At 75.1% G+C, this 908,232-nt stretch carries 884 protein-coding genes, 11 tRNA genes, 2 other RNA genes, 7 pseudogenes and 1 riboswitch (2 of these 905 running past the window's edge); of the genes and pseudogenes, 333 read left to right on the top strand and 571 right to left on the bottom strand.

Annotation, left to right across the window (positions count from 1 at the left end):
- The 4 genes from dnaE to lspA all read right to left on the bottom strand — a co-directional run.
- Positions 1–2,851 carry the 5' portion of a DNA polymerase III subunit alpha gene (dnaE, locus tag RTG05_RS08855; protein WP_315912456.1) on the bottom strand. It extends 722 nt beyond the left edge of the window, so 2,851 of the gene's 3,573 nt are visible here — the first part of the coding sequence; its start codon is at positions 2,849–2,851; the stop codon falls past the left edge of the window.
- 217 nt (positions 2,852–3,068) lie between these two features.
- Positions 3,069–3,857 (bottom strand): CPBP family intramembrane glutamic endopeptidase, encoded by a 789-nt coding sequence (locus RTG05_RS08850; protein ID WP_166528330.1) that lies wholly within the window; start codon positions 3,855–3,857, stop codon positions 3,069–3,071.
- Positions 3,858–3,861: 4 nt separating this feature from the next.
- The gene (locus tag RTG05_RS08845; protein WP_166528329.1) at positions 3,862–4,809 is read right to left on the bottom strand and encodes an RluA family pseudouridine synthase; all 948 of its coding nucleotides are present in this window, start codon (positions 4,807–4,809) and stop codon (positions 3,862–3,864) included.
- 100 nt (positions 4,810–4,909) lie between these two features.
- The gene (gene lspA / locus RTG05_RS08840) at positions 4,910–5,494 is read right to left on the bottom strand and encodes a signal peptidase II (RefSeq protein ID WP_396349642.1); all 585 of its coding nucleotides are present in this window, start codon (positions 5,492–5,494) and stop codon (positions 4,910–4,912) included.
- Positions 5,495–5,682: 188 nt separating this feature from the next.
- Here lspA and mqo point away from each other — a divergent pair, with 188 nt between their 5' ends.
- On the top strand, positions 5,683–7,176 hold the full coding sequence (gene mqo / locus RTG05_RS08835) for a malate dehydrogenase (quinone) (protein WP_166528327.1): 1,494 nt from the start codon (positions 5,683–5,685) through the stop codon (positions 7,174–7,176).
- Between the two features lie 144 nt (positions 7,177–7,320).
- Here mqo and RTG05_RS08830 read toward each other — a convergent pair whose 3' ends face one another.
- On the bottom strand, positions 7,321–8,832 hold the full coding sequence (locus RTG05_RS08830) for a potassium/proton antiporter (RefSeq protein WP_166528326.1): 1,512 nt from the start codon (positions 8,830–8,832) through the stop codon (positions 7,321–7,323).
- A 143-nt stretch (positions 8,833–8,975) separates the two neighbouring features.
- Here RTG05_RS08830 and ileS point away from each other — a divergent pair, with 143 nt between their 5' ends.
- Positions 8,976–12,128: an isoleucine--tRNA ligase gene (ileS, locus tag RTG05_RS08825; RefSeq protein WP_166528325.1), complete on the top strand. Its 3,153-nt coding sequence runs from the start codon at positions 8,976–8,978 to the stop codon at positions 12,126–12,128.
- Positions 12,129–12,144: 16 nt separating this feature from the next.
- On the opposite strand, the gene RTG05_RS08820 is transcribed toward ileS, so the two are convergent.
- The 19 genes and pseudogenes from RTG05_RS08820 to mraZ form a co-directional block, all read right to left on the bottom strand.
- Positions 12,145–12,969: a hypothetical protein gene (locus RTG05_RS08820; RefSeq protein ID WP_166528324.1), complete on the bottom strand. Its 825-nt coding sequence runs from the start codon at positions 12,967–12,969 to the stop codon at positions 12,145–12,147.
- 62 nt (positions 12,970–13,031) lie between these two features.
- Positions 13,032–13,721, bottom strand: coding sequence for a DivIVA-like cell division protein Wag31 (locus tag RTG05_RS08815; protein WP_315912455.1), 690 nt, complete (start codon positions 13,719–13,721; stop codon positions 13,032–13,034).
- 101 nt (positions 13,722–13,822) lie between these two features.
- Positions 13,823–14,119: a YggT family protein gene (locus RTG05_RS08810; RefSeq protein ID WP_166528323.1), complete on the bottom strand. Its 297-nt coding sequence runs from the start codon at positions 14,117–14,119 to the stop codon at positions 13,823–13,825.
- 48 nt (positions 14,120–14,167) lie between these two features.
- Positions 14,168–14,619: pseudogene (locus tag RTG05_RS22355) on the bottom strand (cell division protein SepF).
- Positions 14,620–15,008: 389 nt separating this feature from the next.
- A complete protein-coding gene (locus RTG05_RS08800) occupies positions 15,009–15,749 on the bottom strand; it encodes a YggS family pyridoxal phosphate-dependent enzyme (protein ID WP_166528322.1) in 741 nt (246 codons plus the stop codon).
- A 10-nt stretch (positions 15,750–15,759) separates the two neighbouring features.
- A complete protein-coding gene (pgeF, locus tag RTG05_RS08795) occupies positions 15,760–16,503 on the bottom strand; it encodes a peptidoglycan editing factor PgeF (RefSeq protein ID WP_208104871.1) in 744 nt (247 codons plus the stop codon).
- Positions 16,504–16,583: 80 nt separating this feature from the next.
- Entirely contained in the window at positions 16,584–17,858 is a 1,275-nt protein-coding gene (gene ftsZ / locus RTG05_RS08790) for a cell division protein FtsZ (RefSeq protein WP_166528321.1), read from the bottom strand.
- Between the two features lie 355 nt (positions 17,859–18,213).
- The gene (locus tag RTG05_RS08785) at positions 18,214–18,798 is read right to left on the bottom strand and encodes a peroxidase-related enzyme (protein WP_166528320.1); all 585 of its coding nucleotides are present in this window, start codon (positions 18,796–18,798) and stop codon (positions 18,214–18,216) included.
- Positions 18,799–18,884: 86 nt separating this feature from the next.
- Positions 18,885–19,679, bottom strand: a complete 795-nt coding sequence (locus tag RTG05_RS08780; RefSeq protein WP_315912453.1) for a cell division protein FtsQ/DivIB — start codon at positions 19,677–19,679, stop codon at positions 18,885–18,887.
- Complete coding sequence (gene murC, locus RTG05_RS08775) at positions 19,676–21,151, bottom strand: UDP-N-acetylmuramate--L-alanine ligase (protein WP_166528319.1); 1,476 nt, start codon at positions 21,149–21,151, stop codon at positions 19,676–19,678. Before murC ends, RTG05_RS08780 begins: the two co-directional genes overlap by 4 nt.
- Entirely contained in the window at positions 21,148–22,260 is a 1,113-nt protein-coding gene (murG, locus tag RTG05_RS08770; RefSeq protein WP_315912452.1) for an undecaprenyldiphospho-muramoylpentapeptide beta-N-acetylglucosaminyltransferase, read from the bottom strand. The genes murC and murG overlap by 4 nt, the downstream gene beginning before the upstream one ends.
- A gap of 162 nt (positions 22,261–22,422) precedes the next feature.
- A complete protein-coding gene (gene ftsW / locus RTG05_RS08765; RefSeq protein WP_315912451.1) occupies positions 22,423–23,964 on the bottom strand; it encodes a putative lipid II flippase FtsW in 1,542 nt (513 codons plus the stop codon).
- A 65-nt stretch (positions 23,965–24,029) separates the two neighbouring features.
- Entirely contained in the window at positions 24,030–25,109 is a 1,080-nt protein-coding gene (gene mraY / locus RTG05_RS08760; RefSeq protein WP_166528317.1) for a phospho-N-acetylmuramoyl-pentapeptide-transferase, read from the bottom strand.
- Complete coding sequence (gene murF, locus RTG05_RS08755; RefSeq protein WP_315912571.1) at positions 25,106–26,482, bottom strand: UDP-N-acetylmuramoyl-tripeptide--D-alanyl-D-alanine ligase; 1,377 nt, start codon at positions 26,480–26,482, stop codon at positions 25,106–25,108. Before murF ends, mraY begins: the two co-directional genes overlap by 4 nt.
- A 5-nt stretch (positions 26,483–26,487) precedes the next feature.
- On the bottom strand, positions 26,488–28,059 hold the full coding sequence (locus tag RTG05_RS08750) for a UDP-N-acetylmuramoyl-L-alanyl-D-glutamate--2,6-diaminopimelate ligase (RefSeq protein ID WP_208104870.1): 1,572 nt from the start codon (positions 28,057–28,059) through the stop codon (positions 26,488–26,490).
- 226 nt (positions 28,060–28,285) lie between these two features.
- A complete protein-coding gene (locus tag RTG05_RS08745; RefSeq protein ID WP_315912450.1) occupies positions 28,286–30,100 on the bottom strand; it encodes a peptidoglycan D,D-transpeptidase FtsI family protein in 1,815 nt (604 codons plus the stop codon).
- Between the two features lie 2 nt (positions 30,101–30,102).
- Positions 30,103–30,732 carry a cell division protein FtsL gene (locus RTG05_RS08740; RefSeq protein WP_315912449.1) on the bottom strand — a complete coding sequence of 210 codons (630 nt, stop codon included), beginning with the start codon at positions 30,730–30,732 and terminating at the stop codon, positions 30,103–30,105.
- A gap of 86 nt (positions 30,733–30,818) precedes the next feature.
- Positions 30,819–31,808: a 16S rRNA (cytosine(1402)-N(4))-methyltransferase RsmH gene (rsmH, locus tag RTG05_RS08735; RefSeq protein WP_166528315.1), complete on the bottom strand. Its 990-nt coding sequence runs from the start codon at positions 31,806–31,808 to the stop codon at positions 30,819–30,821.
- 518 nt (positions 31,809–32,326) lie between these two features.
- Entirely contained in the window at positions 32,327–32,761 is a 435-nt protein-coding gene (mraZ, locus tag RTG05_RS08730) for a division/cell wall cluster transcriptional repressor MraZ (protein ID WP_166528314.1), read from the bottom strand.
- Positions 32,762–33,247: 486 nt separating this feature from the next.
- Here mraZ and RTG05_RS08725 point away from each other — a divergent pair, with 486 nt between their 5' ends.
- From RTG05_RS08725 to RTG05_RS08715, 3 genes are read left to right on the top strand one after another with little or no spacing between them, the layout of a single operon-like run.
- Positions 33,248–34,252 carry an AAA family ATPase gene (locus tag RTG05_RS08725; protein ID WP_315912448.1) on the top strand — a complete coding sequence of 335 codons (1,005 nt, stop codon included), beginning with the start codon at positions 33,248–33,250 and terminating at the stop codon, positions 34,250–34,252.
- A gap of 1 nt (position 34,253) precedes the next feature.
- Positions 34,254–35,600, top strand: a complete 1,347-nt coding sequence (locus RTG05_RS08720) for a DUF58 domain-containing protein (protein ID WP_315912447.1) — start codon at positions 34,254–34,256, stop codon at positions 35,598–35,600.
- Positions 35,597–37,954, top strand: a complete 2,358-nt coding sequence (locus RTG05_RS08715; protein WP_166528313.1) for a transglutaminase TgpA family protein — start codon at positions 35,597–35,599, stop codon at positions 37,952–37,954. Before RTG05_RS08720 ends, RTG05_RS08715 begins: the two co-directional genes overlap by 4 nt.
- A gap of 65 nt (positions 37,955–38,019) precedes the next feature.
- Here the strand turns inward: RTG05_RS08715 and RTG05_RS08710 are convergent, their stop codons facing one another.
- The 3 genes from RTG05_RS08710 to dinB form a co-directional block, all read right to left on the bottom strand.
- Positions 38,020–38,358, bottom strand: a complete 339-nt coding sequence (locus RTG05_RS08710; protein WP_166528312.1) for a DUF2750 domain-containing protein — start codon at positions 38,356–38,358, stop codon at positions 38,020–38,022.
- Between the two features lie 84 nt (positions 38,359–38,442).
- The gene (locus RTG05_RS08705; RefSeq protein ID WP_166528311.1) at positions 38,443–38,853 is read right to left on the bottom strand and encodes an SCO2097 family morphological protein; all 411 of its coding nucleotides are present in this window, start codon (positions 38,851–38,853) and stop codon (positions 38,443–38,445) included.
- 232 nt (positions 38,854–39,085) lie between these two features.
- Positions 39,086–40,330 (bottom strand): DNA polymerase IV, encoded by a 1,245-nt coding sequence (gene dinB, locus RTG05_RS08700; RefSeq protein ID WP_166528310.1) that lies wholly within the window; start codon positions 40,328–40,330, stop codon positions 39,086–39,088.
- A 215-nt stretch (positions 40,331–40,545) separates the two neighbouring features.
- Here dinB and RTG05_RS08695 point away from each other — a divergent pair, with 215 nt between their 5' ends.
- The 3 genes from RTG05_RS08695 (at position 40,546) to RTG05_RS08685 (ending at position 43,101) form a co-directional block, all read left to right on the top strand.
- Positions 40,546–40,815, top strand: coding sequence for a BatC protein (locus tag RTG05_RS08695; RefSeq protein ID WP_166528309.1), 270 nt, complete (start codon positions 40,546–40,548; stop codon positions 40,813–40,815).
- A gap of 248 nt (positions 40,816–41,063) precedes the next feature.
- Positions 41,064–42,140, top strand: coding sequence for a cupin domain-containing protein (locus RTG05_RS08690; protein WP_315912445.1), 1,077 nt, complete (start codon positions 41,064–41,066; stop codon positions 42,138–42,140).
- Positions 42,141–42,159: 19 nt separating this feature from the next.
- Positions 42,160–43,101, top strand: a complete 942-nt coding sequence (locus RTG05_RS08685) for a ferredoxin family protein (RefSeq protein ID WP_315912444.1) — start codon at positions 42,160–42,162, stop codon at positions 43,099–43,101.
- A gap of 10 nt (positions 43,102–43,111) precedes the next feature.
- On the opposite strand, the gene RTG05_RS08680 is transcribed toward RTG05_RS08685, so the two are convergent.
- The 8 genes from RTG05_RS08680 to RTG05_RS08645 all read right to left on the bottom strand — a co-directional run bounded on the left by RTG05_RS08680 (position 43,112) and on the right by RTG05_RS08645 (position 53,233).
- Positions 43,112–44,299, bottom strand: a complete 1,188-nt coding sequence (locus tag RTG05_RS08680; protein WP_166528307.1) for an alkaline phosphatase family protein — start codon at positions 44,297–44,299, stop codon at positions 43,112–43,114.
- Positions 44,296–45,051 (bottom strand): methyltransferase domain-containing protein, encoded by a 756-nt coding sequence (locus RTG05_RS08675; protein ID WP_315912443.1) that lies wholly within the window; start codon positions 45,049–45,051, stop codon positions 44,296–44,298. The genes RTG05_RS08680 and RTG05_RS08675 overlap by 4 nt, the downstream gene beginning before the upstream one ends.
- Before the next feature lie 79 nt (positions 45,052–45,130).
- The gene (locus RTG05_RS08670) at positions 45,131–45,601 is read right to left on the bottom strand and encodes a VOC family protein (protein ID WP_166528306.1); all 471 of its coding nucleotides are present in this window, start codon (positions 45,599–45,601) and stop codon (positions 45,131–45,133) included.
- Between the two features lie 222 nt (positions 45,602–45,823).
- Positions 45,824–49,558, bottom strand: coding sequence for a DNA polymerase III subunit alpha (locus tag RTG05_RS08665; protein WP_166528305.1), 3,735 nt, complete (start codon positions 49,556–49,558; stop codon positions 45,824–45,826).
- Positions 49,555–50,037, bottom strand: a complete 483-nt coding sequence (locus tag RTG05_RS08660) for an SAV_6107 family HEPN domain-containing protein (RefSeq protein WP_166528304.1) — start codon at positions 50,035–50,037, stop codon at positions 49,555–49,557. The genes RTG05_RS08665 and RTG05_RS08660 overlap by 4 nt, the downstream gene beginning before the upstream one ends.
- Positions 50,037–50,348 carry a DUF6504 family protein gene (locus tag RTG05_RS08655; protein ID WP_166528303.1) on the bottom strand — a complete coding sequence of 104 codons (312 nt, stop codon included), beginning with the start codon at positions 50,346–50,348 and terminating at the stop codon, positions 50,037–50,039. Before RTG05_RS08655 ends, RTG05_RS08660 begins: the two co-directional genes overlap by 1 nt.
- A 638-nt stretch (positions 50,349–50,986) precedes the next feature.
- Positions 50,987–52,189, bottom strand: a complete 1,203-nt coding sequence (locus RTG05_RS08650) for an epoxide hydrolase family protein (protein WP_166528302.1) — start codon at positions 52,187–52,189, stop codon at positions 50,987–50,989.
- Between the two features lie 144 nt (positions 52,190–52,333).
- A complete protein-coding gene (locus RTG05_RS08645) occupies positions 52,334–53,233 on the bottom strand; it encodes a LysR family transcriptional regulator (protein WP_166528301.1) in 900 nt (299 codons plus the stop codon).
- Positions 53,234–53,355: 122 nt separating this feature from the next.
- Here RTG05_RS08645 and RTG05_RS08640 point away from each other — a divergent pair, with 122 nt between their 5' ends.
- The 6 genes from RTG05_RS08640 to RTG05_RS08615 are packed head-to-tail and all read left to right on the top strand — an operon-like array spanning position 53,356 to position 58,687.
- Positions 53,356–53,886, top strand: coding sequence for a YbaK/EbsC family protein (locus RTG05_RS08640; protein ID WP_166528300.1), 531 nt, complete (start codon positions 53,356–53,358; stop codon positions 53,884–53,886).
- The gene (locus tag RTG05_RS08635; RefSeq protein WP_208104869.1) at positions 53,883–54,464 is read left to right on the top strand and encodes a GNAT family N-acetyltransferase; all 582 of its coding nucleotides are present in this window, start codon (positions 53,883–53,885) and stop codon (positions 54,462–54,464) included. Before RTG05_RS08640 ends, RTG05_RS08635 begins: the two co-directional genes overlap by 4 nt.
- The gene (locus tag RTG05_RS08630) at positions 54,461–56,110 is read left to right on the top strand and encodes a phytoene desaturase family protein (RefSeq protein ID WP_166528299.1); all 1,650 of its coding nucleotides are present in this window, start codon (positions 54,461–54,463) and stop codon (positions 56,108–56,110) included. The genes RTG05_RS08635 and RTG05_RS08630 overlap by 4 nt, the downstream gene beginning before the upstream one ends.
- The gene (locus RTG05_RS08625; RefSeq protein WP_166528298.1) at positions 56,107–56,904 is read left to right on the top strand and encodes a carotenoid biosynthesis protein; all 798 of its coding nucleotides are present in this window, start codon (positions 56,107–56,109) and stop codon (positions 56,902–56,904) included. The genes RTG05_RS08630 and RTG05_RS08625 overlap by 4 nt, the downstream gene beginning before the upstream one ends.
- Positions 56,901–58,040, top strand: a complete 1,140-nt coding sequence (locus tag RTG05_RS08620) for a glycosyltransferase family 2 protein (RefSeq protein ID WP_208104868.1) — start codon at positions 56,901–56,903, stop codon at positions 58,038–58,040. Before RTG05_RS08625 ends, RTG05_RS08620 begins: the two co-directional genes overlap by 4 nt.
- Complete coding sequence (locus RTG05_RS08615; protein ID WP_315912442.1) at positions 58,037–58,687, top strand: flavin reductase family protein; 651 nt, start codon at positions 58,037–58,039, stop codon at positions 58,685–58,687. The genes RTG05_RS08620 and RTG05_RS08615 overlap by 4 nt, the downstream gene beginning before the upstream one ends.
- Positions 58,688–58,782: 95 nt before the next feature.
- Here the strand turns inward: RTG05_RS08615 and RTG05_RS08610 are convergent, their stop codons facing one another.
- A complete protein-coding gene (locus RTG05_RS08610; protein WP_166528297.1) occupies positions 58,783–59,757 on the bottom strand; it encodes a carbohydrate kinase family protein in 975 nt (324 codons plus the stop codon).
- A 92-nt stretch (positions 59,758–59,849) separates the two neighbouring features.
- Positions 59,850–60,515 carry a CDP-alcohol phosphatidyltransferase family protein gene (locus RTG05_RS08605; protein ID WP_315912441.1) on the bottom strand — a complete coding sequence of 222 codons (666 nt, stop codon included), beginning with the start codon at positions 60,513–60,515 and terminating at the stop codon, positions 59,850–59,852.
- Positions 60,516–60,563: 48 nt separating this feature from the next.
- Here RTG05_RS08605 and RTG05_RS08600 point away from each other — a divergent pair, with 48 nt between their 5' ends.
- Positions 60,564–61,373 carry a lipase family alpha/beta hydrolase gene (locus RTG05_RS08600; protein ID WP_166528296.1) on the top strand — a complete coding sequence of 270 codons (810 nt, stop codon included), beginning with the start codon at positions 60,564–60,566 and terminating at the stop codon, positions 61,371–61,373.
- 64 nt (positions 61,374–61,437) lie between these two features.
- Here the strand turns inward: RTG05_RS08600 and RTG05_RS08595 are convergent, their stop codons facing one another.
- From RTG05_RS08595 to RTG05_RS08580, 4 genes are all read right to left on the bottom strand, one after another.
- Positions 61,438–62,250: an ABC transporter permease gene (locus tag RTG05_RS08595; protein ID WP_166528295.1), complete on the bottom strand. Its 813-nt coding sequence runs from the start codon at positions 62,248–62,250 to the stop codon at positions 61,438–61,440.
- Positions 62,247–63,167 (bottom strand): ABC transporter ATP-binding protein, encoded by a 921-nt coding sequence (locus tag RTG05_RS08590; protein WP_166528294.1) that lies wholly within the window; start codon positions 63,165–63,167, stop codon positions 62,247–62,249. Before RTG05_RS08590 ends, RTG05_RS08595 begins: the two co-directional genes overlap by 4 nt.
- Positions 63,164–64,264: a sigma-E factor regulatory protein RseB domain-containing protein gene (locus RTG05_RS08585; RefSeq protein ID WP_166528293.1), complete on the bottom strand. Its 1,101-nt coding sequence runs from the start codon at positions 64,262–64,264 to the stop codon at positions 63,164–63,166. Before RTG05_RS08585 ends, RTG05_RS08590 begins: the two co-directional genes overlap by 4 nt.
- A gap of 95 nt (positions 64,265–64,359) precedes the next feature.
- A complete protein-coding gene (locus RTG05_RS08580; protein WP_166528292.1) occupies positions 64,360–65,304 on the bottom strand; it encodes a DUF808 domain-containing protein in 945 nt (314 codons plus the stop codon).
- A 294-nt stretch (positions 65,305–65,598) separates the two neighbouring features.
- On the opposite strand from RTG05_RS08580, the gene RTG05_RS08575 reads away from it, so the two are divergent.
- Complete coding sequence (locus RTG05_RS08575; protein WP_166528291.1) at positions 65,599–66,225, top strand: hypothetical protein; 627 nt, start codon at positions 65,599–65,601, stop codon at positions 66,223–66,225.
- 7 nt (positions 66,226–66,232) lie between these two features.
- On the opposite strand, the gene metF is transcribed toward RTG05_RS08575, so the two are convergent.
- Positions 66,233–67,135, bottom strand: a complete 903-nt coding sequence (metF, locus tag RTG05_RS08570) for a methylenetetrahydrofolate reductase [NAD(P)H] (RefSeq protein ID WP_166528290.1) — start codon at positions 67,133–67,135, stop codon at positions 66,233–66,235.
- A gap of 170 nt (positions 67,136–67,305) precedes the next feature.
- Between metF and RTG05_RS08565 the strand changes: the two genes are divergently transcribed.
- Genes RTG05_RS08565 through RTG05_RS08555 form a run of 3 tightly spaced genes read left to right on the top strand, consistent with a single transcriptional unit; the run spans position 67,306 to position 70,885 of the window.
- Entirely contained in the window at positions 67,306–68,445 is a 1,140-nt protein-coding gene (locus RTG05_RS08565; protein ID WP_208104867.1) for a polyprenyl synthetase family protein, read from the top strand.
- The gene (gene crtI, locus RTG05_RS08560) at positions 68,445–69,941 is read left to right on the top strand and encodes a phytoene desaturase family protein (RefSeq protein WP_208104866.1); all 1,497 of its coding nucleotides are present in this window, start codon (positions 68,445–68,447) and stop codon (positions 69,939–69,941) included. The genes RTG05_RS08565 and crtI overlap by 1 nt, the downstream gene beginning before the upstream one ends.
- The gene (locus RTG05_RS08555) at positions 69,938–70,885 is read left to right on the top strand and encodes a phytoene/squalene synthase family protein (RefSeq protein ID WP_208104865.1); all 948 of its coding nucleotides are present in this window, start codon (positions 69,938–69,940) and stop codon (positions 70,883–70,885) included. The genes crtI and RTG05_RS08555 overlap by 4 nt, the downstream gene beginning before the upstream one ends.
- Here RTG05_RS08555 and RTG05_RS08550 read toward each other — a convergent pair.
- On the bottom strand, positions 70,854–71,273 hold the full coding sequence (locus RTG05_RS08550; protein ID WP_396349641.1) for an Rv2175c family DNA-binding protein: 420 nt from the start codon (positions 71,271–71,273) through the stop codon (positions 70,854–70,856). The genes RTG05_RS08555 and RTG05_RS08550 overlap by 32 nt on opposite strands.
- 56 nt (positions 71,274–71,329) lie before the next feature.
- On the opposite strand from RTG05_RS08550, the gene RTG05_RS08545 reads away from it, so the two are divergent.
- The gene (locus RTG05_RS08545; RefSeq protein ID WP_166528287.1) at positions 71,330–72,820 is read left to right on the top strand and encodes a glycine hydroxymethyltransferase; all 1,491 of its coding nucleotides are present in this window, start codon (positions 71,330–71,332) and stop codon (positions 72,818–72,820) included.
- Between the two features lie 249 nt (positions 72,821–73,069).
- A complete protein-coding gene (gene pknB, locus RTG05_RS08540) occupies positions 73,070–75,052 on the top strand; it encodes a Stk1 family PASTA domain-containing Ser/Thr kinase (RefSeq protein ID WP_315912440.1) in 1,983 nt (660 codons plus the stop codon).
- 41 nt (positions 75,053–75,093) lie between these two features.
- Here the strand turns inward: pknB and RTG05_RS08535 are convergent, their stop codons facing one another.
- From RTG05_RS08535 to RTG05_RS08525, 3 genes are all read right to left on the bottom strand, one after another.
- The gene (locus tag RTG05_RS08535) at positions 75,094–76,104 is read right to left on the bottom strand and encodes a threonine aldolase family protein (RefSeq protein WP_166528286.1); all 1,011 of its coding nucleotides are present in this window, start codon (positions 76,102–76,104) and stop codon (positions 75,094–75,096) included.
- Between the two features lie 75 nt (positions 76,105–76,179).
- Positions 76,180–77,517 (bottom strand): class II 3-deoxy-7-phosphoheptulonate synthase, encoded by a 1,338-nt coding sequence (locus RTG05_RS08530; protein ID WP_166528285.1) that lies wholly within the window; start codon positions 77,515–77,517, stop codon positions 76,180–76,182.
- A gap of 96 nt (positions 77,518–77,613) precedes the next feature.
- Positions 77,614–78,636: an ATP-dependent 6-phosphofructokinase gene (locus RTG05_RS08525; RefSeq protein ID WP_166528284.1), complete on the bottom strand. Its 1,023-nt coding sequence runs from the start codon at positions 78,634–78,636 to the stop codon at positions 77,614–77,616.
- A 277-nt stretch (positions 78,637–78,913) separates the two neighbouring features.
- On the opposite strand from RTG05_RS08525, the gene RTG05_RS08520 reads away from it, so the two are divergent.
- Positions 78,914–81,022, top strand: coding sequence for a methyl-accepting chemotaxis protein (locus tag RTG05_RS08520; protein WP_166528283.1), 2,109 nt, complete (start codon positions 78,914–78,916; stop codon positions 81,020–81,022).
- Between the two features lie 17 nt (positions 81,023–81,039).
- Here the strand turns inward: RTG05_RS08520 and RTG05_RS08515 are convergent, their stop codons facing one another.
- Together RTG05_RS08515 and RTG05_RS08510 are read right to left on the bottom strand one after the other, a co-directional pair.
- A complete protein-coding gene (locus RTG05_RS08515; RefSeq protein WP_166528282.1) occupies positions 81,040–81,528 on the bottom strand; it encodes a polyadenylate-specific 3'-exoribonuclease AS in 489 nt (162 codons plus the stop codon).
- Between the two features lie 126 nt (positions 81,529–81,654).
- Positions 81,655–82,419, bottom strand: a complete 765-nt coding sequence (locus tag RTG05_RS08510; RefSeq protein ID WP_315912439.1) for a lysophospholipid acyltransferase family protein — start codon at positions 82,417–82,419, stop codon at positions 81,655–81,657.
- A 166-nt stretch (positions 82,420–82,585) separates the two neighbouring features.
- Between RTG05_RS08510 and RTG05_RS08505 the strand changes: the two genes are divergently transcribed.
- Positions 82,586–83,260 (top strand): hypothetical protein, encoded by a 675-nt coding sequence (locus RTG05_RS08505; RefSeq protein ID WP_315912438.1) that lies wholly within the window; start codon positions 82,586–82,588, stop codon positions 83,258–83,260.
- 72 nt (positions 83,261–83,332) lie between these two features.
- On the opposite strand, the gene RTG05_RS08500 is transcribed toward RTG05_RS08505, so the two are convergent.
- The 4 genes from RTG05_RS08500 to RTG05_RS08485 are packed head-to-tail and all read right to left on the bottom strand — an operon-like array spanning position 83,333 to position 86,236.
- Positions 83,333–84,337, bottom strand: coding sequence for an ROK family glucokinase (locus RTG05_RS08500; RefSeq protein WP_315912437.1), 1,005 nt, complete (start codon positions 84,335–84,337; stop codon positions 83,333–83,335).
- Positions 84,338–84,643: a hypothetical protein gene (locus RTG05_RS08495; protein WP_166528281.1), complete on the bottom strand. Its 306-nt coding sequence runs from the start codon at positions 84,641–84,643 to the stop codon at positions 84,338–84,340.
- Positions 84,640–85,794 carry an ArsA family ATPase gene (locus RTG05_RS08490; protein WP_166528280.1) on the bottom strand — a complete coding sequence of 385 codons (1,155 nt, stop codon included), beginning with the start codon at positions 85,792–85,794 and terminating at the stop codon, positions 84,640–84,642. Before RTG05_RS08490 ends, RTG05_RS08495 begins: the two co-directional genes overlap by 4 nt.
- Positions 85,795–85,801: 7 nt before the next feature.
- Complete coding sequence (locus tag RTG05_RS08485) at positions 85,802–86,236, bottom strand: SRPBCC family protein (protein WP_166528279.1); 435 nt, start codon at positions 86,234–86,236, stop codon at positions 85,802–85,804.
- A 158-nt stretch (positions 86,237–86,394) separates the two neighbouring features.
- On the opposite strand from RTG05_RS08485, the gene RTG05_RS08480 reads away from it, so the two are divergent.
- Positions 86,395–88,206 (top strand): AMP-dependent synthetase/ligase, encoded by a 1,812-nt coding sequence (locus RTG05_RS08480; RefSeq protein ID WP_166528278.1) that lies wholly within the window; start codon positions 86,395–86,397, stop codon positions 88,204–88,206.
- Between the two features lie 9 nt (positions 88,207–88,215).
- Here the strand turns inward: RTG05_RS08480 and RTG05_RS08475 are convergent, their stop codons facing one another.
- From RTG05_RS08475 to RTG05_RS08460, 4 genes are all read right to left on the bottom strand, one after another.
- A complete protein-coding gene (locus tag RTG05_RS08475; protein WP_166528277.1) occupies positions 88,216–89,337 on the bottom strand; it encodes a glycosyltransferase family 4 protein in 1,122 nt (373 codons plus the stop codon).
- The gene (locus RTG05_RS08470) at positions 89,334–90,602 is read right to left on the bottom strand and encodes a M48 family metallopeptidase (protein ID WP_166528276.1); all 1,269 of its coding nucleotides are present in this window, start codon (positions 90,600–90,602) and stop codon (positions 89,334–89,336) included. Before RTG05_RS08470 ends, RTG05_RS08475 begins: the two co-directional genes overlap by 4 nt.
- Before the next feature lie 48 nt (positions 90,603–90,650).
- Complete coding sequence (locus tag RTG05_RS08465; RefSeq protein ID WP_166528275.1) at positions 90,651–90,995, bottom strand: hypothetical protein; 345 nt, start codon at positions 90,993–90,995, stop codon at positions 90,651–90,653.
- Positions 90,996–91,091: 96 nt separating this feature from the next.
- A complete protein-coding gene (locus RTG05_RS08460) occupies positions 91,092–92,789 on the bottom strand; it encodes a D-alanyl-D-alanine carboxypeptidase family protein (protein ID WP_166528274.1) in 1,698 nt (565 codons plus the stop codon).
- Between the two features lie 165 nt (positions 92,790–92,954).
- On the opposite strand from RTG05_RS08460, the gene RTG05_RS08455 reads away from it, so the two are divergent.
- Entirely contained in the window at positions 92,955–94,835 is a 1,881-nt protein-coding gene (locus RTG05_RS08455) for a DEDD exonuclease domain-containing protein (RefSeq protein ID WP_315912436.1), read from the top strand.
- The gene (locus tag RTG05_RS08450) at positions 94,832–95,110 is read left to right on the top strand and encodes an Lrp/AsnC family transcriptional regulator (RefSeq protein ID WP_166528273.1); all 279 of its coding nucleotides are present in this window, start codon (positions 94,832–94,834) and stop codon (positions 95,108–95,110) included. The genes RTG05_RS08455 and RTG05_RS08450 overlap by 4 nt, the downstream gene beginning before the upstream one ends.
- Before the next feature lie 10 nt (positions 95,111–95,120).
- Here RTG05_RS08450 and trpD read toward each other — a convergent pair whose 3' ends face one another.
- Complete coding sequence (trpD, locus tag RTG05_RS08445) at positions 95,121–96,164, bottom strand: anthranilate phosphoribosyltransferase (RefSeq protein ID WP_166528272.1); 1,044 nt, start codon at positions 96,162–96,164, stop codon at positions 95,121–95,123.
- Positions 96,161–96,577, bottom strand: coding sequence for a hypothetical protein (locus tag RTG05_RS08440; protein WP_166528271.1), 417 nt, complete (start codon positions 96,575–96,577; stop codon positions 96,161–96,163). Before RTG05_RS08440 ends, trpD begins: the two co-directional genes overlap by 4 nt.
- A 123-nt stretch (positions 96,578–96,700) precedes the next feature.
- On the opposite strand from RTG05_RS08440, the gene RTG05_RS08435 reads away from it, so the two are divergent.
- From RTG05_RS08435 to RTG05_RS08420, 4 genes are read left to right on the top strand one after another with little or no spacing between them, the layout of a single operon-like run.
- Positions 96,701–97,324, top strand: coding sequence for an aa3-type cytochrome oxidase subunit III (locus RTG05_RS08435; protein ID WP_315912570.1), 624 nt, complete (start codon positions 96,701–96,703; stop codon positions 97,322–97,324).
- Between the two features lie 7 nt (positions 97,325–97,331).
- A complete protein-coding gene (locus RTG05_RS08430) occupies positions 97,332–98,219 on the top strand; it encodes a cytochrome bc1 complex diheme cytochrome c subunit (protein WP_208104864.1) in 888 nt (295 codons plus the stop codon).
- A complete protein-coding gene (locus RTG05_RS08425) occupies positions 98,216–99,328 on the top strand; it encodes a cytochrome bc1 complex Rieske iron-sulfur subunit (protein WP_208104863.1) in 1,113 nt (370 codons plus the stop codon). Before RTG05_RS08430 ends, RTG05_RS08425 begins: the two co-directional genes overlap by 4 nt.
- Positions 99,328–100,989, top strand: coding sequence for a cytochrome bc1 complex cytochrome b subunit (locus tag RTG05_RS08420; RefSeq protein ID WP_208104862.1), 1,662 nt, complete (start codon positions 99,328–99,330; stop codon positions 100,987–100,989). The genes RTG05_RS08425 and RTG05_RS08420 overlap by 1 nt, the downstream gene beginning before the upstream one ends.
- Before the next feature lie 670 nt (positions 100,990–101,659).
- On the opposite strand, the gene RTG05_RS08415 is transcribed toward RTG05_RS08420, so the two are convergent.
- Positions 101,660–102,061: a cytochrome c oxidase subunit 4 gene (locus RTG05_RS08415; RefSeq protein ID WP_166528269.1), complete on the bottom strand. Its 402-nt coding sequence runs from the start codon at positions 102,059–102,061 to the stop codon at positions 101,660–101,662.
- Between the two features lie 45 nt (positions 102,062–102,106).
- Positions 102,107–102,949: an aa3-type cytochrome oxidase subunit II gene (coxB, locus tag RTG05_RS08410; RefSeq protein ID WP_315912435.1), complete on the bottom strand. Its 843-nt coding sequence runs from the start codon at positions 102,947–102,949 to the stop codon at positions 102,107–102,109.
- Between the two features lie 315 nt (positions 102,950–103,264).
- Here coxB and RTG05_RS08405 point away from each other — a divergent pair, with 315 nt between their 5' ends.
- The 3 genes from RTG05_RS08405 to asnB are packed head-to-tail and all read left to right on the top strand — an operon-like array spanning position 103,265 to position 105,975.
- Complete coding sequence (locus RTG05_RS08405) at positions 103,265–103,627, top strand: metalloprotease (RefSeq protein ID WP_166528267.1); 363 nt, start codon at positions 103,265–103,267, stop codon at positions 103,625–103,627.
- Positions 103,620–103,988, top strand: coding sequence for a DUF3817 domain-containing protein (locus RTG05_RS08400; protein ID WP_166528266.1), 369 nt, complete (start codon positions 103,620–103,622; stop codon positions 103,986–103,988). The genes RTG05_RS08405 and RTG05_RS08400 overlap by 8 nt, the downstream gene beginning before the upstream one ends.
- Before the next feature lie 55 nt (positions 103,989–104,043).
- Positions 104,044–105,975: an asparagine synthase (glutamine-hydrolyzing) gene (gene asnB / locus RTG05_RS08395; protein ID WP_166528265.1), complete on the top strand. Its 1,932-nt coding sequence runs from the start codon at positions 104,044–104,046 to the stop codon at positions 105,973–105,975.
- A 76-nt stretch (positions 105,976–106,051) separates the two neighbouring features.
- Here the strand turns inward: asnB and RTG05_RS08390 are convergent, their stop codons facing one another.
- Positions 106,052–106,399, bottom strand: a complete 348-nt coding sequence (locus RTG05_RS08390; RefSeq protein WP_166528264.1) for a HesB/IscA family protein — start codon at positions 106,397–106,399, stop codon at positions 106,052–106,054.
- Between the two features lie 146 nt (positions 106,400–106,545).
- On the opposite strand from RTG05_RS08390, the gene RTG05_RS08385 reads away from it, so the two are divergent.
- The gene (locus tag RTG05_RS08385) at positions 106,546–107,151 is read left to right on the top strand and encodes a DUF3043 domain-containing protein (RefSeq protein WP_166528263.1); all 606 of its coding nucleotides are present in this window, start codon (positions 106,546–106,548) and stop codon (positions 107,149–107,151) included.
- A 78-nt stretch (positions 107,152–107,229) separates the two neighbouring features.
- Entirely contained in the window at positions 107,230–108,213 is a 984-nt protein-coding gene (locus RTG05_RS08380; protein WP_166528262.1) for an aldo/keto reductase family protein, read from the top strand.
- A gap of 162 nt (positions 108,214–108,375) precedes the next feature.
- Here RTG05_RS08380 and RTG05_RS08375 read toward each other — a convergent pair whose 3' ends face one another.
- Positions 108,376–108,588, bottom strand: a complete 213-nt coding sequence (locus RTG05_RS08375; RefSeq protein ID WP_166528261.1) for a hypothetical protein — start codon at positions 108,586–108,588, stop codon at positions 108,376–108,378.
- Between the two features lie 123 nt (positions 108,589–108,711).
- Here RTG05_RS08375 and RTG05_RS08370 point away from each other — a divergent pair, with 123 nt between their 5' ends.
- From RTG05_RS08370 to RTG05_RS08355, 4 genes are read left to right on the top strand one after another with little or no spacing between them, the layout of a single operon-like run.
- Positions 108,712–109,167 (top strand): phage holin family protein, encoded by a 456-nt coding sequence (locus RTG05_RS08370; RefSeq protein WP_315912434.1) that lies wholly within the window; start codon positions 108,712–108,714, stop codon positions 109,165–109,167.
- On the top strand, positions 109,164–109,631 hold the full coding sequence (locus tag RTG05_RS08365; protein ID WP_166528260.1) for a DUF3618 domain-containing protein: 468 nt from the start codon (positions 109,164–109,166) through the stop codon (positions 109,629–109,631). Before RTG05_RS08370 ends, RTG05_RS08365 begins: the two co-directional genes overlap by 4 nt.
- Positions 109,628–109,903: a DUF4235 domain-containing protein gene (locus RTG05_RS08360; RefSeq protein WP_166528259.1), complete on the top strand. Its 276-nt coding sequence runs from the start codon at positions 109,628–109,630 to the stop codon at positions 109,901–109,903. Before RTG05_RS08365 ends, RTG05_RS08360 begins: the two co-directional genes overlap by 4 nt.
- A 1-nt stretch (position 109,904) precedes the next feature.
- Positions 109,905–111,044 (top strand): YihY/virulence factor BrkB family protein, encoded by a 1,140-nt coding sequence (locus RTG05_RS08355; protein ID WP_166528258.1) that lies wholly within the window; start codon positions 109,905–109,907, stop codon positions 111,042–111,044.
- Positions 111,045–111,122: 78 nt separating this feature from the next.
- Here RTG05_RS08355 and gcvT read toward each other — a convergent pair whose 3' ends face one another.
- Entirely contained in the window at positions 111,123–112,253 is a 1,131-nt protein-coding gene (gcvT, locus tag RTG05_RS08350) for a glycine cleavage system aminomethyltransferase GcvT (protein ID WP_315912433.1), read from the bottom strand.
- Between the two features lie 87 nt (positions 112,254–112,340).
- Here gcvT and RTG05_RS08345 point away from each other — a divergent pair, with 87 nt between their 5' ends.
- Positions 112,341–113,849 (top strand): leucyl aminopeptidase, encoded by a 1,509-nt coding sequence (locus RTG05_RS08345; protein WP_166528257.1) that lies wholly within the window; start codon positions 112,341–112,343, stop codon positions 113,847–113,849.
- A gap of 19 nt (positions 113,850–113,868) precedes the next feature.
- Here the strand turns inward: RTG05_RS08345 and RTG05_RS08340 are convergent, their stop codons facing one another.
- Entirely contained in the window at positions 113,869–114,213 is a 345-nt protein-coding gene (locus tag RTG05_RS08340; RefSeq protein ID WP_166528256.1) for an oxidoreductase, read from the bottom strand.
- 153 nt (positions 114,214–114,366) lie between these two features.
- On the opposite strand from RTG05_RS08340, the gene lpdA reads away from it, so the two are divergent.
- From lpdA to RTG05_RS08325, 3 genes are all read left to right on the top strand, one after another.
- Complete coding sequence (gene lpdA / locus RTG05_RS08335) at positions 114,367–115,746, top strand: dihydrolipoyl dehydrogenase (protein ID WP_166528255.1); 1,380 nt, start codon at positions 114,367–114,369, stop codon at positions 115,744–115,746.
- Positions 115,747–115,787: 41 nt separating this feature from the next.
- Positions 115,788–117,743, top strand: a complete 1,956-nt coding sequence (gene sucB, locus RTG05_RS08330) for a 2-oxoglutarate dehydrogenase, E2 component, dihydrolipoamide succinyltransferase (protein ID WP_166528254.1) — start codon at positions 115,788–115,790, stop codon at positions 117,741–117,743.
- An 88-nt stretch (positions 117,744–117,831) separates the two neighbouring features.
- Entirely contained in the window at positions 117,832–118,740 is a 909-nt protein-coding gene (locus RTG05_RS08325) for a TIGR01777 family oxidoreductase (protein WP_166528253.1), read from the top strand.
- Between the two features lie 7 nt (positions 118,741–118,747).
- Here the strand turns inward: RTG05_RS08325 and RTG05_RS08320 are convergent, their stop codons facing one another.
- Positions 118,748–120,385, bottom strand: a complete 1,638-nt coding sequence (locus RTG05_RS08320; protein ID WP_166528252.1) for a serine/threonine-protein kinase — start codon at positions 120,383–120,385, stop codon at positions 118,748–118,750.
- A 118-nt stretch (positions 120,386–120,503) separates the two neighbouring features.
- Here RTG05_RS08320 and RTG05_RS08315 point away from each other — a divergent pair, with 118 nt between their 5' ends.
- From RTG05_RS08315 to lipB, 3 genes are read left to right on the top strand one after another with little or no spacing between them, the layout of a single operon-like run.
- Positions 120,504–121,751: an NAD(P)/FAD-dependent oxidoreductase gene (locus tag RTG05_RS08315; protein ID WP_166528251.1), complete on the top strand. Its 1,248-nt coding sequence runs from the start codon at positions 120,504–120,506 to the stop codon at positions 121,749–121,751.
- Positions 121,751–122,485: a Type 1 glutamine amidotransferase-like domain-containing protein gene (locus RTG05_RS08310; protein WP_166528250.1), complete on the top strand. Its 735-nt coding sequence runs from the start codon at positions 121,751–121,753 to the stop codon at positions 122,483–122,485. The genes RTG05_RS08315 and RTG05_RS08310 overlap by 1 nt, the downstream gene beginning before the upstream one ends.
- Positions 122,486–122,507: 22 nt before the next feature.
- Positions 122,508–123,155, top strand: coding sequence for a lipoyl(octanoyl) transferase LipB (gene lipB / locus RTG05_RS08305; RefSeq protein WP_166528249.1), 648 nt, complete (start codon positions 122,508–122,510; stop codon positions 123,153–123,155).
- 45 nt (positions 123,156–123,200) lie between these two features.
- On the opposite strand, the gene leuS is transcribed toward lipB, so the two are convergent.
- Complete coding sequence (gene leuS / locus RTG05_RS08300; RefSeq protein WP_166528248.1) at positions 123,201–126,104, bottom strand: leucine--tRNA ligase; 2,904 nt, start codon at positions 126,102–126,104, stop codon at positions 123,201–123,203.
- Between the two features lie 241 nt (positions 126,105–126,345).
- Here leuS and RTG05_RS08295 point away from each other — a divergent pair, with 241 nt between their 5' ends.
- From RTG05_RS08295 to RTG05_RS08280, 4 genes are all read left to right on the top strand, one after another.
- Positions 126,346–128,616, top strand: a complete 2,271-nt coding sequence (locus RTG05_RS08295; RefSeq protein WP_166528247.1) for a putative bifunctional diguanylate cyclase/phosphodiesterase — start codon at positions 126,346–126,348, stop codon at positions 128,614–128,616.
- A gap of 125 nt (positions 128,617–128,741) precedes the next feature.
- Positions 128,742–129,899: a hypothetical protein gene (locus tag RTG05_RS08290; protein ID WP_166528246.1), complete on the top strand. Its 1,158-nt coding sequence runs from the start codon at positions 128,742–128,744 to the stop codon at positions 129,897–129,899.
- Between the two features lie 78 nt (positions 129,900–129,977).
- Positions 129,978–130,943 carry a lipoyl synthase gene (lipA, locus tag RTG05_RS08285; RefSeq protein WP_166528245.1) on the top strand — a complete coding sequence of 322 codons (966 nt, stop codon included), beginning with the start codon at positions 129,978–129,980 and terminating at the stop codon, positions 130,941–130,943.
- Between the two features lie 54 nt (positions 130,944–130,997).
- Positions 130,998–131,840: a DUF4191 domain-containing protein gene (locus RTG05_RS08280; RefSeq protein ID WP_166528244.1), complete on the top strand. Its 843-nt coding sequence runs from the start codon at positions 130,998–131,000 to the stop codon at positions 131,838–131,840.
- A 64-nt stretch (positions 131,841–131,904) separates the two neighbouring features.
- On the opposite strand, the gene RTG05_RS08275 is transcribed toward RTG05_RS08280, so the two are convergent.
- A complete protein-coding gene (locus tag RTG05_RS08275; RefSeq protein WP_166528243.1) occupies positions 131,905–132,324 on the bottom strand; it encodes an RDD family protein in 420 nt (139 codons plus the stop codon).
- Between the two features lie 164 nt (positions 132,325–132,488).
- Between RTG05_RS08275 and glnA (RTG05_RS08270) the strand changes: the two genes are divergently transcribed.
- From glnA (RTG05_RS08270) to RTG05_RS08260, 3 genes are all read left to right on the top strand, one after another.
- Complete coding sequence (gene glnA, locus RTG05_RS08270) at positions 132,489–133,922, top strand: type I glutamate--ammonia ligase (protein WP_166528242.1); 1,434 nt, start codon at positions 132,489–132,491, stop codon at positions 133,920–133,922.
- A 263-nt stretch (positions 133,923–134,185) separates the two neighbouring features.
- A complete protein-coding gene (locus RTG05_RS08265) occupies positions 134,186–135,724 on the top strand; it encodes an NAD(P)/FAD-dependent oxidoreductase (RefSeq protein WP_166528241.1) in 1,539 nt (512 codons plus the stop codon).
- Positions 135,721–137,241, top strand: coding sequence for a phospholipid carrier-dependent glycosyltransferase (locus tag RTG05_RS08260; protein ID WP_166528240.1), 1,521 nt, complete (start codon positions 135,721–135,723; stop codon positions 137,239–137,241). The genes RTG05_RS08265 and RTG05_RS08260 overlap by 4 nt, the downstream gene beginning before the upstream one ends.
- Positions 137,242–137,296: 55 nt before the next feature.
- Here RTG05_RS08260 and RTG05_RS08255 read toward each other — a convergent pair whose 3' ends face one another.
- The 8 genes from RTG05_RS08255 to RTG05_RS08220 all read right to left on the bottom strand — a co-directional run bounded on the left by RTG05_RS08255 (position 137,297) and on the right by RTG05_RS08220 (position 145,864).
- A complete protein-coding gene (locus RTG05_RS08255; RefSeq protein ID WP_166528239.1) occupies positions 137,297–137,638 on the bottom strand; it encodes a hypothetical protein in 342 nt (113 codons plus the stop codon).
- A gap of 211 nt (positions 137,639–137,849) precedes the next feature.
- Entirely contained in the window at positions 137,850–138,053 is a 204-nt protein-coding gene (locus RTG05_RS08250) for a YbdD/YjiX family protein (protein WP_166528238.1), read from the bottom strand.
- On the bottom strand, positions 138,050–140,287 hold the full coding sequence (locus RTG05_RS08245; RefSeq protein WP_315912432.1) for a carbon starvation CstA family protein: 2,238 nt from the start codon (positions 140,285–140,287) through the stop codon (positions 138,050–138,052). The genes RTG05_RS08250 and RTG05_RS08245 overlap by 4 nt, the downstream gene beginning before the upstream one ends.
- Before the next feature lie 156 nt (positions 140,288–140,443).
- Positions 140,444–141,412 carry a hypothetical protein gene (locus RTG05_RS08240; RefSeq protein WP_166528237.1) on the bottom strand — a complete coding sequence of 323 codons (969 nt, stop codon included), beginning with the start codon at positions 141,410–141,412 and terminating at the stop codon, positions 140,444–140,446.
- Positions 141,413–141,533: 121 nt separating this feature from the next.
- Positions 141,534–143,864, bottom strand: coding sequence for a xanthine dehydrogenase subunit D (pucD, locus tag RTG05_RS08235; protein WP_208104861.1), 2,331 nt, complete (start codon positions 143,862–143,864; stop codon positions 141,534–141,536).
- Positions 143,861–144,331, bottom strand: a complete 471-nt coding sequence (locus tag RTG05_RS08230) for a (2Fe-2S)-binding protein (RefSeq protein WP_166528236.1) — start codon at positions 144,329–144,331, stop codon at positions 143,861–143,863. Before RTG05_RS08230 ends, pucD begins: the two co-directional genes overlap by 4 nt.
- Positions 144,331–145,194, bottom strand: a complete 864-nt coding sequence (locus RTG05_RS08225; protein WP_166528235.1) for an FAD binding domain-containing protein — start codon at positions 145,192–145,194, stop codon at positions 144,331–144,333. The genes RTG05_RS08230 and RTG05_RS08225 overlap by 1 nt, the downstream gene beginning before the upstream one ends.
- A 79-nt stretch (positions 145,195–145,273) precedes the next feature.
- Entirely contained in the window at positions 145,274–145,864 is a 591-nt protein-coding gene (locus RTG05_RS08220) for a hypothetical protein (protein WP_166528234.1), read from the bottom strand.
- A gap of 188 nt (positions 145,865–146,052) precedes the next feature.
- Here RTG05_RS08220 and RTG05_RS08215 point away from each other — a divergent pair, with 188 nt between their 5' ends.
- Positions 146,053–147,063 (top strand): iron-containing redox enzyme family protein, encoded by a 1,011-nt coding sequence (locus RTG05_RS08215; RefSeq protein ID WP_166528233.1) that lies wholly within the window; start codon positions 146,053–146,055, stop codon positions 147,061–147,063.
- A 124-nt stretch (positions 147,064–147,187) separates the two neighbouring features.
- Here RTG05_RS08215 and RTG05_RS08210 read toward each other — a convergent pair whose 3' ends face one another.
- The 4 genes from RTG05_RS08210 to glnA (RTG05_RS08195) all read right to left on the bottom strand — a co-directional run bounded on the left by RTG05_RS08210 (position 147,188) and on the right by glnA (RTG05_RS08195) (position 152,857).
- Positions 147,188–147,499, bottom strand: a complete 312-nt coding sequence (locus tag RTG05_RS08210) for a CDGSH iron-sulfur domain-containing protein (protein WP_166528232.1) — start codon at positions 147,497–147,499, stop codon at positions 147,188–147,190.
- 44 nt (positions 147,500–147,543) lie between these two features.
- Positions 147,544–150,651, bottom strand: coding sequence for a bifunctional [glutamine synthetase] adenylyltransferase/[glutamine synthetase]-adenylyl-L-tyrosine phosphorylase (locus RTG05_RS08205; RefSeq protein WP_166528231.1), 3,108 nt, complete (start codon positions 150,649–150,651; stop codon positions 147,544–147,546).
- Positions 150,648–151,388, bottom strand: a complete 741-nt coding sequence (locus tag RTG05_RS08200; RefSeq protein WP_166528230.1) for a type 1 glutamine amidotransferase — start codon at positions 151,386–151,388, stop codon at positions 150,648–150,650. The genes RTG05_RS08205 and RTG05_RS08200 overlap by 4 nt, the downstream gene beginning before the upstream one ends.
- A gap of 128 nt (positions 151,389–151,516) precedes the next feature.
- On the bottom strand, positions 151,517–152,857 hold the full coding sequence (gene glnA / locus RTG05_RS08195) for a type I glutamate--ammonia ligase (RefSeq protein WP_166528229.1): 1,341 nt from the start codon (positions 152,855–152,857) through the stop codon (positions 151,517–151,519).
- A 137-nt stretch (positions 152,858–152,994) separates the two neighbouring features.
- Between glnA (RTG05_RS08195) and RTG05_RS08190 the strand changes: the two genes are divergently transcribed.
- The 3 genes from RTG05_RS08190 (at position 152,995) to RTG05_RS08180 (ending at position 156,398) form a co-directional block, all read left to right on the top strand.
- Complete coding sequence (locus RTG05_RS08190) at positions 152,995–154,824, top strand: NAD+ synthase (protein ID WP_208104860.1); 1,830 nt, start codon at positions 152,995–152,997, stop codon at positions 154,822–154,824.
- A 31-nt stretch (positions 154,825–154,855) separates the two neighbouring features.
- Positions 154,856–155,686, top strand: coding sequence for a 3-methyl-2-oxobutanoate hydroxymethyltransferase (gene panB / locus RTG05_RS08185; RefSeq protein ID WP_166528228.1), 831 nt, complete (start codon positions 154,856–154,858; stop codon positions 155,684–155,686).
- Positions 155,687–155,771: 85 nt separating this feature from the next.
- Positions 155,772–156,398 carry a hypothetical protein gene (locus RTG05_RS08180; protein WP_166528227.1) on the top strand — a complete coding sequence of 209 codons (627 nt, stop codon included), beginning with the start codon at positions 155,772–155,774 and terminating at the stop codon, positions 156,396–156,398.
- Positions 156,399–156,410: 12 nt separating this feature from the next.
- Here RTG05_RS08180 and npdG read toward each other — a convergent pair whose 3' ends face one another.
- The 3 genes from npdG to RTG05_RS08165 all read right to left on the bottom strand — a co-directional run bounded on the left by npdG (position 156,411) and on the right by RTG05_RS08165 (position 157,907).
- Positions 156,411–157,106: an NADPH-dependent F420 reductase gene (gene npdG / locus RTG05_RS08175; RefSeq protein ID WP_166528226.1), complete on the bottom strand. Its 696-nt coding sequence runs from the start codon at positions 157,104–157,106 to the stop codon at positions 156,411–156,413.
- Between the two features lie 109 nt (positions 157,107–157,215).
- Positions 157,216–157,398 carry a hypothetical protein gene (locus RTG05_RS08170; RefSeq protein ID WP_166529590.1) on the bottom strand — a complete coding sequence of 61 codons (183 nt, stop codon included), beginning with the start codon at positions 157,396–157,398 and terminating at the stop codon, positions 157,216–157,218.
- Positions 157,399–157,436: 38 nt separating this feature from the next.
- Entirely contained in the window at positions 157,437–157,907 is a 471-nt protein-coding gene (locus RTG05_RS08165) for a cupin domain-containing protein (protein WP_166528225.1), read from the bottom strand.
- A gap of 107 nt (positions 157,908–158,014) precedes the next feature.
- On the opposite strand from RTG05_RS08165, the gene RTG05_RS08160 reads away from it, so the two are divergent.
- Both RTG05_RS08160 and RTG05_RS08155 read left to right on the top strand, forming a co-directional pair.
- Entirely contained in the window at positions 158,015–159,154 is a 1,140-nt protein-coding gene (locus RTG05_RS08160; protein ID WP_315912431.1) for a GGDEF domain-containing protein, read from the top strand.
- A 101-nt stretch (positions 159,155–159,255) separates the two neighbouring features.
- On the top strand, positions 159,256–160,566 hold the full coding sequence (locus tag RTG05_RS08155) for a M24 family metallopeptidase (protein ID WP_166528223.1): 1,311 nt from the start codon (positions 159,256–159,258) through the stop codon (positions 160,564–160,566).
- 229 nt (positions 160,567–160,795) lie between these two features.
- On the opposite strand, the gene RTG05_RS08150 is transcribed toward RTG05_RS08155, so the two are convergent.
- The 6 genes from RTG05_RS08150 to RTG05_RS08125 are packed head-to-tail and all read right to left on the bottom strand — an operon-like array spanning position 160,796 to position 164,136.
- Positions 160,796–161,215, bottom strand: a complete 420-nt coding sequence (locus tag RTG05_RS08150; protein ID WP_166528222.1) for a ChaB family protein — start codon at positions 161,213–161,215, stop codon at positions 160,796–160,798.
- Positions 161,216–161,234: 19 nt separating this feature from the next.
- Positions 161,235–162,107: an alpha/beta fold hydrolase gene (locus RTG05_RS08145; RefSeq protein WP_166528221.1), complete on the bottom strand. Its 873-nt coding sequence runs from the start codon at positions 162,105–162,107 to the stop codon at positions 161,235–161,237.
- A 1-nt stretch (position 162,108) separates the two neighbouring features.
- A complete protein-coding gene (locus RTG05_RS08140) occupies positions 162,109–162,462 on the bottom strand; it encodes an acyl-CoA thioesterase (protein ID WP_315912569.1) in 354 nt (117 codons plus the stop codon).
- A gap of 26 nt (positions 162,463–162,488) precedes the next feature.
- Positions 162,489–162,725, bottom strand: coding sequence for a hypothetical protein (locus tag RTG05_RS08135; protein ID WP_166528220.1), 237 nt, complete (start codon positions 162,723–162,725; stop codon positions 162,489–162,491).
- A gap of 15 nt (positions 162,726–162,740) precedes the next feature.
- Complete coding sequence (locus tag RTG05_RS08130; protein WP_166528219.1) at positions 162,741–162,998, bottom strand: DUF2795 domain-containing protein; 258 nt, start codon at positions 162,996–162,998, stop codon at positions 162,741–162,743.
- A 4-nt stretch (positions 162,999–163,002) separates the two neighbouring features.
- Positions 163,003–164,136 (bottom strand): baeRF2 domain-containing protein, encoded by a 1,134-nt coding sequence (locus RTG05_RS08125; protein WP_166528218.1) that lies wholly within the window; start codon positions 164,134–164,136, stop codon positions 163,003–163,005.
- A 140-nt stretch (positions 164,137–164,276) separates the two neighbouring features.
- Between RTG05_RS08125 and RTG05_RS08120 the strand changes: the two genes are divergently transcribed.
- Complete coding sequence (locus tag RTG05_RS08120; protein WP_166528217.1) at positions 164,277–164,612, top strand: DUF8129 domain-containing protein; 336 nt, start codon at positions 164,277–164,279, stop codon at positions 164,610–164,612.
- Positions 164,613–164,691: 79 nt separating this feature from the next.
- Here RTG05_RS08120 and RTG05_RS08115 read toward each other — a convergent pair whose 3' ends face one another.
- The 11 genes from RTG05_RS08115 to RTG05_RS08065 form a co-directional block, all read right to left on the bottom strand.
- Entirely contained in the window at positions 164,692–165,612 is a 921-nt protein-coding gene (locus RTG05_RS08115) for a type II secretion system F family protein (RefSeq protein WP_315912430.1), read from the bottom strand.
- Positions 165,612–166,544 (bottom strand): type II secretion system F family protein, encoded by a 933-nt coding sequence (locus RTG05_RS08110; protein ID WP_166528216.1) that lies wholly within the window; start codon positions 166,542–166,544, stop codon positions 165,612–165,614. Before RTG05_RS08110 ends, RTG05_RS08115 begins: the two co-directional genes overlap by 1 nt.
- Positions 166,544–167,956 carry a TadA family conjugal transfer-associated ATPase gene (locus tag RTG05_RS08105; protein WP_166528215.1) on the bottom strand — a complete coding sequence of 471 codons (1,413 nt, stop codon included), beginning with the start codon at positions 167,954–167,956 and terminating at the stop codon, positions 166,544–166,546. Before RTG05_RS08105 ends, RTG05_RS08110 begins: the two co-directional genes overlap by 1 nt.
- A 28-nt stretch (positions 167,957–167,984) precedes the next feature.
- On the bottom strand, positions 167,985–169,175 hold the full coding sequence (locus RTG05_RS08100) for a CpaE/TadZ family protein (protein ID WP_166528214.1): 1,191 nt from the start codon (positions 169,173–169,175) through the stop codon (positions 167,985–167,987).
- Entirely contained in the window at positions 169,172–169,912 is a 741-nt protein-coding gene (locus RTG05_RS08095) for a Flp pilus assembly protein CpaB (protein ID WP_166528213.1), read from the bottom strand. The genes RTG05_RS08100 and RTG05_RS08095 overlap by 4 nt, the downstream gene beginning before the upstream one ends.
- 9 nt (positions 169,913–169,921) lie before the next feature.
- Positions 169,922–170,875, bottom strand: a complete 954-nt coding sequence (locus RTG05_RS08090) for a pilus assembly protein TadG-related protein (RefSeq protein ID WP_396349629.1) — start codon at positions 170,873–170,875, stop codon at positions 169,922–169,924.
- Positions 170,863–171,252 (bottom strand): TadE/TadG family type IV pilus assembly protein, encoded by a 390-nt coding sequence (locus RTG05_RS08085; protein WP_166528212.1) that lies wholly within the window; start codon positions 171,250–171,252, stop codon positions 170,863–170,865. The genes RTG05_RS08090 and RTG05_RS08085 overlap by 13 nt, the downstream gene beginning before the upstream one ends.
- A gap of 96 nt (positions 171,253–171,348) precedes the next feature.
- A complete protein-coding gene (locus tag RTG05_RS08080) occupies positions 171,349–171,564 on the bottom strand; it encodes a Flp family type IVb pilin (protein ID WP_166528211.1) in 216 nt (71 codons plus the stop codon).
- A gap of 179 nt (positions 171,565–171,743) precedes the next feature.
- A complete protein-coding gene (locus tag RTG05_RS08075) occupies positions 171,744–172,415 on the bottom strand; it encodes a prepilin peptidase (protein ID WP_166528210.1) in 672 nt (223 codons plus the stop codon).
- An 85-nt stretch (positions 172,416–172,500) separates the two neighbouring features.
- The gene (locus RTG05_RS08070; RefSeq protein ID WP_315912428.1) at positions 172,501–173,739 is read right to left on the bottom strand and encodes an MFS transporter; all 1,239 of its coding nucleotides are present in this window, start codon (positions 173,737–173,739) and stop codon (positions 172,501–172,503) included.
- The gene (locus RTG05_RS08065) at positions 173,736–174,434 is read right to left on the bottom strand and encodes a FadR/GntR family transcriptional regulator (protein ID WP_166528209.1); all 699 of its coding nucleotides are present in this window, start codon (positions 174,432–174,434) and stop codon (positions 173,736–173,738) included. The genes RTG05_RS08070 and RTG05_RS08065 overlap by 4 nt, the downstream gene beginning before the upstream one ends.
- A 167-nt stretch (positions 174,435–174,601) precedes the next feature.
- Between RTG05_RS08065 and RTG05_RS08060 the strand changes: the two genes are divergently transcribed.
- Positions 174,602–175,528, top strand: a complete 927-nt coding sequence (locus tag RTG05_RS08060; protein WP_208104859.1) for a DMT family transporter — start codon at positions 174,602–174,604, stop codon at positions 175,526–175,528.
- Positions 175,529–175,615: 87 nt separating this feature from the next.
- Here RTG05_RS08060 and RTG05_RS08055 read toward each other — a convergent pair whose 3' ends face one another.
- The 6 genes from RTG05_RS08055 to RTG05_RS08030 form a co-directional block, all read right to left on the bottom strand.
- Positions 175,616–176,890: a multidrug effflux MFS transporter gene (locus RTG05_RS08055; RefSeq protein ID WP_166528208.1), complete on the bottom strand. Its 1,275-nt coding sequence runs from the start codon at positions 176,888–176,890 to the stop codon at positions 175,616–175,618.
- Between the two features lie 111 nt (positions 176,891–177,001).
- Positions 177,002–177,967 (bottom strand): NAD(P)/FAD-dependent oxidoreductase, encoded by a 966-nt coding sequence (locus RTG05_RS08050; RefSeq protein WP_166528207.1) that lies wholly within the window; start codon positions 177,965–177,967, stop codon positions 177,002–177,004.
- Positions 177,968–178,045: 78 nt separating this feature from the next.
- Positions 178,046–178,222 (bottom strand): hypothetical protein, encoded by a 177-nt coding sequence (locus RTG05_RS08045; protein WP_166528206.1) that lies wholly within the window; start codon positions 178,220–178,222, stop codon positions 178,046–178,048.
- 7 nt (positions 178,223–178,229) lie between these two features.
- Positions 178,230–179,696 carry a protein adenylyltransferase SelO gene (locus RTG05_RS08040; protein WP_166528205.1) on the bottom strand — a complete coding sequence of 489 codons (1,467 nt, stop codon included), beginning with the start codon at positions 179,694–179,696 and terminating at the stop codon, positions 178,230–178,232.
- 94 nt (positions 179,697–179,790) lie between these two features.
- Positions 179,791–180,834, bottom strand: coding sequence for a DUF3592 domain-containing protein (locus RTG05_RS08035; protein WP_166528204.1), 1,044 nt, complete (start codon positions 180,832–180,834; stop codon positions 179,791–179,793).
- A gap of 195 nt (positions 180,835–181,029) precedes the next feature.
- Positions 181,030–181,236: a hypothetical protein gene (locus RTG05_RS08030; protein WP_315912427.1), complete on the bottom strand. Its 207-nt coding sequence runs from the start codon at positions 181,234–181,236 to the stop codon at positions 181,030–181,032.
- Between the two features lie 82 nt (positions 181,237–181,318).
- Here RTG05_RS08030 and RTG05_RS08025 point away from each other — a divergent pair, with 82 nt between their 5' ends.
- Positions 181,319–182,566 carry a PP2C family protein-serine/threonine phosphatase gene (locus RTG05_RS08025; RefSeq protein WP_315912426.1) on the top strand — a complete coding sequence of 416 codons (1,248 nt, stop codon included), beginning with the start codon at positions 181,319–181,321 and terminating at the stop codon, positions 182,564–182,566.
- 86 nt (positions 182,567–182,652) lie between these two features.
- On the opposite strand, the gene RTG05_RS08020 is transcribed toward RTG05_RS08025, so the two are convergent.
- The 8 genes and pseudogenes from RTG05_RS08020 to RTG05_RS07985 form a co-directional block, all read right to left on the bottom strand.
- Complete coding sequence (locus RTG05_RS08020; RefSeq protein WP_166528202.1) at positions 182,653–183,045, bottom strand: hypothetical protein; 393 nt, start codon at positions 183,043–183,045, stop codon at positions 182,653–182,655.
- A gap of 17 nt (positions 183,046–183,062) precedes the next feature.
- Positions 183,063–183,827 carry a GAF domain-containing protein gene (locus RTG05_RS08015; protein WP_166528201.1) on the bottom strand — a complete coding sequence of 255 codons (765 nt, stop codon included), beginning with the start codon at positions 183,825–183,827 and terminating at the stop codon, positions 183,063–183,065.
- Entirely contained in the window at positions 183,824–184,336 is a 513-nt protein-coding gene (locus RTG05_RS08010) for an STAS domain-containing protein (RefSeq protein WP_166528200.1), read from the bottom strand. The genes RTG05_RS08015 and RTG05_RS08010 overlap by 4 nt, the downstream gene beginning before the upstream one ends.
- A gap of 414 nt (positions 184,337–184,750) precedes the next feature.
- Positions 184,751–185,566, bottom strand: a complete 816-nt coding sequence (locus RTG05_RS08005) for a GAF and ANTAR domain-containing protein (protein ID WP_166528199.1) — start codon at positions 185,564–185,566, stop codon at positions 184,751–184,753.
- 82 nt (positions 185,567–185,648) lie between these two features.
- Positions 185,649–186,075, bottom strand: an RNA gene (gene rnpB / locus RTG05_RS08000) — RNase P RNA component class A.
- A gap of 18 nt (positions 186,076–186,093) precedes the next feature.
- On the bottom strand, positions 186,094–186,984 hold the full coding sequence (locus RTG05_RS07995; protein ID WP_208104857.1) for an ornithine cyclodeaminase family protein: 891 nt from the start codon (positions 186,982–186,984) through the stop codon (positions 186,094–186,096).
- A gap of 22 nt (positions 186,985–187,006) precedes the next feature.
- Positions 187,007–187,201, bottom strand: a complete 195-nt coding sequence (locus RTG05_RS07990; RefSeq protein ID WP_315912599.1) for a hypothetical protein — start codon at positions 187,199–187,201, stop codon at positions 187,007–187,009.
- A gap of 145 nt (positions 187,202–187,346) precedes the next feature.
- A pseudogene (locus RTG05_RS07985) lies at positions 187,347–187,712 on the bottom strand (PIG-L deacetylase family protein); the annotation flags it as partial.
- Between the two features lie 126 nt (positions 187,713–187,838).
- Here RTG05_RS07985 and RTG05_RS07980 point away from each other — a divergent pair.
- Both RTG05_RS07980 and RTG05_RS07975 read left to right on the top strand, forming a co-directional pair.
- Positions 187,839–188,258 carry a thioesterase, FlK family gene (locus RTG05_RS07980; RefSeq protein WP_166528197.1) on the top strand — a complete coding sequence of 140 codons (420 nt, stop codon included), beginning with the start codon at positions 187,839–187,841 and terminating at the stop codon, positions 188,256–188,258.
- A 42-nt stretch (positions 188,259–188,300) separates the two neighbouring features.
- On the top strand, positions 188,301–188,780 hold the full coding sequence (locus tag RTG05_RS07975) for a nucleoside deaminase (RefSeq protein ID WP_166528196.1): 480 nt from the start codon (positions 188,301–188,303) through the stop codon (positions 188,778–188,780).
- A 132-nt stretch (positions 188,781–188,912) separates the two neighbouring features.
- Here the strand turns inward: RTG05_RS07975 and RTG05_RS07970 are convergent, their stop codons facing one another.
- A complete protein-coding gene (locus tag RTG05_RS07970; RefSeq protein ID WP_166528195.1) occupies positions 188,913–189,617 on the bottom strand; it encodes an alpha/beta hydrolase in 705 nt (234 codons plus the stop codon).
- Positions 189,614–189,973, bottom strand: coding sequence for a DoxX family protein (locus tag RTG05_RS07965; protein WP_208104856.1), 360 nt, complete (start codon positions 189,971–189,973; stop codon positions 189,614–189,616). The genes RTG05_RS07970 and RTG05_RS07965 overlap by 4 nt, the downstream gene beginning before the upstream one ends.
- 24 nt (positions 189,974–189,997) lie before the next feature.
- Here RTG05_RS07965 and RTG05_RS07960 point away from each other — a divergent pair, with 24 nt between their 5' ends.
- The 3 genes from RTG05_RS07960 to RTG05_RS07950 are packed head-to-tail and all read left to right on the top strand — an operon-like array spanning position 189,998 to position 191,690.
- Entirely contained in the window at positions 189,998–190,753 is a 756-nt protein-coding gene (locus RTG05_RS07960) for a sulfite exporter TauE/SafE family protein (protein WP_166528194.1), read from the top strand.
- A 46-nt stretch (positions 190,754–190,799) separates the two neighbouring features.
- Positions 190,800–191,471, top strand: a complete 672-nt coding sequence (locus tag RTG05_RS07955; protein WP_166528193.1) for a transporter permease — start codon at positions 190,800–190,802, stop codon at positions 191,469–191,471.
- Between the two features lie 9 nt (positions 191,472–191,480).
- Positions 191,481–191,690: a hypothetical protein gene (locus RTG05_RS07950; RefSeq protein ID WP_166528192.1), complete on the top strand. Its 210-nt coding sequence runs from the start codon at positions 191,481–191,483 to the stop codon at positions 191,688–191,690.
- Positions 191,691–191,693: 3 nt separating this feature from the next.
- Here the strand turns inward: RTG05_RS07950 and nadA are convergent, their stop codons facing one another.
- From nadA to RTG05_RS07925, 5 genes are all read right to left on the bottom strand, one after another.
- Positions 191,694–192,725 carry a quinolinate synthase NadA gene (gene nadA / locus RTG05_RS07945; RefSeq protein WP_166528191.1) on the bottom strand — a complete coding sequence of 344 codons (1,032 nt, stop codon included), beginning with the start codon at positions 192,723–192,725 and terminating at the stop codon, positions 191,694–191,696.
- Positions 192,726–192,910: 185 nt separating this feature from the next.
- On the bottom strand, positions 192,911–194,005 hold the full coding sequence (locus RTG05_RS07940) for a bifunctional RNase H/acid phosphatase (RefSeq protein ID WP_315912425.1): 1,095 nt from the start codon (positions 194,003–194,005) through the stop codon (positions 192,911–192,913).
- A gap of 91 nt (positions 194,006–194,096) precedes the next feature.
- Positions 194,097–194,837: a zinc ribbon domain-containing protein gene (locus tag RTG05_RS07935; RefSeq protein WP_166528190.1), complete on the bottom strand. Its 741-nt coding sequence runs from the start codon at positions 194,835–194,837 to the stop codon at positions 194,097–194,099.
- Between the two features lie 102 nt (positions 194,838–194,939).
- Positions 194,940–195,776 carry a Nif3-like dinuclear metal center hexameric protein gene (locus RTG05_RS07930; protein ID WP_208104855.1) on the bottom strand — a complete coding sequence of 279 codons (837 nt, stop codon included), beginning with the start codon at positions 195,774–195,776 and terminating at the stop codon, positions 194,940–194,942.
- Positions 195,777–195,808: 32 nt separating this feature from the next.
- Positions 195,809–196,312 carry a GNAT family N-acetyltransferase gene (locus RTG05_RS07925; protein ID WP_166528189.1) on the bottom strand — a complete coding sequence of 168 codons (504 nt, stop codon included), beginning with the start codon at positions 196,310–196,312 and terminating at the stop codon, positions 195,809–195,811.
- Between the two features lie 43 nt (positions 196,313–196,355).
- Between RTG05_RS07925 and RTG05_RS07920 the strand changes: the two genes are divergently transcribed.
- The 4 genes from RTG05_RS07920 (at position 196,356) to RTG05_RS07905 (ending at position 201,870) form a co-directional block, all read left to right on the top strand.
- Complete coding sequence (locus RTG05_RS07920; protein WP_315912424.1) at positions 196,356–198,302, top strand: FUSC family protein; 1,947 nt, start codon at positions 196,356–196,358, stop codon at positions 198,300–198,302.
- 43 nt (positions 198,303–198,345) lie between these two features.
- A complete protein-coding gene (locus tag RTG05_RS07915; RefSeq protein WP_166528187.1) occupies positions 198,346–199,260 on the top strand; it encodes an alpha/beta fold hydrolase in 915 nt (304 codons plus the stop codon).
- Between the two features lie 82 nt (positions 199,261–199,342).
- Positions 199,343–200,743 carry a WS/DGAT/MGAT family O-acyltransferase gene (locus tag RTG05_RS07910; protein ID WP_315912423.1) on the top strand — a complete coding sequence of 467 codons (1,401 nt, stop codon included), beginning with the start codon at positions 199,343–199,345 and terminating at the stop codon, positions 200,741–200,743.
- 128 nt (positions 200,744–200,871) lie between these two features.
- Complete coding sequence (locus tag RTG05_RS07905) at positions 200,872–201,870, top strand: NAD-dependent epimerase/dehydratase family protein (protein ID WP_166528185.1); 999 nt, start codon at positions 200,872–200,874, stop codon at positions 201,868–201,870.
- A 12-nt stretch (positions 201,871–201,882) separates the two neighbouring features.
- Here the strand turns inward: RTG05_RS07905 and RTG05_RS07900 are convergent, their stop codons facing one another.
- Entirely contained in the window at positions 201,883–202,803 is a 921-nt protein-coding gene (locus RTG05_RS07900; RefSeq protein ID WP_166528184.1) for an alpha/beta fold hydrolase, read from the bottom strand.
- Positions 202,804–203,005: 202 nt separating this feature from the next.
- Between RTG05_RS07900 and RTG05_RS07895 the strand changes: the two genes are divergently transcribed.
- Positions 203,006–203,794: an esterase/lipase family protein gene (locus tag RTG05_RS07895; RefSeq protein ID WP_208104854.1), complete on the top strand. Its 789-nt coding sequence runs from the start codon at positions 203,006–203,008 to the stop codon at positions 203,792–203,794.
- 24 nt (positions 203,795–203,818) lie between these two features.
- Here RTG05_RS07895 and RTG05_RS07890 read toward each other — a convergent pair.
- From RTG05_RS07890 to RTG05_RS07880, 3 genes are all read right to left on the bottom strand, one after another.
- Positions 203,819–203,893: transfer RNA gene (locus tag RTG05_RS07890), tRNA-Val, on the bottom strand.
- A 132-nt stretch (positions 203,894–204,025) separates the two neighbouring features.
- Positions 204,026–204,487, bottom strand: coding sequence for a peroxiredoxin (locus tag RTG05_RS07885; protein ID WP_166528183.1), 462 nt, complete (start codon positions 204,485–204,487; stop codon positions 204,026–204,028).
- A gap of 85 nt (positions 204,488–204,572) precedes the next feature.
- The gene (locus RTG05_RS07880; RefSeq protein ID WP_166528182.1) at positions 204,573–204,998 is read right to left on the bottom strand and encodes a DUF3052 domain-containing protein; all 426 of its coding nucleotides are present in this window, start codon (positions 204,996–204,998) and stop codon (positions 204,573–204,575) included.
- A 359-nt stretch (positions 204,999–205,357) separates the two neighbouring features.
- Between RTG05_RS07880 and aceE the strand changes: the two genes are divergently transcribed.
- Positions 205,358–208,171: a pyruvate dehydrogenase (acetyl-transferring), homodimeric type gene (gene aceE, locus RTG05_RS07875; protein ID WP_166528181.1), complete on the top strand. Its 2,814-nt coding sequence runs from the start codon at positions 205,358–205,360 to the stop codon at positions 208,169–208,171.
- An 86-nt stretch (positions 208,172–208,257) separates the two neighbouring features.
- Positions 208,258–209,175, top strand: coding sequence for an FAD-dependent oxidoreductase (locus RTG05_RS07870; RefSeq protein ID WP_208104853.1), 918 nt, complete (start codon positions 208,258–208,260; stop codon positions 209,173–209,175).
- Here RTG05_RS07870 and RTG05_RS07865 read toward each other — a convergent pair whose 3' ends face one another.
- The 3 genes from RTG05_RS07865 to RTG05_RS07855 are packed head-to-tail and all read right to left on the bottom strand — an operon-like array spanning position 209,176 to position 211,659.
- Positions 209,176–210,381, bottom strand: coding sequence for a M20 metallopeptidase family protein (locus tag RTG05_RS07865; protein ID WP_166528179.1), 1,206 nt, complete (start codon positions 210,379–210,381; stop codon positions 209,176–209,178).
- A 40-nt stretch (positions 210,382–210,421) separates the two neighbouring features.
- Complete coding sequence (locus tag RTG05_RS07860) at positions 210,422–210,970, bottom strand: pirin family protein (protein WP_166528178.1); 549 nt, start codon at positions 210,968–210,970, stop codon at positions 210,422–210,424.
- Positions 210,967–211,659 (bottom strand): phosphatase PAP2 family protein, encoded by a 693-nt coding sequence (locus RTG05_RS07855; RefSeq protein ID WP_315912422.1) that lies wholly within the window; start codon positions 211,657–211,659, stop codon positions 210,967–210,969. Before RTG05_RS07855 ends, RTG05_RS07860 begins: the two co-directional genes overlap by 4 nt.
- 46 nt (positions 211,660–211,705) lie before the next feature.
- On the opposite strand from RTG05_RS07855, the gene RTG05_RS07850 reads away from it, so the two are divergent.
- From RTG05_RS07850 to RTG05_RS07825, 6 genes are all read left to right on the top strand, one after another.
- Positions 211,706–212,884, top strand: coding sequence for a PucR family transcriptional regulator (locus RTG05_RS07850; protein ID WP_166528177.1), 1,179 nt, complete (start codon positions 211,706–211,708; stop codon positions 212,882–212,884).
- Positions 212,885–213,088: 204 nt separating this feature from the next.
- Positions 213,089–214,291: an acyltransferase domain-containing protein gene (locus RTG05_RS07845; RefSeq protein ID WP_166528176.1), complete on the top strand. Its 1,203-nt coding sequence runs from the start codon at positions 213,089–213,091 to the stop codon at positions 214,289–214,291.
- A complete protein-coding gene (locus RTG05_RS07840; RefSeq protein ID WP_166528175.1) occupies positions 214,288–215,256 on the top strand; it encodes a beta-ketoacyl-ACP synthase III in 969 nt (322 codons plus the stop codon). Before RTG05_RS07845 ends, RTG05_RS07840 begins: the two co-directional genes overlap by 4 nt.
- 79 nt (positions 215,257–215,335) lie before the next feature.
- Positions 215,336–215,584 (top strand): acyl carrier protein, encoded by a 249-nt coding sequence (locus tag RTG05_RS07835; protein ID WP_166528174.1) that lies wholly within the window; start codon positions 215,336–215,338, stop codon positions 215,582–215,584.
- A 93-nt stretch (positions 215,585–215,677) separates the two neighbouring features.
- Positions 215,678–216,919, top strand: coding sequence for a beta-ketoacyl-[acyl-carrier-protein] synthase family protein (locus RTG05_RS07830; RefSeq protein ID WP_166528173.1), 1,242 nt, complete (start codon positions 215,678–215,680; stop codon positions 216,917–216,919).
- An 82-nt stretch (positions 216,920–217,001) separates the two neighbouring features.
- The gene (locus RTG05_RS07825) at positions 217,002–218,411 is read left to right on the top strand and encodes an acyl-CoA carboxylase subunit beta (protein ID WP_166528172.1); all 1,410 of its coding nucleotides are present in this window, start codon (positions 217,002–217,004) and stop codon (positions 218,409–218,411) included.
- A gap of 153 nt (positions 218,412–218,564) precedes the next feature.
- Here RTG05_RS07825 and RTG05_RS07820 read toward each other — a convergent pair whose 3' ends face one another.
- The 3 genes from RTG05_RS07820 to RTG05_RS07810 form a co-directional block, all read right to left on the bottom strand.
- Complete coding sequence (locus RTG05_RS07820; RefSeq protein WP_089305362.1) at positions 218,565–219,065, bottom strand: DUF3145 domain-containing protein; 501 nt, start codon at positions 219,063–219,065, stop codon at positions 218,565–218,567.
- Positions 219,066–219,443: 378 nt separating this feature from the next.
- Positions 219,444–220,553, bottom strand: a complete 1,110-nt coding sequence (locus tag RTG05_RS07815; protein WP_166528171.1) for a GGDEF domain-containing protein — start codon at positions 220,551–220,553, stop codon at positions 219,444–219,446.
- 105 nt (positions 220,554–220,658) lie between these two features.
- Positions 220,659–221,879: a M23 family metallopeptidase gene (locus RTG05_RS07810; RefSeq protein ID WP_166528170.1), complete on the bottom strand. Its 1,221-nt coding sequence runs from the start codon at positions 221,877–221,879 to the stop codon at positions 220,659–220,661.
- Between the two features lie 14 nt (positions 221,880–221,893).
- Positions 221,894–222,055, bottom strand: a riboswitch (cyclic di-AMP (ydaO/yuaA leader).
- 333 nt (positions 222,056–222,388) lie between these two features.
- Between RTG05_RS07810 and RTG05_RS07805 the strand changes: the two genes are divergently transcribed.
- Positions 222,389–222,462: transfer RNA gene (locus tag RTG05_RS07805), tRNA-Ile, on the top strand.
- 79 nt (positions 222,463–222,541) lie between these two features.
- Here RTG05_RS07805 and RTG05_RS07800 read toward each other — a convergent pair.
- The 3 genes and pseudogenes from RTG05_RS07800 to RTG05_RS07790 all read right to left on the bottom strand — a co-directional run bounded on the left by RTG05_RS07800 (position 222,542) and on the right by RTG05_RS07790 (position 223,470).
- Complete coding sequence (locus tag RTG05_RS07800) at positions 222,542–222,709, bottom strand: hypothetical protein (protein WP_166528169.1); 168 nt, start codon at positions 222,707–222,709, stop codon at positions 222,542–222,544.
- A gap of 110 nt (positions 222,710–222,819) precedes the next feature.
- A pseudogene (locus tag RTG05_RS22350) lies at positions 222,820–222,897 on the bottom strand (relaxase domain-containing protein); the annotation flags it as partial.
- A gap of 372 nt (positions 222,898–223,269) precedes the next feature.
- Entirely contained in the window at positions 223,270–223,470 is a 201-nt protein-coding gene (locus RTG05_RS07790; protein ID WP_166528168.1) for a hypothetical protein, read from the bottom strand.
- A 626-nt stretch (positions 223,471–224,096) separates the two neighbouring features.
- Here RTG05_RS07790 and RTG05_RS07785 point away from each other — a divergent pair.
- Positions 224,097–224,660 (top strand): hypothetical protein, encoded by a 564-nt coding sequence (locus tag RTG05_RS07785; protein ID WP_166528167.1) that lies wholly within the window; start codon positions 224,097–224,099, stop codon positions 224,658–224,660.
- A gap of 123 nt (positions 224,661–224,783) precedes the next feature.
- On the opposite strand, the pseudogene RTG05_RS07780 reads toward RTG05_RS07785, so the two are convergent.
- Positions 224,784–225,220: pseudogene (locus RTG05_RS07780) on the bottom strand (DinB family protein).
- A gap of 318 nt (positions 225,221–225,538) precedes the next feature.
- On the opposite strand from RTG05_RS07780, the gene RTG05_RS07775 reads away from it, so the two are divergent.
- The 4 genes from RTG05_RS07775 to katG all read left to right on the top strand — a co-directional run bounded on the left by RTG05_RS07775 (position 225,539) and on the right by katG (position 228,960).
- On the top strand, positions 225,539–225,769 hold the full coding sequence (locus tag RTG05_RS07775; protein ID WP_166528166.1) for a FitA-like ribbon-helix-helix domain-containing protein: 231 nt from the start codon (positions 225,539–225,541) through the stop codon (positions 225,767–225,769).
- A 19-nt stretch (positions 225,770–225,788) separates the two neighbouring features.
- Positions 225,789–226,184 (top strand): type II toxin-antitoxin system VapC family toxin, encoded by a 396-nt coding sequence (locus tag RTG05_RS07770; protein WP_166528165.1) that lies wholly within the window; start codon positions 225,789–225,791, stop codon positions 226,182–226,184.
- A gap of 89 nt (positions 226,185–226,273) precedes the next feature.
- Entirely contained in the window at positions 226,274–226,741 is a 468-nt protein-coding gene (locus tag RTG05_RS07765; protein WP_166528164.1) for a Fur family transcriptional regulator, read from the top strand.
- Complete coding sequence (gene katG, locus RTG05_RS07760; protein ID WP_166528163.1) at positions 226,738–228,960, top strand: catalase/peroxidase HPI; 2,223 nt, start codon at positions 226,738–226,740, stop codon at positions 228,958–228,960. The genes RTG05_RS07765 and katG overlap by 4 nt, the downstream gene beginning before the upstream one ends.
- On the opposite strand, the gene RTG05_RS07755 is transcribed toward katG, so the two are convergent.
- Together RTG05_RS07755 and RTG05_RS07750 are read right to left on the bottom strand one after the other, a co-directional pair.
- Positions 228,929–229,927 carry a bile acid:sodium symporter family protein gene (locus RTG05_RS07755; RefSeq protein WP_166528162.1) on the bottom strand — a complete coding sequence of 333 codons (999 nt, stop codon included), beginning with the start codon at positions 229,925–229,927 and terminating at the stop codon, positions 228,929–228,931. The two genes, katG and RTG05_RS07755, sit on opposite strands and share 32 nt — an antisense overlap.
- A gap of 73 nt (positions 229,928–230,000) precedes the next feature.
- Positions 230,001–230,621 carry a YdeI/OmpD-associated family protein gene (locus tag RTG05_RS07750; RefSeq protein WP_166528161.1) on the bottom strand — a complete coding sequence of 207 codons (621 nt, stop codon included), beginning with the start codon at positions 230,619–230,621 and terminating at the stop codon, positions 230,001–230,003.
- Positions 230,622–230,697: 76 nt separating this feature from the next.
- Between RTG05_RS07750 and RTG05_RS07745 the strand changes: the two genes are divergently transcribed.
- From RTG05_RS07745 to RTG05_RS07735, 3 genes are all read left to right on the top strand, one after another.
- Positions 230,698–231,198: a DUF2505 domain-containing protein gene (locus RTG05_RS07745; protein WP_166528160.1), complete on the top strand. Its 501-nt coding sequence runs from the start codon at positions 230,698–230,700 to the stop codon at positions 231,196–231,198.
- A 212-nt stretch (positions 231,199–231,410) separates the two neighbouring features.
- Complete coding sequence (locus tag RTG05_RS07740) at positions 231,411–232,649, top strand: serine/threonine-protein kinase (protein ID WP_166528159.1); 1,239 nt, start codon at positions 231,411–231,413, stop codon at positions 232,647–232,649.
- 15 nt (positions 232,650–232,664) lie between these two features.
- Complete coding sequence (locus RTG05_RS07735; RefSeq protein WP_315912420.1) at positions 232,665–232,787, top strand: hypothetical protein; 123 nt, start codon at positions 232,665–232,667, stop codon at positions 232,785–232,787.
- A 62-nt stretch (positions 232,788–232,849) separates the two neighbouring features.
- On the opposite strand, the gene RTG05_RS07730 is transcribed toward RTG05_RS07735, so the two are convergent.
- The gene (locus RTG05_RS07730; RefSeq protein WP_166528158.1) at positions 232,850–233,881 is read right to left on the bottom strand and encodes an NAD-binding protein; all 1,032 of its coding nucleotides are present in this window, start codon (positions 233,879–233,881) and stop codon (positions 232,850–232,852) included.
- 136 nt (positions 233,882–234,017) lie between these two features.
- Here RTG05_RS07730 and RTG05_RS07725 point away from each other — a divergent pair, with 136 nt between their 5' ends.
- Positions 234,018–235,205, top strand: coding sequence for an acyl-CoA dehydrogenase family protein (locus tag RTG05_RS07725; protein WP_166528157.1), 1,188 nt, complete (start codon positions 234,018–234,020; stop codon positions 235,203–235,205).
- Between the two features lie 24 nt (positions 235,206–235,229).
- Here the strand turns inward: RTG05_RS07725 and RTG05_RS07720 are convergent, their stop codons facing one another.
- A complete protein-coding gene (locus tag RTG05_RS07720) occupies positions 235,230–235,475 on the bottom strand; it encodes a hypothetical protein (RefSeq protein ID WP_315912419.1) in 246 nt (81 codons plus the stop codon).
- A 144-nt stretch (positions 235,476–235,619) separates the two neighbouring features.
- Here RTG05_RS07720 and RTG05_RS07715 point away from each other — a divergent pair, with 144 nt between their 5' ends.
- The 3 genes from RTG05_RS07715 to RTG05_RS07705 all read left to right on the top strand — a co-directional run bounded on the left by RTG05_RS07715 (position 235,620) and on the right by RTG05_RS07705 (position 238,071).
- On the top strand, positions 235,620–236,204 hold the full coding sequence (locus tag RTG05_RS07715; RefSeq protein WP_166528155.1) for a hemerythrin domain-containing protein: 585 nt from the start codon (positions 235,620–235,622) through the stop codon (positions 236,202–236,204).
- A 51-nt stretch (positions 236,205–236,255) separates the two neighbouring features.
- Positions 236,256–236,564, top strand: coding sequence for a hypothetical protein (locus RTG05_RS07710; RefSeq protein WP_208104850.1), 309 nt, complete (start codon positions 236,256–236,258; stop codon positions 236,562–236,564).
- 103 nt (positions 236,565–236,667) lie between these two features.
- On the top strand, positions 236,668–238,071 hold the full coding sequence (locus RTG05_RS07705) for an APC family permease (protein WP_166528154.1): 1,404 nt from the start codon (positions 236,668–236,670) through the stop codon (positions 238,069–238,071).
- 13 nt (positions 238,072–238,084) lie between these two features.
- Here RTG05_RS07705 and nhaA read toward each other — a convergent pair whose 3' ends face one another.
- From nhaA to RTG05_RS07690, 3 genes are all read right to left on the bottom strand, one after another.
- A complete protein-coding gene (gene nhaA / locus RTG05_RS07700) occupies positions 238,085–240,724 on the bottom strand; it encodes a Na+/H+ antiporter NhaA (protein ID WP_166528153.1) in 2,640 nt (879 codons plus the stop codon).
- Positions 240,721–242,268 (bottom strand): MFS transporter, encoded by a 1,548-nt coding sequence (locus RTG05_RS07695; RefSeq protein ID WP_166528152.1) that lies wholly within the window; start codon positions 242,266–242,268, stop codon positions 240,721–240,723. Before RTG05_RS07695 ends, nhaA begins: the two co-directional genes overlap by 4 nt.
- Positions 242,269–242,601: 333 nt before the next feature.
- Positions 242,602–243,330: a glutamine amidotransferase gene (locus RTG05_RS07690; RefSeq protein ID WP_166528151.1), complete on the bottom strand. Its 729-nt coding sequence runs from the start codon at positions 243,328–243,330 to the stop codon at positions 242,602–242,604.
- 153 nt (positions 243,331–243,483) lie between these two features.
- Between RTG05_RS07690 and RTG05_RS07685 the strand changes: the two genes are divergently transcribed.
- The 4 genes from RTG05_RS07685 to RTG05_RS07670 all read left to right on the top strand — a co-directional run bounded on the left by RTG05_RS07685 (position 243,484) and on the right by RTG05_RS07670 (position 250,605).
- Positions 243,484–245,106 carry a glycoside hydrolase family 13 protein gene (locus RTG05_RS07685; protein ID WP_166528150.1) on the top strand — a complete coding sequence of 541 codons (1,623 nt, stop codon included), beginning with the start codon at positions 243,484–243,486 and terminating at the stop codon, positions 245,104–245,106.
- Between the two features lie 238 nt (positions 245,107–245,344).
- Positions 245,345–246,550 (top strand): lycopene cyclase family protein, encoded by a 1,206-nt coding sequence (locus RTG05_RS07680; RefSeq protein WP_166528149.1) that lies wholly within the window; start codon positions 245,345–245,347, stop codon positions 246,548–246,550.
- Between the two features lie 54 nt (positions 246,551–246,604).
- Positions 246,605–249,445: an FAD-binding and (Fe-S)-binding domain-containing protein gene (locus tag RTG05_RS07675; RefSeq protein WP_166528148.1), complete on the top strand. Its 2,841-nt coding sequence runs from the start codon at positions 246,605–246,607 to the stop codon at positions 249,443–249,445.
- Positions 249,445–250,605, top strand: a complete 1,161-nt coding sequence (locus tag RTG05_RS07670; protein ID WP_166528147.1) for a MalY/PatB family protein — start codon at positions 249,445–249,447, stop codon at positions 250,603–250,605. Before RTG05_RS07675 ends, RTG05_RS07670 begins: the two co-directional genes overlap by 1 nt.
- A gap of 21 nt (positions 250,606–250,626) precedes the next feature.
- Here RTG05_RS07670 and RTG05_RS07665 read toward each other — a convergent pair whose 3' ends face one another.
- From RTG05_RS07665 to RTG05_RS07645, 5 genes are all read right to left on the bottom strand, one after another.
- On the bottom strand, positions 250,627–251,127 hold the full coding sequence (locus RTG05_RS07665) for an inorganic diphosphatase (RefSeq protein ID WP_166528146.1): 501 nt from the start codon (positions 251,125–251,127) through the stop codon (positions 250,627–250,629).
- A 157-nt stretch (positions 251,128–251,284) separates the two neighbouring features.
- Positions 251,285–253,432 (bottom strand): putative bifunctional diguanylate cyclase/phosphodiesterase, encoded by a 2,148-nt coding sequence (locus tag RTG05_RS07660; RefSeq protein WP_166528145.1) that lies wholly within the window; start codon positions 253,430–253,432, stop codon positions 251,285–251,287.
- A 79-nt stretch (positions 253,433–253,511) separates the two neighbouring features.
- Complete coding sequence (locus tag RTG05_RS07655; protein WP_208104849.1) at positions 253,512–254,096, bottom strand: hypothetical protein; 585 nt, start codon at positions 254,094–254,096, stop codon at positions 253,512–253,514.
- A gap of 13 nt (positions 254,097–254,109) precedes the next feature.
- Positions 254,110–255,258, bottom strand: a complete 1,149-nt coding sequence (locus RTG05_RS07650; RefSeq protein ID WP_166528144.1) for a zinc-dependent alcohol dehydrogenase — start codon at positions 255,256–255,258, stop codon at positions 254,110–254,112.
- 77 nt (positions 255,259–255,335) lie between these two features.
- Complete coding sequence (locus RTG05_RS07645) at positions 255,336–256,544, bottom strand: MFS transporter (protein WP_315912418.1); 1,209 nt, start codon at positions 256,542–256,544, stop codon at positions 255,336–255,338.
- Between the two features lie 107 nt (positions 256,545–256,651).
- Between RTG05_RS07645 and RTG05_RS07640 the strand changes: the two genes are divergently transcribed.
- Positions 256,652–257,107, top strand: a complete 456-nt coding sequence (locus RTG05_RS07640) for an Lrp/AsnC family transcriptional regulator (protein ID WP_166528143.1) — start codon at positions 256,652–256,654, stop codon at positions 257,105–257,107.
- Here RTG05_RS07640 and RTG05_RS07635 read toward each other — a convergent pair.
- Entirely contained in the window at positions 257,062–257,928 is an 867-nt protein-coding gene (locus RTG05_RS07635) for a sulfurtransferase (protein WP_166528142.1), read from the bottom strand. The genes RTG05_RS07640 and RTG05_RS07635 overlap by 46 nt on opposite strands.
- A 75-nt stretch (positions 257,929–258,003) precedes the next feature.
- Between RTG05_RS07635 and RTG05_RS07630 the strand changes: the two genes are divergently transcribed.
- On the top strand, positions 258,004–258,435 hold the full coding sequence (locus RTG05_RS07630) for a DUF5313 family protein (protein WP_166528141.1): 432 nt from the start codon (positions 258,004–258,006) through the stop codon (positions 258,433–258,435).
- A gap of 15 nt (positions 258,436–258,450) precedes the next feature.
- Here the strand turns inward: RTG05_RS07630 and RTG05_RS07625 are convergent, their stop codons facing one another.
- Entirely contained in the window at positions 258,451–258,981 is a 531-nt protein-coding gene (locus tag RTG05_RS07625) for an ATP-binding protein (RefSeq protein WP_166528140.1), read from the bottom strand.
- 254 nt (positions 258,982–259,235) lie between these two features.
- Between RTG05_RS07625 and RTG05_RS07620 the strand changes: the two genes are divergently transcribed.
- Positions 259,236–259,526 (top strand): DUF1540 domain-containing protein, encoded by a 291-nt coding sequence (locus RTG05_RS07620; protein WP_166528139.1) that lies wholly within the window; start codon positions 259,236–259,238, stop codon positions 259,524–259,526.
- Here RTG05_RS07620 and RTG05_RS07615 read toward each other — a convergent pair.
- A complete protein-coding gene (locus tag RTG05_RS07615) occupies positions 259,511–259,951 on the bottom strand; it encodes a hypothetical protein (RefSeq protein WP_166528138.1) in 441 nt (146 codons plus the stop codon). The two genes, RTG05_RS07620 and RTG05_RS07615, sit on opposite strands and share 16 nt — an antisense overlap.
- 127 nt (positions 259,952–260,078) lie before the next feature.
- On the bottom strand, positions 260,079–260,657 hold the full coding sequence (locus RTG05_RS07610) for a hypothetical protein (RefSeq protein ID WP_166528137.1): 579 nt from the start codon (positions 260,655–260,657) through the stop codon (positions 260,079–260,081).
- Between the two features lie 246 nt (positions 260,658–260,903).
- Here RTG05_RS07610 and RTG05_RS07605 point away from each other — a divergent pair, with 246 nt between their 5' ends.
- Entirely contained in the window at positions 260,904–262,475 is a 1,572-nt protein-coding gene (locus tag RTG05_RS07605) for an alkaline phosphatase D family protein (protein WP_208104848.1), read from the top strand.
- A 3-nt stretch (positions 262,476–262,478) separates the two neighbouring features.
- Here the strand turns inward: RTG05_RS07605 and RTG05_RS07600 are convergent, their stop codons facing one another.
- Positions 262,479–262,766, bottom strand: coding sequence for a hypothetical protein (locus RTG05_RS07600; protein ID WP_166528136.1), 288 nt, complete (start codon positions 262,764–262,766; stop codon positions 262,479–262,481).
- A gap of 292 nt (positions 262,767–263,058) precedes the next feature.
- On the opposite strand from RTG05_RS07600, the gene RTG05_RS07595 reads away from it, so the two are divergent.
- Positions 263,059–264,378: a reverse transcriptase family protein gene (locus RTG05_RS07595; RefSeq protein WP_208104847.1), complete on the top strand. Its 1,320-nt coding sequence runs from the start codon at positions 263,059–263,061 to the stop codon at positions 264,376–264,378.
- A 10-nt stretch (positions 264,379–264,388) separates the two neighbouring features.
- Here the strand turns inward: RTG05_RS07595 and RTG05_RS07590 are convergent, their stop codons facing one another.
- Both RTG05_RS07590 and RTG05_RS07585 read right to left on the bottom strand, forming a co-directional pair.
- Positions 264,389–264,874 carry a GNAT family N-acetyltransferase gene (locus RTG05_RS07590; RefSeq protein WP_166528135.1) on the bottom strand — a complete coding sequence of 162 codons (486 nt, stop codon included), beginning with the start codon at positions 264,872–264,874 and terminating at the stop codon, positions 264,389–264,391.
- A gap of 94 nt (positions 264,875–264,968) precedes the next feature.
- On the bottom strand, positions 264,969–266,675 hold the full coding sequence (locus RTG05_RS07585; protein WP_166528134.1) for a bifunctional metallophosphatase/5'-nucleotidase: 1,707 nt from the start codon (positions 266,673–266,675) through the stop codon (positions 264,969–264,971).
- Positions 266,676–266,782: 107 nt separating this feature from the next.
- On the opposite strand from RTG05_RS07585, the gene RTG05_RS07580 reads away from it, so the two are divergent.
- The 5 genes from RTG05_RS07580 to RTG05_RS07560 all read left to right on the top strand — a co-directional run bounded on the left by RTG05_RS07580 (position 266,783) and on the right by RTG05_RS07560 (position 270,826).
- Positions 266,783–267,091 carry an STAS domain-containing protein gene (locus RTG05_RS07580; RefSeq protein WP_166528133.1) on the top strand — a complete coding sequence of 103 codons (309 nt, stop codon included), beginning with the start codon at positions 266,783–266,785 and terminating at the stop codon, positions 267,089–267,091.
- A gap of 25 nt (positions 267,092–267,116) precedes the next feature.
- Positions 267,117–267,686 (top strand): hypothetical protein, encoded by a 570-nt coding sequence (locus RTG05_RS07575; RefSeq protein WP_166528132.1) that lies wholly within the window; start codon positions 267,117–267,119, stop codon positions 267,684–267,686.
- 116 nt (positions 267,687–267,802) lie between these two features.
- On the top strand, positions 267,803–268,576 hold the full coding sequence (locus RTG05_RS07570; RefSeq protein ID WP_166528131.1) for a (Fe-S)-binding protein: 774 nt from the start codon (positions 267,803–267,805) through the stop codon (positions 268,574–268,576).
- Positions 268,573–270,111 carry a LutB/LldF family L-lactate oxidation iron-sulfur protein gene (locus tag RTG05_RS07565; RefSeq protein WP_315912414.1) on the top strand — a complete coding sequence of 513 codons (1,539 nt, stop codon included), beginning with the start codon at positions 268,573–268,575 and terminating at the stop codon, positions 270,109–270,111. Before RTG05_RS07570 ends, RTG05_RS07565 begins: the two co-directional genes overlap by 4 nt.
- 88 nt (positions 270,112–270,199) lie before the next feature.
- Positions 270,200–270,826: a LutC/YkgG family protein gene (locus RTG05_RS07560; protein WP_166528130.1), complete on the top strand. Its 627-nt coding sequence runs from the start codon at positions 270,200–270,202 to the stop codon at positions 270,824–270,826.
- A gap of 77 nt (positions 270,827–270,903) precedes the next feature.
- Here the strand turns inward: RTG05_RS07560 and RTG05_RS07555 are convergent, their stop codons facing one another.
- The 3 genes from RTG05_RS07555 to RTG05_RS07545 all read right to left on the bottom strand — a co-directional run bounded on the left by RTG05_RS07555 (position 270,904) and on the right by RTG05_RS07545 (position 277,678).
- A complete protein-coding gene (locus RTG05_RS07555) occupies positions 270,904–272,907 on the bottom strand; it encodes a serine/threonine-protein kinase (RefSeq protein WP_315912412.1) in 2,004 nt (667 codons plus the stop codon).
- 226 nt (positions 272,908–273,133) lie between these two features.
- Positions 273,134–276,508 (bottom strand): pyruvate carboxylase, encoded by a 3,375-nt coding sequence (locus RTG05_RS07550; RefSeq protein ID WP_166528129.1) that lies wholly within the window; start codon positions 276,506–276,508, stop codon positions 273,134–273,136.
- A 105-nt stretch (positions 276,509–276,613) separates the two neighbouring features.
- The gene (locus tag RTG05_RS07545; RefSeq protein WP_166528128.1) at positions 276,614–277,678 is read right to left on the bottom strand and encodes a tartrate dehydrogenase; all 1,065 of its coding nucleotides are present in this window, start codon (positions 277,676–277,678) and stop codon (positions 276,614–276,616) included.
- A gap of 108 nt (positions 277,679–277,786) precedes the next feature.
- Here RTG05_RS07545 and RTG05_RS07540 point away from each other — a divergent pair, with 108 nt between their 5' ends.
- The gene (locus RTG05_RS07540; RefSeq protein ID WP_166528127.1) at positions 277,787–278,371 is read left to right on the top strand and encodes a TetR/AcrR family transcriptional regulator; all 585 of its coding nucleotides are present in this window, start codon (positions 277,787–277,789) and stop codon (positions 278,369–278,371) included.
- A gap of 2 nt (positions 278,372–278,373) precedes the next feature.
- Positions 278,374–280,548, top strand: coding sequence for an MMPL family transporter (locus RTG05_RS07535; protein ID WP_166528126.1), 2,175 nt, complete (start codon positions 278,374–278,376; stop codon positions 280,546–280,548).
- Positions 280,549–280,635: 87 nt separating this feature from the next.
- Here RTG05_RS07535 and RTG05_RS07530 read toward each other — a convergent pair whose 3' ends face one another.
- Positions 280,636–282,138, bottom strand: a complete 1,503-nt coding sequence (locus tag RTG05_RS07530) for an APC family permease (RefSeq protein ID WP_166528125.1) — start codon at positions 282,136–282,138, stop codon at positions 280,636–280,638.
- 147 nt (positions 282,139–282,285) lie between these two features.
- On the bottom strand, positions 282,286–283,227 hold the full coding sequence (locus RTG05_RS07525; protein WP_166528124.1) for an NAD(P)-dependent oxidoreductase: 942 nt from the start codon (positions 283,225–283,227) through the stop codon (positions 282,286–282,288).
- 102 nt (positions 283,228–283,329) lie between these two features.
- On the opposite strand from RTG05_RS07525, the gene RTG05_RS07520 reads away from it, so the two are divergent.
- Positions 283,330–284,514, top strand: a complete 1,185-nt coding sequence (locus RTG05_RS07520) for an acyl-CoA dehydrogenase family protein (RefSeq protein WP_166528123.1) — start codon at positions 283,330–283,332, stop codon at positions 284,512–284,514.
- Between the two features lie 15 nt (positions 284,515–284,529).
- On the opposite strand, the gene RTG05_RS07515 is transcribed toward RTG05_RS07520, so the two are convergent.
- The 5 genes from RTG05_RS07515 to RTG05_RS07495 are packed head-to-tail and all read right to left on the bottom strand — an operon-like array spanning position 284,530 to position 288,682.
- Complete coding sequence (locus tag RTG05_RS07515; protein WP_166528122.1) at positions 284,530–284,916, bottom strand: VOC family protein; 387 nt, start codon at positions 284,914–284,916, stop codon at positions 284,530–284,532.
- Positions 284,917–284,945: 29 nt separating this feature from the next.
- A complete protein-coding gene (locus RTG05_RS07510; RefSeq protein WP_208104846.1) occupies positions 284,946–285,812 on the bottom strand; it encodes an HTD2 family dehydratase in 867 nt (288 codons plus the stop codon).
- Positions 285,809–286,834 (bottom strand): NAD(P)-dependent alcohol dehydrogenase, encoded by a 1,026-nt coding sequence (locus RTG05_RS07505; protein WP_166528121.1) that lies wholly within the window; start codon positions 286,832–286,834, stop codon positions 285,809–285,811. The genes RTG05_RS07510 and RTG05_RS07505 overlap by 4 nt, the downstream gene beginning before the upstream one ends.
- Complete coding sequence (locus tag RTG05_RS07500; protein WP_166528120.1) at positions 286,831–287,613, bottom strand: metal-sulfur cluster assembly factor; 783 nt, start codon at positions 287,611–287,613, stop codon at positions 286,831–286,833. Before RTG05_RS07500 ends, RTG05_RS07505 begins: the two co-directional genes overlap by 4 nt.
- Before the next feature lie 25 nt (positions 287,614–287,638).
- Positions 287,639–288,682, bottom strand: coding sequence for an amidohydrolase family protein (locus RTG05_RS07495; RefSeq protein ID WP_166528119.1), 1,044 nt, complete (start codon positions 288,680–288,682; stop codon positions 287,639–287,641).
- 219 nt (positions 288,683–288,901) lie between these two features.
- Between RTG05_RS07495 and RTG05_RS07490 the strand changes: the two genes are divergently transcribed.
- Positions 288,902–290,389 (top strand): AAA-type ATPase lid domain-containing protein, encoded by a 1,488-nt coding sequence (locus RTG05_RS07490; RefSeq protein ID WP_315912411.1) that lies wholly within the window; start codon positions 288,902–288,904, stop codon positions 290,387–290,389.
- Positions 290,390–290,501: 112 nt separating this feature from the next.
- Positions 290,502–292,892: an ATP-binding cassette domain-containing protein gene (locus tag RTG05_RS07485; RefSeq protein ID WP_166528118.1), complete on the top strand. Its 2,391-nt coding sequence runs from the start codon at positions 290,502–290,504 to the stop codon at positions 292,890–292,892.
- 52 nt (positions 292,893–292,944) lie between these two features.
- Here RTG05_RS07485 and RTG05_RS07480 read toward each other — a convergent pair whose 3' ends face one another.
- The 28 genes from RTG05_RS07480 to RTG05_RS07350 form a co-directional block, all read right to left on the bottom strand.
- Entirely contained in the window at positions 292,945–293,193 is a 249-nt protein-coding gene (locus RTG05_RS07480; RefSeq protein ID WP_166528117.1) for a hypothetical protein, read from the bottom strand.
- A gap of 191 nt (positions 293,194–293,384) precedes the next feature.
- Entirely contained in the window at positions 293,385–294,623 is a 1,239-nt protein-coding gene (locus tag RTG05_RS07475) for an MFS transporter (protein WP_166528116.1), read from the bottom strand.
- Positions 294,620–295,231 (bottom strand): nitrile hydratase subunit alpha, encoded by a 612-nt coding sequence (locus RTG05_RS07470; protein ID WP_166528115.1) that lies wholly within the window; start codon positions 295,229–295,231, stop codon positions 294,620–294,622. The genes RTG05_RS07475 and RTG05_RS07470 overlap by 4 nt, the downstream gene beginning before the upstream one ends.
- On the bottom strand, positions 295,228–295,515 hold the full coding sequence (locus RTG05_RS22345; protein ID WP_396349627.1) for an SH3-like domain-containing protein: 288 nt from the start codon (positions 295,513–295,515) through the stop codon (positions 295,228–295,230). Before RTG05_RS22345 ends, RTG05_RS07470 begins: the two co-directional genes overlap by 4 nt.
- Complete coding sequence (locus RTG05_RS22340) at positions 295,512–295,826, bottom strand: SH3-like domain-containing protein (RefSeq protein ID WP_166528113.1); 315 nt, start codon at positions 295,824–295,826, stop codon at positions 295,512–295,514. The genes RTG05_RS22345 and RTG05_RS22340 overlap by 4 nt, the downstream gene beginning before the upstream one ends.
- 24 nt (positions 295,827–295,850) lie before the next feature.
- Positions 295,851–296,048, bottom strand: a complete 198-nt coding sequence (locus tag RTG05_RS07460; protein ID WP_166528112.1) for a ferredoxin — start codon at positions 296,046–296,048, stop codon at positions 295,851–295,853.
- Between the two features lie 16 nt (positions 296,049–296,064).
- Positions 296,065–296,622 (bottom strand): aromatic-ring-hydroxylating dioxygenase subunit beta, encoded by a 558-nt coding sequence (locus RTG05_RS07455; protein ID WP_208104845.1) that lies wholly within the window; start codon positions 296,620–296,622, stop codon positions 296,065–296,067.
- A complete protein-coding gene (locus RTG05_RS07450) occupies positions 296,619–297,905 on the bottom strand; it encodes an aromatic ring-hydroxylating dioxygenase subunit alpha (RefSeq protein WP_166528111.1) in 1,287 nt (428 codons plus the stop codon). Before RTG05_RS07450 ends, RTG05_RS07455 begins: the two co-directional genes overlap by 4 nt.
- 24 nt (positions 297,906–297,929) lie before the next feature.
- The gene (locus RTG05_RS07445; protein WP_166528110.1) at positions 297,930–298,622 is read right to left on the bottom strand and encodes an isochorismatase family protein; all 693 of its coding nucleotides are present in this window, start codon (positions 298,620–298,622) and stop codon (positions 297,930–297,932) included.
- Complete coding sequence (locus RTG05_RS07440) at positions 298,622–299,458, bottom strand: ABC transporter permease (protein ID WP_166528109.1); 837 nt, start codon at positions 299,456–299,458, stop codon at positions 298,622–298,624. Before RTG05_RS07440 ends, RTG05_RS07445 begins: the two co-directional genes overlap by 1 nt.
- Positions 299,451–300,230 carry an ABC transporter permease gene (locus tag RTG05_RS07435; RefSeq protein ID WP_166528108.1) on the bottom strand — a complete coding sequence of 260 codons (780 nt, stop codon included), beginning with the start codon at positions 300,228–300,230 and terminating at the stop codon, positions 299,451–299,453. The genes RTG05_RS07440 and RTG05_RS07435 overlap by 8 nt, the downstream gene beginning before the upstream one ends.
- Before the next feature lie 14 nt (positions 300,231–300,244).
- On the bottom strand, positions 300,245–301,120 hold the full coding sequence (locus RTG05_RS07430; RefSeq protein ID WP_166528107.1) for an ABC transporter ATP-binding protein: 876 nt from the start codon (positions 301,118–301,120) through the stop codon (positions 300,245–300,247).
- A gap of 20 nt (positions 301,121–301,140) precedes the next feature.
- Complete coding sequence (locus tag RTG05_RS07425; protein ID WP_315912568.1) at positions 301,141–302,040, bottom strand: ABC transporter substrate-binding protein; 900 nt, start codon at positions 302,038–302,040, stop codon at positions 301,141–301,143.
- Positions 302,041–302,386: 346 nt separating this feature from the next.
- Positions 302,387–302,773, bottom strand: coding sequence for a metal-sulfur cluster assembly factor (locus RTG05_RS07420; protein ID WP_166528105.1), 387 nt, complete (start codon positions 302,771–302,773; stop codon positions 302,387–302,389).
- Entirely contained in the window at positions 302,770–303,843 is a 1,074-nt protein-coding gene (locus tag RTG05_RS07415) for an amidohydrolase family protein (RefSeq protein ID WP_166528104.1), read from the bottom strand. Before RTG05_RS07415 ends, RTG05_RS07420 begins: the two co-directional genes overlap by 4 nt.
- Complete coding sequence (locus RTG05_RS07410; RefSeq protein ID WP_166528103.1) at positions 303,840–304,670, bottom strand: ABC transporter ATP-binding protein; 831 nt, start codon at positions 304,668–304,670, stop codon at positions 303,840–303,842. Before RTG05_RS07410 ends, RTG05_RS07415 begins: the two co-directional genes overlap by 4 nt.
- Positions 304,667–305,668 (bottom strand): ABC transporter substrate-binding protein, encoded by a 1,002-nt coding sequence (locus tag RTG05_RS07405; RefSeq protein WP_166528102.1) that lies wholly within the window; start codon positions 305,666–305,668, stop codon positions 304,667–304,669. The genes RTG05_RS07410 and RTG05_RS07405 overlap by 4 nt, the downstream gene beginning before the upstream one ends.
- A gap of 56 nt (positions 305,669–305,724) precedes the next feature.
- Positions 305,725–306,660, bottom strand: a complete 936-nt coding sequence (locus RTG05_RS07400) for an ABC transporter permease (RefSeq protein ID WP_166528101.1) — start codon at positions 306,658–306,660, stop codon at positions 305,725–305,727.
- A 119-nt stretch (positions 306,661–306,779) separates the two neighbouring features.
- Positions 306,780–308,309, bottom strand: coding sequence for an aldehyde dehydrogenase family protein (locus RTG05_RS07395; RefSeq protein WP_166528100.1), 1,530 nt, complete (start codon positions 308,307–308,309; stop codon positions 306,780–306,782).
- Positions 308,306–310,033 carry a thiamine pyrophosphate-binding protein gene (locus RTG05_RS07390; protein WP_166528099.1) on the bottom strand — a complete coding sequence of 576 codons (1,728 nt, stop codon included), beginning with the start codon at positions 310,031–310,033 and terminating at the stop codon, positions 308,306–308,308. The genes RTG05_RS07395 and RTG05_RS07390 overlap by 4 nt, the downstream gene beginning before the upstream one ends.
- Positions 310,030–310,923 (bottom strand): VOC family protein, encoded by an 894-nt coding sequence (locus tag RTG05_RS07385; RefSeq protein ID WP_166528098.1) that lies wholly within the window; start codon positions 310,921–310,923, stop codon positions 310,030–310,032. The genes RTG05_RS07390 and RTG05_RS07385 overlap by 4 nt, the downstream gene beginning before the upstream one ends.
- Positions 310,920–312,401 (bottom strand): NAD-dependent succinate-semialdehyde dehydrogenase, encoded by a 1,482-nt coding sequence (locus RTG05_RS07380; protein WP_166528097.1) that lies wholly within the window; start codon positions 312,399–312,401, stop codon positions 310,920–310,922. The genes RTG05_RS07385 and RTG05_RS07380 overlap by 4 nt, the downstream gene beginning before the upstream one ends.
- A complete protein-coding gene (locus tag RTG05_RS07375; RefSeq protein WP_166528096.1) occupies positions 312,398–313,405 on the bottom strand; it encodes an ornithine cyclodeaminase family protein in 1,008 nt (335 codons plus the stop codon). The genes RTG05_RS07380 and RTG05_RS07375 overlap by 4 nt, the downstream gene beginning before the upstream one ends.
- Positions 313,402–314,418: a dihydrodipicolinate synthase family protein gene (locus RTG05_RS07370; protein ID WP_166528095.1), complete on the bottom strand. Its 1,017-nt coding sequence runs from the start codon at positions 314,416–314,418 to the stop codon at positions 313,402–313,404. The genes RTG05_RS07375 and RTG05_RS07370 overlap by 4 nt, the downstream gene beginning before the upstream one ends.
- 23 nt (positions 314,419–314,441) lie before the next feature.
- Positions 314,442–315,095: a DUF4286 family protein gene (locus RTG05_RS07365; RefSeq protein ID WP_166528094.1), complete on the bottom strand. Its 654-nt coding sequence runs from the start codon at positions 315,093–315,095 to the stop codon at positions 314,442–314,444.
- Between the two features lie 44 nt (positions 315,096–315,139).
- Entirely contained in the window at positions 315,140–316,327 is a 1,188-nt protein-coding gene (locus tag RTG05_RS07360; protein WP_166528093.1) for an amidohydrolase family protein, read from the bottom strand.
- Complete coding sequence (locus RTG05_RS07355; RefSeq protein ID WP_166528092.1) at positions 316,324–316,896, bottom strand: amino acid synthesis family protein; 573 nt, start codon at positions 316,894–316,896, stop codon at positions 316,324–316,326. The genes RTG05_RS07360 and RTG05_RS07355 overlap by 4 nt, the downstream gene beginning before the upstream one ends.
- Before the next feature lie 78 nt (positions 316,897–316,974).
- Positions 316,975–317,706, bottom strand: coding sequence for an SDR family NAD(P)-dependent oxidoreductase (locus RTG05_RS07350; RefSeq protein ID WP_166528091.1), 732 nt, complete (start codon positions 317,704–317,706; stop codon positions 316,975–316,977).
- 149 nt (positions 317,707–317,855) lie between these two features.
- Between RTG05_RS07350 and RTG05_RS07345 the strand changes: the two genes are divergently transcribed.
- Complete coding sequence (locus tag RTG05_RS07345) at positions 317,856–318,560, top strand: GntR family transcriptional regulator (protein WP_166528090.1); 705 nt, start codon at positions 317,856–317,858, stop codon at positions 318,558–318,560.
- On the opposite strand, the gene RTG05_RS07340 is transcribed toward RTG05_RS07345, so the two are convergent.
- The 9 genes from RTG05_RS07340 to benA form a co-directional block, all read right to left on the bottom strand.
- Positions 318,561–319,748 carry an NAD(P)/FAD-dependent oxidoreductase gene (locus tag RTG05_RS07340; protein WP_166528089.1) on the bottom strand — a complete coding sequence of 396 codons (1,188 nt, stop codon included), beginning with the start codon at positions 319,746–319,748 and terminating at the stop codon, positions 318,561–318,563.
- A gap of 219 nt (positions 319,749–319,967) precedes the next feature.
- Positions 319,968–321,065, bottom strand: a complete 1,098-nt coding sequence (locus RTG05_RS07335) for a maleylacetate reductase (RefSeq protein WP_208104844.1) — start codon at positions 321,063–321,065, stop codon at positions 319,968–319,970.
- Positions 321,062–322,000 (bottom strand): intradiol ring-cleavage dioxygenase, encoded by a 939-nt coding sequence (locus RTG05_RS07330; RefSeq protein WP_166528088.1) that lies wholly within the window; start codon positions 321,998–322,000, stop codon positions 321,062–321,064. The genes RTG05_RS07335 and RTG05_RS07330 overlap by 4 nt, the downstream gene beginning before the upstream one ends.
- Entirely contained in the window at positions 321,997–323,772 is a 1,776-nt protein-coding gene (locus tag RTG05_RS07325; RefSeq protein ID WP_166528087.1) for an FAD-dependent oxidoreductase, read from the bottom strand. The genes RTG05_RS07330 and RTG05_RS07325 overlap by 4 nt, the downstream gene beginning before the upstream one ends.
- Before the next feature lie 113 nt (positions 323,773–323,885).
- Positions 323,886–324,764, bottom strand: a complete 879-nt coding sequence (locus RTG05_RS07320) for a helix-turn-helix domain-containing protein (protein WP_208104843.1) — start codon at positions 324,762–324,764, stop codon at positions 323,886–323,888.
- Between the two features lie 248 nt (positions 324,765–325,012).
- Positions 325,013–327,745 (bottom strand): helix-turn-helix transcriptional regulator, encoded by a 2,733-nt coding sequence (locus RTG05_RS07315; protein WP_315912410.1) that lies wholly within the window; start codon positions 327,743–327,745, stop codon positions 325,013–325,015.
- 52 nt (positions 327,746–327,797) lie between these two features.
- Entirely contained in the window at positions 327,798–330,557 is a 2,760-nt protein-coding gene (gene benC, locus RTG05_RS07310) for a benzoate 1,2-dioxygenase electron transfer component BenC (protein ID WP_166528086.1), read from the bottom strand.
- Between the two features lie 75 nt (positions 330,558–330,632).
- Entirely contained in the window at positions 330,633–331,181 is a 549-nt protein-coding gene (benB, locus tag RTG05_RS07305; RefSeq protein ID WP_166528085.1) for a benzoate 1,2-dioxygenase small subunit, read from the bottom strand.
- Between the two features lie 5 nt (positions 331,182–331,186).
- On the bottom strand, positions 331,187–332,563 hold the full coding sequence (benA, locus tag RTG05_RS07300; RefSeq protein WP_166528084.1) for a benzoate 1,2-dioxygenase large subunit: 1,377 nt from the start codon (positions 332,561–332,563) through the stop codon (positions 331,187–331,189).
- A 252-nt stretch (positions 332,564–332,815) separates the two neighbouring features.
- Between benA and RTG05_RS07295 the strand changes: the two genes are divergently transcribed.
- From RTG05_RS07295 to RTG05_RS07275, 5 genes are all read left to right on the top strand, one after another.
- The gene (locus tag RTG05_RS07295) at positions 332,816–333,760 is read left to right on the top strand and encodes a LysR substrate-binding domain-containing protein (protein WP_166528083.1); all 945 of its coding nucleotides are present in this window, start codon (positions 332,816–332,818) and stop codon (positions 333,758–333,760) included.
- Positions 333,757–334,860, top strand: coding sequence for a mandelate racemase/muconate lactonizing enzyme family protein (locus RTG05_RS07290; RefSeq protein ID WP_166528082.1), 1,104 nt, complete (start codon positions 333,757–333,759; stop codon positions 334,858–334,860). The genes RTG05_RS07295 and RTG05_RS07290 overlap by 4 nt, the downstream gene beginning before the upstream one ends.
- Positions 334,861–334,911: 51 nt before the next feature.
- Positions 334,912–335,757: a catechol 1,2-dioxygenase gene (gene catA, locus RTG05_RS07285; protein ID WP_166528081.1), complete on the top strand. Its 846-nt coding sequence runs from the start codon at positions 334,912–334,914 to the stop codon at positions 335,755–335,757.
- Positions 335,754–336,134 (top strand): muconolactone Delta-isomerase, encoded by a 381-nt coding sequence (gene catC / locus RTG05_RS07280; protein ID WP_208104842.1) that lies wholly within the window; start codon positions 335,754–335,756, stop codon positions 336,132–336,134. The genes catA and catC overlap by 4 nt, the downstream gene beginning before the upstream one ends.
- A gap of 173 nt (positions 336,135–336,307) precedes the next feature.
- Complete coding sequence (locus RTG05_RS07275) at positions 336,308–337,690, top strand: MFS transporter (RefSeq protein WP_166528080.1); 1,383 nt, start codon at positions 336,308–336,310, stop codon at positions 337,688–337,690.
- A 180-nt stretch (positions 337,691–337,870) separates the two neighbouring features.
- Here RTG05_RS07275 and RTG05_RS07270 read toward each other — a convergent pair whose 3' ends face one another.
- The 6 genes from RTG05_RS07270 to RTG05_RS07245 all read right to left on the bottom strand — a co-directional run bounded on the left by RTG05_RS07270 (position 337,871) and on the right by RTG05_RS07245 (position 344,679).
- A complete protein-coding gene (locus RTG05_RS07270; RefSeq protein ID WP_166528079.1) occupies positions 337,871–338,278 on the bottom strand; it encodes an acyl-CoA thioesterase in 408 nt (135 codons plus the stop codon).
- A 34-nt stretch (positions 338,279–338,312) separates the two neighbouring features.
- Entirely contained in the window at positions 338,313–340,694 is a 2,382-nt protein-coding gene (locus RTG05_RS07265; protein WP_166528078.1) for a bifunctional salicylyl-CoA 5-hydroxylase/oxidoreductase, read from the bottom strand.
- Between the two features lie 10 nt (positions 340,695–340,704).
- Positions 340,705–342,363 carry an AMP-binding protein gene (locus RTG05_RS07260; RefSeq protein WP_166528077.1) on the bottom strand — a complete coding sequence of 553 codons (1,659 nt, stop codon included), beginning with the start codon at positions 342,361–342,363 and terminating at the stop codon, positions 340,705–340,707.
- A gap of 64 nt (positions 342,364–342,427) precedes the next feature.
- Positions 342,428–343,357, bottom strand: a complete 930-nt coding sequence (locus RTG05_RS07255) for an acyl-CoA thioesterase (protein ID WP_166528076.1) — start codon at positions 343,355–343,357, stop codon at positions 342,428–342,430.
- Positions 343,354–343,848 (bottom strand): cupin domain-containing protein, encoded by a 495-nt coding sequence (locus tag RTG05_RS07250; protein WP_166528075.1) that lies wholly within the window; start codon positions 343,846–343,848, stop codon positions 343,354–343,356. Before RTG05_RS07250 ends, RTG05_RS07255 begins: the two co-directional genes overlap by 4 nt.
- A gap of 9 nt (positions 343,849–343,857) precedes the next feature.
- A complete protein-coding gene (locus tag RTG05_RS07245) occupies positions 343,858–344,679 on the bottom strand; it encodes a fumarylacetoacetate hydrolase family protein (protein ID WP_166528074.1) in 822 nt (273 codons plus the stop codon).
- A 362-nt stretch (positions 344,680–345,041) separates the two neighbouring features.
- Here RTG05_RS07245 and RTG05_RS07240 point away from each other — a divergent pair, with 362 nt between their 5' ends.
- Positions 345,042–346,409: an MFS transporter gene (locus RTG05_RS07240; RefSeq protein WP_166528073.1), complete on the top strand. Its 1,368-nt coding sequence runs from the start codon at positions 345,042–345,044 to the stop codon at positions 346,407–346,409.
- 129 nt (positions 346,410–346,538) lie between these two features.
- Here RTG05_RS07240 and RTG05_RS07235 read toward each other — a convergent pair whose 3' ends face one another.
- A complete protein-coding gene (locus tag RTG05_RS07235; protein WP_166528072.1) occupies positions 346,539–348,194 on the bottom strand; it encodes an indolepyruvate oxidoreductase subunit beta family protein in 1,656 nt (551 codons plus the stop codon).
- On the bottom strand, positions 348,191–350,419 hold the full coding sequence (locus RTG05_RS07230) for a thiamine pyrophosphate-dependent enzyme (protein WP_166528071.1): 2,229 nt from the start codon (positions 350,417–350,419) through the stop codon (positions 348,191–348,193). The genes RTG05_RS07235 and RTG05_RS07230 overlap by 4 nt, the downstream gene beginning before the upstream one ends.
- 288 nt (positions 350,420–350,707) lie before the next feature.
- On the opposite strand from RTG05_RS07230, the gene RTG05_RS07225 reads away from it, so the two are divergent.
- The 3 genes from RTG05_RS07225 (at position 350,708) to RTG05_RS07215 (ending at position 353,240) form a co-directional block, all read left to right on the top strand.
- Entirely contained in the window at positions 350,708–351,556 is an 849-nt protein-coding gene (locus RTG05_RS07225; RefSeq protein WP_166528070.1) for a PaaX family transcriptional regulator, read from the top strand.
- Positions 351,557–351,658: 102 nt separating this feature from the next.
- Positions 351,659–352,075 (top strand): RidA family protein, encoded by a 417-nt coding sequence (locus tag RTG05_RS07220; protein WP_166528069.1) that lies wholly within the window; start codon positions 351,659–351,661, stop codon positions 352,073–352,075.
- A gap of 313 nt (positions 352,076–352,388) precedes the next feature.
- Entirely contained in the window at positions 352,389–353,240 is an 852-nt protein-coding gene (locus RTG05_RS07215) for an alpha/beta hydrolase (RefSeq protein ID WP_166528068.1), read from the top strand.
- 149 nt (positions 353,241–353,389) lie between these two features.
- Here the strand turns inward: RTG05_RS07215 and RTG05_RS07210 are convergent, their stop codons facing one another.
- The 6 genes from RTG05_RS07210 to RTG05_RS07185 form a co-directional block, all read right to left on the bottom strand.
- The gene (locus RTG05_RS07210; protein ID WP_166528067.1) at positions 353,390–354,898 is read right to left on the bottom strand and encodes a flavin-containing monooxygenase; all 1,509 of its coding nucleotides are present in this window, start codon (positions 354,896–354,898) and stop codon (positions 353,390–353,392) included.
- 28 nt (positions 354,899–354,926) lie between these two features.
- Positions 354,927–355,712 carry an SDR family oxidoreductase gene (locus tag RTG05_RS07205; RefSeq protein WP_208104841.1) on the bottom strand — a complete coding sequence of 262 codons (786 nt, stop codon included), beginning with the start codon at positions 355,710–355,712 and terminating at the stop codon, positions 354,927–354,929.
- A 182-nt stretch (positions 355,713–355,894) separates the two neighbouring features.
- On the bottom strand, positions 355,895–356,995 hold the full coding sequence (locus RTG05_RS07200; protein WP_166528065.1) for an LLM class flavin-dependent oxidoreductase: 1,101 nt from the start codon (positions 356,993–356,995) through the stop codon (positions 355,895–355,897).
- 151 nt (positions 356,996–357,146) lie between these two features.
- Positions 357,147–358,778 (bottom strand): phytoene desaturase family protein, encoded by a 1,632-nt coding sequence (locus RTG05_RS07195; protein WP_208104840.1) that lies wholly within the window; start codon positions 358,776–358,778, stop codon positions 357,147–357,149.
- A 1-nt stretch (position 358,779) separates the two neighbouring features.
- Positions 358,780–359,547, bottom strand: coding sequence for a cyclase family protein (locus RTG05_RS07190; protein WP_315912409.1), 768 nt, complete (start codon positions 359,545–359,547; stop codon positions 358,780–358,782).
- 127 nt (positions 359,548–359,674) lie between these two features.
- Entirely contained in the window at positions 359,675–360,661 is a 987-nt protein-coding gene (locus RTG05_RS07185; RefSeq protein WP_166528063.1) for an AraC family transcriptional regulator, read from the bottom strand.
- 374 nt (positions 360,662–361,035) lie between these two features.
- Between RTG05_RS07185 and RTG05_RS07180 the strand changes: the two genes are divergently transcribed.
- On the top strand, positions 361,036–361,227 hold the full coding sequence (locus RTG05_RS07180) for a hypothetical protein (RefSeq protein ID WP_166528062.1): 192 nt from the start codon (positions 361,036–361,038) through the stop codon (positions 361,225–361,227).
- A 201-nt stretch (positions 361,228–361,428) separates the two neighbouring features.
- The gene (locus tag RTG05_RS07175; protein ID WP_166528061.1) at positions 361,429–361,713 is read left to right on the top strand and encodes a hypothetical protein; all 285 of its coding nucleotides are present in this window, start codon (positions 361,429–361,431) and stop codon (positions 361,711–361,713) included.
- 574 nt (positions 361,714–362,287) lie between these two features.
- Here RTG05_RS07175 and RTG05_RS07170 read toward each other — a convergent pair.
- The gene (locus tag RTG05_RS07170; RefSeq protein WP_166528060.1) at positions 362,288–363,091 is read right to left on the bottom strand and encodes an SDR family NAD(P)-dependent oxidoreductase; all 804 of its coding nucleotides are present in this window, start codon (positions 363,089–363,091) and stop codon (positions 362,288–362,290) included.
- Positions 363,088–364,503: a DHA2 family efflux MFS transporter permease subunit gene (locus RTG05_RS07165; protein WP_166528059.1), complete on the bottom strand. Its 1,416-nt coding sequence runs from the start codon at positions 364,501–364,503 to the stop codon at positions 363,088–363,090. Before RTG05_RS07165 ends, RTG05_RS07170 begins: the two co-directional genes overlap by 4 nt.
- Before the next feature lie 170 nt (positions 364,504–364,673).
- Here RTG05_RS07165 and RTG05_RS07160 point away from each other — a divergent pair, with 170 nt between their 5' ends.
- Together RTG05_RS07160 and RTG05_RS22335 are read left to right on the top strand one after the other, a co-directional pair.
- Positions 364,674–365,153: a winged helix-turn-helix transcriptional regulator gene (locus tag RTG05_RS07160; protein WP_166528058.1), complete on the top strand. Its 480-nt coding sequence runs from the start codon at positions 364,674–364,676 to the stop codon at positions 365,151–365,153.
- An 88-nt stretch (positions 365,154–365,241) separates the two neighbouring features.
- On the top strand, positions 365,242–365,811 hold the full coding sequence (locus RTG05_RS22335) for a monooxygenase family protein (protein WP_396349626.1): 570 nt from the start codon (positions 365,242–365,244) through the stop codon (positions 365,809–365,811).
- A gap of 122 nt (positions 365,812–365,933) precedes the next feature.
- Here RTG05_RS22335 and RTG05_RS07155 read toward each other — a convergent pair whose 3' ends face one another.
- Positions 365,934–366,611, bottom strand: coding sequence for a TetR/AcrR family transcriptional regulator (locus tag RTG05_RS07155; protein ID WP_166528057.1), 678 nt, complete (start codon positions 366,609–366,611; stop codon positions 365,934–365,936).
- 75 nt (positions 366,612–366,686) lie between these two features.
- Here RTG05_RS07155 and RTG05_RS07150 point away from each other — a divergent pair, with 75 nt between their 5' ends.
- A complete protein-coding gene (locus RTG05_RS07150; RefSeq protein WP_166528056.1) occupies positions 366,687–367,253 on the top strand; it encodes an MFS transporter in 567 nt (188 codons plus the stop codon).
- 247 nt (positions 367,254–367,500) lie between these two features.
- Here the strand turns inward: RTG05_RS07150 and RTG05_RS07145 are convergent, their stop codons facing one another.
- Both RTG05_RS07145 and RTG05_RS07140 read right to left on the bottom strand, forming a co-directional pair.
- Positions 367,501–368,283 carry a hypothetical protein gene (locus RTG05_RS07145; protein ID WP_166528055.1) on the bottom strand — a complete coding sequence of 261 codons (783 nt, stop codon included), beginning with the start codon at positions 368,281–368,283 and terminating at the stop codon, positions 367,501–367,503.
- A gap of 1,154 nt (positions 368,284–369,437) precedes the next feature.
- A tRNA-Asn gene (locus RTG05_RS07140) sits at positions 369,438–369,510 on the bottom strand.
- 139 nt (positions 369,511–369,649) lie between these two features.
- Between RTG05_RS07140 and RTG05_RS07135 the strand changes: the two genes are divergently transcribed.
- Positions 369,650–369,961: a hypothetical protein gene (locus tag RTG05_RS07135; RefSeq protein WP_315912408.1), complete on the top strand. Its 312-nt coding sequence runs from the start codon at positions 369,650–369,652 to the stop codon at positions 369,959–369,961.
- Positions 369,962–370,054: 93 nt separating this feature from the next.
- Here RTG05_RS07135 and RTG05_RS07130 read toward each other — a convergent pair whose 3' ends face one another.
- From RTG05_RS07130 to dusB, 6 genes are all read right to left on the bottom strand, one after another.
- Positions 370,055–370,636, bottom strand: coding sequence for a hypothetical protein (locus RTG05_RS07130; RefSeq protein ID WP_315912407.1), 582 nt, complete (start codon positions 370,634–370,636; stop codon positions 370,055–370,057).
- A 52-nt stretch (positions 370,637–370,688) separates the two neighbouring features.
- Positions 370,689–372,569, bottom strand: coding sequence for a DNA primase (dnaG, locus tag RTG05_RS07125; protein ID WP_315912406.1), 1,881 nt, complete (start codon positions 372,567–372,569; stop codon positions 370,689–370,691).
- Complete coding sequence (locus RTG05_RS07120) at positions 372,569–373,102, bottom strand: hypothetical protein (RefSeq protein WP_315912405.1); 534 nt, start codon at positions 373,100–373,102, stop codon at positions 372,569–372,571. The genes dnaG and RTG05_RS07120 overlap by 1 nt, the downstream gene beginning before the upstream one ends.
- A 10-nt stretch (positions 373,103–373,112) precedes the next feature.
- Positions 373,113–373,742 carry a YdcF family protein gene (locus RTG05_RS07115; protein ID WP_208104838.1) on the bottom strand — a complete coding sequence of 210 codons (630 nt, stop codon included), beginning with the start codon at positions 373,740–373,742 and terminating at the stop codon, positions 373,113–373,115.
- A gap of 69 nt (positions 373,743–373,811) precedes the next feature.
- On the bottom strand, positions 373,812–374,258 hold the full coding sequence (locus tag RTG05_RS07110; RefSeq protein ID WP_166529567.1) for a hypothetical protein: 447 nt from the start codon (positions 374,256–374,258) through the stop codon (positions 373,812–373,814).
- Between the two features lie 5 nt (positions 374,259–374,263).
- Positions 374,264–375,421 carry a tRNA dihydrouridine synthase DusB gene (gene dusB, locus RTG05_RS07105; RefSeq protein WP_166528053.1) on the bottom strand — a complete coding sequence of 386 codons (1,158 nt, stop codon included), beginning with the start codon at positions 375,419–375,421 and terminating at the stop codon, positions 374,264–374,266.
- Positions 375,422–375,504: 83 nt separating this feature from the next.
- Here dusB and RTG05_RS07100 point away from each other — a divergent pair, with 83 nt between their 5' ends.
- Complete coding sequence (locus RTG05_RS07100) at positions 375,505–376,350, top strand: DUF1028 domain-containing protein (RefSeq protein WP_166528052.1); 846 nt, start codon at positions 375,505–375,507, stop codon at positions 376,348–376,350.
- A gap of 61 nt (positions 376,351–376,411) precedes the next feature.
- On the opposite strand, the gene RTG05_RS07095 is transcribed toward RTG05_RS07100, so the two are convergent.
- The 11 genes from RTG05_RS07095 to RTG05_RS07040 all read right to left on the bottom strand — a co-directional run bounded on the left by RTG05_RS07095 (position 376,412) and on the right by RTG05_RS07040 (position 386,939).
- Positions 376,412–377,815 carry a glycine--tRNA ligase gene (locus tag RTG05_RS07095; protein ID WP_166528051.1) on the bottom strand — a complete coding sequence of 468 codons (1,404 nt, stop codon included), beginning with the start codon at positions 377,813–377,815 and terminating at the stop codon, positions 376,412–376,414.
- A gap of 76 nt (positions 377,816–377,891) precedes the next feature.
- Positions 377,892–378,533, bottom strand: a complete 642-nt coding sequence (locus RTG05_RS07090; RefSeq protein ID WP_315912404.1) for a hypothetical protein — start codon at positions 378,531–378,533, stop codon at positions 377,892–377,894.
- A 122-nt stretch (positions 378,534–378,655) separates the two neighbouring features.
- Positions 378,656–378,931 (bottom strand): antibiotic biosynthesis monooxygenase family protein, encoded by a 276-nt coding sequence (locus RTG05_RS07085; protein ID WP_166528049.1) that lies wholly within the window; start codon positions 378,929–378,931, stop codon positions 378,656–378,658.
- A complete protein-coding gene (locus tag RTG05_RS07080; RefSeq protein WP_166528048.1) occupies positions 378,931–379,695 on the bottom strand; it encodes an isoprenyl transferase in 765 nt (254 codons plus the stop codon). The genes RTG05_RS07085 and RTG05_RS07080 overlap by 1 nt, the downstream gene beginning before the upstream one ends.
- A complete protein-coding gene (gene recO, locus RTG05_RS07075) occupies positions 379,685–380,479 on the bottom strand; it encodes a DNA repair protein RecO (RefSeq protein WP_166528047.1) in 795 nt (264 codons plus the stop codon). Before recO ends, RTG05_RS07080 begins: the two co-directional genes overlap by 11 nt.
- On the bottom strand, positions 380,479–381,396 hold the full coding sequence (gene era, locus RTG05_RS07070; RefSeq protein WP_166528046.1) for a GTPase Era: 918 nt from the start codon (positions 381,394–381,396) through the stop codon (positions 380,479–380,481). The genes recO and era overlap by 1 nt, the downstream gene beginning before the upstream one ends.
- A 134-nt stretch (positions 381,397–381,530) precedes the next feature.
- Positions 381,531–381,863: a cytidine deaminase-like protein gene (locus RTG05_RS07065; RefSeq protein WP_166528045.1), complete on the bottom strand. Its 333-nt coding sequence runs from the start codon at positions 381,861–381,863 to the stop codon at positions 381,531–381,533.
- A gap of 6 nt (positions 381,864–381,869) precedes the next feature.
- On the bottom strand, positions 381,870–383,321 hold the full coding sequence (locus RTG05_RS07060) for a hemolysin family protein (protein WP_166528044.1): 1,452 nt from the start codon (positions 383,319–383,321) through the stop codon (positions 381,870–381,872).
- Positions 383,318–383,821: an rRNA maturation RNase YbeY gene (gene ybeY / locus RTG05_RS07055; RefSeq protein WP_166528043.1), complete on the bottom strand. Its 504-nt coding sequence runs from the start codon at positions 383,819–383,821 to the stop codon at positions 383,318–383,320. Before ybeY ends, RTG05_RS07060 begins: the two co-directional genes overlap by 4 nt.
- A gap of 5 nt (positions 383,822–383,826) precedes the next feature.
- Complete coding sequence (locus tag RTG05_RS22330; RefSeq protein WP_396349640.1) at positions 383,827–385,875, bottom strand: PhoH family protein; 2,049 nt, start codon at positions 385,873–385,875, stop codon at positions 383,827–383,829.
- A 245-nt stretch (positions 385,876–386,120) separates the two neighbouring features.
- A complete protein-coding gene (locus RTG05_RS07040; RefSeq protein ID WP_166528042.1) occupies positions 386,121–386,939 on the bottom strand; it encodes an enoyl-CoA hydratase/isomerase family protein in 819 nt (272 codons plus the stop codon).
- A 277-nt stretch (positions 386,940–387,216) separates the two neighbouring features.
- Between RTG05_RS07040 and RTG05_RS07035 the strand changes: the two genes are divergently transcribed.
- Positions 387,217–387,426 carry a hypothetical protein gene (locus tag RTG05_RS07035; protein ID WP_166528041.1) on the top strand — a complete coding sequence of 70 codons (210 nt, stop codon included), beginning with the start codon at positions 387,217–387,219 and terminating at the stop codon, positions 387,424–387,426.
- A gap of 110 nt (positions 387,427–387,536) precedes the next feature.
- Here the strand turns inward: RTG05_RS07035 and RTG05_RS07030 are convergent, their stop codons facing one another.
- The 5 genes from RTG05_RS07030 to RTG05_RS07010 all read right to left on the bottom strand — a co-directional run bounded on the left by RTG05_RS07030 (position 387,537) and on the right by RTG05_RS07010 (position 392,702).
- Complete coding sequence (locus RTG05_RS07030) at positions 387,537–387,896, bottom strand: histidine triad nucleotide-binding protein (protein WP_315912403.1); 360 nt, start codon at positions 387,894–387,896, stop codon at positions 387,537–387,539.
- Between the two features lie 119 nt (positions 387,897–388,015).
- Positions 388,016–388,735: an ABC transporter ATP-binding protein gene (locus RTG05_RS07025; RefSeq protein WP_396349639.1), complete on the bottom strand. Its 720-nt coding sequence runs from the start codon at positions 388,733–388,735 to the stop codon at positions 388,016–388,018.
- An 8-nt stretch (positions 388,736–388,743) separates the two neighbouring features.
- Positions 388,744–390,573, bottom strand: coding sequence for a branched-chain amino acid ABC transporter ATP-binding protein/permease (locus tag RTG05_RS07020; protein ID WP_166528039.1), 1,830 nt, complete (start codon positions 390,571–390,573; stop codon positions 388,744–388,746).
- Complete coding sequence (locus RTG05_RS07015; RefSeq protein ID WP_166528038.1) at positions 390,573–391,448, bottom strand: branched-chain amino acid ABC transporter permease; 876 nt, start codon at positions 391,446–391,448, stop codon at positions 390,573–390,575. The genes RTG05_RS07020 and RTG05_RS07015 overlap by 1 nt, the downstream gene beginning before the upstream one ends.
- A gap of 75 nt (positions 391,449–391,523) precedes the next feature.
- Positions 391,524–392,702, bottom strand: a complete 1,179-nt coding sequence (locus RTG05_RS07010) for an ABC transporter substrate-binding protein (protein ID WP_166528037.1) — start codon at positions 392,700–392,702, stop codon at positions 391,524–391,526.
- 304 nt (positions 392,703–393,006) lie between these two features.
- Between RTG05_RS07010 and RTG05_RS07005 the strand changes: the two genes are divergently transcribed.
- Genes RTG05_RS07005 through RTG05_RS06995 form a run of 3 tightly spaced genes read left to right on the top strand, consistent with a single transcriptional unit; the run spans position 393,007 to position 396,328 of the window.
- Positions 393,007–393,978, top strand: coding sequence for a putative selenate ABC transporter substrate-binding protein (locus tag RTG05_RS07005; protein ID WP_166528036.1), 972 nt, complete (start codon positions 393,007–393,009; stop codon positions 393,976–393,978).
- A gap of 5 nt (positions 393,979–393,983) precedes the next feature.
- Positions 393,984–394,703, top strand: coding sequence for a phosphonate ABC transporter ATP-binding protein (locus RTG05_RS07000; protein WP_315912402.1), 720 nt, complete (start codon positions 393,984–393,986; stop codon positions 394,701–394,703).
- Positions 394,700–396,328 carry a PhnE/PtxC family ABC transporter permease gene (locus tag RTG05_RS06995; protein ID WP_315912401.1) on the top strand — a complete coding sequence of 543 codons (1,629 nt, stop codon included), beginning with the start codon at positions 394,700–394,702 and terminating at the stop codon, positions 396,326–396,328. The genes RTG05_RS07000 and RTG05_RS06995 overlap by 4 nt, the downstream gene beginning before the upstream one ends.
- Positions 396,329–396,446: 118 nt before the next feature.
- Here the strand turns inward: RTG05_RS06995 and RTG05_RS06990 are convergent, their stop codons facing one another.
- The 3 genes from RTG05_RS06990 to hrcA are packed head-to-tail and all read right to left on the bottom strand — an operon-like array spanning position 396,447 to position 399,398.
- On the bottom strand, positions 396,447–397,214 hold the full coding sequence (locus tag RTG05_RS06990) for a 16S rRNA (uracil(1498)-N(3))-methyltransferase (RefSeq protein WP_166528035.1): 768 nt from the start codon (positions 397,212–397,214) through the stop codon (positions 396,447–396,449).
- A 13-nt stretch (positions 397,215–397,227) separates the two neighbouring features.
- A complete protein-coding gene (gene dnaJ, locus RTG05_RS06985) occupies positions 397,228–398,358 on the bottom strand; it encodes a molecular chaperone DnaJ (protein ID WP_166528034.1) in 1,131 nt (376 codons plus the stop codon).
- A 17-nt stretch (positions 398,359–398,375) separates the two neighbouring features.
- A complete protein-coding gene (gene hrcA, locus RTG05_RS06980) occupies positions 398,376–399,398 on the bottom strand; it encodes a heat-inducible transcriptional repressor HrcA (protein ID WP_166528033.1) in 1,023 nt (340 codons plus the stop codon).
- 252 nt (positions 399,399–399,650) lie between these two features.
- Here hrcA and RTG05_RS06975 point away from each other — a divergent pair, with 252 nt between their 5' ends.
- Complete coding sequence (locus RTG05_RS06975) at positions 399,651–399,968, top strand: type II toxin-antitoxin system VapB family antitoxin (protein WP_166529562.1); 318 nt, start codon at positions 399,651–399,653, stop codon at positions 399,966–399,968.
- A 59-nt stretch (positions 399,969–400,027) separates the two neighbouring features.
- Here RTG05_RS06975 and RTG05_RS06970 read toward each other — a convergent pair whose 3' ends face one another.
- From RTG05_RS06970 to hemW, 6 genes are all read right to left on the bottom strand, one after another.
- Entirely contained in the window at positions 400,028–400,633 is a 606-nt protein-coding gene (locus tag RTG05_RS06970) for a response regulator transcription factor (RefSeq protein WP_166528032.1), read from the bottom strand.
- Positions 400,630–401,730, bottom strand: coding sequence for a sensor histidine kinase (locus RTG05_RS06965; RefSeq protein WP_166528031.1), 1,101 nt, complete (start codon positions 401,728–401,730; stop codon positions 400,630–400,632). The genes RTG05_RS06970 and RTG05_RS06965 overlap by 4 nt, the downstream gene beginning before the upstream one ends.
- Positions 401,731–401,886: 156 nt before the next feature.
- On the bottom strand, positions 401,887–402,888 hold the full coding sequence (locus RTG05_RS06960) for a beta-carotene 15,15'-dioxygenase, Brp/Blh family (RefSeq protein WP_315912400.1): 1,002 nt from the start codon (positions 402,886–402,888) through the stop codon (positions 401,887–401,889).
- 15 nt (positions 402,889–402,903) lie between these two features.
- Positions 402,904–403,776, bottom strand: a complete 873-nt coding sequence (locus RTG05_RS06955) for a bacteriorhodopsin-like (protein WP_166528029.1) — start codon at positions 403,774–403,776, stop codon at positions 402,904–402,906.
- A 102-nt stretch (positions 403,777–403,878) separates the two neighbouring features.
- The gene (locus RTG05_RS06950; RefSeq protein WP_315912399.1) at positions 403,879–404,814 is read right to left on the bottom strand and encodes a MerR family transcriptional regulator; all 936 of its coding nucleotides are present in this window, start codon (positions 404,812–404,814) and stop codon (positions 403,879–403,881) included.
- A 69-nt stretch (positions 404,815–404,883) separates the two neighbouring features.
- Positions 404,884–406,104, bottom strand: a complete 1,221-nt coding sequence (hemW, locus tag RTG05_RS06945) for a radical SAM family heme chaperone HemW (RefSeq protein ID WP_166528026.1) — start codon at positions 406,102–406,104, stop codon at positions 404,884–404,886.
- Positions 406,105–406,219: 115 nt separating this feature from the next.
- Between hemW and RTG05_RS06940 the strand changes: the two genes are divergently transcribed.
- Both RTG05_RS06940 and RTG05_RS06935 read left to right on the top strand, forming a co-directional pair.
- Positions 406,220–406,990 carry an enoyl-CoA hydratase-related protein gene (locus RTG05_RS06940; protein WP_166528025.1) on the top strand — a complete coding sequence of 257 codons (771 nt, stop codon included), beginning with the start codon at positions 406,220–406,222 and terminating at the stop codon, positions 406,988–406,990.
- 275 nt (positions 406,991–407,265) lie between these two features.
- Positions 407,266–411,126, top strand: coding sequence for an alpha/beta hydrolase domain-containing protein (locus RTG05_RS06935; RefSeq protein ID WP_166528024.1), 3,861 nt, complete (start codon positions 407,266–407,268; stop codon positions 411,124–411,126).
- A gap of 24 nt (positions 411,127–411,150) precedes the next feature.
- Here RTG05_RS06935 and selB read toward each other — a convergent pair whose 3' ends face one another.
- The 3 genes from selB to RTG05_RS06920 all read right to left on the bottom strand — a co-directional run bounded on the left by selB (position 411,151) and on the right by RTG05_RS06920 (position 414,508).
- Complete coding sequence (selB, locus tag RTG05_RS06930; protein ID WP_166528023.1) at positions 411,151–412,896, bottom strand: selenocysteine-specific translation elongation factor; 1,746 nt, start codon at positions 412,894–412,896, stop codon at positions 411,151–411,153.
- 20 nt (positions 412,897–412,916) lie between these two features.
- Complete coding sequence (gene selA, locus RTG05_RS06925) at positions 412,917–414,227, bottom strand: L-seryl-tRNA(Sec) selenium transferase (RefSeq protein WP_166528022.1); 1,311 nt, start codon at positions 414,225–414,227, stop codon at positions 412,917–412,919.
- A 185-nt stretch (positions 414,228–414,412) separates the two neighbouring features.
- Positions 414,413–414,508, bottom strand: a tRNA-OTHER gene (locus RTG05_RS06920).
- 23 nt (positions 414,509–414,531) lie between these two features.
- Here RTG05_RS06920 and selD point away from each other — a divergent pair.
- The 10 genes from selD (at position 414,532) to RTG05_RS06870 (ending at position 424,014) form a co-directional block, all read left to right on the top strand.
- Positions 414,532–415,539 carry a selenide, water dikinase SelD gene (gene selD / locus RTG05_RS06915; protein ID WP_166528021.1) on the top strand — a complete coding sequence of 336 codons (1,008 nt, stop codon included), beginning with the start codon at positions 414,532–414,534 and terminating at the stop codon, positions 415,537–415,539.
- 323 nt (positions 415,540–415,862) lie between these two features.
- A complete protein-coding gene (locus tag RTG05_RS06910; protein WP_315912398.1) occupies positions 415,863–416,855 on the top strand; it encodes a carbohydrate ABC transporter permease in 993 nt (330 codons plus the stop codon).
- A complete protein-coding gene (locus RTG05_RS06905) occupies positions 416,852–417,700 on the top strand; it encodes a carbohydrate ABC transporter permease (RefSeq protein ID WP_166528020.1) in 849 nt (282 codons plus the stop codon). The genes RTG05_RS06910 and RTG05_RS06905 overlap by 4 nt, the downstream gene beginning before the upstream one ends.
- Before the next feature lie 69 nt (positions 417,701–417,769).
- Positions 417,770–419,077: an ABC transporter substrate-binding protein gene (locus RTG05_RS06900; protein ID WP_166528019.1), complete on the top strand. Its 1,308-nt coding sequence runs from the start codon at positions 417,770–417,772 to the stop codon at positions 419,075–419,077.
- Positions 419,078–419,108: 31 nt separating this feature from the next.
- On the top strand, positions 419,109–420,224 hold the full coding sequence (locus tag RTG05_RS06895) for an ABC transporter ATP-binding protein (protein WP_166528018.1): 1,116 nt from the start codon (positions 419,109–419,111) through the stop codon (positions 420,222–420,224).
- 66 nt (positions 420,225–420,290) lie between these two features.
- The gene (locus tag RTG05_RS06890; RefSeq protein ID WP_166528017.1) at positions 420,291–421,256 is read left to right on the top strand and encodes a zinc-binding dehydrogenase; all 966 of its coding nucleotides are present in this window, start codon (positions 420,291–420,293) and stop codon (positions 421,254–421,256) included.
- A gap of 57 nt (positions 421,257–421,313) precedes the next feature.
- Entirely contained in the window at positions 421,314–422,270 is a 957-nt protein-coding gene (locus RTG05_RS06885; protein WP_166528016.1) for an alpha/beta hydrolase, read from the top strand.
- A gap of 53 nt (positions 422,271–422,323) precedes the next feature.
- Complete coding sequence (locus tag RTG05_RS06880) at positions 422,324–423,178, top strand: DNA-3-methyladenine glycosylase family protein (protein WP_166528015.1); 855 nt, start codon at positions 422,324–422,326, stop codon at positions 423,176–423,178.
- Positions 423,179–423,231: 53 nt separating this feature from the next.
- The gene (locus RTG05_RS06875) at positions 423,232–423,465 is read left to right on the top strand and encodes an RNA polymerase subunit sigma-70 (RefSeq protein WP_166528014.1); all 234 of its coding nucleotides are present in this window, start codon (positions 423,232–423,234) and stop codon (positions 423,463–423,465) included.
- Between the two features lie 3 nt (positions 423,466–423,468).
- Positions 423,469–424,014 (top strand): Clp protease N-terminal domain-containing protein, encoded by a 546-nt coding sequence (locus RTG05_RS06870; protein WP_166528013.1) that lies wholly within the window; start codon positions 423,469–423,471, stop codon positions 424,012–424,014.
- 68 nt (positions 424,015–424,082) lie between these two features.
- Here the strand turns inward: RTG05_RS06870 and RTG05_RS06865 are convergent, their stop codons facing one another.
- Together RTG05_RS06865 and lepA are read right to left on the bottom strand one after the other, a co-directional pair.
- Positions 424,083–424,733: an MOSC domain-containing protein gene (locus RTG05_RS06865; protein WP_166528012.1), complete on the bottom strand. Its 651-nt coding sequence runs from the start codon at positions 424,731–424,733 to the stop codon at positions 424,083–424,085.
- Positions 424,730–426,574 carry a translation elongation factor 4 gene (lepA, locus tag RTG05_RS06860; RefSeq protein WP_166528011.1) on the bottom strand — a complete coding sequence of 615 codons (1,845 nt, stop codon included), beginning with the start codon at positions 426,572–426,574 and terminating at the stop codon, positions 424,730–424,732. Before lepA ends, RTG05_RS06865 begins: the two co-directional genes overlap by 4 nt.
- Positions 426,575–426,764: 190 nt before the next feature.
- Here lepA and rpsT point away from each other — a divergent pair, with 190 nt between their 5' ends.
- Positions 426,765–427,031, top strand: a complete 267-nt coding sequence (gene rpsT / locus RTG05_RS06855; protein ID WP_166528010.1) for a 30S ribosomal protein S20 — start codon at positions 426,765–426,767, stop codon at positions 427,029–427,031.
- 98 nt (positions 427,032–427,129) lie between these two features.
- Here the strand turns inward: rpsT and holA are convergent, their stop codons facing one another.
- The 14 genes and pseudogenes from holA to RTG05_RS06785 form a co-directional block, all read right to left on the bottom strand.
- Positions 427,130–428,134, bottom strand: coding sequence for a DNA polymerase III subunit delta (holA, locus tag RTG05_RS06850; RefSeq protein WP_315912397.1), 1,005 nt, complete (start codon positions 428,132–428,134; stop codon positions 427,130–427,132).
- Positions 428,135–428,492: 358 nt separating this feature from the next.
- Positions 428,493–429,854: pseudogene (locus RTG05_RS06845) on the bottom strand (ComEC/Rec2 family competence protein); the annotation flags it as partial.
- 695 nt (positions 429,855–430,549) lie between these two features.
- Entirely contained in the window at positions 430,550–431,386 is an 837-nt protein-coding gene (locus RTG05_RS06840; RefSeq protein ID WP_166528009.1) for a ComEA family DNA-binding protein, read from the bottom strand.
- A 137-nt stretch (positions 431,387–431,523) separates the two neighbouring features.
- A complete protein-coding gene (locus tag RTG05_RS06835) occupies positions 431,524–432,414 on the bottom strand; it encodes a DegV family protein (protein WP_166528008.1) in 891 nt (296 codons plus the stop codon).
- Positions 432,415–432,461: 47 nt separating this feature from the next.
- Positions 432,462–433,184: a histidine phosphatase family protein gene (locus RTG05_RS06830; protein WP_166528007.1), complete on the bottom strand. Its 723-nt coding sequence runs from the start codon at positions 433,182–433,184 to the stop codon at positions 432,462–432,464.
- Entirely contained in the window at positions 433,181–433,669 is a 489-nt protein-coding gene (gene rsfS, locus RTG05_RS06825) for a ribosome silencing factor (protein WP_166528006.1), read from the bottom strand. The genes RTG05_RS06830 and rsfS overlap by 4 nt, the downstream gene beginning before the upstream one ends.
- Complete coding sequence (nadD, locus tag RTG05_RS06820; RefSeq protein ID WP_315912396.1) at positions 433,666–434,427, bottom strand: nicotinate-nucleotide adenylyltransferase; 762 nt, start codon at positions 434,425–434,427, stop codon at positions 433,666–433,668. The genes rsfS and nadD overlap by 4 nt, the downstream gene beginning before the upstream one ends.
- A 200-nt stretch (positions 434,428–434,627) precedes the next feature.
- Positions 434,628–436,058, bottom strand: coding sequence for a vWA domain-containing protein (locus tag RTG05_RS06815; protein ID WP_208104836.1), 1,431 nt, complete (start codon positions 436,056–436,058; stop codon positions 434,628–434,630).
- Positions 436,058–436,936 carry an AAA family ATPase gene (locus tag RTG05_RS06810; protein WP_166528005.1) on the bottom strand — a complete coding sequence of 293 codons (879 nt, stop codon included), beginning with the start codon at positions 436,934–436,936 and terminating at the stop codon, positions 436,058–436,060. The genes RTG05_RS06815 and RTG05_RS06810 overlap by 1 nt, the downstream gene beginning before the upstream one ends.
- Positions 436,937–436,976: 40 nt before the next feature.
- A complete protein-coding gene (locus tag RTG05_RS06805; RefSeq protein ID WP_208104835.1) occupies positions 436,977–438,230 on the bottom strand; it encodes a glutamate-5-semialdehyde dehydrogenase in 1,254 nt (417 codons plus the stop codon).
- Complete coding sequence (locus tag RTG05_RS06800) at positions 438,203–439,417, bottom strand: FAD-dependent oxidoreductase (RefSeq protein ID WP_166528004.1); 1,215 nt, start codon at positions 439,415–439,417, stop codon at positions 438,203–438,205. The genes RTG05_RS06805 and RTG05_RS06800 overlap by 28 nt, the downstream gene beginning before the upstream one ends.
- Positions 439,414–440,427: a WD40 repeat domain-containing protein gene (locus RTG05_RS06795; RefSeq protein WP_166528003.1), complete on the bottom strand. Its 1,014-nt coding sequence runs from the start codon at positions 440,425–440,427 to the stop codon at positions 439,414–439,416. Before RTG05_RS06795 ends, RTG05_RS06800 begins: the two co-directional genes overlap by 4 nt.
- The gene (locus RTG05_RS06790; RefSeq protein WP_166528002.1) at positions 440,424–441,422 is read right to left on the bottom strand and encodes a CobW family GTP-binding protein; all 999 of its coding nucleotides are present in this window, start codon (positions 441,420–441,422) and stop codon (positions 440,424–440,426) included. Before RTG05_RS06790 ends, RTG05_RS06795 begins: the two co-directional genes overlap by 4 nt.
- Positions 441,419–441,706 carry a nitrate reductase gene (locus RTG05_RS06785; protein ID WP_166528001.1) on the bottom strand — a complete coding sequence of 96 codons (288 nt, stop codon included), beginning with the start codon at positions 441,704–441,706 and terminating at the stop codon, positions 441,419–441,421. Before RTG05_RS06785 ends, RTG05_RS06790 begins: the two co-directional genes overlap by 4 nt.
- 124 nt (positions 441,707–441,830) lie before the next feature.
- Here RTG05_RS06785 and RTG05_RS06780 point away from each other — a divergent pair, with 124 nt between their 5' ends.
- From RTG05_RS06780 to RTG05_RS06765, 4 genes are read left to right on the top strand one after another with little or no spacing between them, the layout of a single operon-like run.
- A complete protein-coding gene (locus RTG05_RS06780) occupies positions 441,831–442,850 on the top strand; it encodes a metal ABC transporter substrate-binding protein (RefSeq protein ID WP_315912395.1) in 1,020 nt (339 codons plus the stop codon).
- The gene (locus tag RTG05_RS06775; RefSeq protein WP_166527999.1) at positions 442,847–443,665 is read left to right on the top strand and encodes a metal ABC transporter ATP-binding protein; all 819 of its coding nucleotides are present in this window, start codon (positions 442,847–442,849) and stop codon (positions 443,663–443,665) included. Before RTG05_RS06780 ends, RTG05_RS06775 begins: the two co-directional genes overlap by 4 nt.
- Position 443,666: 1 nt before the next feature.
- Positions 443,667–444,707 carry a metal ABC transporter permease gene (locus RTG05_RS06770; protein WP_166527998.1) on the top strand — a complete coding sequence of 347 codons (1,041 nt, stop codon included), beginning with the start codon at positions 443,667–443,669 and terminating at the stop codon, positions 444,705–444,707.
- A complete protein-coding gene (locus RTG05_RS06765) occupies positions 444,704–445,120 on the top strand; it encodes a Fur family transcriptional regulator (RefSeq protein ID WP_166527997.1) in 417 nt (138 codons plus the stop codon). Before RTG05_RS06770 ends, RTG05_RS06765 begins: the two co-directional genes overlap by 4 nt.
- A gap of 30 nt (positions 445,121–445,150) precedes the next feature.
- On the opposite strand, the gene RTG05_RS06760 is transcribed toward RTG05_RS06765, so the two are convergent.
- The 4 genes from RTG05_RS06760 to mrf are packed head-to-tail and all read right to left on the bottom strand — an operon-like array spanning position 445,151 to position 447,263.
- Complete coding sequence (locus RTG05_RS06760; RefSeq protein ID WP_166527996.1) at positions 445,151–445,561, bottom strand: hypothetical protein; 411 nt, start codon at positions 445,559–445,561, stop codon at positions 445,151–445,153.
- Positions 445,558–445,719 (bottom strand): 50S ribosomal protein L32, encoded by a 162-nt coding sequence (gene rpmF, locus RTG05_RS06755; RefSeq protein WP_166527995.1) that lies wholly within the window; start codon positions 445,717–445,719, stop codon positions 445,558–445,560. The genes RTG05_RS06760 and rpmF overlap by 4 nt, the downstream gene beginning before the upstream one ends.
- Before the next feature lie 3 nt (positions 445,720–445,722).
- The gene (locus tag RTG05_RS06750; protein WP_166527994.1) at positions 445,723–445,974 is read right to left on the bottom strand and encodes a type B 50S ribosomal protein L31; all 252 of its coding nucleotides are present in this window, start codon (positions 445,972–445,974) and stop codon (positions 445,723–445,725) included.
- Positions 445,974–447,263 (bottom strand): ribosome hibernation factor-recruiting GTPase MRF, encoded by a 1,290-nt coding sequence (gene mrf / locus RTG05_RS06745; RefSeq protein ID WP_166527993.1) that lies wholly within the window; start codon positions 447,261–447,263, stop codon positions 445,974–445,976. Before mrf ends, RTG05_RS06750 begins: the two co-directional genes overlap by 1 nt.
- 86 nt (positions 447,264–447,349) lie before the next feature.
- Here mrf and rpmB point away from each other — a divergent pair, with 86 nt between their 5' ends.
- Genes rpmB through rpsN form a run of 3 tightly spaced genes read left to right on the top strand, consistent with a single transcriptional unit; the run spans position 447,350 to position 448,087 of the window.
- Positions 447,350–447,616 carry a 50S ribosomal protein L28 gene (gene rpmB / locus RTG05_RS06740; protein ID WP_166527992.1) on the top strand — a complete coding sequence of 89 codons (267 nt, stop codon included), beginning with the start codon at positions 447,350–447,352 and terminating at the stop codon, positions 447,614–447,616.
- On the top strand, positions 447,616–447,783 hold the full coding sequence (gene rpmG / locus RTG05_RS06735) for a 50S ribosomal protein L33 (RefSeq protein WP_166527991.1): 168 nt from the start codon (positions 447,616–447,618) through the stop codon (positions 447,781–447,783). Before rpmB ends, rpmG begins: the two co-directional genes overlap by 1 nt.
- Position 447,784: 1 nt before the next feature.
- Positions 447,785–448,087, top strand: a complete 303-nt coding sequence (rpsN, locus tag RTG05_RS06730) for a 30S ribosomal protein S14 (RefSeq protein WP_166527990.1) — start codon at positions 447,785–447,787, stop codon at positions 448,085–448,087.
- Positions 448,088–448,099: 12 nt separating this feature from the next.
- On the opposite strand, the gene RTG05_RS06725 is transcribed toward rpsN, so the two are convergent.
- Positions 448,100–449,314, bottom strand: a complete 1,215-nt coding sequence (locus RTG05_RS06725; protein ID WP_166527989.1) for an HNH endonuclease signature motif containing protein — start codon at positions 449,312–449,314, stop codon at positions 448,100–448,102.
- Between the two features lie 198 nt (positions 449,315–449,512).
- Between RTG05_RS06725 and RTG05_RS06720 the strand changes: the two genes are divergently transcribed.
- On the top strand, positions 449,513–449,761 hold the full coding sequence (locus RTG05_RS06720; protein WP_166527988.1) for a type II toxin-antitoxin system Phd/YefM family antitoxin: 249 nt from the start codon (positions 449,513–449,515) through the stop codon (positions 449,759–449,761).
- Complete coding sequence (locus RTG05_RS06715) at positions 449,758–450,138, top strand: type II toxin-antitoxin system VapC family toxin (protein ID WP_166527987.1); 381 nt, start codon at positions 449,758–449,760, stop codon at positions 450,136–450,138. Before RTG05_RS06720 ends, RTG05_RS06715 begins: the two co-directional genes overlap by 4 nt.
- Before the next feature lie 20 nt (positions 450,139–450,158).
- Here RTG05_RS06715 and RTG05_RS06710 read toward each other — a convergent pair whose 3' ends face one another.
- From RTG05_RS06710 to RTG05_RS06685, 6 genes are read right to left on the bottom strand one after another with little or no spacing between them, the layout of a single operon-like run.
- Positions 450,159–451,946 carry an ABC transporter permease subunit gene (locus tag RTG05_RS06710; RefSeq protein ID WP_208104834.1) on the bottom strand — a complete coding sequence of 596 codons (1,788 nt, stop codon included), beginning with the start codon at positions 451,944–451,946 and terminating at the stop codon, positions 450,159–450,161.
- Between the two features lie 31 nt (positions 451,947–451,977).
- Positions 451,978–453,510: an ABC transporter substrate-binding protein gene (locus RTG05_RS06705; protein WP_166527986.1), complete on the bottom strand. Its 1,533-nt coding sequence runs from the start codon at positions 453,508–453,510 to the stop codon at positions 451,978–451,980.
- A 31-nt stretch (positions 453,511–453,541) separates the two neighbouring features.
- Entirely contained in the window at positions 453,542–454,879 is a 1,338-nt protein-coding gene (locus RTG05_RS06700) for an MFS transporter (protein ID WP_208104833.1), read from the bottom strand.
- A complete protein-coding gene (locus RTG05_RS06695) occupies positions 454,876–455,670 on the bottom strand; it encodes an ABC transporter ATP-binding protein (protein ID WP_208104832.1) in 795 nt (264 codons plus the stop codon). Before RTG05_RS06695 ends, RTG05_RS06700 begins: the two co-directional genes overlap by 4 nt.
- Positions 455,667–456,464 (bottom strand): ABC transporter ATP-binding protein, encoded by a 798-nt coding sequence (locus tag RTG05_RS06690; RefSeq protein ID WP_208104831.1) that lies wholly within the window; start codon positions 456,462–456,464, stop codon positions 455,667–455,669. The genes RTG05_RS06695 and RTG05_RS06690 overlap by 4 nt, the downstream gene beginning before the upstream one ends.
- Before the next feature lie 34 nt (positions 456,465–456,498).
- Positions 456,499–458,472, bottom strand: a complete 1,974-nt coding sequence (locus RTG05_RS06685; RefSeq protein ID WP_315912394.1) for a heavy metal translocating P-type ATPase — start codon at positions 458,470–458,472, stop codon at positions 456,499–456,501.
- A gap of 63 nt (positions 458,473–458,535) precedes the next feature.
- Here RTG05_RS06685 and RTG05_RS06680 point away from each other — a divergent pair, with 63 nt between their 5' ends.
- A complete protein-coding gene (locus RTG05_RS06680; RefSeq protein WP_315912393.1) occupies positions 458,536–458,901 on the top strand; it encodes an ArsR/SmtB family transcription factor in 366 nt (121 codons plus the stop codon).
- Between the two features lie 3 nt (positions 458,902–458,904).
- On the opposite strand, the gene RTG05_RS06675 is transcribed toward RTG05_RS06680, so the two are convergent.
- The 15 genes from RTG05_RS06675 to RTG05_RS06605 all read right to left on the bottom strand — a co-directional run bounded on the left by RTG05_RS06675 (position 458,905) and on the right by RTG05_RS06605 (position 475,830).
- Positions 458,905–459,795 carry a metal ABC transporter permease gene (locus RTG05_RS06675; protein ID WP_166527985.1) on the bottom strand — a complete coding sequence of 297 codons (891 nt, stop codon included), beginning with the start codon at positions 459,793–459,795 and terminating at the stop codon, positions 458,905–458,907.
- A 91-nt stretch (positions 459,796–459,886) separates the two neighbouring features.
- Positions 459,887–460,696 (bottom strand): class I SAM-dependent methyltransferase, encoded by an 810-nt coding sequence (locus RTG05_RS06670; RefSeq protein WP_166527984.1) that lies wholly within the window; start codon positions 460,694–460,696, stop codon positions 459,887–459,889.
- Positions 460,693–462,927 carry a heavy metal translocating P-type ATPase gene (locus RTG05_RS06665; RefSeq protein ID WP_166527983.1) on the bottom strand — a complete coding sequence of 745 codons (2,235 nt, stop codon included), beginning with the start codon at positions 462,925–462,927 and terminating at the stop codon, positions 460,693–460,695. The genes RTG05_RS06670 and RTG05_RS06665 overlap by 4 nt, the downstream gene beginning before the upstream one ends.
- The gene (locus tag RTG05_RS06660) at positions 462,927–463,250 is read right to left on the bottom strand and encodes a DUF1490 family protein (RefSeq protein WP_208104829.1); all 324 of its coding nucleotides are present in this window, start codon (positions 463,248–463,250) and stop codon (positions 462,927–462,929) included. Before RTG05_RS06660 ends, RTG05_RS06665 begins: the two co-directional genes overlap by 1 nt.
- 169 nt (positions 463,251–463,419) lie before the next feature.
- The gene (gene def / locus RTG05_RS06655) at positions 463,420–463,902 is read right to left on the bottom strand and encodes a peptide deformylase (protein ID WP_166527982.1); all 483 of its coding nucleotides are present in this window, start codon (positions 463,900–463,902) and stop codon (positions 463,420–463,422) included.
- Positions 463,899–465,038 carry a glutamate 5-kinase gene (proB, locus tag RTG05_RS06650; protein WP_208104828.1) on the bottom strand — a complete coding sequence of 380 codons (1,140 nt, stop codon included), beginning with the start codon at positions 465,036–465,038 and terminating at the stop codon, positions 463,899–463,901. Before proB ends, def begins: the two co-directional genes overlap by 4 nt.
- A complete protein-coding gene (gene obgE / locus RTG05_RS06645; protein ID WP_166527981.1) occupies positions 465,035–466,510 on the bottom strand; it encodes a GTPase ObgE in 1,476 nt (491 codons plus the stop codon). The genes proB and obgE overlap by 4 nt, the downstream gene beginning before the upstream one ends.
- Positions 466,511–466,648: 138 nt before the next feature.
- On the bottom strand, positions 466,649–466,906 hold the full coding sequence (gene rpmA / locus RTG05_RS06640) for a 50S ribosomal protein L27 (RefSeq protein WP_166527980.1): 258 nt from the start codon (positions 466,904–466,906) through the stop codon (positions 466,649–466,651).
- A gap of 7 nt (positions 466,907–466,913) precedes the next feature.
- Positions 466,914–467,225, bottom strand: coding sequence for a 50S ribosomal protein L21 (gene rplU, locus RTG05_RS06635; RefSeq protein ID WP_166527979.1), 312 nt, complete (start codon positions 467,223–467,225; stop codon positions 466,914–466,916).
- A 267-nt stretch (positions 467,226–467,492) separates the two neighbouring features.
- Positions 467,493–470,564, bottom strand: coding sequence for an Rne/Rng family ribonuclease (locus RTG05_RS06630; protein WP_166527978.1), 3,072 nt, complete (start codon positions 470,562–470,564; stop codon positions 467,493–467,495).
- Between the two features lie 249 nt (positions 470,565–470,813).
- A complete protein-coding gene (locus RTG05_RS06625) occupies positions 470,814–471,578 on the bottom strand; it encodes a TIGR03936 family radical SAM-associated protein (protein ID WP_166527977.1) in 765 nt (254 codons plus the stop codon).
- Complete coding sequence (locus RTG05_RS06620) at positions 471,578–473,503, bottom strand: TIGR03960 family B12-binding radical SAM protein (RefSeq protein WP_166527976.1); 1,926 nt, start codon at positions 473,501–473,503, stop codon at positions 471,578–471,580. The genes RTG05_RS06625 and RTG05_RS06620 overlap by 1 nt, the downstream gene beginning before the upstream one ends.
- Positions 473,504–473,580: 77 nt before the next feature.
- Positions 473,581–474,000: a nucleoside-diphosphate kinase gene (gene ndk / locus RTG05_RS06615; protein ID WP_166527975.1), complete on the bottom strand. Its 420-nt coding sequence runs from the start codon at positions 473,998–474,000 to the stop codon at positions 473,581–473,583.
- 11 nt (positions 474,001–474,011) lie between these two features.
- Positions 474,012–474,401, bottom strand: coding sequence for a DUF4233 domain-containing protein (locus RTG05_RS06610; protein WP_166527974.1), 390 nt, complete (start codon positions 474,399–474,401; stop codon positions 474,012–474,014).
- Between the two features lie 73 nt (positions 474,402–474,474).
- Entirely contained in the window at positions 474,475–475,830 is a 1,356-nt protein-coding gene (locus RTG05_RS06605; protein WP_166527973.1) for a bifunctional folylpolyglutamate synthase/dihydrofolate synthase, read from the bottom strand.
- 42 nt (positions 475,831–475,872) lie between these two features.
- Here RTG05_RS06605 and valS point away from each other — a divergent pair, with 42 nt between their 5' ends.
- A complete protein-coding gene (valS, locus tag RTG05_RS06600) occupies positions 475,873–478,479 on the top strand; it encodes a valine--tRNA ligase (RefSeq protein ID WP_166527972.1) in 2,607 nt (868 codons plus the stop codon).
- Positions 478,480–478,485: 6 nt separating this feature from the next.
- On the opposite strand, the gene RTG05_RS06595 is transcribed toward valS, so the two are convergent.
- Positions 478,486–479,409 carry an oxygenase MpaB family protein gene (locus tag RTG05_RS06595; protein ID WP_166527971.1) on the bottom strand — a complete coding sequence of 308 codons (924 nt, stop codon included), beginning with the start codon at positions 479,407–479,409 and terminating at the stop codon, positions 478,486–478,488.
- Positions 479,410–479,569: 160 nt separating this feature from the next.
- On the opposite strand from RTG05_RS06595, the gene RTG05_RS06590 reads away from it, so the two are divergent.
- Complete coding sequence (locus RTG05_RS06590) at positions 479,570–480,490, top strand: PDDEXK-like endonuclease domain-containing protein (RefSeq protein ID WP_166527970.1); 921 nt, start codon at positions 479,570–479,572, stop codon at positions 480,488–480,490.
- 62 nt (positions 480,491–480,552) lie between these two features.
- Here the strand turns inward: RTG05_RS06590 and clpX are convergent, their stop codons facing one another.
- The 7 genes from clpX to RTG05_RS06555 form a co-directional block, all read right to left on the bottom strand.
- Entirely contained in the window at positions 480,553–481,824 is a 1,272-nt protein-coding gene (clpX, locus tag RTG05_RS06585; protein ID WP_166527969.1) for an ATP-dependent Clp protease ATP-binding subunit ClpX, read from the bottom strand.
- A 275-nt stretch (positions 481,825–482,099) separates the two neighbouring features.
- Positions 482,100–482,726 carry an ATP-dependent Clp protease proteolytic subunit gene (locus RTG05_RS06580; protein ID WP_166527968.1) on the bottom strand — a complete coding sequence of 209 codons (627 nt, stop codon included), beginning with the start codon at positions 482,724–482,726 and terminating at the stop codon, positions 482,100–482,102.
- A gap of 16 nt (positions 482,727–482,742) precedes the next feature.
- The gene (locus RTG05_RS06575; RefSeq protein WP_166529550.1) at positions 482,743–483,342 is read right to left on the bottom strand and encodes an ATP-dependent Clp protease proteolytic subunit; all 600 of its coding nucleotides are present in this window, start codon (positions 483,340–483,342) and stop codon (positions 482,743–482,745) included.
- Positions 483,343–483,646: 304 nt separating this feature from the next.
- Positions 483,647–485,230, bottom strand: coding sequence for a trigger factor (gene tig, locus RTG05_RS06570; RefSeq protein ID WP_315912392.1), 1,584 nt, complete (start codon positions 485,228–485,230; stop codon positions 483,647–483,649).
- An 82-nt stretch (positions 485,231–485,312) separates the two neighbouring features.
- Positions 485,313–485,389 (bottom strand) — tRNA-Pro (locus RTG05_RS06565).
- Between the two features lie 56 nt (positions 485,390–485,445).
- Positions 485,446–486,147: a TIGR03943 family putative permease subunit gene (locus tag RTG05_RS06560; RefSeq protein ID WP_166527967.1), complete on the bottom strand. Its 702-nt coding sequence runs from the start codon at positions 486,145–486,147 to the stop codon at positions 485,446–485,448.
- Positions 486,148–486,157: 10 nt separating this feature from the next.
- The gene (locus tag RTG05_RS06555) at positions 486,158–487,186 is read right to left on the bottom strand and encodes a permease (protein WP_166527966.1); all 1,029 of its coding nucleotides are present in this window, start codon (positions 487,184–487,186) and stop codon (positions 486,158–486,160) included.
- A 291-nt stretch (positions 487,187–487,477) separates the two neighbouring features.
- On the opposite strand from RTG05_RS06555, the gene RTG05_RS06550 reads away from it, so the two are divergent.
- A tRNA-Gly gene (locus tag RTG05_RS06550) sits at positions 487,478–487,548 on the top strand.
- Between the two features lie 399 nt (positions 487,549–487,947).
- On the opposite strand, the gene RTG05_RS06545 is transcribed toward RTG05_RS06550, so the two are convergent.
- Positions 487,948–488,235 carry a hypothetical protein gene (locus RTG05_RS06545; protein ID WP_315912391.1) on the bottom strand — a complete coding sequence of 96 codons (288 nt, stop codon included), beginning with the start codon at positions 488,233–488,235 and terminating at the stop codon, positions 487,948–487,950.
- A gap of 512 nt (positions 488,236–488,747) precedes the next feature.
- Here RTG05_RS06545 and RTG05_RS06540 point away from each other — a divergent pair.
- Entirely contained in the window at positions 488,748–489,638 is an 891-nt protein-coding gene (locus RTG05_RS06540; protein WP_166527965.1) for a hypothetical protein, read from the top strand.
- A 109-nt stretch (positions 489,639–489,747) separates the two neighbouring features.
- Here the strand turns inward: RTG05_RS06540 and RTG05_RS06535 are convergent, their stop codons facing one another.
- The 3 genes from RTG05_RS06535 to RTG05_RS06525 all read right to left on the bottom strand — a co-directional run bounded on the left by RTG05_RS06535 (position 489,748) and on the right by RTG05_RS06525 (position 494,924).
- The gene (locus RTG05_RS06535; protein ID WP_166527964.1) at positions 489,748–491,715 is read right to left on the bottom strand and encodes a tetratricopeptide repeat protein; all 1,968 of its coding nucleotides are present in this window, start codon (positions 491,713–491,715) and stop codon (positions 489,748–489,750) included.
- A 1,012-nt stretch (positions 491,716–492,727) separates the two neighbouring features.
- Positions 492,728–493,363, bottom strand: a complete 636-nt coding sequence (locus RTG05_RS06530; protein WP_166527963.1) for a hypothetical protein — start codon at positions 493,361–493,363, stop codon at positions 492,728–492,730.
- 721 nt (positions 493,364–494,084) lie between these two features.
- Positions 494,085–494,924 carry a bifunctional allantoicase/(S)-ureidoglycine aminohydrolase gene (locus RTG05_RS06525; RefSeq protein WP_166527962.1) on the bottom strand — a complete coding sequence of 280 codons (840 nt, stop codon included), beginning with the start codon at positions 494,922–494,924 and terminating at the stop codon, positions 494,085–494,087.
- 119 nt (positions 494,925–495,043) lie between these two features.
- On the opposite strand from RTG05_RS06525, the gene allB reads away from it, so the two are divergent.
- Positions 495,044–496,516 carry an allantoinase AllB gene (allB, locus tag RTG05_RS06520; protein WP_166527961.1) on the top strand — a complete coding sequence of 491 codons (1,473 nt, stop codon included), beginning with the start codon at positions 495,044–495,046 and terminating at the stop codon, positions 496,514–496,516.
- A 16-nt stretch (positions 496,517–496,532) separates the two neighbouring features.
- On the opposite strand, the gene RTG05_RS06515 is transcribed toward allB, so the two are convergent.
- Positions 496,533–497,780 carry a DUF6986 family protein gene (locus tag RTG05_RS06515; RefSeq protein ID WP_166527960.1) on the bottom strand — a complete coding sequence of 416 codons (1,248 nt, stop codon included), beginning with the start codon at positions 497,778–497,780 and terminating at the stop codon, positions 496,533–496,535.
- 133 nt (positions 497,781–497,913) lie between these two features.
- Here RTG05_RS06515 and pucL point away from each other — a divergent pair, with 133 nt between their 5' ends.
- Both pucL and RTG05_RS06505 read left to right on the top strand, forming a co-directional pair.
- A complete protein-coding gene (gene pucL / locus RTG05_RS06510; RefSeq protein WP_166527959.1) occupies positions 497,914–498,810 on the top strand; it encodes a factor-independent urate hydroxylase in 897 nt (298 codons plus the stop codon).
- A gap of 172 nt (positions 498,811–498,982) precedes the next feature.
- A complete protein-coding gene (locus RTG05_RS06505) occupies positions 498,983–500,179 on the top strand; it encodes a cyclase family protein (protein WP_166527958.1) in 1,197 nt (398 codons plus the stop codon).
- Between the two features lie 32 nt (positions 500,180–500,211).
- Here RTG05_RS06505 and larC read toward each other — a convergent pair whose 3' ends face one another.
- A complete protein-coding gene (gene larC, locus RTG05_RS06500) occupies positions 500,212–501,417 on the bottom strand; it encodes a nickel pincer cofactor biosynthesis protein LarC (protein WP_315912390.1) in 1,206 nt (401 codons plus the stop codon).
- The gene (gene larB, locus RTG05_RS06495; protein WP_166527957.1) at positions 501,414–502,103 is read right to left on the bottom strand and encodes a nickel pincer cofactor biosynthesis protein LarB; all 690 of its coding nucleotides are present in this window, start codon (positions 502,101–502,103) and stop codon (positions 501,414–501,416) included. Before larB ends, larC begins: the two co-directional genes overlap by 4 nt.
- Before the next feature lie 85 nt (positions 502,104–502,188).
- Here larB and larA point away from each other — a divergent pair, with 85 nt between their 5' ends.
- Both larA and larE read left to right on the top strand, forming a co-directional pair.
- Positions 502,189–503,481 carry a nickel-dependent lactate racemase gene (gene larA / locus RTG05_RS06490; RefSeq protein ID WP_208104827.1) on the top strand — a complete coding sequence of 431 codons (1,293 nt, stop codon included), beginning with the start codon at positions 502,189–502,191 and terminating at the stop codon, positions 503,479–503,481.
- A gap of 10 nt (positions 503,482–503,491) precedes the next feature.
- On the top strand, positions 503,492–504,343 hold the full coding sequence (gene larE / locus RTG05_RS06485; protein ID WP_166527955.1) for an ATP-dependent sacrificial sulfur transferase LarE: 852 nt from the start codon (positions 503,492–503,494) through the stop codon (positions 504,341–504,343).
- A 105-nt stretch (positions 504,344–504,448) separates the two neighbouring features.
- Here larE and RTG05_RS06480 read toward each other — a convergent pair whose 3' ends face one another.
- Together RTG05_RS06480 and RTG05_RS06475 are read right to left on the bottom strand one after the other, a co-directional pair.
- Entirely contained in the window at positions 504,449–505,423 is a 975-nt protein-coding gene (locus RTG05_RS06480; protein ID WP_166527954.1) for a sigma-70 family RNA polymerase sigma factor, read from the bottom strand.
- 80 nt (positions 505,424–505,503) lie between these two features.
- Positions 505,504–507,165 (bottom strand): hypothetical protein, encoded by a 1,662-nt coding sequence (locus RTG05_RS06475; RefSeq protein WP_166527953.1) that lies wholly within the window; start codon positions 507,163–507,165, stop codon positions 505,504–505,506.
- Between the two features lie 183 nt (positions 507,166–507,348).
- On the opposite strand from RTG05_RS06475, the gene RTG05_RS06470 reads away from it, so the two are divergent.
- Positions 507,349–508,590 carry a GNAT family N-acetyltransferase gene (locus RTG05_RS06470; RefSeq protein WP_166527952.1) on the top strand — a complete coding sequence of 414 codons (1,242 nt, stop codon included), beginning with the start codon at positions 507,349–507,351 and terminating at the stop codon, positions 508,588–508,590.
- A 63-nt stretch (positions 508,591–508,653) separates the two neighbouring features.
- Here RTG05_RS06470 and RTG05_RS06465 read toward each other — a convergent pair whose 3' ends face one another.
- The 3 genes from RTG05_RS06465 to RTG05_RS06455 all read right to left on the bottom strand — a co-directional run bounded on the left by RTG05_RS06465 (position 508,654) and on the right by RTG05_RS06455 (position 511,585).
- Positions 508,654–509,247, bottom strand: coding sequence for a hypothetical protein (locus tag RTG05_RS06465; protein ID WP_166527951.1), 594 nt, complete (start codon positions 509,245–509,247; stop codon positions 508,654–508,656).
- A 14-nt stretch (positions 509,248–509,261) separates the two neighbouring features.
- The gene (locus RTG05_RS06460; RefSeq protein ID WP_166527950.1) at positions 509,262–510,941 is read right to left on the bottom strand and encodes a PHP domain-containing protein; all 1,680 of its coding nucleotides are present in this window, start codon (positions 510,939–510,941) and stop codon (positions 509,262–509,264) included.
- Between the two features lie 152 nt (positions 510,942–511,093).
- Positions 511,094–511,585, bottom strand: a complete 492-nt coding sequence (locus tag RTG05_RS06455) for a ribose-5-phosphate isomerase (protein WP_166527949.1) — start codon at positions 511,583–511,585, stop codon at positions 511,094–511,096.
- 26 nt (positions 511,586–511,611) lie between these two features.
- Here RTG05_RS06455 and RTG05_RS06450 point away from each other — a divergent pair, with 26 nt between their 5' ends.
- Both RTG05_RS06450 and RTG05_RS06445 read left to right on the top strand, forming a co-directional pair.
- A complete protein-coding gene (locus RTG05_RS06450) occupies positions 511,612–512,292 on the top strand; it encodes a DUF429 domain-containing protein (RefSeq protein WP_166527948.1) in 681 nt (226 codons plus the stop codon).
- Entirely contained in the window at positions 512,289–513,083 is a 795-nt protein-coding gene (locus RTG05_RS06445) for an MBL fold metallo-hydrolase (RefSeq protein ID WP_315912389.1), read from the top strand. Before RTG05_RS06450 ends, RTG05_RS06445 begins: the two co-directional genes overlap by 4 nt.
- Positions 513,084–513,148: 65 nt before the next feature.
- Here RTG05_RS06445 and RTG05_RS06440 read toward each other — a convergent pair whose 3' ends face one another.
- Positions 513,149–513,904 carry an SDR family oxidoreductase gene (locus RTG05_RS06440; protein ID WP_166527947.1) on the bottom strand — a complete coding sequence of 252 codons (756 nt, stop codon included), beginning with the start codon at positions 513,902–513,904 and terminating at the stop codon, positions 513,149–513,151.
- Between the two features lie 56 nt (positions 513,905–513,960).
- Positions 513,961–514,629 (bottom strand): mycothiol-dependent nitroreductase Rv2466c family protein, encoded by a 669-nt coding sequence (locus RTG05_RS06435; protein WP_208104826.1) that lies wholly within the window; start codon positions 514,627–514,629, stop codon positions 513,961–513,963.
- A gap of 113 nt (positions 514,630–514,742) precedes the next feature.
- Between RTG05_RS06435 and pepN the strand changes: the two genes are divergently transcribed.
- On the top strand, positions 514,743–517,295 hold the full coding sequence (pepN, locus tag RTG05_RS06430) for an aminopeptidase N (protein WP_166527946.1): 2,553 nt from the start codon (positions 514,743–514,745) through the stop codon (positions 517,293–517,295).
- A 159-nt stretch (positions 517,296–517,454) separates the two neighbouring features.
- On the opposite strand, the gene RTG05_RS06425 is transcribed toward pepN, so the two are convergent.
- The 3 genes from RTG05_RS06425 to RTG05_RS06415 form a co-directional block, all read right to left on the bottom strand.
- Entirely contained in the window at positions 517,455–517,874 is a 420-nt protein-coding gene (locus tag RTG05_RS06425; protein WP_166527945.1) for a DUF5130 family protein, read from the bottom strand.
- Between the two features lie 97 nt (positions 517,875–517,971).
- Positions 517,972–518,349, bottom strand: coding sequence for an aa3-type cytochrome oxidase subunit CtaJ (locus tag RTG05_RS06420; RefSeq protein ID WP_166527944.1), 378 nt, complete (start codon positions 518,347–518,349; stop codon positions 517,972–517,974).
- 23 nt (positions 518,350–518,372) lie between these two features.
- On the bottom strand, positions 518,373–519,797 hold the full coding sequence (locus RTG05_RS06415) for an amidase (RefSeq protein ID WP_315912388.1): 1,425 nt from the start codon (positions 519,795–519,797) through the stop codon (positions 518,373–518,375).
- Positions 519,798–519,892: 95 nt separating this feature from the next.
- Here RTG05_RS06415 and RTG05_RS06410 point away from each other — a divergent pair, with 95 nt between their 5' ends.
- Complete coding sequence (locus tag RTG05_RS06410; RefSeq protein WP_166527942.1) at positions 519,893–521,149, top strand: kynureninase; 1,257 nt, start codon at positions 519,893–519,895, stop codon at positions 521,147–521,149.
- Positions 521,150–521,231: 82 nt separating this feature from the next.
- Here RTG05_RS06410 and RTG05_RS06405 read toward each other — a convergent pair whose 3' ends face one another.
- The 3 genes from RTG05_RS06405 to RTG05_RS06395 all read right to left on the bottom strand — a co-directional run bounded on the left by RTG05_RS06405 (position 521,232) and on the right by RTG05_RS06395 (position 523,757).
- On the bottom strand, positions 521,232–521,909 hold the full coding sequence (locus RTG05_RS06405; RefSeq protein ID WP_166527941.1) for a class F sortase: 678 nt from the start codon (positions 521,907–521,909) through the stop codon (positions 521,232–521,234).
- Positions 521,897–523,027 (bottom strand): hypothetical protein, encoded by a 1,131-nt coding sequence (locus RTG05_RS06400; protein ID WP_166527940.1) that lies wholly within the window; start codon positions 523,025–523,027, stop codon positions 521,897–521,899. The genes RTG05_RS06405 and RTG05_RS06400 overlap by 13 nt, the downstream gene beginning before the upstream one ends.
- A 193-nt stretch (positions 523,028–523,220) precedes the next feature.
- Positions 523,221–523,757 (bottom strand): HNH endonuclease, encoded by a 537-nt coding sequence (locus RTG05_RS06395; RefSeq protein ID WP_315912387.1) that lies wholly within the window; start codon positions 523,755–523,757, stop codon positions 523,221–523,223.
- Between the two features lie 209 nt (positions 523,758–523,966).
- Between RTG05_RS06395 and RTG05_RS06390 the strand changes: the two genes are divergently transcribed.
- The 4 genes from RTG05_RS06390 to RTG05_RS06375 all read left to right on the top strand — a co-directional run bounded on the left by RTG05_RS06390 (position 523,967) and on the right by RTG05_RS06375 (position 529,662).
- Positions 523,967–526,051, top strand: coding sequence for a prolyl oligopeptidase family serine peptidase (locus RTG05_RS06390; protein ID WP_166527939.1), 2,085 nt, complete (start codon positions 523,967–523,969; stop codon positions 526,049–526,051).
- A 142-nt stretch (positions 526,052–526,193) separates the two neighbouring features.
- Positions 526,194–527,516: an MFS transporter gene (locus RTG05_RS06385; protein ID WP_315912567.1), complete on the top strand. Its 1,323-nt coding sequence runs from the start codon at positions 526,194–526,196 to the stop codon at positions 527,514–527,516.
- Complete coding sequence (locus tag RTG05_RS06380) at positions 527,513–527,938, top strand: globin (RefSeq protein WP_166527938.1); 426 nt, start codon at positions 527,513–527,515, stop codon at positions 527,936–527,938. Before RTG05_RS06385 ends, RTG05_RS06380 begins: the two co-directional genes overlap by 4 nt.
- Positions 527,939–528,129: 191 nt before the next feature.
- Entirely contained in the window at positions 528,130–529,662 is a 1,533-nt protein-coding gene (locus tag RTG05_RS06375; protein ID WP_315912386.1) for an ATP-binding cassette domain-containing protein, read from the top strand.
- A gap of 108 nt (positions 529,663–529,770) precedes the next feature.
- Here the strand turns inward: RTG05_RS06375 and RTG05_RS06370 are convergent, their stop codons facing one another.
- A complete protein-coding gene (locus tag RTG05_RS06370) occupies positions 529,771–530,139 on the bottom strand; it encodes a hypothetical protein (RefSeq protein WP_166527937.1) in 369 nt (122 codons plus the stop codon).
- A 557-nt stretch (positions 530,140–530,696) separates the two neighbouring features.
- Between RTG05_RS06370 and RTG05_RS06365 the strand changes: the two genes are divergently transcribed.
- The 4 genes from RTG05_RS06365 to RTG05_RS06350 are packed head-to-tail and all read left to right on the top strand — an operon-like array spanning position 530,697 to position 533,168.
- The gene (locus RTG05_RS06365) at positions 530,697–531,260 is read left to right on the top strand and encodes a biotin transporter BioY (RefSeq protein WP_166527936.1); all 564 of its coding nucleotides are present in this window, start codon (positions 530,697–530,699) and stop codon (positions 531,258–531,260) included.
- Positions 531,257–531,991: an energy-coupling factor ABC transporter ATP-binding protein gene (locus RTG05_RS06360; protein WP_166527935.1), complete on the top strand. Its 735-nt coding sequence runs from the start codon at positions 531,257–531,259 to the stop codon at positions 531,989–531,991. The genes RTG05_RS06365 and RTG05_RS06360 overlap by 4 nt, the downstream gene beginning before the upstream one ends.
- A complete protein-coding gene (locus RTG05_RS06355; RefSeq protein WP_166527934.1) occupies positions 531,988–532,629 on the top strand; it encodes an energy-coupling factor transporter transmembrane component T family protein in 642 nt (213 codons plus the stop codon). Before RTG05_RS06360 ends, RTG05_RS06355 begins: the two co-directional genes overlap by 4 nt.
- On the top strand, positions 532,629–533,168 hold the full coding sequence (locus tag RTG05_RS06350; protein ID WP_166527933.1) for an MOSC domain-containing protein: 540 nt from the start codon (positions 532,629–532,631) through the stop codon (positions 533,166–533,168). The genes RTG05_RS06355 and RTG05_RS06350 overlap by 1 nt, the downstream gene beginning before the upstream one ends.
- Before the next feature lie 4 nt (positions 533,169–533,172).
- Here RTG05_RS06350 and RTG05_RS06345 read toward each other — a convergent pair whose 3' ends face one another.
- From RTG05_RS06345 to RTG05_RS06325, 5 genes are all read right to left on the bottom strand, one after another.
- Complete coding sequence (locus tag RTG05_RS06345) at positions 533,173–534,324, bottom strand: thiolase family protein (protein WP_315912385.1); 1,152 nt, start codon at positions 534,322–534,324, stop codon at positions 533,173–533,175.
- Positions 534,321–535,346 carry an AMP-binding protein gene (locus RTG05_RS06340; RefSeq protein ID WP_166527932.1) on the bottom strand — a complete coding sequence of 342 codons (1,026 nt, stop codon included), beginning with the start codon at positions 535,344–535,346 and terminating at the stop codon, positions 534,321–534,323. Before RTG05_RS06340 ends, RTG05_RS06345 begins: the two co-directional genes overlap by 4 nt.
- A 184-nt stretch (positions 535,347–535,530) precedes the next feature.
- Complete coding sequence (locus RTG05_RS06335) at positions 535,531–535,947, bottom strand: acyl-CoA thioesterase (protein ID WP_208104824.1); 417 nt, start codon at positions 535,945–535,947, stop codon at positions 535,531–535,533.
- A 186-nt stretch (positions 535,948–536,133) separates the two neighbouring features.
- Positions 536,134–537,804: an energy-dependent translational throttle protein EttA gene (ettA, locus tag RTG05_RS06330; protein ID WP_166527931.1), complete on the bottom strand. Its 1,671-nt coding sequence runs from the start codon at positions 537,802–537,804 to the stop codon at positions 536,134–536,136.
- A gap of 102 nt (positions 537,805–537,906) precedes the next feature.
- Positions 537,907–538,449, bottom strand: a complete 543-nt coding sequence (locus RTG05_RS06325) for a single-stranded DNA-binding protein (RefSeq protein ID WP_166527930.1) — start codon at positions 538,447–538,449, stop codon at positions 537,907–537,909.
- Between the two features lie 241 nt (positions 538,450–538,690).
- Between RTG05_RS06325 and RTG05_RS06320 the strand changes: the two genes are divergently transcribed.
- A tRNA-Arg gene (locus tag RTG05_RS06320) sits at positions 538,691–538,763 on the top strand.
- A gap of 20 nt (positions 538,764–538,783) precedes the next feature.
- Here RTG05_RS06320 and RTG05_RS06315 read toward each other — a convergent pair.
- A complete protein-coding gene (locus tag RTG05_RS06315) occupies positions 538,784–539,449 on the bottom strand; it encodes a hypothetical protein (RefSeq protein WP_166527929.1) in 666 nt (221 codons plus the stop codon).
- A 322-nt stretch (positions 539,450–539,771) separates the two neighbouring features.
- Here RTG05_RS06315 and RTG05_RS06310 point away from each other — a divergent pair, with 322 nt between their 5' ends.
- The gene (locus RTG05_RS06310) at positions 539,772–541,703 is read left to right on the top strand and encodes a putative bifunctional diguanylate cyclase/phosphodiesterase (RefSeq protein ID WP_315912384.1); all 1,932 of its coding nucleotides are present in this window, start codon (positions 539,772–539,774) and stop codon (positions 541,701–541,703) included.
- A 3-nt stretch (positions 541,704–541,706) separates the two neighbouring features.
- Here RTG05_RS06310 and RTG05_RS06305 read toward each other — a convergent pair whose 3' ends face one another.
- A complete protein-coding gene (locus tag RTG05_RS06305) occupies positions 541,707–542,501 on the bottom strand; it encodes an SGNH/GDSL hydrolase family protein (protein ID WP_166527928.1) in 795 nt (264 codons plus the stop codon).
- 58 nt (positions 542,502–542,559) lie between these two features.
- On the opposite strand from RTG05_RS06305, the gene RTG05_RS06300 reads away from it, so the two are divergent.
- On the top strand, positions 542,560–543,087 hold the full coding sequence (locus RTG05_RS06300; protein WP_166527927.1) for an NUDIX domain-containing protein: 528 nt from the start codon (positions 542,560–542,562) through the stop codon (positions 543,085–543,087).
- Here the strand turns inward: RTG05_RS06300 and RTG05_RS06295 are convergent.
- Positions 543,057–544,490, bottom strand: coding sequence for a dihydrolipoyl dehydrogenase family protein (locus RTG05_RS06295; protein WP_166527926.1), 1,434 nt, complete (start codon positions 544,488–544,490; stop codon positions 543,057–543,059). The two genes, RTG05_RS06300 and RTG05_RS06295, sit on opposite strands and share 31 nt — an antisense overlap.
- A gap of 133 nt (positions 544,491–544,623) precedes the next feature.
- Here RTG05_RS06295 and RTG05_RS06290 point away from each other — a divergent pair, with 133 nt between their 5' ends.
- The 6 genes from RTG05_RS06290 (at position 544,624) to RTG05_RS06265 (ending at position 551,482) form a co-directional block, all read left to right on the top strand.
- On the top strand, positions 544,624–545,136 hold the full coding sequence (locus RTG05_RS06290) for a flavin reductase family protein (RefSeq protein ID WP_166527925.1): 513 nt from the start codon (positions 544,624–544,626) through the stop codon (positions 545,134–545,136).
- A gap of 67 nt (positions 545,137–545,203) precedes the next feature.
- Positions 545,204–545,812: a sigma-70 family RNA polymerase sigma factor gene (locus tag RTG05_RS06285; RefSeq protein WP_315912383.1), complete on the top strand. Its 609-nt coding sequence runs from the start codon at positions 545,204–545,206 to the stop codon at positions 545,810–545,812.
- Positions 545,796–546,860 carry a hypothetical protein gene (locus tag RTG05_RS06280; RefSeq protein WP_166527924.1) on the top strand — a complete coding sequence of 355 codons (1,065 nt, stop codon included), beginning with the start codon at positions 545,796–545,798 and terminating at the stop codon, positions 546,858–546,860. Before RTG05_RS06285 ends, RTG05_RS06280 begins: the two co-directional genes overlap by 17 nt.
- On the top strand, positions 546,857–547,822 hold the full coding sequence (locus tag RTG05_RS06275) for an ABC transporter ATP-binding protein (RefSeq protein WP_166527923.1): 966 nt from the start codon (positions 546,857–546,859) through the stop codon (positions 547,820–547,822). Before RTG05_RS06280 ends, RTG05_RS06275 begins: the two co-directional genes overlap by 4 nt.
- Complete coding sequence (locus RTG05_RS06270; protein ID WP_166527922.1) at positions 547,819–548,676, top strand: ABC transporter permease subunit; 858 nt, start codon at positions 547,819–547,821, stop codon at positions 548,674–548,676. Before RTG05_RS06275 ends, RTG05_RS06270 begins: the two co-directional genes overlap by 4 nt.
- Positions 548,677–548,878: 202 nt before the next feature.
- Entirely contained in the window at positions 548,879–551,482 is a 2,604-nt protein-coding gene (locus tag RTG05_RS06265) for a bifunctional FO biosynthesis protein CofGH (protein ID WP_166527921.1), read from the top strand.
- Here RTG05_RS06265 and RTG05_RS06260 read toward each other — a convergent pair.
- The gene (locus tag RTG05_RS06260; protein WP_315912382.1) at positions 551,469–552,281 is read right to left on the bottom strand and encodes an alpha/beta hydrolase; all 813 of its coding nucleotides are present in this window, start codon (positions 552,279–552,281) and stop codon (positions 551,469–551,471) included. The two genes, RTG05_RS06265 and RTG05_RS06260, sit on opposite strands and share 14 nt — an antisense overlap.
- A 79-nt stretch (positions 552,282–552,360) precedes the next feature.
- Here RTG05_RS06260 and RTG05_RS06255 point away from each other — a divergent pair, with 79 nt between their 5' ends.
- Genes RTG05_RS06255 through RTG05_RS06245 form a run of 3 tightly spaced genes read left to right on the top strand, consistent with a single transcriptional unit; the run spans position 552,361 to position 554,939 of the window.
- Entirely contained in the window at positions 552,361–552,756 is a 396-nt protein-coding gene (locus tag RTG05_RS06255; protein WP_166527919.1) for a VOC family protein, read from the top strand.
- A 17-nt stretch (positions 552,757–552,773) separates the two neighbouring features.
- Positions 552,774–553,787 (top strand): NADPH:quinone reductase, encoded by a 1,014-nt coding sequence (locus RTG05_RS06250; RefSeq protein ID WP_166527918.1) that lies wholly within the window; start codon positions 552,774–552,776, stop codon positions 553,785–553,787.
- Between the two features lie 12 nt (positions 553,788–553,799).
- On the top strand, positions 553,800–554,939 hold the full coding sequence (locus RTG05_RS06245) for a glycerate kinase (protein WP_166527917.1): 1,140 nt from the start codon (positions 553,800–553,802) through the stop codon (positions 554,937–554,939).
- A gap of 16 nt (positions 554,940–554,955) precedes the next feature.
- Here the strand turns inward: RTG05_RS06245 and RTG05_RS06240 are convergent, their stop codons facing one another.
- The 10 genes from RTG05_RS06240 to RTG05_RS06195 all read right to left on the bottom strand — a co-directional run bounded on the left by RTG05_RS06240 (position 554,956) and on the right by RTG05_RS06195 (position 566,800).
- Positions 554,956–556,668: a hypothetical protein gene (locus RTG05_RS06240; protein WP_208104823.1), complete on the bottom strand. Its 1,713-nt coding sequence runs from the start codon at positions 556,666–556,668 to the stop codon at positions 554,956–554,958.
- Complete coding sequence (locus tag RTG05_RS06235) at positions 556,665–557,972, bottom strand: tetratricopeptide repeat protein (RefSeq protein WP_315912381.1); 1,308 nt, start codon at positions 557,970–557,972, stop codon at positions 556,665–556,667. The genes RTG05_RS06240 and RTG05_RS06235 overlap by 4 nt, the downstream gene beginning before the upstream one ends.
- Positions 557,973–557,974: 2 nt before the next feature.
- Positions 557,975–558,817 (bottom strand): class F sortase, encoded by an 843-nt coding sequence (locus RTG05_RS06230; protein WP_208104822.1) that lies wholly within the window; start codon positions 558,815–558,817, stop codon positions 557,975–557,977.
- A 126-nt stretch (positions 558,818–558,943) separates the two neighbouring features.
- Entirely contained in the window at positions 558,944–560,689 is a 1,746-nt protein-coding gene (locus tag RTG05_RS06225) for a DUF4331 domain-containing protein (protein ID WP_166527915.1), read from the bottom strand.
- A 563-nt stretch (positions 560,690–561,252) separates the two neighbouring features.
- The gene (locus RTG05_RS06220; protein ID WP_166527914.1) at positions 561,253–561,645 is read right to left on the bottom strand and encodes a type II toxin-antitoxin system VapC family toxin; all 393 of its coding nucleotides are present in this window, start codon (positions 561,643–561,645) and stop codon (positions 561,253–561,255) included.
- Positions 561,642–561,923 (bottom strand): type II toxin-antitoxin system Phd/YefM family antitoxin, encoded by a 282-nt coding sequence (locus RTG05_RS06215; protein ID WP_166527913.1) that lies wholly within the window; start codon positions 561,921–561,923, stop codon positions 561,642–561,644. The genes RTG05_RS06220 and RTG05_RS06215 overlap by 4 nt, the downstream gene beginning before the upstream one ends.
- 200 nt (positions 561,924–562,123) lie before the next feature.
- Entirely contained in the window at positions 562,124–562,870 is a 747-nt protein-coding gene (locus tag RTG05_RS06210) for a DeoR/GlpR family DNA-binding transcription regulator (RefSeq protein ID WP_315912566.1), read from the bottom strand.
- A gap of 53 nt (positions 562,871–562,923) precedes the next feature.
- Positions 562,924–563,961: a 4-hydroxythreonine-4-phosphate dehydrogenase PdxA gene (pdxA, locus tag RTG05_RS06205; RefSeq protein WP_166527912.1), complete on the bottom strand. Its 1,038-nt coding sequence runs from the start codon at positions 563,959–563,961 to the stop codon at positions 562,924–562,926.
- A 33-nt stretch (positions 563,962–563,994) separates the two neighbouring features.
- A complete protein-coding gene (locus tag RTG05_RS06200) occupies positions 563,995–565,311 on the bottom strand; it encodes a four-carbon acid sugar kinase family protein (RefSeq protein ID WP_315912380.1) in 1,317 nt (438 codons plus the stop codon).
- Positions 565,312–565,330: 19 nt separating this feature from the next.
- Entirely contained in the window at positions 565,331–566,800 is a 1,470-nt protein-coding gene (locus RTG05_RS06195) for a GntP family permease (RefSeq protein ID WP_208104820.1), read from the bottom strand.
- A 62-nt stretch (positions 566,801–566,862) separates the two neighbouring features.
- Here RTG05_RS06195 and RTG05_RS22325 point away from each other — a divergent pair, with 62 nt between their 5' ends.
- Together RTG05_RS22325 and RTG05_RS06185 are read left to right on the top strand one after the other, a co-directional pair.
- On the top strand, positions 566,863–567,126 hold the full coding sequence (locus tag RTG05_RS22325) for a FitA-like ribbon-helix-helix domain-containing protein (RefSeq protein WP_396349625.1): 264 nt from the start codon (positions 566,863–566,865) through the stop codon (positions 567,124–567,126).
- Positions 567,123–567,521, top strand: coding sequence for a type II toxin-antitoxin system VapC family toxin (locus tag RTG05_RS06185; protein ID WP_166527910.1), 399 nt, complete (start codon positions 567,123–567,125; stop codon positions 567,519–567,521). The genes RTG05_RS22325 and RTG05_RS06185 overlap by 4 nt, the downstream gene beginning before the upstream one ends.
- Positions 567,522–567,532: 11 nt before the next feature.
- Here RTG05_RS06185 and RTG05_RS06180 read toward each other — a convergent pair whose 3' ends face one another.
- Genes RTG05_RS06180 through RTG05_RS06170 form a run of 3 tightly spaced genes read right to left on the bottom strand, consistent with a single transcriptional unit; the run spans position 567,533 to position 570,859 of the window.
- On the bottom strand, positions 567,533–568,687 hold the full coding sequence (locus RTG05_RS06180; RefSeq protein WP_166527909.1) for an acyl-CoA dehydrogenase family protein: 1,155 nt from the start codon (positions 568,685–568,687) through the stop codon (positions 567,533–567,535).
- Positions 568,688–568,689: 2 nt separating this feature from the next.
- Entirely contained in the window at positions 568,690–570,672 is a 1,983-nt protein-coding gene (locus RTG05_RS06175) for an acetyl/propionyl/methylcrotonyl-CoA carboxylase subunit alpha (protein ID WP_166527908.1), read from the bottom strand.
- 34 nt (positions 570,673–570,706) lie between these two features.
- A complete protein-coding gene (locus RTG05_RS06170; protein WP_166525606.1) occupies positions 570,707–570,859 on the bottom strand; it encodes a hypothetical protein in 153 nt (50 codons plus the stop codon).
- Positions 570,860–570,954: 95 nt separating this feature from the next.
- On the opposite strand from RTG05_RS06170, the gene RTG05_RS06165 reads away from it, so the two are divergent.
- The gene (locus RTG05_RS06165) at positions 570,955–571,479 is read left to right on the top strand and encodes a ferritin (RefSeq protein ID WP_166527907.1); all 525 of its coding nucleotides are present in this window, start codon (positions 570,955–570,957) and stop codon (positions 571,477–571,479) included.
- 37 nt (positions 571,480–571,516) lie between these two features.
- Here the strand turns inward: RTG05_RS06165 and RTG05_RS06160 are convergent, their stop codons facing one another.
- A complete protein-coding gene (locus RTG05_RS06160) occupies positions 571,517–573,121 on the bottom strand; it encodes a carboxyl transferase domain-containing protein (protein WP_166527906.1) in 1,605 nt (534 codons plus the stop codon).
- 56 nt (positions 573,122–573,177) lie between these two features.
- Here RTG05_RS06160 and RTG05_RS06155 point away from each other — a divergent pair, with 56 nt between their 5' ends.
- Positions 573,178–573,771, top strand: a complete 594-nt coding sequence (locus RTG05_RS06155) for an SACE_7040 family transcriptional regulator (protein ID WP_166527905.1) — start codon at positions 573,178–573,180, stop codon at positions 573,769–573,771.
- Between the two features lie 79 nt (positions 573,772–573,850).
- Here the strand turns inward: RTG05_RS06155 and RTG05_RS06150 are convergent, their stop codons facing one another.
- Both RTG05_RS06150 and RTG05_RS06145 read right to left on the bottom strand, forming a co-directional pair.
- The gene (locus RTG05_RS06150) at positions 573,851–575,506 is read right to left on the bottom strand and encodes a hypothetical protein (protein WP_166527904.1); all 1,656 of its coding nucleotides are present in this window, start codon (positions 575,504–575,506) and stop codon (positions 573,851–573,853) included.
- A 45-nt stretch (positions 575,507–575,551) separates the two neighbouring features.
- Positions 575,552–576,772 (bottom strand): hypothetical protein, encoded by a 1,221-nt coding sequence (locus RTG05_RS06145; protein ID WP_315912378.1) that lies wholly within the window; start codon positions 576,770–576,772, stop codon positions 575,552–575,554.
- A 141-nt stretch (positions 576,773–576,913) separates the two neighbouring features.
- Between RTG05_RS06145 and orn the strand changes: the two genes are divergently transcribed.
- From orn to RTG05_RS06130, 3 genes are all read left to right on the top strand, one after another.
- Positions 576,914–577,582, top strand: coding sequence for an oligoribonuclease (orn, locus tag RTG05_RS06140; protein WP_315912377.1), 669 nt, complete (start codon positions 576,914–576,916; stop codon positions 577,580–577,582).
- Positions 577,583–577,639: 57 nt separating this feature from the next.
- Positions 577,640–577,715 (top strand) — tRNA-His (locus RTG05_RS06135).
- Positions 577,716–577,823: 108 nt separating this feature from the next.
- Positions 577,824–579,443, top strand: a complete 1,620-nt coding sequence (locus RTG05_RS06130) for a peptide chain release factor 3 (protein WP_166527902.1) — start codon at positions 577,824–577,826, stop codon at positions 579,441–579,443.
- A 146-nt stretch (positions 579,444–579,589) separates the two neighbouring features.
- Here the strand turns inward: RTG05_RS06130 and RTG05_RS06125 are convergent, their stop codons facing one another.
- Positions 579,590–580,921 (bottom strand): methyl-accepting chemotaxis protein, encoded by a 1,332-nt coding sequence (locus tag RTG05_RS06125; RefSeq protein ID WP_166527901.1) that lies wholly within the window; start codon positions 580,919–580,921, stop codon positions 579,590–579,592.
- Between the two features lie 171 nt (positions 580,922–581,092).
- On the opposite strand from RTG05_RS06125, the gene RTG05_RS06120 reads away from it, so the two are divergent.
- Complete coding sequence (locus RTG05_RS06120) at positions 581,093–581,338, top strand: hypothetical protein (RefSeq protein WP_166527900.1); 246 nt, start codon at positions 581,093–581,095, stop codon at positions 581,336–581,338.
- Between the two features lie 36 nt (positions 581,339–581,374).
- On the opposite strand, the gene RTG05_RS06115 is transcribed toward RTG05_RS06120, so the two are convergent.
- From RTG05_RS06115 to RTG05_RS06100, 4 genes are all read right to left on the bottom strand, one after another.
- The gene (locus RTG05_RS06115; RefSeq protein ID WP_166527899.1) at positions 581,375–581,659 is read right to left on the bottom strand and encodes a MoaD/ThiS family protein; all 285 of its coding nucleotides are present in this window, start codon (positions 581,657–581,659) and stop codon (positions 581,375–581,377) included.
- A 2-nt stretch (positions 581,660–581,661) separates the two neighbouring features.
- Positions 581,662–582,741 (bottom strand): WD40/YVTN/BNR-like repeat-containing protein, encoded by a 1,080-nt coding sequence (locus RTG05_RS06110; RefSeq protein WP_166527898.1) that lies wholly within the window; start codon positions 582,739–582,741, stop codon positions 581,662–581,664.
- 72 nt (positions 582,742–582,813) lie between these two features.
- Positions 582,814–583,218 (bottom strand): hypothetical protein, encoded by a 405-nt coding sequence (locus tag RTG05_RS06105; protein ID WP_208104819.1) that lies wholly within the window; start codon positions 583,216–583,218, stop codon positions 582,814–582,816.
- Positions 583,219–583,282: 64 nt separating this feature from the next.
- Positions 583,283–584,473, bottom strand: coding sequence for a L,D-transpeptidase (locus tag RTG05_RS06100; RefSeq protein ID WP_315912376.1), 1,191 nt, complete (start codon positions 584,471–584,473; stop codon positions 583,283–583,285).
- A 176-nt stretch (positions 584,474–584,649) separates the two neighbouring features.
- Here RTG05_RS06100 and RTG05_RS06095 point away from each other — a divergent pair.
- Both RTG05_RS06095 and RTG05_RS06090 read left to right on the top strand, forming a co-directional pair.
- A tRNA-Lys gene (locus tag RTG05_RS06095) sits at positions 584,650–584,722 on the top strand.
- 282 nt (positions 584,723–585,004) lie between these two features.
- Positions 585,005–585,953, top strand: a pseudogene (locus RTG05_RS06090) (IS3 family transposase); the annotation flags it as partial.
- Here RTG05_RS06090 and RTG05_RS06085 read toward each other — a convergent pair.
- Positions 585,932–586,306, bottom strand: a complete 375-nt coding sequence (locus tag RTG05_RS06085) for an MEDS domain-containing protein (RefSeq protein WP_315912375.1) — start codon at positions 586,304–586,306, stop codon at positions 585,932–585,934. The pseudogene RTG05_RS06090 and the gene RTG05_RS06085 overlap by 22 nt on opposite strands.
- An 89-nt stretch (positions 586,307–586,395) precedes the next feature.
- On the opposite strand from RTG05_RS06085, the gene RTG05_RS06080 reads away from it, so the two are divergent.
- Complete coding sequence (locus RTG05_RS06080; protein WP_166527894.1) at positions 586,396–588,885, top strand: PP2C family protein-serine/threonine phosphatase; 2,490 nt, start codon at positions 586,396–586,398, stop codon at positions 588,883–588,885.
- 155 nt (positions 588,886–589,040) lie between these two features.
- Here the strand turns inward: RTG05_RS06080 and RTG05_RS22320 are convergent, their stop codons facing one another.
- Positions 589,041–589,256 carry an STAS domain-containing protein gene (locus RTG05_RS22320; protein ID WP_396349638.1) on the bottom strand — a complete coding sequence of 72 codons (216 nt, stop codon included), beginning with the start codon at positions 589,254–589,256 and terminating at the stop codon, positions 589,041–589,043.
- A 223-nt stretch (positions 589,257–589,479) separates the two neighbouring features.
- Between RTG05_RS22320 and RTG05_RS06070 the strand changes: the two genes are divergently transcribed.
- The 3 genes from RTG05_RS06070 (at position 589,480) to RTG05_RS06060 (ending at position 592,168) form a co-directional block, all read left to right on the top strand.
- The gene (locus RTG05_RS06070; RefSeq protein ID WP_166527892.1) at positions 589,480–590,193 is read left to right on the top strand and encodes a response regulator; all 714 of its coding nucleotides are present in this window, start codon (positions 589,480–589,482) and stop codon (positions 590,191–590,193) included.
- Between the two features lie 86 nt (positions 590,194–590,279).
- Positions 590,280–591,563, top strand: coding sequence for a sensor histidine kinase (locus RTG05_RS06065; protein ID WP_315912374.1), 1,284 nt, complete (start codon positions 590,280–590,282; stop codon positions 591,561–591,563).
- A complete protein-coding gene (locus tag RTG05_RS06060) occupies positions 591,560–592,168 on the top strand; it encodes a GerMN domain-containing protein (protein WP_315912373.1) in 609 nt (202 codons plus the stop codon). The genes RTG05_RS06065 and RTG05_RS06060 overlap by 4 nt, the downstream gene beginning before the upstream one ends.
- A gap of 78 nt (positions 592,169–592,246) precedes the next feature.
- Here RTG05_RS06060 and RTG05_RS06055 read toward each other — a convergent pair whose 3' ends face one another.
- The 6 genes from RTG05_RS06055 to RTG05_RS06030 all read right to left on the bottom strand — a co-directional run bounded on the left by RTG05_RS06055 (position 592,247) and on the right by RTG05_RS06030 (position 597,402).
- Positions 592,247–593,272 carry a hemolysin family protein gene (locus tag RTG05_RS06055; protein ID WP_166527889.1) on the bottom strand — a complete coding sequence of 342 codons (1,026 nt, stop codon included), beginning with the start codon at positions 593,270–593,272 and terminating at the stop codon, positions 592,247–592,249.
- Positions 593,269–594,657 (bottom strand): hemolysin family protein, encoded by a 1,389-nt coding sequence (locus tag RTG05_RS06050; protein WP_166527888.1) that lies wholly within the window; start codon positions 594,655–594,657, stop codon positions 593,269–593,271. Before RTG05_RS06050 ends, RTG05_RS06055 begins: the two co-directional genes overlap by 4 nt.
- A gap of 234 nt (positions 594,658–594,891) precedes the next feature.
- The gene (locus tag RTG05_RS06045; protein WP_166527887.1) at positions 594,892–595,152 is read right to left on the bottom strand and encodes a hypothetical protein; all 261 of its coding nucleotides are present in this window, start codon (positions 595,150–595,152) and stop codon (positions 594,892–594,894) included.
- A 256-nt stretch (positions 595,153–595,408) separates the two neighbouring features.
- The gene (locus tag RTG05_RS06040; protein ID WP_166527886.1) at positions 595,409–595,585 is read right to left on the bottom strand and encodes a hypothetical protein; all 177 of its coding nucleotides are present in this window, start codon (positions 595,583–595,585) and stop codon (positions 595,409–595,411) included.
- Positions 595,586–595,737: 152 nt separating this feature from the next.
- Positions 595,738–596,670, bottom strand: a complete 933-nt coding sequence (locus tag RTG05_RS06035) for an anti-sigma factor RsbA family regulatory protein (protein ID WP_166527885.1) — start codon at positions 596,668–596,670, stop codon at positions 595,738–595,740.
- A 336-nt stretch (positions 596,671–597,006) separates the two neighbouring features.
- Complete coding sequence (locus tag RTG05_RS06030; protein ID WP_166527884.1) at positions 597,007–597,402, bottom strand: VOC family protein; 396 nt, start codon at positions 597,400–597,402, stop codon at positions 597,007–597,009.
- A gap of 106 nt (positions 597,403–597,508) precedes the next feature.
- Here RTG05_RS06030 and RTG05_RS06025 point away from each other — a divergent pair, with 106 nt between their 5' ends.
- Both RTG05_RS06025 and RTG05_RS06020 read left to right on the top strand, forming a co-directional pair.
- A complete protein-coding gene (locus tag RTG05_RS06025) occupies positions 597,509–598,009 on the top strand; it encodes a GNAT family N-acetyltransferase (protein ID WP_166527883.1) in 501 nt (166 codons plus the stop codon).
- Between the two features lie 7 nt (positions 598,010–598,016).
- Entirely contained in the window at positions 598,017–598,385 is a 369-nt protein-coding gene (locus tag RTG05_RS06020) for a VOC family protein (protein WP_166527882.1), read from the top strand.
- A gap of 18 nt (positions 598,386–598,403) precedes the next feature.
- On the opposite strand, the gene RTG05_RS06015 is transcribed toward RTG05_RS06020, so the two are convergent.
- The gene (locus RTG05_RS06015) at positions 598,404–599,018 is read right to left on the bottom strand and encodes a TetR/AcrR family transcriptional regulator (protein WP_166527881.1); all 615 of its coding nucleotides are present in this window, start codon (positions 599,016–599,018) and stop codon (positions 598,404–598,406) included.
- Positions 599,019–599,077: 59 nt separating this feature from the next.
- Between RTG05_RS06015 and RTG05_RS06010 the strand changes: the two genes are divergently transcribed.
- Complete coding sequence (locus RTG05_RS06010) at positions 599,078–600,268, top strand: FAD-dependent oxidoreductase (protein WP_208104818.1); 1,191 nt, start codon at positions 599,078–599,080, stop codon at positions 600,266–600,268.
- A 24-nt stretch (positions 600,269–600,292) separates the two neighbouring features.
- Here the strand turns inward: RTG05_RS06010 and RTG05_RS06005 are convergent, their stop codons facing one another.
- Entirely contained in the window at positions 600,293–600,793 is a 501-nt protein-coding gene (locus RTG05_RS06005; RefSeq protein ID WP_166527879.1) for a DUF3995 domain-containing protein, read from the bottom strand.
- Positions 600,794–600,876: 83 nt separating this feature from the next.
- Positions 600,877–601,554: a nucleoside/nucleotide kinase family protein gene (locus tag RTG05_RS06000; protein WP_208104817.1), complete on the bottom strand. Its 678-nt coding sequence runs from the start codon at positions 601,552–601,554 to the stop codon at positions 600,877–600,879.
- 127 nt (positions 601,555–601,681) lie between these two features.
- Here RTG05_RS06000 and RTG05_RS05995 point away from each other — a divergent pair, with 127 nt between their 5' ends.
- From RTG05_RS05995 to RTG05_RS05980, 4 genes are all read left to right on the top strand, one after another.
- On the top strand, positions 601,682–602,308 hold the full coding sequence (locus RTG05_RS05995; protein ID WP_166527878.1) for a P-loop NTPase family protein: 627 nt from the start codon (positions 601,682–601,684) through the stop codon (positions 602,306–602,308).
- Between the two features lie 174 nt (positions 602,309–602,482).
- A complete protein-coding gene (locus RTG05_RS05990; protein WP_315912372.1) occupies positions 602,483–604,057 on the top strand; it encodes an alkaline phosphatase D family protein in 1,575 nt (524 codons plus the stop codon).
- Between the two features lie 73 nt (positions 604,058–604,130).
- On the top strand, positions 604,131–605,078 hold the full coding sequence (locus tag RTG05_RS05985; protein WP_315912371.1) for an aldo/keto reductase: 948 nt from the start codon (positions 604,131–604,133) through the stop codon (positions 605,076–605,078).
- Positions 605,079–605,286: 208 nt separating this feature from the next.
- The gene (locus RTG05_RS05980) at positions 605,287–605,685 is read left to right on the top strand and encodes a DUF805 domain-containing protein (protein ID WP_166527877.1); all 399 of its coding nucleotides are present in this window, start codon (positions 605,287–605,289) and stop codon (positions 605,683–605,685) included.
- A 123-nt stretch (positions 605,686–605,808) separates the two neighbouring features.
- On the opposite strand, the gene RTG05_RS05975 is transcribed toward RTG05_RS05980, so the two are convergent.
- From RTG05_RS05975 to RTG05_RS05960, 4 genes are all read right to left on the bottom strand, one after another.
- Positions 605,809–606,549 carry a hypothetical protein gene (locus RTG05_RS05975; RefSeq protein ID WP_166527876.1) on the bottom strand — a complete coding sequence of 247 codons (741 nt, stop codon included), beginning with the start codon at positions 606,547–606,549 and terminating at the stop codon, positions 605,809–605,811.
- Complete coding sequence (locus RTG05_RS05970; RefSeq protein ID WP_166527875.1) at positions 606,546–606,692, bottom strand: hypothetical protein; 147 nt, start codon at positions 606,690–606,692, stop codon at positions 606,546–606,548. Before RTG05_RS05970 ends, RTG05_RS05975 begins: the two co-directional genes overlap by 4 nt.
- Positions 606,693–606,767: 75 nt before the next feature.
- Positions 606,768–608,609 (bottom strand): potassium channel family protein, encoded by a 1,842-nt coding sequence (locus RTG05_RS05965; RefSeq protein ID WP_208104815.1) that lies wholly within the window; start codon positions 608,607–608,609, stop codon positions 606,768–606,770.
- Between the two features lie 13 nt (positions 608,610–608,622).
- A complete protein-coding gene (locus RTG05_RS05960; protein ID WP_089305122.1) occupies positions 608,623–609,009 on the bottom strand; it encodes a DUF6394 family protein in 387 nt (128 codons plus the stop codon).
- 242 nt (positions 609,010–609,251) lie between these two features.
- Here RTG05_RS05960 and RTG05_RS05955 point away from each other — a divergent pair, with 242 nt between their 5' ends.
- On the top strand, positions 609,252–609,818 hold the full coding sequence (locus RTG05_RS05955) for a hypothetical protein (RefSeq protein ID WP_166527874.1): 567 nt from the start codon (positions 609,252–609,254) through the stop codon (positions 609,816–609,818).
- Positions 609,819–610,015: 197 nt separating this feature from the next.
- Here the strand turns inward: RTG05_RS05955 and RTG05_RS05950 are convergent, their stop codons facing one another.
- A complete protein-coding gene (locus RTG05_RS05950) occupies positions 610,016–610,636 on the bottom strand; it encodes a hypothetical protein (protein ID WP_166527873.1) in 621 nt (206 codons plus the stop codon).
- Between the two features lie 233 nt (positions 610,637–610,869).
- Between RTG05_RS05950 and RTG05_RS05945 the strand changes: the two genes are divergently transcribed.
- The 3 genes from RTG05_RS05945 (at position 610,870) to RTG05_RS05935 (ending at position 613,044) form a co-directional block, all read left to right on the top strand.
- Positions 610,870–611,775, top strand: a complete 906-nt coding sequence (locus RTG05_RS05945) for an ABC transporter ATP-binding protein (protein WP_166527872.1) — start codon at positions 610,870–610,872, stop codon at positions 611,773–611,775.
- A complete protein-coding gene (locus RTG05_RS05940; RefSeq protein ID WP_166527871.1) occupies positions 611,772–612,584 on the top strand; it encodes an ABC-2 transporter permease in 813 nt (270 codons plus the stop codon). Before RTG05_RS05945 ends, RTG05_RS05940 begins: the two co-directional genes overlap by 4 nt.
- A 112-nt stretch (positions 612,585–612,696) precedes the next feature.
- A complete protein-coding gene (locus tag RTG05_RS05935) occupies positions 612,697–613,044 on the top strand; it encodes a hypothetical protein (protein ID WP_315912370.1) in 348 nt (115 codons plus the stop codon).
- On the opposite strand, the gene RTG05_RS05930 is transcribed toward RTG05_RS05935, so the two are convergent.
- A complete protein-coding gene (locus RTG05_RS05930; RefSeq protein ID WP_315912369.1) occupies positions 613,045–614,199 on the bottom strand; it encodes an MFS transporter in 1,155 nt (384 codons plus the stop codon).
- 208 nt (positions 614,200–614,407) lie between these two features.
- Here RTG05_RS05930 and RTG05_RS05925 point away from each other — a divergent pair, with 208 nt between their 5' ends.
- On the top strand, positions 614,408–615,274 hold the full coding sequence (locus RTG05_RS05925; protein WP_166527870.1) for a DUF4397 domain-containing protein: 867 nt from the start codon (positions 614,408–614,410) through the stop codon (positions 615,272–615,274).
- Between the two features lie 141 nt (positions 615,275–615,415).
- On the top strand, positions 615,416–616,000 hold the full coding sequence (locus tag RTG05_RS05920; RefSeq protein WP_208104814.1) for a hypothetical protein: 585 nt from the start codon (positions 615,416–615,418) through the stop codon (positions 615,998–616,000).
- A gap of 72 nt (positions 616,001–616,072) precedes the next feature.
- Here the strand turns inward: RTG05_RS05920 and rocD are convergent, their stop codons facing one another.
- Both rocD and ddaH read right to left on the bottom strand, forming a co-directional pair.
- Positions 616,073–617,350, bottom strand: coding sequence for an ornithine--oxo-acid transaminase (gene rocD / locus RTG05_RS05915; RefSeq protein ID WP_315912368.1), 1,278 nt, complete (start codon positions 617,348–617,350; stop codon positions 616,073–616,075).
- A complete protein-coding gene (gene ddaH / locus RTG05_RS05910; protein ID WP_315912367.1) occupies positions 617,323–618,168 on the bottom strand; it encodes a dimethylargininase in 846 nt (281 codons plus the stop codon). The genes rocD and ddaH overlap by 28 nt, the downstream gene beginning before the upstream one ends.
- Before the next feature lie 169 nt (positions 618,169–618,337).
- Between ddaH and RTG05_RS05905 the strand changes: the two genes are divergently transcribed.
- Positions 618,338–618,775 carry an Lrp/AsnC family transcriptional regulator gene (locus tag RTG05_RS05905; RefSeq protein WP_315912366.1) on the top strand — a complete coding sequence of 146 codons (438 nt, stop codon included), beginning with the start codon at positions 618,338–618,340 and terminating at the stop codon, positions 618,773–618,775.
- A gap of 72 nt (positions 618,776–618,847) precedes the next feature.
- On the opposite strand, the gene pruA is transcribed toward RTG05_RS05905, so the two are convergent.
- Entirely contained in the window at positions 618,848–620,473 is a 1,626-nt protein-coding gene (gene pruA, locus RTG05_RS05900) for an L-glutamate gamma-semialdehyde dehydrogenase (RefSeq protein ID WP_166527868.1), read from the bottom strand.
- 77 nt (positions 620,474–620,550) lie between these two features.
- On the bottom strand, positions 620,551–621,483 hold the full coding sequence (locus tag RTG05_RS05895) for a proline dehydrogenase family protein (protein ID WP_315912365.1): 933 nt from the start codon (positions 621,481–621,483) through the stop codon (positions 620,551–620,553).
- A 228-nt stretch (positions 621,484–621,711) separates the two neighbouring features.
- Here RTG05_RS05895 and RTG05_RS05890 point away from each other — a divergent pair, with 228 nt between their 5' ends.
- Positions 621,712–622,371 (top strand): biliverdin-producing heme oxygenase, encoded by a 660-nt coding sequence (locus RTG05_RS05890; RefSeq protein ID WP_315912364.1) that lies wholly within the window; start codon positions 621,712–621,714, stop codon positions 622,369–622,371.
- Entirely contained in the window at positions 622,368–624,686 is a 2,319-nt protein-coding gene (locus RTG05_RS05885) for a SpoIIE family protein phosphatase (protein ID WP_166527866.1), read from the top strand. Before RTG05_RS05890 ends, RTG05_RS05885 begins: the two co-directional genes overlap by 4 nt.
- Before the next feature lie 30 nt (positions 624,687–624,716).
- Here RTG05_RS05885 and RTG05_RS05880 read toward each other — a convergent pair whose 3' ends face one another.
- A complete protein-coding gene (locus RTG05_RS05880) occupies positions 624,717–625,913 on the bottom strand; it encodes a CehA/McbA family metallohydrolase (RefSeq protein ID WP_166527865.1) in 1,197 nt (398 codons plus the stop codon).
- An 81-nt stretch (positions 625,914–625,994) separates the two neighbouring features.
- A complete protein-coding gene (locus RTG05_RS05875) occupies positions 625,995–626,402 on the bottom strand; it encodes a four-helix bundle copper-binding protein (RefSeq protein WP_166527864.1) in 408 nt (135 codons plus the stop codon).
- A gap of 121 nt (positions 626,403–626,523) precedes the next feature.
- On the opposite strand from RTG05_RS05875, the gene RTG05_RS05870 reads away from it, so the two are divergent.
- On the top strand, positions 626,524–626,916 hold the full coding sequence (locus RTG05_RS05870; protein ID WP_166527863.1) for an ArsR/SmtB family transcription factor: 393 nt from the start codon (positions 626,524–626,526) through the stop codon (positions 626,914–626,916).
- Here the strand turns inward: RTG05_RS05870 and RTG05_RS05865 are convergent.
- The 4 genes from RTG05_RS05865 to idi all read right to left on the bottom strand — a co-directional run bounded on the left by RTG05_RS05865 (position 626,890) and on the right by idi (position 629,588).
- On the bottom strand, positions 626,890–627,255 hold the full coding sequence (locus RTG05_RS05865; protein ID WP_166527862.1) for a hypothetical protein: 366 nt from the start codon (positions 627,253–627,255) through the stop codon (positions 626,890–626,892). The two genes, RTG05_RS05870 and RTG05_RS05865, sit on opposite strands and share 27 nt — an antisense overlap.
- A gap of 13 nt (positions 627,256–627,268) precedes the next feature.
- A complete protein-coding gene (locus RTG05_RS05860; RefSeq protein WP_166527861.1) occupies positions 627,269–628,045 on the bottom strand; it encodes an SDR family NAD(P)-dependent oxidoreductase in 777 nt (258 codons plus the stop codon).
- 74 nt (positions 628,046–628,119) lie between these two features.
- Positions 628,120–628,938 (bottom strand): polysaccharide deacetylase family protein, encoded by an 819-nt coding sequence (locus RTG05_RS05855; protein ID WP_166527860.1) that lies wholly within the window; start codon positions 628,936–628,938, stop codon positions 628,120–628,122.
- A gap of 104 nt (positions 628,939–629,042) precedes the next feature.
- Entirely contained in the window at positions 629,043–629,588 is a 546-nt protein-coding gene (gene idi / locus RTG05_RS05850; RefSeq protein WP_208104813.1) for an isopentenyl-diphosphate Delta-isomerase, read from the bottom strand.
- Positions 629,589–629,688: 100 nt separating this feature from the next.
- Here idi and RTG05_RS05845 point away from each other — a divergent pair, with 100 nt between their 5' ends.
- A complete protein-coding gene (locus RTG05_RS05845; RefSeq protein WP_166527859.1) occupies positions 629,689–630,522 on the top strand; it encodes an alpha/beta fold hydrolase in 834 nt (277 codons plus the stop codon).
- A 10-nt stretch (positions 630,523–630,532) separates the two neighbouring features.
- Here the strand turns inward: RTG05_RS05845 and RTG05_RS05840 are convergent, their stop codons facing one another.
- On the bottom strand, positions 630,533–631,030 hold the full coding sequence (locus RTG05_RS05840) for a MarR family winged helix-turn-helix transcriptional regulator (protein WP_166527858.1): 498 nt from the start codon (positions 631,028–631,030) through the stop codon (positions 630,533–630,535).
- 67 nt (positions 631,031–631,097) lie between these two features.
- Here RTG05_RS05840 and RTG05_RS05835 point away from each other — a divergent pair, with 67 nt between their 5' ends.
- Both RTG05_RS05835 and RTG05_RS05830 read left to right on the top strand, forming a co-directional pair.
- Positions 631,098–632,645: an MFS transporter gene (locus RTG05_RS05835; RefSeq protein ID WP_166527857.1), complete on the top strand. Its 1,548-nt coding sequence runs from the start codon at positions 631,098–631,100 to the stop codon at positions 632,643–632,645.
- Entirely contained in the window at positions 632,642–633,490 is an 849-nt protein-coding gene (locus RTG05_RS05830) for an alpha/beta fold hydrolase (protein WP_166527856.1), read from the top strand. Before RTG05_RS05835 ends, RTG05_RS05830 begins: the two co-directional genes overlap by 4 nt.
- 2 nt (positions 633,491–633,492) lie before the next feature.
- On the opposite strand, the gene RTG05_RS05825 is transcribed toward RTG05_RS05830, so the two are convergent.
- Together RTG05_RS05825 and paaK are read right to left on the bottom strand one after the other, a co-directional pair.
- Entirely contained in the window at positions 633,493–634,089 is a 597-nt protein-coding gene (locus RTG05_RS05825) for a TetR/AcrR family transcriptional regulator (protein WP_166527855.1), read from the bottom strand.
- Entirely contained in the window at positions 634,086–635,417 is a 1,332-nt protein-coding gene (gene paaK, locus RTG05_RS05820) for a phenylacetate--CoA ligase PaaK (RefSeq protein WP_166527854.1), read from the bottom strand. The genes RTG05_RS05825 and paaK overlap by 4 nt, the downstream gene beginning before the upstream one ends.
- A gap of 100 nt (positions 635,418–635,517) precedes the next feature.
- Here paaK and paaA point away from each other — a divergent pair, with 100 nt between their 5' ends.
- From paaA to RTG05_RS05790, 6 genes are all read left to right on the top strand, one after another.
- Positions 635,518–636,471, top strand: coding sequence for a 1,2-phenylacetyl-CoA epoxidase subunit PaaA (gene paaA, locus RTG05_RS05815; protein WP_166527853.1), 954 nt, complete (start codon positions 635,518–635,520; stop codon positions 636,469–636,471).
- An 80-nt stretch (positions 636,472–636,551) separates the two neighbouring features.
- Positions 636,552–636,836 carry a 1,2-phenylacetyl-CoA epoxidase subunit PaaB gene (gene paaB, locus RTG05_RS05810; RefSeq protein ID WP_208105017.1) on the top strand — a complete coding sequence of 95 codons (285 nt, stop codon included), beginning with the start codon at positions 636,552–636,554 and terminating at the stop codon, positions 636,834–636,836.
- 84 nt (positions 636,837–636,920) lie between these two features.
- Positions 636,921–637,832, top strand: coding sequence for a 1,2-phenylacetyl-CoA epoxidase subunit PaaC (gene paaC / locus RTG05_RS05805; RefSeq protein WP_166527851.1), 912 nt, complete (start codon positions 636,921–636,923; stop codon positions 637,830–637,832).
- On the top strand, positions 637,829–638,356 hold the full coding sequence (gene paaD / locus RTG05_RS05800; RefSeq protein WP_315912363.1) for a 1,2-phenylacetyl-CoA epoxidase subunit PaaD: 528 nt from the start codon (positions 637,829–637,831) through the stop codon (positions 638,354–638,356). The genes paaC and paaD overlap by 4 nt, the downstream gene beginning before the upstream one ends.
- The gene (gene paaE, locus RTG05_RS05795; RefSeq protein ID WP_166527850.1) at positions 638,357–639,433 is read left to right on the top strand and encodes a 1,2-phenylacetyl-CoA epoxidase subunit PaaE; all 1,077 of its coding nucleotides are present in this window, start codon (positions 638,357–638,359) and stop codon (positions 639,431–639,433) included.
- 75 nt (positions 639,434–639,508) lie between these two features.
- Positions 639,509–639,676, top strand: coding sequence for a hypothetical protein (locus tag RTG05_RS05790; protein ID WP_166527849.1), 168 nt, complete (start codon positions 639,509–639,511; stop codon positions 639,674–639,676).
- Positions 639,677–639,721: 45 nt separating this feature from the next.
- On the opposite strand, the gene RTG05_RS05785 is transcribed toward RTG05_RS05790, so the two are convergent.
- On the bottom strand, positions 639,722–640,918 hold the full coding sequence (locus RTG05_RS05785) for a methyl acetate hydrolase AcmB (protein ID WP_166527848.1): 1,197 nt from the start codon (positions 640,916–640,918) through the stop codon (positions 639,722–639,724).
- A gap of 147 nt (positions 640,919–641,065) precedes the next feature.
- On the opposite strand from RTG05_RS05785, the gene RTG05_RS05780 reads away from it, so the two are divergent.
- The 4 genes from RTG05_RS05780 (at position 641,066) to RTG05_RS05765 (ending at position 645,502) form a co-directional block, all read left to right on the top strand.
- The gene (locus RTG05_RS05780) at positions 641,066–642,403 is read left to right on the top strand and encodes an MFS transporter (protein ID WP_166527847.1); all 1,338 of its coding nucleotides are present in this window, start codon (positions 641,066–641,068) and stop codon (positions 642,401–642,403) included.
- A gap of 104 nt (positions 642,404–642,507) precedes the next feature.
- Entirely contained in the window at positions 642,508–643,080 is a 573-nt protein-coding gene (locus RTG05_RS05775) for a winged helix-turn-helix domain-containing protein (protein WP_208104812.1), read from the top strand.
- A complete protein-coding gene (locus tag RTG05_RS05770) occupies positions 643,077–644,396 on the top strand; it encodes an MFS transporter (protein ID WP_315912362.1) in 1,320 nt (439 codons plus the stop codon). The genes RTG05_RS05775 and RTG05_RS05770 overlap by 4 nt, the downstream gene beginning before the upstream one ends.
- Positions 644,384–645,502: an NAD-dependent epimerase/dehydratase family protein gene (locus tag RTG05_RS05765; RefSeq protein WP_315912361.1), complete on the top strand. Its 1,119-nt coding sequence runs from the start codon at positions 644,384–644,386 to the stop codon at positions 645,500–645,502. Before RTG05_RS05770 ends, RTG05_RS05765 begins: the two co-directional genes overlap by 13 nt.
- Before the next feature lie 115 nt (positions 645,503–645,617).
- Here RTG05_RS05765 and RTG05_RS05760 read toward each other — a convergent pair whose 3' ends face one another.
- Both RTG05_RS05760 and RTG05_RS05755 read right to left on the bottom strand, forming a co-directional pair.
- Complete coding sequence (locus tag RTG05_RS05760; RefSeq protein ID WP_166527845.1) at positions 645,618–646,262, bottom strand: PaaI family thioesterase; 645 nt, start codon at positions 646,260–646,262, stop codon at positions 645,618–645,620.
- 106 nt (positions 646,263–646,368) lie between these two features.
- On the bottom strand, positions 646,369–647,523 hold the full coding sequence (locus RTG05_RS05755; RefSeq protein ID WP_166527844.1) for an acyl-CoA dehydrogenase family protein: 1,155 nt from the start codon (positions 647,521–647,523) through the stop codon (positions 646,369–646,371).
- A 174-nt stretch (positions 647,524–647,697) separates the two neighbouring features.
- Here RTG05_RS05755 and RTG05_RS05750 point away from each other — a divergent pair, with 174 nt between their 5' ends.
- Positions 647,698–648,147 carry an STAS domain-containing protein gene (locus RTG05_RS05750; RefSeq protein WP_166527843.1) on the top strand — a complete coding sequence of 150 codons (450 nt, stop codon included), beginning with the start codon at positions 647,698–647,700 and terminating at the stop codon, positions 648,145–648,147.
- Between the two features lie 81 nt (positions 648,148–648,228).
- On the opposite strand, the gene RTG05_RS05745 is transcribed toward RTG05_RS05750, so the two are convergent.
- Positions 648,229–649,083, bottom strand: a complete 855-nt coding sequence (locus RTG05_RS05745; RefSeq protein ID WP_166527842.1) for an aldo/keto reductase — start codon at positions 649,081–649,083, stop codon at positions 648,229–648,231.
- A 116-nt stretch (positions 649,084–649,199) separates the two neighbouring features.
- Here RTG05_RS05745 and RTG05_RS05740 point away from each other — a divergent pair, with 116 nt between their 5' ends.
- Positions 649,200–649,781, top strand: coding sequence for a histidine phosphatase family protein (locus RTG05_RS05740; RefSeq protein ID WP_166527841.1), 582 nt, complete (start codon positions 649,200–649,202; stop codon positions 649,779–649,781).
- Here RTG05_RS05740 and RTG05_RS05735 read toward each other — a convergent pair.
- On the bottom strand, positions 649,759–650,841 hold the full coding sequence (locus RTG05_RS05735; RefSeq protein WP_166527840.1) for an EAL domain-containing protein: 1,083 nt from the start codon (positions 650,839–650,841) through the stop codon (positions 649,759–649,761). The genes RTG05_RS05740 and RTG05_RS05735 overlap by 23 nt on opposite strands.
- A gap of 138 nt (positions 650,842–650,979) precedes the next feature.
- Here RTG05_RS05735 and RTG05_RS05730 point away from each other — a divergent pair, with 138 nt between their 5' ends.
- A complete protein-coding gene (locus RTG05_RS05730) occupies positions 650,980–651,606 on the top strand; it encodes a TetR/AcrR family transcriptional regulator (protein WP_166527839.1) in 627 nt (208 codons plus the stop codon).
- Between the two features lies 1 nt (position 651,607).
- Here RTG05_RS05730 and RTG05_RS05725 read toward each other — a convergent pair whose 3' ends face one another.
- Both RTG05_RS05725 and RTG05_RS05720 read right to left on the bottom strand, forming a co-directional pair.
- Positions 651,608–652,105, bottom strand: a complete 498-nt coding sequence (locus RTG05_RS05725) for a DUF427 domain-containing protein (protein WP_166527838.1) — start codon at positions 652,103–652,105, stop codon at positions 651,608–651,610.
- A 14-nt stretch (positions 652,106–652,119) separates the two neighbouring features.
- Positions 652,120–652,350, bottom strand: a complete 231-nt coding sequence (locus tag RTG05_RS05720) for a DUF3618 domain-containing protein (protein ID WP_166527837.1) — start codon at positions 652,348–652,350, stop codon at positions 652,120–652,122.
- A gap of 89 nt (positions 652,351–652,439) precedes the next feature.
- On the opposite strand from RTG05_RS05720, the gene RTG05_RS05715 reads away from it, so the two are divergent.
- Positions 652,440–652,520, top strand: a tRNA-Leu gene (locus tag RTG05_RS05715).
- Between the two features lies 1 nt (position 652,521).
- On the opposite strand, the gene RTG05_RS05710 is transcribed toward RTG05_RS05715, so the two are convergent.
- Positions 652,522–653,442 carry a DUF6910 family protein gene (locus tag RTG05_RS05710; RefSeq protein WP_166527836.1) on the bottom strand — a complete coding sequence of 307 codons (921 nt, stop codon included), beginning with the start codon at positions 653,440–653,442 and terminating at the stop codon, positions 652,522–652,524.
- Between the two features lie 222 nt (positions 653,443–653,664).
- On the opposite strand from RTG05_RS05710, the gene RTG05_RS05705 reads away from it, so the two are divergent.
- The gene (locus RTG05_RS05705; protein ID WP_166527835.1) at positions 653,665–654,492 is read left to right on the top strand and encodes a hypothetical protein; all 828 of its coding nucleotides are present in this window, start codon (positions 653,665–653,667) and stop codon (positions 654,490–654,492) included.
- Between the two features lie 48 nt (positions 654,493–654,540).
- Here RTG05_RS05705 and RTG05_RS05700 read toward each other — a convergent pair whose 3' ends face one another.
- The 3 genes from RTG05_RS05700 to rph all read right to left on the bottom strand — a co-directional run bounded on the left by RTG05_RS05700 (position 654,541) and on the right by rph (position 658,005).
- Positions 654,541–656,544, bottom strand: a complete 2,004-nt coding sequence (locus tag RTG05_RS05700) for a putative bifunctional diguanylate cyclase/phosphodiesterase (RefSeq protein WP_166527834.1) — start codon at positions 656,542–656,544, stop codon at positions 654,541–654,543.
- A gap of 112 nt (positions 656,545–656,656) precedes the next feature.
- Positions 656,657–657,268 (bottom strand): RdgB/HAM1 family non-canonical purine NTP pyrophosphatase, encoded by a 612-nt coding sequence (gene rdgB, locus RTG05_RS05695; protein ID WP_166527833.1) that lies wholly within the window; start codon positions 657,266–657,268, stop codon positions 656,657–656,659.
- Positions 657,265–658,005 carry a ribonuclease PH gene (gene rph, locus RTG05_RS05690; RefSeq protein ID WP_166527832.1) on the bottom strand — a complete coding sequence of 247 codons (741 nt, stop codon included), beginning with the start codon at positions 658,003–658,005 and terminating at the stop codon, positions 657,265–657,267. Before rph ends, rdgB begins: the two co-directional genes overlap by 4 nt.
- Positions 658,006–658,346: 341 nt before the next feature.
- Here rph and RTG05_RS05685 point away from each other — a divergent pair, with 341 nt between their 5' ends.
- Together RTG05_RS05685 and bcp are read left to right on the top strand one after the other, a co-directional pair.
- Entirely contained in the window at positions 658,347–658,751 is a 405-nt protein-coding gene (locus RTG05_RS05685; protein WP_166527831.1) for a YjbQ family protein, read from the top strand.
- 51 nt (positions 658,752–658,802) lie between these two features.
- Entirely contained in the window at positions 658,803–659,303 is a 501-nt protein-coding gene (gene bcp, locus RTG05_RS05680; protein WP_166527830.1) for a thioredoxin-dependent thiol peroxidase, read from the top strand.
- A gap of 67 nt (positions 659,304–659,370) precedes the next feature.
- Here the strand turns inward: bcp and RTG05_RS05675 are convergent, their stop codons facing one another.
- The 6 genes from RTG05_RS05675 to RTG05_RS05650 all read right to left on the bottom strand — a co-directional run bounded on the left by RTG05_RS05675 (position 659,371) and on the right by RTG05_RS05650 (position 663,862).
- Entirely contained in the window at positions 659,371–659,853 is a 483-nt protein-coding gene (locus RTG05_RS05675) for a DUF4262 domain-containing protein (protein ID WP_166527829.1), read from the bottom strand.
- Positions 659,854–659,935: 82 nt separating this feature from the next.
- Positions 659,936–660,892 carry a non-homologous end-joining DNA ligase LigD gene (locus RTG05_RS05670; RefSeq protein ID WP_166527828.1) on the bottom strand — a complete coding sequence of 319 codons (957 nt, stop codon included), beginning with the start codon at positions 660,890–660,892 and terminating at the stop codon, positions 659,936–659,938.
- A 115-nt stretch (positions 660,893–661,007) separates the two neighbouring features.
- Positions 661,008–661,748, bottom strand: a complete 741-nt coding sequence (locus RTG05_RS05665; RefSeq protein ID WP_166527827.1) for an MBL fold metallo-hydrolase — start codon at positions 661,746–661,748, stop codon at positions 661,008–661,010.
- A gap of 196 nt (positions 661,749–661,944) precedes the next feature.
- Positions 661,945–662,895 (bottom strand): PLP-dependent cysteine synthase family protein, encoded by a 951-nt coding sequence (locus RTG05_RS05660; protein WP_166527826.1) that lies wholly within the window; start codon positions 662,893–662,895, stop codon positions 661,945–661,947.
- Between the two features lie 40 nt (positions 662,896–662,935).
- Positions 662,936–663,211, bottom strand: coding sequence for a MoaD/ThiS family protein (locus RTG05_RS05655; RefSeq protein WP_166527825.1), 276 nt, complete (start codon positions 663,209–663,211; stop codon positions 662,936–662,938).
- A gap of 177 nt (positions 663,212–663,388) precedes the next feature.
- On the bottom strand, positions 663,389–663,862 hold the full coding sequence (locus RTG05_RS05650) for a M67 family metallopeptidase (protein WP_166527824.1): 474 nt from the start codon (positions 663,860–663,862) through the stop codon (positions 663,389–663,391).
- A 94-nt stretch (positions 663,863–663,956) separates the two neighbouring features.
- Here RTG05_RS05650 and RTG05_RS05645 point away from each other — a divergent pair, with 94 nt between their 5' ends.
- On the top strand, positions 663,957–664,313 hold the full coding sequence (locus RTG05_RS05645; protein WP_166527823.1) for a hypothetical protein: 357 nt from the start codon (positions 663,957–663,959) through the stop codon (positions 664,311–664,313).
- Here RTG05_RS05645 and RTG05_RS05640 read toward each other — a convergent pair.
- A complete protein-coding gene (locus RTG05_RS05640; RefSeq protein ID WP_166527822.1) occupies positions 664,252–664,749 on the bottom strand; it encodes a DUF2017 family protein in 498 nt (165 codons plus the stop codon). The genes RTG05_RS05645 and RTG05_RS05640 overlap by 62 nt on opposite strands.
- 10 nt (positions 664,750–664,759) lie before the next feature.
- Positions 664,760–665,056, bottom strand: a complete 297-nt coding sequence (gene clpS, locus RTG05_RS05635) for an ATP-dependent Clp protease adapter ClpS (RefSeq protein ID WP_166527821.1) — start codon at positions 665,054–665,056, stop codon at positions 664,760–664,762.
- Between the two features lie 52 nt (positions 665,057–665,108).
- Between clpS and RTG05_RS05630 the strand changes: the two genes are divergently transcribed.
- Genes RTG05_RS05630 through RTG05_RS05620 form a run of 3 tightly spaced genes read left to right on the top strand, consistent with a single transcriptional unit; the run spans position 665,109 to position 667,670 of the window.
- Entirely contained in the window at positions 665,109–666,392 is a 1,284-nt protein-coding gene (locus RTG05_RS05630; RefSeq protein WP_166527820.1) for a nicotinate phosphoribosyltransferase, read from the top strand.
- A gap of 10 nt (positions 666,393–666,402) precedes the next feature.
- Positions 666,403–666,987, top strand: coding sequence for an isochorismatase family protein (locus tag RTG05_RS05625; RefSeq protein ID WP_166527819.1), 585 nt, complete (start codon positions 666,403–666,405; stop codon positions 666,985–666,987).
- Positions 666,984–667,670: an AraC family transcriptional regulator gene (locus tag RTG05_RS05620; RefSeq protein WP_166527818.1), complete on the top strand. Its 687-nt coding sequence runs from the start codon at positions 666,984–666,986 to the stop codon at positions 667,668–667,670. The genes RTG05_RS05625 and RTG05_RS05620 overlap by 4 nt, the downstream gene beginning before the upstream one ends.
- On the opposite strand, the gene RTG05_RS05615 is transcribed toward RTG05_RS05620, so the two are convergent.
- From RTG05_RS05615 to RTG05_RS05575, 9 genes are all read right to left on the bottom strand, one after another.
- Positions 667,659–668,054 carry a VOC family protein gene (locus RTG05_RS05615; RefSeq protein WP_166527817.1) on the bottom strand — a complete coding sequence of 132 codons (396 nt, stop codon included), beginning with the start codon at positions 668,052–668,054 and terminating at the stop codon, positions 667,659–667,661. The two genes, RTG05_RS05620 and RTG05_RS05615, sit on opposite strands and share 12 nt — an antisense overlap.
- A 233-nt stretch (positions 668,055–668,287) precedes the next feature.
- Complete coding sequence (serB, locus tag RTG05_RS05610) at positions 668,288–669,586, bottom strand: phosphoserine phosphatase SerB (protein WP_315912360.1); 1,299 nt, start codon at positions 669,584–669,586, stop codon at positions 668,288–668,290.
- Between the two features lie 185 nt (positions 669,587–669,771).
- On the bottom strand, positions 669,772–671,523 hold the full coding sequence (ctaD, locus tag RTG05_RS05605) for an aa3-type cytochrome oxidase subunit I (protein ID WP_166527815.1): 1,752 nt from the start codon (positions 671,521–671,523) through the stop codon (positions 669,772–669,774).
- An 87-nt stretch (positions 671,524–671,610) separates the two neighbouring features.
- Positions 671,611–672,483, bottom strand: coding sequence for a putative RNA methyltransferase (locus RTG05_RS05600; RefSeq protein ID WP_396349637.1), 873 nt, complete (start codon positions 672,481–672,483; stop codon positions 671,611–671,613).
- A gap of 29 nt (positions 672,484–672,512) precedes the next feature.
- Positions 672,513–673,736, bottom strand: a complete 1,224-nt coding sequence (locus RTG05_RS05595; RefSeq protein ID WP_315912358.1) for an MFS transporter — start codon at positions 673,734–673,736, stop codon at positions 672,513–672,515.
- Complete coding sequence (locus RTG05_RS05590; RefSeq protein ID WP_166527814.1) at positions 673,733–674,236, bottom strand: metallophosphoesterase family protein; 504 nt, start codon at positions 674,234–674,236, stop codon at positions 673,733–673,735. The genes RTG05_RS05595 and RTG05_RS05590 overlap by 4 nt, the downstream gene beginning before the upstream one ends.
- 84 nt (positions 674,237–674,320) lie before the next feature.
- Positions 674,321–675,250, bottom strand: a complete 930-nt coding sequence (locus tag RTG05_RS05585; protein ID WP_315912357.1) for a cytochrome c oxidase assembly protein — start codon at positions 675,248–675,250, stop codon at positions 674,321–674,323.
- Between the two features lie 135 nt (positions 675,251–675,385).
- Positions 675,386–676,309, bottom strand: a complete 924-nt coding sequence (locus RTG05_RS05580) for a cation diffusion facilitator family transporter (RefSeq protein ID WP_166527812.1) — start codon at positions 676,307–676,309, stop codon at positions 675,386–675,388.
- Positions 676,310–676,413: 104 nt separating this feature from the next.
- Positions 676,414–677,274: a M23 family metallopeptidase gene (locus RTG05_RS05575; protein WP_166527811.1), complete on the bottom strand. Its 861-nt coding sequence runs from the start codon at positions 677,272–677,274 to the stop codon at positions 676,414–676,416.
- A gap of 291 nt (positions 677,275–677,565) precedes the next feature.
- Here RTG05_RS05575 and RTG05_RS05570 point away from each other — a divergent pair, with 291 nt between their 5' ends.
- Together RTG05_RS05570 and RTG05_RS05565 are read left to right on the top strand one after the other, a co-directional pair.
- On the top strand, positions 677,566–678,747 hold the full coding sequence (locus RTG05_RS05570; protein WP_166527810.1) for an alcohol dehydrogenase catalytic domain-containing protein: 1,182 nt from the start codon (positions 677,566–677,568) through the stop codon (positions 678,745–678,747).
- 137 nt (positions 678,748–678,884) lie between these two features.
- Positions 678,885–680,087, top strand: coding sequence for an MFS transporter (locus RTG05_RS05565; protein ID WP_166527809.1), 1,203 nt, complete (start codon positions 678,885–678,887; stop codon positions 680,085–680,087).
- A 133-nt stretch (positions 680,088–680,220) separates the two neighbouring features.
- Here the strand turns inward: RTG05_RS05565 and RTG05_RS05560 are convergent, their stop codons facing one another.
- The 4 genes from RTG05_RS05560 to RTG05_RS05545 form a co-directional block, all read right to left on the bottom strand.
- Complete coding sequence (locus RTG05_RS05560; RefSeq protein WP_166527808.1) at positions 680,221–680,415, bottom strand: three-helix bundle dimerization domain-containing protein; 195 nt, start codon at positions 680,413–680,415, stop codon at positions 680,221–680,223.
- Positions 680,416–680,555: 140 nt separating this feature from the next.
- The gene (locus RTG05_RS05555) at positions 680,556–680,981 is read right to left on the bottom strand and encodes a DUF1801 domain-containing protein (RefSeq protein WP_166527807.1); all 426 of its coding nucleotides are present in this window, start codon (positions 680,979–680,981) and stop codon (positions 680,556–680,558) included.
- A 10-nt stretch (positions 680,982–680,991) separates the two neighbouring features.
- Complete coding sequence (locus RTG05_RS05550; RefSeq protein ID WP_315912356.1) at positions 680,992–681,117, bottom strand: hypothetical protein; 126 nt, start codon at positions 681,115–681,117, stop codon at positions 680,992–680,994.
- A 10-nt stretch (positions 681,118–681,127) separates the two neighbouring features.
- Positions 681,128–681,727, bottom strand: coding sequence for a class I SAM-dependent methyltransferase (locus tag RTG05_RS05545; protein ID WP_166527806.1), 600 nt, complete (start codon positions 681,725–681,727; stop codon positions 681,128–681,130).
- A gap of 55 nt (positions 681,728–681,782) precedes the next feature.
- Here RTG05_RS05545 and RTG05_RS05540 point away from each other — a divergent pair, with 55 nt between their 5' ends.
- Entirely contained in the window at positions 681,783–682,859 is a 1,077-nt protein-coding gene (locus RTG05_RS05540; RefSeq protein ID WP_166527805.1) for a winged helix DNA-binding domain-containing protein, read from the top strand.
- Between the two features lie 9 nt (positions 682,860–682,868).
- On the opposite strand, the gene RTG05_RS05535 is transcribed toward RTG05_RS05540, so the two are convergent.
- From RTG05_RS05535 to RTG05_RS05525, 3 genes are read right to left on the bottom strand one after another with little or no spacing between them, the layout of a single operon-like run.
- Positions 682,869–683,330: a nitroreductase family deazaflavin-dependent oxidoreductase gene (locus RTG05_RS05535; protein ID WP_166527804.1), complete on the bottom strand. Its 462-nt coding sequence runs from the start codon at positions 683,328–683,330 to the stop codon at positions 682,869–682,871.
- Positions 683,331–683,348: 18 nt separating this feature from the next.
- Positions 683,349–684,593, bottom strand: coding sequence for a glutathionylspermidine synthase family protein (locus RTG05_RS05530; protein WP_315912355.1), 1,245 nt, complete (start codon positions 684,591–684,593; stop codon positions 683,349–683,351).
- 22 nt (positions 684,594–684,615) lie between these two features.
- Positions 684,616–685,023 carry a hypothetical protein gene (locus RTG05_RS05525; protein ID WP_166527803.1) on the bottom strand — a complete coding sequence of 136 codons (408 nt, stop codon included), beginning with the start codon at positions 685,021–685,023 and terminating at the stop codon, positions 684,616–684,618.
- Positions 685,024–685,166: 143 nt separating this feature from the next.
- On the opposite strand from RTG05_RS05525, the gene RTG05_RS05520 reads away from it, so the two are divergent.
- The 12 genes from RTG05_RS05520 to RTG05_RS05465 all read left to right on the top strand — a co-directional run bounded on the left by RTG05_RS05520 (position 685,167) and on the right by RTG05_RS05465 (position 694,254).
- Complete coding sequence (locus tag RTG05_RS05520; protein WP_166527802.1) at positions 685,167–686,024, top strand: formate/nitrite transporter family protein; 858 nt, start codon at positions 685,167–685,169, stop codon at positions 686,022–686,024.
- A gap of 144 nt (positions 686,025–686,168) precedes the next feature.
- Positions 686,169–687,029: a hypothetical protein gene (locus tag RTG05_RS05515; protein ID WP_166527801.1), complete on the top strand. Its 861-nt coding sequence runs from the start codon at positions 686,169–686,171 to the stop codon at positions 687,027–687,029.
- A 2-nt stretch (positions 687,030–687,031) separates the two neighbouring features.
- Positions 687,032–687,562 (top strand): phage holin family protein, encoded by a 531-nt coding sequence (locus tag RTG05_RS05510; protein WP_166527800.1) that lies wholly within the window; start codon positions 687,032–687,034, stop codon positions 687,560–687,562.
- Between the two features lie 40 nt (positions 687,563–687,602).
- Positions 687,603–688,304: a DUF3618 domain-containing protein gene (locus tag RTG05_RS05505; protein ID WP_166527799.1), complete on the top strand. Its 702-nt coding sequence runs from the start codon at positions 687,603–687,605 to the stop codon at positions 688,302–688,304.
- A gap of 182 nt (positions 688,305–688,486) precedes the next feature.
- Entirely contained in the window at positions 688,487–688,876 is a 390-nt protein-coding gene (locus RTG05_RS05500; RefSeq protein WP_166527798.1) for a response regulator transcription factor, read from the top strand.
- Positions 688,873–690,099 (top strand): sensor histidine kinase, encoded by a 1,227-nt coding sequence (locus RTG05_RS05495; protein WP_166527797.1) that lies wholly within the window; start codon positions 688,873–688,875, stop codon positions 690,097–690,099. The genes RTG05_RS05500 and RTG05_RS05495 overlap by 4 nt, the downstream gene beginning before the upstream one ends.
- A 210-nt stretch (positions 690,100–690,309) precedes the next feature.
- Positions 690,310–690,909 (top strand): TasA family protein, encoded by a 600-nt coding sequence (locus RTG05_RS05490; RefSeq protein ID WP_166527796.1) that lies wholly within the window; start codon positions 690,310–690,312, stop codon positions 690,907–690,909.
- A gap of 56 nt (positions 690,910–690,965) precedes the next feature.
- Complete coding sequence (locus RTG05_RS05485; RefSeq protein ID WP_208104809.1) at positions 690,966–691,565, top strand: signal peptidase I; 600 nt, start codon at positions 690,966–690,968, stop codon at positions 691,563–691,565.
- Positions 691,562–692,224: a response regulator gene (locus RTG05_RS05480; protein ID WP_166527795.1), complete on the top strand. Its 663-nt coding sequence runs from the start codon at positions 691,562–691,564 to the stop codon at positions 692,222–692,224. Before RTG05_RS05485 ends, RTG05_RS05480 begins: the two co-directional genes overlap by 4 nt.
- A gap of 129 nt (positions 692,225–692,353) precedes the next feature.
- The gene (locus RTG05_RS05475; protein ID WP_166527794.1) at positions 692,354–692,956 is read left to right on the top strand and encodes a TasA family protein; all 603 of its coding nucleotides are present in this window, start codon (positions 692,354–692,356) and stop codon (positions 692,954–692,956) included.
- A gap of 30 nt (positions 692,957–692,986) precedes the next feature.
- Complete coding sequence (locus RTG05_RS05470) at positions 692,987–693,595, top strand: hypothetical protein (RefSeq protein ID WP_166527793.1); 609 nt, start codon at positions 692,987–692,989, stop codon at positions 693,593–693,595.
- Between the two features lie 56 nt (positions 693,596–693,651).
- Positions 693,652–694,254: a hypothetical protein gene (locus tag RTG05_RS05465; protein WP_166527792.1), complete on the top strand. Its 603-nt coding sequence runs from the start codon at positions 693,652–693,654 to the stop codon at positions 694,252–694,254.
- A 15-nt stretch (positions 694,255–694,269) separates the two neighbouring features.
- Here RTG05_RS05465 and RTG05_RS05460 read toward each other — a convergent pair whose 3' ends face one another.
- On the bottom strand, positions 694,270–694,968 hold the full coding sequence (locus RTG05_RS05460; protein WP_166527791.1) for a response regulator: 699 nt from the start codon (positions 694,966–694,968) through the stop codon (positions 694,270–694,272).
- A gap of 273 nt (positions 694,969–695,241) precedes the next feature.
- Between RTG05_RS05460 and RTG05_RS05455 the strand changes: the two genes are divergently transcribed.
- The 4 genes from RTG05_RS05455 to RTG05_RS05440 all read left to right on the top strand — a co-directional run bounded on the left by RTG05_RS05455 (position 695,242) and on the right by RTG05_RS05440 (position 697,385).
- Positions 695,242–695,535 (top strand): flagellar FlbD family protein, encoded by a 294-nt coding sequence (locus tag RTG05_RS05455; RefSeq protein WP_166527790.1) that lies wholly within the window; start codon positions 695,242–695,244, stop codon positions 695,533–695,535.
- Between the two features lie 45 nt (positions 695,536–695,580).
- Positions 695,581–695,916, top strand: coding sequence for a hypothetical protein (locus RTG05_RS05450; protein ID WP_166527789.1), 336 nt, complete (start codon positions 695,581–695,583; stop codon positions 695,914–695,916).
- 217 nt (positions 695,917–696,133) lie between these two features.
- Positions 696,134–696,337, top strand: coding sequence for a hypothetical protein (locus RTG05_RS05445; protein WP_166527788.1), 204 nt, complete (start codon positions 696,134–696,136; stop codon positions 696,335–696,337).
- A gap of 55 nt (positions 696,338–696,392) precedes the next feature.
- The gene (locus tag RTG05_RS05440) at positions 696,393–697,385 is read left to right on the top strand and encodes a phosphotransferase family protein (RefSeq protein WP_166527787.1); all 993 of its coding nucleotides are present in this window, start codon (positions 696,393–696,395) and stop codon (positions 697,383–697,385) included.
- Between the two features lie 865 nt (positions 697,386–698,250).
- Here RTG05_RS05440 and RTG05_RS05435 read toward each other — a convergent pair.
- The 12 genes from RTG05_RS05435 to RTG05_RS05390 form a co-directional block, all read right to left on the bottom strand.
- On the bottom strand, positions 698,251–698,805 hold the full coding sequence (locus tag RTG05_RS05435; RefSeq protein WP_166527786.1) for a non-canonical purine NTP pyrophosphatase: 555 nt from the start codon (positions 698,803–698,805) through the stop codon (positions 698,251–698,253).
- Between the two features lie 16 nt (positions 698,806–698,821).
- A complete protein-coding gene (locus RTG05_RS05430) occupies positions 698,822–699,469 on the bottom strand; it encodes an endonuclease V (RefSeq protein ID WP_396349636.1) in 648 nt (215 codons plus the stop codon).
- A gap of 59 nt (positions 699,470–699,528) precedes the next feature.
- Positions 699,529–700,740, bottom strand: coding sequence for a RelA/SpoT-related domain-containing protein (locus RTG05_RS05425; RefSeq protein ID WP_166527784.1), 1,212 nt, complete (start codon positions 700,738–700,740; stop codon positions 699,529–699,531).
- 85 nt (positions 700,741–700,825) lie between these two features.
- Positions 700,826–701,491 (bottom strand): cytidylate kinase family protein, encoded by a 666-nt coding sequence (locus RTG05_RS05420; RefSeq protein WP_166527783.1) that lies wholly within the window; start codon positions 701,489–701,491, stop codon positions 700,826–700,828.
- Between the two features lie 364 nt (positions 701,492–701,855).
- A complete protein-coding gene (locus RTG05_RS05415; RefSeq protein ID WP_166527782.1) occupies positions 701,856–702,197 on the bottom strand; it encodes a hypothetical protein in 342 nt (113 codons plus the stop codon).
- Between the two features lie 74 nt (positions 702,198–702,271).
- Positions 702,272–702,667, bottom strand: a complete 396-nt coding sequence (locus RTG05_RS22315) for an 8-oxoguanine DNA glycosylase OGG fold protein (protein WP_396349624.1) — start codon at positions 702,665–702,667, stop codon at positions 702,272–702,274.
- Positions 702,668–702,990: 323 nt separating this feature from the next.
- Positions 702,991–703,266 carry an SRPBCC family protein gene (locus RTG05_RS22310; RefSeq protein WP_396349635.1) on the bottom strand — a complete coding sequence of 92 codons (276 nt, stop codon included), beginning with the start codon at positions 703,264–703,266 and terminating at the stop codon, positions 702,991–702,993.
- Positions 703,267–703,810: 544 nt separating this feature from the next.
- The gene (locus RTG05_RS05410) at positions 703,811–704,329 is read right to left on the bottom strand and encodes a hypothetical protein (RefSeq protein WP_166527781.1); all 519 of its coding nucleotides are present in this window, start codon (positions 704,327–704,329) and stop codon (positions 703,811–703,813) included.
- Positions 704,330–704,527: 198 nt separating this feature from the next.
- The gene (locus RTG05_RS05405; protein ID WP_166527780.1) at positions 704,528–705,049 is read right to left on the bottom strand and encodes a hypothetical protein; all 522 of its coding nucleotides are present in this window, start codon (positions 705,047–705,049) and stop codon (positions 704,528–704,530) included.
- A 42-nt stretch (positions 705,050–705,091) separates the two neighbouring features.
- Positions 705,092–706,672, bottom strand: coding sequence for an LbetaH domain-containing protein (locus tag RTG05_RS05400; RefSeq protein WP_166527779.1), 1,581 nt, complete (start codon positions 706,670–706,672; stop codon positions 705,092–705,094).
- An 844-nt stretch (positions 706,673–707,516) separates the two neighbouring features.
- Complete coding sequence (locus RTG05_RS05395) at positions 707,517–708,536, bottom strand: ComEC/Rec2 family competence protein (protein ID WP_166527778.1); 1,020 nt, start codon at positions 708,534–708,536, stop codon at positions 707,517–707,519.
- A 718-nt stretch (positions 708,537–709,254) separates the two neighbouring features.
- Positions 709,255–711,366, bottom strand: coding sequence for a sensor histidine kinase (locus RTG05_RS05390; RefSeq protein ID WP_166527777.1), 2,112 nt, complete (start codon positions 711,364–711,366; stop codon positions 709,255–709,257).
- Positions 711,367–711,507: 141 nt separating this feature from the next.
- Between RTG05_RS05390 and RTG05_RS05385 the strand changes: the two genes are divergently transcribed.
- Positions 711,508–712,836 (top strand): N-6 DNA methylase, encoded by a 1,329-nt coding sequence (locus tag RTG05_RS05385; protein WP_166527776.1) that lies wholly within the window; start codon positions 711,508–711,510, stop codon positions 712,834–712,836.
- Between the two features lie 393 nt (positions 712,837–713,229).
- Here RTG05_RS05385 and RTG05_RS05380 read toward each other — a convergent pair whose 3' ends face one another.
- Both RTG05_RS05380 and RTG05_RS05375 read right to left on the bottom strand, forming a co-directional pair.
- Positions 713,230–713,550 (bottom strand): hypothetical protein, encoded by a 321-nt coding sequence (locus RTG05_RS05380; RefSeq protein WP_166527775.1) that lies wholly within the window; start codon positions 713,548–713,550, stop codon positions 713,230–713,232.
- A 326-nt stretch (positions 713,551–713,876) separates the two neighbouring features.
- Positions 713,877–714,104 carry a transposase gene (locus RTG05_RS05375; RefSeq protein WP_166527774.1) on the bottom strand — a complete coding sequence of 76 codons (228 nt, stop codon included), beginning with the start codon at positions 714,102–714,104 and terminating at the stop codon, positions 713,877–713,879.
- 383 nt (positions 714,105–714,487) lie between these two features.
- On the opposite strand from RTG05_RS05375, the gene RTG05_RS05370 reads away from it, so the two are divergent.
- The 4 genes from RTG05_RS05370 (at position 714,488) to RTG05_RS05355 (ending at position 718,039) form a co-directional block, all read left to right on the top strand.
- A complete protein-coding gene (locus RTG05_RS05370; protein ID WP_166526591.1) occupies positions 714,488–715,663 on the top strand; it encodes a tyrosine-type recombinase/integrase in 1,176 nt (391 codons plus the stop codon).
- Entirely contained in the window at positions 715,660–716,001 is a 342-nt protein-coding gene (locus RTG05_RS05365; protein WP_166526592.1) for a helix-turn-helix domain-containing protein, read from the top strand. Before RTG05_RS05370 ends, RTG05_RS05365 begins: the two co-directional genes overlap by 4 nt.
- Positions 715,998–717,446: a hypothetical protein gene (locus RTG05_RS05360; RefSeq protein ID WP_166526593.1), complete on the top strand. Its 1,449-nt coding sequence runs from the start codon at positions 715,998–716,000 to the stop codon at positions 717,444–717,446. The genes RTG05_RS05365 and RTG05_RS05360 overlap by 4 nt, the downstream gene beginning before the upstream one ends.
- Before the next feature lie 104 nt (positions 717,447–717,550).
- Positions 717,551–718,039 carry a hypothetical protein gene (locus RTG05_RS05355; RefSeq protein WP_315912354.1) on the top strand — a complete coding sequence of 163 codons (489 nt, stop codon included), beginning with the start codon at positions 717,551–717,553 and terminating at the stop codon, positions 718,037–718,039.
- Positions 718,040–718,583: 544 nt separating this feature from the next.
- Here the strand turns inward: RTG05_RS05355 and RTG05_RS05350 are convergent.
- Positions 718,584–718,793 carry a DUF433 domain-containing protein gene (locus RTG05_RS05350; protein ID WP_208104807.1) on the bottom strand — a complete coding sequence of 70 codons (210 nt, stop codon included), beginning with the start codon at positions 718,791–718,793 and terminating at the stop codon, positions 718,584–718,586.
- Positions 718,794–719,136: 343 nt separating this feature from the next.
- Between RTG05_RS05350 and RTG05_RS05345 the strand changes: the two genes are divergently transcribed.
- Both RTG05_RS05345 and xerC read left to right on the top strand, forming a co-directional pair.
- Entirely contained in the window at positions 719,137–719,421 is a 285-nt protein-coding gene (locus RTG05_RS05345; protein WP_166527773.1) for a helix-turn-helix domain-containing protein, read from the top strand.
- A gap of 73 nt (positions 719,422–719,494) precedes the next feature.
- A pseudogene (xerC, locus tag RTG05_RS22305) lies at positions 719,495–720,520 on the top strand (tyrosine recombinase XerC); the annotation flags it as partial.
- A gap of 200 nt (positions 720,521–720,720) precedes the next feature.
- Here xerC and RTG05_RS05335 read toward each other — a convergent pair.
- Positions 720,721–720,793: transfer RNA gene (locus RTG05_RS05335), tRNA-Ala, on the bottom strand.
- Positions 720,794–720,865: 72 nt separating this feature from the next.
- Entirely contained in the window at positions 720,866–721,621 is a 756-nt protein-coding gene (locus tag RTG05_RS05330; RefSeq protein WP_166527772.1) for a M23 family metallopeptidase, read from the bottom strand.
- A 402-nt stretch (positions 721,622–722,023) separates the two neighbouring features.
- Here RTG05_RS05330 and RTG05_RS05325 point away from each other — a divergent pair, with 402 nt between their 5' ends.
- Positions 722,024–723,157 carry a CDP-glycerol glycerophosphotransferase family protein gene (locus tag RTG05_RS05325; protein WP_166527771.1) on the top strand — a complete coding sequence of 378 codons (1,134 nt, stop codon included), beginning with the start codon at positions 722,024–722,026 and terminating at the stop codon, positions 723,155–723,157.
- On the top strand, positions 723,147–723,959 hold the full coding sequence (locus tag RTG05_RS05320; protein ID WP_166527770.1) for a phosphocholine cytidylyltransferase family protein: 813 nt from the start codon (positions 723,147–723,149) through the stop codon (positions 723,957–723,959). The genes RTG05_RS05325 and RTG05_RS05320 overlap by 11 nt, the downstream gene beginning before the upstream one ends.
- 55 nt (positions 723,960–724,014) lie before the next feature.
- Here the strand turns inward: RTG05_RS05320 and RTG05_RS05315 are convergent, their stop codons facing one another.
- The 5 genes from RTG05_RS05315 to RTG05_RS05295 are packed head-to-tail and all read right to left on the bottom strand — an operon-like array spanning position 724,015 to position 728,966.
- Entirely contained in the window at positions 724,015–725,070 is a 1,056-nt protein-coding gene (locus RTG05_RS05315; RefSeq protein WP_166527769.1) for a hypothetical protein, read from the bottom strand.
- Positions 725,067–725,717, bottom strand: a complete 651-nt coding sequence (locus tag RTG05_RS05310; RefSeq protein ID WP_166527768.1) for an SCO family protein — start codon at positions 725,715–725,717, stop codon at positions 725,067–725,069. The genes RTG05_RS05315 and RTG05_RS05310 overlap by 4 nt, the downstream gene beginning before the upstream one ends.
- Entirely contained in the window at positions 725,714–726,478 is a 765-nt protein-coding gene (locus RTG05_RS05305; RefSeq protein WP_166527767.1) for a YcnI family protein, read from the bottom strand. The genes RTG05_RS05310 and RTG05_RS05305 overlap by 4 nt, the downstream gene beginning before the upstream one ends.
- A 32-nt stretch (positions 726,479–726,510) precedes the next feature.
- Positions 726,511–728,304, bottom strand: a complete 1,794-nt coding sequence (locus RTG05_RS05300) for a copper resistance CopC/CopD family protein (RefSeq protein ID WP_166527766.1) — start codon at positions 728,302–728,304, stop codon at positions 726,511–726,513.
- Complete coding sequence (locus RTG05_RS05295; RefSeq protein WP_315912352.1) at positions 728,301–728,966, bottom strand: zf-HC2 domain-containing protein; 666 nt, start codon at positions 728,964–728,966, stop codon at positions 728,301–728,303. The genes RTG05_RS05300 and RTG05_RS05295 overlap by 4 nt, the downstream gene beginning before the upstream one ends.
- A gap of 56 nt (positions 728,967–729,022) precedes the next feature.
- Between RTG05_RS05295 and RTG05_RS05290 the strand changes: the two genes are divergently transcribed.
- Complete coding sequence (locus RTG05_RS05290) at positions 729,023–729,580, top strand: sigma-70 family RNA polymerase sigma factor (RefSeq protein ID WP_396349623.1); 558 nt, start codon at positions 729,023–729,025, stop codon at positions 729,578–729,580.
- Between the two features lie 231 nt (positions 729,581–729,811).
- Complete coding sequence (locus tag RTG05_RS05285) at positions 729,812–730,777, top strand: sulfite exporter TauE/SafE family protein (protein ID WP_166527764.1); 966 nt, start codon at positions 729,812–729,814, stop codon at positions 730,775–730,777.
- Positions 730,778–730,912: 135 nt separating this feature from the next.
- Here RTG05_RS05285 and RTG05_RS05280 read toward each other — a convergent pair whose 3' ends face one another.
- The 6 genes from RTG05_RS05280 to RTG05_RS05255 all read right to left on the bottom strand — a co-directional run bounded on the left by RTG05_RS05280 (position 730,913) and on the right by RTG05_RS05255 (position 737,030).
- On the bottom strand, positions 730,913–731,905 hold the full coding sequence (locus RTG05_RS05280) for an NAD-dependent epimerase/dehydratase family protein (RefSeq protein WP_166527763.1): 993 nt from the start codon (positions 731,903–731,905) through the stop codon (positions 730,913–730,915).
- A gap of 67 nt (positions 731,906–731,972) precedes the next feature.
- Positions 731,973–732,470 (bottom strand): DUF5994 family protein, encoded by a 498-nt coding sequence (locus RTG05_RS05275; protein WP_166527762.1) that lies wholly within the window; start codon positions 732,468–732,470, stop codon positions 731,973–731,975.
- Positions 732,471–732,631: 161 nt separating this feature from the next.
- The gene (locus RTG05_RS05270; RefSeq protein WP_315912351.1) at positions 732,632–733,870 is read right to left on the bottom strand and encodes an aldose epimerase family protein; all 1,239 of its coding nucleotides are present in this window, start codon (positions 733,868–733,870) and stop codon (positions 732,632–732,634) included.
- Positions 733,871–734,037: 167 nt separating this feature from the next.
- On the bottom strand, positions 734,038–735,927 hold the full coding sequence (typA, locus tag RTG05_RS05265) for a translational GTPase TypA (RefSeq protein ID WP_166527761.1): 1,890 nt from the start codon (positions 735,925–735,927) through the stop codon (positions 734,038–734,040).
- Positions 735,928–736,105: 178 nt separating this feature from the next.
- Positions 736,106–736,639, bottom strand: coding sequence for a hypothetical protein (locus RTG05_RS05260; protein ID WP_166527760.1), 534 nt, complete (start codon positions 736,637–736,639; stop codon positions 736,106–736,108).
- Between the two features lie 58 nt (positions 736,640–736,697).
- On the bottom strand, positions 736,698–737,030 hold the full coding sequence (locus RTG05_RS05255; protein WP_166527759.1) for a hypothetical protein: 333 nt from the start codon (positions 737,028–737,030) through the stop codon (positions 736,698–736,700).
- A 232-nt stretch (positions 737,031–737,262) separates the two neighbouring features.
- Here RTG05_RS05255 and RTG05_RS05250 point away from each other — a divergent pair, with 232 nt between their 5' ends.
- Positions 737,263–737,766 carry a MarR family winged helix-turn-helix transcriptional regulator gene (locus RTG05_RS05250; RefSeq protein ID WP_166527758.1) on the top strand — a complete coding sequence of 168 codons (504 nt, stop codon included), beginning with the start codon at positions 737,263–737,265 and terminating at the stop codon, positions 737,764–737,766.
- A 60-nt stretch (positions 737,767–737,826) separates the two neighbouring features.
- Here the strand turns inward: RTG05_RS05250 and RTG05_RS05245 are convergent, their stop codons facing one another.
- Both RTG05_RS05245 and RTG05_RS05240 read right to left on the bottom strand, forming a co-directional pair.
- Entirely contained in the window at positions 737,827–738,540 is a 714-nt protein-coding gene (locus RTG05_RS05245; protein ID WP_315912350.1) for a DsbA family oxidoreductase, read from the bottom strand.
- 64 nt (positions 738,541–738,604) lie between these two features.
- Positions 738,605–739,753 (bottom strand): glycerophosphodiester phosphodiesterase, encoded by a 1,149-nt coding sequence (locus tag RTG05_RS05240; RefSeq protein ID WP_208104806.1) that lies wholly within the window; start codon positions 739,751–739,753, stop codon positions 738,605–738,607.
- 236 nt (positions 739,754–739,989) lie between these two features.
- Here RTG05_RS05240 and RTG05_RS05235 point away from each other — a divergent pair, with 236 nt between their 5' ends.
- Complete coding sequence (locus tag RTG05_RS05235) at positions 739,990–741,063, top strand: potassium channel family protein (protein ID WP_166527755.1); 1,074 nt, start codon at positions 739,990–739,992, stop codon at positions 741,061–741,063.
- Here the strand turns inward: RTG05_RS05235 and RTG05_RS05230 are convergent.
- From RTG05_RS05230 to prfB, 16 genes are all read right to left on the bottom strand, one after another.
- The gene (locus RTG05_RS05230; RefSeq protein ID WP_166527754.1) at positions 741,060–741,224 is read right to left on the bottom strand and encodes a hypothetical protein; all 165 of its coding nucleotides are present in this window, start codon (positions 741,222–741,224) and stop codon (positions 741,060–741,062) included. The genes RTG05_RS05235 and RTG05_RS05230 overlap by 4 nt on opposite strands.
- Positions 741,225–741,343: 119 nt before the next feature.
- A complete protein-coding gene (locus tag RTG05_RS05225; protein WP_166527753.1) occupies positions 741,344–742,270 on the bottom strand; it encodes an NAD(P)-dependent alcohol dehydrogenase in 927 nt (308 codons plus the stop codon).
- 184 nt (positions 742,271–742,454) lie between these two features.
- Positions 742,455–742,829, bottom strand: a transfer-messenger RNA (tmRNA) gene (ssrA, locus tag RTG05_RS05220).
- Between the two features lie 143 nt (positions 742,830–742,972).
- Positions 742,973–744,112: a magnesium and cobalt transport protein CorA gene (locus RTG05_RS05215; RefSeq protein ID WP_315912349.1), complete on the bottom strand. Its 1,140-nt coding sequence runs from the start codon at positions 744,110–744,112 to the stop codon at positions 742,973–742,975.
- A 383-nt stretch (positions 744,113–744,495) separates the two neighbouring features.
- Complete coding sequence (locus tag RTG05_RS05210; protein WP_208104805.1) at positions 744,496–745,032, bottom strand: carboxymuconolactone decarboxylase family protein; 537 nt, start codon at positions 745,030–745,032, stop codon at positions 744,496–744,498.
- A complete protein-coding gene (locus RTG05_RS05205) occupies positions 745,029–745,898 on the bottom strand; it encodes an SCO6745 family protein (RefSeq protein ID WP_208104804.1) in 870 nt (289 codons plus the stop codon). Before RTG05_RS05205 ends, RTG05_RS05210 begins: the two co-directional genes overlap by 4 nt.
- A 10-nt stretch (positions 745,899–745,908) precedes the next feature.
- A complete protein-coding gene (locus tag RTG05_RS05200) occupies positions 745,909–746,316 on the bottom strand; it encodes a protein-tyrosine phosphatase family protein (protein WP_166527751.1) in 408 nt (135 codons plus the stop codon).
- Complete coding sequence (locus RTG05_RS05195) at positions 746,313–747,296, bottom strand: GNAT family N-acetyltransferase (RefSeq protein WP_166527750.1); 984 nt, start codon at positions 747,294–747,296, stop codon at positions 746,313–746,315. The genes RTG05_RS05200 and RTG05_RS05195 overlap by 4 nt, the downstream gene beginning before the upstream one ends.
- 95 nt (positions 747,297–747,391) lie before the next feature.
- Complete coding sequence (locus RTG05_RS05190) at positions 747,392–748,810, bottom strand: NAD(P)/FAD-dependent oxidoreductase (RefSeq protein ID WP_315912348.1); 1,419 nt, start codon at positions 748,808–748,810, stop codon at positions 747,392–747,394.
- A 97-nt stretch (positions 748,811–748,907) separates the two neighbouring features.
- On the bottom strand, positions 748,908–749,324 hold the full coding sequence (locus RTG05_RS05185; RefSeq protein ID WP_208104803.1) for a VOC family protein: 417 nt from the start codon (positions 749,322–749,324) through the stop codon (positions 748,908–748,910).
- Entirely contained in the window at positions 749,321–750,223 is a 903-nt protein-coding gene (locus RTG05_RS05180; protein WP_166527747.1) for an amidohydrolase family protein, read from the bottom strand. Before RTG05_RS05180 ends, RTG05_RS05185 begins: the two co-directional genes overlap by 4 nt.
- Positions 750,220–751,134: an NADP-dependent oxidoreductase gene (locus tag RTG05_RS05175; protein WP_315912347.1), complete on the bottom strand. Its 915-nt coding sequence runs from the start codon at positions 751,132–751,134 to the stop codon at positions 750,220–750,222. The genes RTG05_RS05180 and RTG05_RS05175 overlap by 4 nt, the downstream gene beginning before the upstream one ends.
- 8 nt (positions 751,135–751,142) lie before the next feature.
- On the bottom strand, positions 751,143–751,619 hold the full coding sequence (gene smpB, locus RTG05_RS05170; RefSeq protein WP_166527745.1) for an SsrA-binding protein SmpB: 477 nt from the start codon (positions 751,617–751,619) through the stop codon (positions 751,143–751,145).
- A 137-nt stretch (positions 751,620–751,756) separates the two neighbouring features.
- On the bottom strand, positions 751,757–752,641 hold the full coding sequence (gene ftsX, locus RTG05_RS05165) for a permease-like cell division protein FtsX (protein WP_166527744.1): 885 nt from the start codon (positions 752,639–752,641) through the stop codon (positions 751,757–751,759).
- A 44-nt stretch (positions 752,642–752,685) separates the two neighbouring features.
- Positions 752,686–753,375, bottom strand: a complete 690-nt coding sequence (ftsE, locus tag RTG05_RS05160) for a cell division ATP-binding protein FtsE (protein WP_166527743.1) — start codon at positions 753,373–753,375, stop codon at positions 752,686–752,688.
- A 179-nt stretch (positions 753,376–753,554) separates the two neighbouring features.
- Entirely contained in the window at positions 753,555–754,655 is a 1,101-nt protein-coding gene (gene prfB, locus RTG05_RS05155; protein ID WP_166527742.1) for a peptide chain release factor 2, read from the bottom strand.
- 45 nt (positions 754,656–754,700) lie between these two features.
- Between prfB and RTG05_RS05150 the strand changes: the two genes are divergently transcribed.
- Positions 754,701–754,988 (top strand): DUF6343 family protein, encoded by a 288-nt coding sequence (locus tag RTG05_RS05150; RefSeq protein WP_166527741.1) that lies wholly within the window; start codon positions 754,701–754,703, stop codon positions 754,986–754,988.
- Between the two features lie 8 nt (positions 754,989–754,996).
- On the opposite strand, the gene RTG05_RS05145 is transcribed toward RTG05_RS05150, so the two are convergent.
- Together RTG05_RS05145 and cutA are read right to left on the bottom strand one after the other, a co-directional pair.
- On the bottom strand, positions 754,997–756,754 hold the full coding sequence (locus RTG05_RS05145) for a putative bifunctional diguanylate cyclase/phosphodiesterase (RefSeq protein WP_315912346.1): 1,758 nt from the start codon (positions 756,752–756,754) through the stop codon (positions 754,997–754,999).
- Positions 756,755–756,819: 65 nt separating this feature from the next.
- Positions 756,820–757,164, bottom strand: a complete 345-nt coding sequence (cutA, locus tag RTG05_RS05140) for a divalent-cation tolerance protein CutA (protein ID WP_166527739.1) — start codon at positions 757,162–757,164, stop codon at positions 756,820–756,822.
- A gap of 51 nt (positions 757,165–757,215) precedes the next feature.
- Here cutA and RTG05_RS05135 point away from each other — a divergent pair, with 51 nt between their 5' ends.
- A complete protein-coding gene (locus RTG05_RS05135; RefSeq protein WP_166527738.1) occupies positions 757,216–757,452 on the top strand; it encodes a hypothetical protein in 237 nt (78 codons plus the stop codon).
- Between the two features lie 28 nt (positions 757,453–757,480).
- The gene (locus RTG05_RS05130; RefSeq protein ID WP_166527737.1) at positions 757,481–758,479 is read left to right on the top strand and encodes a patatin-like phospholipase family protein; all 999 of its coding nucleotides are present in this window, start codon (positions 757,481–757,483) and stop codon (positions 758,477–758,479) included.
- 31 nt (positions 758,480–758,510) lie between these two features.
- Here RTG05_RS05130 and RTG05_RS05125 read toward each other — a convergent pair whose 3' ends face one another.
- The 10 genes from RTG05_RS05125 to RTG05_RS05080 all read right to left on the bottom strand — a co-directional run bounded on the left by RTG05_RS05125 (position 758,511) and on the right by RTG05_RS05080 (position 770,472).
- Complete coding sequence (locus tag RTG05_RS05125; protein WP_166527736.1) at positions 758,511–759,548, bottom strand: glycoside hydrolase family 6 protein; 1,038 nt, start codon at positions 759,546–759,548, stop codon at positions 758,511–758,513.
- Positions 759,545–761,470, bottom strand: coding sequence for a radical copper oxidase GlxA (locus RTG05_RS05120; RefSeq protein ID WP_166527735.1), 1,926 nt, complete (start codon positions 761,468–761,470; stop codon positions 759,545–759,547). Before RTG05_RS05120 ends, RTG05_RS05125 begins: the two co-directional genes overlap by 4 nt.
- On the bottom strand, positions 761,467–763,332 hold the full coding sequence (locus RTG05_RS05115; protein ID WP_208104802.1) for a glycosyltransferase family 2 protein: 1,866 nt from the start codon (positions 763,330–763,332) through the stop codon (positions 761,467–761,469). Before RTG05_RS05115 ends, RTG05_RS05120 begins: the two co-directional genes overlap by 4 nt.
- 718 nt (positions 763,333–764,050) lie before the next feature.
- Positions 764,051–764,518: a hypothetical protein gene (locus tag RTG05_RS05110; RefSeq protein WP_166527734.1), complete on the bottom strand. Its 468-nt coding sequence runs from the start codon at positions 764,516–764,518 to the stop codon at positions 764,051–764,053.
- Positions 764,515–764,928, bottom strand: a complete 414-nt coding sequence (locus tag RTG05_RS05105; RefSeq protein ID WP_315912564.1) for a TadE/TadG family type IV pilus assembly protein — start codon at positions 764,926–764,928, stop codon at positions 764,515–764,517. The genes RTG05_RS05110 and RTG05_RS05105 overlap by 4 nt, the downstream gene beginning before the upstream one ends.
- A 98-nt stretch (positions 764,929–765,026) precedes the next feature.
- Positions 765,027–765,233, bottom strand: a complete 207-nt coding sequence (locus RTG05_RS05100) for a hypothetical protein (RefSeq protein ID WP_166527732.1) — start codon at positions 765,231–765,233, stop codon at positions 765,027–765,029.
- 29 nt (positions 765,234–765,262) lie between these two features.
- Positions 765,263–766,204 (bottom strand): type II secretion system F family protein, encoded by a 942-nt coding sequence (locus tag RTG05_RS05095; protein WP_315912342.1) that lies wholly within the window; start codon positions 766,202–766,204, stop codon positions 765,263–765,265.
- A complete protein-coding gene (locus RTG05_RS05090; protein ID WP_166527731.1) occupies positions 766,201–767,058 on the bottom strand; it encodes a type II secretion system F family protein in 858 nt (285 codons plus the stop codon). The genes RTG05_RS05095 and RTG05_RS05090 overlap by 4 nt, the downstream gene beginning before the upstream one ends.
- Positions 767,055–768,302 (bottom strand): TadA family conjugal transfer-associated ATPase, encoded by a 1,248-nt coding sequence (locus tag RTG05_RS05085; protein WP_166527730.1) that lies wholly within the window; start codon positions 768,300–768,302, stop codon positions 767,055–767,057. The genes RTG05_RS05090 and RTG05_RS05085 overlap by 4 nt, the downstream gene beginning before the upstream one ends.
- Before the next feature lie 982 nt (positions 768,303–769,284).
- Positions 769,285–770,472 carry a flagellin N-terminal helical domain-containing protein gene (locus tag RTG05_RS05080; RefSeq protein ID WP_166527729.1) on the bottom strand — a complete coding sequence of 396 codons (1,188 nt, stop codon included), beginning with the start codon at positions 770,470–770,472 and terminating at the stop codon, positions 769,285–769,287.
- A 259-nt stretch (positions 770,473–770,731) separates the two neighbouring features.
- On the opposite strand from RTG05_RS05080, the gene RTG05_RS05075 reads away from it, so the two are divergent.
- The gene (locus tag RTG05_RS05075; RefSeq protein WP_315912341.1) at positions 770,732–772,768 is read left to right on the top strand and encodes a transglycosylase domain-containing protein; all 2,037 of its coding nucleotides are present in this window, start codon (positions 770,732–770,734) and stop codon (positions 772,766–772,768) included.
- Between the two features lie 18 nt (positions 772,769–772,786).
- Here RTG05_RS05075 and RTG05_RS05070 read toward each other — a convergent pair whose 3' ends face one another.
- The 5 genes from RTG05_RS05070 to RTG05_RS05050 all read right to left on the bottom strand — a co-directional run bounded on the left by RTG05_RS05070 (position 772,787) and on the right by RTG05_RS05050 (position 778,194).
- Entirely contained in the window at positions 772,787–773,290 is a 504-nt protein-coding gene (locus tag RTG05_RS05070; RefSeq protein ID WP_166527727.1) for an OsmC family protein, read from the bottom strand.
- A gap of 79 nt (positions 773,291–773,369) precedes the next feature.
- The gene (locus tag RTG05_RS05065; RefSeq protein WP_166527726.1) at positions 773,370–775,220 is read right to left on the bottom strand and encodes an alkaline phosphatase D family protein; all 1,851 of its coding nucleotides are present in this window, start codon (positions 775,218–775,220) and stop codon (positions 773,370–773,372) included.
- Positions 775,221–775,311: 91 nt separating this feature from the next.
- Positions 775,312–776,856 (bottom strand): acetolactate synthase large subunit, encoded by a 1,545-nt coding sequence (locus RTG05_RS05060; protein WP_166527725.1) that lies wholly within the window; start codon positions 776,854–776,856, stop codon positions 775,312–775,314.
- Positions 776,853–777,173 carry an EthD family reductase gene (locus tag RTG05_RS05055; RefSeq protein WP_208104801.1) on the bottom strand — a complete coding sequence of 107 codons (321 nt, stop codon included), beginning with the start codon at positions 777,171–777,173 and terminating at the stop codon, positions 776,853–776,855. The genes RTG05_RS05060 and RTG05_RS05055 overlap by 4 nt, the downstream gene beginning before the upstream one ends.
- Positions 777,174–777,255: 82 nt before the next feature.
- Complete coding sequence (locus RTG05_RS05050; RefSeq protein ID WP_166527724.1) at positions 777,256–778,194, bottom strand: NADP-dependent oxidoreductase; 939 nt, start codon at positions 778,192–778,194, stop codon at positions 777,256–777,258.
- 113 nt (positions 778,195–778,307) lie between these two features.
- On the opposite strand from RTG05_RS05050, the gene RTG05_RS05045 reads away from it, so the two are divergent.
- Positions 778,308–779,018 (top strand): DUF4230 domain-containing protein, encoded by a 711-nt coding sequence (locus tag RTG05_RS05045; RefSeq protein WP_166527723.1) that lies wholly within the window; start codon positions 778,308–778,310, stop codon positions 779,016–779,018.
- Positions 779,019–779,088: 70 nt separating this feature from the next.
- Here RTG05_RS05045 and RTG05_RS05040 read toward each other — a convergent pair whose 3' ends face one another.
- From RTG05_RS05040 to RTG05_RS04970, 15 genes are all read right to left on the bottom strand, one after another.
- Positions 779,089–780,288, bottom strand: coding sequence for an acyl-CoA dehydrogenase family protein (locus RTG05_RS05040; RefSeq protein ID WP_166527722.1), 1,200 nt, complete (start codon positions 780,286–780,288; stop codon positions 779,089–779,091).
- Positions 780,289–780,530: 242 nt separating this feature from the next.
- The gene (locus RTG05_RS05035; RefSeq protein WP_166527721.1) at positions 780,531–781,763 is read right to left on the bottom strand and encodes a CoA transferase; all 1,233 of its coding nucleotides are present in this window, start codon (positions 781,761–781,763) and stop codon (positions 780,531–780,533) included.
- Positions 781,764–781,791: 28 nt separating this feature from the next.
- Positions 781,792–782,568 (bottom strand): enoyl-CoA hydratase/isomerase family protein, encoded by a 777-nt coding sequence (locus tag RTG05_RS05030; protein ID WP_166527720.1) that lies wholly within the window; start codon positions 782,566–782,568, stop codon positions 781,792–781,794.
- Positions 782,565–783,752 (bottom strand): acyl-CoA dehydrogenase family protein, encoded by a 1,188-nt coding sequence (locus RTG05_RS05025; RefSeq protein WP_166527719.1) that lies wholly within the window; start codon positions 783,750–783,752, stop codon positions 782,565–782,567. Before RTG05_RS05025 ends, RTG05_RS05030 begins: the two co-directional genes overlap by 4 nt.
- The gene (locus RTG05_RS05020) at positions 783,749–783,997 is read right to left on the bottom strand and encodes a hypothetical protein (protein WP_166527718.1); all 249 of its coding nucleotides are present in this window, start codon (positions 783,995–783,997) and stop codon (positions 783,749–783,751) included. Before RTG05_RS05020 ends, RTG05_RS05025 begins: the two co-directional genes overlap by 4 nt.
- Positions 783,994–784,449, bottom strand: a complete 456-nt coding sequence (locus RTG05_RS05015) for a MaoC/PaaZ C-terminal domain-containing protein (RefSeq protein ID WP_166527717.1) — start codon at positions 784,447–784,449, stop codon at positions 783,994–783,996. Before RTG05_RS05015 ends, RTG05_RS05020 begins: the two co-directional genes overlap by 4 nt.
- A 15-nt stretch (positions 784,450–784,464) precedes the next feature.
- Positions 784,465–785,613 (bottom strand): acetyl-CoA acetyltransferase, encoded by a 1,149-nt coding sequence (locus tag RTG05_RS05010; RefSeq protein ID WP_166527716.1) that lies wholly within the window; start codon positions 785,611–785,613, stop codon positions 784,465–784,467.
- Positions 785,606–785,995 (bottom strand): Zn-ribbon domain-containing OB-fold protein, encoded by a 390-nt coding sequence (locus tag RTG05_RS05005; protein ID WP_166527715.1) that lies wholly within the window; start codon positions 785,993–785,995, stop codon positions 785,606–785,608. The genes RTG05_RS05010 and RTG05_RS05005 overlap by 8 nt, the downstream gene beginning before the upstream one ends.
- On the bottom strand, positions 785,988–787,025 hold the full coding sequence (locus RTG05_RS05000) for an alcohol dehydrogenase catalytic domain-containing protein (protein ID WP_166527714.1): 1,038 nt from the start codon (positions 787,023–787,025) through the stop codon (positions 785,988–785,990). The genes RTG05_RS05005 and RTG05_RS05000 overlap by 8 nt, the downstream gene beginning before the upstream one ends.
- A gap of 5 nt (positions 787,026–787,030) precedes the next feature.
- On the bottom strand, positions 787,031–788,677 hold the full coding sequence (locus RTG05_RS04995; RefSeq protein ID WP_166527713.1) for an AMP-binding protein: 1,647 nt from the start codon (positions 788,675–788,677) through the stop codon (positions 787,031–787,033).
- Positions 788,674–789,357 carry an ABC transporter ATP-binding protein gene (locus RTG05_RS04990; protein ID WP_166527712.1) on the bottom strand — a complete coding sequence of 228 codons (684 nt, stop codon included), beginning with the start codon at positions 789,355–789,357 and terminating at the stop codon, positions 788,674–788,676. Before RTG05_RS04990 ends, RTG05_RS04995 begins: the two co-directional genes overlap by 4 nt.
- A gap of 64 nt (positions 789,358–789,421) precedes the next feature.
- Positions 789,422–790,177 carry an ABC transporter ATP-binding protein gene (locus RTG05_RS04985; protein ID WP_166527711.1) on the bottom strand — a complete coding sequence of 252 codons (756 nt, stop codon included), beginning with the start codon at positions 790,175–790,177 and terminating at the stop codon, positions 789,422–789,424.
- Entirely contained in the window at positions 790,167–791,099 is a 933-nt protein-coding gene (locus tag RTG05_RS04980) for a branched-chain amino acid ABC transporter permease (protein WP_166527710.1), read from the bottom strand. The genes RTG05_RS04985 and RTG05_RS04980 overlap by 11 nt, the downstream gene beginning before the upstream one ends.
- Entirely contained in the window at positions 791,096–791,983 is an 888-nt protein-coding gene (locus tag RTG05_RS04975) for a branched-chain amino acid ABC transporter permease (RefSeq protein WP_166527709.1), read from the bottom strand. The genes RTG05_RS04980 and RTG05_RS04975 overlap by 4 nt, the downstream gene beginning before the upstream one ends.
- A gap of 48 nt (positions 791,984–792,031) precedes the next feature.
- Positions 792,032–793,207: an ABC transporter substrate-binding protein gene (locus RTG05_RS04970; protein ID WP_166527708.1), complete on the bottom strand. Its 1,176-nt coding sequence runs from the start codon at positions 793,205–793,207 to the stop codon at positions 792,032–792,034.
- Between the two features lie 310 nt (positions 793,208–793,517).
- Here RTG05_RS04970 and RTG05_RS04965 point away from each other — a divergent pair, with 310 nt between their 5' ends.
- The 4 genes from RTG05_RS04965 (at position 793,518) to RTG05_RS04950 (ending at position 796,696) form a co-directional block, all read left to right on the top strand.
- Positions 793,518–794,336 carry a hotdog family protein gene (locus tag RTG05_RS04965; protein ID WP_166527707.1) on the top strand — a complete coding sequence of 273 codons (819 nt, stop codon included), beginning with the start codon at positions 793,518–793,520 and terminating at the stop codon, positions 794,334–794,336.
- Positions 794,333–795,175 (top strand): alpha/beta fold hydrolase, encoded by an 843-nt coding sequence (locus tag RTG05_RS04960; RefSeq protein ID WP_166527706.1) that lies wholly within the window; start codon positions 794,333–794,335, stop codon positions 795,173–795,175. Before RTG05_RS04965 ends, RTG05_RS04960 begins: the two co-directional genes overlap by 4 nt.
- Positions 795,176–795,255: 80 nt before the next feature.
- The gene (locus RTG05_RS04955) at positions 795,256–795,867 is read left to right on the top strand and encodes a TetR/AcrR family transcriptional regulator (protein WP_166527705.1); all 612 of its coding nucleotides are present in this window, start codon (positions 795,256–795,258) and stop codon (positions 795,865–795,867) included.
- A gap of 592 nt (positions 795,868–796,459) precedes the next feature.
- Entirely contained in the window at positions 796,460–796,696 is a 237-nt protein-coding gene (locus RTG05_RS04950) for a DUF4190 domain-containing protein (protein WP_315912339.1), read from the top strand.
- Between the two features lie 13 nt (positions 796,697–796,709).
- On the opposite strand, the gene RTG05_RS04945 is transcribed toward RTG05_RS04950, so the two are convergent.
- From RTG05_RS04945 to RTG05_RS04920, 6 genes are all read right to left on the bottom strand, one after another.
- The gene (locus RTG05_RS04945) at positions 796,710–797,369 is read right to left on the bottom strand and encodes a response regulator (protein WP_166527703.1); all 660 of its coding nucleotides are present in this window, start codon (positions 797,367–797,369) and stop codon (positions 796,710–796,712) included.
- Positions 797,366–798,505, bottom strand: a complete 1,140-nt coding sequence (locus RTG05_RS04940; protein ID WP_208104800.1) for a sensor histidine kinase — start codon at positions 798,503–798,505, stop codon at positions 797,366–797,368. Before RTG05_RS04940 ends, RTG05_RS04945 begins: the two co-directional genes overlap by 4 nt.
- 46 nt (positions 798,506–798,551) lie before the next feature.
- Positions 798,552–799,253 carry a hypothetical protein gene (locus tag RTG05_RS04935; RefSeq protein ID WP_166527702.1) on the bottom strand — a complete coding sequence of 234 codons (702 nt, stop codon included), beginning with the start codon at positions 799,251–799,253 and terminating at the stop codon, positions 798,552–798,554.
- A 141-nt stretch (positions 799,254–799,394) separates the two neighbouring features.
- Positions 799,395–800,348, bottom strand: coding sequence for an HpcH/HpaI aldolase/citrate lyase family protein (locus RTG05_RS04930; protein ID WP_166527701.1), 954 nt, complete (start codon positions 800,346–800,348; stop codon positions 799,395–799,397).
- Positions 800,349–800,456: 108 nt separating this feature from the next.
- Entirely contained in the window at positions 800,457–801,404 is a 948-nt protein-coding gene (locus tag RTG05_RS04925) for a DMT family transporter (protein WP_315912338.1), read from the bottom strand.
- The gene (locus RTG05_RS04920; RefSeq protein WP_166527700.1) at positions 801,401–802,264 is read right to left on the bottom strand and encodes a PhzF family phenazine biosynthesis protein; all 864 of its coding nucleotides are present in this window, start codon (positions 802,262–802,264) and stop codon (positions 801,401–801,403) included. The genes RTG05_RS04925 and RTG05_RS04920 overlap by 4 nt, the downstream gene beginning before the upstream one ends.
- A 24-nt stretch (positions 802,265–802,288) precedes the next feature.
- Here RTG05_RS04920 and RTG05_RS04915 point away from each other — a divergent pair, with 24 nt between their 5' ends.
- Together RTG05_RS04915 and RTG05_RS04910 are read left to right on the top strand one after the other, a co-directional pair.
- Entirely contained in the window at positions 802,289–803,527 is a 1,239-nt protein-coding gene (locus RTG05_RS04915) for a magnesium transporter MgtE N-terminal domain-containing protein (protein ID WP_166527699.1), read from the top strand.
- Positions 803,520–804,050, top strand: a complete 531-nt coding sequence (locus tag RTG05_RS04910; RefSeq protein ID WP_166527698.1) for a DUF1003 domain-containing protein — start codon at positions 803,520–803,522, stop codon at positions 804,048–804,050. Before RTG05_RS04915 ends, RTG05_RS04910 begins: the two co-directional genes overlap by 8 nt.
- On the opposite strand, the gene RTG05_RS04905 is transcribed toward RTG05_RS04910, so the two are convergent.
- Positions 804,047–804,517: a DUF4188 domain-containing protein gene (locus RTG05_RS04905; protein WP_166527697.1), complete on the bottom strand. Its 471-nt coding sequence runs from the start codon at positions 804,515–804,517 to the stop codon at positions 804,047–804,049. The genes RTG05_RS04910 and RTG05_RS04905 overlap by 4 nt on opposite strands.
- Positions 804,518–804,560: 43 nt before the next feature.
- On the opposite strand from RTG05_RS04905, the gene RTG05_RS04900 reads away from it, so the two are divergent.
- Positions 804,561–805,205 carry a MerR family transcriptional regulator gene (locus tag RTG05_RS04900; RefSeq protein WP_208104799.1) on the top strand — a complete coding sequence of 215 codons (645 nt, stop codon included), beginning with the start codon at positions 804,561–804,563 and terminating at the stop codon, positions 805,203–805,205.
- 148 nt (positions 805,206–805,353) lie between these two features.
- On the opposite strand, the gene RTG05_RS04895 is transcribed toward RTG05_RS04900, so the two are convergent.
- Positions 805,354–805,671 (bottom strand): AzlD domain-containing protein, encoded by a 318-nt coding sequence (locus RTG05_RS04895; protein WP_166527696.1) that lies wholly within the window; start codon positions 805,669–805,671, stop codon positions 805,354–805,356.
- The gene (locus RTG05_RS04890) at positions 805,668–806,357 is read right to left on the bottom strand and encodes an AzlC family ABC transporter permease (RefSeq protein ID WP_315912337.1); all 690 of its coding nucleotides are present in this window, start codon (positions 806,355–806,357) and stop codon (positions 805,668–805,670) included. The genes RTG05_RS04895 and RTG05_RS04890 overlap by 4 nt, the downstream gene beginning before the upstream one ends.
- Before the next feature lie 98 nt (positions 806,358–806,455).
- On the opposite strand from RTG05_RS04890, the gene RTG05_RS04885 reads away from it, so the two are divergent.
- Together RTG05_RS04885 and RTG05_RS04880 are read left to right on the top strand one after the other, a co-directional pair.
- The gene (locus RTG05_RS04885) at positions 806,456–807,598 is read left to right on the top strand and encodes a GGDEF domain-containing protein (RefSeq protein ID WP_166527695.1); all 1,143 of its coding nucleotides are present in this window, start codon (positions 806,456–806,458) and stop codon (positions 807,596–807,598) included.
- Positions 807,599–807,727: 129 nt separating this feature from the next.
- Complete coding sequence (locus RTG05_RS04880; protein WP_208104798.1) at positions 807,728–808,879, top strand: Mrp/NBP35 family ATP-binding protein; 1,152 nt, start codon at positions 807,728–807,730, stop codon at positions 808,877–808,879.
- A gap of 213 nt (positions 808,880–809,092) precedes the next feature.
- Here RTG05_RS04880 and RTG05_RS04875 read toward each other — a convergent pair whose 3' ends face one another.
- The 6 genes from RTG05_RS04875 to glgC all read right to left on the bottom strand — a co-directional run bounded on the left by RTG05_RS04875 (position 809,093) and on the right by glgC (position 814,282).
- Positions 809,093–809,458 (bottom strand): twin-arginine translocase TatA/TatE family subunit, encoded by a 366-nt coding sequence (locus RTG05_RS04875; RefSeq protein ID WP_166527694.1) that lies wholly within the window; start codon positions 809,456–809,458, stop codon positions 809,093–809,095.
- Between the two features lie 94 nt (positions 809,459–809,552).
- Positions 809,553–810,860, bottom strand: a complete 1,308-nt coding sequence (locus RTG05_RS04870) for a S1C family serine protease (RefSeq protein ID WP_315912336.1) — start codon at positions 810,858–810,860, stop codon at positions 809,553–809,555.
- A gap of 319 nt (positions 810,861–811,179) precedes the next feature.
- Complete coding sequence (locus RTG05_RS04865) at positions 811,180–811,758, bottom strand: anti-sigma factor family protein (RefSeq protein ID WP_166527693.1); 579 nt, start codon at positions 811,756–811,758, stop codon at positions 811,180–811,182.
- On the bottom strand, positions 811,755–812,345 hold the full coding sequence (sigE, locus tag RTG05_RS04860) for an RNA polymerase sigma factor SigE (protein ID WP_166527692.1): 591 nt from the start codon (positions 812,343–812,345) through the stop codon (positions 811,755–811,757). The genes RTG05_RS04865 and sigE overlap by 4 nt, the downstream gene beginning before the upstream one ends.
- Before the next feature lie 153 nt (positions 812,346–812,498).
- Positions 812,499–813,065 (bottom strand): 2'-5' RNA ligase family protein, encoded by a 567-nt coding sequence (locus tag RTG05_RS04855; RefSeq protein WP_166527691.1) that lies wholly within the window; start codon positions 813,063–813,065, stop codon positions 812,499–812,501.
- Positions 813,062–814,282, bottom strand: a complete 1,221-nt coding sequence (glgC, locus tag RTG05_RS04850; protein ID WP_166527690.1) for a glucose-1-phosphate adenylyltransferase — start codon at positions 814,280–814,282, stop codon at positions 813,062–813,064. The genes RTG05_RS04855 and glgC overlap by 4 nt, the downstream gene beginning before the upstream one ends.
- A 172-nt stretch (positions 814,283–814,454) precedes the next feature.
- Here glgC and glgA point away from each other — a divergent pair, with 172 nt between their 5' ends.
- From glgA to RTG05_RS04825, 5 genes are all read left to right on the top strand, one after another.
- Entirely contained in the window at positions 814,455–815,627 is a 1,173-nt protein-coding gene (glgA, locus tag RTG05_RS04845; protein WP_166527689.1) for a glycogen synthase, read from the top strand.
- 148 nt (positions 815,628–815,775) lie between these two features.
- Positions 815,776–816,531, top strand: a complete 756-nt coding sequence (locus RTG05_RS04840) for an ANTAR domain-containing protein (protein ID WP_166527688.1) — start codon at positions 815,776–815,778, stop codon at positions 816,529–816,531.
- A gap of 58 nt (positions 816,532–816,589) precedes the next feature.
- On the top strand, positions 816,590–817,702 hold the full coding sequence (locus RTG05_RS04835) for a spore photoproduct lyase family protein (RefSeq protein WP_315912335.1): 1,113 nt from the start codon (positions 816,590–816,592) through the stop codon (positions 817,700–817,702).
- Positions 817,703–817,796: 94 nt separating this feature from the next.
- Positions 817,797–819,515, top strand: coding sequence for a SpoIIE family protein phosphatase (locus tag RTG05_RS04830; protein ID WP_315912334.1), 1,719 nt, complete (start codon positions 817,797–817,799; stop codon positions 819,513–819,515).
- Positions 819,516–819,591: 76 nt separating this feature from the next.
- The gene (locus RTG05_RS04825; protein WP_166527687.1) at positions 819,592–821,097 is read left to right on the top strand and encodes a phytoene desaturase family protein; all 1,506 of its coding nucleotides are present in this window, start codon (positions 819,592–819,594) and stop codon (positions 821,095–821,097) included.
- Positions 821,098–821,168: 71 nt separating this feature from the next.
- Here RTG05_RS04825 and RTG05_RS04820 read toward each other — a convergent pair whose 3' ends face one another.
- From RTG05_RS04820 to RTG05_RS04800, 5 genes are all read right to left on the bottom strand, one after another.
- A complete protein-coding gene (locus RTG05_RS04820; protein WP_315912333.1) occupies positions 821,169–822,599 on the bottom strand; it encodes a hypothetical protein in 1,431 nt (476 codons plus the stop codon).
- Complete coding sequence (locus RTG05_RS04815) at positions 822,596–824,110, bottom strand: leucyl aminopeptidase family protein (RefSeq protein WP_166527686.1); 1,515 nt, start codon at positions 824,108–824,110, stop codon at positions 822,596–822,598. The genes RTG05_RS04820 and RTG05_RS04815 overlap by 4 nt, the downstream gene beginning before the upstream one ends.
- Before the next feature lie 89 nt (positions 824,111–824,199).
- Positions 824,200–824,367 carry a DUF3117 domain-containing protein gene (locus tag RTG05_RS04810; RefSeq protein WP_012947303.1) on the bottom strand — a complete coding sequence of 56 codons (168 nt, stop codon included), beginning with the start codon at positions 824,365–824,367 and terminating at the stop codon, positions 824,200–824,202.
- A 125-nt stretch (positions 824,368–824,492) separates the two neighbouring features.
- A complete protein-coding gene (locus tag RTG05_RS04805) occupies positions 824,493–825,047 on the bottom strand; it encodes a DNA-3-methyladenine glycosylase I (RefSeq protein WP_166527685.1) in 555 nt (184 codons plus the stop codon).
- Between the two features lie 31 nt (positions 825,048–825,078).
- Positions 825,079–825,978, bottom strand: coding sequence for a DMT family transporter (locus RTG05_RS04800; RefSeq protein ID WP_166527684.1), 900 nt, complete (start codon positions 825,976–825,978; stop codon positions 825,079–825,081).
- A gap of 67 nt (positions 825,979–826,045) precedes the next feature.
- On the opposite strand from RTG05_RS04800, the gene RTG05_RS04795 reads away from it, so the two are divergent.
- From RTG05_RS04795 to RTG05_RS04785, 3 genes are read left to right on the top strand one after another with little or no spacing between them, the layout of a single operon-like run.
- Positions 826,046–826,501 carry a DUF2243 domain-containing protein gene (locus RTG05_RS04795; protein ID WP_315912329.1) on the top strand — a complete coding sequence of 152 codons (456 nt, stop codon included), beginning with the start codon at positions 826,046–826,048 and terminating at the stop codon, positions 826,499–826,501.
- Entirely contained in the window at positions 826,498–827,235 is a 738-nt protein-coding gene (locus tag RTG05_RS04790; RefSeq protein WP_166527683.1) for a cytochrome c oxidase assembly protein, read from the top strand. Before RTG05_RS04795 ends, RTG05_RS04790 begins: the two co-directional genes overlap by 4 nt.
- Positions 827,236–827,239: 4 nt before the next feature.
- Positions 827,240–827,572: a TfoX/Sxy family protein gene (locus tag RTG05_RS04785; protein ID WP_166527682.1), complete on the top strand. Its 333-nt coding sequence runs from the start codon at positions 827,240–827,242 to the stop codon at positions 827,570–827,572.
- Positions 827,573–827,578: 6 nt separating this feature from the next.
- On the opposite strand, the gene RTG05_RS04780 is transcribed toward RTG05_RS04785, so the two are convergent.
- From RTG05_RS04780 to dapE, 5 genes are all read right to left on the bottom strand, one after another.
- Positions 827,579–828,136: a Uma2 family endonuclease gene (locus tag RTG05_RS04780; RefSeq protein ID WP_166527681.1), complete on the bottom strand. Its 558-nt coding sequence runs from the start codon at positions 828,134–828,136 to the stop codon at positions 827,579–827,581.
- A 20-nt stretch (positions 828,137–828,156) separates the two neighbouring features.
- Positions 828,157–828,615, bottom strand: a complete 459-nt coding sequence (locus RTG05_RS04775; protein ID WP_166527680.1) for an SRPBCC family protein — start codon at positions 828,613–828,615, stop codon at positions 828,157–828,159.
- Complete coding sequence (locus RTG05_RS04770) at positions 828,608–828,982, bottom strand: DivIVA domain-containing protein (RefSeq protein ID WP_166527679.1); 375 nt, start codon at positions 828,980–828,982, stop codon at positions 828,608–828,610. Before RTG05_RS04770 ends, RTG05_RS04775 begins: the two co-directional genes overlap by 8 nt.
- An 84-nt stretch (positions 828,983–829,066) precedes the next feature.
- Positions 829,067–829,906, bottom strand: a complete 840-nt coding sequence (locus RTG05_RS04765) for an LOG family protein (RefSeq protein WP_166527678.1) — start codon at positions 829,904–829,906, stop codon at positions 829,067–829,069.
- Positions 829,903–831,015, bottom strand: coding sequence for a succinyl-diaminopimelate desuccinylase (gene dapE, locus RTG05_RS04760; RefSeq protein WP_166527677.1), 1,113 nt, complete (start codon positions 831,013–831,015; stop codon positions 829,903–829,905). Before dapE ends, RTG05_RS04765 begins: the two co-directional genes overlap by 4 nt.
- 221 nt (positions 831,016–831,236) lie before the next feature.
- Between dapE and dapD the strand changes: the two genes are divergently transcribed.
- The gene (gene dapD, locus RTG05_RS04755; protein WP_315912328.1) at positions 831,237–832,211 is read left to right on the top strand and encodes a 2,3,4,5-tetrahydropyridine-2,6-dicarboxylate N-succinyltransferase; all 975 of its coding nucleotides are present in this window, start codon (positions 831,237–831,239) and stop codon (positions 832,209–832,211) included.
- A 72-nt stretch (positions 832,212–832,283) separates the two neighbouring features.
- Here dapD and RTG05_RS04750 read toward each other — a convergent pair whose 3' ends face one another.
- On the bottom strand, positions 832,284–833,369 hold the full coding sequence (locus RTG05_RS04750) for an alpha/beta fold hydrolase (RefSeq protein WP_166527676.1): 1,086 nt from the start codon (positions 833,367–833,369) through the stop codon (positions 832,284–832,286).
- A 93-nt stretch (positions 833,370–833,462) separates the two neighbouring features.
- On the opposite strand from RTG05_RS04750, the gene RTG05_RS04745 reads away from it, so the two are divergent.
- Positions 833,463–834,401 carry a hypothetical protein gene (locus RTG05_RS04745; protein WP_315912327.1) on the top strand — a complete coding sequence of 313 codons (939 nt, stop codon included), beginning with the start codon at positions 833,463–833,465 and terminating at the stop codon, positions 834,399–834,401.
- A gap of 60 nt (positions 834,402–834,461) precedes the next feature.
- On the opposite strand, the gene RTG05_RS04740 is transcribed toward RTG05_RS04745, so the two are convergent.
- From RTG05_RS04740 to fdxA, 4 genes are all read right to left on the bottom strand, one after another.
- Complete coding sequence (locus tag RTG05_RS04740) at positions 834,462–835,799, bottom strand: MFS transporter (protein WP_166527675.1); 1,338 nt, start codon at positions 835,797–835,799, stop codon at positions 834,462–834,464.
- Between the two features lie 92 nt (positions 835,800–835,891).
- Entirely contained in the window at positions 835,892–836,782 is an 891-nt protein-coding gene (locus RTG05_RS04735; RefSeq protein WP_166527674.1) for an aminoglycoside phosphotransferase family protein, read from the bottom strand.
- Positions 836,779–837,864, bottom strand: coding sequence for a succinyldiaminopimelate transaminase (gene dapC / locus RTG05_RS04730; RefSeq protein WP_396349634.1), 1,086 nt, complete (start codon positions 837,862–837,864; stop codon positions 836,779–836,781). The genes RTG05_RS04735 and dapC overlap by 4 nt, the downstream gene beginning before the upstream one ends.
- Positions 837,865–837,896: 32 nt before the next feature.
- Positions 837,897–838,223, bottom strand: coding sequence for a ferredoxin (gene fdxA, locus RTG05_RS04725; RefSeq protein WP_089404596.1), 327 nt, complete (start codon positions 838,221–838,223; stop codon positions 837,897–837,899).
- Between the two features lie 159 nt (positions 838,224–838,382).
- On the opposite strand from fdxA, the gene RTG05_RS04720 reads away from it, so the two are divergent.
- On the top strand, positions 838,383–839,138 hold the full coding sequence (locus tag RTG05_RS04720) for a GNAT family N-acetyltransferase (RefSeq protein ID WP_315912326.1): 756 nt from the start codon (positions 838,383–838,385) through the stop codon (positions 839,136–839,138).
- Here the strand turns inward: RTG05_RS04720 and RTG05_RS04715 are convergent.
- From RTG05_RS04715 to RTG05_RS04665, 11 genes are all read right to left on the bottom strand, one after another.
- Positions 839,095–839,508: a hypothetical protein gene (locus tag RTG05_RS04715; protein ID WP_166527673.1), complete on the bottom strand. Its 414-nt coding sequence runs from the start codon at positions 839,506–839,508 to the stop codon at positions 839,095–839,097. The two genes, RTG05_RS04720 and RTG05_RS04715, sit on opposite strands and share 44 nt — an antisense overlap.
- The gene (gene mshB / locus RTG05_RS04710; RefSeq protein WP_208104796.1) at positions 839,505–840,389 is read right to left on the bottom strand and encodes an N-acetyl-1-D-myo-inositol-2-amino-2-deoxy-alpha-D-glucopyranoside deacetylase; all 885 of its coding nucleotides are present in this window, start codon (positions 840,387–840,389) and stop codon (positions 839,505–839,507) included. The genes RTG05_RS04715 and mshB overlap by 4 nt, the downstream gene beginning before the upstream one ends.
- Positions 840,390–840,473: 84 nt before the next feature.
- Positions 840,474–842,165 carry an ABC transporter family substrate-binding protein gene (locus RTG05_RS04705; RefSeq protein WP_166527671.1) on the bottom strand — a complete coding sequence of 564 codons (1,692 nt, stop codon included), beginning with the start codon at positions 842,163–842,165 and terminating at the stop codon, positions 840,474–840,476.
- 142 nt (positions 842,166–842,307) lie between these two features.
- On the bottom strand, positions 842,308–844,356 hold the full coding sequence (locus tag RTG05_RS04700; protein WP_315912325.1) for a dipeptide ABC transporter ATP-binding protein: 2,049 nt from the start codon (positions 844,354–844,356) through the stop codon (positions 842,308–842,310).
- Between the two features lie 56 nt (positions 844,357–844,412).
- Complete coding sequence (locus RTG05_RS04695; protein ID WP_166527669.1) at positions 844,413–845,375, bottom strand: ABC transporter permease; 963 nt, start codon at positions 845,373–845,375, stop codon at positions 844,413–844,415.
- Between the two features lie 11 nt (positions 845,376–845,386).
- Complete coding sequence (locus RTG05_RS04690; protein ID WP_166527668.1) at positions 845,387–846,370, bottom strand: ABC transporter permease; 984 nt, start codon at positions 846,368–846,370, stop codon at positions 845,387–845,389.
- A gap of 300 nt (positions 846,371–846,670) precedes the next feature.
- A complete protein-coding gene (locus RTG05_RS04685; RefSeq protein ID WP_208104795.1) occupies positions 846,671–847,732 on the bottom strand; it encodes an ABC transporter ATP-binding protein in 1,062 nt (353 codons plus the stop codon).
- Positions 847,725–848,768 (bottom strand): ABC transporter ATP-binding protein, encoded by a 1,044-nt coding sequence (locus RTG05_RS04680; protein ID WP_166527667.1) that lies wholly within the window; start codon positions 848,766–848,768, stop codon positions 847,725–847,727. Before RTG05_RS04680 ends, RTG05_RS04685 begins: the two co-directional genes overlap by 8 nt.
- Positions 848,765–849,715 (bottom strand): ABC transporter permease, encoded by a 951-nt coding sequence (locus RTG05_RS04675; protein WP_166527666.1) that lies wholly within the window; start codon positions 849,713–849,715, stop codon positions 848,765–848,767. The genes RTG05_RS04680 and RTG05_RS04675 overlap by 4 nt, the downstream gene beginning before the upstream one ends.
- The gene (locus RTG05_RS04670; protein ID WP_166527665.1) at positions 849,708–850,631 is read right to left on the bottom strand and encodes an ABC transporter permease; all 924 of its coding nucleotides are present in this window, start codon (positions 850,629–850,631) and stop codon (positions 849,708–849,710) included. The genes RTG05_RS04675 and RTG05_RS04670 overlap by 8 nt, the downstream gene beginning before the upstream one ends.
- Positions 850,632–850,755: 124 nt before the next feature.
- Positions 850,756–852,366, bottom strand: coding sequence for a peptide ABC transporter substrate-binding protein (locus tag RTG05_RS04665; RefSeq protein ID WP_166527664.1), 1,611 nt, complete (start codon positions 852,364–852,366; stop codon positions 850,756–850,758).
- 390 nt (positions 852,367–852,756) lie between these two features.
- On the opposite strand from RTG05_RS04665, the gene RTG05_RS04660 reads away from it, so the two are divergent.
- Entirely contained in the window at positions 852,757–852,927 is a 171-nt protein-coding gene (locus tag RTG05_RS04660) for a CsbD family protein (protein ID WP_166527663.1), read from the top strand.
- Positions 852,928–853,037: 110 nt separating this feature from the next.
- On the opposite strand, the gene RTG05_RS04655 is transcribed toward RTG05_RS04660, so the two are convergent.
- Together RTG05_RS04655 and RTG05_RS04650 are read right to left on the bottom strand one after the other, a co-directional pair.
- On the bottom strand, positions 853,038–853,550 hold the full coding sequence (locus RTG05_RS04655; protein WP_166527662.1) for a P-loop nucleotide/nucleoside kinase family protein: 513 nt from the start codon (positions 853,548–853,550) through the stop codon (positions 853,038–853,040).
- 78 nt (positions 853,551–853,628) lie between these two features.
- Positions 853,629–854,390: an NUDIX domain-containing protein gene (locus RTG05_RS04650; RefSeq protein ID WP_208104793.1), complete on the bottom strand. Its 762-nt coding sequence runs from the start codon at positions 854,388–854,390 to the stop codon at positions 853,629–853,631.
- Between the two features lie 26 nt (positions 854,391–854,416).
- On the opposite strand from RTG05_RS04650, the gene RTG05_RS04645 reads away from it, so the two are divergent.
- From RTG05_RS04645 to RTG05_RS04630, 5 genes are all read left to right on the top strand, one after another.
- The gene (locus RTG05_RS04645) at positions 854,417–854,902 is read left to right on the top strand and encodes an RrF2 family transcriptional regulator (protein ID WP_396349622.1); all 486 of its coding nucleotides are present in this window, start codon (positions 854,417–854,419) and stop codon (positions 854,900–854,902) included.
- Between the two features lie 58 nt (positions 854,903–854,960).
- Positions 854,961–855,068, top strand: coding sequence for a putative leader peptide (locus RTG05_RS22300; protein ID WP_396349621.1), 108 nt, complete (start codon positions 854,961–854,963; stop codon positions 855,066–855,068).
- A gap of 95 nt (positions 855,069–855,163) precedes the next feature.
- Complete coding sequence (locus RTG05_RS04640) at positions 855,164–856,870, top strand: nitrite/sulfite reductase (RefSeq protein WP_166527661.1); 1,707 nt, start codon at positions 855,164–855,166, stop codon at positions 856,868–856,870.
- Positions 856,871–857,044: 174 nt separating this feature from the next.
- Positions 857,045–857,755, top strand: coding sequence for a phosphoadenylyl-sulfate reductase (locus RTG05_RS04635; protein ID WP_166527660.1), 711 nt, complete (start codon positions 857,045–857,047; stop codon positions 857,753–857,755).
- Positions 857,756–857,771: 16 nt separating this feature from the next.
- Positions 857,772–858,080 (top strand): 4a-hydroxytetrahydrobiopterin dehydratase, encoded by a 309-nt coding sequence (locus RTG05_RS04630; RefSeq protein ID WP_166527659.1) that lies wholly within the window; start codon positions 857,772–857,774, stop codon positions 858,078–858,080.
- A gap of 81 nt (positions 858,081–858,161) precedes the next feature.
- Here the strand turns inward: RTG05_RS04630 and RTG05_RS04625 are convergent, their stop codons facing one another.
- From RTG05_RS04625 to RTG05_RS04610, 4 genes are all read right to left on the bottom strand, one after another.
- On the bottom strand, positions 858,162–859,400 hold the full coding sequence (locus tag RTG05_RS04625) for a heparan-alpha-glucosaminide N-acetyltransferase domain-containing protein (protein ID WP_166527658.1): 1,239 nt from the start codon (positions 859,398–859,400) through the stop codon (positions 858,162–858,164).
- 125 nt (positions 859,401–859,525) lie between these two features.
- Positions 859,526–861,826 carry a PhoX family protein gene (locus RTG05_RS04620; RefSeq protein WP_315912324.1) on the bottom strand — a complete coding sequence of 767 codons (2,301 nt, stop codon included), beginning with the start codon at positions 861,824–861,826 and terminating at the stop codon, positions 859,526–859,528.
- Between the two features lie 112 nt (positions 861,827–861,938).
- Positions 861,939–862,334 (bottom strand): DUF3037 domain-containing protein, encoded by a 396-nt coding sequence (locus RTG05_RS04615; protein ID WP_166527656.1) that lies wholly within the window; start codon positions 862,332–862,334, stop codon positions 861,939–861,941.
- Positions 862,335–862,362: 28 nt separating this feature from the next.
- Positions 862,363–863,217 carry a HipA family kinase gene (locus RTG05_RS04610; RefSeq protein ID WP_166527655.1) on the bottom strand — a complete coding sequence of 285 codons (855 nt, stop codon included), beginning with the start codon at positions 863,215–863,217 and terminating at the stop codon, positions 862,363–862,365.
- A gap of 35 nt (positions 863,218–863,252) precedes the next feature.
- Here RTG05_RS04610 and RTG05_RS04605 point away from each other — a divergent pair, with 35 nt between their 5' ends.
- Both RTG05_RS04605 and RTG05_RS04600 read left to right on the top strand, forming a co-directional pair.
- Complete coding sequence (locus tag RTG05_RS04605) at positions 863,253–863,801, top strand: DUF1990 domain-containing protein (protein ID WP_166527654.1); 549 nt, start codon at positions 863,253–863,255, stop codon at positions 863,799–863,801.
- A 29-nt stretch (positions 863,802–863,830) separates the two neighbouring features.
- Positions 863,831–864,970, top strand: a complete 1,140-nt coding sequence (locus RTG05_RS04600) for a serine hydrolase domain-containing protein (RefSeq protein ID WP_166527653.1) — start codon at positions 863,831–863,833, stop codon at positions 864,968–864,970.
- Between the two features lie 27 nt (positions 864,971–864,997).
- On the opposite strand, the gene RTG05_RS04595 is transcribed toward RTG05_RS04600, so the two are convergent.
- Positions 864,998–865,816 (bottom strand): formate/nitrite transporter family protein, encoded by an 819-nt coding sequence (locus RTG05_RS04595; protein ID WP_166527652.1) that lies wholly within the window; start codon positions 865,814–865,816, stop codon positions 864,998–865,000.
- Positions 865,817–865,936: 120 nt separating this feature from the next.
- Between RTG05_RS04595 and RTG05_RS04590 the strand changes: the two genes are divergently transcribed.
- Positions 865,937–866,659, top strand: coding sequence for a monooxygenase (locus tag RTG05_RS04590; protein WP_166527651.1), 723 nt, complete (start codon positions 865,937–865,939; stop codon positions 866,657–866,659).
- A gap of 31 nt (positions 866,660–866,690) precedes the next feature.
- On the opposite strand, the gene RTG05_RS04585 is transcribed toward RTG05_RS04590, so the two are convergent.
- Positions 866,691–867,374, bottom strand: coding sequence for an FAD-binding oxidoreductase (locus RTG05_RS04585; protein ID WP_166527650.1), 684 nt, complete (start codon positions 867,372–867,374; stop codon positions 866,691–866,693).
- A gap of 54 nt (positions 867,375–867,428) precedes the next feature.
- Entirely contained in the window at positions 867,429–868,037 is a 609-nt protein-coding gene (locus tag RTG05_RS04580; protein WP_166527649.1) for a sulfite oxidase-like oxidoreductase, read from the bottom strand.
- Positions 868,038–868,183: 146 nt separating this feature from the next.
- Between RTG05_RS04580 and RTG05_RS04575 the strand changes: the two genes are divergently transcribed.
- The 3 genes from RTG05_RS04575 to RTG05_RS04565 all read left to right on the top strand — a co-directional run bounded on the left by RTG05_RS04575 (position 868,184) and on the right by RTG05_RS04565 (position 871,680).
- A complete protein-coding gene (locus RTG05_RS04575; RefSeq protein ID WP_315912323.1) occupies positions 868,184–868,888 on the top strand; it encodes a succinate dehydrogenase cytochrome b subunit in 705 nt (234 codons plus the stop codon).
- Between the two features lie 15 nt (positions 868,889–868,903).
- Positions 868,904–870,850 carry a fumarate reductase/succinate dehydrogenase flavoprotein subunit gene (locus tag RTG05_RS04570; RefSeq protein WP_166527648.1) on the top strand — a complete coding sequence of 649 codons (1,947 nt, stop codon included), beginning with the start codon at positions 868,904–868,906 and terminating at the stop codon, positions 870,848–870,850.
- A 74-nt stretch (positions 870,851–870,924) separates the two neighbouring features.
- On the top strand, positions 870,925–871,680 hold the full coding sequence (locus RTG05_RS04565) for a succinate dehydrogenase/fumarate reductase iron-sulfur subunit (protein ID WP_166529501.1): 756 nt from the start codon (positions 870,925–870,927) through the stop codon (positions 871,678–871,680).
- Between the two features lie 71 nt (positions 871,681–871,751).
- Here RTG05_RS04565 and RTG05_RS04560 read toward each other — a convergent pair whose 3' ends face one another.
- From RTG05_RS04560 to RTG05_RS04535, 6 genes are all read right to left on the bottom strand, one after another.
- Entirely contained in the window at positions 871,752–872,207 is a 456-nt protein-coding gene (locus RTG05_RS04560; protein WP_166527647.1) for a hypothetical protein, read from the bottom strand.
- Positions 872,208–872,312: 105 nt separating this feature from the next.
- Positions 872,313–872,930 carry an LURP-one-related family protein gene (locus tag RTG05_RS04555; RefSeq protein ID WP_208104790.1) on the bottom strand — a complete coding sequence of 206 codons (618 nt, stop codon included), beginning with the start codon at positions 872,928–872,930 and terminating at the stop codon, positions 872,313–872,315.
- A 143-nt stretch (positions 872,931–873,073) separates the two neighbouring features.
- Positions 873,074–873,352 carry a PspC domain-containing protein gene (locus RTG05_RS04550; RefSeq protein WP_166527646.1) on the bottom strand — a complete coding sequence of 93 codons (279 nt, stop codon included), beginning with the start codon at positions 873,350–873,352 and terminating at the stop codon, positions 873,074–873,076.
- An 81-nt stretch (positions 873,353–873,433) separates the two neighbouring features.
- Positions 873,434–874,465 carry an aldo/keto reductase gene (locus RTG05_RS04545; RefSeq protein ID WP_166527645.1) on the bottom strand — a complete coding sequence of 344 codons (1,032 nt, stop codon included), beginning with the start codon at positions 874,463–874,465 and terminating at the stop codon, positions 873,434–873,436.
- Between the two features lie 85 nt (positions 874,466–874,550).
- Positions 874,551–875,054: a patatin-like phospholipase family protein gene (locus RTG05_RS04540; protein WP_396349633.1), complete on the bottom strand. Its 504-nt coding sequence runs from the start codon at positions 875,052–875,054 to the stop codon at positions 874,551–874,553.
- A 12-nt stretch (positions 875,055–875,066) separates the two neighbouring features.
- Positions 875,067–875,522: a patatin-like phospholipase family protein gene (locus RTG05_RS04535; RefSeq protein ID WP_315912321.1), complete on the bottom strand. Its 456-nt coding sequence runs from the start codon at positions 875,520–875,522 to the stop codon at positions 875,067–875,069.
- A gap of 85 nt (positions 875,523–875,607) precedes the next feature.
- Between RTG05_RS04535 and RTG05_RS04530 the strand changes: the two genes are divergently transcribed.
- Positions 875,608–876,114 (top strand): SixA phosphatase family protein, encoded by a 507-nt coding sequence (locus tag RTG05_RS04530; protein WP_208104789.1) that lies wholly within the window; start codon positions 875,608–875,610, stop codon positions 876,112–876,114.
- A 40-nt stretch (positions 876,115–876,154) separates the two neighbouring features.
- On the opposite strand, the gene RTG05_RS04525 is transcribed toward RTG05_RS04530, so the two are convergent.
- The gene (locus RTG05_RS04525; RefSeq protein WP_166527644.1) at positions 876,155–876,988 is read right to left on the bottom strand and encodes an SRPBCC family protein; all 834 of its coding nucleotides are present in this window, start codon (positions 876,986–876,988) and stop codon (positions 876,155–876,157) included.
- A 153-nt stretch (positions 876,989–877,141) separates the two neighbouring features.
- Here RTG05_RS04525 and RTG05_RS04520 point away from each other — a divergent pair, with 153 nt between their 5' ends.
- On the top strand, positions 877,142–877,444 hold the full coding sequence (locus tag RTG05_RS04520; RefSeq protein ID WP_166527643.1) for a hypothetical protein: 303 nt from the start codon (positions 877,142–877,144) through the stop codon (positions 877,442–877,444).
- Positions 877,445–877,460: 16 nt separating this feature from the next.
- Here the strand turns inward: RTG05_RS04520 and RTG05_RS04515 are convergent, their stop codons facing one another.
- The 3 genes from RTG05_RS04515 to RTG05_RS04505 all read right to left on the bottom strand — a co-directional run bounded on the left by RTG05_RS04515 (position 877,461) and on the right by RTG05_RS04505 (position 880,957).
- Positions 877,461–879,359: an acyl CoA:acetate/3-ketoacid CoA transferase gene (locus RTG05_RS04515; protein ID WP_166527642.1), complete on the bottom strand. Its 1,899-nt coding sequence runs from the start codon at positions 879,357–879,359 to the stop codon at positions 877,461–877,463.
- Positions 879,360–879,372: 13 nt separating this feature from the next.
- Positions 879,373–880,737, bottom strand: a complete 1,365-nt coding sequence (locus RTG05_RS04510; RefSeq protein ID WP_166527641.1) for an MFS transporter — start codon at positions 880,735–880,737, stop codon at positions 879,373–879,375.
- Between the two features lie 64 nt (positions 880,738–880,801).
- Complete coding sequence (locus RTG05_RS04505) at positions 880,802–880,957, bottom strand: hypothetical protein (protein WP_166527640.1); 156 nt, start codon at positions 880,955–880,957, stop codon at positions 880,802–880,804.
- Between the two features lie 14 nt (positions 880,958–880,971).
- Between RTG05_RS04505 and RTG05_RS04500 the strand changes: the two genes are divergently transcribed.
- Complete coding sequence (locus RTG05_RS04500) at positions 880,972–882,387, top strand: hypothetical protein (protein WP_166527639.1); 1,416 nt, start codon at positions 880,972–880,974, stop codon at positions 882,385–882,387.
- A gap of 37 nt (positions 882,388–882,424) precedes the next feature.
- Here RTG05_RS04500 and RTG05_RS04495 read toward each other — a convergent pair whose 3' ends face one another.
- The 4 genes from RTG05_RS04495 to RTG05_RS04480 all read right to left on the bottom strand — a co-directional run bounded on the left by RTG05_RS04495 (position 882,425) and on the right by RTG05_RS04480 (position 888,410).
- Positions 882,425–883,942 (bottom strand): flavin-containing monooxygenase, encoded by a 1,518-nt coding sequence (locus tag RTG05_RS04495; RefSeq protein WP_166527638.1) that lies wholly within the window; start codon positions 883,940–883,942, stop codon positions 882,425–882,427.
- A gap of 108 nt (positions 883,943–884,050) precedes the next feature.
- Positions 884,051–884,884 (bottom strand): alpha/beta fold hydrolase, encoded by an 834-nt coding sequence (locus tag RTG05_RS04490; protein ID WP_166527637.1) that lies wholly within the window; start codon positions 884,882–884,884, stop codon positions 884,051–884,053.
- Positions 884,885–885,060: 176 nt separating this feature from the next.
- Positions 885,061–887,514, bottom strand: coding sequence for a phosphoenolpyruvate synthase (ppsA, locus tag RTG05_RS04485; RefSeq protein ID WP_166527636.1), 2,454 nt, complete (start codon positions 887,512–887,514; stop codon positions 885,061–885,063).
- Positions 887,511–888,410, bottom strand: coding sequence for a pyruvate, water dikinase regulatory protein (locus tag RTG05_RS04480; protein WP_166527635.1), 900 nt, complete (start codon positions 888,408–888,410; stop codon positions 887,511–887,513). The genes ppsA and RTG05_RS04480 overlap by 4 nt, the downstream gene beginning before the upstream one ends.
- Positions 888,411–888,769: 359 nt before the next feature.
- Here RTG05_RS04480 and RTG05_RS04475 point away from each other — a divergent pair, with 359 nt between their 5' ends.
- Positions 888,770–889,096, top strand: a complete 327-nt coding sequence (locus RTG05_RS04475; protein WP_208104788.1) for a GNAT family N-acetyltransferase — start codon at positions 888,770–888,772, stop codon at positions 889,094–889,096.
- A gap of 39 nt (positions 889,097–889,135) precedes the next feature.
- Here the strand turns inward: RTG05_RS04475 and RTG05_RS04470 are convergent, their stop codons facing one another.
- Positions 889,136–889,864, bottom strand: a complete 729-nt coding sequence (locus RTG05_RS04470; RefSeq protein ID WP_166527634.1) for a phosphotransferase — start codon at positions 889,862–889,864, stop codon at positions 889,136–889,138.
- Between the two features lie 222 nt (positions 889,865–890,086).
- Here RTG05_RS04470 and RTG05_RS04465 point away from each other — a divergent pair, with 222 nt between their 5' ends.
- Together RTG05_RS04465 and RTG05_RS04460 are read left to right on the top strand one after the other, a co-directional pair.
- Positions 890,087–890,533 carry a GNAT family N-acetyltransferase gene (locus RTG05_RS04465; RefSeq protein ID WP_166527633.1) on the top strand — a complete coding sequence of 149 codons (447 nt, stop codon included), beginning with the start codon at positions 890,087–890,089 and terminating at the stop codon, positions 890,531–890,533.
- A 211-nt stretch (positions 890,534–890,744) separates the two neighbouring features.
- Positions 890,745–891,230: an SRPBCC family protein gene (locus RTG05_RS04460; protein ID WP_166527632.1), complete on the top strand. Its 486-nt coding sequence runs from the start codon at positions 890,745–890,747 to the stop codon at positions 891,228–891,230.
- A gap of 27 nt (positions 891,231–891,257) precedes the next feature.
- Here the strand turns inward: RTG05_RS04460 and RTG05_RS04455 are convergent, their stop codons facing one another.
- Both RTG05_RS04455 and RTG05_RS04450 read right to left on the bottom strand, forming a co-directional pair.
- Complete coding sequence (locus RTG05_RS04455) at positions 891,258–891,959, bottom strand: class I SAM-dependent methyltransferase (RefSeq protein WP_208104787.1); 702 nt, start codon at positions 891,957–891,959, stop codon at positions 891,258–891,260.
- Positions 891,960–892,105: 146 nt separating this feature from the next.
- Positions 892,106–892,363, bottom strand: a complete 258-nt coding sequence (locus RTG05_RS04450; protein ID WP_166527630.1) for a hypothetical protein — start codon at positions 892,361–892,363, stop codon at positions 892,106–892,108.
- Positions 892,364–892,703: 340 nt separating this feature from the next.
- On the opposite strand from RTG05_RS04450, the gene RTG05_RS04445 reads away from it, so the two are divergent.
- From RTG05_RS04445 to RTG05_RS04420, 6 genes are all read left to right on the top strand, one after another.
- A complete protein-coding gene (locus RTG05_RS04445; RefSeq protein ID WP_166527629.1) occupies positions 892,704–893,201 on the top strand; it encodes an MmcQ/YjbR family DNA-binding protein in 498 nt (165 codons plus the stop codon).
- 2 nt (positions 893,202–893,203) lie between these two features.
- The gene (locus tag RTG05_RS04440) at positions 893,204–893,368 is read left to right on the top strand and encodes a hypothetical protein (protein ID WP_166527628.1); all 165 of its coding nucleotides are present in this window, start codon (positions 893,204–893,206) and stop codon (positions 893,366–893,368) included.
- A gap of 212 nt (positions 893,369–893,580) precedes the next feature.
- Positions 893,581–893,841 carry a hypothetical protein gene (locus RTG05_RS04435; protein WP_166527627.1) on the top strand — a complete coding sequence of 87 codons (261 nt, stop codon included), beginning with the start codon at positions 893,581–893,583 and terminating at the stop codon, positions 893,839–893,841.
- Positions 893,838–894,263 carry a type II toxin-antitoxin system VapC family toxin gene (locus tag RTG05_RS04430; RefSeq protein ID WP_166527626.1) on the top strand — a complete coding sequence of 142 codons (426 nt, stop codon included), beginning with the start codon at positions 893,838–893,840 and terminating at the stop codon, positions 894,261–894,263. The genes RTG05_RS04435 and RTG05_RS04430 overlap by 4 nt, the downstream gene beginning before the upstream one ends.
- Before the next feature lie 461 nt (positions 894,264–894,724).
- Positions 894,725–895,504, top strand: coding sequence for a hypothetical protein (locus RTG05_RS04425; RefSeq protein ID WP_166527625.1), 780 nt, complete (start codon positions 894,725–894,727; stop codon positions 895,502–895,504).
- Positions 895,505–895,522: 18 nt separating this feature from the next.
- Entirely contained in the window at positions 895,523–896,140 is a 618-nt protein-coding gene (locus RTG05_RS04420; RefSeq protein ID WP_315912562.1) for a ribonuclease D, read from the top strand.
- 28 nt (positions 896,141–896,168) lie between these two features.
- On the opposite strand, the gene RTG05_RS04415 is transcribed toward RTG05_RS04420, so the two are convergent.
- On the bottom strand, positions 896,169–896,849 hold the full coding sequence (locus RTG05_RS04415) for a TIGR02391 family protein (protein ID WP_166527623.1): 681 nt from the start codon (positions 896,847–896,849) through the stop codon (positions 896,169–896,171).
- A 172-nt stretch (positions 896,850–897,021) separates the two neighbouring features.
- Positions 897,022–898,095: a redox-regulated ATPase YchF gene (gene ychF / locus RTG05_RS04410; RefSeq protein WP_166527622.1), complete on the bottom strand. Its 1,074-nt coding sequence runs from the start codon at positions 898,093–898,095 to the stop codon at positions 897,022–897,024.
- Between the two features lie 136 nt (positions 898,096–898,231).
- Here ychF and RTG05_RS04405 point away from each other — a divergent pair, with 136 nt between their 5' ends.
- Positions 898,232–899,758, top strand: a complete 1,527-nt coding sequence (locus RTG05_RS04405; RefSeq protein WP_208104786.1) for a flavin-containing monooxygenase — start codon at positions 898,232–898,234, stop codon at positions 899,756–899,758.
- A 99-nt stretch (positions 899,759–899,857) separates the two neighbouring features.
- Here the strand turns inward: RTG05_RS04405 and RTG05_RS04400 are convergent, their stop codons facing one another.
- From RTG05_RS04400 to RTG05_RS04385, 4 genes are read right to left on the bottom strand one after another with little or no spacing between them, the layout of a single operon-like run.
- Complete coding sequence (locus RTG05_RS04400) at positions 899,858–900,493, bottom strand: response regulator (protein WP_166527620.1); 636 nt, start codon at positions 900,491–900,493, stop codon at positions 899,858–899,860.
- The gene (locus tag RTG05_RS04395; protein ID WP_166527619.1) at positions 900,490–901,731 is read right to left on the bottom strand and encodes a sensor histidine kinase; all 1,242 of its coding nucleotides are present in this window, start codon (positions 901,729–901,731) and stop codon (positions 900,490–900,492) included. Before RTG05_RS04395 ends, RTG05_RS04400 begins: the two co-directional genes overlap by 4 nt.
- On the bottom strand, positions 901,728–902,549 hold the full coding sequence (locus RTG05_RS04390) for an ABC transporter permease (protein WP_166527618.1): 822 nt from the start codon (positions 902,547–902,549) through the stop codon (positions 901,728–901,730). The genes RTG05_RS04395 and RTG05_RS04390 overlap by 4 nt, the downstream gene beginning before the upstream one ends.
- On the bottom strand, positions 902,546–903,448 hold the full coding sequence (locus RTG05_RS04385) for an ABC transporter ATP-binding protein (RefSeq protein ID WP_166527617.1): 903 nt from the start codon (positions 903,446–903,448) through the stop codon (positions 902,546–902,548). The genes RTG05_RS04390 and RTG05_RS04385 overlap by 4 nt, the downstream gene beginning before the upstream one ends.
- Positions 903,449–903,671: 223 nt before the next feature.
- On the opposite strand from RTG05_RS04385, the gene RTG05_RS04380 reads away from it, so the two are divergent.
- The 5 genes from RTG05_RS04380 to RTG05_RS04360 form a co-directional block, all read left to right on the top strand.
- Positions 903,672–904,865: an inositol-3-phosphate synthase gene (locus RTG05_RS04380; RefSeq protein WP_166527616.1), complete on the top strand. Its 1,194-nt coding sequence runs from the start codon at positions 903,672–903,674 to the stop codon at positions 904,863–904,865.
- Positions 904,862–905,761: a hypothetical protein gene (locus RTG05_RS04375; protein WP_315912319.1), complete on the top strand. Its 900-nt coding sequence runs from the start codon at positions 904,862–904,864 to the stop codon at positions 905,759–905,761. The genes RTG05_RS04380 and RTG05_RS04375 overlap by 4 nt, the downstream gene beginning before the upstream one ends.
- Positions 905,758–906,783, top strand: coding sequence for a class I SAM-dependent methyltransferase (locus RTG05_RS04370; protein WP_166527615.1), 1,026 nt, complete (start codon positions 905,758–905,760; stop codon positions 906,781–906,783). The genes RTG05_RS04375 and RTG05_RS04370 overlap by 4 nt, the downstream gene beginning before the upstream one ends.
- A gap of 91 nt (positions 906,784–906,874) precedes the next feature.
- The gene (locus RTG05_RS04365) at positions 906,875–907,861 is read left to right on the top strand and encodes a Gfo/Idh/MocA family protein (protein WP_166527614.1); all 987 of its coding nucleotides are present in this window, start codon (positions 906,875–906,877) and stop codon (positions 907,859–907,861) included.
- Positions 907,858–908,232 carry the 5' end (the start) of an MBL fold metallo-hydrolase gene (locus tag RTG05_RS04360; RefSeq protein ID WP_315912318.1) on the top strand. 585 nt of this gene lie beyond the right edge of the window, so the window shows 375 of its 960 coding nt (coding positions 1–375); it begins with the start codon at positions 907,858–907,860; the stop codon falls past the right edge of the window. Before RTG05_RS04365 ends, RTG05_RS04360 begins: the two co-directional genes overlap by 4 nt.

The following is a 908,232-nucleotide window of genomic DNA, read 5'->3' as shown; positions in this document are numbered from 1 at the left end:
ACTGGCCCTCGGCCTCCTTGCGCTTGAGCGCCATCGCGGAGTCGACGGCCTGCGCGTGGACGGCGACGATGCCCTGCCGGGAGTGGCCGAGGGAGTCGAACGCGCCGGCCTTGGCGAGGGACTCGACGACCTTCTTGTTGCAGGCCACCGTGTCGATCTTGCGCATGAAGTCGGCGAAGTCCTTGAAGGCGCCCTTCTCCTCGCGGGCCCGGCGGATCGAGTCGACGACGTTGTGCCCCACGTTGCGCACCGAGGCCAGCCCGAAGCGGATGTCGGTGCCGACGGCGGTGAAGTCCCAGGAGGACTCGTTGACGTCCGGCGGGAGCACCTTGATGCCCATCCGCCGGCACTCGGCCAGGTAGACCGGCCGGCGGTCCTTGTCGTCGCCGACGCTGGTGAGCAGCCCGGCCATGTACTCGGCCGGGTGGTTGGCCTTGAGGTAGGCCGTCCAGTAGGAGATCAGCCCGTAGGCCGCCGAGTGGGCCTTGTTGAAGGCGTAGTCGGCGAAGGGGACGAGGATGTCCCACAGCGTCTTGACCGCCGCGGCGGAGAAGCCGTTGGCCTTCATGCCGGCCTCGAAGCCGACGTACTCCGCGTCCAGGACGGACTTCTTCTTCTTGCCCATCGCCCGGCGCAGCAGGTCGGCCTTGCCGAGGGAGTACCCGGCGACCTTCTGCGCGATCGCCATGACCTGCTCCTGGTAGACGATCAGGCCGTAGGTCGTGCCGAGGATCTCCTCCAGCGGCTCGGCCAGCTCCGGGTGGATCGGCGTGATCTCCTGCTGGCCGTTCTTGCGCAGCGCGTAGTTGGTGTGCGAGTTCGCACCCATCGGGCCGGGCCGGTAGAGGGCACCGACGGCGGAGATGTCCTCGAAGTTGTCCGGCCGCATCAGCCGCAGCAGCGAGCGCATCGGGCCGCCGTCGAACTGGAAGACCCCGAGGGTGTCCCCGCGGGACAGCAGCGCGTAGGTGGCCGGGTCGGTGAGGTCCCTGCTGATCTCCTCGAGGTCGATCGGCTCCTTGCCGTTGGCCACGATGTTGCGCAGCGCGTCGTCGATGACGGTGAGGTTGCGCAGGCCCAGGAAGTCCATCTTGAGCAGGCCGAGCGTCTCGCAGGTCGGGTAGTCGAACTGCGTGATGACCGCGCCGTCGGCCTCGCGCCGCATGATCGGGATGGAGTCGATCAGCGGGTGGCGGCCGATGATGACGCCGGCGGCGTGCACGCCCCACTGGCGCTTGAGGCCCTCGAGCTTGCGGGCCTGGTCGACGACCTCGGCCGCGCCCGGGTCGGACTCGTAGCGGGCGCGGAACTCCGCGGCCTCCCGGTAGCGCGGGTGGGCCGGGTCGAAGATCCCCGACAGCGGGATGCCCTTGCCCATCACGTCCGGCGGCATGAGCTTGGTCAGCTCGTCGCCCACCGAGAACGGCCGGTCAAGCACCCGGGCGGCGTCCTTGACGGCGGCCTTGGCCTTGATGGTGCCGTAGGTGACGATCTGGCTGACCCGCTCCTCGCCGTACTTGCGCGAGACGTACTGGATGACCTCGCCGCGGCGACGGTCGTCGAAGTCGATGTCGACGTCGGGCATGGAGACGCGCTCGGGGTTGAGGAACCGCTCGAAGATCAGCCCGTGCGCCAGCGGGTCGAGGTCGGTGATGCCCATGGCGTAGGCGGCCAGCGAGCCGGCCGCCGAGCCGCGCCCCGGGCCGACGCGGATGCCGTTGTCCTTGGCCCAGTTGATGAAGTCGGCGACCACGAGGAAGTACCCCGGGAAACCCATCTGGGTGATGATCCCGACCTCGTAGTCGGCCTGCCGGCGCACGTGGTCGGGGATCCCGCCCGGCCAGCGCTTGTGCAGGCCGCGCTCGACCTCCTTGACGAACCAGGAGGTCTCGTCCTCCCCCGGCGGCAGCGGGAACCGGGGCATCAGGTCCGCACCCTCGGTGAACTCCACCTCGCACTGCTCGGCGACCAGCAGCGTGTTGTCGCACGCCTCGGGCACCTCGCGGAACAGCTCGCGCATCTCCGCGGCGGACTTCAGGTAGTAGCCGTCGCCGTTGAACCGGAAGCGGTTGGTCTCGTTGAGCCGCGACCCGGTCTGGATGCACAGCAGCGCGTCGTGCGCCTGGGCGTCGTCGCGGTGGGTGTAGTGCAGGTCGTTGGTGCCCAGCAGCGGGATGCCGAGGTCGGCCGCGATCTCCAGCAGCGCCGGGCGCGTCTTCCGCTCGATGGCCAGCCCGTGGTCCATCACCTCGGCGTAGAAGTTCTCCCGGCCGAAGATGTCCTGGAAGTCCGCCGCGGCCTGCCGCGCCCGGTCGACCCTGCCGGCCCGCAGCCACATGTTCACCTCGCCTGACGGGCAGCCGGTGGTGGCGATCAGGCCGGTGCCGTACCGCTCCAGCAGGTCCCGGTCGAACCGCGGCTTGCGGTACTGCCCCTCCAGGCTGGCCATCGAGGAGATGCGGAAGAGGTTGTGCATCCCCTCCGTCGTCCGGGCCAGCAGCGTCATGTGCGTGTAGGCCGCCTTGCCCCGGGAGGAGCCGCCCTCGCCGTCCTCGTCGATGAGGTTGTCACCGAAGTCGAACGGTGCCCGGTCGAAGCGGGAGCCGGGCGTGTAGTAGCCCTCCATGCCGATGATCGGCTTCACGCCGGCGTTCTTCGCCTGCTTGTAGAAGTCGTAGGCGCCGAAGACGTTGCCGTGGTCGGTCATCGCCAGCGCGGGCATGCCCTGCTCGGCGGCGGCCCGGGTGACCTCCGGCAGCTTGGCCGCGCCGTCGAGCATGGAGTACTCGGTGTGCACGTGCAGGTGCACGAAGGAGTCGGAAGCGCCGGGTCGGGGGCCGGGGGTGCTCACGGGCGGGTCCTCACGGGCGGAGTGCTCCTCACGGGTCGTGCGTGCCCGGCCGTCAGGGGTCCGGCGGGCGACCGGCGGGGAAGACCGGCGGTGCTGTGGTCCGGGTGCGGGCCGGGGGCTGGCTGCGATCCTCGCACCACGGAGGTCTACCCCGGGGGACCGACAGGTCGGTGTCCGTCACAGTCCGACCCGGGACCCGCGCGCCGTCCCGCACCGCTCACGCGGGCCCCGGGACGGCGTCGGGCAGGGCCGCGGCGGGCACCAGCAGGAACCGCAGGTCGACCAGCGCGTGCAGCAGGACCGGCAGCAGCAGCGACCCGGTGCCCAGGTACAGCGCGGCCATGACGCCGCCCAGGACGCCGGTCGTCACCACGCCGGCGACCCCCTGGTAGGCGTGCGCCAGCCCGAAGGCCACCGCGCCGACGACCACCAGCACCGGCGTGGACGGCCCACCGCCGACCGCGGCGACGACGGCGAGCAGGAACCCCCGGTACAGCCACTCCTCGCACACGCCGGCGGTCACGCCGACGACGGTGAACAGCCGCCGCTCCGCGGGCGTGCGCGGCAGCAGCGCGAGGGTGGCGTGCACGGCCGGCTCGGCGTGCCGGCCCTCGCCGGACCGGCGCACCTCCTCGGCCGCCCGGGCCAGGACCCCCGAGCGCAGCGCCCGGGTGGACAGGACGACGAAGCCGAGCACCAGCACGGTGGCCGCCGTGGCCAGCGGGCCGGGGAACGACTGCGGCCAGCGCAGCCCGACCGCCCCGGCGTCCACCCCCGGGGCGGCCAGCCACACCACCAGGGCGACGGTGGCCAGGCCCCACTCCAGCACCAGCAGCCGCCCGTAGAAGGACCGGCGGGCGCGGGCGTCGGTGCGCAGCCGCTCCTCGAAGCGGCGGTGCAGCACGTGGCCGACCAGCGGCTCGCCGACCACCAGGTAGCCGGCGACGACCACCGCCGCCAGCGCGGCCGGGCCGAGGTCGGCGAGCGAGCCGGGCAGCCCGGTCACCGCGTCAGCTCTCGGCGCGCAGGACGTCGAGCGCGCCGGCCAGGTCGGCCGGGAAGGGGCTGGTGAACGCCACCCAGCGCCCGTCGGCGGGGTGCGGGAAGCCCAGCCGCGCGGCGTGCAGCCACTGCCGCGCGAGGCCCAGCCGGGCGGCCAGGGTCGGGTCGGCGCCGTAGGTGGTGTCGCCGACGCAGGGGTGGCGCGCTGCCGCGAAGTGCACCCGGATCTGGTGGGTGCGACCGGTCTCCAGCCGGATGTCGACCAGGCTGGCGGCCGGGAAGGCCTCCACCACCTCGTAGTGGGTCACCGACGGGCGCCCGCCCTGGACGACGGCGAACCGCCAGTCGTGCTTCGGGTGCCGGTCGATCGGGGCGTCGATGGTGCCGCGGGAGGGGTCGGGGTGGCCCTGCACGAGGGCGGTGTAGCCCTTCTCCACCGTGCGCTGCTTGAACGCCGCCTTGAGCGCGGTGTAGGCCCGCTCGCTCTTGGCCACGACCATCAGCCCGGTCGTCCCGGCGTCCAGCCGGTGGACGACGCCCTGCCGCTCGGCCGCACCGGAGGTGGCGATGCGGTAGCCGGCCGCGGCCAACCCCCCGATCACGGTGGGGCCCTGCCACCCGGGGCTGGGGTGCGCGGCGACGCCGACCGGCTTGTCGACCAGCACGAGGTCCTCGTCGTCGTGCACGACGGTCAGCCCGGCGACCGGCTCGGGGGCCGCCGGCTCGCCCGGCGGCGGGGGCAGCTCCACCTCCAGCCAGGACCCACCGCTGACCCGGTCGCCCTTGCCGCGCACCCGGCCGTCGAGGACCACCCGGCCCTCGTCGGCGAGGTCGGCCGCCGCCCCGCGGGACAGGCCGAACAGCCGGGACAGCGCCTGGTCCACCCGCTGGCCCTCCAGCCCGTCGGGCACCGGGAGGGCCCGGAGCTGGCCGGCGGGGTGCGTCACGTCCTCCATTGTGCCGTCGCGGGAGCAGGCACAACGCCGCCGGTTGGATGGCCGCCCTGCAGGGTCCCGCCGCGAGCTCGCGAGCGGTGGGGGGCAGGGGGGTCCTTCGTCAGCCGCGCGCGGTGGCGTCGTCCCCGGCGTCGCGGCCGGTGCTGCGCGTGCCGTCGAACTCCACGCCGCGCAGCGCGAGGACCACGCCGAGGACGCCGCCGCAGACGATCGCTGCGTCAGCGACGTTGAACACCGGGTACACCTCGCCGTCCGGGGCGAACACCGAGACGAAGTCGACGACGCCGCCGCGCAGGAAGCCCGGCTCGCGGAAGACGCGGTCGACGAGGTTCCCGAGCGCACCGCCGAGCACCAGGCCGAGCGCGACGGCCCAGCCGGTGGAGAACAGCCGGCGGGCGGCGCGCACGATGACCACCGAGACGGCGACCGCGATGAGCGTGAACACGATCGTGAATCCCTCGGCGAAGGAGAACGCCGCGCCGGTGTTGCGGGTGTGGGTCAGGTACAGCGCCCCGCCGAGCAGCCGGATGTCCTCCCCCCGCTCGACGGTGGCGACGACCAGCAGCTTCGTGCCGAGGTCGACGGCGAGCACCACCAGCGCCAGCAGGAGGAGCAGCCGGGTGCGGGCACGGCGTCCCGCGGTCCCGGCGACGGTGCCGTCCGGGGTCTCGCTGGGATCGGACAGGGGGGCTCCTCGGTCGAGTGGTCGGCGGGCCGGGGCGCCCGGAGACCGCCGTCCCGACCTTAGCCGCGGTGCCGGTGTGATCCTTCTCATGACCCTGTGCGACGCACCTCACCACCCGTGGTGACGTGTTCGTGCCCGACCAGGCCGACGTTGGTAGCCAGCAACGTCTCCGCCCGGAAGGTGCCCGCGTGTCCCCCGAACCCGCCCCAGCCACCGACCCCGACGTGGTCCTGGTCGGTGGTGGCGTCATGAGCGCCACGCTGGCGTCACTGCTCGGCGTCGTCGCACCCGACTGGAGCGTCACCGTCTTCGAGTCCGGGGCCGCGGTCGCCGGCGAGAGCTCCGACGCCTGGAACAACGCCGGCACCGGCCACGCGGCCCTCTGCGAGCTCAACTACACGCCGGCCGTCCCGGACGGCACCGTCGACGTCAGCAAGGCCGTGACGATCAACGAGCAGTTCGCCGTGTCGCGGCAGTTCTGGTCGCACCTGGTGCGCTCGGGGCTGACCGGCTCCCCCAAGGACTTCATCACCCCGGTCCCGCACGTCGGCTTCGTCACCGGTGAGGACGGCCGGCGCTACATGCGCGCCCGCCACGCGGCGATGACCGCGCGGCCGGTGTTCGAGGGCCTGGAGTACACCGACGACGCCGACGTCCTCGCCGGCTGGGTGCCGCTGGTGATGGCCGGCCGCCCGGCCGACCAGGTGGTCGCCGCCACCCGGGCGGCCGCCGGCACCGACGTCGACTTCGGGTCGCTCACCCGGCTGCTCTTCGGTGCCGCCGAGGACCGCGGGGTGCACGTGCACGTGCACCAGCGGGTCACCGACGTCCGACGCCGGGACGACGGCCGCTGGTCGGTGACCGTGCGCGACACCCGTAGCGGCGAGCAGCGCACGGTGCGCACCCGGTTCCTGTTCGTCGGTGCCGGCGGGGGGGCGCTGCCGCTGCTGCAGAGGGCCGCCATCCCCGAGATCCGCGGCTTCGGCGGCTTCCCGGTCAGCGGGCTGTTCCTGCGCACCCGCTCCCCCGAGCTGGTGTCGGCCCACCAGGCCAAGGTCTACGGCCAGGCCGCCGTCGGCGCGCCGCCCATGTCGGTGCCGCACCTGGACCTGCGGCTCATCGACGGCGACCACTCGCTGCTGTTCGGCCCGTACGCCGGCTTCTCGCCGCGGTTCCTCAAGGCCGGGTCGGTGTTCGACCTGCCGCGCAGCGTCAAGGCGAACAACCTCGGCTCCATGCTGGGCGTGGCCCGCACCGAGCTGGCGCTGACCCGCTACCTGGTCGGTGAGGTGCTGCAGTCCCGCAGCGCCCGGCACCGGACCCTCACCGACTTCGTCCCGCGGGCCGAGCAGGCCGACTGGGACGTGGTCACCGCCGGCCAGCGGGTGCAGGTGATCAAGCGCGACCCGGCGACCGGGCGCGGCGTGCTGCAGTTCGGTACCGAGCTGGTCGTCGGCGGCGAGGGCACCATCGCCGGGCTGCTGGGCGCCTCCCCCGGGGCCTCGACCGCCGTGTCGGCGATGCTGACGGTGCTCGAGCGCTGCTTCCCCGACCGGGTCGCCGCCTGGCGCCCGCTGCTGCAGGAGGTCATCCCCTCCTACGGCCGCCGGCTGGACGAGGACCCGGTGCTGCTGGCCGAGGTCCGCGCCGAGACGATGCGGACCCTGGAGCTCACCGGGTGATCTGTCGGCCTACCGGCCGACACCGCGACCAGGTACCGTCCCCGGCCGCCGCGGAGCCGCTGCCCATGTCCCGGTCGGGAGGCCCTGCGGACCCCCGCGACCGGTCCACCCCAGTGGGTGCCGTTCCCGGCCGCGCACGTCCCTCTAATCCGCCTCGGTGGCGGTGCCGGTCTCACCGCGCCAGCTGGCCAGCCGGCCGGCCCGGCTGACCGCGCGCAGCCGGCGCTCGGCCTCCGCGCGGGACTCGCGGGCCGACACCAGCAGCGCCTGGTCGCCGCGCATGAGCCGGGTGGTCGGGCCGGGCACGAAGGAGCGCCCGTCCCGGACGATGAGCACCACCGCGGCGTCCTCGGGCAGCCGCAGCTCGGGCAGGTAGACGCCGTGCAGCCGGGACCCCTCCGGCACGGTCAGCTGCATCAGCTCGGCGTCGAGCTCCTCCAGCGGCGCGGACTCCACGTCGACGTCCCGCGGCGTGACCGGCGTGGCGATGCCCAGGCGCCGGGCCACCCAGGGCAGCGACCAGCCCTGCACCAGGGTGAAGACGACGACGAGCACGAAGACGGTGTCGAAGACGAACGTGGCCCCGGGCACCTGGGCGGTGAGCGGGAAGGTGGCCAGCACGATGGGGACCGCGCCCCGCAGCCCGGCCCAGGAGACGAAGGCCTGCTGGCGCCACGGCATCCGGAACCAGACCAGGCTCAGGGCCACCGACAGCGGCCGGGCCACCAGCGTCAGGGCCAGGCCGACGAGCAGCGCCGGGCCCAGCGCCTCGGGCAGCCGGCTCGGGGACACCAGCAGGCCGAGCAGGACGAACAGCCCGATCTGGGCCAGGGAGGCCATGCCCTCGGCGAACCCGATGCTGGCGGCGCGGTGCGGCAGGGCGGCGTTGCCGAGCACCAGCCCGCACAGGTAGACGGCGACGAAGCCGGAGGTGTGCAGCAGGTCGGCCAGCGCGAAGGCCAGCACGCACAGGGCCAGGGTGGCCAGCGGGTAGAAGCCGGACAGCGGCAGCGCGGAGCGGCGCAGCAGCCAGGCCCCGCCGAACCCGAGGCCCACGCCGATGACCGCGCCACCGGCCAGCTCGCCGACGATGAGCAGCTCGGTCACCCACCACGACGAGCTGTCCCCGCCGGTCAGCCGGTCGGCCAGGACGACGACCAGCAGGATCACCGGGGCGTCGTTGAGCCCGCTCTCCACCTCCAGCGCGGCGACCATGCGCCGCGGCAGGGGCAGCCGGCGCAGCGTGGCGAACACCGCCGCGGCGTCGGTGGAGCTGACCACCGCGCCCAGCAGGAGGGCGAAGGGCCAGTCCAGGCCGAGCAGCCACACCGCGACGGCCGCCGTCGTGCCGACGCTGACCGTCACGCCGACCGTGGACAGCGCCAGCCCGGGCCCCACCGCGCGGCGGACGTCGGCCCAGCGGGTGGTCAGGCCGCCCTCGGCGAGGATGACGACCAGCGCGGCGACGCCGAGGGTCTGGGTGAGCGCGAAGTCCTCGAACTGCACGCCCAGGCCGCTCTCCCCCAGCGCCACCCCGAGGGCGAGGTAGAGCAGCAGGCTGGGCAGGCCGAGCCGGTCGGCGATCCGCAGCGCGATCGCCGACACCAGGACGACGGCGGCGCCCACGGCGAGCGCGACGGTGACCGTCGCGTTCACCGCCCGCGCCCGTCCACCTGCGCAGTCTCCCGTACCCCGGCGCCCGTTCCCCGGACGGCGGGGCCGGGGCCGCGCCGCGGCCGGTCGGGCACCGCGGCGGACGGGTCCGGGAACTGCCCGGCGCCCTCGGGGATGATGGGGCGGTGAGCTCACCCGGCCCCTTCCGCGCGCTGCCCCCCCAGGTCGACCTGCCCGCGCTCGAGCAGGAGGTCCTGGGCCGCTGGGAGGCCGACAAGGTCTTCACCCGCTCGCTGGAGACCTCCGCGGGTCGCCCGCAGTGGGTGTTCTACGAGGGCCCGCCCACCGCCAACGGCCGCCCGGGCACCCACCACATCGAGGCGCGCGCGTTCAAGGACGTCTTCCCCCGCTTCAAGACGATGCAGGGCTGGCACGTGCCCCGCCGGGCCGGCTGGGACTGCCACGGCCTGCCGGTGGAGATCGCCGTCGAGCGCGAACTCGGCTTCGCCGGCAAGCCGGACATCGAGCGCTACGGCATCGCCGAGTTCAACGCCCGCTGCCGGGAGTCCGTGGAGCGGCACGTGGGCGACTTCTCCGAGCTGACCCGCCGGATGGGCTACTGGGTCGACACGTCCACCGCCTACTGGACGATGGACCCCGCCTACGTGGAGAGCGTGTGGTGGTCGCTGCAGCAGGTGCACGCCAAGGGCCTGCTGGTCGAGGACCACCGGGTGGCGCCGTACTGCCCGCGCTGCGGCACCGGCCTGTCCGACCACGAGGTCGCCCAGGGCTACGAGTCGATCACCGACCCGTCGGTGTACGTGCGGCTGCCGGTCACCGACGGCGAGTGGGCCGGGCGGGCCGACCTGCTGGTCTGGACGACGACGCCGTGGACGCTGCCGTCCAACACCGCGGTGGCCGTCAACCCCGAGGTGACCTACGTGGTGGCCCGGCGCGGCGCGGACACCCTGGTGGTCGCCGAGCCGCTGCTCGCGTCCGTCTTCGGCGACACCGGGGACGTCGAGGTGCTGGCCCGCACTCCCGGGCGGGACTGGGAGCGGGTGCACTACCGCCGTCCGTTCGACCTGGTCGACTTCCCCGACGGGCAGGACGCGCACTTCGTCGTCCTCGCCGACTACGTGACCACCGACGACGGCACCGGGCTGGTGCACCAGTCCCCCGCCTTCGGCGCCGACGACCTCGCGGTGTGCCGCGGCTACGGGCTGCCGGTGGTCAACCCGATCGACGCGACCGGGCACTTCCACGCCGACGTCCCGCTGGTGGGCGGGCACTTCTTCAAGGCCGCGGACGCCGCGCTGGTCGAGGACCTGCAGGCCCGCGGCGTGCTGTGGCGCGAGCAGCGGTACGAGCACAGCTACCCGCACTGCTGGCGGTGCCACACCCCGCTCATGTACTACGCGCAGCCGTCCTGGTACATCCGCACGTCGGCGGTGAAGGACCAGCTCCTCGCCGAGAACGCGAGGACGCGCTGGCACCCCGAGACCATCCAGTGGGGCCGCTACGGCGACTGGCTGCGCAACAACGTCGACTGGGCGCTGTCCCGCGACCGCTACTGGGGCACGCCGCTGCCGGTGTGGCGCAACGACGCCGACCCCTCGCGGGTGGTCGTCGTCGGGTCGCTGGCGGAGCTCTCGGAGCTGACCGGTGAGGACCTGTCCGGTCTGGACCCGCACCGGCCGTTCATCGACGAGGTCACCTTCACCGTGCCCGGCGAGGAGGGCACCTACCGGCGGGTGCCGCAGGTCATCGACGCCTGGTACGACTCCGGCGCGATGCCGTTCGCCCAGTGGGGGGCGCCGCACCGCAACCAGGCGGAGTTCCAGGCGTCCTACCCGGCGCAGTTCATCGCCGAGGCCATCGACCAGACCCGCGGCTGGTTCTACTCGCTGATGGCCGTCGGCACGGTGGTGTTCGGGCGCAGTTCCTACGAGGACGTGCTGTGCCTGGGCCACATCCTGGCCGAGGACGGCCGCAAGATGAGCAAGCACCTGGGCAACATCCTGGAGCCCATCCCGCTGATGGACCGGCACGGCGCCGACGCCGTCCGCTGGTTCATGCTGGCCGGCGGCTCGCCGTGGTCGGCCCGCCGGGTCGGGCACGAGACGCTGTCCGAGGTGGTCCGCAAGGTGCTGCTCACCTACTGGAACACCGCGAGCTTCTTCACCCTGTACGCGGAGACCAACCGCTGGGACCCGGCCCGGACGCCCGCCCCGGCCCGCACCGACCGGCCGCTGCTGGACCGCTGGGCCCTGGCCACCCTCGCCGAGGTCACCGAGGGCGTCACCGCGGCGATGGAGGACTTCGACACCGCCGGCGCCGGCCGGCTGCTCGCCGAGTTCGTCGACGACCTGTCCAACTGGTACGTGCGGCGCTCCCGGCGGCGGTTCTGGGACGGCGACCCCGCGGCGCTGGCCACGCTGCACGAGGTGCTCGACGCGCTGACCCGGCTGATGGCGCCGTTCACCCCGTTCGTCACCGAGGAGGTGTGGGCCCGCGCGGTGACGCCGGGTCTCGCGGACGCCCCGGACTCGGTGCACCTGGCGTCCTGGCCGGCCGTCGACGCGGCCGCCCGCGACCCCCGGCTGGTCGAGCAGGTGGCGCTGGTGCGCCGGCTGGTGGAGCTCGGCCGCTCGGCCCGCACCAGCGCCCGGGTACGCACCCGCCAGCCGCTGGCCCGCGCGGTCGTGGCCGCCCCGGGCTGGGCGGACCTGCCGCGCGACCTGGTGGCCGAGGTCGCCGACGAGCTCAACGTGGCCGGGCTGACCGACCTGTCCGCGGTCGGCGGCGACCTGGTCGACGTGGGCGTCAAGGTCGACTTCCGCGCCGTCGGCCGCCGGCTGGGCGGGCAGGTGCAGGCCGTGGCGAGGGCCGTCGCCGCCGCCGACGCGCCCGCCCTGGTGGCCGCCTACCGCGCCGGCACCGCGTCGGTCGAGGTCGACGGGGCGCCCGTGCCGTTGCAGGACGGCGACCTGGTGGTCACCGAGACCCCGCGGGAGGGCTGGACGGTGGCCAGTGGCGGCGGGCTCACCGTCGCGCTGGACCTGGAGCTGACCCCGGAGCTGGAGCGGGCCGGCCTGGTCCGCGAGGCGGTGCGGCTGGTGCAGGAGGCCCGCAAGAGCAGCGGGCTGGCCGTCAGCGACCGCATCGAGCTGTGGTGGACCGCGGGCGGGGCGATGGCCGAGGCGCTGGGCGAGCACGGCGGGCAGCTGGCCGAGGAGGTGCTCGCCGTCCGGCTGCACGCCGAGCAGCCGGGCGAGGGCGAGGGCGTCGAGGGCCCGGCCGGTTCCCGGTTCTGGCTGGCCCGCGCCGGCGGGTGAGGCCCCGCGGCGGCCGTCAGCCGCGCGCGGCGCGCCGGCGGGAGCGCTCCACGTCGGCGAGGTGGCGCACCGGGCGGCAGACCGCGCACGGCGTGAACCCGTCGGTGCGCGCCTCGACCATGGGCAGGGACACCGTCGCCCGGCCGTCCAGGGTGGCGCAGCCGGGCACGTGGTAGCGGGGGTGCTCGTCGACCACCAGCACCTCGTCGGCCAGGTCGACGACGAGCAGCAGGTCGGTGACCTCGACGTCCTCCTCGCCGGGCTCCCCGGTCAGCGGGTCGACGGAGGACCCGCGGGCCTCGTGCGCGCCGCGGCGGCGCGGGACCCCGGACGCGTCGTCCGGGTCGTCCTCGGGCAGGTCGTCGTCGACCAGGTCGTGGTCGGCCAGGTCGTCGTCCGGGTCGTCGTCGGCGGCGTGCGCGGGGTGCTGCTGACGAGCGGGCCCGGCGGGTCCGGGTGACCCGGCGGGCAGGAGGGTCTCGGGTGGACTGGCCTCGGGTGGGGCGGTCCCGGGTGGGCCGGCGGGCGGCGCCGGCTCGGCCCGCAGCGCCGTCGCGCCGGCCGGCCGGTACGGCGCCTCCTGCGCGGCCGGGGTGCCGGCGGGCTGCAGCGCGGTGTCCGCCGCCGGGAGCTCCGCCGTCCCGCCGGTCCCCGCGTCGGGCTCCGGACCCGCCGCCTGTCCCGGCCCGCGGGGGACGCGCACCCACCCGACGACCAGGACGGCGGCCGCGACCCCGCACACCGCCACGCAGGCCCAGTAGAGGCCCTCCGAGCCGGTGACGACGCCGCCGAGGAAGAGCGCCAGCCCCACCAGGACCAGCAGACCGGCGGCGAGGACCACCCGCGCACTGTAGCGGGGGCCACAGCGCCGCCCCCGTCGCCGCGGGGGGAGGTGGTCGTCGTCTAGGCGCTGGCGTGCTGCCGGTTGGTGGTGGCCGGCTCGGCGGAGCCGCGGCTGTCCAGGTCGCGCAGGTGGGACTCGAGGTAGGAGCGCAGCCGGGTCCGGTACTCCCGTTCGAATGTGCGCAGCTCCTCGATCTTGCGCTCCAGGCTGGTGCGCTTCTCCTCCAGCGGGCCCATGACCTCGGCCTGCCGGCGCTCGGCGTCCTGGCTGAGGGCGGCGGCCTTGGCGCGGGCCTCGCGCTCCATCGTCTCCGCGCGGGTGCGGGCGTCGCCCACCATCGAGTCGGCCCGCGCCTTCGCCTCGGCGACCAGCTGCTCGCTGCGGGCGCGGGCCTCGCTGACCACCTGGTCGGCCTGGGTCTTCGCCTCGTTGACGTACTTGTCGGCCGTCTCGGTGGCCAGGGCCAGCATCCGCGACGCGCGGATGCTGTCGTCCTCGCGCGCGGGGGCCGGCGGGGGCGGCGGGGCGGCGACGGGCGCCGGCGCGGGGGGCTCGGGTGCCTCGACGGCGCGGGGGGTGCGACCGGTCGCGTTGCCGGCGCGCAGCTCGTTGTTCTCCTCGATCAACCGCGCCAGCTCGGCCTCCACCACGTCGAGGAAGGCGTCCACCTCGTCCTCGTCGTAGCCGCGCTTGCCGATCGGTGGCTTCTTGAAGACGACGTTGTGCACGTCGGCAGGCGTGAGTGGCATCGACTTCACCTCAGGTCGGGCAACGGGTACAGGGACGACGTCGGACGAGCGGCTGGCGACTCCGGCCGGCCGCCGGTGTCCTCAGCCCCGAGGGGTGGAGGTCAGGCGGCCAGCGCGAGGCTGTTCACGATGCCACGCAGGACGTACACCGCGATCAATAACACCATGAACGCGAGGTCCAGCCGGATCGACCCCAGGTTGAGGGGTGGGATCACCTTCCGGATGGCCTTGAGGGGCGGGTCGGTCGTGGCGTAGACGACCTCCAGACCCGCCGCCACCAGCCCGGAGGGCCGCCAGCTGCGCGCCAGCACCATCACCCAGTCGACGACGAAGCGCGCGAAGAGCAGGACCAGGAACACGAGCAGGATCGACGAGAGGATGTTCCAGAAGAGAGCCACGGTCCTCGTTCGTCCCAGGGCACCCTGCGGTGCCGGTCGGTGCTGCCGTCAGGCCTCGGCAGTGTCTCGGAAGCCGCCCTCGCGGATCCGCGCCTTGTCCTCGGCCGTCACGTCGACGTCCCGCGGGCTGAGCAGGAACACCTTGTTCGTGACGCGCTCGATGCTACCGCGCAGGCCGAACGACAACCCCGCAGCGAAGTCCACGAGCCGCTTGGCGTCGGCGTCGTCCATCTCGGTGAGGTTCATGATCACCGGCTTGCCGTCGCGGAAGCTCTCCCCGATCTGGCGGGCCTCGTTGTACGTGCGCGGGTGCAGCGTGGTGATCCGGTAGGGCTGCGGGGCAGGGGTGGGCTCGGGGGCCGGGGCCGGCGCGGCCGGCTCGCGGGCGGCCAGTCCGGCGGTGCCCACCGGGCCGGAGACGGCGGTCGCGGGGCTGGGCACGGAGACGCCGGTGCCGGACAGCCCGCCCAGCCGGGTGGCGCCGGCGGGGGCGGGGGCAAGACCCAGGCCGCGGGCGGCCCCGGGGCGGCGGGGCAGCGCGAGCGGCTCGGGCTCCGGCGCCGGCGGGAGGTCGGTGTCGAGGTCGGCGAAGCGGGCCTCGACCCGGTAGTCGGAGTCCCGGTAGCCGTCGGCCCGGTAGTCCGGCTGGTCGTAGCGGTCGCCGCTGTCGTACCGGTCGGCCGCCTCGTAGCGCTCGGGGTAGCCGTCCTCGGGGGCGTACCGGGGGTAGCGGCGGTCCTCGTGCCGGAAGTGGTGCTCGGCCTCACCCGGGTGGGCGTCGTACCGGCCGTAGGTCCGGGCGTCGTCGTCCTCCACGAGCCCCAGGTAGATGCCCATCTTCCGCATGGCTCCGGCCATCAGCCCGCCCCTCTGTCGTCGCCGCGCGTACTCACCCGGGCTGCTGGGACCCGTGTGACTGGTGTGACTCGTCCTGCCCGCAGGGTAGAGGCCGCACCCCGAACAGCGCGGTACCGACACGCACCAGGGTGCTGCCCGCGACGAGCGCGTCCTCCAGGTCGGCGCTCATGCCGGCGGAGAGGTCGCGGGCACCGGGGTGGTCGGCGCGGACCCGCTCGGCCAGCGCCGCGAGCCGGGCGAAGGCGGGCCCGGGGGCGGCGCCGCGCGGTGCCACCGCCATGAGACCGCGCAGGGAGACGCCCTCGGTGTCGGCGACCGCGTCGGCCAGCGCCGGCACCTCCGCCGGGTCGGCGCCGCCCCGCGCGGCCGCCTCGCCCTGCGGCCCGCCCAGGTCCACCTGCAGGAACACCTCGACCGGGCGGCCGGCCTCCGCCCCGGCGCGGCCGAGCGCGCGAGCCAGGGACAGCCGGTCGACGGAGTGGACGACGGCTCCGAGGCGGGCCACCGCGGCGGCCTTGTTGCGCTGCAGCTGGCCGACGAAGTGCCAGCGCAGCGGCAGGTCGGTGAGCTCGGCGGCCTTGCCGGCCAGCTCCTGGGCGCGGTTCTCCCCGAAGTCGGCCTGGCCGAGCGCGGCGAGCTCCCGGACGGTGGCGGCGGGCCAGGTCTTGCTCACCGCGAGCAGCGTGACGCTCGCCGGGTCGCGCCCGGCGGCACGGGCGGCGGCGTCGACGCGGTCGCGGACGGCCCGCAGGCGGTCGGCCGGGGTGGTCACGGCGCCGTGGTCACGAGGAGCGGCCGTCGAGCCAGACGACGCCGGCCTGCCGCCCGGTCACGCCGTCGCGGCGGTGGGAGAACAGGCGGCGGTCCTCGACCGTGCACCGGGGGTCGTGCACGACCTGCCCGACGCCGGCGCCGCGCAGCAGCTCGGCCAGCCCGGCGCGCAGGTCCAGCCCCGGCGTCCCCTGCCGGGTGCGCACCGCGGCGGCCGGGGCCACCCGCGCCACGTCGGCCTGCATGGCCCGCGGCACCTCGTAGCAGGCGCCGCACACGGCCGGGCCGAGCAACGCGGTGACGTCGGCGGGGCGGCTGCCCAGCCGCGCCATCGCGGACAGCGTGGCCGGGACGACGCCGGCGCGCACGCCCTCCCTCCCGGCGTGCACCGCGGCCACCACGCCGGCGGCCGGGTCGGCCAGCAGCACCGGCACGCAGTCGGCGACCAGCACGCACAGCACCAGGCCGGGCGTCCGGGTGACCACGGCGTCGGTCGCGGCCAGCGGGCCCTCGGCCGGCCCGTCGACGACGACGACCCGGGTGCCGTGGACCTGGTCCATCCACACCAGCCGCTCGCCGGGGACGCCGAGCTCCCCGGCCAGCCGGTCGCGGTTGGCGGCGACCGCGGCGGGGTCGTCGCCGACGTGACCGCCGAGGTTGAACGAGTCGTAGGGCGGCGCGGACCGGCCGCCCCGCCGGTCGGTGACGACCCGGCGGGGCCGCACCGCCGGCGGGGCGGACGGAACAGGACTCATGGGACCGACGCTACCGGGGCGCGGCCCCGCTGCAGGGCCCCGTGCCGAGCCTGCGAGGCGCGGGGGGCAGCGGGGTCCTCTTACTGGCGGAGGAACTCGGGGATGTCGAGCTCCTCCTCGAAGTCCTCCTCCGACAGCGGACGCCGGCCGCCCGAGGCGGCGGTGGAGCCGGGGACGGGCGGCAGCGGCGGCACGGTGATGCCCCCGCCCGCGGCCGGCCGGCCGGGCAGCTGCGACGTCGACGGCGGCGCCTGCTGGGCCTGCGGGGACGGCGCCGGGGCGGCCGGGCGCTGTCCCACCGGCGCGGAGGGCAGCCCGCCTCCGGGCTGCGGGTGCCCCGGCAGGCGCGAGGGCATCGGCGCGGCAGCCGGGACCGAGGCGATCCCGGCGTCCTTGCGGCCGCTGGGCCGCCCGCTGTCGAAGCCGGCGGCGATGACGGTGACCCGGACCTCGTCACCGAGGGCGTCGTCGATGACCGCGCCGAAGATGATGTTGGCGTCGGCGTGCGCGGCGTCGGACACCAGCGAGGCGGCCTCGTTGATCTCGAACAGGCCGAGGTCGGAGCCGCCGGAGATGGACAGCAGCACGCCGTGGGCGCCCTCCATCGAGGCCTCCAGCAGCGGGGAGGCGATGGCCTGCTCGGCGGCCAGCAGCGCCCGGTTGTCCCCGCGCGCGCTGCCGATGCCCATGAGGGCCGAGCCGGCCCCGGACATGACCGACTTGACGTCGGCGAAGTCCAGGTTGATCAGACCCGGCGTGGTGATCAGGTCGGTGATGCCCTGGACGCCGGAGAGCAGCACCTGGTCGGCGGTGCGGAAGGCGTCCATGACGCTGACGTTGCGGTCACCGAGCTGGAGCAGCCGGTCGTTGGGGATGACGATGAGCGTGTCGCACTCGTTGCGCAGCTCCTCGATGCCCGACTCGGCCTGCACCGCGCGCCGCTTGCCCTCGAAGGAGAACGGGCGGGTGACCACGCCGATGGTCAGCGCGCCGAGCTTGCGGGCGATCGAGGCGACGACCGGTGCGCCGCCGGTGCCGGTGCCGCCGCCCTCGCCGGCGGTCACGAAGACCATGTCGGCGCCCTTGAGCACCTCCTCGATCTCCTCGCGGTGGTCCTCGGCGGCCTGCCGGCCGACGTCGGGCTGCGCGCCGGCGCCCAGCCCGCGGGTGAGCTCGCGGCCGACGTCGAGCTTGACGTCGGCGTCGCTCATCAGCAGCGCCTGCGCGTCGGTGTTGATGGCGATGAACTCGACGCCCTTGAGGCCGACCTCGATCATCCGGTTGACCGCGTTCACCCCGCCGCCGCCGATGCCGACGACCTTGATGACCGCGAGGTAGTTGTGCGGAGGTGTCATGTGGGGCTCCCGACCTCGACCCTCATCCTGAACTGGAGCTTTACGGTTATGTCAACTAGGTCGACGCGCACGAAGTTAGGTGCGCCTCGACAGGGCCTACAAGCACCGGCCGCGGACCGGCGTGTCGCCTTGCCCCCGTCCCACCGTTCCCGTGCGACACAGGGATCACACCCACACCACCGTCCGTGACGACCCGCGCGGTCGACGGCTCAGGTGCAGGTCGAGAGCCCGGACACGCCCGCGTCTGGGAACCCGGCGAAGTCGTCTGCGGCCCCGGGCGTGTCGTGGCGCCGCGCGTGTCGCCGGGGACCGCGCCGCACACGACGTGCGACCGGCCGGCGACCCGGTGCAGTGGCTACCGGCGCGGGACGCGGCCCATGAGGAAGAACTCCTCGTTCGGCGGGATCGCCGCCCAGTGCGCCAGCCGGTTGGACAGCGCGAACAGCGAGACGATCGCACCGACGTCCCACACGTCGTCCTCGGTCAGCCCGTGGCCGCGCAGCCGGTCGAGGTCGGCGGCGGTCACCGCCCCGGGGTCCACCGCCAGCCGGACGGCGACGTCGAGGACCGCGTGCAGCCGCTCCGACACCGGGGCCTTGCGCCAGTCGACCGCCACCTGGTCGGCCAGGTAGGGGTCGCGGGCGCGGATGCGGGCGATCGCGCCGTGGGCGACCACGCAGTACAGGCAGTCGTTGGCCGCGCTGGTGGCGACCACGACCAGCTCCCGGTCGGCGGTCGACAGCCCCGGGGTGTCCTTGTCCATCAGCGCGTCGTGTAGCGCGAAGAAGGCCGTCGCCTCGGCCGGGCGCCAGGCCAGCGCGGCGAAGACGTTGGGCAGGAAGCCGGCGCGCTCCTCGACCTCGGCGTAGCGCTCGCGCAGCTGCTCGGGCAGCTCCTCGCGCGGGGGGACGGGGAAGCGGCTGACCGGCCCGGTGCTCACCGGCCCACCCTCCCCCGGAGAGGCTGGAACGGCCACCCCCCGGTCCCGCGGCGAGCCTGCGAGGCGCGGGGGAAGGGGGTCCCGTCTCAGCGGAGGACGACCGCGGAGGGGGTGCTGACGTCGATCGTCCCCGCGGGCGCGAGCGCCCCGGCCCGCAGCTGGCCGAGCAGCGCGACCAGGGTCTCGGCCTTCTCCCCCGCCTCCTCCGCACTGCCCCACAGCACGGTGGTGCCGTCGGCGAGGGTGAGCCGGACGTCCTCGGGGCTGGGCGCGCGGGCGCCGGCGACGTCGGCGCGGACGTCCCCGGGCAGCGCGACCAGCGCCGCCAGCGCCGCCCGGGTGGCGCGGTCGTCCGGCCCGGGATCGGCGACGTCCAGCGGCACCGCACCGGCCGGCGGCCGGCCGGTGACCGCGTCGAAGAGCACGCCGTCGCGGTCGACCAGCGAGCGCCCGCCCGCCTCCTCGACCACCGCGACGGGCACCCGCTCGACGACGGTGACCACGACGCTGCGCGGCCAGCCGCGGGTCACCTCGACGTCGGCCACCTGGGGCAGCCGGGCCACCCGGGCCTCGGCCGCGGCGACGTCGACCCGCAGCAGCGGGGTCCCCGTCGCGACCCCGGCGACGTCGACGACCTCGGCGGAGGTGAGCGTCCCGGCGCCGTCGACCCGCACCGCGGCGACGGCGAGCACCGGACTGCCCCACAGCAGCCACCCGAGCAGGCCGAGCACCGCGACGGCGACGCCGGCGCGCACCAGCAGCCGGCGCCGCCGGTCGCCCGGACGGACGGGGCGGGGCGGGCGGCGCGGCGCGCGGACCTCGGCCCGGGAGGACCCCCCGCCCCGCGAGCGGTCGCTGGTGGTGGTCCCCGAGCGGCTCACCGCGGCGGTCCCCCGGGGTCGCCGCCCCCCGACGCGGGCCGCCCCGGGCCGGTGGGCAGCGCGTGCAGCGCCTCGAGCACCTCCGGGCCGACCATGGAGACGTTGCCGGCCCCCATGGTGATCACCAGGTCGCCGGGCCGCGCCCGCTCGGCCAGGAGGGGTGCCGCGGCCGACCAGGACGGCTCGAAGCGCACCCGCCCGGCCGGCAGCGGGACGGCGTCGGCGACCATCGCGCCGGTGACGCCGGGGACGGGGTCCTCCCGGGCGCCGTAGACGTCCATCACCACGACCTCGTCGGCCAGGGCCAGCGCGGCGCCGAACGCGGTGGCGAACTCCCGGGTGCGGCTGTACAGGTGCGGCTGGAAGGCCACGACCACCCGCCCCTGCCCGGCGACCGCCCGCGCGGCGCGCAGCTGCGCCTCGACCTCGGTCGGGTGGTGGGCGTAGTCGTCGTAGACCCGCACCCCGGCCACGGTGCCCTTGAGCTCGAAGCGCCGGTGCACGCCGCCGAAGCGGCCCAGGCCGGCGATCAGCCCCTCGGCGGGCAGGCCCAGCTCCAGCCCGGCCAGCAGGGCGGCGGCGCTGTTGCGGGCCATGTGCTCGCCGGGCACCCGGATGGTCACCCGGCCGAGCACCGCGCCGTCCAGCACGGCGGTCCACGCGGTGGTCTCCGCGCCGACCTCGACGTCGACCAGCCGCAGGTCGGCGTCCTGGTGCGTGCCGTAGGTGCGCACGCGGGCCGGGGTGGGCACGTCGCGCAGCCGGGCGGAGCCGGGGTCGTCGGCGCACAGGACGGCGAAGCCGGCCGGGTCCAGGGTCTGCAGGAACCGGTCGAAGGCGGCCTCCACCGCGGCCAGGTCGCCGTAGTTGTCCAGGTGGTCGGCCTCGACGTTGGTGACGATCGCGGCGTGCGGGTCCAGCAGCAGGAAGGACCGGTCGCTCTCGTCGGCCTCGGCGAGGAACACGTCGCCCTCGCCGGCGTGCGCGTTGCTGCCGGACTCGTTGAGGTCCCCGCCGATGGCGAAGGAGGGGTCCGCGCCGCAGGCCTGCACGGCGACGGTGAGCATCGAGGTGGTCGAGGTCTTCCCGTGCGTGCCGGCCACCGCGACGCTGCGCCGGCCGGCCATCACCGCGGCCAGCGCGACGGCGCGCGGCAGCACCCGCAGGGCCCGCGCGCGGGCGGCGGCCAGCTCGGGGTTGTCCTCCCGGATCGCGGTGGAGACCACGACGGTGTCGGCGTCCCCCAGGTGGGCCGGGTCGTGCCCGAGCTCCACCCGGGCGCCCAGCGCGCGCAGCGCCAGCAGCGTCGGGGTGTCGCGGCGGTCGCTGCCGGAGACGCGGACGCCGCGGGCCAGCAGGATGCGGGCGATGCCGCTCATCCCGGCCCCGCCGATGCCGACGAAGTGCACCGCGCCCAGCTCGGCCAGGCCCGGCACCGGCCCGTTCCACGCGGCGACCGCAGCGGCCGTCATCTCCCCGCCACCTCCAGCACGACGTCGGCCAGCCGCTCGTCGGCGTCCCGGGCACCGGCGGCCGCGGCGTGCCGGGCGTACCCGGCCAGCACGGCCGGGTCGGTGACCACCGGGACGACGTGCTCGGCGATCCAGGACGGCGTCAGCTCGGCGTCCTCGACCAGCATCCCTCCCCCGGCCTCGACCACGGGCAGCGCGTTGCGCCGCTGCTCGCCGTTGCCGATGGGCAGCGGCACGAACACCGCCGGCAGCCCGACCGCGGACAGCTCGGCCACGGTGACCGCGCCGGACCGGCACAGCGCGAGGTCCGCGGCGGCGTAGGCGAGGTCCATCCGCTCCAGGTAGTCGACGACCACGTACGGCGCCTGCCCCGGGGCCCGCGCCGGCACGGTGACGTCGGTGTTCTTCGGTCCGCGGGCGTGCAGCACCTGGACCCCGGCGGCGGTGAGGGCGTCGGCGGCCCCGGCGGCGGCCCGGTTGAGCGAGGCCGCCCCCTGTGAGCCGCCGAACACCAGCAGCGTCGGCCGGTCGGCGTCCAGGCCGAAGGCGGCGCGGGCCTCGGCGCGGCGGGCGGGGCGGTCCAGGGTGCTGATCGCCGTCCGCAGGGGCATGCCCACGTGCTCCGCGCCGTGCAGGGGGGTGCCCGGGGTGGTGACGGCCACCCGGGCGGCGAGCCGGGCGCCGACCCGGTTGGCCAGGCCGGGCAGCGCGTTCTGCTCGTGCACCACGACCGGCACCCCCTGGCGGCGGGCGGCCAGGTACGCCGGCAGCGCCACGTAGCCGCCGAAGCCGACGACGACGTCGGCGGCCAGCTCGCGCAGCAGCGCGCGGGTCTCGGCGACCGAGGCCCACACCCGACCGGGGACCCGCAGCAGGTCCGGCGTGGGTCGGCGCGGCAGCGGCACCGGCGGGATCAGCCGAAGCTCGTAGCCGCGGGCGGGCACCAGCCGGGTCTCCAGGCCGCGGGCGGTGCCCAGGCAGGTGACCCGCGGGGCGGGCTCGCGCCGCCGCAGCGCGTCGGCCAGGGCCAGCATCGGCTCGATGTGCCCCCCGGTGCCGCCGCCGGCGAGCACGACGCTGGGGCTGCCCGTGCTCCCCCGTCCGCTCACCGTGCTCCCCCGTTCGCTCCCGCGGGGCGCTCCGCTCCTCGCTCGCAGAGCTCGCTGCGATGCTCACGCCCCTGTCCGCTCACCGTGCTCCCCCGTTCGCTCCCGCGGGGCGCTCCACTCCTCGCTCGCAGAGCTCGCTGCGATGCTCACGCCCCTGTCCGCTCACCGTGGCCGCCGGGGCTGCTCGGGCGCGCTGGCGCGGGCCCGCGGCGGGGGCTGGCGCCGGGCCTCGGGCAGCCGGCCGCGGCCGTCCGCCGTCCGACGCTCGCGGGCGGGGAGGCGCTCCCGCGGCGCGCGCTCCCCCGGTGGGGCCGGGACGACGCGGGCGACGGTGCGCGCGCCCGGGCCGGCCGGGCGCGGGGCCGGCGGCTCGCCGTCCGGTGCGGGGTGCCCGGCCCGGCCCGGCCGCTCGGGGCGGCGGACGCGGCGCGGGTGCGCCGGGTCGACGGCCCGCTCAGGCACCGGCAGCACCCAGCGGGACAGCCGGCCGCGGTCGGCGCGGCGCAGGTGCTCGACGGCCTCGGGCTCCGACCGGGCGAAGCGGATCAGCAGGCCCACGATGAACAGGGTGAGCACCAGGGAGGTGCCGCCGGCGGAGACCAGCGGCAGCGTGAGGCCGGTGACCGGCAGCAGACCCACCACGTAGCCCATGTTCAGGGCCGCCTGGCCGACCAGCCACACGGTGATCGCCACGCAGGCCAGCTGCACGAAACGGTCGGACGAGCGGCGGGCGATCCGGAAGCCGGCCCAGGCCAGCACCGCGTAGAGGCCGACCACCACCAGGCAGCCGAGGAAGCCGAGCTCCTCGCCGATGATCGCGAAGATGTAGTCCGACTCCGCCTCGGGCAGCAGGTTCCACTTCATCGCGCTGTTGCCCAGGCCCACGCCCCACAGCCCGCCGGTGGCCAGCGCGTAGAAGCCGCGGACGGCCTGGAACCCGGCGTTGGTCGGGTCGGCGAACGGGTCGAGGAAGGACGTCACCCGCTCCCAGCGGTACGGGGCCGACCGCGCCATCAGGTAGAGGGCGGCACCGCCGGCGGCGACGAACCCGGCCCAGTACCGCAGCGGGAGGCCACCGGCCCACAGCAGGCCGGCCAGCACCAGCCCGAGGCTGACGATGCCGCCGAAGTCCGGCTCGCGGTAGAGCAGGAAGGACAGGCCGGCGAAGACCGGCAGCAGCGGGACCAGCAGCGTCCGGACCGTGAGGAACCGCTCGCGCGCCGCCAGGACGTGGGCACCCCACAGCGCGAACACCAGCTTGGCCAGCTCGGAGGGCTGGAAGGTGGTGAACCCCAGGTCGATCCAGGCCCGTGAGCCGTTGAGCTCCAGCCCGATGCCCGGCACGAGCACCAGGACCAGCAGCACCGCGGCCACGACCAGGCCGGGCAGCGCCCACCGGCGCAGGAAGCCCACCGGCAGCCGCACCGCCACCAGCGCCGCGCCCAGCCCGATGGCGGCGAACACCACCTGGTCCACGCCGGGCCGCCAGGCGGGCTGGTCGTCCAGCGCCGCCTCGATCGCCGAGGCGGAGAAGACCATGACCAGGCCGATCGCCAGCAGCATGCCGGCCGCCCCGACGACCAGCTGGCAGCTGGTCATCGGCCCGTCCAGCCAGGCCGGCAGGGCGAGCCGGCGCGCCGGCGGCTGCCGGGGCGGCACGGGCCGGCGCCGGCCGGGGGCGGGGGGCGCGCCGGAGGACTGCATCCAGCCATCGTCTCCGCCGGCGACGATCTCCCGGCGCACCGCCTGGGCGTGTCGCAGCAGCTGTCTCACAGCCCGGTGAAGGCGAGCCAGTCGGCGTAGAACAGGCCCAGCCCGAAGGCGACCGACATCCCGGTCACCAGCCAGAAGCGGACGATCACCGTGTTCTCCGTCCAGCCGGCCAGCTCGAAGTGGTGGTGCAGCGGCGCCATCCGGAACACCCGGCGGCGGGTGGCCCGGAAGAAGGCCACCTGGATGACGACCGACAGGGTGACCGCGACGAACAGCCCGCCGAGCACGACCAGCAGCAGCTCGGTGCGGGTGACCACCGCCATCCCGGCCAGCAGCCCGCCCAGGGCCAGCGACCCGGTGTCACCCATGAAGATCCGCGCCGGGCTGGTGTTCCACCACAGGAAGCCCAGGCACGCGCCCAGGCCGGCGGCGGCGACCAGGGTGATGTCCAGCGGGTCGCGGACGGTGTAGCAGCCGACGATCGGCTCGCTGGAGCAGTCGTGGGTGAACTGCCAGAACGAGATGATGGTGTAGGCCCCGCACACCATCGCCGAGCAGCCGGCGGCCAGCCCGTCCAGGCCGTCGGTCAGGTTGACGGCGTTGGAGAACCCGGCGATGAACAGGTAGGCCAGCACCACGAAGCCCACCGTCCCGAGGGCCAGCGGCTCGATGTCGCGGACGTAGGAGACGACCGTGGACGCCGGGGTGAGGCCGCCCTCGTCGGGGAAGTTGAGCGCCAGCACGGCGAAGGCCACACCGACCACCAGCTGGCCGACCAGCTTGGAGGTCTTGTTGAGCCCCAGGCTGCGCCGGAAGCGGATCTTGAGGTAGTCGTCGAGGAAGCCGACGGTGCCCAGGCCCACTATGAGGAACAGCACGAGCAGCCCGCTGGCCGACGGGCCGCGGCCGGGCTGGTCGAGCAGGAACAGGTGCGCGATGAGGTAGCCGCCGACCGTGGCCCCGACGATCACGGTGCCGCCCATGGTGGGCGTGCCCTTCTTGGACAGGTGGCTCTCCGGGCCGTCGTCCCGGATCTCCTGGCCGAAGCCCTTGCGGCGGAACAGGTGGACCGCGACCGGCGTGGCCAGGATGGAGATCACCAGGCCGAACGCGGCCGCGACGAGGATGGATCTCACGTGCCCGCCCCGGCCCCCAGCAGGTCGGCCGCGAGCACCTCGAGCCCGTAGGACCGGCTGGCCTTCACCAGCACGACGTCACCGGGCACCAGCACCTCCGTCAGCAGCTCCCGGGCAGCCGCCCGGTCGGGCACGCGCACCGCGCGCCCGTCCGGCGCGCCGGCGGCGAGCGCCCCGTCCGCTATCCCTACCGCATCGGCACCGACGGCCACGACCAGGTCCACCCCGGCGGCCACGGCGTCCCGGCCCAGCCGCTCGTGCTCCGCGGCGGCGTCGGGCCCGAGCTCGGCCATGGCGCCGAGGACCGCCACCCGGCGGCGGGCGGGCAGCCCGGCCAGGGCGGCCAGGGCGGCGCGCATCGACTCGGGGTTGGCGTTGTAGGCGTCGTTGACCACGGTGACGCCGTCCTCCCGGCGGGTCACCTCCATCCGCCAGCGGCTGCGCGGCTCCGCGGCCGACAGGGCGGCGGCGACGGCGTCCGGGGCCATCCCGGCGGCCAGCGCGGCCCCGGCGGCCGACAGCGCGTTGGCGACCTGGTGCTCCCCCACGACCCGCAGCCGGACGGCGGCGCGGGTGCCGCCGGTGACGAGGGTGAAGGCGGCCCGCCCGGTGTCGTCGAGGGCGACGTCCTCGGCGCGGACGTCGGCGCCGTCCGCCCGGCCGGTGGTCAGCACGCGGGCACGGGTGCGCGGCGCCATGCCGAGCACCCGCGGGTCGTCGGCGTTGAGGACGGCGGTGCCCCCCTCGGACAGCGCCTCCACCAGCTCGCCCTTGGCCACGGCGATCCCGTCGGCCGAGCCGAACTCGCCCAGGTGCGCCGACCCGACGTTGAGGACGACGCCGACGTCGGGCCGGGCCACCCGGCACAGCCGGGCGATGTGCCCGCGCCCGCGGGAGCCCATCTCCAGCACCAGGAAGCGGGTGCCGGCGTCGGCGTCCAGCACGGTCAGCGGCAGGCCGATCTCGTTGTTGTAGGAGCCCGGCGGGCTGACCGTGGCGCCCGCGGTGGCCAGCACCTGCCCGAGCAGGTCCTTGGTGCTGGTCTTGCCCGAGGAGCCGGTGATGCCCAGCGTGATCAGGCCGCCGGCGGCCAGCCGGGCGTGTACCGCGCCGGCCAGCCGGCCGAGGGCGTCGACCGGGTCGTCGACGACCACGCAGGGCAGCGCGCCGTCCGGGCGGGTGGTGAGGGCGGCGACCGCGCCGGCCGCCGCGGCGGCGGGCAGGAAGTCGGAGCCGTCGACCCGCTCGCCGGGCAGCGCGACGAACAGGTCGCCGGGGGCCACGGTGCGGGAGTCGGTGGTGACCCGGCCGGTGACGGTGCCACCGGGGACCGGCCCACCGCCCACGGCGCGGGCCACCTCGGCGAGGCTCATCTCGATCACGGCGGGGGCTCTCCTCCGGCCGGCGCGAGTCGCGCCAGGGCCTCGCGCAGCACGGCGCGGTCGTCGAACGGGTGCAGGGTGCCGGCCACCTCCTGACCGGTCTCGTGGCCCTTGCCGGCCACGAGCACGGCGTCGCCGGGCCGGGCGGCGGCGACCGCGGCCGCGATCGCCGCGCGGCGGTCGCCGATCTCGCGCACGTCGCCGCGCCGGTCGGCCGGGACGCCGGCGACCACCGCCGCGCGGATGGCGGCGGGGTCCTCCGAGCGGGGGTTGTCGTCGGTGACCACGAGCAGGTCGCTGCCACGTGCCGCCGCCTGCCCCATCGCCGCCCGCTTGCCGGGGTCGCGGTCACCGCCGCAGCCCAGCACGGTGAGCACCCGGCCCGGCGTGGCGGCCCGCAGCGCGGCCAGCGCGGTGGCGACCGCGTCGGGGGTGTGCGCGTAGTCGACGACGGCGACGAACGGCTGGCCGGCGTCCACCGGCTCCATCCGGCCGGGCACCACCGTCTCGGCGATGCCGGCCAGCGCCGCGTCCACCGGCACGCCCACGGCGGCCAGCAGCGCCACGGCCAGGACGGCGTTGGCCACGTTGAAGGCCCCGGGCAGCCGCACCCGGGCCGGCCAGCTGCGGCCGCCGGGGCCGTGCAGGGCGAACGCCGTCCCGCCTCCGGGGGCCGGGGCGAGGTCGGTGGCCCGCCAGTCGGCGGCGGCGCCCCGGCTGGAGACGGTGACCGCGCGGCGGCCGCCGAGCATCCCGGTCAGCCGACGCCCGTGGGGGTCGTCGACGTCGACGACCTCGACGGCGGCGCGGCCGTCGAACAGCCGGGCCTTGGCGAGGAAGTAGTCCTCCAGGTCGCGGTGGAAGTCCAGGTGGTCGCGGCCGAGGTTGGTGAAGCCGGCGGCGGCGAAGGGGATGCCGCCGACCCGGCCGAGCACCAGGGCGTGGCTGGACACCTCCATGACCACGGTCTGCACGCCCTCGTCGGCCATCCTGGCCAGCAGCGCGTGCAGGGCGGGGGCCTCCGGCGTCGTCCGGACGCTGGGCAGGGCGGTCACCGTCGGCGTCCCGTCGGAGGCCACGCCGCGGGTGCGGGTCTCCACGGTGCCCACCAGGCCGCTGGCCCGGCCGGCGGCGGCGAGGCCGGCCTCCACCAGGTAGCTGGTCGTCGTCTTGCCGTTGGTGCCGGTGATCCCCACGACCTGCAGCCGCCGGGCGGGCTCGCCGTAGACGCGGGCGGCCACCGGGCCGAGCAGCGCGCGGGGGTCGCCGGCGACGCACAGCGGCAGCCCGGTGGCGGCGGCGTCCGGGCGGCCGGCCGGGTCGGTGAGGACGGCGGAGGCACCCCGGGCGGCGGCGTCGGCGGCGTAGCGGGCGCCGTGGGTGCGCGCGCCGGGCAGGGCGGCGTACAGGTCGCCGGGACGGACCTCGGCCGAGGCCAGCGTCACGCCGGTGACGACGGTGGCGGGGTCGCCCTGGACGGGCGGGCCGAGCAGGTCGGCGAGGTCGGTGAGGGGCAGGGCGGTGCGCCGCGGGGACCGGACCGCCGCCTCCTCCCCGCTCTCGCTCACGGGACTCCAATCTACCGGCGGGCCCGGTCGCACCCGCCGCCCCCACGCACGCGCACGCCGCCCCGTCCCGATGACCGGCTCAGCCAGTCATGGCGGGTCCGGGCTCGCCGGCGGCGGTGAGCCCGGACCCGGTCGGCCCCCGTGCAGGGTCCCGCCGCGAGCGTGCGAGTGGCGGGGGGCACGGGGGTCCTTCTTGAGCCGAGCTGATCACCGGGGGCCGGCGCGCTCAGGGCTGCGGGCCGGTCAGCACCGGGACGGGCCGGGGCGTGCCGGACGGCACGATGCCGTCGGCGGTCAGCGCCTGGCGCATCACGTCGGCGAACACCGGGGCGGCGACCTGGCCGCCCTCGGCGTCGCTGGCGGGCCGCTCGAGGTCCACCGCCACGACGTACTGCGGGTCGTCGGCGGGGGCGAACCCGACGAAGGTGGTCACGTAGCCGCCGCCGGCGTAGCAGTTGCACTCCGGGTTGGCCCGCTGCGCGGTGCCGGTCTTCCCCGCCACCCGGAAGCCCTCGACCTGCGCCAGCGGGGCGGTGCCGCCGGGGCCGACGACGGCCTCCAGCATGGCCGCGACGTCGTCGGCGGTGGACTCGCCGACCACCCGGGTGCTCGCCGGCGCCGGCGGGGCCTGGCCGCCGACGGCGGCGACGACCCGGGGCTCCACGCGCACCCCGCCGTTGGCGATCGCCTGGTACATCGACGCCATCTGCAGGGTGGTTACCGACACGCCCTGCCCGATCGGGACGTTGGCCGCGCGGCTCGCGGTCCACTCGGCGGAGTCCTGGAGGATGCCGGCGCTCTCGCCGGGCAGCTCGATGCCGGTGGTGCGGCCCAGGCCGAAGGCGCGCAGGTACTCCTCGAGCCGCTGGTCGCCCACCTCGCGGGCCAGCATGATCGTCCCGACGTTGCTGGACTTGGCCAGCACGCCGGTGACCGTCCAGTCGATCGGCGGGTGGGGGTGCGCGTCGCGGACGACCACGTCCCCCGCCGCGATCGACCCCGGCACGCTCAGGACCCTGTCCGGGGTGGCCCGCCCCTCCTCGATCGCCGCGGCCAGGGTGACCGCCTTGAGCACCGAGCCGGGCTCGAAGACGCTGGACACGATCGGGTTGCCCAGCAGGTCCGGGTCGGTCCGGGAGTAGTCGCCGGGGTCGTAGCCCGGGCAGGAGCCCATGGCGGCGACCCGGCCGGTGGCGACCTCCAGGACGACGGCCGAGGCGCGGGTGGTGGCGCCGTCCTGGCAGGCCTCCTGCAGCCGCTGCTCGGTGACGAACTGCAGGTCGGAGTCCAGCGTCAGCTCGACGGTCTGCCCGTCGACGGCGGGGGTGGACTCGTCGATGCCCGACGGGATCGGGTGCCCGCCGCTGCCCACCTCGACCCGCCGCTCCCCCGGCGTGCCGGCGAGCTTCTCGTCCATCGTCTGCTCCACGCCGGCCAGCCCCGCACCCTCCCGGCCGACGAAGCCGACGACCTGCCCGGCGACGGAGCCGGCGGGGTAGAGCCGCACCGGGTCGTCCTCGGAGTACACGCCGTCCAGGCCCAGCTCCTCGATCGCGTCCACCGTCTCCGGCCGCACGCGGGAGGCCAGCACGACGTAGCGGCCGTCGGCCGACAGCAGGTCGGTGAGCTCGGAGACCGGGACGTCGAGCAGCGTGGTCAGCGCCAGGGCGGTGCGGGCGGGGTCGGCGACGAGGGTGGGGTCGGCGGTGACCCGGGAGGCCTCGACGGTGTAGGCCAGCGGGTCGCCGTCGCGGTCGACCACCGGGCCGCGCAGCGGGAGGACGTCGCGCACGCTGATGCGGTCCTGCGTCGCGGCAAGCGCGTACTCGCCGCTGTCGACGCCCTGCAGCAGCCACAGCCGGCCGGTGATGACCAGCAGCGGCACGACGACGAGCGCCAGGCCGACGCTGAACCGCCGGCTGCTCACCGGCAGGGCCCCGCGTAGCCGGCGGCTGCCCGGCGCGCGGCGGGAGGTGAACGCACCGGCCGCGCCCCGGCGCGGCGGGGTGCGGTCCAGCGGACGGCGGGGCGAGCCGGGCACGGTCACTCCCCGCCGCCGGCCGCGGCGGGGCCCCCGGCGAGGTCCCCGGCCACGGGCACCTCAGGGGCCACGGGGACGGCCGCGTCGCCGGGCAGCCGCGGTGTCTCCTCGGGCTCCGGCGCCTCCGCGGGCACGGCCTCCCCGCGCAGGGTGACGGTGCCGTCCTCCCCGACGACCAGGTAGGCGGCCGGGCCGGCGGGCACCATCCCGGCCTCGCGGGCCGCGGCGGCGAGCTCCGCCGGTGTGCCGCCGGCGATCACCTGCTGCTCGAGGCGCTGCACCTCCTGGGCGCGGTCGGCGTTGGCGGCGGCCAGCTGGGTGGCCTTGAGGGAGTTGACCGCGATGGCGGTGTTGAGGAACAGCAGGCCCAGCGTGGTGGCGAGCAGCAGGGTCACGACCAGCAGGACCAGCCGGGTGCGGGAGTCGGCCACGGCGCTGCGGACCCGGCCCGGGGGTGGGCCCGCCGCCGGGCGGGGCGCCGGGACGGCCGGCGGGGACGGTGCCGCCACCGGGCCGGTCCGCACCGCGCCGGTGCGCACCGGTGCGGTGTGCGCGCGCACCCGCCGGCCCGTCGCCGGGGCGGCCGGCCGCCGGGCGGGGGCCGGCCACCCACCGGCGGAGGCGGCTCGCACCGGGCCCGACACGGGCGCCGACACGGGTGCGGTGCCCCGGCCGGGACGGTCCCCGGGGGGTGGTCCGGCCGCGCGGGCGGCGGCGCTCACGCGGCCCGCCGGATCCGCTCGGCGGCCCGCAGCCGGGCCGAGGCGGCTCGCGGGTTGGCCGCGACCTCGGCCTCCGACGCCGCCTCGCCCCCGCGGGTGAGCAGCCGCAGCGTCGGGCCGAGGTCGGGCAGGGGCACCGGCAGCTCCGGCGGCGTGCGGTCCACCGCACCGGCCGCGAGGGTCTGCTTGACGATGCGGTCCTCGAGGGAGTGGAAGGTGATGACGGCCAGCCGCCCGCCGACCGCGAGGGCGTCCAGGGCCGCCGGAAGGGCGCGCTCGAGCACTCCCAGCTCGTCGTTCACCTCGATGCGCAGCGCCTGGAACGCGCGCTTGGCCGGGTGCCCGCCGGTGCGCCGGGTGGCGGCGGGGATCGACTCGCGCACCAGGTGGGCCAGCCGCTCGGTGTGCGTGAACGGCGCGCGCTCGCGCTCGCGCACGATGGCCGCCGCGATGCGGGTGGCGAAGCGCTCCTCGCCGTAGACGCGCAGCACGCGGGCCAGGTCGCCGGCGGCGTAGGTGTTCACCACGTCGGCGGCGGTGCGCGGCGCCGACGGGTCCATGCGCATGTCCAGCGGCCCGTCGCCGGCGTAGCTGAACCCGCGGTCGCGGCGGTCCAGCTGCAGCGAGGACACCCCCAGGTCGAACAGCACCGCCTGCACCTCGGGCAGGCCGAGCCGGTCGAGCACCTCGGGCAGCTCGTCGAAGACGGCCGGGACGACGGTCGCCCGGCCGGCCACGCCGGCGTCGGCCAGTCGGCGGGTGGCCTCGGCGCGGGCGTCGGGGTCGCGGTCCAGGCCGACCAGGCGCAGTCCGGGGTGGGCGCGCAGCAGGGCCAGCGCGTGCCCGGCCAGTCCGAGGGTGGCGTCTACGAGGACCGCACCGGCGGACGAGCAGGCCGGCCCGAGCAGCCCGGTGACCCGGTCGAGCAGGACCGGCACGTGCACCGGGTGCGCGGCCGGCCCGGCCTGCGCCGGCTCGGTGCTCATCGTCGGCGGCTCCTGAACGGGGTCGGGGCGCCCGGTGGCGCGGGACCCGTCCATGGTGGGGCCCCGCTGCGGTCGGCGGGCGGAGGGGCGGCGGCGTTTCGCCGGCGCGTGGGGGACGCCGCCGGGGCGCGCAGGGCGGAGCGAGGCGGGCAGGGGCAGGCGGTACGGGCGGGGCGGGGACGGGAGGGCAGGGCGGTGGGGCGGCGCGGTGGGGAGGCGCGGCGCGGCGACCGGCGAGGAGGGGTCGGGGCCGGTGGGTCGGGGTGGGCGGCCGGGAACGGGTCTCCCCGGCCCCGCGGGGCCCGCCTGGCGTCGGGGAAGTACGTCAGGTGGAACCCCGCGGGGAGGGGCGGGTCCGCGCCGGTGGGGGCCGGTGCGTCCCCGGTGGACGGTGCGTCTCTGTCTCCGGTGCGCCGGGTCCGAGCCGCGGGGAAGACGACTCGGGCCGGTCGGTCGAGCCGCGGGGAAGTCGGCTCGGTCAAGGCGGCCCGGAGGGTCGGGTGGACGGGACGTCGGGGTCAGGAGAGGGTCGGCATCCCCTCGCTCTCCATGTCGGCGTAGGCGGCCTCCTGCTCGGCCACGTAGGCGTCCCAGGTGCCGGCGTCCCAGATCTCGAAGCGGGTGTCGACCCCGACGACGACCACGTCACGGTCCAGACCGGCGTACTCGCGCAGGTTGGCGGGGATGGTGATGCGGCCGGTCTTGTCCGGCTCGACCTCGACCATCGACCCGAAGCTCATGCGGGCGCGCATGCGGGCGGCGGCGGTGTCCGAGGGTGCCATCGCGGCGGCGGCGGCACTCTGCTCGGCGACCCGGGCCATGGTCAGGCCGTACACGCAGCGGTCCTGGCCCTTCTTGATCACCATGCCGTCGGCCACCTGCTCGCGGAAGCGGACGGGGAGTGCGAGCCGGCCCTTCTCGTCGAGGCGCAACGGGTAGCTGCCGACGAACACCGGAACACCTCCCCCATCGGTCCTCCTCGCGCTCCCGGGGCGTCCCCCGGACGCGCCCTACCTCCCCACCGGGCCACACACTAACCCACTACGCCCCACCGAACACCACTCGACACCATGTCGTGACGGGCCCTCCCCACCCCCGCTCACGCAGGTCAGCGCGCCACCCGGGAGGCCTCCGGCGGGGGTGGGGAGCGGTGGGGTCCGGCCCCACGGCGACCCACCCAGCAGGGCCCCGGCCGGGCGCCGCGGAGGGGTCCCGGTGGGGTGGCGGTGGGGGTCCCGGCCACAGCGGTGGGTGGGCCGCCGGGTGGCCGGGGGCGACGACACGCCCGGCCGGTGTCCGGCCACGTACGGTTGGGGACCTGACCTGGACCGCCGGGTCGCCCCGGCAGCGGGCCGTGCCGCCCACCCGGGCGGGCGAGCACCGTCGTCGCGCACCGGCGGGTGGGCCCCGCCCGCTCGGGGGGACGGCGAGGAGGCTGCGTGACCGAGGTGACCCGCACCAGCGACGGTGCCGGGGACGGCGTGGCCGACGGTGTCACGGCCCTGGTCGACGTCGCGGCGGAGGGCGCGCGCATCGCGGCCAACATGGCGCGGGTGGTGCACGGCAAGCCCGACGTCGTCCACCTGGCACTGGTCGTGCTGCTCGCCGAGGGCCACCTGCTGGTCGAGGACGTGCCGGGGGTGGGCAAGACCACGCTGGCGAAGGCGCTGGCCGCGTCGGTGGACGCGAGCGTGCGGCGCATCCAGTTCACCCCGGACCTGCTGCCCAGCGACGTCACCGGGGTGTCGGTGTACGACCAGGAGACCCGGGAGTTCGAGTTCAAGCCCGGCGCGGTCTTCGCCAACATCGTCGTGGCCGACGAGATCAACCGGGCCTCGCCCAAGACCCAGTCCGCGCTGCTGGAGTGCATGGCCGAGCGGCAGGTCACCGTGGACGGCGTCAGCTACGAGCTGGCCCGCCCCTTCCTGGTGCTGGCCACCCAGAACCCGATCGAGATGGAGGGCACCTACCCTCTCCCGGAGGCCCAGCGCGACCGGTTCACCGCCCGGGTGTCGATGGGCTACCCCGACCGCGAGGCCGAGCTGGCCATGCTCGACGACCTGGTCACCACCGACCCGCTGGCCACCCTGACGCCGGCCACGGACGCCGCGGGGGTGCGCGCGCTGGTCGCCGCCGTCGGCCGGCTGCACGTCTCGGAGGCGGTGCGCCGCTACGTGGTGGCGCTGGTGGAGGCCACCCGGCGGTCGACAGACCTGCGGCTGGGGGCCTCCCCTCGGGCCGGGCTGCAGCTGCTGCGCACCGCGCGGGCGACCGCGGCGCTGGCCGGCCGGGACCACGTGCTGCCCGACGACGTGCAGACCGTCGCCGTGCCGGTCCTGGCCCACCGCCTGCTGCTCACCCCGGACGCCGCCGCCACCCGGCGCACCGCCGAGCAGGTGGTCGGCGACCTGCTGAGGACCGTCCCGGTCCCCCGCGGGCGCTGAGGTGGCCGGCCCGGTCGCCACCGCGCTGGCCAGCCTCACGCTGCGCGGCCGCTGCCTGGTCGCCGCCGGGCTCACCCTCCTGCTGCTCGGTGTGCTGCTGGGCGAGACGCCGCTGGTGCAGGTGGCGGTGTTCGTGCTGGCCCTGCCGCTGCTGTCGGCGCTGGCCGTGGCCCGGCACCGCTTCCGGGTCGCCGCGCGGCGCACCGTCACCCCCGCCCGGGTGCCGCGGGGGGGCGACGCGGAGGTGCTGCTGGAGCTCTCCAACGCCGGCCGCGGCACCGGCGGGCTGTGGCTGCTGGCCGAGACGGTGCCGCCGGAGCTCGGCCCGGCCCCGCAGTTCGTCGTGGACCGGTTGCCCGGCGGGCGGGCGGCGACGCTGCACTACCGGGTGCACGGCGGGCGCCGCGGCCGCCACCGTCTGGGGCCGCTGCGGCTGCGGCTGGTGGACCCCTTCGGCCTGGTGCTGCGCAGCGTCGTCGGCGCCGACACCGCGCCGCTGGTCGTGGTGCCCCGGGTGGTGCCGCTCGGTCCCGGCGGGCCCGGCGGCGGGCAGGGCGGCGGTGGGTCGGGCGCGCGCCGGTCGATCGCCGTCCACGGGGAGGACGATGTCAGCACCCGGCCGTACCGGCAGGGCGACGACCTGCGCAAGGTGCACTGGCGGGCGACGGCCCGCTCCGGGGAGCTGATGGTGCGGCTGGAGGAGCGGCCCTGGCGCGCGCAGGCCACCCTGCTGCTGGACACCCGCACCCGCGCCCACCTGCTCGCCCGCCCCACCCCCGCCGACCGGCGGGTCCCCGACGCGCTCCCGCCGGACAGCCTGGAGTGGCTGGTCGAGGCGGCGGCCAGCATCGGCACCGAGCTGATCGCGCGCGGCGCCACGGTGCGGGTGGTCACCGAGGCCGCCGAGCTGACCGGCGACCGGCCCGGCGCGGGACGGGGCCCCGAGGAGCTGCTGGACCTGCTCGCCACGGTGACGCCGTCCCGGCTGACCGGCCTGGGCCCCGGGCTGGGGGTGCTGACCCGGGCGGCCGGGGAGGGTCCCGTCGTGGCGCTGCTCGGGGCGGTCGGGCCCGACGACGCCGCGGAGCTGGTGCGGGTCCGCTCCGGCCCGGCCGCCGACCTCGCCGTCCTCGTCGACGTGGGCAGCTGGGCCGAGGCCGACGGCGCCCGCCGGCGGCGGCCGGTCGGGTCCGCCGCGCGCGCGGAGCTCACCCGCCAGCAGGAGGCGGCGGCGGACCTGCTGCGCGCGGCCGGCTGGCAGGTCACCGTCGCCGGCGCCGGGGAGTCCGTGGCCGACGCGTGGGCCCGGGTCGTGCGGCCCGCCGCCGTGCCGGGCGGCCGGTGGTGAGCGGGGACACCGCGCGCACGCTGCTGCGCGACGCCGGCACGACCGGGGCCGCCGCGGTCGCCACCGTCCTGGGCACCCTCGCGCTGGTGCCGGTGTTCACCGCCGGCGACTGGCTGCCCCCGGTGCTGGCCGCCGTGACCGCCGTGGCCGCCGCCGGCCTGCTGCTGCGGGTGGCCGGCGCAGCCCTCGCCGGGGACCGCCCGGTGCCCGGCTGGTGGACGGCACTGGTGCGTGCCGCCGTCCCCGTCGGTCAGCTGGCCGTGCTGGTCTGCGTGCTGACGACGCTGTTCGCCCCCGACCAGGCGTGGGGTGGCTGGCTGCCGACGGGCGCCAGCCTGGCCGACCTCGGCGCGGTGATGGCCGACGGGACCGTGGAGCTGCGCGAGCAGAGCACGCCGGCCCTCCCGCTGACCGGCCTGCTGACCCTCACCACGCTGATGGCCGGCCTGGTCGCCCTCGCCGTGGACCAGGTGGCCGTCGGTGCCCGCCGGCCGGCGTTGGCCGGGCTCGGCCTGCTGGTCCTCCTCTGCGTCCCGGTGAGCACGGTGACCGGCTCGGTCGGCGTGCTGCCGGTGGCCGCGCCGTCCGCCGGGCTGGCGCTGCTGCTGTTCGCCGACCAGCACCGGCAGCTGGGCCGCCGGCTGGCGGGGGGACGGCGCCCGCTGCTGGGGCCCGGGACGCTCACCGCCGTCCGGACCGGGGCGGCCGCCGTGCTGCTCGGGCTGGTCGTCGGCGCCGTCGTCCCCACGCTGAGCGAGGGCACCCGGTCCTTCGGCTTCGGCCGCGGCGGGGGTGGCGGCTCCACCGGCACCGCCCTGGACCCGGCGGCGGCCCTGCAGGGGCAGCTGACCCTGGACGAGCCGGTCGAGCTGCTGGAGCTCACCGCCTCGGTGCCCGACCCCGGGCACCTGCGCGTCGTGGCGCTGGAGGTCTACGACGCCGACGCGGGCTGGCGGATCGGCAACCTCGACGGGCAGGCGGCGGTCGCCGACGGGCCGGGGCTGGCCCTGCCCGGCCGGCAGGGCGGCCGGCCGGTCGACGCGCTGGTCACCGCGCTCGGCCACGAGGACCGGTTCCTGCCGCTGCTGTACGCGCCCCAGTCGGTGGACGTGGCCGCGCCGGACCAGTGGCGGTTCGACCCGGCCACGGGCACGGTGTTCGGCCGGGAGGTGTCGACGGCGGGGCAGAGCTGGTCGGTGGCGGCGGTGGAGCCGCGGCCCACGCCCGAGCAGCTGGCCGCGTCCGGCGAGCTGCCGCCGGAGCTGCCGCTGGTGCAGCGCTACACCGCCCTGCCGCCGCTCGACCCGACCGTCGAGGAACTGGTGGACACGCTGACCGCGGACGCGGGGACGCCGTACGAGCGGGTGCAGGCGGTGTACGGGCACTTCACCGACCCGGCCAACGACTACCAGTACTCCCTGTCGACCGCGCCGGGCACCGGCGGCGACGACCTCGCGGACTTCCTGCGGCTGCGGCAGGGCTACTGCGAGCAGTACGCCGGTGCGATGGCGGCCCTGGTCCGGGCGGCCGGCGTCCCGGCGCGGGTGGTGCTCGGCTACACCCCCGGCACGCCGCAGTCCGACGGCAGCCGGCTGGTCACCAGCGACGACGCGCACGCCTGGGTGGAGGTCTACTTCGACGACCTGGGCTGGGTCCCCTACGACCCGACCCCGATCGACACCGACCGCGCGGTGGAGCTGCCCTGGGCCCCCCGCGCCCCGGACCAGGAGGTCGACCCGCGCACCGACCCGCTGCCCGCGCCGCTGCCCGCGCCGGCACCCCGGGCCCCGCAGGAGCTGCCCGCGCCGCAGGAGCTGCCGACCGCGCAGGCCGCGCCGCAGCAGAGCGGCTCGTGGGTCCCGGCGCTGCGCACCGCGGGCCTGGCGCTGGCGGCCGTGGCCCTGGCCGCGGTCCCGGCCGGGTTGCGGGTGGTGCAGCGGCGCCGCCGGCTGGCCACCGGCAGCCCCGCGGCGCTGTGGGACGAACTGGCCGCCACCGCGCTCGACGTGGGCCGGACCGCCGACCCGGCGCGGACGCCGCGGCAGGTGGCCGGGCAGCTGGCCGACGCGGCTGCGGCCGGCGGCGGGGTGCACCGGCCGCACCGCCGACGCGCACCGGGAGGGGACGTGGGCGGGGCGGTCGCCCGGCTGGCCCGCGCCGAGGAGGCGGCCAGCTACGCCCGGCCCGGCAGCGTCCCCGCCGTCGGCCCGGAGCTGCGCGCGGACCTCACCACCGCCCGCCGCGGGCTGCTGGCCGCAGCCCCGCGGGCGCTCCGGCTGCGCGCGCTGCTGCTGCCGCCCTCCCTGCTCGGCGGGCTGCCGCGGCCACTCCGCCGCACACCCCTGCGCAGCTGAGGGAGGACCCCCGTGCCCCCACCGCTCGCGAGCTCGCGGCGGGGCCCCTGCACAGGGGTCCTCCCTCAGACGGGCCGGTCGAGCTGGAGGCGCAGCAGCCGCTCGGTGAGCTCGGCCAGCGGCACGGTGGCCGGGAACCGCCCGCCCCGGCTGTCCAGGCCCGCCTCCCCCACCCCGGCGGCCACCCACTCCGGGATCGCCTCGAGCAGCGCCTCGACGTCGAGGAACAGCGGCCGCTCGCCGGGCTCGGCGCCGTCGCGCGACTCCGCCTCGGCCTGGTCGGCGTCGGTCCACAGCGGGACGACGTCGCGCCCCTCGCCGTCGGTCCACGGGGCCACGCCGTCCTCGTCGCCCCAGGCCCACAGGCCGCCGGTGGCGGCGAGGGCCTCCTCCACGTCGGTCACGGCGTCTCCCGGGTCGGTCGGTGGGCGGACACGACGACGGCCGCCGTCCGGGGAGGGACGGCGGCCGTCGTGGGGTGCCGGGGGCTACTGGTCGTAGCGGCGGCGGAAGCGCTCCTCGAGCCGGCTCTTCAGCGGCTGGCGGCGGGCCTTGCTGCTGCCGCCGCGGCCACCGCGGCCGGCTGCCGAGCCGCCGGCGGGCACGCCGGGGCCGGCCTCGACCACACCGGTGCCGGAGCGGTAGTTCAGGACGGCGAGCGCCAGCCCGCCGAAGGCGACCAGGAAGCCCAGGACGCCCAGCGGCACGGACGGGATGACCGCACCGCCGATGAGCGCAGCCATCCCGACGACGAACAACAGGAAGCCGAGCTGCAGCTTGCGGCGCGCCTTGCTGCGGCGGTCACCGGTGCGGACAGACGAGGCGAACTTGGGATCGTCGTCGACGAGGGCGCGCTCGATCTGCTCCAGCAGTCGCTGCTCGTGCTCGGAGAGCGGCACGTCGACCTCCACGTGGGCCAAGACCAGTACCCGACGGCGTGTCCGCCGTCGGTGATACCGAGGATACGAGCCCTCCGCGGGGTGCGAAAGGCGAGCCGCGCACGGCTCGCCGTGATCACCCCAGCGGGTGGTCCCGTGTCTCGGCCAGGAGACGAACGGGGTGCTGCCGGAGTTCCCGCTCCCGGCGTGGGCCGACCGGCGTGGCGCGGCGTGCCACCGGCGACACGGGGCGTCACCGGGCGCCCCTCCCGTCGCGGTGCAGCCCGTCGCGGTGCAGCCCGTCGCGGTGCAGCCCGTCGCGGTGCAGCAGCGTCGCCGGGCGGACCGCGCCGGCACCGAAGCGGCGGGCGGCCCGGTCGGCGGCCAGCTCCGCCTCGCGGCGGCCGCGCTCGCGGGCGCCCAGCTGCAGCTGCCGCGGCGTCGACCCGGCCGGCACCAGGCGCTCGGCGCGCACCCCGACCAGCCGGATGCGCGCCCGTTCCAGGCCCAGGGCGTCGAAGAGCGCGCGGGCGGTGTCGTACAGCTCCTGCCCGACGTCGGTGGGGACGTCGAGGGTGCGGCTGCGGGTGATCGTGGCGAAGTCGGCGAACCGGACCTTGACGGTCACCGTGCGGGCCAGCCAGCCGCCCGAGCGCAGCCGGCCGGCCGTCCGCTCGGACAGCCGCAGCAGCTCCCGGTGGATCACGGCGGGGTCGTCGACGTCGGTGCCGAAGGTCTCCTCGTGCCCGGTGGACCGCTCCGGCTCGTCGGGCACCACCCGGCGCGGGTCGCGGCCCCAGGACAGCTCGTGCAGGTGTGCACCGGCCGCCGTCCCCACCGCCCGCTGCAGGGTGCGCACCGGCACGTGCGCCAGGTCGCCGACGGTGCGCAGGCCCAGCCGCAGCAGCACCTCCTCGGTCTTCGCGCCCACGCCCCACAGCGCCCCGACCGGCAGCGGGTGCAGGAACCCCATGACCTCGGCGGGGCGGACCACCCGCAGCCCGTCGGGCTTGGCGGCGGTGGAGGCCAGCTTGGCCAGCGACTTGGTGCCGGCCACCCCGACCGAGCAGGTGATGCCCTGCTCGTCGTGGACGCGGGCGCGCAGGTACTCCCCGATCTCCGCGGCGTCGCCCAGCCGCCGCCCGGCGCCGGCGACGTCGAGGAAGGCCTCGTCCAGGGACAGCGGCTCCACCAGCGGGGTGATCGAGCGGAACAGCGCCATGACCGAGCGGGACACCTCCGCGTAGAGCGCCATGTCCCCCGGCAGCACCGTCGCCGTCGGGCACAGCCGCAGCGCCCGTGACGTCGGCATCGCCGCGTGCACGCCGTACCGGCGGGCCTCGTAGGTGGCCGAGGTCACCACGCCGCGGTTGCCGGCCCCGCCGACGACGACCGGCGTCCCGGCCAGCTCCGGGCGGCGGCGCACCTCGACGCTGGCGAAGAACGCGTCCATGTCGACGTGCAGCACGGTGCAGCCCACGGCGCGCAGCGACGACACCGGCCCTCCTCCCCGAACACGTGTTCGACCCGACGGGAGGACGCTAGCGCCCTCGGCACCACCCCGGCACCCCGGCGCGGCGCCGTGACCGAGCCGTTGCCCACCGGCCGTCCCCGCTGGTCGAGGTGGGAGTGTGCGTGGAAGATGGATGAGGTACAGCAACGCCCGGCGGGCCGCCGGCCGGCGGCCCGGACCCCGCACCGAAGAGGAGACCCATGGCGCTCGACGACGACGACATGACCAGCACCGAGGGCCACGGCCCGGCCGACGGCGGCGCTGACGGCGGTGCCGACGGTGGCGCCGACGGCGGTGCCGACGGCGGCGCGGGTCACGGCCCGGCCGACGGCGGCGCGGTCGGCGGAGGGTCCGACGGCGGTGCCGACGGTGGTGCCGACGGCGGCGCGGGTCACGGCCCGGCCGACGGCGGCGCGGCCGGTGGCGGGTCCGACGGCGGTGCCGACGGCGGCGCGGACGGTTCCGCCTGACCGAGGACCACACCACCCAGGGCCGGCCGGGGGACTCCCGGCCGGCCCTGCGGCGGTGCACCGCACTGGAGCCGCGGGTCTTCGCCGAGGAGTACTGGGCCCGTCGGCCGCTGCTGACCCGCGCCCAGGACATCGGGAACGGGGCCCCCGGCGCCTCCTTCGCCGACCTGCTCGACCTCGCCGCGGTCGACGAGCTGCTGTCCCGCCGCGGGCTGCGGACGCCCTTCCTGCGGATCGCCAAGGACGGCGTGGTCGTCGACCCGAAGCGCTTCACCACCTCCGGGGGCGCCGGCGCGGAGGTCGCCGACCAGGTCTCCTCGGACTCGGTGGCCCGGCTGTTCGCCGAGGGCAGCACCGTCGTCCTGCAGGGCCTGCACCGGCTGTGGCCGCCGCTGATCGAGTTCGCCGACCAGCTGGCCGCGGACCTGGGCCACCCCACGCAGGTCAACGCCTACGTCACCCCGCCGTCCTCGCGCGGCTTCTCCCCGCACTACGACGTCCACGACGTGTTCGTGCTGCAGGTGGCCGGCGAGAAGCACTGGCGCATCCACTCCCCGGTGCTCGTCGACCCGCTGCGCACCCAGCCGTGGAGCGACCGGGCCGCCGCCGTGGCCGCCGCCGCCGAGCGCGAACCGGTCATCGACGCGGTGCTGCGACCCGGTGACGCCCTCTACCTGCCCCGCGGCTACCTGCACTCGGCCACCGCCCTGGGGGCCATCAGCGCCCACCTGACCGTCGGCATCCACTCGGTGACCCGCTGGTCGGCCGCGGAGTCCGCGCTGGACCTGGTGCGCGTGCTGGCCGCCGAGGACCCCGAGCTGCGCCGCTCCCTGCCGCTGGGCGTCGACCTCGCCGACCCCGCTGCCGTCGCCGACGACGTCGACACGGTGGTGGCCGCGCTGAAGGGCTGGCTGGACCGGGTCGACCCGACCGAGGTCGCCGACCGGCTGCGGGCCCGCACGTGGTCGCAGGTCCGCCCCGAGCCGGTCGCACCGCTGGCGCAGGCCAGCGCGGCAGCGGCGTTGTCGCCGGACACGGTGCTCCAGCTGCGCCGCCGGCTGCGCTGCCAGCTGCGCGAGCCCGCCGACGGCCGCGTCACGCTGCTCGCCGGGCGGCGCTCGCTGGAGCTGCCGGCCGAGACCCGGCCCGCGGTGGCCGCGCTGCTGGCCGCCGGCGAGCTCAAGGTCGCCGACCTGCCCGGCCTGGACGCCGCCGACCAGCTCACCCTGGCCCGGCGGCTGGTGACCGAGTCGATCGTCACGGTGCCCGGGGCGACCGCAGAGGACGATGGGGGGCGTGGACGCGCGCCCGGAACCGGATCGTGAGCCGGCCGGACCCCCGGGCGTGACGGCGCCGGCCGACTTCTGCCGGGTCCCCGCGGCCCCCGGGCTGCCCGAGGGCCGGCTCACCGAGGACCGGTGCTCGGTGCAGGCCCTCGTCCGCGGGGACGCCGGTGTCGCGACCGCCTCGCCGGCCCAGCGGTGGCTGCTGGTCGAGCAGCCCGGCCCGTGGGGCACCGACGCCCTCACCCAGTCCCGCTTCGACCCGGCGGTGGCGCCCCGGCTGGCACACCGCGCGCGGGCCGAGGGGGTGCGGGTGCTGCTGATCCGCCGTCCCGGCGACCGGCTGGCCGACTCGCAGCGGCGGTGGGCCTACGTCGACGGCCGGTCCGGCGTCGAGGGCGTGTGGTGGTCGGTGCGCGGCAGCGACGCCGACCTCGTCGACGCACCCTGGGACGGGTCGGTGGGCGAGCGCGCCGACGGGCCGGTCTACCTGGTCTGCGCGCACGGTGCGCACGACGCCTGCTGCGCGCTGCGCGGGCGGCCGCTGGCCCGGACCCTGCCGGCCGAGGACGTCTGGGAGTGCAGCCACCTGGGCGGGTGCCGCTTCGCCGGCAACGTGCTCGTGCTGCCGCACGGCTTCGCCTACGGCCAGCTGCCCGGCGACGGCGCCGAGCTGGTCGCCGCGCACGCCGCCGGCCGGGTGGCGCTGCCGTGGCTGCGCGGCCGCTCGGGGCTGGCCGCGCCGGTGCAGGCCGCCCAGCACACCGCCCGGGCGGAGCTCGCGCTGTACGGCGTCGACGACCTGCGACCCCGCGACGTGCGCCGGCTGACCCCGGCCGGGGTGGACGTCGAGCGGTGGGTGGTGACCCTGGCCGGCCCGGACGGCGACGTGGTCACCGAGGTGGAGAGCCGCCCGTCGGAGCAGGCGGCGCCGCTGACCTGCCGGGCGACGCACCCCGCGCACAGCCGCACCTGGCACGTGCGGCTGCTGTCCGGGCTCTAGCGTCCGGGCGTCAGCCGAGGGCCCGCCCGCGGGCGGCCAGCAGCGGGATGGCCAGCTCCACCGCGGTGAGCGAGCCGTGGTAGCCGACCAGCCTGCTCGGGCCCGGCTCGCGCTCGGTCGCGGTCATCGCCCAGGTGCCGCGGGCCAGCGCGACGACGTCCCCGATCCGCCCGGCCACGCCGTCGTCCACCGGGCCGAAGACGCCGCTGGCGATGGCCTCGTCCCGGCCGGCCACCCAGGCCCGCTCGCCGAGGACCTCCCGCCAGCGGGCCAGCAGGTCGGCCTGCGCGCCGGGCACCGCGTGCAGGTACCGCGCCCGCGGCTCGCCCGCCAGGACGCGCACGCCGTCGGTGAGCTCGGGGGTGGCGTCGAGGTCCAGCCGGGTCCCAGCGGGGACGTCGAGCATCCCGTGGTCGGCGGTGACCAGCAGCGCGGCGTCGTCCGGCAGGCCGTCGACGACCTGCTCCACCAGGCGGTCGACCAGCTGCAGCTGGGCGCGCCAGCCGGCCGAGTCCACGCCGCGGACGTGGCCGGTGAGGTCGAGCTCGGCGGTGTAGCCGTAGACCAGCGTGCGGGGTGCGGCGGCCAGCGACTGCAGCACCACGGCGGCCAGGTCGCCGGCACCGACCGTGCCGGAGTAGCGGGCGCCGCGGTAGGCGGCGCGGGACAGCCCGGAGCCGGCGAAGGCGTAGGGGGCGGCGACGGTGACCTCCACGCCGGCGTCGGCGGCCTGCGCGAAGACGCTGCGCCGCGGCTGCCAGACGTCGGGGTCGGGGTCGTCGCGCCACCGGACGTGGTCCAGCGTGCGGTCCTCCCCCGTGGCGCTCCGTTGACCGGGGACGATCGTGACGAAGCCGAGGACGCCGTGGCTGCCCGGCGGCAGGCCGGTGCCCAGGGTGGTGAGGCTGACCGGGGTGGTGCTGGGGCAGGGGGCGGACAGGTCGCCGGCCGGTGTGGCCAGCGCGGCGAGGGTCGGGGCCAGGGAGGCGTGCTCCCGCACCAGGCTCGCGCCCAGGCCGTCGACGAGCAGGACCGCGACCCGACGGGCGCCGCCGAGCGCGGCGGTGAGGCCCAGTGGGTCGGCCGGCAGGTCGTCGCGCACCACCGGCACGCCGAGGGCGGCGGCGGCGCCGGGCAGCACGTCGGCGAGGCTGGCACTGCCGTAGGCGGGGCGGGCGAGGTCGGCGGGGAGCCTCACGGGCGGGTCGCGAGCAGGTGCAGCCCGGCGGCGACGTCGCGGTAGGGCGAGGTGGCGGCCAGCGCGAGCTCCAGGCGGCGGACCGCCTCGGGATCGGCCGACGCGTCACCGGAGGCCGTGTCGAGCAGGTCGGCGACGACGGCGACCCCCCGCCAGGAGCCCGGCTGCAGCCCGGCGGCCTCGACGAGGGCGAGCAGGTCCGCCGGGGTGAACCGGCGCCGCGCCGGGCGGCTGGCGCGGCGGGGGGCGGGGTCGCGGTCCTCCAGCAGGGACAGCGCCTCGACCGGGTGCCCGGAGACGGCGCGGGCCAGCACCGCGCCGGCCCGGTTGGCGGTGGCCACGCTGGCGGTGCCGCCGGGGCGCAGGGCGCGGCCCAGCTCGCCGAGGGTGGCGGCGGGGTCGTCGACCACCTCGAGCACCGCGTGGCACAGGGCCAGGTCGTAGCCGCCGCCCCCGACCCCGGGCAGGACCTCGTGCAGCAGGTCGCCGTCGCCCTGCACGCCGTGCACCCGCGCCCCGACGCCGGCGGTGTCGGCCCGCCGCGTCAGCGTGGCGAGGGCGTCGGCGCTGGGGTCGACCACGGTGACGTCGTGCCCCAGGCGGGCCAGCCGGACGGCGGAGTTGCCGGTGCCGCCGCCGACGTCGAGGACCCGCAGCGGGTCTCCCCCGACGAGCGGGTCGAGGGCGGCCCAGACGGCGGCCGCGCGGACGGGCAGCTGGTCCGCGGCGGACGCGGCGGGGGCGGGCGGCACCCGTCGGAGCCTAGTGCCGCCCGGCGGGTACGGCCCCCGTGCAGGGACCCGCCGCGAGCTCGCGGGTGGCGGGGGTCCTTCACCCGTCGGCGGCCCGGCGGATCTCGGCGAGGTCGATGCGGCGCATCCGCATCATCGCCTCGCTGGCCCGGCGGGCGCGGTCGGGGTCGGGGTCGCCGAGCAGGGCGGGCAGGTCGGTGGGGACGACCTGCCAGGAGACGCCGAAGCGGTCCTTGAGCCAGCCGCACTGGCTCTCCTCACCGCCCTCGGTCAGCCGGGTCCAGTAGTGGTCGGCCTCCTCCTGGTCGCGGCAGGCGATCTGGAAGGACACCGCCTCGGTGAACCGGAACTCCGGGCCGCCGTTGAGCGCGACGTAGTCCTGGCCGTCGAGGGTGAAGGCCACGGTCATGACGCCACCCTCGGGCGCGGGCATGCCCGGCCCGTAGCGGGTCACCTCGCCGATGGAGGAGTTGGGGAAGATCGAGGTGTAGTGCTGCGCGGCCTGCTCGGCCTGGCCGTCGAACCACAGGCACGGGATCTGCGTGGGCACGGGGGGCTCCTTCCTCGGTGGTGTGCCGGGTAGACGTCGGCGGCACACCGAACTCATCGGTGGGCGGGCGCGCCGATCCGCTGCGGGCACCCGGACCGTGGGCGGACCGCTGTACCCAGGTCGCCCACACCCGGGCCGGTGACGGGCCACCGGGGTACAGCGACGGCTCCCTCCCGGGTCCCACGCCGAGCGGAGCGAGGAGTGGGGAGAGGGGGCCCTGCTTCAGTGGCCGGAGCTGCCCGGGCTGGAGTGCCACAGCTTGCGCGGGGCGCCGGCATCGCGCCTGGCCACGGTCATCGCGTCCTCCCCGGCGGGCTTGACGTCGGCGTAGGGCGACATCCGGAACCCGGTGGGGTGCACCAGCACCGGCCGGACGACGACCGGCCGCGGCCCGCGTGAGGCCGCCGCCCCGGCGATCGAGTCCTCGGTGTACTCCCCCGCCGCCGCCATCTGCTCGGCCACCGCGTCCAGCCCGCCGGTCTCCCACGCCTCGTGCAGCGCCGGCAGCTCCCAGGCCCCGGTGGCGCGGATGGAGACCCCGCGCGGGCCGGTGCGCCGCAGCACCCCGCGGACGACCAGCAGCCACGAGTGGAAGACGGTGGCGGCGTAGGGGCCCTGCGCGTCCTCGAAGAAGGTCGAGTCGGTGCAGCCGGTCCCGTCGTCCAGGGTCACGAACACCACCCGGCGGCCGGAGCGGATCGGCGGGGTCTGGGTGGCCACCTTGACCCCGGCGACCAGCACCTCGGCGCCGCTGCGGCTGCCGAGCAGCTCCCCCGCCGGCACCGCGCCGAGCGCGGCGAGGAACGGCCGGTAGAAGTCGACGACGTGCCGGCTGGCGTCCAGGCCGAGCACCTCCAGCTCGGCGCGCACCAGCTCGGCGTCGGTGAACTCCGGCAGCCCGCTGCCGGGGGCCCAGGCCGGTCCGGTCTCCTCCTCCGGCAGCTCCAGCCCGAGCAGGTCCAGGCTCAGCTGGCCGGTGGTGGCGACGCGGGCGTCGCTGCGACGCAGGCGGTCCAGCTCGCCGATCTGCAGCAGCAGGTCGCGGCGGGTGACCTGGTGGCGGCCGCGGGTGGGCCGGCCGGCCTCCCGGTCGCGGACGCCGAAGCCGTAGAGGGAGTCGAACCCGCCGGCCAGCACCAACCGCTCCACCACCGGCCGGGACACCGACGCGCGCTGCCAGAAGTCGGCGAGCGAGCGGTAGGGCTGCCCGGCCACGATCCGGTCGACCTCCTCGGCGGAGATGCCCTTCACGTCGGCCAGGGACAGCCGGATGCCGTGGCGGGAGGGGTCGGCCATGGCCGCCGGCATCCACCCCGGCCGGGTCCACGCCTCGCCGTCGTCCCCGGGGTCGACCCGTTCCACCCGGTAGGTGCCGGTCGAGGCGTTGACGTCCAGGCCCAGCACGCGCACGCCGAAGTTGCGGGCGTCGTCGAGGATCAGCCGCTTGGGGTACATGCCCGGGTCGTGGGTGAGCACCCCGGCGAGGAAGGCCGCCGGGTGGTGGGTCTTCAGCCACGCGGACTGGTAGGTGGGCAGGGCGAACGCGGCGGCGTGGGCCTTGCAGAAGCCGAAGGAGCCGAAGGCGACCAGCACCTGCCACACCTGCTCGACCACCTCGACCGGGTAGCGCGCCACCGCCAGGGGCATGAACCAGGCGCGCACCTCGGCGTGCAGCTCCCGGTCCCCCAGCGCGCGGCGCGCCTCGTCGGCCTGGGCCAGGTCGCAGCCGGTCATCTGCGCGACGATCTGCAGCACCTGCTCGTGGAAGACGACGACCCCGGCGGTCTGCTCCAGGTACGGGGCGAGGTCGGGGTGCGGGTAGACCGGGTCCCGCCAGCCGTTCCGCGCCAGCAGGAACGGGGTGACCATGTCGCTCTTCACCGGCCCGGGCCGGAACAGCGAGATGTCGATGACGACGTCCTCGAAGGACTCCGGGCCGAACTTGCCGACCAGCTCGCGCTGGCCAGGCGACTCGATCTGGAACATGCCGAGCGTCCGGGTGCTGCGGATCAGCTCGAAGGTCGTCGGGTCGTCGCGCGGGACGGCGTCGATGTCGACCTGCTCGTGGTCCACCCGCTGCACTTCGGAGAGCGCGTGCGCGATGGCCGACTGCATGCGGATGCCCAGCAGGTCCAGCTTGAGCAGCCCGAGCTCCTCGACGTCGTCCTTGTCGAACTGGCTCATCGGGTAGCCCAGGTAGCTGTTCTCCACCGGGGTGCGGTCCAGCAGCGTGGCGTCGGACAGCAGCACCCCGCACGGGTGCAGCGCGATGTGCCGGGGCAGCCCGTCGAGCCGGGCGACCAGGTCGAACAGCAGGTCCAGGTCGCCGGTGCCGCCGCCGCGCTTGGAGCCCAGCCGGCTGGCCCGCAGCTCGGGGAGGTCGCGGAGCGCGGCGTGCACCTGGCTGGCCCGGATGTGCGGGAAGGCCTTGGCGACCGCGTCCACCTCGGCCGGCGGCAGGCCGAGCGCGGCGCCGACGTCGCGGACGGCGTGCCGCACCCGGTAGGTGTCCATCATCGAGATGCAGCTGACCCGGTGCGCCCCGAAGCGGCCGATCACCGCGTCGTAGACCTCCATCCGGCGGGCGGACTCCACGTCGATGTCGACGTCGGGCAGCTGGTGGCGCAGCGGGGAGAGGAAGCGCTCCATCAGCAGGCCGTAGCGCATCGGGTCGACGTCGGAGATGCCCAGCAGGTAGGTGACCAGGCTGCCGGCCCCCGACCCCCGGGCCGCGGCCCGGACCCCGAGGCCCTTGATGAGGTCGACGACGTCGGCGACGGTGAGGAAGTAGGACGGGTAGCCGAGGGAGTCGATCACGGCCAGCTCGTCGTCCAGCCGGCGGGTCACCTCCGCCGTGCCGGCCATGCCGCGCCGGCCCAGCCCGGCCTCGCAGCGGGCGCGCAGCACCGCCGAGGGGCCCAGGCCCCGCTCGGCCGGGGTGGTCACCACGTCCAGCTCCGGATGGCGCACGGTGCCGATGCCCAGGTCGCCCCGGACGTCGACGGCGCACTGCTCGGCCAGCCGGGCGGTGCGCTCCAGCAGCCGCAGCGCCGCATCGCGGTCGGGGCCGGCGAGGTCCGCGGCGACCTCGGCCATCTCCTTGCCCGACTTCAGGTACCCCTCGGCGGTGCGCCGGTCGACGTGCCGGGTGTCCAGCGGCACCAGCCGGCGGGCGGCGTCCAGGACGTCGGCGGTGGGCGCGTCCAGGGCGTCGACGTGGCGGACGGCGTTGGTCAGCACGACTGGCACGCCCTCCGCCGCGGCGAAGCGCAGCAGCGCCTGCGCCCGGGAGCGGTCCCCCCGGCCGCGGTGGTGCACGACCTCGAGCACCAGCGACCCGGGCCCGAACACCGCGCGCCAGGCCGACAGCCGGGCGGCGGCCAGGTCGGCCCGGCCGGCGGCCAGCGCCCGGCCGACCGGGGAGTCCGGGCCCAGCAGGGCCACCAGCCCGGGAGCGTGCTCGGCGGCCAGCGCCAGCGAGCCCACCGGCTCCCCGCGGGTGCCGCGCAGGTGCGTCGCGCTGGTCAGCCGGCACAGCGACCGCCAGCCGGCGCCGTCCCGGGCGAGGAAGGTGACCCGCGGCCGCCGCGGGTCCACGGCCGCCCCGCCGCGGGCCGGCGACCGGCGTCCGGTACCGCCGGAGGCAGGCGGGTCCGGCCGGCGGGCTTGCGCCCGCTGCGCCGAGTGCGTGCCGCCGACGACCGGGGCCAGCGGCGGCGGGACGGCCGTGTCCACCGAGGACGTCACCGCCAGGTCCACCCCGAACAGCGGTCGCACGTCGGCCGCCCGGCAGGCGAGGGCGAACTTGACCGCGCCGTAGAGCCCGTCGCGGTCGGTGAGCGCCAGCGCCCGCATGCCGTGCTCGACCGCCCGCTGGACCAGGTCCGCGGGGTGGTTGGCCCCGTACCGCAGGGAGTAGCCGGAGGCGACGTGGAGGTGGACGAAGGGGTCGGTCACCGCCCGTTCCGGGCGGAGCCGCCGACCACCCGGGGACGGGCCCGCCGCGGCGACTCCGGCGGCGACGTGCTGCCCAGGGTGGCATCCACGACGGTGAGGAACGCCCGCACGTCGCGGACGAGGTCGTCGGCCTCGCGGTCGGTGACCGCCCGGGACAGCCCCGCCTCGGCCGCGGCCCGCTTGGCCGCCCCGGCGGCGAAGAAGGTGGCCCACTCCCCCAACTCGGGGGCGACCTGGCCGAGCAGCACCCAGGCGCTGCGCGGGCGGCGCCGGCCGGACTCCGGCCGGGTGCGGGCGGCCAGCACCGCCGCGGCGGCCCGCAGCGCGCCGAGGTGGGCGGTGGCGTAGCGCTGCCGGGCGTCGGCGCTCGCCGCCGCCTCGGCCAGCGCCCGGGAGGCCTGGTCGAGCAGCTGGCGGGCGGCCTGGGGCAGCGCCGGGGGCAGGGGCAGCTGGTCGGCCATGACGCGGACGGCTCCCATCAGTCGTGCACCCGCACGAGCGACCAGCGGTTGTCCGTCGACTCCCAGCTGAGGTCGTAGACGCCGGCGAAGCTCATCCGCGACCGGCCGGCCCGGACCGCCTCGACCCGCCACACCTCGCGGGTGGCGACCAGCTCGGCCGACGCGCCGGTGCCCGCGGCGCCGTGGCGCCACCACGGGGCGGTCTCCACCCAGGAGTCGAGCAGCTCACCCACGACGTAGCGCGACTGTCCGCGCCAGAACTGCGCCGGGCCCAGCGCGCCGCGCTCGACCCGGACCTCCTCGCCGACCCCGCTCAGCACCCGGCCCATGACTGACTCCCCACCGCTCCCCGCCGCCCCACCGGCCCCGGCCCGCCGCACCGGGTGGGGAAGGACCCGGGTGCGGCAGGAGGCCGGCGTTGCTCGAACACGTGTTCGAACGGTGTCGAGTAGACCCGACACCGCCGACATCGTCAAGCGGACCTACGACAGAACGGCACGCGGCCAGGGCCCAGGGGGACCGCTGCCACCTGCACGGACACGGGGCCGGACCACTCCGCGGACGCCGCCGGGGCACCTCCGGCCGAGCCGCGGCTGCACCTCCCGGCGCAGGACGAGGATCCGTCGGCTACAGGTCCAGGACCAGGACGAGCGCCTCGTCCACGCGTTCCATCTCCGCCAGCGTGAGGAGTCCGGCAGGCTCGCCGACACGACCGCGTACCGCCGACCACGCTGCGCATGGCCCCTGCCACGAGCCGGCAGCCGGCAGCCGGTACACCTCACCCCTCACGGAGCGCGGCCATCTCCTGCTGGATCGCCCGGACCTCGGCCAGGTCGAGTGGGTCCTCCCTGACCGCACGGGCCTCCGCCGCCGCGATCCGGCGCCGCTCGTCACGCCGCAGAGCCCCGAGCGCAGCCCGGATGACCTGGTCAGCACTCTGGCGACGGGAACCGACGGTTCCCGCAGCTCAGCGGCCCGCCCGGGTCTCCCCCGCCGGCCGCGCCCCCTCCCGCAGGCCGCGGAAGAAGGCGCGCACGTCCGCTGCGACCAGCTCGGGCACCTCCCACTCCAGGAAGTGCCCGCCGCGGGGCAGCTCGGTCCAGGAGGTCACCGCGTACGAGCGCTCGACCCACTCCCGCGGGGTGGGGAACATGTCGGCCCCGGACATCGCCATCCCGGTGGGCACCTCGACCCGGCCCCACGCGGCGCTCGTGCTGCGCGCGGTCTCGGCGTACAGCCGGATGGACGAGCCGATCGTGCCGGTCACCCAGTAGACGGTGAGGTTGGTCAGCAGGTCGTCCAGCGCGTACACCTGTTCCAGGTCGCCGTCGGTCCACCGGTGGAACTTCTCCAGCACCCAGGCGGCCATGCCCGCCGGGGAGTCGGTGAGCGCGTGCGCGAGGGTCTGCGGCTTGCTGGAGTGCTCCATCGCATAGGCCATCTCGGTGGCGTTCCACTCCTGGGCGCGGCGCACGAACTCCTGCTCGGCCTCCGACAGGTCCTCGGGCACCCAGCCCAGGTAGGGGTTGGTGCCCGACAGGTGCAGCCCGACGAGCCGGTCGGGGGAGGTCAGCGCGAGCTGTTGGGCCACCCCCGCCCCCAGGTCGCTGCCCCGGACGGCGAAGCGCGGGTACCCGAGCTGCTCCATCACCTGGACGACGACGTGGGCGATCGCGGCGACGTCCATCCCCGGGCGGCGCGGCCGGTCGGAGAAGCCGTAGCCGGGCAGCGACAGCGCGACGACGTCGAAGGCGTCCCCGGCCGCCTCGCCGTGCGCGGCCGGGTCGGCCAGCAGCGGCAGCACCGGCAGCATCTGCACGAAGGAGCTGGGCCAGCCGTGCAGCAGCACCAGCGGCAGCGGGGCGGGCGCGCCGTCGGTGCGCGCAGCCCGCCGGACGACGGCGTGCACCGCCAGCCCCTCGGCCGCCGGGACCCCGGTGAGGCCGTCGACCCGGACGTGCTCGTGCTCGTTGAGCCGGGCCTGCTGCGCGGGCCAGTCGTACTCCTCCAGCCAGTACCGGACGACGCCGCGCAGCCAGTGCGGGTCCACGCCGTAGGACCAGGGCTCGGCGCCCTCGAGGTCGTCGGGCCAGCGGGTGCCGCGGAGCCGGTCGGCGAGGTCGTCGAGCACGGCCCGGGGCACGTCGACGGTGAACGGGGTGACGCTCACGGGGGACCTCCTGTCGTCGGGGGGACGGACGGGCGGGCGGGTGCGCGGCGTCCCGACGTCCCGGTGCCGTCCGGCCGTCCGGCCGTCCAGGGCCACAGCGTCGGGGCGCGCGCCCACCGCCGTCCAACACCTCCTGGTTGTGGGTCAGCTCCCCGCGACCGACCGGGCCAGCTGCACGAAGGCGCCGACGTGCGGCCGCCGGTCGGTGCGGCGGTGCGCGACCGCGAAGGTCACCGGCTCGGCGTCGGGCACCGGCACGTAGGTGACGCCGTAGGCCGCGCCGGGGTGGCTGGTGGCCACGTGCTGCGGCACGGTGAGGAAGAGCCGGTCGACCGAGATGGCCCACAGCAGCTCCTCCAGGGAACCCGCCGGTTCCCCCACCCGCTCCGGTTCCTCCCCGCCGCGCTCGGCGCGCAGCGTGAACACCCCCTCCCACCCGGGGTCGATGCCCGCGCGGCGGGCGCGGGCGGGGAGGGTCAGCAGGTCCTGCACGGACAGCGCCGCCGCGTCGGCCCTCGGGTCGGCCGCCGACAGCGCCACCGCCCGCCCCTCCCGGAACAGGGGGACGACGGCCACCCTCGGGTCGGTGCACGGGCCGTGCAGCAGGACGGCGTCGACCTCACCGGAGAGCAGCACGCCGGGCAGGTCGCTGGGCTGCACGCGCCGGACGGCCACCCGCCAGCCGGGCCAGGCCGCGCGGAAGGCGGCGACCACCGGCGGGGTGCGCGCGCCCAGGCCGTCGAGCAGCACCCCGATCCGCAGCAGGCGCCCACCCGTGGGGTCCCCGGCCAGCCCGCGGGCCAGCCCGGTGAGCGCGTCGGCGTCCCGGAGCAGGGGGCGGGCGGCGGCCACCAGCCGGCTCCCGGCCGGGGTGAGCGAGCAGCCGCGGGCCCGCCGGACGACGAGCAGGACGCCGAGCCGGCGCTCCAGCGCGGCGACCGCCCGCGACAGCGCCTGCTGGGACACCCAGCAGCGGGCCGCGGCCCGGGTGAAGGAGCCCTCGTCGGCGAGCGCGACCAGGTACTCCAGCTCACGCAGCTGCACCGCACCTCCGCCCGCCGGTGTCCCGCCCGGCCGCCGAGGGTGCCCGCCCGGTCGCCGCGGGACCAGGGGGTCCCGCCCGGGCGGGGGCGGCCGAGTGCGGCGCGGAGTGGGAGGATGCCGTCGTGGACGCCCCGCAGCACCCCCGGGTCGCCGCCATCTCCGCGCTCCTGGCCGAGGCCGGCGCCGCGGGGCGGGTGCGCGAGCTCTCCGGCAGCGCCCGCACCGCCGCCGAGGCCGCGCAGGAGCTCGGCGTGCCGAGGGGGGCCATCGCCAACAGCCTGGTGTTCGACGTCGACGGCGCACCGCTGCTGGTGCTGACCAGCGGCGCGCACCGGGTCGACGTCGGCCGGGTCGCCGCGCTGCTCGGTGTCCGCGAGGTGCGCCGGGCGACGGCGGACTTCGTGCGCCGGCACACCGGCCAGCCGATCGGCGGGGTGGCCCCGGTCGGGCACCCCGCGCCGATCGGCACGCTGGTCGACGTCGAGCTGGCCCGCCACGACCGGGTGTGGGCCGCCGCCGGCCACCCGCACGCGGTGTTCCCGACCACCTACGACGAGCTGCTGCGGCTGACCGCCGGCACCGCTGCCGAGGTCGGGGACGGCCCCGAGCGGGACCAGGACGCGGTCCTGGACGAGGCGGTGGAGGCCCGATGACGGGGACGACGCCGGCGGCGCGGATCGCCGAGCTGCCCGCCGGGTGGCTGCGCGACCACATGCACGAGGCACTGGCCATCTACGGCGAGGCGATGGGCTACAGCCCCTCGGTGGTCGCCGGCCGCTACGGCTACGCCGTCCAGCACACCGAGCGCCCCGGCTTCCGCGCGGTCGGCGCCTTCACGCAGACCCGGGACGGCGAGGTCCTCGTCGGGTTCGGCTACGGCTACGTGATCGCCCCCGGCCAGTGGTGGCACGACCAGGTGCGCGCCGCGCTGGACCGGCGGACGGCCAAGCGCTGGCTGCCCGGCGCCTTCGAGGTCTGCGAGCTGCACGTGCACCCCGACCACCAGAGCCGGGGGCTGGGCCGCCGGCTGCTGCACGCCCTGGTGGCCGACCTGCCGCACCCGGCGGCGCTGCTGTCCACCCCGGACAACGACACCAAGGCCTTCCGGCTCTACCACGCCGACGGCTTCGTCGACCTGGCCCGCAACCACCGCTTCCCGGGCGACGCGCGCCCCTTCGCCATCCTCGGCGCCCGCCTGCCGCTGCCGACCCCGGCACCGTCCCCCCGGTGAGGGCGGCCGACGCCACCGCCGACGCCGTCGTCGTCGGCGCCGGGCACAACGGGCTGGTCGCCGCCTGCTACCTGGCCCGCGCGGGGCTGCGGGTGGAGGTCGTCGAGCGCGACGAGGTGCTCGGCGGCGCGGTCTCCACCGTGGAGCGCTGGCCCGGCGTCCGCGTCGACCGCGGGTCCAGCGCGCACGTCATCGTGCGGTCCAGCGGCATCGTCGAGGAGCTGGACCTCGCCGCCCACGGCCTGCGCTACGTCGACTGCGACCCGTGGGGCTTCGCGCCCGCCCCCTCCCCCGGCGACCCCGGCCCGGACGGGCGGCCGCTGGTCTTCTCCGTCGACCTGGACGCCACCTGCGCCTCCGTCGCGGCCGCCTGCGGGGAGGCCGACGCCGCCGCGTACCGCGAGTTCGTGGCGGTGTGGGGCCCGCGCAGCCGGGCGGTCGTCGACTCCTTCGGCCGGCGTCCCACGGTGGGCGGCCTGGCCCGCTCCTTCTGGCCCATCGGCGCCCCCTCCGACGGCCGGCCGCGGACCTCCGGCGGTGACATCGCCGTCGACTTCCTCGGCTCCGGGGACGCGCTGCTGGACCGCTGGTTCAGCAGCGAGCGGCTCAAGGCGGCGCTGGCCTGGTTCGGTGCGCAGTCCGGCCCGCCGATGTCCGAGCCCGGCACCGCGGCGATGGTCGCCTGGGTGACGCTGCTGCACGACACCCCGCCGGGGCACCCGGTGGGCGGCTCCGGCGGGCTCACCGAGGCGCTGGGCCGCCGGCTGGAGGCCGACGGCGGCCGGGTCACCCTCGGCGACGGCGCGGCGCGGCTGCTGGTGGACGGCGGCCGGGTGACCGGCGTGCAGACGGTGTCCGGACGGCGGGTCGAGGCCCCCGTGGTCGTCGCCGCCTGCCACGTGCTGGCCACCCGCGACCTGGCCGGGGAGCACGCGCCGCCGGCGCTGGCCGACGCCGCGCCCCCGGTGGGCAACGGCTTCGGCCTGGTGGTCCGCGCGCACACCGACGCCCCGCCGGCCTACCCCGGCGTGGACCCCGCGCTGGCCCTGGGTGGCCTGCAGCTGCTGTGCACCGACCGGGCGGTGCTGGCCGCCGCGCACGGCGACTGGCTGGGCGGGCGGCTGCCGCGCGAGCCAGTGCCGCTGGCGATGTGCTTCTCCGCGACCGACGACACCCTCGCCCCGCCCGGGCAGCACGTGGTGACCATCTGGGGGCAGTGGTACCCCTACGCGCTGGCCGACGGCGGGGACTGGGACGCGCTCGCCGAGCGCGAGGCGGCGCGGCTCATCGCCGCCGTCGACCGGTTCGCGCCCGGCTTCGCCGCCTCGGTGCTGCGCACCTACGTGCAGACCCCGCTGCTGCTGGAGCGGGAGCTGGCCCTGCTGCGGGGCAACGTGATGCACGTGGAGATGGGGCTGGCCAGCATGTTCGGCTTCCGGCCGACGCCGGCGCTGTCCGGCATGCGGGTGCCGGGCCTGGCCGGGCTGTACCTGGCCGGCGCCTCCACCCACCCCGGCGGCGGGGTGTCGGGCAACTCCGGGCGGACGGCGGCGCGCACCGTGCTCGGCGACCGGGGGCTGCCCGCCCGCGCCCGGGAGACGCTGTCCCACGGGCTGGCCCGCGGGCTGGCCCGGGTGCGCCGGTGAGCGGTCTGCTCGAGGCGCGGGCGGTCCGCCGCCCGGCCGGCGCGCCGTGGGTGCCGGCGGTGCTGCTCGTGCTCACCGCGATCGCCTACCCGCTGCTGGACCCCGGCCCGGCCCGCGACGCGGTCAGCTGGACCATCGTGCTGCTCGGCTCGGCGGTGTCCGTGGCGCACGCGACGGTCAGCCGGGGTGCGCGCACCGGGGCCGGCGTGCTGGGCGTCACCGCGGCCACCGCGGTCGTCTTCGAGTCCGTCGGGCTGGCCACCGGCTTCCCCTACGGGCAGTACACCTACAGCGACGACCTCGGGCCCACGCTGCTCGGCGTCCCGTTCCTCGTGCCGCTGGCCTGGCTGATGATGGCCTGGCCCAGCTGGCTGCTGGCCCGCCGGCTCACCGCCGGTGTGCGGCCCGCCCGGCAGCGGCCGGCGCGGGTCGCGGTCGCGGCGGGCGTGTTCGCCGGGTGGGACGTCGTCCTCGACCCGCAGATGGTGCAGGCCGGCTACTGGACGTGGGCGTACCCGCAGCCCTCGCTGCCGGGCATCGACACGGTGCCGCTGACCAACCTGGCCGGCTGGCTGCTGGCCGGTGCCGTGCTCATGACGCTGCTGGACCTGCTCGCCGTCGGCGCGGCCCCGCGCACCGGGGACGGCGCGCCGCTGCTGGTGCTGGGCTGGATGACCCTCGGTGGTGCGCTCGCCCACGCCGTCTGGCTGGGGCTGCCCGGGTCCGCGGCGTGGGGGGTGCTGCTCGCCGTCCCGGTGCTGGTCGCCCTGGCGGTGCAGGCCCGGAGGTCGTGACCGGGCGGCTGCTGCGGGGCCTGTCCGGGGCGGCCGTGGCCGGCGCGCTGCACGCGGCGGTGAACGCGGCGCTGCTGCGCCGTCCCCCGGCCGGGCCCGCGCCGGTGCGCCGCGCGGTCACCGTCGTGCTGCCGGTGCGCGACGAGGAGGCGCAGGTCGGCGGCTGCCTGGCCGCGGTGCTCGCCCAGCAGGGCGTGGCAGACCTGCGGGTCGTCGTGGTGGACGACGGCTCGACCGACGGCACCGCCGACGTGGTGCGCGCGGTCGCCGACCCGCGGGTGCGGCTGGTCCGTGCCGCCGAGCCGCCGCCCGGGTGGCTGGGCAAGCCGCACGCCTGCGCCACCGGCGCGGACGCGGGCGACCCGGGCGAGGACGGCGTGCTGGTGTTCCTCGACGCCGACGTCCGGCTGTTCCCGGACGCCGTCGCCGGCGCGGTCGCCGTGCTGGATACGCACGGCCTGGACCTGGTCTCCCCGTGGCCGCGGCCGGTCACCGCCACGCCGGCCGAGCGGCTGGTGCAGCCGCTGGGGCCGTGGCTGTGGGTCACCACGCTGCCGGTGCGGGTGGCCGAGCGGTCGGCCCGGCCGTCGCTGACCGCGGCCAACGGCCAGTTCCTCGTCGTCCGCCGGTCGGCCTACCTGCGGGCCGGCGGGCACGAGGGCGTGCGCGGCGAGGTGATCGAGGACGTCGCGCTGGCCCGGGCGGTGAAGCGGGCCGGCGGCCGGGCGGTGCCGGTGGACGGGTCGCGGCTGGCCGCCTGCCGGATGTACGACGGCTGGCCGGCGCTGCGGGCCGGCTACGCCAAGTCGCTGTGGGCCTCGGTCGGCGGGTCGCCGGTGGCCAGCCTCGCGGGAGCCGCCGGGCTGACCGCCGTGTGGGTGGTGCCCGCCGTGGCCGCGCTGCGCGGGTCGCGGGCCGGGCTGGTCGGCTACGCGGCGGGCGTGGCCGGGCGGGCGGTGTCGGCCGCGGCGACCGGCAGCCGGGTCTGGCCGGACTCGCTGGCCCACCCGCTGTCGGTGCTGCTGTTCGACGTCCTGCTGGCCGGGTCGGTGGCCGGGCGGCGACGCGGCACGCTGACCTGGCGCGGCCGCCCGGTCGGCGGGGTGCGGGCGGTCCGGGAGACGATGACCGGGTGACCAGCCCGAACGCGCGCGTGCACTTCGACCCGGCGGCCATGGACGGCGGCGCCTTCTACCGGGTGGTGAACTCCGTGGTGGTGCCGCGCCCGATCGCCTGGGTGGCCACCCGGTCGGCCGAGGGGCTGGTGAACCTGGCGCCGCACTCCTTCTACACGGTCGCCTGCGTGTCGCCGCCGGTCGTGCAGTTCACCTCGGTCGGGCGCAAGGACACGCTGGACAACGTGGAGGCGACCGGCGAGTTCACCGTGAGCCTCACCCCGGAGTCGCTGTTCGAGCAGGTCAACGCCACCGGCACCGACTTCCCGCACGGGGTCAGCGAGGCCGAGGAGGTCGGCGTCGTCCTGGAGCCGGCCGAGCGGGTCGGCGTCCCCCGGGTCGCGGAGTCGCCGGTGTCGATCGAGTGCACGCTGCACTCGACGGTGCGGCTGGGCGACAGCACGGTGGTGTTCGGCCGGGTCGAGCTGGTCAGCGTGTTCGAGTCCGCGGTCGAGGGCGGGCGGCCGCGCGTCGAGCAGCTGCGACCGCTGGCCCGCCTGGGCGGCAACGAGTGGACGACGCTGGGCGAGGTCCGCGAGATCAAGCGGATCCCCTACCGGACGTGGGCCGAGGACCCCTCCATCGGCGAGCAGCTCCGCGGCAGCTAGGCACCCCCGCTGACTGCGGCGCAGTCGGGCCCTGATCCGCCGTCCGGACCCCGAGTTCCCCGCAGTCGGCGACGGTTCCGGGGGGGACCGCAGTGTCACGGCAGGTGGGCGGCGACCTCGTCGGCGGCGTCGGCACCGAAGGCGTCGGCGAAGCGGGCGAGGAACGGCTCGCGCTGCAGCTCGTACTCCTGGGTGCCGATGACCTCGACGGCCTCGGTGGCCACCGCCGAGCCGAGCTGGGTGGCCCGCTCCAGGCCCAGGCCCCACACCCGCCCGGCGATGAACCCGGCGCGCAGGGCGTCGCCGCCGCCGGTGGGCTCGACCGGCTTGGTCTCCGGGACGGCGATCACCTCGATCGGCGCGACACCGGCCTGGCGGACCAGCACGCCGTCGGCCGCGCGGGTGGTGACCCAGGTGCCGACCCGGTCGAGCACCTCGGTGTCGCTCCAGCCGGTCTTCTGCAGCAGCAGCGCGGCCTCGTACTCGTTGGTGAACAGCAGCTCGGCGCCGTCGACCAGGTCGCGGATCATCTCGCCGTCGGCCCAGGCCAGCTGCTGGCTGGGGTCGGCGACGAAGGCGTAGCCGCGCGTCCGGCACTCACTCGTGTGCCGCACCATCGCGGTCGGGTCGTTGGGGCCGACGACCACGAGGTCCAGCCCGCCCACCCGCTCGGCGACCGGCGTCAGCTCGATGGACGCCGCCTCGCTCATGGCGCCCGAGTAGAAGGAGGCGATCTGGTTGTTCACCGCGTCGGTGGTGCACACGAACCGGGCGGTGTGCTTGAGCTGCGACCAGTGCACCGAGGCGGTGTCCACGCCGTGCCGGGTCAGCCAGGAGTCGTAGTCGCCGAAGTCCGACCCCACGGCGCCGACGAGCACCGGCGCGAGGCCGAGCAGGCCCAGGCCGTAGGCCATGTTGGCGCCGGCTCCCCCGCGGTGCTGGACCAGGTCGTCGACGAGGAAGGACAGCGACACGTTCTCCATCTGGCCCTCGACGAACTGCTCGGTGAACTTCCCCGGGAAGGTCATCAGGTGGTCGGTGGCGATGGAGCCGGTGACGGCGACGGGCACGGGGCGCTCCCTGGATGACGTGCGGGGGGACGCCCGGTGGACGTCGGACGACGGGGTGCCACCTTATGGTGGGACACCGGGCCAGGCACCGCTCAGTCGGCCAGGGCCCGGCGCAGCGACGTCCCGAGCTGGGCGACGCCGACCACCCCGAGCAGGCAGCCGACCGCCGTCCCGCTGGTGGCCACCGCGCCGGCGAGGTCCAGACCGGACACCACCCCCGCCCCGCCCAGGGTGAACCCGGTCATCGCCACCCGGGTGGGCCGCTCCCACACCGAGATCTGGCCGGTCTCGGACACGCCGGCCTGCCCGGCGCGGGCGCGCAGGTAGTCCGGCAGCCAGCACAGCGCGCCGAAGGCCGCGGCCAGCCAGCCAGGGGCGCCGGCGACCCACAGCGCGGCGGCGAACGCGGCCTCGCTGAGCCGGTCGACGGCGGAGTCGAGGACGAACCCCCGCCGCGAGGCGCGCCCGGTGGCGATGGCCAGCGCCCCGTCCAGGCCGTCGAGGACGGCGGACACCCCGACGAGCAGCCCCGCCGGGACCAGCCACAGGTCTCCGGCGGCGGCCGGGACGACGGCGGCCGCGGCGACCAGCAGGCCTGCGGCGGTGACCGCGACCGGCGGCAGCCTCCGGGTGGGGCGGGCGAGGGCGTAGACCATGGACAGCCAGCCGCGCACCAGCCGGCTGCCGGCCGGGTCGGTGCCGCCGTGCCAGGTCGACCAGGCGGCGAGGTACTCCTCGCGGCTCAGCACGGCGCCCACTCCACCAGCGCAGTCCACCAGTCCCGGCCGGGCGGGGACAGTGGTGGGGTGCTCGCCGGTCTCTCCCCCGCCCGCCGCCGCCTGGTCGCCGCCCTGCTGGCCCTCGTCGTCGTCGCCGTCCTGGCGGGTGGGACGGCATGGCTGCTGGACCGGCCGTCGGTGACCACCGGCGCCCCGGTGGCCCAGGAACGGCCCGGCCCGGTGCTGCTGGTGCCCGGGTACGGCGGGTCGACCGCGGCGCTGCGTCCGCTGGCCGACCGGCTGACCGCGCAGGGCCGCGACGCCGCGGTGGTCGAGGTCCCCGGCAACGGCACCGGCGACCTGGGTGCCGCGGCCGACGCGCTGGCGGCGGCGGCCGAGGCGGCGCTGCAGAGCAGCGGCGCCGGCAGCGTGGACGTCGTCGGCTACTCCGCCGGCGGGGTGGTCGCCCGGCTGTGGGCCGCGGACGGCGGGGCGGACGTCGCCCGGCGGATCGTCACCCTCGGCTCACCGCACCACGGCACCGCGCTGGCCGACCTCGCCGGGCAGCTGGCCCCCGAGCAGTGCGGCGACGCCTGCCGTCAGCTGGCTCCCGGCAGCCCGCTGCTGAGCGAGCTCAACGCCGGGGACGAGACGCCGGAGGGCCCGGCCTGGGTGTCCATCTGGACCGCGCAGGACCAGACGGTGACGCCACCGGAGTCCGCGCGGCTGGACGGGGCGCTGGAGCTGCCGGTGCAGTCGGTGTGCGCGCAGGCCCGGGTCGGCCACGGCGAGCTGCCGCGCGACCCGCTGGTGCAGGCGATGGTGCTCGAGCAGCTCGGCGCCGCCCCGCCATCCGCCCTGGGGCCGGACGACTGTGCCCGCCTCAGCGCCGGCTGAAAGAGGACCCCCCCCCCGCCCCCCACCACTCGCCGGCTCGCGGCGGGACCCTGCAGGGGGGCCGTCAACTGGTGACGTCCTTGGTGGTGAAGTTGGCCCACGCCGCGGCGAGCAGCACCCCGACGTAGACCCCCTGCAGCGCCAGGCCGCGGACGACGTCGCGCCACAGCACCGGGTCGCGGAACAGGTCGACGAAGGCCAGCCAGTATCGGGTGGGCAGGTAGGGCGCGATCGGCGAGGCGGCGTCCAGGGTGAACAGCAGCGAGGAGGTCACCAGCACCGCCAGCGCGCCGAGGGCGGCGGCCAGCGGGGAGTCGGTGAGGGTGGAGAAGAACAACCCGAAGGCCGCGACGCCGAGCATGGACACCGTCACGTAGCCGATGGCCATGGCGCTGCGACCGGCCAGCTCGGTCTGGGTCAGCGAGGTGCCCGACACCGACGTCGTCCCGCCGGTCGGCTGGGCCTCGAACAGCGTCGTCCCGACGAGGTAGCCCACGGCCGCCACGACCAGCACGGTGACCAGCACGAACGCCATGAGCGCCACCAGCTTGGCCAGCAGCAGCCGGGTGCGCCCCGCGGGGCGGGCCAGCAGGTAGCGCAGCGTGCCGGCCTGCGCCTCCCCGGCGACGGCGTCCCCGGCGACGACGGCGACCGCGATCGGCAGGAACAGCGGCAGCACGATGGCCAGCGCGGCCAGCGGGAACAGCGCCCCGTTGGTGAGCACGGCGGACAGGAACGGCGGCCCCTCCCCCGGCCGGGGCGCCAGGTCGGTCAGCTGCAGCAGGACGGCGACGAGCACCGGCAGCGCGTTCAGGACGGCGATCGTCACCCAGGTGCGCGGCCGGCGGAACAGCTTGCGCAGCTCGACGCCGATCACCGCGGCCCCTCGACCCGGTCCGCGCTGGTGCCGGCCGCGGCGAGCACCACCTCCTCCAGCGTCGGCCGCTGCAGCGCCAGCCCGGTGACCGGCACGCCGGCGGCGACCAGCCGGGCGTTGACCTCGGCCGGGTCCGCGCCGCGCACCACGACCCGCCCGCCGTCGGCGCCCAGCACCCGTCCGTCGAGCACCGCGCGCACCCGCGGGACCTCCGGGGTGTCCACCACGGTCGCGCCGGTGGGTGCGGTCAGCCGGGCCAGCTCGTCCTGCAGCACCAGCCGGCCGCGGTCGAGCACGCCGACCCGGGTGCACAGCTGCTCCACCTCGGCCAGCAGGTGGCTGGAGAGGAACACCGTCGTCCCGCCGCGGTTGAGCTCCAGCAGCAGCTCGCGGATCTCGGTGATGCCCTGCGGGTCCAGGCCGTTGGTGGGCTCGTCGAGGACCAGCAGCTCCGGACGGCGCAGCAGCGCCGCGGCCAGCCCGAGCCGCTGGCGCATGCCCAGGGAGTAGGCGCGCACGGGACGGCGGTCGATGCCACCCAGGCCGACCTGGTCGAGCACCTGGTCGATCCGTGCGCGGCGGGTGCGCCGGGAGCCGCCCGGGCCGGCGGCGTCGATGAGCGAGAGGTTGGTCCGCCCGGACAGGTGCCCGTGGTGCGCCGGCCCCTCGACCAGGGCGCCCACCCGGGGCAGCACCCGGCGTCCGGCGCGGGGCATCCGCTGGCCGAGCAGCTCCACCTCACCGGCGGTGGGCAGCACCAGGCCGAGCAGCATCCGCACGGTCGTGGTCTTGCCCGAGCCGTTGGCGCCGAGGAACCCGTAGACGTCACCGGCGCGGACGTCGAGGTCGATGCCGTCGACCGCGCGCAGCCGGCCGTAGCGCTTGACCAGCCCGCGGGTCCGGATGACCGGGGTCACGCGGGGGCCCCGGGGAGCCGGCGGGCGGCCTCGCCGAGCGCGTCCAGGGTGACCGTGCCGGTGAGCACGTAGGCCGGCCCGCCGGGGCGCTCGGCCAGCATCAGCCCGAGCGGCCCCGCGGCGACCCGCGTGCCGAGGGGGTCGACGACGGCCTCCGGGCTGGCGGTCAGCGCCTCGCGCAGCCCGGCGGCCAGCCGCTGCGGCACCGGGACGGCGGCCAGCAGGGTCACCCCGCGGCCGTAGACCCCGACCGCGCCGGGCACCCCGTGGAACGACCGCCGCGGCAGGCCGGCGAGCTCGGGCGGGAGGCGCACGTCCGGCGCCCGCTCGCCGGCCTCGGCGATCAGCCCCTCGGTGTCTGGCGCGGTGAGCACGGTGGCGTCCGGCGGCGGGGTGAAGGCGACGACGTCCGCCGGGGGGACGGCGAGGTCGAGGTCCAGGAAGCGGGTGTCCAGCGCGGGCAGGACGGCGTCCTCGCCGAAGACCTGCACCTGCAGCGGCAGGCCGCTGGCCGGGTCCACCCACACGTCGACCCGGGCCACGGACGAGGCCGGCTCGGCCGGGACCACCCGGAGGCCGAGCGCGTCACGGCCGGCCACCCGGCGGGCGCCGACGCGGGTGACCTCCTCGTCGGTGGCCTCCGACAGCAGCCGGCGGCCGAGCGCGGCGGGCAGCAGGTCCGGCGGGGCGGGCAGCGCCAGGGAGGCCGGCCGGCCGCGGGTGGCGGTGCCGGCCTCGAAGTCCCAGGTCCAGGTGCCGCCGGGGTCGCGGTGCACGCCGGTCTCCCCGGCGGCGGCGACCACGTCGACCCGGTGCTCGTCCGGGTCGCGCCACCACACCCGCATCAGCGTGCGGTCGCTGAACAGGTCGGCGGCGGCGGTGAGCCGGTCGGACACCGGCAGGGCCAGCCCGCCGGCCGACACCGCGTAGCCGGAGAAGCCGACGTCGGAGGCGGCCAGGACGGCGGCGCGCAGGTCGGCCGCCGGCACGTCGGCGTCGTCGGCGGGCAGCGCGGCGACGACCGAGGGCAGCGCCACGAGCACCGTCACGAGCAGGGCGACGGCCGCCCAGCGGGCGAGCGTCCCCCGTGCGGCCATGCGCCCCAACGTACGTGCGCGGGGTGAGCCGTGACGGCCCTCCCGCAGGGGGCCGCCGCGAGCCCGCGACCGGTGGGGGCAGGAGGGCCCTCGCCCTAGTGGGAGCCGGCGTGCGCCTTGCGCCGGTGGACGGTGAGGGTCACGACGGTGACGATCAGGGCGCCGACGGCGAGCCCGACGAGCGCGCTGGCCAGCGTGTCGACGACCCAGGCGAGCACCCCGCCGAGGGCGCCGGTGGCGTCGTGGACGACCTCCTCCACGGAGTGGAGGGCGTCGTACAGCAGGTGGAAGCCTAGCTCGTCGGTGCCCACCAGCAGGATGTGCCCGCCGACCCACAGCATGGCGGCCATGCCGACCACGGTGAGGGTGGCCAGCAGCTTCGGCATCGCCTTGACCAGCCCGCGGCCGAACCGGGCCACGCCCGCGCCGGGGCGCTGGGACAGCCGCAGCCCGACGTCGTCCATCTTCACGATGAGGCCCACGAAGCCGTAGACGAGCACGGTGATGGCGATCGCGACCACGGCGAGGATCGCCGCCCGGGACCAGAAGCCCTCGTCGACCACCTCGTTGAGCGAGATGACCATGATCTCTGCGGACAGGATGAAGTCGGTGCGCACCGCCCCGGACACGATGGTGTCCTCGTCCGGCGGCGCCTCGTCGGAGGCCGCGGCCTCGTGGTGGCCGCCGCCGACCTTCTCCCAGATCTTCTCCGCGCCCTCGTAGCAGAGGTAGGCCCCGCCGATCATGAGGATCGGGGTGAGCAACCAGGGCAGGAACTGGCTGAGCAGCAGGATCGCGGGCAGGATGATCAGCAGCTTGTTGCGCAGCGACCCCAGCGCGATCCGCCGCACGATCGGGATCTCCCGCTCGGCGGCCAGGCCCCGGACGTACTGCGGCGTGACGGCGGCGTCGTCGACGACGACGCCGGTGGCCTTCATGCTTGCCCGTCCGGCGGCGGCCCCGATGTCGTCGACCGAGGCCGCGGCGGCGCGCGCCAGCACCGCCACGTCGTCGAGCAGGGCTGCGAGTCCAGCGGCCACGGCACGTCCTCCCGAGTCGGTCCGCACGGGTGCGCGGCTCCGGTGATGATCCCTGGTCACGCGTCAGCACGCGCGCCGGCACCCTCGTCCGGACGGCAGTACCCCGTCGGCCGGCCCCCGCACCATGCCGTCGGGCGCCGCCGCGGTCGCGACGTCCGGAGGGTGTGCGCCGACGCTCCGGTCCGAGCCGGGGAACGGCGCGTCCGCGCCCATCGTCGCGGGGTCGGCGTCCCGGGACGGTGCCCGTCGCGACCGGTGCGCATGACCCCCGCCGGGTCGGGGAACCGGCCCGCCATGGCCCCTCCGATCAGCGACGCGGTCGTCGTCGACGTCCTCCGGCGGGTCGACCGGCTGACCGCACCGCTGGTCCGCCGGCTCGGCCGGCCGCCGGCGCTGCCGCAGGCCGAGCGGGACCGCTGGTGGGCCCACCGGGTGAGCAGCGTCGCCGCCGGGGCGAGCGCCGTGCCCCGCCTCGCCGGGAAGGTCGCCGACCTGCTGCCGCTGCAGAACACCGTCGGCTCCGCGGTGCAGGCGCTGGTCGTCGGCGGGGTGGCGCACGAGCACGGCGTGGACGACGAGGCCGAGCGGGTGTCGCTGCTGGCCCGGGTGCTGCTCGGCCGCGAGCTGCCCGCCGAGCGGGTGCGGCCGCTGCTGGCGCGGGCCCCGGGCGCCTACGCCGACGACGTCCTGGGCGGGCGGGAGGACCGCGGCGCCGTCCGGACGCTCTGGCGGGTGGCCCGGCTGCTCGGCCGCATCGACGACACCCTCGACGCCCGCCCCAAGGGGCGGCTGCACCACCGGGCGCTGGCCAACCTGCCGGTGGTCGGCGTGGTGGGCGGCTACGCCGCCGAGCGGGAGGGGCTGCGCCGGGCGGCGGCCGCGACGGCGGCCCTGCTGGCCGGCCGCGATCCCGCCCGGTGACCCCGGCTCAGTGCGGGGAGCCGACCGCCGCCAGGTTGGCGTGCACCTCCCGGGTGGCCGTCGAGCGGTTCATGGTGATGAAGTGGATGCCCGGGACACCCTCGGCGAGCAGCGTGCGGCACAGCTCGGTGGCCACCTCGACGCCGTAGGCGCGCACGGCCGCCCGCGCCTCCGGGGTGTCGCCGTCCAGCTCGGCGAACCGGTCGGCGAGCTCGGAGGGGAAGGCCTGGCCGGACAGCTGCACGATCCGGCTGATCTGCCCGGCGCTGGTGACCGGCATGACCCCCGCGACGATCGGCACCTCGCAGCCGGTGGCGGCCACCCGGTCGCGCAGCCGCAGGTAGTCCTCGGCGCGGAAGAACATCTGGGTGATGGCGAAGTCCGCGCCGGCCCGGCACTTGCGCACGAACATCTCCACGTCGCTGTCGAAGTCCGGCGAGCGCGGGTGCCGCTCGGGGAAGGCGGCCACGCCGACGCAGAAGTCGCCCATCGAGCGGATGAGCTCGACCAGCTCGGCGGCGTAGGACAGCCCCTCGGGGTGGGCCACCCAGTCGGCCTGCGGGTCGGCGCCGGGCGGGTCGCCGCGCAGCGCCAGCAGGTTGCGCACGCCCGCGGCGGCCAGCCGGCTGACCACGTGCCGCAGCTCGGCGACGCTGTGGTCGACGGCGGTCAGGTGGGCCAGCGGGGTCATCGTGGTCTCGGTGGCGATCCGCTCGGTGACCGACACGGTGCCCTCGCGGGTGGACCCGCCGGCGCCGTAGGTGACCGAGACGAAGGACGGCTGCAGCCGCTCCAGCTCGCGCAGCGCCGTCCACAGCTGGGTGGCGCCCTCGGGGCTCTTGGGCGGGAAGAACTCGAAGGACCACGTCGGCCGGCCCTCGGCGAGCAGCTCGCGCACGGTCGGGGTCATGGTCGCCGAGCTTACGGACCGCGGGCGCACCGGCGGCGGGACGCATCCGGACGGTGCCGATCCGCAGAATGGACGAGGTAGGGCTCCCCCGCCCGTCCCAGGAGGCTGATCCGATGGCACCGACGCGGGTACCGGCCGCACCCGGTCCGATCGCGCGCGATACTCGTCGGGTGATCGCCGGGGCGCAGCAGCGCGAGTCCACCGCCCTCCCCCCGGCCGGCCCGTCGGCCGCCGCGGAGCTCGACCGCGTCCGCGCCGCCGTCTCCGCCGCGCTGTCGGACTTCCTGGAGGTCCAGCGGGAGACCCTCGCGGCGATGGACGAGTCGCTGCTGCCGATCATCGACGAGGTCTGCGCGATCGCCGACGGCGGCAAGCGGCTGCGCCCGCTGTTCGCCTACTGGGGCTGGCGCGGCGTCCGTGACCAGTCCCCCCACCCCGGCCCCGGCGAGCGGGACGCCGCCGTGCTGCGGGCGGTCGCCGCACTGGAGTTCGTGCACGCCAGCGCCCTGGTGCACGACGACGTCATGGACGGCGCGCTGACCCGCCGGGGCCGCCCGGCCACCCACGTCGGCTTCGCCGCCCGGCACGGCGACGGCGCGCTGGCCGGGGACGGCGACGCGTTCGGCGTCGGCGCGGCCATCCTCGTCGGCGACCTCGCGCTGGTGTGGTCTGACGAGCTGCTGCGCTGCTCGGGCATCTCCCCCGCCGCGCTGTCCCGCGCCCGGGTGGTCTGGGACACCATGCGCACCGAGGTGACCGCGGGGCAGTACCTGGACCTGCTGCGCGCCGCCGGCGGCCTGCCCGGCGCCCCGGGCGCGCTGAAGGTGGCCCGCTACAAGAGCGCCGGCTACACCGTGCAGCGGCCGCTGCAGCTGGGCGCGGCCATCGCCGGCGCCGGCCAGCGCGCCGCGGAGGTCTACACCGCGATCGGGCTGCCGCTGGGCGAGGCGTTCCAGCTGCGCGACGACGTCCTCGGGGTGTTCGGCGACCCGTCGGTCACCGGGAAGTCCGCCGACGACGACCTGCGCGAGGGCAAGCAGACGCTGCTGGTCGCCCTGGCCGAGGAGGGCGCCGACGACGCGGGCCGGCGGCTGCTCGCCGGCACCCTGGGCAACCCGGCCGCCGGGGCGGTGCAGCTCGACGCGGTCCGGGCGCTGATGGAGGCCACCGGCGCCCGCGCGCGGGTCGAGCAGCGGATCGCCGAGCGCACCGCGCTCGCGCGCAGCGCCATCGCCGCGGCCCCGCTGGCCGAGGACGCCCGGGTCGCGCTGGACGCGCTGGCCGTCGCTGCCACCACCCGGACCGCCTGATGGTGCGCACCGTCCCCGGCCGCACCGACCGGGTCGTCGTCGTCGGCGCGGGCCTGGCCGGCCTGTCGGCCGCGCTGCGGCTGCGCGGCGCGGGCCGCGAGGTCACCGTCGTCGAGCGGGCCGCCGGACCCGGCGGGCGCGCCGGGCGGATCGAGGAGCGCGGCTACGCCCTCGACACCGGCCCGTCGGTGTTCACCGCCCCCGAGCTGGTCGCCGACACCCTCGCCGCGGTCGGCGAGAAGCTCGAGGACCGGCTGACGATGGTCCCGTTGGAGACCACCTACCGGGCGCAGTTCGCCGACGGCTCGCACCTGGACGTGCACGCCGACCCGGACGCCTTCGCCGCCGAGGTGGCCGCCCTGTGCGGGCCGGCCGAGGCCGCGGCGCTGCGCCGCTACCTGGCCGACCTGGCCGAGCTCTACCGGCTGCAGCTGTCCACCTTCATCGACCGCAACCTGGACACCCCGCTGGACCTGCTGGGCCCCGAGCTGGTCCAGCTGGCCCGCCGTGGCGGGTTCGGCCGGCTGTCCCGGCACGTGGAGCGGCACTTCACCGACGACCGGCTGCGCCGGCTGTTCAGCTTCCAGGCGCTCTACGCGGGGGTCTCCCCCTACCGGGCGATCGCCGCCTACGCCGTCATCGCCCAGCTGGACATCGGCGCCGGCGTCTGGCACCCGATGGGCGGGATCGGCGCCGTCCCCCGGGCCATGGCCGCCGCGGCGGCCGACGCCGGCGTCACGCTGCGCTACGACACCGGGGTCCGGGAGCTGGAGTGCGCCGGGCGGCGGGTCACCGGTGTGCTGCTGGAGGACGGCGAGCGGCTGCCCGCCGACGCCGTGGTCGTCACCGTCGACCGGCCGCAGGAGCTGGTGCCGGGCTTCCGCCGGCTGCGCCGCCCGGTGTACTCGCCGTCCTGCGTGTCGGTGCACGTCGGCGTGCGCGACCCGATGGCCGGCCAGGCGCACCACACGATCAGCTTCGGCGCCGCCTGGCGGCAGGTGTTCGACGAGCTGACCCGCGAGGGCCGGCCGATGACCGACCCCAGCCTGCTGGTCAGCATGCCGTCGCTCACCGACCGCAGCCTGGCCCCCGACGGCGGGCAGGTGCTCAGCATCGTGGCCCCCACCCCGAACCTCGACCCGCGCAGCGGCGGCAACCCCGACCTGGACTGGCCGACGCTGGGCCCGCGCTACCGCGACGAGGTGCTGGCCACCCTGGAGGCGCGCGGCTGGACCGGGCTGACCGGCGCGATCGAGGTCGAGCACATGGACACGCCGCTCACCTGGGCCCAGCAGGGCATGGCGGCCGGGACGCCGTTCGCGCTGGCGCACACCTTCGGCCAGACCGGCCCGTTCCGCACCCCCACGCTGCCCCGCCGCGGCCCGGAGAACGTCGTCCTGGCCGGCTCGTCGGTGCAGCCGGGGGTGGGTGTGCCGATGGTGGTCATCAGCGGCCGGCTGGCCGCGGAGCGGATCACCGGGGTGGCCGGCCGGTGACGACGCTGGAGCCCCCGCGCACACGGGCGGAGCAGCAGGCCGCACTCGACGCCGCCTACCGGTTCTGCGCGGCGGTCAACGCCGAGCACGGCAAGAGCTACCACCTGGCCACCCGGCTGCTCACCCCCGACCGGCGCCCGGCGGTGCACGCCCTGTACGCCGCCGCGCGCACCGCCGACGACCTGGTCGACCACCCCGGCGCCGACCCGGCCGGGGACCTCGCGGACTGGTCCCGGGCGCTGCTGGCCGAGCTCTCCGCGGGCTGGTCGGACGACCCGGTGCGCCTGGCCACCGTGCACACCTACCGCCGGTACCGCATCCCGGTGGAGCACCTGGTCGACTTCCTGGCCGCGATGACCAGCGACCTCAGCGTCACCGGCTACGCCGACATGGCCGCCCTCGACCGGTACATGTGGGGCTCGGCGTCGGTCATCGGGCTGCAGGTGCTGCCGGTGCTCGGCACCGCCCGCGGGGTGGCCCGCGAGGAGGCCGCGCCGCACGCGATCGCCCTCGGCGAGGCGTTCCAGCTGACCAACTTCCTGCGCGACGTCGCCGAGGACGCCGACCGCGGCCGGGTCTACCTGCCCGCCGACGTCATGGCCGCGCACGGCGTGACCCGCGAGCAGATCGAGGCCAAGCGGTACGACGCCCGATTCCGCGCGCTCATGCAGGAGATGGTGGCCATCGTGCGCCGCCGCTACGACGACGCCGCCCCCGGGACGCCGATGCTGGCGCCGGAGTCCCGGGACTGCGTGCGGGCGGCCACCGCGCTCTACGGCGGCATCCTCACCGAGATCGAGCGCGCCGACTTCCGCGTGCTGGACCGCCGGGTGACGGTGTCCCGGCCCCGCCGCCTCGGGGTCTTCGCCCGCCGGCTGGCCAGCGCGCAGGCGGTACGGCTGGGGACGAGGGTCAGAAGGCCAGCGCCTGCGCCCGGCGGGTGACCTCGGTGTGCCGGTCGCCGCGCAGCGCGTCGACCGGGGTGCCGGGCAGGGTGTCGTCCGCGCGGAACAGCCAGTCGAACACCTCCTCGTCGCTGTACCCGCCGTCCTTGAGGACGGTGATCAGGCCGGGCAGGTGCTTGAGGACGGCGCCGTCGAGGAGGAAGTCGGCCGGGATCCGGCTGTTGCCGCTGCCGGGGACGGCCATCAGCCGGTGCTCGCGCAGCAGCTGGCGGACCTTGTTCGCCGAGACCCCCAGGACGCCGGCGACCTCGGCAGGGGTGAGCGTCTCCATGGCGTCCGAGCCTAGGACGCCCGCGGCGCGGATACGATGACCCGGGGCCGTGACTGGCGCTGCACAGGTGGACCACCACCGGGGAGCGGCCCGCACCACCCCGCCGGGCGCCTGGGCACCCACCCGTCGTCCCCTCGCGCTGGAGCCCACCGATGACCGACACCCTCCCGACCGACACCACCGACGCCACCACCGACGCCACCGCCGCCTTCGACGCCCCCGCCGCGTCGGCCGCCTACCGCAGCGCGCTGCAGGTCATCGGGGCCGTCGAGCCCCGGGTGACCGCGGCGATCGGCGCGGAGCTCGCCGACCAGCGGGCCTCGTTGAAGCTGATCGCCAGCGAGAACTACGCCAGCCCCGCGGTGCTGCTCACCATGGGCAACTGGTTGTCGGACAAGTACGCCGAGGGCACCGTCGGGCACCGCTTCTACGCCGGCTGCCAGAACGTGGACGCGGTCGAGGCGCTGGCCGCCGAGCACGCCCGCGAGCTGTTCGGTGCCCCGCACGCCTACGTCCAGCCGCACTCGGGGATCGACGCCAACCTGGTCGCCTTCTGGGCGGTGCTGGCCACCCGGGTGGAGTCCCCGGCGCTGGAGAAGGCCGGGGTCCGGCACGTCAACGAGCTCACCGACGACGACTGGACGGCGCTGCGCCGCCAGCTCGGCGACCAGCGGATGCTCGGCATGTCCCTCGATGCCGGCGGGCACCTCACCCACGGCTTCCGGCCGAACATCAGCGGCAAGATGTTCGAGCAGTCCTCCTACGGCACCGACCCCGCGACCGGACTGCTGGACTACGACGCCGTCCGCGCGCGGGCCCGGGAGTTCCGCCCGCTGATCCTCATGGCCGGCTACTCCGCCTACCCGCGCCGGGTGGACTTCGCCCGCATGCGCGAGATCGCCGACGAGGTGGGCGCCACGCTGGTCGTCGACATGGCCCACTTCGCCGGCCTGGTCGCCGGCAAGGTGCTCACCGGCGACTTCGACCCGGTGCCGCACGCCCACGTGGTCACCACCACGACACACAAGTCGCTGCGCGGCCCGCGCGGCGGCATGGTGCTGGCCCAGCCGGAGTACGCCGACGCCGTCGACCGCGGCTGCCCGATGGTGCTCGGCGGCCCGCTGCCGCAGGTGATGGCCGCCAAGGCCGTCGCGTTCGCCGAGGCCCGCCGGCCTGCGTTCGCCGGGTACGCCCAGCGCGTCGTGGACAACGCCGTCTCCCTCGCCGAGGGGCTCACCCGGCGCGGCGCGGCGCTGGTCACCGGTGGCACCGACAACCACCTGGTGCTCGTCGACGTCTCCGGTTTCGGCCTCACCGGCCGCCAGGCGGAGTCCGCGCTGCTGGACGCCGGGATCGTCACCAACCGCAACGCCGTCCCGGCCGACCCGAACGGCGCCTGGTACACCTCCGGCGTCCGGCTGGGCACCCCCGCGCTGACCACCCGCGGGTTCGGCGCGGCGGAGTTCGACCGCACCGCGGAGCTGATCGTCGACGTGCTGTCCCACACGCAGCCGACCGCGACCCGCGACGGGTCGCCGTCCAAGGCGAGGTACGCCACCGCCGAGGGCCTGGCCGACCGCACGCTCGCCGCGGCCGCCGAGCTGCTGGACCGCCACCCCCTCTACCCGGGCCTGGAGCTGTAGGGCACGCCGGGGCGCCGGGCGGGCACCGGCCCGGCCGTCGTCCGGACGGTGTGCGCCGGGGCCCTGGTCGCAGCAGCGCAACGGTGCGCCGGCGCACTCCCTCCACGCGGCGGCGGGGTTCGGCGGCACGTGGTGGCGGTGCGGTCCGGTAGGACCGCGGTGTCGTTGTGACGGGTGAGCCCGTCACACCCGGCCGCCGCCCCGCGTGTACGGGCGGCGCGCGCGGGTGGCGCTCCTACACTCAGCGCCGTGGACACCGCCGTGACCGACCCCGTGGTCGGCCTCGTCCTCGAGGGGCGCTACCTGCTCGAGGAGCGGCTGGCCCGCGGCGGGATGTCCACCGTCTACGCCGCCACCGACCTGCGGCTGCACCGCACGGTGGCGGTCAAGGTCATGGCCGAGCACCTGATGCACGACCCCACCTTCGTCGACCGGTTCACCCGCGAGGCGCGGGCCGCCGCGATGCTCAGCCACCCCAACGTCGTCTCCGTCAGCGACCAGGGCAGCGACCAGGGCCTGGTCTTCCTCGTCATGGAGCTGGTCCGCGGCCGCACGCTGCGCGACCTGCTGCAGGCCCGCGGCCGGCTCACCGTCGGCGAGGCCTTCGCCGTCCTGGAGCCGGTGCTGTCCGGGCTGACCGCCGCGCACCGGGCCGGGATCGTGCACCGCGACATCAAGCCGGAGAACGTCCTCATCGGCGCCGACGGCGTGGTGAAGGTCGCCGACTTCGGGCTGGCCCGGGCCCTCACCGGCACCGGCCAGACCAGCCACACCGGCGGCGTGCTCATCGGCACGGTCGCCTACCTGTCCCCCGAGCAGCTGGAACGGGGCAAGGCCGACGCCCGCAGCGACGTCTACGCCGCCGGCATCGTGCTGTTCGAGATGCTCACCGGGCACCCGCCCTACGGGGGCGACACGCCGCTGGCGGTGGCCTACCAGCACGTCCACCACGACGTGCCCCAGCCCTCCAGCGAGGTCCCGGGCCTGCCCGCGGAGGTCGACGAGCTGGTCACCCGCACCACCCGTCGTGACCCCGCCGTCCGCCCGCTGGACGCCGGCGCCTTCCTCGCCGACCTCGCCGACGTCCGCGACGAGCTGCACGTCGAGCGGGTCCCGGTGCCCACCGGCCGCGGCGCCCCCGCGGCCACGTTGCGGCCGACCAACCGGCCCGGCCAGCCGCGACACGCCGGCGACACGCCCCGGCCGCGCACCGAGGTGCTCGGCTCGGGCGGGACCCGGCCCGGCCGCGGGTCGCGGGGCTCGACGCCGTCGGGCGCCACGTCCGCACCGGCCCCCCAGCCCGCCCGGCGGTCCACGGCCGCGCGGGCGGGGGTGCCCCGGCGCGTGCGGCGGCGGCGCGCCCGGCTGGCCGTCGCCGTCGTGCTGCTCACCGCGGTCACCATCGGGGCGGTGGGCTGGTGGCTGGGCTCCGGGCGCTGGACCACGGTGCCGCAGCTGGCCGGCCGGGAGCAGGCCGCGGCCATCGACCTGCTGCAGGAGGCCGGGCTGCGCCCGGACTGCTGCGAGGAGCGGTTCAGCGAGGACGTCGCCGAGGGCGTGGTCATCTCCGCCGACCCCAGCGGCGGCGAACTGGTCCGCGGCTCCGACGTCCGCCTGGTGGTCTCCAGCGGCCCGGAGCGGTTCGAGGCCGACCCGGCGTGGGTGGGCCAGCCCGTGGAGGCCGTCCGCACGGCCCTGCAGGGCCTGCCGGTGGTCCCCCGCGAGGTGCAGGACTACGACAACGACGTCCCGGTCGGGCACGTCACCGGCTTCGACCCCGCCCCCGGCACCGAGCTCAAGCGGGACCAGGTGCTCACCGTGTTCGTCAGCCGCGGGCACGCCCCGGTGACGGTGCCCGCCGTCGTCGGGCTCACCCCGGAGCAGGCGACGGCCAACCTGGCCGACCTGGAGTTCGTCGTGCAGCGCAGCGAGGGCCGCAGTGCCGACGTCGCCCCCGGCCAGGTCATGGCGGTCGCCCCCGCCGCCGGCCAGCAGGCGGCGTACCGGAGCGCGGTGACCATCCAGGTGTCGGCCGGACCGCCCCAGGTGCAGGTGCCCGAGGTCGTCGGGCGCACCCAGACCGAGGCGACCGCCCTGCTCCGCCAGGCCGGCCTGGAGGTGCAGGTCAGCGAGTTCTTCGGCGAGCGGGTGCTCCGGCAGAGCCCAGCGGCGGGTGAGACGGTGGACGTCGGCAGCCCGGTGACGATCCTGGTGTCCTTCGGGCAGGACTGAGACCCGCTGACCCGCTGACCCGCTGACCGGCGGGCCGCCGGTCAGCGGTCGAGCAGCTCCGCGAGGACGTCGGCGGCGCGGTCGATGCCGGCGCGGTCGACGCCGAGGTTGGTGACCAGCCGCAGCCGGTGGGCACTGGTCTGGCTGACCAGCACGCCCTGCGCCTTGGCCGCCTCGGCCACCACCGGCGCGGGGACGTCGTCCAGCCGCACCAGGTTGGTCTCCACGTCGGCCGGGTCCAACCCGAGCCGCTTGGCCAGCAGCTGGGCGTGCTCGTGGTCCTCGGCGAGCCGGTCCAGGTGGTGGTCCAGGGCGTACAGGCAGGCCGCGGCCAGCACCCCGGCCTGCCGCATGCCGCCGCCGAGCCGCTTGCGCCACAGCCGGGCGGCGGCGATCCGCTCGGCGGAGGCGACCAGCACCGAGCCGACCGGGGCCCCCAGCCCCTTGGACAGGCAGACCGAGGCGGTGTCGGCCAGCCGGCCGTAGGTGGCCAGGTCGACCCCGGAGGCGGCCGAGGCGTTCCAGATCCGCGCGCCGTCGAGGTGCACGTTCACCCCGGCCTGCCGCGACCAGTCCCACAGCTCCTGCAGCTGGTCCAGCGGCTGCACCAGCCCGCCGCCGCGGTTGTGCGTGTTCTCCACCGCCACGGCCGCGGTCGCGGTCAGGTGCCAGTTGCCGTGCGGGCGGACCTGGTCGACCAGCTGTGCGGTGTCCAGCCGGCCGCCGTCGGAGACGACCGTCCGGGTGGAGATGCCGAACAGGACCGCCGCCGCGCCCATCTCGTAGGTGACGATGTGCGCCTCGGAGTCGCAGAGCACCTCCTGGCCGGGCTCGCAGACCAGCCGCAGGCCGATCTGGTTGCCCATCGTCCCGGACGGGACGAACAGCCCCGCCTCGTGGCCGAACAGGTCCGCCACGCGCTCCTCGAGGGCGTTGACGGCCGGGTCCTCGCGGTAGACGTCGTCGCCGACCTCGGCGTCGGCCATCGCGCGGCGCATGCCCGGCGTCGGCTTCGTGACGGTGTCGGACCGGAGGTCGATCACGTCGTTCATGCCATCGAGCTTCCTGGCCCCGCTGCAGGGGCCCGCCGTGAGCGTGCGAACGGTGGGCGGCAGTGGGGTCCTTCCTCAGCCACGGAGCATCTCCGCCACCAGGAAGGCCAGTTCGAGGGACTGGCCGGTGTTCAGCCGCGGGTCGCAGGCGGTCTCGTACCGGCTGTTGAGGTCCTCGTCGCTGATCTCCATCGCGCCTCCCAGGCACTCGGTGACGTCCTCGCCGGTGAGCTCGACGTGGATGCCGCCGGGCCAGGTGCCCAGCGAGCGGTGCACGTCGAAGAAGCCGAGCACCTCGTCGACGACCCGGTCGAAGTGGCGGGTCTTGTAGCCGGTGGAGGACTCGTGGGTGTTGCCGTGCATCGGGTCGCACTGCCACACGACGGTGTGCCCGGAGGCGGTCACCTTCTCCACGATGGGCGGCAGGACGTCGCGGATGCGCCCGTTGCCCATCCGGCTGATCATCGTCAGCCGGCCGGGGACGCCGTCGGGGTCCAGGCGCTCGACGAGCTCCACCGCCTGCTCCGGCGTGGTGGACGGGCCGATCTTCACGCCGATCGGGTTGGCGATCCGCGACATGAACTCCACGTGCGCGCCGTCGAGCTGGCGGGTGCGCTCGCCGATCCACACGAAGTGCGCCGAGGCGGCGAAGGGCCGCCCGTCGTGCACGCGCAGCAGCGCCCGCTCGTAGTCCAGGACGAGGGCCTCGTGGCTGTTGTAGAGCTCGACGCCGTGCAGCGCGCCGTCGTCCACCCCGCAGGCGCGCATGAAGGCCAGCGCCCGGTCGATCTCCCGGGCGATGACCTCGTAGCGCACACCCGCCGGGGAGCTGGCCACGAAGTCCTTGTTCCAGTCGTGCACCGCGCGCAGGTCGGCCAGCCCGCCGCGCGCGTAGGCGCGGATCATGTTCATCGCGGCCGCGGAGTTGGCGTAGGCGCGCACCAGCCGGTGGGGGTCGGGGATGCGCTGCTCCAGCACCGGCTCCAGCGAGTTGACCATGTCGCCGCGGTAGGAGGGCAGGCCGAGGGCGTCGGTGTCCGACGAGCGGGGCTTGGCGTACTGCCCGGCGACACGGCCCACCTTGACCACCGGCACGCTGGCGCCGTAGGTGAGGACGACGGCCATCTGCAGCAACGTGCGGGTGGTGCTCTGCAGGTGCGCGTCGGTGTTGAGGTCGAAGGTCTCCGCGCAGTCACCGCCCTGCAGCAGGAACGCGCGGCCCTCGGCCACCTCGGCCAGCCGGCTGCGCAGCTCGTCGACCTCCGTGGGCGCCACGATCGGCGGGACCGAGGACAGGGTCGACAGCACCGAGTCGAGCGCGGCGCGGTCGGGCCACGCCGGCTGCTGGGCGGCGGGCAGCTCCCGCCAGCGGTCCAGGCCGGGGACCGCCTCGGCGGGGTCGGGAGGGCTCACGCCTCCACAGCCTACGGGGGGAGACCGCAGCGTCATGGAACGGCCTCCTGCAGGGACCCGCCGCGAGCGTGCGAGCGGTGGGGGGCAGGAGGTCCGTCAACCGAAGAAGACCTCCACCTCCGCGTAGCGCTCCACGGGCACCAGCTTCAGCCGTGCGGTGGCCTCGGCCAGCGGCACCCGGACGATGTCGGTGCCGCGCAGCGCCACCATCACGCCACTCTCGCCGGCGTGCACGGCGTCGAGCGCGGCCAGCCCGAAGCGGGTGGCCAGCACCCGGTCGAACGGCGACGGCGTGCCGCCGCGCTGGACGTGCCCGAGGACGACCGCGCGGGACTCCCGCCCGGTGCGCCCCTCGATGACCGAGGCCAGCGCGGTGCCGATGCCGCCGAGCCGGACGTGGCCGAACGCGTCGCGCTCCCCCGTCGCGGTCACCAGGTCGCCGTCGCGGGGGCGGGCGCCCTCGGAGACGACCACGATCGGGGAGTAGCCGGAGTCGAAGCGGTGCTGGCAGTGGGCGACGACGGCGTCGACGTCGAAGGGCTGCTCGGGGATCAGGACGACGGTGGCGCCGCCGGCCATGCCGGCGTGCAGCGCGATCCAGCCGGCGTGCCGGCCCATGACCTCGACGACCAGCGTGCGGTGGTGGCTGTCGCCGGTGGTGTGCAGCCGGTCGATGGCCTCGGTGGCCACGCCGAGGGCGGTGTCGAAGCCGAAGGTGTAGTCGGTGCCGTCGAGGTCGTTGTCGATGGTCTTGGGCACGCCGACGACCCGCACACCGGCCTCGGCGAGCTTCGCGGCGACGCCGAGGGTGTCCTCGCCGCCGACCGGGACCAGCGCGTCGATGCCCAGCCGCGCCAGGGTGGCCAGCGCCCGGTCCGCGCCGCCGTCGACGGCGTAGGGGTTGGTCCGCGACGTCCCCAGCACCGTGCCGCCGCGGGGCAGGATGCCACGGACGGCGGCCAGGTCCAGCGGCACCGCGTCGCCGTCGAGCACCCCGCGCCAGCCGTCCCGGAAGCCGACCACCTCGTCACCGGAGCGCACGCTGCCGCGGACGACCGCCCGGATGACCGCGTTGAGCCCCGGGCAGTCGCCGCCGCCGGTCAGGATGCCGATGCGCATGGGGTGCCGTCCTCCGGGAGGGGCCGGGCGCCGCCGGTCGGGGCGGGGGCGAAACGTCGCAGGTCAGACCCCCGATCCTAGGCCGCGGGTGATCGTCCCCACAGGGCCTCGCGGCCCCGGGCACCCCCTGCGGGTGACCGGGACGGGTGGGGTGCGCGGGACGGGTGTGCCGGCGAACCGTCCTGACGCCGTTCCGGTTCACCCCGGGTCCCGAAGTGCCGATGTGCGACCCGACGGCGCGACACCCGGCCGTCACGGCGAGGGGAGACCGACGGTCGTGCGCTGGGACATCAGGACCAAGGTGGTGGCGCTGGCGACGGCGTGCGTGGCGGCCACCGGGGTGAGCGTCGGCGTGGTCAGCGCCTGGCAGAGCAGCGGCTTCGCCGACGCGGCGCGCGCCGACGTCGAGGAGCTGGTCACCGAGGGCATGCGCCAGACCGCGTCCGGCGTGTACGACGTGGTGGCCACCCAGGGTGCGTCGACGGCGGCCAAGGTCGACTCCGACCTCGCCGTCGCCCAGCACGTGCTCGCCCAGGCCGGCGGCTTCCGGCTCGACGGCGGCGCGGTGTCGTGGCAGGCGAAGAACCAGCTCAGCGGCGAGGTGGCGCCGGTCGCGCTGCCGCGCGCCGCGGTCGGCGGGACCTGGCTCGGGCAGAACACCGACCCCGCCCAGCCGACGCCGGTCGTCGACCAGGTGCGCGCCCTGGTGGGCGGCACCGCGACGGTCTTCCAGCGCACCGGCCCGGCGGGCGACATGCTGCGGGTGGCCACCAACGTGGTGGGGACGACGGGCACGCGGGCGATCGGCACCTACATCCCGGCGACCAACCCCGACGGGCGGGCCAACCCGGTGCTGGCCGCGGTCCTGGCCGGGGAGACCTACCGCGGCAACGCCTTCGTCGTCGACTCCTGGTACGTGTCGGCCTACGCGCCGCTGTTCGACGGCGCCGGTCAGGTCATCGGCATGGTCTACGTGGGCCAGAAGCAGCAGAACCTGCCGGCGCTGCGCGACAGCCTTGAGCAGACGCGGGTCGGCGAGCAGGGCCGGGTCGAGGTCTTCGGGGGCACCGGCGACCTGCGCGGCACGGTCCTGGTCAGCCGGGACGGCGCCCGGGACGGGGAGTCGCTGATCGAGCAGACCGACGCCGAGGGCACCCGCTGGGTCGAGCAGGTCGTCGACACCGCCGTCGGGCTGGGCCCCGGGGAGCAGGCCACGGTCCGCTTCGTCGACGCCGACACCGGCGGGCACACCGTGCGGGTCTCCTACTACCAGCCGTGGAACTGGGTGATCGCCACCATCGCCCGCGACAGCGACTTCACCGGCCCGGTGGAGGACCTGGACACCGGGCGCTCGGAGATGCTCACCGGCGTCGTGGTGGCCGTGCTGCTCGTGGCCGCCGCCGGCGGCGGTCTGGCCTGGCTGGTCGGCCGCCGGCTCACCGCCCCGCTGGAGCGGCTGCGGGCCCGGATGGCCGAGATCGCCGACGGCGAGGGCGACCTGACCCAGCGGATGGACGAGGCCGGCCGCGACGAGGTCGGCGACCTGGCGCGGGCGTTCAACCGCTTCGTCGACAAGGTCTGCCGGACCGTCCGCGACGTCGGCGAGTGCGCGCGCACGCTGGCCTGCGCGGCCGGGACGGTGGCCACGGTGGCCGACGGCCTGGGCGACCGGGCCGCCCGCAGCCGCGACCAGGCGCGCGCCGCGCAGGTGTCCGCCGGCGACATCAGCGCGGGCGTCACCTCGGCGGCGGCCGGTGCCGAGCAGATGGGCGCCTCGATCGCGGAGATCGCGCGCAGCGCCAGCGAGGCCGCGCGGGTGGGCCGCAGCGCCGCCGACCTCGCCCGCCAGACCGAGGCCACGGTGGCCACCCTGGGCGCCAGCTCCGCCGAGATCGGCGCCGTCGTGAAGGTGATCGCCGCGGTGGCCGAGCAGACCAACCTGCTGGCGCTCAACGCGACCATCGAGGCCGCGCGGGCCGGGGAGGCGGGCAAGGGCTTCGCCGTCGTCGCCAACGAGGTCAAGGAGCTGGCCCAGGAGGCCTCGCGGGCCAGCGAGGACATCGCCCAGCGGGTGCAGGGCATCCAGGGCGACACGGCCGCGGCGGTGGTCTCCATCGGCCGGATCGCCGAGGTGGTGCGGGACGTGAACGACCACCAGACGACGATCGCCAGCGCGGTCGAGGAGCAGACGGCGGTCACCACCGAGCTCACCCGCAGCGTGGGGGCCGCGGCCGACGGGGCCACCGCGTTCACCGGCACCCTCACCGCGGTCAGCGAGGACGCCGAGCGCAGCGCCGAGGACGTGGACAGCGCCCGGACGGCGGCCCGCGAGCTGGACCGGCTGTCCGCCGAGCTGACCCGCCTGCTGGGGGCGTTCACCGTCTGACGGCGGACCCCCGTCGGTCACCCGTGGGCGGCGGCGTCCATGGCCTGCCAGCGGGCCAGGTTGTAGCGGGCGTCGACCAGCGCGTCGTGGGTGCCGCTGGGCCGGGGCGGCAGCGGCGGGCGGCCGACGTCGTCCCAGCGCTGGCGCAGCTCGCGGGTGAACCGCGGGATCGGCCGGGGCAGCGCGGGCATCGCCCCCCACAGCTGGCACAGCGCGACGTGGTCGTAGGCGGCGAACCAGGCCCACAGCTCGACCTCCTCACCCGGCCCGGTGAGGAAGGCGAGCAGGTCCTCGCGGATGCGCTGGCGGCTGCGCCACGCCCGGTCGGCCGGGGAGGGCAGCTGGTCGAGCACGTTGCGCCGCACCCAGGGGATGGCGCGGCTGCCGTCGAACTCGGTGCTGACGGCGTAGAACTCCCGGCCGGTCTCGTCCACGACGCCGATGGACACGAGGTCGATGGTGGTGCCGTCCTCGATGAACTCGGTGTCGTAGAAGAAGCGCCGCACGGCGACCACGGTAAGTGGCCCCCTCGCAGGGGCCCGCCGCGAGCGCCGGCGGCCCCGTCCGGAGGCTCGCCCCGAGCTCGCGAGGGGTGCGGGGGACGGGGTCCTTCCCGGGGGCGAGGGGGTCCTTCAGCCGGCCAGGGTCTCCGGGGCGCGGTCGGCGGCCTCGTCGGCCGGTGGCTGCAGCCGACTGACCACCTCCGAGGCGCTGGCCCCGGTGGCGTCCATGGAGGTCTTGACCCGGGCGCCGTACACGTCGACGTACTCCTGGTCGGACAGGGTCATGATCTCGTACATGATCTCGTCGGTGACCGAGCGCTCGACGAAGCGGTCGCCGGCCAGCCCCTCGTACCGGGAGAAGTCCAGTGGCTCGCCGATGCGGATGCGCACCGCCGGCAGGTTCCAGCCGACCACCGGCAGCCGGCGCGGCCGGTAGGTCATCGCCACCGGCACGACCGGCACGCCGGTCTCCAGCGTCATGCGGGCCACGCCGGTCTTGCCGCGGTAGAGCCGCCCGTCCGGGGACCGGGTGCCCTCGGGGTAGATGCCCAGGAGCCGGCCGGTGCGCAGCAGGCGCAGCCCGGTGCGGATCGCGTCCTCGGCGGCCGACGCGCTGGACCGGTCGATGGGCACCTGCCCCGCCCGGGTGAAGAAGGCACGCTGCAGCACGCCCTTGACCCCGGTCCCGGTGAAGTACTCGGCCTTGGCGAGGAAGGTGACCCGGCGGCGCAGCGCCAGCGGCATGAAGATCCAGTCCGCCGCGGACAGGTGGTTGCTCGCGAGGATCGCCGCGCCGGTGCGCGGCACGTGGTGCACGCCCTCCACGTGCGGCCGGAACACCAGCCGCACGAGGGGGCCGATCGCCACGAACTTGAGGAACCAGTAGAACAACACGCCTCCTCCGGGGGCTGCCAGACTAGGGAGCCCGGAGCCCGGAGGACAATGCGACCCACGGGGGCCCCGTCGCAGCCGGCTCCCACGGGCCCCGAGGAGGACACGTGTCCCTGCCCGACCCGACGACCGGCGGCGCGCCGTCCGTCCCGCACCGCCGGGGACGCGCGTGAGCGGCCGGGGCCGCCGGGACAACGGCCTGTCCGCCACCCTCTGGACGCCGCTGCGCGACGTCGACCCGCGGGTCGGCGAGCACCTGCTCGACGTCCTCCGCGAGGCCGGGGTGGCCGCCTACCTGGAGCCCTCGGCCGACGTGGAGCCCTACACCCGCAGCGTCTCGCTGCCCAGCCCGCCGTCGGACCGGCTGTTCGTCGACCGCGCCCGTGCCCGGGAGGCGCGGGCACTGGTCGACGAGCACGCCGACGACCACGCGCAGGAGCGGGCCCGCACCCGGCGGCCGGTGCACCGCGACGTCGACGAGGACGCCGAGTGGTCGCGCATCGTCGCGGCGTTCGAGGCCGAGCACGGGCGCACCACCGTCGAGGGGGAACCCGCCGTCCTCCCGCCGCCGGCGCCGGCCGAGCCGTCGGTGCTCGACCGGCCGGAGGAGCACTACGAGCCGCCGCCGGCCCCGCCGGTGCCCGCCCCGGCGCCGGCGTCCCTGTACGCGGTGCTGCTGATCGCCGCGGGCGCGGTCCTGGTGGCCGCGCCGCAGGTCCTGGGCCTGGCGGCCGACCTCGGCCTGGTGCTCGGCGTGGCCGGGGTGGCCGGCGGCGTCGGCGTGCTCCTGTCGCGGATGCGCGAGCGCACCACCGACGACGGCGACGACGGCGCGGTGGTCTGACGCGGGTCTCCGACGATCACGGACGTCGGGAGCCGACACCCCGAGGACAACCGGCGCGTCGCTCCCCGGACCTCATGATCGACCGGGAGCTCTCTCCTCGGCGACGGCGCGGCGGACCAGGTCGGCGGCACCGACCAGCCCGGCCTGGGCACCCAGCCGGGCGGCCACCACCCGCGGGCCGGGGCGGAAGCCGCGGCCGGGCAGGGCCCGCTCCAGCCGGTCGCGGGCCGGGCCGAGCAGCATCTCCCCCAGCACGCTGACCCCGCCGCCGATGACCACGACCTCCGGGTCCAGGACGGCGGCCAGGTCGGCGATCCCCTGCCCCAGCCAGGAACCGACCTCGGCCAGCAGCTCCAGGGCCAGCGGGTCGCCGTCGGAGGCGGCGGTGGCCACGTGCTCGCCGGTAAGCCGGTCGGGGTCGCCGTCCACCCGCTCCAGCAGCAGCGCGGCGGCGGCCGGTGAGCTGCGGGCCACCTCGCGCGCGGTCTGGCCGAGCGCGGTTCCGCTGGCGTACTGCTCCCAGCAGCCGCGGTTGCCGCACGCGCACAGCCGCCCGTCCGGCACGACCCGCATGTGGCCCCACTCCCCCGCGACCCCGTGCGAGCCGCGCTGCAGCCGGCCGTCCACGACGATCCCGCCGCCGATGCCGGTGCCCAGGGTGACCATCAGCGCGAGGTCGGCCCCCCGGGCGGCGCCGTAGCGGTACTCCGCCCAGGCGGCGGCGTCGGCGTCGTTGCCCACCCACATGGGGCGCTGCAGCCGGCCCTCGAGGTCCTTGCGCAGGGTGGAGTGCCGCCAGGCCAGGTGCGGGCTGAACAGCACCGTGTCACCCGTGCGGTCGAACCAGCCGGCGGCGCCCACCCCGACGCCGGCCAGCGGCCCGTCGTGACCGCGGGCCAGCAGGTCGACGACCGCGGCGATGGCGTCCTCGGTCTCGGTCACCGAGGAGCCGGGGGTCGCCCGGCGCGCGGTGGCCAGCACCGTCCCGTCCGGGGCGACGACGCCGCCGGCCACCTTCGTGCCGCCGATGTCGATGCCCAGCGCGGGCAGGTCGGCGGCGGGGTGGGCGCGCGCCACTCAGGCGATCTCGATGTGCTGGACGGGCGGCCTCGGCTCCTCCGCCGGGTGCTCCTCGGGGGCGGGCGGGGGCTCGGCGACGCTGCGCAGCGCGGCCGCCGCGGCGGTGAGGACGTCGGCCAGCGCGTCGGTCACCTCGGGTCGCTCACCGCGCACCACGGCCGCGACCTGGCACACCGGGCACCAGCGGCAGTCCGCGCCGTGGGCGGCACCGGTCTCCCCCTCCCGCAGGGCCTGCCCCACGGTCTGGCCCAGGCCGGTCACCAGCCGGCGGGCCTGCTCCACCCAGTCCGGTCCGTCGGTCACGAGCTGCTCCCCTCGGCGGCCAGCAGGTCGGCCGGCCACTGCTGCGGATCGGGTGTGAAGGTGACCTCCAGCCGCGCCCGCGGGGTGCCGGCGTCGGCGAGGGTGCCGCCGGTGACCACGCAGCGGCGCAGCAGGGAGTCCAGGCGCAGCGACCGGCGGGCGCCGGCCACGGTGACGACCAGGTCGTCCTGCCAGCGGGTCAGGTCCAGGCCCTCCCGCTCGGCGAAGGGCAGCGGCAGCACCAGCCGGCGCCGCCCCTCGCGGCGGTTCACCGAGGGCAGCAGGGCGACCGGCGCCGCGCCGTCCCCCGGCGGCAGGAGGCCGGCCAGCGCCTCGATGCCGGCCGGCTCCGCCGCGGTCTCCCGGACCCGGTGCAGGGGCGCCAGCTCGGCCAGGCCGGCCAGCGCGCGCTCCTGCTCGGCGGCGCGGCCCGCCCACCACTCCCCCGGCCCGCCGCCGGGCAGCACCCGGGCGAGGACGGCGGCCGGCTGCTGGCCGTGCAGCGCCAGGGCGGTCACCGCGCGCCGCAGCGCCGGGACGGCGGAGGCGCGCGCCTGGGCCACCAGCCGGACCTCGACGGCGGCTGGGTCGTCGAGCACGAGCCGGCCCAACGCGGCGTCCACCGCGGGCAGGGCGTCCAGGACGGTGTCGAGCGGGCCGCGCACCACCGTGCCGGAGCGCACCGCCGCGGTCCGGACCGCGGCCAGCACGCGCAGCCGGGTGGGCAGCGCCTGGTCCAGCCACCAGCGCAGGGCGGCGGGCAGGCCGACCAGCGCCACGCCGTCCTCCAGCGGGCCGGCGTCGACGACCACCGTGTCGGCCTCGTCGCCGGCCGCGGCGCGGGCCACCCGGGCGAGCAGCGCCAGCTGCCCGGCGCCGGGCACGGGCACCACCGAGCTCGGCGGGGGCGGCGTCAGACCCGGGACGGCGGCCAGCACGTCGTCGGCCGACGCCCACAGCGACTCGACCGCGCCCAGCGGCGTCACGGCGTCCACGACGAGCCCGGGCACGGCGTCCAGGCCGGCCGGTCCGCAGCCGGGACGCCGGAGCAGCAGGGTGCGGCCGCCGGCCGCGGCGGCGCGGAGGGCGGTGGCCGCGGCCAGGGTGGACGTGCCGGCCCCGCCGGGGCCGGTGAGCAGGAGCGTGCGCACCGGCCGCCTAGCTCTCCACGCGCTTCTTGAGCTCCTTGAGCGCCGTGTCGAGGATGACCTTCTCCGCCTTGCGCTTGACCATCCCGAGCATCGGGATGGTCAGGTCGATGGCGATCGCGTAGGTGACCTCGGTGCTGCCCGGCGCGGTCTCGGCGAGGGTGTAGGAGCCCTCCTGCCGCTTTTGCATCTGACCCCGCACCAGCTGCCAGGACACCCGCCGGTCGCCGTCCCACGTGTAGTCCAGGACGTAGTCGTCCTTCACCGCGCCGGCGTCCAGCACGAAGTGCACCCGGCGGGCCCGGCCGTCCGGCCCGGTCTCCAGCACCTCGACCCGCCGGGCCGCGGCGACCCACTCCGGATAGGAGGGGAAGTCCGCGATGACCGCCATGACGTCGGCCGGCGGGGCCGCGACCGCGATCGACTGGGTGGACTGGTCGGCCATGCGCAGCAGGCTAGCCGCTGGCCCCCACCCGGGCGGGTGGCGACGGCGGCGCACCCTCCTCCGGGGTGGGGACAGCGGCTAGATTCGCCCCGAGACGGCCCCGGCACCGGGTGCCGGGCGACGGCGCCCGGCCCCGCGCGGGCAGGAGAGGACGAGGCGTGCGCGAGTTCAGCGTCCCCGCGACCACCGAGGTGGGCCCCGACGAGGCCCTGACCGACATGCTGGTGGAGAACGTCACCCGGCACGGCGAGGAGACCGGGCTGCGCCGCCGGGTGGACGGCCGCTGGGTCGACGTGACCTGGCGGGAGTTCGGCGAGCAGGTCCGCGGCGTGGCCAAGGGCCTCATCGCCTCCGGTGTCGCCGCCGGCGACCGCGTCGCCCTGCAGGCCAGGACCCGCTACGAGTGGACCGTCCTCGACTTCGCCATCTGGACCGCCGGTGGCGTCGTCGTCCCGGTCTACGAGACCTCCAGCGCCGACCAGGTGGCCTGGATCCTGTCGGACTCCGGCGCCACCGTCGCCGTCGTGGAGCGCGACGAGCACGCCGCGGCGGTGGCCTCCGTCCGCGACCAGGCACCGGACCTCGCCGCCGTCTTCGTCATCGACGACGACGCCCTCGGCACGCTCACCGTCGCCGGGCAGGGCGTGCCGGACGACGAGCTGGCCGCCCGCCGCGCGACGCTGACCGCCGACAGCGCGGCCACGCTGATCTACACCAGCGGGACGACCGGGCGGCCCAAGGGCTGCGAGCTCACCCACCGCAACTTCCTGTTCGAGGTCGGCAACGGCATGGCCCTGCTCGGCCGGTTCATGAACCCGGACGGCTCGCTGCTGCTGTTCATCCCGCTGGCCCACGTGCTGGCGCGGGTCATGCAGGTCGGCGCCGTCAAGACGCGCACCGTCATCGGCCACACGCCGGACGTGCGGAACCTGGTGCAGGACCTCGGGGAGTTCCGCCCGACGTTCGTGCTCGCCGTGCCGCGGGTGTTCGAGAAGGTCTTCAACGGCGCCAAGGCCAAGGCCGAGGCCGACGGCAAGGGCCGCGTCTTCGACCGGGCAGCCCAGGTGGCGATCGACTGGTCCCGCGCCCAGGACACCGGCGGTGCGGGCCTGGCGCTGCGCGTGCAGCACGCGCTGTTCGACCGGCTGGTCTACGGCAAGCTGCGCGCCGCCCTCGGCGGCCGCTGCCTGGGCGCGATCGCCGGCGGCGCCCCGCTCGGCGAGCGGCTCGGCCACTTCTTCCGCGGCATCGGCGTCACCGTCTACGAGGGCTACGGCCTGACCGAGACCACCGCCGCCGCGTCGGTGAACCACGACGGCGCGCTGCGCGTCGGCACCGTGGGCCGGCCGCTGCCCGGCGTCTCCTTCGCCACCGCCGACGACGGGGAGATCCTCATCCGCGGCGGCATCGTCATGCGCGGCTACTGGCGCAACCCCGACGCCACCGCGGAGGCCATCGACGCCGACGGCTGGTTCCACAGCGGCGACCTGGGCGAGATCGACGCCGACGGCTTCGTGCGGATCACCGGGCGCAAGAAGGAGATCCTGGTGACGGCGGGCGGCAAGAACGTCGCCCCCGCCGTCCTCGAGGACCGGCTGCGCGCCCACCGCCTGGTCAGCCAGTGCATCGTGGTCGGCGACCAGCGGCCCTTCATCGCCGCCCTGGTCACCCTCGACGAGGAGGCCCTGCCGCTGTGGCTGACGAGCAAGGGCAAGGACGCCGGCCTCACCGCCGCCCAGCTGGCCGACGACCCCGACGTCCGCGCGGAGCTGGACGCCGCGGTCGCGGAGGCCAACCGGGCGGTGTCGCAGGCCGAGGCGATCAAGCGCTACCGGGTGCTGGGCGCGGACTTCACCGAGGGCAACGGGATGCTGACGCCGAGCCTGAAGCTCAAGCGCTCCGTGGTGCTCAAGGAGTTCGACGCCGAGGTCGAGGCGCTCTACCAGCGGGACCCGGCGGCCTCGCACTGAGGGAGACCGTCACGGGGTGAGCAGCCCCGCGAAGGTCGCCGCGATCGAGGTCCAGGACCACCGCTGCTCGACCCAGGCCCGGCCGGCCGCGCCCATCCGGCGGGCGCGCTGCGGGTCGTCGAGCAGGCCGGTGAGGACGGCGGCCAGCGCCTGCGGCGAGCGCGGGTCGGCGACGACGTGCCCGGTCACGCCCTCCCGGACGGTCTCCGGTGCCCCGCCGGAGGTGCCGGCCACCACCGGGCGCCCGCAGGCGGCCGCCTCCAGGTAGACCATGCCCAGGCCCTCGACGTCCAGGCCGGCCCGCCGGGTGCGGCAGGGCATGGCGAACACGTCACCGGCCGCGTAGTAGGCCGGCAGCCGGTCCGGCGCCACCGGGCCGGTGAGGACGACCGAGCCCGTCAGCCCCCGCTCGGCGACCGCCCGGCGCAGCCGCTCCTCCAGCGGGCCGCCGCCCACCAGCAGCAGCCGGGCGCCGGGGTGGCCGGCGAGCACCCGCGGCCACGCCGCCACCAGCACGTCCTGGCCCTTGCGCGGCACCAGCCGGGACACGCAGACGACGACCGGCGCCTCCCCCAGCCCGTACCGCGCGCGCACGCCGGTGCCGTCGGCGGCCGGGGTGAACCGGTCGACGTCGACCCCCGGGGACAGCTGCGCCATCCGGGTCAGCGCGCCCAGCGCCGGGGCCAGCCGCCCGCGCGTGTAGTCGCTGATGTAGGTCAGCACGTCCAGCCCGGAGGCGATCCGGCGCAGCACCTGCCGGGCCCCCGGCAGCGCCACCCAGCCGGTCTCGTGGCCGTGCGTGGCCCCGACCAGGCGGCGCACCCCGGCGTCGCGGAGCACCGGCGCGAGCAGCCCCAGGGGCGCGGCGGCGCCGAAGAAGGCGGTGTCGCAGCCGTGCCGGCGGGCCAGCCGGGCCGCCGCCCGCGCCACGCCGGGGGTGGGCAGCAGCACGCCGGTCGGGTGCCGCACCACCTCGTAGGGCAGCTCCGCGTCGTGGGCCTGCCAGCCCGGGGAGCGCGAGGCGAGCACGACCAGGGACTCCGGCGGGCGGCGGGCGAGCAGGGCGGCGACGAAGGTCTGGATGCCGCCCTGGCGCGGGGGGAAGTCGTTGGTGACGACCAGCGTCCTCACCCGGCGTCCTGCAGCCGCTGCCAGTCCTCCGCGAAGGCGATCCGCTGCGCCGCGGTCGGGTGCGACCCGAAGAACCAGTGCCAGGCGGTGGGCGGGTCCGGGTCGCTCAGGTTGCTGGTCGAGAGCTGCCGCTGCATCTCGACGAACGCGCGGGCGTCGCCGGTCAGCTCCAGGGCGCGCAGGTCCGCGCGCGCCTCCACCTGCCGCGACACCAGGTTCTGCACCGGGGTGCCGAGCAGCCCGCCCACCGACAGCAGGAGCAGCACCAGCGGGACGACCGCCGGGTCACCCGGCGAGGTCGCGCCGGCGCGGCGCAGCAGCGGTGTCCAGGACAGCAGCCACCCGGACAGCGCCACGGCCGCGGCCGCGCCCAGCGCCCCGATCAGCGTGCCGGTGAGCACGTCGCGGTGCACGACGTGGCCGAGCTCGTGCGCCACGATCGAGGCCACGCCGTCCTCGGGCAGCCGGTCGAGGGTGGTGTCGTAGACGACGACGCGGCGGGTGGAGCCGAAGCCGGAGACGTAGGCGTTCAGCGCGGTGGTCCGGCGGGAGGCGTCGGAGACCAGCACGTCCTGCACCGGGGTGCCGTTCTCCGCCGCGAGGTCCAGCAGCCGGGTGCGCAGCTCACCGGCGGGCAGCGGCTGGAAGCGGTTGAAGGCCGGCTCCACGACCACCGGGTAGAGGAAGGAGCCGACGACGACCAGGCCGGCCGCCACGCCGGCCGCCCACGCCCACCAGGTGCGCGGCGCCCGGCGGACCAGCCACAGGAAGCCCAGCAGCGCCAGTGCGGTGACCGCGGCGCCGATGGCGGTGGACACGGCGACGTCGCGCAGCCACAGCCCCCAGCCGCGGGTGGACAGCCCGTAGCGGTGGCGGACCACCTCGGCGTACGCCGAGACCGGCAGCGTGGCGAGCCGGCCGGCGACGACCACGGCGGCCGTGCCGAGCAGCACCTGGGCGGTCGGCCCGCCGCCCGCGGGCCGGGCCACGGCGCGCACCAGCCGGGCCCCGAGCGGGGTCAGGCCGAGGACGGCGGAGACGGCCAGGCCGAGCACCAGCGAGGTGAGGGAGGCCGGGCGCAGGGCGGCGGCGAAGGCCTCCGCCCGCGCGAGCGCCTCCGGCGGGAGGACCGTCGACGGGTCGGCCGGGGTGCGCCCGCCGGCCGGCTCGGCCAGCAGCGTCCAGGGCGGGACCACCGCGAGGACCACCACGAGCACGCCGCCGAGCACGACCGCGGCCAGCAGCGCGGCCCGGCGAGGACTCACCCGACCGATCCTAGGAGGACCCGCCCGCCCTCACCGCCCCCCGTGGGGTCAGCCGGTGCGCCGCCGGGCGCTGCCGCCGGCCCGCCGTCCGGGCGCCGGGCGTCGCGCCGGGACCGCGCGCGGCGGGGCCTGGTGGCGCAGCGGGGGCACCAGCCCGGCGTCGGCCAGCACCCGGACGGCGCGGCGCTCCACCTCGTCGAACTCCACGACCGTCCCGGGGCGCGGCACGACGACCACGTCCTCGGCGGTCAGCCCGTCGTCCCGCCGGCCGGCCAGCGGCACCACCACCGGGTCGGACCCCTGCCAGCCCGGCGGCGCCCCCAGCAGCACGGTGAGGACACAACCCCCACAGCCGGTGCCGCGGGCGGTGCAGGTGTCGCAGTCGATGAACACGGTGGTCACTCCTCTGCTGGCCGGGCCCCGTCGCGGGCCCCGTGGCCCCCGCTCGATCCGGACCCGACGCTAGGAGCGGGCACCGACACTTCCGGCTCACCCGCCGGCGTACTCCCAGTGCCAGGGCTCCTCGCGCCCACCGCCCTGGTCGGCCCAACCCGGGTGGACGAAGCCGAAGCGGCCGGCCTCGGCCACCATCCAGGCGTACTCCGGCGTCCCGAACCGCTCGATCCCGCCGCACAGGTCGACCGCCAGCCCCCAGCCGTGCTCGCTGGTGCCCGGCACGGCGGCCAGCTCCGGCTTCTCCCCGTACAGGCGCACCTGGGCGGCGTAGGTCCGGTAGGAGTCGGTGGTGCACAGCGGGCGCCCGAAGGCCACGGCGAAGGCGGCGGCCAGTTCCCGGTAGGCAGCCGCGGCGTCGCAGCGCAGCAGGTGCCCGGCGACCCCGAGCGAGCACATCGAGCCCGGCGGGATCAGGCCGTTGGGGAACCCGCCCCACGCGTTCCCCCCGGACGTCGACGGCGGGTGGCGGACGGCGCCGCACTCGACCGGCAGGACCCCGGCGGACGGTCCCGGTGCCGCGACGGCCGCGCGCTGCCCCAGGCTGGGCCGCCCCACCGCCAGCACCCGCTCGGCCGCGGGACGGCCGACGACCACGGCCCCGGCGCGGGCGTCGGCAGCCAGCACGGTGCTCCCGTCGACGGCGATGCCCACGTTGCCCAGCCCGGCCGCCCGCCCGCCGAGGAAGACCAGGTCACCCGGCAGCACGTCGGCGCGGTCGACCGGGGTGGTGACCGCGTAGAGCTCCGCCTGACCGCGCGGGAGGTCGACGCCGGCCGCGGCGTAGACGGCCTGCACCAGGCCGCCGCAGGACCACGCGGCCGGCCCCGTCGCCCCGGCCGCGTAGGGCTCGTCCAGGGCGGCGACGGCGGCGCTGACCGCGGTGACGGTCTCGGCGGGCAGGACGACGAGCGGCGAGCCGGGCAGCTGGGCCGCCCCGGCCTGCACGCCTCCGTCGGCCGCGGGCAGCGGCACCAGCCCCTCCGGCGCACCGGCCGCCGGGTCGCGCAGCGCCGCGGCGGGCGGCGGGTCGACGCCGGCCGCGGCCAGCCGGCCGAGCCGGTCCTGCCAGGCGGCGGCCGCCGCCCGGCCGGCAGCGCGCTGCTCCTCCCGCTGACGGCCGAGCTCGCGGTCGGCCGCCGCGACGGCGGCCTCCAGGTCGCGGGTCGCCGCGGCCGCGGCCGCCTCCAGCTCCGCGATCTGCCCGGTCAGCTCGGTGGCGCGGGCCCGCGCGGTCGCCTGCACCTCCTCGGCCTCCGACCGCCGGGCCGCCGCCTCCTGGCGCCGGCGCTCGGCGGCGCCCACCACGGCGGCGGCGTGCCGCTCCGCGGCGTCGAGCAGGCCGGCCGCGGCGACGACGTCGGCCGGCCCACCACCGCCCAGCAGCACGCTGAGGGCGGTGACCTCCCCCGCGTCCCGGTACACGGCCGACGCGTGCCGGGCCACCTCGGCGCGGGCCCGGGCCAGCTCGGCGTCGGCCGCGGCGATGTCGGCCTGCGCCTGCTCGGCGGCGCTGCGGGCGGCGTCGAGGGCCGCGCGCGCCTCGAGCACCCGCGCCTGGCGCCGCTGCAGGTCGGCCTGGACCGCGGCGGCGCGCCGCTGCAGCTCGTCGAGCTCGGGGCTGTCCAGCAGGCTGGCCGAGCCGGCCGGGAGGTCGCCGGGCGCCGCCAGCGCGGGAGCCGGCGCGAACACCAGGGCGGCCACCACCGCCGCGGCCAGGGTCCCCCGGCGCATCGACCACCCCCGCGACGTGTCCTGGACCGGGCTCGGACCACCCCGATGGTGACCGGCGCGGTGCCCGGGGGCCAGCCCTGCGCCCGGGTCCCTCCCCTCCCGGGTGAGACACCCACCCGGCGCGCCGTCCCGGGACTGTCGGCCGCCCGACCTACCGTCCGCCCCGTGCGCCCCTCCTCTCCCCGGCCGGTGCCGCTCTCCCCCGCCCGCCTGGCCGGGACGGCCGCGCGCGCCGCCGCCGTCGGGCTGCCCCGCTACCAGCAGGCCACCATCGACGAGCTCGGCACGCCGCTGGCGGGCGTGACCTTCGTCGTCGTCGACCTGGAGACCACCGGCGGGTCGCCGAAGGACTGCGCGATCACCGAGATCGGTGCGGTCAAGGTGCGCGGCGGGGAGGTCCTCGGTGAGTTCCAGACCCTGGTCGACCCGGGCTGCGAGATCCCGCCCTACATCAGCGTGCTCACCGGCATCACCTCGACGATGGTGGCCGCCGCCCCCCGCATCGACGCCGTCCTCCCGCAGTTCCTGGAGTTCGCCCACGGCGCGGTGCTGGTCGCCCACAACGCGCCCTTCGACCTCGGCTTCCTCCGGGCCGCCTGCGCCCAGACCGGCGTCCCGTGGCCGGCCGCGGCCTCCGTCGACACCGCCGTCCTCGCCCGCCGGCTGCTCAGCCGCGACGAGGTGCCCAACTGCAAGCTGGCCACCCTGGCGCCGTTCTTCCGCACCAGCACCGAGCCCTGCCACCGCGCGCTGGCCGACGCCCGCGCCACCGTCGACGTGCTGCACGGGCTCTTCGAGCGGCTGGGCCCGCTCGGCGTCACCAGCCTGGAGGAACTGACCGGGCTGACCCGCCAGGTCGACGCGCACCGGCTGCGCAAGCGCCACCTGGCCGACGACGTGCCGCACGGCCCGGGCGTCTACCTGTTCCGCGGTCCCCGCGACGAGCCGCTCTACGTCGGGACGTCGGGCGACCTGCGCACCCGGGTGCGCAGCTACTTCACCGCCGGCGAGCAGCGCAGCCGGATGACCGAGATGGTGGCCCTGGCCCGGCGGGTCGACGCCATCCCGTGCGCGCACGACCTGGAGGCCGCCGTCCGCGAGCTGCGGCTCATCGCCGAGCACAAGCCCCGCTACAACCGCCGCTCCCGCTTCCCCGAGCGGGCGCTGTGGGTGCGGCTCACCGAGGAGCCGTTCCCGCGGCTGTCCGTCGTCCGCCGGGTGCGCCCCGGCGCGGGGGTCTTCCTCGGGCCCTTCCCGCACCGGCGCGCCGCCGACGCCGCGGTGGCCGCCGTCCACGAGGCGCTGCCGCTGCGCCAGTGCACCGGCCGGCTGTCGGTGCGCGTGCTCGGCACCGCCTGCGCGCTGGCCGGCATGGGCCGCTGCGGCGCGCCCTGCACCGGCGCGCAGTCCGTCGAGGAGTACGGCACCGTCACCGCGGTGCTGCGGACGGCGGTGGCCGCCGACCCCCACCGGTTGCTCGCGCCGCTGCTGGCGCGGGTGGACCGGCTGGCCACCGACGAACGCTACGAGGACGCCGCCGTGCTGCGCGACCGCGTCGCCGTGCTGGTCCGCGCGGTGCGCCGGCGCCAGCGCCTGGAGTCCCTCGCCGCGGTCCCCGAGCTGGTCCTCGCCCGCCCGGACGGCGACGGTGGCTGGCAGCTGTCCGTCGTCCGCCGGGGTCGGCTGGTGGCCGCCGGGTGCGCGGCCCGCGGCAGCTCCGTGCGGGCCACCCTGGACGGGCTGCTCGCCACGGCCGAGACCACGACCGGCCCCGACGGCGAGCTGGCCGCCACGGTCGAGGAGACCGAGCTGGTGCTGCGCTGGATGGAGAGGCCCGGCACGCGGCTGGTGCAGGTCGACGGGACGCTGGCCTGTCCGGTCCCGGGCACCGGCGGGTACACCGACTTCCTCGACCGCGTCGAGGCCGGCCGGGCCGGGCTCGACCCGTTCGCCGACGGCCGCTCCCTGGGCACCCGCGCCCGCCCCGAGCGGGTGTCCCGCGGACCGGCCGGCGCCCCGGCCGCCCGGTTACGATCCCCGGCGTGATCACCGCCATCGTCATGATCGACGCCGCCACGGACGCGATCCCCGAGGTGGCCGAGGCCGTCGCCGACCTCGACGGGGTCAGCGAGGTCTACTCGACCGCCGGCGAGGTCGACCTCATCGCGGTCGTCCGCGTCCGCGAGTTCGAGCAGGTGGCCGAGGTGATCGCCGGGCGGATCAACAAGGTGCCCGGCGTGCTGGAGACCGAGACGCACATCGCCTTCCGCGCCTACTCCCGGCACGACCTGGAGGCGGCCTTCTCCATCGGCCTCGACTGAGGCCCTTTCCTCAGTCGCGCAGCGAGCGGCTGACCGAGACCCAGCGGCCCAGCAGCGCCGCGGCTCGGCCGTCGTCGACCGCCTCCGCGGCGCGCGCCATCCCGGCCGCCAGGGCGTCGTGCAGCCGCCCGGCCCGCTCGTCGTGGGCGACCAGCGCGGCCGCGGCGTTGAGCAGCACCGCGTCACGGACCGGGCCCCGCTCGCCACCGACGACCCGGCGGAACACGTCGGCGTTGACCGCCGGGTCGCCGCCGCGCAGCGCGTCGACCGCCGACGGCGCCAGCCCCAGGGCCGCGGGGTCCACCCGGTCGGGGACCACCTCGCCGCCGCGCACCACCCACACCGACGACGTGGTGGCGGTGGTCAGCTCGTCGAGGCCGTCGTCGCCCCGGAACACCAGCGCGCGCGTCCCGCGCCCGGCCAGCACCTCCGCCAGCACCGGGGCCATGCGGGCGTCGGCACAGCCGATCGCCGCCGCCTTCGGCCGCGCGGGGTTGGCCAGCGGGCCGAGGAAGTTGAAGACGGTGCCGATCCCCATCTCCCGCCGTGGGACGGCGGTGTGCCGGTACCCGGGGTGGAACAGCGGCGCGAAGAAGAACCCGATCCCGGCCTCCTGCACGCAGCGCGCCACCGCGGGCGCCGGCAGGTCGATGACCACCCCCAGCGCCTCGAGCACGTCCGCGGCCCCGGAGGACGACGACGCGGCCCGGTTGCCGTGCTTGGCCACCGGGACCCCCGCCGCGGCGGTGACCACCGCCGCCATCGTCGAGATGTTGACGGTGTGGGCGCCGTCACCACCGGTGCCGACGATGTCGACGCAGTCCAGCGGCAGGTCCACGGGGACGGCGCGTTCGAGCATCGTCTCGGCCAGCCCGGTGACCTCGGCCGGCGACTCGCCCTTGGCGCGCAGCGCGACGGCGAAGGCGGCGATCTGCGCGGGGCTGGCCTCGCCGGCCATCACCTCGCGCATCGCCCAGGACGTGTCCGCGGCCGCGAGGTCCTCCCGCGCCAGCAGGCGGGTCAGCAGGGCCGGCCAGGTCGGTCCGCCGCTCACCGGGTGACCGGGCGCCGTCCCACCCGGTCGCGCAGCACCCCGGCGACGACGGCGGGGGCGGTGAGCGGGTCGACCGGGAACGGCAGGGTGGCCTCGGCCTGCGACCAGTGCGCCAGCCAGCGGTCGGGCTGGCGGGCGATGAGGACGCACAGCGCCGGGCGGTCGGCGACCTCCATGGTGAGCTGGCGGGCCAGCGCCAGACCGCCGGTGGGCTGGGCCTCCCCGTCGAGCACGCACAGGTCCACGCCACCGCCGTCCACGGTCTGCACGACCTCGTCGGCCGTGGCGCACTCGATCCAGGTCAGGGGGCCGACGTCCGCGGCGGGGCGGCGGCCCACCGCGAGGCGCACGGCGGCCCGCACGTCGGACCGGGAGCTGTAGACCAGGACGGTGGCCGGGGTGGCGTCGCTCACGGCGGCGAGCGTAGTGGCAGGGCGTCGGTCGACCGGTCAGGACGCCGACCGGGTATCGGGGAGGTCACGGCCGCGCCCCGACATCCCACCCGCGGGCGGTGCCTCCGCGAAACCGGTGCCATGATGGGCCCCGTGACAACGGCTCCCCTGGCGGGCGGCACCTTCGACACCTCCCGGGTGCACTCGCTGACCCGACCGAACCTGGTGAGCGTCGGCACGATCATCTGGCTCTCCAGCGAGCTGATGTTCTTCGCCGGCCTCTTCGCCATGTACTTCACGGCCCGCGCGCGGGCCACCGAGGGGTGGCCGCCGGAGCCGACCGAGCTGAACCTGCCCTACGCGGCGTTCTTCACGATCATCCTGGTGGCCTCCTCGGTCACCTGCCAGCTCGGGGTGTTCGCGGCCGAGAACGGCAACGTGTACGGCCTGCGGCGCTGGTTCACGATCACCTTCGTGATGGGCCTGGTCTTCGTCCTCGCCCAGGCCAACGAGTACCGGGTGCTGGTCGTCGAGCACGGCACCAGCATCTCCAGCTCCACCTACGGATCGGTCTTCTACCTGACGACCGGCTTCCACGCGCTGCACGTCATCGGGGGCCTCGTCGCCTTCGTGTACCTGCTCATCCGGTCCACCATGGGCCGGTTCACGCCCGCGCAGGCGACCTCGGCCATCGTGGTCTCCTACTACTGGCACTTCGTCGACGTCGTGTGGGTCGGGCTCTTCGCCACGATCTACCTGATCCGCTAGGGAAACGGTGTCCACTCCGAACCCGCAGTCCGTCGCCCCCGCTGAGGAGGGCGTTCCCCGCGGCCTGCGCCGCTGGTCCCGCCGTCCCACCGACGGCTCCCCCGCTGCCGCGGCCCGCGCCCGGCGGCGGTCGCGGCACCGCCGCCGCGTCGCCAACGTGGCCGGCCTGATGGCCGGCCTCGTCCTCACCGGCGCGCTGTACTCGGCGCTGTCCCCGGCGCACGCGACCGAGGAGGCCATCCAGAGCGAGTCCTCGGCCGAGGCCGCCGGCCGCGAGCTGTACGAGCGCAGCTGCATCACCTGCCACGGCGAGAACCTCGAGGGCGTGCCGACCCGCGGGCCCTCGCTCATCGGCGTGGGCGAGGCCGCCGTCTACTTCCAGGTGCACACCGGCCGCATGCCGCTGGTCCGCCAGGAGGCCCAGGCCCCGGACAAGCCGGCGGTCTTCAACGACGAGGAGATCGACCAGCTGATGGCCTACATCCAGGCCAACGGCGGCGGTCCCACCCTCCCGTCGGGGGACCTCCGCGACGGTGACCTGGCCGAGGGCGGGGAGCTGTTCCGGCTCAACTGCGCGCAGTGCCACAACTTCGTCGGCGAGGGCGGCGCGCTGTCCTCCGGGAAGCGGGCGCCCAGCCTCGAGGACGCCAACGACCTCGAGATCTACAGCGCGATGCTGAGCGGGCCGGAGAACATGCCGATCTTCGGGGACAACCAGCTCACCCCCGAGGAGAAGCGCTCGATCATCAACTACATCCAGACCGTCAAGGAGCAGGCCGACCCGGGCGGTGCCGGCATCGGGCGCATCGGCCCGGTCGCCGAGGGCGTCGTGATCTGGGTCGTCGGCGTGGCCGCGCTGCTGTTCGGCATCTTCTGGATGGGGAGCAAGGCGTGAGCGCCCCGCACACCGCGCCCGGGTCGACCGGCGGCTCGGACACCCCCGGCCCGCTGCACGGCGGGCCGGACGAGGACTACACCCCCGAGCGCCTCGCCACGATGACGCGCGAGGAGCTGGACCTCCTCGGTGCCCGCTACGACGGCGTGCAGGTGCTGCACGTCGACCCGGCCCCGGAGCCGGGCTCCCGGCTGGAGAAGGCGGCCGTCCGGCAGGTGTCGATGACGTTCGCCCTCGCCGGCCTGTCGGCGTTCGCGGCCTTCGTCGTCTACGTCGGCTCCGGGTGGTTCCTCCCCGACTGGCAGTGGGACATCACCGAGGGCGGGTGGAGCGCGCTGTTCACCCCGCTCATCGGTGGGCTCGGTGGGCTGTCGCTCACCCTGGTCGGGGTCGGCATGGTGCTGTTCACCAAGAAGCTCCTCCCGCACGAGACCGCGGTGCAGGACAAGCACGACGGGTCGCACTTCGACCGGGTCACCACCGGCGCGTCCCTCCTGGGCGGCCTGAACACCTACGGCCTGGCCCGCCGCAAGCTGATCACCCGCTCGCTGGTCTTCATGGGCGGCGGGGTCGGGCTGATGCTGCTCATGCCGCTGGGCGGCCTGATCCGCAACCCGAACGTCGGCAACCCGCTGGGCACCACCAGCTGGGCCGAGGGGACGCGCCTGCTGCGCGACGACGGCAGCCCGATCCGTCCCGGTGACCAGCAGCCCGGGTCGCTGGAGACGGTCTTCCCGGCCGTCCCCGGCGGCAACCTGGAGGCCGACGCGGCCACCATGCTCATCCGGCTGCGCCCGGAGCAGGTCTCGGTCGAGCAGCCCCGCCAGGGCCAGGACGACTTCGGCTACGGCGACTACGTGGCCTACTCCAAGATCTGCACCCACGCCGGGTGCCCGGTGTCGCTGTACGAGCAGGAGACCAGCCGGATCCTGTGCCCGTGCCACCAGTCGCAGTTCGACGTGACCCAGGGCGCCAAGCCCGTCTTCGGCCCGGCCACCCGCCCGCTGCCCCAGCTGCCGATCACCGTCGACGACGAGGGCTTCTTCGTTGCGCGTAGTGACTACATTGAAGCTGTTGGCCCCACCTACTGGAACCGGGAGCGCATCTGATGGCCCGTACCGCCACAGCGCCGGGTGTCCCGACCACGCCCCTGGGCAAGGCGGCGCTGGAGGTCGACGACCGTCTGATCGTCGCCGGCCCGCTCCGTCGCACCCTGAACAAGGTCTTCCCCGACCACTGGTCGTTCTTGCTCGGTGAGATCGCGCTCTACTCGTTCGTGATCCTGCTGCTCTCCGGCACCTACCTGACCTTCTACTACGACGCGGCGTTGACCGAGGTCGTCTACGAGGGCACGTACGCGCCGATGCGCGGCCTGGAGATGACCGCCGCCTACGAGTCCTCGCTCAAGCTCTCCTTCGACGTCCGCGGTGGTCTGTTCATCCGGCAGCTGCACCACTGGGCCGCGCTGCTGTTCGTGGCCGCGATCGTGGTCCACCTGCTGCGCATCTTCTTCACCGGCGCCTTCCGCCGGCCGCGGGAGACCAACTGGCTGATCGGTGTCGCCCTGCTGGTGCTGTCCTTCGCCATGGGCTTCACCGGCTACTCGCTGCCCGACGACCTGCTGTCCGGCACCGGGCTGCGCATCGTCAGCGCGATCATCCTGTCCATCCCGGTCGTCGGGACCTGGGTGCACTGGGCGGTGTTCGACGGTGACTACGTCGGCGAGGAGATCCTCGGCCGGATGTACATCGTGCACGTGCTGATCGTCCCGGCGATCATCCTCGGCCTGATCGCGGTGCACCTGCTGATGCTGGTCAAGCAGAAGCACACCCAGTTCCCCGGCCCGGGGCGGACCGAGCACAACGTGGTCGGCAACCGGCTCTTCCCGGCGTTCGCGGTCAAGGCCGGCGGGCTGTTCTTCATCGTGTTCGGCGTCTGCGCCGCGCTCGGTGGTCTGGTGCAGATCAACCCGGTGTGGCTGTGGGGTCCGTACAACCCGGCGCAGGTGTCCGCCGCGTCGCAGCCGGACTGGTACGTGATGTTCCTCGACGGGTCCACCCGCCTCTTCCCGGCCTGGGACATCAACCTGCCCGGGGACTACACGATCCCGGCGCTGTTCTGGCCCACGGTCGTGCTGCCGGGCATCATCTTCACGCTCCTGGCGCTGTACCCGGTCATCGAGCGGGTGCTGACCCGCGACGAGGCGTCGCACCACCTGCTGCAGCGTCCGCGCGACGTGCCGGTGCGCACCTCGCTGGGCATGATGTCGCTGACCTTCTACGTGGTGCTCATGTTCTCCGGTGGCAACGACGTCATCGCCGAGAAGTTCGACATCAGCCTCAACGCGATGACCTGGGCCGGGCGGATCGGGTTGGTCATCCTCCCGCCGATCGTCTACCTGATCACCTACCGGATCTGCCTGGGTCTGCAGAAGCACGACCGGGAGGTCCTCGAGCACGGCCTGGAGACCGGTGTCATCCGGCGGCTGCCGCACGGTGAGTTCATCGAGGTGCACCAGCCCCTCGGCCCGGTCGACGAGCACGGCCACGGCCAGCTGGCCTACGGCGGGGCTCCGGTGCCCAAGCGGATGAACCAGGTGGGTGGCGCCCGCCGCGCCATCCGCGGGTTCTTCTCGCCGATCGAGGAGCCGGTGCAGGTGGAGCTCGAGCAGCGGCGCGACGAGCGCGGCCTGTCCGCGGCGGAGTCCCGTGAGCTCACCACCTCCGGTCGCCCCTCGGACGGTGGCCGGCCGCAGGAGCCGCGCGACTAGTCACCCGCAGCAACGCGAAGGGCCCCGACGGACACCCCGTCGGGGCCCTTCCGCGTCGTGGGGGGACGGGCGGTGGTGGCCCTCCCCCTGCGGAGCCACCACGACCTCCCGTGCAGCGCTCCCGCGGGGCCCCTGCAGACGGGGTCGTGCCCCGGAGCTCCCTGCTGGGCGCCGGGGACGGCGGGGCCGGCGTCCACCCCTCCCGGTCCGGCGTGGGCCCGCGGACGACGACGAGGCTCCCAGGAGCCGCAGGAGCCCCCGCGGGACGACGACGGACCGTGCACCCAGCCGTGCCGACGGCGCCGGCGGCCGGCGCACTCCTCGGAGCCGGCGACCCCGTGGCGGGCAGGACGGGACACCGGCGGCGACGCCGCTGCCCTCGGTGGCGGACTCACCCCACCTGCGCGGGGCAGGAACGGCACGGCACGGGCTGCACGGCGCGTGCCGGGCGCGGCGCCGGGTCCTCGGGGTCCCGGGTGGGCGGGTGGCACCCCAGTGACGGCTGAGGGCGGACGGGCGCCTCAGCGGCGTCGGTGTGCGCCCGGCACCTGGAGAAGGGCGCACCGCCGGCTCTAAACCGCCTGCGGGCGGCACAGGGCGTGGACGGGCCCCGCACACGACGAGGGCCCCTCCCCGCCGTGGCGGGGAGGGGCCCTGGAGTCGGAGGTGCTCAGCCCTGGGCGTTCTGCCCGACGTAGTACTCGAACAGCAGGCCGCCGACGGTGATGAAGATGGCCGCCATGGCGATCACGATGAGCCAGACGTAGAAGAAGGCCAGCGCGAGGCCCATCAGGCCGGCCGACAGGGCGATGCCCAGCGGCCAGTAGCTGCCGGGGCTGAAGAAGCCGAGCTCACCGGCGCCGTCGGCGATGTCGGCGTCCTTGCGGTCCTCCGGGCGGGGGTCGATGCGCCGGGAGACGAACCAGAAGAACCCGCCGACGAGGAACACCAGGCCACCGGAGAGGGCCAGGGCGGTCGTGCCGATCGGCTCCCGGGACCAGATGCCGTAGACGGCGGCCACGACGATGCAGAAGACGCCGAGGGCGTTGAAGATGAGCGCTTCGACCTTCACGGCCGTCCCTCCTGCGGGGTGTGCGGTGCCCGGGTGCCGGTCACGTCAGCCGTCCGCCCGCTGCGCGTCGTCGATGAGGTCGAACGGCGTGGTGCTGGTCGCCGCCCCCGGCTGGCCGATGCTCTCCAGGGCGTCGAAGTTGCTCAGCCCGGACTCACGGGCGGCCAGGTAGGCGTCGTAGTCGGCCGGGGAGACCGCTCGCACCTCGAAGTTCATGTAGGCGTGGTAGGTGCCGCACAGCTCGGCGCAGCGGCCGACGAAGGCGCCCTCCTCGCGGACGGTCACCTCGAAGACGTTGTCCCGGCCGTTCTCGTTGCCCGGGATGACGTCGAGCTTGAAGAGGAACTCCGGCACCCAGAAGGAGTGGATGACGTCGGCGGAGGCGACCTCGAAGCGGATGTCCTGGTCGGTGGGCAGGACGAGGATCGGGACCTCGTCGCTGGTGCCGACCGTGTTGACCGGCTCGCCGTCGTCCCCGGTGGTCTCCGGGTACACGAACTGCCAGTTCCACTTGAAGGCGTTGACCGCGATCGTCACGTCGGGGTCGGTGCTGCGCTCCTGGACCCGGTTCTGCACGACCACCGTGAAGAAGAACAGCCCGGCGATGATGAGGAACGGGATGATCGTGTACACGATCTCCAGGGGCAGGTTGTACGCCGTCTGCTTGGGCAGCTCGTCGCTGCGCTTCTTGTGCCGGACGACCGACCAGCCGATGAGGCCCCACACGGCGAAGCCCACGATCAGGGCCGCGATGACCGACCAGATCCACAGGGTGCGCATCTCGTAGGCCTCGTCGGTCACCCCGTCGGGCCAGCCCCAGCGCCAGAACTCGTTGTTCGGGGTGCAGCCGGTGAGGGCCAGCGCCCCCAGGAGACCGAGCGCGGACACCCGCGCGAGCCTGCTGCCTCGAGCCACTGCTCGCTGCCTCCTCGTCCTCGTCCGGAGCACCGGACGGTCTCGCCGGGAGCCCTCGGGCCCGTACCCGGCGAACGGCGCCTGTGCCGACCACAGTCTGCGGCGAGGGTATCCGACCCCGCACGGCGGCCGGCGACCGGAGACACGACGGCGACGGGGTGGCTCCGGGGCGCCCGGAGGAGGACGGCGCCCCGACCGCCCGGGGGCGCCGGGGCCGGTACCCGGGACCACGGTGGCCTGGCTCACGGACAGCCCGGGACGGGTCCCCCGGCGGTTAGAGTCGAGGCCGTGCTGTCCCGGCTGCTGACCCCCCGCTGGGTGCTCGCGCACCTGGTCGTGGCCGCCCTGTTCGTGGCCACCTTCTACCTCGGCCACTGGCAGCTGACCAAGGCCGAGGCCGGCGGCGGAGCGGTCAACTGGAGCTACGCGCTGCAGTGGCCGCTGTACGGCTTCATGGGCCTGTGGTTCTACGTGCGCATGTGCCGCGAGGAGGTCCACCGGGACCCCGACGAGGACGAGCCGGGCAGCGCCGTGGTGCTCTACCAGAAGCCGCGCATCGACACCTCCGGCGACCCCGAGCTGGCCGCCTACAACGCCTACCTCGCCGAGCTCAACGAGAAGGCGCTGCGGCAGCGGGCCGACCGTGGCTGAACCGGCGGCGGCGTCGCGGCTGCCCCGCGCGCTGGCCCGACGGGTGGGACGCGACGTCCCCGCCGCGCTGACCCGCTACCGGGTTATGGCCTGGGTCGTCGGCGTGCTGCTCGTCGCCCTGGTGCTCGTCGCCGTCCCGGTCAAGTACCTGGGCGGCGTCGCCCAGCCGGCCGAGGTGCTCGGCACCCTGCACGGCTGGCTGTACTTCGTCTTCTTCCTGACCGCGTGCGACCTCGCCCTGCGCGCCTCCTGGACGTTGCGCGGCACGGTTCTCACCCTGGTGGCCGGAACCGTCCCGATCCTGTCCTTCGTCGCCGAGCGCCACGCGACCCGCACGACCCGCGCCGGCCAGCGCGTCTGACCCTGCCGCGGCACCGACCGCCGGCACACGATCGACCTCCCGGAGACCCCTCGCCATGTGCGGCCTGCTCGCCTACCTGTCCACCGACGCCGACCGCGTCGACGACACCCGGGTCAAGGAGGTGCAGGAGGCCCTGCACTGCCTGCGGCACCGCGGTCCCGACGAGACCCAGGTCTGGAGCGACGCGCGGGTCGCCTTCGGCTTCAACCGGCTGTCGTTCATCGACATCGAGCACAGCCACCAGCCGATGCCCTACGCCGACGGCCGCTACCGGATCGTCTTCAACGGCGAGATCTACAACTACGTCGAGCTGCGCCAGGAGCTCGCGGCGCTGGGCGCCCGGTTCAGCACCGAGGGCGACACCGAGGCGATCGTCGCCGGCTACCACTACTGGGGCCAGGACGTCGTCCGGCGGCTGCGCGGCATGTTCGCCTTCGTCATCTGGGACACCCGCACCGGGACGGCGTTCGGCGCGCGCGACCCGTTCGGCATCAAGCCGCTGTTCACCGCCCGCCTGGCCGACGGCGCGCTGGTCGTGAGCTCAGAGAAGAAGGCCGTGCTGGAGCTGCTCGGCGGCACCGACAGCGCCGGCGGGGTGGACTCGGCGTCCCTGCAGCACTACCTGACGCTGCAGTACGTGCCCGAGCCCGCGACGCTGCACCGCGGCATCCGGCGGATCGAGAGCGGCACCAGCTTCACCGTGGTGGACGGCGAGCTGCACACCTCCCGCTACTTCCACCCCTCCTTCCCCGTCCGGCCGGTCGCGCCGGAGGAGCAGCAGGGCCTCTACGACCGGATCGCCCAGGTGCTCGACGACTCCGTGCGGGTGCACATGCGCGCCGACGTCACCGTCGGGTCGTTCCTGTCCGGCGGCATCGACTCCACCGCGATCGCGGCGCTGGCCAAGCGGTACAACCCCGACCTGATGACCTTCACGGTCGGCTTCGAGCGGCAGGGGTTCTCCGAGATCGACGTCGCCGCGGAGTCGGCGGCCGCCATCGGTGTCGAGCACGTCACCAAGGTCGTGACGCCCGAGGAGTTCGCCGCCGCCATCCCGCTGGTCGTCTGGTACCTCGACGACCCGGTCGCCGACCCCGCACTCGTGCCGCTGTACTTCGTCGCCCGCGAGGCGCGCAAGCACGTCAAGGTGGTGCTGTCCGGCGAGGGCGCCGACGAGCTGTTCGGCGGCTACAACATCTACCGGGAACCGCTGTCGCTGGCCGCCTTCGACCGGCTGCCCGGCGGCGTCCGCCGGGCGCTGGGCGCGCTGTCGGCGCGGCTGCCCGAGGGCATGCGCGGCAAGGACCTGCTGCGCCGCGGGTCCATCCCGCTGGAACAGCGCTACTACGGCAACGCCCGCATCTTCCGCGACTCCGAGCTCGGCTTCCTCGAGCGGCGCGACCCCGACCTGTCCCACGTCGCGGTCACCCGGGAGCTCTACGAGCGCACCCGCGCGGCCGGTTACGACGACGTGACCGCCATGCAGTACGTCGACCTGTTCACCTGGCTGCGCGGCGACATCCTGGTCAAGGCCGACAAGATGACCATGGCCAACTCCCTCGAGCTGCGGGTGCCGTTCCTGGACCCCGAGGTGTTCGCGGTGGCCGGCACGCTGCCGGTCGGCCAGCGCGTCACGAAGGAGACGACGAAGTACGCGCTGCGCCGGGCGCTGGAGCAGGTCGTGCCGCCGCACGTGCTCAACCGGCGCAAGCTCGGCTTCCCGGTGCCCACCCGGCACTGGCTGGCCGAGGACCTGCACGACTGGGCGCGGCAGGTGGTCGAGGACAGCCAGACCGACGAGTGGCTGGACCGCCGGCAGGTGCTGTGGATGCTCGACGAGCACCGGGACAACCAGCGGGCCGGCTCGCCGGTGGACCTGTCCCGCAAGCTGTGGACGCTGCTGGTCTTCATGGTCTGGCACGGCGTCTTCGTCGAGCAGCGCATCACCCCCGACGTCCCGGAGACGGTCTACCCCGTCCGGCTGTAGCCGGAGACGACGGAGGCCCGGCCCCCCGAGGGGGACCGGGCCTCCGACCAGGCCCCTCTGCGGAGGGGCCCTCCCGCTAGCTGAAGCTGTCGCCGCAGGCGCAGGAGCTGCCCGCGTTCGGGTTGTCGATCGTGAAGCCCTGCTTCTCGATCGAGTCCACGAAGTCGATCACCGCGCCCCCGAGGTACGGGCCGCTCATCCGGTCGACGATGACCTCGACGCCACCGAACTCGAAGGTCTGGTCGCCGTCGAGGAACCGCTCGTCGAAGAAGAGCTGGTAGCGCAGGCCTGAGCAACCGCCGGGCTGGACGGCGATGCGCAGGCGGAGGTCGTCGCGACCCTCCTGGTCCAGCAGCGCCTTGACCTTCGCGGCAGCCGGGTCACTGAGGATGACGCCGGTGGCCGTGGTGTCCTGCACCGTCATGTTGGAAGTCCTCCCACGTTCGAGGGTGCCTGCTGCGGCACGTCCTGCAGCAGGCCAACGCCGCCGGAGCGGAGCCTCTTCCCACTGTACGGCGTCGGTGCTCGCGCGGACCTGGAGCGAGCGGGGTCACCCGTAGAGTGGAGGCCGTGAAGCTCCGCCTGCCCGGGCGCCGGGACCGCACCGAGGCCGCGCCCGACCCCGCCGCAGACCTGACCCCGCAGCTCGTGAAGGCCGGGGGCAAGGGCCGGCCCACGCCCAAGCGCCACGAGGCCCAGGGCCGCCGTCCCGGCCCTCCCCCGCCGCCGCCGCGGACGCGCAAGGAGGCGTGGAAGCGGATGCGGGAGCAGCCGGCGGGCGCGCGGGGGGCCACCCGCGCCGGCGCCGCCCGCGGCGAGGAGGTCGCCCTGCCGGCCCGCGACCGCGGCCCGGTGCGCAAGCTGGTGCGCGACGTCGTCGACGCCCGCCGCAACGCCGGCAGCTTCTTCCTGCTCGTGGCCGCCCTGGTGCTGTTCGGCAACTTCCTGCCCGAGCCGGTGCGCTCCTACTCGGTGTCCCTCTGGCTGGTCTTCTTCGCCGTGATGATCGTCGACTCGTTCGTGCTCGGCCGGCGGATCAAGAGGGCGGTGCTGGAGCGCTTCCCCGGCCAGGACCACAAGATGCGCAGCCTGGTCTGGTACGGCGTCACCCGGGCCACGATGGTGCGCCGCTGGCGGTTCCCCAAGGCCACCGTCCCGCTCGGCGCCCGCGTCTGAGAGGCCCTCCTGCAGGGTCCCGCCGCGAGCCTGCGAGCGGTGGGGGGCAGGAGGGTCCTTCCACTAGCGTCGGACGGCGTGGAATCCCGACGACTGGGCCGTTCCGGCCTCTCCATCTCCGCCATCGCCTACGGCAACTGGCTCACCCACGGCGGCCAGGTCGAGGAGGACGCGGCCCAGGCCTGCGTCCGCGCCGCCCTCGACGCCGGCATCACCACCTTCGACACCGCCGACGTCTACGCCGGCACCCGGGCCGAGTCGGTGCTCGGCCGCGCGCTGGCCGGCCAGCGCCGCGAGGGCCTGGAGGTCTTCACCAAGGTCTACTGGCCCACCGGCCCCGGGCACAACGACCGCGGGCTGTCCCGCAAGCACGTCGTGGAGAGCTGCCACGCCTCGCTGCGGCGGCTGCAGACCGACTACGTCGACCTCTACCAGGCGCACCGCTACGACCCGACGGTGCCGCTGGAGGAGACGATGACCGCCTTCGCCGACCTCGTCCGGGCCGGCAAGGTGCTCTACATCGGCGTCTCGGAGTGGAACGCCGAGGAGATCGCCGCGGGCGCCGCCCTGGCCCGCGACCTCGGCGTCCAGCTGATCAGCAACCAGCCGCAGTACTCGATGCTCTGGCGGGTCATCGAGGCCGAGGTCGTGCCCACCTCGGAACGGGAGGGCGTGTCGCAGATCGTCTGGTCGCCGCTGGCACAGGGCGTGCTGACCGGCAAGTACGTGCCCGGTGAGCAGCCGCCGCCGGGGAGCCGGGCCAGCGACCCGGACGCCGGCCGGTTCATCCAGCGGTTCATGACCGACGACGTCCTGACGCGGGTCCAGCAGCTGCGGCCGGTCGCCGACGACCTGGGCCTGTCCATGGCCCAGCTGGCCATCGCCTGGGTGCTGCAGAACCGCAACGTCGCGGCGGCGATCATCGGGGCGACGCGGCCGGAGCAGGTGCACGACAACGTGGCGGCGGCCGGGGTCACCCTCGACGCCGACGTGCTCGCCCGCATCGACGACGTCCTCGGCGACGTGGTCGAGCGCGATCCCGCCAAGACCGCCCGCGGCTGACGAAGGACCTTCCTGCCCCCCAGGAAGGACCCCCTCGCCCCCCGTCACTCGCAGGCTCGCGGCGGGACCCTGCGAGGGGGCCGATCTCCGCTCGGCGCAGGGCCCTACGAGGGGGCCGTTCCCGTCCCTCGCCTGGCCTCGACCTCCGATGGAGGTCGAGGCTCAGGCGGGGGCGAGGCCCATCGGGCCGTAGACCCGCCGGTCCCCGTCGAACAGGGTCACCGTGGCGACCCCGCGCTCGAGCAGGCCGCGCCAGTTCTCCCCCAGCCAGGACTCCGCGTCACCCTGGTTGTCCGCCTGCGGGACCTCCACCCCGACCTCGGCGGGGTCCATCACCGCCCCCGTGGGGTCCTCCAGCCGCCAGTACCAGCTCATGGCCGCAGGCTATGTGCTCGGCGGCCGGGCGGGCGGCGACGCCCGGGTGCCGGCAGGGGGTTACCCGGGCGATCATCGGGGGCATGTGAGCACCTCGACACCGCTGCCCGGTTCGGAGGACCGATGACCGACCCCACGGTGGGCGCCAGCCGCGCGCCCACCCCGCCCCCCGCCCCCGCGGACGCCTCGACCGGCCAGCTCATCGGCCAGCTGACCGAGCAGGTCAGCCGGCTGGTGCGCGACGAGGCCCGGCTCGCGCAGGCGGAGGTCGCCCAGAAGGCCAAGCGGCTGGGCGTCGGCGCCGGGCTCTTCGGCGGTGCCGGGCTGTTCGGCGGTGCCGGGCTGTTCGCCTTCCTCGGCCTGGCCGTCCTGGTCGCCGCCGCCGTCCTCGCCCTGGCCCTGGTGCTGCCCGCCTGGCTCGCCGCCCTCGTCGTGGCCGTGGTGCTGTTCGCCGTCGCCGGCGTGCTGGCGCTGGTCGGCAAGAAGGACGTCGAGAAGGGCGCACCGCCGGTGCCCACCGAGGCCATCGCCAGCACCAAGGCCGACATCGCGACCGTGAAGGAGAGTGCACGCCGGTGAGCACACCAGTCAGCTCCGGCGCCGACGGGCGGGACCGGACGTCGGCCCGCGGCGCGACGCCGAACGACCCGGACGCCATCAAGGCCGACATCGAGGCCACCCGCGAGCAGCTCGGCCGCACGGTCGACGAGCTGTCGCAGCGCCTCGACGTCCCCGAGCGGGCCCGGGAGAGCGCCTTCCGCGCCCGGGACACCGCGGTCGAGACCTACCGGGAGAACCCGCCTGCGGTCATCGGCGCCGGGGCCGGCCTGGCCGCGCTGCTCGGCCTGCTGGTGTGGCGGCGCAGCACCCGGGACCGCCGCCGGGCCGCGCGCCGGGCGAAGCGGGAGGTCAGGGTGGCCGCCGCCCGTCAGGCCGCGGCGGAGAAGGCGGCCCGCAGGACCGCGCGGAAGGCCGCGAAGCGGGCGGCACGCCGGACGGCGGAGCGGACCCGCGCTCGGCGGGCCGCGAGGAGGACGCGGTGAGCAGCACCGGGGCCAAGCTCGTCTACCGGCCGATCGGCCTGCTCGGCGGCGTCCTCGCCGGTGTCGTGTCCGGAGCGGTGTTCAAGCAGGTGTGGAAGCGCCTGTCGGACGAGGACGACGCACCGGACGCCCTGCAGAGCGAGTACCGGATGCGCGAGGTCGTGCTCGCCGCGGCCCTGCAGGGGGCCATCTTCGCCGCGACCAAGGCCGCCATCGACCGGCTCGGCGCCCGCGGCTTCACCAAGCTGACCGGCAACTGGCCGGGCGACTGACGTGAGCAGCACCAGGCCCCGGGAGAGCGCGGTCGACCGGATCAGGGAGCGGGTCGAGGAGAAGGCGGCCCGGCGGGCGGCCGCGAAGGCCGCCGAGGCCCGCGCGCCGCACCCGCAGGCCGACCGGCCCCCGCCGGGAGCACCCGGTGAGGACCGGCTGCCCGGGATCACCGCGGACACGCCGACGGAGATCCCCTGGCGGGGCTGGAAGCAGATCCTCAAGCGGGCGTGGGCCGAGCACAACGCCGACAACATGCCGATCATCGCCGGCGGCGTGGCGTTCTGGGGCTTCCTGTCCATCTTCCCGGCGCTGATCGCGACCATCTCCCTCTACGGCCTGGTCGCCTCACCGGAGACGGTCACCCGCCAGATCGAGGACCTCTCCGCGCAGCTGCCCGAGGAGGCGGCGCAGCTCATCGGCGAGCAGCTGCGCAGCCTGGCCACCGGCAACGGGGGCGCGCTCAGCCTCAGCCTGGTCGTCTCGCTGGCCGGCGCGCTGTGGAGCGTCTCCGGCGGCATGGGCAACCTGATCACCGCGGTCAACCTGGCCTACGACGAGGTCGAGACCCGCAACTTCGTCAAGCTGCGGGCGACCTCCCTGGTGCTCACCCTCGGCGCCATCGTCTTCGTGCTGGTCACCTTCAGCCTGGTGGCCGTCGTCCCGGTGGTGCTGGACGCCCTGCCGCTGGGGCCGTTCGCCACCGTCCTCACCCAGGTGGCGCGGTGGGTGCTGCTGCTCGGGGTGTTCGCCGGGTCGCTCGCCGTCCTGTACCGGGTGGCACCGGACCGGGACGCCCCCAAGCTGCGCTGGGTCAGCCTCGGCGCGGTGGTGGTGACCGTCGTCTGGGCCCTGGTCAGCGTGGCGTTCAGCTTCTACGTCGACCGGTTCGGCTCGTACAACGAGACCTACGGGACGATCGCCGGCGTCATCGTGCTGATGCTGTGGCTGTACATCACCTGCTACCTGCTGCTGCTCGGCGCGGAGATCAACTCCGAGGCCGAGCACCAGACCGCGCAGGACACCACCGAGGGCCCGCCGGCGCCGATGGGCGAGCGGGACGCCGTCGTCGCCGACAGCCTGCCGGACAAGCCCGAGCCCTCGAAGGAGGACAAGGACCCCACCCACAAGAACGCGGGCTGAGAGTGAGCTGTTGGAACGGCCACCCTCCAGGGGCACGCGCCGAGCGCAGCGAGGCGTGGGGGGGAGGGTGGTCCTTCTTCAGCGCACGCGGGAGGGCACGAAGGGCGGCCGCACCACCTGCACCGGCTGCGGCCGCCCGCGCACGTCCACGGCCAGCTCGCTGTCCTCGCCCGCGCCGGACGCGGTGTCCAGCAGGGCCAGGGCGATGCCGGTGCGCAGGGACGGCGAGAAGGTGCCGCTGGTGACCTCACCGACGCGGGCCCCGCCGGCGTCGAGGACGGCCATCCCCGGCCGCGGGATCCCCCGGCCCGGTGCGCGCAGGCCCCAGAGGAGGCGCGCCGGCCCGGCCTCCTTCTCGGCCAGCAGGGCAGCCCGGCCCCAGAAGGCCGGCTTGCGCCAGCCCACCGCCCAGCCGGCGCGGGCCTGCACCGGGGTGATGTCGGGTGAGAGCTCGTGGCCGTGCAGCGGGTAGCCCATCTCGGTGCGCAGGGTGTCCCGGGCACCCAGCCCGCACAGCCGAAGCCCCTCGTCGCGGCCGTGCTCGACCAGCACGTCCCACAGCTCGCCGGCGTGCTCGGCGCCCACCAGCAGCTCGTAGCCGTGCTCGCCGGTGTAGCCGGTGCGGCACACGGTGACCTCGGCCGAGCCGCCGCCCAGGCCGGTCACGAAGGACATGTAGGGCAGCTCACCGGGCAGCCCGAGGAAGGCCAGCAGCGGCAGCGAGCGGGGGCCCTGCACGGCGAGGACGGCGACCTCGGTGTGCCGGTCGGTGACCGTCACCCCCGGGGGGGCGGCGTCGGCCAGCCGGGCCACGACCTCGGCGGCGTTGGCGGCGTTGGGCACCAGCAGGACGTCGTCGGGCCCGTGCAGGTAGACGATCAGGTCGTCGACCACGCCACCGGCCCGCGGGTCACCGTCGGGCAGGCAGCACATCGTGTACTGCGCCTGGCCCGGACCGATGCGGGAGAGGTCGTTGGACAGGCAGCTGTCGACGAACGCCGCGGCACCGGTCCCGCGGACCGTCGCGGTGCCCAGGTGGGAGACGTCGAACAGCCCGACCCCGGTGCGGACCGCCTCGTGCTCGGCCAGCACGCCACCCCCGGCGTACTCGATCGGCATCGACCAGCCGCCGAAGTCGGCCAGCTTGGCGCCGGCCGCCAGGTGCCGGTCGTGCAGGGGCGAGGTGCGGGTCGGCATCGGCGCGGTCACGGACGGCACGCTAACGCGGCGACGCCGCCGGGTCCCGCGGCCGACCTGCGAGGCGCGGGGGCAGGCCGGTCCTCCTACGATCGTCCGGTGCCGCCGACGATCTCCGCCACCGACCGCCCGCTCGAGAAGACCCGCGCCGACGCCGTCGTCGTCGGCATCGGCAAGGGCCCCGGCGGCCTGCTGCCGACACCGGGCGCGGAGGCGGTCGACCGCCTGCTGGGCGGTCGCCTGATGAGCGCCCTGGCCGACCTGGGCGCCCGGGGTGCGGAGGACGAGGTCACCCGCGTCGCCTCGCTGGGCCAGGGCCCCTTCCCGGTGGTCGCCGCCGTCGGCCTGGGCGCGCCCCGGCCCGAGGGCGGGTACACCGCCGAAGCGGTCCGGCGGGCGGCCGGTGCCGCCAGCCGGGCACTGGCCGGCCGCCGCTCGCTGGTCACCCTGCTGGCCGCCGTCGGCGGGACGCCGGACGACCAGCGCCTGCACGCCGTCGGGGAGGGCAGCCTCCTCGGCGCCTACGAGTTCACCGCCTACAAGTCCGACCTCGACGGCCGACCCACGCCGCCGCGCGAGTTCACCGTCGTCGTCCCCGACGCCGGCGCCGCCAAGGCCGCGCTGGAGCGCGCCCGGGCGGTCGCCGAGGCCGTCGCCCTGGTGCGCGACCTGGTGAACACCCCGCCCAACGACCTGTACCCCGCCGAGCTGGCCGCCCGCGGTGCGGCCGCCGGCAAGCAGGCCGGGCTGGCCGTGGAGGTGCTCGACGAGGCGGCGCTGGCCGCCGGCGGCTACGGCGGGGTGCTCGCCGTCGGTGGGGGCTCCGCGCGCGGTCCGCGCCTGCTGCGGCTGGCCTACAGCGGCAAGCGGCCGCGCACGCGGGTCGCCCTGGTCGGCAAGGGGATCACCTTCGACAGCGGCGGCCTATCGATCAAGCCGGCCGCGAACATGCACCACATGACCAGCGACATGGCCGGCGCCGCCGCCGTGATCGCCACCGCCTGCCTGGTCGCCCGGCTCGGCCTGCCGGTCGAGCTCACCGCGACGGTGCCGATCGCGGAGAACCTGCCCAGCGGGACCGCCTACCGCCCCGCCGACGTGGTGACCTTCCGCAACGGCAAGAAGGCCGAGATCACCAACACCGACGCCGAGGGCCGCGTCGTCCTGGCCGACGCCCTGGCCCGCGCGGCCGAGGACTCCCCCGACGTCATCCTGGAGACCTCCACCCTCACCGGCGCCCAGCTGGTGGCGCTGGGCTCGCGGACCGCGGGCGTGATGGGCAGCGACGAGATGCGCGACGCCGTCGTCGCCGCCTCGGCCCGCAGCGGCGAGGCCATGTGGGCCATGCCGATGCCGGCCGAACTGCGCCGGGGCATCGACTCTCCCGTAGCGGACTTCGTCAACGCCAACGCCGACCGGATGGGCGGCATGCTCGTCGGCGCGCACTTCCTGGCCGAGTTCGTGCCCGCGGGCCTGCCCTGGGCGCACATCGACATCGCCGGCCCCGCCTACAACACCGGTGCGCCGTGGGGCTACACGCCCAAGGGCGGCACCGGCGTCCCCGTGCGCACCCTGCTGGCCGCCATCGAGGACCTCGTCGCCCGGTGAGGTGCCGGGGCGGCCACCGTCAGGGGCGGTCCCGGCGCTGGCGCGCCGTCCAGTCGCGCATGCGCTGCGGGTAGCCGGTGACCTGGGCGTCGTACACCGGGATCCCGAGCTCACGGGACAGCCGCCGCGCGGTCTCCGGCCCGTCGATGCGGCGCCGGGTCCACTCGCCGTCCGCGGCCACCAGCACGATCGTGGTCTCGGTGACCGCCGTCCGGGGCTCGACGTACCCCTCCACACCGCGCCGGGTGGCGACGAACTGCTCCAGGTGGGCGACGTCACCCCGGCCGGCAGCACGATCCAGCGTGCTGCGGTCCGGCGTCCCACGGCTCGGCGTCCGCCGGCGCAGCCGGCCCCACAGGCCCATGCCCGCTCCCGTCCCTCCCGGGTCGCGCTCGGGTCGCGACGTCCGCGCTGCCAACGGTGCGTTCCGCCGCCGCGTTCCCGGGGTGGCAGGATGGGCGGGCATCATCCCCCGCGCGTGTGAACGGGCGGGACCCCGGCACCCGAGGAGAGACTCGTGAGCGCACCCACCTCGCCCGCCGACCTGGTCATCCTCGGCGGTGGTTCCGGTGGCTACGCCGCAGCCCTGCGCGCCGCCGAGCTGGGCCTGTCCGTCGTCCTGATCGAGAAGGACAAGGTCGGCGGCACCTGCCTGCACCGTGGCTGCATCCCCACCAAGGCGCTCCTGCACAGCGGCGAGATCGCCGACAGTGCCCGCGAGGGCGAGCAGTTCGGCGTCAAGACGTCGCTGGCCGGCATCGACATGGACGGCGTCAACGCCTACAAGGACGGCGTCGTCTCCCGGCTGTACAAGGGCCTGCAGGGGCTGATCAAGAGCCGCGGCATCCAGTACGTCGAGGGCGAGGGCCGGCTGGTCTCCCCCACCGCCGTCGAGGTGGCCGGGCAGCGCTACGAGGGCAAGCACGTGCTGCTGGCCACCGGCTCCTACGCGCGCACCCTGCCGGGCATCGACATCGACGGCACCAAGGTCCTCACCAGCGACCACGCGATGAGCCTGGACCACGTGCCCACCTCGGCGGTCATCCTCGGCGGCGGCGTGATCGGCTGCGAGTTCGCCAGCGCGTGGAAGTCCTTCGGCGTCGACGTGACGATCGTCGAGGCCCTCCCGCACCTGGTGCCGCTGGAGGACGAGTCCTCCTCCAAGCTGCTCGAGCGCGCCTTCCGCCGCCGGAAGATCAACTTCGAGCTGGGCAGCAAGGTCTCCGGCGTGCAGACCACCGAGAACGGCGTGACGGTCTCGCTGGAGAACGGCAAGGAGATCGAGGCCGAGCTCCTGCTCGTCGCCGTCGGCCGCGGCCCGGTCAGCCAGGGCCTGGGCTACGAGGAGGCCGGCGTGGCGATGGAGCGCGGCTACGTGCTCGTCGACCAGTACATGCGCACCAACGTGGAGACCATCTCCGCCGTGGGCGACCTCGTCCCCAGTCTGCAGCTGGCGCACGTCGGCTTCGGCGAGGGCATCCTCGTCGCCGAGCGCCTGGCCGGGCTGGAGCCGGCGCCCATCGACTACGCCGGCGTCCCCCGGGTCACCTACTCCGAGCCCGAGGTCGCCTCGGTCGGCCTCACCGAGGCCCAGGCCAAGGAGCGCTACGGCGACGTCAAGGTGCTCACTTACGACCTCGGCGGCAACGGCCGCAGCCAGATCCTCAAGACCCAGGGCGCGGTCAAGCTGGTCCAGGCACCGGAGGGCCCCGTGGTCGGCGTGCACATGGTCGGCAGCCGGGTCGGCGAGCTCATCGCCGAGGCCCAGCTGATCTACAACTGGGAGGCCGAGGCCGACGACGTGGCCAGCCTGATCCACGCGCACCCCACGCAGAGCGAGGCCCTGGGCGAGGCGCACCTGGCGCTGGCCGGCAAGCCCCTGCACGCGCACAGCTGACCCACCCCACCCTCCCCCGGAGCCAGAAGGAGCCCGCGTCGATGCCGACGTCCGTCACCATGCCCGCCCTGGGCGAGAGCGTCACCGAGGGCACGGTCACCCGCTGGCTCAAGCAGGAGGGCGAGCAGGTGGAGGTCGACGAGCCCCTCCTCGAGGTGTCGACCGACAAGGTCGACACCGAGATCCCGTCCCCGGCCGCCGGCGTGCTCACCAAGATCCTGGTCTCGGAGGACGAGACCGTGGACGTCGGCGCGGAGCTGGCGGTCATCGGCGGGGACGGCGACGGTGGCGCTCCGGCCGCCGCCCCGGACACCGCCGAGGCCCCGGCCCAGCCGGAGCAGGAGCAGGCCCCGGCGCAGGACACCCAGCCCGAGCCGGAGCCCGAGCCCGAGCCCGCCCCGGCGTCCTCGGGCGGGTCCGGCGCGGGCGGGTCCGGCGGCGGTGACTCCGGCGGCGGCGAGGGGACGACGGTGACCATGCCGGCGCTCGGGGAGAGCGTCACCGAGGGCACCGTGACCCGCTGGCTGAAGTCCGTCGGCGACGAGGTGACCGCGGACGAGCCGCTGCTGGAGGTGTCCACCGACAAGGTCGACACCGAGATCCCCGCGCCGGTGTCGGGCACCCTGCTGTCGATCTCGGTCGGCGAGGACGAGACCGTGGACGTCGGCGCGGAGCTGGCCGTGATCGGCTCGGGCTCGGCCGGTGGCAGCGCGCCGTCCCAGCCCGCTCCCGCCCAGCAGGAGACCCCCGCCCAGCAGGAGACCCCGGCCCCGCAGCAGCCGCAGTCCCAGCAGGAGCAGCGGGACCCGACGCCGCCCTCGCAGGCGACCGAGCCGACCCCGCAGGCCGACCCCACGCCGCAGCAGGCCAAGCCGGGGTCCGCGGCACCGGGAGCGGACTACGGCACCGGCGGGGTGCTGCCGAGCACCTCCCCGACCGACGCGCCCTCGCCGGCGCAGGCGGTGGCCCCGCAGGCCCCCGCGGCCCCGAAGACCCCGTCCCCGGCACCCACCGGGGACGGCGGCGGTCAGTACGTCACCCCGCTGGTGCGCCGGCTGGCCGCCGAGCGGGGTGTGGACCTCTCGTCGGTCACCGGGACCGGTGTCGGCGGGCGGATCCGCAAGCAGGACGTCATCGCCGCCGCCGAGCAGACCGCCGCCCCGGCCGAGACGTCGGCGGAGGCACCCGCCGAGGCCCCGGCGGAGGCCCCGGCCGCGGCCTCCGGCCGGCCGGCGCCGAGCCCGTCGCCGGCCGCGCAGCCGGACACCACGCTGCGCGGGCGCACCGAGAAGCTGTCCCGGCTGCGCGGTGTGATCGCCCGCCGGATGGTGGAGTCGCTGCAGGTCAGCGCCCAGCTGACCACGGTGGTGGAGGCCGACGTCACCGCCATCGCGCGGCTGCGCGACCGGGCCAAGCGGGACTTCGAGGCCCGCGAGGGCGTCAAGCTGTCCTTCCTGCCGTTCTTCGCCAAGGCGGCGGTGGAGGCGCTCAAGGCGCACCCGGCGGTCAACTCCTCGATCGACCTCGAGGCCGGCACGGTGACCTACCACGACGCGGAGAACCTCGGCGTCGCGGTGGACACCGAGCGCGGGCTGCTCGTGCCGGTGATCCGGGACGCCGGCGACCTCAGCATCGGCGGCCTGGCCCGCAAGACGGCCGACCTGGCCGACCGGACCCGCGCCAACAAGGTCACCCCCGACGAGCTCGGCGGCGGCACGTTCACGCTGACCAACACCGGCAGCCGCGGGGCGCTGTTCGACACGCCGATCATCAACCAGCCGCAGGTGGCGATCCTCGGCGTCGGCACGGTGGTCAAGCGTCCGGTCGTCGTCCAGGACCCCGACCTCGGCGAGGTGATCGCGGTGCGGTCGATGGTCTACCTGGCGCTGACCTACGACCACCGCATCGTCGACGGCGCCGACGCCGCCCGCTTCCTCACCACGGTGAAGCAGCGGCTGGAGGGCGGCCAGTTCCACGGCGAGCTCGGCCTCGGCTGACGAAGGACCCCCTGCCCCCCACCACTCGCACGCTCGCGGTGGGCCCCTGCAGGGGGCCACGTCGGCTCAGACCCCCGGAGGAGTTTCGTTGAAGGTCGCGGTCACCGGCTCCTCCGGGTTGATCGGGTCCCGGCTGGTCCCGGCACTTCGCGCCGACGGGCACGAGGTGCTGCGGCTGGTGCGCCGCACACCGCGCACGGCCGACGAGCACCGCTGGGACCCGCAGCACCGGCGGATCGACCCGGCGGTGCTGGCCGACGTGGACGCCGTGGTGAACCTGGCCGGCACGCCCATCCGCCCGCGGCCGTTCACCGCCGGGTACAAGGAGCAGCTGCGCGCCAGCCGGCTGGACAGCACCGCGACGGTGAGCGAGGCCCTGGCGGCCGCCGCACCCGCGGACCCGGCCCGCCCGAGGGTGCTGCTGTCGGCCTCGGCGGTCGGCTACTACGGCGACACCGGTGACCGACCGGTGCAGGAGGACGCGCCTGCCGGCAGCGACTTCCTGGCCCGGCTGTGCGCCGAGTGGGAGGCCGCGACCCGGCCGGCCGAGGACGCCGGCGTCCGGGTGGCCCACCTGCGCACCGGGCTGGTGGTCGGCCCCGACGCCATGCTCGTGCGCATCCTCGGACTCGTCTTCAAGGCCGGCCTGGGCGGCCGGATGGGGTCGGGACGGCAGTACTGGCCCTGGATCAGCCTGGACGACGAGGTGGGCGCGATCCGCTTCCTGCTGACCGCCGACGTCTCCGGGCCGGTCAACCTCACCGGCCCGGAGCCCGTCACCAACGCCGAGTTCGTCCGGCGGCTGGCCGCGGCGGTGCACCGGCCGGCCGTGCTGCCGGTGCCCGGGCCGGTGCTCGCCCTGGCCCTCGGCGAGTTCGGCCGGTCCAGCGTCCTGGCCGGCCAGCGCGCGCTGCCGGCGGTCCTGGAGCGGGCCGGCTACCGGTGGACCCACCGCGACCTGGACGAGGCCTTCCGGGCGGCCCTGCAGCCGGCCTGACCCGGGCTCAACCCACCCGCTCGGCCGACGCGATGCGCCACCCGGCGTCGGTGGCCACCAGCGTCATCCGGACCTCGGCCTCTCCCCGCCCGGCCACGAGCCGCACCGGCGGCCCGGCCGGGTCGGCCGCGGACACCACCGTGTGGTCCGGCCACCGGTCGACCACCCGGAGCACCACCTGCCCGCCACCGGGCGTCGCCTCCAGCACGGTGGCACCGACCACCTGCGGGGCGAAACCGCGCACCGCCTGCCCCGCGGCGGTCAGGGCGACCACGGAGTCCCGGTCGGCGGCCGCCAGGGGGCTGCCGGGCGCGTACACCTCCTCGAGCAGCGCCACCGACCCGCTGGACAGCGCCTCGGAGCGGCGCTGGTAGAGCCCGGTGAGCCGGCCGGCCCAGTCCTCCTCGAGCACGTCGGCGGGCGCCGTCGGCGCGGCGGACGCCGGCGCCGGGACGGTGACGGGGGGCGAGGGCCGCGCCGGGCCCGTCGTGACCGGTCCGGGTGCGGACGGGCCGGGCGGCGCCGACGACGTCGGTGCGCTGACGGCCCGATCGGCCAGCGCGGTCTGCGCGGCCCCGGGTGCCGCCCCGCTGCCCCAGGAGACGCCCAGCCACACCAGTCCGCCGAGCACCGCGACGCCGGCGACCGGCACACCGGCCCGCCGGAGCAGCCGCCCCGCGACGGCGGCGCCCGCCCGCAGACCACGGCGGGCCGGGGCCGGCTCCGGCACCGCCCGCCGGTGCCGGCCCGGGACCTGGTGGGTGAGCTCCGTGCGCGGGCCGCGGCCGGTGCGGGCCAGGTCCTCGTCGGGCACGCCGGCCCGGGGCAGCCGCACCGGCTCCGGCCGGCAGGCGTGCCGCAGGTCGAGCGCGAAGGCGGCCGCCGCGCCCCGGTCGTGCGGGTCGACCGAGAGCCCCCGCGCCACGACGGCCAGCAGCTCCGGCGGGGCGTCGGGCGCGAGCTCGGTGAGGTCGGGCAGCTCGCCGTCCGCGGCCACCCGCAGGGTGTCCGCCGGCGTCGCGGCGTTCCACGGCGCCACGCCGGTCAGCGCGTGGAAGGCCGCCGCGGCCACCCCGAAGACGTCGGAGGCCGGGGTGCAGGCACCGCCCCGGGCCACCGTCGGGTCGACGTAGGCCGGCGTGACCTCGCCGGCGGACTCCTCGCCCAGCACCCGCGCCACCCCGAGGTCGGTCAGCACCGGGCGGCCCTCGGCGGTGAACACGACGTTGCCCGGGGACAGGTCACCGTGCACCACCCCGCGGTCGTGGGCGTGGGCCAGCGCGGCGGCCACCGGGGCCAGGGCGGTCACCACCTCCCCCGGCCGCAGCCGGCCCCGGCGGGCGAGCAGCGCGGCCAGGCTGCCGCCGGTCAGCAGGTCGAGCACCAGGGCCACCCGCGGCTGCCCGCCGCGGCGCGGCTCGTGGACGACCTCGTGCAGCCGCACCAGGTGCGGGTGGTCCAGCTCCCCGAGCAGCGCGGCCTCGCGCGCCTGCCGTTCGGCGTCGCCGGCGGCCAGCAGCTTCACCGCCACCGCCGGGCCCCCCGAGCGGGGCACCGCCCGCCACACCTCGCCGGACCCGCCGCGGCCCAGCAGCTCCTCCAGCCGGTAGCCGGGGACGACGGGCGCGGGCGGGGACGTCGGCATGGCGGGCACCGTAGGCCGCCGGCCGGGCACCCCGCGGGCGCTGTCCACAGGCGCCGGCACCGTCCACGGATCCGGCCTGGCCGCGTGCGCCGGCGCCCGGCGGCATAGGTTCGCAGGCATGCCGCTGCCCGCCCGTGCCGAGGTCGTGGTCGTCGGGGCCGGGCTGGCCGGGCTGTCCGCGGCCTGGCGGCTGGCCGCCGCAGGCTGCGACGTGCACGTCCTCGACGCCGCCCGCCACGCCGGCGGACGGGTCGCCACCGAGGTCGTCGACGGGTTCGTGGTCGACCGCGGCTTCCAGGTCCTCAACGTGGGCTACCCCCGGGTCGCCGACCTCGACCTGGCCGCGCTCGACCTGGGCTGGTTCTGGGCCGGCGCGGTGGTGCGGGTCGACGGGCGCGCCCACCGGGTGGTCGACCCGCGCCACCGCCCGGCGCAGGTCCTGGACACGCTGCGCGCCCCGATCGGCTCCCCGGTCCGCAAGGCGGCCATCGCCGCGTTCTCCGCCCGGGCGGCGCTGACGCCGGTGCGGCGGCTGCTGCGGGCGCCGGAGACGACCGCGGAGCAGCGGCTGCGGTCGGTCGGGGTCGGCGACGCGGCGATCGACCGGTTCTTCCGGCCGTTCCTCGCCGGGGTGCTGCTGGAGGACCGGCTGGAGACCTCCAGCCGCTACCTGGACCTGCTCTGGCGCAGCTTCGCCCGCGGGCCGATCGGGCTGCCGGCCCGGGGCATGCAGCGCATCGGCGAGCAACTGGCCGACCGGGTGGGTGACAGGCGGGTGCACCTGGGGGTGCGGGTCGGCGCGGTGACCGGCACCGGGGTCACCTCCGACGCCGGCCCGGTGCGGGCCGACGCCGTCGTCGTCGCCACCGACCCGGACACCGCCGCCGCGCTGGTCCCGGCCGTGACCGGCTCCGCACCGCGGCAGGTGACCACCCACCTGCACGTGCTGCCGGCCTCACCGACCGGGGAGCCGCTCATCGTGCTGGGCACGCCCGGTGGGCGGCTGGTGAACAGCGTCGTGCTGACCGACGCCCAGCCCGCCTACAGCCCCGACGGGCGGGCGCTGGTCGCGAGCTCCAGCCTGGCCCCGACCCGGGAGGCCGACGTGCGCGGCGAGGTGGCCGCGCTGCACGGCGTCGCCCCCGGCGACCTGGAGCACCTCACCTCGGTGACCGTCCCCGGCGCCCAACCGGCCGCCCTGCCGCCGCTGCAGCACCGCCGGCCGGTGGACCTCGGCGGGGGTCTCTACGTCTGCGGTGACCACCGCGACACCCCGTCCATCCAAGGCGCCATGGCCAGTGGCCGGCGCACCGCCGCGGCGGTCCTGCGCGCCCTGCGGCCGACGACCGCGACCGGAGCCGCCTGATGCCCGCGACCGCCCCGACCATCCTGGCCACCAGCATCGGCTTCGACTCCCGCCGGCGCGGCCCCCACGACTGGGCCCCCGGTCCGGTGTTCGACCTGGCCGTCGAGCTCGCCGGTGCGCCCGAGCGCCCGCGGCTGTGCCACCTCGGCACCGCCACCGGCGACGACCCGGTGCGGCTGGCCGGCGTCTACGGCGCGTTCGCCGGCAGCCGGGTGCAGGTCACCCACCTGAGCCTGTTCCCGATGCCCACGGTGCCCGACGTGCGCGCCCACCTGCTGGCCCAGGACGTGGTCTGGGTCGGCGGGGGCAGCGTGGCCAACCTGCTGGCGGTCTGGCGGGTGCACGGCCTCGACGAGGTGTTCCGGGAGGTGTGGGAGGCCGGTGTCGTGCTCGGGGGCGTGTCCGCGGGGTCGCTGTGCTGGCACGTCGGCGGCACCACCGACTCCTACGGCCCGGAGCTGCGGCCCGTCACGAACGGGCTGGGGCTGATCCCGACGTCGAACGGCGTCCACCACGACTCCGAGGAGCAGCGCCGACCGCTCTACCACCGGCTGGTCGCCGACGGCACGCTGCCCGGCGGGCACGCCACCGACGACGGCGCGGGCCTGGTGTACCGCGGCACCGAGCTGGTGGAGGTCGTCGCCGACCGCCCGCACGCGGCCGCCCACCGCGTCGAGCGCGGACCGGACGGCACCGCGGTGGAGACCCGCATCGAACCCCGGCGCCTGCGCTGAAGAGGGGCATACGCTGGCCGTCGTGACTGAGCTGGAGGTCGTCCGGGCGGGCACGGTCCCCTACGAGGAGGCCTGGGAGCGCCAGCGGGCGCTGCACGCGGCCCGGGTCGCCGGGGAGGGTCCGGACACGCTGCTGCTGCTGGAGCACCCGTCGGTCTACACGGCCGGCAAGCGCACCGCGGCCCACGAGCGGCCGCAGGACGGCACGCCGGTCGTGGACGTCGACCGCGGCGGGAAGATCACCTGGCACGGGCCCGGCCAGCTGGTCGGCTACCCCATCGTGGCGCTGCCGGACCCGGTGGACGTCGTCGCCTACGTCCGCCGCCTGGAGGGCGCCCTGATCGAGGTCTGCGCCGGCTTCGGGGTCGAGGCCGGGCGGGTGGAGGGGCGCAGCGGCGTCTGGCTGCCCGCCGACGAACCGGGCCCGGACGGCCTCGGGAGGCCCGAGCGCAAGGTCGCCGCGATCGGCATCCGGGTGGCCCGCGGCGTGACCATGCACGGCTTCGCCCTCAACTGCGACCCCGACCTCGCGGCGTTCGGCGCGATCGTCCCGTGCGGCATCCCCGACGCCGGCGTGACGTCGCTGTCGGCCGAGCTCGGCCGCGACGTCCCGGTCGCCGAGGCGGTCGACCCGGTCGACAAGGCGGTCCGCGCCGCGCTCACCTGGTGATCCGGAGTCGCTGGGTGACGGTTCCCGTCACCCAGCGACTCCAGGTCAGCCGACCACGAAGTTGACCAGCCGGCCCGGGACGGCGACCACCCGGCGGACCGTCCTGCCGTCCAACTGCGCGGCCACCTTCTCGTCGGCCCGCGCGGCCGCCTCCAGGACGACCGCGTCCGCGTCCGCCGGGACGCTGACCTGCGCCCGCACCTTGCCGTTCACCTGGACGGCGACCTGCACGGTGTCCTCGACCAGCCAGCGCTCGTCGGCCACGGGGAACGGCGCCCAGGCCAGCGACTGCTCGTGACCCAGCCGCGACCACAGCTCCTCGGCGAGGTGCGGGGCCAGCGGCGCCACCATCAGCACCAGCGGCTCGGCCACCGACCGGGGCACCGGGGTGTCGGCACCGTACGTCTGGGTCAGGTGGTTGGTCAGCTCGGTGACCCGGGCGATCGCGATGTTGAACCGCAGCGTGTCGAAGCCGTCGCGGACGCCGGCGATGGTGCGGTGCAGCGCCCGCAGCGTCGCCTCACCGGGCTCCACGTCGTCGGTCGCCCGGACCACGCCGGTCCGCTCGTCGACGACGACCCGCCAGATGCGCTGCAGCAGCCGCTGCGAGCCGACGACGGCCTTGGTGTCCCACGGCCGCGACTGGTCCAGCGGGCCGGTGGACATCTCGTACACGCGGAAGGTGTCCGCGCCGTAGGCGCCGATCATCTCGTCCGGCGTGACCATGTTCTTCAGGCTCTTGCCGATCTTCCCGTACTCCCGGTCGACCGGCCGGCCCTGGTACAGGAAGCGCCCGTCGGACTCCACGACCTCGGCCGCGGGCACGTAGAAGCCGCGCTCGTCGGTGTAGGCGTAGGCGGAGATGTAGCCCTGGTTGACCAGCCGGCGGAACGGCTCCTCGCTGGAGACGTACCCCAGGTCGTGCAGCACCTTGTGCCAGAACCGGGCGTACAGCAGGTGCAGCACGGCGTGCTCGACGCCGCCGACGTACAGGTCCACGCCGCCGACGTCGCCGTCCCCGCGCGGGCCCAGCCAGTAGCGCTCCAGCTCCGGGTCGACCATGTGCTCGCCGTCGCCGGGGTCCAGGTAGCGCAGGTGGTACCAGCACGACCCCGCCCAGTTGGGCATGGTGTTGGTCTCCCGGCGGTAGGTCCGCGGGCCGTCGCCCAGGTCCAGCTCGACGGTCGTCCACTCGGTGGCGCGCGACAGCGGCGGCTCGGGTACCGAGTCGGCGTCGTCGTCGGCGAAGGTCTTCGGCGAGTAGTCGTCGACCTCGGGCAGCAGCACCGGCAGCAGCGCGTCCGGGACGGCGACCGGCAGGCCGGCGTCCTCGCCGTCGACGGCGTACACGATCGGGAACGGCTCACCCCAGTAGCGCTGCCGGCTGAACAGCCAGTCGCGCAGCTTGTAGGTGGTCGTGGCCTCGCCGGAGCCGCGCGCGACCAGCCAGTCGACGATCGCGGCCTTGGCGGCGTCGACGTCCAGGCCGTCCAGCGACAGCTCGTCGTTGGCGGAGTTGACCGCCGGGCCGGGCCCGGTCCAGGCCTTCCCGTCGAAGTCCGCGGGCGGTTGCACGGTGCGCACGATGGGCAGCCCGAAGACCTCGGCGAACTCCCAGTCGCGGGCGTCCTGCCCGGGCACGGCCATGATCGCGCCGGTGCCATAGCCGGTCAGCACGTAGTCGGCGATGAAGACGGGCAGCTCCTGGCCGTTCACCGGGTTGGTCGCGGTCACGCCCAGCCAGACGCCGGTCTTCTCCCGGCCGGCGTCCTGCCGGTCCAGCTCCGAGCGCCGGGAGGCCTGCCGCTGGTACTCCCGCACCGCCTCGGCGGGGGTGGCCGCGCCGGCGGTCCAGCGCGGGTCGGCGCCGTCCGGCCACGCCGGCGCGGTCAGCGCCTCGACCAGCGGGTGCTCCGGGGCCAGCACCACGTAGGTGGCCCCGAACAGCGTGTCCGGCCGGGTGGTGAACACCTCGATCGTCTCGGCACCAGCGGCGAACCTGATCCGCGCCCCGGTCGAGCGGCCGATCCAGTTGCGCTGCATTTGCTTCAGCGAGTCCGACCAGTCCAGCCGGTCCAGGTCGGTCAGCAGCCGCTCGGCGTAGGCGGTGATCCGCATCATCCACTGGGTCAGGGGGCGCCGGAACACCGGGAAGTTGCCGCGCTCGGAGCGCCCGTCGGGCGTGACCTCCTCGTTGGACAGCACCGTGCCCAGGCCCGGGCACCAGTTGACCGGCGCCTGGTGCAGGTAGGCCAGCCGGTGCGCGTCCACGACCCGGCGCCGCTCGACGTCGGGGAGCTGCGCCCACGGCCGGCCGGCGGGGTTCGTGCCGGGGTCCGGCTCCCGCGTCCCGGCGTCCAGCTCGGCGACCAGCTCGGCGATCGGCCGGGCGCAGCCGGCGCGCTGGTCGAACCAGGAGCCGAAGACCTGCAGGAAGATCCACTGCGTCCACCGGTAGTAGCCCGGGTCGATGGTGGCGAAGCTGCGGCGGTCGTCGTGGTCGACGCCCAGCCGGCGCAGCTGGGCGCGGATGGCGGCGATGTTCGCCTCGGTGGTGACCCGCGGGTGCTGCCCGGTCTGGACGGCGTACTGCTCGGCGGGCAGGCCGAAGGCGTCGTAGCCCATCGGGTGCAGCACGTTGTCGCCGTCCATCCGGCGGAACCGGCTGGTGACGTCCGTGCCCAGGTAGCCCAGGGGGTGCCCGACGTGCAGCCCGGCACCCGAGGGGTACGGGAACATGTCCATCACGAAGAACTTGGGCCGGTCGGCGACCCGCTCGAAGCCCTCGGCCAGCCGCCCGACGGGGTTGGGCGTGTGGAAGGTGCCCTCGGCGGCCCACCGGTCCTGCCAGGTGAGCTCGATCTGCTGCGCCAGGCCGGGCGTGTAGCGGTGCGGGGGCACGTCCCCCGCGACCTGCTCGACGTCCTGCTGGTCGACCGTCTGGCTCATCGTCGCGCTCCTGGGTCCTCGGGGTGCTCGTTCCGGCGGCGGACAGCAAAAGACCCCTCACGCAGGAGGGGTCACCGTGCTGACGAGAGGGGGCTCAGGTCAGCACGGCCGCGCGAGGAGGAGCCGCTGGGTCACGCCACCGAGCCTACCGCGCGCCGGGTGGCCGGCCCGATCTCACCCACCCGGGGCACCCGGGCGCCGTGGGTATACAGCCAGGGGGGACGACGGCCGAGGAGAGGGTGTGCCACCCACCCTGCCGGCCGCCCCGTCCCGCCGCGCGCTCGCGGTCCCGCTGGTGGCGCTGGCCCTCTTCACGACCGGCGTGGCCGGACGGCCCGACGGCGCGGCGTGGGGAGCCTGGTACGACCTGGTGCTCTACAACGCCGTGTACCTGGGGACGGCGATCGTCTGCCTCGGCGCGGCACGCCGGTCGCCGACCGAGCGAACGGCCTGGGTGGCGTTGTCCCTCGCCCTGGTGCTGGGCACCGCGGGCAACCTCGTCTACAGCCTCGTCGTGGCCGGCCTCGACCCGGAGCCCTTCCCCTCCGTGGCCGACGCGTTCTACCTCGCCTACTACCTGCCCCTGTACGTCGCCCTCCTCACGCTGATCCGGGTGCGGGTGCCGCGGTTCCACCCGAGCATGTGGCTCGACGGCGTCATCGGCGCCCTCGGGGGCGGCGCCGTCGCCCTCAGCGTCCTGCTCAGCCCGGCCCTGGAGGGGACTGAGGGCGACCCGGCCGCCGCGCTGACCAGCCTGGCCTACCCGATGGCCGACGTCCTGCTCCTGGCCGTGCTCGTCGCCCTCGGTTCCATCCTCGGACTGCGGCGGGACCTCACCATCTCCCTGCTCGCGGCCGGGGTCCTGGTCACCCTGGCCGGTGACATCGTCTTCCTCAACCTGGCCACCCACGGCGACTACGCGGAGGGCGGGCCGCTGGACCTGACCTGGCTGACCGGGGTGGTCCTCATGGCCGGGGCCGCGCACCTGGGCCGGCCCGTGCACCGTGAGCTGCCCGACAGCAGCCTCGCCACCCGCGTCGGCTGGCAGGTGATGGCCGTCCCACTGGTCTGCGTGCTGGCCAGCCTGCTCGTGCTCGCCGCCGGCTGGCGGACGACGTTCGCCCCGGTCGCCGCGTGGTGCGCCATCGGCTGCGTCCTCGCCGCGCTGGCCCGCACCGCCATCACCTTCCGCGAGGTCCGTGCCTTCCACGAGGTCCGCCACCAGGCCCGGACCGACGAGCTGACCGGCCTGCCCAACCGGCGGGCCCTGCTGGAGCAGGCCGGCCGGGAGCTCGCCGCCGCCACGGCCGGCCGACCGGCCGCCCTGCTGCTGCTGGACCTCGACGGCTTCAAGGAGGTCAACGACAGCCTCGGACACCACGCCGGTGACGGTCTGCTGCGCCAGGTCGGCCCCCGGTTGCGCGGCGCCCTGCGCACCTGCGACACGCTCGCCCGGCTGGGCGGTGACGAGTTCGCCGTCCTGCTGCCCGGCGCCGGCCTGGTCCAGTCGCAGGCGCTGGCCACGCGGCTGCGGGAGCTGCTGCAGCAGCCGTTCACCGTGGAGGGCACCCGTCTGCACGTGGGCGTCAGCATCGGCGTCGCCACCGCCCCCGTCCCCGCCGCGACGGTGCAGGAGCTGCTGCGCTGCGCCGACGTGGCCATGTACGCGGCCAAGTCCGGCCGGGAGGGGGTGCGGACCTACGTGCCCGAACCGCACGGTGGCTCCCGCGACCGGCTGCACACCATGGAGGAGCTGCGCACGGCGCTGGACGGCGGCGGCCAGCTCGCCGTCCACCTGCAGCCGCAGGTCGACCTCGGGGACGGCCGCGTCACCGGCGTCGAGGCACTGGTCCGTTGGCAGCACCCCACCCGCGGGCTGCTGTCCCCCGCCGCCCTGCTGCCCGCCGCGGAGCAGGCCGGGCTGCTGCGCCCGCTGGGGGACGCCGTCCTCGAGCTCGCGCTGGCCGCGACCGCCCGGTGGTGGCCGCAGCGCGCCGTGCCGGTCTCCGTCAACCTGTCGGTGGCCGACGTCACCGACCTCGACCTGCCCGCCCGGGTGACCCGGGCCCTGGACCGCCACGGGCTCCCGGCCGGCGCGCTGACCCTGGAGCTGGTCGAGGACACCCTCATGGCCGACCCGGAGCGCGGTCGGGTCGTGCTCGGTCAGCTGCGCCGGCTCGGGGTCCGGACGGCGATCGACGACTACGGCACCGGCTACAGCTCGCTGGCCTACCTGCGGCACCTGCCCGCCGACGAGCTCAAGCTCGACCGCAGCCTCACCCTCGACGTCGGCCGCGACCGGCGGGCGGCGGCGATCGTCCGGCACACCGTGGCACTCGCCCACGAGCTCGGTCTCACGCTCACCGCCGAGGGCGTCGAGGACGCCGACACCGCCGCCGTCCTCGCCGCGCTCGGCTGTGACACCGCGCAGGGCCACGCCATCGCCCGGCCGATGTCGGTCGACGCCTTCCTCACCTGGCTGCGCACGCCGTCCCGGTCCCTCCGGTCCTAGCCACCCAGCGGGCCTCACCGGCACCGTCCGGGCCGGCCGGCGCCCTCCCCACGAGTCGCCCGGGGTGTGCCGTCCGCGGTCAACGGGCAGGATGATCGCCGACACGATTACCGGAGGTGCATCCCGTGTTCCGCAAGAAGACATCCGGCCAGATCATCGGCGAGGAGCTCCAGGAGGGCCTCGCCCACATCGGGACGGCGGTGGCGGAGGCCCGGAGGGCGGCGGCGGAGCAGCTCGTACCGCGCGTGGAGGCCGCCCGTGAGGCGACCGGCCCGGCGCTGGACGCCGCGCGGGGCGCCGTCGTGCCCCGGGTGGCCGCTGCGGCGGCCGTGGCCGCGCCCGCCGTCGAGGCCGCCCGCGACGCGGTCGGCCCGCGGGTGGACGCCGCCCTGGAGGCCATCGCCCCGCGTGTCTCGGCCACCCGCGACGCACTCGGCCCCCGGGTCGACGCCGCCCGGGAGGCCGCCGCGCCGCACCTGGCCGCCGCGGTGACCGCCGCGCAGGCCGCGGCCGGCCGGGCCGCCGCCGACCTCGCCCCCCGCGTCGAGGCCGCGCGCGACGCCGCGCAGAAGGCGCTCACGGAGGACGTCGTCCGACGGCTCACCGCCGCCCAGGCCGCCACGCTGGCCTACGCCGCCCCGCGGGTGCTGGCCGCCCGCGAGGCGGTGACGCCGGTGCTGGAGACCACGCGCGACTCCCTCACCTCCGGGCTGAGCAGCGCCCGCGAGGAGCTGGACCTGCGCCGCCTGGAACTGACCGCCACCACCGCCGCGGCGCGCAAGCAGGCTGCGAAGAAGCGCCGCCAGGTGGAGAGGAAGGCGGCGAAGGCGGGTAGGAGGGTCACGCGGGAGGTCGGCACCAGGAGCCGGGCACGGCAGTGGCCGTGGCTGCTCGCCGTCCTCGGCACCGTCGCCGTCGTGGTGGTGGTGCTCCGTCGCCGCAGCGGTTCCGACGACCTGTGGACGACCGCACCCACCGGCGACGGGCCCGTGCCCAGCTACCGAGAGGACCCCGTGCCCAGTTCACCGAGCAACTCCGGCAAGACCGTGTCCAGCGCCCAGACGATGCCCGGGGACGCCACCCCCGCGGACAGCACCATCGGCGAGCAGCCCCAGCAGCTCGCCTACGGCGACGCGGAGAACGCCGGCGCCCCCGGCACCGCGACCACCGTGTCGCCGGACCCGGCCATGGACACCGCCACGGCCTCGCCGAACGACCAGCCGCAGACCGGCACCGGCGGCGTGGGCTCCGACGCGGACGACGAGCGCAACCCGACGTCCTGACACCGCAGCACCCCTGAGCAGCAGCGCCCGCCTCGACCGAGGCGGGCGCTGCCGTCTGCGGGGGTACCGTGGTCGATCATGAGCGAGACGGTGGCCCCGACCCCAACCGCCGCGGAGCCGCAGGGCCGCAAGCTGCTCCGCCTCGAGGTCCGCAACAGCCAGGTCCCGATCGAGCGCAAGCCCGAGTGGATCAAGACGCGGCTCAAGACCGGCCCGGAGTACACCGAGCTCAAGTCGCTGGTCCGCCGCGAGGGGCTGCACACGGTCTGCGAGGAGGCCGGCTGCCCCAACATCTACGAGTGCTGGGAGGACCGCGAGGCCACCTTCCTCATCGGCGGTGACCAGTGCACCCGCCGCTGCGACTTCTGCCAGATCGACACCGGCAAGCCCGCCGACCTCGACACCGACGAGCCCCGCCGGGTCGCCGAGAGCGTGGCCACCATGGGCCTGCGGTACGCCACCGTCACCGGCGTGGCCCGCGACGACCTGCCCGACGGCGGGGCCTGGCTGTACGCCGAGACGGTGCGCCAGATCCACGCCCAGCTGCCCGGCTGTGGCGTCGAGCTGCTCATCCCCGACTTCAACGCCGACCCCGGCCAGCTCGCCGAGGTGTTCTCCTCCCGGCCGGAGGTGCTGGCGCACAACGTCGAGACGGTGCCGCGCATCTTCAAGCGCATCCGCCCCGGCTTCCGCTTCGACCGGTCCCTGGCGGTGATCACCGCGGCCCGCCAGGCGGGGCTGGTCACCAAGTCCAACCTGATCCTGGGCATGGGCGAGGAGCCGCACGAGGTCCTGGAGACGATGCGCGCCCTGCACGACGCGGGCTGTGACCTGCTGACCATCACCCAGTACCTGCGGCCCTCGCCGCGGCACCACCCCGTCGTCCGCTGGGTCAAGCCCGAGGAGTTCGTCGGCTTCCAGCAGGCCGCCGAGGAGATCGGCTTCCCCGGCGTGCTCGCCGGGCCGCTGGTGCGCAGCTCCTACCGGGCCGGCCGGCTGTACCAGCAGGCCGTCGAGGCGCGCGGGCTCACCCACTCGGGCTGACGAGGCCCCGGCCGGTCCACCGGGGCCGGCCGGCGACGCCCGTATCCTGTGGTCATGGCACGCAGCAGGCCCTCCGACCCCCCCGCGCCCGCCGGTCCCGGCAAGGCCGGCACCGGGCCCGGCTCCCGCTTCCGCGGCCGGCGCGGGTCGACCGGGGCCACGGCCTCCGGCCGGGGTGCGGCGAAGGTCGGCAAGGACGGCGGGCCCAGGGTCGGCCGGCTGAAGCGGGTCGGCAACCAGGCACGCATGATCAAGCAGGCGTACTCGCTGACCCGCCGCAACGACCCCAAGCTGCCCTGGGTCATGCTCATCGCGTTCATCGCGGTCGCGGCGGTCGTCGAGCTGGTCGGCATCCTGCTGGACTCGCCGTTCCTCTTCCTGCCGCTGGCCGTCGTGCTGGGCCTGCTGGCCGCGTTGATCGTCTTCGGCCGCCGCGCGCAGGGGTCTGCCTACCGCCAGGTGGAGGGCCAGCCCGGCGCCGCCGCGTGGGTGCTCGAGGGCATGCGCGGTGACTGGAAGGTGTCCGCCGGCGTCGCGGGGACCACGCAGCTGGACGCCGTCCACCGGGTGACCGGCCGGCCGGGCATCATCCTGGTCGCCGAGGGTGTGCCCTCCCGCGTGCGCCCGCTGGTCGCGCAGGAGAAGAAGCGGCTCGCCCGGATCGCCGGCGACGCCCCCATCTACGACGTGCTCGTCGGCGACGAGGACGGGCAGGTCCCGCTGCGCAAGCTCAGCCCGCACGTCATGAAGCTGCCCCGCAACCTCTCCGGCGGAGAGCTCAACGCCCTGCGCAAGCGGCTCGCGGCCATGGGCGGCTCCCGCATGCCGGTGCCCGGCGGCCCGCTGCCCGGCGGGCGCCAGATGTCGGTGAGCCAGCGCCAGGTCCGCCGCCGCTAGCCCCGGCGGCCTCCCTGCAGGGCCCCGCCGCGAGCTGGCGAGTGGGGGGCAGGGCACTCCTCCCTCAGTCGCGGATGACAGCGGTGCCGGTGAACCGGTCGTGCAGCCCCCGCCCGTCGGCGTCCACCACCAGGGCCGGTACCAGCAGCACCAGCAGGGCGGTGCGGACGACGGCCCGCCAGGGGGCCAGCCGTCGGCCGACCCGGGGGTGCGCCAGCCGCAGCCCGACCAGCCGCATCCCCGGCGTCTGCCCGAAGGCGACCAGGGAGACCACGGTGATCAGCCCGAAGGACAGCAGGCTCCAGTTGCCCGGCAGCGCCGGGGCGGTGACCAGACCCGCGACCAGTGCGGCGGCGATGGCGTCGACGGCGAAGGCACCGACCCGGCTGCTGAAGGACGCCAGCGAGCCCGGCCCCTCGGCGGGCAGGCCCAGGGATGCACCCCGCCGGCGCCCCTGAGAGGCTGACTGCCCGTCCCCGACCACCACCTCAGCGTAAGACGCGCCCGCAGCAGCCCCGCCGGCCTGCGGCCCACCGAACCCCGACACGCCGGCCGTCGTTGTTACCGGCTCGAAACACCCGAGACACCGCGGAGCAACCGCCCCGCCGTACGTTCGCCACCGGCTGTCCGCCCCAACCCGGAGGATCGATGTTCACCAGTCCCGACGAGGTCGCCGCCTACATCCGCGACAACGACGTCGAGTTCGTCGACGTGCGCTTCTGCGACCTGCCCGGCGTCATGCAGCACTTCACGATCCCCGCGTCGACCTTCGGCGAGGACACGTTCTCGGAGGGCCTCGGCTTCGACGGCTCCTCCATCCGCGGCTTCCAGGCGATCAACGAGTCCGACATGCTGCTGCTGCCGGACGCCAACAGCGCGTTCGTGGACCCGTTCCGCCGGCACAGGACGCTGAACGTCAACTTCTTCATCCACGACCCGATCACCCGCGAGGCCTACAGCCGGGACCCGCGCAACGTGGCGAAGAAGGCCGAGGCCTACCTGGCCAGCAGCGGCATCGCCGACACCGCCTACTTCGGTCCGGAGGCGGAGTTCTACGTCTTCGACTCCATCCGGCACTCGACCGGCATCAACGAGGGCTACTACCACATCGACTCGGTCGAGGGCTCGTGGAACTCCGGCGCCCTGACCGGCGAGAACGGCGGCCCCAACCTGGGCTACAAGACCCGGCCCAAGGGCGGCTACTTCCCGGTCGAGCCCTACGACCACTACAGCGACCTGCGCTCGACCATGATGGCCAACCTCACCCGTGCCGGGCTGGAGTTGGAGCGTGGCCACCACGAGGTCGGCACCGGCGGCCAGGCCGAGATCAACTACAAGTTCGACACCCTGCTGCGGTCGGCCGACAGCATGATGCTGTTCAAGTACGTCGTGAAGAACACCGCCTGGGCCGAGGGCAAGACGGCGACCTTCATGCCCAAGCCGCTGTTCGGCGACAACGGCTCGGGCATGCACTGCCACCAGAGCCTGTGGAAGGACGGCGAGCCGCTGTTCCACGCCGAGACCGGCTACGCGGGCCTGTCCGACACCGCCCGCCACTACATCGGCGGCCTGCTGACCCACGCCCCGTCGCTGCTGGCCTTCACCAACCCGACGGTGAACAGCTACCACCGCCTGGTGCCCGGCTACGAGGCCCCGATCAACCTGGTCTACTCCGCGCGCAACCGCTCGGCCTGCTGCCGCATCCCGATCTCCGGGGACAGCCCCAAGGCCAAGCGCATCGAGTTCCGCGTGCCCGACCCGTCGGCCAACCCCTACCTCGCCTTCTCCGCGATGCTCATGGCCGGCCTCGACGGCATCAAGAACAAGATCGAGCCGCCGGCGCCGGTGGACAAGGACCTCTACGAGCTGCCGCCCGAGGAGGCCCTGGGCATCGAGAAGGTGCCGGCCTCCCTGGACGCCGTCCTCGACCGGCTCGAGGTCGACCACGAGTACCTCGTCGACGGCGGGGTGTTCACCCCCGACCTGATCGAGACGTGGATCGAGTACAAGCGCGAGCACGAGATCGACCCGATCCGGCTGCGCCCGCACCCGCACGAGTTCGCGATGTACTACGACATCTGACCAAGGACCCCCTGTCCCCCACCGCTGGCCGGCTCGCAGCGGGCCCCGGCAGGGGGCCACGGGTCACTGACCGGCACCGACCCCCGTCCTCTCCGTGAGGGCGGGGGTCGCCGTGCGTCAGGGGCGCACGACCGCCGTGGCCCGCGCCGGGTGCTCCACATACCGTGCAGGGCGACGTGTCATCCCCACGGGACGGGTCCCGACCGACCGGAACGGTCGGGAACCCGGTCGCCGTGGGCCGAGCAACGAGAAGGCGAGAGTCCATGACCCCCGACGGCAACCGCACCAGCGTGGCCGTGATCGGTGCCGGCCCCGCCGGGTTGACCGCTGCCTACGAGCTGGTCCGCCGCCAGGTACCGGTGACCGTCCTGGAGGGCGACGCGATGGTGGGCGGCATCAGCCGCACCGCCGAGCGGGAGGGCTGGCGCTTCGACATCGGCGGGCACCGCTTCTTCACCAAGGTCCCCGAGGTCGAGGCGCTGTGGCACGAGATCCTCCCCGACGAGGAGTTCCTGCTGCGGCCGCGGATGAGCCGCATCTTCTACGACGGCAAGCTGTTCGACTACCCGCTCAAGGCCGCCAACGCGCTGGGCAACCTCGGCCCGGTCGAGGCCGTGCGCTGCGTGGCGTCCTACCTGTGGGCGCGGGTCCGCCCGCCGAGGAACCAGGACACCCTCGAGGGCTGGATCGTCGCCCGGTTCGGCAAGCGGCTCTACGAGCACTTCTTCAAGACCTACAACGAGAAGCTCTGGGGCGTGCCGGTCGACCAGCTGCCGGCCGACTTCGCCGCGCAGCGGATCAAGAACCTGTCGCTGACCGGCGCGGTGCTCAACGCGCTCACGCCCAGGCGCAACCAGAAGGACATCACGTCCCTCATCGAGGAGTTCCAGTACCCCAAGTACGGGCCGGGGATGATGTGGGAGGCCGCCGCCCGCCAGGTGCGGGAGCGCGGCGGGACGGTCGTCCTGGAGGAGAAGGTGCGCACCGTGCACTGGGAGCCCGGGCGGGGGGTCACCGGCCTGACCACGGTGGTCACCGGCGGCTACGGGTCCGGCGCGGGCGCCCCGGAGGCGACCCGCACCGACGTCGGCACCGAGGAGCACTACGTCGCCGACCACGTCATCAGCTCCATGCCGTTCTCCTCCCTGGTGCACGCCCTGGACCCCAAGCCCCCGGTCGAGGTGCTGCAGGCGGCCGACGGGCTGAAGTACCGCGACTTCCTCACCGTCGCGCTGGTGCTCCCGGTCGAGGCCGGTTTCCCCGACAACTGGATCTACATCCACTCACCGGACGTCCAGGTCGGCCGGATCCAGAACTTCGGCTCCTGGTCGCCCTACCTGGTCAAGGACGGGCGCACCTGCCTGGGCATGGAGTTCTTCGTCAACGTCGGCGACGACACCTGGAACCGCTCCGACGAGGAGCTGATCGCCCAGGGTGCCCGGGAGCTGGAGCACCTCGGGCTGGCCCGTGCCAGCGACGTGGAGCGCGGCTTCGTCGTCCGGATGCCGAAGGCCTACCCGTTCTACGACGCCGGGTACAAGGACAACGTCGAGGTCATCCGGCGCTGGATCGAGACGCACACGCCGAACCTGCACCCGGTCGGGCGCAACGGCATGTTCCGCTACAACAACCAGGACCACTCGATGATGACGGCGATGCTGACCGTGCAGAACATCGCCGACGGCGCGCAGCACGACATCTGGGACGTCAACGTGGAAGAGGACTACCACGAGGAGGTCTCCTCGCAGCGACCGGACGCCACGGCGGACGACCACGGGAGTCCCCACCCGTCGGCCGCGTGACCCCGGTACCGGGCGCCCGCCGCCGGCCCGACCGGCGCGCGGAACCCGGGCCGGCGGCGACCGTGCCCGCGGGCGGCACCGGCGCCCGTGCCGGCCTGGGGACCGGCGCCCTGCGGCTGGCCCGCCGGCACGTCCTGTTGCTCGTGCTGGTGGTGCTCGCCACCGTCGCCCGCGTCTACGTCACGGCGGCGTACTCCACCGCGCTGTGGTTCCCCGACTCGGGCACCTACGTGGAACGGGCCACGTCGCTGGACCCTGCGGTCGACCGGCCCTTCGGGTACTCGGCGTTCCTCGCGGTGCTCGACCGGCTGGTGGTCTTCCGGTACGTGGCGGTGGCCCAGCACGTGCTGGGTCTGGCCATGGTCGTCCTCGTCTACACCCTGCTGCAGCGCCGGGGAGTGTCCCGCCGGGTGAGCCTGCTGGCCGTGGTGCCGCTGGCCTTCGACGCCTACCTGCTCAACATCGAGCACTTCATCTTGGCCGAGACGCTGTTCATGCTGCTGCTGACGCTGGCGGTGGTCGCGCTGCTGGTCGTGGAGCGCCCGGGTGCCCTGCTGGTGGGCACGGTGGGGCTGCTCATGGGCGCGCTGACGGTCACCCGCACGGTGGGGACCTTCCTGGTGGCCGTCGTGCTGGTCTACCTGGTCGTCCGGCTGCTCCTGCGCACCCTGCGCTGGACGGCGGTCGCCGCGTTCGCGGTGGGGGTCGCGGCGGTGCTGCTGCCGTACGCGTCGTGGTTCCACGCCCACCACGGCTCCTTCGCGCTCACCGACCACACCGGCCACTTCCTCTACGGCCGGGTCGCCACCTTCGTGCAGTGCGAGGAGCTGGACGTGCCGGAGCGGCTGCGGCCGCTGTGCCCGGCGGCGCCTCCGGAGGAGCGGCCCACCGGCGACAACTTCGTGTGGATGGCGCACAGCCCGGCCAACGCCGTGCAGGACGGCGTGCGGGTGTGGTCGGAGGACGACCTGGCGGAGTTCGCGACCATCGCCATCACCGGCCAGCCGGGGGACTACCTGTACCGGATCGTGTCCGAGACGGCGCACTACCTGCGGCCCGGCCGGGAGTCCGGGCCGCAGGACACCTGTCCGCTGTGGTGGGAGTTCCCGGTACCGACCCCGGAACCGCCGCAGACCTGCAGCTCCGTGCTCGCGCCCGGGCCCTTCGGTCACCGCCCGGCACTCGTCGCCGACCTGCGCGCCTACCAGCAGGTGGTCTACACGCCCGGGCCGGTGCTCGGGCTCTGCCTCGTCGCGGGCTTCGGCGCCCTGCTCCTGCGCCGGGGCAGCTGGCGGGACCGGCTGGACCCCGCGCTGCTAGCCGCGCTCGGGCTGACGGTGCTCGTGGGCCCGGCGATGACCGCGTCGTTCGACTACCGCTTCCTGCTCCCGACCCTGGCCGTCCTGCCCCCGGCCGCGGCCCTGGCGCTGCGCGGTGCGTCGCCGCCGTGGCAGCGGCGGAGCGCCGAGGACACCCCGGGGCCCCCTCCGCCCGGGCCGGCACCGGCCGCCGGCTGAGCCGCGCCGGTCCTCCCCGAGGCCGGTGCCGCGACGCGCCGGCCGGGGACCTCCCTCAGGCGGCGTCGCCGGCCAGGTCGGTGTCCTCCAGGCCGGCGATGACCTCGTTGGTCTGCAGGGTCACCAGCCAGGCGAACGCGTGGTCCTCGACCGGCCGCTCGGAGACCTGGGCGATGGCGTCGAGCTGGGCGGCGACCAGGCCGCGGGCGGCCTGGAAGACGTCGGCCGCGGTCACCGCCGTCGACAGCTCGGCCAGCCACAGCCGGCCGTCGCGCAGCACGCGCACCTCGGGCTGCTCGCCGACCCCCAGGTCGGCGGCCGCGCTGGCCAGCAGGGACATGCCGGTGCGCAGCTCGGTGAGCCGGCTGCGCCGGTCGGGCGACGAGGGCACGGACACGGGTGCCACCTCTCGGACGGGCCCACGGGCCACGGCAACGTGCCTCTCGACTCGGCAGGGCGACGCCGCGGGCGCACCCCGCGGCGCACGGGTGGGACGCCGCGGGCCTCCTGGGGCGAGCGGGTCACCGCCCACCCGGCGCCGGGTCCGCACAAGCCGGCCGCGGCCCCGGCCCCCTCGTGGGGGCCGGGGCCGCGGTCGGCTCGGACGGTCAGCAGCAGCGGCTGATCGGGTTGCGCTCCGCCTCGTCGGCGCGCCGCCGCTCGAACTCCCGCCGGCTCACCGGTTCGTGCCCGTGCTGCGTGCAGTGCCGCAGGTAGTCGTCCCAGCGGGCCTCGCCGCTGAACTCCCGCAGGTACCAGCGCACGCCGTGCCAGGCGCGGCGGGCGGCGGTCCCGACGGCCTGCGGGCTCATCGCGTCGGCCCCTCCTCGGTGAAGGTGCCCTGACCGCGGGCACCCGCGCCGACCAGCCGCTCCTGCTCGGCCATGGCCCGCTTCTCCTCCGGCGTGGCGAACAGCCCGGAGGGCTCCACGATGGTCGAGGGCACTGCCGGCTCCTCCGTCGTCGGCACCGGGCCGCGGGCCTGGATCGCGCGGGCGATGACGACGACCGCGTTGGCCACCACGACGAGGGTGAGCAGCGCGAAGCAGGACTGCAGCACCCCGTTGATCGTGGAGTTGGTGACGATCTGCTCCATCTGCTCCGGCGTCTTCGCCGGCGCCAGCAGCTCGCCGGCCTCCAGCGCGGTGGCGTAACGCTCCCGCTGGGCGAAGTAGCCGATCGCGGGGATGTCGGAGAACACCTTCTGGTAGCTCGCGGTCATCGTCGTGGTCAACGCCCAGGCCAGGGGCACGGCGGTGATCCAGGCGTACCTGAGCTTGCCGTGCTTGATCAGCAGCACCGTGCACATGGTCAGCGCGATCCCCGCCAGCAGCTGGTTGGAGATGCCGAACAGCGGGAAGAGCTGGTTGACCCCGCCCAGCGGGTCGGTGACGCCGATGTAGAGCATCCCGCCCCACAGGCCCACCACGACGGCGCTGGCGATGATGTTGCCCGGCCGCCACGAGAGGTCGCCGAACTTCGGCCACACGTTGCCGACCGTGTCCTGCAGCATGAATCGGCCCACGCGGGTACCGGCGTCGACGGCGGTGAGGATGAACAGCGCCTCGAACATGATCGCGAAGTGGTACCAGAACGCCTGCAGGCCCCCGCCGAAGGCGGTGCTGAAGATCTCCGAGATGCCGACGGCCAGCGTCGGGGCACCGCCGGTGCGTGAGATCAGGCTGGGCTCCTGGACAGCGGCCGAGGCAGCGGCGAGGTCGGCGGCCGTGGTGTCGAAGCCCAGGCCGCCGAGCCAGGCAGCGGCCGTCTCCGGCGTCCCGCCGGTGACGCCGGCCGGGGCGTTCATCGCGTAGTACAGGCCCTGGTCGATGACGACCGCCGAGATCAGCGCGCTGATCGCGACGAAGGACTCCATGAGCATGCCGCCGTAGCCGATCAGCCGGACCTGGCTCTCCTTGGCCACCATCTTCGGCGTCGTCCCCGAGGAGATGAGGGCGTGGAAGCCCGACAGCGCCCCGCAGGCGATGGTGATGAAGACGAACGGGAAGAGGTTGCCGGCGAAGACCGGGCCGGTGCCCTCGCGGGCGAAGTCGGTGATCGCGTCGGCCTGGATCACCGGGCGGGCGATCAGCAGGGCGATCGCCAGCAGCACGATGACGCCGATCTTCATGAAGGTCGACAGGTAGTCGCGCGGGGTCAGCAGCAGCCAGACCGGCAGCACCGAGGCGACGAAGCCGTAGACCACCAGCGCCAGCACCAGCCACTCGCGGGACAGCGTGAGGGCCTCGGCCAACGGGGAGTTGTCCACGTAGCCGCCGCCGACGATGGCCAGCAGCAGCAGGACGACGCCGATGCCGGTGGCCTCGAGCACCCGGCCGGGCCGGAGCACCCGCAGGTAGACACCCATGAACAGCGCGATCGGGATGGTGAGCGCGATGGAGAAGACGCCCCACGGCGACTCGGCCAGCGCGTTGACCACGATGAGCGCCAGGACGGCGAGGATCAGGATCATGATCGCGAAGACGGCGATCAGCGCGGCGATCCCGCCGACGATGCCGATCTCCTCGCGCACCATCTGACCCAGGCTCTTCCCGTTGCGCCGCATCGAGAAGAACATGACGACCATGTCCTGGACGGCACCGGCGAAGATGACGCCGACGACGATCCAGATGGTGCCCGGTAGGTAGCCCATCTGCGCGGCGAGGACGGGCCCGACCAGCGGCCCGGCGCCGGCGATGGCGGCGAAGTGGTGCCCGAAGAGCACCCGCCGGTCGGTGAGGTCGTAGTCGCGGCCGTTGCCCAGCCGCTCGGCCGGGGTGGCCCGCCGGTCGTCGACCTGCAGCGCGCGGTAGGCGATGAAGCGCGCGTAGAAGCGGTAGGCGATGGCGTAGGAGCACAGCGCGGCGAACAGCATCCACAGCGCGGAGACCGACTCCCCGCGGGACAGCGCGAGCACCGTCCAGGCGACGGCGCCGACCACGGCCACCGCCGTCCAGACCAGGACGCTCTTCAGCGGCGGGCGGCGCCGGCCGGTGCCCTCCGGGGGTCGCCCCCCGGCCTCGGGCCTGCTGACGGTGGTGGACACGGGCGCCCTCCCTACGTGCGGACAGCCCCAGCGCTGTCCGGCGGACGCAGGGAGCATGCCAAGCAGGCACCCCCGTGCACCAGGAGGGGCCCGGACCGGGACCCAGTCGTGACCGCCCCGTGACCGCGCGACGACGCTGCGGTGACGTGCCGGGGGTCAGCGGTACAGCGGGACGAGCACCGGGACGGCGGCCGCCCGGAACTCCGGGGTCACCCGGCCGTCCTGGCGCACCAGGTCCAGCAGCGCGGCGACCTCCTCCCCCTGCGGGTACACCGGCAGCTCGGTGATCGCCCGCAGCGACGCCAGCACCTCACCGGAGGCCGGCCCGACGGCCGCCGGGTCGGCCTCGGCCGCGGCGCGCAGGTCCTCCAGGGCGCGGTGCGGCGCCGGGTCGGTGAGCTGCTCCAGGGTGGGGACGGCGGCGTCGGCGAAGACCCGGCGGAGCTCCCCACGGTCCGCCGCGGCCCGGACCTCGGCCAGCAGCGCGGCGGCGCGGTCGGCCGTCCGGTCGGCCGGGACGTCGTGGTCCAGGGCCAGGAAGTCGTCGAGCAGGTCCGGCCCGGCCGGGCCGACGGCGGCCGGGTCCACGTCGACGGTCCAGACCAGGTCGATGAGGCGCTGCGGTCGCACGACGGCGGCCAGCACCTCCTGCACCCGCCGGCCGACGGGCTCGACGACCACGCCCTCCTCGACCGCTGCCGCCGCGGCGTCGTGGGCGACGACCGCGGCCGAGCGCTGGCCGCCACCGCTGAGCAGCTCCACCCGCCGGAGGCTGTCGAGCACCTCGCCCGCACCCGGCCCGACGGCGCCGGCGTCCTGCGCGACGAGCGCCTCCAAGCCGGCGATCGTCGCCCGCAGCTGCTCCTCCGGCGCCCGGGCGTGGGCCGGCAGCGGCGGGAGGCCGACGACCTCCGTCGGCCGGGCGGCGACCACGGGTGGTGCCTGCGGCGACGGCTCGGCGCCGTCCAGGACCAGCCAGCCGACCACGCCCAGCGTGACGGCGGCCAGCACCCCGAGCCCGGCCAGCCGCCACGTCCGGAAGCGCTCGTCGGACGGGACGGTCCGCCGGTGGGCCGGCCCGCCCGTGGGCCGGCCGGACCCCGAGGGGTGGTCGGAGAGGGACACGGGCTGCTCCTGGTCGAGCTCGGTCGCACGCGGGCCGGGTCGCAGACCAGCATGCCCCTCCCCGCGACACCCGGCACCGTCACGGGCCCGGCCCGCTGCCCGCGGCCGACGCCGGCGGTGCTCAGACGCCCGTGACGTGCTCCGGCCGGATGGGCACCCGGCGCAGCGGCCGGCCACAGGCGGCGCGGACCGCGGCGGCGACCGCCGGACCGGAGGAGATGGTGGGCGGCTCCCCCACCCCGCGGACGCCGTAGGGCGCGTGCGGGTCGGCGTACTCCAGCACCTCCACCCGCATCGGCGGCACGTCCAGGATCGTGGGCAGCAGGTAGTCGGTGAACGACGGGTTGCGCACGTGGCCGTCGGTCACCACCACCTCCTCCATCAGCGCCAGGCCCATCCCCTGCGCGGACCCGCCGTGGATCTGCCCGACGACGGCGTCGGGGTTGATCGCCTTCCCGACGTCCTGGGCGGTGTCCAGCGCGACCACCTTGACCAGGCCGAGTTCGGTGTCGACGTCGACCACCGCGCGGTGCGCGGAGAAGGCGAACTGCACGTGCGCGTCGCCCTGGCCGGTCTCCGGGTCGATGGCGTGGGTGGGCCGGTGCCGCCACTCCACCGTCTCCTCCACCGCGTCCTCGCCGAGGACGTCGGCCAGCCCGGCCAGCACCTCCCCGCCGGCGCCGACGACCTTCTCCCCGTCCAGCGCCAGCCCGGCGAGCGGGCGGTCCAGCGCGACCGCGGCGCGCTGCAGCACCGCCGTCCGCACCGCCTCGCAGGCGGCCTTGACAGCGCCGCCGGTGACGTAGGTCTGCCGGGACGCCGACGTGGACCCCGCCGAGCCGACCGTGGTGTCGGCCGGGACGACGACGACCTGCTGCACGCCGAGCTCGGTGCGGGCGATCTGCTGCTGCACGGTCACCAGACCCTGGCCGACCTCGGCGGCCGCGGTGTGCACCGTGGCCACCGCCTCCCCGCCGCTGACCTGCAGCCGCACCCGCGCGGTGGAGTGGTCGTCGAAGCCCTCGGAGAAGCCGACGTTCTTGTAGGTGACGGAGTACCCGACGCCGCGGCGCACGCCCTCGCCGTGGGTGGTGTTGCCGACCGCCCCGGGTAGGTCGAGCAGGTCCGGCTGCCCCGCAGGCGCGGGTGGCAGCGGCATCGCGGCCACCCGCTCGAGCAGCTCGGCGACCGGCGCGGCGGAGTCGATGACCTGGCCGGTGATGTTGCGGTCGCCCTCCTGCACGCCGTTGCGCCGGCGGATCTCCACCGGGTCGACCCCGACGGCGGCGGCCAGCTCGTCCATCAGCGCCTCGTGGGCGTAGGCGGCCTGCACGCAGCCGAAGCCACGCATCGCCCCGCACGGCGGGTTGTTGGTGAACACGCCGTGGACGTCGACGGCCACCGACGGGAAGCGGTAGGGGCCCAGGCCGAGGGTGCCGGCGTTGCCGACGACGGCGGCGGTCGAGGAGGCGTAGGCGCCGCCGTCGAGCAGGGTGTGCACCCTCCCGTAGACGAGGGTGCCGTCGGGCTCGGCGCCGAACTCGTAGGTCATCCACGCCGGGTGACGGTGCACGTGGCCGTAGAAGGACTCCTCCCGGCCGTAGCTCATCTTCACCGGCCGCCCGGTGCGCAGCGCCAGCAAGCAGGCGTGCACGTGCACGGAGAGGTCCTCGCGGCCGCCGAAGGCGCCGCCGACGCCGGCCAGGGTGAGCCGCACCTTCTCGGGCGGCATGCCCAGGGCCAGGCAGATCTGCCGCTGGTCGACGTGCAGCCACTGGGTGGCCACGTACAGGTCCACGCCGCCGTCCTCGGCCGGCACGGCCAGCCCGGACTCCGGTCCGAGGAAGGCCTGGTCCTGCATGCCGACCTCGAAGTCCAGGCTGACCACGACCGGCGCGGTGGGCGCCGGGTCGCCGCGGCGCAGCCGCAGGTGGCGGACCAGGTTGCCGCCGGGGTGCACCCGCGGCGCGTCGTCGTCCAGGGCGCTGCGGGGGTCGGTCAGCGCCGGCAGCACCTCGTAGTCGACGCGGATGCGCGCGGCCGCGCGGCGGGCGGTCTCCGGGTGGTCGGCGGCGACCAGCGCCACCGGCTCGCCCTCGTAGCGGACGAACTCCCCCGCCAGCACCGGCTGGTCGGCGTGCTCCAGGCCGAAGGCGTTCTCCCCGGGGACGTCGTCGGCGGTGAGGACGGCACTGACGCCGGGCACGGTGAGCGCCTCGGAGAGGTCGATGCGCCGGATGCGGGCCGACGGGTGCGGGCTGCGCAGCGTCACGCCCCACACCATGTCGTCGTGCCACAGGTCGCTGGAGTAGGCGAACTCGCCGGTGACCTTGAGGGTGCCGTCGGGGCGCTGCGCGTTCTCCCCGATCCGCCCGCCGGTGCGCGCCCCGGTCTGCGTCGTCGTCGGCTCGGTGGTGGTCGGCTCGGTGGTGGTCGGCTCGGTGGTGGTCACTGCGCCGCCTGCCGCCGGGCGGCCAGCCGGACCGCGTCGAGGACCTTCTCGTAGCCGGTGCAGCGGCACAGGTTGCCGGCCAGCGCCTCGCGGATCTCCGGGTCCGAGGGCTCGGGCACCCGGGCCAGCAGGTCGTGCGCGGCGACGACCAGCCCCGGGGTGCAGAAACCGCACTGGACGGCGCCGGCGTCGACGAAGGCCTCCTGCACCGGGTGCAGCGCCGTCCCGTCGGCCAGCCCCTCCACGGTGGTGACCTCCCGGCCGATGGCCTGCCCGGCGGCGACCAGGCAGGCGCACACCGGCTCGCCGTCGAGGTAGACGGTGCAGGAGCCGCACTCCCCCTGCTCGCAGGCGTTCTTGGCGCCGGGCAGGCCGAGGCGCTCGCGCAGCAGGAACAGCAGGCTCTCCCCCGGCCAGACGTCGTCGGCGGTGCGCTCGGTGCCGTTGACGGTGGTGGTGACGCGCATCAGGCGGCCCTCCTCAGGTCGTCCCAGGCCCAGGTGGCGGCGCGGCGGGCCAGCACCGCGAGCGAGTGCCGGCGGTAGGCCGCCGTCCCGCGGACGTCGTCGATCGGCGAGGCCGCGGCGGCGACCCGCTCGCCGAAGGCCCGCGCCAGCCCCTCGGGCAGGGCCGGCCGGCGGTCCCAGTCCAGTTCGCCGGCGAGGAACTCCTCGGCGTCCGGCGCCCGCCGCGGGGTGGGGGCGGCCGACCCGATGCCGGTGCCCACGGCCCGCCGGTCGGGGTGCAGCGCGAGGGCGAACGCGGACACCGAGATGACCATCGCGTTGCGGGTGCCGATCTTGCAGAACTGCTGCGGCCCCGCCGCGGTGGGCACGTGCACGGCGGCGATCAGCTCGTCGGGGGCCAGGGCGTTGCGCTTCACGCCGGTGAAGAAGTCGGCGACCGGGACCCGCCGGGTGCCGCGGGCGACCGACGCCACCTCGACCTCCGCGCGGGCGGCCAGCAGCGGGGGGTGCGCGTCCCCGGCCGGGGACGCCGAGCCGAGGTTGCCGCCGACGGTGCCGCGCACCCGGATCTGCGGCGAGCCGACGGTCCGGGCGGCCATCGCCAGGCCGGGCAGCCGGTCGCCGAGCTCGCCGATCACCCGCCCGTAGCTGACGCCGGCGCCCAGGCGCACCGTGCCGTCGGGGGCCACCGACCACCCGGCGAGCTCCGGGACGCGGGTGAGGTCCAGCAGCGCCCCGGGCCGGCGCCGGTCGAAGTTCAGCTCGACCATGACGTCGGTGCCGCCCGCGATGGGCAGCGCGTCGGGCCGCTCGGCCCGCGCCGCGAGCGCGTCGTCCCACGACGACGGCTGCAGGAAGTCCATGCCCGGTCCCCTCGTCCGCTCGGTCTGCCGAGCACTCTGCACGAGGGACGTGACGATCGGGCGACGGCGCGTCGCCCGCTCACACGGTGGTGGTGCGCAGCTCCCCCACCATCGCGTCGAGCACGGCGACCGCGCGGCGGTGGTCCCCACCGGGCAGCTCCACGGCGTCGGCGAGCAGGGTGCGGCCGCCCAGGTCCACGGCCCAGCTCGTGATGCGGGTGCCCGCGGGGTACAGGCCCACCGTGGTCACCTGCTCGGTGCGCACCGCCGGGCGGCCACCCACCTCCGTCGTGGTGCGGGCGACCTCGTCGGGGTACACCGGGGCCGCCTGGGCCAGGGGTCCGTCGACGACCCGCAGCGTGACGGGGGCGGTGCGCACGTCGGAGGCCTCGGGGACGACGACCTCCTCGCCGGGGCCGAACCAGCTGCACGCGGGCAGCACGCCGGCGGCGTTGGTCGCCCAGTCGGCCGGGAAGGACACCGTGTAGCCGGCGTCGGAGGTGCACCGGCCGGCGTCCGCCTCCGGGTCGGCAGCACCGGGGACGGTCACCGGGACGGCCGGCTGCACCCGGTCGGCGGCGCTCGCCGGTGAGGCGGACCCCGTGACCGGGGAGGCACAGGCGGTCAGCGCGAGCAGCGGGACGGCAGCGGCGAGGGTCAGGGCGCGCACGGGACGACGTCCTCCCGGTGGGGGTCGGCGGGCTCCGTCTGCCCTGCCCAGGACGGCGCCGTCCCGAACCCGCCGGCGCCCGTCGCAACCGGATCGTCACGTGGCGGCCGGTGGATCCCCCCACCCGTGGGTGCACACCACACCGCCGACGTGCATCGACGGCCGCGGTCCTGGGCATGGGGATCTCCATGCGCCTGCCTGAGCCCAGGGGTCCGCTGACCCGCGCCCTGTGCGACGACCTCGCCACCGGCACCCTGTCCCCCGCGACCGCCGAGCTCGCGGAGCGGACGGCGGCCGCCGCCACCGACCCGCTGCTCGACGAGGACCTCCAGCTGGCCCTCGCGGTCTGCTACGAGCTGCACTACCGCGGTTTCGACGGTGTCGACGAGACCTGGGAGTGGGACCCCGAGCTGCTGCGGGTGCGCGCGCACCTGGAGCGGGCGCACACCGCCGGGTTGCGCGCGCTGGTCGGCGAGCCGGAGGTGACCGGTGAGCCGGTCGACCAGCAGCTCGGCACCCTCATCGCGGCCGACGACGGCCCCTCGCTGTCGCGGTACATGGCCCGCAGCGGCTCGCTGGAGCAGTGGCGGGAGTTCCTGACCCTGCGCTCGGTGTACCACCTCAAGGAGGCCGACCCGCACACCTTCGCGCTGCCCCGGCTGTCCGGGCGCACCAAGGCGGCGATGGTGGAGATCCAGGCCGACGAGTACGGCGGCGGCTCGGCCGAGCGCATGCACAGCGAGCTGTTCGCCGGCATGATGCGCGACCTCGACCTGGACGCCGGCTACGGCGCGCTGTGGGACGATGCCCCCGCCGTGGCGTTCGCCTCGGTCAACACCATGTCGCTGTTCGGCCTGCACCGGCGGTGGCGGGGTGCGGCGCTCGGACACCTGGCCTGCGTGGAGATGACCTCCTCCGAGCCGTCCCGCCGCTACTCCTCGGGCCTGCGCCGGCTGGGCTACGGCGGGCCGACGACGGTGTTCTACGACGAGCACGTGGAGGCCGACGCCGTCCACGAGCAGATCGCCGCGGTGGACATGTGCGGCTCACTGGTCACCGGTGAGCCGCAGCTGGCCGCCGACGTGCTGTTCGGCGCCGCCTGCTCGCTGGCGATGGACGGCCTGGCCGCCCGGCACCTGCTCGGCGAGTGGGAGGCCGGCCGCTCGGGCCTGCGCGGGCGGGTGGCCCTCGCCGCCTGAGGCGAGGGCTCGCACCCCGTCCGGTGGACCGTTCGTGCACCCACCGCGAACGGGACGGTCGCGCGGCAGCGGTGTGTGCACGAGACGCGGGGCCGGCCCCATCTCCTCGGAGCCGGCCCAGAGCTCAGCGGGTGTCGTCCCCCGGGCCGGCGTCGGGGCGGATCTGTGCGGCCGGGCGGGGGCGGCTGGGGGCGCTGGGCGCGGACCACCCGGCCCGCTTGTGCGAGCCGTCGCAGAACGGCTTGATGCCGGACTTGCCGCACCGGCACAGCGCCACGGTCTCCCGGCCGGGGTCGATCTCCCCGCCGTCCTGGTCGACCAGCCGGAAGTCGCCGCGGACGATCAGCGGTCCGTCCCGGTAGGGGGTGATGGTGGCCCCGCCGGGCCGCAGCGGGGCGTCGTTCGGGACCTGGTCGTCGGGCGCGGGCTGGGACACCCCCTCCTCCTGCCCTGCCGGGGCGCCCGGCACACCCACCGCGCTCAGGACCCGGCCGGCGGCTGGCCGTAGAAGACCTCCTCGACCACGGCGCGCGCCTGGCGGGTGGCCCGCCGGTAGTCGTCGAGGAACTGCCCGGGCTCGGCGTCCGGGCCGTAGCCGCTGGCCCGCGCCACGCCGGCCAGCTCCACGCCCGGGCGGGGCAGCTGGTCACTGGGCCGCCCGCGCACCAGGAACACCGCGTTGCGGGCCCGGCTGGCCAGCTCCCACGCCCGCTGCAGGGTCTCGGCCTGCTCGGCGTCGACCAGCCCCGCCTCGCGCAGCGCGTGCAGGGCCGCGACGGTGGAGGTCACCTGCAGCGCGGGTGTCCCGGCGGCGTGCTGCAGCTGCAGCAGCTGCACGGTCCACTCGACGTCGGCCAGCCCCCCGCGGCCGAGCTTGGTGTGCGTCGTCGGGTCCGCGCCCCGGGGCAGCCGCTCGCGCTCGACCCGCGCCTTGATCCGGCGGATCTCGGCGACCTGCTCGGGCGTGAGCCCCGCGGCCGGGTGGCGGATCGGGTCGACCAGCTCGGTGAACGCCGTCCCCAGGGCCTCGTCGCCGGCCACCGGCACGGCGCGCAGCAGCGCCTGGCACTCCCACACCGACATCCAGCGCTCGTAGTACTCCCGGTAGGAGTCCAGGCTGCGCACCAGCGCGCCCTGGCGGCCCTCCGGTCGCAGGTCGGCGTCGATGGCGAAGGCCGGGTCCGGCGCCGGCTCGGCGAGCAGCCGGCGCAGCGTGTGCGCGACCGCGTTGGCCGCCGCCGTGGCCCGGCCCTCCTCCGCGCCCGGCCGCGGCCGGTGCACGAACAGCACGTCGGCGTCCGAGCCGTAGCCCATCTCCCCGCCACCCAGGCGGCCCATGCCGATGACGGCGACGTCGGTGGGCAGCTCCTGCGGCGTGGTGCCGGCCGCGGCGGCGTGCGCCCGCACGGCGACGTCCAGGCCGACCTGCAGCACGGCGACGGCGATGTCGGTGAGTGCCCGGCCGACCTGTGCGACGTCCAGCATGCCGAGCAGGTCCGCGGCTGCCACCCGCAGCAGCTCGGAGCGGCGCAGCCCGCGCAGCACCCGGATGCCGGCGGTGGGGTCCGCGGCCCGCCCGGCGGCCTGCCGCCAGGCCCGGGTCAGCGCCTCGGCGGTGCGCGGGCGCAGCTCGTCGTCGTCGGCGAGGATCCGCAGCGCCTCGGGCGTGCGGGTGAGCAGCGCGGTGAGGTACTGGCTGGAGCCCAGCAGCTGGGCCAGTCGCTCGGCGACCTGGCCCTCGTCGCGCAGCAGCCGCAGGTACCACTGGTTGCCGCCGAGGGCCTCGCTGACGGAGCGGTAGGCCAGCAGGCCGGCGTCGGGGTCCGCGCAGTCGGCGAGGGTCTGCAGCACCACCGGCAGCAGGTACTTCTGCATCGACGCCGAGCGGGACACCCCGCCGGTGAGCGCGGCCATGTGCCGCAGCGCGCCGTCGGGGTCGGCGAAGCCCAGCGCGCGCAGCCAGTCACCGGCGGCCTTGGAGCCCAGCTGCGCGGCCTCCGGCGGCACCTTGGCCACCGCCGACAGCAGCGGCCGGTAGAAGAGCTTCTCGTGCAGCCGGCGCACCTCGCGGGTGTGCAGCGACAGCTCGGCGTCCAGGACGGCGACGGCGTCCCCCCGGTGGTCGGGCTTGTAGCCCAGCGAGCGGGCCAGCCAGCGCAGCTGGGCGTCGTCGGTGGGCAGCAGGTGGGTGCGGCGCAGCCGGAGCAGCTGCAGCCGGTGCTCCACGGTGCGCAGGAAGCGGTAGGAGGCGATGAGGGTGTCGGCGTCGTCGCGGCCGACGTAGCCGCCGGCCCGCAGCGCCGCCAGCGCGGGCAGGGTGCCGCCCACCCGCAGCCGCCCGTCGACCCGCCCGTGCACCAGCTGCAGCAGCTGGACGGCGAACTCCACGTCGCGCAGCCCGCCGCGGCCGAGCTTCAGCTCGCGCTCGGCCTGGGCGGGCGGGATGTTCTCCAGCACCCGTCGGCGCATCGCCTGCACCTCGGCGACGAAACCGGGCCGCTCCCCGGCCTGCCAGACCAGCGGGAACAGCTCCTCGACGTAGGCCCGGCCGAGGTCGGGGTCCCCGGCCACCGGGCGCATCTTCAGCAGCGCCTGGAACTCCCAGGTGCTGGCCCACTGCGCGTAGTAGGCGGCGTGCCCGGACAGGGTGCGGACCAGCGCGCCGGCCTTGCCCTCCGGGCGCAGCGCCGCGTCGACCTCCCAGGCCGCCTCGCGGCACACCCGCATGAGCGCGGCGGCGACCCGGGTGGCGCTCCGGAGCGCCGGCGCCGCCTCGGCGTCCCCGGGGTCGACCGGCTCGGCGACGAAGACCACGTCGACGTCGCTGACGTAGTTGAGCTCCCGGCCGCCGCACTTGCCCAGCCCGATGACGGCCAGCCGGCAGGCGGGCGCGTCGGCGGGCTGCTCGGCGACCGCCACGGCCAGGCCCGCGGTGAGCACCGCGGCGGCGACGTCGGCGAGCTCGGCGGCGACGTCCTCGGCGGGCAGGCCCTCGGCGAGGTCCCGGCCGGCGAGGGACAGGACGGCCCGGCGGTAGGCCAGCCGCAGGCCGGCGACCCGCTGCGGGTCGGCGTCCGGTGCGGCCCGGCCCAGCCGCACGCCCCACGGGGGGTCGTCGGGGTCGGCGCCGACGGCGGTGAGCATCTGCCGCTGCAGCGCCTGCGGGGTGGGCCGCGCGGGGCCGCGGCCGTCGTCGTCGTCGAGCACGGCCCAGTCGCCGGGGTGGGCGGCCAGGTGGTCGGCCAGGCCGGAGCTGGCGCCCAGCACGGCGAGCAGCCGGGAGCGCAGCAGCGCCGAGCCGCGCAGCCTTGCGAGCAGGGCGGCCGCCGCGCCGCCGGTGGGGTCCTCGGCGTCCAGCGCCTCCACCAGCCGGCGCAGCGACCGGACGGCGAGGTCCGGGTCGCCGGTGCGCGCCACGGCCGCCACGACGGGCCCGGCCTCGGGGTCGGCCGGCTCGTTGCGCTCGAGGTCCCACAGCCCCATCGCGGGGTCGGACAGCAGGCGGGCGGCCCGCTCGCCGTCGCCGAAACCGAAGCGCACCAGCCGGACGACGGCCCGCCGGGGGACCTCCGGTGCGCCGGCCGTCACGGTGTGGCCGCCCCTGAGCGGTCGCGGCTGCGGACGAGGTCGGCGAAGCGGGCGGCGAACGGCGCCCACACCTCCTCGAGGTCGGGGTGCACGGCCGTGGACCGGGCGACGACCGTGGCCCGGTCCAGCCCGCTGGCGGCCACGCCGACGGTGTCGCGGGTGGCCCACTCCTCGACGACCTCGGGTGTCGTCTCGATGTGGAACTGCACGCCGTAGACGTGCCGGCCGACGCGGAAGGCCTGGTGCGGGTAGGCGGGGCTGCTGGCGAGCAGGGTGGCCCCGCGCGGCAGCTCGGCGATCTCGTCGTGGTGGAACTGGATGACGTCGGGGGTCATCGGCAGCGGGGCGAACAGCGGGTCGGCGTCCGCGGCGTCCCGCTTCGCGACCAGGGTCGCCCCGACCTCCGGCCCGTCCACGCCCGTGCGCACCCGGCCGCCGCCGACCTCGGCCAGCAGCTGGGCGCCCAGGCACACGGCCAGGGTCGGGACGTCGGCCGCCAGCGCCTGACCCAGCAGCCGGCGGACGCCGGTCAGCTCGGGGCTGGTCGCCTCGTCGTCCATCGCCGACTGCGGCCCGCCCAGGACCAGCAGCCCGTCGACGCCGTCCAGCGTCTCCGGGAGCGGGTCGCCGGTGCCCAGGTGCCGCTCGTCGAGCGTCAGCCCGGCGTCCACCAGCCAGCCGCCCAGCCGGGCGGGCGGGTCGGTCTCGGAGGGGACGACGACGAGCAGGCGGGCCACGGAGGTGAGCTTATGGAACGGCCCCCTCGCAGGGCGGCCCCGTCCCGAGGCTCGCCGCGAGCTCGCGAGTGGTGAGGAGGACGGGGTCCTTCCACGGAGCACGTCGTGGGGGGCGAGGGGGTCCTCCTTCAGAGGCCGGGGAGGTAGCGGGTGAGCTCCCACGGGGTGACGTTCTGCCGGTAGGCGTTCCACTCCGCCCACTTGTTGCGCAGGAAGAACTCGAACACGTGCTCGCCGAGGGTCTCGGCGACCAGCTCGCTGCCCTGCATCGCGGTGAGCGCCTCGCCGAGGGACACCGGCAGGTCCTCGTAGCCGGCGGCGCGCCGCTCGGTGTCGGTGAGCGACCAGACGTCGTCCTCGGCCTCGGGGGGCAGCTCGTAGCCCTTCTCGATGCCCCGCAGCCCGGCGGCCAGCAGGATGGCGAAGGTCAGGTAGGGGTTGCACGCGGAGTCCGGGGAGCGGACCTCCACCCGCGCGGACTGGCCCTTGTTGGGCTTGTAGGACGGCAGCCGCACCAGCGCCGAGCGGTTGGCCCGGCCCCAGGTCGCCGCCGTCGGCGCCTCGGTGCCGGCCAGCAGGCGCCGGTAGGAGTTCACCGTCTGGTTGGTGACGGCCGTGTACTCCTTGGCGTGGGTGAGCAGCCCGGCGATGAACTGCCTGCCGGTGGTCGACAGGCGCATCGGGTCGGCCGGGTCGGAGAAGGCGTTGCCGTCGCCCTCGAACAGCGACAGGTGGGTGTGCATCGCCGAGCCGGCCAGGTCGGTGAACGGCTTGGGCATGAACGTCGCGTGCACGCCCTGGGCCAGCGCCACCTCCCGGACGACGTGCCGCAGCGTCATGATGTTGTCGGCCATCGACAGCGCGTCGGCGTAGCGCAGGTCGATCTCCTGCTGGCCGGGCGCGACCTCGTGGTGGCTGAACTCCACCGAGATGCCCATCGCCTCCAGCGCGAAGACCGCCTCGCGGCGGAAGTCGTGGGCGACGTTGTGGGTGGACAGGTCGAAGTAGCCGCCGTTGTCGGCCGGCTCGGGCGCGCGGCCGTCGGTGGGCAGGTCCTTGAGCAGGAAGAACTCGACCTCGGGGTGGGTGTAGAAGGTGAAGCCCATCTCCGCGGCCTTGGACAGCGCCCGGCGCAGCACGTGCCGCGGGTCGGCCCAGGACGGCGACCCGTCGGGCAGCGTGAGGTCGCAGAACATGCGGGCGGTGTCGCTGGGCTGCCCCTTGGCCCCGGGCATCACCTGGAAGGTGCCCGGGTCGGGCTTGGCCAGCATGTCGGACTCGTAGACGCGGGCGAAGCCCTCGATCGCCGAGCCGTCGAAGCCGATGCCCTCGGCGAAGGCCGCCTCGATCTCCGCCGGCGCCACGGCCACGGCCTTGAGGTAGCCCGAGACGTCGGTGAACCACAGCCGCACGAAGCGGATGTCGCGTTCCTCCAGGGTGCGCAGGACGAACTCCTGCTGTCGGTCCATGCTCGCCATGATCGCGTCCAGTCGTTTCCGTGAGGTGACGTCGGGCCCAGCCTGCCCCCTCGGCGCCGAGGACACACCGGCCACCCGCGCCGCGCCCCCCCTGGCCCCTCGCCGGGGACGCGGACGAGGATGGACGCGTGACCGGACCCGTGCAGCTCCGAGTGGCCCTGGCCCAGGTCGACACCCGCGTGGGCGACATCGACGGCAACGTCGCCCTGGTGACCCGCTGGACCACCGACGCCGCGGGTGCCGGCGCGCACGTCGTCGTCTTCCCCGAGATGACGCTGACCGGCTACCCGGCCGAGGACCTCGTGTTGCGCGAGTCCTTCGCCCGCGCCAGCGAGACCGCGCTGGTCGACCTCGCCGCGGACCTGGACGCCCGCGGCCTGGGCGGCGTCGCCGTCGTCGTCGGCTACCTGGCGCACACCGAGGGCCCAGGCCCGGCGCCGGTGGAGTCGATGCCCGGGGACGACGACCGCCCGGCCGATGCCAACCCGCGCCGCGGCGCGCCGCGCAACGCCGCGGCCCTGCTGCACGGTGGCGAGGTCGTCGTCCGCTACGCCAAGCGGCACCTGCCCAACTACGGCGTCTTCGACGAGGCCCGCTACTTCGTGCCCGGCACCGAGCTGCCGATCGTCCGGCTGCACGGGGTGGACGTCGCCCTGACCGTCTGCGAGGACCTCTGGGTCGAGGGCGGGCCGTGCGGCGTGGCCGGGCAGGCCGGCGTGGACCTCGTCCTGTCCCCCAACGCCTCGCCCTACGAGCGGGCCAAGGACGACCTGCGGCTGCCGCTGGTGCGCCGCCGCGCGGCCGAGGCCCGGGCCACGGTCGTGTACTGCAACCAGGTCGGCGGCCAGGACGAGCTCGTGTTCGACGGCGACTCGATGGCCGTGTCCCCCGACGGCGAGCTGCTCGGCCGGGCGCCGCAGTTCGTCGAGCACCTGATGTGCGTGGACCTCGCGATCGACCCCTCGGCCGTCCCCGAGCGCCGGGCGGGGCGGATCGGGCCCATGACGGTCACTCGGCACGTGCTGTCCGAGGAGCCGGTGGCGGCCTTCGACCCGCGACCGGCGCCGGTGGCCGAGCCGCTGCCGGACGCCGAGGAGGTCTGGCGGGCCCTGGTCCTGGGGCTCAGGGACTTCATCGACAAGAACGGCATGCCCTCGGTGGTGCTGGGGCTGTCCGGCGGGATCGACTCCGCGGTGTGCGCGGCGCTGGCCGTCGACGCGCTGGGCGCCGACCGGGTGCACGGCGTGGGCCTGCCGTCGCGGTACTCCAGCGAGCACTCGCTGGCCGACGCCGCCGACCTGGCTGCGCGCACCGGGCTGCACTACTCGGTGGTGCCGATCGCGCCGATGGTGGACGCCTACCACGCGTCGGTGGAGCTGTCCGGGGTGGCGGCGGAGAACCTGCAGGCCCGGGTGCGCGGCACGCTGCTCATGGGCCTGTCCAACCAGCACGGCCACCTGCTGCTGACCACCGGCAACAAGAGCGAGATCGCGGTCGGCTACTCGACGCTGTACGGGGACTCCGCCGGCGGTTTCGCCCCCATCAAGGACGTCCCGAAGACGCTGGTGTGGGAGCTCGCCCGCTGGCGCAACGCGCACGCCCGCGAGCGCGGGGAGACCGAGCCGATCCCGCGGAACTCCATCGACAAGCCGCCGTCCGCGGAGCTCGCACCCGGCCAGGTGGACACCGACTCGCTGCCCTCCTACGAGGAGCTGGACGCGGTCGTCGCCGACTACGTCGACCGCGACCTCGGCATGGCGCAGCTGCTGGAGCTGGGCCACGACCCCGAGGTGGTCGCCCGGGTGCTGCGGCTGGTGGACGCCGCGGAGTTCAAGCGCCGCCAGTCCGCGCCCGGCACCAAGATCTCGCTCAAGGCGTTCGGCCGCGACCGCCGGCTGCCCGTCACCAACCGGTGGCGGGAGACGCTGCCCACCGTGCGTGAAGGAGCCCGGCTGTGAACGAGCCCGCGAGTTCGAGAGGGAGCAGGGCATGACCGAGTCGGTGCTCTACGGGGGCGGGTCCACGGCCCGGGTGCGGGTGCACCACCTGCAGCAGGCCAAGGAGCGCGGCGAGCGGTGGGCGATGCTCACCGCCTACGACACCTCCAGCGCCACGGTCTTCGAGGAGGCCGGCATCCCGGTGATGCTGGTCGGCGACTCCTCGGGCAACGTCGTCCTCGGGCACCCCTCGACCGTGCCGGTCACGGTGGAGGACCTGCTGCTGATGACCCGCGCGGTCACCCGCTCGACGAAGCGGTCGCTGATCGTGGCCGACCTGCCGTTCGGCAGCTACGAGGCCTCGCCGGAGCAGGCGTTCGGCACCGCCGTGCGGATGATGAAGGAGGGCGGCGCGCAGGCGGTCAAGCTGGAGGGCGGGGAGCGGGTGGCCCCGCAGATCCGGCTGCTGCACGACTCCGGCATCCCGGTCATGGCGCACATCGGGTTCACCCCACAGAGCGAGCACGCCCTGGGCGGCTTCCGGGTGCAGGGCCGCGGCGCGGGGGCGGAGCGGCTGCTGGCCGACGCGCTCGCCGTGCAGGACGCCGGGGCGTTCGCCGTCGTCCTGGAGATGGTGCCCGCGGAGATCGCGGGGAAGGTGACCGCGGAGCTGGCCATCCCGACCATCGGCATCGGCGCCGGCCCGCACTGCGACGCCCAGGTGCTGGTCTGGCCGGACATGGCCGGGCTGACCGGCGGGCGGGTGCCCCGGTTCGTGAAGCGGTACGCCGACCTGCGCGGCGAGCTGCTGCGCGCGGCCCGCGAGTACGCCGACGAGGTGCGCACCGGGACCTTCCCCGGCCCCGAGCACTCCTTCGAGTAGCCCGCTGCGGCGTCGGGGCTCGCGGGTCACCCGCACCGGTGACCGCGGTCGCGTGGCGGCGCTCGGCGGCCTAGCGTCCCCCGCCGTGACCGGGCCGCGGGACGTCGTCCTGCAGGAGGTCCGCCCGTCGCTGCGCACCTACGCGGCGACGCTGCGGACCCCGGGCCAGCTGCTCGCGTTCGCCGTCGCCGGCCTCTCGCTCGCGCTCAACCTCGCTGACTGGACCGCTGCACCGGCCCTGGTGGCCCTCGTGGGCGGCGTGTCCGCCCTCGCACTGCCGCTGCTGCTGCAGCGGTACGTCGCGCGGGTCCGGGTCACCGACCGGGCCGTGCACCGGCGCGACGCCCTGGGCCGCACGCGGGTCGTGCCCCGCGCGGAGATCGCGCAGGCCCTGCTCCTGCCGGCCTTCCGCTCCTCCGGCGGTCCGGCCACCGGCCTGCTGGTCCTGCTGGACGGCCGGCGCCGTCCCCTCCTCCGCGTCCACGGCCGCTGGTGGGGTGCCGACCGCCTGCGCTCGATCGCGGAGGCGGTGGCCGCGCCGGTGCTGGTGATCGAGGACCCGCTCACACCGCTCGAGCTCGTGTGGCGCCGGGTGTACGAGCTGTCCTGGCGGGAGCGGCACCCCGTGCTGACCGATGTCCTCGTCGCGCTCGGCGCCGTCGTCCTGCTCGTGGGTGGGGTCCTCGTCGCCAGGGGCGCAGGATGGACCTGACGGGGTCTCCGCTCAGACGTCGGTGACGCGGATGCCGGCGTGGGCCTTGTAGCGGCGGTTGACCGAGACCAGGTTGATGGTCAGCGCCTCGACCTGCCGGGCGTTGCGCAGCCGTCCGGCGTAGACGCCGCGCATGCCGGGCAGCCGGCCGGCCAGCGCCTGCACGGTGTCGGTGGCCTCGCGGACGTCGCCGACGACCATCACGTCGCCGTCCAGGGTGGGCTTGGACAGGTCCTCGAGCAGCCGTGCGGACAGGTGGTGGAAGGCGCCGACCACGTGCGAGTCGGGCAGCAGCGCGGCGGCCTGCTGGGCCGCGGAGCCCTCGGGGACGTCGAGCACGTAGGCGCCGAGCTCGTCGAAGGCCATCGGGACGACGCAGTCGACGACGACCTTGCCGGCCAGCGGGGTGGCCATCCCGGCGAGGGTGTCCGCGTGCCCAGCGTAGGGCACGGCGACGATCACCAGGTCGGCCGCGCCGGCGACGTCGAGGTTGGCGCCGCCGGTGACGGAGACCTCGCCGCCCCCGGACGCCGCGGCCGCCCGCTCGGCGACCTGGGCGGCCACCTCACCGGCCCGGCCGGCCTCCCGCGAGCCCAGCAGCACCCGCTGCCCGGCCGCGGCCAGCCGGACGGCCAGCCCGCGACCCTGCGGGCCGGTGCCGCCGAGCACCCCGACGACCAGGTCCTCCACCGAACGTGCGTCCGTCACGTGCCACCTCCGTCCGCCGGACCGCCCGGCGTCCCGCCGATCATGCCCCCTGGTGACGGACCGGAACGGCCCGCGTCGGGGTCCCGTCCCGAGCTCGCGGGGCCCTGCGCTACCCGTCCCGCCAGCGGCGGTCCTCGGCGGTCAGCCGCTCCTCGCGCTCGGCCACCGAGTCCAGCGCCCGCTCGGCCTCCTCGCGGGTGTCGTAGGGACCCAGGCGGTGCCGCTCGGCACAGCCGTCCCGGTCCTCGACGGTGTGGTGCTTGAGGCAGTAGAACCACGGTCCCTGCGCCACGTGCGCCTCCTCGATCGGTGTCCGGTCCCCGTCCAGGCTCACACGTCCACCATGACCTGGTCGTGCCGGGCGTAGAAGGCGGTCATCTCCTCCGGCGTCCTCGTGCGCCCGCTGCGGCGCAGCTCGGCCATCTCGGCGAAGAACCGCTCGCGGGCGATGCCCGGGGCGAACAGGATGAGGAAGCCGGCCGGCTCGTCGCCGTCGTTGCGGAAGCCGTGCACCCCCTGCTCGTGGACCAGCGCGAGGTCGCCGGGCCCGTACGGCCGCCACGCCCCGTCGGCGTACACGGTCAGCTCGCCGGACAGCACGTAGAAGGACTCGGAGAAGGTCCGGTGGAAGTGTGGGGCCGCGCCCGGGCTGCGCGGGGCCAGGAGGTACTCGACCAGACCGAAGCGCCCGGCGGTGGCCGCGCCGGGCGCGACCACGCGCAGCGCGCTGCTGCCCGACTCGACCATCGGGTGCTCGGCGCTGGTGCGGACGACGACGGCGCCAGGGGTGGGGTGGGACACGCGGTCACCCTGGCACCGACCCGGCGCGCCGTCGACCGCCTCCGGGGGCGCGGGAGCCTCCGTCCAGGGGCTCCCCGGGAACCCCCGGGTACGGCATGCTGCACCTCGTGACCGCGCGGCGACTCAAAGACACCGACACACGGCGGTCCGGGCTCGACGTGGACGCCGGCCGGGGGGTGGAGCGGCAGGTCGCCGCCTGGACCCTCGCCGGGCTGATGGTCCTGGGTGCGGGCATGGGGCTGCTCAACCTCTCCGTCGAGGGGGTCCTGCGCGAGGGCGCCTCCCGGTGGGTCTACGGCGGCACGATGGTGCTGCTGATGGCCCTCGGCGTGGTCCTGGGTCTGTTGCGGCGGGTCGGCCGGCCGGAGACCTTCGGGCTGGTGCTGCTCGGCGACCTGGTCTACGTCGTCGTCGCCCTGTGCATCGAGGACCCGGTCCGCTACGCCACCCCGCTCATGCTGCTGTTCCCCGCGTTCGTCGCCGCCTGGTTCCTCAGCCCGTGGATGCTCGGGGTCAACATGGCGGCCACCGTGCTGGCCTGCCTGGTGGCGATGTGGGGCAGCTACGACGACCCGGTGGCCCTCACCGTCCAGGTGGCCGTGAACTCCGGCGTCCTCAACGCGGCGTCCGCCGGGGTGTACGTGCTGCGCCGCCGGGTGGAGCGGCTGCTGGAGGCCACCCGCGCGCTGTCCCACCAGGACCCGCTCACCGGGCTGGCCAACCGGCGCCGGCTCGTCGAGCAGGCGCCGCGGGTGTGGCGGCAGGCCCGCCGGGAGGGGTCCCAGGTGGTCGCGATGGTGCTGGACCTCGACCACTTCAAGCAGCTCAACGACGCCCACGGGCACGCCGCCGGGGACGCGGTGCTGCAGGCGGTGGCGGCGGCCCTGGCGGCCACCGTGCGGCCCAGCGACGTGCTGGCGCGCGCGGGCGGTGAGGAGATGATCGTGCTCGGTCTGGTCGGCGACGCCGTCGAGGCGCGCCGGCTGGCCGAGCGGCTGCGGTCGGCGGTGGCGGCCAGCCGCTCCGGCGGGGGGCACGCGGTGACCGCCTCGATCGGCCTCGCGCTGGCCCGGCCGGTGGACGGCGAGGACGCCGCGGGTGCGATGTGGCGGCTGGTCGACCGCGCCGACGGGGCCATGTACGAGGCCAAGCGGGCCGGGCGCGACCGGGTGGCGGCCGTCCTGCCCCGGCAGCGCACCGGGCAGTTCCGCGACAGCATCCCCCCGCCCAGCCGCGCGGTGGGGTGATGGAGGGCACCTCCGCCCCCCGCCACCCGTGGACTCGCGGAGGGCCCCTGCGGAGGCCGGCTCGACCGGTGGGGACGGCGGTTGTCTGCTCCACTCTCCCCATGCCGCTCGTCGCGCCGGACCCGACCCGGACGGTGCCCCTGCCGCTCCGCGAGCAGGCCGACGTCCGTGACCGGTGGCTGACCCAGCGGCTGCTGGACCTGCTGCCGGACCTGATGGACCGGGCCGGCATCGACCTGTGGCTGGTGGTCGGGCGGGAGTACAACGAGGACCCGGTGCTGGCCACGCTGCTGCCGGCGACCTGGCTGTCGGCCCGGCGGTGCACGATCCTGGTGCTGCACCGCAGCGACGACGGCGTCACCGCGGCCGCGGTCTCCCGCTACCCGGTGGGGCAGTTCCTCCCGGCGTGGTCCCCGGAGGACGACGGACGGCGGCCGGCCGAGGAGTCCCAGTGGGCCGAGGTGCGGCGCTTCGTGGAGCAGGCCGCGCCGCGGCGGATCGGCGTCGACGTGTCGTCCGACTGCGCCCTGGCCGATGGCCTCTCGCACACCGAGCACCGGCTGGTCTGCCAGGCGCTGGGGCCGTGGGCCGACCGGCTGGTCTCGGCCGAGGACCTCGCCGTCGGCTGGCTGGAGACGCGGCTGCCCGAGGAGATCGCCGCGCTGGACGGGCTCAACCGGCGGGTGGGCGAGGTGGTCGGGGAGGCCTTCTCCCCGGCCGCCCTGACCGCCGGGGTCACCACCGCCACCGACCTCGCCTGGTGGCTGCGCCAGCGGCTGGCCGACCTGGGCTGCGAGCCGTGGTTCCACCCCGTGGTCGACGTCCAGCGGGCCGGGGTGCCGCCGCTGCGCCGCCAGGGCGTGCTGCTGCCCGCCGTCGGCTACGACGAGCCGGTGCGGCCGGGTGACCTGGTGCACTGCGACGTGGGGATGGCCAGCCTGGGGCTGCGGACCGACAGCCAGCGCAACGGCTACGTGCTGCGGGACGGCGAGACCGACGCGCCGGCGGGGCTGCGGCAGGCGCTGGCCGTCGGCAACCGGCTGCAGGACCTCACCGCCGCGGAGCTGGTCGCGGGCCGCACCGGCAACGAGGTGCTGGCCGCGGCCCGGAGCGCCGCCGCGGCCGAGGGGATCGACGGCGACATCTACTCCCACCCGGTCGGCGCGCACGGGCACGGGGCCGGGCCGGCGATCGGCCGCTGGGACGACCAGCGCGGCGTCCCCGGCGCCGGTGACCGGGTGCTGTGCCCCGATACCGTCTACGCCCTGGAGCTGTGCGTGCGGGTGCCGGTGCCCGAGTGGGGCGACCAGCCGGTGCGGATGGCCCTGGAGGAGGGCGTGGCGCTCACCGGTGAGGGCGTGCGCTACCTCGGCGACCGGCAGACCGAGCTGCTGCTGATCCCCACCTCCTGAGGGGCCCGGCCCGCGGGGGGACGGGCCGCTCAGCCCGGGAGGTGCACCATCTCCAGCTGGATGTCGTCCGGGTCGCGGAACACGAGCAGCCGAGTACGGCATGGGGTCGGTGGTGTCGGTGACCCCGGCGTGGGCGACGCCCAGGCCGGCGCCCCGGCGTTCGCCGTGTTGTGGTGGATGCCGATGGCCCACCCCCGCCGGCCGCACGGCCACCGCGACGGCGGAGTGCCTAGGACCGGGCCCTGCGGGTCTCCCGGTCGTTGGCCTGCCGGATGGCGTCGACCAGTTCGTCCTTGGTCATCCTCGACCGGCCGCTGACGTCCAGCCGCTTCGCCACGTCCATCAGGTGCTCCTTGGTGGCGTTGGCGTCCACGCCGCCCTTGGTCCCGCGGTCGGTGTCCCGGCCACCGGCGGCCTGCGCGTCGGACGGGCCCTTGTGGTCCTTCGGTTCCCAGTGGTCACCGACCTTCTCGTGCGTGTGCTTGACAGCCGACCACGCGGTCTGGTTGGCCCGGCGCTCGTCGTCGTAGGAGTCCATCGCGGAGTCGTGCGTCTTGGCGAACGTCCGCTGCGCCTTCTCGTCCGACCGCTGCAGGGTGCTGGGGATCTCGTCGGTCTTGGCGTCCCCGCTCTTCGTCGTCTTCGGCATGACGGTCCGGTACCCGGGATCACGCGGCCAGGAACGGGACGAGCGCCGCCGCCAGCTGATCGGGTGCCTCTTCGCCCATGTGGTGGCCGCTGTCGATCCGCCCGCCACCGCACAGGTCGGCGGCCCAGTCAGCCCAGATGCGCAGCGGGTCGCCGTACAGCTGCTCGAGGTCGTCGCGGGCCGACCAGAGCACGAGGGTGGGACAGCCGACCCGCCGTCCGGCCGCCCGGTCGGCCTCGTCGGCGGCCCGGTCGACCGTGAGCCCGGCCCGGTAGTCCTCGAGCATGGCCCGGACGACGGCCGGGTCGTGCACCGCGGCGCGGAAGTCGGCGTGGTTCTCCTCCCCCATGACGGCCGGGTCCCCGCCGTACCAGGCACCGGGGTCGGCGAGGATGGCGCGCTCGGGCTTGTCGGGCTGCGCGAAGAAGAACCAGTGCCACCACGCTTCGGCGAACCGGGCGTCGGCGCGGTCGAGGTGCTCCACGATCGGGATGCAGTCCAGGACGGCCAGGTGCGTGACGGCGTCCGGGTGGTCCAGCGCCGTCCGGAGCGCGACGTAGCTGCCCCGGTCGTGGCCGACGACGGCGAACCGTCCGTGCCCGAGGCCGGCCATGAGCGCGACGACGTCGCGGGCCATCGCCCGCTTGGAGTACGGCCCATGGTCGTCCGTGGTCGGCGGCTTCGACGACCGGCCGTACCCGCGCAGGTCCGGGCACACGACGGTGTGCCCCGCGGCGGCCAGCAACGGGGCGACGCGGTGCCACGTGGTGTGGGTGCGCGGGTGCCCGTGCAGCAGGACCAATGGTGGTCCGGTGCCGCCGATGCGCACCCGCAGCCGGACGCCATCCGCCCCGTCCCGCCGGGTCTCCTGGAAGCCGTCGAAGAAGGCCACCTCAGCCCTCGTGGTACCGGGACCAGTGTGTGCGCTCGGCGTCGGTCATCGGCCGGCTGGTGTCGGTGGCGAAGTCGAACAGCACCATGACGACGACGGCGCGGATGGCGACCGCGTCGTCCTGCAGCAGTTCCTGGCGCAGCGTGAGCGACCGGGTGCCCAGCCGGGTGACCGTGCTGCGCACGCACAGCCGCTCGCCCACCCGGTAGTACAGCTGGCGGAGGTAGTCGACCTCCAGCCGGGCGAGGATCAGCCCACCCTCGCCGTCGCCCATCGCCAGCCGGGCGTCCTCGATGAGGCTCAGGGCGCGGGCGTGGTTGACGTGGCCGAGGGAGTCCGGGTCCGACCAGCGCAGCTGGACGGTGTGCTCGTGCGCGCCGCTCAGGGCAGGTCCGCGGTGTCCTCGGACCGCCGGTGCCCGCCCTGCGCGTCGTCCGGGTCGGGGTTCAGCGTCCGCTCCTCGGACTCCGCGAGGATCAGCTCGGCGGCGGTCTCCTCCATGCCGCTGTCGGCCAGCGGCTGCTCCTCCTCCGGCAGCAGCGGGTGCGACCGGGTCTCGACGTTGTGCTGGGTGACGTTGGCCCGCGCCTCGGGGCTGGGCTCCTTGTGCGTGGTCATGGCGTCCTCGTCAGGTCAGAAGCGCTGCTGCTCGGTGCCGATGCCCAGCGCCCGGGCGACGTCCTGGACGTTGTCGAACTGCTGGCCCGACGGCAGCCGGCGCAGGTCGGCCAGGACGCTGTCGAGGGCGTTGGACTCCTGGGCCCGGGCCACGAGGGCGTCCCGGTCGGCCGGCCACACCTCCTTGCCAAGGGCCTCGGCGAGGACGGCGCGACGGTCGACGTCGGCGGAGGAGGTGCCGGCGGGGGTGCCCGGCTGGTGGGGGTCGGTCATCTCGTCACTGCGCCTTCGGGGTCGAGTCGTCGGTGTAGCGGAGGATCGCCGCCACGGGGATGTCGCCGGGCATGGCCGAGCGGGGGACGACGACCACACCGGCGTCGCTGGCCACGGCCGCGGCGACCAGTGCCCGGTCGGCGGGCACGGACTGCGCGTCCTGGACGCCGAGGGCCTGCATGTCGCCCTGCCCGGTGCCGAGCAGCAGCGGGTCGGGGCCGACCACCAGCTCCTCGTCGTCCGGCCGGTCGGCGAGCACGAGCGTCTCGACCTGGCTCTTGCGCAACGCCTCGACGACCGACGCCGTCCCGGTGACCGCCAGCCCGTGCGCCGCCGCGGAGGAGATCTTCTCCACCACGTCGGCCTCGTCGTGGGCCTCGTACTCGGCGACCAGCTCGGCGGCCCGCCGCTCCACCGGCTCCCGGTCAGCGCCGGCGGCCCGGCCGCCCTCCTCCAGGGTGACCACGAGGTCGGCCCACGCCTTGTCGGCGCGGTCGGTGAGGACCTGGCGGGCCCGGACGTCGCCGGCGAGCAGGATGAACCGCGGGTGCAGCCGGCGAGCCAGCGAGGCGATCTCCTCGGCCACCTCGTCGGCGTTCTCCTCCCACTGCCTGCCGGCGGCCTGCTCGTGCTGGCTCTGCGACAGGGCACCGGTGCCCAGCCGGCGCACCGCGGAGCGGTTGCCCTCCACCTGCTCCTGCTGCTCCGGCCGCCCGGCGCGGCTGGCCACGTAGATGTCGGCACCGACCCGGTCGGCGACGACCACGACGTGCGGCACCCGCCCGGCGATCTGGCGCAGGACGGGCAGCAGGGCCGGCTGCGGCGACCACTCCACGACCGGGTCGCGGGGCACGTCGGCGAGCACCTCGTCGAGCACCACGGAGCCGTCGGTGGCCACGACCACCGCGCGGCCCTGCAGCGTGCCGGCCTCCCCGCCGTCGTTGCCCTCCAGCAGCCGGTCGCGGACGGCCTGCACGACCGGCTCCGGCGCCCCCTGCTCCTGGAGCTGCTCGGCGACGGCGCGGACCCTGAGCTCCAGCTCGGTGTCGGCGTTCTCGGTGGTGTGCGTGACGTCGGCGCAGACCGTGGCATAGGGCCCCGGGGCGGTGAACACCGGCGCCAGGAAGGACACGTCCATGGGGGTGGGAGCACTCCTCGATCACTGGTCGGCTCGTCGGCGTCGGTCTCCCGGACGCCGGGTCTCCCCCGCCGCCTACCCACCGGCCGTGCCCTCACACCCGGTGTCGATCCGGGAGGCCGCGGGTAGGTGGACCGGCCATGACCGAGCACGACCAACTGCCGCTGCCCGACTACGACCACCTCCCCGTGCAGGGGCTCGCGTCGCGGATCCGCACCCTCGACGTCGCCGGGCTGGAGACGCTGCTGGCCTACGAGCGGGCGCACGCCGACCGGTTGCAGGTGGTGATGATCATGGAGACCCGGCTGCAGGACCTGCGCAGCGGCACGCAGCCCTCCGGCGGCGACCCGGCCGCCCCGGCCGCCGACGACCCCGCGCACGCCGCGGGCGGCTCGAAGGTCTCCGGGGCGACGTCGGGCCCGCCGGTCAACCCGCCGTCCCACGGCGACCCGACCAACCCCGCCCAGCCGAGGTGACGGCCGCCGCCGACCAGGCACAGGAGGCTGTGCACACGCCTCGGGCCCGCAGACGTACGCGAAGCCTCCTGTGCCGAGCTCAACCCCGGCTGAAGGCGGCCGCGATGTCCAGCGCCGCGGGGCCGAGCAGCACGATGAACAGCGTCGGGAGGATGCACAGGATCAGCGGGAAGACCACCTTGACCGGGATCCGCATCGCCTTCTCCTCGGCCCGCTGCCGCCGCTTGAGCCGCATCTCGGCTGCCTGGGTGCGCAGCACGTCGGCGATCGAGACGCCGTACGCGTCGGCCTGCACGACGGCGCGGATGAACCGGCGCAGGTCGGGCACCGCGGCCCGGTCGGCCAGCGCCAGGTAGGCGTCGCGGCGCGGCTGGCCGACGGCGATGTCCTGCAGGGTGCGCACCAGCTCCTCGGCCAGCGGGCCGCGGCCGTTGCGCCCGGCCCGGGCCATGGCCGCCTCGAAGCCGAGGCCGGCCTCCACCGCGATGGTCATCTGGTCGAGGGTGTCGGCCAGCTCCAGGCCGATGGCCTGCTGGCGTTCCTGACCGCGGCTGTACAGCAGCAGCTCCGGGACGACGTGGGCCACGCCGGTGACGACGAGGGCCATCACCACGGTCAGCGGGCCCGGCCGGGCCGACACCACCAGCACGCCGAGCGCCGCGGCGACGAGCGCCAGCACCAGCTTGGCGGCGACCAGCCGGGACACCGGCCACTCGGCGGGGCGCCCGGCAGTGCCGGCCAGCCGGTTGAGCCGGGCCACCGTGCCGGCCGGGGTGAGCGCGCGGGCCAGCCGCGGCAGCAGCCGGGCCCGCGGCGGGCCGGCGACCGCGCCGGGCAGGTCCAGGCCGCGGGTGAGGTTGGCGCGGGTCCGGGCGGCGGCGTCCTGCGGGCGGGCCAGCAGCGCCCAGCCCAGCAGGGGGACGGCGAGGGCGACGGCCAGCACGGCGGCCAGCACGGGGACGGGGAGCACCGGGACGGGGAGGACGGCGGCGGGCGGCATCAGAACCGGATCCGCACGGTCGAGCGCAGCCACAGCCCGCCGACGGTGAGCAGGACGACGACCATCGCCGCCATACCCCAGCCGACCGGGCCCTCGGTGAAGCCGGACAGGTAGGCGGGGTTGGTCACCGCGAGGAACGCCACGATGCCGAACGGCAGGCTCATCAGCACGACCGCGGACAGCTTGCCCTCCGCCGACAGCGCCTTGACCTGCCGGCGGATCGCGTTGCGCTCCCGGATCGTGTGCCCGACGGTGTCCAGCACCTCGGCCAGGTTGCCGCCGACCTCGCGGTGGATGCCGATCGCCTGGGCGACCCAGCGGAAGTCCTCGCTGCCGGTCCGCTCGGCGACCTCCTCCAGGGCGTCGCCGAGGTCGCGGCCCACCCGCGTCTCGTTGACGATGCGGGTGAACTCCTCCGACGTCGGCGCGGCGGCCTCCTGCGCGACCGCGTCGACCGCGCGCAGCAGGCTGTGCCCGGCCCGCAGGCTGGAGGCCATCAGCTGCAGCGAGTCGTCGAGGGCGTCGGCGAACGCCGCCTGCCGCCGGGCGGTGCGGAACCGGACGACCAGCCGGGCGGCCAGCGGTGCGGCGACGGCGAGCGGGACGGCCAGCAGCGGCCCGCCGAGCAGCAGGCCGAGGACGCCGAGCAGGACGGCAGCCAGGCCGACCAGCAGCACGACGTCCGACAGGGCCATGGCCACCCCGGCCCGCTCCAGCGCGGCCGTGCCGCGGGCCACCAGCCCGCGGCGGGCCAGCACCCGTTCCACCGCGGCCCCGGCGGCCGCCGAGGCGCCGGCCAGCGGCGACCCCGGCGGAGCGACCGTCGGGTCCAGACGGGACAGCGGCACCCGGGGCGGGCCGGCGGGCACGACGACGAGGGCGACCAGCAGCAGCGCGCCGGCGACCGCGAGCAGGCCGAGGGCGAGCAGCATCAGGACCACCCCCGCCGCGGCGCCGGCGTGCCGAACACCCGCGGGGAGACGGTGATGCCGAGCTCGGCGAAGCGGTCGGTGAACCGCGGCCGCACCCCGGTCGCCACCGGCGTGCCGAGGAAGCGGCCGGCCGCGTCCACCCCGGCGGAGTAGTCGAAGAGGAACGCGTCCTGCAGGGTGACCGTCTCCCCCTCCATGCCCTGCACCTCGGTGACGTGGGTGACCCGGCGGGTGCCGTCGCGCAGCCGGGTGATCTGCACGACGACGTCGACCGCGGAGGCGATCTGCTCGCGGATGGCCCGCAGCGGCAGGTCCATGCCGGCCATGAGCACCAGGGTCTCCAGCCGGGCGATCGCGTCGCGCGGGGTGTTGGCGTGCACCGTGGACAGCGACCCGTCGTGGCCGGTGTTCATCGCCTGCAGCATGTCCAGGCTCTCCCCGCCGCGGCACTCCCCGACCACGATCCGGTCGGGGCGCATCCGCAGCGAGTTGCGCACCAGGTCCCGGATGGTGACCGCGCCGCGGCCCTCGATGTTGGGCGGGCGGGACTCCAGCCGGACGACGTGGTCCTGTTGCAGCTGCAGCTCCACGGCGTCCTCGATGGTGACGATCCGCTCGCCGTCGGGGATGAACGAGGACAGCACGTTGAGCAGCGTGGTCTTCCCCGTGCCGGTGCCGCCGGAGACGATGACGTTGAGCCGGGCCTCGACGCAGGCGCGCAGCAGCTCGGCCATCTCCGGGCTCAGCGTGCCGAAGCCGATCAGGTCGTCGACGGTGAACGGGTCCTTGGCGAACTTGCGGATGGTCAGCGTCGACCCGCTGAACGCCAGCGGCGGGATGATCGCGTTGACCCGGGAGCCGTCGGCCAGCCGCGCGTCGACCAGCGGCGAGGACTCGTCGATCCGCCGTCCCACCCGGGAGACGATCCGGTCGATGACCCGGCGCAGGTGCTCCTCGGAGGTGAACCGGGCGGCGGTGCGGACCAGCCGGCCGGCCTGCTCGACGTAGACGGCGTCCGGGCCGTTGCACATGATCTCGGTGACGCTGGGGTCGTCGAGCAGCCGCTGCAGCGGGCCGTAGCCGAGGACGTCGTCGGCGAGCTCGGCGGTCAGCCGGCCCCGCTCCTCGGCAGACAGCGGGACCTTCTCCTCCTCGACCACCTCGTCGAGCTCACCGAGGACGACGGTGCGCAGCGCCTCCTCGGACAGCGTCGGGTCGTTGAGCCGGTTGCCCATGCGCTCGAACAGCGCCTTGGCGACGCGGTCCTTGAGCCGGGCGAGCGCGTCGGTGGGCGGGACGGCTGCCGGTGCGGGGCGGACGGCGGGCACCGGCCGGGGCGTGGGCAGGGCGACGGGGGCCTCCGGCACGGGCGGCCGGCCCTGGGCGGCGGCGAGGCGGGAGGCGAGGTTCACGAGGCCGCCCGGTGCTCGACGGGGGAGGTCACGAGGCCGCCCGGTGCTTGGCCCGGTACCGGCCGGGCTTGACGATCGGGGTGGCCGAGAAGCGGGAGACCAGCCGGCGCAGTTCGCGGGCCGCCGGGTCGCGGCGGCCCGAGGCGAGGATGGGCACGCCCTGGTTGGTCGACGCCGGCACCGCCGCCGAACGCGGCACCACGACGTCCACCCCGGTGCCGATGGCGGTCTCGACGTCGCGCACCGAGGGCCCGCCCTTGGCGTCGGCCAGGTTCATGACCACGTGCCGGCCGGCCGGGATCATGCACAGCTCGCGGAGCACGTCGAGCTCCTTGCGCAGCCCGCGCACACCGGGCACGTCCATGCTGGTCACCATGACCACGTCGGTGGCCCGGTCGAGGGCGGCCAGGGTCTGCTCGGACAGCCCGGGCGCGGTGTCGACGACGACGTAGCGGAACTCCCGGGCCAGCGAGGTCAGCAGCCGGGTGACGTCGGCGGCGGTGACGCCGTCGCCGGCGGCCGGGGACTCCGCGCCGCACACGGCGTAGAGGCCGCTGGGGTGCTGGGTGAGGAAGGTCTTGAGCACCATCGTGTCCTCGGCGGCCGGGCCGTGGGCGACGTCGGGCAGCGCGTACTCCGGCGTCAGGCCCAGCGCGGAGGCGACGTCGCCGAACTGCACGTCGAGGTCGACCAGCACCGTGGACTGCGGCGCGGCCGCGGTCAGCCCGAGGGCCAGGTTGGCCGAGACGGTGGTCTTGCCGACGCCGCCCTTCGGGGAGGCCACGGTGATCACCCGGCCGGTGTAGCGGGCGGTCTCCTCGACCGGGCGCAGCACCCGTCGCCGTCCGGCCGCGGTGGAGCCCGCGCGCTCGACGGCGGCGCGCAGCTCACCGGGGTCGGCGGTGGGCGCGAGCAGGTCGCGGACGCCGGCCCGCATCGCCTCCTGCCAGGTCTCCCGGGTGGGCTCGGCGAGCAGGACGACGCTGATGCCGGGGCACTGCACGTCCAGCCGGGCGGCCAGGCCGAACGCCTCGGACAGCGGTGCGCCCGGGCCGATGAGCAGCACCTCGGGCAGCTCGCCGTCGACCAGCTGCTCGAACAGCCGGGCCGGGTCGCCGGGCAGCCGGCCGGGCGGCAGGACGTGCACGTCGCCGTCCGTCGCCTCCTTGACGCGCAGGACGAGGTCGTCGTCGGCTGCGCCGAGCACCACGCGGCTCATGAGTAGTCCTTCGAGTAGACGGTGCCGGGGGTGAGGACCTCGGTGCCGGAGGTGTCGGTGCCCTCGGGTTCCAGGGAGAGCCAGACGGTGCCCTGCTCCATGCCGAAGACGACCGCCTCGGCCTGCTCGGCGCGCAGCCCGAGGGTGACCAGCAGGCTGGTCGTGGGGGCCGCGCCGCCGACGGAGGCGGTGTCGGCCGTGCCGGCGTCCGGCGTCGCGGACGGCCCGCCCTGCACCTGGGTGACCAGCACGCCGTGCAGCACGGAGTGGGTCGTCTTCCCTTCGACCAGGGAGACGTGCACGCCGACGGTGTCGCCGGCGGCCAGGCGGCCGCCGACGGCACGCTGCGGCTCCAGCAGCAGGCTCACCTCGGCGGCGCCGTCCGGCGCGGCGACGGTGCCGGGGGCGGTGAGGTCCTCCGGTGCGGCGAAGCGGGCGGCCAGCAGCTGCTCGCCGGGCTGCAGGTCGGTGGTGGCGACCTGCCCGGCTAGGTCGCCGAGGTCGGTCACCCCACCGGGGACGGCGGCCTTGGCCGGTACCTGCTCGGTGCGGACGAGGGCGGCGAGCTCCCCGGCGGGGGTCCCCGCGGCGACGGGCTGGTCGACGACGAGGACGTCGACGGTCTGCACCCCGGCCAGGGCACGGGCGTCGGCGCCGCGCACGTAGGCCAGCAGCACCACGGTGCCGGCGGCGGTGAGCAGCAGCGCCGCGGTGGCGGCGAGCAGTCGGCGTCTCACGAGGGGCCCCTAGCGGATCAGTCGGAGGACCCAGGCGCCCAGCTGCGGCGCGGTCGGGTCGTGGTCGAAGGCGTCGCCGAGGTCGACGAAGCGGGTGAAGTAGCCGCGGATGCACCGCTCGGGGCCGCCGCAGGCGTGGGTGCCCTTGTACCGGCCGGAGAAGTGGTAGCCGGTCAGCGTGAAGGCGACGTAGCCGTGCACGCGGTACCAGGCGTTGGCCCCGGTGCCACCGGACTCGGTGAACACCGGCAGCAGCACGGTGCGGCCGAGCAGCGCGTCCAGGTCGCCGGGCTCGCAGCCCTTGGAGGGGTTGTTGCCCGGCTCGCTGGACACCGTGCCGCCGATCTCGCTGGTGGCCCGGCAGCCGGTCCCGCCGTCGGGGACGAGCCAGCCGAAGCCACCGGGGACGAAGGCCCCGTTCGAGCCGGTGCAGCCGGTGTCGGACTTCTTGGGCAGCAGGATCGTCCGCTCGGTCGTGCCGCTGGGCAGGCCACCGCCGGTCTGCGCGGCCCACTCGCACCAGGAGAAGACCAGCGGCAGGGCCGCCGTCCCGGACCGCGGGGCACCCCAGGTGACCGTCGCGGTGGCCGAGACGGCGGTGGACTCGTGCCCGATGACCGGGGCGAACCAGTGCTCCTGCGGGCTGCGCCCGGCGACCGTGACGCGGTTCGGGTCGCTGGCCAGCACCGGCGGGGCGGCGGTGGCGTCGCCCAGGTTGGCGTCGACGAGTTCCTGCGCGGTGGCCTGCATGTCGCCGCAGGCGCCCTTCGCGCAGTCGGCCGCGACGGCCAGCGCCGCGGCGTCCGCGGCGACCTGCAGCCGGGCGCGCTCGGCGTAGAGGGCGCCGACGTCGACGGCGATCGCGGTGAACCCGAGCAGCGGGACCATCAGCAGCGCGAGCAGCACCGCCGCCGCGCCGCGCTCGCCACCGTGCCGGGCAGGGTGGTCCGTCAACCGTTGCACCGCATGACCCCCGTCCCGGTCAGGTCGATGTCCGCGCCGAAGAAGTCGGTGAGGAAGGGCATCGGGTAGGCGACGGTCACCCGCACGTTCGCGGTACCGGTCGTCGGGCAGGTGGCCGGCGCGACGGTGACCTGCGCGTCGGTGACCGCGGGGACGAGCGTCGGGCTGGCGTCGCGGACGGCGGACCGCGCGGCGACCGGGTCGTTCTGCAGGGCCATGACACGCGCTCCCTCGCGGGCGGCGGCGGACAGGGTGCCCTGCACCTGGAAGGCGTGGCCGAACTCGGCGATGCCGAGCACCAGGACGAGCAGCAGCGGCACGATGAAGGCGAACTCCACGGCGCTGGCGCCGTGCTCCTCACGCAGTCGGGTGCGCACTTCCCCACCTCCTCCCGCGGTCGTCGTCGCCGGCGTACGGCGCGGCGCAGCGGCCCCTGGGGGACGGGGCCGCTGCGCCGTGGTCTCGCGGAGGGGTCAGAGACCGCCGAGGGTGGTGCCGATCCGGGTGAACAGGGCGGAGAGGGCGTCCTCCATGAGGACGACCGCGGTGATGATGGCGATGGCGATGAGGCCGACCATCAGGCCGTACTCGACGGCGGTCGCGCCCTTCTCCTCGCGCTCCAGGCGCTCCTCGATGAGGGAGTAGAGCGCGACGAGGGCGGCCAGCGGGTTGGTGAGGGGGTTCAGCACGGAGGACTCCCGGGGGGACGGAGCCGGGCCGGTCCGGGTCGGGTGACCCGGCCTCGCGGCATCCCCTGTGCTGTCGAGCCGCGGGCCCGCGGCCTTGAGGTCCGGTCACCCGGTCGGCTGACCCGCGCCCCTCTCCCGGGTGGATGCCCGGCCGCGATGTCACGCAGCGTGCGCGGACCTCAGCGCAGCAGGAGGGGTGCCGCGATCACCAGGGCGGCGCCGGTGAGCATGGCCGGGCCGAAGGGCAGCTCCCCGCGCAGCCCGATCCGCCGGGTCGCGAGGAGGACCAGCGCGACCGCGGCCTGGACGACGAAGCCGGCGAGCGCGCCGAGCAGCACCGCCGTCCAGCCGAGCCAGCCCAGGTACAGCCCCAGGACGGCGGCCAGCTTGACGTCGCCCATGCCCAGGCCGCCGGGTGAGACCACCGCGAGCGCCAGGTACACCGCGAACAGGGCGCCCGCACCCAGCACCGCGCGCAGCAGCGCCGCCCAGGCGCCGTCGGCGAGGGCCGGCAGGAGCAGCAGCACCGTCCCGGCGGCCAGGCAGGGCAGCACCACGCGGTTGGGCAGCAGCCGGTGCTGCAGGTCCACGACGGCCAGCAGCACGCCGGCGACGGCGAGCAGCAGGAACGCCGGCAGCTCCCAGGACGGGCCGAACCGCAGCACGGTGCCGGCCACCAGGAGGGCCGTCGCGCCCTCGACCAGCGGCGGGCGGACGGCGACCGGCCCGGGGCGCGCCAGGTCGCGGACCCCGGCGTCCGGCGGCCACGGGAAGCGGCCGGCCGCACGGTTGAGGAGCACCCCGACGGCCGCCCCCGGGACCAGGGCGAGGACGGCGAGGGCTGCGGCCACGGCCCGACGATGGCACGGCACCGGCACCCCGGGCGGGGACGCGCCGGGGTGCCGACCCGCAGGGGGGAGGCCGCGAGGTGTCCCGTCAGCGCTGCGGCGCGGCCGCCCCGGACGGGGCGGTGGGCTGCTCGCCGGCCCGGGGCGACGCCGTCCGCTCCGGCAGCCGCAGGCTGAGCAGCAGGGCGAGCAGGGGCAGCGGGAGCAGCGCCGCCAGCGCCCACTGCAGCCCGTGCGCGTCGGCCAGCAGCCCGAACAGCGGCGTCGCGGCGCCGCCGGCCGACACCGCCAGGCCAATCGTGACGCCGGAGGCGGTGCCGACCCGGTTGGGCAGCAGCTCCTGCCCCAGCGTCGTCTGCACCGAGAACGGCAGGTAGAGCCCGACCCCGAGCAGGACGGCGGCGGCCACCGCCACCGGCCAGGACGGCGCGGCGACCAGCAGCGCCACGCCGGGGACGGCCACGGCGTAGCCCAGCCGGATGGCGGGCAGCCGGCCCCACCGGTCGGCCAGCCACCCACCGGCCAGGGTGCCCGCCGCCCCGACCGCGAGGAACGTCGTCAGCGCCGCCGAGCCGGCCGCGGCCGAGACGCCGAAGCGGTCGATGACGTACAGCGCGACCAGCGAGGAGATGCCGAAGTACAGCACCGACCGGATCACCACCAGCCCGGTCAGCCAGCCGAAGGACCGCCAGTCGTCGGCCCGGGGAGCCGCACCGGCGGCGGCGCGGACCGGACGCGCGCGGGCGCGGGCCCGTCGGCCCAGCGCCAGCAGGATGACGGCGGTGAGCAGGGCGGGCAGCGCGAGCAGCGGCGTTCCGGCGACCCCGTACGCCAGCAGCACCGGGGTGACCACCACCGGGCCGAGGGCCAGGCCGGCGTTGCCGCCGACGGCGAACCAGCTCATCCCCTGCGCGGAGGCGCCGGCCGCCGCGCGGGCCGCCCGGGCGGCGGCCGGGTGGTAGGCGGCCACCCCCAGACCGGACAGCGCCACCGCGGCCCAGGTCCACCAGTACGCCTCGCCGATGCCGGCCAGCCCGATGCCGACCCCGGCCACCAGCAGCCCGACCGGGGTGAGCCAGGGCAGCGGTCGGCGGTCGACCAGCACGCCGAACGCCGGCTGCACCACCGAGGACAGCACCGTGGCGGCCAGCGTGATGCCGGTCGCGGCCGCGTAGGAGTAGCCCCGCTCGAGCACGAGGAAGGGCAGCAGCGCGGGCACCGCACCCTGGTACAGGTCGTCGACGACGTGGCTGGCGGTCAGCACGCCGAGCCCGCGACGGTCCACCACGCCGCCACGGCCGGACGAGCCGCGGGGTGCCGCGCTCATCCACGGTCCTCGGCGAGTCGGCGCAGCGCTGCCTCGGTGCCGCACAGGTGGGCCTCGGTGGCCGCTGCGGCAGCGGCCGGCTCCCCCCGGCGGATCGCCTCGCCCAGCGCCACGTGGAGGGCGTGGGTGTCCTCTGCGTACCCCGGGTCGGCCACCAGGTCGAGCAGGGCCGCGCGCAGCGCGGCGGTGAAGGCGTCGAACAGCTCCTGGAGCACGGGGTTGCCCGCGGCGGCGACGACGGCGCGGTGGAAGTCCAGGTCCGCGTCGACGAAGGCCTGGGGACGGCCCGCTGCGCGGGCCCGCCGCCGCCGCGCCAGGGCGTCGTCCATCCGGCGCACGTCCGCCTCGGTGCGCCGCGCCGCCGCCAGCCGGGCCGCCTGCACCTCCAGGCCGTGGCGCACCTCGTAGACCTCCAGCACGCCGGCCCGCCGCAACCGCGCCGGGAGGTCCTCCGCCCGCGGTTCCCGGGCCCGCACGAAGGTCCCCGCCCCCTGCCGGGACTCCACCAGCCCCCGGCTGAGCAGCACCCGGACCGCCTCCCGGACGGTGGAGCGGCCGACACCGAGCTCCTCGGCCAGCCGGTGTTCGGCCGGTAGGCGCTCCCCCACGGACCAGGCGCCGTCCCCGAGCTGGCGCTCGAGCTGGGCGACCACGGACTCCACCAGGGCCGTTCGGTGGACGACTGCAAGACCCATCCGGTCCACTCCTCAGGTCGTCTGATGACTGTGCACCCGGACGAGGGACCGGTCAACCCGCCGGGTGGCGCGGTGAGCGCGGCGTCCGATGACCGCCGGACGCCGTCGCCCCGACCTGGTGACGTGGGTCCCGGCGGCGCGGACGGGAGGCGCGGACGGGAGGCAGGGTGCGGACGACGGGCGGCGGACCGGGCTCACGGTGGGTGCTGGCGCAGTACCTGGCGCTGGCGCTCACCTGGGGTGCGAGCTTCCTGTTCGTCGAGCTGGGCCTAGCCGGGCTCTCCCCCACGCAGGTGGTGCTCGGGCGGCTGGTGATCGGCGCCCTCACCCTGGTCGCGGTCACCGCGGTCACCCGCCAGCAGCTGCCGCGCGAGCCGCTCGTGTGGGCCCACCTGGCGGTCACCGCCCTCCTGCTGTGCGTGGTCCCGTTCCTGCTCTTCGCCTGGGCGCAGCAGTCCATCCCCTCCGGGCTGGCCAGCATCTACAACGCGACCACCCCGCTGATGACCACGCTCGTCGCGCTCGCCGCCCTGCCCGAGGAGCGCCCGACCGCCGCCCGCGTGACCGGGTTGCTCATCGGGTTCACCGGCGTGCTTGTCGTCCTGGCGCCGTGGCGTGGCGTGGGCAGCGGTGCCCTGCCGGCACAGGCCGCCTGCCTGCTGGCCACCGCCTGCTACGGCGCTGCCTTCGTCCACCTCCGCCGCACCATCGCGCCGCGGGGGATCCCGGCCGTCCCGGTCGCCACCGTGCAGGTCGGGCTGGGCGCCGTCGTCCTGCTGGTGCTCGCTCCGCTGTTCGCCACCTCACCGGTGGCCCTGAGTCCTGCCGTCGTGCTCGGCGTGCTCGCCCTGGGCGGGCTGGGTACCGGCCTGGCCTACGTGTGGAACACCAACGTCGTGTCCGGTTGGGGCGCCACCAACGCCGCCACGGTCACCTACCTGACCCCCGTGGTCGGGGTCGGCCTGGGTGCTCTGGTCCTCGACGAGGCCGTCACCTGGAACCAGCCGCTGGGTGCAGCCGTCGTCGTCCTGGGCATCGTCGTCAACCAGCACCGGCCGGCCGTCCCGGCGAGGACCCGGAATGGTGGCTGCTGACCGGCCTGGACGGGTGACGGCGTGGACGCGACCGTCACCCGGCCCGCGACCCTGGACACCGGACCACCGGCTGCCTGCCGGCGGGTGTCAGTGCACGCCGGCGGGCGCGGGCTCCTCGTCCTCGACGAGCCGCCAGGGCCGGACCACGGTGACCAGCACGGCGACGGCGAGCGAGAGGGCGACCAGGATGACGGTGCCCATCGCCGCGGCGTCGTTGCCGAGCAGGCCGACCACCGGCGACACCGCCGCACCGACGCCGAACTGCGCCGCGCCGAGCAGCGCCGCGGCCGCACCGGCAGAGTCGCCGTGCCGGGACAGCGCCAGCGCGGGCGCGTTGGGCAGCGCCAGGCCGGAGGCGAACAGCATCGCCCACAGCGGGGCGACGACCCCAACCAGGCCGCCGGTCCCGGTGGCGGCCAGCGCGAGCAGCACCGCGCCGGACAGCGCGCCGGCCACGGTGCCGCCGAGCAGCACCTGGGCCGGGGACCAGCGGCGCAGCACCACCGGGTTGAGCTGGGTGGCGGCGATCAGCCAGACCGCGCCGGCGCCGAACAGCAGCCCGAACTGCTGCTCGTCGAGGCCGAACTGCTGCTGGAAGACGAAGGAGGACCCCGACACGTAGCTGAACAGCCCGGCCATGGTCAGCCCGGCGACCAGCACCAGGCCCACCAGCGTGCGGTCGTGCAGCAGCCGCCGGTAGGTGCGCAGCGTCCCGCCGACCCCGGCGCTGCTGCGGCGGGCCGGCGGCAGCGTCTCGCGCAGCGCGTACCAGCCGACGGCGAGCAGCAGCAGCCCGTACACCGTGAGGACGGCGAAGATGCCGCGCCAGCTGGTGAACCGCAGCAGCTCCCCGCCGAGGGTGGGCGCGAGCACCGGCGCGGCGCCGAGCACGAGGAACAGCCGGGACAGCATGGTGGCCGCCGCGCGCCCGGTGAACAGGTCCCGGACGACGGCCAGCGCGATCACCGCACCGGCCGCGGTGCCCACGCCCTGCAGGAAGCGCAGCACACCCAGGACCTCGATGCCCGGCGCGACCAGGATCAGCGCGGACGCCACCACGTAGAGCGCGGTGCCGGCCAGCAGCGGCGCACGCCGGCCGTACGCGTCGGACAGCGGGCCGAGCAGCAGCTGGCCCAGTGCCAGGCCGACCAGGGTGCCGGTCAGGGTCAGCTGGACCAGCGCCGGCGTCGTCCCCAGCTCGGTGGCGATGGTCGGCAACGCCGGCAGGTACATGTCGATGGTCAGCGGGCCCACGGCCACGAAGGCGCCGAGGACGAGCGCGAGCAGGGCCCGGCGGGGTGGGGCGGTGTCGGCGGATGACGGGTGCGCCGCGCTGGCGGCGCGGTCCTGCAGGTCGGTCACGGTGTTCCTGTCGTCGTCCAGTCGGTGGGGGCGGCCCACGCTGGCCGACGTGAGGGGCCAAGGCCGCCGGCCGCCCCCGCATTCCGGGCGCCGTCGCCGTTCGCCTGCCGTTCACGAGGCCAGCGGCGTCCGGGCGGCCGCGACCGCCCGGCGGGTGTCCTCCAGGACCAGGTCGAGGTTGACCTGGGCCGCAGCGAACGCGCCCGCGGCCGCGGCCGCGCCGACCTGCGCGGCCAGGTCGGTGACGTTGCCGGCGACCCACACACCGGGGACGGTGGTGCGCCCGGTGGCGTCGGCGGGCAGGTGCTCCCCCAGGCCCGAGGGGTGCGCCACCGGGTACAGCCCGAGCCCGCCCAGGAAGCCGGCGCGGGCGACCACCCGCGACTGCACGGTGACCGCCTCGCGGGCGACCAGCGTGCCGTCGGCCAGGCGCAGGCCGGTGACGCGGTCGCCGGCGACCTCGACGGCGACGACCTCGCCGGTCACCACCGGGACGCCGAGGGCGGCCAGCTGCTCGGCCTGCTCGCCGTCCGGGTGCGGCTGGGTGTGCGTGAAGAGGGTGACGTCGGCGCTGAGCTGCCGGAACAGCAGCGTCTGGTGCACCGCCATCGGGCCGCTGGCCAGCACGCCGATGGCCCGGTCGCGCACCTCCCAGCCGTGGCAGTACGGGCAGTGCAGCACGTCGCGGCCCCAGCGCTCGCGCAGGCCGGGGACGTCGGGCAGCTCGTCGACCAGCCCGGCGGTGACCAGCAGCCGGCGGGCGCGGGTGGTCCGCCCGTCGGCCAGCCCGACGGTGAACCCCTCGCCGTCACGGGCCACCGTGGCGACCTCACCGTCCACCACCCGGCCGCCGTAGGAGCGCACCTCGCTCCGCCCGCGCGCGAGCAGCTCACCCGGTGGTGTGCCCTCCTGGCCCAGCAGCCCGTGCACGGCCGCTGCGGGTGCATTGCGCGGGGCGCCGGCGTCCACCACCACCACCGAGCGGCGGGATCGCGCCAGCACCAGCGCCCCGTTCAGGCCGGCGGCACCCCCGCCGACCACCAGCACGTCGCAGTCGTTCCTCAGTTCGTCGGTCACCGTGACTACCTCCGCGGTCACCCTCCGACGGACGACGCCGTTCTGGCAAGGATCGTTGCCGGGACAGCAAAGCAGCCGTCACTCGGTGCGGCGCCGAGCCCGGCGGACGGCGAACACCACGAGTGCGTCGACGACGAAGGAGAGCAGGAACAGCGCCAGCGCCCACCCCCACCAGCCGCCGGCGGCCAGCGAGATGCAGACCACGACGACCGCGACGCCGTAGACGGTCAGCCAGGTGGAGGCGGCGTCGCCCACGCCCGGCTCAGGTGCCGCAGAAGGTGACGTACGGGCCGGAGCCACCGGGGGCCGGTTCGGCGTACCGCTGCAGGCCCGGCCGCTCGTCGAAGGGCCGGGTGAGGACCTCGAGCAGCCGCTGCACCGGGCCCAGGTCGCCCGCGGTGGCGGCGGTGAGCGCCTCCTCGACGAGGTGGTTGCGCGGGGTGTAGACAGGGTTGGTCCGGTCCATCAGGTCGGCGTCCGGGCCCACGGCGCGCCAGCGCTCGAGCCAGGCGTCGAGGGCCGCGAGGTCGGTGACCACCAGCCGGGCGGGTTCGGCGTCCCCGCGGGCGGCGGTGCCCAGGGAGCGGAGGAACGAGGTCAGGTCGACCCGGCCTGCCTGCACCAGCGCGAGCAGGTCCTGCACGAGCGCGGTGGCCACCTCGTCGTCCAGGCCCTCGGGCAGGCCGAGCTTGGCGCGCATCCCGGCCGACCACACGGTGTCGTAGGTGGTGGCGAAGCCGCCGAGGACCTCCACGGCGGCGGCGATGGCCCGCTCCTGGTCGTCGTCGATCAGCGGGAGCAGCGCCTCGGCCAACCGCGCCAGGTTCCACTGCACGACGACCGGCTGGTTGCCGTAGGCGTAGCGCCCGCCGGAGTCGATGGAGCTGTAGACCGTGGCCGGGTCGAAGCCGTCGAGGAACGCGCAGGGCCCGTAGTCGATGGTCTCCCCGGAGATGGTCGTGTTGTCGGTGTTCATGACGCCGTGCACGAAGCCGACCAGCATCCACTGCGCCACCAGCCGCGCCTGGGCCGCGACGACGGACTCGAACAGCGCCAGGTACGGGTTGTCGGCGCCGGCCGCGGCCTCGTGGTGGCGGGCGATCGCGTGGTCGGCGAGCCGGCGGAGCAGGTCGACGTCCCCGGTGGCGCGGGCGTACTGGAAGCTGCCCACCCGCAGGTGGCTGGCCGCCACCCGGGCCAGGACGGCGCCGGGCAGCACGGTCTCGCGGCGCACCGGGCGCCCGGTCGCGACGACGGCGAGGGAGCGCGTGGTCGGGATGCCGAGGGCCTGCATGGCCTCGCTGATGACGTACTCGCGCAGCATCGGCCCGACCGCGGCCAGCCCGTCGGCGCTGCCGCGGGCGAAGGGGGTGCGGCCGGAGCCCTTGAGGTGCAGGTCGCGCACCCGGCCCTCGGCGTCGGTGAGCTCGCCGAGCAGCAGCGCCCGCCCGTCGCCCAGGCGCGGGGAGTAGCCGCCGAACTGGTGCCCGGCGTAGGCCTGAGCCACCGGGTGGGCGTCGTCGGGGACGACCGTGCCGGTCAGCAGCCCGATGCCCTCAGGGTTGCGCAGCCAGCCGGCGTCCAGGCCCAGCTCGGCGGCCAGCGCCTCGTTGAGCAGCAGCAGCTGCGGGTGCGGGGCCTCCTCGGCCCGCCAGGCGACCGCCATCTCGGGCAGCTCGCGGGCGAAGCGGTCGTCGAGGTGCACGGTCGTTGCGGGGGCGACACTCACCCCGCTGTCAGCGCGTCGGCGGCCGCTGCTGTTCCCGATCTCCGGCCGAGCGGCTGCCGTAGCCGCTGCCGTAGCCGCGGCCGTCCCGCCGAGGTCAGGTCGGGGGCCGGCGGCGGCCGGGTGTCCTCCGCCGCCGCAGGGAGTAGGTGCTCCCCAGCGAGTCGGCCAGCTCGTCACCGGCCAGGCCCTCGGTGAAGGCCAGCTCCCGCTCGTCGGCGAGGGCGCGGAACCGGACCGACCAGGCGTGCGCCCCCAGTGGGCCGGCGGAGGGTCGGGCCAGCGTCACCCAGCCGTCGGTGCCGATGCCGTCGTCCGGCCCGTCGTCGACGCGGGCGGCGGCGACCGTCGCGCTCCCCTTCTCGACGACCACGCCCAGCTCCAGCACCTGCGCCCAGGGCCAGCGCCGCACACGCCGCCGGCGGCGGGCGACCAGCTCGGCGTCGGTGACCCACACCCCGTCCCGGCCGTACCACCAGTGCAGACCGGCGGCCATGGCCACGCAGAACGCCAGCAGACCCGCCGCACCGGCGAGCAGCGCGACCCGGTCCGCCGGGCGGGTGAGCGCGGCCCCGCCAAGCAGGCCGGCCGGGAGCAGCCCCAGGCCGCCGAAGAGCCAGTACGCGAACAGCGTGCCGCGGACGACGCGGCGCCCGAGCGCCTCCCGGGGCGCCTCCCCGACCGGGGCGTGGTGCTCCCAGCGCCCGCCCCGCAGGCGACTGACGAGTCCGAAGGCGCCGACGGCCACGGCCGCGATCGCCAGCACCACCGCGTACACCGCCCAGGTCTGGTACCAGGGGCTCCAGCCCTCGACCGTCCGCACCCGGCCGGGGTCGGCGGGCGAGTACGCCACCTCCACCGGGTCGCCCGCGCGGGCACTGCCGGACCACGGCACGGTCGCCTGGCGGGTGTCCCGGTCGGTGGCGAAGCGCACGACCAGGTCGTCCGGGCCGCGCCGGCGGTCGTCGACCTCGACCACCTCCGCGGAGGTGCGGACCAGGCGGTCGAGGTCCCGCAGGTCGGCGACCCGCGCCCAGGTGACCAGCGCGAGCACGGCGGCGGCCGCGGCGACCGCGGCGAGGACCAGTGCCAGCCGGCGGGCCGCGCGTCCCGGGGCGACGGTGCGCCCGGCGCGGCCCACGGTGCGCCGCGACCTCCCCGCCACGAGACCCCCGGATCCGGCCGCCTGCCCGACCCGGCGACCGTAGCCGCGCTCCTGCCGACCCCAGGACGTGACGGCGGGCTCCCGCGGCCGGTTCACCCGTTCAGGCGACCCAGGCGCGGGCGGGTCACCGCTCGCGGGGTGGCACCACCACGAGCACGACGCCGAGAGCGGTCACGCCGATGCCCACGAACGACAGGCCGTCCACCGGATCGCCGTGTCCTCGTTGGCCAGCGCGATCGCCAGCAGCACCGCCGCGGCCGCCGCGTACTGCACCGCCGTTCCCCAGACCAGCGGGCTCCGGTCGCCGTGCCGCTTCTGGTGGACGGTGCCGGCCGTCCCGGAGACGAGGGCCACCAGGCAGGCGAGCACCCCGGCCACCGGCGAGACGACGGCGCTCGGGTGTCCCGGCCGCCGAGCACGCGGAGGCGGCCGGTGGCCGGCCCTCGTTAGGGTCTGTGCCGTGCGGAGTGGGGAGGTCGGCGGGATCGACGTCGGCCAACTCCTCGACGAGGTCGAGGCGGCACCACCGACGGACTCGGTCCCGGTGGTGGCGGCCAGGCTCGCCGAGATGGTCGGCGCCCGCGAACTGCACTTCCTGATCACCGACTTCAGCGGCCGGGCCGTCGTCCGGTTGACGTCCACCGCCCGCGTCGAGGGCGCCCGCAGCCGAGGGGCCGAGCAGGCCGAGACGGTGCCGCTGACCGGCACGGTGTACGGCCGTGTCCTGCGCACGCAGCAGGCCGACGTCCAGCAGATCGACGCCGGCGCTCGGGTGATCGTCCCGGTGACCGACCGTGGAGACGCCATCGGCCTGCTCGAACTGGTCCTGCCCGGCCTCCCCACCCCTCGCGACGTCGGCGTCATCGAGACCGCTGCGCACGCGCTGGCCTACGTCCTCGTCGCCGCCCGCCGGCACACCGACGTCTACGAGTGGGGCATGCGCACCACCTCGTTCACCCTGGCCGCGGAGATCCAGCGCCGGCTGCTGCCGACCGCCTTCACCTGCGAGGCCGGGCAGTTCACCCTCGCCGGCTGGCTGGAACCGGCCGCCGAGGTGGGGGGTGACACCTTCGACTACGCCCTCGACCGGGACGTCCTGCACGTGTCGGTCACCGACGCGGTCGGCCACCAGGTCGCCGCCTCGCTGCTCGCCAGCCTGCTGGTCGGCAGCCTGCGCAACGGACGCCGCAGGGGACTGGACCTCGCCGCGCAGGCCGCCTACGCCAACGACGCCCTCGCCGAGCACGCGGCACCCGGACAGTTCGTCACCGGCCAGCTCGTCCGCGTCGACCTGCGCACCGGCACGGCAGAGGTCGTCAACGCCGGGCACACCCTGCCCCTGCGGCTGCGTGCAGGCGTCGTGGAGGAGATCCGGCTGGGCGTCGAGCCGCCGTTCGGCGTGCTTCCGGGCAAGACCTTCCAGGTGCAACCCCTCCCGCTCGAGGCCGGCGACCGGATCGTCTTCCTCACCGACGGCATGCTGGAGCGCAACGCGGCGTCGTTGGACGTGGCCGGGGCACTGGCCCAGACCGCGGACCTGCACCCGCGCGAGGTCGTGCTCGCCCTGGGCGCCGCGGTGCTCCAGGCCACCGGCGGGGACCTCCGTGACGACGCGACGATGGTCTGCCTGGACTGGTACGGCGGGCCGCCCCGCGCCCGCGACACCGAGCAGGGGGCCGACCCGCACCGCGCCTCGCCGAGCGCCTGACCGCATCCGGATGACGTGGCGCAGCGCCGGCGGTCACCCCCGAGACGCGGGAACGTGCGGTGGACGCGGCCGCACCTCGCGGGGCCTCACTCATCGGCTGGCGTGTGGCTCGCCGGGGGCGCGGTCGGCGGATCGGGTGGGCGCGTGGTGTCGTGCGGGTTCGGCCGCTGCTCGCTCCGGCAGGTGGCGGCCGAGTCGAGCAGCGCGGCGATGGCATCGTGGAGCGCCCCGTCGGGGGCGGGGGTGGACAGCGGGACGCGCGCGGCGCGGTAGACCTCGTCCAGTCCCTCGTTGACCGCGACGGCCAGCACGTTCTGGTTGAGGGAGGTCAGCGGCAGCAGCCCGTTGAGGTAGCCGTCGAGGTCGAACAGGTCGCCGTTGCCACCGAGGCTGAGGTAGCGCAGCCACAGCTCGGAGACGGTCAGCTCTGCCCGCACCCGCGCCGCCTCGATCCGCTCGTGCCGGTGCTCGGGTGTCATCTCCGTCTGCTGCCCGGTCAGGCCGGTGCGGAGTCGGCGTCGCCGGCGGTGACCGTGGTCAGCAGCTCGAGGGCCACCTCCCGCACCGGGCGGCCGGAGCGCTCGGCCGCGGCGGCGAGCCGGGCGAAGGCGGCCTCGCGGTCCGGCAGGCCGCGCGCCTGCAGCACCCCGGTGGCCTGGCCGATCACGTCCCGGTCGGTGAGCGCGTCGGCCAGTCGGCGGCTGAGCGCCCGGGCGCTGGTCAGGTCCTGGGTGGCGGCGAGCAGGATCGCCGCCTGCCGGGCGAAGAGCACCATGACCTGCTCGGCGTGCTCGTCGAACCGGGCCGGCTGCAGCGCGTACAGCTTGATCGCGCCGATGGTCGCGGTGGCGGACACCAGTGGCGCGCTCAGCGTCGACCGGATGCCCAGGTGCGTGACCGCCTCGTTCCACGCCGGCCAGCGGCGGTCGCCGACGGCGTCGTCGACGCGCACGATCCGCCCGGTGCGCGCCGCGGTCAGGCACGGCCCCTCGTCCAGGGAGTACTGCAGCGCGTCTGCCCGCGCAGCCAGCTCGGTGGTCGCCGCCATCGTCCGGGTGCCGTGTTCGTCGACGAGGGTGACCGCCGCGCCTGCGCTGCCCGGCGCGGTGGCCGAGGCCAGCGCGGTCACCAGCTCCACCGCCGAGCGGACCGTCTCCTGGGAGAGCACCAGCCCGGCCATCTGCACCAACGTGGCCGCCAGCTGCTCAGACGCGGCCGGGTCCATCGGACCCGTGCCGGGGTTGGGGTCGCCCTGCGTCATCGCACGACCCTGTCGTCTGCGCCCGGGCGCACCCATCCCGCCCGTGCCCGGGTACCGCCGCCCCGCGCCGCCGCGGCGGGCGGGGTGCCGGTGGCCGTCGCCACCGGGACACCGGACGAGGAGGCGGTGTGTCGGGGGGCCGGCGGTGGCAGCGTCCGCGCGATCGGCGCGAGCAGGTCGTCGAGACCGGCCAGCGGCAGCAGCCGGCGCAGGACCTGGCGCGCGCCGACGATGAGCGCGACCGCGCCGGCGTCCTCCGTGGCGCGTCGGGCTGCAGCCAGGGCACGCAGCCCCGCCGCGTCGCAGAAGTCCAGCGCCGCCACGTCCAGTACCCAGACCGGCGGGCACTCGGCGGCCAGCACCTGGCACGCCGCGGTCAGCTGCCCGCAGGTGGCGCGATCCAGCTCGCCGGTGAGCACCACCCGCCCGGCGGCCAGGTCCACGGCCAGCAGCAGACCGCCCGCCGCAGCCGGCTCGGTGGTGATCGGGCAGGTCGTCATGGCCGGCATCGCACGTCCTCGACCCAGAGGCGCTCCGCGGCGGCCCGTCCCACACCCGGCCCCAACTTCGCGCACGTCAGGCCGGGTGTTCGACCGCCGTCACGCTAACTCAGCACCAGGTCCGTCGGCCAGCCGGCCGGTCCTGCGGGCTCGTCGGTGGGACGGCTGCACGCGGCGTGCACGAGGATGCCCGTGGCCTCGTCGATCACCGCGCGGGACTCTCAGCATCCACCAGACGTCGGCCCGCCTCCACCGCCCGGGTGTACGCCGCGCCGGCGAGCGGGACGGCGTTCCACCGCCCGTCGCCGCCGGCCCTCTCGCAGGTCAGCGCAGGGGACCTCAGCAGGGTCGCCGTCACCCTGCCGCGCCAGGTGGACCCGTTCCCGATCGGAACCGACGACCCGTCGGTGTCGCAGATCCGGATCAGGGCCCGGCCGGGCGGTCGCCTCGACGGGCCGGATGACGATCGACGGCTGCCCCGGTCGGGCCCTCGGTGCCGAGGACGCCGGTCCGGGTGAGGTGGTCGGCGACCTCGACCAGTTTGCGGTTGGCGTCCTGACTGGCCTTCGCGAGCAGTGCGAATGCCTGCTCCGAAGTGATCTTGTACCGTTCCATGAGCACGCCCTTGGCCTGACCGATCAGGTCCCGGCTGGCCATGCCCAGCTCCAGGTGGTTGATCTTCTGCGCCTGGGCCAGCGCGATGGCCGCGTGGCTGGCGAACAGCAGCCCGACGCGTTCGGACTCGTCGCTGAACGCCTGCGGGGTCCGGGCCAGCATGTTCATCGCACCCAGGTCCTCCCCCTGCACGAACAGCTGGATGCACAGCGCGCTGCGCAGTCCTGCGTCGGCGGCCGCGCGGCCGAGGGCCGGCCAGCGCTGGTCGGTTGCCAGGTCGTCCACCCGGACGGTCTCCCGCTCGTACATGGAGTCCATGCACGGCCCCTGCCGGGTCTCCTGCTGCAGGTCGTCGAACCGCCGCGCCAGGTCGTCGGTGGCCGCCGCCGACACCACCCGCCGGCGGCCCGTCACCAGGCTGATCGTCGCCTCCTCCGCGCCCGGCACTGTCCCCGCGATCGAGGCGACGATGAGTTCGAGCACCGCCGGGGTGTCCACCTGGTGCTGCATCCGGCGCGCCAGGTCGGCCAGCCGCTGTGACAGGTCGTCGTGGTGCGCGCCTCCGCCCGCACGGGCGGAGGGTCGCCCTCGGGACTCGGGCGGCCCGGGTGGTGCTGTGCCCATGCAGCCAGCGTGACACGGCGGGCGCCCTTCCCACAGGGGCGGACGCCGGCGGCCGCAGTCCCGGCAGGTCAGCGGCGGGCGACGGACGAGTCGGCCTGTACGCCGGGTTCTGTCCCCGGGCGCCTCGCGGCATCCCGGTGGGCGGTCATCCATCTAGGCCTGCCGTTGCCGACCGGCTCCAGCGGTCCACCCGCAGGCTCGGGCGGGCAGCCCTCAAACGCCTGCGCAGGACGGCGGCCTGGTCGCCCAGCCCGCCGTCCCTCTCGACCTTGCTCCGGGTGGGGTTTACCGAGCCACACCGGTCACCCGGTGTGCGGTGGTCTCTTACACCGCCCTTTCACCCTTACCAGCGCTGCACCCTTACCAGTGCACGCACTGGCGGTCTGTTCTCTGTGGCACTGTCCCGCGGGTCACCCCGGGTCGCCGTTAGCGACCACCCTGCCCTGTGGAGCCCGGACGTTCCTCGGCGGCGGGGTCTCCCCTGCCGACGCGACCGCCCAGCCGACTCGTCCGTCGTACCGGCCATCCTAGTGCGCGGCGAGGACCGCCTCGGCGACGACCAGGTCCTCCCAGGACATCCCGACGCTCTTCACGACCACCGGGCGGTCGGTGGGCAGCGCGACCGCCCCGGTGACCACGTCGCGCACGGGCACGAGGTCGTCGCCGGTCAGCGCGCCCTCGGCGATGGCCAGCACCACGTCACCGGCCTCGCGCAGCGCGGTGGCGACGTCCTCGACGACCACGGAGGCCCGCCCGAGCAGCGCCGCGTCCAGCTCCCGGGCGTCGGGCTCGTGCGAGCCGACCGCGACCACCACGGCGTCGTCGCGCAGCAGGGTGGAGTCGAACAGCGGGGTCCGCGCCGAGGTGGCGCAGACGACGACGTCCGCCGTCCGCAGCGCGTCGTCGGCCGGCGCGGAGCCCAGCCGGACGGCGTCCAGCGGCGTGCGGGACGGGTCCCGGACCAGGTGGGTCGCCCGCGCCAGCGGGCGGACGGCGGCCAGCGTGGCCACGTGGCCCGTGGCCTGCGGGCCGGCTCCCACCACCGCGACCCGCAGCGGGCGCTCCGGCAGCCGGGCCAGCACGGCGGCCACCGACACCGCCGGCGTGCGCAGCGCGGTCAGCGCCGTGCCGTCCAGGACGGCGCGCAGCGCCAGCGTCCCCCGGTCGAACAGCAGGTAGGCGGCCTGTATGCGCGGCAGGCCGCGGGCCGGGTTGCCCGGCGCCACGGTCGCCACCTTGACCCCCGCCCCGGCCGGGGTCTCCGCGGGCATGAGCAGGAACTGCCCGCCCGACAGGTCGACCCGGACCCGGGGCGGGTCCGCGGCCGGGTCGAGTCCGCCGCGCAGCGCGTCGCTGATCGCCCGGACCGCCCCGGCCGGGCCGAGCGCGGCGACGGCGTCCGCGTCGAGGTACCTCACCGCAGCACGATCCCGTGCCCGGTCAGCCCCAGTAGAGGCGGAAGCCGACCCGCCGGGCGCCGTCGTCGGTGAGGGTGGACACGTCGACGACCTGCTGCGCCTGCTCCTCCACCGGGGCATCGGACAGCAGCTCGAGATAGCGGCGGTGCTCGGACAGCGACGCGACCGCGAGCTCGACCGCCTCGGCGACGTCCACCTGGTGTGGCGGGTCGGTCATCTCCCCCACCCGCGATGTACTGCACACCGCCCCACCGCGGCTCGGAGAGCTCGGGGAAGATCCACTCGTTGCCGGCGTCGGCGACGGCGTCGACCACGCTCTGCCCGAGCGCCCGGTGGTCGGCGGAGTTCACGTACGCCGGCGACACCCCCGGCGGCGTCCAGGTCGGGCCGAAGTACCCGGTGACGACCATCTCCGGGCGGTGCCGCCGGATCGCCGCGGCCAGGTCCCGCCGCAGCTCCGGCCCGGCCACCAGGACGCCGTCCCGGTGGTCGAGGAACTCCACCTCGCTGACCCCGACGACGGCGGCCGACCGCCGCTCTTCCTCCTCGCGCAGCGGGCCGGCCTCCGCCGGGGGGACGCCGGCCATCCCGGCCTCGCCACGGGTGGCCAGCAGGTAGTGCACCTCCTTGCCGGCCGCGGTCCACACCGCGACGGCCGCGGCCAGGCCGTACTCGATGTCGTCGGGGTGGGCGGCCACGACCAGCGCGCGCTGCCAGTCGTCGGGCATGGGCAGAGGGGGCATGGCGGGCAGTCTGCTCCCGGGGGACGACGGGCGAGAAGCGCGCACGCCACCCGGGTCCGCCAGGATGACCGCACCCCCGCAGGTGCGGGGACGGCGACCCGAGGAGGCACGGTGAGCCCGGAGGAGACCGTGGCGCGCAGCCGGCTGGCGCTGGCCGTCCCGCTGGCCGCGGCGCTGGGCGCCGAGCTGCGCGACCCGGCCGACCCGAGCGCGGGCGTCCGGGTGACGGTGGCCGGCCTGGCCGGCAACGGGGCGGGCGGCGCGCACGCCGCGGCGCTCACCGCCGTGCTCGAGCTGGCCGCCTACCTGGCGCTGCTCCCCGCGCTGCAGCCCGACGAGCACGCCGTCTCCCACGCCCTCACCGTCCAGCTGCCGGCCGCGGCACCCGAGGGCGGCCTGGTCGAGGCCGTGGGGCAGCTGGACCGGCGCGGCCGCCGGCTGGCCTTCCTCTCCGCGACCGCCGAGGTGTCCGGCACCCTGGTGGCCCGGGCGCAGATCACCAAGTCGATCGTGCCGCTGCCCGGCGGGTGATTCCGGCGGCGGGCCGGCCGCCCGCGGCAGAGGATGGGCGGCATGGTCGACGACACGGACCTCGCCCACCTGCGCCGCTGCGTCGAGCTCGCCCGCGCCGCGCTGGACGCCGGGGACGAGCCGTTCGGGTCGGTGCTGGTCGACGCCGACGGGCGGGTCCGCTTCGAGGACCACAACCACGTGGCCGGCGGCGACGCGACGCAGCACCCGGAGTTCGCCATCGCCCGGTGGGCCGCGGAGCACCTCACGCCGCCGCAGCGGGCCGCGGCCACCGTCTACACCTCCGGCGAGCACTGCCCCATGTGTGCGGCCGCGCACGGCTGGGTGGGCCTCGGCCGGATCGTCTACGCCAGCTCCTCGGCGCAGCTGAGGGCCTGGCTGGCCGACCTCGGCGTCCCCCCGGCGCCGGTCCGCCCGCTGCCGGTCCCCGACGTCGCCCCCGGCGTGCCGGTCGAGGGGCCGGTGGCCGGGCTGGACGAGGAGGTCCACCAGCTGCACCGGAGGCACCGCGGCCGGGCGTGACCGCTCAGCCCCCGCCGCCGCCGTCCCCGAGCAGCCAGCTGCTGCGGTTGACCGCCGCGCGCCCGTCGGCGGACCGCGGCTCCACGGACCCGTGGTGCCCGCTCGCGCGGCGGCTGCGGGGGACGTCACCCGTCAGGGTCCGGCGGCGGCCAGCAGCACGGCGGCGAGCTCCGCGGGCGCACTGACCATCGGGTCGTGCCCGGTGACCAGCTCGACCACCTCCCACCCGGGCTGGGAGCGCACCAGCCGGCGCGAGGGCTCGATGGTCGGCAGCGCCGGCGCGGTGCAGTCGACGTAGGTCCGCGGGCGGGCGGCCCACCGGTCGGCGTCGAAGTGCAGCGGCTCGGTGAACGTCCCGCCCGGGTGCGGGGTCTGCCGCCGTGCCACCCACGCCGCGTCGTCTCCGGTCAGCCCGTAGGCCGAGGGGTGGGCCGGCGGGATGTGCCCGGAGGCCTCGATCAGCGCCTCCCGCTGGGCGCGGGCCGTCTCCGGGACGCACTGCGCCCAGCTGCGCCCGGGCAGCGGGACGACGGCGTCGAGGTACACCAGCCGGCCCACCTCGGCGCCCAGCCGGTCGGCCGCCCCGGTGACCACCAGCCCACCGTAGCTGTGCCCGACGAGGACGGCGTCGCGGCACTCCTGCGCGCGCACCGCGGCGACCACGTCCTCGACGTGCGTGCCCAGGCCCACCTGCGCGGTCAGCTGGTGCGCCCGCTCCCCCACCCCGGTCAGCGCGACCGGGACGGCGGTGTGCCCGGCCCGCCACAGCGCGGGCAGCACCCGCTGCCAGCACCAGGCGCCGTGCCATGCCCCGGCCACCAGGACGACCGTGCTCACCGGCTCCTCGCCACGCCGAGGGCCACGCGGACCATCGGCACCTGCAGCACCAGCCGGACGGCGGCGACCGTCAGCGGCACCGGACGCCGCGGCACCACCCGCAGGGTGTGCAGGTGCGCCGGCACGAAGGCGACCAGCAGCGCCGCCGCGGCCCAGCCCCCGGCCCGGCGCGTCGCCGGCACCGCCATGAGCCCGGCGGTGCCGATCTCGGCCACCCCGCTGGCGAGCACCCAGGCGCGGGCGTCACCCAGCTCCGGTGGCACGAGCCACTCGAAGGTCCGCGGCCGGAGCAGGTGCAACACCCCCGACCCGCCGAACGCCGCCGCCAGTCCCGTCGCCGTCCGCGTGAGCCGCACACCGGCACCGTAGGCTCGCCGTCCGTGTCCGCCCTCGACCTGGCCATCGCGGCGGGCGTCGCCCTCCTCGCCGGCGCGATCAACTCCGTCGCCGGCGGCGGATCGCTGATCCTCTTCCCCACCCTCGTCGCCCTCGGCCTCGGCACCGTGGCGGCCAACGTCACCAACTCCGTGGCCCAGTGGCCGGGCTACCTCGGCGGGGTCGTCGGCTTCCGCCGCGAGTACGCCGGGCAGCGCGGCCGGCTGGTGCGCTTCGGCGTCGTCGCGCTGCTCGGCGGCGCCGCGGGCAGCGTGCTGCTGCTCACCACGCCCACCGAGGCCTTCGACGTCGTCGTGCCCGTGCTGGTGCTGCTCGCCAGCCTGCTGCTGGCCGTGCAGCCGCTGCTCACCAAGCGGCTGAGGACGGCCGAGGACGGCGGGGCGCGGCGCGACCCGGTGTGGCTCTACCTCGCGCTGTTCCTGGCCACCGTCTACGGCGGCTACTTCGGCGGCGCGCTCGGGGTGATCCTGGTCGGCATCCTCGGCGTGGGGCTGCACCGGCTGAAGCTGGCCAACGCGCTGAAGTCCGCGCTGTCGGCGGTCACCGCGACCGTCAGCCTGGTCATCTTCGCGATTTTCGGTCCGGTGGACTGGCTGGTCGTCGCCGTGGCGGCCCCGGCCAGCCTGGTCGGCGGCTTCCTCGGCGCGCGCATCGCCACCCGCATCCCCGTGACGCCGCTGCGGGTGTTCATCGTGGTCTTCGGCATCGCGGTCTCGGTGTACCTCTTCACCCGGATCTGACCACCCGTGGACCCGGTCGCCCTCGCCGTCTCGGGCACGGTCTGCGGTGCTCAGCCTGGACGCCACCGCCGTCCTGCTGCTGCCGGTGGTGGTGGCGACCGCCGCCCACCTGGGCGTGCACGTCCGGCCGCACGCCTGGGCGACCGGGCACCTGGCCAACTCCGCGTCGCTGCTGCTGCCGGTGTCCAACCTGACCGACCTGCTGGCCTTCGCCGGCACCGGACTGAGCTTCCTGCCCGTCACCGGGCTGGAGCTCGGGCCCTGGCTGGCCGCGGTCGCCGTCGAGTACCTGGTGCTGCGCCGGCTGTTCCGCGCCGACCTGGCGGTGCCGGCCGCCGCCCCGCCGCGGGAGCCCCTGCCCACACCCCGGCCGGCCCTGGCGGTGGTCGTCCACACCGTGGCCGGGTTCGCGGTCGCCTCCGGCTCCGGGCTGTCCCGGCCTGGCCGGCCCTCGCCGGGGTCGCCGTCCTCGCCGCCCGCCGGCTGGCCGTGCCGAACCCCAGCCACGCCGGGTCGCTGGCCACCTGCTGTGGCGGCGGGCCCTGGGCGACGCCGCACCCTCCGGAGCGCGGTTCAGCGCGGTGGGGCCGGCCACCGTCCCGCTCACCCTCACGGCCACCACGGTCGCGCTGTGGGCCGCGGTGCACCTGTGACGGAAGGGTCCACCCGGTGGCGGACACGCCTGGCGCCTCCCGGGGGCACCGGGCGGGCTGCCTAGCGTCGGGCCATGCGTGAGAACCGACTCCCTGCAGCCCGACAGGCCCCCGAGGACCGCGTCCAGCGGCTGCACCTGATCGCCGCCGCCCGGGTCGCGGCGGTGCGCCCGTCCTCGGAGCAGCAGGTCTCCGACATCGTCCGCGTCACCGTGGACGACGAGGTGGACACCAGCACCTTCCGGGCCATCGTCACCGACATCACCGACGACCAGCTCCGCTGACCCTCACTCCCCGCCGCGGCCGGGCTCCCCGATCGCGATCATCGCCTCGACCGCGCGGCGGGCGCGGGCGGCCGTCCCCGGGTCGACGTCGACCGCCCCCTGGCCGGTGCGCAGCGTCCGCAGCAGCTTGGCCGGCGTGATCATCTTCATGTAGCGGCAGGCGGCCCGGTCGTTCATCGGGATGAACGCCGTCCCGCTGTTCAGCGCCCGCAGCTGGTGCAGGATGCCGACCTCGGTGGCCACCAGCACCTGCGGGGCCCGGGTCGCCGCGGCCTGCTCGACCATGCCGCCGGTGGACAGCACCCGGGTGCGCTCGGCCGGCAGGTCGCCGTGGCTCACCAGGTCCAGCACCGAGGTGGTGCACCCGCACTCGGGGTGCACCAGGATCTCCGCGTCCGGGTGGGCGGCGACCTGCGCGCGGACGTCGGAGGGGCTGATGCCGGCGTGCACGTGGCACTCCCCCGCCCACACGTGGACGCTCTCCCGCCCGGTGACCCGCTTGACGTGCGCGCCGAGGAACTGGTCGGGGCAGAACAGGACCTCGCGGTCCTCGGGGATGGAGCGGATCACGTCGGCGGCGTTGGACGAGGTGCAGCAGATGTCGGTCTCGGCCTTGACCGCCGCCGTGGTGTTCACGTAGCTGACGACGACCGCGCCGGGGTGCTCGGCCTTCCACTCGCGCAGCTGCTCGGCGGTGATCGAGTCCGCCAGCGAGCAGCCGGCGTCGTGGTCGGGCAGCAGCACGGTCTTGTCCGGCGAGAGGATCTTGGCCGTCTCGGCCATGAAGTGCACGCCGCAGAAGACGATCTCCCGGGCGTCGGTCTGGGCCGCGATGCGCGACAGGTACAGCGAGTCGCCGGTCACGTGGGCGACGTCCTGGATCTCCGGGACCTGGTAGTTGTGCGCCAGGATCACCGCCCCGCGCTCCTCGGCCAGCTGCCGGACCTCGGCCGCCCACGTCTCGTACTCGGCCGGGGAGAGCGTGCGCTCGTCCCCGGTGACGGCGGGGGTGGCGGGCGCGACGGTGGCGGTCACACGGTTCTCCAGTGCTCGGTGCGGTGGCTGTCCGGGGAACACCGGCCGGCCGGGTGCGCTTCCCGTCCGCCGGGCGTCACCCGCTGCCCTCCCCGCGTGGACATCGGTGGGTGGCGGGCCGGCACGCCGACAGGGGCAGCCACCCGCCGGTGGTCACGGCCGGACGGGCCGGGCCCGGGCGGTGCTCAGCGGAGGTGGCCGGTGTCGTTCACCAGGCGGACCGAGGACCGCCCGTCGGTCGACCAGGCCACGGTGCTCAGCGACGCGGCCTCCAGGAACACCCGGTGCACGACCTCGTCGGGCACGTCGAGGCCGGCGGCCAGCAGCAGCTTGATGGGCGTCACGTGCGAGACGACGAGCACCGTCCTGCCGGTGTGCTCGCGCAGCACGCGGGCCCGCGCGCGGCCCACCCGGGCACTGACGTCGGTGATCGACTCCCCGCCGGGGGCGGCCACCGTGACGTCGTCGAGGAACCGGCGGGCGGCCAGCGGGTGGCGCTGCCGGGCCTCCTCGGCGGTGAGCCCCTCCAGCTCGCCGAAGTCCAGCTCGACCAGGTCGTCGTCCAGCTGCACCGGCAGGCCGAGGGTGGCGGCCACGACCTCGGCGGTCTCCCGGGTGCGGCGCAGCGGCGAGGCGACGACGACCTCGATGCCCAGCTCGCCGGCCCGCTCCGCCGCGGCCGCGGCCTCGGCCCGCCCGGTGGCCGACAGCGGCAGGTCGTTGCGGCCGCTGTACCGACGTTCCGGCGTGTGCTCGGTGCGGCCGTGCCGCAGCAGGTGCGTGACCGTGGTGACGGCGGGCGCGCGGGGGGCCGCCGGCTGCACGTCGTCCGCCACGGTGGTCGGCTCGGCAGCGAGGTCGCGGCGCACCGGGCGGCCGTCCATGGCGCTGTTGGCCAGCGCGTCCGCGGCACCGTTCTGCGCCCGGGGCACCCAGGTGTAGCGGACGCCGCCCAGCTGCCGGGCGATGGCCTGGGCCTCGCGCGCCAGCTTCTGCATGTCGGGGTGCTTGACCTTCCAGCGCCCGGACATCTGCTCGACGACGAGCTTGGAGTCCATCCGGACCTCGACCTCAGCCTGAGGGTCCAGGTCCAGGGCCGCCTGCAGACCCGCGACCAGGCCGCCGTACTCGGCGACGTTGTTCGTCGCCCGCCCGACCGACTCCGCCCGCTCGGCGAGCACCCGGCCGGTCACGGCGTCCCGGACCAACGCGCCGTAGCCGGCCGGCCCGGGGTTGCCCCGCGACCCGCCGTCGGCCTCGACGACGAGGCGCCGGCTCACGGGGCGCTCCTCCGCGACGAGATCGGCGATCTCGCCCGGTTGCCGGGGTCCAACGGTGCGAGATCGCCGATCTCGCCGGGACGGCGACGCATCACAGGCCGCTCTCCGCCGTCCGCACCAGCACCCGGCCGCAGTTCTCGCACCGCACCACCTCGTGCGGGTCGGCGTTGCGGACGGCGGCCAGCTCCCGTCCGTTGAGCTCGATGCGGCAGCCCTGGCACTGGCGGGCCTTGAGCACGGCCGCGCCGGTGCCGCCGGTCTGCGTGCGGATCCGCTCGTAGAGCGCCAGCAGGTCGGCCGGGATGCGGGCGGCGGCCTCCTTGCGGGCGGCCTCGTGCTGCGCCGTCCCGTCGGCGACGTCGGCCACGGCCGCGTCGCGCAGCTCCCCGGCGCGGGTCAGCTCCGCCTGCGCGGCCTCGTGGCCCGAGCGCGCCTCGCTCAGCGCCCGCTCCGCGGTCTCCAGCTGCTCCATTAGCTCGAGCTCCTGGTCCTCCAGGTCCGACTGCCGCCGCGCCAGCGACTGCATCTCGTGCTGCAGGTCGGTCATCTGCTTGGCCGAGACGCTGCCGGAGTCCAGCAGGCCCTGGTCGCGGGTCACCCGCTTGCGCACCGTCTCGACGTCGCCCTCCAGCCGGGCGACCTCGCGCTGCAGGTCGCGCACCTCGGTCTCGGCGCGGACGACGGCGGCGGACAGCTCCCGCTCGGCGTCGGCGGCGGCCTCGACCGCGGCATTCTCGGGCAGGGTGCGCCGGCGGTGGGCCAGCTGGCCGAGCGCGACGTCCTCGGCGGCGAGGGCCAGGAGCTTCTGCTGGTCGAAGTGGTCGGCCTTCACCGCATCAACCTACCGGGGCAGCGCCCCGTCCTCTGGTGCCCGGCCCCCGTGCAGGGGCCCGCCGCGAGCTCGCGAGCGGCGGGAGGCACGGGGGTCCTCCCGCTACCGGGGGACGGCCGCACCACCCGCCGCCGCGTGGCACGTCCACGGGTCGGTGCGCCGGTGCGAGACGGCGACCTCCACCCGCCCGGACAGGTCGCCGCGCAGCACCTCCGCGGCGACCGGCAGCCACGGCCACTCGGTCGCGAAGTGCGCTGCGTCGCACACCGCGGGGCCGGCCGCCTCCAGCACGTCGGTGACCGGGTGGTGGCGCAGGTCGCTGGTGAGCAGGACGTCGGCGCCCGCGGCGGCCGCGGCCGTGAGCAGCGAGCCACCACTGCCACCGCACACGGCGACGGTCCGCACCGGTCGCCCGGGGTCCCCCGCCGCGCGGACGCCGCCGGCGGTGTCCGGCAGGGCGGCGGCGGCGAGCTCGGCGAACTCCGCGAGGGTCACCGCCGCGGGCAGCCGGCCGACGCGGCCCAGGCCCGCGCGGGGGTCGCCGGGCGCCGGCTGCAGCGGGCGGGTGCCGGTGAGCCCGAGGACGGCGGCCAGCGCGTCGTTCACCCCGTGGTCGGGGGCGCGGTCGGCGTTGGTGTGCGCGACGAACAACCCCGCGCCGGCCCGGACCAGCCGGTGCACCAGCCGGCCCCTCGGGTCGTCGGCCGGCACGCCGTGCACGGCGGTGAGGAACAGCGGGTGGTGGGTGACCAGCAGCTGCGCGCCGGTCTCCAGCACCTCGTCCACGACGGCGGTCACCGGGTCGACGGCGAACAGCACCCGCCGCACCGGCTCGGCGGGGTCACCGCACACCAGCCCGACGGCGTCCCAGTCCTCGGCCAGCGCCGGGTCGTAGCGCGCCTCCAGCGCGGCGACGACCTCCCCCAGGGTCACGGTCACCCGCGGCAGCCTAGGCAGGGTCCCGGAGGCGCTCAGCCGGGGTCGTGGACGGGGCGGACCATCGCGACGCGGCGGCCGTGCCGGGCCAGGTCCCGCTCGACCGCCGACCCGGCGAGGGCCCGCAGGCCGGGCCCGAGGTCGTCGGTCACCCGCCAGCCGTGCCGCGCGTACCAGGGCGCGTTCCACGGCACGTCGGCGTAAGTCAGCAGCGAGACCCGCCGGGCGCCGGCGACCCGGGCCAGCGACACCGACGCCCGGAGCAGCGCCGCCCCGGTGCCCCGCCGCATGGCCGCAGGGTGCACCGACAGCTGCTCCAGGTGCACGTCGCCGTCCACCCGCTCCAGGACGGCGAACCCCTGCACCGGCCGTCCGGCGACGAGCACCCGCCACGCCTCGGCGCGCGCGGCGGCGGGGGCCGCGGGCGGCAGGTCCAGGACGCCGCGGTCGCGGAACAGCTCGTCGGCCGCGTCCTCGACGGCCGGGACCTCCCGCAGGTCGCTCGCCTCGGCCACCCGGACGTCGGCGACACCACACACGGGGGCAGCGTCCCAGGCGGACGGGGTGGAAGGGTGGGGCACCGTGGCCGAACGGGCGTTGCGGGCGCCGGCCTGGCTCGAGGAGCTGGTGCGGACCACGCCTCCCCCGGTGCCCTGGCGCGACGTCGCCCGCTTCGCGGTCACCATCCCGGCACCGCTGGCCGTGGCGGTCGCCGTCGAGGGCGGGATCGACCCCGGGCCGGTGCTCGGCGCGGGCGTGTTCGCCACCACCGGCGCGCTGGCCGGCGTGCTCGCCCCGCAGGGCGGCCCGCTGCGCGACCGGCTGCGCCGCACCGCCGCGGCGGCCGGCTTCGGCGGTCTCGGCCTGGTCGTGGGCCAGTTCGCCGCCGGTGGGGGCTGGCTGCCCGTCGTCGTGGTCGCCCTCGCGGCGGCGCTGGCCGCGTTCGTCAGCGCGGTCGACGCCGCCCTGTCCCTGGGCGCGCTGCAGCTGCTGGTCTACACCGCGCTGGCCTCCGGACTGGTCACCCCGCTGTCGCCGGTCGCGGAGGTCGGCTGGTTCGCCGTCGGGGCGGCGTGGGCCACGCTGACCACGCTGGTGCACTACGCCACCGAGCCGGGCGACCCGGACCGGACGGCGGTCGCCGCGGTCTTCACCCGCCTCGGCGAGCTGCTGGCCGCCGCGGGGACCGCGCAGGCCGAGGACGCGCGCCGGGAGCTGACCACCGCGCTCAACGACGCCTACGACCGGGTGATCCGCTCGCGCAGCCACCTGGCCGGCCGCAGCCGGGAGCTCGCCGAGCTGGCCGGCGTCCTCAACGCCGCGGCCCCCCTGGTCGAGGGCGCGGTGGCCACCGCCCGCGCCGGGGTGCCCGCCGACCCGCAGGACGTCAACGGGGCGCACGCGCTGGCCGCGGCGGTCGCCGGCCGCCAGGAGCTGCCCGGCGAACGGCCGGCGCACCTGGAGGAGGGCGAGCCGACCCGCCGGGCGGTGCGCCACGGGCTGCGGCTGGCGTGGAACGTCGTCGGCGACCCGCAGGAGCGCGCCGGCGCCGCCGTCCCCCCGCCCCGGCCTGACCGGCGGACCCGGCTGCACGACCTGGTCGACCGCACCGTCGCCAGCGCCGACACCCGCGCCTTCGCCGTGCGCCTGGTGCTGTGCATGACCGTCGCCGAGGTCGCCCGCCAGTACCTGCCCATCGAACGGCCCTACTGGGTGCTGCTCACCGTGGCGATCGTGCTCAAGCCGGACTTCGGCTCGGTCTTCACCCGGGCGGTGCAGCGCGGCGCCGGCACGCTGGTCGGCGTCCTCATCGGCTCGGTGCTGCTGTCGGTGCTGCCGCGCGACGCCTGGGTGCTGGTGGCCATGGCCGGTGCCGCGGCGTTGCTGCCCTGGGGGCGGGCGGCCAACTTCGGCCTGTTCTCGGTCTTCCAGACGCCGCTGATCATCCTGCTGCTCGACATCGCCCTGCCCGGCGGCCCGGGCCTGGTCGGCGCCCGGCTGCTGGACACCGTGATCGGCTGCGCCATCGTGCTCGTCTTCGGCTACCTGCTGTGGCCGCAGACCTGGCGGGCGCCGCTGGACGAGGCCCTCAGCGAGGCCGCGCACGCGCTCGACGAGTTCGTGGCCGCGGCGTTCGCCGGCACCCCCGCCGAGCGCCGGCGCGCCCGCCGGCGCAGCTACCGGGCGCTGACCGAGCTGCAGACCCAGCTGCAGCGCCGGCTGGCCGAGCCGCCGCCGGTGAGCACGCGGGCCGCCGCGCTCTGGCCGGTCATCGTGCAGCTGGAGCGGACGTCGGACGCCGTCACCGAGGCCGTCATCGCCGCCGGGCACGGGGGTCCCGCGCCCGACCCGGCCCAGGTCGCCGTGCTGCGCCGCGCCGTCCGCGAGCTGGAGGACGACATCCGGGCGCACCGCCCGCCGGACGACGCGGAGATCGACGCCGACGGCGTCCTCGCGCCGGTCGCCCGCGAGGTGGACGCCGCCCGCCGGCTGGTCCGCGACGCCGCGCCGGGCCGCCGGCCCGGCTGACCGGCGACGGGTGGACTGCGCGCACGCGGGTGAGGATGGCCCGGTGAGCACCCGCGAGACCACCGTCCGCACCGACGACGGCGTCGACCTGCACGTGGAGACCGACGGCGACCAGCGCGCGCCGCTGACCGTCGTCCTCAGCCACGGCTTCACCGCCCGGCTGGGCGAGTGGGACCTGCAGCGCCGAACCCTGCGGTCCCGTGCCCGGCTGGTGCTGTGGGACCAGCGCGGGCACGGCCGCTCCGGCTGGACGCCGCTGACCCGCGCCACCATCGACCGCACCGGCCGCGACCTCGGCCAGGTGCTGGACGCGGTCGTCCCCGACGGGCCGGTGGTGCTGGCCGGCCACTCGATGGGCGGGATGAGCATCATGGCCCTGGCCCGCCGGCGCCCCGATCTGTTCGGCACCCGCGTCGTCGGGGTCTTCCTGCTGGCCACCTCCGCCGGCGGCCTGGCCACCCACGGCGTCGTCGGCCTCTCGCTGCGCCTGCTGCGCCGGCTGCACCTGCTGCGCCCCTACCTGTGGCTGCTGCAGCTCCTCGCGCCGTCGCTGGAGCGGCACCGCCGGCGCGGCACCCGGGCCGGCCGCTGGTACGTGCGCCGCTACCTGTTCGGCCGCGACGACGCCGACCCCGAGCAGGTGCGCCAGGTGCAGCAGCTGCTGGAGGAGACGCCGCTGCCGGTCACCATGGCCTTCTACGCGACCCTGCTGGAGCACGACGAGTCCGCGGCGCTGCCGGTGCTGGCCCAGGTGCCGGTCACCGTCGTCGCCGCCACCCACGACCGGCTCACCCCGGTCGACCACGGCCGGCGGCTGGCCGAGGAGATCGGTCCCGCGGCCGAGCTGGTCGTCGTCGAGGGCGCCGGGCACAGCGTCAACCTGACCCGTCCGGCAGTCGTGGACGCGGCGTTCCTGCGGCTGCTGGACCGCGTGGAGGACGCCGCCCGCGCGGCCTGACCGCCGGGTGGACGTGACCCCCGTCACGTGATCGGGTGGGGGTGGCCAGGAGCCACCGAGGGGGGAGCGCACCGTGGACCGGATGAGTCCGACCGACGCCGGGTTCTACTACGCCGAGAGCGAGGACACCCCGCTGCACGTGGGGTCGGTGGCCGTGTTCGACGGGCCGGCCCCCTCCTACGGCGACGTCGTGCGGCTGCTCATGGGCAAGCTGCCGCTGGTGCCCCGCTACCGCCAACGCGTGCGGCGGGTACCGCTGGACCTGGGCCGCCCGCTGTGGGTGGACGACCCGCACTTCCAGGTCCTCTACCACGTGCGGCACACCGCGCTGCCCAGCCCGGGGGGTGAGGAGCAGCTGCGCAACCTGGCCGGCCGGGTGCTGGGCCAGCGCCTGGACCTGGCCAAGCCGCTGTGGGAGCTGTGGCTGGTGGAGGGCCTGGCCGAGGGCCGGTGGGCGCTGATCTCCAAGGTGCACCACTGCATGGTCGACGGCGTCGCCGGCACCGACCTGATGCAGCTGCTGTTCGACCTGACGCCGGACGCCGCCCACCCCGAACCGCAGGACTGGACGCCGCAGCGCAGCCCGTCCTCCCTCGGGGTGGTCGCCGGCGCGGTGCAGGACGCCCTCACCCACCCGCTGCGCGAGCTCACCCGGCTGTCCGGGAGCGGCGGCGTCCGCGGCGCCGGGCGCGGCGCGGTGGCGGCCGGCCGGTCGCTGGCGGCCACGGTGCCGGCCGTGGGCCGCCAGCTGGTGACGCCGACCGCCCGCTCGCTCAACGGCCCGATCGGCCCGCACCGGCGGTGGGCGTGGGCCGACGCGGACTTCGAGGACCTGCGGCAGGTCCGGACGGCGCTCGGCGGCACGGTGAACGACGTGGTGCTCGCGGCCATCACCCGCGGCTTCCGCGACCTGCTGGAGGGCCGCGGCTCGCTGCGCGACGGCCTGGTGGTCCGGTCCATGGTCCCGGTGTCGGTGCGCCAGGCCGACCAGCGCGGGCAGCTGGACAATCAGGTGTCCGCGGTCTTCGTCGACCTGCCGGTCGCCGAGCGCGACCCGGTCGCCCGGCTGGCCTCGGTGCGCCGGCAGATGGACGAGCACAAGCAGCGGATGCAGGCCGTCGACGCCCGGTCGATCATCGCCATGGGCGACTTCGTGGCCCCCACGCTGCTGTCCCTGGGCGTGCGCGCCGCGATGGCCGCCGGGCAGATGTGGTACCAGGCGATCACGACCAACGTGCCCGGGCCGCGGGTGCCGCTGTACGTGCTGGGCCGCCGGATGTGCTCCGCGCACGCCTACGTGCCGATCGCCGGCGGCACCCGCGTGTCCATCGGCATCTTCTCCTACCTGAGCTCGATGACCTTCGGCATCAACGCCGACTTTGACGCCTTCCCCGACGTCGACGTCCTGTCCCGCGGCATCTGCGCCGGGCTGGCCGAGCTGCTGGAGGCCGCGCAGGCCACCCCCGCCGCCGCCGCGACCTGACGGAGGACCCCCTTGCCCCCGCCACTCGCCCGCTCGCGGCGGGACCCTGCGAGGGGGCCGCCAGCGCTCAGGGCGGGCCCCGGGACAGGACCGGGTTCGCCGTCGGGCCGGTCGGGTAGCCGATCGGCGTGGCACTTCGCGAGACCGACCTGACCGTCGCCGTCACCGGCCCCACGGGCACCTTCGGCTCCGGGCTCGTCCCGCTGCTGCAGGCCGACGACCGGGTCGGGCGGATCGTCGGCATCGCCCGCCGCCCCTTCGACCCGGCCGAGCGCGGCTGGACGAAGATGGTCTACCGGCGCGGCGACGTCCGCGACCCCGCGGTCCTGCGAGAGGCCCTCGCCGGCGCCGACGTCGTCGTCCACCTGGCCTTCCTCATCACCGGCAACGCCCCGCGGGCCACGATCCGCGCGGTCAACGTCGACGGCACGCTCGAGGTGTTCCGCGCCGCCGCGGCGGCCGGGGCCCGCCGGTTCGTGTACGCCTCGTCGGTGGCCGCCTACGGCTGGCACCCCGACAACCCCGAGCGCATCGCCGAGGACTGGCCGGTGCGCCCGGCCGCCCGGCTGTTCTACGGCCGGGAGAAGGCCGAGATCGAGCGGCTGCTGGACGCCGAGGCCGCCCGCACGCCCGGCCTGTCGCAGTACCGGCTGCGCCCGCCGCTGGTGCTCGGCCCGAACGCGGTCGGCGCCAAGGACGTGCTGCCCGGCCCGCTGGCCCCGCTCGGCCGCTGGCTGGCCGGCCGGCCGCGGCGGCTGCCGTTCCCCCTGCCGGTGCTCGCCCCCGGGCTGCGGTTCCAGGTCGTGCACCAGGACGATGTGGGCCGCGCGCTGCAGCTGTGCGTCGTCGGGGCGGGCCCGGCGGGTGCCTACAACGTCGCCGGGGACGGCGTGCTGACCACCGCCGACCTGCTCCGCGAGGTCGGGGCCACGCCGGTGCCGGTGCCCGCCGCGCCGGCCGAGCTGACCGCCCGGGCGCTGTCCCGGCTGCCGCTGCTCCCGCCGGCCGCGGAGTGGGTGGAGGCCCTCAGCCGGCCGGTGCTCGTGGACACCGCCAAGGCCAAGACCGAGCTGGGCTGGCGGCCGAGGTACACCGGCTGGGAGGCCCTGCGGTCCACGCTCCGCTGAAGGACCCCGGCGTCAGCCCCGGGTGACCAGCGCGTGCGCGCGCGACCAGGCCAGCACGTGCTCGGCGAGCAGCTCCGGGCACTGCAGCTGCGGCACGTGGCCCACCCCGGGCAGCTCCACGTAGCGCCACTCCGGGTGCCGCCGGGCCGCGTCGCGGGCCACCGACACCGGCACCAGCCGGTCGCGGTCGCCGTGCACCAGCAGCACCGGCACCTGCACGCCGGCCATCGCCCGACGGGCCAGCCGCGGGTCGACGAGCAGCAGCAGCAGCGAGCGCGCCGCGGCCAGGAAGGCGCGGTCCATGGCGACGGGGTCGCGGCGCTCCTCGATCAGCGCGACCGAGCGGTCGAGCAACGCCGGGGGAACGGCGTCCGGGTCGACGCCGCACAGCTCCAGCATCTCCCGGACCCTCGCCCGCGCGTCGGACCTGTGGCGCCGGCCGGCCAGGTAGCGCTCACCGGCGCCGGGCAGGGCGTAGAGCGCGAAGGCCGACGCCACCCGCGGGTCCGGGCGCCCGCGCGGGCCGGGCAGGGCCGGGTCGACGAGCACCAGGCCGCGCACCCGCGCCGGCGAGCGCTGCGCCTCCAGCAGCGACACCATCCCGCCCATCGAGTTGCCGACCAGCACCACCGGGCCGCCGGTCACCTCCCGGACGAAGCGGTCGAGCACGACCACGTTGTCCCGAACGTTCGCCGTCCGCCGCCCCGGCTCGCTGCGGCCGAAGCCGGGCAGGTCGAGGGCGTGCACGCGGGCGTGCGGGGTCAGCAGCGGCGCGAACAGGTCCCAGTTGAGGTGCGACCCGCCCAGCCCGTGCACCAGGACGACCACCGGCCCGTCCGCCGCGCCACCGAAGTCGACGTGGTGCACCGGGCCGTCGATGTCCACGGTGCGGCTGCGCCCGGGGCTGCCCACGGCGTCGGTGTCGGGGTCCATGCCCGAACCGTGCCATGCGCGAACGGTGCCGTGCGCGGACGGTGACCTCCTCCCGGGTGGGACCCGGTGCCGGTGTGTCACACGTCACGGTAGGACTGCCGATGTGTCCTCCAGCGGTGCCCGGTGTGTCGCCGGCACCGCCGGGTGGGTACCCGGGAGATGGTCGGTCGCTCGCACGCGCCCGGCGGACGAGGAGGACGACGTGACGCGAGGCGACGGACCGGCGCTGCCGCTGTACCTGAGCGAGCCGGGGCGGGCGGTGGCCGACTACGGCCTCTACCTGGCCGCCCGTCCGCTGCTGCCGCGGCTGCCGCAGGGCGACGGCCACCCGGTGCTGGTCCTGCCGGGCTTCATGGCCGACGACGTCTCCACCCGGGTGCTGCGCGCGACGCTGCGCCGGCTGGGCTACCGCGTCCACGGCTGGCGGCTGGGCCGCAACATCGGCCCCACCGCCGCCTGCGTGTCGGGCATGCGGGACCGGATCGCCGACCTCAGCGACCGCTACGACCGGCCGCTGTCCCTGGTCGGCTGGAGCCTTGGCGGCATCTTCGCCCGTGACCTGGCCCGCCGGACGCCGGAGTCGGTACGCCAGGTGATCACCCTGGGCAGCCCCTTCCGGCTCACCCGGTCCAGCCAGAGCCGCGCCTCGCGGGCGTTCGACCGGTACTCCCACCTGCACGTGGAGCACCGCTCCCTGCCGCTGGAGCCCGACGGCGCGCCACTGCCGGTGCCCACGACGTCGATCTACTCCCACCTCGACGGCATCGTGCACTGGGAGACCTGCCTGGAGACCCCGGGTGCCCAGGCGGAGAACATCGCCGTCATGGCCAGCCACCTCGGCCTGGGCCACCACCCGGCCGCCATCTGGGCCATCGCCGACCGGCTGGCCCAGCCCGAGGGCACCTGGGCGCCGTTCCGCGCGCCGGTGTTCCTCCGCCCGGCCTTCCCGCGGCCCGACGTCCCCCGCTCGCGGCCGGCCGCCGCCGCCTGAGGTCGTCCGGCGGCCTGCCGGGTCTGGTGGGCGCGGCCGGGATCGAACCGGCGACCGCTCGCTTGTAAGGCGAGAGCTCTCCCGCTGAGCTACGCGCCCCGCCGGCTCAGCCTAGGCGACGGGCCTCGCTGCCCATCACCGTGCAGGGGGCCGTGACGGTGTGCGCCGGGGCCCCGTTCCCGTCTCGGGATCGGGGCCTCCGCGCACACCGTCCCCCGGTGCGGCGCGCACTCAGGCCGCGAGCCGGGCCACCGCGTCCTTCCAGCCGGACTGCTGGCGCGCGTCGCCGGGGCCGTTGACCTCGGTGAACACGATGCGGCCCTCGGCGTCGATCAGGAAGGTGCCGCGCACGGCCATGCCCGCCTTGTCGTGGAAGACGCCGTAGGACTGCGCGACGGTGCCGTGCGGCCAGAAGTCGCTCAGCAGCGGGAAGTCGAAGCCCTCCTGGGCCCGCCACGCCTTGAGCGCGGGCGCCGGGTCGGTGCTGACCGCCAGCACCCGCACGCCGGCGTCGGTGTAGGTGGCCAGCTCGTCGCGCAGCTGGCACAGCTCGCCGGTGCAGATCCCGGAGAAGGCGAAGGGGTAGAAGACCAGCAGGACCGGCGTCCCGCGCAGGTCGGCCAGCGACACGACCTGCCGGTCCTGGTCGGGCAGGCTGAACTCGGGCGCGACGTCACCGACGGAGAGGCTCATGCCCCCATGGTGACGGGCTGGAACCGGCCTCCTCGCAGGGGCCCGCCGCGAGCGTGCGAGCGGTGGGGGGCGAGGAGGTCCTTCCTCAACGGCGGCTACGGGCCGCCTTGGGGGTGACCAGGCGGATGCCGGACCAGTCCTTGGCCGCGGAGATGCTGCTGGTCTGCGACAGGCCCGCGGTCGGGGCGACCTCGGTGACGTCGCCGGGCTCGACGTGGCCCGGGCGCCCGGACTTGGGCACCAGCAGCCACACCACGCCGTCGTCGGCCAGGGACGTGATGGCGTCGGTCAGGGCGTCGAAGAGGTCCCCGTCGTCCTCCCGCCACCACAGCAGGACGACGTCGGCCACCTCGTCGGTGTCCTCGTCGACCATCTCGCTGCCGGCGACCTCGACGATGGAGTCCCGCAGGTCCTCGTCGGCGTCCTCGTCCCAGCCGAGCTCCTGCACGACCATGCCCGGCTTGATCCCCAGCCGGGCCGCCATGCCGGCGCTGCCCGAGTCGACGCTCATCCCTGCTGTTCCTCCATGGGTTCCGATGCTGCTGACCGGTGCGCAGGTCGGTGCCCGCGCCGGTGGGGTGTCGTGGGGGTGGGACGCGCGACGGGGTGCGCGCCGGGCCGGGGACGGCGGTGCGTGACGCGACCAGCGGGAGTGCTCCCCCGCAGCCCGGCCATGTCACCCTCCCCGCCCGCACCGTCCCCGCGCCCCGGCGGTCCGGAGCGTCGTCCAGCGGTGGCGGCGTTGGCGGAAGCGTAGGGCATGCCTGGTCAGGTGCAAGCCGTCGTCGGGCGACCGCCCGCGGGCCCCGCGTCCCGACAGATGGGCCGGACCGGGTGACGCGCACCCCACCCGCGGGGGACGATGTGCGCATGAGCGCTCCGCAGCAGTCCGGCGGCGACCCCGCCCGCGACGCCGACACCGGACGATCCCGCGCGGTCATCACCGACGGGCTCCCCAGCCAACTGGTCGACACCGACCCCGACGAGACCGGCGAGTGGCTGGAGTCGCTGGACGCGGTCGTCGACCACGCCGGCCGCGGGCGGGCCCGCTACCTCATGCTCCGCATGCTGGAGCGCAGCCGGGAGCAGCAGGTGGGGGTGCCCGGCCTCCGGAGCACCGACTACATCAACACCATCCCGCCGGAGCGCGAGCCGTGGTTCCCGGGCGACGAGCACGTCGAGCGCCGCATCCGTGCCTACATCCGGTGGAACGCCGCGATCATGGTGCACCGCGCCCAGCGGCCGGGCATCGCCGTCGGCGGGCACATCTCCTCCTACGCCTCCTCGGCGTCGCTGTACGAGGTGGGCTTCAACCACTTCTTCCGCGGCAAGGACCATCCCGGCGGCGGTGACCAGATCTGGTTCCAGGGCCACGCCTCGCCGGGCATCTACGCCCGCGCGTTCCTGGAGGGCCGGCTCACCGAGCAGCAGCTGGACGGCTTCCGCCAGGAGGTCAGCCACCCCGGCGGCGGGCTGTCCAGCTACCCGCACCCCCGCCTGATGCCGGAGTTCTGGGAGTTCCCCACCGTCTCCATGGGTCTGGGCCCGATCAACGCGGTCTACCAGGCGCGGTTCAACCGCTACCTGCACTCCCGCGGCATCAAGGACACCTCCGACCAGCACGTCTGGGCGTTCCTGGGCGACGGCGAGATGGACGAGCCGGAGTCGCTCGGCCCGATCGGCGTGGCCGCCCGCGAGGAGCTGGACAACCTCACCTTCGTCGTCAACTGCAACCTGCAGCGCCTCGACGGCCCGGTCCGCGGCAACGGCAAGGTCATCCAGGAGCTGGAGTCCTTCTTTCGCGGCGCCGGCTGGAACGTCATCAAGGTGATCTGGGGCCGCAACTGGGACCGGCTGCTGGCCGCCGACCGCGACGGCGCCCTGGTCAACCTGATGAACACCACGCCGGACGGCGACTACCAGACGTACAAGGCCGAGGACGGCGCCTACGTCCGCGAGCACTTCTTCGGCCGCGACCCGCGCACCCGCAAGCTCGTGGAGGACATGAGCGACAAGGAGGTCTGGGACCTCTCCCGCGGTGGGCACGACTACCGCAAGGTGTACGCGGCGTTCAAGGCCGCGGTGGAGCACAAGGGCCAGCCCACGGTGATCCTCGCCAAGACCATCAAGGGCTGGACGCTGGGCAGCCACTTCGAGGGCCGCAACTCCACCCACCAGATGAAGAAGCTGACCGCCGAGGACCTCGCCGGGTTCCGCGACCGGCTGTACCTCGACATCCCCGACGAGGCGCTGGACAAGACCCTGCCGCCCTACTACAAGCCCGACCCCGACTCCGACGAGATGCAGTACATGGCCGAGCGGCGCCGGCAGCTGGGCGGGGTGATGCCACGGCGGCGGGCGGAGTTCAAGACGCTCAAGGCGCCGGAGGACAAGGCCCTCGACGTGCTGCGCCGCGGCTCCGGCAAGCAGGAGGTGGCCACCACGATGGCCTTCGTCCGGCTGCTCAAGGAGCTGCTCAAGGACAAGGAGCTCGGCCCGCGGTTCGTGCCGGTCATCCCCGACGAGGCCCGCACCTTCGGCATGGACTCGCTGTTCCCGACGCAGAAGATCTACTCGCCGCACGGGCAGCGCTACACCTCGGTCGACCGCGAGCTGATGCTGGCCTACAAGGAGTCCGAGCAGGGCCAGATCCTGCACGAGGGCATCAACGAGGCCGGCTCCGCGGCGTCGTTCACCGCCGTCGGCACCTCCTACGCCACGCACGGCGAGCCGATGATCCCGATCTACATCTTCTACTCGATGTTCGGGTTCCAGCGGACCGGCGACGCCTTCTGGGCCGCGGCCGACCAGATGACCCGCGGGTTCCTGCTCGGCGCCACCGCGGGGCGGACGACGCTCAACGGCGAGGGGCTGCAGCACGAGGACGGGCACTCGCTGCTGCTCGCCCTCACCAACCCCGGGGTGGTCTCCTACGACCCGGCGTTCTCCTACGAGGTCGGCCACATCACCAAGGACGCCCTCGCCCGCATGTACGGCGACGACCCGGGCGCCCCGCTCGGCGGGCACCGCTCGCCAGACGTCATGTACTACCTCACGGTCTACAACGAGCCGTTCAACCAGCCGGCCGAGCCCGAGGGCCTGGACGTGCGGGGCCTGCTGGCCGGCATGTACCGGTACGCGCAGGGCGCCGGGGACGGCCACCGGGCACAGGTGCTGGCCTCCGGTGTCGCGGTGCCGTGGGCACTGCGCGCGCAGGAGCTGCTGGCCAACGACTGGGGCGTGTCGGCCGACGTGTGGTCGGTGACCTCGTGGACCGAGCTGCGCCGGCAGGCGGAGCAGGTGACCGAGCACAACCTGCTGCACCCGGAGGAGGAGCCGCAGACGCCGTTCGTCACCGAGGCCCTGGCCGGCGCCGAGGGGCCGGTCGTGGCGGTGTCGGACTGGATGCGCGCGGTGCCGGACCTGATCGCGCCGTACGTCCCCGGCGGCATGGCCACGCTCGGCACCGACGGGTTCGGCCTGTCCGACACCCGCCCGGCGCTGCGCCGGCACTTCCACGTGGACGCCGAGTCGATCGTCGTCCGGGTGCTGGCCTCCCTGGCCGACCGCGGCGAGGTCGAGCGCGACGTCGTCCGCCAGGCGGTGGAGAAGTACCAGGTGCGCGACGTGCAGGCCGCGCCGGAGGACACCACGACCGCCCCGGAGCAGCAGCCGGAGGCATGAAAGAGGACCCCCCTGCCCCCCGCCCCTCGCAGGCTCACGGCGGGACCCTGCAGGGGGGCCACCGCGCCGACGGCGGCCACCGGGAGGTGGCCGTCGTCGGCGGCGGTGTGGTCGGGCTGACCTGCGCGCTGGAGCTGGCGCGCGCCGGTCACCGGGTGCGGCTGCTCACGGCCGACCCGGTGGAGCGGACGACGTCGGCGGTGGCGGCGGCCCTGTGGTCGCCGTACCGGGCCTTCCCGATGGCCTCGGTGCTGCGCTGGGCCGCGGTGTCGCTGGAGGTCCTCACCACCCTGGCGGGTCGGGCCGACACCGGTGTCGCGCTGCGGCCGGGGGTGGTCGTGCACCGCGGCGGGGGCCCCGACGAGCGGTGGTCGGCCGCGCCGGGACGCCGGCCGGCGTCGCCCGGGGAGCTGCCCGCCGGGGCGCCCGCGGGCACCCGGTGCGTGCTGCCGGTCGTCGACACCGGCCGCTACCTGCCCTGGCTGCTGGCCGCCTGCCGTGCGGCCGGCGTCGCGGTCGAGCAGCGGCGGGTGACCCGGTGGGACGACGTCCCCGGGGACGTCGTGGTGTTGGCCGCCGGGCTGGCCTCCGGCCCGCTGCTGGACGACGACTCCGGTGTCCCGGTGCAGGGCCAGGTGGTGCGGCTGGCCGACCCCGGCCTGACCGGCTGGCTGTTGGACGAGGACCACCCCGAGGGCCTGACCTACGTCGTCCCCCGCGGCACGGACGTCGTCTGCGGCGGTACCGCGGTGGAGGGCGCGACCGGCACCGACCCCGACCCGGCGGTCGAGGCCGCGGTGCTCACCCGGGTGCGCGCGCTGGTGCCCGAGCTGCGCGACGCCCCGGTGCTGTCCCGGGCGGTCGGGCTGCGCCCGGGCCGGCCTGCGGTGCGGCTGGAGCGGGTCGGGTCCGGCGGGCGGCCGGTGGTCGCCTGCTACGGGCACGGCGGCGCCGGCGTCACCCTCTCCTGGGGCTGCGCGGCCGAGGTGGTGGCCCTGGTCTGATCAGCCGGCCAGGGCGTCCAGGGCCATCGCCGCGTACAGCGCCGCGCCGGCGGGCAGCACGTCCTCGTCGAACGCGACCAGGTTGGAGTGGTTGCCGGCCGCGGTCGCCGGGTCCGCTCCCGGTGGGCAGGCGCCCAGGAAGGCCATCGCACCGGGGACCCGCTGCAGGACGTAGGAGAAGTCCTCGGCGCCCATCAGCGGCTCGGGGGCGGCCACGCTGCACCCTGACCCGAACAGCTCGCCCGCCGTCCCGAGCACCCGCGCCGCCGCGCCGGGGTCGTTGACGGTGACCGGGTAGCCCTCCTGGTGCACGAACTCGGCCTGCATCCCGTGTGCCGCGGCCACGTGGGTGGCCACCCGGTGCACCGAGGCCACCACGTCGGCACGCCGCTCCGGTGACAGGGTGCGGATGGTGCCCTGCAGGAACGCGGTGTCGGGGATGACGTTGTCCGTGGAGCCCGTCGTCAGCTGGGCCACGGTCACGACCGCCGGGTCGAACACCGGCACCCGGCGGGTGACCACCGACTGCAGCGCCAGCACGACCTCCGCGGCGACCGGCACCGGGTCGGCGGCCGTGTGCGGCATGGAGGCGTGCCCGCCGCGGCCGCGCACGGTGAGCTCCCAGTGGTCGGCGGCGGCCATCATCGGCCCCGGCCGCACGCTCACCACCCCGCTGGGCTGGTTGGCGAACACGTGCAGCGCGAACGCACCGGCCACCGGCGCCTCCGGGACGGCGTCGAGCAGCCCCTCCTCGAGCATGTACCGGGCCCCGTGGAAGCCCTCCTCCCCGGGTTGGAGCATGAGCACGACCTGCCCGGCGAACTCCGCGCGCCGGGCGGCCAGCAACCGCGCCGCCGACAGCAGCATCGCGGTGTGCAGGTCGTGCCCGCAGGCGTGCATCGCGCCGGGCACCTCGGAGGCGAAGGGCAGGCCGGTGTCCTCCTGCACCGGCAGCGCGTCCATGTCGGCGCGCAGCAGGTGGGTGGGCCCCGGGCGGGTGCCGCGCAGCACGCCCACCACGGAGGTCGTGGCGCGCCCGGTGGTCACCTCCACCGGGAGGTCGGCGAGCTCGGCCAGCACCGTCTCCTGGGTGCGCGGGAGGTGCAGCCCGATCTCCGGGTGCCGGTGCAGCCGGCGGCGCAGGTCGACGGTGCGGTCGGCGTCGGCGCGGGCGGCGGCCAAGAGGTCGGCGGCGGGGATCGGCATGCGCCCCACTCTGCCCCAGGCCCCTCCCGTCCCGACGGGCTCAGGCGTCGTCGGCCCAGGCGGGGCGGGTGGTGTCGAGCTGCCACACGACCGCGGTCGCGGGCCCGTGCACCTCGTCGCCGTCCTGCTGCCGCACCCGCGCGCCGCCGGGGCCGGTGAGCACCAGCAGTCCGGGCGGCACGGTCGCCGACGTCCCGTCCTCGACCGACTCGGTCCACAGCCGCGCGTCGGCACGCGCGAGGTCCACCCAGCCGGCCACGGCGCGGTGCACCTCGTGCGTGGCGGGTCCGGCCGCACGGTCGCTGCGCAGGTACGTCTGCAGCACGTGCGCGCCGTCGTCCCCGGCGACCTCGTCGTGCTCCAGGCCGGCGCCGGCCCGCAGGACGGCGACGTCGCCGGCGGCCAGCACCGGCTGCGCGTCCCAGTCGTGCCGCAGCGAGCCGGCCAGCACGACGGCGACGACGTCGACGGCGCGGTGGGGGTGCCGGCCGTACCCGGTGCCCGGCGCCAGGCGGTCCTCGGCGATCCGCAGCAGCGGCCCGGCCGAGCCGTCGTCCGGCTCGACCAGCACGTCGGAGGTCGGGGTCACGACGCCTCCCGAGCCGGCAGCGCCGCGCGGCCACCGGGCAGCGCGTCGAACGCCGAGGCCATGAGCAGCGTCCAGCCCACACCCAGCGCCCACCCGCCGAGGACGTCGGACAGGAAGTGCACGCCCAGCCAAGTGCGGGTCAGCCCGACGAGGACGGCCAGGGCCACCCCCGCGGCGAGGGCCAGGCGGCGACGCGCCGGGGACAGCCGCGGCCAGGCCAGCACCAGGGCGATGGTGACCAGCGTGGCGATGCCCGAGGAGTGCCCGCTGGGGAAGCTCAGGGTGTCGTAGGAGGCGCCGCCGTCCTCGAACGCCGGGCGCACCCGGCCCACCGCCTCCTTGAGCAGCGTGGTGAGCGGGGCCACCAGCACGTTGGCGGTGACCACCCAGGCCGCCGTCCGCCAGGCCCGGCGAGCCCCGAGCCAGAACAGCACCGGCAGGGAGACCACCACCCGGAACCAGGCGACGCCGGGGGTGGTCAGCACCTCCAGCAGGGCACCGTGCAGCGCCGAGCGGTCGTCACCGGCGTACAGCGCGGTGCTGAGCGCCTCGTCCAGCCGGACCTGCGGCGCCCAGCCGGCCAGCACGCCGGCGGCCAGCGCCAGCAGGACGGCCGCGGCCGCGGCGACGGCGGCGAGCGCCCGCCGCCGGACCGTCGCCCGCTCGGGGGTCTGCTGCAGCACGTCCACCCGTCCCACTCTCCCCGAACCCGCCCGCCGTGCCACGCTGGCCGCTGTGTCCTCCGCGACCCGCCGGCACCCGCCCTCCGCCGCCACGCTGCGGCGGCTGGAGCGGGCGTCCGGGTCGCTGGCCACCCGTGCCGTCGCGCGGATGGACGAGGTGCTGCCCTGGTTCCGCACCATGCCCGCCGACCAGCGCTCCTGGGTGATGCTGGTGGCCCAGGCGGGCCTGGCCTCCTTCGTCGAGTGGTGCCGCACGCCGGACCGCCCGCCGCGGCTCACCGGTGAGGTCTTCGGCGCCGCGCCGCGCGAGCTGGCCCGGGTGGTGCCGCTCAAGCACACCGTCGACCTGGTCCGGGTGACCGTCGAGGTGATGGACGACTTCGTCGGGACCGTCGCCGAGCCGGGGGACGCCGACGTGCTGCGGCTGGCGGTGCTGCAGTACAGCCGGGAGGTGGCCTTCGCCACCGCGCACGTCTACGCCACCTTCGCCGAGAGCCGTGGCGCCTGGGACGCCCGGCTGGAGGCGCTGCTCGTGGACGCCCTCGTCCGCGGGGAGCAGGTCTCGGAGCTGTCCGGGCGCGCGTCGGCGCTGGGCTGGGCGGCGATGAGCCCGGTGACCGTGCTGGTGGGGGCGGCCCCGGCCGACGGCGACGTGCACGGCGCCGCCCGGCGGGCCGCCCGGCAGGTGCGCGGCGAGGTCCTCGTCGGGGTGCACGCCGACCAGCTCGTCGTCGTCCTGGGCGGGTCGCCGGACCTGCAGTCGGCGGCCGAACGGCTCAGCGACGAGTTCGGCCCCGGCCCGGTGGTGGTGGGCCCGGCGGTGGACAGCCTGGGCCGGGCCGGGGACTCCGCGACCGCCGCGCTCGCCGGGCTGCGCGCCGCCCGCGCCTGGCCGGCCGCGCCCCGGCCGGTGCCGGCCGACGCGCTGCTGCCCGAGCGGGCCCTGGACGGCGACCCGGCCGCCCGCGCCACGCTGCAGGAGCGGGTCGCGCTGCCCCTGCAGGCCGCCGGTGGCGAGCTGCTGGAGACGGTGCGCGCGGTGCTCGCCAGCGGCGGGAACCTGGAGGCCAGCGCGCGGGCGCTGTTCGTGCACCCCAACACCGTCCGCTACCGGTTGCGGCGGGCCATCGAGGTCACCGGGGTGTCGGTCACCGACCCGCGCGGCGGCTGGACCGTGCAGGTCGCCCTGGCCCTCGCCGCCCTCGACCAGGACCGCTCCCTCTGGCACTAGAGAAAGGATCTCCTCGCCCCCCACCGCTCGCGAGCTCGCGGCGGGCCCCTGCGAGGAGGCCGGCACAGTGCGGTTCCCACCACGGGGACCCGGCCGACACCCCGCACCACGCCGGTCCTGTTGTGGGGATCCTCCAAAGGGCAGGGGTGCGGTTTCGTGCCGTTCACCACCGCGTCACCTCTCGTCGTCTGACACGGTGATCAGGTGCTCGCCGTCCTCGCCCCCGGACAGGGTGCCCAGAAGCCCGGGATGCTGACCGACTGGCTGGAGCTCCCCGGGGCCGAGTCGTTCTTCCGCTGGGCCGGCGCGATCGCCGACGCCGACCTGCTCACCCTGGGCACCACCGGCGACGCCGAGGCGATCAAGGACACCGCGGTCACCCAGCCGCTGGTGGTCGCGATGAGCCTGTTCGTGGCGCGCGAGCTGGGCGGCCTGCCCGGCCCGGTGGCGCACACCCCGCAGACCGGCCGCGACGTCGTCATCGCCGGGCACAGCGTCGGCGAGCTCACCGCGGCCGCGCTGGCCGGCGTGCTCAGCGTCGAGGCGGCGATCGCGCTGACCGCCGTGCGCGGCCGGGCGATGGCCGCGGCCTGCGCGCAGACGCCGACCGGGATGTCCGCCGTCCTCGGCGGTGACCCCGACGAGCTGGCCGCCGCGCTGGAGCAGCGCGGGCTGACCCCGGCCAACGTGAACGGCGCCGGCCAGGTGGTGGCCGCCGGCCCCCTGGACGCCCTGGCCGAGCTCAGGGCCGCGCCGCCGGCCGGCGCGCGCGTCGTGCCGCTGCCGGTGGCCGGGGCCTTCCACACCGCCTACATGGCCCCCGCGCGCGAGCAGCTGGAGGGCCTGGTCGGCGGGCTGCGGCCGGCCGACCCCAGCCGGCTGCTGCTGTCCAACGCCGACGGCGCCGCGGTGGGCACCGGCGCCGAGGCGCTGTCCCGGCTGGTCAGCCAGGTCACCAGCCCGGTGCGCTTCGACGCGTGCCTGGCCACGATGCGCGACCTGGGCGTCACCGCCGCCATCGAGCTGCCGCCCGCCGGTGCGCTGGCCGGGCTGGCCAAGCGGGAGTGGAAGGGGGCCGACGTCGAGGTGCTGGCCATCGCCAAGCCGGCCGACCTCGACCGGGCCCGCGAGCTCATCGAGGCCGAGCGGGGTCGCCCCGAGCCCGACCACCTGCCCGACTGGCGCGTCGTCGTGGCCCCCGTGCGCGGCACCGTGCGCCCGGCCACGATCGCCGAGGGCACCCGCCTGGACGCCGGCACGCCGCTGGGGCGGGTCAGCAGCCGCCGCCAGGAGGCCGACGTGTCGGCCGGCTACGCCGGCGTGCTGGCCGAGTGGCTGGTGGCCGAGGGCGACCTCGTGGACGCCGGTGACCCGATCGCCCGCCTGTACCCGGAGGTGTCGTCGTGACCGGACTCCAGCTCGCTCCCGGCGCCCCGGGCGCGCGCATCCTCGGGTTCGGCAGCTACCGGCCCCGCCGCCGGGTCACCAACCACGAGCTGGCCGAGACCATGGACACGAACGACGAGTGGATCCAGGCGCGGGTGGGCATCGCCGAGCGCCGCTGGGCCGAGCCGGACGAGACGCTGCTGGAGATGAGCGTCGCCGCCGGCGGCAAGGCGCTGGCCGCCAGCGGCCTGGACGTCTCCGAGCTGGACCTGGTGCTGCTCGCCTCGGCCAGCCTGCCCCGCCCGATCCCCGGGCTGGCCCCGGAGATCGCCCACCGGCTGGGCGCCCGGCGGCCCGGCGCCTTCGACGTCAACGCCGGCTGTGCGGGCTGGTGCTACGCGCTGAGCGCCGCCGCGGACGCGATCCGCAGCGGGTCGGCCCGCAACGCCCTGGTCATCGGGGGCGAACGGCTCACCGACTACACCGACCTGACCGACCGCTCGACCGCGGTGATCTTCGCCGACGGCGCCGGCGCGGCCGTGCTCGGGCCCTCGGACACCCCCCGGATCGGCCCGGTCGTGTGGGGCAGCGACGGCGACCAGGCCGAGGCCATCGCCATCCCCCAGGGCGAGGCGGCGATGAGCATGGCCGGGCAGGCGGTGTACCGGTGGGCCACCACCCGGCTCACCGCCACCCTGCTCACCGCCATGGACCTCGCCGGCGTGGGCCCCGACGACATCGACGTGTTCGCCCCGCACCAGGCCAACCTGCGGATCATCGAGCTGATGGCCAAGCGGCTGGAGCTGCCCGCGCGCACCGTGATCGCCCGCGACGTCGTCCGCTCGGGCAACACCTCCTCGGCCTCGGTGCCGCTGGCGCTGTCCGCGCTGCTGGAGAGCGGGGAGGCCAAGAGCGGCGACGTCGCGCTGCTGCTCGGCTACGGCGCGGGCCTCACCTTCGCCGGCCAGGTCGTCGTCCTGCCCTGACCGGCCGACACTGACCCCCGGGCCACGACCGGCCCGTCGGCGGGCACCCCCCGCCCCACCCGAGAGAGAGGACCTGCACGTGAGCGAGCCCGCGAACGCGGACATCCAGACCGGCCTGGCCGAGATCCTGGAGGAGGTGGCGGGCGTGGCACCCGCCGACGCCACCCCGGAGAAGTCGTTCACCGAGGACCTCGACGTCGACTCGCTGTCGATGGTCGAGATCGCCACCGCGGTCGAGGACAAGTTCGGCGTCGCCATCCCCGACGACGAGCTGGCCAACATCAAGACCGTCGGCGACGCCATGGACTACATCCAGAAGAACCGCTGAGCCGACCACCCTCCGGTCCACGCCTCGCCGGCGCGGGCCCGGGAGGGTGGCCGACCCCCGGCCGCCCGGCAGCAGCACGAGAGGAGATCCGTCATGAGCACGTCCATCGATGACGTCGTCGTCACCGGACTCGGTGCCACCACGCCGCTCGGCAGCGACGTCGCCAGCACGTGGGACGCGCTGCTGGCCGGGCGGTCGGGGGTCAGCCGGCTCACCGACGAGTGGGCCCGGGACTTCCCCGCCCAGCTCGTCGCCCGGCTGCCCATCGACCCGGCCAGCCGGATCGACCGCGTCCGCGCCCGCCGGCTCGACCGCAGCCAGCAGGTGGCCGTGCTCGCCGGCGAGGAGGCCTGGCAGCACTCCGGGGCGGGCGAGGCCGGGGTGGACCCCCTGCGGGTCGCCGTCGTCTTCGGCACCGGCATCGGCGGTGCGGTGACCCTGCTCGACCAGGACGACATCCTGGAGCAGAAGGGCCCCAAGCGGGTCTCGCCCTTCACCATCCCGATGCTGATGCCCAACGGCCCGGCCGCCGCGGTCGGGCTGGCAGTCGGCGCGAAGGGCGGCGTGCACGCCCCGGTCAGCGCCTGCGCGTCGGGTGCCGAGGCCATCCGCTGGGGGCTGGACCTGCTGCGCTACGACCGCGCCGACGTCGTGCTGGTCGGCGGCGCGGAGGCCTGCGTGCACCCGCTGCCGATGGCGGGGTTCGCCGCCATGCGCGCCATGAGCACCCGCAACGACGAGCCGGGGCGGGCCTCCCGGCCCTTCGACAAGGCCCGCGACGGCTTCGTGCTCGGCGAGGGCGCCGCCGCCCTGGTGCTCGAGCGCGGGGACGCCGCCCGCGCCCGCGGCGCCCGGATCCACGCCCGCCTCGCCGGCGCCGGCGGCACCGCCGACGGCTACGACCTGGTCGCCCCGCACCCCGAGGGCGAGGGGGCCGGCCGGGCGATCGCGGCGGCCCTGCGCGACGCGGGGCTCAGCGCCGCCGACATCGGCCACGTCAACGCGCACGCCACGTCCACGCCCGTGGGCGACACCGCGGAGGCCGCGGCCATCCGGGACACCATCGGCGAGCACACCCTCGTGACGGCCACCAAGAGCCAGACCGGGCACCTGCTGGGCGCGGCCGGTGCGCTGGAGTCGGTGTTCACCATCCTGGCGCTGCGCGAGCAGGTCGTGCCGGCCACCGCCAACCTCGACGACCCGGACGACGACGCCGCCGTCCAGGCGCTGGACATCGTGCGCCGCGAGCCGCGGCACGCCCGGTTCGGCGCCGCGGTCAACGACTCCTTCGGGTTCGGCGGCCACAACATCGCGCTGGTCTTCACCACCGCGTAGCCCCCGGAGGACCCACCCACCCCGCCCGGTCGGACGCCGTCCCCCCGGGCCGATCCCGCACGTCCCGGCCCGGAGGGGTCCGATGACCACGCTGCACGCCGCTGCACCGACCACCGTCGACCCACGCGACCCCGCCGACCGCCTGGCGCGGTTGCTCGACCCCGGCTCGCTGTCGCTGCTGGGGCCGCGCGACACCTCCGGCGTCGTCGCGGCCCGCGGGACGGTCTCGGGCACCCCGACGATCGCCTACTGCACCGACGCCACCGTCATGGGCGGCGCCATGGGCGTCGACGGCTGCCGGCACGTCGTGGACGCCATCGACGCCGCGGTCCGCGAGCGGGTGCCGGTGGTCGGCATCTGGCACTCCGGCGGCGCGCGGCTGGCCGAGGGCGTCAGCGCGCTGCACGCGGTGGGCGAGGTGTTCGCGGCGATGGTGCGGGCCTCCGGGCGGGTGCCGCAGGTCTCCGTCGTCCTGGGCCCGGCGGCCGGCGGCGCCGCCTACGGCCCGGCGCTGACCGACCTGGTGGTCATGGGCCCGGCCGGGCGGGTGTTCGTCACCGGGCCGGACGTCGTCCGCTCGGTCACCGGCGAGGACGTCGACATGGAGAGCCTCGGCGGCCCGGACACCCACGGCCGGCGCAGCGGGGTCGTGCACGTGGTCACCGCCTCGGAGGAGGCGGCCCTGGACGCGGCGCGGCAGGCGGTCGACCTGCTGGCCGCACAGGGCACGCTCGACCTCGCGGGTACCGGCCCGGACGTCGACCTGCGCGCACTGCTGCCCGAGCAGGCCAACCGCGCCTACGACGTCAAGCCGCTGGTGGCCGCCGTCCTCGACGGCCCGCCGCTGGAGCTGCACGCCCGCTGGGCCCCCAACGTCGTCACCGCGCTGGGCCGGCTGGCCGGGCGCACCGTCGGGGTGGTCGCCAACAACCCGCTGCGGCTGGGCGGCTGCCTGGACTCCACGTCGGCGGAGAAGGCGGCCCGCTTCGTGCGGACCTGCGACGCGTTCGGCGTCCCGCTGGTGGTACTGGTCGACGTGCCCGGCTACCTGCCCGGCGTCGGCCAGGAGTGGGACGGCGTGGTGCGCCGCGGGGCGAAGCTGCTGCACGCCTTCGCCGAGGCGGTGGTGCCCCGGGTGACGCTGGTGACCCGCAAGTCCTACGGCGGGGCCTACATCGCGATGAACGCCCGCTCGCTGGGCGCGACGACGGTGCTCGCCTGGCCGGGCGCCGAGGTCGCGGTGATGGGCGCCAAGGCCGCCGTCGGCATCCTGCACCGCAAGCGGCTGGCCGCCGTGCCCTCCGGGGAGCGGGAGGCGCTGCACGCGCAGTTGGCCGCCGAGCACGAGCGGATCGCCGGCGGGGTCGACCGGGCCGTGCAGATCGGTGTCGTCGACGAGGTGGTCGACCCGGCGCGGACCCGGCGGCGGCTGGTGGAGGCGCTGGCGGCGGCACCGCCCGGCCGCGGGGCACACGGCAACATCCCGCTGTAGGGGACGCTGTGGCAGGAGCATGGTCGTCCGGACGCCGCTTCCCCGTCGACGTCCGGACGACCGGTCTGAGCCTACGACGAGAGGGCCCCGGGCGCTGCCCCGTCGTGGTCGGATCGTGACCAAGGGCCCCGGTGCCGGGGCCCGGTGCAGGGACTAGACCACCTGGTGCAGCCAGGTGACCGGGCTGCCGTCGCCGGCGTGCCGGTAGACCTCCAGGTCGGCGTCCCAGGCGGCACCGAGCAGCTCGTCCACCCCGTGCCGGAAGGCCTCGATCGACGTGGCGTTGGCGGCGAGGTTGCGCAGCTGCTGCTCGCTCACCACGAGGTCGCCGTTGGCGCTCGTGGGGGCGCGGAAGACGCCGTGGCCGGGCACGTAGGACATCCGCTCCCCGTCGTTGCCGTAGCTGGCCTCCTCGGTCACCTCGAAGCGCAGCATCGGCCACGCGCGCAGCGCGGCGACCAGCTTGGCGCCCGTCCCGGGGGCGCCGGTCCAGGCCACCTCGGCACGGTAGGACCCGTGCGCCGCGGGCTGGTCGGCCCACGACAGGGAGACCGGCGCGCCGATGACGCGCTCGAGCGCCCACTCGACGTGCTGGCAGAGCGCCTTCGGGCACGCGTGCACGAAGACGACACCCTGGGTAGACCGTCGCTGCACGGGGCACCTCCATCGACTCGATCGGTCTCGTCTTCCCCAACGGACGATCGATTCGGTGACGCGCTGTGTTCGGCGATCCGGGACCAGGAGTCCCGGGGACAGTGTGCACGATGGTCGCCCCATCGCGCCAGTGCGGACGGTGCAGTTGGGTCACCTGTGACCCGGCCGTTCCACCCACCGACCCTCCGCGCTGGTCAGCGGCCCACCACGGGTCGGGGGCTGCCGTCCACGGATCCACAACGACCCCACAGCCGGTCCACAGGAACGACGCCCCGGGCGCGCGATCGGCACGCTGGCGACCGGTCCGGTTGCGGAACGCGCTCACCGAGCGTAGTGGGACAGCGCTGCCGACCCGAGGAGGACCCGCAGGTCCCCGGCTCACCGGGTGAGCGCGGTGACCTGGTTGCCGCCGGCGCTCTTGGCCCGGTACATGGCCTGGTCGGCGCGGCCGAGCACCTCGTGCCCGGCCTCGCCGGCGCGCACCTCGGTGACGCCGACGCTGGCGGTCACCCCGCAGCGGGCGCCCACGGCGGCCACGGCGTCGCGGAGTCGCGCGGCGAGTGACGCGGCGTCCGCCGCGGTCGAGCGGGCCAGGACGGCGAACTCGTCGCCGCCGAGCCGGGCCACCGTGTCGGTCTCCCGGACCACGACCCCCAGCGCGGCGGTGACCTCGCGGAGGACGGCGTCCCCGGCGGCGTGGCCACTGCGGTCGTTGACGCCCTTGAAGCCGTCGAGGTCGACCAGGCAGACCACCCAGGGGCCGCCGGCGCCGGCCGCGGCGGAGCCCAGCCGGTCCAGGAAGGCCCGCCGGTTGAGACACCCGGTCAGCGGGTCGGTGGCTGCGAGCACCTCGGAGGTGCGCAGCAGCAGCACCTGCCGGTCCTGCGCCTCCCACTGGTTGGCCGAGGCCATCGCGCACAGCAGCGTGTAGGTGGCCATGACCAGCGCGACGAAGACGGCCGAGGAGCCCAGCCCGCCGCTGACGCACAGCAGGTAGCCGCCGGTCGTGACCGCGCCCATCAGGACGACCCCGGACGGCGGGTAGGCCACGGCCATGAAGGCCAGGAGGAGGAACAGCAGCACCGACAGCGGGCTGGACGCACCGCCGTCCACGCGGGTGGCGACGGTGACCAGCACTGTGTCCGCGAGGCTCCACAGGTAGAACAGCAGGCTGCCGCGGGGACCGCGCACCATCGCGGCCAGCGGCAGCAGGAGCAGCAGGGGTGCGGCGAGGGCGGCGACCACGGCCAGCGCCATGAGCGTGGCGGTGCGCGTGGGGGTGCCCGGCGTCATCAGCACGTACCCGGCCACGGCGAGGGCGGTCACCTCGGTGAGCGCCACGCCGAGCCGCACGTGGCGCACCCAGTAGGCGGCCCGGTCCTCGTCGGTGGCCAGCTGGCGGTAGAGGACCGCGCGGACCGCCGCCCGGGGCCGGCGCAGGTCGCCGCGGCGTCTACCGCCGCCGTCGCCGTCCGGCCCCTCGTCCACGGACGGAGCATCGGCCCGACGGGGTGCCGGCTTGACCGGCCTCACCCGCCCGGGGTGGCCTCCGGCGGAGCCGGCCGCCGGGTGCCGGCGCAGCCGATCAGCGGCTCAGCAGGCCCCGCCGAGGGTGATGCCGCGCGCCTGCAGCCAGGGCATCGGGTCCACCCGGCTGGCGTAGAGGCCGCCGCGGTGCACCTCGAAGTGCAGGTGCGGGCCGGTGGACTGGCCCTTGTTGCCGACGTCGGCGATGTGCTCGCCGGCCGAGACGACCTGCCCGGCGCTGACGAAGTACTGGTCGACGTGCCCGTAGAGGGTGATCTGCCCGTCGCCGTGCTGGACGTAGACGGCCTGGCCGAAGCCGCTGGCCGCGCCGGCCTGCAGCACCACGCCGTCCTCGGGCACGTGGATGGGCGTGCCGATGGGGGCGGCGATGTCCACACCCTGGTGCATCGTCCCCCAGCGCGGGCCGTAGCAGGAGGTGACCCGGCCGGCGGTCGGCATGCCGGAGGAGGCGCCCGACGTGACGGCGAGGGTCTGCTGCCGCTGGGCCTGCTGGGCGCCCCACGCGGCAGCGGCGTCGGCGGCACCCTGCGCGGCGAGCAGCCGCTCGCCGGCCGCGCGCAGCTCCTCCTCCAGGCGGGCCTTCTCCGCCGCGCGGGCGTCGTAGTCGGCCTGGGCCCGGGCGAGGTGGGCGTTGGCGGCCTGCTCGGCCTCGGCCGCGGTGCGGGCCAGCTCGTCCAGGGCGGCGACGGCGGCCTGCGCGGCCCGGTCGGCCTGCTCGAGGCGGGCCGCGACGGTGAGGAACTCCTGCAGGCGGGCGGCCCGGTGGTCGCCGATGACCTCCATGGTGGCGGCCTGCTGCAGCAGCTCGGTCGGGCTGTGCGCGTCGAGCAGCATCTGCAGGTCGCCGTAGCGGTCCTCGGCGCCCATGTAGGCCTCGCGGCCGAGGTCGGCGATGTCCTCCTCGGCGGCCGCGACGTCAGCCTGCGCGACCGCGAGCTCCGCGGCGGTCCGCTCGGCCTCGGCCTGGCCGGCGGCGAGCTGGGCCCGGGCGACGAGCGCGGCGTCGGCGGCCGCCTCGGCCTCCACGGTCATCCGCTGCAGCTGCTCCTCGGCGGCCCGCACCTGCTCCTCGATCTCGGCGACCTGCTCGGCGAGGGCGGCCTGCTCCTCGGCGGGGGCGGGGGCGGCGCCGGCGACGACGGGGGTGGCGGCCAGCAGGCCGGCCACCGCCGCGGCGACGACGGCGGCCCGGCGCGGTGCGCGCAGGGGGCTGCGGGGTGACGTGGCGCAGCGGACCACGGTGTGCAGGCGGTGCAGGGTCGCCAAGGCGACGGGTCTCCTCATCCTCGCGACCGCCTACCGAGTTAGCTGACGGGTTCGGGCCGGACGGCGCCCTACCTCCCTGCACTCCCTCAGCGCAGGCAGGACTCACCCCAGAGGTTCGGTGGGTCCCCGGTCCGCCTCGGCCCCGGAGGGCGTCGGCGGTTCGGCGGTGGCCGTGCCGAGGCCCTCGGTTCCCGAGGAGCTGAGCCCGGCAGGGCCGTCGGGAAACGTACACGGGCCCTGGCCGGCAGGTCACGGTCGGGTAACGAGATCGGGGCGCCTGCTTGCCGTCGACCCCCGCCACCGACACGCGGTGTCAGCAACCGTGTGCACTGTGGTGACCACCGGGACAGGCGGGGCGCCCGTGCAGCGCCAAATTCCCAGCTGATGGCCGGTCACGCCCGACCATCGGTGTGATCCCGCACACGGCAGCCACCCAGCAGGGGGACCTGGGGATGCCGGACGGCGTCGTCCACAGGGGGTGTCGGGCCGTCTGGCAGGCTGGTACACGCGGGGCGGTAGCTCAGCCGGTCAGAGCACGGGACTCATAATCCCTGGGTCGTGGGTTCGAGCCCCACCCGCCCCACCGGTAAACATCGAGGTCAGCGGCTTGTGGCATCCTCGTCGATCTTGGCGGGGGGCCCCGTGCCCACACGGTGCCCACACTACGCACCGTGACGTCTCGTGACAGACGCCTGGTGGGCGGCGTCCATGCGTTCCGCGAGGGCGCCCAGGTCGTCGTCGAAGAGCCCGGAGTAGACGTCGAGGGTCATCGCCGCGGAGGCGTGGCCGAGCATCCGCTGGACCGCCTTGACGTTCGCGCCACTGGCCACCAGCAGGCTTGCGGTGGCGCGGGTTGCACACCGTCGGCATGCGTGACTTCCTGGCCGCGATCAACGGCATCGGGCACGCCGCGGTCGCCTGCGACCCGCAATTCGGCGCCGCGCTCGTTGACCTGCAGGTGCAGATGCCGGTGGGGATCGCCGGCGCGGGAGGTGTAATGCCGCACCGTGACGGCCTCAGCTGGGAGCAGGCGCGTTCTTCTCGGCTACCGGTGCTGATGACGTTCAGCTGGGCGATGCACCGGCTTCCGTCAGTCGGTCCTTTGCGACACGGTGGCGTGGACGTTGGGCGGCTGCCGGACGACGAGGCTGCGACCGTCGGGCAGGGTGTCCCGGTTGTCCTCCCCGTGCGGGAAGGCTCACCGGGCGGGTCTTGTGGGACGGCGGCCTCCTGGCCTACGTCCTGACCTGTCTCAACACCGGTGAGGGTTCGGCTTACGGGGCGGGGCTGCGGGTTGCCGGCGGCTCGACCGCGAGGCAAGCGACCCATAGCGGCCCATGCAAGGACAGTCCCCGGATGGGTCAGGCAGAGCTGTTAGATGGCCGCTGAGTTAGTCGGGTCGGCCGCTCTTGCGCCAGAGGAGGACCACGCCAGCCACCCCGAGGGTGATCGCGACGCCAGAGCATGCGATGACGATGAGCCCGAGGGCCACACGCCCTTCCTCGAACGTGGGGACTCCAAGGCCGAGCATGACGACGAAGCCGACCAGCACCGACAGCGCACAGGCGGCGTAGCCGATCCGGGTCACCACGGCAGGCACTCTCTGTGATCACCCCCCGGAGCGACAACCTCGTTCATCCATGTCAGCGACCTGTGCGCGGCACGCCCTGAGCGGCCCACTTAGGCACACGTGCGGTGCGCTCCGTCGACCGGGTGAGGGGACCGCTGTTGAGCTACGTGGGCAAACTCGGCCGAAATAGCCTCGGGGACACGAAGCGGCCAGCGTGGTGTACCCCCCATGCGGTGGGCCTTGGTTGCTGCAGCCGTCATCCTCGGATTGTTCACGGCTATCGCGCGCAACTGGGCCGTGACGGCCGTCTGCGTCTTCATCGTGGCTGGTCAATCATCGACCTCGTCCACGAGCGACGTAGGGATGCGAACTGGACCCGCCTGTGAAGCCGCCTTCAGAAACGGGTCCGAAGTATCGCTCCACCGTCATCGCACAGGGATCCAGCTCCAATAAGGATCGGGCCGGACGCCTGTCAATGCGAGCGATGCTCACTGAGGGTAGTGCGTTGTGGGCATGGCCACCAGCGGAGACCTGTCATGCGGATGGGTATGACCAACGTAGATGCGCTCGTGTCTGGGGTGCGCTCGCCCATACTGGCCGGACAGCCACCGACCGTGGCCTTGAACTAGTGGATGGGACATCGTCACGTGGACACGGCTCGGCGATGGGGCATCGGCCTGACCGCGGTAGCGGTCCTGCTGTGGCTGGTCTTCGTGATTGCCGTGGTCACCACTGCGCCTGAGGACGGTGCCAACATCGGGGCTGGCTTGCTGTTCCTCCTCGCAATTCCCTGCACCGTCGCGGGGGCCACGCTGCTCATCACTACCCGGCGAGGCGGACACCTGCCCGTGTCAGGGCAACAGGATCCGGCGTTGTCGCCAGCAGGTGCGATGGCTGTGCCGGCGACCAGCGCGGGCACCTGGTCCAATCAGGCTGCCCTGTGGGCACTCGTGGTCGGGATCGTCGGCGTGGTCCTCGTCCTCACGCCGATCGGTGCCACGGAGGTCGCGTACTGGACCGGCGTCGCCGCGGCAGTGGTCATCTGCTTGGTGGCCGTCGTACTGGGCTGGTTGGGCCTGCGTCGCGCTCGAGCTCGTGGTGGGGTCAGATGGCACCTCGCACTCGCCGGTGTCGTCCTTGGTGCCACCGGACTGGGCTGGAACTTGTTCCGGATCCCTGAGCTCATCCTGTTCGTGATCGGTGACCTCTGATCGACGTCGTCTAGATGTCCCCAGTCCCGGCGCAGCAGTCGATGGGACTGACGAGCGACAGCCGTCGTCCTACAAGGGAATCGCTGAACGGGCTCACCAGAGGTTGCCCGACCATGGTTCCGCCTACGGTGCGTCCGCAAACTCGAAGCGCTCCTGGCCAACCCGACCGTCGATCCGTTCCCGCAGCAAGTCGGCATGCCCGCAGTGCCGTGCGTACTCCTCGATCAGGTCAACGAGGACGTCGCGCAGCTGGACCTGCGTGGAGCCCATCGTGTCGAGGTCGGGCGTTTCCGCAACGAAGCGTTGGGCGAAGGCGACCTCGGTCCGCCAGGTTTGCCAGGCCTCCTCAACGACGTCTGTATCGGCGACCGCGCCGTTCCAGTCACGGTCAGGGTCCTCATCCGTGCAGTACAGCCGCGGCGCATCCTGCCTGGCCATCTCCGGCGGAACCAGTGTCGCTCGACCTCGCTCATGTGCCGCACCAGCCCCAGCAGCGACATCGTCGACGGGAGCACGGACCGGCAAGCGAGCTGCTCGGCGCCGAGGTCCGCGCACTTCATCTCCAGCGTCAGGCGATAGCGACGCAAGTAGTCCAGGAGCAGGCTGCGTTCATCGCCGGTGGCCATAACAGTCTCCCGTGGGTCGTCGTCCGGGTCGATCCACATGTCCCCGGTAGACGGTGGACCGGGTCCACCGAGCCGACAATGCCTCACCGGAGATCTCCTCAGCGGACATGCGGCCGATCATCGGCGACTGGGTCAGCCTTCCGCCAGCGATATGCCGCGCCGTCCCCAGACCCGTCGAAGTGGCCACATGGGGATCCCCAAGCGAGACGGCGACTCCTTGCGGCAAACGGCTGATGTAAGCATTATGCAAGCATGCCGCATGTTCTGGTCCGCGATGTCCCCGAGGACGTGCACGCCGCTCTCCAGCGCAAGGCCGAGCGCCGCCACCAGTCGCTGCAGCAGTACCTCGCTGCCGAGCTGCGCCACCTCGCCGAGCAGCGCTCGATCAGCGAGGTCCTCGACGAGGTCGAAGCGCAGTACGGCGGTCGCGTCGGCCTGCAGGAGGCCGTGACCGACCTGGACGACGAACGCTCGCGGCGCTGAGCGTCCAGGCGAGCGCGCAGTGATCGTCGTCGACGCCTCCGTCCTGGCCAACGCCCTCGCCGACGACCAGGCGGCCGGGGAAGCCGCCCGCGGCGAGCTGCGCGCCGCCGACCAGGTCACCGCGCCTGATCTGGTCGACGTCGAGACCATGTCGGTGCTGCGCAAGCGCTGGCTGGCTCGCACGCTGCCCGACCAGCGATTCGAGGCCGCCGTTGGGCATCTGCAGCAACTGCGGTTCGAGCGCGTCCCGACACTGCGACTGGTGCGACGCGCCTTCGAGCTGCCCGCCAACGTCAGCGCCTACGACGCCTGTTACGTGGCCCTGGCCGAGCGGCTGGACTGCGAGTTGATCACGGCGGACGCTCGACTGGCCGCCGCTCCTGGACCGCGGTGCACAATCCGCGTCCTGCGCTGACGACGCTCCCCGCACGACACGGCGGGACCGGTACACCGATCCCCGACTCTTTCCTTGACTCGTTCAAGGAGAGGTTGCACGATCCGGTCGTGCCCAGCGACACGGACCTCGAGCGCGTCCTCCGGACTGCGGGGCTGCGGGTCACCCGGCCCCGCCTGGCCGTGCTGGACGCCGTCCGCGCGCAGCCGCACCTGGACACCAGGGCGCTGATCGCCGCCGCACGCGCCCGTCTCGGCGCGGTCTCCCACCAGGCGGTGTACGACGTCCTGCGCGCCCTCGTCGACGCCGGCCTGGTGCGGCGCATCGAGCCCGAGGGTCTCGACGCCCGCTACGAGGCACGGGTCGGCGACAACCACCACCACCTGGTCTGCCGCGCCTGCGGGGCCATCGCCGACGTCGACTGCGCCGTCGGCGTCGCGCCGTGCCTGACCCCGTCGGCCGACGAGGGGTTCCTCGTCGACGAGGCCGAGGTCCTCTTCTGGGGGCGCTGTCCGTCCTGCGCGGCCGGCGTCCCGTCCCCCTCCCCCGCCCACCCGCACCGAGAGGCACGCCCGTGACGAACGAGATCGACAAGAACCACACCGCCAGCACCACCGAGAGCGAGAACCCGGCGATCGCCTCACCGACCCCCGCGACCAGCGGCCGGCCGCGCACCGTCCAGGACTGGTGGCCCAACCAGGTCGACCTCGGCGTGCTGAACAGGCCCTCGAAGGACTCCGACCCCCTCGGCGCGGACTTCGACTACCGGGCGGCGTTCGCGGGCCTGGACGTCGAGGAGCTCAAGCGCGACCTCGTCGCGGTCATGCGCACCTCGCAGGACTGGTGGCCGGCCGACTGGGGTCACTACGGCCCGCTGTTCATCCGGATGTCCTGGCACGCGGCCGGCACCTACCGCATCGCAGACGGCCGCGGTGGCGGCGGCACCGGCGCCCAGCGCTTCGCCCCGCTCAACAGCTGGCCGGACAACGCCAACCTGGACAAGGCCCGCCGCCTGCTGCTGCCGGTCAAGCAGAAGTACGGCCGGAAGGTCTCCTGGGCCGACCTGCTGGTGCTGGCCGGCAACGTCGCCCACGACGACATGGGCCTGCCGACCTTCGGGTTCGCCTTCGGCCGCGAGGACACCTGGCAGCCCGAGGAGGTCTTCTGGGGCCCGGAGGACACCTGGCTCGGCGACGAGCGCTACGGCGGCGGTGACCAGCCGCTCGACCTGGACGAGGGCGAGCTGGCGGCGGTCACCATGGGCCTGATCTACGTCAACCCCGAGGGCCCGCAGGGCCGGCCGGACCCGGTCGCCTCGGCCCACGACATCCGGGTGACGTTCAGCCGGATGGGCATGAACGACGTGGAGACCGTCGCGCTGATCGCCGGCGGGCACACCTTCGGCAAGAGCCACGGCGCCGGCAACCCCGAGCTGGTCGGCCCGGAGCCCGAGGGCTGCCCGGTGCACGGCAACGGCCTGGGCTGGACCAACCAGCACGGCACCGGCAGGGGCGCCGACACCATCACCAGCGGCCTGGAGGGCGCCTGGACCCCGACGCCGACGCAGTGGGACGACACCTACTTCCAGATGCTGTTCAGCTACGACTGGGAGCTCACCGAGAGCCCGGCCGGCGCCAAGCAGTGGAAGCCGAAGGACCCCGAGGCCCAGGAGCTGGTCCCCGACGCGCACATCGCGGGGAAGAAGAACCCGCCGATGATGGCCACCACCGACATCGCGCTGATCGCCGACCCCGGCTTCCGCGAGATCTCCCAGCGGTTCCGCGACGACCCGGAGTACTTCGCCGACCAGTACGCCCGGGCCTGGTTCAAGCTGCTGCACCGCGACATGGGCCCCACGAGCCGCTACCTCGGCCCGGACGTGCCCGCCGAGGAGCTCGTCTGGCAGGACCCGGTGCCCGCCGTCGACCACCCGCTGGTGGGCGAGGCCGAGGTCGCCGACCTCAAGGCACGGCTGCTCGCCTCCGGGCTGACCGTGCCGCAGCTGGTGCACACCGCCTGGTCGGCCGCGGCGTCCTACCGCGGCACCGACCACCGCGGCGGGGCCAACGGCGCCCGGCTGCGCCTGGAGCCGCAGATCGGCTGGGCGGTCAACGAGGGCGTCCGCGACGTCCTCCCGGTCCTGGAGCGGGTCAGGGCGGAGTTCGAGTCCCAGACCGGCTCGCGGGTCTCCCTGGCCGACCTGATCGTGCTCGGCGGCAGCGCCGCGGTGGAGCAGGCCGCCGCCGACGCCGGCGTGCCGGTGACCGTGCCCTTCTCCCCCGGGCGCACCGACGCCAGCCAGGAGCAGACCGACGTCGAGAACTCCCGCTGGCTCGAGCCCCGCGCCGACGGGTTCCGCAACTGGATCCGCCCGGGCAGCAAGCTCGCGCCGGAGACGCTGCTGGTCGACCGGGCCTACATGCTCGAGCTCACCGCCAAGGAGATGACCGTCCTGGTCGGCGGGCTGCGCGTGCTCGGCGCGAACACCGGCGGCACCCGGCACGGCGTGTTCACCGACCGGCCCGGCGTGCTGTCCCAGGACTTCTTCCGCACCCTGCTGGACCTGGGCGTGCAGTGGCGCACCTCGGTCGACACGGAGGGCGTCTACGAGGGCCTGGACGCCGACGGCACCGTCGTCCGCACCGCGACCGCCGCCGACCTGGTGTTCAACTCCCACTCCGTGCTGCGCGGCATCGTCGAGGTCTACTCCGCCGACGACGCCCGGGAGCAGTTCGTCCGGGACTTCGTCGCCGCCTGGGTCAAGGTCATGGAGCTCGACCGCTTCGACCTGCGGTAGGCACCCCGCGTCCGGACGCCCGGCCCGCTGCACCGGGCCGGGCGTCCGGACGCCGGGCCCACCAGCCGGCCAGCAGGGAGCCGGACACGTTGTGCCAGACGGAGAAGACCGCCGCCGGCAGCGCGGCCGCGGGGCCGAAGTGCACGGTGGCCAGCCCCGCCGCCAGGCCGGAGTTCTGCATGCCCACCTCGATGCTGATGGCCCGCCGGGCCGCCACGTCCATGCCGGACAGCCGGCCCACCGCGTAGCCGAGGGCCAGCCCGAGCCCGTTGTGCAGCACGACGGCCAGGACGACGACCGCGCCGACGGTCGCGATGGTGTCCGCACTGCCCGCCACGACGATCGCGACGACCACGGTGATCCCGGCGACGGACACCAGCGGCAGGGCCGGCAGCACCCGCTCGACCGCCCGCGGCACGACCAGGCGCAGCACCAGCCCGAGCAGCACCGGCACCAGGACGATCTGCACGATCGAGGTGAACAGCCCGCCGGCGTCCACCGGCAGGTACTCCCCCGCCAGCCACAGCACCAGCAGCGGGGTGAACAGCGGGGCCAGCAGCGTCGACACCGACGTCATCGCCACGGACAGCGCGGTGTCGCCCCTGGCCAGGTAGACCATGACGTTGGACGCCGTCCCGCCCGGCGCGGCCCCGACCAGGACGACCCCGGCGGCGACCGCAGCGGGCAGCTCCAGCGCCTGGGTGAGCAGCCAGGCGACGCCGGGCATGACCACGTACTGCGCCGCGACGCCCAGCAGCAGCGCCCACGGCCGGCGGGCCACCACGGCGAAGTCGGCCGGCCGCAGGGTCATCCCCATCCCGAGCATGATCAGCATCAGCAGGTACGGGACCAGCACGGCGCCACCGGCGAAGGTGTCCGGCGTGGCCAGCGCGACGGCCCCCGCCGCCACGACGACGAGGGCGAACCAGCGCCCGACGAAGGCGCCCACCCTGGCGATGCCGTCCACGAGGCCCCCTCCGGTACCGGTGCCCGACCGGGCCACCGTCACAGGCCGGGGCGCCGCCCACAACCCGGGCCGCTCAGCGGCGGGCACCGCCGGGCTGCCGCCACTGGTTGGCCCGCCGCCCCTCGGCGGCCTCCGCGACGGTCGTGGCCACCCGGGCCGCGCGGGTCTCGGCCCGCTTCGCCGACGCCAGCCACTCCAGGACGGCCCGCCGGGTCGACGGGGGGAACGCCGTCCAGTGGGCCAGTGCCGCGGGGACGGCGGCCAGCGCGGCCCGCAGGTCGTCGGGCTCGACCAGGTCCTCGACGGCGTCCAGGGCGCTCCAGGCGCCGTTGGCCTGCGCCGCGGCGACCGCGGCCTCCCCGGCCGGGGTCATCAGGCCGGCCGCGCGCAGCCGCGCCACCCGCTGCTTGTTCTTCCGCGACCAGCTGCTGCCCGGGCGGCGGGGTGCGACGTAGAGCATCGCGCGGGTGTCGTCCAGGGCGGCGGGCCGGCTGTCCACCCAGCCGAAGCACAGCGCCTCCTCGACGACGTCGTCGTAGGTCAGCCGCCGTCCCGGCCCCTTGTCGTAGACCAGCCACACGCCGCCGGAGGTGGCGGCGTGGTCCGCCAGCCAGGACCGCCACGCCGACCGGTCCGCGGCGTGCACCCGGTCGGCCGCCGGGGGACTCGGGGACTCGGACGGCCGGGCCGGCATGGCCGGACGGTAGCGCCGGGCCCGCGGCCGGACCAGCCCGTCGGGCGCGGTCGGGCCCGGCGGCGGATGATGCGGCGTGCCCATCGACCACACCGCCACGTTCCCGGCCGGTCCGGACGACGTCCTCGCCGTCCTCACCGACGAGGCCTTCCTCCGCGACTACGCGCAGACCCTCGGCGCGCGGCTGGAGTCGGTGGACAGCGCCCCGGGCGACGGCGGACCGCGCACCGCCGTGCGCCTCGTCGTCCCCACGCTGGGCATCCCGGCGGTGTTCACCCGCTTCGTCGGCCGCGAGGTCGACGTCTCCGACCGGCGCACCTGGACGGCCGACGGCAACGGCGGGCACCGCGGCGTCCTGCTGGTGGAGACCCGGATCCTCGGCCGGACGGCGGCCGTGCGCGGGGAGCGCCGGCTGCGCCCGGCCACCGGGGGCACCCGCTCGACGGTCACCGGGGAGGCCGAGGTCGACGCCCCGGTCGTCGGGCGGCAGGCCGAGGCCGCCGTCCGGGAGCTGGCCGTGGTGGTGCTGCGCCGCGAGGACGACGTGCTGCGCCGCTGGCTGGGCTCCCCGGACTGAGCCGTCCGGCGTCAGCAGGCGGCGCTGCGGCCACCCGGGCCCGTCCACATGACGCGACGGGACGCCTCGCCGGGCCGGCCGCCGGGGCCCCGGCGCCCGCGGACGGCCGGCGGTCCCGATGGTGCCCGGGAGGTGCTGCGGGCGACAGGGACCTCGGTCACCGCGCGCGCTCGGGGGCGCAGCGCCCCCCGTCCGGGCGTAGCGTCCGGGCCATGACCGCGGATCCGGCGTCCGCCGAACGCCTGCTCGCCGGGCGCTACGCGCTGCGCGAGGTCGTCGGCCGGGGCGGCATGGGCGTCGTCTGGATGGCCACCGACCTGCGCCTGGAGCGCCCGGTGGCGGTCAAGGAGATCACCTTCGCGCTGCACCTGTCCGAGGAGGAGCGCCGGGTGCTGCGGGAGCGCACCATGCGCGAGGCCCGCACGGCCGCCCGGCTGGACCACCCGTCGGTCACCACGGTGTACGACGTGGTCGAGGAGGACGGCCGACCCTGGCTGGTCCTCGAGCTGGTGCAGTCCTGCAGCCTGCAGCAGGTCGTCGACGGTCAGGGCCCGCTGCCCTGGCCGGTGGTGGCCCGCATCGGCCGCGACGTGCTGGCCGGGCTGAGCGCCGCGCACGCGGCCGGCATCGTGCACCGCGACGTGAAGCCGGCCAACGTGCTCGTCGCCGACGACGGGCGGGCCTGCCTCACCGACTTCGGCATCGCCACCGCGACCGGCGACCCGGCGATCACCACCACCGGCGCGATCATCGGCTCACCGGCCTACATGGCGCCCGAGCGGGCCCACGGCGAGCCCCCCGGCCCGGCCGTGGACCTGTGGTCGCTCGGCGCGACGCTGTACACCGCGGTCGAGGGCCGGCAGGCCTTCGGCCGCGGTGAGCCGGTGGCCACGCTCATGGCCGTGGTGTCCGAGGAGCCCCCGCCACCCACCCGCGCCGGCCCGCTGGAGCCGGTGCTGCGCGGTCTGCTGGAGAAGGACCCGGCCCGCCGGATGACCGCCCAGCAGGCGCGCGACGCGCTGGAGGCGGTCCTCGACGGGTCGCCGCAGGCGCCCTGGTCACCGCCGCCCCCCGCGCCCGACCAGCCCCCGCGCGTGCCCGAGGTCGACCGGGTGGAGCGGATCGACGCCGAGGACCTGCGCCGGCTGGCGGCCGTCTCGGCGACGGTCATCCACGCCGTGGCCCGCGACGCCCGCGACCAGGCCCGCCACCTCGCCGAGCGCCGCCGCGAGCGCCGCGCGCTGGAGCGGCAGCGTCAGACGGCCGGCGGGGCACCCGTCCCCGCGCCGGCCCCGCCGTCGCGCCGGTCGGACCGGGCAGCCGCACGCTCCCGCAAGCACCGGTTCAAGCGGCGCTGGGTCGTCGTCCCGGTGCTGGTCGTGGTGCTCGCCCTGCTGGCCGTGGCGGTCGGGCTGGTCGTCCTCGCCGGTGAGCTGCTCGGCTGGTCCTGAGGCAGGCTCGGGCGCGTGACGACGCCGTCGGAGGACACCCCGCAGCCGCGCGACATCGCCCTGGAGCTGCCCACGCCCGAGCAGACCGCCGAGCTGGAGGCGCAGAGCGACCCGGCCGAGGACCCGGACGCCGGGTAGCGGCCTCCCTGCAGGGGCCCGGCCCGAGCTCGCGAGGGCCGGGGGGCAGGGAGGTCCTCCTCCTAGCGGCCGCCGGTGAGCCGGGCGGTCTCGATCCGCCGCGGCGCGACGTAGTACAGCGTGGCGCCCTCGGGCACCGGGGTGTCCCAGCCGGGGCTGACCACCAGCCGCCGGTCGGTCCGCAGCGCGATGACCGTGGCGCCGAAGGTGCGCCCGAACCACGTCTGGCAGTCGCCGAACGTGTGCTGGGCGAAGCCGGCGGGCAGGTGCGCGGAGTAGGTGTTGCCGTGCCCGCCGCTGGTCATGAGGTCGCTGTAGACCTGCGCGATGCCGGGGTCGGTGGCCTCCTCGGTGAGCAGGTAGGGCATGTGCCACTGCACCGCCTGGACGTCGGGGTGCACGTAGCGCAGCGTGTCCAGCCGGCCGAGGTCGCGCAGCGCGGCGACCAGGTGCACGTCCGGGTTGGCGTGGGTGACGGCCAGCGCGACTGCGAGGGCCTCGTTGTCGTCGCCGACGTCGACCACCGCGGTCCGGGCACGGGCCACGCAGGCGCGGTCCATGACGTCGGGTGAGGTGAGGTCACCGCGGACGAAGTCGACGTCCAGCCGCTCGGGCAGCGGGTCCTCGGGGACGTCGTCGGACGTGCAGAGCACCACGTGCGCGCGCCCCTCGGCGGTCAGCTCCGCGACGATGCGCGCGGTTCGCCCCGGCGTGTAGCCGAACAGGACGACGTGGTCGGCGAGGTCCAGGTCGACCAGCCCCCTCAGTCTCTTGCCCTTCACCGACTGCAGCGCGGCGGACAGCTGCGTGAAGAGCAGGGTGAGCGTGACGATGCCGCCGACGATGACGTAGGCCCCGACGAGGCGACCCGCCGTGGAGGCCGGGAAGACGTCGCCGTAGCCCACGGTGGCCGCGGTGACGACGAAGTACCACCAGTAGGTGCCCGGCGCGGCGATCCCGGTGTCGTCGGGCTCGACCAGCGCCATGGCCGCCCAGCTGGTCAGGAAGACGACGACCGCCACGGCCAGCGGCAGCCGCCACCCGGGCAGCCGCACGCGCACCAGGCGCGCGAGGCGCGTGACCAGGAACGGCACCTGTGACCTCCCGACGACGACGGGGCGAACGTAGCCGAGCCGGTTCCCGATCGGCGGGCGCCGGAGGGCGGGGTCACCCCTGCGGGCGGGGACGCCCGACCGGGCGGCCGGCACCGTCTGGTCGTAACGTCGTCCCATGAGTGAGCTGAGCACGGACTTCTACGGCCTGGAGGAGCTCCTCGAGCCCGAGGAGATCGAGATCCGCGACCGGGTGCGCGCCTTCGGCGAGAAGGAGGTCACCCCGCGGATCAACGACTACTGGGAGCGCGCGGAGTTCCCCTTCGAGCTGGTGCCCCGGCTGGCCGAGATCGGCATCGCCGGCGGCACGATCGAGGGCTACGGCTGCCCCGGGATGAGCAACGTGGCCGCCGGGCTGGTCGCGGCGGAGTTCGCCCGCGCCGACGGCAGCGTGGGCACCTTCAACGGCGTGCACAGCTTCCTGGCGATGCAGTCGATCGCCATGCTCGGCGACGAGGAGCAGCGGGAGCGGTTCCTGCCCCCGATGGCCCGGCTGGAGAAGATCGGCGCGTTCGGCCTCACCGAGCCCGCGCACGGCTCGGACGCCGTCGGCCTGGAGACCTCCGCCCGCCGCGACGGCGACTCCTACGTGCTCAACGGCCAGAAGAAGTGGATCGGCAACGGCAGCATCGCCGACCACGTGATCATCTGGGCCCGCGGCGAGGACGGCGCGGTCGGCGGCTACATCGTGGACAAGGGCACTCCGGGCTACGAGGCCCGGGTGATGACCGGCAAGACCGCGCTGCGCGCGGTGTGGCAGGCCGAGATCACGCTGTCCGACGTCCGGGTGCCCGCGGAGAACCGGCTGGCCAACTGCCGGTCGTTCAAGGACGTCTCCACGGTGCTGGACCGCACCCGCTACACCGTGGCCTGGCGCTCCCTGGGCACGGCCACCGCCGCCTACGAGCTGGCCCTGGCGCACGCGCTGCGCCGCGAGCAGTTCGGCCAGCCGATCGCCGGTTACCAGCTGGTGCAGGACAAGCTGGCGCGGATGCTCGCCGAGATCACCACCATGCAGCTGATGTGCTGGCGGCTGTCCAAGCTGGCCGACGCCGGCCGGATGACCGCGGCGATGGCCTCCCTGGCCAAGATGAACTGCGCGGCCAAGGCCCGGGCCATCGTGGCCACCTCCCGCGACGTGCTCGGTGGCGACGGCATCCTGCTGGAGCACCACGTGGCCCGCCACCACGCCGACATGGAGGCCATCTACACCTTCGAGGGCACCGACTCGGTGCAGGCGCTGATCGTGGGCCGGGAGATCACCGGCATGTCGGCGATCAGCGGGCGGCGGGCCGAGCGCCGCTGACCGCGGCGGACGGCAGGGGCCCGCTCAGCGCACCTGGCTGAGCGGGCGGCCGACTGCCGTCAGCGTCCGGCACTGCGGGCAGGCGGTGCGCCCGACGCCGACCCGCTGCCACTCCTGGGACCCCCACACCTGCACGATGGCGCCGCAGACGGCCAGCTCCACCTCGCCGTCCAGCTCGCTCGGCGGGCGGTGCGCCTCGACGGCGTGCCACGGCGTGGCCTGCTCGGCCGGCCGCTCCCGCGACCAGCGGTCGGGGCGGGCGAATCCCACGGCATAGGACGGCACGGGCAGATCGTGCCCGCGGTCACAGGCCGGGAAACGCACCGCGGCGGTCCGATCCGGGGCGGGCGGGTGTGCGCCTCCCCGGCCCGGGGCACCTCCCGGGCGTCCCCCCCACACCGCCGGGAGCGTGCCGTGACCCAGACCGAGAGCCAGCGCGACGTGGTCGACCTGCTCAGCGCCGACCACCGCGAGTTCGACCGCGTCTTCACCGAGCTGGAGGGCCTGTTCGGGCAGTCGGGCCCCGACGTCCTGCAGCGCAAGCGGGAGCTGGTCGACGAGGTGACCATCGGCCTGGTCAAGCACTCCGTCGCCGAGGAGACCCGCGTCTACCCGCTGGTGGAGGAGCAGGTCGACCGGGCGGAGGCCGAGGCCTCCAAGCACGAGCACGCCGAGGCCGAGGAGACGATGAAGCGCCTCGAGCGGATGGACCCCGGCGACCCGGCGTTCGACACCGAGGTGGCCACGCTGATCCGGGAGATCCGGCACCACGTGGAGCACGAGGAGGCCCGGATGTTCACCGAGCTGCGGGCCACCTTCCCCCGCCAACGGCTGGTGGAGATGGCCCGGGAGGTCGAGCGGGTCAAGGCGCTGGCCCCCACCCGGCCGCACCCGATGACCCCCAACGAGGGCGTCGTCCGCACCGTGGCCGGCCCCGTGGCGAGCCTGCTGGACCACCTCCGCGACGCCGTCACCGGTCGGGGGAAGACCACCGACTGACCGCTGCGGCGCGCTACCGTCGAGGGGTCCCGACCGAGGAGGAGCACGCCGGTGGAACCCGTCACCATGCTGGTCGGCGCGGCGCTGCTCGCGGCCGGTTTCCTCGGCGGCCGGCTCAGCCGGCGCCGGCCCGGCCCCCCGCTGGCGGCCCCCACACCGCTGTGCGGCTGCGGGCACGTGCTCAGCCAGCACGACACCGAGACCAACACCTGCTACGCCGAGCTGCGCCGGGACACCTACGACAAGCGGGGCCGCTGGTCCGGCCACCAGTGGGTGCCGTGCACCTGCCGGCAGTACGTGGGCCCTCGGCCGATCGACGAGGTGTTCGTGCCCCGTCTGCTGCCGCCCACGGCCGACTGAGGACGCGCCCGACCGCGCCCGTGGCCCGGCCGCGTCCGTCCGCAGGGTCGACGGGGCCTACCCTTCCCCCCGCCCGGCCCCGAGCCGGTCGAGAGGAGCGGCAGTGGACGACCCGCGCACCACCACGGACACCCCCGGCGAGGGGACCGTCGAGACCTTCGGCTACCGCCAGGAGCTCAAGCGCTCCCTGACCTTCACCGACCTGCTGGTCTACGGCCTGGTCTTCATGGTGCCGATCGCGCCGTTCGGGATCTTCGGCGGCGTCTTCCAGGCCTCCGGCGGCATGGTCGCCCTCGCCTACGCGATCGGTGGGCTGGCCATGGCCTTCACCGCGGCGTCGTACTCGCAGATGTCGCGGGCGTTCCCGATGGCCGGCTCGGTCTACACCTATGCCGGCCGCGGGATCGCCCAGCCGGTCGGCTTCATCGCCGGCTGGATGATCCTGCTGGACTACGTGCTCGTCCCCGCGCTGCTGTACCTCATCGCCGCCATCGCGATGAACTCGATCGTCCCGGCGGTCCCGGTGGTGGCCTGGCTGGTCGCCTTCGTCGTCCTCAACACCGTGGTCAACTACCTCGGCATCGAGTTCACCGCCCGGGTGAACAAGGTCGTGCTGGTCGCCGAGCTGGTCGTGCTCGCCGTCTTCCTGGTCATCGGCGTGGTCGCGCTGGCCTCCGGTGCCGGCCGCGGCTTCGACCTCTCCCCGGTCTACGACCCCGACACCTTCTCCCTCGGGCTGGTGTTCGGTGCGGTCTCCATCGCGGTGCTGAGCTTCCTGGGCTTCGACGGCATCTCCACCCTCGCCGAGGAGAACCGCGACTCGGCCCGCTCGCTGGGCAAGGCGATGATCGCCGCCCTCGCGCTGGCCGGGACGCTGTTCATCGCGCAGACCTGGGTCGCCGCCCTGCTGGTGCCCGACCCCGACACCCTGATCGCCGAGGGCGACGCCGCCGGCACGGCGTTCTACGACGCGGCCGCGGTGGCCGGCGGGGCGTGGCTGTCCACGCTGACCGCGGTGGCCACGGCGGTCGCGTGGGGGTTCGCCAACGCGCTCGTGGCCCAGGCCGCGACCTCACGCCTGCTGTTCGCGATGGCCCGCGACCGCCAGCTCCCGGCCTTCCTGCGCGCCGTGCACCCCACCCGCCGGGTGCCGGTCAACGCGACGCTGCTGGTGGCCGTCGTGTCGCTGGTCCTGGGCTGGTACACGGCCACCCGCGAGGACGGCATCACGCTGCTGTCCACGCTGGTCAACTTCGGCGCCCTGTCGGCGTTCCTGCTGCTGCACGTCTCCGTCGTCGTCCACTACGTCGTCCGCAACGGCAGCCGGAACTGGTGGCTGCACCTCGCCGTCCCGGTGATCGGCTTCGCGATCCTGGTCTACGTCGTGGTCAACGCCCAGGTGACCGCGCAGACACTGGGCTTCGCGTGGCTGGGCACCGGCCTGCTGGTGCTGGCGTTCCTGGTCGCCACCGGCCGCCGACCCGAGCTGCGCACCAGGGAGCGCTGAGCCGGCGCGGCGGTCAGGCGCCGGACTCCACGGCGGCGATCAGCTCCTCGTCCGTGGGGTTGCGCAGCACCCGCCCGCCGCGCCAGACGACGACCGGCAGGTCGGCCTCGGTCACGTCGAGGTCGGCCAGCAGCGCGGCGCCGTCGTCGTCCCCGTCGAGGTCGACGAAGACCGCGTCGAGCCGCCGGCCGCGGGCGAGGTCCTGCAGCCGGGCGCTGTCCGGCGAGCCGGCGCGGCCGACGATGCGCAGGTCCGCGGCGAGCTGCAGCAGCAGGGAGCGGCGCACCAGGAAGGCGCGCAGCACCAGCTCCTTGAGGTCGGAGTCGGCGGTGAACACCTCGCGCACGCGGCTGTCCGGCACGGTCACCACCTCGCCGGGGCGGATGACCAGCGCGGTCAGCGACACGGGGTCGGGGTCGAACAGGTCCAGCTCGCCGAGGAAGCGCCGCTCCCCGTGCACCGAGATCACCCGCTGGTCGACCCGGCCGAGGTCCTCGACGACGGCCACCGCCCCGGACAGCACCACCTGGAAGTCGTAGCCGGGGTCGCCCTCGCGGAACAGGGTGTCACCGGCCTGGACGCGCCGACGGGACCCGTTGCGCTCCAGCAGGGCCAGCTGGGCGTCGGTCAGCCGGGGGAAGGCGCCGTCGCGGTCCGGCGTCTCGGGCAGGTCGCCGGGCACGGTCGTCGGGCCGTCCAGCGGGGTGCCCCGGTCCCCGCCGCGCCGCGGGCCGATCAGCGGCACCGCCGGCCCGGGTGCGCCGGCCCGGGTCGCCCCGCCGTCCAGCGGCACGCCGTCCTCCCCCGCCGCGGCGAGCAGCGCGGCGGCCAGGCTGTCGGTGTCGAAGGGGCCGGTGTGCCGGCGGCCGCCGACGAAGAAGGTCGGCGTGCCCTCGACGCCGCTGGCCTCGGCCGACTCGACGTCGTCGGCCACCCGCCGGCCGTAGCGGCCCGAGCCCAGCTCGCGGGCGAAGCGCTGCACGTCCAGGCCCAGCGCGGCCGCGGAGTCCAGCAGGTCGCCGGGCAGCAGCCGGTCCTGGGCGGCGAACAGCCGGTCGTGCATCTCCCAGAACCGGCCCTGGGCGGCCGCGGCCTCCGCCGCCTCGGCGGCCAGCTGGGCGTGCGGGTGGACGTCGACCAGGGGCACGTGCCGGAAGACGTAGCGCAGCCGGTCGCCGAAGCGCTCGCGGAGCTCCTCCACGGTGCCGGTGGCCCGGCCGCAGAACGGGCACTCGAAGTCGCCGTACTCCACCAGGGTCAGCGGGGCGTCGACCGGTCCGCGCACGTGGTCCCGGGTGACGTCGACCGGCGGGTCGAGCAGCACCGGCCGCGCGCCGGCCCCCTCGGGACGGCGGCGGTCGGCGACCCGGAACAGCCCCCAGCCGAGCAGCGCCGCCAGCAGCGAGGCGGCCAGGACGCCGACCCGCGCCTGGTCGGCCAGCGCCTCGTCGTCGAAGGCCAGGTCGACGATGAACAACGAGATGGTGAAGCCGATGCCCGACAGCGCCGCCCCGCCGGCCAGCTGCAGGCCGGTCAGGCCGGGCGCGAGCTCGCCGAGCCGCAGCCGCACCGCCAGCCCGGTGCCCACCAGGATGCCGAAGAGCTTGCCCAGCACCAGCCCGGCGACCACGCCGAGGGTGACCGGGGAGGTGGCCGCGGTGCTCAGCGTGTCCGGGCTCAGCGGGACACCGGCGTTGGCCAGCGCGAACACCGGGACGATGACGAAGTTGGTCCACGGCTGCCACAGCGTCTGCAGCCGCTCGCTGGCCGACACCGACCGGTCGATCGACAGCCGGGCGGCGCGGGCGAACTCCGGGTTCGGCGACTGCTGGTAGGCCCGCGCGCGCCGGGCGGCGTCCTCCACCTCGGCCCGCCGCGCCGGGTAGGCGGGGGTGAACAGCGCGATGACCACCCCGGCCAGGGTCGGGTGCACGCCGGAGAGGTACATGGCCACCCACACCCCGACGCCCAGCACCAGGTAGCCGGGGCCGCGCCACACGTTGAGGTAGCGCAGGCCGACCATGAGCGCCAGCCCGACCACGGCGGCCGCCAGCGGGCCCAGCGCGAGGTCCTCGGTGTAGAACAGCGCGATCACGGTGAGCGCGCCGACGTCGTCGGCGATGGCCAGGGTGAGCAGGAACAGCCGCAGCTGCGCGGGGCAGGCCGGCCCGACCAGCGCGAGCACCCCGAGCAGGAACGCGGTGTCGGTGGAGATGACCACGCCCCAGGCCGAGGCCGCCTCGTCGCCGAGGGTGAACGCGACGTAGACCAGCGCCGGCACCACCAGCCCGGTGACCGCGGCCAGGGCGGGCACCGCGGCCCGGCGCCGGTCGGTGAGCTCGCCCATGACCAGCTCGCGCTTGATCTCCAGGCCGACGACGAAGAAGAAGAACACCATCAGGCCGTCGTTGACCCAGTGCTGCAGGTCCAGGGCGAGCTCGGCGCCGCCCACCCGGACGGCGAACTCGGTGTGCCAGAAGGTGTCGTAGCTGTCGCCGAACGGGGAGTTGGCCCACAGCAGCGCTGCGACGGTGGCGAGCAGCAGCAGCCCGGCGCTGCCCGCCTCGGTGCGCAGCCGCCGGCGCAGCGGGGCCACCCGTGCCAGCAGCCCGCTCCCGCCGGCGGTGGACTGCTGGTCCAGGGTGGCGCTCACCGCCGCGCCTCCCCCGCGCCGGACACCGGCTCGCGGGGGTGCACCTGGGGCCCGCTGACCCCGCAGTGCGCGCACTCCTCGATCGGCAGCCGCCGGGGCGCGGGTTCGGCGTCGGCCCCCGCCCCTCCCCCGCCGCCGGCCAGCGGACGGCGGACCAGCAGCGCGGCCACCAGCGCCCCGGTGACCAGCAGTCCGGCGCAGACGAGCATCGCCGTCCGGAAGCCGGCACCGAAGGCGGCCGCGTCGGTGTAGTCCGCGCCGCCGATCCCCGCGAGGCCGGGCACCACCGCGACGGCGAGCAGCCCCGCGGCGCGGGCCACGGCGTTGTTGACCCCCGAGGCCGCGCCGGCGAAGCGGTCGGGCGCGGAGTCCAGGACCGTCGCGGTCAGGGGGGCCACCAGCAGGGTGAGGCCGGTCCCGAACACCACGGCCGCGGGCAGGACGTCGACCACCCAGGAGGCGCCCTCGCCGATGCGGGCCATGAGCAGCACCCCGCCCGCGGCGACCAGCGGGCCGGCGGTCAGCAGCGGGCGCGGGCCGACCCGCTGGGCCAGCGCGCCGGCCCGGGCGGAGAACAGCAGCATGAGCGCGGTCACCGGCAGCATCGCGGTGCCCGCCGCCAGCGGGGCGAAGCCGGCGACGACCTGCAGGTGCAGCACGAGCAGCACGAACACCACGCCCAGCGGGGCGTAGACGAGCAGGGTGACGGCGTTGGCGGCGGTGAACTGGCGGGAGGCGAACAGCGCCGGGGGCACCAGCGGGGCCGGCGAGCGGCGCTGGACGGCGGCGAAGGCGCCCAGCGCGACCAGCCCGGTTGCGACCCAGGCCCACACCGCCGGACTCCCGCCGCCCTCGCCGGCGGCGGTCAGCCCGTAGGTCAGCGCGCCCAGGCCGGCGACCACGAGCGCCGTCCCGACCAGGTCGAGGTGGTGGGCGGCCTGCGGGTCACGCGTCTCGGGCACGTGCCGCAGCGTCACCACCACGACGACGGCGGCCAGCGGCAGGTTGACCAGGAAGACCAGCCGCCAGTCGATGCCCACCAGCCAGCCGCCGACGAACGGCCCGACCGCGCCGGCCACCCCGCCGAGCCCGGACCACGCGCCGACGGCCGCGGCCCGGTCGGCCCCGTGGAAGGACGCGGAGATGATCGCCAGGCTGCCGGGGGTGAGCAGCGCGCCGCCGACGCCCTGCAGCGCGCGGGCGACCACCAGCGTCTCGACGTCGGGCGCCAGGCCGCACAGCAGGGACGCCGCCGCGAACCACACGGTGCCGACGAGGAACACCCGCCGCCGGCCCAGGCGGTCGCCCAGCGAGCCGCCCAGCAGGATCAGCGAGGCGAGGGTGAGGGTGTAGGCGTTGACGGTCCACTGCAGGCCGGAGAAGCCGGCGTCCAGGTCGGTGCCGATCCGCTCGAGCGCCACGTTGACCACGGTGGCGTCCAGCATGGCCAGACCGGAGCCGAGCACCGTGGCGAGCAGGACCCACCGGCCCTGGGGGGTGCCCATCCGCAGCCCGCCGTCCGGACCGACCGCCGACCGGGCCATGGCCCCTCCCCGCGCTCGCGCGTGTGCCGACCCACGGCGGTGGGCCGTCCGGTGCGTGCCCGCGGCCTGGCCCCGGGACGCTCCCCGGCGAACCGTCGGAGGCGCCCAGAGCTTCCCCGTGCCCCGCGCGGTTGTCCACCGTCTGGCGCCGGGCGCCCGGCTGCGGCTGTGGTGGCCACGAGGAGTGGGACCGGAGGCCTCCGCGAGGAGCGGCCGAGGGGCTCCACGCGGTGATCGGCCCCGGTGCAGGGGGCCCTCCGCCTGGGCCCGCGCGGCGTGGGGGCACCGAGGTCCGGGCACGTGGCCGCGGGGTCGTCCGGGAGGACGAGGACGTCAGCCGTAGCGGGCGACGAAGTTCGCCAGCAGCCGGCTCGGCTCGGTGACCACGGCCCGGCTCACCCGGGTGATCAGGTCCTCCATCTCCGCGGGCGGGAAGTAGCCGGCGTGCTGGTACACCCGCACCCGGGTGACGACGCCCGCGACGTCGAGCTCGGGGTGGAACTGGGTGGCGTACACGTTGCGGCCGACCCGGAACACCTGCACCGGGCAGCCCGGCGAGGTGGCCAGCAGCACCGCCGACGCCGGCAGCACCCGGCAGGCCTCCTTGTGCCCGACCAGCGCGTCGAACACCTCCGGCACGCCGTCGAACAGCGGGTCGGCCCGTCCGGCGTCGGTCAGGGTGACCGGCACGCAGGAGATCGGCTCCCCGTGCGTGCGGTCGACCACCCCGCCCTGGTGGGTGCCGAGCGTGCCGATGCCGTAGCAGGCGCCGAGGAAGGGCAGGTCGCGGGCGACGACCTGGTCCAGCAGCGCGGACAGCTCCGCCTCGACGCGGCGCTGGACGGCGGACTTGGCCTCGGCCGGGTCGCTGGCGTTGAACGGCCCGCCCCCGAGGAACACCCCGGCGTGGGCGCCCGGGTCCAGTGGCGGCAGCGGCCCGGCCTCCAGCCGGACCCGCCGCAGCTGCGGCTCGTCCAGCCCGGTGGCCCGCAGGAAGGCGGCGTACTCGTCGTCCGCGGCCTCGTCCTCGGCGCGGGAGGCCAGCAGGAGGAAGGGCCGCACGGCCGCCGATGCTAGGCCGCGGCGGGTCCCCGGGCGCAGCTGCCCCGTCCGTCACAGCCGAGCTGGCCGGTTGGCGGCTCCTGCCAACCGGACGTCACCCTTTCGTGTGACCTGCTGCGCAGGGACCGGCCGGGATCAGCCGATGGTGGCGACATGGCCCGCCGCCTCTCCGTCGCGAGGACTCAGACCCGCCGCCGGGTCGCGCCCGCAGCCGCGCCCTGGTGGCGGGACGCGGTGGTCTACCAGGTCTACCTGCGGTCCTTCGCCGACAGCGACGGTGACGGCATCGGCGACCTGCGCGGGCTGCGCCAGCGGCTGCCCTACCTCGCCTGGCTCGGCGTGGACGCGGTGTGGATCAACCCGCACTACCCCTCCGGCGGTGCCGACGGCGGCTACGACGTCGTCGACTACCGCGCGGTCGACCCGGACTACGGCGACGTGTCCGACCTCGAGGCCCTGGTGGAGGACGCCGCGCGGCTGGGCCTGAAGGTCGTGCTCGACGTCGTCCCCAACCACACCTCCGACCAGCACCCCTGGTTCCGGGCGGCGCTGGCCGACCCGGACTGCCCCGAGGCCGCCCGCTACCACTTCGCCCCGCCGTCGGAGCAGCCGCCGAACAACTGGCGGTCGCTGTTCGGCGGTCCGGCGTGGTCGCGCACCCCGGACGGTCGGTGGTACCTGCACCTGTTCGCCCCCGAGCAGCCCGACCTGGACTGGCGCGACCCGGCCGTCGCCGAGGACTTCGAGCGCACCCTGCGCTTCTGGCTGGACCGCGGGGTGGCCGGCTTCCGGGTGGACGTCGCCTACGGGCTGTACAAGGACGCCGGCCTGCGGGACAACCCGGGCAGCTACGCCCCCACGCTGTTCGGCCACGGCCCCGAGCAGGCGATGACCTGGAACCAGCCCGAGGTGCACGACGTGTGGCGCCGCTGGCGGTCGATCTGCGACGAGTACCCCGGCACGATGCTGGTCGGCGAGGTGTGCCTGGCCGACCTGGAGCAGGTGGCCCTGTACTCCCGGCCCGACGAGCTGCACCAGGCGCTGTCCTTCCGGCTGCTCAAGTCGCCGTGGGGGGCCGCGCCGTTCGCCGAGGCGATCGCCGGCGCGCTGGACGCCTACGGGCGGGTGGGCGCGCCGGTGTCCTGGGTGCTGGGCAACCACGACAAGGAGCGGCAGGTGACCCGCTTCGGCGGCGGCGAGCTGGGCACCGCCCGCACCCGCGCGGCCGCCCTGCTCACCCTCGCCCTGCCCGGCTCGGCCTACCTCTACGCCGGCGACGAGCTGGGCCTGCCGCAGGCCGACGTCCCCGACGAGGCCCGGCAGGACCCGATCTTCCACCGCAGCGGCGGCGCCCGCGCCGGCCGCGACGGCTGCCGGGTGCCCATGCCGTGGAACCCCGCGCCCGGCGTCGGCTTCTCCCCCGAGGGCGCGGCCGAGCCGTGGCTGCCGATCCCGGCGGACTGGGGCCGGCACGCGGTGTCGGTGCAGACCGGGCAGGGCGGCTCGACGCTGACCCTGCACCGGCGGGCGCTGGCGCTGCGCCGGGCGCACCCGGCGTTCGGGTCGGGCTCGCCGACGATCACCACCCGCGGCGACGTGCTGACCGTCCGCTCGGTCGGCGGCGGGGAGACGGTGCGCTGCGTGGTCAACATGGGCAGCGAGACGGTGCTCGCCGGCTGCCCCGGCCAGGTGATGCTCGCCTCCACGCAGGTGCGCCGCTCCGGCGGCACGGTGGCCCTGCCGCCGAACAGCGCGGTGTGGGTCCTCGAGGACTGACGGAGGACCCCGCGTCCCCCCGCCGCTCGCGAGCTCGCGGCGGGCCCTGCAAAGGGGTTGCCGGCGTCCCCCATCCCTCGCGGGCTCGGGGCGCGCCGGCGTCCGAGCTCGCCGTTGCCGGTCCTGGCTCACTGCCGGCGGTGAGCCAGGACCCTCGATGACCAGGTCGGCTGATCATCCGGGGGGACCGGCACAGCCCGGTGGTGCGCCGGCCGCGGCCGTGTGGTGGTCTGCCGCCGTGCCGACCACCCCGCCGACCGGCCTGGACGTCGTCGTCGCCGGTGCCGGTCCGGCGGGCCTGTCGGCGGCGGCGGCCTGTGCCGCCGCCGGGCTGCGGACGGCGCTGGTGGCGCCGGTGCTGCGGCCCTGGCCGGCCACCTACTGCCTGTGGGACGACGAGCTGGCCGCCGCAGCGCCGCCGCTCGGGCTGGACCCGGCCGCCGTCGCCGCGGCCGGCGCGCCGACCGTCGTGCGCACCGCCGCGGGTGGGGAGCGGCGGTTGACCCGGCGCTACGCACGGCTGCGCAACGACGTCCTGCACTCCGCCCTGCTCGACCGGTTCCGCGACTCCGGCGGCGAGGTGGTGGCCGGCCGGGTCCGCGGGCTGCGCGCCGACGGCGGCCCGGAGGTGGCCGAGCTCGACGACGGCACCGCACTGCGCGCCCGGGTTGTGCTCGACGCCCGCGGCGGCGGCCCGGGCACCGCCGCGCAGCGGGCGTGGGGCGAGGTCGTGCCCGGACCGGTCGACGAGCTGGTCCCGGCCGGGGGCGCACTGCTCATGGACTGGGCCGCGCTGGCCGACCCGGTCGCACCCCCGGCGTTCCTCTACGGCCTGTCCCTCGACGACGGCAGCGTGCTGCTGGAGGCCACCTCCCTGGCCGGCCGCCCACCGGTGCCGCTGGCCGACCTGCGGGCCCGGCTGGACCGGGTGCTCACCGCGCGCGGCCTGCGCCCGGTGGGGGGGCCCGAGCGGGTGACGATCCCGCTGGGCGTCCCCAGCAGCCCCGGCACCCCGCTGGGCGCCCGGGCGGGGCTGGTGCACCCGGCGACCGGCTACAGCGTGGCGTCCTCGCTGCGGCTCGGCCCGCGGGTGGCCGCCGCCCTGGCCGCCGGCGGCGACGCCCGGGCGGTGCGCCGGGTGGTGCGCGCGGCCCGCCCCGGCGCGACGGTGGCCCTGCTCGGACTCGGCCTGGAGGTGCTGCTGTCCCTCGACGGGCCGGGCACCGACGCGTTCTTCGCCGCCTTCTTCACCCTGCCCGAGCGGTCCTGGGCGGCCTACCTCGACGTCGGCTCCCCGCCGTCGGCCGTGGCCGCCACCATGGCGCGCACCTTCGCCGCCCTGCCCCCGGCCCAGCGCACGCACCTGCTGCGCACCGTCGCCCGCAGCACCGGCACCACCGCCGCAGGCCGGCTGCGCCGGAGCTCCGCCCGCGGCGGGGTGTAGAAGGGAGACCGCGCACCGGGTGCGGTCACCCGGGCACGGACGAGGGAGCGGGCGATGACGCAGGTGCAGGACGCGGTGGGCGAGCTGACCGGGGCGCTGCGCCGCGCGGGCATCGGGGACGTCGACGACTCCGGCCTGGCCCGGGCGCTGTACTCCACCGACGCCTCGCTGTACCGCGTGCTGCCGCGGGCCGTCGTCCGCCCCCGGCACCCCGACGAGATCGAGGCGACCCTCGCCGTCTGCCGCGACCTCGGCGTGCCGCTGACCGCCCGCGGTGCGGGCACCTCGATCGCGGGCAACGCCGTGGGCACCGGCGTCGTCGTCGACACCAGCCGGTACCTGTCCCGGGTGCACCGGATCGATCCCGAGAGCCGGACGGCGACCGTCGACCCCGGCGTGGTGCAGTCGGCGCTGCAGAAGGCGGCCCGGCCGCACGGGCTGCGCTTCGGCCCGGACCCGAGCACGCACAACCGCTGCACGATCGGCGGGATGATCGGCAACAACGCCTGCGGGTCGCGCGCCCTGGGCTACGGCCGGACGTCGGACAACGTGGTCGGCCTGGACGTGGTCACCGGCGCCGGCGAGCGGCTCACCCTCGGCCCGGACGGTGCCTCGGCCGGCGGGGTGCTCGACCGGCTGCGCCAGCTGGTGGACGGCGAGCTGGCCACGCTGCGCACCGAGTTCGGCCGGTTCGGCCGGCAGGCGTCGGGCTACGCGCTGGAGCACCTGCTGCCCGAGCACGGCTTCTCCGTGGCGCGCGCGCTGGTGGGCAGCGAGGGCACGCTGGCCGTCGTCCTCGGCGCGACCGTGCGGCTGGTCGCCGACGCCCCGCACCGCGGCCTGGTCGTGCTCGGCTACCCGTCGATGGCCGAGGCCGCCGACGCCACCCCCGGGCTGCTGCCGCACCGGCCCACCGCCGTGGAGGGCCTGGACCAGCGGATCGTGCAGCGGCTGCGCGACGTCCCGGCCGCCGTGGTGCCCGACCTGCCCCGCGGCGACGGCTGGCTGATCGTGGAGCTGACCGGCGACAGCGTCGCGGAGGTGCAGCACAAGGCGCGCGGCGTGCTGGCCGACGCCGGCGCGCTGGACTCCCTGGTGGTCACCGACCCCGCCGAGGCCGCGGCGATCTGGCGGATCCGGGAGGACGGCGCGGGCCTGGCCGCGCGCACCTCCGACGGGCGCCCGGCGCACGCCGGCTGGGAGGACGCCGCGGTGCCGGTCGAGGCCCTGGGCGCCTACCTGCGCGAGTTCGACGCGCTGCTGGACGCCCACGGGCTGCAGTGCGTCCCCTACGGCCACTTCGGCGACGGCTGCGTGCACGGCCGGGTGGACTTCCCGTTCGGCCGCGAGCCCGACCGCGGGCGGCAGGTCTACCGCGACTTCGTGACCGACGCCGCGGCGCTGGTCGCCCGCTACGGCGGCTCGGTGTCCGGCGAGCACGGCGACGGGCGGGCGCGCAGCGAGCTGCTGCCGGCGATGTTCCCGCCGCACGCGCTGGAGCTCTTCGAGCGGGTGAAGGGGCTGTTCGACCCCGCCGACGTGCTCAACCCCGGCGTGCTGGTGCGCCCGGCCCGGGTGGACGACGACATCCGGATGGCCGCCGCGCCACGTGTCACGCACGGCCTGGCGCTGGCCTACACCCACGACGGCGGGGACCTGTCCGCCGCCGTGCACCGCTGCACCGGCGTCGGCAAGTGCCGGGCCGACCTGCAGTCGACCGGAGCGGTGATGTGCCCGTCGTGGCCGGCGACGCGGAACGAGAAGGACAACACCCGCGGCCGGGCCCGCGTGCTGCAGGAGCTGCTCGCCCCCGGCGGGCCGGTGACGGACTGGCGCGCCCCCGAGGTGCACGAGGCGCTGGACCTGTGCCTGTCCTGCAAGGGCTGCGCGCGCGACTGCCCCACCGGCGTGGACATGGCCTCCTACAAGGCCGAGGTGCTGCACCAGAGCTACCGCCGGCGGCTGCGCCCGCGCGCGCACTACACGCTGGGCTGGCTGCCGCGGTGGGCCGACGTCGCCGCCCGCGCGCCGCGGCTGGCCAACGCGGTGACCGGGTCGCGGCTGGGCGGGCGGCTGGCCAAGTGGGGGGCGGGGGTGGACCAGCGCCGTCCGCTGCCCGCCTTCGCTCCGCGCACCTTCCGGGAGACCTGGGCGGCCACGACCCGCCAACACCGCGACAATGGCGGTGACGGCCGGCCGGTCGCGCTGTGGGTGGACTCGTTCACCGACCACTTCGCCCCCGAGGTCGCCGTGGCCACCGCCGCGGTGCTGGAGGACGCCGGCTACCGGGTGCAGGTGCCCCCGGCCGAGGCGTGCTGCGGGCTGACCTGGATCACCACCGGGCAACTGGACTCCGCCCGCCGCACCCTGGGCCGCACCATCGAGCTGCTCGCCCCGCTGGTGGACGCCGGGGTGCCGGTCGTCGGCGTCGAGCCCTCCTGCACCGCGGTGCTGCGGCACGAGGGCCTGGAGCTGGTGGGCGGTCCGGCCGCCGAGCGGGTCGCCGCGGGCACCCGGACGCTGGCCGAGCTGCTGCAGCAGACCCCGGGCTGGACGCCGCCGTCGCTGGCCGGGGTGCAGGTCGTCGCCCAGCCGCACTGCCACCACCACGCCGTCCTCGGCTGGACCGCCGACGCCCGGCTGCTGCGGGAGGCCGGCGCCACGGTCACCCGGGTGGGCGGCTGCTGCGGGCTGGCCGGCAACTGGGGCGTGGAGCGGGGCCACCACGAGGTGTCGGTGGCCATCGCCGAGCAGCAGCTGCTGCCCGCCGTCCGCGACGCCGGGCCGGACGCCGTGGTGCTGGCCGACGGGTTCTCCTGCCGCACCCAGCTCGACCAGCTGGCCGGCCGGGAGGCCCTGCACCTGGCCCAGCTGCTGGCCCGGGCGCGCTCCTGATGGCCGACCGCGGGTTCGACGACCCGACCGTCGAGGAGCTGCGGGCCCGCGGCAGCCTGAAGTGGACGCTGTACCCCGAGGCCATCGGGATGTTCGTCGCCGAATCCGACCTCGGCACGGCCCCGGCGGTCGCCGAGGCACTGCACACGGCGGTCGCCGGCGGCGTCCTCGGCTACCTGCCCCCGGGGCTGCTGACCGGCATGGCCGAGGCCTACGCCGGGTGGTCGGCCGACCGGTACGGCTGGGCGGTGCCGCCGGAGCGGGTGCGCCCGGTGGCCGACGTGCTGGCCGGCCTGGCCGCCGCGGTCGAGCACTTCTCCCGGCCGGGCAGCCCGGTCGTGCTGCCGACGCCGGCGTACATGCCCTTCCTCACCCTGCCGGCGGTGCTGGGGCGCGAGGTCATCGAGGTGCCGATGGCCCGCGACGGCGACCGGTACGTCTACGACCTCGACGCGCTGGACGCCGCCTTCCGGGCCGGCGGGCACCTGCTGGTGCTGTGCAACCCGCACAACCCGATCGGCCGGGTGCTGGAGCCGGCGGAGATGACCGCGGTGGCCGAGGTGGTCGACCGGCACGGCGGCCGGGTGTTCTCCGACGAGATCCACGCGCCGCTGGTGTTCCCCGGCTCGCGGCACGTGCCCTACGCCTCGCTGGGCGACGTACCGGCCGGGCACGCGGTCACCGCCACCTCGGCGTCCAAGGCGTGGAACCTGCCCGGCCTCAAGTGCGCGCAGCTGGTGCTGTCGAACGCCGCCGACGCCGAGCTGTGGGCGCGGATCGGGCTGCACGCCGAACACGGGGCGTCCACCCTGGGCGTCGTGGCGAACACCGCCGCCTACACCGGCGGCGCCCAGTGGCTGGACGAGCTCCTGGTCCACCTGGACGGCAACCGCCGGCTGCTGGCCGACCTGGTCGCCGAGCTCCTGCCCGGTGTCCGGTACACCCCGCCGGAGGGCACATACCTGGCCTGGCTGGACTGCCGCGAGCTGGACCTGACCGAGCCCGGCGCCTTCTTCCTGGATCGGGCCGGGGTCGCGCTGACCGACGGGGCGCTGTGCGGCGCCGCCGGCGCCGGGTTCGTGCGGCTCAACGTCGCCACCCCGCGGCCGGTCCTGACCCGGGCCGTCGAGCAGATGGCCGCCGCCCTCGCCGCGCGCTGACCGACGTCCCCGCCGGGGCGCTCAGCCGGCGGCCCGGGTGGCCCGGTCGGCGTACCGGCGCCGGGCGTCCTCCAGGGCGCGTTCGGCGTCCCTGCGGCCCTCCCAGCCGCGGCTCTCGGCCGACTTCCCGGGCTCCAGGGCCTCGTAGATGGTGAAGAAGTGCCAGATCTCGGCGACCTGGTGGATCGGCACGTCCTCCAGCCGCTGCAGGTGCCGGTGCCGTGGGTCCGTCGCCGGCACGCACAGCAGCTTGGCGTCGCGTCCCGAGCTGTCGTGCATCCAGAACACGCCGATGACGCGCACCCGCACGAGGCAGCCGGGGAAGGTCGGCTCGTCCAGCAGCAGCAGGGCGTCGATCGGGTCGCCGTCCTCGGCCAGGGTGTCCGGCACGAACCCGTAGTCGCCCGGGTAGCCGGTCGCGGTGAACAGCATCCGGTCCAGCCGGATGCGGCCGACCCGGGAGTCGTACTCGTACTTGTTCCGCGACCCCTTGGGGATCTCCACGATCACGTCGGCTTCCACGGGCACGTCCCTCCTCGGCGGCCGGGCCCCGGACCCGTCCGCGTCAGGCGACCCTGTCCGGGCGCCCGCCGCGCGTCAACTCCGGGCGGGCCGGCCGCCGACGGCGCCCCTGCCGTCGACGGCGCGCGGGCGTGCGCCGATCGTGTCCAGGCACCGGTCAACCGATCCCCAGTCGCTGCGGGACCCGTGCCACGGAGGGGTGCAGGACCGTCGGCCAGCGGAAGGACGCGGCAGCCGGCAGCACCATCGGCAGGTGCTCGGGCGCCGACGGCCGGGCCAGCAGGTACCCGCTGGCCGAGTCCACCCCGAGCGCGCTGAGGGTGCGCAGCTGGCTCAGGGTCTCGACGCCCTCCGCGATGACGGTGGCGTCGAAGGCGTGGGCCAAGGTGACGACGCTGGAGAGCACCGCCTCACCGCGCGGCGTCCCCAGGTCGTGCACGAAGGACCGGTCGATCTTGATGACGTCGACCGGCAGGTCGCCCAGTCGGGCCAGCGAGCTGTAGCCGGTGCCGAAGTCGTCGATCGCGACCGCGACCCCCAGCGCCCGGACCTCCTCCAGGACCTCGGCCAGGCGGGAGGAGTCGCCGAAGATCGACTCGGTCACCTCGACGCCCAGCCGGTCGGCGGCCAGTCCCACGCGGGCGAGGTGGCCGGCCAGCAGTTCCGGCATCCGGCAGTCGGCCAGCTGCTGTGGGGCGACGTTGACCCACACCCGCACGCCGGGGACGTGCGCCCACCGGGCCGCCTGCTCGACGGCCCGTCCGAGGACCCACTCGCCGACCCGGGAGACCAGGCCGGACTCCTCGGCGACCGGGATGAAGTCCAGCGGTGGGACGACGCCCCGGGTGGGGTGCCGCCATCGGACCAGCGCCTCGATGTGGGTGATCCGTTCGTAGCGCAGGTCGAACGCCGGCTGGTACTCCAGGAAGAACTCGTCGCGCTCCAGGGCCAGGCGCAGGTCGCGCTCGACCAGCACCCGCTGCACCGACTCCCGGTGCAGCTGTTCGTCGAACCACGCGGCGCGGCCGCGGCCGCCGTCCTTCGCCCTGCCCAGGGCCGCGTCGGCCTCCCGGAGCACCGTGTCCAGCGCGCCGGGGCCGGTCGATGCGGCTATGCCGACACTGGCGCCGACCGCCATCCGCCCGACGGCGTCCACCGGCTCGGAGCACGCGGCCACCACTGCCGCGGCCATCACGTCGGCGGCCGCCGTGGTGGCGCCGACCATCGCCACGACGAACTCGTCACCACCGAAGCGGGCCACCACCTCGGTCGGCCCGGCGAGCTCGGCCAGGCGGCGGCTGATGGCGGTGAGCAGCGCGTCGCCGGCGCGGTGTCCCAGGATGTCGTTGACCAGCTTGAAGCGGTCGAGGTCGGCGAACAGCACGGTCAGCCCGGCTCCCGGCCGGCCGGCGGTGAGCGAGGCGACGTGCTCCACCAGCCCAGCCCGGTTGAGCAGCCCGGTGAGGTCGTCGTGGGTGGCCCGGTGGGCGAGGTCGTGCTGCGCACGCTCGGCGGCGGCGCGCGCCAGGCGCTCGGCGGCCAGCAGCCGCTCCCGTTCCTCCTCCAGGGCCCGCCGCTCGGCGACGTCACGGAAGTAGACGCCGAGCCCACCCCGGCGCAGCGGGAACACGCGGGTCTCCGACCACAGGTCGGCAGGTGCGTAGTGGGCCTCGACCGTCCTCGGCTGCCCGGTCCGCACGGCCTCGCGGTAGGCCTCCTCGAGCGGCGTGCCGACCAGGTCCGGGAACCGGTCCCAGACGTCCCTGCCCACGACGTCGTCGCGGCGGACACCCAGCCGGGTCTCGGCCTGCGCGTTGATGTAGGTGATCCGCCAGTCGGCGTCCACCCCGATGTACATGTCGCTGAACGACTCGAGGCTGTCGACCACCTCGGCCGCGACCCGCCGGGTCTCGGCCGTCCGCGCCGCCTCGGCCTCCACCGTGGTCATGTCCCGGAAGTAGACGTAGGCGAGCGAGGTCCCTCCATCGGGGAGCAGGGCGGTGCTCACCTCGGCCGGGAAGGTGGAGCCGTCGCGCCGGCGCATGCGCAGCACCCCGCGGTAGGCGCCGTCCCGGCGACGGGCCTCGAACGCCTCCGCCCACCGGGGGTCCCGCGGGTCGACGACCCCTGCCCGTCCGACCTCCAGCAGCTCGGCCTCGGAGCGGCCCAGCAGCTCGCACGCCCGCGGGTTGGCGCGGAACGTCAGACCGTCGGCCGAGGTGAGCAGGAACCCGTCGATGCCGTGGGTGAACAACGTCTCGTAGACGTCGCTGCGTGGTGGCGCGGTGGTCGGGAACTCGGGCATGCCGAGGATGTCGGTCGTGAGCGGCTTCCGCTTGATCCGGTTCCACAATCAGGGGGAGGTCCGCGGCGCGGTGCCCGCGTCAGCGACGCAGTGCCCGCAGCAGCCGGCGCCCTCCGGTCCACGCCACCGCGGCACCGGCGACCCAGGGCCCGGCGACGACGACCGGGTCGAGCAGCTGGTGCCGGGTGTCGCTGCGCCCACGGCGGGACCGCAGCCCGCCGCGGGTGAGCTCACCGCCCACCCCGGTCGCCGGCACGTCCGGGCGGGCCGTGCCGAAGGAGCGCAGGTGCGCGCCCCAGGCGTCGATGCGGTCACCGGCGACGAGCAGCAGCCAGTGCGCCAGGCGGCCCTCGCTGAACCGCCGGTAGGCGTACCGGCGCACCGCCCCGGACACGCCGTGCAGCGGCTGGGCGGTGCCGAACACCGGGGTGACGAAGGCGTGCTCGACCGACCGCTCGCGGCCCTCGGCGCCGGGCTGCCGCTCGGGGAAGTCCCAGTGCGCGCCGGTGGCCTCCGGGTCGTAGCGCAGCCGGGGGTGCGACGGCCGGTCGGCCGGGTCGAGGTCGGCGCCCCAGCCGGGGATGCGGGCCCGCAGCTGCTCGCGGGTCTCGCGGGGGGTGCGCTTGTCGCGGACGTAGGCGCTCGGGATGTCGGGCTCGGTCACGGCAGCGCTCCGCTCAGGCCGCGTCGGGCAGGATCAGCGGCTTGATGCAGCCGTCGAGCTTGGCGGAGAAGACGTGGTAGGCCTCCGCGACGTGCTCCAGCGGGAACCGGTGGGTGACCATCGCCCGCGGCGTGAGGTGGCCGTTGCGCACGTGCTCGAACATCCGCGGCCACTGCCGCTTCACCGGTGTCTGGTTCATCCGCAGGGTGAGCCCCTTGTTGAGCGCGTCGCCGAACTTCACCGCGTTGGGGATCGGCCCGTAGGCGCCGACGACCGCGACCGTGCCGCCCTTGCGCACCCCGTCGATGGCCCAGTTCAGCGCCACCGGTGAGCCGCCCTGCAGCTTGAGCTTGGTGCCCGCGACCTGCTGCAGCAGGTTGCCGTCGGCCTCGGCACCCGCGGCCTCGATGACGACGTCGGCGCCGAGGAAGTCGGTCTGCTTCTTCAGCTCGACCACGACGTCGGCGTGCTCGTCGTAGTCGAGCACCTCGGCGTGCGCCATGGTCCGGGCCTTGTCCAGCCGCTCCGGCAGGTGGTCGACCACGATGACCCGCCCGGCGCCCATCAGCCACGCGGACTGCGCGGCGACGAGTCCCACCGGCCCGGCGCCGAGGACGACGACCGTGTCGCCCTCGGCGATGTCGCCGAGCTGGGCGCCGAAGTAGCCGGTCGCGGCGGCGTCGGTGAGCAGGACGGCGTCCTCGTCGTGCATCCAGTCGGGGATGCGCACCGGCCCGACGTCGGCGAACGGGACGCGCACGTACTGCGCCTGGCCGCCGTCGTAGCCGCCGGTGGTGTGCGAGTAGCCGTAGATGCCGCCGACCGCCGTGGCGTTGGGGTTGACGTTGTGGCAGTTGGAGTACAGGCCGCGGACGCAGAACCAGCAGCTGCCGCAGGAGATGTTGAACGGCACCATCACCCGGTCGCCCACCCGCAGGGTCTCCACCGAGGAGCCGACCTGCTCGACCACGCCGATGAACTCGTGGCCGAACGTGTGCCCGACCCGGGTGTCCGGCATCATCCCGTGGTAGAGGTGCAGGTCGGAGCCGCAGATGGCGGCCAGCGTCACCCGCACGACCGCGTCGTTGGGGTGCTCGATCCGCGGGACGTCCTTGTCCTCGACCCGCACCTTGTACGGCCCCCGGTAGACCATGGCTCGCATCGCTGGGCTCCTCGGCTCGGAGGGGCGTGGGCACGCCGCCCGCCGGCCGGGGACGGCTTCCCGGCACTCCCGCACCCTCACCCACCGGCCGGCCGGCGGCCAGTCGGGCGCCGGGCCTCCCCCCGGCGCACCCGCGCCGCCGGCCCGACGGCGAGCAGCAGGCCGGCGCCGGCCACGCGGGTCACCGCGGTCAGGCCGCCGGCCTCGTAGCCGGGGCCCAGCGCCGCGGTGCCCAGCGCCGCCGCCAGGTAGGTCGTGGCGCTGTAGAGCGCCAGCACCGGCCCCCGGGCCTCGCCGCCGGCCCGGCCGAGGAGGGTCACCAGCAGGCCGAGGCCGGCGTGGTTGACCAGGCCCCACAGGGCACAGGCGGCCAGCAGGACGGGCAGCGCGCCGGCCGCGGCCGGCAGCGCCAGGTAGACGCCGGCGAGCACCAGCACGGTCGGCGGCAGCAGCCGGGCGGGCCCGGCTCGGTCCAGGCGCCCGTCGAGCAGCCCCGCCGCCCCGAAGCCCGCGCCGTAGGCCAGCGACACCAGGCCCGCCGCCCCGGCGCCCACCCCCTGGACGGCGCGCACGTGGTCGCCCAGGTAGGCGTAGGTGCCGTAGAAGGCGGCCATGTAGGCCAGGACGACGACCAGCAGCGGCCGGACACCGGGCCGGGTGAGCGCGTCGCGGTAGCGCGCCGGGGAGGCCGGCCGCGGCGCCCCGACCCGCGGCAGCCGGCGCAGCAGGCCCACCTGCGCGGCCGCGACGCCGGCCAGCACCGCGAACGCCGTCCGCCAGCCGGCCAGGTCGGTCAGCGCGGCGGACAGCGGGACGGCGGCGACCATCGCCACCGACCAGCCCAGCAGCACCCGTCCCAGCACCCGGGCCTCGGCCCCGGCCGGCGCGGTCTCCCCCGCGAGGGCGTAGGTCACCGGCAGGGTGACGCCCGCGGCCAGCCCGGCCACCACCTGGCCGGCCGCCAGCACGCCCCAGTGCGGGGCGGCCGCGCAGGCCAGCACCCCGGCGGCGAGCACGGCGGCCGCCGCCTGCAGCACCCGGACCCGGGGCAGCGGGTCCACGACGCGCCCCAGGGCGAGTGCGGAGACCGCGGTGGCCAGCCCGTACGCGGCGGCCGCCCGCCCGACCTCCGCGGGACCGGTGCCCGGGCGCCGGCCACGTCGGGGAGCACCGGGGCCAGCAGCAGCGACTGCGCGCCGACCACGGCCACGCCGGTCATCAGCACCCACGGTCCGGCCCCCAGCCGCTGCTCCGCACCCACCCCGGCCTCCCTCCCCCGACGCCATCCGCCGCGCTCCACGCTAGGGCCGAACGCGGTACGGTGCGCACGCTGTTGCGCCGTACCCGCTGAGGTCGAGACGACGTCCGGCCTGACGGCGTCGAGGAGGGCACCGTGGACGAGACCGACCGGACGCTGATCGGGCTGCTGCAGCAGGACGCCACCCGGTCCTACGCCGACCTCGGCCGGGCGGTGCACCTGTCGACCGCCGCGACGCACGAGCGGGTGCGCAAGATGCGCCAGGCCGGCGTCATCCGGCGCACCACCGTCGAGGTGGACCCGGTGGCGCTGGGGGCGGTGCTGCTGGCCTTCGTGGAGATCGACACCGAGGGGTGGGTCAAGAAGCCGCTCGTCGACGCCGTCCGCGACGACCCGCGCGTGGAGGACCTGCACTCCATCGCCGGGGACACCCACTTCCTGGCCAAGGTGCGGGTCACCGGCCCGGCGGACCTCGAGGACCTGCTGCACGCCCTCTACCGGGTGCCCGGGGTGCGCAACACCCGCACCCACGTGGCCCTGCAGACCTACGTCGAGCGGCCGCCGTCCCCCGGGCCGCCGCCGGCCCGCTGAGCGCCCGGGTCGTCCCCGACGGCCACCGGGCGGTCCGGGTCGGCGCTGTACTGCGACCACGAGCCCGGGTACAGCCGCCCGGCGGGCAGGCCGGCGACCTCCAGGGCCAGCAGGTCGTGGCAGGCGGTGACCCCCGAGCCGCAGTAGACGACCACGTCGCCGTCCTCGGGAACGCCGGCCCCGGTGTAGCGGCGGCGCAGCTCGTCGGCGGGCAGGAAACGGCGGTCGCCGTCCAGGTTGCCGCGGCAGGGCACGTTGACCGCGCCGGGCACGTGCCCCGCCCGCGGGTCGACCGGCTCGCGGTCGCCGCGGTAGCGCGCGGGCTCCCGGGCGTCGAGGACCACCGCTCGCGGGTCGAGCACGTCCTCCGCCCCGGCCAGCCGGTCGGCCGGCCAGGGGCGCGGGGTGGCCACCGCCGGCGCGCGGTCCGGCGCGTCCTGCTCCAGCGGCCCGTCCCAGGCGCCGATCCCGCCGTCCAGCAGGGCCGCCGGGCGACCGGTCACCCGGAGCATCCACACCAGGCGGGCGGCGACGACCCCGCCGGCGTCGTCGTAGGCCACCACGGTGTCCTCGTCGCCGATGCCGAGGGCGGCCGTGCCCTCGGCGAAGACGGCGGGGTCGGGCAGCGGGTGGCGGCCCTCGGCCGCCGACGGTGGCCCGGCCAGCCAGCGGTCGAGGTCCACGAACACCGCGCCGGGCAGGTGCCCGGCGTCGTAGGCGGCACGGCCGGAGCGGCCGTCGAGGTACCAGCGGACGTCGGCGAGCACCACCTCGCCGGCGTGCGCGCGCAGCCAGGCCGTGTCCACGACGGGGGGCAGCATGCCGGGGACCCTACGACGGCCCCACAGGGCCGGCCGGTCCGCCGCCGCGGGCGGCCGCAGGGGGAGACTGCGGGGGTGGGGACCACGAGCCGGCCGCCCGAACGGCCCGGGGTGCTGCGGTGGGTCGGCTACGCCCTGGGCGGCGGGCTGCCGGCGCGGTACGCCTCCTGGGTCCTGCACGACACGACGACCCGCACGTGGGGGCTGCGGCACGTGGCCCGCGCGCTGGTGCAGATGTCCGTGCCGGTCGTGCTGGTCGTCGCGCTGGTGCCCGCCCCGGCCTGGATCCGGCTGATGACCGCCCTGGGCGGCCTGCTCCTCGGGCTGGTCTTCTCGCTGGCCTACATGGCCGAGACGACCGAGAACCGGGTCAAGAAGGCCGGCTACCCGCCAGGCACGGCGACGGCCGCCCGCGAGCAGGCCGCCCGGGTCCGGGAGCGGCAGGAGGCCGAGCGCCGCCGCGCGGCCGCCGCACGCCGGGCGGCCCGCCAGCGGGCCCGCCGCTGAGCGGCCGGCCGGGGCTCAGGCCACGGCCCGGCCGAGGACGACGTCGGCCACGGTGAGCCGGTCGGCCCCCGGCCGGTCCACGACGGTCACCGAGTCCGGTCCCACCCCGCCGTCGGGCCCGGTGACCGAGCGCAGCAGGTCCGCCCAGCGGGTGGCGTGCCGGCGCATCGACCGGGCCGGGATCTGCCGGCCCCGGGCGGTCTGCCCGCTCTCGGCGAGCTCCTGCGACGCGTCGAGGAGCACCAGCCGCACCGAGCGGCCGGCGCGCCGGCCGGTGCCCAGCACGGCGGCGCGCCACCAGGGACGGGTCCACGGGTCGGTGAGGACGACGACCGGGGCGGGACCGGCCACGGCGCGCAGCACCCGCACCCGGTGCCAGGCGTGCACCAGCGGGCGGACCAGCCGGTAGGGGACGCCCGGGGCGTGCACGCGGGCGGCGACGTCCTCGGAGTCCAGGCCGACGACGCCGGGGACCCGCTCGGCCACCAGCCGGCGCAGCAGCGTCGTCTTCCCGCTGCCCGGCAGCCCCCCGACGACGACCAGCACACCGTGCGGTGCCGGCCGCCCGCAGGCCCGTCGGTCCCCTGTGGCGGCCGGTCCGGTCGCTACGACCACGGCGCACCACCTCCTCACTCTCGCCGGGTCCCATGGTCCCCGCCGCGGCTCGGAGATGGTGGCGCCCGCGCTGTGAGATCGCTGGGACCTCACCCGTCCGGGGGCCCCGCACAGGGCGCTGACCAGCGCGTCAGGTGAGCCTCAGCTTGCTGGCGGGGTCCGTCCGGCTGTGCCAGCCTGGCCCCATGACGTCTCTCCAGGACATGCCCCAGGTCCAGAACTGCGCCGTGAGCAGCTGCTCGTACAACGCCGAGTCCAGCTGCCACGCCGGTGCGATCACGGTGGGTGGCGACCACGCCCACTGCGGCACCTTCGTGGAGATCAGCTTCCGTGGCGGGATGGACCGCACCGGGCTGGTCGGTGCCTGTCACCGGTCGGACTGCGTGCACAACGACAAGCTGGAGTGCCACGCGCCGAGCGTGCGCGTGGGTCCCGGCGCCGACGCCGCCGACTGCCTGACCTACGAGGCCAGGTAGTCCAGGTCCCCGACCGCCTCGGCCGCCAGGCTCCCGGACGGGTCGGCGCGCAGCGCGCCGTCGGCGACCGCGAGGGCGGCGACCGGGTCGTCGTCGTCCACGAGCACCGCGCGGCCGCCGGTGGCGACCGGGCGCAGGGCCGCCAGCACCGCCCGCCGGTCCGGCGCGGCCAGGCCGTCGGTGAGCCGGTCGACGAGCACGATCGTGGCGCCGACCTGCTGCACCGCCTCGACCGCCGCGATCCGCCGGTGCACGTCGTCACCGGCCGAGGCCGCGACCCGGTGCACCCGGACGGCAGCGTGCCCGGAGGCGCACCGTCCGCTGTCGTCGTCCAGTGCCGCCATCACGCGGCGCCGGGCGGCGGCCGGGCCCAGCAGCACGGTCACGTCCCCGACCGGCAGTCGCAGCCCCACACGGACCCCCATCACCTCGAGTCCCGGCCGTCCGGACGGGTAAGGCGAGGCTAACCTCTGCCGACAGCGGCGTCCAGACCCGGCGGACAGCGGAACGGCGCCGCCCCAGCCGGGGCGGCGCCGTTCTCGTGCCGTCGGGTCAGTCCTGGTCGCGGTCGGGCCCGCCCCAGCCGCCCCAGCCACCGCGGCCGCCCCACGGGCGGTCCTCCTGGGCCGAGTTGACCCACTCGGTGACCTTCTCCTCCAGGCCGGCCAGCCGCTCGTCGGCGACCTCCTGCGGCATGCCGCCGTCCTCGACGGCCTGGGCGATGCCCTCCTGCATGGCGGTGACGAGCGCGTCGACGAGGGTGTCGACCTCGACGCCCTGGTCCTCGGCGACCTGCGCCAGCGTGGCGCCCTCGGCGTCGAGGGCGGTCCGCAGCTCGTCCTCGGTCATGCCGAGCGTCTCGGCCGCGGTGTCCAGGCCGCGCCAGCCGCCGTGGTGGCCGCCGTGCCAGCCGGGACCGGCCTCGCTGAGCGTGGTGGCGACCTCGTCGGCCTGCTCCTGGGTGATCGACCCGTCGTCCACCAGGCCCGAGAGCGCGTCCTTGATGCGGTCGACGACCGTGGTCGACGTGCCGTCGGTCTCCTCGGTGGCGGCCACGGCCGGGACGGCCACGGCCAGCCCGGTGAGCGTCAGCGCGCCGGCTGTTGCGGCGACGACCAACTTCCTGCGCATGGTGGTCTCCTGTTCCGCGGCCGGTGGGCCCAGCCGTCCAGACGAGCATCGGTCCCGAACCTGTGACGGACCTGTCAGCGGCCCGTGCCCTCTCTGGACGTGGCCCCTCCGGACGTGGCCTCTCCGGACATCGCCGGCACCGCTGTTCACCCGGTCCTCCCGGGCCGTGCACCCGGGCGTCGTCCCGGGGTCCGCCGGGCGCAGCAGCGTGGGTCCCGACCGAGCACCTCGAGGACGGAGCCGCCCGTGTCCCTCTCCCCCGACGACCGCCGTCCCCCCGGCGCCTCCGGCCTGTCCCGCCGGCACCTGCTGCAGGGCGCCGCGGTGCTCGGCGCCGGGGTGGGCCTGGGCGCCCTGGGCGGCCCCGCGCCGGCCGCGCTGGGCGCCCCGGCGCTGCTGCGGTCCCGGCCCGAGGCGCGCTGGGGCGTGCAGAGCGGTGACGTCCGGGCCCGCTCGGCGGTGGTCTGGTCCAAGACCGACCGCCCGGCCCGGATGCTGGTCGAGGTGGCCGCGACGGCGGACTTCCGGCGTCCGCGCGGGCACTGGTCGCTGGACGTGGGACCGGACACCGACCACACCGGGCGGGTGCACCTGGACGGCCTGCCGGCCGGGACGGAGCTGTTCTACCGGGTGCGGTTCGACGACGGCGGGCGCCTCGGCGAGCCGCTGGTCGGCCGGTTCCGGACCGCGCCGCGCGACCGGCGGGACGTCAGCTTCGCGTGGTCCGGGGACGTGGCCGGTCAGGGGTGGGGCATCAACCCCGACACCGGCGGGATGACCGGCTTCGAGGCGGTCCGCCGGCTGGAGCCGGACTTCTTCCTGCACTCCGGGGACAACGTGTACGCCGACGGGCCGCTGCAGGAGAGCGTGCAGCTGCCCGACGGCTCGGTGTGGCGCAACGTGGTCACGCCGGAGAAGAGCAAGGTCGCCGAGACCCTCGACGAGTACCGCGGCCAGTACCGCTACAACCTGCTCGACGCCAACGTGCGCGCCATGGCCGCCGAGGTGCCGCTGGTCGTCCAGTGGGACGACCACGAGGTCACCAACAACTGGTACCCCGGCGAGGTGCTCACCGACGAGCGGTACACCGTCCGGGACGTCGACACGCTGGCCGCCCGCGCCCGGCAGGCCTTCCGCGAGTACACGCCGATCGCCGGCGACCGGATCGAGCGGGTGCTGCCCCACGGGCCGCTGGTGGACGTCGTCGCGCTGGACCTGCGCACCCACCGCGGGCCGAACACCGCCAACCTGGCCACCGCGGGGCCGGAGACGCGGATCATGGGCGAGGAGCAGCTGGCCCGGGTGTCCCGCCGGCTGCGGACGTCGCGGGCGCTGTGGAAGGTGGTCGCCTCCGACATGCCGCTCGGGCTGGTGGTGCCCGACGGCGAGGTCGCGCAGGAGGGCATCGCCAACCGCGACCCCGGGCGGCCGCTGGGCCGGGAGACCGAGATCGCCCGGCTGCTGTCCGACCTCAAGCGGCACGGCGTCCGCAACGTGGTGTGGCTGACCGCCGACGTCCACTACACCGCCGCGCACCACTACTCCCCCGAGCGGGCCGCGTTCCCCGACTTCGACCCGTTCTGGGAGTTCGTCACCGGCCCGCTGCACGCCGGCACCTTCGGGCCCAACGACCTGGACGCGACCTTCGGGCCGCGGGTGGTGTTCTCGAAGACCGGGGCACGGGCCGGCGAGGAGCCCAACGCCTCCTCGCAGTTCCTCGGGCACGTGCGCATCGACGGCAGCAGCGGCGTGATGACCGTGGAGCTGCGCGACGTCGGGGGGCGGGTGCTGCACAGCACCGACCTGACGCCGTCCTGACCGCTACTCCCGCCCGGCGTCCCGCGCGCACCGCCGGCGGACCCACGCGCGGCCGACCAGCCCCGCACCGGTGAAGACGACGGCGTTGACCACGGCCCAGGTCCAGCTGCCGAGCACGAGACCGAGGACGAAGCCGAGGGCGCCCCAGGCGAGCTGCGTGACCAGGAAGGAGCCGAACGGCTCGCTGAGGTACTGCTCCATCCAGGCGCGCTCGTCCGCCCGGTGGCGCTGCCGCCCCTGCTCGACGGCCCGCTCGTAGCGGCTGCGCGGCCGCGGGTCCGGCTCGTCCACCCGTCGCACTCCCTCGTCCTGCGGCGCCCCCGCCCGTGGCACGGTGCAGGAGCCCGGGAGACGGCGCAACCGTGCGTCACCCGTCCGTGAGCAGCACGGATGCGGCTCCGGCCGCTACCGTGCTGCCCGTGCGCGGCGGGGAGGGCAGGACGACCGGCGTCAGCCGGTCTCCCCGGGGCAACCCCGGGGCACCGCAGCGAGCCAGGCACGGCACCAGCCGCCAGGAGGTGCGCTCCGCGCACGAGATGGCGTCTCCCTCGGGGAGTGGCTGCCTCCCTCGCCGCGCACGCCCGTGACCGCGCACCCCCCGGTCCTGGCGTCCGGGGTGGCGACGGCGCTGCTGGCCGGGCCGTGGTCGCGGCGGACGATGGTCCGCCGGGTCGCGGTGTCCCTCGGGTACCCGCGCGCTCCGCGCTGGGTCGGGACGGTCGTCGGGGAGGTGCTGGACGCCCACGCCACGGCGCCGGCCGACCGGCCGCGGGAGCTGGCGCTGTTCGTCGCGGCGACGACCGGGTGGGCGCAGGTCGAGGACCGACCGCGCGTCCTCCGGCGCCGGCCGCGCGCGACCTCCGTGGTGCGCGACCGGTTCGGCGTCGTCCCGCTGCCCGACGCCGCCGCCCTGGCCCGGCTGCTCGACCTCGACCAGGGGGAGCTGGCCTGGTTCGCCGACGTCCGGGGGCTGGAACGCACGGCCGACGAGCCGCTGCGGCACTACCGCTGGCACACCGTGGAGCGTCGCGGCGGCCTGCGGCTGCTCGCCGAGCCCAAGCCGCGACTCAAGGAGGTGCAGCGGCGGCTGCTGCGGCACGTGCTGGGCCCCGTGCCGGTGCACGACGCCGCCCACGGGTGCGTGCCGGGCCGGTCGGTGCGGACGGCGGCCGCGCCGCACGCCGGCAGCGCGGTCGTGCTGGGCATGGACCTGGAGGCGTTCTTCGCGTCGGTGTCCGCGCCGCGGGTGTGGGGGCTGCTGCAGGGCACCGTGGGGCTGACCGAGCCGGTCGCCCACCTGGTCACCGGCCTGGTGACCACCACCGCGCCGGCGTCGGTGTGGCAGGCGCTGCCGCGGCCGGCCGGGGTCGACGCCCGGGACCGGCACCGGCGGCTGGGGGCGCGGCTGGCGGCCCCGCACCTGCCGCAGGGCGCCCCGACCTCGCCGGCGCTGGCGAACCTCGTCTGCTTCCGGCTCGACCGCCGGCTGGCCGGCCTGGCCGCCGCCTCCGGCGCCCGCTACACCCGCTACGTCGACGACCTGACCTTCAGCGGCGACCACCGCACCGGGTGGCGACGGTTCGCCGGGCGGGTGGCCGCGATCGCCGCCGAGGAGGGGTTCCGGGTCAACCCGGCCAAGACCCGCGTGGCGGGGGCGGCGTCGCGGCAGCGGGTGCTCGGCACCGTCGTGAACGCCCGGCCGACCCTGCCCCGTCCGGAGCGGGACGCGCTGCGGGCACTGCTGCACAACTGCGCCCGGCACGGCTGGGCCGGGCAGACCCGCGGGCACGACCCGGCGACCTTCCGGGACCACGTCCTCGGCCGGGTGGCCTGGGCCGCGTCGCTGGACCCGGTGCTCGGCGCCCGGCTGCAGGGGCTGGCCGCCCGCATCGACTGGAGCTGAGCCGCCGTCGTCAGAGGTCGACGGCGAGGGTGCCGTCCGCGGCACCGGGCACGGGAGTGAAGCCGACGGCGCGGTACAGGTGAACGGCGGGGTTCGCCGGCTCCACGCTCAGGCTGACCCGCGGCAGCCCCCGCCGGCGGGACTCGGCGAGGGCCCGGCGCAGCAGGTGACCGCCGATCCCCTGCCCGCGGTGGCCCGGCCACACGGACAGGCCGAGCTCCGGGACGCCGTCGGCGACGAACCCGTACCCGGGGTCGTCGCTGCCGAGGAACAGCAGCCACACCACGCCCACCGTGCGTCCGGCCCGTTCGGCGACGAACCCGAGGTCGCCGCGCTCCGGCCGGAGGTCGGTGTAGTGGCGGAAGGCGGGGGTCTCCTCGACGTCCCGGGAGGTGAACCGCTGCGTGCCCGCCCAGTCCAGGTTGGCCAGGGTGGCGGTGCGGAGCAGCTCGCGGTCGTCCTCGGTCAGCGGGCGGACGGTCAGCTCGGGCGGCACGGACCCGACTGTGACACCCGGCGACCGCGGCACGACGACAGCGGGCGCCGCCGGTCACGCGGACCGGCGGCGCCCGCCGCAGGGGTGTGCCGGGTCAGCCGGCGACGGTGATCCGGTCGGTCGCCGGCGGGGCGACCGGGTCCCCGGACAGGTACGCGATCAGGGCGTCGACGTCGAAGCCGGGCTGGTTGACCGCGTTCGTCCCCTCGGTGAGCACGGTGAACCCGTCACCGCCCCCGGCCAGGAAGTTGTTCACCGTGATCCGGTACGTGGCGGCGGTGTCGACCACCGTCCCGCCGATGGTGAGCGAGCCGGGCACCACGGCGCTGCCGTCCGCGGCGACGGTGTAGCGCACCGAGTCCGACGGGGCGAGCACCCGGCCGACGGCGAACTGCTGGTCCAGCAGCGCGTACAGCTGCGCGCCGGTGAGGTCCAGCGTGGTGAGCAGGTTGTTGAACGGCTGCACCTCGAACGCCTCGCCGTAGGTGACCACGCCCTCGCCCTCGCCGGCGTCGGAGGACGCCAGGGTGAGGTCCGCGCGGACGCCGCCGGGGTTCATGAACGCCGCCACCGCGCCGGCCTCCTCGTCGGTCGCGGCGAGCTGGGCGTCGGCGATCAGGTTGCCCAGCGGGGACTCCCCGCCGAGGTCGCCGACCAGCGGCTCCTGCGCCCGCAGGACGTCGGCGGTGACCGCCCCGACCGGCTCGTTCGCGATCGGCTCGGCCAGCGCGGCGTAGCGGTCGACCAGCGCCTGGGCCTCGGCGTCGGGGGCGACGTCCCGGCTGACGACGACGTTCTCGGCGGCCTTGGCCACGACGTCGCCGGTGCGCCGGTCGATGCTCAGGTCGACGTCGGTGATCAGCCGGCCGTTGGACAGCGCCTGGGTGACCAGCTTGCCGTCGACCTCGTCCTCGCCCTGGCACACGTACCCGTTGTGGTAGTGGCCGGTCAGGACGACGTCCACGGCGTCGGTGACGCGCTCGGCGATCTCGAAGGCCGGGCCGGTGGGCTCCTCGCAGGCGTTCGGGCCACCGCCGGCCTCCCCGCCCTCGTGCAGCGACACCACGACCGCCTCGACGCCGTCGGCCTGCAGCTCGGCGGTGTAGCGGTTGATGGTCGCGACCTCGTCGAGGAACTCGTTGTCGGCGATGCCCTCGGCGGAGACGATCGACGGCGTCTCGTCCAGGGTCAGGCCGATGACGCCGACCTGCACGCCGTCGAACTCGTGCACCACGTACGGCGGGAGGATCGGCTCGCCGGTGTCGCGGACCACCACGTTGGCGGCCAGCCAGGTGGCGTCCGACCCGTCGTAGCCGTCGCCGTCCAGGCAGCCGTCCTCGGGGTGGCAGGCGCCGCCCTCGACGATCCGCAGGAGCTCGTCGACGCCCTCGTCGAACTCGTGGTTGCCCACGGTGGCCACGTCGAGACCGAGGGCGTCCATGGCGTCCACGGTCGGCTCGTCGCGGAACAGCGCGGACAGGAACGGGCTGCCGCCGATCATGTCGCCGTTGCTGACGGTGAGGCTGTTCGGCGTCTCCGCCTCCAGCTGGCGCAGGTGGGTGGCGAAGGAGGCCAGGCCGCCGGCGTCGACGGTGCTGCCGTCGGCCAGCGTCACCCGCCCACCGGAGCCGGACGGCGGCTGCAGCGCGCCGTGGAAGTCGTTGAAGGCCAGCAGTTGCACGTCGACCGGCGGGGGGCCGGCCTCGTGCGTCGAGGTGGCCGCCGCGGGTGCGGCGGTCGCGAGGGCGAGGACGGTCAGACACGCGGGCGCGGTCACGGCCGTCAGGGGACGGGGCCTCATCGGGTTCTCCTCCGTCGGCGACGAGTCACAGCGTCCGCACGCTACGTCGGGCCGGCGACACCGGGGAACCGTCCGCGTGAACTCCCGGGGCGCCGCACACTGGGCCGGTGGACCCGGACAGTGCCGCCACCCGGCGCGGCGTCGTGCGCCTGCTGAACACCACCGGTGGGCGGCTGCTGTGCCTTGCCGGAGCGGTGGACGCCGCCGCCGTCGACGCCTTCTGGGCGCGCTACGGACGCGAGCCGGCGCGCGTGGACCGGATCGACGCCCGCTCGGTGACCGCCCTGTCCGCGCCCGGCGTCGAGCTGCTGCTCGACCACGTCGAGGCCGCCGAGCGGGCCGGTCGCCCGGTCGAGCTGCGGCCCTCCCCCGCCGTCACGCGCGTCCTGACCGGCCGCGGTGCAGGGGTGGAGTGACTCCACCGCGGGTACCGGGGCGCCCATGAGCGGGAAGTCGGCAGAGGACTACGCGGCGGACTACACGGACCCCGAGCTGCGCGAGCGGCTCAAGGAGGAGATCAAGGCGGGCGACCGCGGCGGGAAGCCCGGCCAGTGGAGCGCGCGCAAGAGCCAGCTGCTCACCCGGGAGTACGAGGCCCAGGGCGGCGGCTACCGGCACGAGGGCGAGCGCACCGAGTCGCAGCGGCACCTGCAGGAGTGGGGCGACCAGGACTGGCACACCGCCGACGGCGGCGACCGGGCGCGCGGCTCCGACGGGACGAGGCGGTACCTGCCCGACGCCGCCTGGGAGCTGCTGTCGGACGACGAGAAGCAGGCCACCGACGCCCGGAAGAAGGGATCCGAGGAGCAGCACGTGGCCAACACCGACGCGGCCAAGGAGGCCCGCAAGGCCGCGGAGCTGGTCGACCTGAAGGCCACCGAGGCGCGCGAGCGGGTGGGCAGGATGTCCGGTGACTCCCAGCTGGACCGCGCCGAGACGGCCGAGCGCGACCTCGGGAAGGGCCGCAAGACGGTCCTGGAGGCGATCGAGCGGCAGCGCGAGGCCGACTGACCCCGACCGCACGTCCGCCGTCGGCGCGGCGCAGCGGCGATGGTGGCAGAGTCCCGGGGAGGACCCCGGCCCGGGCGACCGGTGCCGGCGGTCCGGACGGACCGGGAGGGAGCCGCATGAGGGTCGCACTCTTCGCCACGTGTCTGGTCGACACGGTGGCGCCGCAGGTCGCGATGGCCACGGCCAGGCTGCTGGAGCGGCTGGGCCACGAGGTCGTCGTCCCACCGGGTCAGGCCTGCTGCGGGCAAATGCACGTGAACACCGGCTACCGGCGCGAGGCGGTGCCGATCGTGGCCAACCACGTGCGCGCCTTCGCCGGGGCGGAGGCGATCGTGTCGCCGTCCGGGTCGTGCGTGGCCTCGATCCACCACCAGCAGGCCCTGGTGCTGCGCCGGGCCGGGGAGCACGCCCTGGCCGACGAGGCCGAGGCGCTGGCCGGGCGCACGTACGAGCTGTCCCAGTTCCTGGTCGACGTGCTCGGCGTGACCGACGTCGGCGCCTACTACCCGCACCGGGTCACCTACCACCCGACCTGCCACTCGCTGCGGCTGCTGCGGGTGGGCGACCGGCCGCTGCAGCTGCTGCGCGCCGTCCGCGGCCTGACGCTGGTCGAGCTGCCGGCCGCCGAGCAGTGCTGCGGCTTCGGCGGCACGTTCTCGGTGAAGAACTCCGACACCTCGACGGCGATGCTGACCGACAAGATGGCCAACGTGCTGTCCACGCACGCGGAGGTGTGCACCGCCGGTGACGCCTCCTGCCTCATGCACATCGGCGGTGGGCTGTCCCGGCTGCGGTCGGGGACGCGCACCGTGCACCTGGCCGAGATCCTCGCCTCGACGGAGGACGCCGTGACCCCCCAGCAGACGACCCGACCGGCGGTGCCCGCGTGACCACCACCCCCGTCCGCCCCGGCGAGACGCCCCTGACCCCGGGCGAGACCCCCCTGGCACCCGGCGCGCCGAGGTCCGGGACGACGTTCCTCGGCCTGCCCACCGCGCCCCGCGGGGTAGGCCACCTGCGCGGTGACCGGCCCTTCCCCGAGGCCGCCCGGGACGCGCTGCGCGACGGGCAGCTGCGGGCCAACCTCGGCCACGCCACCGCCACCATCCGCACCAAGCGGGCCCGGGTCGTGGGCGAGGTGCCCGACTGGGAGCAGCTGCGCCAGGCCGGCAAGGCGCTCAAGGCCGCGACCATGGCCCGCCTCGACGAGCACCTGGTGGAGCTGGAGCGCCAGGTGACCGCCCGCGGCGGCACCGTGCACTGGGCCCGCGACGCCGAGGAGGCCAACGAGATCGTCACCCGGCTGGTGCAGGCCACCGGCACCGACGAGGTGGTCAAGGTCAAGTCGATGGCCACCCAGGAGATCGGCCTGAACGAGGCCCTGGAGGCCGCCGGGATCACCGCGCACGAGACCGACCTGGCCGAGCTGATCGTGCAGCTCGGGGACGACGCGCCCAGCCACATCCTGGTGCCGGCGATCCACAAGAACCGCGCGGAGATCCGGGAGATCTTCCTGCGCACCATGCCCGGCGTGGACCCCGGGCTCACCGACGAGCCGCGCCGGCTGGCCATGGCCGCTCGGGCGCACCTGCGGGAGCGGTTCCTGCGCGCCCGCGTGGCGATCAGCGGGGCCAACTTCGCCGTCGCCGAGACGGGCACGCTGGCCGTCGTCGAGTCCGAGGGCAACGGCCGGATGTGCCTGACCCTGCCGCAGACGCTGATCACCGTGATGGGCATCGAGAAGCTGGTGCCCACCTGGCGCGACCTCGAGGTGTTCCTGCAGCTGCTGCCCCGCTCCTCCACCGGGGAGCGGATGAACCCCTACACCTCCATGTGGAGCGGGGTGACCCCCGGCGACGGCCCGCAGGAGTTCCACCTGGTGCTGCTGGACAACGGGCGGACGGCGGTGCTCGCCGACGAGGTGGGCCGCGAGGCGCTGCACTGCATCCGGTGCTCGGCCTGCCTCAACGTCTGCCCGGTGTACGAGCGCGCCGGCGGGCACGCCTACGGCTCGGTCTACCCGGGCCCGATCGGCGCGGTGCTGTCCCCGCAGCTGACCGGGGTGGAGGACAACGCCTCGCTGCCCTACGCCAGCTCGCTGTGCGGCGCCTGCTACGACGCCTGCCCGGTGGCCATCGACATCCCCTCGATCCTGGTGCACCTGCGCGCCGAGCACGTCGAGGCCCAGCAGAAGACCACCCCCGAGGCGGCGGCCTTCCGGGTGCTGGCCCGGGCCATGTCGAGCCCCCGGCTGTGGCACCTCACCCAGCGGGCGGCGTCCCTGGGCCGGTTCCTGGCCCGCGGGAGGCCGACCATGCCGGCCGCGCTGCCCCCGCCGGCGTCGGGCTGGACCCGCAGCCGCGACCTGCCCGCCCCGCCGCGCGAGACGTTCGTGCAGCAGTGGACCCGGGAGCGCGGGCGGTGAGCGCACTCCAGCGCGTCTCCTGCCACTCCCGCGCGGGTGCACGGGCGCGGACGCGGGTGCAGCGGCGCCAGAGTGCCGGGGAGGGCCGGTGACGAGCGCACGCGAGGAGGTCCTCGACCGGATCCGCACCGCGCTGGGCGAGCGGCGTCCCGACGTCGTCGTCCCGCGCGACTACCGGGCCACCGACGACCGCCCGGCCGCCCAGCAGCTCGACGTCCTCGTCGACCGGCTGGAGGACTACAAGGCCTCGGTGCTGCGCTGCGGCCCGGACGAGGTCGGTGCGACCGTCGCGGCCGCCCTGGACACCGGCCTGGGCGCCGGGTGGCAGCCGGCGTCGGTCGTGGTCGCCCCCGGCGTCCCGGCCGGCTGGCGGCCGGAGGGGACGAGCGAGGACGACGGCCGGCCCGCCGTGGAGCTCGCCGCGTTCGCCGCCACGCTGACCGGGGTCGCGGTCGCGATCGCCGAGACCGGCACGCTGGTGCTCGACGGCGGCCCGCTGTCCGGGCGCCGGGCGCTCTCGCTGCTGCCGGACTGCCTGGTCTGCGTGGTCGACGCCGGGCAGGTGGTCGGCAGCGTGCCCGAGGCGCTGCCGCGGCTGCACCCGAACGCGCCGCTCACGATGGTCAGCGGTCCGTCGGCGACCAGCGACATCGAGCTGCAGCGGGTGGAGGGCGTGCACGGTCCGCGCACGCTGGTGGTCGTGCTCGTCGGCTGACGCGGCCGGGAGCATCGCAGCGAGCGAGGAGCGGACCGGCCGCGGACGCCGACCCGTGGGCACCACCGGCCGACCGGTCAGCCGGTGGGCTCGGCCGTCTCCGGCGCCGTGGTGCCGGCGCTCCCGGTCTCCGACGGGCTGCTGCCGGCCGTCGGAGACTCCTCAGCGGTCGACCCCGCCGACGACTGCGCTGACGACTCCGACGCCGCCGACGAGGACTCCGCGTCGCCCGACGCGGAGGTGGCCGCGGCCGAGCCGGACGGCTCGGTGGAGGCCTCGGCGGACGGCTCCGGTGCCTCGGTGGTCGCCTCCGCGGACGGCGACGTGGGCGCCGGCGAGGACTCCTCGGCCGCCGCGGAGTCCTCGGCCGGTGCCGAGCTCTCCGCCGGGGACGAGCTCTCCGCCGGGGACGAGCTCTCCGCCGGGGACGAGCTCTCCGCCGGTGCCGAGCCCTCCGCCGGGGTGGGGTCGGCCGAGGGCGACGCGTCGTCGGCCGGTGCGGAGTCCGTCGGTGCGGAGTCGGTCGGTGCGGAGTCGGTCGGTGCGGCGTCGGTCGGTGCGGCGTCCGTCGGTGCGGCGTCGCTCGGCGCGGCCTCGCTCGGCGCAGGATCGGTGGCCGCAGAGCCCTCGGAGGGGGTGGAGTCCCCCGCCGAGGAGGACCCGCCCGCCGAGGAGTCGCCCGCCGGGGCAGGGGCCTCGGCCGACGGGGCGGCGTCCTCCGCCGGGGCGGACCCACCGGTGGCCTCGGGCGACGTCGCGACGCCGACCTCCACCCGGTCCCCGGGCCGCACCTCGGTGCCGGCCGGGTCCAGTGCGGTGACCGTGCCTGGGGCGGCGTCCGGCGCGACCTCCGGCTGCTGGTCCACCGTCAGGCCGAAGCCGGTCAGCTCCGCGGCGACCTCCTCGACCGGCCGGCCCACGTAGTCGGCGGCGCTCAGCACCAGTCCGCCCTCGAGGGCGGCGTCGGCCGACGGCGCGGAGGCCACCGAGCCGCCGTCTCCCTCCTGCCCGCCGAGCAACACGACCGCGCCGCCGCCGAGCAACACGACGGCGAGCACGGCCAGAGCCACCAGCAGCGGCCGGCGACGGGACGGCTGCCCGGTCCCGCGGTGCCGGGTCCGGACGGGCGGCACCCCCCGGGTCGACGGGGCAGCAGAGGCCGCCGGCTGCGCCGCCGACGGGACGGCCGCGGCGACGGCGCCCGGGGCGATCGGCCGGGTGAGCGTCGCGGTGCCCGGCGTCCGGTGCACCGTCTCCTCGAGGGCGTGCAGGAACGCGTCGCCGTCGGCGAGCCGGTCCTGCGGGTCCTTGGTCAGCGCGGCGTCGATGAGGTGCCGGACGTCGGGCGGGACGTCGGCGGGCAGCGGGTCCGGGTCCTCCTGGACGCGCTTGAGCGCGACGGTCACCGGGTTGGTGCCGCCGAAGGCGGGGTGGCCGGTCAGCGACTCGTACCCGACCAGGCCCAGCGCGTAGACGTCGCTGGCCGGGCTGACCGGTTCGCCGGCGGCCTGCTCGGGGGACATGTACTGCGCGGTGCCGATCACCTGACCGGTGCCGGTGAGCGGCACGCTCTCCGCCGAGGTGGCGATGCCAAAGTCGGTGAGCTTCACGCTGCCGTCGGGGCGGACCAGGATGTTGCCGGGCTTGACGTCGCGGTGCACCACGCCGGCGCGGTGCGCCTCGGCCAGCCCGGCGGCGGCCTGGGACAGCACGGACAGCGCCGCGTCGGGCTCCAGCCGGCCCTCCTCGGCGAGCAGCGCGGACAGCGGGGCGCCGTCCACCAGCTCCATCACCAGGTAGGCCAGGTTCTCGCCGGTGTCCGCCGCCGTCCCCTCGCCGTAGTCCAGGACGGTGGCGATGTTGGGGTGGCTCAGGCCGGCGGCGTGGCGGGCCTCGGCGCGGAACCGGGCGAGGAAGGTGGCGTCGTCGGCGTACTCGCTGCGCAGCACCTTCACCGCGACCGGCCGGTCGAGCATGGTGTCCCGGCCGCGCCAGACCTGCCCCATCCCGCCGGTGGCGATCAGCTCCTGGAGTTCGTAGCGGTCACCCAGGGTCTGCCGACCCCCGTCGACCGTGGTCACACCGTGCTCCGTCCCGTGCTGCCGCTGGGGTCGCCCCCACTCCCCGTGCCCCGCGGGGCAGCGCCGCAGGGCACGGGTCACGCGTCCCCGTCCGCCGCAGCGCACAGGGGCCGTGCCCCGCCCGCGCCCGGCTGATGCGACCGGGACGGGAGGAATGCGACACCCCGGTCCGTCGGTCACACAGCGTCCGCGCCCGGCGACACGGCGGCCCCCGCCGGGCCTCGCGCTACCGCAGGACGACGAGCAGGTCACCGCCCTCCACCTGCTGCACGGAGTCGATCGCCAGCCGCTCGACGGTGCCCGCGACCGGGGCGGTGATGGAGGCCTCCATCTTCATCGCCTCGATGGTGGCGATCGCCTGCCCGGCGGTCACGCTGTCGCCCTCGCCCACCTGCAGGCTGACCACGCCGGCGAAGGGGGCCGCGACCTGGCGCTGGTCGCTGCGGTCGGCCTTCTCCGCGGCCTTGACGGCGGCCTCCACCGAGCGGTCGCGCACCGACACCGGCCGCAGCTGCCCGTTGAGCGTGCACATGACGGTGCGCATGCCGCGCTCGTCGGGGTCGCTGATCGCCTCGATGCCCATGAGCAGGGTGACCCCGGGCTCGATGTCCACGGCGTGCTCGTCGCCGGGGCGCAGGCCGTAGAGGAACTCCTTGGTCGGCAGCACCGATACGTCGCCGTACTGCTCGCCGTGGGTGTCGAAGTCGCGGGTCGGCCCGGGGAACAGCAGCCGGTTGAGCGTCGACCGCGGCGACTCGGTGAGCCCGCGCTCGTCGTCGGGGGACAGCTCGGCCGGCGGCTCGGCGGGACGGCGTCCCTCCAGCGCCCGGGAGCGGAACGGCTCGGGCCACCCACCGGGCGGGTCGCCGAGCTCGCCGCGCAGGAAGCCGATGACCGAGTCGGGCAGGTCGTACTTCCCGGGCTCGGCGGCGAAGTCCTCCACGCCCACCCCGGAGCCGACCAGCTGCAGCGCCAGGTCACCGACCACCTTGGACGACGGCGTGACCTTGACCAGCCGGCCGAGCAGCCGGTCGGCGGCGGCGTAGGCGTCCTCTACCTCCTCGAACCGCTGCCCCAGCCCCAGGGCGATCGCCTGCTGGCGCAGGTTGGACAGCTGCCCGCCGGGGATCTCGTGGGTGTAGACCCGCCCGGTGGGCGAGGGCAGCCCGGACTCGAACGGCGCGTAGACCCGGCGCACCGCCTCCCAGTAGGGCTCCAGGTCGTTGACCGCGGCCAGGCTCAGCCCGGTGGCCCGCTCGGTGGTGTCGGTCGCGGCCACGATGGCCGACAGCGGCGGCTGGCTGGTCGTCCCGGCCATGGAGGCCACCGCGCCGTCCACGGCGTCCACCCCCGCCTGCCAGGCGGCCAGCAGGGTGGCCAGCTGACCGCCGGCGGTGTCGTGGGTGTGCAGGTGCACGGGGAGGTCGAAGCGCTCGCGCAGCGCGGTCACCAGCCGGGCTGCCGCCGGCGGGCGCAGCAGCCCGGCCATGTCCTTGATCGCCAGCACGTGGGCGCCGGCCTCCACGATCTGCTCGGCCAGCCGCAGGTAGTAGTCCAGCGTGTACAACGTCTCGCCGGGGTCGGACAGGTCGCCGGTGTAGCACAGCGCGACCTCCGCGACCGCGGTCCCGGTCGCCCGGACGGCGTCGATCGCCGGGCGCATCTGCCCGACGTCGTTGAGGGCGTCGAACACCCGGAAGACGTCCAGACCGCAGGACGCCGCCTCGCGCACGAACGCGTCGGTCACGGCCTCCGGGTAGGGGGTGTAGCCGACGGTGTTGCGGCCGCGGAGCAGCATCTGCAGGCAGACGTTGGGCACCGCCTCGCGCAACGCGGCCAGCCGCTCCCAGGGGTCCTCGTGCAGGAAGCGCAGCGCCACGTCGTAGGTGGCCCCGCCCCAGCACTCCAGGCTGAGCAGCTGCGGGGCGGTGCGGGCGACGTGCCCGGCCACGGCGAGCAGGTCCTTGGTGCGCACCCGCGTGGCCAGCAGCGACTGGTGGGCGTCGCGGAAGGTGGTGTCGGTGACCGCCAGCGGGGTCTGCGCCCGCAGCTCCGCGGCGAAGGCCTCCGGGCCCAGCGCCAGCAGCCGCTGGCGCGAGCCGTCCGGCGGCGGCGTGCCCAGGTCGACGGGGGGCAGCTTGTCCGCCGGGTCCACCAGGTGCGGGCGCTCGCCGTGCGGCCGGTTGACGGTGACGTCGGCCAGGTAGGTGAGCAGCTTGGTGCCGCGGTCGGCGGAGCTGCGCGCGGTGAGCAGGTGCGGGCGCTGCTCGATGAACGACGTGGTGACCCGTCCGGCGGCGAAGTCCGGGTCGTCGAGCAGCGCCTGCAGGAACGGGATGTTGGTGGCCACGCCGCGGATGCGGAACTCGGCCACCGCGCGGCGGGCCCGGGCCACCGCGATGCCGAAGTCCCGCCCGCGGCAGGTCAGCTTCACCAGCATCGAGTCGAAGTGCGCGCCGACCTCCGCGCCCAGCGACGAGCCGCCGTCCAGCCGCACCCCCGCACCGCCCGGGGAGCGGTAGGCGGTGATCCGGCCGGTGTCCGGGCGGAAGCCGTTGGCCGGGTCCTCGGTGGTGATCCGGCACTGCAGCGCCGCGCCGCGCAGCACGATGGTGTCCTGGGACAGGCCCAGGTCGGCCAGCGTCTCCCCCGAGGCGATCCGCAGCTGGGACTGCACCAGGTCGACGTCGGTGACCTCCTCGGTGACCGTGTGCTCGACCTGGATGCGCGGGTTCATCTCGATGAACACGTGCCGGCCGTCGCGGTCGAGCAGGAACTCCACGGTGCCGGCGTTGACGTAGCCGATGGCCCGGGCGAAGGCGACCGCGTCGGCGCAGATCCGCTCCCGCAACTCCGGGTCCAGGTTGGGCGCCGGCGCCAGCTCGACGACCTTCTGGTGCCGGCGCTGCACCGAGCAGTCCCGCTCGAACAGGTGCACCACGTTCCCGTCCCCGTCGGCGAGGACCTGCACCTCGATGTGCCGGGGCTCGACGACCGCCTGCTCGAGGAACACCGTGGCGTCGCCGAAGGCGGACTCCGCCTCCCGCATCGCCGCCTGCACCGCGCCGGCCAGCTCGCCGGCGTCCTCGACGCGGCGCATGCCGCGCCCGCCGCCGCCGGCGACGGCCTTGACGAACACCGGGAACGGCAGCTGCTCGGCCGCGGCCAGCAGCGTGTCCAGGTCGTCGCTGGGCTCGGTGGAGGCCAGCACCGGCAGGCCGGCCTCCCGGGCGGCGGCGATCGCCCGCGCCTTGTTGCCGGTGAGCTGGAGCACCGACGCCGGCGGGCCGACGAAGGAGATCCCCGCCCGCTCGCAGGCCGCGGCGAGCTCCGGGTTCTCCGACAGGAACCCGTAGCCGGGGTAGACGGCGTCCGCCCCCGCCCGCCGGGCCGCGCCGACGACCTCCTCGACCGACAGGTAGGCGCGGACCGGGTGGCCCTCCTCGCCGATCTGGTAGCTCTCGTCGGCCTTGAGCCGGTGCACGGAGTTGCGGTCCTCCCAGGGGAAGACGGCGACGGTCTCGGCGCCCAGCTCGTAGGCCGCGCGGAAGGCCCGCACCGCGATCTCGCCGCGGTTGGCGACCAGCACCTTGGTGAACACGCTGCTCCTAGGGGTCGAGGCCGCGCACGGGTCGGGACGGCGACCCGAGCCTGTCAGAACGGCCCCGCCGCGGGCAGCTGACTGCCTCCCGCGCGCGGGAGGCAGTCAGCGGGACGTGCCCACCCGGTCGAGCACCGCGCGGGTGTAGCCGGCGGTGTCGGCGGTGCCGCCCAGGTCGGCGGTGCGCACCCCGTCGGCCAGCGCGCCGAAGGCGGCGGCGAGCAGGTCGGCGCCGGCCTCGGGGTGGCCCAGGTGGTCCAGCATCATGGCCGCCGACCACATCGCCCCGAGCGGGTTGGCCCGGCCCTGCCCGGCGATGTCGGGGGCCGAGCCGTGCACCGGCTCGAACATCGAGGGGAACTCCCGCTCGGGGTTGAGGTTGCCCGCCGGCGCGACGCCGATGCTGCCGGCCACCGCGGCGGCCAGGTCGCTGAGGATGTCGCCGAAGAGGTTGGAGCCGACGATCACGTCGAACCGCCCGGGGGCGAGCACCAGCTTGGCCGCGAGGGCGTCGATGTGCTCCTTGTCGCTGCGCACGTCCGGGTGCCGGGCGGCGACCTCGGCCACCACCTCGTCCCAGAACGGCATGGTGTGCACGATCCCGTTGCTCTTCGTCGCCGAGGTGACGTGCCGGCCGCGCTGCTCGGCCAGCGCGTAGGCGTACTCGGCGATCCGGGTGATGCCCCGGCGGGTGAACACCGCCTCCTGCACCGCGAACTCCTCCGGGGTGCCCCGGCCCACCCGGCCGCCGACCTCGGAGTACTCCCCCTCGACGTTCTCCCGGACGACGACGATGTCGACGTCCCCGGCGCCGGCGTCGCGCAGCGGGCTGGGCACCCCCTGCAGCACCTTGACCGGGCGCAGGTTGACGTACTGCCGGAACTCGCGCCGGATGGGGATCAGCAGCCCCCACAGCGACACGTGGTCGGGCACGCCGGGCCAGCCGACCGCGCCGAGCAGGACGGCGTCGTGGGAGCGGATCCGGTCCAGCCCGTCGGCCGGCATCATCGCGCCCTCCGCCAGGTACCGCTGGCAGGACCAGTCGAAGGAGTCGAAGGCGAACTCGAGGCCGTGCCGGCGGCCCACGGCCTCCAGCACCGCCTCGGCCGGTGGGAGCACCTCGGTGCCGATGCCGTCGCCGGGCACGAGCGCGATGCGGTGGCGGGTCATGGGTCCAGTCCACCGCCCGGCACGTCCCCCGGCCACCCGGCCGCGACACCGACCGCTCCGGTCCGTTCTCCGACCGGTTCGGTCGGGAGCCGGGTACCGTCCCCGGACGTGGCCCGTCCGTTCCGCCAGCAGGCCGACGACGGCATCCTCGAGTGCGCCGCCGCGCTGTTCGCCCGGCGCGGGTTCGCCAAGACCTCCGTGCAGGACGTCGCCGACTCCGTGGGGCTGTCCAAGACCGGCCTGCTGCACCACTTCCCGAGCAAGGACGCGCTGCACGCCGCGGTGCTCGCGCAGGCCGGCACGCTGGCCTCCCGCGTGCTGGACCAGGTCGGCCCGCTGGCGCCGGGCCCGGCCCGGGACCGGCGGGCGCTGGAGGTCCTCGTCGACGTCGCCCTGGCCCACCCCGGGCTGGTCGGGCTCATGCTCGCGCCGGTCACCGACCTGGGCGCCGAACCCGACCGCGCCGTCACCGGCGTGGTGCTGCAGGTCTTCGGCGTCGACCCCGACACCACCGGGCCGCCGCGCTCGGTGCGCGTGGTGGGGGCGCTGTCCGCGCTCGCCGTCCTGACCCTCGCCGCGCACGCCGGGGACCGGACCACCGAGTGGCGGCCGCACATCGTCGCCACCTGCTTCGACGCGCTCGGCCACGGCCGGGCCGGCGCCCCCTCCCGTCCCGACCCGGTGGAGACCTGACCATGGCCGTCCTGCTGTCCCGGCTCGGTGCCTTCTCGCACCGGCACCGTCTGGCCGTCGTGCTCGTCTGGCTGGCCGTCCTCGTCGGCGGCGGCGTGGGGGCGGGGACCCTGGCCGGTGAGACGTCGGACAGCTTCGCCATCCCCGGCCAGGAGTCGACCACCGCCCTGGAGCGGATCAGCGCGCAGTTCGGCGCCGCCGGCGGGGCCACCGCGCAGGTGGTGGTCGCCGCCCCGGACGGGCAGACCCTGACCGCGCCGCAGAACGCCACCGCCCTCGGCGAGCCGGTGGCCACCCTCGGCGGCCTGCCCGGCGTGGCGGCGGCCAGCGACCCGCTGGACCCGGCCGCGCCGACGGTCGACCGGGACCTGGCCACCGGCTACAGCACGGTCACCTTCGCCGCGCCCGTCGGCGAGGTCACCCCGGAGCAGCAGGACGCCCTGCTGGCCGCGGTGGGGGACGCCGGGGCCGGCCCGCTCACCGTCGAGGTCACCGGCCAGGCCGTCCAGGAGCCGCCGCACGTCGGTGGCCCGGCCGAGGTCGTCGGCGTCGCCGTGGCGCTGGTCGTCCTCGCCGTCACCTACGGGTCGCTGGCCCTGGCCGGGATGAACCTGCTGACCGCGGTCGTCGGGGTCGGCATCGGCGTCCTCGGCATCACGATCGCCACCGGGTACACCGAGCTGTCCTCGACCACGCCGGTCCTGGCCGCGATGCTCGGGCTGGCCGTGGGCATCGACTACGGGCTGTTCATCGTCAGCCGGTTCCGCCAGGAGCTGCGCGCCGGCGCGGACGTCGGCACCGCAGTCGCCACGGCCGTCGGCACCGCCGGCTCCGCGGTGGTCACCGCCGGGCTGACCGTGGTCATCGCGCTGGCCGGCCTGTTCGTCGCCGGCATCCCGTTCCTCACCCAGATGGGCCTCGCGGCGGCGGGCACCATCGTCGTCGCCGTCCTCGTCGCCCTCACCCTGGTGCCGGCGGCACTGGGCTCCCTGGGGCTGCGCGCGCTGCCGAGGCGGCAGCGCGGTGCGGTGCACTCCTCCGCCGCGACCGGTCGCGGCTTCCTCTCCGGCTGGGTCACCACGGTCACCCGGCACCGCGTGCCCGCCCTGCTGCTGAGCGTCGCGGCCCTGGGCGTCGTCGCCGTCCCGGTCGCGTCGATGCAGACCACGCTGGTGCAGACCCCGCCGGAGGACAGCACCGGGGCCCGCGCCGAGCGGCTGCTCGCCGAGGGCTTCGGCCCGGGCGTCAACGGCCCGCTGACCGTGCTGTTCGAGGGCCCGGGAGCGGTGCCGGCCGCGACCGCGGCCGCCGGTGGGGTGAGCGCCCTGGACGGCGTCGCCCTGGTGTCCCCGCCGGTGCCGGACGCCGACGGCTCGGCCGCGCTGCTGCCGGTCCTCCCGGCCTCCGGACCGACCGACCCGGCGACCGAGCAGCTGGTGGCCGACCTGCGCGCGCTGCTGGCCGGCACCGAGGGGGCGACCGCCTCGGTCACCGGCGCCACCGCGGTCAGCGTCGACGTGGCCACCAGCCTGGACGCCGCCCTGCCGGTCTACCTGGCGCTGGTCGTGGGCCTGGCCCTGGTGCTGCTCGTGCTGGTCTTCCGCTCGGTGCTGGTGCCGCTGGTCGGCGTCCTCGGCTTCGTGCTCACCGTCGGCGCGGCCCTGGGCGCCACCGTGGCGGTGTTCCAGTGGGGCTGGCTGGGCGGCCTGGTCGACCTCGGGGGCAGCGGCCCGCTGCTGAGCCTCACGCCGATCCTGGTCATCGGCATCCTGTTCGGGCTGGCGATGGACTACCAGATCTTCCTGGTGTCCCGGATGCACGAGGCGCACGCCCACGGCGCCGAGCCCCTGGCGGCCATCCGCACCGGGTTCCGGCAGGCCGCCCCGGTCGTGGTCGCGGCCGCGCTGATCATGTTCTCGGTGTTCGCCGGGTTCGTCCCCTCCGGCGACGCGACCATCACGTCGATCGCCTTCGCGCTGGCCGTCGGCATCGCCGTCGACGCCTTCGTCGTCCGCATGGTGCTCGTGCCGGCGGCGCTGACCCTGCTGGGCGCCCGCGCGTGGTGGCTGCCCCACTGGCTGCGCCGGCTGCCGGTGCTGGACGTGGAGGGCGCCGCGCTGCAGCGGCCGGCCGCGACGGCCCGGCAGCCGGAGGCGGTGGGGGCCGCGGAGCGCTGAGCCCCCGTCCCCGTGATCATCGGCGGATGGCTGCACCCGCCGGCGTGTCGGGCGACCACCCGCCGATGGTCACGGCGGGACCGGCGCTCAGCGCAGGTCCTCGGCGACGCGGATCGGGTCGCCGGCGGTCCCGGGGCGCTCCTCCCAGAACCGGCCGTCCCGCGCCCGCCACACGACCATGAGCACCAGGCCGACGGCGAAGGTCCCGACCCCGATGACCAGCGGGGGCCCCACGCCCAGCCACGCCTGACCGGTGTAGGAGTTCGCCGGGTCGGCGAGGTCGCGGACGGAGAGCACCAGCAGCCAGACCAGCAGCCCCGCGCCGGTCAGCGGGCCGACCCCGATGAGCAGGAACGCCGACACGCTGCGGGTCAGCAGCCGGCGGTGGTAGACCGCGCAGGCGACCCCGGTCAGCGCGTAGTAGAAGGCGATGAGCAGCGACAGCGCGGTGATGGAGTCGAACAGCGCGTCCTCGCTGACCAGGCTCACGGCGACGAACCAGACGCTGGCGATGCCGCCGACCCACCAGGTGGAGACGTCCGGGGTGCGGTAGCGCGGCGAGACGTGGCCGAAGCGGCGGGGCAGGGCGTGCCGGCGCGCCATGGACAGTCCGGTCCGCGACGCCGGGAGGATCGTCGTCTGGGTGGAGGCGACGGCCGCCGTGGCCACCGCCACGAGCACCACCCAGTCCCAGCCGCCGAGCACCTCGGTGGACAGCAGCGCGAACACCGCCTCCTCCTCCTCGGCGTTGTCGGCCAGGTAGTCGGTGCCGGCGAAGGCCAGGACGGCGACCGCCGCGCCGACGTAGGTGACCAGCAGCACGACGGTGGAGGCCACCGCGGCCCGGCCGGAGGCCGACGTGGAGTCGCGGGTCTCCTCGGTCAGGTTCACCGCGGACTCCCAGCCCCAGTAGGCGAACACCCCGAGCAGCAGCCCGCCGGTCAGCGCCGCACCCCCGGCGCCGAAGGGGTCCAGCCAGTTCCAGCTGGGGGCCAGCCCGCCCAGGGGGCTGTTGCCGGTCACGCCCCGGGCGAGGGCGACGACGGCGAAGACCAGCAGGGCCGCGGTCTGGGCGAGGATGAGCACGTCCTGCACCCGCGCCGACAGCTCGGTGCCCAGCACGCACAGCCAGGTCATGAGCAGCACCAGCCCGACGGTCAGCACCAGCACCGCCGGGGTGCTGTCGGCCAGCGCGTCCAGGCCGACGGTGCGCAGGGTGAACACGACGCCGACGTTGGCCAGCGACCCGGTGATCAGGACGCCGGTCATCGCGATGGCCCAGCCGCCGATCCACCCCGCCCACGGCCCCATCGCGCGGGTCACCCAGGAGAACGTCGTCCCGCAGTCGGGGTCCACCCGGTTGAGCGCGGCGAACGCGGCGGCGATGAGCAGCATCGGCACGAACGAGGCCAGCAGCACGCCCGGGGCGTGCACGCCGGTGAGCGCGACCAGCGCCCCGATGATCGCGGCCAGCGAGTACGCCGGCGAGGTCGAGGCCAGGCCGATGACGAGCGCGTCGCGGAACCCGATGGCGTCCGGGCGGAGGGTCGGCTCCGGGCGGGCGGCGGAGTCCACGGGGTCCGGGTGCATGCGACGGTTGTGTCAGCCGCTGGGGCATCCGACAACTCGACGGGCCGGGCGGGCGCGCGCCGACTGCGGGGGACCCGGGCCCCGGCCCGGTGGCGCGGCCCCGGGTACCCCGCGGTCGGGCCGCGGGCCGCGACTACGGGCTCGAGGTCAGCGCTGCACCACGTTGCGCAGCTCACCGCCGGCCAGCAGGGCGGCGAGGTTGGCGGCCACCAGCGCGTCGGCGCCGACCGGGCGGCCACCGGCGGCGTGCGGGGTGAGCAGCAGGTTCGGCGCGTCCCACAGCGGGGAGTCCGCCGGCAGCGGCTCGACGGCGGTGACGTCGAGGGCGGCGCCGCCGAGGCGGCCTCCGGCCAGCGCGTCGAGCAGTGCCGGCTCGTCGACCGTCGAGCCGCGGCCGACGTTGACGACCAGCGCGTGCCGCGGCAGCGCGGCCAGCCGGCCGGCGTCCAGCGCCCGCTCGGTGGCCGGCGTGGCGGGCAGCACCATGACCAGGACGTCGGTGCGCGCCAGCTCGTCGTCCAGCCGGTCCTCGGCGAGGACGGGGAAGCCAGCCCGCTCCCCCGCGCTGCGCGCGACGCCCCGCACGTGCGCGCCGAGGTCGCGCAGCAGCGGGGCGAGGGTCTGCCCGATGCTGCCGAAGCCCCAGACGAGCACCCGCGCGTCGAGCAGGGTGGTCACCGCGCCCTCGGGGTGCAGCGGCTGCAGCCCACCGAGCTCGCGGGCCCAGCGGTGCTCGCCCTGCGCGGCGACCGCGGCCGGCAGCCGGCGCAGCAGCGCGAGGACCAGGGCGAGGGCGTGCTCGGTCACCGGCGCGTCGTGCAGGCCCTGACCGGAGGTGACCAGGACGTCGTCCGGGAAGCCCGCGCCGAGGACGGCGTCCGGGCCGGCCGCCAGGGCCTGCACCCAGCGCAGCCGCGGCATCCGGCCGGCGACGGCCTGCAGGTCGGCCGGCCGGTTGCCCCAGACGACGAGCGCCTCGGCGTCCAGGTGCTCGTCGGGGACCGGGGACGCGGCGTCGTAGCGCACCGCCTGGACCCCCTCCGGCAGGTCGGGGTCCAGCGGCACGGAGTCGGGGAGCAGGAGCTTCACGGCGCCCAGCCTCCACCGTGGACCGGCCCGTGTCCTGCGGGCGGGCGCGCCGGACGCAGCGGGACCTGCGCAGACTGGGCAGAGACCACAGGAGGAGCCCCGATGCTCGACACCACGCCCGTGCACGCCGCACCCGACGCCGACCTGGAGGCGCTGCGGGAGCGCACCCGCGCGCTGTGCGCGCGGTTCCCCGACGCCTACTGGCGCGAGACCGACCGCGACCGCCGCTACCCGCAGGAGTTCGTCGACACCCTCACCGGGGCCGGGCTGCTCGCCGTCCTGATCCCGGCGGAGTACGGCGGCGGGGGGATGGGCGTGACCGCCGGGTCGGTGGTGATGGAGGAGATCAACCGCTCCGGCGGGCACTCCGCGGCCTGCCACGCGCAGATGTACACGATGGGCGCGCTGCTCCGGCACGGCAGCGACCGGCTCAAGGACGCCTACCTCCCGCTCATCGCCGCGGGCGAGCTGCGGCTGCAGGCCTTCTCGATCACCGAGACGACCGCCGGGTCGGACACCACCGCCATCGACACGACCGCCACCCGGGACGGCGACGGCTACGTCCTCACCGGGCACAAGAACTGGACCAGCCGGATCGCGGAGTCCGACCTGGCCCTGGTGCTCGCCCGGACCAGCGAGAAGGGCGCCGACCGGACCCGCGGGCTGACCCTGTTCCTGGTGGACCTGCGCCGGGTCCGCGCCGAGCAGCCGGAGGCCCTGGAGGTCGTGCCGGTGCGCACGATGTTCAACTACGCGACCAACCAGGTGTTCTACCGGGGCGTGCGGGTGCCGGCCGACCACGTGGTCGGGGAGGTGGACGCCGGCTTCCGCTACGTCATCGACGGGTGGAACGCCGAGCGCATCCTGCTGGCCGCCGAGGCCATCGGCGACGGCTACTGGTTCGTCGACCGCGCCGTCGGCTACGCCACCCGGCGGGAGGTCTTCGGCCGCCCGATCGGGGCCAACCAGGGCGTGCAGTTCCCGCTGGCCGACGCCTACATGCGGGTGCGCGCGGCCGACCTGATGCGCTGGGAGGCCGCCCGCCTGTTCGACGCCGGGCACCCCTGCGGCGCCGAGGCCAACATGGCCAAGCACCTGGCGTCGGAGGCCAGCTGGGCCGCGGCCAACGCCGCGCTCGACACCCACGGCGGCAACGGGTTCGTCGACGAGTACGACGTCGAGCGCAAGTTCCGCGAGACGCGGATGTACCAGGTCGCCCCGGTCAACAACAACATGATCAAGTCCTTCGTGGCGACCAAGGTGCTGGGCCTGCCGCGGTCCTACTGAGCCCGCGGACCGGCGTCAGCCGGACCGGTAGGTGCTGATCTCCACCAGGTTCCCGTCCGGGTCGCGCACGTAGACGCTGCGGATCGGCCCGATCGCGCCCGTGCGGTCCACCGGCCCCACCTCCACGGGCACCCCGAGTGCGGCCAGCTCGGCGACGACGTCGTCGAGCGGGTCCTCGGTGACCAGGCAGAAGTCCGCGCTGCCGGACCTGGGCGTGGCCGCCTTCGGCTCGAACTCCCGGCCGGCCTGGTGCAGGTTGATCTTGGCGCGGCCGAAGGTCAGGGCGGTGCGGCCGCCGGCGAAGACGACCGGCTGCATGCCGAGGACGTCGCGGTAGAAGGCGACCGTCGCGTCGATGTCGGCGACGGTGAGCACCAGGTGGTCGAACCGGTCGATCTGCACGGCGGGCCTCCGGGCGCGGTCGGTCGGGGTCAGGACAGCCGGGCGGTGCCGGTGATCGAGGTGCGGCCGCCGCGGACCATCGAGGACAGCACCAGCTCGTCGTCGCCGGAGCGGCGGCCATGGGTGAGCACGGTGGCGCCGGCGAACACCGGGCTGGTCAGCCGGTAGTCGAACGCCGACACCGGGCGCCCCGCGTGCCGGCGCGGGACCTCCAGCAGCAGCAGCGCCAGCAGCGGGCCGTGCACCACCAGGCCGGGGTAGCCCTCGACGCCGGTCACGTACGGCTGGTCGTAGTGGATGCGGTGGGCGTTGTGGGTGAGCGCGCTGAACCGGAACAGCAGCTCCGGGCCGGTCGCGGTCTCGATGCGCCAGTCGTGCTCCGGCTCGGCGTCCGGCTCCCCGACCGGCAGGACCCGCTGCTGCCCGGCGGGCTGGGACCGGTAGACGACGTCCTGCTCCTCGGTGAGCAGGACGTCGTCCCCGCTGCGGTCACCACGCCGGAACGTGTACCGGGTGGTCACGAACGCCATCGGCCCGCTGCGGCCGTCGGTGACCCGCACCGCGGCCAGCTCCGCCCGCCGGGTGACCCGCTCGCCGACCAGGATCGGCGCGCGCACCCGCACCCGGCCGCCGGCGATCATCCGCCGGCGGTCGGGGACGGGCGGCAGGAAGCGGCCGGCAGCCGGGTGCCCGTCCTCCCCCAGCCCGGACTGCCGCGGCGTGCCGAGGAAGGAGAACCAGTGCCACAGCAGGGGCAGCGGGTCGCCCTCCCCCGCGGCCGGCGCGGGGAGGTCGAGCACGGCGGAGAAGGCGGCCGCCGGCCAGGGGCCGACCACCTCCGCGGTCTCCTCCGGCTCCGGCGCCCAGCCCGCCAGCGCGGCGTGCAGGTCGGTCACGGGACCAGGATCGCGCGCCCCCTGACCTTCCCGGCGTCGAGGTCGCGCAGCGCGTCCACGGCCCGCTCCAGCGGGTACTGCTGGGTGTGCAGGGTGACCTTGCCGGCCTGCGCGAGCACCATCAGCTCGGCCAGGTCGGTGTAGGTGCCGACGATGTTGCCGACGATGTTCTTCTCCCCGGCGACGAAGTCCAGCGTCGGGATCCGCAGCTCGCCGCCGTACCCGATGACGTAGTACGAGCCGGCCGGGCCGGTCATGTGCCAGCCGTCCATCTCCGCGCCCTGCTCGGCGACGAAGTCGAAGACGACGTCCGCGCCCCCGCCGGTGAGGTCCTGGACGGCCTGCACCTGGGTGCCGTCGGCGAGCACGGTCTCGTCGGCCCCGATCTGCCGGGCGAGCTCCAGGGCGTCGGGGTTGCGGTCGACGACGATGACCCGCGTGCCCGACAGCGCGGCCAGGCACTGGACGCCGATGTGGCCGAGGCCCCCGGCGCCCTGCACGACCGCCGTGGTGCCCGGGTGCAGCAGCGGCAGCGCCTTGCGCACCGCGTGGTAGGCGGTGATGCCGGCGTCGGCGAGCGCGGCGACGTCGGCCGGGTTGGTCGACGGGTCGAGCTTCACGCAGGCACGGGCGGTGGTGCGCAGGTACTCGGCCATGCCCCCGTCGTCGTTCGACAGCCCGGGGAAGAAGGCGTTGACGCACTGCATGTCCCGGCCGGCGCGGCAGGGCATGCACAGCCCGCAGCTGGGGTGCGGGTGCAGGATGACGGTGTCACCGACGGCGACGTTGGTGACCCCCTCCCCGACCGCGTGCACCCACCCGGCGTTCTCGTGCCCGATCACGTAGGGCAGGTCGGGGTTCTGCAGCTCGGCCCACTGGCCCTCGAGGATGTGCAGGTCGGTGCGGCAGACCCCGGCGCCACCGATCTTGACGACGACGTCGAGCGGGCCCTGGAGCTGCGGCTCGGGGACGTCGTCGATGCGGGGGTCGACGTGGTACTCGTGCACGCGGACGGCCTTCACGGGCGCGTTCCCTTCGGGACGGTGAGCGGGAGGAGGACCCGGTCCTCGGGGCGGGGCGCCTGGTCGGCCTCCGACCCGGGGTAGCGGGTGGTGAGCAGGCCCCGGCAGAAGTGGGCGTTGCCGTCGACGGAGATGCGCACCGAGCGGGCCCGGCGCAGCACCATCTCCGCCTGCGCGGGGTCGGGACGGCTGCCGTCGTCCCGGATCAGCACCGGGGCACCGGCGTCCACCGGCAGGCCGAGCGTCGCCCGCCGGCGCAGCAGCGCGTCGGTGGTGTGCTCACCGGCCGGCAGGTCGCCGAGGGTGAGCGCCCAGACGTCCACCGCCGGGTCGGTGCGCAGCAGCGCGGTGACCGCGCGCTCCATCGCCGCGGTGTGCGCCTTGCGCTGGAAGGTCGCCCGCAGCTCGTCGAGGGAGTCCTCCGCCTCGTGCCCGAAGGTGCCGCGGTAGCCGAGCCCGGCGGCCATCCCGCGGTTGATCAGGTCGGAGTCGTGGTGGTCGTCCAGCTCGACCACCACCCGGCCCACCCCGGGGACGGCGGACACCGCGTCGTGCGCGTCGGACACCATCAGGAAGGCGAAGTTCGGCGCGCAGAACGACGTGGGCAGCCGCAGGTGCACCTCGACGGCGGCACCGTCGGCACCCGGGGTCACGGCCACCGAGCGGACGAAGCCGACGTCGGTGATCGGCTCGTCCAGCTCCGGGTCGACGACGGTGCCCAGGGCGTCGCGGACCTCACGCTCGGAGACGGCGGCCCGGTCGGTGAGCAGCGCGGTCATCGGCGTCCTCCTCAGCCCCTCGCGGTCAGACCGACGCGAGGTCGGCCGCGGCCGGCTCGCGCGGGCCGGTCTGGGTCTCGTCGGCGTCGGGCAGCTGCAGCTCGGTGGGCACCGGGAGGTCGTAGAGCTTGGCCGCGTTGAGGCCCAGCACCTTCTTCTTGAGCTCGGTGCCCAGCGGCGCGTACTCGGTCAGGTCCTCCGGGATCTGGAAGTCCACGAACGCCTCCACCAGCCACTTCGGCGTCCACAGCGCGTAGTCGCTGGAGAAGAGGATGCGGTCCTCCCCGAGCCAGTAGGTGAGCTCGCCCATGATCTGGGCGAAGTAGCGCGGCCGGGTGTGGATGAAGGGCATGGCGACCGCCAGGCCCGCGTGGACGTTGGGCTCCTGGGCGGCGATCCAGCAGAAGTCCTCGAGCCGGGGCAGCCCGCAGTGCTCGACGACGAAGGTCAGGTCGGGGAAGTCGGTGGCGGCGTGGTCGACGTCGGCCACGTCGAAGGCGTCGCGGTCCAGCGGGCGGATGGTGGGGCCCTTGTGCACGTGGATGTTCCTGATGCCGAGCTCCTGGCAGACCTCGAGGTACTTGTAGGTCCACGGGTCGCTGAGCTTGTAGCCGCGGGAGTCGCCCTGCCACTCGGCGGTGTAGAGCTTCACGCCCTTGAGGCCGAAGCGCTCGGCGTCGGCGCGCAGCTGGTCCAGGCCGGCCTCGCCGAAGCGCGGGTCGAAGCAGTGGTTGTAGGTCAGCTCGTCCGGGTGGGCCTGGGTCAGCGCCCACGCCTCCTCGGTCTGCCCGAAGCCGCGGTGGTAGAACTCGCCGAGCAGCGCCGGCTGGAAGACCGCGTGGTCGACGATGCCGTCGACGAACACGTCGCGCATCAGCCGCTCGCCGCCCTGGTAGAGGTACTCCTCGTAGCTCCACACCTCGGACTCGGGGCTGAGGTTGCGGTGGTAGTCGTAGAAGCAGTCGATGAACTGCTTGCCGTGGATGTTCCGCTGGTTCTCCGGGCGTCCGTCCCACAGTGCGATGTGGGCGTCGACCACGTAGTAGCTCTCGCCGTCCTTGCGGTACACGTCTGCCTCCGGGGGTCACGGGGTGAGGGCTGTTGCGTCCTGGCCGTCGACGCTAGGGGCGGCGCAGCGGCCGGCGAACCCGCCGGGTGTCTCACTTTGGGACGCCGGTCACGCCGGTGCGGTCGGCGACGTCGCCGGGGTCGCACGGCACGCGCGCGTACCCTCCTGTGGCACGGACCACAACGCTCGGCCCCGCCCCGGAGCAGACGGAGGTGACCCGTGGCCGTGCCCCACCTGCCGGCGGCGCCCGTCCCGCTGCCCGACCCCGCCCTGGCCGGCCGCGCCGCGGCGCCCCGACTGCGGGCGTCGTGGCGGCGCAGCTCCGCCTACGGGGTGACGCCGGACGAGGTCATCCCGGTCTTCACCGGCACCGTCGACACCGGCTCGCTGCTCTACGAGTGCGCGCACCGGGTGCTCACCGACCTGCAGGCCACGATCGCCGACGAGCCGGTCAGCCTGATGGTGGCCGACTCCGGCGGACTGGTCCTCGCCCGGCTCGGCGACGACCCCGGCATCCGCCGCTCCCTGGACCGGGTGCACCTGGCCCCCGGGTTCTCCTACAACGAGCGCAACGCCGGGACCAACGGGCTGGGCCTGTCCCTCGCCGACCGCGCGCCGTCCCTGGTCCGCGCGGAGGACCACTGGTGCGCCGAGCTGCGCGGCTACACCTGCGCGGCCGCCCCGGTCGTCGAGCCGGTGACCGGGGAGCTGGCCGGCAGCATCAACCTGACCACGTGGTCGGCCACCGGCTCGGAGCTGCTGCTCGGGCTGGCCCAGGCCGCGGCCAGCGCGACGAGCGCACTGATGCTGGTCCGCTCCGGAGGCCGCCCGCTGCGGCCCGCGCCGCGGGGCGAGGTCTTCCACGTCGTCGGCGGCCAGTGGGCGGCCGGCGACGGCGACGCGTGCGTGTCGGCCGGCTGGCGCGCCGCGGTCGAGGAGACGGCGGGCGCGATGACCGCCGGCCGGGTCGTCGCCGTCGTCGGTGAGCCGGGTGCGGGCAAGGCCACGCTGGCCGCCGCGGCGCGCCGCCGGCTGCCCGGGCGCCCGCGGCTGCTGCACGCCCGGGGGCCCGACCGCGGCGACGTGGCCGCCTGGCTGGAGCTGTGGACCCCGGAGCTGCGCGACGGCGGCACCTGCGTCATCGTCTCCGGGCTGGCCGACCTGCCCGCCTGGGCGGCCGACGAGCTCGGCCAGACCCTCGGCACGGTGCGCCGCGCGGCCGGCCCGCAGCCGTTCGTCCTCAGCGCCCCGGAGTACGCCGCGCTGCCCGGCCCGCTGGCCGCGCTGGTCGACACGGTGGTGCAGACCCCGCCGCTGCGGCACCGGACCGACGACGTCCTCCCCCTCGCGCAGGCCTTCGCCCGGGCCGAGCGGCACCGCGCGGTGACGGTCACCGCGCGGGCGGCCCGGGCGCTGACCGGCTACTCCTGGCCGGGCAACGTGCGCCAGCTGCGCCGCGTCGTCCGCCAGGCGGTGTCCCGCACCGACGTCGTGGACGTCCAGCACCTGGCGGCCGAGGTGCTCGACAGCGGCAGCCGCACGCTGACCCGGCTGGAGCGGCTGGAACGCGACGAGATCGTCCGCTGCCTCACCGCACCGGGCACCACGGTGACCCGCGCGGCCGAGGAGCTCGGCATCGGCCGCGCCACGCTCTACCGGAAGATCGCCCAGTACAAGATCACCGTGCCGCCGCGCTCGACGGACTGACCGGCCTCCCTCCCCGCCGGGTCGACCGGACGGGTGTCGCGCTCCCCTGTCCGTCACCCCCGTCCGGTAGACACCGGGGGCGTCGGCGGCCGCGCCGACGGAGGGAGACCCGATGAGCACGGCCACCAGCCCGGACACCCGGACCCCCGCGTCGCACCCCGCCGACCGCCACGACCTCATCCGCGTGGTCGGCGCACGGGAGAACAACCTCAGGGACGTCAGCGTCGAGATCCCCAAGCGCCGGCTGACGGTCTTCACCGGGGTCTCCGGCTCGGGCAAGAGCTCGCTGGTGTTCGACACCATCGCCGCGGAGTCCCGGCGGCTGATCGACGAGACCTACAGCGCCTTCCTGCAGGGCTTCATGCCCACCCTCGCCCGTCCCGACGTCGACCTGCTCGACGGGCTCACCACCGCGATCCTCGTCGACCAGGAGCGCATGGGCGCCAACCCGAGGTCCACGGTGGGCACCGCCACCGACGCCAGCGCCATGCTGCGCATCCTGTTCAGCCGGCTGGGCACCCCGCACGTCGGGCCCCCCACCGCCTTCTCCTTCAACGTCCCGACGCGCAAGGCCAGCGGGGTGATGAGCACGGACAAGGGCGGCCGGGTGGAGAAGGCCGTCGTCCGCGACGCGGTCTACCTGGGCGGCATGTGCCCGCGCTGCGAGGGCATGGGCTCGATCTCCGACATCGACCGCAGCGCGCTCTACGACGACGCCAGGTCGCTGAACGAGGGCGCCCTGACCGTGCCCGGCTACAGCATGGACGGCTGGTACGGCCGGCTCTTCTCCGGCGTGGGGCTGGACATGGACAAGCCGATCCGCGACTACTCGGCCGACGAGCTGCACACCCTGCTGCACGGCGAGCCGACCAAGATCAGGGTCGAGGGCATCAACCTCACCTACGAGGGCCTGGTCCCGCGGATCCAGAAGTCGATGCTGTCCAAGGACGTCGACGCCCTGCAGCCGCACGTGCGCCGCTTCGTGCAGCGGGCGGTGACCTTCACGCCCTGCCCCGACTGCGGCGGCACCCGGCTGACCCGGGAGGCCCTGGGGTCGCGGATCCGGGGGGCGAACATCGCCGACCTGTCCGCGATGCAGATCAGCGACCTCGCCGGCTGGGTCCGGGAGCTCGACGAGCCCTCCGTGGCGCCGCTGCTCGCCGGGCTGCAGCACCTGCTGGACTCCTTCACCGGGATCGGGCTGGGCTATCTCTCCCTCGACCGGCCGGCGGGCACGCTGTCCGGCGGCGAGGCGCAGCGCACCAAGATGATCCGCCACCTCGGCTCCTCCCTCACCGACGTCACCTACGTGTTCGACGAGCCCTCGATCGGGCTGCACCCGCACGACATCGAGCGGATGAACGGCCTGTTGCGCCAGCTGCGGGACAAGGGCAACACGGTGCTCGTCGTGGAGCACAAGCCCGAGGTGATCGCCATCGCCGACCACGTCGTCGACCTCGGCCCTGGGGCCGGCACCGGCGGCGGCGAGGTGGTGTTCCAGGGCACGGTCGAGGGGCTGGGGGCCAGCGGGACGCTGACCGGCCGGCACCTGGACGACCGGACGGCGCTCAAGCCCGCGGTGCGGACGCCGACGGGGGCGATGGAGGTGCGCGGCGCGCGCACGCACAACCTGAGCGGGGTCGACGTCGACATCCCGCTCGGCGTGCTGGTCGTGGTCACCGGGGTGGCCGGCTCGGGCAAGAGCTCGCTCATCCACGGCTCGGTCGCGCCCCGCGACGGCGTGGTGGTGGTCGACCAAGGCGCCATCCGCGGCTCGCGGCGCAGCAACCCGGCCACCTACACCGGGCTGCTCGAGCCGGTCCGCAAGGCGTTCGCCAAGGCCAACGGGGTCAAGCCGGCCCTGTTCAGCGCCAACTCCGAGGGCGCCTGCCCGACCTGCAACGGCGTCGGGGTGGTGTTCACCGACCTGGGCGTCATGGCGACGGTGGAGTCACCGTGCGAGGAGTGCGAGGGCCGCCGGTTCCAGGCAGCGGTGCTGGACTACACCCTCGGTGGCAGGGACATCGCCGAGGTGCTCGCGATGTCGGTGACCGAGGCCGAGGGGTTCTTCGCCACCGGGGAGGCGCGCACGCCGGCCGCGCACACGGTCCTGGGCCGGCTGGCCGACGTCGGCCTGGGCTACCTCACCCTCGGCCAGCCGCTGAGCACGCTGTCCGGCGGGGAGCGGCAGCGGCTGAAGCTGGCCACCCAGATGGCCGAGGGCGGGGACGTCTACGTCCTGGACGAGCCGACCACCGGCCTGCACCTGGCCGACGTCGAGCAGCTGCTGGGCCTGCTCGACCGGCTCGTCGACGCCGGCCGGTCGGTGGTCGTCATCGAGCACCACCAGGCGGTCATGGCGCACGCCGACTGGCTGATCGACCTCGGTCCCGGCGCCGGTCACGACGGTGGCCGGGTGGTCTTCGAGGGCACCCCGGCCGACCTCGTCGCCGCCCGCTCCACCCTCACGGCTGAGCACCTGGCGGCCTACGTCCGGGCCTGACGGGACGGCACGCGGCCGGGCCGGCCGCCACGGTGCGGACCGGCCCCGCGGGTCAGCGGGTGCGGGACAACCAGCGGCGGGCGTGCCGGCGGAGGATGTCGGCGGCCGGGCTGTCGCTGGCGTTGCGGCCCTCGAAGAGGGCGGCGAGGTCGTCGCGGTCGGCCGAGCTGACCCGCTCGACGAGCCGGACGTCCCGGCGACCGGCAGCCCGTCGGGTGGCGGAGCCCGGGGTGGGGTGGGTGTCGACGTCGGTGGGGTGCGGCATGGTTCCTCCGAACTGCACGATGGTGTTCCCGTACACCCATCGTCCTCCTCCATCGTTGGCAGATGTCGCCGTCGTGTTGTGAACGCCCCCACTGCGGGCAGGCAGATGTGGCTGAGCACACGGCGACACCGCGTGTGGAGAGGACACGATCATGCCCAAGGCGGGTTCGGCGCGCGGGTTCGCTCTGTCAGGCCTGACGCGTCCGGCGGCACGGACCACCGGCCAGGTCACGGCCGGGCTGCGACGACCCGCCGCCAGAGGAGCATGAGCCCGGCGGCCGCGAGGAAGACGGCCCCGCAGACCACCCAGCCGGTCAGGTAGGAGCCGGTGACCTCCACCGAGGTCCCGAAGAGCACCGGGCTGGAGGCGTAGCCGCCCATGAAGCCGAGGACCAGCACCCCGGTCGAGCGCCCCACCTGCTCGGAGCCCGCCGAGATCGCGGCCAGCATCGTGAACGCGTTCCAGGTCGCCACCGTCAGTCCCGCGACCACGACCGCGGGCCACACCAGCCAGGGGGTGCGGGCGGCCAGCAGGAGCCCGGCCACGCTGGCCGCCGATCCGACGGCGATGACGGCCAGCGGGAGGGCCACGTGCCCCATGCGCTCCATCCGGGGCCCGAGGACGATCCGCGCCGCCATGCCCACCAGGCCGATGGCAGCGGTGGCCGCGCCGGCCGCCGGCAGCGACCAGCCCAAGTCCTCGTGGGCGTATAGCGGGAGGAACGAGGTGACCGCGGCCCCGCCGAACCCCATGAGGGAGGAGTACGCCGCCAGCCAGCGCACGGCCGACGGGAGCCGTCCCGGCCGCTCCGCGGCCCGGCCGGCACGCCTGACAGCGGCACGGTCACCGGCCGGCACCAGCCGCCACGCGGCGAGCAAGCCCAGGACCGACACGGCGCTCACCAGCAGGAGCGACCACCGCCAGCTGGTGGCCAGGGCGACCGGCGGCAGGACCACCCCGGTCAGGAACATCCCCGCCTGCACCCCGGACTGCTTGGTGCCCACGACTCCCCCGCGGCGGCCGGCGGGGACGTACTCGGCGATCACCTTGTTGGTCGCCGGGTTGCTCGCGCCGTTGGGTGCGCCGGCGAGGGCCGCCAGGGCCAGCAACGCCCAGAAGGACGGCGCCACTGCCAGCAGGGCGGCCGAGACGACGGTGAGCGCGAAGACCCCCAGCAGCACCCGCCGTCCGCCGACCCGGTCGACGAGCCGGCCCGCCACCTGGGCGCAGGCCGCGTTGGACACGGCCACCGCGGTGACCACCAGGCCGAACTGCGAGCGGTCGATCCCGAGATCGTCGATGAGCAGTCCGGACAGCACCGCCAGCGCCGGGATGCTGTAGACCGACACCCCCATCGCCGAGGCCAGGACGACGGCGAACGCCGTCCGCCAGGCCGGTGTCCGGAGCTCGTACGGCGGGGTGTCCCGGGGCGCTGCCGCCGGCAGGCGCAGCCCGGGCGCCGTCATGCCACGGGTCGGGTGACGACGGACACGCCGATCATGGCGTCACGGCTCACCAGTGCCGCCAGGTCCACCTCGTCGAGGTGCCCGGTGCCCTCGGGCCGCAGCGGCACGACCAGGTACCGCAGGTCCGCGGTCGAGTCGTGCACCCGCACCTCCACCTGCTCGGCGAGGACCGTGCCGAACTCGGCGAGCACCGTGCGCGGCTCGGAGACCGCCCGACTGCGGTAGGCCGCGTCCTTGTACCAGTCCGGCGGGATGCCGAGCAGCGACCGCGGGTAGCAGGAGCACAGCGTGCACACCACGAGGTTGTGCACCTCGGGGGTGTTCTCCACGACCGCGACCTCGATCGGTCCGAGCTCGATGCCCAGCTCGCGGCAGGCGCCGCGTGCGTCCTGCCGCAGCCGTGCGGCGAAGGCGACGTCGGTCCACGCCCGCGCCACGACGCGGGCGCCGAGGGCCGGCGACCGACCGGTGAGGACGCCGACGGCCCGGGCGATGTCGGCCTCGGTGAGGACACCCTTGGCCACCAGCAGCCGGCGGACCGCCTCGGTGAGCCGTTCGGCCCGGCGGCGCTGGGCCTGCGGCTCCACCGGCCCGGGGGTCGCGGTCATCGGGCGGCCCCCGGGGTCAGCCAGTGGTCGTACACGTCCACCTGCAACGAGTCCGTCCGCCCGCCGGCGTAGCCGGGCCACAGGTCGCACTGCCGGAACCGCACCGTGCACAGCCAGCGCGGCGGCCCGGGTCGGCCGTAGGCCAGCAGCTCCGGGTCCGGGTACGGACCGCGGACCTCGACGACGACACCGCTGCGGCCGCGCACGTAGCCCGGGGTGCGGACGTGGCCGGGCGGCCACGCGTCCCGCACGCGGACGCGGTCCCCGACGGCCGGCACGCTCACGGCTCTGCGCGCTCGAGCGCCTCGAGTTCGCGCCCGAGTTCGGTCACCGTGACCGTGCCGGTCTCCAGGAGCACCTGCGTGAGCGCGTGCGCCCACCGCTCGTAGTAGGTGAGCGAGTCGTAGACGTCGGGGCCCATGTCCTCGATCGCCCGCCGCACCTGGTCGATCGTGAACACCCGCCGCTCGGGCAGGGAGAGCAGCCACATCACGGCCTCGACCGTCCGTTCCCAGGGCTCCAGGTCGTGCTCACCGGCCACGACCGGGCCGGCGGGCCGGCCGCCCATGTCGTGGTGGCGGTGTGCGGTGACCACGGGGGCCTCCTCGGGCGTCGGCGGTCAGTCCTCGTGCAGGGTCAGCGCTTCCACGGGACAACTGCGGACGGCCTCCCCCACGTCCGCACGGCGCTGCTCCGGCGGGTGCTCCACGAGGACGGTGACCACGGCGTCGTCGTCCCCGATGTCGAAGACGTCGGGAGCCGTGACCATGCAGTTCCCGTAGGCCTGGCACTTGCTGGCATCGAGCGAGACGCGCATGAGGTCCTCCGGACCGCTACAGGAAGATGGCGAGGTTCTTGGTGCCGAGCGACACCTGGTCGAGCAGGACGTGCCGCCGGGCGATCCGGAACCCCGAGGCGTCGGAGCGCAGGACGTCGTTCCGCTCGGCGGACAGCAGGTCGTACTGGCCTCGGTCCCCGCGGCTGCGGAACAGCAGCAGGTAGCTGCGGACCCTCAGCTCGTCGGGGTGGTCCCCCCACTCGACCTTCACGTTGGTGATGAAGCGGCGGGTGATCGACGGCGGGTCCTCCGCCCAGCCCACGTCCGTGCCGAGCTTGCGGACCCGGAGGCCCAGGCTCGCCTTGTTCTCGTCGAAGTGCCCGATCTCCTCGACGACACCGGAGTTGCCGACCCGCCGGGTGTTGCGCACCGGGGCGACGTAGACGACGTCGTCGGTGAACAGCGCGTACCACTCCGGGAAGCGCCGCTGGTCGAGCAGGTGCGCCTCCTCGATGAGGAAGTCCTGCGCGGCGACCCGGGTCTCGAGGGGCACGGGGACGGCGGCAGCTGCCGGCGCGGCCTCCACGGGGGGCAGTTCGGTCGAGGTGCTCACTTGTCCCCCACCACCAGGTCCAGCCAGCGGCGGTAGAACGACCGCGCGGCGGCCTCGCTGAACTTGCCGTCGTACACGGTGCCCGGCCCGGGGAACCCCGACAGCGGCTGGCGGCCCAGGCCCATCTGGTAGTGCAGCATCACCGGCTCCTCGAAGTTGAGGGTGGCGCTGGAGTTGCGGGTCTGCGCCTCCCAGTTCTCGGTGTCGTCCTGCTCGAACATCCCCGAACTGCCGAACGTCTGGACGTAGGTCTTGCGGCCCAGCTCCTTCCACCACTGCGGTGCGCCCTTCTCCACCAGGTGCCAGGACCAGGCCTGGATCGAGTCCGGGCCGATCGGCTGCCACAGGCGCACGGTCATGCCGGTGACCCGGTGGCCGGCGATCTCCACGACGTTGGGGATGAGGAAGGACAGGTTCGGGAAGACGTTGCCGTGGAAGTTCTTGATCCGGTCCATGAGCGCCAGCTGGTCCGGGGTGAGGTTGCGCTCGTACTCCGGCCGCAGCTCCTGCGGGTACCACGGGCCCTCGTCCTGGATCCCGATGCCGAGGCCGTGCCCCTGGCCGACGTCCACGTGGTAGCCGAGCCGTCCGAAGTCGACGCCGCTGACCAGACCGAGCTTGGCGAGGAAGGCGTGCGTGGTGGCCGTGTGGTAGGCGTCCGACGCGAAGTTCTCCGCGGGGAGCTTCCACGCCGTGGGCACGACCCACCGCTGCGGCGCCCCGACCACCTCGAACTCGGCCCGGCCGATGAGGATGTCGAGGTACCAGGCCATCCCACCGAGGAAGTCGGTCAGCGGCTCCGGGTGCGGGTTCCAGGTCGCGAAGACCATCCCGCGGTAGGAGTCGCTGGTCGCCTCGAGCAGCCGCAGCGAGTCGCGGTCCAGCCCCTCGACGTAGGCCGCCCGCTGGTAGGGGGCACCGAGGAAGGTCCCGTTGTTCCGGAAGGTGAAGCCGTGGTACGAGCAGCGCCACGACGGCCCGCTGCCCTCGTCCTCGACGGCGAGCCGCATGCCGCGGTGACGGCAGGAGTTCAGGAAGACGCGGATCTCGCCGTCGTCCCCGCGCGCCACGATGACGTTGCGCTCCCCCATGTCGCGGACGACGAAGTCACCGGGCGACGGGATCTCCGACTCGTGCGCCACGAAGAGCCACACGCGGTTCCACAGCCGCTGGTGTTCCAGCCGGTAGACGTCGGGGTCGGTGTGCACGAAGGCGGGGATCTGCCCGTCCTCGGGCAGCACGGTGGCCAGCAGTCGCTCCGACGTGGAGGTGGGTGTCTCCATCGGTCTCTCCTCGTGGTGTGGGGCTCAGGCGGGGACGCGCTCGGGGGTGCGCAGTGCGGCGCGGAGGTCGTCGGTGAGCACGACGTCGGCGTACTTGGCGCCCATGTCGAACAGTTCGACCTCGTGGGAGAGCTGGGAGCGGTCGGCGACGCACTCCAGCGGCACGACGACGGGGAAGTTGAGCATGAAGGCGTCGTTGACGGTGGCCCGGACGCACCCGCTCGTGGTCATGCCGGTGACCACGACGGTGTCGGCGCGCAGGGCGTTGAGCACGGCGTGCAGCTGGGTGCCGAAGAAGGCCGAGGGCTTGGGCTTGACCATGACGATGTCGCCGTCGACGGGTGCCACCTCCGGGACCACCTCGTGGTGCGGCCCCGGGGCGTCGAAGGGGAACATGCTCGGCCCGGGCCGGCCGCGCAGCCAGGCGCCGACCTGGGCGGGGTGCGGCAACGGCTCGGTCACCGTGTACACGACCGGCACACCGGCCGCGCGTGCCTCGCCGAGCAGCCCGGCGAGGCCGGCCGCGCACGGCTCACCGGTCGCCGCCCAGCCGGTGGGGTAGCGGTCGCGGACGAACGCCTCGGTCATGTCGACCACCAGCAGCACCGGGCGCCGGCCGATGGGCCGGGGCTCGGGCAGGTCACCGGACCACATCTTGCGCAGCGCGGCGAGGTCCTCGGCCGGGATGCGGGAGAGCCGGTCCAGCGCCGAGCGCATCACAGCCGCACCTCCCCGGCCCAGCGGCTGGTGCGGTTGGCGGCGAGGACGATCAGCCGGTCGAGGACGAAGCCGATCACCGCGAGCAGCAGGATGACCGCCATGGCGGTCATCGGGTCGAAGTCGGTGCTGGCCCGCCGGATGAGGTAGCCGAGCCCGCGGCTCTCGCCGAGGATCTCGGTGACCACCATGATCACCAGCATGATGGGGGTGGCCATCCGGAGGCTGGCCACCATCGCGGGCGTCGTGGCCCGCGCGATCACGGTGAACCGGGCACGCGGCCTGGCCTCCACGTTGCGCAGCAGCCAGAAGTAGTGCTTGTCGATCGACTGCACGGCCGCGTAGACGGTGAGCACGATCGGGTAGGCGCACTCCAGGGCGACCATCGCGACCTTCGACGCGGCACCGAACCCGAGCACCAGGATCAGCAACGGGTAGAGGGCCAGCTTGGGCACCGGGTAGGTGGCGGCGACCAGCGGCTCGAGCGCGGCGTCCATCCACCGCACGCGGGCCAGCAGGATGCCCAGCGTCACGCCGCCGACGACGGCGATGGTCAGCCCCAGCAGACCGCGTTGGAAGGTCAGCTGGGCGTGGAACCAGATCGTGCCGTCGGTGAGCAGCCGCCCGAGGGTCTGCGCCACGGCGAGCGGCCCCGGCAGGAGCCGGCTGGCCGCGACGGCCGCCAGGAGGTCCCAGACGACGAAGGGCAGGACGACGGCGGCCACCCGCCGGATCCGCCGGATCGTGCCGTCGCTGAGGCGTCGGCTCCGTTCCAGGCGCTCGAGCGCGGCCTCGTCGGCGGCGGTCGAGCGTGCGCGGTCCAGGACGTCAGCCACGACCGACCGCCTCCACCCGCTGCCCGCGCAGCAGCTGGCCGGCGAGGCGTGTCCAGGCCTGGTCGGCGAGGAAGCCGTACAGGGCGAAGGCCACGATGCCGGCCCACATCAGGGGGTAGACGAGGTCGTTGAACCCGTCCTCGATCAACGCGCCGAGACCGCCACGGCTGGCGCCCAGCGACTCGGTCGCGAAGGTGAGGATGAACGACAGCGCCAGGCTCAGCCGGACCCCGTTGACCACGGCGGGCATCGCGGCGCGCAGCACGACCTGGCGGAACGCGCGCAGCCGCCCGGCGCCGGCGTTGCGCGCGACCCACAGCAACCGCGGCTCGATGCCCCGGGTGCCCGCGAAGGCGTTGATGAAGGAGGGGTAGAAGCAGGAGATGGCGATCACCAGGATCCGCGCCGCGTCGGTGTAGCCCAGCCAGATGACCACCACAGGGAACAGCGCGATCTTGGGCAGCGGGTAGGTCAGCGAGACGAGGGTGTCGAAGACGTCCTCGGCCCAGCGGGAGACACCGGCGAGCAGACCGAGGGCGACTCCTGCGCTGCTGCCGAGGAGGAAGCCGGACATCTGCCGGCTCAGGCTGCTCGCCGAGGCCGGGAGCAGCGTGCCGTCGGTGACGGTGGTCCCGAGGGCCGCGGCGATGGCGGTGGGCGTCAGGACGTAGGCCGGCAGCAGGCCCAGCGCACCGGCCAGCTGCCAGACGGCCAGGAGCAGGAGGGTGAACAGGCTGGACGCGAGCCACTTCCGCTCCAGGACGGCGGTCACGGACGCCGGGCCGGTCACTTCCGGACGCCCTCCGCCGCGATGGCCTCGTCGCGCAGCAGCGACCACAGGCGCGCGTGGTAGCCGGCGAACTCCTGGCTGCCCTTGACGTCGTTGTCGCGCGGCCGGGGGAGGTCGATGGGGACGTCGGCGATGATCGAACCGGGCCGCCCGCTCATGACCAGGACGCGGTCGCCCAGGAACACCGCCTCGTTGATGTCGTGGGTGATGAACACGACCGTGATGCCGGCCTGCTGCCAGATCCGGTTGAGCTCCTCCTGCATGAGCTCGCGGGTCTGGGCGTCCAGCGCGCCGAACGGCTCGTCCATCAGCAGCACGTTCGGCTCCAGGGCCAGCGTCCGGGCGATGCCGGCGCGCTGCTGCATGCCGCCGGAGAGCTCACCGGGGTAGGCGTCGGCGAAACCGGTCAGGCCCACCAGGTCGAGCAGCTCGCCGGCCCGCTCCCGGCACTGCCGGCGGGTGGCGCCGGCGACCTCCAGCGGCCAGGCGACGTTGCGCTCGATCGTCCACCAGGGGAACAGGGTGGCCTTCTGGAACACCATGCCCCGGTCGCGGCCGGGCTCGCGCACGACCGTGCCACCGACGACGACCTCGCCCGAGCTGGCCGTCTCGAACCCGCCGAGGACGTGCAGCAGCGTGGACTTGCCGCAGCCGGAGGGACCGATGACGACGACGAACTCGCCCTCGCGCGCCTGCAGGTCCACCCCGGCCAGTGCGGTGACGCTGCGACCGCCCCGGCGGAAGACCTTCGACACCCCGCGCACGGTGAGGATCGGGGCCTCCCCGTGCGCGGCGGACGTCGCCGTGGCCGCGAAGGCCCCGCTCGACGGGTTGTCCACGGGCAACTCCTCGGTGTGCGGGATCGTCGTCATCGGTGTGGCCCGTCCCTCCGTCAGTGCCCGAGGCTGACGCCCGGCCGGACCAGGGTCGTGGTGTCGATCCGGTCGGATTCCTGCAGGATCCCGAACTCGATCATGGCGTCCATCATCTGGGCGGTGCCCTCGGTGTCGACGACGCCGCCGTCGGGCCGGGCGTAGTCGTTGGTCGACAGGTAGACCTCCGGCGGCAGCGTGACGAACGACGTCCCGATCAGCTGCTGCTTGGCGACCGCGGGGTCGGCCTTGTAGAAGTCCATCGCCGCGGCGTAGTCCGCCGCCCAGGCGCAGACCGCCTCGACGTTGTCCTCGACGAACTGCTTGTCGAAGGAGACGGTGAGCAGGTCGTAGGCGAAGTCGGTGAGGTCGGCGGCGGAGTAGACGTCCTGGACCCCGCCCTTGGACATCGCCAGCGTGTAGAACGGCTCGGCCAGGCCGGCCACGTCGATCTGCCCGCCGCGCAGCGCCTCCTCCTGGGCCGGGAACGGGAAGACCACGAACTGCGCGTCGGTGTCCGGGTCGAGGCCCGCCTCCCGCAGACCCTGCCGCGCGATGAAGTCCAGCTGCGAGCCCTCGTCGATGATCGCCATCCGCTTGCCCTCGAGGTCCTCGACGCCGTCGATGCCACTGCCCTCCAGCGCGATGAACGTCGTGCTGTAGGCGTCGGGGTCGGCGTCGCGCATGATCGTCGCGATCGAGTACAGGTCGAGGGCGCCGCGCGAGGTCCCGGTGATCTGCGCCTGTGGGGAGATGACCACGGCGTCCAGGTCGCCGGCCTGGTAGGCGGTCAGCCGCTCCGCCGTCCCGCGGAAGGGCGCCAGCTCCATCTCGTACCAGGTGCCGTCGTGCTCCGAGGTGTCCCCCTCGGTCATCAGCCAGAAGGGCTCCTCGGCGGCCAGCCCGTGACCGATGCGCATGGTCACCGGCGCTGCGGGGGGCTGCGAGAGGTCGACGTCGGCACACCCGGACTCGCCGGCCGCTGTCGTCTCGACGGTCTCGTCCGCTCCCGCACTGCAGGCACTCAGCAGCAGTGCCAGCCCGATCGAGAGCGACGCGGTCCTGGGGATTCGCACAGGGCACCTCCGACTCGGTCGACCTTCGATGGACGTCGACATGCCTACTGTATGCACTACGTCCGTGAGTGTGTCAAGGCTCTCATCGGCCAGTGGTGTGGACCTGTGACGCTCAGCGTGGTCATCGAGTCAGGGAGTCCCGCCCTTAACGGTCCGCCATGCCGCGCGCGACGTAGACCGTGCGCGTCGGTCAACCGCACGCCCCGTCGTGGGGTCCGCGGTGACGGTCGCCGTGCACCCGGGCTGACCTGACGAGCGACAGGCGGCGACGGTAGTGCGGTGCCATGTCCGAGGGACTCCAGGAGGTGCTGTCCTCGTCGTAGGTGACCTCGGCACCGGCGACCCACGGCAGCGCCAGGAGCGCCTCTCGGGCGCTGTGCACGAAGGAGGGGCCCATCATGCAGGTCGGATCGGTCAACCCCAGGACCACCCTGACGAGCCGCCCGTCTCGCCCGTCGGTCACGGCGACCTCCCGCACGATCCCGAGCTCGGCGAGCCCCGCAGGCGCGCCGGCGGCGACGCTGCACGGGTCGATCACCCGGTCGAGTGCGGCTCGGACAGCCGCCTCGTCGGTCACCGGCCCACGGCGAGGGGACCACCGCTCCACGGGGCGGCCAGCTCGGTCGAGGAGAACCGGTCGCCCGCGGTCCGGGCCCTCAGCTCGTCGATGTCGAGTCCCAGCATCTGCAGGGCGTTCCGGCCGAGGATCTTCTCCTTGACCTCGCGGGTCAGCGGAGCACACCCGTACTCGAGGAGGTCCTCGGGCATCTTGAGGTCCCAGAACGCCTCCAGGAGCGGTTGCGGGTGCAGCGCCGAGGTGCCCGTGGCCCACACGATCCGGTCCTCCGTGCCGTAGTCGCCGAGGAACGCGCCGATCACGTGGGCGAACTTGCGCGGTGCGTTGTTGAGGTACGCGCTGGTGCCCTCGAGGTTGACCACGACGTTCGGGAAGCGGGCCAGCAGGAGCCGCGTCTCCTCCACGAACGCGGACCCACCGTGCACGACCTCGAAGACGAGGTCCGGGAACGTCGCGGCGGCCGCCTCCACGTCCTCCACCCGGTAGGGCGCCGCAGGGAACCGGCCCAGGGGGATGGCCTTGTGCACCGCGACCACCTTGACGCCACGGGCACGACACCGTTCATAGACCGGGTAGAGCCGCTCGGGGTCGTCCATCCGGAAGCTCTCGACGCGGCCCTGCACGAGGTCCACGGGGTAGAACTTGACGCCGACCACGCCGTGCTCGTCCACCAGCCGGTCGACCTGGTCGACGGCGTCCGGGGCGAACGGACTCACCGGGCCGTAGAGCGCGACCCGGCCGGGGAGCGCCGCACGCATCTCGACCCCGACCCACAGGGGCGATCCCCCGTCACGGAAGACGCCGTACTGCGGCACCCCGTGGTAGACGGTGAAGTCCGTCCAGCTCTCTGCGAACAGGCAGTGGGCGAGCATCTCGGGATCGGCTCCGTGCAGCCAGCGGTCCTCGTCGAGGAGCCACTCCGGTCGCCCTCGCGGTGACAGGGACTGGTGGATCCGGCGGTACTCGTGCGAGCCGACCCCGTCCGAGTAGCTGCGGGGGGCCACCTGGTTGTCCCGGGCGAAGTGGAGGCCGTGCGAGACGGCGTCGACGACGAAGGTCCCGTCGATCATCGAGTGACGCTCCCCGGTGTCGATCCGCTGAGTGGGTGGTCTCCGTACCGGGCGCCCCCTCGGGCGTCCTCCTCGAGGTCCTCGAGGACCCGACGGATGTGGTGGCGCAGCCGTTGGAAGGTGCCGTCCTCCTGGACCTCCAGCGCCCGCGGGCGGGCGAAGGGCACCTCGACGACCTCCCGGACGGAGCCCGGCGAACGGCCCATGACGAGGACCCGGTCCCCGAGGAAGACGGCCTCGGAGATGTCGTGGGTGATGAAGAGGACGGCCTGACCGCTGGGTTCGACGATGCGCAGGAGCTCCTGCTGCATGCGCTCCTTGGTCAGGGCGTCCAGTGCGCCGAACGGTTCGTCCATGAGGAGCAGTGCCGGCTCCGCGGCCAGGGCGCGGGCGAGGTTGACCCGTTGCTGCATGCCACCGGACAGCTGACCGGGGTAGTAGGAGCCGTACTGCTCGAGACCGACGAGACGCAGCGCCGCCGTGGCCCGCGCCCGGATCGACTGCCTGCTCTCACGGCGTTGGAGCTGCATGCCGTAGGCGACGTTGCCCTCCGCCGTGCGCCACGGGAGCAGCGACGCGCTCTGGAAGACCACGGCGCGGTCGGGACCTGGCCCGGTGACCGGGGACCCGTCGCGGAGCACCCGGCCCTCGTCGCTGGCGGTGAGCCCGGCGACGATGGCGAGCAACGTGCTCTTCCCGCAGCCTGACGGGCCGACCAGTGTGACGATCTCGCCGTCCCCTATCTCGAGGTCGACGTCGCGGAGCACCCAGTGGGTGCCGGTGCGGCTGCCGTAGCGCTTCCCGACACCCTCGACGCGGAACGTCACCCCAGCGCCTCCTCGATGTAGCGCGTCTCGAAGAAGTCCGCCGGGTCCGCCTCGGCGGCTTCGTCCTCGCCGCCCGCGGCGATCACCTCCAACGGCACACCCATCACCTCCTCGGTCGGTACCGGTTCGGCCGTCAGCACGGCACTGACCGCCGCGTACGAGGCGTCCAGGAGAGCGGGGTCATCGATGCGCGAGGTCTCGGCGATGACCTGCTTGGCGGCCTCCGGTTCGGTCTGCCACCTCTCGAGTGCCGCCACGAGGGCGCGGAGCAGCGCGACCGTCTGCTCGGCGTTCTCCTCGGCATAGCCGGCTCGGGTCGCGATCGCGGCGAACGGCCAGGTGTAGTCCGAGTCCGCCAGGTCGAGCAGCACCCGCATGCCCTGCTGTTGGGCGACCTCGGTCTGCGGCAGGGACAGCATGGCCGCGTCGACCTGGCCGGTGACGAGGGCGCTGAACTGGCCCGGCTGGTCGGGGATGACCCGGGTCGTCACGTCTGCGTCCGGGTCGAGTCCGGCATCTCGCAGCACCTGGCGCATGAAGATCGTGCTCAGCGACGTCGGCACCCCGACCGTCACCGACCGCCCCCTGAGGTCCTCGATCGAGGTGATGTCCGGGCCGACCGTCAGGGCCACCATGGGCCGGTCGATGTAGTTGGCGACCGCCAGGACGTCGGACCCCTGCAGTCGCAGGTCGTGCAGGGCCGGCCCAGGGAGGACCGCGTAGTCCAGCGAGCCACCGGCCAGGGCGGGGCTCAGTGCGCCGGGCTGCACGTACTGCACCTCGACGTCCACGCCGTTCTCGTCGAAGAGTCCCTGCTGCTCGGCGAAGCTGGGCAACGCGTAGTACGGCGTCGGGATCGGTACCGCCAGCGTGACCGTCTCCCCGGTGCCGCTCTCCCCTCCGCTGCCCGCCGTGTCGCTGCCGGCAGCCGCCGGGTCCGCCCCGTCCTGCCCGCAGGCGGCGAGGAGCAGCACGCCGAGGGCGAGCAGGACGGTCATCGGACGTCGCGGGCCCTGAGCTGTACGGCGGGGCAGGGGACGGGCGCTGATGGTGATCACGGGACGACCTTCCAGGCGCTGACGCGGGCTTCCAACCGGGTGAGCAGGGCGTTGAGCAGGAGCGCGAACGCGGTCACGACGAGCACGCCGACGAAGGCGACGTCGGTCTGCAGGGACAGGCCGGCCGTCGTGATGAGCGCGCCGAGTCCCACGTTGCCGGTGAAGAACTCCGCGACGACGACGCCGATGAGCGCCATCCCCATGGACAGGCGCAGGCCGCTGACGATGAACGGGAGCGCGGAGGGCAGGGCCAGGGTCCAGAAGACGTCTCGGTCCCTGGCCATGAAGCTCCGAGCCACCCGCAGCAGCGACGGGTCGATGGCGCGCACCCCTGACACCGTGTTGATGAGCAGCGGGAAGAAGGCGGTGATGAAGACGATGACGACCTGGGACTGCAGACCCACTCCGAACCACGTGAAGATCACCGGGATGAGAGCGATCCGGGGGGCGACGTAGAGCGTCTGAAGGAAGGGATCGAAGACAGCGGCCAGCCGGCTGTACCAGCCGAGCAGGATCCCGGCGGGCAGGGCGAAGACGACCGACAGCGCGAAGCCGAGCCCGAACAACCTGCCGCTCGCGACCAGGTGCTCGGTCAACTCCCCCTCTCGGACCAGCTCGACCAGGGCCTCACCGATGCCGGTCGGTGAACTCGTGAAGAGCGGGTTGATCCAGCCGAACACAGCGGCCAGCTGCCAGCCGCACAGGAACACGGTGACACTGAGCGCTGAGACGGCGAGGCTGCCGACCGGCCGGCGTCGGCGGGGCCGACGAGCGTCGTCCACCGGCCCGGTCGTGACCACCGCAGGAGTGGGACTCCCCGCGGGGTGGTCGCCCACCGTCTGGCCGCCTGCGACCGCGGCCTCCTCGGCACGGTGTGACCGGTCGAGCTCGTCGACGAGACCTGCATCGTTCTCGCGGCCTGTCGTGCTCATGGACACTCCCGTCGCTCGGGATCGTCGCCACCCATGAGGTGTCAACTGTGTTCTGCATACACTAAGCAGTTCGAGGGAGACGGTCAACCAGCTCGTGCGCGCAGCGGCTCCGGCCGCGCTCACCAGCCCCGGTGGGTCAGCACGGACGCGGAGCTCCGCAGCCGGACGTGCACGGCCTTCTGCTCCACGTAGCTCCACAGCTCCTCGACGGACTCCTCGCGACCCGTCCCGCTGTTCTTCGTGCCCCCGAACGGCGTGCCGAAGTAGTGGCGGCTGGAGTCGTTGACCCAGACGTACCCGGCGTCCAGGGCCGCCGCCGTCCGGTGCGCGAGGTCGAGGTCGGAGGTCCAGACACTGGCAGTCAGGCCGAACTCCACCCCGTTGGCGACGCGGACCATCTCGTCGTAGTCGTCCCAGGCCAGCACGCTGACCACCGGACCGAACACCTCGTCCTGCGCCACCTCCATGCCCGGCTGCACACCGCTGAGCACGGCGGGGTTGACGAAGTAGCCCTCCCTCGGGACGCCGGTCGGCCGGTCGCCGCCGGCCACCAGGGTCGCGCCGTCGGAGACGGCCCGGTCCAGGAAGCCGGTCACCCGCGCGAGCTGGGCGGCACTCACCACCGGCCCCATGTCGGCCGTCTCCTCGTAGGCGGTGCGGACCCGCAGCCGGGACACCCGCTCGGCCAGTGCGGCCACGAACTCGTCGTGCACGGCCCGGTGCACGAGGATCCGCGAGTTGGACCCGCAGGACTGTCCCTGGCAGACGGTGAGGTTCATCCCGTCGACGGCCCCCTCCACCGCCGCGGCCACGTCGGTGTCGGGGAACACGACCATCGCGTTCTTCCCGCCGAGCTCCAGGGACACGTTCTTGACCCGGCCGGACTCGGCGGCGCGCCGCTGGATGAGCAGCCCGACGGGCACGCTGCCGGTGAAGGCGATCCGCTTGACGGTGGGGTGGGTGACGAGGGCGTCCCCGGCCTCGGCGCCGCCGGTGACGACGTTGACCACCCCCGGCGGGAAGGCCTCGGCGAACAGCTCGGCGAGGCGCAGCGTGGTCAACGGCGTCTGGGGCGAGGGCTTGAGCACGACGGTGTTGCCCGTGATGAGCGCCGGCAGCGGGCGGGTGGCGGCGAACATCAGCGGGTGGTTGAAGGCGGTGATGCGGCCGACGACCCCGTAGGGCGACGAGGTCGTGTAGTGCAGGCCGTCCCGGCTGGCCGGGATCACCTGGCCGCCCATCTGCTGCGCCAGACCCGGCCAGCCGCGGACGTAGGCGACGCTGATGCCGACGTCCCCGCGCATGGCCCGGACCGGGTTGCCGCTGTCGATGGCCTCCAGCACCGCGAGCTCCTCGAGGTGGTCCTCGAGGAGCTGGGCGAAACGCCCGAACGCGGCGGCTCGCCCGTCGTGCCCGGCGGCGTGCCAGCCCGGCTGGGCGGCCTCCGCCGCGGCGACCGCCCTGCCCACGTCGGCCGGACCCGCTTCGGGCACCTGGGTCAGCACCGCACCGGTGGAGGGGTCGACGGTCTCGGTCGCCCGGTCCCCGGTGACCAGCTCACCCCCGATCAGCATGCGGAACTCCCGCCCGGTCACGTACCGGTCCACGGCGTCGGAGGCGGGCAGGACGTCGTCCACGGTGTCGGTCATCGGTCTCCCTCGGGGTCGCCCGGTCCTCCGGGCGTCAACACGTCGATGAGCGCCGGTCGCCCCGCGGCCACGGTGGCGAGGGCGTCGGTGAGTGCCAGTCGCAGGTGTCCGGGGTCCCGCACCGGACCCCAGGCCGGTACGCCCAGGGACCTGGCGAGGCCGGCGAGGTCGACGGCCGGCTGGTCCAGACCAGAGCCGACGTACTCCGACCCGGCGCTGCGACCGCGGGTGGCACCGAGGGAACGGGCGTGGCCGACGGTGTTGCCGTAGGCCCGGTTGTCGTGAACGACGAAGAGCACCGGCACACCCAGCCGGGCCGCGGTCCACAGCGCCTGCGGGCCGAACAGCAGGTCCCCGTCACCCTGCACGTCGACGACGATGCGGCCCGGTGGCGAGGCCAGCGCGACGCCCACCGAGGCGGCCGGCCCGTAGCCGAGCCCGCCCCCGCCCGAGTGTCCGCACCACTGACGCGGGCGGGTGAAGTCCCAGAGCCGGTGCTCGGCGCGGTCGACGGTGCCGGCCGCCAGGACCCAGTCCCGGCCCTCCAGCGCCCGGCCCAGCTCGCTCAGCAGCCGCGGCACGGGCACCGTGCCCGCCGCGGTGGCGGTCTCCGCGGCCGCCCGCCACCGCTCGCGGGTGCGCCGCACGCACCCGGCCAGGCCCGCTCTGCGCTCCGCGACCGTGCCGGACGGGGCGGGGTCCTCCCGGAGCCTGGCCAGGAGACCGGTGAGCGCCGGGACGGCGTCGCTGGTGAGGTGCCGGGAGGTCGGGACGAGTGCCTGGTAGTCGTGGGCCCAGGAGCGCACCCGCAGGTGACCGGGGGTGATCGCCACCGCCGGCGCCCGTACGTCGGAGAGCGCGCCGCGGAGTGCACCCAGCGGGTCGTCGACGTCGAGGAGCACGACGAGGTCGGCCTCGGCGAGCCGATCCGGCATGCCGGCGGCCCACAGCTCGTGGTCCGTGGGGAAGTTCAGCCGCGGGCCGGTGTCGAGCACCGGCGCGGCGAGGAGCTCGGCGAGCTCCACCAGGGCGGTGAACCCCTCCGGCGTGTCACCGGCGTGACCGGCGACGAACAGGGGGAACCGTGCGGTGCGCAGCCGCTCGGCGAGCTCGTCGAGGTCCTCCGGCCGGGCGGCCGGCGGGGTGGGCACGGCGAACCGGTCGAGCGACACCTCCGGCAGGTCGGCCGGGAGCCGCTCCTCTTGCAGGTCGACGTCCAGGCACCAGTAGACCGGCCCGGCCGGTGAGGACGTCGCCAGCCCGACGGCACGGGCGAAGGACTCCGGCACCGAGTGCAGGTCGTGCGGCTGGTCGTCCCACTTGACGTAGTGCCGGATGGCCTCGGCCTGCGCGCTGGCCGTGTGGATCCAGTCGATCCACGGCCGGCGCCGGGCCTTCGACATGGGCCCGGTGCCACCGAGGACGAGCATCGGCACCCGGTCGCACCAGGCGTTGTAGATGGCCATGCTGGCGTTCTGCAGGCCGACGACGTCGTGCAGCAGCACGGCCATGGGCCGGCCGGAGGCCTTCGCGTACCCGTGGGCGATCCCGACGGCGACCCCCTCGTGCAGGCAGAGCACCATCCGGGGAGCGCCGTCGGGGGCGTGCACCAGCGAGTCGTGCAGTCCCCGGATCGTCGCGCCGGGATTGAGCGCCACGTACTCGATGCCGGCCTGCCGCAGCAGGTCGACGGCCAGGTCCGAGCCCCACTCCCGGTCGGTCACGACAGGAAGCTCTCGGGCGGGCCGGGTCCCCAGACGTTGACCGTCCGGTGCCGCTCGTCCAGCCGCCACCGGGGCGGGCGGTAGGTGGCCTCGTCCTCGATGTGGACCATGTCGCTGAACAGCTCGAAGCGCAGCCCGGAGGACGGGTCCCGTACGTAGACGAAGAGGTTGTTGCCGGGACCGTGCCGGCCGGGGCCGTACTCGACCGACCACCCCAGGCCGGCGAGCCGGTCGCAGAGCACCCGGTAGCTGTCCCAGCCGTGCACCTCCAGTGCGACGTGGTGCGCGCCACCGACCGGTCCGGCGCGGACGCCGAGGTTGTGGTGCTCGCTGCCGATCCGCAGGAAGTAGAACGCCTCGCCGATCTGCTCGGACAGCCGCAGGCCCAGGCCCTCGATCATCGTCTGCACGAGCGCGGCGGGCTCCGGCGTCAGGACGTTGACGTGTCCGAGCCGGCGGGGGCGCAGCGAGGACGGGGGCAGCACCGGCTGGTGCGCGACGGCCGGCACGATCTCCCGCAGGCTCACCCGGATGCCCCCGACCTCCACGGCCAGGCCGGGACCCGCGCCGTCGTCCGCGGGGAGACGCGCGGTGGTCCGGCCCAGCGCCTCCAGCCGGCCGGTCACGGCGCCCAGGTCCAGGCCCGGTGAGCCCTCCAGCACGACCTCGACCAGTCGCACCCCGGGGCCCGCACGCAGCACCAGGATCTCGGCCGGGCCGGTGCCCGCGTACGGGGGGTCGGTGAGGACGGTGACGGCCCCGTCCGCCCGCGCAGCCGTGCCCAGCGTCAACCCCTCCTCCAGGAACCGGCCCGTGGTGGCGGGGTCGGGCACCTCGAGGACGAGCTGCCGCAGCCGGGTCGGCCGGGACGGGACGCCGACGTCGCTCACCGCGGCACTGCCACGTACTTCGTGTCGAGGAACTCGCGGATGCCGGCCCGGCCGCCCTCGCGACCGATCCCCGACTCCTTGACCCCCCCGAACGGGGCGGCCGCGTTGGACACGATCCCCTGGTTCAGCCCCACCATCCCGACCTCCAGCGCCTCGCTGACCCGCAGCCCGCGCTCCAGGCTCTCGGTGAAGACATAGGCGACGAGGCCGTACTCGGTGTCGTTGGCCCAGCGCACCGCCTCCTCCTCGGTGTCGAAGGGGACGACCGGTGCCACCGGGCCGAAGACCTCCTCACGCATCACCCGCGCGTCGGTGCTGACGTCGGCGAGCACCGTCGGCTGGAAGAACCACCCGCCCTCCGGGCCCGCCGGGCGGCCACCGGTCAACACCCGGGCACCGCGGTGCACGGCGTCGTCGACCAGCGTGGTGACCTTCTCCAGCGACGGCCGGTCGATCAGCGGCCCCACCTGGGTGCCCTCGTCCAGGCCGTGCCCGAGGCGCATGCCGCCCAGCCGGTCGGCCAGCCGGCGGCCGAACTCCTCGGCCACCTCGCGGGCCACGTAGAGGCGGTTGCTGGCGGTGCACGCCTCGCCCATGTTGCGCATCTTGGCCATGACCGCGCCGTCGACCGCGGCGTCCAGGTCGGCGTCGGCGAAGACCAGCAGCGGCGCGTTGCCGCCCAGCTCCATCGACGTGCGCACGACCTTGTCCGCGCACTGCGCGAGCAGGACCTTGCCGACCTCGGTGGAGCCGGTGAACGACAGCTTCCGGATGCGCCCGTCGGCCAGCAGCGGGCGGGTGAGCGCGCCGGGATCGGTGGTGGTGAGCACGTTGAGCACCCCGGCCGGCAGGCCGAGCTCGACGAGCAGCTGGGTGAACAGCAGCGTGGTCAGCGGGGTCAGCTCGGCCGGCTTGAGGACCGCGGTGCACCCCGCGGCGAGAGCCGGGGCGATCTTGCGGGTGGCCATCGCCAGTGGGAAGTTCCACGGCGTGATCAGCAGGCACGGCCCTACCGGCCGGCTGGTCACCAGCAGGCGACCGCGGCCGTTCGGCGCCCGCACGTAGTCGCCGTCGATGCGAACGGCCTCCTCGGAGAACCAGCGCAGGAAGTCCACGGCGTAGTCGAGCTCGGCGTGCGCCTCGGCGAGCGGCTTGCCCATCTCCAGGGTCATCAGCACCGCGAACTCGTCCCGCCGGGCGAGCGTGGCGTCGTAGGCGGCGCGCAGCAGGTCGGCCCGCTCGCGTGGGGCGGTCTCGCCCCAGGACGCCTGCGCAGCGGTCGCGGCGTCCAGGGCGGCCATGGCCTCGGCGGGTCCGGCGTCGGCGACGCGTGCGAGCTCGGCCCCGGTGGCCGGGTCGTCGACGGCGAAGGTGCCCCCTGCGGCCGGGCGCCAGGCGCCGTCGACCAGCACCCCGGTCGGGAGCGCGTCGAGCACCTTGCGCACCGCCGGGTCGTCGTACCTCTGTGCACGCGTCATCGCGCTCCTCCGGGGACCAGGGCTCGGGCGGCGGGGGGCTTGAGCCGGGCGAGCTCGCCCAGGTCCCGGCCGCGGTCGGAGCACCGCGCCGCCACGAGCACGTGCCGCGCCAGCGCGAGGTCCTGCAGGGCGGTGCCCACGGACTTGAAGGTGAGCAGGTCCCGGTCGGGTTCGCGCCGCAGCAGGCCGGGGTCGCGGGCGACGGCGGACACCGGGACGAGCCGGGACGGGTCCAGCGCGCCGTCGGTGCAGGCGGCGATGACGTCCCCGGACTCGGCCAGCACCTGCGCCGGGTCGTCCACGACCACGGTCCCGCTGCGCCGCAGCGTGTGCACGTCGAGCTCGCGGAGGTCCGGCCGGGTGGAGCCGATGGACAGGACCGTGATGCCGTGGGGCAGCACCGCGCCGTCGAGCACCGGCTCGGTGGCCTTCGTGGCCAGCACGACGACCTGCGCGTCGGCCACCGCGTCGGCGACGTCGACGTGGGCGGTCACCGGCACCGCGATCTCCGCGGCCATCCGGTCGGCGAAGGCCGCGCGCCGCTGCGGCGACGGGCTGAAGACGGCGACGGACTCCAGTGGCCAGCTCCGCGCCAGGGCCCGCAGGTGACCCTCCGCCTCGAAACCGGAGCCGAGCAGGGCCAGCCGCGTCGGCGGGGTCGACACCATCAGGTCCGCGGCGACCGCCGTGTACGTCGCCGTCCGCAACCGGGTCAGTTCGTCGGCGTCGAGGATGCCCAGCAGGTCGCCCTGCTCCACGCCGTACAGCAGGACCAGGTAGCGGTTCCCGACACCCCTCACCAGGGTCATGATCTTCAGGCCCATGACGTCGTCCAGCACGGCCGGCATGGTCCGGATGAAGCCCGTGTCGCTCGGCAGGTCGGTCCGCGGCGGCAGCTTCGTGCGCCCGGCCGTCTCGGCGTCCAGCGCCGACCGCGCCGCCGCACGGCAGACCTCGTCGGTCGCCAGCGCCCGGATGTCCTCACCGTCCAGGAACAGCGTCACGCCGGGAACCTCCCGGTCCAGAACTGCTCGTCGTCCTCCGGGAGGTCGTAGCCGGACGCGGCCAGGCCGGCCCGCAGTGCCTTCATCTGTCCGGGCAGCAGACGCATCTGCGGCATCCGCAGCAGGCCGCCGTTGTAGCCCTGCAGGTAGCTCAGGTACTTCCACCCGTTGCGGTGGATCAGGTTGGCCCCGGCGAAGGTCGCGTGGAAGGCACCCTTGGCCTCACGGGCGGCCTGGTAGCTCCAGAAGACCTCCATCGCCTCGTCCCACTTGCCGTGGCGCAGCAGGTCCATCCACCGCGGCACGCGGTCGCCGAACGCCTCGTAACCGCTGGTGCCGATCCACTGGACGCCGAGGGTCTCCATCAGCGCGGGGCCGTACTGCTCCATCGGGTTCTCCACGAGGACGTGCGCACCGACCCGCCGGTGCACGTCGACGAGGGCGCTGAGCGCCGCCGGCCCGCCGGCCTCGAACTTCAGCGCGGCGGCGGTCTCCAGCCGCGCCATCTCCTCCAGTGCCTCCGGCGGGAACCCGGTCGGGTGCAGGTGCTTGAAGCCCCAGGTCATGACGGCGAACAGGACGAGCGCGAGGTCGGTGCTCTCGGCCACGTGGCGGGTGTGCGCCACCACCTCGGTGGCCGACGTCGGGCGGAAGGACGGCGGGTAGGACAGCAGAGCCGCCTCGAAGCCGAGTCCGCTGGCGGCGTCGGCGGCCTGCAGGGACTCCTCGACGGTGGAGAAGGACAGGTGCGCGACCAGGCGCAGGTCGCTGGGTGCCGCGTCGGCGGCGATCTCCATGAACTGCACGTACTCGGCCAGGGTGGTCCCGCTCTCCGAGGCCACCAGCGTGCCCCAGAAGCCGTGCTCGGCAGCCCGCCGGACGTCGTGCGCGATGCCCTGCCGGTTGAGGCCCGAGAAGTCCGCGGTGAACGAGGGCAGCGTGACGTTGCACGCGCCGTGCCACTGCTCGCGCGCCCGGTCCTTGATCTCCGACCGGCTGTAGGGAAGCGCCATCAGGTGTCTCCAGTGCTCGGGGGTCAGCGGGTCGTGCTGACCGCGTGGTGGACGGGCCGGTACAGCCAGCGCCCGGAACTGCTGAACCACGGCCGCTGAGCGAGCCGGTCGCGCCACTCGGTGGTACGGGCCCGCTCCCGCTCGGGCGCGGCCATCACGTCGCCGTCGCGCAGCTCGTGCAGGGCCAGGTGGGTCCACGGCGGGCCGTCGTGGCCGGGGAGGACGCGGTAACGCCGCACCCGCAGCCAACCGTCGGCCTCCATCAGCAGCGGGACGTGCTCCTCGGCGTACCAGGCCTCGAAGTCGCGCTCGTCCCCGTCCGGCACGGAGAAGCCGACCACCGACAGCACGCCGGGCCGTTCACCGACCGGGCCGGTGTCGGACAGCTCCGCACAGGTGTAGCGGGTGAAGCCGGAGACCGCGCCGAGCATCCGGGCCGTGCGGTCGCTGGGATGGGTCTTCAGCCGGCGGTACTCCGGCGTCTCGAGTGCGCCGAGGTCGTCGAGGAAGTAGCAGGCCAGCCATCGTGGCGTCCCGTCGAGCACCTCGTACCGCAGGGCCTCGGCGAAGCCGGGCAGCGCCATGCGCGCAGGGATGTGCTCGGACTCGTACCAGTCGTGGAAGTCCTCCTCCCAGCCGGGAGGCGGTTCCATCTGCGAGAACAGCAGGCCCTTCACGGGACTCCTCTCGTGACCTCGGCGGGGCAGGTGCGCTGGGGCGGTCAGGACGGCAGCGGCATCGGGACGCCGCGGGAGAGCCGGACCGTGGACTTGGGCGGCGGGGTGTTCCGGCTGCGGGTGAAGCGGACCTGCCCCTCGGTGACGGCCGCGGCGACGGCCGGCAGGTCACCGCGGCGCAGGGCGCCGCGCCAGTCGTCGGCCTGCGAGCCCTGGGGGGCGTCGACGACGACGAGGTCGGCCGGGCGGCCGGGCGCGAGGACACCGGCCGGCAGGTCGTAGATCGCGCCGACACTGCCGGTGACGGCGGCGACGGCCAGTTCGGGGGTGAAGGGGCCGAGGGACACCAGTTCGGCCATCGAGCGCAGCAGCGCCAGCGGGATGACCCCGGTGCCCGTGGGGGTGTCGCTGGCGATGAGCAGTCGCTCGGGACAGCCGTGCGCGAGGGCGACCTCACCGATGTGCACCGCGGAGCGCAGGTTGCCCGCCTGCACCAACTGCAGGGCCATGGTGCCGCCGTCGACCACGAGCGCCTCGGCGCCCTCCTCGCTCAACGACGTCGGCCCGCCGTTGACGTGTCCGAGGACGTCCGGCCGGATCTCCAGGAGCGCGTCGGCGTCCATCACCTCCAGACTCCCGGGGATGGAGCCGCCGCCGGTGTGCACCATGACGGTGATGTGGTTGTCCTGGGCCGCACGGACGACGGGTGCGTAGTCGCGCGGCGCGGTGAACGCACCGAACCCGCCCTTGGCCAGCCACACCCCCTCGCGGTTGAGCTCCGCGAAGTCCTCCGCGGTCAGTCCCGGCTCCAGGACCACCGAGCCGGCGTGCACCGTCACGCCTCCGGGCCGGTAGTGCCGGAAGGACCGCTCGGCGGCGATCGCCAGCGCCTTCACGCCGCTGGGGTCGGTCGGGCGTCCCGGGACGTGCACCTCGCTCGCGGAGATGGCCCGGGTCATCCCGCCGTGCAGGTAGCTCTCGAGGAACCCGACCGTCTTCTGGCGGGGGGTGTAGTCGCCGAAGGTGACGTGCACGTGCGAGTCGATGAAGCCGGGCAGGACGGTCGCGCCGCCCACGTCCAGCACCTGGTCACAGGCGTCGAGGTCGACGTCGCTGCCGGAGCCGACCCAGGAGATCAGCCCGTCCTCGCAGAGGAGGGCGTCCCCGGCCAGGCGTGTGCCGGCGAGGTCGCCGACGTGCGAGTCGCCGATGTCGACGACGGCCAGCCTCACCGGAGGCCGTCTCCGGCGGTGGCGTCGGCCTTGGCCAGTCCGCCCACGCGGTGGTGCGGCCGGCCACGGTTGGCCAGCGCGGCGATGACGACGATCTCGTCGGGCCGTGGCCCGTCGGGCACCCGCACGGTGACGGTGTCGTAGAACTCGCGGACGAAGAGCGCGTCCTTGTACGCCAGCGGCACGTCGATCGCCTCACCGGCGGCGGCGACCTTCGACGTCGAGGTCACCCACGTGCTGCCGTCGATGCCGTCGCGGAGCGCGTCGCCGAAGGGCGTGGTCAGGCAGGCGACCCCGTGTTCCTGCTCCCCCGCCGTCCCGACGACGGCCGCCTTGCCGCAGCTCTCCGCGCGGTCTCCGAGGACGGCGACGCACCGTGCGACCAGCTCCCGTGCGAGCGCGCCGGATGGCTCGAGGAGCTCGTCCAGCTCGTCGGACCAGCGGCCGGCGTACGGGTTGTGGATCACGGCGGCGACCGCGGCCTTGCGCAACGGCTGCGCCAGCTCGGGGCCGCCGTCGGTGTGGATCTCCTCCACCACGCTGACCCACTTGCGGACCTGCAGTGCCACTGGCGTCTCCTCCGGTCGTCTCGTCGTGGTCGTCTCGTCGCGGTCCTCACGCGGTCCTGCGCGTCCCGGTCGCGTCGCTCAGGGCATGAGCAGGCCGCCGTTGACGTGCAGCACCTGGCCGGTGACGTAGGCGCTCTCCGGACCGAGCAGGAACAGCACCGGGCCGACGACGTCGCCGGTCTCGGCCAGCCGGCCCAGCGGGATGGCCGCCTCGCGCTGCCGCCGGAACTCGGCCATCTCGTCGTCGGGCACGGGGAGGAACGGGGTCAGCACCGGCCCCGGCGCGACGGCGTTCACGCGCACGCCGACGCCCGCGTACTCCAGGGCAGCCGACTTGACCAGGGCCTCGACCCCCGCCTTGGCGGCCGCGTAGTGGCTGCCCCGGGGGTAGCCCTTCGTCGCCCAGCCGGAGGACAGGGCGACCACGGCCCCCGTGCCGGCCGCGGCCATGCCGTGCAGCGTCGCGCGGAAGGTGAGGAAGGTGCCGGTGAGGGAGGTGTCGACCACCCGGTGCCACTCCTGCTCCGACAGGGCGGCGAGTTCGGACTCGGAGACCACACCGGCCGCACAGACCAGGTGGGTGGGCGGCCCGAGCTCGGTGGTCACCTCGTCGATGGCTGCTTCCACCTGGTCACCGGAGGTCACGTCGCAGTCGAGCGCGAGGTCGGCGTCGGCACCGTCGGTGTCCCGGTCGAGCACCGCCACCGTGGCCCCCTCACGGCGCAGGGCCGCGGCGACGTGCCGGCCGATGGCGCCGTGACCGCCGGTGACCACAGCGACACCGCCCTCGAACCGCTGCCTGTCCGGCATGCCCCACCTCCGGCTGACAACTGTATTCACTTGATCGGCACGGGACAAGAGGGTGCCCACTTCTGTATTCAGTAGTCAACTGGGTGGGAGGGGGCTAGGATCCCGTGGACGGCTGCCTGGGCGCCCGGAGCGAGAGAATCGACGACCTCATGACTGCACTCGAACCCGGCGCGGGAGAATTCGAGCGGCGGACCACGTCGGACGACATCGCCGACGCGCTGCGTGACGCGATCGCGCGCGGGGACTTCGCCGACGGCGAGGAGCTCAACCAGGTCACCCTCGCCCGGCACTTCGGGGTCTCGCGGGTACCGGTCCGTGAGGCGCTGCGCCAGCTGCAGGCCGAGGGCCTCATCAGCGCGAAGGCCCACATGCGCGCCGTGGTGACCGCCCTGACCGTCGAGCGTGTCGCCGAGGTGCTCGACCTGCGCATCCGCGTCGAGTCCTACCTGTTGGGTCGCGCTGCGCCTCGCATCGGCCGGACCGAGCTGGCCGAGCTCCGGGCACTCTGCGACGAGATGGAGCAGGTGGACGACCACGAGCAGTGGCTGACCCTGAACAAGACCTTCCACGGCCGCATCTACGCCCACTCGGGCGCTGAACTGGCCCTGGACATGTCCCGCCAGCTCACCGCGCGCGTCCAGCGGTACCTGCACATCGGACGCACGGACGGCGTGCACCGCAACGAGGAGGCCAACGCCGAGCACCGGCGGATCCTGGAGGCTCTCGCCGCCGGGGACGCCGGCCGGGCCTGCGCCGAGCTGGAGGCGCACATCGGGCGGACCCGGGCGCGCATCGTCGAGCTGCTCGAACAGCGCCGGACGGACGACGTCCCCACGCACGGCACCCGGGTCTGATCAGGCCGCGCCCGCGGTCGGCAGCAGCGGTGCCTGAGCCAGGTGCTGCAACTCCGCCCGGTAGGGCAGCAGGGCGCGGGGCGAGCCGGCCACGACCGCCCCGACCAGCCGGCCCGCGCGTCGGTACTCGGCGACGAACCGCCGCCCGGCCGGGTCGCCGTCCACGACGGTGACGTCCGGACCCAGTGTCGGGAACCCGACGCCCTGGATCCTCGTGGCGAACTGGTCGGTCCAGAAGGAGGGGACGGGACCGAAGGCAGCGACGCCCGGTCCGTGCAGCAGCCGCCTCGCCGCCGCCGCACCCTGCTCCGCGGCGTTGGTCCAGTGCTCGACGCGGAGCAGGTCGCCGCCGAGCGCCGGGTGCGGCCACCGGGCGACGTCCCCGGCTGCCACGACGTCGTCCACGCCGAGGACCGCCAGCGTCTCGTCGCAGACGACGCCGTCCTCGAGCACCGCTCCGGAGCCCGCCAGCCAGTCCGTCACCGGCGCAGCGCCCACGGCGACCACGACCACGTCGGCAGGGACGGTCGTCCCGTCGTCCAGGCGCACGCCGGTGACGCACCCGTCCACGTCCAGGCCGGCGACCGTGACCCCCTCGACGACCTGCACTCCGTACGCCCGGGCCCGCTCCGCGGCAGCCGGCGACAGGGGCCCCATCGGGCGGTGGAGCACGGGCAGTGCACCGAGGAGGGTGACCTCCAGACCGAGGTCCCGGCAGGTGGAGGCGATCTCCGTACCGATGAAGCCGGTACCGACGACCGCCACCCTGGCCCCCGGCACGAGCTCGGACCGCAGGGCCAGCGCGTCGTCCAGGGTCCGCAGGAGGAAGGTGCCGGGCACGTGGGGCACGGTCGGCAGGCGCCGGGCGGCCGACCCGGTGGCGACGACGAGGCCGTCGTAGGCGAGGGACTCCCCGTCGGCGAGCCGCAGCCGTCGCGCGACCGGGTCCAGGCCCACCGCCCGGCGGCCCAGCAGCCAGGTGGTGGTGTCGTCCAGCTCGTGTCTGAGGGCGATCGCCTCCGGGGCCAGGTCACCGGTGAGCAGCTTCTTGGACAGTGGTGGGCGGTCGTACGGCAGGTGGTCCTCGGCGCCCACCACGACGACCTCGCCGGTGAACCCCTCAGCGTGCAGCGACTGGACAGCGCGGGTCCCGGCCAGCGCAGCTCCCACCACGACGATGCGCTCCATAGCGGGATACTGTAGGCACTGTTGCGGCCAACCGCTCTCCCCCGGACGGCTCACCGACGAGTGACGCCCCGGAGTCACCGCTGCCGGTGCTCGTCCGAGGTGGGATCGCCCAGGATGCACGGACACCGTCACCGTGGCGGGATCGCCGCGGGAGGGTGTCGTCGTGGCCCGCGTCCCCCCGCAGGAGCTCGAGGTGATCGACGGCGGGCACCTGGTGGTCTACCTCCGGGGCTGACCCCATTGCGACCCGGCCGGCGCCCGGCCCGCCCAGGCGTCGTGCAGCAGGCTCGCCACGCCGTCGCGGGTGACCGGGCGGGGGTTGGCGTAGGACGAACCCCCGGCGACGGCGAGGTCGGCGACCCGCGGCAGGTCCTCCTCCCGCACGCCGAGCTCCGCGAGCGACCGGGGCGCGCCCAGCCGGCCGGCGAGCTCCCACAGCACGCGGGCCGGGTCCGCGGCGCCGCCGAGGGCGCGGGACAGCGCGGCGACGGCCTGCGGCGCGGCCGGCTGGTTGTACGCCAGGGCGTGCGGCAGGACGGCGGTGTGCGTCTCGGCGTGCGGCAGGTCCAACGCGCCGCCGAGGACGTGGCACAGCTCGTGGTGCAGGCCCATGGTGGTGGCGGCCAGCACCGCCCCGCACAGCCAGGCGCCGTACTGGGCCTCGCTGCGGGCGTCCAGGTCCGACCCGTCGGCGACCACCCGGGGCAGCGCGGCGGCCAGCGCCCGGACACCCTCCTCGGCCATCAGAGAGACGATCGGCGTCGCGTCGGGGGCGTACAGCGCCTCCACGGCGTGCGCGACGGCGTTGACGCCGCTGGTCGCCGACAGCCCCGCCGGCAGGGACAGCGTGAGTTCGGGGTCGTAGACGACGCTGCGCGGCAGCACCCGCAGGTCGCGGCCGGTGCGCTTGACCCCGCCCTCGGTCAGTCCCCACACCGGGGTCATCTCCGAGCCGGCGTAGGTCGTCGGGACGGCGACCACCGGCAGCTCGTGCGCCAGCGCGATCGCCTTGCCCAACCCGACCGCCGAGCCGCCGCCGACGGCGACGCAGCCGTCCGCGCCGAGCTCCGTGGCGCGCGCCCGGGCCCGGTGGGCGACCTCGACCGGCACGTGCACCCGCGCCTCCGGGAGCACACCGGCCGCGCGGTCGCCGAGCGCCCGCGCGACGCGCTCCCCGGTGTCCTGCTGCTCCGGCGAGCAGAGCACCAGCACGCGGGTCAGCCCCAGGGCCCCGACCTCGTCGGGCAGCCGGGCCAGCGACCCGGCGCCGAAGACCACCCGCATCGGCAGCGACTGGTGGGTGAACGGGGCGATCACGACGGCGCGCCCGGCACCGTGGTGGGCTGCGCCTGGGCCGGCTGGGCGGCCGGCGGCGCCTGGTCGGCGCGCAGCAGGGCGAGGTCGAAGGTGAGCGTCCGGAACGGGTTGGGCAGGCCCACCTCGGCCGCCTGCGCCGGGTCGTCGACCTCGGGCACCTCCCGGACGAGGCTGTCCTTGACGCCGAACACCGCATCGGAGTCCAGGTAGGGGCTGTCGGCGACGAACACGTGCGTGGTCACCGGCCGGTGACCGGCCGCGGCGGCGATGAAGTGCAGGTGCGCCGGCCGGTAGGGGTGCCGGCCGGTGGCCGCGAGCAGCTGCCCGACCGGCCCGTCGTCGGGGATCGGGTAGAACCGCGGCACCACCGAGCGGAACCAGAACCGGCCCTCGCCGTCGGTGGTGAACAGCCCGCGCAGGTTGCCCGGCGGCTGCACGCCGGGTTGCTGCACGTCGTAGAAACCGTCCTCGTTGGCCTGCCACACGTCGACCGTCGCCCCGGGCAGCGGCTCACCGTCCGGGCCGGTCACCCGCCCGGACACCAGGCACGGGCTGCCCTTGCCGTCCAGCGCGATGGTGTCGCCGAGCTCCCGCGGCGGGGACTCCACCATGTGGAAGGGCCCCAGCACCGTGGACTCCGTCGAGGTGCCGCCGGTGCGGTGGTTGATCGTCTCCACCAGCATCGACACCCCCAGCACGTCCGACAGCAGGATGAACTCCTGCCGGACGTCGTCGCTGATCTGGCCGGTGCGGGTGAGGAAGTCGATCGCCGCCCCCCACTCCTGCTCGGTCAGCTCGACGTCCTTGACGAAGGCGTGCAGGTGGTGCACCAAGGAGGTGAGCACCCGGCGCAGCCGGGGGTCCGGGGTGCCGGCGAAGGCGGCGGCCACGACGTCGGCCGAGCCCTCCTCGGTGAACAGCAGCCGGTCGCTCACGCCGGCACCTGCCCCGCGCGGTCCAGCACGGTGCGCAGCGCGCTCTCCAGGGCGGCCTGGGCGTCGGCGTCGGTCGCGGCAGCCGCGCGGCGGCGGAAGGCGACGTAGCCGTCTGGGCGGACCAGCAGCACCCCGCCGTCGTCGGTGCCGCGCACCCGCGCCCAGTCGCCGTAGAGGTCGTCGTGGGCGCGGCCGGGGCCGATGACGACCGAGGCGACGTCGACGCCCAGCCGCTCCCCCACCGCGGCCGCGGCCCGGACCCACGCCTCCCCGCCGATGCCGGTGACGGCGGTGAACCGGCCGCCCCCGACCAGGTCGAGGGTGGACACCCGGCGGCGGTGGTCGGTGGTGAGCCAGGCGTGCGGCAGCTTGGCGCCGGGCCGGGAGGTGACGTGGCTGTACAGCTCGGGGTCGCGGGCCGGCTGTTCGGCGGGCGTTCCGTCGGGCACCACCGCGGCCGACGCGTAGCGCTGGTCCATCTCCACGCCGTGGCAGTTGAACTCGTGGTCCTTGAAGGCGATGGCCTCGCGCAGCGCGGCCCGCTGCTTCTCCGCCTCCGGGGTGGCCTCCTTGCGCGCCGCCATGTGGGCGACCATCAGCTCCGGGTCGGTGGTGTCGAGCAGCCCCAGGGCGTCGTAGATGCGGGCGGTGTCGGCGATGCTCTGGTTGGCCCGGTCGACGACCTGCCGGCCCACCGGCGCGCGCTCGGCGGAGTAGGTGTCCAGCAGCCCCGGCCCGGCCTGGCCGCGGACGACCATCGCCAGCTTCCACGCGAGGTTGTAGGCGTCCTGGATGGAGGTGTTGGAGCCCAGGCCGTTCGACGGCGGGTGCCGGTGCACCGCGTCGCCGGCGCAGAACACCCGCCCGGCGGAGTACCGCTCGGCGTACAGGTGGTTCACCGTCCAGGCCGAGCTGGACAGGATCCGCACCGGCACCGAGTCGTCGCCGACCAGCCGGCGGACGACGGACAGCGCGAACTCCTCGGTGAGGTCCGGGGGCGGGCCGTCGATGTCGTAGCCCCAGACGATCAGCCAGCGGTGCCAGGGCCGCACCATCCGCACCAGGCCCGCCCCGATCCCGCCCACGTCCGCGCCGGGCTGCAGCACCCAGTACAGGACCGAGGGCCGGTCGGCGACGAGGTGGGAGAGGTCGGCGTCGAAGACGACGTTGATGCTGCCGCCGACGCCCATGCGGCCCTGCAGGGGCAGGCCGACGTCCTGGGCGACCTGGCTGCGGCCACCGTCCGCGCCGACGACGTACCGGGCGCGGACGTCGTACTCGTCGCCGCGCAGCCGGTCCCGGACGTGCACGGTGACGCCCTCGTCGTCCTGCTGCAGGGACAGGTACTCGGTGTCGAAGCGGACCCGGGCGCCGCGCGCCTGGGCGTTGTGCAGCAGGACGGGCTCCATGAGGTCCTGCGGCATGTCGCAGATCCGCGACGGGCTGGCCGCGGTGTAGTCGGCCAGCCGGTCGGGCCGGGTGCCCCAGGCGTGCAGCCGGCCCAGCTCCTCGCCGGCGATCGAGGTGCAGTAGACGAGGTTGCCCATCAGCTCCTGCGGGACCGCCTGGGCCACCACCTCCTCCTCGACGCCGAGGTCGCGGAGGGCCTCCATGGTGCGCTGGTTGGTGATGTGCGCCCGCGGGGTGTCGGCCAGCCGCCCGTACTTGGTGATGACCGTGGTCGACACGCCGTAGGTGGCCAGCGCCAGGGCGGCCGCGGAGCCGGCCGGTCCGCTGCCCACGACGAGGACGTCGGTGACGAGGTCTGCCATCGGGTGCCTCTCCTCGGTGCTCGAGTCACGTCGGCCCCGAGTGTGCGGCGCGCCACAGCGCCGTCTCCTGCACGTCCGGGCTGTCCTCGCTGCACGAACAGCGCACCGGCGGGTCAGGCGGCGCGGCGCACCGCGGCCGGTGTGGTGCCGAGGTGGGCCCGCACGACCCTGGTGAGGTGCTCCTGGTGGGAGAAGCCGCAGCGGGCGGCGATCTCCGCGATCGGCGCCCGGGTGGTGCGCAGCAGCCGGCAGGCGCGGTCCAGGCGCAGGCCCAGCAGGTAGCGGTGCGGTGCCAGGCCGGTCCGCGCCTTGAACTGCCGGCCGAACTGGCTGACGCTGAGCCCCGCGGCCGACGCCAGCTCGGTCAGGGGGACCGGCCCGGCCAGCCGCTCCTCCATCAGCGCCCGGACGGCCTCGAACTGCCGGTCCCCCAGACCGCGGGGCGACCGGTCGTCGGCCGGTCGCGGGCCGGCCGCGTGCTGGCGGACCAGCTGGGCGGCGACCATGGCCCCCAGCTGGTCGACGTAGGTCCGGGCGGTGGGCTCCCAGTGCCGCAGCGTCTGGTCCATCGAGCGCAGCAGCAGCTCCAGCAGGCGGTCACTGGTGCCGAGCTCCTCGGCCAGCTCCACCGGCCGCTCGCCGTCCCCGGCGCCCTGGAGCACCTCGTCGCGCAGGTAGAGGTGCACCGTGTGCAGGGGTCCGCCGAGCTCGACGGTCAGGTCACGCCCGGCCGGGTGGACGAACAGGCCCCCGGCCGGCACCTCCCGCGCGCGGCTCGCCGTCCCCCGGCCACGCCGGACGACGACCGGTCCGTCCAGGTGCAGGATCACCAGGTGCGTGCCGGCCGCGGCGAAGGAGTCGCGGTAGGGGCGCTCGTGCTGCACGGACAGGTACTGCCCGTCCCACCCCAGGCCGGCGCTGGTCCGCTCGGGCGTCACCCAGGGCTGGCGGAGGATGCCGTTGGTGTGCGAGAGCCCCAGTTCACTCGACACGGACCGTTCCTCTGCTCAACGGGATGCGCGCGTACCGCGTGGTGTGCGGGACAGGCTAGTCGCCGCCCGGCCGCTCCCGGACCGCTCGGGAGCGGTGCGCCGCGGTCACCGCCGCCCCACGTGCGGCCGCGCCGTGCACCCCACGCCGGCGGCGGGCCACTGCGCGCGATCGGCGGCTGGGCGGACCGCCACGCCCGCCAGCACGCTGCGGGTCCTCCGCGCCGGACGGCGGACGCCCCCCGGACCGCTCACAGCGGGAGCGTCCCGGCCGCGAACCGGGCCGCCAGCTCCGAGCGGGACCGGACGTGCAGCTTCGCGTAGACGTGCGTGAGGTGGAACTGGACGGTCTTGACCGACAGCGTCACCGCGGCGGCGACCTCCCGGTTGGTCAGGCCGGTCGCGACCAGCTCGGCGATCGTCCGCTCCTGCTCGGTGAGCCCCTGGGCGCCGGCCGCGGCGCCGCGCACGGCGGGGCGGCCCGTCTTGAGCTCGCGGTCGCAGCGGTCGACGTAGACCTGCGCGCCGAGGGCGGCGAACGTCAGACGCGCCGTGGCCAGCAGCGCCGCGGCGTCCCGGCGTCGGCCGGCCCGCCGCAGGGTCATCCCGTGGACGTAGTCCACCCGGGCGCGCTCGTAGGGCAGCGGCAGCGCGGCGAGGTGCGCCCGTGCCGCCTCGAACGCCGCCCCAGCCCCGGTCAGGTCGCCGCGAGCGGCGAGCAGCCGGCCACGGACGCAGCCCAGTCGGGCGCTCGTGGACCGGTGTCCCCGGCGGTGCGCCGTCTCCTCCAACGGCGCGAGGAACCGCTCGGCCTCGGCGAGCCGGTCGGTCACGGCGAGGGCGTGGGCGTGGACGTCGTGCCAGGGCCAGAAGCCCGGCTCGTCCAGACCACCGCGCGGCGTCCGGCCGGCGAGCGGGGCGAGGTGGCGCACGACCGCGGGGTGGTCCGACGCGGCCTCCGCGACGCAGGCGCGGGCGAGCAGGGCCGGCACCGTCATGACGGTGTAGTCGTGCTCGGTGGCCGCGCCCAGCCGGAGGTGGCGCTCGGCGGCCTCCTGGTCCCCCTGCAGCGCGTGGACCTGCGCGCCGGTCCAGTGCACGAGCGGACCCAGGAGGTGCAGCCCGGTGGCCCCGAGGAGCACCTCCGCGCGCCCGACGGCGTCCAGCGCCCCGGGCCAGTCCCCCAAGGCGAAGCGGGTGCGGGCCAGCCAGGCGAGGGCCCACAGGGAGATCCGGTTGGAGCCGGTCTGCCGGACGGTCGGGACGGCGGACTCCAGCTCGCGCCGGGCCGCCTCCGGTTCGTCCTGGGCCAGGGACAGCCAGCCCAGCCCCATGCGGGCGCGCTGGTGCTGGGGCCCGGAGGGGCTCTCGGCCACCGCCTGCCGGTAGGCGGTGAACGCCTCCGCGACCGCACCGCGGGCGGCGTGTCCCAGACCGACGATGGCGCGGGACTCGACCGCCGCGGGCGAGCCGGGTTCGGCGTGCTCGACCGCCCGGCCGGCCCACCGCACCAGCTCTTCGCCGTCCCAGTCGGCCAGGGCGTGCAACACGTGGCGCTGGCAGACCACGGCGGCGGCCGCGCGGTCGGCCCCGCGGTGGCGCCAGGCGGTGTCCAGGTGGGAGACCGCCTCGGCCCGGCGGCCCCGCTGGAGTGCGACGTAGGCCAGCACCGCGTCCCGACGCGGGCCGGCCGGCAGCGCCTGTACGTCGGGGAGGGCGTCGACCGCCTGACCGAGCAGGCCGGCACCGGCCAGGGCGTCGACGGCCTCGATGAGGCGGCTCTCCCGGTCGGCCCGGCCGGGGCTGATCCGGCTGGCGTCGATGAGCGCGCCGGCGACCACGGCCCACGCCCCCTCGTCGGCCTTGCGCCGCGCCAGCTCCACCAGCTCGCGGGCGAGGCCGGCGTCCGGGAGCGGGGCCGCCTCCACCCGGTGGCGGAGCCGCTCGACGTCGTCCGTGACGACGGCGGCCGCCCGCAGGTGCAGGTCGTGCCGGGTCCGCGGCGAGAGGGTCGCGTGGACCGCGCCACGGACGAACCGCTCCGGGAAGACCAGCGCGTCCAGGCCGTGCCCGGCGGCGGCCGCCAGGAGACCGACGGTGCACGCCTCCTCCAGCGCGGCGACCGGGTCGGCGAGCCCGGCCAGGACCGCGGCGTCGGCGAGCACCGGGGTGCGACCGAGCACGGCGGCCGCCTCGACGAGCGCCCGGGCCGCCGGCGAGCAGCGGTCCAGCGCCCGCTGCACCCGGCGCTGGACGCCCGCGGGCGCCGGCAACCGGGTCTGCCAGTCCGACCAGCGCGCCGGCGGGGTGTCGCGGAGCACCTCCAGCAGGTAGCGGGGGATGCCGGCGGTGTGCTCGCACAGCCGCCGCGCGATCGGCAGCGGGAGGTCGACGGCCGCCACCCGGGCGGCCAGCAGCCGGACGTCCTCCGGCCGCAGCGGCGGCACCGGCACGGGGACCCCGGGCAGCCGCTCGAGGACGTCGGCGAGCTCCGGGTCCTCGGTGGCCGACCACCCGGTGGTCCGGGTGACCAGCAGCAGCACGGGCGCGTCGTGCAGCCGGACGACCGCCGAGACGACCGCCTGCAGGGACACCACGTCGGCGCGGTCGGCGTCGTCGACGGCCACCAGCAGCGCCCCCTCCCGGGCGCGGTCGACCCACCGCTGCGCCAGGGCGGTGCCCAGGTCGGCCGGGTCGGTCGTGGCCTGCGACACGGCGGGGCCCGCGGGGTCGTCGTCCAGCAGTCGCCGGGCCAGCGCCCCAGACCGGCACCGCTCCCACGGCAGGCCGGTCGCCGATGTCGTGGGCAGCTCCCGGTGCCGGTGCAGGAAGCGGCGCAGGAGGGTGGTCCTGCCGATCCCGGCCGGACCCTCGAGGACGGCGGTCACCGGCCCGCCCGTCCGCACCCGTGCGAGCAGGCCGTCGAGCCGCGCCGTCTCGGGGACCTGCCCGACGACGTGGTGGTCCTCGTCACCCGGGCGCACGTCGGCCACCGTAGGGCCGGGCGGCTCGGTGGAGGGCCGTCCGCTCAGCGGCTCAGCCCAGGTCGCCACCGGCCACGGGCAGGACCGTCCCGGTGATGTAGGAGGCCTCCTCCGAGGCGAGGAAGGTGATGGCCGCCGCCTGCTCGTCCAGGGTCCCGTAGCGCTTGAGCAGCGAGGACTCGACCGTCTGGTCGACGATCGTCCGGTACCAGGCCTGCTCCACCTCGGACTCGGGGGCCGGCCCGCGCGGGGTCCGGCGCGGCGGGGCGTCGGTCCCGCCGGGTGCGGTGGCGACCACGCGCACGCCGTGCGGGGCCATCTCCAGGGCCAGCGCGGAGGTGATGGCGTTGACCCCGCCCTTGGCCGCGGCGTACGGCAGGCGGTTGACCCCCCGGGTGGCCACCGACGAGACGTTGACGATGGTGCCCCGTCCCCGTTCCACCATGTGCGGCACGACGGCGCGGCAGCACCACAGCGTCGGCCACAGCGACCGGCTGATCTCGGCCTGGATCTGCTCGGGCGGGTAGTGCTCGAACGGCTTGGCCCAGATCGTGCCCCCGACGGTGTGCACGGCGACGTCGATGCGGCCGAACCGCTGCAGCGCGGCCTGCACGACCGACGTCGCGCCCTCCCAGGTCTCCAGGTCGGCGACCACGGGGAGCGCCTCGGCGCCGGGCCGGCCCAGTTCCGCGGCCAGGTCGCGCACCGGCTCGGCCCGGTCGGCCAGGACCAGGCTGCCGCCCTCGGCGCTGATCCGCCGCGCCGTGCGTTCACCGATCCCCTGCCCGGCCCCGGTGACCAGGACGACCTGGCCGGCGAACCGGCCCGGCGTGACGAACCGGGGACGGCGCCCGGCGGCGAGGTCGTGCATGGCTCGGCGGGTGGTCTCCTTCGACCGCTCCGCGTGCTCGGTGACCAGGACCCGCGCCCGCTCGCGGTCGCCGTCCCGGAACGCCTCGACGATGTCGAGGTGGTCCTGGGTGCAGCGGGGGTGGCACCAGGTGGCCGTGCGGAGGGACTCCTCCATGTGCCCCGTGACGCCCAGTGCCTGGTAGGCGCGCAGCAGGTGCTCGTTGCCGGTGAGGGTGAACAGGTAGTCGTGGAAGGCGGCGTTGGTCTCGGTGTAGGCCGCGGCGTCGACGAACCGGTCGCCCTCGACGTGCGGCACGGTCGCCTCGGCCAGGACCCGGTAGCCGACCAGCTGCTGGTGGCTCAGGCGGCCGACGGTCAGCTCGAGCGCGCCCAGCTCCAGCGCCCGGCGGGCGTCGAACAGGGCGTCGGACTCGTGCACCGACGGGTGCTCCTCACCGATCTCGTAGCCGTCGGCCGTGATCGCGAAGCCCCGGGCGGTCATGGCCGGCTGGACCTCCGCGTCCGCCGCACCGGCCGGCGCCGCCGCGGTCGGCGGGGTGAGCTGCTCGAGCGCCACCTCGGGCAGCACCTCCTGGCCGGCGACGGAACGGGCGCCGACGGCGGGCACGAGGTCGTCGGCGTCCTCCACGGGGAGGACGTCGCCGCCGGCGGAGGGCTCCCCCACCTGCTGGCCCGCCACGCGCCACATCTCCCCGGGCGACTCCGCACCCCGCCCGGTGCCGCCGGAGCTGCCCAGGGGGTCCAGCTCGACCAGCGGGAAGAGCGCCTGCCCGGCTGCGGTCCGCCCCTCCCTGCCGTCCAGGGCGAGCAGCTCGGCCACGGTGTCCGGGACGGCGACCGGGACCGGCGGCGGCTCGGGAGCGGCCTGCTCGGGCTCGGGGACGACCGCGCCCGGCTCCGGCTCGACGACCTCCTCGGGGACTTGCGTCGGGGCCGCGGCCAGGGCGAACTTCTCGTAGTAGAAGCCCGCCGGGCTGACCCCCAGCCCGGCGACGTGCGTGCGGACGGCCTCCACCATGGCCGGTGGACCGCAGAGGTACACCGCGGCGCGGCCGTCGTGCAGGTGCTCGGCGCCGGTGAACCCCGTGACGTAGCCCCGGTTGGCCGCCGTGGTCGCGGGGTCGGCGACGCAGTGGTCCCAGGTGAACCCGTCGATGGCGCCGGCCAGCCGGTCGATGGCCGCCGTCTCGACCAGGTCGTCGTCGGTCGTGACGCCGTAGACCAGGTGCACCTGCCGGTCGCTGCCGGCGCCCTCCAGCGTCCGCAGGATGGACAGGACAGGCGCCAGCCCGGTCCCGCCGGCCAGGAGCAGCAACGGCGCGTCGGACTCGCGCAGGAAGAAGCTGCCGTGCGGGCCGGTGAAGGTGACCTCGTCCCCCACCTGCGCCCGCTGCTCCAGCCAGGTGGACATGACGCCACCGGGCGTCAGCTTGACCAGGAAGGTCAGCTCCTCGTCCTGCGGAGCGCTGCTGAAGGAGTACGACCGGGACTCCCCGGTGCCCGGGACGGCGATGTTGACGTACTGCCCGGGGAGGAACGCCAGGGAGGTCCGGTCGTCGACCGCGACGGCCAGCCGGACCGTGGTCGGGGACAGCCGGTCCAGCGCGGTGACCCGACCGCGGTGGGTGGCGGCGCTGGTCTTCGCCACCGCCGAGGTGCTGGCGATCTGCAGGACCAGGTCCGAGCGGGGCTTCGTGCTGCAGGTCAGCACGTAGCCGCTCTCCGCCTCGTCGCCGGACAGCGCGTCCTCGAGGTAACCGCCCATGTCGAACTCGCCGGACTCGCAGAACGCCTTGCAGGTGCCGCAGACGCCGTCCCGGCAGTCCAGCGGGATGTTGATCCGCGACCGGTAGGACGCGTCGGCGACGGTCTGGTCGTCCCGGCAGGTGATGAAGCGGGTGACCCCGTCCTCGAACGCCAGTGCCACGCGGTGGTCCATGAGATCTCCGTAGCTCGGAGGGGCGGCTGCTCGGTGGGGTGGCTGCTCGGTGGGGTGGCCTGGGCAGGCCGCTGCTCAGAGGTGGTAGATGTCGACGACGTGGTGGATGTAGTCGTTCTTCAGCACCACGGTCTTGCGCCGGATCAGCGGCGCGGGCCCGGAGAAGTCGATCGTGTAGAACGACGTCCCGTAGTACGGGTCCACGGTCTTGTACCGGAAGTACATCGTGTGCCAGTTGAACCGGACGTCGACCAGGTCGCCGCGGCGCTCGATGACCTCGACGTTGCTGACGTTGTGGCTGGTGCGCGGCTCGGGCAGGGACGTCGCGCTGGAGCGCTCGGTGCGGATCCGGAAGACGCGGTCCTCCAGCCCGCCCTTGTTCGAGTAGTAGATGAGGGACATCTCCCGGCGCGGGTCCTCGGTGAGCCGGTCGTCGTCGGCCCACGAGGGCATCCAGAAGACGGCGTCGTCGGCGTAGCACTCCAGCCACTTCTCGAACTCGCGGTCGTCGAGGTAGCGGGCCTCGCGGTAGAGGAACTGCTCGATCGTGTTCTGGGTGATGAGCTTCCCGCCCGTGGGTGCCGCCGGGGCCGGGGTCTGCGTGGTGTCCTGCGTGGTGGTCACGGGGATCAGCCCTCCGTCGTCGCGGCGGACGCGCCGGCGCGCTTCTCGAGCGCGGCGCGCATGGTCTGCAGCCAGTAGCCGTGCTGGATGGGGTAGAGCCCCTCGTCCTCGTTGCGCTGCCCCGCCGAGATGACGCCGTCCATGCCGAGGGCCTCGGCGACCGGGTCCGGGCCGGTCAGCCAGTGCTCGGCGCCGCGGCTCATGTCGTTCCACGGCGCGGCGGTGGCCTGGAAGGTGAGCTGGCAGGAGCGGAACTCCTCCAGGTCGTCCGGGGTGGCCATGCCCGAGGCGTTGAAGAAGTCCTCGTACTGGCGGATCCGGTGCTCGCGGGCCTCGGCGCTCTCCCCCTTGGGGGCGATGCAGTAGATGGTGACCTCGGTCCGGTCCGGCGTGATCGGCCGGAAGTGCCGGATCTGGGTGCTGAACTGGTCCATCAGGTAGACGTTCGGGTAGAGGCACAGGTTGCGCGAGCCCTTGACCATGAACTCGCCCTTGGCGTCGCCGAACTGGGCCTTGAGGTCGTCCAGGCGGTCCCACAGCGGGCGGTCCTGCGGGTTGGCCGCCCAGGTCCACAGGCACAGGTGCCCGTTGGGGTAGGACCAGTAGCCCCCGCCGGACTTGCCCCAGCCGCCGGCGTCCAGCGCCTTCGTCGTGTTCTTGGACTCGCCGGTGCTGCGCCGCGACGTCGTGGCCGCGTAGTTCCAGTGGGTCGCGCTGACGTGGTAGCCGTCGGCGCCGTTCTCGGCCTGGACCTTCCAGTTGCCGTCGAAGGTGTAGGTCGAGGAACCGCGCAGCACCTCCAGCCCGTCGGGTGACTGGTCGACGAGCATGTCGATGACCTTGGTGGTGTCGCCGAGGTGCTCGGCGAGCGTGCTCACGTCCGGGTTGACGCTGCCGAACAGGAACCCGCGGTAGCTGTCGAAGCTCGCCACCTTGACCAGGTCGTGCGAGCCGTCCTTGGCGAAGCTCTCGGGGTAGCCGGCGCCGTCGGGGTCCTTGACCTTGAGCAGCTTGCCGTCGTTGCGGAACGTCCAGCCGTGGAACGGGCAGGTCAGCGTCATCCGGTTGTCGGTCTTGCGGCGGCAGAGCATCGAGCCACGGTGCGCGCACGCGTTGACCAGGCAGTGCAGCTCGCTCTGCTTGTCGCGGGTGATCACCACCGGCTGGCGGCCGATGAAGGTGGTGAAGTAGTCACCGGGGTTGGCGACCTGGCTCTCGTGCGCGAGGTAGACCCAGTTGCCCTCGAAGATGTGGGTCATCTCCAGCTCGAAGATCTCCTCGTCGGTGAAGATCCGACGGTTGGCGCGGAAGATCCCGGCCTCGGGGTCGTCGATGACGGCGTCGGCGAGGACGTCGCGGAGCTGGGTGGCGTCGACTGTCATGGCGGGCCTCCGGTCGAGTGGGCGGTCGGTCGAGCAGGCGGTCGGGCGGGTGCGTCGGGACCACTGTCCGGTGGCGCACGTCACGTCCGCGTCGGGCATCTGCCTAGTCCTGACCAGGCGCTCATCGAGACTCTCGGTGTCTGGATCGAGCCGGAATCGGTCTTTGTCCCTACACGACCGCCGCCCCTACGTTGACCGCGTCACACCAGGGACCGCGCCGGGCGGACCGGGGACGCCGACGGAGGAGGGCGCATGGAGATCCGCCAGCTGCACTACTTCGTCACCGTCGCCCGCACCCTGCACTTCGGGCGGGCGGCCGACGAGCTGCACATGGCCCAGTCCCCGCTGTCCCAGGCCATCCGGCAGCTGGAGCACCAGCTCGGGGCCACGCTGTTCACCCGGACGACGCGGCGGGTCGAGCTGACGCCCGCCGGCGAGGCGCTCCTGCGCGACGCGGAGCGCGTCCTCGAGTCGGTGGAGGCCGCCCGGGCCCGGGTCCGGCTCGTCGGTGACGGGCACACCGGGCTGCTCCGGGTCGGCGCGACCGGGCTGGCCGCCTTCCGGCACCTGCCCCAGCTGGCCCGGATCGCCACCCGGGAGGTGCCCGGCCTGGTGCTGCGGTTCCGGCCCGACCTGCTCACCCCGGCGCAGGAGACCGCGCTGGAGGAGGACCGGATCGACCTCGCCGTGCTCCGGCCCCCGCTGCGCCGGACCGGGGCGTCGTCCCGGCTGATCGCCCGCGAGCGCCTGGTCCTCGCCACCCCGACCAGCCACCGGCTCGACGGCGAGGAGCCGGTGCGGCTCCTTGAGCTGCGCGACGAGGACTTCGTGGTCTACGGCGTCCGCGACTCCGTCGTCGACACCGTGGTGACCCAGGCGTGCCTGGCCGCCGGCTTCCTGCCGCGCCGCACCCACCAGGCCGCGGAGAGCTCGATCGTGCTCACCCTGGTCGCCGCCGGGCTGGGGGTCGCCGTGCTGCCCGAGTCGGTGCTGGCCCTGCGGGTGGACGGCGTGCGCTTCGTGCCCGTCGCCGACGACGTGCACGTCGACCTGGCACTCGCCTGGCGCCGGGACGACCCCTCCCCCGCCCTGGCCCGGCTGCTGGACGCGCTGGAGGCCAACGGGTTCATCGCACCGGACACCGCCCTCACCGGTCCGTCCACCCCGGACGCCGTCCCCCACGGAGGAGCCCTGTGAAGATCGTCCGGGTCGAGGCGATCCCGTTCGCCATCCCGTACCGCAAGCCGCTGCGCTTCGCCAGCGGGGAGGTGCACGTCGCCGACCACGTGCTGGTCCGGGTGCACACCGACGACGGCGTGGTCGGGATCGCCGAGGCCCCGCCGCGGCCGTACACCTACGGGGAGACGCAGGCCTCCATCGTCGCAGTCGTCGAGCAGCTGTTCGCCCCCGCGCTGACGGGCCTCACCCTGCTCGAGCGCGAGACCGCACGGGCGCGCACGGAGCGCACGGTGGGCAACCCGGCGGCGAAGGCGGCCGTCGACATGGCTGTCTGGGACGCCCTGGGCCGCACGCTGGACCTGCCGGTGACCCAGCTCCTGGGCGGCTGGACCGACCGGATGCGCGTCTCGCACATGGTCGGGTTCGCGCCCGACGCCGAGATGGTCGCCGAGGCCGAACGCGTCCGCGACCGGCACGGCATCACCACGTTCAAGGTGAAGGTCGGCCGGCGCCCGGTGGACCTCGACGTCGGCGCCTGCCGGGCGCTGCGGGCCGCCCTCGGTCCGGGCGTCGAGCTCTACGTGGACGGCAACCGCGGCTGGACGCCGTCGGAGGCGGCGCGTGCGCTGCAGGCCATGGCCGACCTCGACCTGACCCTCGCCGAGGAGCTCTGCCCGGCCGACGACGTGCTCGGCCGCCGTTGGCTCACGGCCCGCACGGCGGTACCGACCGTCGCCGACGAGAGCGCCACGACGCCCGGTGAGGTGACCCGCGAGCTGCTCGGCGGCTCGGCGACCGCGATCAGCATCAAGACCGCCCGCAGTGGCTTCAGCACCTCCCAGCGCATCCTGCACCAGTGCGAGGGCCTCGGGGCCGAGGTCGTCATGGGCAACCAGATCGACGGCCAGCTCGGCACCGCCTGCACGGTCGCCTTCGGCGCCGCCCACCGCAGCTCGTCGCGACGGGCCGGTGAGCTGTCCAACTTCCTGGACATGAGCGACGACCTGCTCACCGAGCCGCTGGGGATCTCCGGCGGCGAGCTCGTCGTCCGTCCCGGCCCCGGGATCGGGGTCGAGATCGACCCCGACAAGCTCGCCCGCTACCGCCAGGACCGCTAGGTCCCGCCCCGCACCGCCCCCATCCCCACCGCACCGACACAGGAGGACCCCGTGAGTGCACCCACCCCCACCGCCGCCGGTTCCGGCCGCTCGGCCACCGAGCGCTTCTCCCAGAAGGAGGTCCGCGCCGGCGCTGTCGACCAGGCCCGCATCTCGGCCATCGCCACCGACGTGATCCAGGCGCTGCACGAGGTCATCCGCAAGCACCACGTCCACTACGCCGAGTACGACGCCCTCAAGGCGTGGCTGATCCGCGTCGGCGAGGACGGCGAGTGGCCGCTGTTCCTCGACGTCTGGCTCGAGCACGTGGTCGAGGAGGTGGTCAACGCCGACCGGCTGGGCACCAGCGGCACCATCGAGGGCCCGTACTACATCCCGGGCTCGCCGGAGTTCCGCAGCGAGGCCAGCCTGCCGATGCGCGACGGCGAGAAGGGCACCCCGTTCCTGTTCCAGGGCACCGTGACCGACCTCGACGGCGCCCCGCTGGAGGACGCCCGGGTCGAGCTGTGGCACGCCGACGACGACGGGTTCTACTCGCAGTTCGCGCCGGGGATCCCCGAGTGGAACCTGCGCGGCACCATCACCACCGGGCCGGACGGGCACTTCGCGTTCCACACCGTCAGGCCCGCGCCCTACCAGATCCCGACCGACGGGGCCTGCGGTGCGCTCATCGCCGCGGCCGGCTGGCACGCCTGGCGCCCGGCCCACCTGCACCTCAAGGTGTCCGCCCCCGGCACGCAGCTGGTCACCACCCAGCTGTACTTCGAGGGCGGGGAGCACGTCGAGGACGACGTCGCCCAGGCGGTGAAGCCCGAGCTCGTGCTGCGCCCGACCCCGGCGTCCTCGGGGACGGGTGAGGAGGTCACCTACGACTTCGCCCTGGACCCGGCCGCGTGAGCCAGCTCTACGCGGTCCGGATGGACGTCGCGCTGCCGCCGGGCATGGACCCGGCGGCACGCGAGGACCTGCTCGCCCGGGAGAGGGCCTACTCCCAGCAGTGGCAGCGCTCCGGGCACTGGCCGCACATCTGGCGCTGCGTCGGCCAGTACGCCAACCTCAGCGTCTTCGCCGTCGACAGCAACGAGCAGCTGCACGAGATCCTCTGGGGTCTGCCGCTGTTCCCGTACATGAGCATCACGGTGACCCCGCTGGCGCCCCACCCGTCGGACATCGCGCAGGACCCGGCGCACGGACACACCGCGCAGGACCCGGCGCACGGAGACACCGCGCAGGACCCGGCGCAACAGGACACCGCGCAGGACCCGGCGCACTGAGCCGCCGCGGTCGCTGACCCACCGTCCGACCGGTCCCCGGCACCACCCGCCCCACCCGGCCGCCCGGCACGTCCGCCCGGCCGGTCCTCCCCATCCCCCGTGGCGACCTCGCTCGCCGGGTGCCCCCTGCCCTGCGGCGGCCGCCGCACGCCCACACCCCGAGGAGAAGTGCAGTGGCATCAACCCGACAGGACGCGCTCCGCCGCAGGTCGGTCACGTGGATCGTCTCGCTGGCCACGGTCGGCCTGGTCTTCGACGGCTACGACCTCGTCGTCTACGGCACCGTCGTCCCGCTGTTCCTGCGCGACCCGGGCCAGCTCGGCGAGGTGACGCCGGCCGTGGCCGGCGCGCTCGGCAGCTACGCCCTCGTCGGTGTGCTGGTCGGCGCGCTGCTGGCCGGCAGCGTCGCGGACGTCATCGGCCGGCGGAAGGTCATGCTCACCGCCTACGCGTGGTTCTCCGTCGGCATGGCCCTCACCGCGCTGGCCACGACCACGGCGGTCTTCGGCCTGATGCGCTTCGTCACCGGCATCGGGGTCGGCGCGCTGGTGGCCACCACCGGGGCGCTCGTGGCCGAGTTCGCACCGGCGGGGCGGAAGAACCTGGCCAACGCGATCACCTACTCCGGGGTGCCGCTGGGCAGCCTGCTCGCCGCGCTGCTGGCCATCCTGCTGCTCGACGCGATCGGCTGGCGCGGCATGTTCCTCATCGGCGCCCTGCCGCTGGTGACGCTGCTGCCGCTGGCCTACCTGAAGATGCCGGAGTCACCGGCCTGGCTGGCCTCCCGGGGCCGGCTCGACGAGGCCCGGGCGGTGGCCGCGCGGACCGGGGTCGCCATCAGCGAGGCGAGGGCGGCCGACGTGCCGACCGCGGAGTCGGTGACCGCGCAACGGGCCGGCTTCGCCGGGCTGGCCAGCCGCACCTACCTGCTGCCGACCGTCCTGCTGGGCCTGCTCAGCGCCACCGGGCTGCTGCTGGTGTACGCCCTGAACACCTGGTTGCCCGAGCTGATGGGGCGGGCCGGGTTCTCCACCAACGGGTCGCTCGCCTTCCTGCTGGTCCTCAACGGTGGCGCCGTCCTGGGGGCCCTGGTCGCCTCCCGCTTCGCCGACCGGTACGGGCCCAAACACGTCGTCGCCGGCTCCTTCCTGCTGGGCGCGCTGGCGCTCGCGCTGCTCACCGTCAGCCTCCCGCTCGGCGTGCTGCTGGCGTTCGTCGCGGTGGTCGGGCTGGGCACCAGCGGGACGCAGATCCTCATCTACGGCTTCGTGGCCACCTACTACCGCACGAACGTCCGCAGCGCCGGTGTGGCCTGGTGCGCCGGCTTCGGACGCCTCGGCGGGATCGGCGGTCCGCTGATCGGTGGCCTGCTCATCGCCTCGGGCCTGGCCCTGAACTCGATCTTCTACGTGCTGACCGCGCTCGCCGTGTTCGGCAGCCTCCTGACGCTGGTCGTGCCCAAGGCGGAGTCCCGCACCGCGCCGTCGGCCCGGGGTGGCGGGCTCCCGACGCCCACCCCGGCGCCGAGCGAGCGGCTGGTGCCCACCGCCGAGTGAGCACAGCGCCCCGGTCCCCGACGTCGACCCGGACGTCGAGGACCGGGGCGCGCCCGCGTCGATCCCGGGCGCAGGACCGCCGCGCCGCTCGCGGACCGCCACACCCGGCTCCGCGAGCCGGGGGGCGCCACGCCGATGCGACGGCGTCGCTCCGGGCCGGAGCGGGGGGACGCGACGACCTCACCCCACCGCCGGACCCCCCGGACGCAGGGCGGCGACCCACTCAGCCGGCCAGGGACTGCTGCGCGCCGGGACGTCGCCGGCGTGCTCCCCCGTGAGGTGCACGGTGACGAACCGACCGGCCGCCGCACGCCGCCGGGGGTGGCCGGCGAACGCCTCGCCCCAGACCTCGAAGGCGAACGTCATCGACGACGTGCCGATCCGTACCAGGTCCACCACGGCGGTCAGCTCCTGCCCGACCCGCAGGGGTGCCTCGACGTCGACCTCGTAGCGCACCCGCGGGGCCCGCGGGAAGTACGCCTGCTGCAGGCCCCGCGAGCGCATCAACGCCGCCTCGGCGCTCTCGGTGTAGCGGGTGATCGCCGTGTTGTGGTGGATCCCCGCGGCGTCGGTGTCGATCCACTCCACTCGACCGCGGTGGACCCCCCGGACCGCCCCGTCCTCAGGCGGGCCGGGCGGCGTCGTCACGGTGCGGCGTCCACCGCAGGTGGACCGGGTCGGCGTTCCCCGCTCGGAGCAGGGCCAGCCGCGGGGGCACCTTGTCCGTGCGCGAGGTCGGGGGCTTGCGTCGGCCGGCGCGGAACTGGTCCGGCCACGGCGCGCCCGGGCCCTGGTACTCCTGCTCGGCCGCGGCGTGCAGGGTCCACTGCGGGTCGTAGAGGTGCGTGCGCCCCAGCGCGCAGAGGTCGGCGCGGCCGGCGAGCAGGATCGAGTTGACGTCGTCGTAGGACGAGATGGCGCCGACGGCGATGACCTTCGCCCCGGCGGGCACGGCGACGGTCTGGCGGATCCGGTCGGCGAAGGGGGTCTGGTAGGACCGCCCGAACACCGGCTGCTCGTCCTTCGCCACCTGCCCCGACGACACGTCGATGGCCGCCGCGCCGTGCTCGACGAACGCGCGGGCGATCTCCACGGCGTCGTGTTCGGTGTTGCCGTCCGGCATCCAGTCGTGCGCCGAGATGCGGACGGTCACGGGGATGGTCTCGGGGACGACGGCACGCACGGCGTCGAAGACGGCGAGCGGGAAGCGCAACCGGTTGCCCAGCGAGCCGCCGTACTCGTCGGTCCGCTGGTTGGAGATGGGCGAGAGGAACGAGGAGAGCAGGTAGCCGTGCGCCGCGTGCAGCTCGATGAGGTCGAAGCCCGCCCGGACACCCCGCTCGGCCGCCGCGACGAAGTCGGCGACCACCCCCTCCAGGTCGGCCGCGGAGGCCTCGCGCGGGGGGTGCGACCCCTCGCCGTAGGGCAACGGGGAGGGGCTGATGACCTCCCAGTTGTTCTCCAGCAGCGGTTCGTCGATGCCCTCCCACATCAGCCGGGTCGACCCCTTGCGGCCCGAGTGCCCCAGCTGCAGACCGATCTTGGCCGGGGTGCGCTGGTGCACGAAGTCCGTGATCCGGCGGTAGGCCTCGCACTGCTCGTCGTTCCACAACCCGGTGCAGCCGGGCGTGATCCGCGCCTCGGGTGAGGTGCAGACCATCTCGGTCATGACCAGCCCAGCACCGCCGAGGGCCTTGGAGCCCAGGTGCACCAGGTGGAAGTCGTTGGGCACGCCGTCCTGGGCGCTGTACATGTCCATCGGCGAGAGGACGACGCGGTTGTGCAGTCGCAGCGGGCCGATGTCGACGGGCTGGAACATCGCCGGCGCCACCTCCGCCGCCCCGTTCTCCTCCGCGAACGCGGACTCGACGCGGTAGGCGAACTCCCGGTCCCGCTCCTGCAGGTTCTCGAAGGTGATCCGGCGCGAGCGGGTCAGCAGGTTGAAGCAGAACTGGGCCGGCTCCTGGCCGGCGTACATGCCGATGTTCTCGAACCACTCCAGGGAGGCCTGCGCCGCCCGCTGGGTCGACTCGACGACCGGCTTGCGTTCCACCTGGTAGGCCTCCAGGGCCTCCTCCACGGTCGGGTTCTCGTGCAGGCAGGCCGCCAGCGCCAGGGCGTCCTCCATCGCCAGCTTGGTGCCCGACCCGATGGAGAAGTGCGCGGTGTGCGCCGCGTCCCCCAGGAGGACCACGTTGCCGTGGTGCCAGCAGTCGTTGCGGACGGTGGCGAAGCTCAGCCACTTGGAGTTGTTGGTCAGCACCCGGTGCCCGGCGAGCTCGTCGGCGAAGACCTGCCGGATCCGCTCGACCGCGTACTCGTCGGAGACGCCCGGGGGGAAGGTCTCGTGCTCGGTGGCGTCGAAGCCCGCCCGGCGCCAGACGTCCTCGTGCATCTCGACGATGAACGTCGACGCGCTGTCGGAGTAGGGGTACCCGTGGATCTGCATGGTCCCCCACTCCGTCTGCTTGACGAAGAACTGGAACGCCTCGAACACGAGGTCCGTGCCGAGCCAGATGTACTTGTTCCGGCGGTAGTCCAGGGTGGGGCGGAAGACGTCGGCGTGCTTCGTGCGGATGGGCGAGTTGAGGCCGTCCGCGGCGACGACCAGGTCGTGGGTGGCACGGAGCTCGTCGACGTCCGGCGCCTCCGTCCGGTAGTGGACCGTCACGTCCAGCTCCGCCGCTCGGTCCTGCAGCAGACGCAGCAGGTCCTTGCGCCCCATGGCCGCGAAGCCCTGGCCGCCGACGGTGAACGGGTGGCCGTCGACCTCGATGTCGATGTCGGTCCACCGGGCGAAGCGGCTGGCCATCTGCTCGTGGATGACCGTGTCGGCGCCCTCGATGGCGCCCAGGGTCTCGTCGGAGAAGACCACACCGAACCCGAAGGTGTCGTCGGGGGCGTTGCGCTCCCACACGGTGACCTCGTGGGCGACGTCGAGCTGCTTGAGCAGGGCGGCGAGGTAGAGCCCACCCGGACCACCGCCGGCGATTGCGATCTTCACGAGGTTCCTCTCACTGCGAGCGGGCGAGGGCGCCCGCCTGCTCGTCACGGATGCTGTTGCGCAGGACGTAGTGCTGGAGCTTGCCGCTGGAGTTGCGCGGCAGGGAGGCGAGGAAGTGCACCTCGCGGGGGTACTTGTAGGGCGCCAGCTGCTGCTTGACGTGGTCCTGGATCTCCTCGGCCTTGGCCTCGTCCCCGACCACGCCCTCGCGCAGCACGACGAAGGCACAGACGATGGAGCCCCGGTCGACGTCCGGCTTGCCCACGACCGCGCACTCGACGACGTCCGGGTGGCTGTCGATGGCCAGCTCGACCTCGGGGCCGCCGATGTTGTAGCCGGAGGAGACGATCATGTTGTCGGTGCGGGACCGGAAGTAGAAGTAGCCGTCCTCGTCGCGGGAGAAGGTGTCCCCGGTGACGTTCCAGCCGTTGACGACGTAGCCGCGCTGACGCTCGTCGTCCAGGTAGCGGCAGCCGATCGGACCCACCACGGCCAGGCGCCCCTCGACCCCGGGCGGCAGCTCCTCGCCGTCCGGGCCGAGGACGGTGGCCCGGTACCCGGGGACCGGCCTGCCGGTCGCCCCGGGACGGATGTCGTCGCCGGCGGCGGAGATGAAGATGTGCAGCAGCTCGGTGGCGCCGATCCCGTCGATGATCCGCAGCCCCAGCTCGGCCCGGAACCGTTCCCACACCTGCGGCGGCAGGTGCTCACCGGCACTGACGGCCGCCCGGAGGGAGCGCAACCGCCCGGCCTCCCCCGCCCTGAGGACCTGCTTGTACGCGGTGGGTGCGGTGGCCAGCACCGTGACCCGGTGCTGCTCCACCAGCTCGGCCAGCCGGGCAGGCGTCGCCGCCTCGACCAGGAACGAGCAGGCGCCGGCCCGCAGCGGGAACACGACGAGCATGCCGAGCCCGAAGGTGAAGGCGAGGGGCGCGGTGCAGGCCACGAGGTCCGAGGGGCGCAGGCCGAGGACCCGCCGGCCGAAGGTGTTGTCGACGGACAGGACGTCCCGGTGGAAGTGCGTGGTCAGCTTGGGGACCCCGGTGCTGCCGGACGTCGGCCCGAACAGCGCCACGTCGTCGGCTGCCGTCTCGACCGCGGTGAAGCGACCGGACTTGGCGGCGCACCGGGTCACGAGGTCACCGGCGCCACCGCCACCCACGGGCACCAGCTGCAGCTGTGGCGCCTCCGCGTCGCGCACCTCCTCGACGTCGGCCACGTGGCGGTGGTCGACCAGCGCGATCGCCGGCCGGGACTTCCGCACGACGGGGGCCAGGTCCCGGGCGCGCAGGGCGCACATGGTGACGACGGCGATGCCGCCCGCCTTGAGCACGCCCAGCCAGGCCGCGACGGTCCACGGCGTGTTCGGGGAGCGCAGCAGCACCCGGTTCCCCGGCACGAGTCCGAGGTCCTCGACCAGCACCTGCGCGACCTGGTTGGTCCGGCGCTGGAGCTCGCCGTAGGACCACACCTCCCCGGTGTCGGTCATGAGCGCCGGGCGGTCGGGGCCGTGGGTGGCGACCGCGACGTCGATGAGCTCGACGGCCGCGTTCAGCCGCTCGGGGTACTGCAGCTCCGGGGTCGTGAACTCCAGCCGCGGCCACTGCTCGAACGGCGGCAGGTGGTCACGGGCGAAGGTGTCCGTGTGGGCGCTGGGAGACAGCTGCATCGGAGGTCCTTCCGGAGCCGGAGGGGTGTGTCCTGCTCACGAGCGGTGCGGTCCGGACGCGGAGTCAGGACACCCGGGTCATGCCCTCCTGGACGACGGTGGCCAGCAGCTGCCCGTCGCGGGTGGAGATGCGCCCGGTGCCGACGCCGCGCCCGGACCCGGCGTGGCCGGCCTCCTGCGCGTAGAGCAGCCAGTCGTCGAGGACGCCGTCCCCGGGGACCCGGTGGAACCACATCGCGTGGTCCAGGCTCGCGGTGACCAGCCCCGGACGCGCCCACGCCAGGCCCAGCACGCGCAGCACCGGTTCGAGGATGGTGTAGTCGCAGACGTAGGCCAGCGCGGCCGTGTCCCGTTGCGCCCGCGAGAGCCCGGGGACCTCGCGCAGCCGGTCGTGGGGACGGAACCACACGGCCTGGTGCGGCGCCCGGTCCCCCTCGACGGTCAGGTACACCGGCCCGGGCACGTGGCGCATGTCGAAGCTGCGGCCACCGCTCCAGTAGGCCTTGGACTCCGCGGTCATGGTGCCGCCGGAGCGGTCGGCGAGGTACTTCGCCGAGGTGGGCAGCGTCTCGGGCGCCGGCACGGCCGGTGGCTGCGGGGAGTAGGAGTCGCCCGGCTCCCCGGTGGCGAAGGAGGCGAGCGCGACGTAGACGGGCTTGCCGTTCTGGTACCCGCGGACGTGGCGGGTGCTGTAGGCGCGACCGTCGCGCAGGAGCTCCACCTCGTAGAGGACCTCCGCGCCGATGTCGGCAGGTCGCATGAAGTAGGAGTGCATGGAGTGCAGCGACTTCCCGCCCTCCCCCGCCTCGGGCACCGTCCGCATCGCGGCGGCCGCCGCGGCCGCGACCAGGTCCCCGCCGTAGGCCTTGGGCCACGGGCAGGGCTGGGTCGTGGCGGCGTAGGCGACGTCGTGGTGCCGGGCCGGTCGCTCGTCGAGCGTGATGGCGGCGGTGAACGCGGCGGAGGTCGGCGCGTCGCCCGGTGACCCGGTCACGGCCGGTCGACCCAGTGCCTCAGGGCCGCGTCGGCCACGTCGGCGAGGTTGACCACGATGTTGTCCGGGGTCCGCGTGGTCATCCAGGTGAGTGGCCGGTTGCGGTCGAGGTTGCACTCGACGTGCGGCATGTGGGGCGGCACGAACACCCAGTCGCCCTCCTCCATGTCCAGGTAGTCCCGGTACCCCTCGCCGAAGTAGATCCGCGCGCGCCCCGACAGGACGTACCCGCCGGTCTCGGCCTCGCCGTGGTGGTGCGGCACGGACCGGTAGCCGGGGTCGTTGCTGACCTTGCCGAACCAGATGCGGGTCGCGGGGGTGTGCTGCGGGCTCACCCCCGCGATGCGGGAGGCGCCCGAGGACTGGCCGGTGTCCAGGGACTCGAGACCACCACGGGTGACCACGGGGACGACCAGACCGTTCCCGTCGGCGTACCTGGCGTCGCCCCCCTGCAGCGGCGGGCTGTGGAGGTCCTTCTCGGAGGGCTGCACGTCGGCTCCTCAGGTCGTCGTCAGGGCGATCGGGTTGCGCAGGACGCCGATGCCGGGGATCTCGGTCTCCAGGAGCTGGCCGTCGCGCAGGAACAGCGGTGGCGTCATGCCCATCCCGACGCCGCCCGGGGTCCCGGTCAGCACGAGGTCGCCGGGCCGGAGGCGGGTGAAGGTGGAGGTGTAGGCGACGAGGTCCGCGACGTCGAAGACCAGCGTCTCGGTGTTGCCGCGCTGGCGTTCCACGCCGTCGACCCGGGTGAGGACCTCGACACCGGCGCAGGGGTCGATCTCGTCGGCCGACACCACGACCGGCCCCACCGGGGTCGTCCGGTCCCACGCCTTGCCCTGGAACCACTGCAGGGTCCGGTTCTGCCAGTCGCGGACAGACACGTCGTTGGCCACGGTGTAGCCCCAGATGCCGGCCGCCGCCTCGTCCTTGCCGGCGCCCCGCAGGTCCCGTCCGACGACGACGGCCAGCTCGGCCTCCCAGTCGACGTCGACCCCACGCGGCAGGGACACCACGTCGGAGGGCCCGGTCAGCGTGTCGGCGTACTTGGCGAACAGCGTCGGGTGCGCGGGCACCGGACGTCCCACCTCGCGGATGTGGTCGCCGTAGTTCAGCCCGCAGCACACGACCTTGGCCGGCGTGGGCAGCGGGAGCACCAGCTCCGCACCGTCCAGCTCCTCGCCCGCGAGCTCGTCGACCGGCCGGTCGAGGCAGGTCCGCAGGTAGGCCGACAGGTCGGGGGCCGGGAGACGGTGCCAGCCGGCGCCCCAGCTGACCGCCGCGGTGGGGCGACCGTCGGCGCATCGGACCGTCGCGAACTGCATCGAGCGCCTCCTGCGACCTCGCCCCGGGGAGCTGACATGTTCTATTTTTCACGAGCGTCACTCGATGTCAATACCCGGCCGGGCTCGTCCTGGCCGCGCCCCGATGCCACCCGAGCGCGCGTGTGACCGGGGCCACGATCCTCTATGGCGGTCTGTTGACGACCGTAGATCGACGCTTATATGGTCCTCGCCGCAGCGGCGCCCGTCCATCCGTCGCGGGTGGTCACCACCTCTCGAGGACCACGTGCAGACGGCCCGCCGGACCTGCCGGCCCGTGCCCGACCTGCAGCACAGACGTCACGACCTCCTCCGATGACTGCACGGACACGCCGTCGAGCGACGGCCAGGCAGGAAGGCAGCTGATGACATCCACCGACACGCAACGGCCGTGGCCGGTCCCGGTCCGGACGACGAACCGGGTCCTGGTCGCCTGCTGGGCGGCGATCCTCGCCGAGGGGTACGACGTCGGCGTGCTCGGCGCCGTCCTCCCCGCGCTCGCCGACGACCCGGCCTGGTCCCTCAGCCCCCTGGAGCTGGGTGCCCTCGGTTCCTACGCGCTCGTGGGCATGCTCATCGGCGCCATGACGATCGGCTCGCTGTCCGACCGGGTCGGTCGCAAGAACATGCTGATCGTCTCCCTGTTCATCTTCGCCAGCATGCAGCTGGGCGCGGCTCTCGCCCCGACCCCCGGCTGGTTCGGGCTGTGCCGACTGCTCGGTGGCATCGGCATGGGCGGCATCATCCCGGTGGCAGCCGCGCTGACCATCGAGTACTCGCCTCCGCAGCGCCGGTCGTTCAACTACGGCCTGATGTACTCGGGGTACTCCCTCGGCATCCTGACCTCCGCCCTGGTCGCGCTGGCCTTCCTGCCCACGATCGGCTGGCGCGGGGTGGTCGGGGTGGGTGCTCTCCCGGTCCTGATGATCCCGGTGCTCTGGCGGGTCCTGCCGGAGTCCCTGGAGTACCTGGTCAGCAAGGGCCGGCGGGCGCAGGCCACGGACCTCGCGCGGCGCCTGCACGTCGACCCGTTCGTCGAGCAGGACTGGTCGGCACGCCCGGTGGACGTCACCCACGCGCCCACGACCTGGCGGATGTCGTTGGCGGCCGTCTTCGAGCGGCGGTACCTGAGGGCCACGGTCTTCTTCTGGATCGCGCTGTTCTCCGGCCTGCTCCTGGTCTACGGCCTGAACACCTGGCTGCCGTCGATCATGCGCTCCGCCGGCTACGACCTGGGGTCCTCGCTGACCTTCCTGGTCGTGTTCAGTCTCGCCTCGGCCATCGGCGGCATCGCGATCGGTCGCACCGCCGACGCCCGGGGCAAGAAGAAGATCCTCGTGGTCTTCTACCTGCTGGGCGCGGCGGGCATCCTGCTCCTGATGTTCCCGAACAACATCTGGGTCAACTACGTGTTCGTCTCCCTGGCCGGGATCGGGTCCATCTCGACGTCCCTCGTGCTCACCGGGTGGGTCGCCGAGTACTACCCCGCGCACTCCCGGGCGACCGCGACGGGCTGGGCCCTGTCGTTCGCCCGCATCGGCGCCATCTGCGGTCCGCTCGTCGGCGGGTGGATCGGGTCGCAGGACCTCGCCTTCCAGTGGAACTTCGTGGTCTTCGCCGTCATCGGCGCGATCGCCGCGGCGGCCGTGGCACTGATCCCGAGGGTGCCGTCGCCGGCACGGGTGCAGCCGGCCGGGGCCGGCGCGCGGCCCGTCGCCACCGACGTGGGCTGACCGACGCGACGCCGAACGGCGCTGCCCGGCCCCTGGTGGGTCGGGCAGCGCCGTTCGGCGTCGGGGCGCCGGGCGGTCCAGCCCGGCGTCCCCGGTGCGTGGCCGGAGGGGTGTCCCGGGACGGACGGGTCAGGCGAGGGACGCGGGTGCGGAGGGGGCCAGCCGCCCCACCTCGGCACGGAGCCGGGCGCCCTCCTCGTCGGCCAGTGCGGCGGTGCGCAGCCTCGCCAGGCGGGGGGCGGCGTCCGCGCTGCCCGCGAGTCGACCGGCGGCGTCCAGGAGCAGGGCCAGGCTCTCGCTGCCGTGCGCGTGGGTGGCCCCGTAGCCCTTGAGCACCTGCTGGCAGTCGAGCACCTCGCGGGCCAGCGCCGGCTGGTCCATGGCCAGCTCCCTGGCCAGACGCAGCCACTCCTCGATGCCCTCCTGCTCCCGCGCGAAGCGCAGGGAGCGTGGTCGGACCGGCCGCAGGCGGGCCAGGACGGCGAGCTGGGTGTACCCCAGGACCGACGTCGTGTTCAGGACGATGCCCTCCCGGGTGACCCGCTCGATGACGCGGGTCAGTGGTCGGGATCGCAGCAGGTACCGCCCGAGCCGGGTGGGCAGGGTGTCCGCGATCTCCTCGACGCGGGGGTGCAGGTACTCACGGACCTCGACGAGCTGCCCCTCCTCCGCCTTCGCCTCCTCCCGCACCCGTTGCAGACGGCTGCGCCGCGTCTTCTGCGCGGCGACCTGGATGGTGTCCTGGTAGCACATCCACAGGGCGAGGTTGCGGGCTGCCGCGGTGGTGAGCTCAGCGGCACCGGCCGCGTCCGGGTCCAGCGCGGCGAGGGACCGGACCCGCTCCAGGTACAGCTCGGCGTAGGCCACGTCCTGGTACACCGACGTGCGGACCAGTCCGTGCAGGACGGTCGAGCGGGCCGCGGCGGGCAGCTCGCGGACGGCCCGGGCCTGCCCGCGCAGCGCCGGGCCGACGAGTGCCTCCGGCGTCGTCGCCGCCACGGCGTTGCGCCGCCGGTCCTCGGCCGCCTTGCGCTCGGCGGCCGTCTGCGGGCGCCGGCCGATGGTGAGCGCCACGGGTCCGGTGGTGCCGGGACGGCGCGCGGGTCGCTGTGCCCCCGCCGCTGCGGCGACCTGCTCCTGGGCCACGGCGTACCCGGCGGCGAAGGCACGCAGCGAGGCGTCGGCGGCCTTGGCGAACGCCCGGATGGGGACCTCGAACTGCTCCCGGGTGAAGGGCAGGACGCCCGTACCGGCCAGCGCGCCGAACAGCGACGCACTGACCACGCTGCCGGCACTCTGGGCCACGGCCGCGAAGTCGGCGGCGACGAGCACCCGGCTGCTGCGACCGGCGGCCGCGAGCAGCTCGTCGGCGTCGACGCGGCCGTCCCCGAGGTGGATCCTCTCGTCGATCGAGTACACGCGGTTGGTCGAGGTGATCAGCGTCGTCCGGTCCGGGGTGGTGAAGCCCCGCTGGATGGCGCGTCCGCACTCCATCAGCTCGGAGGCGATGACGACGTCGACCTCGCCGGGCGTCGGGAACAAGCTCAGCACGGGCGCCGCCCGGCCACCGGCCGGGATCCCCTCCTGGGGGGGCGGCAGCATCTCGACGTAGTAGACCGTGGCCCCGGTGCGCTGCGCCACGCCGGCCACGGAGGTGTTCTGCGCGGTCCAGCCCGCCTCCTCACCGGCGGCGACGACCCAGTCGGCGAGGACGCCGCCACCCTCACCACCCATGGCGAGGACGGCGAGGGTGAACGGCCGGTTCCCGTCGCGCCAGGAGGTCACGAGACCACCTCCGAGCCGCCCACCTCGGTGCCGGCCGGGCCGGCCGCCACCAGTTCGGAGGTGTCCACCTCGTAGCGGTCCACCCGCCGCTCCAGGCCCCGGGACGCCGCGGTCATCCACCGGCTGCGGACCCAGCGCAGCGCCCGGTCCCGGGCGGTCGGGTTGTGCACGACGTCGGTGCGGTAGAAGGAGGGGCACAGCACGGCGGCGTGCGCGTTCGCGCCGCAGACGCCACAGCCCACGCAGCTGTCGATCACGGTGGCGATCGGGTCGCTGCGCAGCGGGTCCGGACTGTCGGTGATGGTCAGGGACGGGCAGCCGGAGATCCGGATGCAGGCGTGGTCGCCGGTGCAGGTCTCGGCGTCCACGCCGAAGCGCTCCCGGACGACCCGCTCCCCGGCGGCGATGGCCTTCGCCCGCTTCGGCTTCTCCCGGCGCTGGCGGTTGAGCTGGCACTCGCTCTGGGCCACCACCACCTTGGGCCCCGGTTCCTTCGTGGTGAGGGCCTGCACGAAGACGTCCTTCAGCCGGGCGACGTCGTAGGTGTTCGAGATGGTCTTCGCCCACCGGACGCCGATGCCGCGGACGGCCGCCTCGATGGGGTGCCTGGTCGACCGCAGCGGGTTGTCCGCCCTCGAGGAGAGGACGTCCTGCCCGCCGGTCGCCGCGCTGTACTCGTTGTCGACGATCAGGAGCAGCTGGTCGTTCTCGTTGAACACCGCGTTGCCGACGCCGCTGGTCAGCCCGTTGTGCCAGAAGCCGCCGTCGCCCATGATCGCGACGGTGCTGCGGTCGGCGTCCTTGGAGTTCAGCGCCGCCGCCCCGGCCGAGCCCAGCCCGTAGCCCATGGTGGTCGCGCCCAGGTTGAACGGCTCGTTGATGGCGAACAGGTGGCACCCGATGTCCGCGCTGACGTGGTGCTCCTTGCCCACCTCGCGCTCGGCGAGCTTCAGCGCGCTGAAGATCGGGCGCTCGGGGCAGCCGGTGCACAGGCCCGGGGGCCGGGACTGCACGGCCTCGGCCGCGACCCGCGGGGCGAACGGACTGTCCGGGTCCGAGGGCTCCCGGAGCAGTGCCGGCGTGCCCGCGACGACGTCCGGCAGGTACCGACGCAGGAAGGCGTCGACCCCGCGCGTGACGACCGTCGACGTGTACTCGCCGACGAGGGGCAGCAGGTCCTTGCCGTGCAGCACGGTGTCGCTGCCGGCGCGCCGCAGGACGGCGTGCAGGTTCTGCTCGATGTAGTCCGGCTGTCCCTCCTCGAGCAGCAGCACCGCCCGCTTGTCCGCGCAGAACGCGACGATCTCCTCGTCGACGACCGGGTAGGTCACGTTCATGACGTACAGGGGCACCTGGGTGCGGCCGTACGGGTCGGAGGCGCCGAGCAGCTCCAGCGAGCGGTTCAGGGTGTTGTAGAGACCGCCCTGCGTGATGATGCCGACGTCGGCCAGCCCCTCGCCGAAGACCTCGTTGAGCTGGTGCTCCCGGATGTACCGGACCGCGGCCGGCCACCGGTGGTCACGCTTCTCCTTCTCGTGCAGGAAGGAGGCCGGCGGGAGCACGATGCGGCTGACGTCGCGCACCGGGTTCTCCACGGCGTCCTTGACGGTCATCCGCGGCCGCTGGTTGTCCTTGGCCACGAAGCTGCCGTGCAGGTGGCACGACCGCAGCCGCAGCTCGAGCATGACCGGGGTGTTGCTGGCCTCCGACAACCCGAAGCCGGCCTCGACCGCGTCGACGATGGCCCCGACGTCGGGGCGCGGGTCCAGCAGCCACATCTGGGACTTCATGGCGAAGGCGTGCGAGCGCTCCTGCATGATGCTCGAGCCCTCGCCGTAGTCCTCGCCGAGGATGATGAGCGCCCCACCGGTCACCCCGCCGCTGGCCAGGTTCGCGAGCGGGTCGGACGCGACGTTCGTCCCGACCGTCGACTTGAACGTGATGGCGCCGCGCAGCGGCTGGTGGACCGAGGCGGCCAGCATCGCGGCCGCGGTCGCCTCCGAGGCGCTGTTCTCGAAGTAGACACCCAGCTCGTCGAGGACCTCGTGGGCGTCGGCGAAGACGTCCATGAGGTGGGAGATGGGCGCCCCCTGGTAGCCGCCCACGTAGGCGACGCCGGACTGCAGGAGCGCCTTGGTCACCGCGAGGATGCCCTCTCCGCGGAACGTCTCACCGGCCTGCAGCCGGAGCTTGCCGACCTCGGCGGCGAAGGACCTCTCGGCCATCCTGGTCTCCCCTCGGGTGGGTCTCGCGACGGACTCGGAGCGGTGCTCGACGCGGCAGCCTGCAGACGGCCACCGGCTCGGCTTCGTATGTCGTTCGTGTGACGCTCGCCAGGGGGCCAGCATATGAGCCCGCCGGCCGCTTGCCTAGCAGTCGGCCGCGGACATCTCGCCGACCCGGCGCCGCTGACCGTCGCGGCGGGTCGCTCGCACCGGCGGTGGTCACCCGCAGGAAGGAGCGCCATCCGGAGAGTCGCCGGATGCCCACCGGCGCTGTCGTATCGTGCAGGAATGGCGGCGTCAGGGAGCCCCGCGCCGGACGCACCCGGGATCCAGGAGACGCGGCCGGGCAAGCTCATCACCACGTTGTTCGCCCTGTACGCCCGCAACGAGGGCAACTGGCTGTCCATCGCCTCGACCGTCGCCCTCATGGCCGACCTCGGCGTCGAGGGACAGGGCGTCAGGTCGTCCATCTACCGGCTCAAGCGGCGCGGGGTCCTGGTCAGCGAACGCCGGGGCAACGCCGCCGGCTACACCCTCGCCGACCAGACGCTCGAGGTGTTGTCCGAGGGCGACGTCCGGATCTTCCAGCGCGTCCGGGCCTCCGTCGACGACGGCTGGGTCGTGGTCGTGTTCTCCGTCCCCGAGTCCGAGCGCGAGAAGCGCTACGAGCTGCGGACGAGCCTCACGCGGCTGGGCTTCGGCACGGTCACCTCGGGGGTGTGGGTGGCCCCGGCGCACCAGGCGGCGGCGACCCGCCAGCTGCTCGACCGGCGCCGGCTCTCGGAGTACGTCGACCTGTTCACCGGCGAGCACTTCGGCTTCGGCGACCTGGGGTCGAAGGTCCGCACGTGGTGGGACCTCGAGGAGCTGAGCGCGCTGCAGGAGGACTTCCTGACCCGGTGGCGTCCCGCGCTGGACCTCGCGTCCGCCGGCGGCCCGGCGCCCATCGACGCCTTCCGGGTCTACGTGCCGATGCTGACCCAGTGGCGGCGGCTGCCCTACCGGGACCCCGGCCTGCCCCTCGCACTGCTGCCCGACGGCTGGAACGGGGTCGAGGCGGGTCACCTGTTCGACACGCTGAACGACGCCCTCAGGCCGCTGGCCCAGAAGCACGCGCTCTCGGTCATCCACGGCTGAGGACGTCGCGGCGTCGTCGCGCATGTCGTTCTGGTGGCGACCGTTGGCTAGGCTCCATACGCGAACGGCGGAGAGCCGCCGACCGTCAGGAGTGGAGCCGCCATGCCGCCCGTCCCCGTGAACCCCGCCGCCCTCCCCGCCCCACGTGGGTACTCGCACGGGACGCTCGCGGACGACACGCTCTACCTCGGCGGCCAGACGGCCCTCGACGCGGACATGAGGATCGTGCCGGGAGGCATCGTCGAGCAGTTCCGGCAGGCCTTCGGCAACGTGCTCGCCACCCTCCGCGAGGCCGGCGGCGAGCCCGAGGACCTGGTCAGCGTGACGATCTACCTCACCGACATCCCGGACTACCAGGCCCACGGCAGGGAGATCGGCGAGGTCTGGCGCGAGCTGGCCGGTCCGGTCTACCCCGCGATGGCCGGGATCGGGTGCACCGCGCTGTGGCAGCCCGAGGCGATGATCGAGATCCTCGGGGTCGCCGTCATCCCGCGGCACCGCCTGCGCCCGCCCGGCTGACCCGCTGCCGGGGTGGCCATCGACCGCGCCGCCCACGCTCCCCCCGGGCGCGCCGTCGGCGCCGCTCGTGCGGGCCTCCCGACCCTCACGCTCGCCTGAACTCCCACGTCGACGTCCCAGAACGGGTGGACCACCGATGGACGACATCCTCCGCGCTCATGCCACCGGGGCCAGTCGCAGGTCGTTCCTCGCCGGAGCCGCCTTCGCTGCCACGACCCTGGTGGCGCACGACAGGGCCTCGGCGACTCCTCCGCCCCCGGGACGGGCCGGCACCTCGCCGACGTGGCCACCGACCCCGGACGAGGCACCCAGCGTGTTCCTCGACTACACCCAGGAGCAGCTCGACGCCGCCTACGACCAGGCGGAGTGGGCACCGAACAGGGAGGAGGTCATCGCCGAGTACGCCAGCCTCAGTCAAGCGGTCAGGGGACGGTACGAGCCGCAGAACTTCCGGTACGGCCCGGGCGAGGACGAGGACCTCGACGTCTACCCCACGACGGCGGCGCGAGCTCCCATCGTCGTCTTCGTGCACGGCGGCGCCTGGCGGGGACTCTCCCGGGAGGACAGCGCCTTCCCGGCCCCGACCTTCGTGGACCGCGGGATGTGCTTCATCGCTCTGGAGTTCTCCCTGATACCCGAGGTGCGTCTGCCCGAGATGGCCGATCAGGTGCGGCGCGCGGTCGCGTGGGTCCACGCCCACGCCGAGACCTTCGGGGGCGATCCGGACAGCATCCACGTCGTGGGCCACAGCTCCGGTGCCCACCTCGCGGCGGTGCTGCTCACCACCGACTGGTCGGCGTACGAGGTGCCCGACGGCGTCATCACGACCGGGACGTGCCTGAGCGGGATGTTCGACCTCTACCCGGTGCTGCTGAGCGCACGGTCGAGCTACGTGCTGCTCACCGACCAGGAGCGGGATGCACTGTCTCCCGCTCTGCACCTGGGTGCGATCGACTGTCCTGTCCTGGTCGTCCACGGAGACCAGGAGAGTCCCGAGTTCATCCGCCAGTCCCGGTCGTTCAGCGCCGCCCTGCGCGAGAAGGACAACACGTACCTGGTCGCCAGAGACACGAACCACTTCGAGGTGGCGCTGCAGCTGGGCCGTGCGACGAGCACCGTCTCACGGGCCGTCCTCGCGCACATCGCCTCCCGTCTGCGCGACTGACGGGCGGCACGGCGGACTCTCGCGCGGCCGGCGTCACTCCTCCTCCCCGACCGGTCCGGGCCGTCCACGGTGTGCAGCCGCTCGGAGGTGGGCCGCAGGGGTCGCCCCCTGGCCGCCGTCATCCCGCGGCAGCCCCGGGGCGGCCGGGCTCAGGTCCGGGCTGCGGTCGCCCGGGCGGCGTCCGAGGTGGCCAGCAGGTGCGCGGTCACGTGCCGGTAGGACCCGGGGTCGATCGGCAGGAGCCACTGCAGTGCGCGGGTCACGGGACCCACGTCGACGCCGACGTCGGAGAGCACCTCGTCGATGTTGTGCATGGAGAAGGGGATGACGTTCGTGCCCCGCGCGTGCTGTCCCCGCGTCCGCTCCTCCATCCAGCGCAGCCGCTCGTCGACGTGGCGGCGCTGGTCGTCGGGGGACGGGAGCAACAGGTCCCCCAGGAGGTCGTGGGCGATCCAGACAGCCGCCATCTCGGCACTGAGCGGGCTGAAGAACGACGAGTTGTACCCGGCGAAGTACATGCCGGGGACGTCGATGGGCTTGATCTGCCGGTACAGGACGAAGTTCCCGCGCTCGTCGGTGATCCGTCGCTGCAGGTCCTCGTCGAGGAAGGGGACGACCTGGCGGAAGCCGGTCCCGCACACGACGAGGTCGGCGGGCAGGAGCGTCCCGTCGGACAGTTCGACGTGCGGCCGTCCGTCGTCCTCCAGCAGCCGCGCGACGACCCGGTCCCGGTGGACGGTGATCACGCCGTCCGCCACGCGCTCGTAGAAGCCGTGCGTGGCCAGGCTGACGGTGCTGCGGGCGATGTCCTCGAACGTCCCCCTCGGGACCAGGTCGAGGTCCCGCAGCCTCAGCTGCCGGGTCGCCACGGCCTGGACGCCGCTCAGCAGGCGCCGCCGGACGGCGTCCCCCGGGCCGTGCAGGAACCGCTCGAAGCCCCGCGGACGGATGTACCGGAACAGGCCCTCGCCCATCCGCGTCAGCATCAGGAACTTGTAGTTGAGCACCCCGCCGAGCCTGCGCGGCATCTTCCACAGCAGCTCGCGGGCGACCAGGTGTGTGCTGGCCGCGACGTCGCTGATCGGGATGGAGACGTCGCAGGAGGACTTCCCGTAACCCACGACGACGACGTCGCGCCCGGCGGCCTCGGCCACGTCGTGGAAGTCGCTCGACGCGCAGACCCTCCCGCCGCACGCGGTGAACTCCTCGAGTCCGGGGAAGGCCGGGACGAGGGGTTCGGAGAAGATGCCGTTGGCCACGACGACCCGGTCGAACGTGCGGGTGTCGGACTCCCCCGTCGTCACGTCGCGTGTCGTCACCGACCAGCTCTCCCCGTCGGCAGCGGGTCGGACGCTCACGACCTCGGTACCGAGCCGCAGGCTCGGCTCGAGCCCGACGTGCCGCACGTAGTCCGCCAGGTAGCGCTGCACCTGCTCGCCGCTGGGCCACTCGGGGTAGTCCGGCGGCATCGGGAAGTCCGAGAGCGCGTAGGTGCCCTTGTCGTTCTGCGTGCGCACCCCGGGGTAGCGGCGGGTGGCGCTCCACACGCCTCCGACGTCCGGGGCCTTCTCGTAGACGGTGACCTCGAACCCGACCTGGGACAGCACCTTGGCCGAGCTCAGCCCGGCAAACCCGGCACCGATGATCGCGATCTGCACGGCTGCCTACCTGGGGACTCGTGGGGACTCAGACGCTGAGCTGGGGGATGGCGGGGACGTCGCGCTCGGGTCCCATGGCCGAGTAGCCGCCGTCGGCGGCCCAGTCGGCGCCGGTCACCACCGAGGCGGCGTCGGAGGCGAGGAAGGCCACGACCCGCCCGACCTCGAGGGGGTCACCGACCCGGTGCGTCAGGTGGAACGGTGCCGCGACGGTGTCCGTCCTCGCCCGGTCCCCACCGGACAGCTGGTCCATGATCTTGGACCAGGTCCACCCCGGGCTCACCGAGTTGACCCGGATGCCGTCGCCGGCGAGGTCCATCGCCATGGAACGGGTCAGCTGCACCATCGCCGCCTTGCACGCCGGGTAGACCCACCGACCGGTCTGGGCGACGTGCGCGGAGATCGACGTGAGGTTGACGATCGCGGCGTGCTCACTGCGCGCCAGCCACGGGCGCACCGCACGGGCGGCCATGACCGCGCTCACCAGGTTGACGTCGAGCGCCGTGAGCCAGTCGGCGCGGGAGGTGTCCGGCCCGTCGTCCAGGTAGGTGCAGGCCAGGTTGACGAGCACGTCCACGCCGCCCCGCTGGCCGACGACCTCGTCGACGAGCGCGGTCAGCTCGGCGTCCGCGGTGATGTCCGTGGCGCGGGAGGTGACGCGGTCCCCGAGCTCCGTCGCGATGGCCCGCCCGCCGTCGGTGTCGACGTCGGCCACGACGACCCACGCCCCGGCCTCGTGCAGCGCGCGCACGACCCCGTGGCCGATCAGCGTGGCGCCCCCGGTGACGATCGCGGTCCGTCCGTGCAGGTCCACGCGTCCTCCTCGATCGGCCACCGTCGTCCGGCCCTCCGGCCGACGACTCGTCCCCGGTGGGGGCTGGTCCGACGGTAGGAGGAGCCGGTACCGGGCTGACATCCGCGATGCGCGGGGTCAGTCCGTCCTGCGCACGCGGGACCCCGTCGAGCGGCCGGTCCGCGCCCGACGGGGCGGGGTGCTCACCGCGGCGTGCGCACGCCCCTGGCCTCCAGGCGGGGCATGACCTCCTGCGCGAAGTACTCGAGTTCCCCGACGTAGTCGACGAACGCCAGCGTCATGCCGGCGAACCCGGCCTGGGCGAACTGCGCGATCTGCTCGGCCACGTCGTCGGGGCTGCCGACCAGCGGGCAGCTGCCGTGCCCCGCGGCGAACCGCGACCGGAAGGTGGCCAGCATGTCCGGGGTGAAGGACTGCGCGTGCAGGCCCTGCAACGCCATGAGGTTGTCCACAGCCGACCAGTCCGCGTTCTCCTCGGCGTAGTGGTGCAGGTACTCCTCCGCCTCCGCTCGCGTCGGCCGGCAGACGACGTGGCCCAGGGTGAGGACGCCGGCCGACCGGCCGTGGTCCTCGCGGGCCTGCGCCGTGACCGACTCGACGACACCCCGGCCGTCCTGCGGCCCGCCCACGATCGTGAAGGCGAAGTCCGCGTTGCGTGCGGCGAACTGCCGCCCCTGCTCGGACGACCCGGCGTTGAGCACCGGCAGGGGGCCGGCGACCGGCTTCGGGGCGCCCTCGACGTGTCGCAGGTGAAAGAAGCGACCGTCGTGGTCGAACGGTTCCGCCGAGGTCCAGATGCGGCGCACCACGTCCCACCACTCCTGGGCCAGCGCGTACCGGTCGTCGTGGTCGGTCGGGAGGTCGACGCCGAAGGTGTCGTACTCGGGCTTGTTCCACCCGGCGACGATGTTGATCCCCGCGCGCCCCCCGCCGATCTGGTCGACCGTGGCGAGCTGCTTGGCGGTCACCACGGGGTGGTTGAACGCGGTGTGCACGGTGGCGAAGACCGTGACCCGGGAGGTCGCGGCGAGCAGCCCGGCCGCCCAGGCCACCGGTTCGAGGACGCTCTCGTGGAAGTTCGTCTCCCCGCCGTAGCCGATCCAGCGGGCGATCGGCAGGAGGAAGTCGATGCCGACGTCGTCGGACAGCCGCGCCAGCCGGAGGTTGTCCGCCCAGCTGCCCGACCAGCGTTCGGGGACCTTCGTGACGGCCAGGCCGGAGGAGCAGTTGGGGCTGAACAGGCCGAGCGTGAAGTGCTGGGCCGAGGTGAGCGGGCGCGTCACTGGAGGTCTCCTGTCCTCGTCGGGGGGGGTGTGCCGGACGGTCAGTGGCACTCGGCTGTCGCCTCGAGGCGTGCCGGTGGGCCGGCACCTGTCCTCGCCGGGGCGGCCTGACTCCCGCGGTGCGCGGAGGACCGCGGGGGTCCGCCCCGTCCTACCGTCGTCGGGCGTGCTGCAGCCGCCCGGCGAGGCGGGCGGCACGGCTCGGGGCGGCGAGCCGGTCGGCGACCAGGAAGCCCGACGCACCACCCAGCCCCGGACCGGGGTGCGTCGCGGCACCGATCTGCCAGAGCCGACCCACCGGTGTGGCGTGCCCGCCCGGGGTCGGCAGCGGGCGCCACCAGAAGTTCTGGTCCAGCTCCGCCGAGCCCGCGTAGGGGTCACCGCCCACCGCGTTCGGGTTGTGCGCCTCGACGGCGTCCGGCGTGATGACGTCGATCCCCCGCACCAGCTCGTGCAGGCCCGGAGCGTGCGCCGCGACACGGTCGAGCACCCGGTGGGCATAGCCCTCGGCGAGGCCGGCGTCCCAGCCACCGCCCGTGTCGAGCTCCCCCGCCGCGTCACCGACCGGGACGGACGGCAGCTCCTGCAGCTGCAGCCACAGCGCCGCAGCACCGGCCGGGACGCGCGAGGGGTCGAGCACGTGCTGCTGGCCGACGACGACGGTGGGACGCCGGGGCAGCAGGCCGGCCTCCGCCTCCGCACAGGCGATCCCCGTCGACGACGAGCCGTCCGAGAGGTGCACGAGCGGCACGTCGGTGAGCCGCGGGTCGGCCCACGGGACCGGACCGGACAGTGCGACGTGGACCTGCATCGCGGCCCGGCCCGGGCGGTACCGGGCGGCGGCCTCGGACACCACGGTGGGCACCGCGCCGGACGGCAACAGCGAGCCGTACAGCGCTCCGGGGGTGACCGAGGCGAGCACGGCGCGGTGGGCGGTGATCTCGAACCCGTCGCCCGCCACGCCGGTCGCCGTCCCGTCGCGGAGCAGGATCCGCTCCACCCTGCGTCCGGTGTGCACGGCGACGCCGAGTTCGGCCAGCAACCGCTCCCAGGCGGTCAGGAAGTTGCCGGCCCCGCCGACGACGACCGGGAGCCCGGCCCCGTGCAGGGTCGCGGCGAAGACCGGCACCATGAGACCGCCGGAGGCGGAGTCCGGCGCCAGCCCCGCGTGCAGCAGCCAGGGAGCCCACAACCGGTCCGTCTCGGGACCGGTGAACCGGGCCCGCGTCCAGGACCGACCCGACGTCAGCGCGTCCCGCGCGTACTCCTCGAGGCCGGCGCGGCCGGCCGCTCGCGTCAGGGTGGCGAGGGGCCCGAGCAGTGACGGTGCGTGCAGTTCGGCCCCGAGCAGCCCGCCGATCCCGGCGGCGTGGGCACCGAACCTGGTGACCATCGCCCGGTAGGCGTCACGGTCGGCCGGTTCGGTGAAGCCGTCCACCGTCCGGTCGACGTCTCGGTGTGCCATCGCGACCGAGCCGTCGTCGGCCACGGTGGCCGTCACCGGACCGTCGGAGTTGACGTACTCGAGGCCGTGGCGGTGCAGGTCGGCGCCGAACGCGGCATACGCCGGGCCGGTCACGAACAGCGGGTGCCAGCTCGACCAGGTGTCGTGGACGTAGCCCGGCAGGGTCCGTTCCTCGGCGTCGATGAACCCACCGATCCGGTCGTGGTCGTCGACCAGGGCCACCGACCACCCGGCCGCGGCCAGGCGTGCGGAGGCGACGAGGCCGTTGATGCCACCACCGACGACCACCGCGTCCGCGGCGCTGGGGTGCACCGGCACGTCAGCCCTCGACCAGGGCGAGCACGCGGGCCGGGCTGCCCGACCCACCGACGATGGGCAGCGGGCACACCACCAGCACCGCACCCGTCGGCGGGAGCCGGTCGAGGTCGCGCAGGCTGGTCAGGCCGAACTTGCCCGCGCCCATGAGCTCCGAGTGGCAGGGGAACGCCGGCTCGAAGCCCGACGCCTGTCCCGCGTCGGTGCCCACGGTCTCCACGCCGAGCCCGCAGATCGGGGTCTCCCGGGCCAGCCAGCGCGCACACTCCGGGGCGACCCCCGGGGTGTGCGGGCCGCGCTCGTCGGCGTTCGCGAACGCCGCGGCGTCGTTCCCGCGGGCGGCCCACCCGGTGCGGTAGAGCAGCCAGCCGCCGTCGGGCAGTGGGCCGTGCTCGGCCTCCCAGTCCCGGACGTGCTCGACCTGCAGCAGGAAGTCGGCGTCGTCGGCGGCCTCGGCGCTCCGGTCGATGACGACCGCCGGCGCGACGAGGGTGGACAGCGGCGCCTGCGACACGTCCAGGCCGTCCCGACCGGTGACCCAGTGGTTCGGGGCGTCCAGGTGGGTGCCGGTGTGCTCGCCGGTGTGGATGTCGTTCCAGTACCAGGCCGGGCCACGGTCGTCGTACCGCGACAGCTCCTCCAGGCGGAAGCGGCTGGTGTTGGCGAACGGCGGCGGCAGCTCGAGGATCGGCGTCGACTCCTGCAGCGGGGTCGTCAGGTCGACGACCGTGACGGAACCGGACCGGGTGGCACCGATCAGCGTGGCGAGCACGGACACTGCTGCTACCTCCAGGGCGGGTCGGGGCTGTGTCGAAGGGTCCGTCACGGGGACACCCACGGCCATCCGATCGACGCGGTCGGTGTCCGTTCCCCGTGGCCGGGAGCGGCGTGCGCGCCGCTCAGTTCCGCAGGGTGTCCGACGGGGACTCACCGAACCGCTCCCGGTAGGCGAGGGCGAACCGCCCGAGGTGGTGGAGACCCCAGTCGGCCGCCACCCGGGAGACCGTCGTCCGGGCCGGGTCACAGGCGGCGAGCTCCGCCCGGACGCCGGCCAGCCGGGCCTCCCTGAGCCGGGCCGTGGGCGTGGTGTCCAGGTGCCGGCGGAACCCCTCCTGCAGGCTGCGCACGGACAGGCCCACCGCCTCGGCGACGTCCTCCACGGTGAGCGGCTCGCGACAGTGACCGGTGATCAGCTGATCGGCACGGCGGATCACCCGGGGCACCGGCGGCGTGCCGTCCCCGCCGATCGCCGCGAGCTCCGCCGAGGAGGAGTGCGGGATGGCGGCGAGCAGCTGGCTCATCACCAGCCGCTCGGCCTGGGTCTGGAGCACCGGGTGCCGGAGTCCGCCCGGCCCGTCGAGGTCCGCGCGCAGCAGCTCGACCGTCGACAGCCAGGAGCGTGCCGCCCGGGTCGTGGTGTCCAGGCTCGTCGCCAGGCGCAGCGGCTTGGCCGGCGGCCGACCCAGCAGGCGGTACAGCTGGGCTTCCAGGGCCTGCCGGTCGACCCGGACGATGAGCTGGGCGTTGCCGTCCTCCCAGGTCATGTCCAGGTCCGCCTCGGGGTCGGGGACGGAGGCGACGCGACGGTCCGACACGACCTCGCGCCCGCCGGTGCGCACGACCGCCCGGCCCCTCAGCGGCACCTGGACCAGGACGAAGGACTGCAGTGGCTGCGGGCGGATCCGCACCGTCCTGCCGTAGGACAGGTACGACAGCCCCACCGCCCCGAAGGTCACGGAGTTGAAGCGCACCGCCTGCGGGCGGCCACCCGCTCGGGTCCCCACGGGCTCGAGTCCGTGGGGGCAGAAGACCTCGCCGACCCGCTCGCGGGCCTCGTCCAGGTCGGACGAGCCGACGAGACGGTAGCGACCCAGCACCTCGGTCATCCGCACCCTCTCGTCACCTGCCGCGTGGCGGACCCCGCGGGACGGCGTCGTGGACATCCGGCCCGACGCACCCGATGGACCATGTCACGGAAATGTGACGGGCGTCATGAAGACAGTCAAGACCTTGTCCCGCCCGTCGCACGAGCGACCAGGGGCGGAGCCGCCGTCCGTGGTCTCGAGCAGCGGGCCCGCAGTGGTCCTCACCGGCAGGGGAGAACCGGTCGACCGGGACGGACTCCAGGCCCACCGGAGGCCGGACGGAGGCACCGGCTGACCACCGCGCTCCGGCGACGCCGCGACCACCTGGCCGCCGAGCTGCGCCGCCGTCTGCCGTGAGTGGCACCGGCCGCGCCACCGCGGGGCGGCCTGCACCCATGAGCGCCGCCGCCCGACGCCGCCACGTCGAACGCACCGCCCACGCACGCGACCGCGACCTGCTCATCGGAGCCGGACGGCCCTCCTTCGTCGCCGAGCCGCCCGCACCCCACCTCCGCCTCAGCTACGCCGGCGCCATCGAGGAACGACTCACCGCAGGAGTTCGGCGCCTCGGCGACGTGGTCCCCTGACGCCGAGCCGGGCCGCCGGCGGTACGGCACGGGCCGGACAGCGTGTCGACCGGACCCGCTCACGTGGAGTGCTTGACTGCCCGCACAGCGTAGTGGCAGGTTGAGTGCTCTCCACGCGGCCCGACGAACGCCGGTCACCTGGGCCGGAATGCGGACACGCGTGGCACGACGTCCGGCGGCTTCAGCGCCCCGCAGCACCACGTGGCTGATGCCGTGCCGCGATCGGTTCTCTCCTGCACCCACCGCGCCGAGGAGGGCGACATGTTCCACGATCCGCACACCGATGTGTCCGAGGCCCGCCGCCCCACCCACGCTCAGCGGGAAGTCCTCGACCTGCTCGGCGTGGCCCCCGCCGCGGCGCTGGTACGGCTGTCCGTGGCGGACTGGCAACGCGTAGCGGACGTGGCCGACGCGCTGGCCCAGGCACGCACTACGACTGCGCTGGTCCCTGGCCGCGGGTCCGGTTCGGCGATCAGGGCGGCGTGACCGCCGGCCAGCAGCGCCTACTCCGCAGGGTCGGCGATGGCGCCAGACGGGAACGCGGAGGACAGGTCAGAGGCCGGCAGCCTGCTACTCGGTGAAGACGTCGGTCTGCTCGTAGGGCAGCTCGCCGTCGGGCGCGGTGATGGCTGCCACCAACTCCGCAGCACGGCGCGACCGTGCGGGCGTCGCCCCCACCGTGCCTCCAGCCCGACTCGGACGGGGATCGTCCTGCGGAACGTGCCGGGGACGTCTCCACCAGCCGAGGCGCCGGCAAGCTCGGTACCGGACCCCCCGCTGGAGGGGCACGAGCGCACGCTCACGGCAGTCACCTAGGCGACCGTCCACATCAGCGAAGAGGCGGACACGGCCCCACGGATGGCGGGCCGGCGCGGACGTCACCTCCACCCGGCCCCGCCGCCCTCGACCGGCGACGCCGAGATCGAGGGACCTGGCCGACTGCTCGACCTCCGCGTGTCGACAGCCGATCGGTCCTGCATCCGGACGGTGACCTGTTGCGGCGGCTCGTCCGCCCGGTGAGTGCGCCGGAGCGCCGCCGTGCCACACCCGGCCGGCCGGGTCATGCGGTCAGCGAGCGCACGACCCGGCTCATGACGCGGGTCCGCAGTGGTCGCGGCAGGGGGCCCAGCGAGCCGCCGAGCAGCTTGCTCAGGGCACCGGGTGATGCGGTCATCCGACCGCGCACCAGCCCCTCGAGGGCGCCGGCGGCGACCCGCTCGGCCGACACGGCCGTGTCCAGCCGCATGCCGGCGCGGTCGGCGAACCCGCTGCGCACCGGTCCCGGGGTGGCAGTCAGGACGTCGACGCCGCGCGGTGCGAGCTCGACGTGCAGCGCCTCGCCGAGGGCCTGCACCCAGGCCTTGGTGGCGCCGTAGTGGGCCGCGCCCGGCGCGCCCTGCCGGCCCACCAGGGAGCCGAACAACACCATCCCCCCACCGGTCGGGCGGGCGGCGAGCCGGGGTGCGAACCGGTGCGCCAGGTCCAGCACGGCCTGGCAGTTGACCGCCAGCATCTCCAGCTGCTCGGCCAGGTCGGCGTCCAGGAAGCGCCCTGCGGTGCCGAATCCGGCCGCCTGCACCAGCAGGCCCACGTCGAGGTCCGCGGTCTGCTCGGCGACCCGCCGTGCGCCGGTGGGCGCGGCGAGGTCGACGGGCAGGACCCGGGTCTGCCCGCCGTGCTCGGCGTGCAACCGTTCGGCGAGCCCGGTGAGCAGGTCGGCGCGGCGGGCGACGAGCACCACGTCCAGCCCAGCGGCGGCCAGGTGCGCGGCGCACGCCTGCCCGATGCCGGAGGAGGCGCCGGTCACCACGGTCCAGGGGCCGTAGCGGTCGCGCAGCCGCGCGGCGGTGCGGGCGGCGCTCATCGCTGCACCGCGCCGGCGGTGGCCGCCGCGGACGCCGGTGTCCCGACGTCCCGGGCGCGCACCCGGCCCAGTGCGGCGGCCAGCAGTGCCGCCGCGGTCGCGGTGGCCGCCATCGCCCACCAGGCGTCCTGGAAGCGGCCGAGGTCCGCGGTGGTGTCCCCGACCAGGGCGAGCAGACCCGCCACGCCGAGCACGGCACCGATCTGTCGGACGCAGGCGGTCACCGCACTGCCGGTGGCGAACTGGGTGCGCGGCAGTTCGGCGACCGCGGCGGAGCCGAAGGAGGACAGCGTCAGGCCCACGCCGGCGCCGGTGAGCACCGTGGCCGGCAGGAAGCCGAGCGCGTAGTCCGGCGTGCGGGAGGCCGACGCGGCCAGCAGCGCCGCCCCCACGGCGAACAGGATCCCGCCGGGGACGGCGACCACCCGCTGGCCGAAGCGGTCGGCCAGCCGGCCGGCCACCACGGCGGTGACGGCCGCGGTGAGCGGGCCGGGGGTGAGGGCCACCCCGGCGCGCAGGATGCCGTACCCCCACACGTCGGTGAGGTACAGGACGTTGCACAGCAGCAGGGCGTAGAAGCCCAGGGAGAACACGAGGATGCCGGCGTTGGCGACCGCGAAGGAGCGCACCCGGAACAGCCGGAGGTCGACGACCGGGGCGCGGTGCCGCGCCGAGCGGACGACGAAGGCCACCGTCAGCACCGCGGCGGCGCCGAGGGCGGTGAGCACCCCGCCGCTGGTCCAGCCCCAGGAGGGGCCCTGCACGATGGCCAGGGACAGCGAGCCCATGGCCGTGGCCAGCAGTGCGGCTCCGAGCAGGTCGGGACGGCCGCCGCCGTCCGGGGTGTCGCCGCGGGTCTCGTGCAGCAGCCGCCGCGCCGGCACGAGCGCGGCCAGCCCGATCGGCACGGTGACGAAGAAGACCCACCGCCAGTCGCCCCAGGCCACGAGCAGCCCGCCCAGGGCCGGCCCGGTCGCGGCGGCCACCGCCCCGCTGGCGCCCCAGACGGCGGTGGCCGTGGCTCGGCGGTGCAGCGGGAACTCCGGCAGCAGCAGGGCCAGGGAGGCGGGCACCAGGGCCGCCGCGCCCAGCGCCTGCACCACCCGCGCGGCGATCAGCACGGCGGGGTCCCAGGCCAGGCCGCAGGCGGCCGAGGCCACGGTGAACACGACCAGCCCGGAGAGGAAGACGCGGCGGCGGCCCAGACGGTCGGCGAAGCGGCCCATCGGGACGAGGGCAGCGGCGAACACGATGCCGTAGCCGTTGAGGACCCAGGACAGCGTGGCCAGGTCCGTCGTCGGGAAGCTCGCGCGCAGGTCGGGGAAGGCGATGTTGACGATCGTGACGTCCAGGAACCCCATGAACACCGCCACGGCGGTCACCGCCAGCACCCGCCACGCCCGCGCGGGCACGGGCGGGGCGGTCCCGGCCTCGGGACCTCGGTGGCCGGGGTCGGGTGCGGCCCCGGTGGGGACGGGCGGGGACGACGGTGCGGGCGCCCGTCGACCGGTGGGTCGTGTCATGCGACGTACTGTGACAGAGGTCAGTAGCGTGACGCTACCCACTTCGCTAGCCTGGCCCCGTGCTGCACAGCGACTACCCCGAGCAGACCTGCTCGATCGCCCGCTCCCTGGAGGCGGTCGGCGAGCGGTGGACCCTGCTGATCCTGCGTGACGTCCTGCTGGGCACCACCCGGTTCGACGACCTGGTCGAGAGCCTGGGCATCACCCGCACGGTGCTGGCCCGCCGACTGGACCACCTCGTCGAGGAGGGGGTGCTGGAGCGCCGGCCGTACCAGCAGCGGCCCGAGCGCTTCGCCTACACCGCCACACCCAAGGGCCGGGCCCTGGGCGGGGTGCTCACCGCGCTGATGCACTGGGGTGACGCCTACTACCCGGCGTCCGACGGGCCGCCGCGGCTGATGCTGCACCGCGGGTGCGGCGGGGCGGTGCGCCAGCAGCTGACCTGCACCGTGTGCGCCGAGCGGGTGGACGGCGCCGACGTCGACGCCGTGCCCGGCCCGGGGCTGGGCGGCCGGGACCTGCACCGGACCGGTGTCTGACGCGCGTCCAGCGCAGGACCGTCGACCTGGCCGGCCATCCGGACCTGGTCGTCATCTACCCGGGTCTGCGGGTGGACCGGTTGCGTGGATGGCGCCGGCACCGGGAACCGGGGCCCCAGATCGGCCGCTCGGCCGCCGAGCGGCCGGACGGTCTGCTCCCCACGAGATGCTGCGGTACTCCGCGTTCCCCCTGCACGTCGGCATGCGCCAGTACTGGCGCGACCTGGACTCCCTGGAGGCCTGGACCCGCTCCGACCCCCACCGCACCTGGTGGTGGGACCTCCTCCGCGACAGCGGCGGGACCGGCTCCTGGCACGAGACCCACCCGGTACACGGCGGCATGGAGGCCGTCCACGACGACGTCCGGCAGCCCCGGGCCTGGCGGCCTTCGCGCCCGGGCGGCCGGCGGTCGGTCAGCAGTCCAGCGCGCGCGGCCGTGCCGGTGACCGGACACCACCACCCCGACCGGTCGTCGAGGAAGCCGAACTCGGCTGAACCGACGGGGCAGCGCGCTCGAGGTGCTCGCGAGGGTCCGGCCAGCGGGAGCACCGGTCCTCGCCCGTTGGTGACGTCGGGACCGGGCACTGCGACACGGCGTGGCAGTGGCCGTCTCTGCTGTTGCGCCGAGCATCCCGAGTTCCTCGGGCGTGGGCACTAGATCGCACGTGAGCCAGCGACTGGCTCGTGGGATCGAGGGCGTCGCCGTAGTCCCGGCGATCACCCCGAGCCGTCGTTCGGGCCGGGCCTCGGACGGGCCTCATCGTGGCGGCGGAGCCGGCGTCACCGCGGGTCGCCCGCCACACGTGTTCCGCTCCGGCCATCGGCCGGCAGCGGTGCCAGCAGCCCTGCTTCGACGTGGTCGAGCAGTTGCCTCCCCACCCGGTCGGCGTGTTCCTCGTCGAGGCCTCGCAGCGGTCCCTCCAGGAGCAGCATCGACAGGCCGTGCACCGCCGACCACGCCGTCATCTCGGCGTCCGGGCGGCGCTCGGCTGCCAGCAGGCCCGCCTCCACGAGCTCGTCGAGAGCGGCGTTCAGCAGCTGGAAGGGGGTGAGCCCAGACGCGCCACGGGCGTCGTGCTCGTCGGTCAGCTCGTCCGCTGCGGCGAAGGCGGTCCGGAAGAGCCCGGGCTGCTCACGGGCGTAACGCAGGTAGCCAGCACCCACGGCCCGCAGCCGCAGCCGGGCCATCTCCTGTGGATCGGCCGGCGGGACCGCCGCCTGCTCGGCCTCCATCGAGCAGGCGAGCTGGGCCATCGCCACTGCGCACACCGCCCGCAGCAGCGCGCGGTGGTCGGCGAAGTGCCGGTAGGCGGCGTTGGGCGACACCCCGACGCGGCGGGTGGCCTCCCGCAGCACGACTGCCTGGGGGCCGCCGAGCCGGGCCAGTTCGGTGCCGGCGGCGACCAGCGCGGCGGGCAGGTCGCCGTGGCGGTAGGCCGTCCGGGTGGGGTGCGACATGTTGACAGTGTTCCCGACATCCACGACTGTGTACAGCGTCCACATTGGTGGACAGTGTCCACATCAGGAGCAGACATGTCCTCCACCACCCGCACCCGCCCGGGCGCCGTTCTGGCCGTCATGTGCCTGGCGGTGTTCACCATCAACGTCGACACCACGATCGTGAACGTCACGCTGCCGACGCTGGTCGCCGAGCTCGGAGCCACCACCCGGGACCTGCAGTGGATCGTCGACAGCTACCTGCTGGTCTTCGCCGCTCTGGTGCTGGCCGGCGGGAGCCTGTCGGACCGGCTCGGTCGCCGCGCGGTGCTGATCACCGGGCTGGCCGTCTTCGGCCTCGGCAACACCCTCGCCGCCTTCGCCGACACCCCCAGCGAGCTGATCGCCGCCCGGGCGTTCACCGGGATCGGCGCCGCGGCGGTCTTCCCGACGACGCTGTCAATCATCACCCAGGTCTTCCGTGAGCGCGCCGCCAGGGCCAGGGCGATCGGCCTGTGGGGCGCGAGCACCGGCCTCGCGCCGGACGTGCACCCCACCGCGTGGGTGCCCCCTGACGCCACCGTCGTCGGGCGGGTGGTGATCGGGCCCGAGGCCAGCGTCAGGCACCGGAGCGAGAAGCCGCGAAGGGAAGACGGGGTCTGATGGGGCTCTCGGTGCAGACACCGGCTCACCGCCGGACAGATCGCCCTGCTCGAACCCGGCGACACGGTCACCATCGAGTCTGCCGCTGACTGCGCCCGGCCCCGCCACGCCCTCGGCACCGTCGTCCGCGTCGCCGGCCCGCACATCGTCGTGACCTGCAAGAGCCCCTGCAGGTGACCAGTCCTCGGCCTGACCCCACAACTCGCCGCTCGATGGCTCGAGACCCACGCTCGCTCGCCGCCTGCCGTCAGGCCGCTTCGCACAGCGCTTCCGGGCCGTGCTCCCCGAGGATGCCGGGTGAGTCCGCCGGGCGGTCACCCGGCCTCGAGGCAGCTGGACGGATCACCTCGTCGGCGCTGAGAGGGCGCTTGGCGCGACTGGGCTGCAGGCGGTGCTTCGGGCCGGCCTTCTTGCGCGTCCTCTTCTCCCCTTGACGGTCCGGGCGGTCGCGACCGTCTCCTCGAAGAGGCCGGGGGGGAACCGAAGCGTCGCCGCTCGCTCGCGACTCGAGCGCATCTGCCTTGCCGGCGTTGTGGCTGGACGTCGTGGCGGAGGCCGCCACCTCCGCTCGGCGGGCGTCGAGCTCTCTGGATGTCCTGTCGACCGCGGCGGACAGGGTCGCCCGGGCGCTTCCCAACGCCGGCATCACGACCTCGTGAGCGGCGCCGGCCCGCGGGGCGCCGTACGCCAGGGCCGCGGGCTGCGCGGCCTTGATCAACGGGACCACCAGCCGGTTCGCGTCCCCCGCACTGAGCACCAGCCCGGTCGTAGAGAGCGCGGCCATCAGCCGATCGGCCTGCTCGCGAAACCGTCGGGAGGCCGCCGCCTCCAGCTCGCGGAGCAGCCGGGACGCCGCCTCCTCGAGTTCGCGGAGGACCCGGGAGGCCGCCGCATCGAGCTCGTGGAGCACCCGGGAGGCCGCCGCCTCGAGGGACTCGGACCACTCGTCCAGGTGTTGGGCCCGCATGCCCAGGACTTCAAGCGGCGGTTCGGCAGCGGGCCGCTCAGGGGGGGGAACCCGCGTCACCATGCCGCAAGGGCAGGACCCGCCGGTCGCCGGGGCCAGGTGCTTGGCACCGGGGCATAGCCATGGTTCGAACATCGCGCCCTCGACTCTCGAGCCTGGCCCTACTCCGTGCGTGGTGGGCCGAGGCACCAAGAGTCCCGTGCGCCACTCGCGCAACATGGCGTGCCACGCCTGAGCGTGTCTGTGTCGTGACCTTGAGCACAGGGCCCTGGACTTGTGGATGACGGACGAGGTCGACAGATCACGCCGCGAGCCCGGGGACCGATCCCCACGTGGTGCTCGGCCACCTGCCGGCACCGCGCCAGGGAGCAGACCCGCGCCGCGGCCTCCGGTCGGGCGGCGGTGCAGATCGTCGAACGGCGCGTGCAGGTCCCGCACCACAGCCGCTCACCCGACGCGACTGGCCTCGGGCTCTAGCCGAGCTGGCCGCCCAACTTGATGACGGCCGGGTCTACGACCGCGACCTCGCCGGCCTGTCGATCGCCTTCAACGCCGTCCTGGCCGCCTACCACCGCTGCCACCCCGTCGGTCTCCGCGCCGCCGCCGTGAACCGTTCCACCGGGGACCTCCGACGTCGACCTCGCTGACACCGGTGTGCCACCACGATGACAGCGGTCGGGCTGCAGTCCGCAGGACATCCGGTATGGCTGCAGCCCGCACGCGCCGAGCAGCGGCGTGTCCCGGTTCTCCTCCTGCCGACCTCCGGTGGTCAGCCACCTGGGGCAGCAGCGCGGACCCGCGATACCACGCCATCCTCCAGTTCTCCTCCGGGGACCGCAGGAGGCTCCGGGCGCCGGTGGTCCCCTGCCGGTGGCCACCGGGCCCTGCTGACTGGAGAGGAACCGGAGGAGGACGGGAGACTGCTCCCCTTCGTCGAGGGACGCACCGCATCCGCCATGGGCCCGCGCAGGGCCGTTGCTGTAGCGCCGACGCGCTGCTGTCGCCGTTGCTGTACTCATCTGAAAGGCGGGCCGACCTTGATGGCCGACCCGTCCCTGACCTGCGATTTCACTGTCGGGCTGAGAGGATCCAACCTCCGACCCCCCGTGACCCCGGTCAAGAGTCCCAAGCCGGTGGCATCGGCCGGCAAGAATGGGGCTTCAGTGGGGCGCGGCGAGTCGACCGAGAGGCATACAACTCGCTGACCAGGAGCTCTGCTCCCCCGACTGGACTTGAACCAGTAACCCTGCGATTAACAGTCGCATGCTCTGCCAATTGAGCTACGGGGGAACGGCGGGGTCACCCGCGCGCAGCGACGAGGCTACCGCACCCCGGCCGCCCGACCGCGGTGGCCCCTCCGCGTCGCGCCCGACCCCCGGCGCGGCTAGGTTGATCGTCCACCGTCCCGCGTCCCACCTGGGGGTTCTCCATGGCGAAGCTGTCCTTCCTCGTCGGCTTCGGCGCCGGCTACGTGCTCGGCGCGAAGGCAGGCACGGAGCGGTACGAGCAGATCCGCCGCGCCTGGGAGCAGGCCAAGGACAACCCGCAGCTGCAGGGGCTGGCCGGCATGGCGCAGGCCCGCGCCGACGGCGTGGTCAACTCCGCCAAGGCGCGCATCGGCCTGGGCGGCACCTCGACGCCCGGCGCGGCGGGGTCGGTCCCCCGCGCCCGCGCGGCGTCCGGCACGACCCGGCCGTCGAGCGCGCCGGTACCGCCGCCGGACACCACCGGCGGCGTGTAGAAGCGCTCACGCAACGGCACCCGCAGCATGGGGTCGGCCCCGTCCAGGGGCCCGCCCTGAGCCTGCGAAGGGCGGGGAGAACGGGGTCCTCCCTCAGTCCGGCTGGTCGGCCGCGACCGCCTCGGCGAGCTTCTGCCGCGCGACCTCCCGCGCGGCGGGGTCGCTGCGGTCGGCGTCGTCGTCGAAGACCACGGTCCACTCCCGCACCGGCTGACCGGGCACCCGCCGGGCGACCAGCACCACCCCTCCCCGGCCGGGCAGCGGGGCACGCCGGCTGGCGACCACGGTCTCGTCCACCCGCCGGCGGACGACCGGCGGCAGGCCCCCGGCGTCGGACAGCGCGTGCCGCTCGACCGGCAGCCGTGCCTGCACCCCGGGTTCGACCTCGGTCAGCGGGGTCACCTCGAAGCGGCCGCCGCCGTCACCGGTCGCGGTCCAGCGCGCCGAGCCCACCTGGTGCCACGGCAGGACGCCGACCTCCCCGGCGTCGGGCAGCGACAGGCCGGCCGGCACGACGCGCAGCCCGCGGGAGGTCGCCACCAGCCACCCGCCGTCGCGCACCAGGGCACCCCAGGCCAGCACCCGCTCGTCGGGGTCGGCCGAGGCCTGCACCACCGCGCGCACGAGCTCCGGCGGCCGGGCGAAGCGCCGCCGCACCCGGTCGAGGACGCTCACGTCACCTCCTCGCCGGCGTGCACCGAGCCGCTGCACCCGCGGGCCAGCTCGCTCACCCGAGCCCGCCCATCGCCCGCTTGCGCAGCGAGATCGCCTGCTGCTCCAGCGCCATGAGCTCACCGAACGCCCGCATGTACTCCTCGCCCGCCTCGACCGGGTTCATCCGCTGCAGCCGGCCCTTCAGCGCAGCCACCTGCCGCACGGTGTGCATCTCCTCCAGCCGGGCCAGCACCGCACCGACGTAGACGGCGTCGGCCTCACCGGCCGCGCGCATCGGCTCGACGGCCAGCGCGGTCAGTAGTGCCCTCGCGCTGTCCCGGGTGCAGTGGGCGGCCAGGACGTCGAGCCACTCCGCACCGGAGACCCGGGTGGCCGCGGCTCCCCCGGCGGCCGCGACCGCCGCCGCCACCGCAGCCAGGTCGGGGTCGGTGTAGGCCTCGCCGGGGACGGCGTCGAAGGACGGCCCGGCGAGCTCGGGGCTCTGCAGCGCCGCCTTGACCGCCTCCCGCTCCACCTCCACCGCGACGTCGTCCGCGCTCTTCTGGGGGGTGCGCACCCGGCCGCGCGAGGGCCGGCCGTCGTCCCCGGTGATCCGGCGGATGCGCTCGAGCACCTCGGCCTCGTCGGTGTTGCCGATCATCCCGGCCAGCTGGCGGGCGTAGGCCGGCCGCAGCGCGTGGTCCTTGATCTGCGCGACCAGCGGCGCGGTCCTGTCCAGCGCGGCCACCCGACCCTCGACGGTGTCCAGGTCGTAGCCGGCCAGCGTGGTCTTGAGCACGAACGCGATCAGCGGCGTCCGCCGGCCCACCAGGTCGCGGACGGCGGCGTCGCCGTGCGCCTGCCGCAGCTCGCACGGGTCCCGGCCGTCGGGCTCGACGGCGACGAAGGTCTGCCCCACGAAGCGCTGGTCCTCGGCGAAGGTCTTCATGGCCGCGGCCTGCCCGGCGGCGTCGCCGTCGAAGGTGTAGATGACCTCGCCGCGGAACTCGTCCTGGTCCATGAGCAGCCGGCGCAGCACGCCGATGTGCTCCGCGCCGAACGCGGTGCCGCAGGAGGCGACCGCGGTGGTGACCCCGGCCAGGTGGCAGGCCATGACGTCGGTGTAGCCCTCCACGACGACGGCCTGGTGGCGGCGGGCGATGTCCCGCTTGGCCCGCTCGATGCCGTAGAGGACGCTGCTCTTCTTGTACAGCGGCGTCTCGGGGGTGTTGAGGTACTTCGGGCCCGGGTCGTCGTCCATCAGCTTGCGGGCGCCGAAGCCGATGACGTCGCCGGTGATGTCCCGGATCGGCCAGACCAGCCGGCGGTGGAAGCGGTCGATCAGCGTGCCGCGGCTGGACTCCTTGGCCAGTCCACCGGTCACCAGCTCCTGCTGCGTGTACCCCTGGCCGCGCAGGTGGCGGGTCAGCCCGTCCCACCCGCCCGGCGCGAAGCCGCAGCCGAAGTCCAGGGCCACCTGGCGGTCGAAGCCGCGGTCGGCGAGGAACTGCCGGGCCGGGGCGGCCTCCGGGCTGCCCAGCTGCGCGGCGTAGAAGGCCGCCGCCGCGGTGTTGGCCGCGACCAGCCGGGCCCGCTGGCCGGCCTGCGCGCGGTCCGGGGCCCCCGTGGGGCGGCCGCCGTCGTCCTCGTAGTGCAGCTCGACGTTGGCGCGCCCGGCGAGCAGCTCGACGGCCTCGGTGAAGGTCAGGTGGTCGATCTGCTGGATGAAGGAGATGACGTCGCCGCCCACGCCGCAACCGAAGCAGTGATAGAGGTTCCGTGAGGGCGTGACGTGGAAGGACGGCGACTTCTCGTCGTGGAACGGGCACAGGCCCTTGAGGCTGCCCCCGCCTGCGCGCTTGAGCTGCAGGTGCTCGCCGACGACCTCGTCGATCCGCGACCGCTCGCGGACCAGCGCGATGTCCGCGGCCCGGATGCGTCCCCGCCCGGCCATCAGTCGCCTCCCCCGCCGCCACCGCCGCCGTCGGCACCCCCGTCGGCGCCGCCGTCCGCCCCGGTGACGAGCACGCCGGCGCCGTCGCCGACCCGGTGGCTGGCGACCAGTTCCACCCACAGCAGGAACACCGCGTGCTCCAGCGGCAGGGCGGGGTCCGGGTCCAGGGTGGGCCGCGGCGTCCACCCCCCGGTGCTGCCGCTGTCGGCCAGCCGGCGCCCGGCGGCGGAGTACCGGCGGGTGCCGCGCCACACCGAGGTGTTCGCCACGTCGACCCGCACCCCCTCCAGCTCCACCGACCAGGTGCCCCGCCACGTCGACGTCCGGTGGGCCCGCAGCCGCACGGCGTCCTCCGGGTCGGTGGTACGGCGACCGGTCAGCTCCGCGCCGCGCTGGGTGTAGGCCCAGGTGCTCCCGGCCACCTCCGCGGTGGCCGTGGCCGCCTCACCGCCCGCGCGCATGGTCGCGACCGGCACGCCGTCGCGCAGCACCGGCAGCACGCCGTCGGCGTCGGCCCCGCCCAGTTCCAGCACCGCCGCCCCCTCAGCCGATCCCGGGTGCGCCGGCGACGCTCTCACCGGTCGCCCGGTAGAGCAGGTAGGCCGCCGTCTCGCGGAGGATGTAGCGGAACTGGGTGGTGCGGGTCTGCACCGCCGGGCCCTGCCGGGTCGGCGAGCTGTCGGCGGTGAGGCCGGCGTCCTCGGCCATCCGCTCGGCCCGCAGCGCGTGCCACGGGTCGGTGACCAGCACCGCGGAGGACCAGCCGCGCTCGTCGAACGCGGCACCGACGGCCCGCATGCTCTCCAGCGTGTCCTCGCCCTCCTCGACGGCCAGCAGCGCGTCCTCCGGGACGCCGGCCTCGGCCAGGTAGGCGCGGCCGGACTCCGCCTCGCTGAACTGGTCGCCGTCCGCCCGCCCGCCGACCGTCACGACCACCGGCGCGACGCCGTCGGCGTACAGCGCCAGCGCGTGCTCCAGCCGCGCCTCGAAGATCGACGACGGCACGCCGTTGTACTGCGCCGACCCGAGCACCACGACCGCGTCGGACGCCGGCCGCGCGTCCTGCCGCGCCGTCCACCAGATCGCCGTCGCGGTGGAGACGACCAGCAGGACGGTGGCGAGCAGCAGGGCGCCGACGGCGCGGCCCACCAGGTCTGCCACACGCACGCCCACCCGTCATGGGTACCACGCGGGTCCGTCGGTCCGTGGACGCCGTGGGCCGGTCCGTGCCGCGGCCGCCGATCAGCCCGGCGACGTCCCGCAGACGCGCGCGCCCTGCTCGCTGACCACGGTGAGCGTGGAGGTGCCGCCGTCCTCCCAGGTCACCTCGACCCGCTGCACCGGCGTGCCGTCCACCTCGGCGTCGGTCGTGCCGGTGACCTCCCCCGCGCCGCCGGGGGCGTACTCGGCCGGCACCGCCTCCGGGGTCAGGCGGATCGCCTCCGCCGCGCAGAGCAGGCCGTGGGCGGTCTCCACGTCGTCCGCGGCGAGTGCGGCGAGGAAGACCCCGGTGACCTCGCGGGCCTGCTCCTCCGGGCTGCCCTTGACCAGCGGCAGGCCGACGGCCATGCCCACGGCGACGGCGACGGTCCCGCCGATGACCGACAGGATCAGCGCCCGGGCCGACCGCGGGGTGCCGGTGTGCAGCGGCGCCGGGTCGTCGTCGTAGAGGTAGGGGCCCTGGACCATGGCGCTCACCCGCCGCTCACGAGCAGTTCGGCCCCGGCCGGCGGCCGGGGGTCGTCGCGGTCGGCCAGCCAGCCCTCCGGCAGCGCCACCGGCCGCGGCGGGCTGGTGCGCCCGCGCGGGGCACCGAGCACGGCCGTCGGGTAGGGCTGGTCGGGGATGCGGGCCAGCAGCCCGGCCAGCTCGTCGAGGCTGCTCACCATCGCCAGCGCCCGGCGGACGTCGGAGCCGACGGAGAAGCCCTTGAGGTACCAGGCCACGTGCTTGCGGACGTCGGTGCAGCCGTGCAGCTCGCCCTGGTCGGCCGACAGCAGCGTGGCGTGCCGCAGCAGGACCGCCGCGACCTCGCGCAGCGTCGGGAGGGCGCGCTCCGAGCGGCCGGCGAAGGCGGCGGCCAGGTCGCCGAACAGCCACGGCCGGCCCAGGCAGCCCCGACCCACGACGACGCCCGCGCAGCCGGTCGCGGCGACCATCCGCAGGGCGTCGTCGGCCTCCCACAGGTCGCCGTTGCCCAGCACCGGGATGTCGAGCGCCTCGACCAGCCGGGCGATCGGCGCCCAGTCGGCGGTGCCGCTGTAGAGCTGGTCGGCGGTGCGGCCGTGCAGGGTGACCGCGGCGGCGCCCTCGTCCTGGGCGATCCGGCCGGCCTCGAGGTAGGTGACGTGGTCGGCGTCGATGCCGATGCGGGTCTTCACGGTGACCGGGACGTCACCAGCGGCGCGGACGGCGGCGCGCACGATGTCGCGGAACAGCACCCGGCGCCACGGGAGCGCGGAGCCGCCGCCCTTGCGGGTCACCTTGGGCACCGGGCAGCCGAAGTTCAGGTCGACGTGTGCGGGGCGGGTGCCGGCGACCTGCTCGTCGACGAGCATCTCCACCGCGCGGCCCACGGTGGCCGGGTCGACCCCGTAGAGCTGCACGGAGAAGGCGTCCCGCTCGTCGGCGGTGGCGCGGACCATGTGCAGCGTCTTCTCGTTGCGCTCGACCAGCGCCCGCGTGGTGATCATCTCGCAGACGTAGAGGCCGGCGCCGAACTCGCGGCACAGCGTGCGGAAGGCCGGGTTGGTGATCCCGGCCATCGGGGCGAGCACCACGGCGGGGTCCACGGTCAGCGACCCGAGCCGCAGCGGCGGCAGTGCCGTCGTCGGCTCGAGCGTGCTGGTCACACCCCCCAGCGTAGGTGCCGGGACGGGGCGGCCCGGCCCGCACCGACCCGGCGACACCTCCCGCGCCTGGCTAGGGTCCGCGGGTGACCTTCTCCCTCGTCGGCCGCAGCCCGGACGGCTCCGCCCTCGGCGTGGCCGTGGCCAGCAAGTTCCTCGCCGCGGGCGCCTACGTACCGGCCGCGGCGGCCGACGCCGGGGCGCTGGCCACCCAGGCCCACGTGAACCTGGAGCTCAAGACCCGCGGGTTGGCCATGCTCCGCGAGGGCGTGGCCGCCGGCGAGTTGCTGCAGCGGTTCTTCGACGCCGACCCCGACCGCGCCGAGCGGCAGGCCGGGGTGGTCGACCGGGACGGCCGGGCGGCCACCTTCACCGGTGAGCGGGCCCAGCACTGGGCCGGCGGGCGCACCGGCGAGGGCCCGGAGGGGTCCTTCGCCGCCCAGGGCAACCTGCTCGCCGGCCCCGGCGTGGTCGACGCGATGGTCGACGCCTGGCTGGCCTCCGCCGCCGAGCCGGACCTCGCCCGGCGGCTGGTCGCCGCGCTGGCCGCCGGTCAGGACGCCGGCGGTGACCCCCGCGGCAAGCAGGCGGCGGCGGTGCTCGTCGTCTCAGCCGGCGGCGGCTACGGCGGGCTCGGCGACGTCGTCGTCGACCTGCGCAGCGACGACCACCCCGAGCCCATCGGCGAGCTGACGCGGATGCTGGACCTGCACGACCTGTACTTCGGCAGCACCCCGGCCGAGCAGCTGCTGGCGCACACCCCCGAGCTGGACGGGGAGCTGGTCCGCCGGCTGGCCGCGACCGGGTACGCCAGCGGCGACCTGGGCCGTGACCTCTACGACTGGATGGGCCGGGAGAACTTCGAGGAGCGCTGGCACGACGACCGGATCGACCCGGTGGTGCTGGAGCACCTGCGCCGCACCACCGGCTGACCGCGAGCGGGTGCGCCGGCGCCCCGGTCCGCGGTGGGGAACGGGGCGCCGGCGCACACCCTCAGCAGACGGGCAGCCGGGCCTTCAGGTAGGTCTCGACCTGGTCCAGGCCGACCCGCTCCTGGCTCATCGAGTCGCGCTCCCGGACGGTGACCGCGTCGTCGGTGAGGGTGTCGAAGTCCACGGTCAGGCAGAACGGCGTCCCGATCTCGTCCTGCCGGCGGTACCGGCGGCCGATCGCGCCGGCGTCGTCGAAGTCGACGTTCCAGGCGCGCCGCAGCGCCGCGGCCAGGTCGCGGGCCTTGGGCGAGAGGTCGGCGTTGCGCGACAGCGGCAGGACGGCGGCCTTGACCGGCGCCAGCCGCGGGTCCAGCCGCAGCACCGTGCGGGTGTCGACACCCCCCTTGGCGTTGGGGGCGGTGTCCTCGGTGTGGGCCTCGACGAGGAAGGCCATCAGCGAGCGTGTCAGCCCGGCGGCCGGCTCGATGACGTACGGCGTCCAGCGGCTGTTGGTGCCCTGGTCGAAGTAGCTGAGGTCGGTGCCGGAGTGCTCGGAGTGCGTCTTCAGGTCGAAGTCGGTGCGGTTGGCGATGCCCTCGAGCTCACCCCACTCCGAGCCCTGGAAGCCGAAGCGGTACTCGATGTCGACGGTGCGCGTCGAGTAGTGCGACAGCTTCTCCTTCGGGTGCTCGTAGTGCCGCAGGTTGTCCGGGGAGATGCCCAGTTCGGTGTACCAGCGGGTGCGCTCGTCGATCCAGTACTGGTGCCACTGCTCGTCGGTGCCGGGCTCGACGAAGAACTCCATCTCCATCTGCTCGAACTCCCGCGTCCGGAAGATGAAGTTGCCCGGGGTGATCTCGTTGCGGAAGGACTTGCCGATCTGGCCGATGCCGAACGGCGGCTTCTTGCGGGCCGCGCCCATCACGTTGGCGAAGTTCACGAAGATGCCCTGAGCGGTCTCCGGGCGCAGGTAGTGCAGGCCGGACTCGTCCTCGACCGGGCCGAGGTGGGTCTTGAGCATCATGTTGAAGTCGCGCGGCTCGGTCCACGCGCCCTTGGTGCCGCAGTTCGGGCAGGAGATGTCCGCGAGGCCGTTCTCGGGGCTGCGGCCCTTGCGCGCCTCGAACTCCTCCTCGAGGTGGTCGGCCCGGAAGCGCTTGTGGCAGTTCTGGCACTCGGTCAGCGGGTCGGTGAAGACGCCGACGTGCCCGGAGGCGACCCAGGTCATCCGCGGCAGGATCACCGAGGAGTCCAGCCCGACGATGTCGTCCCGGCTCTGGACGACGGTGCGCCACCACTGCCGCTTGATGTTCTCCTTGAGCTCCACGCCCAGGGGCCCGTAGTCCCAGGCGGAGCGGGTGCCGCCGTAGATCTCACCGGACGGGAAGACGAACCCCCGCCGCTTGCAGAGGTTCACCACCTTGTCCAGGCGTGCGGGGTCGTGCTTGGCGGTGCTCTCGCTCACGCGCGGGGCTCCATCCGGCTGGCGGTCGGCGGGGTGACCCGTCCACGGTAGTGGCCGCGCCGGGCCCGCCCGGCGGTCACCCGCCGGAGGCCATCAGGACCGCCCACGCCCCGCCGGCGGCCAGCGCGAGGACGAGCAGGAACAGCAGCAGCGTCCGGACCGGGTGGCGCTTCGGGACCACCCGCGGGTACGGCCGCGGACCCGGTCCGGGGCCGGCCAGCCAGGTGATCGTGGCCGCGTCCTGCGGACGGCCGGTGCCACCGGGCAGGTTGATCGTGGGCTGGTCGGCGATCCGGGCCGCCGGCGGGTCGGCCGGCGACGGTGCCGCGGACGCCCTCGCCACGGGCGCCGGCGGCTCCGGGTCCGACCCGGGTGCCGCCGGCGCCGCGGTGGGACCGCGGTCGGCGCCGCGCGGCGCCACGGGGATCTCGGTCGTGGGGGGACCGACGTCGGCGGCCGGCCGGGTCGGGGACGCCGCCCCCGCCGCGGACGGCGCGTCGCCGGCCGGTGCGCCGGCGGACGGTGCGTCGGCAGGTTGCGCGTCGGCGGGCGGTGCGTCGGCGGACGGCGCGGCCTGGGCCGGCACGGTCGGGGGGACCACGAAGTTGTCGGCCATCCGCGTCGGCGGCGCGGGCGGCAGGCTGACCGGCCGGGTGCGCTCGGCGGCCGGCTCCGGGGGGCCGGGACGGCGTGGTCCGGCGGTGGACTGCTGGCTCACGGGTGCTCCACACGTCGTCCGGGCGGCGCCGCTCGGCTGCGGCACGAGGTCCAGGTGGCCCCTGGATGCCCCGCCGGGCGGCCGGCCACACGTCGTCCTCCCGTGGAGGCCGTCACGCCGGGTCAGTCGGGGACGTAGACCCCGGGTTCGTCGAGGGCGTACAGCCACACCGGGGCGCCGGCGATCTTCACCTCGGCGGCCGACAGCGCCCTGCGGTAGGCACCGACGCCGTCCCAGCGGGTGACCAGCGCCCACAGCCCCGGGTCGTCGGCGCAGCGGCCGACCTCGCCGTCACGGTGGCCGGGGCGGGCGGCGAGGGCGGCCAGCAGGGCGTCGACGTCGGCGGCGAAGCCAGCGGCGTCGTCCTCGGGGACCCGCAGCCGGGTCACGGCGAACATCAGGCGCTGCCGAAGCGGCGCTGCCGGGAGGCGTACTCCTCGCACGCCGCCCACAGGTGCCGCCGGTCGAAGTCCGGCCACAGCGTGTCGAGGAAGACGAACTCGGCGTAGGCCGACTGCCACAGCAGGAAGTTGCTGGTGCGGTTCTCCCCGGAGCTGCGCACGAACAGGTCGACGTCGGGCATGTCCGGCTCGTCCAGGAACCGCGCGACGGTGCCCTCGTCGACCTTGCCCGGGTCGAGCCGGCCCGCGGCCACCTCGTGGGCGATGGCCGCCGCGGCGTCGGCGATCTCTGCCCGCCCGCCGTAGTTGACGCACATGGTCAGGGTGAGGACGTCGTTGTCGCGGGTGAGCTCCTCGGCGACCTCGAGCTCCCGGATGACGCTGCGCCACAGCCGCGGGCGCCGGCCGGCCCAGCGCACCCGCACGCCGAGCTCGTGCATCTCGTCGCGGCGGCGGCGGATGACGTCGCGGTTGAAGCCCATGAGGAAGCGGACCTCCTCGGGGCTGCGCCGCCAGTTCTCCGTGGAGAAGGCGTAGGCGCTGATCGCCCGCACGCCCAGCTCGATGGCGCCCTCCACGCAGTCGAACAGCGAGGACTCCCCCGCCTGGTGCCCCGCCGTCCGGGGCAGGCCGCGCTCCGCGGCCCAGCGGCCGTTGCCGTCCATGACGATCGCGACGTGGCCGGGCACCCGGCCGGCCGGGATCGACGGCGGCCGCGCGCCCGACGGGTGCGGGTCGGGCGCCTTCACCTCACGCCTCACGGGCCGGAGCCACCTCCCGGCGCTGCGCCGTCGGATCGGTGCGGTCGACCAGCGGCAGCGAGCGCAGCCCGCGCTCCAGGTGCCACTGCAGCAGCGCGGCGACCAGCCCGCTGCCCTCCCGGCGCTGGGGGCTCTCGCTGGCCTCGGCGGTGGTCCAGTCCCCGGACAGCAGCGCGTCGAGCAGCGCGATGGTGGCCGGGTTGGGCATCGCCGAGCCGGTGGGCCGGCAGGGCGGGCAGACCATGCCCCCGGCGGGCACCGAGAAGTGCCGGTGCGGGCCGTCCTCGCCGCACCGGGCGCAGCCGCCGAGCGCCGGCTCCCACCCGGCCACCGACATGGCGCGCAGCAGGAAGGCGTCGAGCACCAGCGGCGCGGGGTGGGTGCGCTCGGACAGCGCCCGCAGCGCGCCGACGACGAGCAGGAACAGCCGCAGGTTCGGTTCCTTCTCCTCCTCGGCCATGAGCCGGTCGGCGGTCTCCAGCACCGCGGTGCCGGCGGTGTAGGCCGGGTAGTCGCCGGCGATCGGCTGGCCGTAGGCGCGGATGGACTCCGCCTGGTTGACGATGTCGAGGGTGCGGCCGGTGTAGAACTGCAGGTCGACGTGGCTGAAGGGCTCCAGCCGGGCGCCGAACTTGCTCTTGGTGCGGCGCACGCCCTTGGCCACCGCGCGGACCTTGCCGTGCCGGCGGGTGAGCACCGTGACGATCCGGTCGGCCTCGCCCAGCTTCTGGGTGCGCAGCACGATCCCCTCGTCGCGGTACAGCGACCCGTGGACGGTGGACATCAGTAGCCCAGCCGGTTGAGCTTCTTCGGGTCGTCCTGCCACTCGCCGAGCACGGTCACGTGCAGGTCCAGGTGCACGCGGGCGTCCAGCAGCGTCTCCATCCCCTGGCGGGCCTCGGTGCCGATCGCCTTGACGGTCACCCCGCCCCTCCCCAGCAGCATCGGCTTCTGGCTGGGCCGCTCGACGTGCAGCAGCGCGTGCACCTCGACCAGCTCGCCGCCGTCCCGCTTGGGGTCCGGCCGGCGGGTCAGCTCCTCGATGGTGACCGCGAGGGAGTGCGGCACCTCCTGGAACACCTTCTCCAGCGCCGCCTCGCGGACCAGCTCGGCCAGCTGCCGTTCGACGTCCTCGTCGGTGGTCTGCTCGTCGGGGTACAGCGGGGGGCCCTCGGGCAGGAGGCCGACCAGCAGGTCCTCCAGCAGCTCGACCTGGTCGCCGCGCACCGCGCTCACCGGCACCACCTCGGCGGCCTCGACCAGCGCGCTGGCGGCCAGCAGCTGCTCGGCGACCTGCTTCTTCGACGCCGCGTCGGTCTTGGTGACCACGACGACGACCGGGGCCCGCACCTCGGCGAGCTGGCGGGCGATGTACCGGTCGCCGGTGCCGACGGGCTGGTCGGCCGGCACGCAGAACACGACCACGTCGACGTCGGACAGGGTGTCGCGGACGACGTCGTTGAGCCGGCGGCCCAGCAGGCTCTTCGGCTTGTGCAGGCCCGGGGTGTCGACGAGCACCAGCTGGCCGCCGGGCCGGTGGACGACGCCGCGGATGGCGTGCCGGGTGGTCTGCGGGCGGTTGCTGACGATGCCGACCTTCTCGCCGACCAGGGCGTTGGTCAGCGTGGTCTTGCCCGCGTTGGGGCGGCCCACCAGGCACGCGAAGCCGCTGCGGTAGGGCGGCTGCTCCGGCGGGCTCACCGGACCAGTCTCCCACCCCCGGACGACACCCTCCGAGCGCTCCCGGGGTCGCGTCCGTCCCCCGGGGGCCGGCCGCGGCCCGGGAGCGCGAGGACCGCTCCAGGAGCGGTTGGGGTCCGGCCGGCCGGGCTGTCTCAGACGGTGGTGCGGACGGCGCCGTCCGGGCCGGCCAGGAGCACCGGCGCCGACGGGGTGAGGTCGCGGACGGCGGCCAGCCCGGCGTCCTCGACGCCGTCCGCGGTCGAGACGACGGCCGCGGCCTCTAGCCCCGTCACGCCGCTGGACACGGCGGCGGCCACGGCGGCCTGCAGCGCGGTCAGCCGCAGCGAGGGCAGCGCGACGGTCGCGGCGAGGTAGGTGCGGCCGTCGGTGTCGCGGACCGCGGCACCCTCCGCGGCGCCGGTGCGCCCGCGTGCGGAGCGGGCCAGGGTGACGAGCTTGGCGTCCTCGGGGTCGAGATCGGTCACAGGCGGTCAGCGTTCCAGGGCGCCGGCGGGCTGCTCGACGCGGGTGGCGCCGGACGCGGTGGCCGCGGACGCCGGGGCACCGGACGTCGCGGCACCGGACGTCGTGGCCCTGGACGTCGTGGCCGCGACGTCCTCCGTGGGAGGCGGCTCGGCCGGCGACTGCCCGCCGTCGTCCTCCCCGTCGGTCTCGGGCACCCGGCACACCAGGAGGGTGTCGATGCGGTTGCGGCGCCCGCCGGTGCTCTCCGCGACCAGCCGCAGCCCTGCGACGTCGGCCCGGGAGCCCTCGATCGGCACCACGCCCAGCTCGCGGGCGAGCAGCCCGCCGACGGTCTCCACGTCGTCGTCGCGGGGCAGCTCCACCTCGAAGAGAGTGGCGAGGTCCTCGACCGGCAGCCGGGCCGTGATCCGCACCGAGCCGTTCTCCAGCTGCTCGACCGGCGGCCGCTGGAAGCGGTCGTGCTCGTCGGCGATCTCACCGACGATCTCCTCGAGGATGTCCTCGATGGTCACCAGCCCGGCGAAGCCGCCGTACTCGTCGACGACGATCGCGATGTGGATGCGCTGGGCCTGCATGTCCCGCAGCAGCTCGTCGACCGGCTTGGACTCCGGCACGAACGTCGGCGGGCGCATCAGCTCCTCGACCCGGACGTCGATCCGGACGTCCTGGCCGCCGGAGGTCCGGCGGATGAGGTCCTTGAGGTAGATGACCCCGACGACGTCGTCGACGTTCTCACCGATCACCGGGATGCGGCTGAACCCGCTGCGCAGGGCGAGTGCGAGGGCCTGGCGCAGCGTCTTGGTCCGCTCGATCCACACCACGTCGGTGCGCGGCACCATGACCTCGCGGGCGATGGTGTCGCCCAGCTCGAACACCGAGTGGATCATGTTGCGCTCGCCGGACTCGACCACGCCGCGCTCCTCGGCCATGTCGACCAGCTCGCGCAGCTCGACCTCGGAGGAGAACGGCCCGTCGCGGAAGCCGCGCCCGGGGGTGATCGCGTTGCCGACCAGGATGAGCAGCGTGGCCACCGGGCCGAGCACCCGGCCGAGCACGGCGACCACCCCGGCGGTGCGCAGCGCGAAGCCGTAGGCGTGCTGGCGGCCCAGCGTGCGCGGGCCGACGCCGATCAGCACGTAGGTGACGACGGTCATCACCCCGGCGGCGGCGAGCACCGGCTGCCACCCTCCGCCCCAGATCCGATAGAGGATGACCGCGACCAGGGTGGCGGCGACCATCTCGCAGCCGATCCGCAGCAGGAGCAGCAGGGCCACGTGCCGGGCCCGCTCGGCGACGACGTCGGAGAGCACGCCGGCCCGCTTCACGCCGTCGCGCCGCAGCTCGTCCACCCGCGCCTTGGACACCCGCTGCAGGGCGGCGTCCATGGCGCCGAACAGCCCGGCGAGCGGGACGAGCAGCACGGCGACCACCAGCAGGGTGATCTCGCCGGAGGTCATCGGGGAACCGGCCCCCGCTCGACCGGCTCACCGGTCATCGGGGCCCGCGGGGCGGCCCGCCAGCCGTCGAGCAGGGTGGACTGCAGGCCGAACATCTCCTTCTCCTCCGCGGGCTCCATGTGGTCGTAGCCCAGGAGGTGCAGCACGCCGTGGGTGGCCAGCAGGATCAGCTCGTCGTCCATGGTGTGGCCGGCGGCGCGGGCCTGGCGGATGGCGACCGAGGGGCACAGCACGACGTCCCCCAGCAGTGCCGGGCCGGGGTCGGGCTCGTCGGGGCGGCCGGTGTCCAGCTCGTCCATCGGGAAGGCCAGGACGTCGGTGGGCCCCTTCTCCCCCATCCAGCGCTCGTGCAGCGTGCTCATGTAGTCCGCGTCCACGCACAGCACCGACAGCTCGGCCATCGGGTTGACGCCCATCTCGGCCAGCACGTAGGTGCAGATGGCGGTGAGGGAGGACTCGTCGACGGCGATCTCGGACTCGTTGGCCACCTCGACCGGCACGGCGCTCAGCTCCCCTGCCGGCGCGGCCGCGAGGGCCGCACCGGCTGCTGGGCGGAGGCCGGGCGCTGGTCGTTCGCGGCGTCCCAGCGCTCGTAGGCGTCGACGATGTCGCCGACCAGCCGGTGGCGGACGACGTCGGAGCTGGTCAGGTGGGAGAAGTGCACGTCCTCGATGCCGTCGAGGATCTCCCGCACGATGCGCAGCCCGCTCTGCGCACCACCGGGCAGGTCGACCTGGGTGACGTCACCGGTGACCACGATCTTCGAGCCGAAGCCGAGCCGGGTGAGGAACATCTTCATCTGCTCGGCGGTGGTGTTCTGCGCCTCGTCGAGGATGACGAACGCGTCGTTCAGGGTGTTGTGCGTGACCAGGAAGTCGTCGGTCACGTACAGCGAGTCCTGCGCGGCGACCTGGATGCACAGGGTCTCCTGCTCGCCCACCGGCTCGATGCTGTCGATGAACCGCATCGGCCGGCCACCTCCGGCGAGCTCGTACGCCCGCTTCTTGCGCGACAGCCGGAACGGCTCGACGCCCTCGGGGAGACGGATGTCGAGGACGTAGGCGTCCTCGCGGTACTCGACCGGCCAGCCTCCGGCGAGGCCTGGCGGGCGGCCGGCCGACTCCCGCGGCCGGGTGTACACGACCCCGCCCAGGGACCGCACGAGGAAGGTGACGCCGTCCTTGAGGCCCGGTGACGTCGTCGAGTACTGCACGCGGCACGTGCGTCCGCGCTGCGTGACCGGCCCCCCGTCGGAGTCCAGGAGGCCCTGCAGCACGGCGGTGCGCACGGCCGCCGAGTTGTGCAGGTACTCCTCGGGCACGAACTTCGTGGCGGACGTCGTCCCGGCGAGGTCGAGACGCCGCAGCACCGCGGTCACCGGGTTGGCGACGCGCAGCCCCCCGCGCCCACCGTCCCGGTGCCGCAGCACGTAGTCGTACCCGGACTTGTGCTCCACCTCGATCCCGTCGAGCGCCTCGTCGAGCGCGACGACCAACTCGGCGTCAGCGGTCGCGAAGGCCGGCGTGGTGGACGTCGTCAGGCAGCCGTCGCCGAGCAGCAGGCCCAGGGCGTAGGGGTCCAGTGGCACGTCCTGGGGCGCGAGGTGGACCGGCTGGACCACCGGGAGCTCGTAGCGGCGGATGTTGCCGCGCCGGAGCCGGCCGACCATCTCCTGCGTCTCGAGGGTGCGGGTCGTCCCCCGGCGCTTGTCCTCGGGCGTCGCGACGGTCCACAGGTGCTCGCCGCAGGCCAGCGTCCACGCGCCGTCCTGGGTGGCGACCCGGTAGACCTGCTTGACGCCCTGGGGGTACACCCCCAGGACCGGGGTCGGCGTCCCGTCGGAGCCGATGACCAGGTCACCGACCTGCAGGGTGCCCATCGGCACGAAGCCGTCCGGGGTGAGCACCTGGGAGTTGTACGGCTGGGCCCGGCCACGCATGTAGGCCAGCGGGGCGACCTCGATGGTCCCCGACTGCATCAGCCGCGGGATCGACTCCGGGTCGACCATGTCGTGCAGCGCGTCGTACAGCGGCCGCAGGTAGGGGTCGATCTTCTCGCTGAGCGTGCCGGGCAGGTACCCGAGCCGCTCGCCGGCCTCGACGGCCGGGCGGGTGAGGATGATCCGGTTGACCTGCTTGGTCTGCAGCGCCTGCACGGCCTTGGCCATCGCCAGGTAGGTCTTGCCGGTGCCGGCCGGGCCGATGCCGAAGACGACGGTGTGCGTGTCGATGGCGTCGACGTAGCGCTTCTGGTTCAGCGTCTTGGGCCGGATGGTGCGCCCGCGGCGGCTGATGATGTCCAGGCTGAGGACGTCGGCCGGCCGCTCCGAGCCGCCGGCGCGCAGCATCCCGATGACCCGGCGCACCGAGTCGGGGCGCAGCGCCTGGCCGGTGCCCAGCAGCGCGATCAGCTCGTCGAAGACCGCGACGGCAAAGGCGTTGTCGGCCGGGCGGCCGGTCACCGAGATCTCGTTGCCGCGCACGTGGACGTCTGTGTCGACGGCCTGCTCGACCAGGCGCAGCAGCTCGTCGCCGGAGCCGAGGAGGGCGACCATCGACACGGAGTCGGGGACGGTGATGGTGGCCCGGACGGAGGTGGGGGCGCCCCCCGGACCCGTGGCGGGCGCACCGAGGTGGCCGTCGGCCGCTGCAGCCTGTGCCGAGGCCTCACGGGAGGTGGGCGCTCCGGGCACGGGGACGTTCGAGGAGGAGTCGGGCAAGAACCCTCGACCCTGCCTTCCTGCGAGAGGAGGTGCGGACCGTTCGACTCTACCCGCGCCCGCCGCCGCGGAACCCGCGCTCACCGACCCGAGTAGGTCGCCTTCCCGGGTCCCTCGGCGAGGAAGGAGGTCACCGCGCCGCGCAGGTCCTCGGTCGTGAACAGCGCGCCGGAGACGTCGGGCACCAGGTCGTCGGCGGCCCGCGCGCCCTGCCGCACCGCGGTCGTGACCAGCCGCTTCGTCGCGGCGTGGGCCACGGTCGGGCCGGCGGCGACCCGGTGGGCGTAGCCGCGGGCGGCCTCGGCGAAGCCCTCGTCGGGCAGCACCCGGTTCACCACGTCCCACCGCTCGAGGACGGCGGCGGGGTAGCGCTCGCCGGTGAACACGAACTCCTTGGCGCGGGCGGAGCCGGCCCGTTCGGCCAGCCGCTGCGGTCCGCCCATCGACGGGGTGAGCCCGACGACGATCTCCACCAGCCCGAACGACGCCCGCTCGGCGGCCAGCAGCACGTCGCAGGCCAGCGCCAGCTCGAAGGCGGCGGTGAGGGTGAGCCCGTGCGCGGCGAACACGGTCGGCACCGGGAGGTCCTCGACGGTCTGGGTCACCCGCAGCAGCCGCCGCCACAGGTCCGCCCCCTGACCGGCGGGCTCCGGGCCCTCGGCGATGTCGCGGAACACGGTCACGTCGACGCCGCCGGAGACGACCTTCCCGCGCGCCTCGACCAGCACCGCCCGGGTCCGTGCCGGGTCGGCGGGGTCGGTGAGCGCGACGAGTTCGTCGACGACCGCGTCGAGCGCGTCGAAGACGGCGGCGTCGAAGAGGTTCAGCGGCGGGTTGTCCAGGACGACGACGGCGACGTCGCCGTCCCGCTCGATGCGCACGGGGGCGGTCTCGGTCATGCCCGGCAGCCTGGCAGGCAGGTCCACCCCACGCCGCGCGGGTGCCGGACGTGGTCGTCCTCCTGCAGGCCGGACCCTCGCGGGGCATGCGATTGACCAGGACCGCACGACGGAGTGCACTCGGCGTGTGGACGACACCACCGGTCCGGACCGACGCTCCCCGCTACCGGTGGCCTGCACGCTCGGGCCCGAGGACGGGCCAGCCCGACTCGTCCGGTGGAGGAGGCTCCGTGACACCGCAGCCCCGGTCGTCCGCCTCAGCGACGGAGAGGTGGAGGTGAGCTACGAGCCCTGCCCAGGTGTCCGGCAGGAGCTCGCGGACCTGGCTGCCGCCGAACAGACGTGCTGCCCCTTCGTCACCTGGACCGTGACGGAGGTCCAGGGGCGCCCGGTCCTGCGGGTCACGGCGCCGGCGGGTGCACCCGAGGTGGTCACCCCCATCGCCGCGGTGTTCCAGGCCGGGGCGGACGCCACCTTCGCGCAGTAGCGGGTGGCCGACCGGTACGGGCTCGGGTGGCCGGCGTCCGGCTGGTCGCCCGGACCCGGCTGCGCTGACGCGCGCCGCCCGGCCGGCCGGTCCCCCTGGCCCGGGGCCGGTCAGCCGGGCGGCCAGCGCAGGTCGCGGCCACCGAGCACGTGCAGGTGCACGTGGTGGACGGTCTGCCCGGCCGCCGGGCCGGTGTTGGTCACCACCCGGTAGCCGGGCTCGGCGCCGTCCTCGGTGGCCAGCCCCTCCTGGACGGCGACGGCGGACACGGCGCGGACGACGGCACCGAGCAGGTCGGGGTCGGCCTGCGCCAGCGCGGCGACCGTGGGGTGGTGGGCCTTCGGGATCACCAGGACGTGCGTGGGCGCCTGCGGGTTGATGTCCCGGAAGGCCAGCGTCCGGTCGGTCTCGTGCACGACGTCGGCGGGGATGTCCCCGGCCACCATCCGGCAGAACAGGCAGTCGGTCACCCGCCGACCGTAATCGGGTGGACAGCCGCCCGTCAGTCACGGCTCTTGCGCTGCTCCCCCTGCTCTCGCGGTCGTGCAGCAGCGCGAGAGCGAGGGGAACAGCGCAAGAGTGCCCGGTGTCAGCGCTGGCCGGGCGTGGTCTCCACCCCGAGGTAGGCCTGCACGATGCGCTCGTCGGCGAGCAGGTCGGCCGCGGGGCCGGAGTGCACGATCTCCCCGCTGGCCAGCACGTAGCCGTGGTCGGCGGCGCGCAGCGCCCGGCGGGCGTTCTGCTCGACCAGCACCACGGTGGTCCCCGACGCCCGGATCTCCGCGATCACCCGGAACACCTCGTCGACGATCTTGGGGGCCAGACCCATGGACGGCTCGTCCATCAGCATGACCGTCGGCGCGGCCACCAGCGCCCGGGCGATGGCGAGCATCTGCTGCTCCCCGCCGGACAGCGACCCCGCGGGCAGGGCGCGGCGCTCGGCCAGCACCGGGAAGCGGTCGTAGACGGCGTCGATCGACCGCTGGGCGCCCGCCCCGGTGTGCCAGCCGCCCATCCGGAGGTTCTCCTCGATGGTGAGCGTGGCCAGGACCTGCCGGCCCTCGGGCACTTGCACCAGCCCGCGGCCGACCAGCTTGTGCGCCGGCGTCCGGGTGATGTCGCGGCCCTCGAAGGTGATCCGCCCTCCGGCCGGGCGCAGCAGCCCGGACACGGCGTTGATGACCGAGGACTTGCCGGCGCCGTTGGCCCCGACCAGCGTCACCAGCGAGCCCTGCTCGGCGGTGAAGCTCACCCCGCGGACGGCCTCGACCCGCCCGTAGGTGACCCGCAGGTCCTCGACGCTCAGGATCGGGGTGCTCACGTCGCGTTCCTCGGGGTGGTGTCCGGGGGGTCGAGCGTGCCGGCCACGCTCGGTCGGACGTCGGTGAGGGTGCCGGGTGCGCCGCCGTCGCCGCCGCCGGTGGGGTCGGCCAGGGTGCCGTCGGCGACCGACCCGCGGGCCGGCTCGCCGTCGTCGGCGTCCGCCGTGCCGAGGTAGGCCTCGATGACGGCGGGGTCGGCGGCGATCTGCGCCGGCGTCCCGCTGGCGATGACCTGCCCGAAGTCGAGGACGACGACTCGCGTGCAGGTCTCCAGGACCATCCCGACGTTGTGCTCGATGAACAGGATGGTCAGCCCGTCGCGGGCCAGCGACCGGATCAGCTCCGACAGCTGCCCGGCCTCGACGTGGTTCATGCCGGCGGCCGGCTCGTCCAGGACCAGCAGCGAGGGCTCGGCGGCCAGCGCGCGGGCGATCTCCAGCCGGCGCTGGTCGCCGTAGGACAGCGCGGAGGCCCGGGTGCCGGCCAGGTGACCGAGCCCGACCCGCTGCAGGCAGCGGGTGGCGTGCTCCAGCGCCGCCCGCTCGTCGCGCCGGGCCGAGGGCAGCCACAGCAGGCGGCGCAGGAAGGTGGGCCGGCTGACCAGGTGGGCACCGACCAGCACGTTCTCCAGCGCCGACAGCCGGTTGAACAGCTTGGAGTGCTGGAAGGTGCGGCTCACGCCGGCTGCGGCCAGCCGGTGCACGGGGGCCCGGCCGACCACCGTGCCGAGCACCGTGGCGGTGCCGGAGCTGGGCGGCACCAGCCCGCTGACCATGTTGACCAGGGTGGTCTTCCCGGCGCCGTTGGGGCCGATCAGGCCCACGACCTCGCCGCTGCGGACCTCCAGGTCGACGCCGCGGACGGCGTGCACGCCGCCGTACTCCTTGGACAGGCCGGCCAGGGCGACCACCGTCTCCCCCGGCGCCGGGTGCCGGCGGCCGGCCAGCCCCGGTGAGAGGTCGCCGTCCCCGGCGGCCGGTACCCGGGGGGTGCGCCGCGGGATCAGGCTGGTCAGCCCGCCGGGCAGGAAGAGGATGACCACGAGCAGCAGCAGGCCGGCGAGGAACGGCCGGATCCAGCCCGCCTCCACGCCGATCGCCCGCTGGACCTCCGGGACCATCGTCTGGAAGCCGCTGCCCAGGATCGGCCCGAGGAACATCGTGGAGCCGCCGAGCACCGCGGTGACCAGGCCGTCGACGGCGGCGGCGAAGTCGAAGTCGCTGGGCGCGATGAGTCGTACGTAGTAGGCGAACAGCACCCCGTACAGGCCGGCCACCGCACCGGAGGTGACGAACGCGGCGAGCCGGTGGCGGCCCACGTCGATGCCCATCGAGCGGGCCGCGAGCTCGTCCTCGCGGATGGCCTCCAGCGCCCGGCCGTACCGGGAGGGGCCCATCCGCCAGAACCAGTAGGCGACGACGGCCAGCGCGGTCCAGGCCATCCCGACGGTGAGGACGCGCGGCACGGCCAGCCCCTGCGCGCCGCCGGTCCACTCCAGGTTGAGCAGCACGACGCGCACCGCCTCGGCGAACCCGAGGGTCGCGATGGCGAGGAAGACCCCGCGCAGGTGCATCGTCGGCAGGCCGAGCACGACCGCGGCCAGGGCGCCGACCGCCATGCCGATCACGACGGCGGTCAGCAGCGCGGGCACGTCGCCGACGTCGTCGCCGCTGGGGGCCAGGCTGGCGGCGGTGAAGGCGGCCAGCGAGGCGAAACCGGCCTGGCCGAGGCTCAGCTGACCGGCGATGAGGACGGCGTAGAAGGAGTAGGCGAAGACCGCGCCGAGGGCGATGAAGGTCAGCGGGGTCGCGTACTGGGCGAGCATCAGACCTCCCGCACCTTCCGGGCGCCGAGCAGGCCCTGCGGGCGTACCAGCAGGATGAGGAACAGCAGGCCGAAGGCGATCACGTCCCGCCAGGACGAGCCGATGTACTGGACGGCGAACACCTCGGCCAGCCCCAGCACCAGGCCGCCGATGAGAGCGCCGGGCAGCGAGCCCATGCCGCCGACGATGATGACCGCCAGCCCCTTGAGCTCGATGGCGTAGCCCATGCCCAGCTGGGCGGTGTTGACGTTGATGGCGAACAGCACGCCGGCGACCGCGCCCAGCGCCGAGGAGATGGCGAAGGTGACCGCGGTGATCCGGTCGACGTCCACGCCGAGCACGCGGGCCGCGGTGGGGTTCTCCGCGACCGCGCGCATGCCGCGGCCCAGCCGGGTTCGGGTGACCATGTAGGTCAGCCCCACCATGAGGGTGAGGGAGACGGCGAGGATGACCAGCTGGGCCAGGGTCACCTGCGCGCCGGCGACCTCGTAGCGGTCCTCCGGGAAGGCGCCGGCTGGGAACCGGCGGGTGTCCGGGCCGTAGCGCCACTGCAGCAGGGCGATGAGCATGCCGGCCAGCGCGATCGAGGAGATCAGCCCGGCGAAGTGGGCGTCGGCCCGGTTCTTCAGCGGGCGGAAGGCCAGCCGCTCGATCACCAGCCCGAGCACCGCGCCGAAGACGAACACCACCGGCAGCGCCGCCCACAGCGACAGCCCGCCCCGCGCGACCAGCTCGATGCCGACGAACGCCGACGCGGCGAAGACCGCGGGGTGGGCCAGGTTCAGCCGGTCCAGGATGCCGAAGACCAGGGTGAAGCCGATGGCGAACAGCGCGTAGATCGAGCCGATGAAGATGCCGTTGAGGAGCTGCTGCACAGCCGTCCCTGTCTGGTCGGGGGTCCCGGGCCCGGGAGCCCCCTCCGGCCGCCCGGGCCGGAGGGGGCGGCGGGGTCACTCCAGGACGGCGAAGGCCCCGTCGCGGACGACCTGCACGACCGCCGGGTGCTCGGCGTCCCGGTTCTCGTCGATGGAGAACTGGCCGAGCACGGTCGGCACGTCCTGCAGCTCGCCGAGCGCGGCCTTGATGCTCTCCCGGTCGGCGGCGCAGTTGGCGCGGACGGCCTGGTCGACCAGCATCAGGCCGGCGTAGGCCTGGGCGGCGAACTGGTCGGGCTGGGCGCCGTACTCGGCCTCGTAGTCGGCCAGGAACGCGGTGTTCTCCGGGTTGTCCGACGCGGAGTTCCACGCCGCGCCCACGACCACACCCTCGGCCGCCTGCCCGGCGTCGGCCATCAGGCGCGGGTTGTTGAACCCGTTGCCGCCGATGATCGGCACGTCGATGCCGAGTTCCCGGGCCTGGGTGACCAGCGGGATCGCCGCCTCGATCAGCGCGGACACGACGATGGCGTCCGGGTCGCTCTGCTGGGCCTGGGTGAGCAGCGCCCGGAAGTCGGTGTCGGCCTTGGCGAACGTGATCGTCTCGCTCACCGTGACGCCCTCGGCCTCCAGCGCGGCGGAGAACGCCTCGTATCCGGACTCGGTGAACGCGTCGTCGTTGCTGTACATGACCACCACGTCCTGCAGGCCGAACTCCTCGGTGGCCTTGGCGATGGTCTGCGGGATGACGGCCTGCTCGGTGAGCGAGTTGCGGAAGACGTAGTCGCCGATGTCGGTGATGCCGGCCGCGGTGTTGGAGATGCCCAGCACCGGGACCCCCGCCTCCTGGGCGATCGGGTCGGCCTGCACCGCGGTGTTGGACAGCGTCGGGCCGATGATCAGGCTGACGCCGTCGGTGACGAACTGGTCGAACAGGGTGATGCCCTGCCGGGGGTCGGTCTGGTCGTCCTCGACCTGCAGGGCGTAGGTGACGCCGCCCTTCTCGGCCAGCTGCGCGGCGGCCAGCTCCAGCCCGCGCTGCTGGGACTCCCCGTAGCTGGCCGCGGCACCGGTGAGGCTGAGCACCGCACCGATGGGCACCTCGCCCTCGATGGTGCAGGAGTCCCCGGTGCCCTCACCGGAGAGCTCCCCGGAGGCGGTGGCGGCACCCCCGCCCGTGTCGCCGGAGCCGCAGGCGGTGAGGACGAGGGCCGCCGCGCTGGCGACGACGGCGGTGTGCAGGTGGACGCGCATGTCTCTCCCCTGGTTCGTGCACGACGCCCGCACCGGGCCGGCGGAGCGGCACCGGCGGCGGCCGGGGACGGCCCCGTGCCCCGCGGAGGTCGTGCGGCCGGCCGGTACCGGCCGGCGCGTGGCCGCCGACACACTAAGCACCCGGGCGCGGCAGCCCGACCCGGGCGGTGGCACCGTGCCCAGAACGTGACCTGGCACGGGGCGGGGCGCCGGTGGCGGGGCCGGTACAGGATGGGGGCCCGTCCCCGGCCCCGGAGGTGCCCGTGCCCGTCCCCCGTCCCTGCTCGAGGACGTCGAGGACGTAGTGGGGAGTCGACGTGCCGCCCGGTCGGGTGGCCCCGCAGCCCCGCCCCGCCCGCCGTCCCCCGCCCTGTCCCGTCGCACGCTGTCCCGTCGCACGCTGTCCCGTCGCGCGCTGCTCGCCGCCGGTGCCGCCGTCGCGCTCACCGGCTGCGGCGCCTCCGCCGCCGCACCGTCCGGACCGGCCGCACTGCGCGTCGGCGCGATCCCCGACCAGGACCCCGAGGTCCTGCAGCGCGTCTTCGGCACCGTCGCCGACGCGGTGGCCACCGCCCTCGACCTGCAGGTGACGTACACCCCGGTCACCGACTACGCCGCCGCCGTCTCCCTGTTCCGCACCGGCGACCTGGACCTCGTCTGGTTCGGCGGTCTCACCGGCGTCCAGGCCCGGCTGCAGACCCCCGGCGCCCGGCCGGTCGCCCAGCGCGACATCGACCGGGCCTTCACCTCGGTGTTCGTCGTCAACGCCGCGACCGGGCTGGCGCCGTCGGGCGACCTCGCCGCCCTCGCGCCGCTGCGGTTCACCTACGGCAGCCCGACCTCGACGTCGGGCCGGCTGATGCCCGCCTGGTTCCTGCGTGAGGCCGGCGTCGACCCCGACGGCTTCCCCGGCGGGCCCGGGTTCGCCGGCTCGCACGACGCCACGCTGGCGCTGGTGGCCTCCGGCACCTACGAGGCCGGGGTGCTCAACGCGCAGGTCTGGCGGGCCCGGACCGCGGAGGGCGCGGTGGACCCGGCCGTCGTCCGCTACGCCGAGACGCCCCCGTACGCCGACTACCACTGGCTGCTGCACCCGGCGGCGGCCGGGCGCACCGGCGTCCCCGACCTGCACGACCGGCTGGTCGCCTTCCTCACCGGGCTGCCCCCCGGCGACCCGGTGCTGGACCTCCTCGGTGCCGGCGCGTTCGTCCCGGTGCAGCCGGGCGAGCACGACCGCATCGAGCAGGTCGGCCGCGAGCTGGGACTGCTCCGCTGACCGCCGTGCTGCGGCTGGCCGGTGTCGCGGTGCGGTACGGCGGGACGACCGCGCTGGACGGGGTGGACCTGACCGTGCGCCCCGGCGAGCGGGTCGCGCTGGTCGGCGCGTCGGGGGCTGGCAAGTCCACGCTGCTCGCGGTGGCCAACGGGTCGGTCCTGCCCACGGCCGGGTCGGTGCGGGTGCTCGGCGGCTCCCCCGCCGACCGGCGGGTGCGCGCCCGGATCGGCACCGTGCACCAGTCGCTGGAGCTGGTCGGCCGGCTGCGCGTGGTGCACGAGGTCAACGCCGGCCGGCTGGCCGACTGGTCGGCGGCGCGGGCGGCCTGGTCGCTGGTGCGCCCGCAGGGCCTGCCCGAGGTGCGGGCAGCGCTGGAGCAGGTGGGCCTGGCCGACCGCGTCTTCGCGCGCACCGACCGGCTCTCCGGCGGGCAGCGCCAGCGGGTCGCCCTGGCCCGCCTGCTGGTGCAGCGCCCGGAGCTGGTGCTGGCCGACGAGCCGGCGTCCGCCCTGGACCCGGTGCTCGCCGACCGGGCGCTGACCCTGCTCGGCGGGCTGGCGGCGGCCCGGGGCGGTGCGCTGGTGACCGCCCTGCACGACCCCGGGCTGGTGCGGCGGCACTGCGACCGGGTCGTCGGCCTGGCCGGCGGCCGGGTGGTACTGGACCGCCCCGTGGCCGCGCTGTCGGCGGCCGACCTGGCGGGGTGCTACGGGACGCCGGCGTGACGGCCCTGCTCGACCGGCCGGTGGCCCCGGCCGCTCCCCGGCTGCGGCGGGACCGGCGCCGCTGGGCGTGGGGGCTCGCCGCGGCGGGGCTGCTGGTGTGGTCCCTGGCCGGCGCCGGGCTGTTCGGCGGCGGGGTGGTCAACCCGGGGGGGACGGCGCAGGTCGGCCGGTTCGCCGCCGCGGCCCTCTCCCCCGCGACCGACGCGGAGTTCCTCGGCGTCCTCGGCCGGTCGGTGCTGGTCACCGTCGGGCACGCCGCGGCCGGCACCGCCCTGGCGCTGACGATCGGCGTCGCCGGTGCGGCGCTGCTCTCCCGGGGCACCGGAGGACGCCGCCGGGCCGGCCGGTGGGCCGCCCGCGGGCTGCTGGCCGTCCCGCGGGGACTGCACGAGGCGGTGTGGGGGCTGCTGCTGGTCAACGTGCTGGGACTGGACCCCTGGGTCGCGGTGCTGGCGATCGGGCTGCCCGCCGGTGCGGCCACCGCCCAGGTGTTCGCCGCGCTGGTCGACGAGGTGCCGCGGGGGGCCTACCGGGCGCTGCTGGCCGCCGGTGCCCGCCGCCCGGCCGCCGCCCTGTACGGGCTGCTGCCCCCGGCCGCGGGCGGGCTGCTGTCCTACGCGTTCTACCGGCTGGAGTGCGCGGTCCGGTCGGCGGTCGTCCTCGGCATGGTGGGTGCCGGTGGGCTGGGCTACCAGCTGGCGCTGTCCTTCGCCTCGCTGCGCTGGGCGCAGGTGTGGACGGCGGTCTACGCCCTCGCCGGGCTGTGCCTGCTCGCCGAGCTCGGCGGGCGGGCGGTGCGCCGGCGGCTGGCCGCGCCGCCGCCAGCCCTGTCGTCGCAGCCGTCCGGACGGCGGGACCCGGTGCTCACCGCGGCCGTCGTGGGGACCGTGGTGCTGGTCGCGTGGTCGGCCTGGTACCTGGCGCTGTCCCCGGCGTCGCTGGTGTCGGCGGGCACCGTCGAGCAGCTGGCGTACGTGGGCGGCGCGGCCTGGCCGCCGGCCACCGACGGCGGCCTGCTGCGCACGATCGGCGGGCTGGCGGTGGACACGGTGCAGATGTCGGTGGTCGCGGTCGCCGTCGCGCTGCTGGGTGCGGTGCTGCTGGCCGGCGCCGCTGCCCGCCCGGAGCGGCCGACGCCGGCCCGGCGGGTGACCGGGGCGCTGGTACGGGCCGGGCTGCTCCTGCTGCGCACCGTGCCGCCGCCGGTGTGGGCGCTGGTGGCGCTGTTCGTGCTGCGTCCCGGGGTGCTGCCCGGGGCGCTGGCGCTGGCCGCCGGCGCGCTGGGGGTGCTGGGCCGGCTGGCGGCCGAGGCCACCGAGGAGCTCGACCCGCGGCCGCGGGCGGCGCTCACCGCACTCGGTGCCCGGCCGGTGGCGACGTGGCTCTACGGCATCGCGCCGCGGGCGGCCGGGCCGGTGCTGGCTCACGCGCTGCACCGCTGGGAGGTCGCCGTCCGGGACACGGTGCTGGTCGGGCTGCTCGGGGCCGGCGGGCTCGGCGCACTGCTGGCCGCGGAGCTGGCCACCTTCGACTGGGCCGCGGTCAGCACGGTGCTCGCCGCGGTCGTCGTCCTGACCTGGGCGGTCGACGTGGTCAGCGACCGCGCCCGGGCCGCCCTGCGCTGATGCGTCCCCCGGCCGGCTGGACGCGTCCGGGCTCACCGTGACGGGTCCTGGCTCACGACCGGCAGTGAGCCAGGACCGGCGATGACCAGCTCAGCTGATCATCGGCGCGGCCCGCGGGTCAGGCCCAGCGGGTGCGGACGGACAGGGCGGCCAGCGCGGCGGCGCCGGCGGTCGAGGTGCGCAGCACCTCCGGGCCCAGCCGCACCGGGCGGGCCCCGGCGGCGTTCAGCGCGACCACCTCGCCGTCGCTGAGCCCGCCCTCGGGCCCCACGACGACGGCGACCGAGCCGGACGACGGCAGGTCGACGCGGGCCAGCGGGTGGCGGGCCTGCTCGTGCAGCACCAGCGCCACGTCCAGGTCGGCGAGCTCCCCGCACACCTGCCGGGTGGTCATGACGTCGGTGACCTCGGGCACGCGGGGACGGCGGGACTGCTTGCTGGCCGCCCGGGCCGCGGCCCGCCACCGCGCCACGCCCTTCGCGGCACGGTCCTCCCGCCAGCGGGTGACGCAGCGGGCGGCCGCCCACGGGACGATCCGGTCGACGCCGAGCTCGGTGGCCAGCTCCACGGCCAGCGGGCCGCGGTCGCCCTTGGGCAGCGCCTGCACCAGCACCAGCTCCAGCGCCCGCAGCGGCACCTCGTGGCGGGCGGAGACCGCGACCCGCAGCCCCTCCGGCCCGGCGGCGGCGACCTCGCCCTCCGCGACGGTGCCGCGACCGTCGCCGACGCGCACCCGCTCGCCGGGGGTCAACCGCAGCACGTCGACGGCGTGCCGGCCCTCGGACCCACCGACCAGCACCTCGACGGCGTCGGGCAGCTCGTCGAGCAGGAACAGCGGCGCCCCGTCCAGCTCGGGCAGCCGGTCGTCGGTGGGCACGGTGCTCATGCGGCCTCCGGCCTCACTTGAACAGCCGGGAGAACAGCCCGCCGTGGTTCTCCGAGCCGGCGGCCGCCGGACGGTCCTCACCGCGCAGGGCGGCCAGCTCGCGCAGCAGCTTCTCCTGCTCGGCGTCCAGCCGAGTGGGCGTCTCGACCTCGACGTGCACCAGCAGGTTGCCGCGGCCGGTGGCGCGCAGCCGCGGGGCGCCCTTGGCGCGCAGGGTGAGCACGCTGCCGGACTGGGTGCCCGGGCGGATGTCGACCTCTTCCGGCCCGTCGAGGGTCTCCAGGGTCAGCGTCGTGCCCAGCGCCGCGGCGGTCATCGGCAGGGTGACCCGGCAGTGCAGGTCCTCGCCGTCCCGGGTGAACACCTCGTGCGGGCGCTCGGCGATCTCCACGTACAGGTCGCCGGCCGGGCCACCGCCGGGGCCGACCTCGCCGTGGCCGGTGAGCCGGATCCGCATGCCGTCCTCCACGCCCGCGGGCACCTTGACCGGGATGGTGCGGCGGGCGCGCACCCGTCCGTCCCCGCCGCACTTGGCGCACGGCTCGGGGATGACCTGACCGGTGCCGGCACAGGTCGGGCACGGGCGGGTGGCGACGACCTGGCCGAGGAAGGAGCGCTGCACGCTCTGCACCTCCCCGCGCCCGGAGCAGGTGGCGCAGGTGGTGGCGTGGGTGCCCGGCGCGGTGCCGGCACCGGTGCACGCGTCGCACAGCACGGCGGTGTCGACGGTGATGTCCCGGGTGGTGCCGAACACCGTCTCGTCGAGGTCGAGGTCCAACCGGATCAGCGCGTCGCCGCCGGCCTGCACCCGGCTGCGCGGGCCGCGCGCGGCCCCGCCGCCGAAGAAGGCGTCCATGATGTCGCCGAGCCCGCCGAACCCGGGCCCGCCGAACCCGCCGGCCCCCGCGCCGCCCGCGCCCGGGCCGGTGTCGAAGGGGTCACCGCCGAGGTCGACGATGCGCCGCTTGTCCGGGTCGGTCAGCGCCTGGTAGGCGCGGCTGACCTCCTGGAAGCGCTCCTTGGCCTCCGGCTCGGGGTTGACGTCGGGGTGCAGGTCCCGGGCCAGCCGCCGGTAGGCCTTCTTGACGTCGGTGTCACTGGCACCGCGGGGCAGGCCCAGCACGGCGAAGTAGTCGGTTGCCATCGGGAGAGTCTCAGTCCTCAGCTCTCGGCCAGGATCTGGCCGACGTAGCGGGCCACGGCGCGCACCGCGGCCATGTTGGTCGGGTAGTCCATGCGGGTGGGGCCGACGATGCCGAGCCCGCCGAGGGCGTGGTCACCGGACCCGTACCCCACGGAGACGACCGACGCACCGGAGAGCGCCTCGTGCGCGTTCTCCTCGCCGATCCGCACCAGGACGGCGCCGCCGGCGTCCACCTCGCTGATCAGCCGCAGCACGACGACCTGCTCCTCCAGCGCCTCCAGCAGCGGGCGCAGGCTGCCGGGGAAGTCGACGGCGACCCGGGCCAGGTTCGCCGTCCCACCGACGACCAGGCGGTCCTCCCCCGGCTCCACCAGCGTCTCGACCAGGGCGGCGCTGACCGCGGCGACCAGCCGGCGCAGGTGCGGCGGTGCGGTGTCCAGCAGGTCGGGCACCCGCCCGGCGGCGTCGGTGAGCCGGGTGCCGACGAAGGTCTGGTTGAGCAGCGCCCGCAGGTCGGCGACGTCGTCGCCGTCGCAGTCGACCGGGCAGTCGACGAGCCGCTGCTCCACCCGGCCGGTGTCGGTGATGAGCACCAGCAGCAGCCGGGCGGCGGCCACCTGCACCACCTCCAGGTGCCGGACGGCGCTGCGCGACAGCGTCGGGTACTGCACGACGGCGACCTGGTGGGTGAGCTGGGCCAGCAGCCGCACCGTGCGGCTGAGGATGTCGTGCAGGTCCAGCGCGCCGTCGAGGAAGCGCTCGATCGCCCGCCGCTCGGCCACCGACAGCGGCTTGACCGCCGAGAGCCGGTCGACGAAGAGCCGGTAGCCCTTGTCGGTGGGCACCCGGCCGGCGCTGGTGTGCGGCTGGGTGATGTAGCCCTGCTCCTCCAGCACCGCCATGTCGTTGCGGATGGTGGCCGGTGAGACACCGAGGTCGTGCCGGTCGGCGAGGGCCTTGCTGCCCACCGGGTCGTTGGTCGACACGTAGTCCTGGACGATGGCCCGCAGGACCTGCAGGCGGCGCTCGTCGTGCGCCACGGTGACACCTCCCCCGTACCGGTCGACGTGTCGGGCGGCCTCCGGCCGGAGCCCCGCCACCCGGGCCGCGGAGCCCGGCACTGGCACTGGCACTCGCGCGGACAGAGTGCCAGGCCAGCATACGCGACGGACCCCGTCCGCCTCCCGCTCGCGGCGAGTCCCGGGACCGGGGCCGGACGGGCCCGGGACGCCGCCGATAGGGTGGACGGCGGTCCGGCGCCCACGCGGGCGGTGCAGAGCGGAGGCTCCCCCCTGATCTTCAAGGCGGTCCGGAACGGCCGGCCCTACCCCGACCACGGCCTGTCGGCGCGGGACTGGGCGATGGTCCCGCCACGCCAGGTCCGGCTGGACACCCTGACCACCACCAAGCGCGAGCTGGCGCTGGACACCCTGCTGGCCGAGGACTCCACCTTCTACGGCGACCTGTTCCCGCACGCCGTGCTGTGGCGGGGCGAGCTGTACCTGGAGGACGGCCTGCACCGGGCGCTGCGGGCCGCGCTGCAGCAGCGCACCGTCATCCACGTGCGGGTGCTCGACCTCGACGCGATCGTCCCCGCCATCCGCGGCTGACGGCCCTCCTGCAGGGGCCCGCCGCGAGCTCGCGAGCGGTGGGGGGCAGGAGGGTCCTTTCAGAGCCAGCCCTTCTCCTCGGCCACGCGAGCGGCCTCCACCCGGGTGCGCGCGCCGGTCTTGCCGATCGCCGAGGACAGGTAGTTGCGCACCGTCCCCTCGGACAGGAAGAGCCGCCGGGCGATGTCGGCGACCGTCGCGCCGTCCGCGGCCGCGCGCAGCACGTCGGCCTCGCGGGTGGACAGCGGCGTGGCCCCCAGCGCCAGCGCGGCGGCGGCGAGATCCCGGTCGATCACCCGCTCCCCGGCGACGACGGCGCGGATGGCCCGCGCCAGCTCCGCCACGGGCGCGTCCTTGACCAGGAACCCGGCCGCGCCGACCTCCATCGCACGGCGCAGGAAGCCCGGGCGGCCGAAGGTGGTGAGGACGACGGCCCGGCAGCCGGGGACCGCGGCGGCCAGCGCCCGGGCGGCCTCCAGCCCGTCGCAGCCGGGCATCTCGATGTCCAGCAGCGCCACGTCCGGGGAGTGCGCGAGGGCGGCGTCCACCACCAGGTCCCCGCGGCCGACCTCGGCGACGACGTCGATGTCCTCCTCCAGGTCCAGCAGCGCCCGCAGCGCGCCCCGGACCATGGCCTGGTCCTCGGCGACCAGCACCCGGATCACCGGGCGCCCACCCGGTCGGCCACCGGCACGCGGGCGGACAGCCGGAAGCCGCCGCCGGGTCCCGGGCCGTGCTCCAGCCGCCCGCCCAGGCCGGCCACCCGCTCCGCGAGGCCGGACAGCCCCGACCCGGCGGCGCCGTCGCCGGGCCCGCGGCCGTCGTCGGTGACGGTCAGGACGACGTCCTCCCCGGTGCGGGACAGGTCGACGGTGACCGTGCGGGCGCCGCTGTGCCGCAGCGTGTTGGTCGTCGCCTCGCGCACCACCCAGCCGAGGACGGCGTCGACCGGGCCGGGCAGCTCCGGCAGGGGTGACGGCGCCCGCAGCGCGGTGCCGGCCGCGGACAGCGCGGCACGGGCCTCCGCGAGCGCCAGGGCCAGCCCGATCTGCCGGTAGCCGCTCACCGCCTCGCGGACCTCGGCCAGCGCCCGGCGGGCGGCGGCCTCGACGTCGGCCATCTCGGTGCGGGCGCGGGCCGGGTCGCGCTCGGCCAGCCGCCCGGCGAGCTCGGACTTCAGCGCGATGAGCGACAGGCTGTGCCCCAGCAGGTCGTGCAGGTCCCGGGCGAAGCGCAGCCGCTCCTCGGCGACGGCGGAGCGGGCCAGCTCGTCGCGGGCCTCGACCAGCTCGGCGTTGACCGAGACCAGGTGCCGGGTCCCGCGCAGCGCGAACGCGGTGAGCAGGCAGATCACCGGGAGGACGACGAGGTCCCCGAGCTCGTCGTGGCCGGCCAGCACCGCGGCGGAGACCCCCGCCGCCCCGAGGACCGCCGGCCACACCCACCGTGCGGGCAGCCCGGCCGCCGCGGCCGCCGACACGTAGATCATCAGACCGGCCCAGGACGGCCCCAGCCACACGGCCAGTCCACCGCCGAGCCCCGCCACCACCAGCAGCGCCCGCCACGGCACCTCGCGGCAGCGGTCGGCCATCCGCGCGAACACCGACAGGTAGACGGCGGTGAAGGTGGCCAGGCCCAGGAGGGCGACCACCCGGACGGCGGCCGGGCGCGGGGTGGCGGCCAGGTCGGCCAGCGGGAACGCCTGGAACAGCAGCCAGGGCAGCGCCCAGCCCACGCGCGCCCAGCGGGTGCGGGGGTCCACGGAGCCGGACCGGGGCGCCGTCGGCCCGCGCCCGCCACCGCTCCCCCACGCTCCAGCGCCCTCGGTCGGCAGGTCCACCGGGGCAGTGTGGCGCCCGGTGCGGCGTCCTGGCAGTACCGGACGTCGGCACCCGCGACTGACATCCGTCAGGCCGGGTCAGCCCCGGCGGTCCAGCGCCCAGACCACGGCGGCGTGCGGGAAGGTCAGCGCGAGCAGCACGCTGACCTGCGCCTGCAGGCCGGCCACGTCGCCCAGCTGCCAGAGCGCCGCCACCGCGGCCAGCGCGACGGCGCTCGGCAGCGCGCCCGCCCGGGCGAGCCGGCGGGCGGCCGGGCCCCACCCCGGCCCTCCCCCGGCGGGGCGGGCGAGGTCCAGCAGCCGGCCGGTGTGCCGGACGGCGTGCCAGAGACCGAAGTAGGCGCCGAAGGCCGCCAGCGGCGGGGCGACCGCGAAGACGGCGGCGATCAGCAGGAGCTCCCCGGCGTCGGGCACCCGCCCCCGGGCGAGCAGCCACGCCGTCGCGGCGGCGACCGTCACCGCGACCAGCACCAGCCCCGGCGTGCGGCTGGCCAGCGCGGCGTCGGCGATGGCGGGCGACAGCGCCCGCACCCAGGGGTCGGTGGTGGCCGGGTCGACCCACAGGAGCAGGCCGACGACGGCCAGCCCGTGCGCGGCGCACGGCAGCAGGTCCGTGGCCGGTCCGGGCACCGGCCGGCCGGCCCGCTCGGCCCAGGCGACCACCTCGCCGCGGCCGAAGTGGACCGCGGAAAGCACCAGGGCCGCGGCCAGCGCCGGGGTGGGGAGCAGCAGGAGCGCCGCGGCGGCCGCGGCGGCGACGGCCGCGTACCCGGCGGTGACCAGGGCGAGGGTGCGCCGCGGGGCCTGCCGGCCGCCGGACCACCACCAGGGGACCAGGTGGTCCACGGCGCCGTGCGGGATGCCGACGACCGCGCCGACGACCGCGATCGGCAGCGCGGCCGCGGCGGCCGCCCCGGGCGCGAGCACGCTGAGCAGCAGCAGGGCGGCCAGGACGGCCACCGGCAGCCGGGTGAGCACCGGCAGCTCCTGCAGCGCGCGGGGCCGCGGGACGGGGAGGGTGCCGGAGCGCGGGCGGACCGCCGCCGCGGAGGCGGCGGCGGTCCGTGGTGCGACGGTCACGACGACCGCCCTGGGTCAGGCCGCGACGGTGTCGCGGCCGGGGGTGGGCCGGGCGGCCGTTCCGTCGCCGGGGCCCGGGACGGCGTGGTCGTCGTCGTACGCCGGGTCCTCCAGCGCGCTCTTCACCCGGGCGATCTTGTAGATGGCCAGACCGAAGGCCGCCTTCGCGAGGATGTCGGCGATGCTGTAGCCGGCCTGCCGCAGGACGAAGCCGTCGGAACCACCGAAGAAGTCCCCGCCGATCACCGGGAACAGGTAGGCGATCGGGTAGACGCCCCACAGCCCGACCAGGGCCAGCCGCAGCATCTTGATGGTGTGCTGCACCTCCACCGGCTGACGGTCGATGGACTTGGTCAGCTCGACGAAGAGCACCCACAGCAGGTAGATGAACGGGATCGTCGACAGCGTCCCCCACAGCAGTCGCGGGCCGACCTCGCTGGTGATCTCACCCGGGTAGCCGAGGGCGATCATCAGCGCCGACGCCGGCACCAGCTTCCACAGCAGCCGGCGCGCCTCGCTCTTGGCCAGCGCCATGACCGCCACCGTCTCGATGAGCAGCAGCGGGACGGTGAGCAGCCAGTCGACGTACCGGTAGCCCTCGTTGAACTCCACGTTGGAGAGCAGGTGCGGGTCGGCGATGGTCTCCCCCGCCGGGTAGCTCGACTGGAAGTTGTCGAAGATCCGGATGTAGTGGTAGGCGGCGATGCCACAGACGATCGCCGAGACCACGATCGCGTTGCGGTAGCGCGGCGCGACCCGGTTCCGCGAGAACAGCAGGTACAGCGCGGTGAAGATCATCGACGCGATGACCAGGCTGAACAGGTTGTAGACGGTGGAGTACTGAACAGCTGAGAGCTCCGGTACGAAGATTCCGGTGTCAGTTCCCATGGGTGGACTCCTGAGGGACGGCGACGTTGCCGAGTCGTCGAGGCCGGGCCCCCCGGCCCCGTGCCGATCATGCACCCTCGGAAGTAAGTTGTGCAAGTTCCTTCAGCGCGTCGGGTTGATCCGGCGACCGGGCTGGGTACGGCGCCACGCCTGCCCGAGGCCCTCGACCGCCTCGGCGAGGTCCCGGGGCACGGCGGCCGCTCCGGTGTCCGCGCCGTCCCACCCCGGGCCGCCGGCCAGCACGCGCACCCTCCGGTGGGCGGCCGCCAGCTCGGGCAGGCCCTCGACGGCCGCCTGGTCGGGCCGGCTCAGCCAGACGAGGACGGCGGCGGCCCGGGTCCGGCGGGCCGCGCTCGCCAGCGCCGGCACCGGCGTGCGCGGCCCGAGCAGCCGGCACGGGACGCCGTCCTCGGCGAGCGCCGCCCGGGCCGCGTGCAGCGGGAGGACGTGCTCCTCCTGCGGGCCCCCGGCCAGCAGCACCGGCCGCTCCGACGGCGGCTCGGGCAGCGTCGCGGCGTGCCGCACCAGCGCCGTGGTCACCGCCTGGCTGAGCAGGTGCTCGATCTCGATGCCCGTCCCGGTGGCCGCCCAGTGCGCGCCGGCGGCGATGAGCACCGGGCGGACGACGTCGTCCCAGGCGACCAGGGTGCCGGTGTCGCGCAGCGCGGCCAGCACGGCGTCCTCGGCGCGCATCTCGTCCAGCCGGGCCGCGGCCCGGGCCAGACCGCGCGCCGCCTTCCCGGCACCGGGCACGGCCAGCCCGGTGCCGCCCGCGCCGGCGCGGCGCCGCGGACCGCCGCCGGCGCCCTCGACGTCCGCGATGCCGCGCACGGCGGCGGCCGCCGCGGCCGGGTCGGTGCCGGACAGCACGGCCTCGTGCACGGCCTGGAGCAGGGCGACGTCCTCGGGCGTGTAGCGGCGGTGGCCTCCTACGGACCGCGCGGAGGCGACCAGCCCGTAGCGGGTCCCCCACATGCGCACCGCGGAGGACGAGACGCCGAGCCGGGCGGCCACCTCGCCGACCGAGAGCTGCTCCATCGGCAGATGGTCACACGGCGGCGCCCGGCCGTCGCGCAGGTGCCCGTTGCGCGCGGAGGGCACCCGTCCTCACTCGGTGAGGTCGCGGACCAGGGCGTCGGCGAGCAGCCGCCCGCGGTCGGTGAGGACGGCGCGGCCGGCAGCGTGCGCGCCCGGCTCGAGCAGCCCGCGGGCGACGGCGTCCGCGGCGCGCAGCCGGCCGGCGTCGGACAGCGCGGTCAGCGGCAGCCCGGCGCGCAGCCGCAGGCCGAGCATCACCGCCTCCAGGGCGCGGTCGTCGTCGTCCAGCAGCTCGGTGTCCTGCACCGGGCGTTCCCCGCGCAGCAGGCGGCCGGCGTACGCGGCGGGGTGCTTGACGTTCCACCAGCGCAGCCCGCCGACGTGGCTGTGCGCGCCGGGCCCGACGCCCCACCAGTTGGCGCCCGACCAGTACAGCTCGTTGTGCCGGCAGCGCGCGGCCGCACCCGTCGCCCAGTTGGACACCTCGTACCAGTCGAAGCCGGCCGCGCGCAGGGTGGCGTCGGCCTGCTCGTAGCGGTCGGCGAGCACGTCGTCGTCGGGCTGCGGCAGCTCGCCGCGGGCGATGCGGCGGGCCAGCCGGGTGCCCTCCTCGACGATGAGGGCGTAGGCGCTGACGTGGTCGACCGGCGCGGCCAGGACGGCGTCCAGCGAGGCGGCCCAGTCGGCGTCGGTCTCCCCCGGCGTCCCGTAGATGAGGTCGAGGTTGACGTGCTCGAAACCGGCCGCGCGGGCCTCGCGCGCGGCCTCGACGGCGCGGCCGGGGGTGTGCCGTCGGTCGAGGACGGCGAGCACGTGCTCGGCGGCGGACTGCATGCCCAGGCTGACCCGGGTGAAGCCGGCCGCGCGCAGGGTGGCCAGCGAGGCGGGGGTCACCGTCTCCGGGTTGGCCTCGGTGGTGACCTCGACGTCGTCGGCCACGGGGAACAGCCGCCGGACCTCGGCCAGGACGGCGGCCAGGTCGTCGGCGGGCAGCAGCGTGGGGGTGCCGCCGCCGACGAAGACGGTGGCGACGGTGGGCAGCTCCGGGCCGAGGGTCTCGGCGGCCTGCCGCAGCTCGGCGATGGCGGTACCGGCGTACTCGGTGCGGCTGGCGCCCGGTCCCAGCTCGTCGGCGGTGTAGGTGTTGAAGTCGCAGTAGCCGCAGCGGGTGGCGCAGAACGGCACGTGCACGTAGAGCCCGAAGGGGGTGCCGGCCAGGCCCGCGCGGGCGCCGGCGGGGAGCGGCAGGGTCTGCGACGGGGCCTCGAGCAGCGGCAGGACGGTGTTCATCTGACCCCAGTCTGCCGCGCCGGGCAGGATGCGGGCTCGTGAGCGAGCATGCGAGCTCACGCATGAGCACAGCAGCGCCGCGAACGCGGCCGACGAGCGCCAGCGAGGAGGGCTCGTGAGCGACGACACCGTGCTGCAGGTCTCGACGTCCCGGGGGGTCGCCACCCTCACCCTGGACTCCCCCGCCAACCGCAACGCGCTGTCCCGGGCGATGCGGGCGAGGCTGCGCGAGGCCCTGGCCGGTGCGCTCGCCGACGACGCGGTGCGGGTGGTCGTGCTGGACCACACCGGCCGGGTCTTCTGCTCCGGGATGGACCTGACCGAGGCGGCCGGGGGCGGGTCCGGGGACCAGGGGGTGCGCGAGCTGCCGGCGCTGCTGGAGACGGTGTGGCGCTCGCCCAAGCCGGTGCTGGCCGTCCTGCGCGGGCCGGCGCGGGCCGGGGGGGTGGGGCTGGCCGCCGCCTGCGACGTCGTCGTCGCCGCCGACTCGGCGACCTTCGCCTTCTCCGAGGTCCGGCTGGGCATCGTGCCGGCGGTCATCTCCGCGGTCGTGCTGCCGCGGATGGTGCCGCACGTGGCGCACCGGCTGATGCTCACCGGCGAGGTGTTCGACGCCGCGGCGGCGGCCGCGGGCGGGCTGGTGGACCTGGCGGTGCCCGACGCCGAGGTGGACACCGCCGTGGCGGCCCAGGTCGCCGCGCTCGCCGCCGGGGCGCCGGCCGCGCTGGCCGAGACCAAGCGGCTGCTGCGTGCCGGGGGGCTGCGCGGGTCGGCCGACGAGCTGCTGGAGCTCTCGGCGCGGTTCTTCGCGAGCGAGGAGGGCCAGGAGGGCATCGCCGCGTTCCGCGAGAAGCGCCCGGCCCGCTGGGTGCCCGCCCCCGGCTGAGCGCGTGCCGCTGGGTGGCCGGACACGGCGCGGCGGGTCCTCCCCCGGGGATGGTCGTGCTCTGCCCACCACCGTGGGCAGAGCACGAGCACCCCGGGGTCGACACCCGGGGCCCGACCGTCACCCCCGGTGCGCCCCGGACACGCCCGCGGGCTTGACAGGCCGCACCCCCGGGGTGACGGTCGTCACGTTCTCTACCCGGCCCGACGCGGCGTCGTCTGCACGACCGGCCTCCTCCGTCGCGGTCCACCGTCTCGTGCGAGAGAAGGCCCGCCATGCGGAGAACCGTCCCCCTGCTCGTGCTGCTGCTCCTCGGGTCGCTGCTCGGCACCACCCCCGCGGCGGCGCAGGAGCGGGAGACCACCGTCGACCTGGACCTGTCCCGCTCCGAGGTCGTGGCCGGAGGTCACTCCTTCGGCGACGCCGGCGCCTACGAGAAGCTGGTCGGCACCATCGCCTTCCGGGTCGACCCCGAGGACCCGCGCAACGCGGTGGTCACCGACCTGGACCGGGCGCCCCGCGACGCCGACGGCCTGGTCGCCTACGACACCGACTTCTACCTGCTCGTGCCGCAGGACCGGTCCCGGTGGAACGGCAAGCTGTTCTTCGAGGTCAACAACCGCGGCAACAAGCGGACGCTCGCCTACGTCAACAGCTCCGTCGCGTCCCAGGACCGGCTCAGCGACCCGTCCACCGTGGCGGACCTCGGGACCGGCTTCCTCCTCGAGCAGGGCTACGCCGTCGCCTGGGCCGGCTGGGAGGGCGACGTCCTGCCCGGTAACAACCGCATGACGATCCGGCTGCCCGTCCCCACCGAGGCCGACGGCAGCCCGATCACCGGCGAGACCGTCGTGGAGTTCCACGAGACCGACTTCGCCGCCGACGGCAGCACCGAGTGCCTGCCGCTGTCCGGCTCGGCCGACTTCGCCAGCTACCCGGCGGTCACCGACCGGCCCGCGGAGCTGCGCGTCCGGCCCAGTGACTCCCCGCGCCCGTCCGGACCGGAGATCCCGCAGGGCGACACGGTCCCGGCCGACGCCTGGCGCTTCGAGGGGGACGAGACGGTCTGCGTCGACGGCGGTTTCCGGCCCGGCACCGTCTACGAGCTCGGCTACACCGCCCGCGACCCCCGGGTGATGGGGCTGGGGTACGCCGCGACGCGCGACGTGGTGTCCTTCCTGCGGCACCGGACGGCCGACGCCGACGGCGACGCGAACCCGCTGGCCGCCGGCGGCGGTGTCACGCACGTGCTGGGCCAGGGCATCTCCTCCAGCGGGATGTACCTGCGGGACTTCGTGTACCAGGGCTTCAACGAGGACACCGAGGGCCGCGCGGTGTTCGACGGGGTGAACATCCACATCCCCGGGGCGCACAAGCTGTTCCTCAACTACCGCTTCGCCCAGCCCAACCCCTTCTCCACGCAGCACCGCGACCGCTACATCCCCCACGTGGGGTTCCCGTTCCACTACGGCGTCCGGCAGGACCCGGTCTCCGGGCGGACGGACGGCATCCTCAAGCGGCCGGCCACCGACCCCCTGGTGGTGCACACCGACAGCTCGACGGAGTACTGGCAGTTCCAGGCGTCGCTGGTGAACACCGACGGGTTCGGCTCCGACGTCGCGCTGCCGGACACGGTGCGCCAGTACCTGGTCTCCGGCTCCCAGCACTTCGCGGCGGCGGGCGCGGTCCCCTCGCCGGGGACCTGCCAGCAGCCGAGCAACCCCACCCACGTCGGGCCGGCGCTGCGCGCCCTGCTCGTCTCGCTGGACCGGTGGGTGGTCGACGGCACGGAACCGCCGTCGAGCCGCGCGCCGTCGATCGCCGACGGGACGCTGGTCGCCAGCGACCGGGACGCGACCGGGTTCCCGGAGATCCCGGGCGTCGGGTACACCGGGCTGTACAACGCCGCGGCCGAACGCGACTTCGGCCCGCAGGTCGAGGGCAACGCGGGCGTCATCGACGACTGGCGGCACGCCGACGTCGTGGCGCCCTACGACGTCCGCATGCCGAGCGTCGACGCCGTCGGCATCGACGAGGGCGGCCTGGAGCTGCCCGAGGTGGCCGCGCCGACCGCGACGCTGACCGGGTGGAACCTGCAGGCCGAGCCCTACACCGTCGGGGACGTGTGCGGGCTGACCGGCATGCGGGTGCCGTTGGCGCGGACCCCCGCGGACGCCGCCGACGGCGACGAGCGGCCCACCCTGCAGGAGCTGTACGGCACCTCCGAGGGGTACGTGCAGGCCGTGCGCGCCGCGGCCGACGCGCTGGTCGCCGACCGGCTGCTCCTGCCCGCCGACGCCCGCGCCGCGGTGCAGGCCGCCTACGCCGCCGACGTGCTGCCCGGCACCCCGACCGGCGGCGCGGTGCGGGTGCTGCACGCCGCCCCGGGCACTGGTGCGGTGGACGTGTGGGTCGACGGCGAGCGGGTCGTCGAGGCGGCGACGTTCGGCACCCTGGGCGCTCACACGCCCGTGGGTCCCGGAGACCACCGGGTGGAGGTGCGGGCCGCGCCGTCCAGCGCCGCCGACGCCGCGCTGGTGGCGGGGACCGTGTCCGCCGCGGGGCCGACGACGGTGACGGTCACCGGCTCGGCCGCCGGTGACGGCGCGCCGCCGGCGCTGTCGGTGCTCGCCGACGCCACCGCACCCGAGGCGCCGTCCGCGGGCCTGCGGGTGGCGCACGCCGTCCCCGACCTCGGCGCGGTCGACGTGCAGCTGCGGCCCACCCCGGATGGGGAGTGGACCACGGCCGCCACCGGGGTCGCACCGGGTGCGGACAGCGGGCCCCTGCGGGTGGCCGCCGGCACGCACGACCTGCGCCTGCTGGCCGCTGGGACCGACGAGGTGGTGGCCGTGGTCGCCGACGTCGTGACCCCGGCCGGTTCGGTGCAGACCGCCCACGCCATCGGGTCCGCCGGCCCGGGGCGGGACCGGCCGGGGCTGCGCGTCCTCGTCGTCCCGGACGGGCCGGGGACCGACAGCGCGACCCGGCTGGCCGACCAGACCCCGGTGGTGGACACCGACGAGACGCGGGAGGACCCCGTGCCGCACCGCTACGTCCACGGCACGATCGGCGACGCCGCCTACCAGCTCGCGCTGCCCGTGGAGTGGAACGGGCGGCTGCTGACCTCCAGCCGCGGCTTCTCCGGTGACGAGTTCAGCAACGACGACACGTACAAGGACGTCGCGCTGCGCCACGGCTACGCCTATGCCGCGAGTGACGAGGGCTGGAACCGTCGGACCATCGCCGACCAGCCGGAGGACTCCTACCACGAGTCCCGCCGGCGCCTGGCCGAGCTCACCCAGCACGCCACCGGCGTGGTCGCCGCCCACCACGGGCGGGCCCCCGAGCGCAGCCTGCTGGCCGGCGGCTCCAACGGCGGCCACCACACCAAGTGGCTGGTCGAGTCCTTCCCCGAGCTCTACGACGGCGGGGTGAGCATGTACGGCTACAACTCCGGGCTGGAGATGTGGCGGGCGTTCCCGGTCTTCCTGCGCAACTACGACGTCATCGAGCCGCGCATCGGCGACGTCATCGCCGCCGGCGGGAGCGACGTCGACCCGCCGCTGACCCCGGAGCAGACCGACGCACTGGCGGCCATCTACTCGATCCCGGCGCAGCTGCGCGGTGGATTCTCCTACGACGTCGGCCGCGCGCCGGGCTCCGAGCGCGAGTGGCCGGAGGCCTACGTGGCCGCCGTCGGCTACCTCAGCGACTCGATCGGCGAGTGGGACCCCACCTACGACCCGGACGGCGACGGCACGGTCTCGCTCGACGAGCTGGAGGCGTGGGAGCCGTACGAGGCCCCGGCGGAGGCACAGGCCGAGATGCGCCTGCTGGACCTCACCGGCGACCTGGACCGGCCGGTCGTCGTCGGCCACGGCACCGCCGACACCATCGTCACGCCCAGGGAGGCCGACGCCTACGAGCAGCTGGTCGCCTCGGTCGCCGGCGACGACGCCCCACTGCGCACCTACCTGTTCCCGGAGATGGGCCACGGCGGCGCCGCCGTCCACCCGTTCGTCGAGCAGGCGCTGGCCGCCGTGGAGGACTGGATCACCCACCGGGCCACCGACGGTGCGCAGGGCAGCGAGCCCGGTCGCATCACCGGCCTGGAGCCCGTCGCCGCCGGGTGACCCGGGAACCGGTCGGCCGGGCGACTACCGCAGCCGGCGGGAGGAGTCCGGCAGCCGCTCGGTGACCCCGCGGGCGTCCAGCCACTCCATCAGCGGGACGGCGACCCGGCGGCTGGTCCCCCACGCCGAGCGGGCCTGGCTGAGCGTGAACGGGGCGGGCACGCCGGCCAGCCGGGCCCGCGCCTGCTCGGCCACCCCCGGCGCGAGGAACACGCCGTCGGCGACCTTCACCAGCTGCCCGTCGCGGACCGCGGCGGCCAGCTCCCGCGGCCCGAGCCCGGCGGCGCGCAGCTCCTCGGCGTCCGGCGCGGCGAAGGGGTCGGCGGCCAACCGGGCGCGGACGGCGTCGACGGCCCGCTGCACCGGCTCGGGCAGCCCGGCGGCCGCGGCGACGACCCGGCCCTCCCGGAGGGCGAGCGGTGGCCGGACGGCGGCGGGCACCAGCTCGTCGTCGGGCAGCTCCAGCGCCCGGCGCGCGACGGCGACCGGCGGCCCCGGCTCCAGCGGGCGCAGCTGCCGGTAGCGGGCGACGACCCCGGGCAGCGTCGCGGCGAGCTCGTCGGCCAGCCCGGGGGCGAGCAGCCAGGGCCCCACGGTCGTCGCCCCGTCGGGCTGCGGCCAGCCCATCGCGGCGAAGTCCGCGGCCCGGACGAACCGCCGGCGGGCGAGCTCGGCGGCCGCGCCCGCCGCGCCGTCCGGCCGGGCGGCCAGCTCCTCGGCACGCCGGCGGGCCGCGCCGCGGCGGCGCAGCTCGGGCGGGTCGACGTCCCGGACGTCGGCTCCGTGCACCCGCCGCGCCCCCGGGTCGCGCAGCAGCAGCCGGTCCCCGACCCGCAGCGGCAGCGGCGCGGCCAGCCGGAGCCGGACCGACGTCCCCTCCAGCGGGCGCAGCCGTGCGGCGACCGCCGCGGAGCCGACGTGCACGACGACCTCGGCGGGCAGCCGGTCGTCGACCTCGCGGGCGAGCGTGACGTCGAGCTCGGCGGTGTCGCGGAACGCGCCGGGGGTGAGCAGCGCGTCGCCGCGGGACAGCTCCTCCACCGAGGTGCCCCGCAGGTTGAGCGCCACCCGGGCGGTCGCCCCGGCCCGCTCGACCGGCCGGCCGAGCGAGTGCAGGCCGCGGACGACGACCTCCCGGCCACCGAGGGCCAGCCGGTCGCCCGCGGCGACGCGGCCCGCGGCGAGGGTCCCGGTGACCACCGTGCCCGCGCCCTTGACCGGGAACGCGCGGTCGACCCACAGCCGCACCGGCGCGTCCCGGTCCGGCGACGGCAGCCCGGCCAGCAGCGCCTCCAGGGCGGCGGCCAGCTCGGGCACGCCCCGCCCGGTCGGCGCGCTCACGGCCACCCCGGGCACCGTGCCCACCGAGGTCGCCGCCAGCCGCTCCCGGGCGTCGGCGAGCACCGGTGCCGGGTCGGCGAGGTCGGCCTTGGTGACGGCGAGCAGCGCGTGCCGCACACCGAGGGCGTCCAGGACGGCGACGTGCTCGGCGGTCTGCGCCGACCAGCCGTCGTCGGCCGCGACCACGACCAGCGCGGCGGGCACCGACCCCACCCCGGCGAGCATGTTGCCGACGAAGCGCTCGTGCCCGGGGACGTCGACGACCGCCAGCCGGCGACCCGAGGGCAGCGTCGTCCAGGCGAAACCGAGGTCGATGGTCAGCCCGCGGCGGCGCTCCTCCTCCCACCGGTCGGGCTCCATGCCGGTGAGCGCGCGGACCAGCGTGGACTTGCCGTGGTCGACGTGCCCGGCGGTGGCGATGACGTCCATACCGGTCCCGTCCGTGCCGGTCACGTCCACCGGCGGGCCACGTCCAGCACCGCGGTCGCCAGCGCGTCGTCGTCCGCGGGGGCCAGGCTGCGCAGGTCGAGCAGGGTGCGGTCGCCGGCGACGTGGCCGACCACCGGCGGGGTGGCGGCGCGCAGCGGCACCGCGAACGCCTCGGGCAGCGAGACGGCGGCGCTGGGCAGCGGGTGCTCCGGCGCCCCTCCCCCGCCGACGCGGGCCTGCGACTCGACCGCGACCGCGTCCAGGCCGGCGGCGGCAAGCCGGGCGGCGAGCGCGGCGGCGCGGGCGCGCAGCCCGTCGACGTCGGCGGCGAGCATCCGCTGCACCGGCGGGCGCGGGCCGCGCAGCGTCGCCTCCAGCGCGGCGAGGGTGGTCTTGTCCACCCGGAGGGCGCGGTACAGCGGGTGGCGGCGCAGCCGCCGCACCAGGTCGGCGCGGCCGAGCACCAGCCCGGCCTGCGGCCCGCCGAGCAGCTTGTCACCACTGGCCAGCACCAGGTCGGCACCGTCGGCCAGCGCCGTCTGCAGGTCCGGCTCCTCGGGCAGCGCCGGGTGCGGGCGCAGCAGGCCCGAGCCGACGTCGGCGACCAGCGGGACGCCGGTCCCGGCCAGCCCCGCGGCGAGCTCGGCCACCTCGACGGCCCGGGTGAAGCCGCGGACGACGAAGTTCGACGGGTGCACCTTGAGCACCGCGCCGGTGTCCGGGCCGAGCACGCGGGTGTAGTCCTCGAGCGCCACCCGGTTGGTCGTGCCGACCTCGCGGAGGCGCGCGCCGGTGGCCTCCAGCAGCTCGGGGATGCGGAAGCCGTCGCCGATCTCCACCAGCTCGCCGCGGGCGATGACCAGCTCCCCGCCCAGCGCGGTGGCGGTGAGCGCGAGCGCCGCGGCGCAGTTGTTGACCACCAGCGCGGCCTGCGCTGCGGGCACGGCCTCGCGCAGCGCGGCCAGGGCCGCCTCGCCCCGCGGGCCGCGCCGGCCGGTGGCCAGGTCCAGCTCCACGTCGGTGGTGCCGCTGGCGGCGACGACCGCCTCGACCGCGGCCGGGGACAGCGGCGCGCGGCCCAGGTTCGTGTGCACGAGCACGCCGGTCGCGTTGAGCACCGGGCGCAGGCTGCTCGGCGTCGTCGGCAGGCCGGCCAGGACGGCGGCCACGGCGCCCTCGGGCGCGACGGCGCCGTCCCGGACGCGCTGCTGGACCTCCTGGACGGCGGCCTTCACGAGCTCGCGGCCCAGCCGGCCGACGGCGGCGGCCACCTGCGGGTCGGCCAGCAGCGTGTCGGTGCGCGGCACCCGCCGGCGGGGGTCGGTGCTCATCGGCGCCGAGGGTAGGCGGGTCCGCCGCGGAGCCGGGCGGCCCGGCTCCGCGGCAGGCGCGATCCGGTGGCGCACGACTGTCCGGCCGGGGAGGTCGGGCGTCCCGGGCGCCGTCGGGAGGAGGCCCGGTGCCGGGGGTGTGCCGGCCACCGGCCGGGGCGCGCGGCCCCGGCCGGTGGGCGGGATGGCGGAGGCGGACGGGAATCGAACCCGCCTGACCGAGGTGCTCGGCCACGTCGGCTTTAGAGGCCGCGGGGGCCACCAGGCGCCCTGACGCCTCCGCCGGCCAGCCTACGGTGGAGGCGTGACGACCGCCCCCGCTCGCACCCGGCTCACCCAGTACGCGCACGGCGGCGGCTGCGCCTGCAAGATCCCGCCCGGGGAGCTGGAGGCCGTGGTGGCCGGGCTGACCGCCACCGGCCCGGTCGACCCGGCCGCGGAGCTGGTCATCGGGCTGGACGACGGCGACGACGCGGCCGTCGTGCGCACCGCGGGTGGGCAGGGCCTGGTGCTGACCACGGACTTCTTCACCCCGGTCGTCGACGACGCCTACACCTTCGGCCGGATCGCGGCGACCAACGCGCTGTCCGACGTCTACGCGATGGGCGGCACCCCGGTGGTCGCGGTCAACCTGCTCGGCTGGCCGCGCGACGTGCTGCCCGCCGAGCTGGCCGCCGAGGTGCTGCGCGGCGGGCTGGCGGCCGCCCACGAGGCGGGCTGCCACGTCGGCGGCGGGCACTCCATCGACGACCCCGAGCCCAAGTACGGCATGGCGGTGACCGGCGTCGTCGACGTCGACCGGGTCATCACTAACTCCGTCGCCGTCGCCGGGACGCCGCTGTCGCTGACCAAGCCGCTGGGGATCGGTGTGCTCAACAACCGGGTGAAGGCCACCGGCGAGGAGTCGGCGGAGGCGGTGGCCGCGATGACGACCCTGAACCGGGACGCCGGCCGGGCCGCGGTCGCCGCGGGCATCCGCGCCGGCACCGACGTCACCGGGTTCGGCCTGCTGGGCCACCTCTACAAGATGGCGCGGGCCAGCGGGGTGACCGCAGTGGTCGACGCGGCCGCCGTCCCCTACCTGGCCGGGGCACGCGAGGCGCTGGCCGCCGGCTTCGTCTCCGGCGGCACCCGGCGGAACCTGGACTGGGTGCGCCCGCACACCGACCTGTCCGCGGTCGGCGAGGACGAGGCGCTGCTGCTGGCCGACGCGCAGACCTCCGGCGGGCTGCTGCTCGGCGGCGAGGTGCCCGGCGCGCCGGTGATCGGGGAGTTCGTGCCGCGGGGGGAGCACGTGGTCGTCGTCCGCTGACAGCCGCGGGAGCATCGCAGCGAGCGCCAGCGAGCGAGGAGCGGACCGCGGCGCGGAAGCGGACCCGGGTCGTCGTCCGCTGACAGCCGCGGGAGCATCGCAGCGAGCGCCAGCGAGCGAGGAGCGGACCGCGGCGCGGAAGCGGACCCGGGTCGTCGTCCGCTGACGGCCGCGGGGGCGGACTGTTGTGACCGTCCGCGGACAGCCGCCGGGCCACCGAACGGGGTGTGACGCGCGACCCGACCTGCGTGTTCACCCAACGGTGCGCCTCCTGGCCGGAGTCGGCCTCCCCCCGTTCACCGCGCCCGGACAGGGTCCCGGTCGTGAGTGCCGAGCCGATCACCGCTGCCCCGGGCGCGGTCGTGGCGTCGACGCCGCGGGCCGGCACCCCGGCGCCTCCCCCGGCGCGAGCGTCGGGGGGCGCGGCGGCCGACCCGCCGGGCAACCGGCGGCGGGACCTGCTGATCGCCGCGGCGTTCCTGCTGCCCAACCTGGTGCTGCTGGTGGTGTTCACCTACCGCCCGCTGCTGGACAACATCCGGCTGTCCTTCACCAGCTGGAACATCTCCTCGCCGACCGCGGAGTTCATCGGCGTCGACAACTACGTGGAGTGGCTCACCAGCGAGGACAGCCGGCAGGTCCTCTGGAACACCGTCGTCTTCACCGGCTCGGCCGTGGTCGGCACGATGGTCATCGGCCTGGCGCTCGCCCTGCTGCTGGACCAGAGGCTGTTCGGCCGCAACGCCGTCCGGTCGCTGGTCTTCGCGCCGTTCGTGCTGGCCGGCGCGGCCGTCGGCGTGGCCTTCCAGTTCGTCTTCGACCCGACCTTCGGGTTGGTGCAGGACCTGCTCGCCCGGGTCGGCGTGGCGGCTCCGGACTTCTACCAGGACCCGGACTGGGCGCTGTTCATGGTCACGGCCACCTACGTCTGGAAGAACCTCGGCTACACCTTCGTCATCTACCTGGCCGCCCTGCAGGGGCGGCGGCCGGAACTGGACGAGGCGGCCGAGATCGACGCCGCGTCCAGCTGGACGAGGTTCCGGCACGTCACCTGGCCGCAGCTGCGGCCGGCGACCTTCTTCCTGCTCATCACCGTGCTGCTCAACAGCTTCCAGGTCTTCGACGTCATCAGCGTCATGACCCGCGGCGGCCCGCTGGGCAACGGCACCACGACGATGGTCTACCAAGTCTACCAGGAGACGTTCGTGAACCAGCGGGCCGGCTACGGCGCCACGGTGGCCACGATCATGTTCCTCGGCCTGCTGGTCATCACCCTCGTCCAGGTCCGGGTCATGGAGCGGGGGCGGGAGGCGTGAGCACCCCCGCCGCGCACGAGCGCGACCGCCCGCTGGCCCGCGTCGGCGGGTACCTCGGCCTGCTGCTGGTCGTCGTCGTGGTCGCCCTGCCGCTGTACTGGATCCTGGTCACCTCGCTCAAGGAGCGGCCGGACATCTACACCGTGCCGGTCACCTGGCTGCCCGACCCGCTGACCAGCGACAACTACCTGCGCGTGGGCACGGGCGTGGCGTTCACCGACTACCTGCGCAACTCGATCCTCATCACCACCGTCCTGACGGTCGTGCAGGTGACCCTCGGGGTGCTCTCGGCGTTCGCGCTGGCCTTCCTGCGCTTCCCCGGGCGCAGCCTGGTGCTGCTGGTGGTGATCGCCAGCCTCATGGTGCCCAACCAGGTGACGGTGATCAGCAACTACGCGCTGGTGGCCCAGCTGGGCTGGCGGAACACCTTCGCCGGGATCATCGTGCCGCTGGCCGGCGTGGCCTTCGGGACGTTCCTGATGCGCAACCACTTCCTGTCGCTGCCGAGGGAGATCCTCGAGGCGGCGGAGATGGACGCCGCCGGACCGCTGAAGATGCTGTGGCGGGTCGTGCTGCCGATGTCCTGGCCGACGCTGGTCGCCTTCGCGCTGATCACCATCGTCAACGAGTGGAACCAGTACCTCTGGCCGCTGCTGATGGCCGACGACGCCTCCACCGCGCCGCTGCCGGTGGGCCTCGCCCAGCTGCAGGACACCGCCGGGCTCACCAACTGGGGCCCGGTCATGGCCGGCACGGTCGTGACCATGCTGCCGATCCTGGTGATCTTCCTGGTGCTGCAGCGCCACATGATCAAGGGCCTGACCGCCGGAGCGGTCAAGGGCTGACCCGCGCGCGGCACCCACCCCCTCCCCCCTCCCGCACCACCCCGGTCCACCGACGACAGGAGCTCAGCCATGCACCCCCTCGACCGCCGCAGGTTCCTCCAGCTGAGCGGGCTCACCCTCGGCGCGGTCGGGCTGTCCGCCTGCGCCGGCACCGGCTCCACGGCGTCCTCCGGATCGGAGGAGAGCGCCGGGCCGGTGGAGACGCTGACCATGTGGTCCAACCACCCCGGTGAGTCCAAGCCGGTGGAGACCCAGCTGCTGGAGGCCTACACCGCCCAGACCGGCACCGCCGTCAACCTGGTCACCGCCGGCAAGAGCTACGAGGAGATCGCGCAGCGGTTCAACGCGGCGCTGTCCGGCGGGGAGCTGCCCGACGTCGTGCTCGCCTCCGACGTCACCTGGTTCAACTTCGCCCTCACCGACGCCATCACCCCGATGAACGACCTGTGGTCGGCCGCCGGGCTGGACGTCGGCGGCTACGTGGACTCGCTGGTCTCGGACTACGAGTTCGAGGGACGCAACTACGCGCTGCCCTACGCCCGGTCGACGCCGCTGTTCTACTACGACAAGCCGATGTGGGCCGCCGCCGGGCTGCCCGACCGCGGCCCGGAGACCTGGGCGGAGTTCGCCGAGTGGGCACCCCGGCTGGCCGAGGCCAACCCGGGCATCGCACCCATGGCGCTGCCCGACGGCAGCAACTACCTCGACTGGCAGTTCCAGGGGATGATCTGGACCTTCGGCGGGGCCTACTCCGAGGAGTGGGAGCCGACGTTCACCTCCCCGGAGTCCCTCGAGGCGGGCCGCTACCTGCAGGACCGGTACCGCGCCGGTCACATCGCCATCTCCAACGACCCGAACAGCCAGTTCAGCGCGGGGCAGGCCGCCTGCCTGCTGCAGTCCACCGGCTCGCTCGGCGGGCTGACCAAGACCGCGGGCTTCGAGTTCGGCACCGCCTTCCTGCCCGGCCCGCCCCCCGGCTGCCCGACCGGCGGTGCCGGCCTGGCGATCCCGCAGCGGATCTCCGACGAGCGCAAGACCAAGGCCATGGAGCTGATCGCCTTCCTCACCGACACGCAGAACACCGTCACCTTCACCCAGGCCACCGGGTACATGCCGGTGCGCAAGGACGCCATCGACACCCCCGAGACCCAGACGTACCTGGAGCAGAACCCGAACGCCCGCACCGCGCTGGAGCAGCTCGGCGCGAACACCCAGTCGCAGGACTACGCCCGGGTGTTCCTCCCCGGTGGCGGCGCCCGCATCGGTGCCGGCCTGGACCGGGTCACCACCGGCGGCGAGGACGTGGAGACGGTGTTCACCGCGCTGGGCGAGGAGAGCCGGACGGTCTTCGAGCGCGACATCGAGCCGCTGCTGTGACCGGGCACGGCACGCGGGAGGGGGGCCGGGCATGGCCTCGGTGACCTTCGAGCAGGTGACCCGGTCGTTCGCGCCCGGTGACCGGCCGGCCGTCGACGGGCTGGACCTGCAGGTTCACGACGGGGAGTTCCTCGTGGTCGTGGGCCCCTCGGGGTGCGGCAAGTCGACCAGCCTGCGGATGCTGGCCGGACTGGAGCCGGTCACCTCCGGGCGGGTGCTCATCGACGGCGTCGACGTCACCGGACGGCGGGCGCGGGACCGCGACGTCGCCATGGTGTTCCAGAGCTACGCGCTGTACCCCAACATGACCGCCGGGGAGAACATGGCGTTCGCGCTGCGCAACCTCGGCGTCCCCAAGGACGAGATCGTCACCCGGGTGGCCGAGGCGGCCCGCGTCCTGCAGCTCGGGGACCTGCTGGACCGCAAGCCCGCCAAGATGTCCGGCGGGCAGCGGCAGCGGGTGGCGATGGGGCGGGCCATCGTGCGCGACCCCAAGGTCTTCTGCATGGACGAGCCGCTGTCCAACCTGGACGCCAAGCTGCGGGTGTCCACCCGCGCGGAGATCGCCGGCCTGCAGGAGCGGCTGGGCACCACGACGGTCTACGTCACCCACGACCAGACCGAGGCCATGACCATGGGCGACCGGGTCGTCGTGCTCCGGGACGGGCGGCTGCAGCAGGTGGGCTCCCCGACCGAGCTCTACGAGCGGCCGGTCAACACCTTCGTCGCCGCCTTCATCGGCTCGCCGTCGATCAACCTCGTCGACGGGGTGCCGGTCCGGGACGGCCGGGCGGTGCTCACCGGGTCGCTGCAGGTGCCGCTCCCGGCCGCCGGCGCGGGGCACACACAGGTCACCGTGGGCATCCGCCCCGAGGGCGTCGACGTGGTCGGCCGCAGCGCCGCCGACACCGCCGGCCGGACCGACCGGCTGCTGGTGCGGGTGGCCCGCGTGGAGCGGCTGGGCTCGGAGGTCTTCGCCTACGTCGACCCGGTCGGCCTGGTGCCGGACGGCGCCGTGCGCGCCGACCACCTCGTCGTCCGGCTGGACAAGCGCCAGGACCTGCAGGAGGGGTCCGAGCTTGCCCTGTGCGTCCACCTCGACGAGGTGCTGGCCTTCGACGCCGAGGGGCTCGCGCTGCTCCGGTGAGGGGAGCTGGCGGCCCGGGCCCCGCCGCCGTGCGACCCCAAGGGCCGCGGTGACATGCTCGCGGCCATGCTCGCCGTCTTCGTCTCAGCCCCCGCCCCCGAGGACCCGCTGTCCGTGCTGGAGGTCGGTGAGCGCCCTGACCCGGAGGTGCCCGACGGCTGGACGACGGTGCAGGTCAAGGCCGCCTCGCTCAACCACCACGACCTGTTCAGCCTGCGCGGCGTCGGCCTGCCGGCCGAGCGGATGCCGATGGTGCTGGGCACCGACGCCGCGGGCCTGGACGAGGACGGCAACGAGGTCGTCGTGCACGGCGTGGTCGCCAGCCCCGGCTGGACCGGCGACGAGACGCTGGACCCCAAGCGCTCGCTGTTCTCCGAGCTGCACCAGGGCACGATGGCCGAGCGGGTCGCCGTCCCCCGGCGCAACCTGGTGCCGAAGCCCGGCGGGTTGACCTTCGCCGAGGCCGCCTGCCTGCCCACGGCGTGGCTGACCGCCTACCGGATGCTGTTCGTCAAGTCCGGGCTGCGGCCGGGCGCGACGGTGCTCGTGCAGGGCGCCAGCGGCGGCGTGGCCACCGCGCTGGTCGTGCTGGGGCGGGCGGCCGGGTTCCGGATGTGGGTGACCGGGCGCAGCGAGGAGAAGCGGCAGGCGGCCCTCGGCCTCGGCGCGGACCAGGCGTTCGAGACCGGCGCGCGGCTGCCCGAGCGGGTGGACGGCGTCATGGAGACCGTGGGCGAGGCCACCTGGAGCCACAGCGTGAAGTCACTGCGGCCCGGCGGGGTCATCGTCACCTCGGGTGCGACCACCGGCTTCAACCCCGGCGCCGAGCTCAACCGGGTCTTCTTCACCCAGTTGTCGGTGATCGGCTCGACGATGGGCACCCGCGAGGAGCTGGAGTCCCTGGTGCGGATGTGCGCGGTGACCGGCGTCCGCCCGGTCATCGACGTGGAGCTGCCGCTCGCGCAGGCCGCCGAGGGCTTCGCGCGGATGCACGAGGGACGCACCGCGGGCAAGATCGTCTTCACCCTCTGAGCCCGGTGGCCGCCGGACCCCTGTCCGGCGGCCGGCCGTGGGCCCTAGCGTGCGCGCATGCCGCTGCACCCCCAGGCCGAGGCCTTCCTGTCGATGGTCGCCGACGCTCCCCCGCTGGACACCTGCACAGTCGAGGAGAACCGGGCCCAGCTGCTCGGCGTGATCCCGCTGACGGGTGACCGGTCCGAGCTGGCCGAGGTGCGCGATACCACCCTGCCGGGTCCGGGCGGGGACGTGCCGGTGCGGCTGTACCGGCCGTCGGCGGACGGCGACCTGCCGGTGCTCGCGTACTTCCACGGCGGCGGGTGGGTGCTCTGCGACCTGGACACCCACGACACCACCTGCCGCGACCTCGCCCGGTACTCCGGGGCGGCGGTCGTCGCCGTCGACTACCGGCGAGCCCCGGAGGCGCCGTTCCCGGCGGCGTTCGAGGACTGCCTGGCCGTCACCCGGGCGCTCCTGGACGGCAGCGCCGGCCTCGGCACCGACCCGGACCGGGTCGCGGTGGGCGGCGACAGCGCCGGGGGGAACCTGGCCGCCGGGGTGGCGCAGGCGCTGCGCGGGCACACCCCGTCCCTGGTGCACCAGGTGCTGGTCTACCCGCTGACCGACGCCGACGGCGTGGGCCGCACCGCCAGCTACGCCGCGTACGGCGAGGGCCACTTCCTCACCGAGCGGGACATCGGGTACTTCCTGCAGGCCTACGCGGGCGACACCGACCGCGCCGACCCGCGGCTGTCACCGGCGCGGGCCGCCGACCTCTCCGGGCTGCCGCCGGCGACGGTGGTCACCGCCGAGTGCGACCCGCTGTGCGACGAGGGCGCCGCGTACGCCGCGGCGCTCACCGCGGCGGGGGTGCCGGCGCAGTACACCTGTTTCGCCGGCCAGGTGCACCCGTTCGTGCTGCTCGGCGGGCTGGTCGACGCCGCCCACGACGCGCGCCGGCTGATCGGCGCCCGGCTGGCCGAGGCCTTCGCCGCGGCCGCCACTCCCCCGGTCGGGGGCGCGGCCTGACGGCGACCGGGGACGGCACGGTCCTGGCGCTGGGCGGCGTCGACCCGCGGCTGGTGCTCGGCCACCTGGCCGCGCTGCGCGGCGACCCGACGGTGCGCCTGGCGCCCGGCGCCTTCACCCGCGCGACGCTGACCCCGGACGGGCCCGGCGTGCTGCGGGCGACCTGGGACGCCGACCACACCGGGGTGGCCGTGCGCACCACCGGCGACGGGGCGGGCTGGCTGCTCGAGCGGGCGCCCCGGCTGCTCGGGCTCGAGGACGACCCGGCCGGCTTCGCCCCCGCGTCCGGGCCGCTGCGCGAGCTGTGGCGGCGGCACCCCGGCGCCCGGGTCGGGGCGACCGGCACGGTGTGGCACGACCTGGCCTGGACGGTCGTCCAGCAGCGGGTGACCCGCCAGGACGCCGCCGCCCAGTGGGCCCGGCTCGTGACGGCCTTCGGCGACCCGGCGCCCGGTGCGCCGGAGCTGCGGCTGCCGCCCGCGCCGGAGACGCTGGCCCGGCTGTCCTACGTCGACCTGCACCGGGTGGGCCTGGAGCGCCGGCGGGCCGAGCACCTGGTCGGGGCAGCCCGGGTCGCCGCCCGGCTGGCCGCACTCGCCGACGCATCGCCGGACACCGCCCTGCCCGCGCTCAGCTCGCTGCGGGGCGTCGGGCCGTGGACGGCGGGGTGCCTGCGGGCCTGGACCTGGGGCGACCCGGACACCGTCATCCCCGGCGACGACGGCATCCCCTCGATGGTGGCCTGGGTGCTGGCCGGGGAGGCGCGGGCCGACGACGCCCGCATGCTCGCGCTGCTGGAGCCCCACCGGCCGCACCGCTACCGGGTGCTCACGCTGGTCGTCGCCGGCGGGCAGCGGCCGCCCCGGCGCGCGCCGCGGGGTGGCCGGCACGACATCCGCCGTCACTGACCGCTCGTCAAAGCAGGTTGACAGATCCCCGCGCGTCAACCACAGTTGACGGCATGGCAGACGCGGCACAGGTGGCCTCCGCGGCAAGCAGCCGGGACCCGGCGGTCGGGCTGCGGGCGGTCCGCGCCCTGCGCGACCTGGTCGAGCGGCTGGAGGCCCTGCAGGTGGACAACGCCCGCGGACAGGGCTGGACGTGGGAGCAGGTCGCCCAGCACCTGGGCGTCACCCGGCAGGCGGTGCACAAGAAGTACGCGGGCGGCCGACGGCTGCTCCGACGGGAGGGATGAGGCGTGTTCGAACGGTTCACGGCCGAGGCCCGGCAGGTCGTCGTCCTGGCGCAGGAGGAGGCCCGCTCGCTGCGGCACGCCTCCATCGGCACCGAGCACCTGCTGCTGGCGCTGCTCGGGCAGGACACCCCCGCGGCCGCCGCGCTGCGCCGGCACGGGCTGACCCGCGAGGAGGTGGCGGCCGCCGTGCAGGCACACGTGGGCGGGGGCGACCTGGACGCCGACGCGCTGCGGACCCTGGGCATCGACCTGGACGCCGTCCGCGGTGCGGTGGAGGCGACCTTCGGGCCCGGTGCCCTGGAGGCCCGGCCCGCGGGCGGACGACGCCGGGCGAGCCCCTCCCACGTGCCGTTCACCCCGCGGGCGAAGACGGTGCTGGAGCTCTCGCTGCGCGAGGCGCTGGCGCTGAAGCACAACCGGATCACCGACACGCACGTGCTGCTGGGGCTGCTCCGCGAGGGCCGGGGGCTGGCCGCGCAGGTGCTGCACGAGCGCGGCGTGGACGTCGCCGCCCTGCGGCGGGACCTCGTGGCGGCACTGGCCGCGTGACGGAGGACCCCCCTGCCCCCACCACTGGCCCGCTCGTGGCGGGCCCCTGCAGGGCGGCCGCGCGCCGGCTACGGCGTGGTGCGGGCGGCGATCGCCTCGGCGATCGCCGGCTGGTCCTTGTGCGGCAGTACGGACAGCGCCGGGCGCAGCTCGGGCAGCCGGTCGCGCTCGGTGAGCATCGCCCGGAAGGCCAGGCCGATGCTCACCCCGTGGTCGGGCCGGGAGACGACGGTGAGGGCGTCGCCGGCACCGACGTCGCCGGGGCGGAGCACCCGCAGGTAGGCGCCCGGCGCGCCGTGCTCGGTGAACCGCCGGACCAGCCGGGGCACGCCCCAGTACGCCTGGAACTTCGCGCACGGGGTGCGCGGGGCGGTCACCTCGAGGAGCGCGGTGCCGACCTCCCACCGCTCACCGAGCAGCGCAGCGGTCAGGTCGATGCCCGCCGTCCGCAGGTTCTCCCCGAACCGCCCGGCCGGCAGCTCACGGTCAAGCTCGGCCTCCCACCAGGCGGCGTCCTCGGCGGCGTAGGCGTAGACCGCCTGGCCCTCCCCGCCGTGGTGCTTGCGGTTGGCCTGGGTGTCGCCGTCCAAGCCCAGCGGGCGGACGGCGACCCGCCCGGGCACCGGTCGCTTGTCGATGGCGCTGCGCGTGGGGCCCCGGCCGGGGATCTCCAGCACCCCGGCGGCGGCCACGCACACGGCCTCGACGCGGGCGCTCACTTGGCCTTGGCGGTGGACTCGTTGGTGGACAGCGCGGCGACGAAGGCCTCCTGCGGGACCTCGACCCGACCGACCATCTTCATCCGCTTCTTGCCCTCCTTCTGCTTCTCCAGCAGCTTGCGCTTGCGGGTGATGTCACCGCCGTAGCACTTGGCGAGCACGTCCTTGCGGATGGCGCGCACCGTCTCCCGCGCGATGACCCGGGAGCCGACGGCGGCCTGGATGGGCACCTCGAACTGCTGGCGCGGGATGAGCTCGCGCAGCTTGCCGGCCATCATCACGCCGTAGCTGTAGGCCTTGTCCTTGTGCACGATCGCGCTGAAGGCGTCGACGGCCTCACCCTGCAGCAGGATGTCCACCTTGACCAGCTGCGACTCCTGCTCCCCGGCCTCGCTGTAGTCCAGGCTGGCGTAGCCGCGGGTGCGCGACTTCAGGGCGTCGAAGAAGTCGAAGATGATCTCGCCGAGCGGCAGCGTGTAGCGCAGCTCGACCCGGGACTCGCTGAGGTAGTCCATGCCGCCGAGCTGGCCGCGCCGGCTCTGGCACAGCTCCATGATCGCGCCGGTGTAGTCGCTGGGCGCGATGATGGTGGCGTTGACGATCGGCTCGTGGACCCGGTCGATCTTGCCCGCCGGCCAGTCGCTGGGGTTGGTGACGGTGTGCTCGGTGCCGTCCTCCATGACCACCCGGTAGACCACGTTGGGCGCGGTGGAGATCAGGCTGATGCCCGCCTCGCGCTCCAGCCGCTCGCGGACGATCTCCAGGTGCAGCAGGCCGAGGAAGCCGACCCGGAAGCCGAAGCCCAGCGCCGCCGACGTCTCCGGCTCGTAGGTCAGCGCGGCGTCGTTGAGCAGCAGCTTGTCCAGCGCCTCGCGCAGCAGCGGGTACTCGCTGCCGTCGATCGGGTAGAGGCCGGAGTAGACCATCGGCCTGGGGTCGCGGTAGCCGCCGATGGACTCCGCGGCCGGCTTGTGCTGCAGCGTGACGGTGTCGCCGACGCGGGACTGGCGGACGTCCTTCACGCCGGTGATGAAGTAGCCGACCTCGCCGACGCCCAGGCTCGCCACCGGCTTGGGCTCCGGGGAGATGACGCCGATCTCGAGCAGCTCGTGGGTCGCGCCGGTCGACATCATCCTGATCCGGTCGCGGGCGGAGATGCGGCCGTCGACGACGCGGACGTAGGTGATGACGCCGCGGTAGATGTCGTAGACGGAGTCGAAGATCATCGCCCGGGCGGGGTCGTCGGCCCGGCCCGTGGGCGCCGGGATCTCCTCCACGATCCGGTCGAGCAGCTCGGGCACGCCGACGCCGGTCTTGCCGCTGACCCGCAGCACGTCGTCGGGGTCGCAGCCGATGATGTGCGCGATCTCCTCGGCGTACCGCTCCGGCTGGGCGGCCGGCAGGTCGATCTTGTTGAGGACCGGGATGATCGTGAGGTCGTTCTCCAGCGCCAGGTACAGGTTGGCCAGCGTCTGGGCCTCGATGCCCTGGGCGGCGTCGACGAGCAGGACCGCACCCTCGCAGGCGGCCAGCGACCGGGACACCTCGTAGGTGAAGTCGACGTGCCCGGGGGTGTCGATCATGTCGAGGACGTGCTCGGTGCCGGCGTGCGCACCCGACCGCGGGGTCCAGGGCAGCCGCACGTTCTGCGCCTTGATGGTGATGCCGCGCTCGCGCTCGATGTCCATGCGGTCGAGGTACTGGGCGCGCATGTGCCGGCCCTCGACCAGTCCGGTGACCTCGAGCATCCGGTCGGCCAGCGTCGACTTGCCGTGGTCGATGTGGGCGATGATGCAGAAGTTCCGGATGAGGGCCGGATCGGTGGGGGCAGCAGTCGTCACAGTGCGGCCATCGTCCCACGGCCCGCCGCGTCCCGGCGCGCACCGCCGTCGCGCGCCCCCGCCCACCCGCGGGCACCCGCCCGGTGGGTCGCCGGTGGCGGCGCTGGTAACCTGGCAGGCCGGTCCGCCGACGCACGCCGTCCGGACGCACTGTCAGACCCCCTCCCTGCGAGACACCCGAGGCTCACGCGTGGCGAACATCAAGTCCCAGATCAAGCGGAACAAGACCAACGAGAAGGCGCGCCAGCGCAACGTCGCGGTCAAGTCCGCGCTGAAGACGGCCGTCCGCCGCTTCCGCAGCGCCGCCGACGCCGGGGACGCCGCCGCCGCGACGACCGCGCTGCAGACGGCCAGCAAGGCGCTGGACAAGGCCGCCAGCAAGGGCGTCATCCACAAGAACCAGGCCGCGAACCGCAAGTCGGGCATGGCCAAGCGGCTGGCCGACGTCGCCGGCTGACCTGCCGGCCGCGTCCACGCGGTCCCCGACGAGCCCCCCTCCCGCACCGGGACGGGGGCTCGTCGCGTCCCCGGACCCGGTCACGTCCCACGCCCGGCTCAGGGGCGGGCGCCGCGCCCGGTCTCCCGGCGGATGGCGACGATCCGCCGGACGGCGCGCTCCAGCGCGTAGTCGGCGCTGGCGGCCGCGCCCTTGACGTCGGCGTTGAGCTCGGCGGCCACGCCGATCGCCTGCTGCAGCCCCTCGATGCTCCACCCCCGGGCCTGCGCCTGGGCCTTCTTCACCTTCCACGGCGGCATCCTCAGCGTGCGGGCGAGGTCCCCGGGGTTGCTGCTCCGGACCGAGGAGACCCGGGCCGCCGTCCGCACCCCGTCGGCGATCGCGTCGGCGATCAGCACGTGGGCCACACCGCGCTGCAGCGCCCAGCGCAGCAGCTCCAGGGACCCCTGCCGGTCCCCGACCAGCACCCGCTCGGCGACGCTGAAGCCCGTGACCTCGGCCTGGCCGCGGTGGAACCGGGCGACCGCGTCGGCGTCCACCGTGCCGCCGAAGTCCGACACCAGCTGGGTGGCGGCCGAGGACAGCTGACGCAGGTCGGCGCCGACCGCCTCGACCAGGGCCGCGGCCGCGTCCGCGGTGATCCGGCCGCCGGCCGAGCGGACCTCGTTGCGCACGAACGCGATCCGGTCGCCCACCGAGGTGACCCGCGGGCAGTCGTCGACGGCCGCGCCCGCCGCCACGAACGCCTTGACCAGGGCCTCGTTGCGCTTCCCGCCGGAGTGGACGACGACGAGCGTGAGGTCCGGGTCGGGGTCCCGGGCGTAGCCGGTGAGCGCCTCGACGAGCGCACCGGCGGCCTCCTGCACCCCGGTCACCACGACCACCCGGTGGCCGCCGAACAGCGAGGGCGCCAGGACGTCGGCGAGCTGGCCGACCGGCAGCCCCTGGGCGGCGAGCTCGTGCAGCTCGGCGTCGGGGTGGCGCTCGAGCACGGCGGCGCGCACGGCGGACACCGCGCGGGCGCGCAGCAGCTCCTCCTCGCCGACCACCGCGCGCAGGCGGGAGGTCGGTGCGGGAGGTGCTGCGGACGGGGCTGCGGCCACCCCGGGATGGTGCCACGCGGGACCGACGGTCCCGCCGGCCCGCACGGAGCACCGCCGCTGGCGCGGGTGTGCCGGCGGCGCCCGCGGCCGCAGCGTCCCCGTCGGGGCCGCGGACGGCGACGCCCCACGCCCCGGCGTCCCCCGCGACGGCGAGGTCGCCCTCGGTGTCGGTGCGGTGCACCCGGGTGCCGTCGGCGGCCAGCCAGGACAGCACCCGCGCCGTGGGGTGGCCGTAGGAGTTGCCCCGCCCGGCCGAGATGAGCGCCACCCGGGCGCCGGTGGCGGCGAAGAAGCCGCGGTCGGCGTCGGCGCTGCCGTGGTGCGGCACCTTGACCACGTCGGCCCGCAGGTCCACCCCGCGCGCGACGATCCGGGCCTCCGCCGCGCCACTGAGGTCACCGGTCAACAGCACCCGGACGCCGCGCTGGGTGACGCGGACGACCAGCGACAGGTCGTTGGCCGGCAGCGCGGCCGTGGCGGTCTCCGGGGCCGGGGCGAGCACCTCGACCGTCGCGCTGCCCACGGTCCGGCGCTCCCCCGGCACGAGCACGGCCCGCTGCGCCCCGGCCCGGCGGACCGCGTCCTCCAGCCGGGCGAGCCGGTCCTCGGCCGGGGAGAGGGTGCCGGTGGCGACCACCCCGACGTCCCGGCCGGACAGCGCCCCGGCCAGGCCGCCGACGTGATCGGCGTCGAGGTGGGTGAGCAGCACCAGCGGCAGCGTGTCGATGCCCAGCCGGTCCAGGCAGCGGTCGACCGGGCCGACCTCCGGGCCGGCGTCCACCAGCAGCCCCTCCCCCGGCGCCGTCGGCAGGACCAGCGCGTCCCCCTGCCCGACGTCGCAGGCGACCACCACGGTGTCCGGCGGCGGCCAGCCCCGCGTCACCTGCCGCAGCGGCCAGCCGAGCACCACGACGCCGACCAGGGCGGCCACCGCCGGCGGCCGGGCGCGGGGGAACCGCCAGAGCAGCCAGCCGGCCGCCGCGACCAGCACGGTCAGCAGCACCGCGCCGCGGACCCCGGCCGGCCAGCCGGTGGCCCCGTCGGGCAGCGCGGCCGCGCCCTGCGCCACCACGACCAGCCAGCGCACCGGCCAGCCGGCCAGCCACACCAGGGCCTGGCCCAGCGGGGGTGCCACCGGCACGGCCAGCGTGGCGAGCAGCCCCAGCACGGTGGCCGGCGCCACGGCGGGCGCGGCCAGCAGGTTCGCCGGCAGCGACACCGGGCTGACCAGCCCGGAGAGCCCGGCGACGAGCGGTGCGGTGGCCAGGCCGGCGGCCGCGGCGACGGCGACGGCATCGGCCAGCAGCAGCGGCCAGCCGCGGCGACGCAGCCGCCGGGACCAGCCCGGCGCCAGCAGCACGATGGCGGCGGTGGCGGCGACGGAGAGCGCGAAGCCGGCGTCGCGCGCCAGGCGCGGGTCGGCGAGCAGCAGGACGACCACGGCCGCGGCCAGGGCCGGCACCGCGGCCCGCGACCGGCCGGTGGCCAGTGCCAGCAGCGTGACCGCAGCCATGGCCGCCGCCCGCACCACGCTGGCGGTGGGCCGGGCCAGCACCACGAAGCCGGCCAGCGCCACGACCGCGACCAGCGCCTGCACCCGCCGGTCGACCGCCCGGCGGCGCAGCGGCGCGAGGACGCCGGCCAGCAGGATCGCCACGTTGGCCCCGGAGACGGCCGTCAGGTGGGCCAGCCCGGCGCGGCGGAAGTCCTCGACGAGCACCGGGTCGGCGGCCGTGGTGTCTCCGACGACCAGGCCGGGCAGCAGGCCCCCGGCCCGCGGCCCGAGCACCCCGACGGCGGTCTCCCGCAGCCCGTCCCGCAGACCGCCCGCGGCCCGCTGGCCCCACGGCGGCTCGCCCAGCAGCACCGGCGGCGCCCGCGCCGACAGCCGGGCCGCCAGGCCCTCCGCCGCGGACGCCGGGGAGACCGCGGCCCGGACGCGCACCGACTGGCCCGGCAGCAGCCCGCGCCACTCATCGGCGGGGCCGAAGAGGACGACGGCGTCGTCCAGCCGGGTGCGCACCGGGCCGTCGTGCAGCACGCGGACGGTGGCCTCGACGACGACCCGCGGCTGGCCCGCCCCGCGGACCGCGGTCGGGTCGCCGTTCAGCTCCAGGACTAGGTCGACGGTCCGCCGTCCCTCGGCGGCGTCGGCCAGCGGCGAGGCTGCTCGCGCGGTCTCCCGCACCGCGGTGCAGGTGGCAGTGACCGCCAGGGCGGCCAGGACGCCCAGCAGCACGACCGACCGGCCCGACCGGTACCGCCGGGCGACGAGCACCGCGGTGAGCACCGCGGCCGGGACCGCGCCGGCGAGGACGGGGACCGGCAGCAGCGGGGCCAGCAGGGTGCCCGCCCACACGGTCGCGGCGGCCGGGACGAGCCGGAGGTCCAGCCAGCTCCACCGCGCCGCCGCGGTCACACGGTCACCAGCTCGGCCAGCTCGGCGTAGGTGGTCGGGCCGATGCCGGGCACGTCCTCCAGCTGCTCGACGGTGCGGAACGGCCCGCTGCGCTCGCGGTGCTCGACGATCCGCTGGGCGAGCACCGGGCCGATGCCGGGCAGGGCGTCGAGGTCGGCCGCGCCGGCGGCGTTGAGGTCCACCAGGCCGGCCGCGGTGGACGCCCCGCCGGGAGCAGCACCGGCGGACGCGCCGGGGACGCCGACCGCGACCTGCTGGCCGTCGGCGACGACCGCCGCGAGGTTGACCGAGGCGGGGTCGGCGTCGGGCAGCAAGCCGCCGGCGGCCGCGACGGCGTCGGCCACCCGGGCGCCCTCGGGCAGCGTGACCAGGCCCGGCCGGGTCACCCGGCCGACGACCGAGACGACGACCGTCGGCTCGGTGTCGGCCGCGACACCGACCGCCGGCGCCGGGACGGGGTCGTCGGTGTCCGGGGGTGCTGCCGCGACCTCCTCCGCCGGGGACGACGGCGCGGGCGGGGCGGGCTGCACCTGCGGGCGGCCCAGCCAGGTGCCCCCGACGACCAGCGCCGCGGCGACCGTGCCGGCCACCCACAGCGACCAGACGGCGCGGCGGTCCGGTGCCAGGCGGACGGCGCTGCCCGGGGCGCGGTGCCGGCCGATGCCGCGGGGGAGCTCGTCGTCCGGGGGTTCCGGCGCCGGCTCCAGCGGCTGCTCGGGCGGCTGCGCGTCGTCGGTCGGCACCCAGCCCGGTGGGCGGCTCTCGTGCAGCAGGGCCCGCAGCCGGTCGCGGATCAGGTCGGCGTCGTCACCGCGGCGGGGAGGGAGTCGCACCGGCGGGACGCTAGGCAGCGGGAGCCGGCCGCCGGTGGTCTGCCGCCGGACTGTGGACGGCGCGGCCGCCTGTGGACGGCGCGACCCCCACCATCCGGGTGACCGGTCACCCTGTGCCGGTGCCCACCCCCTCCTGGCTACCGGTCCGGTGCGTCCGCCGGCTGTTCCTGCGCGTCCGGCGGGCCGGCCGGTGCCACGACCAGGCCCACCGCGCCCGGCCCCACGTGCGCGCCGATCGCGGCACCGAGCTCGCTGACGTGCAGCTCGCGCAGCCCGGGCAGCGCCTGCTGCAGCTCCGTGGCCAGCCGCTGCGCGCGCTCGGGTGCGGCCAGGTGGTGCACGGCCACCCGCACCGGCCCGCCGTCAGCGGCCTCCACCCCGCGCTGCACCAGCCGGACGAGGGCCCGGCCGGCCGTGCGCACCTTCTCCAACGGCACCACCCGGCCGTCGGCGACGTGCAGCAGCGGCTTGACCGACAGGGCAGTGCCGATCATCGAGGCGGCGTGCCCGATGCGCCCGCCGCGGCGCAGGTGCTCCAGGGTGTCGACGACGAACAGGGTGCGGGTCGCGGCGGCGGTCTCCCCGGCGGCGGCGGCCACGGCGGACGCGTCCCGGCCGCGTGCGGCCACCCGCGCCGCGGCCAGCACGGCGAACCCGTTGCCCATCGCCGCCGAGCGGGAGTCGACCACCGTGACGACGTGCTCGCCGACCTGGGCGGCGGCCAGCCGGGCGGCGTCCACGGTGCCGGACAGCTCCGCGGACAGGTGCACCGAGACGATCCGGTCGGCCCCCGCGGCCAGCCGCCGGCGGTAGGCGGCGACGAAGTCACCGGGCGTCGGGCGGGAGGTGGAGACCCGCTGGCCACGGGTCCCGAGCGCGCGCGCGACGTCGGCCGGCCCGATGTCGTCGCCCTCGCGGCCGGAGTGCCCGGCCATGACCACGTACAGCGGCACGACCTCGATCCCGTGCCGCGCCACGAGGTCGGCGGGCAGGTAGGCCGTGGAGTCGGTGACCACGGCGACGACCACCGGGGGAGGCTAGCCCGCGGCCACCGGCGGCCGGCCGCTGACGCCGCTCAGAGGGCGTCGGCGTCCTGGGCCGGTGCCGGCGCGCCCTCCTCCGGGCTGGCCCCGGCGTCCGGCCGGCGGGTGACCGCCCGGGGCGCCGTCCCCTCGGGCAGCTCGGGGGCGGCGGTGTTGTGCCGCAGCAGCCGCCAGCGGCCGCTCTGCCGGACCAGCTCGCTCCACGCGCAGTTGGCCAGCGGACCGAACACCCGGCGGTGCTCCGGCCCCAGGCCGAGCAGCGCCTCGATCACGCGGGCGGAGGTGCCGCCGTGCGTGACGACCACCGCCGCCGGGGCCTCGGGGAGGTCGCGCAGCGCGGCCAGCGCCCGTTCCGGCACGTCGGCGGAGTCCTCGCCGCCGCGTCCGACGACCGGCCGCCCGGCCATCCAGTCGGCGTACTGCTCGGGGTGGCGCTCGGCCACCTCCTCGCGGGTCAGTCCCTCCCACGAGCCCATGGCGACCTCGCGCAACCGCGCGTCCAGCCGCAACGGGACGCCGAGGACGTCGGTGAGCGCGGCCGCGGTCTCCGCCGCACGCACCTGGTCGCTGGAGACCACCACCGCGCCCGCCGGCAACGGCCGGGCCAGGTGCGGGGCGGCCTGCGCCGCCTGGCGGCGGCCCACGTCGTCCAGGGGTGGGTCCAGCTGCCCCTGGAAGCGGCCCGCGGCGTTCCAGGCGGTGCGCCCGTGCCGCCAGAGCAGCAGCCGGGGCACCGGCAGCGCCGCGGCGCTCACCGGCCCGTCGCCCCCGACCCGTCCCCGTCGGCGGGCTGGGGGGACAGCGGCGTGGGGTCGGCGCTGGCCGGGTCGACGTCGTCGGCCGACAGCGTGGCGGTCCCGGCGGGCGCGGTGGCGGGGGCGGCGCGGTCGACGAACGGGATCGTCGGGCAGTCCTTCCACAGCCGTTCCAGCGCGTAGTAGGCGCGCTCCTCGGCGTGCTGGACGTGCACGACGACGTCGACGAAGTCCAGCAGCACCCACCGCGCCTCGGCGACGCCCTCCCGGCGCACCGGCTTGACGCCGTGTCCGCGCAGGCGGTCCTCCACCTCGTCGACGATCGCCTGCACCTGACGCTCGTTGGGCGCCGAGGCCAGCACGAAGGCGTCGGTGATGGCGAGGCGCTCGCTGACGTCGAGGATGGCGACGTCGGTGGCCAGCTTGTCCGCTGCGGCCTGGGCGGCCAGCAGTGCGGTCTCCCGCGCCTCGGTCGAGGCGGTCATCGAGGTACCTCCTGGAGATCGGTGGTCGGTGGTTCGGGAGGCCGGGGCGCGGCGTCGGCGGCCGTGGCCCCGGGGCGGGAGTGGGTCGGGCGCTCTCCGGAGGGCGGGGCCCCGCGGTCGGGGGCACCCTCGCCGGGCGCACCCTCGCCGGGCGCGGGCCGCCCGGCGGCGGGGGTGCGGTACAGCCCGCGCTTCTCGATGTACTGCACGACGCCGTCGGGGACCAGGTACCAGACCGGCATCCCGCGGCCGACCCGGGCGCGGCAGTCGCTGGAGCTGATCGCCAGCGCCGGCACCTCGACCAGGCTGACGGTGCCCTCCGGGAGGTGCGCGGCGCCGAGGTCGAAACCGGGGCGGGTGACGCCGACGAAGTGCGCGAGGGCGAAGCAGGCGGCGCTGTCCCGCCAGCTGAGGATCTGGGACAGCGCGTCGGCGCCGGTGATGAAGAACAGCTCGTCGTCCGGGCGCTGCCGCTTGAGGTCGGCGAGCGTGTCGATGGTGTACGTGGGCCCGCCGCGGTCGACGTCGACCCGGCTCACGGAGAACCGCGGGTTGGAGGCGGTGGCGATCACGGTCATGAGGTAGCGGTCCTCGGCCGGGGCGACGTCGCGGTCGCTCTTCTGCCAGGGCTGGCCGGTTGGCACGAACACCACCTCGTCCAGCCCGAACAGGCTGGCCACCTCGCTGGCGGCGACGAGGTGCCCGTGGTGGACGGGGTCGAACGTCCCGCCCATCACCCCGACCCGCCGACCCGCCACCGGCCGAGGGTATCCGGGTCCCGCCACGAGCCCGGCGACGTGCTGGAACGGCCGCACCTCAGGCCCGCCACGAGCTCGGCGACGTGCTGGAACGGCCACCCTCTAGGGGCCCGCGCCGAGCTCGGCGACGTGCTGGAACGGCCACCCTTCAGGGGCCCGCGCCGAGCCTGCGAGGCGTGGGGGGGAAGGGTGGTCCTTGCTCAGAGGGTCGTGACGAAGTCGGCGAGCTGCGCGGCGTTGCGGCACTCGACCATGTCGACCACCTCGCCGTAGCGGTCGGCCGCGGAGTCCCCGCTGCCCCACGTCCGGCGCGGCTCGGGGTTGAGCCAGTGCGCCGACCGGGCCCGCCGCACCAGGTCAGCCAGCACCGGCACCCCCGGCGGGCGGTAGTTGGTGCGCCCGTCCCCGAGGATCAGCAGGGACGTCTTCGGACCCACCGCCGACGGCCAGCGGTCGGCGAACACCTCGAACGCCGTCCCGTAGTCGCTGTGCCCGTCGAAGCCCACGACGTCGGCCTCCCGGCCGATCCGGGCGACCGCGTCGGCGACGTCGACCCCGGGCCGGAAGAACCGGGTGACCTCGTCGGTGGAGTCGACGAAGGCGAACGCCCGCACGCCGGAGAAGTGCTCGCGCAGCGCCTGGGTGAGCATCAGCGTGAAGTGGCTGAACCCGGCGACCGAGCCGCTGACGTCGCACAGCACGACCAGCTCGGGCTTGTGCACCCGCCGCGGCCGGTGGTGGGTGACCACCGGCACCCCGCCGGTGCCCAGGGAGGCGCGCACGGTGCGGCGGAAGTCCAGCCGGCCGACCCGGCCCATCCGCCGCCGCGCGGACAGCCGCACCGCCAGCCGCCGGGCCAGCGGGGCCACCGTGCGGCGCAGCTCGGCGAGGTCGCCGGCCTGGGCGCGCAGGAAGTCGACCTGGTCGGCCAGCGGGCGGACGGCGTTCTTCGCCACCCGGTCCCGGCCGCGCTCGGCCGCCGTCCGCCGCCGCACCTCGGCCTCCACCGCCTCGCGGAAGGCGGCCAGCCGCTCGCGCACCGTCTGGCGGGCCACCTGCTCGGCCAGCCCGCCCCGGTCCGCGCCGTCCAGCAGCCCGGCCAGCAGCCGGGCGACGAGCGTGTCCGGGGACAGCGCGCGCATCACCCGGTAGCTGAAGAACGACTGCCCGGACGGGATCGACGGCGCCGCGCGGCCGAGCTGGTCGACGGCCTCGCGGGCCAGCCGGCGCAGGGCCTCCTCGTCACCGGACAGCAGCAGCCGGGCCAGCTCCTCGCGCATCAGCTCGGCGAGGTCGGCGCCGTCGGGCAGGTCGAGGGTCGCCCCGGGCGGGGACCCGTCGTCCTGCCCCGCGTCGTCGTCGGCGGCGTCGGCGGCCGGGCGGTCGCCGAGCGGCCACCACAGGTCGAACAGCACGTCGTAGGCCGCGCGCTGGGCACCGCGCTGCAGCAGCACCGCGGCCAGGCCGTGCCGCAGCTGCTCGCGGTCGAGCAGGTCGACCACGGTGAGCACCTCCGCGGCGTCCACGGCCTGGCTGATGCCGACCGGGATGCCGGCGTCGCGCACCGCGCGGACGAACCCGTCGAGGTGGCCCGCCAGCCCGCCCGACCCGACCGTCAGCGGCGCGCCCATCAGTTCAGCCGCAGCTCGGCCGCGGCCCGCTGCTGGTCGCTGGCGTGCTTGAGCACCACGCCCAGGGTGGACCGCACGGCGTCCTCGTCCAGGGTGTCCAGGCCGAGCTCCAGCAGGGTCTGCGCCCAGTCGAGGGTCTCGGAGATCGACGGCGACTTCTTCAGCTCCAGCGCGCGCAGCGCGCGGATGGTGCGCACCAGCTGCTCGGCCAGGCCCGGGGCGAGGTCGGGCACCCGGGACAGCACGATCTCCCGCTCGCGGTCGGCCGACGGGTAGTCCAGCGCCAGGTACAGGCAGCGCCGCTTGAGCGCCTCGGACAGCTCACGGGTGGCGTTGGAGGTGAGCACTACCATCGGACGGCGGACGGCGGTGATGGTGCCGAGCTCGGGGATGGTCACCTGGAAGTCGCTCAAGACCTCCAGCAGCAAACCCTCCACCTCGACGTCGGCCTTGTCGGTCTCGTCGACCAGCAGCACGGTCGGGTCGCTGCACCGGATCGCGGTGAGCAGCGGCCGGGAGAGCAGGAACTCCTCGCCGAAGACGTCGTCAGACAGGGCCTCCCAGTCCGCGCCCTGGCCGGCCTGGATGCACAGCAGCTGCTTCTTGTAGTTCCACTCGTACAGCGCCCGAGCCTCGTCCAGGCCCTCGTAGCACTGCAGCCGGATCAGCTCCGAGCCGGTGGCCGCCGCCAGCGCCTTGGCCAGCTCAGTCTTGCCGGTGCCCGCGGGGCCCTCGACCAGCAGCGGCTTGCCGAGGCGGTCGGCGAGGAAGACCGTCGTGGCGATCTGCGCGTCCGGCAGGTAGCCGGCGCTGGCCAGCCGCTTGCCGACGTCGGAGACCGAGGAGAACTGCGGGGACTGCGACGGCGGGCGGGGCATGCGGGCGCTCCTCGGCGGGGGCGGCGGGGTGGGGGGCAGTTCAGCGGGTGTGGCCGCGGCCGGTGACGACGTAGGTGGTGCTGGTCAGCTCCGGCAGGCCCAGCGGGCCGCGGGCGTGCAGCTTCTGGGTGGAGATGCCGATCTCGGCGCCGAAGCCGAACTCCCCGCCGTCGGTGAACCGGGTGGAGGCGTTGACCAGCACCGCGGCGGAGTCGACGCCGGCGGTGAAGTCGGCGATCGCGCGGGCGGAGTCGGCGACGATCGCCTCGGAGTGGCCGGTCCCCCACCGCTCGACGTGGTCCAGGGCGGCGGGCAGGTCGTCGACCACGCGCACGGCCATGTCCATCGACAGGTACTCGGTCGCCCAGTCCTCGTCGGTCGCGGGGACGACGGCGTCGTGGGCGGCCCGGGCGCGCTCGTCGCCGTGCAGCGTGACCCCGGCGTCCACCAGCGCGGACAGCAGCCGCGGCAGGAACGGGACGTCGCGGTGAACCAGCAGCGTCTCCGCGGAGTTGCACACGCTCACCCGGGACGTCTTGGCGTTGAGCACGACCGCCTCGGCGATGACCGGGTCGGCCGAGGCGTCGACGTAGACGTGGCAGTTGCCCTCGCCGGTCTCGATGACCGGCACCCGCGCCTCGCGCACCACCCGCTGGATCAGCGACGCCCCGCCGCGCGGGATGACCACGTCGACCAGCCCGCGGGCGCCCAGCAGCTCCCCGACCGACGCCCGGTCCGCGGGCAGCAGCTCGACGGCGCCCTCGGGCAGCCCGGCCTTGGTGCCGGCCTCGGTGAGCACGGCGACCAGCGCGGTGTTGGTCCGGAACGCCGAGGCCGAGCCGCGCAGCAGTGCGGCGTTGCCGCTCTTGAGGCACAGCCCCGCGGCGTCCACGGTCACGTTCGGCCGGGCCTCGTAGACGATGCCGACCACGCCGAGGGGCACCCGGACCTGGCGCAGCTGCAGCCCGTTGGCCAGCGTGGACCCGCGGACCACGTCGCCCACGGGGTCGGGCAGCGCGACCAGCTCGCGCAGCGCGTCGGCCACGCCGGCGATGCGGCCGGTGTCCAGCCGCAGCCGGTCCAGCACCGCGGCGGGGGTGCCGTCGTCCGCGGCTGCCTCGACGTCGGCGGCGTTGGCGGCCAGCACCTCCTCGGCCCGCTCGACGAGGGCGTCGGCCATGGCCTGCAGCGCGGCGTCCTTGGTGTCGGTGGGCAGGGTGCGCAGCACCCGTGCGGCGGCGCGGGCGCGCAGCGCCGCGGCCCCGATCAGCGGCAGGCCGGAGACGTCGGACACACCGGCGAGCCTACGCGGGCGGCCGGCGCGGCAGCCCCGGCCGAGCGGGTGGGCGCGGGGTACTGCCGCCTGGCGGGGGCGACCCCCGTCACCGCCTCGGTGTACCGCTCGGCGGCCATCCGCGCCCCGGCCAGCCCGCGGGCCGCCGGACCCAGTTCGAGCGCGGCCAGGCCGCCGGTGAGGAACACCCGGGTGCCGCCCCAGGACAGGTCCGGGCCGAGCACCGGCAGCCCGTCGACGACCTCGACCGGGACGTCGGTGGCCAGTCCGGCGGTCACCGGGTGCGCGCGGACGTCGAACCGCGAGCCGGTGCCCAGCCAGAGGTGGTCGGTGGCCACCGTCGCGCCGTCGGCCAGCTGCACGCAGCCGGGCGCCGTCCGGGCCACCGTCCCCTGGCGCACCTGCACCGACCCCGACCCGAGCAGCGCGTCCCGGACGGCGGCCGGGACGGTGCCCGGGCGGGCCCGCCGGGCGGCCGCCGCGCGCTCGGCGGGCGGCAGGGCGGCGTAGCCCGGCAGCTCGCGGCCCAGCCAGCCGGCGTCGACGTCCATCAGCCGGGCGCGCAGCGGGGCGCGGACGACCAGCAGCACCCGCGCGCCGCGGTCGGCCGCGCGCAGGGCGAGGTGCCCGGCGGTGAGCCCGCCGCCGACCACGACGACCCGCTGCCCGGGCCGGACCGCCGACAGCCGGACCCGGTCGCTGTGCCGGGCACGCGGGACGGGCACGTGCGGGCGGGCACCCCCGGCGGCGAGGACGACGGCGCCGGCGCGCACCCGGCGGCGGCCAACGGTCACCTCCACCCGGCCGTCGTCGCGCGGCCGCAGCCGGGTGACCGCAGCCGGGACGCGGGCGCCGGCCAGGCCGGACCGGGTGACCAGCCACCGGCAGAAGTCGGCGAACAGCCCGGTGCCGGGTGAGCCGACCGGCCCGGTGAGCTCCGCCGTGCGGCCGCGGGCGCGGGCCCAGTCCAGCAGCGCGTACGGCGCCGGGGCGGGGTGGTGCACGCAGGCCGAGCGCAGCACCGGCAGCTCCAGGCGGGCGAAGCGGGCGTCCCAGCCCGCCAGCCACGGCGCCGGGTCGGCGACCAGCAGCCGGCCGCGCAGCCCGGGGTCGGCGCCGAGCAGGGCCGCGGCCGCGGTGAGCCCGTGCGGGCCGGCGCCGACGACGACCACCTCGGGGTCGGTCACGGGCACAGTGCGAGGACGGCGCCCTCCCGGGTGCCGGCCGCCACGCGCGCGCCGTCCGGGCTCCACGCCAGCGCGGTGACCCGCGCCCCGGCGTCCAGGTCGAGCCGGGGGACGCGGCGGGTGACGGTGGCGGGTGCCCACACCGCCAGGCCGCCGTCCCGGCCGGCGGAGGCCAGCAGGTCCCCGGTGGGCTGCCAGGCCAGCGCGCTGAGCTGGGCGTCGTGCCCGGGCAGCCGCCGCGGTGCCCGGCCGGCGGGCCCGGCGCCGGAGAAGTCCCACAGGTGCACCTCGGTGGTGCCGCCGTTGGCCAGCCACCGGCCGGTCCGGTCGAAGGCGAGGACGTCGACCTTCTCCGGGTAGCCGGCCATCTCGGCGTCCTCGCCGGACCACAGCCGCCAGACGTGCACGCTGGCGTCCTGGTTGCCCGAGGCCACCCACCGGCCGTCCGGGCTGACCCGGGCGACCAGCAGCGACCCGCCGCCGTCGAGGGTGCGCACCGGCTCCGGGGCGGGCCGGGCCACCGCGTACCAGCGCAGGCCGCCGTAGGCCGCGGCGCCCACCCGGCTGCCGTCGCGGCTCCACACCACGTCGGTGACCGTGCTGGGCTGGCCGTCCCAGCGGGCCAGCACGCCGCCGGCCGGGTCCAGCAGCACCAGGTCGCGGCCGGCCCCGACGGCCAGCCGGTCACCGGACGGCGACCAGCGCAGCGCGTGCACCCACCCGCCGAGGTCGACGTGGTGCTCCCGGCGCCCGGCGTCGCGCAGCGCGACCCGGCCGTCGGCGCCGCCGGTGGCCAGCACGTCGCCGCGCGGCTGCCAGGCCAGGGTGTGCACGCCGCCGGGGTGGGCCGGGCCGGTGCCCAGGACGGCGCCGTCGCGGCCGTCGAGCAGGGTGACCTGCCCGCCGAGGTCGGCCACCGCCAGCACGCCGTCGCCGGACCAGCCGGCGGCGGCGACCGACTCGGGGACCTCGACCCGCCAGGCGAGCGCCTCCGCGGTCGCCGTCCTCACCGCGCGGCCACCGGGGTGCGCAGGCAGGAGCGCAGACCCGCCTCGAGCGCGGCACGGTCGAGGTGCCGGCCGATGAACACCGCGCGGCTGACCCGCTCGGCGTCGCCCCACTCCGGCCCGTGGGTGCCGTCGAAGAGCATGTGCACGCCCTGGAACACGTAGCGCTCGGGCATGCCGGCGACGGCCAGGACGCCCTTGCTGCGGAAGATGTCCGCGCCCTTGGTCGACAGCAGCTCCCCCAGCCACTCGTTGAGCCGCTCGAGCTCCAGCTCGCCGGGCAGCTCGATGCCCACGCTGGTCACCGTGGTGTCGTGCTGGTGCTCTCCGTCGGTGAGGAACGCCGGGTCCAGGTCCAGCGCGCGGGTCAGGTCGAAGCCGCCGATGTCCAGCACGGCGCGGAGGTCGACGTCGGCCTGCACGGCCTCGTGCACGTCGGCGAGCGCGTTGACCTCGCGCACCCGGCGGTGCACCTCGGCCAGCTGTGCGGCGTCGACCAGGTCGGTCTTGTTGAGCACGATGCGGTCGGCGAAGGCGATCTGCTCGACGGCCTCGTTCTCGACCCCCTCGGGCTTCTCCTCGTCCAGGTGCCGCAGCAGGTGGGCGGCGTCGACGAGGGTGACGATGCCGTCCAGGCGCAACTGCTCACCGATCTCGTCGTCCATGAAGAAGGTCTGCGCGACCGGCGCGGGGTCGGCCAGGCCGGTGGTCTCGATCAGGACGTGGTCGAAGCGGTCGCGGCGGCGCATCAGGGTGCCGAGGATGCGGATCAGGTCGCCGCGGACGGTGCAGCAGATGCAGCCGTTGTTCATCTCGAACACCTCCTCCTCGGCGTCGATGACCAGCGCGTCGTCGATGCCGACCTCGCCGAACTCGTTCTCGATGACGGCGATCCGCATCCCGTGGCGCTCGGTGAGGATGCGGTTGAGCAGCGTGGTCTTGCCCGCGCCGAGGAACCCGGTCAGCACGGTGACCGGCACCTTCGCGTCGGCCGTCACGACCCACTCCGGACGGCGGCGCCGGCGAAGGCGTCCTCGACGGAGGCCACCGAGACCAGCTCGGCGGGCAGCGGCAGGGTGCGGTGCAGGGGCGCGCCGGGCAGCAGGACGGCGAGCACCGTCTCCACCGGGGCGCAGCCGGCCTCCGGGCAGCGCAGCTGGGTGACGCTCACGGGCACCTCCTCGTCGAGGGCGAGGGCGGTGCGCACCCACCGGCGCAGGCGGTCGCGCACGGCGGGCGGGATGGGCTCGGGACGGCGGACGAGGGCTGGGTGGGGTCTCACGGGACGTCACCCTACGTGAGAACTGTTCTCAACAGCGAGGACATGGTGGACCTCCCGGTGCCGCGGTCACCGCCGTGGAGAACCCGCTGGTCGCTGTGGGAGAATGATTCCCATGACATCTCCCATGACACGTTGGCGGGTGCTGGCCGCCGGGTCCGCCGCCACGCTGCTGCTCGCCGCCTGCGGTCAGGGCGGCACCGACGGCGACGGCGGCACCGACACCGCGGCTGCCGGCGGCGACGGCCTGACCGTGCTCGCCGGCTTCTACCCCCTGGAGTGGGCGGCCGCCCGGGTCGCCGGCGACCAGGCCACGGTCTCCTCCCTGACCCCGCCCGGGGCCGAGGCCCACGACGCGGAGCTGACCCCGCAGGACGTCGCGGCGGTCGGCGAGGCCGACCTGGTGGTCTACCTGGAGGGCTTCCAGCCGGCCGTCGAGGAGGCCGTGACGTCCGAGGCGGGCGACGCGGCCTGGGAGGCCGGGCAGGCCGCGCGGCTGACGCTGACCGCCGCCGACGACGGCCACGGGCACGGCGCGGAGGAGGAGGCCCACGCCGAGGAGGAGGCGCACGCCGAGGAGGAGGCGCACGCCGAGGAGGGTGGCGAGGCCGAGGAGGGTGGCGAGGCCGTCGACCCGCACTTCTGGCTCGACCCGACCCGGCTGGCCGACGTCGGCGACGCGCTCGCCGAGCGGATGGCCGAGCTCGCCCCGGATGCCGCGGACACCTTCCGGGCCAACGCCGAGGCCCTGCGCGCGGACCTGGAGGAGCTGGACACCGCGATGCAGGAGACGCTGGCCGGCTGCGCGGTGGACACCCTGGTCACCTCGCACGACGCGTTCGGCTACCTCGGCGACCGGTACGGTCTGGAGGTCGTCGGCATCGCCGGGCTGGAGCCCTCCGAGGAGCCCTCCGCGGCGGACCTGGCCGAGATCACCGAGGTCGTGCAGGAGCGTGGGGTGACCACCGTCTACACCGAGACCCTCGTCGACCCGGCCGTGGCCGAGACGGTCGCGAACGAGGCCGGCGTGCAGACCGCCGTCCTGGACCCGGTCGAGGGCCTCACCGACGAGTCGGCCGGCAGCGACTACCTCGAGGTGATGCAGGCCAACCTGGAGACGCTGCGCCAGGGCCAGAACTGCGCATGACCCCCGGCGACGCGGACGGGCCGGCCATCCGGCTCGTCCGCGCCAGCATCGGCTACGGCGACGTGCCGGTCGTCCAGGGCGTCGACCTGCACGTGCGGCGCGGGGAGGCCGTCGCCGTGCTGGGCTCCAACGGGTCGGGCAAGACCACGCTGGTCCGCGGCGTCCTCGGCCTGGCCGCGGTGCTCGGCGGGGACGTCGAGGTGCTCGGCCAGCCGGTCGGGCGGCGGCGTCGTTCCCCCCGCGCCCAACGCGGCCGGGTCGGCTACGTACCGCAGCGGCACACGGTCAGCGGGGCGGTCCCCGCGACGGTCCGCGAGGTGGTCTCGGTGGGCCGGCTGGCCCGGCTCGGCGTGCTGCGGCGGCCCGGGGCGGCCGACCGGGCCGCGGTCGCCGACGCGGTGGCCGCGGTCGGGCTCGCCGACCGGCTGACCGACCCGGTGGCCGCCCTGTCCGGCGGGCAGCAGCGCCGCGTGCTGGTGGCGCGTGCCCTCGCGGCGGAACCCGAGCTGCTGGTCATGGACGAGCCGACGGCGGGGGTCGACGCGGCCAGCCAGGACACGCTGGCGGAGGTGCTCGCCCGCGTCGCCGCGGCGGGGACCACACTGGTCGTCGTGACCCACGAGCTCGGTGCGCTGTCCGGCGTCCTCACCCGCGCGGTGGTCGCCGACCACGGCTGCATCGCCTACGACGGCCCGCTCGCCGGGGCAGGGGCGGCGGTCACGGGGCTCGACGGCGGTCACCACCACGCCCCCCAGCACTCCCCCGCCGGTGGTCTGGCGGCCCCCGCCCCGGGCCTGCGCGGAGGGGGCCGCTGACGTGGAGGTGCTCGAGTACGGCTTCATGCAGCGGGCCCTGCTGGCCTCGCTCATGGTCGGGGCGGTCGCGCCCGCCGTGGGCGTCTTCCTGGTGCAGCGCCGGCTGTCGCTGCTCGGCGACGGCCTGGGGCACGTCGCGCTGACCGGCGTGGCGGTCGGCGTCCTCACCTCCACCGCCCCGGTCGGGGCCGCGCTGGTCGCGGCGGTCCTCGGCGCCGTCCTCATCGAGCTGGTCCGGGCCCGCGGGCGCACCAGCGGCGACGTGGCCCTCGCCGTGCTGTTCTACGGCGGCATCGCCGGGGGCGTGGTGCTGCTCAGCCTCGCCCCGCGCGGGCAGGCGACCAACATCGAGGCCTACCTGTTCGGCGCGATCACCACCACCAGCCCCGGGGACGTCGCGGCCTTCGCGGTCATCACCGTCGTCGTGCTGGGCCTGGTGACGCTGCTCGGCCAGCGGCTGTACGCGGTCAGCGACGACGAGGAGTACGCCCGCGCGGTCGGGCTGCCCGTGCTGGCGCTGAACCTGGTGCTCGCCGGGCTGGTCGCGGCCACCGTCGTCCTGTCGATGCGGGTGGTCGGGCTGCTGCTGGTCAGCGCGCTGATGATCGTGCCGAGCGCGGTGGCCCAGCTGCTGGCCCGCAGCTTCCGCCAGGCGCTGGTGCTGGCCTGCTCGCTGGGACTGGTGGTGAGCGTGAGCGGCACCACGGCCTCGTACTACACCGGCACCCCGTCGGGTGGGACGATCGTGCTGCTGGCCATCGCCCTGTTCCTCGTCGTCTCCGCCGCCGTGGCGGTGCGCGAGGCGACCGGGCACCGGCGGCACCGGCGCCGCGCGGCCATCCACGCGGCGCACCCGCACGACCACGGCACCGGGTGCGGCCACCGGGAGGTGCCGCACGGGGACCACGTGGACTACGACCACGACGGCCACCTGCACGCGGCGCACCCGACCGGGTCCGGCGTCCACTACGACGAGCACGGCGGGCACGACGGGACCGCGCGGGACACCGCGCCGCCGAGCAGGGGGAGGAGCAGGGCGTGACCGACACCGGGCAGGAGGTGGGCACCCCGCGCCGGGTCACCCGGCAGCGCACCGCCCTGGTCGCGCTGCTCGCCGAGCTCGACGAGTTCCACAGCGCCCAGGACCTGCACGCCCTGCTGCGCCAGCGCGGGGACGGCGTCGGGCTGGCCACGGTGTACCGGACGCTGCAGTCCCTGGTCGACGAGGGTCAGGTCGACGTGCTGCGCGGGGACGACGGTGAGGCCTCCTACCGGCACTGCTCCCCCGCGCACCACCACCACCTGACCTGCCGCTCCTGCCGGCGCACCGTCGAGGTCGCGGCACCGCCGGTCGAGCGGTGGGCGGTGCGGGTGGCCGCCGAGCACGGCTTCGCCGACGTCGGGCACTCGCTCGAGGTGTTCGGCACCTGCGCCACCTGCGTCGCGACGAACTGAGCGCACCGGGCCGACGCCGGGACGCCGTCCTCAGGACCGGCGCGGCTCCAGCCGGGGCGGGCGCCCGAGCCCGGCCACCGCGTCGGCCAGCGGCTCGGGCACCCCGAGGTGCGGGTCCTGCACCGGGCCCGGGCCGCCGGCGCGGACCCAGTCGGCGAGCGCGGTGGCCCGCTGGGCGTCCTGCACCCCGGTGAGCCAGACGGCGTCCCGGGTGCGGAGCGTGGGGCCGTCCCGGTGCGCGACGGCGGCGACGGCGCCCAGGGCGCACACGCCCGTGCAGTCGGCGGTCACCAGCACCGCGCCGGGGGTCTCCCGGACGGCCCGGCGCAGCTGCGGTACGACCTCGGTGCCGGCCAGGGTGCCCAGGGCGGCGCACCGGTGCCCGACGCAGACGGCGACGAGCGGGCCGCCGGGATCGGTGCCGGGGCCGGGTCGGCTCACGGCAGCAGCCCCCGCTCCGCGGCCCGCCGCAGCCGCGCGGGCACCAGGCGTTCGACGCCGTCCACGCGCACGCGGACCAGCGGCACCGGGGTGGCCTTCCACTGCGCCCGGCGGGACCGGGTGCGGGAGCGGGACGTCCTGCGCTTCGGGACGGCCACCGGTCAGCCCCGCGTCCGTCGGCCGTAGCGCTGGTTGAAGCGCTCCACGCGGCCGGCGGTGTCCAGCACCCGCTGGTTGCCGGTCCAGAACGGGTGCGAGGCGGCGGAGATGTCCACGACGACCAGCGGCAGCGTCTCGCCGTCCAGCTCGATGGTCTGCTGGGTCGCCACGGTGGACCGGGTGCGGTAGAGCGCACCGCTGGCCGCGTCGCGGAAGACGACGGTGCGGTACTCGGGGTGGATGCCCTGGCGCATCAGGAGCGCTCCTCTCGGGGGGTGGCGTGCGGGGAGTTCTGGTCGGCGGGGGTCGGTTCTGCGGGCGTCGAGGCCTCGCAGGGGTCCTCGTGCCAGCTGCCGAACGGGTCGGGCAGGGCCGCCCAGGCGGCCGGCCCGGCGGCCAGCTCGGCGTCGGTGAGCAGGGCTGCGGTCAGCGCCGCGGTGACCGACCCGGCCGGCTGGCGGTGGGCGAGGACGACGAGCTCGCTGTGCCGGTCGCCGTGCACCGGGTGCCAGCGCAGCGCGGCGGCGGCCCGCCGCTCGGGCTCCACGGCGGTCCACTCCACGGCGTCGTCGGCCAGCGTGGCCAGCCACGGCCCCACCTCGCCGACCCGCAGGCCGGAGCCGGCCGACTCCAGCCACAGCACCCGGTCGTGCTGGGTGGCCAGCCACACGCGCCCGTGGCTGCAGACCACGCCGTCCAGGAGGGTGTCCAGCGCGGCGTGCAGCCGCTCGGGGTGGAAGGGGCGGTCGGCCGTGAGGTGCACCAGCTGCACGCCGCAGTCCTCGCCCAGCGGCGGCTGGCCGGCCAGCAGGGGTTCGTGCGGCGAGGGGAGGCGGCCGCGGCGGGCGTCCGGGCCCAGGGCGGTGAGGACGCGTTCGACCGGGAGGCGGACGTCGGCCCGCAGTGCACTCGGCACCAGGCGGTCCAGGACGGCGTCGAGCTGGGCACCCTCCCAGGCGCCGGCGGGCGGGCCGGCGAGCAGTACGGCGTCGGCGCAGGCCACCTGGCCGACGGCGACCTGGGCGAGGGTGCGCTCGTCGTCCGGGGTGGCGGCCAGGCCGCGGTCGGCGAGGGTGTCGTCCCCGGTGGCGTCGGCCAGCCAGGTGGCGGCCGCCACGACGGCCAGGACGGCCTCCACCTGCACCCAGTCGCCGGCCGTCTCCGGCTCCGCGGCGGGTTCCCGGTCCAGCACCACCTCGGCGATCGACCAGCACAGGTACTCGGGCTCTAGAGCCGGGTCCAGGTGCAGCACGATGCGCTGTACGTCGTCGCGGCGGGACAGCGCGCGCAGCAGCGGCAGGAGGTCCGACCGCAGCGTGCAGGACAGGCAGCCGTGGGCCAGCTCGACGGCCGTGGTCACCTCGGTCACCCCCGCGGCGGTCAACGCCCGCTCGGTGCGGACGACGACGCCCTGCCCGAGCGCACTCACGTCGTGGTGCACGACCACGGTGCCGGGCCGGTGCAGCAGCGCCTCGGCCGTCCGGGCGGTGAGGTCGCGCTGCAGACCGGTCACGAGGACCAGGGGGGTCCGGGGGTGGTCCATGCCGGACACCCTACCGCGCGACTGGGAATCGTTATCAAGCTAAGGTCGGGCATTCCAGCCACCCGACCCCGGAGGTGCTCGTCCGCATGGCCACCTACTGCGAGGTGACCGGCCGCCGTCCCGCGTTCGGCAAGACCGTCAGCCACTCCCACCGCCGCACCAGCCGCCGGTTCGACCCGAACCTGCAGCGCCGGCGCTTCTTCCTGGCCAGTGAGAACCGCTGGATCCGGCTCACCGTGTCCACCAAGGGCATCAAGACCATCGACGCCCAGGGCATCGAGGCGGTGGTCGCGCGGCTGCGGGCCACCGACCCCGACGTCCGGCGCCGCCTGGGCGCGGGGAGGACGCGCTGATGGCCCGCGCCACCGACATCCGGCCGATCGTGAAGCTCAAGTCCACCGCCGGGACGGGCTACACCTACGTCACCCGCAAGAACCGGCGCAACGACCCGGACCGCCTGGTGCTGCGCAAGTACGACCCGATCGTGCGCCGGCACGTCGACTTCCGCGAGGAGCGCTGAGGTGGCCAAGACCTCGAAGATCGTCCGCGACCGGCAGCGCCGGGAGGTGGTCGCGCGGTACGCCGAGCGGCGGGCGGAGCTCAAGGAGGCCGCGCGCACCGCGGCCAGCCCCGAGGAGCGGGCCGAGGCGCAGGCCGCCCTGCAGCGGCTGCCGCGGGACGCCAGCCCGACCCGGCTGCGCAACCGCGACACCGCCGACGGTCGCCCGCGCGGGCACCTGCGGAAGTTCGGGCTGTCCCGGGTCCGCTTCCGGCAGATGGCCCACGACGGCGAACTCCCCGGCATCCGCAAGTCCAGTTGGTGACCCGACGGCCGATCAGGGGCCGGCGCGGCTGAGGACCTCGGTGCCGTCGGGGCGGTGGGTGTGCCAGCGGCTGGTGGCGGGGTCGCGGTGGATGGTGAAGCCGCCTTCGTGGACGGCGGTGTGGTGGCGTTCGCACAGCAGCGCGCCGTTGTCGCAGCTGGTGGGGCCGCCGTGGGCCCAGTGCACCAGGTGGTGCACGTCGCACCACTGCGGGAGGGCGTCGCAGCCGGTGAACACGCAGTGCCCGTCGCGGGTCTCGACGGCGCGGCGGATCGCGGTGGTGGCGGTGCGCTGGGCGCGGCCCACGTCCAGCGGCAGCCCGTCGGGGCCGGTGATCACGCGGGCGACGGCGGCGTCGCAGGCCAGCCGCCGCGCGGTCTCCGGGGTGATCGGCCCGGCCCAGCCGAGCTCGCCGCCGGCCACGCCGGGGGCGCCGCGGGCGGCGCACAGGGCCTGCCAGTCGATGGTGACCCGCACGTGCGGGCGCTCCCCCCGGACGGCCGGCAGCGACCCGCCGTCCAGGGCGTCGCGGGCGATGGCGACCAGCGCGTCGCCTTGGCGCTCGGCGTGCCCGCGGGCGTCCCCGGCCGGGCGGTCGCCGTTCATGCGCGCGGCCAGCGCGGTGCGCAGGTACTCCCCGCCGACCGGGTCCAGCTCGCCGCGCAGGTGCACCCGCCCGTCCAGGCCGGTGGCCATGCTGAACGAGCGGCGGACGTCGGCGGCGTCGGCCAGCGCGCCGTCGGGGTCGATGCCGGCCCGCCAGCGGGCCACGCCCTTCGCGGTGTCCCCCGGCGTGGTGCGGCGGGCCAGCTCGGCCAGGATCTGGTCGGTCTCGGCCAGGTCGATCCCGGCCGCGGTGGCCGTGGCCACCCGGCGCGGGGTGATGGCCTCGGTGATCACCCGGGCGTGGGTGGCGGTGACCTCCCCGGCGGCGAACGCGGCCGCGACCGCGGGCAGCTGCTCCAGCCGCCGCCCGGTCGTGACGATCGCGGTGGCCTCCGCCGGGGCCAGCCGGACCGACCCCACCAGCCAGCCCTTCACCGACAGCGCCCCGTCCCGGCGGTGGGCCTCCCGCCGGTCGACCGCCCGCACCGCCTGCGTCAGCACCGCGGCCACCCGGTTGGCGGCCACCGACAGCTCCCCCACCAGGTCCAGCAGCGCGTCATCGGACAACCCGACCAGGTCCACCGCGGCGAGGTCGTCCAGGGCCGAACGCAGCTCCGACACGCGCCCGCACCCTCCCGCCGTGCACCGGATCGACGAGTCGAACATACGACCGGGGTACGACAGAAACCGCAGCTCAACCGGGGGTTGATACGCGCATCCAAGGTCGCCTCATCCGAGCTCAGCGGCGCGAACAGACAGAAGTCACAAAGCAGCGGCACGACCCGATCATTCGGATAGCACAAGTGCTACATTGCCGTCGTGAGCGTCGTCGGCCTCCGCGAACTGCGCCAGCAGGCGTCCGATCTGGTCCGCCGGGCAGAAGCCGGTGAGGAGGTCACGATCACCGTCGCTGGGCGAGCGAGTGCCCGCTTGGTCCCCGTCGCACCTCGACGGTGGCGGAGCTGGGACGAGATCGCCGACCTGTTCTCCGGTCCTGCCGACCATTCCTGGGAGGACGACCGCGACCTCGTCGACGGTGCGATCGCCGACCCGTGGTCTCCCCGGTGAGAGCGGTCCTGGACACCAGTGTCGTCGTGGCCACTGGTGTCGGTCCGCTCACCGGCGAGCTCGCCATCAGTGCCGTGACCGTGGCCGAGTTGCACTTCGGCGTCCTCGTCGCCCGCGAGCCAGGGACGCGCGCCGAGCGGTTGCGCCGACTCTCGGTGGTGCGTGGACGATTCGACGCGCTGCCCGTCGACGAGGCCGTCGCGAGCAGCTACGGACAGCTGGCGGCGGCCGTGGTCACGGTCGGACGCCGCCCTCGCGCCCGGGCCATGGACCTGCTCATCGCCGCGACGGCCCACGCGCACGGCGCCCGTCTGTACACCCGCAACGCGGCGGACCTCACCGGAGCCGACGAGCTGCTCGAGGTCATCGCCGTCTGACCGTACGACGGGACGGCCGCTCAGCCCTCGGTGCGCACCAGGCTGGCCACGACGCCGAGCAGCACCAGGCCGACCGCCGGCGCCCCCACCCACGGCGCCCGCTCCAGGTAGACGGCGGTGTCGGCCAGGGTGCGGCCCCACTCCGGTGACTCCGGCCCGGCCCCGATGCCCAGGAAGCTCAGCCCGGCCAGCGCCAGCGCGACCGCCGGCAGCCGGGTCAGGGCGTGCCGGGTGACCGGCGGGGCGACCAGCGGCAGCAGGTGGGCGCGCAGCAGGTACCAGCGGCCGGCGCCGGCGGTCTGCGCGGCGACGTAGAAGCCCGAGGCGCGGGCCTCGGCGGCCAGCGCGCGGGCGTGCACGGCCAGCGGGATCCAGGCGACCAGGCACACCGCCAGCACGGCGCTGCCCAGCCCCGGGCCGGCGACCGAGGCCACCACGATGCCCACCACGACGGCGGGCAGGGCGTTGAGGACGTCGGCCAGGCCGGCCCGCGCGCGGTGCGCCCGCAGGCCCACCAGCAGCCCGACGGCGAGGACGACGGCACTCAGGGCCAGCGCCAGCCCGACCGACAGCAGCGCGCCGTGCCCGAAGCGGGCGAGCACGTCGCGGCCCAGCGGGTCGGCGCCCAGCGGGGCGGCCCACGACGGCGGCGCGAGCCGGCGGGCCGGGTCCTGCGCCGCGGGGTCGCGCAGCAGCCCCGCGACGACGACCGCGGCGAGCACGGCGGCCACCCCGACCGCCCACCGGCCGGCCCGCGGCGCGGGTGGGGAGGCCTCCGGCGTCAGCCCCGCCCCGGACAGTGCCGGGCCGACCAGCAGCCGGTGCAGCAGCACACCGCCCCCGCCGACCAGCAGCCCCAGGCCGACGAGCAGCGCGACGGCCGCCTGCACCACCGGGACGTCCTGGGCCAGCGCCGCCTGCAGCGAGATGCCGCCCAGGCCGGGGATGTCGAAGACCGCCTCCACGACGGCCGCCGCCCCCAGGTTGCCGACGAGCAGCAGCAGCACCAGCGGCACGACCGACGTCAGCGCCCGCCGGCCCACCTCGGCGGCGAGCACCCGGCGCCGCGCGCCCGCGGCCCGCCAGGTGCGCACCCAGGCCTCCCCCGCCGTCGACCGCACCGACGCGCCGAGGACCCGCCCGAGCAGCCCGGCCGCCGGCAGGGCGAGCGCCAGCACCGGCAGCACCAGGTGCGCCGGCCCGGAGAACCCCGAGGTCGGGGCCCAGCCCAGGCCGATCGCCACGACGACGACGAACAGCACGGCGAGCACGAACTCCGGCAGCGCGGCCAGCGCGCCGGCGAGCACGCCGGCCAGCCGGCCCTCCTCGGTGCGGCCCTCGGCGGCCCGCCGCAGCGCGGGGAGCGCGAGCAGCACCGCGAGCACCAGCGTGACCAGCGCCGCCGTCCCGGCCACGGTCAGCGAGACCCCGAAGGCCGGCAGCAGCGTCTCGGCGACCGGGCGGCCGCTGACCCAGGAGGCGCCCAGGTCGCCGCGCAGCAGCCCGTCGGCCCACCGCAGCGTGCCCGACACCGGGTCGGCCGGCAGGTCCAGCTGCTCCCGGACCGCGGCCAGGGTGGCCGGGTCGGGGTCACGATCGGCTTCCCGCGCCCGCAGCACCGACAGGGCGACGTCCCGGCCGGACAGCCACGGCAGCGCGCCGACCAGCAGCACCGTCGCGCCGACCGCGGCCACGCCGGTGAGCACGCCGCGCGCCCCGGGCAGCCGCGCGGCGGCCAGCCGGGCCGGCGACCGCGGCGGTCGCCGGTCCGGCACCGGCTGGGCCGCCACCGGGGTCTGCGTGCTCACCGGCGGAGGAGCACCGCCGCGCCGGCGGTGCTCACCGCTGCACCGCCGTGTCCACGGTGACCAGCCGGCGCTCGAAGGGGTCGGCGGCCACACCGGTGACGCCGGGCAGCACACCGATCCGGCTGCGCTCGTGCAGCAGCGGGACGAACGCCCCGGTGCCGAGCACCTGGGCCTCGATCTCGACCGCGGCGGCCCGGCGCTCGGCCGGGTCGGTCAGGGTCCGGGCCTCGGCGACGGCGGCGTCGAGCGCCGGGTCGCACAGCCGGGCCAGGTTGAAGCTGCCCTCGCAGGTGACGTCGGTGGCGAAGTAGCCGACCGGGTCGCCGGTGTCGCCGAGGTAGAGCCGGCTGGCCAGCACCGCGTCGAACCCGCCGGCCAGCAGCTCGGGCTCCAGGGTGGCGTAGTCCTGCACGACCAGCTCGACGGCGAACCCGGCCGAGCGCAGCTGGTCGACCACCACCGCGGCCGCCTCGGGCAGCTCCGGCCGGTCGTTCCAGGTGGCCAGCCGGACGGCCGCGCCGGCGGGGTCGGTCGCCGGCGCCCGGGTGACCTCGGGCAGGGTCTGCCCGCCGCGCACCTGCTCGGCGAGGAAACCGTCGGCCGGGTCGACCTGCCCCTCGTAGATCTGCTCGACGACCGGGCCGGGGTCGACCGCCTCGGCGGCGGCCGTGCGCAGCCCCGCGTCGGTGAACGGGCCGGTGGAGGTGTTGAGGAACAGGCCGGTCAGCCGGGGCAGCGGCACCGAGACGAGCTGCTCGGGGTCCAGGGCGGACAGCTGGGCGATCGGGATGTTCTGCGCGACGTCGACCTCCTCGGCGCGCAGCGCGTTGGTCCGGGTGTCGGCGTCGGAGACGAAGCGGGCGTCGATGCCGGACAGCGCCGGGGCCCCCGCCCAGTGCTCGACGAAGGCCTCCAGGGTGGCCCCGGACTCGCCGTCCACCGCGGTGATCTCGAAGGGGCCGGTGCCGGTGCCGACCGGGTCGGGGGCGGCCGGGTCGGTGTAGGCGGCCGGGGCGAGCACGGCCAGCGGGGGTGCGGCCAGCCGCTGGACGAGCAGCGGGTCGGCCTCGGCGGCCTGCAGCTCCACGGTGTCGGCGTCCACGGCGCGGGCGGTCAGCCCGATGCCGCTGATCGCGCGCGGGGCCGGGTCGGCGGCGGCCGCGGCGGTGAGTGCCCCGGCGACGGCCTCGGCGTCCATCGGGCTGCCGTCGTGGAAGGTCACGCCGTCGCGCAGCTCCAGGGACACCGTGCGCGGGTCGGTGTACTCCCAGGACTCGGCGAGGTTCGGCTGGGCGGCGCCGGCCTCGTCGAAGACGACGAGCGTCTCGGCGACGCCCATCCGGGCGATCAGCACGCTGTCGTCGGTGAACGGGGACAGCGCGGCGCGCGGGGGGAAGGCGAGCGCCAGGCGGAGCCGCTCGCCCGCGGCGGCGCCGGTGCCGCCGGGATCGCCGGCGGAGCCGGTCGAGCCGCCGGGATCGCCGGCGAAGCAGCCGGCCAGCAGCAGGGTCACCGCGGCGACGCCGAGGCCGGCGGTGCCGCGGCAGGAGCGGGAGGGGGACATGGGGGTGGACCTCGTCTCGATGGGGGGTGGGTCAGCGGTCGGGGGACGGGGCGTCCAGGTCGGCGGTGACGGCCGCGGGCACCGGCGCCGTCGGCCGCGCCGCCGGGCCGGCGTGCTCCAGCCGCCGGGTGAGCAGCCACAGCGCGACGGCCGAGACGGCGGGCGGGGCGGCCAGCACCAGCCACGGGACGGCGGCGGCCGGCGAGGGGCTGTCGGCGCGGTCGAGCAGCGCGCCGGCGACGGTGCTGCCGACGAGCACGGCCGCCCCGCCGACGGAGGTGAGCACGCCGAAGTGCGCGCCCAGCCGCCGCTCGCCGGCCAGTCGGGGTACCAGGTCCTTGGCGACCGGGACGGCGACCATCTGCCCGACGTGCAGCAGCACCACCAGGCCGAGCGCGGGCGCCAGGGCCCACGGACCGGCCGGCGGCGGCAGCGGGGCGACGGCGGCGACCAGCGCGAAGGCGGCCGACATGAGCGCGAACCCGGCCGGCAGCGCCCGGCGGGGGCCGGCGCGGCGGGCGCGGGCGGTGAGCGGCAGCTGGGCGACCACGACCAGCGCCGCGGCCAGGACGAACAGCCAGCCCAGCGCGTCCTGCCCGCCGGTGGCGCGGACCAGCTCCACCGGCAGGGCGAGGTAGAGCTGGTTGTAGGCGAGCAGGTAGGTGCAGTAGCAGGCGGCGAAGGCCAGGAACGCGGGGTTGCGCAGCACGTGCCCCCAGCCGGTCAGCACCGACTCCTCCCCGCTGCCCTCCGTGCGCAGGCCGCGCGGCAGCCAGCGCAGGTGCGCCAGCAGCACGACGAGGAAGACACCGGCGCCGAGGCCGGCGGTGAGCGTGAACGAGAACGGCAGGAGCAGCGCGCCGAGCGCCGGACCGACCAGCGCCCCGACGGTGCTGGCCACCGCGTCCAGGCCGAAGACCTCGACCCGCGAGGCGACCCCGGCCTCCTCCAGCCGGCGCCCCTGGTCGGCCAGCGCCGACTCCACGGCCGGGGAGAACAGCGCCGCGGCGAAGCCGGTGAGCACCGCGCCGAGCAGCACGGCCGGCAGCGAGGTGCCCACCCCGAGGACGAGGAAGCCGGCGATGCGGACGGCGCAGCCGAGCAGCACCATCGGCCGGATCCCGAACCGGTCGGCCAGCCCGCCGCCGAGGAAGAACAGGCCCTGCTGGCTGAACGTCCGCGCGCCGAGCACCAGGCCGACCAGGCCGCCGGCGAGGGCGAGGTCCTCGGTCAGCCGGACGACGAGGAACGGCACCACCAGGTAGAAGCCCAGGTTGAAGGCCAGCTGGGAGAGCAGCAGCAGGCGCGGCACCGCCGGCAGCCGGAGGAACAGTGCCAGCGGGGGCCACCGGCGGAGCAGGACGGTCACGGCAGCGCCAGGCGGGGGACGGCGGCCACCAGCGCGGCGGCCGCAGGGCTCGCCGGTGCGGTCAGCACCCGGTCGACCGGCCCCTCCTCGACGCAGGCCCCGCCGGCGAGCACGAGCACCCGGGAGCACAGGTGGGCGACCACGCCGAGGTCGTGGGAGACGAACACCATGGCCAGGCCCTCCTCGGCCGACAGCCGGTGCAGCAGCCGCAGCACCTGCAGCCGGACGGCGACGTCCAGCGCGCTGACCGGCTCGTCGGCGACCACCAGCTCCGGTCGCGGCGCCAGGGCCCGCGCGATGGCGATCCGCTGCCGCTGGCCGCCGGAGAACTGGTGCGGCAGCCGGTCGGCGGCATCGGGCTCCAGTCCGACGGCGACCAGCAGGTGCGCCACCCGCGCGGCGTGGTCCCCGGGGATGCCCAGGCAGCGCAGCGGCTCGGCCACGGCGCGGCCGACGCGCATGCGCGGGTTGAGCGAGCGGGAGGGGTCCTGCGGGATCATCTGCACCCGCCGGCGGAACCAGCGCAGGCCCGCGGGCGACCCGGGGTGCACACCGTGGCCGCGGTAGGTGACCTCCCCGGCGTCGCAGCGCTCGAGTGCCAGCAGCAGCCGGGTCAGCGTGGTCTTGCCGGAGCCGGACTCGCCGACCACGCCCACCCGCTCCCCCGGCGCCACCGCCAGGTCGACCCCGGCCAGGGCCGGCTCGCGGCGCCGGCCGTACCGGCGGGTCACCCCGCGGGCGCGCAGCAGCTCGGTGCCCTGCTCCCCCCGTGACCTCGCGAGCTCGGTCACGCCGCCACCAGGGACGTCTCCCGCGCCGCGGTCACCAGCTCGCTCAGGTACGGGTCGCGGGCGCTGAGCACCGCGGCCGGCGGGCCGTCGGCCAGCAGCCGCCCCGAGCGCAGCACGAGGACCCGGTCGCACACCGACGTGGCGACCGCCAGGTCGTGCGTGATGAGCAGCAGCGCGGTGCCGCGCTCGTCGGTCACCCGGCGCAGCACGTCCAGGACGCCGGCCTGCACGGTGACGTCGAGGGCGGACGTCGGCTCGTCGGCGACCAGCAGCCGCGGACCGCCGGCCAGCGCCATCGCGATGGCCACCCGCTGGCGCTGCCCGCCGGACAGCTGCGCCGGGTGGCGGCGGGCCAGTGCCGGCGGGTCGGGCAGCCGGACCTGGCCCAGCAGCTCCACCGCCCGGGCGCGGGCCGCCCGGCGGGAGTGCCCCTGCGCGCGCAGCGGCTCGGCGACCTGCCGGCCGACCCGGGACAGCGGGCTCAGCGAGGTGCCGGGGTCTTGCGGCACCAGGGCGGTGACCCGGCCGCGCAGCGGGCGCAGCCGGGACTCCGGCGTGCCGACCACCTCGACGCCGTCGACGGTGACGCTCCCGGCGGCGTGCACCCCCGGCGGCAGCAGCCCCAGCAGCGCCGAGACGGTGAGCGTCTTGCCCGAGCCGGACTCGCCGACGACGGCGACCCGCTCCCCCGCCCGGACGGTGAAGCCCACGCCGGACACCAGCTCGCGGCCGGCCGCGGACACCGACAGGTCACGGACGTCCAGCAGCGGACTCAGCGGGGCGGTTCCGGGCACCCTCGCAGATTAGTGGGAACGGTTATTGCTCTTGCTAGTGGGGTGGCGGCTGCCAGGCGGAGCGGCGCAGCAGCCGCAGGCCGTTGAGCGCCACCAGGACCGTCGACCCCTCGTGACCGGCCACGCCCAGCGGCAGCGGCAGCGTGCCGACCAGGCCCCAGACGACCAGCACGCCGATGAGCGTGCCGGCGATCACCAGGTTCTGGACGACCACCCGCCGGGCCCGGCGGGACAGCTCCACCACCGCCGGCACCGCGGACAGGTCGTCGCGGACGACGACCACGTCGGCGGTGTCCAGGGCCAGGTCCGACCCGATGCCCCCCATCGCCACCCCGACGTCGGCGGTGGCGAGCGCGGGGGCGTCGTTGACGCCGTCGCCGACCAGCAGCACCCGGCGGCCGCCGGCCTGCAGCGCGCGGACCGCGTCCACCTTGCCCTGGGGCAGCAGCCCGGCGTGCACCTCCCGCAGGCCCACCGCCCCGGCCAGCGCCTCGGCCGCGCGGCGGTCGTCGCCGGTCAGCAGCACCGGCTCGCCCGGCAGCAGTCCGCGCAGCGCGGCGACCGCCGCGGGGGCCTCCGGCCGCACCCGGTCGGCCACGGCCAGCACCCCGAGGGGCGCGCCGTCGGCGGAGACCACGACGGCGGTGCGGCCGCGCGCGAGCACCTCGTCCACGGCGGCGCCGACCACCGCGCCGTCCTCCGGTCGGGGGGCGCCGACGCGCACGACCCGACCGGCGACGGTGGCGGTCACACCGGAGCCGACCTCGGCGCGGAACCCGGTCGCCGGTACCGGCGGGAGCCCGCGCTCGCCGGCCGCGCGCACGACCGCGCGGCCGATCGGGTGCTCGCTGGCCGCCTCGGCCGAGGCGGCCAGCCGCAGCACCTCGTCGGCGGCCACGCCGGGGGCGGTGCGGACGTCGACCACGGCGGGGTGGCCGTCGGTGAGGGTGCCGGTCTTGTCGAAGGCGGCCAGGTCGGCGCTGCCGAGCTGCTCCATGGCCACCGCGGAGCGCACCAGGACGCCGTGCCGGCCGGCGTTGGCCACCGCGGACAGCAGCGGCGGCATGGTGGCCAGCACGATGGCGCACGGGGAGGCGACGATCATGAACGTCATCGCGCGCAGCAGCGCGTCCTCGACCGCCGAGCCGGCGAGCAGCGGGATCCCGAAGACCGCCAGCGTGGCGACGACGACGCCCACCGAGTAGCGCTGCTCGACCCGCTCGATGAACAGCTGGGTGCGGGCCTTGGTGGCGCTGGCCTCCTCCACCAGCGCGCCGATGCGGGCGACGACTGACTCGCCGGGGTCCCGGCCGACGCGGACCACCAGCGCGCCGGTGCCGTTGGCGGTGCCGGCGTAGACGTCGTCGCCGACCGCCTTGTCGACCGGCAGCGGCTCACCGGTGATGGAGGCCTGGTCGACGTCGGAGCTGCCGTCCACGACCGTGCCGTCGGCCGGCACCCGCTCGCCCGGGCGGACCAGCACCCGGTCCCCGACGGCCAGCTCCGCCACCGGCACGAGCCGCTCGGCGCCGTCCGGCCCGAGCACCGCGGCCTGCTCGGGCGCGAGCCGGGACAGCCCGCGGACGGCGTCGGCGGTGCGCCGGGTGGCGAAGGCCTCCAGCGCGCCGGAGGTGGCGAAGATGACGATGAGCAGGGCGCCGTCGAAGACCTGCCCGATCGAGGCCGCGCCGATCGCGGCGACCACCATGAGCAGGTCGACGTCCAGGGTCCGCTCGCGCAGCGCCTGCAGACCGGCCAGGGCCGGCTCCCAGCCGCCGGCGGCGTAGCAGGCCAGGTAGAGGCCCCAGTACACCGGCGCCGGCGCCCCGGCGAGCTGGGCCACGGCGCCCACGGCGAACAGCGCCAGGGAGAGGGCCGCCCAGCGGACCTCCGGCAGCGACCAGGCCGCGGCCAGCGCCGCCGGGCGGCGGGACGCCGGTGCCGCCGGCGGACGGGGGACCCCGCTGGGAGCGGCCGGCGGGGCGGTGGTCCGGGCGGGGGACGTCATGCCGCGACAGTACCTGCGCAACTGCGCAGGTGTTCACTTGACCACGATCGCTAACCTGGGACCGTGGGGCACCGCGGGATCGAGGACTTCGACATGCCCGAGCCGGCCGCCGTCCGGCGGGCCGCGGAGGCGCTGCGCATGCTCGGGGACCCGACGCGGGTGGCCATCCTGTGGGCCCTCATGCAGGGCGAGACGTCGGTGGCCTGCCTGGCCGAGCTGGCCGGCACGTCGGCCACCGCGGTCAGCCAGCACCTGTCCAAGCTGCGGCTGGCCGGCCTGGTCACCAACCGCCGCGAGGGCACCTTCGTCATCTACGCGCTGGCCGACGAGCACGTGGGCGTGTTGCTGCGCCAGGCGCTCGTGCACGCCGACTGCCCTGGCGGGCACCGCGCGCCGGCCGCCACCGGGGCGGCCCCCGCCGTCGGCTGACCCTCAGGGCAGCAGGCCCACCCGCGAGCGGAGCGCCGGCACCTCCGCCGGCCGGGCGGGCCGGTGGCCGGCGCGCGTGCCGAGCACGCGGCACGCGCAGCGCCGGGCACCGGGCACCACGGTCGCGGCGGTGAAGACCGCCACGCAGAGCAGCACGATCGCACCACCGGCCGGCAGCCCCGCGGTGTAGGCGGCCGTCGTGCCGGCGACGGCGCACAGCCCGCCGATGACCACCGCGAGGGCGAGGGTGCCCCGGCAGCTGCGGGCCAGCAGCGTCGCGGCGGCCGCCGGCAGCACCATGAGGGCGCTGACCAGCAGCAGTCCGAGGACCCGCATCGAGGCCACCACGGTGGCCGCCGTCGTGGCGGCGAGCAGCAGGCCGAGCCAGCGCACCGGCAGGCCCGCGGCGCAGGCGCACTCCTCGTCCAGGGAGACGGCGAACAGCGCCCGGTGCAGGCCCACGGTCACCATGAGGACGGCGGCGGCCGCACCCGCCAGGACGACCAGCTCGCCCCGCGTGGTGGTGAGGACCGAGCCGAACAGGTACGCGTCGAGGTCGGCCGTCCGGCCGGCCGGCACCGCCGACAGGAGCACGACGCCGCCGGCCACGCCGCCCACGGAGAGGATGGCCAGCAGGGTGTCGACCTCGGTGCGGCGCACCCCGCGCAGCAGCTCCACCGCCACGGCCCCGGCCACCGCCACGACCACAGCGGTGCCCACCGGAGCCGCGCCGGTGACCACGCCGAGCGCCACGCCGGCCAGCGCCACGTGGCCGATGCCGTCGCCGACGACCGACATCCGGCGCTGCACGAGGTGCACCCCGATCGTCGGCGCCACGACGCCGGCCAGCACCGCGGCGACGAGCGCGTGCCACATGAAGCCGTGGCTCAGCACGGTGCCACGGGGCGCTTGTTGAGAATCATTCTCGGCACGGTAGCAGGATGGCGACCGCCGTCAGGTCAGCGGATCTCCGGGGGCACCGGGCTCAGCCGGGGCGGGAGCCGACGGCGACCAGCGTGGTGGCGTCCAGCGGTGGCCCACCGGCCAGCTGTGCCAGGTGGTCGGCCCGGACCCGGCCGACCGCGTCGTCGTCCAGGCCGGCCAGCAGGCCGCGGAAGCCCGAGCCGAGCACCAGCAGCCACAGCGCGTCGTCGGTCGCCGGCAGGCTGTGCGGCACGGTGGTCACCTCGACGCCGTCCGCGCCGCGGTCGGTGAACCAGCCGGCCAGCGCGTCGGGAGCGCCGAGCTCCTGCAGCCGGTTGCGCGGCGGGTCACCGGGCACCGGCTCCCCCTTCTCGCGGGCCACCGCCCGGGCCAGCGCCATCCCGGGCGCGACCATGGCGCCGGCCCGCCAGAAGGTCACCGCCACCCGGCCGCCGGGGCGGGCGCGGCGGACCAGGTGCTCGGTGCCGGCGTCCATGTCGGGGAGGAAGAAGGCGCCGAGCACGCACAGCACGGCGTCGTACCCGTCCTGCGTCCACGTGGTGACGTCGGCCGCGGTGGCGGTCAGCTGCGGCAGGTCGCCGGCGCGGCGGCGGGCCAGGCCGACCATCGCCGGGGACAGGTCGACGGCGTCCACGTGCCCGGTGGGCCCGACGGCGTGCGCGGCGGGCACCGCGGAGGCGCCGTCGCCGCAGCAGGCGTCCAGCACCCGCTGCCCCGGCCGCAGGCCCACCGCCGCCACGGTGGCCTGCTCGACCGGGTCCCACAGCAGCGGGGCGAGCCGGGCGAAGTCGGCCGCGGCGGCGTCGAAGGCGCCCGCCCAGCGCGCCGGGGACGGCTCGGCGGCGGTCACGACGGGCCCGTCCCGTCGCGCCGCAGCCCGTCCGGCTCGATCGCGGGGTCGTCCCGGCGGAGGCCGCGGTAGCGGACCAGCCGCGAGGAGTTGAGCGCGACCACCACCGAGGAGGCGTTGTGCAGGACGGCGGCCAGCACCGGGGACAGCGCCCCGCCCGCGCCGGCGAGCAGCCCGACGCCGTTGACCGCGATCGACATGCCGTAGTTCTGCCGGACGACGTCGAGGGTGCGCCCGCCGAGCCGGCGCAGGTCGAGCAGGTGTCGCAGGTCGTCGCCGACCAGGGCGACGTCGGCGGTCTCCACCGCGACGTCGGTGCCGGACAGGCCCATCGCGATGCCGATGTCGGCGGCCGCCAGCGCGGGGGCGTCGTTGGTGCCGTCGCCGACGACGGCCACGGTGTACCCCTCGGCGCGCAGCCGGTCGACGACGTCCTGCTTGTGCTCGGGCAGCGTCTCGGCCCGCCACTCGCCGATGTCCAGCGCCGCGGCGACCGCGGCGGCGGCCGTCCCGTGGTCACCGGTCAGCATGACCACCCGGCGCACCCCGTCGGCGCGCAGCGCGTCGACCACCGCGCGGGCCTCCGGGCGCAGCTCGTCGCGCAGGCTGACCAGCCCGACCAGCTCGCCGTCCACGGCCAGCAGCAGCGGCGTCTCGGTGGCCTCGCGCAGCCGGGTCAGCCAGTCCAGCGCCTCGGTGCCGACGGCGACGCCCTCGCTGGCCATCAGCGCCTCGCTGCCCAGCAGCAGCACCCGCCCGTCGGCCTGGGTGCGCATGCCCAGGCCCAACAGCACCTCGCACTCCTCGTGCGGCGGGATGTGGATGTGCCGCTCCTCGGTGGAGCGGATGACCGCCTGCGCCAGCGGGTGCCGGGAGTGCACCTCGGAGCTGGCCGCATAGCCGAGCACCTGCTCCGGGGACCACCGGTCGGTGAAGGAGACGACATTGGTGACCACCGGGCGGCCGACGGTGAGCGTGCCGGTCTTGTCGAAGACGACGGCGTCCACCCGCCCGGCCGCCTCCAGGTGCGCCCCGCCCTTGATCAGCACGCCGCGGGAGGCGCCGTTGCCGATGGCCGCGCTCACCGCGGTGGGCGTGGACAGCCCGACCGCGCACGGGCAGGCGATGAGCAGCATGGTCATCGCGCGGCGGACGTCGCCGGTGAGCAGCCAGGTCAGCGTGGCCAGCGCGAAGGAGGCCGGCACGAACCGGCGGGAGAAGGTCTCCCCCACCGTCTGGATCGGCGCGCGGTCGTCCTGCGCCCGCTCGACGCGGGCGATGATCCGGCCGATGGCGGTGTCCTCACCGGTGGCCGAGGCGCGCACCACCAGCCGGCCGCGCAGGTTCACCGACCCGGCGTGCACCCGGTCGCCGGGGGCCTTCGCCGCGGGCAGCGGCTCGCCGGTGATCGCCGCCTGGTCGACCACGCCGGTGCCCTCCACCACCTCGCCGTCCACCGGCACGGTGACCTGGTCGTGCAGCACCACCAGGTCACCGACCTGCAGGCGGGCGAGGTCGACCTGCAGCTCGGTGCCGTCGGGCAGCAGCACCCAGGCGGTGGTCTCCGCGCCGGCCAACAGCGCGGAGATGGCCCGGCGGGTGCGGCGCAGGGTGAGAGTCTGCAGCCACTCGCCGATGTTGAGCAGCCACAGCACGGTGAGCGCGACGACGTTCTCCCGCAGCAGCAGGCTGGCCACGGTGGCGGCGGTGACCAGCGCGTCGGTGCCCGCGGTGCGCCGGCCGGCCAGGGCCCCCAGCGCGCCCTTGGCGAACGGGTAGCCGGTGAAGACGGTCACCACCGACACGGCGAACCGGCTGCCCGGCGAGAGCGCCGGTGGGCGGCCCAGCCCGTAGCGGCGGACGCCGAGCAGCACCAGCGCGGCCCCGCCCACGGCGATGCGCACCAGCTCCCGGTTGGCGACGTCGGCCGACCGCGGCGCGCGGGCGACCGGCGCGTCGGCCGGGGCCGCGGCCACCGCGGTCAGCACCTGCAGGACCGCCGCCCGGTCCGTGGCGGCGTCGGCCCAGACCACCACGTGCCCGGTGACCGGGAAGGCCTGCACCGCCAGCACGCCGGGGACGTCGTCCAGCCCGTCCTCGGCGAGCACCGCCCGCGACGGCGAGCCGGTCAGCCAGGGCACCGCCAGGCGGACCCGCCCGCCGGCGTCGGCGACGACGACCGGGTCGCCGGCCGGTGACACGACCGGCGGGTCCGCGATGAGCGTGGACATCAGTGCGGGTGGTCGTGGCCGCCGGCGCCCCGGGCGGCCGGCGGCGGGGCGGACTCACCCAGGTCGGCGTAGGCCTGCGCGCGGACGTCGCCGGCGGCCAGCCGGGCCCGCTCGACGGCGGCCTCGGCGCGCCGGGTGCCGACGATGCCCCAGCGGGTGACCCGGACGGCGACCTTGCGCGGCAGGCTGCCCGGTTCGGACCCCTCGGCCAGGCGCACGACGAGCACCCCGGTCACCCCGGTCGCGACGACCCCCGCCGCCCTGCGGACCAGGCGCCCTGCGCCCGCGCCCCGCTGCCGCCGCTGGTGCTCCGACTCCGCCACGATCTGCTCCTCCACGACGTCCCTGACTCCGGCCGCACCCGACGCTACTGGGAACGGTGCTCACCAGTCCGGGCGGGGACCCCTCGGGCTCCGGGGCGCCTCGTGCGCGGACCACCGTGGTGGGCAGGGCACGAGCGCCCGCGGCGGACGGCCGGCCCGGCCGGGCCGGTCAGCGCTCGCGCAGGGCCCGCAGCGCGGCCTTGCGCGCCTCCCCGGTGAGCCGGTCGATGTACAGCTTCCCGTCGAGGTGGTCGACCTCGTGCTGCAGCGCCCGCGCCATCAGGCCGGTCCCCGCCAGCCGCACCGGCTCGCCGCGCACGTCGACGCCCTCGACGACGGCGCGCTCGGCCCGGACGGTGGGCGCCCAGATGCCGGGGATGGACAGGCAGCCCTCGTCGCCGTCCTGGGTCTCCTCGGACAGCTCGACGATGCGCGGGTTGACCACGTGCCCGATGACGCCGTCCACGTTGTAGGCGAAGGCGCGCAGCCCGACACCGATCTGCGGCGCGGCCACCCCGGCCCGGCCCGGGTCGGCGACGGTGTCCTCCAGGTCGCGGACGAGCGCGGCCAGCTCCCGGTCGAAGCGGCGCACCTCGTCGGCGGGCGTGCGCAGGACCGGGTCACCGAGCTCGCGGATGGGGCGGATCGTCACGGTGCAGCAGTCTCTCGACCCAGGACGGGGCGCCTGACGAGCACCATCTCGTCGCGGTGCACGATCTCGCGGCGGTACTCCGGGTCCAGGTCGCCGGTCTTGCGGCCCAGCAGCGGGGGCAGCTCGCGGGCGTCGTAGGCGACCAGCCCACGGGCCACCACGACGCCGTCCGGGCCGACCAGCTCGACCGGGTCGTCGGCGAGGAACTCCCCCACCACGCCGGTGATGCCCGCCGGCAGCAGGGAGGCGTGCCGCTCGCGCACGGCCTGCACCGCGCCCTCGTCCAGCACCAGCCGGCCACGCGGCCGGGTGGCGAAGCGCAGCCAGAACTGCCGGGCGCGCGGCCGCGGGCCCGTGACGGCGAACCGGGTGCCCACCGGCTCCCCGGCCAGCGCGGCGGCGGCCCGGGCGGTGGAGGTGACGACGGCGGGTACGCCGGAGCGGGCGGCGATCAGCGCGGCCTCCACCTTGGTGGCCATCCCGCCGGTGCCCACGCCGTTGCGGCTGGCCGTGCCCAGGCTGACCGCGTCGAGGTCGGCGGCGTCGCGCACGGTGTCGACCAGCTGCGCGGGGCCCCGGCGCGGGTCGCCGTCGTAGACGCCGTCGACGTCGGAGAGCAGCAGCAGCGCGTCGGCCCGGGCCACGTGCGCGACCAGGGCGGCCAGCCGGTCGTTGTCGCCGAACCGGATCTCCTCGGTGGCCACCGTGTCGTTCTCGTTGACGATCGGCAGCGCACCGAGGGTCAGCAGCCGGTCCAGGGTGCGCTGGGCGTTGCGGTAGTGGCTGCGCCGGGTGAGGTCGTCGGCGGTCAGCAGCACCTGCCCGACGGTGACGCCGTGCCGGGCGAAGGCGTCGGCGTAGGTCTGCACCAGCCGCAGCTGCCCGACGCTGGCCGCGGCCTGCGCGGTGGCGAGGTCCCGCGGCCGGCCGGTGACGCCGAGCGGGGCGAGCCCGGCGGCGATCGCGCCGGAGGAGACGAGCACGACCTCCCGGCCCTGCGCGTGCACGGCGCCGAGGACGTCGACCAGCGCGGTGAGCCGCGCCTCGTCCAGGCCGCCGGGCAGTGTGGTCAGCGAGGAGGAGCCGACCTTGACCACGACGCGGCGCGCACCGCCGATCTCCGCGCGCAGCGTCACCCGTCGTCCCGGGGCAGGTCGTCGTCGGTCCAGGTGTCGGTCAGCTCGTAGGGCACCCGGCGCGCCTTCTTGGCGGCCAGCCGCTCCTCGGCGCGCACCCGGTGCGGGGCGTCGATGCGGGCGTCGGTGCCGCGCCCGCCGAGCCCGGCGGTCTCCTCGACGCTCAGCGTGCCCGCCGGCAGCGTCGGCACGAAGTCGAAGGCGACGTCACCGATGACGATAGTGTCGCCCTCCTGCCCGCCGGCCGCCTGCAGGGCGTCCTCGACGCCCAGCCGGTTGAGCCGGTCGGCCAGGAAGCCGACGGCCTCGTCGTTGGTGAAGTCCGTCTGGCGGACCCAGCGCTCGGGCTTGACGCCGCGGACGACGAACACGCCCTCGTCCTGGGGGTCGCGCGCGACGGTGAAGCCGCTGTCGTCCACCGCGCGCGGGGTCAGGGTGATCCGCACCGGCTCCGGCTCGGGCAGCGCGGCGCGGTGCTCCTCGACCGCCGCGGCCAGCGCGAAGCCGAGCTCGCGCAGCCCCTCGCCGGTCGCGGCGCTCACCGCGAACACCTGCAGGCCGCGCTGCTCCAGCGGCTCGCGCACCAGGTCGACCAGCTCCCGGGCGTCGGGGACGTCCACCTTGTTGAGGACGGCGACCCGCAGCCGGTCGACCAGGTCGGCGCGGTACTGGGCCAGCTCGTGCTGCAGGGCCTCGATGTCGCTCTCCGGGTCGCGGCCGGGCTCCATCGTGGCCATGTCGACCACGTGCACCAGCACGGCGCAGCGCTCGATGTGGCGGAGGAACTCCAGCCCGAGTCCGCGGCCCTCCGAGGCGCCGGGGATCAGCCCGGGGACGTCGGCCATCGTGAACACGGTGTCGCCGGCCCGGACCACGCCGAGGTTGGGCACCAACGTGGTGAACGGGTAGTCGGCGATCTTCGGCCGCGCCGCGGACACGGCCGCGATCAGCGAGGACTTGCCGGCCGACGGGAACCCGACCAGGCCGACGTCGGCGATGCTCTTGAGCTCGATGACGGCGTCCAGCGCCTCGCCGGGCTCGCCGAGCAGCGCGAAGCCGGGTGCCTTGCGGCGGGCGTTGGCCAGCGCGGCGTTGCCCAGGCCGCCCTTGCCGCCGTGCGCGAGGACGACGCGGGTGCCGGCGCCGACGAGGTCGGCGATCACCGTGCCGTCGGGGGTGCTGACCACCGTGCCGGCGGGGACCCGCAGCACGCGGTCCTCCCCGCGGGCGCCGTGCCGGTTGCTGCCCTCGCCGGGGCGGCCGTTGCCGGCCTTCTGGTGCGGGCGGTGGTGGAAGTCCAGCAGCGTGTGCACGCTGGGGTCGACCTCGAGGACGACGTCCCCGCCGTTGCCGCCGTTGCCCCCGTCGGGGCCGCCGAGCGGCTTGAACTTCTCGCGGTGCACCGACGCGACCCCGTGCCCGCCGTTGCCCGCGGCCACGTGCACGACCACGCGGTCCACGAAAGCGGCCATGTCCGCGCCGCCTCTTTCCTCGTTGTCGAGCGCTGCGAGCGCACGGGCGGAGGGCCCGTGCGCTCGTGACGTGCTGGAACGGCCCCGTCCAGAGGCTCACCGCGAGCCTGCGAGCGGTGAGGAGGACGGGGTCCTACGTCAGCTCGCGACGGCGGTGATGGAGACGGTCTTGCGCCCCCGCTTGGTGCCGAAGGTGACCGAGCCCGGCTGCAGCGCGAACAGCGTGTCGTCGTTGCCGCGGCCGACGCCCAGGCCCGGGTGGAAGTGGGTGCCACGCTGGCGGACGATGATCTCGCCGGCCTTCACGACCTGGCCACCGAAGCGCTTGACGCCCAGACGCTGGGCGTTGGAGTCGCGGCCGTTGCGGGAGGACGAGGCGCCCTTCTTGTGTGCCATGTCGGCGTCAGCCCTTCGTGATGTCGCGGACGACCACGTCGGTCAGCGGCTGACGGTGCCCCTGACGCTTGTGGTACCCGGTCTTGTTCTTGAACTTGTGGATGCGGATCTTCGGGCCCTTGCCGTGGCCGACGATCTCGCCGGTCACGGTGACGCCGGCCAGGGTCGCCGCGTCGCTCGTGACGGTGTCGCCGTCGACCAGCAGCAGGGCCGGCAGGGTGACGGAGTCGCCCGCCTCACCCACGAGACGGTTGACCGTGAACCGGTCGCCCACGGCCACCTTGTGCTGGCGGCCACCGGCCTTGACGACTGCGTACACCACTGGACTCCTCGATCGCCTCTGTCGTGTCCTGCGTGCGCCCGGACGCCGGGCGCCGGGTGCTGGACGGGTTGCCCGCCTCCCAGGTGCACACCGTGCGGTGCGCGGTGCCGGGGCGGTGCAACCCGACCAGCGTACCCGAGCGGCCAGGACGCGCGGCAGGCCCCCCGACCGCCCGGCCCGGCCCGGAGCGCGTGCGCCGGGGCCCGGTTCCCCGGCCGGGGACGGGGGCGCCGGCGCACACGCTCGCGGTGCGGGTACCGGGTGTCAGGACGCCGGCGGTCCCGCGGGGCGGCTGGCGGCCCGCCGGCGGCGCGGGCGGGTGACCGGCGCCTCGACGGGGGTCGGCTCGACCGGGTCCTCGTGCGCCTCCGCCGGGCCGGGGTCGTCGGGGCCGGCGCCGGCCGGCACGGCCTCGTCGTCGGCCGGCGGCTCGGGCTGCGCGGCCTCCTGGTCGACTGCCTGCGGCTGCGCGGCCTGCGGCTGGGCGGACTCCTGCTCGGCCGCTTGCGGCTGGGCGGCGAACGGGGTGCCGATGCGCTCGGCGACCGGCTCCACCGGCGCGGGGTCGGCCACCTCCGGCGTCCCGCCGGCCGCGGCGGCCTCGGGCACGGCCGCCTCGGGCTGCTCGACCACGGGCTGCTCGACCTCCGGCTGCTCGACCTCCGGCTGCTCGACCGCCGGCTGCTCGACCTCCGGCGCCGGCGCGTCGACGGTCGCCGTGAGCACGGCGGCGTCCTCGGCGGCGCGGTCCTCACCGGACTGGCCGCGGTTGCGCCGGCCGCGGCTGCGGCGTCCGCCGCCGGAGCGCTGGCCGTCGCCCTCGGTGCCGGTGACCGCGGGGGTCTCCTCCGCGGCGTCGGCGGGCACCGGGTCCGGAGTCTCCTCGGCCGGCCGGGCGCCGCCGTCGCGTCCGCGGTCGCCGCGCTGCTGCTCGCGCCGGCCGGTGCCACCGCCGTTGCCCGCTGGGGCGTTCCCGCCGCCGCGGCGCTTGTCCTCCGCCGGGTCGAGGTGCACCACGACACCCCGTCCGCGGCAGTGCTCGCACGGCTCGGAGAAGACCTCCAGCAGGCCCTGGCCGACCCGCTTGCGGGTCATCTGCACCAGGCCGAGCGAGGTGACCTCGGCGACCTGGTGCTTGGTGCGGTCGCGGCCCAGGCACTCGGTGAGCCGGCGCAGCACCAGGTCGCGGTTGCTCTCCAGCACCATGTCGATGAAGTCGATGACGATCATGCCGCCGATGTCGCGCAGCCGGAGCTGGCGGACGATCTCCTCGGCCGCCTCCATGTTGTTGCGCGTGACGGTCTGCTCGAGGTTCCCGCCGGAGCCGGTGAACTTGCCGGTGTTGACGTCCACGACGGTCATCGCCTCGGTGCGGTCGATGACCAGCGAGCCGCCCGAGGGCAGCCACACCTTGCGGTCGAGGGCCTTCATCAGCTGCTCGTCGATGCGCAGGTCGCGGAAGACGTCGCCCTCGCCGGTGTGCCGGGTCAGCCGCCCGGACAGCTCCGGGGAGACGTGTGCGACGTAGGCCTCGACGGTGTCCCAGGCGTCGTCGCCCTGGACGACGAGCTCCTTGAAGTCCTCGTTGAAGACGTCGCGGATGACGCGGATGGCGAGGTCGGGCTCGCCGTAGAGCAGCGCCGGGGCGGTGGAGGAGGACTCGGCCTTCTTCTGGATGACCTCCCACTGGGCCTGCAGCCGGGCCACGTCGCGGGTGAGCTCCTCCTCGGAGGCGCCCTCGGCGGCGGTGCGGATGATCACGCCGGCGTCCTCGGGGACGATCTTCTTGAGGATGTCCTTGAGCCGGGTGCGCTCGGTGTCGGGCAGCTTGCGGCTGATGCCGGTCATCGACCCGCCCGGCACGTAGACCAGGAACCGGCCGGGCAGGTTGACCTGCTGGGTCAGCCGGGCGCCCTTGTGCCCGATCGGGTCCTTGGTGACCTGGACGAGCACCTTGTCGCCGGACTTCATCGCCTGCTCGATGGAGCGCTGCTTGCCCGACAGGCCGGCGGCGTCCCAGTTGACCTCGCCGGCGTAGACCACCGCGTTGCGGCCCTTGCCGATGTCGACGAACGCGGCCTCCATGCTGGGCAGCACGTTCTGCACCCGGCCGAGGTAGACGTTGCCGGCGAAGGACGTCGCCTGCGCCTGGGTCACGTAGTGCTCGACGAGCACGTCGTCCTCGAGGACGGCGATCTGCGTGCGCTCGCCCCGCTGGCGGATGACCATCTTGCGGTCCACCGCCTCGCGGCGGGCGAGGAACTCGGACTCGGTGAGGATCGCCGTGCGGCGGCGGCCGCTGTCCCGACCGTCCCGGCGGCGCTGCCGCTTGGCCTCCAGGCGGGTGGAGCCGGCCACCCCCCGGACGTCGTCGTCGCTGGTGGTGCGGCCGTTGCGGCCGGCCCGCTCCGGGCGGTCGTCGTCGCCGTCGGCGGTGGCCTCACCGGGCTCGGCGCTGCTGCTCCCCCGGCGGCGGCGCCGACGCCGGCGGCGGGTGCTCGAGCCGCCCTCGTCGTCGTCCTCGGCGGTGTCCTCGCCGGCGTCGCTGTCCTCGTCGGCGTCGTCGGTGCCCCGCTCGTCACCGGCGTCCTCGTCGGTGTCCTCGTCGCCGTCGCCGGCGTCCTCACCGGTGCGGCCCCGGCCGCGGCCGCGGCGGCCCCGGCGGCGGCGCCGGCTGCCGCCACCGGTGTCGTCGCCGTCGTCGCCGGCGGTGGTGTCCTCGTCGGCGGCGTCCTCGTCGGTGTCGGTGTCCTCGGTGTCCTCGACCGGCGCGGGGGTCTCCTCGGCGGCGGAGCGGCGGCGGGAGCGACCGCGCCGGGAGCGCGGTGCCGGGACGTCCTCGTCGAGGTCCTCGGCCGGCTCGGCGTCGGCCTCCTCGGCCACCGGCGACTCGGCCAGCGGTCGGCGGCTGCGCCGGCGCGGCGGGGCCGGCGCGTCGGTCTCGGTCGGCGCCACGAAGCTCACGAACGCCGGGAGGGCCGGGGCGACCGGCGGCAGGTCGGTGTAGGCGTCCGGGTCGGCCGCGCCGGCCGGCCGGGTGGCCCGGCGGCGGGGACGGGCGATGACCGCGGTGGGCTCCGGGGAGCTGAACTGCGCGCCGAAGCGGGAGACCGGGGCCTCCTCCGGCTCGGCCACCGGGGGCTCGGGCGCCTCGTCCTCGGCAGGTGCGTGCTCCGCGGGTGCCTCCGCGGCGGCCCGTTCGCCGGCGTCGTCGTCCTCGCCGGACTCGGCGGCCAGGAGCTCCTGCTCGGCCGCGGGGGTGTCGCCGTCCTGCGGCGGGGCCGCGAGGTCCTCCTCGGCCGGGGTGGTCGTGCGGTCGTCTGTCTGGTCGGCCACGGGTGGCTCGCCTCCTGTGTACTGCTCCCGGGCGCCGATCGCGAGGACGGGCGGCCGCGCAGGAGCACGGGTGGGGCGGGGCGGGCCCGCGCCGGGTTCGGCGGCAGGCTCGACCCGCGAAGTCTGGGGCCGGTGCCCGGGCGAGGTGTCGCCGCGGCCGGGCGCCGGGTGGTGCGGGGTGGTGCGAGATCTCGGGGTGCGTCACGTCTGGCAGCCGTGTCGCGCGACGGCGTGCGCCCCGGCCCACGGTCAGACCGCGGCGGGCTCCCCCTGGCAGCGGGCGCCTGCGACGCGGTCCGGGCCGAGCGGGTCGGCCACCGTCCCGCTGCCGTCGAGCCGGCCCTGCGCCTCACGCACGGCCCGGGGGGGCGACGGCGGGCGCAGGTCGGCGACGGCAACCAGGGCGGCCAACACGTCGTCGGGTCGAACGGAGGGCGTCACCTGCCGGACGACCATGTGCAGTATGGCACAACCTGACTCCCCGCCCGCCGACGCGTCGGCCACGGCGGGCCGCGCGTCGACATCCCGGAGCCCGTTCTTGGTGCGCTTGGCGACGGTGACCACCTCGGCGGCCAGGAACGCCTCGACCGCCGCGGCCAGCTCCGCGGGCGCCACGCCGGGCAGCTCGACCCGCCACACGGCCGCGTCGATCCGGTCGGCCAGCGACCCCGGGCCCAGGGCCTCCACGCACTCGAGGACGTCGATGCCGGGGGGCAGCGAGGCGTCCAGCGCGGCCCGCACCGCCTCGGGTTCGCACCGCCGGGTCAGGCCGATCTCCGCGTACTCGGCCTCGCTGGCCGACCCGGTGGGCGCGGCGCCGACGTAGGAGATCTTCGGGTGCGGGCTGAACCCGGCGGAGAAGGCCATGGGCACCTGGGCCCGGCGCAGCGCGCGCTCCAGGGCGCGGGCGAGGTCGCGGTGCGAGGCGAAGCGCAGCGGCCCGCGCTTGGCGTAGCGCAGCCGCAGCTTCTGCACCGTCGGGGGCGGCGGCGGGCCCTCGGGCTGGCGGGCCACTAGCGGACGACCGTGAGCGGCAGCAGGCTGCGCCCGGTCGGCCCGATCTGGATCTCCGTGCCGTTGGTGGGGCAGACGCCGCAGTCGTAGCAGGGGGTCCACCGGCAGTCGGCGACCTCCTCCTCGGCGAGGGCCTCCTGCCAGTCGTCCCAGAGCCACTCCTTGTCCAGCCCGGAGTCCAGGTGGTCCCAGGGCAGCACCTCGTCCTGGCCGCGCTCGCGGGTGGTGTACCAGTCCAGGTCGACGCCGAACGCGGCGAGCTCCGCGGCCGCGGCCTGCGTCCACCGTTCGTAGGAGAAGTGCTCGCTCCAGCCGTCGAACCTCCCGCCCTCGCGCCACACCCGCTCGATGACCCGGCCCACCCGGCGGTCGCCGCGGGACAGCAGGCCCTCGACCACGCCGGGCTTGCCGTCGTGGTACCGCAGGCCGATGGAGCGGCCGATGCGCCGGTCGGCGTTGATCGCCTGGCGCAGCACCCGGAGGCGGGAGTCGATGGTGTCCGCGCTGGCCTGCGCGGCCCACTGGAACGGGGTGTGCGGCTTGGGCACGAAGCCGCCGATGGAGACGGTGCAGCGGATGTCCTTGCGCCCGCTGGCCTCCCGCCCGGCGCGGATCACCTCGACGGCGAGCTCGGCGATCTCCAGCACGTCCTCGTCGGTCTCCGTGGGCAGACCGCACATGAAGTAGAGCTTCACCTGCGTCCAGCCGTTGGCGTAGGCGGTGGTGACGGTGCGGACCAGGTCCTCCTTGGACACCGTCTTGTTGATCACCCGGCGGATCCGCTCGCTGCCGCCCTCGGGGGCGAAGGTGAGGCCGGAGCGGCGGCCGTTGCGGGACAGCTCGTTGGCCAGGGTGACGTTGAAGGCGTCCACCCGGGTGCTCGGGAGGGACAGGCCGGTGTTGGTGCCCTCGTAGCGGTCGGCGAGCTCCTTGGCCACCTGGCCGATCTCGGAGTGGTCGGCGCTGGACAGCGACAGCAGCCCGACCTCCTCGTAGCCGGTCGCGCGCAGGCCCTGGTCGACCATCGAGCCGATGCCGGTGATGGTCCGCTCGCGCACCGGCCGGGTGATCATCCCGGCCTGGCAGAACCGGCAGCCGCGGGTGCAGCCGCGGAAGATCTCCACGCTCATCCGCTCGTGCACGCTCTCGGCCAGCGGCACCAGCGGCGTCTTCGGGTACGGCCACTCGTCGAGGTCCATGACGGTGCGCTTGCCCACCCGCGCCGGGACGTCCTCGCGGGCGCGCGTCACGGCCGCGATGCCGCCGTCCGGGGCGTAGGAGACCGCGTAGAAGCGCGGCACGTAGACGCCGTCGACCCGGGCCAGCCGGGCCAGCAGCTCCACCCGGCCGCCGGGGCGGCCCTGGGCCTTCCACGCCGCGACCACGTCGGTGACGTCGCCGACGACCTGCTCGCCGTCGCCGAGGACGGCGCAGTCGACGAAGTCGGCCACCGGCTCGGGGTTGAACGCGGCGTGCCCGCCGGCGACGACGACCGGGTGGGTCTCGTCGCGGTCGACCGCGTGCAGCGGCACCCCGGCGAGGTCCAGGGCCTCGAGCAGGTTGGTGTAGCCGAGCTCGGTGGCGAAGCTGACGCCGAGGACGTCGAAGTCGGCGACCGCGCGGTGGGAGTCGACGGTGAACTGGCCGACGCCGTGCTCGCGCATCAACGCGGCGAGGTCGGGCCAGACGGCGTAGGTGCGCTCGGCCAGGGCGTCGGGCCGCTCGTTGAGCACCTCGTAGAGGATCATCAGGCCCTGGTTGGGCAGCCCCACCTCGTAGGCGTCGGGGTACATCAGCGCCCAGTGGACGGCGACGTCGTCCCACGCCTTGACCTGCGCGTTCAGCTCACCGCCGACGTACTGGATCGGCTTGGCCACCTGGGCGAGCAGCGGTTCGAGACGGGGGTACAGCGTTTCACCGTTCATGACCCGACCAGGGTAGCCGGGCCCCCTCGCAGGGTGCCGCCGCGAGCGTGCGAGTGGCGGGGGGCGAGGGGGTCCTTCTAGAGCTGCGGGAAGAACAGGCCGATCTCGCGGGCGGCGGACTCCGGGGAGTCCGAGCCGTGCACGACGTTCTCCTGCACCTCCAGGGCGTGGTCGCCGCGGATGGTGCCGGGCGCGGCCTTGACCGGGTCGGTGGCGCCGGCCAGCGCGCGGAACGCCTCGATGGCGCGCGGGCCCTCGACGACCAGCGCGAGCAGCGGGCCGCCGGTGATGAAGTCGACCAGCGAGCCGAAGAACGGCCGCTCGCGGTGCTCGCCGTAGTGCTCCTCGGCCACGTCGCGGCCCAGCGTGCGCAGCTCGGCGGCGACCAGGCGCAGCCCCTTGGCCTCCAGCCGGGAGATCACCTCGCCGACCAGGCCGCGGGCGACGCCGTCGGGCTTGACGAGGACCAGGGTGCGCTCGGGCGCGGGTGCGGACACGGGAGGGCAGCCTACGCGGCGGGGTCGCCGTCCCCCCGGGGCGCGGGGTCGCCGAACGGGGAGCCGAGCAGCTCCTTGCGGATCTGCAGCAGGTACAGCCAGATGAGCACGAAGACGCCGCCGACGAACCACATGGCGCCGTTGAGCAGGCCGGTGAGCAGCAGCGGCACCTGCAGCGCGGTGCCCACCACCAGGCCCTGCGGACGGCGCTGCACCCCGCTGGCCAGCACGAGGACGCCGGCCAGCACCAGCAGGAGGATGAGCTCCACGCCGCCGAGACCGTCGCCCGACTGGGCGATGCCGCGCGGCACGAACAGCACCGCGATGCCCTCGAGCACCAGCACCGCGGCCGCCGACCCGCGCAGCGCCCGGGCCGCCCGCACCGGGTCCGGCGCCGTCACGGTGCCTCCTCGCTGGCGCTCGTCGGCACCGTGCGGGGCCGTGCTGCGCCCATCGGTGACCTCGCCAGCTCGGTCACCGCGCGCCCCGGCCGAGGACCGTGCGGGCCTCGCCGGCGGTGACGACGCTGCCGGTGACCAGCACACCGGAGCCGCCCAGGGCGTCGTCCGGGCCGGCCTCGGCCAGCTCGATCGCCTCCGTGAGGGCCTCTGGCAGCCGCGGGGAGACGCTGACCCGGCCGGCGCCGAAGACGTCGACGGCCAGCGCGCCCAGCTCGTCGGCCGGCATCGCCCGCGGCGAGCCGTTCTCGGTGACCACCAGCTCCGCGCAGACGCCCTCCAGCTCCCGCAGCATGCCCTCGACGTCCTTGCCGCGGACCACGCCGACCACCCCGACCAACCGGGTGAAGTCGAAGGACTCCCGCACCGCTTCGACCGTCGCCGCCATGCCGGCGGGGTTGTGCGCGGCGTCGACCAGCACCGTCGGGCTGGTGCGCACCCGCTCGAGGCGGCCCGGTGACCGGACGGCGGCGAACGCGGCGCGCACGGTCTCCTGGTCGACCGGCCCGGTGCCCGCGCCGGCGCCGAGGAAGGCCTCGACGGCGGCCAGCGCGGTCGCGGCGTTCTGCGCCTGGTGCGCGCCGAACAGCGGGAGGAACAGCTCCGCGTACTCCCCGCCCAGGCCCTGCAGCCGCACCTGCTGCCCGCCGACGGCGACCTTCCGCTCCAGGACGCCGAACTCGGTGCCCTCCCGCGCGACCACGGCCTCCACCTCGACCGCCCGGCGGACCAGCGCGTCCAGCGCCGCGGGCTGCTGGCGGGCCAGCACCGCGACCGCGTCGCGCTTGATCACCCCGGCCTTCTCCCCGGCGATGGTGCCGACGTCGGGGCCGAGGTACTCGGCGTGGTCCAGCGCCACCGGGGTGACGACGGCGACCCGGGCGTCGACGACGTTGGTGGCGTCCCAGGTGCCGCCCATCCCGACCTCGATCACGGCGACGTCGACCGGGGCCTCGGCGAAGGTCGCGTAGGCCATGCCCACCATGACCTCGAAGAAGCTCATCGGGTGCCCGCCGGCGGCGTCGACCATCTGCACGTACGGCGCGACGTCCTCGTAGGTCTCCACGAACCGCTCGGGGGTGACCGGCTCGCCGTCGAGCACGATCCGCTCACGCACCGACTGCAGGTGCGGGCTGGTGAACCGGCCCACCCGCAGGCCGAAGCCGCGCAGCAGCTCGTCGACCATCCGCGCCGTCGTCGTCTTGCCGTTGGTGCCGGCCACCTGGACGACGGGGTAGGCCCGGTGCGGCGAGCCGAGCAGGTCCACCAGGGCGGCGATCCGGCCGAGCGAGGGCTCCAGGCGCGTCTCCGGCCAGCGGGCCAGCAGCTCGCCCTCGACGCGGGCGAGGTCGGCGGTCCGGGTGCTGCTCATCCCGTCCAGGATGCCAGCCGCCCGCTTCCTAGACTGAGGCCCATGGCTGCCGACACCACGACCTCCGTCCCCCCGGCTCCGGGGACGGTCGCCGGTGTACCGGACAAGCCGTCGCTGGACGGGCTCGAGGGCAAGTGGACGGCCCGCTGGGCGGCCGACGGCACCTACGCCTTCGACCGGGCGGCCGCGCTGGCGGCCCCGCGGGAGCAGACCTGGTCGATCGACACCCCGCCGCCGACGGCCAGCGGGTCGCTGCACGTCGGGCACGTGTTCAGCTACACGCACACCGACATCGTCGCCCGCTACCAGCGGATGCGCGGGCGGCACGTGTTCTACCCGATGGGCTGGGACGACAACGGCCTGCCCACCGAGCGGCGGGTGCAGAACTACTACGGCGTCCGCTGCGACCCCTCGCTGCCCTACGAGGAGGGCCTCACCCCGCCCGAGAAGCCGGGCAAGGACCAGCTGCCGGTCTCCCGCCGCAACTTCGTCGAGCTGTGCGAGCGGCTGACGGCGGAGGACGAGGAGGCGTTCGCCGAGCTGTGGCGCCGCGTCGGGCTGTCGGTGGACTGGACGAACGTCTACCGCACGATCTCGGCGACCTCCCGGGCCACCGCGCAGCGCGCGTTCCTGCACAACCTGGCCCGCGGCGAGGCCTACGCGCAGGAGGCGCCCACCCTCTGGGACGTCACCTTCCGCACCGCGGTCGCCCAGGCCGAGCTGGAGGACCGCGAGCGCCCCGGCGCCTACCACCGGATCGCCTTCCATCCCATCTCCGCCCAGCCCGACCCAGCCAGCGGCCCCTCCGGCCCGGTGCACATCGAGACCACCCGCCCCGAGCTGCTGCCCGCCTGCGTCGCGCTGGTCGCCCACCCCGACGACGAGCGGTACCGGCCGCTGTTCGGCTCCACCGTGCGGACGCCGGTGTTCGGCGTCGAGGTGCCCGTGGTGGCCCACCGCCTCGCCGAGCCGGACAAGGGCTCGGGCATCGCGATGATCTGCACCTTCGGGGACCTCAACGACGTCACCTGGTGGCGGGAGCTGCAGCTGCCCACCCGCGCGATCGTCGGCTGGGACGGCCGGCTGCTGCCCGAGCCGCCGCCCGGCGTCCCCGCGGCGCTCTACGCCGAGCTGGCCGGCAAGACGGTGTTCAGCGCCCAGCAGCGCATGGTGGAGCTGCTGCGCGAGTCCGGTGACCTGGACGGCGAGCCGCGGCCGATCACCCACCCGGTGAAGTTCTTCGAGAAGGGCGAGCGGCCGCTGGAGATCGTCACCACGCGGCAGTGGTACATCCGCAACGGCGGCCGGGACGCCGAGCTGCGGGAGGCGCTGGTCGCCCGCGGCCGGGAGATCCGGTGGGTGCCCGAGCACATGCGGCACCGCTACGAGAACTGGGTGGAGGGCCTCAACGGCGACTGGCTGATCAGCCGGCAGCGGTTCTTCGGCGTCCCGTTCCCGGTCTGGTACCGCCTGGACGACGCCGGGGAGCCGGTGTTCGACGAGCCGCTGCTGGCGCCGGAGACGGCACTGCCGGTCGACCCGTCCTCCGACGTCCCGGAGGGCTACACCGAGTCCCAGCGCGGCGTCCCCGGGGGGTTCGTGGCCGACCCCGACGTCATGGACACCTGGGCGACCTCGTCGCTGTCGCCGCAGGTGGCCTCGGGTTGGGACACCGACCCGGAGCTGTTCGCGCACGTCTTCCCGATGGACCAGCGCCCGCAGGCCCACGACATCATCCGCACCTGGCTGTTCTCCACCGTCGTCCGCTCGCACTTCGAGCACGGCACGGTGCCCTGGACGCACGCCACCATCTCCGGCTTCGTCGTGGACCCCGACCGCAAGAAGATGTCGAAGTCCAAGGGCAACGTGGTCACCCCGATCGACGTGCTGGAGCGCTACGGCACCGACGCGGTGCGCTGGCGGGCCGCCGGTGCCCGGCCGGGGGCGGACTCCCCCTTCGACGAGGCGCAGATGAAGGTCGGCCGCCGGCTGGCCATCAAGCTGCTCAACGTGGGCAAGTTCGTGCTGGGGCTGGGCGCGTCGGCCTCGGCCTCGGCGGACGCGGTGACCGAGCCGGTGGACCTCTCGCTGCTCGCCGGCCTCGCGGACGTGGTGGCCCAGGCCACCGCGGCGATGGAGTCCTACAACTACACCCGCGCGCTGGAGGTGGCCGAGGCGTTCTTCTGGTCGTTCTGCGACGACCACGTGGAGCTGGTGAAGTCCCGCGCCTACGGGAGCGGACCGGCCGCGGAGTCCGCCCGGGCGGCGCTGGCGCTGGCGCTGTCGGTGCAGCTGCGGCTGTTCGCCCCGGTGCTGCCGTTCGTCACCGAGGAAGTCTGGTCCTGGTGGCAGGCCGGCTCCGTGCACCGGTCCCCGTGGCCGGCCGCGGCCGAGCTGCCGGACGGCGGGGACCCGTCGGTGCTGCCGGTGGTGGCCGCCGCGCTGGCCGGGGTGCGGAAGGCGAAGTCCGACGCGAAGGTGTCGATGCGCGCCGACGTCGAGTCCGCCACGGTGACCGCGCCGGCCGGGCAGGTGGCGCTGGTGGAGACCGCCCGCGGGGACCTGGCCGAGGCCGGCCGGATCGCCTCGCTGACCGTGGTCGCCGGCGAGGGACCGCTGACCGTGGACGTCGTGCTCGCGGAGGGCTGACCTCGCTCAGGCCCCCGCCGCCCAGGCGGGGGCCGGGCCGAGCCCGAGGCGCCAGCGGGCCGCCTCCTCCGACGGGCTGTGCGCGCCCAGCGCGAGCCGCAGCGCGCGCAGCTGGGTGCGGGCCACCCCGATCGGCACCGCCCCGCCGCGGCCCCGGCCGGGGACGCCGGCGTGCGGGGCGACCGCCGGGGAGACCAGGTGTGCCGCCGCGCCGGACAGGCCCCGGTAGAACACCCGCTCGGGCGGGCTCAGGCCCGGCGGGGCGGCGAGGAACTCCCGCAGCGATTCCGGCACCGGGGCGAGCTCGGGGCCGTGCGCGGCCAGGGCCTCGGCCAGCTGGGCGGCGCTGGCCGGGAGGTCGGTGGCGCCCAGTGCCTGGGCGGAGCGCGCCCACTCGGCCACGTAGACGTCCGGCCAGCCCCGGCCGAAGCGGGCGGTGAGGTCCTGGCCGACCGCCTGTTGGGCGGCGAGGAACGCGTCGGTGAAGGCCAGGTGCACCCAGCGCAGCAGCACCGGGTCCGAGGCGGAGTAGGGCCGGCCGGCCACCTCCCCGCGGACGCTGTGGTGCATGCCGCGGACCCGGCCGGCCTCCCGCTCGGCCAGCTCGGCGGAGCCGAAGGTGCTCACCACCAGCCAGCGGGCGGTGCCGGCCAGCCGCTTCCACGGGTCCTCGCGGTAGGCCGAGTGCCGCTGCACGCCGGCCAGGGCCAGCGGGTGGGCGCCCTGGCCGAGCAGCGCGGCCACCCCGCCGACCAGCGTGGACAGGTCGCCGTGCACCCGCCACACCACGCCGTCGGGTGCGAACCAGCCCGGTCCGGTGCCGACGCGGGCGATGTCGCGGACCCAGTCCGGGGCGCCGGTCGGGTCGCCGGAGACGCGGCTGCGGAAGGCGGCGCGCGCGGCGTCGGGCAGGGCGGTGAGGGCGCGCACGGCCTCGACTGTGCCAGCCGCCCGCCGGTGGTGCCGCGCACGACACCGCTGCACCCCGACGGCCCGTTTCGACGGCGTCCCCGGGCCACTCGGGTACAGCGGTCGCCGCCGTCCACAGCCCCCGAGCGGACCGGACCACTCCCGCGCCAGGCTGCGCGGCGTGCACGACCTCGCAGCCCTCCTCCCCCACGGCAGCGCACGCCGCGACCGGGTCACCCTGGCCACGAGCTCCACCAGCGTCAGCCGCTGGCTGACCGACGGGGACGTCGTCCTGCTGCACCCCGGCGTCCTCGCCCTCCCCGACCGGGCCGGCGAGTGGCCGGTGCGTGCCCGCGCCGCGGTGCTGTGGGCACGCGGCCCACTCAGTCACCTGTCGGCGCTCGCCGTCCACCAGCTCGTACCGGCGCGGCCCGGTCCGCTGCACGTCACCGTGCCGGCCGACCGCTGGCCGCGCGGCGCCGTCGGGGTGACCGTCCACCGGACGACGCTGACGCTGGAGACGGTCGGGGTGAACGGGCTGCCGGTCCTGGACGCGGCGCGCAGCCTCGTCGACGCCTGGGCGTGGTCCTGCACGCCGCGGCGGAACCCGCGGGCGGCCAGCGAGGTCCCCGTGGTGCGCCAGGCGGTCATCGAGGCCGTCCGGACGCGGGCGGTGGACGTCGACGACCTGCGCGCGGCGTCGGCGCAGCAGCAGCGGCACTCCGGCCGGCGCGAGCTCGTGGAGCTGCTCGACCTGGTGGCCGGCGGGTGCCAGAGCGAGCTGGAGGTCTTCGGCGTGCTGCACGTGCTGCGGGACCCCCGGATCCCGCCGTTCGTGCAGCAGCACCGGGTCGCGCTGCCCACCGGCCGCACGGTGTACCTCGACGCCGCCTGGCCGAGGCTGCGAGTGGCGGTCGAGCTGGACGGGGCCGCCTTCCACGGCAGCCGGGAGCAGCGCGAGCGCGACATGCGCCGCGACACCGCGCTGGCGACGCTCGGCTGGGTGGTCCTCCGGTTCAGCTACCGGCGGCTGGTCACGGATCCGGCAGGGTGTCGGCGGGAGATCGAGGCGGTCCTGCGACGCCGGCTCGCGGACCTCTGAACACCGGTGGCCCAGGACCACGCGGGTCCTGGGCCACCGGGGTACAGCGGTTCTCCGACCTGCTAGGCCGACTTCTCACGAGGGGCGCGGCTGGGCTTGCGGGGCACGATCGTCGGGTTGACGTGCTCCAGCACGACCTCCCGGGTGATCACCACGGAGGCGACGTCGTCCCGGCTGGGGACGTCGTACATCACCGACTGCAGCACCTCCTCCATGATCGCGCGCAGGCCACGGGCGCCGGTGCCGCGGAGGATGGCCTGGTCGGCGATCGACTCCAGCGCGTCGTCGGTGAACTCCAGCTCCACCCCGTCGAGCTCGAACAGCCGCCGGTACTGGCGCACCAGGGCGTTCTTCGGCTCGGTGAGGATGTTCATCAGCGCGTCGCGGTCGAGCTTCTCGACGCTGGTGATGACCGGGAGCCGGCCGATGAACTCCGGGATCATGCCGAACTTCAGCAGGTCCTCGGGCATGACCTCGGCGAAGGTGTTGGCCTCGTCCATCTCCTTCTTGGAGCGGACCTCCGAGCCGAAGCCGATGCCCTGCTTGCCGGCCCGCTGCTCGATGATCTTCTCCAGGCCGGCGAAGGCGCCGCCCACGATGAACAGCACGTTCGTCGTGTCGATCTGGATGAACTCCTGGTGCGGGTGCTTGCGGCCACCCTGCGGGGGCACCGAGGCCGTCGTCCCCTCGAGGATCTTCAGCAGCGCCTGCTGCACGCCCTCGCCGGAGACGTCGCGGGTGATCGACGGGTTCTCGCTCTTGCGGGCGATCTTGTCGACCTCGTCGATGTAGATGATCCCGGTCTCGGCGCGCTTGACGTCGTAGTCGGCGGCCTGGATCAGCTTGAGCAGGATGTTCTCGACGTCCTCACCGACGTAGCCGGCCTCGGTGAGCGCGGTGGCGTCGGCGATGGCGAAGGGGACGTTGAGCATCCGGGCCAGGGTCTGGGCGAGGTGGGTCTTGCCGCAGCCGGTGGGGCCTATCAGCAGGATGTTGGACTTGGCCAGCTCGACGGAGTCGTCGCGGCCGCCGGCGCCGCCGGCCTGCACCCGCTTGTAGTGGTTGTAGACGGCCACCGACAGGGCGCGCTTGGCCTTGTCCTGGCCGATCACGTACTGCTCGAGGAAGTCGTGGATCTCCTTGGGCTTCGGCAGCTCGTCGAACTTCAGGTCCGACGACTCCGACAGCTCCTCCTCGATGATCTCGTTGCAGAGGTCGATGCACTCGTCGCAGATGTAGACCCCGGGGCCAGCGATGAGCTTCTTGACCTGCTTCTGGCTCTTCCCGCAGAACGAGCACTTGAGCAGGTCACCGCTCTCACCGATTCGTGCCACCTGCTGACCTCCACCTCGGGGGGATTCCAGGCTCCCGGATCAGGCGCCCGTCTGTGAACTGGTGCTGGTGTCCGTGCTCGGCCCCGCTCCGGCGAGACCCTCCTCCGGCGACCGGCCGGGGTCGAGAGCCCGCCGACCGTACCTCCCGGCACCGACCGCGCCGGGTGATGACTCGCCCGGCGGGTGCGGCACCGGCAGTCGTGCGTCCCGCGTCCTCCGACGGTACGGGTCGAGCGCCCGACACGCGCGCACTCGACCCGTCCCGTCGCGCAGGGTCAGCCCGGCAGGGCGTTGAGCTTGCGGCTCTGGATGACCTCGTCGACGATCCCGTAGGCCTTGGCCTCGCCGGCGGTGAGGATCTTGTCGCGGTCGATGTCGGCGCGGACCTGCTCGGGCGACCGGCCGGTGTGCCGGGCCAGGATGTCCTCCATCTGCTGGCGGACCCGCTGGATCTCCGCCGCGTGGATCTCCAGGTCCGACACCTGCCCGCCGGCCTCGCCGGAGGGCTGGTGGATGAGCACCCGGGAGTACGGCAGCGCCAGCCGCTTGCCGGGGGTGCCGGCGGCCAGCAGGACGGCGGCGGCCGAGGCGGCCTGGCCCATGCAGACGGTCTGGATGTCGGGCCGGACGAACATCATCGTGTCGTAGATGGCCATCAGCGAGGTGAAGGAGCCACCCGGGGAGTTGATGTAGATGGTGATGTCGCGGTCCGGGTCGGCGGACTCCAGCGTGATGAGCTGGGCCATCACGTCGTTGGCCGACGCGTCGTCGATCTGCACCCCGAGGAAGATGATGCGCTCCTCGAAGAGCTTGTTGTAGGGGTTGGACTCCTTCATGCCGTAGCTCGTGCGCTCCACGAAGGAGGGCAGGATGTAGCGGCTGGAGGGCATCTGGAAGCTCATGTCGGTCCCTCCGGACTCAGTTGTCGGTGACCGGGTTGGTGCTGTCGGTCATGGCCGCCTTGCTCACCACGTGGTCGACGAAGCCGTACTCCAGCGCCTCCTGCGCGGTGAACCAGCGGTCGCGGTCGGAGTCCCGGTCGATCTGCTCGACGCTCTGGCCGGTGTGGAAGGACTGCAGCTCGTTGAGCTCCTTCTTGGTGCGCCGGAAGAGGTCGGCCTGGATGGCGATGTCGGCCGCGGTGCCACCGACGCCGGCGGAGGGCTGGTGCATCATGATCCGCGCGTGCGGCAGGGCGTAGCGCTTGCCCTTGGTGCCGGCGGTCAGCAGGAACTGGCCCATCGAGGCGGCCAGGCCCATGCCGTAGGTGGCCACGTCGCAGTCGATGAACTGCATCGTGTCGTAGATGGCCATGCCGGCGCTGACCGAGCCGCCGGGGGAGTTGATGTACAGGTGGATGTCGCGCTTGGGGTCCTCGGCGGACAGCAGCAGCATCTGGGCGGCGAGCTGGTTGGCGATGACGTCGTCGACCTGGGTGCCCAGGAAGATGATGCGCTCGCGCAGCAGGCGCTCGTAGACCGAGTCGCCGAGGTTCATGCCCCCGGCGGCGCCACGCATGAGCGGTGCGCTCACCTGGTTCGGGTTGGTGCTCACGGGTCCGGTGACCTCCGTATGACTGTCGCGCAGTCGGTCTCGCTGGGCGGGGCTGTGGTGCCGGACCGGGGGCGTCGCGCGGCGCGGTGTCCCCGGGGCCGACCTGGGTTGCACCGACCCTAACGCGCGGGCACGAGGCGGCAGTCCCGGCGCCGGGGGTGTTCGCCGTCGGCGCAGCGGCCCGCGGCCGGCACCCCCGGGACGGACGACGCCGCCCCTCCCCGGGGTGCGGGGGCGGGACGGCGTCGGCCGTGCGGAGGGGCCTGCGTCAGCGGGCAGCGGTCCCGTCGGCGGCGTCGGCGTCCGGCGCGGCGGTGTCGACGGCGGGGTCGACCGCGGCGTCCCCGTCGTCGTCGGTGGTCGGGCCGACGGTGGGCCCGGCAACCTCGGGCGACTGGTCGGCGGCGTCCCCGCCGAGGCCGTCCTCGGTCGCGTCCTCGGGCTCGGCGTCCCCGAGGTCGGGCTCGCCGGTGGCGTCGTCGTCCGGAGTGCCGGCGTCGTCGGCCGCACCGGCGGCCGGGGCCGGGACGGTGCGCGGGCGCAGCGCCTCCAGGTCGACGACGTTGCCGGAGGCGTCGGTGATGGTGGTCTGCTCGAGCAGCTGGGCGAGGGTCTTGGTGCGGCGGACGTCGGCGACGAACTCGGCGATGTTGCCGCCCTGCTGCAGCTGCTGGGCGTACTGCTCCGGGCTCATCCGGTTGCGCTGGGCCTGAGCCATGACCTGCGCGGAGAGGTCGTCGTTGTCGACGGTGACCTCACGGGCGTCGGCGATCGCGTCCAGGATGAACTGGGTGCGCACTGCCTCCTCGATGTTCGTCCGCTGCTCGGCCTCGTAGGCCTCGCGGCTCTCCACTCCGGACATCTGCAGGAAGGCGTCCCAGTCCATGCCGGCCTGCTGCAGCTCGTTCTGCATGGCCTGGTTGCGCCACTCGATCTCGCGCTCGACCAGCTTCTCGGGGATGGGCACCTCGACGGTCTCGATGAGGTGCTCGACCAGCTTGTCGCGGGCCTGGGCGCCCTGCTGCAGCACCTTGGTGCGGGCCAGCCGGGTGCGGACGTCGTCCCGCAGCTCCTCGAGGGTGTCGAACTCGCTCGCGGTGGAGGCGAACTCGTCGTCCAGCTCCGGGAGCTCCTTGGTCTTCACCGAGCGGACGGTGACGGTGACGTCGGCGGACTCACCGGCGTTGGGGCCCTGCAGGAGCGCGGTCTGGAAGGTGGCGGACTCATCGGCCGACAGCCCGCGGACGGCGTCGTCGAGGCCCTGCATCAGGTTGCCGGAGCCGACCTCGTAGGACATGCCGGTGGTCGAGCCGTCCTCGAGCACCTCGCCGTCGAGCGTGGCCTCGAGGTCGATGGAGACGAAGTCGCCGTCCTGGGCGGCGCGCTCGACGGCGGTGAGCATGCCGAAGCGCTCGCGCATGACCGAGATCTGCTGGTCGATCTCCTCGTCGGTGACCTCGACGTCGTCCACGGTGACCGCGAGGCCGTCCAGCGGGGGCAGCTCGACCTTGGGCGCGACGTCGACCTCGGCGGTGAAGGCGAGGGTGTCGTTGTCGTCGAGGCGGGTCACCTCGATGTCGGGCTGGCCGAGCACGCGCACCTGGTTCTCGCGGACGACCTCGGAGTAGACCTCCGGGACGGCGTGCTGGACGACCTGCTCGAGCACCACCGGGCGGCCGATGCGGGTGTCGATGACCCGGTTGGGCACCTTGCCCGGGCGGAAGCCGGGGATGCGCACCTGGTTGCGCAGCTCCTTGTAGACCTCGGCGAAGGCGTGGTCCAGGTCCCCCCACGGCACCTCGATCGCCATCCGGACCCGCGTGGGGCCCAGTTCCTCGATGGTGCTCTTCACAGCGGCAGTGCTCCTCGATCGGCAGACGGGGACGGCGCCGGACGACGCCGGGTCGGCCCACGAGTCTAGGGACGGCGGGTGGTGGTCGGGGTGGCGGGATTTGAACCCACGGCCCCCCGCTCCCAAAGCGGGTGCGCTACCAAACTGCGCCACACCCCGTGGCCCCAGGGAGTCTAGGCGCGCCCTGCGGCGGAGCCGTCCGGACGGCGGTCCGATCAGCCCTGGTAGGTGTTGGCCGGCGCCTCGATGGGGGTCACCGAGCGGGGCGCGACGACCGCCTCCGGGTGGCCGCCGGCGGGGTGCGGCCGCGGTGGCGCCCAGGAGCCGACGACCTCCACCCACTGGTCGGCGGCCAGGTCCCCGCGCTCGGCGTCGACCACGACGGTGACCGCCACCGCGTCGGCCGCGCAGCACTTGATCCCGATGCGGGAGACGTACCAGCCGCCGCCCTCCCGCGGGGTCACGAAGCCGGTCAGCCGGACGAGCCGGCCGTCCAGGGCGCTGGTGTCCGCAGCGAGCGCGTGCAGCGAGTACTCGAGGAGGGCCATCGTGCGGTGCTGCTCGCCGGGGTCGTCCGGCCCGATCCCGGGGGCCGGCGGTTGCGCGGCGGCCTGGACCTGCAGGGCCTGCCGTGCCGCGGTGAAGGAGCCCAGCGCGGGCGGGGCGACCAGCAGCACCACGGTGACGGGGAGGAGCAGCAGCCAGGCGACGCGGGGGGCGCCGTGGCCGTGGGCGCCTCCAGGAGAGCGCTCGCGGAGCAGGCCGGCGAGGCCGAGGAGGAGCAGGACGGCGCCGGCGCCCAGCAGCAGCGGCCGGAAGCCGGGCCGGACGTAGGCGAGGTGGGCGTCGCCCAGCGCGACGGCGAGGGTGACGCCGCCGAGCAGCAGGAGGACCCAGAGCTGGGTCAGCCGGTCCACGGGCGGCTCCTCACCACACGACCCAGGCGACGCCAAGCGCCGAGAGGACGGCGACGGTGAAGGTGACCGGTGCGAACCGCAGGGCGAAGCGGCGTCCGAAGGTGCCCGACTGCAGCGCGATCAGCTTGACGTCGACGACCGGGCCCACGACGAGGAAGACCAGCCGGGAGGTGAGGCTGAAGGAGGTCAGGCTGGCGGCGACGAAGGCGTCGGCCTCCGAGCAGATGGCCAGGACGACGGCGAGGACGGCCAGCACCAGGACCGACAGCAGCGGGGAGTCCGCGAGCTGCTCCAGCCACGCCCGGGGGACGACGACGTTGAGGGTCGCCGCGGTGATGCCGCCGACGACCAGGAAGCCACCGGCGTGCAGCAGGTCGTGCTGGGCGGCGGCGCGGAAGGTCCCGAGGCGGCCGGCGTCCCCGTGGTCCGCGGACCGGGACGGCAGCCGCAGCCACTCCCCCCGGCCGTAGGCAGTCCACAGCCACCCCATGACGACGGCCGCGACGAGGGAGGCGGCGAAGCGGGCGACCGCCATGAGCGGCTCGTCGGGGAAGGCGACCGCGGTGGCGACCAGCACGACCGGGTTGATCGCCGGGGCAGAGAGCAGGAAGGCGAGGGCCGCCGCGGGGGCGACGCCGCGGCGCACCAGGCTGCCGGCGACCGGCACGGAGGCGCACTCGCAGCCGGGCAGCACCGCGCCGCTGAGCGAGGCCACCGGGACGGCGAGCGCCGGGCGCCGCGGCAGGGCTCGTTGGAAGAAGGACGGCGGGACGAAGGCGCTGATGGCGGCGGACAGCAGCACCCCGATGACCAGGAACGGCAGTGCCTGGAGGCAGACCGCGACGAAGACAGTCGCCCAGGCCTGCAGGGCGGGGATGGCGAACAGGTCCGGCCACAGCCACCGGATGACGAGGACCTGGACCAGGAGCCCGAGGAGGAAGTCCCGGGACGACGGCAGCGACCGGGTGCGGTCGGCAGGCGAGGCCGCGCGGCCCCGGGCCGGGGACGACGTGGCCGGATCCGCCGGGGAACGGGACACCGGCCTCCCTCGCCTGTCGTGACCGTCCGGAGTCGGCGGTCACCATGCCACGCGGGCGGTCCTCCGGGGGCCGTCCGACGCGCGGTCAGGTGTGGTGACCGCGTCGTTGGGCGACGTGTGGACGTCCCCTGCGTGCCGGCCGGGTGCGTCGCCGTGGACGGGGACGACGTCCGAGTGCCGCGGGGACCCGCCGATCCGGCGCGCGCTACCCTCGTCCCGGACCGGGAGCCCGGCCGACCTCGGTCAGCGGGGCTCGTCACGGCGAGGGCGCGGAGCGTCTTCCTCGGTCTCGCGGGTGTAGCTCAATGGTAGAGCCCCAGCCTTCCAAGCTGGCCATGCCGGTTCGATCCCGGTCACCCGCTCCGTGCAAGACCGCAGGTCAAACTGCCTGCTAGGGCAACTGGAGAAGGTCTGGAGGACCCTCCGGAAGGCCCAATATGACCCCTTTTGACCGCTGTTTTCCGCCTCATTGGTCATGTTGTGGTCACGCCAGACGGCTCATACGGCGAGGTCGCAGCCTTGTGTCAGCCCCTTGGGGCCGCGTGACCACACTGTGGTCACGCGGTGAGCTTGAGGCCGTGCCGAGCGGCGATCCGTCGCGCAATGTCCTCCACTGGCACTGCCAGCCGCTCGGCCGCTGCCCGGCTGTAGATGACGAGGGCGAAGACGGCGTACTGCCACAGCGGGGTCTGCCACCAGCCGGCGTCGGCCAGGATATCGGGCTGCAGGCCGCCGCGGACGCAGGCGGCTGCGTAGAGGGCCTACTGACTGTTGCAGTGCTCGACGCGGCCGCGGAACGTCACCTCAGGTAGGTGGCGATCCCGAAGTCCCTCGTACTGCAGCGGCTCACCGACCGGACAGGCTAAGTCGAGCGCGGTGACGGCGAGCTCGAGCAGCGCGACGTCGGGAACGAACCGGTACGGCGCATCAGTTGAGGCTAAGGCCGCCAGGATGTCGATTGCGTCGTCACCGCGGGCCAATCCCGAGAGCACGGCGCTCTGGGCACCGCGACAGAGGACGTCCACATCGATTGGCTCGTGCTTAGGCACGCCGACATTGTCGTCACGGCGAGGGTCCCGCATAACGCGCTGCCGCCAACTGCGAGAGGGTTGCCCGCCGAGCAGTCTCACTTACGACGGCGAGCTGCTGCAGATGGCCGGCCCGCACACTGCCAGGCCGACCTAATCGCGTTCGCCGCGGTTCACCGTCGTTCCGTAAGCCAGATGACGTGCCCGTTCACACAACTGTGGATCCGGACGACCTGTCACAAACGCGACCAACTGCAAACAGAACTGCAACCCGGTGGGCAAACGAAGGCTTCTGATTCCCGGCATCGCCCCCGAAGGTCAGCGAGCGTTCCGACCGGCTGGGGAGACTGCGCAGAGGGAGCGCTCGTCGTTCACCTAGCGGCTGCCCAGGGCATCACTCTCGACCAACCCTGTCGGGGTAGCCACGAGATGGGAGCCGGCCGAACTCCACGGGTAGCCAAGGGACCTCACGGTGCAGGCGCTGCTCGCGGGGCACACTGTCAGGCGACGCCCAGTGCGAAAGGACGCTTCGCGTGACCCAGCAAGGAATTCGTATCGCAATAGCGGACCACAATGGCACGCTTCGCCTCCTAACGAAGATCGTGGGACTATCCGACGGCGGCTTCGCCGTCACCGCCCCCTACCATTCAGCGCGACAGGGCTTCCTCATGAAGTTCCCCGTCGACTACAGCCGTAGCGAGCTAATGCTGCCAACGGCCGACGTCGTGCCCTACACGGCGGACGATAGAGTCAAGCTGTCATTACACCTTGACGGATTTGTTCAGTTTTCCGGCGAGCGACAAGGACGAATCGTTTCGGGGCGAGATGGCGACGGCCAGCCCAAGGGCCTAGGGCTCATCGCAAACCGTTTGACGAGCCCATTGGCCACCGATGGGCCTACCTTTGGACTATTGGCGTGGGGGCTCGATGATTACAAAGAGCAAGTGCGCATTCGTGACACTCTCGCCTTTGGGGGCCATGATGTGTACTACCGCGACTGCACCCTGGGTGACTGGAGTGCCTGCATTATTGAAGGTTTCGTCTACCCCCGCTCGTATTTGTCGCAGGGGGTTCTGTCCGGGGGGCGTCTGGTCCTCCCTCGCCGCTTTCCCCATTACCAGGGGCCACGTCACACAAGTGGCCTATTCACCCCAACGCGCAATCCCCTTCTGGACATGCAGGGAGCGCTTCTCAATCTCACTCTCGTCGACGTGGGCAGTCCGTACATCGTCATCGGACTGCTCGTATCCCGAGCCACCCACGGCTTTCCGTCGACCTCTGGCTTCACCCTCAACAGTCCGTCGGACATGCGTCACGCGCTCGCAGCCGTCTACCCGAATCCGACGGGAACATCGGACCACGAAGAGGACGGTAGGGTCCGCAGCCTCAACTACACGGGCCAGAATCAGGCCCCCTCGGCTTGAAAGCGACCGGCGGCCGAACCCTCGGTCAGGTGGCGGCCGCGCGCGGTTGAGTTGTCGAGCGACGAGCAGTCGTGGGTCCAGCCCGGGGGTAAGCCCGCGTCAGAGGTCGTCAGGACCTACTCTCGGCGGCCCCATCGCCAGCGTCAGGATCGATGATGATCCGGGTGATGTGCGGAAGCGGCCGGTCCGGTAGCGCCTCCATCTGTTCGTACACGCGGCTCCGCAGACGCGATGCTTCCTCCGGTCCCATGTCGGATGCGATACCAGCGGCAAGTTCCTCAATCGCCTGCATGTACTCGTCGTCCGGCGTCAATCGCACTGCTGACGCGACGAGGTACTCAAGGAGACGCGGCTCGGCCTCGTCCCGGTCCAGGAGCGCTGAGGCGACAGCGGTTGCCATTGCCCAGGCCCCCGCGTGATTCAACATGAGCAGCGCAACGGTGATGATCCGAGGCAGTTGTCGCTCGAGATCGGTGATGAGGGCGTGCCAGATCGCGGGGTGCAGGGCGTCCCGCAGACGAAGTAGCGCCACCAACGCTTCGGGATCGGACTCGACGGCGGCGATCTCATCAAGGTCGACCGGCCGTCTGTCCTGTTCATCGAGACCGGTGACGCTCATCAACTCTTCCAACACGATCAAGTCGAGGGCAGCCAACCGGTCGAGGTCGTGTCCAGTTGGCGTCCAGTCACGCAGAAGAGCTAGAGCTTCCCCGTACTTGCCAGCCCACAGCAGCGCATCTGCGCGGAGGGGCAGCAGTTCGGCAGAGTCTCCGCTCTTCGTCAGCGCAACTTCGTAGTCGTGCGCAGCACCCGCAAAGTCCCCCACCGTCCAGCGAAAGCCACCGCGCTCCCGGTAGAAGTAGTCCCGCTCGGCGTAGCTAGGGTCATACTGGAGGGCGAGCTCTAACTCATCCAGAGCTTCCTCCGTTCGCCGCATGGCGTTGAGCGCCTGAGCCAAGTTGTAGTGAGCTCGTCCGGCGCGGCGCGGGTTCGCTGACGACTTCTCGATCTCAGCGCGCCGACGCATGCTGTCGAACAGCAGCGTCTGCAGTTGCTCATCGAGCCAACCGATTTCCCTCAATGCGAGGTTGAAGTAGCGGTCGGCAGCGTCGCGGGCCTGGGGGTCCTCCCACGCGTTGAGCGTGAGCACAAGGATTAGGGCGTCTTGCAGAAGTCCGGCTTCGCCGAGCATCACGGCGACCGGCTCTGCAACTTCCGGGCTGGTCACCAAGAAGGCGCTGCGAACGGTCTCCCTGAGTAGCTTGGCCCCGGCCGCGTTGGCACCGATGCGCTCAAGGGCGCATGCGGCAGCGACGAAGAGATCGGCGACAAGCATCTCAAGGCCACGGTCATGCATGTAGGCCGCAAGCGGCACCGTGATCCTGATCGAGGCGAAGTCACCTGGCAGTGCGGCGCGAATCGCCGTTTCACCATCAACCGAAACCTCGAGCAGGACTGCCGGCACATCCTCCCCGCCTCCGGCCGGGAGGATCTCCACGTCGTTCCTCAGACCCTTGGCAGCGAGCACCGCACGCATCCGCACTGCGATCTCCGCCTGCGCAGCCACGGTGAAGCTGGGCGCGACTCGGAGACGCAGGGGCAAGGGGCGTGGAAGCTGCCCCGCGCTCAACTGCCGGTGCATGATCACTTCACGGCGTAGCCGGTCACTGACGTCGGTCAGAGAATCACTCGGCGCGAAGCGAATCGTCGTCGTCTGTGCGTCTGGATTCCATCCCGGTTCGCGACCTACGGTGTGCGCCCAGCGACCGAAAAGCTCACCGGAATCGGCGATATAGTACGCGATAAGGACTGGCACAGCCAGGCTTTTCCAGTAATGCACATGCTCAACGGTGACGCGGCGGAGAGGGCCCGACGGATCCCGGTGCTCGCTAGCCTTCAGCTGCACCTTGAATGTGAGCCCTGTGGTCGTTCCATTCTCGAAGATTTCGACCTCGCGGTCGATGCCGTAGTCGTCCTCCCCCGTCGACCGTAGGACCCACTTGGCAGGCAGAGCGGCCTGGAAGGCCCGACGGGACTCTTCTTCGAGAACATGTTCCCGCGGTCTGCTAGGGCTCACAGGGACCACGTTAGTACGCGCACCGTCGGATGCTGGAGACGCTTGGCCAGCGCGCCCTCAAGATGAAGGGCAACGACGCCTTCTACGGCTCGACGCTGGGCATCAACCGAGGCATGTAGTTGCAGCCCGGAGCAAGCGAGCGAAGCAACTGGAGCGTCTGATTTGGCACCCGACGGGCCCTTCGGAAGGCACGAGCTGAAACCGTTGTCGCGTTGAGTGTGCCGCTGAGAGACACGCAGCAGCTCCACGACCTGACCCGGCAGCAGCCCGGATGGCAAGGGCCCGTTGCTGCCTGGCAGCGACGACGCCATCCGCTCGGGTGGGCGTGACGCGCGGATCACGCCTGTTGGAAGGCATGGGCTCCATGCCACCAGGACCACCTTGGCCGATATGACCTCACGCCGCGTTAAGACCGACCATCGAGGACGGCCGAACCGAGCCTCTGTGAGGCCGTTCAGTCCTGGCCGCGTCACCGGAGAAGCCTCAAGATCAAGAGGGACACACCTCATGCATCTCGGAACCGCCGAAGTAGCAGCGCCGGGGAAGGCGATTGGTCACGTAGTGGTCATAACGGCCTCTATGAGACCCCTAGCGAGCTCCTGAGCAGGGCATATGGCCCGGGGCGGCCTGCCTTCCAAGCTGGCCATGCCGGTTCGATCCCGGTCACCCGCTCCCTATCACTCAGCAGGCGCTTGCTCACGCTGACCAGGCCGAAAACCGCATCTTGATACCCAGGCCCGCGCCCCCTGGGCGCCCTCCGGACTCCTCTCCTGTCCCTGATCTTCCCCCATTAAGGACGGCCCTAGGACGGACGACCTCAGCAGCTTCGACCTGGTTGTCGGCAAGTGCGCCTTGCCCGAGTCACCCCAGCCGATGATTGACGAGTCGTAGAGGCAGCAGCCGGACACGGTGACGTCCCAGAAAGTGGTTAGCCGGTCGGGGTTCCGAGCGCGTCGGCGGGGTGCTGGCGTGCGAGGGGCCACCTTATGGATGTCCTGCGTGAGCTCGATGGCTACCGGTCACTTAGATATGCAATCACCCCTGAGGACGCCGACCCCACGACCGCAGTGGTGGCCGTGATGAGGGACGCTCGTTGAAGGAGCTTGATGCGTGCTACGAGCACTTCTTGTGACGGCTCACGCCGACCTTTGATGACGAAGTCCTCGGCTTCACCCACTAGAGAGACACTGTTCGGGACGCCGTCGATGAGCAGAGAGCATCGCACCTCGTCACCTGAATTCAGCAAAGTGTCAGGGATCGTGATGACGGGTTTCAAGGGGAACGTCGCTGGCAAATCCTCCTGATCTGTGTGTCCTGCGCGAATGCGAACCATCTTGATCCCTCGCGCCTCACTTCCCTCATCCACGACCAGTGAAAACGGCCGGTACATCGTCTTGGTACTAAGCCCAACATTGCCCGTGTTCTTGACTGTGACAATGACGACTCGAGGATGCTTTAGTGTTTCGTTGCCAACATTGACGGTGACATGCTCGTGCAAAGTGGTCCCTGGGTGCAACGAGATCAAGTTCGAATCAAGGCCCACCTTCCACTCGATACGCTTCACCTTACGATTCAGCCGGAAGTAGATGAAGCCGGCGAGCAGTCCGAGCAGCGCCAGCACCCAGCCGATCCACGACAGCTCAGCCACAGAACCCCTCCTTCCCTCGTGTTCCTACGCGCGGAGGGTAGACGGATGGCCCGACAATGACTGGGTGACGCGCTAGTCTCGGCGGTCAGTGCCGGACCACCCCACTCCTCCCGAAATCGAGACTGCGGGTGAGCAGGCCGTACCGTTGTTCCTTCGATGTGTTGGCGTGGATTTGTCGACTGGCAAGTTTGTCCTGTCTATCGAAGCTATCGACTCCGACGGCGAGCGAGTGGTTCACACCTGTGTCGCTCGGGGTCAAACGGTGTGGGGCACGCTGGGCTTCTCTGCTTAACTGAGGCTTTTTGGAAGGCGCAGGTCGAGGCACCGGACTAGAACGGCCCGAGGGGGTGGGGTAGCTCCGCTTAGGGGTTGAGCGGGTTCAAAGAGCAGCTAGCTTCCATGTGCCCGGAACCAGTGAAGCTATTGAGAGGGCGGCCCTCGACGTCCTCGATAGCGCTCGCTCGGCGACATCGGCTCCTGCGAGTGGGGCTCGACATCTCAGTCGTCGATGGGCCTCGCGTCGAACCCATGCCGCTTGTGTGCCGTGAGACTCGGGGACGACGTGGGGCGACTGGCCACCGCGCCGGGCCGCTCCTCGCAGGCCTCGGTCAGGCGAGGCGCCGTCCGCCACCGGTCTGGCGTACGGCTGGTAGTGGAGCGGACAGCCCGACGCGACAAGGCCGTTACGCCCGCTCCGCCGCGTGCACGGAGCAGCGCGCACTCAGAGCAGCTGGCGGCTCAGCGGCGCGTGCCGGTTGACGTCCTTGTAGAGCAGGTAGCGGAAGCGCCCCGGGCCGCCGGCGTAGCAGGCCTGCGGGCAGAACGCGCGGAGCCACATGAAGTCACCGGCCTCCACCTCCACCCAGTCCTGGTTGAGCAGGTAGACGGCCTTGCCCTCCAGCACGTACAGCCCGTGCTCCATCACGTGCGTCTCCGGGAACGGGATCACCCCGCCGGGCTCGAAGGTGACGATGTTGACGTGCATGTCGTGGCGGACGTCGGCCGGGTCCACGAAGCGGGTCGTCGACCACACCCCGTGGGTGTCGGGCATGGGCACCGGCTCGACGTCGCGCTCGTTAGTGACGAACGGCTCGGGCACGTCGATGCCGTCCACGCGCTGGTAGGCCTTGCGGATCCAGTGGAATCGCGCCGCGTCGTCCCCGTCGGTGTGCAGCGTCCACACCGCCCCCGGCGGCAGGAACGCGTACCCACCCGGCTCCAGCCGGTGCGAGGCCTCCCCGATCGTCAGCCGCACCGCGCCGTCCACGACGAAGAGCACCGCCTCCGCGGCCGGGTCGGTCTCCGGCCGGTCGCTGCCGCCCCCGGGTGAGACCTCCACGACGTACTGGGAGAAGGTCTCCGCGAAACCGGACAGCGGCCGGGCGACCACCCACAGCCGGGTGCGCTCCCAGAACGGCAGGGCGCTGGTGACGATGTCGGTCATCGTCCCCCGCGGCAGCACGGCGTAGGCCTCGGTGAACATCGCCCGGTTGGTGGTGAGCTCGCCCTGCCCGGGCAGCCCGCCCCGGGGCGCGTAGTAGCTGTTCCTGGTCGACGTCACGTCGGTCGTCCTCTCCTCGTCGGTGGTAACCCGTGCCCTGCCGTGTCCCGACGCTGCCGCAGGCCGTGTCCGGGACGATGACGACGCGCCCGGCGAACACCCCGACCCAGGAGCGACCGATGCCCGACGGTGCACCCCGTCAGCGGCTGGCTGCCGTCAACGACCCCGCGACCGTCCTCGAGCAGCTGGCCCGGCTGCGCGCCGAGCGGGGGCAGGACGTCGCCACCGACCCCACACCACGCCCCGCGCCGCGGTCCACGGGCTTCGACCTGGTCGTCCGCGGGCGGCGGGTCCTGACACCGGCGGGCACCGTCGCCGGCGAGGTCGGGGTCACCGGCGGCCGGATCACCGCCCTCGAGCCGCTGGGCGCCGACCTGCCGGGCGACGAGGTCGTCACCCTCGCCGACGACGAGACGCTCATCCCCGGCCTGGTGGACGCGCACGTCCACGTGAACGAACCCGGGCGCACCGAGTGGGAGGGCTTCGCCACCGCCACCCGGGCGGCCGCGGCCGGCGGCATCACCACCGTCGTCGACATGCCGCTGAACTCGGTCCCCTCGACGGTCACCCGTCCGGCCCTGCAGCTCAAGCAGTTCGTCGCGGCACCGCAGGTCTTCGTCGACGTCGGCTTCTGGGGCGGCGCCGTCCCGGGCAACGAGGGCCACCTGCGCGAGCTGCACGACGACGGCGTGTTCGGGTTCAAGTGCTTCCTGCTGCACTCCGGCGTCGACGAGTTCCCCCCGCTGACGCTGGACGAGCTCGAGTCCTCCCTGCGGGTGCTGCGGGAGTTCGACGCGCTGATGGTGGTGCACGCCGAGGACGCCCGCGCCATCGACCGCGCCCCGGCCGCCGAGGGCGGCGGCTACGACCGGTTCCTCGCCTCGCGGCCCCGCGGCGCGGAGAACCTGGCGATCGCCGAGGTCATCGAGCGCACCCGCTGGACCGGCGCGCGCACGCACGTCCTGCACCTGTCGTCCTCCGACGCCCTGCCCATGCTGCGCAGCGCCAAGGCCGACGGGCTGGACCTCACCGTCGAGACCTGCCCGCACTACCTGAGCCTGGTCTCCGAGGCCGTCCCGGACGGCGGCACCGAGTACAAGTGCTGCCCGCCGATCCGGGAGTCCGCCAACCGCGAGCAGCTCTGGGCGGGCCTGCTCGACGGCACCATCGACTACATCGCCTCCGACCACTCCCCCTCCACCCCCGCCCTCAAGGACCCCGAGAACGGGGACTTCGGCGTCGCCTGGGGAGGCATCGCCTCGGTGCAGCTGGCCCTGTCCGTGGTCTGGACCGAGGCCCGGCAGCGGGGCGTGGAGCTGGGGCAGGTCGTCGAGTGGATGGCCGCCCGCCCCGCCGACCGGCTGGGGCTGCGGTCCAAGGGGCGGATCGCCCTCGGCCAGGACGCCGACCTGGTGGTCTTCGCTCCCGACCAGACCCTCGTGGTGGACGGCGGGAGGCTGCACCACCGCCACCCGGTGACGCCCTACCAGGGGCGGACGCTGTCCGGCGTCGCGCGCCGGACGTTCCTCCGGGGCACCGAGGTCGACCACCGGACCCCGCGCGGGCGGCTGCTCCGCCGGGGGGTCGACTGACTCCGGCGCGACCGGGTCAGCGGCGGGCCAGCACCTCCAGCTGCGCCCGGTCCACCCCGGTGGCGGCCGCCGCCTCCTCCGGCGTGACCGCGCCGCAGTCGACGCCGCGGAGCACCGCGCCGGCCAGCGCCTGCGCGGTGGCCGGCTCGTCCAGCACGCCGCCCTCGATGCGCTCGAGGTAGCCCCGGATCCGGTCGCCGGCGTCGGCCAGCCCGCCGCGGAAGAAGGCGTAGGTGGCCAGGTAGCGGGTGGGCAGGTGCCCCGGGTGCACGTCCCAGCCCTGGTAGTAGCCGCGCTCCAGCGACCGGGTGACCAGGCGGGCGTGCAGCCGCCACGCGCTCCGGACGGCCTCCGGCCCCCCGACCGGCACGACGTTGGTCGACCCGTCCGACAGCCGCACCCCGGTGCCGGCCGCGGCCACCTGCATGACGGCCTTGGCGTGGTCGGCCACCGGGTGCTCCGGGCTCTGGTACGCCGCGGCCACCCCCAGCGCCGCGCTGTAGTCGAAGGTGCCGTAGTGCAGCCCGACGCAGCGGCCGGCCGACGCGGCGACCATCCGCGCCACGGTGACGGTGCCGTCCGCGGCCAGCAGCGCCTGCGGGGTCTCCACCTGGACCTCGAAGCGGAGCCGGCCGGCCGGCAGCGCGTACGCCGACTCCAGCCGGTCGCAGACCTCGACCATGGCCGCCACCTGGTCCACCGAGGTGACCTTGGGCAGCGTGAGCAGGAAGCCCTCGGGGAGGCCGCCGGCACCCACCAGCCCGGCCAGCACCAGGTCCAGGGTGCGCAGGCCACGGCGGCGGGTCGGGGACTCGAAGCCCTTGAACCGGATGCCGAGGAACGGCGGCCGCCCGTCGGCCCGCGCGGTCTCCGCCAGCGCCGCGGCGACATCGGCGGCCGCACGGTCCTCCTCGTCGTCCCCGCGGTGCCCGTAGCCGTCCTCGAAGTCCACCCGCAGGTCCTCCACCGGCTCCCGGGCCAGCTTGTCCCGCACGCGGTCGTGCGCATCGGCCGCCCGGGACACCGGGACACCGGTGGCCTCGGCGAGGGCGGCCGCCGTGGGCGCGTGCTCGCCCAGGAGGACGAGGGCCGCCCGCCCCCAGTCCCGGGGCACGCTCGCTGCGAACCGGTCGGCCGGCACGTAGACGGTGTGCACCGGCTGCCGGTCCCCCGTGTCGCCCGGGTAGTGCCGGCGCAGCCGCTCGTCGGCGGCGGCGAGCCGCTCGTCGAGCAGGTCGGCCAGTTCATCGCTGGTCGCGGTCACCCCTGTGCTCCCGTTCTCCCGCGGCGGGTGCGGGCACGGCTGCTCCCCGGTGGGCGCCGTCCCGCACGGAGGATGCTCCCCCTCGCACTCCGTGCGGGCCCACCCGCTCCCCCAGCGAGGAAGTCGAGGACCGATGGCACACCAGCTCGGACACACCCAGTACGGCAAGGCCGAGACCCGGGTGGTCCGCGTCTACCGCGACACCGACCCGCACGAGATCGTGGACTACAACGTCAGTGCCGCGCTGACCGGCGACTTCACCGACACCCACCTCACCGGCGACAACGCCAAGGTGCTCACCACGGACGCCGTCAAGAACACCGTCAACGCCTACGCCCTGGAGCACGGCGACGCCGCGCGCCAGCCCGAGTCCTTCGGCCTGGCGCTGGCCCGCCACTTCGTCGAGGACGTCCCGCAGGTGACCCGGGCCCGGGTCCGCGTCGAGGCCTCCCCGTGGCTGCGGCTGGCCTCCGGCGGAGCGCCGAACCCGCACGCCTTCGTCCGTGCGGGCCAGTACACCCGCACCGCGACGGTCACGTACGCCGACGGCTGCGCCTGGGTCGTCTCCGGGCTGCGCGACCTCACCGTGCTCAAGAGCACCGACTCGGAGTTCGCCGGCTTCTACCGGGAGCGGTACACGACGCTGCAGCCCACCGACGACCGGGTGATGGCCACCTCGGTCACCGCGCAGTGGTGGCACACCGGCGACGGGGCCGACTGGGCGGGAGCGTTCGACGGCGCGCGGGCCGCCCTGTGCGAGGCCTTCGCCGCCTCCCACAGCCGCGCGCTGCAGCAGACGCTGTTCGAGATGGGCTGCGCCGTGCTCGACGCCGTCCCGGGCGTCGCCGAGGTCCGCCTCTCCCTGCCCAACCGGCACCACTTCCCGGTCGACCTCAGCCCCTTCGGGCTGGACAACCGCAACGAGGTCTTCCACGCCGACGACCGCCCCTACGGCCTCATCGAGGGCACCGTGCGCCGCGAGGGCGCGCCCGACCCCGGTCCGGCGTTCGACCCCGGTCAGGGCTGGTAGGCCGACCCCCCGACGTCCCCGGGCCGGGTCGGTGGGCACGTGCGCGGGCCACCCGCCGGAGACCCCCGGGCTGCGCGGATCCGGCACCGAGGTGCACGGACGCGGACACGCGAGTTAGCTGCGTCACACCGAACCGCCAGGTCATCGAAGCCGCCACGTCCCGAGGAGCACCATGCGCCCCGACCACTTCCTGACCCACACCGCGCTGTCCCGCCGCTCCGCCCTCGGGCTGGCCGGCGCGGCCGCTCTCGGCGCCGCCGGCCTGGCCCGGGCGACGCCGGCCGCCGCGCACGGCTCCAGCGGGACGGGAGGCGGCGAGCAGTACGACGACGTGATGTTCGACGTGGCCGCCGCCGAGGCCGGTGGCTGGGCGCCGTCCCGCTACGGCCCGGACGACCAGCGCGGCACGTTCAACGAGGTGACGGCCGCCAAGACCGCCGCCGCCCTGCAGCTGCTGTCCGACGGCCACCCGGTGACGACGTACAACCTCGGCGAGCTGATGACCAACGGCTTCCCGGCCTTCCAGACCGAGCCGCCGCGGGTCTACGAGCAGCGGCTCACCGTCACGGGGTACCAGCCCCCCGCCGGCTTCACCGAGGGCGGCGGCATCCTGCAGACCACCACACCGCTGGGCGCCAACCGGGTCAGCATCCACGAGGAGCGCTTCCCGCAGGGCTACACCTACCAGATCGTCACCCAGCTCGACGGGCTCAACCACATCGGCGTCGGGGCGACCTTCTACAACGGGTTCCAGGGCCCGGACATCGCCACACCCACCGGGACGAGCCGCCTCGGCAACGAGCACATGGGGCCGATCGTCACCCGCGGCGTCCTGCTCGACGTGCTCGGCCTCAAGCTCGAGCGGGGAGCGAGCGAGGCGCTGTCGACGAACGCGGCCGGTGGCCCGGTGCTGCTGGACGACTACCGGATCACCATCGCGGACCTGCAGGCCGCGGCCAGGCGGGGCGGCATCGACGCCATCCACCCCGGCGACGTCGTGCTCATCCGCACCGGCTGGAACACGATCGCCCGCAGCGAGCCGGAGCGCTACCTGGCCCGGGAGCCGGGCATCTACCTGGCCGAGGCGCGCTACCTGGCCGACCGGCGCCCCGCCATCATCGGCTCGGACACCTGGGGGCTGGAGGTGCTGGGCAACCCGGTGGTGCAAGCCGTGTTCCCGGTGCACCAGGAACTGCTGGTCAAGAACGGCATCCGGATCGGTGAGGGCGTCATCACCGACGGGCTCGCCGAGGACGGCGTGTACGAGTTCGTCTACGTGACGACGCCGCAGTACGCGCAGGGCGCGACCGCGGGCAACGCGCCGCCGGCCGCGCTCGGGCAGCCGGGGCGCCACCGCAGCTGGGGCTGAGCCGCCCGCGCGGTGGGGGGTGACCGGCCGGGTCACTCCCCGCCGGGCGGGGTCCGGGCGGCCAGCGCCTCGGCGAGCCCGAGCGCGTGGGCCAGCACCCGCGTCACCGGCCGGTCGAGGGCGGCGGCCGCGCGCGCGACGTCCTCCCACTCGGGCATGGCGTTGAGCACCGCGCCGTCCGGCCCCCACCCGAGCTTGACGGCGACCGGCTGCCCGTCGACGTCCACGGTGCCGAACGTGCGGCGGACGGCGTGCCGCACGACGGACGTCTCGCGGACGCCGAGGGTCGTGGTCTCGCGCAGCAGCACCTCCCGGACCCGCGCCGCACCGGACGGCGGGGCGAGCGCCGCGACGACGTGCGCCGGCCGGCCCTTCTTCATCAGCGTCGGGGTCAGCCAGGCGTCCAGCGCACCGGCGTCCAGCAGGGCGGTGAGCACCAGCGGCCAGGCGCGCGGGTCCAGGTCGTCGACGTTGGCCTCCAGCACCACCGCCGTCGTCGTGCCGGGGTCCCCCGCCGGGACCTCCCCCACGACCAGCCGCACCACGTTGGGCCGCCCGGCCGGGTCCCGGGTGCCGGCGCCGGTGCCGGTGGCCGTCGGGCGCAGCAGCGGCATCGGGCCGAAGCCGTCGGCCAGCGTGGTGGCCAGCGCGACCCCGGTGGGCGTGGCCAGCTCGACCTCGTCGGGCCCGCCCCGCCCCGGCGCACCGGCAGCCGCCAGCAGGGCCAGCACGGCGGGGCCGGGCACCGGGATCGTCCCGTGCGCCGTGCGCGCGTGCCCCCCGCCGAGCGCGATCGGGGAGACCACCAGCCGGTCCAGGCCCAGCGCGGCCAGGCCGGCGCACACCCCGACGACGTCGGCGATCGCGTCCAGTGCGCCCACCTCGTGGAAGTGCACGTCGTCCTCCGGCACGCCGTGCACCGCCGCCTCCGCGACCGCCAGCGCGCCGAACACCCCGGTCGCCGTCGCGCGCAGCGGGTCCGGCAGCCGGCCCAGCAGCCCGCGGACGTCGGCCCACGTGCGCGTCGGCTGACCCGCCTCCGGCGCCTCCACCACCACGCGCACCGCCCGCAGCCCCGCGCGCGACACGTCCTCGGCGCGCAGCGCGACCGGCAGCTGCAGCGGCTCCAGCGCCGCGGCGAGGTGCGCCAGCGGCACCCCGGCGCCGACGACGGCGCCCAGCAGCATGTCGCCGGCCACGCCGTTGCCGCAGTCCAGCCAGCCGACCCGCCCGGTCACCGCGGCGCCTGGGTCCGGCGGGCGATCCGCGCGGCGAACACCCCGGCGCCGAAGCCGTTGTCGATGTTGCAGACGACCACGCCGGCCGCGCAGGAGTTGAGCATCCCCAGCAGCGCGGCCAGCCCGCCGAAGCTGGCCCCGTAGCCGACGCTGGTCGGCACGGCCACGACCGGCGTGCCGACCAGCCCGCCGACGACGCTGGGCAGCGCGCCCTCCATGCCGGCCACCACGACGAGGATGTCGGCGTCCTGGAGCACCGGGCGGACGTCGAGCACGCGGTGCAGCCCGGCGACGCCGACGTCGGTCACCCGGACGACGCCGGCCCCGAAGGCCCGCGCGGTGGTCGCCGCCTCCGCGGCCACCGCGGAGTCCGACGTCCCGGCGGTGACGACGCCGACCAGCCCACGGGCCGGTGGCGGCTCGCCCACGACGATCGTGGTGGCCTCCACCCGGGCCTCGGGCCAGCGCAGCCGGACCGCCGCCACGGTCGCGGGGTCGGCCCGGGTGACCAGGGCCGGTCGGTGCGGGGTCGCGGCGCGCAGCGTCCCGAGGATCGCGACCACCTCGTCCGGGGTCTTGCCGGCCCCGTAGACCACCTCCGGGTCGCCGGTGCGGGACAGCCGGTCGGTGTCCACCCGCGCGAAGCCCAGGTCGACGTACCCGGGGTCGCCCCCCTCGCGGTCCACGCCCGCATCCTGCCCGGCCGCGACCGGCCCGCGCGGTTAGGGTCCGGGCAAGTGCTGTCCGACCGGAGCGGGACGGGTGATCTCCATGAGGGTGCGACTGGCCTACGGCGAGCAGGGCCTCACCGTCGACCTGCCGGACGAGCGGACGACCGTCGTCGAACCCCGCTTCGTGCCGGGTGCGCCGGACCCGATGGCGGTGCTCCGGACGGCGCTGCGCGAACCGGTGGCCGGGCCGCCGCTGCGCGAGGTCGTCCGGCCCGGCCAGACGGTGGCCATCTCCGTCTGCGACGGCACCCGCGCCCAGCCGCGCGTCCTCATGGTGCCGGCCGTGCTCGACGAGCTCGCCGGCATCGTGGCGGACGACGACGTCCTCGTCCTGGTCGCCACCGGCACGCACCGCGGCAACACCGACGCCGAGATCCGGGCCATGCTCGGCGACGTCGTCGACCGGGTGCGCGTGGTCAACCACGACGCCCGCGACGACGCCTCGCTGGTCTGGATGGGCACCCACGGCAACGGCGTCCCCGTCTGGCTGGACCGCCGCTGGGTCGACGCCGACGTCCGCATCACCACCGGGTTCGTCGAGCCGCACTTCTTCGCCGGGTTCAGCGGCGGCCCGAAGCTCGCCGTCCCCGGCCTGGCCGGCCTGGAGACGGTGCTCACCCTGCACGACGCCGCGCGCATCGGGTCCCCGCAGGCCGTCTGGGGGGTCTGCGAGGGCAACCCCGTCCACGACGACATCCGCGCGGTGGTCGCCGCGGTGGGCGGCGTCCACTTCGGCTTCGACGTCACCCTCAACCGGGACCAACAGGTGGTCGGCGCGTTCGCCGGGGAGCTGTTCGCCATGCACGCCGCGGCCCGCGAGGCAGCCCGGGAGCTGGCGATGGCCCCGGTGCCCGGGCGCTTCGACGTGGTGGTCACGACCAACTCCGGCTTCCCGCTGGACCAGAACCTCTACCAGGCCGTGAAGGGCATCTCCGCGGCGGCGACCGTGGTCAAGGACGGCGGGGCGATCATCTGCGCCGCGGAGTGCCGCGACGGCTTCCCCGACCACGGCTCCTACAAGGAGGTGCTCCAGTCCGCGGAGTCGCCCCAGGCGCTGCTGGACGTGATCGAGAACCGGGCGCAGACGGTGCCCGACCAGTGGCAGGTGCAGGTGCAGGCCAAGGTGCAGAGCCGGGCGCGGGTGATCATGCACACCGGCCACCTCTCCGACGAGGCGCTCGCCGCCGCCCACCTGGAGCAGACCCGCGACATCGGCGCCACGGTGCGCGAGCTGCTCGACGCCGCGGGCCCCGACGCCCGGGTGTGCGTGCTGCCCGAGGGGCCGCAGACTATCCCGTACGTGGCCGCCGAGCTGCTCGCCGACGCCCGCTGAGGCCTCGCACGTGTCCGTGACGTCGCTGCCGCCGGAGGACCGCCGGGCGGTCGCCGCGCTGCAGGCCGGGCTGGCCGGCACCGCGCGGCTGGGGGTCGCCTTCTCCGGCGGGGTGGACTCCTCGGTGCTGCTGGCGCTGGCCGCCGACGCGCTCGGCGCCGGCCGGGTGCTCGCGCTGCTCGGGGTCTCCCCCAGCCTGGCCGCCGACGAGCGGGACGCCGCCCACCGGGTCGCCGCGCACGTCGGGGTGCCGGTGGTGGAGGTCGAGACCGCGGAGGGCGACCGGCCGGAGTACCGGCGCAACGGCCCGGACCGCTGCTTCCACTGCAAGGACGAGCTGTTCGCCCGGATCTCCTCCGACGTCGTGGCCCGGTACGGCCTGACCGCGGTCGCCTACGGGGAGAACGCCGACGACGCCCGGCGCCCGGACCGCCCCGGCGCCCGCGCGGCCACCGCGCACGCCGTGCTGCGCCCGCTGGCCGACGCCGGCCTGGACAAGGCCGCGGTGCGGCGGGTCGCCCGCGCGTTCGCGCTGCCGTGCGCGGACAAGCCGGCGGCCCCGTGCCTGGCCTCCCGCATCCCGCACCACAGCGAGGTGTCGCCGGAGAAGCTGGTGCAAGTCGAGCGCGCCGAGGCGGGGCTGCGCCGGCTGGGCCTGGCCGACCTGCGGGTGCGCCACCACGGGGACGTCGCCCGCCTGGAGGTCGCCGTCGAGGACCTCCCGGCGCTGGTCACCGACCCGCTGCGCGAGCAGGCGCTGGCCGTGGTGCGGGCGGCCGGCTTCCGGTTCCTCGCCGTGGACCTCGCCGGCATCCAGTCCGGCGCCTTCACCCTGCCGCTGGTGGCCGTCCGCGAGGGCTGAGCCCGCGGGCCGCTGGTCGACGGCCCGCGATCGCTGCACACCGGAGGCCCGGGACCGCGCCGGTTCCGGGCCGCTGCGGTCCACCCGTCCGCCGCGGCGGCCGGCTCAGGCCGGGTCGACGGGCAGGCCGAGCCGACGGAACAGGTCGTTGTCCAGGTTCAGGAAGCTCGAGACGTGCGCGACCCGGCCGGCGCGCACCTCCAGCACGTGCAGCGCCCACGGGGCGTACCCGCCACCGGGCACGGGCCGCCACTGGGCCAGCGCCGGGGCACCGTTGGCGGTGGTCGCCAGGACGCGAGAGCCGCGGCACTCCGCCCCGGGGCCGAGCATCCAGGTGCCGATGTCGTCTCGGCCGCGCAGCCACATCTCGAACGGTGGCATGTGCTGGGTGGCGTCCTCGTGCAGCAGCGCCACCAGCCCCTCGACGTCGTAGCGCGCGAAGGCGTCCACGTAGCGGGCGAGCAACGCCCGGTGGTCGTCGTCCAGCGGCTCGGTGTCGGCGTCCGCACCGACGGCGGCCATCGTGGCCCGTGCCCGCTGCAGCGCGCTGTTCACCGATGCCACCGTGCTGTCCAGCAGCGCGGCGACCTCGTCGGCCTTCCAGCGCAGCACCTCGCGCAGGATGAGCACGGCCCGCTGGCGCGGCGGCAGGTGCTGCAGCGCGGAGACGAACGCCAGCCGGATCGACTCCCGCTGCACGGCCTGCTCGGCGGGGTCGGCGTCCTCGGCGACGACCATCCGGTCGAGCACCGGCTCCACCCACGCCGTCCCCGGCCGGCGGGCGGCCAGGGAGGCCGGGACCGGCTGCCACGGCTGACCGGACAGGTCCATCGGCAGCGCCCGGCGCTGGCGGCCGGAGAGCTGGTCGAGGCAGACGTTGGTGGCGATCCGGTACAGCCACGAGCGCAGCGCCGAGCGGCCCTCGAAGTCGCCCAGGCCGCGCCAGGCGCGCACCATCGTCTCCTGCACGGCATCGTCGGCGTCGAAGGCCGACCCGAGCATCCGGTAGCAGTAGCCGGTCAGCTCGCGCCGGTGCTCGAGCAACCGGGGGTCCAGCTCGTCGGTCAGCACGGTGGTCACGGGGGTCCTCCTCCGGCTCGGGGCGGCGACAGCTCACCACAGCAGACCGACACGACGGGAGACGCCGGGCCCCGATGGGGCTACTGGTAGCTGACCAGGTCCGGGCGCGGCTCGACCTCGACCGTCTGCTCGGGGGTGAGCACCGGCAGGTCCTCGTCGTAGAAGTTCTTCCAGCCCCAGGCGACCTCGTCGGGCTCGGTCTGCCGCAGCACCCGCCAGGTGTCCTGCTTCGCCGGCTGGGAGCCCTGCCCGTCGACGTGCACCATGAGCGCGAGCTCGTCGCGGGAGGTGTCCAGCCGCTCGCGCTCCGGGATCATCCGCACCTGGAACTGGTGCAGGACGAGCAGCTTCTGCGGCAGCGCGTTCTCGCGGGTGAGGTCGGCCAGCCAGGTGACCACATCGTTGACCTCGTCGATGGACACCTGGCCGATCTGCTGCAGGTGCACCTGGTCGGGCTTGAGCCGCCACTCGGGGTCCAGCGCCAGGCCGACGTGGGGCAGCTCCAGCAGCGGGCGGTACTGCTCGGCCTGGGTGACGAAGTCGGTGCGCCCGGGCTGCAGGTCCAGGACGACGTAGAGCCCCGCCTCCCCGGCCGCCTCCACCCACGGGCGCACGTCCTCCACCGACTGCTCGGTGGAGTAGTTGCCGTCCGGTCCGGCGGCCGACGACGCCACCGTCACGATGATCTCGAAGGCCGGGACGACGGGGACGTCGACCAGCTCCTCGTAGGGGGCCGCCGTGCTGCGCGCCCGCTCGATCGAGGCCTCCAGGTCCTGCTCGCCGAGGACGCCGAGCGCCGCGCCCTCCGTGCTGCCGTAGAGGGCGATCATCATCCGCCCGGGGAACAGCAGCTGGCCGCCACCGGGCAGCTGCGCGCCGGTGGCCGCGACGTCCAGCTTCCACTCTAGCCCCTCCTCGGCGCCGAACCCCGCACCCAGCGCGACGACCGTCTCCGGCTGCTGCTCGCCCAGCAGCTCCACCAGCTCGGCCGAGCCGCGGGGGTCGGTGCCCTCGGTCAGCTGCACCCGCGCGCCGGCCGCCCGCGCGGTCGCGACGCCGGCGACGGACTCCGGCCCGCCGGTGCTCAGCACGATCGTGCCGTCCAGCGGCTCGGCCCGCTCCACGGCGGGCAGCTCCCCCGGGTCGTCGCCCGCGGGGGGCTCGGGGGCGTCCCCGATCACCAGGGCGGCCGGCTGCTCGGGGTCCAGCCCGGCGACCGCGGCGGCCTCCGCCCCGCCGTCCACCTGCTGGTCACCGCCGAGGTCCAGGCCGGTGGCCTCCTCGACGGCCTCCGCGTCGGCGGGCACGGCGACCACCTCGGGCCCGCCCTCCCCTGCCCTCTCGGCAGCACCCACGCCGCCGCCCTCGGCGGCACCCACGGCCAGAACCGTCGTCGTCCCGAGCCGCTCCAGCTCGGCGGTCAGCGCGTCGGCCGGCCCGCCACCGGACGGCTCGAGCAGCAGCGGGACGCCCAGGCCGGTGGCGGCCGAGGCGCCCAGCAGGGTGCCGGCCGTGTCGCCGTCCCGGGCGACGACGGCGACGTCCGCGGTGTCGAACAGCGCCCGGCTGGTCGAGGCCGCCGCGGCGACCGGGTCCTCGTCGGCGACCAGAGTGAGACGGGCGTCGGGCGGGGAGGTGCTCACCGCGGAGCCGGACTCCCCGCCGCCCTCGTCGGAGGCCCCGCCGCAGCCTCCGGCCAGCAGGACCACGGTCAGGGCGATCGGCACCGTCGGAGAGCGCACAGCTCCCTCCCCCTGCCGGGCACACGGTCGTGGGACACGACGGCGTGGACGCGCCCGGCTCCCCGCGACCCTAACCAGGGCCCGGGACGGCCCCCGCCCGAGCGGCCCGGTCGCCACGGAGCGTGCGGGCGCGACCGCGGAACCCGGTCGCCGCCGGTCCCGCGCGCCGGGTAGACAGCTCCGGTGACCGACTTCGCCGACCGGCTGCGCCCCGCCACGGAGCAGGAGTGGCCCGTCTTCAGCCGCGCCTTCTTCTCGGTGTTCGGCGAGGACCCGCCGGCGTCCTTCGTCGACACCGTCCCCGCCCACGCCGAGCTGGACCGCTCCCTGGCCCTGTGGGACGGAGACCGGGTCGTGGCGACCGCCGGGATCTACAGCCGGGAGCTCACCACGCCGGGCGCCGTCGTCCCCTGCGCCGGGGTGACCTGGGTGAGCGTGGCACCCACCCACCGCCGCCGCGGCGTGCTCACCGCGCTGGTGCGCCGCCAGCTCACCGAGCTGCACGAGCAGCAGCGGGAGCCGGTGGCGGCGCTGTGGGCCTCGGAGTCCTCGATCTACGGCCGGTTCGGCTACGCGCCGGCCACCTGGCGCGGCAACCTCACCGGCGACGTGACCCGGCTGGCCCTGCGGCCGGACGTCGACCTCGGCACCGGCAGCGTCGAGCAGGTCGGACTCGAGGCGTTCCGCGCCGCCGCCGTGGGCCTGCACGACCGACTGCGCCGCACCGTCCCGGGCAACCTGGCGCGCACCGCACCCTGGTGGGACCGGCTGCTGCGCGACGAGCCCGAGCAGCGCCGCGGCGCCAGTGCGCGACGGTTCCTGCTGCACACCGAGCCGGACGGCGCGGTCACCGGCTACGCCCTCTTCCGGGTGCGCGGGGGGTGGACCGACGACGGCCAGCCCGACGGCACCCTCGACGTCGAGGAGGTCCGCGGCCTGACCCCGCCCGCGTACGCCGCGCTGTGGCGGTTCCTGCTGTCGGTGGACCTGGTGCGCACCGTGCGGGCCGGCTCCGCCCCGCCGGACGACCCGCTGCGCCACCTGCTCGCCGAGCCCCGGGCGCTGCACTCCCGGCCGTTCGACGCGCTGTGGGTGCGGCTGGTCGACGTCGGCCGGGCCCTGGCCGCCCGCCGCTACCCGGCGCGGGTCAACCTGGTGTTCGAGGTGCGCGACCGGTTCTGCCCGTGGAACGACGGCCGCTGGTCGCTGGTCGGCCACCCCGCCGGGGCCTTCTGCGCGCGGACCGACGCCGACCCCGACCTGGTGCTCGACGTCGAGGCGCTGGCCGCGGCCTGGCTCGGCGGGGTGTCGCTGGCCACGCTGCAGGCCGCCGGGCGGGTGACCGAGGTCAGCCCGGGGGCGGTGACCCAGGCCGCGACCGCGTTCCGCTGGCCGGTGACCCCCTGGTGCCCCGACAACTTCTAGAAGGACCCCACTGCCCCCCACCCCTCACTGACGCTCGGCGCGGGCCCCTGCAGCGAGGCCACCTCAGTGGTGTCCCCCGCAGCAGGGGTGGGAGTCGGCCTGCTCGAAGGGGCACACCTCGCCGTCGTCCCACGGCGTGACCGGCAGCTGAACGCGCCCGCCGGCCAGCCGCAGCCGCACGTAGCCGTTGGTCCGCAGCACCAGGGCCGGGTCGTCGGGCACGCCCACCCGCAGCACCTCCTCGACCACCGTCGTGGCCACGACGTCGGCCAGCGGCAGCAGCGCGGGCAGCTCGTCCTGCCCCGGGAAGCGCAGCACCCGCCCCTCGGTGCGGTCGCGGTGCGCGACCGCCGACGCGGCCGCGTGCTCGCGGTGCCCGTCCGCGCCCCCGGTGTGCTCGACGCCGTCGTCCCCGACCACCGCCCAGCCGTGGTCCGCCCCGACCGCGCCGGCCAGCACGTCGGCGGCGGCCGCCGCGTCGGCGGTGGCGGCGAGGGAGCCGGCGTGGTGCCCGCCGGTGGCCGCGCGCACCACGTGCGTGGCCACCCACGGAGCCCCGCCGAGGGCCGCGCCGAGGCCGAGCACGCGGTGCTCGACCTCGGCGCGGGCCCGCAGCGAGGAACCGTCCGGGCCGCAGACGGCGACCCAGCAGCCCATCTGAGCGCCCCGGCTCAGGACACGCGGACGAACACCGGGTTGCTGTAGAACCACAGGTCCAGCCACGGGTCGCTGTTGCCCACCGGGTCCTGCCGGGGCTCGATGCTGCCCGGTGCGCTGACGTTGCCGTCGGTGCCGCGCAGCCGCAGGTAGAACGGCTCCTCGACGCGGCGGAACACGTGCTCGACGACGATCTCGTCGGTCCCGCCGACCTCGTAGGAGCCGACCACCCGGGTGCCCGGCGCGGCGAGGGTGTCCGGGTCGGCCGCCGGCCCGGTCATCGGCCCGGCGACCACGTCGACCCGGCGCAGCCGCGGGACGTCGCCGTTGGCGTTCGGTGTGCGACGCGGCCGGATGCGCGCCTTGAGGCGCACGTCCTCCCCGCGGTGCACCTGCACCTGCTCGCCCAGGGTGCCCGCGTGGTGCCACCGGTCAGCGCCGGAGACGGTGACCTGCAGGCCGTCGATCAGGTCGCCGTGCCCGACCCAGACCCGGCCGGCACGCATCGCGTCCATCACCGCGCCGTAGGAGCGCTCGCGGGCGCCGACCCAGGTGCGCGAGTAGTACCCGGGCCAGAAGTCGCCGCGGTCGTAGATCGGGGCGCCGGAGGAGATCGGGTCGCCGTAGCGGCCGTTGGCGTCGAAGTACTCGCGGGTGTCCTGGCCCGGCGGGCGGATGCGGTCGTCGCCCCACACGGTGTGGGAGTCGGAGTTGGCGGTGATGAACCAGGTGCGGCCCTCGGCGAGCAGCGAGTCCCACAGCCCGCCGACGGTGGCGGTCATCCAGTCGAACCCGCCGAAGGTGCGGTAGGACTCCAGCGGGTAGCCCGGGAAGCTCTCCGGGCCGGGCTCGCCGGCGTAGTAGCCGCGTGCCTCCCCCGGGCCGCCGGGCAGCGGGATGGACGCCGCCTGGTGGCCGGGCGCGCCCTCCATGCCGATGGCCACCCGCGGGTCGGCGGACTGCCAGGCGCGGATCTCGTGCGGGCTGTCGATGCCGCGGCGGGCGGGGTGGTTGGCCAGGAACAGCGCGCTGGGCGTGCGCCCGGAGAGCATCTGCTGGCCCAGCCACCGGATGCCGGCCACGGCGTGCGCCTCGTTGGCGGCCGTGCCCGCGCTGGTGCCGGTCACGGACCCGTCGAACTGCTGCTCGAACTCCTGCAGCACGGCCAGCTCGTTGCTGTTGGGCGCGACGAACACGGTGCCGTGCTCGGCGGCCGGGATGTTCCACTCCAGGCCCTGGAACACCAGCATGTCCGGCAGGTCGGCGCGGGCGGCGCGGATGTCGGGGTTGGTGAGCTCCACGCCGATGCGGGCGTGCGCCGCGGTGCCGTGGTCGGTGATCACCATCCAGTCGGTGCCGTAGCGGCGGGCCTCCTCGACCTGGGTCCGCACGGTGTAGAGCGCGTCGGGGCTGTACTGCGTGTGGATGTGGTGGTCGCCGTTGAGCCACACCAGCCCGCTGCCCCGCCGTCCGCTCGCGGCCGCCGGGGCGGCGCTGCCCAGCCCCACCGCGCCCAGGCCCGCGGCGGCGCCGATGACGCCGGCGGCCTGCAGGAAGCGCCGCCGGCTGAGGTCGGTGGGTGACAGCTCCCCGTCGGGGACGGCGAGGTCGCCGTAGGGCGCGCCGTGGTCGTGCTCGTGGACGTGAGGGTGGTCGTGCGCGTGGTCGTGGCCGTGCTCGTGCTGGCTGGACATGGGCCCTCCCGCGGGGTCGTCGGTCACCCCCGGAGGGGGTCCGGCTCCCCATCGTCGGGAGGGAGGTGGCCGCGCCGGGTGCTCCCGGTGGCGCGCGGGTGAGCCGCGGGTGAGCAGTGGGGGCGCCCGCGTGTCGCCCCGGCGTGTCGGTCCTAGACCGGTTCCTCGCGGGTGGGCAGCCCGCCGGCGGGGCGGTGCCGGTTCTGCTCGTAGTCGGTTACCAGCCCGATCCGGCGGGCGTGCCGCTCCTCGCCGCTGAACGGCGTGGCGAGGAAGTGCAGCACCAGCCCGGTGGCCTCCTCGACGTCGTGCTGGCGGGCGCCGATCGCGACCACGTTGGCGTCGTTGTGCTGGCGGGCCAGCTCGGCGGTCGAGCGGTTCCAGACCAGCGCGGCGCGCACGCCGGGCACCTTGTTGGCCGCGATCTGCTCCCCGTTGCCCGAGCCGCCGATCACCACGCCGAGGCTGCCCGGCTCGACCACGGTCCGCTCGCCGACCTCGAAGCAGAACGGCGGGTAGTCGTCCTGGGCGTCGTACTCGAACGCCCCGCAGTCGACCGGCTCGTGCCCGGCGTCGGTCAGCGCCTGCTTGAGGTGCTCCTTGAACTCCAGGCCCGCGTGGTCGGTGCCGACGAAGACGCGCATGGCCGGGAGTCTGTCAGGCTGCCGGGGTGGCGGTGCTGGGTGTCGACGGCTGGCGCGGCGCCTGGGTGGGGGCCCTGCTGGAGGGCCGGTCGGTGCGCCTGGTGGCGCTCCTGGACGCCGCCGCCGTCCTCGCCGTGCCGGACGTCGAGGTGGTCGGGATCGACATGCCGATCGGCCTGTCGGACGACGGCGTGCGGACCTGCGACGTCGAGGCCCGGCACCGGCTGAGTGGGCTGGGGGCCGGCAGCTCCGTCTTCCCCACCCCGGTCCGGGCGGTGCTCGCGACCGACGACTACGCCGAGGCGCGAGCCCTGTCCCGGGCCGCGACCGATCCGCCGCGGGCCCCGTCCGCCCAGGCCTTCCAGTTGGTCAAGGCAATCCGGTCACTGGACGACGTCCTCGGCGACCCGCCCACCGACCGCGTCGTCGAGGTGCACCCCGAGCTGGCCTTCCGGGTGGGGATGGAGCCGGCCGTCCAGGACCCGAAGGGCACCGCCCGCGGGATGGCGCAGCGGCTGGCCGCCCTCCGCCGCGTCATGGACGTCGACGCGGCGCTGCTGGACGCTCCTCCGCGCGTCCCGGCCGTCGACGCCCTCGACGCCTGCGCGGCCGCCTGGTCGGCCCGGCGGATCGCCGACGGGACGGCGCAGTGCGTCGGGGACGGCCGCCGGGACGCCCGGAGCCGGCCGATGCGGATCTGCTGGTGACCTTCCGCGAGGTCGCCGACGGGGTGTTCGTCCGCCGGCACGCCGCCCTGGACCTCAACTGCGGCCTGGTCGTGGGCGACGGCGCGTGCCTGGTGGTGGACACCCGCTCCGACCTCGGCGAGGCCGCCGACCTGGTGGCCGCCGTCCGGCGGGTGACGCCGCACCCGTGGACGGCCGTCAACACCCACGCCCACTTCGACCACTGCTTCGGCAACGCCGCGTTCCGACCGGCGACGGTGTGGGGCGCCCGGGGGTGTGCGGCCGAGCTGCTGGCAACCGGCGAGGCCCAGCGGGTGGCCCGGGTGGCCGAGCTGCTGGCCACCGGCGACGGCGAGGCCGCCGAGCGGGTGCGGCTGGCCCCGCTGGACCCGCCCGACGCCGCGGTCGACGGCACGGCGGTGCTCGACGTCGGCGGCCGCGAGGTGGTGCTGCTGCACCTCGGCCGCGGGCACACCGCGCACGACCTGGTGGTCGAGGTGGAGACCGACGGCGACGCGACGGTGGTCTTCGCCGGCGACCTGGTGGAGGAGGGCGCGCCGCCGTCGTTCGACGACGCCTTCCCCGCGGAGTGGCCGGCGACCCTGGGTCGGCTGCACGCCCTCGCCCGCGGACCGGTCGTGCCCGGGCACGGCGCGGTCGTGGACGCGGCGTTCGTGGGTGCCCAGCGGGAGGAGCTGCTGGCCGTGCTGGCCGCCGTCCGCGCCGGGCGCCTCGATCGCGGCCCCTACGACCCGGCGACGATGCAGACCGCGGCCAGCAGGCTCGGTCCCGAGCAGGCGAGGGGCGGGTAGGTGTCGGCCCTCCTGCAGGGGCCCGCCGCGAGCGTGCGAGTGGCGGGGGGCAGGAGGGTCCTCCCTCAGGTGAGCCGGCGCAGGACGGGCAACGGGAGCACCCGCAGCAGCGCCGACACCGGCCGCCACGGCCACTCCGGCACGTAGGCCCGCGCCGGCTCGCGCTCGATGGCCGCGGTGAGCGCGTCGACGCCGGGGTCCAGGTCGGTGACCAGCGGCCCGCGGCGGCCGGTGTTCATGTCGGTGGCGATGTAGCCGGGCAGCACGGTGGTCACCCGGATCCCGGTGCCCAGGACGTCGGCCCGGACCGCCTCGGCGAGGGAGTTCAGCGCTGCCTTGCTCGCGCCGTACGCCGCCCGCGAGCCGTGCATCCCGCGGAGGGAGGCCACCGAGGAGACGACGACGAGGTGCCCGGAGCCCTGGGCCCGGAACAGCTCCACGGCCGCCTCGCACTGGGCGTGCGTGCCCAGCACGTTGGTCAGCAGGACCGCGCGGTTGACCGCGGCCGCACCGGAGCCGATCGGGGCGCCGTTGCCGATGCCGGCGTTGGCGACCACCCGGTCCAGCCCGCCCAGCCGTTCGGCGAGGTCGGGCACGACCGCGGCCACGGACGCCGGGTCGTCGACGTCCATGGCCGCGACCTCGACCCGGATGCCCGGGTGCGCGGCGAGCAGCTCGGCCTGCAGGGCCTGCAGGCGGTCGACGCGGCGGGCGGCCAGGGCGAGGTCGCGGCCCAGCGCGGCGAACCGGCGGGCCAGGCCCTCGCCGAGGCCGGAGCTGGCGCCGGAGACCAGGATGCGGCGGCGCACGGGTGGGGGCACCCGCCGAGCATGCCCCACCCTCTTGCGGAGGCCGAGGGGTGAGGAATCCTCGCCGCTCAGCCTCCGCTGCGGGTGAGCTGCAGGGCGTCGGCGGGGACGGAGTCCATGTCCGGGCCCGAGGTGCGGGTCCGCTTGAGCTCCCAGAAGTCGGGCAGGTTGGCCAGCAGGACGGCGCCGTCGAAGGCCGTGCCGGCGTCCTCGCCGGTGGGCACCCGGCTGATCACCGGGCCGAAGAACGCCACGCCGTCGATGTGCATGACCGGGGTGCCGACGTCGTCGCCGACGGGGTCCATGCCCGCGTGGTGGCTGGCCTCCAGCGCCTCGTCGTACTCGGTGGAGTCGGCGGCCTGCGCCAGCTCGGCGGGCAGGCCGACGCGCTCCAGCGCGGGGGCGACGATCTCGTCGATCTCGCGGCCCTCGTGGTGGCGCAGCGTGCCCATGGCGGTGTAGAGGTCACCGAGGACCTCCTCGCCGTGCTGCTGCGCCGCGGCGACCGCGACCCGCACCGGGCCGATCGCCTTGCGCATCATCTCCTGGTAGTCCTCCGGCAGGTCCCGGCCGCGGTTGAGCACCGCCAGGGACATGACGTGCCAGTGCAGGTCGATGTCGCGGACCTTGGCCGCCTCCAGCACCCAGCGGCTGGTCAGCCACGCCCACGGGCACAGCGGGTCGAACCAGAAGTCCACGCGGGCCTTCGCCGGCGCACTCTGCACTGCCTCGGTCACGGGTGCCTCCTCGAACTGGCGGGTCGGTGTGCAGCCTCAAGTCGGGCGGCACGGTGGTTGTTCCCTCAACCGGCGTCCGGTTCGGCCGGGACGCCCGTGGGAAGCTGCCCTGCGTGGCCGCTCCCAACCTGACCCGCGAGAACGCCGCCGCCCGCGCCGGGCTGCTGGCGGTCGACAGCTACGACCTCCGCTTCGACCTCACCGACGGTGCGGGCCACCCCGGCGAGCACGTCTTCGGGTCGACGACGACGGTGCGGTTCAGCTGCCGGGAGCCGGGCGCGGACACCTCCATCGACCTGGTCGCCGAGACCGTCCGGTCCGCGACGCTCAACGGCGTCCCGCTCGACGTCGCGGGCTACAGCGCGGAGGAGGGCCTGCCGCTGCCCGGGCTGGCCGCGGAGAACACGCTGGTCGTGGAGGCCGACTGCCGGTACTCCAACTCCGGTGAGGGGCTGCACCGGTTCGTCGACCCGGAGGACGGCGAGGTCTACCTCTACACGCACTTCGAGCCGGCCGACGCCAAGCGGGTGTTCACCTGCTTCGACCAGCCCGACCTCAAGGCCACCTACACGGTGCACGTCACCGCGCCGGCGGGCTGGCAGGTCGTCTCCAACACCGGGGGACGCACCGTCGAGGAGGGCCCGGGCGGTGCCCAGGTCGTGCACTTCGCCCCGACCGAGCGGCTGTCGACCTACCTGCTGGCGCTCGTCGCCGGCCCCTACGCCCGGGTCACCGACTCCCACGACGGCATCCCGCTGGGGCTGTACTGCCGCGCCTCGCTGGCGCAGCACCTGGACCCCGAGGAGCTCTTCCGGGTCACCAAGCAGGGCTTCGACTTCTACCACCGGGTGTTCGGCGTCCGGTACCCGTTCGACAAGTACGACCAGCTGTTCGTGCCGGAGTTCAACGCCGGGGCGATGGAGAACGCCGGCGCGGTGACCTTCCTGGAGGACTACGTCTTCCGCTCGCGGGCCACCCGCGCCCGGTACGAGCGGCGCGCGGAGACGGTGCTGCACGAGCTGGCGCACATGTGGTTCGGCGACCTGGTGACCATGCGCTGGTGGGACGACCTGTGGCTCAACGAGTCCTTCGCCACCTACATCTCCACGCTGTGCCAGGCCGAGGCCACCGAGTACACGACCGCCTGGACGACGTTCGCCAACACCGAGAAGGCGTGGGCCTACGCGCAGGACCAGCTGCCCTCGACCCACCCGATCGCCGCCGACATGGTCGACGTGGCCGCCGTCGAGGTGAACTTCGACGGCATCACGTACGCCAAGGGCGCCTCGGTGCTCAAGCAGCTGGTCGCCTACGTGGGCCGGGAGGAGTTCCTCGCCGGGATCCGGCACTACTTCCGCGAGCACGCCTGGGGCAACACCACGCTGGCCGACCTGCTCGACCCGCTGTCGGAGTCGACCGGCCGCGACCTGTCGGAGTGGTCGCGGCAGTGGCTGCAGACCAGCCAGGTCAACACGCTGCGCCCGGTGTACGCGCTCGGCGACGACGGCCGGTACAGCGCCTTCGCCATCACGCAGACCGCCGTCCCCGAGCACCCGGTGCTGCGCCGGCACCGGCTCGCGGTGGGGCTGTACAGCGCCGGGCCGGACGGGCTGACCCGCACCCACCGCGTCGAGCTGGACGTCGACGGCGGGCGCACCGAGGTGCCCGAGCTGGTCGGCGCCCCCGCCGCGGACCTGGTGCTGGTCAACGACGACGACCTCACCTACGCCAAGCTGCGGCTCGACGACCGGTCGCTGGCCACCCTGCAGCGGGCCATCGGCACCATGCCGGACTCCCTGCCGCGGGCGCTGTGCTGGTCGGCGGCCTGGGACATGACCCGGGACGCCGAGCTGCCGGCCCGCGACTGGGTGGGCCTGGTGCTGGCCGGTGTGCACGCCGAGACCGAGATCAGCGTCGTGCAGTCACTGCTGGGCCGGGTGCAGTCCGCGCTGGCCAACTACGCCGACCCGCGCTGGGCCGAGACCGGGTGGCGGGCGCTGGCCGACCAGGCGCTGGCCGCGCTCGAGGCTGCCGCACCGGGCAGCGACGCGCAGCTGCAGTGGTCGCGCACCTTCGCCGCGGCGGCCCGCACACCGGCGCACGCCGCCGTGCTGCGCGGCCTGCTGGACGGCTCGCGGGTGCTCGAGGGGCTGCCGGTGGACGCCGACGCCCGCTGGGCGTTCCTCAACGGCCTGGTCGCCATCGGCGCCGCCGGGGACGCCGAGATCACCGCCGAGGAGCGGCGCGACGCCACCGCGACCGGCGCCCGCCGCGCCGCGACCGCCCGGGCGCTGCGGCCGACGGCGGAGGCCAAGGAGGAGACCTGGACGCGGGCCTTCACCGACGACAGCGTGCCCAACGCGGTGCACGAGGCGATGCTGCAGGGTTTCTGGCACCCGGCTCAGCGGGCGTTGACGGGGGGCTACGTCGAGCGGTTCTTCGCCGACGTCCGCCCGCTGTGGGACCGCCGTCCGGGTGAGGTGGCCAAGAACGCGGTGCAGTACCTGTTCCCGCCGGTGGTCGAGCTGCGCACCGTGCAGGCCGCCGACGCGTGGCTGGCCGGCGCCGACCACCCCGCGCCGCTGCGCCGGCTGGTCGCCGAGGGCCGCGACGGCATCGCCCGCTCGCTGCGCGCCCGGGAGCGCGACGCCGCCGAGGAGAGGTGAGGAACGGGCAGCGGCTCCACGCCGGCCGGGGACGGCACCTGGCCGGGTGGCCCGATCGCGGGGGCCCGGAGGGCCTCCCGATCGGGACACGGGCAGCGGCTCCACGCCGGCCGGGGACGGCACCTGGCCGCGGTGTCGCCCGGTAGGGCGACAGAGTGCTCAGTGGGTGCGCAGGCCCCGCGGGTGGCCGGCCTGGTCGGACAGTTGGCGCAGCCCGTTGACGATGCCGCCGACCAGGTCACCGGCGGCGAACGCGTTGGTCATCGACAGCACGGCCAGCGCGCAGGCGCGGTCGGGCAGCCGGCGGGCCGCACCGGAGCCGGTGACGACCTCGACCACCCGCTGACCGGGCGAGATGGCCAGCAGCACGGAGTCGGCCAGTTCCGCGGCGGAGTGCGCGGAGCGGTCGAACAGCTCCTCGGCGCGGGAGCGGGACTGCGCGCCCAGGTCGCCGATGTAGAGGGTGAACCGCAGCCCGGTCTCCCGGGAGGACATGGTCAGCGCCTCGTCCAGGCGCAGCAGCTCCTGGTAGCTGAAGATCCGGTCCGGGGCCTCGGACTGGTCGGCGCGGGTCGGCATGGTGCCGGCCGTCGTCGCCGTGTCGTGCGACGTCGCATCGAGAACGCGGGTCACTTCCGGCCTCCGGTGGGGCTCGCAGGGGTCAGGACAGGCACGGTCACCACGTCCCGCGGGCGCCGCCGAGGGGGCGGGCGGCCAGCACGGCCGACGGCCCGGCGGTCAGCGCCCGCGTCGCGCCGTGGTGGCCGTCGCCGCCGGAGTGCGACGCGGCCGACCGGCCGGTGGTGCCCTCGCCGCCCTGCTCAGGGAACAGCGAGGAACCCAGCGCCGCGGCGCCGGTCCCCGGGGTGGCGGCGTGGCCACCGCCACCAGCCGCCGGGTGCGGCTCGTACCAGACCGGCTCGTGCTCCCACGGCTGCCCCGGCTTGTACCGCAGCTTCCTGCGCCGCCCCGGGATCAGCGTGAGCACGGCCAGCAGGAGCACCACGGCCAGCGGAGCCCCCGCGTAGACGAGGAGGGTCTCGACGACGGTCACGGGTGCCAATCTACCGGCCGTGATCAGGCCCAGCCCGGCGGATGCCGGTGCGCCCAGGGTCGGGCCTCCTCCAACTGCGCGGCCAGCGCGACCAGGGTGACCTCGTCGGCGGGACGCCCCACCAGCATCGTGCCGACCGGCAGCCCGCCCGGCGTCCAGGACAGCGGCACGCTCACCGCCGGCTGACCGGTCACGTTGAACACCGCGGTGAAGGCGGCGTACTCCTCCTGCCGGGCGAAGTCCGCCGCGCCGTCCCCGTCGGCGTCGAACCAGCCCAGCGGCCGGGGCGTCATCGTGGTGACCGGGGCGAGCAGCACGTCGAAGCCGGCGGTGGCGGTGAGGAAGCGGCGGGCGAACAGCCGCAGCGCGGTCAGCGCCTCCATGGCCGCCTGCGCGGACAGCGCCAGCCCGCGGCTGCGCAGCTCCCGGGTGAGCGGCCGCAGCTCGCCGAGGCGAGCCTGCGGCACCGGCAGCAGCGTCCCCGACAGGCTCCACACCCGCTCGAAGGCGGGCAGCACGTCGGCGTCGAGCAGCCCCGGCGGCACGTCCTCGACGTCGTGCCCGAGGTCGGCCAGCAGCCCGGCGGCGTCGTCGAAGGCGGCCTGCACGGCCGGCTCCAGCCCGGCGTCGGGCATGGGCGACTCGGTGTAGCGGCCGATCCGCAGCCGGCCGGGGAGCCGGTCGGCGGCACCGAGGAACGTCTCCCCCGGTGGCAGCGGCGGCGCCCACTGCGCGTCGCCGGTGACCGGCCCGGCCATCGCGTCCATCATCGCCGCGGCGTCGCGCACGGTGCGCGCCAGCGGCCCGTTGGTGCCCAGCCCGGTCACGTCGCCGCCGAGCGGCGCGTTGCTCACCCGCCCGCGGCTGGGCTTGATGCCGACCAGCCCGTTGACGCTGGCCGGGATGCGGATCGACCCGCCGCCGTCGCTGCCCTGTGCGAACGGCAGCATCCCGGCGGCGACCGCGACCGCCGCGCCCCCGCTGGAGCCGCCGGCCGAGCGGGTGGGGTCCCACGGGCAGCGGGCCGGGCCGGCCAGGTCGTTGTCGGTGTAGCAGGGGAAGCCGAACTCGGGGGTGTTGGTCTTGCCCAGGCTGATCGTCCCGGCGTCGGCCAGCCGGGTCACGACGGCGTCGGTCACGGTGGGCACGTTGTCGGCGAAGACGGTGCAGCCGAACGTCGTCCGGACGCCGGCGGTGTTGTTGAGGTCCTTGATCGCGGTCGGGACGCCGAGCAGCGGGGGCAGCTCGCCGCCGTCGCGCACCCGGGCCTCGGCGCGGCGGGCCCGGTCCAGCGCGCGCTCGGGGGTCAGGGTGAGGAAGGCGCCGAGCCCGGCGTCGCGCGCCTCGATGCGGGCCAGCGCGTGCTCGACCAGCTCGACCGGGCTCACCTCCCCGGCGCGGACGGCGGCGGCCTGCTCGAGCGCGGTCAGGTCGTGCAGCTGGGTCACGGGGCCCGACGCTAGGGCCTCCCGTCCGTGCGCGCGGACGGTGCCACTCATGGCCTTCCGCGCGCGGACGGCCGGACGTCGGTACACAGGACGGCGTGGACCTCTCCCGCGCCGCCGCCGAGGCCTGCGACGCCGCCGACCCGCTGGCCGGCTTCCGCGACCGGTTCGCCGGCGCCGGGACCGACGGCCTGCTCTACCTGGACGGCAACTCGCTGGGCCGGATGCCGGTGGCGACGCCGGCCGTGCTGGCCCGGGCGGTCGCGGAGGAGTGGGGGCGCGGGCTGGTCGGCTCGTGGCGGGGGTGGATCGGACAGGCCGCCCGGGTCGGTGACCTGCTGGCCACCGGCGTCCTGGGCGCGCGCCCCGGCGAGGTGCTGGTCAGCGACTCCACCACCGTCGACCTCTTCAAGCTGCTGGTCGCCGCCGCGGACGCCCGGCCGGGCCGCGACGTGCTGGTCTGCTGCGCCGACGACTTCCCCACCGACCGCTACGTCGTCGCCGGAGTGGCGCAGGCGCGCGGGATGACGGTGCGGGAGGTCCCCGCCGACATCGACGAGGGGCTGGACGCGGGCGTGCTGGCCGGCGCGCTGGACGGGCGGGTCGCCGTCGTCGTGCTGTCCGCGGTCGCCTACCGCTCCGGGGCGCTGGTCGACGTCCGTCAGCTGACCGGGCTGGCGCGGGACGCCGGCGCGCTGGTGGTGTGGGACCTGTCGCACGCCGCGGGGGCGGTGCCGGTCGACCTGGCGGCGAACGGCGTCGACCTCGCCGTCGGGTGCACCTACAAGTACCTGAACGGCGGGCCCGGCGCGCCGGCGTTCCTCTACGTGCGCAAGGAGCTGCAGGAGCAGCTGCGCCAGCCGATCTGGGGCTGGTTCGGCCAGCGCGACCAGTTCGCCATGGGCCCGGTCTACGACCCGGTGCCCGGCGTGGAGCGGTTCGCCGTCGGGACGCCGCCGGTGCTGGCCACGGTGGCCGTCGAGGTGGGCGCCGCGCTGGTGGCCGAGGCCGGCGTGGACCGGCTGGCGGCGAAGGGCCGGGGGCTCGGCGAGCTCGCCGTCGCCCTCGCCGACGCCTGGCTGGCCCCGCACGGGGTGGCGCTGGCCTCTCCGCGTGACCCGGCCCGCCGCGGGTCGCACGTGACACTGGCCCACCCGCGCGCCTGGCAGCTCACCCAGGCGCTCGTCGACCGCGGCGTGGTCCCGGACTTCCGCACCCCCGACCGGGTGCGGCTGGGCCTCGCGCCGCTCTACACCCGCTCCGTCGACGTCTGGGACGCGATGGCGTGCGCCCGCGACGTGCTCGCCACCGGGGCGCACGAGGGCTACCCCGCCGAGCGCGCCCGCGTCACCTGACGGAGGACCCTCGTGCCCCCCACCGCTCGCACGCTCGCGGCGGGCCCCTGCACGAGGGCCGTTCCAGCACGTCGCCAGGGCGTCATGATTCGGCGAAGACGACCAGGTTCTCGGTGGAGGCGCGGCCGCCGCCGCGCTGGAAGCAGGTGATGAGCACCAGCCGCCCGGGCGCCTTCTCCCACACCTCGGTGGCCCCGGCCAGCTCGCCCTTGGCGTACCGCTCGGTGCGCTCGACGGTGTAACCGACCGTCCCCTGCGGCGTGCTGACCTCGAGGACGTCGCCGGCGGCCAGGGTGCTGCCGCCGCCGTCGGTCTCCATCAGCGGGTCGAAGCCGTACTCCCCGGTGCCCGTGGAGTGCGCGGCCAGGTAGAGGGTGTTGTCGGCGTCGGCGGCGGTGCCGACCGGGTCGCCGTAGGGGTCCAGCCAGTAGGCGGCGGTCAGCGTCGGGGGGTTGATCGCCCCGTTGCGCGGGACGTGCGGGAGCACCGGCAGGTCCAGGGCCAGGGCGGGCACGACCAGGTGCACGTCGGAGGACGGCGTCGGCAGGGCGACCCCCTCCGGCGGCAGCGTGGGTTGGGCCTCCTCGGCGGGCAGGGGTGCCGCGGTGACCGCGGCCGCCGGGTCGGGGGACCCGGCGGCCGCGGCCGGCTGCTCGCCACCGGACAGGCCGATGGCGAGCAGCGCGGCGCCGGCGAGCCCGACGGCGGCGACCCCGGTGAGGGCGCCGGGCAGCGGGCCCGCGCCGGTCAGTCGGCGCACGTGCCGCCCTCGGCCGCCGCCCGGCGACGGGAGCGGGCCACGGCGACGCCACCCACGCCGGCAGCGGCCAGCAGGCCGGCACCGGCGACGGCGGCGAGGGTCCCGGTGGAGCCGGTCTCGACGGCCTCCACGCCGGTGTTGGAGCGCAGCCCGGCGTTGACCGCCGTGGGAGCCGCCGGGGTCGGGGACGCAGTCACCGGCGGGGCGGGCGCCGGCGTCACGGCGAGCTCGGCGCCGAAGACGGAGACGTCACCGGACGGGGTCTCCTGCACGACCCCGAGCGCGTAGGTGCCGGCCGGCAGGTCGGCGGGGACGACGACGGTCGCCGTCGAGCCGGCGGCCTGGAGCGTGAGGAGGACGGGCTCGCCGACCGGGTTGGCCTCGGCGTCGACCCCCTGGAGGACGACCACCGCCTCGGCGAGGTCGGTGATGCCCAGGCCGCGCAGCAGCGACCCCGCGGTCAGGTCCAGGGTGACGGTCGAGCCGGCGGTCACGGTGCAGTCGGCAGGAGCGGCGCACAGCGTCCCGGAGACCGCGAGCAGCAACGGTTCCACGGTCACCGGGTCGAGCGCGGTGTCCCCGAGGGCGAGGGCGTACTCGACCGGGTCGACGAAGGTGAAGCCCGCCCCGAGGGTGGTCGTGACCGGCTCGAGGGTGAGGACGGCGGTCGCCGTGCCGGTGCCCGTGGGCAGGACGACCGTGACCGTGTCGGCGTCCACCCGGCTCACCGTGAGCGGGAGCTGAGTCCCCGTCGGCGCCGAGGAGTAGGTGCCGTCCGGCGCGCTGTCACCATCGGTGTCGACGGCCAGTTCGACCACGGCCGCGGAGGCATTGAGGACGTCGGGCAGCTCGACGGTGAGGGTGTCGCCGAACTGCACCGGGACGGGGGTGGGGTCGATCGTTGCCAGGTCGGCCATGGGGTCGGTCATCGGGTCCATGTCGGGGAAGTTCTCCACCGGGACGGTGCCCAGCGCGACCTCGGTGGGGGCGAGCGGGACGACCAGGGGCTCGGCGGCGGCCGCGGGGGACGCGATGCCGACGAGCAGGACGGCGGAACCGATGCCGGCGAGGGCCAGCCGCTGCACCGTCGGCCGGCGGGACGTGGTGGTGCGGGACATGAGGGGGACACCTTCCGGCGACCGCAGCGCCCCAGCGGCGCTGGCTGCCGTCGGAACGTAACGTCACGTAGTGGTTCCGCTGCGTAGCGAGGGCCTCGAGGTGTGACACGTGGGGCGGGAGCTGCCGGAGGGTCGGGTGGGGCCCCTCCGTGCCCAGCCGCCCCACCGGCACCGGACGGCGGGGACCGGGCTGCTACGCGGACACGCTCTCCGGCATCCCCAGCCACTCCCGCCAGCGCGGGTCGACGGCACGGGCCCCGAGCAGCCGCCAGGCCGCGCCGCTCGGCGTCCGCGGCGGGTGCGGCAGCTTCCAGCCGAGCTCGGCCAGCGACCGGTCGGCCTTGGTGTGGTTGCACCGGCGGCAGGCGGCGACGACGTTGTCCCAGCTGTGCGTGCCCCCGCGGCTGCGCGGGACGACGTGGTCGATGCTGGTGGCCGAGCCGCCGCAGTAGACGCAGGTCGAGGCGTCCCGGTGGAACACCGCCCGCCGGGACAGCGGCACCTGGGCCGGGTAGGGCACGCGGACGTAGCGGGTCAGGCGCACCACGACCGGCACCGGCAGGGACAGGGTCTCGGCGTGCACCTCCTCGGGCGCGCTGTGCACCGAGACCGCCTTGTCGGCGAGCACCAGGACGATCGCGCGCCGGCTGGACACGACGCACAGCGGCTCGTAGGTGGCGTTGAGCAGCAGCGTCGCGGCAGCGGTGGTCCGCGACGGGACGGCGGGCAACGGACGGGGGTCGCGCCGCGGACCTGGCTGGCCTGCGGGCGACCCGTGGGCGGGACGCGGCACGGGGCACCTCCGGCGCCCGAGGCCGCGCGCCGGGTGCAGTGCGACCCGCGGGCGTGCCCCATTCTGACCTGCGATCCGGCCCGCGCGCTCCCGGGATCGGCCCTGGGCCCCCGGGCGCGTCCGGCGGGCGTCACTACCGTGGGCCCGTGCGCTACCCCGAGGCCCCCCGGCTCGACCTGGTCGAGCACCTGCACGGACACGCCGTCGCCGACCCCCACCGCTGGCTGGAGGACCCCACCGACCCGCGGACGGTGTCCTGGACCGCCGCCCAGGACGAGCTGGCCGCCGCCGCGCTGGGCACGCTGCCGCTGCGCGAGCGCTTCGCCGCCCGGCTCGCCGAGCTGGTGCACGCCGGGGCCGTCGGCGTCCCGGTCTGGCGGGGCGGGCGGGCCTTCTCCACCCGCCGCGACCCCGGCCAGGAGCACGCCGTCCTCCGCGTCCGCGAGCCCGACGGCAGCACCCGCGTGCTGGTCGACCCCATGGCGCTCGACCCCGCCGGCACCACCACCCTGGACGCCTGGTCGCCGTCCTGGGAGGGCGACCGGCTGGCCTACCAGCTGTCCACCGGCGGCGACGAGGAGTCGCGGCTGTACGTCCTCGACGTGGCCACCGGCGAGCAGCTGGACGGGCCGGTCGACCGGTGCCGCTACTCCCCCGTCGCCTGGCTGCCCGGCGGCGAGGAGCTGTTCTACGTCCGCCGGCTGGCCCCCGACGCCGTCCCCGCCGGCGAGGAGCAGTTCCACCGCCGCGTGTGGCGCCACCGGGTGGGCGCCGACCCGGACGGCGACGTCCTGGTCCACGGGGAGGGGCTGGAACTCACCAACTACTACGGCGTGCGCACCAGCCGGGACGGCCGCTGGCTGACCGTCTCGGCCTCGGCGGGCACCGCCCCACGCGACGACGTCTGGCTGGCCGACCTGGCGACGACACCGGACGGCGGGACGCCTGCGCTGCGCGAGCTGCAGGTGGGCGTGGACGCGCAGACCGCCGCCTGGGTCGCCCGCGACGGCCGGCTGTGGCTGATGAGCGACCGCGGCACGCCCCGCTGGCGGCTGGCCGTGGCCGACCCGGCCGACCCCACGAGCTGGGCGCCGGAGGCCTGGCAGGACGTCGTCCCGCAGTCCGACGACGGCGTGCTGACCGACGTGGCCCTCGTCGACGGCCCGGACGGCGCGCTGCAGGTGCTCGCCGTGCACTCGGTGGACGCCACCGACCGGCTGTCGCTGTGGGCCGGGAACGGCTCCGGCCGGGTGGCCGGCGTGACCGCCCTCCCGCCGGGCAGCGTCTCCGGCGTCAGCGCGCCCCCGGAGGGCGGGACGACGGCGTGGGTCGGGTACACCGACTACGCCACCCCGCCGTCGGTGCTGCGCTGGGACGCCGCCGACCCGACCGCCCTGACCCCCGGGGAGCAGGCCCCGGTGGCCGGGGAGGTGCCCGCGCTGCAGGTGGTGGAGACGCACGCGACCTCGGCCGACGGGACGCCGGTCCACCTGTTCGTGCTGTCCGCCGACGGCGTGCCCGACCGGCCGCGGCCCACGGTGCTCTACGGCTACGGCGGCTTCAACGTGGCCCTCACCCCCGGCTACTCGGCCCAGGCGCTGGCCTGGGTGGCCGCCGGCGGGGTGTGGGCGGTGGCCAACCTGCGCGGCGGCTCCGAGCACGGCGAGGAGTGGCACCGCGCCGGGATGCGCGAGCGCAAGCAGAACGTCTTCGACGACTTCGCCGCCGCCGGGGAGCACCTGGTCGCGCAGGGCTGGACGACGCACGGGCAGCTGGCGGTGATGGGCGGGTCCAACGGCGGGCTGCTGGTCGGGGCGACGCTCACCCAGCGCCCGGACCTCGCCGCCGCCGTCGTCTGCAGCGCGCCGCTGCTGGACATGGTCCGCTACGAGCGCTTCGGCCTGGGCCGCACCTGGAACGACGAGTACGGCACCGCGGACGACCCGGTCGAGCTGGGCTGGCTGCTGGGCTACTCCCCCTACCACCGGGTCGCCCCGGGCACCGCCTACCCCGCGGTGCTGTTCACGACCTTCGAGTCCGACACGCGGGTGGACCCCCTGCACGCGCGCAAGCTGGCCGCGGCGCTGCAGCACGCCACGTCGTCGGACGCCCCGGTGCTGCTGCGCCGGGAGACCTCGGTGGGGCACGGCGCCCGCGCGGTCAGCCGCACCGTGGCCCTGGCCGCCGACCAGCTGGCCTTCCTCGCCGCGCACACCGGCCTGGGCGGCTGACGTGCCGTGTCCGGCTCGACGGGGGGCGACCGTGTGGCGCCCTTCCGGCACCTGACAGTATCGGGGTGATGACCAGCTCACCCTCCGTGACGACAGCCACGCCCAGAGGCACCGGGACGCCCGTGCCGCCGGGGAGGGCGCGCTGAGCGGCCGCGCGCCGGCCGGGGACAGCCCCGCCGGCGCCGCCCCCCGGCCGGCGACCTTCCGCGGGCTGTTCGCCGTCGGTGAGTTCCGGCCGCTGTTCGGCACCTACCTGCTGTCGACCATCGGCGACGAGCTCGCCCGCGTGGCGCTGACCGTGCTGGTCTACCAGCGCACCGACTCGCCCCTGCTGTCGGCGGTGACCTTCGCGATCAGCTACCTGCCGTGGCTGCTGGGCGGGCCGCTGCTGTCCACCCTGGCCGACCGGTTCCCCCGCCACCGGGTGCTCATCGCCACCGACGCCGCCCGGGCGGTGCTGGTCGCGGGGATGGCGGTGCCGGGCACGCCGCTGCCGGTGCTGCTCGGACTGCTGCTGGTGGTGGCCACCTGCGGGCCGCCGTTCGAGTCCGCCCGCTCCGCGCTCGTGGCCGACGTGCTCGACGGCGAGCGGTACGCCCTGGCCACGTCCCTGACCAACGTCGGCTCCCAGGTGGCCCAGGTCCTCGGGTTCGTGCTCGGCGGCGCGCTGGTCGCGGTGTTCGACCCGTCCGTGGCGCTGCTGGTCGACGCGGCCACCTTCGCGGTCTCGGCGGTGTGGCTGTGGGCCCGGCTGACCCGCCGTCCGGCACCGGACGGCGGCCACGGCGACGGCCCCCCGGGGCCGCGGTCGATGTGGCGGGACGCCGCCGAGGGCCTGCGGGTGATCGGCCGCGCACCGCGGCTGCGGGCGATCATCGCCGTGACGTGGGTGGGCACCCTGTTCGGCACCGCCCCGGAGGGGGTCGCCGCGCCCCTGGTCGCCGAGCTCGGCCAGGGGCCGGCGCAGGTCGGCGTCCTGCTGGCGGCCAACCCGGCGGGGGTCACCGTCGGCGGGCTGCTCGTCGCCCGCGCCCTCACCCAGCAGCGCCGCGAGCAACTGGTGCCGGCCCTGGTGGTGCTCTCGCTGGTGCCGGTCCTGCTCGCCGGGCTGGTCACCGTCTGGGGCGCGCCGGGCCAGGGCGCCCACGCCGCGGTCGTCGCGCTGCTGTTCGTCGCCGGCCTCGGCGCGGCCTGGACCATCCCGCTCAACGTCGCCTTCGTGCAGGCGGTGCCGTCGGCCTACCGCGGGCGCGCCTTCGGGGTCGCGGTCAGCGGGCTCTACGGCGTCCAGGGCATCGGCGTGCTCGCCGCCGGGGCCGCGGCCGAGGGCGTCTCGGCCGGCGCGGTGGTCGCCGCTGTCGGCGCGCTCGGCCTGCTGGCCGTCGCGCCGCCGCTGCTCGGGTACGCCCGTACCCAGGGTCACGTGGCAGCGGCCCCGCCCCCTGCGGGACCATCGAGGGCATGAGCCGCTCCCTGCCGTCGGCGCGGACCTTCTACCAGGAGGTCGGCGGCGCACCGACGTTCGCCCGGCTCGTGGCCTCGTTCTACGACGGCGTCCGCCGCGACCCGGTGCTCGCCCCGCTGTACCCGCAGGACGACTGGGCGGGCGCGGAGCTGCGGCTGCGCGCGTTCCTCGAGCAGTACTGGGGCGGCCCGACCACCTACTCCGACGCCCGTGGCCACCCCCGGCTGCGCATGCGGCACGCGCCGTTCGCCATCGGCCCCGCCGAGCGCGACGCGTGGCTGCGCAACATGCGCGCCGCCGTCGACACCCTGGAGCTGACCCCGGAGCAGGACGCCACGCTGTGGGGGTACATGGAGATGGCCGCGCGCAGCATGCAGAACCGCTGGCCCGACGACGCCCCCGGCGGCCTGTCCACCGGCTGACGGAGGCCCCGCCCTGCCCACCGCCCGCGAGCCCGCGGCGGGCCCCGGGACGGGGCCGCCGCCCGGTGGCTCCGGGAGGCGCCGCCGACGCCACCGGGTAGCATCGGAGCCGTAACGCAGCGTTGCGAGGACAGTGACACCGCGGCCCTCCCTCCGTGGTCGGGGCCCTCTCCGGGGAGGCCCGCCCACCCATGGCGTTGCTGCAGGTCGAGGGTCTGAGGAAGTCCTTCGGGGGACGACGCGTCCTCCGCGACGTGTCCTTCACCATCGCCGCCGGCGAGATCGTCGGGCTGGTCGGCACCAACGGGGCCGGCAAGTCCACCCTCGGCGACGTCCTCGCCGGCATCACGGCGGCCGACTGCGGCCGGATGACGCTGCTGGGCCACCCGTATGCCCCCCTGTCCGTCGACGACGCCCGCTCCCTCGGCGTCGGCGTCGTCGAGCAGCAGGTGCACATCGACCCCGGGCTGACCGTCGCCCGAGCCGTGGTGCGCGGCACCCCGCACGCCGGGGCGCCCGAGCCGGAGCTGCGCAGGCACGTGCAGGGACTGCTGGCCGAGGTCGGCCTCGACGTGGACCCGGACACCCGCGTCGGGGACCTGCCGCACTTCGTGCACAACCTGGTGGAGACCGCGCGGGTGCTCGCCGAGGACACCCGGCTGGTCGTGCTCGACGAGGTGTCGGCGGCGCTGCTGCCCCTGGAGGTCACCCGGCTGCACGCGGTCGCCGCCCGGCTGAGCCAGCAGGGGCGCGGCGTGCTCTACATCAGCCACCGGCTGCCGGAGATGCTCGAGGTGGTCGACCGGGTGCTGGTGCTGCGCGACGGGGTGATCGCCCTGGACAGCCCCGCGGACGCCCTGGACCCGGTCCGGCTGGCCGGGGAGACGGTGGGCGGGCCGGTGTCCCTGCCGGCCCCCCGGGTGGCCGCCGGCCCGGCGCGGTCCGCGCGGGAGGACGTCCCGGTGCGCACCTCGACCTGGCCGGCGCCCGCCGACGACGACGTGGCCCTGCGGGTCCGCAACCTGCGGGTGCCCGGCCGGGTCGAGGGGGTCGACCTGCTGCTGCGGCACGGCGAGGTGGTCGGGCTGACCGGCCGCCGCTCCTCGGGCGTCCGCGAGATCGCCGGGGCCCTCACCGGGGAGCTGCCGGCCGTCACCGACGAGCTCGTGCTGCACGGCGAGCCCCGCACGCTCGGCCCGGCGGCGGCCGAGGCCCTGCGGCTGCCCGCCTACCACCCCGACGACGACGCCTACGGGGTCGACCCCGGCGAGACGATCGCCCGGACGCTCACCAAGGAGCCGTGGGGGGCGCTGAGCGACCTGCGCCGGGAGATCGCCTCGCTGCGCGGTGTGATCCGCACCGTCCACCAGCTCGACGTCAAGACGCTGAGCATCCGCACGGTGTTCGGCGCCCTGTCCGGCGGCGACCAGCACAAGCTGGCGCTGGCCCGCTGGATGGCCTCGGCCCAGGACGTCGTGGTGCTGCACGAGCCCACCCGCGGCCTGGACGTACGGTCCCGCCAGCAGGTGCGCCGGCTGATCGACGAGGCCACCGCCCACGGGACGTCGGTCGTCGTGGTGTCGGTGGACCCCGACGAGCTGGCCGAGTGCTGCGACCGCGTCGGCATCGTGGCCGGCGGCCGGGTCACCCGCTGGATCGACACCCGCGAGCTCGCCGTGGACGCCGTGCGGGCACGGATCGTCGAGGCCGCCACCGCGGCTTGAGGGAGGACCCCCTCGCCCCCCACCCCTCGCGGAGCGAGGTGCTGGAACGGCCCCCGTGCAGGGGCCCGCGCCGAGCGTCAGCGAGGTGTGGGGAGCACGGGGGTCCTTCTAGACGCTGACGGTGGCCGCCACGGCGCGCAGCTTGTGCCGGGCGAGCGCCAGATTGGCGGTCACCCGGTTGAGCACGAGGTAGATGAACAGGCCGGCGTTGCCCTGGCCCTTGAGCACGTTGATCAGGTGGTACTGGCTCTGCAGCGTGATCAGGATGTCCTCGACCTCGTCCTTGAGCTCGAGGTCGTTGATGGTGCGCAGCTTGGCGCGCACCACGTTGGAGTTCCCGGCGGCCGCGACGTTGAGGTCGAAGCCCGGGGTGCCGCCGGCCGCGAGGGCCATGCCGCTGTCGATGTCGACGATCGCGGCGCCGTTGGCGCCCTCGATCGCGAGCAGGTCGGCGATGACGTTGTCGAGCTGTGCCACGGGTGGGGCTCCTGTCGTCTCGAGGGGAAGACGCAGCGGGGTGCTGCGGTCCGGGTCGGGGGGTGACCCGGGTCGACCGGACGGGCCGGACGCCTGCAGGTGCGCGGTGTCCCGGGGCGGCGTCGGTGCCGCGCCGGCGCGCGTGGCACCGGCCGGGGCGCGGTGCGCAGCTCCCTCGTCGACGGCGGCCGGCACGTCCACCGGCTCCGGCCCCGGGGGCCGGGACCCGCCGCCGGGTGACCGGCCCGCGTGCTGCGACCGGTCCGGTGGGGCCTCGTGCGGTGCGGGTCGTCCCCGCGACCACAGCGATGCCCACCACCCGGATGCCATGCCTTCGTCCGCCTTCGCCGAGGGGCCTGCGCCACCAGACAACACGGCTCCCCCGGGCCCGGCAAACCGGCCCGCGTCTCTGCAGGTGAGCGGGCAGGCACCGTCGGCGACCGGATCCGGGTACGCCCGGCCGCTGCCCTGCCCGCCCGCCCGGTGGCCGGGCCCCGGCGCTCGGGTACCTTCCGCCGGGGGGAGGCGGGTGGCCCGCCCGCCCGGGAGGAGCGTGCGTGAAGACCAGGGACCTCGCCTACGTCGCCCTCTTCGCGGCGGTCGTCGCCGTGCTGGGGACGATCCCGGCCATCCCGGTCGGCCCGGTGCCCATCACCGCCCAGACCCTCGGCGTGATGCTGGCCGGGGCGGTGCTGGGCGCGCGGCGCGGCTTCCTGGCGGTGCTGGTGTTCCTCGTCCTGGTAGCGGTCGGCCTGCCGCTGCTGTCCGGTGGCCGCGGCGGCCTGGCGCCCTTCGTCGGGACGTCGGCCGGCTACCTCTACAGCTGGCCGGTGGCCGCGTTCGTCATCGGCTGGCTCACCGAGCGCACCTGGCACCGCTACGACGTCCTGCGCGGCACGCTGGTCAACGTCGTGGGCGGCATCGTGGTCATCTACGCGGTGGGCGTGCCGGTGCTCAAGGCCGTCGCGGGCCTGTCCTGGGGCCAGGCGCTGGCCGGCGGCGCCCTGCCGTTCATCCCCGGTGACCTGGTCAAGGCCGTCGTCGCCGCGGCCATCGCCGACGTCGTGCGGCGCAGCTACCCCATCATCGAGCGTCCCCGCCGGACCGCCGCGACCCGGTGAGGTTCCGCCGTCCCGCTGCCGTCCCGGCCGACACCGCCGACCCCGGTCGAGGCGTCGAGCTGCAGGGGGTCGGTCACCGGTACGGGGACCGGGCGGTGCTGTCCGGCATCGACCTGCGGCTCACCGAGTCGCGGATCGGCGTGGTGGGCGCCAACGGGTCGGGCAAGAGCACGCTGGCCCGCCTGCTCAACGGCCTGGTGCTGCCCACCGAGGGACGGGTCCTCGTCGACGGGCTGGACACCCGCACCCAGGTGCGCGCGGTGCGGCGGCGGGTCGGCTTCGTCTTCCAGGACCCCGACGCGCAGATCGTGCACCCCACCGTCGCCGAGGACGTCGGCTACGGGCTGGAGAACCAGGGCGTGCCGCCGGAGGAGCGGGCGGTCCGGGTGGCCGAGGTGCTCGGCCGCTACGGCCTGGCCGGGCACGCCGACCACCCGGCGCACCTGCTCTCCGGCGGCCAGAAGCAGATGCTGGCCATCGCCGGCGTGCTGGTCATGCAGCCGGCCCGGATTGTCTTCGACGAGCCGACGACCCTGCTGGACCTGGTGAACGCCCGCCGCGTCGCGGAGCTGATCGCCGGCCTGGAGCAGCAGGTGGTCGTGGTGACCCACCAGCTGGACCTGCTCGACGGGTTCGACCGGGTGCTGGTCGTCGACGGCGGCCGGGTCGTCGAGGACGCCCCCCCGGGCCCCGCCGTGGCCGGCTACCGCACTCTCATGGCCGCCCGGTGACGCTCGCGCTGTACGTGCCCCGGGCCAGCCCGGTGCACCGGCTGCCGGCCGGCGCCAAGCTGGCCGCCCTGGCCGTCCTGGCCGTCGTGCTGTTCGCCCGGCCGACGCTGCCCGTGGCGGGTGCGGCCCTGCTGGGCACGCTGGCCGCAGGGCTAGCCGTCGCCCGGCTGCCGGTCGCCGTCCTCGCCCGGCAGGCGCGGGCGGTGCGGTGGTGGCTGCTGGCGCTGTTCGCGGTGCACGCGCTGACCACCGACCTGGCCACCGGCGCGCACACCGCGCTGCGGCTGCTGGCGCTGGTGCTGGCCGCGGCGGTGGTGACCGCGACGACCCGGGTGAGCGCGATGACCGCGGTGGTCGAGTGGCTGTGCGCCCCGCTGCGGCTGGTCGGCGGGCGTCCCGAGCGGGTCGGTCTCGTGGTCACCATGGCGCTGCGGTTCATCCCGGTGCTCATCGAGCGCGCCGACCGCATCCGCGCCGCGCAGGCCGCCCGCGGCGGGCCGCCGCGCGGGCTCCGGGCGCTGCGGACCACGGTCGCCCCGCTGCTGGTGCAGCTGCTGCGGATGGCGCACGACGTGAGCGAGGCGCTGGACGCACGGGGTGCGGACGACGTGCCGGCGGGCCGGCCGAGGAGGACCTGATGGGGACGACGGACGGCGGTGTGCTGACCGAGGTCTGGCTGACCGGGACGGCGGCCGCGCCGATGCGGCGGGTGGCCTCGGCGCGGCTGCTGGCCGGGCGGGGGCTGGAGGGCGACCGCTACGCATTGGGCGGCGGGACCTGGGCGCGGTACCCGGACCTGGAGAAGCAGCTGACCCTCATCGACGCCGCCCAGGTGGCCGAGGTCGCCGCCGAGGTCGGCGTGCCGCTGACCCCGGGCGACACCCGCCGCAACCTGGTCACCACCGGGATCGACCTGCCCTCGCTCGTCGGCCGCTGGTTCGCCGTCGGCGATGCGCTGCTGTTCGGGGTGAAGCGCTGCCCGCCGTGCAGCCACCTCGAGCGGCTGACCGGCGCCCGGCTGGTCAAGGCGATGGCACACCGTGGCGGCGTCAACGCGGCCGTCTTCGCCGGGGCGGTGGTCGCCGAGGGCGCCGTCGTCCGCCCCGTGCCGGAGGAGGAGGCCGCCCGGCGGGGTGCGCCCACCGGCGCGGACCGGCCGGTGCCCCGGCGGGTCTGACCGCTCACGGGCAGACCTCGACGACCACCGCCACCCCCTGGCCGCCGCCGACGGCGACCGCGGCCAGCCCGTAGCGGCCCCCCGGCCGGTGGACCAGCTGGGCGAACAGCCGCACGGCGAGGACGGCGCCCGACGCCCCCCACGGGTGGCCGAGCGCGAGTGCCCCGCCCTCCGGACAGACCCGCGCCGGGTCCAGGCCCAGCTCCCGGCAGCAGGCCAGCACCTGACCGGCGAAGGCCTCGGTGAACTCCACGACGTCGACGTCGTCCAGGGTCAGCCCGGCCCGGTCCAGGGCCAGCCGGGTGGCGGGCACGATGCCCAGTCCGGGCCGGTTGGGGTCCACGCCGGCGGTGGCGGTGGCCAGCACCCGCAGCCCCGGCACGCCGAGCCGGCGGTGGGTGGCCGCGTCGACCACCGCGACCAGCGCCGCCCCGTCGTTGACCCCGCACGCGTTGCCCGCGGTCACGGTGCCGTCCGGGCGGAAGGCCGGGCGCAGCCGGGCCAGCCGCTGGGTGGTGAGCCCGGGGCGGGGGCGCTCGTCGCGGGTCACCCCGGCGACCGGCACGACCTCCGCGTCGAAGCCCCCGGCCGCCTGGTTGGCCGCGGCGCGGGCGTGCGAGCGGGCCGCGTAGGCGTCCTGGTCCTCCCGGGTGATGCCCAGGTCGGCGGCGAGCAGGTCCGCGGCCGGCCCCATGTCCGGGTCGCCCAGCGCGGCCGGCGCGAAGGGCGCCCGCTCGTACCGGGCCGGCTCGCCGCCGGGGGCCGGCGGCCAGAACCGCCAGGGTGCGGTGGACGCCGACTCCACGCCCCCGGCGAGCACCGCGCCGGGCTCGCCGCGCAGCACCGACACGGCCAGCACGACGGCGGCCAGGCCGCTGCCGCACTGCCGGTCGACGGTCAGCCCGGGCACGGTGACCGGCAGGCCGGCCTGCAGCGCGGCCACCCGCGCGACGTCCCCGCCCGGGCCGGTGCAGTTCCCGAGCACCACCTCGGTCACGTCGGGGACCCCCTGCTGCCGCAGCTCGCCGGCGAGGGCCGCGACGACGGGCGCGGCGAGGCCGGCGGCGGTCAGCGCGGCCAGCGAGCGGCCGGCCGTGCCGATCGGCGTCCGCCGGGCCGCGACCAGCACCGGTGCCGCCTCGGTGGAGCCGCTCACCGGCGGGCCGCCGACGGCGCGCGACCGGCGGCCACCAGGGCGGCGAGCGCGGCGCGGTCGACCTTGCCGGCGGCGGTGACCGGCGGGCCGGCCAGGTGCAGCCACCTCCGCGGCCGGTGCGCCGCGGGCAGGCCGGCGCGGGCGGCCGCCCGGGCCGCGGGGAGGAGGGCGGGGTCGGGCAGCACGGCGGTGACCACCGCCCCCAGCCGCGGGTGCGGCGCGCCGAGCACGACGACGTCCGCCCCGGTGGCGCGGCGCAGCACGGCCTCGACGTCGTCGACCAGCACGGTGACCCCGCCGGTGACCACCGCCTGGTTGCCGCGGCCGAAGACGGTCAGCGCGTCCCCGGTGAGACTCCCCCGGTCGCCCACGGTGGCGAAGCCGTCGCCGTCCTGCTCGAACGGGCCGCCGGCGCCGTCGTGGCCCAGCGACAGGTACGGCGAGCGGACCCACAGCCGGCCCTCCCGGACGCGGGCCTGCACGCCGGGGAACAGGCGCAGGTCGTCCTCGCAGCTGCCCCACGCCACGAACGAGAGCTCGGCCGCCCCGTAGTAGTGGTGCACGCGGGCGCCGGCGCCGGCGGCCCGGTCGCGGACCCGGCGGGGCAGCCGGTCGCCGGCGACGACCAGGGTGCGACCACTCAGGTCGGTGCCCGCGGCCAACGCGGCGACGAGGGCCGCGGGGGTGAGGTGGGCGTGCGTGGCCTGCTCCGTTGAGGCGACGAGGGAGGCGCCGACGGAGTGGGCGTGGACGGCGGCGAAGAGGTTCATGGTGGCCGACAGCGGGCCGGGCACCCAGAACCGGGAGCCGGGGTGGACGCCGGCCAGCGCGGACACGGCGGGGAACGAGTCGACCCAGGACGCGGTGGTGCGGACCACCGACCGGGGCCGGCTGGTGGTGCCCGACGTGCGCAGGGCGATCAGCCGGCCGTGGTGGTGGGCGTCGAGGACGGCGCCGACCGGGTCCGCGGCCGCGGCGACGTCGACGACCCCGCGGTCCGGCGGGCGGGCGGTGGGGCTCACGCCGGCCACCCTGCCCTACCGGACGGGTCGGCGTGCCGCCGCAGCAGGACCCCTGGGAGGTGGCCGTGTCCCCGTGCCGGGGGCGCCGCCGCCGTGACCGGGGGTGTTGGCTCCCTGCGTCTGGTGCTCGACCCGTGGGGCTGGTCCTGCAGGGCCGGCTGCTGGCGCCGGACGCGCCGCGGGCTCAGGTGGGCGACGGCTCGTCGGCGTAGCGGGCGAGGAACGCGCGCTCCTCGGGGGTGAGCCGGCGGGGCCGCTCGATGGCGAAGTCGAAGGGCACCAGCAGGGTGCTGCCAGTGACCGCGAGACGCCCGTGGTCGAACAGCTCGTAGTGGCAGGTGAAGGCGGCGGCGCGGACGCCGGACACCCACATCTGCACCTCCAGCGGGTCCCGGGAGTACACGACCGGCAGCCGGTACCGGACGTCGTGGGCGGCGACCACGGTGCCCCGCCGCAGGCCGGTCTGCTCCTCCAGCGAGGCCCGGTCGAAGAACAGGTCGACGCGGGCGGTCTCGAAGTAGCCCAGGAAGACCACGTTGTTCACGTGGCCGTAGGCGTCCATGTCCGACCAGCGCATGGGGACTGCCACGGTGTGCCGCACGCCCGACACCCTGCCGCACCGCCGTCCGCCCGCCCGCGCCGGACACCGGCGGCCGGCCGGAGCGGGCGCTCCGGCCGGCCCGGGTGACCCGGGGGACCAGCCCCCGAGGTGACGTGCTGGAACGGCCCCCTCGCAGTGCCCCGGCACTCGCACGCTCGTGCCGGGGCACTGCGAGGGGGTCCATCGTCAGTCGCGGGTGAGCTTGCGGTAGGTCGCGCGGTGCGGGCGGAGTGCCTCCGGGCCGAGCCGCTCGGCCTTGTTCTTCTCGTAGTCGGCGAAGTTGCCCTCGAACCAGAACCACGCCGACTCCCCCTCGTAGGCGAGGATGTGCGTGGCGACCCGGTCGAGGAACCAGCGGTCGTGGCTGACCACGACGGCGCAGCCGGGGAAGTCCAGCAGCGCGTTCTCCAGGCTGGACAGTGTCTCGACGTCCAGGTCGTTCGTCGGCTCGTCGAGCAGCAGCAGGTTGCCGCCCTGCTTCAACGTGAGGGCCAGGTTGAGGCGGTTGCGCTCACCGCCGGACAGCACCCCGGCCTTCTTCTGCTGGTCCGGGCCCTTGAAGCCGAACGCGGCGACGTAGGCCCGCGAGGGCATCTCGACGTTGCCGACCTTGATGTGGTCCAGGCCGTCGGACACGACGTCCCACAGTGTCTTCTGCGGGTCGATGCCGGCCCGGTTCTGCTCGACGTAGGCGACCTTGACCGTCTCGCCGACCTTGATCTCGCCGTCGTCGGGCTTCTCCTCGCCGACCAGCATCTTGAACAGCGTGGTCTTGCCGGCACCGTTGGGGCCGACGACCCCGACGATGCCGTTGCGCGGCAGCGTGAAGGACAGGTCGTCGATGAGCACCCGGTCGCCGAAGCCCTTGGTCAGGTCGTGGGTCTCCACCACGACGCTGCCCAAGCGCGGGCCCGGCGGGATCTGGATCTCCTCGAAGTCCAGCTTGCGGAACTTGTCGGCCTCGGCGGCCATCTCCTCGTAGCGGGCCAGCCGGGCCTTGCTCTTGGCCTGCCGCGCCTTGGCGCCCGAGCGGACCCACTCCAGCTCCTCCTTGAGGCGCTTCTGCCGCTTGACGTCCTTGGCGCCCTCGACCTTGAGCCGGGTCGCCTTGGTCTCCAGGTAGGTGGAGTAGTTGCCCTCGTAGGGGTAGGCCCGGCCGCGGTCGAGCTCGAGGATCCACTCGGCGACGTTGTCCAGGAAGTACCGGTCGTGGGTGACGGCGACGACGGTGCCGGCGTACTTCTCCAGGTGCTGCTCCAGCCACGCGACGCTCTCGGCGTCCAGGTGGTTGGTGGGCTCGTCGAGCAGCAGCAGGTCCGGGGCCTCCAGCAGCAGCCGGCACAGCGCCACGCGGCGGCGCTCACCGCCGGACAGGACGGTGACGTCGGCGTCGCCGGGCGGGCAGCGCAGCGCGTCCATGGCCTGCTCGATGCGGGCGTCGAGCTCCCAGCCGTCAGCGTTCTCGATGACCTCCATGAGCTCGCCCTGCTCGGTCAGCAGCGTGTCGAAGTCGGCGTCGGGCTCGCCCATCGCCGCGCTGACCTCCTCGAAGCGGGTCAGCGCGTCGCGCAGGGGCTTGACCGCCTCCTCGACGTTGCCGCGCACGTCGAGCTCCTCGTTGAGCGGCGGCTCCTGCAGCAGGATGCCGACCGTGGCGCCCGGCGCCAGCACCACGTCACCGTTGGAGGGCTGCTGCAGTCCGGCCATGATCTGGAGGACGGTGGACTTGCCGGCGCCGTTGGGGCCGACGACGCCGATCTTGGCGCCGGGCAGGAACGCCAGGGTGACGTCGTCCAGGATCACCTTGTCGCCGTGCGCCTTGCGCGCACGCACCATCGAGTAGATGTACTGAGCCACTGGGCCAGGCCTTCCGTCGGTTCGCGAGTGGCGGGCGGGCCGGCCGGGGTGCCGGCCCGCCCCCGTGTGCGTTCTCCCCTGCGATCCTCCCAGCCCGGTCGACTAGACGTGCGCGGGCTCCGTGGCGAGGTCGTGGGTGTCCGCCAGGTTCAACGCCTCGGGGTCGTCCTCGTAGTCCCGCCCGCGCACGAGACCGCCCGTCAGCTCGACCGGGGCGCCGTCCTGCCCGGGCGGTGACCCGGGGCCCGGCTCCTCCTCGACCTGCTCGCCGCCCGTCGCGGTGCGCGCCGGCCGGGTGAAGTCGGCCCACCCCCGGGCCAGGTTGGGCCCGACGGCCGTGGCCTTGATCTGCGAGGTGCTGCCCTTCCCGTTCTCGGACTCCCAGCTGCGGGTCCACACGCTGCCGACCACGACCACCGGGTCTCCCTTGCTCAGGCTGCGGGCGACGTTCCCGCCGAGTTCGTTCCAGCACTCGACGTCGGACCAGAAGGTCTCGCCGTCGACCCACTCCTGGCGGCCCTGGTCGAATCGGCGGGCCGTCGACGCGAGCCGGAAGTTCGTGACGCTGGTGCCGTTCTCCAGCCGGACGCGTCGCGGCGCGGTGGCCACGCGCCCCACCACGGTGATCTCGGTGTTGTTGCTCACGGTGCTCCTCGGGTGCTCTCCGCCGGACCGGCGGGGACCGGCGCGGTGCCGGTGCACCGAGGACCCTGGGCGGCCGCGACCCGGTGCGGGTGCCGGGACGGCGATCTGTGGACGACGCCGGCCCCTGTGGACACGCCGGGCGCGATCGTCGGCACCGTGGGCTCGGCTGGCGCGCGTGACGACGTCGACCCGCGCGCACCACCGGGGCCCGCACCGCGGAGGTGCGATGATCGGTGCCCGAGCGCCCGTAGCTCAGCGGACAGAGCAGCGGTCTTCTAAACCGCCGGTCGCAGGTTCGATCCCTGCCGGGCGCGCACGAGCACCCCGGCGCGGGTCACTCCGGGTGCGCGGCGAGGAAGGCGTCGGCCCGGCGGGCGTCGCGCCGGATCAGCAGACCGACGACGAGCCACCCGACGACGAAGGACGCCGCCAGAGCCACCCGCGGCCAGGTCGGCCCGAGCACGGCCTGGCCGACCCACAGCAGGGTCTGGCCGGCGAGCAGCCACGGCACGGCCCGCTGGTCCCGCAGCTGGGCGGCCATCACGCGGGCCAGCGGCAGCCGGGCCGGGTCGGCTGGCACCCGCCCGCGGACCTGGGCCAGCAGCTGCCTGCGCTGGTGCCCGGTGAGGGCCAGCAGCGGGCTGTGCCAGCCGGTGCGCCGCGCTCGGGCCGCGCGCAGCTGGCGGACGAGGGCGAGGCCGAGGAGCACCAGGCCGGCGGCCATCAGCGCGAAGCCGACGACCTCCTGCCACACGGCCGGGGGGCCCGGGGACGGGTCGTCGGCGCCGTCCTCCTGACGCAGCACGACGTACCCCACCAGGACGCCGACGACGACGCAGAGGACGACGAGCGGGACGAGCACCGCGAGCAGGAGGTTGCGGCGGGCCCGGCCCAGCCGCCGGAGCGCCGTCCCGGCCGGGACGCCGGAGAGCAGGGACAGCGCGTCGGTCCAGCGCCGTTCGTCGTCGTCCGGAGCGGGGCGGACGGGGTCGTGGGTCATCGTGGCCCAGCGTGGCCGCCGGCAGCGCGGCGCAGCAGCACGGCGGCCGGGCAGCCACCCGTGCGGGGGACACCGCCGGGCCGGGGATCCGGTGCCGCTCCTCCCCCACGCCTCCCTCGGCTCCACCTGCTGCGTCCGGGCACCACGGGGCACGCGCGTGCCAGCCGAGCTGGCCGGATCCCCCGGGTGCCGTCCGCCGTCGTGTCCCACCCGCACCACCTGTCCCGCCGTGCACGTGATGTGACGATGTGTGAGCGACCGACCACGACTCTCCGTCGGCCGGTTCCCGTGCTGGACGGCTCGGGTCCAGCACGCTGTGCAGGTGAACCCGAGCTCCCCCGACGTGTCGCGTCCCCCGGAGGGGACGGCCGGCACCGCCGCCGGCTCGAGGCCCCGCGCGATCGACACCCTGCTGGCCGACCGCGGGCAGCTCTTCCGCGCCCTGTTCCTCGCCGCGCCGATCCCCAAGGCCCTGGTCGACCTCGACGGCCACCTGCTCGTGGTCAACGACGCCCTGTGCGACCTGACCGGCCGCACCCCCGAGGACCTCGTGGGGCGGCACGTCGACCTGCTCGCCCACCCCGACGAGGCCCCGGTGCCCGACCGCACCGACGGCCCGGTCGACCCGTGGCTGGGTGTCGACGGCGAGCGGCGACTACGCCGCGCGGACGGCACGGAGCTGTGGGCCACCCAGTCGCACGAGGTCGTGCACACCGCCACCGGGGCGCCGCAGTTCGTCGTGCTGTCGCTGGTCGACGGGACCGACCGCCGCCGCGCCGAGGAGGACCTGGTCCGCCGGGCCTTCACCGACCAGCTCACCGGCCTGCCCAACCGGCGGGCGCTGAGCGACCGGCTCGAGCACGCCCTGGCGCTGTCCCGCCGCCGCGGGCTGCAGGTCGGGCTGGTGCACCTGGACCTCGACCGGTTCCGGGCGGTCAACGACGTCCTCGGCAACGAGGCCGGCGACCACCTGCTGATCCAGGTCGCCGACCGGCTGCGCTGGAGCACCCGGGTGGAGGACACCGCCGTCCGGCTGGGCGGGGACGAGTTCCTCATCCTGGCCGAGGACGTCGAGGACCTCGACGGGCTGCGCACCATGGCCGACCGGCTGCTGTCGGTGCTCGACGACCCGTTCCTCGTCGGCGAGCGGGAGATCGTGCTGTCGGCCAGCGTGGGGCTGACGCTGGGCTCCGACGTCGCCCCGGACGACCTGCTGCGCCAGGCCCAGACCGCGCTGACCCGCGCCCAGGCCGACGGCAGCCGCGCCCGCATCGAGGTGCACGACGGCGGCCTGTCCGACAGCGAGGTGGACCAGCTGCAGCTGGAGGCCGACCTGCGGCACGCGCTGGAGTCCGACGAGCTGCGGCTGTTCTACCAGCCGATCGTGTCGCTGGCCGACGAGACGCTGCTGGGCTACGAGGCGCTCATCCGCTGGGAGCACCCCACCCGCGGGCTGCTCCCGCCGGGGGCCTTCCTCGCCGCCGCCGAGGACAACCGGCTGACCTCCCGGCTGGGCGCCTGGGTGCTGCGCCAGGCCTGCTTCGACGCCGCCGGCTGGCCGGCCGGGCTGCGGGTGCACGTCAACGTCTCCGCCCGCCACCTGGCCGAGCCCGGCTTCGCCGACCTGGTCGTCGACGCGCTGGCCGAGTCCGGGCTGCCACCGGAGCGGCTGGAGCTGGAGATCACCGAGTCGACCGCGCTGTTCGCCGCCGACGCCACGCTGCAGGCGGTGTCGGAGGTGACCGACGCCGGCGTCACCCTGGCGCTGGACGACTTCGGCACCGGCTACTCCGCGATCACCGCGCTGCACCGGCTGCCCATCCACACCGTCAAGATCGACCGGTCGTTCGTCGCCGACGTGGTGACCGAGCCCTCCACGGCCGCGCTGGTGCAGGGCCTGGTGCAGCTGGGCCTGGGCATGGGCCTGCAGGTCATCGCCGAGGGCATCGAGGACCTCGACCAGGCCGACTGGCTGCGCGAGCACGGCTGCGAGATGGCCCAGGGGTACGCCTTCGGCCGGCCGGCGCCGCTGCCGGCGACCGTGCCGAGCACCGGGGACGTCGACCTGACCGGCACGCTGCCGCCGGGGGAGGTCACCGTGCAGGACGTGCTGGACGGCGAGGCGCTGGTGACCCGGGGGCTGCCGCCGGTGCCGGCCCCGCGACCGGAACGCCGCCCGGACGGAGGGGGGCGGGCCGACGAGGGCCGCCCGCCGGCCGGCCCGGTCACCGAGGACCTGCGCACGGACACCTGACGCTCAGGCGCGGGGCAGCGCCAGCGGCACCGGGCGCTTGGCCGCCCGGCCGTCCCCGGAGGAGCGCCCGCGCAGCCGCCGGGCGACCCACGGCGCGACGAAGCCGCGCACCCACGCGGCCTCCTCGGCCAGGGCGGCCCGCAGCGCGCGCGGCGGCTGCGGCGGCAGCGGGGTGCGCCAGTCGTCGTCCACCCGCAGCCCCAGCGCGGTGGCCGCGGCCAGGGCCGTCCGGCGGTGACCCTCGGGGGTGAGGTGGATGCGGTCGCCGTCCCACATGCGCCAGTCCTGGACCCAGCCGGCGCCCCACTGGTCGAGCACCACCGCACCGTGCCGGGCGGCGATCGACCACAGCGAGGCGTTGAACACCGCGACCCGCCCGCGGGTGCGGCGGATGATCGGCGTCTGCCGCGGGTCCACCCCGGTGGCCAGCAGCACGTCGGCGCCGGCGGCGCGGAAGCGGGCGACGGCGCCCTCGAGGCCGGCGGCCAGCCGGTCGGGGTCGGCGCCGGGCCGCAGCAGGTCGTTGCCGCCGGCGACCAGGCTGACCAGGTCCGGCCCGGCGGCCAGCGCGACGGGCACCTGCTCGCCGAGCACCTGGGCCAGCAGCCGGCCACGGATCGCCAGGTTGGCGTACTCGACCTCGCCCTCGGTGGCCGCCGCCAGGTGCCCGGCCAACCGGTCGGCCCAGCCGCGGTACTCCCCCGGGCGGTGCGGGTCGTGGTCGGCCAGCCCCTCGGTGAACGAGTCGCCGAGGGCGACGAAACGGCGCCAGGAGAGGTGGGTGGGTCCGAGCTGCACGGCCCCACTCCAGCACGCCGGTCGGGCGCCCGGGCGCGGGACCCGGCACAGTGGCCGGGTGCGGACGACGGGCAGCCGGGAGGTCTACCGCAGCCCGTGGATCCGGGTGCGGGAGGACGCGGTCGAGCGCGCCGACGGCAGCGCCGGGGTCTACGGCGTGGTGGAGAAGGCGGACTTCGCGCTGGTGCTGCCCGCCGAGCGCGGCGGCTTCTGGCTGGTCGAGCAGTACCGGTACCCGCTGGGCCGGCGTGCGTGGGAGTTCCCGCAGGGCACGTGGACGGCCGGGTCACGAGGCAGCGCGGAGGAGCTGGCCCGCGCCGAGCTCGCCGAGGAGACCGGCCTGCGCGCCGGGTCGCTGCGCCACCTCGGTCACCTGGACCTGGCGCCGGGCCTGTCGACGCAGGAGTTCGACGTCTGGCTGGCCACCGACCTCACCCCGGGGCCGACGGCGCGGGAGGCGACCGAGGCCGACATGCGGCAGGCGTTCGTGACCGAGGGCGAGCTGCGGGCGATGGTGGCCGGCGGCCGGTTCACCGACGGGCCGAGCCTGGCCGCCTACGCGCTGCTGCTGCTCGAGTCGCGGTAGCCCTCCAGCAGCCGCAGCCAGATCTCGCTCATCGTCGGGTAGGCCGGCACCGCGTGCCAGAGCCGGGCGACCGGCACCTCCCCGGCGACGGCGACCGTGGCGGCGTGCAGCAGCTCGGCGACGGCCGGCCCGACGAAGGTGACCCCGAGCAGCACCTCGCGGTCGGGGTCGACCAGCGCGATCGCCGTCCCGGTGTAGCCGTCGGCGTGCAGCGAAGCCCCGGCGACGCCGCCGAGGTCGTACTGCACCACCCGGTGGGCGACCCCGGCCCGCTCGGCGGCGGCGCGGGTCAGCCCGACGCTCGCCACCTGGGGGTCGGTGAACACCACCGACGGGGTGGCCAGCCGGTCGGCGGTGGCCACGAACGGCGACCAGTCGGCCAGCGGCACCTGCTCCCCGCGGGCCCGGGCGACGATCGCCGCCCCCGCCTGCCGGGCCTGGTACTTGCCCATGTGCGTCAGCTGCCGGCGGTTGTTGACGTCGCCGACGCCGTAGGCCCAGGGCAGGCCACGGACCTGCAGGGAGTCGTCGACGTCGAGGTACTCCCCCGGCGGCAGGCCGACGGTGTCCAGCCCGAGGTCGCCGGTGCGCGGGCGGCGGCCGACGGCGACCAGCACCTCGTCGCCGCGCAGCTCGCCGTCGGCGGTGGTCAGCACGACCTCGCCCCCCTCACGCCGGGCGGCGGTCGCCTCCGTGTCCAGCCGGACGTCGACCCCGGCGGCCCGCAGCGCGCCGGTCACGGCCTCGCCCGCCTCGGGCTCCAGGTCCGGCAGGAGCCGGGGGCCGCGCTGCAGCAGGGTGACCCGCGAGCCGAGCGCCGCCCAGGCGGTGGCCATCTCGCAGCCGACGTAGCCGCCGCCCACCACCAGCAGCCGGCCGGGTGCCTCCTTGGCGCTGGTGGCCTCCCGCGGGGTCCACGGGCCGACCTCGCGCAGCCCGTCCGCGGGCGGCACGGCGGCCTCCGACCCGGTGCAGACGGCGACCGCGTGCCGGGCGCTCAACCGGGTCTCCTGCCCGTCGTCGCCGGTGACGACGACGACCCGCTCCCCCTCCAGCCGGCCGGTGCCGCGGACCAGCGCGATGCCGGCGCCGGCCACCCACTCGGCCTGGGAGGCGTCGTCCCAGCCGTGGGTGAAGGAGTCCCGGCGGGCCAGGGTGGCCGCGACGTCCTGCTCGCCGGTCACCGCCTGGCGGGCGCCGTCGACCGCGCGGGCGGCGGCCAGCGCCTCGGTGCCGCGCAGCAGCGCCTTGCTGGGCATGCACGCCCAGTAGGAGCACTCCCCGCCGACCAGTTCGGCCTCGACCAGGGCGGCGGTCAGCCCGCCCCGGACCACGACGTCGGCCAGGTTCTCGCCGGTCGACCCGCCACCGATGACGACCACGTCGAACTCACGGGTGTCCACGCCCCCATCTCACCAGCCCCGAGGCGGCGCGCACAGCGCTGATCCGCCCGACCCGGCACCGCCGCCGGCCCCGCCCCGGCTCGCCCCAGCCGGCGGCGGGGCACGAGGTCCTCCCTGTGGTCGACTGGTCGGCATGCCGGTCGACCCCGCTGCGTTCACCGCGGCGCTGCGCCAGTACGCCGCCGGGGTCTGCCTGATGACCGTCCGCGACGACATGGACGACGTCGGCACCACCGTCTCCTCGGTCATGAGCGTCTCGGCGCACCCGCCGCTGGTCGCCGTGGGCCTGTCGGCCGGTGGCTACCCGGCGGAGGTGCTCGCCGACGTGGGCGCCTGCGGGCTGACCGTCCTCGCCGCCGAGCACGCGATCGTGGCCAGCCGGTTCTCCTCCGCCGGACGGCCCAGCGCCCGCCACCTGCTGCAGTCGGTGCCCTGGCGGCGGGCCGACGACAGCGGGGCGATCGTGCTGGAGCAGGGGCTGGCCGCGCTGGACTGCCGCCTGGACCGGCTCGTCGAGGCCGGCGACCACGTGCTCGCCCTGCTGGAGGTCACCGGCGTCCCGGTGCTGGCCGCCGGCGGCGCCCCGCTGCTGCGGCTGCGCGGCCGCTACGCCGACCCGGGCGGCCGGCCGGCCGGCCGCGGCTGAGGCCCTGGGTCGGGACACGGGGCTCGGGTCGTTGTCACATCCCGGGCCGCGGTGGTGCTCTACCGGTGTGGACCTCGGACGTACCGGCCCCGGTGGGCCCGCAGCCGCCCTGGCGGCCGCGCTGCCGCGGGGGCCGGGCAGCGCGCTGGCCGGGCGGGCGCGGCGGACGGAGCACCCTGCGGCCGCCGTGCGGCCCGACCTCGAGCAGGTCTTCCGCGCCGACTACCCGTGGGTGGTCGCCACCGCCGCCCGGGTGCTGGGGTCACGGGACGAGGCCGAGGACGTCGCCCAGGAGGTGTTCCTGGCCTTCAGCCGGTCCACGGTGCCGGCCGGCGAGGCGCGGGGGTGGCTGTCGGTCGCCGCGGTGCACACCGCGCTGAACGTGCTGCGCTCCGGGCGGCGCCGCGCCACCCGCGAGGCGGCCACCGCGGTCGACGAGGCGACGGGCGACGTGGCCGACACCGTCGCCGCCCGCGAGGAGCACAGCCGGCTGCGGGCACTGCTCGTCCGGCTGCCGCACAAGCAGGCCGCGGCCCTGGTGCTGCGGCACAGCGGCCTGAGCTACGCCGAGATCGCCGGGGCGCTGGACATGGCGCCCGGCAGCGTCGGCACGACCATCCGGCGGGCCGAGTCCGCCCTGCGAGAGGAGTGGGTCCGTCATGCGTCATCCGAGTGAGGGTGTGCTGCGCCGTCTGCTCGACGAGCCGGCCGGGGTCTCCGACGCCGACCGGCGGCACGTCGCCGGCTGCCCCGCCTGCCTGTCCGGCCTGGCCGCCGCGCGCGAGGACGCGGCCCTGGCCGGGGCGGCGCTGCGTGCCGACGTCGCCACCGACCCCGCGGCCGGCTGGCGGCGGCTGTCGGCCGCGGTGCCCGCCCGGACCGCGACGCCCGCGGCCGCACCGGCCCGCCGGCGCGCCGGGTGGCTGCACCGGCCGGCCGCGGCCGTGCTGGCCGCCGTCGTCGTGCTCTCCGGCGCCGGGGTGGCCGCGGCCACCGACTGGCTGCCGATCTTCCGCACCGAGCAGGTCGCCCCGCTGGAGGTCAACACCGACGACCTCGTCGCGCTGCCCGACCTCACCGCCTACGGCGACGTCGCGGTGACCGGCGACGACGGCCCGCGCCAGGTCGCCGACGCCGCGGCCGCCCGTGCGGAGACCGGCCTGGACGTCCCCGAGGTGGGCGAGCTGCCCACCGGCGTGGCGGGCGACCCCGCCTACGCCGTCGTCGGCGAGCTGAGCGGCGTCTTCACCTTCTCCGCGGCCAAGGCTGCGGCGGCCTCCGGCGGGTCCCTGCCGCCGGTGCCCGCGGGCCTCGACGGCGCCCAGGTGCGGCTCACCGCCGGCCCGGGGGTCGCCGCGGTGTGGACCCAGCCCTCCGGACTGCCCTCCCTGGTCGTCGGCCGGGCCGTCGCCCCGTCGGCGTCGTCGTCCGGCGTGCCGTTCGAGACCGTCCGCGACTTCCTGCTCTCCCTGCCCGGCCTGCCCGAGGACGTGGCCGCCCAGCTGCGCACCTTCACCGCCGACGGGTCCACGCTGCCCATCCCGGTGCCGGCAGACCTGGTGGAGACCTCCGAGGCCTCGGTCGGCGGGCTGCCGGCCACCGTGCTGGAGTCCCGCGACCAGGCCCTGGCCGCCGTCGTGTGGGTCGAGGACGGCGTGGTCACCCTGGTCGGCGGCTCGCTGTCCCCCGACGAGGTGCTGGACGTGGCCGCGGAGCTGCGGTGACCGCGGTCGAGGCCGCGGCGCGGCTGGTCGGTGACCTGCCGCCGTCCCCGGCGCTGTGGTGCGACGGCCTGCGCAAGCGGTACGGGCGGCGCACGGCGGTCGACGGCGTGTCGCTGGCCGTGGGCCGCGGTGAGGTGGTCGGCCTGCTCGGGCCGAACGGCGCCGGCAAGACCACCGTGATCAAGATGCTGCTCGGCCTGGTCCGGCCGGACGCCGGCGAGGTGATGGTGCTGGGCCGGCCGGGCACCGACCCGGCCGCCCGTGCCGGGGTGGGCTACCTGCCCGAGCTGTTCCGCTACCAGCCGTGGCTCACCCCGGCCGAGGTGCTGCGGCTGCACGTGCGGCTGGCCGGCGTCGACGTCCCGCGGGAGGAGCAGCGCGGCTGCCTGGAGCTGGTCGGGCTGGGCGCCCGCACCGGTGACCGGGTGGGCGGGTTCTCCAAGGGCATGCAGCAGCGGCTGGGCCTGGCCGTGGCGCTGGTCGCCCGCCCCGAGCTGGTGGTGCTCGACGAGCCGACCAGCGCGCTGGACCCGCTGGGCCGGGCCGACGTCCGCGACGTGGTGCTGTCGCTGCGCGAGCGGGGCGTGGCCGTGCTGCTCAACTCGCACCTGATCGGTGAGGTGGAGCGGGTGTGCGACCGGGTGGTCGTGCTGGACCGCGGGCGGGTCGCCGCCTCCGGCACGCTCGCGGAGCTGCTGGGGCAGCGCGAGGTCCGGCTGCACCTGACCGGCGTGGTCGCCGCGGCGCAGACGCGGCTGGCCGCGGCCGGGCCGGTCCAGCACGAGGGCGGCTGGTACACCGTCGCGCTGCCCGCCGAGGACGACGGGACGACGGTGCCGGACCTGGTGCGCGACCTGGTGGCCCTCGGCGTGCGGGTGCACGCGGTGGAGCCGGCGCGGATCAGCCTGGAGGAGCGCCTGCTCGGCATCCTGCGGGCCGGCTCCGGGCAGGTGCGGTCGTGACCGCCCGCACGGTGCTGACCATCGCCGGGCTGACCCTGCGCGAGGCCGTCCGGCGACGGGTCGTCTGGGCGCTGCTCGCGCTGACCGTGGTGCTGCTCGCGCTGAGCGCCTGGGGCTTCTCCCGGCTGGTCGGGCTGGACTCCGAGCTCGGCACGCTGACCAGTGGCGAGGCCCGCCTGGTGGCCTCGGTGCTGCTCAACCTGATCATGTTCGGGCTGAGTCTGATCGCAGCGATCGGCACCGCGTTCCTGGCCGGGCCGACGCTGTCCGGGGAGCTGGAGTCGGGGCAGGCGCTGGTCGTGCTGGCCCGGCCGGTCCGCCGCTCGGCCGTCCTGGCGGGCAAGTGGCTGGGGCTGGCCGCGTTCGGCGGCGGCTACGTCGTCCTGGCCGGGCTGGCGCAGGTCCTGGTGGTCGGCGCCACGGTCGGCTACTGGCCGCCGGCGCCCGTCACCGGGGTGGCCCTGCTCGCCGCGCAGACGGTGGCGCTGCTGACCCTGGCGCTGCTGCTGTCCAGCGCCGTCTCGCCGATGGCCTCGGGCATCGTGGCGGTCGGGCTGTTCGGCGCGACCTGGGTCGCCGGCGTGGTCGGCGGTTTCGGCGCGGCGCTGGGCAACGAGGGCGTCGAGCGGGTGGGCACCGTGTCCCGGGTGCTGCTGCCCACCGACGGGCTGTGGCGCGGCGCCATGAACGCCTTCCAGGACCCGATCGCGCTGCTGCAGATGGGCCCCACCGACGGCGGCTTCCCCTTCCTGGCCGACGGCGCGCTCACCCCCGCCTACCTGGCCTGGGCCGCGGCCTGGATCGCGGTGGTGTGGGGCCTGACCGCGCTGTCCTTCTCCCGCCGCGACGTCTAGGCCACAGCAGCGGCCTTCCGCGCGCGGAAGGCCGCCGGTCGCCTTCAGCGCGACAAAGGCGACCGGGGGCCGGGGTGTGGGCGCGCAGGCCCTGGTCCGCACGCGGGAACGGGGCACCCGCGCACGCGCTCGGCGCGGTGGCCGCGGCCACGGCCGCTTCGGGGGAGGTGTCCCGGACGGCCGGGGGTTAGCGTCGGGGGCGATGACCGAGCCGCTGAACCCGTCGCCGTCCGCCGTGCGCCGCGCCGTCACCCGCGCCGAGCGCGGCGTCTCCCTGGACCCGGTCGAGGCCGAGACGCTGCTGCACGCCCGCGGCCTGGCCGACGGCGAGCCGCTGGACCGGTTGCTGACCGCCGCCGGCCGGGTCCGCGACGCGGGGCTGACCTCGGCCGGCCGGCCCGGGGTGGTCACCTACAGCCGCAAGGTGTTCATCCCGCTGACCCGGCTGTGCCGCGACCGCTGCCACTACTGCACGTTCGTGACGACGCCGGGCGCGCTGCGCCGGGAGGGGCGGGAGCCGTTCCTCTCCCCCGACGAGGTGCTCGACACCGCCCGGGCCGGGGCGGCGCTGGGCTGCAAGGAGGCACTGTTCACCCTCGGCGACCGCCCCGAGGACCGCTGGCCGGTCGCCCGCGAGTGGCTGGCGGCGCACGGCTTCGACTCCACGCTGGCCTACCTGCGCGCCATGGCGATCCGGGTGCTGGAGGAGACCGGGCTGCTCCCCCACCTCAACCCCGGGGTGCTGAGCTGGGAGGAGGTCCAGCGGCTCAAGCCGGTCGCGGCGTCCATGGGGATGATGCTGGAGACCACCGCCACCCGGCTGTGGGCCGAACCCGGCGGCCCGCACCACGGCTCGCCGGACAAGGAACCCGCCGTCCGGCTGCGGGTGCTGGAGGACGCCGGCCGCTCCGCCGTCCCGTTCACCACCGGGGTGCTGCTGGGCATCGGCGAGACCCCGGCCGAGCGGGTGGACGCCGTCGGCGCGATCCGCGCCGCCCACCAGCGGCACGGGCACGTGCAGGAGGTGATCGTCCAGAACTTCCGGGCCAAGCCGCGCACCGCGATGGCCGCGCACGACGACCTGGCGTTGCAGGAGTACGTCGCCGCGGTCGCCGTCACCCGGCTGCTGCTGGGCCCCGCCGCGCGGGTGCAGGCGCCGCCGAACCTGTCCGACTCCACCGAGCTGGGCCTGCTGCTGCGCGCCGGCGTCGACGACTGGGGCGGGGTCTCCCCGCTCACCCCCGACCACGTCAACCCCGAGCGGCCCTGGCCCAACACCGACAAGCTGGCCGCGCTGTCGGCCGAGGCCGGCTTCGAGCTGCGCGAGCGGCTGGCCGCCCAGCCGCCGTACGTGCTGGCCCCCGAGCCGTGGCTGGACCCGCGGGTGCGCCCGCACGTCGCCGCCGTGGCCGGCCCGGACGGGCTGGCCGTGGAGGGCCGGGTGCCGGCCGGGCTGCCGTGGCAGGAGCCCGACGCGGCGTGGACGTCGTCCGGCCGGGTCGACCTGCACGTCGAGGTGGACACCACCGGGCGCACCGGCGACCGGCGCGGCGACTTCGACGCCGTCTACGGCGACTGGGCCGAGCTGCGCTCGCGCACCGAGAGCGCCCGGGACGGCTCCTCGACCGCGCTGGCCACCGGCGATCCCGCGGTGCACGCGGCGCTGCGGCAGGCCGAGGTCGACCCCGCGGGGCTGTCCGACGACGGGTACCTGGCGCTGCTGGGTGCCGACGGCGCGGACCTGGAGGCGCTGTGCGCGCTGGCCGACGCCGTCCGCCGGGACGTCAACGGCGAGGACGTCACCTACGTGGTCAACCGGAACGTCAACTTCACCAACGTCTGCTACACCGGCTGCCGGTTCTGCGCCTTCGCCCAGCGGCGCACCGACGCCGACGCCTACACCCTGTCGCTGGAGGAGGTCGGCGCCCGGGTGGACCGCGCCTGGGCCGCCGGGGCGACCGAGATCTGCATGCAGGGCGGCATCCACCCCGACCTGCCCGGCACCGCCTACCTCGACCTCGCCCGCGAGGTCAAGCGCCGCGCGCCGGACATCCACCTGCACGCCTTCTCCCCCATGGAGATCGTCAACGGCGCGGCCCGCACCGGGCTGTCGTTCGCCGACTTCCTGACCGCCGCGCGCGAGGCCGGGCTGGACAGCGTGCCCGGGACGGCGGCGGAGATCCTGGACGACGACGTCCGCTGGGTGCTGACCAAGGGCAAGCTGCCGACGGCGACCTGGCTGGAGATCGTCACCACGGCGCACCGGGTGGGCCTGCCGACGACGTCGACGATGATGTACGGCCACGTCGACACCCCCGCGCACTGGGTGGCGCACCTGCGCACGCTGGCCCGGGTGCAGGACGAGACCGGCGGGTTCACCGAGTTCGTGCTGCTGCCGTTCGTGCACCACAGCTCGCCGATCTACCTGGCCGGCGTGGCCCGCCCCGGCCCGACGGTGCGGGAGAACCGCGCGGTGCACGCCGTCGCCCGGCTGCTGTTGCACGGCCGGATCGGCAACATCCAGACCTCGTGGGTGAAGCTCGGCGACGTCGGCACGCGGACGGTGCTGGACGGCGGGGCCAACGACCTCGGCGGCACGCTGATGGAGGAGACCATCAGCCGCATGGCCGGCAGCGGCAACGGCTCGCTGAAGACCATCGCGCAGCTCGAGGCCATGGCCGCCGCGATCGGCCGCCCGGCCCGGCAGCGGACGACGGAGTACGGCACCCCGTCGGCCGAGCGGGTCGCCACCGCGCGCTCGGAGGAGGGCCGCCGGGCGCTGGACCTGTCCATCACCCCGGCCTGAGGACGGCGAGCTCGACGACCGCGTCGACCAGTTCCGGGCCGTCGAGCAGCACCGGGTCGTTGTGGTCGGCGCCGGGCACCTCGACCACCCGGTGCAGCCGGGCGGCGGCGTCCGCCACGGCGCGGCTCTGAGCGGGCGGCACGATCGTGTCGGCGCTGCCGTAGACCACCGAAGTCGGCGCCTGCACCGCGGCGACGTGCTCGGCCACCGGGTGGCGGTCCCGCAGCAGCGCGCGCACCGGGAGGAACGGGTAGTGCTCCGCGCCGGCCGAGGCCAGGTCGACGAACGGCGAGCGCAGCACCAGCCCGGCCGGCGGGTGCTCGGTCGCGAGCTCGGCGACGACCGCGGCGCCCAGGCTCTCCCCGAGGTAGACCAGCCGGTCCGGCGGCGCGCCCGCCTCCTCCAGCAGGTACGCGCGGGCCGCCCGGACGTCCAGCGCCAGGCCCGCCGCACCGGGCGTGCCGGGGTTGCCGCCGTACCCGCGGTAGTCGAACAGGAGCACCGCCAGGCCGGCGTCGTGCAGGGCTGCGGCGAGGGGTGCCCGCAGGCCGCGGTGCCCGCCGTTGCCGTTCGCCACCAGGACGGCGGGCGCGTCGGGCGTGGCACCGGGCAGGTACCAGGCGGCCAGCCGGAGGCCGTCCGCGGTGTGCAGGCCGACGTCGCGCGCCCCTGGGAGGACCGTCGCCGCGGGAGGCACCGGGCCGGCGTCGGGGAGGTACACCAGGTGACGCTGGAAGCCCCACGCCAGCCCGACCAGCCCGGCGTACAGGACGAGGAACACCCCGGCTCCGACCGCCACCGCGCGCACCCCCCGATGATGGCGGCCGGGGCCCGCGGGGTGAGCGGTCCTGTCGGCGGCCGCCCCTACGGTGACGGCCATGCCGGTGCAGGTGACCCCCTTCCTGATGTTCACGGGCGCGGCGGAGCAGGCGATGGAGCTGTACACGTCGCTGTTCGACGACGCACGCGTCCTCACGCTCACCCGGTGGGGCGCGGACGGCGCGGGCGCCGAGGGGACGGTGCAGCAGGCCACCTTCTCCGTCGCCGGCCAGGTGTTCCGCTGCTTCGACAGCCCGCCGGTGCACGACTTCGGCTTCACGCCGTCCTTCTCCATCTGGGTCGAGACCGCCTCCGCCGAGGAGCTCGACCGGCTGTTCACCGGCCTCGCCGACGGCGGCACGGTGCTGATGCCGGTGGACTCCTACGACTTCAGCCGCCGCTTCGGCTGGGTGCAGGACCGGTTTGGCGTCTCCTGGCAGCTCGACCTCGCGTGACCGGGTAGGACTGGACTGTGCGCGCCATCGTCTACACCGAGACCGGTGACCCCGACGTCCTGCAGCTGGTCGACCGCCCCACCCCCGAGCCCGGTCCGGGCGAGGTGCGGGTGCGGCTGGCCTTCTCCGGCGTCAACCCCACCGACTGGAAGCGGCGGCGCACCGCCGCGCCGCCCGACGGCGGCCAGGTGCCGGACCAGGACGGCTCGGGCACCGTCGACGCGGTCGGCCGGGGCGTGGACCCGGTGCTGGTCGGCGAGCGGGTGTGGGTCTGGGAGGCCGCCTGGCAGCGCCCGCACGGCACGGCGGCGGAGTACACCGTCGTCCCGGCGCGGCAGGTGGTGCTGCTCGGCGCCGGCCCGTCGTTCGAGCTCGGCGCGGCGCTGGGCATCCCGTTCCTCACCGCGCACCGCTGCCTCACCGTGGCCGAGTCGCTGCCCGACCGGCTCGGGCCCGGCGCGCTGACCGGGCACACCGTGCTGGTGCAGGGCGGGGCGGGCGCCGTGGGCAACGCCGCCATCCAGCTGGCCCGCTGGGCCGACGCCACGGTGGTCGCCACGGTGAGCAGCCCGCGCAAGGCCCAGCTCGCCGCGGCGGCCGGGGCGTCGCACGTCGTCGACTACCGGCGCCAGGACGTCGTCGCCGAGGTGCGCAAGGTCGCCCCGCACGGCGTCGACGCGATCGTCGAGGTGTCCGCCGCGAGCAACGCCGCGGTCGACGCACAGCTGGTCGCGCTGCACGGCGCGGTCGCCATGTACGCCGACGACGGCGGCGCGGAGGTCACCCTGCCGGTGCGCGCGCAGATGGTGCAGAACGCGCGCTGGCAGTTCGTGCTGGTCTACACCGAGCCCGAGCGGGCCAAGGCGATCGGCGTGGAGGACGTCAACGCCGCGGTGCTGGACGGCGCGGTGCGCGTCGGTGAGGACGCCGGCCTGCCGCTGCACGTCTTCCCGCTCGCGGAGACCGCGCAGGCGCACCGCGCGGTCGAGGAGGGTGCCGTCGGCAAGGTGCTGGTCGACGTCACCTCCTGACAGGATCGCCCGGTGCCCCGCGTCCTCGTCGCCCCGGACAAGTTCAAGGGATCGCTGACCGCGACGGAGGTGGCCGAGGCCGTCGCCCGCGGCCTGACCGGCGCGCGCCCGGACGTCGAGGTGGTCCGCCTGCCCGTGGCCGACGGCGGCGACGGCACCCTGGCCGCCGCGCTGGCCGCTGGCTACGAGGCGGTGCCGGTCACCGCGACCGGGCCGACCGGGGAGCCGGTGCAGACCGCCTACGCGCGGCTCGGGGACGTCGCCGTGGTGGAGATGGCCGACGTCTCGGGGCTGGGCCGGCTCCCCGGCGGCCGCAAGCAGCCGCGCACCGCGACCAGCCGCGGCACCGGGGAGCTGGTCGCCGCGGCGCTGGCCGCCGGCGCCCGCCGGGTGGTGCTGGGCATCGGCGGCAGCGCCACGACCGACGGCGGCGCCGGGCTGCTGCAGGCCCTCGGCGCCCAGCTGCTCGACGCCGACGGCGCCCCCATCGGCCCGGGCGGTGCCGGGCTGGAGCGGCTGGCCCGGGTGGACGTCGGCGGGGTGGCCGCGGCCCTGGACGGCGCTGAGGTGGTCGTCGCCTGCGACGTGGACAACCCGCTGACCGGCCCGGCCGGCGCCGCCGCGGTGTACGGCCCGCAGAAGGGCGCCGGCCCGGACGACGTCGCCTACCTGGACGGCTGCCTGGCGAGGCTGGCCGACGCGGTCGCCGGGGCCACCGGCCGCGACGTGCGCGACGAGCCGGGTGCCGGTGCCGCGGGCGGGGTGGGGTTCGCCGCCCTCGCCGTCCTCGGCGCCCAGCTGCGGCCGGGCATCGACCTGCTGCTGGACCTGCTCGGCTTCGACCGGCTGGTGGCCGGCGCGGACCTGGTGGTGGTCGGTGAGGGGTCGCTGGACGGGCAGAGCCTGCGCGGCAAGGCGCCGGTCGGGGTGGCGCGGCGGGCCCGGGCGGCCGGGGTGACCGCGGTGGTCGCCGTCTGCGGGCGCCGCGACCTGGCCGACGACGCCCTGCGGTCGGCCGGCATCGACGCCGCGCACGCGCTCACCGACCTCGAGCCGGACCCCGAACGCTGCATGGCCCAGGCCGCCCCCCTGCTCGAGCGGCTCGCCGCCGGGTCACTCGCGCCGCACCTGCCGGTGCCCTCGGCCGGCTGAGACCCGCAGGCGCCGGTCAGGCGCCGAGGAGGACACCCCGCACGGCCAGCGCCACCCCCACCGCCAGGACCAGGCCGGCGGTCAGCACGGGGGCCACCAACGCGATCCGGGCCAGCAGCCGGGTCCGGCCCAGGTCGGACAGCCGGCCCACCAGGCCGCTGCGGAACCGGACGAGCAGCAGGCCGACGGCGGTGAGGGTGCCGGCCATGCCCAGGCCGTAGGCCAGCACCAGGACGACGCCGAAGAGGGTGCGCCCGAGGCCGACCGAGGCGATCAGCACGACGAGGGCCGACGGGCTGGGCACCAGGCCACCGGCGATGCCCATGCCGATCAGGCCGCCGCGGCCCGTGCCGGGCCCGTGGGTGTGCCCGCCCGGGCCGTGCGAGTGCCCACCCGACCACCAGCCGCCGTGCCGGTGCCCGTGGTCGTGGTCGTGCGTGTGGTCGCCGTGGTGGTGGTCGCCGTGGTGGTGGTGGCCGTGGTCGTGGGTGTGGCTGTGCGTGTGGTCATGGGTGTGGTCGTCGTGCCCGTGGTCGTGCCCGTGCCCGTGGTCGTGCCCGCCGTGGGTGTGCGGCGCCTCGTGCGGGTGGGCGTGCACGTGCCCCCGACCGCTCACGGCCGCGGCCAGCGCGGGCTCGGGCACCACCTGGACGGCCGGGACCGTCGTGGCCGCCCCGGCCCGCCAGCGGGGCAGCGCCCGGCGGAGCATGTCCACGCCGATGCCGGCCACGATCAGGCCGCTGACCACCCCGAGCCAGCGGATCACCTGGTCCCCGGCGAGCGAGCTGGACAGCGACACCGCCAGCCCGAGGACCAGCACGCCGACGGTGTGCGTCGCGGTGACCGTCGCGCCGACGGTGATCGCGTCCCGGCTGCGCCCCGAGCGGCCGGCCAGGTAGGCCGCCATGACCGTCTTGCCGTGTCCGGGCAGCAGGGCGTGGCCGCAGCCGAGCAGGACGGCCAGCGCGACGGCCAGGGCACCGACCAGCGGGGTGAGCTCGCGGTCGCCGACGAGGTCCTCCAGGCGCCGGTCCAGCGCGGCCATGGCCGAGCCGAACGGGTCACCGGAGCCGGCGGTGACCGAGGCGCCCGCGCCGGTGCCGTCCCCCGGGGTGGTGGCCACCGAGAACGACCGGACGTCCAGCGGGGAGGCCAGCAGGTCGTCGGGGTAGGCGCGCAGCCCGTCGGTGACGCTGTCGACCGGCACCGGGGAGTCCAGCAGCGCCACGCCGTCGCCGTCCGCGGTCATCTCCCGCCAGCCGACCCGGTCGGCCAGGTGGTCGTTGTCGACGGTCAGCTCGGCGGGTGCGGACAGGTCGGCGTCCCCGCGCAGGTCGCAGGTGAGCCGCAGGGTGGGCAGGCCGGCGGCGCCGGGGACCACCTCCATCGCGGTGCCGGTGACCTGCCACGGCACCGCGACGCCGTCGACGGTCAGCGCCGCCGCGTCGGCGACCTCGGCGCACTCGGCGCCGGCCGCGGCGGCCAGCTGCCCGGCGTCCGGGGAGCCGTCCGGCGCGATCGTCGCCAGGGCCTGGGCGGCGGGGATCTCCGCCCGGTCGACGACCGCGGTCACCTCGACGTGGTCGGGGAACAGCGCGACAGCGGTGGAGTGGTTGACGGTGAAGTTGCCCAGTGGGTGCGCCTGCGCCACCCCCGCCGGCACGGCCGCCCACAGCGCACCGGCCGCCAGGGTCACGGCCAGCGTCCGAGCGGCCCGGGTGGGGGTCACCGGGGGCCGCCGAGGGAGTCCAGCAGCTGCCGCGCGCGCGGGGCGTGCAGCGGGGAGAAGTGCGGGTTGGCGTCCAGGGCCGCGGTCAGGGTGTCCCGGGCCTGGTCGGTCCGGCCGAGCGCGGCCTCGACGGCGCCCCGGTGGTACAGGAAGGAGGCGTTGGCGCCCCCGAGGGCGGTGGCCGCCTGGGCGTGGGCGAGGGCCTCGCCGTCGCGGCCGGCGCTGTGCAGCGCCCAGGCCAGCGCGTCGTGGGCGTCGGTGTTCTGCCGACGCGTGAACTCCGCCTCGGCGGCCGCCACCGCCGCCTGCGGGTCGCCGTGGTCGGCGGCGAACAGCGCGGTGGACAGGTCGTCGGAGACCCCGCCGGCGGCGAACAGCCGGCGCACGGTCTCCACCAGGGCGTACTGGGCGGACGCCTCGTCGTCGCGGCCCAGGGACTCCAGGTACTCCCCGAACTCGACGAGGTGCTCGGGCAGCGGCCGGGCGTCGGCGACTGCCCGGAAGCCGGCCACCGCCGCGTCGACCTCCCCGCGGGCGGCGAGCACCCGGGCCTGCGCGAGCAGCAGCTCCGGCTCGTCGGGGGCGGCGGCCAGACCGGCGGCGACCTGCCGCCCGGCCTCGTCCAGGTCCCCGGTGGAGAAGGCCAGCGCGCCCAGCTGGGTGCGGCACCAGGCCTGCGCGGCGGGGTCCGGCGCCAGCTCGAGGGCCTGCTCCAGCGCGCCGCGCGCGTTGACCAGGTCGCCGCGCAGCTCCGCGTCGTAGGACGCCCGGGTGAAGGAGGCCGTGCCGGGCTGCAGCTCGAGCATCCGCGCCAGCGCCTCGGTGGCCCCGTCGTGGTCGCCGAGCTGGGTCCGTGCGTCGGTGAGCACGCCCCACGCCGTGGCGTCGTAGGGGTCGATGGCCACCGCCTGCCCGGCCAGGTCGGCGGCGGCGGCGAAGTCGTGCCGGGCGTTGGCCAGCGCGCCCTGCCCGGCCAGCGCGGTGTCGTTGCCGTCGGGGCGCAGCCGCAGCGACTCCCGCAGCGCGCCGTCGGCCTTGTCGTACAGCGACGGGTCGGCGGTCACCCGCGCCTGCTCGACGTAGGCCTGTCCCAGCTGCGCCCAGGTCGCGTGGTCCCCGGGTACCCGGGCCAGCCGCTGCTGGGCGGCGGCGACGGCGGCGGCCAGCGGGTCGACCGGGGCGGTGGCCACGGTCTGCTGGACCGCGGCCGGGGGGGCCTCGGTCAGCGTGGCGAGGCTGGTGGCCGACACGGCCAGCAGCAGACCGCCGGTCAGTACCGCGCTCACCGCGGTGCGCCTGCGCACGGTCAGACGTTCGGCAGGTCGCCGGCGGGGGCGGGCTGGCCGGAGGCCAGCCGCTCGTCGCTCGCCTGCAGCGACCGCTCCATGTCCAGCGTGGCGCGCACGACGAGGTTGTCCTCGTAGGAGCGCGCCGACTCGTCGAACGCGCCGGTGCAGGTGATGAGCACCACCTCCGAGGAGCCGACCGGTGCGTAGACCTCCTGGGCCGGGAACGCGTTCTTGGGGTACTGCCGGCTCTGGGTGACGGTGAAGACCGCGACGGTGTTGTCGGCGCGGGTGACGTGCACCTCGTCACCGCTGCCCAGCTCGTCGAGGCGGAAGAAGACGGCGGGGCCGGTGTGGTCGTCCACGTGGCCGGCGATCAGCGCGGGCGGGCCCTGCGGGTCGCCGGGGTGGTTGCCCCCGGTGAACCAGCCGGCCTTGGCGTAGGTGACCGGCACCTCGAGGGTGCCGTCGGGGTTGAGGCCGAGGTCGACCAGCGAGGAGCTGACCCCGATGGCCGGGATGTCGATCTGCACCGGCTCGGAGCGGGTCAGCGACGTGACCAGGTGCGGGACCGGCCGGCCGGAGCCGTCGGTGGGGACGGCGGCCGGGCCGGCGGTCGGGGCTCCGGAGCCGCCGAACAGGAACGAGCCGATCAGCAGGCCCACCGCGAGGGCGGCCACGGCCGGCAGGAGCCAGCTGGGCAGGCGCCGGCGCGGCCGGTCCCGGTCGTCGTCCACCGTGTCGTCGTCCCGATCGTCGTCCGTCATGTCGTCGAGGTCGTCGACGAGGTCGGGCGGGGCGGCGGTCCGGTCGCCGTGGTCGGGGTCGTGGGGGGACGGGGTGTGCGGGGTGGTACCGGCCACGAGGCTCCTTCGGTCTGCTGCCTCCCGTCCGCCCTCGGTCTCGAGGGCGGACGGCGGGGAGGGTTCGTCCGTGAGGGGTGGCCGTGGGGTGCGGGACCGGGGTCCCGCACCCCACGGCCGAGGGGGTCAGACCTCCGGGGTGGAGGTGACCGTGCGGCGCTGCAGGCGTCCGCGGATGAGCGAGCCGGCGCCCGCGCCGATGAGCACGAGGGCGGCCGAGCCGCTCAGGGCCGGGATGAGGGCCTCGTCCAGACCACCCTCACCGGTCTCCACGCCGCCCACCGGGTAGCCGTTCACGCCGGCCGTGCCGGTGCTGGCGGGCCCCGCCGCCGGGGGCACCGGCTGGGGGTTGCCGTCGCCGACCGGGGAGCCACCGTTGACGGCGGTGGTGTTGGGCAGGCCGATGTAGGGGAAGGAGTTGCCGAAGCCGGGGCCGTTCTGGTTCACGCCGTCGCCACCGGCCAGGGCGGCCACGCCGGCCGCGGCCCGGTCGGCGGGGATGTTGTTGACGTCGTAGACGCCCTCCAGCGCCAGCAGCGAGATGTCGAGCACGTCGTCACCAAGGCGACGGCCGTTTGGGAACCCCTGCAGGTCCCCACCGACCACGCCCAGCCGGTTCGGCGACGCCGTGACCGGGACGGACATGTTCAGCCGCAGCATCTCCGAGGGCTGGAAGTCCGCCGGGACGGCGGCGGCGTTGAGCACCTGGGAGTTGAGGTCGGCCTCGATCGGGTTCGGCGTCGACGGGTTGCCGTCCACGTCGAACTCGGCATTGGTGACCACGCCGGTCAGGAACACCTCGAAGATGTCGTAGCGCGGGGTGGCCGGCGCCTTGATGCCGTAGATCGCCTCGATCAGCGCGGGCACCTCGGGGTTGAGCACCCGGTCCACGACGGCCCCGCCGGCGGCGGCGGCGTCCTGGTCCGGCGAGATGGCGTTGAAGGCGTCCTTGAGGCCGGTCGGGACGACGACCTCGTTGACCAGCGGTGCGCCCAGCCGGGAGACCTGCTGCAGGCTGCCCGAGCTGGTCACGCTGCCGTCGGCGTTGCGGGTGGTCATCGACGGCCGCGAGGTGGTGCTCCAGATGCCGACCACCGGGTTGTTGGCGGCGTCACCGGCGATGGCCAGCGCGTTCTTGGGCACCTGCAGGGCGAGGGTGTTGACGTTGTAGCCCGCGAGGGTGTCCTGGCCGGTCTCGGACAGGTCGGCGCCGTAGAGCAGGTCGAAGACCCGCAGGTCCAGGAAGAACGGGTCGTCGGCCTGCGCGGCCAGGGACTTGCCGCCACCGGGCAGCGGCTTGATGGCCTCGGTGCGCAGGGCCGCGTAGTCCGGCATGCCCTTCGGGCCGGTGAACGACGGCGCCACCGGGGCGTCGTCGAGCACCGGCGCGAACGGCGCGCCGCCGACGCTGACCGTCAGGTCGTAGGTCTGGCGGAACAGCAGGTTGGCGTCACCGAGGGAGGTGACCGGGCCGTTGTTGTAGAGGAACGTGCCGGTGCCGCGGGCGTCCTGGGTGCTGAACTCCCAGCGGTAGACCACGTCGGCCACCGCGTCGCCGTCGTTGTCGATGTTGATGTCGTGGGCGACGCCGGTGGCCCACGGGTAGAAGTTCGGGCCGCCGTTGGGCTCGGAGAACGGCGCCCAGTTCGCGATCAGGGTGACCGTGTTCGCGTCCTCGGGGCTGGTGAAGGCGTAGACGTCGGTGTTGTCCAGCGCGGGCTCGGCCGCGATGAGCGGCGCCTCGCGGTGGCTGGACGCCTGCGCCACGCTCGGCAGGAGGCCGACGACGGCGGAGCCGGCCAGCACACCCCCCGCCGACAGCAGCGCGGCGGCACGGATGCCCCGCTTGTGGTCCTGGTCGTGCTCGGTCATCGGACGTCCTCTCCTCGCCGCCCGACGGTGGGCGGTCGTCAACCACGCGGATCGCCGGCGGCCGGTGGGACCGCCGTGCGGTCGAGCTGCCGGCCGGGAGGACAGATGGAGCCCCGTTGCACGCTGCGACGTGCACAAGCTAAAGGCGGACGATCATTCGCGAGCGCCGCTCGGGCCGTGTCGCAGATCTCCTTTCCGGCCGTTCTGGAGCCGCGCTCGGTGTTGCTGAACCGCTGGTCAGCAGCTTGTCAGGTACTACGGGAAATGGCCGCGCGTGGCGCCGGCAACAATGGTCGCCGGCCACTCCCGACCATTCCCGTCACTCGTGCACCACACGTCCGTCGGGCAGCACGCGTACCGGACACGGCGAGGTGAGGGCGGCGCCGACGCTCCGGTCGACCGACGCGTGGCCAGGACGCCGCGGGACGTGGACGCACGTCTGCGGACGCTGCTGGTCACCTCCGGCGCAGGCGGCGACGACCCGGCGCACGGAGGCCGGCAGCCGCTCGTCCCACAGCCGGCCGGGCACGGTTCGACGAGTCAGACCGGGGCGAGCGCCGTTCTCACCGCGGGGCCACCACGGTGACGCCGTGGTGCACGGCAGCGTCCGCCAGTTGCTGGTCGTAGACGACCATGGTCGTGAGCCCGACCCGCTGCGCCGAGGCGAGGTGGATGGCATCGAGCGCGCCCAGGGTGCGGCCGGGCGCCGCCGGGACGCGCTCGGCCTGCTCCAGCACCGCATCGGTCAGCCGGAGCAGGTCCACCTCGCGCAGCAGGGCCGCCACGTCCGGCCTGGGGACCCCGTACGCCAGCCCGACCCGGTGCAACTCGGTCCGGACCAACACCGACGACACCAGCTCTGGCTCCTCGGCCACCAGCCACCGCTGCAGCGCCGCGCTACCGTCCTCGTCCTTGAGCAGCTTGGCGAGGGCGGACGTGTCCGCGTACGCCCTCACCGATCACCGTGCCACTCCGACAACAGGTCCTCGGTCGACGGTCCGGGGAGGTCACGAGGCGGCGGCAACTGGCGCCAACCCCGGCGGTGGGCCGGGATGACCTCCCCGGCTTGCAGCAGCTCGTCGTACCGCTCGCGCGGCACCCCCGGGGCAGGGGCCGGGGACAGGAGCGCCACCGGCCGGCCGTGGTTGGTGACCAGGAGGGTCTCCCCCGCTTCCACCCGCCGCAGCACCTCGGCTGAGTTGTTCCGCATCTCACGGTGGCTGATCGTCTCCATCGAGCCCTCCTCGCGCTGGCCACAGCGTAGCACTGATGCTCTTTCGTGCTACGCCATGGGTGACATACGTCACTGCGGGACGCGGTGGGCGTTGGTCGGGGGGACTGCTCTTCGGACGATCTCGGTGGCGGCCTGGTCGACGTCCACCTGTTCGATCGACGGGGTCGACGAACACCAGGTGTCGCACCGGTCGACGGAGGTCAGCCTCCGGAGCCGCCGGCGAGGAGCACGGTGACCCCGGTGGCCGCGAAGGCCGCGACCACCGGCTCCGGCGCGCCCGGGTCGGTGACCAGCGTCCAGCCGGGCTCGATCCGGGCCCAGGCGGGTGCGTTGGCCGCCTGCAGCTTGGTGGCGTCCGCGAGCAGGACGACCCGCCGGGCCTGACGGGCGGCGACCTCCTTCACGTGCGTCTCCTCCAGAGTGGGCTCCCCCAGCCCGCGTTCGGGGTCGACCGTGTCGGCACCGAGGAAGGCCACGTCGAACGCGAGCCGGTCCAGCGCCACCGAGGCGAGCGGGCCCACGACCCCGTGGCTGAGCGGCTGCACCTGCCCGCCGACGACGATCACCCGCACGCCGGCCGCCCGGGACAGCAGCAGCGCCGACTCCAGGCCCCGCGTCACGACCGTCAGCGGCCCGGCGGTGACCAGCAGGCGGGCCAGCGCCAGGCACGTCGTCCCGGCGTCCAAGAACACCGTGCCCTCCGCGGGCACCAGGTCGGCCGCCACCGCGGCGATCGCCGCCTTGGCCTCCGCGTCGAGCTGCGCGCTCTCGCCGAACGGCCGCTCGTGGAACACCTCGTCGCGCACGAGCGCGCCGCCGTAGGTGCGCGCGATGCGGCCCTCCCGCTCCAGCCGGGCGAGGTCGCGGCGCACGGTGGAGGGCGAGACGCCGACCTGCTCGGCCAGCGGCTCGACCCCGTCGACGCCGGCACGCAGCAGGGCCAGCAGCGCGTCGTGCCGCTGCTGGGTGGCCCGCCGCGTCCCGGCGTCCTGGGGGCCGCTCAGGGTGCGTACGCCTTGCGGATGTTGTCGACGAACGGCGCGTAGTCGACCGCGGCCAGGTAGGCCGACAGCATCGTGCCCGGACCGGCCTGCCCGGTGCCGGCGATGTCGAAGGCGGTGCCGTGGTCGACCGAGGTGCGCAGGATCGGCAGGCCGACGGTCACCGAGATGGTGCCGTCGAAGTCGAACGTCTTCGCCGGGATGTGCCCCTGGTCGTGGAAGTGCGACAGCACCCCGTCGTAGCGGCCGACCAGCCCCTGGTGGAACACCGAGTCGGCCGGGACCGGGCCGCTCACGTCCAGCCCCTCCTCGCGGGCGGCCACGCACGCGGGGCCGATGTGCACGATCTCCTCGTCGCCGAAGTTGCCGTTCTCCCCGCCGTGCGGGTTGAGTGCGGCCACGGCCAGCCGCGGGCTCTCCAGCCCGAAGACCTGCAGCGCGGTGTGCGCCCGGCGGATCGACTCGCCCACCCGCTCCTGGGAGATCTGCTCGATCGCGGTGCGCAGCGCGACGTGCCGCGTGGTGAAGAAGATCCGCAGGTGGTGACCCTCCTGGGCGGTGTTGCGGACGACGAACATGGTGTCCTGCTGGGTGACGCCGGTGAGCTCGCCGAGCATCTCGGTGTGGCCCAGGTGCGCCGACCCGGCCGCCCAGATGGCCTCCTTGTTGATCGGGCTGGTGACCACGCCGGCGACCTCGCCGTCCAGCGCGGCCCGGGTCGCCGTCTCGATGGCGGCGATCGCGGCCCGGCCGGCGCGCGCGTCGACCTTCCCCCACGCGGGGACGTCCTCGCCGAGGACGCCGGTGTCGACGACGTCGATGACACCCTCGGCCGGTTCGGTGTCGAAGCCGTCGACGGTGCGCACCTCGACACCGAGGCCCATCGCCTGCACGCCGCGGCGCAGCGCGGCCGGGTCGCCGACGGCCACGCCGTGGTGGCCGTCCGCGCCGGCGGTGCGGGCCAGGGTGGCGGCGGTGATCTCCGGGCCGATGCCCGCCGGGTCGCCGAGGGTCAGTGCGAGCACGTGTCGGGTCATGTCGATCTCCTTGGTCGTCGTCTGTCGTCGGGGTCAGTACGGGGTGCGGGACTCCGCCGACGTCACGTGCCGGCGGCCGGCCTCGACGCTGCGCCGCAGGTGGTCCACGCACGCGACGGTGGTGCCCTCGTCGCCCACCAGACCACCCTTGGTGACGACCTGCAGACCGTCCCACGGGCCGCCGACCACGCTGCCGGCGACCGCCAGCGGCACGACCTCCTCGGCGATCTCCAGCCCGTGCGAGCCGAGCTCGGCCAGGACGGCCGCGGTGACGTCGCCCCCGGTGGTGAACAGGCCCCCGACGGCGTGCGCCTCCAGGTTGCGGCGCACCGCCCGGGCCAGCTCCCGCGGGATGCGGTCGGCGTCGGCGGGCTCGATGCGGTGCACGTCGCCGTCCTCGAGCGCCGTGGCCAGCACGACGACGTCGTCCCGACCCGCCGCGCTGAGCAGCCGGTCGAGCAGCGCCGTGGTGGCGTCGGCGTCGGGGACCGCCCCGCCGTCGAGGGTGGGCACGCGGTGCAGGTGCGCGCCGCGCTCGGTGGCCAGCCGCTGCAGCTGCCGACGGGTCAGCTCGGTCGCCGACCCGGACACGACCAGCAGCGGCGACCCCTGCACCGTCCGGTCCAGGCCCATCGCCCGGGCCATCGCCACCGACGCCGGGCCGGGGTCGGAGGTGACCCAGACGACGTCGCCGCCCTCGGCCGCGGCGACGGCGGCCTCGGCGATGCGGGTGAGGTGCTCCTCGGTGGTCGCGTCGGCCACCAGCAGCTCGGCGCCGTCGTCCAGGGCGGTGCGGACGGCGGTCACCAGCTCCGCACGCGGCCCGGTGACCGCCGCCATGTCGATCGTCCGGGCGCACAGTGCGGCCTGCTGGCGCACGATCTGGACGACGTCGGAGGTGCGCATCGGCGTCCGCGCGTCGCGGGCCACCTCGGTCTCCTCCAGCCGCCGTCCACCCAGCAGCTGGTGGCCGCCGATGGTGTGCCGCCCGGCACCGGGGTGCGCCGGGGCGCACAGCGCCACGGTGCGGGCGCCGCTCAGCTCGGCCACCTCGTGCAGCAGCGCCTCGGTGGTGGCGCCGACGTTGCCACGCAGGGTGGTGTCGATGCGGTTGCACACCAGCCGGGCCGGCCACCCGGCCCGGACGACCTCGCGGGTGCGCCGCTGCGCGGTGCCCGGGTCGGCGTGCCGGCTGTCGGTGGTGGCGACGACGACGTCGAAGCGGGACACCATCTCGGTGACCACGTCCCCGCGCTCGACCGCGCTCGCCGTCGCCGACCGCAGCCCTGCCGCGGCGAAGCCGGCCGCGGCGGCGTTCGCCCCGGTGAGGTCGTCCGCGACGACGAGCACGGCTGCCACCGGTCCGGCCTCAGAGGAAGAGGCTGGCGACGAGCAGCAGCGGCAGCGACGCCGCCCAGACCGCCGTCGTGATGCCCGACCAGCCGCGCAGCGCCGCGGTGCCCTCCAGGCCGGTGAACCGCGTGACGACCCAGAAGTAGGAGTCGTTGAAGTAGCTGAACACCATCGAGCCGGCGCAGCAGGCCAGCGCAGCGAGCAGCGGCGAGAGGCCCAGCGCGCCGACCAGCGGGGCGGTGACCGATGCGGCGGTGATCATCGCCACGGTGCCGGAGCCCTGCGCGAGGCGCACCAGCGAGGCGACCAGGAACGGCACCAGCACGCTGGGCAGCGAGATGCTGGCCACGGCGTCGGCCAGGGCGGTGCCCACGCCGGAGTCGCGCAGCACCTGGCCCAGGGCGCCACCGGCCCCGGTGATCAGGATGATCAGGCCCGCGGACGCCGCGGCGTCGGCCAGCCAGGTGTGCACCTGCTTGCGCGGCGTCCAGCGGGGCAGCAGCAGGTAGACGGCCAGGACGATGCCGATGACCAGGGCGACCACCGGGTTGCCGATGAAGGCCATGGTCGCGGCGATGCCGGAGGGTGCGTACTCGTCCTGCGGGCTGAGGGCGCCCTGGGCGTTGCGGTCGATCGCCGTGGTGACCGTGTTGAGCACGATCAGCGCCAACGGCACGAGCAGCGGCAGCGAGGCGAGGCCGGCGCCGACCCGGTGCGGGCCGGCGCCCGGGGGTGGGGTGCCGAGCTGAGCGGCCGGGTCGTCGGCCGGCGGGCCGTCGTCCGCGGTCACCGTGCCGGCGCCGGACCCCGTGCCCGGCGCCGTCGCGGCGGTCCCGGCGTAGACCGCGGCCCGGACCGGCTCGCTGACCTCACTCTCCAGCTTCGGGCCCATCCAGGCGGCGTAGAGGACGACGATCGGCAGGAGCAGCAGGCTGAACACCAGGCCGGCGAGGATGAGCCCGCCGAGGTCGGCACCGAGGATGCCGGCGACGCCGAGCGGGCCGGGGGTCGGCGGCACCAGGTGGTGGGTCAGGGTCATGCCGCAGCCCAGGGCCAGGGCCAGGGTGACGTAGCGACCCTTGATCCGCCGGGCGATCGACCGCGCCAGCGGGTTCATGATCACGTAGCCGGAGTCGCAGAACACCGGGATCGACACGACGGCGCCGGTGCCGGCCATCGCCCAGTGCTCACGACCCTGACCCAGAGCCCGGACGAACACCCGGGCGAGGCTGGCCGCCGCGCCGGAGACCTCCAGCACCTTCCCGATCGCCACGCCGAGACCGATCACGATGCCGATCGAGGCCAGGGTGTTGCCGAAGCCGGTCGTGATCGAGGTGATCGTCTCCCCGACCGGCGACCCGGCGACGAAGCCGGTGACCAGCGCCGCGATGAGCAGCGCCACGAAGGCGTCGAGCCGGGTGCGCAGGACCAGCACGACGATCGTCGCGATGCCCAGCACCAGGGCCAGGAGCAGTTGCACGTCCACCCGGAGACCTCCCTGCCGTCCCCCGCCGGTGGAGGACACCAGGAACATGGTGCAGGACACACTTGCTCAGATCAAGCACTTTCTCGGCACAACTGCGCAGTACGCGCATCTCGGTCCGGCACGTACCGGACGACGTGCACGCCGAACTCCGGCGGCGGGCTCACGCCGCTGGGGTCTCCTTGTCGGAGTACGTGCTGCAGGAGCTCGAGCGGGTGGCGGCCCGTCCGCCGATGGCGGAGGTCTTCGCGAGGTCGGCCTCCCGGCGGATCGCCCTGTCACCCGACGAGGTCGTGGCAGGCATCCGGGCGGACCGCGACGAACGGTGATCGTCGCGGACGCCTCCGTCGTGCTCAGTGCCCTGCTCCTGGACGGTCGTGCCGGTGACGTCGCGCGGAACGCCCTGCTGTCCGATGACGTCCACGCCCCCCACCTGGTGGACGTCGAGGTGACCTCGGCGATCCGACGACGGGTCCTGGCCGGCGACCTGGGTCCGGACGGTGCACGCGCGTCCCTCCGTGACCTCGCCGACCTGGCGATCACGCGGCACGCCCACGAACCACTCCTCGAGCGGGTGCTCGACCTGCGGGACTCGATGAGCGCCCACGACGCCAGCTACGTCGCCCTGGCGGAGACCCTGGGCGGGGCCGTCGTCACGGCGGACGCCCGCCTGTCCCGGGCCCCCGGCGCCCGCTGTCCCGTCCGGCTGCTGTCGGCGTCCTGACCCGGGAGACCTCAGCCGACGCCGAGGTCGCGGGCGATGAGCATCCGCTGCACCTCGCTGGTGCCCTCGCCGATCTCCAGGATCTTCGCGTCCCGGTAGAAGCGGCCGACCGCCGACTCGTTCATGTACCCGTAGCCGCCGTGCACCTGAGTGGCGTAGCGGGCGTTCTCCATCGCCATCTCCGAGCTGTACAGCTTGGCGATGGAGGCCTCCCGGCCGTAGGGCTCGCCGCGCAGCATCCGCTCGGCGGCCCGGTAGTAGGCCAGCCGGGCGGTGGAGGCGCGCACCTCCATGTCGGCGATCATGAACTGGATGGCCTGGTTGCGGCCGATCGGCTGGCCGAACGCCTCGCGCAGCGCCGCGTACTTGACCGACTCGTCCACGCAGCCCTGCGCCAGCCCGACGGCGAGCGCGGAGATGGCGATGCGGCCCTCGCCGAGGATGGACAGGAACTGCGCGAAGCCGCGGCCCCGCTCCCCCAGCAGGTTCTCCGCGGGCACCCGGCAGTCGTCGAAGAACAGCTCGCGGGTGTCGGAGGCGTTCCAGCCGACCTTGGAGTACTTCTTGCCCACGGTGAACCCCGGCGTGCCCGAGGGCACCATGATCGCCGAGATCTCCTTCTTGCCGTCCGGCCGCTCGCCGGTGACGGCGGTGACGGTGACCAGCCCGGTGATGTCGGTCCCGGCGTTGGTGATGAACGCCTTGGAGCCGTTGACCACCCAGTGGCCGTCCTCGAGCCGGGCGGTGGTCCGCGTCGACCCGGCGTCGGAGCCACCGCCGGGCTCGGTGAGCCCGAAGGCGCCGAGCGCCTCCCCCGCGCACAGCCGGGGCAGCCACTGCTGCTTCTGCTCCTCGGTGCCGAAGCGGAAGACGGGCATGGCGCCCAGCGAGACGCCGGCCTCCAGGGTGATCGCCACCGAGGAGTCGACGCGGGCCAGCTCCTCCAGCGCGACGCACAGGGTGAAGTAGGTGCCCCCGGAGCCGCCGTACTCCTCGGGGAACGGCAGCCCGAACAGCCCGAGCTCGCCCATCTGCCGCACGATCGCGGTGGGGAACTCGTCGGCCTCGTAGAACGCCCCGATCTGCGGCGCGATCACGTCCTGGGAGAACTCGCGCACCACCTTGCGCAGCGCCTCGGTCTCCTCGTCCAGCCGGTAGTCCAGCATGCTCAGTCCTCCTCGGCCGTCACCACGGCCACCCGCTCGTCGAGCCGGACCTGGTGGCCGGCCGTCACGCCCAGCTCGGTGACCGTCCCGGTCAGGGGTGCGGTCAGCACGTGCTCCATCTTCATCGCCTCGACGACCAGCAGCGGCGCGCCGGCCTGCACCCGGTCACCGACGGCGACCTGCACCAGCGTCACCGTCCCGGGCATGGGCGCGGTGACCGCGCCGTCGCCGGCCGCGCCCTCCTCGGCCGCGTGCAGCCGCTCGTGCTCGCGCAGGTGGGTCACCCGCCCGTCGCCGGCCAGCCACAGCTGCCCGCCGGCGTGCACGACGGCGTACCGGGAGGTGAGCCCGTCGAGGGTCACCACCAGGTCCTCGCCGTCCCGGCGCGCGGTCGCGGCCAGCGGGTCGCCGTCGCCCACCTGCACCTGCGCGGACGACGACCGGCCGCGCACCCGCACGGTCACCGGGTCCCCGCCGGTCGCCTGCAGCCGGCGCACCGTCCACGCGGGCTCGCCCAGCCGCCAGCCGTCGGGCACGTCCCAGCGGTCCACCACCGGCCCGGCCGGCTCGGCCTCGACCAGCTCGGCCAGCGCGGCGGCCGCGTACACGGCCGGCGGCACCGGCTCCGCGGCGGTCAGCGCCGCGCCGCGCCGCTCGATGAGGCCGGTGTCCAGGCGCCCGGCGACCACGTCGGGGTCGGCGAGCAGGGCGCGCAGGAAGGCGGTGTTGGTCGGCACCCCGAGGACGGCGGTGTGCCCGAGCGCGGCGAGCAGCCGGGCGCGGGCGGTCTCCCGGTCCGGGCCGTGCGCGACCACCTTGGCCAGCATCGGGTCGTAGTCGGTGCCGACGACCGAGCCGACGGCCAGCGAGCTGTCCAGGCGCACGCCGGTGCCCGCGGGCTCGCGCAGGCCCAGCACCGTGCCGGTCTGCGGGAGGAAACCGCGGGCCGGGTCCTCGGCGTAGAGGCGGGCCTCCATCGCGTGCCCGGTCAGCGCGACGTCGTCCTGGCCGAACGGCAGCGGCTCGCCGGCGGCGACGCGCACCTGGAGCTCGACGAGGTCCAGGCCGGTGACCAGCTCGGTGACCGGGTGCTCGACCTGCAGCCGGGTGTTCATCTCCAGGAAGAAGAAGTCGTCCGGCCGCTCGGCGTCCACGATGAACTCGACCGTGCCGGCGCCGGTGTAGCCGACCGCGCGGGCGGCCTCCACGGCCGCGGCGCCCATCCGCGCCCGCCGGGCCGGGGACAGCAGCGGCGAGGGCGCCTCCTCGATGACCTTCTGGTGGCGGCGCTGCAGGCTGCACTCCCGCTCGCCGAGGTGCACCACGGTGCCGTGCGCGTCGCCGAGCACCTGCAGCTCGACGTGCCGCGCGGAGCCGATGTAGCGCTCCACCAGCAGGGTGTCGTCGCCGAAGGAGCCGCGGGCCTCCCGCCGGGCGCCGGCGATCTGGTCGCGCAGCTCGGCCTCGGCGCGGACCACCCGCATGCCCTTGCCGCCGCCGCCGGCGCTGGGCTTGAGCAGCACCGGGAAGCCGACCTCGACCGCGGCGGCGGCCACCGCGTCGTCGTCCATGCCCGGCTCGGTGCGCCCGGGGACGACGGGGACGCCGGCGGCGGTGACCGTCTGCTTGGCGCGGATCTTGTCGCCCATCGCCTCGATCGCGGCGACCGGCGGGCCGATGAAGACGATCCCGGCCTTCTCGCACGCGCGGGCGAACTCGACGTTCTCGGACAGGAAGCCGTAGCCGGGGTGCACCGCCTGCGCGCCCGTGCGGACGGCGGCGTCGAGCACCCGCTCGATGGACAGGTAGCTGTCCACGGCCGGCGCCGGGCCGATCGGGACGGCGACGTCGGCGACCCGGGTGTGCAGCGCGCCGGCGTCCGGATCGCTGTACACGGCGACCGAGCGGATGCCCATCGCGCGCAGCGTGCGGACCACGCGGACGGCGATCTCGCCGCGGTTGGCGACCAGGACGGTGTCGAACATCGCTCAGCACCCCCCGACGGGGGCGCGCGACGGGTCAGGCCTTGCCACCGACCTTGACCAGGCGGCGCTTCTTGACCGTGTAGCCCGGCGGGAGCGTCCCCTCGGCGAGGGCCCGCAGGGGGCAGCGCTTGCAGCGCGGCTTGTCCTGGCAGCACTCCGACTTGGGCATCCGCCCGCGCTTCCCCACCCGGCGAGGTTAGCCTCGCCTGCCTCGCCGGTCGACGGGCACCGGCCGGTCAGCGGATACCGTGCCATCGACGCCACCTCACCCCGGGAGACCCCATGGCCGCCCCCGCCTTCGTCGAGCTGCTCAACGCGCAGATCGGTCACGAGTTCGCCGCCCACCAGCAGTACGTGGCGTGCGCCGTCTACTTCGACGAGCTGACCATGCCCCGGACGGCGCAGCTGTTCTTCGACCAGGCGCTCGAGGAGCGCGAGCACGCCATGATGATGGTCCAGTACCTGCTGGACTCCGACGCGCCCGTCCGCATCCCGGGCATCCCCGCCCCGGTCAACGAGTTCACCGACGTCGTCGCCCCGGTCGCCCTCGCCCTGGAGCAGGAGAAGCGGGTCACCGAGCAGATCAACGCCCTGATCGGCGTCGCCCGGCAGGCCAACGACTTCGCCTCCGACCAGTTCATGCAGTGGTTCATCAAGGAGCAGATCGAGGAGGTCAGCAAGATGAGCGACCTGCTGACCATCGTGAAGCGCTCCACCCACGACCTGGAGACGATCGAGGACTATGTGCTCCGCGAGGTCACCGCCGAGGCGGCCGACCCCACCGCCCCGCCGGTCGCCGGCGCCTGAGCGGTCCCTCCCACCGCCGATATCGCGATAAAGGCGATCACATGCGGAAGACGCCATAGCCGACCTCCTCCAGGGGTGCGTTGGCGCAGGCGGACAGGGCCAGGCCGAGCACCGTACGGGTCTGCGCGGGGTCGATGACGCCGTCGTCCCACAGCCGGGCGGTGGCGTAGTACGGGTGGCCCTGGTGCTCGTACCGGTCGCGGATCGGCGCCTTGAACGCCTCCTCGTCCTCGGCCGGCCACTGCTCGCCGCGGGCCTCCAGCCCGTCGCGGCGCACCTGGGCGAGCACCGAGGCCGCCTGCTCCCCGCCCATCACCGAGATGCGCGCGTTGGGCCAGGTGAACAGGAAGCGCGGCGAGTACGCCCGGCCGCACATCGAGTAGTTGCCGGCGCCGAACGAGCCGCCGATGACGACGGTCAGCTTGGGCACCCGGGCGCAGGCGACGGCGGTGACCATCTTGGCGCCGTGCTTGGCGATGCCTCCGGCCTCGTAGTCGCGGCCGACCATGAACCCGGAGATGTTCTGCAGGAACAGCAGCGGGATGCCGCGCCGGTCGCACAGCTCGATGAAGTGCGCGCCCTTGAGCGCGGACTCGCCGAACAGCACGCCGTTGTTCGCCACGATCCCGACCGGGTGGCCGTGCAGCCGGGCGAAGCCGGTGACCAGGGTCTGCCCGTAGAGCGGCTTGAACTCGGCGAACCGGCTGCCGTCGACCAGCCGGGCGATCACCTCGCGGACGTCGTAGGGGGTGCGCGGGTCCGGCGGCACCACCTCGTACACCGACGCCGGGTCGTGCAGGGGCTCCTCGACCGGCTCGACGTCCCACGGCCGCGGCGCGCGCGGACCGAGGGTGCCGACGATCTGGCGGACCAGCTGCAACGCGTGCGCGTCGTCCTCGGCCAGGTGGTCGGTGACCCCGCTGGTGCGGCTGTGCAGGTCTCCCCCGCCGAGCTCCTCGGCGGTGACCACCTCGCCGGTCGCCGCCTTCACCAGCGGCGGGCCGCCGAGGAAGATCGTGCCCTGCTCGCGGACGATGACGCACTCGTCGCTCATCGCCGGCACGTAGGCGCCGCCGGCGGTGCACGAGCCGAGGACGGCGGCGACCTGCGCGATGCCGGCCTTGGACATCGTGGCCTGGTTGAAGAAGATCCGGCCGAAGTGCTCGCGGTCGGGGAACACCTCGTCCTGCAGGGGCAGGAACGCCCCGCCGGAGTCGACCAGGTAGACGCACGGCAGCCGGTTGTGCAGCGCCACCTCCTGGGCGCGCAGGTGCTTCTTGACCGTCATCGGGTAGTAGGTGCCGCCCTTGACGGTGGCGTCGTTGGCCACGACGACGACCTCGCGGCCGGAGACGCGGCCGATGCCGGTGATGATCCCGGCGGCCGGCGCCTCGTCGTCGTACATGCCGTGCGCGGCCAGCGGGGAGAACTCGAGGAAGGGGCTGCCCGGGTCCAGCAGCGCGTCGACCCGCTCGCGCGGCAGCAGTTTGCCCCGGGCGACGTGCCGCTCGCGGGCCCGCGCGCCGCCGCCGTCGGCCACCCGGCGCAGCTGGTCGGCCAGGTCGGCGACGAGGGCGGCGTGCGCCCCGGCGTGGCGGGCGGCGTCGGTCACCGGCCGGCCGGCCAGCACGGGAGCGTCCACACCCGGATGTTAACCACGGTTCACAGGGCGGGTCAACGGGCGTTAACATCGGCGCCGTGACGGACGCCAACACCGCGCTGCACGCGGACGCGGCGCGGCCCTCGCGGCGGGAGCAGATCCTGCGGGCGGCCGCGCAGTTGTTCGCCGAGCGCGGGGCGCGGGCGGTCGGCGTGGACGACGTGGGCGCCGCGGTGGGGGTGACCGGACCGGCGATCTACCGGCACTTCACGAGCAAGGACGCGATGCTGGCCGAGATGCTGCTGCGGATCAGCGAGCGGCTGCTGGAGGGTGGCACCGCACGGGTGGCGGCCGCCGGCGAGGACCCGCTGGCGCAGCTGCGCACGCTGGTCGCCTTCCAGGTCGACTTCGCGCTGGACAACCCGGCGCTGATCACCGTGCACGACCGGGACCTCGGCTCGCTCCCCGCCGATGACGCCGCCCAGGTGCGCCGGCTGCAGCGCCGCTACGTCGAGGTGTGGGTCGAGGTGCTGGGCCGGGTGCACCCCGGGGCCGACGCCGCCACCAACCGGGCCCGCGCGCACGCCGTCTTCGGGCTGGTCAACTCCACGCCGCACAGCGCCGGCCGGCTGCCGCGCCGGACGACGGCCGCCCTGCTGGCCGCGATGGCCGAGGCCGCCGCCACCGCCTAGCGATGTGGCCTCCCACGCGCGAGAGGCCACCCCCGAGCGACCTGAAGGGGGACTTCCGCGCGCGGAAGGCCGTCACCCTTCAGGCGGTGGGCGTGGGTTCCGGCATGGGCAGGACCAGCGCGGTCGAGGCGAGGACGTCGAGGTCGGCGGCCGAACCGGTGGAGCCCGGCCCGGCCCAGGCGGTCTCCACGATGGTCACGGCGCTGCCGGAGACGGCGCTGGCGTACTGCGCACCCGACAGACCCTCCGGCCCACCCGGGTACCGGACCCCCTCGCGCAGCAGGTCGCTGACGTTGCCGCTGCCGTCCCGGTCGGCCAGCTCGCGCAGCGCCGTCGCGCCCGCGGCGTCGCCCATGTCGGCCACCGACACCGAGACGACGACCGGCCGGCCGCCGACGTCGGTGGCGTACAGCGCCCGGGCCAGGCCGGCGCAGTCCGTGGCGGCGAAGAACCCGGCCACCGCGCCGTAGGAGTGGCCGACGCAGGTCGGGTCGGTCTGCACCCGCTGCAGGACGAAGATGCGCCCGTCGACGGTCTCGCTGTCCCCCGGCTCCGGCCCGGCGGGTGCGGCGGCCTGTGCCGCGGTGGAGGGCGGGGCGGCGGTCGCCTCGTCGCCGTCGCCGTCGAGCAGGGCGGTGAGCCCGACGCCGAGGACGACGACGAGCAGCACGACCGCGGCGACGAGCGCCAGCGTCCGTGCGGCCGGGCGCTCCCGGTGGCGCGGGCCCACCAGCGGGACACCGTCGCGCCGGGCCACCGGTGCGGCCGACCGCGGGACGGCGGCCGGCTCCGGGGTGCGCGGCGCCTCCGGTGCGGCCTCGGTGAACAACCCGCCGAGGCCGCCGCTGTCGTGCCCGCGCCCACCGGCCAGGGGGTCGACGAGGGTGCCGTGCGGGCCGGCGGGAGCCGGCGGCGGGGAGGGCGGTGCCGCGGCGTGCGCCACCGGCACGGGCACCCGCGCGGCGACCGGGTCGGCGGGTACGGGGTCGGCGGGAGCGGGGCCCGTGGGCACGGGATCCGCGGCGGCGAGGTCGACGGCGACCGCCAGCGCGGCGGGCGCGAGCAGCTCGGGGGTGCGCAGCACGTACGGCGAGTAGGGGAAGCCCTCGCCGTTGAGCTCCTGCGTCGTCGGCGTCCGGCCGTCGAGCTCGAGGGCCTCCAGCGCGGCACGCACGTCGGCCGTCGTCCACAGCCGGGGGTTGGCGACGCCGGCGTACCGGCTCGCGCGGGCGATGCCCAGCAGCAGCGAGCGGGTCTCCAGCAGCGCGACCTGGTCGCCCTCGCCCAGGTCGCCGTCGGCCGGGACCAGGCCGGCGAGGTCCCCGACCAGCACGGTGAGCCGCGCGACCCGGCCGGGTTCCAGGCCGGCGCGGCGCAGCCGCAGCGCGGTGTCCATGCCGGCGCGCATCAGCCCGTCCAGCGGCGTGGACCCGCCGCCGGACAGCTGCAGCACCTCACCGGGGCGGCCGGCCTCCGGGCCGATGGTCCAGGAGCCCTCGGGCAGCGCGGTGACCACGCCGCGCTGCCGGGGCACCTCGGCGACGCGGACCACCGCCAGCCCCTCCGGCACGAAGAGCACCGCGTCGGCCAGCCGGCGGCCCACCGGCCCGTCGACCACGGGGAGCGAGGCGAGCACCGCGCCGCGGACCGCACCGCCGGTGTCCCAGCGGGCCAGTTCGGCGAAGAGCGCACGCTCCCCCGCCGTCTGCAGCGGCCGGGGGGTGAGGGCCAGCACGTCGTCCTCCGGGGCGGGTCAGGGGGTGGCGCCGGTGACGCTACGTCACGTGACGGGCCGGTCCCGGACGTCCGGCCGGGTCGGCGCGCCGCCCACCGCCGGCTCCTGCAGCGGGGTCCGCCAGGTCGCCAGCCACCGGCTGCGGGCCACCGTCTCGACCGCGACCCACAGCAGCGTGAACGCCGTCCCGGTGAGCAGCACGGCGGCCGGCCGCCAGTCCCACGGCGGGAGGACGCCGGCCGCGGCGAGCAGGGCACCGGCGAGGTAGGTGGCGGCGGTGACCAGCGGGCCGGCCAGCCAGCCGGGCAGCCCGCGGGTGACGGCGACGTCGACGGCGACCGCCCCGGCCAACAGCGCCACCGGCAGCACCGACGGCGGGAAGCCCGCCGCCTCCAGGCCCAGCCACACGACCGCGCGGTAGGCCAGGTAGAGCGCCGCCAGGGCGGTCGCGGCCCAGCGCAGGCCGGTGACCCGCCGGGCGACCACCAGGGAGAGCAGCCCCGCGCACAGCAGCCAGGCCGGGTGCACCCAGGCGGGCACCGGCAGCATGAAGGAGGTGGGGCTCTGCCCCTGGGCGACGGCGAAGTCCAGCAGCTGGGGCTCCGCCGTCGTCACGCCGGCCTCGTAGGCGCGCAGCGACAGCACGCCGTACTCCTGGTGCTGGTTCGGGAAGAGGACGTTCTCGACGAACAACAGCCACAGGCCCAGCGCGACGGCGTCGCGAACCCGGCCGGGCGCCGCGTACAGCCACCAGCCGCGCAGCACCCCGGCCAGCATCACCGCCGTCCCGAGGTAGAGCAGCGCGTGGCTGGGGCTCCAGCTGGTGATGTCCAGCCCGTTGACGCGGTGGTTGACCAGGTCGACCGGGACGGCGACGAGGAACACCGCGGTGCCGGCCTGCACCAGCCGCAGCGCCCGCCGGTCGACGCCGTGGCCGGTGTGGCCGGAGAACAGCACCAGCGCGACGACGACCACGGTGCCGGCGGAGTTGAGCAGGTGCGGCGGGGCCAGGTCGTCGCGCAGCCAGCGGAAGTGCCAGGAGACGTCCCACGAGGAGCCGAGCACCTTGAGCGCGAAGGCGCCCAGCCAGGCCCCGTAGAGCCAGCGCAGCTCCTGCTGGGTGGTGGGGCGGCCCGGGCGGCCCGGGGTGACGTAGGCCGGCCACAGCCACCGGAGGGTCCGCACCGGGGAGCGCAGCGCGGCGGACGCCGACCCGGGGGCCGGCGGGACCGGTCGGCCGGCGACGGCGGGGGCGGCGTGCGGCACGGGGGCGACTCCTGGGCTGGGGACGGGCGCGGCGCAGCGTAGCCGCGCCGGCGGTGCGATCCCGGGCCTCCCGGGGACACCGGAGTGGCGCGTCCGGAGCGCCGCCGCCCCGCCGTCACCCGGGACGTAGGGTCGTCGGTCGTGGCGGACAGTGCGGGACACCTGGTCTGGATCGACTGCGAGATGACCGGGCTGGACCTCACCCGGGACAAGCTCATCGAGGTCGCGGTGCTGGTCACCGACTCCGAGCTCAACGTCCTGGACCCGGGCCTGGACCTGGTCATCTCCGCCGAGGAGGCCGACCTCGCGGGCATGGTCGAAGTGGTCACCGAGATGCACGCGAAGTCCGGGCTCACCGAGGCGGTGCGCGCCTCCACGCTGACGCTGGCCGAGGCCGAGCAGCAGGTGCTCGCCTACGTGCGGCGGTTCGTGCCCGAGCGGCGGACGGCGCCGCTGTGCGGCAACTCGATCGGCACCGACCGCGGGTTCCTCGCCCGCGACATGCCCGAGCTCGACGACCACCTGCACTACCGGATGATCGACGTCTCCTCGGTCAAGGAGCTGGCCCGCCGCTGGTTCCCGCGGGTGTACTTCGCCCAGCCGCAGAAGGGCCTGGCCCACCGCGCGCTGGCCGACATCGTCGAGTCGGTGCGCGAGCTGGCCTACTACCGCAAGACGCTGTTCGTCGAGGCCCCCGGCCCCTCGACCGCCCAGGCCCAGGCCGCCGCCACCCGGGTCGCGGACTCCTTCGCCGGCCTGTTCGCCGCCGAGGACGCCGGCGCCCCCGGACCGGCCGCGTCGGGGGTCTGAGCACCTCCGGTACTGTGGTCGGCGGTCCGGGGTCGCCACGCGCGCCCGGGGCACGTGGTGGGTGTAGCTCAGCTGGTAGAGCACCAGGTTGTGATCCTGGGTGTCGCGGGTTCGAGCCCCGTCACTCACCCCACGCAGGGAGGCCCTGGTCAGTCCGCTGACCGGGGCCTCCCCACGGAGCGAGGCCGGTCCGCCCCCGCCGCCACGGGGGACGACGACGCACCGGCAGGGAGACCCGCGCATGACCACGACCACCCCGACCCGCCCGGACCCGCAGGCGTCGGCCGACGTGGTGGGTGAGGCCGCCCGGCGGCGCACCTTCGCCGTCATCAGCCACCCCGACGCCGGCAAGTCCACCCTGACCGAGGCGCTGGCCCTGCACGCCCGGGTGATCGGGCAGGCCGGTGCCGTGCACGGCAAGGCCGGCCGGCGCGGCACGGTGTCGGACTGGATGGACATGGAGCGCGCCCGCGGCATCTCCATCACCTCGGCGGCGCTGCAGTTCTCCTACCGCGACACCGTGGTCAACCTGCTGGACACCCCCGGGCACGCCGACTTCTCCGAGGACACCTACCGGGTGCTCACCGCGGTCGACGCCGCGGTCATGCTCGTCGACGCCGCCAAGGGCCTCGAGGCGCAGACCATGAAGCTGTTCGCGGTCTGCCGGCACCGCGGCATCCCGGTGGTCACCGTGGTGAACAAGTGGGACCGCCCCGGCAAGGACGCCCTGGCGCTGATGGACGAGGTCGCCGAGCGCACCGGACTGACCCCGACCCCGCTGACCTGGCCGGTGGGCATCGCCGGGGACTTCCGGGGGGTGCTGGACCGCCGCGACGGCAGCTACCGGCGCTACACCCGCACCGCCGGTGGTGCCACGGTGGCCCCCGAGGAGCACCTGTCCGCGGCCGAGGCCGCCGTCCGGGAGCCCGAGGCGTGGAGCACCGCGCTGGAGGAGGTCGACCTGCTGACCGCGACCGCCGGCGAGCACGACCAGGAGCTGTTCCTGTCCGGGGTCACCACGCCGGTGCTGTTCGCCTCGGCGGTCTCCAACTTCGGCGTCGGCGCGCTGCTCGACGTGCTCGTCGACCTGGCGCCGGCCCCGGCCGGGCGGCCCGACGTCGACGGGGTGGTGCGCCCGGTGGACGCCCCGTTCAGCGGCTTCGTGTTCAAGGTGCAGTCCGGCATGGACGCCGCCCACCGCGACCGGCTGGCCTACGTGCGGATCTGCTCCGGCGTCTTCGAGCGCGGCATGGTGGTCACCCACGCCGCCACCGGCCGGCCGTTCGCCACCAAGTACGCCCAGCACGTGTTCGGGCGCGACCGGGAGAGCGTCGACGTCGCCCACCCCGGCGACGTCGTCGGGCTGGTCAACGCCTCGGCGCTGCACGTCGGCGACACCCTCTACGCCGGGCAGCCGGTCAGCTTCCCCCCGCTGACCACCTTCGCCCCCGAGCACTTCGCCGTCGTCCGCAGCGTGGAGACGGCCAAGCACAAGCAGTTCCGCCGCGGCATCGCGCAGCTGGAGTCCGAGGGCGTGGTCCAGGTGCTGCGCTCGGAGCGGCGCGGTGACGCGGCTCCGGTGTTCGCCGTGGTCGGCCCGATGCAGTTCGAGGTCGCCGCGCACCGCATGGAGCACGAGTTCGGCGCACCGGTGCACCTGGAGCCGCTCCCCTACAGCCTGGCCATGCGCACCGACGAGGCCTCCGCCGCGGGCATCACGGCCAGCAGCGGGACCGAGGTGATGCGGCGGTCCGACGGCGAGCTGCTCGCGCTGTTCACCACCAAGTGGGTGGCCCGCGTGGTGCGCGAGGGCAAGCCGGACCTGACCCTGGAGCCGCTGGTGGCCGCCCAGCTCGGCTGACCCCGGGCGGCGACCGTCGCTCCGGCGTCTCCCCCGAGCACCGTGATCACCGTCGGGTGGTTGCCGCTGTCGGCGGGTCGGGCAGCCACCTGCCGATGATCACGGCCGCCTGGAGGCGCTGGACGCCGCGGGCGGCTGACCCCGGCTCAGGGCGCGCCGGTGACGATCCGCTGCAGGTCGGCGGCCATGGACGCGGCCTCCCGCGAGGCACCGCTGATGGCCTCCTGCGCCTGCGCGGTCGCCGCACTCTGCTGCTCCACGGCGGCGGCGATGGTGCTCTGCGCGTCCACGACGCCGCGGATGACCTCCTCCACGCCGCCCAGCGCGGTGCCGGCGGTCTCGACCTCCGAGCGCACCGCGTCGACCACCGCGCGGATCCGCTCGGTGGCCCGCGCGGTCTCCGACGCGAGGTCCTTCACCTCGCCGGCGACGACGGCGAAGCCCTTGCCGGCCTCCCCGGCGCGGGCGGACTCGATGGTGGCGTTGAGCGCCAGCAGGTTGGTCTGGTCCGCGATCGAGGAGATGCTGCCGGCGATCTGGTCGATCTCGGCCATGGTGCCGGCCAGCCGCTCCACCGTCGCCGCGCCGGTGCGGGAGCGGTCGCTGGCCTGCTGGGCGGTGGTGCTCGCCCCGCTGGCCGCGGCCGCGATGTCGGCGATCGCCGACCGCAGCCCCTGCATCACGTCGGTGGCCGTGGCGACGTTGTCGTCCAGCCGCCGGCCGGCGTCGACCAGGCCGGCGAGGTGGCGCTCCAGCCGGGTGGCGCGCTCCTGCTGCTCCCGCGCCTGGCGGGCGGCGTCGTCGGCCGTCCGGGCCCGCTCCTCGGCCAGCTCCAGCTCGGCGCGGACCTGCGCGGCCTGCTGCTCGGCCGCCGCCCGGCGCTGCAGCCGCCGCTCGCGGTCGGCCTCCTCGACGAACTTCCACCCGTAGGCCAGGAAGGTGGCCTCCACCAGCACGAAGACCGCGTGCAGCGCGACGAAGGCCAGTGGGTTGTGGTGCGCGTGCTCGGAGAAGACCGAGGTCGGCACGAAGATGCCGGCCAGCGCGTGGTGGACGGCGACGAAGCCGACGGCCACGAGGAACGGCGTCCACATCTGGTACAGCGCGACCACCGGGAGCAGCACGTAGAACCAGATGTGCAGGTCGGTGAGGCCGCCGCCCACGTGCACCAGCACGTCCGCGCCGACCATCAGGCCGAGGCCCACCGCGCTGGCCCGCGCCACCTGGCCGCTCAGCGCCACGCCCAGCAGCACGAGGACGGCCATGGCGGCCAGCTGGCCCCACAGCAGCCAGCCGCCCACGCCGCGGGAGAGCCCGATGAGCGCCAGCACGGGCAGGTGGGCGACGAGCAGCCCGGTGGTCACCCGGTGCCGGGAGCGGAAGCTGCGGGCGTCGAGCTGCGCGCCCCGGGGGATGGCCGCCCAGAGTCCGCCGCGCGACTCTTCATCGGTCGCCGGCTGCGTCCTGGTCTCGGTCACGACCTCCTCATCGGCGCACGGGGACCGGAGTTGAGTCCGACCGCGTTCCGGCGGTGGGGTGCGCGGTGCAGGGGGCACCGCACGAGGCGGCAGGGGCTGCCGGGGCGGGTGCACCGGACACGCTCCCCGAGGTGCCCCTCCGGCCCGGCCGCCCGTGGGAACCCTGGGGTCATGACTCTCGCCTACTGCTACGGGACTGCGCACGCCGTCGTGATGGTCGGCTCGGTGGGCAGCGCCGAGGGCCTGGTCGCGCGCCGGATCGGACCCGCGCACGCCACCATCGGCCGGGTGACCGGCCGCAGCCGCAAGGCGCTGTGCGGCGCCTACGTCGCCGTCGACGAGGAGACCGTCTGGCCGCCGGAGGCCCACGACACCTCCCAGCTGTGCGCCGAGTGCACGACGCTGGCCGTCCTCTGACCCGCCGCTCGTTTCGAGGCCCGCACCGCGACCTGCTCAGCACCCCCCGGCGACCGACGGCAGCACCTGGACGACGGCCCCGTCGCGCACCACGGCAGCGGTGCCGCCGGTGAACCGGACGTCGTCGCCGTCGACGTAGACGTTGACGAACCGGCGCAGCGCCCCGGTCTCGTCGCGGACCCGGCGGCCCAGCGCCGGGTGGGCGGCGGCGACCGTGTCGAGGAGCTCGCCCAGCGTGCCGCCGCCGGCGTCGACCTGCAGGTGCCGGCTCCCCCCGGCCAGGTCGGCCAGGACGCCGGGCAGCACCACCTCCACGCCCACCGTCAGATCCGCGCGGCGCGGACGACGAGCACGTCGGGCAGGTGCGCGGCGACCTGGGTGAAGGTGTCGCCCTCGTCGCGGCTGGCGTAGACGCAGCCGTCGCGGGTGCCCAGGTAGACCCCGGTGGGGTCGGCGGCGTCCACGCAGGCGGCGTCGCGCACGACCGCGGCCCAGCACCCGTCGGGCAGCCCCGCACCGAGCTCGGTCCAGGTCGCCCCGGCGTCCCGGGTGCGGTGCACGCGCAGCCGGCCGCCCGGCGGCACCCGCTCCACGTCGGCCACCAGCGGCACCACCCAGGCGGTGCCGGGCGTGACCGGGGAGGCCAGGACGGGGAAGCCGAAGTCGGCGGGCAGGCCCTCGGCGATCGACGTCCACGAGCGTCCGGCGTCGTCGGTGCGGAAGACGCCGAAGTGGTTCTGCGCGTACATCCGGTCCGGGCCGGCCGCGTCGACGGCGACCTTGTGCACGCACTGCCCGTACTCCGGCGGCGGCTCGGGCAGGAACGGCGCGGTGATGCCGCGGTTGCGGGGCGTCCAGCCGCTGCCGCCGTCCTCGCTGACGTACACCCCGCCGGTGCTCATGGCGACGGTCACCCGGTCCGAGGTGGAGTCGGGGAGCACGGTGTGCACCGCCCCTCCCCCGCCGCCGGGCTCCCAGGTGGGCCGGTGCGGGTGGTCCCACAGCCCGCGGACGAGCTCGAAGGTGGCGCCGCCGTCGGTGCTGCGCCACAGCGAGTGCGGCTCGCAGCCGGCCCAGACGACGCCCGGCCGGTCGGCGGTGTCGGGGCGCAGCTGCCAGACGCGGGCCAGCGCGGCGCCGGTGTCCGCGGGGAAGCGGATGGCCCCGGTCTCGGTCTCCTGCCAGCTCGCCCCCAGGTCGTCGGACCACAGCACCGTCGGACCCCAGTGCCCGTACTGGGTGCCGGCCAGCACCCGCGGGGTGGCGCCGCGGGTGTCGACGGCCACCGCGGCGACCTCCTGGGCGAGCAGGTGCGGCCCGCCCAGGGTCCAGGTGCGGCGGTCGTCGTCGCTGCGGGCCAGCCACAGGCCCTTGCGCGTGCCGATGGCGAGCAGGTCGGTCATGGCGCCCCTCCGGTGGGTCGGGCGGGCGCGGGTGCGCCCCTCGGGGGATGAGACTCCCGGGGGGTGACGAACTCAGCGGCGGGTGGCGCCGCCGGTCGGCTGGTCGGGACCGGTGACCGGCCGGGTGCGCTCGCCGGCCAGGCCGGGGGCCAGCTTCTCCGCCCGGGCGCGCAGCTGGTCGGCCTCCGCGGCGTGCTGGCCGGCCTGCTGGGCGCGCCGCCGGGCCTCCTCCTCGGCGAGCCGGATCCGCTCCTCCATCTCCGCGCGCTCCCGGCGGGCGCGGGCGGCCTGCTCCTCGGCGGCCGCCTGCTCCTCCTCCGCCTGCGTGCGGCGCGCCTCGGCCTCTCGCAGGGCCTCGCGGGCCTGCTCCCGCCTGCGCGCCCCGTTGATCCGGTTGCGCTTGGCCAGCGCGAGGGCCAGCACCACCAGCAGCGCCACCGCGACGGCGACGACCAGCACGACCACCCAGGTGTCCACGGCACTCTCCTAGCGCTCAGGGACGGTGCTGAGCACTTCCCCTGCGGCGACGCGGGGAAACGGCTCAGGCCAGCGCGCTGCCGGCGCGCCACTGCTCCCACGGGATCGTCCAGTCGGCGACGTCCGAGCGCAGCGTGCCGCCGTCGGAGCCCCGGATCTCCACGACGTCACCGGGCTGGGAGAAGCCGAAGAACCAGCGGGCGTCGGCCGTCGAGAGGTTGATGCAGCCGTGGGAGACGTTGGCCCGGCCCTGCTGGGCGACCGACCACGGTGCGGCGTGCACGAACTCGCCGCTGTCGGAGATGCGGACGGCGTACTGGACGGCGGTGCGGTAGCCGTCGGGGCTGTCGACCGGCACGCCGTAGGTGCTGGAGTCCATCACCCGGTCGCGGTTCATCTCGGTGACCACGTGCGGGCCGTTGGCGCTGGGGTTGTCCGGGCTGCCGGCGCTCATCGGGAAGTCCTGCACCAGCTGGTCGCCGTCGTAGACGGCCAGCCGGTGGGTGGCGGCATCGACGATCGACACGTGCCGCTCGCCGACCCGGAAGGAGACCGTGCGGTCGGTCCGGCCCCACACGCCGCCGCCCAGCGGGACGCCGTACAGCCCGGCGTCGAGGGTGACGTCGGTGTGCTCGGGCCAGTACTGCGACGGGCGGAAGTGCACCTCGGTGTCGCTCGTCCAGTGCCAGACGCCGTCGGTCGGCGTGGAGCTGGTGACCCGCAGGGCGCGCTCGACGGCGGCCTTCTCGGTGACCGGCTGCTCGAAGAACACCCGGATGGGCATGCCGACGCCGACCGTCTGTCCGTCCAGGGGGCCGATCGACGGCGTCTGCTGCGTCCGCGGGGTGACCGTGGTGAACGTGGCGGCGGCCTCGGCGGGCCGGTCGTCGTCCCCGGCGGCGGTGGCGGTCAGCGTGTAGCGGGCGCCGTAGGCCAGCGGGGTCTGCGGCGTCCAGACGTCGAGGGCCGGGTCCGCGGGTGAGTCGGCCACCGCGCCGGGCACCTCCGCGCCCGCCGCGTCGACGACGCGCACGCCGGTCAGCTCGCCGTCGGTGACGGCGACCTCCAGCGGGGTCCGCGGTGAGACGTCGGTCGCACCGTCGGCCAGCGACAGCCGGACCGCGGCGGGTGCCGGTGCCGCGGTGGACGGCGGGGTCGTGGGCGTGCCCGTCGGTGCGGCCGCCGTCCCGCCGTCCTGGCAGCCGGCCAGCAGGACCAGCGCCACCGCCGTGACCAGCGCGGACGCGCCTCGCATGGGGATCCCCTCCGTCTCGTGGGCAGCCGTCGACCCCGGACGACTGGTTGCACCGGCCATCCGGTCCCCCGGACACCGGGGGACGGGACGGGCCACCGCCCCGGAGGACCACCACGGGGCCGGCGGCGGGGCGCTGGTATCGTTCTCGGCTGTCGCCCGGCGCAACCGGAAGACACGCGCCATTAGCTCAATTGGCAGAGCAGCTGACTCTTAATCAGCGGGTTCGGGGTTCGAGTCCCTGATGGCGCACCCTCCTTCCTCTCACCCCCTCTGACCTGCAAGTTTGCGGGTCGATCTCTCACCGTGACGGTCACCGCCCGGCCGGGGCCATGGAAAACCCATCGAAGACTCCTCGGCGCGGGCAGCGCTCGAGGACCCGGCAAGGGCACCGCATCTCGGGGCAGCACCGCCACTGCGGCCTGCCGACCGACCGGAACGGAGCGACGGCGTCCCGACGGCATGGACGCCGCTGGGACCTCGCGATGCGGGTGGGTCCGTCCACGAGGCGCTGCCGTCAACCTGGTGTTCTGCCGACGAGGGCAACGCCGCTACCGGATGGAGAACGAGGTCCTGCGCCGGGCCGCGGCCTACTTCGCACAGGACTCGCTCCCACATTCAGCTACCCGCTGGTCCATGACCTGGCCGCCGAGGGCATTCCGGTGCGGCTGACCTGCGGGGTGCTCGGCTTCAGCCGGCAGGCGTACTACGCCTGGCTCGCCGCACCGGTCAGCCGGCGCGATCTCGAGGACGCCTACCTGATCAACGCCCACGGCGACGACCCGGAGTTCGGCTACCGCTTTCTGGCCGACGAGCTCGCCCGCGCTGGCCTGGTCGTCGGGGAGCGTCGGGTCTGGCGTCTGTGCTCGCAGCAGGAGCTGTGGTCCACCACGGTGCGCAAGGGCCGCCGCGGTCGCGGGAAGATCCCCGGGCCGGCCGTGCACGATGACCACCTGCAGCGGGACTTCACCGCCGCAGCGGCCAACCAGGTGTGGGTCACCGACATCACCGAGCACCCGACCGCCGAGGGCAATATTACTGCTGCGCGATCAAGGACCTGTTCAGCAACCGGATCGTGGGCTACGCCCTCGACGAGCGGATGACCGCGCAGTTGGCCGTCGCGGCGCTGCGCACCGCGGTCGCCCGGCGCCGGCCTGTCGGAGTCGTGGTGGTGCACTTCCACCGCGGGTCACAGTTTCGTGCCCGGACCTCCCGCGCGGTCCTGGCCGCCGCGGGGCTGCAGGGCTCGATGGGCCGAGTCGTCTCCGCCGGGGACCACGCCGCAATGGGGTCATTCTGGGCGCTGCTGCAGAAGAACGTGCTCGACCGGCGGCGTTGGCGCACCCGCGACGAGCTCCACAACGCCGTCGTGTTCTGGATCGAACACACATGCAACCGACGCCGCCGGCAGCGCGCACTCGGCAAGCTCACCCCGGTCGAGTACGAGCTCGCCTTCACCAGTCAGGCCGCCGTCGCAGCATGATCAGTCCCAACCGTCGTCAACCGAACCTGCAGCAGTCCCACGCGGCCTTTCGGGACCTCGTGGGTCGAGCGGAGCTGATCGGCCGGACCGCGCGCCGGGCCGACCGCTGTTCTGAGCGCGTCGGTGGCCTCTGGTCCGACAGCGATGACTGCGCCGTCCCCGGCGGCTAGACCCTCGAGGAGGAACGGGACAGCAACGCCGGTCAGTTCCTCGAGCGAGTCGTAGATGAGCGCGTCATGCCGGAACCCTCGTGTCGCATCATCGGCGCCTGCATCGGGGCGTCCATCGAGCTCAGCACGGCTTCGTGAGTGCAAGACATTTGCCCCTCGGGGCGCCAGCGTCTGGGTTGACACAACCTGCTGCGAGTTGCGCTCACCAGCTGAGTACCTTACGTCGTGGCGTGGTGACAGCGTGGCGTGGTGACAGCCAGCCGCCGGGAGGCGTGCTCGGCTGGAGCGCGGAGGGGGCGGCGTCCCAGGACATGGAGTCCTTGGTCGAGATGTTGCGGGCGTTGACGGCGGTGCTGTTCGTCGGTCTGGCGGCGACAGCGTTGGTGTTGTGGCGTCGGCGGCGGGACGCGCCGGCGAAGTGGGCGGCGGTGAGCTTTGCGTTGCTCGCCGGAGTGACCACCGTGGGTCTGGTTGTTCCCGACACGGGTGGAGAGGCGGTGCAGTGGGCGCGGAAGGTGCGTATCGCCACGCTCCTCTGCGTCCCGTACTGCCTGCACCGGTTCGCGGCCGCCTTCACCGGTGTGTCCAAGCGGGTGGAGAGGGTGGCGGCGGCGGCCACGCTGCTGCTCGTCGCGGCCACCCTCGTCCTTCCCCCGCTGCGTCGAGCGGGCGAGCCGGCAGCGGCGTGGTCGGGGTGGTACCTCGCGACGGCCCTGACGGTGTGGACGGCGCTGTCAGCGCTGGTGGCGGTGAAACTGTGGGTGTCAGGTCGCGCCCAGGCCAGCGTGGTGCGCCGACGCATGCGGCTGCTCGCGTCCGCGTCGGTCGGACTCAGCGTCGCCATCCTGACCGCCGGTTTCACCAGAGGCGTCTCGACTGAGTGGCCCAGCCTGGTGGTGCAGGGCCTCGCCGTGGTCAGCACTGCGTTGGTCTGGGCGGGGCTCACACCGCCCCGCTTTCTGCTCGCGTCCTGGCGTCGACCCGATGAGGCCCACCTCGACCAAGCCGTGCAGAGCCTGGTGGCGGCTACCAGCCGCGACCAGATCACCGGCGTGTTGCTACCGCACCTGGTACGGGTCGTGGGCGGGCGCGGTGCCGCCCTGATCGACGATGAACAGCGCGTGCTCGCCACCAGCGGCGACGTGCGTCTGTCCGACGCGTCGGACGGCGTGACCAGGAAGGGCAACGCCGCTGCCACCACGTCGTCGCAGCGCATCGACTTCGCCCTGCGGTCGGGGCAATTGTCCCTGTGGGTCAGCCCCTACACCCCCTTCTTCGGGCAGGACGAACTGCACCGGGTGCGGTCACTGGCCAGCCTGCTCGACCTGGCGTGGGAACGGATCTGCCTAGCCGAGCTGGAGCGGGAGGCGCAGCAAGCCCTACTCCACGAGCGAGACTTCTCCCAGCGCCTGCTCGAGGCCGAGCGGGAACGTGACCGCTTCGCCGGTCACGTGCAGCTGCTCGGCCGGGTCTCTGAGTCCCTCATGCAGTCCCTGGACCTGTCTGAGTCGCTGTCCCGATTGGCCCGCGCGCTGGTGCCATCAATCGCGGACTGGGTCAGCATCCAGGTGCGCGCGGAGCACGACCAGCTCTACGACATCGCCATTCATCACCGCGACCCCCGTCTGGCAGCCGTGACGCGGGAGGCCGAGGAACACAAGAGGCGCCGGAACTGCTTCACCGAACCCAGCCGGCGGGCAGCCGGCGGTCGCAGCGTGCTACTCCCGTTGGTGGACAGCAACGGCCTCGTCCAACAGGTCCCTGATGCCGAGCTGCGGTCACTGGTACAGCAGCTGGGCATGCACAGCGCGCTCGCCGTTCCCATCCCCGGCCGGACAGGCGTTGTGGGATCGATACTGCTGGCCAACGCCTCGGGCAGCGGCGGCTTCGGCGAGAGCGACCTGACCCTCGCCGCAGAGATCGGTCGGCGCGCCGGGATCGCGCTGGACAACGTCCGGCTGCATGCCGAACAGCGGCACGTGGCGACCGAGCTGCAGCAGAGCTTGCTCACCGCACCACCGGTGCTGCCGTTGGCCGACATCGCCGTGCGCTACGTCGCTGCGGCGCAGGAGGCGCAGGTCGGGGGAGACTGGTACGACGCCTTCTGCCACCCCAGCGGTGATCTCATGCTCGTCATCGGTGACGTGGTCGGCCACGACACCCGCGCCGCCGCGGCGATGGGACAGCTGCGGGCGCTGGTTCGAGGTATCAGCTTCACCACCGCAGAGAAGCCCAGCAAGGTGCTCACCTCGGTCGACGAGGCGATGGAGGGCCTTGAGCTGGCGACGATCGCCACCGCGGTCCTCGCCCAGCTCACCCCCTCTCGCGCCCCCGGCAGCACCAGCACCATCGGGCTGCGAGTGCGCTGGTCGAACGCAGGGCACCCCCCACCGGTTCTGCTCGACCGTAGAGGGCACGCCCGCGTCCTCGGTCCCAGCACCGGCAAGGCCGACCTGCTCCTGGGGGTCAATGCCCCGACACGGCGACACACCCAGCAAGCCACCCTGCCCGCCGGCTCCACTCTGCTGCTCTACACCGACGGCCTGGTCGAGCGGCGGTGGGAGACCCTCGATGACGGGCTGAGCAGGCTGCTGTCCACCATCGAACAACATGCCCATGAAGACCTCGATGCATTCTGCGACGCCATCCTGAGCAAGATGCTGCCGGACGCCAACGACGACGACGTCGCGATACTGGCTGTTCGCCCGAAGCAGTCACCTCCAGGTCGAGTTGCCGACGTTGGATCTCCACTGCGTAGTTGACGAGTCCCGCCAGCGGCCACGCGGTCGCCGTCGAGTTCGACACCCCAGGCACCGTCAGGCGTCCCGAGACCCCGACTTACGCCACTGGGTCGCGTACCACTTGAGCATCCCCATCACCGTCACCGGCTGCCGCAGGTACACCGGTGACGAAGTCCCTACCACTCGTGCGCTGCGTACTGGACGACGAGCCTGCCACCTCCGGACCTCATCAGCGTCTGGAGGTGCTGGAGCAAGCGCAGGCCGGCGTCGTCGGCTCCCTGCAGACCCTCCAGGTCGAGGAGGACCCTCCGGTGGCCACCCTCGCGGAGCGCCAGGACGGCGCCGGACAGCAGATCGGCCGCCTGGACGGTCAGGTGGCCGCGAGCCCGCACGACCCCGGCGCGACTGTCGACGACCTCGGTGGAGGAAAACCGTTCGTCCCCCACGGCCAGCACCTCCGTGCCCGTCACAGCGGACACCTGACCGGCCCGCCAACACCCACCACAGCAGCGTGCCTGGCTGGCCTTGCGATGGCCGTGCCGGGAGTTTGAGGTCGGGTGACGGAGCCGGCGGCGCCCGCCCACCCGCCGACCGTCCCGATGGGATCATGGCCGCGTGACGCCGCGCCTCCTGGTCGTCGAGGACGACGACCACATCCGCACGGCACTGCGATGGGCTCTGGAGGACGAGGGCTACGACGTCGACGAGGCGGTCGACGGCGAGGACGCCTGTCGGCAGGTGTCCGACTCCACGCCCGACATGATGGTCGTCGACCTCATGTTGGGCGCGGTGGACGGCTTCGCCGTCATCCGTGAGGTCCGCCTCGGGCACGACCTGCCGATCATCGTCGTCAGCGCCAAGGCCGACACCCACGACATCGTCGCGGCACTGGAGGCCGGCGCCGACGACTACGTCACCAAGCCCTTCGAGGTCAAGGAACTCACCGCGCGGCTGCGGGCGCTGCGGAGACGCGCCGGCAGCAGTGCGCATCCCACCTCCCGGGGCGCGCCGCGGGAGGTGGTGCTGGACGAGCAGCCACCTGCTCCGTTGGTGCTCCGCGAGGAGAGTGGCACCGTCCACCGGGGGGACGAGCAGCTGCACCTGACCCTCACCGAGTTCCGGCTGCTGTGTGAGCTGGCCGCCTCCCCGGGCAGGGTGCTGAGTCGGCAGGACCTCCTGCAGCGGGTCTGGGAGCACGGCTTCTTCGGTGACGAGCGGCTCGTCGACGTCCACATCCGCAGGCTCCGCACGAAGGTCGAACTCGACCCGGGCACACCCAGGATCATCGTCACCGTCCGGGGCCTGGGCTATCGCCTGGATCCCCGGTGAGGCTGCGCCTCCGACCCCGAGGACTGCGCGGGCGCGTCGCGCTCAGTTTCGCGATCGGCTCACTCCTGGTCTCCGCAGTTCTCGCGGTGACCACCTTCGTGCTGGCCCGCAACCACCTCCTCGACCAGCGGGAGGCCTCGCTCACACGGCAGGCCTTCGCCGATGCGAACGTCCTGCGCGGCAGCCTGGCCACGGCTGGTGTGGAGATCGGTGACGCCCTGAGCCAGCTCGTCCCGGAAGGCGGCTCTGACGTCGTCGTCCGCAGCGGGGACTCCTGGTACTCGACCAGTCTCGACGTCGGCGCGCGTGACGTCCCGCCGGACCTCCGGGAGGCCGTGGCAGCCGGCAACGCGGCGAGGGTCCGCACCGAGTCGGCGGAGGGTCCTCACCTCGTGGTGGGCGTCGCCGTACGAGGGGCGGATCTCGAGTTCTACGAGGTCACCGAGCTGGTCGAGCTCGAGTCCGAACTCCGGACCCTGGCCACCGTCCTGGCGGTGAGCGCCCTGGCGGCGACCGTGGCCGGGGCCGCCTTCGGCGCGTGGGCCAGCGGCCGCGCGGTCCAGCCGCTGGACCAGGTCACGGCAGCTGCCACGGACATCGCCGGCGGGGACCTCGCCAGGCGTCTGCCGCCGACCGAGGACGCGGACCTGGTGGCCATCGTGGGCAGCTTCAACAGCATGGTCGACGCCCTGGCAGCGCGGATCGACAGGGACGCCCGCTTCGTCGGCGATGTCAGCCACGAGCTGCGCAGCCCGCTCACCACCCTGGTCACCAGCGTGGAGCTCCTGGCCGCCCGCCGGGACGAGCTGTCGCCACGCTCACGACAGGCGCTCACCCTGGTCGAAGGCGAGCTCGCGAGGTTCCGGCGCACCCTCGACGACCTCCTCGAGCTCGCCCGCATGGACAGCGCCCAGGGCGCTGAGCCACCTCCGCCGGTGAGCCTGTCCGCACTCGTCCGCGAGGTCATCACCGGCAGCGGGCGCAGCGCGTCGCTGCTGCAGGCCGATGACGACGGCCGGACCATCGTCCGCGCGGACAAGGGCCGGCTGGAGCGGGCGGTGCGGAACCTGCTGGACAACGCCGACCGCCACGCCGGCGGCGCCTGCGCCGTCCGGGTCGAACGCCAGGACGGGTCCGCGGTGCTGTCCGTGGAGGACGCCGGGCCCGGCGTCCCGCTCGCGGACCGCGAACGCGTCTTCGACCGGTTCGCTCGTGGGCCACGCGCCGCCCGCGGTTCCCTGCCGGGCGCGGGGCTCGGATTGGCCATCGTGGCCGAGACGGCCACCCGGGCCGGAGGCACCACCTGGTGCTCGGCCAGTCCGTGGGGTGGGGCGCGGTTCTGCCTGTCCCTCCCGGCGGTCGCCCCGTGAGCGCTCGGCGCACCGCCGGCAGTACCGCGCTGGCGGTGTCGCTCCTGCTCACGTCGGCCTGCGGCGTCCCCACCGGCGGCGAACCGGAGACCATCGCGTCGACCGACATCCCCTACGGGTTGGCCTCGACCACGCCGACGAGCGCGCCCGCTCCCCCGCCAGCTGCCCGCTCGAACGAACCGCGCATCTACCTGGTGACCGCCGAGGGCGTCCTCGTCCCCCGCGGCCGGACGTCCGGAGACGGCAGCCTGGAGCAACGTCTGACCCGGCTGCTGGCCGGCCTCGCCGCCGGCCCGACCAGCGGGGAACGCGGTGACCAGCTGACGTCCGCACTGCCACCGGAGGTCCGCCTCAGCCTCACGACCATCGAAGGCGGCACCGCGACGATCGACATCTCGGCCCCGGAGAACGCTCCGTCCGGCCGGGAGAGCAGACAGGCGGTGGGACAGGTGGTGCTGACCGCGACCAGCCTGCCCGGCATCGAGGGGGTCGTGCTGACCCGCGACGGGGGGCCCGTCGAGGCTCCCCTGCTCTCCGGGGAGCTGACGACCGCCCCCCTGACGGCGGAGGACTATGATGCCTTGCTGACCTCCCCACCGTCCTGAGACGCGGGACGTGCCGAACGGGTCGTGGACTCGGCTCGGGTCACAGATGCTCGACACCCGGTGCCCGGCCGGTGCCCATCAGGCGACTGCCGTCGCGGCTCGAGGAAACAGACGGCGCAACACGTCGGCCAGGGTGATGACACCGGCGACGCCGCCGCCGTCGGTGATGACGGCGAGGTGGTTGCGGGTCTCCCGCATCGCCTTCAGTGCGCCGTGCACGGTGGTGTCCACGTCGAGGGTGGAGACCGGGCGGGCGAACGGCGCGGCTGCCTCGTCGTCGGGTGCGGTGAGGGTGTCCCGCACGTGCACGACGCCGCTGATCCCGTCGCCGTCGCCCACGCCGAGCAGGATCCGCAGGTGGCCGGAGCGATGCGTGGCCGCCCGTACCTCTCCGACGGTCGCCCCCGCCGGGACCCCGGTGATGCGGGCGCCGGGCCGCAGGAGCTCCCGGACGGTCATCCGCTCGAGCTCCAGGGCGCCGGAGATCTGGGCGGAGGAGCGCGCGTCCAGGGCACCGACGTTCGCCGAGTGCTCCACCAGGTGCCGCAACGCGTCGGGGTCCTGGCCGACTGCCACCTCGTTCGACGGCTCCACGCCCGCCCGGCGGAGGAGCCAGTTCGCCGCCTCGTTGAGCGCCCTCAACAGCGGGCGGAACAGCCACATGAAGGCCCGCATCGGCAGCGCGAGCAGCGTGGCGGACCGCTCCGGGTGGGCGATCGCCCAGGACTTCGGTGCCATCTCGCCCACGACGAGGTGCAGGAACGTGATGACGACGAGGGCCAGGACGAAGGCGAGGACGTCGGCGACCACCAGCGGCAGCCCCCACCCCTCGAAGGCCGGGGTGAGCCAGTGGTCCAGTGCCGGCTTGCTGATCGCTCCCAGTGCCAGCGTGCACGCGGTGATGCCCAGCTGCGACCCGGCGAGCAGGAGGGTGAGCTCGGATGAGCTGCGCAGGGCCGCGCGCGCGGAGCGGCTGTCGGGCGCCGCGTCCTCGAGGCGGTGCCGCTTCGCCGCGATCAAGGCGAACTCGACGGCGACGAAGAAGGCACTCGAGGCGATGAGGCCGATCGTCACCGGGACGACGATCCAGGGGCTGTCGGTCATCGGGTGCGCTCCCCTGCAGTCTGGGCGGCGGCCACGGCGGGCAGCACCAGGCGCACCCGGGAGGGGACGTGCCGGTCGACGGCGAGGACTTCCACGGACAGCGCCCGAGGCGCCGGCTCACCGGCGTGCGCCAGGTCGCCGGGGTCGGGCGGCAGCGCGATCTCCAGCCGGGCACCCTCCTCCGGGAGACCTCCGTGGTGGGCGATCACCAGCCCGGCGACCGTCTCGTAGTCCCCACGGGGCAGGTCGGTGCCCAGCGAGCGCTCGACCTCGTCGACGTGGACGTCACCGGGCATCTCCCACACGCCGTCCCCCTCGACCGGCACGTACCCCGGGTTGACCTCGGCGTCGTGCTCGTCGGTGATCTCACCGACCAGTTCCTCGGCGAGGTCCTCCACGGTGATGACCCCGGTGAAGCCGCCGTACTCGTCGACGACGCAGGCCAGCTGGCTCTTCGCCTCGTCGAGCTCGCGCAGCACGTCGGGCAGCGGGGTGAGGTGGGAGACGACCAGCGCCGGGCGGGTGATCGCGGTCACCGGTGCGCTGTCGGGCTCGGTGGTGGCGAGCACCTCGGCGAGCTGTACGACGCCCACGACGTCGTGGGAGTCCTCCGCCAGCACCGGGTATCGCGAGTGCCCGTGGCTCATGAGCTCCCGCACGTGCCCCAGCGCGTCGGTGTCCACGACCACGTCGACCCGCGAGCGCGGGATCATCGCGTGCTCCACGGTCCGCCTGGGGAAGTCGAGGATGCGGTCGAGCATCATCGACAGCTCCACCGGCAGGTCCCCGCTGTCCCGGGAGTCCTCGACGATGTGCTCCAGGTCCCGGGCGGTGGCCGCGTGCTCGACGTCGTGCACCGGCTCGATCCTGAGCACCTTCAGCAGCAGGTTGGACGCCTGGTCGAACACCCAGATGAGCCAGCCGAAGAGCCGCAGGTACACCGTGGTGGACGTCGCCAGCCAGCGGGCGACCGGCTCGGGCCGGGCGATGGCCAGGTTCTTCGGGAACAGCTCCCCGAACACCATCTGCACCACGGTGGAGAACAGCAGCGCCAGGACGGCGCCGATGCCGATCCCGACCGCGGTCGGGATGCCGACGCCGCCGAGCAGCGCGCCGAGGGACTCGCCGATCAACGGCTCGGCGACGTAGCCGACGAGCAGCCCGGTGACCGTGATACCGAGCTGGGCGCCCGACAACATGAACGACGTGCGGCGGGTGACGGTGAGGGCTCGCTCCGCGGCGGTGTCACCGGCTGCGGCACGGGCGCCCAGCTGGCTGCGGTCGACCGCCATGTAGGCGAACTCCTGAGCCACGAAGTAGCCGGTGAGCACCGTGATCGCCAGGACCACCAGCACGCCCAGGAGCAGGGAGAGGACTTCGGTCACCGGCCACGCACCGCCTCAGCGCGGTCGACGTGCACGGTCGGGGGTGGGTGGGCTGAGCTCATGTCTCTCTTCGGTCGGAGTGGCACAGCGCGGCCAGCACGCCGTTCCGGGCCCCACGACGTGTCCATCGCTGAGAGGGTGGGCGCTGCCGACGGAGGGGGCCTGTCAGGTCAGCGGCCGCCGCGGGTGGCCGGGTCGGCGCCGCGTCCGGTCCCGCGGGGACGGTCCGATGCCTCAGCGCACTCGGGACCGGGAACCCGCCGCACCCTCGGCCACCCCGATGAGTGCCACCGCGGCGATGACGGCCACGACGAAGCCGAGCACGTTCAGCTCGAAGACGTCCCCCGTGCCCAGCAGGTTGGCGACGACTCCGCCGACGACCGAACCGACCAGCCCCAGGAGCAGGGTGGCCAGGATCGACAGGTGCTGCTTACCCGGCTTGATGAGGCGGGCCAACGCCCCGATGATCAATCCGGCCACGATGAAGCCGATCACTGTGCGCCCTCCTTGAGGGTCCGATTCGTGCAGGTGATCTCCCGGTACCCCTTCGTGGCCTCCTCCCATGACGATTGGATGACGACCGGGACGCCCTGCGAGCCAGCCGCAGCGAGGCAGCCCTGCCACCACCGGCCCGCGGACCAGGACGGGTCGACGGCCCCTCGACGTCCGAGACGCCGGGAGCTCGCGATGCGGAGCGGGTCCGTCACGAGGCACTGAGGTGACCCGGTGCCTCACGACGAGGGCCACGCCGTCACCAGGCCCTGTCGACCAGTCCTGGCTCGCGCATGAGTCGGTCGCGGGTGACCAGCGGCAGCCACAGGGCCATGGCCGAAACGCGGGTGGAGCGGTGCCACGGGTCACCGAACGCGTCCTGGGGGATCTGCCGGGAGGCCGCCACGACGTCCACGGTGATCGGTTTCGCCTCCACCGGGCGGTCAGGGTGTCAGAGCAGCCCGACGACCTGGTCCAGCAGGACGCGGGCGGGTTCCGGACCAGAGATCGACGATCGAGACGACGGACACCGTGATGCCGTCGGTCGACCTCTCCACCCCACCCGACCCGGTCCTGGCCCCGGTGGGGTCAGGCCCAGCTGGTCGAGAGCCGGACGGTGCTGCCCTGGTCGTCGCGGGAGATGGCGACGTGGTCGCACAGTTGACGGGCCAGCCACAGGCCCATGCCCCCGTGGGACAGGTCCTCTCCGTGGGCGGGCCCGTACCCGGCGAACGGGTCGGTCGGGCCGGTGCCGGCGTCGCGGATGGTGCACACCAGCCGGCCCGGAGGGGTCCACAGCCGCAGGCCCACCGGCCGCCGGCCGTGCCGGGTGGCGTTGGAGACCATCTCGTCCACGGCCAGCAGGTAGTCCTCGACGAGGTCCGGCGGGCCGGCGACGGTGTCCAGGTGGGCGCGCACGGTGCGGCGCAGGGCGATGAGGTCGACGACGTCGTCGGCGGTCAGCTCCGGTGGGGTGCGCTCCACCGGCTCCTCCGGTGCGGCCAGCCCGGACAGGTAGGTCGCCGGGTCGACGTAATCGTGGTTGACCGCGCGTCCCGCCGCGGTGAGCAGGTGCGGATGGGTGCTGCGGGCGGTGGTGAGCACCACGTCGGGCAGGCGCTGGGTGTCGAACAGGCACAGGCGCCACAGCGGTGAGGCGGCGAACACGTGGTTGATCGCCGCCTCGAACCGCTGCCACTCGTGGCACTCGGCGGCGGTGGTGCCGAAGTCGACCTCACCGACGACCCGGATCCGCCGGCCCGGGCTCGCCTGCTCGCCCAGCCGGTGGAAGGCGGTGATCGCTGCTGACGTGCGGGGGCGGTACAGGTACCGGTGCTCGTGCACCTGCACCAGCGGGTCGTCGGCGAGGGCCTCGCGCAGGACGTTGGCGGTGGCCGGGCGCACGGCGACCACCGCGCCGTCGCCGCAGGCGAGCGCGTCGAGCAGGAACGGCGCCGCCACCGCGGCCAGTTCCTGGGCCGAGTCGTGGAGCACGGCGTCGTGCAGCAGGTCCGGTCCCACACGGTCGACGGCCGCCTGGCGGGCGTGGTCCTGCCCACCGGGATCGCTGAGGTGCACTGGGTCGTCTCCCGGTGGTGTCGGTCTGCTGGAGCCAGGGCCGACGAACTCACCGTGACGCGTCCCGAGAGACCTACCCGCAGTCAGGGCACCCCACACCGTTGCGCAGCGCACGCCAGGTGGTCCGCCGCCACAGGGTGCGGCCCGCACCGGGACGTCCTGTCCCGTGCGGCCCAGGGCGTGGCGACTCCGACGTCCCCCGACGACGACCACTGCTGCACCGGGACGTCGCAGGGTCCCGGCTGGCCCGGGCTGGCCCCCGGCCACGGGCGCGGCTGGTCACGGCCGGCCGGGCAGGTCCTGGCTGACGATCCAGAGGTGGCCGAACGGGTCCCGGAGACGGCCCTCGCTCAGCCCGTACGAGCGGTCCTCGATCGGGATGAGCACCGTGGCCCCGCCGGCGACCATGGCCGCGCCGACCGCGCTCGCGTCGGTGACCGTCAGGGTGAGCAGGACCGGGGAGCCGCCCGAGCCGGACGGCGCGGACAGCCCCCAGTCGGCGTGTGCCTGGGTCAGGGACAGCTCGCTCCGCCCGATGCACAGCTCGGCGTGCACGACGTGGCCGGACGGTTCGGCGTACCGCGCTCCTCGCTCGGCGCCGAGGTGCTCGACGTAGTAGGCGATCGCCTCGTCCACGTCCGGGACGACGAGACGGGGACGGATGGTGTCGGTCATGGCGCCGAGCCTGCGTGGCCGGCCGGCCGGTGTCTTGGACGTTTGCGAGCCGATGGGCACCGACCTCGCCGGCGCGGAGCCCGCCGCCCTGACGCATGCTCTCGACGTGATCGTCGTCCGGAGAGTCGGCCCGGAGGACTGGCAGGTGTGGCGCGGGCTGCGGCGCGCGGCCCTCGCCGAGGCGCCGGGCGCGTTCAGCGCGACCCTCGCCGCGTGGAGCGGAGCCGGGGACACCGAGCAGCGGTGGCGGGACCGGCTCCGCGACGTCCCCCTGAACCTGGTGCTCACCACCGACGGGGAGCCGATCGGCATGGTCAGCGCGACCCGGCCCGGTCCCGACGGTGCAGTCGAGCTGATCTCGCTGTGGGTGCACCCCGAGGCCCGCGGGCACGGCGCCGGCGACGAGGGCGTCCGGCAGGTGGCCTCGTGGGCCGGCGCGGAACACCCCGGCAGCCCCCTGCTCCTGTCGGTGAAGACGGACAACACGGGTGCACGACGGCTGTACGAGCGCCACGGCTTCGTCGACGCCGGTCCCGCGCCCGGCGACCCCACCGAGCGGCTGATGCGGCGGCCGGCGCCGACGCCGGGCCCGGGTGGTCGGTCATGATGCGGGCATGACCAGTCGCCTCGCCGTCCTGGCCATCGACGCCGTGCAGCCGGCCGTCGTCGCCGACTTCTGGTGCGCGGTGCTGGGGTGGCGGGTGGTCGAGGTCGACGGAGACGTCATCAGCATCGCCGCGTCCGACGGGTCCTGGCCGACCATCGACGTCCTGGCGGTCCCCGGGGGCAAGACGGTCAAGAACCGGCTGCACCTGGACCTCCGCGCCGATGGGACCAGCACGTCCGAGGAGCTGCAGCGCCTGCTCGACCTCGGCGCCCGGCGGGTGGACGTGGGGCAGGGGCCCGACGTCAGCTGGGTCGTCCTGGCCGATCCGGAGGGCAACGAGTTCTGCCTGCTGTCTCGTTCGGTGCAGGAATCCTGAGCTCGGGGAGCCGGACCGTCACGGGCCGGTCGGTCCGGGCTGCTCGGTGCCGCGTGGGCCGTCCACGGCGCCACGGACGACGGCGTGCGCGAGCCGGCGGACCACGTCGCGCTCGACGCCGCCCGGTCCCGTGACGAGCGTGAACAGGACTCCCCCGTAGAGCGTCACGAGCGTGGGGATCGCCTCCGGTGGGACGCCCAGCCCGAGCGTGCGGTGCTCGTCTGCGGTGAACGCGGTGGCCACCGAGCTGAGCCGGGCCAGCGCGGCGGCGAGCGCGGGACGGCGTCGGGCCTCCAGCTGGAGCTCGAAGACCGCGAGGTAGCGCTCGCGTGAGGCGGTGGCGGCTTCGTGGAGCGAGACGGCGATCAGCTCGGCCAGGGGGCTGGTCGAGGAGCTGACGTCCACCGCACGGTCGATCCGCGCCATGTCCTCCAGGTGCAGGGCCACCGCCCGTTCGGCGGCAGCGACCAGCAACTCCTCCCGGCTGGGGAAGTAGTTCGCCGCCGTCCCCGTCGGCAGACCGGCGGCGCCCTCGGCCGCGCGGTGGGTCAGGCCGTGGATGCCCTCGGTGGCCAGCAGGGCGATCGCCGCGTCGGCGAGCGCGGCGCGGCGACCCGGGTTCCTCCTCGGCACGACCGCCGAGTATGGCAACATCCGTACTACAACGGACGTACCGGTATCGGGGGCCGCTCGTGACACACACCGCAGTCGTCGTCGGAGCCGGCATCGCCGGCCTGGCCGCGGCCATCTCCCTGGCCCGGACCGGGTGGCAGGTCACGGTGCTGGAGCGGTCGCCGGAGCTGGCCGAGGTCGGGGCGGGCCTGGCCATGACGCCCAACGCGGTGGCCGCGTTCCGCGGACTGGGCTTCGGGGACGACGACGTCGCCGCGCTCGGGTACCCGACCCGCGCGGGCGGCATCGCCGACCGGGCGGGCCGACCGGTCCTCACCCTGCCGGACACCCCGGTCGTGCGCCGGTCCGTGGGGCTCGTCGGCGTGCACCGCCGCCGGCTGCACGCCGCACTGCACCGCCGGGCCCTGGCCTGCGGCGTGGAGGTCGTCACCGGCACCGCGGTGGCGAGGGTGGAACCGGGCGAGCCGGAGGGCGCACCCGCCGTCGTCGAGGAACGGCGGGCGGACCTCGTCGTCGGCGCCGACGGCATGCGCAGTCCCGTGCGCGCGGCGCTGTTCCCGGCCAGCCGCCCGGTCTACAGCGGGTACTCCAGCTGGCGCGGCATCGCGCCCGGGGCCCACGGGACCGCGGCGCTGCAGCAGTACTGGGGCCCGCACGCGGAGTTCGGCATCGTGCGCGTCGCCGAGGAGGAGACCTACTGGTACGGGTACGTCGCGATGCCCGAGCGCACGGTGCTCGCCGACGAACTCGGTGCGGCGCGGGAGCGGTTCGCGGGCTGGGCGGGCCCGGTGCAGGAGGTGCTGGCCGCGACGCCGTCCGGGGCGGTCCTGCGGCACGACGTGCAGCACCTCCCCGGTGGGCTGCCGCGCTACACGAACGGACGGGTCGTCATGATCGGCGACGCCGCCCACGGCACCCTGCCGACGATGGGACAGGGAGCGGCGACGGCGCTGGAGGACGGCCTGTGCGTGGGCCTGCTCGTCGGCGCCCCCGTCGCGACGGGCGGGCGGCTGGCCCCTGCCCTGGACGGTTTCGACGCCGCCCGCCGGCCCCGCTGCCGCGCCCTGGCCCGGGCCTCGATCGCGTCGGGGCGCTTCGGATCGCACCTCGGCGGCGGCTGGCGCCAGACGCTGCGGAACAGCGCCATGCGCCTGACACCGGCCGGTGCCATCACGCGCGGGTCCCGGGCCGTGATGGGCTGGACCCCACCCGAGCCCGCGGCACCGGTGCCGGGGACGCCGGCCCGCTGAGGGCCCGCCGTCTCAGCGCCCCCATCAGGGCTGCCGGTCGTGGCTCTCCGTCGGCAGCGAGCGGGCGAGGTGGTGGGCGGCGACGAGGAACGCAGCCCCTCCGAGCAGGAACCACGGGTTCCACAGCCACAGGCTCCAGCGGGTCTGGTCCGGTCCGACCGACGAGGCGACGCCGCCCGCATCGAGCAGCAGGACCCCCTGCACGACGAGGGCACGGACCAGGAGCAGCACCCCGGCGGCGGACCCGGTGACGATGGCCGCAACTCGCAGCCGGCGTCCGCGCGGCCGGCCCAGGGCGAGGGCACACCACGACGTGCTCCCGGCCGACAGGAGCGCCGCCACTCCCCAGAGGCCGACCAGGACGAACGCCGTCGGCCGCGTGCGGGCGAGCTCTGCCCCGGCGGACTGGGCCAGCCCGACGCCGCCGCCCAGGGCCCAGTAGACGTGCAGGGCGGCGAAGGACGCGCACCAGGCGGCCGCGAGGAGGGCCCACCCGGTGGCGGACGTCCGCAGGCTGCCACGCATCGCGACGGCACCGTAGTCGGGCGTGCGGTCGCTGCACCGACCGGCAGCAGAGGCCGCCGTCGTCCCGATCCCGGCGTCCTCGGTCACACCGGCAGGTGGGCGCCCCGGGGGCCGGTCGGCGGGGCGATGACCACCTCGGTGGCCGGGTCGTGGTCGAGGTGCGCGGGGCCGGCGACGACCAGGGTCGCGCGCGCCCAGGGCTGTTCCCGCTCGAGGAACGGCAGTTCCTCGAGCAGCCAGTTCGCCACGCGCTCCCGCTGCTCGGGCGAGTCGCCGTCGCGGGCGACCAGCAGCCGCTCCTGCGCGTCGAGGTCACCCTGCAGCCACACCGAGGCGTCCCACCACGGGGCGAGCTCGCCGCGGACGGTGCCGGTGCCCTCGACCCAGACGACCTCGACACCGGCGGGCACGGTGATCGACCCGGGCCGGCCGTGGGCGGCCCAGGCGGCCGGCCGGAAGTCCACTGCCGCACCGCGGTGCACGGACCGCAGGACGCCGTCGACCAGCACCTCGGCCCAGTCGAAGCAGGCGAGGTTCCAGGCGACGTCGTCGGTGCGCACGACCGCGGAGTGGGGCACCACCGAGCGCAGTCGTCCGGCCAGGGTGGTCTTGCCGGCGCCGCCCCGTCCGTCGATCGCGATCACCCGGGGACGTCCGGTGACCCCCGGTGAGGCGTCGAGCAGGTGCCGGACCGCGGCGAGCAGGGTGACCACCCGCCAACCGGCCGCCTCGACCTCGCCGGGGTGCAGGCGCATCGCCACGTCGTCTCCTGGAGCTGGGGACACGGGCCCGGCCGGCCCGTGCGGAGCAGCGGTGCTCGGGCCACGTCCGCGCCCATCATGCCCGTGGCCCGGGACCACGGGCGCGCCCGGCAGGGACACTGACCGGGTGCCCGCCCTCGACCACGTCCGGTGGGTGGGCGGTGGCAGTGGCGCCGGGAAGACGACCGTCTCGCGCCTGCTCGCCGAGCGCCTCGGTGCCCGGCTGTACGCCACGGACGCGACGATCAGGGCCCACAGCGACCGGCTGGACGCGGCCGCGGCACCCCTGCTGGAGCACTTCCGGCGGATGGACCTGGACGAGCGCTGGGTGCGGCGCGACCCCGTCACCATGCACCGGACGTTCCCGTGGTCCCACGGCGAGGGCTTCGACCTGGTGCTGGAGGACCTCCGGGCGCTGCCCGACGACCGGCTCGTCCTCGTCGAGGGCTTCCGGCTGCTGCCCCAGCTGGTGCGGCCACACCTGTCCGACCCGCGGCACGCGGTCTGGTTGCTGCCCACCCCCGCCTTCCGCCGGGCGGCGTTCGCGCGGCGCGGTGCCGCGGATGCCTTCTGGCTGCGCACCACCGACCCCGACCGGGCGCTGGCCAACCTGCTGGAGCGCGACCGGCTGGCCACCGAGGAACTGGCCCGGGTGTGCACCCGCACCGGCGCGGGCGTGGTGCACGTCGACGGCAGCCGGACCGTCGAGGACCTCGCCGACCGACTCGCGGCCCGCTTCGCACCGCCCGGCTGACCGGCCCACGCGCGACCGGGACGGTGGTTCCCTCCCTGGTCGCCCGCTGGTCGCGTGCCGGACGCCGGCCCGCCGTCCCCCCGTGGCACGCGCCTGATTGCGTGCTCCCGCGCCCACCACCGGGGAGGTCCCCTCCCCGCCGTCGACCGTCGGTGGGCCCCGAGGGGGAACACCGTGCAGAACCCGTCGTTGGACCGCCGCCAGCTCCTCGTCGCCGCCGGCGGCACCGCCTCGCTGGCCCTGCTCGACCAGCTGACCGCCCGCCCCGCGCACGCCCACGGGGGGCGCGGTCGCGGCCGGCTCGGCGACCCGTTCACCCTGGGCGTCGCGTCCGGCGACCCGGCGCCGGACGGCGTCGTGCTGTGGACCCGGCTGGCCCCGGACCCGCTGACCCCAGGCGGCGGGATGCCCGCCCGCGCGGTGCGGGTGCAGTGGCAGGTGGCCCGCGACGAGCGCATGCGGCACGTCGTCGCCGAGGGCACCGAGGAGGCGCGGCCGGAGCTGGCGCACTCGGTGCACGTGGAGCTGCACGGCCTGCAGCCCGACCGGGAGTACCACTACCGCTTCCGCGCCCTGGGTGCCGTCTCCGAGGTCGGGCGGACCCGCACCGCACCCCAGCCGTGGGCCGACACCCAGCACCTGGCCTTCGCGTTCGCCTCCTGCCAGGACTGGCAGGGCGGCCACTACGCGCCCTACCGCCACATGGCCGAGGAGGACCTCGACCTCGTCCTGCACCTGGGCGACTACGTCTACGAGAACGCCATCCCCGCCGACGGCGGCCTGCGGCAGACGCCGGTCCCGGAGTACCTGCAGACAGCGCCGCTGGACCTGGACCGCTGGCGCGCGCAGTACGCGCTCTACAAGAGCGACCCGGACCTGCAGGCGGTGCACCGCCGGTTCCCGTGGGTGGTCACCTGGGACGACCACGAGGTGGTCAACGACTACGCCGCGGACCGCACCGAGGACGACCCGGACATCAGCGACCTGCGCGCGGTGGCCTACCAGGCCTGGTACGAGCACCAGCCGGTGCGCCGCCGGACGACGTCGGTCACCGGCCCGCAGGTCTACCAGCGACTGCACTGGGGCGGCCTGGCCCAGCTCGACGTCCTGGACGGGCGGCAGTACCGCGACGTCCCGCCGTGCGGGTGGGGCGAGGCCCAGGCGTGCGAGGCCGCCTACGACCCGTCGATCTCCATGCTCGGCGAGGAGCAGGAGCGCTGGCTGCTCGACGGCCTGGCGGCGTCGACCGCGCACTGGAACGTGCTCGGCAACAACGTGATGATGGGCCGGCTCGACCACGACGGCGCCGCCGGCGACCTGCTGTGGCACGACGCCTGGGACGGCTTCCCGGCCGCGCGCCGGCGGATCACCGACCGGTTCGTGGACGCCGCCGTGCGCAACCCGGTGGTCGTCACCGGGGACTGGCACTCCACCTTCGTGCACGACGTCAAGCGCGACTTCGACGACCCCGGCTCCCCGGTGGTGGCCACCGAGTTCGTCGGGACGTCCATCACCACCAACGGCGACGAGCCCGTCTACGGGCCGTATTACGGGCCGATGATCCAGCACAACCCGCACATCCGGTTCTTCGACGGCGACCGGCGCGGGTACGTGACCTGCCGGCTGGACCGGTCGCAGTGGCGCACCGACCTGCGCATGGTGGAGACGGTCAGCCGCCCCGACGCCCGCGCCTACACGCTGGCCTCCTTCGTCGTGGAGGACGGCCGGCCGGGAGCGGTGCAGGTGTAGCGCCCCGCGCACGGGCGCCACGGGCTGCGTAGGTTGGCCTGCGGTCGTCCGCCGCCACCGCCCGGGAGGGTCCGTGCCACAGCCCGCGCAGCTCGGCTTCGGGATGGCCGCCGTCGGGCGGCCCGCCTACATCACCACCGGCCGGGACGCCGACCTGCCGGCCGGCCGCACACCGGCCGCCCTGGAGGCGCGGGCGCACGAGCTGCTCGACGCCGCGGCGGCCGCGGGCATCGGCTACGTCGACGCGGCCCGCTCCTACGGCCGGGCCGAGGAGTTCCTCGCGAGCTGGCTGCGCCGCTCGGGGGCCGCCCCGTTCGTGGCCAGCAAGTGGGGCTACCGCTACACCGGCGACTGGCGGCTGGACGCCGAGCAGCACGAGGTCAAGGAGCACACCCTCGCCGCGTTCGCGCGCCAGTGGGCGGAGAGCCGTGCACTGCTGGGCCCGTGGCTGCGGCTGTACCAGGTGCACTCCCTGACCGTCGACAGCCCGCTGTGGACCGACCGCGACCTGCTGCGTGCCCTCGCCGAGGTCCGCGCGGAGGGCACCGAGCTGGGCCTCTCCACCTCCGGCCCGGCGCAGGCCGACGCCGTCCGCCGCGGGCTGGCCCTCACGGTGGACGGCCGGCCGCTGTTCACCAGCGTCCAGTCCACCTGGAACCCCCTCGAGCCGTCGGCCGGAGAGGCCCTGGCCGAGGCGCACGCCGCCGGGGCCCGGGTGGTGGTCAAGGAGGCCCTGGCCAACGGCCGCCTCGCCGCCGCGGACTCCCCGGCGACCGCCCGGCTCGGCGAGGCGGCACGGGCGCGCGGGGTCGCGGTCGACGTGCTGGCGCTGGCGGTGGCGCTGGCGCAGCCCTGGGCCGGCGTCGTCCTCAGCGGTGCGGTGACCGTCGCGCAGCTGCAGGCCGGGGTGGCGGCGGTGGCGGTGGCCGCCGACCTCGACGGCACCGACGCCGCCGACCTGGTCACCCCGGAGCCGGCCGAGGCCTACTGGGCCGCGCGGAGCTCCCGCCCCTGGCGCTGACCCGACGCCACCCTCCCCCGGTGGCCTCCCGCGCGCGGGAGGCCGTCAGGTCCGGCGGCCCCTCGCGCGTTGAAGGCCGTCCCCGGCAGCCATTAGCGCGCTAAAGGCCATCCCCCGTCGGGGTGGCCGCCCGGCCGTGCGGCTGGTGCGCCGGTGGCGACGCCGCGGACGATCACCGGGCACACCACCCCTCTCCGATCGGGGAACCATGTCCTTCGGCGACGCCGTCCGCAGTGTCCTCACCCAGTACGTCGGCTTCAGCGGCCGCGCCCGCCGCTCGGAGTACTGGTGGTTCTTCCTCTTCAGCGTGCTCGTCTCCCTCGCCGCGGCCGCGGTCGACGCGGTCCTCGACACCACGGTGTTCGGGCTGGTGGTCGCGCTGGCGTTGTTCCTGCCCTCGCTGGCGGTCTCCGTGCGCCGCCTGCACGACATCGGCCGCACCGGCTGGTGGGTGCTGCTCGGCCTGGTGCCGCTCGTCGGCACCATCGTGCTCATCGTGTTCGCCTGCCTGGACAGCGAGCCGGGCCCGAACCGCTTCGGCCCCGCCCCCAAGCAGCCGATCGGCGGCCCCGGCTGGGGCGAGCAGCCGCCGCCCGCCTGGTCCTGACCCCGAGGCGTGCACCGGCCGCCGGCCGGCGCGACAAGGTTGCGGGCACGACCCGGCAGACCACACCAAGCCGGGGTCGGCTCCCCCGGCCGCCAATAGCGCGATAAAGGCCGTCCCCGGCACCTACCGCGGCGCCTGACCGGCCGGGCCGCCCTCGGCGCCGGCCGGCAGCGGCGAGGCCCGGCACACCAGCCAGACCAGGAGGGCCTGCCACAGCACGAACCCGGCCAGGACGGCGAGCCACCCCACCGGGGGGACGCCGACCAGCACCCGGTGCGGCAGCACCCCCACCGAGCACACCGCCAGGACGCCGGCCAGCCACACCGCCAGCGCGGCCCAGCGGTAGCGCGGGGCCCGGCTCGGGCGGACGACGATGCCCAGGGCGGACAGGTCCCCGGGCGGGTGCGCCCGCAGCATCCGGCGCCGCGACCGGTGCACCGCCGCCCCCGGGTACCGCCGGGCGAGGACCTGCGCGCACCGGCGGCGGTGCCAGGGGGACAGCAGGGTGCGGCGCGGGAGGCTGACGGCCTCGACGCGGGCCGCGGCGGCACGGAAGCCGGCGTCGCCCAGCCGGATGCGCCCGCGCGCCGCGACCACCGCGGTCACGTCCCCCCAGCCGGTGCCCAGGCCGGTGTGGCTGGGGTGGTACCAGCCGTAGAGGCCGCACGCGCACCCCCGTGCCGGCGGGGCGTGCGCGGGGTCGACCGCGCAGCGGGCGTGCTCGACCGGCCAGGCCCAGGGGCCGGCCCGGACGTGCACCGGCGGCCGCAGCCCGTCCTCGGCCAGCCGGAAGCGCCGGTAGCCGCGCAGCTCCCCCGCGACCAGGGCGGGCGGGTCCCCGGGAGGCTCCGGCGGCGCGCTCACGCCGGCACGGGCGCGGCCGGCACGGGCGCCGGCGCCGGCTCGGCAGGACGCGGCGCGGGCAGCGGCTCGCACTCGATCTCGCGGCGCTCGGGGCCGATGTCACCGTCGGTGCAGGGGACGGGCGGTGCGGTCAGCGTGTCCATCTGCGGCTCCTCGCCGTGCGGTCGACCCACCCAGTGCAGCACCGGCACGCCCGCCGGGGAAGCCCCCGGCCGGCCTCAGGACGGCGTCGGCGCGGTCGGCCGGACCTCCTCCTGCGCGGGGGCCTCGGCCGGGCGGGCCAGCCGCCGCCACACCCACCCCGTCGGCACCCGGCGGCCGGACACCACGTACTCGCGGACGGCGTCCACGAGCAGGGTGGTCTCCAGCGCCCGGCGGGCGGCCGGCCAGCCGGCGAGCAGCAGCTCGTCCCCGGCCGCCAGCAGGTGGTCGGGGTCCGGCGCCAGCGTGGCGTCGTCCCCGCGGAGCAGCAGCAGCGGCACGGCGTGCAGCGGCTCGTCGCGGTCCTCGGGATTGCGCAGCAGGCCGCCGAGGCGGGCCTGCCCGGTGGCCAGCCAGGAGGTGAGCGCCGGGGCCTCCCGCTCGGTGAGCCGCACCTTCCACAGCGCCTGCAGCTGGTGCCCGCACAGCGCGGTGAGCCGGTCGACGACGCCGGCGGCCCACTCGTCGCCCAGCGCCGGCATCGCCCGCAGGAACCGCCACAGCAGCGGTGTGGACAGCTGGGCGTACACCTCGTGCGCGACCTCCTCGGTCGGGACCAGCAGCGCGTCGAGCTCCATCGCGGCGAACAGCGGGGCACTGGACGGCCGGTTCTGGCGGGCGGCGAGGAACAGGCCGGGGTTGGCCCGGCGGGCCGTCTCCACCAGCGAGAGGTTGGTGATGTCGTTGTCGGTCCCGGCGACGAAGCCCACGGCGTCCTCCAGCCGGACCGTCCCCAGGACGTCGGGCTCGAAGCCGCCGGCCACCACCACGGAGTCCTCGTCGTCGTGCGGGCTCGGGTCGATGACCGTCACGTCGATGCCCTCGGCGCGCAGGTCCGCGGTCAGCTCCCGGCCGAGCCGGCCGTAGCCGCACACCACCCACCGCCCGCCGTGCGGCGGCGCGCCCCGGGGCGGCAGCGGGGCGCCGGGCCCGGCCTCCAGCCAGGTCAGCAGCTGGTAGGACGCCGGTGCCCGCAGCGCCAGCTGGACGTGGTCGCCGAAGATGTCGAAGGGGTTGACCACGCTGGGCGAGCCGAACACCCGCATGCGGTCGGCCATGACCCGGGTCGTCGCCCGGGCGATCACCGGGACGTCGGGACGCAGCAGGGCGGTGGTCATGACCACGGCCAGGTTGGCCTCGTCGTCGTCGGTGAGCGCCACGACCGCCTCGCAGCAGGCGTGGTCCAGGCCCGCGACGCCGAGGTGCCCCGGGTCCCGGGCGTCGGCGGCCAGCCCGGGGACGTCGCCGTGGTAGGACTCCAGCTCCAGGCCGTCGATGCGCTCGGGGTCCTTGTCCAGGACGACGACCCGGCGGCCCAGCGCGTCCATCGAGTGCCCCAGCAGCTCACCGGCGCGGCCGTAGCCGGCGACGAGCACGAACGGCTCGGCCAGCCGGGCCACCTTGCGGGTGAACCGCTGCAGCGCCAGCGCCGAGCGGAACGCCCGGTCCTGCAGCAGGCCGAGCAGCGAGCCGATGGCGTACGCCCAGCCGATCACGGTGAGGTAGATGGAGACGGTCACCCACATCCGCTGGTTGTAGGTGAACGGGTACGGGATCTCCCCGAAGCCGATCGTCGTGGCCGTGTAGCTCATGACGTAGATGGCGTCGAAGAAGCCCATGTCGTAGGGCTGCCCGTCGGCGTCCTCGCCGGGGATCAGCGTCAGGCCCAGCACGCTGACGGCGAAGATGGCGATCAGCACGATCAGCGGCGCCCGCATCCGGCGCAGGATGAGGAAGACCGTCTCCGAGGCGCGGTTGGCCGACGCGGCGGCCGCCAGGAGGCGGGCCCGTCGGGCCCGGCGCTCCTCCTCCTCGCGCCGGCCGTGGCGCGACCAGAACGTCAGCAGGGGGTTGCCCACGGCGCCCTCCGGGTCACCCGCGGTGGAAGGACACGGTCTCGATCACCAGCAGCACCACGGAGACGACGTTGGCCATCAGTGCGCCACCGGACAACGACACCACACTGGCCGTCCACGACGCGGTCATCCCGGCCGTCGAGACGTACTCGGCGTAGCCGTACAGCAGCGCGGCGGCGACCAGCTGCAGCGAGGCGACCAGGCTGGTGGCCAGGTGCACGGCGCCGATCTGGGTGCGGTCGCCGAACTTCAGCACCGTGGCGATGAGGTTGACGACGACGGCGGCGAACAGCTCGTAGGGGTTGTGCAGCTCGGGGCGGTCGATGTCGCCGATGAAGAACCCGAAGTTCAGCGTGGCGGCGAGCAGCACGAAGAACCCGAACACCACCTTCTCCAGGTTCACCGCGACCTCCCCCGGCGGCCGACGGCCACGAGGAGGTGAGCATCCCCGGCCGCGGCCGGTTCCGCCACGGGCAGCGTGATCCCGGTCACCCGTCCAGGGCGCCGGGGCCCCGGTGGGCCGGCGGCGCCCGGCCCGGAGCTGCGGACGGCGGCTGCGGAACCTGCCCGTTCCGCCCCGTCCGCCCTACGGTGCGCAGGGCTCCGGCGCACGGCGGACGCCCTCCCCCGGGATGAGGAGGACGCGTGCCGCGGCGCTTCGACTGGGCCTCGCCGAGCTCGCGGATGGTCCTGTCCGCCGCGCTCGACGCACTCAGCGAGGTCGGCTACGGCGAGCGGACCCTCCCCGACATCCGCGCCCGCGCCGGGGCCGCCGGCGAGCTGGTGGAGGAGTCCGACCTGCTGGAGCTGGTGGCCACCGCCCTCGAGCGGGTCCGGGTCTTCACGCCGCCGGAGCCGACCGGTGACCTGCGCGCGGACCTCGCCGTGCTGCTGCGGCCGTGGCTGGCCCGCCCGGGCCGCGACGAGCTGGCCGTCGCCGCGGTGCTCAGCGCCGGCGCGTGGGAGCCCCGCCTCGGCTGCGCCGTCCTGCACGCCTTCGACCGGCCCCTGACGCAGGCCGTGGGGGCGCTGCTCGCCGGCGCGGTCGCCGACGGCCGGGTGGCCGTGACCCGCGTGCACACGCTGAACTGGCTGCTGCGCGGCCTGGCCCTCGACCGCCTCCGCGGGGGCCAGCCGCGCTGCCCGGTCGACCTCGAGGAGCTGGTCGACCACCTCATCGCGGGCCTGGGCCCGGGGCGCCGGCCGGGCTGACCGGCACGCCGCGGGGCCGGCCGCGGTCTCCCGCGACCGGCCCCGTGACCCGCGCCCGACCGGTCCGGCGTCCCCCACGCCCCGCCGGTCGTCCCGCGGCCGGTCCGCCGTCCCCCACGGCGTCCCCGGCCTCGCCGGCGGCTCCGTCCCCCCGTGTGGAGGAGACGCCGGCTGTCCTCAGGCCCTCGCGGGCCGGCTCACCGCGACGCGCCGTCGCGCTGGACCGCGCTGAACACGAAGTCCAGCGAGCTGGTGGCTCCCTCGACCAGCTCGCCGGTGGCCGTCGACGGCAGCGTGGCGGTCAGCAGCAGGTGGGCGGTGCTGCCCGGCGCCAGCGCCGCGGTCTCCGGCAGGACGACGTCGGCCACGATCGGGCCCGCGTAGTGCGCACTGGTCGTGCCGCCGCAGACCCAGTCGCCGTCGACGGGCGCCCAGGCCTCCGAGCAGGACTCCACGGCCAGCTGCAGGCCGTGCTCCAGGTCGGTGTCCAGCACGCTGGACACCGTGGCCACCGAGCCCAGCCGCAGCTCCGACAGCGCCGTGCCGCCGTCGTTGACCAGGTCGATCGGCGAGCTCTCGGTGTCCCCGGCCAGGAACACGCCCCGGTCGAAGAGCGACAGCGTGGCCACACCGGCGGCCTCGGTGAGCGCGATGGACACCACGCCGCTGTCCAGGCGGGTGACCTCCGGCGTGGTGCTGTCGGTGAAGGTCCCGAAGGTGCCCAGGCCGGCCACGGAGGACGCGGCCCCCAGGACGACGGCCGACGCGGCGAGCTTGGCCCCCGCGGTGTGGGCACGTGCTGCGGTCCGAGCGCTCACGCTGCTCTCCTCGGTGCTGGTCGGTCCGGCTACGAGGAGGACGGTGCCGCCCGATCCGCAGGCGTCCCGCCCGGTGACCGCAAGAGATCCGCAAGGTGCGCCGGCACCCGGCGGGGCCCGGGGGCAGGATCAGGGTCGGCCCAGGGCGTTCCCCGATACCGGCCGCCGCCGCGGCCCGCGACCCTCGTCGCCATGACCTCCCAGGCCGTGATCCGCGACGAGCCGGTGACGCCGTGATCCGCGCGCACCGGCTGACCAAGACGTACGGCGCACGCACCGCCGTCGACGGCATCGACGTCACCGTCGAACCCGGCCGGGTGACCGGCTTCCTCGGGCCCAACGGTGCCGGCAAGTCGACGACGATGCGGATGGTGCTCGGCCTGGACCGGCCGACCTCCGGCAGCGTCACCGTGAACGGCCGCCGCTACACCGACTCCCCGGCGCCCCTGCGCGAGGTCGGGGCGCTGTTGGAGGCGCGCGCCCTGCACCCGGGCCGCTCGGCCCGCGACCACCTGCGCTGGCTGGCGGTCAGCAACGGCATCCCGCGGGCCCGCGTCGACGAGGTGCTCGACCTCGTCGGGCTGACCGCCGTCGCCGGGCAGCGGGTGGGCCGGTTCTCCCTCGGCATGGGTCAGCGGCTGGGCATCGCGGCCGCGCTGCTCGGCGACCCGCCGGTCGTCGTCCTCGACGAGCCGGTCAACGGCCTGGATCCCGAGGGCATCCGCTGGGTGCGCACCCTGGCCCGCGACCTGGCCGCCGAGGGCCGCACGGTGTTCGTCTCCAGCCACCTGATGAGCGAGATGGCGCTGACCGCCGACCACCTGGTCGTCATCGGCCGCGGCCGGGTGCTGGCCGACTGCTCCACGGCGGAGTTCGTCGCCGAGCACGCCGCCTCCCACGTGCGGGTCCGCAGCCCGCAGCAGGACCGGGTCGCGACCGTGCTGCGCGAGGCGGGTCTGGACGTCGCCGCGCACGGCGGCGAGCTGCGGGTGCACGGGCCCGACGCCGCCGCGGTGGGCGAGCTGGTCGGCTCCGCCGGCCTGCTGCTGCACGAGCTGACCCTGGTGCGCTCCTCCCTGGAGGACGCCTTCATGACCCTGACCGCCGACAGCGTCGAGTACGCGGGAGCCACGCGATGACCATGGGCACGCACGCCTGGACCCGCACCGAGGCCCCGGCCCGCCCGGGTCCGACCGCCGTGCTGCGCGCGGAGTGGGTCAAGTTCTGGACCGTCCGCTCGACCCCCTGGTCGTTCGCCGCGCTGTTCGTGCTCGGCGCCGGCCTGACCACCCTGATCTGCGCGCTGGTGGCCGGGGACCTCGCCCGCGGGGAGGTCGGCGAGCCGGTCGGCGCCTTCCTCACCTGGGGGCTGGTGCTGGCCCAGGTCGCCGCGGTCGTGCTCGGCACGCTCACCGTCACCAGCGAGTACGGCACCGGGATGATCCGGGCCACGCTGACCGCCACCCCGCGGCGCGGGGCGGTGCTGGTGGCCAAGGCGGTGGTGCTCACCTCGACGCTGTTCGTGGCCGGCACGGTCACCGCCGTCGCCGGCTACCTCGGCGGCAACTGGTTCCTCGACCGCGAGGGCATCGGGGTGGCGGTCACCGACGACGGGGTGCTGCGGGCGCTGGTGGGCAGCGGGCTCTACCTGGCCGGGCTCGGGCTGCTCGCCGCCGCCGTGGGCCTGCTGGTCCGGCACACCGCCGCGGCGCTGTCCATCGTGCTGGGGCTGGTGTTCGTCGTCGGCACGATGGTCGGGCTGCTGCCCGGCGCCTGGGGCGAGTGGGCGACGAAGCTCATGCCCGGCAACGCCGGGGGGCGCGTCGCGGCGGTGGAGTCCTTCGGCCCGCTGCTGCTCGACCCGTGGACCGGCTTCGCGGTGTTCCTCGCCGAGGTCGCGGTCGTGCTGGCGGTGGGCGCCCTCGTGTTCACCCGCCGCGACGCCTGAAGGACCCCCCTGCCCCCCACGCCTCGCACACTCGGCGCGGGACCCTGCACGGGGGCCGTTCCAGCTCCCCACCCGGCAGCAGGCGCGCCCGGCGGGACGACAATGGTCTCCCGTGACCGACACCGATCGCCAGGCCGCCGGGCGGCGCACCGCCGAGGAGCTCCTCCACCTGCTCACCCGGGAGGACGCCGCCGGGGTCCAGCGGCTGCTCGCCGGGCTCCCCGGGATCCGCGACCTGGTGTTCGTGGGCGCCGGCCTGACCGCCGTCGCCCGCGCCGAGGCCCGCCGGCTCCCCCCGGCCCAGCGCGCTCAGGCCAACACCCGCCAGCTGCGCCTGGGCTCCCTGCGCGACGCCCACCGCGACGACCCGGAGGGGCTGCGCACCTGGCTGCGCCGGGCCGGCGACGAGGTCCTGCTCATCCGCTCCCAGCAGGCGGTGGCCGACCGGCTGACCGGCTGATCAGCGGGCCGGCCGGCCCGCCGCCCGCGCCACCGGCAGCACCGCCACCAGCACGCCGGCGACCAGCAGGTAGGTCCACGGCAGGCCGACGCCGGCCGCGACCAGGCCGAGGGCCAGCGCCCCGACCGCGGTGCCGGCGTCGAAGGAGGCGTTCCAGACCGCGCTGGCGGTGGTCGCGCCGCCCCGTCCGGCGCGGGCGAAGGCGGTCACCAGGGTGAGGTTCTGCACCGCGCCGAAGCCGGCCCCGAACACCGCGGCCCCGGCCAGGACCCACCCGGCGCCGGCGCCCAGCCCCAGCGCGACGGCGGCCAGCCCGGCTGCGCCCACCAGCAGGGCCACCGGCAGCAGCACCCCGGTGCCGACCCGGTCGGCGAGCAGCCCGGCGCGCCAGCGGGTGAGCGCGCCGGTGACCCCGAACAGCAGCAGCGCCGTCGTCGCCAGGACGCCGTCGGGCCGCTCGATGGGCAGGAAGGTGACCACGCCGCCCCCGGCGAGGGTGACCACCAGCAGCACCGCCGAGGGGGCGAGCGCGGCCCGCGCGGCCGCCCGCGACGACGTCCGGGGGCCGGCGTCCCAGCGGGCCGCCCGGGTCAGCCGGGGCACCAGCGGCAGCGCGAGCACCGGGGAGGCGGCCAGCCAGCCCACCCAGCCGGCGTGCCCGCCGAGCACCAGCGCCACCCCGGCGGGGACGGCGACCAGGTTGGGCACCGCGATGGCCAGGCCGTACAGCCCGATCGACTCGCCCCGGCGCTCCGGCGGGGCGACCTGCGCGGCGAGCACGGCGCCCAGCACGGTGAGCACCGCGAACCCGACCCCGCGCACGGCGGAGACCGCCGAGAGCCACGCCAGCCCGTCGTCGACGGCGTACAGCGGCGCCGGCGCACCGAGGGCGAGCAGGCCGACGACGAGCACCGGGCCCAGGCCCAGGCGCACGGTGAGGGCCGGCACCACCGCCTGCCCGAGGATGGTCACCACGAGGAAGACCGCGGTGACCACCCCCGCGGTGTCGGGCGCGGCGCCACCGGCCACCGCGTACGCCGGCAGCGAGGCCAGCGTCAGCGAGTAGCTGACGAAGCCCAGCGTCGTGGCACCCAGCAGCGCACGCAGCGCCGGGAGCCGCCACAGCGACGTCCGCACCGCCGTCCCCTCCACCACGCCGCTCCCTCCGCCACCGGACCCGGCCGCCCAGCATGACCGGCCGCCGGTGACGCGGTGCGGTCAGGTGTGTCCGGACCGCCCACCGGCTCGCGCGGGCCGCCGCGGCACGAGCCCTCCCCCGGGGTCCCGCCCTGACAGGACGCCGCCGTGGGGTGACACTCGGTGCGCCCGCCGCGGCCGTCCCCCACCTCGCCGAGGAGCTCCCATGACCCGGGTCCCCGCCCCCGTCCGCGTCCTCGCCGTGGGCCTGCTGGTCGCGGGCTCCGCCGCGCTCGCACCACCGGCAGCGGCCGCACCGGAGGAGGAGGGCCTGTTCCGGCTGGCCCACCTGTCCCCCGACACCCCGGCCGGCGACGTCTACGTCGACTCGGTGTCCGACCCCGACGTCCGGCTGACCTTCCCCGGGGTGGGGTACGGGACGCTGTCGGACTACCAGGAGGTCCCCGCCGGGGCCTACACCGTCAGCATGCTCCCGGTCGGGTCGCCGCCCGGTGCCCCGGCGATCCTGTCGGCCACGGTCGACGTCGCGCCCGGCAGCGCGCGCACCGTCGCCGGGCTGGGCCCCGCCGCCGACCTGGGGCTGGAGGTGCTCCAGGACGACCTCACCCTGCCCCCGGCCGACCGGGCCCGCGTGCGGGTGGTCGCCGCGGCCGCCGGGGCGGACTCGCTCGACGTGACGACGGCCGACGGTGCCGTGGTCGCCGACGACCTCCCCTTCGCCACCGCGACCGACCACGTCGACGTGCCCGGCGGCCCGGCGGGTCTGGTGCTCACCGCCGACGGCGGGCCTCCCGTGCAGCTCCCGGCCGACCTGGCCGCGGGCTCGGTCTACACGCTGCTGGTCCTCGACGACGGCGCCGGCGGGCTGACCGTGCGGCCCGCGCTGGACGCCGCCGGCTCGGCGACGGTGCCGGTCGGCGGCGTCGAGACCGGCGCCGGCGGCCTCGCCGGTGGTCCGGTCGGTCCGGCGGGCCTCGTGGCGGTGACGGCCGGCGTCGCGCTCGCGGCCGCCGCGGCCCTGCGACTGCGCGCCACCCCGGGGCACCGCGGCGCGCGGCACCGCGCGCGCTGAGCCGCCCGGGCCCCGACCCCCCGTCCGGCGGGTCGTCGGCGCCCGGCCGGTCGGCGTATCAGGACGCGCTCCCGGCGGCACGGGTGGGGTGTCCGCGCGGCCTCGCCCGCCGCCGCGCGCAGCCGACCGAGAGGAACCCCCGTGACGACGACCCGGACCACCGGCCGCATCGCCCTCACCGCCGCGCTGGCCCTCGCCGGCAGCATCGCCGTGGCCTCCCCCGCGCTCGCCGAGGACCTGGAGTGCCGCGGCACCCTGGGCGCGGTGACCGTGACCGGCAACCTGCTGGTCCCCGACGACGCCACCTGCGTGCTGGACGGCACCTCCGTCCTGGGCACCATCGTGGTGAAGTCCCGCTCCACCCTGCAGGCCACCGCCGTCGAGGCCACCGGTGGGCTGCAGGGCGAGAGCCCGTCGACCGTGGTCGTGCGCGGCTCGGAGTTCGGCAACGGCGTCGCGCTGAGGAAGGCGGAGCTGAACGCCGGCCGGATCGAGCTCACCGGGAACACCGTGACCGGCGACGTCCAGCTGGCCGAGAACCGCAACCCGATCCGCGTCGAGGACAACGACGTGGTGGGCAGTGTGCAGGCCGAGAAGAACACCGGCGGCACCGAGATCACCGGCAACCGGATCGGCAACGGGCTGCAGTGCCAGGCCAACCTGCCCGCGCCCGTGGGGGGCGGCAACGTCGCCAAGCAGAAGCAGGGGCAGTGCGTGGCCCTGTGACCGGCAGGTGACCGGCCGGTGACCGGCCCCGGCCGGTCACCGGCCACCTCCCCCCGGGTGGCCGCCGGCCGGTCAGACCGTGGTGCCGCGGCGGGCGGCCAGCTGGGCAAGCGCGTCGGCCAGCTGGTCGACCGCCCAGTCCAGCTCGGCCGGCTCGACGACCAGCGGCGGGGCCAGCCGGACGGTGGACCCGTGGGTGTCCTTGACCAGCACGCCGCGCTCGGCGAGCGCCACGCACACCTCCCGGCCGGTGCCGATCGCCGGGTCGACGTCCACCCCGGCCCACAGGCCGATGCAGCGCACGGCGGTGACCCCGGAGCCGACGAGCTGCCGCAGCCGGCCCTCGAGGTGGGCGCCCAGCAGCCGGGCGCGCTCCTGCCACTCCCCGCCGGCGAGCATGCCGACGACCGCCCGGCCCACCGCGCAGGCCAGCGGGTTGCCGCCGAAGGTGGACCCGTGCTGGCCGGGCCGCAGCACGCCGAGGACGTCGGCGTCCGCGACAACGGCGGACACCGGCACCACGCCGCCGCCGAGCGCCTTGCCCAGCAGGTAGACGTCGGCGACCACGTCGCTGTGCTGCACCGCCAGCGTGCGGCCGGTGCGGGCCAGCCCGGACTGCACCTCGTCGGCGATCATGAGCACGCCCTCGCGGGTGCAGGTCTCGCGGACGGCGGGCAGGAAGCCGGCCGGCGGCACGATGATGCCGGCCTCGCCCTGCACCGGCTCGAGCAGGACGGCGACGGTGTCCTCGTCGATGGCGGCGGCCACGGCGGCGGCGTCCCCGAAGGGCACGGTGCGGAAGCCGGGGGTGAAGGGGCCGTAGCCGGCGCGGGCCTCCGGGTCGTCGGAGAAGCTGATGACCGTCGTCGTCCGGCCGTGGAAGTTGCCGGCCATGACCACGATGTTCGCCCGGTCCGGTGCGACGCCCTTGACCTCGTAGCCCCACTTGCGGGCCACCTTGATGCCGGACTCCACCGCCTCGGCGCCGGTGTTCATCGGCAGGACCATCTCCTTGCCGACGAGGTCCCCCAGCTCGGCGGCGAAGGGCCCCAGCTGGTCGTGGCCGAAGGCCCGGCTGATCAGCGTGAGGCGTTCCAGCTGGGCGCGGGCGGCGGCCAGGACGGTGGGGTTGCCGTGGCCGAAGTTGACCGCCGAGTAGGCGGCCAGGCAGTCCAGGTGGCGACGTCCCTCGACGTCGGTCACCCAGGCACCCTCGGCCGAGGCGGCCACCACCGGCAGCGGCGCGTAGTTGTGGGCCGCCCTGCGGTCGACCAGCGCCTGGTGGTCGGCCGGCGAGGCCGGCCGGGGCTCGTTCTCCGGGCTCAGCCGCGGAGCTCCAACGTGCAGCACTTGACACTCCCCCCTGCCTTGCGGAGCTCGGACAGGTCGACCCCGACCGGCCGGTAGCCGCGTTCCCGCAGCTGGGCGGCCAGCCCGGTCGCCTGTGCCGAGAGGACCACGGTCTCCCCGTCGGAGACCGCGTTGAGGCCCAGGACAGCGGCGTCCCGGGCGGAGGCGAGGACGGCGTCGGGGAACAGCCGGCGCAGCACCTCGCGGCTGCCCTCGCTGAACGCGCCCGGGAAGTAGGCGACGTCGTCGTCACCGAGCACGGCCAGGGCGGTGTCCAGGTGGTAGAAGCGCGGGTCGACCAGCGACAGGCCGATCACCGGCATGCCGAACAGCTCCTGCACCTCGCGGTGCGCGGCCGGGTCGGTGCGGAAGCCGTGCCCGGCGAGGACCCGTTCGCCGACGACGAGGAAGTCGCCCTCGCCCTCGTTGGTGGCCCGCGGGACGACGGCCTCCTTGAGCCGGCCGCCGTCGACGGCGGCCTGGAACCACCGCTGGTAGAGGGGGCCCTCCGGGCCGCGCTCGGGGTGGGTGAACCGGGCGCCCAGCGCGCGGCCCTCGACGACGAGGCCGCCGTTGGCGGCGAACACCATGTCGGGCAGGCCGGGCTCGGGGTCGATGAGGTGCACCTCGTGGCCGAGCCGCTCGTAGGTCCGCCGCAGCTCCTCCCACTGCCGCATCGCCAGCCCGGCGTCGACCGGGGCCGACGGGTCCATCCACGGGTTGATCGCGTAGCTCACCTCGAAGTGCGCCGGCGGGCACATCAGGTAGCGGCGCGGGGTGGCCTCGCGGGGAGCCGGGGACGGGGTGGGGGCGGTCACGGACGCAGCTCTCCAGGGGTCGACGCAGGTGCCGCCGACGGGCACCGGCGACACGCTCGAACGTAGGCACCCCCCGGACCGACGACAAGCGACGTCTGTTGCTCACCGAGGCCTGATCCGTTGCGTCATCATGGCCGAGACACCTCATCCGTTGCAGAGAGGGCTCGGAGTGGACGACCTGGACCGCAGCATCCTGTCCTGCCTGCAGCGGGACGCCCGCGCGACCTTCGCCGAGATCGGCGCGGAGGTGAGCCTGTCGGCCCCCGCGGTGAAGCGGCGGGTGGACCGGCTGGTGGCCTCGGGCGCCATCCGCGGGTTCACCACCCTGGTCGACCCGGCGGTGCTCGGCTGGCAGACCGAGGCCTACGTGGAGATCTACTGCAAGGGCACGGTCTCCCCGGCCGAGCTGCGGCGCACGCTGACCGACGTCCCGGAGGTGGTGGGGGCCTGCACCGTCTCGGGCTCCGCGGACGCCCTGGTGCACGTCCTGGCCTCCGACGTCCGGCACCTGGAGCAGGCCATGGAGCGCATCCGCGAGGAGCCCAACGTCGACCACACCGAGAGCGTCATCGTGCTGTCCCGCCTCATCGACCGCCCTCGCTCCTGACAGAAAGACCCTCCTGCCCCCCACCACTCGCACGCTCGCGGCGGGCCCCTGCAGGAGGGCCGTTCCAGGGCGTCAGGACTGGTGCGGGTAGGTGTGGTCGGTCGGTGGGACGAGGGTCTCCTTGATCGAGCGGGTCGATGTCCAGCGCAGCAGGTTCTGCGCCGCGCCGGCCTTGTCGTTGGTGCCCGAGGCCCGCCCGCCGCCGAAGGGCTGCTGGCCGACGACGGCGCCGGTGGGCTTGTCGTTGACGTAGAAGTTGCCGGCGGCGAAGCGCAGGAACCGCTGGGCGTGCGCGATGGCCTCGCGGTCCTGCGCGATGACCGCCCCGGTGAGCGCGTAGGGCGCCACGGACTCCATCTGGGTGAGCACCGTGTCGTAGTCGGCGTCGTCGTAGACGTGCACCGCCAGCACCGGCCCGAAGTACTCGGTGCTGAACACCTCGTGCCCGGGGTCGGTGCCCTCGATGACCGTCGGGCGGACGAAGAAGCCCTCGGCGTCGTCCTTCTGGCCGCCCGCCACGATCGACAGCGCCGGGTCGTCGTCGACCTGGTCGATGACGCCGGACAGCTTGGCGAAGCTCTTGCGGTCGATCACCGCGCCCATGAAGTTCGACAGGTCGGTGACGTCGCCCATGGGCAGCGACTCGGTGACGTCGACCAGGTCGTCGCGCAGCCTCGCCCACACCGACCGCGGCACGTACGCCCGCGAGGCCGCCGAGCACTTCTGCCCCTGGTACTCGAACGCGCCGCGGACCAGCGCGGTGCGCAGCACGTCGACGTCGGCCGAGGGATGGGCGACGACGAAGTCCTTGCCGCCGGTCTCCCCGACGATGCGCGGGTAGCCGCGGTAGGAGGCGATGTTCTCCCCGACCCGCCGCCACATCATCTGGAACACCGCCGTCGAGCCGGTGAAGTGGATGCCGGCGAGGTCGGGGTCGGCCAGGGCGACGTCGGAGACCGCGGCCCCGTCGCCGGTGACCATCGTGACGACCCCGGGCGGCAGGCCGGCCTCCTCCAGCAGCCGCATGAGGAAGTGCGCCGCGAACTGCTGGGTGGGCGCGGGCTTCCAGACCACCGTGTTGCCCATGAGCGCCGGCGCGGTGGGCAGGTTGCCGGCGATGGCGGTGAAGTTGAACGGGGTGACCGCGTAGACGAAGCCCTCCAGCGGCCGGTGGTCGGTGCGGTTCCACACGCCGCGGCTGGACACCGGCTGCTCGGCCAGCACCTGCCGGGCGAAGTGCACGTTGTACCGCCAGAAGTCGGCCAGCTCGCAGGCGGCGTCGATCTCGGCCTGGTGGGCGGTCTTGGACTGCCCGAGCATCGTGGCCGCGTTGAGCGTCTGCCGCCACGGGCCGGCCAGCAGCTCCGCGGCGCGCAGGAACACCGCGGCCCGGTCGTCGAAGGACAGCTCCCGCCAGGCCGGCCCGGCCGCCTTGGCGCAGGCCACCGCCTCCTGCGCGTCGGCGTGCGTGGCGTGCGCGGCGGTGCCGAGGACGGCGGCGTGCCGGTGCGGCTGGACGACGTCGAAGCGCTCACCCCCGCCCATCCGCCGCGCCTCGCCGATGGTCATGGTCAGCTCGAGCGGGTCGGCGGCCAGCTCGGCGAGCCGCTGCTGCAGCGCCGCCCGCTCCGGGGTGCCGGAGGCGTAGCTCAGCACCGGCTCGTTGCGCGGCGGGGGGACCTGGGTGACGGCGTCCATCGGGGTTCTCCTCTCCGGGACCCGTACCCCGTGACCCGCCATTATCGCGATATCGGCGGGCCGGGGCCGGGGCGGGGTCAGGTGGTGGTGGCCAGGGAGCGCAGGAAGAAGCGCAGGTTTGCGGGGCGCTCGGCCAGGCGGCGCATGAAGTAGCCGTACCAGTCCGCACCGTAGGGCACGTATGCGCGCACGCAGACACCCTCGGCGGCCAGCCGGCGCTGCTCGTCGACCCGGATGCCGTGCAACATCTGCACCTCCCAGGAGTCCGGCGCCCGGCCCTGCTCGTCGGCCAGCCGGCGGGCGACCGAGAGCAGCCGCGGGTCGTGGGTGCCGACCATCGGGCGCCCCGGCCCTCTCATCAGGACGCCCAGGCAGCGGGCGTAGGCGGCGTCCACGTCGTCGCGGGACCGGAACGCGACCGACGACGGCTCGTCGTAGGCGCCCTTGACCAGTCGCACCCGCGACCCGGGGACGGCGAGCGCCTCGGCGTCCGCGAGCGTGCGGTGCAGCATCGCCTGCAGCACCGCGCCGGTGCCGAGGTGGTCGCGGCGCAGCTCGGCCAGGACGCCGAGGGTGGAGTCCACCGTCGCGGACTCCTCCATGTCCAGGGTGACCGTGGTGCCGATCGCCGTGGCCGCCTCGACGACGGGGCGGACCAGCTCCAGCGCCAGGTCGGTGCCGCCGCCGGGCAGCGCCTGGCCGAACGCCGACAGTTTCACCGACACCTCCGCGGCGCGGCCCAGGCGCAGCGGCGCCAGCCCGTCGAGCAGCGCCAGGTAGGCGTCCCGGGACCGCTCGGCCTCCCCGCGGTCGGTGACGCCCTCGCCGAGGTGGTCCAGGGTCACCGCGATGCCCTGACCAGTCAGCGAGCGGACGACGGCCAGCGCCTCGTCGAGCGTCTCGCCGGCGACGAAGCGGTCGACGACCCGCCGGGTGGCCGGGGTGCCGGTGACCAGCCGGCGCAGCTCCGGACGCCGGGAGGCGCCGAGCAGCAGGGTCTTCTGGGACAACAACGCGCCACCTCCGCCGCCGGGTACCGGACGCCCCCGACGCTAGGCAGCCGCGGTCGCCACCACCAGCGACGGAGGAACGGTCTCCCTCGTCCTGCTGTACCCGTGACCCGCCCGCCGTACCGGACGGAGGGGCCGGGGAGCGTCCCGGCGGGCCCCCGGCCTCGCCTCGCCGGAGCGCGACCGGTGACCTACCCTCGGTGGAGGACGGTGGTGGGAGGAGAGGCGTTGCCTCGAGACACGGGGGGCGACGCGGACGTCCTCACGGCGCTCAGGTCGGCCACGGCCACCGAGCACGAGCAGGTGGAGTCGACCCTCGGCCTGATGGACCCGCACCTGGGCCGCGACCGGCTGGTCGCCGTCCTCGTCCGGCTGCACGCCTTCTGGGTCGCCGCCGAGGCCGGCCTGGACGCCTGGGCCTCCCGGCACCCCGCGGACGCTGCGGGGGTCTCCTGGGCGCGGCGTCGCCGGGCGCACCTGTTCGCCGACGACCTGCGGGCCCTCGGTGCCGGCACCGGCGTCGCGGCCCACCCCGAGCTGCCGGCCGTGGAGGACACCGACCAGGCGCTGGGCCGGCTCTACGTCCTGGAGGGCGCCACGCTGGGCGGCACGTTCATCGCCCGCCACCTGGCCACCCTGCCCACGCTGGGCCCCGGCGTCCGGCTGGGCGCCTTCTCCCCCTACGGCGCCGAGACCGGCGCCATGTGGCACGCCTACCGCCGGGTCACCCGGGCGCGGGTCGCCGACGGCGGCGACGCCGCCCGCCTGGTCCAGGCCGCCCGCACGACCTTCGGCTCCCTGGCGAGCTGGTGCACGCCGCAGAAGGACCCCGTCCTCCTCACGCCTCGCACGCTCGGCGCGAGCCTCGGGACGGGGCCTGCGGCGTGACCGACGCCGGCCAGGGCGTCGAGCTGCTGGGGGCCGGGACGCCGGGCGACCTGACCGCCTGCGACCGCGAGCCGATCCACGTGCCGGGCAGCATCCAGCCCCGCGGGGTGCTGCTCGCCGTCAGCGAGCCCGACCTCGTGGTCGAGCAGGTCTCGGAGAACCTGGCCGAGCTGATCGGGGTGGCACCCGGCGACGCGCTGGGCCGGCGGCTGCCCGACGTGCTCGGGGTGGCGGCGGCCGGCGCGGTGGCCCGCTCGGCGAGCGGCTTCGGCGACCTCCGGGAGCGCAACCCGGTGGAGGTCACCCTGGACGTCGGGGGCAGCCCGGTGCCGGTGGACGCGCTGCTGCACCGCACCGTGGTCGACGGGCAGGACGGCGGCACGGCGCCGGCGACGATGCTGGTCGTCGAGCTGGAGCCGTCCCACGGCCCGCGCCCGTTCTCCTTCCCGAACACCTACCAGGCGGTGCGCCGCACGGTCGGCGAGCTCAACCGCGCCACCTCGCTGCAGGAGCTCTACGACACCACCGCGCAGGCGGTACGGGAGCTGACCGGCTTCGACCGGGTGATGGTCTACCGCTACGACGCGGACTACCACGGCCAGGTGGTCGCCGAGGCCCGGGCGCCGGGGCTCAACACCTGGCTCGGCCTGCACTTCCCGGCCAGCGACATCCCCGTGCAGGCGCGGGCGCTGTACGAGAAGAACTGGCTGCGGCTGATCTCCGACGTCGACTACCGCCCGGTGCCGCTGCACCCGGTGCTGGTGTCCTCGACCGGGGAGCCGCTGGACCTCACCTACTCCACGCTGCGCAGCGTCTCGCCGGTGCACGTGGAGTACCTGCAGAACATGGGCGTGCGCGCCTCGATGTCCATCTCGCTGCTGCGCGACGACCGGCTGTGGGGGCTGATCGCCTGCCACCACTACTCCGGGCCGCACGCCCCGCCCTACGCCACCCGGGCCGCCGCGGAGTTCCTCGGCTCGACGCTGTCGCTGCGGCTGGTCGACCGCGCCGAGGAGGAGGAGGTGCACCGCGCGCTGCAGGTGCGCTCCACCCTGGCCTGGCTGGCCACCGCCACCCTCGACGAGGACCGCCCGCTGGCCGACACCCTGCTCGGCTCGCCGGACCTGCTGGACCTGCTGCCCGCCGACGGCGTCGTCGTCCACCTGCAGGGCCACCGCGTGGCCCGCGGCGAGGCCCTGCCCGAGGGCGCCGCCGAGGCGGTCCTCGCCTGGGCGGCCACCCGGTACGAGGACGTCGTGGCCTCCGACTCCGTGCTCCGCGACGCCCCGGACCTCGCGGCGACCCTCGGCCCGGTGCGCGGGGTGCTCGTGCTACCCCTGCCGGACGGCCAGTTCGTGCTCTGGCACCGCACCGAGTCGCTGCGCTCGGTGGACTGGGGCGGCGACCCGCACAACAAGGCGATCGCCGAGGCCGAGGGCGACTCCGTGCGGCTGAGCCCGCGCAAGAGCTTCGACCGCTGGCGGGAGACCGTCCGCGACCGGTCCCAGCCCTGGACGCCGCAGGAGCTGGCCGAGGTGGCCGAACTGCGCACGCACCTGCTGGAGGCGCTGTACGCCCGCAGCCGCAGCATCGTGCGGGCCGCGGAGACGCTGCAGCGCTCCATGCTGACCGACCCGCCGGTCCCGGCCGGGCTGCAGGTGGCGGTCCGCTACGTGCCGGCGGCGCGTGAGGCCCAGGTGGGCGGCGACTGGTACGACGTGTTCGAGCAGCCCGACGGGTCCACCGTGGTCGTCATCGGCGACGTCGTCGGCCACGACACCGCCGCCGCCGCCGACATGGCCCAGCTGCGCGGGCTGCTGCGCGGCATCGCCTACGACAGCGCCGACGGTCCCGCCGCCGTGCTGCGCCGGCTGGACTCCGCGGTGGCCGGTCTGGGGCTGGAGTCCATGGCGACCGTCCTCGTCGGGCGGCTGACCCCCGACCCGTCCTCCGGTGGCACCCGGCTGCGCTGGTCCAGCGCCGGGCACCTGCCACCGCTGCTGGCCGGGGCCGGCGACGGCGTGCGCCCCCTCGCGCCGTCCCGGGCCGAGCTGCTGCTGGGCGTGGACCCGGGTGCCCGGCGGACCGAGTCCGAGGTGCACCTGCGGCCGGGCTCGACGCTGCTGCTCTACACCGACGGGCTGGTCGAGCGCCGCGACCAGGTGTTCGACGTCGGCGTGCAGCGGCTGACCGGTGAGCTGGCCGCCGTCCGGGGCCGGCCGCTGGAGGAGGCCTGCGACGAGCTGATCGCCCGGATGCTGCCCGAGGGCGCCGAGGACGACGTCGCCGTGGTCGCCGTCCGCCTGCAGGACTGACCCGGGCCGGACGCTCCCCGCGACGTGCGGTCAGCCGGCCTCCAGCCACCAGGGGCTGGCGTAGGCAACGGCCGAGCCCCACGGCACCCACGGGCCGGTGGCGCGGGAGTCCGCCGGCTCGGCGGGGTCGCTGACCCGCAGGACCAGCCAGGGCGTCCGCGCCGGGTCCACCTCCACCTCGACGGCCGGCAGGGGGTCGTCCGGGCCCGGGACGGCGAACTCCCCGGCCGCGACCACCGCGGGCATCCGCTCCCCCGACGTCAGCAGCTGCAGGCTCAGCGGGCGGCCGCGCCAGGGCTCCCCGCGGTCGACGTCGACCTCGACGCGGACCCGCGCGGGCCCGGGGAGCCGGACCGCGCCGCCCATCGGGTGCCCGTCGAGGGTCGCGTCCAGCCGCAGGCCCCTCAGGCGGGTGGCGAAGACCTGCCGGTCGGCCAGCGCCGTCCGGACCGCCGCCCGGCTGAGCCCGGTCACGTACAGGCCGGTGCGGCCCTTGCCGTCCGGCAGGCCCCAGTCGGTCCCGTGCTCGTCGCTGACCCCGATCAGCCCGGGTCGCCAGCCCTGGTCCAGGCAGCGCACGAGCGGGGAGGGGTCACCGCCCTCGACGCCCTCGTACAGGTAGTCCAAGCGCTTGTTGAACACCTCGAGCCCGGCCATCTGGCCCACCACGGCCGGGTGCAGCTCGAAGCCCGCGAAGACCAGCAGGTTCCCGCGGCCGCCGGGGTGGTTGAAGCTCGCCAGCCCCCGGCCGGCGGCGCCGTCCCCGGTCCGCGCCAGCCAGTCGTAGAACCGGGAGAGGTCGGTGTCGAAGGTGCGGAACGGGTCGACGAAGGTCTCGGTGCCCCAGACGTTGACGTGGCCGAGCAGCGGGTGGGACCACTCGAAGCCGCGGATCGCGACGAACCGGCCGGGGTCGTCGGCCGCGTCGGCCAGCCGCCCGAGCCGGGCCCACGCCTCCCGGTCGATGCCGCTGAGCCGGGTCACCCACGGCAGGTCCCAGACGTCGTCGACGCCGGCGGCGAAGACCGCGTGGTCGGTGAGGGCGGCCACGTCCAGGCCGGCACGGCGCATCGAGCTGAAGGCCAGCTCCGGGTCACCGGCGCCGTCGGACAGCCAGGTGTGGTTGTGCAGGTCCGCGTGCGCCAGCAGGTGGGTGGCGGGCCGCAGCCGGGACACCCGGCTCGTCCCGTACGCGTCGAGCGGGCGCCCCAGCGCAGGCCCGGTCACCCGGCGACCCTACGAGCGGCGGGCGGGCGCCGCCCGCCGGGAGCCGGCACGGGCCCGGCCGGCCCGGGCCCGTGCACCGGCTCAGCCGAGGGAGGCGATCAGCTCCCGGCAGGCGGTCTCGCAGCGCCGGCAGGCCTCGGCGCAGATCCGGCAGTGCTCGTGCATGCCGGCGTGCTGCTCGCACTCGTCACCGCACGCCCTGCACGCCGCGGCGCAGGCCTCCAGGACGGCGCGGGTGAGGGTGGCGTCGTAGCCGGTGTGCCGGGACAGCACCCGCCCGGTGGCCTCGCAGACGTCGGCGCAGTCCAGGTCGGTGCGGATGCACTTCCCCAGCTCCGCGACCATCTCCTCGCTGAGGCAGGCGTCGGCGCAGGCGGTGCACGCCTGGGCGCACTCGAGGCAGGCCTCGATGCACTCGACGAGCCTCTGCTCGTCGATCCCGCCGAGGTCGGCCGGGTAGGCGTCGAGCATTTGGCTGGCAACGGTCACGGTGGCGTCCTCCCGTCTGTCCCCCGTCGTCATGGGGGAGGCTCTCCTCGGCGGTCACCCGACCGCCGGGCAGGGCGACACCCGGACGGGCGTACGGACAACGAGGGCACGGCGACACGCGATGAGCAATGACCGACCGCAGCCGCACCAGCACCCGGTCGACCCCGAGCGGGTGGCCCGCGCCCGCGAGCGGCTCCCCAGCCGGGACGACGCCGCCGCGCTGGCGAGCATCCTGACGCTCATCTCCGACCCGACGAGGTCCCGGGTGCTCTACGCCCTGGACGTCGCCGAGGAGCTGTGCGTCGGCGACCTCACCCTCGCCCTGGAGGTCAACGAGGACGCGGTGGGCTACGCGCTGCGGGTGCTGCGCACCGCCGGGCTGGTCGCCAACCGGCGCGAGGGCCGGGTCGTCTACTACCGGCTGGCCCCGGACTTCCCCGAGCCGCTGCTCGAGCACTGCCTGTGGCGGCTGGTGGCCCTCACCCGGTCACCGGCCGCCGACGACGCCCCGTGAGGGTCGACCCCCGCCCGGCGGCGGGCTGAACGGGACGCTGAGCCCGTCCCCCTGGTCGCCGCCCTCGGCGGGCAGCGGCGTCTCGTCCTCCGCCGCGCTCACCACGGCGTCGTCGGCGACCGCACCGTCGGGGACGGCATCGTCGGGGACGGCATCGTCGGGGACGGCGGCGTCGGCGACCCGGCCCGCGTCACCGGCCGGGGCGCCGTGGGTGAGCTCCTCGAGCACCCGCCGCTCGTCGGCGGTCAGCTCCCCGGAGCCCAGGTGCTCGCCGGGCCCACCGGCGTCGGACCCGCTGGCCATGCCGCTGTCGAGGGCGCTCTCGTCCGGGGCGGTCATCCGTCGGCTCCTCTCAGCGCGGGAAGTTCGGTTCCAGGCGCGGCACGATCTGCATCTCCGGCACGAACGCCGCTGGGTGCAGGGTGACCAGGTGGCGCACCAGGTCCGCCACGGCCGACGGCGGCATCATCAGGTGGGCCGGGATGCCCCACTGCTCCATCATCGGGGTGTCCATGGCCGCCGGGATGACCGCCTGCACGCGGCACGGGAAGGGTCGCTCGGTGCCGTCGTCGGCCGTCACCGCCTTCTCCCGCAGCTCCCGCTGGATGCAGCGGGTGGCGTTGAGGAAGCCGGCCTTGGAGCCGTTGTAGGCGATCGCGCCGCTGCCCGAGGTGATCGCCGACAGCGAGACGACGTGCACGACGTCCGCGGTGCGGCCCTCCGGCAGGTGCTGCACCCGCTTGAGGAACTCGCTGGTCAGGAAGATAGGCCCCTCGCAGTTGACCGCCTGCACCCGCTGGTAGTCGGCCAGGTCGATGTCGGTGGCGTAGCCGGGCCGGTCGATGCCCGCGACGTTGGCCAGGACGTCGAAGGCGTCCCCGTGGGCGTCGAACAGCTGCTGCACGACCGCGCGGCGGCTGGCGTCGTCGGTCACGTCCAGCGCGACGACCTCCGCCGACCCGCCGGCCTCGGCCACCAGCTCGGCCGTGCCCTTGGCGCCGCCCTCGTCGATGTCGGCGATCACCACGTGCGCGCCGGCCTCGGCCAGGGCCACGGCGGTCGCCCGGCCCAGTCCGCTCGCCGCGCCCGTGACCAGCGCCACCCGCCCCTGCATCGCCCTGTCGGCCATCCGCTCCTCGATCCGTCGTCCGCGTGTCGCCGACCAGCCTCACCGATGCGCCCGCTCGTCGCAGGTCGGGCCGATCACCCGGCGGCAGCGGTTCCCGACGCCGACCGCACGCCGCCGAGCCCCGGGCCCCACACGTCGGCGAGGGTGACCGTGCGCAGCCCGCGCTCGGCGACGAGCTCCACGAGCCGGTCGTAGACGGTCGTGACCGTCGGTTGGTTGGCGTGCCCGACGACCACGGCCTGCGGGGTGAACCACCGGCGGGCGGCGGCGACGAGCTCGCCGGGGGTCAGCAGCCGGTTGTCCTCCAGCGTGCCGTTCCACATGACGATCGTGGGGTGCCCGAGCTCGGCGCTGATCCGGTCCACCCGCTCGTCGTGCGCGCCGAACGGCGGCCGGAGGAACGGCGTCGTCACGCCGAAGGTCCGCTCGATCCAGTCGCGGTTGCGGCCGATCTCCTCGGCGACCCCGCCGTCGGACAGCGTGGTCAGGTCCAGGTGGGACCAGGTGTGGTTGCCCAGGGCGACCTGGCCGGAGTCCACCAGCGGCTGCAGCCGGTCGGCGTTGTCCTCCCAGGCGGCGTAGCGGCCGTTGGGGAAGAAGGTGAGCCGTACGCCGGTGTCCTCGGCGAAGCGGCACAGCGAGCCGACCACCGCGGAGCTGGTGCCGTCGTCGATGGTCAGCGCCAGGGAGCTGCCCTCGCCGGGCAGCCGGTCGACGACGCCGGCGGGCGCGGGCGGCACGCCCGGTCCCGCTGCCGGTGCGACCGGCGGCGGAGCGGCGGCCGCGGGGCCGACCGGCGCCCGGGCCGGGTCGACCAGCCCGGCCGTGCCGCGGCCGACGGCCGTGCCGGCCAGCCCCGCGGCGAGCAGGACGAGGAAGCGGCGGCGCTCCATGCGGCGGAGGCTAGGCAGCGTCCTCGGCGGGTCCCGCCCAGCGACACGAGCGGCCCCGACGGCCGGGACCGGCCGTGCCCGGGCCGTCACCGGCCGTGTCGGGATCAGCCGGCGGGGACCAGGCCCGCCTGCTCGATCAGGCGGGCCTGCTCGCGGCACCACGGCGACCACGCCTCGGCGTCCTGGGTCTCCTGCCGCTCCCGGAAGGTCGGCCAGTCCAGCAGCTCCCACTCGCCCACCTCGCCGGGGTCCGGCGCCGGCGTGCCGGAGAAGCGGCCCAGGTACACCGGGCACACCTCGTTCTCCACGACGCCGCGGAACTCCGCGCGGTACCGGTAGCCGGGCAGCGCCGGCCGCAGCTCGTCCACCTGCAGGCCCAGCTCGTAGGCGGCGCGCCGGGCGATGGCGGCGGCGTCGTCCTCCCCGGGACCGGGGTGGCCGCACACGGTGTTGGTCCACATGCCGGGGAAGGTCTGCTTGCCCGCGGCGCGGCGGGTGACCAGCAGGCGGCCGTCGTCGTCGAACAGGTAGGCGGAGAAGGCCCTGTGCAGCGGCGTCTCGCCGTGGTGCACCAGCGGCTTGGGCATGGTGCCGATCGCCGTCCCGTCGTCGTCGACCAGGACGATGAGCTCCTCCGAGGTGGCCGTCACCGCCACATCGTCGCCCACCGGGCTCCACCGCGGTCACCTGCCGTCTCCCGGCGCCCCCTGCGAGGCGTGAGCGGTACCGCGTGCGGGCACCGTCACCGGCGTGGACCGCTTCACGCGCGACGGCCTGGTCTTCGACGTCCGGGACGGCGGTCCGCCCGACGGCGAGCCGGTGGTGCTGCTGCACGGCTTCCCGCAGGACTCCACCGCCTGGGACGGCGTCTCCCCCGGCCTGCACGCCGCGGGCCTGCGCACCCTGGCCCCCGACCAGCGCGGCTACTCCCCCGGCGCGCGCCCGCCCGGCCGGTCGGCCTACCGGGTGCGGGCGGCGGTGGACGACGTCCGCGCGCTGCTGGACGCCGCGGGGGTGGCCGGCGCGCACGTCGTCGGGCACGACTGGGGCGGCCTGGTGGCCTGGGCGCTGGCCGCCTGGCACCCCGACCGGGTGCGCACGCTGACCGTGCTGTCCGTGCCGCACCCCGGCGCCTTCGCCCGCGCCCTGTTCACCAGCCCGCAGGCGCTGCAGTCCTGGTACATGGCGGCCTTCCAGCTGCCCGTGCTGCCCGAGCGGCTGCTGCTGGCCCGTGGCGGGCTGCTGCTGCACGGCACGCTGGTGCGCAGCGGGCTGCCCGCGGAGCACGCCGACCGCTACGTCGCCCGGCTGCGCGAGCCCGGCGCACTGTCGGCCGCGCTGGCCTGGTACCGGGCACTCCCCTGGGACGCCGGCGACCCGGTGGGCCGGGTGCGAGTGCCCACGCTGCACGTGTGGAGCACCCGGGACGTCGCCCTGCACCGCGCCGGCATCGAGGCGTCGGGTTCCTTCGTCCGGGCGCCCTACACGCTCGAGGTCCTCGAGGGCCTGCCGCACTGGATCCCCGAGCGGGCGCCGGAGCGCACCGCCGACCTCGTCGCCGGGCACGTGCGCGACACCCGCTGACCCGCCACGCTCAGTCGTCCCCGGACCGGCGGCCGTAGCGGCGCAGGCTGGCCTCCGCGGCCCGCAGGTACCGGCCGATGACCTGCTGCTCGTCGGCGGTGAAGCCCTCGGCGGCCGCGTCCAGGTCGGCCAGCAGCGGCCCCAGCGCCGCCAGCACCCGCCCGACCGTCTCCTCGGTCGGCTGCAGCCGCACCCGCCGCCGGTCGGTCGGGTGGCGTTCCCGGCGCAGGTGCCCGGCGTGCTCCAGCCGGTCGACCAGCTCGGTGCCGGACCCGGTGGAGATGCCCAGCCGCGCGCTCACCTCGACCGGCCCCAGGGGTTCCCCGCCGGACATCACGTGGTTCATCGCCGCGTAGTCCAGTGGCCGCAGCCCCAGCCGGGCGGCCAGCTCCCGGTCGACGTCGCCGCTGGCCCGGACGACGGCGCGCAGGGCCCAGGACAGCTCCTCGGCGGCCATCCGCCCCCGCTCGACCTGCTCGACGTCGTCCCCTTGCGGTCGCTCGGTCACGGAGGCATCCTAGCTCATACGTACCTCCGTATCCGAACTACTCCGCTCCCGAGTGAGAGGACCGACCGTGTCCGGGACGACGTCCGGCACACGCGCACCGTCGCTGCGTGCCCTGCTCCTCCTGCTGTGCACCGCACTGGCCCTCGTCGTCGCCGGGAACTCGGCGCTGGCGATCGCCCTGCCCGAGGTCGCCCGCGACCTCACGGCGACCCAGACCGAGCTCACCTGGGTCATCGACGCCTACGCCCTGACCTTCGCCGCGCTGCTCCTGCCGGCCGGCATCGCCGCCGACCGGGTGGGCCGGCGCACCCTGCTGGTCGGCGGGCTGCTGCTGTTCGGCGCAGCCGGGATCGCCTCCGCCTGGGCCGCGGACCCCGGCCAGCTCGTCGCGCTGCGCGCCGCGGCCGGCGTGGGGGCCGCCGCGGTGTTCCCCGTCACGCTGTCCGCGCTGGTCGACGCCTACCCGCCCGAGCGGCGCGGGTTCGCCGTCGCGGTGTGGTCGGCGGTGTCCGCGGCCGGGGCCGTCGGCGGCTCGCTGCTCGGCGGGGCGCTGCTGGAGGTCGCCTGGTGGGGCAGCCTGCAGCTGGCCTCCGGCGTGGCCGCGCTGCTGCTCGTCCCGGGTGCCGCGGTGCTGGTGGCCGAGCACCGGGACCGCTCGCTGTCGCTGGACCCGCTGGGCGCCGCGCTGTCCGCCGCCGGCCTGGCCGCCGTGGTGTTCGCCGTCATCGAGGCCCCGCGGCGCGGGTGGACGGATCCGCTGACGCTGGCCACCGTCGCCCTCGGTGCGGTGACCCTGGCCGGCTTCGTCGTCCACGAGCTGCGCACCCCCGCCCCGGCGCTGGACGTGCGGCTGTTCCGCGACCGCGGGCTGAGCGCCGGCTCACTGCTGGTCAGCGCCCAGTTCTTCGCCTCGCTCGGGCTGTTCGTACTGGCCCCGCAGTACCTGCAGCTGGTCCGCGAGCAGACCCCGCTGCAGGCCGCCGCCGCGCTGCTGGTCATCCCGGTCGGGGTGGGTGCGGCCAGCGCGCTGACCCCGCTGGCCCTCGAGCGGATCGGGCCGCGGTGGCCCGGCGCCGGCGGGCTGGCGGGGATGGCCGCGGGCTTCGCCGTCCTGGCCGGCACGGTGGACGACGGGTCGCTGGGTTGGCTGGCCGCAGGCCTGCTCGTCTTCGGTGTCGGCTTCGGCCTGGCCGTCACGCCGGGCACGGTGCCGATCATCGACGGGCTGCCGCCGCAGCGGCGCTCGGTGGCCAGCGCGGTCAATGACGTCACCCGCGAGGTGGGCGGCGTCCTCGGCATCGCCGTGCTGTCCAGCGTGCTGCTGGGCGCGTACCGCACCGAGGTGGCGCCCGCACTGGACGGCGTGCCGCCGGAGGCTGCGGCGGCCGCCCGGGAGGGTGCCAGCACCGCGGTCGGCGCCGCGGGCGGCCTCGGCCCCGACGGTGCCGCCCTGGCCGAGGCCGCCCGGGCCGCGTTCGCCGGCGGGCTGGGCACCGCCCTAGGCGTGGGGGCCGCCGTCCTCGGCGTGGCCGCGGTGGTCATCGCCGCCCTCGCCCCCGCCGGGCGGCGGACGCCGTCGGACGCCGACCCCGAGCCGGTGGAGGCCGGGCGGTGACCGGCTACGAGCGGCTGGACACCCCGCGCGGGGTGTTCGGGGTGCGCCGCGCGGGCGACTCCGGCCCCGTGGTGCTGTGCCTGCACGGGTTCCCCGACGACGCCACGACCTACGACGGCCTGGCCGCCGCCCTGGCCGGCGCGGGGTACCGGGTGGCCGCGGTGAACCTGCGCGGCTACGCGCCCTCGACGCTGGAGGGCCCGCTGGACCTCGACACCCTGGTCGACGACGTGCACTGCCTGGCCGACACGCTGTCCCCCGGTGCCCCGGTGCACCTGGTCGGGCACGACTACGGCGCCCAGCTGGCCTACCCCGCGATGGCCCGCCGGCCGGGCCGGTTCGCCTCGGCGGTGCTGTTCGCCGGGGCGCACCCGGCGTACGTGCAGCGCAACGCCCGGCGCAGCCCGCGCCAGCTGTGGGCCAGCCGGTACATCGTGTTCTTCCAGCTGGGCCGGCTCGCCGACCGTCGGGTGGCCCGGGACGACTGCGCGTACGTGGAGCGGCTGTGGCGGCGCTGGGCGCCGGGGTTCGACCCGCCCGCGGAGCACCTGGCGCACGTGCGGCGGACGCTGGCCGCGAGCATGCCGGCGCCGGTGGCGATGTACCGCGCCGGCGGCTTCGCCGTCCCCGCCGAGACCGTGCCGGTGCCCACGCTGTACGTGTGCGGGGCCGACGACGGCTGCGCGCTGCCCTTCCTCGCCGAGGGCCAGGAGGAGCTCTTCACCGCCGGCTACCGCGCCGAGACCTGGCCGGGCACCGGGCACTTCCCGCACCTGGAGCAGCCCGAGCGGGCCGCGGCGGCCGTGCTGGGCTGGTTCGGCGGCCACTCACCCGCCGGCCGCTGAGTTCAGCGCGTGCGCAGGCCGCCGAACGTGGTGGCCACCAGCGCATCGGCCAGCTCGGCGGCGGACAGGTCGCCGTCCGGGCGGTACCACTCGACGAGGGAGTTGACGGTGCCGAACAGCAGCCGGCTGGTGACCGCGGGGTCGACGTCGGGCCGGACGTCGCCCTCCTCCTCCGCGGCGCGCACCAGGTCGGTGACGACCCGGTCGAAGGCCCGCCGGCGCTGCAGCGCGGCCCGCTCGACGTCGGAGTTGCCGCGCACCCGCAGCAGCAGGGTGACGAAGGGCAGCTCGGCGGCCAGCACCCGCACCGACCCTCGGACGACGTGCTCGAGCCGGTCGATCGCCCGTCCCGTGGTCGCACCCGGCTCGTCGGTGACGGCGAACAGCGCGTCCAGCGCCCGGTCCAGCGCCAGCCGCAACAGCTCGACCTTGCTGGGCACGTGGTGGTAGATCGCCGCCTTGGTCACGCCCAGGCGGGCGGCCAGGTCGGCGGTGCTCGTGGCGTCGTAGCCGCGCTCGATGAACACCGCGACCGCCGTCTCCAGCAGCGAGTCCAGCGAGTGCCCCGGGCGCCCGCGCCGGGCCGGCGCCGCGGTCACCCGCGGTCCCGGTGGTCGTACACGCGCTTGAGCTTGCCCATCGAGCGGGCCAGCGTCTCCGGGTCCACCACGACCACCTCGACGGTGGTGCCGACGGTGTCCTTGACGCCCCTGGCCACCTCGGTGGCGGCCGGCCCACGACGCTCGGGCGGGCAGTCCGGGCGCGCCTCGACGCGCACCGTCAGGTGGTCCAGCCGGCCGCGGGTGGTCAGCTCCAGCGCGAAGTGCGGCGAGAGGCCCGGCGTGCGCAGCACGACCTCCTCGACCTGCGTCGGGAACAGGTTCACCCCGCGCAGGATGATCATGTCGTCGGTGCGGCCGGTGACCTTCTCCATCCGCCGCATGCCCGGCCGGGCGGTGCCCGGCAGCAGCCGGGTCAGGTCGCGGGTGCGGTACCGGACGACGGGCATCGCCTCCTTGGTCAGCGAGGTGAACACCAGCTCGCCGACCTCCCCGTCGGGCAGCACCTGCCCGGTCAGCGGGTCGACGACCTCGGGATAGAAGTGGTCCTCCCAGACGTGCAGGCCGTCCTTGACCTCGACGCACTCCTGGGCGACGCCCGGGCCCATCACCTCCGACAGGCCGTAGACGTCCACGGCGTCGACGTCCAGCCGCTGCTCGATCTCGGCGCGCATCTGCTCGGTCCACGGCTCGGCGCCGAAGACGCCGACCTCCAGCGAGCTGGCGCGCGGGTCCAGGCCCTGCGCCTCGAACTCGTCGATCAGCGCCAGGGCGTAGGACGGCGTGACCGTGATGACCCGCGGCCGGAAGTCGGTGATCAGCTGCACCTGCCGCGGGGTCATGCCACCGGAGACCGGGACGACGGTGCAGCCCAGCCGCTCCGCGCCGGAGTGGGCGCCCAGGCCGCCGGTGAACAGGCCGTAGCCGTAGGCGTTGTGCAGCACGTCGCCGGGGCGGGCGCCCGCGGCGCGGAGGGAGCGGGCCATGACCGCGGCCCAGGTGTCGAGGTCGCGCTCGGTGTACCCGACGACGGTGGGGCGCCCGGTGGTGCCGGAGGACGCGTGCACCCGCCGGACCTGCTCGCGCGGGACGGCGAACATGCCGAACGGGTAGGTGTCGCGCAGGTCGGCCTTGCTGGTGGTGGGGAAGCGCGCGAGGTCGGCGAGCTCCCGGCAGTCCTCGGGGTGCACGCCGGCCGCGTCGAACGCGCGCCGGTGGTGCGGGACGTGGTCGTAGGCGTGCCGCAGGGTCCAGCGCAGCCGGTCCAGCTGCAGGGCGCGCAGCTCCTCGACACCCATCCGCTCCTCCGGGTCGAGGGTGTCGGGGTCCGGCGCGGGGCCCACCCGCCGGTCCGCGGTCGTCGTCATGGCCGGCCGTCCCTCCGTCGTCCCCGGGCGCTTGTGCCCCGGCGTCCCGTGGGCGACACTATTCCTGACCGCTCGTTCAGTAAACCCGTGAGGAGGGGCCGTGTCCGCGCCCGCGCTGGAACAGTCGCTGGACGAGGCGACCCTGCAGGAGCAGTTCGACGCCACGATCGCCGCCGGGCACCGCATCGAGCCCCGCGACTGGATGCCCGAGGGCTACCGCAGGACGCTGGTCCGCCAGATCGCCCAGCACGCCCACTCGGAGATCATCGGCATGCAGCCCGAGGGCGACTGGCTGCTGGCCGCGCCCAGCCTGCGGCGCAAGGCCATCCTGCTGGCCAAGGTGCAGGACGAGGCCGGCCACGGGCTGTACCTGTACTCCGCGGCCGAGACCCTCGGCGCCGACCGGGCCGACCTGACCGACAAGCTCATCGAGCGCCGGCAGAAGTACAGCTCGATCTTCAACTACCCGACGCTCACCTACGCCGACGTCGGCGTCATCGGCTGGCTGGTCGACGGCGCGGCCATCTGCAACCAGGTGCCGCTGTGCCGCTCCTCCTACGGCCCCTACGCCCGCGCGATGATCCGCGTCTGCAAGGAGGAGTCCTTCCACCAGCGGCAGGGCTACGAGCTGCTGATGACGATGGTGCGCGGCACGCCCGAGCAGCGGGCGATGGTGCAGGACGCCGTCGACCGCTGGTGGTGGCCCTCGCTGATGATGTTCGGCCCGCCGGACGACGACAGCCCCAACTCCGCCCAGTCGATGGCGTGGGGCATCAAGCGGCACAGCAACGACGAGCTGCGCCAGCGCTTCGTCGACATGACCGTCCCGCAGGCCGCCGTCCTCGGCGTCACGCTGCCCGACCCGGAGCTGCGGCTGGACCCGGAGACCGGCCGGCACCGCTTCGGGGCCATCGACTGGACGGAGTTCAAGCGGGTGCTCGCCGGGGACGGCCCGTGCAACGACGAGCGGATCGCCCGCCGGCGCGCCGCCCGCGACGACAACGCCTGGGTCACCGAGGCGGCCACCGCCTACGCCGCGAAGCACTCGGCATGAGCAGCGACGTCACCGCCGAGGGCGGGCACGGCGCCGTCCCCACCGGGCCGCAGGTGCCGGTCGAGCCGCGCCCGGCGCAGGTGCGCCGGGACTGGCCGCTCTACGAGGTGTTCGTCCGCGGCAAGCGCGGGATCAACCACGTGCACGTCGGCTCGCTGCACGCCCCGGACGACGAGATGGCGGTGCACGCCGCCCGCGACCTCTACACCCGGCGCAACGAGGGCGTGAGCATCTGGGTGGTGCAGGCCGCCCACATCACCGCGTCCAGCCCCGACGAGAAGGACCCGATGTTCGCCCCCAGCGGCGACAAGGTCTACCGGCACCCGACGTTCTACGAGATCCCCGAGGACGTCCCGCACATGTGAAGGACCCCCTCCCTCCCCCGCACCTCGTACCTCGGCGCGGGGACCCCGGGGAGGGGGCCGTTCCAGCACGTCACCAGGAGAGGCATGGGGCACGAGGAGACGGTGTACGACGCGTTGGCCAACGGGCACGACGACGGGGGGCACTGGGCGTTCGGCAGCGGGTTCGACGAGCCGCTGGCCGGGGTCGACACCACCGTGCCCGACGGCGTCGACCCGGCCGACCTGGGCGCCTACTGCCTCATGCTCGGCGACGACGCCCTGGTGCTGGCCCAGCGACTCACCCAGTGGATGACCGCCGCCCCCGAGCTGGAGGAGGAGGTGGCCGTCGGCAACACCGCCCTGGACCTGCTCGGGCAGGCCCGGCTGCTGCTGGCCCGCGCCGGGACGGTCGGTGTGCTGGGCCGGTCCCGGTCGCGGGCCTCGGCGTCGATCCCCGACGAGGACGCGCTGGCCTACTTCCGCGACCCCGACGAGTTCCTCAGCACCGGCCTGGTCGAGGCGGACAACGGCGACTTCGGGCAGACGATGGTCCGGCTGCTGGTGGCCTCGACCGTGCGGCTGGCGGTCCTTGCCCGGCTGCGGACCTCCCGCGACCCGGTGCTGGCCGCGATCGCCGCCAAGGGCGTCCACGAGCTGACCTACCACCGCGACCACGCCGCGCGCTGGGTGCTGCGCCTCGGCGACGGCACGGCGGAGTCCCACCGGCGGGTGCAGCACGGCGCCGACCTGGTGTGGCCGCTGCTGGCCGACGTCTTCACCGCCACCGACGTCGAGCGCCGACTGGCCACGGTTGGGGTCGCCGTCGACCCGGCCGACGTCCGCGACGAGGTGCGCGACGTGCTCACGACCGTGCTGCAGCGCGCCATGCTGCGGGTGCCCGCCTGGCCCTCCGACGTCGCCCCGCGGGGCCGGGTCGGTGAGCACGGGCCGGAGCTGACCGGGCTGCTGGGCACCCTGCAGGGCCTGGCGCGGCAGCACCCGGCGGCGACCTGGTGACCCCCGGTCTCCGCCATTATCGCGATATTGGCGCCGAGGGGCCGCGGGCGGTCGCGGAGACCGTCACCGACCCCGAGCTGCCCGCGCTGACGCTGGCCGACCTGGGCGTGCTGCGCGAGGTGCGGGTGCACGAGGGCACCGTCGTGGTCGAGATCACCCCCACCTACAGCGGCTGCCCGGCCATGGGCGTGATGCGCGCGGACCTGCTGCACGCCCTGCACTCCGCCGGCTTCGACGACGTCGAGGTGCGCACCGTGCTGTCCCCGGCGTGGTCCACCGACTGGATCACCGCCGACGGCCGCCGCAAGCTCGCCGAGGCCGGCATCGCCCCGCCCGGCCGGGCTCCGGTCCGCCCGCCCGGGCCGGTGCCGCTGCAGCTGGGTCCCTCCCGTCGGACGGCGGCCTGCCCGCTGTGCGGCTCGGCCGACACCGAGGAGCTCAGCGAGTTCGGCGCGACCGCCTGCAAGGCGCTGCGCCGCTGCCGCAGCTGCCGGGAGCCCTTCGAGCACGTCAAGGAGATCTGAGTGAGCGCACCGGCCCGCCGCCGGCCGCAGTTCCACCGGCTGACCGTGGCGAGCGTCGAGCGACTCACCGACGACGCCGTCGCGGTCACCTTCGACGTCCCCGAGGAACTGGCCGGCGAGTACGCCTTCCGGCCCGGCCAGGCACTCACCCTCCGCCGGGTCCACGGCGACCGCGACGAACGGCGCTCCTACTCCATCTGCGCCCCGGTGGGCGCCCCGCCGCGGGTGGGCGTGCGCGAGGTGCCCGGCGGCTTCTTCTCCTCCTGGCTGGTGCACGAGGTGGCGGTCGGTGACCGGATCGAGGTGCTGCCGCCGTCGGGCACGTTCACCGCCGACCTGTCCACGCCGGCCGACCACGTGTTCGTCGTCGCCGGCTCCGGCATCACGCCGGCGCTGAGCCTGGCCGGCACGGTGCTCGGCGACGGCGCGTCGACCGTCACCGTCCTCTACGGCAACCGGCGCACCAGCACGGTCATGTTCGCCGACGAGCTGGCCGACCTGAAGGACCGCCACGGCCCCCGCCTGCAGCTGGTGCACGTCCTCTCCCGCGAGCCGCGCGACGCCGAGCTGACCAGCGGGCGCCTGGACGGCGAGCGGCTGCACACGCTGGTCACCCGGCTGGTCGACGTCGCGCACGTCGACCACTGGTGGCTGTGCGGCCCGCACGGGATGGTCGCCGACGCCCGCGAGCTGCTGGCCACCCTCGGGGTGCCGGCCGACCGGGTGCACCAGGAGCTGTTCTACGTCGACGACGTCCCGCCGGAGCCGGTGCGCGGCGACGAGGCGGCGGTCAGCGGACCCAGCAGCCAGGTCACCGTCGTCCTCGACGGCCGGGAGACCACCCTGGCCCTCCCCCGCGACGTGCCGGTGCTCGACTCCGCCCAGCGGGTCCGCGGCGACCTGCCCTTCGCCTGCAAGGGCGGGGTGTGCGGCACCTGCCGGGCGCGGGTCACCGCGGGTGAGGTGCGGATGCGGCGCAACTACGCGCTGGAGCCCGCGGAGGTGGCGGCCGGGTACGTGCTGACCTGCCAGTCGGTGCCGGTGACCGACGTCGTCACCGTCGACTTCGACGCCTGATCCCGGACGCGGCATGGCCGGCGGCCCTGGTGGGCACCGGTGTCCCGTCCGCACACACACCTCCCGGAGGACGCCGTGACGACCACCCGCACCCGCCGCTGGCGCCTGGCAGCCGCCGGCGTCGCCATCGCCGCCACCTCGTTCACCACCGCCGCCTGCGGCTCGGACACCGCCGGGGACAGCGGTGTCGAGCAGGAGGACGAGGGCGGTGAGGAGGGCGACGACGAACAGGACGACGACTGACCCGCTGCCCGGCCCGTCCACCCAGCGGGGACGGGCCGGTGCGGCTCACACCCCGGCGGGCTCCCGCGCCCCCAGGGTCCGGTAGGCCGCCGTCTCCAGGTCGTAGTAGCCCTGCACCGACACCGGGTCGGCGAACGGGAGGATCTGCGTCCCCCAGAACCCGGCGATGCCGGTGCGCCGGTCGATCCAGTAGAAGAGGTTGCCCAGCCCGGCCCAGGCGAGGGCGCCGGCGGGCCGCCCGGTGGGCGCGTCCTCGTCGTTGACCATGAAGGTCAGCGCCCAGGACTTCGACAGCCCGGGGAAGAACTCCGCGTCGTTGGACAGCGACGGGACCACCCCGGGCAGGCCCTTGACCTTCAGCTCCCCGAGCCCGTTGCGCTCGGCCATCGCCACGGTCGACTCCTGCAGCACCCGCCCGCCGGGGCCGGCGCCGTCGTTGAGCCACATGCGCAGGAACCGGGCGTAGTCCAGGGCGGTGGAGTAGAGCCCGTGGCCGCCCATGTGCAGCTCGGGCTCGGCCGGCCACTCGAAGTCGGTCGGCGTCAGCGAGCCGTCCTCCCCCCGGGTGTGGATCCGCGCCAGCCGCGTGCGCATCTGCGGGGTGAGGGTGAAGGAGGTGTCGGCCATGCCGAGCGGCTCGAAGACCCGCTCGGCCATCACCTCCCCGAGCCGGCGGCCGGTGACCGCCTCGACCACCAGGCCGGCCCAGTCGATGTTCGAGCCGTACTCCCACTGCTCGCCGGGGTCGAAGAGCAGCGGCGTCTGCAGGGAGGCCCGGCTGCAGGTGGTCACGCTGGGCTGGCCGTGCTCGGTGGCCAGCCGGTGGTAGTGCTCGTTGAAGAAGTCGTAGCCGAAGCCCGCGGTGTGCAGCAGCAGCATCCGGGTGGTGACGTCCCGCGCGGGCGGGCGCAGCCGCGGGCTGCCGTCGTCGGTGAAGCCGTCGAGCACCTGCAGCTCGCCGATCTCGGGCACGTACTGCCGGGCCGGCGCGTCGAGGTCGAGCCGGCCCTCCTCGACCAGCTGCAGGCACGTGGTGCCGGTGACCGCCTTGGTCGTGGAGAACACCGTCAGGACCGTGTCGGGCGTCATCGCCTCCCCCTGGCCCAGCACCCGCTCGCCCGCGGCCCCCTGGTAGACGTCGCCCTCGCGGTCGGTGACGACGGCGACCACGCCGGGGACCCGGGGACTGCCGCTGGTCACCCGGTGCAGGACGTCGTCCAGGGCCTGCTGCACGTCGCTCACGGGACCTCCCTCGGGCCGGCGGCACCGTTGCCGCCGCTGCCTGCGAGGAACCTAGGACCCCGCCGCGCCGGCGCACACCCCCGAACGGCCAGGTCACCGAGCCCGCACGTCGCGTGACCGGCGGTGCGCCTGGGTAGGGCCTCGCCGGTGAGCACCGACGCGACCACCACCTCGGCCACCCGCGCCCAGCGGCTGGACCGGCTGCCGTTCACCCGGCAGCACGGCCGACTGGTGGTGGGGTCGGGCCTGGGCTGGGCGCTGGACGCGATGGACGTCGGGCTCATCTCCTTCGTGATGACGGCCCTCGCCGTCCAGTGGGCGCTGACGCCGACCGAGCTGTCCTGGATCGGCTCGATCGGCTTCGTGGGGATGGCGCTGGGCGCCACGCTCGGCGGGCTGCTGGCCGACCGGATCGGCCGCCGGCAGGTCTTCGCGCTCACCCTGCTGGTCTTCGGCGTGGCCACCGGCGCGGCCGCGCTGGCCTGGTCGGTGGCCTCGCTGCTGGTGTTCCGCTTCCTCATCGGGCTGGGTCTGGGCGCCGAGCTGCCGGTCGCCTCCACCCTGGTCAGCGAGTACGCCCCGGCGCGGCTGCGCGGCCGGGTGGTGGTGGCGCTGGAGGCCTTCTGGGCGGTCGGCTGGCTGCTGGCCGCGCTGATCGGCTACTTCGTCGTCCCCCGCAGCGACGACGGCTGGCGGTGGGCGCTGGCGCTGGGCGCGGTGCCTGCCCTGTACGCCGTCGTGGTGCGCCGCGGGCTGCCGGAGTCGGTGCGCTTCCTGGAGCTGCAGGGTCGCACCGCTGAGGCCGAGGCCGCGGTGCGCCGCTTCGAGTCGTCGGCCGGCGTCCCCCCGGTGCCCTCGACGACCCCGGCACCGACGCCGGCACCGCGTCCCGGCGCGCTGTGGGCCCCGGGCTCCCGCCGGCGGACGGCGGCGCTGTGGGGGGTGTGGTTCGGCATCAACTTCGCCTACTACGGCGCCTTCATCTGGCTGCCCACGCTGCTGTACACCGCCGGCTTCGACCTGGTGCGGGCCTTCGGCTACACGCTGCTGATCACGCTGGCCCAGCTGCCCGGCTACGCCGTCGCCGCGGTGCTCGTCGAGCGCTGGGGGCGCCGGCCGACGCTGGTGGTGTTCCTGCTCGGCTCGGCCGCCGGCGCGGGGGCCTTCGCGCTGGCCGGCGGGGACACCGCCGTCCTGGTCGCCGGGATGGTGCTCTCCTTCTCCAACCTGGGCGCCTGGGGCGCGCTCTACGCCGTGACGCCGGAGGTCTACCCGACCGCACTGCGCGCCACGGGGGCCGGCGCCGCCGCCGGCTTCGGCCGGATCGCCTCGATCGCCGCGCCGCTGTGCGTGCCGCCGCTGCTGGCCGCCGGTGGCAACGGGCTGGTCTTCGCCACCTTCGCCGCCGCCTTCGTGCTGACCGCGGCGGCGGCGCTGGCCCTGCCCGAGCGCCGGGGTGAGCCGCTGGAGGACGCCGCCCCCTGACCGCTCCGCGACGCTCGGCTGAGCTGTGGGAGGACGTGGGCCAGGACGACGGCAGATGCAGAGAAACCTTTGCAAAGAGATCTCTGCACACTACGGTCGGACGCGTGGTGGACGAGCCGACGATCGACGTCTCCGACCCGCGGGTCCTGCGCGCGCTCGCCCACCCCCTGCGCAGCGCCCTGCTGGGCCTGCTGCGCAGCGAGGGTCCGTCGACGGCCTCCAAGCTCGGCCAGCGGCTCGGTGAGAGCAGCGGCAGCACCAGCTACCACCTGCGCCAGCTGGCCGGGTTCGGTCTGGTCGAGGGGGTGCCCGGCGAGGGCACCGGCCGGGAGCGGTGGTGGCGGGCCCGGCACCGCAGCACCCGCTGGAGCACCGAGGACGTCCTCGACCAGCCCGGCGGGCGGGAGGTGGTCGAGGAGCTGGTCCACCTGAACCTGGCCACCCAGCGACGGCTGCTCGCCGCCCATGCCGAGCATCGGGAGCGGCTGGAGGAGCCCTGGCGGGACGCGACCTCGCTCAACGACTGGGCGCTGCACCTCTCCCCGACGGCGGCGCGGGAGCTGGTCGAGGAGCTCAACGGTGTCCTGGAGCGCTGGCGCACCGAGCGGGAGGAGCCCGGTGCGCCGCTCGTGCACGTGCTGCTGGACCTGTTCCGGCTGGCCGAGCACCCCTCGTGACCGTCGCCTCGGTCACTCGTCGCTTCATCGGACTGACCGCGCTGCACTGGCTGCCCGTCGGCCTGAGCGCCCCGGTCACCGTGCTGCTCGCCTCGGCCCGGGGACTGTCCCTGGCCGACATCGGCGTCGTCCTCGCCGTCTACTCGGCGGTGGTCCTGGTGCTCGAGCTGCCCACCGGCGGGCTGGCCGACGCGCTCGGCACCCGCCCGGTCCTCGTCCTCTCCGGGCTGTTCGGCCTCACCGGCCTGCTGGCCCTGACGGCCGCCGAGGACCTCACCGCCTTCGTCCTCGCCGAGGCGCTCCGCGGCGTCGGCCGGGCGCTGAGCTCCGGGCCGCTGGAGGCGTGGTACGTCGACGCCGTCCGCGCCGCCGACCCGGACGCCGACGTGACCCCGGGGCTGTCCCGCGCGGGAGCGGCCGACGGCGCGGGCCTGTGCCTGGGCGCCGTCCTGGGCGGCCTGCTGCCGCTGCTCGCCGGCGGCGGGGGTGCCGACGCGCTCGTCCTCCCCGTGGTCGCCGCCGCGGTGTCGACGGCGGTCTCCGTGGTGGCCGTGGCGGTCCTCGTCGTACCGCTCGGTCAGCGGCGCGGTCCGCGGGCGGCCGCGCTGCGTGCCGGTGTCCGCGAGGTACCCGCCGTCCTCCGCGGCACCGCCGTACTCGCCTCCCGCGACCGGCTGCTGCGCCGCGTCCTGGTCGTGTCCCTGCTGGTCGGGACGGTGCTCGCCACCCTGGAGCTGCTGGGTCCGCTGCTCGCCGCCGACCTCACCGGCAGCCGCGCCGAGGGTGCCACGCTCTTCGGGGTCGTGATGGCGGTGTCGTACGCCGCGGCCGGGGTGGGGGCGCTGCTGGCACCGCTCGCCCGCCGGGCGGCCCGCGGCTCGGCGGCGTCCGGGAGCGCGGCCCTGAGCGTCGTCGCGGCCCTCGCCATCGCCGTCGTCCCGCTCGCCGGGCCGGTGGCCCTGGGGTGCCTGTTCGCCGTCTTCTACACCGCCAACGCCGCTGCCTGGCCGCTGTGGAAGGCCGTGCTGCACAGCCGGGTGCCCCCCGGGCAGCGCGCCACCGCCCTGTCGGCGTCGTCCCTGGCGCTCCAGGTGGGCGCGCTCGGCGGCACCCTGGGGCTGGCGCGGCTGGCCGAGGGGGCCGGCACCGGCGCCGCGTTCCTCGCCGCGGCGACCGCGCTGCTGCTGGTCGCGCTGGTCTCCCGCGGGCTGCGCTCCCACGACGACGCCGGGGTCGCGGGAGGCGCCGGCCGGATCGCCCGCTGGACCGGGTACACCGGCCGCCGCGCGGGTAGCGGCCGGGCATGGCTGAACTGACCCGCAACCACCTGTCGGGCCTGAGGGTCGCCGTCACCGGCGCCAGCGGCAACCTGGGGACGGCGCTGCTGCGCCGGCTCACCGCACCCGGCAGCGGGGTGGCCGAGGTCCGCGGGCTGGCCCGGCGCCAGCCGCCGTCCACCGCGCCCTACGACGGCGTGACCTGGCACCTGGCCGACCTCGGGGAGACGCGCAGCGAGCACGAGCTGACCCGCTTCCTGGACGGCGTGGACGCCGTCGTCCACCTGGCCTGGGCGCTGCAGCCGGGCCGGCAGCCGGAGCGGCTGCACCGGGTCAACGTCGAGGGCACCCGCCGGCTGGCCCGCGCCGCCGCGGCCGCCGGCGTGGCGCACTTCGTGTTCACGTCCTCGCTCGGCGCCTACGCCGCGGGGGCCGGCGACCGGCAGGTGGCCGAGGACTGGCCGGTCACCGGCATCCCCAGCTCGCAGTACAGCCGGGACAAGTCCCAGGCCGAGCTGGTCGTGCGCGAGCTGCTCGGCACGCGGGAGGGCACCACGCTCACCGTCGTGCGCCCCACGCTGGTGCTCCAGCCGGAGGCCAGCAGCGAGATCGGCCGCTACTTCCTCGGCTCGCTGCTGTTCGGCGCCGCCCGCCTGGTGCCCGCGCCGGTGGCCCGGCGGCTCCCGCTGCCCCTGCCGTCGCTGCGGGTGCAGGTGGTGCACGCCGACGACGTCGCCGCCGCGGTGGTCGCCATCCTGGACCGCCGCGCCGCGGGCCCGTTCAACGTCGCCGCCGAGCCGACCTTCGACGCCGAGGGCCTGGCCCGCGCGCTGGGCACCGTGCGGGTGCCGGTCCCGGCGTTCGCGGTGCGCGCGGCGCTGTCGGCCGCCTTCGCCGCCCACCTGGTGCCCACCGAGCCCGGCTGGTTGGACCTGGGGCTGCAGGCGCCGGCCCTGGACACCGGCCGGGCCCGCCGGCTGCTGGACTGGACGCCCGCCCACGCGGGGGACGACGTGCTGCGGCAGTTCGTCGCCGCCCTCGCCCGCGGGGAGGGCGCGCCCGGACCGCTCCTGGAGCCGGCGGGCGGGCCCGCGCGGGACACCGGCAGCGACCCGGCCAACGTCCCCGGCCCGCGCGCCGACTAGGGACGCCCCCCTGCCGGCCACTTCCACGCCGGTGCACCTGCTCTCCCGCCGGTGCACCGGCGCGGGGGCGCGAGGAGCAGCGCGGGAGTGCAGGCCCCGGGCCCGGGACGCCGGGTCAGGCTCCGGCGTCCCCAGTGCGGGCGGTCCAGGTGCCGGCCGGGTCGGCCAGCGACGGGAACACCTCGGCGGCCCGCTCCGGGCGCAGCGTGATGAACAACCCGTCGGCCTCGGCCAGCACGGTGTCCGGGGCGTCCTCGGCGACCAGCCGGGCGGTGGCGGTGCTCCGCCGGCCGGCGGACTCCCCGGCCTCCGCGGTGAGCAGCAGCGGGACGCCCAGCGGCACCGGCCGGCGGTAGTGCACGGTCAGCGTGGCGGTCAGCCCGCCGCGGCCGGCGGCCCGCACGGCGCGAGCGAGCACGTGGTCGAGCAGGGTGGCGACCACCCCGCCGTGCACCAGCCCGGGTGGGCCCTCGTGCGGTTTGCCCACGGTGACCCGCGCGGTCGCGCGGCCGTCCGGGGTGTCGCCGACCGCCACGGCGGGCGCGACCGGGTTGCCCGGCCCGTGTACCGGGCTGTACCAGCGCTCCCCTGTCACGGGGTCGTCGACGGAGGCCACCTCGTGCACCCCGCGGCCGACCGCGCGCAGCCGGGCGGTGAGCTCGCGCGCGGCCGCGGCGACGGCGGCCAGCTCACCGGCCGGCACCTCGGTGCGGACGGCGGCGTCGGTCAGGTCGCGCAGCGCCGTCCCCAGGTCGGCCACCGCCTCCCGCCGCAGCTCCCGGCCAGCTGGCCCTCCCCCCGGCTCTGCGGCCCCGTCCAGGGCACCGCCCCGAGCGTGCGAGGGGTGGGGAGGACGGGGTCCTCCCTCAACCACGGGGCATGCCGGCCTCGCGCAGCAGCCCGCCGCCGACGATGACCCGCTGCACCTCGCTGGTGCCCTCGTAGAGCCGGTAGAGCCGGGCGTCGCGGTAGAAGCGCTCCACCGGCGTCGTGCGCAGGTAGCCCAGCCCGCCGTGCACCTGCACCGCGCGGTCGACGGCCCGGCCGACCATCTCGGTGCAGAACAGCTTCGCCGACGACGGCCCGATCGAGGTGTCCTCACCGGTGTCGTACCGGGCGGCGACCTCGCGGACCATCGCGCGGGCGGCCAGCAGCTCGGCGTGCGTGTCGGCGATGAGCGCCTGCACCAGCTGGAAGCGGCCGATCGGGGCACCCCCCTGCTTGGCCGTCGCGGCGTAGGCCACCGACTCGTCGAGCACCCGCTGGGCCATCCCCACGCACAGCGCGGCGATGTGCAGCCGGCCGCGGGACAGCACGGTGAGCGCCTTGGCGTAGCCGCGCCCCTCCTCGCCGACCATCGCGTCGGCGGGGAGGCGCACGTCGTCGAGCACGACCTCCGCCGTCCAGGCGCCGGCCTGGCCCATCTTGCGGTCCCGGGGCCCGACCACGACCCCGGGCGTGCGGGCGTCCACGACGAAGCTGGAGACGCCGCGGCCGCCGCGGGCCTCCGGGTCGCTGCGGGCGAAGACGACGAACAGGTCGGCGATCGGCGCGTTGGTGATGTAGCGCTTCACGCCGTTGAGCACCCAGTCGTCACCGTCCCGGCGGGCGGTGGTGCGCAGCCCCGCGGGGTCCGAGCCGGCCTCGGCCTCGGTGAGGGCGAAGGAGCCGATCAGCTCACCGGACGCCAGCCCGGGGAGGTAGGCCTTCTTCTGCTGCTCGCTGCCAAACCGGGCGATGACCTGCCCGGCGATGCCGTTGTTGGTGCCGAACAGCGAGCGGAACGCCGGGGTGGTGTACCCGAACTCGAAGGCGAGCTCGACGTCCTCGGCCATCGTGACGCCCAGGCCGCCGTGCTCCTCGGGCAGCGCGTAGCCGAACAACCCCATGTCGGCGATCCGGTCGCGCAGCTCGTCGGGGATGCGGTCCTCGTCCTCGATGCGCTCCTCGAGGGGGACGGCGTACCCCCGGACGAGCGCCCGGACGGCGTCCCTGACCTGACGGAAGTCCTCGGCGTCCACGTGGTCATGGTGCCGCGCGCACGGGCCGGCCGCCGCAGCCGGGTCGAGGTCCCCCTGGTCGAGGCGCTGCGGAGTTGGGTGAACACGTTTGGTGATCACGGAGGTCGGGAACTACGGTCGGCCACAGCCGCCGAGACCGCCGGCGGTGCAGCACGCTCCCCTGCCGAGGTACTGGTGCCGCACCTGCAGACCGCTGTCGTCCCCGCTCCCGGACGGGTCGTCGTCCGGCTGACCGGCGACGTCGACGCGTCGACCGCCCCACAGCTCACCCGCGCCCTGCAGGAGTCGGCGGTGGCCACCGACGGCGCCGTGGTCGTCGACGTCGCCGGTGCCCGCTTCCGCGACGGCTCAGGGCTGCAGGTGCTCGCCTGCTTCACCGACGCCCTCGTCCCGGTGGGCCGTCGCTGTCCGATCGTGGGCGCCCCCGCGGCGACCCGGCGGCTGGTCCTGTCCTCCGGGCTCGCGGGGCGACTGGAGCTCGACGGCCCGGTCGACGCCGACACCGCCGTCCCCCTGCCCCCGGCGGGCGCTCCTCTGCCGCACCGGCCGCGGCCGGTGCGGCACGCCGAGGACCGCACCGGCCGCCGCCGGACGCACACCGGTCCGCTGCGCCACTGGCGGTAGGCGCGACGGACGCGGCCCTCCAGCAAGGTCACCGCCCCGAGCCTGCGAGGGGTGGGGAGGACCCTGCAGGAGGGTCCTTCCTCAGGCCAGGGCGTCCAGGCGGGCCACGTCCTCGGCCGACAGCCGGAGCCCGGCGGCGCCGAGGTTCTCGGCGAGGTGGTCCAGGGACTTGGTGCCCGGGATGGGCAGCACGACCGGCGAGGTGTGCAGCAGCCAGGCCAGCGCGACCTGCGCCGGCGTGGCGTCCAGCTCGCGGGCGATGTCGGCCACCGGGCTGTCCGGGGAGGCCAGGTCGCCGGTGGCGATCGGGAACCACGGGATGAACGCGATGCCGTGCTGCGTGCAGTGGTCCAGGACCTCCTGGGACTGCCGGTTCGTCAGGTTGTAGAGGTTCTGCACGCTGACCACGTCGACGATCTCCTGGGCCTGCTGCAGCTCGGCCACCGAGACCTCGGACAGGCCGATGTGGCGGACCTTGCCCTCCTCCTGCAGCTCCTTGAACGCGCCGAGCTGGTCGGCCAGCGGCACCTCGGCGTCGATGCGGTGCAGCTGGATGAGGTCGATGCGCTCCAGGCGCAGCGTGCGCAGCGACAGCTCGACCTGCTGGCGCAGGTAGGCCGGGCGGCCGACCGGCGTCCAGATGCCGGGGCCCTGGCGGGTCAGCCCGGCCTTGGTGGCGACGACCAGCCCCTCCGGGTAGGGGTGCAGCGCCTCGGCGATGAGCCGCTCGCTGACCACCGGGCCGTAGGAGTCGGCGGTGTCGATGAAGTCCACGCCCTGCTCGACGGCGGCGCGCAGCACGCGGCGGGCGTTCTCCGGGTCGGCCGGCTCGTCCCAGACGCCGGGGCCGGTCAGCTGCATGGCGCCGTAACCGAGGCGGTGGACGGGCAGGTCCCCGCCGAGGGCGAAGGTGTCGGTGGGTGCGACCGCGGTCATGCTTCCTCCAGGGGGGTCCGCCCGCGGCCGGGTGCCACGGGGTCTCTCCGCTGGCCAGCACGGGGAGCGGGCGTTGCTCTTCCGGGATGTGACCGCCGACACTGGAGGAGATGGGCATGGGCGAGGTCGTCGTGATCCGGCACGGGCAGACCGAGTGGAGCCTCAGCGGCCAGCACACCGGCGTCACCGACCTGCCGCTGCTGCCCGAGGGCGAGGAACAGGCCCGCCGGCTGCGTGGCGACCTCGACGGGCGCACCCTCGCCGCGGTGTGGACCAGCCCGCGGCTGCGGGCCCGGCAGACCGCCGAGCTCGCCGGCCTCACCCCCACCGCCACCGACGAGGACCTCGTGGAGCTGGACTACGGCGGGTACGAGGGCCGCACGACGGCGGAGATCAGCGCGCAGCTGGGCCGGCTCTGGTCGATCTGGGACGACGGCACCGTCCCCGGGGACACCCCGGGCGAGACGCTGGCCGACGTCGGCGCGCGGGCCGACCGGGTGCTCGACCGCGCGCGCCGGCTGCTGGCCGACGGCGACGTGGTGCTGGTCGCGCACGGCCACGTGCTGCGCGTCCTCACCGCGCGCTGGCTGGGGCTGGAGCCCCGCGCGGGAGCGCTGCTGGCGCTGCCGGCCGGCTCCTACGGTGTGCTCGGGCACGAGCACGACCGTCCGGTGCTCACCGGCTGGGGCCTGCACTGACCGTCGCCGGCGGCGGGACGGGGCGGCCGAACAGCCAGCCCTGACCCAGATCGGCGCCCAGGCGGGTGACCTCGTCGGCGGTCCGCTCGGTCTCCACGCCCTCGGCCACGACCTGCGCGCCGAGCTCGTGGGCCAGCTCGACGACCGAGCGCACCATGGTGCGCGCGCCGTCGTCGGGCAGTGCCTGCACCAGCGGCCGGCCCAGCTTGACCACGTCGGGGCGGACGGCGGTGAGCAGCGAGCGGCTCGACCAGCCCGCCGCGACGTCGTCCAGCGCCACCCGCCAGCCGAGCGAGCGGTGGTGCTCGAGCACCGAGAGCAGGTGCCCGCGGTCCCGGACGGCGGAGACCTCGCCCACCTCGACGACCATCCGCGAGGGGTGGATGCCGGCGTCCTCCAGGGCCTGGGCGGTGCCGGCGAGGCTCACCTCCGGCCGGTGCACCGAGGCGGGGTCGGAGTTGACGAACAGGTCGGCGCCGCCGAGCCAGGCCGCCGCCCCGGTGACCGCCGACTCGCGGCCGATGCGGTCCAGCCGCGGCAGCCACCCGGCGGACTCCGCGACGAAGAACAGGTCCTCCGCGCCGATCTCCCGCCCGCCGACCGCCCCCCGCAGCAGCGCCTCCTGGGCCACGACGGCACGGTCGTCGAGCCGGACGATCGGCTGGTACACCGACCACAGCTCGGCCTCGGTCAGCAGGCCGATGTCGGCCGTGACGCCGCGGCGGGCCAGCTCCACGGCGAGCGTCGGCGCGGTGAGCAGCCGGGCGGTCAGCGCCGAGCCGCCGTCCGGGGGGTCGGTGGCGACCCGCAGGTCCTCGGCCTCCGCGGTGGTGAGCGCGCGGGCCAGGCGCCGGAACAGCCGCTCGACGCCGCGGCCGCCGTCCTCGTCGTCGAGGTCGAGCAGGTCCGGGGACACCGACACCTGCAGACCCAGCGTCCGCGCCGTGCGGGCCACCTCGGTGAGCAGGTGCGCGTCGGAGGTCGCGAGCAGGACGTGGGTCGCGCGGGCCGGCAGGTGCCAGTACTCCCGGCGCCGCAGTCGTCGGTCAGGGGGCGCCACGCCACCAGGATGCACGGCACGGGGACGGCGGGCTCCGACGGGCGCGCGGTCGGTGCCGACGCGCCGGACGCGCCGAACCGACGACCGGCGGTTCCGGATCGTGTCGTCGTGTCTCACCTGAGTGTCTAAGGTCAGCCCATGATCGTCACCCAGGATCCTCCGCCGGTGCGCTCCCCGCGGGGCGGCCGCCCCCGCGACCCCAGCCGGGACGGCGTCATCCGAGCGGCCATCCTGCGGCTGCTGGCCCAGGTCGGGTACGGCGCGCTGACCATGGACGCGGTGGCCGCCGAGGCCGGTGTGGGCAAGGCGACCATCTACCGCCGGTGGCGCACCAAGCACGACCTGGTGGTGGACACGCTCTCCGACATCCACCGGGCGATCGCGGTCCCGCCGGACACCGGCTCGGTCGAGCGCGACGCCCGCGCGCTGCTGCAGCTGGTGGCCGGCACGGTGCAGAGCCCGGCCGGGGCGGCGATCCGGTCGCTGCTGCCGGCGATGCAGCACCAGCCGGCCCTGGTGCAGGCCTTCCGGGAGGGGCCGCTGGCCGTGTGGCACGGCGCCTTCGCCGCCATGTGGGCGCGAGCGGAAGAGCGCGGCGAGGTCCGCCCGGGCATGGACGGCTCGGTGACCTCGGAGGCGATCAGCGCGCTGGTCGTGCAGCGCTGGCTGCTCACCGGCCTGCCGCTGGACGACGGCTACCTCGACGACGTGTTCGGGACCGTCGTCCTGCCGCTGCTGCGCAACGCGCGGCCGGCGACCGCCTGACTCACCAGCCGAGCGTGCCCGGCGAGCCCTTGAACGGGCCGACGACCTCGTCGGTGATCCAGCCGCCGTAGAAGTCGCCCGGCTGCGCCCGCACGGTCTCCCCGTCGACGAGCGCCCGGTCGACCCGGCTCGGGTAGAAGGCCACCGCGCCGCGCAGGTGGGCGTAGCGCGGCACCGGCGACTCGTAGGACCAACCCACCGACGGGTACCGCCGTCCGTCGACGACCGCGTCCCAGTAGGTGGCCGCGCCCTTCCACTCGCACCACGAGCTGCCGGCGGCGCGCTCCAGCACGCCCTCGGCGACGTCCTCGCGGGGGACGTAGTAGACCGGCGGGTGGCTGGTCTCGCAGACCCGGATCGGGCGATCGGTCGCCGCGACGACGCGGCCGCCGAGCTCGACCACCACCCGGCGACCGGACACCTCGGCCGAGGGCGGGCGGGGGTAGTCCCAGACCGACTCCTGGCCGGGACCGACGGGATCGGGGCGGGGGTGGGCCATCTCGGTCGTCGCGCTCAGTCGTTCCGGTGCCGGACCTTCTGCACCATCACCAGCGTCATCAGCAGACCGACCGCGCCGACGGCGGCCATCCCCGCCGGGGTCTGCAGGAACTGCTGGACGGCGGCCTGCCCCTGGGCCCTCAACCGCTGCGGGCTGGTCCGGGCGGCCAGCTGGTCCAGGGTCGCCGCGAGCGACTCCCGGGCGGCGTCGATCTCCAGCTGGATCTGTCGAGGGTCGCGAGGCACGGGCGACAGCCTGCCAGACGGCCCCGGCCCGGGCGCGTCAGTCGGGCGAGGGCCACCCGCGTGGGCGGGTCCCTATGCTCGGATCCCACGCGGGAGTGGTGTAACGGCAGCCACGCCAGACTTAGGATCTGGTGCCCTCGGGCGTGCGGGTTCGACTCCCGCCTCCCGCACTCAGCCCAGCTCGACGTGCAGCTCCAGCGCCGCCGCCGGGCCGGTGGGGTCGTCGTCGTCCACGACGGCCAGCAGCTGCAGCGCACCGTCGCGCGTGCCGCGCAGCGCCAGCCCCTCGACCTTGGCCACCTGCCCGTCCACCTCCGGGAGGGCGCCGACGTCCAGCACGACGTCCCCGTCGACCAGCACCAGCGCGGCGGCGACCACCGGCCCGTCGTCGACGGCGTTCGGGGTGTCCTCGGCGGCCGCGCTCAGCAGCAGCCGCCCGTCGGGCAGGGTGATCGCGTCGGTCACCGCCAGGCCCACCCCGGCCACCTCGCCGAGGTCGTAGGAGCGGGGGCGGTCCACCGGCACGGAGCCGGGGTCCGCCCGGCCGAGGACGGCGTCGACCAGGGCGGCCAGCGGGACGTCCACGCTGCGCGAGGGCAGCCCGGCGGCCAGGTTGCCGCGGTTGAACCAGCGGACGGTGTCGCCGTGCCGGCTGGCGCCCTCCAGGTTGAGCTGGTCGTCGTCGATGCCGAGCACGCGGGCGACCCGCGCGTACAGCGGCGCCAGCTCCCCCGCGCGGACGACGGGCACCCCGCCGTCCAGCCGCACCAGGACCCCGCGGGTGCGCCGGTCGGTGGCGCCCGAGCCGAGCGCCAGGACGGCCGGCTCTCCGTCGACCTCCGCGGGGCAGGCCACCTCCAGGTCGGGCTTGAGCCGCTTGGTGCCCGCCGCCTCGCTGAACCGGTCCAGGCCCTCGACGGGCGGCAGCAGGCGCAGCGCGGTCACCGAGTCGCCGCGCAGCCAGGCGGCCACCGTGGAGTCGTCCTGGGCCACCAGGAAGCCCTCGCCCAGCGGCGCGACGGCGGAGGCCGCGGTCACCGGCGTCCCGTCGTCGAAGCGCAGCGCCCGCACACCCGCCACCGAGATCCGCACCCGCCCACTGTGCCCGGGCGCCCGCCGGCGCGCCGCGCGGGCGGACGGCGGGACGCGCGCGAGCGGGATCACACGACGCCGTCCGTGCAGGTCAGCGGCACGGCGGGCCGATCGGCGCCGGGACGCCGCAGGACGCGCCCCTACCCTGGGAGGGCAGGCCGTCGCGCAGCGCCGCCCGTCCCGGCCGCATCGCCCTGCACGCACCGACCCCCGCCGGAGCCCATGACCCCGCCACGTCCCGACCCGAGCGACACGTCCGCCCGGCCCGCCGAGGAGCCGCGACCGGCCACCCAGCTCAGTGCCACCCAGGTGGCCGCCGGCGCCCTGGCCGCGGTGTCCGCCGCCGTGGTCGCCTCCACCTCCGGCCTGGCCGGCACCCTGATCGGTGCCGCCCTGGCCAGCGTCGTCAGCACCGTCGGCGCCGCGGTCTACGGCACCTCCCTGCAGCGCACCAGCCGGAGGCTGCGCCAGGCCCGCGGACAGCGCACCGGCCGGCCGTCGGCCGCGGCGCCGCCGGCCACCGCGGTGCTGCCGGCCCACCTGGACCCCCGCCGCCCGACCGCGCGACCCCGGCGGCTGCGCTGGACCAGGGTCGCCGGCTACGCCGCGGCGGTGTTCGGGCTGGCCATGGTGGTCCTGAGCGGCATCGAGCTGGTCGGGCAGCGACCGGTGTCCGCGCTCGTCGGGGACACCGAGACCTCCGCGGCCACGACCATCGGCGCGATCACCGAGGCGTCCTCGACCGGCGGGCAGGGCCCCACCGGGGAGCAGGAGCCGGGTGACCCGGCCCCCTCGTCTCCCACCCCGACCGCGCCGGCCACCGGGACGAGTGCCCCGGCCACCGACGGCGACGAGGGTGCCCCGGCGGAGGAGGAGGTCCCGGAGGAGGACGGCGGGTCCACGTCCGGGTCGGTGACGCCGTCGCGCACCCCGGCCGCCGAGCCGACCACCGGCAGCGGGCCGACCCGGTCCCCGGGCGGGTCGGCACCGGCGCCGGACGCCGGGGAGGACGAGGCGTCGTCCCCCACCGGGGCCGGGCCGACCTCCTGACCCGCCGCCCGCCGGCCGCGGCGCACCGGGGCCGGCGGGGTCCGCGGCTCAGACCCGCAGGCCGACCGTCGCGTCGAACCACGCCTCGAGCGCGTCGGCCGGCATCGGCCGGCAGATGTAGTAGCCCTGCGCCACGTCGCAGCCCATCGCCTGCAGGCTCTCGCAGGTCGCCTGGTCCTCGACGCCCTCCGCGACGGTGGTCAGCCCCAGGTTGTGCCCCAGCTCGACCACCGACCGCACGATCATCGCGTTGCTCGGGTCGGCCGCCATCGGCGCGACGAAGGAGCGGTCGATCTTCAACTGGCGCACCGGCAGGTCCTTGAGCTGGGCCAGCGAGGTGTAGCCGGCCCCGAAGTCGTCGACCGACAGGGTGACGCCGCACTCGGCCAGCCGGGTGAGGATCCGCCGGGCCCGCTCGGGGTCGGCCATGATCGCGCTCTCGGTGACCTCCAGCTCCAAGCAGGACGCCGGCAGCCGCCAGTGCTCGAGCAGCTCCTCCACCTCGTCGACGAAGTGCTCGTCGAGCAGGTTGCGGGCCGAGATGTTGACCGCGACGCCGAGGTCCCGGCCGGCGTCCCGCCACCGCGCGCACTGCTCGAGGGCCGCGTCGACGACGTAGCGGGTCAGCGGCCGGATGAGCGGGGTGCGCTCGGCCAGCGGGATGAAGTCGCCCGGGGGGACCAGGCCGCGCTGCGGGTGCTGCCAGCGCACCAGGGCCTCCACCCCGCACACCTGGGCACCGGGCAGGGCGATCTTGGGCTGGAAGTGCAGCACCAGCTCGCCGTTGTCGATCGCCCGGCGCAGCTGGCCGAGCAGGCCCAGCCGCTCGGGGCTGTGGTCGTTGAGGGCGTCGTCGTAGACGCACACGCCCAGCCCGCGGTCCTTGGCGGAGTACATGGCGATGTCCGCGCTCTGCAGCAGGGTCTCCACGTCCTCCCCGTGGACGCCGGCCATGGCGATGCCGATGCTCGCGTCGATGTCGAGGGAGACGCCGTCGACCTCGATGGGCGCCTCCATCGCGACCAGCGCCCGGCCGGCCAGCTGCCGGGCGGCCTCCTCGTCGACGACGCGGGGCAGCAGGATGGCGAACTCGTCGCCGCCGAGCCGGGCCACCGTGTCGCTGCCGCGGACCGTGGCGCGCAGCCGGTCGGCCACCGCCTGCAGGACGACGTCCCCGTAGGCGTGCCCCAGGGTGTCGTTGACCTCCTTGAACCGGTCCAGGTCGATGAGCATCAGCGCCACCGAGCCGGACTCGGCGCCGGCCAGCGCCACCTCGCCGCGCTGGCGGAGCAGCGTGCGGTTGGGCAGGCCGGTCAGCGCGTCGTGCAGCGCCTGCTGCCGGTTGGCCTCGGCCTGCGCGACGGTCTCCCGCCGGCTGCGGGTGAGGATGGCGGCGAACCAGGCCACCACGGCCAGCCCGGCACCGAAGACCACCGGCGTGGCGACGAGCAGCACTTGCTGGACGTCGCCCACGAAGGCCAGCGACTCGTTGGCGCGGTCCCAGTGCTGCTTGGCCTCGTCGCGGATGAGGGCCTCCAGCGCGTCGTGGTGCGGGTCGACGTAGACGTCCTCGTAGGTCTCGGCGATCCCCGGGCTGGTCGCGGTGGCCGACAGGAGCTGCTCGACGGCGAACTCGTACCGGGTGTGCAGCCGCAGCCACTCGCGGACGGCGATCTCCTCGTCGGCGCCGGCGACGGCACCCATCTCCTCGATCGCCGCCCGGGTGGCCGCGCTGGCCTCGTCGTACTCGGCGCGCAGCTCCTCGTCCGGTTCGAGGGCCAGGTCGTCGACGAGGTCGACCTGGCGCACCAGGGAGCGCTCGGCCTGCTCGGACCACTCCGAGACCAGGGCGCTCTGCTCCGCGTCGCTGGCGGCGCGGGCGTTGGTCACCGCAGCGGTCACCGAGAAGACCGTGAGCACGGCCAGGACGGCGACCAGGCCGGCGGTGGCGGCGTGGGCGGGCAGCCGCAGCCGGGCGCCGGCCCGCACGCGGCCGTGGGGGTCGCGCCGTCGCGGACGGGACCTCGTCGACCGCCGGGTGTGTGTGCGCATGGCCCCTCGTCGTCCGGGCACCCGCCTCGTGCGGGTGACACGGACTGGATCGGCCGGTCCACCCGGCCGGTGCACCCCGGGCTCGCCGGTCCCCTCCTTCGGGGTGAGCCGGTCAGGCCCGGTCGAGCAGCTCGGCGACCAGCGGCACCAGGGCGGTGAGGGCCTGCCCGCGGTGGCTGCGCGCGTCCTTCTCCGCGGCGGTGAGCTCCGCGGCGGTGTGCTCCAGCCCGTCGGGCAGGAAGACCGGGTCGTAGCCGAAGCCGTGGGCACCCCGCGGCTCCCGGACCACCTCCCCGCGCCAGGACCGCTCGACCACCCGCTCGGCGCCCTCCGGCGTCACCACCGCGGCCGCGCAGACGAAGGCGGCGCCGCGGCGCCCGTCGGGCACGTCGGCCAGCTGGCCGAGCAGCAGGGCAGTGTTGGCCGCGTCGTCCCCGTGCCGGCCCGACCAGCGGGCGGACAGGATCCCGGGCATCCCGTTGAGCGCGTCGACGGTCAGCCCGGAGTCGTCGGCGACCGCGGCCAACCCGGTGTGCCGGACCGCCTCGCGTGCCTTGAGCAGCGCGTTCTCGGCGAAGGTGGCACCGGTCTCGGGCGCCTCGGGGTACTCGGGGAGGTCGCCCAGCCCCAGCACGTCCACCCCGGGGACGGCGCTGTGCAGCAGCCGGCGCAGCTCGGCGAGCTTGCCGGGGTTGCGGGTGGCCAGCAGCAGCCGCGCGCTCATCGGGTGAGCGCCTGCTGCTGCAGCGCGGTGAGCGTGGCGCAGCCGCCGACCGCGAGGTCCAGCAGCGCGTCGAGGGTGCCGCGGTCGAAGACGCCGTTCTCCGCGGTGCCCTGGACCTCGACGAAGCTGCCGTCGCCGGTGCACACGACGTTCATGTCGGTGCCGGCGCGCACGTCCTCCTCGTAGGCGAGGTCCAGTCGCGGCTGCCCGTCGACCACGCCGACGCTCACCGCGGCCACCGACTGCAGCAGCGGCTTCGCGCGGGCCAGCTTGCGCCGCTCGCCCAGCCAGGACACGGCGTCGGCGAGGGCGACGTAGGCACCGGTGATCGCCGCCGTCCGGGTGCCGCCGTCGGCCTGCAGGACGTCGCAGTCGACGGCGACGCTGTTCTCCCCCAGCGCGGCGAGGTCGACCGCGGCGCGCAGCGAGCGCCCGACCAGCCGGCTGATCTCGTGCGTGCGCCCGCCGATGCGGCCCTTGACCGACTCGCGGTCACCGCGGGTGTGCGTGGCCCGCGGCAGCATCGCGTACTCGGCGGTCACCCAGCCCAGGCCCGAGCCCTTCCGCCAGCGCGGCACGCCCTCGGTGACGCTGGCCGCGCAGAGCACGCGGGTGCGGCCGAACTCCACCAGCACCGAGCCCTCGGCGTGGTCCAGCCAGTTGCGGGTGATCGTCACGGGGCGGAGCTGGTCGGCCGCCCGGCCGTCGGGGCGCGGAGGCGCGGCTGCTGCGGTCACGTGCGCCGACAGTAGTGCCGCCCGGGGGCGGGCCGGCGCCCCCCACGAGAGCCGCCGTGCGGCCGCCGGAGCCGCGGTGCAGCGCGGCTGTCGCGGGCACACCGCGGCTCCCGCCGTCCGGCGTCGGGGACGGCACCTGGACGCGGTGTCGTCGAGGAGTGGGGCCCGGAGGGTCCCGCGACGAGGCGGCGGGCCGGCTCGGCTGCGTCGGGGACGGCACCTGGACGCGGTGCCGTCGAGGAGTGGGGCCCGGTGGGTCCCGCGACGAGGCGGCGGGCCGGCTCGGCTGCGTCGGGGACGACACCTGGACGCGGTGTCGTCCGGTAGGACGACAATGTCACGTGCGATCTGAGCTGCGGACGGTCCGGACCGGAGGCGAGCCCACGGTGGTCGACCTCACCGAGGAGTGCGCCGAGTTCGTGCGGGCGGAGGCCGACGGGCTGCTGCACGTGTTCGTGCCGCACGCGACGGCAGGCGTCGCCGTCATCGAGACCGGCGCCGGCAGCGACGACGACCTGCTCGCCCAGCTCGACGAGCTGCTCCCCCGCGACGGGCGGTGGCGGCACCGGCACGGCAGTCCGGGTCACGGCCGCGACCACGTGCTCCCGGCGTTCGTCCCGCCGTCGACGAGCATCCCGGTGCTCGGCGGGCGCCTGCAGCTGGGCACCTGGCAGCGGGTCTGCCTGGTGGACACCAACACCGACAACCCCGAGCGGCAGGTCCGGCTGTCCTTCCTCGCCGGCTGACCCAGGGACGCCCCTGCCGCGCGGCCGGCCGGGCACGGCAGGATGCCGGTCATGACCGACACCGACCGCGGCCTCGACACGGCTCCCGTCCGCCTGGCCCCGGGCGACCCCGCCCCGGGGTTCACGCTGCCCGACGCCGACGGCACCCCGGTGTCGCTCGCCGACCACCGCGGCCGCCGGGTGGTCGTCTACTGCTACCCGGCGGCGATGACCCCGGGGTGCACCACCCAGGCCGTGGACTTCACCGCCTCCGCCGGCGACCTGGCCGAGGCCGGCCTGGACGTCATCGGCATCTCCCCGGACCCGGTCGACAAGCTGGCGCGCTTCCGCGAGGCCGAGGGCCTGCGGATCACCCTGCTGTCCGACCCGGACAAGGAGGTGCTCGCCGCCTACGGCGCGTACGGGACCAAGAAGCTGTACGGCAAGGAGGTCCTCGGGGTCATCCGGTCGACGTTCGTCATCGACGCCGAGGGCCGCGTCGAGAAGGCCGCCTACAACGTCAAGGCGACCGGTCACGTCGCCAAGCTGCGCCGCGACCTGGGTCTGGACTAGCCGACGGAGCGGCCTCCCTGCAGGGTCCCTCCACTGCGAGTGGCGGCGGGGGCAGGGAGGTCCTCCGTCAGGCCCGCCAGGTGCCGGGGCGCGGCTGGCACCCGGGGTCGCACGGGTGCCCCTCCTCCCACGGGAAACACCCCGCCCGGGTCCAGGTCAGCTGCAGCGCCGGCACCGAGTACTCCGGTGGCCGCTGGTAGAAGCGGTTGGCGCCCAGCACCACCTCGCCGGGGTTGGGCGAGACCTCGACGCACAGCCGCCCGCCGCCGTCGTCCCGGTCGAGCAGCTCCCCGGGCACCAGGTCGCGCCCGGCGGCGACCTCGGCGGCCACCTGCTGCAGCAGGTCGTGCGTGGGGCCGGGCGCCAGGCCGACGACGACCAGCTCCGGGTGGCCCAGGCCGAACAGCCCGATGGTGTAGCCGAAGCAGGGCTCGTCGTCCCCGGTGCCGGCGCCGACGTACTGCACCGCCCAGCGGTGCTGCCGGATCACCCGGGCGAGGTGGGCGTCCTCCTGGTCGAGCCAGGCGGTGGTCTGCGGGTCCGGTGACATGGCCGGCAGCGTGCCCGGCGCGGGCGACGCGCCGGCCCGGGCCTGTGGACGGCGCCGCGGCTGTGGACGCGGCCGCGGACGGTCAGTCCCCCGCCTCCGCGCGGCGCGCCCGGGCCCGGCGCCGGCCCTCGTGCATCGCCTGCACGCGGGCCACCGGGATGGTGCGGCCCTCGGCGACCAGGTCGGCCGGCAGCTCCTGCGGCGCGGGCAGCAGCGCCGCCCACGGGTCACCGTCGCCCAGCAGCTCCGGGGCCGTCCGGACGGTCACGTCACCGGGCCGCACCGCGGGCAGGTCCGACCAGGCGACCGGCGCGGACACCGGCAGGCCCGGGCGGACGCGCGGGCTGTAGGCGGCCACGATCGTCGAGGAGCCCGAGCGGGTCGAGTCGAGGAACACCCGGCCGTGCCGGTCCTCGACGATGTAGGCGGTGGTGGCCAGGTCCGGGTCCAGGGCGGCGGCGCGGGCGGCGAGCGCGCGGGTCGCGGCGGCGGCGTCCTCGGGCCCGACCCCGCACACCGGCACGACGACGTGCACGCCCTTGGACCCGCTGGTCTTCACCGCCCCGGCGAGCCCGGCGTCGGCCAGCGCCCGCCGGACGAGGTCCGCCGCCTGCACGACCACGGCGAAGTCGGCCCCCTCCGGTGGGTCCAGGTCGAGCACGATCCCGGTCGGCGCGGTCTCCGCGCCGGCGAGGGCGAAGGGCACGTGGAACTCCACGGCCCGCTGGTTGGCCAGCCACAGCAGCGTGCGGCGGTCGTCGCAGAGCACTTGGTGGACCTCGCGGTGCGCACCGTGGGACCACACCGGGACGGTGCGCACCCAGTCGGGGGCGCCCTTGGCGACGTTGCGCTGCACGAACGGCTCCTGGCCCGGCCGGACCCGCTTCACCGACAGCGGGCGGCCCGCCAGCTGCGGCACCAACCGGGAGGCGTTGGCGTCGAGGTGGTCGACCAGGTCGCCCTTGGTCACCCCGAGGCCGTCGCCCAGCGGGGCGTCGAGGCTGGTCAGCCGGACGCCGTCCCGTTCGTCGTCGACCACCGGGCCACCGTGCCCGGCCGCACGCGGCGGGGCAAGCGGGGTGCGCTGACGTGCGGCACCGTCCTCCTGCAGGATGCCGCCGCGAGCCTGCGGGTGCCGGGGGCAGGAGGCTCCGTCAGACGTCGTACGTGGCGCGGGGGGCGACGAGTTCGGCGGTCGGGTAGACGGTCCGCGCGGAGGCGAGCTGCCCGGCGGGGTCGACCCAGGCCGGCACGTGGGTGAGCAGCAGCCGATCGACCCCCGCTGCGGCGGCGTGCTCGGCGGCCTGCCGGCCGGTGAGGTGCAGGTCCGGCGGCAGGTCCGGGACGTCGGGGTGCGCGGCCTCGGCCAGCAGCACGTCGGCGCCGCGGGCGAGCTCGACCACGGCGGCGCTGACGCCGGTGTCCCCGGTGTAGACCAGCGAGCGGCCACCGGCGGTCAGCCGCACCGCGTGGCACTCCACCGGGTGCGCGGTGCGCGCCGTCCGCACCCGGAAGGGCCCCAGGTCGAAGGGCTCGCCGGTGAGGACGGTGAAGTCGAAGACGTCCTCCAGGGGGGCGTCGTTGCCGTAGTAGGCCGAGGCCAGCCGCCGGTGCGCGCCGTGCGGGGCATACAGCGGCACCGGCCGGCCGCGGGACCGCCCGGAGTAGCGGTGCCACACGACGAAGGGGGCGACGTCGAGGCAGTGGTCGGCGTGCAGGTGGGTCAGGTACAGCGCATCGACGGACGCCGGGTCGACGAGGGCCTGCAGCGTCCCGAACGCGCCGTTGCCCAGGTCGAGGAGCACGCGGAAGCCGTCGTGCTCGACCAGGTAGCAGGACGCCGGTGACGCGGGGCCCGGGCCGCTGCCCGAGCAGCCGACCACCGTCAGCCGCATGCCCGCGCTCCCGTCGTCCCCATGTCGCGGGTCAGGCTAGCCGCGACGCCGGGGAGGTCCGCACCACACCCGGGTGCCCGTCAGGGCAGGGGTCCCACGGCGACGGCGGCGACGCGGACCCGCCGCGGGACGCGTCACCGCGGTGCGGCCCGGTCCGCCTGCGCACCCGGCCGGGTGCTCGCCGGCGCCGGTCCGCTCAGGCCCAGAGCTGGCCCTCCAGCGCGGAGGTCGCCTCCTCGAGCGTGCCGGCGTAGGCGCCGGTGGACAGGTACTTCCAGCCGCCGTCGCAGACGATGAAGACGATGTCGGCGCGGCGGCCCGCGGCGACCTCCTTGTCGGCGATGCCGAGCGCGGCGTGCAGGATCGCGCCGGTGGAGATGCCGGCGAAGATGCCCTCCTGCTCCACCAGCTGCCTGGTGCGCCGCAGCGCGTCCAGCGGCCCGACGCTGAACCGCGAGTCCAGCAGCTCGGGGTCGTACAGCTCGGGGACGAAGCCCTCGTCGATGTTGCGCAGCCCGTAGACCAGCTCGCCGTAGCGCGGCTCGGCGGCGACCACCCGCACCCCGGGCTTGCGCTCGCGCAGGAAGCGGGAGACGCCCATGAGGGTGCCGGTGGTGCCGAGGCCCGCGACGAAGTGGGTGATCGAGGGCAGGTCGGCGAGGATCTCCGGGCCGGTGCCGGTGTAGTGCGCCTCGGCGTTGGCCGGGTTGCCGTACTGGTAGAGCATCACCCAGTCGGTGTGCTCGGCGGCCAGCCCCCTGGCGACGGCGACGGCCTGGTTGGAGCCGCCGGCCGCCGGGGAGCTGATGATCTGCGCGCCGTACATCTCCAGCAGCTGGCGCCGCTCGATCGAGGTGTTCTCCGGCATCACGCAGATCAGCTTGTAGCCGCGCTGGCTGGCCACCATCGCCAGGGAGATCCCGGTGTTGCCGCTGGTGGGCTCCAGGATGGTGTCCCCCGGCTTGAGTCGCCCCTCCTTCTCCGCCGCCTCGATCATGGAGATGGCGGCGCGGTCCTTGATCGACCCGGTGGGGTTGTGGTCCTCGAGCTTGGCCCACAGCCGGACGTCGGCGGACGGCGACAGGCTCGGCAGCCCCACCAGTGGGGTGTTGCCGAGCGAGTCGACGAGCGAGGCGAAGCGGGCCATCAGCGGTCCTCGGGTCTGGGGGTGGTGGGCGGGACGGCGGTCAGCCGCCCGCGACCGCCGGGAGGATGGTCACCGAGTCGCCGTCCTTGACCTGGGTGTCCAGGGCGCCGGTGAAGCGCACGTCCTCGTCGTTGACGTAGACGTTGACGAAGCGGTGCAGCTTGCCCTCCTCGGTGACCAGGCGGTTCTTCAGGCCCGGGTGCTTGGCGTCGAGGTCCTCGACGAGCGCGGCCAGGGTGTCCCCGCTGCCCTCGACGGTCTTGTTGCCGCCGGTGTGGGTGCGCAGGATGGTCGGGATCCGGACCTCGATGGCCATGGCGGGTTCGTGCTCCTCAGGGGTTCAGGGGTGTGCCGCGCGACGGCGCGGCGGACGTGCGTCTGCTCGGCCCAACGCCCGATCGCCGTCCGGGATTCCGGACGACGGGTGGCCCTCCTGCAGGGACCCGCGGCGCGCGGAGCGCGTCGTGGGGGGCAGGAGGGTCCTTCGACTTCTTCAGTCGTAGACGACGGTGGTCGGCGAGTGGCCGAACAGGTAGGACTCGACGACCTCGACGTGCTCCTCGGTGGCGACGCCGTCGACGATCCGGAAGCTGCGGAACTCGACGTCGTCCCCGGCCAGCCCGGTCCGCTCCCCGTGCTGGCGGGTGGAGACCAGCACGTAGTGCGCACCCGGCTCGGCGGCCAGACCGATGTCGGTGCGGGAGGGGGAGGCCTCGGTGGCGGTGTGCGAGTGGTACACCACCACCGGCTCCTCGTCCCGGTCGTCCATGTCCCGGTACAGCCGCAGCAGGTCCCCGGAGTCGAACTCGTAGAACGTGGGCGAGCGCGCGGCGTTCAGCATCGGGATGAACCGCTCGGGACGGTCGCTGCCCGCGGGGCCGGCGACGACGCCACAGGCCTCGTCCGGGTGGTCCTCCCGGGCGTGGGCCACGATGGCGTCGTAGGTCGCGCGGTCGATGCGCAGCACGGGCCCAGTCTAGGCGGCCCACCGACGGCGCCCGCAGCGTCCCGCCCCGAACTGGCGAGGGGCGGGGGGTCCCGCTCGGTTACGGTGCGAGGTCGTGGTGGTCGAGCTGCTCATGGTCGCGGGCGTGCTGGGCGTGGCGCTGCCGGCGCTGGTGCTCGGCGTCGGGGGCACCCGCAGGCGCACCGGCTGGTACCGCCGCGCCATCGGTGGCGACCGGGTGTCGCTGGTGCTGGTCGTGTCGCTCCAGGTGCTGACCCTGCTGCTGGTCGCCGTCCTGTCGCTGGTGGTGCTGGTCTCCGCGGTCGGTGCGCTGGTGCGCGACCTGGAGATGCCCGGCCTGGTGTCGGTGTTCTTCGTGCTCGACCTGCTCCTCGCGGTGCTGGTCGTGCTCACCTTCGGCCGGCGCGACCCGCGGCGAGTGCGTCGACGAGCGAGCCCTGCAGGCCGGTGAGCCAGTAGTAGACGGCCAGCTGCTGGCCCTCCTCGCCGCCGAGGTCCTCCGGCGGCTCGGTGTCCTCCCGGATGTCCAGCCGGGTGCCCAGCGCCAGCCGCAGGTCGTTGGTGGTGCGCAGCCAGGCGGCCGCCTGCTCCGGGTCCAGGCGGACCGCCCCGCCGTCCGGGGGCAGACCGGCCCGGACGGTGGCCAGGTCGTAGGCCTTGCCGGAGCGCAGCGCCGACTCGGTCATCTCCCGGTAGTCCGCGGCGATGTCGGGGTCGCTGCGGTGCCCGGCGGGCAGCAGCCGAGCGATGACCGGGTCGCCGGCGACGTCCTCGGCCTCGGCGGTGAGCAGCTGCTCGAGCTGGTCGAGCAGCAGGCCGAGGACGTGCGCCTCGGCCGGCTCGAGCCGGGCGGCGAGCTCGTCCCCGCGACGGCGGAACGGCCTCACGCGGGTGCCCTCACGAGTCGCGCTGGTAGCTGGCCCACAGCCCGTAGGCGTGCAGCCGGCTGGTGTCGTGCTCCATCTTCTCCCGTGGCCCGGAGCTCACGATCGCCCTGCCCTCCTCGTGCACCTGCAGCATGAGCGTGGTCGCCGTCGGCTCGTCGTAGCCGAACAGCTCCTGCAGGACGTAGGTCACGTAGGTCATGAGGTTGACCGGGTCGTTCCAGACGATGGTGACCCACGGGCGGTCGAGGTCGCCGAGCTCCTCGACGGTCTCCTCCGGCGTCCGGATCGGGGCGAGCGGTCCGGCCACCCCCTCACCTTAGAACGCGGGGTGTCGCCGGTCGCGCCTACGCTGCGGGGCCATGTCGACCGGTCCCGCCCTGCTCACCGACCGGTACGAGCTGACCATGGTCGCCGCGGCGCTGGCCGACGGCACCGCCGACCGCGACTGCGTGTTCGAGGTCTTCGCCCGGCGGCTGCCGCACGGGCGCCGGTACGGCGTGCTGGCCGGCACCGGGCGGCTGCTGGAGGCGCTGGCCGGCTTCCGGTTCACCGACGCCGACCTGGCCGCGCTGCGCGAGCAGGGGCTCACCGACGCACGGCTGCTGGACCGGCTGGCCGGGTTCCGCTTCTCCGGGGACGTCGACGGCTACGCGGAGGGCGAGCCGTTCTTCCCGGGCTCGCCGGTGCTCACCGTCCGGGCGCCGTTCGCCGAGGGGGTGCTGCTGGAGACGCTGGTGCTCTCGGTGCTCAACCACGACAGCGCCATCGCGTCGGCCGCGGCCCGGATGGTGTCGGCGGCCTGCGAGCGGCCGTGCATCGAGATGGGCTCGCGGCGCACGCACGAGGACGCCGCGGTGGCCGCCGCCCGGGCCGCGCACCTGGCCGGGTTCGCCGCCACCTCGAACCTGGAGGCCGGTCGCCGCTACGGCGTCCCGACCACCGGCACCAGCGCGCACGCCTTCACGCTGCTGCACGACGACGAGGCCGCCGCCTTCCGCGCCCAGGTCGCCGCCCTGGGCGTGGGGACCACGCTGCTGGTGGACACCTACGACGTCGACCAGGGCATCCGGACGGCGGTGGAGGTGGCCGGGCCGCAGCTGGGCGCGATCCGGCTGGACTCCGGGGACCTGCCCACGCTGGCCCGGCACGCCCGCGAGCTGCTGGACTCCCTCGGCGCGACGCGGACGCGGATCGTGGTCACCAGCGACCTGGACGAGTACGCGATCGCCGGGCTCATGGCCGCCCCGGTCGACGGGTACGGCGTGGGCACCTCGCTGGTCACCGGCTCCGGGGCCCCGACCGCGGGGATGGTCTACAAGCTGGTGGAACGGGACGGCGTCCCGGTGGCCAAGCGCTCGGAGGGCAAGAACTCCGTCGGGGGGCGCAAGTCCGCCGTCCGCCGGCACGACGCCGCCGGCACGGCGACCGCCGAGGTGGTCACCAGCGCACCGGTGCTCCCCCGGGACGGCGACCGGGCGCTGGTCGTGGAGCTGGTCCGCGGCGGCGAGGTGTGCACCCCGGCCACACCGCGGGAGGCGGTGGCCGCCGCGCGGGCCCACCACGAGCAGACCGTCGCCGCGCTGCCTGCCGAGGCGTTCGCGCTGTCCCGCGGGGAGAGCGCCATCGAGACCGTGACGGCCTGAGGAGGACGACGTGACCCGCGCCCTGCTGGTGGTGGACGTGCAGAACGACTTCTGCGAGGGCGGCAGCCTGGCCGTCGCCGGCGGTGCGGACGTCGCCGCGGCGATCAGCGCCCACCTGCGCGCGCACGCGGGCGACTACGCGCACGTGGTGGCCACCCGCGACCACCACGTCGACCCCGGCGGCCACTTCGCCGCGCAGCCGGACTACCTGGAGACCTGGCCGGCGCACTGCGTGGTCGGCACCGGCGGCGTCGAGCTGCACCCGCACCTGGACCGCGGCCCGATCGAGGCGGTGTTCGACAAGGGCGAGTACGCCGCGGCCTACTCCGGCTTCGAGGGGGCCTCCGACGGCGTGCCGCTGGCCGACTGGCTGCGCGCCCGTGGGGTGGACGCCGTGGACGTCGTCGGGATCGCCACCGACCACTGCGTGCGGGCCACCGCCCTGGACGCCGTCGGCGCGGGCTTCGCGACCCGCGTGCTGCTGCCGCTCACCGCGGGCGTCAGCGAGGCGACCACCGACGCCGCGCTGGACCAGCTCCGCACCGCCGGCGTGGAGCTCTCCGGCGGGGTGCACCGGTCACCGGCCGGGCAGTGACGTACCGCGAGCGGGCGACCGCCGTGCCCGGCGCGGTGCTGTGGCAGCGGGCCGTGCCCGCGGGGGCGTCGCGGATCCTGCCCGACGGCTGCCTGGACCTGCTCTGGGACGGCCGGCGGCTGTCGGTGGCCGGTCCCGACACGCGGGCGCGGTGGCACGAGGACCCGGTGCCCGCCCGCTACGTCGCGCTGCGCTTCTCCGGCGGGACCGGACCGGCGCTGCTGGGCGTGCCCGCGCACGAGCTGCGGGACCGGACGCCGCTGCTGGAGGAGCTGTGGCCGGCGGCGGTGGCGCGGCGACTGGCCGACCGGGTGGCCGAGGACCCGGCCGGCGCCCTGGAACGGTGGGCCGGCGAGCGGGTGGTCGACTCCCCCGCGGACCCGCTGGGCGGCCGGGTGCTGGCGCTGGCACGGGCAGGGGTGCCGGTCGCGGGCATGGCCGCGCGGCTGGGCCTCGGCGTCCGGCAGCTGCACCGCCGGTCGCTGGACCTCTTCGGCTACGGGCCGCGCCACCTGAGCCGGGTGCTGCGGCTGGGCCGCGCGCTGGAGCAGGTCCGGCAGGGGGCGCCGCTGGCCCGGGTGGCCGCCGAGACCGGGTACGCCGACCAGGCACACCTCGCCCGGGACGTGCGCGACCTGACCGGCACCACCGCGACCGCGCTGCTGCGCGGGTCAGCCGGGTAGCGCCGCGAAGAGGTCCACCGGGGTGCCGTCCGGGTCGCGGACGACGGCGTAGCGCTGACCCCACACGGCGTCCCACGGCGGCAGGTGCCCGTGGGAACCGGCCCCGGTCAGCTCCGCCCACGCCGCGTCGACGCCGGCGGGGCTGCCGCAGTCGAAGGCGATGGCCACCCGGTGACCACCGGTCGGCGGGGCCCAGTGCGGGTCGAACGACCGGATGGTCGCCTCGGTGTCCAGGGCCAGCCGCAGCCCGCCGCCCAGCGGCAGCTCGACGTGCGGCTGGTCGTCGGCGCCCTCCGGCACGGCGAGGCCGCAGCGGCGGTAGAAGGCGAGGGTCGCGGCCATGTCCGAGACCACGAGTCCGACGACGGCGGGGCGCAGCTCCATGCCGGTGACGCTAGGCAGCAGCCGCGCCGGCGTCTTGGACGCATCGGACACCCAGCCCGCCGCGATCACGGCGCCGTGACCACTCCGGGCGTCGATCCGGTGGTCCCGGCGCCGTGATCGCGGGAAGCCGTCGAGCGCCCAGGCCGCTGTACTTACTGCGGGGAATCCGGGCGCCGGTTGCGGGCGGGGACCCCGACTGCCGCGCAGACAGCCTCCAGAACGCCGCGCCTGGCTCACTCCGCGTCGAGGACCTCGTCGCGGGTGAAGCCGAGCACCTGCAGCACGGCGTCCAGGTAGGGCTGGTTCAGGGCGGTGTGCGCCTGCTCGCGCACGTAGGGCTTGGCGTTGAAGGCGATCCCCAGGCCGGCAGCGTTGAGCATGTCCAGGTCGTTGGCCCCGTCGCCCACGGCCACGGTCTGCTCCAGCGGGATGCCGTACGCCTCGGCGAAGCGGGCCAGCGCCCGCGCCTTCCCGGGGCGGTCGACGATCTCCCCCACCAGCCCGCCGGTGAGCCGGCCGTCGGCGACCTCCAGGGTGTTGGCCGCGGCGAAGTCCAGGCCCAGCTGCTCGGCCAGCGGGTCGGTGACCTGGGTGAAGCCGCCGCTGACGACGCCGCAGCGGAGGCCGTGCCGCTTGAGCGTGCGGATGAGCGTGCGCGCGCCGGGGGTGAGCACGAGCGCCTGGCGCACCTCGTCGAGCACCTCGACCGGCAGCCCCGCGAGCGCGGCCACCCGGGCCCGCAGCGACTGGGCGAAGTCCAGCTCGCCGTTCATGGCCGCGGCGGTGATCCGGGCGACCTCGGCGGCCCGGCCGGCGCGGGCGGCGAGCTCGTCGATGACCTCCCCGCGCACCAGGGTGGAGTCCACGTCGAGCACGATCAGCCGCTTGCTGCGACGCGCCAGGCCGACCTGCTCGACGGCGATGTCGGCCCCGGTGGCCGAGGCCACCGAGGCCAGCGCGGTGCGCAGCGCGGTGGCCTCCCCGCCGGAGACGGTGAGCTCGAAGCTGGTGACCGGGTAGTCCGACAGGCGGCGGATGGCCTCGATGTTGCCGCCGGTGCCCGCGATGGCCGACGCGGCCCCGGCCACGGCCCCGGGCGGGACGGGCCGGCCCAGCAGGATGACGTGGTGCGGCCGGCCGGCGGGGGCGGCGTCCAGCCCGGCGTCGGCGGCGGACTCGACCTGCACCCGCACGCCGGTGGCCGCGGCGACGTCCCCGGCCAGCCGGCCGAGGGCGGCCAGGAAGCGCTCCTCGGGCACCGCCGGCCCGCCCTCGACCGGCCCGCCCTGGACCGGCCCGCCCTCGACCGGCAGCGCCCCGACGACGACGCCGAGCACCAGCTGCCCGTGGACGACGACCTGCTCGACGTCGACCACCTCGAGCGGCGGGAACCCGTCCCCGGGCGCGGCCAGCGCGGCGAACAGGCGCGCGGTGACCCCGGGGCGGTCGCTCCCGGAGACGGTCAGCAGCGCCCGCGGGGTGGCGGCCGGCACGCCGACGGGGTCCGGGTGCAGGGCGGGGTCGGGCGGCACGGCCGTCATCGTGCCGCACCACCGGCCGCCGTCCGGCCACCGGGCAGCAGCGGTCCCCGCACACCGCGACGCCCCGCCGGCCGGAGCCGACGGGGCGTCAGGTGAGCTGTGCTGCCCGCTGAGAGGTGGCCCCGTCCAGAGGCTCGCCGCGAGCTTGCGAGCGGTGAGGAGGACGGGGTCCTCTTTCAGAAGGGATCGGGGTCGTTGACTCCCTGACGCGGGCCGGTGCCGCCGGCCAGCTCGCTGGTGTACCGGCCGTGGCCCTTGCCGGCGTGCGCCTCACGCTGCAGCCGCTCGACCAGGTGCGGGTAGTGCGCCTCGAACGCCGGCCGCTCGGAGCGGATCTTGGGGATCTCGGTGAAGTTGTGCCGCGGCGGCGGGGAGCCCGTCGCCCACTCCAGCGAGTTGCCGTGGCCCCACGGGTCGTCCCGCAGCGCCAGCCGGCCGTAGCGCCACGACCGGGCCACGTTGTAGAGGAACGGGATCGTGGAGGCGCCCAGCACGAACGAGAAGATCGTCGACACGGTGTTCAGCGTGGTGAACCCGTCGGTGCCCAGGTAGTTGACGTAGCGGCGGGGCATGCCCTCGGCGCCGAGCCAGTGCTGCACGAGGAACGTGCCGTGGAAACCGATGAACGTCAGCCAGAAGTGCAGCTTGCCGATCCGCTCGTCCATCATCCGGCCGATCATCTTCGGGAACCAGAAGTACATGCCCGCGTAGGCGGCGAACACGACGGTCCCGAAGACGACGTAGTGGAAGTGCGCCACGACGAAGTAGCTGTCGTTGAGGTGCCAGTCCAGCGCCGGGCTGCCGAGCAGGACGCCGGTCAGCCCACCGAGCAGGAAGGTCACCAGGAAGCCGATGGCGAACAGCATCGGCGTCTCGAAGGTGAGCTGGCCGCGCCACATCGTGCCGATCCAGTTGAAGAACTTGATCCCGGTCGGCACGGCGATGAGGTAGGTCAGGAAGGAGAAGAAGGGCAGCAGCACCGCGCCGGTCGCGTACATGTGGTGCGCCCACACCGTCAGCGACAGGCCACCGATGGCGATGGTCGCGAAGACCATGCCCTTGTAGCCGAACAGCGGCTTGCGGCTGAACACCGGGATGATCTCGGTGATGATGCCGAAGAACGGCAGCGCGATGATGTAGACCTCGGGGTGCCCGAAGAACCAGAACAGGTGCTGCCACAGCATCGACCCGCCGTTCTCCTCGACGAACACCAGCGCCCCGAGCTGGCGGTCGGCCAGCAGGGCGAACAGCGCGGCGGTGAGGATCGGGAAGGCGAAGAGCACCAGCAGGCTGGTCACCAGGGTGTTCCAGCAGAAGATCGGCATCCGGAACAGCGTCATGCCCGGCGCGCGCAGGCAGGCCAGCGTGGTGAGGAAGTTGACCGCACCGAGGATGGTGCCCAGACCACTGACGGCGAGGCCGGCGATCCACAGGTCGGCACCGGCACCGGGGCTGTGCGCGGCGGTGGACAGCGGCGTGTAGGCGTACCAGCCGAAGTCGGCGGCACCACCCGGGGTGAAGAAGCCCGACACCGCGATCGTGGAGCCGAACAGGAACAGCCAGTAGGAGAACGAGTTCAGCCGCGGGAACGCCACGTCGGGCGCGCCGATCTGCAGCGGCATGATCAGGTTCGCGAAGGCGAAGAACAGCGGCGTCGCGAAGAACAGCAGCATGATCGTGCCGTGCATGGTGACCAGCTGGTTGTACTGCTCCGGCGACAGGAACTGCAGGCCCGGGCGGCCCAGTTCCCCGCGCATCAGCATCGCCAGCAGCCCGCCGACGACGAACCAGGCGAAGGAGGTGGCCAGGTACATCAGGCCGATGGTCTTGTGGTCGGTGGTCCGCAGCAGGTTGGAGAGCCGCGAGCCCTTCTCCGCCTCGTGAACCGGGCTCGGCCGGCTCACGATCGGCGCCGGTGCGATCGTCACGGCCGCAGCTTAGACGCTTCCCGCCACCGGCTTCCTGCCGACGTCGCGGGCGCGCCCGTCGGCACGCGACGGACGCCCGTGGAGACCTCAGGTCGTGCCCGGATCGTGACCTGACACGCCGGGGCCGCCCGGTTCCGGGGCCCAGGTGGTGACGTCGACGGACAGCGTGACCGGCGTCCGTCCCGGCAGCGCGGCCACCGCCGCGGCCAGCCGTGCGGGGTCCAGGTGGCGGGCGTGCGGGCCCATGCCGACCAGCGTCGCGACCGCCGCCCGGTCCAGCACGAGGTGCTCCCGGTGGGCCGCCGCGGCCACCGGGTGCAGGTGCGGGCCGAGGGCGGCGGACAGCCGGCGTGCCTTGTCGGGGTCGACCCGCAGCAGCCCGAGCGGGCCGACCAGCTCGCGGAGGTGGTCGGCGGCCGGGGTGACGACGACCAGCCGCCCGCCCGGGCGCAGCACCCGGGCGACCTCCGGGCCGTTGCGCGGGGCGAAGACGACCAGCACCCGGTCGACGGCGGCCGTGCGCACGGGCAGGCGGGCCCAGGCGTCGGCGACCACCGCGAGCGCGCGCGGGGAGGCGCCGGCCGCGCGCCGGGCGGCGTAGCGGGAGGAGTCCAGGACCACCCCGGCGGCGTCCGGCAGCCGGTCGAGGACGGCGGCCAGGTGGTGCCCGGTGCCCCCGCCGAGGTCGAGCAGCGCGCCGGGTGGGCCGTGGTCCCCCGCGGTGACGGCGTCCTCCAGGGCGCGGGTCAGGCCCGCGTAGTGGCCGGCGGCGAGGAAGGCGACCCGGTCGGCGACCATCGCGGCGGAGTCGCCGGACGGCGGGACGTGCCCCGGTGGCAGCAGCGTGACGTGCCCCTGGCGCGCCCGGTCGAAGGCGTGCCCGGCCGGGCAGCGCAGCCCGGCGTCGTCCGGCCGGGTGGTCAGCGGGTCTCCGCACACCGGGCAGGCCAGCAGCTGCACCGCCCGCGCCGGCCACGGACGGCGGGGGCTCACCGGGCGGCGGCGGCCCCGACCGCCTGCGGGGCGCCGGGCGAGCCCGCCTCGACCGCCCGGCCGGGCACCACGCCGACCGCCAGCGCCGCGGCGACCGCCGCCGCCGCGAACGCCGCCGGGTAGCCCGGCCCGTCCTCGACGAGCAGCGCGGCCAGCGGCACGGTGAGGGTGGCGCCGACGTTCTGCACGGTGTTGTGCGCGCCCAGCGCCCGCCCGGCCCAGGCCGACCCGGCCTGCTCGGCGACCGAGGTGAAGGCGATCCCGTTGGGGCTGACCGTGGCGACGGTCGCGACCACCACCGCGGCGGCAACGGCGGCGGGGGCGAGGACGTCGGGGGTGAGGGCGGCGACGACCGCGAGCCCTGCGACGACGACGGCGACCGCGGCCGCGGCCAGCCGCAGCGGGCCCACCCGGCTGCCGGCGCGGTCGGACCACACGCCCGCGCCCAGCCGCGCGGCGGCCCCGCCCAGCGCGGTGACCGCCAGCAGGGCGCCCGCCGCCCCCGCCGACCAGCCGGCCGCGCGGACCAGGAAGTCGAAGCCCAGCGCGGCGACGACGAACTGCGGGACGACGAGCAGCGTGCTGGCCGCGTGCACCCGCCACAGCACCGGTGTGCGGTAGGGCGACGGGACCGGTGGGGCTCCTGCGGGCGTCCGGGGCCGCGCCGGGTCGCGCACCAGGACCCCGATGAGGACGGCGGTGGCCGCGCACCCGGCGGCGAGCGCCGCGAACGCCGTCCCCGTGCCGCCGTCGGCCAGCCGCGGCAGCGCGAAGGCCGCCACCCCGACGCCGATCGGCTGCCCGGCCTGGCGGATGCCCATGGCCAGGCCCCGCTGGGTGGCCGGGAACCAGCCGAGCACCAGCCGCCCGCTGGCCGCGTGCACCGACGCGCTGCCCGCGCCGGCGAGCAGCAGCCACAGCCCGGTGGCCAGCGGTGTGGCCGCCACGGCGGCGCCGGCCAGGGCGGCGGCGGCGATGCCGAGCCCGGCGCCGAGCACCCGCCGCTCGCCGTACCGGTCGGCCAGCGCACCCCAGGCCAGCAGGCTGAGCACCAGACCGGCCGTGGGCGCGCTGACCAGCAGCCCGATCGCGCTCAGCGACAGGCCCTCGGCACGCAGCGCGACGGTGAGGAAGGGCAGCCCGTTCTGGACGGCGCAGGCGGCGACCAGGCCGAGCAGGCTCACCCCGAGGTGGCGCCAGCGGGCGGTCCCCGGCGTCACCTCGCGACCGGGTGCAGGGTCACGTCGCGCAGCACACCACCGTCGGCCACGGCGGTCAGGAACGTGCAGGTGGGCTGCCGGCGCCGGTCGGTCGGCGAGCCGGGGTTGAGCAACCGGAGACCGGTGGCGGCGGTGGTGTCCCACGGGATGTGGCTGTGGCCGAACACCAGCAGGTCGGTGTCGGGGAAGCGGGCGGCGCAGCGGGCCTCCCGGCCCTTCCGGTCCCCGGTCTCGTGCACGACGGCCAGCCGGATGCCCTCGATCTCCGCGCGGGCCACCTCCGGCAGCCGCTCGCGCAGCGCGCCGTGGTCGTTGTTGCCGTGGACGGCCACCAGCCGGCGGGCGCGCTCCTCGAAGCGGTCCAGCAGCGCGACGTCCACCCAGTCGCCGGCGTGCACGACGACGTCCGCGGCGTCGATGGCGGCCCACAGCGCGCGGGGGAGGTCGCGCGCCCGCCGGGGGACGTGGGTGTCCGCCGTGAGGACGAGGGAGACCGGCACGCCGCCATGGTCGCAAACGGCCGTCCCACGGCCCCCGTCCGCGCCGGTCGATCACGGAGTCGGTGCGGGCGACACGGCGGGGCGTCAGCCGCCGCGTGCGGCCAGGGCCCGGAGGCGCTCGTTGTAGGCGGTGAGCTCGGCGTCCTGGTCGCGGTCGGCGGCGCGGTCCTGCCGGCGGGCCCTGCGCTGCTCCGAGCCCATCCAGCTGTACAGCACCAGGCCCATCACGAAGACCGTCGGGATCTCACCGAAGGACCAGGCGATGCTCCCGGCGGCCTTCTGGTCGGCCAGCGGGTCGATGCCCCAGCCGGCGGGCGGGGTGGCGAAGGTGTCCACGACCAGCGAGCTGGCCATGAGGATCGCCACGCCGAAGAAGGCGTGGAACGGCATCGGGATGAGGAGCTCGAGCATCCGCCCGCCGTGGCCGGTCGTCCGCGGCCACGGGTCCTGGGCGAGGATCGGGCCGAAGAACAGCAGCCCGGTCACGGTGAAGTGGGCGAGCATGAACTGGTGGCCGAGCGGGTCGGCCATCAGGGTGTCGAACAGCGGCGTGAAGTAGACGGCGTACAGGCTGGCCAGGAACAGCGGCAGGGTGAACGCCGGGTGGGACGTCACGCGGGCAACCCGGCTGTGCAGCGCGTCCAGCAGCAGCGCCCGGGGGACGCCGGCCAGCGTCCGGCCGCGCGGGAGGGTCCGCAGCGCCAGAGTGACCGGGGCGCCGAGCAGCAGCAGCACCGGGGCGAGCATGGACAGCACCATGTGCTGGGCCATGTGCACGCTGAACAGCACCATGCCGTAGCCGCTGAGCCAGGTGCCGGTCACGGCGAACAGCGCGAGGCAGCCGGCGGTCCAGGACGCCGTCCGCCACCAGGGCCAGACCACACCGGAGCGGCGCAGCACCGCGACCGCGACCGGGTAGCCGACGAGGCCGAGCAGGCTCAGCACGGCCAGCCACGACCAGCCGTCCAGGTGGGGCAGGAAGAGCCGCCCCCAGGTCGGCGGTTCCGTCGGCATCCACATGTCCGAGTGGTCACCGTGCTCCACCGCTGCTGCCTCCCGCCGTCCGTGCTGCTGGTGACCGAATGGAACGGCCCCTCTGCAGGGTCCCACCGCGAGCGTGCGAGCGGTGGGGGGCAGAGGGGTCCTTGTTCATTCGTGGACGGGGGACTCGTGGCCGGCGTGCGCCGCGGCCTCCAGCTGGAAGGTGCAGTGCGCGACGTCGAAGTGGTCGCCGAGGCAGTCCCCGAGCGCGTCGAGCACCCGCCCCCCGTGGCCGTCGGCCAGCGCCTCGTCGCTGACGACGACGTGCGCGGAGAGCACCGGCAGACCGGAGGTGATGGTCCAGGCGTGCAGGTCGTGGACGCCGACGACGCCGTCCACGCCGAGGAGGTGTGCCCGCACGCGGTCCAGGTCGACCCCGCGCGGGGCGGCCTCCAGCAGCACGTCGACCGCCTCGCGCAGCAGCGACCAGGCCCGCGGCAGCACCAGCGCGGCGATGAGCAGCGAGGCGACGGTGTCCGCCGGCGTCCAGCCGGTGGTGGCGACGACGGCGGCGGCGGCCAGGACCGCGACCGAGCCGAGGGCGTCGCCGAGCACCTCCAGGTGGGCGCCGCGGACGGCGAGGGAGTCCCGCCGGCCACGGTGCAGCAGGGCCAGACCGCCGAGGTTCACCACCAGGCCGAGCGCGGCGACCGCGAGCACCAGGCCGGCGTCGATCTGCGGCGGGTCCCCGACCCGGCGGACCGCCTCGACGACGACGTAGCCGGCCACCGCCACCAGCAGCAGGCCGTTGGCGACGGCGGCGAGGACCTCCGCGCGCTGCCAGCCGAAGGTCCGCCGACCGCGGGCGGGCCGCTGCGCCAGGGACACCGCGCCGAGCGCCAGACCGATGCCGAGCGCGTCGGTGGCCATGTGCCCGGCGTCGGCCAGCAGCGCGAGCGAGCCGGAGACCAGGGCACCGGCCACCTCGGCGGCGGCCACGACGAGGGTGAGCACCAGGACGACGGCCAGCCGGCGGCGGTGGCCGGCCGACGCCGTCCCGACGGGCCCCCCGTGGTCGTGCCCGTGTCCCATCGACCCCCCTCTGCCGTCAGCTGCGGACCCAAGTGTCCACGGATGGCCACCCTCCAGGGGCCCGCGCCGAGCGTGCGAGGCGTGGGGAGGAGGGTGGTCCTCTTTCAGATCCGGACGCCGCGTTCCCGCAGGTAGGGCACCGGGTCGACCGGCTCGCCGTCCAGGCCGCCGCGGCGCACCTCGAAGTGCAGGTGCGGGCCGGTGGACTGGCCGCGGTTGCCGAGCAGCGCGATGGTCTCCCCGGCCTCCACCACCTGGCCGGGGGTCACCAGGACCTCGTCCATGTGGCCGTAGACGGTGACGTCGCCGTCGGCGTGTTGGAGGTAGACCGCCAGCCCGTAGCCGCTGGCCGGGCCGGCCTCCAGCACGATGCCGTCCATCGCGGCGTACTCCGGGGTCCGCATCGGGGCGGCGATGTCGATGCCGGCGTGCAGCGTCCCCCAGCGCGGTCCGAACCGGCTGGTCAGCCGGCCACCCTCGACGGGCAGGACCGCCTCGGGCCGGGCGGCCTCGACGGCGGCCGCGACCGCGCGCCGGTCGGCCTCGTCCTGCGCTGCCGCCGCGGCGGCGCGCCCGGCCTCCCGGGCGGTGCGGCTCGCGGCCAGCTCCCCGAGCCGTGCGGCGGCCTCGGTGTCCGGGACGACGGACGTCGCGCCGGCGGCCAGGCCCAGCTCCTCGGCCACGCTGACCGGGTCGGTGACGGAGACGTCGGCGGCGTCGGCGCGGGCCGCCGGGTCACCGGGGGTGACCAGGCCCAGCGCGCTCGCCCCGACGAGTGCGGCGGCGAGGTGGGCGGTCCGGCGGCGGGCCGGCAGCAGGGGTCCGCGGCGGCTGCGTCGTCCCGACGGGAGCGGCCGGGCGGGAGGGGCGCCCGACGGTCGTGCTCCCCCGGCGCGCTGCGTCGGGACGGTGTGCCGGGACGTCCGCGCCTGGTCGGGTCGGTGGTCGTGGCAGGGCTGGGTCATGCACCGGGCTTTCCGGAGGGGACGGGGTCGCGTGCGGTGCCCGGGGGAGCGGACGGGGGCCAAGTGAACACCACGTGTCCGTTTGGTGATCTCCGGGCAGGGGTATTGGCGCCGCCCCCCGTGAGCGCCGTCACCGGACGCCGCCCCGGTGGTTCGACGAACCGTCAACCGCTCCTCACGGGAGGTCAGCAACACGCCGGGTCGTCGGCCGGGCGGGGGCGATCGTCGTCACGGCGGGGCAGGAGCCCGGCGTCCGCCCCCCGACGACCCCGATCCGAGGAGCCCTCCCCCATGCGCGCAGTGACCTGGCACGGCCGAGCCGACGTCCGGGTGGACACCGTCCCCGACCCGGTGATCCAGGACCCGACCGACGTGGTCGTCGAGGTGACCTCCAGCGGCATCTGCGGCTCCGACCTGCACCTGATCGAGGTGATGGCGCCGTTCATGACCGTCGGCGACGTCATGGGGCACGAGCCGATGGGCGTCGTCCGCGAGGTGGGCCCGGACGTCACCGCGGTCCGGCCCGGCGACCGGGTCGTCGTCCCGTTCAACATCTCGTGCGGCACCTGCTGGATGTGCTCGCAGGGGCTGCAGTCGCAGTGCGAGACGACGCAGAACCGTGAGCAGGGCTACGGCGCCTCGCTGTTCGGCTACACCAAGCTGTACGGCCAGGTGCCCGGCGGGCAGGCGGAGTACCTGCGGGTCCCGTTCGGCAACACGCTGCCCATCAAGGTCCCCGACGGCCTGCCCGACGACCGCTTCGTCTACCTCTCCGACGTGCTGCCCACCGCCTGGCAGGCCGTCCAGTACGCCGCGACGCCGCCCGGCGGCACGCTGCTGGTGCTGGGTCTGGGCCCGATCGGCGACATGTGCACCCGGATCGCCCACCACCTGGGCATCGAGCACGTGTGGGCCTCCGACGTCGTCCCCGAGCGGCTGGCGCGGGCCACCCTGCGCGGCACGAACGTGATCCGCTCGACCGACCAGGAACAGGTCGTCGGCCAGATCCGCGAGGCCACCGCCGGCCGTGGCCCGGACGCCGTCATCGACGCCGTCGGCATGGAGGCGCACGGCTCCCCCGCCGCCTCGATCGCCCAGAAGGCCTCGGCGATCGTCCCGGACGCGCTCATGGAGAAGGTCATGCAGGTGGCCGGGGTGGACCGGCTGGCGGCGCTGAACACCGCCATCGAGGCCGTCCGCCGCGGCGGCACGATCTCGCTGTCCGGCGTCTACGGCGGCGCCAGCGACCCCATGCCGCTGAACAAGATGTTCGACAAGCAGATCCAGCTGCGCATGGGCCAGGCCAACGTGTGGCGCTGGGCGCCGGACATCCTGCCGATCCTCACCGAGGGCGACCCGCTGGGCGTCGACGACTTCGCCACCCACCACGTGCCGCTCGAGCAGGCGCCCGAGGCCTACGCCAAGTTCCGGCAGAAGGAGGACGGCGCGGTCAAGGTGCTGCTGCAGCCCTGAGCCGCACCGTGTGAGCAGACCCACGCGGCGTCCCGGGCATGCCGGCCCGGGACGCCGCCTTGCTCCCGGCGAGACCTCCCCCACGGACGACGCAGTCCGAGCCCCTGCCCGGAACCGCACCGTCCTGGAGCCGCCTCGTGCCCCGCGCCCTGCTCGCCCTGTCCATCGGCGCCTTCGGCATCGGCACCACCGAGTTCGTCGTCATGGGCATGCTGCCGGAGGTCGCCGAAGGGCTCGGCGTCTCAGTGCCCTCGGTGGGACTGCTCATCTCCGCCTACGCCGTCGGTGTCGTCCTCGGCGCCCCCACCCTGACCGCGCTCGGCGTGCGCTTCCCGCCGCGGCACACCCTGGTCGGCCTGATGGCGCTGTTCGTCGTCGGCAACGTGCTGTCGGCGGTGGCGCCCAGCTACGAGACGCTCGCCGCCGCCCGGGTGCTCACCGCGCTGGCCCACGGCTCCTTCTTCGGCGTCGGCGCGGTCGCCGCCCGACGGCTGGTCGCACCCGAGCGCTCCACCAGCGCGATCTCGCTGATGATGGTCGGGCTGACCCTGGCCAACGTCGTCGGCGTCCCGCTGGGGACCTTCGTCGCCCAGCAGACCAGCTGGCGACTGGTGCTCGGCGCCATCGCCGTGGTCGGCCTGGTCACCATCGCCGGCCTGCTCGCGTGGATGCCGCGGGACCTGGGCGAGCCCGGCGACCTGCGCACCGAGCTGGCCGCGTTCCGTCGCGGCCGGGTGTGGCTGGTGCTCGGCCTGACCATGGTCGGCTTCTCCGCGCTGTTCGCCGTGTACAGCTACGTCAGCCCGATCCTCACCGAGCTGAGCGGCCTGCCGATCGGGTGGGTGACCCCGGTGCTGGCGCTGTTCGGCATCGGCACGACGGTGGGCACGTTGGTCGGCGGGCGGCTGGGCGACCGCTACGGGTCCTCCTTCGTCGTGGCCGGCCTGCTGGCCACCGCCGTCGTCCTGGCCGCCTTCGCCGTGCTGGCCCGCACCCCGGTCGCCGCGGTCGTGCTGCTCGTCCTGTTCGGGACGCTGGCCTTCGGGCTGGGCCCGGTCGTGCAGAACGGCGTCATCGAGGCGGCGCGGGTGCCCGGCGGCAGCCTGGTCTCGGCCGCGAACCAGGGCGCGTTCAACGTGGCCAACGCCCTGGGCGCCGCCCTCGGCGCGGGCGTGCTGTCCGCCGGCCTGGGTTACACCGCGCCGATCTGGGTGGGTGCCGTGCTCGCGCTGGCCGGCGCCGGGCTCGCCGTCGTCGTCCGCGCGGCTGAGCGTCGGGACCGGCTGCAGCCCCCGGCCGGGGTGGACGCCGTCCCCGTGGGGTCCCGCGCCGCAGCCTGAGCCGCACCTCCCCCGTGATCATCGGCCTGAGCCGCCCCTCCCCCGTGATCATCGGCAGGTGGCGCCCCGACACGCCGACGGGAGCAACCACCCGCCGATGGTCACGGACGGTCGCCGGCGAGCGCGCGGGCGGTCAGCCGACGGACTGCAGCCGTTCCCGGGCGAGGCGCTCGACGAGCTCGGGCAGTGCCGTGGCCGGCACCCCGCTGAGGTCCTGGCGGCAGGTGCGGACCACGGTGCCGATCACCTGCGGGCGGAGCCGCGTGCCGAACTCGTCCGCGAGCCGGGCGACGGCCTGGTCGACGGCGGGGTCCTCGGTCAGCGTCATGCGGGGGGCGCCTCCGTGCGCGGGGGAAGGAGCGTCGGTCGGACGCCCTCGGCGTCGGCCCCCACGGTGTCCCTCGCGAGGCGGTCGCACCAGGGACCAAGGTCACTGTCGCAACCCCCAGTTGCGGAACGCCCGGGCGGTCAGCCGGCCAAGCAGCCGTTCGTGCCGTCCCGGGTCGCGGCCACGGCGTCCCGCACCAGCGTGGTCAGCTCGGCCCGGTCGACGCGGTCCAGCGAGGTGAACCGGATGCAGCTCCGCCCGCAGGACACCCGCCCCAGCCGCGCGGCGCGCGCCTCGGCGAGGTACTCCCCGTCGACGACGGCGGAGACGTACAGCGACAGGTGCCGCCGCTGGGCCGCGAGCAGGAGCAGCGGCCAGGTGGTCGTCTCCCTCGCCGACCGCGGCCGGTAGGGCACCAGGCCGTAGCCCAGCGCCCGGCCGGACCCCAGGGGCACCAGCTGCCGGTCGATGCTCGGTGCGGCCGACCGCACCAGCTCGTCGACCCGACGCAGCTCCGCCTCGCGCGGGCCGGCGGCGGCGAACCACTCCTCGACCCCGGCGTCCACGACCGCCTCCTCAGGCCAGCGCGATGGACAGCACCGTCGCCGCCGCGGTGACCAGCAGCGCGACCACCAGCACCGTGGCGACCAGTCGCCGGCGGCGCTGCGCGTCGGGACCGCCGGCCCCGCCCATCCCCATCACGGCGCGCAGGCTACCGCCGGGGGACGACGGGACGACCGCTCCGCCGACCCCACAGCAGGGTGTCCAGCGCGGTCCCCGCCGGCGACTCGCGGCGGACCTGCTCCAGGCGGTCGACCTCGAGCAGCCCGGCCACCGGGGCCAGCCGCGCGACGCTGTACAGGATCGCCGGGTCCTGCGGGCCACCGACGCCGTGCGCGACGTTGTCGGCGTCATGGCCGAGCACGAGGAGGTGCCCGCCGGTCCGCAGCCAGCCGACCGCGCGGCACAGCAGGTCCGTGGTCTCGGGCTCCGGCAGGTGCAGGTAGGCGACGAGCACCAGGTCCAGCGATCCCGCGGCGGCGTCCCAGGCGCGGACGTCGGCGGTCACCCAGGTCACCCGGTCCGCACCCGGCCGGGCCCGCCCGCGGGCGAGCCCGGTGGCGGAGAAGTCCACGGCCGTCACCCGCCAGCCGCGGCCGGCCAGCCACAGCGCGTGCCGGCCCTCCCCCGCCGCCAGGTCGACCGCGTCCCCGGGCGCCAGGTCCGCGAGCAGCTCGGCCACCAGCGCGTTGGGGCCGCCCGACCACTGCTGCTGCGCGGCGTAGCGCGCGTCCCAGTCCGCTGCCTGCACGCGCGGAGTCTGTCAGCCGGAGGACACGTCGGACCCCGCTGGCAGGCTCCCGCACATGACGACGGCGACCGACCTCGCCCTGCTGCGGCTGGTGGCCCTGCGGGTCGCCGGCCCACCGCCCGCCGACGCCGCCGCCGCGGTCCGGCTGCTCACCTGCGTGCAGGCCCAGGAGCTGCCCGGTGCGGTGACGTCGGTGGCGCTGCGGACGGCGCAGCGCACGCGGGCCGGGGTGGAGGCGGCGCTGGAGTGCGGTGCGGTCGTCCGCTCGTGGCCGATGCGCAGCACGCTGCACCTGCTGCCCGCCGAGGACCTGCCCTGGCTGCTGGCGCTGTGCGGGCCGCGGGTGCTGGCCGGTGCCGCCCGGCGGCGGGCGGTCCTCGGCGTCACCGACGCCGACACCGAGCGGGCCCGCGACCTGGTCACCGCGGCCCTCACCGGCGGCCGGCGCCGCGGCCGACGGGACCTGCTCGCCGCCGTGGCCGACGGCGGAGTGGCCACCACCGGGCAGCGCGGCTACCACCTGCTGTGGTACCTGGCCCAGACCGGCACCCTGTGCCTCGGGCCGATGGCCGACGGCGAGCAGCAGTTCGTGCTGCTCGACGAGTGGGTGCCCGCGCCGCGGCGGCTGGACCGGGACGCCGCCCTGGCCGAGCTGGCGCTGCGCTACCTCCGCGGGCACGGCCCGGCCACCGTCGCCGACCTCGCCCGCTGGTCCGGGCTGACGGTGACCGACGTGCGCGCCGGGGTGGCCGCCGTCCGCGACCAGCTGACCGCCGTGGAGGTCGACGGCCGGGAGCACCTCATGGCGCCGGAGACCGCCGACCTGCTGGCCGCGTGCCGCGGGCAGGCCGCCGGGCTGTTCCTGCTGCCCGGCTTCGACGAGCTCGTCCTCGGCTACGCCGACCGCAGCTGCACCGTCCCGCCGCAGTTCGCCGACCGGATCGTGCCCGGCGGCAACGGGGTGTTCCGGCCGACCGTCGTCCACGGCGGGCGGGTGCTCGGCACCTGGGCCTGGCAGGGCCCACGGTCCGGGCGGGAGGGCGCGGACCGGACGGTCGCCGCGACGCCGTTCACCGCGTTCCCCGACGACGTGGCCGCCGCCATCCCCGCGGCGGCCGCCGCGCTGCCCTGACCGGACGCGTCAGGCCGGGTTGACGGGCTCGGCGCGCTCGACCACGAAGACCGGGATCACCCGCTCGGTCCGCTGCTGGTACTCGGCGTAGGGCGGGTACGCGGCCACGGCCCGTTCCCACCACTGCTGCCTCTCCTCGCCGGTCACCTCGCGGGCCACGCCGTCCCACGGCTGCGGCCCGTCCTGCACGGTGACCTGGTCGGGGTGCGCGCGCAGGTTGGCCACCCACGCCGGGTCGGTCGGCGCGCCGCCCTTGGAACCGATCATCGCGTAGGCGCCGTCGTGCTCCACCCGCATGAGCGCCTGCTTGCGCACCTTGCCGCTGCGGGCACCCCGGGTGCTGAAGACCGCCACGGGCAGCCCGGTGTCCCGCAGCGTGTTGGCCTCCCGGCCCCCGGTCGCCTCGTAGCGCTCGACCTGCTCGCGGACCCACTGCTCCGAGCTCGGCTCGTACTCACCCTGCAGCGGCATGCCCCCGACCGTAGTCGGCTACCGGCGCCCGGCCTGCGGACCGGCGAGGTCGATCGTGTGCGGCACGAAGAAGCTCAGGTTGTCGGTGATCAGCCCGTCGCTCTCCCGGATGCCCAGGCCCGCCGGCTCGCCGTCGACCACCCAGGCGCCCAGCACCGGGTGGTGCGGGCCGTCGACGCCGGCGAAGTCCGGCAGCGGGGCGAACTCCTGCACGACCCACCCCTCGGTGCCGTAGCGGCCGGGCTGCTGCTCGGCGACCTGCCCGTCGCGGACGATCTGCACGTTGGCCCCCTCCCGGCCCCACAGCGGCTTGCGCACGTAGGTGCGCCAGGACGAGGGCAGCTCGTCGGCGAAGTAGGCCGGCAGCAGCAGCGGGGACAGCGCCGGGTCGGCGCCGAACAGCCGCCACAGCACCGGCAGCAGGGCCTTGGTGCTCCACAGCATCTTGTAGGCCGGCTCCACCCACGTCGTGCCGCCGGGCCGGGCGGCGTCGGCGAGGACGGCGGCCCCGAACTCGTCCTCGATCAGCCACTCCCAGGGGTAGAGCTTGAACACGACGTCGAGGTGGCGGCCCTGCTGGTCGTAGAAGCGGCCGTCTCCGTCGTCGAGCGCGATGTCCTCGACGACCAGCTCGATCGCCTCGTAGCCGGCCTGCACGACGGTGTCCATCAGGTAGGCGACGGTCATCCGGTCCTCACCGGAGCGCTCCTCCGACGTCCAGGCCAGGTGCACCCGCGGGCGGACGCCGGTGCGCCGCTCCCAGCGGGTGAGGTTGCGCTGCCAGGCGGCGACCAGCCGGTCGTGCAGCGCGTTCCACTGGTCGGCGCCCTGCCCGGTGAACAGGTGCCAGTTCCACTGGGTGACGGCGGACTCGACCAGCCCGGTCGGGGTGTCGGCGTTGAACTCCAGCAGCTTGGGCGGGCCCTGCCCGTCGTAGCGCAGGTCGAAGCGGCCGTAGACGCTCGGCGGCTCGGTCTCCCAGGTGCGCCGGATCTCCGGGCGGGCGATCGGCGGGATGCCCATCCGGTCGAACAGGTCGTGCTCCACGACGTGGTCGCCGGCCGCCACGCACATCTCGAACAGCTGGGCGACCCAGCCCTCCAGCTGGCGCACCTCGGCCATCGTGAAGTCGTAGAAGGGACCCTCGCGCCAGTAGCTGCGCACCTCGCCGCCGGGGGTCGTCGTCCGGTTGTAGACCAGCCCCTGGGCCTCGACCTCGGCCTCCCAGCCGGGACGCACCACGCCGGCCTCGACGCGCCTCACGGCCGGGGCCCCGCGGTCGCGCTCAGCTGCCCGCGCCGACGCCCGACCGGGTGCCGGAGTCACCACCGACACCGGAGCCGATCCCGCCGGTCACCCGCGTGCCGCCGGAGACCCGGCCGGTCGCGGGCAGCCCGGCGCGCTGGCGGGCCGCGGTGTCGGTGGGGTTGATCCGGGTGCCGCCACCGGGGAGCACGGTGCCGACCGGCAGGCCGGGGCGGAACCCGCCGAGGTAGAGGAAGAACAGCCCGCCCCCGCCGCCGCGGTCGTCGTCGCAGAAGTCGTCGTCCACGATCTCGCCGTCCTCGTTCGTGCAGTAGGCGACCTGCTCCGGCTCCTGCTCCTCCGTGCCGCAGGCGGCGAGGAACCCGGTCGCCGCGGTGGCCAGCACCGTCGTCGTCAGGGCGCCGCGGACGCGGTTGGAGACGGCCATGTGCTCTCCCGGGTTGGCGGGTGTGTCCGCCCGACCCTAGATCGCGGATGCCACCCGGTGGCCCGCGGCGACCGCCGGTGTGCCGGATCCGGTCCCGGGTCGTACGGTCCCCCCGCGGGACCCGACGCAACCCGGAGGTGCCCATGTCCGACCGGCAGCCCCCCGAGATGGCCCAGGTGGCCGGTGAGACCGGCGCCAAGAAGGTCAGCCGCAGCTGGGACCGCGTCCTGGTGTCGGCCTTCCTCGGCGGGGCCTACATCGCCTTCGGCGCGCTCGTGGCGATCACCGTCTCCTCGGGCCTGGACCCGACCACCTGGGGGACGCTGCCCACGCTGTTCATGGGCGCGGCCTTCACCCTGGGGCTGGTGCTCGTGCTGGTCGCCGGATCCGACCTGGCGACCGGGAACATGCTGCTGGTCCCGCTCGGCGCGATGCAGGGCCGGCTCGGCATGGGCGAGGTCGCCCGCAACCTGACGCTCGTGCTGCTGGGCAACCTGCTCGGCGCCCTCGTCGTCGCGTACTTCCTGGCCGTGCAGACCGGGGTGATCGGCGCCCCGGGTGCGTCGGGCAGCGCCGGGCTCACCCACGACCGGCTGGCCGCGATCGCCGAGGGCAAGGCGCTCGGGGAGTCCGCCTGGCAGACCTTCCTGCGCGGTGTGGGCTGCAACTGGCTGGTCTGCCTGGCCGTCTGGATGTCGCTGGCGGCGACCACGGTGTCGGGCAAGATCCTGGCGGTCTTCTTCCCGGTGATGGCCTTCGTCGCGATGGGCTTCGACCACGTGGTGGCCAACATGTTCTTCCTGCCGGCGGCGGTGTTCGCCGGCGTCCCGGGCATCGGCTGGGGTGACATCGGCCTCAACTGGCTGCTCGCCGGCGTCGGCAACCTGGTCGGCGCCGTGGTCTTCGTCGGCACGTCCTACTGGTACCTGTTCCTGCGCGAGGAGCCGGCGGCGCAACCCACCCGCACCGCGACCGGCGGGGAGGCCGCCGAGCGCGCGTGACCGCCCGCGGCACGGGACGCCCCCGTGCCCGTCGCGCGCGGGAGGCACCGGGGTCGGGGCCGCGACGGCGGGCCCCCGCCATGTGTGGGTGATCGTTTCACGGGTACCGGCGCATCCGACCACGACATCCGCCGAGGAGGAACGATGACCCACTCCATCGACAGCCCGTTCCCGCCGCCGCCCTCCCCTGGCTCCGGTGCGAGCAGCGGGAGCACCACGGTCACCGCGACCACGACCGGCACGACGACGACGGGCTCCCCGTCGACCAGCGACGTGGCCAAGGACGAGGCCCGCAACGTGGGCCAGACCGCCGCGCAGGCCGGCAGCCAGGTCGCCTCGACCGCGACCGACCAGGCCAAGCAGGTCGCCCAGGAGACCAAGCACCAGGCCCAGGACCTCGTCCAGCAGGGCCGCCAGCAGCTGCGCCAGCAGGTGACCAGCCAGCAGCACAAGGCCGCCGAGGGCCTGCAGGGCGTGGTCACGCAGCTGCGCGGCATGGCCAACGGCGAGGCGGCGGCCCCCGGCCCCGTCCGCGACCTGCTGGAGCAGGCCACCGGTTACGTGGAGCAGTTCGCCGACCGGTTGCAGAACCGGGAGCCGGCCGACCTGCTCGACGACGTCCGCGCCTTCGCGCGCCGCCGCCCGGGGGCCTTCCTGCTCGGTGCCGCCCTCACCGGCGTGCTGGCCGGCCGGCTCACCAGCGGGGTCAAGGCCGCGCACACCGACGGGTCGTCGACCTCCGGTGGGCAGCAGTACCGGTCGAGCTACGCCGACACCAACTACGTCGACCCCGCGCCGGCCTACTCCGGCTACGGCACCGCCACCACCGGCTACGAGCCCACCACCGGCTACGAGACGACGACCGGCTACAGCGGCACGGCCGCGACCGGCACGCCCGTCCCGCCGCCGCCCTACGGGACGACGGCACCGGCCGGTGCGGTCGTCCCGCCGACCACCCCCGCGGGCTGGGACGAGTCGACCAGCCGCCCGGGTCAGGGGGTCTGACCATGAGCTCCCCCTACTCCGGCGCGACGCCGGTCGGCACTCCACAGGGCGGCCAGGACCCGTACGGGGAGGCCAACTACGCGGTCGCCCCCGACCAGGCCTACGGCGGGCACAGCGGCACCATGGGCACGCCGACGACCGCCGAGGGTCGTCCCGACATCGAGGGCACCTCGGTCGGTCAGCTCTTCGGCGAGCTCGCGAAGGACCTCTCCACGCTGATGCGCCAGGAGGTCGCCCTGGCCAAGGCCGAGGTCCAGGCCGAGGCCAAGAAGGCCGGCAAGGGCGTCGGGCTGATGGTCTACGCCGGCCTGGCCGGGTTCCTCACACTGCTGTTCCTGTCCCACTCCCTGATGTGGTTCCTGGACAACCTCATGGACACCGGGCTGGCCGGCCTGATCGTGGCCGTCCTGTGGGGCATCGCCGCCGCCGTCGGCCTGAGCATGGGTCGCAAGGCCCTCAAGCAGGTGAACCCGAAGCCCGAGCGGACCGTGGACACCCTGTCCGAGGTCCCCGGCGCCCTCAAGCCCCACTGACCACGGCCTCGCGGCCTCTCCAGACACCGGAGCACCGATCATGACCACCAGCAACGACCCCGAAGTCATCCGCCGGCAGATCGAGCAGACCCAGCGCGAGCTGAGCTACGACGTCGACGCCCTCAACGAGAAGGTGAACCCCTCCCGCGTCATGGACCGTCGGGTCACCGCGGCCAAGGGCCGGTTCTCCTCGGTCAAGGACCGCGTGATGGGCAGCGCCCAGGACACCCGGTCGAGCGCGCAGTACCGGGCGCAGAGCGCGGCCGGCAGCGTGCAGGACCGGGCCCAGAGCGCCGCGGGCAGCGTGCAGGAGACGGCCCAGGGTGCCGCCGATTCCGTGCAGGGTGCCGCGCAGCAGGCGGCGCACGCGGTGCAGCAGGCGCCGGACACCATCGTCCGGCAGGCCCAGGGCAACCCCCTGGCCGCGGGTCTGATCGCCTTCGGCGTCGGCTGGCTGGTCGCCAGCCTGCTGCCGGCGTCGGAGCGGGAGCGCCAGCTCGCCCAGCAGGCCGAGACCGCCGTCCGCGAGCACAAGGACGAGCTCCTCGCCCCGGCCAAGCAGGCCGCCCAGGAGGTCGGCGAGCAGCTGAAGCCCGCCGCCCAGCAGGCCGTCGAGGAGGTCAAGTCCACCGCGCAGGGCGCAGCCCAGACGGTCAAGGAGGAGGGCCAGTCCGCGGCCCAGGACGTGCAGGGTCAGGCCCAGCAGTCCCGCCAGACGGTGCAGAGCCAGTCCGGCAGTTGACACCGACGGCCGCCCCGCGGGGTGGCCGTGCCAGCACGCACCGCGCCCCGCCGGGTCACCCGGCGGGGCGCGGTGCTGCGTGGCCCCCGATGGGGTGAGGGCGCCGCCGGTGGCCTGCAGGGCGCGCGGCCGCGCGCCGACGTCGTCCAGGACGCCGACCGTCCGGACGAGGGAGCCCCACCGTGCCGACCGCACCCGCGCGCGTCCTGGTCGCCGACGACGAGGACGACATCCGCGCCCTGGTGGTGCTCGCCGTCCGCCGCGCCGGGTGCACCGTGGCCGCCGAGGTGGCCGACGGGACCCAGGCGCTGGCCGCCGCGCGCACCGACCCGCCCGACCTGGCCGTCCTGGACGTCTCCATGCCCGGGGCGACCGGGCTGGAGGTCTGCGCCGCCCTGCGCGGTGACGCGGCCACCGCGGGCATCCCCGTGCTGCTGCTGTCGGCCGGCGCCTCCCCCGACGACGTCGCCCGCGGCCTGGCCGCCGGGGCGGACGCGCACCTGGCCAAGCCGTTCTCCGTCGCCGGGCTGGTCACCCGGGTGCGCGAGCTGACGGCCGGGGTGAGCGCGTGACCGCCGTCGGCACCGCGGTGGAGGAGGAGCTCGCCCGGCTGCGGGCGGTGAACGCCGCGCTGCTGGCGCAGATGCAGCACCGCGACGAGGAGCTCGAGGTCGCCACCCGCATGCTGACCGCCCGGGCGCAGACGATGACCAGCGTCATCGACGCGGTCACCGAGCAGTCGATCATCGGCACCGACGTGGACGGGATCGTGCGCGTCTGGAACCCGGGGGCCGAGCGGATGCTGGGCCTGCCCCGCGCCGACGTCGTCCGCCGGCGGTCGATCACCGAGTTCCACCTGCCCGAGGAGCTGGCCGAGGCCGGCGGAGGGCTGGCGGCCCTGGTGCGGGTGGCGCAGGAGCAGGGCAGCGACGTCCGGGACTGGACCTACGTCGCCGCGGACGGCGAGGAGCTCACCGTCTCCGTCGCGGTCACCCCCCGCACCGACGACCGCGGCGTGCACGCCGGCTGGAACTTCGTCGGCACCGACATGACCGAGGCGCGGGCCACCGAGCGGATGAAGGACCAGTTCGTGAGCCTGATCAGCCACGAGCTGCGGACGCCCCTGACCTCCATCCTCGGCTACCTGGAACTGGTCCTCGACGACCCGGAGCTGGGCGGGGAGGTCCGCGGGTACCTGGGCACCGTCGAGCGCAACGCCCAGCGCCTGCTGCGCCTGGTCGGCGACCTGCTGTTCACCGCGCAGGTGGACGCCGGCCGGTTCACCCTGCAGCCCGGGGACGTCGACCTGGTCGCCGTCGTGCGCGCCGCCGAGGAGACCGCCCGGGTGACCGCACGGGCCGCCGGCGTGGAGATCGTGCTCGACCTGCCGGACGAGGGCCTGCGGGTGCCCGGTGACGCCGTCCGGCTCGGGCAGGCGTGCGACAACCTGGTCTCCAACGCGGTGAAGTTCACCCCGGCCGGCGGCCGGGTCACCCTGGCGCTGCACGCGGCCTGGCGCACGCCGGACGGCGCGGTCGTCGACGCACCACAGGACGGCGCGGTCCCCGCGGCCCGCCTGGCCGTCAGCGACACCGGCGTCGGGATCCCCACCGGGGAGCAGGGGAAGCTGTTCGCCCGCTTCTTCCGCGCCTCGACCGCGCGGCGGCACGCGGTGCCCGGTGTCGGGCTGGGCCTGGCCATCACCCGCGCGATCGCCACCGCGCACGACGGCGCCCTTGAGGTCGCCAGCGTCGAGGGCGAGGGCACCACCTTCACTCTCACCCTGCCCCGCTAGCCGCACCCGGGCCCGCCGCCCGCCCCGTCCGGAGGCTCGCTCGGCGGCCCCCGTGCAGGGGCCCGCCGCGAGCTCGCGAGCGGTGGGGGGCACGGGGGTCCTTCATCTTGCGGATCCCTTGCGGGAACGGGGCGGGTGCCCTGCGGTCGGCCCCGCACAGTCGTCCCTGTCGCCGGATCGCCCGACCCGGCCCGAGGCAGGAGACACCCGATGCGCAGCACCCGCACCGCCACCACCCACAAGGTCCTGGGTTCCCTGGCCGTGATCGGCACCGCCACCGCCGTCGCCGGCCTGGGTACCTTCGGCACCTTCACCGACACCACCACCCCGGTCTCCACCGAGCTGACCTCCGGCACGGTCTCCATCGACCTCGCCCAGCCGGCCACCCCCATCCCGGCGACGGTGACCGACCTGGTGCCCGGGGACACCCTGTCCCGCCCGGTCACCCTGACCAACGACGGCACCAGCGCGCTGTCCTCGGTCACCCTCGACACCACCGCCACCTCCGGCAGCGTCCTCACCACCGACGCGGTCGACGGCCTGCAGCTGGCCCTGGCCTCCTGCACCGTCCCGTGGACCGAGGCCGCCGGCCCCACCTACACCTGCACCGGCACGCAGACCGCGATCAGCACCGGCCGGGTCGTCAGCAGCCGCCCGATCACCGGCGCGGCCAGCCTGGAGCCCGACGGCACCGACCACCTGCTGGTCACCCTCGGCCTGCCCACCACGGCCGGCAACGCCTTCCAGGACAAGAGCGCCACCCTCTCGCTCACCTTCACCGCCGTCCAGCGCGCCGCCACCACCCGCTGACCGCCGGCCGCTGACCAGAACCCGCTGACCACCGCGAACGAGACGGAGGAGCCGACATGACCGCGATCCCGATGCCCGCCCCCGGTGCGGCGCGCGCGCTGCGCCCGGCCACCGGTCGCGCCCTCCCGGCGCTGCGCCCGCTGGTCGCCGCGGTGGGCCGCTGGGCCACCCGGGCCCTGGTCGCGGTCGCCGTCCTCGCCTTCGCCCTGCTGGCCGTCGGCCCGCACCTGACGGGCTACCGCACCATGACCATGCTGACCGGCAGCATGGCGCCGGAGATCCAGCCCGGCGACGTCGTCGTCGCCACCCCGCTGGCGGTCGCCGACGTGACCGAGGGGATGGTCATCACCTACCACATCCCCATCGACGACCACCGCGTCGTCAGCCACCGCGTCGTCGAGGTCCAGCGCGGCGCCGAGGGGACCGTGAGCGTCCGGACCAAGGGCGACGCCAACGACCACGTCGACCCCTGGACCGCCGTCCTGCAGGGCGACACCGCCTACCAGGTGCGGGCCGTGGTGCCCGAGCTGGGCCACGCCATCACCGCCCTGCGCGACCCGGCCGTGAGCTCCGCGCTCGTCTACGGCGTCCCCGCGCTGCTGGCCGGCTGGCTGCTGCTGGGGATCTGGCGGCCGCGCGCCGACGAGGCGTCGTGAGCGCCGTCCCGACCGCCCTGGTCGTCGGCCCGGACGTTCCCGGCCGGACCCTGGTCGCCGGGCTGCTGCGGGTCACCGGCTGGGACGTCCGGGAGGCCACCGACACCCGCGAGGCCCTCGCGCTGGCCCGCCGGGGCGACCTGGACCTCGTGGTCACCGACCTGGACGTGCCCGCCGGCGAGGCACCGGCGCTGCTGCGCCGCCTGCGGCTGGTCGGCTGCCGGGCCCACCTGCTCGCCGTCACCGCCGACGCCGGGGCGCAGGACCGGGCCGCCGCCCTGCAGGCCGGCGCGCTGGCCTGCCTGCCCAAGCCGGTGGACGCCGGCCTGCTGCTGACCCTGCTCGACCGCCGCGCGGCCGGCCCGCAGGGCCCCGGCGCCGACGACCCACCCGGTGACGACGTCGACACCGAGCTCATGGACCGCCTGCAGCGGCTCTACGCCGCCGCGCTGCCCGCCCGGCTGACCGCCATCGCCGACGGCGCGCGCACCGGTGACGCCACCGCCCTCGCACAGGCCTCGGCCACGCTGGCCGGGACCAGCGCCCAGCTGGGCCACCCGGAGGTCGCCGCGGTGTGCCGCGCGATCGCCCAGGACGCCCGCCGCGGCGTCCTCGCCCACGAGCTGGTCGTCGAGCTCGCCGCCGTCGCCGGCGCCTGAGCGGCCGCCGGCCGGGCCTGGCGAACTTGTGGATCCCTTGCGGGAACGGGGCGGGTGACCTGCGGTCGGCCCCGGAGAGTCGTCCCTGTCGCCGGATCACCCGACCTGGCCCGAAGCAGGAGACACCCGATGCGCAGCACCCGCGCCACCACCACCCACAAGGTCCTCGGCTCCCTGGCCGTCATCGGCACCGCCACCGCCGTCGCCGGCCTGGGCACCTTCGGCACCTTCACCGACACCACCACCCCGGTGTCGGCCACGCTGACCTCCGGTGACGTCGACATCGACCTGAGCCAGCCGGCCACCCGCCTGGACACCCCGGTCACCGACCTGGTGCCCGGCGACTCGATCGCCCGCACCGTCACCCTCGAGAACAACGGCACCAGCGCGCTGTCCAGCGTCAGCCTCGGCGTCACCGCCGGCTCGGCCACCGTGCTCACCGGCGACCAGGTCAACGGCCTGCAGCTGGCTCTCACCGCGTGCACCGTCCCCTGGACCGAGGCCGCCGGCCCGACCCACACCTGCGCCGGCAACCAGCGCGCCATCACCACCGCGGGCGCCGTCGTCGGCGACCACGCCCTCGACGCCCCGGCCAGCCTGGAGCCCGGCGGCGCCGACCACCTGCTGGTCACCCTCACCCTGCCCACCACGGCCGGCAACGCCTTCCAGGGCCAGAGCACCACCCTGACCCTCACCTTCGCCGGCGTCCAGCGCGCCGGCACCGCCCGCTGACCCGCGCTCCCCGACTCCCCGGAGACCCCCGTGACCGCCGTCCGCCGCTCCCTGGTGATGACCGTCCTGGTCCTCGCCGTCCTGGTCGCGGGGGTCCTGCCGGCATGGGCGTCGTTCACCACGAAGGCATCCGGGGGCGGGGTGCCGGTGGCGACCGGGATCGTCGCCCCGCCGACCGACCTGGTGGTGACCTCGTCCTGCTGGACGACCACCACCACGACGAAGCGGACGACCACCACCGACCCGGTGACCGGCCAGCAGACGACCACCGAGCGGACCACCACCTCGACGCCCGCACGCAGCAACCGGAACGTCGAGAGCAGCACCACGTCGGCACCTGCGCCGGGCCCGGGGCCCAACGACAGCACGACGACGACGGTCACGAAGGACACGGAGTTGCGCATCGCGTCCAGCTGGACGCCGAGCACCACGGCCCGCGGCGTCAACGGCTACCTGGGCTCGCTGCACTTCTGGGGCAGCGGGGGGCTCCCGGTCAGCTGGACCTGGCCCTGGGTGACCACGATGAACGGCGGCTACGACGCCGGGATGCTGTGGATGCAGCTGCAGTTCTCCGTCACCACGCTCACCGAGTACGGCTGGTCGGCCCGGTCGGAGCTCAGCCAGGTGCTCACGTGCTGACCGCCGGCGTCCCGGCCCCGTCCCCCGCCCCCACGCAGCCCACCAGGAGAACCGCCGTGACCGTCGTCCGCCGCTCGTTGGTGCTGACCCTGCTGGTGCTCGCCACCCTCGTCGCCGGCGTCCTGCCGGCCTGGGCGTCGTTCACCACGAAGGCGGCCGGGGGCACGGCGCCGGTGTCGACCGGGACGGTCGCGCCGCCCACCGGGGTCACGGAGAAGGACAGCTGCACCACGGTGACGAAGACGACGACGGAGGTCCTGACCTACGACTCCACGACGAAGAAGTGGAAGGTGACGTCGAAGGACGTCGACTTCACCTACGCCGACAGCGACACCGACGTCGAGAGCAAGACGACGTCGGAGAAGCCGGGCCCGGGGCCCAACCAGAAGACCCGGACGACGATCGAGAAGGACACCGACCTGACCGCGACCGTCTCCTGGGTCGGCAGCGGCTCCCGCGGGGTGTCGGGCTACCTGGTCACCGCGCGGCTGAGCAACGGAACGACCGTCGGGATCGCCGAGACACCCGCCGATGCGCGGTCGATCACCCTCCGCACCGACGCCAGCGTCCTGCAGTACGAGCCCCGGGCGCAGGTGACCACGCTGACCACCTACGGGTGGACGGCCAGCTCCACGCTGACGGCGGTGCTGACCTGCTGAGCGGCGCAGGGGTTCTCAGGCCACCAGGCGGTAGCCGACCCCGCGCACGGTGCGGATCTCCGGCGAGGACAGGCCCGCGGCCTGCAGCTTGCGGCGCAGGTTGGACATGTGCGCCTCGACCAGGCGGACGCTGCCCTCCCAGTCGGTCTGCCAGACCTCGCGCAGCAGGGTCTCCCGCTGCAGCACCCGGCCCGGCCGGGAGGCCAGTGCGGCCAGCAGGTCGAACTCGGTGCGGGTGAGGTCGACGACCGACCCGTCCACCCGGACCTCGCGGCTGTCGCCGTCCACCTCGAGCTCGGCCAGGCGCAGCACCGACTCCTCCGGCGGCGCCGGACGGGGGGCGGGCACCCGGGGCCGGCGCAACATGGCCTGCACCCGGGCGACGAGCTCGCGAGGGGAGAACGGCTTGGCCATGTACCCGTCGGCGCCGACGGCCAGCCCGATCAGCAGGTCGACCTCCTCGGCGCGCGCGGTGAGCATCAGCACGTAGCACTCGCTCTCGGCGCGGATCTGCCGGCACACCTCGGTGCCGTCGGCGTCCGGCAGGCCCAGGTCGAGGACGACGACGTCGGGGACGGCCCGGCGGACCTCGACCAGCGCCTGTGCGCCGGAGGCGACCGCGCGGACGTCCATCCCCGCCCGGCGCAGGACCGTGCAGACCAGCTCCCTGATCTCCTCGGTGTCCTCGACGACGAGCACGGACTGTTCGGACACGACGTCTCCTCCTCTGCGTGCGGCAGGACGCCGACGGGGAGCCGGCGTCACCTGACCGGGTGATCGGCGGTGGCCCGGAGCGCCTTGAGCGAGGGGCGCCGGCCTCACCCGGAGGGAGGAGGCGGGCCGGGCGGGCGGTCCAGCGGCCTCACCCCGACGGGGCGGAGGGCGCCGTCCGGCCTCAACCCCGGCGGCCGTGGTGCCGAAGCCACCGACACCTCACCCCTGAGGCAGCCGCCGGGGCCCGATGCCCCGCCCAGCAGGAGGACCGCGATGATCGGTCTGACCCGCCGCACCGGCGAGTTCTGCCACCTCGACCCCGACCACATCGAGCGGGTGGAGGGCGGGCACGACACCGTCGTCGTCACGACCGACGGCGACACCTACTGCGTGCGCGAGACGGTCGACCAGGTCATCCGGCGCATCGTCGAGGACCGCGCCGGGGTGATCGCGGCCTGCTACGTGCTCGACCGCGGCGAGGACCCCGACCCCCGGCACCTGCGCGCCTTCGACCCTCTGACCCGGGTGCCCGACCCGGCGTCCGTGGTCCCCCTCCGGCCGGCCTGACCGCCGGTCGGGCCAGCACCCCCGCACGCCGGAGAGGAGCCGTCGATGGACGTCGCCGCCCGCGGGATCCCCGCCACGGACGCGCAGGTCTACAGCGAGGTCGCCCAGCTGCTCGACCGCCGGGCCGCCATGGCCCACCCTCCGTTCAGCCTGACCGTGTCCGACGCCGTGGCCCTCGGCACCGCCCGGCTGTTCAGCAGCCGGTCGCTGACCGGGGAGCTGCTCGCCCGCTTCGCCGGGGGTGGGTCGGTCGACAGCGAGGCGCTGATCGAGGCCGCCCGCTTCGAGCAGGGCTACGCCTCCCCCGAGGGCTTCGCCGCCCTGCGCTGCCTGGTGCTGTGGGTGCACCACCGGACGCACCGCGCCGAGCAGCGCGGCTGACCGGCCGCCCGTCGTCCTGAGGGTCGGGCGCGGTCGCCGGCCACCACACCCTGCGGCGGACGAGCGCGGCGTCGCTGAGCGAACCTACTCCCGGCCGGAACGCGGGCGGGAACGCCGTGGGCACCGCGGGACGTTCTGCGGTGCACGGTCGGTCCCCGCCGTCCCGGGACGGCTGCGCCGGCCACCCGCACCACCTGACACCCACCGAGGAGCCACCGTGGACCACCTGCGCCGACTGCGCGCCGAGCAGCCCGTCATCTTCTGGGTGCTGGTGGCGCTGGGCCTCGTCCTCGGCTTCCAGCTCGTGCTCGCCGTCGTGGGCCTGCTGCTCGGACCGCTCGGGCTGCCGTCGTGGGTGCCGATCGTGGTCGTCGTGGGCGGCCTCGTCCTCATCGCCCGGCGTCAGCAGCGGTCCCGCTGATCCCGCGGCACGGACGTCGTCGTACCACTCGGCCACGTCGAGGAAGCTCCTCCGCATGAGGTCTAGACCCGAGCCGTTCGCGGCCGACGGCCGGGAGCTGACCGACCTCCTCACGGGTGGCGCGGTACCCATCCCCGGGCACGAACCCGGTCAGGACGTCGAGGTCTCGCACCTGGGGCGCGGGGACACGAACACCGCGTGGCGGGTCACGGCTCCCTCAGGCGTGTTCCTGCTGCGCATCCCGCACCGCCCCGCCGACGAGGCACCTCGGCCGATGCCCGACGAGTTCGCCGCCCTCACCCGCGTGCCCCGAGGCGTGGGGACCCGCGGCATCACGTACCGGGACACCGAGGACAACCCGCTCGGGGCCCGCTACGTCCTGACGACCTTCGTCCCCGGCACGGTCAAGCCCGCCGCCGCGTGGACGGCCGCGGACCCGGAGCGCGTGGCCGACACCCTGGCCGTGCTGCACGACGTCGGCGAGGCCCTGGCCGGGCCCGTGGACAGCCCCACCGTCGAGAGACTGAGCCTCGACGGGCACCTCAAGGCGGGCCTGGCCTGGTGGCAGGCCCACCACCCCGGCCTGGTCGACGACCCGCGGGTGACGGCCCTCCTCCCCGCCGTGCGCCGCTACGTCCACCGGTGCGAGGAGGCCGGCGGGGTCGTGGAGCGGTTCAGCTTCATCCACGGCGACCTCGTCGTCGGCAACGTCGTCTTCGACGGCGACCGGGTCGGCTTCATCGACTGGGAGTGGGCCGAGATCGGCGACGTGGCCCAGGACCTGGCCTACATCGGCGGCACCGTCCACGGCGGGGCCTCCTACGTCCCCATGGACGAGTCGATGGTCGAGCGGTTCGTCACCCACTACCTCGACGCGCTCCGCGCGATGGGCAAGCCGGCCGAGGACCACGCGGCGATCAGCGCCCGCCGTGACGGCTGGGAGGTCTGCGAGCGCTTCTTGACCATGCTGCACTCGATGACCCAGGACGCCTCCGCGCCAGCCACGGAGTCCGTACGACGGACGCTGGAGCGCAAGATCGGCGGCTGAGCCGCTGCACCCGTGATCCCGGTCCGTCCGGCGCGGGGTGACGGAGGTGCCGCGATTCCACGTCCTGCCGGGGTTCGGCCGCGAGGCCACCGACCGGACGGGGAGCCTGCTGCCGGCGGGTGGAGCCGGTCCACCTGCAACCGGAGACGACTCAGGCCGCCCTCCCGAGGGAGGACGGCCTGGTCATCGGGGTGGAGCTGAGGAGATTCGAACCCCTGACCCCCACACTGCCAGGCCGTCATGATCGCGTTCGCAGCAGTTCACTGCCGTTCCGTAAGCCGCTGACGTGCAATTACGGACGACTACGAATGTCGGCGCACAACCGCGTACGGCCCCAACTGCAACCACGACTGCAACCACGATCGCCATCCCTTGGCCACGCTGAGCACACGCGCTCAGATGCGAAGCACCGAAGGTTGGCTCCCAGCGCTCAAGTTCGATGGCATCACTTAAGGAACTGCAGGCGTCGACGTCCATCCAGCCGTCCCCCGGCACCTCCTCCGATCAGCCGAGGACGGCCCGGCGATCCGTCCCGTCACTCCGTCGGGCTGAGGCGGTCGCGACGTCCAGAACGGGAGATCCGCCGAGCACCCGCCGTGGCGCCGCCGTCGAAGCCGTTGACCAGCAGGTAGGTATCGCCTACCCCTACGAACACGCCTCCCGGTACCGACCTCGGTACACCGACCTCGTGACCGGCGAGCTGCAGGACGCCACGGAAGGCGAAGATTGCATATCCGGCGTCCCCCCAAACGGCCAACGGGCGCGGCATCAGTCCGCAGTCCAGCCGCGCACGGCAGAAGAGGACGCTGCCCGCCCCGAGGGTCGACATGGCGACCCAGTACTCGTTTCGGGCCCGACGGTGTCCTCAGACGAAGCGCTCACCGATCTGCTGCCTCAGCTTCTCGGCAGCCAGCTTTCGCATGGAGATTCCATTCTTCTGTTCTGCGCTCAGTTCCGCGAACGTCTTTGGATTTCCCTCGGGGATGAATATCGTGTCGTAGCCGAAACCGTTGGAGCCCCGTTGCTGGTCCGCCAACGCTCCCCACAGCGTGCCAGTGAACACCTGCGGCCCATTCTCGTCCGCATACCCTAGCGCGGTAGTTACCGAAGCCCGTCGATCACCGAGCGAGGCTGCCATCGAAAGGATTCCGTCGTTGCCGACAGCATCTAGGAACCATGCAATGAGAGCGCCCGGAAGGCCATTCCAAGCCAGAACCGTAAGGCCCGTGTCGTCAACCAGAACCGGCCGCTGCAACTGGTCGTAGGCCTGAGCGGCCTTATCTTGAGCCACCTCGGCTACATCCAAAGCCTGCTTCTCAGTCAGTCGCAACTTCTCGTGCGCAAGGGGAAAGCCAAGGAGGTCCCCCAACTCTCGCGCCTTTCCGGCATTCCCCGTAATCAGTGTCAGCTTGTCAGCCATCATCATCCTCCTGGAGCTAGAAGCCATCGGTTGTTCGTCCGGTGTTGGCGAGGTGGTTCGCCCGTTCATGCACTAAGGCCAGCGCCGCAGGGAAACAGCTACGAACTGACTTTATGCCCTCGACGTAGCCAACAAGCGACGACATATCAGCACGATGCCCCGGCGAAAGATAGATCGGCTCACAGCGGGACCGTAAGCGGCAAGCCAGGCCAACGACCTTACCTTCACGGTCCTTGATGAAGCTCCTCGCGCCGTCGGTCTCGGCCAGGGCCGGCGCGCGACCGATTAATAGCTTCCGTGTAAGGCCGATCGTGGGAACGTCGTACAGCACGCCGATGTGGGCGGCAAGACCGAACCGACGAGGATGCGCGGTCCCCTGGGCGTCAAAGACGAGCAGGCTCGGCAAGCCCGGCAGCCCGTTCAGGAGGGAACAAATTGCCGGCCCTTCTCTGTACACGAACATGCCGGGGATGTACGGAAAGTCCGACGCCTGTCGAGAGACTATGATGTGCGATTCATCAATTGGCGTTCCGTCTAACCGCATTGGCATCGCGACCGCCACCGCCTCCTTGTCGCGGACCGAGTATGAAACGCCGATAGCCAGGGCGAAGCGCACACTTCGGAAGTCCATTGGTTCTACGCGCAACTGGCGTCGAAGTGCCACCTGCTCACGCTTGGCCTCGTCGACGGTCAGCGTGGAGTCGACCGAGGGCCCTCCATCCCTCACCGAAGCCGAGCCAAGCCGTCGGCTGGCCGCACTTCAATCCTCCGCCGATCCGCGTCGGCGTTCACCACTTCGACACGAATCGTCGACCCCGGGCTCACGTAGTCCTCGAGATTGACGTAGGACGTTCCGCCTGCCTCGATATGCCTCGCCGACATCGTCGCCGTATCCCCGCTTGTCAGCTGCACTAGCGAGTAGCGCGGCTTCACCCGTACGACCGTCCCGACATGTGTGTGCCCGGCTGCGTAGAGTTCCTCAAACTCATGCATCTCATCTATGCGCGCCTCCAGCCGTGTCGCCACATCGGTCAGGCGCCCCTCGACTGCGTTAGGACCGAGAGGCCAGGCAGCCGCGGCAAACAAGAACTCGCTGTCAGGAACTAGCACCGGGTGCTTCGCGAAGACGGAGCTCGATAAGTCCCGCGTCCCGCTGATCGCCGCCCATACCTGGTCGCGGTTCAGCAAGGGCGCCGCTCCAAACAGGGAGCGGGCCCGCTCCAGTTCTGGGTTGGCCACCGCGAGTTCTCGGCCCATGACTTCAGCGAAGACAGCGCGCAACAGTTTCCCGTTGGTGCGGGCCCCGGTCCCTGGAGTCGGCTTGTGGATCTCCACCGGCTGCGCGACTTCGTCTTCGATCTTAGCGAGCTCATCGCGCAAATCTTGGGCGATTTCATCAAGAACAGCTAACGCCGTAGCCAGGCGCTTGCTAAGCGTCGTAACGAGGCCCGGAACTTTCACCTCAGGCTTGAACGTATCCTCATGTGTCAACTCCCCCCAGGCGTGCTGCAGAAGGGTGCGGACTTGTATCTCGCACACGACTGCGGAATAGTCCGAGCCAGCCGGCACGTCAACGCTCACTAACAGGTGGGCCGCGCGGTATCCGCTCTGCCTTGGATTGGTGATGTAGTCCTCCGCGCACTTCTCAGGCGGGAGGTGACCCGGCAGAGCCAGGGTCTTCGACTGCTTGATGGCCTCGACCATACAGAGCACGTCCTGGACCGTATTGCATGTAACCCGTGTTCCGACGACGTCGGTAAGCACGCGGAAAACGTCCTCCGGGTCCTTGATGACCTCGGCATACTTACTATGCTGCGCCTTGGCGAGTAGGCGGGCAGGCTCCTTGATTCGCCCTGTCTCCACGCGGATGCGGCGTTGCTGGCTGACGGTGAAACAGGTTCGATCCCGGGTTATCGCCTGCAGACTGTCGGTCACCCTACGCAGGGCGCTTTCGTGTTGCGCTGCACGTTCGGCATAAAGGCGGAACAATGTCTGCGCGAATTCCGGCGACTGGCGCGAGTCAGGCAACAGAGCCGCCGAGAAGGTCTTCCTCTGTTGTCGTCGGCCGTGGGTGCAAGCGCGAGGGACGCTTGAGTGCCGTGGTCACCGCATCGAGGACCTGCGGCGCGAACGCAGCAATACCACGCTGACACGCTTCATGTGTCGGTGCCGAAAGCAGGGTCGTATTGTCGACGATCACTTGGAACGGTCCCTTATCGGTGAACAGGTCAAAGCCATGCCGCCGCATGAAGATTTGACGAGTCGTCTCGTCCTTATCGGCCACGAGGGCGGAGCATTCCAGCATGTCCAAGGCCGGCGAACAGCCCTGGGACACATAGCACTTCCAGGTTCGGGTCACGAAGCTCGACTCGATCCATACGTTGACCGCCGGACTCTCACTGATCCATGGCATCGCCCAGGTGTCCAAGACCAGATGGTCGCTACTTCTGGCCTTTTGTATCAGCCGCGATTCGAGCTCTTCGTCGAGGGAGTCACTTGCCTCACGCATTGCGTTGATCTCGCCCAACTTCGTGAACCAGAGCCGAGGTGCAGCGGCTTGCGTCAGGCCAAGTATGTCGGCGATGATTTCGGTTGCTGAAACGTATTCGTAGTTCAACTGCTCGGCCAGCACTTTTGCGTGCGTGGTTTTTCCAGCGGCCGTCAACCCGGCGAAGGCAATATTCATTATCCAGTCCCCCGCGCTCTTAACCTAAGCCTGCGAGCAAAGTCCGAGAAGACTAGCGCCTGAGGGAGTGACCGGGTCGGCGAAGCTCGATGAGCACGTTACGAGACGGCCTGACCCGATTGCCTAATCGGACGGTCGTAACGCATTGTGTAGGAAGACGACGCACAGAGTCAGTAGCCCAAGTCGTCAAGGGCTGTCCCCATGGTGCAACGGTGTGCGTCGGGGGCATCCCACGCCAGGATCTTCCGAAGGAGACAGGGCGTCGCAATGGCGCGCTCAATGTGGGTCAAGGTCGTGCAGCAGATCTATGGCGCTGCCAGAAAGCCGGCTCCGCTGCCGGAATAGCGCACAGCGCTTACCTTAGTTAGCGGCGATCTCTGAACCAGTTGAGGACGCCTCGAGCGTCTCTGATCTCGGTAGAAGATTGCCCGCTCTGGCCGTCGTCGTCGTGGTAACTGTAGTCCTGACGAATACCGATGTCATCGGTGAAGGTGTCCGTCCACTCTTCCGTACGAGTGAACTTTCCGTCCGAACTCCAGCCATCGTGGCTGGATCGATGGGTCTCGCTCTTGCCCCGATACGTCTCGTCGTAGTCGTCGATTAGAGCACTCAGGAAGCTGGCTTCGTGGTCAGTCAGGCGTGTACCAGAGACATCCAGATGCTGTCCGATTTTGTCCCTGGTCCGCTTCTTCTCGTTTCGATCCACCGACAACCCCCTCGACTCGCTCGTCAGCCCGATGCTAGTCACGGACGAGGTGCCCGTCCGCCTGGGCGGAAGGACTACGGCTCCGACCGCCCCTGCTTGGGGGCGGCAGCCACCCGCCGCCCGAGCCAAAACACCGCCATCTCAACCGCGTCCGTCCGGACAGCGGGGCTTCCTGGCCCGTCAGGCTCCGCTGCCTGATTCTGGGCGTAGTCCAACCAGCGCTCGTATACGCCAACCGGCCAAGGCCCCGTCTCACTGAGGCCCCAGCCCTCCAGGTAGTTGAGTCCGATAGCCACGAACTGGTCGAGAATCAAGGCGCGTCCCACATCGCCGGACGTGCCATCGGCGTCGACGTAATAGAAGAACTTTGTGAAGAACGACGGTCCGAGGTGCGGCAGCCAGTTCGCCTGGTACCGCCTCAGTGGCGTAGCCCTGGGGTGGACAGAACGGATCCGGCTCCCCCGCGGCACGAGGAGGAGGCGTATCCGGGAAGGCAAGCTCGGTCCAGGGCTTCGGCGCCTCGTCGCCCTCGGCACGGGTGTGCGTGCCGACCGCGATGAACCACTCGAAGCGACGAGGGGGCGTTCTTGAGCCCACCTGGAAACCTGAATTTCCAAGATCGACCTCCAACACACCTCGTGCCCCCCGGGTCTCGGGCGCCGGCCGGACGCCACATTCGTCCCTGGCTCCTCGCCTCGATCCCTTCGGTCTCAGCGGTCAGGTACCGATCGGTGAGGCGGCGGTAGACCGTCCCATCATCACGTGCACGGGCCGGCCTGTTCCACCGTCAGCGTCACGCGTGTGCCGCGGCTCGCGAGCCCCTCCAGCGGGTGCCGAACGGTGGTGCGGACGCCCCGGGCCGGTGGCCACCCGGGTGAACGAGCGGCTCGACTCCAGCTCGGTCACGACGTACTCGGTTAGGGGATCCGGGGCTGCTTCGCGCGGACCGGCACCCGACGGCGAGCGGCGCTTGGTCGAGGCGTTGCACACAGGTGACCGTCGGCGCCCACTCCGGCCACCGCTTGACGTCGCGCAGCACCTCCCAGACCCCCTCGACCGGGGCCTCGATGTCGATCCCGGTGCTCGCTCCACCGGGCCATCCGGCTCCCGATCGCTACTGGAGACCGACCGAGATCAAGTGCCACACACGTCTTGCATCTGAGGTAGCGGAACTCGTTGTGACGGCTGGGCGAGCAGCCGCTGCAACCAGTTCACCCGGCCTCTCGTCCGCTCCTCCCCCGTCGCCGCGTTCCTGTACCAGCAAGCTGCCGACGTCCGCGGCGCCCAGATTGCCCACGCCATCGTCGCCATGCTCAGCGCGGCCACAGGTCACCCACCGACGGTCTGGAACTCTCCGGGTTGCAAGCTGTAGGACGCGATAGGGCACGTGCGTCAGGAGCGGACCTCCAGGAAGCGCATAGGCGGCTGACCAGCAGAGCCCGATCCGACCTTCCAAGCTGGCCATGCCGATTCGATCCCGGTCACCCGCTCCACGTGAAACCGCACGTCAGATGCCCCGTAGGCATACTGGAGGAGTTCTGAAGGGCCTTCCGAAAGCCCCGGTCTGATCCTCTTATGTCCCATCTTTTTCCACTGCGTGGGTCATGAATGGGTCACGCCGGGCGGCTCGCGGTGAGCTCGAGGTTGTGCCGAGCGGCAATCCGCCGAGCGATCTCCTCCGCCGTGACCGAGAGGCGCTCGGCCGCGGCACGGCTGTAGATGACGACGGCGCAGACGGCGTACTGCCACAGCGGGGTTCCCCACCAGCCGGCGTCGCTCAATATGTCGGGCTGCAGGCCGCCGCAAATGCAGCCGCGCATGCAGCCGGCGGCGTACAGGGCGTATTGGCTGTTGCGAAGCTCGACGCGGCCGCGGAACGTCACCTCCGGCAGGTAGCGCTCGCACAGCCCCTCGTACTCCAGCGGCCCAGCGCCAGCCGGACACGCGAGGTCGAGCGCCGTGACGGCCAACTCGAGGATGGCCAGATCCGGCGCAAGCCAACCGGGCACGTGGCTGGGAGCTGCTGCCGCAATTTGGTCATCGACGTCGTCGCCCGCTGCCAAGCCGGACAGCACCGCAACCTGACCGCGGCGACGCAGGACGTCCTGGTCGATGCGCTCCTGCTGCGTCACAGCGACATCGTCACCCGAGGCCTCGTCCTGCGCTGCCACCCCGGCAATGCCGCCGAGCCCTCTGGACCCAGAACCCCGGCGGGGCGGCGCAATCTAATGCGACGGGCGGTGCCATGTACCGGTCGATGCAGCGGTCAGACACGTCGGGGCACGGAAGCCTGCCCCGTCCCCTATGCCGTTCGACGCGCCCGGGCACTGCTACTCGCGGCGGACAAGCCCACTAAACCCCGCGACCACCAGTAGCCCGAGAACCCAGCCAAGGACGGTCGACGTCCAGGCAAAGACTGCGACCCATTGGCCGTCCTCGGGGTCAGGCACCCAGTGGTCCCGCTGGCGCAGATTGATGACCGGCAGCAATGTATCCAGGCTGTAGACATAGGGCGACAGACACGGATAAGTCTTGGCGTCGCAGTTGGAGCTGACCGCCGTTGTGGTTCGGGATGGGACCAGAAGTTCGTGGCGAGCGCCGTAGTTGAAGACGACGCACCCGGCACTGAAGATCGCGAATGCCAGCAGCAGCGCGCGGAGAGGCTCATAGCCGTGGCCAACGGTGATGCGCAACAGTTGCCGCCCAATGTTCCGGAGTCGAAGGCCCTCGTTGTGGCGCGCCATTAGGATTTTTCTGGCCTCGCGCTCCCTCCCGCCGGCCCAGTAAGCAGCGGCCAGCTGCAGGAAGGGTTGCGGCAGAGCAGCGCGGCGTTGCAACCGCAGCCATTCCACGCGGTCCTTCCACGACAGGTCGGGGCTTTGCAAGGACTCGTACTAGAAACCCTCGAGCTTCAGATGAGCGGGCGGCGTTTCAGCTTGGGCGGTCGTTGCTCCGGCGCTCACGTTGCTGCGGAACCAGCTGTGCCGGTCGTCGAAGAAGCTGGTGACCTGTGCGTGGGATAGGTCAAGGTCTCCCATGATGGTGACCCCCGTGAGGTCGAGCTCCCGTTCGATGTGCAGCCCGGCAACATCGAGCGCCACGTCACCGCGGTTCTCGAAAGATCCGCCCACGGCATTGACGCTGCCTGAGACATCGGATCCGCGCAGCACGACCGCACCCTTGGCAGTGAAGGGATGGGTCAGGAACACATTCCCGTTGACGGTCGCGTCTCTGAGATTGAGGGCCGGCTTCCCAAGATCATCCTTGGACAGTTTGGCGGGAGGGCGTCCGTAGAAGTGACCGCCCTTACACTCCAGGTTGCCACCGATGCTCGCGCGTAGGGCGTCGACACCTCCCTCCGCATCGAAGCCGTTGCGGAGGAGGACCGGTCCGTCGACAGTGCACCACTGGGCATCTATGGCGGCGGTAAGGGGGCCACCCACGAAAGCCCCGTCGTCGCACTCGATGGCCGCGGTCACCTTCGCAGAGAAGAGCCGAACCCCGCCCTTGATGGTGGCGCCGCGAAGCAGGAGGGCCCCGCCGACGGTCGCCGTCTCAAGGGTCAGTGCGTAGCCGCGCTCGGCGCGCAGGTAGGCGTAATCAGCTACAACGTTGCCGCCGATCGTCGCCGCGAAGAATGCGATCCCTCCGTTGATTCTGACGGAGTTAGTGGACCAAGTGGCCCGTCGTTCAAGAGCGTGCGGGCGAAGGGACAGATTGACTGCGCCTCCGATGATCGCGTGGTCCGCAAGAAGAGCCCACGTTGTCGGTGCAGGATTGCCGAATCGCGGCGTGACCGAAGTTTGCGACTCCGCGACGGGGCGGCGGCGCCCCTCGACCGTCGCGCCATTCAAGACAAGCCCGTTGTCGATCCGGACGCCCATGGCGGCGATCACGCCATCGATGTAAGCGCCGTCGAGTCGCACGCTTCCGCCGATGCGGGCACCAGTCAAGATCAGCGCGTCCGGCTCACGGCTGCGCAGCCTCGCATCTCGGAGATCCGCCGTGCCATCGATCCGTGCACTTCCCAAGTTGATTCCGTCCTCGACGGTCATCCCGCGCAGCGAGACCTGGCCGGCGGCCCGGAGATCCGGGGCGGCGACCGAGTCTCGGACATGGCATCCCGAGAGATCGAGCCGGCCAGCAATTGCGTGTCCTAGCTCGACGCGGTCCAAGAGGCATCGGCGCAAGGAAAGAATCCGGGGCAAGGTGAGCCCCTGCAGGTCGAGTACCCCGACGACGCGCGCTCCAACGAGCTCAAAGCGCTGCCCCGCCTCGGCGGCGCCCTCAACAAGCAGCCCGCGGAGTACGTCGGCGTGGATGGTCCGGTCCATCCACGCGTCGTCGCGGATAGCCGTCAGGGAGCGGATAACTGTCAGGTTGGCGGGGTCCCGGGCCGCCGAGCAGTCCGCGCGGACGGCTGTCGCGAGCCCGTAGCGCAGCCGGGCATGGGCCGTCTCCGTGTTGACCGTCATGGACTCACCTCCGCCGCGACCGTACTGAGCCGACCGCCAGGACGGCGCCCCAAAGCCACCGACCGATCCTGGCAAGCAATCCATGGCCTACTTGCGGTGACCACGGCGCTCTGGCCGGGATGGCTACGGTAGTGGCAATCCCGGCCAGCCACGCATCGAACGATGAGTCGAAGATCCATAAGGGCGCCGACGGACGCTTGCATGGCTAGGTCACCGTTGAGTTCATGCTCGACGCTGCTGAGTAAGCCCGGGTCAACTGCAAGCCGAACAGCAACTAGAGACGGGATCGACCGGGCCTCTTGATGAAAGCCCTGGTCCGGGTAGAGGTACCGGACTCGAACCCCTGACCCCCAATCTGCCAGGCCGACCTAACGGCGCTCGCCGACGTCCGCGGATGTAGGAAAGGGCTTGCTGAGCAGGGGGCCCGCCACTTCACCGGACGACGGCGCACGAACGCGGACCAAGATCGGAGTACGTCGACTGCAACTACCGTTGCAGCCACATATGCCTGGTCGTTAGCGCAGCTCCTGAAACGAGATCAGTAATCGATGAAACAACACATGGTGATCGACCCGCTTCGCCTGCCTCCGCCTCGACGAGCCGGAGCGGACCGGCGTTCTCACGATTCCGGAGGAGGACGGCGGCAGCGAAGGCGCCTGGCCTCACCGAAGCAAGCCACCGCCAGCACCGCGGTGCAGACCCGGAATCTGCTTGCCGCGAGGGAGAGGCGCCGCGACGCTTCGAACGATGGCCCGGCCCGCGATGCCCGCCGTAGCCGCGCACACCTGTTGCCACCGATGCCTCAAGGCGCGGCGCCTACCCTGACTACACGGACCACGCAAGCCTATACGGAAGCTATCGGATCGTCCGAGTCGAGCATATCCCGCGCTCGTCTAAGATTGAGACACAACGGTGTGTCGACGTTCGCCTTCACGAAATCAAGATGGCTCACGAGATCCGGCGACGACAGGGAGTCAGTCAAGGGAGCAAACGGCAAGCTACCGGCGCAGCACTTGCCGAGTCCACGCCCCGCTGCGGGTACTGAGGCCAGGTGTCCATCTCGAGCGACCGCTGTGGGATGACACCGTTTACTCAGTTGCGTACAGGCGATATGACTCGCAGGAGAGCCCTCGAGTACGCCCAAGACGATGTCTGGCTGTGGATTCGAGTAGCCATCGCGGCCCAGTGAGAATACGACCGAGGCAGGCTGCACCGCGCCCGCGAGCTCACGAGCAAATGTTTGATCGTCTCCGTCGCAATGGCCCCCATGATGCGGAAAGACTAGGACGTCTGCCGTTAAGTCGATATTCCTTTGCTGCAGATGAAGTAGGGCTCGAGAGTCCATGTCGCCGCAAAGCAGGACAGACCTACTGCCGCCTGAAATCCGCACGACGGCTGACATCGAGTTTGATGTCAGCTCGCCACCGCGATGACTTGCGTCCCGAGGGCCCGTGCTCGCCCACGAGACACTTGGGTGCATGATTTCGAAGGACAGATTTTCGGTCGATATTTCACCTTTGGCGGCCGAGTTGAGACTCATTGATACATTGAGCTCGCCCCGGTCACTCTTGTCCGACGCCAACGTACTCAAGTCTTCGAAGAGTTGACTCTGTTTTTGCGCATCTGCGTTATACCAAAGTTTCTTAACGACGATGTGACTCGAAAGCAAAGCGATCGCACTGCCGATGTGATCGGCATCGGCATGCGACAGGACCAGGTGGTTAACCGTTAAGATACCTTGCGTCTCTAGTTGATCTAGCAAGGTGGGACCCCGACCAGCATCTACGACGACCACCTCATCGCCATCCTGAGCGACCGCCGCATTGCCGTGGCCAACATCCAGCACTGTCACTTCGGTCGTCAATCAATACTCCGATCGCCGGACAGCCAATTCGAGGAATCCTCCGGCGCTAGCTCAACATCCTCGAAGTACAGATCGCCGGGCTCGTCAGCGAAAATGTTCACCTTCGCGAAGAGCCGCGAACCCCTCAAACGCTCGCCGTCCCAATGAGCAAGATCAGCCGGCAATAGCGATCGCGACATAACGACGGCCTGAGCGGGCCGCCACCCGGGGACTATCACCTCCAAGTCTGACCCCGGCTGACCCTCGACGTGGGCGATTCGTACTACGGTGCGGAAAGCCTGTCGAGCACGAGGAGTCGTCCCGCTAACCTCTTGTGCCGCCTGCTCGAGCGCCACGCGTACGGTCTCCGCCCCCGTCGTCCCACCTCGCTTCAAGACGCTCGGGACTTGTCGACGATACTTTCGTATAGAACTTGCCTCGTCCGCGTTCGCCCAGGTGGTGATGAGGATAGCGGGCAGGTGTTCCGCGTAGCAGGAAGCAACGACTTCCGCACCCGAGTACGAGACTTTGGAACCAGTGGCACCACCACCCAAGCGGTGGTCAGCGACGAGTGCGCGTGCGTTGGCGCGGACGCTCGTCACCACATCCTTGACCGAGGACAGTAGCGGGATCCGTACGGGCGAGAAACCCGCGTCGATTAGTACCTCGAAAGTTGCTGCAGCGTCAGTTTCCGAGTCATCAAGGACGCCCACCGACTCGCCGGGCGCTAGAACGGCGCTCATCGGAAGTCCCGAGCCGGGCTCTTATCGCTAGAGTCGGCCATCGGCAACCTCACCGTGAAGTGAGCCCCACCCAATGATCCATTCTTTGCCGCAGCCAACCGCCCTCCAAGATCACGGACCACATCCCTTACGATAGTCAATCCGAGCCCAGTGCCATCCTCCCGTGTGGTCCGCCCCGGAAGAAAGACCTCTTCGGGCTCCAACCCCACAATGCCAGGGCCGCTGTCCATAACCTCAAGGACGACCTCATCGGAACTGCTGGTCAATCTAATCTCGATGATGCGAGAGTCGCTGGGCACTCCTGAAGCATTCATGGCATGCACGGAGTTTGCGAGCATATTGAGGAGGATTGCCTCTATGCCAGCAACTGAGCCCCTGACCTCGAGATCATGCCGAGGCGCCTTCACGCGCATTACAACAGACGCATCATCTAGGTAGGGTTTGAACATCTCAGCGACATCAGCAATCACCTCGTAGACGCAAACCGCGCCCGGCCGTCGCTTACTTCGAGTGAGCATGCGCAGGGGAAGCTCGGCGAAGGTGCGTAGGCTCGCCACCGAACCCCTTATTAGACCAAGCGGATTGGCATATCGCTGCTCGAATCGATCCGGCAGATCGGCACGCGCTCTATGCTCAAGCGATCCCGCCATCTGCTCTATTATAGCAACCGGCCGCAGTGTCTCGTGCGCAAAAACTGCGGACGTCGTGCCGACAGTACCCAGGGATCGATACAGCTCAAGGTCCTCCGACACTGACTTGAGTTGACTCTTAGCCGCGCTTTGATAGGTCGACACGACCTTGCGCACTCCTGGACGAACATCCGAGGGCAGCTTACTCAAAACATCTTCGACCTCGCGCGCCGCTACTTCGAGGTCCGTTGCCCTTTCGGTGCGCTCGTCCTGGCGGGCCGCCTCACGCAGCTTCAACCTAACGTCCGCGGCCCAATCTAGGACGTCCTGCGCGAACAGTCTCAAAGCAGTGAACGTCTCATTTTCGATGAAGCCGGTGCGGTCAGTCTTCGGAACAAGAGACTCACTGTCCTGCTCAACGACAATTCGCCCGACGGACGTATTAGTGCCGGGTCTCAATTCCGGATTTTTTACCCTACTCAGGTTCAGGTCGAGCCAGTCATGGCCCGGATCGCCATAAGGATGCACTCGGAGGCCTCGGTGGAAAAGGTGCACTCCACCTACGACTTTCAACCACTGCCTGACAGCATCGACGGTCTGATACGACTGCCGCACGTCGAAGTTCGCCTTGCTCAGGTTGAACAAGAACATTTCAAATCGCGACTGGGGGCCCGAGTAGACGTACGTGGGGTCACGCTTCAATCGCCGATCCGCAACGCGCTCGTGGCCAGCGCGTCCAACAATGTTTCCGCGCCAATCCTTCAGCGTTGCCGACGCCCGACCTTCATCATCCAGGGTGGCCGCGACAAGGTAATCATACTCGGTAAAGTATGACTCGCGCACAAGCCTTTCCATCTCGTCGAAACCGGGCGCTGCAAGGGTGACACGAAAGTCCGTCGAGTCAGGGAAAGGACCCATCAACAGAACAAGAGACCGAGCTAGGCGCTCAACGTCTCGAGTCGACATGTTTGCTCGCAGGTCTTCAATGCGTATATTTGTCCCCGGCGACTCCGCCGTCCGACTACTAACCGCGCTGAGCGGCACCTCTTCGACCGTTTTTGCGTCATCGAAGTCCGCCCAGTCGATCCGCAGTCGATACTCGAGTCCAGCCCCCTCGAACCGGGGTCGGGTCGCCAGAATTACACTATGGCCCAATCGGAGCGCCGCTAGACGGCCAAGCCCTTTCTCGCCAACCTTCTGCCGCCCCGCCCTTGAGAACCTTGAGCCACTCTTGCCTGACTTGCCCAGGAGGAGCCAGCCATTGCGAATGTCATCGGGCGACATCCCGTCACCGTCATCCGCCACGAGGACGGCCGATCCCTTGGCACCCCCCGCCTCGAGGCTGATGCGGCAGTAGGAGGCGTCCGCGTCGTATGCGTTCCTAACGAGTTCGAGTATGCCGAGGTCAGCATGCGGGACGAGCTCCTCCCCGAGACGTCGGAGGATGTCCGGGGCGAAGCGGATGTGTTCTGTCGACATGCGTCCCTCACCGGGTCCATGCGGACGCGTCGCTGCGACCGGCCGTCAGGCTTGGAGTCTAGGCTGGCCTGGTCCGAGCGAGGCCTCAATGCTGGCCCCCTAGCCCACACGAGGCACCCTTCGCCTTGGAGGAACGCATCCTTGCCCGAGACGACGTTCGACGCTTTCCGCAGCTACGTCGAGATTCTGGACGACTTAGTGGAAGCCCGGCAGGTCGACCCGGACAGCGATCAGCTCGGGCACCGCATCGCGGAGTCGCTGGCGGACGGCCCTGCGGCCGCCCTTCGCCAGCTGGTGGATCGAAGCACTCGGCGTGGCAGCGGCACCTTCTTCACGGGGCTGGCCATCAGGGACCTCATCACGGACGCGATCGAGACGTACGGCAAGGCGCCCTTCCTCGACCCCGCCTGCGGGGCTGGCGATCTGTTGCTGGCCGCCGCGCAAGCTCTGCCAGTGGCAACCCCTCAACCGACACTGCGACTTTGGGGCGAGAGCTTGCTTGGCACGGACATTCACGCGCCGCTGGCGGATGCCGCTAGGCGTCGACTCTGGCTGTTTGCCCATGAGCGCTGCTACGCATCCGGCCACTCCGTCGTAGCCGGCGGCAAGGCAGACAAGGCCAGCGGGGTTCCCGATGCCGTATTCACGCGCGTAAGTTTAGCGGACGGTATATCGAACTTGTCCCTTCTTCAGCCGTTCGATGGAACTATAGTCATGAATCCGCCCTTCGGCTCCATGCCGGCGCCGGCGGGCTACCGCTGGGGAGGGGGTCTCGTCTCTCGGGCTGCGGTTTTCGTTGATTCCGCGCTTGATGCTATGGCCATCGGCTCCATCTTGGTCGCTGTACTTCCGGACGTCTTGCGGAGCGGGAGTCGCACTCGCCGATGGCGGCAGGGAGTGCTGCAGCGGGCCGAAATCCTAGTCGAAAAGTCGTTGGGACAATTCGACGAACATGCGGATGTCGACGTTTACCTTCTTGTCGCTCGCCGCACCGAGGCGGGGACGGCTAGCGAGAAGCCGAACATCGGGAGAGTTGTTGACGACTTTTTCCACGTTGCAGTAGGGCCGGTTGTCGACAACCGGGACCCGCACCTTGGCCCACTTGTCCCCTATGCGACCGCACGAAGGTTACCCCGCCTCGGGGTTACCTCTACGCCTAACTTTTATCGTCATTTCGCTGGCCGACTGCACGCGCCCCCGTTCGTTTTAGTGCGACGGACTAGCCGACCGTCGGAATCCGCGCGAGCAGCCTCTGTAGTCGTCACCGGCAGCGTTTCTGTAGCCGTAGACAATCACCTGATTGTTGCAACACCGCACGACGGTAGTGTGGCATCTTGCAACCGGTTGGCCGAACACCTTGGAAGCGCGGCGGCGACGTCCTGGCTCAACGAGCGCATTCGATGCCGACATTTGACGGTTGGCGCGGTTCGAGAGCTGCCCTACGAGGGCTCCAAGGAGCCGCTGCCCTAGTAGCGAGTAGAGACAAGTGACGAGTCGTCTGATGCCAACGGCCCGAGTCCAGCAGGATCGAATGGCCAGGGAGCCTGACCCGGTTCTCCGGACACGTCGGGTGTGGTGATCATGCCGCGGTGACGGCGGCGGTGTGAAGGTCCTCGAACTGGACCGGGGTCTGGTAGCCGAGGGAGGAGTGTCGTCGACGGGGTTGTAGAAGGGCTCTATCCACTCGAGGATCGCCGAGCCCGGCTGGTCCAGGTCCGCCGGTCGAAGTACCCACTGCGTGGTCGACCAGAAGGACTTGATCATGCCGTTGTCGACGCTGGAGGCGGCCCGGCCCATCGAGCCGAGCAGTCCGGCGGCGCGTAGCCTATGTGGCCGAAGATTCAGGACGTGTACTGGGCGGCTTCAACCGGTCGAAATGCACCACCGCTCCATTGCGGCCGGCGGCGCCAGCGGGCCATTTTCAGGGCGTCGACGACCAGTTTGGAGCGCATATGGTCCGCGATCGACCAGCCGACAAACCACCCGGCTGGAAAAGTCGATGACCGCGGCGCAGTAGACCTTGCCCTCGGCGGTCGGGTGCTCGGTGATGTCGGTGACCCACAGTCGATCGGGTGCCTGGGCGACGAACCGCCGCTGGAACAGGTCGGCGTGCACGGCCGGCAGCGGTCTGGCGCGGCGGTGCTTGCGTCGATGACAGGTCTCGGCCAGCCCGGCGGCGCGCATCAGCCGAGCGACCCGCTTGCGGCCGCGAACCAGTCCCAGCCGAACCGGAGCTCGGCGTGCACCCGCGGCGCACCGTAGGCGCCCGGGAGGAGACGTGGACCTCGACGATGGTCGCAGTCAGCTGCTGGTCGGCGACCTGGCGGGTGCTCGGCGGCCGGCCGAGCCACTCGTAGTAGCCCGAACGCGACACCTTCAGCATCCGGCAGGCCACCGTGACATCGACCCGCAGGTCGGCGTCGTCGGCGAGCTCGCGGACCAGCCGGAACCCGATGTGGCAGCACGTTCTCCCGCGCGGAGTAGGCGCTGGCCCGCTTGCGGATCTCGATCTACATCTGCGCCACCCGCAGTTCCCGGCGCAGCCGGACCAGCTCAGCCCACTCGTCGGTGGAGAGACCATCGGCGCAGCCGGTGTCGACGTCGTCCTGCTTCATCCACCGTCGCAGACACGTCTCGGCGATCCCGAGATCGCGTGCGATCTGGGCAATCGGCTTTTCCCGCTGACGGGCCAGCTCCACCGCCCTGCGGCGGAACTCCGGCGGCTTTGCTGCAGGCATCCAGGACTCTCCTCCAAGGCGATCATCGCCTCAGATCAGGGGTCCGGGAAACCGGGTCGGGCTCCGAGTCCGGCCGCAATCCGAGAGCAGCTTCGACCTACCCGCCACTAACCGCGTCGACTCCCAGCGCGGCCGCCGCGGCACCACCCGTCCGTCATTGCGGTGACCAAGCGTCCGCTCTGGGCAAGATCACGATCCGACACACCTCCTGCACCTGCGGTCTAAAGGCCGCATATCGACGGAAAGTTGACACTTCGGGCGTCAGCTGGGCGCCTTCTCGTCAGGTGGTCACCCTCCGGTGCGTCGCTGACCTGAGGTGGGACCGGTCGCCGCTACGTTGATGCGACATTGTCGCGTTTCCGTTGACAGCTGGGGGCTCCGGGTTGGCGAAGGTCCCTGGCTCGGCCGGGCTGGTGCTGGTCGACGGAGTCGTCCATCTGGACGAGGCGGCCGCCGTGTTCGAGGCGATGCTCACCGGCTGGGCCAGACAGCAGAAGTCACGGATGCTGGCCGATGCGACGGTGGAGCCGCGGCTATCGCTGCTGCGCCGGTTCACCGAGTTCACCGAGGGCTACCCGTGGGCGTGGACGGCGGCGGACGTGGAGGACTTCACCGCCTCGCTCACCTCCGGTGAACAGCGGCTGGCGCCGGCCACGATCCGCGGTTACCACCTGACGCTGCGGATGTTCTGCGACTACCTGACCGACGCCCGCTACGAGTGGCCGCGCCAGTGCCGCGACCGGTTCGGTCAGGTGCCCACCCAGGTGTGTCACGAGTGGAACACCGTTGCGCACCTGACGGACTACGAGGGCCGGCCGGGCCGGCGCCCGCTGGCCTATGACGAGCTGCAGCAGCTGTTCGACCACCTCGACTCCCGGGTCGAGGCGATCGCCGGCTCCGGTCGCAAGGGCGCGCTGGCCGCGCTGCGCGACGCGCAGATGATCAAGACTTGCTACGCGTTCGGGTTGCGCCGCAACGAGCTGTGCCGCCTCGACGTGGCCGACCTGCGGCCGAACCCGCACGTGCCCGACTGGGGTAGCTACGGGTCGGTGCATGTGCGCTACGGCAAGGCGATCCGTGGCGGCGTCCCGCGCCGGCGCACCGTGCTGGCGGTGCCGGAGTTCGACTGGGCGATCGCCGGGCTGCGGCAGTGGACCGAGCAGGCCCGCCCGATCCTGCGGCCGGCCGATCATCCGGCGCTGTGGGTCACCGAGCGGCTGACCCGGGTCTCGACCAAGCACCTGGACAAGCGGTTCGCGGCGCTGCGCGCCGAGGCCGGGCTGCCGGCGGAGCTGACCCTGCACTGCCTGCGCCACTCCTACGTCACGCACCTGATCGAGTTCGGCTACCCGGAGCGGTTCGTCCAAGAGCAGGTCGGACACGCCTACGCCTCGACCACGGCGATCTACACCTCGGTCAGCAACGACTTCAAGAACCAGACGCTGCGCGCGGCGCTGGCCCGGGTCTACACGCCACCACCGGCGGCCACCGAGACGACCACGACGACGAAGACGGCGACGCCGATGAGGACGACGACCGGGACGGAGGCAGCCCGATGACCCGCCGAGTGGAAATGCGCTGGCACCTGCGGCAGGTGATGGCCGGCCGCGGCATCTTCCAGACCAGCGAGCTGGTGCCGCTGCTGGCCGACCGCGGAGTGCACCTGACCCGGCAGTACGTGCACAAGCTGGTCACCACCCCGCCGCAGCGGGTCAACGTCGACCTGCTCGCCGCGCTCTGCGACATCCTCGACTGCCAGCCCAGCGACCTGCTCGAGCCCGTCGTCAAGCAAGCCGAGCGGACCAAGACCGGCACCGACACAGCGAAGGAGGGGCTGGGCATCGGAGAACTGCGCCCGATCCGGGCCACCGTCCGCCGTCCCCGCGAGGACCGGTGACCCGCGGCTGGTCGACGACGACCTGCGGGCAGTGCGGCCAGCTACGCCCCTGTCACCGCAAGATCCTCGAGCAGTGGATCTGCCAGACCTGCGTGCTGCGCTTCCGCCGCGCCCCGGCGTCCTGCCCGGGCTGCGGTGGGCTGAAGGTGTTGGCCTTCTATGACGCCGGCCGCCGCCCGGCCTGCGCCGACTGCACCGGCCACGACCCGGTCTACGCCTGCCCGGCCTGCGGCCGCGAGGACAGCCCGTTCGGCCGGCACTGCGGGCCCTGCACGCTGCGCCAGCAGCTGACCGAGCTGCTCACCGACCCCAGCGGAGGGATCCACCCGCAGCTGCAACCGGTCTTCGACGCGCTGATGGCCGCGCCACGGCCGCAGACCACGCTCTACTGGCTGACCCGCGCCTCCAGCCGCCCGGACATCCTGCGCGACATGGCCCGCGGCGAGCTGGAGATCTCCCACGCCGCCTTCGAGACGCTGCCCTCCAGCCGCGCAGTCGACTACGTGCGCGACCTGCTCGCCGCCCTCGGCGTCATCCCGCCCTACCAGCTCGCCGTCGAACGCATCGTCCCGTGGCTGCGCGAGCTCCTCGCCGACCAGCCCAAAGCCAACGCCGACCTGATCGACCGATTCGCCCGCTGGCAGCTGCTGCGCCGGCTACGGCTACTCGCCGAGCGCGACCGGGTCACCCGCGGCGGAGTACAGCACGCCCGCGAAGCCGTCCTCGGCGCCACCCGGTTCCTGCACTGGCTCGACGAACACGACACCACCCTCGCCACCGCCACCCAGGCCCAGCTCGATGACTACCTGGTCCGTCACCCCGGCCGCGGCCAAAGCCTCAAGACGTTCCTGGACTGGACCCAGCGCAGCGGGCTGAGCCCCCAGCGGGCCATCCCCATGCCGGAACGGGCGCTGCCGCAGGTCACCCTCTCCGACCAGCACCGCTGGCAGCAGGTCGAGCGACTGCTGCACGACGACGACATCCGCCTCTACGTGCGCATCGGCGGCCTGTTCCTGCTGCTGTTCGCCCAGCCGCTCTCCCGGATCTGCCGCATGCGGCCCGAACAGATCACCACCGAGCCCGGCGGAGCCGTGAGCGTCACCTTCGACGAAGTCCCCATCCAGCTGCCAGACCCGCTCGACCGGCTCGTGCTCGACCAGCTGGCCCGCCGCGGCCAGGCCTCCTACGCCAGCCGCCCCGACCGCTGGCTGTTCCCCGGCGGCCTGCCCGGCAAGCACCTGGTCACCGAGAACATCCGCTCCCAACTCGTCGCGCTCGGCATCCAACCCTCCGCCGCCCGCAAGGCGGCGATGCTCGACCTCGCCGCCCGGATGCCGGTGCCGATCCTCGCCGAGCTGCTCGGTCTCTCCCCCAACACCGCCACCCGCTGGGCCACCCTCGCCGCCCGCGACTGGAGCCAGTACGCCGCCATGCGGCGGGCCTGACACCCCGATCTCGGAGAGCAATAGGGGGCGGTTCCAATATGCGCCTCCACCGATAGGGAGCTCGTGGTGACGGGTTACAGGAGGATCGACAGCAGACTGACGGCATGGGAACCAGCGGCACTCCCGAGTACCGGGCACGACGGCGGGCAGGTGAGCAACAAGGCCGTCAGCGCCACGAGCAGACCGCAGTCAAGCGCCCCCGTTCCGAGCAGGCCGGCCCTGCGCCGGACGGGCCCGAACGCCGCAGCGCCGCGACGACCTGCGGATGGTGCAGCGGACCGATCACCCCGCGCCAGCGCGGCCCGATCCCGAAGTGGTGCTCGGCCACCTGCCGGCACTGGGCCTGGGAGCAGAGCCGCGCGGCGAGCGCCGGCCGGACGGCAGTGCAGGTGGTCGAGCGGCGGGTCGAGATCCGGGTACCCCTCGAGCCGACCCGTCGAGACTGGCCGCGGTTGCTTGGCGAACTCGCCGGTCAATTGGATGACGGCCGGGTCTACGACCGGGACCTGCCCACCCTCGGCCGGGCACTGGACCCGGTCCTGCGGAACTACCGGCGGCGGGCGCGCTGGAGCGGCGCACCTGACCTCCCCTGAGTGCCCGGAGGCGGAGGTCCCGTATTGCTCCTGTAGAGCACCTGCGTCGACGGTGACGTCAGGACAGTTGTCGTGGAGCGGGAGGCCGACGGGGGTGACGTAGGCGACGGGGCGGTGACGACCCGACCGGCTCGACGTCACCCCAACCGACTCGCCACCGGCCCTCGCTGGCGACATGATTGCCGGCATTGCTGGACGGTAGTGCCCTCTGGCCGCGCAGCAGGCCCCGCCGAGAGGCGCACCGATCCTCTGCGAGGGGTAGCGCGCTCCGGTGACGCCTGCGCGGCATGCCGTTCTGTCACCCCCGGCTACTCGTCACAACGTTTTGCGCAGTCCTGGATGCATGAGGTGTGTCGGCTCGTGATCTTGTCCGGGCAGTGGTCGAGATGGCAGCGGAGAGCGCACAGGCGAGGGCCGTGTACGCAGCCGATCTGGCTGACGGTGCGGAGGTCCGCTGACGGGGTGACGTGGCGCCGCACGCGGCGGCGACCCTGCCGACGACGTGGGGTTGGACCCTCACTCAGGCGCTAGCGGCACCAACTCCTCACCGGCCAGCAACGCCCCCGTAGGCGGCGGCCGCCTGCACCCCTTTCGAGGTCAGGGTCGGATACTCCGCGACGACCTCTTCGGGGCTCATCCCGGCGGCCAGGCAGTCGAGCACCACGCTGACCGGCACGGGGATGCCGGCGAACACCGCCTGGCCGCTCAGCACGGCCGGATCGGTGGTGATCGACCCCAGATGATCGGAGCTCATGGGCCCGGTGTGCCCGCGCCAGCGATCTACGCCCAGCACACCGAGCCCCCCAACCGTGCGGCCTCGTCGAGCGGGACCGTCGATTCCTGCGCTGCGACCGCATGACACCGCCCGGACCGCTCGACGTACTGGAGGAAAACCGGAGACGCGCCGGAGCAGGTCAGGAGACCGAGCAACTTGACGGACGTCGGCCCCAGGTGATCAGGAGCTCGGACAGCAGGGACCGGAGAAAAACAGGAAGTTCGCCGGGCACTGTCACCAACCGGCCGGATAGGGCGCCTTCTCCAGGTGGGCGTGCGGCGCCGGACGCCGGCGCACGAGGCCACACGACGAGGAGGGCGATATGAGCGACGTGCAGCGACCTCAGGAGCCGGTCTCCAGCGACCCGCTGCTGCTCACACCCGAGGAGGCCGCCACGGTGCTCCGCCTCGGGCGCACGACGGTCTACGCGCTGATGAAGGCCGGCGACCTGCACCCCGTTCACATCGGCCGGAGCTGCCGGCTCTCCCGCAGCGAGCTCGAACGATACGTTCGCGGCCTGGAAGCTCCCCGCACCCCTCCTCGTGGGCTGCGACGGGCCCGGACCACCACGGACCAGCTCGGCCCGACGTCGCCCGATGCCGCGTGAATCCACAACCGCTCCGCTGGTGTCGGACCGCTCGCCCAGACTGACACTCCAGCCCACGACCCAGGGGTGACCGATGGCGGGACGCGCCTCGAACGGCGAGTCGACGATCTACAAGGGCGCCGACGGGCGCTGGCACGGCTACGTCTCGGTCGGCTTCACGCTCGACGGGAAGCTCGATCGCCGGCACGTCAGCAGCAAGAGCCGCGGCGTCGTCGTCGCCAAGGTCCGGGAGCTCGAGCGCAAGCGCGACTCAGGGATGGTCGGCGAGACGTCGACCCCGACCGTCGCCTGGTGGCTCGAGCACTGGCTGACCACCATCGCCCCGCGCCGCGTGCGCCAGCGGACGCTGGAGAGCTACGAGTCGGCCGTCCGCAAGCACCTGATCCCCGGGATCGGCCGGCACCGCCTCGACCGGCTGCGTCCCGAGCACCTCGACCAGCTCTACACCGCCCTGCTCGACGACGGTTACTCCCCCGCTTCGGTTCTGCGCCACCACCGCATCCTGTCCCGGGCGCTGACCGTCGCCGTCCAGCGCGGGCACGTTCCCCGCAACGTCGCCGCGCTCGTCGACCCGCCCGCCCAGCGCCCGAGCGACATCGCCACCGCCCTCGACCTCGAAGAGGCCCGCGCCGTCCTGCACGCCGCAGCCGGCGTCCGCAACTCCGCCCGTTGGACCGTCGCGCTCGCCCTCGGCCTGCGCCAGTCCGAGGCCCTGGCGCTGCAGTGGAAGGACATCGAGCTGCTCGCCAACACCCTTACGGTCCGGCGGAGCATCCACCGCGTCCGCGGCGGCGGGCTGATCTACGAGGAGCCCAAGACCCGCCGCAGCCAGCGCACGCTCGCCCTCCCGATGCCTCTCGTCGCCGAGCTGCACCGGCACAAGGCCGCGCAGCTCGGCGAGCGGATGCTGGCCGGCTCCGAGTGGCAGGACGAGGACCTGGTCTTCGCCCAGCCCAACGGGCGGCCGATCGACAAGAAGGCCGACTACGACGACTGGACCCGTCTGCTGCAGGCCGCCGGCGTCCGGCACGTCCGGCTGCACGACGGCCGGCACACTGCCGCGACCCTGCTGCTGAGCGAGAACGTGCACCCGCGGGTGGTCATGGAGCTGCTCGGCCACAGCCAGATGCGCACCACGATGGACATCTACAGCCACGTCATGCCGGCGCTGGCCCGGGAGGCGGCCGACCGGATGGGCACCCTGCTGCTGCCGAGTGGAGCCGGTCCAACTGCAGCCACAACTGCAACCAGAGACGACTCAGGCCGCCCTCCCGAGGGAGAACGGCCTGGTCAGAGGGGTGGAGCTGAGGGGACTCGAACCCCTGACCCCCACACTGCCAGTGTGGTGCGCTACCAGCTGCGCCACAGCCCCTCGTGCGGCCCGGTCCGGTGCTCCGGGCCGGTGACGACTGTACAGCCCCGGACCGGGCCTCCCGTGCAGGGGTCAGATCTCCACGCCGCGCGCGGCCAGCCACGGCACCGGGTCGATGCGCTTGCCGTTCATCCCGCCCTGGTGCACCTCGAAGTGCAGGTGCGGGCCGGTCGACTGCCCCCGGTTGCCCAGCAGCGCGATCGTCTCGCCGGCCTCCACGTACTGGCCGGGCTCGACGAGGATGGAGTCCATGTGGCCGTAGACGGTGACGTCGCCGTTCTCGTGCAGGACGTAGACGGCCAGCCCGAAGCCGCTGGCCGAGCCGGCGCGCAGGACGACACCGTCCATCGCCGCGTACTCCGGCGTGCGCATCGGTGCGGCCAGGTCGATCCCGTAGTGGAAGGTGCCCCACCGGGCGCCGTAGCCGCTGGTGAAGCGGGCACCGGCGACCGGGAGCACCGCCTTGGGCCGCGCCGCCTCGCGGGCGGCCTCCGCCGCGGCCGCCTCGACCGCGGCCCGCTCGGCGCGGGAGGCGGCGACCTCGGCCAGCCGGGCCTCGGCCTCCGCCACGGTGATCGAGGCCATGGGCATGGTCTCGACGTCGTCGCCGACGGTGGTCAGCTCCATCTGGGCGGCCAGCACCGACGTCGGAGCGGCCGGCGCGTCCGAGGCGTTGGACACACCCGTGACCCCGGCCACCAGCCCGCCCAGGACCAGCGCCGTCAGCAGCAGCGGGCCGCGGCGCCGGCCCGGGACGACGCCGGGGGATCGACGGGTACCCGGGACCCGGAGGTCCCGGTCGCGCGTCGCGGAACGCCGTCCGGCCATGCACCTGCCCGTTCGTGGGGAGAGGGCCCGATCGCCGGGCTCGAGGGGGGTTGGGAGGCATCCAAACACCCCGTGACCGGTCCGTGACCATCCGTGCGGCGTGTCTGTCCGGACTCGCCGGGAGCGACCTGCGTCACACCCGGAGGGGACGCGGATCACGCGAGGGGACGGCATCGGCGGGGTAACGCTGTCGGGCGGCCGACTCGACGGCCGGCCCCCTGTACGTGTAGTTGTTGTCGACGCTGCACCACCCGGTCGACGGCTCCCGTTCACCTGCGGCAGGGGACCGCCGGCCCGGCCAGACCGCCGCGAAGGGAGCAGACCGCACGCCACGAGAAGGACCTGATGCTGCATGACGACACGTGGACGCCCCGTGGGCGCATCCCGCCATGGTCGCCTGCGGTGAGGTTCGTCTGGTCCAGCTTCCGCGGCCGCTACGCCGACAACCCCCGGGCCCTCTACGAGGCCGTCGCCGCCCGGGGCCACGCGCCGGAGGGCGCCGACGGGCCGGAGCACACCTGGCTGTGCACCGCCGCCACCCGCGGCACCTTCCCCGCCGGCGTCCGCACCGTCCTGCAGGACGCCCCGGAGGCCCGCACCGCGCTGGAGGCGGCCGACGTCGTCGTCGCCAACGACTGCCTGTCCCTGGAGTGGGACAAGTCCCCCGGCGCGACCTACCTGCAGACCTGGCACGGCACCCCGCTCAAGCGCATCCACCACGACGCGCCCGCGCGCCCCGGCTGGCTGGACGCCGCCGACCGGGACGTCGCCCGGTGGGACCACCTGCTGTCCCCCAACGCCTGGAGCACCGAGCGGCTGCGCCGCGCCTTCGGCTTCCGCGGGCCGGTGCACGAGACCGGCTACCCGCGCAACGACGTGCTGAGCAGCCCGGACCGCGACGTCCTCCGGGCGCGGACGCGGGCGCGGCTGGGCATCCCCGAGGGGACGACCGCGGTCCTCTACGCCCCCACCTGGCGGGACGACCAGGTCCTGGACCACACCGGCGGCTCCGGTGCGGACCTGCCCATCGACCTCGACGACCTCACCGCACGACTGGGCTCCGACCACGTCCTGCTGGTCCGGCTGCACAGCATCGTCGCCGACCGGCTGGAGCTCCCCGACGGCGTCCCGGTGCTCGACGTCTCCGACGAGCCGGACCCGGCGGAGCTGTACCTGGCCGCCGACGTGCTGGTCACCGACTACTCCTCGGTGATGGTCGACTTCGCCGTCACCGGCAAGCCGGTGCTGCTGTTCGCCTACGACCTCGACCACTACCGGAACGACCTGCGCGGCTTCTACGTGGACCTCGCCGAGGTCGCACCCGGGCCGCTCCTGACCACCAGCGCCGAGCTCGTCGACGCGCTCGCCGACCTCGACGCCGCGATGGCGCCGCACACCGGGCGCTACGCGGCGTTCCGGCAGACCTTCTGCCACCTGGAGGACGGGCACGCCACCGAGCGCGTCCTCGACCTGCTCACCCCGTCGGCAGCAGCCGCCGGAACCACCACCCGAGGAGGGGACGACCGTGCTCGCTGACCGCGCCACCACCGCCGCTGATCTGACCGGGCCGGCGCACGCCGCCCCGGGCCCGCGCCCGGGCGACCTCCCCGTGCAGGTCGTCATCCTGGCCGCCGGGATGGGCACCCGGCTGGGCCGGCCATGGCCCAAGCCCCTGACCCCGCTGCACGACGGGCGCAGCATCCTGCAGCGCCAGCTGGACAACCTCCGCTCGGTGCTCGGCCCGGCCGTCGACGTCACCGTGGTCGTCGGCTTCGAGGCCGAGCGGGTGATGCGGGCGGTACCCGAGGTGCGCTTCGCCTACAACCCCGACTACCGGGTCACCAACACCTCGCAGAGCCTGCTGCGCGCGCTGCGGGCCACCCGGGACGGCGGCGTGCTGTGGCTCAACGGCGACGTCGTGTTCGACCCGGCGGTGCTCGAGACCGCCCTGCCGGCGCTGCGGGCCGACGAGAGCTTCGTCTGCGTCGACACCTCCACCGTCGCCGACGAGGAGGTCAAGTACACCGTCGACGCCGAGGGGTGGATCGCCGAGCTGTCCAAGACCGTCGTCGGCGGCCTGGGCGAGGCCGTCGGCATCAACCACGTCTCGGCCGCCGACAAGCCGGTGCTGGTCGAGCACCTGGCGGCGTGCGCGGAGCAGGACTACTTCGAGCGCGGCATCGAGACCGCGATCGCCGCCGCGGGCCTGCACGTCCGGCCGCTGGACATCTCCCGGCACGCCGCCGTCGAGGTCGACTTCGAGGCCGACCTGGAGCGGGCCAACGCGCTGTTCGCCGGGCGGGGGCACCTGCAGCCGGTCACCGGCGACCCGGTGTAGCAGCAGGACCCCTCTGCGCCTCGCGGGCCCGACGGGGACCCTCAGGAGGGGCCGCTCAGCCGACCGGCTGGGGCGCCCGGGTGCGGCGGGTGGCCACCAGGCCGCCGAGGACGCACCCGGCGCCCAGCGCGACCAGCACCGCCACCGCGGCCCGGGTGAGCAGCACCGGCCCGCTCGCCAGCACGTTCGCCGTCCACAGCACGTCGACGTCCGGCAGGCCCTGCACCAGCAGCAGCCAGCCGAGGACGACGGCCAGCAGCGCGGTCGGCCCGCTCCGGCCGCGCCGGGCGGCGAGCAGCCCACCGGCCGCGACGGCGGCGGCGAGCAGCCCGGGCAGCAGCGCGGAGACCAGCGCGCCGGCGTGCGAGGAGACGCTGGTCGCGGGCTCCGGCGTGGTGGCCGCGTGGTACAGCGCGGCGACCCCACCGACCGCCATCAGCACACCCAGCGGCCGCGGCCCGCGGGACAGGAGTGCGGCGGCCACCGGCGCCAGCACCATCAGCGCGTACAGCGGCCACACCGCCCAGGCGGGGGGCGGCGGGCTCCAGGTGAGCTCCCCGCGCACCTGCACGTCCACGCCGCCGGAGGCCATCGGCACCACCCACGCCGACACCAGGTGCCCCCGGGTCGGGTCGGCGGCCACGGCCGGCGGCAGCACGCCCTCGCTCATCCAGTGCGTCCGGTGGTCGTGCCAGACGTAGCCGGGCCCGGTGGACACCTGCACCCACTCCGGCGCGGCGCCGGGGTCGGCGTGCGCGGGCAGCGGGGTGCGCCCGAAGCGGTCCAGGTTGATGTAGGTGGCCGGGCTGTGGGCGTTGCGCCACACCCCGTCGGGCCCGATGCGCAGGTAGGGCTCGCCGGAGTAGCCGGGCACCTCGACGTCGGTCGCCGTCGGGTTGACCACCTCGAGCTCGTCGCCGAAGGACAGCACCCGCACCGCCACGCCGGGCAGCGCCGGCTCGACGGCCAGCACCCGCGCGGCGAAGTCACTGCCGGCGGCCCCGCCGCCGACGTGCGCCCGCGCCGGGCCGGCCGGCAGGACGACGGCCAGCAGCACCACGGCCAGGACCCCGAGGACGACGACCAGCGGGCGGGCGGCCCGCCGGGTCACGCCCGGGTCACCAGCGCGAGGTCCTCGGCGATGTCGCGGCTGGTGTTGCCCGCGTCGAAGGCGACGTCGGCCAGGTCGTCGGTGCCGTAGAGCAGCAGCAGCGAGGAGTGCAGCCGGCCGTTGTCCTCCGCCTGCGGCACCCCGGCGGCCAGCTGGGCCTGGTCGATCTGCTCCTGGGTGCCGGTCAGCCCGACGAAGCGGGTGGGCAGGTCGGCGTCGAACCGGGCCAGGTACTCGGCGAGCACGTCGGGGGTGTCGAACGCCGGGTCGGTGGTGACGAACACCACCTGCACCTGCTCGGCCAGCGCCGGGTCGACGCCGCGCAGCGCGACGGCGACGTCGGCCATCGTCGTGGGGCAGATGTCCGGGCAGTTGGTGAAGCCGAAGAACAGCAGCGTGGGCTTCCCACCGGTCTGCGCGGCGAAGTCGTAGGGCTGCCCGCCGGGGCCGATGAGGGTGAAGGAGGGCCGCTGGTAGGGGTCGGGCAGGTCCAGCCCGGCGTAGCGGTCCTCCGGGCCCTCGACCTGCGCGACCGCGCCGTGGCCCTCGTGGCCCTCGTCGTCGGCCGCGCCGGCTCCGCAGCCGGCCAGCACGAGCCCGGCGCACAGCAGGGAGGCGGCCAGCCGGCCGCGGGGGAACGGGCTCACGAGGACACGGTACGACGCCCGGCCCGCCAGCCGAGGACGACGCCGGCCAGGCCGGTGAGCAGCGCGAGGAGCGCGACGAAGAGGGCCAGCGCGCCCGGGCCGGCCTCGCCGTGCTCGGCAGCGCCCGCCGCGGCGGCGGTGTCGGTGGCGGTGGTGTCCGTGCCGGTGGTCGACGTCCCGGCGGTGCCGTGCCCGGCGTCGGCGGCCGCGGTGAGGGTGAGCAGCGGGGCAGGGCGCGCCGGCTCGGCCTGGCCGGCGACGGTCGGCTCGATCCACGCCGCCTCGGTGCCGTCGCTGTAGGTCTGCACGGCGGGGAAGGTCAGCCGGTCGGCGTCCGGGAACGGGCCGCCGGACAGCGCGAACTCCTGGAACTCGCCGGGCCGGATGCCACCGCCGTCCACCGCCCGGAACTCGACCACCGAGACGTAGCCGGTGATCGGCTCGCCGTGGGCCTCCCGCGGCGCCGGCAGGTCCGCGGTGGTCGTCGTGACCGTCCAGCCCGGCACCGGCTGGGTCCGCAGGGAGGCCATCGCCGCGTCCGGCGGTACGGAGATCCGCAGCGCGACGGTGCTGGCGGTGTCGCTCTCGTTGGGCACCCGGAAGACGAGCTTGCCGTAGCCGCCGGCGGCCGCGTCGTCCGACGAGACGGTGACGTGTGCGGCGGCGGCGCTCGCGCCGGCGAGAGCGGCGGCCAGCGCGGTCAGCAGGGCCAGGGCGACGACGCCGAGCCGCGCGAGCGGTCGGGGCAGGGGGGAGGACACGGTTCTCCTGTCGGTCGGGGGTGCCGGGCGCTTCAGCGGACGGGGAAGGTGGTGCTGGCGGTGCCCGCGGTGAACTCGTCGAGCCGGACGGCCACCGCGAGGGTCCAGGTGCCGGCGCCGGGGATCGCCATGCCGTCGCCGACGTAGTGCCCCGGCCCGGCCGGTTCCAGGTCGACCTCGATCGGGCCGAGCTGCTGGGCGGGCTCGGTCAGCGTCACCCGGACGTCGACGGGCTGGGTGAACCGCCCCTGCTCGTCGAGCAGGTAGACGTGCAGCGTGTTCGGTCCGGCCGCGGCCGGGTCGACCGACACCTGCACGCTGCCGGAGGCCCCCGCGGTGGTCTGCACCGGCAGGGTGACGTCCACCGGCCGGGCCACCTCGGCCCGCGCCGGCGGGGTGCCGACGAGCACTGCCGACAGCGCGAGGACGACGAGGCCCACGGCGAGCTCGACGAGCACCGCCCGGCGCAGTGCGGGCCGCTCCGCGGCGGCCGCCTCGGCCAGCACCTCGGCGCGGGCGCCGGCGGCCGAGGTCACGGCGGGGTGCGGCTCGGGCACGTCGCCGGCCGGGCCGGCGGCCGCGGAGGAGAAGGCGTGCGCGGGAACCCGCCGGCGCGGCGCGGGCCGGGCCCGCCGCACGCCCAGGTGCTGCTGCACCCACACCCGGGAGACGCCGGCGGCCGCGAGCAGCAGCAAGACCAGCACCAGTTTGGCCAGCAGCAGCCACCCGTAGGGGGTCGTCACCAGTGCGGCGGGCGAGCCGACCTCCCGCACCGACTGCACGACGCCGGTGACCACCAGCGCGGTCACCGACCCGGCGGCCAGCCGGGAGAACGGGGGCAGCGCCCGGGCCACGTCGGCCGCGGGGGCCTGCTCGCGCAGCACGCCGCCGAGCAGGCCGGCCAGGCCACCGAGCCAGACCGCCATGGCCGCGACGTGCACGGCCGCGGCGGCGACGGCCAGGCCCGGTAGTGGCCCGGCGACCGGGTGGCCGACCGCGGCGAACGTGGCGACCAGCGCGACGGCGAGGACGCCGCCGGCGACGACGTCCGACCGGGACGGGCTCCCCCGCCGCCACACCGACCGCAGGACGACGGCCAGCGCGGCCACCAGGACCACGCGCAGCAGGGTGGCCCCGCCGGTGCCCGAGCCCGCGGTGGCCGCGAGCAGGGCGGGGTCGGCGAGCGAGGTCAGGCTGCTGCCGGCCGCATAGGGGCCCTGCAGCAGGAAGGACAGCGCCGCACCCGCGGCGACCAGGGCCAGCCCGGCGCTGACCATGCGGCGCAGCCGCGCCGAGGTCCAGCCCGCCGGCCACGCGGTCAGCAGCAGCACCGGCACGCCGAGGGCGAGGGACACGCCGGCGAACCCGAGCCAGCGGGTGGCCGGGAGGGCCGTACCCACCACGGGGTCGGTGTCCCCCGCGCCCGAGACGGCACCGGCGGGCACCAGCTCGCCGTCCCCCACCACGAAGGAGAAGGCGCCGGAGATCGGGTGCGAGTCGGCCGAGACGACCCGGTAGGTGACCAGGTAGCCGCCCTCGGGCAGGTCCCCGCGCAGCGGGACGACGACGGCGTCGCCCTGCACCGCGGCCGACCCGGTGTCCACCCGCTCCCCCGACGCGTCCAGGACGCGCGCGTACCCGGCGCCCACGGAGACGCCCTCGGTGAAGGTCAGGGTGACCTGGGCCGGGGCCTGCTCGAGGCGGGCGCCCTCGGCCGGGTCGGTCGACACCAGCTCCGCGTGCGCGGCAGCCGGTGGCGCGGTCGCCACCCCGGCCGCGAGCCACAGCCCCAGCAGGACCAGCGTGCCGGCGGCCCAGCGCCTCACGCCGGTACCCGCTGCCGGCCGAGCGCGGGCAGCGGGCGGCGGCGGCGTCCCCGCCAGGCCAGCGCGGCGACCAGCGCGGCGCCGGCGAGCAGCAGCAGGTGGGCGGCCGCGCGGTCGGCCGGCACGTGCCCGGCGCGCAGGTCCGCGACGGTGAGCACGGCGAGGGTCACCACCAGGGTGCCGAGGAAGGGCAGCGCGCCGGCGGCCAGCCGCGGCGCGGCGGCCACGGCGAGCAGGGCCGCGGCGGTGCCCAGCCCCCACGCGCCGGTCTCGTGCGCCACGTGCACCGGCGCGCTCATCGCGCCGGTGCCGGCGACGAGGGCCGGCCAGGCGGCCGCCGCCTGGGCCACGCCCACGGCCAGCAGGCCCAGGCGGAGTGCGGCCGTGGTCAGCCGGGCCCGGGCGGCGGCCGCGGTGCCGGGCAGCGCGCGCGGCAGCGCGGTCAGGACGGCGGCCGTGAGGTCGGGTACGGCCGGCGCGGGGGCCAGCCGGGCGCGGCGGGTGACCAGCTCGGCCTGCCGGGCCCACGCCACGCAGCCGGCGCACGCGCGCAGGTGGGCGTCCAGCTCGGTGGGGGCCAGTCCGGTCGGTTCGCCGTCCAGCCGGGCGGAGACCGCCTCGCGGTAGGGGGTGCACTGCACGAGGGGGTGGTCGTCGCGCACGCGCGGGTGGTTCCCGTGAGCTGCGCGACAGCCCGGGCGGCGGGTCCCCGGGGAGGATGGAGGACGTGGACGAGCTGGAGCGGCTGGCGTCCGCCGCCGTGGACGGCGACCCGCTCGCCGCGGCGGCGCTGGTGCGCGCCACCCAGTCCGACGTCTGGCGCCTGTGCGCGGCCCTCGGTGACCGGCAGTCCGCCGACGACCTGACCCAGGAGACCTACCTGCGCGCCTTCGGGTCCCTGCACCGCTTTGAGGGCCGCTCCTCGCTGCGCACCTGGCTGCTGTCGATCGCCCGGCGGGTGTGCGCCGACGCCGTCCGCTCCCGCCGGCGCCGCCGGCTGACCCTGGTGCGGGACGACGCCGACCTGGAGGCCCTGTCGGCCGACGGCGGCGCCGACCGGGTCGGCGAGGGTGCCGCGGTCGCCGACCTGCTGGGCCGGCTGTCCCCCGACCGGCGCGAGGCGTTCGTGCTCACCCAGCTGCTCGGGCTGCCCTACGCCGAGGCCGCGGAGGTGGCCGGCTGCCCGGTGGGCACCATCCGGTCCCGGGTGGCGCGGGCGCGGGCGGACCTGGTGGCCGCCCTCGGTGGGGACGACGCGGTCACCGCGCGCGGCTGAGCAGCCCGGCGTCCCAGCCAGCGGGACGTCCCGGGCGCCTATCCCGACCGACCTGGTAGACATTTCCCGTGGCGGCGACGGCGGTGCTCCTGGTGGGGCGGATCCACGTCGACCTGCTGCGCGTGTGCACCGCGCGCTGTCCGGGCTGCTGACCCCCCGCGCCCGCTCAGCACCGCCCGCGCCGCGCGCCCTCGCGCGCCCGCGGGCCCCCTGGATCCGGAGACCTCCGCCGTGCCCGTGTTCGTCCTGTTCGCCCTGGTCAGCGGCGGCGCCCAGCTCGTCGACGGCAGCCTGGGCATGGGCTACGGCGTCACGACGACGTCGATCCTGCTCGCGCTGGGCACCAGCCCCGTCGCGGCCTCGGCCACGGTGCAGTTCGCCGAGGTCGGGACGGCGGTGGCCACGGGCCTGTCCCACTGGCGCTTCGGCAACGTCGACTGGCGGGTGGTCGTCAAGATCGGCGTCCCGGGTGGGGTCGGTGCCTTCGCCGGCGCCCAGGTGCTCTCCAGCATCCCCGCCGACGTCGCCCGGCCGCTGATGGCCGCCGTGCTGGTCGCCCTGGGGGTCTACCTGCTGGCCCGGTTCACCCTGCACGGCGTCGACCGGCGCAACCTCGGCAAGCCGATGCGCAGCAGCTTCCTCGCCCCACTGGGCCTGGGCGCCGGCTTCGTCAACGCGATCGGCGGGGGCGGCTGGGGCCCGATCAGCACGCCGGCGATCCTGTCCAGCGGCCGCATGGAGCCGCGCCGGGCCGTCGGCTCCGTCGACACCTCGAAGTTCCTCGTCGCGCTGTCGGCCAGCGCCGGGTTCCTCTCCGGCCTGGGCGCCGACGGCGTCGACCCGGTGGCCGTCGCCGGGCTGCTGGTGGGCGGCGTGCTCGCCGCGCCGGTCGCCGCCTGGCTGGTGCGCCGCATCGCCCCGCGGCTGCTGGGGTCACTGGTCGGCGGGGCGCTGGTGCTGTTCAACGTGCGCGTGCTGCTGGGCGCCGAGGGCCTCGACGTGCCGGGGCCGGTGCGGGGCGGCGTCCTGCTGGCCGTCGCCGCGGTCTGGGCGCTGGCGGTCACCCACTCGGTGCGGGAGTACCGGCGCGACCGGGTCCGCGAGTCGGCCGACGCCCTGGCCGCGGAGGCCGCCCGGCTGCGCGGGGCCGGCGACCGCGCGGTGGCCGCCGGTCGCCCCGCCGACCCGCGCCACTGAGAGGACCCGTTCGCCCCCCACCCCTCGTTGACGCTCGGCGCGGGACCCTGCGAGGGGGCCACTCCGGGCTCACCGTTGCCGGTCCTGGCTCACTGCCGGCGGTGAGCTCGGATACTGGTGGATCAGCTCGCCTGATCATCGGGGCGCGCCCGGGCCGGCCAGCAGCGCGGCCTCCAGGTCCGCGGGCAGCCCGGGGGCGGGACGGCCGGTCGGCACCGGCGGTCGCGGCGCGGACCGCAGCCACGCCCACGTGTCGGTGACCGTCTCCCCCAGCGGCCGGCTGGGCAGCCCGAGCTGCCGCGCCCGGGTGGTGTCGACGTCCCATGCCGTGCGGGCGGTCTCGGCAGGCAGCCACAGCGGCAGGTGCTGCCACGGCTCCACCCCGGCCGCCAGCAGGTCGGCCTCCGGTACCGGCACCCACTCCGCGTCGCCCCCGGTCACCTCGCGGCAGAGGGCGAGCAGGCCGCCGAGCGTGGTCGTGCCGACCGGGCCGGTGGCGTTGACGGCCCCGGTGTCGCCGCGAGCGGCCGCGTCCACCAGCCAGCCGGCGAGGTCGCGCGCGTCGACGAGGGCGATGGGCTGGTCCAGGCCCTCCGCGGGCACGACCACGCGCCCGCCGCGGGCGATCCGCTCCAGCCACCAGCCGAGCCGGTGCAGCGGGTCGTACGGGCCCGTGATCAGCCCGGCCCGCGCGGTGAGGAACCGGCCGGGCACCGCCGCCGCGAGCACCCGCTCGGCGTGCGCCTTGACCGGCCCGTACTCCTCGTCGTCGGTCTGCCAGGTCGGCTCGCCGTCCTCGGGGCCGATCGGCCCGGGCGGCCAGGTCGCGTAGGCGTTCAGGCTGCTGACGAAGGCGTAGCCGCGGACGCCGCCGAGCACGGCGGCGGCGTTGCGGGCGGCCGCCCGGCTTTGGCAGGAGGTGTCGACGACGAGCTCCGGCGCCCAGCCGTCCAGCGCCGCCTCCAGCGCGCCGGGGTCGTCGCGGTCACCGTGCAGCGCCCGCGCACCGGTGGGCGGGTCACCGGAGACGCCGCGGGTGAACGTGGCCACCTCGTGGCCGCGGTCGAGCGCGGCGTCGACCACGTGCCGGCCGAGGAAGTGGGTGCCGCCGAGGACCAGCAGTCGCATGCGCCCACCCCAGCCGGTCGGCTCCCCCGCCGTCCAGCCGGTTCGCCGTCAGCGCAGCCCGGCGGCGTCAGACCGCCCGCGTGTAGGGCAGGCCCGGCACCTGCGGCAGGGGCGTCGACCGGGCGGCGGCCAGCACCATCTGCGGGGAGCGCGGCAGTCCGCGGCGGGTGCACAGCCGCAGGGCCCGCGCGCCGGTGATGACGTCGGTCTCCGGGGGGACGACCAGCAGGTCGGCGCGGCGGGTGCCGCCGGCCCAGGTCAGGCACACCACGCCGGCGTCCATGCTGCGGAAGCCGCCGGTGCGCACCACCCGGCCGCCGACGACGACCTTGCGCGGTGCCGGGGTCCACGCGTCCAGGGAGTAGGTGAAGCGCTCGACGTGCAGCCCGCGCTTGTCCAGTGCCGCGATCAGCTCGGGCAGCTCGACGGCGAGGTCGCGGCTGCGCGGGAACCAGGCACCGTCGAAGGCCGGGTCGCCGGACCCCGCGTCGCTGCGCAGGCTGACCCGGACGTCGATCCCGCCCCGGTGTCCCTCGGCTGCCAGCGTCTGCAGGGTGGTCCTCATCGGCGTCGTGCCTCTCCCTCGGTCCGCGGGGCCGGCGCACACGGCCCCGACGACAACGTAGGCAGTCGGGTGGGCCGGCCGACGCGCGTGGCCGGTGGGCGGGTCGGCGCCCCCCGGCTCGCCGTCACCACTGGTCATGGAGCGGTCACGGCACCTCCGGCTCAGGACGTGATCTGGAAGACCGTGGTGCTGTCGTACACCTCGCCGGGGCGCAGCACGGTCGACGGGAACTGCGGCTGGTTGGGCGAGTCGGGGAAGTGCTGGGTCTCCAGGGCCAGCCCGTCGCCCTGCCGGTAGACCCCGCCGCCGGTGCCCACGAGCGTGCCGTCGAGGAAGTTGCCCGAGTAGAACTGGATGCCCGGCTCGGTGGTGGAGACGGTCAGGGTCCGGCCGCTGGCCGGGTCGTGCAGCACCGCGGCCTGCGCGAGGGCGTCCTCGCTGTCGGAGCCCTCCCGCGCGCCGTCGTCGGTGCGGTCCAGCACCCAGTTGTGGTCGTAGCCCTGCCCGAACAGGACCTGCTCGTCGGCCGCGCGGATCCGCGCGCCGATCGGCGTGGGCTCGCGGAAGTCGAACGGCGTGCCCTCGACGGGGGCGACCTCGCCGGTGGGGATCAGCGTCTCGTCGACCGGGGTGTAGCCGCTCGCGTCCAGCTGCAGCTCGTGGTCGTAGACGTCGCCGGAGCCCTCGCCGGCCAGGTTCCAGTAGGTGTGCTGGGTCAGGTTGAGCACCGTCGGGGCGTCGGTGGTGGCCTGGTAGTGCACGGTCAGCCGCGGTCCGGCCTCCAGGCGGTAGGTGACCGTCGTGGTCAGCGTGCCGGGGAAGCCCTCGTCGCCGTCCTCGCTGACCAGCCGCAGCTGCAGGGCGGCCGCGTCGCGGTCGCTGACGTCGGTGGCGGTCCAGACCCGCTCGGAGAAGCCCCCGGGCCCGCCGTGCAGGGTGTTCGGGCCGTCGTTGACCGGCAGCTGGTACGTCGTCCCGTCCAGGGTGAAGCGGCCCTCGGCGATGCGGTTGCCGTAGCGGCCGATGAGCGACCCGAAGTAGGGGTCGTCCTCGGAGAGGTAGCCGGCGAGGTCGGCGAAGCCGAGGACGACGTTGCCCGCCTCGCCTGCGGCGTCCGGCACCTCGAGGGTCTGGATGACGCCGCCGTAGGTGAGCACGCGCATCGTGGTGTCGCCGTTGCTCAGGGTCCAGCGCTCGACCGCCGCGCCGTCGGGAGTGGTGCCGAACGGCTCGACACTCGTGCTCGGACCGCCACCGCCACCGCCGCCGCCGTGCCGCCCGTCGCCACCGGTCGCGCCCGCCGGTGCGGCGAGGGCGGCGGCCAGCAGGCCGGCTCCGAGGACGGCGGCCAGCGCACGGCGGCGCGTGGTGCGGGACGGGCGGGGCAGCTGTCCGGGCACGGTGCCTCCGGTGTGGGCGGCGGTCCCCCGGCACCCGTGGTGCAGCCCCGGGACGCCGCCCGACGGTAGGGAGGCCGCTGCGGCGGTGTCAATGCAGCGGGGCCCCGGCCTGCGACGTGCCGGGGGCCCCGTCCGACACGCCGGACGGGGCCCCTCTCGGCGACCGGCTACAGCTTGGGCTTGCGGTTCTTGGCCTTGCCGCGCTCGGTCTGGTCGAGGACCACCTTGCGGATGCGCACGGTGGCCGGGGTGACCTCCACGCACTCGTCCTCGGCGCAGAACTCCAGCGCCTGCTCCAGGTTGAGCACCCGCGGCGGGATGAGCCGCTCCAGCTCCTCGGAGGTGGACTTGCGCATGTTGGTGAGCTTCTTCTCCTTGGTGATGTTCACGTCCATGTCGTCCGGACGGGAGTTCTCACCGACGATCATGCCCTCGTACACCTCGGTGCCGGGCTGGACCATCAGCTGGCCGCGCTCCTGCAGGGAGAACATCGAGTACGTCGTCGCCAGTCCCTGCCGGTCGGCCACCAGCGAACCGGTGGGACGGGCCCGCATGTCGCCGAGCCAGGGCTCGTAGCCCTCCAGGTTGTGGTTCAGGACGCCGGTGCCGCGGGTCTCGGTGAGGAACTCGGTGCGGAAACCGATCAGGCCGCGCGACGGGCAGATGTACTCCAGCCGCGCCCAGCCGGTGTCGTGGTGCACCAGGTTCTCCAGCCGCGCCCGCCGCACGGCCAGCGCCTGGGTGAGCGTGCCGACGTACTCCCCGGGCGTGTCGATGGTGACCCGCTCGACCGGCTCGTGCAACTTGCCGTCGATCTCCTTGGTCACGACGGTCGGGCGGCCGACGGTGAGCTCGAACTCCTCGCGGCGCAGCTGCTCGACCAGGATCGCCAGCGCCAGCTCGCCGCGGCCCTGCATCTCCCAGGTGTCGGGGCGGTCGGTGGGCAGCATGCGCACCGAGACGTTGCCGACCAGCTCCTGGTCGAGGCGGTTCTTGATCAGCCGGGCGGTCAGCTTCTTGCCCGACTTGCCCGACAGCGGCGAGGTGTTGATGCCGATGGTGATGGAGATCGACGGCTCGTCCACGGTCAGCGGCGGCAGCGGGCGGGGGTCGTTCGGGTCGGCGAGGGTGTCGCCGATCATGACGTCCTCGATGCCGGCGATGGCGACCAGCTCACCGGGACCGGCACTCTCCGCCGGGGTGCGGGTGAGGCCCTCGGTGACGAGCAGCTCGGTGATCTTGACGTTCTTGATCGTGCCGTCCGTCCGGCACCAGGCGACCTGCTGGCCGCTCTTCATCGTCCCGGAGTGGATGCGCAGCAGCGCCAGCCGGCCGAGGTAGGGCGAGGCGTCGAGGTTGGTGACCTGCGCGCGCAGCGGCTCCTCGGCGTCGTAGACCGGCGCGGGGATCGTGTCCAGCAGGGTCTTCACCAGCGGCGCGAGGTCCGGGCTGTCCGGGGAGGTGCCGTCGGCCGGCCGGGTGAGCGAGGCCTGCCCGGTCTTGCCGTTGCTGTAGACGATCGGGAAGTCGAGGGTGTCGACGTCCATGCCGGAGTCCTCGAGCAGCTCCATGAACAGCTCGTAGGTCTCGTCGACCACCTCGCCGATGCGGGCGTCGGAGCGGTCGGTCTTGTTGACCACCAGGATCACCGGCAGCTTCTTGCCCAGCGCCTTGCGCAGCACGAAGCGGGTCTGCGGCAGCGGGCCCTCGGAGGAGTCCACCAGCAGCACGACGCCGTCGACCATCGACAGGCCGCGCTCGACCTCGCCGCCGAAGTCGGCGTGGCCGGGGGTGTCGACGATGTTGACGACGACGGGGTTGCCGTTCTCGTCGGCCAGGTGGATCGCGGTGTTCTTGGCCAGGATGGTGATGCCGCGCTCGCGCTCGAGGTCCATCGAGTCCATGACGCGGTCCTGCGTGGAGTCGTTGTCCGTCCCCTCGCCCTTGGCCCGCCCGAGGGCGCCGGCCTGGCGGAGGAGGGCGTCGACCAGGGTGGTCTTGCCGTGGTCGACGTGGGCGATGATGGCCACGTTGCGCAGGTCGTCGCGGGTGGGCATGCGGGAGGGCACCTCAGGGGGTTCGGGGGTGGGCGCGTCCTCGTTGTGTTGCGGAGCGCTTCGACACCACGGTCAACGGCCGCCGGCCCGGCGACCTTCCCATGCTAAGCGCCCGGAGGACGCTCCCCGGCCGTCGCGGGTGGCCGACCGGCGCCCGGACGGCGATCCGTGAGCAGACTCACCCCGTCGAGCGGGCCAGGCGCTCGGCCAGCTCGGCCGACAGCCGCTCCGCGACCTGCACTCGCCGGTGCCGCCACACCCCCACGAGGCCGCCGGCAGCCAGGAGGCCGGCCAGGTAGGACCCCACTCCCACGGTGGGCCCCTGCGCGTCCCCGGCCCCGAGCGCCAGCAGGACCGACACGGCGAGGAAGAGCACCGGCACACCCGCTCGCTCCCGGCTCAACCGGCGCCGCTCGGCGGCCAGCCGTCCGATCCACTCCTCACCGGCCCCCGCGGGGAGGGCGCCGGTCCGCAGGACCCGCTCGACGACCTCCCGTTCCCGGGCAGCCGCCGACAGCCGGACCACGACCGTCCAGGCGAGGACCATCCCGACCCCGAAGAAGGCGCTGCTGACGACGACCCGTGTCCAGCTCCACGAGTCGCCGTGCCACAGGGTGTCGACGCCCTGCAGAGCCGGACCGTAGAAGACGCCGGCGACCACAGCCGCCCACAGGCCGTCGGACGGCCACCCCCGGCCGGCGCGTGTCGTCACGCCGCCAGCCTGACCGATCGCCGTCCCTCCGAGCGGCCTTCCGCACGCGAACGGCCGCTCAGGGACGGTCGGCCACCGCGTAGGTGACGCCGGCGGCGGCGACGGTCACCAGGCCGACCGCCAGCCAGGAGGCCAGCCCGACGCCGAGCGCCAGCACGTGGGCGAGCACGAACGCCCCGACGTAGAGCGCGCCGAGACCGAGCGCCACCGCCCAGCCGCGGCGCTGCTGCCACAGCCACCCGGCCGCCAGCCCGGCGCCGGCGAACAGCGCGCCACCAAGTGCCCGAACACCGGTGGCCTGGGCGACGCCGAACCCGGCCGCCAGGCCGAGGGCGACGAGGACGGCGGACGGAGTCCGGGTGCCGGCACGGGTGAGGGTGGAGCTCGTCATGGGCCCATCCTCCCCCGCGGGGCGTTCCGGTCGAGTACGGCGACCCGGCGGGAGTGGGGCGCGGCCAGGCGGGCAGGACCTGCGGCGCAGGCCGTACGCGCTGTTCCGCACCCCCATCGACGCCGGCCCGGTGCGGCTGCGGTGAGCCCCGGCGGGGGCCGCGCGGAGGGGCCGGTGCGGGTCGCCCGGACACTAGTTGAGGGTTCATCCACTTCGCCAGTACGCTGACCCCATGACCTCCGACGTGTCGACGTCCTCCCGGGACGCCGGCGCCGATGCCGGCTGGCCCCGCTGGCTCGACGCCGACGAACAGCGGGCCTGGCGCGCGTGGCTCTACAGCAACCAGCTGCTCGCCGACCGGCTGGACCGGGAGCTCACCCACGGCACAGGCATCTCGCACGCCTACTACGAGATCCTCGTCGCCCTGTCGGAGACCGAGGGCCGGATGATGCGGATGAGCGAGCTGGCCGACCGCTGCCTGTCCTCGCGCAGCCGGCTGTCGCACGCGGTCGCCCGGCTGGAGGAGCGCGGCTGGGTGCGCCGCCAGGTGTGCCCGGAGGACGGCCGCGGGCAGCTCGCCGTCCTCACCGACGACGGGTTCGCCGCGCTGGAGGCGGCCGCGCCGGTGCACGTGGAGAGCGTGCGCCGGCACCTGTTCGACCAGCTCACCCCCGAGCAGGTCGCGGCGATGCGCGACCTCGGCGAGACGCTGCTGCGCCACCTCGGCCCCCGCTGAGACGTACCGGAGGCCCACGGTGCAGGAAACCTGCACCGTGGGCCTCCGGTGGGGCGCCGGCTAGACGGTGCAGCCGTCCGGGCCGCAGACGGCACCGTCGCCGCCGCTGACCACCGGGATGAGCGGCGCCCGCTCCGCCCACGCGCGCTCGAGCACCTGCAGCAGCGCCTCGGCGGGCTGGGCGCCGTTGACGCCGTACCTGCGGTCGACGACGAAGAACGGCACGCCGCTGATGCCCAGCGCCGACGCCTCGGCCTCGTCGGCCCGGACCGCCCCGGCGTGGCGCTGGTCGGCCAGTGCGGCCCGCACCTCGTCGGCGTCCAGCCCGGCCTCGGCGGCCAGCCGGACGAGGGTCTCCCGGTCGCCGACGGCCTCGCCCTCGCTGAAGTAGGCGGTCAGCAGCCGCTCCTTGACGGCGTCCTGCACCCCGCGCTCGCCGGCCAGGTGGATGACCTGGTGGGCGTCGAAGGTGTTGGCCTGCACCGCCCGGTCGAAGCGGAAGTCCAGCCCCTCGGCGGCGGCCTGCTGGGTCATCGTGTCGATCATCTGCTGGGCGCCGAGCACGGACGTCCCGTACTTGCGGGCCAGCCGCTCGGCGTACTGCGTCGGCGCGGCGGGCTCACCCGCGGGGGCCGACCGGGCGCCGGGGTCCAGCTCGAAGGACCGCCACTGCACCTCGACCGCGGCGCGGTGCGGGAAGCGTGCCAGCGCGGCCTCGAAGCGGCGCTTGCCGATGTGGCACCAGGGACAGACGACGTCGGACCAGATCTCCACCTTCACGTCCCGGGCAACGCCCCGGCCGGTCATCCCCATCCCGGCCGGGGCGTCCTCCCCTGCCCTAGTCCTGGAACAGCTCCCGGGAGACCAGGCCGGTGTCGGGGTTGTCGGTGAACATGCCGTCGATGCCGGTCGCCCAGAACGCGAGGTGCTCCTCGATCGCCTGGCCGTAGTCGCCCGGGTCCTCGCCCGCGTCGCGCAGGTCGGCGGGGAGGAACTCGTTCTCGTTGCGGAAGGTGTAGGGGTGCACCAGCAGGTCGGCGGCGTGCGCGTCGTCGACGAAGGACGTCGGCTCGCCCAGCGTGCCGTCGTCCTCCCGCGGGATGACCTGCCCCTTCTCCGGCCCGACGCCGTCGGCGTACTCGCCGATCCCGGCCAGCCCCTCGGCGGTGGACAGGTCGGCGTAGGTCGTGTCCTCGCCGGCGGCCACCAGGTCCGCAGGCGCACCGGACGCCGACAGCAGCTGCACCAGCGGCACGTCGACGACCCCGTCCAGCTCGCGCAGGTTCGCCGTCTCGAAGGACTGGACGAACACCGGCGCGTCCTCGCCGGTCAGGCCTGCCTCGTGCAGGTCCTCGACCAGCGGCTCCTCCAGCGACAACCCGATGGAGTCGAAGTAGGTCGGGTGCTTGGTCTCGGGGTAGACGCCGATCTCGCGGCCCAGCTCCTCGGACAGCTCCGCGCGCAGCTCGAACACCTCGTCGAGGGTGGGCACCTGGTAGAGCCCGTCGTAGAGGGTGTTCTCCTCGCGCAGCTCGGGCAGCCGCTCCACCGCGCGCAGGGTGCGCAGCTCGGCGAAGGTGAAGTCCTCGGTGAACCAGCCGGTCAGCTCTACGCCGTCGATGACCCGGGTGGTCTGCCGGTCGGCGAACTCGGGCCGGTCGGCGACGTCGGTCGTCCCGGAGATCTCGTTCTCGTGCCGGGCGACCAGCACGCCGTCCGACGTGCTGACCACGTCGGGCTCGATGTAGTCCGCGCCCATCCGGGCGGCCAGCTCGTAGGACGCCAGCGTGTGCTCGGGCCGGTAGCCCGACGCGCCGCGGTGGCCGATGACCAGCAGCTCGGCGGCGGCCTCGTCGTCCCGGTCGTGGCCGTGGTCGCGGCCGGCGTGGTCCTCCGAGCCGGTGGCGGTGGCGGGACCGGCCAGCAGCACCGGCACCGCGAGCACCGCGGCGGTGAGGACGGCGGAACGGCGGTGGGCTCGTCGCACGGGATCTCCCTGGGCTCGGGCGGCGTCCTTCGCCGTCGGCCCCGGCCGATCCAGTCCGATGCGGGGGGCGGTGTCGAGACCGGCGGGCGAACGGCGGGTGAAGGAACCGGTCGGGACCGCCCGCCGACGCACTGCGTCACCCATCCGGTGCTCCCGGTGACTCCGTCGGCCGCTCCTCACCCGGAGGGGTGCGGTCCGCACGCGTGCCCGGGGAGGACCTCACTATCGTCCCGACGGTGGACGGCGACAGGGACGCGGTGACCGAGCACACCGGGGTGCGCCTGGCGCACGTCGAGCTCTCCCCGTTCCGCCAGGTGTGGCGCCGGGTGGTCATCGCCGCGGCGGTGCTGCTGGCCACGGTCCTCATCGTCTGGCTGGACCGGGACGGCTACCGGGACGGCGACGAGATCGGCATCACCCTGCTGGACGCCTTCTACTACGCGACCGTCAGCCTCTCCACGACCGGCTACGGCGACATCACGCCGATCACGCCGGGCTCGCGGCTGGTCAACATCCTGGTCATCACGCCGCTGCGCGTCATGTTCCTGATCGTGCTCATCGGGACCACCCTGGAGGCGCTGACCACGCGCACCCGCGAGGAGTTCCGCATCCGACGCTGGAGGTCCACCGTGCGCCAGCACGTGATCGTGTGCGGCTACGGCACCAAGGGGCGCAGCGCCATCCGGTCGCTGCACGCCAGCGGCACGCCGCTGGACCACATCGTCGTGGTCGACCCCGACCCGCGGGCGATCGAGGAGGCCAACTCCCTCGGGCTCACCGGCATCGTCGGGGACGCCAGCCGCACCGACGTGCTGCGGCGGGCGTCGATCGAGCGGGCGCGGGCGGTCATCGTGGCGGCCAACCGGGACGACGCGTCGGTGCTCATCACGCTGACCGTCCGCCAGCTCAACCCGGGCGTGCCGCTCACGACGTCGGTGCGCGAGGAGGAGAACGCCCAGCTGCTGCGCCAGTCCGGCGCGGACACGGTGATCACGACCTCGGCCACGGCCGGGCGGCTGCTGGGGCTGTCCACCGACGCGCCCCGGGTCGTGGCCACCGTCGAGGACCTGGTCACCGGCGGGCAGGGGCTGGACCTGCACCAGCGGCGGGTCGCCGCCGGCGAGGTGGGCCTGAGCCCGCGGCAGCTGCGCGACGTCGTCCTGTCGGTGACCCGGGGCGGGCGCACGCTGCGCTTCGACGACCCGCTCATCGGCACGCTGGAGACCGAGGACGTGCTCGTCGTCGTCCGCTCCAACCGGCCGGGCGGGCGCTCTGCCGCTCCGGTCGAGCAGGGCAGTCGCCCCCGTTAGACGAGGACGGCGTCCAGCGCGTCGGCCTGCTGCACGAGGTCGGCCGCGGTGGTCAGCCAGCCGGCCACCAGCAGCAGCGGCCAGGGCTGCTCGTCGTCCAGTGAGGCCGTCGTCGCGACCAGCGAGGCCTGGGCCACGGCCCTGCACGCCATGTTCCGCATGACGGGCTCCTTCCATCGGGTACCGGGAGGGTCGGCACCGACGGGCGCGGGGTGCAGCCGTGTCACACAGACGTCACCCGGAAGGGGTGGACGTCACCTGGTCGCGGGAGGGGACGCGGTCAGCCGACCGGCACGGCCGACGTCGCGACGACGACCTTGCCGGTGGCCGCACCCCGGACGTGGCGGTAGGCCTCCTCGACCTGCGCGAGGGGGAAGACGCGGTCCACCACCGGCCGCAGGTCCCCGCCGTCGACCAGGGCGGCCAGGTGGGCGAGGTCCGCCGACCGGGGCCGGGTGCGCACCGTGGCGAAGGCGGGCCCGCCCCGCCGCAGCCGGCCGGGCACCAGCTCGCGCACGGAGTCCGGCCCCGCGCCGCGCGTGGTGACGAACACCCCGTCGTCGGCCAGCAGGGGGCGGGCGGCGGCGGCCAACAGCCGTCCCGGGGTGTCGAGGACGACGTCGAAGCGGCGCCCCAGGGCGGTGACCTCCCGCTCGTGCCGGTCGACCAGCTCCTGGGCGCCGAGCCCGGCGACGAAGTCCAGCTTCCGACCGCTGGCCACGCCGGTGACGTGGGCGCCGACCAGGCGGGCCAGCTGCACGGCGGCGGCGCCGATGCCGCCGGAGGCGCCGACGACCAGCACCCGGGGGGAGCGGCGGGCGCGCAGCGCCGCCCGCCCGTAGAGCGCCTGCAGCGCGGTCAGCCCGGCCAGGGGCAGCGAGGCGGCCTCGGCCGCCGAGCAGGAGACGGGGACGCGGGCGGCCTGCTCCTGCCGGAACACCACCCGCTCGGCCTGGCCGCCGCCGGAGTGCCCGAGCAGGGCCATCACCCGGTCGCCGGGGGCGAAGGCGGTCACCTCCGGGCCGCAGGACAGGACCTCGCCGGCCACGTCGAAGCCCGGGTGGCTGACCCGGCGGACGACGGCGGCCGTCAGGCCCCCGCCGAACGCCCCCAGGTCGGTGCCGTTGACGCTGGACGCCTCCACGCGCAGCAGCAACCGGTCGCCGGTCGGTGCGGGCGGCTCGGGGACGTCCACCACCACCGGCACGGTCGAGTCCCCGGAACCCCGCAACCGGACAGCACGCACGGCCCACCCCTCCCCCGCACCCTCGGCCGGGCGCACGTGGGGCAGGGCTACCCCGCGGACCCGGAGGGGACGCACGACCTGCGTCGCACCCCGGACGCGCGAGAGCCCCGCGCGGACGGCGTCCGCGCGGGGCTCTCACAGGGGTGGGTGGAGGTGGCGGGAATCGAACCCGCGTCCTGCGACGCATCACCAGGGCTTCTCCGAGCGCAGTCCGCTGCGTCTCTGCTCGACCCTCCCGATCTCACGAACGAGACGGGATGACGGGCCCAGTCGCTGTTGGGTGTCCCGTGCGCGCCCGCGACCGGCGCGCACGGTCAGTCATCTAGCTGATGCCAGGATCCGGGCCGATGACGAACCCGGGCTGACAGAGTCGCTCTCGCTACTTAGGCAGCGAGGGCGAACTCGCGCTGACTGGAGTCGGCGCTTGTGTGGTTTCCGACGCGTGGTTAACGAGCTCATCGTCGGCTTCCTCGGCTCGCTTCCCCTGGTCACACGACCGCAGTCGAGACCGTTCACCCCCTGTGCAGTTGTGCAGACAGCGTAACGGCACCGGCCGACGCGGTGTTCCCGCACTCCCCCGGGCGGGTCGAGCGTCGGCGGGTGGCTGCCCCCACCGGCGGGTCGCACCACCACCCGCCGATGATCACGGCGGGCTCGGCGGGTTCAAATCCAATCGCGGCGCTTGAAGACGGCGTAGAGCACGACGCTCACGCCGAGCATCATCACCACCGCCATCGGGTAGCCGTAGGTCCACCCGAGCTCGGGCATCACCTCGAAGTTCATCCCGTACACGGTGCCCACCAGCGTGGGGGCGAACAGGATGGCCGCCCAGGCGGAGATCTTCTTGACCTCCTCGCCCTGCCCGATCGAGGCCTCGGTGAGCTCGCGGATCTCCTCGTTCTGCCGCTGGGCCACCAGGGTGGCGTTGACGGTGAGGATGTCGCGCAGCTGCAGCCGGAAGGCCTCCACCCGCTCGTTGACCTGCACCACGTGGTCCTCGACGTCGCGCAGGTAGCTGCGCAGCTCCTCGTCGACGCCGTACTTGTCGAACCCGGCGGTGATCGCGGCCAGGATGCCGCCCAGCGGCCGGGCGGCGCGCTGGAACTCCAGCACCTCCTGGGACAGCTCGTAGATGCGCCGTGACACCCGCGGGTCCCCGCCGAACACCTGGGTCTCGATCTCGTCGATGTCGTTGGCCAGGCCCGCGACGACCGGGGAGTACCCGTCGACGACGGCGTCCAGGATCGCGTAGAGGACTGCCTCGCTGCCCTTGGCCAGCAGGTCCGGCTCGCTCTCCAGCCGGCGGCGCACCCGGGAGAGGTCCGGGGACTCGCTGTGCCGCACGGTGATCGCGAAGTTGGTGCCGAGGAACAGGTGCAGCTCGCCGAACTCGACCTCCTCGGCCGCGTCCAGGTACCGCGCGGCCTTGAGGACGACGAACAGCGTGCTGCCGTACCGCTCGAATTTGGGCCGCTGGTGGGCGGTGATCGCGTCCTCGACGGCGAGCTCGGGCAGGTCGAACAACTCGGCCAGCTCGCCGAGCTCGCGCGGCTCGGGCCGGTAGAGGCCCAGCCAGGCCAGGCGCTCGTCGTCCTCGACGAGGCACTGGTGGCTCTCCAGCGGCGACTCGGGCGTGGCCACCCGGCGCCCGGCGGAGTAGACGGCGTTGTCGACGATCACCGCGGGCCGCGGGGGCGGGGGCTCCGGCGCGGGCGGCGGCACGGGGGCGAGGGTCACCGGCGGCCGGGGGCGGCGGGTGAGGGTGGTCAGGGCGGTGAGCGGCGCACGGCGGCGGTCGACCACGGCGGACTCCTGGGCAGGCGGAGGGACGGGGACCTCGTCGGGGCCCGCCCCAGGCCCCGTCCCGGGTCCCACCCTGAGCATGCGAAGGGTGGGGAGGACGGGGTCCTCTCTCAGGCGGCGTGGACCCCGGTGCCGGTACTGGGCGGTTCGCTGCGCATCGCTCAGCACCTCCCGTCGTCCGTGGGCCGGCCCGTCCCCGGGCCGTCGTCCATCATGACACGTCTGCGTCCCCGTCGTCCCGGGACGGGCGGGAGCACGCCGGGGCGCCGTCAGCCGACGTCGAGCACCAGGCCGATCAGCTCGGTCGCGGTCATGGCGCGCCTCCCCTCGGGGTGTGACCGAGACCCCAGGGACCCGCGGCCCGTCCGGCGAGGACCCGCGGTCTACCCGGCGACCTCCCCGGGCGGCGGCGGCACCTGCAGCGCGACGAGGAACCGGGACACCATGGCGTACCCGCCCACGAGCGCGGTCAGCTCGACGACCTGCCGGTCGTCCAGGTGCGCCCGGACGCCGGCGAACACCGCCTCCGGGACGGCGACCTCGCGCGTGGAGGCGTCGGTGAAGGCGAGCACGGCGGCCTGCACCGGCGTCCACACCGGTTCGCCTACCGCGCCGGGACGGCGCAGCGCCCGCAGCTGCGGGTCGGCCAGCCCGGCGCGACGGGCGATCGGCTCGTGCGCGGCCCACTCGAACACCGCGTCGTTGAGGACGGCGACCCGCAGGACGACGAGCTCGCGCAGGTCCGCGGCCAGCGTCGTCCCCCTGCGCAGCGCACCGAGCAGCGCGTTCCAGCCCTCGGCGACCGGCGGGCTGTGCAGCAGCAGCCGGTCCAGCGCGGACAGCTGCCCGCCGCGGCGGGCCCGCAGCAACTCCGCGGTCGGGCCCTCGCCGTCGGTCTCGGGGACCCGGGGCACGCTCACCGGCCGCTGAACATGCCGGCGGGGTAGGCGCCGTTGGCGACCAGCCGGGCCGACAGCGCCCTGCCCAGCTCCACCGCCCGGGCGGTGCGCTCGGGCCCGAGGTGCAGCCACGGCGTCGCCGACAGCGCGTCGGTGCCGGCCTCCACCTCGGCCCGCAGCCGGCGGCCCTCGTCGGTCAGCCCGCCGTCGGCGACCAGGCCGCGCCCGGTGAGAGCGGCGCACGCGGCGTCCCACTCCTCCTCGCTCCAGCCGCGGGTGGCCCGCGCCGCGGCGGCGGTGAACCCGCGGCCGGTGAGGGTGTGGGTGACCAGCGACTCCAGGCCGGTCAGCCCGGCCCGCACCAGCCCGGCCACGTGCCCGTCGCCGCGGTGTTCGCGCAGCAGCGTGGCGCCGTGCCACAGCGACAGCACCGGCTCCTCGGGCCAGGGCTGGTCGGCGTGCCCGGCGTACAGCGGGCGGCCCTCGGCGGTGAGCACGCCGCACGCCTCGCGCAGCAGCCCGGCGAGCTCGGCCACCTCCGGCGCGGCGGCCGCCTCTGCTCCGCCGAGCAGCCGGGTGAGCGAGGCGCGGGCGCCGTCGAGCCGGGCGGCGAGCACCTGCTCGGGGGTGGCGAGGGTCCAGGCGCGCGGCACGTGGCGGGCCACCAGCGAGGGGGCGAAGTTGGCGAACGTCGCCACCACCGCGCCGGGCCCGACCGCGCCCATCGCCGCGGCCCGCCCGGCGAAGTAGCACATCCGGCCCGGCCGCAGCCCGATCGCGGTGAGGTACTCGTCCTGCTCGGGGGAGAAGTAGACCTGGTTGTGCAGCGGCTCGACGGCGCGGTGCGCGCGGGCGACGTCGGGAGCCGGCTGATCGGCGCTGACCATGCGCGGCAACCTACCGGTGCAGCGTGCGGAGCCACCGGCGCTGCCAGGGCGTCTCCACCGCGCGCGGGGCGTACTCGCGGCGCACCCACCGGAGAGCGTCGGCGGCCGGGACGCCGTCGAGGACGGCCAGCGCGGCCAGCGCGGTGCCGGTGCGCCCGACCCCGCCGCGGCAGGCGACCTCCACCTGGTCCCCCGCCCGGGCCTGCTCCAGCGCCTCGGTCAGCGCGGCCAGGACGTCGTCCCGGTCCGGCGGCACCCAGAAGTCCGGCCAGCGGACCCGGCGCGCGGGCCACGGCGGCAGCGGACCGCGCCCGAGGACGACCGCCCGGTCGGCCGGGGAGCCGGGCGTGCCGAGCCGGCGGCCGCGGACCCGGACGCCGGAGGGCAGCGTGACGACGCCCGGACCGGTCCAGCTCACCGCACCGGCGGGCGGGTGCACGCCCACTGGGCGCGGGTGCGGATCTCCGCGAAGCCCAGCCGCCGGTACAGCCCGAACGCCCCGGTCGGGTTCTCGGTGTCGACCTGCAGGCCGGCGGTGTCGCAGCCGGCGGCCGCGGCGGCGTGCAGGGCGGTGAGGATCCCGGCGGAGGCGATGCCCCGCCCGCGGGCGGCGCGCAGCACGCCGAGCTGCCCGAGGTGGGCCTGCTGCAGGCCGGTGGCGCGGGTGTCGGCGTCGTAGACGTAGGCGAGCACGTAGCCGGCCACCGCCCCGTCGACCAGGGCGAGCACGGAGAGCTCGGGGCGGAACGCGCGCTGGCCGGTGTACCAGGTCGCCCAGGACGCCGGGTCGCGCTCGGCGGAGCCGTGGTGGTCGGCGAAGGCCGCGTTGTGCGCCCGCCGCACCTCGTCGTCCCGGTCGCGGCTGTAGGGCACCAGCTCGACGCCCGGCACGGCCGGGACGTCGGGCAGCCCGGTCAGCGGCCGCTCCATGTCGGCGTACCAGCGCTCGGCGGTGAACCCGGCCCGGCGCGCCAGCGACCCCAGCGACGCCATCCCCGGCGGCACCGCGACGGTCAGCCGCGCGGGCAGGTCGGGGTGGACGCGGTGGTGGACCTCCGCGGCACGCTGCAGCTGCCAGGCCAGCAGCGCCCGCCCGACCCCCTCCACGCGCCGGCCGGGGTGCACGCGGCCGTCCAGCGCGATGCGGTGGTCCTCGCGCGCCCCGCCCAGGGAGAACACCAGCGCCCAGGCGACGAGGGTGCCGTCGGCCGTGCACACCGCCCGGCCGTCGCGCGGCAGGTCGACCAGGTCGTTGACCCACCACTCGGTGACGTCGTCGGCGTCCAGGTGCTCGCCGGTGTCGTCGGCCGGCTCGGCGGCGGCCAGCAGCTCGGCCGCCGCGTGGACGTCGTCGGCGGTCAGCGGGCGGGCGGTGAGGTCCGCCGGCAGTCCGTCCACGGGTCGGCAGCGTAGGGACGGCGGCCGGTGCGGTCGACCGGGTTCCGGGCCCGGGGGTCCACGCAAGGGTCCCTCCCGGCACGCCGTGCGCCTCCTCAGGCGGATCTCGTACCAGCAGCACGGGCCACCGGCACCGGGCCGGGCGGACCCTCCCCGCGGCTCGGCCGGCTCCGGGCGGCGGCCAGGACGAGGTGCGGGCGGAGCAGCGCCGTGGGCCGCTCGAGCATGCCGAGCGCCCGGACGTAGACGTCGGTGACCACCGGGTCGTACGTGGCGGCCACCTCCAGTCGGTCCTGGTACCGGTGCAGGGTGCGCCGCAGCGGTCCGGTGCGGCCGCCGGTGGTGCCGGGGAACCGCAGGTCCTCGCCGACGGCGAACAGCCACGGCTCCGCCAGCCGACGCGCCAGCTGCCGCTGGAAGCGACCGCCCAGACCGCCCAGGTCGCCCCGGTTCCGCCGGCTGCGCAGGGACGCGTCCAGGAGCTCGGCCGCGACGACGGCGCTGCTCATGCCCTGGCCGTACACCGGGTCGAACGCACAGGCCGCGTCGCCGAGCACCACCAGGCGCTCGGGCCAGCGGCGCAGGCGCTCGTAGTGCCACCGCCGGTTGCTCGTGCCGCGGTGCAGGTGCACGTCGCTGACCGGCTCCGCGGTGGCGATGGCCTCGGCGAGGACCGGGGACCGCAGGCTGCGCGCGTAGGCGGTGAAGCCGGCGTGGTCGGCCGCCGCGTGCACCCCGCGGGCGCCGATGAGCCCCACGACCCACCGGCCGCCCTCGACCGGGTAGAGGTAGCCGGTCCGTGGGTTGTCCGCGCGGTCACCGAAGATGATCAACCCCTTCCAGTCGGCGGTGGAGCCGTCGGGGGTGCGGTAGAAGCGGCTGGCGTAGGTGATGCGGGCGTCCACCGTCGTCCGCTCTGGCACCGGACCCCCGAGCCCGGCCAGCCAGGTCGGGGTCCGCGTCCCCCGGCCGGAGGCGTCGACGACCAGGTCGGCGTCGACGGTGGCCGCGCCGCCGTCCCCGCGCAGCACCACCCCGCGGACCGCCCGGCCGTCGTCGCAGGCGCGGAGCGCGGTGACCCTGCAGCCGTCCACGATGCTCACCCCGGGCAGCTCCAGCAGCCGCCGGCGCACCGTCGCCTCGATGAGCGGCCGGCTGGCCGACAGCGACAGCCACCCGGGTGCGCGCCGGTCGATCCACCCGGCCCGGCCGAGGACGAGCACGTCCCCCGGGAGGCGGACCGGGACGGCGCCGGCGTCCTGCAGGTCCTGCCCGAAACCGGGGAAGACCCGCTCCAGGCCCACCAGGCCGCGGGCGAGCAGGGCGTGCACCTGCCACCCCTGGGGCACCCCCCGGCGGGGCTGCGCGCCGTCCGGCAGCCGGTCGCGCTCGACGACGGTCACCCGGTCGACGTGGTCCGCCAGCACGGCGGCGGCCAGCAGGCCGGCCATGCCGGCGCCGACGACGACCGCGTGACCCGTGTCCGGTGTGCGTGCGACAGCTGTCCGGGTCATCTGCGGACCTCCCCGGCGAGACGGCGGATCCGTCCCAGGACACACCCGGGGCGGCACGCCGGTCCAGTGGCCGAAGGCCCTGCCACCACCCGCCGCGTCAGGCGTCCGGCTGCTCCTGCCGCGACGGTCCCGCGCCCACCCGGACGAACAGGCAGAACGGGTGCCCGGCGGGGTCGGCGTAGACCCGCACCTCCTCGTGCGGCTCGGTGTGGGCGCCCAGGAGCCGGGCACCGGCCTCCTCGGCGGCCGCGCCGGCCGCGGCCAGGTCCTCGACCTGTAGGTCGAGGTGGGTCTGCATCTGCTGGGTGCCCGGCTCGGGAGGCCACACCGGGGGGACGTGCTCGCGCTCCAGTTGGAAGGACAGGCCGGTGCTGCCGTCCGCCGGGCGCAGGGTCGCCCACTCCGGCTCGTCGTCGCGGATCGGCCAGCCGAGCAGCCGCTGGTAGAAGCGGGCCAGGCCGCGCGGGTCCGGCGTGCCGAGGACAGCGGCAGTCAGCCGGATGCCGGGGATCACGCCGCCACCCCGAACAGCCGGGCGCCGTTGTGCCACAGCACCGCGCGCAGCCACTCCTCCCCCAGGTCCAGCCGGTCCAGCGCGGCCAGCTGGTGGGCGTAGGGGTAGGGGATGGACGGGAAGTCGCTGCCGAGCAGCACCTTGTCCCGCAGCGCGGTCAGCCGCGGCCGCAGCGCCGGGTCGAAGGGCATCAGCCGCTCGACGAAGTCGGTGGCGAACATGGTGGTGTCCAGGTGCACCCGCTCGTACCGCCCGGCCAGGTCGAGGAAGTCCGCGTACTCGGGCATGCCGAGGTGGGCGATGACCAGCTGCAGCCGGGGGTGGCGCTCCAGCAGCCCGGTCATCGGCACCGGTCCGGTGTGCTCCCCGCGCAGCGGTCCGGAGCCGCAGTGGATGACCACCGGGGTGCCGGCCTCCTCCAGCCGCGCCCACACCGGGGCGAGCAGCGCGTCGCGCGGGTCGAACCGGCCGACCTGCACGTGCACCTTGAACACCCGCACCCCCGCCGCCAGGGCCGCCTCGACGTGGGCCGGCGCCTCCGGCTCGGGGTAGAAGGTGGCCGACCGCAGCACCTGCGGGTGCGCGGCGGCGAACGCGGCCGACCACTCGTTGAGCCAGCCGGCCATGCCCGGCTTGTGCGGGTAGGGCAGCGTCGGGAACGCCCGGACGCCGAGCCGGTCGAGCACCGCGACCCGCTGCTCCTCCGGCAGCGGGTAGTGCACGGGCCAGGCCGCGCCGTAGTTCTGCTCACCGGCGGCGAAGTACGCCCACACCTTCTCCTGCACCCGCGGCGGCAGGAAGTGCACGTGCACGTCGACCAGCCCGGGCAGGCCGAGGGCGCGCCAGTACCGGGGGACGTCGGCGTCGTCGGCCGGCGGCTCGATCCGTCGTCCCGTCACAGCAGGGTGACGACGACCTTGCCGCGCACGTGCCCGCCGGCCACGAGCTCCTGCGCCTCGCGCACCTGCTCCAGCGGGAAGGCACGGGCGACCGGCACCCGCAGCTGCCCGGCGTCGGCCATCCGGCCCAGCTCCTCGAGGTGCTCGTGCTCGGGGCGGACGAACACGTACCGGCCGCCCATCCCGTTGACCGCCGGGTCGACGACGGAGGCGATCCGGGCACGGTCGCGGACCTGCTCCGGCGCGTCGGCCAGGGTGTCGCCGCCGACCAGGTCCAGGACGGCGTCCACCGGCTCGGACAGCTGCCGGCTGAGCGGCCCGGCGGCGTAGTCGAACACCTCGGCCACCCCGGCGTCGCGCAGGAAGCCGTGGTTGCGCGGGCTGGCGGTGCCGATGACGTGCGCGCCGAGCGCGACGGCGATCTGCACGGCGGAGAAGCCCACCCCGCCGGCGGCCCGGTGCACCAGCACCCGGTCGCCCTCGCCGACCTCGAGCGCCTCGGTGAGCGCCTGGTAGGCGGTCAGCCCGGCCAGCGGCAACCCGGCCGCCTCGGCGAAGGACAGCGACGCGGGCTTGTGCGCCAGGCAGCGCTGCGGCGCGGGCACCAGCTCCGCCGTCGTCCCCCACTGGACGTCGTCGCGGCGCACGTAGCCGCACACCTCGTCGCCGGCGGCGAAGGCGGTGACTGCCGGGCCGGCGGCCTCCACCACCCCGGCGACGTCCCAGCCGGGCACGATCGGGAAGTGGTGCGGGAACGCGCCGGCCAGCGCGCCGTCGCGGATCTTCCCGTCGACCGGGTTGACCCCGGCGGCGTGCACCCGGACCAGCACGGTGTCCGGGCCGACCGGCGGGTCGGGCAGGTCCGTGCGCAGGGTCAGGACCTCCGGGCCCCCGAACTCCTCATAGGCCACGCCCCGCACTACCGCCGTCCCTTCACGTACCGCCCGAAGACCTTCTGGATCTCCCGCCGCGCGTCGCGCTCGGCGAGGTCGTGCCGCTTGTCGTAGGACTTCTTGCCCTTGGCCAGCGCCAGGGTGGCCTTGACCTTGCCGTCCTTGAAGTACAGGTCGAGCGGCACGAGGGTCAGGCCGCCCTCCTTGGTCTTGCCGATGAGCTTGTCGATCTCGGCGCGGTGCATGAGCACCTTGCGCTTGCGGCGCGGGGCGTGGTTGGTCCAGGTGCCCTCGGTGTACTCGGGGATGTGCACGTGCTGCAGCCACACCTCGCCGCCGTCGACCGTGGCGAACCCGTCGACGAGGGAGGCGCGGCCGGCCCGCAGGCTCTTCACCTCGGTGCCGGTGAGCACCAGGCCCACCTCGAAGGTGTCGAGGATCGAGTAGTCGTGCCGCGCCTTCTTGTTCTGGGCGATGAACTTGCGCCCCTGCTCCCGCGGCATGGCTTGAGGTTAGCCGCGCGCAGCGCGGTGTCGGACGCGGCGCGGGGCCCGGAGGGCTCCCGGCGCGTCCGACGGTGGGGCTCAGCGACACCGGGGGACGGCACGTGGCCGCGGTGCGGTCCGGTAGGACCGCAGTGTCAGAGCCTCACGTACAGCCGCAGGGTGACGTAGGCGGCGATGCCGGCCAGGCCCACGCCGGCGGCGGCGATGACCGGGCTGATGACGGCGATGGCCCCCCAGTCGACCGGCGGGATGATGCCGGCGCGGATCGGCCCGGCCAGGGTCTTGTCCACGAACAGCAGCTTGGTCACCACCAGCCCGCCGATGGCCAGCAGCGCGCCGATCAGGCCGGCCAGCGCGGCCTCGAGGATGAACGGCAGCTGGGTGTACCAGCGGGAGGCGCCGACCAGCCGCATGATGCTGGTCTCGTTGCGCCGGTTGAAGGCGGCCAGCTGGATGGTGTTGGAGATCAGCAGCAGGGCGGCGAGCGCCTGGACGACGGCGACGGCGATCGTGGCGTTGCGGGCGCCGTTGAGCAGGCTGAACAGCCGGTCGAGGAAGTCCCCCTCGTCGCGCACCTGGTCCACGCCGTTCTGCCCGTTCGGGAACTCCGCGGCGACGACCGCGTAGCGCTCGGGGTTGACCAGCTCGACGCGGAAGCTCTCCGGCAGCGCGTCGGCCGGGGTGTTCTGCACCAGCTCCGGCTGCTGGCTGAACTGCTGCTGGAACCGGGCGTAGGCCTCGTCCTTGGACTCGTAGATGTAGCCGGCCACCTCCGGTGAGCCGGCCAGCTGCTGCTCGATGGCCGAGCGCTGCTCGTCGGTGACGTCGTCGGCCAGGAAGACGGAGACCTGCACCTTGTCGTAGTAGATCTCCTTCATGTCGGAGATCATCCCGGCGATCAGCAGGCCGGTGCCCATGAGGCCGAGGGAGATGGCGGTGGTCAGGACCATCGCGACCGTCATGGTCAGGTTGCGACGCAGCCCGGTGGCCACCTCGGAGAGGACGAAGTTGACGCGCATGGGTTCCCTGTCGTGAGGTCAGGCAGGTGGGGCGGGACGCCGGGTCAGCGGCCGACCCCGTAGACGCCGCGCGACTGGTCGCGGGTGAGCGCGCCCCCGTTGAGCTCAATCACGCGGCGGCGCATCGAGTCGACGATGTGGTAGTCGTGCGTGGCCATCACCACGGTCGTGCCGGTGCGGTTGATCCGCTCCAGCAGCAGCATGATGCCCTCGCTGGTGTCCGGGTCGAGGTTCCCGGTGGGCTCGTCGGCAAGCAGCACCAGCGGGCGGTTGACGAACGCGCGGGCGATGGCCACCCGCTGCTGCTCGCCACCGGAGAGCTCGCCGGGCAGCCGGGCGCCCTTGCCCTCCAGGCCGACCATCTCCAGCACCTCGGGGACGACCCGCTTGATCGTGCGCTGCGGCTTGTTGATGACCTCGAGGGCGAACGCCACGTTCTGGGCGACGGTGCGGTTGCGCAGCAGGCGGAAGTCCTGGAAGACGCAGCCGATGGTGCGCCGCAGCTTGGGCACCTGCCACTTGCTCATCGTGTTGAGCGTCTTGCCGTTGACGACCACGGTGCCGCGGGTCGGGTCGTCCTCCTTGAGCAGCAGCCGCAGGAAGGTGGACTTGCCCGAGCCGGACGAGCCGATCAGGAAGACGAACTCACCCTTGTCGATCTCCGTGGACACGTCGTCGAGGGCCGGCCGCGAGCTCGCCGGGTAGAGCTTGGTGACGTGTTGCAGTTCGATCACGGGGTGCCACGGTACCTCTCGAACCCGGGAGACCGGAGTGTCACACGCGGTCGTCCGCCGACGGAGCGGAACGACCCCTCCGGAGGCGCAGGACGCCCGTCGTCCAGCGTGACGCACCCGCCGTCCCGGCGTGCGACGGGTGTGACGAACGGGACCGCTGGTCCCGTCGGGGCCGTCGCCTACTCCTGCTGCCGGCGCCACCGGATCCCGGCCTCGATGAAGCCGTCGATGTCGCCGTCGAGGACGGCGGTCGTGTTGCCGGTCTCCTGCTCGGTGCGCAGGTCCTTGACCATCTGGTAGGGGTGCAGCACGTAGGAGCGCATCTGGTTGCCCCAGCTGCTGCCGCCCTCGCCCTTGAGCGCGTCCATCTCCGCGCGCTGCTCCTCCTGCCGCCGGGCCAGCAGCCGCGCCTGCAGCACCCGCATGGCCGCCGCCCGGTTCTGGATCTGGCTCTTCTCGTTCTGGCAGGACACCACGATGCCGGTGGGCAGGTGGGTGATCCGGACGGCGGAGTCGGTGGTGTTCACGCTCTGCCCGCCGGGACCGCTGGAGCGGAAGACGTCGATCCGGATCTCGTTCTCCGGGATGTCGACGTGGTCGGTCTGCTCGACGACCGGCAGCACCTCGACACCGGCGAAGGAGGTCTGCCGGCGTCCCTGGTTGTCGAACGGCGAGATGCGCACCAGCCGGTGGGTGCCCTGCTCGACCGACAGCGTGCCGTAGGCATAGGGGTGCTTGACCGCGAAGGTCGCGGACTTGATGCCGGCCTCCTCCGCGTAGCTGACGTCGTAGGTCTCCACCGGGTACCTGTGCCGCTCGGCCCAGCGCAGGTACATCCGCATGAGCATCTCGGCGAAGTCGGCGGCGTCGACGCCACCGGCCTCCGACCGGATGGTCACCAGCGCCTCGCGGGAGTCGTACTCCCCGGACAGCAGAGTGCGCACCTCGAGCTCGTCGATGACCGTGCGCAGCGCCGCCAGCTCCCGCTCGGCCTCGGCGGTGGTGGCCTCGTCGCCCTCCTCGGCGGCCATCTCGTGCAGCAGCCCGACGTCGTCCAGGCGGCTGCGCAGCTCCTCGACCCGGCGCAGGTCGCCCTGCAGGTAGGACAGCTTGGAGGTGAGCGCCTGGGCGGCCTCGACGTCGTCCCACAGGTCGGGCGCGGCGGCCTGCTGCTCCAGCTCGGCGACCTCGCGGCGCATCCGGTCCACGTCCAGGACCGCTTCGATCGAGGCCAGGGTGGTGTTCAGCTCGTCGAGCACGACGGAGAAGTCAGCGGCCACGTCTGGCCAGGGTAGTGCGCCGTGGCCGTGGGTAGGCAGGAGCGGGTGAGTGACGCCCGTCGACGGCGCAGCCGCGAGGAGTACGCGCGCGGCCTGCCCGACCACCACGACCCGACGGCCGGCATCGGTGGTGCCGCACCGGCCCGGTCGGCGCTGACCCTCCGCCTGGTGCTGGCCGCCTTCGGGCTGGTGTTCTGCCTGGGCGCCGGCCTGCTGTGGCTGGCCGCGGACCTGCCGGTCTGGCCGGCGGTGGTGATCCTGGCGCTGGCCGCGGTGGCCGCCGTCGACCTGGTGGTCGTGGCCCGGCGCAAGGCGCGGGGCGAGCCCGGCTAGCGGCAGGGCTAGCGGACGGCGGACAGCGCCCGCCCGGTCAGCCAGCCGGTGAGCTCCTCGGCCGGCATCGGCCGGGCCAGGTGGAAGCCCTGGGCGAAGGTGCAGCCGAGCTCGGCGGCCAGCGCCAGTTGCTCGGCGGTCTCCACGCCCTCGGCCAGGGTGCGCACGCCGCAGGCCCGGGCCAGCGCGACCACGGCGGCGATCGCCGCGGCCGCCTGGCTGCGCCGCCCCTGGGGGTAGGCGACCAGGCTGCGGTCGATCTTCAGCAGGCCGGCGGGCATGGCGACCAGCTGGCCCAGCGAGGAGAAGCCGCAGCCGAAGTCGTCGATGGACACCTCCACCCCGGACCGGCGCAGTTCGGCGAACTGCGCGGCGGTGCGGTCGACGTCCTCGGCCACCGACCGCTCGGCCAGCTCGACGACCAACTGCTCCGGCGGCAGCCCGGACTCCGTCAGCGCCTCGTGGACGTCGGCGACCAGCGTGCCGGCGGCCACGTCGCGGGCGCTGATGTTCACCGACGTCACCAGGTTCAACCCGGCCGCGGACCAGGCCGCGGCCTGGCGGGTGGCCGCGCGCAGCACCCAGCGGGCGATCGGCGTCATGAGGTCGTGCTGGGCGGCGGTGGGCAGGAACTCCGCCGGTGCGAGCAGCCCGCGGCGCGGGTGCTGCCAGCGGACCAGCGCCTCCACGCCGGTCCACCGACCGGAGGGCAGGTGCAGCACCGGGTGGTAGTGCAGCACCAGCTGGCCGTCGGCGACCGCCTCGCGCAGCTCGGTGGCGACGGTGGCCTTGTGCTGGGCGGCGGCGCGCAGGTCGGCGGTGAACAGCCGCACCCGGTTGCGACCGGCCGCCTTGGCCGCGTACATGGCCAGGTCGGCGTCGCGGACCAGGTCGGTCGAGCGCAGCCGGGTGGACCCGGACCCGGCGGCGGTGGCGATGCCGATGCTGACCCCCAGGCGTACCAGCCGGCCGCCGAGCTCGAAGGGGCGGTCGATGCTGGCGCGGCAGCGGTCGGCCAGCGTCTCCGCGCCGGCGGTGTCGCAGTCGCGGCACAGCACCACGAACTCGTCCCCGCCGAGCCGGCCCACGGTGTCCCCGGCGCGGGTGGAGCCGGTGAGCCGGCCGGCGATCTGGCGCAGCAGGGCATCGCCGGCGTCGTGGCCGAGGGAGTCGTTGACGTCCTTGAAGCCGTCGACGTCCAGGAAGAGGACCGAGACCGGGCCGCGGTCGGGTTGCTGCAGCTCGGTGTCGATCAGCTCGTGCAGGTGGGCGCGGTTGGGCAGCTCGGTCAGGGTGTCGTGCCGGGCCCGCCAGTCCGAGGCGCGCTCGGCGGCGACGCGGGAGGTGACGTCGGTGTGGGTGACCACGACCTGGCCGGCCTGGTCGACGCGGGAGGCCTGCAGGTGGATCCAGTGCGTGCCGCCGGGCAGCTCGACGGCGTAGTCGGCCTGCACCGAGGGCTGCTCGCCGCGGGACAGCGCGCGCAGGCCCTCGATGAGGCCGGCCGTGCTGCCCCCGCCGCCCAGCCGGCGGATCATCGCGAAGTAGTCGCCGTCCAACCCGACGCGCACCCGGTCGTCACCGAGGGCGTCGGCGGCGGTGTCCCAGGCGGTGTTGGACAGCAGCACGGTGCCGTCGGCGTCGATGAGCAGGGTCGGTGACGGCAGCGCGTCCAGCACGGCCTCCACGACGACGGCGGACCGGTCGGGGGCGTCGGGGCGCCGGCGGACGTCGAGTGGCAGCTCGCGGTCACCCGGTCGTCCCACGTGCCCTCCCGCCCGGTCACGGCCCACGTCGGCCCTCGGGGATACGGTGCCCAGGTCGCGGGCGCTCATGCCCGCTCACCCCGGTCCGGCTCCCTGGTCTCCCGGACCACCCAGCGCAGGTACGCCGGGTCGCCGCCGACGATGGGCAGGGCGATCACGCAGGGGACGTCGTAGGGGTGCAGCTCGGCGGTGCGCGCGACGACCTCCGGCACCAGCGACCGGCGAGTGTGCAGCGCGACGCGTGCCTCGGGCTCGTCGTGCACGGCACCCTCCCAGCGGTAGACCGACCGGATCGCGGCGAGCTGGTGCCCGCAGGCCACCAGTCCCTCCCCCACCAGTATCCGTGTGTACCCGCTCAACCACTCCGCGTCACCCCCCGTGACGACGATCTCGCAGACCTGCTCTTCCACGTGTCCATCCTGCCGAGGTGCAGCGACGGGGTGGTGGGGTAGGGCGGGACCATGAGCGAGGAGATGACCGTCACGGTCGACGGCGAGGAGTACCTGGTCCGCCCCGAGGGCGGCAGCATGCGCGTGGGCCGGCGGGTCGGCGGCGAGACGACCTGGCTGGAGGACGTCGACCTCGGCACGCTGCCCGAGGCGGCCCGCGGCGCGCTGGAGCGCGGGGACACCTCCGACGGTTCGCTGGCGATCGCGCTGCGCGGCGTGGTGGCCGCGGAGGGGCAGCGCGGCGGGTGAGCCCCGCGGTCGCCCGCTCGGAGGACCGGTGACCGCCCCGGCCCGGCTGCCCGCCGACCTGGTCCTCGAGGGCGGCGGGGTCAAGGGCGTCGCGCTGGTCGGCGCCGCCGTCGAGCTGCTCGGCCGGTACCGCTTCGAGCGGGTGGCCGGCTCCTCGGCCGGTGCGGTGCTCGCCGCCTTCCTCGCGGCCGGGCTGGACGCCGACGGGGTGCTCGAGCGGACGGCGCGGCTGGAGTACGACCGGGTGCCCGACCGGTGGCTGCCGGTCCCGGTCCTGTCGCCCGCCCTGGGCCTGCTGACCCGCTCGGGCCTGCACCCGGGGCGCTACGTCACCGAGTGGGTGCGCCGGGAGCTCGCCGACCTGGGCGTGCGCACCTTCGGCGACCTGCGCCGCGACGACCCCGGCGACGACCCGGCACTGGCGCCGTGGCAGCGCTACCGCCTGGTGGTCACCGCGACCGACGTCACCCGCGGGCGGCTGCTGCGGCTGCCCTGGGACTACCGCGACTACGGCCTGGACCCCGACACCCAGCCGGTCGCCGACGCCGTCCGCGCCTCCCTGGCGATCCCGTACTTCTTCGCCCCGCAGCCGCTGCGCGACCCGCGCACCGGTCGCCGCTCCACCCTGGTGGACGGCGGGGTGCTGTCGAACTTCCCGGTGGAGACCTTCGACCGCACCGACGCGGCGGCACCCCGCTGGCCCACCTTCGGTGCCGGTGTCGGCGACACCCTGTCCGACGAGGACGTGTCGGTGCTGCCCGCCCTGCGACGGCTGCCCGGCCCGCTGCGGCTGCTGGACTCACTGGTCGCGACGACGGTGAGTGCCCGCGACCGCGACTACCTGGCCCGCCCCTGCGTGCGCCGGCGGGCGTTCTCCGTCGACACCAGTGGCACCGGCCTCACCGAGTTCGACGTCGGGGAGGCCGAGCGCACCCGGCTGGTCGCCGCGGGCGCCGCGGCCGCCCGGGACTTCCTGGCCGGCTGGGACTGGGCGGAGTACCTGCGCGCCTGCCGCGGGGCCACCTGAGGCGGCTCCGTCCCGGGGACGGGGTGCGCCGTCAGCCGGCGTCGGGCACCAGGTCGGCGGCCATCTCCGGCCACCACTGACCGGCCGGCGGCCCGCCGGCGCAGGTGCCGTCGGAGTCACCGGGTTGCTTGACCCACAGCAGCGCGTCGACCCGCGGCAGGACCGGCGAGGTCGTCGGCGGCTGGCCGAGCTCGCGTCCCGGCGGGTTGCACCAGCGGCCCTCGGCGCCGGCGGCCTCCTCCGGCGGGCCGGCACCGTTGCGGCTGGTGTCGATGACGAAGTGCGGGGGCGGCGTCCCCTCGGGCGCGCCGGCCTCCAGCTCCTCCGACAGCGCCAGCCCGTACTCGGCGCTGACCTCGGTGGTCTCGTAGTTGGAGACGTTGACGGAGAACCCGTCGGTCCGGTCGACGCCGCTGCGCCGCAGGGCGTCGGCGAGCACCGGCAGGTCGGTCACCCAGCTGGCGTTGCCCGCGTCCAGGTAGACACGGGTCCCCGGCTGGCGGTCGAGGATGTCCACGGCCTGGGCCAGCAGCCCGTAGCGCGCGGCGGGGTCGAGCCCCTCGCAGCCGACGACGGCCTGCGGGACGGCGTCCGGCTCCAGGACGACGACCGCCGGGCGGTCCCCCAGCGCGGCGGCGAAGGCGCCCACCCAGGCCAGGTAGGCGTCCACGTCGGCGGCGCCGCCGGCCGAGTAGAGACCGCAGTCCCGGCCGGGCACGTTGTAGGCGACCAGCACCGGCAGCTCCCCCGCGGCCGCCGCGGCCTCGGAGATCTCCAGCACCGCCGGGTAGGGGTTGTCCGGGGTGGCGATCCAGGTGGCCGTCGGCTGTTCGGCCAGGGGGGCCAGCACCTCGGCGTCGTCGGCCCGTCCCTCGGCCTGGGCCTGCTCGACGGCGACGGGGGCATGGCCCTCGGGGTTGAGCCACAGCTCCTCCCCTGCGAGCCGGCTGGACGTCGTCCCGGCGTCCGGGGCGGGGACGTCGCCGCCGCCACAGGCGACCAGGGTGCCGGCCACGGCGGCGAGCACCGCGGTGCGGACCGACCGCCGGCGCTGCGGTCGGGCCGTCATGCGACGTGCACCCAGCGGGCCGGGGAGGGGACGCCGTCGTCGTCGAGCACGACCAACATGTACCAGCCGGACGGGACCAGACCCTCCTCGGCGGGGACGGTCAGCTCGTGGCCCCCCTCCTGCCCCGAGCGCACGTCGAGGGCGACGGAGCGCTGCTCGGGGTCGGTCTGGTGGGTCACCGCACTGGGCCGCAGCAGCCGCGCCTCGGCGACGTCGGCACCGGTGGTGGCCACGGTGAAGCTGCCGCCCCGGACGACCTCCTGCGGTGCGTCCGCGATGGCCGGCCGGTCCCCGGCGAACAGGTAGGGCGGGGAGTACAGCTCGATGCGGGTCTCGAACCTGCCCGGGAGGGTGTTCTCCGCGTCGGAGAACAGCGGGTCCGACCCCATCGTCATGACCCGGCCGTCGGGCAGCAGCAGCGCGGTGGCGTGGTAGTTGCGGCCCACCTCGTTGGGAGCCGCCTGGTGCAGGTGACCGGTCTGCGGGTCGTACAGCGTGGCCAGGAACAGGTCGCTCTGCGAGTTGCCGCGGTAGCCCCGGGAACCACCGGTGAGCAGGGTGGTGTCGTCGGGCAGGGTGACCGCGTTGACGTACCGCGCGGGGCTCGGGTACTCCCCGGCCGGCCGGTACCGCGGCTGCGGCTCGTCGAGGTCGACGACGTCGAAGCGCGCCGTGGACTCCTCGCTGTCACCGACCCCGCCGCCGCCGACGATGCCGACCCGCTGGTCCTGCGCCGGGGCGAGCAGGAAGGAGCTGGCCGTCTCGTTGAAGTCCGGGTCGCGCAGGCCGTCGACGTCGGTCCAGGAGTTGTCCTCGAGGTCCCAGATGCCGGGCTGGCGGCCCTCCTCGGCCGGGCCGTAGCCGGTGTTGGCGCCGCTGTAGAACACCCGCGAGCCGTCGGCCAGCCGGTGCAGGCCCGGGTAGGTCGGGAAGTACCGCTCCAGCTCCGGCGCGGCCGCCCAGGTGCGGGTGGCCGGGTCGTAGACCTCGTTCTGCCCGTCGAGCACCTTGCCGTGCTCGTCCAGGCCGGAGACGGCCAGCACCCGGCCGCCGTCCAGCCCGACCAGGGTGGGGTACCAGCGGGACTCGGTGAGCCGCCCGGTGCGCCGGTAGGTCTCGGTGGCGACGTCGAACTCGTAGGAGGCGTCCAGGCCCCGGTAGTTCTGCTTGTCCAGGGTGATGGTGTCGCCCTGGCCGTAGAGGGTGGCGCGCTGGCGGGCGTCGAACTCCGTCACCTGGAACTGCTGGCCCTCGGTGACGACGTACTGGTCGCCGGCGTCCTCGGCCTCGATCCACACGTCCTGCTGGCCGGCCATGTGGGTGCCGTCGGCCATGGTGTGCGCCGGCGGGACGGTGACTTCCGCCGTCGTCACGTAGGTCAGGCCGCGGGCGGTGAACCGGGTGCCGGTGGGCAGGGTGACCGTCTCGTCGAGGCGCTCGTTCTTCACGGTGAGGATGCCGGCGGCGCGGGTGACGTCGTCGGCGAGCACCTCGTACTTCCGCGTGCCCCCCGCGACGAGCAGGTTGCCGTTGGGCAGGTAGGCGTGCCCGGAGCAGAACAGGTCCTCGGGGGTCGGGACCTCCCGCGCCTCCCCGGTGACCGGGTCCCACACGACGGTGCGGAAGGTGCCGGCGTCGAAGTCCTCGGCCTCGTTGCCCGACCCGGCGATGAGCAGCACGTCGCCGGTGTGCAGCAGCGCGGCGTGGATGGCCTGGCCCCGGTACCGCTCGGGCAGTTCGATGGTCTGCCAGTCCCCGTACCGGGCCTGGTACTCCGGCCGGCTGCGCTGGAAGTCGGTGTAGGCGTCGTCGACGGCCGCGGCGACCACGGGCCCATTGGCCGCGACCAGGCCGGCGACCGTCACCGAGACGAGGGCGGCGTTGCGCAGCCGGCGCAGCGGCCGGGGCTTGCGGCGGGTCATCGGGAGCTCTCCTGGGGGACGGGGACGTCGGCCGCGGGGACGGCGGGGACGGGGACGGCGGCAGCGACGGCGTCGGCAGGGGCGTCGACGGCGGGCACGTCGACGACGTGGTTGCCGACGAAGGTGACGGCCGGGGCGCGGGGGGCGACCACGGGCGCGACCTGCGGGGCGGGCCGGGGCGCCGGACGCAGCCGCCGGCCCATCAGCCCGGCGACCCAGATGGCCACCGGGAGCAGGCACATGAGCAGGGTCAGCAGCGCCCAGGCACGGATCGCCGGGTGGTCGTTGCCGAGCAGCTCGGAGGCGCCCAGCGCGAGCACCAGCACGCCGGCCCACCACAGGTTCTTGGCGAAGGACCCGAGCCGGTCGCCACTGACGGCGCCCTTGCGGGTGACGGCGAAGGAGATGTTGCGGCCGCGGAGGGCGGCCCACAGCGCGCTGACGTACATCGGCGTCGACATGACCGAGATGGCCATCCCGCTGACGCCGGAGGAGCCGTCCTCCTCGTGCGGGCTGACGTTGTGCTGGCGGTTCCAGAAGTAGACGGCGACCTGCAACACCGCCGCGTTGACGTAGAGCATCAGCCACAGCTGGGCGGGCACCAGCAGGCCGGCCACACCGGTCAGCAGGTAGGCGACCACGTTGGTGACGCCAAGGACCCAGCTGATCGCCGCCGCCGGGTAGTAGGACATCAGCAGCCCGTAGTGCGCGCGCCGCCAGAACGACAGCCGCCAGGCCAGCCGCCAGAAGCGGCGCAGCACGACCTCGTCGGTCCCGCGGGCCCAGCGGCCCTGTTGCACGAAGTAGTCCCGCCAGGTGGTGGGGCCCTCGCCGACGGCCAGGACGTCGGGGGTGTACACCGACCGCCACTTCGTGCCGGTCTCCGGGTTGCGGCTGGAGTGCCACACGATGCTGGTCGCGGCGTCCTCGGTGATGGAGTCCTGCAGTCCGCCGACGGCGCGCAGCGCGGACAGCCGGACGGCGTTGTTGGTGCCGACGAACATCGCCGTGCCGAACCGGTTGGCGGCCCGCTGCAGGACGCTGTGGAACAGGTACTGCTGGGACTCGGCCGCGCGGGTGACGAACCGGTCGTAGTTGCCGTAGACCTGCGGGCCGACGACGAAGGCGACGTCCCGGTCATGGAAGTAGCCCATCAGCCGTTCGGCGAAGTTGGGCAGCGGCACGTGGTCGGAGTCGACCGACAGCCAGAAGTCGTAGCCGTCGCCGTGCGCGTCCAGCCAGGCGTTGTAGTTGCCGTGCTTGGTGCGTGCCTTGTGCCGGCCGGTCTCCCGGTTCCACTCCGGCACGCCGTGCCGGGTGAAGTGCCGCACCCCGAGTTCGGCGCACATGGTCCGCACGGCGGGGTCGTCGCCCTCGTCGAGCAGCCAGACGTCGAGCGTGCCCTCGTACCGGACGCGGACGGCCGCCTCCAGCGTGCGGCGCACCATCTCGATCGGTTCCCGGCTCGGGACGATCGTGGTGATGAACGCGACCCGCTGACCGGTCAGGGGCACGGTGGGCACCGGGTCGCGCGCGTTCAGCGTCGCGATGGCCAGCGTGAAGACGTTGACCAGCCGGAGCAGCTCGATGACCGCGATGCTGCCGATGAGCCCCATGGCCAGGTAGGACGGCCAGTCGTCGGAGAACTCGGGGTGGTTGGCCGGCCGCAGCAGGAAGAGCAGGAACAGCACCTCGAACACCAGGGCCGCGGTGACCAGCAGCCACGCGCGGGCGCGGGCGGCGCCACGGGTGACCGGCCGGAACCGGACCCGGCCGTCCTCCACCGGCTCCTGGAGCGGGCCGGCGAGCTCGCTGAAGTCGTCGTAGGGATAGGCGGCGAGCCGGGACTGGTGCTCACGCACGCCGGGACGTGACCAGGAGGCTGCCTCCTTCCGGGGAGGGCGCCGACGGGCCGGACGCCGGCCGCCGCAGCACGGGGACGATCAGGAGCACGGGAGACCTGCATTCGTGTGGGCAGCTGAGGGCACGCCGGTCCGGCGGGAAGAGGCCAGTCGGTGTGCTCAGGACGCCCGTGGCGGGCGCGCGCCCAGCTGCGGTGGACGGCTGAGGAGTCCTCGGGGTTCGGGCGGTCAGCTCCGACGGGACCGGCGGAGGAGGGGATGGGAGGGGCAGGTCACGGCGACCCTGCCGCGGTCTGGCGGACCTCACCGGTGGGCGGTGGCGTCACAGTTCCCCCCAAGATCGAGCGACCGCCTTCTCCCCCGTGCACCTGCACCCGGCGTCGGTGGGACCGATCGGTTCTCCACGTCTGTCTCGAGCGCCCCTCGTCGGGCGCCGGCAGGGACGTTAACCAGGAGTGATCGCCCATCGCCAAACCGGCTGGACGGATCACGCGGAAGAGTGACCCCCCAGTGGGCGCGTCGCTCACGTTCCGTGGCTCGGACGGGACGGTGTGCCCAGAACCGGGCCCGTCCCGAGGTCCCGGCCGCCGTGTGCGGAACGTCACCGCCGTCGGCGCGTCACCACGGCGGGGGACGACGGGTCGGCCGAGGGTGAGGCCCGGAGACCCTGCCTGCCCGACGGGGCGGCGGCCCGTCCGCGCCGCAGTCGGGGCCGCGGTCAGGCGTCGACGTAGCGGTCGCGCTCGACGGCGAACTCGCCGGTGGCGGTGTTGGCGTCGACGAACTCCGGCAGCAGCGGGATGCGCACCGTGACGGTCACGCAGATGGTGAACTCCTCCCCCGGGGTCAGCGTCGGCGCATACCCGCCCGCGGCGTCGCAGCCCGCACCGGCCGGCGCGTAGCCGACGACCACGTCGCCGGCGTCCACGGACTGGTCCTGCACCGCCAGCCGGGCGGCGGCCTGCGCGCGGGCCGCGCCGGTGACCGGGTCCGGGGCCGTGCCCATCGCCCGGCCCGCCTCCCGGGCCGCGGCGGTCGAGGCGAAGACCCCGCGCTGCACCGCGGAGAAGCCGGCCAGGACGTACACCAGGGGCACGAACACGACGACGGCGATGAAGACGAACTCCACCAGCGCCGACCCGCGCTCGCCGGCCAGCAGGCCCAGCCGCGCCCGCGCCCACCTCACCGGGCCTCCTCGACCGCCCGGCCGGTGACCTCGACCGGCAGCAGGGAGCCCAGCCCGGCCAGCAGCGGCGGCACCGCCCCCGAGCAGCGCACCACCACCAGGGTCAGCCCGCTGGGGTCGGTCTCCTCCGCCGACGTGCACGCCAGCCCGTCGGCGGTCTGCTGCGACGTCGCCCGGGCCACGACGGCCACCGTGCGGTCGGCGGCGGCCGACGCCGGCACATCGGCGTTGGCGGCGAAGCGGGCGCCGTCCTGCGCGCTGGCGGTCAGCACGTTGCGCACGTGCACGTAGACGGCCACCTGCAGCACCGCCAGCAGCAGCACGACGACGAGCACCGACACCAGGACGAACTCGACGACGGCCCCACCCCGCTCGCCATCCCGTGACGTACCGGAACGGCCACCCTCCAGGGCCCCGCCGCCAGCCTCGGATGGCTCTCCTGCAGGGTCCCGCCGCGAGCCTGCGAGCGGCGGGGGGCAGGAGGGTCCTCCCCGGGGTCCTCCGGCCGTCACCCGACGGTGGTGACCGACGCCAGGGCCTCGGTGATCGCGGCGACGATCGCCGTGCGGAACGGGACGAGGATGGCCAGCACGAGGGCCGCCGTCATCACCGTGATCATCACCCACCCGGGGACGTCGCCCCGCTCGGCGTCCTCGCCGCGCAGCCGGTCGCCCAGTGCGCTCAGCGCCGCGAGGAGTCCCGTGAACAGAGGCATGCCGTGTCCTTCCTGTCGTGTCCGCGGGCTCATCGGGCCAGCGAGACGATGCTGATCAAGCCGGGGTACAACGCGAAGAGGACGGTCACCGGCAGCACGAGGAAGACGACCGGCACCATCATCGCGATCTCCTTGCGGCCGCCGGCCTCGAGCAGCCGGCGCTTGCCGGCCTCGCGCACGTCGGCGGCCTGGGCGCGCAGCACCTCGGCCAGCGGGGTGCCGCGCTCCAGCGCCACCAGCAGCCCGTCGACGAAGCGGGCCAGCGCGTCCAGCGAGGTGCGGTCGGCGAGCTGCTGCAGGGCGTCGGCCAGTGGCACCCCGGCGCGCGCCCGGCCCAGGGTCGCGTCCAGCTCACCGGCGAGCTCACCGCCGGAGAGCCGGGTCACCCGGGCGATGGCCGCCACCGGGCTCTCCCCCGCCGTCACCGCCAGGGCGAGCAGCTCGGCCACCACCGGGAACTCCGCGAGCAGCAGCTCCTCGCGCCGCTGCACCTGCTGGGTCAGCCACCAGTCGCGACCGAGGACACCGCCGACCAGGCCCGCCACGCACAGCAGCGCCACCGACAGCAGGTTGACGCCTCCGGCGAGCAGCGAACCGACGACCGAGACGAGCGCGGCGCCGAGCAGACCCAGGCCACCCCAGACGACCTGCTCGACGCGGAGGTCCTCGACGCTGGTGTCGCCACCCAGCGCGTCCAGCCGGCGGCGCACCGCCGTCCGACCCCCGAGCACCCGGTCCACCAGGCGGGCGCCGTCGGCGACCACCGGACCGAAGAGCCGGCGGGCGGCGGTCAGCAGCCCGGGCTGGGTCGCCGTCCCGAGCAGCCGGGACGGCGGCGGGGTGTCGTGGACGTAGGGCGCGAGCCGGTCGACCAGGCGCACCGAGCGGAACGGCGGGGCGAAGGTGACCACGAGCAGGACGCCGGCCGCCGCGGCCAGGCCGAGCAGCATCCCGGCGAGGGTCCCGTTCACTGGAGCACCCGCACGTCCTGCGGCAGCCGGCCGATGCGCAGCATGAGCCGGTAGGAGACCAGGCACACCGCCGCGCCACCGAGCAGGATCGCCGTCCCCAGCGGGGAGTCGTAGGCCTCCAGGGTCGTCGACTGGGTGGCCAGCAGGAGCAGCACCGCCCACGGGGCGGCGACGGCGAGCCGGGCGGCCTGGACCACCCAGCCCTGCCGGGTCTCCAGCTCGGCGCGGGCGCGGGCGTCCTCGCGCAGGAAGGACGACAGCGTCCGCAGCACGCGGCCCAGGTCACTGCCGCCGACCTCGCGGGCCACCCGCAGCGTCTCCACGATGCGGTCCCCGACCGGGTCGGCCAGGTCGTCCTTGAGCCGGTCCAGGCCGTCGCCGAACCGGCCGCTGGAGCGGTACTCCGCGGCGAACCGGGCGAACGGCGGCCGCAGCACCTCCGGCCCCCGGGTGGACAGCGCCGACAGCGCCTCGGGCAGCGACAGCCCGGCCCGGACAGCGGAGGCGAGGTTGTCGACGACCTCCGGCCACACCTCGCGCAGGTCCGCACGACGCCGGGCGGCGAGCCGGCGCACCTGCACGACCGGCAGCGCCGCGGCGAAGGCACCGAACAGCAGGCTCACCGTGACGGTGCCCGTGGTGAGCAGGACGACCACCGTGCCGAGCAGCCCGAGGGCGACCTGGATGGCGGTCAGCTGGGCGGCGTTGATGCCGGTCAGGCCCGCCGCGGCCAGCTGCCGCTGCCGCCGGGACGGACCCTGGGGACGGGGCCGCCGCCGTGGCGCGCGGGAGCCGCTGCGCCACACGAGCAGCAGCCCGACGCCCAGCGACAGCCCCAGGAGCGCGCCCGTCACGTGCCCCACCGTGCGTCGTCGAGCAGTGCGGGCAGGTCGAAGCCGTGGGCGGCGAAGCGCTCGGGGTGCGGCGGGTACCCGCCGGCGCGCACCAGGCGGCCCTCCCGGCTGGTGAAGACGTCGGCCAGCTCGATCACGCCGTCCTCGGCGCGGCCGGGGACGGCGACGACCTCCCGCACCCGGCGCCGCCCGTCCGGGTCGCTGCCGACGTGCACGACCAGGTCGACGCTGGCCGCGACGGTGGGGACGACGAAGGCGTGCCCGATGTTCTCCCCCGCCAGCAGCGGCAGCGTGCACATCTTGGTGACCGCCTCGCGGGCGCTGTTGGCGTGCAGCGTGCACATGCCGGGCAGGCCGGAGTTCAGCGCGATGAGCAGGTCCAGGCACTCCTCCTGGCGCACCTCGCCGACGACGATGCGGGAGGGCCGCATCCGCAGCGCCTCCTTCACCAGCCGGCGCAGCGGGATCTCCCCGGCGCCCTCCAGGTTGGGCTGGCGGGTCTGCATCGCCACCACATCCGGGAGCGGGACGCGCAGCTCGAAGACCTCCTCGCAGGTGACCACCCGCTCCCGCGCCGGGATGGCCGCGCACAGGCAGTTGAGCAGTGTCGTCTTCCCCGCCTGGGTGCCGCCGGCGACCAGCACGTTGAGGCCGGACACGACCGCGGCCTCCAGGAACCGCGCCGCCTGCACGGTCAGCGTGCCCAGCGCGACCAGCTCGTCCAGGGAGTGCGCCTGCAGCACGAACTTGCGGATGTTCACCGCCATGTGCTGCCGGGTGATGTCGGGGATGACCACGTGCAGCCGGGACCCGTCGGGCATGGTCGCGTCGACGAACGGAGTGGACATGTCGATCCGCCGTCCCGAGGTGCGCAGCATCCGCTCGACCAGGTCGGCCAGCTCGCCGGGTGCCAGGATCGTGGTGGTCAGCTCCGAGCGGCCGCGGCGGGCCACGAACACCCGCCCCGGCTCGTTGACCCAGATCTCCTCGACCTCCGGGTCGTCCAGCCACCGCTGCAGCGGGCCGAACCCGGCCACCCGGTCCAGCACGTCGCGGACCACCGACTCCGGGTCGGCGATCGCCGGCAGCGCCGAGGTCAGCGACCGCTCGGAGTAGTCGGCCACCACGTCGCGCACCAGCAGCCGCACCGGACCGGGGTCGGTGAACGGGTCCAGCCCACGCCGGCGGATGAGCTCGCGCACCTCGCCGTCGACGACCTCCAGCGCACTGGTCGCAGTCGGCACGACACCCCACTCGTCACGGTCGGTCAGGACGACGACGGACGGTAGGCGGACCCGGCCGCGCGCGGGGCGGGGTCAACCCGATCTGTGGACGACGGGCACCCGGTCAGGTGTCACCCGGGCCCTACCGTCGGGCAGCATCGGAGCGAGGGCGGGAGGCTGCTCGCTTCGGGTACGAGGCTGATCCTCCCCATGAGGCCAGACCCCTGGGGTTGCGCGGCTGAGGGGCCGGGTGCTGAGCCGACGACTCACGCCCCGCGGGCCGTCGGGCCGTCGGGCCGTCGGGCCGTCGGGCCGTCGGGCCGTCGGGCCGTCGGGCCGTCGGGCCGCGATCATGGACCAGCTGGGTGATCGGGGTCTGCACCCGGACAGGCTGGGCTGCGGCTCTAGGGACGTGGTGCCATGGCCGGGGCCGTGGCCGCATACACAGCTGCACACCCGCCACTGACCAAGGCGGCACGGCGGTACCGAGGCGACCACAACAGCGGCACCATGCTCCCCGCGTGCAGCAGGTCCACGATCGCAGCTGCGCGGACGTGCTGATGAGTGGGACTGGACAGCACCAAGGCGTGCTGCAGCACCAATCGGCCGCCGAGAAGGCGCACCACCCACTGCTCGGACTCCGGGAACTCCGGACAGACGGCCTCCACGAGCGGTCCAGGCCGTAGGAGCAACAGCAACCCCCACACCCCGCCGAGCGCGGCGAGCAGACGACTTCGGGCCCGTCGCCGACCTGAGTCCAAGCCACCGGCGCTCACGCTGTCCATCCGACCACATCCGGCGGCGCGGGCATCAGAGCAACCGCGCGGTGATCCGTGGCCCTGCGCCGGGATCACCACGGTGGAACCGCGCCATGACCAGCGAGTGGGCCGTCGCGCAGTTCGGCCACCACGTCACGCACCAGCAGCCGCGCCGGGCCCCGGTCGGTGAGCGGGTCCAGCCCTGTGGACGGCGGCACCCGGTCAGGTGTCACCCGCGGTGACGGTCAGCCGAGCAGGGAGAGCAGGGACCTCGGGCGCTGGTTGGCCTGGGCGAGCATCGCCGTCCCGACCTGGGCGAGCACCTGGCTCCGGGCCAACCGGGCCGTCTCGGCGGCCACGTCGGCGTCGCGGATCCGTAACTCCGCGGCCGCGGTGTTCTCCACCGACACGCCCAGCCGGCTGATCGTGTGCGTGAAGCGGTTGTCCATGGCGCCCAGGTAGGCGCGCAGGGAGGAGACCCGATCGATGGCCACGTCGATGTCGCCGAGAGCGCCGTCGGTGCCCACGGCCGCCGTGTAGGTCGGCGTCAGCGCCTCCGCGTCCGCGGCGGTCGACCCCGCGCCGGGGGTCTCCCCGCCGAACACCAGCTCCCCGGGCGTCGCGATGAAGGGGGTGAACGTGGTGCCCAGGGCCGCCACCGCCGCCGCGTTGACCCGGTCGACGTGGTCCTGCGCCGTGACGGCGCCCGAGTAGTCGACCGACTCCAGGTCGAAGGACCGCCCGCCGTAGGTGATCGTGCCGATCAGCGCCCGGTAGCTCGCGGCGACCGTCCCCGCGGACGCATAGTCCCCGGCCAGGGACAGCCGGCCGGCCGACGGCGTGCCCTCGGCGTCGGAGACCGCCCGCGTCAGTGTGTGCGGGACGCCGGGGCGCGCCCCGAGGGCGATGGTGGACAGCCCGAGGCCGGCGCGGTCCACCCCGCCGCCGGGGGTGCGGATGACCGCGCGGACGGTGTCGCCGGCGTCGGCACCGACCTGGAAGAAGCGGTCGTAGGTGCCGTCCAGCAGCGGGATGCCGTTGAACGCGGTCGAGCCCGCGATGCGGTCCAGCTCCTGCCCCAGCTGCTCGAACTCCGTGCGGACGGCGCCGATGGCCCGGTCGTCCAGGCTGCCGGTGTTGCCGGCCTGCACGGTCAGGTCGCGCATCCGCCGGAGGACGGCGGCGGTGCCGTCCAGCGCGCCGTCGGCGGTGCGCAGCACGTTGACGCCGTCCCAGGTGTTGCGGAGGGCCCGGGTCGTGCCACCGACCTGGGCCCGCAGGCCCTCCGCGATGGCCAGCCCGGCGGCGTCGTCGGCCGCCCGGACGATCCGCAGGCCCGAGGACAGCCGCTCCAGCGACGAGGTCACCTCGGCGTCGGCACGCGACAGCGCCCGGCGGACACCGAGGGACGCCACGCTGGTGGCGACGCTCATGCCCATCCCGGCGCCTCCCTGCTGTCCGAGGCCCCGCGACGGCGTGCGGTCCTCCCTGGACAACGGCACCGCCGGCTCCCACTGCACCCGAAACCCCCATCCGGCCGCACGGTGACCGGCCGAGCACCCCGAGAGGCCGCCCCGCCGGGCCGGCTGGAGTCACTCCAGTCGTTCCCGGCCCGGTAACCCCATGGCAATCCCGCGGCGGGACGGCGCACCTAGCTTCCCCGCGGTGTGGCCAGACGCGCAGCCCCGACCCGTGGCCCTCCGACAGCTCGTCCCGGCGGTGGTCGTGGCCGGGGTCCTGGTGGCCTGCTTCGTGCTGCCCTGGGTGGGCGGGGCCGGTCTGCTCGCCCGCGCGTCCGTCCCACCGGCCGGCGCGTTGCCCGCCGAGCTGACCGCCGCGCCGCCGGGCAACACCCGGGTGCTGGCCGCCGACGGGTCGCTGATCACCACCTTCCACACCGACGACCGGGTGCCGGTGACCAGCGACCAGGTCGCCGACGTCGTCGAGGAGGCCGTGGTCGCGGTGGAGGACGAGCGGTTCTTCGAGCACAACGGCCTGGACGTGCAGGGCACCCTGCGCGCGCTGCTCACCAACCTGGCTGCCGGCTCGGTGGAGCAGGGCGGGTCGAGCCTCACCCAGCAGCTGGTCAAGCAGAGCCTGTTGCAGGGCGCGGAGACCACCGGGCAGCGCACGGCGGCCACCGAGCGCAGCGTCGACCGCAAGCTGCGGGAGGCCCGGCTCGCGCTCGCGCTGGAGCGGACCGTCTCCAAGCAGGAGATCCTCACCCGGTACCTGAACACCGTCTACTTCGGCAACGGCGCCTACGGCATCCAGGCCGCGGCACGGCGCTGGTTCAGCGTGGACGCCGCCGACCTCACCCTCCCGCAGGCCGCCCTGCTGGCCGGCATGGTCCAGAACCCGGCCGCCCACGACCCGGTGGCCCGGCCCGCGGCCGCCCTCGCCCGTCGCGACGTCGTGCTGGGGCGGATGCACCGCACCGGGGCCATCGACGCCGCGGAACTGGCCAGCGCCCGGTCCCGGCCGCTCGACACCCGACCGGGGCCGGGGTCGCCTCGGGGCTGTGCCGGCGCCGTCGTCGGCGGGTTCTTCTGCGCCTACCTGGAGCAGTACCTCGCCCGCGAGCTGGGCATCGACCGTGCCCGGCTCGACCGCGGCGGCCTGACCGTCCGGACGACGCTGCGGGCCGACGTCCAGCTCGCCGGTGACGTCGCGGTGCGCCGGACCGTCCCGGAGGGCGACCCGTTGGCCGGGGTGTACACGGCCGTCCAGCCCGGCACCGGCCACGTGCTGGCGATGAGCGTCAACCGCCGCTACGGCTGCCCGGACGCCGGCTGCGAGTCGGTGCTGCTGCCCACCGCCCGCAGCCAGGGCGCCGGGTCCACCTACAAGGTGTTCACTGCTGCCGCGGCACTGGAACGGGGGATCCCGGCGTCCCACGTGATCACCGCCGACGATCCCTACGTCTCCCGGGTGTACCTGGACGACGGCGCGCCGTACACGGTGCGGGCGTACGCCGCCGCGGACATCCGGACGATGACCATGGAGCAGGCGCTGTACCGCTCGTCCAACCCCTACTTCATGGCGCTGCAGGACCAGCTCGGCAGCGTCGAGGGGCCGGTGCGGGTCGCCGAGCGGATGGGCCTGCACTTCACCGAGACCTCGGCCGACGCGCTCGTCGCGCAGGACCGGGGCTCGTTCACCCTCGGCGCGGAGCCGACCAGCCCGCTGGACCTGGCCACAGCGTTCGCGACCCTCGCGGCCGGGGGGACCCGGTGCGAGCCCACCCCGGTCGTCGCGGTGCTCGACCGCGACGGCCGGCCGCTGACCGGCCCGGGCGGGCGACCGCTCCCCACCGGCTCGATGTGCACACCGGCCGCGGTGGCACCGGCCGTGGCCGACACCCTGGCCCAGGTGCTGCGCACGGTCGTCGAACCAGGTGCGGACCCCATGCAGAGCGGCGCGGCGGCCTACGTCCCCGGCCATCAGATCGCCGGCAAGACCGGCACCTCCCAGGGAGGCTTCTCGGTCGCCTTCGCCGGCTTCACGCCCGCCTACTCCGCCAGCGTCATGGTGTTCGACCCCAAGCGGAACCAGGAGGTCCCCGGTGGGGGCGGCGACAAGGGCGCCACCATCTGGCACGACGCCATGGCACCGGTCCTCACCGGCGAGCCGGTGGTGCCCTTCCCGCCGGCCGACCCGGTGCTCAGCGGCCAGGTGCCGCCGCCGGACCGGGCGGCCGACCGGGCGTCGCGGGCGGGCGGCGACTGAGCGCTGCGCGCCGGGAGCTCAGGCGCGGCGGACGGTGATCTGCGGCGGCCGGGCGAGGGTCTGGGCGACCACGCAGTACCGCTCGGTGAGCTGGCCGAGCCGCCTGAGGGTGGCGTCGTCGGCGTCGGTGTCCAGCTCAGCGTCCACCGCGATGGAACCCAGGCCGACCGGGGTCTCCTTGGACACGCCGAGCGTGCCGCGGGCGTCCATCTCGCCGCGGGCGGTGAGCCGCGCCGAGCGGATCTCCACACCCATGGCGGTGGCCACGCTGCGCATGGTCACCCCGGCGCAGCCGAGCAGGGCCTGCAGCAGCATGTCGCCGGAGCAGGCGTCGGCGCCGTCCCCGCCCGTGGAGGGGTGCAGGCCGGCCCGCGTCGGGCCGGCCCAGGTCTGCACGGTGGCGGTGATGCCAGGGTCGCTGAAGGCGGCCTCGGCGTGCATCTCCGCGCACGCCGAGGACGGCTCGTCGCGGTAGCGCTGCTTGATCGGTGCCTGCACGTCCCGCAGGGCTGCGGCGTCCATCGAGGGCCTCCCGTGTCGTCGAGACCCCCATGCTGGCGGTCGCGGGCAGGGCCCGCCAGGTCGTGGCCGGGCCGGTGGCTCAGCGGTGGCCGTCGCGGCCCCGGCCCCAGTCCCGGCCGCGGTGCGTGCCGGCCGTGCGGGGCTCGTCCGCGCGCGGGCCAAGCTGCCCGACCGGCCCGGTGACCCGCCGGCTGCCCTTGACCGACTGGAAGGACGTCTCGTAGCCGACGGTGGCGGCCGGGTCCAGCCGCGGGTCGACCGCCAGGCCCTTGTCCCCGCCCACCCGGATGAACCACCAGTCGGTCTGCACGCGCTCGGGCGTCACGTCGATGACGGCGAAGCCGTGGCCGATGCCCTCGAGGTAGCGGATCCACGGGTTGGTGGCCTGGAAGGCCGCGGTCGCGGTCTGCGCGGCGGCGGCGCTGCCCAGCACCTCCTTGAACCCGTCGCTGGTGATCGACGGGCAGACGAACTCCACGCCGACCGACGAGCCGCCGTCGGTCCGGTAGCCGTCGGGGTCGGCCGGGAGGTCGTTGGCCCAGGAGGAGTGGATGTCGCCGCTGAGCACCACCGGGTCGGTGTCCCCGGAGCCGGCCATGGCGGCCAGCAGCTCGCCCTGGTCGTCCTGGTAGCCGTCCCACTGGTCGGTGTTGAACACCTGGCCGGGCAGCACCCCGGCGCGGGGGACGGCGTAGACGCGGGTGAACACCGTCTGGTTGCCGACCAGGTGCCACGCGGTGCCACCGCCGGTGATGCCGTCGACGAGCCAGTCCAGCTGCTCGGGCTCGGGCAGCACCCGGGCCGGGTCGGCCAGCGCCGGGTTGGGCGCGCCCCCGGCGGTCGCGGGCACCTGCTGGCTGCGGTTCTGCCGGGTGTCGATGACCGACAGCGCGGCCAGGTCGCCGAAGCGGAAGCGCCGGAAGAACTGGGTGCCGCGGTGCGGGTGCTCGCCCAGGTCGCCGGGCTCGCGGATCGGCATCCACTCCAGGTAGGCCCGGAACGCCCGCTGGCGGCGGGCGAGGAAGTCACCCTCGGGCAGCACGCCGGGCGGCTCCATCGGGCCGGTGTAGGCGGTGTCCGGGTCGTCGGCGGGCTCGTGGTTCTCCGCGCCGGTGTCGTACGCGTCGTTGGTGATCTCGTGGTCGTCGAAGATGGTCACCCACGGGTGCCGGAGGTGGGCGGCCTGCAGGTCCGGGTCGGCCTTGTACAGCGCGTGCCGGACCCGGTAGTCCTCGAGGCTGACGATCTCCACCGGCGGCTGGTGGTCGCGGACGCCGGCCAGCGCGTCCGGGCCGTAGCGGTCACCGGTGCGGGCGTCGCCGGTGCCGGCCCGCGGCTCGTTGCCGTACTCGTAGAGGTAGTCGCCCAGGTGCAGCACCAGGTCCAGGTCGTCGCGCTCGGCGATCCCGCGGTAGGCGGTGAACCACCCGCCGGTGTAGTTGCTGCAGGAGACGAAGGCCAGCCGCAGCGCGTGCGGGGTGCCCGGCTCGTCCGGCGAGGTCTGCGTGCGGCCCACCGGGGAGGTCTGGCCGAGGGCGGAGAAGCGGTAGAAGTAGCGGGTGTAGGGATCCAGCCGGTCGACGACGACCTTGACGGTGTGGTCGCGCTCGAGGCCGGTGCGCGTCGTCCCACGGCGGAGCACGTGCCGGAAGCCCTCGTCGGCGGCGAGCTCCCAGCGCACCGTCGTCGGCGCGCCGAGCCCGCTGCCCGGGACGGCGGCGGGGTCGGGGGTGACCCGGGTCCACAGCAGCACCGAGGTGCCGGTCGGGTCACCGCTGGCCACGCCGAAGCCGAACACCCCCGCGCGGGCGGTCTCGGCGACCGCCGCGCGGGCTGCCTCCGGGGACAGGCCACCGACCGCCAGCAGGGCCGCGGCCGCCCCGGCGCCCTGCAGCACGGACCGGCGGGAGACCTCGCGCGGAGTCGTCATGGCGGAGACGGTGACGGGTCCGGACGACGTCCGGCCGGTCCCCCGGTGAACGCCGGGCGACCCCGGGACGACGACCCCGCGCCGCCCCGGGTCAGCCGCGCAGGACCGCCTGGACCAGGTGCGGGCCGGGCGCGGCCAGCGCCTCGCGCAGCTGGTCGGCCAGCTCCCCGGCGGTCGTGGCGCGGGTCGCCGGCACGCCCATCCCGGTGGCCAGCGCGACGAAGTCCAGCGACGGGGTGCCCAGGTGCAGCAGCTCGCCGGCGCGCTTGCCGTCCTCGGCCGCGCCCACCCGGGACAGCTCGTGCTGCAGGATCGCGTAGGAGCCGTTGTCGTACAGCAGCACGGTGACGTCGAGCTGTTCGCGGGCCATCGTCCACAGCGCCTGGAGGGTGTACATCGCGCTGCCGTCGGCCTGCAGGGCGAGCACCGGCCGGTCCGGGCAGGCCACCGCGGCGCCGACGGCCATGGGCAGCCCGTCGCCGATCGCCCCGCCGGTCAGCGACAGCCAGTCGTGCCGCGGCGCCCCGGAGGTCAGCTCGGCCAGGCCCACGCCGGAGGTCAGCGCCTCGTCGATGACGACGGCCCGCTCGGGCAGCAGGGCGCCGACCACGGCCGACACCGCCCGCGGGGTCAGCTCGCCGGTCGGCAGCTCGGGCCGGGACGCCTCCAGCAGCTCCGGCTCGGCGTCCGGCGCGGCGGCCTCGGCCAGTGCCCGCACCGCGGTGGCGGCGTCCTCCCCGGGGGCGGCCAGCACGTGCACCGTGCAGTCCTCCGGCACCGGGGTGCCGGGCACGCCGGGGTAGCCGAAGAAGTGCACCGGCGAGGTGGCCCCCGCCAGCACCAGGTGGCGGGTGCCGGCCAGCGCGGCGATCGCCATCTCCGGCGGGTAGGGCAGCTTGGGCAGGTCGGGCAGTCCGGCGCCGCGCACCGTCCGGGCGGAGAAGGTCTCGGCCATCAGGCGGGTGCCGGTGGCCGCGGCGACCCGGCCGGCGGCCAGCAGCGCGTCCTCGCTGCCGACGGCGTCCCCGCCGAGGAACAGCACCACGGGCTCGCCGGAGCCCAGGACGGCGGCCACGTCGTCGACCACCGACGGCGCCACCTGCGGTGCGGGGCGCACCGGCGTGGGGTCGGCCGGCGCGGCGCCGTCGGACCAGGAGACGTCGGCGGGCAGCACCAGCGTGGCGATGCCGCGCCGCGCGGACGCAGCGACCGCCTCCGCGGCGTCGGCGGCGACGTCCTCGGGGGTCAGCGAGCGGCGCAGCCAGCCCGACACCGCACCGGCGATGCCGTCGAGGTCGGACTCCAGCGGGGCGTCCAGCCGCTTGTGCGAGCGGGCGTGGTCGCCGACCACGTTGACCAGGGGCGCCCGGCCCCGGCGGGCGTTGTGCAGGTTGGCCAGGCCGTTGGCCATCCCCGGGCCCAGGTGCAGCAGGGTGGCCGCGGGCCGCCCGGCCATCCGGGCGTACCCGTCGGCGGCGCCGGTGGCCACGCCCTCGAACAGGGTGAGGACGCCGCGCATCTCGGGGACGTCGTCCAGCGCGGCGACGAAGTGCATCTCCGAGGTGCCGGGGTTGGCGAAGCAGACGTCGACGCCCGCGCCGACGAGGGTCCGGATGAGTGCCTGGGCGCCGTTCACCGGGAGACCGGGACCTCGGTCACCTCGAAGTGCGTCATGGTCGCGCCGCCGGTGGCGAAGTTGGCGACGTCACCGGCCGCGGCCTTCCCCTCCGCGGACCCGAACGCCGCGCCCATCGCCTGCTCGGAGTCGAAGTCGAGCTCGGCCACCAGGTACGGCGTGGCCTGGGCGGGGTCCAGCGCCTGCGGGGAGCCGACGGTGTACCGGACCAGGCCGGGCATCCGCATGGCCAGCGGCGTGTGCGTGTCGCGGTAGTACGCGTCGAACGCAGCCGGGTCGTCGGGCTGCCCGTAGCTGACGACGAGCCTGTGCACCATCTGCTGGACCTCCGCACGCCGGGCCGGGCCGTGCTGCCCGGGACACCCCCACCCTGGCAGGTGCGGGGCCGCCCCCGCGACCTCAGAAGGTGAGCACCAGCCGCCCGCGGACGCCGCCGCGGGCGAGCAGCCGGTGCGCCTCGGCGGCGTCCTCGGCGGGCAGCGTCCGGGCGACCCGGAGGGTGAGCACGCCCTGCTCGGCCTGCTCGCGCAGCCGGTCGAGCGCCGCCCGGTCCTGCGCGACCCGCCGCACCAGCGTGGGGTGCACCGCGACCCGGCCCGACCCGTCGCCCCGGTAGCCGCGCACGGTGGCCACCGCCCCGCCGTCCCGCACGGCGGGGAGCACCAGCGCGTCCTGCACCGCGCCGTCGGCCAGCCCGTCGGCGCCGTCGGGGAACGCCTCCCGGATCCGCGCGGCGACGTCGTCCCCCCGCCGGACGACGACGTGGGCGCCCAGGTCGCGCACCAGCTGCTCGTCGGCCTCCGACGCGTCGGCGACCACGGTCAGCCCGTCGGCCCGCCCCAGCTGGACGGCGTAGCCGCCGAACGCCCCGGCTGCGCCGGTCACCGCCAGCACCTGGCCCGCCCGCAGGCCCATCAGGTCCAGCGCCAGGCGCGCGGTGAGCCCGTTCATCGGCAGGGTCGCGGCCTCGGCGTCCGTGCTGCCCTGCGGGGACCGGACCACCGACCCGACCGGCAGCACCAGGTCCTCCCGGTAGGCGCCGTGCGCGCCGGAGGGCACCACGATCGCCATGACCCGGTCGCCCACCCGCAGGTCGGTGTCGGTGTCCGGGCCGACCTCGGCGAGCACCCCGGCGGCGTCCATCCCGGGCACGTAGGGGAACTGCTGCACCGGGTCGCGCCCGGTGTAGGCGCCCTCGCGCAGGTGGGTGTCGGTGGGGCTCACCGCGGCCGCGGTGACCCGCACGCGCACCTGGCCCGGGCCCAGCGGCTCGGGCGGGACGTCGACGACGTGCAGGGCCTCCGGCCCCCCGAACGCGGTCACCCCGACGGCTCGCACCCCCCGAGCCTCGCCGACGCGCCGTCGCGCCGCCTCCCGGGAATGGCGCGGGACCGCCGGTCGCTGTACACCGGGAGCACCGCACGCCGACCCCGAGCCCTGAGAGGCCGCGCATGCCCACGCTGCTGCCGCCGCACCCCGTCCTCGGAGACCCCGCCCCGCGCCGCCGGCGGCGCGTCCGCCGCCGGCTGCTCGCGGCGGGCATCAGTCTGGCCGTGCTGGTGCCGGCCGGGTTCCAGGTGGCCGACCGGGTGGCCGGGTGGGTGCCCGAGCCGCCGGGGCAGGACGTCGTCGTCGACAGCACCCCGCCGCTGCTCCTGGCCCTGGAGGACCTCGCGGAGTACCACGCGGCCACCGGCACCTTCCAGGTCGTCGTCGAGCGCGAGGTCGACACCCGGTACGTGCCGTCGCTGCTCAGCGGTGAGCGGGTGAGCTTCCTGGCCACCGGCACCGCCGACGCCTACGTCGACCTCTCCGAGCTGGACGCCGGCCGGGTGACCCTCTCCCCCGACGGGACGTCGGCCACCTTCGAGCTGCCCGCCCCGCGGGTGGACGAGCCGCGCATCGACCCGGCCGAGAGCCGGGTGCTGGACCGTGACCGCGGGCTGGTGGAGCGGGTCGGTGACGCCCTGGGGGACAACCCGGTCGACGACGGCGAGCTCTACGCGCTGGCCGAGGACCAGCTGGCCGCCGCGGCCGCCGCGAGTGACCTGCGGCAGCGGGCCGAGGACAACACCCGGGGGATGCTCACCGGCCTGGCGCGGTCCCTCGGCGTGCAGCAGGTCGAGGTGACCTTCGAGGAGCCCGCCGACAGCGCCGGCTGAGGCCGCTGCCCGCGCGCTCGTGCTCTGCCCACCACGGTGGGCAGCGCACGAGCACCGTGCACCCGCACCCTCAGCGCTTGAGGGCGTACTCCTTGAGCAGCCCGCGGCTGATGATCGTCTTCTGGATCTCGCTGGTGCCCTCGCCGATGAGCAGGAACGGTGCCTCGCGCATCAGCCGCTCGATCTCGTACTCCTTGGAGTACCCATAGCCGCCGTGGATCCGGAAGGAGGCGGTGGTCACCTCCGCGCAGTACTCACTGGCCAGCAGCTTGGCCATGCCGGCCTCGACGTCGTTGCGCGCACCGGCGTCCTTGAGCCGCGCGGCCTTGACCATCATCGCGTGCGCGGCCTCGACCTTGGTCGCCATCTCCGCCAGCTGGAAGGCGATCGCCTGGTGCTCGGCGATCGGCTTGCCGAAGGTCTCCCGCTGCTGGGCGTAGGCGATGGCCAGCTCGAAGGCGCGGATGGAGATGCCGCACGCCCGGGCGGCGACGTTCACCCGCCCGACCTCGACGCCGTCCATCATCTGCGCGAACCCGCGGCCCGGCGTCCCACCCAGCACGTCGTCGGCGGAGGCCCGGTAGCCGTCGAACACCAGCTCGGTGGTGTCCACGCCCTTGTAGCCCATCTTGTCGATCTTGCCGGGGATGGTGAGGCCCGGGACGACCTCGCCGAAGCCGGCCGGCTTCTCCACCAGGAAGGTGGTCAGGTTCTGGTGGGCCTTGGGCGCCCCCAGGTCGGTGCGCACCAGCGCGGCGACCAGCGTGGAGCTCGCCCCGTTGGTCAGCCACATCTTCTGCCCGTCGACGACGTACCCGCCGTCGTCCTGCGGCACCGCCCTGGTGCGGATGCCGGCGACGTCGGAGCCCAGCCCCGGCTCGGACATGGAGAACGCCCCGCGCAGCTCGCCGGCGGCCATCCGCGGCAGCAGCCGCTCCTTCTGCTCCGGCGTGCCGTGCTGCATGACCATGTAGGCCACGATGAAGTGGGTGTTGATCACCCCCGACACGCTCATCCAGCCCCGGGCGATCTCCTCGACCACCAGCGCGTAGGTCAGCAGCGACTCGCCCAGGCCGCCGTGCTCCTCGGGGATCGTCAACCCGAAGATGCCCAGGTCCTTGAGGCCCTCGACGATGTCGGTCGGGTACGCGTCGGCGTGCTCCAACTCCTGGGCGTGCGGGATGATCTCCTTGTCGACGAAGGTCCTGACCGTCGCGAGGATCTCCTGCTGGACGTCGGTCAGGTCGGCGGTCTGCGCCAGGCGGGTCATCGCACGCTCCTCGGGGACTCCGGTGTCCGGGGTTACCGGCGAGTATGGGCCACCGGCCGGATCCTCCGGCCGCGCAGGTCCGGGTCTCGCCTCCCGCCCGGCGGGAGGGCGCGAGCCGGAGTCCTGCGTGCGCCGCCTCGTTCTGATCCGGGGACAGCCGCAGCGAGGTGGTGTCCATGGCCTCGCGCACGTCTGCTCCTCCTCGCGCCTGCCGGGCACGGACGCCGACCGGTTCTCGTCGGTCACCCGGTCCCCCGGTCCGCGAGACGGATGACGTCGTCGTCGAGCAGTCGGCCGAGCTCGGCGTCGGTCAACCCGAGGAGCGAGGACAGCACCTCCGCCGTGTCGGCCCCGAGGCGGGGAGCGGCCTGCGGCGGCAGGCTGCCCTCCGGCCAGCGCAGCGGCGAGCCGGCAGCCAGCATCCGGCCGATGCCGGGCTGGTCGACGTGCCGCACGACCGGGTCCTCGTCCGAGGCGTACTTGGCGGCGGCCTGGCGGAGGGTGCGGTAGGGACTCCACAGCACCCGGGCGACGTCGAGCCGGCCGGCCAGCTCGGCGAGCGTCCGGGTGGCGAACCACGGACGCAGCACCGCGGCGATCGTCTCGCGCAGCCGGTACCGCTCGGACTCGCTGTCGAGGTCGGCGTCCAGCGCGACCGCCAGCGCCCGGAACACCTCCTCGGTGGAGGTCACCCGGCACAGCGCGTGCCACTGCTTCTCGGTGAGCGCCACCACCATCACACGCTGACCGTCGGCCGTCGTGAAATCGGTGCCGAAGCTGCCGTGGACGTGGTTGCCGAGCCGCGGCCGGTCCCGGCCGGTCAGCTCGGCGTCCGCCAGCCACCCCAGGTTGGCGACCCCGGCCGTCGCCACGTCGGCCAGCGCGATCTGCAGGTGGGCACCGCGGCCGGTGACCGACCGCTCGTGGACCGCCGACAGGAGCCCCACCGCCGCGGTGGCGCCGGTGAGCAGGTCCCACGCGGGCAGCACGTGGTTGACCGGCGCCTCCATGGACTCCGGCCCGGTGAGGTGGGGCACGCCGACCTCGGCGTTCACCGTGTAGTCGACGGCCGGCCGCCCGTCCCGGTGGCCCTGCACGCGGACGTGGACCAAGTCGGCGCGCCGGGCCGAGAGCACCTCATAGGACAACCACGACCGGCCCACGGCGTTGTCGAGGAAGATCCCGCTGCCCGCGGTGGCCAGCGCCGCCACCAGTTCCCGTCCAGCCGCCGACCGGACGTCGACCGCGACCGAGCGCTTGCCCTTGTTCAACGACGCCCAGTAGAGGCTCGCGCCGTTGGCCGCCAGGGGCCAGCGGAGGTGGTCGTTGCCGCCGCCCAGCGGGTCGATGCGGACGACCAGCGCGCCGAGCTGGGCCAGCCCCATCCCCGCGGACGGCCCCGCGACGAACGACGCGAACTCCACGACGGACAGATCGGCCAGCGGCCGGCCGACGGCCGGGTCCGACCCGGTCATCGGGTGCACCTCCTGCCGGTCAGCGCCGTCACCGGAACCGGGGCGGTCGCTTGTCGAGGAACGTCTGCCGTCCCTCGGCGACGTCGGGACTGTGACCGTTGAGGGCGACGTGGACGTGCTCCTCGTCGAGGAAGCTGTCGAGCGACAGCTGGGGCGCCCGGCAGAGCAGCGCCTTGGTCAGCTGAACCGCATCCGCCGGCCCGGCGGCGAGCCCGCGGGCCAGTTCCAGGGCCTGCTCCCCGGCCTCGCCCGGCTCCACGACCCGGTTGACCAGACCCAGCTCCTGCGCCCGGACCGCCGGTAGGCGGGCGCCGACGAGCAGCAGCTCCGCGGCGCGCTGGTGTCCGACGTGCCGGGACAGCGACCACGCCAGGCCGGCGTCGGCGACGAGGGCGCGCTGGGCGAACGGGGCGAGGAAGAACGCCTCACGGCTGGCCACGACCAGGTCGCAGGCGAGCACCAGCCCCCAGGCGGCGCCAATGGCGAACCCCTCCACCGCGGCTACCACCGGCGCACGGCACCCCGTCAACGCACGGACGACGCGGTGCGCCAGCCGGACGCGGGCTGCGGGCCCGGTCACCCCGCTCCCCTGCCGGGATCCCATCGAGGTCACGTCGCCGCCGGCGGAGAACCACCGGTCCCCGCCGGTGAGCACCACGGCGCGGACGTCGTCTCGGTCGAGCTCGGCCACGAGGCGTCCCAGCGACTCCCAGGCGTCCCAGTCCAGGGCGTTGCGGGCCTGCGGCCGGTCGATGGTGACGACGGCGACCCCGTCGTCACCGACCCGGCCGTGCACCCCGGTCACGGCGCGCCTGCCGGGCGCTGCGCGAACCGTCGGCCGGTCACCTGCTCGGCGATGATGTTCCGCAGGACCTCCGACGTGCCGCCGGCCAGCGCCATGCCGCGGACGTCGCGGAAGTACCGCTCGACGGGCACGTCCCGGGTGTAGCCGCGGTGGCCGTGCAGCTGGATCGCCTCGTTCGTGACGAACTGCGCCGCCTCGTTCGCGACGAGCTTGGCCACCGCCGTGTGCCGCAGCGCCGGGAAACCGTCCTCGGTCGAGACCGCGGCCCGCCACAGCGCCAGCCGGGCGGTCTCGAGGCGGACCGCCATGTCGGCGAGCTTCCACTGCAGGCCCTGGAACTCGACGATCGGGCGGCCGAACTGTTCCCGCTGGGCGGTGTAGGCGACCGAGTCCTCCAGCGCGGCTCGCGCCACCCCGAGGCACATCGCCGCGTTGCCGCACCGCTCGGGGTTGAACTGGCGCAGCAGGAGCCGGGCGCCGGCCGTCGAGTCCGGGTCCGGTGGGACCACGACCTGGGCGCCGTCGATCTCGACGCCCTCGAAGCGGAGGGTGGCCTCGGCGACGCCGCGGCTGCCCATCTTCGGCGACGTCTCGACGACGTCGAAGCCCGGCTGCCCGCGCTCCACCACGACCGCACCGATGCCGCGGGCGCCCGACGAGCCGGCCGCCCGGCAGAAAACCAGCAGCGTGTCGGCGCGGTCTCCCCCCGTGATGTAGCACTTGGTCCCGGTCAGCCGCAGCACGCCGTCCGCGCCGCGGGTCAGCCGGGTGACGAGCTCGGTGCCACTGGAGCCTGCGCCGGGCTCGGTCATCGCGATCGCGAAGTACCGCTCGCCCCGGCCGACGCCGGGCAGCAGCCGGGCCTGCTGCTCGGCGGTGCCCACGACGGCCAGCGCCCGGGGCGGGCCGTTGAGGAACATCTGGGCCACGATCGCCGTGGCCATGCAGCCGGCCGCGATCTCCTCCAGCACCAGGCAGGCCTCGAACACCCCCTTGCCGTGGCCGCCGTGCTCGACCGGCACGGTCAGTCCCAGCAGGCCCGACGACCGCAGGACGTCGAGCGAGGCCTCCGGGAAGACCTCGTCCTCGTCCCACCGCCGGGCCAGGGGGCGGACGGCATCCGCGACCTGGCGGGCCCGCTCCTGCAGGTCGCGGTGCTCGTCGTCGAGGTCGAAGCCGATCACGTGAACCGCCCGCCGGTGACCTGGAGGACCCTAGCGGTGAGGTGGCCGGAGGGATCGCAGGTGAGGACCACCTCGTCGACCGAGCTCGACTCCCGGCAGGCGGCCACCGCGGCCCTGGCGACGGCGGCCTGCGCCGCGTCGGCGTCCGGATCGGCGGCCACGACGCGGGCACCGTGCTCGGCGAGCGGCCGGCTGGTGCTCCGCGCACCGCCGCCGACCGCGTCGCGACCCTCGGGCAGCCTCACGCCGTCACGTCCGGCGCCATCTTGATCATCATGCCGACGTCGCCGGTCTGCACCACCTCGTCACGCTGGTTGACCAGCGTGAACCGGCGCCCCACGATCCCGCGGTCCCCGCTGCTCGTGACGCGCTTGGACAGGATCTCCATCTCCCCGCGCAGGGTGTCGCCGAGGAAGATCGGGCTCGCGAAGGCCCACCGCTCGATGTCGAGCATCGCGAGCGCCGACTCGCTGAACCACCCGGCACGCTCCAGCAGACCGGTCAGCATCGACAGACCGAACAGCCCGTGCACGACGCGCTGCCCGTAGAAGGTGCTGCGGGCGAACTCCGCGTCGCTGTGGATGGCCGCCCAGTCACCGGACACCATGGAGAACGTCACCAGGTCCGTCTCGGTGACCGTCCGCGCCGGCGTGCGGAGCACCTGGCCGACCTCGAGGTCGTCGTAGAACAGGCTCACTGCAGATCCTCCCTGTCACTGGGTGGCGGAGGTGCCGAAGATGGCGGTCACCTGGCTGGACAGGACGCCACCGTTGCCGTGGACGAGGGCCACGTCACCGGGTACCTGCCGCTCCCCCGCCTCGCCACGGAGCTGCCGCACCGCCTCGATCAACGCGAAGATCCCGTACATGCCGGGGTGGCAGCAGGACAGGCCCCCGCCGTTGGTGTTCACCGGCAGCCCGCCCCCGGGCGCGATGGCGCCGGAGGCGACGAGCTCACCGCCCTCGCCCTTCGCGCAGAAACCGAGGTCCTCCAGGAAGAGGATCGGGTTGATGGTGAAGGCGTCGTAGAGCTCGAGCAGGTCGACGTCCGACGGCGAGAGCCCGGCCTGCTCATAGGCCCGGCGGCCGGAGTCCACGGCCGCGGTGACCGTGAGGTCCGGCATGTGGGTGATGTTCCGGTGCCACTGCGCCTCGCCGTACCCCAGCAGGTGCACCGGGGGCCGGCGCAGGTCGGCGGCCCGTTCCGTCGACGTGACGAGCAGTGCGCCGCCTCCGTCGGTGACCAGGCAGCAGTCGCGCACGGTCAGCGGCGAGGACACCGTCCTCGACGAGAGCACCTCGTCCACGGTCAGCGGGTCGCGGGCGAACGCCGCCGGGTTCAGCTGCGCCCACTGCCGGGCCGCCACGGCGACCGCGGCCAGCTGCTCGCGGGTGGTGCCGAACTCGTACATGTGCCGGGCGGCGGCCAGCGCGTAGGAGGTCACCGGGTACCGGGGCCGGTACGGGCGCTCGTGCGGCGACGCCTCGGACTGGGAGACCAGCCGGCCCGAGTCCGACCGCTGGGTGCTGCCGTAGACGACGAGCGCGACGTCGCACAGCCCGGCGGCGATGGCGGCCGCCGCGTGGCCCACGTGGGCCACGAACGAGCTCCCGCCGAGCGCCGTGCTGTCGGTGTAGCGCGGCCGGAGCCCGAGGTACTCGCCGGTGTTCAGCGCCGGGAGCTGGTAGTACGCCGAGGCCGTGAACAGGCCGTCGACGTCAGACATCGCCAGCCCCGCGTCGTCGAGCGCCACCCGGGTCGCGCGGGCCACCAGGTCCAGCGGCGTGCTGCCCGGCACCGCCAGGCCGATGCCGTCCTCGCCGACGCCGACGACCGCCGCGCGGCTCCGCAGCTCACCCATCCCGCACCCCGTCGAGGACGGCGACCAGCCGCGGCTCGCCCGTGGCGTCGTCCGCCGGCCGGGCCGTCAGCCGCACCCGCGAACCGATCGGTGCGGTCGTCCCGGCCACCGCACTCATCGCCCGGAAGCCCTCGTCCAGGTCCACGAGGACGACGGTGTAGGGGTCTTCGTCCCGAGGGGTGAGCGTGCTGGCCGAGTAGACCGTGCCCGCGCCCTCGCTGGGCTGCCAGGCCAGCACGTCGGCGCTGCAGACCGGGCACAGCACCCGCGGCGGGAAGACCGCCGCGCTGCACTGCTCGCACCGCTGGTAGACCAGCCGGCCCTCGCGCAGGGCGTCCAGGTACTGACGGGTGGGGCCGATCTCCCCGGTCGGGTCAGCCACCGGCCACCGCCAGGACGGAGCGGCCGCTGCCGCGTCCCGCTTCCATGTCCTCGTGCACTCCACGGGCGTCGGAGAGCAGCACGACGTCGGTCACCTCGGCCGTCAGCTCCCCGCTCGCCACGGCGTCGAGCAGCGCGGTCATCTCGCCAGTGGTGCAGGACTTGGTCCCGAGCAGGGCGACCTCCTTGAGGATCAGGTACGCGGGCGGGATCGAGACCTCCTTGCCCTCGACGTTGCCCACGACGACGATCCGGCCACCGGGCCGGACGGCGTGCAGGGACTCGCGGAGGGTGGGCGCGCCGACGACGTCGGCCACCAGGTCCACCTGGCGGCCCAGCCGGCCGCGGAGCTCCCGGGCGAAGGTGCGCGTCGGTGACACCAGGACGTGGTCGGCACCGGCCTCCTCGACCGGCCGCGCCTTCTCCTCGCTCGACACGATGCCGACGACCGTCGCGCCGAGCATGCGCGCGATGCGGACGGCGTGGACGCCGACCCCGCCGCTGGCACCCGTGATCGCCACGGTCTCACCGGCCTGGAGCGCGCCGCGGGTGGCGATGGCGTGGTAAGCGGTGCCCAGGGTGCAGGTGGCGATGGCCGCCTCGGGCAGCGACACGGCGTCCGGCAACGGCACGGTCACCCGGGCCTCGACGGCGACGAACTGGGCGTACCCGCCGTCGCGGTCCTCCCCGAGGAACTGCGGCCGGGTCCGGACGCAGAGGGCGTCGTTGCCGGCCTGACAGCTCGGGCAGGCGCCGCAGCCGGTGTAGATCATCGTCATGACCCGGTCGCCGACGGCGAACCCCTCGACCTCTGGGCCGACCTCGACCACCCGGCCACTCACCTGGTGCCCGAGCGTCAACGGCAGCGAGATTGCCGGGAACGCCCCGGCGCGGGTGAGCAGGTCGTGGCGGCAGATCCCGCAGTAGGCGACCTCGATCACCAGCTGCCCGAGCTCGGGGGTCGGGAGGGGGACCCGTTCCTCGACCAGCACCTCGGGTCCGCCGAACGCGTGCATACGGATGGCGCGCATCGACGTCACCGCGACACCTCCTGGTCGAGCACCGCGGCCGCCGTCTCCCGCAGGCGCACGCGCTGGATCTTGTCGCCGTTGGCGCTCCGGGTCGTCGGGAACCCGTCCACGACGAGGATCCGGCGCGGCACCTTGAACCTGGCCAACTCGGCGCGGCAGGAGGCGATGAGCTCCTCCTCGGCGAGGGCGTGGGACCTGTCGCCCACCACGAACCCGACGGCGACGTCGCCCTCCGGCCGGCGCACGCCGACCACCTGCGCCGTCCCGACACCGGGCAGGGTCTCCAGGTAGGACTCGATCTCCACGGGCGCGACCAGGTAGCCACCCAGCCGCAGCGCGTCACCCAGCCGGGCGAGGTAGACCATGTCCCGACCCGGCCGCAGCCGCCCGAGGTCGCCGGTCCGGAAGTACCCGTCGTCGGTGCGACTCGCGGCGGTGGCGTCGGGCTGGTGGAGGTAGCCCCCGCTCACGTTCGGCCCAGCGATCTCGATCTCGCCCTCGCCCCCGCCCTCGGCCACGAGCTCACCGGTCGTGGTGTCGCGGATCCGCACCGAGATCCCGGGGTGCACCGGCACGCCGCCGCCGAGGCTGCGCCGCTCGACGTCCGCGCCGGGCGGCGGGTAGCACATCAGCGCCTGCACCTCGCTGGATCCGTAGGTCTGGAAGAACGTCATCCCGCGGGCCTCGGCGGCGGTGACGAGGGCGTGCGGGTCGCCGCCGAAGCTCGCGAAGGCCGCCTCCCGCAGGGAGCCGATGCGCTCGGGCGGATCGCCGGCCGCCAGGATCCGGCGCAGCATCTCGTCGGCACCGGTGGTGTGCGTGACCCGGTGCCGCTCGATCAGCCCGGTCGCCTCCTGCCCGTCGAACAACGCCTGGACGACGAGCGGGCGACCTGCCGCCAGGGCCGCGATGAGCGTGTTGAACCCGAAGACGCCGGCGAACGGCAGCATGCCCAGCACCACGGCGTCGGGCGCCCGGTAGCCGAAGGCGTCCGCCACCGCGTGCGCGTGCCCGACCAGCGCCCGGTGGACGTGGCCCACGAGCTTGGGGGCGGACGTGGTGCCCGAGGACGTGAAGGTGTTGACCAGCAGGTCGGGCGCGGCTGCCGACTGCTCGTGCCGGCCGGACCCGAACAGCTCCGCGTACGGGCGGGCCAGGGAACGGATCCCCGGCGGGACCCGGTCGGGGTCCACGGGATCACCGACGAGCAGCACGTGACGCAGCCAGCCGGGCGGGTCCTCCGCGAGGTGGCCCAGCACGTCCAGGAAGTCGATCCCGTGGAAGGACGGCCAGAGCGCCAGCACGTCGGCCCGGCCCTGTCGCAGCAACTGGCCGACGTCGTGCGAGCGCAGCTTGGTGTTCACGCTCAGGACGACGGCGCCCAGGCGTGCGGCGGCGAACTGCAGCTCCACCCACGCGGTGCCGTTGGGCAGCCAGGCGGCCACCACGTCACCTCGCCGGACACCGAGCGTGGCCAGCCCGGCGGCCAGCCGCCGCGACCTGTCGTCGAGCTCGGCGAAGGACGTCGCGCGGTCCCCATCGACCAGGCAGGTCACGGCGCCGTGCTCGGCGGCGAGCCACTCCAGCATCGCGGGGAAGGTCGCCTCGTGCGGGACCTCGCCGGCCGCACCGCTGCGCACCGCCGTGCTCACAGCAGCTGCCAGATGCGGTCCGCAGTCACCTCGGCCACGGGCTCGTCGAGTTGCACGAGGCCCTGGTTGATGACGACCACCCGCCGCGCCACCTGCAGCACCTTCTCGATGTTCTGCTCCACCAGCACCACGGTGATGCCGAGCTCCGTGTTCACGTGCGTGGCGACCTCCATGACCCGCGCAACCAGGTTCGGCTGCAGCCCCACCGAAGGCTCGTCGAGCATCAGCAGGCGCGGGCTGGACATGAGCGCGATCGAGATGGCGACCATCTGCCGCTGCCCGCCGCTCATCGTGCCGACCAGCTGTGCCCGCCGCTCCCGCATGACCGGGAAGAGCTCGTGGATCTCGTCCAGGCCGATCCGGCCGTCCGCGCGGGCACCGAAGGCGAGGTTGTCGGCGACGGAGAGGTTCTCGAAGTAGCCACGCTGCTGCGGGACCAGGCTCACCCCCTTCCGCACGATCTGCGGTGTCGCGGTGCGGGTGATGTCGTCCTCCCCGAGCCAGATCCGGCCGCGGCGCGCCGGCACCAGGCCGAGGACGGTGCGCAGCAGCGTGCTCTTGCCGGCGCCGTTGTGCCCGAGCACGGCGATGAACTCCCCTTCCGCCACGTCCAGGGAGATGCCGCGCAGCACCGGCTGGCCGGCCACCTCGGCGTGCACGTCGGCGAGACGCAGCAGCACGGGCGTGGCGGACGACGGTCGCGCGACCGGGGCAGCGCCACGGCCAGGCACCGAGACGCCCCCGTCAGGCACCGAAGTAGACATCGCGCAGCTCCTCGTTCTCCATCAGCCGGCTGGGGGTGTCGACGGCCAGCACCTCCCCGGTGCTCAGGAACACCGCCCGGTCGCACAGCTCTCGCACCAGCAGCATGTTGTGCTCGACGAGCAGCACGGTGCGGCCCTCGGAGATCAGCCGCCGCAGCACCGCGCGGAACTCGTCGAGGGATCCCTCGTCCAGACCGGAGGTCGGCTCGTCGAGCAGGAGCAGGTCGGCACCCGTGGCGAGCAGCCGGGCGATCGCGACCAGTTTCTGCTCCCCGTAGGACAGACTCCCCGCCAGCTCGTGGTGGACCGAGGCCGGCATGCCCACGTAGTCCAGGCACTGGGCCGCCCGCCGGCGGCTCGCCTGCTCGCTGCGGAGGCTGTGCCAGGGGCGGGTGAACACGTTCCGCAGCCGCTCGCCGGGCTGGCCCTGGACGCCGACCACGACGTTCTCCAGGACGGTGAGTTTCGGCAGCAGGCGCACGTCCTGGAACGAGCGCGCGATCCCGCGGCCGATGCGGGCCTGGGGCGACAGGCCGGTGATCTCCGTGTCCCGGTACCGGATGGACCCGGCGTCGGCCCGGATGGTCCCCGAGATCATGTTGAACACCGTGGTCTTGCCGGCGCCGTTCGGGCCGACCAGTCCGGTGACCTGGGCCTCGGGGACCTCGAAGGTGGCGTTCTTGACCGCCTGCAGGCCACCGAAGCTCTTCGAGACGTCCTCGACCTCAAGCAGCATGGACCGTCTCCCCCCTCGCAGCGTCGCCGACGTCGTCCGTCGCCGGCCGCGGGCGCCGCCGGGACCCGCCCAGCAGTCCCTGGGGCCGGACGAACATCAGCAGGACCAGCAGCAGGCCGAAGAAGACCTGCTCGAGCGGCCCGGCCACGGAACTGGCGATGTCGAGCTGCCGCAGGCCCTGCGGGATGAGGACGATGACGGCGGCTCCGATGACCGAGCCCGCCACCGAGGTCATGCCGCCCAGGACGACCATCGTGATGATCGAGACGGACGTGGCGACCTCGAACGTGCCGGGGCTCAGGTACAGCAGGTACTGGGCGTAGAGCACGCCGGCGAGACCGGCGAAGGCACCGGACAGGACGGTGACCGAGACCTTGGCGAAGCGGACCGGCTTGCCGAGCGTCGCGGCGACGACCTCGTCGTCCCGGACCACGTGCAGCATCCGCCCGTAGGGCGAGCGGACGAGCCACAGCGAGACGGCCACCACCAGCACCGCCACGGCCACGGCGAGGCCGAGGAAGGCGGTGTTGTCACCGAAGTCCAGCGGCCCGATGGTGGGCCGCTGGATCCCGGGGATCCCGCCGGTGCCACCGGTGACCGACGTCCAGTTCTCGAAGACGCTGCCCGCGACGACCTGCAGCGCGAACGACGCCACGAGGAAGTAGTCGCCGGAGACCCGCAGCGACGGGATGGCCATCACCGCACCGGCCAGCGCCGCGAGCAGGAGGGCCACCACGAGCGCCGGACCGGGACCCCAGCCGAGCTGGACGGTCAGCACGGCGTACGTGTACGCACCGACGCCGAACAGTGCCGCGTGCGCCATCGAGAAGATGCCCGTGTGCCCCACCAGCAGGCTCAGCGAGACGGAGAGGATTGCGTAGATCGCGATCAGCGTCGCGATCGAGAGGATGTACTCGTTCATGCCAGGGTCCGGGCCCTCCGCAGATCGATCCTCGCCAGCCCCTCAGGGCTCACCGTGATGAGCACGAGGAAGAGGACGAAGATGGCGGCGAGCGTCCACTCGGCGCCCATGACCAGGAGCAGCACGTTCTGCAGCAGGCCGAGGAGCATCGCCGCGACGAACGCCCCCGTGATGCTCCCGATGCCGCCGATGATCACGGCCATGACCGAGACGATGAAGAAGGTCTCGCCGAGGCCGGGCTGCATGCCGGTGTCCGCGGCCACGTAGACCCCGGCCACCGCGGCGAGCAGCGATCCCAGCGCGTAGACGACCACGAGGACCACCTGCGGCTTGCGGCCGACGATCTGGACGAACTCCGGGTTGCCGGAGAACGCCTGGACGAGCTTGCCCATCCGGGTCCTGGCGAGCAACGTGACCAGCCCGCCGAAGAGCGCGAAGGCCAGCACGATGAGCGCCACCTGACCGGCGATCAGGGACCACTGCCCGATGTCGACGGTCGTGGTGAACCAGCTCCCCGCCGCGAGGCGGGCCGGCTGGGCCCCGAGCCCCACCGTGAAGATGTTGTCGATCACGATGAGTGCTCCCAGGGAGACGAGGAACAGCACGAAGCCCGCCCCGCCCCGCCGTTCCAACGGCCGGTAGAGGAGCGTCACCAGCACCACGCCCAGGACCACCGACAGCAGCACCGCGACGGCCACGGCCGGCCCGACGGGGAGGAAGTCGGCCAGGAAGTAGGCGAGGTAGCCGCCGGCGGCGAAGACCGCGGCGTGGGCGATGTGGAAGTGCCGGGTCGCCGCGAAGATGAGCGCGAAACCGACCGCGACGAGCGCGTACAGGCTGCCTGCGACGAGCCCGTTGAGCAGCAACTGGACGAAGAGGTCCATGCGTCTCCTCCATTGAGGCGTGCGGCGAACCGGCCGGGCCGCGGCCGGTTACCCGACCGGCCTGACGGCGCCGCCCTCGATGACGGCGAGGTCGATGGGGCGGCTGGCCGTGCCCTCCTCGAAGGTCAGCTCGGAGCCGTAGACGGAGTCGAACGTGCCGATCTCTCGGATGGCGTCCGCCAGCGCGGCGCCGCTCACCGTCTCGGCACCGGAGTCGCACACGTGCTGGAACGCCTCGGCGAAGATCGTGACCCCGTCGTAGTAGTTGCCGATGAACGCGCTCTCGGGGGCCTCGCCGTACTTCTCCTGGTACTCCTGCTGGAACTCCTCGCTCGGCTCGAACGGGATGGTGGTGAGCCGCAGCCCCTCGGCCGCGGGGTTCTCCAGCACGGCCGGGATGGCCACCCAGGAGGTGTTGGCCAGCGGCACGTCCCAGCCGATCTCGCGGACCTGGCTGATGATGTTGTTCGAGTCCTGGCCGAACGCGCCGAGCAGCAGCACCTCGGGGTCGGTCGAGCGCAGCTTGGTCAGCTGCGAGCGGAAGTCGGTCCCGCCGAACTCGGCACTCTCGACACCGGCGATCTCTCCGCCCAGCTCGGTGAAGGCCGCCTCGAAGTTCTCGCGAGCGGCCTCTCCGCCGTCGTCGCTGGTGTAGATGATCGCCGCGCTCCGGACGCCGTCCTCGTAGAGCTTCTCGGCCAGCGCCGCGCTCTCGTTGCGCAGGAGCGGGATGGTGTTGAAGAGGAAGGGCCCCTGCTCACCCAGGGCGTCGCTCTGCGCGCCCCCGTTGACGAGGACGACCTCCTCGTTGGCCGCGATCGGCGCGAGGGCCAGCGTCTGGCTGGAGAAGGAGCTCAGCACGTACTGGATGCCGTCCGCGACCATGCCCTGGAAGGCCACCACGGCCGGCTCAGGGAGCGCGCGGGTGTCCTCGACCTGGAGCCGGATTTGGGTCTGCCCACCGATCCCGCCCTCGGCGTTGACGTCCTCGACCGCCATCTCGGTGCCGTTGGCGAACCACTCGCCGTAGGCCGCCTGGGGCCCGCTCTGCGCCCAGAGGCCGCCGATGGTCACCTCGTCGGCGTCGCAGGGGTACCCCTCACCGCCGCCCCCGCCGGCGGCGGCGGACCCTGCCTCGGACCCGGTGCTCGTCCCGCAGCCCGTCACGACGACCGTGGCCGCGACCGCGGCCGCCGTGGCGACCAGTCGGTTCCGTGCCTGCACCCGCATGTGCTTCTCCCGTCCTGGATCGGTGTCCCGGCTGTGGGCCGGCCATCGGGCGACCTCGCTGCACGAACGATCGTTCGTTCCGGTAACGTACGAGTGAGGGCGATCACACGTCAAGGGGGTTGGCGACGATCCGCTCCCGGCCCGCCCGCACCCCCTTGACGACCGGGGAGCCAGGCGCTTTCCTTGGACGAACGATCGTTCGTACGCCCCAGATCGACACCTCTTCGTGAGCGGACGACCAGGGCACCCCGCCCCCGCCGACCGGCCGGGCCGGTGGACCGCACACCCGAGGGGACAGCCGCACATGAGCGTGGGGGCGCAGCAGCGCGACAGCACGACCGCGACGCCGACGGGCCCGTACTACGAGGACTTCTCCGTCGGCCAGCGCGGCGCCGGCTCAGTCCGTCGACCTCCCGACCCGGACGACCGCGCCGCTCGGCGCACACCCACGGCCGGGCTGACCACGGTCGTCGCCCTCGCGTCCGACGGTGGGCTCCTCCCCCCGTCGCTGCTGCGTGTGCTGGAGACGCACTGGTCGAACCTCTCCCCCGTGCCCGTCGGCGAGCCGGTCGAGGCGACGTTCACCGTGACCCGGTGCCGGCGGGTCCCCGCCGAGGACGCGGGCTCGGTGCAGTGGCATCTGCAGGTGCACGACCGGGCGGGGCGCACCGTGCAGGAGGGGACCATCGAGGTCCTGCTGCCGGCGCGGCCGGGATCCGACGGGGCCGCCGACGCCGCGGAACGGGCCTTCTGCAGCCGGCCCTGGGCGGAGTCGCTGGCCCGACGGCTGGCCGGCGATGAGGGCTTCCGGTCGGCCACGGCCACCTGGGACGGGACCATCGGCCTCCGCGCCGGGAAGGACGAGGTGCACCTGCGCGTCTACCGGGGACGGGTCATCGAGGTCGCCGGACGGACTCCGCTGGGCGCCACCTTCACCCTCGAGGGCTCCGAGCGACTCTGGACGGACCTGGTCACCGGTCCGTCCAACGACTTCTTCCGCAGGGCCATGAGCGGGGACGCGTTCACCGTGACCGGCAACGCCTACGAGTACCTGCGGATGTCCAAGGCACTGATGGCGCTGATCGACGCCGCTCGCGAGCTGGCGACGGGAGGACGGGGATGATCCGGGCGAGCTACGTCACCGTCCGCGGCGCCCTGGCGTACGTCGAGCAGAGCGGGAGCGGTCGTCCCGTCCTCTGCCTGCACACCGCGGGCCAGAGCGGGGTCCAGTGGCGGCGGACGACGGAACGGCTGGCGGCGCTGGGTCACCGGGTGATCGTCCCGGACCTCCCGGGCCACGGGCGCTCGGAGCCGGCCATCGGGGGCCCGGTACGCGACCTGGGCGACTACGCCGAGTGGTGCCTCGAGCTGCTGGAACTCCTCGAGGTCCACGAACCCTTCGTGGTCGGCTGCTCCATCGGCGGCAAGATCGCCCTGGACCTGGGTGTACGGGCCGGCGCCCGGCTGGCCGGGATCGTCGCCATGGCGGCCGACGCCAGGAACAGTCGAGCCAGCGTGTCCAGCCTGCGGCGCGAACTGGAGGACGCCGCCGCCCCCAGCAGGAGCGACCGCACCTACTTCGGCACCCTGGCCGTCGTGGGACGCCGGATGCCCGCGGAGCGCGCCGAGCTCGTCGCGACCATGCACCGGCGCGAGGACCCGGTGGTCTCCACGTCCGACCTGCTCGGCTGGGCGACCCACGACCTGCGCGCGTCGGTGCACCGCATCCCGTGCCCGACGCACCTCGTGGTGGGTGACGACGATCTGTGGCTGGATGTGGCCGACGTGGTGTGGACTGCCGAGCAGATCCCGCACGGTGGGATGACCGTGCTGCAGGGCATCGGCCACTACCCCATGGAGGAGATCGATGACTTCGCTGCCCTCCTCCACGGCTGGTTGGTGGAGCTCGATGCGGGGCGCACCGCGACGGCGGGGCGGGGCAGCACGCGCGCAGAGGAGTGAGCGGATGGCGGGACGCGGCACGTCCGGGGCCCTGAGGCCCCGGCTCGACAGGACGGCGAGATGACGACGGCGGGGGACCGGTGAGCGCCCGCGCGCGCTGCCTGGCCGCGGCGCTGGACCTGATGGCCAGCGACGGCTTCAACGGGACGTCGATGCGGGACATCGCCCGCGCCGCCGAGACCAGCCTGTCCAACCTCTACAACCACTTCTCGTCCAAGTCCGACGTCCTGGTCGCCCTGCTGCGCGACGCCAACGACGAGTTGCTGCGGCGGATCCGTGCGGAACTCGACACGGCGGGTCCGGGAGCGACCGAGCGCATGGCCGCCGGCGTCCGGGCGTACGTGACGTTCTCCGGCGAGTGCCAGACGGCGGCGGTGCTCGCCCTGAGCGAGTTCCGCTACCTGCGGGGCGAGGGCCGTTTGGCGGTCGTCGAGGCGCGCGACACCACCGAAAGCATCTTCCGCAGAGTCATCGTGGACGGGGTCCGCACCGGGGAGTTCCGCACGCCGCACCCGGACGGCGCGACCCGAGCGATCGTCTCCGTCTGCGCGGCGGTGCCCACCTGGTACCGCCCCGACGGGCCACTGTCCCTCGCAGAACTCGCCGACGTCCACGTCCGCTATGTCCTCGCGATGCTGGAGGCGTCGTCGGTCGCGGCGCGACGGCCGACGGCTGCGGAGGCAGGAGGCTGAGCCACCCGGCCGGGAGTGCCGCCGAGGGTGACACGCCCGGCCGCGCCACCCGCGCCCCTGGCTGCGCGCCGATGACGCACGCCGGGGGCCGCCGTTGCCCCTCCCCCGCAGTCGCCAGCGGTGCATCCCGGGAGCAGCGCCCGTCCGCCGACCCGGTTGCGTGGCCGTGCCCGCCGGGGCCCCTCATCGCGTCGAAGGTGCGGGAGTCCTGGGCCGCACCGTCCGCGGGTCGCCCGACGCCCGGGTGCGCCTGCCCACTCCCGGGGGCGCCACACGTCTAGCGTTCGGCGCGACAGGCACCGACCGCGGGAGGACGACGATGCCCCAGGACGACGCCCACCGTGGCATCCCTGACCCCCTGCACCCGTCCCCGGGCGGTGCGGACCAGCGACAGCCCGGTCACCCGCCGCCGTACTACGACGTGCAGGGCTCCGCCGCAGCCGGCCAGGACCACACAGGCCCGCCGGGGTGCGACACGCCGCCCCCGTACGGCTGGCCCCCTCCCGGCCCGAACCCGCCGCCGGGCTACGGCCCACCTCCCGGCTACGGGCCACCTCCCGGCTACGGCCACCCACCCGGGTACGGCTACCCGGTGCCGACGAACACCTTCGCGATCCTGGCGCTGGTGATGGCCTTCGTCGTCAGCCCGGTGGGGCTGGTGCTCGGCATCCTCGCCCGCCGGCAGATCCGGCAGACCGGCGAGCAGGGCGACGGCCTGGCACTGGCCGGGATCATCGTGGGCGGGATCGGCACCGCACTGGTCGTGCTCGCCTTCCTGGTCTTCGCGCTGGCCCTCGTCGCGGCCGGCTCGGGCGGCTTCGCCCCCTGAGCCCGGGAGCCGGTCAGCTGCCCCGTGTCAGCAGACCGGACTCGTAGGCGAACACCACCGCCTGCACGCGGTCGCGCAACCCCAGCTTGGTCAGCACGTTGCTGACGTGGGTCTTCGCCGTCGCGTCGCTGATGAACAGCTCGGCGGCCACCTCGGCGTTGCTCGACCCGCGGGCCAGGCAGCGCAGCACCTCGACCTCCCGGGGGCTCAGCGCCGCCAGCCTGGCGGCCAGCCCGCCGTCCGGCCGGGGGGCGCGGCCGAACGCCTCGATCACCCGCCGGGTCACCGCGGGCGCCAGGACCGCCTCGCCGGCGGCGAGGGTGCGCACCGCCGCCACCAGTTCCTCGGCGGTGGCGTCCTTGAGCAGGAAGCCGCTCGCGCCGGCCCGCAGCGCGTCGAACACGTACTCGTCGAGGTCGAAGGTGGTCAGCACGAGCACCCGGGTCGGCGATCCCTCCGCGACCAGCTGCCGGGTGGCGGCCAGCCCGTCGAGCCGCGGCATGCGGATGTCCATGAGGACGACGTCGGGGCGGTGCCTGCGGACGGCGGCCAGCGCCTGCTCCCCGTCGACCGCCTCGGCCACGACGACGACGTCGTCCTCCCCCTCCAGCAGCGAGCGCAGCCCGGCGCGCACCATCGGCTGGTCGTCGGCGACCACCACGGTGGTGCTCACGCGCTCACCCCCTCGCGGAAGGGCAGCCGGGCGTGGACGGCGAACCCGCCGCCCGGCTGCGGACCGGCCTCCAGGGAGCCGCCGTAGAGCACCACCCGCTCCCGCATGCCGACCAGCCCGAGACCGCCGCCGCCCGGGCCGGCCGGGCCCGCGCCGGGACCGTTCTCCACCTGCACCTCCAGCCCTCCCCCGCCGTAGGCCAGCCGCACGCCGACCCGTCCGCCCGGGGCGTGCCGGCGGACGTTGGTCAGCGCCTCCTGCACGACCCGGTAGGCCGCCAGGTCCAGGCCCGGCGGCAGCGGCACCGGCTCCCCCTCGACGGTCAGCGCCACCGTCACGCCGGCCGCCCGGGTGTCCGCGACCAGCCGGTCCAGCTGGTCCAGCCCCGGCTGCGGTGCCAGCGACGGGCGCTCGCCGTCGGCCCGCAGGATGCCGAACAGCCGGCGCATCTCGGCCATGGCCTGGCGCGCGGTGGCCTCCACCGCGCGCAGGTCATCGGCCTCGCGCTGGTGGTCGGTGGCCAGCCGCCGGCGCACCGCCTGGGTCTGCACCGTGATGACGCTGATCGAGTGGGACACGACGTCGTGCAGCTCCCGAGCGATGCGCGCCCGCTCGTCGGCGACCGCGCGGGCCGCCGCCTGCTCGCGCTCCACCTCGGCGCGCTCGGCGCGGGCTGCGGCCTCGACCGCGCGGGCCGTCCGGTCCCGGATGATCCGCCCCACCGCCCACGGGCCGCCGTAGAGCAGCGACACCGCGACGTAGTCGCTCACGCCGCCCTCGGGCAGCAGCGCGTAGAAGGCGAAGAAGGGGAGCGTCGCCACCCCGAGGGCGATCCAGGACCGCGGCGGGGTGAGCTCCACGCCGGCGGTGAAGGCGGCGACGACCGTCGCCCCGAAGATCGACAGCTGGCTCTCCGGCGAGACGACCATCATCCCGGCGACGACCCAGCACAGGACGGCGAGCGGGTACCGGCGTCGCAGCGCCAGCGCGGAGATCGCGGCGACCGACAGCGCGGCGTGCAGCCACGGCGGGCGCGCGGTGTCGGTCGTGTACGCCTCCACGACCGTGAGCGCGGACAGCCCACCGGCGAGGAGGGAGTCCACGACGGCGGGCCGTCCGGCGAGGGTACGGAGCACGGTCGGCGAAGCCAGCCTGCGCGGGCCCGGCTGCGGTGCAACGCCATCACGCCGCGGCCGGCGGGGGGTCCCACCGTCCGGCGGACCGGGCCAGGTCCACCGAGAGCACCGCGAACCCGGCCGTCATGACCAGCGCCCCGGGCACGGTGGCGCCGACCAGCATGAAGCCGCCGAAGATGCCGAGGGTGACGCCCGCCGGCGCCCACCAGGTGAGGAACCCGGCGCGCCAGCCGGCGAGCGCGGCCACCGGCAGGCAGAGCAGCAGGCCGGCGACCCCGGTGGTCTGCAGCAGGCTCATCCCCCACATGCCGGCGAGCAGCTCCTGGATGCGTGCGTCCCCGTCCAGGCCGACGGTCTGCCCGATCGCGGAGTCGTAGAAGTCGACGACGAGGAACCCGGGCACCGACGTCGCGCCGAGGAAGGCCAGCAGGAGCGCCAGGTCGGCCGTCCAGGCCCCGCGGCGGCGCACCAGCAGGGCCAGCCACAGCGCGGTGACCCCCCAGAGGGCGTACGAGAAGTGGTAGGCCACCGACTTGACCTGCAGCGGGCCGGGGTTCTCCGCGTAGGCGACGACGAGTGCGGCGCCGTCCCGGCCGGCCGCTGGGTCGGCGGCGGCGGCCACCACCGCGCACAGCCCGGCGAGGGCCGGGGCGGCGACCAGGGCCCAGCGCCGGACGGCGAGAGCCGGCCCGCCGGGGCGCTCACCGGCCGGTGCGGGCCGGGTGGGGATGGGGTTGCTGTCGAGCACGAGGACCTCCACGTCCGATGGGGTCCCCACCGTCGCGGTCCCGCCGCTGCCGCGACATCGGCCGTACCGCCGATCCGCGCTCGGCCGCGCGGCCGACGGGGCCTCCCCCACCGGCCTGCGCCCCCGTCCGGACCGGCGCGGTCACCCCTCGGGCGGGGTGAACGACGACGTGCGGGACAGGCCCGCGGCGCGGCCCTTGCCGGCGATGACCAGCGCCATCTTGCGGCTGGCCTCGTCGATCATCTCGTCGCCGAGCATCGCCGAGCCCTTCGCGCCGCCGGCCTCGGAGGTGGCCCAGTCGTAGGCGTCGAGGATCAGCTCCGCGTGGTCGTAGTCCTCCTGCGAGGGGGCGTAGATCTCGTTGGCCGCGTCGATCTGGCCCGGGTGCAGCACCCACTTGCCGTCGAAGCCGAGCATCGCCGAGCGGCGGGCCACCTCGCGGAAGGCGTCCACGTCGCGCACCTGCAGGAACGGGCCGTCGATGGCCTGCACGCCGCGGGCGCGGGCGGCCATGAGGATCTGCATGAGGATGTAGTGGAACGGGTCGCCCGGGTAGTCCGGGTGCAGGGCGCCGACGACCAGCGACTTCATGTTGATCGAGGCCATGAAGTCGGCCGGGCCGAAGATGATCGTCTCGATCCGCGGGCTGGCGAACGCGATCTGGTTGACGTTGACCAGGCCCTGGGCGGTCTCGATCTGCGCCTCGATGCCGATCCGGCCGACCGGCAGGCCGTGCGCCCGCTCGACCTGGGAGAGCAGCATGTCCAGGGCCTGCACCTGGCCGGCGTCGGCGACCTTCGGCAGCATGATGCAGTCGAGGTCCGCCCCCGCCCCGCCGACGACCTCGACCACGTCCTGGTAGGTCCACTCCGTCGTCCAGTCGTTGACCCGGACGGTGCGGATCTTGTCCCCCCAGCCGCCCTCGGTGAGCGCCGCGACGATGTTCTTGCGGGCCCCCGGCTTGGCCAGCGGCGCGCACGCGTCCTCCAGGTCGAGGAAGACCTGGTCGGCGTCCAGCCCCTTGGCCTTGTCCAGGAAGCGTGGGTTGCTGCCCGGGACGGCGAGGTTGGAACGACGGGAGCGGAGCTCGGCCACGGTGCCTCCAGTGGTGATCGGTGATCGGAGGGTAGTGACGACCCGTCGGCCCCCTCGCAGGGTCCCGCCACGAGCGGAGCGAGTGGTGGGGGGCGAGGGGGTCCTTCGTCAGGTGCCCGGCTCGGCCAGGCCCGCCGGGCGGCTGGCCCGCACCACCAGGCCGACGCCGACGACGACCAGCGCGAGCCCGGGCAGGGCCAGCAGCGGCGGCACCTGCCCCAGCAGCACCAGTGCGAACAGCAGGGCGCCGGGCACCTCCAGCAGGATCGCCAGGCTCACCATCGTGGGTCCGACCGAGGACAGCAGCCGGTTGAACAGCGTGTGCCCGAGCAGCTGGGCGCACACGGTGATGGCGGCGATGAGCAGCCAGTCGCGGCCGGAGAAGCCGACCAGCGGGTCCCCCACCACGGCCGCGGCGACCGCGATCGCCGCCGCGCACACCGAGTAGCAGACGACCGCGTACGCCGACGTCGACATCCGCTGCCGCGCCCGCGCACCGGCCAGCACGTACCCGCCGGCGCAGACCGCGCCCAGCAACGCCAGCCCGTCGCCGGCCAGCGCGCGTGGGCTGACCGTGAGGTCCACCCCGGCGATCAGCGCGACGCCGAGCACCGCGAGCGCCAGCCCCCACCAGGTCGCCGCGGGCAGCCGCACACCGCTGGCGCGGGCGGCCAGCGCGGTCCAGACCGGGGTGGTGGTGACCAGCGCGGTGGAGGCGGCGACCGTCGTCATGGACAGGCTGGGCAGCCAGGCGGCGAAGTGCGCGGCGAGGAACAGCCCGGCGACCGCGGAGGTGGCCAGGTCGCGCGGGCGCAGGCCGGCCAGGCCCGGGCGCTCGCGGAGCACCAGTGGCAGCAGGACGGCGGCCCCGCCCAGGTTGCGCCAGAAGGCCAGCGCCAGCATGGGCGCGGCCAGCAGCGTGGTCAGCGGCGCGGACAGCGAGATGCCGAGGACCGCCACCGCCATGACGGCGGCGTCCCGCCCGCCGGGCCGGTGCACCGCCCACGCGTCGGCCCGGTCCGGCCCCGTCCGCAGGGGGGCGGGGGTGTCGGTCAAGGCACCCGGATGCGGCCGCGGGCGACCGGCACCACCGCGCCGCGCACCGTGGCGGCGACCGCGCGGCCGGCCGCGGCGGTGACCGTGCACGCCAGCACCGACGGCCGCCCCATCGCCTCGCCCTGGTGCACGACGTAGGACGACGTCCCCTCCGGTGCCAGCAGTCCGGTCGCGACCAGCCACACCCCCGTGCCCAGCGCGGCCGAGCCGGTCGCCGGGTCCTCGCCCCAGGCCAGGTCGCCGGCGAACACCCGGGCGCGGGCGGTGGAGGTGGCGGCGTCCCAGGACAGCACCGACACGCCCTCCCCCACGCCGAGCCCGCCGAGCAGGGCCGGCACCGGCGCGGCGACGTCGACCACCTCCGGGCGCACCGCCAGCAGCGCGAACGGCAGCCCGCAGCCGGCGACGTGCGCGGGCAGGCCGACCGGGTCGGCGACCGACAGACCCACCGCCTGCGCCAGGGCGGCCGGGTCCGGGCCGTCCTCCAGGGTGGGCGCCCCACCGGACAGCGTCGCGCCGTCGTCGTCGACCACCACGTCGAGGACGCCGGCCCCGCACTCCTGGCGCAGCGTGCCGGCGGGCAGCCGGCCGGTGCGCACCAGGGTGTGCGCCGCGCCGACGCTGGGGTGCCCGGCGAAGGGCAGCTCGGCCGACGGGGTGAAGATCCGCACCCGGTAGTCGGCACCCTCGGCCCGGGGCGCGGTGAGGAAGGACGTCTCCGACAGGGCGAACTCGTTGGCCAGCGCCTGGCACTGGTCGGTGCTCAGCCCGTCGGCGTCGAAGACCACGGCCAGCGGGTTGCCGGCGAAGGCGCGCGGCGCGAACACGTCGACGACCTCGTAGTCCAGCTCTGCGGCCACGGCCCGACGGTAGCCTCGGCCTCCGTGACCACGGTGAGCAGGGCGTACGTCTCCCGGCTCGCCGGCCTGCCCGTCCTCGACCCCGACGGCGACCGGGTCGGCAAGGTGCGCGACGTGGTGGTGGCGCTGCGCGTGGGGACGGCGGCGCCGCGGGTGCTCGGCCTGGTGGTCGAGGTGGTCGCCCGCCGGCGCACCTTCGTGCCGATGGGCCGGGTGACGACGCTGGACCCCGCGTCGGTGGTGCTGTCCGCCGGCACGCTGAGCTTGAAGCGCTTCGAGCAGCGCCGCGGGGAGACCCTGGTGCTCGGCGAGCTGCTGGACCGCCGGGTGCAGTTGACGGAGTCCGGGCGGACGGCGGCCGTGGTGGACGCCGGCATCGAGCAGACCCGCACCGGCGACTGGGTGCTGTCCCGGCTCGCCGTCCAGGAGCCGGGGCGGCTGGGCCGGCGCGGTCAGCTGCACCAGGTGGCCTGGGACGAGGTGGGCGGCCTGGAGCTGTCCCCGACCGGTCAGGGCGCGGAGACGCTGATCGCCACCTACCGCGAGCTCAACGCCGCCGACCTCGCCCACGCGCTGCAGGACCTGCCGGTGACCCGGCGGCAGGAGGTCGCCGAGGCCCTCGACGACGAGCGGCTGGCCGACGTGCTCGGCGAGCTGCCCGAGGCCGACCAGATCGCCATCCTCGGCACGCTGCCCGAGAGCCGCGCCGCCGACGTGCTCGAGGTCATGGACACCGACGACGCCGCCGACCTGCTGGCCGAGCTGTCCCACGTGGACCGCGACCGGCTGCTGGAGCTCATGGAGCCCGACGAGGCCGACCCGGTGCGCCGGCTGCTGCAGTACACCGAGGACACCGCCGGCGGGATCATGACCAGCGAGCCGGTGGTGCTCACCCCGGACGCCACGATCGCGGAGGCCCTGGCCCGCGTCCGGGAACCGGAGCTGACCCCGGCGCTGGCCAGCCAGGTGTACGTGTGCCGGCCGCCGTCGGCCACGCCGACCGGGCGCTACCTGGGCCTGGCGCACACCCAGCGGTTGCTGCGCGAACCGCCGTCCACCCTGGTCAGCGGGGTGCTCGACGACCTGGGGCCACTGCGACCCGAGGCGCCGCTGGCCGAGGTCACCCGCTACTTCGCCACCTACAACCTGGTCGCCGCGCCGGTCGTCGACGCCCAGGGCCGGCTGGTCGGCGCGGTGAGCGTGGACGACGTCCTGGACCACCTGCTGCCCGAGGACTGGCGCGAGCGGGCCCGCCGTGGCTGACCGCCGCCGGCTCGACGTCCCGCGCGGTGCCTCCGGGTGGGCCGCCCGGCTGCGGCCGGACCCCGACGCGATCGGCCGCTTCGCCGAGGGCATCGCCCGCTTCCTGGGCACCGGGCGCTTCCTCGCCGTCCAGACGGTGCTGGTGGTCGTCTGGATCCTGCTCAACGTCTTCGCCCTGCGGCTGCAGTGGGACCCCTACCCGTTCATCCTGCTCAACCTGGCCTTCTCCACCCAGGCCGCCTACGCCGCGCCGCTGATCCTGCTCGCGCAGAACCGGCAGGCCGACCGGGACCGGGTGGCACTGGAGGAGGACCGGGCCCGCGCCGCGACCACCCGCGCCGACACCGAGTACCTGGCCCGGGAGCTGGCCGCCCTGCGGATCGCGGTCGGCGAGCTGGCGACCCGGGACTTCATCCGCAGCGAGCTCACCCGGCTCACCGCGGACGGGGCCGAGGACGCCGAGCGGCGGGAGCGCAAGGCCCGCAAGAAGCGCGAGGCCGCCGCGCGCGAGGCGGCCGGCTAACCGGCGAGGCGGGCCTCGGCCCGGTCCAGGCGGCCGGACACCGGCCGGGACGCCGTCGCCGCGGCCAGGCCGAACGCCGGCACGTCGACGTACACGGTCTCCGCCCGCGCGACCTGGTAGGTCTCGTGCCAGACCCCGACCGCGCCGGGCACCCGGCGGGCGCGCCGGTTGAACGCGGTCCAGGCGGGACGGTGCCGGGCACCGGTGTCGGCGGCGTAGCGGTAGACGTCCTCCGGACGGCGCCAGTACTGCACCAGCACCGGCCCCCTCCGGCCCAGGGAGACGTGGGAGCCGAGGAAGCCGGAGTCCGGGTCGGCCGACAGCTCGCGCAGCATGGGGCCCATGGCCGCGAACGTCGGGAGCCAGGCGTCCGGGCGCCACGGGCGGTTGACGGTCATGCCGATCAGGAAGACGGTCAGGTCCCCCTCGTGGGAGTGGGTCCACCGGCCCCGGGCTGTGCGCGCCATGGCGTCCTCCTGGTTGGATAGTGTCGCTACCCAATCTTGGAGAGTGGCACTACCCAACGTCAAGGGGTCCGGCGTGCAGATCTCCGAGCTGGCCCGCCGGGCCGGCGTCCCGGTCGCCACCGTGAAGTACTACCTGCGCGAGGGGCTCGTGCCGGCCGGTGAGCTGACCGGCGCGACCCGCGCGCGGTACGGCGAGGAGCACCTGGAGCGGCTGCGCCTGGTCCGCGCGCTGCTGGGACCCGGGGGCCTGTCGGTCGCCCGCGCACGCGCGGTGCTGGCCGCCGTCGAGGACCCGGGCACCTCCGTCCACGCCGCCCTCGGTGCCGCCCACCGGGCGCTGCCCGGGGTGGGTGCCGGGGGCGCCGCCGACCTGGCGCCGGCCCGCGCCGTCCTGGACCGCCGGGGCTGGCGGGTGGCCGAGGACTCCCCCGCCCTGCACGCCCTGGCCGCGGCGCTGGAGGCGCTGGCCGCGACGGGGGCCGCACCGCCGGACGAGGTGTTGGACCGCTACGCCGAGGCCGCCGGCCGGATCGGCGCGCAGGACGTGGCCGGCGTCCCGACCTCCTCGGTGGCCGAGGCGGTCCGCTTCGTGGTGGTCAACACCGTGCTCTTCGAGCCGGTGCTGCTCGCGCTGCGCCGGCTGGCCCAGGAGGACGCCTCCCGCCGCCGGTTCCCCACCGACGGCTGACGGTCAGCGCAGCAACACCGCCAGGACGTCCAGGCGGCCTCGGCGACCACACCGGCGAGCAGGCCGAGGCCGGCGCACACCAGCAGGCCCGGCGCGGACACGCGGTCCCGGGTCGACGGCACGTCGGCGGTCCTGCCCGCTCCCGCGCTCAGCCGGTGAGGACGTGCACCAGCGCCCCCGCGACCCCGGCGAGCACCAGGACGACGACGAACGGCGCCCGCAGCGCCAGGGCGAGTGCGGCCACCGCGAGCCCGGCCAGCCGCCCGTCGACGACCAGCGCGGGGCCGCTGGTGGCGGCCTGCACCGCGACCAGCGCGGCCAGCAGCGCCGCGGGCACGAACTCCACGACGCGGGTGACCCACGGGCGCTCGACCCAGGCGGCCGGCACGGACAGCCCGGCCAGCTTGAGCGCGTAGCAGCCGAGCGCGGCGACCAGCACGACCGCCCACAGCGCCCCGTCGCTCACCCGGCCGGCTCCGCGCGCCGCGGCCGTCCCGCGAGCGCCACCGCGACGACGGCCGCGACCACCTGCACCCCCGCGGGCACGACCGGGGTGAGCACCAGCGCCACGGCCGCCCCGGCGACGGCGACCCGCCGCTGCACCGCCGCCTCCGGCCAGCCGCGCTGCAGCCGTGGCCACAGCAGGGCGAGGAACGCCGCGGGGACGACGGCGTCCAGCGCCGCCTGCGCCGTCCCGCCGAGGCCGGAGGCGCCGAGCGCGCCGAGCACCGTGGTCGTGTTCCACCCGAGGTAGATGGTCGCGCCGGTGGCCCAGAACGCGAGCCGGCCCAGCTCGCGGTCGGGCGCGGCGACGGCCATCGCGGTGGTCTCGTCGATCACCCAGTGCGCCGCACCGGCCCGGCGCAGCGGGCCGCGCGGGGCGAGCAGCGGGGCCAGCCGCACGCCGTAGACGGTGTTCCGGGTGCCCAGCAGCAGCGCGCTGCCGACGGCGGCCGCGCCGCTGCCGCCGGCCCCCAGGACGCCGACCAGGGCGAACTGCGAGGCGCCGGTGAACATCAGCGCGGACAGCGCGAGCGCCTGCCAGACGTCCAGGCCGGCCGCGTCGGCGGCGGCGCCGAACGCGACCCCGTACAGGCCCACCGCCAGCCCGAGCCCGACGGCGTCCCGGAGGGTGGCGGCGCGGGTGGACACGGCAGCGAGGCTAGCCAGGGCCCGGGGCGGCGACCCCCGGACGGGTGGCACCGGCGGACCGCGCTCCAGGGACGCGCCCCCGGTCCCGATGGGAGGGGGTGAGCACTCCCGCGGCGCCGCGTCGGCCGACCCTCGACGAGGACCGGCTGGCCCGTGCACGGGAGTCCGCCCTGCTGACCTCCGGGCTGGCGACCGCCATCTGTCCGGCCTGGTCCGGCTTCGACCTCCTGCTCGAGCCGGAGGTGGCCGGGTCCTTCCTCGCCGTCCGGGTGGCCGGCCTCGTCCCGATGCTGGTCGCGCTGTGGGTGCTGTGGCGCCGGCCGCTGGGACGCCGCCAGCCGGAACTGCTGGCCTGCACGGTGCTCGCCACGGTGCAGGCCGAGATCGCCTGGATGGTCCCGCGCGTCCAGCACGTCGAGTTCTACCTGCTCGGCTTCACCCTGGCGCTGTTCGCCAGCGGCTGCCTGATGGTGTCCCGGCCGGGCTGGACCGGCGCCCTGGTCGGCGTCACCTGGACGGCCTTCGGCTCCGCGGTGCTCACCGCGCCGACGTCCATGCCGGCGGAGGACGTGCTCGCCGCCGGTTTCTACCTGGTCACCGCGTCGGTGATCGCGGTGCTGGCGCACGCCCAGCGCTACCGGCTGACCGGCCACGAGTCCAGCGCGCGGCTCCGGCTGGAGGCCGAGCAGCGGCGCACGCGGGCGCTGCTGGCCCGCCTGGACCGGCTCAGCCACGAGGACCCGCTCACCGGCCTGGCCAACCGCCGGCGGTGGGACGACGAGCTGGCCGCCGCCTGCGCCACCGCCCGCGGGTCCGGGACGTCGCTGGCCGTCGTCCTCGCCGACGTCGACCACTTCAAGCAGGTCAACGACCTCTACGGCCACACCGGCGGCGACCGGGCGCTGCGGCTGATCGCCGGGGCACTGCGCTCCCGCGTCCGGACCGGGGACGTCGTCGCCCGCCTCGGCGGGGACGAGCTGGCCGTGCTCCTCCCCGGCACGCGCCCCGACCGGGCGGTCGCGCTGGCCGAGGAGCTGCGCAGCGCGGCACTCGGGCTGGACCCGTGCGGCGCCGGTCCCGGCTCGCTGACGCTGTCCCTGGGGGTCGCGGTCGCCCGCGGCGACCAGGCGGTCCCGGAACGGCTGACTGCCGAGGCCGACGCCCACCTCTACCGCGCGAAGGCGACCCGCAACACCGTCTGTGCCGGCCCGTGGACGCCGGCGCCCGTCGGGGTTGCGTAGCAGATCACCCTCCGGACGGCGGTCGGCCCCCGGGACGGCCGTACAGTGGCGGCAGGCCCGTGAACGCAGGTCGCCGCCGCCCTCGGCGGACACCGACCGGGTCCCCCGTCGAAGGAGACAGCTGCAGCGATGTCCGCCCCGATGACCGGCGCGCCGGCGCTCGACGCCATCACCGCCGCCCTGGCCACCGTCCAGGACCCCGAGATCAACCGTCCGCTCACCGAGCTCGGCATGGTCAAGGACGTGCAGATCGGGGCCGGCGGCGCCGTCCGCGTCGAGGTCTACCTGACCGTCTCCGGCTGCCCGATGCGCGAGACGATCACCAACCGGGTCACCCAGGCCGTGTCCGCCGTCCCCGGCGTCACGTCGGTCCAGGTCGGCCTGGACGTGATGAACGACGAGCAGCGTGCCGAGCTGCGCCGCACGGTGCGCGGCTCCGACGCCGCCGAGCCGGTCATCCCGTTCGCCCAGCCCGGCTCGCTGACCCGCGTGTACGCGGTCGCCTCGGGCAAGGGCGGGGTGGGCAAGTCCTCGGTCACGGTGAACCTCGCCGCGGCGCTGTCCAAGCGGGGGCTGTCGGTGGGCGTCGTGGACGCCGACATCTACGGCCACTCGGTGCCGCGGATGCTCGGGGTCGACGACAAGCCCACCCAGGTCGACAACATGATCATGCCGCCGCAGGCCTACGGCGTGCGGGTCATCTCGATCGGCATGTTCACCCCGGGCAACACCCCGGTGGTGTGGCGCGGGCCGATGCTGCACCGCGCGCTGCAGCAGTTCCTCGCCGACGTGTGGTGGGGCGACCTCGACGTCTTGCTGCTGGACCTCCCGCCCGGCACCGGCGACGTGGCGATCTCCATCGCCCAGCTGCTGCCCAACGCCGAGATCCTGGTGGTGACCACGCCGCAGCTGGCCGCCGCCGAGGTCGCCGAGCGCGCCGGGGCCATCGCCACCCAGACCCACCAGCAGGTGGTCGGCGTCATCGAGAACATGTCCTGGATGGACCTGCCCGACGGCACCCGCATGGAGGTCTTCGGCTCCGGCGGCGGCGAGGCGGTCTCCGACGCGCTGACCCAGACCCTCGGTGCGCGGGTGCCGCTGCTCGGCCAGATCCCGCTGGACACCCGCGTCCGCGAGGCCGGGGACGCCGGTGCCCCGGTGGTGCTGGCCGACCCCGACTCCCCCGCCGCCCAGGCGCTGACCCGGATCGCCGACGGCCTGGCCACCCGCCAGCGCGGGCTGTCCGGCCTGTCCCTGGGCCTCACCCCGGTGCGTCACTGACATCGTCGCCCTACCGGGCGACACCGCGGCCAATCACCGTTCCCGACCTGCGCTGAGCCGCTGCCCGCGCCTCGTCGGGGACCCTCCGGGCCCCGCTCCTCGGCTCGCCTCGCGGGGCGGCTCACCAACCGCCCGCGACCGGGCACGTCTCCACCCAGGTGCCGCGCCGCGGACACGTAGCTCCTCGGGGAGGCCTCCGGCCTCCCGTCGTCACTACGTCGCGTCGGGGTCGAACGGGGGTGGGGCGGAGTCGTTGCGGGCGCGGGCTGCGGCCGCGGCGACCGTGGTCGCGGCGGTGGCCCCGCTGGGGCGCCGCGGACCGTCCTCGTCATCGGTGAGCAGCTGGTTCTTGATGAAGGTCCGCGGGTGGTACTGGCGCAGGTCCAGGTCCCGCAGGCCGGCGAAGTCGTCCCCGAGTGACTCGTCGACCTGGGCGCGCACACCGGTGAGGGCCGTGCGCAGCTTCTTCAGGCCGGCGGCGGCCTCCTTGGCGAGGTCGGGCAGCCGTTCGGGCCCGAAGATGAACAGCGCGAGGAGTGCCAGGACGATGATCTCGCCCCAGCCGATCGAGTCGAACACCCGCTGCTCCCGTCCTCACCCCGCTCCGGCACCCCCAGCCTAAGCGGCCCCCCTGAGCGGCGGCCGACGAGCGGTGGGGGGCAGGGGTCCCTGCTCAGGCCTGGTCGAGGGTGGCGTCCACCGTCGTCGAGGCGCCGTCGCGGATCAGCTCGATGCTGATGGTCTCTCCGGGCTCGTGGGCGTCCACCGCCACGACCAGCTCCTCCGAGCTGCCCACCGGCTCGCCGTCGACGGCGATGACGACGTCCTGCTCGCGGATGCCGGCCTCGGCCGCGGCGCTGCCGGGCTCCACGTTGACCACCAGCGCCCCGTCGCGGGTGCCGTCGGTGACCGAGCGGGCGTTGACGCCGAGGGAGGCGTGCACCGCGCGCCCGGTGCTGATCAGCTGCTCGGAGACGGTGCGGACGGTGTCGACGGGGATGGCGAAGCCGAGGCCGACGCTGCCCCCGCCGAGCGAGGCGATGGCGGTGTTGATGCCGATGACCTCACCGGCGGCGTTGACCAGCGCGCCGCCGGAGTTGCCCGGGTTGATCGGGGCGTCGGTCTGCACCGCGCTGATCACCGCGTTGGTGTCGCTGCCCTCACCGGCCAGGCGCACCGGGCGCTCCAGCGCGCTCACGATGCCGCTGGTGACGGTGCTGGCCAGCCCCAGCGGCGAGCCGATCGCCACGACCGGGTCGCCGACGACGACGGCGCCGGACCTGCCGAGCGCGGCGGTGAGCAGGCCGGGCTTCTCCACCTTGAGGACGGCGAGGTCGCTGGCCGGGTCGCGGCCGACGATGCGCGCCGCGGAGCCGCTGCCGTCGGCGAAGACGGCGCGGATCTCGGCGCCCTCGACGCCGTCGGCCCCGGAGATGACGTGGTTGTTGGTGACGATGTAGCCGTCCTCGCCGTCGACGACGACCCCCGACCCGGTGGCGCCGGCCTCCCCGATGCGCACCTCGACGGAGACGACGGCCGGGGTCACCCGCGAGGCGATGTCGGACACCGAGCCGGGTTCGCGGGCGATGCCCTCGTCGGTCGTGTTGAGCTGCGTGCCGGGCGCCAGCAGCGGCGACTCGTCGGCCGTACGGGTCAGCCAGTAGCCGGTGGCGCCGCTGACCAGCCCGGTCAGCAGCACCGCGAGCAGGGCGAGGACCGACAGGCGGACCGACACGTCGCCCAGCCGCAGCCGGCGACGCCCCCGCGCATCGACGACCACCGGGCCGGCCTGCTGCTCGGGCTCGTCGTACACCGCTGGGCCGGTGAGGCCGGCGGGGGCGTGCGGGTCGCGCCACGGGTCGGAGCGGGCGTCGGCCTTCCACCAGGGGCCGCTGGCCGTGCGCCGCCGCCCGGGCCGCCCGCCGGGCGGCTCCTGCAGGCCGCGCTGGCCGGCCGTGGACGGCGCGAAGGCGCGCAGCACCGCCTCGGGGGGTGGCGGGGGCAGGGGACGCGCCGGGACGACCGGCCGGTCCCCGGCGAAGCCGTCGCGGGCGGCGGTGGGCCGCCCGAAGGCGGCCTGCTGGGCGGGGGTGGGCGCGGGCCGCGCGGGTGACGGGGGCTGCGGCCGGTCCGGCGGGTCGAAGCCGCCGACGCCGTCCCGGGGGCGCGCGAAGGCCTCCTCGGGCAGCGGCGGTGTCCCGTCGCTGCGGTCGTCCCCGTCGAGCGGCCGGGGCGCCGAGCCGGAGGCGTGCGGTTCGTCGGTCAGCGGGTCCTCCCCCGACGGGCACCGGCCCGCGTGGTCAGGGCGTCCCGCCCGGGGTGACGGACGGCTGGGCGCCTCCGGTGCCGACGGTGGTGGTGCGCACCACGGGCGGCACGATCTCGGTCCGCTCCTCGACACCGCCGCGGGCCACCGGCGCCGGGCCGGGGCCGTCGGGGCCGTCGCTGGGCAGGTTCAGCGCCAGGGTGGTGACCCCGGCGCCGAGGACCCCCAGGGCGCCCAGGAAGCCCCGGCGCAGCCAGCGGGCGTGGCCGGGCCGGTCGCCGCCGGCGGAGGTGGGCTCCAGCGGCACCGACCAGGCGCCGCCGGACCCGCTGATGGTGAGCTGCCCCGGGCCGGCGGTCAGCGAACCGCCGGGGCCGGGCACGTCGGCGGTGAACGGGATGGCGCGCAGCCGGGACAGCAGGTCGCCGGGGACGGTGACGTCGCAGGAGGCGTGCAGGGCCTCCTTGGCCTCCCGCTGGGCCTGCACCGCCATGCGGCACTGGGCGCAGCCGGTGAGGTGGCGGGCCGCGCGGGCCGCCGGGCCGCCACCCAGCTCGCCGTCGACCAGGGCGGCGACGGCCTCCTGGGCCAGGTGGCTCTCCGGGATGTTCACCCCGCGCTCCCCTCCGGGACGGCGTCCCGACCGGTCACCGACCGGCGCGGCGCCAGGTGCGCCAGCGCCTCGCGCAGCTGAACCCGGCCGCGGTGGATGCGGCTGCGCACCGTGCCGAGCTTGATGCCGAGGGTCGCCGCGATCTCCTCGTAGGTCAGCCCCTCGATGTCGCACAGGACGACGGCCACGCGGAACTCCGGGGACAGCGCGTCCAGCGCGGCCTGCACCTGCGGGTCCAGGTGGGTGTCGGAGTACACCTGCTCCGGGCTGGGGGCCGTCCCGGGCAGCCGCTCGGTGTCCTCGGGCAGGGCGTCGAACCGGATCCGCTGCCGGCGGCGCACCATGTCCAGGAAGAGGTTCGTGGTGATGCGGTGCAGCCAGCCCTCGAAGGTGCCGGGCGAGAAGTCCGCGAGCGAGCGGAACACCCGGACGAACGTCTCCTGGGTGAGGTCCTCGGCGTCCTGCGGATTGCCCGAGAGCCGGTAGGCCAGCCGGTACACGCGCGCGGAGTGGTCGCGCACGACCTGCTCCCAGGTCGGCGCCACCCACGCCTCGGTGGGGGCGGCGGGGTCGGCGGTGTCGGGCACGGTCCCAGGATCGCAGATCGGCGCCGCCGACGACCGCCCGATGCCGGCGGCTCGGGTGGGAACGATTGTCTTGGGGCGCACGTCCTGGTCAACGGGCCGGCGGCGCGACCGTGTTCCCGTTCACAGGGACCTCACAGGCACGCGCGGCCGGCGTCAGCCGAACGGGTGCTCGGCCACCGGCTCCCACGGGCCGCCGAGGTAGCGCCACAGCCCGAGGCCGCGGGCCCCCACCCGGTGCGGCGTGAACCCGGCGGCCAGTCGGTCCCGCAGCGCGCGGGCGACCGCGGGCTCCACCTTGTTCTGCACGGTGACGTGCGGTGCGTGCCGCTGCCGGTCCTGCGGGGTCAGCCACTGCTCCCAGGCCGCGGCCAGCCCGGCCCGCAGCGCGGTCAGCTCCGGGGCGTCGAGCGTGAGGGCGACCCCGCGGCCGAGCGACCGCACGCCGGTGACGGCGACGTCGAAGGCCGGCCGGCGGGCGGCGTCGGCGAGGTCGGCGGACACCGCGCCCTCGTGGTCGCCGGGCAGCGCGTGGAACAGCGTCACGTGCGCGGCCAGCTGGTTGCGGGCGGCCGGGAAGTGCGCGGCCCGCAGCCGATCGAACCGCTCCTGCGCCCCCGGCTCCAGCAGCAGGGTGACGATCAGAGGTGACGTGCTGGAACGGCCCTGCCGCAGGGACCCGCCGCGAGCTTGCGAGTGGTGGGGGGCGACAGGGTCCTTCACCTGTGTGCCCGGGCTCCCTTGCCGAGCACGGTCACCCCGCCGGCGCTGACGTGGTAGCGCTCGTGGTCGGCGGCCAGGTCCACGCCGATGCGCGCCCAGTCGGGGACGACGACGTTCTTGTCCAGGATGGCGCGCCGGACGTAGGCGCCCTCGCCGACGTACACGCCGTCCATGAGCACGCTGTCCTCCACCCGCGCACCCCGCTCGACGCGCACCCCGGGCGAGACCACCGAGCTGTGCACCGAGCCGCCACCGATGATCGCGCCGGCGCTGACCATCGACTCCTCGGCCCGCCCGCCGAGCACGAACTTCGCCGGCGGCTGCTGCGGCGGCAGGGTGAGGATGGGCCAGCGGTCGTTGTAGAGGTTGAAGACCGGGGTGACCGACACCAGGTCCATGTGCGCGTCGAAGTAGGAGTCGATCGTCCCGACGTCGCGCCAGTAGCCGTGGTCGCGCTCGGTGGCGCCCGGGACGACGTTGGTGGAGAAGTCGTAGACCCAGGCGTCCCCGGCCTCGGCGAACATCGGCATGATCGAGCCGCCCATGTCGTGCGCGGAGGTCTCGTCCTCGCCGTCCCGGCGCAGCGCCTCGAGCAGCGCGTCGGTGCTGAACACGTAGTTGCCCATGGAGGCGAAGCTCTGCTCCGGGGAGTCCGGCAGCCCGGGCGGGTCGGCCGGCTTCTCCAGGAAGCCGCGCACCCTGCCCTCGGCGTCGGCGTCGATGACCCCGAACTGGGTGGCCTCGTGACGGGGAACCCGCAGCCCGGCGATGGTGACGCCCGCACCGGTCTTCAGGTGCTGGTCGATCATCTGCGCCGGGTCCATCCGGTAGACGTGGTCGGCGCCGAAGACGACGACGATGTCGGGCCGGGCGTCGTAGATCAGGTTCAGGCTCTGCAGGATCGCGTCGGCACTGCCGGTGTACCAGCGGGGGCCGAGGCGCTGCTGGGCGGGCACCGGGGTGATGTAGTTGCCGAGCATCTGCGACAGCCGCCACGTGGTGGTGATGTGCCGGTCCAGGCTGTGGCTCTTGTACTGGGTCAGCACGGCGATCTGCCGGATCTCGGCGTTCACCAGGTTGGACAGCACGAAGTCGATGAGCCGGTAGTTGCCCCCGAAGGGCACCGCTGGTTTGGCCCGGTCCTGGGTCAGCGGGGCCAGTCGCTTGCCCTCACCGCCGGCCAGGACGATGCCGAGGACCCGGGGACCGCCACGCATGGTCGCAACGTATCGGCTGCCCGGCGCGGGCGCTCCACCGCGCTGCGCGGCGGCCATCCTCCGGGGGCCCGCGCCGAGCGTGCGAGGGGCGGGGGGAACGGGCGGCCCCGTCCAGAGGCTCGCCGCGAGCGTGCGAGCGGTGAGGAGGACGGGGTCCTCTTAGGGTGACCCGGTGCGCATCGGCATGGTGACCCGGGAGTGGCCGCCGGACGTCTACGGCGGCGCAGGCGTGCACGTGGAGCACCTGGCGGCAGCGTTGCGCGCGCTGCCCGACGGGCCGCAGCTCGACGTCCACTGCTTCGGGGGCCCGCGCGCGGACGCGACCGGGCACCAGGTCCCGGCCGGGCTGCAGGGCGCCAACGGGGCGCTGCAGGCCCTCGGGGTGGACGTGGAGATCGCCGGCGCGCTGGCCGAGGCCGACCTGGTGCACAGCCACACCTGGTACGCCAACGGCGCGGGCCTGTTCGCCTCGCTGGTGCACGGCACCCCGCACGTGGTGACGGCGCACTCGCTGGAGCCGCGCCGGCCGTGGAAGGCCGACCAGCTCGGCGGCGGCTACCGGTTGTCGTCGTGGGTCGAGCGCACCGCCTACCTCGCCGCCGACGGGGTGGTGGCGGTCAGCCGCGGCATGCGCGACGACGTGCTGGACGCCTACCCCGACCTGGACCCGGCGCGGGTGCACGTCGTGGGCAACGGGGTCGACGCCGCGGCCTACCGGCCCATGCCCGACCCGGACGTCGTCCGCTCGCTCGGCGTGGACCCCGACCGGCCCTACGCGCTGTTCGTCGGGCGGATCACCCGGCAGAAGGGCGTCGTCCACCTGCTGCGCGCGGCCGAGCAGCTGCCCGCCGACGCCGGCCTGGTGCTGTGCGCCGGCGCCGCGGACACCCCGGGTGAGCGCCAGCAGGTCGCCGACGCGGTGGCCGAGCTGCAGGCTCGCCGGGACGGCGTCGTGTGGATCGAGGCGATGCTGCCGCGCGAGCGGCTGGTGCCGCTGATCACCGGCGCCACGGTGTTCGTCGTCCCGTCGGTGTACGAGCCGCTGGGCATCGTGAACCTGGAGGCCGCCGCCTGCGGCACCGCCGTCGTCGCCAGCGCGGTGGGCGGCATCCCCGAGGTGGTCGCCGACGGGCGCACCGGTCTGCTGGTGCCCTACGACCCCGCGGACGCCGCCGCCTTCGAGGCCGGGCTGGCCGAGCGGGTGACCGAGCTGCTGCACGACCCGGAGCGGGCCGCGCGCATGGGTGCCGCCGGGCGGGAGCGGGTGCTCGCCGAGTTCGGCTGGCCGGCCATCGCGCAGCAGACCGTCGACGTCTACGCCGCCGTCCTCGCCGCCCGGGGGTGACCGGCGGCCGGACGTCGTCGCCGCGGAGGGACCGGGTGTCGTAGGCCGCGATGGCCGGGCCTCGCCGTGCCCCCTCGCCCCTGGATCCGGCCGGGTGAGATCCGGATCCGGTGCGGCCCGTGCTGCGGGCGTGCCGGATGATCGGTGCGTGTCGTCGATCGCCGCTCGGTTCCGGGCCGCGCTGGAGGAGGTCGGCGACCCCTCGCCCACCGGCCCCGAGCTGTTGCCGTCGCTGCTGGCGCGGGCCTGCGCCCGGACGCTGGACGTGGACGGCGCGGGGCTCAGCGTGCGCGCCGCCGGACAGGGCCGGCTCCCCCTCGGCGCCAGCTCGACGACCGCGGACCTGGCCGAGCGCCTGCAGTTCACCGCCGGGGACGGCCCCTGCACAGCCGCCGAGCGGCACCGGGAGCCGGTGTTCGCCGCCACCGCCGACCTGCAGCGGCGCTGGCCGGTGTTCGCCCGCCTGCTCACCGGTCAGACGCCCTACCGCGCGGTGGTGGCCCTGCCGATCGGCGAGACGCTGGCCGGCCCCGGCGCGCTGGACCTCTACTTCACCGACGAGTCGGCCGTGACCTCCCTGGAGGTGTTCGAGGCCATGGCCGTCGGGGACCTCGTCGCCTCGGCGCTCGGGGACGCCGCCGTCTGGGCGCCGTGGGCCCCCGAGGGCGGGCCGGCGTGGCTGCACGGTCCCGCGGCGCGGCGCCGGCAGGACGTGTGGACGGCGGCCGGCCGGGTCGCGATGGCCCGTGGCACCTCGCCACCGGCCGCGCTGGAGCTGCTGCGCTCGGCGGCACGGGCGACCGGACGCACCGTCGACGACCTCGCCGGGGACGTCGTCGCCGGACGGGTCGGCCCCGCGGACCTGCGACCGGTCGGCGAGCTGCCACCCGCTGCCGGGAACTGACCCGGCGACGCGCCGACCAGCGGGAACACCGCCGGACACCGCGCTGCTGCAGCCCGGCGTGGGGAACCCCGTCACCGTGCCGTCCGAGTCCGCGAGCCCCGCCGGCGGTGAGCTCGCCCGCCTCCTGCCGGTGCGCCGGGTGTACGCCGAGCCGGCCGCGCTCGCGTCGCCCCGCGGGCAGCAGGTGCTCGCCCGCCTCCCCGGCGCGGAGGTGGTCGAGGTGCCGTCGCACTGGCAGATCCCCGAGCTGCACGGCAACGAGGGCAACGTCGAACGCTGGGTGCGGGTGAAGTCCGAGACGCTGGTGCTCGGGGTCAAGAAGTCGCTGACCGCCCGGCCCAACGGCCGCTCGGCGAACTGGATCGCCCCGTCGACGGCCAACGGTTGCGCCATGGCCTGCGCGTACTGCTACGTGCCCCGGCAGAAGGGCTACGCCAACCCGGTCACCGTCTTCACCAACATCGAGCAGATCACCGGCTACCTGCGCCGGCACGTCGCCCGGCAGGGCCCGAAGACCGAGCCCGACCAGTGCGACCCGGTGGCCTGGGTCTACGACCTGGGCGAGAACAGCGACTGCTCGGTCGACGCGCTGGTCAGCGACAACGTCGCCGACCTCGTCGCCACCTTCGCCGGGCTGCCGACGGCCAAGGCCTCCTTCGCCACCAAGTACGTCAACCGCGAACTGCTCGACCTCGACCCGCGCGGGCGCACCCGCATCCGCTTCTCGGTGATGCCCGAGGACGACGCGAAGGTGCTCGACATCCGCACCAGCCGGGTCGGCGAGCGCATCGCGGCGGTCGACGACTTCGTGGCCGCCGGGTACGAGGTGCACCTGAACCTCTCCCCCGTCGTCCTGCGGGAGGGCTGGGAGGCCGACTGGGCGCAGCTGCTGCAGCGGTTGGACGACGAGCTGTCCCCCGCGGCCAAGGCGCAGGCGGCCGCCGAGGTCATCCTGCTCACCCACAACCGGGACCTGCACCAGGTGAACCTGGGTTGGCACCCGAGGGCCGAGGAGCTGCTGTGGCGGCCGGACCTGCAGCAGCCCAAGCTCAGCCAGAACGGCAGCTGGAACGTGCGCTACCGCAACGACGTCAAGCGGGCCGGTGTGGCGCAGGTGCACCAGCTGGTGGCCGCACACGCCCCGTGGCTGCGGATCCGGTACGCGTTTTGACCACGTGTCGACATGGCGACTCGTCGACTGTCGGTGCCCGGCCGTTGACTGCCCGTGTGGGATCGTGACCGGAGACGTCCCCGGAGGAGGAGTGGTGCTGCCGACGGTCGACGCGGTCCTCGCCGCACCGGCGCTGCTGGCCGCGCTCCCCGACGCCGTGGTGGTGGCCGACGCCGACGGCCGGATCGCCTACGCCAACCCGGCGGTCAGCACCCTGCTGGGGCACGACCCCGGGGAGCTGGTCGGACGACCGCTGACCGTGCTCATGCCGCGCCGCTTCCACGGCGCGCACAGCAACGGCTTCGCCCGGTTCCGGGCCACCGGCGAGGGCCGGCTGGTCGGGTCCACCACGCAGGTGCCCGCGCTGCACGCCGCCGGACACGAGGTCACCGTCGACCTGACGCTGGCCCGGCTGATGCAGGCCGACGCGGCTGCGGACGACGCGCTGGTGGTCGCCGTCCTCCGCGACGCCAGCACCACCGTCCTGCTGGAGCGCCAGCTCATGGTCAGCCGCTACCTGGCGGCCACCCAGCGGGTCACCACCGCACTCACCGAGGCCGCTGACGCCGACGTCGCCTTCCGCGACCTGCTGCCCACGCTGTGCACCGAGCTGGACTGGGACACCGCCACGCTGTGGCAGCCCGACGGGCACACCGGCCGGCTGCGGCACGCGGCCACCTGGGTCTCCTCCGGCGCCACTCCCGGCGCCCTGCACGTCGCGTCCTGCGGGCACCGCTTCGCCCGCGGCCAGGGGCTGCCCGGGCTGGCCTGGGCGCAGCGGGCCCCGGTGGTCGCGGAGGACCTGTGGAGCGACCCCCGCTTCCTCCGCGGTGAGGCGGCCCGCTGCGACCGGATCCGCACCGGCGTGGCCTTCCCGGTGCTGCACGGGGACGACCTGCTGGCGGTCTGCGAGCTGTTCTCCCGCGAGGAGCGGCCCGTGCCGGCCGAGCTGGTGGAGGTGCTGGCCTCCGCCGGCCGCCAGATCGGCCAGTTCCTCGGCCGGCTGCGCGCCGAGTCCGAGGTGCGCCGGCTTGCCGACACCCTGCAGCGCAGCCTGCTGCCCTCCCACCTGCCGGCCGTCCCGGGCGTCGAGCTGGCCGCCCGCTACCGGCCCGGGGGGGGTGCCGCGCTGGTCGGCGGGGACACCTACGACGTCGTGCCCCTGTCCGATGGCCGGTGGATGGTGCTGATCGCGGACGTGTGCGGTGACGGCGCCGAGGCCGCCGCCGTCACCGCGCTCACCCGGCACACCGCGCGGGCCGCGGCCGGCCCCGTGGGCGGGACGACCGCCGGCCCGGCGCAGGTGCTGCGGGCGGTGAACGCGGCGCTGCTGCACGCGCAGGCCGACGGCCCCCTGCGCTTCGTGACCGCCTGCTGCCTGGTGCTGACCCCCGGCCCGGACGGCGTCCGCGCCGGCATCGGTGTCGCCGGCCACCCGCTGCCGGTGCTCACCGGCCCGGGCGGCCCGCGGGAGGTCGGCGCGCCGGGCCGCCCGCTGGGCATCGACCCGGACCTGGACGTGCCGGTCGTGGAGGTGGACCTGTCGCCGGGCGCGACGCTCGTGCTCTACACCGACGGGGTCACCGAGGCGCGTGACGACGCCGGCCGGCAGTTCGGCGAGGAGGGGTTGCGGCAGGTGCTCGCCGGGGCCCCGCGGGGGGCCGAGGAGACCGTCGAGGCGGTCACCGCAGCGGTCGAGCAACAGCTCCGGGGATCGCGGTTCCAGGCCGACGACCTCGCCGTCCTCGCCCTCGCCGTCCCCGCGGGGAGCGGTGCCCGGGGACGGCCGCGTCGAGGCGACCCGCCCGGCTGACCGGTCCCGGGGCAGACGGCGGTCAGCCGCCCGGGCACCGGACGGTCGCCCGCCTGCGCCCGGTTACCGTGGCGGCGTGGCTCGGGTGGCGGTGGTCGGCGCCGGCCTCGGCGGTCTCGCGGCGGCGGCCCGGCTGGCCGCGCTCGGCCACGCGGTGACCGTGCTGGAGCAGGCCCCCGAGATCGGCGGCAAGCTGGGCTGGTATGCCCGCGACGGGCACGGCTTCGACACCGGCCCGAGCCTGGTGACCCTCCCGCAGCTGTACCGGGACCTGTTCGCGGCCACCGGTGGCCCGCTGGAGGACGCCGTGGACCTGGTGCGCCTGGACCCCGCCGTCGCCTACCGGTTCGCCGACGGCGCCGGACTGTCCGTGCCCGGCGAGGCCGCCGCGGTCCCGGCCGCGCTGGACGCCGCGCTCGGCGCCGGCAGCGGCGCGCAGTGGGCGGCGCTCATGGCCCGGGCCGCCGAGATGTGGCGGGTCACCGAGCAGCCGTTCCTGCGCTCGCCGCTGGCCGGGGCGGCCACGCTGGCCCGGCTGGCCCGCAGCCGGGCCGACGTCGCCACGGTGGCGCCGTGGCGCACGCTGCGCGGCCTGGGGACGGCGTACCTGCGCGACCCGCGGCTGCGCACGCTGCTGGACCGCTACGCCACCTACTCCGGCTCCGACCCGCGGCGGGCGCCGGCGGTGCTGGCGACGGTGCCGTACGTGGAGCAGGCCTTCGGCTCCTGGTACGTGCGCGGCGGGCTGCGCCGGCTGGGCGAGGCGGTCGCGCAGCGGGCGGTCGAGCGCGGCGCGGTCGTGCGCACGGGGTGCGCCGTGGAGCGGGTGCTGGTGGAGGGCGGCCGCGCGGCCGGGGTGCGGCTGGCCGGCGGTGAGGTGGTGCGCGCCGACGTCGTGGTCTCCGGCGCGGACGCCGCCGCGGTCTACGCCGACCTGGTGCCGCCGTCGCGGTCGACCCGGCGGGTGCGCCGCGACCTGGGCCGCGGCACGCCGTCGCTGTCGGGGTTCGTGCTGCTGCTGGCGCTGCGCGGGCGGACGCCCGGGCTGGCGCACCACACCGTGCTGTTCCCCGAGGACTACGACGCGGAGTTCGACGCGGTGTTCGGCGTCGGCCGGCACCGCGGGGCGCCCCGGCCGGTCGACGACCCGACCGTCTACGTCAGCGCGCCCGACGACCCGGCGACCCGGCCGGACGAGGACAGCGAGTCGTGGTTCGTGCTGGTCAACGCGCCCCGCCACGACCCCCGCGGCGGCGTGGACTGGGACGCCCCGGGGCTGGCCGACCGGTACGCGCAGCGGGTGCTCGAGGTGATGGCCCGCCGCGGCCTCGACGTCCGCGACCGGGTGCGCTGGTGCTCGACGCGCACCCCGGCCGACCTGGAGCGCGGCACCCGCAGCGTCGGCGGGTCGATCTACGGGACGTCGAGCAACGGCGCCCGCGCGGCCTTCCTGCGCCCGGCCAACGCCTCCCCGGTGCCCGGCCTGTTCCTCGTCGGCGGCTCGTCGCACCCCGGCGGCGGGCTGCCGCTGGTGGCGCTGTCGGCGCAGATCGTCGCCGGCCTCGTCGGCCCGGCCGAGTGAGGGGCTGGAACGGCCCCCGTGCAGGGCCCCGGCGCGAGCGTGCGAGTGACGGGGGGCACCGGGGGCCTTCCTCAGCTGCGGGCGGCGCCGTAGCCGAGCACGGCGGCCAGGCCGAGCGCGCTGCGCGGGGCGTAGGCCGTCCGCCACAGCCCGCCGTGCACCGCGGCGTACGCCTCGTCCTGCCACGGGTGCTCGTGCACCGGCCCCCCACCGGTGTGCAGGTCGTGCACCAGCAGCGCGGCCATGAGCACGTTGGACGTCGCCGGGTCGAACACCTCGACGCCGAACCGGTGGGCGCCGGCGTAGGCCGCGGCCAGCGCGCGGTTGCGCACCACCGAGCGGGTGCGGGTCGGCGGCGCGACGTTCATCGACACGGTGGTCCCGGCCGCCCGGGCGACGGTGGCCCGCCACCGCTGCAGGCGCTTGGCCAGCGCGTAGTTCGGGCCCTGCTGGGGCACCAGGCTGTCGGCGATGCCCGGGTCGCTGCCGGGCAGGTAGGCGCGCTGCAGCAGCCGCCCGGCCGACAGCGTGCGCAACGGCCGGCCCAGCAGCTTGCCCGGCCGTGACCGCCCGGCGTAGGCCCGCACCGACTGCTCGACGGCGTCCGCGGGGACGGCGAAGACGTCGGTCGGGGTGGCGAGGAAGGCCAGGGCGAGGTCCGCACGGGCCGCGGCCAGCCGTACGGTGAGCGCGTCGACGGCCGCCGACACCCGGACGTTGGTGGCGCCGTCGGCGTAGACGTAGTCGCCGAGCACGAGGCGCCCGGGCAGTCCGGCGACCCAGTCGGCGACGGCGGGCACCTCGGTGACCAGGTCCGCTCCCCCGCCGGGGTGCAGCAGCGTGCCGGCCCCCCGGCGGGCGGTGCCCAGCACCCGCTCCCACAGCGGCGGGGAGGGCAGGTCGACCCCGGCCACCCGGGCGCCCCAGCGCAGCAGCGCGGTCAGTGGTCCCATCTCCGCGCCGGCGCCGAGCACGACGACCGTGGTGTCCGGCAGGGCCAGCCACTCCGGGTGCGCGGCGACGGTGCGCACCGCCTCGGCCGCCGAGGGCTCCGCGATCCCCCGCTCCACCCAGTCGTCCAACCGGCGCAGCAGGGCGTCGCCGCGCAGCCGCTCGCCGCGGAAGGGCAGCGACAGCTCCCGCTCGGGCTCGGCGGTGCCGCGGACCTCCGCCGTGGCCAGGGCCCGGCCGGCGGGGGCCCCGGCCAGCTCGCCCAGCGGGGTCTCGGCGCCGTCCGGACCGGCGACCCGCAGCCGCCGGTGCAGCGAGGTGAGGCCCGCGTCGGCGATGGTCAGCGCGGCGCGGCGGGAGGGCAGCCCGGCCTCCACCAGCCGGCGGACGTGCGTCAGGTAGCCGGCCCGCCAGTTCGTCTCCCGCTCGGCGGCCCCGGCGCCGGCCGGGTCGACCGGGCGCAGCGCGTCGGCGACCACGGCCCGCCCCAGCGCCGCGGTGCTGCGCCGCCCGTCGGGACCGGCCGGGAAGACCACGCCAGCGTCGGTCACCGGTCGACCACCACCGGCGCGTCGACCGGCGCACCGGCCTCCAGCCAGCGCAGCAGGAGCCGGGCGCCGAAGCCGGTGCCGCCCTTGACCACCTCGGCGTCGTCGCTGCCGGCTCGCGCCGGGCCGGCGACGTCCAGGTGCGCCCACGGCAGGTCGCCGGCGAAGGGTCGCAGGAACAGCGCGGCGGTCGTGCTCCCGGGGTTGCCCGGGGCGTTGTTGGCGTCGGCGACCGTGCTGTCGAGGAGGTCGGCGTGCTCCTCGGCCAGCGGCATCCGCCACACCGCCTCGCCGGCGTGCCCGGCGGCGGTGCGCAGGGCGTCGGCCAGCCCGTCGGTGGTCGCGTACAGCCCGGCGGTGCGCGTGCCCAGCGCGACCTTCATCGCGCCGGTCAGCGTGGCCACGTCGACCAGCACGGTGGCGCCCAGCTCCAGGCGCGCCCACGCCAGCCCGTCGGCGAGCACCATGCGGCCCTCGGCGTCGGTGTTGAGCACCTCGGTCGTGCGGCCGCCGACGTGGCGCACCACGTCGGCCGGGCGGTAGGCCGAGCCGGAGACGGCGTTCTCCGCGGCCGGGACGACGGCGGTGACCGCGACCGGCAGCCCGAGGCGGGCCGCGGCGTCGACGGCGGCGAGGACGGCGGCACCGCCGGCCATGTCGGTCTTCATCTCCCGCATCCCGGCGGTGGGCTTGATGGAGATGCCGCCGGTGTCGAAGGTGATGCCCTTGCCGACCAGCACGGCGTGCCCGGCCCCGGCGCCCGGGGGCCGGTAGGAGGCCGCGACCACCCGCGGCGGGGAGGCCGAGCCGCCGCCGACGGCGAGCACGCCGCCGAAGCCCCCGGCGCGCAGGTCCTCGACGTCGAGGACGCGCACCGTCACGTGCTCCAGCCCGGCCAGCCGCTCGACGGCCTGCCCGGCCAGCCAGGCGGGGTCCTTGGTGTTGCTCGGGGTGTTGACCAGGTCGCGCGCCCAGGCCACCGCCCGGGCGGCCACCTCGCCGGCGCGCGCGGCGGCGGTGACCGCCGGGTCCGCGCCGTCGGCGGCGACGACCGTGACCGTCCCCAGCCGCGGCGGGTGCGGCGTGGAGGTGTCCCGGAACCGGTAGCCGGCCAGCAACGCGGCCTCGACGGCCAGGCGCACCTCCTCCGCGCCCGCGGGGGCGGCGGGGTCGTCCACCGGCAGCACCAGCCGGCGCGCGCCGTGTTCGGCGAGGGCCTGCGCACGGCGGACGGCCGCGGCCACGTAGCCGCGCAGGTCCGGCAGCGTCGCGTCGCCGACCCCGACGGCCACCACGCTGCGCGGCCGGCGCCCGGGGACCGGGAGGTCGGTGGCGGTACCGGGCCGGCCGCTGTTGCCCGTGTCGGCCAGGGCGGCGGCGAGCAGCCCGGCGTCGACCGGTGCGCCCGGGCCGGTCACCCAGGCGGGCAGCGCCGCGCCGGTGCCGACGGGCACGGCGAGGACGTCGTCCTCGCCGAGGGCCGGGAGGGTGGTGTGGACCTCGACCCGCGGCAACGGCGCGGCCCCGGTCGCCGGCAGGTCGCCGGCGGCCGGGGCCGTGTCGTGCTGTGCGGGGCTGCCCGGGGGCAGGCTCGCTGCGGTGTTCAGCTGGTCGCGCCCTTCAGTGCCTCCGAGAGCGCCGCCGCCTCGTCGGGCGACAGCTCGACGACCAGGCGACCGCCGCCCTCGAGCGGCACGCGCATGACCAGGCCACGCCCCTCCTTGGTGACCTCGAGGGGACCTTCACCAGTGCGCGGCTTCATGGCCGCCATGCGTGCCTCCTTCGTCGGCCGCGCGTGCCCGTGGGCTGCGGCGCGGCGTCGTCGATAGCTGTGAGCTCCGGTCAATGATCCCGTATCCCCGGCGCAGGTCCAACCCGGGTCCACCCGCTCCGGCGTCACTCGGCCGCGCGGAAGCACGAGGCCACGTGGTCGTCGACCATGCCGGTGGCCTGCATGAGCGCGTAGGCGGTCGTGGGACCGACGAAGACGAACCCGCGGCGCTTGAGCTCGCGGGCCATCGCGGTCGACTCCGGGCTGGTGGCCGGGACGTCGGCGAGGGTGGCCGGGCGGGGCCGGTGCCCCGTCGGCGCGAACGACCACAGCAGCGCGGACAGCCCCTCCGGCACCCGCTGTGCCGCGCGGGCGTTGCCGATCGCGGCGGCGACCTTGGCGCGGTTGCGGACGATGCCGGCGTCGGCGAGCAGCCGCGCCTCGTCCTCGGCGGTGAACCCGGCCACCGCGTCGATCGAGAACCCGGCGAAGGCGGCGCGGAACGCCGGGCGCTTGCGCAGGATGGTCAGCCAGGACAGCCCGGACTGGAAGGCCTCGAGGCAGAGCCGCTCGAACAGGGCGTCGTCGCCGTGCAGCGGCGTGCCCCACTCCTCGTCGTGGTAGGCCCGGTAGTCCGGGGTGCTGTCCGCCCAGGCGCAGCGGGTCGGCTCGGCGTCCACGGCCGGGACGCTAGCGCCGCGGGCCGACGGTTCAGGGCACGGCGACGTCGACGTCCTCGGCACGGGCGCGCCGCGCCGGGCTGCGGCGGGTGGCCAGCACGCAACCGAGCACGACGACCGGCAGGCCGACGGCGAGCCCCAGGGTGAGCGGCTCGTCGAGCACCAGGACGCCGAGCAGGACGGCGACCCCGGGGTTGAGGAAGGTGATGACCAGCGCCCGCTGCGGGCCGACCTCGCGGATGAGCGCGAAGAACACCGCCAGGGCCAGCGCCGTGCACACGACCCCGAGGACCAGCACGGCCAGCAGCGCGTCCGACGGCGCCCGCGCCACCTGCCCCAGCCGCGGGACGGCGAACGGCGCGTAGACCACCGTGGTGACCGTCAGGGCGACCGCGCTGGCGGCCACCCCGGACACGTCGGGCAGCGACCGGGTGACGATCAGCGGCGCGGTGGCGTACCCGACGACGACCAGCGCCATGGCCAGCAGCGGCAGCGGCGCGACCGCCTCCACGTCCAGGCCGAGCAGCACGGCGATGCCGGCCACGCCCAGGCCCATGCCGAGCAGCCGGACCGGGCCCAGCCGCTCCCCGTCGCCGCTCAGCCGGGCGGCCAGCGCCGCCGCGAACGGCACGGCGGCGATCAGCAGGCCGGTGAGCGAGCTGGACAGGGTCTGCTCGGCGTAGGCGATCAGCAGCCAGGGGCCGGTCATCTCCAGCACGGTGAAGGCCAGCAGCGGCCGCCAGCGCCGCAGCGCGGGACGCAGCCGGCCGCGCGCGACGGTCCAGGGCAGCAGCAGCGCCGCGCCGAGCAGGCACCGGCCGAAGACGACGACGACCGGGGAGAGGTCCTCGACCGCGACCTTGATCAACAGGTAGGGGACGCCCCAGACGACCGACATCGTGAGGAACAGGGCCCAGCCCCGCCGGCTCACCGCTGCCCTCGCACGGCGTCATCCTGCCCCGGCGTTTCCCGGCTGCCGCACCGGGCACCGCCGGACGGTGCGCGGCGCCCCTCCCGAGTCCGGACGGCGACTGGCGACCTCGGGGCTGCTGGTCGGCGCCGGGCTGATGGGCTCGGTCGACGAGATCGTGTTCCACCAGCTGCTGGCCTGGCACATGTTCTACGACCGTGCCGGTGGCACCGTCGGGCTGGTCTCCGACGGCCTGCTGCACGCGGCCACGCTGTCGGCCGTCGTGGCCGGGCTCGCGCTGCTGGCCGACCTGCGCCGCCGCGGCGCGTTCGACGCCGGCCGGTGGTGGGCACTGGTGCTGCTCGGTGCCGGGAGCTTCCAGCTGTTCGACGGCGTGGTCGACCACAAGGTGCTGCGGGTGCACCAGGTCCGCTACGGGGTGGACCTCACCGGCTACGACGTCGCGTGGATCGGCAGCGGCGTGCTCCTGCTGGGCGCCGGCGCGGCGCTGCTGCTGCAGGCCCGGCGCCGTCCCGCGCGGTGAGCGCCGTCGTCCTCGCGCTGCTGGCCGCCGGGGCGCTGTACGTCGCGGCCGCCGGGCGCACGGCGTGGCCTCTGCTGCGGACGGCGTCCTGGCTGGCCGGGCTGGCCGCGGCCGCCGGCGGCGCCGTGCTGTCGGCCGCCCACGGGGACCTGCGCACGCACGTGGCCGGCCACCTGCTGCTGGGCATGGTCGCCCCACTCCTGCTGGTCCTGGCCGCCCCGGTCACCCTGGCGCTGCGGGCGCTGCCGGTCGCCGCGGCCCGGCGGCTGGCCCGGCTGCTGCGGACGGCGCCGCTGCGCTGGGCGGCCGACCCGGTGGTCGCCGTCCCGGCCAACGCCGCCGGGCTGTGGCTGCTGTACGGCACCGGCCTGCACGCCGCGCTCAGCCACCGGCCGGGCGTCGCCGCCGCGGTCGCGGTGCACGTGCTGGTGAGCGGCTACCTGGCGACCGCCGCGGTGCTCGCCGTCGACCCCGCGCCGCACCGCCGCTCCGTCGGGGTGCGCGCCGGCGCGCTGGCCGCCGGGGCGGCCGCCCACGACGTGCTGGCCACGGCGCTCTACGCCGCGCCGCCGGCCGGGGTGCGGGCCGCCGAGGAGGGCGCCCGGCTGATGTGGGACGGCGGCACGGTGGTCACCCTGGTCACCGCGGCGGTGCTGTGGCGGCGCTGGTACGTCAGCCGGGGAGCGGTCCGCGCCGCGGAGTCCTCCGCGGCGGCCCTGGGCCGGCGAGCATGACCCCGTGGACGCCGCCGCCCGCCTGACCGCCCTCGTCGACGCCCTGGCCGGGGAGCCCGGGGTGACCCCACCGGACACCGCCGGGCCCCGCCGGTTCGGGTCACGCACGCTCACGGTCCACGGGGCGACGTTCGCGATGGTGGTGGGCGGTGCCCTGGTGCTGAAGGTCCCCGAGGCCCGGGTGACCGCGTTGCTCGCCGATGGCACCGGCCGACCGTTCGGCACGGACGCGGGACGGCCCTACCGGGAGTGGGTGTCCCTGCCCCAGGGCGAGCCGGCCACCGACCTGCCGCTGGCCCGCGAGGCGCTGGACTTCACCCGCACCGCGCGCCCCTGACCCGGCTTACCCCCACAGCCCGGTCAGCGGGAGGGTGAACCCGGGCAGCACGTCCCCGCCGTCGAGGGCGTCCGCGCCGCGCAGCACGCGTACGCCGTCCGGCCGGTACACCGTCACCGTGCGGGTCTCCGGGTCGACCACCCAGACCAGCCGCACCCCGGCGTCCAGCCAGGCCAACGCCTTCGCCGTGACGTCCGTGGCCCGGTCGGACGGGCTGACCACCTCGGCGACGAGGTCGGGCGCCAGCGGGATGAAGCCGGGCACGCGGGCCTCGGCCACCCGGTCGGACGCGATGAAGGCGACGTCGGGAGCGCGGACCGTGTCGGGGTCACGGCGGAGGAGGAAACCGGTCTCAGCGGTGAAGACGTCACCGAGGTCGCGGTCCTCCACGAAGGTCCCGACCCGGATCAGCAGGCGCGCCCCGGTGCTGCCGTGCCGACCGCCGGCCGGTGCCATGCTCAGCAGCACTCCTTCGACGAGTTCATGGCGCTTGCCCGCGTCGGGCAGCTCGACGAGCTGCTCGGCGGTCATCAGCGCGGGCTGCAGGGCCGGCGCAGTGGACATGGCGCCCAGCCTACGGCCGGTCAGCTCGGGTAGCGGCGGGCGAAGTCGCGAAACCGGCTGAGCCCGAAGTGCAGCGCGTAGGCCGCGAACGGGCGCACCAGCGGCCACGCCAGGCGGCCGAGGCGGCCCAGCGGCAGGTCGAGGTGCTCGGTCCACACCACCGTGGCGCCCGCGTTGCGGGGCACGACCTCGAACACGCCGGGGCCGCGCACCACCCGGCCGGTGTGCAGCACGTCGACCCGGCGCGGCGGGTCCCAGCCGGTGATCTCCAGGGTGTCCAGCAGGCCGGCGTGCCGGCCGTCGCCGGTCGGCACCCCGGTGCGCGCCTCGATCCGGCCGCCGACGCCGTGTGGGTCACCGCCGACGACCCGGACGTCGGTCAGCGGCATCCACTCACCCTGCCGCTCCCAGTCGACCAGCGCGCGCCACACCATCGGCACCGGCGCCTCGACGTCGACCGACACGCGTAGTTCAGGCATCCCCGTGACTCCCGTTCCCGCCGGCCCCGACGGGCGGCGCGTCCTCGGCACCGGGCGTGGCCCGCCCGGCCTCCTCCAGCCGGGCGCGCAGCGCCGCGACCTCCCCGTCGCGCTCCTCGAGCGCCCGGGCCAACTCCTCGAGCAGCCAGTCGACCTCGGTCATCCGGTAGCCCCGGACGGTCACCGACATGCGCACCCCGCGGACGTCGTCCGCCGTGACCGGCCGGTCGACCGGCAGCTCCAGCGGCGAGCGGTCCGCGTCGGCCGGCGGGGACGTCTCCCCACGGCCGAGCAGGACGGACCCGCCGAGGAACAGCAGCGCCCCCACGACCAGCACGGTGAGGACGACGACGACCGCGTCGAGCACCTCAGGCCCTCCCCACGGCGTGATCCCGCGCCGCGGTCCGCTCCTCGCTCGCGGGCGCTCGCTGCGATGCTCCCTCGGCTGTCCTCACGCGTCGCTCGGGGCGTCGTCGACCGGCACCGACCGCATGCCGCCGCCGTTGTCCCCGGCCGTCCGCGCCTCCTCGGCCGCCCGGATGATCCGCACGACCTCCTCGACGTCGTCGGTGACCCGGAACAGGTCCAGGTCGGTGTCCTTGATCGTCGCCGCGGGCACCATGGTCGTCCGCAGCCAGTCGACCAGCCCGGACCAGTACTCCGAGCCGAACAGCACCACGGGGAAGCGGGTCACCTTGCGGGTCTGCACCAGGGTGAGCGCCTCGAACAGCTCGTCGAGGGTGCCGAAGCCGCCGGGCAGGATGACGAAGGCCTGCGCGTACTTCACGAACATCGTCTTGCGGACGAAGAAGTAGCGGAACGCGATGCCGACGTCCACCCACTCGTTGAGCTCCTGCTCGAACGGCAGCTCGATGCCCAGACCGACCGACAGCCCGCCGGCCTCGGAGGCCCCGCGGTTGGCCGCCTCCATCGCGCCGGGCCCGCCACCGGTGATGACCGCGTACCCGGCGTCGGCCAGCGCCGCCCCGATCGCCACGCCCGAGGCGTAGTGCGGGTGGTCGCGGGGCGTGCGGGCGCTGCCGAAGACGCTGACCGCCTTGGGCAGCTCGGCCAGCAGCCCGAACCCCTCGACGAACTCGCTCTGGATGCGCAGCACCCGCCACGGGTCGGTGTGCACCCAGTCGGTGGGGCCGCGGCGGTCCAGCAGCCGCGCGTCGGTCGTCGTCCCCTGCAGGCGTGGGTCGGGCTCCCCGCCGCGCAGCATCACCGGCCCGCGGTGGCGGGTGGGCCGCGGCTTGCGGGCTCCGGCGGGCTCGGGGGTGGTGGTCATGCGGGCCTCCCGGACAGGTAGGCGACGAGCGCGTCCTCGGCCGGCTGCAGTCGCTCGACCAGCACGTGCTCCTCGCGGGTGTGGGCGAGCTGGGGGTCGCCGGGGCCGTAGTTGACGGCGGGGATGCCGAAGGCGGCGAACCGGGCCACGTCGGTCCAGCCGAGCTTCGCCCGGGCCGGGCGGCCGACGGCGGCGACGAAGGCCGCGGCCGCGGGCTCGGCCAGGCCGGGCAGCGCGCCGCCGGCGTTGTCGGTGACGGTGAGCGTGGCGCCGGCGGCGATCGCCTCGGCGAAGACCTCGCGGACGTGCGCCTCGGCGGCGTCCTCGTCGCGGTCGGGCGCGTAGCGGAAGTTGACCATCAGCGCGGCCTGGTCCGGGACGACGTTGCCGGCCACGCCCCCGGAGACGCCGACGGCGTTCAGGCCCTCGCGGTAGTGGCAGCCGTCGATCTGCACCTCGCGGGGTCGGTAGGCGGCCAGCGTGGCGAGCGGTCCGGCGAGCGCGTGGACGGCGTTGACACCCAGCCAGCTGCGCGCACTGTGCGCCCGCCTGCCGGTGGTCTCCAGCCGGGCGCGCAGGGTGCCCTGGCAGCCCGCCTCGATCTCGCCGTCGGTGGGCTCGAGCAGGATCGCCAGGTCGCCGTAGAGCCACCCCCGGCGCTCGCGGGCGACCCGGCCGAGGCCGTTCTTCACCGCCTCGACCTCCTCGTTGTCGTAGAAGAGGAAGGTGAGGTCGTGCGCGGGCGCGGCACCCGGGACGCCGAAGCGCCCGGCCAGCCGCAGCATGACCGCGTCGCCGGCCTTCATGTCGCTGGTGCCGCAGCCGTAGAGGCGGCCGGTGCCCTCGTCGAGCCGGCTGGGCACGTTGCCGGCGATCGGCACGGTGTCCAGGTGGCCGGCGAGGACGACGCGGGTGGGCCGGCCCAGGTCGGTCCGGGCGAGGACGGTGTTCCCCACCCGCTCGACCTCCAGCCCGCCGAGCCCCCGCAGCGCCGCCTCGACCGCGTCGGCCAGCGGGGCCTCGCCGCCGGACACCGACGGGGCGTCGACCAGCGCGCGGGTGAGCGCCAGCACGTCGGCGGCGGGGTCCAGCACGATCGGGGCACTCACGACGCCCGAGCCTACGGGCGGCGCACGGGGCGGGCCGCCGCAGCGCGCGGTCGGTTCCGCGCCGGTCGTCTCCGCTGGGTCGGCGCGGCGACCACCTGGTCCCCGGGAAGCTCGTGCTCTGCCCACTCCCGGTGGGCAGAGCACGAGCCTGCGCGGGGGACACCGTCCCGGCTCCGGACCACGCCGGGAGGCCGCGCCGGGCGCTGGGTAGCGTCGGCGCCGTGACCGCTCCCGCCTCGCGCTCCGCCGTCGCCGCCGGCCTGGCCACCCTGACCCCCGCGGGCACCGTGCTCGACACCTGGTACCCCGAGCCCCGCCTGGGCGCGCCCGAGGGCGCCCGCGGCGGCACCGAGCGGCTCGGCGCGCTGGAGATCGCCGGCGAGCTCGGCCCCGACTACGGCGGCCTGGTGCGCAGCGACGAGTCCCGCGGCGTCGAGGTGGTCGCCGTCCGCACGGTGATCGCCGACCTCGCCGCACCGCCGGCGGACGCCCACGACGTGTGGCTGCGGCTGCACCTGCTCTCGCACCGGCTGGTCACCCCGCGCAGCATCAGCATGGACGGCGTCTTCGGCCTGCTCAGCAACGTCGCGTGGACCAGCGCCGGCCCGGTCGAGGCGGCGACGTTCAACCCGCACCGGCTGCGCGCCGCGCACGGGCAGGTCACCGTGCACGGCGTCGACAAGTTCCCGCGGATGGTCGACTACGTCATCCCCTCCGGCGTCCGCGTCGCAGACGGCGACCGCGTGCGGCTGGGCGCCCACCTCGCCGAGGGGACGACGGTCATGCACGAGGGGTTCGTCAACTACAACGCCGGCACCCTGGGCCCCTCGATGGTCGAGGGCCGGATCAGCGCCGGCGTGGTGGTCGGCTCCGACAGCGACGTCGGCGGCGGCGCCTCGATCATGGGCACCCTCTCCGGCGGCGGCAGGGAGGTCGTCTCGATCGGCGCGCGCTGCCTGCTCGGCGCCAACGCCGGCATCGGCATCTCCCTGGGCGACGACTGCGTCGTCGAGGCCGGCTGCTACGTCACCGCCGGCGCCCGCGTCACCCTGCCCGACGGCTCGGTCGTCAAGGCCGCCGAGCTCTCCGGCCGCGACGGCCTGCTGTTCCGCCGCAACTCGGTCTCCGGCGCGCTGGAGGCGCTGCCCCGCACCGGGACCTGGGGCGAGCTGAACGCCGCCCTGCACGCCAACTGAGAGAGGACCCCCTCGCCCCCCGCCCCTCGCTCCGCTCGGCGCGGACCCCTGCGAGGGGGCCGTTCCAGCACCTCACCGGGCGGCGTCGAGGTGCTCGAGCAGCGCCACGACGAACTCCTGCGGGCGCTCGACGTGCGGGGAGTGGCCGACGCCGGGCAGCACGAGCTCGCGGTAGGACCCGCCGCCGGCCGCGTAGCAGTCCAGGAGGGCGCGGGTTTGGGTGACCATCGGCTGGGGTGGGCACACCTCGGGCCCCGGCCAGCCCGGCACCGCGCCGAGGGACCCCAGGTGGGCCAGGTCGAACAGCGAGGTGTCGGAGACGATGGCGTCGGCGTCGCCGCGGACCCACAGCACGGGTGGCTTGTGCGGCAGGCCGGCGATCCCGGACACGTCGAACACGGTGGGCGCCAGGGTGTTGAGCACGCCACGCTGCCCCGGCGCGGTGCCCGGCCAGGTGGCGGAGGGGGCGGCGTCGCCGGGGTAGTGGTCCTCCCCGGTGCGGGTGGACAGCATCGCCGCGACGTGCACGTCCTCCAGCTGCGGGTCCAGCGGCAGCGCGCCGGGTGCCACGTAGAAGGCGCGCAGCACCGACCGCGGGCTGGCCGGGGTGTCGGCGGTGGTGTCCCCGGCGGCCAGCGCCGCCACGAACGCCGGGTTGGCCGCGCCCGCGCCCGACCCGGCGCCGTCCTCGGACAGCCGCCGTCCCTCCGTGCCCGCCGTCCCGCCGAAGCCGTACGGGGAGACCGGCGCGACCAGTGCGATCGAGGCCACCCGTTCCGGCGCGTCGAGCAGGTACTGCAGCACGACACCGGCGCCCATGCTCCAGCCGACCAGGTGCACCCGCGCCAGGCCCAGGGTGTCGACCAGCGCGGCCACGTCGTCGGCCCAGTCGCGCACGCCGCGGCGTGCGTCGACCGGCAGCGGGTCGGTGTCACCGAAGCCGCGCAGGTCCACCGCCAGCGGCCGCACCGGACCGGTGTCGGCCAGCGCCAGCAGCGTCGGCTGCCAGAACAGCGACGAGCTGACGTTGCCGTGTACGAACAGCACGGCCTCCCCGGGACCGGCCGGCTGCGTCCCCTCGGGGTGCAGCACGGACTGGACCAGCCGCGGGGTGGCCACGCGGGTGGCGGCGATGCCGGGCAGCAGGACGTCGCTCATCGGGTCTCCTCGCAGTCGGGCGGCCCACGCTAGCGACGGACACCCCTCCGCGGCAGCGCCGCTCCACCGGCCTGCGCACCTACAGTCGACGTGGTGGGCACAGGCAGCGCGACGGCACGGCGGGGCACCCGTACGACGGCCTCCCGCCGTGCCCCGGCCCGCCGCCGGCCGCCGCGACGACGGGCACCGGCCGGGCGCGGGGGGCCGGGCGCGCCGGCCGCCTCGTGGCGCTCGTGGCTGCCGCTGGGCCTGGTCGGGCTCGTCGTCCTGGGGGTGGTCGTGCTGGTCCGCGGGATCGAGGGCCCGGACGGGACGGCGCTCACCGGCTCCTGCACCGTGGCCGGCACCGGCCGGACGCTGAGCGCCGAGCAGGCGTCCTCGGCCGCCACGATCGCCGCGGTCGGCCGCGCCCGCGGGCTGCCGGAGCGGGCGGTCGTCATCGCCCTGGCGACCGCCCAGCAGGAGTCGACGCTGCGCAACCTCGACTACGGCGACCGGGACTCCCTGGGCCTGTTCCAGCAGCGGCCCTCCCAGGGGTGGGGCACCCCGGAGCAGGTGACCGACCCGGTCTACGCGGCCGGCCGGTTTTACGACGGCCTGGTCGAGGTCCGCGACTGGCAGACCCGCCGGCTCACCGAGGCCGCGGACGCCGTGCAGCGCTCGGCCTTCCCGGAGGCCTACCAGCAGCACTCGGCGCTGGCCGAGGAGCTCACCGCGGCCCTCACCGCGGACGAACCCGGCCGGCTGACCTGCAGCTTCGAGCCGCGTGCTCCCGGCGGGCGGCTGAGCCAGCGGGTCACCGCGGTCGCCGCCGTGGTGGAGCGGGAGCTCGGCGCGACCACCACCGAGCGGTTCGGCGCCGTGGAGGTCGACCCGGCCGCCGGCTGGCCGACGGCGACCTGGGCGGTCGCGCAGGCCGAGCGGCTGGGGCTGGCGTCGGTGGCCTTCGCCGGCTCGGAGTGGACCCCCGGCGGCGGCTGGGCCGCCTCGGACGCCGGCCCGGACACGGTCCGGCTGACCCTGGCACGGTGAGCCTGCCGGCCGCGTCGGCCGGGTCGCGGGGTCCGCGTCGGGGCGGGCCGTGCTGCGGTCTCAGCCGCGTCCGACGGCGCCGGCCGGTTCCCGGTCGTGGCCGTGCTCGACCCGCTGCAGCGAGCTCCGCCGGATCGAGGCCAGCGCGGCCAGCCCGACCAGGCTCACCACGATGACGAAGAAGGCGGGCGCCAGCTCGTTGCCGGTGCGCTCGATGAGCCACACCGCCAGGTAGGGCGCGGTGCCGCCGGCCATGATCACGCCGAGGTTCCAGCCCATCGCCACCCCGGTGTAGCGCGAGCGCTGGTCGAACAGCAGGGGCAGCAGGGTGTAGGCGCCCACCTGCGCGCCGACGGTGTTCAGCATGATCACCAGGTAGGCGAGGGCGGCGACGGCCAGGCCGTCGTCCATCAGCGCCATCATCGGGTAGGTCAGCAGGAGGTAGCCGACGAACCCGATCTCGGCCAGTCGCACCCGGCCGATGCGGTCGCCGAGCAGCCCGCCGAGGGGCATGCACAGCGCCGAGATGCCGATGGCCGCGGTCGCGATCCAGTAGACCGGCGCCGGCTCGTACCCCAGCCGGGTGATCAGGTGGATGCTCAGGTAGGTCAGCCCGATGTAGGCGGTCCCGTTGGTGGCGGCGCTGATCGCGGTCGCCTGGGCCAGCGCCCGGGGCTGCCGGCGGAAGACGTGGCCGACCGGCGAGTGCTCCTGGTGGCCGCTGCCGCCGTCGTGGGTCTCCTCCACCCGCGTGCGGGCCCAGAGGCAGAACAGCGTCAGCGGGAGGGCCAGCAGGAAGGGCACCCGCCAGCCCCAGGAGTCCATCTGCGCGTCGGTGGTCAGCGCCGTGGTGGTGCCGGCCACCGCCGCGGCCAGCGCGAAGCCACCGGTCGACCCCAGCGGCGTGAAGGCCCCGTAGGTCGCCTTGAGGTGCCGCGGTGTCGACTCGGAGATGAAGGTGGCCGACCCACCGACCTCACCGCCGGCGGAGAAGCCCTGCAGCAGCCGCACCAGGACCAGCAGCACGGTCGCCCACACGCCCGCCTGGGCGTAGGTGGGCAGCACGCCCATCAGGGTGCTGCCCACGCCCATGCAGACCAGCGTGGCCAGCAGCGCCCGCTTGCGGCCGTACCGGTCCCCCAGGTGCCCGAAGACGATGCCGCCGAGCGGGCGGATGAGGTAGGCCGTGCCGAAGACGGCGAGCGCGGACAGCAGCGACACGACCGGGTCCTCGCTGGGGAAGAACAGCGGCGCGAGGACGACCGCCAGGTAGCCGTACAGGCTGAAGTCGTAGTACTCGATCAGCGTGCCGACCCCGCCGGCCAGCGCGGCCCGGCGGGTGCGGCGGCGGTCCGCGGTGGTCCAGGTGGCACCCGGCTGCACGGTCCGGTCGCTCATCGCGCCCTCCAGGTCCGGGCCGCGCCCGTGTCCGGTGACCTCCATCACAGGTGCTGCCCGGCGGGCTGTCAACCGCGGCGCCGGGGCCGCGGTCACCCGCCGGCGAGGACCAGGGCCAGCGCGAGGACGTCGTCGTCGGTGCGGCCGTGGTCCTGGGCGGTCCAGACCAGGCCGACGGCGGCGCTGACCAGCCCCCACGCCCGCACCCGCGCCGCCGGGACGCCCAGGCCGTCGGCGAGCAGCGCCACCCGCCGGTGCACCAGCCGGGGCAGGTCCGGGACGGTCGCCCACGCCCGCGGGGGGTTGTGCAGGGCCGTGCCGGCGTCCAGCGCCGGCTCGCCCCAGACCCCGTGCGGGTCGATGGCCAGCCACCCGGCGCCGTCGCGGAGCACGTTGGCGTGGTGCAGGTCGCCGTGGCACAGCACCGCGGGGGCGGCGGTGGCCAGCAGCCGCTCGAGGACGTCCGCGGCCCGCCCGGTGAGCCCGGGCGGCACCAGCGGCGACCCGGCGCGCAGCAGCGCCACCCGGTCGGCGCTGTCGCGGACACCGGCCGGCCGCGCCGCCCCGCCGGCGTGCAGCCGGCGGGCCACCGCGGCGAGGACCGGCAGTGCCTCCTCGTCGGGCAGGGCGCACAGGTCGGTGCCCGGCCGGGCGGCCTGCAGCAGCAGCGCGTCGGTGCCGTCGTCGTCCTGCCCGGCCAGCAGCCGCACCGCGCCCTGCCCGTCCCAGGCGGCCAGGGCGGCCGCCTCGGCGCCGAGGTCGCCGGACAGGCCCAGCTTGAGGACGACGGCCGAGCCGTCGTCCCGGACCGCGGGCGCCACCCAGTGGTAGGAGGCCGGGTAGGGCTCGCCGAGGGTCAGCCCCCAGCGGTCGGCGCACCGGGTCACGGCGTCGGGCAGCCCGGCGAGCCAGGTGCGCCCGGCCGCCCCGTGCACGTCGGCCACTGCCGCGGCCAGGGTGGCCGGGACGGTCACCGGAGTCATGCCGTCAGGCGCTCCACGGCGGCGTCGATGCGCTCGTCGGTGGCGGTGAGCGCCAGGCGGACGTGCCGCCCCCCGGCCGGGCCGTAGAAGGAGCCGGGGGCGGCGACGATGCCCAGGCCCGCCAGCCAGTCGATCGTCGTCCAGCAGTCCTCGTCGCGGGTCACCCACAGGTAGAGCCCGGCCGCGGAGTGGTCGATGCGGGCCCCGGCGGCCCGGACGGCGGGAGCCAGTCGGGCGCGGCGGGCGCGGTAGCGCTCCCGCTGCGCGTCGACGTGCGCGTCGTCGGCCAGCGCGGCGGCCATGGCGGCCTGCACGGGGGTGGGCACCAGCAGCCCGAGGTGCCGGCGCACCTCCCACACCTGACGGACCAGCTCCGGGTCGCCGGACAGCAGCCCCCCGCGGTAGCCCGCCGCGGTCGACTGCTTGGACAGCGAGTGCACCGCCAGCAGGCCGGTGTGGTCCGCCCCCGCGACCGCGGGGTGCAGCAGCGACCGCGGGGCGACGTCCCAGCCGAGCGTCGCGTAGCACTCGTCGGCCACGACCGGGACGCCGTGCGCTCGGCCCCAGGCGGCCCAGGCACGCAGCTCGTCGTCGGTCAGCACCCGGCCGTGCGGGTTGCCCGGGGAGTTCAGCCACACCAGGACCACGTCGGTGGCGTCGTCCGGCGGGGTGTCGGTGCGCCGCACGGCGAGCCCGGCCAGCACCGCGCCCACCTCGTAAGTCGGGTAGGCGACCTCCGGGATCAGCACCGTGCCGGCGCCGCGCAGCCCCAGCACGGTCGGCAGCAGCGCGACCAGCTCCTTGGACCCGACCGTGGGCACCACCGACGGGACGGAGCCCAGCGGGTCGGCCAGCCGGACGCCGAGCCGGCGCTGCAGCCACCCGGCCGCCGCCGTCCGCAGCTCGGCGGTGCCCAGGGCTGTCGGGTAGCCCGGCGCGTTGCCGGCGCCGGCGAGCGCGGCGGCGAGCAGTCCGGGGGTGTCGTCGACCGGGGTCCCGATCGAGAGGTCCACGACCCCGCCCGGGTGCCGGGCCGCCGTGGCGCGGGCCCCGGTGAGGGAGTCCCAGGGGAAGTCGGGCAGCCGGCCGGCCGCCGTCCCCGCGGCCGTGCCGGTCAGTGCCCCTCGCCCTGCGGCGGGAGCGCGGCGACCAGCGGGTGGTCCTTGCCGACCCGGCCGGTCTTCGCCGCGCCACCGGGGCTGCCCAGGTCGGAGAAGAACTCCACGTTGGCGTTGTAGAAGTCCTTCCACTTGTCCGGGACGTCGTCCTCGTAGTAGATGGCCTCCACCGGGCACACCGGCTCGCAGGCGCCGCAGTCGACGCACTCGTCGGGGTGGATGTAGAGCATCCGGTCGCCCTCGTAGATGCAGTCCACCGGACACTCGTCGATGCACGCCTTGTCGAGGACGTCGACGCAGGCCTGGGTGATGACGTAGGTCACGGTGGTTCCCTCCCGGGGACGTGCGGGGTCGCTCCACCGGCTGCGGAGCCGGTCGTTCCGGTCCTCAGTATGGCCCGTGGGGCCCGGCTGGGACGACGACGGGGGGCGTGGTGGACCCCACCGGGTGGGACGCGACCGGACGGCGCAGGATGACCGACCGTGGGACAGCGCCGGTCACCCCTGGACGTCGCCGACCTCGAGCGGCTGGCCGCCCGCGGCTGGCGGGCTCCCGAGGAGGGCTCCCTGGGCGACTGGCTGCTGCGCGCCGGCGGCGGCTTCACCGGCCGGGCCAACTCCGCCCTGGTCGTGGGCGACCCCGGGCGGCCCCTGCCCGACGCCGTGGACGCCGTGACCCGCTGGTACCGGGACCGCGACCTGCGCCCGGCCGCGATGCTGGCCGGCCGGCAGGCCCGCGGCGCCGACGCGGCGTTCGCCGCGGCCGGGTGGGAGCGCGACGAGGACGTGCTGGTGCTGACGGCCCCGCTGGACCCGCCCGCTGCCGCCGACGGCGTACCGGTGGCCCTCTCCCCCGAGCCGGACGACGCCTGGCTGGCCGGCTACCGCCACCGCGGCGGGCCGCTGCCGCCGACGGCCCGCGCGGTGCTGACCAACGCCGAGGACGTCGCCTTCGCCGCGGTGCGCCGGGACCCCCCGCCGGCCCCGCTCGCCGCGGTCGGCCGCGGGGTGGTCGACGACGGGTGGCTGGGGGTCGCCGCGGTCACCGTCGACGAGCGGCACCGCCGGCAGGGGCTGGCGACCGCGGTCATGGCCGCGCTGCAGCGCTGGGGGGCCGGCCGCGGGGCCCGCTGGCTGTACCTGCAGGTCGCGGCGTCCAACGCGCCGGCGCGGGAGCTCTACCGGCGGGCCGGGCTCATCGAGCACCACCGCTACCACTACCGGCGGGCGCCGGGCTGAGGCCGTCCCGGGGCGCGGCCAGTACCCTCCCGACGGCGAAGGACGCGGCCACCACCCCGGCGAGCAGGAAGGCCAGACTGACGACGCCGAGGCCGCCCGTACCGGTGACCAGCAGGTCGCCCTCGGGCCGCCGGATGCTGCCGCCCACGGCGACCACCAGCCAGACCAGCGCGGGCAGCACCGCCGCCGGCCGGGAGCCGGTGAGCCGCGCGGCCAGCCCGACGAGCAGCAGGTTGCCGGCGACCGCGGCGGCCACCGACACCGGCACCAGCACGCCGGCGACGCGCAGCGGCAGCCAGAAGACCTCCACCAGCGCCAGCCAGAGGGCCAGGACGACGACCAGCAGGCCCGCCCCCACCCGCCGGATCACGCGTCCAGGCCGGCGAACAGGTCGTCCTCCCAGCCGTCGGCCGTGCCCCGCTCCCCGCGCACCAGCCGGTAGTACTCGGTGCCGAGCACCTCCTGGCCCAGGTTGTTCGACAGCGCGAAGAACGGGCCGTCGACGGTGATCTGGGTGGCGTGCGCCCGCATGGCCGCCTCCTTCGCGCCCGCGTGCGCCCGCCCGTCGACCGCGGCGGCGACCAGCTCGTCCGGGACGACGAAGGGGACGTCGTCCACCTCGCCGAGCGACGCGAACGGCGAGTCCTGCCCCTGCGCGGTCATCGCCTCGATGCCCCGGCGCATGACCGAGCGCGGCACGCAGCACCAGTAGACCTTGGCCACGTCCCACGGCGGGCCGAGGTCCGGGCGGTAGCCGGGGTCGGCGGCGGCATCGACCGCGCCCATGGCGACGCGGTGGGCCTGGATGTGGTCGGGGTGGCCGTAGCCGCCGTTCTCGTCGTAGGTGACCAGCACCTGCGGCCGGACCTCGCGGACCACGGCCACGGCGTGCGCCACCGCCTCGTCGAGGTCGGCGTTCCAGAACGCCCGCGGCGCCGCGTTGGCCGGGGTGCCCATCATCCCGGAGTCCCGGTAGCGGCCCGGGCCGCCGAGGAAGCGCCAGTCGGTGACGCCGAGGGCGTCCATCGCCGCCCGCAGCTCACCGATCCGGTAGCCGCCGAGCTGGTCGGCGTGCTCGGGGCCCAGCAGCGCCAGCTCGGGGACCAGCACCTCGCCCTCCTCGCCCAGGGTGCAGGTGAGCAGGGTGACCTGGGCGCCCTCGGCGACGTAGCGGGCCATGGTGGCCCCGTTGTTGATCGTCTCGTCGTCCGGGTGGGCGTGCACCAGCAGCAGGCGGCGGGAGGGCGTCACGCCGTCCATCCTCCCGCAGGCCGCCCGGGCCCGGACACGGAGCGGGAGGCCGGTGCCACGCACCGACCTCCCGCCCGCCGCAGGTCAGCTGGTGAAGCCGATGTCCTCGTACCGCTCGCTGGCGAAGCCCTGCGCGCCGAGGTTGGCCAGCCGGTCGGTGGCCGCGATGATGTCCGGCCGCTGGTACAGCGTCAGCGAGTGCACGATCTCCCAGATCTCCGCGTCGGCCTGGTTGGCCAGCTCGCGGGCCCGGGCCGGGTCCAGCTCCTGGGTGGCCTGGTCGAGCAGCTGGTCGATCTCCGGCGAGCCGACGCGGGCGAAGTTCTGCTGGATCTCCTCGCCCTGCGGCTCGGCGTAGATGGACTGACTCGAGCTGATCGGGAACGGCGTCCCGAGCCAGGCGAACACCGTCATGTCGTAGTTGCCGATGAGCACGTAGCTGTTGAAGAACTCGTTGGCCGCGACCGTCTCGATCTGCAGCTCGGCCCCGACCTGGGCCAGCATGCTCTGGATCAGCTGGGCCTCCTGCGCGCTGGCGGCCACGCCGGAGGGGATGACCATCCGGATGGACAGCGGCTGGCCGTCCTTGGTCCGGGTGCCCTCGCCCTCGCGGGTCCAGCCGGCCTCATCGAGTTGCGCGTTGGCCGCCGCGACGTCGGGCTCGGCGAGCTCCCCGGCGTTGCCCTGGTAGCCCTCCTGGTTGGTCATGAAGATGTGGTTGTCCAGCTTGGTGGTGTCCCCACCGAGCGGGCCGATCAGCGCATCGGCGATGGTCTGCCGGTCGATGGCCTTGGCCAGCGCCTGGCGGACGTTGACGTCGGAGAGCACCGGCGAGGTGCCGTTGATGGTGATGTGCCGGAAGTTCGGTCCGCCGGCGCGGCGGATGGCGATGCCCTCGGCGGACTGGGCGCGCTGCAGCTTGTTGACGTCCGCGGCGATCTCGATGAAGTCCAGCTCGCCGTTGAGCAGCGCGTCGATCTGCGCGTCGGACTCCAGGACCCGGTAGATGATCCGGTCCAGGAGCGCCGGCTCGCCCCACCAGTCGGGGTTGCGCTCCAGCGTGATGGTCTGCGCGTTGCGGTCGATGCCCTGCAGCCGGAACGGGCCGGCGGTGACCTGCGGCTGCTCGATCCAGCCGGTGTTGAACACCTCCGGGTCGGTGTTGGTCGACGCCGGGTACAGCGGGCTGTAGAGCGCCTGCCAGTCCGAATAGGGGTTGGCGAAGGTGACGACGGCCTGCTTGTCGCTCTCCCCCGGCTCGACGGACTCGATCTGGTCCCACCCGTTGCTGGAGGAGATGTTGTAGGCGGGGTTCGTCCCGTTGCTGGCCTGCCACTGGGCGACCATGTCCGCGGCGGTGATCGGGGTGCCGTCGGACCAGGTGGCGTCCGGGTTGATGTCGTAGGTGACCTGCTGGGGGTCCTGGCTGGTCAGCTCGATGCTGGTGAAGTAGTCCTCGGCCACGACCGGGGTCGCGTCGGCCTCGTAGTGGAACGCCGTCGGCATGAGCGCCTCGATGACGTCGGCGTTGTCGGCCAGGGTGCCGTCGAACTGGTAGTAGTTGAAGTTCGGCGGGATCTCGGTGAGGGCCCAGCGCAGGTCGCCGCCCTCGGTGAGCTCCGCGCGGTCCACCGGGTTGATCTCGTTCTCGGTGGCGGGCGCGGCCTCGCCGGTCCCGCCCCCGCCCTCGGTGGTCGTCCCACCGCCGCAGCCGGTGAGGATCAGCGTGACGGCGGTGCACGCAGCAGCCGCCCGCAACGGGCTTCTCAGTCTCAAGTGTCGCTCCCTGGTCGGTGCCCCCGCTGGTCGCGGGGGCGGTGGGGCATCTGCCCGTGTCGGTGGGCGACGGGTGCCCGTCGCCCGCTCGCCGCCGCGTCGCCGCGGCGACCGGTCCGGGTCCTCCTCGCTGCGGCGCCGGTCACTCCGGCACCACGTGCCGCTCCCGGGCCCAGTGGCAGGCGGCCTGCTGGTCGTGCCCGCCGCCGTGGTGGGCCAGCGCGGGGTCGACCTCCTCGCAGCGGCGGCGCTCGTCGGTGCCCAGCTCGGTGTAGAGCGGGCAGCGGGAGCGGAACCGGCACCCCGAGGGGAGGTCGGCGGGGCTGGGCAGGTCACCGCGCACGAGGATCCGCGAGCGCCGGCGCTCGGCCGCCGGGTCGGGGATCGGGACGGCGGACAGCAGCGCCTGCGTGTAGGGGTGGGTGGGCCGCTCGAACACGTCGGCCGAGGCGCCCACCTCCACCAGCCGCCCGAGGTACATGACCGCCACCCGGTCGGCGATGTGCCGCACCACCGACAGGTCGTGGGCCACGAACAGGTAGGCCAGCCCGAGCCGGGCCTTGAGGTCCTCGAGCAGGTTGAGCACGCCGGCCTGGATGGACACGTCCAGGGCCGACACCGGCTCGTCGAGGACCAGCAGCCGCGGCTCCAGCGCCAGGGCGCGGGCGATGCCGATGCGCTGCCGCTGCCCGCCGGAGAAGTCCCCCGGGTAGCGGTTGCCGTGCTCGGGGCTCAGCCCGACCAGCGCCAGCAGCTCGCGCACCCGGTCGCGGCGCTCACCGGCCGGGACGCCGAAGGCGCGCAGCGGCTCGTCGATGATGTCGCCCACCGGCAGCCGGGGGTCCAGCGAGGCCAGCGGGTCCTGGAAGACCACCTGCACGTCGCGGCGCAGCTGCTTGCGCTCGGCCTTGCCGAGGGACCCGAGTTCGCGCCCGAGCACCGCGACCGAGCCCTCCTGCGGGCGGGCCAGGTCGAGGATCTGCATGATCGTCGTCGTCTTGCCGCAGCCGGACTCGCCGACCAGACCCAGCGCCTCGCCCTCGCGGACGTCGAAGGTGATGCCGTCGACGGCGGTGATGGTGCCCACGGTGCGGCGGAACACCACGCCCAGCGTCACCGGGTAGCGCCGGGCCAGGTCGCGCACCTCCAGCACGGCGGTGCGCTGCTCGCGCGGCAGCTGCACGCGTGCGGCGGCGATCTCCGGCACCGGGAAGACCGGCGAGCCGCCGATCCGGCCGGCCTCGATCTCCTCGCTGCGGTGGCAGGCGGCCTGCTGACGCCCCCCGGCGGCCGGCTCGAGCGCCGGCTCGACGTCCGAGCACAGCGGGATGCGCACCGGGCAGCGGGGCACGAAGGGGCAGCCCGCGGGCAGCCGGCCGACGTTCGGCGGCGAGCCCTCGATCGGCGTGAGCGGCTGGTCGGGCCGGTCCAGCCGCGGCACCGAGCCGAGCAGCCCGATGGTGTAGGGCATCCGCGGGTCGGCGTAGACCGGGTCGACCGGCCCGCTCTCCACCGCCTTGCCCGCGTACATCACGACCACCCGGTCGGCGATGCCGGCGACCACGCCCAGGTCGTGGGTGATCATGACCGTGGCCGCGTGCGTCATCTGCCGGGCGGTGTCCAGCAGCTCGAGCACCTGGGCCTGGATGGTGACGTCCAGCGCCGTGGTCGGCTCGTCGGCGATGAGGACGTCGGGGTCGTTGGCGATCGCCATCGCGATCATCACCCGCTGCCGCATGCCGCCGGAGAACTCGTGCGGGTAGGCCCGCGCCCGGGCGGCGGCGTTGGGGATGCCGACGGCGTCGAGCAGCTCGGCCGCCCGGCGGGAGGCGGCGGCCTTGGACAGCCCCTGGTGCACCTGCACGGTCTCCGCGATCTGGTCGCCGACCGTGTACACGGGGGTGAGCGCGGACAGCGGGTCCTGGAACACCATGGCGACCCGGCTGCCGCGGATGCGCGTGAGCTCGCGGTCGGGCAGGCCGAGGAGCTCCTGGCCGTGCAGCCGCACGCTCCCCGACACCCGTGCGGAGGCCGGCAGCAGGCCCATGACCGCCAGGGACGACACGGACTTGCCGGAGCCGGACTCGCCGACGATGCCCAGCACCTCGCCCGGGGACAGCGTGTAGCTGACCCCGCGCACCGCCGGGACCGGACCGTCCTCACCGGGGAAGGTGACCGTCAGGTCGCGCACCTCCAGCAGGGGTGCCCCGAGATCGGTGGCGGCCGGGGTCTGTCGCGCCGCGGTGCTCACTGCGTGCCGCCGGCGCGCTTGGCGCCGGGGTCCAGCGCGTCGCGCAGCCCGTCGCCGAAGACGCTGACCGCCAGCGTGGTGAGCACGAGCAGACCGCCGGAGAACATGAACAGCCACGGGAAGGTGAAGGCCGACTGGGTGCCGTCGGCGATCAGCGTGCCCAGCGAGACGTCCGGCGGCTTGACGCCGAAGCCGAAGTAGGACAGCCCGGACTCGGCGATGATCGCCGTCGCCACCGCGATCGTCGCGTCGATGATGAGCAGCGAGCTCATGTTGGGGATGAGGTGGCGGAAGATGATCCCCGGCGTGGACACCCCGGAGTAGCGGGCGGCCAGCACGAACTCCCGCTCCCGCAGGCTGAGCGTCATGCCGCGGACGATGCGCGCGGTGATCATCCAGCCGAACCCCGCGATGAGGAACACCAGCGCGATCCAGCCGCCCCCGTCCAGGTTGCGGCTGATGATCGCCACGACGAGGAACGCCGGGATCACCAGCAGCAGGTCCACCAGCCACATGAGGACCCGGTCGGTCCAGCCGCCGAGGTAGCCGGCGAAGGCGCCCACGACCGCGGCCAGCCCGGTGGAGATGACCGCCACCAGCAGCCCGATCAGCAGCGACTTCTGCAGGCCGCGCATGGTCAGCGCGAAGACGTCACCGCCGATCTGCGTGGTGCCGAACCAGTGGCTCGGCGAGGGCGGCTGCAGGAAGGCGGTGAAGTCCTGGTCGGTGTAGGTCCAGCCCGTGATCAGCCGGTAGACGGTGGGGCCGGCGAAGGCGAGCATGAACAGCGCCATGAGGACGACGAGGGCGGCCATCGCGGCCCGGTCGCGGCGCAGCCGCCGGGTGACCAGCTGGCGGCGGCCCCGGACGACGACGTCGGGCCCCGGCGGCTGCTGGCGGTCGGTGTCCCGGAGGGCGTCGTCGTCGGCGACGACGAGCGGGTCGACGGGGATGGTCATGTCGGCGCTCCTCAGGAGACCCGCACGCGCGGGTCGAGGACGGCGTACAGCACGTCGGACAGGAAGCCGGCGAACAGGACGAAGACGGCGGTGAAGAAGGCGACGGTCGCGACGACGTTGATGTCGTTGCCGGTGATCGAGTCCACCAGCCACTCCCCCATGCCGTGCCAGCCGAAGATCTTCTCGGTGAAGGTGGCGCCCACGGCCAGGGTGCCGAAGTAGTAGGCCAGCAGCGTGGCCATCGGGATGAGCGCGGTCCTCAGCCCGTGCTTGAACAGCGCCCGCCGCCGGCTGAGCCCCTTGGCCTGGGCGGTGCGCAGGAAGTCGCTGCCCATGACGTCGAGCATCGCGTTGCGCTGGTACCGGGAGAACAGCGCGATCAGGCCGAGGGCGATCGACAGGGTCGGCAGGACCAGGTGGGCGACCTGGTCGCGCAGGGTGCCCCAGAAGCCGGCCTCCAGGCCGGGTGTCTCGTAGCCGGTGTAGTAGAGCAGCGTCGTCCCGGCCGCCTCGTTGACCTGCAGCGCGCCGTACTTGAGCAGCACCGCAGTGAAGAACACCGGGGTGGCGATGAAGAAGAAGGCGAACGCGGTGGAGAGCCGGTCGGTGAGGCGGTACTGCTTGATGGCGCTCCACACGCCCAGCAGCACGCCGACGGTGATCCCGACGATCGTGCCGAGCAGCAGCAGCCGGAGGCTGACCAGGGCCCGGGCGCCCAGCTCGGCGTTGATGTCGCCGCCGGTCACCGTCTGGCCGAAGTCCCCGGTGAGCAGGCCGCCGATCCAGTCCAGGTAGCGGCCGAGCAGCGGGTCGCGGTCGTTGACGCCGTAGGAGGTGAGCGCCTGGTCGACGACCTCCGGCGGGACCGGCGGGTTGCGCCCCTCGTAGCGGGCCCGGGGGTCCAGCGCCAGCGAGGCGACGACGTAGGCCACCGTGGTGGCCACGAGCAGCAGGACGGCGTAGTTCGCCAGTCGCTTCAGCAGGAAACGCGCCACGGGTGTCCTCCACCGGTGTCGTCGGGCCGGAGCGGGCTCCGGCGTGCGTGCCCCTGCGACGGTGCCCGACCCGATCCGGCGCCTCGCCGGCGGGTCCCCGACCCGGATCGAGCCCGCACGCGTCCCCTCCCTCACCCCCCGGCGGCCCGAGGTCCGCACCCGGTCGCCGACCTCTGCGCGTCCGGTGACCCGACCGCGGGACGGCTCGACGGGGTGTTGTCGGAACCCTAGGTAGCGCCCGGACGAGCGTCCACGGGCGTGACGAATTCGTTACCCAGGCTCACGATCTCGCCCGGGCGCTCAGTCCTCGAGGGGGACGACGGTGCGGGCCTCGGCGAAGTGGCACGCCGCGGGGTGGCCCTGACCGCGGTCGACCAGTGCGGGGGCCTCCTGGGCGCAGACGTCCTGCGCCTTCCAGCAGCGGGTGCGGAACCGGCAGCCCGAGGGCGGGTCGGCCGGGCTGGGCACGTCGCCCTGCAGCAGGATGCGGTCCTTCTGACCGCGCAGGTGCGGCTGGTGCAGCGGCACCGACGACAGCAGGGCCTGGGTGTAGGGGTGCGACGGCGAGCCGTAGACCTGCTGGTCGGTGCCCTCCTCGACGATGCTCCCGAGGTACATGACCGCGACCCGGTCGGAGATGTGCCGGACCACCGAGAGGTCGTGGGCGATGAACAGGTAGGACAGGCCGAACTCGTCCTGCAGGTCCTCCAGCAGGTTCACCACCTGGGCCTGCACCGACACGTCCAGGGCCGAGACGGGCTCGTCGCACACGATGACCTCGGGCCGCAGGGCGAGCGCGCGGGCGATGCCGATCCGCTGCCGCTGCCCCCCGGAGAACTGGTGCGGGTAGCGGTTGACGTAGTCGGGGTTGAGCCCGACGCGGTCGAGCAGGTCCTGGGTGCGCTGCAGCCGGCCCTTCTTCGGGGCCACGTCGGCGTGCACCGCCCAGCCCTCGGAGACGATGTCCCCGACGGTCATCCGCGGGTTCAGCGACGCGTACGGGTCCTGGAAGATGATCTGGACCTCGCGCCGGTACGCCTTGAGCGCCCGGCCGCCCATCCGGGCGACGTCCTGGCCCTTGTAGCGGATCTCCCCCGCCGTCGGCTTCTCCAGCGCCACCAGCAGCTTCGACACCGTCGACTTGCCGCAGCCGGACTCCCCGACCAGGCCCACGGTCTCCCCGCGGCGCATGGTCAGGTCGACGCCGTCCACGGCGCGGACGTGGCCGATGGTCCGCTTGAACACGATGCCCTGGGTGAGCGGGAAGTGCTTCTGCAGGCCGCGGATCTCCAGCAGCGTCTCACCGGGCGTCGCGGGCGGGGTGCGGGACGCGGCCGTCGCGCCGGTCGTGGGCTCAGCCACCGAGGACCTCCTCGCTGTAGTGGCAGGCCGCCTCGCGGCCGGGGGCGACCAGGCGCAGCGGCGGGACGTCGGTGGCGCACTCGCGCCCCGGGGCCGCGGCGGCGCCCAGCCGGCGGCGCGCGCACCGGGGGTGGAAGGGGCAGCCCCCGGGGATGGCCGCCAGGTTCGGCGGCTGGCCGACGATCGGCAGCAGGCGACCGCCCTTGGCCTCGACCTGCGGCACCGACCTCATCAGCCCCTCGGTGTAGGGGTGCGCCGGGTGGCCGAAGACGTCGTCGACCGTCCCCCGCTCGACGATCCGCCCGGCGTACATGACCGCGACCTCGTCGGCGACCTCGTTGACCACGCCGAGGTCGTGGGTGATGAGGACCAGGCCCATGCCGGTGTCCCGCTGCAGGTCCGTGAGCAGGTCCATGACCTGCGCCTGCACGGTGACGTCCAGGGCGGTGGTGGGCTCGTCGGCGATGAGCACCCGGGGGTCCAGGGCGATGGCCATGGCGATCATGACCCGCTGGCGCATGCCGCCGGAGAACTGGTGCGGGAAGTCGTCCACCCGCGACGCCGCCCCCGGGATCCGCACCCGGTCCATCAGCTCGACCGCGCGCCTGCGGGCGTCCCGCTTGGACATCCCGCGGTGGGCGCGGAACACCTCGCCGATCTGGAACCCGACGCTGTAGACGGGGTTCAGCGAGGACAGCGCGTCCTGGAAGATCATCGAGATCCCGGGGCCGCGGACCCTCCGCTGCTCCTCGGCCGACCGGGTGAGCAGGTCGCGTCCCTGGAACAGGATGCTGCCCCCGGTGATGGCGGCCGGCGGGCTGTCGAGGATCCCCATGATCGCCTGCGCGGAGACCGACTTGCCCGAGCCGGACTCGCCCAGGATGGCCAGCGTCTGCCCCTCGGCCAGGCTGTAGCTGATGCCGTTGACGGCGTTCACCACGCCGGACCGGGTGCGGAACTCCACGTGCAGGTCCTCGACCTCGAGGACCGGGGTGCCGGCGCCGGTGGGGGCCAGGGCGGGCTCAGGGGCGGTCACGCGCGCTGCCTGGGGTCGAGGGCCTCGCGGAGGGCGTCACCCATCATCACGAACGACATCACGGTGAGGGTCAGGAAGAGGCTGGGGAAGAGCACCAGGTGCGGTGCCGTGCGCAGCAGGGACTGGCCGGCGTCGATCTGCAGGCCCCAGGAGATGGCCGGCCGCTGCAGGCCCACGCCGAGGAACGTCAGGGTGGCCTCCGCGGCGATGAGCACCCCGATGGTGATGGTCGTGTAGACCAGCACCGGCGCGACGGCGTTGGGCAGGATGTGCCGCAGCAGGATCCGCCCGTTGGAGGCGCCCATGGCCCGGGCCGCGGCCACGTAGTCGGAGGTCTTCACCGCGATCACCTGGGAGCGGACCAGCCGCATCGCGGTCATCCAGCCGAACACGGCCAGGGCGACGGCCACCGCGACCACCCCCCGGCCGAGGATGCCGCTGCGGAGCACGACCAGCGCCCCCAGGATCAGCGGCAGCGCGTAGAAGACGTCGGTGAGCCGGGACAGCACGCTGTCGACCAGACCGCCGTAGAAGCCGGAGACCGCGCCGACCAGCACCCCGAGCACCAGGATGACCAGCACCGCGAGCAGGCCGATGAGCAGCGAGTTGCGGACGCCGTAGACGACGTTGGCCAGGTAGTCGCAGCCCTGCTGGTCGAACCCGAACCAGTGCTGGGCCGACGGCGGCTGGTTGCTGTTGGTCAGCGCGCAGTCGCGCGGGTCGGCGCCCCGGGCGAAGACCTGGGGCACCAGGGCCATCAGCAGGAACACCAGGCCGAACAGCGCGCCGATCCAGAACAGCGGGTTGCGCCGCAGCTGGCCCCAGGCGTCGCTCCACAGGCTGTTCTGCCGGGCGCTGGTGGCGTCGACCGACGGTGCGGCCAGGCCGGTCGTGGTGCCGGCTGCCACCTCGTCGTGGCGCAGGTCGGCCTGCTGTTGATCAGTCATAGCGGATCCTCGGGTCGAGGACGGCGTAGAGCACGTCGACCACCAGGTTGAAGAAGACGAAGAAGAAGACCATCAGGGTCACGATGCCGACGACGACCGCCCCCTCCTGGGCGGCCACCGCGTCGAAGACGGCGCGGCCGATGCCCGGCAGGTTGAAGACGGTCTCGGTGACGATGGCGCCACCCATCAGCGTGCCGATGTCGGCGCCGACGAACGTGACGACCGGGATCAGGCTGTTGCGCAGGGTGTGCCGCGTGATCACCGTCCGCGGCAGCAGTCCCTTGGCGCGCGCGGTGCGCACGTGGTCCGCGCGCAGGTTCTCCGCGACGCTGGTGCGGGTGAGCCGGGCGACGTAGGCCAGGGAGCCCGAGGCGAGGACCAGGCCGGGCAGCAGGTAGCTGTACCAGCCCTCCTGGACCCCGGCGATCGGGAACAGGCCGAACTGCAACCCCAGGACGAACTGGGCGACGAACGCCAGCACCAGGATCGGCACGGACACGACCAGGGTGCTCGAGACGAGCACCAGGTTGTCCAGGAACCCGTTGCGCCGGATGCCGGCGAGCACGCCGGCCGCGACGCCGATCACGGCCTCGATCAGGATGGCCACCGCGGTCAGCCGGACGGTGACCGGCAGCCGCTGCACGATGGTGTCGCTCACCTCCCGGCCGCGGAAGTCGGTGCCGAGGTCGCCCTGCAGCAGGTCACCGACGTACTTGACGTACTGGACGACCAGCGGGTCGTCGAGGTTGAACTCCTCGCGGAGCTGGGCGATCACGGCCGGGGACAGCGGCCGCTCACCGCCGAGGGCGCGGATCGGGTCACCCGGCAGGGCGTAGACCATCGCGAAGATGAGGAAGGACGCCCCGATCAGCACGGGGATGGTCAGCAGTAGTCGGCGGGCGATGTAGCGGCCCATGTCGCTCCTCGGTCAGACGCCGTCGCGGCGTCGTGTCGCGTCCAGTCTGGAGCCCCGCGGCCGACCGCCGGGGGCACCGGTCCGGAACGGACGGCGCCCCCGGCGGTCAGCGGGCGGTGCGGGGTCAGGTGACGGTGACCGCCGCGACGTCGATGTCCCCGAAGACGTCGATCACCACGTCGCCGACCGTCTCGGCGTGCACGGCCTGCTCGACGTCGAAGAACATCGGGATGATCGGCATGTCCTCCAGCAGGAGGTCCTCGGCCTGCTGGTACAGGGCGATGGCCTCCTCGTTGCTGGCGGCCCCGTTGCCCTGCTGGATCAGGGCGTCGAACTCGGGGTTGGTGTAGAAGGTCGTGTTCGAGCCCGCCGGCGGCAGGGCCGCGGTGGAGTACAGCGGCTCCAGGTAGTTCTGCGGGCTCGGGTAGTCCATGCTCCACGCCAGCCGGTAGGGGCCGGTGACGCCCTGCTCGTCGAGCAGCGGCAGGTACTGCGCGAAGTCCAGCTCGCCGCGCAGCGAGTAGTCGACGCCCACGTTCTCGCGCAGCTGGTTGCCCACGGCCTCGACCCACGCGTCGTGACCGGCTCCGGCGTTGAACCACAGCTCCAGCGGCTGGCTGCGGTCAAAGCCGGCCTCGTCCAGCAGCTGGTTGGCCCGGTCGACGTCCAGCTGGCAGTACTGGCAGGCACCCTCCCGGTAGCCGTCCACCACCGGGGCGATGAACGCGTCGGCCGGCTCGCGGCTGCCCGCGAAGATGGCGTCGGCGATCGCCTGGCGGTCGACCGCCATCGACAGCGCCTGGCGCACGCGCGGGTCGGAGAAGCGCTCGTCGTAGGTCGGGTAACCGAGGTAGGTGAACCCGGACGACGGCGCCTCCAGGTAGCGCTCGCCGAACTCCGCCTCGACCGAGGTGATGGCGTCCGGCGGGAGGTCCGGGGCGACGTCGAGGTTGCCGGCCTGCACGTCGGTGTAGGCGGTGTTGATGTCGGTGTAGACCCGGAACTCGACGGACTGGGCCTGGGCGGGCTGGTCACCGCCGTACTCGTCGTAGCGGGTGACGGTGAAGCCCTGGCCCGGCACGAACTCCTCGGTGGCCTGCATGGGCCCGTTGCCGACCGGCTGGCGGCCGGCGGCCTCCGGGTCGGCGAAGAAGGACTCCGGCAGCGGGTAGAAGGCGCTGTAGCCGACGGTCACGGGGAACTGGGCGAACGGGCTGGACAGGGTGACGGTGAACGTCCGGTCGTCCACCACCTGCAGCCCGCTCATCTCCTGCGCCGCCGGGTCGCCGGTGATGGTGCCGGCGTCGTCGGTCGGCGCCTGCAGCTCGTCGTAGCCGGCGATGTTGGCGAAGAAGTAGGACCCGCCCTGGGCGTTCGGGCTGTAGGCGGTGTAGTTCCACGCGTCCACGAAGGACTGGGCGGTGACGGGCGTGCCGTCGTGGAAGGTCCAGCCGTCGTTGAGCGTGACCGTCCACGTGGTGTTGTCGTCGGACTCGATCGACTCGGCCACACCGGTGTACTCGACCGCGCCGTCCGTGGAGTACTCGACCAGGCCGGTCCACAGCGAGCGGACCACCTGGGCGCCCTCGCTCTCGGTCGTGTTGCCGGGGACGAGCGGGTTCTCGGGGTCGCTGTAGAGGGCGATGCTGTAGGTGCCCCCGTCGGCGGCGCCCTCCGCGCCGCTCCCGTCGTCGCCGCCGCCGCCACAGGCGGACAGCAGCACCACGCCGGACATGCCTGTCGCGATGAGCGCAACAGAGCGCTTGCTCAACCTCACGTGCAGTGCCTCCCTCGTCCCGCACAGCGGGGGGAACGGATCGTCTCCCCGGCAGCCGCCGCCGAGCGTCGGGCGGCCGGGATCAGGTGGACGGGTACGGGGTCACCCCGCTACGAGCGGCGACCCTAGGCGCGCTGCGAGAAGGGCGTCCACGGACGTCACCGACTTGTGACCTCGTCTCCGGATCCGACCGCGGGGCGCTCCAGGTGACCCCCCCACCGCCCCCAGAGACAGCAGGACTTCCCTCGGCAACCGCCGTGCCGCCGGACGTCTTGCGGCGTCCCACCGTATACGTGTGAGGAGTGCCGTCGGTGGGTACCGGGGCTCGTTCCACGAGAGGAGTGCGACATGAGCGGCATCGACAAGGCGAAGAACAAGGCCGAGGAGCTGTCCGGCAAGGGCAAGGAGTCCGTCGGCCAGGCGACCGGCGACCGCGACCTGCAGGCCGAGGGCAAGGCCGACCAGGCGTCAGGCAACCTCAAGCAGGCCGGCGAGAAGGTCAAGGACGTCTTCAAGTAGTGGAAGGACCTCGTCCCCCTCACCCCTCGCACGCTCGGGGTGAGCCTCTGGACGAGGCCAGTCGACGGGCGCCGTCCCCCGGGACGGCGCCCGTCGTTGTCCCTGCGGGCTCACCCGGCGGTCAACCGGGAGACCACCTCGTCCACCAGTTCGTCGACGGGCCGGTCCGCGCTGACCCGGAGACACGTCCCGTCCGGCCACGGTGCGTACGACGCCGCCCGGGCGCGGACGTCCTGCCACGACGGCTCCGGCACCCGGGTCAGGTCCCGCACCCGGCTCTCCAGCCGCCGGCGGTGCTCCGTCTCGTCGTCGAGGGTCAGCAGCACGAACGACAGCCGGGCACCGGAGTCCTCCGCCGCCCGCCGCCAGGTGTCCCGGGCCGGCTCGCTGTCGTTGACGGCGTCCACCACGACGGGCCTCCCCCGGGCCAGGTTCAGCGCGGCGATCACCCGCGCCGCCTCGTAGGCCGCCACCCCGGTCTCCCACGACCGCGGCAGGCCGGCGCCCAGCAGGGCGTCCTCGATGGGGTCGACGGACAGGTGGACGGCCACCAGCCGGGTGGCGAGCGCGGCCGCGAGCGCGGTCTTCCCGGTGCCGGGCAGCCCTGAGACGACGACGAGCACCTGCTCACCGTGCCCGACGGCGGGTGCGGTGCACCAGGCCAGCCGGGGGAGGGCGCGTCGGAGTCCCCTGGGCGCGGCTCAGCGGCCGGCGAGCAGGGCCCGGACGGCGGGCAGCAGGGGCCGGTCGGCGGGGATCCAGTCCAGCGACTCCAGCTCCCCCGCGGTCACCCAGCGCAGCTCGCTGTGCTCGAGGGCGGTCAGCCGCCCTCCGTCGGCGACGCGGGCCTGCCACACGCGCAGCGTGGAGGTCCCGGGCGGCCCGCCCGCGACCGCGCCGTCCAGCACCACCTCGCCGAGGAACGCCCCCGGGACGACGGCGACGCCGAGCTCCTCGCCGATCTCGCGCACCAGCGCGTCGAGCTCCGGCTCGCCCGGCTCCACCTTCCCGCCGGGGAACTCCCAGCAGCCGTCGAAGGGCCCGCCCGACCGCCGGGCCACCAGCACCCGGTCGCCGTCGACCAGCGCGGCGCCGACGACCTGCACCACGTCGACCGCGCGCCGGGCGGCCGCCGCCGCGTACCCGTCCAGGTGGGCCCGCATGGCGCGGCGCACGCGGCGGCACAGCAGCCGGTCGGCCACCCGGCCGAGCACGCCGGGCAGCGCGGTCGCCCAGTCGACCTGCTCCTCGACGACCGTGCCGTCGGCGGTGGCGGTGTAGCGGCGGGTGTGGGTCAACCGGCGCCAGCGGCCCCCGGGTGCCGCGGCGTACACGTCCCGCTCCGGGCGCACCGACTCGACCTCGCGCAGCGGCACCGGCCACGGGTGGTCGAGGGCACGGGCGACGTCGAAGGCCACCGTCAGCGGCGCCGCCACCAGGGTGGTGAAGCGCAGTCGTGGCACCGTGCCACCCTCCCAGACAGGGCACCATGGCCCTCGTGCGCATCACCGCCCGGGTCGACTACGCCGTCCGCGCCGCCGTGGAGCTGGCCGCGGCGGCACCGGGCGCCCTGACCTGCGACCGGATCGCCGCCGCGCAGGGCATCCCCTCCCGGTTCCTGCAGTCGATCCTGAGCGACCTGCAGCACGCCCGGCTGGTCACCAGCCAGCGGGGCCGCGAGGGTGGCTACCGGCTGGCCCTGCCGCCGTCGGAGGTCTCCATCGCCCGCGTCATGCGGGTGGAGCAGGGGTTCCTGGCCGAGGTGCACGGCCGGCGGCCGGAGGACGTCGAGTACTCGGGGACCGCCGTCCCGCTGGCCTCGGTGTGGGTGGCCGCCCGCGAGGCCTACCGCCGGGTGCTCGAGGAGGTCACCCTCGCCGACGTCGTGGCCGGGCAGCTGCCCGCACCCGTCGCCGAGCTGGCCGCCCTCGAGGAGGCCTGGCGCTCCTTCGGCGACGCCACCGCGGGCGGCTGAGCGCCGGCGGCCCCGTCGGACCGCCCGCGGTCACCTGCGTCACGCGCACCCACCGTCGGTGGTGTGGGACCATGGCCGGGTGACCGGTCGCGCCCTGCTCCTCGTCGCGCGCCGTCACGTCGACCTGGCGCGCGTCAGCAGCGCCGTCTGTCGCCCCGCGCGCTGACACCCGGTCCCCCGCAGCACGCGCTGCGCCCCCGAACCGACAGCGCCTCCCCCGTGCCCGGCGTGCGGGCGCGGCGGCGCAGTGAGGACACCACCGTGACGAGCTCCCCCGAGACCCGGCCGACGCGCGCGGGCACCCGGCCGCCGCGTCGCGAGGCCCCTGCCCGCGGGCAGGGCCAGTGGGCGCTGGGCTACCGCGAGCCGCTCAACCCCAACGAGCGGATGAAGAAGGACGCCGACGGGCTCACCGTCCGCCAGCGGGTCCTGGACATCTACCAGCACACCGGTTTCGGCGGCATCGACCCCTCCGACCTGCGCGGCCGGATGCGCTGGATGGGCCTCTACACCCAGCGCGCCCAGGGCATCCCCGGCGGCAAGACCGCCGTGCTGGAGCCCGAGGAGCTCGAGGACTCCTACTTCATGCTCCGCGTGCGCATCGACGGCGGTCAGCTCTCCAGCGACCAGCTGCGCACCATCGCCGGCATCAGCACCGAGTTCGGCCGGGACGTCGCCGACGTCACCGACCGGCAGAACGTGCAGCTGCACTGGATCCGCATCGAGGACGTCCCGGAGATCTGGCGGCGACTGGAGGCCGTCGGCCTGTCCACCACCGAGGCCTGCGGTGACACCCCGCGCACGATGCTCAACTGCCCCCTGGCCGGCATCCTCGCCGACGAGGTGCTCGACGCCACGCCGGCCATCGCCGAGACCGTCGAGAAGTACCTGGGCAACCCGGAGTTCAGCAACCTGCCGCGCAAGTGGAAGACCTCGATGTCCGGCTGCGTGGACCACTGCACCGGCCACGAGATCAACGACGTCTCCTTCGTCGGCGTGCGCACCGCGGACGGCGAGGTCGGCTACGACCTGTGGGTCGGCGGCGGCCTGTCCACCAACCCGATGCTCGCCCAGCGGCTGGGCGTGTTCGTCCGTCCCGAGGAGGTCACCGAGGTGTGGGCGGCCTGCACCTCGGTGTTCCGGGACTACGGCTACCGCCGGCAGCGCAACCGGGCGCGGATCAAGTTCCTCGTGGCCGACTGGGGCCCGGAGCGGTTCCGCCAGGTGCTGCAGGACGAGTACCTGCACCGCGCGCTGCCCGACGGCCCGGCGCCCGCGCCGGCCGCGCACGACCAGCGTGACCACGTCGGCGTGATGCGGCAGAAGGACGGCCGCAACGCCCTGGGCTTTGCGCTGCGCACCGGCCGGATCAGCGGCACGCTCCTGGCCCGCGTCGCCGACCTCGCCGACGAGCACGGCGCCGGGCGCGTGCGCACCACCGCCCAGCAGAAGCTGGTGCTCCTCGACGTCCCCGACGAGCGGGTCGAGGACGCCGTGGCCGCCCTGGCCGAGCACGACCTGCAGGTGCGGCCGAGCGCGTTCCGCCGCGGCACCATGGCCTGCACCGGGCTGGAGTTCTGCAAGCTGGCCATCGTGGAGACCAAGCAGCACGCGCAGGACCTCTACGCGGAGCTGGAGAAGCGGTTGCCGGCGTTCGACACCCCGCTGTCGATCAACGTCAACGGCTGCCCGAACGCCTGCGCCCGCTTCCAGACCGCCGACATCGGTTTCAAGGGCTCGATGGTCCGCGACGACTCCGGTGAGATGGTCGAGGGCTTCCAGGTGCACCTGGGCGGCCACCTCGGCGTCGAGGCCGCCTTCGGCCGCAAGTTCCGCGGCCACAAGGTGACCAAGGCCGAGACCGCCGACTACTGCGAGCGGGTGCTGCGCGGCTACGTCGAGCGGCGCGCGGACGGCGAGGGCTTCGCCGCCTACGTCGCCCGCGCGGAGGAGTCCTGGCTGCTGTGACGGGGCTGCTGTGACGGAGGAGTCAGCCGGAAGAGCCCGGCAGCTGCCCGTGTTCCACTGCCCGTACTGCGGGGACGAGGAGCTGACCCCGCACGGGGACGCCGGCGGGTGGCACTGCGCCGCGTGCCTGCGGACCTTCACCGTCCGGCTCACCGGGACAGGAGTGCAGCACCCATGACGACCGCGATCGCCGCGACGCCCGAGCTGGCAGCCGAGGCCGACGCCCGCTTCGCGGGCGTCGCCGACCCCGTCGAGCAGGCGCTCGAGGTGCTGCGCTGGGCCGGGGAGACCTTCGGCGACGGCTTCGCGGTCACCTCCTCCATGGCCGACGGCCTGCTCGCTCACCTGGCCAGCCGTGCCGTCCCCGGCGTGCACGTGGTCTTCCTCGACACCGGCTACCACTTCGCCGAGACGGTCGGCACCCGTGACTGGGTCAGCGGCGTCATGCCCATCACGCTGGTCAACGTCCTCCCCGAGAGGACGGTGGCCGAGCAGGACGCCGAGCACGGGCCGCAGCTGCACGACCGCGACCCGGACCTGTGCTGCTCGCTGCGCAAGGTGCAGCCGCTGGCCCGGGCGCTGGCCGGTTACGTCGCGTGGGGCTCCGGCGTGCGCCGCGACGAGTCGCCCACCCGCGCCGGCACGCGGGTCGTCGACTGGGACGCCAAACGCGGCATGGTCAAGGTCAACCCGCTGGCGGCCTGGACGCAGGAGCACGTCGACACCTACGTCGCCGAGCACCGGGTGCCGGTGAACCCGCTGCAGGAGGTGGGCTACGCCTCGATCGGCTGCGCGCCGTGCACCCGCCCGGTCGCCCCGGGCGAGGACCCGCGCGCCGGCCGGTGGGCCGGGCGCGGCAAGACCGAGTGCGGCCTGCACCTCTAGAGAAGGCGGCGGCAGGATGGCCGCCGTGGCCCGCCCCGCGCCCCTGACCCCCGACGAGCTGTCCGCCGCGCTGGCCGACCTGCCGCTGTGGTCGGGCGACGGCGGCGGCGGCGGCATCCGCCGCAGCCTGGAGCTGGCCGGCTTCCCGGACGCCGTCGCCGCCCTCGTGCGGATCGCCTTCGTCGCCGAACAGCTGGACCACCACCCCGACGTCGACCTGCGCTGGCGCACGCTGCACCTGACGCTGGTCACCCACTCCGCGGGCGGGGTGACCGCGCTGGACGTCGACCTCGCCCGCCGCGTCGACGCGCTCTTCCCCGGCTGACCGACCGGCCCCGCGATCACGGCGCCGTGACCACTGCTCCGGCCGGATCGGTGGTCACGGCGCCGTGATCGCGGAGGGGTGTCAGCGGACGGCGCGGGCCGCAGCGGTCTCCAGCCCGCGGACGACGCTCTCCACCGGTCCGCGCCGGGCGACCCGCAGCCACAGCGGCGCGAGCACCAGCCCCACCGCGACGTGCGCGACGAGGGTGAGCGGCTCACCCCAGGCGTCCGGGAACCAGGTCAGGGCCAGCAGGTGCAGCGTGTACAGCGTCAGCGTCAGGCTGCCGACCGCCGCGAGGGGGCGGACGACCACCGCGGGCAGGACCCGGCTCAGCAGCAGGCACCCCGCGGTGACCGCGACGGCCACCCCGGTGGTGCGCAGCAGGTCCAGCGGGGTGCTGGAGTGCGGCGCGTCGACGGCCAGCCACCACAGCGAGCCCCGCGCGTCGTCCGGGGCGAGCCCCCACGCCAGGCCGTCTGCGACACCGTCGGCGCCCAGCCGGCCGGTCTCGGCGGCCACCAGCCGGTCGGCGCCGCCGAAGCCGGTGACCAGCAGCCAGGAGGTGAGCGAGGCGAGCAGCGCGAGCGCGATCCCGCCGAGCAGCAGCTGGGCGACCCGCTGCGTCGAGGAGAGGTCCAGGCGGCCCAGCGCCATGCCGGCGCACAGGTAGGCCGCCCACGCCAGGGCCGGGTAGATCCCGGTGAGCGTCACCTGCGCCAGCCACGCCCACGGCTCGGCGGCGACGTCCCCGAGCGTGGGGTTGACCACCTGGGGCGTCGGCAGCACCGGTCGCAGCAGGTGCGTCGCGACGGGGACGACCACCGCCAGCACGGCGGCCAGCACCGCCAGCGCGACCGGCCCGAGGCGCAGCAGCGGCACGGCGAGCAGGAACAGCAGCCCGAACGTCGTCAGGACGACGACGGCGTGCTCCTCGTAGTCGACCACGTGGCCCAGCGCCAGCCCGAGCGCGACCAGCGCCGCGGCCCGCACGGTGAGGGCGACCGCCGCGGCGGTCCACGCCCGCGCGCCGGCGGCGGGCCGCCGGCCGTACGCGATCCCCACGCCCGCGCCGGCCAGCAGCGCGAACAGCGCCGCCCCCTCGGACCCCCGCACGTAGGCCGAGGTCGGCTCGCCGTCGTCGGTGCTGAAGAGCAGCACGTGCGCGCCGACGATCATGACCAGGGCGACCGCGCGGGCGACGTCGACCCCCGCCAGCCGGGGCCCGGCCGGGCGGGCGAGGAGGGGGTCCTCGACCTCCTCGGCCGGCTGCGGGGCGGGGTGTCCTGGACCGGGACGGCGGGTCCCCGCACGGTCGTACATGGTTGCCCACGCTAACGACCGTCCCTGGGAGATCCCTGGCAACGGCGGCCCCCGGAGACGGCGGTGCCGGACCCCGTGCGGGGTCCGGCACCGTCGTTCGCGTCAGCCCCGGGCGGGGCCGTTCCCTACACGCCGACGCGCTGCCCGTCGTGGCGGAAGACCACGGCCACGCTCGGCCGTGGGAACGGGCGCTCCGGCAGTCGGTCCGGCCAGGTGCTCGACGGGGTCTCCAGGGTCGACCCGTCGGTCTCCCCCGGGTGCTGCGCCGCCACGAACACCGACCGGCCGTCGGACGGGATCATCGGCCCGCTGCACTCCGCGCCGATGGGCACGGTGAGGAACGCCTTGAGGTGCCCGCGCTCCGAGCCGGCGGTCGGGACGGCGAACAGGCCGTCGTTGGTCCCACCGACGGTCCCGGCCTCCTGGTTGCGGGTGGACAGCGCGGTGCCGTCGGTGGAGATCCACAGGTTCCCGGCCGGGTCGAACTCCAGGTTGTCCGGGCAGGAGATGGCGCTGACCTGGCTCTTGTCGTACCCGGCGAAGTAGGTCTCCGGGCGCTCCGGGTCACCGGCGAGCAGGAAGATCCGCCAGGAGAACTCGGTCGACGTCGCCTTGCCGCGCTCCTCCCACTCGATGACGTGCCCGTTGTTGTTGCCGGGCTGCTCGCTGAAGGAGGCGGCCACCGCCTCCACCGCCGCCTCGGTCCCGGTGGCGGCGACCGCCGGGCTGCCCTCGTCGAAGGCGTAGGACCGGGCGAGCGGGTTGGCCTCGTCCACCCCGGGCCGCCCCTCGGTGCCCCGCCGGGAGTTGTTGGTCAGCGCCACGTAGACCCGCCCGTTGACCGGGTTGGTCTGGATGTCCTCGGGACGGTCCATCCGGGTCGGCACCTTCGCCGGGTCGTCGACGATCTCCTCGCCGGCGGCGTCGAGCACCGGGTCCCCGTTGGCGTCCAGGCGCTTGCCGAGCCGGTCGGCGGCCAGCCGGGTGTAGGTGAGCACCCAGGCGACGTTCTTGCCCGGGATCATGGACTCGCCGTCCTTGACCAGCGGCACCCAGGTGCCGGTGCCGTCGAACTCGCCGTCACTGGGCAGCGTTCCGCTGCCGTCGATCTCCGCGGGCGGCGAGTCGCCGGTGAAGTGCGCGACGTACAGGTCGCCCTCGGACAGCAGCGTCATGTTGTGCGCCTTGTCCCCCTCCTCGTACCGGCCCGTGGAGACGAACTTGTAGATGTAGTCGAAGCGCTCGTCGTCACCGGAGTAGGCGACCACCCGGCCGTCCTCGGCGATCCGGACGTCGGCGCCCTCGTGCTTGAAGCGGCCCAGGGCGGTGTGCTTCTTCGGCGTGGAGTGCGGGTCGAACGGGTCGAGCTCGACGACCCAGCCGAACCGGTTGACCTCGTTGGGCTCCTGGATGAGGTCGAACCGGGGGTCGGCCGTCTGCCACTGCCGGGTGGGGACGTCCTCGGCGCTGATGCCGTACCGGTCCAGGGCGGCCAGCTGGGCGTCCACGGTGATCGGCGCGGAGCTGCCGAAGTACTGGTTGAAGTTCTCCTCGCCGTGCAGCGTGGTGCCCCACGGGGTGATGCCACCGGCGCAGTTGTTCAGCGTGCCGAGCACGGTGCGGCCCGTGGGGTCCGCGCTGGTCTTCAGGTACTCGGAGCCGGCGGCCGGCCCGGTGAACTCGTGGGGGGTCATCGCGGTGACCCGCCGGTTGCGGCTGCGGTCGCGGGTGGGCCGCCACTGGCCGGTCTGGCCCACCCGGCGCACCTGCACCACGGAGATCCCGTGCGCCATCATCGCGATCCGCTTCTGCTCGTCGCTGATGTCGCCGGCACCCTCCTCGTCGGCCACCCCGCCGAACATCAGCTGCTCGTCGGTGTACTCGTGGTTCACCACGAGCAGGGCGTGGGAGTCGTCCATCGGCAGCCAGCCGATGAAGTCGCAGTTGTAGCCGAACTGCTTGGCCTGGGCCTCCGGCGTCTGGGCGTCGATGTCGAACTGCGGCGCGCCCTCCTCGACCGGGTCGCCCCAGCGCATGACGACGGAGTACGAGTAGCCGGCGGGCACGATCAGCTCGTCGAGGAAGTTCTGCTCGACCGGGGTGAAGGTCAGCGGGGCGGCGGCGGCGGCGGCCTCCGGGCTCACACCCGTGCCGTTGTCACGGCGACCGTGGGCGGCCGCGGGCAGCGCCGGGGCGGCGGCGACGACCAGTGCGCTCACCCCGGCGGCCTTGAGCACGTTGCGCCGGCTGACGGCGGACTGGACGACGGAGGCGAACGTGGGGTTGTCGGTCCGGTTGGGCACCGGCTTGTCGCAGGCGTTGCCGCACTTGTAGAAGCACGTGGTGTGGCTGGTCGTGCCGTGGCGCACCGGGCTGGCGGTGAGCAGCGGCAGGAGGCGACGCCGGGGCGGGCGGATGTCCGTCATCAGGGTCCTCAGAACGGGTGACAGGGCCTCCGGCACGCTAGGCAGGGGCCCGCCGTGATCAGGTGGACGGGAGGTGAAACTCCTGTGACCTGTGTGCCCCCTGTGACTCGGGTCATGCCCCGCCCACGGGCAGCACCAGCAACCGCAGGAGGCGGTCGGCCTCGGCGTCCGGGTCGGCGGTGAGCCCGGTGTGCACCGGCCCGGCCTGGACGACGGTGCTGCGCGGAGCGGTCAGCCAGCGGAACCGGGAGCCCAGCGCCTCCCGGCCGGCGGCACCGGCGGCCGGGTCGGCGGCGCAGACGTCGGCGGCGGCCTGCAGCGCCCGACCGACGGCAGCCGGGTCGGCGGTCGGGTCCAGCGCGCGCAGCCGGTCGGTGTCCAGGTGCACCCGGGAGCCGAGGTAGTCCCGCTGCCGGCAGTAGACGAGGACGCCGGCGTTGAGCGACTCCCCGCGCTCCACCCGCGGGACGACCCGCAGGACGGCGTACTCGAAGGTGTCCCGGCTCACCGCTCCGCCTTCCGCAGCGGTTCGTCCCTCACCGCTGGGACACCCCCTCCGGCGGCGGCGGGCCCAGCCAGGACGGACGGTTCTCCCCGCGCGGCGCACGGCGGCGCGACCCGCCCGCGGCGGCGGCGGCCACCAGCGGCGGCAGCCACGTGTCCCGGGCGGCCAGCCGGGCCAGCAGCTGGTCGACGTACCGGGCTCGCACCGCCGTGGGCGGGTCGTCCGGCGACGGCCCCTCGAGCCAGACGTCGGGCACGAGCGCCAGCACCCGGTCCAGCAGCGGCCGGGTGACCTGCGGGGCGAGGGCGGCGTCGGCGGCCCGGACGTCGGGTGCGCAGTCGACCAGCGCGTGCTGGGCGGCGTCGTAGGGGCGCGCGACGGCCGCCGCGGCGCCGGGCCAGGAGTGGTGGAAGGTCAGGGCCGCCCCGTGGTCGATCAGCTGCAGCCGGCCGTGCCAGAACAGCATGTTGGGGTTGCGCCACGAGCGGTCCACGTTGCCCACCAGCGCGTCGAACCACAGCACCCGGCCGGCCAGCTCGGGGTCGACGCCGTCGGCCCCCGCCTCGAAGTCCAGCGCCCCGGGCAGGTAGTCCAGCCCGAGGTTGACGCCGGCCGAGCGCTGAAGCAGCTCCTGCACCTCGACGTCGGGCTCCCCCACCGCCAGCTCCGGGGCGACGTCCACGGTGACCAGGGCCGGCACCGGCAGCGACAGGGCGCGGGCGAGCTCCCCGCAGACCACCTCGGCCACGAGCACCCGCACGCCCTGCCCGGCCGCGCGCCACTTGACCACGTAAGTGCCCAGGTCGTCGGCCTCCATGAGCCCGGGCAGCGAGCCGCCCTCGCGCAGCGGGGTGACGTAGCGGGTGGCGGTGACGGCGGGCAGCACAGTGCGCCCAACCTACCGGCGGGCACACTCGGGCCGTGGGCCTCTTCCGCGCGACCGACCCCGCCGGCCTCACCGGCGTCCCGCTCACCTACCCGGAGGTGGGCGGCACGCGGCAGGCGGTGCTGCCGGCCGGCTACGGGGTCCTGGAGCGCTCGGTGGTCGTCGGGTCCGGCCGGGCGGCGTTCGAGCGCGCCGCCGCGGCGGTGCTCGGGTGGCGGCTGCAGCGCTCGTTGGGCCTGCGGGTGCGCGCCACCGGCCCGGCCGGCGAACCGGGCACCGTCGTCGTCCTCACCGCGGGGCTGCCCCGGCTGGGCTACGACATCCCCTGCCGGGTGGTGTGGGCGCAGACCACCGGCGACGAGCGGGGCTTCGGCTACGGCACGCTGCCCGGTCACCCGGAGAGCGGCGAGGAGGCGTTCGTCGTGCGGCTGGAGCCCGGCGGCGACGTCGTCTTCACCCTGCGGGTCTTCTCCCGGATGGCCACGTCCGCCGCCCGGCTCGCCGGCCCGGTGAGCCGGCTGGTGCAGCGGGCGGCGATCGCCCGCTACCTGGGCGCAGCCCGGCGGGCCGCGCGGGACCGCTGAGTCCCGGCCCGCGCGGGAGTCGGAGCGGCATGGGACTGGCAGCCGACGTCGAGGCGGTGGTGCGCGGACACGTGGCCGCGGGGGCGGTGCCCGGCGCCGCGTGGCACGTGACTCGCGGGGACGAGGTGGCCCGCGGCGCGGCCGGCGTGCACGACCCGGGCGGGGACGACGCGGTGCGACCGGACACCGTCTTCCGGATCGCGTCGATCACCAAGCCGGTGGTCGCGGTCGCCGCGCTGACGCTGGTCGAGGACGGGACGCTCGGCCTCGACGACCCGGTGAACCCCGTGCTGCCCGAGCTGGCCGGCCGGCGGGTGCTCGCCGACGCCGCCGACGCCGCCGCCGGGACGGTGCCGGCCCGCCGGCCGGTCACCGTGCGCGACGTGCTCACGTTCCGGCTGGGGCTCGGCCTCGACTTCACCGCACCGTGGCCCACCCCGACGGTCACCGCGCTGGCCGCCGCCGGCCTGCCTGCCGGCCCGCCGGCGCCGCAGGCCGCCCCGCCACCGGAGGAGTGGCTGCGCCGGGTGGCCTCCGTCCCGCTGGCGCACCAGCCGGGCGAGCGCTGGCTGTACCACACCGGGGCGAGCGTGCTCGGCGTCCTCGTCGCCCGGGCGGCCGGCCGCCCGCTGCCCGAGGTGCTCGCCGAGCGGGTGCTGGACCCGCTCGGGATGGCCGACACCGGCTTCACCGTGCCCGACCACGCCCGGGACCGGCTGGGCCCGCACTGGACCCCGCCCGGCGAGGACGGCGGACGGCAGGTGTACGACGCCGCCGACGGGCAGTGGGCGCGGCCGCCGGCCTTCCCCGACGGCGGTGACGGGCTGGTGTCCACCGTGGACGACCTCGCCGCCCTGGCGCGGGCACTGCTCGACGGGGGCGCCCCGGTGCTGTCGCCCGCGACGGTGCGGGCGATGACCACCGAGCAGGCCGGCCCGGTCGACGACGAGGGCGGCGGCTGGGGGCTGGGCGTCGGCGTCCGTCGCACGGACGAGCCCGGCGGCCGGCACGCGGGCTCGTTCGGTTGGGACGGCGGGCTGGGCGGCACCTGGTGGAGCGACCCGGTCACCGGCACCACCGCGGTGCTGCTCACCAACCAGATGTGGGCCTCACCCCGGCCGCCCGCACTGTTCGAGGACGTCCGGGCCGTCGCCTTCGGGCCGCGCTGACCCTCCCGTGGCGGGCTGGGCCCCCGCTCAGTCCTCGGCGCCGGCCGCGCTCCGCTCCCGCTCGATGAGGTCCTTGCTGCGGACCAGCCGCAGCAGGGTGATCGTCCCCAGCCCGCCCGCGACGTTGAGCAGCGTCGTGTACCAGAACCAGGCCAGCCAGTCGGTGTAGCCGTACGGGGCCCCGTGGTGGAACGCGCCGAAGAGGATGAGGGAGTCGAGCACGGAGTGGAACAGCACCAGCCCGGCGAGCAGGAACCCCCCGACCACCGAGGCGGCCAGCTTCCCGGTCTCGGAGTCCGCGCCGTGCTGCATGCGGGTCATCAACGTGATGAAGACACCGGCGAGCAGCGCCAGGCTGACCGCTCTGAGGTCCAGCGGCGCGTCGACGAAGGTGCGGCCCGACTCCACCGCCGTGGCACCCAGGTCGGGCAGTGCGTGCACGACCAGCCACATGACCAGCCAGCCGCCGACGAGGTTGGCCGCCAGCGTGCCGGCCCACAGCTTGCCCAGCTGGGCCACGCTCGCCCGCCCGGCGACCACGGCCGTGACCGGCACGAGGAAGCCCTCGGTGAACAGCTCGCTCTTGGCCAGCACCAGCGCGATGAACCCGATGCTGAAGGCCAGGCCGGCCAGCAGGTGGCTGCCGGTGGCACCGTAGACGGCCAGCAGTGCGACGACGCCCGTCGCGATCTCCAGGCCGCCGGCCAGGCCCGTGGCCAGCACCTCGCGCCAGGTGCGGTGCAGCCGCTGTGCGCCCTCGTCGACGATGTGGCCGAAGGCCTCGGCGACCTCGTCCTCGACCGGGGCGTCGGTGTGCCCGAGCCGTTCGCGCGTGGACTGCGCCATGCCGGACCCCTCCCGTCGGACCGCCCGTCCGGGTGCCCCGGTCACCGGCGCCTGTGCCTCCGCGCACGTACCCCTGCGCCGCGCGGGCACACGTGGGCCGGCGCGGGGAGGATCGGACGGGTGAGCACAGGACCGCTGGTGACCCTGGACGTGTGGGGCGTGCCGGGGCGGTCGGTGCCCGGCGCGCTGCTGCGCATGGCCACCGACCGGCGCCCGCTGCGCCGCTCCCCCGGGCTGCGGTTCGCCAAGCTCCTGGGCACCGGCAGCGGACGCACGTTCACCGTGCGCGACGCCGACCCCCGCCGGTGGGCGCTGCTGGCCGTGTGGGACGACGAGCGGTCCGCCGAGGCCTTCGCGCACGGGGACGTCGTCCGCCGCTGGGGGCGGGTCGCCGAGGAGCGGTGGACCGCCCGGATGCGCCCGCTGGTCGCCCGGGGACGGTGGTCGCGGCAGGAGCCGTTCGGCGACCCCCGGCCGCAGCGCTGGGACGGGCCGGTCGCCGCGGTCACCCGCGCCCGGCTGGCCACCCGCAAGGCGGTGACGTTCTGGCGCGCCGTCCCCCCGGTGTCGGCCGACCTGCACGACAGCCCGGGGCTGCGGCTGGCCATCGGCATCGGGGAGGCCCCGCTCGGGCTGCAGGGCACCTTCAGCGTCTGGGACTCCGCGGCCGCGCTGAACTCCTTCGCCTACGACCGCGCCCCGCACGCCGCCGTCGTCACCCGGACCGCGCAGGAGGGCTGGTACGCCGAGGAGCTGTTCGCCCGCCTGGCGCTGCTGTCCGCCGAGGGCACCGTGGCCGGCCGCGACCCGCTGCGCTCAAGGCCGTCGCCTGAACGGCCGTGAGCGCGCGAAAGGCCCCTCCGGCGGCCTCCGCTCAGCCGCTGGCGCCGAACGTCTCCACCCGCACGTCGGTCGCCGGGTACCCGAGCTCGACGAGCAGCCGGCCGGCCGAGTCCGCGAAGCCCGCCGACCCGCAGACGTAGGCCGTCTGGCCCGGCTCCCACAGTGGCACCAGGTCGGCGGCGGTCAGCCGGCCGGGCGGGCGGACGCCGTGCCCCTCCCGCGTGGTCGCCACCACCGCCCCGGCCGCGAGCAGCTCGTCGGCGTAGGGCAGCTCGGCGAGGGTGCGGGTGGACACCGCGATCCGCAGCAGGTCGGTGCGGCCGAGCTCGCGGGCCGCGCGCAGCATCGCCACCAGCGGGACGACGCCGGAGCCGCCGCCGACCAGCAGGGCCGGGTGCGTGCAGTCCCACACGAACCAGCCGCCGATCGGGCCGCGCACCTCGAGGGTGTCGCCGGGCTCGACGACGTCGGCGAGGAAGGTGGACACCTCGCCGTCGTCGAGCCGCTCGACGAACAGCTCCACGAGCGGGTCGCCGGGGGCGGAGGCCACCGAGTAGGAGCGCTGGGCGGTGTAGCCGTCCTCGGCGGTCAGCCGGACGACGTAGTGCTGCCCGGCCAGGTGCCGCACCCGACCGGGGACGTCGAGCCGCAGCCCCACCGCCCGCGGCACCGGCCGCCGCACCTCGGCGACGGTCGCCGTCCGCCACCCGGTCATGGCCCCGTCCAGAGGCTCACCCCGAGCCTGCGAGGGGTGAGGGGGACGGGGTCCTTAATCACCCTGGTAGCGCTGCTCGCGCCAGGGGTCGCCCCGGTCGTGGTAGCCGTTCTGCTCCCAGAACCCGGGCTGGTCGCGCTGCAGCAGGGTCAGCCGGGTCACCCACTTGGCGCTCTTCCAGAAGTACAGGTGCGGGACGAGCAGCCGCACCGGCCCGCCGTGCTCGACCGGCAGCGGGCCGCCGTCGTACTCCCAGACCACCCACGCCTTCCCGCCGGTGACGTCCTCGAGCGGCAGGTTGGTGGTGTAGCCGGTCTTGGACGTCGCCATGACGAAGTGCGCGTCGGCCGTCGGGCGGGCGGCCTCGAGCAGGGTGTCGACGCTGACGCCGGCGAACCAGGTGTCGAACTTCGACCAGGTGGTGACGCAGTGGATGTCGCCGCGGTACTCCGAGCGGGGCAGCCGGTGCGCCTCGTCCCAGGTCCACGTGGTCGGGCTCTCCACCCGGCCGTCGACGGTGATGCTCCAGGTCTCGGGGGCGATCCGCGGCGTCGGCTCGGCAGTGAGCACCGGCCAGTCGCGGCCGGCGTCGTACTGACCGGGCGGCAGCCGCGGGTCGCGCTCGCGGCGGCGGCCGAGGAAGCCTCGTGTGGGTCCAGCCATGCCCTGCTCCTCCCCTGCGGGGACGCCCCGCAACCACCCTGAGGGGGCGGCAGGTTACCGCGTCCGGGTTAGGAGGGCCTTACGAGAGGAGATTCACCAGGTGTCGGCGTGGCCGACACCACGCCATCGGGCCTACCTTTGCCCTCGTGGTGACGGTGACGCAACCGGGACAGCGCAGGACCCCCAAGGCCGCGAAGACCAACTCCGTGGCCAAGAAGGCCGTGGTGGCGGTCACCGGCATCATCATGGTCCTGTACTTGATCGCGCACATGATCGGCAACCTCAAGGTCTTCGCCGGTCGCGAGGCCTACAACGGGTACTCCGAGTGGATCCGGACGATCGGTGAACCCGTCGTCCCGGCGCAGACGACGTTGACCATCATCCGGTTCGCCCTGCTGGCCGTCGTGGTCGCCCACTTCTGGGCGATCGCCTCGCTGTGGCGGCAGGCCAAGCGGGCCCGGCCGCAGGGTTACGTGACCAAGAAGGCCGTGGCGCAGAGCTACTCCTCGCGGACCATGCGCTGGGGCGGCGTGATCGTCGGCCTGTTCATCGTCTACCACATCCTCGACCTCACGATGGGCGTGGCGAACCCGGAGGGCCCCGGCACGACGCCCTACGACCGCCTGGTCGCCGGCTTCTCCAACCCGTTCATCACCGCGGTCTACGTGATCGCCCTGGTCCTGCTCGGCATGCACCTGCGCCACGGCATCTGGAGTGCCACGCAGACGCTCGGGCAGAGCAACAAGCGCCGGGAGAAGACGGTCAACCTCTTCGCCCTGGTGTTCTCCGTGGTGCTGATCGGCGGCTACCTCGTCGTCCCGTTCAGCGTCCTCTTCGGTCTCGTCGGTTAGAAGGAGCCCGTCGCCATGCCTCTCGACCTGTTCGCCGTGGGTGACCCGATCGCCGACACCAAGGCGCCGATGGACGTGCCGATCGCGGAGCGCTGGAGCACCCGGCGCTTCCAGGCGCGGCTGGTGAACCCGGCCAACCGCCGCAAGCGGACCGTCATCGTCGTCGGCACCGGCCTGGCCGGTGGTTCCGCAGCGGCGACGCTGGGTGAGGCCGGCTACCGGGTGAAGTCCTTCTGGTTCCACGACAGCCCGCGGCGGGCGCACAGCGTCGCCGCACAGGGCGGCATCAACGCCGCGAAGAACTACCGCAACGACGGTGACAGCGTGCACCGGCTGTTCTACGACACCGTCAAGGGCGGGGACTTCCGCTCCCGCGAGAACAACGTGCACCGCCTGGCCGAGGTGAGCGTCAGCATCATCGACCAGTGCGTCGCCCAGGGCGTGCCGTTCGCCCGCGAGTACGGCGGCCTGCTAGACAATCGCTCCTTCGGTGGCGCGCAGGTCTCGCGCACCTTCTACGCCCGTGGCCAGACCGGCCAGCAGCTGCTCTACGGCGCCTACCAGGCCCTGGAGCGGCAGATGGCGGTCGGCACCGTGGGGCAGCACGCCCGCACCGAGATGCTCGACCTGATCATGGTCGACGGCCGGGCCCGCGGCATCGTGGCGCGCGACCTCATCACCGGTGAGGTGAGCACCCACTTCGCCGACGCCGTCGTGCTGGCCACCGGCGGGTACAGCAACGTCTTCTACCTGTCCACCAACGCCAAGGGCTCCAACACCACGGCGATCTGGCGGGCGCACAAGCGGGGCGCGTACTTCGCCAACCCCTGCTACACCCAGATCCACCCGACCTGCATCCCGGTCAAGGGCGACTACCAGTCCAAGCTCACGCTGATGAGCGAGTCCCTGCGCAACGACGGCCGGGTGTGGGTGCCCAAGGAGCGCGGCGACACCCGCGACGCCCGGGACATCCCCGAGGACGAGCGGGACTACTACCTCGAGCGCATCTACCCCTCGTTCGGCAACCTGGTGCCCCGCGACATCGCCTCGCGCCAGGCCAAGAACGTGTGCGACGAGGGCCGCGGCGTGGGCCCCGGCGGGCTGGGCGTCTACCTGGACTTCGCCGACGCCATCGGCCGGCTGGGCCGGCAGGCGATCGAGGCCAAGTACGGCAACCTCTTCGACATGTACGCCCAGATCACCGGCGAGGACCCGTACGAGACGCCGATGCGGATCTACCCGGCGGTGCACTACACGATGGGCGGGCTGTGGGTCGACTACGACCTGCAGTCGACGGTCCCGGGCCTGTTCGTGATCGGCGAGGCGAACTTCTCCGACCACGGCGCCAACCGGCTGGGCGCCAGCGCGCTCATGCAGGGCCTGGCCGACGGCTACTTCGTGCTGCCCAACACGATCGGCGACTACCTCGCCGACGGCCCGTTCGGCCCTCTCGACGACACCCACCCGCAGGTGGCCGAGGCACTCGGCGGCGTGCAGGCCCAGGTGCAGAAGCTGCTGTCCATCAACGGCACCCGCACCCCGGCGTCCTTCCACCGCGAGCTCGGCCGGCTGATGTGGGACCTGTGCGGGATGGAGCGGTCCGAGGAGGGTCTGCGCAAGGCGCTGGACCGCATCCCCGAGATCCGCCACGAGTTCTGGACCAACGTCAAGGTGTCCGGCGACTGGGACACCATCAACCCGACGCTGGAGCACGCCGGCCGGGTCGCCGACTTCCTGGAGCTCGCCGAGCTCATGTGCGTCGACGCCCTGCACCGCAACGAGAGCTGCGGTGGCCACTTCCGGGCAGAGAGCCAGACCCCCGAGGGGGAGGCGCTGCGCGACGACGGCGAGTACGCCTACGTCGCCGCCTGGGAGTACACCCCGGAGGGGGCCCCGCCGGTCCTGCACCGGGAAGCCCTCGAGTACGAGTACGTCCACCTCGCCCAGCGGAGCTACAAGTGACAGCCACCCAGGAGCACCCGACCTTCGCGTCCGGCACCGCGGGGCACGACGACCCCGCCATGGCCGACCACGGGATGACCCTCACCCTGCGGATCTGGCGGCAGAAGGGGCCGCAGCACAAGGGCAAGATGGTCACCTACCAGGTCAGCGACATCTCCCCGGACATGTCCTTCCTGGAGATGCTCGACGTCCTGAACGAGAAGCTGATCCTCGCCGGTGACGACCCGGTGGTGTTCGACCACGACTGCCGCGAGGGCATCTGCGGCAGCTGCGGCCTGATGATCAACGGGATGGCGCACGGGCCGGAGCAGACGACCACGTGCCAGCTGCACATGCGCAAGTTCTCCGACGGCGACACGATCGACATCGAGCCGTGGCGCGCGACCGCGTTCCCGGTGATCAAGGACCTGTCGGTCAACCGTCAGGCCCTCGACCGGATCATCCAGTCCGGCGGGTACATCAGCGCGCCGACCGGCACCGCCCCCGAGGCGCACTCGATCCTGGTGGCCAAGAAGGACTCCGACGCGGCCTTCGACGCGGCCACCTGCATCGGCTGCGGCGCCTGCGTGGCGGCCTGCCCGAACGCCTCCTCGATGCTGTTCACCTCCGCCAAGGTGACCCACCTGAACCTGCTGCCGCAGGGTCAGCCCGAGCGCGACGACCGGGTGGTCAACATGATCGCCCAGCAGGACCGCGAGGGCTTCGGCGGGTGCACCAACATCGGCGAGTGCTCCGCGGCCTGCCCGAAGGGCATCTCGATGGAGACCATCTCCCGGCTCAACCACGACCTGCTCGGGGCCCTGCGCGCCGGGGCCCGCCCGAAGAGCTAGTCACCCCCACCGGATCGCGGTGGACGAGAGGCCCAGGACCGGTCCGGTCCTGGGCCTCTCGTGTTCCACGGTCAGCCGGGTACCGCCTCCTCGACCACGTGCTGGACGGGCAACCCCGACGCCCGGCCGACCCGTGCCGGCAGCCCGCCGCGCAGCCAGCGGGACAGCCCCAGCGGCAGGGTGACCACGACGACCTCGTCGGCGCGGACGTGCTTAAGGGCGAGCTCCGCAGCGACCAGCGGGTCGGGGTCCCCCACCTCACCGGAGGCCGTCGCGCCCGCCGCCCGGATCTGCTCGACCGCCCGGTCCAGGCGCTGCTGGGCCAGCGCGTAGGCGCGGGTGGGCGCGGTGAGCACGTCGTCGTCCCCGCCGCCCGGCGGCCCCTCCTGGTCGCGCACCGGCGTGGCCGGGACGACGACGTGGAAGGCGTGCGGCCCGGTGGCGACCCGCTCGGCGACCAGCTCGAGCAGCCGCTCGCCGCACAGCGTCTGGTTGGCCAGGACCAGGCAGCGTCGCTCGTCGGTCATCCCGGCTCCTCCCCGTCCCGTCCCGTGCAGCGGAGCCGATCGCGCGCCGGCGAACGCACCCGGACAGCCGGGCGGCGCCGGCGTGAACACCCGTCGAACGGGTGCTCAGCGGCTCTGCAGCGCGTCCAGCGCGACGGCCATGGACGCCGCGACGCGGAAGTCCAGCCGCGGGTCCGGCACCGTGACGGCGTAGCGGTCGCGGATCGCCTTCTGCCGCTCGCTGACCATGACCGGCGCCCCGGTCGCGGTGTCGACGAAGTCGAAGTGGAAGACGAACGGCACCCACACGTCACCGACGTAGGGGATGAGCTGCCAGCCGCGGCGCAGCAGGGCGATCGACAGCCGCCGCTCCTGCCCGACCGCGGTGAGGCCCGGCACCGAGAGGTCCCACGTGGAGCGCAGCAGGCTGGCGCCGAACTGCTTGCCGAAGCTGCCGATGGGCGTCCCGTACTCGTCGTAGACGTCGTGCTGCGCGGCGACGTCCAGCCGCTGGCGGGCCTTGAACCGGAACACCGGACGGCTCTTGGAGGCGTCGGCGTAGAAGACGACCTCCTCCTTGAGCTTCATCCGCTTCTGCTCGGCGAAGGCCAGCAGCGGCCCCTCGGAGCCGTCGGGGTTGGCCGTGGTGACCTCGTAGCGGTTGACCATCAGCGTGATCCGCTGCTTGACGAAGAAGGCGGGCACGACCATCGGGGCGGGCTGCGCTGCGGGCGGGACGGTCACGTCGGGTCTCCCGTGCTGGTCGGGGATGGGGGCTCGGGTGCCATCGTGTCCCAGGCGGACGCCGCGGCGCTGCCCGGCGGGCCCCGGCCTCGCGGCAGGGGCCCGCCGCGAGCTTGCGAGTGGTGGGGGGCAGGGAGGTCCTTCTACAGCGCCGCGTGCACCCGGTCGACCAGCGGGTCGAGCAGGCCGGGACGGCGGCCGGGGGCCAGCGGCGCGGAGGGCAGCAGCACCCACAGCAGCAGGTAGACGACGACCCCGGTGCCGCCGGCGAGGGTGAGGCCGACGGCACCGACCCGCCAGAGGACGACGTCGATGCCGCTGTACTCGGCGAGGCCGCCGCACACGCCGCCGAGCAGCCGGTCGGTGCCGTTGCGGCGCAGCTCGGGACGGGCGGGGGCGGCCGGGAGGGGGGCGCTGGTCATGGCACGAGCCTGGCGCCGGCGGGGTGCTGGGGGAACCGGGGAGGACCCGGATCCGACCCTGGTCCTCCGCACCCCGGTGGGTCAGGGTCCGGCGGGACCGCGGCTGCGCTGCTGGACGCCGACGTCCCCGTACGGGTAGTCGGCCCGGCCGGGGTCGCTGACCGCGTCGAGCCGGGCGACGTCGGCCGGATCCAGCGTCACGCCGACGGCGCCCAGGTCGTCCCGCAGCTGGTCGGGAGTGCGGGCGCCGAGGACGACGGAGGTGACGGCCGGCCGGTCGACCAGCCAGGCGAGCGCGACCTGCGGCATCGACGCGCCCCGCTGCTCGGCGACGTCCTGCACGGCCTCGAGCACGTCCCAGGTGCGCTGCCGGGAGCTGACCCGGTCGTAGGCCTCCATGCCCCGGCCCGGGTCCTCCCCGAGCCGGGTCGCGCCCGCCGGCCGCTGGTCACGGGTGTACTTGCCGGACAACCAGCCGCCACCGAGCGGCCCCCACGGCAGCAGGCCCAGCCCGTTGTGCAGGCAGGCCGGGACGATCTCGAACTCGACGTCGCGGACCAGCAGGCTGTAGCTGGGCTGCAGGGTGATCGGGGCGGCCAGCTGCCGGTGCTCGGCGAGGTCGACGGCGGCCTGCAGCTGCCAGGCGGTGAAGTTCGACAGCCCCGGGTAGCCGATCGTCCCGGCGGAGACGGCGTCGTCGAGGAAGCGCAGCGTCTCCTCCAGCGGGGTGAGCGGGTCCCAGGCGTGCAGCTGGTAGAGGTCGACGTGGTCCACGCCCAGCCGGCGCAGGGAGCCCTCCAGCGCGCGGCGCAGGTGCCGCCGGGAGTTCCCGAGGGCGTTGGGCTCGGTGCCCATCGGGAAGCGGCCCTTGGTGGCCAGCACGACGCGGTCGCGGACGTCGGCCGGCCGGGCGGCCAGCCAGCGCCCGGTGATCTCCTCGGCGGCGCCGGCGGAGTAGACGTCGGCGAGGTCGACCAGCGTGCCGCCGGCCTCGACGAAGACGTCGAGCTGCTCGTGCGCGCCGGCCTCGTCGGTCTCCGCGCCGAAGGTCATCGTGCCCAGGGCGAGGGACGAGACCACGCAGCCGCTGCGGCCCAGCGTGCGGTACTCCACGACGGTGCTCCTGTCCTCGACGGTCGCGCCGGACGCTGCCGCAGCCGGCGCGTGACCGCCACCGGAGGCCGACCCGGCGCCCCGGTCAGCGCCCGGCGGCTCCGTGCAGCAGGCGGGCCACCTCTGGGGTGGCGGCGTGTACGCCGGCGGACAGGTAGGCCTGCTGGATGACCCCGCCGAGGTCATGGCGGGACATCACGTCGTCGCCCATGGCCCGCTGCTCGGCCGCGCCGGGGGCGAAGACGACGGTGCGGACCCCCTCGCGTTCCAGCGCCCTGACCTCCCGGGCCAGCAGCAGCGCGGCGTGCCGGCGGGTGGCCGCGTGCAGACCCGGGGACCACCCGGCGGGGCCGCTCATCGGCGAGACCACCACGACCAGGTCCAGGCCGCGGCCGCGGAGCACGGCGGCGTTGGTGGGCGAGTGCACCCCGCCGTCGACGTAGGTGTGCCGGCCGATCCGGACGGGGGCGAAGTACCCGGGCACCGCGCAGGACGCCGCCACCGCCTGGTGGACCGGCGCCTCAGGCGCCCCGGGGCGACCGAACACCACGCGGCGCCCGTCGCGCCGGCGGACCGCGCAGACCCACAGGTCGGCGTCCGGCTACCCCGGCCCCTCCAGCTCCCGCAGGGCGGCCAGCTGCTCGGCCACGTCGTGCCGGCCGGGCGCGACCAGGGCCATGCCGGCCGTCAGCAGCCGGAACCGCCAGGGCCGGGTGAGCGCGCGCTGCACCATGTGCCGGCCCGGCAGCCGCAGCGGCCGGCGCAGCGCGTCTAGCGGCCGGAAGGGCGCCAGCTCGGGGACGGGGGTGTCGGCCACCCGGCGCAGGACCCCGTCGTCGTCCGACAGCGGGGCGCGCACGGTCCAGGCGGCGAGGTCCTCGGCCGAGACGCCGAGGCGCAGCAGGGTGCCGGTGATGGACCCCGCCGACGTCCCGACGATGACGTCGGCGGTGCGGGCGTCGAAGCCGACGTCGTTCTGCAGCACCGCGAGCACGCCGGAGTGGTAGGCCTGGCCCACGACGCCGCCGCCACCGAGCACCACGCCGACGCGGACCACCCGGCGAGCCTGCCAGTCCGCCGCCCCGCCTCCCAGGGCACCGGGCACGGGAGCGCGGGTCGGCGGCCGGTGCCACACTCCTGCGGTGCCGCCCCACCGACTGCTGCTGGTCCGTCACGCCGAGGCCGCGGGGGGCCCGGTCGACGCCGAGCGGACGCTGACCCCGCGCGGGGAACGGCACGCCGCGGCGATCGGCTCGTGGCTCGCGGGGGCCGGGCTGGTGCCCGACCGGGTGGTCCTGTCCCCCGCCCGCCGGACGGTGCAGACCTGGGAGCGGGCACGGGCGGCGCTGGAGAGGGCGGCCGGGCCGGTCGTCGACGCGCGGGTGTACGGCGCCACCGTCGAGGACCTGCTCGGCGTCGTCCGGGAGACCGCGGAGGACGTCGCGACCCTGGTCGTGGTCGGCCACAACCCCTCGGTCGGGGAGCTGGCGGGGCTGCTCGACGACGGCCGCGGCGACCTCGCCCTGCGCCGGGAGGTGCAGGGCGGCTTCCGCCCCGGCCAGGTGGCGGTCTTCACCGTCGGCACCGCGTTCGCCGAGCTCGTCCCGGGCACCGCGACGCTGGAGGACGTCGCGGTGCCCGGCGACTGAGCGGCCGGTGGGGGCGGCCCGCCCCCACCGGCCGCCGGGCTCAGCGGCTGCCGCCGCCGATCATCGGGTCGTCCCCGCCCTCGCGCACGCCGCGCTCTACGCCCTCGGTGGAGGACGGGGCGGTGTAGCCGGCGGGAGGCGCCTCCTCGGTCAGCGTGCTGTCCCGGACCACGTCGGCGGGCGGCTGCTCGACGACGGTGACCGTCTCGGGCTGGACGACGCCCTCCGGCTGCGGCGGGGGCGGCGGGAGGGGCCGCTCCTCCTCCGTGCTGCTGGAGGAGGCCACGGCCGCGGCGGCCGCCGCGACACCGGCCACGGCGGCGACGCCGGCGGCGACGGCCTTGCCGGACACGCCCGCCTTGCCGTCGTCCCCGTGCGAGCCGACGGCGTCCCCGACCCCGGGCGTGCCCACGTCGAGGTGCTCGTTCACCGAGCCGCGCCACGCGCCGGTGGCGTAGCCCTCGTCCTCGATCAGCCGCTTGAAGCGCTCGAGGTCGGAGGTGACCTGGCGCTCCACGATGCCGAGCTTGTCGCCGACCTGCTCCACGACCCCCTCGGGCTCGTACTCCAGCGACAGGTACACGATCGTCGACATCGGCCCGACCTCCTCGAACCGCACCGCGCCGGCGTTCGTCGCACCGCTGGTCGCCGCCCAGGCCACCTTGCGGTCGGGCTCCTGCTCCAGGACGGCGGCCTCCCACTCCCGCCGCACGCCGGCGATCTCGGCGACCCAGTGCATCCGCTGGTCGGTGAGCTGCCGCACCTCCTTGACCCCGCCCATGAAGTGCGGGAAGTCCTCGAACTGCGTCCACTGGTTGTAGGCCTGGTTGACCGGTACGTCGACCTGGATCGACTTCTCCACCTTGGTGGTCATCGCGTGGTCCTCCCTCGTCGCAGGTGTCCCCCCCTCGGGCCGCTACCCCGGTTGCGTCCGTGCGATGCGTGCCACTGCCGCACGCCTGGGGCAGCCGTGGCCTGCGGGACGCCGGTGTCCCTCGCCCGCGGCGGGACTGCCGATGACGCGGGCATGCGCGCCAGCCACGTCGCCACCGCCCTGCTCGCCTTCCTCGCCGGCTCGACCGCCGCGACCGTCCTGCACCGCCGCGTCACCCGCCCGGCGCCGGCGGTCGCCGCCGTCCTCCCGCCGGCCGGGGACCGCGACGCCGTCGTCCTGCCCTTCCCGCAGCCGGTCACCGGGCTGCCGGTCGCCGCGCAGCCGGCCGCGCCGGCCCGGTGCGGCGACAGCGGGGGTCGCACCCGCGCCGGCGCGCCCTGCGCGGCTCGGGCGACCACCGCCGGCCGCTGCCACCACCACCCGCTGGCGGCCTGACCGCCGGGGGCGCGACTCAGCGGCGTTGGTCGCTGAAGTTGGCGTACAGGTCGTGCTCGGTGAACCCGCGGCCGAACTGGCGGCGGAAGAACGCGCTGGTTGAGTACCTCGTGGTGGACAGGAAGTGGCGCTCCTCGTTGCGCCGGACCATCGCGTAGAACGCCTCGGCCGCGTCGGGGCCCAGGTCGAAGTTGTCGTAGTTGACGACGACGTGCACCCGCCGGCCGAGCGCGGCGAACCGGCGGTCGAGCTCGCCGGCCAGGTCCTCGGCGTCCTGCGGGGTGACCAGCCGCAGCCCCTCGAAGTTGACGTAGACGGTGTCGCAGGCCCGGTCGAGCCGGAACCGCTCGTCCATGCCGACCGGCGGCCGGTCGCGCAGCCCCATGGGCCGGTCGAGGAAGACCGCCTCCTCCATCGTGCGCACGTCGCCGACGACCGGGGCGACGGCCATGTGGGCCAGCACGTCGCGCTCCACGTCGATCCCGGGCGCGACCTCGACCAGCTCCAGGCCGCGGTCGGTGAGCCGCAGGACGCACCGCTCGGTGACGTAGAGGACCGACTGCCCACGCTCCACGGCCCGCCGCCCGTTGAAGGTCACCTGCCCGACCCGGTCGCGGAACTTCGGGATCGCGCCGGTGTCGTCGACCACCAGCGCGCCGTCGTGCACCGCCACCCGTGAGCGGGCGGTGAAGGTGCCGAGGAAGAACACCGCCTTGGCGTTCTGGCTGATGTTGATGAACCCGCCGGCGCCGGCCACCCGGCGGCCGAACCGGCTGACGTTGACGTTGCCCTCCGCGTCGGCCTCGGCCATGCCCAGGAACGCCTGGTCCAGGCCGCCGCCGTCGTAGAAGTCGAACTGGTACGGCTGGTCGATGATCGCCTGCGGGTTGGCGACGGCGCCGAAGCTCAGCCCACCGGCCGGGATGCCGCCCACGCCGCCGGGCTCGACGGTCAGCGTGATCAGGTCCAGGACCCGCTCCTCGGCGGCCACCGCGGCCACCCCCTCGGGGATGCCGATGCCGAGGTTGACCACCGCGTTGGTGGACAGGGACAGCGCGGCGCGACGGGCGATCACCTTGCGCGCGTCCAGCGGCACGGGCCTCAGCCCGGTGCTGGGCGCGGTGATCTCGCCGGTGTAGGCGGGGTTGTGGACCTCGGCGAAGGTCTGCGTGTGGTTGGCCGGCTGGGCGACGACGACCGCGTCGACCAGCACCCCGGGGATCCGCACCTCCCGCGAGCTCAGCGTCCGGTGCTCGGTGACCCGCTCGACCTGCACGATGACCACGCCACCGGAGTTCCGGGCCGCCTGGGCCATCGACAGCACCTCGAGGGTGAGGGCCTCCCGCTCCATGGTGATGTTGCCCTCGGGGTCGGCCGTCGTCCCGCGCAGCAGGGCCACGTGCACCGGCTGGGCGGGGAAGAACAGGTGCTCCTCCCCGCGCAGCGTGACCAGCTCGACGAGCTCCTCGGTGGTGCAGGCGTTCATCCGGCCGCCGCCGTGGCGGGGGTCGACGAAGGTGCCGAGCCCGACCTTGGTGACCACGCCGGGGCGGCCGCCGGCGATCTCCCGGAACAGGTGGCTGATCACCCCCTGCGGCCAGCAGTAGGCCTCGATCCGGTCGTCGAGGGCCAGCGCGCCGAGCTTCGGCACCAGCCCCCAGTGCCCGCCGACGACCCGGCGCACCATGCCCTCGGCCGCGAGGTGGTTGAGCCCGCGTTCGCCCCCGTCGCCCTGGCCTGCCGCGTAGAGCAGGGTGAGGTCCCGCGGCGAGCCGGTGGCCGCGAAGCGCCGCTCCAGCGCGAGGGCCAGCTCCTCGGCGAAGCCGACGCCGACGAACCCGCCGGTGGCCACCGTGTCGCCGTCGAGGACGATCTGCGCCGCCGCGTCGGCGGAGATGACCTTGTCGCGCTGCACCGGACGGCGCGGGTCAGCGCCGGCCGGTGCCGACCGTCGCCCGGTCGGCGACCGGGTCCCGCGTCAGGTCGCGGTGCGAGGTCTCCCGGCTGAGCAGCACGGCGACCACGGTGAGCACGGCCGCACCGGCCAGGTACAGCGAGATGGGCACCGAGGTGCCGTACTCCAGCAGCAGCGCCGTGGCGATGATCGGCGCCAGGCTGCCGGCCACGATGGAGGAGACCTGTCCGGCCACCGACAGGCCGCTGTAGCGCACCTGGGTGGAGAACAGCTCGGAGAAGAAGGACGCCTGCGGCCCGTACATCGCCCCGTGGAACACCAGGCCGACCGTGCCGGCGAGTGCCAGCAACAGGAAGGACTGCGAGTCGTAGAGGGCGAAGAACACGAAGCCCCACACCCCGATGCCCACGGCCCCCACCAGGTAGACCGGCCGGCGGCCGAACCGGTCGGAGGCCGCGCCCATCGCGGGGATGGCGAAGAAGTGGACCGCCGACGCGATCAGCGCCGCGTTGAGTGCGGTGCCCTGCGAGACACCGGCCTCCCGGGTGGCGTAGGTGAGGGCGAAGGCGGTGAAGATGTAGTAGCCGATGTTCTCCGCCAGGCGGGCGCCGATGGCCAGGATGATCTCTCGCGGGTAGTCGCGCAGCACCTGGACGACGGGCAGCCGGGGCGCCTCCTCCGCCGTGGCGGCCTGCTCCCGCGCGGCCCGGAAGACCGGCGACTCCTCGATGGAGAACCGGATCCACAGCCCCACGAGCACCAGCACGGCGCTCAGCAGGAACGGGATGCGCCAGCCCCAGGACAGGAACTGCTCGTCGTCGGTCAGCGCGGTGACCAGGGCGAGGACGGCGACGGCGAGCAGGTTGCCCGCCGGCGCGCCGGCCTGCGGCCAGGACGCCCAGTACCCACGCCGCTCCGGCGTCCCGTACTCGGCGGCCATGAGGACCGCACCGCCCCACTCGCCGCCCAGGGCGAAGCCCTGCACCAGCCGCAGCACGATCAGCAGGATGGGGGCCCAGATGCCGATGGCGTCGTAGGTCGGGAGCAGGCCGATGAGGAACGTCGCCCCGCCCATCAGCATCAGGGTGATGACCAGCATCTTCTTGCGGCCGACCTTGTCGCCGAAGTGCCCGAAGACCACCCCACCGATCGGCCGGGCGGCGAAGCCGACGGCATAGGTGGCGAAGGCGAGGAGGGTGCCGACCAGCGGGTCGAACTCGGGGAAGAACAGCGTGTTGAAGACCAGCGCGGCGGCCGAGCCGTAGAGGAAGAAGTCGTACCACTCCACGGTGGTGCCGACGAGGCTGGCGCCGACGACCTTGACGATGGGCGTCCGCGACGCTGGCGGGACCGCGGCTCCCTGCTGGGACGTGGACACGGCTCTCCCCTTCGCGTCTGTGGCAGCTGTCGGCCGGGCGGTGTCCCGTCCGGCGCGCGCCGGGTCACAGCATCCCCGGGTTGCCGTCCATCGGCGAGTTGCGGGCGGCGGGGATCCGCAACCGGTCCGTCGTCCCCCGCCGGCCGGTTGGCGGGGCACCGGGTGGGTAGCTGCCCTCGACGGCCGTCGGCCCGGCGACCGGGTCGCCCGGGCCGCTCACCACAGGGAGCCACCATGACACTGCCCGATCGGGACGCGACGAGGGACTGGGTCGGCCGGACGGTGGTCGACCGCGACGGGACCGAGATCGGGGTGTGCGCCGCCCTGCTGGCCGACGAGGCCACCGGGTCGCCGGAGTGGATGTACGCCGAGCGCGGTGAGGTCACCGAGGTCGTCCCGCTGATCGGCGCGACCGGGGAGGGCGACCGGGTGCAGGTCACGGTCACCCGGGCCGACGCCGAGGGCGCGCCGCGGTTCGGAGCCGCGCGCGAGCTGTCCCAAGACCAGGAGGCGGAGCTCTACCGGCACTACCGGATCGAGTACTCCACGGTCGCCTCGGACAGCCTGCTGCCCGCGGCGGGGACGGGGATTCCCGCTCCCGCTCCGGCCACACCCACCCCGGCCACAGATGCCCCGGCCGCGCCCGTGCAGCAGCCGGCCGCCGGCGGCGGGGAGCAGCGGGGTCGCGGGGTGGCGGGCGCCGTGGCCGCGCTCGCGGGCTTGGCGGTCGCCGTCCTCGTGGCGGTGCGACTGCGTCGGGGGTCGGCCTGGGCAGGCCGCCTGCGGCGACGCCGGACGCCCCCACCGGCACCGGCCGGGTACCGCGCCCTCGCCGACGCGGCGACTGCCCGGGCCGCCCGCCTCGCGGCCTCGGCCGGACCGGCACTGGAGGCCTCGGGCCGTCTGGCGCGGGAGCGGGCGTCCACCGGGGCCGTGGTGGCCGGCCGGGTGGCCGGCGAGGCCGCCCGGCGGGGCACCCTGGCCGCGACGGTGGCGCGGGCCTACACCGACACGGCCGTGACCCGGCTGTCCCCGGTCCTGTCGACGGCGGGGCAGGTGGCCTGGCGGGCCACGCGGACCGGGACGGACACGGCGGTGCGGGCCACCGACGACGCCCTGCTGGCGATCGGGGCGGCCCTGCCGCAGCTCGCGGGCGGCCTCGCCCGTGCCGGGACGACGGCGCTGCAGGCGCTGGTCACCCTGGGCACGGTGGGCGGGGCGGTGCCCGAGGTGGTCGCCGAGACCGGCGAGCGCCTGGAGCGGGGGTGGCGCAGGACCGTCCGCCGGACGTCGCTGGCGCTCGGCTTCGGCGTCGGCTACGTCCTCGGCGCGCGGGCCGGCCGGGGACGCTACGAGGAGATCGCGCAGGCCGCGGCCGGCGTCGTGGCGCGGCCGGAGGTCCAGCAGGCCCTGGGGCAGGTCAGGGCCGTGGCGCCCGCTCCGCTGCAGGACCGGATCGACCGGCTCACCAGCCGTGGGCCCGGCCAGGGCGCCGCGGCGACCGTCGACGTCGGGGCCGTCGACCCCGTCGTGCCGACGTCCCCGCCGGCCCGGGGCCGGGGCGGCCGCACGCGGACCGACGCCCCGCTGTCCGACCCGCTGCTGCCGCCCGCGAAGTCCTCGGACGACGGGCCCGGCGCCCGGCCCTGACCCCGCGGGGGCCGGACCGGGCGCCGGGCCCGCGGGCTCAGCGGTAGACGAGCGTCCCGTCGTCGAGGTCGACCTTCGGCAGGAGCTCCATCTCCTCCGCGTGCTCCATCATGTGCGTCCACGGCTCCCGGTCGCCCTGCTTGAACAGGACGTGCTGCGAGCGCATGACGTACCCGGCGTTGAAGTTCTCCGGGTCCGACCAGGGCCGGATCTGCATGTCGGCGTCCTCGGGCCGCAGCGTCGGGACGACCGTGCGCGCCCCCTTCTGCTCCATCGTCTCGAACAGCCGGCACACCAGGTCGCTCACCAGGTCCGCGCGCAGCGTCCAGCTGTGCCGGAAGTAGCCGAACACGTACGCCATGTTCGGGACGTCGTTGATCATGACGCCGCGCCAGGTGACGTGGTCGGGGAAGTCGACCTGCTCGCCGTCCACGGTGAAGGGGATGTCGCCGAACGCCGAGAGGTCGAAGCCGGTGGCGGTGACGACGACGTCGGCGTCGAGCTCCTCACCCGAGCCGACCCGGATGCCGGTCGGGGTGAACGTCTCGATGGTGTCGGTGACGATCGAGGCCCGCCCCTCCCGCAGCGCCGCGAAGAGGTCGCCCTCCGGGACGATCGCGATGCGCTGCTGCCACGGCCGGTAGCGCGGGGTGAAGTGCTTCTCGACGTCGAAGCCCTCCGGCAGCAGCGGCTTCATGGACTCCATGAGGAACGTGTGCAGCTCGTCGGGCGCCTCGTGCGACATGCGCGCCAGGTCGTTGAACTCGGCGGCGTAGGCGCGGCGGAGGATCTCGTGGGTCCAGTCCTCGGGGACGTCGAGGGCGCGCAGCCGCACGGCGAGCTCGTGGGTCAGGGGCGGGGCCAGGAAGTAGGAGGGGGAGCGCTGCAGCATCGTCACGTGCGCCGCGTCCTTGGCGATGGCCGGGATCAGGGTCGCGGCCGTGGACCCGGAGCCGATGACGACGACGCGCTTGCCGGTGAGGTCGAGGTCCTGCGGCCACTGCTGGGGGTGGACGACCAGGCCCTGGAAGTCCTCCAGGCCCGGCCACTGCGGGCGGTGCGGCTTCGTGTGGTTGTAGTAGCCCTGGCACATCCACAGGAAGTCGGTGGTGTACCGCAGCTGCTCGCCGGTGTCGCCGCGGGTGACCTCCACGGTCCACCGCTGGTCGTCGGAGGACCAGCGGGCCGCGGTGACCCGGTGCTGGTAGCGGATGTGCCGGCCCAGGTCGGCGTCGGCGATGACCTCGTCGAGGTAGTTGAGGATCTCCTCCCCCGCGGCGATCGACGGGCCGCGCCAGGGCTTGAACCGGTAGCCGTAGGTGAACAGGTCGCTGTCGGAGCGCACGCCCGGGTACCGGTGGGTCCACCAGGTGCCGCCGCGGTTGTCCTGGGCGTCCAGGATGACGAAGGACCGGTCGGGGAACCGTTCCTGCAGGTGGTGCGCGGCGCCGATCCCGGACACGCCGGCGCCGACGACGAGGACGTCGACGTGCTGGGTGCCGGACCCGTCGGTGTGCAGTTCTTGTGCGGTGGGGCGTTCGGTGGTCGTGGTCATGCCGGGACCTCCTGCGTCCGGGGGAGTGACACAGGCCACACTAGCCTCCACCCGGAGCACCCCCCGGGCCCCCGGAGGGACGGCGCTCGGCGGCTCCCCCGCCGCAGGTCAGCGCAGCGGGTGCTCGGCGAGGAAGTCCTGCACCAGGGGCAGGAACTCCTCGGCGCGCTCGACGCCGAGCGCGTGGCTGGAGCCCGGGCCGGTGAACAGGTGGTGCCGCGCCCCGGGGATCGCCTCGGCCACCTGCCGGCCGTGCCACGGCGGGGTGAGCAGGTCCTGCTCGCCGGCGATGACCAGGGTGGGCGCGGTGATGCCGCCGATCCGGTCAAGCGTGTCGTGGGCCAGGTCGGCGTCCCACTGCTCCACCGTGGTCCGGATCTGCTGCTCGGTGCTCGGGAACAGCGGCAGCAGCTGCCCGACCAGCTCGGCGAACTCCGGGCTGTCCAGCAGCTGGGGCGAGAAGGCGATGCCGAGGGCACCGAGGGCGGCCTCGACGTCGCCGGTGCGCCACGGGTGCGCCAGGCCGGTGAGCACGGCGCGCTGGAAGCCGTCGGTGCGGGCCCAGGTGCAGTAGAGGACCAGCGAGGCGACGCGCTCCGGGGCGGCGAGCACGAGCTCCTGGGCGATGGCGCTGCCGAGGGAGTAGCCGAGGACGTGCGCCCGCTCGATCTCCAGCGCCTCCATCAGCGCGCGGGCGTCCGCGGCCAGCGAGGCGACGCTGATCTCCCCCGATCCCCGCTCGGACCCGCCCATGCCCCGCAGGTCGTAGGTGACCACGCGGTGGCGGGCGGCCAGGACCGGCGCGAGCTCGGCCCAGAAGCCGAGGGACTGGGTCGTGCCGTTCACGATCAGCAGCGGCTCGCCCTCGCCGTACTCCTGGACCGCGACGGAGACGTCGCCGACCTGGAGGGTCCGGGGCGGGTGCGTGGTGGGAGTGGTCACGTCGTCTCCGTCGCTGGTCGCTGGTCGCTTGCTGAGGGGGTGAGCTGGAGCACACCACAGCGGGGAGCTCCTCCGGAAGGGCCCGGCCGGGCCGGCCCGGGGACGGTGTGCGCTCACGCGCCGTCCGCGGGCGGGGTTCGGCGCGTGGGCGCACACCGTCGCGCCGGGTGCGTCCGTCAGTCGTCGCCCCGGCCGCCTCCGCCGGTCGTCGCGGCCCGCGCCAGGCCCAGCCAGGTGTCGACGACGGTGTCCGGGTTCAGCGACATGGACTCGATGCCCTGCTCGACGAGCCACTGCGCCAGGTCGGGGTGGTCGCTGGGGCCCTGGCCGCAGATGCCCACGTACTTCCCGCGGGTCAGGCAGGCCCGGATGGCCATCTCCAGCACGGCGAGCACCGCGGGGTCGCGCTCGTCGAAGCTCCCGGCGACCAGGCTGGAGTCACGGTCCAGGCCGAGCACGAGCTGCGTCATGTCGTTGGAGCCGATGGAGAAGCCGTCGACGTGGTCGAGGAAGGCGTCGGCGCGCAGCGCGTTGGCCGGCAGCTCGCACATCATCACCACCGACAGGTCGTTCTCCCCGCGGCGCAGCCCGTGCTCGCCCAGCAGGGCCACGACGCCCTCGATCTCCGCCACGGTCCGGACGAACGGGATCATGATCCGGACGTTGGTCAGGCCCATCTCGTCGCGGACGTACCGCAGCGCCTCGCACTCCATGGCGAAGCAGTCGGCGAAGTCGGCGGACAGGTACCGGGAGGCCCCGCGGTAGCCGAGCATCGGGTTCTCCTCGTGCGGCTCGTAGAGCTCACCGCCGAGGAGGTTGGCGTACTCGTTGGACTTGAAGTCGCTCATCCGCACGATGACCGGCTCGGGCGCGAACGCCGCGGCGATCATCGAGACGCCCTCGGCGACCCGCTGCACGAAGAAGTCCCGCGCCGAGGGGTAGGCAGCGATCCGCTCCTCGATGCGGCGCCGCAGTGGTCCGTCGAGGTCGTCGAGCTCGAGCAGCGCCCGCGGGTGGATGCCGATCTGGCGGTTGATGATGAACTCCAGCCGGGCCAGCCCGACGCCGGCGTGGGGCAACCGCGAGAACGCGAACGCCTGCTCCGGCGTCCCGACGTTCATCATGATCTTGGTGGGGATCTCGGGCATGGCGTCCAGCCGGGTCTCCAGCACCTCGAAGCCCACCTCGCCGGCGTATACGACACCGGTGTCGCCCTCGGCGCAGGAGACGGTGACCGGGTCGCCGTCGGTGAGCGCCCGGGTGGCGCTCCCGGTGCCGACGACGGCGGGGATGCCCAGCTCGCGGGCGATGATCGCCGCGTGGCAGGTCCGCCCGCCGCGGTTGGTGACGATGGCCGAGGCGCGCTTCATGATCGGTTCCCAGTCCGGGTCGGTCATGTCCGCGACGAGCACGTCGCCGGCGGTGAACCCGTCCATCTGGTCGATGTCGTCGAGCACCCGGACCGCGCCGGCGCCGATCTTCTGCCCGATCGCCCGGCCCTCGATGACGGGGGTGCCCGTGCCGGTGAGCCGGTAGCGCTCGGTGGTGGCGCCCGAGCGGGACTGCACGGTCTCCGGCCGCGCCTGCAGGATGAACAGCTGCCCGGTCAGCCCGTCCTTGCCCCACTCGATGTCCATGGGCCGGCCGTAGTGGTCCTCGATGCGGCAGGCCTGCCGGGCGAGCTCGGTGACCTCGTCGTCGGTGAGGGACAGCCGCCGGCGGTCGGCGGGGTCGACGTCGACGAACTCCGTCGTCCGGCCGACCTCGGCGTGCTCGGTGTAGACCATCTTGGTGGCCTTCTCCCCGACGCCCCGCTTGAGGACGGCCGGGCGCCCGGCCCGCAGCGCGGGCTTGTAAACGTAGAACTCGTCGGGGTTGACCGCGCCCTGCACGACGCCCTCGCCCAGCCCGTAGGCCGACGTCACGAACACGGCGTCCCGGAACCCCGACTCGGTGTCCATGGTGAACAGGACCCCGGAGGCCCCGACGTCGGACCGCACCATCCGCTGCACGCCCGCCGACAGCGACACCGCCTCGTGGTCGAAGCCGTGGTGCACCCGGTAGGCGATCGCCCGGTCGTTGTAGAGCGACGCGTAGACCTCGCGCACGGCCTGCAGCACCGCGTCGATGCCGCGCACGTTGAGGAAGGTCTCCTGCTGCCCGGCGAAGGAGGCGTCGGGCAGGTCCTCGGCGGTCGCGCTGGAGCGCACCGCGAACGAGGCCTCCGCGTCGTCCCCGGCCAGCCGCTCGTACGCCGCCCGGATGTCGGCCTCCAGGGACGGCGGGAAGGGCTGCTCGACCACGGCCCGGCGGATCTCCCGGCCGGCCGCGGACAGCGCGCGGACGTCGTCGGTGTCCAGCGACCGCAGCCGGTCGGCGATCGTGTCGGCCAGTCCGGTGTCACCGAGGAAGCGCTGGTAGGCCGAAGCCGTGGTGGCGAACCCGTCCGGGACGCTGACCCCGGCGTCGGCGAGATTGGAGATCATCTCGCCCAGGGAGGCGTTCTTGCCGCCGACCACCTCCAGGTCGGTGAGGCCCAGCTCGGCGAACCACCGGACGTTGTCGGCGTCGTCGACCGTGCCCCCCGCCGCGCTGCCGGCCGGTGCCTCGGGTGCGGTGTCGGTGCTCATGAGCGGTCGTTCCTTCCTCGCCGGAGGTGGTGGCCGGACTGCGGGCGCCCGGGACGACGCCGCTGCCGGGCCAGGGTCTGGATCACCACGGCGGCGATCTCCTCGACGGAGGCCGCGGAGGTGTCCACCGTGGGCAGCTGGTGGGTGTCGTACATGGCCGACGCCCGGCGCAGCTCGAAGCGGCACTGCTCCTCCGAGGCGTACCGCGAGTCCGGGCGCCGCTCCTGGCGTACGCGGCTGAGCCGGGCGACCGTGGTGGTCAGCCCGAAGCAGCGCTCCCGCAGGTCGCGGACCGGACGGGGCAGGTCGGTGGTCTCCAGGTCCTCGTCGACCAGGGGGTAGTTGGCCACGAACAGGCCGTGCTGCAGCGCGAGGTACATCGCCGTCGGCGTCTTCCCGCAGCGCGAGGGGGCCAGCAGGACGACGTCGGCGCGTTCGAGGGCCCGCGAGCTCTGCCCGTCGTCGTGCTCGATGGCGAACTCGACCGCCGCCATCCGGCTGTTGTACCGCCGGACGTCGCCGACCCCGTGCAGCCGCCGGGCCTCGCGCAGCCCGCGCGCCTTGAGCTGCTCCTCGACCCGGCTCATGTGCAGGCCGAAGAAGTCGATGATCGGGGCCTTGGTGCGCAGGAGCTCCTCGCGCACCTCGTCGACCGCCGCGGTGGTGAACACCAGCGGGGGGACGGGCCCCTCCATCGCCTCGTCGAGCTGGGCCACGACCTCGCGCGCCATCTCCACCGTGGAGATGAACGGGATCAGCGTCCGCTCGAAGCGCACGTCCGGGAACTGGATGAGCAGGGCGTTGCCCATCGTCTCGGCGCTGATCCCGGTGCTGTCGGACAGGAAGAACACCGGGACGGCGGCCTCCGCGTCGCGGTCGGGAGGCTGGTCGCTCACCGGGCACCGCGGTCGGGGCCACCGGTGGTCCGTCGGTGGTCACCTGGCCGGTCAGCGGTCATCTCAGCACCTCCGGTCGACCCCGTGGAGTAGCCGGGTCGATGCAGGAGTATCACCCGGCGGCGTCGTGGCGCGCCCCCCGTGGCCAGCTCCCCGTCACCGCATGGGGTGGCCTGGAGGCAGTGGTGCCGCCGCGAGGTCCCGGCCGTAGCGTGTCGCCGGTGGCCTCCAGAGGCGGACGGATCCGCGACGGCGAGCCCGGTGACGCGGAGGCGTTGACCCGCCTCCACCTGCGGTCGCGCGCGGCGGCGATGCCGTGACTCGCGAGTCCGCACGACGAGGCGGCGACGCTCTGGTGGGTGCAGCACGCCGTGCTGGCCGAGCAGCAGGTGCGGGTTGCCGACGACGGCCGCGTCCTCGGCTTCGCCGCCCTGGACGGCAACTGGCTCGAGCAGCTCTACGTCGACCCGGACCACCAGGGCCGGGGGGCCGGCCGGGCCCTGCTGGAGGACGCCCAGCGGCTGCGGCCCGGGGGGCTGCGGCTGCACGTGTTCACCCGCAACACCCGGGCGCGGCGCTTCTACGAGGCGGCCGGCTTCGTGCTCGTGGCGCAGAGCCACGGGCACGACAACGAGGAGCGGGAGCCGGACTGCACCTACGTGTGGACGGAGGCCACGCCGACCTGATGCGGTGCGCGTACAGCATCCCGTCGGGTTCGTGCCGCCTCACCGGCGGGACCTCAGCACGGCGATCTCGGGCCACGGGTCGAACTCGTGCTCGACCAGCCAGCGGATCGCCCGCAGGCACCGGAACGACCACCACGCGCGGACCACGTCGAGGTCGACGTCGGTGCCGTAGCCGGCGACCACGTCGCCGAGGTGCTCCTCGTGCCCGAGCGTGAGGACGGCGAGGTCGAACAGGGCATCGCCCCGGCACGCCTCGGACCAGTCGACCACGCCGGTGACCTCGTCACCGGCGACGAACACGTGGGCGACCTGCAGGTCGCCGTGTGCGAACACCGGTGTCCACGGCCGGAGCGCGGCCTCGGCGATCCGGCGGTTGCGCGTGACCACGTCGGTGGGGAGGACGCCGTTCGTGAGGAGCCACCCGCACGCGACGTCGAGGTCCCATGCCAGCTCGTCGAGGCTCCGGCCGGGCCAGGGTGGCAGCGGCGCGTCGTGCAGCACCCGTGCGGCGGCACCCGCCGCGGCCCACGCCGCCGGCGACGCGACCGACGGCTCGCCGAGGCGGCCGAGTGCCGTCCCCGGGAGGGCGGCGAGCGCGAGCACGGGCGGCTCCCGCCACAGGACGTGCGGAGTCGGGACCGGCGCCCTGGCCATCGCCTCGACCTCGACGTCGGTGCGCGTCTGGTCGGCGTCGACCTTCAGGAACACGTCGCCGACGCGCAGGGTCGCGCGCTCGCGGTGGGCGACGACGACCTCGACCTCCCCCACGTCGGCATCGTCGCCGGACGACCTCCGACCTCGCCACGGGTTTGTCGCCCACGAGTCCCCGTGGTGCCTCTCGCGCGCGAGAGGTCGCCGTAGCGGCTCACACGCCGCGCAGGTGGGCCCTCGCCCCCGCGGGCAGCGACCCAGGTCGCGTCCGGACAGCTTCACGGTGACCATCGCGTCGGGCTCACGTCCGGGGTGGGCACCACTCGACGAGGGGGCCAGGTGGAGGTCACTCGACTGGGCGTCGACGACGGTCCCGCCGTACTGGGCGAGGTCCTCGGCAACACCTCGGCGTTCTGGGGAGATCGGGACACGAGGCAGCTGCACCACCCGGTCTGGTGGCGCCAGTTCGCCGACGACGCCTTCGTCGCACACGACGGTGATGAGGTGGTCGGCTACCTGCTCGGGGTGACCCGCGCACCGATTGGCTACGTGCACCTGATCGCCACCCGCCACGACCGCCGCGGCCTCGGTGTAGGCCGCAGGCTCTACGCCGCCTTCACCGGTCACGCGCGCGAGCGCGGGGCGGTGGAGCTCCAGGCCATCACCACCACGGCCAACACCGGCTCGATCAGGTTCCACGAGCGTCTGGGCTTCACCGCTCGCGTGGTCGACGACTACGCCGGCCCCGGAGAACCACGTGTGCTCTTCTCCCTGCCGCTGCAGTGATCGCGGCACGGTCGTGGAGCGGGCGAGCACCCACCCGCTGCTGGTGGACTGCACCGACTCGAGGACCACGCCGTCGGTTTCCGCGGGTCCCCCGAGGGGGCCTTTCGCGCGCGGAAGGCCGCCGTCGCGGCTCGTCCACCGGCGGGCGCGGGTCGACGTCACGGGCATCTCCGGGTGAGGACGGCGCCCGGGCGGTTGGCACACTCGGCCCGTGACCTCAGCCGATCGTCGGACCGTCACCGTCGAGCGACTCATCCCGGCGGCGGCCGACCTGGTGTTCGCGGTGCTGGTCTCCCCGGCGGACCACGTGGGCCTCGACGGGTCGGGGATGCTCCAGGGGTCGTCGTCCACCTCTGAGCCGTTGCGCCTCGGCGTCCGCTTCACCATGGCCATGAAGCAGGGCCCGCTCCGGTACCGGAGCGTCAACGAGGTCACGGCGTTCGAGCCGAACCGGGTCCTGGCCTGGAGGACGACCGGCGAGTGGCGCGGACGCAGCGTCGTCGGAGGGCAGTGGTGGCGCTTCACCCTCCTGCCCACGGAGGACGGGACCCTGGTGCGCCACTCCTACGAGTGGGGGCGCGCCGTCTACCCCAGGCTGACCATCCAGCTGCCGCGGTACCCGCAGCGGATGGCGCGCACCATGCCCGTGACGCTCGAGCGGCTCGAGCAGACCGTCCTCGCCCGACAGGGACCCTGAGCGCCGAGGTCCCTCGCCAATGGTCGGTCAGCGGGTGGCGCTGAGGAACAGGAACCTCGGCGAGGTGGTGAGGGACTCCCAGGCCCGTGGATCGAGGTCACGGACCGCTGGATCCGGCTGCGGTTCCTCGATGGTCTCCACGACGAGCCCGGCCTCGCGGAGGGCACGGGTCATGGCGCTCAGCGGCCGGTGCCAGAACCGCATCCGCATGGTGCGCCCACCCCGACGCCACTCGTCGGTGAAGTCGTACGTGGCGAAGTAGTCCCGCCCGCCGGCCAGGGCGTGGTCCATGAACGGGTGGTGGGTGGAGACCACCAGCCGCCCACCCGGTGTCGGTACCCGGTGGAACTCGGCCAGGGTGGGCCCCCAGTCGGGGATGTGGTGCAGCACCAAGGCGGCCAGGACGACGTCGAAGGAGCTCGCCTCGAACGGCAATGGCTCACGCAGGTCGCCCGGGACGAGGCGGACGGACGGGCCGAGGCGCTCGCCGGCCAGCGCGAGCAGCCCGCGACTGGAGTCCAGACCGGTGACGACTGCTCCCCGCTCGACGAGGGCAGCCGCGTGCGCCCCGGCACCGCAGCCGGCGTCCAGGACCCGCCGGCCGACGACGTCACCGACCATGGCGAGCGAGGCGGGGCGCTCGTACAGCGCGTTCCAGACGTTGTGTTCGTCGTCCCCGCTGTACGCGGCGGCGAACGCGTCGTAGTCGTTCTCGTCGGGTCCCGGCACACCGAGCAGCATCGCCGACGGGTCCGGCAGCGGAGCGCCGACGCGACGGCCGACGGTCCTCGACCGAGGACCGCTGCGACCGAGTGCGGGCGGGGCTCCGCGGCCCGGTCGGGACGTTCCCGCGGGAACGTCCTCGACCGGGTCGGTCAGCAGAGCTCCAGGCGGGCCATGTGCCGCCAGAGTTCCTTGTCGCCGTCGGACAGGCCGTCCCAGTCGTCGTAGCTGCTGGCGGCCTGGAGCTGCCGGGCCTTGCGCTCGACCTGTGCGTCGTCCAGCATCCGGGCCCGCGTCTTGAACACCGAGAGGTGGTGGACGACGGGGTTGTCGCCGGCGCGCTCCTCCTGAGACACGTGGGCGAAGCCCGCTTCGAGCTGCCACACGTCGTCGTGCTGCCGCTGGGTCATGGTGCCTCCTCCACTCCGTGATGGGATCGGCACGGTCCCGGCGTCCTCTGCGCGGTGGGGCCCCGGACCTCACCCGATGGGGGGAGGCGGTCGGTCCGCGGCGCGCCGGCCGGGTCAGACGCTGAAGCGGAACGAATCCGGGGTCATCGGACGTCGTTGACGAGCAACGGATACGGCAGCTGAGCGGCACATGTGACGTTGAGCAAGGTCGGCTGCAATGGGCCCTGATTGATCGTTCTGCGGACTGCCTGGAGCTCGCCGCCGAGTTCGTTGGCGAGCACGCGCGCGAGGAGGCCCCAGTACTGCGTCGGTCAACGTCCGACCTCCTACGCTGCCCGGCGTGACCGCGGATCGGCAGGCACGGGCCGAAGACGTACACGGATTCGCGCTAGGGCTCCCGCACGTGACCGTCGTCCACGGAGCGCGCGGCAATGTCGTGTACCAGGTGGGTGGGAAGTCCTTCGTCTTCTTCCGTACCCCACGGCCGGACGCCGTGGACGCCGCGACCGGGGAGAGGCTCCCCGACGTGATCGTCTTCTGGGTCGAGTCCGAAGCCGACAAGCAGGCCCTCATTCAGGATGAGACCACGCCCTTCTTCACCACCCCGCACTTCGACGGGCACAACTCGGTGCTGGTGCAGGCAAGCCGGCTCGGGGAGATCGCCAGGCAGGAGTTGGCCGAGCTGGTGCAGGAAGCCTGGCTCGCGCAGGCCTCCGCCCGCAGGAGAGTCGCCTGGCTGGCGGCGCACGGCACCACACCGACCTCAGACCCGGACCCGACCGACAGCAGACCGCGGACCCTCTCCCGATCGCGCTCCAACCGGGGATTGCATTCGTAGCGATGAGCCCGACGGTCGCCGCAGACAACGGATCTGGGCCGTCCCTCAGGCCGCTTTCAGCGCGATCGTTGCCTGACGCGGTGCTGGCCGTTTCCGTCGACGTGGAGATCGCCCAGACCAACGCGGATGTGGACGTCGTCGTCCTCACCGCCGACTCGCTCGATTAAGCAAGCGCAGTCACAGCCGCTACCCCACACCGGCGGAACTCGTCCAAGCCGCGCTTGATGGAGTCCCGGTGCCTGATTCCCGAAACGGGTGAGCCGAACGAGGCCTCCTCACGTGCAGCGCCCCTGTGGCGACCACCGACCGCCACTGACACGGACGGAACACCCCATCAGGGCGCGATCTGTCAGTTGTATCTCTCGGTACCCTGCTGATCATGAGCTCCGCCGACGGCTGGGACCTGACCGTTCCCGAGGACGCAGCCGAGTTGCTCGCCGAGCTGCGCCGCCACGGCGTGCGGCCCGGTCACCGTCTTCACGTGGTTCGCGCTCCCGACGACTCAGCGCACCAGTCGAGTGGTCCCACCGAGCGGCCGGCGTCCCGCAAGCTGGGCTTCATCGGCTCGGTGCACGGGGGCCCCGACGACCTCTCCACCCAGACCGACGCCTACCTCAGGCGGGGCTTCGGCCGCAAGTGATCCTCCTCGACACCAACCTGCTCGTCGCCGCCGCCAGAACCGCAGACACCAACCACCACAGCGCCGCGCGGCTGCTCGCGACCCTCGTCGAACCGCGACTGGTCCCGCCCACCGTCGTCGCCGAGGTCTGCTACCTGCTCAGTGAATGGGGTGGCCCGGACGCCGAGGTCCGGTTCCTGCGCGACTTCCGGCCAGGTGGCCTGCAGTTGGCCGAGCTGGCCGACACTGACGTCGCTCGGATGGCGGACCTGGCCGAACGGTACGCCGACCTCCGCCTCGGCGGCACCGACGCGTCGATCATCGCCATCGCCGAGCGCCTCGACATCCATCGCATCGCCACGTTCGATCGGCGGCACTTCACGGTCGTTCGCCCCACACATGTCGAAGCGTTCACACTTCTGCCGGAGGCCACGTCGTCCTGACCCGGCGGACACTCACGTCGACCCCGGCGTCGGTGGTCCCAGGGCACGGGGAAGCTTGTGCGGCGTCCTCCAGATTAGTGGTGACGTCCCGCGGACCTAGGGCGTGACGTCCACGTGGCCGTGGCGGTCGATGGCGCGCCCTCGGGCAGGCCAGCGCCACCACCACGCTGAACACCGACAGTCACCTCTGGTCCACCGCGGAGGACGCACGAGCCGCGCCGCCGAGGAGCTCGTTGCGCACAGTCGCGAACTCGACCACCTCGGCGGGTGACCCGCCGTCGGCAGCGCTGGCCGTCGTTCTTGGTCGCCGAGCACTGCACCGCCCGAGGCCAGTCCCGGGTCCGGACGCCAGCGGGGATGACGAGATCGGTGCTCACCAAGAAGGTGAGAGTACGGAGAAACGCCTGTTGACCTGGGCGTCTACAGAAGCGGAACTCAACCAATCCGCTAGGGTTGGGGGCGTGCCGTCAAACCAGTCCGGGACATATCAGAGCAAAATCATGACCCGGTCGGCGGTGATCGCGTCGCTGATCTTTCTGCTGTTCGGCGGCATCTTGCTCTACCTGTCGGGGTGGGGCCCGATCAGCGACTCACGGTCGTGGAGCGCCTTCCTGAGCCAGCTGGGCGGCCTCATCCTGGCCACGGGGTTGATCACCTTCATGTGGGACCTTCTCGGACGTCGCGCCTTCGCCGACGAGGTGCTCGCGAAGGCCAAGCTCAGCACCGATGTCGTGGAGTCGGGACTCACCCGCGTCACGGATCAGTACTTGGAAGACGTCGCGTGGGCCGACCTATTCCAGGACGTCAAGAAGCTGGACATCTTCGTCTCTTACGGGAATACGTGGCGCAACAGCCACCGCGCCCGTCTGGAACAAGCGGCTGCGCGCTCTAACTGCACCATCCGAGTCTTTCTCCCGGACTATCGCCACGCACCCACAATGGCCGTGCTCGCTGACCGCTTCAACATGACGACGACGGAGCTGAGCACCAAGGTGCAGGAGGCGGTACGCGACTTTAAGGGCCTGGCGACACCCGGCGGTGCAGCGGTGGAGGTGTATCTCCGCGAGGGAGACCTCGTCTTCACTGCCTACCGCTTCGACAGCAAGGCTGTGCTCACGCTCTACACCCACCAGAAGCGTCGTACCCAGGTGCCAACCTTCGTCATGGCCAGCGGAGCGTTGTTCGGGTACGTGCAACAGGAGCTGGACGCCATCGAGCAACAGAGCCAGCTGGCCCCCTGAGGAGGGACGTTGATCACCGTGGAGCCCCGCCTGTACCAAGGCGACATCGACCAGGACTTCTTTGACCGTGCGCGCGCCGAAGGCCGCGTGGCCTGGGACATCGAGACAACCGGCCTTGACTGGGCAACGGATCGCATCGGCACCTGTCAACTTGCAGTTGCTGGCGAGATTGCGGTCGTGCAGCTGGGCGAGTGGGGCGCCCCCGACCGTCTGCGCTCGCTGCTGGAGGACCCGATCATGGTCAAGGTCTTCCACCACGCACCGTTCGACCTGCGTTTCATGGCCCACCACTGGAAGGCCGACCCGGCCAACGTCGCCTGCACGAAGATCGCGTCGAAGATCCTGGACCCAGGACTCGACCCCCGGGCGCACAGCTTGAAGCCCGTGCTGGAGCGCTACCTGGGCGTTGTGATCGACAAGGCGGAGCAGCGCTCCGACTGGGTCCGGGGGGCGCTGTCCAACGCGCAGGTGGCTTACGCAGCAAGGGACGTCCAGTACCTGGCCGAGCTGCACGATCTGATGGAGCGCCGAGCTGTTGGCGTAGACGTGGCCCCGCTGCTTCGTGCGTCCTACGACTACCTGCCGACTCGGGTCAAGCTGGACCTGATGGGCGCTGAAGACGTGTACGCGTACTAGAGGCACAGCGGCGGTGGGGAAGCGTGCGCTACGGCAGGCGTGACTCGGCGAGGTCCAGTCGTCGCATGAGCAGGCTGGCCAGCGCCAGGTACTCCAGCGCTTCCTCCGCGCTGTCCTGCACTGCCGACCCGTGCCCGCGTGGGTTACGGACACCGAGCATCACGCCCATGAACAGCTGGGCGAACCCCCCGCGTTCGTCTTCCGCGTTGCGCCCGGCGGCCTTGGTGACATCCAGTTGGGGACTCGCGCTGCCGAAGACCTTGCCCATGAGGTCCCTGCCCGACTCCGACCGTCCGGTCAAAGTCTGGACCCGGTGCTCCACAGCCTGAAGTGCGTCGAAGACCGCCTGCCGGTAGTGCCCGCTCTGGAACAGGCTTCCAGCGGCACCGGAGATCCTGGGATGCAGTCCCGGAAGATCGAACCTTGGCGCGGCCACCGGCTGCGGTAGGGAGGCGGGGGTGAACTCGGCGCTGATGTGGTCCGCGTCCCGGGGCGCGATGCTCGGCGCCTCGTGATGACGGACGTTGATGAGCCGGATTGTCCGCGTATTGCCATTGGGCAGTTCATACTCGACCAGGTCCCCATCCTCCACGTCAGCGGTGATCGAAAACAGCATCTTGTTGCCGACGTGGGCCATGGTGTCCGTCCGCCTCAACTGCCCGTCATCTCCGGCGCGCAGGACTCTGACTGGCTTGTCGTAGGGGATCACGTCCGCACGCTACGAAGCCGACTGAACCCGCGCAGGACTGCGCACAAGCTGCGCGCACCAACGCACAGGCGGGCACCTATCCGCGCCTACCACCTTGTCAACGCAAACAGGCCCACTGAGCAGCACGAATGCGGTCGGTGGGCCTGTCAGCAGGACGGATGCCCAGCCAGGGCTAGACGTTGAAGCGGAACTCCACGACGTCGCCATCCTGCATCACGTAGTCCTTGCCCTCGATGCGCACCCAGCCACGGGACTTCGCCTCGGCCATCGACCCGGCCTCCACCAGCTGGTCGTAGGAGACGACCTCGGCCTTGATGAAGCCGCGCTGGAAGTCGGTGTGGATGACGCCGGCGGCCTGCGGAGCGGTCGCGCCGACCGGGATGGTCCAGGCGCGGGCCTCCTTGGGGCCTGCGGTCAGGTAGGTCTGCAGGCCCAGGGTGCGGAACCCGACCTGCGCCAGCTGGTCCAGGCCCGGCTCGTCCTGCCCGATCGAGGCGAGCAGCTCGGCGGCCTCCTCGGCGGGCAGCTCGGCGAGCTCGGCCTCGGTCTTGGCGTCCAGCAGGATCGCCTCGGCCGGCGCGACCAGCGCACGCAGCTCGGCGATGAGGTCCTCGTTGGCCAGCTCGTCGGCGTCGACGTTGAACACGTAGAGGAACGGCTTGGTGGTCAGCAGCGTCAGCTCGCGCAGCGGCCCCGGGTCGACGCCGGCGGAGAACAGGGTGCGGCCCTCGTCGAGCACCTGCTGCGCGGCCTGCGCGGCGGCCAGCAGGGCGGCGCGCTCCTTGTCCTTGCGCGCCTCCTTCTCCAGCCGCGGGATCGCCTTCTCCAGCGTCTGCAGGTCGGCGAGCACCAGCTCGGTGTCGATCGTGGAGATGTCGTCGCCGGGGCTGACCTTGCCCTCGACGTGCACCACGTCGGGGTCGGTGAACACCCGGATCACCTGGCAGATCGCGTCGGACTCCCGGATGTTGGCCAGGAACTTGTTGCCCAGCCCCTGCCCCTCGCTGGCGCCACGCACGATGCCGGCGATGTCGACGAAGGACACCGTCGCCGGGACCGTCTTCTGCGAGGAGAACAGCTCCGCGAGCCGGCCGAGGCGGGGGTCGGGCACGCCCACCACGCCGACGTTGGGCTCGATGGTCGCGAACGGGTAGTTCGCCGCCAGGACGTCGTTCTTCGTCAGCGCGTTGAACAGCGTCGACTTGCCGACGTTGGGCAGCCCGACGATGCCGATGGTGAGACTCACGGAGGTCCAGCCTACGTGCGCGACCCGCTGCCCCCTGCCGGCGGTCGAGCCCGGGGACGACGTCCGCCCGGCTGCGCAGACCGCCGATGGAGAGTCCGTGCACCCACCCGTCGCCCGACCGACCCCTGGAGGACCGGTGACCCCGCCCGCCCGGCACGCCACCGCCACCGGCCCGCTGCCGGCACACGTCCGCGTGGCCGTCGTCGGCAGCGGTTTCTCCGGCATCGGCACCGCGGCCGCGCTGCTGCGGGCGGGGATCGACGACGTCGTCGTCCTCGAGCGGGCCGGCAGCCTCGGGGGCACCTGGCGGGACAACACCTACCCGGGCGCGGCCTGCGACGTCCCCAGCCACCTCTACTCGTTCTCCTCCGCGCCGAACCCCGACTGGTCGCACGTCTACGCCCGGCAGCCGGAGATCCGCGCCTACCTGGAGCGGGTCGCGGCCGACTCCGGCGTCCTGCCGCACCTGTACTGCGACACCGACGTGCTCGCCGGGCGGTGGGACGACGACGCGCTGCTGTGGCGCCTGGAGACCGGCCGCGGTCCGCTCACCGCCGAGGTGCTGGTCAGCGGCTGCGGCGGCCTGGTCGAGCCGCAGCTGCCGCAGGTCCCGGGCACCGGTGACTTCCGCGGCCCCTCGTTCCACTCCGCCCGCTGGGACCACTCGGTCGACCTCGCCGGGCTGCGGGTCGCCGTCGTCGGCACCGGCGCCTCGGCCGCCCAGTTCGTCCCCGAGCTGCAGCGGACGGCGGCCCGGGTGGTCGTCTTCCAGCGCACCCCGCCGTGGGTGATCGCGCGGGGCGACCGGCCCTACACCGACCGGGAGCGGCGCCGCTACCGCCGGCTGCCCGCCGTGCAGCGGCTGGCCCGCGCCCGCCAGTACTGGAGCCGGGAGGCCCGGCTGCGGGCGCTCGTCGGCGGCGGGCTGGTGCGCCGGTTCTTCGAGCGGCAGTCGCTGCGGCAGCTCGCCGCCCAGGTGCCCGACCCCGACCTGCGCGCCCGGCTCACCCCCCGGCACGCCATCGGCTGCAAGCGGGTGGTCGTGAGCGACGACTACCTGCCCGCGCTGACCCGGCCCAACGTGGAGGTGGTCGCCGCGCCGGTCGTCGAGGTCCGCGCGCACTCGGTCGTCGACGCCGACGGCGGGGAGCACGAGGTCGACGCCATCGTCTACGGCACCGGCTTCCGGGTCATGGACCTCCCGCTGGCCGCCCGGCTGGTCGGCCGGGAGGGGCGCACGCTGGCCGAGGAGTGGGCGTCCGGCGGCACCCGCGCCTACCGCGGCACCACCGTGGCCGGCTTCCCCAACCTGTTCCTGCTGCTCGGCCCGAACACGGTGCTCGGCCACACCTCGGTCGTGGTCATGATCGAGGCGCAGATCCGCTACGTCCTCGCGGCCCTGGCGGCGATGGCGGCGGCGGGGGCGCACGCGGTCGAGGTGCACCGCGCCGCCCAGGACGCCTACGACGCGCGCGTGCAGGCCGCCCTGGCCGACACCGTGTGGAACGCCGGCGGGTGCCGCTCCTGGTACCGCGACGCCCAGGGCCGCAACTTCACCCTGTGGCCGACGCACACCACGACGTTCCGCCGGCAGACCCGCCGGTTCGACGCCGGCGCCTACGCGCTGCGCACCACCCGGCGCGCCACCGTCCCCACCGCCTGACCGCCACTCCCGCGCCGTTCCCCCCACCCCCGCGGGCGTGCACCGGCGCACGAGCGGCGGCAGCCGCGCGGGAGTGCGGAGTACCGGACGCCGACACGGTCACCCGCCGGGCGGGGGCAGCAGGCCGCGCTCGACGGCGACCATCACCGCGCGGGTCCGGTCGTCCACGCCGAGCTTGCCGAACACCCGCAGCAGGTGGGTCTTCACCGTGGCCTCGCCGATGAACAGCTCCCGGCCGATCTCGGCGTTGGTCAGCCCGCGCGCCACCCCGGCGAGCACCTGCAGCTCGCGGGGGCTGGGGGCCTCGGCGGCCGGTGCCCGCAGGTGCGACACCAGCCGGGCGGCCACCGGTGGGGCGAGCACCGTCTCGCCCCGGGCAGCGGCGCGGACGGCGTCGGCCAGCTGCGGCAGCGGCGCGTCCTTGAGCAGGTAGCCGGTCGCCCCGGCCGCGACGGCCCGCACGATGTCGGCGTCGGTGTCGTAGGTGGTCAGCACCAGCACCCGGACGGCCGGGTGCGCCGCGGCGATGCGCTCCGTCGCGGTCACGCCGTCCACCCGCGGCATGCGCAGGTCCATGAGGACGACGTCGGGACCGGCCGACGCGACCAGCGCCAGCGCCTCCTGGCCGTCGGCGGCCTCCCCGACCACCGTCAGGTCCTCCTGGGCATCCAGCCACCCGACCAGCCCGCCGCGCACCACCGGGTGGTCGTCGACGACCAGCACCCTGATCGTCACGGCGCCGGCACCCGCACGACCACCGACGTCCCCTCCCCCGGTGCCGAGCTCACGTCCACCGCACCCCCCGCCTGCTCCACCCGGCCACGCAGGCCGTCCAGACCGGCGCCCCGGGCCGCGACCACGTCGAAGCCGACGCCGTCGTCCACCACGTGCACCGACACCTGCCCGGCGCCCCGCGCCAGCCGCACCACCACGTCGGTGGCGCCGGCGTGCCGCCGCACGTTGGTCAGCGCCTCCTGCGCGCCGCGCAGCAGCACGATCTCCTCGTCCCGCCGCAGCGGCGGCCCCTCGCCGAGCGCTGCGGTGTCCACCCGCACCGGCAGGCCGGTCTCCCGGGCGAAGCGGGCGGCCAGCTGCTCCAGGGCCTCCACGAGCGTGCCGTCGTCCAGCGCGACCGGCTGGAAGGCCGCGACCACCGCGCGCGCCTCGGCCAGGTTGTCCCGCGCGACCTCCTCGATCAGCGCCAGGCGCTCCCCGGCCGCGGCCGGGTGGTCGGGCAGCTGTGCCGCGGCCGTCTGCGCCAGGACGACGATGCTCGTGTAGCCCTGCGCCAGGGTGTCGTGCACCTCGCGGGCCAGCCGCTCCCGCTCGGCGAGCACCCCACGCTCGCGTTCGGCGGCGGCCAGCTCCGCGCGGGTCGCCTCCAGCTGCTCGATCAGCTCGGCCCGCTGGCGGCTCTGGTGCAGCACGCGGCTCACCCAGATGCCCAGCGCGACGCTGAACACCATGCCGACGCCGGCCGACAGGAGGGCCTGCCGGGCCTCGCCGCCGTCGCGGGCCGCGGCCAGCGGGGCGGCGAGGCTCGCCGCCGCCAGCAGGACGGTCCAGACCACGCCGGGGCGCGGGGACTCCACCAGGAACCACACCTGGGGGTAGGCGAGGAACAGCAGGAACAGCAGCGAGGGCGCCTGCCAGGCCAGGACGGCGAAGCAGCAGACCAGCACGACCAGGTAGACCACCGCCCGCACCGGGTGCTCGTCCGCGATGGCCGGCGCCCCGGCGAGGGCGTAGCCGGCGGCCAGCACGCCGAGGGTCACCAGCACGACCGTGCGCCCGCCGGGGTCGATGTCGCCGACCAGCGCGGTCACGACGGCCAGCGCCCACACCGCGGCCGACACCAGGTGCATGCCGAGCACCGTGGCCCGCCAGTCGCGGCCGGACAGCGGCGCACCGCCGCCGTCCCCACCCCGGGCGGGCAGGACGGCGGCGGGGAACCGGCGGGCGCCGGCGCTCACGCGCTGCGCCGCCAGCGGAAGGTACGGGCGGCGAGCACGGTGCCCACGACCACCCAGGCGAGCAGCACCAGCGCGGTCCGCCCGTGCTCCCACGCCCCGGCCACCTCCGCGGCGGCGGCCTGCTCGGGCAGGAACACCGAGCGCATCCCCTGGGTCATCCACTTGAGCGGGAAGACCGACGCCACCTGCTGCATCCAGGACGGCAGCCCGGTGTAGACGAAGAAGACCCCGGAGAAGAACTGCAGCACGATCGCCAGCGCCGGGATGCCGGCCGCGGCCGCCCGGGCGCTGCCCATCCCCGAGGACACCGCGATGCCGAGCACCGTGCCGGCCAGCGCGCCGCCGAGGGACACCCAGGCGAAGGTCAGCCACCGGCCGGGCTCGTCGGGCAGCGGGACGTCGTAGGCCAGCGCGGCCACCGCGAGCAGCACGGCCAGTTGCGCCACCGTCGACAGCAGCACCTGACCGGCCTTGCCGGCCACGTAGGACGACGGCGGGGTGCCCAGCACCTGCAGCCGCGCCAGGTCGCCCCGGTCGCGCTCCTCGGCGATGCCCATGCCGACCGCCTGGAAGCTGGTCAGCATGATCCCGGTCGCCGCGATGCCGGCCAGGAAGTACTGGTTGAAGGTGACGCCCGGGGAGACCTCGTTGCCGCCGAAGACCGAGCCGAAGACGACCATCATCAGCACCGGGTAGGCGAAGGAGAACACCACCTGCTGCGGCTCGCGCAGGAACAGCCGCAGCTCCAGGACCACCCGCGCCCGGGCGACGCGGGCCCACGACGGCGGGGCCGGACGGGTCAGGACGGGAGCGGTCATCGCACGGCCTCCTCGGGGACGCCGACCAGACGGAGGTAGACGTCCTCCAGGCCGGGACGGGTGACGGTCAGGTCGGGCAGCTCGCCGGACGCTGCCGCGAGCAGGTCGCGCAGCACCGCCGCGGGGGTGTGCGTGCGCACCTCGCGCCGGACGCCGTCCTCGGTCCAGGAGACCGTCGCCTCCCGGCGCAGCTCGCCGCCCAGCTCGGCCGGCGGCGCGACCTCCACCAGCCGGCCGGCGGCGATGACACCCACCCGGTCGGCCAGCTGCGCGGCCTCGTCGAGGTAGTGGGTGGTGAGCACGACGGTGGTGCCGGCCGCGCGCAGCGACTGCACCAGCGCCCAGGACTGCCGTCGCGCGACCGGGTCCAGCCCGGTCGTCGGCTCGTCGAGGAACAGCAGCTCGGGGCGGCCCTGCACACCCAGGGCGACCTCCAGCCGCCGGCGCTGCCCGCCGGACAGCCGGTCCACGCGGGTGCCGGCGGTGGCGCCGATGCCCACGAGGTCCAGCAGCTCCCCGCTCGGGACCGGGGTCGCGTGGTAGGCCGCGAAGTGGTCGACGGTCTCCCGGACGGTCAGCGCGTTGCCCGCGCCGGTGGTCTGGGCGACGACGCCGACCCGGTCCCGCCAGGCGCGGTCGCCGTCGGCCGGGTCGACGCCGAGCACCTGCACCTCACCGGCGTCGCGGCGGCGCACGCCGGCCAGCACCTCGACGGTGGTCGTCTTGCCCGCGCCGTTGGGACCGAGCAGGGCGAAGACCTCGCCGCGGCGGACCTCGAGGTCCACGCCGTCGACGACGGCCCGCCCGCCGTATCGCTTGACGAGCCCTCGGACGCGGACCGCCGGGAGCTCCTCGGTCGCCGTACCGCCGGGGGACGGCGCCGGTTCGGTGGTGGTCATGGGGTGACCCTCCCTCCTCGCGGGATCCCGCGGCACCGCCGATCCGTCGGTTGCTGTTCCACCCATCGGTGGACACGGCGGGGCCCGGGTGGTGGAGTGGAGCACGGGACTGGAGTGGCTCCAGTGTCTGTCTGCACGGCCGCTGTGCCTCGCCACGGCGAGGGCCGGCCGTTCGATCGAGCAAGAGGGGGACACGTTGTCCGGTGCACCACGACGGGTCGGGATGGCCGTCGTCGGCCTCGGAGGAGCGGTCGCGACGACCGCCGTGGCCGGGCTGGAACTGCTGCGCGCCGGGGGGGACACCGCCGGGCTGCCGCTGGCGGGCCTGCAGGTCGACGGCCGTCCCGTCGAGGCGGCCACCGGGCTGGTGGAGTACGCCGACCTGGTGGTCGGCGGCTGGGACCTCGACGGCAGCGACCTGCGCAAGGCCGCGGAACAGCACGGCGTCCTGGACCACCACCAGCTCGCCCAGGCCGGGCCGTACCTGTCGTCGGTGACGCCGTGGCCGGCGGCCGGGGACGCCGACTTCTGCCGCAACGTGACCGGTGGCAACGTGGTGCTGGCCGAGACCCGCCGCGCCCAGGTCGACGCCGTGCGGGCCGACCTGCGCCGCTTCCGCGAGGAGCAGCGGCTCGACGGCCTGGTGCTGGTCAACCTGGCCTCCACCGAGCGCTGGCCGGACCCGTCGGCACCGGCGCTGCAGTCCGCGGAGGCGTTCGAGCTCGCCCTGGACGACGACGACCGCTCGATCACCCCGTCGATGGTGTACGCCTACGCCGCGATCGCCGAGGGCGTCGGCTACGCCAACTTCACGCCGTCGCTGGCCGCCGACGTGCCGGCCCTCGTCGAGCTCGCCGAGCTGCGCGGGGTACCGGTCGCCGGCAAGGACGGCAAGACCGGCCAGACGATGATGAAGACGGTGCTCGCCCCGGCCTTCCGCAGCCGCGCGCTCACCGTCGAGGGCTGGTATTCCACCAACATCCTGGGCAACCGCGACGGCCTGGCCCTCGACGACCCGGCCTCCCTGGAGAGCAAGCTGCAGACCAAGGGCAGCGTGCTGGACTCCATCCTCGGCTACCCGGTCGAGGACCACGTGGTGCGCATCGACTACTACCGCCCGCGCGGGGACCAGAAGGAGGCCTGGGACGCCATCGACCTGGTCGGCTTCCTCGGCCAGCGCATGCAGATCAAGGTCGACTTCCAGTGCCGCGACTCGATCCTGGCCGCGCCGCTGGCCATCGAGCTGGCCCGGCTCACCGACCTGGCCCAGCAGCGCGGACAGGGTGGCGTGCAGACCCACCTCGGCTGGTTCTTCAAGGCGCCGATGACCCCGGACGGCGGCACGCCCGAGCACGCCCTGCACCGCCAGGAGCAGGTGCTGCTGGACTGGCTGGCCACCGGCTCGACCGGCCGGTGACGGGCGGCTCCCCCGCCCTCGCCGAGCTCCGCCCGCTGCTGACCGAGGTCGGCGACGCCAAGCGGGTCCGCGTGGCCGGCGCCCCCGGGTCGCTGGCCGAGCAGGCCTTCGCCCGCACCTGGGGGCGGCTGGTGGCCGGTGAGGACCCGGCCGCCGTCGCGCTCTCGGAGACCGCCGCCGCCGTGGCCCGTGCCCGGCTGGCCGGCGTCGACGGCGCGGTGCTGCGCACGGCCGGCCTGTCCGACGACGAGGCGCTGGAGGTGCTGCGGCGCGGGTTCGACGAGGTGGCCGGGCCCCTGGACGCCGGGCTGCGGGCGCGGCTGCGCGCGGCGCTGCCGCTCGCCGTCCCCGCGCCGGAGCCGCCGGCCCTGGTCGCGCGGCTCAACGCCCAGCCCCGGGCGGGGGCCACCGCCCCGGGCCGGGCGCGGGTGGTCGTCGAGCCGCCGGAGAGCCACGGCGACCACTGCCTCACCGTGGCGGTCTACGGGGTGCTGGTGGCGCCGGTGTTCGGCGCCGACCCGGTCGCGCCGTTCCTCGTCGGGATCGCCCACCACCTGCACAACGTGCAGCTGCCCGACGCCGGGTTCGCCGGTGAGGTGCTGCTGGGCGGCGCGCTGGACCGGGTGATCACCACGCTGGAGGAACGGGAGCTCGCCGCGCTGCCGGAGGAGCTGGCGCAGCGGCTGCGCACCGTGCTACGGCTGCGCGCGGACGCCGGGGCCCCGGAGGCGCAGGCCTTCCACGCCGCCGACGTCCTGGACCGGGTGCTGCAGGTGCACCACCACGCCCGGGCCGCGGCGTTCACCGCGTCACAGGCGCTGGACGACCTGGAGCTGGTGCACGCCGGGCCGGTGCAGGCCTTCCACCTCGACGTGCTGGCGGCGGCCGGCCTGTGAGTGCTGCTGCCCCCGCCGTCCCGGTGGTCGACGGCATCCCGTTCGCCCGCGCGGGGCGCGACGAGCTGCGCGCGGAGGTGACCGGCCTGCTGGCGCACGGCGAGGTCGACCGCGCCCGCGTGCTGCTGCTGGCCGACTCCGACGACTGGTGGACCGAGCCGCCCCCGCCGGCCGAGCAGCTGGCCCGCGTCCCCGCCGCGGCGACCCTGCGCGAGGCGATGGCGCTGCTCGGCATGGGCCGGGTCGCCGACTACTTCGCCCACCGCTGGTCCGACCCCACCCACCTGGCCGGGCTGGCGCTGCTGCAGCAGCACTGGCCCGGCGGCCGGCCGGTGGTCGACGTCGCCTGCGGCACCGGCACCCACCTGCGCGAGCTGGCCCGCCGCGGCTGCACCGACCTCACCGGCGTCGACGTCGTCTGGGCGAAGCTCTGGCTGGCCCGCCGGTTCGTCTGCCCGGCCGCCCGCTACGTGTGCGCCGACGTCACCGCCACCCCCGAGCTGGGCGTGCCCGCGCCGGCGTACGTGCTGTGCCACGACGCCTTCTACTTCCTGCGCGACAAGCCGGCCGCGGCCGCCGCGATGCGCGCGCTGGCCGGGGACGGCGGCACCGTCGTCATCGGGCACGCGCACGTGGCCGACCCGCACGGGCAGCCGCTGACCCCGGAGGGCTACGCCGCGGTGCTCGGCACCGACCTGCTCTACGACGACGCCGAGCTGACCGGCGCGCTGCTGGCCGGCCGCCCGCCGCGACCGGCCCCCGCCGCCGAGCTGCACGGCAGCGAGGCGGTCGCGCTGGTCGCCGGCGACCCGCTGACCCCCGCCCCGGTCGACCTCGGCGAGCCGCTGCCGCCGCTGCGGCAGAACCCGCTGTACCGCGACGGGGAGCTGCGCTGGCCCAGCGAGCGCTACGCCACCGAGTACGGCCCGCGGTCGGGGTACCTGCCGGCCCGCTGGCCGGACCCCCTGCCGGCCGACGCGGCCCGCCGCCGGCTGCTGGTCGACCTCCCGGACGCCTGGTGAGCGTCGGGCGTCCCGGCGAGATCGCCGATCCCGCACGCTCCCGGGCCCGCAACCGGGCGAGATCGCCGATCTCGCCGCGGAGAGGGGCACGGTGAGCGTCGGCTGGGGCATCGCCGGGTGCGGCTGGGTGGCCCGCGACCACGCGCTGCCCGCGCTGCTGGCCGTCGAGGGCGCCCGGGTCGTCGCACTGCACGACCGCGACCCCGCGGCCCTGGACCGGGTGCCGGTCGAGGGCGCGCACCGCAGCACCGACCTGGCCGGGTTCCTCGCCACCCCGGGGCTGGACGCCGTCTACGTCGCCGTCCCCAACGCCGGCCACCGGGCGCTGGTGGCGGCCGCCGCCGCGGCGGGGAAGGCGGTGCTGTGCGAGAAGCCGCTGGCCGCCGACGTCGCGGACGCCGACGCGATGGTGGTCGCCGCCCGCGACGCCGGCGTCCTGCTCGGGACGGCCTACGACCAGCGCTGGCACCCCGCGCACGTGCGGCTGCGCGAGCTGGTGCCCGAGCTGGGCACGGTCACCGCCGTCCGGATCGTCTACTGCTGCTGGCTGCCCGGTGACTGGACGCCGGACGGCCGCCCGCACGACAACTGGCGGGTCGATCCCGCCCGCGCCGGCGGGGGTGCCGCGATCGACCTGGCCCCGCACGGCCTGGACCTGGCCGGCGTGCTGCTCGGCGAGGACGTGGTCGAGCTGTCGGCGCGGCTGCAGACCCGGGTGCACGACTACGGCGTGGACGACGGCGCACTGCTCACCGGCAGCACCGACGGCGGCGTGCTGGTCAGCCTGCACGTCGCGTTCAACACCCCCGACGCGCTGCCCCGCCGCCGGCTGGAGGTGGTCGGCACCCGCGGCATGGCCGTCGCCGTCGACACGATGGGCCAGACGGCGGGAGGCTCGCTCACGCTGCACCGCCCCGACCCCGTCGACGTGCCGTTCGCCGACACCCCGCCGTTCCAGGCGCAGTTCGCCGCCTTCACCGCCGCGGTCGCGGGCCGCGCGCGGTGGCCGTACCCCCCCGCCCGCGACCTCGCCCTGCACCGCCTGCTCCTCACCGCTCTCTCCGGAGGCCCCGCGTGACCCCGCCCGACGTGCCCGGCTCGATCGACCGGCCCACCGACCCCGCCGCTGACGACGGCGCGCGGCACGGAACCAGCCAGGTCGACACCAACCCCTACCGCGGCCTGCTGCCGGACCTGCCCGCCTACGCCTGCACCAACTGCGGGCACTGGCAGCGCTGGCCGGCACCGGGCCCGCTGGTCTGCCCGGTCTGCGCCGACGTGCGCAACGCACTGCCCGAGCACGGCTTCGAGTTCGTCACCGCCAAGCAGGCCGACGAGCTGGTCACCGGCTCCTGGCGGCCGGCCCCGGTCGACGGCGTCACCGAGTTCGGCACCGAGCCGCGCTTCGGGCTGGACAGCCGCGGCTGGGTGATCGAGACCGACATCGGC

This window comes from Geodermatophilus sp. DSM 44513 (genome assembly GCF_032460525.1).
Classification (GTDB): domain Bacteria; phylum Actinomycetota; class Actinomycetes; order Mycobacteriales; family Geodermatophilaceae; genus Geodermatophilus.
Note: the sequence above shows the minus strand (reverse complement) of the source record. Positions and strands in the feature narration are given on the sequence as shown.

What these genes read in the sequence shown, in the direction of transcription:
- RTG05_RS07910 (WP_315912423.1), top strand. Translation starts at nt 199,343, where the DNA reads ATGAGTCCGACCGACGCCGGGTTCTACTACGCCGAGAGCGAGGACACC.
- panB (WP_166528228.1), top strand. Translation starts at nt 154,856, where the DNA reads ATGACCGAGTCGGTGCTCTACGGGGGCGGGTCCACGGCCCGGGTGCGG.
- RTG05_RS08250 (WP_166528238.1), bottom strand. Translation starts at nt 138,053, where the DNA reads ATGAGCCCGCAGGCCGTCGGGACCGCCGCCCGCCGCGCCTGGCACGGC.
- RTG05_RS05250 (WP_166527758.1), top strand. Translation starts at nt 737,263, where the DNA reads ATGACCTCCGACGTGTCGACGTCCTCCCGGGACGCCGGCGCCGATGCC.
- RTG05_RS07345 (WP_166528090.1), top strand. Translation starts at nt 317,856, where the DNA reads ATGACTGCACTCGAACCCGGCGCGGGAGAATTCGAGCGGCGGACCACG.
- ftsZ (WP_166528321.1), bottom strand. Translation starts at nt 17,858, where the DNA reads ATGACACCTCCGCACAACTACCTCGCGGTCATCAAGGTCGTCGGCATC.
- RTG05_RS07475 (WP_166528116.1), bottom strand. Translation starts at nt 294,623, where the DNA reads ATGACGGCGCCCGGGCTGCGCCTGCCGGCGGCAGCGCCCCGGGACACC.
- RTG05_RS06460 (WP_166527950.1), bottom strand. Translation starts at nt 510,941, where the DNA reads ATGTCCAGCCAGCACGAGCACGGCCACGACCACGCGCACGACCACCCT.
- recO (WP_166528047.1), bottom strand. Translation starts at nt 380,479, where the DNA reads ATGTCCACCGTCCACGGGTCGCTGTACCGCGACGAGGGGATCGTGCTG.
- RTG05_RS08125 (WP_166528218.1), bottom strand. Translation starts at nt 164,136, where the DNA reads ATGGACGTGTCCTTCCTGGCGCCGGTGTTCACCGCCCCGGGGCCCTAT.
- RTG05_RS08815 (WP_315912455.1), bottom strand. Translation starts at nt 13,721, where the DNA reads ATGCCACTCACGCCTGCCGACGTGCACAACGTCGTCTTCAAGAAGCCA.
- RTG05_RS06780 (WP_315912395.1), top strand. Translation starts at nt 441,831, where the DNA reads ATGACACGTTGGCGGGTGCTGGCCGCCGGGTCCGCCGCCACGCTGCTG.
- glnA (WP_166528242.1), top strand. Translation starts at nt 132,489, where the DNA reads ATGTTCACCAGTCCCGACGAGGTCGCCGCCTACATCCGCGACAACGAC.
- RTG05_RS05420 (WP_166527783.1), bottom strand. Translation starts at nt 701,491, where the DNA reads ATGAATATTGCCTTCGCCGGGTTGACGGCCGCTGGAAAAACCACGCAC.
- RTG05_RS05515 (WP_166527801.1), top strand. Translation starts at nt 686,169, where the DNA reads ATGACCCACTCCATCGACAGCCCGTTCCCGCCGCCGCCCTCCCCTGGC.
- RTG05_RS08525 (WP_166528284.1), bottom strand. Translation starts at nt 78,636, where the DNA reads ATGCGCATCGGCATCCTGACCGGCGGCGGCGACTGCCCGGGGCTCAAC.
- RTG05_RS08420 (WP_208104862.1), top strand. Translation starts at nt 99,328, where the DNA reads ATGGCCCGTACCGCCACAGCGCCGGGTGTCCCGACCACGCCCCTGGGC.
- ftsX (WP_166527744.1), bottom strand. Translation starts at nt 752,641, where the DNA reads ATGCGCGTCAACTTCGTCCTCTCCGAGGTGGCCACCGGGCTGCGTCGC.
- rpmB (WP_166527992.1), top strand. Translation starts at nt 447,350, where the DNA reads ATGGCCACCTACTGCGAGGTGACCGGCCGCCGTCCCGCGTTCGGCAAG.
- RTG05_RS05475 (WP_166527794.1), top strand. Translation starts at nt 692,354, where the DNA reads ATGCGCAGCACCCGCGCCACCACCACCCACAAGGTCCTCGGCTCCCTG.
- RTG05_RS04750 (WP_166527676.1), bottom strand. Translation starts at nt 833,369, where the DNA reads ATGAGCGACGTCCTGCTGCCCGGCATCGCCGCCACCCGCGTGGCCACC.
- RTG05_RS06455 (WP_166527949.1), bottom strand. Translation starts at nt 511,585, where the DNA reads ATGCGCGTCTTCGTCGGCACCGACCACGCGGGCCTGGAGTTCAAGGAG.
- RTG05_RS05375 (WP_166527774.1), bottom strand. Translation starts at nt 714,104, where the DNA reads ATGCCTGCAGCAAAGCCGCCGGAGTTCCGCCGCAGGGCGGTGGAGCTG.
- RTG05_RS07040 (WP_166528042.1), bottom strand. Translation starts at nt 386,939, where the DNA reads ATGACCGAGACCGCCCCCGTGCGCATCGAGCGGGACGGCGACGTCGCC.
- allB (WP_166527961.1), top strand. Translation starts at nt 495,044, where the DNA reads ATGCCCGACGGTGCACCCCGTCAGCGGCTGGCTGCCGTCAACGACCCC.
- RTG05_RS06425 (WP_166527945.1), bottom strand. Translation starts at nt 517,874, where the DNA reads ATGCCGACCCGCGCCGACCAGTCCGAGGCCCCGGACCGGATCTTCAGC.
- RTG05_RS07975 (WP_166528196.1), top strand. Translation starts at nt 188,301, where the DNA reads ATGGTCGACGACACGGACCTCGCCCACCTGCGCCGCTGCGTCGAGCTC.
- RTG05_RS08155 (WP_166528223.1), top strand. Translation starts at nt 159,256, where the DNA reads ATGCCGCTCGTCGCGCCGGACCCGACCCGGACGGTGCCCCTGCCGCTC.
- RTG05_RS06620 (WP_166527976.1), bottom strand. Translation starts at nt 473,503, where the DNA reads ATGAACGGTGAAACGCTGTACCCCCGTCTCGAACCGCTGCTCGCCCAG.
- RTG05_RS04905 (WP_166527697.1), bottom strand. Translation starts at nt 804,517, where the DNA reads ATGGCGCGCACAGCCCGGGGCCGGTGGACCCACTCCCACGAGGGGGAC.
- RTG05_RS08660 (WP_166528304.1), bottom strand. Translation starts at nt 50,037, where the DNA reads ATGGGAGCCGTCCGCGTCATGGCCGACCAGCTGCCCCTGCCCCCGGCG.
- RTG05_RS05675 (WP_166527829.1), bottom strand. Translation starts at nt 659,853, where the DNA reads ATGTCACCGGACCCGCAGACCACCGCCTGGCTCGACCAGGAGGACGCC.
- RTG05_RS04985 (WP_166527711.1), bottom strand. Translation starts at nt 790,177, where the DNA reads ATGCTGCTTGAGGTCGAGGACGTCTCGAAGAGCTTCGGTGGCCTGCAG.
- RTG05_RS07245 (WP_166528074.1), bottom strand. Translation starts at nt 344,679, where the DNA reads ATGCAGTTCGCGACGGTCCGATGCGCCGACGGTCGCCCCACCGCGGCG.
- RTG05_RS08635 (WP_208104869.1), top strand. Translation starts at nt 53,883, where the DNA reads ATGACGGGGACGACGCCGGCGGCGCGGATCGCCGAGCTGCCCGCCGGG.
- RTG05_RS05865 (WP_166527862.1), bottom strand. Translation starts at nt 627,255, where the DNA reads ATGACCGCCCCGGACGAGAGCGCCCTCGACAGCGGCATGGCCAGCGGG.
- RTG05_RS07865 (WP_166528179.1), bottom strand. Translation starts at nt 210,381, where the DNA reads ATGCCGATCCCCGCCGCCGACCTCTTGGCCGCCGCCCGCGCCGACGCC.
- RTG05_RS06575 (WP_166529550.1), bottom strand. Translation starts at nt 483,342, where the DNA reads ATGCGTGGCGCCGCCGGGGGCATGAACCTCGGCGACTCGGTCTACGAG.
- RTG05_RS07535 (WP_166528126.1), top strand. Translation starts at nt 278,374, where the DNA reads ATGGCCGTCCTGCTGTCCCGGCTCGGTGCCTTCTCGCACCGGCACCGT.
- RTG05_RS04765 (WP_166527678.1), bottom strand. Translation starts at nt 829,906, where the DNA reads ATGACCACCACCCCCGAGCCCGCCGGAGCCCGCAAGCCGCGGCCCACC.
- RTG05_RS08225 (WP_166528235.1), bottom strand. Translation starts at nt 145,194, where the DNA reads ATGGACTTCCTGCAGCCGTCGTCGTGGGACGACGCGCTCGCGGCGCGG.
- RTG05_RS08065 (WP_166528209.1), bottom strand. Translation starts at nt 174,434, where the DNA reads ATGGGTCTTGCAGTCGTCCACCGAACGGCCCTGGTGGAGTCCGTGGTC.
- RTG05_RS07260 (WP_166528077.1), bottom strand. Translation starts at nt 342,363, where the DNA reads ATGCAGCTGTCTCCCAGCGCCCACACGGACACCTTCGCCCGTGACCAC.
- RTG05_RS04630 (WP_166527659.1), top strand. Translation starts at nt 857,772, where the DNA reads ATGGCCGCCGTGGCCCGCCCCGCGCCCCTGACCCCCGACGAGCTGTCC.
- RTG05_RS06890 (WP_166528017.1), top strand. Translation starts at nt 420,291, where the DNA reads ATGCTCGCCGTCTTCGTCTCAGCCCCCGCCCCCGAGGACCCGCTGTCC.
- benC (WP_166528086.1), bottom strand. Translation starts at nt 330,557, where the DNA reads ATGGACCACCGCGTGGCACTGGCGTTCGAGGACGGGGTCACCCGCTTC.
- RTG05_RS07635 (WP_166528142.1), bottom strand. Translation starts at nt 257,928, where the DNA reads ATGCTGCCCCCCGTCGTGGACACGGCCTGGCTGCGCGCGCACGCCGGC.
- RTG05_RS07325 (WP_166528087.1), bottom strand. Translation starts at nt 323,772, where the DNA reads ATGGCAGACCTCGTCACCGACGTCCTCGTCGTGGGCAGCGGACCGGCC.
- RTG05_RS05745 (WP_166527842.1), bottom strand. Translation starts at nt 649,083, where the DNA reads ATGACCGCGGTCGCACCCACCGACACCTTCGCCCTCGGCGGGGACCTG.
- RTG05_RS05000 (WP_166527714.1), bottom strand. Translation starts at nt 787,025, where the DNA reads ATGCGCGCCATCCGTATGCACGCGTTCGGCGGACCCGAGGTGCTGGTC.
- RTG05_RS04620 (WP_315912324.1), bottom strand. Translation starts at nt 861,826, where the DNA reads ATGACGGACATCCGCCCGCCCCGGCGTCGCCTCCTGCCGCTGCTCACC.
- RTG05_RS04570 (WP_166527648.1), top strand. Translation starts at nt 868,904, where the DNA reads ATGCCTCTCGACCTGTTCGCCGTGGGTGACCCGATCGCCGACACCAAG.
- RTG05_RS05350 (WP_208104807.1), bottom strand. Translation starts at nt 718,793, where the DNA reads ATGAGCTCCGATCATCTGGGGTCGATCACCACCGATCCGGCCGTGCTG.
- RTG05_RS05205 (WP_208104804.1), bottom strand. Translation starts at nt 745,898, where the DNA reads ATGGTCAGCGCCGATCAGCCGGCTCCCGACGTCGCCCGCGCGCACCGC.
- RTG05_RS08575 (WP_166528291.1), top strand. Translation starts at nt 65,599, where the DNA reads ATGGCCCCTCCGATCAGCGACGCGGTCGTCGTCGACGTCCTCCGGCGG.
- RTG05_RS05940 (WP_166527871.1), top strand. Translation starts at nt 611,772, where the DNA reads ATGACCATGGGCACGCACGCCTGGACCCGCACCGAGGCCCCGGCCCGC.
- smpB (WP_166527745.1), bottom strand. Translation starts at nt 751,619, where the DNA reads ATGCCGCGGGAGCAGGGGCGCAAGTTCATCGCCCAGAACAAGAAGGCG.
- RTG05_RS07405 (WP_166528102.1), bottom strand. Translation starts at nt 305,668, where the DNA reads ATGACCGTCCTGCTCGCCCTCGGCGTGCTGCTCCTCGCCGCCTGCGGG.
- RTG05_RS07295 (WP_166528083.1), top strand. Translation starts at nt 332,816, where the DNA reads ATGGAGATCCGCCAGCTGCACTACTTCGTCACCGTCGCCCGCACCCTG.
- RTG05_RS07950 (WP_166528192.1), top strand. Translation starts at nt 191,481, where the DNA reads ATGCGTGAGAACCGACTCCCTGCAGCCCGACAGGCCCCCGAGGACCGC.
- metF (WP_166528290.1), bottom strand. Translation starts at nt 67,135, where the DNA reads ATGACCCCGACCGTGCGCGAGCTGCTCGCCGAGGGCCGGCCGACGTGG.
- RTG05_RS08130 (WP_166528219.1), bottom strand. Translation starts at nt 162,998, where the DNA reads ATGACCGACCCCCACCAGCCGGGCACCCCCGCCGGCACCTCCTCCGCC.
- RTG05_RS05190 (WP_315912348.1), bottom strand. Translation starts at nt 748,810, where the DNA reads ATGACCCGGACAGCTGTCGCACGCACACCGGACACGGGTCACGCGGTC.
- RTG05_RS08100 (WP_166528214.1), bottom strand. Translation starts at nt 169,175, where the DNA reads ATGAGCCGCGTGGTGCTCGGCGCAGCCGACGACGACCTCGTCCTGCGC.
- RTG05_RS05230 (WP_166527754.1), bottom strand. Translation starts at nt 741,224, where the DNA reads ATGCGGAACATGGCGTGCAGGGCCGTGGCCCAGGCCTCGCTGGTCGCG.
- RTG05_RS07010 (WP_166528037.1), bottom strand. Translation starts at nt 392,702, where the DNA reads ATGCGCGTCCACCTGCACACCGCCGTCGTCGCCAGCGCGGCGGCCCTC.
- bcp (WP_166527830.1), top strand. Translation starts at nt 658,803, where the DNA reads ATGACCGACACCGACCGCGGCCTCGACACGGCTCCCGTCCGCCTGGCC.
- RTG05_RS06465 (WP_166527951.1), bottom strand. Translation starts at nt 509,247, where the DNA reads ATGGGCTGCTGGGTCGCCGTCTGCGGCCCGGACGGTTCCTCGCTGCGG.
- RTG05_RS07615 (WP_166528138.1), bottom strand. Translation starts at nt 259,951, where the DNA reads ATGGGGGTCCGTGTGGGGCTGCGACTGCCGGTCGGGGACGTGACCGTG.
- RTG05_RS04670 (WP_166527665.1), bottom strand. Translation starts at nt 850,631, where the DNA reads ATGGGCCGCTACATCGCCCGCCGACTACTGCTGACCATCCCCGTGCTG.
- RTG05_RS07180 (WP_166528062.1), top strand. Translation starts at nt 361,036, where the DNA reads ATGAGCGCCGCCGCCCGACGCCGCCACGTCGAACGCACCGCCCACGCA.
- pgeF (WP_208104871.1), bottom strand. Translation starts at nt 16,503, where the DNA reads ATGAGTCCTGTTCCGTCCGCCCCGCCGGCGGTGCGGCCCCGCCGGGTC.
- RTG05_RS05390 (WP_166527777.1), bottom strand. Translation starts at nt 711,366, where the DNA reads ATGTCGACAGAACACATCCGCTTCGCCCCGGACATCCTCCGACGTCTC.
- murF (WP_315912571.1), bottom strand. Translation starts at nt 26,482, where the DNA reads ATGAGCCTCGCCGAGGTGGCCCGCGCCGTGGGCGGTGGGCCGGTCCCC.
- dnaG (WP_315912406.1), bottom strand. Translation starts at nt 372,569, where the DNA reads ATGGCCGGGCGGGGACGCATCCGGGCCGCGGACATCGCGCTGGTCCGC.
- RTG05_RS07220 (WP_166528069.1), top strand. Translation starts at nt 351,659, where the DNA reads ATGCCGCCCGTCCCCGTGAACCCCGCCGCCCTCCCCGCCCCACGTGGG.
- RTG05_RS04775 (WP_166527680.1), bottom strand. Translation starts at nt 828,615, where the DNA reads ATGCCTGAACTACGCGTGTCGGTCGACGTCGAGGCGCCGGTGCCGATG.
- RTG05_RS07880 (WP_166528182.1), bottom strand. Translation starts at nt 204,998, where the DNA reads ATGAGCGTCGACTCGGGCAGCGCCGGCATGGCGGCCCGGCTGGGGATC.
- RTG05_RS08215 (WP_166528233.1), top strand. Translation starts at nt 146,053, where the DNA reads ATGCGCCTGCCTGAGCCCAGGGGTCCGCTGACCCGCGCCCTGTGCGAC.
- RTG05_RS08340 (WP_166528256.1), bottom strand. Translation starts at nt 114,213, where the DNA reads ATGGGCCTGTGGGGCCGGCTGCGCCGGCGGACGCCGAGCCGTGGGACG.
- obgE (WP_166527981.1), bottom strand. Translation starts at nt 466,510, where the DNA reads ATGGCCGCTTTCGTGGACCGCGTGGTCGTGCACGTGGCCGCGGGCAAC.
- RTG05_RS05380 (WP_166527775.1), bottom strand. Translation starts at nt 713,550, where the DNA reads ATGCGCGCCGCCGGGCTGGCCGAGACCTGTCATCGACGCAAGCACCGC.
- RTG05_RS05660 (WP_166527826.1), bottom strand. Translation starts at nt 662,895, where the DNA reads ATGGCCCGCTTCGCCTCGCTCGTCGACTCGCTCGGCAACACCCCACTG.
- RTG05_RS04525 (WP_166527644.1), bottom strand. Translation starts at nt 876,988, where the DNA reads ATGACCACCAAGGTGGAGAAGTCGATCCAGGTCGACGTACCGGTCAAC.
- RTG05_RS05100 (WP_166527732.1), bottom strand. Translation starts at nt 765,233, where the DNA reads ATGCCTCTGTTCACGGGACTCCTCGCGGCGCTGAGCGCACTGGGCGAC.
- RTG05_RS05490 (WP_166527796.1), top strand. Translation starts at nt 690,310, where the DNA reads ATGCGCAGCACCCGCACCGCCACCACCCACAAGGTCCTGGGTTCCCTG.
- RTG05_RS06165 (WP_166527907.1), top strand. Translation starts at nt 570,955, where the DNA reads ATGGCCGCCCCCGCCTTCGTCGAGCTGCTCAACGCGCAGATCGGTCAC.
- RTG05_RS05570 (WP_166527810.1), top strand. Translation starts at nt 677,566, where the DNA reads ATGCGCGCAGTGACCTGGCACGGCCGAGCCGACGTCCGGGTGGACACC.
- RTG05_RS07675 (WP_166528148.1), top strand. Translation starts at nt 246,605, where the DNA reads ATGACGCAGGTGCAGGACGCGGTGGGCGAGCTGACCGGGGCGCTGCGC.
- RTG05_RS04880 (WP_208104798.1), top strand. Translation starts at nt 807,728, where the DNA reads ATGTCCGCCCCGATGACCGGCGCGCCGGCGCTCGACGCCATCACCGCC.
- RTG05_RS07545 (WP_166528128.1), bottom strand. Translation starts at nt 277,678, where the DNA reads ATGACCCGCCACCGCATCGCGCTCGTGCCCGGCGACGGCATCGGCACC.
- RTG05_RS04960 (WP_166527706.1), top strand. Translation starts at nt 794,333, where the DNA reads ATGATCCGGGCGAGCTACGTCACCGTCCGCGGCGCCCTGGCGTACGTC.
- RTG05_RS07400 (WP_166528101.1), bottom strand. Translation starts at nt 306,660, where the DNA reads ATGAGCACGACAGGCCGCGAGAACGATGCAGGTCTCGTCGACGAGCTC.
- RTG05_RS05290 (WP_396349623.1), top strand. Translation starts at nt 729,023, where the DNA reads ATGGAGGACGTGGACGAGCTGGAGCGGCTGGCGTCCGCCGCCGTGGAC.
- RTG05_RS05730 (WP_166527839.1), top strand. Translation starts at nt 650,980, where the DNA reads ATGATCGTCACCCAGGATCCTCCGCCGGTGCGCTCCCCGCGGGGCGGC.
- RTG05_RS06935 (WP_166528024.1), top strand. Translation starts at nt 407,266, where the DNA reads ATGCGGAGAACCGTCCCCCTGCTCGTGCTGCTGCTCCTCGGGTCGCTG.
- RTG05_RS04975 (WP_166527709.1), bottom strand. Translation starts at nt 791,983, where the DNA reads ATGGACCTCTTCGTCCAGTTGCTGCTCAACGGGCTCGTCGCAGGCAGC.
- leuS (WP_166528248.1), bottom strand. Translation starts at nt 126,104, where the DNA reads ATGAGCCAGACGGTCGACCAGCAGGACGTCGAGCAGGTCGCGGGGGAC.
- RTG05_RS08120 (WP_166528217.1), top strand. Translation starts at nt 164,277, where the DNA reads ATGACCGAGCACGACCAACTGCCGCTGCCCGACTACGACCACCTCCCC.
- RTG05_RS07685 (WP_166528150.1), top strand. Translation starts at nt 243,484, where the DNA reads ATGGCCCGCCGCCTCTCCGTCGCGAGGACTCAGACCCGCCGCCGGGTC.
- RTG05_RS06775 (WP_166527999.1), top strand. Translation starts at nt 442,847, where the DNA reads ATGACCCCCGGCGACGCGGACGGGCCGGCCATCCGGCTCGTCCGCGCC.
- RTG05_RS07650 (WP_166528144.1), bottom strand. Translation starts at nt 255,258, where the DNA reads ATGCGAGCCATGGTCTACCGGGGGCCGTACAAGGTGCGGGTCGAGGAC.
- selA (WP_166528022.1), bottom strand. Translation starts at nt 414,227, where the DNA reads ATGAGCACCGACCCCCGCCGGCGGGTGCCGCGCACCGACACGCTGCTG.
- RTG05_RS06685 (WP_315912394.1), bottom strand. Translation starts at nt 458,472, where the DNA reads ATGACGTCCCCCGCCCGGACCACCGCCCCGCCGGCCGCTCCCAGCGGG.
- RTG05_RS06895 (WP_166528018.1), top strand. Translation starts at nt 419,109, where the DNA reads ATGGCCTCGGTGACCTTCGAGCAGGTGACCCGGTCGTTCGCGCCCGGT.
- RTG05_RS07530 (WP_166528125.1), bottom strand. Translation starts at nt 282,138, where the DNA reads ATGCACCCGGACCCCGTGGACTCCGCCGCCCGCCCGGAGCCGACCCTC.
- RTG05_RS06750 (WP_166527994.1), bottom strand. Translation starts at nt 445,974, where the DNA reads ATGCGCCAGGGCATCCACCCCGAGTACCGCACCGTCGTCTTCCGCGAC.
- RTG05_RS05355 (WP_315912354.1), top strand. Translation starts at nt 717,551, where the DNA reads ATGGGAACCAGCGGCACTCCCGAGTACCGGGCACGACGGCGGGCAGGT.
- RTG05_RS06100 (WP_315912376.1), bottom strand. Translation starts at nt 584,473, where the DNA reads ATGCGAGGCGCGTCCGCGCTGGTCACGGCGGTGGCGCTGGTCCTGCTG.
- RTG05_RS06705 (WP_166527986.1), bottom strand. Translation starts at nt 453,510, where the DNA reads ATGTCCCCCTCCCGCTCCTGCCGCGGCACCGCCGGCCTCGGCGTCGCC.
- RTG05_RS07660 (WP_166528145.1), bottom strand. Translation starts at nt 253,432, where the DNA reads ATGCCCGAGTTCCCGACCACCGCGCCACCACGCAGCGACGTCTACGAG.
- RTG05_RS08110 (WP_166528216.1), bottom strand. Translation starts at nt 166,544, where the DNA reads ATGCTGCTCGCCCTCGGCCTGCTCGCGGTCGCCGGCGCGCTGCTGCTG.
- RTG05_RS07990 (WP_315912599.1), bottom strand. Translation starts at nt 187,201, where the DNA reads ATGACCGACCCGCCACACCAGGTGGACGTCGCCGAGGCGGTCGAGCTC.
- RTG05_RS06900 (WP_166528019.1), top strand. Translation starts at nt 417,770, where the DNA reads ATGCACCCCCTCGACCGCCGCAGGTTCCTCCAGCTGAGCGGGCTCACC.
- RTG05_RS05065 (WP_166527726.1), bottom strand. Translation starts at nt 775,220, where the DNA reads ATGACGACTCCGCGCGAGGTCTCCCGCCGGTCCGTGCTGCAGGGCGCC.
- RTG05_RS08150 (WP_166528222.1), bottom strand. Translation starts at nt 161,215, where the DNA reads ATGCCGAAGACGACGAAGAGCGGGGACGCCAAGACCGACGAGATCCCC.
- RTG05_RS07155 (WP_166528057.1), bottom strand. Translation starts at nt 366,611, where the DNA reads ATGTCGCACCCCACCCGGACGGCCTACCGCCACGGCGACCTGCCCGCC.
- RTG05_RS05120 (WP_166527735.1), bottom strand. Translation starts at nt 761,470, where the DNA reads ATGACCCGCCGCAAGCCCCGGCCGCTGCGCCGGCTGCGCAACGCCGCC.
- rdgB (WP_166527833.1), bottom strand. Translation starts at nt 657,268, where the DNA reads ATGAGCGCGCGGCTGCTGCTGGCCACCCGCAACCCCGGCAAGCTCGCC.
- RTG05_RS04580 (WP_166527649.1), bottom strand. Translation starts at nt 868,037, where the DNA reads ATGGCTGGACCCACACGAGGCTTCCTCGGCCGCCGCCGCGAGCGCGAC.
- RTG05_RS05135 (WP_166527738.1), top strand. Translation starts at nt 757,216, where the DNA reads ATGAGCGAGGAGATGACCGTCACGGTCGACGGCGAGGAGTACCTGGTC.
- RTG05_RS08315 (WP_166528251.1), top strand. Translation starts at nt 120,504, where the DNA reads ATGCCGCTGCCCGCCCGTGCCGAGGTCGTGGTCGTCGGGGCCGGGCTG.
- RTG05_RS08280 (WP_166528244.1), top strand. Translation starts at nt 130,998, where the DNA reads ATGGCACGCAGCAGGCCCTCCGACCCCCCCGCGCCCGCCGGTCCCGGC.
- RTG05_RS05925 (WP_166527870.1), top strand. Translation starts at nt 614,408, where the DNA reads ATGACCCGGGTCCCCGCCCCCGTCCGCGTCCTCGCCGTGGGCCTGCTG.
- RTG05_RS07450 (WP_166528111.1), bottom strand. Translation starts at nt 297,905, where the DNA reads ATGGAGACACCCACCTCCACGTCGGAGCGACTGCTGGCCACCGTGCTG.
- RTG05_RS07240 (WP_166528073.1), top strand. Translation starts at nt 345,042, where the DNA reads ATGACATCCACCGACACGCAACGGCCGTGGCCGGTCCCGGTCCGGACG.
- RTG05_RS08265 (WP_166528241.1), top strand. Translation starts at nt 134,186, where the DNA reads ATGACCCCCGACGGCAACCGCACCAGCGTGGCCGTGATCGGTGCCGGC.
- aceE (WP_166528181.1), top strand. Translation starts at nt 205,358, where the DNA reads ATGAGCGCTCCGCAGCAGTCCGGCGGCGACCCCGCCCGCGACGCCGAC.
- RTG05_RS05485 (WP_208104809.1), top strand. Translation starts at nt 690,966, where the DNA reads ATGACCGCGATCCCGATGCCCGCCCCCGGTGCGGCGCGCGCGCTGCGC.
- selB (WP_166528023.1), bottom strand. Translation starts at nt 412,896, where the DNA reads ATGGACGTCATCGCCACCGCCGGGCACGTCGACCACGGCAAGTCCACG.
- ppsA (WP_166527636.1), bottom strand. Translation starts at nt 887,514, where the DNA reads ATGAGCACCGACACCGCACCCGAGGCACCGGCCGGCAGCGCGGCGGGG.
- RTG05_RS04780 (WP_166527681.1), bottom strand. Translation starts at nt 828,136, where the DNA reads ATGTCCACTGCGCCGGCCCTGCAGCCCGCGCTGATGACCGCCGAGCAG.
- RTG05_RS04550 (WP_166527646.1), bottom strand. Translation starts at nt 873,352, where the DNA reads ATGACCAGCGCCCCCCTCCCGGCCGCCCCCGCCCGTCCCGAGCTGCGC.
- RTG05_RS04500 (WP_166527639.1), top strand. Translation starts at nt 880,972, where the DNA reads ATGACACTGCCCGATCGGGACGCGACGAGGGACTGGGTCGGCCGGACG.
- RTG05_RS08695 (WP_166528309.1), top strand. Translation starts at nt 40,546, where the DNA reads ATGGCGCTCGACGACGACGACATGACCAGCACCGAGGGCCACGGCCCG.
- RTG05_RS05035 (WP_166527721.1), bottom strand. Translation starts at nt 781,763, where the DNA reads ATGACCGGGTCGGACCCGGCCGTCGGCCGGCCGCTGGCCGATCTGTCC.
- RTG05_RS07415 (WP_166528104.1), bottom strand. Translation starts at nt 303,843, where the DNA reads ATGATCGACGGGACCTTCGTCGTCGACGCCGTCTCGCACGGCCTCCAC.
- RTG05_RS05125 (WP_166527736.1), bottom strand. Translation starts at nt 759,548, where the DNA reads ATGACGGCCCGACCGCAGCGCCGGCGGTCGGTCCGCACCGCGGTGCTC.
- RTG05_RS08655 (WP_166528303.1), bottom strand. Translation starts at nt 50,348, where the DNA reads ATGGGCCGGGTGCTGAGCGGGGTCGGCGAGGAGGTCCGGGTCGAGCGC.
- RTG05_RS06665 (WP_166527983.1), bottom strand. Translation starts at nt 462,927, where the DNA reads ATGTCCACGCTCATCGCGGACCCGCCGGTCGTGTCACCGGCCGGCGAC.
- hemW (WP_166528026.1), bottom strand. Translation starts at nt 406,104, where the DNA reads ATGAACACCGTCCTGCCGCTGCTCGAGGCCCCGTCGCAGACCCTGCCG.
- RTG05_RS05435 (WP_166527786.1), bottom strand. Translation starts at nt 698,805, where the DNA reads ATGGCTGACAAGCTGACACTGATTACGGGGAATGCCGGAAAGGCGCGA.
- rpmA (WP_166527980.1), bottom strand. Translation starts at nt 466,906, where the DNA reads ATGGCACACAAGAAGGGCGCCTCGTCCTCCCGCAACGGCCGCGACTCC.
- RTG05_RS05440 (WP_166527787.1), top strand. Translation starts at nt 696,393, where the DNA reads ATGAGGTCTAGACCCGAGCCGTTCGCGGCCGACGGCCGGGAGCTGACC.
- RTG05_RS07340 (WP_166528089.1), bottom strand. Translation starts at nt 319,748, where the DNA reads ATGGAGCGCATCGTCGTGGTGGGAGCTGCGCTGGCCGGGACCCGCGCT.
- RTG05_RS04735 (WP_166527674.1), bottom strand. Translation starts at nt 836,782, where the DNA reads ATGACTCCGGTGACCGTCCCGGCCACCCTGGCCGCGGCAGTGGCCGAC.
- RTG05_RS05725 (WP_166527838.1), bottom strand. Translation starts at nt 652,105, where the DNA reads ATGGCCCACCCCCGCCCCGATCCCGTCGGTCCCGGCCAGGAGTCGGTC.
- RTG05_RS05040 (WP_166527722.1), bottom strand. Translation starts at nt 780,288, where the DNA reads ATGACCCGCCTGGCGCAGACCGCCGACCTGACCGACGTCCAGCAGGAG.
- RTG05_RS06350 (WP_166527933.1), top strand. Translation starts at nt 532,629, where the DNA reads ATGGGGACGACGGACGGCGGTGTGCTGACCGAGGTCTGGCTGACCGGG.
- RTG05_RS07775 (WP_166528166.1), top strand. Translation starts at nt 225,539, where the DNA reads ATGCCGCATGTTCTGGTCCGCGATGTCCCCGAGGACGTGCACGCCGCT.
- RTG05_RS05055 (WP_208104801.1), bottom strand. Translation starts at nt 777,173, where the DNA reads ATGGTGCACAGGCTCGTCGTCAGCTACGGGCAGCCCGACGACCCGGCT.
- RTG05_RS07395 (WP_166528100.1), bottom strand. Translation starts at nt 308,309, where the DNA reads ATGACCGACACCGTGGACGACGTCCTGCCCGCCTCCGACGCCGTGGAC.
- RTG05_RS05400 (WP_166527779.1), bottom strand. Translation starts at nt 706,672, where the DNA reads ATGACGGTCAACACGGAGACGGCCCATGCCCGGCTGCGCTACGGGCTC.
- RTG05_RS05700 (WP_166527834.1), bottom strand. Translation starts at nt 656,544, where the DNA reads ATGCGCACACACACCCGGCGGTCGACGAGGTCCCGTCCGCGACGGCGC.
- RTG05_RS05855 (WP_166527860.1), bottom strand. Translation starts at nt 628,938, where the DNA reads ATGGAGCGCCGCCGCTTCCTCGTCCTGCTCGCCGCGGGGCTGGCCGGC.
- RTG05_RS07060 (WP_166528044.1), bottom strand. Translation starts at nt 383,321, where the DNA reads ATGACCTCCGGCGAGATCACCCTGCTGGTGGTCGCCGTGCTGCTCGTC.
- RTG05_RS05560 (WP_166527808.1), bottom strand. Translation starts at nt 680,415, where the DNA reads ATGACGCTGACCGAGGACCCCGCCGTCGACCAGGCCGTCGCCCGGCTC.
- RTG05_RS04625 (WP_166527658.1), bottom strand. Translation starts at nt 859,400, where the DNA reads ATGTACGACCGTGCGGGGACCCGCCGTCCCGGTCCAGGACACCCCGCC.
- RTG05_RS04380 (WP_166527616.1), top strand. Translation starts at nt 903,672, where the DNA reads ATGGCCGTCGTCGGCCTCGGAGGAGCGGTCGCGACGACCGCCGTGGCC.
- RTG05_RS04565 (WP_166529501.1), top strand. Translation starts at nt 870,925, where the DNA reads ATGACCCTCACCCTGCGGATCTGGCGGCAGAAGGGGCCGCAGCACAAG.
- RTG05_RS05255 (WP_166527759.1), bottom strand. Translation starts at nt 737,030, where the DNA reads ATGACGAGCTCCACCCTCACCCGTGCCGGCACCCGGACTCCGTCCGCC.
- RTG05_RS04435 (WP_166527627.1), top strand. Translation starts at nt 893,581, where the DNA reads ATGAGCTCCGCCGACGGCTGGGACCTGACCGTTCCCGAGGACGCAGCC.
- RTG05_RS07085 (WP_166528049.1), bottom strand. Translation starts at nt 378,931, where the DNA reads ATGTTCGCCGTGACCCGGCTGCGGGTCCCCGAGGACGACGCCGCTGGC.
- RTG05_RS06030 (WP_166527884.1), bottom strand. Translation starts at nt 597,402, where the DNA reads ATGACCGACACCATCCGTCCCCGTCTCGTCGTCCCGGACGTGGACGAG.
- RTG05_RS07460 (WP_166528112.1), bottom strand. Translation starts at nt 296,048, where the DNA reads ATGCGCGTCTCGCTCGATGCCAGCAAGTGCCAGGCCTACGGGAACTGC.
- RTG05_RS07485 (WP_166528118.1), top strand. Translation starts at nt 290,502, where the DNA reads ATGAGCACGGCCACCAGCCCGGACACCCGGACCCCCGCGTCGCACCCC.
- RTG05_RS05010 (WP_166527716.1), bottom strand. Translation starts at nt 785,613, where the DNA reads ATGGGTGAGCTGCGGAGCCGCGCGGCGGTCGTCGGCGTCGGCGAGGAC.
- larA (WP_208104827.1), top strand. Translation starts at nt 502,189, where the DNA reads ATGAGGGTGCGACTGGCCTACGGCGAGCAGGGCCTCACCGTCGACCTG.
- RTG05_RS06110 (WP_166527898.1), bottom strand. Translation starts at nt 582,741, where the DNA reads ATGACCGACCTGCTCGCCATCGGCACGCGCAAGGGCCTGTGGCTGGCC.
- rpmG (WP_166527991.1), top strand. Translation starts at nt 447,616, where the DNA reads ATGGCCCGCGCCACCGACATCCGGCCGATCGTGAAGCTCAAGTCCACC.
- RTG05_RS06990 (WP_166528035.1), bottom strand. Translation starts at nt 397,214, where the DNA reads ATGAGCACCGTGCCCACCGACGACCGGCTGCCCGAGCTGGACGGGGCG.
- RTG05_RS05045 (WP_166527723.1), top strand. Translation starts at nt 778,308, where the DNA reads ATGCCCACGCTGCTGCCGCCGCACCCCGTCCTCGGAGACCCCGCCCCG.
- RTG05_RS07500 (WP_166528120.1), bottom strand. Translation starts at nt 287,613, where the DNA reads ATGACCGCGCTGCTCACCGACCGGGCCGCCGTCTCCGAGCGTGAGGTC.
- crtI (WP_208104866.1), top strand. Translation starts at nt 68,445, where the DNA reads ATGGTGCGCACCGTCCCCGGCCGCACCGACCGGGTCGTCGTCGTCGGC.
- RTG05_RS06875 (WP_166528014.1), top strand. Translation starts at nt 423,232, where the DNA reads ATGGCAGACGCGGCACAGGTGGCCTCCGCGGCAAGCAGCCGGGACCCG.
- RTG05_RS05345 (WP_166527773.1), top strand. Translation starts at nt 719,137, where the DNA reads ATGAGCGACGTGCAGCGACCTCAGGAGCCGGTCTCCAGCGACCCGCTG.
- RTG05_RS05455 (WP_166527790.1), top strand. Translation starts at nt 695,242, where the DNA reads ATGATCGGTCTGACCCGCCGCACCGGCGAGTTCTGCCACCTCGACCCC.
- RTG05_RS05080 (WP_166527729.1), bottom strand. Translation starts at nt 770,472, where the DNA reads ATGAGCGTCGCCACCAGCGTGGCGTCCCTCGGTGTCCGCCGGGCGCTG.
- RTG05_RS07020 (WP_166528039.1), bottom strand. Translation starts at nt 390,573, where the DNA reads ATGCTCGCCCAGTACGCGACCCCGCTGACCTTCATCGCCCTCGGCGCG.
- RTG05_RS05365 (WP_166526592.1), top strand. Translation starts at nt 715,660, where the DNA reads ATGACCCGCCGAGTGGAAATGCGCTGGCACCTGCGGCAGGTGATGGCC.
- rsmH (WP_166528315.1), bottom strand. Translation starts at nt 31,808, where the DNA reads ATGAGCACCGAGCCGGCGCAGGCCGGGCCGGCCGCGCACCCGGTGCAC.
- RTG05_RS07695 (WP_166528152.1), bottom strand. Translation starts at nt 242,268, where the DNA reads ATGGCCCGGTCGGCGGTCGGTCCGGACGGCGGGCTGCGGATGGGCACC.
- RTG05_RS06020 (WP_166527882.1), top strand. Translation starts at nt 598,017, where the DNA reads ATGACCAGTCGCCTCGCCGTCCTGGCCATCGACGCCGTGCAGCCGGCC.
- RTG05_RS06215 (WP_166527913.1), bottom strand. Translation starts at nt 561,923, where the DNA reads ATGGAGACGATCAGCCACCGTGAGATGCGGAACAACTCAGCCGAGGTG.
- RTG05_RS07230 (WP_166528071.1), bottom strand. Translation starts at nt 350,419, where the DNA reads ATGGCCGAGAGGTCCTTCGCCGCCGAGGTCGGCAAGCTCCGGCTGCAG.
- RTG05_RS07430 (WP_166528107.1), bottom strand. Translation starts at nt 301,120, where the DNA reads ATGACGACGATCCCGCACACCGAGGAGTTGCCCGTGGACAACCCGTCG.
- RTG05_RS07425 (WP_315912568.1), bottom strand. Translation starts at nt 302,040, where the DNA reads ATGCGCATCGGTCACGGGCTGGCCGCCGAGGAGCCCTTCTGGCTGATG.
- RTG05_RS08020 (WP_166528202.1), bottom strand. Translation starts at nt 183,045, where the DNA reads ATGACACCCGAGCACCGGCACGAGCGGATCGAGGCGGCGCGGGTGCGG.
- RTG05_RS07750 (WP_166528161.1), bottom strand. Translation starts at nt 230,621, where the DNA reads ATGCCGGCCCGGCCGTCCGAGTCCCCGAGTCCCCCGGCGGCCGACCGG.
- RTG05_RS06180 (WP_166527909.1), bottom strand. Translation starts at nt 568,687, where the DNA reads ATGCTGGACTACCGGCTGGACGAGGAGACCGAGGCGCTGCGCAAGGTG.
- RTG05_RS07645 (WP_315912418.1), bottom strand. Translation starts at nt 256,544, where the DNA reads ATGGCGTCGGGGGAGGGAGGCCGGGGTGGGTGCGGAGCAGCGGCTGGG.
- asnB (WP_166528265.1), top strand. Translation starts at nt 104,044, where the DNA reads ATGTGCGGCCTGCTCGCCTACCTGTCCACCGACGCCGACCGCGTCGAC.
- RTG05_RS07170 (WP_166528060.1), bottom strand. Translation starts at nt 363,091, where the DNA reads ATGAGCGCCGCCCGCACCGCCGCGCGGCTGCGCGACCGCTACGGCCCC.
- RTG05_RS08310 (WP_166528250.1), top strand. Translation starts at nt 121,751, where the DNA reads ATGCCCGCGACCGCCCCGACCATCCTGGCCACCAGCATCGGCTTCGAC.
- RTG05_RS08585 (WP_166528293.1), bottom strand. Translation starts at nt 64,264, where the DNA reads ATGGCCGCACGGGGGACGCTCGCCCGCTGGGCGGCCGTCGCCCTGCTC.
- RTG05_RS04385 (WP_166527617.1), bottom strand. Translation starts at nt 903,448, where the DNA reads ATGACCACCACCGAACCGGCGCCGTCCCCCGGCGGTACGGCGACCGAG.
- RTG05_RS05860 (WP_166527861.1), bottom strand. Translation starts at nt 628,045, where the DNA reads ATGGCCGACAGGGCGATGCAGGGGCGGGTGGCGCTGGTCACGGGCGCG.
- RTG05_RS05970 (WP_166527875.1), bottom strand. Translation starts at nt 606,692, where the DNA reads ATGGACACGCTGACCGCACCGCCCGTCCCCTGCACCGACGGTGACATC.
- RTG05_RS06255 (WP_166527919.1), top strand. Translation starts at nt 552,361, where the DNA reads ATGCCGGTGCAGGTGACCCCCTTCCTGATGTTCACGGGCGCGGCGGAG.
- RTG05_RS07725 (WP_166528157.1), top strand. Translation starts at nt 234,018, where the DNA reads ATGAGTGAGCTGAGCACGGACTTCTACGGCCTGGAGGAGCTCCTCGAG.
- RTG05_RS08005 (WP_166528199.1), bottom strand. Translation starts at nt 185,566, where the DNA reads ATGGGCACAGCACCACCCGGGCCGCCCGAGTCCCGAGGGCGACCCTCC.
- pucL (WP_166527959.1), top strand. Translation starts at nt 497,914, where the DNA reads ATGGCACACCAGCTCGGACACACCCAGTACGGCAAGGCCGAGACCCGG.
- RTG05_RS06005 (WP_166527879.1), bottom strand. Translation starts at nt 600,793, where the DNA reads ATGCGTGGCAGCCTGCGGACGTCCGCCACCGGGTGGGCCCTCCTCGCG.
- RTG05_RS05585 (WP_315912357.1), bottom strand. Translation starts at nt 675,250, where the DNA reads ATGCCGACGGAACCGCCGACCTGGGGGCGGCTCTTCCTGCCCCACCTG.
- RTG05_RS05535 (WP_166527804.1), bottom strand. Translation starts at nt 683,330, where the DNA reads ATGCCGCTGCAGGGTGAGTACGAGCCGAGCTCGGAGCAGTGGGTCCGC.
- RTG05_RS07575 (WP_166528132.1), top strand. Translation starts at nt 267,117, where the DNA reads ATGAGCGGGAAGTCGGCAGAGGACTACGCGGCGGACTACACGGACCCC.
- RTG05_RS05665 (WP_166527827.1), bottom strand. Translation starts at nt 661,748, where the DNA reads ATGCGGCTGACGGTGGTCGGCTGCTCGGGCAGCGGCCCGGGCCCCGCG.
- RTG05_RS05520 (WP_166527802.1), top strand. Translation starts at nt 685,167, where the DNA reads ATGTCCGACCGGCAGCCCCCCGAGATGGCCCAGGTGGCCGGTGAGACC.
- mrf (WP_166527993.1), bottom strand. Translation starts at nt 447,263, where the DNA reads ATGGACCACCCCCGGACCCCCCTGGTCCTCGTGACCGGTCTGCAGCGC.
- sucB (WP_166528254.1), top strand. Translation starts at nt 115,788, where the DNA reads ATGCCGACGTCCGTCACCATGCCCGCCCTGGGCGAGAGCGTCACCGAG.
- RTG05_RS08370 (WP_315912434.1), top strand. Translation starts at nt 108,712, where the DNA reads ATGACCGACCCCACGGTGGGCGCCAGCCGCGCGCCCACCCCGCCCCCC.
- RTG05_RS05870 (WP_166527863.1), top strand. Translation starts at nt 626,524, where the DNA reads ATGAGCAATGACCGACCGCAGCCGCACCAGCACCCGGTCGACCCCGAG.
- RTG05_RS04390 (WP_166527618.1), bottom strand. Translation starts at nt 902,549, where the DNA reads ATGACCGCTCCCGTCCTGACCCGTCCGGCCCCGCCGTCGTGGGCCCGC.
- RTG05_RS04595 (WP_166527652.1), bottom strand. Translation starts at nt 865,816, where the DNA reads ATGGCGCAGTCCACGCGCGAACGGCTCGGGCACACCGACGCCCCGGTC.
- RTG05_RS07145 (WP_166528055.1), bottom strand. Translation starts at nt 368,283, where the DNA reads ATGGTGACGCGGGTTCCCCCCCCTGAGCGGCCCGCTGCCGAACCGCCG.
- RTG05_RS05280 (WP_166527763.1), bottom strand. Translation starts at nt 731,905, where the DNA reads ATGCGACTGCTGGTCCTCGGCGGCACCCACTTCCTCGGCCGGCACGTG.
- RTG05_RS04965 (WP_166527707.1), top strand. Translation starts at nt 793,518, where the DNA reads ATGAGCGTGGGGGCGCAGCAGCGCGACAGCACGACCGCGACGCCGACG.
- murC (WP_166528319.1), bottom strand. Translation starts at nt 21,151, where the DNA reads ATGACGGCCGCTGCGGTCGCCGCGTGGAACGGGCCGGTGCCGGGCCTG.
- RTG05_RS04980 (WP_166527710.1), bottom strand. Translation starts at nt 791,099, where the DNA reads ATGAACGAGTACATCCTCTCGATCGCGACGCTGATCGCGATCTACGCA.
- RTG05_RS06400 (WP_166527940.1), bottom strand. Translation starts at nt 523,027, where the DNA reads ATGTCCCGCACCACCACGTCCCGCCGGCCGACGGTGCAGCGGCTGGCC.
- RTG05_RS08015 (WP_166528201.1), bottom strand. Translation starts at nt 183,827, where the DNA reads ATGACGCAGGGCGACCCCAACCCCGGCACGGGTCCGATGGACCCGGCC.
- RTG05_RS06265 (WP_166527921.1), top strand. Translation starts at nt 548,879, where the DNA reads ATGACCGAGCCGCTGAACCCGTCGCCGTCCGCCGTGCGCCGCGCCGTC.
- RTG05_RS06315 (WP_166527929.1), bottom strand. Translation starts at nt 539,449, where the DNA reads ATGACCCACGACCCCGTCCGCCCCGCTCCGGACGACGACGAACGGCGC.
- RTG05_RS07380 (WP_166528097.1), bottom strand. Translation starts at nt 312,401, where the DNA reads ATGACGCGTGCACAGAGGTACGACGACCCGGCGGTGCGCAAGGTGCTC.
- RTG05_RS05525 (WP_166527803.1), bottom strand. Translation starts at nt 685,023, where the DNA reads ATGGCCGTCTCCAACCGCGTCCGCGGCGCCCTGACGACGACGGTGCTG.
- glgC (WP_166527690.1), bottom strand. Translation starts at nt 814,282, where the DNA reads ATGCGTGGCGGTCCCCGGGTCCTCGGCATCGTCCTGGCCGGCGGTGAG.
- RTG05_RS07520 (WP_166528123.1), top strand. Translation starts at nt 283,330, where the DNA reads ATGCTCGACACCACGCCCGTGCACGCCGCACCCGACGCCGACCTGGAG.
- RTG05_RS08485 (WP_166528279.1), bottom strand. Translation starts at nt 86,236, where the DNA reads ATGGCCGACCAGTCCACCCAGTCGATCGCGGTCGCGGCCCCGCCGGCC.
- RTG05_RS07620 (WP_166528139.1), top strand. Translation starts at nt 259,236, where the DNA reads ATGACGTCTCTCCAGGACATGCCCCAGGTCCAGAACTGCGCCGTGAGC.
- RTG05_RS05705 (WP_166527835.1), top strand. Translation starts at nt 653,665, where the DNA reads ATGACCCCGCCACGTCCCGACCCGAGCGACACGTCCGCCCGGCCCGCC.
- RTG05_RS05580 (WP_166527812.1), bottom strand. Translation starts at nt 676,309, where the DNA reads ATGGGACACGGGCACGACCACGGGGGGCCCGTCGGGACGGCGTCGGCC.
- RTG05_RS08375 (WP_166528261.1), bottom strand. Translation starts at nt 108,588, where the DNA reads ATGAGCTGGTACTGGCGGCTGGAGGACCCCACGGGGGCGGTGATGGAC.
- RTG05_RS04695 (WP_166527669.1), bottom strand. Translation starts at nt 845,375, where the DNA reads ATGACCATCCCCGTCGACCCGCTCGTCGTCGCCGACGACGACGCCCTC.
- ftsW (WP_315912451.1), bottom strand. Translation starts at nt 23,964, where the DNA reads ATGCAGTCCTCCGGCGCGCCCCCCGCCCCCGGCCGGCGCCGGCCCGTG.
- RTG05_RS07445 (WP_166528110.1), bottom strand. Translation starts at nt 298,622, where the DNA reads ATGCGCTCGGCGCTGGACCGGCTCTCCCGCATCCCGGCCGAGGACCTC.
- RTG05_RS05655 (WP_166527825.1), bottom strand. Translation starts at nt 663,211, where the DNA reads ATGGCCATCGAGGTCCGGATCCCGACCATCCTGCGCACCCACACCGGC.
- pruA (WP_166527868.1), bottom strand. Translation starts at nt 620,473, where the DNA reads ATGGACGCCGTCACCCAGGTCCCCCCGCCGCGCAACGAGCCGGTGCTG.
- dnaJ (WP_166528034.1), bottom strand. Translation starts at nt 398,358, where the DNA reads ATGGCAACCGACTACTTCGCCGTGCTGGGCCTGCCCCGCGGTGCCAGT.
- RTG05_RS06055 (WP_166527889.1), bottom strand. Translation starts at nt 593,272, where the DNA reads ATGACCGACAGCCCCTGGATCGTCGTCCCGGTGACGATCGGCCTCATC.
- RTG05_RS06950 (WP_315912399.1), bottom strand. Translation starts at nt 404,814, where the DNA reads ATGGAGCAGCTCTCGGTCGGCGAGGTGGCCGCCCGGCTCGGCGTCTCG.
- RTG05_RS05630 (WP_166527820.1), top strand. Translation starts at nt 665,109, where the DNA reads ATGTCGACCGGTCCCGCCCTGCTCACCGACCGGTACGAGCTGACCATG.
- RTG05_RS05540 (WP_166527805.1), top strand. Translation starts at nt 681,783, where the DNA reads ATGACGACGGCGACCGACCTCGCCCTGCTGCGGCTGGTGGCCCTGCGG.
- RTG05_RS04450 (WP_166527630.1), bottom strand. Translation starts at nt 892,363, where the DNA reads ATGACCCAGCGGCAGCACGACGACGTGTGGCAGCTCGAAGCGGGCTTC.
- RTG05_RS05510 (WP_166527800.1), top strand. Translation starts at nt 687,032, where the DNA reads ATGAGCTCCCCCTACTCCGGCGCGACGCCGGTCGGCACTCCACAGGGC.
- RTG05_RS04495 (WP_166527638.1), bottom strand. Translation starts at nt 883,942, where the DNA reads ATGACCACGACCACCGAACGCCCCACCGCACAAGAACTGCACACCGAC.
- RTG05_RS06225 (WP_166527915.1), bottom strand. Translation starts at nt 560,689, where the DNA reads ATGACCGAGCACGACCAGGACCACAAGCGGGGCATCCGTGCCGCCGCG.
- RTG05_RS08460 (WP_166528274.1), bottom strand. Translation starts at nt 92,789, where the DNA reads ATGCGCCGGGGGACCCTGGCCGCGGCGGTGGTGGCCGCCCTGGTGTTC.
- RTG05_RS06810 (WP_166528005.1), bottom strand. Translation starts at nt 436,936, where the DNA reads ATGCCCCGCCCGCCGTCGCAGTCCCCGCAGTTCTCCTCGGTCTCCGAC.
- RTG05_RS08135 (WP_166528220.1), bottom strand. Translation starts at nt 162,725, where the DNA reads ATGACCACGCACAAGGAGCCCAGCCCCGAGGCGCGGGCCAACGTCACC.
- RTG05_RS04675 (WP_166527666.1), bottom strand. Translation starts at nt 849,715, where the DNA reads ATGACTGATCAACAGCAGGCCGACCTGCGCCACGACGAGGTGGCAGCC.
- RTG05_RS07185 (WP_166528063.1), bottom strand. Translation starts at nt 360,661, where the DNA reads ATGACCGAGGTGCTGGGTCGCTACCGTCTCGTCGGCTCGTCCGACCTG.
- RTG05_RS06605 (WP_166527973.1), bottom strand. Translation starts at nt 475,830, where the DNA reads ATGAGCAGCACCCGGACCGCCGACCTCGCCCGCGTCGAGGGCGAGCTG.
- lipA (WP_166528245.1), top strand. Translation starts at nt 129,978, where the DNA reads ATGAGCGAGACGGTGGCCCCGACCCCAACCGCCGCGGAGCCGCAGGGC.
- pdxA (WP_166527912.1), bottom strand. Translation starts at nt 563,961, where the DNA reads ATGACCCGACACGTGCTCGCACTGACCCTCGGCGACCCGGCGGGCATC.
- RTG05_RS07610 (WP_166528137.1), bottom strand. Translation starts at nt 260,657, where the DNA reads ATGCGCAGGAAGTTGGTCGTCGCCGCAACAGCCGGCGCGCTGACGCTC.
- RTG05_RS05740 (WP_166527841.1), top strand. Translation starts at nt 649,200, where the DNA reads ATGGGCGAGGTCGTCGTGATCCGGCACGGGCAGACCGAGTGGAGCCTC.
- RTG05_RS06580 (WP_166527968.1), bottom strand. Translation starts at nt 482,726, where the DNA reads ATGAGCTTCCAGATGCCCTCCAGCCGCTACATCCTGCCCTCCTTCGTG.
- RTG05_RS07830 (WP_166528173.1), top strand. Translation starts at nt 215,678, where the DNA reads ATGAGCACGTCCATCGATGACGTCGTCGTCACCGGACTCGGTGCCACC.
- RTG05_RS05980 (WP_166527877.1), top strand. Translation starts at nt 605,287, where the DNA reads ATGTCCTTCGGCGACGCCGTCCGCAGTGTCCTCACCCAGTACGTCGGC.
- RTG05_RS04665 (WP_166527664.1), bottom strand. Translation starts at nt 852,366, where the DNA reads ATGTCCGGCGTGGTGCTGCTGTCCGCCTGTGGCGGCGGCGGCGACGAC.
- RTG05_RS08845 (WP_166528329.1), bottom strand. Translation starts at nt 4,809, where the DNA reads ATGGAGGACGTGACGCACCCCGCCGGCCAGCTCCGGGCCCTCCCGGTG.
- RTG05_RS22330 (WP_396349640.1), bottom strand. Translation starts at nt 385,875, where the DNA reads ATGGTCGCCCTCCTCGGCTCCGGCGACGAGCTGCTGCGCCTGGTCGAG.
- RTG05_RS07470 (WP_166528115.1), bottom strand. Translation starts at nt 295,231, where the DNA reads ATGACCGCGACCCCCGGGCCGGTGGAGCCGCAGGCCCAGCGCCGCCGG.
- benA (WP_166528084.1), bottom strand. Translation starts at nt 332,563, where the DNA reads ATGACAGTCGACGCCACCCAGCTCCGCGACGTCCTCGCCGACGCCGTC.
- RTG05_RS04440 (WP_166527628.1), top strand. Translation starts at nt 893,204, where the DNA reads ATGAGCCCGACGGTCGCCGCAGACAACGGATCTGGGCCGTCCCTCAGG.
- RTG05_RS08390 (WP_166528264.1), bottom strand. Translation starts at nt 106,399, where the DNA reads ATGACGGTGCAGGACACCACGGCCACCGGCGTCATCCTCAGTGACCCG.
- RTG05_RS06955 (WP_166528029.1), bottom strand. Translation starts at nt 403,776, where the DNA reads ATGGGAACTGACACCGGAATCTTCGTACCGGAGCTCTCAGCTGTTCAG.
- valS (WP_166527972.1), top strand. Translation starts at nt 475,873, where the DNA reads ATGGCTGCCGACACCACGACCTCCGTCCCCCCGGCTCCGGGGACGGTC.
- RTG05_RS04660 (WP_166527663.1), top strand. Translation starts at nt 852,757, where the DNA reads ATGAGCGGCATCGACAAGGCGAAGAACAAGGCCGAGGAGCTGTCCGGC.
- RTG05_RS07110 (WP_166529567.1), bottom strand. Translation starts at nt 374,258, where the DNA reads ATGGTCCAGGGCCCCTACCTCTACGACGACGACCCGGCGCCGCTGCAC.
- RTG05_RS07350 (WP_166528091.1), bottom strand. Translation starts at nt 317,706, where the DNA reads ATGCCGGACAGGCAGCGGTTCGAGGGCGGTGTCGCTGTGGTCACCGGC.
- RTG05_RS08535 (WP_166528286.1), bottom strand. Translation starts at nt 76,104, where the DNA reads ATGAACGACGTGATCGACCTCCGGTCCGACACCGTCACGAAGCCGACG.
- RTG05_RS05575 (WP_166527811.1), bottom strand. Translation starts at nt 677,274, where the DNA reads ATGACCCAGCCCTGCCACGACCACCGACCCGACCAGGCGCGGACGTCC.
- RTG05_RS22335 (WP_396349626.1), top strand. Translation starts at nt 365,242, where the DNA reads ATGGCGCCGGCACCGGGAACCGGGGCCCCAGATCGGCCGCTCGGCCGC.
- RTG05_RS04810 (WP_012947303.1), bottom strand. Translation starts at nt 824,367, where the DNA reads ATGGCGGCCATGAAGCCGCGCACTGGTGAAGGTCCCCTCGAGGTCACC.
- RTG05_RS05615 (WP_166527817.1), bottom strand. Translation starts at nt 668,054, where the DNA reads ATGGAGCTGCGCCCCGCCGTCGTCGGACTCGTGGTCTCGGACATGGCC.
- paaK (WP_166527854.1), bottom strand. Translation starts at nt 635,417, where the DNA reads ATGACGACGACCGCGGACCGGCGGGTGGGCCCCGCGCCGGACCCCGAC.
- RTG05_RS08320 (WP_166528252.1), bottom strand. Translation starts at nt 120,385, where the DNA reads ATGCCGACGTCCCCGCCCGCGCCCGTCGTCCCCGGCTACCGGCTGGAG.
- RTG05_RS07150 (WP_166528056.1), top strand. Translation starts at nt 366,687, where the DNA reads ATGTCCTCCACCACCCGCACCCGCCCGGGCGCCGTTCTGGCCGTCATG.
- RTG05_RS06375 (WP_315912386.1), top strand. Translation starts at nt 528,130, where the DNA reads ATGGCGTTGCTGCAGGTCGAGGGTCTGAGGAAGTCCTTCGGGGGACGA.
- RTG05_RS04585 (WP_166527650.1), bottom strand. Translation starts at nt 867,374, where the DNA reads ATGACCGGGTGGCGGACGGCGACCGTCGCCGAGGTGCGGCGGCCGGTG.
- RTG05_RS06815 (WP_208104836.1), bottom strand. Translation starts at nt 436,058, where the DNA reads ATGGGCGCGCCGCTGACGGTCGGGTCGGGCGGGCTGGCGGGCCACCTC.
- RTG05_RS05765 (WP_315912361.1), top strand. Translation starts at nt 644,384, where the DNA reads ATGGCTGAACTGACCCGCAACCACCTGTCGGGCCTGAGGGTCGCCGTC.
- RTG05_RS08545 (WP_166528287.1), top strand. Translation starts at nt 71,330, where the DNA reads ATGACCGACACCCTCCCGACCGACACCACCGACGCCACCACCGACGCC.
- RTG05_RS06290 (WP_166527925.1), top strand. Translation starts at nt 544,624, where the DNA reads ATGCCGGTCGACCCCGCTGCGTTCACCGCGGCGCTGCGCCAGTACGCC.
- RTG05_RS07225 (WP_166528070.1), top strand. Translation starts at nt 350,708, where the DNA reads ATGGCGGCGTCAGGGAGCCCCGCGCCGGACGCACCCGGGATCCAGGAG.
- RTG05_RS06120 (WP_166527900.1), top strand. Translation starts at nt 581,093, where the DNA reads ATGACTCTCGCCTACTGCTACGGGACTGCGCACGCCGTCGTGATGGTC.
- RTG05_RS06380 (WP_166527938.1), top strand. Translation starts at nt 527,513, where the DNA reads ATGAGCCGCTCCCTGCCGTCGGCGCGGACCTTCTACCAGGAGGTCGGC.
- RTG05_RS08435 (WP_315912570.1), top strand. Translation starts at nt 96,701, where the DNA reads ATGGGCCCCGTGACAACGGCTCCCCTGGCGGGCGGCACCTTCGACACC.
- RTG05_RS04560 (WP_166527647.1), bottom strand. Translation starts at nt 872,207, where the DNA reads ATGACCGACGAGCGACGCTGCCTGGTCCTGGCCAACCAGACGCTGTGC.
- paaC (WP_166527851.1), top strand. Translation starts at nt 636,921, where the DNA reads ATGGGGCACGAGGAGACGGTGTACGACGCGTTGGCCAACGGGCACGAC.
- RTG05_RS08010 (WP_166528200.1), bottom strand. Translation starts at nt 184,336, where the DNA reads ATGCCGGCCATGACGACCTGCCCGATCACCACCGAGCCGGCTGCGGCG.
- RTG05_RS07570 (WP_166528131.1), top strand. Translation starts at nt 267,803, where the DNA reads ATGAGGGTCGCACTCTTCGCCACGTGTCTGGTCGACACGGTGGCGCCG.
- RTG05_RS07670 (WP_166528147.1), top strand. Translation starts at nt 249,445, where the DNA reads ATGGCCGACCGCGGGTTCGACGACCCGACCGTCGAGGAGCTGCGGGCC.
- RTG05_RS07900 (WP_166528184.1), bottom strand. Translation starts at nt 202,803, where the DNA reads ATGGACCCCGACACCGACGCCGTGGGCAGCCCCGGGCGCAGCCGCACC.
- RTG05_RS05070 (WP_166527727.1), bottom strand. Translation starts at nt 773,290, where the DNA reads ATGGACGCCGCAGCCCTGCGGGACGTGCAGGCACCGATCAAGCAGCGC.
- RTG05_RS06505 (WP_166527958.1), top strand. Translation starts at nt 498,983, where the DNA reads ATGCGCCCCGACCACTTCCTGACCCACACCGCGCTGTCCCGCCGCTCC.
- RTG05_RS07585 (WP_166528134.1), bottom strand. Translation starts at nt 266,675, where the DNA reads ATGAGGCCCCGTCCCCTGACGGCCGTGACCGCGCCCGCGTGTCTGACC.
- RTG05_RS04635 (WP_166527660.1), top strand. Translation starts at nt 857,045, where the DNA reads ATGACGACCGCGATCGCCGCGACGCCCGAGCTGGCAGCCGAGGCCGAC.
- RTG05_RS05275 (WP_166527762.1), bottom strand. Translation starts at nt 732,470, where the DNA reads ATGAGGACCACCCTGCAGACGCTGGCAGCCGAGGGACACCGGGGCGGG.
- RTG05_RS07740 (WP_166528159.1), top strand. Translation starts at nt 231,411, where the DNA reads ATGACCGCGGATCCGGCGTCCGCCGAACGCCTGCTCGCCGGGCGCTAC.
- RTG05_RS04645 (WP_396349622.1), top strand. Translation starts at nt 854,417, where the DNA reads ATGGCCCTCGTGCGCATCACCGCCCGGGTCGACTACGCCGTCCGCGCC.
- RTG05_RS06280 (WP_166527924.1), top strand. Translation starts at nt 545,796, where the DNA reads ATGCGTCATCCGAGTGAGGGTGTGCTGCGCCGTCTGCTCGACGAGCCG.
- RTG05_RS06885 (WP_166528016.1), top strand. Translation starts at nt 421,314, where the DNA reads ATGCCGCTGCACCCCCAGGCCGAGGCCTTCCTGTCGATGGTCGCCGAC.
- RTG05_RS06130 (WP_166527902.1), top strand. Translation starts at nt 577,824, where the DNA reads ATGACCACGACCACCCCGACCCGCCCGGACCCGCAGGCGTCGGCCGAC.
- RTG05_RS07135 (WP_315912408.1), top strand. Translation starts at nt 369,650, where the DNA reads ATGGCGAAGCTGTCCTTCCTCGTCGGCTTCGGCGCCGGCTACGTGCTC.
- RTG05_RS05505 (WP_166527799.1), top strand. Translation starts at nt 687,603, where the DNA reads ATGACCACCAGCAACGACCCCGAAGTCATCCGCCGGCAGATCGAGCAG.
- rsfS (WP_166528006.1), bottom strand. Translation starts at nt 433,669, where the DNA reads ATGACCGCCTCGACCGAGGCGCGGGAGACCGCACTGCTGGCCGCCCAG.
- RTG05_RS04740 (WP_166527675.1), bottom strand. Translation starts at nt 835,799, where the DNA reads ATGAGCGACCGGACCGTGCAGCCGGGTGCCACCTGGACCACCGCGGAC.
- RTG05_RS04600 (WP_166527653.1), top strand. Translation starts at nt 863,831, where the DNA reads ATGGGACTGGCAGCCGACGTCGAGGCGGTGGTGCGCGGACACGTGGCC.
- RTG05_RS07370 (WP_166528095.1), bottom strand. Translation starts at nt 314,418, where the DNA reads ATGGCGCTTCCCTACAGCCGGTCGGAGATCAAGGACCGGGCGCGCGAG.
- glnA (WP_166528229.1), bottom strand. Translation starts at nt 152,857, where the DNA reads ATGGACCGACAGCAGGAGTTCGTCCTGCGCACCCTGGAGGAACGCGAC.
- RTG05_RS04520 (WP_166527643.1), top strand. Translation starts at nt 877,142, where the DNA reads ATGCGCGCCAGCCACGTCGCCACCGCCCTGCTCGCCTTCCTCGCCGGC.
- RTG05_RS07885 (WP_166528183.1), bottom strand. Translation starts at nt 204,487, where the DNA reads ATGAGCCTCTCCGTCGGTGACGTCGCGCCCGAGTTCAGCCTGCCCGAC.
- RTG05_RS08070 (WP_315912428.1), bottom strand. Translation starts at nt 173,739, where the DNA reads ATGAGCGCGGCACCCCGCGGCTCGTCCGGCCGTGGCGGCGTGGTGGAC.
- typA (WP_166527761.1), bottom strand. Translation starts at nt 735,927, where the DNA reads ATGCCCACCCGCGACGACCTGCGCAACGTGGCCATCATCGCCCACGTC.
- RTG05_RS08230 (WP_166528236.1), bottom strand. Translation starts at nt 144,331, where the DNA reads ATGCGCGTCACCACCACCGTCAACGGCACCGAGCGCACCGCCGACGAC.
- RTG05_RS05450 (WP_166527789.1), top strand. Translation starts at nt 695,581, where the DNA reads ATGGACGTCGCCGCCCGCGGGATCCCCGCCACGGACGCGCAGGTCTAC.
- RTG05_RS07825 (WP_166528172.1), top strand. Translation starts at nt 217,002, where the DNA reads ATGACCACGCTGCACGCCGCTGCACCGACCACCGTCGACCCACGCGAC.
- RTG05_RS06175 (WP_166527908.1), bottom strand. Translation starts at nt 570,672, where the DNA reads ATGTTCGACACCGTCCTGGTCGCCAACCGCGGCGAGATCGCCGTCCGC.
- RTG05_RS08115 (WP_315912430.1), bottom strand. Translation starts at nt 165,612, where the DNA reads ATGCCGCCCGCCGCCGTCCTCCCCGTCCCGGTGCTCCCCGTCCCCGTG.
- RTG05_RS05330 (WP_166527772.1), bottom strand. Translation starts at nt 721,621, where the DNA reads ATGGCCGGACGGCGTTCCGCGACGCGCGACCGGGACCTCCGGGTCCCG.